Source organism: Corynebacterium sp. CQ3829_602738 (assembly GCF_054478435.1).
The window spans coordinates 398763-1300870 of the sequence record NZ_CM137003.1 but is presented as its reverse complement, the minus strand read 5'-3'; the positions used below and the strand labels follow the sequence as shown (position 1 = coordinate 1300870).

The 902108-nt window shown below is 65.4% G+C and carries 865 protein-coding genes, 10 tRNA genes, 6 rRNA genes, 1 other RNA gene, 9 pseudogenes and 1 riboswitch (2 of these 892 cut by a window edge); of the genes and pseudogenes, 368 read left to right on the top strand and 523 right to left on the bottom strand.

The genetic code is table 11. The features are described 5' to 3' along the window. The 6 genes from mshC to ACX1NL_RS06270 form a co-directional block, all read left to right on the top strand. Nucleotides 1–636 carry the 3' portion of a cysteine--1-D-myo-inosityl 2-amino-2-deoxy-alpha-D-glucopyranoside ligase gene (gene mshC / locus ACX1NL_RS06295; protein ID WP_131771927.1) on the top strand. The gene continues 579 nt to the left of window position 1, outside the view, so the window shows 636 of its 1215 coding nt (coding positions 580–1215); its start codon lies off the left edge, out of view; its stop codon occupies nt 634–636. A gap of 23 nt (nt 637–659) precedes the next feature. Then, the gene (locus ACX1NL_RS06290; RefSeq protein ID WP_131771926.1) at nt 660–1058 is read left to right on the top strand and encodes a hypothetical protein; all 399 of its coding nucleotides are present in this window, start codon (nt 660–662) and stop codon (nt 1056–1058) included. Between the two features lie 22 nt (nt 1059–1080). Next, the gene (locus tag ACX1NL_RS06285) at nt 1081–1719 is read left to right on the top strand and encodes an HAD family hydrolase (protein ID WP_458898911.1); all 639 of its coding nucleotides are present in this window, start codon (nt 1081–1083) and stop codon (nt 1717–1719) included. 54 nt (nt 1720–1773) lie between these two features. Next, nucleotides 1774–3213, top strand: a complete 1440-nt coding sequence (gene aspA, locus ACX1NL_RS06280) for an aspartate ammonia-lyase (RefSeq protein WP_458897660.1) — start codon at nt 1774–1776, stop codon at nt 3211–3213. A gap of 111 nt (nt 3214–3324) precedes the next feature. Beyond that, complete coding sequence (locus ACX1NL_RS06275; RefSeq protein WP_181888430.1) at nt 3325–4635, top strand: anaerobic C4-dicarboxylate transporter family protein; 1311 nt, start codon at nt 3325–3327, stop codon at nt 4633–4635. 5 nt (nt 4636–4640) lie between these two features. Then, nucleotides 4641–6308 (top strand): formate--tetrahydrofolate ligase, encoded by a 1668-nt coding sequence (locus ACX1NL_RS06270; RefSeq protein WP_458897659.1) that lies wholly within the window; start codon nt 4641–4643, stop codon nt 6306–6308. Here the strand turns inward: ACX1NL_RS06270 and ACX1NL_RS06265 are convergent. After that, the gene (locus ACX1NL_RS06265) at nt 6305–7165 is read right to left on the bottom strand and encodes a RecB family exonuclease (protein WP_311390404.1); all 861 of its coding nucleotides are present in this window, start codon (nt 7163–7165) and stop codon (nt 6305–6307) included. The genes ACX1NL_RS06270 and ACX1NL_RS06265 overlap by 4 nt on opposite strands. Before the next feature lie 26 nt (nt 7166–7191). Here ACX1NL_RS06265 and ACX1NL_RS06260 point away from each other — a divergent pair, with 26 nt between their 5' ends. The 3 genes from ACX1NL_RS06260 to arc are packed head-to-tail and all read left to right on the top strand — an operon-like array spanning nt 7192 to nt 10790. Further along, entirely contained in the window at nt 7192–8391 is a 1200-nt protein-coding gene (locus tag ACX1NL_RS06260; RefSeq protein ID WP_458897658.1) for a M18 family aminopeptidase, read from the top strand. Nucleotides 8392–8406: 15 nt separating this feature from the next. Continuing rightward, on the top strand, nt 8407–9240 hold the full coding sequence (locus tag ACX1NL_RS06255; RefSeq protein WP_458897657.1) for a tRNA (adenine-N1)-methyltransferase: 834 nt from the start codon (nt 8407–8409) through the stop codon (nt 9238–9240). Nucleotides 9241–9269: 29 nt separating this feature from the next. Beyond that, nucleotides 9270–10790, top strand: coding sequence for a proteasome ATPase (arc, locus tag ACX1NL_RS06250; RefSeq protein WP_458897656.1), 1521 nt, complete (start codon nt 9270–9272; stop codon nt 10788–10790). Nucleotides 10791–10809: 19 nt separating this feature from the next. Here arc and ACX1NL_RS06245 read toward each other — a convergent pair whose 3' ends face one another. The 5 genes from ACX1NL_RS06245 to ACX1NL_RS06225 all read right to left on the bottom strand — a co-directional run bounded on the left by ACX1NL_RS06245 (nt 10810) and on the right by ACX1NL_RS06225 (nt 15772). Next, nucleotides 10810–11730, bottom strand: coding sequence for an NAD(P)/FAD-dependent oxidoreductase (locus tag ACX1NL_RS06245; RefSeq protein ID WP_448237797.1), 921 nt, complete (start codon nt 11728–11730; stop codon nt 10810–10812). 19 nt (nt 11731–11749) lie between these two features. Then, nucleotides 11750–12778, bottom strand: a complete 1029-nt coding sequence (locus ACX1NL_RS06240) for an aminotransferase-like domain-containing protein (protein WP_458898910.1) — start codon at nt 12776–12778, stop codon at nt 11750–11752. Nucleotides 12779–12962: 184 nt separating this feature from the next. Further along, nucleotides 12963–13730, bottom strand: coding sequence for an ATP-binding protein (locus ACX1NL_RS06235; protein WP_458897655.1), 768 nt, complete (start codon nt 13728–13730; stop codon nt 12963–12965). After that, a complete protein-coding gene (gene istA / locus ACX1NL_RS06230) occupies nt 13727–15370 on the bottom strand; it encodes an IS21 family transposase (RefSeq protein WP_458897654.1) in 1644 nt (547 codons plus the stop codon). Before istA (ACX1NL_RS06230) ends, ACX1NL_RS06235 begins: the two co-directional genes overlap by 4 nt. 129 nt (nt 15371–15499) lie before the next feature. Next, a complete protein-coding gene (locus ACX1NL_RS06225; protein WP_458897653.1) occupies nt 15500–15772 on the bottom strand; it encodes a GntR family transcriptional regulator in 273 nt (90 codons plus the stop codon). A 70-nt stretch (nt 15773–15842) separates the two neighbouring features. Between ACX1NL_RS06225 and pdxS the strand changes: the two genes are divergently transcribed. Then, complete coding sequence (gene pdxS, locus ACX1NL_RS06220) at nt 15843–16718, top strand: pyridoxal 5'-phosphate synthase lyase subunit PdxS (protein WP_458897652.1); 876 nt, start codon at nt 15843–15845, stop codon at nt 16716–16718. A gap of 140 nt (nt 16719–16858) precedes the next feature. Here pdxS and ACX1NL_RS06215 read toward each other — a convergent pair whose 3' ends face one another. From ACX1NL_RS06215 to ACX1NL_RS06205, 3 genes are all read right to left on the bottom strand, one after another. After that, nucleotides 16859–17245, bottom strand: coding sequence for a hypothetical protein (locus ACX1NL_RS06215; RefSeq protein WP_458897651.1), 387 nt, complete (start codon nt 17243–17245; stop codon nt 16859–16861). A gap of 311 nt (nt 17246–17556) precedes the next feature. Continuing rightward, complete coding sequence (locus ACX1NL_RS06210) at nt 17557–18861, bottom strand: hypothetical protein (protein WP_458897650.1); 1305 nt, start codon at nt 18859–18861, stop codon at nt 17557–17559. A 17-nt stretch (nt 18862–18878) separates the two neighbouring features. Continuing rightward, nucleotides 18879–19628, bottom strand: coding sequence for an ABC transporter ATP-binding protein (locus ACX1NL_RS06205; RefSeq protein WP_458897649.1), 750 nt, complete (start codon nt 19626–19628; stop codon nt 18879–18881). Nucleotides 19629–20334: 706 nt separating this feature from the next. Here ACX1NL_RS06205 and dop point away from each other — a divergent pair. From dop to ACX1NL_RS06165, 8 genes are all read left to right on the top strand, one after another. Then, nucleotides 20335–21822, top strand: a complete 1488-nt coding sequence (dop, locus tag ACX1NL_RS06200; RefSeq protein ID WP_458897648.1) for a depupylase/deamidase Dop — start codon at nt 20335–20337, stop codon at nt 21820–21822. A 10-nt stretch (nt 21823–21832) separates the two neighbouring features. Further along, a complete protein-coding gene (locus ACX1NL_RS06195) occupies nt 21833–22024 on the top strand; it encodes a ubiquitin-like protein Pup (protein ID WP_293829334.1) in 192 nt (63 codons plus the stop codon). A gap of 28 nt (nt 22025–22052) precedes the next feature. Further along, entirely contained in the window at nt 22053–23420 is a 1368-nt protein-coding gene (gene pafA / locus ACX1NL_RS06190; RefSeq protein ID WP_458897647.1) for a Pup--protein ligase, read from the top strand. 6 nt (nt 23421–23426) lie between these two features. Continuing rightward, the gene (locus ACX1NL_RS06185; RefSeq protein WP_458897646.1) at nt 23427–24398 is read left to right on the top strand and encodes a helix-turn-helix transcriptional regulator; all 972 of its coding nucleotides are present in this window, start codon (nt 23427–23429) and stop codon (nt 24396–24398) included. Next, nucleotides 24398–25342 carry a helix-turn-helix transcriptional regulator gene (locus ACX1NL_RS06180; protein WP_458897645.1) on the top strand — a complete coding sequence of 315 codons (945 nt, stop codon included), beginning with the start codon at nt 24398–24400 and terminating at the stop codon, nt 25340–25342. The genes ACX1NL_RS06185 and ACX1NL_RS06180 overlap by 1 nt, the downstream gene beginning before the upstream one ends. Before the next feature lie 35 nt (nt 25343–25377). Further along, nucleotides 25378–25641 (top strand): Sec-independent protein translocase subunit TatA, encoded by a 264-nt coding sequence (gene tatA, locus ACX1NL_RS06175; RefSeq protein ID WP_181888418.1) that lies wholly within the window; start codon nt 25378–25380, stop codon nt 25639–25641. A gap of 66 nt (nt 25642–25707) precedes the next feature. Further along, complete coding sequence (tatC, locus tag ACX1NL_RS06170; RefSeq protein WP_458898909.1) at nt 25708–26661, top strand: twin-arginine translocase subunit TatC; 954 nt, start codon at nt 25708–25710, stop codon at nt 26659–26661. Between the two features lie 5 nt (nt 26662–26666). Beyond that, nucleotides 26667–29429: a DEAD/DEAH box helicase gene (locus ACX1NL_RS06165; protein ID WP_458897644.1), complete on the top strand. Its 2763-nt coding sequence runs from the start codon at nt 26667–26669 to the stop codon at nt 29427–29429. On the opposite strand, the gene ACX1NL_RS06160 is transcribed toward ACX1NL_RS06165, so the two are convergent. Beyond that, on the bottom strand, nt 29426–29995 hold the full coding sequence (locus ACX1NL_RS06160; protein ID WP_458898875.1) for a trypsin-like serine peptidase: 570 nt from the start codon (nt 29993–29995) through the stop codon (nt 29426–29428). The two genes, ACX1NL_RS06165 and ACX1NL_RS06160, sit on opposite strands and share 4 nt — an antisense overlap. Before the next feature lie 23 nt (nt 29996–30018). On the opposite strand from ACX1NL_RS06160, the gene ACX1NL_RS06155 reads away from it, so the two are divergent. From ACX1NL_RS06155 to ACX1NL_RS06135, 5 genes are read left to right on the top strand one after another with little or no spacing between them, the layout of a single operon-like run. After that, nucleotides 30019–31134, top strand: coding sequence for a M24 family metallopeptidase (locus ACX1NL_RS06155; RefSeq protein WP_458898874.1), 1116 nt, complete (start codon nt 30019–30021; stop codon nt 31132–31134). Continuing rightward, entirely contained in the window at nt 31127–31876 is a 750-nt protein-coding gene (locus ACX1NL_RS06150) for an SDR family oxidoreductase (RefSeq protein ID WP_458898873.1), read from the top strand. The genes ACX1NL_RS06155 and ACX1NL_RS06150 overlap by 8 nt, the downstream gene beginning before the upstream one ends. Before the next feature lie 26 nt (nt 31877–31902). Continuing rightward, a complete protein-coding gene (locus ACX1NL_RS06145; protein WP_458898872.1) occupies nt 31903–32436 on the top strand; it encodes an FxsA family protein in 534 nt (177 codons plus the stop codon). Continuing rightward, nucleotides 32437–34014 (top strand): apolipoprotein N-acyltransferase, encoded by a 1578-nt coding sequence (gene lnt / locus ACX1NL_RS06140; RefSeq protein WP_458898871.1) that lies wholly within the window; start codon nt 32437–32439, stop codon nt 34012–34014. Continuing rightward, nucleotides 33971–35014, top strand: a complete 1044-nt coding sequence (locus tag ACX1NL_RS06135; protein WP_458898870.1) for a polyprenol monophosphomannose synthase — start codon at nt 33971–33973, stop codon at nt 35012–35014. Before lnt ends, ACX1NL_RS06135 begins: the two co-directional genes overlap by 44 nt. Before the next feature lie 80 nt (nt 35015–35094). Here ACX1NL_RS06135 and ACX1NL_RS06130 read toward each other — a convergent pair whose 3' ends face one another. Beyond that, nucleotides 35095–35472, bottom strand: coding sequence for an RNA polymerase-binding protein RbpA (locus tag ACX1NL_RS06130; RefSeq protein WP_070473852.1), 378 nt, complete (start codon nt 35470–35472; stop codon nt 35095–35097). A 118-nt stretch (nt 35473–35590) separates the two neighbouring features. On the opposite strand from ACX1NL_RS06130, the gene ACX1NL_RS06125 reads away from it, so the two are divergent. Next, nucleotides 35591–35938 (top strand): hypothetical protein, encoded by a 348-nt coding sequence (locus ACX1NL_RS06125; RefSeq protein ID WP_458898869.1) that lies wholly within the window; start codon nt 35591–35593, stop codon nt 35936–35938. Between the two features lie 7 nt (nt 35939–35945). Continuing rightward, on the top strand, nt 35946–36656 hold the full coding sequence (locus ACX1NL_RS06120) for a YceI family protein (RefSeq protein WP_458898868.1): 711 nt from the start codon (nt 35946–35948) through the stop codon (nt 36654–36656). A 150-nt stretch (nt 36657–36806) separates the two neighbouring features. On the opposite strand, the gene ACX1NL_RS06115 is transcribed toward ACX1NL_RS06120, so the two are convergent. Next, a complete protein-coding gene (locus ACX1NL_RS06115) occupies nt 36807–38048 on the bottom strand; it encodes an SAM-dependent methyltransferase (RefSeq protein ID WP_458898867.1) in 1242 nt (413 codons plus the stop codon). Between the two features lie 212 nt (nt 38049–38260). Here ACX1NL_RS06115 and ACX1NL_RS06110 point away from each other — a divergent pair, with 212 nt between their 5' ends. The 5 genes from ACX1NL_RS06110 (at nt 38261) to ACX1NL_RS06090 (ending at nt 44414) form a co-directional block, all read left to right on the top strand. Next, nucleotides 38261–39598: an NAD(P)/FAD-dependent oxidoreductase gene (locus tag ACX1NL_RS06110; protein ID WP_181888409.1), complete on the top strand. Its 1338-nt coding sequence runs from the start codon at nt 38261–38263 to the stop codon at nt 39596–39598. 330 nt (nt 39599–39928) lie between these two features. Further along, complete coding sequence (locus tag ACX1NL_RS06105) at nt 39929–41980, top strand: pyruvate formate lyase family protein (RefSeq protein WP_458898908.1); 2052 nt, start codon at nt 39929–39931, stop codon at nt 41978–41980. A 45-nt stretch (nt 41981–42025) separates the two neighbouring features. Then, complete coding sequence (gene grcA2, locus ACX1NL_RS06100) at nt 42026–42277, top strand: autonomous glycyl radical cofactor GrcA2 (RefSeq protein WP_239306589.1); 252 nt, start codon at nt 42026–42028, stop codon at nt 42275–42277. A 3-nt stretch (nt 42278–42280) separates the two neighbouring features. Continuing rightward, nucleotides 42281–43156 carry a pyruvate formate-lyase-activating protein gene (gene pflA, locus ACX1NL_RS06095; RefSeq protein WP_239306588.1) on the top strand — a complete coding sequence of 292 codons (876 nt, stop codon included), beginning with the start codon at nt 42281–42283 and terminating at the stop codon, nt 43154–43156. 205 nt (nt 43157–43361) lie between these two features. Beyond that, entirely contained in the window at nt 43362–44414 is a 1053-nt protein-coding gene (locus ACX1NL_RS06090; protein WP_311390179.1) for a magnesium and cobalt transport protein CorA, read from the top strand. Here ACX1NL_RS06090 and ACX1NL_RS06085 read toward each other — a convergent pair whose 3' ends face one another. Then, on the bottom strand, nt 44415–44864 hold the full coding sequence (locus tag ACX1NL_RS06085; RefSeq protein WP_236883400.1) for a PaaI family thioesterase: 450 nt from the start codon (nt 44862–44864) through the stop codon (nt 44415–44417). A 52-nt stretch (nt 44865–44916) separates the two neighbouring features. Here ACX1NL_RS06085 and gndA point away from each other — a divergent pair, with 52 nt between their 5' ends. The 6 genes from gndA to ACX1NL_RS06055 are packed head-to-tail and all read left to right on the top strand — an operon-like array spanning nt 44917 to nt 52597. After that, on the top strand, nt 44917–46386 hold the full coding sequence (gene gndA, locus ACX1NL_RS06080; protein WP_181888404.1) for an NADP-dependent phosphogluconate dehydrogenase: 1470 nt from the start codon (nt 44917–44919) through the stop codon (nt 46384–46386). A 42-nt stretch (nt 46387–46428) separates the two neighbouring features. Further along, nucleotides 46429–47757 (top strand): DEAD/DEAH box helicase, encoded by a 1329-nt coding sequence (locus tag ACX1NL_RS06075; RefSeq protein WP_458898866.1) that lies wholly within the window; start codon nt 46429–46431, stop codon nt 47755–47757. 17 nt (nt 47758–47774) lie between these two features. Beyond that, nucleotides 47775–49175, top strand: a complete 1401-nt coding sequence (locus tag ACX1NL_RS06070; RefSeq protein ID WP_458898865.1) for a hemolysin family protein — start codon at nt 47775–47777, stop codon at nt 49173–49175. Then, nucleotides 49172–50224, top strand: a complete 1053-nt coding sequence (locus ACX1NL_RS06065; RefSeq protein ID WP_269952309.1) for a hemolysin family protein — start codon at nt 49172–49174, stop codon at nt 50222–50224. The genes ACX1NL_RS06070 and ACX1NL_RS06065 overlap by 4 nt, the downstream gene beginning before the upstream one ends. Further along, on the top strand, nt 50225–51082 hold the full coding sequence (locus ACX1NL_RS06060) for a 3-methyladenine DNA glycosylase (RefSeq protein ID WP_458898864.1): 858 nt from the start codon (nt 50225–50227) through the stop codon (nt 51080–51082). A gap of 48 nt (nt 51083–51130) precedes the next feature. Beyond that, entirely contained in the window at nt 51131–52597 is a 1467-nt protein-coding gene (locus tag ACX1NL_RS06055) for a vWA domain-containing protein (protein WP_458898863.1), read from the top strand. Nucleotides 52598–52760: 163 nt separating this feature from the next. Here ACX1NL_RS06055 and ACX1NL_RS06050 read toward each other — a convergent pair whose 3' ends face one another. The 5 genes from ACX1NL_RS06050 to secA2 form a co-directional block, all read right to left on the bottom strand. After that, the gene (locus ACX1NL_RS06050; protein WP_181889576.1) at nt 52761–53318 is read right to left on the bottom strand and encodes a MerR family transcriptional regulator; all 558 of its coding nucleotides are present in this window, start codon (nt 53316–53318) and stop codon (nt 52761–52763) included. Between the two features lie 127 nt (nt 53319–53445). Beyond that, nucleotides 53446–54006 (bottom strand): bifunctional nuclease domain-containing protein, encoded by a 561-nt coding sequence (locus ACX1NL_RS06045; RefSeq protein WP_269509957.1) that lies wholly within the window; start codon nt 54004–54006, stop codon nt 53446–53448. After that, nucleotides 54006–54767 carry a transcriptional regulator FtsR gene (gene ftsR, locus ACX1NL_RS06040; RefSeq protein ID WP_392398988.1) on the bottom strand — a complete coding sequence of 254 codons (762 nt, stop codon included), beginning with the start codon at nt 54765–54767 and terminating at the stop codon, nt 54006–54008. Before ftsR ends, ACX1NL_RS06045 begins: the two co-directional genes overlap by 1 nt. A 20-nt stretch (nt 54768–54787) precedes the next feature. Then, nucleotides 54788–55213: an oxoglutarate dehydrogenase inhibitor Odhl gene (gene odhI / locus ACX1NL_RS06035; protein ID WP_070473817.1), complete on the bottom strand. Its 426-nt coding sequence runs from the start codon at nt 55211–55213 to the stop codon at nt 54788–54790. A gap of 87 nt (nt 55214–55300) precedes the next feature. Continuing rightward, entirely contained in the window at nt 55301–57592 is a 2292-nt protein-coding gene (gene secA2 / locus ACX1NL_RS06030) for an accessory Sec system translocase SecA2 (RefSeq protein WP_458898862.1), read from the bottom strand. A gap of 109 nt (nt 57593–57701) precedes the next feature. On the opposite strand from secA2, the gene ACX1NL_RS06025 reads away from it, so the two are divergent. From ACX1NL_RS06025 to ACX1NL_RS06015, 3 genes are all read left to right on the top strand, one after another. Beyond that, nucleotides 57702–58928, top strand: coding sequence for a bifunctional alpha/beta hydrolase/OsmC family protein (locus tag ACX1NL_RS06025; protein WP_458898861.1), 1227 nt, complete (start codon nt 57702–57704; stop codon nt 58926–58928). Continuing rightward, nucleotides 58928–59329 (top strand): YchJ family protein, encoded by a 402-nt coding sequence (locus tag ACX1NL_RS06020; RefSeq protein WP_458898860.1) that lies wholly within the window; start codon nt 58928–58930, stop codon nt 59327–59329. The genes ACX1NL_RS06025 and ACX1NL_RS06020 overlap by 1 nt, the downstream gene beginning before the upstream one ends. 97 nt (nt 59330–59426) lie before the next feature. Next, a tRNA-Pro gene (locus ACX1NL_RS06015) sits at nt 59427–59500 on the top strand. Between the two features lie 45 nt (nt 59501–59545). Here ACX1NL_RS06015 and ACX1NL_RS06010 read toward each other — a convergent pair. Continuing rightward, complete coding sequence (locus tag ACX1NL_RS06010; RefSeq protein ID WP_239355735.1) at nt 59546–59929, bottom strand: VOC family protein; 384 nt, start codon at nt 59927–59929, stop codon at nt 59546–59548. 44 nt (nt 59930–59973) lie between these two features. Here ACX1NL_RS06010 and ACX1NL_RS06005 point away from each other — a divergent pair, with 44 nt between their 5' ends. Next, the gene (locus ACX1NL_RS06005) at nt 59974–60270 is read left to right on the top strand and encodes a helix-turn-helix domain-containing protein (protein ID WP_168160601.1); all 297 of its coding nucleotides are present in this window, start codon (nt 59974–59976) and stop codon (nt 60268–60270) included. 2 nt (nt 60271–60272) lie between these two features. Further along, nucleotides 60273–61502 carry a type II toxin-antitoxin system HipA family toxin gene (locus tag ACX1NL_RS06000; protein ID WP_269952303.1) on the top strand — a complete coding sequence of 410 codons (1230 nt, stop codon included), beginning with the start codon at nt 60273–60275 and terminating at the stop codon, nt 61500–61502. Here ACX1NL_RS06000 and ACX1NL_RS05995 read toward each other — a convergent pair. The 4 genes from ACX1NL_RS05995 to ACX1NL_RS05980 are packed head-to-tail and all read right to left on the bottom strand — an operon-like array spanning nt 61499 to nt 64971. Next, a complete protein-coding gene (locus tag ACX1NL_RS05995) occupies nt 61499–62380 on the bottom strand; it encodes a 3-hydroxyacyl-CoA dehydrogenase (protein WP_269952302.1) in 882 nt (293 codons plus the stop codon). The genes ACX1NL_RS06000 and ACX1NL_RS05995 overlap by 4 nt on opposite strands. 55 nt (nt 62381–62435) lie before the next feature. Continuing rightward, entirely contained in the window at nt 62436–62972 is a 537-nt protein-coding gene (locus ACX1NL_RS05990) for a gamma carbonic anhydrase family protein (protein WP_070474044.1), read from the bottom strand. 43 nt (nt 62973–63015) lie between these two features. Beyond that, nucleotides 63016–63981, bottom strand: a complete 966-nt coding sequence (locus ACX1NL_RS05985; protein ID WP_458898859.1) for a diacylglycerol/lipid kinase family protein — start codon at nt 63979–63981, stop codon at nt 63016–63018. A gap of 48 nt (nt 63982–64029) precedes the next feature. Further along, the gene (locus ACX1NL_RS05980; RefSeq protein ID WP_458898858.1) at nt 64030–64971 is read right to left on the bottom strand and encodes a CE1 family esterase; all 942 of its coding nucleotides are present in this window, start codon (nt 64969–64971) and stop codon (nt 64030–64032) included. A 20-nt stretch (nt 64972–64991) separates the two neighbouring features. Between ACX1NL_RS05980 and ACX1NL_RS05975 the strand changes: the two genes are divergently transcribed. Next, entirely contained in the window at nt 64992–65774 is a 783-nt protein-coding gene (locus tag ACX1NL_RS05975) for a class I SAM-dependent methyltransferase (RefSeq protein WP_458898857.1), read from the top strand. Here ACX1NL_RS05975 and ACX1NL_RS05970 read toward each other — a convergent pair. The 37 genes from ACX1NL_RS05970 to ACX1NL_RS05790 form a co-directional block, all read right to left on the bottom strand. Continuing rightward, nucleotides 65771–66481: a CE1 family esterase gene (locus ACX1NL_RS05970; RefSeq protein WP_458898856.1), complete on the bottom strand. Its 711-nt coding sequence runs from the start codon at nt 66479–66481 to the stop codon at nt 65771–65773. The two genes, ACX1NL_RS05975 and ACX1NL_RS05970, sit on opposite strands and share 4 nt — an antisense overlap. Nucleotides 66482–66485: 4 nt before the next feature. Continuing rightward, nucleotides 66486–68030 (bottom strand): ribosome biogenesis GTPase Der, encoded by a 1545-nt coding sequence (der, locus tag ACX1NL_RS05965; protein WP_458898907.1) that lies wholly within the window; start codon nt 68028–68030, stop codon nt 66486–66488. Nucleotides 68031–68119: 89 nt separating this feature from the next. Further along, nucleotides 68120–68821 (bottom strand): (d)CMP kinase, encoded by a 702-nt coding sequence (cmk, locus tag ACX1NL_RS05960; RefSeq protein ID WP_181888385.1) that lies wholly within the window; start codon nt 68819–68821, stop codon nt 68120–68122. Then, on the bottom strand, nt 68822–69751 hold the full coding sequence (locus ACX1NL_RS05955; RefSeq protein ID WP_181888384.1) for a pseudouridine synthase: 930 nt from the start codon (nt 69749–69751) through the stop codon (nt 68822–68824). An 11-nt stretch (nt 69752–69762) separates the two neighbouring features. Beyond that, on the bottom strand, nt 69763–70335 hold the full coding sequence (gene scpB, locus ACX1NL_RS05950; RefSeq protein WP_458898855.1) for an SMC-Scp complex subunit ScpB: 573 nt from the start codon (nt 70333–70335) through the stop codon (nt 69763–69765). A 40-nt stretch (nt 70336–70375) separates the two neighbouring features. After that, nucleotides 70376–71197, bottom strand: a complete 822-nt coding sequence (locus ACX1NL_RS05945; protein WP_301613883.1) for a segregation and condensation protein A — start codon at nt 71195–71197, stop codon at nt 70376–70378. Further along, nucleotides 71197–72066: a ParA family protein gene (locus ACX1NL_RS05940; RefSeq protein ID WP_301613881.1), complete on the bottom strand. Its 870-nt coding sequence runs from the start codon at nt 72064–72066 to the stop codon at nt 71197–71199. Before ACX1NL_RS05940 ends, ACX1NL_RS05945 begins: the two co-directional genes overlap by 1 nt. 61 nt (nt 72067–72127) lie before the next feature. Beyond that, complete coding sequence (locus ACX1NL_RS05935; RefSeq protein WP_458898854.1) at nt 72128–73231, bottom strand: hypothetical protein; 1104 nt, start codon at nt 73229–73231, stop codon at nt 72128–72130. Nucleotides 73232–73276: 45 nt separating this feature from the next. Continuing rightward, on the bottom strand, nt 73277–74197 hold the full coding sequence (gene xerD / locus ACX1NL_RS05930; RefSeq protein WP_458898853.1) for a site-specific tyrosine recombinase XerD: 921 nt from the start codon (nt 74195–74197) through the stop codon (nt 73277–73279). Between the two features lie 3 nt (nt 74198–74200). Next, a complete protein-coding gene (locus ACX1NL_RS05925) occupies nt 74201–74848 on the bottom strand; it encodes an NUDIX domain-containing protein (protein WP_239306571.1) in 648 nt (215 codons plus the stop codon). Between the two features lie 19 nt (nt 74849–74867). Next, nucleotides 74868–75716, bottom strand: a complete 849-nt coding sequence (locus ACX1NL_RS05920) for a copper transporter (protein ID WP_458898852.1) — start codon at nt 75714–75716, stop codon at nt 74868–74870. A gap of 14 nt (nt 75717–75730) precedes the next feature. After that, nucleotides 75731–76963, bottom strand: a complete 1233-nt coding sequence (gene steA, locus ACX1NL_RS05915) for a putative cytokinetic ring protein SteA (protein ID WP_301613875.1) — start codon at nt 76961–76963, stop codon at nt 75731–75733. 52 nt (nt 76964–77015) lie between these two features. After that, nucleotides 77016–78743 carry a DNA repair protein RecN gene (gene recN / locus ACX1NL_RS05910; RefSeq protein ID WP_458898851.1) on the bottom strand — a complete coding sequence of 576 codons (1728 nt, stop codon included), beginning with the start codon at nt 78741–78743 and terminating at the stop codon, nt 77016–77018. A 21-nt stretch (nt 78744–78764) separates the two neighbouring features. After that, complete coding sequence (locus ACX1NL_RS05905) at nt 78765–79685, bottom strand: NAD kinase (protein ID WP_181888374.1); 921 nt, start codon at nt 79683–79685, stop codon at nt 78765–78767. After that, complete coding sequence (locus ACX1NL_RS05900) at nt 79686–80510, bottom strand: TlyA family rRNA (cytidine-2'-O)-methyltransferase (protein WP_181888373.1); 825 nt, start codon at nt 80508–80510, stop codon at nt 79686–79688. It abuts the gene before it with no gap. A gap of 21 nt (nt 80511–80531) precedes the next feature. Beyond that, nucleotides 80532–80702, bottom strand: a complete 171-nt coding sequence (locus ACX1NL_RS05895; RefSeq protein WP_239306567.1) for a hypothetical protein — start codon at nt 80700–80702, stop codon at nt 80532–80534. A 5-nt stretch (nt 80703–80707) separates the two neighbouring features. After that, the gene (locus ACX1NL_RS05890; RefSeq protein WP_458898850.1) at nt 80708–81691 is read right to left on the bottom strand and encodes an HAD-IIA family hydrolase; all 984 of its coding nucleotides are present in this window, start codon (nt 81689–81691) and stop codon (nt 80708–80710) included. 4 nt (nt 81692–81695) lie between these two features. After that, a complete protein-coding gene (locus tag ACX1NL_RS05885; RefSeq protein ID WP_448230285.1) occupies nt 81696–82421 on the bottom strand; it encodes a tetratricopeptide repeat protein in 726 nt (241 codons plus the stop codon). Between the two features lie 941 nt (nt 82422–83362). Beyond that, nucleotides 83363–83480, bottom strand: a 5S ribosomal RNA gene (gene rrf, locus ACX1NL_RS05880). 173 nt (nt 83481–83653) lie between these two features. Next, nucleotides 83654–86734, bottom strand: a 23S ribosomal RNA gene (locus ACX1NL_RS05875). A gap of 406 nt (nt 86735–87140) precedes the next feature. Then, a 16S ribosomal RNA gene (locus tag ACX1NL_RS05870) occupies nt 87141–88658 on the bottom strand. The 16S, 23S and 5S rRNA genes sit together here, the layout of an rRNA operon. Before the next feature lie 621 nt (nt 88659–89279). Beyond that, nucleotides 89280–90542: a tyrosine--tRNA ligase gene (tyrS, locus tag ACX1NL_RS05865; protein WP_458898849.1), complete on the bottom strand. Its 1263-nt coding sequence runs from the start codon at nt 90540–90542 to the stop codon at nt 89280–89282. Nucleotides 90543–90554: 12 nt separating this feature from the next. After that, nucleotides 90555–90734: a Trm112 family protein gene (locus ACX1NL_RS05860; RefSeq protein ID WP_181888369.1), complete on the bottom strand. Its 180-nt coding sequence runs from the start codon at nt 90732–90734 to the stop codon at nt 90555–90557. Beyond that, a complete protein-coding gene (locus ACX1NL_RS05855) occupies nt 90731–91381 on the bottom strand; it encodes a hypothetical protein (protein WP_269952395.1) in 651 nt (216 codons plus the stop codon). The genes ACX1NL_RS05860 and ACX1NL_RS05855 overlap by 4 nt, the downstream gene beginning before the upstream one ends. Next, nucleotides 91368–92960 carry a vWA domain-containing protein gene (locus ACX1NL_RS05850; RefSeq protein WP_458898848.1) on the bottom strand — a complete coding sequence of 531 codons (1593 nt, stop codon included), beginning with the start codon at nt 92958–92960 and terminating at the stop codon, nt 91368–91370. The genes ACX1NL_RS05855 and ACX1NL_RS05850 overlap by 14 nt, the downstream gene beginning before the upstream one ends. Beyond that, nucleotides 92957–94153: a hypothetical protein gene (locus ACX1NL_RS05845; RefSeq protein WP_269952393.1), complete on the bottom strand. Its 1197-nt coding sequence runs from the start codon at nt 94151–94153 to the stop codon at nt 92957–92959. The genes ACX1NL_RS05850 and ACX1NL_RS05845 overlap by 4 nt, the downstream gene beginning before the upstream one ends. A 49-nt stretch (nt 94154–94202) precedes the next feature. Continuing rightward, nucleotides 94203–95639, bottom strand: a complete 1437-nt coding sequence (gene argH / locus ACX1NL_RS05840; protein ID WP_269952392.1) for an argininosuccinate lyase — start codon at nt 95637–95639, stop codon at nt 94203–94205. A gap of 2 nt (nt 95640–95641) precedes the next feature. Then, on the bottom strand, nt 95642–96856 hold the full coding sequence (locus ACX1NL_RS05835) for an argininosuccinate synthase (RefSeq protein WP_269952391.1): 1215 nt from the start codon (nt 96854–96856) through the stop codon (nt 95642–95644). Nucleotides 96857–96936: 80 nt separating this feature from the next. Beyond that, on the bottom strand, nt 96937–97434 hold the full coding sequence (locus ACX1NL_RS05830; protein ID WP_181888364.1) for an arginine repressor: 498 nt from the start codon (nt 97432–97434) through the stop codon (nt 96937–96939). After that, a complete protein-coding gene (gene argF / locus ACX1NL_RS05825; RefSeq protein ID WP_458898847.1) occupies nt 97431–98372 on the bottom strand; it encodes an ornithine carbamoyltransferase in 942 nt (313 codons plus the stop codon). Before argF ends, ACX1NL_RS05830 begins: the two co-directional genes overlap by 4 nt. Before the next feature lie 4 nt (nt 98373–98376). Next, nucleotides 98377–99555, bottom strand: a complete 1179-nt coding sequence (locus tag ACX1NL_RS05820) for an acetylornithine transaminase (RefSeq protein ID WP_458898846.1) — start codon at nt 99553–99555, stop codon at nt 98377–98379. After that, on the bottom strand, nt 99552–100487 hold the full coding sequence (argB, locus tag ACX1NL_RS05815) for an acetylglutamate kinase (protein WP_274707643.1): 936 nt from the start codon (nt 100485–100487) through the stop codon (nt 99552–99554). Before argB ends, ACX1NL_RS05820 begins: the two co-directional genes overlap by 4 nt. A 12-nt stretch (nt 100488–100499) precedes the next feature. Beyond that, entirely contained in the window at nt 100500–101660 is a 1161-nt protein-coding gene (gene argJ, locus ACX1NL_RS05810; protein ID WP_458898845.1) for a bifunctional glutamate N-acetyltransferase/amino-acid acetyltransferase ArgJ, read from the bottom strand. A 49-nt stretch (nt 101661–101709) separates the two neighbouring features. Beyond that, nucleotides 101710–102765 (bottom strand): N-acetyl-gamma-glutamyl-phosphate reductase, encoded by a 1056-nt coding sequence (argC, locus tag ACX1NL_RS05805; protein WP_458898844.1) that lies wholly within the window; start codon nt 102763–102765, stop codon nt 101710–101712. Between the two features lie 54 nt (nt 102766–102819). After that, nucleotides 102820–105327 (bottom strand): phenylalanine--tRNA ligase subunit beta, encoded by a 2508-nt coding sequence (pheT, locus tag ACX1NL_RS05800; RefSeq protein WP_458898843.1) that lies wholly within the window; start codon nt 105325–105327, stop codon nt 102820–102822. Nucleotides 105328–105342: 15 nt separating this feature from the next. Next, on the bottom strand, nt 105343–106413 hold the full coding sequence (pheS, locus tag ACX1NL_RS05795) for a phenylalanine--tRNA ligase subunit alpha (protein ID WP_448231378.1): 1071 nt from the start codon (nt 106411–106413) through the stop codon (nt 105343–105345). A 134-nt stretch (nt 106414–106547) separates the two neighbouring features. Further along, the gene (locus ACX1NL_RS05790) at nt 106548–107360 is read right to left on the bottom strand and encodes a TrmH family RNA methyltransferase (protein ID WP_458898842.1); all 813 of its coding nucleotides are present in this window, start codon (nt 107358–107360) and stop codon (nt 106548–106550) included. Between the two features lie 37 nt (nt 107361–107397). Here ACX1NL_RS05790 and ACX1NL_RS05785 point away from each other — a divergent pair, with 37 nt between their 5' ends. The 4 genes from ACX1NL_RS05785 (at nt 107398) to ACX1NL_RS05770 (ending at nt 111154) form a co-directional block, all read left to right on the top strand. Beyond that, nucleotides 107398–108543: a histidine kinase gene (locus tag ACX1NL_RS05785; protein ID WP_269511714.1), complete on the top strand. Its 1146-nt coding sequence runs from the start codon at nt 107398–107400 to the stop codon at nt 108541–108543. 135 nt (nt 108544–108678) lie between these two features. Next, the gene (locus ACX1NL_RS05780; protein WP_269511716.1) at nt 108679–108846 is read left to right on the top strand and encodes a hypothetical protein; all 168 of its coding nucleotides are present in this window, start codon (nt 108679–108681) and stop codon (nt 108844–108846) included. A gap of 10 nt (nt 108847–108856) precedes the next feature. Further along, on the top strand, nt 108857–109549 hold the full coding sequence (locus ACX1NL_RS05775; RefSeq protein WP_269511718.1) for a response regulator: 693 nt from the start codon (nt 108857–108859) through the stop codon (nt 109547–109549). Between the two features lie 162 nt (nt 109550–109711). Beyond that, nucleotides 109712–111154, top strand: a complete 1443-nt coding sequence (locus ACX1NL_RS05770) for a hypothetical protein (RefSeq protein WP_269511720.1) — start codon at nt 109712–109714, stop codon at nt 111152–111154. Between the two features lie 140 nt (nt 111155–111294). On the opposite strand, the gene rplT is transcribed toward ACX1NL_RS05770, so the two are convergent. The 4 genes from rplT to uvrA all read right to left on the bottom strand — a co-directional run bounded on the left by rplT (nt 111295) and on the right by uvrA (nt 115639). Further along, nucleotides 111295–111678, bottom strand: coding sequence for a 50S ribosomal protein L20 (gene rplT / locus ACX1NL_RS05765; protein WP_070473163.1), 384 nt, complete (start codon nt 111676–111678; stop codon nt 111295–111297). Nucleotides 111679–111729: 51 nt separating this feature from the next. Further along, nucleotides 111730–111924 carry a 50S ribosomal protein L35 gene (gene rpmI / locus ACX1NL_RS05760; RefSeq protein ID WP_034999913.1) on the bottom strand — a complete coding sequence of 65 codons (195 nt, stop codon included), beginning with the start codon at nt 111922–111924 and terminating at the stop codon, nt 111730–111732. Between the two features lie 33 nt (nt 111925–111957). Further along, complete coding sequence (gene infC, locus ACX1NL_RS05755) at nt 111958–112530, bottom strand: translation initiation factor IF-3 (RefSeq protein WP_239357276.1); 573 nt, start codon at nt 112528–112530, stop codon at nt 111958–111960. A 250-nt stretch (nt 112531–112780) separates the two neighbouring features. Then, entirely contained in the window at nt 112781–115639 is a 2859-nt protein-coding gene (uvrA, locus tag ACX1NL_RS05750; RefSeq protein ID WP_458898841.1) for an excinuclease ABC subunit UvrA, read from the bottom strand. 85 nt (nt 115640–115724) lie between these two features. Here uvrA and ACX1NL_RS05745 point away from each other — a divergent pair, with 85 nt between their 5' ends. The 3 genes from ACX1NL_RS05745 (at nt 115725) to ACX1NL_RS05735 (ending at nt 119668) form a co-directional block, all read left to right on the top strand. Then, entirely contained in the window at nt 115725–116318 is a 594-nt protein-coding gene (locus tag ACX1NL_RS05745) for an MBL fold metallo-hydrolase (protein ID WP_181888352.1), read from the top strand. Nucleotides 116319–116406: 88 nt separating this feature from the next. Continuing rightward, nucleotides 116407–117447 (top strand): DoxX family protein, encoded by a 1041-nt coding sequence (locus tag ACX1NL_RS05740; protein ID WP_239357269.1) that lies wholly within the window; start codon nt 116407–116409, stop codon nt 117445–117447. Nucleotides 117448–117514: 67 nt separating this feature from the next. After that, complete coding sequence (locus tag ACX1NL_RS05735) at nt 117515–119668, top strand: HelD family protein (RefSeq protein ID WP_458898840.1); 2154 nt, start codon at nt 117515–117517, stop codon at nt 119666–119668. 4 nt (nt 119669–119672) lie between these two features. Here ACX1NL_RS05735 and ACX1NL_RS05730 read toward each other — a convergent pair whose 3' ends face one another. From ACX1NL_RS05730 to rpsA, 6 genes are all read right to left on the bottom strand, one after another. Beyond that, entirely contained in the window at nt 119673–120116 is a 444-nt protein-coding gene (locus tag ACX1NL_RS05730) for a universal stress protein (protein WP_181888349.1), read from the bottom strand. 59 nt (nt 120117–120175) lie between these two features. Then, on the bottom strand, nt 120176–120634 hold the full coding sequence (locus ACX1NL_RS05725; RefSeq protein WP_181888348.1) for a universal stress protein: 459 nt from the start codon (nt 120632–120634) through the stop codon (nt 120176–120178). 15 nt (nt 120635–120649) lie between these two features. After that, nucleotides 120650–122749, bottom strand: a complete 2100-nt coding sequence (gene uvrB, locus ACX1NL_RS05720) for an excinuclease ABC subunit UvrB (RefSeq protein ID WP_269511729.1) — start codon at nt 122747–122749, stop codon at nt 120650–120652. Between the two features lie 65 nt (nt 122750–122814). Further along, nucleotides 122815–123165 carry a DUF4259 domain-containing protein gene (locus ACX1NL_RS05715; protein WP_181888346.1) on the bottom strand — a complete coding sequence of 117 codons (351 nt, stop codon included), beginning with the start codon at nt 123163–123165 and terminating at the stop codon, nt 122815–122817. A 68-nt stretch (nt 123166–123233) separates the two neighbouring features. Then, entirely contained in the window at nt 123234–123827 is a 594-nt protein-coding gene (coaE, locus tag ACX1NL_RS05710) for a dephospho-CoA kinase (protein WP_269952371.1), read from the bottom strand. A 105-nt stretch (nt 123828–123932) separates the two neighbouring features. Next, complete coding sequence (rpsA, locus tag ACX1NL_RS05705) at nt 123933–125396, bottom strand: 30S ribosomal protein S1 (RefSeq protein WP_194990089.1); 1464 nt, start codon at nt 125394–125396, stop codon at nt 123933–123935. A 302-nt stretch (nt 125397–125698) separates the two neighbouring features. Here rpsA and ACX1NL_RS05700 point away from each other — a divergent pair, with 302 nt between their 5' ends. Then, entirely contained in the window at nt 125699–126931 is a 1233-nt protein-coding gene (locus ACX1NL_RS05700) for a YkvI family membrane protein (protein WP_269952370.1), read from the top strand. Between the two features lie 415 nt (nt 126932–127346). Here ACX1NL_RS05700 and polA read toward each other — a convergent pair whose 3' ends face one another. After that, a complete protein-coding gene (gene polA, locus ACX1NL_RS05695) occupies nt 127347–129950 on the bottom strand; it encodes a DNA polymerase I (protein WP_458898906.1) in 2604 nt (867 codons plus the stop codon). A 152-nt stretch (nt 129951–130102) separates the two neighbouring features. Between polA and ACX1NL_RS05690 the strand changes: the two genes are divergently transcribed. The 9 genes from ACX1NL_RS05690 (at nt 130103) to ACX1NL_RS05650 (ending at nt 136327) form a co-directional block, all read left to right on the top strand. Further along, a tRNA-Leu gene (locus ACX1NL_RS05690) sits at nt 130103–130176 on the top strand. Nucleotides 130177–130453: 277 nt separating this feature from the next. Further along, on the top strand, nt 130454–130663 hold the full coding sequence (locus ACX1NL_RS05685; RefSeq protein ID WP_063937319.1) for a helix-turn-helix transcriptional regulator: 210 nt from the start codon (nt 130454–130456) through the stop codon (nt 130661–130663). Beyond that, nucleotides 130660–131241, top strand: coding sequence for a hypothetical protein (locus ACX1NL_RS05680; protein ID WP_458898839.1), 582 nt, complete (start codon nt 130660–130662; stop codon nt 131239–131241). The genes ACX1NL_RS05685 and ACX1NL_RS05680 overlap by 4 nt, the downstream gene beginning before the upstream one ends. Before the next feature lie 7 nt (nt 131242–131248). Continuing rightward, nucleotides 131249–131704 (top strand): MarR family winged helix-turn-helix transcriptional regulator, encoded by a 456-nt coding sequence (locus tag ACX1NL_RS05675; protein WP_458898838.1) that lies wholly within the window; start codon nt 131249–131251, stop codon nt 131702–131704. A 92-nt stretch (nt 131705–131796) separates the two neighbouring features. Further along, the gene (locus ACX1NL_RS05670) at nt 131797–132912 is read left to right on the top strand and encodes an MFS transporter (protein ID WP_181889569.1); all 1116 of its coding nucleotides are present in this window, start codon (nt 131797–131799) and stop codon (nt 132910–132912) included. Between the two features lie 22 nt (nt 132913–132934). Then, nucleotides 132935–133570: a hypothetical protein gene (locus ACX1NL_RS05665; protein ID WP_458898837.1), complete on the top strand. Its 636-nt coding sequence runs from the start codon at nt 132935–132937 to the stop codon at nt 133568–133570. Nucleotides 133571–133686: 116 nt separating this feature from the next. Then, nucleotides 133687–134592 carry an ABC transporter substrate-binding protein gene (locus tag ACX1NL_RS05660; protein WP_448231400.1) on the top strand — a complete coding sequence of 302 codons (906 nt, stop codon included), beginning with the start codon at nt 133687–133689 and terminating at the stop codon, nt 134590–134592. Next, on the top strand, nt 134589–135554 hold the full coding sequence (locus ACX1NL_RS05655; protein WP_458898836.1) for an amino acid ABC transporter permease: 966 nt from the start codon (nt 134589–134591) through the stop codon (nt 135552–135554). The genes ACX1NL_RS05660 and ACX1NL_RS05655 overlap by 4 nt, the downstream gene beginning before the upstream one ends. Next, a complete protein-coding gene (locus ACX1NL_RS05650) occupies nt 135554–136327 on the top strand; it encodes an amino acid ABC transporter ATP-binding protein (protein ID WP_458898835.1) in 774 nt (257 codons plus the stop codon). The genes ACX1NL_RS05655 and ACX1NL_RS05650 overlap by 1 nt, the downstream gene beginning before the upstream one ends. Before the next feature lie 89 nt (nt 136328–136416). Here ACX1NL_RS05650 and ACX1NL_RS05645 read toward each other — a convergent pair whose 3' ends face one another. Genes ACX1NL_RS05645 through ACX1NL_RS05615 form a run of 7 tightly spaced genes read right to left on the bottom strand, consistent with a single transcriptional unit; the run spans nt 136417 to nt 143497 of the window. After that, entirely contained in the window at nt 136417–137154 is a 738-nt protein-coding gene (locus tag ACX1NL_RS05645; RefSeq protein ID WP_458898834.1) for a TSUP family transporter, read from the bottom strand. Next, nucleotides 137154–137630 carry a pantetheine-phosphate adenylyltransferase gene (gene coaD / locus ACX1NL_RS05640; RefSeq protein WP_458898833.1) on the bottom strand — a complete coding sequence of 159 codons (477 nt, stop codon included), beginning with the start codon at nt 137628–137630 and terminating at the stop codon, nt 137154–137156. The genes ACX1NL_RS05645 and coaD overlap by 1 nt, the downstream gene beginning before the upstream one ends. Further along, nucleotides 137631–138215, bottom strand: coding sequence for a 16S rRNA (guanine(966)-N(2))-methyltransferase RsmD (gene rsmD / locus ACX1NL_RS05635; protein WP_181888329.1), 585 nt, complete (start codon nt 138213–138215; stop codon nt 137631–137633). A gap of 18 nt (nt 138216–138233) precedes the next feature. Next, complete coding sequence (locus ACX1NL_RS05630) at nt 138234–140336, bottom strand: ATP-dependent DNA helicase RecG (RefSeq protein WP_458898832.1); 2103 nt, start codon at nt 140334–140336, stop codon at nt 138234–138236. Next, the gene (locus tag ACX1NL_RS05625) at nt 140337–141869 is read right to left on the bottom strand and encodes a DAK2 domain-containing protein (RefSeq protein WP_458898831.1); all 1533 of its coding nucleotides are present in this window, start codon (nt 141867–141869) and stop codon (nt 140337–140339) included. It abuts the gene before it with no gap. Between the two features lie 24 nt (nt 141870–141893). Next, nucleotides 141894–142535 carry a uracil-DNA glycosylase gene (locus ACX1NL_RS05620; RefSeq protein WP_458898830.1) on the bottom strand — a complete coding sequence of 214 codons (642 nt, stop codon included), beginning with the start codon at nt 142533–142535 and terminating at the stop codon, nt 141894–141896. Beyond that, nucleotides 142535–143497 carry a thiamine-phosphate kinase gene (locus tag ACX1NL_RS05615; RefSeq protein WP_458898829.1) on the bottom strand — a complete coding sequence of 321 codons (963 nt, stop codon included), beginning with the start codon at nt 143495–143497 and terminating at the stop codon, nt 142535–142537. The genes ACX1NL_RS05620 and ACX1NL_RS05615 overlap by 1 nt, the downstream gene beginning before the upstream one ends. Before the next feature lie 34 nt (nt 143498–143531). On the opposite strand from ACX1NL_RS05615, the gene ACX1NL_RS05610 reads away from it, so the two are divergent. Next, nucleotides 143532–144467, top strand: coding sequence for a DUF3515 domain-containing protein (locus tag ACX1NL_RS05610; protein WP_458898828.1), 936 nt, complete (start codon nt 143532–143534; stop codon nt 144465–144467). A gap of 11 nt (nt 144468–144478) precedes the next feature. On the opposite strand, the gene ACX1NL_RS05605 is transcribed toward ACX1NL_RS05610, so the two are convergent. Both ACX1NL_RS05605 and ACX1NL_RS05600 read right to left on the bottom strand, forming a co-directional pair. Then, nucleotides 144479–145489, bottom strand: a complete 1011-nt coding sequence (locus ACX1NL_RS05605) for a D-alanine--D-alanine ligase family protein (RefSeq protein ID WP_458898827.1) — start codon at nt 145487–145489, stop codon at nt 144479–144481. A gap of 51 nt (nt 145490–145540) precedes the next feature. After that, nucleotides 145541–146539, bottom strand: coding sequence for an NAD(P)H-dependent glycerol-3-phosphate dehydrogenase (locus tag ACX1NL_RS05600; protein WP_269952355.1), 999 nt, complete (start codon nt 146537–146539; stop codon nt 145541–145543). 91 nt (nt 146540–146630) lie between these two features. Between ACX1NL_RS05600 and ACX1NL_RS05595 the strand changes: the two genes are divergently transcribed. Genes ACX1NL_RS05595 through ACX1NL_RS05585 form a run of 3 tightly spaced genes read left to right on the top strand, consistent with a single transcriptional unit; the run spans nt 146631 to nt 148598 of the window. Further along, entirely contained in the window at nt 146631–147641 is a 1011-nt protein-coding gene (locus tag ACX1NL_RS05595; protein WP_458898826.1) for an NUDIX hydrolase, read from the top strand. A 25-nt stretch (nt 147642–147666) separates the two neighbouring features. Beyond that, complete coding sequence (locus tag ACX1NL_RS05590; protein WP_458898825.1) at nt 147667–148131, top strand: YbjN domain-containing protein; 465 nt, start codon at nt 147667–147669, stop codon at nt 148129–148131. A 5-nt stretch (nt 148132–148136) separates the two neighbouring features. Beyond that, nucleotides 148137–148598: a hypothetical protein gene (locus ACX1NL_RS05585; RefSeq protein ID WP_070475610.1), complete on the top strand. Its 462-nt coding sequence runs from the start codon at nt 148137–148139 to the stop codon at nt 148596–148598. A gap of 16 nt (nt 148599–148614) precedes the next feature. On the opposite strand, the gene leuD is transcribed toward ACX1NL_RS05585, so the two are convergent. Both leuD and leuC read right to left on the bottom strand, forming a co-directional pair. Further along, nucleotides 148615–149205, bottom strand: a complete 591-nt coding sequence (gene leuD, locus ACX1NL_RS05580; protein ID WP_458898824.1) for a 3-isopropylmalate dehydratase small subunit — start codon at nt 149203–149205, stop codon at nt 148615–148617. A 12-nt stretch (nt 149206–149217) separates the two neighbouring features. Then, the gene (gene leuC / locus ACX1NL_RS05575; RefSeq protein ID WP_458898823.1) at nt 149218–150639 is read right to left on the bottom strand and encodes a 3-isopropylmalate dehydratase large subunit; all 1422 of its coding nucleotides are present in this window, start codon (nt 150637–150639) and stop codon (nt 149218–149220) included. Between the two features lie 61 nt (nt 150640–150700). Here leuC and ACX1NL_RS05570 point away from each other — a divergent pair, with 61 nt between their 5' ends. Further along, nucleotides 150701–151387 (top strand): IclR family transcriptional regulator, encoded by a 687-nt coding sequence (locus tag ACX1NL_RS05570; RefSeq protein WP_269511774.1) that lies wholly within the window; start codon nt 150701–150703, stop codon nt 151385–151387. 37 nt (nt 151388–151424) lie between these two features. Here the strand turns inward: ACX1NL_RS05570 and ACX1NL_RS05565 are convergent. Further along, nucleotides 151425–151919, bottom strand: a pseudogene (locus tag ACX1NL_RS05565) (type III PLP-dependent enzyme domain-containing protein); the annotation flags it as partial. Here ACX1NL_RS05565 and ACX1NL_RS05560 point away from each other — a divergent pair. From ACX1NL_RS05560 to ACX1NL_RS05550, 3 genes are read left to right on the top strand one after another with little or no spacing between them, the layout of a single operon-like run. Next, complete coding sequence (locus ACX1NL_RS05560) at nt 151888–152043, top strand: hypothetical protein (protein WP_181888315.1); 156 nt, start codon at nt 151888–151890, stop codon at nt 152041–152043. The pseudogene ACX1NL_RS05565 and the gene ACX1NL_RS05560 overlap by 32 nt on opposite strands. Nucleotides 152044–152070: 27 nt before the next feature. After that, nucleotides 152071–154662, top strand: coding sequence for a YhgE/Pip domain-containing protein (locus ACX1NL_RS05555; RefSeq protein ID WP_458898822.1), 2592 nt, complete (start codon nt 152071–152073; stop codon nt 154660–154662). Continuing rightward, a complete protein-coding gene (locus ACX1NL_RS05550) occupies nt 154659–156848 on the top strand; it encodes a YhgE/Pip domain-containing protein (protein WP_269952349.1) in 2190 nt (729 codons plus the stop codon). The genes ACX1NL_RS05555 and ACX1NL_RS05550 overlap by 4 nt, the downstream gene beginning before the upstream one ends. Before the next feature lie 88 nt (nt 156849–156936). Here ACX1NL_RS05550 and ACX1NL_RS05545 read toward each other — a convergent pair whose 3' ends face one another. Continuing rightward, a complete protein-coding gene (locus tag ACX1NL_RS05545) occupies nt 156937–158631 on the bottom strand; it encodes an alkaline phosphatase D family protein (protein WP_458898821.1) in 1695 nt (564 codons plus the stop codon). 136 nt (nt 158632–158767) lie between these two features. Here ACX1NL_RS05545 and ACX1NL_RS05540 point away from each other — a divergent pair, with 136 nt between their 5' ends. Further along, nucleotides 158768–160780 (top strand): fibronectin type III domain-containing protein, encoded by a 2013-nt coding sequence (locus ACX1NL_RS05540; RefSeq protein ID WP_458898820.1) that lies wholly within the window; start codon nt 158768–158770, stop codon nt 160778–160780. A gap of 73 nt (nt 160781–160853) precedes the next feature. Here the strand turns inward: ACX1NL_RS05540 and ACX1NL_RS05535 are convergent, their stop codons facing one another. The 11 genes from ACX1NL_RS05535 to gltX form a co-directional block, all read right to left on the bottom strand. Beyond that, nucleotides 160854–162296, bottom strand: coding sequence for an FAD/NAD(P)-binding protein (locus ACX1NL_RS05535; RefSeq protein ID WP_269952346.1), 1443 nt, complete (start codon nt 162294–162296; stop codon nt 160854–160856). 10 nt (nt 162297–162306) lie between these two features. Further along, nucleotides 162307–162882, bottom strand: coding sequence for an HD domain-containing protein (locus ACX1NL_RS05530; protein WP_181888309.1), 576 nt, complete (start codon nt 162880–162882; stop codon nt 162307–162309). Nucleotides 162883–162961: 79 nt separating this feature from the next. Beyond that, on the bottom strand, nt 162962–163783 hold the full coding sequence (locus tag ACX1NL_RS05525) for a PhzF family phenazine biosynthesis protein (protein WP_458898819.1): 822 nt from the start codon (nt 163781–163783) through the stop codon (nt 162962–162964). Between the two features lie 62 nt (nt 163784–163845). Beyond that, nucleotides 163846–163918: transfer RNA gene (locus ACX1NL_RS05520), tRNA-Glu, on the bottom strand. Nucleotides 163919–163994: 76 nt separating this feature from the next. Further along, nucleotides 163995–165044, bottom strand: coding sequence for an ABC transporter ATP-binding protein (locus tag ACX1NL_RS05515; protein ID WP_458898818.1), 1050 nt, complete (start codon nt 165042–165044; stop codon nt 163995–163997). Then, entirely contained in the window at nt 165044–166654 is a 1611-nt protein-coding gene (locus ACX1NL_RS05510; protein WP_458898817.1) for an ABC transporter permease, read from the bottom strand. The genes ACX1NL_RS05515 and ACX1NL_RS05510 overlap by 1 nt, the downstream gene beginning before the upstream one ends. A 6-nt stretch (nt 166655–166660) precedes the next feature. Further along, nucleotides 166661–167731 (bottom strand): ABC transporter substrate-binding protein, encoded by a 1071-nt coding sequence (locus ACX1NL_RS05505; RefSeq protein WP_458898816.1) that lies wholly within the window; start codon nt 167729–167731, stop codon nt 166661–166663. Nucleotides 167732–167816: 85 nt separating this feature from the next. Next, nucleotides 167817–169049 (bottom strand): alpha/beta hydrolase, encoded by a 1233-nt coding sequence (locus ACX1NL_RS05500; RefSeq protein WP_458898815.1) that lies wholly within the window; start codon nt 169047–169049, stop codon nt 167817–167819. A 64-nt stretch (nt 169050–169113) separates the two neighbouring features. Beyond that, nucleotides 169114–169186 (bottom strand) — tRNA-Glu (locus ACX1NL_RS05495). Nucleotides 169187–169216: 30 nt separating this feature from the next. Then, nucleotides 169217–169288 (bottom strand) — tRNA-Gln (locus tag ACX1NL_RS05490). Nucleotides 169289–169446: 158 nt separating this feature from the next. Continuing rightward, the gene (gene gltX / locus ACX1NL_RS05485; protein WP_239356252.1) at nt 169447–170934 is read right to left on the bottom strand and encodes a glutamate--tRNA ligase; all 1488 of its coding nucleotides are present in this window, start codon (nt 170932–170934) and stop codon (nt 169447–169449) included. A 717-nt stretch (nt 170935–171651) separates the two neighbouring features. Between gltX and ACX1NL_RS05480 the strand changes: the two genes are divergently transcribed. Both ACX1NL_RS05480 and ACX1NL_RS05475 read left to right on the top strand, forming a co-directional pair. Beyond that, nucleotides 171652–172083 (top strand): hypothetical protein, encoded by a 432-nt coding sequence (locus tag ACX1NL_RS05480; protein ID WP_239356251.1) that lies wholly within the window; start codon nt 171652–171654, stop codon nt 172081–172083. Nucleotides 172084–172468: 385 nt separating this feature from the next. After that, nucleotides 172469–172897 (top strand): hypothetical protein, encoded by a 429-nt coding sequence (locus ACX1NL_RS05475; RefSeq protein WP_239356250.1) that lies wholly within the window; start codon nt 172469–172471, stop codon nt 172895–172897. A 309-nt stretch (nt 172898–173206) separates the two neighbouring features. Here the strand turns inward: ACX1NL_RS05475 and ACX1NL_RS05470 are convergent, their stop codons facing one another. Then, nucleotides 173207–174265, bottom strand: a complete 1059-nt coding sequence (locus tag ACX1NL_RS05470; protein ID WP_301614771.1) for a CE1 family esterase — start codon at nt 174263–174265, stop codon at nt 173207–173209. A gap of 85 nt (nt 174266–174350) precedes the next feature. Between ACX1NL_RS05470 and ACX1NL_RS05465 the strand changes: the two genes are divergently transcribed. Continuing rightward, entirely contained in the window at nt 174351–175466 is a 1116-nt protein-coding gene (locus ACX1NL_RS05465) for an isochorismate synthase (RefSeq protein ID WP_239305892.1), read from the top strand. Here ACX1NL_RS05465 and ACX1NL_RS05460 read toward each other — a convergent pair whose 3' ends face one another. The 8 genes from ACX1NL_RS05460 to ACX1NL_RS05425 are packed head-to-tail and all read right to left on the bottom strand — an operon-like array spanning nt 175467 to nt 184842. After that, nucleotides 175467–176258, bottom strand: a complete 792-nt coding sequence (locus ACX1NL_RS05460) for a fumarylacetoacetate hydrolase family protein (protein WP_239356246.1) — start codon at nt 176256–176258, stop codon at nt 175467–175469. Between the two features lie 34 nt (nt 176259–176292). Beyond that, nucleotides 176293–176850 carry an exonuclease domain-containing protein gene (locus ACX1NL_RS05455; RefSeq protein ID WP_301614769.1) on the bottom strand — a complete coding sequence of 186 codons (558 nt, stop codon included), beginning with the start codon at nt 176848–176850 and terminating at the stop codon, nt 176293–176295. Between the two features lies 1 nt (nt 176851). Next, on the bottom strand, nt 176852–178717 hold the full coding sequence (locus ACX1NL_RS05450; protein ID WP_269952787.1) for a DUF294 nucleotidyltransferase-like domain-containing protein: 1866 nt from the start codon (nt 178715–178717) through the stop codon (nt 176852–176854). A 42-nt stretch (nt 178718–178759) separates the two neighbouring features. Beyond that, the gene (locus ACX1NL_RS05445) at nt 178760–180208 is read right to left on the bottom strand and encodes a cell wall-binding repeat-containing protein (protein ID WP_458898814.1); all 1449 of its coding nucleotides are present in this window, start codon (nt 180206–180208) and stop codon (nt 178760–178762) included. A gap of 10 nt (nt 180209–180218) precedes the next feature. After that, a complete protein-coding gene (locus ACX1NL_RS05440; RefSeq protein WP_458898813.1) occupies nt 180219–181235 on the bottom strand; it encodes a 3-isopropylmalate dehydrogenase in 1017 nt (338 codons plus the stop codon). A 60-nt stretch (nt 181236–181295) separates the two neighbouring features. Continuing rightward, nucleotides 181296–182153 (bottom strand): hypothetical protein, encoded by an 858-nt coding sequence (locus ACX1NL_RS05435; RefSeq protein WP_458898812.1) that lies wholly within the window; start codon nt 182151–182153, stop codon nt 181296–181298. Beyond that, nucleotides 182154–183923 carry a GmrSD restriction endonuclease domain-containing protein gene (locus ACX1NL_RS05430; RefSeq protein ID WP_458898811.1) on the bottom strand — a complete coding sequence of 590 codons (1770 nt, stop codon included), beginning with the start codon at nt 183921–183923 and terminating at the stop codon, nt 182154–182156. Nucleotides 183924–183945: 22 nt separating this feature from the next. After that, nucleotides 183946–184842, bottom strand: a complete 897-nt coding sequence (locus ACX1NL_RS05425; protein ID WP_239305900.1) for a cation diffusion facilitator family transporter — start codon at nt 184840–184842, stop codon at nt 183946–183948. Nucleotides 184843–185112: 270 nt separating this feature from the next. Between ACX1NL_RS05425 and ACX1NL_RS05420 the strand changes: the two genes are divergently transcribed. Beyond that, on the top strand, nt 185113–185751 hold the full coding sequence (locus ACX1NL_RS05420) for a hypothetical protein (protein ID WP_458898810.1): 639 nt from the start codon (nt 185113–185115) through the stop codon (nt 185749–185751). Between the two features lie 131 nt (nt 185752–185882). Here ACX1NL_RS05420 and ilvC read toward each other — a convergent pair whose 3' ends face one another. The 3 genes from ilvC to ACX1NL_RS05405 form a co-directional block, all read right to left on the bottom strand. Next, a complete protein-coding gene (ilvC, locus tag ACX1NL_RS05415; RefSeq protein WP_458898809.1) occupies nt 185883–186899 on the bottom strand; it encodes a ketol-acid reductoisomerase in 1017 nt (338 codons plus the stop codon). A 73-nt stretch (nt 186900–186972) separates the two neighbouring features. Continuing rightward, entirely contained in the window at nt 186973–187491 is a 519-nt protein-coding gene (ilvN, locus tag ACX1NL_RS05410) for an acetolactate synthase small subunit (RefSeq protein WP_458898808.1), read from the bottom strand. Between the two features lie 2 nt (nt 187492–187493). Beyond that, on the bottom strand, nt 187494–189287 hold the full coding sequence (locus tag ACX1NL_RS05405; RefSeq protein WP_458898905.1) for an acetolactate synthase large subunit: 1794 nt from the start codon (nt 189285–189287) through the stop codon (nt 187494–187496). A 312-nt stretch (nt 189288–189599) separates the two neighbouring features. Between ACX1NL_RS05405 and ACX1NL_RS05400 the strand changes: the two genes are divergently transcribed. Together ACX1NL_RS05400 and ilvD are read left to right on the top strand one after the other, a co-directional pair. Then, nucleotides 189600–190142 carry a PH domain-containing protein gene (locus ACX1NL_RS05400; RefSeq protein WP_458898807.1) on the top strand — a complete coding sequence of 181 codons (543 nt, stop codon included), beginning with the start codon at nt 189600–189602 and terminating at the stop codon, nt 190140–190142. A gap of 12 nt (nt 190143–190154) precedes the next feature. Next, nucleotides 190155–191993, top strand: a complete 1839-nt coding sequence (ilvD, locus tag ACX1NL_RS05395; RefSeq protein WP_458898806.1) for a dihydroxy-acid dehydratase — start codon at nt 190155–190157, stop codon at nt 191991–191993. Here the strand turns inward: ilvD and ACX1NL_RS05390 are convergent, their stop codons facing one another. Continuing rightward, nucleotides 191994–192854: a DoxX family protein gene (locus tag ACX1NL_RS05390; protein ID WP_458898805.1), complete on the bottom strand. Its 861-nt coding sequence runs from the start codon at nt 192852–192854 to the stop codon at nt 191994–191996. Between the two features lie 178 nt (nt 192855–193032). On the opposite strand from ACX1NL_RS05390, the gene ACX1NL_RS05385 reads away from it, so the two are divergent. Next, a complete protein-coding gene (locus ACX1NL_RS05385) occupies nt 193033–194436 on the top strand; it encodes a YkvI family membrane protein (protein ID WP_458898804.1) in 1404 nt (467 codons plus the stop codon). Between the two features lie 304 nt (nt 194437–194740). After that, nucleotides 194741–196375, top strand: coding sequence for an IS3 family transposase (locus ACX1NL_RS05380; RefSeq protein WP_181889013.1), 1635 nt, complete (start codon nt 194741–194743; stop codon nt 196373–196375). 111 nt (nt 196376–196486) lie between these two features. Here ACX1NL_RS05380 and gatB read toward each other — a convergent pair whose 3' ends face one another. Next, nucleotides 196487–197989 carry an Asp-tRNA(Asn)/Glu-tRNA(Gln) amidotransferase subunit GatB gene (gene gatB / locus ACX1NL_RS05375; RefSeq protein WP_239305907.1) on the bottom strand — a complete coding sequence of 501 codons (1503 nt, stop codon included), beginning with the start codon at nt 197987–197989 and terminating at the stop codon, nt 196487–196489. Nucleotides 197990–198025: 36 nt separating this feature from the next. Beyond that, on the bottom strand, nt 198026–198973 hold the full coding sequence (locus ACX1NL_RS05370; protein WP_392399010.1) for a GNAT family N-acetyltransferase: 948 nt from the start codon (nt 198971–198973) through the stop codon (nt 198026–198028). A gap of 75 nt (nt 198974–199048) precedes the next feature. Between ACX1NL_RS05370 and ACX1NL_RS05365 the strand changes: the two genes are divergently transcribed. Both ACX1NL_RS05365 and ACX1NL_RS05360 read left to right on the top strand, forming a co-directional pair. Continuing rightward, entirely contained in the window at nt 199049–199570 is a 522-nt protein-coding gene (locus ACX1NL_RS05365; RefSeq protein ID WP_181888284.1) for a hypothetical protein, read from the top strand. After that, the gene (locus ACX1NL_RS05360; protein ID WP_239305909.1) at nt 199570–200373 is read left to right on the top strand and encodes a PrsW family glutamic-type intramembrane protease; all 804 of its coding nucleotides are present in this window, start codon (nt 199570–199572) and stop codon (nt 200371–200373) included. The genes ACX1NL_RS05365 and ACX1NL_RS05360 overlap by 1 nt, the downstream gene beginning before the upstream one ends. Here the strand turns inward: ACX1NL_RS05360 and ACX1NL_RS05355 are convergent. From ACX1NL_RS05355 to ACX1NL_RS05330, 6 genes are all read right to left on the bottom strand, one after another. Beyond that, a complete protein-coding gene (locus ACX1NL_RS05355; protein WP_458898803.1) occupies nt 200331–200855 on the bottom strand; it encodes a mismatch-specific DNA-glycosylase in 525 nt (174 codons plus the stop codon). The two genes, ACX1NL_RS05360 and ACX1NL_RS05355, sit on opposite strands and share 43 nt — an antisense overlap. After that, nucleotides 200856–201887, bottom strand: a complete 1032-nt coding sequence (locus tag ACX1NL_RS05350; RefSeq protein ID WP_458898802.1) for an ATP-dependent 6-phosphofructokinase — start codon at nt 201885–201887, stop codon at nt 200856–200858. It abuts the gene before it with no gap. 10 nt (nt 201888–201897) lie between these two features. Then, nucleotides 201898–203139: an MFS transporter gene (locus tag ACX1NL_RS05345; RefSeq protein ID WP_458898801.1), complete on the bottom strand. Its 1242-nt coding sequence runs from the start codon at nt 203137–203139 to the stop codon at nt 201898–201900. A gap of 43 nt (nt 203140–203182) precedes the next feature. Next, on the bottom strand, nt 203183–204664 hold the full coding sequence (gatA, locus tag ACX1NL_RS05340) for an Asp-tRNA(Asn)/Glu-tRNA(Gln) amidotransferase subunit GatA (protein ID WP_458898800.1): 1482 nt from the start codon (nt 204662–204664) through the stop codon (nt 203183–203185). Between the two features lie 6 nt (nt 204665–204670). Beyond that, entirely contained in the window at nt 204671–204970 is a 300-nt protein-coding gene (gene gatC, locus ACX1NL_RS05335; protein ID WP_070474874.1) for an Asp-tRNA(Asn)/Glu-tRNA(Gln) amidotransferase subunit GatC, read from the bottom strand. A 67-nt stretch (nt 204971–205037) separates the two neighbouring features. After that, the gene (locus ACX1NL_RS05330; protein WP_239305914.1) at nt 205038–206177 is read right to left on the bottom strand and encodes a cytochrome P450; all 1140 of its coding nucleotides are present in this window, start codon (nt 206175–206177) and stop codon (nt 205038–205040) included. 82 nt (nt 206178–206259) lie between these two features. On the opposite strand from ACX1NL_RS05330, the gene ACX1NL_RS05325 reads away from it, so the two are divergent. From ACX1NL_RS05325 to ACX1NL_RS05310, 4 genes are read left to right on the top strand one after another with little or no spacing between them, the layout of a single operon-like run. Beyond that, on the top strand, nt 206260–206925 hold the full coding sequence (locus ACX1NL_RS05325) for an ACT domain-containing protein (protein WP_458898799.1): 666 nt from the start codon (nt 206260–206262) through the stop codon (nt 206923–206925). A 51-nt stretch (nt 206926–206976) separates the two neighbouring features. After that, the gene (locus tag ACX1NL_RS05320; protein WP_458898798.1) at nt 206977–207441 is read left to right on the top strand and encodes an ArsR/SmtB family transcription factor; all 465 of its coding nucleotides are present in this window, start codon (nt 206977–206979) and stop codon (nt 207439–207441) included. Further along, a complete protein-coding gene (locus ACX1NL_RS05315) occupies nt 207441–208454 on the top strand; it encodes a serine hydrolase domain-containing protein (protein WP_239356215.1) in 1014 nt (337 codons plus the stop codon). Before ACX1NL_RS05320 ends, ACX1NL_RS05315 begins: the two co-directional genes overlap by 1 nt. Continuing rightward, complete coding sequence (locus ACX1NL_RS05310) at nt 208451–208729, top strand: hypothetical protein (RefSeq protein ID WP_448231021.1); 279 nt, start codon at nt 208451–208453, stop codon at nt 208727–208729. The genes ACX1NL_RS05315 and ACX1NL_RS05310 overlap by 4 nt, the downstream gene beginning before the upstream one ends. On the opposite strand, the gene ligA is transcribed toward ACX1NL_RS05310, so the two are convergent. Continuing rightward, nucleotides 208674–210701, bottom strand: coding sequence for an NAD-dependent DNA ligase LigA (gene ligA, locus ACX1NL_RS05305; RefSeq protein ID WP_458898797.1), 2028 nt, complete (start codon nt 210699–210701; stop codon nt 208674–208676). The genes ACX1NL_RS05310 and ligA overlap by 56 nt on opposite strands. Before the next feature lie 30 nt (nt 210702–210731). Next, nucleotides 210732–211472: a cyclase family protein gene (locus ACX1NL_RS05300; RefSeq protein WP_458898796.1), complete on the bottom strand. Its 741-nt coding sequence runs from the start codon at nt 211470–211472 to the stop codon at nt 210732–210734. A gap of 372 nt (nt 211473–211844) precedes the next feature. Between ACX1NL_RS05300 and ACX1NL_RS05295 the strand changes: the two genes are divergently transcribed. Further along, nucleotides 211845–212519 carry an exonuclease domain-containing protein gene (locus ACX1NL_RS05295; protein ID WP_458898795.1) on the top strand — a complete coding sequence of 225 codons (675 nt, stop codon included), beginning with the start codon at nt 211845–211847 and terminating at the stop codon, nt 212517–212519. A 7-nt stretch (nt 212520–212526) separates the two neighbouring features. On the opposite strand, the gene ACX1NL_RS05290 is transcribed toward ACX1NL_RS05295, so the two are convergent. The 4 genes from ACX1NL_RS05290 to ACX1NL_RS05275 form a co-directional block, all read right to left on the bottom strand. Then, nucleotides 212527–212910 carry a hypothetical protein gene (locus ACX1NL_RS05290; protein WP_239356210.1) on the bottom strand — a complete coding sequence of 128 codons (384 nt, stop codon included), beginning with the start codon at nt 212908–212910 and terminating at the stop codon, nt 212527–212529. Continuing rightward, nucleotides 212907–213764, bottom strand: a complete 858-nt coding sequence (locus ACX1NL_RS05285) for a uroporphyrinogen decarboxylase/cobalamine-independent methonine synthase family protein (RefSeq protein WP_239356209.1) — start codon at nt 213762–213764, stop codon at nt 212907–212909. The genes ACX1NL_RS05290 and ACX1NL_RS05285 overlap by 4 nt, the downstream gene beginning before the upstream one ends. Before the next feature lie 10 nt (nt 213765–213774). Next, a complete protein-coding gene (gene mnmA, locus ACX1NL_RS05280; protein WP_458898794.1) occupies nt 213775–214854 on the bottom strand; it encodes a tRNA 2-thiouridine(34) synthase MnmA in 1080 nt (359 codons plus the stop codon). A gap of 114 nt (nt 214855–214968) precedes the next feature. After that, a complete protein-coding gene (locus ACX1NL_RS05275) occupies nt 214969–215193 on the bottom strand; it encodes a hypothetical protein (protein ID WP_370645777.1) in 225 nt (74 codons plus the stop codon). Nucleotides 215194–215223: 30 nt separating this feature from the next. On the opposite strand from ACX1NL_RS05275, the gene ACX1NL_RS05270 reads away from it, so the two are divergent. Next, nucleotides 215224–217170 (top strand): heavy metal translocating P-type ATPase, encoded by a 1947-nt coding sequence (locus ACX1NL_RS05270; RefSeq protein WP_458898793.1) that lies wholly within the window; start codon nt 215224–215226, stop codon nt 217168–217170. 31 nt (nt 217171–217201) lie between these two features. Further along, nucleotides 217202–217489: a metal-sensitive transcriptional regulator gene (locus tag ACX1NL_RS05265; RefSeq protein WP_070844118.1), complete on the top strand. Its 288-nt coding sequence runs from the start codon at nt 217202–217204 to the stop codon at nt 217487–217489. Nucleotides 217490–217548: 59 nt separating this feature from the next. Here the strand turns inward: ACX1NL_RS05265 and ACX1NL_RS05260 are convergent, their stop codons facing one another. Then, complete coding sequence (locus ACX1NL_RS05260; RefSeq protein ID WP_269952540.1) at nt 217549–218211, bottom strand: hypothetical protein; 663 nt, start codon at nt 218209–218211, stop codon at nt 217549–217551. Nucleotides 218212–218216: 5 nt separating this feature from the next. Then, on the bottom strand, nt 218217–218405 hold the full coding sequence (locus ACX1NL_RS05255; protein ID WP_269952541.1) for a hypothetical protein: 189 nt from the start codon (nt 218403–218405) through the stop codon (nt 218217–218219). 138 nt (nt 218406–218543) lie between these two features. Here ACX1NL_RS05255 and ACX1NL_RS05250 point away from each other — a divergent pair, with 138 nt between their 5' ends. The 6 genes from ACX1NL_RS05250 (at nt 218544) to ACX1NL_RS05225 (ending at nt 223630) form a co-directional block, all read left to right on the top strand. Then, the gene (locus ACX1NL_RS05250) at nt 218544–219656 is read left to right on the top strand and encodes a sensor histidine kinase (RefSeq protein WP_181888262.1); all 1113 of its coding nucleotides are present in this window, start codon (nt 218544–218546) and stop codon (nt 219654–219656) included. Further along, nucleotides 219653–220333: a response regulator gene (locus tag ACX1NL_RS05245; RefSeq protein WP_181888261.1), complete on the top strand. Its 681-nt coding sequence runs from the start codon at nt 219653–219655 to the stop codon at nt 220331–220333. Before ACX1NL_RS05250 ends, ACX1NL_RS05245 begins: the two co-directional genes overlap by 4 nt. A gap of 83 nt (nt 220334–220416) precedes the next feature. After that, nucleotides 220417–221331: an ABC transporter ATP-binding protein gene (locus ACX1NL_RS05240; protein WP_181888260.1), complete on the top strand. Its 915-nt coding sequence runs from the start codon at nt 220417–220419 to the stop codon at nt 221329–221331. Next, nucleotides 221328–222074 (top strand): ABC transporter permease, encoded by a 747-nt coding sequence (locus ACX1NL_RS05235; protein WP_070474859.1) that lies wholly within the window; start codon nt 221328–221330, stop codon nt 222072–222074. Before ACX1NL_RS05240 ends, ACX1NL_RS05235 begins: the two co-directional genes overlap by 4 nt. Nucleotides 222075–222077: 3 nt before the next feature. Next, nucleotides 222078–222827: an ABC transporter permease gene (locus tag ACX1NL_RS05230; protein ID WP_181888259.1), complete on the top strand. Its 750-nt coding sequence runs from the start codon at nt 222078–222080 to the stop codon at nt 222825–222827. 14 nt (nt 222828–222841) lie between these two features. Next, entirely contained in the window at nt 222842–223630 is a 789-nt protein-coding gene (locus ACX1NL_RS05225) for a spermidine synthase (protein WP_458898792.1), read from the top strand. A gap of 8 nt (nt 223631–223638) precedes the next feature. Here ACX1NL_RS05225 and ACX1NL_RS05220 read toward each other — a convergent pair whose 3' ends face one another. From ACX1NL_RS05220 to ACX1NL_RS05200, 5 genes are read right to left on the bottom strand one after another with little or no spacing between them, the layout of a single operon-like run. Next, on the bottom strand, nt 223639–224703 hold the full coding sequence (locus tag ACX1NL_RS05220) for a glycoside hydrolase family 25 protein (protein ID WP_458898791.1): 1065 nt from the start codon (nt 224701–224703) through the stop codon (nt 223639–223641). Nucleotides 224704–224754: 51 nt separating this feature from the next. Then, nucleotides 224755–225864: a cysteine desulfurase family protein gene (locus ACX1NL_RS05215; RefSeq protein ID WP_458898790.1), complete on the bottom strand. Its 1110-nt coding sequence runs from the start codon at nt 225862–225864 to the stop codon at nt 224755–224757. Nucleotides 225865–225874: 10 nt separating this feature from the next. Beyond that, nucleotides 225875–227014, bottom strand: coding sequence for a THUMP-like domain-containing protein (locus tag ACX1NL_RS05210; RefSeq protein WP_458898789.1), 1140 nt, complete (start codon nt 227012–227014; stop codon nt 225875–225877). Next, entirely contained in the window at nt 227004–227879 is an 876-nt protein-coding gene (locus tag ACX1NL_RS05205) for an NUDIX hydrolase (protein WP_458898788.1), read from the bottom strand. The genes ACX1NL_RS05210 and ACX1NL_RS05205 overlap by 11 nt, the downstream gene beginning before the upstream one ends. Before the next feature lie 18 nt (nt 227880–227897). Then, complete coding sequence (locus ACX1NL_RS05200) at nt 227898–228692, bottom strand: ABC transporter ATP-binding protein (RefSeq protein ID WP_458898904.1); 795 nt, start codon at nt 228690–228692, stop codon at nt 227898–227900. A 139-nt stretch (nt 228693–228831) separates the two neighbouring features. On the opposite strand from ACX1NL_RS05200, the gene ACX1NL_RS05195 reads away from it, so the two are divergent. Further along, nucleotides 228832–230859: a maltotransferase domain-containing protein gene (locus tag ACX1NL_RS05195; RefSeq protein WP_458898787.1), complete on the top strand. Its 2028-nt coding sequence runs from the start codon at nt 228832–228834 to the stop codon at nt 230857–230859. A gap of 8 nt (nt 230860–230867) precedes the next feature. Then, a complete protein-coding gene (glgB, locus tag ACX1NL_RS05190) occupies nt 230868–233057 on the top strand; it encodes a 1,4-alpha-glucan branching protein GlgB (protein ID WP_458898786.1) in 2190 nt (729 codons plus the stop codon). Here glgB and ACX1NL_RS05185 read toward each other — a convergent pair. From ACX1NL_RS05185 to rho, 19 genes are all read right to left on the bottom strand, one after another. Continuing rightward, nucleotides 233054–233887: a tetratricopeptide repeat protein gene (locus tag ACX1NL_RS05185; RefSeq protein ID WP_458898785.1), complete on the bottom strand. Its 834-nt coding sequence runs from the start codon at nt 233885–233887 to the stop codon at nt 233054–233056. The genes glgB and ACX1NL_RS05185 overlap by 4 nt on opposite strands. 1 nt (nt 233888) lies before the next feature. Next, the gene (locus ACX1NL_RS05180; RefSeq protein WP_181888249.1) at nt 233889–234191 is read right to left on the bottom strand and encodes an MTH1187 family thiamine-binding protein; all 303 of its coding nucleotides are present in this window, start codon (nt 234189–234191) and stop codon (nt 233889–233891) included. A gap of 10 nt (nt 234192–234201) precedes the next feature. Then, nucleotides 234202–234489 carry a hypothetical protein gene (locus ACX1NL_RS05175; protein ID WP_239305933.1) on the bottom strand — a complete coding sequence of 96 codons (288 nt, stop codon included), beginning with the start codon at nt 234487–234489 and terminating at the stop codon, nt 234202–234204. Further along, a complete protein-coding gene (gene nucS / locus ACX1NL_RS05170; RefSeq protein WP_239305934.1) occupies nt 234489–235181 on the bottom strand; it encodes an endonuclease NucS in 693 nt (230 codons plus the stop codon). The genes ACX1NL_RS05175 and nucS overlap by 1 nt, the downstream gene beginning before the upstream one ends. Nucleotides 235182–235203: 22 nt before the next feature. Next, nucleotides 235204–235668, bottom strand: coding sequence for a DUF2550 domain-containing protein (locus ACX1NL_RS05165; protein WP_181888246.1), 465 nt, complete (start codon nt 235666–235668; stop codon nt 235204–235206). 140 nt (nt 235669–235808) lie between these two features. Further along, the gene (locus ACX1NL_RS05160) at nt 235809–236177 is read right to left on the bottom strand and encodes a F0F1 ATP synthase subunit epsilon (protein WP_194989527.1); all 369 of its coding nucleotides are present in this window, start codon (nt 236175–236177) and stop codon (nt 235809–235811) included. A gap of 11 nt (nt 236178–236188) precedes the next feature. Then, entirely contained in the window at nt 236189–237700 is a 1512-nt protein-coding gene (gene atpD, locus ACX1NL_RS05155; RefSeq protein WP_236883397.1) for a F0F1 ATP synthase subunit beta, read from the bottom strand. Between the two features lie 3 nt (nt 237701–237703). Beyond that, complete coding sequence (locus tag ACX1NL_RS05150) at nt 237704–238672, bottom strand: F0F1 ATP synthase subunit gamma (RefSeq protein ID WP_239356192.1); 969 nt, start codon at nt 238670–238672, stop codon at nt 237704–237706. A gap of 51 nt (nt 238673–238723) precedes the next feature. After that, nucleotides 238724–240388 carry a F0F1 ATP synthase subunit alpha gene (gene atpA, locus ACX1NL_RS05145; RefSeq protein WP_458898784.1) on the bottom strand — a complete coding sequence of 555 codons (1665 nt, stop codon included), beginning with the start codon at nt 240386–240388 and terminating at the stop codon, nt 238724–238726. A gap of 8 nt (nt 240389–240396) precedes the next feature. Then, nucleotides 240397–241230 carry a F0F1 ATP synthase subunit delta gene (locus ACX1NL_RS05140; protein WP_181888243.1) on the bottom strand — a complete coding sequence of 278 codons (834 nt, stop codon included), beginning with the start codon at nt 241228–241230 and terminating at the stop codon, nt 240397–240399. Nucleotides 241231–241235: 5 nt separating this feature from the next. After that, nucleotides 241236–241808, bottom strand: coding sequence for a F0F1 ATP synthase subunit B (locus tag ACX1NL_RS05135; RefSeq protein WP_070844089.1), 573 nt, complete (start codon nt 241806–241808; stop codon nt 241236–241238). A gap of 47 nt (nt 241809–241855) precedes the next feature. Continuing rightward, a complete protein-coding gene (locus ACX1NL_RS05130; RefSeq protein WP_034999811.1) occupies nt 241856–242101 on the bottom strand; it encodes an ATP synthase F0 subunit C in 246 nt (81 codons plus the stop codon). A 97-nt stretch (nt 242102–242198) separates the two neighbouring features. Further along, nucleotides 242199–242993: a F0F1 ATP synthase subunit A gene (gene atpB, locus ACX1NL_RS05125; RefSeq protein ID WP_181888242.1), complete on the bottom strand. Its 795-nt coding sequence runs from the start codon at nt 242991–242993 to the stop codon at nt 242199–242201. A gap of 355 nt (nt 242994–243348) precedes the next feature. Further along, a complete protein-coding gene (locus ACX1NL_RS05120; protein ID WP_070844173.1) occupies nt 243349–243747 on the bottom strand; it encodes a hypothetical protein in 399 nt (132 codons plus the stop codon). Nucleotides 243748–243766: 19 nt separating this feature from the next. Further along, nucleotides 243767–244930 carry an MraY family glycosyltransferase gene (locus ACX1NL_RS05115; RefSeq protein WP_269511874.1) on the bottom strand — a complete coding sequence of 388 codons (1164 nt, stop codon included), beginning with the start codon at nt 244928–244930 and terminating at the stop codon, nt 243767–243769. Between the two features lie 6 nt (nt 244931–244936). Continuing rightward, complete coding sequence (locus tag ACX1NL_RS05110; protein ID WP_458898783.1) at nt 244937–245593, bottom strand: L-threonylcarbamoyladenylate synthase; 657 nt, start codon at nt 245591–245593, stop codon at nt 244937–244939. Between the two features lie 25 nt (nt 245594–245618). Then, nucleotides 245619–246464, bottom strand: a complete 846-nt coding sequence (gene prmC / locus ACX1NL_RS05105; RefSeq protein ID WP_458898782.1) for a peptide chain release factor N(5)-glutamine methyltransferase — start codon at nt 246462–246464, stop codon at nt 245619–245621. Continuing rightward, a complete protein-coding gene (prfA, locus tag ACX1NL_RS05100) occupies nt 246451–247530 on the bottom strand; it encodes a peptide chain release factor 1 (RefSeq protein WP_458898781.1) in 1080 nt (359 codons plus the stop codon). Before prfA ends, prmC begins: the two co-directional genes overlap by 14 nt. Beyond that, a complete protein-coding gene (rho, locus tag ACX1NL_RS05095; RefSeq protein WP_458898903.1) occupies nt 247530–249248 on the bottom strand; it encodes a transcription termination factor Rho in 1719 nt (572 codons plus the stop codon). The genes prfA and rho overlap by 1 nt, the downstream gene beginning before the upstream one ends. 276 nt (nt 249249–249524) lie before the next feature. Here rho and ACX1NL_RS05090 point away from each other — a divergent pair, with 276 nt between their 5' ends. From ACX1NL_RS05090 to ACX1NL_RS05080, 3 genes are all read left to right on the top strand, one after another. After that, complete coding sequence (locus ACX1NL_RS05090; protein ID WP_458898780.1) at nt 249525–251255, top strand: long-chain fatty-acid--CoA ligase; 1731 nt, start codon at nt 249525–249527, stop codon at nt 251253–251255. Between the two features lie 29 nt (nt 251256–251284). Further along, on the top strand, nt 251285–252430 hold the full coding sequence (locus ACX1NL_RS05085) for a glycerol dehydrogenase (RefSeq protein ID WP_194989515.1): 1146 nt from the start codon (nt 251285–251287) through the stop codon (nt 252428–252430). Between the two features lie 313 nt (nt 252431–252743). Next, the gene (locus ACX1NL_RS05080) at nt 252744–254051 is read left to right on the top strand and encodes an HNH endonuclease signature motif containing protein (RefSeq protein WP_458898779.1); all 1308 of its coding nucleotides are present in this window, start codon (nt 252744–252746) and stop codon (nt 254049–254051) included. Here ACX1NL_RS05080 and thrB read toward each other — a convergent pair whose 3' ends face one another. From thrB to argS, 4 genes are all read right to left on the bottom strand, one after another. Then, nucleotides 254052–254981 carry a homoserine kinase gene (gene thrB / locus ACX1NL_RS05075; RefSeq protein ID WP_458898778.1) on the bottom strand — a complete coding sequence of 310 codons (930 nt, stop codon included), beginning with the start codon at nt 254979–254981 and terminating at the stop codon, nt 254052–254054. An 11-nt stretch (nt 254982–254992) separates the two neighbouring features. Then, on the bottom strand, nt 254993–256345 hold the full coding sequence (locus ACX1NL_RS05070; protein WP_458898777.1) for a homoserine dehydrogenase: 1353 nt from the start codon (nt 256343–256345) through the stop codon (nt 254993–254995). A gap of 86 nt (nt 256346–256431) precedes the next feature. Next, a complete protein-coding gene (gene lysA, locus ACX1NL_RS05065; RefSeq protein ID WP_458898776.1) occupies nt 256432–257796 on the bottom strand; it encodes a diaminopimelate decarboxylase in 1365 nt (454 codons plus the stop codon). Next, nucleotides 257797–259449 (bottom strand): arginine--tRNA ligase, encoded by a 1653-nt coding sequence (argS, locus tag ACX1NL_RS05060; RefSeq protein ID WP_458898775.1) that lies wholly within the window; start codon nt 259447–259449, stop codon nt 257797–257799. 166 nt (nt 259450–259615) lie between these two features. Here argS and ACX1NL_RS05055 point away from each other — a divergent pair, with 166 nt between their 5' ends. The 5 genes from ACX1NL_RS05055 to ACX1NL_RS05035 all read left to right on the top strand — a co-directional run bounded on the left by ACX1NL_RS05055 (nt 259616) and on the right by ACX1NL_RS05035 (nt 264675). After that, the gene (locus ACX1NL_RS05055; RefSeq protein WP_448231073.1) at nt 259616–261286 is read left to right on the top strand and encodes an L-lactate permease; all 1671 of its coding nucleotides are present in this window, start codon (nt 259616–259618) and stop codon (nt 261284–261286) included. A gap of 91 nt (nt 261287–261377) precedes the next feature. After that, the gene (locus tag ACX1NL_RS05050) at nt 261378–262163 is read left to right on the top strand and encodes a (Fe-S)-binding protein (RefSeq protein WP_181888230.1); all 786 of its coding nucleotides are present in this window, start codon (nt 261378–261380) and stop codon (nt 262161–262163) included. Further along, the gene (locus tag ACX1NL_RS05045; RefSeq protein ID WP_458898774.1) at nt 262160–263713 is read left to right on the top strand and encodes a LutB/LldF family L-lactate oxidation iron-sulfur protein; all 1554 of its coding nucleotides are present in this window, start codon (nt 262160–262162) and stop codon (nt 263711–263713) included. Before ACX1NL_RS05050 ends, ACX1NL_RS05045 begins: the two co-directional genes overlap by 4 nt. After that, nucleotides 263714–264388: a LutC/YkgG family protein gene (locus ACX1NL_RS05040; protein ID WP_239305947.1), complete on the top strand. Its 675-nt coding sequence runs from the start codon at nt 263714–263716 to the stop codon at nt 264386–264388. A 210-nt stretch (nt 264389–264598) separates the two neighbouring features. After that, nucleotides 264599–264675: transfer RNA gene (locus ACX1NL_RS05035), tRNA-Arg, on the top strand. A gap of 340 nt (nt 264676–265015) precedes the next feature. Here ACX1NL_RS05035 and ACX1NL_RS05030 read toward each other — a convergent pair. Both ACX1NL_RS05030 and cmtR (ACX1NL_RS05025) read right to left on the bottom strand, forming a co-directional pair. Beyond that, nucleotides 265016–265615, bottom strand: coding sequence for a cadmium resistance transporter (locus tag ACX1NL_RS05030; protein ID WP_200803038.1), 600 nt, complete (start codon nt 265613–265615; stop codon nt 265016–265018). Beyond that, entirely contained in the window at nt 265615–265974 is a 360-nt protein-coding gene (cmtR, locus tag ACX1NL_RS05025) for a Cd(II)/Pb(II)-sensing metalloregulatory transcriptional regulator CmtR (RefSeq protein ID WP_181888220.1), read from the bottom strand. Before cmtR (ACX1NL_RS05025) ends, ACX1NL_RS05030 begins: the two co-directional genes overlap by 1 nt. Nucleotides 265975–266988: 1014 nt before the next feature. Here cmtR (ACX1NL_RS05025) and ACX1NL_RS05020 point away from each other — a divergent pair. Together ACX1NL_RS05020 and ACX1NL_RS05015 are read left to right on the top strand one after the other, a co-directional pair. Beyond that, on the top strand, nt 266989–267183 hold the full coding sequence (locus ACX1NL_RS05020; protein ID WP_239305948.1) for a hypothetical protein: 195 nt from the start codon (nt 266989–266991) through the stop codon (nt 267181–267183). Nucleotides 267184–267269: 86 nt separating this feature from the next. Further along, nucleotides 267270–267572: a hypothetical protein gene (locus ACX1NL_RS05015; RefSeq protein ID WP_311390204.1), complete on the top strand. Its 303-nt coding sequence runs from the start codon at nt 267270–267272 to the stop codon at nt 267570–267572. Nucleotides 267573–267625: 53 nt separating this feature from the next. Here ACX1NL_RS05015 and ACX1NL_RS05010 read toward each other — a convergent pair whose 3' ends face one another. Both ACX1NL_RS05010 and ACX1NL_RS05005 read right to left on the bottom strand, forming a co-directional pair. Then, entirely contained in the window at nt 267626–268081 is a 456-nt protein-coding gene (locus tag ACX1NL_RS05010) for a hypothetical protein (RefSeq protein WP_181888218.1), read from the bottom strand. Continuing rightward, nucleotides 268071–268757 carry a hypothetical protein gene (locus ACX1NL_RS05005; RefSeq protein WP_239356179.1) on the bottom strand — a complete coding sequence of 229 codons (687 nt, stop codon included), beginning with the start codon at nt 268755–268757 and terminating at the stop codon, nt 268071–268073. Before ACX1NL_RS05005 ends, ACX1NL_RS05010 begins: the two co-directional genes overlap by 11 nt. A gap of 190 nt (nt 268758–268947) precedes the next feature. On the opposite strand from ACX1NL_RS05005, the gene ACX1NL_RS05000 reads away from it, so the two are divergent. After that, nucleotides 268948–269475 carry a YceI family protein gene (locus ACX1NL_RS05000; protein WP_458898773.1) on the top strand — a complete coding sequence of 176 codons (528 nt, stop codon included), beginning with the start codon at nt 268948–268950 and terminating at the stop codon, nt 269473–269475. Between the two features lie 67 nt (nt 269476–269542). Then, nucleotides 269543–270361 carry a polysaccharide deacetylase family protein gene (locus ACX1NL_RS04995; protein ID WP_458898772.1) on the top strand — a complete coding sequence of 273 codons (819 nt, stop codon included), beginning with the start codon at nt 269543–269545 and terminating at the stop codon, nt 270359–270361. Here ACX1NL_RS04995 and ACX1NL_RS04990 read toward each other — a convergent pair. From ACX1NL_RS04990 to ACX1NL_RS04965, 6 genes are all read right to left on the bottom strand, one after another. Further along, a complete protein-coding gene (locus tag ACX1NL_RS04990) occupies nt 270358–270588 on the bottom strand; it encodes a PspC domain-containing protein (RefSeq protein WP_239305954.1) in 231 nt (76 codons plus the stop codon). The two genes, ACX1NL_RS04995 and ACX1NL_RS04990, sit on opposite strands and share 4 nt — an antisense overlap. Nucleotides 270589–270677: 89 nt before the next feature. Then, nucleotides 270678–271151: a MarR family winged helix-turn-helix transcriptional regulator gene (locus ACX1NL_RS04985; protein WP_239305955.1), complete on the bottom strand. Its 474-nt coding sequence runs from the start codon at nt 271149–271151 to the stop codon at nt 270678–270680. Nucleotides 271152–271162: 11 nt separating this feature from the next. Beyond that, nucleotides 271163–273811, bottom strand: a complete 2649-nt coding sequence (locus tag ACX1NL_RS04980; RefSeq protein WP_458898771.1) for an AAA family ATPase — start codon at nt 273809–273811, stop codon at nt 271163–271165. Nucleotides 273812–273814: 3 nt separating this feature from the next. Continuing rightward, nucleotides 273815–274966 carry a metallophosphoesterase family protein gene (locus ACX1NL_RS04975; protein WP_181888211.1) on the bottom strand — a complete coding sequence of 384 codons (1152 nt, stop codon included), beginning with the start codon at nt 274964–274966 and terminating at the stop codon, nt 273815–273817. A gap of 57 nt (nt 274967–275023) precedes the next feature. Beyond that, nucleotides 275024–275845, bottom strand: a complete 822-nt coding sequence (locus ACX1NL_RS04970; protein WP_181888210.1) for an SWIM zinc finger family protein — start codon at nt 275843–275845, stop codon at nt 275024–275026. Next, nucleotides 275838–278942 (bottom strand): DEAD/DEAH box helicase, encoded by a 3105-nt coding sequence (locus tag ACX1NL_RS04965; RefSeq protein ID WP_458898770.1) that lies wholly within the window; start codon nt 278940–278942, stop codon nt 275838–275840. Before ACX1NL_RS04965 ends, ACX1NL_RS04970 begins: the two co-directional genes overlap by 8 nt. A gap of 161 nt (nt 278943–279103) precedes the next feature. On the opposite strand from ACX1NL_RS04965, the gene putP reads away from it, so the two are divergent. The 3 genes from putP to ACX1NL_RS04950 are packed head-to-tail and all read left to right on the top strand — an operon-like array spanning nt 279104 to nt 281794. Next, nucleotides 279104–280672: a sodium/proline symporter PutP gene (gene putP, locus ACX1NL_RS04960; RefSeq protein WP_181888208.1), complete on the top strand. Its 1569-nt coding sequence runs from the start codon at nt 279104–279106 to the stop codon at nt 280670–280672. 6 nt (nt 280673–280678) lie between these two features. Then, nucleotides 280679–281278, top strand: a complete 600-nt coding sequence (locus tag ACX1NL_RS04955) for an HNH endonuclease family protein (RefSeq protein WP_181888207.1) — start codon at nt 280679–280681, stop codon at nt 281276–281278. A 33-nt stretch (nt 281279–281311) separates the two neighbouring features. After that, nucleotides 281312–281794: a DUF2269 domain-containing protein gene (locus tag ACX1NL_RS04950; protein ID WP_181888206.1), complete on the top strand. Its 483-nt coding sequence runs from the start codon at nt 281312–281314 to the stop codon at nt 281792–281794. A gap of 224 nt (nt 281795–282018) precedes the next feature. On the opposite strand, the gene ACX1NL_RS04945 is transcribed toward ACX1NL_RS04950, so the two are convergent. Continuing rightward, complete coding sequence (locus ACX1NL_RS04945) at nt 282019–282795, bottom strand: chymotrypsin family serine protease (RefSeq protein WP_458898769.1); 777 nt, start codon at nt 282793–282795, stop codon at nt 282019–282021. Between the two features lie 110 nt (nt 282796–282905). Then, nucleotides 282906–284978: a DEAD/DEAH box helicase gene (locus ACX1NL_RS04940; protein ID WP_458898768.1), complete on the bottom strand. Its 2073-nt coding sequence runs from the start codon at nt 284976–284978 to the stop codon at nt 282906–282908. 659 nt (nt 284979–285637) lie between these two features. Here ACX1NL_RS04940 and ACX1NL_RS04935 point away from each other — a divergent pair. The 3 genes from ACX1NL_RS04935 to ACX1NL_RS04925 all read left to right on the top strand — a co-directional run bounded on the left by ACX1NL_RS04935 (nt 285638) and on the right by ACX1NL_RS04925 (nt 288113). Further along, nucleotides 285638–287041, top strand: a complete 1404-nt coding sequence (locus ACX1NL_RS04935; RefSeq protein ID WP_458898767.1) for an amino acid permease — start codon at nt 285638–285640, stop codon at nt 287039–287041. Between the two features lie 101 nt (nt 287042–287142). Next, entirely contained in the window at nt 287143–287811 is a 669-nt protein-coding gene (locus ACX1NL_RS04930) for a hypothetical protein (protein WP_239305962.1), read from the top strand. After that, the gene (locus ACX1NL_RS04925; RefSeq protein WP_458898766.1) at nt 287799–288113 is read left to right on the top strand and encodes a hypothetical protein; all 315 of its coding nucleotides are present in this window, start codon (nt 287799–287801) and stop codon (nt 288111–288113) included. Before ACX1NL_RS04930 ends, ACX1NL_RS04925 begins: the two co-directional genes overlap by 13 nt. Here the strand turns inward: ACX1NL_RS04925 and hisD are convergent. After that, on the bottom strand, nt 288098–289411 hold the full coding sequence (gene hisD / locus ACX1NL_RS04920; protein ID WP_458898765.1) for a histidinol dehydrogenase: 1314 nt from the start codon (nt 289409–289411) through the stop codon (nt 288098–288100). The genes ACX1NL_RS04925 and hisD overlap by 16 nt on opposite strands. A gap of 139 nt (nt 289412–289550) precedes the next feature. Here hisD and ACX1NL_RS04915 point away from each other — a divergent pair, with 139 nt between their 5' ends. Genes ACX1NL_RS04915 through ACX1NL_RS04905 form a run of 3 tightly spaced genes read left to right on the top strand, consistent with a single transcriptional unit; the run spans nt 289551 to nt 293971 of the window. Continuing rightward, entirely contained in the window at nt 289551–290510 is a 960-nt protein-coding gene (locus ACX1NL_RS04915; RefSeq protein ID WP_458898764.1) for an L-lactate dehydrogenase, read from the top strand. 54 nt (nt 290511–290564) lie between these two features. Beyond that, on the top strand, nt 290565–290954 hold the full coding sequence (locus ACX1NL_RS04910) for a (deoxy)nucleoside triphosphate pyrophosphohydrolase (RefSeq protein WP_458898763.1): 390 nt from the start codon (nt 290565–290567) through the stop codon (nt 290952–290954). Then, the gene (locus ACX1NL_RS04905; RefSeq protein ID WP_458898762.1) at nt 290954–293971 is read left to right on the top strand and encodes a DEAD/DEAH box helicase; all 3018 of its coding nucleotides are present in this window, start codon (nt 290954–290956) and stop codon (nt 293969–293971) included. The genes ACX1NL_RS04910 and ACX1NL_RS04905 overlap by 1 nt, the downstream gene beginning before the upstream one ends. Nucleotides 293972–293980: 9 nt before the next feature. On the opposite strand, the gene ACX1NL_RS04900 is transcribed toward ACX1NL_RS04905, so the two are convergent. The 5 genes from ACX1NL_RS04900 to ACX1NL_RS04880 form a co-directional block, all read right to left on the bottom strand. Next, nucleotides 293981–295129: an ATP-binding cassette domain-containing protein gene (locus ACX1NL_RS04900; RefSeq protein ID WP_458898761.1), complete on the bottom strand. Its 1149-nt coding sequence runs from the start codon at nt 295127–295129 to the stop codon at nt 293981–293983. Beyond that, on the bottom strand, nt 295120–295812 hold the full coding sequence (locus ACX1NL_RS04895) for an energy-coupling factor transporter transmembrane component T family protein (protein ID WP_458898760.1): 693 nt from the start codon (nt 295810–295812) through the stop codon (nt 295120–295122). The genes ACX1NL_RS04900 and ACX1NL_RS04895 overlap by 10 nt, the downstream gene beginning before the upstream one ends. 21 nt (nt 295813–295833) lie before the next feature. After that, nucleotides 295834–296640 carry an ECF transporter S component gene (locus tag ACX1NL_RS04890; RefSeq protein WP_458898759.1) on the bottom strand — a complete coding sequence of 269 codons (807 nt, stop codon included), beginning with the start codon at nt 296638–296640 and terminating at the stop codon, nt 295834–295836. A 111-nt stretch (nt 296641–296751) separates the two neighbouring features. Then, a complete protein-coding gene (locus ACX1NL_RS04885) occupies nt 296752–297747 on the bottom strand; it encodes a nucleoside hydrolase (protein ID WP_458898758.1) in 996 nt (331 codons plus the stop codon). Continuing rightward, a complete protein-coding gene (locus ACX1NL_RS04880; RefSeq protein WP_458898757.1) occupies nt 297744–298961 on the bottom strand; it encodes an MFS transporter in 1218 nt (405 codons plus the stop codon). The genes ACX1NL_RS04885 and ACX1NL_RS04880 overlap by 4 nt, the downstream gene beginning before the upstream one ends. Nucleotides 298962–299118: 157 nt before the next feature. Here ACX1NL_RS04880 and ACX1NL_RS04875 point away from each other — a divergent pair, with 157 nt between their 5' ends. Further along, nucleotides 299119–299643 carry a hypothetical protein gene (locus tag ACX1NL_RS04875; RefSeq protein ID WP_458898756.1) on the top strand — a complete coding sequence of 175 codons (525 nt, stop codon included), beginning with the start codon at nt 299119–299121 and terminating at the stop codon, nt 299641–299643. Here ACX1NL_RS04875 and ACX1NL_RS04870 read toward each other — a convergent pair. Together ACX1NL_RS04870 and ACX1NL_RS04865 are read right to left on the bottom strand one after the other, a co-directional pair. Next, on the bottom strand, nt 299640–300488 hold the full coding sequence (locus tag ACX1NL_RS04870) for a hypothetical protein (protein ID WP_448236339.1): 849 nt from the start codon (nt 300486–300488) through the stop codon (nt 299640–299642). The genes ACX1NL_RS04875 and ACX1NL_RS04870 overlap by 4 nt on opposite strands. Before the next feature lie 91 nt (nt 300489–300579). Beyond that, a complete protein-coding gene (locus ACX1NL_RS04865; protein WP_458898755.1) occupies nt 300580–302163 on the bottom strand; it encodes a carboxylesterase/lipase family protein in 1584 nt (527 codons plus the stop codon). Nucleotides 302164–302246: 83 nt separating this feature from the next. On the opposite strand from ACX1NL_RS04865, the gene ACX1NL_RS04860 reads away from it, so the two are divergent. The 3 genes from ACX1NL_RS04860 (at nt 302247) to ACX1NL_RS04850 (ending at nt 310572) form a co-directional block, all read left to right on the top strand. Further along, complete coding sequence (locus tag ACX1NL_RS04860; protein ID WP_458898754.1) at nt 302247–303110, top strand: hypothetical protein; 864 nt, start codon at nt 302247–302249, stop codon at nt 303108–303110. Then, entirely contained in the window at nt 303106–306714 is a 3609-nt protein-coding gene (locus tag ACX1NL_RS04855; RefSeq protein WP_458898902.1) for an ABC transporter ATP-binding protein, read from the top strand. The genes ACX1NL_RS04860 and ACX1NL_RS04855 overlap by 5 nt, the downstream gene beginning before the upstream one ends. Before the next feature lie 123 nt (nt 306715–306837). Beyond that, nucleotides 306838–310572: a multifunctional oxoglutarate decarboxylase/oxoglutarate dehydrogenase thiamine pyrophosphate-binding subunit/dihydrolipoyllysine-residue succinyltransferase subunit gene (locus ACX1NL_RS04850; protein ID WP_458898753.1), complete on the top strand. Its 3735-nt coding sequence runs from the start codon at nt 306838–306840 to the stop codon at nt 310570–310572. Nucleotides 310573–310661: 89 nt separating this feature from the next. On the opposite strand, the gene ACX1NL_RS04845 is transcribed toward ACX1NL_RS04850, so the two are convergent. Continuing rightward, nucleotides 310662–311387 carry a hypothetical protein gene (locus ACX1NL_RS04845; protein WP_458898752.1) on the bottom strand — a complete coding sequence of 242 codons (726 nt, stop codon included), beginning with the start codon at nt 311385–311387 and terminating at the stop codon, nt 310662–310664. Further along, nucleotides 311380–311901 carry a general stress protein gene (locus tag ACX1NL_RS04840; RefSeq protein WP_458898751.1) on the bottom strand — a complete coding sequence of 174 codons (522 nt, stop codon included), beginning with the start codon at nt 311899–311901 and terminating at the stop codon, nt 311380–311382. Before ACX1NL_RS04840 ends, ACX1NL_RS04845 begins: the two co-directional genes overlap by 8 nt. A gap of 52 nt (nt 311902–311953) precedes the next feature. Here ACX1NL_RS04840 and ACX1NL_RS04835 point away from each other — a divergent pair, with 52 nt between their 5' ends. After that, a complete protein-coding gene (locus ACX1NL_RS04835) occupies nt 311954–313090 on the top strand; it encodes an Mrp/NBP35 family ATP-binding protein (protein WP_194560286.1) in 1137 nt (378 codons plus the stop codon). On the opposite strand, the gene tatB is transcribed toward ACX1NL_RS04835, so the two are convergent. The 3 genes from tatB to sigE are packed head-to-tail and all read right to left on the bottom strand — an operon-like array spanning nt 313083 to nt 314481. Then, nucleotides 313083–313496: a Sec-independent protein translocase protein TatB gene (gene tatB, locus ACX1NL_RS04830; RefSeq protein WP_458898750.1), complete on the bottom strand. Its 414-nt coding sequence runs from the start codon at nt 313494–313496 to the stop codon at nt 313083–313085. The genes ACX1NL_RS04835 and tatB overlap by 8 nt on opposite strands. Before the next feature lie 10 nt (nt 313497–313506). After that, entirely contained in the window at nt 313507–313866 is a 360-nt protein-coding gene (locus ACX1NL_RS04825; protein ID WP_458898749.1) for an anti-sigma factor family protein, read from the bottom strand. 21 nt (nt 313867–313887) lie between these two features. Then, nucleotides 313888–314481: an RNA polymerase sigma factor SigE gene (gene sigE / locus ACX1NL_RS04820; RefSeq protein ID WP_034999735.1), complete on the bottom strand. Its 594-nt coding sequence runs from the start codon at nt 314479–314481 to the stop codon at nt 313888–313890. A gap of 76 nt (nt 314482–314557) precedes the next feature. Here sigE and ACX1NL_RS04815 point away from each other — a divergent pair, with 76 nt between their 5' ends. Further along, complete coding sequence (locus tag ACX1NL_RS04815; RefSeq protein WP_458898901.1) at nt 314558–315232, top strand: O-methyltransferase; 675 nt, start codon at nt 314558–314560, stop codon at nt 315230–315232. Here ACX1NL_RS04815 and glgC read toward each other — a convergent pair. Further along, nucleotides 315229–316446, bottom strand: coding sequence for a glucose-1-phosphate adenylyltransferase (gene glgC, locus ACX1NL_RS04810; RefSeq protein ID WP_239355515.1), 1218 nt, complete (start codon nt 316444–316446; stop codon nt 315229–315231). The two genes, ACX1NL_RS04815 and glgC, sit on opposite strands and share 4 nt — an antisense overlap. 67 nt (nt 316447–316513) lie before the next feature. Between glgC and glgA the strand changes: the two genes are divergently transcribed. Then, entirely contained in the window at nt 316514–317671 is a 1158-nt protein-coding gene (glgA, locus tag ACX1NL_RS04805; RefSeq protein WP_458898748.1) for a glycogen synthase, read from the top strand. Further along, nucleotides 317668–319068 carry a GH32 C-terminal domain-containing protein gene (locus tag ACX1NL_RS04800; protein ID WP_458898747.1) on the top strand — a complete coding sequence of 467 codons (1401 nt, stop codon included), beginning with the start codon at nt 317668–317670 and terminating at the stop codon, nt 319066–319068. The genes glgA and ACX1NL_RS04800 overlap by 4 nt, the downstream gene beginning before the upstream one ends. A 12-nt stretch (nt 319069–319080) precedes the next feature. Here ACX1NL_RS04800 and ACX1NL_RS04795 read toward each other — a convergent pair whose 3' ends face one another. The 7 genes from ACX1NL_RS04795 to dapE are packed head-to-tail and all read right to left on the bottom strand — an operon-like array spanning nt 319081 to nt 323913. Next, entirely contained in the window at nt 319081–319944 is an 864-nt protein-coding gene (locus tag ACX1NL_RS04795; protein ID WP_458898746.1) for a class I SAM-dependent methyltransferase, read from the bottom strand. Between the two features lie 26 nt (nt 319945–319970). Next, on the bottom strand, nt 319971–320141 hold the full coding sequence (locus ACX1NL_RS04790) for a DUF3117 domain-containing protein (RefSeq protein WP_070475087.1): 171 nt from the start codon (nt 320139–320141) through the stop codon (nt 319971–319973). Between the two features lie 15 nt (nt 320142–320156). Further along, nucleotides 320157–320465, bottom strand: a complete 309-nt coding sequence (locus tag ACX1NL_RS04785) for a cell division protein DivIVA (protein WP_181888176.1) — start codon at nt 320463–320465, stop codon at nt 320157–320159. A gap of 10 nt (nt 320466–320475) precedes the next feature. After that, nucleotides 320476–321192 carry a glucosyl-3-phosphoglycerate synthase gene (locus ACX1NL_RS04780; RefSeq protein ID WP_239355520.1) on the bottom strand — a complete coding sequence of 239 codons (717 nt, stop codon included), beginning with the start codon at nt 321190–321192 and terminating at the stop codon, nt 320476–320478. After that, the gene (gene folP / locus ACX1NL_RS04775; RefSeq protein ID WP_458898745.1) at nt 321189–322040 is read right to left on the bottom strand and encodes a dihydropteroate synthase; all 852 of its coding nucleotides are present in this window, start codon (nt 322038–322040) and stop codon (nt 321189–321191) included. The genes ACX1NL_RS04780 and folP overlap by 4 nt, the downstream gene beginning before the upstream one ends. After that, complete coding sequence (locus ACX1NL_RS04770; protein WP_458898744.1) at nt 322033–322818, bottom strand: LOG family protein; 786 nt, start codon at nt 322816–322818, stop codon at nt 322033–322035. The genes folP and ACX1NL_RS04770 overlap by 8 nt, the downstream gene beginning before the upstream one ends. Nucleotides 322819–322821: 3 nt before the next feature. Continuing rightward, a complete protein-coding gene (gene dapE, locus ACX1NL_RS04765) occupies nt 322822–323913 on the bottom strand; it encodes a succinyl-diaminopimelate desuccinylase (RefSeq protein ID WP_458898743.1) in 1092 nt (363 codons plus the stop codon). A gap of 29 nt (nt 323914–323942) precedes the next feature. On the opposite strand from dapE, the gene ACX1NL_RS04760 reads away from it, so the two are divergent. The 5 genes from ACX1NL_RS04760 to ACX1NL_RS04740 are packed head-to-tail and all read left to right on the top strand — an operon-like array spanning nt 323943 to nt 329201. Continuing rightward, entirely contained in the window at nt 323943–324875 is a 933-nt protein-coding gene (locus ACX1NL_RS04760) for a 2,3,4,5-tetrahydropyridine-2,6-dicarboxylate N-succinyltransferase (protein WP_458898742.1), read from the top strand. A 58-nt stretch (nt 324876–324933) separates the two neighbouring features. Next, nucleotides 324934–326322, top strand: coding sequence for an amino acid permease (locus ACX1NL_RS04755; RefSeq protein WP_458898741.1), 1389 nt, complete (start codon nt 324934–324936; stop codon nt 326320–326322). After that, entirely contained in the window at nt 326322–327686 is a 1365-nt protein-coding gene (locus tag ACX1NL_RS04750; protein ID WP_239305997.1) for an amino acid permease, read from the top strand. Before ACX1NL_RS04755 ends, ACX1NL_RS04750 begins: the two co-directional genes overlap by 1 nt. Nucleotides 327687–327691: 5 nt before the next feature. After that, nucleotides 327692–328666 carry a 2,3,4,5-tetrahydropyridine-2,6-dicarboxylate N-succinyltransferase gene (dapD, locus tag ACX1NL_RS04745; protein WP_269952202.1) on the top strand — a complete coding sequence of 325 codons (975 nt, stop codon included), beginning with the start codon at nt 327692–327694 and terminating at the stop codon, nt 328664–328666. Next, nucleotides 328656–329201, top strand: coding sequence for a GNAT family N-acetyltransferase (locus tag ACX1NL_RS04740; protein WP_269952201.1), 546 nt, complete (start codon nt 328656–328658; stop codon nt 329199–329201). The genes dapD and ACX1NL_RS04740 overlap by 11 nt, the downstream gene beginning before the upstream one ends. Here ACX1NL_RS04740 and ACX1NL_RS04735 read toward each other — a convergent pair. The 8 genes from ACX1NL_RS04735 to typA form a co-directional block, all read right to left on the bottom strand. Next, a complete protein-coding gene (locus tag ACX1NL_RS04735; RefSeq protein WP_458898740.1) occupies nt 329144–330232 on the bottom strand; it encodes an HNH endonuclease signature motif containing protein in 1089 nt (362 codons plus the stop codon). The two genes, ACX1NL_RS04740 and ACX1NL_RS04735, sit on opposite strands and share 58 nt — an antisense overlap. A gap of 87 nt (nt 330233–330319) precedes the next feature. Then, entirely contained in the window at nt 330320–330883 is a 564-nt protein-coding gene (locus ACX1NL_RS04730; RefSeq protein WP_269952199.1) for a GtrA family protein, read from the bottom strand. A 60-nt stretch (nt 330884–330943) separates the two neighbouring features. Continuing rightward, on the bottom strand, nt 330944–332044 hold the full coding sequence (dapC, locus tag ACX1NL_RS04725) for a succinyldiaminopimelate transaminase (RefSeq protein ID WP_181888166.1): 1101 nt from the start codon (nt 332042–332044) through the stop codon (nt 330944–330946). Between the two features lie 4 nt (nt 332045–332048). After that, nucleotides 332049–332372 carry a ferredoxin gene (gene fdxA / locus ACX1NL_RS04720; RefSeq protein ID WP_181192369.1) on the bottom strand — a complete coding sequence of 108 codons (324 nt, stop codon included), beginning with the start codon at nt 332370–332372 and terminating at the stop codon, nt 332049–332051. A 12-nt stretch (nt 332373–332384) separates the two neighbouring features. Then, the gene (locus ACX1NL_RS04715) at nt 332385–332708 is read right to left on the bottom strand and encodes a hypothetical protein (RefSeq protein ID WP_458898739.1); all 324 of its coding nucleotides are present in this window, start codon (nt 332706–332708) and stop codon (nt 332385–332387) included. After that, nucleotides 332705–333577: an N-acetyl-1-D-myo-inositol-2-amino-2-deoxy-alpha-D-glucopyranoside deacetylase gene (gene mshB, locus ACX1NL_RS04710; protein ID WP_458898738.1), complete on the bottom strand. Its 873-nt coding sequence runs from the start codon at nt 333575–333577 to the stop codon at nt 332705–332707. Before mshB ends, ACX1NL_RS04715 begins: the two co-directional genes overlap by 4 nt. Beyond that, nucleotides 333574–335271 carry an ABC transporter family substrate-binding protein gene (locus tag ACX1NL_RS04705; protein WP_458898737.1) on the bottom strand — a complete coding sequence of 566 codons (1698 nt, stop codon included), beginning with the start codon at nt 335269–335271 and terminating at the stop codon, nt 333574–333576. The genes mshB and ACX1NL_RS04705 overlap by 4 nt, the downstream gene beginning before the upstream one ends. An 11-nt stretch (nt 335272–335282) precedes the next feature. Further along, on the bottom strand, nt 335283–337199 hold the full coding sequence (typA, locus tag ACX1NL_RS04700) for a translational GTPase TypA (protein ID WP_301613318.1): 1917 nt from the start codon (nt 337197–337199) through the stop codon (nt 335283–335285). 164 nt (nt 337200–337363) lie between these two features. Here typA and ACX1NL_RS04695 point away from each other — a divergent pair, with 164 nt between their 5' ends. From ACX1NL_RS04695 to ACX1NL_RS04670, 6 genes are all read left to right on the top strand, one after another. Continuing rightward, the gene (locus tag ACX1NL_RS04695) at nt 337364–338035 is read left to right on the top strand and encodes an Rv1157c family protein (RefSeq protein WP_239306007.1); all 672 of its coding nucleotides are present in this window, start codon (nt 337364–337366) and stop codon (nt 338033–338035) included. A gap of 3 nt (nt 338036–338038) precedes the next feature. Then, nucleotides 338039–338575, top strand: a complete 537-nt coding sequence (locus tag ACX1NL_RS04690) for a DUF402 domain-containing protein (RefSeq protein WP_458898736.1) — start codon at nt 338039–338041, stop codon at nt 338573–338575. A 374-nt stretch (nt 338576–338949) separates the two neighbouring features. Further along, a complete protein-coding gene (locus tag ACX1NL_RS04685) occupies nt 338950–340656 on the top strand; it encodes an ABC transporter family substrate-binding protein (RefSeq protein ID WP_458898735.1) in 1707 nt (568 codons plus the stop codon). A gap of 135 nt (nt 340657–340791) precedes the next feature. Then, nucleotides 340792–341775 carry an ABC transporter permease gene (locus tag ACX1NL_RS04680; RefSeq protein WP_458898734.1) on the top strand — a complete coding sequence of 328 codons (984 nt, stop codon included), beginning with the start codon at nt 340792–340794 and terminating at the stop codon, nt 341773–341775. Nucleotides 341776–341786: 11 nt separating this feature from the next. After that, entirely contained in the window at nt 341787–342863 is a 1077-nt protein-coding gene (locus ACX1NL_RS04675) for an ABC transporter permease (protein WP_458898733.1), read from the top strand. Beyond that, complete coding sequence (locus tag ACX1NL_RS04670; RefSeq protein ID WP_392399074.1) at nt 342860–344827, top strand: dipeptide ABC transporter ATP-binding protein; 1968 nt, start codon at nt 342860–342862, stop codon at nt 344825–344827. Before ACX1NL_RS04675 ends, ACX1NL_RS04670 begins: the two co-directional genes overlap by 4 nt. Here ACX1NL_RS04670 and ACX1NL_RS04665 read toward each other — a convergent pair. From ACX1NL_RS04665 to ACX1NL_RS04645, 5 genes are all read right to left on the bottom strand, one after another. Then, nucleotides 344814–345281, bottom strand: a complete 468-nt coding sequence (locus tag ACX1NL_RS04665) for a hypothetical protein (protein ID WP_458898732.1) — start codon at nt 345279–345281, stop codon at nt 344814–344816. The two genes, ACX1NL_RS04670 and ACX1NL_RS04665, sit on opposite strands and share 14 nt — an antisense overlap. Continuing rightward, on the bottom strand, nt 345278–346039 hold the full coding sequence (locus tag ACX1NL_RS04660) for an energy-coupling factor transporter transmembrane component T family protein (RefSeq protein ID WP_392399075.1): 762 nt from the start codon (nt 346037–346039) through the stop codon (nt 345278–345280). Before ACX1NL_RS04660 ends, ACX1NL_RS04665 begins: the two co-directional genes overlap by 4 nt. Further along, a complete protein-coding gene (locus ACX1NL_RS04655) occupies nt 346036–347367 on the bottom strand; it encodes an ABC transporter ATP-binding protein (RefSeq protein WP_458898731.1) in 1332 nt (443 codons plus the stop codon). Before ACX1NL_RS04655 ends, ACX1NL_RS04660 begins: the two co-directional genes overlap by 4 nt. Continuing rightward, nucleotides 347368–347970, bottom strand: a complete 603-nt coding sequence (locus tag ACX1NL_RS04650; RefSeq protein WP_458898730.1) for an ECF transporter S component — start codon at nt 347968–347970, stop codon at nt 347368–347370. A gap of 137 nt (nt 347971–348107) precedes the next feature. After that, on the bottom strand, nt 348108–348467 hold the full coding sequence (locus ACX1NL_RS04645; protein ID WP_181888152.1) for a DUF2218 domain-containing protein: 360 nt from the start codon (nt 348465–348467) through the stop codon (nt 348108–348110). A 114-nt stretch (nt 348468–348581) separates the two neighbouring features. Here ACX1NL_RS04645 and ACX1NL_RS04640 point away from each other — a divergent pair, with 114 nt between their 5' ends. From ACX1NL_RS04640 to ACX1NL_RS04620, 5 genes are all read left to right on the top strand, one after another. Continuing rightward, the gene (locus tag ACX1NL_RS04640) at nt 348582–349490 is read left to right on the top strand and encodes a DUF808 domain-containing protein (protein ID WP_458898729.1); all 909 of its coding nucleotides are present in this window, start codon (nt 348582–348584) and stop codon (nt 349488–349490) included. A gap of 21 nt (nt 349491–349511) precedes the next feature. Next, complete coding sequence (locus tag ACX1NL_RS04635) at nt 349512–350564, top strand: hypothetical protein (RefSeq protein ID WP_458898728.1); 1053 nt, start codon at nt 349512–349514, stop codon at nt 350562–350564. A 53-nt stretch (nt 350565–350617) separates the two neighbouring features. Then, nucleotides 350618–351037, top strand: a complete 420-nt coding sequence (locus ACX1NL_RS04630; RefSeq protein WP_269509205.1) for a cupin domain-containing protein — start codon at nt 350618–350620, stop codon at nt 351035–351037. Nucleotides 351038–351175: 138 nt separating this feature from the next. Beyond that, nucleotides 351176–352627 carry a DUF4185 domain-containing protein gene (locus tag ACX1NL_RS04625; protein ID WP_458898727.1) on the top strand — a complete coding sequence of 484 codons (1452 nt, stop codon included), beginning with the start codon at nt 351176–351178 and terminating at the stop codon, nt 352625–352627. An 87-nt stretch (nt 352628–352714) separates the two neighbouring features. Continuing rightward, entirely contained in the window at nt 352715–354121 is a 1407-nt protein-coding gene (locus tag ACX1NL_RS04620; RefSeq protein WP_458898726.1) for a DHA2 family efflux MFS transporter permease subunit, read from the top strand. A gap of 18 nt (nt 354122–354139) precedes the next feature. Here the strand turns inward: ACX1NL_RS04620 and ACX1NL_RS04615 are convergent, their stop codons facing one another. Continuing rightward, nucleotides 354140–354649, bottom strand: a complete 510-nt coding sequence (locus ACX1NL_RS04615; protein WP_181888147.1) for a pyridoxamine 5'-phosphate oxidase family protein — start codon at nt 354647–354649, stop codon at nt 354140–354142. 81 nt (nt 354650–354730) lie between these two features. Here ACX1NL_RS04615 and ACX1NL_RS04610 point away from each other — a divergent pair, with 81 nt between their 5' ends. After that, a complete protein-coding gene (locus tag ACX1NL_RS04610) occupies nt 354731–355459 on the top strand; it encodes a spermidine synthase (RefSeq protein WP_458898725.1) in 729 nt (242 codons plus the stop codon). Here the strand turns inward: ACX1NL_RS04610 and ACX1NL_RS04605 are convergent. Together ACX1NL_RS04605 and ACX1NL_RS04600 are read right to left on the bottom strand one after the other, a co-directional pair. Beyond that, the gene (locus ACX1NL_RS04605) at nt 355456–355947 is read right to left on the bottom strand and encodes a 2'-5' RNA ligase family protein (protein WP_181888145.1); all 492 of its coding nucleotides are present in this window, start codon (nt 355945–355947) and stop codon (nt 355456–355458) included. The two genes, ACX1NL_RS04610 and ACX1NL_RS04605, sit on opposite strands and share 4 nt — an antisense overlap. 10 nt (nt 355948–355957) lie before the next feature. After that, nucleotides 355958–358234 carry an ATP-dependent DNA ligase gene (locus ACX1NL_RS04600; protein WP_458898724.1) on the bottom strand — a complete coding sequence of 759 codons (2277 nt, stop codon included), beginning with the start codon at nt 358232–358234 and terminating at the stop codon, nt 355958–355960. A gap of 35 nt (nt 358235–358269) precedes the next feature. Between ACX1NL_RS04600 and ku the strand changes: the two genes are divergently transcribed. The 4 genes from ku to ACX1NL_RS04580 all read left to right on the top strand — a co-directional run bounded on the left by ku (nt 358270) and on the right by ACX1NL_RS04580 (nt 362333). Further along, complete coding sequence (gene ku, locus ACX1NL_RS04595) at nt 358270–359127, top strand: non-homologous end joining protein Ku (protein WP_239306024.1); 858 nt, start codon at nt 358270–358272, stop codon at nt 359125–359127. A 109-nt stretch (nt 359128–359236) separates the two neighbouring features. Next, nucleotides 359237–360487, top strand: a complete 1251-nt coding sequence (locus ACX1NL_RS04590; RefSeq protein ID WP_239306025.1) for an ABC transporter substrate-binding protein — start codon at nt 359237–359239, stop codon at nt 360485–360487. Nucleotides 360488–360490: 3 nt separating this feature from the next. After that, nucleotides 360491–361576 (top strand): FecCD family ABC transporter permease, encoded by a 1086-nt coding sequence (locus ACX1NL_RS04585; RefSeq protein ID WP_239306026.1) that lies wholly within the window; start codon nt 360491–360493, stop codon nt 361574–361576. 4 nt (nt 361577–361580) lie between these two features. Continuing rightward, a complete protein-coding gene (locus ACX1NL_RS04580; protein ID WP_181888141.1) occupies nt 361581–362333 on the top strand; it encodes an ABC transporter ATP-binding protein in 753 nt (250 codons plus the stop codon). A gap of 20 nt (nt 362334–362353) precedes the next feature. Here ACX1NL_RS04580 and ACX1NL_RS04575 read toward each other — a convergent pair whose 3' ends face one another. Beyond that, a complete protein-coding gene (locus ACX1NL_RS04575; protein WP_458898723.1) occupies nt 362354–363127 on the bottom strand; it encodes a MerR family transcriptional regulator in 774 nt (257 codons plus the stop codon). 48 nt (nt 363128–363175) lie between these two features. Between ACX1NL_RS04575 and ACX1NL_RS04570 the strand changes: the two genes are divergently transcribed. From ACX1NL_RS04570 to ACX1NL_RS04545, 6 genes are all read left to right on the top strand, one after another. After that, nucleotides 363176–363673: a DUF1707 SHOCT-like domain-containing protein gene (locus tag ACX1NL_RS04570; RefSeq protein WP_458898722.1), complete on the top strand. Its 498-nt coding sequence runs from the start codon at nt 363176–363178 to the stop codon at nt 363671–363673. A 37-nt stretch (nt 363674–363710) separates the two neighbouring features. Continuing rightward, on the top strand, nt 363711–364805 hold the full coding sequence (locus tag ACX1NL_RS04565) for a hypothetical protein (protein ID WP_458898721.1): 1095 nt from the start codon (nt 363711–363713) through the stop codon (nt 364803–364805). A 107-nt stretch (nt 364806–364912) separates the two neighbouring features. Then, the gene (locus tag ACX1NL_RS04560; protein WP_458898720.1) at nt 364913–366445 is read left to right on the top strand and encodes an HNH endonuclease signature motif containing protein; all 1533 of its coding nucleotides are present in this window, start codon (nt 364913–364915) and stop codon (nt 366443–366445) included. Between the two features lie 25 nt (nt 366446–366470). Further along, nucleotides 366471–367013 (top strand): DUF488 domain-containing protein, encoded by a 543-nt coding sequence (locus ACX1NL_RS04555; RefSeq protein WP_458898719.1) that lies wholly within the window; start codon nt 366471–366473, stop codon nt 367011–367013. A 71-nt stretch (nt 367014–367084) separates the two neighbouring features. Further along, nucleotides 367085–369091, top strand: coding sequence for a bifunctional metallophosphatase/5'-nucleotidase (locus ACX1NL_RS04550; protein WP_458898718.1), 2007 nt, complete (start codon nt 367085–367087; stop codon nt 369089–369091). A 47-nt stretch (nt 369092–369138) separates the two neighbouring features. After that, on the top strand, nt 369139–370242 hold the full coding sequence (locus ACX1NL_RS04545) for a hypothetical protein (protein ID WP_194560335.1): 1104 nt from the start codon (nt 369139–369141) through the stop codon (nt 370240–370242). Here ACX1NL_RS04545 and ACX1NL_RS04540 read toward each other — a convergent pair. Continuing rightward, nucleotides 370239–371078 (bottom strand): trypsin-like serine protease, encoded by an 840-nt coding sequence (locus tag ACX1NL_RS04540; RefSeq protein WP_458898717.1) that lies wholly within the window; start codon nt 371076–371078, stop codon nt 370239–370241. The two genes, ACX1NL_RS04545 and ACX1NL_RS04540, sit on opposite strands and share 4 nt — an antisense overlap. After that, on the bottom strand, nt 371059–371898 hold the full coding sequence (locus tag ACX1NL_RS04535; RefSeq protein ID WP_458898716.1) for a DUF418 domain-containing protein: 840 nt from the start codon (nt 371896–371898) through the stop codon (nt 371059–371061). Before ACX1NL_RS04535 ends, ACX1NL_RS04540 begins: the two co-directional genes overlap by 20 nt. Nucleotides 371899–371987: 89 nt before the next feature. On the opposite strand from ACX1NL_RS04535, the gene ACX1NL_RS04530 reads away from it, so the two are divergent. Further along, nucleotides 371988–372662 carry a response regulator transcription factor gene (locus ACX1NL_RS04530; RefSeq protein ID WP_458898715.1) on the top strand — a complete coding sequence of 225 codons (675 nt, stop codon included), beginning with the start codon at nt 371988–371990 and terminating at the stop codon, nt 372660–372662. After that, the gene (locus tag ACX1NL_RS04525) at nt 372659–373690 is read left to right on the top strand and encodes a sensor histidine kinase (protein WP_458898714.1); all 1032 of its coding nucleotides are present in this window, start codon (nt 372659–372661) and stop codon (nt 373688–373690) included. Before ACX1NL_RS04530 ends, ACX1NL_RS04525 begins: the two co-directional genes overlap by 4 nt. Here ACX1NL_RS04525 and ACX1NL_RS04520 read toward each other — a convergent pair. From ACX1NL_RS04520 to ACX1NL_RS04500, 5 genes are read right to left on the bottom strand one after another with little or no spacing between them, the layout of a single operon-like run. After that, nucleotides 373673–374773, bottom strand: coding sequence for a Dyp-type peroxidase (locus ACX1NL_RS04520; RefSeq protein ID WP_458898713.1), 1101 nt, complete (start codon nt 374771–374773; stop codon nt 373673–373675). The genes ACX1NL_RS04525 and ACX1NL_RS04520 overlap by 18 nt on opposite strands. Nucleotides 374774–374788: 15 nt before the next feature. After that, nucleotides 374789–375427, bottom strand: coding sequence for a Fic family protein (locus ACX1NL_RS04515; protein ID WP_458898712.1), 639 nt, complete (start codon nt 375425–375427; stop codon nt 374789–374791). Between the two features lie 9 nt (nt 375428–375436). Continuing rightward, nucleotides 375437–375859 (bottom strand): GNAT family N-acetyltransferase, encoded by a 423-nt coding sequence (locus tag ACX1NL_RS04510; protein ID WP_458898900.1) that lies wholly within the window; start codon nt 375857–375859, stop codon nt 375437–375439. A 17-nt stretch (nt 375860–375876) separates the two neighbouring features. Further along, nucleotides 375877–377034 (bottom strand): chromate efflux transporter, encoded by a 1158-nt coding sequence (gene chrA / locus ACX1NL_RS04505; protein ID WP_458898711.1) that lies wholly within the window; start codon nt 377032–377034, stop codon nt 375877–375879. An 11-nt stretch (nt 377035–377045) separates the two neighbouring features. Further along, the gene (locus tag ACX1NL_RS04500) at nt 377046–377885 is read right to left on the bottom strand and encodes a CPBP family intramembrane glutamic endopeptidase (protein WP_311389531.1); all 840 of its coding nucleotides are present in this window, start codon (nt 377883–377885) and stop codon (nt 377046–377048) included. A gap of 157 nt (nt 377886–378042) precedes the next feature. Here ACX1NL_RS04500 and ACX1NL_RS04495 point away from each other — a divergent pair, with 157 nt between their 5' ends. Next, on the top strand, nt 378043–379101 hold the full coding sequence (locus ACX1NL_RS04495) for an FUSC family protein (RefSeq protein WP_311389532.1): 1059 nt from the start codon (nt 378043–378045) through the stop codon (nt 379099–379101). A 43-nt stretch (nt 379102–379144) separates the two neighbouring features. Here ACX1NL_RS04495 and ACX1NL_RS04490 read toward each other — a convergent pair whose 3' ends face one another. After that, a complete protein-coding gene (locus ACX1NL_RS04490) occupies nt 379145–379564 on the bottom strand; it encodes a VOC family protein (protein ID WP_311389533.1) in 420 nt (139 codons plus the stop codon). Nucleotides 379565–379673: 109 nt separating this feature from the next. Between ACX1NL_RS04490 and ACX1NL_RS04485 the strand changes: the two genes are divergently transcribed. From ACX1NL_RS04485 to arfB, 3 genes are read left to right on the top strand one after another with little or no spacing between them, the layout of a single operon-like run. Then, nucleotides 379674–381002, top strand: coding sequence for a hypothetical protein (locus ACX1NL_RS04485; RefSeq protein WP_311389534.1), 1329 nt, complete (start codon nt 379674–379676; stop codon nt 381000–381002). Between the two features lie 2 nt (nt 381003–381004). Beyond that, entirely contained in the window at nt 381005–381217 is a 213-nt protein-coding gene (relB, locus tag ACX1NL_RS04480) for a type II toxin-antitoxin system RelB family antitoxin (RefSeq protein WP_311389535.1), read from the top strand. Nucleotides 381218–381265: 48 nt separating this feature from the next. Then, nucleotides 381266–381709 carry an alternative ribosome rescue aminoacyl-tRNA hydrolase ArfB gene (gene arfB / locus ACX1NL_RS04475; protein ID WP_181888127.1) on the top strand — a complete coding sequence of 148 codons (444 nt, stop codon included), beginning with the start codon at nt 381266–381268 and terminating at the stop codon, nt 381707–381709. A gap of 108 nt (nt 381710–381817) precedes the next feature. Here the strand turns inward: arfB and ACX1NL_RS04470 are convergent, their stop codons facing one another. Beyond that, nucleotides 381818–382585, bottom strand: coding sequence for an ATP-binding protein (locus tag ACX1NL_RS04470; protein WP_070771239.1), 768 nt, complete (start codon nt 382583–382585; stop codon nt 381818–381820). Between the two features lie 3 nt (nt 382586–382588). Next, nucleotides 382589–384229 (bottom strand): IS21 family transposase, encoded by a 1641-nt coding sequence (gene istA, locus ACX1NL_RS04465; protein ID WP_284871047.1) that lies wholly within the window; start codon nt 384227–384229, stop codon nt 382589–382591. 176 nt (nt 384230–384405) lie between these two features. Between istA (ACX1NL_RS04465) and ACX1NL_RS04460 the strand changes: the two genes are divergently transcribed. Beyond that, nucleotides 384406–384996, top strand: a complete 591-nt coding sequence (locus ACX1NL_RS04460; protein ID WP_194560342.1) for a putative glycolipid-binding domain-containing protein — start codon at nt 384406–384408, stop codon at nt 384994–384996. 13 nt (nt 384997–385009) lie between these two features. Here the strand turns inward: ACX1NL_RS04460 and ACX1NL_RS04455 are convergent, their stop codons facing one another. Both ACX1NL_RS04455 and ACX1NL_RS04450 read right to left on the bottom strand, forming a co-directional pair. Then, nucleotides 385010–385270 carry a HigA family addiction module antitoxin gene (locus ACX1NL_RS04455; protein WP_239306094.1) on the bottom strand — a complete coding sequence of 87 codons (261 nt, stop codon included), beginning with the start codon at nt 385268–385270 and terminating at the stop codon, nt 385010–385012. Between the two features lie 34 nt (nt 385271–385304). After that, a complete protein-coding gene (locus ACX1NL_RS04450; RefSeq protein WP_005290974.1) occupies nt 385305–385586 on the bottom strand; it encodes a type II toxin-antitoxin system RelE/ParE family toxin in 282 nt (93 codons plus the stop codon). A gap of 318 nt (nt 385587–385904) precedes the next feature. On the opposite strand from ACX1NL_RS04450, the gene ACX1NL_RS04445 reads away from it, so the two are divergent. The 4 genes from ACX1NL_RS04445 to ACX1NL_RS04430 all read left to right on the top strand — a co-directional run bounded on the left by ACX1NL_RS04445 (nt 385905) and on the right by ACX1NL_RS04430 (nt 390165). Further along, nucleotides 385905–387143: an IS256 family transposase gene (locus tag ACX1NL_RS04445; RefSeq protein ID WP_458898199.1), complete on the top strand. Its 1239-nt coding sequence runs from the start codon at nt 385905–385907 to the stop codon at nt 387141–387143. Nucleotides 387144–387349: 206 nt separating this feature from the next. After that, nucleotides 387350–387700: a VOC family protein gene (locus tag ACX1NL_RS04440; protein WP_181888124.1), complete on the top strand. Its 351-nt coding sequence runs from the start codon at nt 387350–387352 to the stop codon at nt 387698–387700. Nucleotides 387701–387916: 216 nt separating this feature from the next. Continuing rightward, nucleotides 387917–388276: a Cd(II)/Pb(II)-sensing metalloregulatory transcriptional regulator CmtR gene (gene cmtR / locus ACX1NL_RS04435; RefSeq protein ID WP_005291009.1), complete on the top strand. Its 360-nt coding sequence runs from the start codon at nt 387917–387919 to the stop codon at nt 388274–388276. Continuing rightward, entirely contained in the window at nt 388273–390165 is a 1893-nt protein-coding gene (locus ACX1NL_RS04430) for a heavy metal translocating P-type ATPase (RefSeq protein WP_269952161.1), read from the top strand. Before cmtR (ACX1NL_RS04435) ends, ACX1NL_RS04430 begins: the two co-directional genes overlap by 4 nt. A 538-nt stretch (nt 390166–390703) precedes the next feature. On the opposite strand, the gene ACX1NL_RS04425 is transcribed toward ACX1NL_RS04430, so the two are convergent. Next, nucleotides 390704–391678, bottom strand: a complete 975-nt coding sequence (locus ACX1NL_RS04425) for an NAD-dependent epimerase/dehydratase family protein (protein ID WP_005291014.1) — start codon at nt 391676–391678, stop codon at nt 390704–390706. Between the two features lie 355 nt (nt 391679–392033). On the opposite strand from ACX1NL_RS04425, the gene ACX1NL_RS04420 reads away from it, so the two are divergent. The 3 genes from ACX1NL_RS04420 to ACX1NL_RS04410 all read left to right on the top strand — a co-directional run bounded on the left by ACX1NL_RS04420 (nt 392034) and on the right by ACX1NL_RS04410 (nt 394960). Beyond that, nucleotides 392034–392462, top strand: coding sequence for a type IIL restriction-modification enzyme MmeI (locus ACX1NL_RS04420; RefSeq protein ID WP_458898710.1), 429 nt, complete (start codon nt 392034–392036; stop codon nt 392460–392462). 117 nt (nt 392463–392579) lie between these two features. Continuing rightward, on the top strand, nt 392580–394187 hold the full coding sequence (gene istA, locus ACX1NL_RS04415; RefSeq protein WP_458897662.1) for an IS21 family transposase: 1608 nt from the start codon (nt 392580–392582) through the stop codon (nt 394185–394187). A gap of 14 nt (nt 394188–394201) precedes the next feature. Then, on the top strand, nt 394202–394960 hold the full coding sequence (locus tag ACX1NL_RS04410; protein WP_092100363.1) for an ATP-binding protein: 759 nt from the start codon (nt 394202–394204) through the stop codon (nt 394958–394960). Nucleotides 394961–395242: 282 nt separating this feature from the next. On the opposite strand, the gene erm is transcribed toward ACX1NL_RS04410, so the two are convergent. Beyond that, the gene (gene erm, locus ACX1NL_RS04405; RefSeq protein WP_049172293.1) at nt 395243–396097 is read right to left on the bottom strand and encodes a 23S ribosomal RNA methyltransferase Erm; all 855 of its coding nucleotides are present in this window, start codon (nt 396095–396097) and stop codon (nt 395243–395245) included. A 349-nt stretch (nt 396098–396446) separates the two neighbouring features. Then, entirely contained in the window at nt 396447–396713 is a 267-nt protein-coding gene (locus tag ACX1NL_RS04400) for a recombinase family protein (protein ID WP_101687314.1), read from the bottom strand. A gap of 113 nt (nt 396714–396826) precedes the next feature. Between ACX1NL_RS04400 and ACX1NL_RS04395 the strand changes: the two are divergent. Further along, a pseudogene (locus ACX1NL_RS04395) lies at nt 396827–396949 on the top strand (IS3-like element IS1206 family transposase); the annotation flags it as partial. A 133-nt stretch (nt 396950–397082) separates the two neighbouring features. Here ACX1NL_RS04395 and ACX1NL_RS04390 read toward each other — a convergent pair. The 4 genes from ACX1NL_RS04390 to ychF all read right to left on the bottom strand — a co-directional run bounded on the left by ACX1NL_RS04390 (nt 397083) and on the right by ychF (nt 401327). Beyond that, the gene (locus tag ACX1NL_RS04390; RefSeq protein WP_349236925.1) at nt 397083–397691 is read right to left on the bottom strand and encodes an ATP-binding cassette domain-containing protein; all 609 of its coding nucleotides are present in this window, start codon (nt 397689–397691) and stop codon (nt 397083–397085) included. 112 nt (nt 397692–397803) lie between these two features. Further along, nucleotides 397804–399588, bottom strand: coding sequence for a hypothetical protein (locus tag ACX1NL_RS04385; protein ID WP_228496378.1), 1785 nt, complete (start codon nt 399586–399588; stop codon nt 397804–397806). 227 nt (nt 399589–399815) lie between these two features. Next, nucleotides 399816–400172, bottom strand: a complete 357-nt coding sequence (locus tag ACX1NL_RS04380) for a recombinase family protein (RefSeq protein WP_290172253.1) — start codon at nt 400170–400172, stop codon at nt 399816–399818. Between the two features lie 66 nt (nt 400173–400238). Then, nucleotides 400239–401327 carry a redox-regulated ATPase YchF gene (gene ychF / locus ACX1NL_RS04375; protein ID WP_269952539.1) on the bottom strand — a complete coding sequence of 363 codons (1089 nt, stop codon included), beginning with the start codon at nt 401325–401327 and terminating at the stop codon, nt 400239–400241. A gap of 94 nt (nt 401328–401421) precedes the next feature. Here ychF and ACX1NL_RS04370 point away from each other — a divergent pair, with 94 nt between their 5' ends. From ACX1NL_RS04370 to ACX1NL_RS04360, 3 genes are read left to right on the top strand one after another with little or no spacing between them, the layout of a single operon-like run. Next, nucleotides 401422–402801: an AI-2E family transporter gene (locus tag ACX1NL_RS04370; RefSeq protein WP_458898709.1), complete on the top strand. Its 1380-nt coding sequence runs from the start codon at nt 401422–401424 to the stop codon at nt 402799–402801. A 31-nt stretch (nt 402802–402832) separates the two neighbouring features. Beyond that, nucleotides 402833–403879 (top strand): DNA recombination protein RmuC, encoded by a 1047-nt coding sequence (locus ACX1NL_RS04365; RefSeq protein ID WP_458898708.1) that lies wholly within the window; start codon nt 402833–402835, stop codon nt 403877–403879. A gap of 11 nt (nt 403880–403890) precedes the next feature. Then, a complete protein-coding gene (locus ACX1NL_RS04360) occupies nt 403891–404586 on the top strand; it encodes a DUF6542 domain-containing protein (protein ID WP_301612649.1) in 696 nt (231 codons plus the stop codon). An 18-nt stretch (nt 404587–404604) separates the two neighbouring features. Here the strand turns inward: ACX1NL_RS04360 and ACX1NL_RS04355 are convergent, their stop codons facing one another. Beyond that, nucleotides 404605–405582: a 4-hydroxy-3-methylbut-2-enyl diphosphate reductase gene (locus ACX1NL_RS04355; protein WP_458898707.1), complete on the bottom strand. Its 978-nt coding sequence runs from the start codon at nt 405580–405582 to the stop codon at nt 404605–404607. A 95-nt stretch (nt 405583–405677) separates the two neighbouring features. Here ACX1NL_RS04355 and xseA point away from each other — a divergent pair, with 95 nt between their 5' ends. Continuing rightward, complete coding sequence (gene xseA, locus ACX1NL_RS04350) at nt 405678–406919, top strand: exodeoxyribonuclease VII large subunit (RefSeq protein WP_301612652.1); 1242 nt, start codon at nt 405678–405680, stop codon at nt 406917–406919. Between the two features lie 13 nt (nt 406920–406932). Next, the gene (locus tag ACX1NL_RS04345; RefSeq protein ID WP_311389551.1) at nt 406933–407196 is read left to right on the top strand and encodes an exodeoxyribonuclease VII small subunit; all 264 of its coding nucleotides are present in this window, start codon (nt 406933–406935) and stop codon (nt 407194–407196) included. Here the strand turns inward: ACX1NL_RS04345 and ACX1NL_RS04340 are convergent. Beyond that, on the bottom strand, nt 407162–407743 hold the full coding sequence (locus tag ACX1NL_RS04340; RefSeq protein WP_392399110.1) for a DUF4245 domain-containing protein: 582 nt from the start codon (nt 407741–407743) through the stop codon (nt 407162–407164). The genes ACX1NL_RS04345 and ACX1NL_RS04340 overlap by 35 nt on opposite strands. Before the next feature lie 122 nt (nt 407744–407865). On the opposite strand from ACX1NL_RS04340, the gene glpX reads away from it, so the two are divergent. After that, nucleotides 407866–408876 (top strand): class II fructose-bisphosphatase, encoded by a 1011-nt coding sequence (gene glpX / locus ACX1NL_RS04335; RefSeq protein WP_269509277.1) that lies wholly within the window; start codon nt 407866–407868, stop codon nt 408874–408876. A gap of 8 nt (nt 408877–408884) precedes the next feature. Here glpX and ACX1NL_RS04330 read toward each other — a convergent pair whose 3' ends face one another. Further along, the gene (locus tag ACX1NL_RS04330; RefSeq protein ID WP_458898706.1) at nt 408885–409577 is read right to left on the bottom strand and encodes a CPBP family intramembrane glutamic endopeptidase; all 693 of its coding nucleotides are present in this window, start codon (nt 409575–409577) and stop codon (nt 408885–408887) included. Between the two features lie 103 nt (nt 409578–409680). On the opposite strand from ACX1NL_RS04330, the gene ACX1NL_RS04325 reads away from it, so the two are divergent. The 4 genes from ACX1NL_RS04325 to ACX1NL_RS04310 all read left to right on the top strand — a co-directional run bounded on the left by ACX1NL_RS04325 (nt 409681) and on the right by ACX1NL_RS04310 (nt 413840). Further along, nucleotides 409681–411081: a class II fumarate hydratase gene (locus ACX1NL_RS04325; protein ID WP_239306053.1), complete on the top strand. Its 1401-nt coding sequence runs from the start codon at nt 409681–409683 to the stop codon at nt 411079–411081. Nucleotides 411082–411147: 66 nt separating this feature from the next. Beyond that, complete coding sequence (locus ACX1NL_RS04320; protein ID WP_269509283.1) at nt 411148–411651, top strand: hypothetical protein; 504 nt, start codon at nt 411148–411150, stop codon at nt 411649–411651. Nucleotides 411652–411678: 27 nt separating this feature from the next. After that, entirely contained in the window at nt 411679–412287 is a 609-nt protein-coding gene (locus ACX1NL_RS04315) for a TetR/AcrR family transcriptional regulator (protein ID WP_458898705.1), read from the top strand. After that, nucleotides 412281–413840: an MDR family MFS transporter gene (locus tag ACX1NL_RS04310; RefSeq protein WP_458898704.1), complete on the top strand. Its 1560-nt coding sequence runs from the start codon at nt 412281–412283 to the stop codon at nt 413838–413840. Before ACX1NL_RS04315 ends, ACX1NL_RS04310 begins: the two co-directional genes overlap by 7 nt. Nucleotides 413841–413856: 16 nt before the next feature. Here the strand turns inward: ACX1NL_RS04310 and ACX1NL_RS04305 are convergent, their stop codons facing one another. The 3 genes from ACX1NL_RS04305 to ACX1NL_RS04295 all read right to left on the bottom strand — a co-directional run bounded on the left by ACX1NL_RS04305 (nt 413857) and on the right by ACX1NL_RS04295 (nt 415715). After that, nucleotides 413857–414387, bottom strand: a complete 531-nt coding sequence (locus ACX1NL_RS04305) for a GNAT family N-acetyltransferase (RefSeq protein WP_458898703.1) — start codon at nt 414385–414387, stop codon at nt 413857–413859. 114 nt (nt 414388–414501) lie between these two features. Next, nucleotides 414502–415083 (bottom strand): hypothetical protein, encoded by a 582-nt coding sequence (locus tag ACX1NL_RS04300; RefSeq protein WP_181888108.1) that lies wholly within the window; start codon nt 415081–415083, stop codon nt 414502–414504. A 53-nt stretch (nt 415084–415136) separates the two neighbouring features. Beyond that, nucleotides 415137–415715, bottom strand: coding sequence for a LysR family transcriptional regulator substrate-binding protein (locus ACX1NL_RS04295; RefSeq protein WP_181888107.1), 579 nt, complete (start codon nt 415713–415715; stop codon nt 415137–415139). 25 nt (nt 415716–415740) lie between these two features. Here ACX1NL_RS04295 and ACX1NL_RS04290 point away from each other — a divergent pair, with 25 nt between their 5' ends. Beyond that, nucleotides 415741–416142: a DUF5997 family protein gene (locus tag ACX1NL_RS04290; RefSeq protein WP_181888106.1), complete on the top strand. Its 402-nt coding sequence runs from the start codon at nt 415741–415743 to the stop codon at nt 416140–416142. Here ACX1NL_RS04290 and glyA read toward each other — a convergent pair. Beyond that, nucleotides 416139–417431 carry a serine hydroxymethyltransferase gene (gene glyA, locus ACX1NL_RS04285; protein WP_458898702.1) on the bottom strand — a complete coding sequence of 431 codons (1293 nt, stop codon included), beginning with the start codon at nt 417429–417431 and terminating at the stop codon, nt 416139–416141. The two genes, ACX1NL_RS04290 and glyA, sit on opposite strands and share 4 nt — an antisense overlap. Before the next feature lie 113 nt (nt 417432–417544). Between glyA and coaA the strand changes: the two genes are divergently transcribed. Continuing rightward, nucleotides 417545–418468 carry a type I pantothenate kinase gene (gene coaA, locus ACX1NL_RS04280; RefSeq protein ID WP_181888104.1) on the top strand — a complete coding sequence of 308 codons (924 nt, stop codon included), beginning with the start codon at nt 417545–417547 and terminating at the stop codon, nt 418466–418468. Here coaA and ACX1NL_RS04275 read toward each other — a convergent pair whose 3' ends face one another. The 3 genes from ACX1NL_RS04275 to mca are packed head-to-tail and all read right to left on the bottom strand — an operon-like array spanning nt 418469 to nt 420421. Beyond that, on the bottom strand, nt 418469–419248 hold the full coding sequence (locus ACX1NL_RS04275) for an isoprenyl transferase (protein WP_181888103.1): 780 nt from the start codon (nt 419246–419248) through the stop codon (nt 418469–418471). It lies immediately after the preceding gene. A gap of 18 nt (nt 419249–419266) precedes the next feature. Next, entirely contained in the window at nt 419267–419566 is a 300-nt protein-coding gene (locus ACX1NL_RS04270) for a hypothetical protein (protein ID WP_181888102.1), read from the bottom strand. Further along, on the bottom strand, nt 419567–420421 hold the full coding sequence (mca, locus tag ACX1NL_RS04265; RefSeq protein ID WP_236883387.1) for a mycothiol conjugate amidase Mca: 855 nt from the start codon (nt 420419–420421) through the stop codon (nt 419567–419569). 116 nt (nt 420422–420537) lie between these two features. Between mca and ACX1NL_RS04260 the strand changes: the two genes are divergently transcribed. From ACX1NL_RS04260 to ACX1NL_RS04250, 3 genes are all read left to right on the top strand, one after another. Then, nucleotides 420538–420996, top strand: coding sequence for a DUF4307 domain-containing protein (locus ACX1NL_RS04260; protein ID WP_458898701.1), 459 nt, complete (start codon nt 420538–420540; stop codon nt 420994–420996). A 106-nt stretch (nt 420997–421102) separates the two neighbouring features. Beyond that, on the top strand, nt 421103–421624 hold the full coding sequence (greA, locus tag ACX1NL_RS04255) for a transcription elongation factor GreA (protein WP_181888100.1): 522 nt from the start codon (nt 421103–421105) through the stop codon (nt 421622–421624). A 39-nt stretch (nt 421625–421663) separates the two neighbouring features. Further along, entirely contained in the window at nt 421664–422191 is a 528-nt protein-coding gene (locus ACX1NL_RS04250) for a hypothetical protein (protein ID WP_181888099.1), read from the top strand. Nucleotides 422192–422264: 73 nt separating this feature from the next. Here ACX1NL_RS04250 and ACX1NL_RS04245 read toward each other — a convergent pair whose 3' ends face one another. Next, a complete protein-coding gene (locus ACX1NL_RS04245; protein ID WP_269952525.1) occupies nt 422265–423071 on the bottom strand; it encodes a Bax inhibitor-1/YccA family protein in 807 nt (268 codons plus the stop codon). 181 nt (nt 423072–423252) lie between these two features. On the opposite strand from ACX1NL_RS04245, the gene ACX1NL_RS04240 reads away from it, so the two are divergent. After that, nucleotides 423253–424179: a suppressor of fused domain protein gene (locus ACX1NL_RS04240; protein ID WP_311389545.1), complete on the top strand. Its 927-nt coding sequence runs from the start codon at nt 423253–423255 to the stop codon at nt 424177–424179. Here the strand turns inward: ACX1NL_RS04240 and ACX1NL_RS04235 are convergent. After that, nucleotides 424172–424639 carry an S-ribosylhomocysteine lyase gene (locus ACX1NL_RS04235; protein ID WP_181888096.1) on the bottom strand — a complete coding sequence of 156 codons (468 nt, stop codon included), beginning with the start codon at nt 424637–424639 and terminating at the stop codon, nt 424172–424174. The genes ACX1NL_RS04240 and ACX1NL_RS04235 overlap by 8 nt on opposite strands. Nucleotides 424640–424729: 90 nt before the next feature. Here ACX1NL_RS04235 and ACX1NL_RS04230 point away from each other — a divergent pair, with 90 nt between their 5' ends. The 3 genes from ACX1NL_RS04230 (at nt 424730) to ACX1NL_RS04220 (ending at nt 426822) form a co-directional block, all read left to right on the top strand. Beyond that, nucleotides 424730–425596 carry a GDSL-type esterase/lipase family protein gene (locus tag ACX1NL_RS04230; RefSeq protein WP_311389544.1) on the top strand — a complete coding sequence of 289 codons (867 nt, stop codon included), beginning with the start codon at nt 424730–424732 and terminating at the stop codon, nt 425594–425596. Between the two features lie 26 nt (nt 425597–425622). Then, nucleotides 425623–425976 carry a DoxX family protein gene (locus ACX1NL_RS04225; protein ID WP_181888094.1) on the top strand — a complete coding sequence of 118 codons (354 nt, stop codon included), beginning with the start codon at nt 425623–425625 and terminating at the stop codon, nt 425974–425976. Nucleotides 425977–426063: 87 nt separating this feature from the next. Beyond that, nucleotides 426064–426822 carry an SDR family NAD(P)-dependent oxidoreductase gene (locus ACX1NL_RS04220; protein ID WP_181888093.1) on the top strand — a complete coding sequence of 253 codons (759 nt, stop codon included), beginning with the start codon at nt 426064–426066 and terminating at the stop codon, nt 426820–426822. On the opposite strand, the gene ACX1NL_RS04215 is transcribed toward ACX1NL_RS04220, so the two are convergent. Continuing rightward, nucleotides 426823–426899 (bottom strand) — tRNA-Leu (locus ACX1NL_RS04215). 157 nt (nt 426900–427056) lie between these two features. Here ACX1NL_RS04215 and ACX1NL_RS04210 point away from each other — a divergent pair. Further along, on the top strand, nt 427057–428379 hold the full coding sequence (locus tag ACX1NL_RS04210) for an esterase-like activity of phytase family protein (protein WP_458898700.1): 1323 nt from the start codon (nt 427057–427059) through the stop codon (nt 428377–428379). Nucleotides 428380–428422: 43 nt separating this feature from the next. Beyond that, entirely contained in the window at nt 428423–429076 is a 654-nt protein-coding gene (locus ACX1NL_RS04205) for a CPBP family intramembrane glutamic endopeptidase (protein ID WP_458898699.1), read from the top strand. 21 nt (nt 429077–429097) lie between these two features. Here the strand turns inward: ACX1NL_RS04205 and mfd are convergent, their stop codons facing one another. Together mfd and ACX1NL_RS04195 are read right to left on the bottom strand one after the other, a co-directional pair. Next, nucleotides 429098–432742 carry a transcription-repair coupling factor gene (mfd, locus tag ACX1NL_RS04200; RefSeq protein WP_458898698.1) on the bottom strand — a complete coding sequence of 1215 codons (3645 nt, stop codon included), beginning with the start codon at nt 432740–432742 and terminating at the stop codon, nt 429098–429100. A gap of 5 nt (nt 432743–432747) precedes the next feature. Further along, complete coding sequence (locus ACX1NL_RS04195) at nt 432748–433413, bottom strand: TetR/AcrR family transcriptional regulator (RefSeq protein WP_083327966.1); 666 nt, start codon at nt 433411–433413, stop codon at nt 432748–432750. 169 nt (nt 433414–433582) lie between these two features. Here ACX1NL_RS04195 and ACX1NL_RS04190 point away from each other — a divergent pair, with 169 nt between their 5' ends. Both ACX1NL_RS04190 and ACX1NL_RS04185 read left to right on the top strand, forming a co-directional pair. Further along, nucleotides 433583–434263, top strand: a complete 681-nt coding sequence (locus ACX1NL_RS04190; protein WP_458898697.1) for a DUF3558 family protein — start codon at nt 433583–433585, stop codon at nt 434261–434263. An 84-nt stretch (nt 434264–434347) separates the two neighbouring features. Further along, on the top strand, nt 434348–436189 hold the full coding sequence (locus tag ACX1NL_RS04185) for a hypothetical protein (RefSeq protein ID WP_458898696.1): 1842 nt from the start codon (nt 434348–434350) through the stop codon (nt 436187–436189). A 28-nt stretch (nt 436190–436217) separates the two neighbouring features. On the opposite strand, the gene ACX1NL_RS04180 is transcribed toward ACX1NL_RS04185, so the two are convergent. Then, the gene (locus tag ACX1NL_RS04180; protein ID WP_458898695.1) at nt 436218–437744 is read right to left on the bottom strand and encodes a multicopper oxidase family protein; all 1527 of its coding nucleotides are present in this window, start codon (nt 437742–437744) and stop codon (nt 436218–436220) included. Nucleotides 437745–437766: 22 nt separating this feature from the next. On the opposite strand from ACX1NL_RS04180, the gene ACX1NL_RS04175 reads away from it, so the two are divergent. The 8 genes from ACX1NL_RS04175 (at nt 437767) to ACX1NL_RS04140 (ending at nt 446474) form a co-directional block, all read left to right on the top strand. After that, the gene (locus tag ACX1NL_RS04175; protein WP_458898694.1) at nt 437767–438993 is read left to right on the top strand and encodes an MFS transporter; all 1227 of its coding nucleotides are present in this window, start codon (nt 437767–437769) and stop codon (nt 438991–438993) included. Between the two features lie 116 nt (nt 438994–439109). After that, on the top strand, nt 439110–440495 hold the full coding sequence (glmU, locus tag ACX1NL_RS04170; RefSeq protein WP_458898899.1) for a bifunctional UDP-N-acetylglucosamine diphosphorylase/glucosamine-1-phosphate N-acetyltransferase GlmU: 1386 nt from the start codon (nt 439110–439112) through the stop codon (nt 440493–440495). Between the two features lie 4 nt (nt 440496–440499). Then, nucleotides 440500–441477 (top strand): ribose-phosphate diphosphokinase, encoded by a 978-nt coding sequence (locus tag ACX1NL_RS04165; protein ID WP_181888085.1) that lies wholly within the window; start codon nt 440500–440502, stop codon nt 441475–441477. A 76-nt stretch (nt 441478–441553) separates the two neighbouring features. Further along, nucleotides 441554–442000 carry a hotdog fold thioesterase gene (locus ACX1NL_RS04160; protein WP_181888084.1) on the top strand — a complete coding sequence of 149 codons (447 nt, stop codon included), beginning with the start codon at nt 441554–441556 and terminating at the stop codon, nt 441998–442000. Between the two features lie 3 nt (nt 442001–442003). Continuing rightward, nucleotides 442004–443353, top strand: coding sequence for an amino acid permease (locus tag ACX1NL_RS04155; protein WP_458898693.1), 1350 nt, complete (start codon nt 442004–442006; stop codon nt 443351–443353). Next, nucleotides 443350–444366, top strand: coding sequence for a histidinol-phosphate transaminase (gene hisC, locus ACX1NL_RS04150; protein WP_458898692.1), 1017 nt, complete (start codon nt 443350–443352; stop codon nt 444364–444366). The genes ACX1NL_RS04155 and hisC overlap by 4 nt, the downstream gene beginning before the upstream one ends. Continuing rightward, nucleotides 444356–445690: an MFS transporter gene (locus ACX1NL_RS04145; RefSeq protein WP_458898691.1), complete on the top strand. Its 1335-nt coding sequence runs from the start codon at nt 444356–444358 to the stop codon at nt 445688–445690. The genes hisC and ACX1NL_RS04145 overlap by 11 nt, the downstream gene beginning before the upstream one ends. Before the next feature lie 133 nt (nt 445691–445823). Continuing rightward, complete coding sequence (locus ACX1NL_RS04140; protein WP_458898690.1) at nt 445824–446474, top strand: 50S ribosomal protein L25/general stress protein Ctc; 651 nt, start codon at nt 445824–445826, stop codon at nt 446472–446474. Between the two features lie 70 nt (nt 446475–446544). Here ACX1NL_RS04140 and ACX1NL_RS04135 read toward each other — a convergent pair whose 3' ends face one another. The 3 genes from ACX1NL_RS04135 to ACX1NL_RS04125 all read right to left on the bottom strand — a co-directional run bounded on the left by ACX1NL_RS04135 (nt 446545) and on the right by ACX1NL_RS04125 (nt 454039). Then, nucleotides 446545–449565: a Rib/alpha-like domain-containing protein gene (locus ACX1NL_RS04135; protein WP_458898689.1), complete on the bottom strand. Its 3021-nt coding sequence runs from the start codon at nt 449563–449565 to the stop codon at nt 446545–446547. 674 nt (nt 449566–450239) lie between these two features. After that, entirely contained in the window at nt 450240–451658 is a 1419-nt protein-coding gene (locus ACX1NL_RS04130; RefSeq protein ID WP_458898898.1) for a carboxypeptidase-like regulatory domain-containing protein, read from the bottom strand. A 20-nt stretch (nt 451659–451678) separates the two neighbouring features. Then, nucleotides 451679–454039 (bottom strand): hypothetical protein, encoded by a 2361-nt coding sequence (locus ACX1NL_RS04125; RefSeq protein WP_458898688.1) that lies wholly within the window; start codon nt 454037–454039, stop codon nt 451679–451681. A 127-nt stretch (nt 454040–454166) separates the two neighbouring features. On the opposite strand from ACX1NL_RS04125, the gene pth (ACX1NL_RS04120) reads away from it, so the two are divergent. Together pth (ACX1NL_RS04120) and ACX1NL_RS04115 are read left to right on the top strand one after the other, a co-directional pair. Further along, nucleotides 454167–454718, top strand: coding sequence for an aminoacyl-tRNA hydrolase (gene pth, locus ACX1NL_RS04120; protein WP_458898687.1), 552 nt, complete (start codon nt 454167–454169; stop codon nt 454716–454718). A gap of 5 nt (nt 454719–454723) precedes the next feature. Continuing rightward, nucleotides 454724–455518, top strand: a complete 795-nt coding sequence (locus tag ACX1NL_RS04115) for a fumarylacetoacetate hydrolase family protein (protein WP_311389248.1) — start codon at nt 454724–454726, stop codon at nt 455516–455518. On the opposite strand, the gene ACX1NL_RS04110 is transcribed toward ACX1NL_RS04115, so the two are convergent. Further along, nucleotides 455515–455805 (bottom strand): hypothetical protein, encoded by a 291-nt coding sequence (locus ACX1NL_RS04110; protein ID WP_311389249.1) that lies wholly within the window; start codon nt 455803–455805, stop codon nt 455515–455517. The genes ACX1NL_RS04115 and ACX1NL_RS04110 overlap by 4 nt on opposite strands. 23 nt (nt 455806–455828) lie before the next feature. Next, complete coding sequence (locus ACX1NL_RS04105) at nt 455829–456719, bottom strand: NAD(P)H-dependent flavin oxidoreductase (protein WP_458898686.1); 891 nt, start codon at nt 456717–456719, stop codon at nt 455829–455831. On the opposite strand from ACX1NL_RS04105, the gene pth (ACX1NL_RS04100) reads away from it, so the two are divergent. Together pth (ACX1NL_RS04100) and ACX1NL_RS04095 are read left to right on the top strand one after the other, a co-directional pair. Next, nucleotides 456718–457296, top strand: coding sequence for an aminoacyl-tRNA hydrolase (gene pth / locus ACX1NL_RS04100; protein WP_458898685.1), 579 nt, complete (start codon nt 456718–456720; stop codon nt 457294–457296). The genes ACX1NL_RS04105 and pth (ACX1NL_RS04100) overlap by 2 nt on opposite strands. Before the next feature lie 10 nt (nt 457297–457306). Continuing rightward, the gene (locus ACX1NL_RS04095) at nt 457307–457876 is read left to right on the top strand and encodes a DUF6891 domain-containing protein (RefSeq protein WP_301612722.1); all 570 of its coding nucleotides are present in this window, start codon (nt 457307–457309) and stop codon (nt 457874–457876) included. Here ACX1NL_RS04095 and ACX1NL_RS04090 read toward each other — a convergent pair. After that, entirely contained in the window at nt 457873–458412 is a 540-nt protein-coding gene (locus ACX1NL_RS04090; protein WP_458898684.1) for an NADPH-dependent FMN reductase, read from the bottom strand. The two genes, ACX1NL_RS04095 and ACX1NL_RS04090, sit on opposite strands and share 4 nt — an antisense overlap. A 47-nt stretch (nt 458413–458459) precedes the next feature. On the opposite strand from ACX1NL_RS04090, the gene ACX1NL_RS04085 reads away from it, so the two are divergent. Next, on the top strand, nt 458460–460091 hold the full coding sequence (locus ACX1NL_RS04085; protein WP_458898683.1) for a peptide chain release factor 3: 1632 nt from the start codon (nt 458460–458462) through the stop codon (nt 460089–460091). Here the strand turns inward: ACX1NL_RS04085 and ACX1NL_RS04080 are convergent. Genes ACX1NL_RS04080 through ACX1NL_RS04055 form a run of 6 tightly spaced genes read right to left on the bottom strand, consistent with a single transcriptional unit; the run spans nt 460088 to nt 465353 of the window. Further along, a complete protein-coding gene (locus tag ACX1NL_RS04080; protein ID WP_458898682.1) occupies nt 460088–460960 on the bottom strand; it encodes a patatin-like phospholipase family protein in 873 nt (290 codons plus the stop codon). The genes ACX1NL_RS04085 and ACX1NL_RS04080 overlap by 4 nt on opposite strands. Next, a complete protein-coding gene (gene bioD / locus ACX1NL_RS04075; RefSeq protein WP_458898681.1) occupies nt 460957–461634 on the bottom strand; it encodes a dethiobiotin synthase in 678 nt (225 codons plus the stop codon). The genes ACX1NL_RS04080 and bioD overlap by 4 nt, the downstream gene beginning before the upstream one ends. Further along, the gene (locus ACX1NL_RS04070; protein WP_458898680.1) at nt 461631–462896 is read right to left on the bottom strand and encodes an adenosylmethionine--8-amino-7-oxononanoate transaminase; all 1266 of its coding nucleotides are present in this window, start codon (nt 462894–462896) and stop codon (nt 461631–461633) included. Before ACX1NL_RS04070 ends, bioD begins: the two co-directional genes overlap by 4 nt. Nucleotides 462897–462944: 48 nt before the next feature. Further along, a complete protein-coding gene (locus tag ACX1NL_RS04065) occupies nt 462945–463829 on the bottom strand; it encodes an SDR family oxidoreductase (protein ID WP_458898679.1) in 885 nt (294 codons plus the stop codon). Between the two features lie 27 nt (nt 463830–463856). Next, on the bottom strand, nt 463857–464960 hold the full coding sequence (locus ACX1NL_RS04060; protein WP_448230590.1) for a YihY/virulence factor BrkB family protein: 1104 nt from the start codon (nt 464958–464960) through the stop codon (nt 463857–463859). A gap of 21 nt (nt 464961–464981) precedes the next feature. Continuing rightward, nucleotides 464982–465353 carry an ADP-ribosylglycohydrolase family protein gene (locus ACX1NL_RS04055; RefSeq protein ID WP_448230591.1) on the bottom strand — a complete coding sequence of 124 codons (372 nt, stop codon included), beginning with the start codon at nt 465351–465353 and terminating at the stop codon, nt 464982–464984. 27 nt (nt 465354–465380) lie between these two features. Between ACX1NL_RS04055 and ACX1NL_RS04050 the strand changes: the two genes are divergently transcribed. Then, complete coding sequence (locus ACX1NL_RS04050; RefSeq protein WP_458898678.1) at nt 465381–465773, top strand: hypothetical protein; 393 nt, start codon at nt 465381–465383, stop codon at nt 465771–465773. Here the strand turns inward: ACX1NL_RS04050 and ACX1NL_RS04045 are convergent, their stop codons facing one another. Then, nucleotides 465774–467279 (bottom strand): SLC13 family permease, encoded by a 1506-nt coding sequence (locus ACX1NL_RS04045; RefSeq protein ID WP_458898677.1) that lies wholly within the window; start codon nt 467277–467279, stop codon nt 465774–465776. A 122-nt stretch (nt 467280–467401) separates the two neighbouring features. On the opposite strand from ACX1NL_RS04045, the gene ACX1NL_RS04040 reads away from it, so the two are divergent. The 4 genes from ACX1NL_RS04040 to ACX1NL_RS04025 all read left to right on the top strand — a co-directional run bounded on the left by ACX1NL_RS04040 (nt 467402) and on the right by ACX1NL_RS04025 (nt 471892). Continuing rightward, nucleotides 467402–467587, top strand: a complete 186-nt coding sequence (locus ACX1NL_RS04040) for a hypothetical protein (protein WP_269509368.1) — start codon at nt 467402–467404, stop codon at nt 467585–467587. Nucleotides 467588–467760: 173 nt separating this feature from the next. Beyond that, nucleotides 467761–468891, top strand: a complete 1131-nt coding sequence (locus tag ACX1NL_RS04035) for an AAA family ATPase (protein WP_458898676.1) — start codon at nt 467761–467763, stop codon at nt 468889–468891. A 53-nt stretch (nt 468892–468944) separates the two neighbouring features. Continuing rightward, complete coding sequence (locus tag ACX1NL_RS04030; protein ID WP_458898675.1) at nt 468945–471302, top strand: MMPL family transporter; 2358 nt, start codon at nt 468945–468947, stop codon at nt 471300–471302. 2 nt (nt 471303–471304) lie between these two features. Beyond that, nucleotides 471305–471892, top strand: a complete 588-nt coding sequence (locus ACX1NL_RS04025) for a TetR/AcrR family transcriptional regulator (RefSeq protein WP_458898674.1) — start codon at nt 471305–471307, stop codon at nt 471890–471892. On the opposite strand, the gene ACX1NL_RS04020 is transcribed toward ACX1NL_RS04025, so the two are convergent. Beyond that, nucleotides 471889–472248, bottom strand: coding sequence for a DUF2200 family protein (locus ACX1NL_RS04020; protein ID WP_181888056.1), 360 nt, complete (start codon nt 472246–472248; stop codon nt 471889–471891). The genes ACX1NL_RS04025 and ACX1NL_RS04020 overlap by 4 nt on opposite strands. Nucleotides 472249–472392: 144 nt before the next feature. Here ACX1NL_RS04020 and ACX1NL_RS04015 point away from each other — a divergent pair, with 144 nt between their 5' ends. Further along, the gene (locus ACX1NL_RS04015) at nt 472393–473190 is read left to right on the top strand and encodes a hypothetical protein (protein WP_458898673.1); all 798 of its coding nucleotides are present in this window, start codon (nt 472393–472395) and stop codon (nt 473188–473190) included. Here the strand turns inward: ACX1NL_RS04015 and ACX1NL_RS04010 are convergent. The 3 genes from ACX1NL_RS04010 to ACX1NL_RS04000 are packed head-to-tail and all read right to left on the bottom strand — an operon-like array spanning nt 473187 to nt 480727. Beyond that, a complete protein-coding gene (locus ACX1NL_RS04010) occupies nt 473187–474242 on the bottom strand; it encodes an NAD(P)-dependent alcohol dehydrogenase (protein ID WP_458898672.1) in 1056 nt (351 codons plus the stop codon). The two genes, ACX1NL_RS04015 and ACX1NL_RS04010, sit on opposite strands and share 4 nt — an antisense overlap. A gap of 51 nt (nt 474243–474293) precedes the next feature. Continuing rightward, entirely contained in the window at nt 474294–476714 is a 2421-nt protein-coding gene (locus tag ACX1NL_RS04005) for a hypothetical protein (protein ID WP_458898671.1), read from the bottom strand. Nucleotides 476715–476728: 14 nt separating this feature from the next. After that, the gene (locus tag ACX1NL_RS04000; protein ID WP_458898670.1) at nt 476729–480727 is read right to left on the bottom strand and encodes a Rib/alpha-like domain-containing protein; all 3999 of its coding nucleotides are present in this window, start codon (nt 480725–480727) and stop codon (nt 476729–476731) included. A gap of 205 nt (nt 480728–480932) precedes the next feature. Here ACX1NL_RS04000 and ACX1NL_RS03995 point away from each other — a divergent pair, with 205 nt between their 5' ends. Continuing rightward, a complete protein-coding gene (locus tag ACX1NL_RS03995; protein ID WP_458898669.1) occupies nt 480933–482129 on the top strand; it encodes an NAD-dependent epimerase/dehydratase family protein in 1197 nt (398 codons plus the stop codon). Continuing rightward, nucleotides 482130–483260, top strand: a complete 1131-nt coding sequence (locus tag ACX1NL_RS03990; protein ID WP_458898668.1) for a glycosyltransferase family 4 protein — start codon at nt 482130–482132, stop codon at nt 483258–483260. Here ACX1NL_RS03990 and ACX1NL_RS03985 read toward each other — a convergent pair. Then, nucleotides 483238–483678: a hypothetical protein gene (locus tag ACX1NL_RS03985; protein ID WP_458898667.1), complete on the bottom strand. Its 441-nt coding sequence runs from the start codon at nt 483676–483678 to the stop codon at nt 483238–483240. The genes ACX1NL_RS03990 and ACX1NL_RS03985 overlap by 23 nt on opposite strands. A gap of 64 nt (nt 483679–483742) precedes the next feature. Next, nucleotides 483743–485134 carry a glyceraldehyde-3-phosphate dehydrogenase gene (locus tag ACX1NL_RS03980; RefSeq protein WP_458898897.1) on the bottom strand — a complete coding sequence of 464 codons (1392 nt, stop codon included), beginning with the start codon at nt 485132–485134 and terminating at the stop codon, nt 483743–483745. 238 nt (nt 485135–485372) lie between these two features. Here ACX1NL_RS03980 and ACX1NL_RS03975 point away from each other — a divergent pair, with 238 nt between their 5' ends. Further along, nucleotides 485373–486983: a histidine-type phosphatase gene (locus ACX1NL_RS03975; protein ID WP_458898666.1), complete on the top strand. Its 1611-nt coding sequence runs from the start codon at nt 485373–485375 to the stop codon at nt 486981–486983. A gap of 8 nt (nt 486984–486991) precedes the next feature. On the opposite strand, the gene ACX1NL_RS03970 is transcribed toward ACX1NL_RS03975, so the two are convergent. Next, a complete protein-coding gene (locus ACX1NL_RS03970) occupies nt 486992–487975 on the bottom strand; it encodes a 3-hydroxyisobutyryl-CoA hydrolase (protein ID WP_458898665.1) in 984 nt (327 codons plus the stop codon). Nucleotides 487976–488016: 41 nt separating this feature from the next. Here ACX1NL_RS03970 and ACX1NL_RS03965 point away from each other — a divergent pair, with 41 nt between their 5' ends. Together ACX1NL_RS03965 and ACX1NL_RS03960 are read left to right on the top strand one after the other, a co-directional pair. Next, complete coding sequence (locus ACX1NL_RS03965; protein WP_458898664.1) at nt 488017–488793, top strand: HAD family hydrolase; 777 nt, start codon at nt 488017–488019, stop codon at nt 488791–488793. Beyond that, entirely contained in the window at nt 488790–489356 is a 567-nt protein-coding gene (locus tag ACX1NL_RS03960; RefSeq protein ID WP_458898896.1) for a DNA-3-methyladenine glycosylase, read from the top strand. The genes ACX1NL_RS03965 and ACX1NL_RS03960 overlap by 4 nt, the downstream gene beginning before the upstream one ends. Here the strand turns inward: ACX1NL_RS03960 and ppk2 are convergent, their stop codons facing one another. Beyond that, entirely contained in the window at nt 489357–490205 is an 849-nt protein-coding gene (ppk2, locus tag ACX1NL_RS03955; RefSeq protein WP_458898663.1) for a polyphosphate kinase 2, read from the bottom strand. 186 nt (nt 490206–490391) lie between these two features. On the opposite strand from ppk2, the gene ACX1NL_RS03950 reads away from it, so the two are divergent. From ACX1NL_RS03950 to ACX1NL_RS03930, 5 genes are all read left to right on the top strand, one after another. Beyond that, entirely contained in the window at nt 490392–491030 is a 639-nt protein-coding gene (locus ACX1NL_RS03950; protein WP_458898662.1) for a GntR family transcriptional regulator, read from the top strand. Between the two features lie 60 nt (nt 491031–491090). Further along, nucleotides 491091–491846, top strand: a complete 756-nt coding sequence (locus ACX1NL_RS03945) for a LamB/YcsF family protein (RefSeq protein ID WP_458898661.1) — start codon at nt 491091–491093, stop codon at nt 491844–491846. Between the two features lie 65 nt (nt 491847–491911). Further along, entirely contained in the window at nt 491912–493396 is a 1485-nt protein-coding gene (locus tag ACX1NL_RS03940) for a 5-oxoprolinase subunit B/C family protein (protein WP_458898895.1), read from the top strand. A 3-nt stretch (nt 493397–493399) separates the two neighbouring features. After that, a complete protein-coding gene (locus tag ACX1NL_RS03935; RefSeq protein WP_392398481.1) occupies nt 493400–495124 on the top strand; it encodes an acetyl/propionyl/methylcrotonyl-CoA carboxylase subunit alpha in 1725 nt (574 codons plus the stop codon). A gap of 66 nt (nt 495125–495190) precedes the next feature. Beyond that, nucleotides 495191–496276 (top strand): zinc-dependent alcohol dehydrogenase family protein, encoded by a 1086-nt coding sequence (locus ACX1NL_RS03930; protein ID WP_070472783.1) that lies wholly within the window; start codon nt 495191–495193, stop codon nt 496274–496276. On the opposite strand, the gene ACX1NL_RS03925 is transcribed toward ACX1NL_RS03930, so the two are convergent. The 13 genes from ACX1NL_RS03925 to ACX1NL_RS03865 form a co-directional block, all read right to left on the bottom strand. Then, complete coding sequence (locus ACX1NL_RS03925; protein WP_458898660.1) at nt 496273–497334, bottom strand: HNH endonuclease signature motif containing protein; 1062 nt, start codon at nt 497332–497334, stop codon at nt 496273–496275. The two genes, ACX1NL_RS03930 and ACX1NL_RS03925, sit on opposite strands and share 4 nt — an antisense overlap. A 101-nt stretch (nt 497335–497435) precedes the next feature. Continuing rightward, nucleotides 497436–498215 carry a putative hydro-lyase gene (locus ACX1NL_RS03920; protein WP_070472785.1) on the bottom strand — a complete coding sequence of 260 codons (780 nt, stop codon included), beginning with the start codon at nt 498213–498215 and terminating at the stop codon, nt 497436–497438. A 9-nt stretch (nt 498216–498224) separates the two neighbouring features. Continuing rightward, a complete protein-coding gene (locus tag ACX1NL_RS03915) occupies nt 498225–499394 on the bottom strand; it encodes an NRAMP family divalent metal transporter (protein WP_458898894.1) in 1170 nt (389 codons plus the stop codon). Nucleotides 499395–499592: 198 nt separating this feature from the next. Continuing rightward, entirely contained in the window at nt 499593–499916 is a 324-nt protein-coding gene (locus ACX1NL_RS03910) for a putative quinol monooxygenase (RefSeq protein ID WP_070473066.1), read from the bottom strand. 10 nt (nt 499917–499926) lie between these two features. Next, nucleotides 499927–501717: an ABC-F family ATP-binding cassette domain-containing protein gene (locus ACX1NL_RS03905; protein ID WP_181888037.1), complete on the bottom strand. Its 1791-nt coding sequence runs from the start codon at nt 501715–501717 to the stop codon at nt 499927–499929. Nucleotides 501718–501731: 14 nt separating this feature from the next. After that, nucleotides 501732–502496: an exonuclease domain-containing protein gene (locus ACX1NL_RS03900; protein WP_458898659.1), complete on the bottom strand. Its 765-nt coding sequence runs from the start codon at nt 502494–502496 to the stop codon at nt 501732–501734. A gap of 158 nt (nt 502497–502654) precedes the next feature. Further along, nucleotides 502655–503188, bottom strand: a complete 534-nt coding sequence (locus ACX1NL_RS03895; protein ID WP_239307298.1) for a hypothetical protein — start codon at nt 503186–503188, stop codon at nt 502655–502657. A gap of 43 nt (nt 503189–503231) precedes the next feature. After that, nucleotides 503232–503462 carry a hypothetical protein gene (locus ACX1NL_RS03890; RefSeq protein WP_239307297.1) on the bottom strand — a complete coding sequence of 77 codons (231 nt, stop codon included), beginning with the start codon at nt 503460–503462 and terminating at the stop codon, nt 503232–503234. A gap of 128 nt (nt 503463–503590) precedes the next feature. Further along, entirely contained in the window at nt 503591–503752 is a 162-nt protein-coding gene (locus ACX1NL_RS03885; protein ID WP_239307296.1) for a hypothetical protein, read from the bottom strand. Nucleotides 503753–503793: 41 nt separating this feature from the next. Beyond that, nucleotides 503794–504741, bottom strand: a complete 948-nt coding sequence (locus ACX1NL_RS03880) for a 4-(cytidine 5'-diphospho)-2-C-methyl-D-erythritol kinase (protein ID WP_458898658.1) — start codon at nt 504739–504741, stop codon at nt 503794–503796. Then, entirely contained in the window at nt 504731–505585 is an 855-nt protein-coding gene (gene rsmA, locus ACX1NL_RS03875) for a 16S rRNA (adenine(1518)-N(6)/adenine(1519)-N(6))-dimethyltransferase RsmA (RefSeq protein WP_458898657.1), read from the bottom strand. The genes ACX1NL_RS03880 and rsmA overlap by 11 nt, the downstream gene beginning before the upstream one ends. Then, nucleotides 505586–506725, bottom strand: coding sequence for a transglycosylase family protein (locus tag ACX1NL_RS03870; RefSeq protein ID WP_458898656.1), 1140 nt, complete (start codon nt 506723–506725; stop codon nt 505586–505588). A gap of 98 nt (nt 506726–506823) precedes the next feature. Beyond that, the gene (locus tag ACX1NL_RS03865; protein WP_269509417.1) at nt 506824–507660 is read right to left on the bottom strand and encodes a TatD family hydrolase; all 837 of its coding nucleotides are present in this window, start codon (nt 507658–507660) and stop codon (nt 506824–506826) included. 12 nt (nt 507661–507672) lie between these two features. Here ACX1NL_RS03865 and ACX1NL_RS03860 point away from each other — a divergent pair, with 12 nt between their 5' ends. Both ACX1NL_RS03860 and ACX1NL_RS03855 read left to right on the top strand, forming a co-directional pair. Beyond that, entirely contained in the window at nt 507673–508065 is a 393-nt protein-coding gene (locus ACX1NL_RS03860) for a DUF3806 domain-containing protein (protein ID WP_458898655.1), read from the top strand. An 8-nt stretch (nt 508066–508073) separates the two neighbouring features. After that, a complete protein-coding gene (locus ACX1NL_RS03855; protein ID WP_458898654.1) occupies nt 508074–508973 on the top strand; it encodes an alpha/beta hydrolase fold domain-containing protein in 900 nt (299 codons plus the stop codon). A gap of 7 nt (nt 508974–508980) precedes the next feature. Here the strand turns inward: ACX1NL_RS03855 and metG are convergent, their stop codons facing one another. The 3 genes from metG to rsmI form a co-directional block, all read right to left on the bottom strand. Continuing rightward, on the bottom strand, nt 508981–510825 hold the full coding sequence (gene metG / locus ACX1NL_RS03850) for a methionine--tRNA ligase (RefSeq protein ID WP_448238793.1): 1845 nt from the start codon (nt 510823–510825) through the stop codon (nt 508981–508983). Nucleotides 510826–510910: 85 nt separating this feature from the next. Beyond that, nucleotides 510911–512716 carry a BCCT family transporter gene (locus ACX1NL_RS03845; RefSeq protein WP_458898653.1) on the bottom strand — a complete coding sequence of 602 codons (1806 nt, stop codon included), beginning with the start codon at nt 512714–512716 and terminating at the stop codon, nt 510911–510913. 107 nt (nt 512717–512823) lie between these two features. Beyond that, the gene (gene rsmI, locus ACX1NL_RS03840; RefSeq protein WP_458898652.1) at nt 512824–513684 is read right to left on the bottom strand and encodes a 16S rRNA (cytidine(1402)-2'-O)-methyltransferase; all 861 of its coding nucleotides are present in this window, start codon (nt 513682–513684) and stop codon (nt 512824–512826) included. A gap of 49 nt (nt 513685–513733) precedes the next feature. On the opposite strand from rsmI, the gene ACX1NL_RS03835 reads away from it, so the two are divergent. Beyond that, entirely contained in the window at nt 513734–515371 is a 1638-nt protein-coding gene (locus ACX1NL_RS03835) for a dolichyl-phosphate-mannose--protein mannosyltransferase (RefSeq protein ID WP_458898893.1), read from the top strand. A gap of 14 nt (nt 515372–515385) precedes the next feature. Here the strand turns inward: ACX1NL_RS03835 and ACX1NL_RS03830 are convergent, their stop codons facing one another. Together ACX1NL_RS03830 and ACX1NL_RS03825 are read right to left on the bottom strand one after the other, a co-directional pair. Then, nucleotides 515386–516021 carry a zf-HC2 domain-containing protein gene (locus ACX1NL_RS03830; RefSeq protein ID WP_458898651.1) on the bottom strand — a complete coding sequence of 212 codons (636 nt, stop codon included), beginning with the start codon at nt 516019–516021 and terminating at the stop codon, nt 515386–515388. Next, a complete protein-coding gene (locus tag ACX1NL_RS03825) occupies nt 516014–516421 on the bottom strand; it encodes a DoxX family protein (protein ID WP_181888026.1) in 408 nt (135 codons plus the stop codon). The genes ACX1NL_RS03830 and ACX1NL_RS03825 overlap by 8 nt, the downstream gene beginning before the upstream one ends. Nucleotides 516422–516473: 52 nt before the next feature. Between ACX1NL_RS03825 and ACX1NL_RS03820 the strand changes: the two genes are divergently transcribed. After that, nucleotides 516474–517097 carry a DNA-3-methyladenine glycosylase I gene (locus tag ACX1NL_RS03820; protein WP_181888025.1) on the top strand — a complete coding sequence of 208 codons (624 nt, stop codon included), beginning with the start codon at nt 516474–516476 and terminating at the stop codon, nt 517095–517097. Nucleotides 517098–517115: 18 nt separating this feature from the next. Here the strand turns inward: ACX1NL_RS03820 and ACX1NL_RS03815 are convergent, their stop codons facing one another. The 6 genes from ACX1NL_RS03815 to ACX1NL_RS03790 form a co-directional block, all read right to left on the bottom strand. After that, the gene (locus ACX1NL_RS03815) at nt 517116–517736 is read right to left on the bottom strand and encodes a cation transporter (protein ID WP_338026553.1); all 621 of its coding nucleotides are present in this window, start codon (nt 517734–517736) and stop codon (nt 517116–517118) included. 102 nt (nt 517737–517838) lie between these two features. Beyond that, nucleotides 517839–517911, bottom strand: a tRNA-Ala gene (locus tag ACX1NL_RS03810). A gap of 75 nt (nt 517912–517986) precedes the next feature. Continuing rightward, nucleotides 517987–519198 carry a divisome protein SepX/GlpR gene (gene sepX, locus ACX1NL_RS03805; RefSeq protein ID WP_458898650.1) on the bottom strand — a complete coding sequence of 404 codons (1212 nt, stop codon included), beginning with the start codon at nt 519196–519198 and terminating at the stop codon, nt 517987–517989. 115 nt (nt 519199–519313) lie between these two features. Next, nucleotides 519314–519961, bottom strand: coding sequence for a GNAT family N-acetyltransferase (locus ACX1NL_RS03800; protein WP_370642048.1), 648 nt, complete (start codon nt 519959–519961; stop codon nt 519314–519316). Nucleotides 519962–519969: 8 nt separating this feature from the next. Then, nucleotides 519970–521292: a molybdotransferase-like divisome protein Glp gene (gene glp / locus ACX1NL_RS03795; protein ID WP_458898649.1), complete on the bottom strand. Its 1323-nt coding sequence runs from the start codon at nt 521290–521292 to the stop codon at nt 519970–519972. 18 nt (nt 521293–521310) lie between these two features. Then, nucleotides 521311–522285 (bottom strand): UTP--glucose-1-phosphate uridylyltransferase, encoded by a 975-nt coding sequence (locus tag ACX1NL_RS03790; RefSeq protein WP_458898648.1) that lies wholly within the window; start codon nt 522283–522285, stop codon nt 521311–521313. A gap of 63 nt (nt 522286–522348) precedes the next feature. Between ACX1NL_RS03790 and ACX1NL_RS03785 the strand changes: the two genes are divergently transcribed. From ACX1NL_RS03785 to mscL, 3 genes are read left to right on the top strand one after another with little or no spacing between them, the layout of a single operon-like run. Continuing rightward, complete coding sequence (locus tag ACX1NL_RS03785) at nt 522349–522933, top strand: 5-formyltetrahydrofolate cyclo-ligase (protein WP_458898647.1); 585 nt, start codon at nt 522349–522351, stop codon at nt 522931–522933. A gap of 34 nt (nt 522934–522967) precedes the next feature. After that, nucleotides 522968–523612, top strand: coding sequence for an SAF domain-containing protein (locus tag ACX1NL_RS03780; protein ID WP_458898646.1), 645 nt, complete (start codon nt 522968–522970; stop codon nt 523610–523612). Next, nucleotides 523596–524018 carry a large conductance mechanosensitive channel protein MscL gene (gene mscL, locus ACX1NL_RS03775; RefSeq protein ID WP_181888019.1) on the top strand — a complete coding sequence of 141 codons (423 nt, stop codon included), beginning with the start codon at nt 523596–523598 and terminating at the stop codon, nt 524016–524018. Before ACX1NL_RS03780 ends, mscL begins: the two co-directional genes overlap by 17 nt. 28 nt (nt 524019–524046) lie before the next feature. Here mscL and ACX1NL_RS03770 read toward each other — a convergent pair whose 3' ends face one another. The 7 genes from ACX1NL_RS03770 to ACX1NL_RS03740 form a co-directional block, all read right to left on the bottom strand. Beyond that, nucleotides 524047–524244, bottom strand: coding sequence for a hypothetical protein (locus tag ACX1NL_RS03770; protein WP_181888018.1), 198 nt, complete (start codon nt 524242–524244; stop codon nt 524047–524049). An 18-nt stretch (nt 524245–524262) separates the two neighbouring features. Next, entirely contained in the window at nt 524263–524823 is a 561-nt protein-coding gene (locus ACX1NL_RS03765; RefSeq protein WP_239355666.1) for a MogA/MoaB family molybdenum cofactor biosynthesis protein, read from the bottom strand. Nucleotides 524824–524874: 51 nt separating this feature from the next. Beyond that, nucleotides 524875–526107: a S1C family serine protease gene (locus ACX1NL_RS03760; RefSeq protein ID WP_458898645.1), complete on the bottom strand. Its 1233-nt coding sequence runs from the start codon at nt 526105–526107 to the stop codon at nt 524875–524877. Between the two features lie 101 nt (nt 526108–526208). Beyond that, a complete protein-coding gene (locus ACX1NL_RS03755; RefSeq protein WP_181888015.1) occupies nt 526209–527690 on the bottom strand; it encodes an ATP-binding protein in 1482 nt (493 codons plus the stop codon). Beyond that, a complete protein-coding gene (locus ACX1NL_RS03750) occupies nt 527687–528385 on the bottom strand; it encodes a response regulator transcription factor (RefSeq protein WP_181888014.1) in 699 nt (232 codons plus the stop codon). The genes ACX1NL_RS03755 and ACX1NL_RS03750 overlap by 4 nt, the downstream gene beginning before the upstream one ends. A gap of 108 nt (nt 528386–528493) precedes the next feature. Continuing rightward, on the bottom strand, nt 528494–528667 hold the full coding sequence (rpmF, locus tag ACX1NL_RS03745) for a 50S ribosomal protein L32 (RefSeq protein WP_181888013.1): 174 nt from the start codon (nt 528665–528667) through the stop codon (nt 528494–528496). Between the two features lie 21 nt (nt 528668–528688). Continuing rightward, nucleotides 528689–528958 carry a type B 50S ribosomal protein L31 gene (locus ACX1NL_RS03740; protein ID WP_181888012.1) on the bottom strand — a complete coding sequence of 90 codons (270 nt, stop codon included), beginning with the start codon at nt 528956–528958 and terminating at the stop codon, nt 528689–528691. A 188-nt stretch (nt 528959–529146) separates the two neighbouring features. On the opposite strand from ACX1NL_RS03740, the gene ACX1NL_RS03735 reads away from it, so the two are divergent. From ACX1NL_RS03735 to ACX1NL_RS03710, 6 genes are all read left to right on the top strand, one after another. Beyond that, nucleotides 529147–530277 carry an SLC13 family permease gene (locus ACX1NL_RS03735; protein ID WP_458898644.1) on the top strand — a complete coding sequence of 377 codons (1131 nt, stop codon included), beginning with the start codon at nt 529147–529149 and terminating at the stop codon, nt 530275–530277. A gap of 202 nt (nt 530278–530479) precedes the next feature. Beyond that, entirely contained in the window at nt 530480–530716 is a 237-nt protein-coding gene (gene rpmB, locus ACX1NL_RS03730) for a 50S ribosomal protein L28 (protein WP_181888011.1), read from the top strand. After that, on the top strand, nt 530716–530880 hold the full coding sequence (rpmG, locus tag ACX1NL_RS03725) for a 50S ribosomal protein L33 (protein WP_006841072.1): 165 nt from the start codon (nt 530716–530718) through the stop codon (nt 530878–530880). Before rpmB ends, rpmG begins: the two co-directional genes overlap by 1 nt. Nucleotides 530881–530883: 3 nt before the next feature. Then, nucleotides 530884–531189, top strand: coding sequence for a 30S ribosomal protein S14 (gene rpsN, locus ACX1NL_RS03720; RefSeq protein WP_070472882.1), 306 nt, complete (start codon nt 530884–530886; stop codon nt 531187–531189). A gap of 11 nt (nt 531190–531200) precedes the next feature. Continuing rightward, nucleotides 531201–531452, top strand: coding sequence for a 30S ribosomal protein S18 (gene rpsR / locus ACX1NL_RS03715; RefSeq protein WP_172796731.1), 252 nt, complete (start codon nt 531201–531203; stop codon nt 531450–531452). 146 nt (nt 531453–531598) lie between these two features. Next, nucleotides 531599–532282: a TetR/AcrR family transcriptional regulator gene (locus ACX1NL_RS03710; RefSeq protein WP_181888010.1), complete on the top strand. Its 684-nt coding sequence runs from the start codon at nt 531599–531601 to the stop codon at nt 532280–532282. Here ACX1NL_RS03710 and ACX1NL_RS03705 read toward each other — a convergent pair. The 6 genes from ACX1NL_RS03705 to ACX1NL_RS03680 form a co-directional block, all read right to left on the bottom strand. Then, the gene (locus tag ACX1NL_RS03705; RefSeq protein ID WP_458898643.1) at nt 532279–533019 is read right to left on the bottom strand and encodes a serine hydrolase; all 741 of its coding nucleotides are present in this window, start codon (nt 533017–533019) and stop codon (nt 532279–532281) included. The two genes, ACX1NL_RS03710 and ACX1NL_RS03705, sit on opposite strands and share 4 nt — an antisense overlap. Before the next feature lie 71 nt (nt 533020–533090). Further along, nucleotides 533091–533654 carry a hypothetical protein gene (locus ACX1NL_RS03700; RefSeq protein ID WP_239307345.1) on the bottom strand — a complete coding sequence of 188 codons (564 nt, stop codon included), beginning with the start codon at nt 533652–533654 and terminating at the stop codon, nt 533091–533093. Between the two features lie 9 nt (nt 533655–533663). Beyond that, entirely contained in the window at nt 533664–534533 is an 870-nt protein-coding gene (locus tag ACX1NL_RS03695; protein WP_458898642.1) for a serine hydrolase, read from the bottom strand. A 14-nt stretch (nt 534534–534547) separates the two neighbouring features. After that, nucleotides 534548–536086: a bifunctional phosphoribosylaminoimidazolecarboxamide formyltransferase/IMP cyclohydrolase gene (purH, locus tag ACX1NL_RS03690; RefSeq protein ID WP_458898641.1), complete on the bottom strand. Its 1539-nt coding sequence runs from the start codon at nt 536084–536086 to the stop codon at nt 534548–534550. Next, entirely contained in the window at nt 536079–536663 is a 585-nt protein-coding gene (purN, locus tag ACX1NL_RS03685; protein ID WP_239307342.1) for a phosphoribosylglycinamide formyltransferase, read from the bottom strand. Before purN ends, purH begins: the two co-directional genes overlap by 8 nt. A gap of 10 nt (nt 536664–536673) precedes the next feature. Continuing rightward, entirely contained in the window at nt 536674–537909 is a 1236-nt protein-coding gene (locus ACX1NL_RS03680; RefSeq protein ID WP_458898640.1) for a cell division protein PerM, read from the bottom strand. A 298-nt stretch (nt 537910–538207) separates the two neighbouring features. On the opposite strand from ACX1NL_RS03680, the gene ACX1NL_RS03675 reads away from it, so the two are divergent. Then, nucleotides 538208–538948, top strand: a complete 741-nt coding sequence (locus ACX1NL_RS03675) for a M23 family metallopeptidase (protein ID WP_181890143.1) — start codon at nt 538208–538210, stop codon at nt 538946–538948. 309 nt (nt 538949–539257) lie between these two features. Continuing rightward, nucleotides 539258–539956 carry a M23 family metallopeptidase gene (locus tag ACX1NL_RS03670; RefSeq protein WP_181890144.1) on the top strand — a complete coding sequence of 233 codons (699 nt, stop codon included), beginning with the start codon at nt 539258–539260 and terminating at the stop codon, nt 539954–539956. Between the two features lie 4 nt (nt 539957–539960). On the opposite strand, the gene pcrA is transcribed toward ACX1NL_RS03670, so the two are convergent. Next, nucleotides 539961–542402, bottom strand: coding sequence for a DNA helicase PcrA (gene pcrA / locus ACX1NL_RS03665; protein ID WP_458898892.1), 2442 nt, complete (start codon nt 542400–542402; stop codon nt 539961–539963). On the opposite strand from pcrA, the gene ACX1NL_RS03660 reads away from it, so the two are divergent. Further along, nucleotides 542341–542634, top strand: coding sequence for a chorismate mutase (locus tag ACX1NL_RS03660; RefSeq protein WP_181890146.1), 294 nt, complete (start codon nt 542341–542343; stop codon nt 542632–542634). The two genes, pcrA and ACX1NL_RS03660, sit on opposite strands and share 62 nt — an antisense overlap. Here the strand turns inward: ACX1NL_RS03660 and ACX1NL_RS03655 are convergent. Continuing rightward, nucleotides 542631–542972, bottom strand: coding sequence for an antibiotic biosynthesis monooxygenase family protein (locus ACX1NL_RS03655; RefSeq protein WP_269952079.1), 342 nt, complete (start codon nt 542970–542972; stop codon nt 542631–542633). The genes ACX1NL_RS03660 and ACX1NL_RS03655 overlap by 4 nt on opposite strands. A 110-nt stretch (nt 542973–543082) precedes the next feature. Here ACX1NL_RS03655 and pgi point away from each other — a divergent pair, with 110 nt between their 5' ends. From pgi to ACX1NL_RS03640, 3 genes are read left to right on the top strand one after another with little or no spacing between them, the layout of a single operon-like run. Further along, entirely contained in the window at nt 543083–544720 is a 1638-nt protein-coding gene (gene pgi / locus ACX1NL_RS03650) for a glucose-6-phosphate isomerase (RefSeq protein ID WP_458898639.1), read from the top strand. After that, complete coding sequence (locus tag ACX1NL_RS03645) at nt 544720–546207, top strand: glutamate-cysteine ligase family protein (RefSeq protein ID WP_458898638.1); 1488 nt, start codon at nt 544720–544722, stop codon at nt 546205–546207. Before pgi ends, ACX1NL_RS03645 begins: the two co-directional genes overlap by 1 nt. Before the next feature lie 15 nt (nt 546208–546222). After that, the gene (locus ACX1NL_RS03640; RefSeq protein ID WP_239355677.1) at nt 546223–546852 is read left to right on the top strand and encodes a DedA family protein; all 630 of its coding nucleotides are present in this window, start codon (nt 546223–546225) and stop codon (nt 546850–546852) included. A 53-nt stretch (nt 546853–546905) separates the two neighbouring features. On the opposite strand, the gene ACX1NL_RS03635 is transcribed toward ACX1NL_RS03640, so the two are convergent. The 3 genes from ACX1NL_RS03635 to ACX1NL_RS03625 are packed head-to-tail and all read right to left on the bottom strand — an operon-like array spanning nt 546906 to nt 548898. Next, complete coding sequence (locus ACX1NL_RS03635) at nt 546906–547154, bottom strand: hypothetical protein (RefSeq protein WP_181890151.1); 249 nt, start codon at nt 547152–547154, stop codon at nt 546906–546908. Nucleotides 547155–547159: 5 nt separating this feature from the next. Continuing rightward, on the bottom strand, nt 547160–548062 hold the full coding sequence (locus ACX1NL_RS03630) for a hypothetical protein (RefSeq protein WP_458898637.1): 903 nt from the start codon (nt 548060–548062) through the stop codon (nt 547160–547162). Then, nucleotides 548062–548898, bottom strand: a complete 837-nt coding sequence (locus tag ACX1NL_RS03625) for a DNA-formamidopyrimidine glycosylase family protein (protein ID WP_458898636.1) — start codon at nt 548896–548898, stop codon at nt 548062–548064. The genes ACX1NL_RS03630 and ACX1NL_RS03625 overlap by 1 nt, the downstream gene beginning before the upstream one ends. A gap of 10 nt (nt 548899–548908) precedes the next feature. On the opposite strand from ACX1NL_RS03625, the gene ACX1NL_RS03620 reads away from it, so the two are divergent. Together ACX1NL_RS03620 and ACX1NL_RS03615 are read left to right on the top strand one after the other, a co-directional pair. Next, on the top strand, nt 548909–549148 hold the full coding sequence (locus tag ACX1NL_RS03620) for a hypothetical protein (RefSeq protein ID WP_181890154.1): 240 nt from the start codon (nt 548909–548911) through the stop codon (nt 549146–549148). A gap of 89 nt (nt 549149–549237) precedes the next feature. Next, a complete protein-coding gene (locus ACX1NL_RS03615) occupies nt 549238–550806 on the top strand; it encodes an HNH endonuclease signature motif containing protein (RefSeq protein WP_458898635.1) in 1569 nt (522 codons plus the stop codon). A gap of 22 nt (nt 550807–550828) precedes the next feature. On the opposite strand, the gene ACX1NL_RS03610 is transcribed toward ACX1NL_RS03615, so the two are convergent. Further along, entirely contained in the window at nt 550829–555505 is a 4677-nt protein-coding gene (locus tag ACX1NL_RS03610) for an ATP-dependent helicase (RefSeq protein ID WP_458898634.1), read from the bottom strand. 30 nt (nt 555506–555535) lie between these two features. Between ACX1NL_RS03610 and ACX1NL_RS03605 the strand changes: the two genes are divergently transcribed. The 4 genes from ACX1NL_RS03605 to ACX1NL_RS03590 are packed head-to-tail and all read left to right on the top strand — an operon-like array spanning nt 555536 to nt 557865. Then, nucleotides 555536–556309 carry a 3'(2'),5'-bisphosphate nucleotidase CysQ gene (locus tag ACX1NL_RS03605; protein WP_070472938.1) on the top strand — a complete coding sequence of 258 codons (774 nt, stop codon included), beginning with the start codon at nt 555536–555538 and terminating at the stop codon, nt 556307–556309. Beyond that, a complete protein-coding gene (locus ACX1NL_RS03600) occupies nt 556306–557103 on the top strand; it encodes a thymidylate synthase (RefSeq protein ID WP_458898633.1) in 798 nt (265 codons plus the stop codon). The genes ACX1NL_RS03605 and ACX1NL_RS03600 overlap by 4 nt, the downstream gene beginning before the upstream one ends. Beyond that, nucleotides 557100–557579, top strand: a complete 480-nt coding sequence (locus tag ACX1NL_RS03595) for a dihydrofolate reductase (RefSeq protein WP_458898632.1) — start codon at nt 557100–557102, stop codon at nt 557577–557579. The genes ACX1NL_RS03600 and ACX1NL_RS03595 overlap by 4 nt, the downstream gene beginning before the upstream one ends. Nucleotide 557580: 1 nt before the next feature. Then, nucleotides 557581–557865, top strand: a complete 285-nt coding sequence (locus tag ACX1NL_RS03590; protein ID WP_458898631.1) for a glutaredoxin domain-containing protein — start codon at nt 557581–557583, stop codon at nt 557863–557865. On the opposite strand, the gene ACX1NL_RS03585 is transcribed toward ACX1NL_RS03590, so the two are convergent. Then, nucleotides 557866–559284 (bottom strand): phytoene desaturase family protein, encoded by a 1419-nt coding sequence (locus ACX1NL_RS03585; protein WP_458898630.1) that lies wholly within the window; start codon nt 559282–559284, stop codon nt 557866–557868. Between ACX1NL_RS03585 and ACX1NL_RS03580 the strand changes: the two genes are divergently transcribed. After that, entirely contained in the window at nt 559283–560317 is a 1035-nt protein-coding gene (locus ACX1NL_RS03580; RefSeq protein ID WP_458898629.1) for a hypothetical protein, read from the top strand. The two genes, ACX1NL_RS03585 and ACX1NL_RS03580, sit on opposite strands and share 2 nt — an antisense overlap. Nucleotides 560318–560337: 20 nt before the next feature. Here the strand turns inward: ACX1NL_RS03580 and ACX1NL_RS03575 are convergent, their stop codons facing one another. Beyond that, nucleotides 560338–560811: a TetR/AcrR family transcriptional regulator gene (locus ACX1NL_RS03575; protein ID WP_458898628.1), complete on the bottom strand. Its 474-nt coding sequence runs from the start codon at nt 560809–560811 to the stop codon at nt 560338–560340. 182 nt (nt 560812–560993) lie between these two features. Here ACX1NL_RS03575 and ACX1NL_RS03570 point away from each other — a divergent pair, with 182 nt between their 5' ends. Both ACX1NL_RS03570 and ACX1NL_RS03565 read left to right on the top strand, forming a co-directional pair. Next, nucleotides 560994–562064 carry a GNAT family N-acetyltransferase gene (locus tag ACX1NL_RS03570; RefSeq protein WP_458898627.1) on the top strand — a complete coding sequence of 357 codons (1071 nt, stop codon included), beginning with the start codon at nt 560994–560996 and terminating at the stop codon, nt 562062–562064. 166 nt (nt 562065–562230) lie between these two features. Beyond that, the gene (locus tag ACX1NL_RS03565) at nt 562231–563424 is read left to right on the top strand and encodes an IS481 family transposase (RefSeq protein WP_458898891.1); all 1194 of its coding nucleotides are present in this window, start codon (nt 562231–562233) and stop codon (nt 563422–563424) included. 92 nt (nt 563425–563516) lie between these two features. Here ACX1NL_RS03565 and ACX1NL_RS03560 read toward each other — a convergent pair. Then, nucleotides 563517–563592, bottom strand: a tRNA-Arg gene (locus ACX1NL_RS03560). A 120-nt stretch (nt 563593–563712) separates the two neighbouring features. Between ACX1NL_RS03560 and trhA the strand changes: the two genes are divergently transcribed. Both trhA and ACX1NL_RS03550 read left to right on the top strand, forming a co-directional pair. After that, the gene (gene trhA, locus ACX1NL_RS03555; RefSeq protein WP_458898626.1) at nt 563713–564411 is read left to right on the top strand and encodes a PAQR family membrane homeostasis protein TrhA; all 699 of its coding nucleotides are present in this window, start codon (nt 563713–563715) and stop codon (nt 564409–564411) included. 16 nt (nt 564412–564427) lie between these two features. Continuing rightward, a complete protein-coding gene (locus ACX1NL_RS03550) occupies nt 564428–565261 on the top strand; it encodes a DUF1906 domain-containing protein (RefSeq protein ID WP_458898625.1) in 834 nt (277 codons plus the stop codon). 60 nt (nt 565262–565321) lie between these two features. On the opposite strand, the gene ACX1NL_RS03545 is transcribed toward ACX1NL_RS03550, so the two are convergent. The 5 genes from ACX1NL_RS03545 to ACX1NL_RS03525 all read right to left on the bottom strand — a co-directional run bounded on the left by ACX1NL_RS03545 (nt 565322) and on the right by ACX1NL_RS03525 (nt 570186). Continuing rightward, nucleotides 565322–566971 (bottom strand): solute symporter family protein, encoded by a 1650-nt coding sequence (locus ACX1NL_RS03545; RefSeq protein ID WP_458898624.1) that lies wholly within the window; start codon nt 566969–566971, stop codon nt 565322–565324. A gap of 3 nt (nt 566972–566974) precedes the next feature. Then, the gene (locus tag ACX1NL_RS03540; protein ID WP_458898623.1) at nt 566975–567313 is read right to left on the bottom strand and encodes a DUF485 domain-containing protein; all 339 of its coding nucleotides are present in this window, start codon (nt 567311–567313) and stop codon (nt 566975–566977) included. 208 nt (nt 567314–567521) lie between these two features. Continuing rightward, nucleotides 567522–568349 (bottom strand): aldo/keto reductase, encoded by an 828-nt coding sequence (locus tag ACX1NL_RS03535; RefSeq protein WP_458898622.1) that lies wholly within the window; start codon nt 568347–568349, stop codon nt 567522–567524. Between the two features lie 9 nt (nt 568350–568358). After that, on the bottom strand, nt 568359–568718 hold the full coding sequence (fkpA, locus tag ACX1NL_RS03530; RefSeq protein ID WP_181890170.1) for an FKBP-type peptidyl-prolyl cis-trans isomerase FkpA: 360 nt from the start codon (nt 568716–568718) through the stop codon (nt 568359–568361). Between the two features lie 172 nt (nt 568719–568890). Beyond that, on the bottom strand, nt 568891–570186 hold the full coding sequence (locus ACX1NL_RS03525) for a citrate synthase (protein ID WP_458898621.1): 1296 nt from the start codon (nt 570184–570186) through the stop codon (nt 568891–568893). Between the two features lie 208 nt (nt 570187–570394). Between ACX1NL_RS03525 and sepH the strand changes: the two genes are divergently transcribed. Further along, nucleotides 570395–571396, top strand: coding sequence for a septation protein SepH (sepH, locus tag ACX1NL_RS03520; protein ID WP_458898620.1), 1002 nt, complete (start codon nt 570395–570397; stop codon nt 571394–571396). 18 nt (nt 571397–571414) lie between these two features. Then, on the top strand, nt 571415–572260 hold the full coding sequence (locus ACX1NL_RS03515; protein WP_458898619.1) for a DUF6928 family protein: 846 nt from the start codon (nt 571415–571417) through the stop codon (nt 572258–572260). 30 nt (nt 572261–572290) lie between these two features. Here the strand turns inward: ACX1NL_RS03515 and ACX1NL_RS03510 are convergent, their stop codons facing one another. Genes ACX1NL_RS03510 through ACX1NL_RS03500 form a run of 3 tightly spaced genes read right to left on the bottom strand, consistent with a single transcriptional unit; the run spans nt 572291 to nt 575300 of the window. Beyond that, entirely contained in the window at nt 572291–573091 is an 801-nt protein-coding gene (locus ACX1NL_RS03510; protein ID WP_458898618.1) for a TrmH family RNA methyltransferase, read from the bottom strand. Next, a complete protein-coding gene (locus tag ACX1NL_RS03505) occupies nt 573092–574561 on the bottom strand; it encodes an NCS2 family permease (RefSeq protein WP_458898617.1) in 1470 nt (489 codons plus the stop codon). Between the two features lie 58 nt (nt 574562–574619). Beyond that, entirely contained in the window at nt 574620–575300 is a 681-nt protein-coding gene (locus ACX1NL_RS03500) for a DUF3027 domain-containing protein (RefSeq protein ID WP_458898616.1), read from the bottom strand. A gap of 39 nt (nt 575301–575339) precedes the next feature. Here ACX1NL_RS03500 and ACX1NL_RS03495 point away from each other — a divergent pair, with 39 nt between their 5' ends. Both ACX1NL_RS03495 and ACX1NL_RS03490 read left to right on the top strand, forming a co-directional pair. Further along, complete coding sequence (locus ACX1NL_RS03495; protein ID WP_458898615.1) at nt 575340–576134, top strand: glutaminyl-peptide cyclotransferase; 795 nt, start codon at nt 575340–575342, stop codon at nt 576132–576134. 11 nt (nt 576135–576145) lie between these two features. Then, nucleotides 576146–576649: a DUF2771 family protein gene (locus ACX1NL_RS03490; RefSeq protein WP_239355700.1), complete on the top strand. Its 504-nt coding sequence runs from the start codon at nt 576146–576148 to the stop codon at nt 576647–576649. On the opposite strand, the gene ACX1NL_RS03485 is transcribed toward ACX1NL_RS03490, so the two are convergent. After that, complete coding sequence (locus ACX1NL_RS03485) at nt 576646–577029, bottom strand: cold-shock protein (protein ID WP_181890031.1); 384 nt, start codon at nt 577027–577029, stop codon at nt 576646–576648. The genes ACX1NL_RS03490 and ACX1NL_RS03485 overlap by 4 nt on opposite strands. 252 nt (nt 577030–577281) lie before the next feature. On the opposite strand from ACX1NL_RS03485, the gene ACX1NL_RS03480 reads away from it, so the two are divergent. Continuing rightward, a complete protein-coding gene (locus tag ACX1NL_RS03480; RefSeq protein ID WP_458898890.1) occupies nt 577282–577995 on the top strand; it encodes a resuscitation-promoting factor Rpf1 domain-containing protein in 714 nt (237 codons plus the stop codon). Between the two features lie 268 nt (nt 577996–578263). Here ACX1NL_RS03480 and ACX1NL_RS03475 read toward each other — a convergent pair whose 3' ends face one another. Beyond that, a complete protein-coding gene (locus ACX1NL_RS03475; RefSeq protein WP_034999421.1) occupies nt 578264–578458 on the bottom strand; it encodes a hypothetical protein in 195 nt (64 codons plus the stop codon). 53 nt (nt 578459–578511) lie between these two features. Here ACX1NL_RS03475 and ACX1NL_RS03470 point away from each other — a divergent pair, with 53 nt between their 5' ends. Further along, the gene (locus ACX1NL_RS03470) at nt 578512–580569 is read left to right on the top strand and encodes a helicase-associated domain-containing protein (protein WP_458898614.1); all 2058 of its coding nucleotides are present in this window, start codon (nt 578512–578514) and stop codon (nt 580567–580569) included. On the opposite strand, the gene ACX1NL_RS03465 is transcribed toward ACX1NL_RS03470, so the two are convergent. Then, on the bottom strand, nt 580566–583382 hold the full coding sequence (locus tag ACX1NL_RS03465) for an FAD-binding and (Fe-S)-binding domain-containing protein (RefSeq protein WP_458898613.1): 2817 nt from the start codon (nt 583380–583382) through the stop codon (nt 580566–580568). The genes ACX1NL_RS03470 and ACX1NL_RS03465 overlap by 4 nt on opposite strands. A gap of 54 nt (nt 583383–583436) precedes the next feature. Between ACX1NL_RS03465 and ACX1NL_RS03460 the strand changes: the two genes are divergently transcribed. Together ACX1NL_RS03460 and ACX1NL_RS03455 are read left to right on the top strand one after the other, a co-directional pair. After that, the gene (locus ACX1NL_RS03460; protein ID WP_458898612.1) at nt 583437–584288 is read left to right on the top strand and encodes an ABC transporter ATP-binding protein; all 852 of its coding nucleotides are present in this window, start codon (nt 583437–583439) and stop codon (nt 584286–584288) included. Continuing rightward, nucleotides 584288–585481, top strand: a complete 1194-nt coding sequence (locus tag ACX1NL_RS03455) for an ABC transporter permease (protein ID WP_458898611.1) — start codon at nt 584288–584290, stop codon at nt 585479–585481. The genes ACX1NL_RS03460 and ACX1NL_RS03455 overlap by 1 nt, the downstream gene beginning before the upstream one ends. Here the strand turns inward: ACX1NL_RS03455 and ACX1NL_RS03450 are convergent. Together ACX1NL_RS03450 and ACX1NL_RS03445 are read right to left on the bottom strand one after the other, a co-directional pair. After that, nucleotides 585478–585771: a type II toxin-antitoxin system RelE/ParE family toxin gene (locus ACX1NL_RS03450; protein WP_181890025.1), complete on the bottom strand. Its 294-nt coding sequence runs from the start codon at nt 585769–585771 to the stop codon at nt 585478–585480. The genes ACX1NL_RS03455 and ACX1NL_RS03450 overlap by 4 nt on opposite strands. After that, nucleotides 585755–586009, bottom strand: a complete 255-nt coding sequence (locus tag ACX1NL_RS03445; RefSeq protein WP_181890024.1) for a type II toxin-antitoxin system ParD family antitoxin — start codon at nt 586007–586009, stop codon at nt 585755–585757. The genes ACX1NL_RS03450 and ACX1NL_RS03445 overlap by 17 nt, the downstream gene beginning before the upstream one ends. Before the next feature lie 45 nt (nt 586010–586054). Between ACX1NL_RS03445 and ACX1NL_RS03440 the strand changes: the two genes are divergently transcribed. Both ACX1NL_RS03440 and ACX1NL_RS03435 read left to right on the top strand, forming a co-directional pair. Continuing rightward, nucleotides 586055–587695 (top strand): DNA repair helicase XPB, encoded by a 1641-nt coding sequence (locus tag ACX1NL_RS03440; RefSeq protein ID WP_458898610.1) that lies wholly within the window; start codon nt 586055–586057, stop codon nt 587693–587695. A gap of 11 nt (nt 587696–587706) precedes the next feature. Next, nucleotides 587707–588360: a DUF3239 domain-containing protein gene (locus ACX1NL_RS03435; protein WP_458898609.1), complete on the top strand. Its 654-nt coding sequence runs from the start codon at nt 587707–587709 to the stop codon at nt 588358–588360. A 747-nt stretch (nt 588361–589107) separates the two neighbouring features. Here ACX1NL_RS03435 and rrf (ACX1NL_RS03430) read toward each other — a convergent pair. From rrf (ACX1NL_RS03430) to ACX1NL_RS03390, 9 genes are all read right to left on the bottom strand, one after another. Next, nucleotides 589108–589225 (bottom strand): 5S ribosomal RNA (gene rrf, locus ACX1NL_RS03430). Nucleotides 589226–589399: 174 nt separating this feature from the next. Next, nucleotides 589400–592482 (bottom strand): 23S ribosomal RNA (locus tag ACX1NL_RS03425). A 402-nt stretch (nt 592483–592884) separates the two neighbouring features. Continuing rightward, nucleotides 592885–594402, bottom strand: a 16S ribosomal RNA gene (locus ACX1NL_RS03420). Nucleotides 594403–594985: 583 nt separating this feature from the next. Next, complete coding sequence (locus ACX1NL_RS03415) at nt 594986–595741, bottom strand: iron ABC transporter ATP-binding protein (protein WP_458898608.1); 756 nt, start codon at nt 595739–595741, stop codon at nt 594986–594988. After that, a complete protein-coding gene (locus ACX1NL_RS03410) occupies nt 595738–596751 on the bottom strand; it encodes an iron chelate uptake ABC transporter family permease subunit (protein ID WP_458898607.1) in 1014 nt (337 codons plus the stop codon). The genes ACX1NL_RS03415 and ACX1NL_RS03410 overlap by 4 nt, the downstream gene beginning before the upstream one ends. Further along, complete coding sequence (locus ACX1NL_RS03405) at nt 596744–597718, bottom strand: ABC transporter permease (protein WP_311390331.1); 975 nt, start codon at nt 597716–597718, stop codon at nt 596744–596746. The genes ACX1NL_RS03410 and ACX1NL_RS03405 overlap by 8 nt, the downstream gene beginning before the upstream one ends. Before the next feature lie 10 nt (nt 597719–597728). After that, nucleotides 597729–598766, bottom strand: a complete 1038-nt coding sequence (locus tag ACX1NL_RS03400; protein ID WP_458898606.1) for a siderophore ABC transporter substrate-binding protein — start codon at nt 598764–598766, stop codon at nt 597729–597731. An 86-nt stretch (nt 598767–598852) separates the two neighbouring features. Next, nucleotides 598853–600073 carry an acetyl-CoA C-acetyltransferase gene (locus ACX1NL_RS03395; protein ID WP_458898605.1) on the bottom strand — a complete coding sequence of 407 codons (1221 nt, stop codon included), beginning with the start codon at nt 600071–600073 and terminating at the stop codon, nt 598853–598855. Continuing rightward, complete coding sequence (locus ACX1NL_RS03390; protein ID WP_458898604.1) at nt 600070–600855, bottom strand: IclR family transcriptional regulator domain-containing protein; 786 nt, start codon at nt 600853–600855, stop codon at nt 600070–600072. Before ACX1NL_RS03390 ends, ACX1NL_RS03395 begins: the two co-directional genes overlap by 4 nt. A 75-nt stretch (nt 600856–600930) precedes the next feature. Here ACX1NL_RS03390 and ACX1NL_RS03385 point away from each other — a divergent pair, with 75 nt between their 5' ends. Both ACX1NL_RS03385 and ACX1NL_RS03380 read left to right on the top strand, forming a co-directional pair. Continuing rightward, nucleotides 600931–601674: a CoA transferase subunit A gene (locus ACX1NL_RS03385; RefSeq protein ID WP_311390327.1), complete on the top strand. Its 744-nt coding sequence runs from the start codon at nt 600931–600933 to the stop codon at nt 601672–601674. Continuing rightward, nucleotides 601674–602312, top strand: a complete 639-nt coding sequence (locus ACX1NL_RS03380) for a CoA transferase subunit B (RefSeq protein WP_181890015.1) — start codon at nt 601674–601676, stop codon at nt 602310–602312. The genes ACX1NL_RS03385 and ACX1NL_RS03380 overlap by 1 nt, the downstream gene beginning before the upstream one ends. Nucleotides 602313–602386: 74 nt before the next feature. On the opposite strand, the gene ACX1NL_RS03375 is transcribed toward ACX1NL_RS03380, so the two are convergent. The 3 genes from ACX1NL_RS03375 to ACX1NL_RS03365 all read right to left on the bottom strand — a co-directional run bounded on the left by ACX1NL_RS03375 (nt 602387) and on the right by ACX1NL_RS03365 (nt 604486). After that, nucleotides 602387–602986, bottom strand: a complete 600-nt coding sequence (locus tag ACX1NL_RS03375) for an META domain-containing protein (RefSeq protein ID WP_458898603.1) — start codon at nt 602984–602986, stop codon at nt 602387–602389. A 171-nt stretch (nt 602987–603157) separates the two neighbouring features. Continuing rightward, the gene (locus tag ACX1NL_RS03370; protein ID WP_448231475.1) at nt 603158–603715 is read right to left on the bottom strand and encodes an META domain-containing protein; all 558 of its coding nucleotides are present in this window, start codon (nt 603713–603715) and stop codon (nt 603158–603160) included. A gap of 105 nt (nt 603716–603820) precedes the next feature. Continuing rightward, a complete protein-coding gene (locus ACX1NL_RS03365) occupies nt 603821–604486 on the bottom strand; it encodes a hypothetical protein (RefSeq protein WP_458898602.1) in 666 nt (221 codons plus the stop codon). A 231-nt stretch (nt 604487–604717) separates the two neighbouring features. On the opposite strand from ACX1NL_RS03365, the pseudogene ACX1NL_RS03360 reads away from it, so the two are divergent. Then, nucleotides 604718–605784: pseudogene (locus tag ACX1NL_RS03360) on the top strand (LLM class flavin-dependent oxidoreductase). 121 nt (nt 605785–605905) lie between these two features. On the opposite strand, the gene ACX1NL_RS03355 reads toward ACX1NL_RS03360, so the two are convergent. The 10 genes from ACX1NL_RS03355 to ACX1NL_RS03310 all read right to left on the bottom strand — a co-directional run bounded on the left by ACX1NL_RS03355 (nt 605906) and on the right by ACX1NL_RS03310 (nt 615820). Then, nucleotides 605906–606607 (bottom strand): DUF3800 domain-containing protein, encoded by a 702-nt coding sequence (locus ACX1NL_RS03355; RefSeq protein ID WP_239307091.1) that lies wholly within the window; start codon nt 606605–606607, stop codon nt 605906–605908. A 308-nt stretch (nt 606608–606915) separates the two neighbouring features. Further along, nucleotides 606916–607307, bottom strand: a transfer-messenger RNA (tmRNA) gene (gene ssrA, locus ACX1NL_RS03350). Nucleotides 607308–607371: 64 nt separating this feature from the next. Continuing rightward, complete coding sequence (locus ACX1NL_RS03345) at nt 607372–608022, bottom strand: SDR family oxidoreductase (RefSeq protein WP_458898601.1); 651 nt, start codon at nt 608020–608022, stop codon at nt 607372–607374. A 20-nt stretch (nt 608023–608042) separates the two neighbouring features. Then, entirely contained in the window at nt 608043–608540 is a 498-nt protein-coding gene (gene smpB / locus ACX1NL_RS03340) for an SsrA-binding protein SmpB (RefSeq protein ID WP_063937186.1), read from the bottom strand. A gap of 16 nt (nt 608541–608556) precedes the next feature. Then, nucleotides 608557–609459, bottom strand: a complete 903-nt coding sequence (gene ftsX, locus ACX1NL_RS03335; protein WP_458898600.1) for a permease-like cell division protein FtsX — start codon at nt 609457–609459, stop codon at nt 608557–608559. Nucleotides 609460–609461: 2 nt separating this feature from the next. Further along, nucleotides 609462–610154 carry a cell division ATP-binding protein FtsE gene (gene ftsE / locus ACX1NL_RS03330; RefSeq protein ID WP_458898599.1) on the bottom strand — a complete coding sequence of 231 codons (693 nt, stop codon included), beginning with the start codon at nt 610152–610154 and terminating at the stop codon, nt 609462–609464. A 224-nt stretch (nt 610155–610378) separates the two neighbouring features. Further along, complete coding sequence (locus tag ACX1NL_RS03325) at nt 610379–611752, bottom strand: NAD-dependent succinate-semialdehyde dehydrogenase (RefSeq protein ID WP_458898598.1); 1374 nt, start codon at nt 611750–611752, stop codon at nt 610379–610381. Between the two features lie 47 nt (nt 611753–611799). Next, nucleotides 611800–613026, bottom strand: coding sequence for an oxygenase MpaB family protein (locus ACX1NL_RS03320; protein WP_458898597.1), 1227 nt, complete (start codon nt 613024–613026; stop codon nt 611800–611802). A gap of 38 nt (nt 613027–613064) precedes the next feature. Then, a complete protein-coding gene (locus tag ACX1NL_RS03315; protein WP_458898596.1) occupies nt 613065–614444 on the bottom strand; it encodes an oxygenase MpaB family protein in 1380 nt (459 codons plus the stop codon). A 5-nt stretch (nt 614445–614449) separates the two neighbouring features. Further along, the gene (locus ACX1NL_RS03310; RefSeq protein ID WP_458898595.1) at nt 614450–615820 is read right to left on the bottom strand and encodes an oxygenase MpaB family protein; all 1371 of its coding nucleotides are present in this window, start codon (nt 615818–615820) and stop codon (nt 614450–614452) included. Between the two features lie 245 nt (nt 615821–616065). Here ACX1NL_RS03310 and ACX1NL_RS03305 point away from each other — a divergent pair, with 245 nt between their 5' ends. Next, a complete protein-coding gene (locus tag ACX1NL_RS03305; RefSeq protein ID WP_458898594.1) occupies nt 616066–617205 on the top strand; it encodes a PDR/VanB family oxidoreductase in 1140 nt (379 codons plus the stop codon). 21 nt (nt 617206–617226) lie between these two features. Here the strand turns inward: ACX1NL_RS03305 and ACX1NL_RS03300 are convergent, their stop codons facing one another. From ACX1NL_RS03300 to ACX1NL_RS03285, 4 genes are all read right to left on the bottom strand, one after another. Then, a complete protein-coding gene (locus tag ACX1NL_RS03300; protein WP_458898593.1) occupies nt 617227–618150 on the bottom strand; it encodes a DMT family transporter in 924 nt (307 codons plus the stop codon). 75 nt (nt 618151–618225) lie between these two features. After that, complete coding sequence (accC, locus tag ACX1NL_RS03295) at nt 618226–619611, bottom strand: acetyl-CoA carboxylase biotin carboxylase subunit (RefSeq protein WP_458898592.1); 1386 nt, start codon at nt 619609–619611, stop codon at nt 618226–618228. 7 nt (nt 619612–619618) lie between these two features. Then, nucleotides 619619–620155: an acetyl-CoA carboxylase biotin carboxyl carrier protein gene (gene accB, locus ACX1NL_RS03290; RefSeq protein ID WP_458898591.1), complete on the bottom strand. Its 537-nt coding sequence runs from the start codon at nt 620153–620155 to the stop codon at nt 619619–619621. Nucleotides 620156–620158: 3 nt separating this feature from the next. After that, nucleotides 620159–621715 carry a pyruvate carboxylase subunit B gene (locus tag ACX1NL_RS03285; RefSeq protein ID WP_269951463.1) on the bottom strand — a complete coding sequence of 519 codons (1557 nt, stop codon included), beginning with the start codon at nt 621713–621715 and terminating at the stop codon, nt 620159–620161. Between the two features lie 390 nt (nt 621716–622105). On the opposite strand from ACX1NL_RS03285, the gene ACX1NL_RS03280 reads away from it, so the two are divergent. Beyond that, nucleotides 622106–623410: an MFS transporter gene (locus tag ACX1NL_RS03280; RefSeq protein WP_458898888.1), complete on the top strand. Its 1305-nt coding sequence runs from the start codon at nt 622106–622108 to the stop codon at nt 623408–623410. A 164-nt stretch (nt 623411–623574) separates the two neighbouring features. Here the strand turns inward: ACX1NL_RS03280 and prfB are convergent, their stop codons facing one another. Beyond that, entirely contained in the window at nt 623575–624675 is a 1101-nt protein-coding gene (gene prfB / locus ACX1NL_RS03275; protein WP_458898590.1) for a peptide chain release factor 2, read from the bottom strand. Nucleotides 624676–624732: 57 nt separating this feature from the next. Then, nucleotides 624733–624845: riboswitch (TPP riboswitch) on the top strand. Here prfB and thiC point away from each other — a divergent pair. Together thiC and ACX1NL_RS03265 are read left to right on the top strand one after the other, a co-directional pair. After that, a complete protein-coding gene (gene thiC, locus ACX1NL_RS03270) occupies nt 624839–626632 on the top strand; it encodes a phosphomethylpyrimidine synthase ThiC (protein WP_458898589.1) in 1794 nt (597 codons plus the stop codon). (Overlaps the previous riboswitch by 7 nt.) A gap of 7 nt (nt 626633–626639) precedes the next feature. Next, complete coding sequence (locus ACX1NL_RS03265; protein WP_458898588.1) at nt 626640–627440, top strand: inositol monophosphatase family protein; 801 nt, start codon at nt 626640–626642, stop codon at nt 627438–627440. A gap of 9 nt (nt 627441–627449) precedes the next feature. On the opposite strand, the gene ACX1NL_RS03260 is transcribed toward ACX1NL_RS03265, so the two are convergent. Next, nucleotides 627450–628307: a chymotrypsin family serine protease gene (locus ACX1NL_RS03260; RefSeq protein ID WP_458898587.1), complete on the bottom strand. Its 858-nt coding sequence runs from the start codon at nt 628305–628307 to the stop codon at nt 627450–627452. A 121-nt stretch (nt 628308–628428) separates the two neighbouring features. On the opposite strand from ACX1NL_RS03260, the gene ACX1NL_RS03255 reads away from it, so the two are divergent. Next, complete coding sequence (locus ACX1NL_RS03255; protein ID WP_458898586.1) at nt 628429–629682, top strand: DUF418 domain-containing protein; 1254 nt, start codon at nt 628429–628431, stop codon at nt 629680–629682. Then, nucleotides 629657–630088 (top strand): GNAT family N-acetyltransferase, encoded by a 432-nt coding sequence (locus ACX1NL_RS03250; RefSeq protein ID WP_181889993.1) that lies wholly within the window; start codon nt 629657–629659, stop codon nt 630086–630088. The genes ACX1NL_RS03255 and ACX1NL_RS03250 overlap by 26 nt, the downstream gene beginning before the upstream one ends. Before the next feature lie 6 nt (nt 630089–630094). Here ACX1NL_RS03250 and ACX1NL_RS03245 read toward each other — a convergent pair whose 3' ends face one another. Then, the gene (locus ACX1NL_RS03245) at nt 630095–631837 is read right to left on the bottom strand and encodes a BCCT family transporter (protein ID WP_458898585.1); all 1743 of its coding nucleotides are present in this window, start codon (nt 631835–631837) and stop codon (nt 630095–630097) included. 40 nt (nt 631838–631877) lie between these two features. Continuing rightward, nucleotides 631878–632045: a hypothetical protein gene (locus ACX1NL_RS03240; protein ID WP_034997626.1), complete on the bottom strand. Its 168-nt coding sequence runs from the start codon at nt 632043–632045 to the stop codon at nt 631878–631880. Nucleotides 632046–632145: 100 nt separating this feature from the next. On the opposite strand from ACX1NL_RS03240, the gene ACX1NL_RS03235 reads away from it, so the two are divergent. From ACX1NL_RS03235 to ACX1NL_RS03225, 3 genes are all read left to right on the top strand, one after another. Continuing rightward, a complete protein-coding gene (locus tag ACX1NL_RS03235; RefSeq protein ID WP_370642128.1) occupies nt 632146–633072 on the top strand; it encodes a cation diffusion facilitator family transporter in 927 nt (308 codons plus the stop codon). A gap of 228 nt (nt 633073–633300) precedes the next feature. Then, nucleotides 633301–633552 (top strand): DUF7218 family protein, encoded by a 252-nt coding sequence (locus ACX1NL_RS03230; protein WP_239307108.1) that lies wholly within the window; start codon nt 633301–633303, stop codon nt 633550–633552. Next, a complete protein-coding gene (locus ACX1NL_RS03225) occupies nt 633545–634189 on the top strand; it encodes a thiamine phosphate synthase (protein WP_458898584.1) in 645 nt (214 codons plus the stop codon). The genes ACX1NL_RS03230 and ACX1NL_RS03225 overlap by 8 nt, the downstream gene beginning before the upstream one ends. On the opposite strand, the gene ACX1NL_RS03220 is transcribed toward ACX1NL_RS03225, so the two are convergent. Continuing rightward, complete coding sequence (locus ACX1NL_RS03220; RefSeq protein ID WP_168684649.1) at nt 634186–634560, bottom strand: ectoine synthase; 375 nt, start codon at nt 634558–634560, stop codon at nt 634186–634188. The two genes, ACX1NL_RS03225 and ACX1NL_RS03220, sit on opposite strands and share 4 nt — an antisense overlap. An 85-nt stretch (nt 634561–634645) precedes the next feature. Here ACX1NL_RS03220 and thiO point away from each other — a divergent pair, with 85 nt between their 5' ends. The 8 genes from thiO to ACX1NL_RS03180 all read left to right on the top strand — a co-directional run bounded on the left by thiO (nt 634646) and on the right by ACX1NL_RS03180 (nt 640065). Further along, on the top strand, nt 634646–635713 hold the full coding sequence (thiO, locus tag ACX1NL_RS03215; RefSeq protein ID WP_458898887.1) for a glycine oxidase ThiO: 1068 nt from the start codon (nt 634646–634648) through the stop codon (nt 635711–635713). After that, nucleotides 635710–635904, top strand: a complete 195-nt coding sequence (gene thiS / locus ACX1NL_RS03210) for a sulfur carrier protein ThiS (RefSeq protein ID WP_458898583.1) — start codon at nt 635710–635712, stop codon at nt 635902–635904. Before thiO ends, thiS begins: the two co-directional genes overlap by 4 nt. Nucleotides 635905–635906: 2 nt before the next feature. Next, nucleotides 635907–636689: a thiazole synthase gene (locus tag ACX1NL_RS03205; RefSeq protein WP_181889987.1), complete on the top strand. Its 783-nt coding sequence runs from the start codon at nt 635907–635909 to the stop codon at nt 636687–636689. A 39-nt stretch (nt 636690–636728) separates the two neighbouring features. Further along, nucleotides 636729–637790: a ThiF family adenylyltransferase gene (locus ACX1NL_RS03200; protein ID WP_458898886.1), complete on the top strand. Its 1062-nt coding sequence runs from the start codon at nt 636729–636731 to the stop codon at nt 637788–637790. Between the two features lie 17 nt (nt 637791–637807). Beyond that, nucleotides 637808–638242 carry a hypothetical protein gene (locus ACX1NL_RS03195; RefSeq protein ID WP_458898582.1) on the top strand — a complete coding sequence of 145 codons (435 nt, stop codon included), beginning with the start codon at nt 637808–637810 and terminating at the stop codon, nt 638240–638242. 9 nt (nt 638243–638251) lie between these two features. After that, entirely contained in the window at nt 638252–638806 is a 555-nt protein-coding gene (locus ACX1NL_RS03190) for a hypothetical protein (RefSeq protein ID WP_181889984.1), read from the top strand. A 167-nt stretch (nt 638807–638973) separates the two neighbouring features. Further along, nucleotides 638974–639375, top strand: coding sequence for a hypothetical protein (locus tag ACX1NL_RS03185; protein WP_181889983.1), 402 nt, complete (start codon nt 638974–638976; stop codon nt 639373–639375). Nucleotides 639376–639417: 42 nt separating this feature from the next. Then, a complete protein-coding gene (locus ACX1NL_RS03180; protein WP_458898581.1) occupies nt 639418–640065 on the top strand; it encodes a type 1 glutamine amidotransferase domain-containing protein in 648 nt (215 codons plus the stop codon). 682 nt (nt 640066–640747) lie between these two features. Here the strand turns inward: ACX1NL_RS03180 and ACX1NL_RS03175 are convergent. Genes ACX1NL_RS03175 through ACX1NL_RS03165 form a run of 3 tightly spaced genes read right to left on the bottom strand, consistent with a single transcriptional unit; the run spans nt 640748 to nt 646841 of the window. After that, complete coding sequence (locus tag ACX1NL_RS03175; protein WP_458898580.1) at nt 640748–644002, bottom strand: type I restriction endonuclease subunit R; 3255 nt, start codon at nt 644000–644002, stop codon at nt 640748–640750. A 6-nt stretch (nt 644003–644008) separates the two neighbouring features. Then, the gene (locus tag ACX1NL_RS03170) at nt 644009–645244 is read right to left on the bottom strand and encodes a restriction endonuclease subunit S (protein ID WP_458898579.1); all 1236 of its coding nucleotides are present in this window, start codon (nt 645242–645244) and stop codon (nt 644009–644011) included. After that, nucleotides 645234–646841 (bottom strand): type I restriction-modification system subunit M, encoded by a 1608-nt coding sequence (locus ACX1NL_RS03165; RefSeq protein WP_181889979.1) that lies wholly within the window; start codon nt 646839–646841, stop codon nt 645234–645236. The genes ACX1NL_RS03170 and ACX1NL_RS03165 overlap by 11 nt, the downstream gene beginning before the upstream one ends. A 483-nt stretch (nt 646842–647324) precedes the next feature. On the opposite strand from ACX1NL_RS03165, the gene ACX1NL_RS03160 reads away from it, so the two are divergent. Next, complete coding sequence (locus ACX1NL_RS03160; protein WP_181890075.1) at nt 647325–647522, top strand: hypothetical protein; 198 nt, start codon at nt 647325–647327, stop codon at nt 647520–647522. 22 nt (nt 647523–647544) lie between these two features. On the opposite strand, the pseudogene ACX1NL_RS03155 reads toward ACX1NL_RS03160, so the two are convergent. Then, a pseudogene (locus ACX1NL_RS03155) lies at nt 647545–648254 on the bottom strand (IS6 family transposase). An 87-nt stretch (nt 648255–648341) separates the two neighbouring features. Continuing rightward, on the bottom strand, nt 648342–648731 hold the full coding sequence (locus tag ACX1NL_RS03150; protein WP_004601215.1) for a heavy metal-responsive transcriptional regulator: 390 nt from the start codon (nt 648729–648731) through the stop codon (nt 648342–648344). Nucleotides 648732–648839: 108 nt separating this feature from the next. Here ACX1NL_RS03150 and merA point away from each other — a divergent pair, with 108 nt between their 5' ends. From merA to ACX1NL_RS03120, 6 genes and pseudogenes are all read left to right on the top strand, one after another. Further along, on the top strand, nt 648840–650264 hold the full coding sequence (gene merA / locus ACX1NL_RS03145; RefSeq protein WP_458898578.1) for a mercury(II) reductase: 1425 nt from the start codon (nt 648840–648842) through the stop codon (nt 650262–650264). A 34-nt stretch (nt 650265–650298) separates the two neighbouring features. Further along, nucleotides 650299–650952: an organomercurial lyase MerB gene (gene merB, locus ACX1NL_RS03140; protein WP_101733959.1), complete on the top strand. Its 654-nt coding sequence runs from the start codon at nt 650299–650301 to the stop codon at nt 650950–650952. A 126-nt stretch (nt 650953–651078) separates the two neighbouring features. Next, entirely contained in the window at nt 651079–651294 is a 216-nt protein-coding gene (locus ACX1NL_RS03135) for a hypothetical protein (protein ID WP_038613943.1), read from the top strand. Nucleotides 651295–651332: 38 nt separating this feature from the next. Then, entirely contained in the window at nt 651333–651896 is a 564-nt protein-coding gene (locus ACX1NL_RS03130) for a TlpA family protein disulfide reductase (RefSeq protein WP_458898577.1), read from the top strand. Continuing rightward, on the top strand, nt 651893–652849 hold the full coding sequence (locus ACX1NL_RS03125; protein WP_273416676.1) for a cytochrome c biogenesis CcdA family protein: 957 nt from the start codon (nt 651893–651895) through the stop codon (nt 652847–652849). The genes ACX1NL_RS03130 and ACX1NL_RS03125 overlap by 4 nt, the downstream gene beginning before the upstream one ends. A 375-nt stretch (nt 652850–653224) precedes the next feature. Next, nucleotides 653225–653375, top strand: a pseudogene (locus ACX1NL_RS03120) (IS481 family transposase); the annotation flags it as partial. A gap of 263 nt (nt 653376–653638) precedes the next feature. Here ACX1NL_RS03120 and ACX1NL_RS03115 read toward each other — a convergent pair. From ACX1NL_RS03115 to ACX1NL_RS03100, 4 genes are all read right to left on the bottom strand, one after another. Beyond that, nucleotides 653639–653953, bottom strand: coding sequence for an NIPSNAP family protein (locus tag ACX1NL_RS03115; RefSeq protein WP_230208643.1), 315 nt, complete (start codon nt 653951–653953; stop codon nt 653639–653641). Nucleotides 653954–654058: 105 nt separating this feature from the next. Beyond that, a complete protein-coding gene (locus ACX1NL_RS03110) occupies nt 654059–654388 on the bottom strand; it encodes a DMT family transporter (protein WP_034666342.1) in 330 nt (109 codons plus the stop codon). Continuing rightward, the gene (locus ACX1NL_RS03105) at nt 654385–654744 is read right to left on the bottom strand and encodes a DMT family transporter (RefSeq protein WP_038610824.1); all 360 of its coding nucleotides are present in this window, start codon (nt 654742–654744) and stop codon (nt 654385–654387) included. Before ACX1NL_RS03105 ends, ACX1NL_RS03110 begins: the two co-directional genes overlap by 4 nt. Beyond that, on the bottom strand, nt 654741–655238 hold the full coding sequence (locus ACX1NL_RS03100; protein WP_284856815.1) for a TetR/AcrR family transcriptional regulator: 498 nt from the start codon (nt 655236–655238) through the stop codon (nt 654741–654743). Before ACX1NL_RS03100 ends, ACX1NL_RS03105 begins: the two co-directional genes overlap by 4 nt. A gap of 259 nt (nt 655239–655497) precedes the next feature. Here ACX1NL_RS03100 and ACX1NL_RS03095 point away from each other — a divergent pair, with 259 nt between their 5' ends. Next, entirely contained in the window at nt 655498–655911 is a 414-nt protein-coding gene (locus ACX1NL_RS03095) for a recombinase family protein (protein WP_239218485.1), read from the top strand. Here ACX1NL_RS03095 and ACX1NL_RS03090 read toward each other — a convergent pair. The 5 genes from ACX1NL_RS03090 to ACX1NL_RS03070 form a co-directional block, all read right to left on the bottom strand. Next, a complete protein-coding gene (locus tag ACX1NL_RS03090) occupies nt 655908–656339 on the bottom strand; it encodes a single-stranded DNA-binding protein (protein WP_255996198.1) in 432 nt (143 codons plus the stop codon). The genes ACX1NL_RS03095 and ACX1NL_RS03090 overlap by 4 nt on opposite strands. A gap of 91 nt (nt 656340–656430) precedes the next feature. After that, nucleotides 656431–656574 (bottom strand): hypothetical protein, encoded by a 144-nt coding sequence (locus tag ACX1NL_RS03085; protein ID WP_005291046.1) that lies wholly within the window; start codon nt 656572–656574, stop codon nt 656431–656433. A gap of 161 nt (nt 656575–656735) precedes the next feature. Further along, nucleotides 656736–657758: a DUF4192 domain-containing protein gene (locus ACX1NL_RS03080; protein ID WP_049181628.1), complete on the bottom strand. Its 1023-nt coding sequence runs from the start codon at nt 657756–657758 to the stop codon at nt 656736–656738. Between the two features lie 465 nt (nt 657759–658223). Beyond that, a tRNA-Met gene (locus ACX1NL_RS03075) sits at nt 658224–658297 on the bottom strand. Between the two features lie 149 nt (nt 658298–658446). Next, nucleotides 658447–661353, bottom strand: a complete 2907-nt coding sequence (locus tag ACX1NL_RS03070; protein WP_458898885.1) for a UPF0182 family protein — start codon at nt 661351–661353, stop codon at nt 658447–658449. Between the two features lie 172 nt (nt 661354–661525). Here ACX1NL_RS03070 and ACX1NL_RS03065 point away from each other — a divergent pair, with 172 nt between their 5' ends. Next, nucleotides 661526–662014 (top strand): PPA1309 family protein, encoded by a 489-nt coding sequence (locus tag ACX1NL_RS03065; RefSeq protein ID WP_311389834.1) that lies wholly within the window; start codon nt 661526–661528, stop codon nt 662012–662014. 1 nt (nt 662015) lies between these two features. Then, nucleotides 662016–662729 (top strand): hypothetical protein, encoded by a 714-nt coding sequence (locus tag ACX1NL_RS03060; protein ID WP_392398571.1) that lies wholly within the window; start codon nt 662016–662018, stop codon nt 662727–662729. Here ACX1NL_RS03060 and ACX1NL_RS03055 read toward each other — a convergent pair whose 3' ends face one another. Further along, nucleotides 662730–663803, bottom strand: coding sequence for a YlbL family protein (locus ACX1NL_RS03055; protein WP_392398572.1), 1074 nt, complete (start codon nt 663801–663803; stop codon nt 662730–662732). Nucleotides 663804–663904: 101 nt separating this feature from the next. Here ACX1NL_RS03055 and ACX1NL_RS03050 point away from each other — a divergent pair, with 101 nt between their 5' ends. Next, complete coding sequence (locus ACX1NL_RS03050; protein ID WP_458898576.1) at nt 663905–665338, top strand: zinc-dependent metalloprotease; 1434 nt, start codon at nt 663905–663907, stop codon at nt 665336–665338. Nucleotides 665339–665349: 11 nt separating this feature from the next. Here ACX1NL_RS03050 and ACX1NL_RS03045 read toward each other — a convergent pair whose 3' ends face one another. Next, nucleotides 665350–665868: a YgjP-like metallopeptidase domain-containing protein gene (locus ACX1NL_RS03045; protein WP_458898575.1), complete on the bottom strand. Its 519-nt coding sequence runs from the start codon at nt 665866–665868 to the stop codon at nt 665350–665352. A 42-nt stretch (nt 665869–665910) separates the two neighbouring features. Between ACX1NL_RS03045 and ACX1NL_RS03040 the strand changes: the two genes are divergently transcribed. Further along, a complete protein-coding gene (locus ACX1NL_RS03040; RefSeq protein WP_458898574.1) occupies nt 665911–666741 on the top strand; it encodes a hypothetical protein in 831 nt (276 codons plus the stop codon). A gap of 18 nt (nt 666742–666759) precedes the next feature. Here ACX1NL_RS03040 and ACX1NL_RS03035 read toward each other — a convergent pair whose 3' ends face one another. The 8 genes from ACX1NL_RS03035 to ACX1NL_RS03000 are packed head-to-tail and all read right to left on the bottom strand — an operon-like array spanning nt 666760 to nt 679256. Then, a complete protein-coding gene (locus ACX1NL_RS03035; RefSeq protein ID WP_458898573.1) occupies nt 666760–668808 on the bottom strand; it encodes an ATP-dependent DNA helicase UvrD2 in 2049 nt (682 codons plus the stop codon). After that, complete coding sequence (locus ACX1NL_RS03030; RefSeq protein WP_458898572.1) at nt 668799–669575, bottom strand: NAD(+) diphosphatase; 777 nt, start codon at nt 669573–669575, stop codon at nt 668799–668801. The genes ACX1NL_RS03035 and ACX1NL_RS03030 overlap by 10 nt, the downstream gene beginning before the upstream one ends. 4 nt (nt 669576–669579) lie before the next feature. Continuing rightward, nucleotides 669580–670656 carry a potassium channel family protein gene (locus ACX1NL_RS03025; RefSeq protein ID WP_181889968.1) on the bottom strand — a complete coding sequence of 359 codons (1077 nt, stop codon included), beginning with the start codon at nt 670654–670656 and terminating at the stop codon, nt 669580–669582. Beyond that, complete coding sequence (locus tag ACX1NL_RS03020; RefSeq protein ID WP_458898571.1) at nt 670653–673964, bottom strand: ATP-dependent helicase; 3312 nt, start codon at nt 673962–673964, stop codon at nt 670653–670655. The genes ACX1NL_RS03025 and ACX1NL_RS03020 overlap by 4 nt, the downstream gene beginning before the upstream one ends. Next, complete coding sequence (locus tag ACX1NL_RS03015) at nt 673957–677079, bottom strand: PD-(D/E)XK nuclease family protein (RefSeq protein ID WP_458898570.1); 3123 nt, start codon at nt 677077–677079, stop codon at nt 673957–673959. The genes ACX1NL_RS03020 and ACX1NL_RS03015 overlap by 8 nt, the downstream gene beginning before the upstream one ends. A gap of 17 nt (nt 677080–677096) precedes the next feature. Next, nucleotides 677097–677828, bottom strand: a complete 732-nt coding sequence (locus ACX1NL_RS03010; protein ID WP_448237320.1) for a hypothetical protein — start codon at nt 677826–677828, stop codon at nt 677097–677099. Between the two features lie 10 nt (nt 677829–677838). After that, nucleotides 677839–679020, bottom strand: coding sequence for a DUF3152 domain-containing protein (locus ACX1NL_RS03005; protein ID WP_311389822.1), 1182 nt, complete (start codon nt 679018–679020; stop codon nt 677839–677841). A gap of 11 nt (nt 679021–679031) precedes the next feature. Continuing rightward, the gene (locus ACX1NL_RS03000; protein ID WP_194560880.1) at nt 679032–679256 is read right to left on the bottom strand and encodes a DUF3107 domain-containing protein; all 225 of its coding nucleotides are present in this window, start codon (nt 679254–679256) and stop codon (nt 679032–679034) included. 102 nt (nt 679257–679358) lie between these two features. Between ACX1NL_RS03000 and ACX1NL_RS02995 the strand changes: the two genes are divergently transcribed. Next, entirely contained in the window at nt 679359–680618 is a 1260-nt protein-coding gene (locus ACX1NL_RS02995; RefSeq protein ID WP_202032306.1) for a DEAD/DEAH box helicase, read from the top strand. Next, nucleotides 680615–681826 (top strand): Rv3212 family protein, encoded by a 1212-nt coding sequence (locus ACX1NL_RS02990; RefSeq protein ID WP_458898569.1) that lies wholly within the window; start codon nt 680615–680617, stop codon nt 681824–681826. The genes ACX1NL_RS02995 and ACX1NL_RS02990 overlap by 4 nt, the downstream gene beginning before the upstream one ends. A gap of 36 nt (nt 681827–681862) precedes the next feature. Here ACX1NL_RS02990 and ACX1NL_RS02985 read toward each other — a convergent pair whose 3' ends face one another. Further along, nucleotides 681863–682339 (bottom strand): hypothetical protein, encoded by a 477-nt coding sequence (locus tag ACX1NL_RS02985; protein WP_458898568.1) that lies wholly within the window; start codon nt 682337–682339, stop codon nt 681863–681865. A 453-nt stretch (nt 682340–682792) separates the two neighbouring features. Between ACX1NL_RS02985 and ACX1NL_RS02980 the strand changes: the two genes are divergently transcribed. After that, nucleotides 682793–683056 (top strand): WhiB family transcriptional regulator, encoded by a 264-nt coding sequence (locus ACX1NL_RS02980; protein WP_034997533.1) that lies wholly within the window; start codon nt 682793–682795, stop codon nt 683054–683056. An 84-nt stretch (nt 683057–683140) separates the two neighbouring features. After that, nucleotides 683141–683215 carry a 50S ribosomal protein bL37 gene (locus ACX1NL_RS02975; RefSeq protein ID WP_095066802.1) on the top strand — a complete coding sequence of 25 codons (75 nt, stop codon included), beginning with the start codon at nt 683141–683143 and terminating at the stop codon, nt 683213–683215. A 77-nt stretch (nt 683216–683292) separates the two neighbouring features. Here ACX1NL_RS02975 and ACX1NL_RS02970 read toward each other — a convergent pair whose 3' ends face one another. The 3 genes from ACX1NL_RS02970 to ACX1NL_RS02960 form a co-directional block, all read right to left on the bottom strand. Then, nucleotides 683293–684633, bottom strand: a complete 1341-nt coding sequence (locus ACX1NL_RS02970; protein WP_458898567.1) for a zinc metalloprotease — start codon at nt 684631–684633, stop codon at nt 683293–683295. 534 nt (nt 684634–685167) lie between these two features. Beyond that, on the bottom strand, nt 685168–685446 hold the full coding sequence (locus ACX1NL_RS02965) for a mycothiol system anti-sigma-R factor (RefSeq protein ID WP_181889960.1): 279 nt from the start codon (nt 685444–685446) through the stop codon (nt 685168–685170). Beyond that, entirely contained in the window at nt 685446–686084 is a 639-nt protein-coding gene (locus ACX1NL_RS02960; RefSeq protein WP_181889959.1) for a sigma-70 family RNA polymerase sigma factor, read from the bottom strand. Before ACX1NL_RS02960 ends, ACX1NL_RS02965 begins: the two co-directional genes overlap by 1 nt. 45 nt (nt 686085–686129) lie before the next feature. Between ACX1NL_RS02960 and ACX1NL_RS02955 the strand changes: the two genes are divergently transcribed. After that, the gene (locus ACX1NL_RS02955) at nt 686130–686594 is read left to right on the top strand and encodes an aminoacyl-tRNA deacylase (RefSeq protein WP_392398581.1); all 465 of its coding nucleotides are present in this window, start codon (nt 686130–686132) and stop codon (nt 686592–686594) included. A gap of 17 nt (nt 686595–686611) precedes the next feature. On the opposite strand, the gene ACX1NL_RS02950 is transcribed toward ACX1NL_RS02955, so the two are convergent. Beyond that, nucleotides 686612–687274, bottom strand: a complete 663-nt coding sequence (locus tag ACX1NL_RS02950; RefSeq protein ID WP_458898884.1) for an SOS response-associated peptidase — start codon at nt 687272–687274, stop codon at nt 686612–686614. Between the two features lie 22 nt (nt 687275–687296). On the opposite strand from ACX1NL_RS02950, the gene aroA reads away from it, so the two are divergent. Together aroA and rsgA are read left to right on the top strand one after the other, a co-directional pair. Further along, nucleotides 687297–688568: a 3-phosphoshikimate 1-carboxyvinyltransferase gene (aroA, locus tag ACX1NL_RS02945; RefSeq protein WP_458898566.1), complete on the top strand. Its 1272-nt coding sequence runs from the start codon at nt 687297–687299 to the stop codon at nt 688566–688568. Next, entirely contained in the window at nt 688568–689593 is a 1026-nt protein-coding gene (gene rsgA, locus ACX1NL_RS02940; RefSeq protein ID WP_239356814.1) for a ribosome small subunit-dependent GTPase A, read from the top strand. The genes aroA and rsgA overlap by 1 nt, the downstream gene beginning before the upstream one ends. On the opposite strand, the gene ACX1NL_RS02935 is transcribed toward rsgA, so the two are convergent. Beyond that, the gene (locus ACX1NL_RS02935; RefSeq protein WP_181889955.1) at nt 689567–690070 is read right to left on the bottom strand and encodes a DUF6912 family protein; all 504 of its coding nucleotides are present in this window, start codon (nt 690068–690070) and stop codon (nt 689567–689569) included. The genes rsgA and ACX1NL_RS02935 overlap by 27 nt on opposite strands. Then, the gene (locus ACX1NL_RS02930; protein ID WP_181889954.1) at nt 690070–690483 is read right to left on the bottom strand and encodes an HAD family hydrolase; all 414 of its coding nucleotides are present in this window, start codon (nt 690481–690483) and stop codon (nt 690070–690072) included. The genes ACX1NL_RS02935 and ACX1NL_RS02930 overlap by 1 nt, the downstream gene beginning before the upstream one ends. A 155-nt stretch (nt 690484–690638) precedes the next feature. On the opposite strand from ACX1NL_RS02930, the gene ACX1NL_RS02925 reads away from it, so the two are divergent. After that, nucleotides 690639–691076, top strand: coding sequence for a hypothetical protein (locus tag ACX1NL_RS02925; protein WP_458898565.1), 438 nt, complete (start codon nt 690639–690641; stop codon nt 691074–691076). Between the two features lie 27 nt (nt 691077–691103). Here ACX1NL_RS02925 and secA read toward each other — a convergent pair whose 3' ends face one another. The 8 genes from secA to ACX1NL_RS02885 form a co-directional block, all read right to left on the bottom strand. Beyond that, nucleotides 691104–693662 carry a preprotein translocase subunit SecA gene (secA, locus tag ACX1NL_RS02920; protein WP_458898564.1) on the bottom strand — a complete coding sequence of 853 codons (2559 nt, stop codon included), beginning with the start codon at nt 693660–693662 and terminating at the stop codon, nt 691104–691106. A gap of 180 nt (nt 693663–693842) precedes the next feature. Continuing rightward, nucleotides 693843–694535: a ribosome hibernation-promoting factor, HPF/YfiA family gene (gene hpf, locus ACX1NL_RS02915; protein ID WP_458898563.1), complete on the bottom strand. Its 693-nt coding sequence runs from the start codon at nt 694533–694535 to the stop codon at nt 693843–693845. Between the two features lie 495 nt (nt 694536–695030). Further along, the gene (locus tag ACX1NL_RS02910) at nt 695031–695657 is read right to left on the bottom strand and encodes a ComF family protein (RefSeq protein ID WP_458898562.1); all 627 of its coding nucleotides are present in this window, start codon (nt 695655–695657) and stop codon (nt 695031–695033) included. A 10-nt stretch (nt 695658–695667) separates the two neighbouring features. Then, nucleotides 695668–697371 (bottom strand): MtrAB system accessory lipoprotein LpqB, encoded by a 1704-nt coding sequence (gene lpqB / locus ACX1NL_RS02905; RefSeq protein WP_458898561.1) that lies wholly within the window; start codon nt 697369–697371, stop codon nt 695668–695670. After that, a complete protein-coding gene (mtrB, locus tag ACX1NL_RS02900) occupies nt 697364–698995 on the bottom strand; it encodes an MtrAB system histidine kinase MtrB (RefSeq protein WP_458898560.1) in 1632 nt (543 codons plus the stop codon). Before mtrB ends, lpqB begins: the two co-directional genes overlap by 8 nt. A 33-nt stretch (nt 698996–699028) precedes the next feature. Continuing rightward, nucleotides 699029–699712, bottom strand: coding sequence for an MtrAB system response regulator MtrA (mtrA, locus tag ACX1NL_RS02895; protein ID WP_458898559.1), 684 nt, complete (start codon nt 699710–699712; stop codon nt 699029–699031). A gap of 27 nt (nt 699713–699739) precedes the next feature. After that, a complete protein-coding gene (locus ACX1NL_RS02890) occupies nt 699740–700348 on the bottom strand; it encodes a dTMP kinase (RefSeq protein WP_458898558.1) in 609 nt (202 codons plus the stop codon). A gap of 4 nt (nt 700349–700352) precedes the next feature. Continuing rightward, on the bottom strand, nt 700353–700703 hold the full coding sequence (locus ACX1NL_RS02885; protein WP_458898557.1) for a hypothetical protein: 351 nt from the start codon (nt 700701–700703) through the stop codon (nt 700353–700355). Nucleotides 700704–700928: 225 nt separating this feature from the next. On the opposite strand from ACX1NL_RS02885, the gene ACX1NL_RS02880 reads away from it, so the two are divergent. After that, entirely contained in the window at nt 700929–702017 is a 1089-nt protein-coding gene (locus ACX1NL_RS02880) for a hypothetical protein (RefSeq protein WP_458898556.1), read from the top strand. A 3-nt stretch (nt 702018–702020) separates the two neighbouring features. Here the strand turns inward: ACX1NL_RS02880 and manA are convergent, their stop codons facing one another. The 4 genes from manA to ACX1NL_RS02860 are packed head-to-tail and all read right to left on the bottom strand — an operon-like array spanning nt 702021 to nt 706139. Next, nucleotides 702021–703202 (bottom strand): mannose-6-phosphate isomerase, class I, encoded by a 1182-nt coding sequence (gene manA / locus ACX1NL_RS02875; protein WP_458898555.1) that lies wholly within the window; start codon nt 703200–703202, stop codon nt 702021–702023. A gap of 10 nt (nt 703203–703212) precedes the next feature. Then, nucleotides 703213–704226, bottom strand: coding sequence for a hypothetical protein (locus ACX1NL_RS02870; protein ID WP_458898554.1), 1014 nt, complete (start codon nt 704224–704226; stop codon nt 703213–703215). A 25-nt stretch (nt 704227–704251) separates the two neighbouring features. Next, on the bottom strand, nt 704252–705622 hold the full coding sequence (locus ACX1NL_RS02865) for a phosphomannomutase/phosphoglucomutase (RefSeq protein WP_458898553.1): 1371 nt from the start codon (nt 705620–705622) through the stop codon (nt 704252–704254). Nucleotides 705623–705674: 52 nt separating this feature from the next. Then, the gene (locus ACX1NL_RS02860) at nt 705675–706139 is read right to left on the bottom strand and encodes a DUF3499 domain-containing protein (protein ID WP_458898552.1); all 465 of its coding nucleotides are present in this window, start codon (nt 706137–706139) and stop codon (nt 705675–705677) included. A 93-nt stretch (nt 706140–706232) separates the two neighbouring features. On the opposite strand from ACX1NL_RS02860, the gene ACX1NL_RS02855 reads away from it, so the two are divergent. Then, nucleotides 706233–706706: a metallopeptidase family protein gene (locus ACX1NL_RS02855; protein WP_070476127.1), complete on the top strand. Its 474-nt coding sequence runs from the start codon at nt 706233–706235 to the stop codon at nt 706704–706706. A gap of 3 nt (nt 706707–706709) precedes the next feature. Here ACX1NL_RS02855 and ACX1NL_RS02850 read toward each other — a convergent pair whose 3' ends face one another. From ACX1NL_RS02850 to ACX1NL_RS02840, 3 genes are all read right to left on the bottom strand, one after another. Then, entirely contained in the window at nt 706710–706958 is a 249-nt protein-coding gene (locus ACX1NL_RS02850; RefSeq protein WP_171194374.1) for a WhiB family transcriptional regulator, read from the bottom strand. 328 nt (nt 706959–707286) lie between these two features. Next, a complete protein-coding gene (manB, locus tag ACX1NL_RS02845) occupies nt 707287–708405 on the bottom strand; it encodes a mannose-1-phosphate guanylyltransferase (RefSeq protein WP_070844803.1) in 1119 nt (372 codons plus the stop codon). A 35-nt stretch (nt 708406–708440) separates the two neighbouring features. Continuing rightward, nucleotides 708441–709373, bottom strand: a complete 933-nt coding sequence (locus ACX1NL_RS02840; protein WP_420840207.1) for a glycosyltransferase family 2 protein — start codon at nt 709371–709373, stop codon at nt 708441–708443. 81 nt (nt 709374–709454) lie between these two features. Here ACX1NL_RS02840 and ACX1NL_RS02835 point away from each other — a divergent pair, with 81 nt between their 5' ends. From ACX1NL_RS02835 to ACX1NL_RS02820, 4 genes are all read left to right on the top strand, one after another. Continuing rightward, entirely contained in the window at nt 709455–711056 is a 1602-nt protein-coding gene (locus ACX1NL_RS02835) for an LCP family protein (protein ID WP_458898551.1), read from the top strand. A 103-nt stretch (nt 711057–711159) separates the two neighbouring features. Beyond that, nucleotides 711160–712791, top strand: a complete 1632-nt coding sequence (locus ACX1NL_RS02830) for an AbgT family transporter (protein WP_458898550.1) — start codon at nt 711160–711162, stop codon at nt 712789–712791. A gap of 27 nt (nt 712792–712818) precedes the next feature. Further along, entirely contained in the window at nt 712819–713478 is a 660-nt protein-coding gene (locus ACX1NL_RS02825; protein ID WP_239306704.1) for a TIGR03089 family protein, read from the top strand. 87 nt (nt 713479–713565) lie between these two features. Further along, nucleotides 713566–713886: a hypothetical protein gene (locus tag ACX1NL_RS02820; RefSeq protein ID WP_458898549.1), complete on the top strand. Its 321-nt coding sequence runs from the start codon at nt 713566–713568 to the stop codon at nt 713884–713886. Nucleotides 713887–714001: 115 nt separating this feature from the next. Here the strand turns inward: ACX1NL_RS02820 and ACX1NL_RS02815 are convergent, their stop codons facing one another. Genes ACX1NL_RS02815 through ACX1NL_RS02800 form a run of 4 tightly spaced genes read right to left on the bottom strand, consistent with a single transcriptional unit; the run spans nt 714002 to nt 716434 of the window. Continuing rightward, nucleotides 714002–714274, bottom strand: a complete 273-nt coding sequence (locus ACX1NL_RS02815) for a ribbon-helix-helix domain-containing protein (RefSeq protein WP_458898548.1) — start codon at nt 714272–714274, stop codon at nt 714002–714004. A 28-nt stretch (nt 714275–714302) separates the two neighbouring features. Next, on the bottom strand, nt 714303–714713 hold the full coding sequence (locus ACX1NL_RS02810; RefSeq protein ID WP_202032303.1) for a YdcF family protein: 411 nt from the start codon (nt 714711–714713) through the stop codon (nt 714303–714305). A 49-nt stretch (nt 714714–714762) separates the two neighbouring features. Continuing rightward, on the bottom strand, nt 714763–715266 hold the full coding sequence (gene purE / locus ACX1NL_RS02805; RefSeq protein ID WP_070845032.1) for a 5-(carboxyamino)imidazole ribonucleotide mutase: 504 nt from the start codon (nt 715264–715266) through the stop codon (nt 714763–714765). A gap of 4 nt (nt 715267–715270) precedes the next feature. Beyond that, the gene (locus tag ACX1NL_RS02800; RefSeq protein ID WP_458898883.1) at nt 715271–716434 is read right to left on the bottom strand and encodes a 5-(carboxyamino)imidazole ribonucleotide synthase; all 1164 of its coding nucleotides are present in this window, start codon (nt 716432–716434) and stop codon (nt 715271–715273) included. A 58-nt stretch (nt 716435–716492) separates the two neighbouring features. Here ACX1NL_RS02800 and budA point away from each other — a divergent pair, with 58 nt between their 5' ends. Further along, nucleotides 716493–717227 carry an acetolactate decarboxylase gene (gene budA, locus ACX1NL_RS02795; RefSeq protein ID WP_301613834.1) on the top strand — a complete coding sequence of 245 codons (735 nt, stop codon included), beginning with the start codon at nt 716493–716495 and terminating at the stop codon, nt 717225–717227. A gap of 178 nt (nt 717228–717405) precedes the next feature. Here the strand turns inward: budA and ACX1NL_RS02790 are convergent, their stop codons facing one another. Both ACX1NL_RS02790 and ACX1NL_RS02785 read right to left on the bottom strand, forming a co-directional pair. Further along, the gene (locus ACX1NL_RS02790) at nt 717406–717867 is read right to left on the bottom strand and encodes a hypothetical protein (protein ID WP_239356843.1); all 462 of its coding nucleotides are present in this window, start codon (nt 717865–717867) and stop codon (nt 717406–717408) included. Nucleotides 717868–717889: 22 nt separating this feature from the next. Then, nucleotides 717890–718618: a biotin--[acetyl-CoA-carboxylase] ligase gene (locus ACX1NL_RS02785; protein WP_458898547.1), complete on the bottom strand. Its 729-nt coding sequence runs from the start codon at nt 718616–718618 to the stop codon at nt 717890–717892. A 135-nt stretch (nt 718619–718753) separates the two neighbouring features. On the opposite strand from ACX1NL_RS02785, the gene ACX1NL_RS02780 reads away from it, so the two are divergent. The 4 genes from ACX1NL_RS02780 (at nt 718754) to ACX1NL_RS02765 (ending at nt 722406) form a co-directional block, all read left to right on the top strand. Continuing rightward, complete coding sequence (locus ACX1NL_RS02780) at nt 718754–720001, top strand: ATP-binding protein (RefSeq protein WP_458898546.1); 1248 nt, start codon at nt 718754–718756, stop codon at nt 719999–720001. Nucleotides 720002–720095: 94 nt separating this feature from the next. Then, nucleotides 720096–721610, top strand: coding sequence for an acyl-CoA carboxylase subunit beta (locus ACX1NL_RS02775; protein ID WP_458898545.1), 1515 nt, complete (start codon nt 720096–720098; stop codon nt 721608–721610). A 20-nt stretch (nt 721611–721630) separates the two neighbouring features. Further along, nucleotides 721631–721816 (top strand): acyl-CoA carboxylase epsilon subunit, encoded by a 186-nt coding sequence (locus ACX1NL_RS02770; RefSeq protein ID WP_181889929.1) that lies wholly within the window; start codon nt 721631–721633, stop codon nt 721814–721816. Further along, complete coding sequence (locus tag ACX1NL_RS02765) at nt 721816–722406, top strand: Maf family protein (protein ID WP_311390013.1); 591 nt, start codon at nt 721816–721818, stop codon at nt 722404–722406. Before ACX1NL_RS02770 ends, ACX1NL_RS02765 begins: the two co-directional genes overlap by 1 nt. 125 nt (nt 722407–722531) lie before the next feature. Here the strand turns inward: ACX1NL_RS02765 and ACX1NL_RS02760 are convergent, their stop codons facing one another. Genes ACX1NL_RS02760 through ACX1NL_RS02750 form a run of 3 tightly spaced genes read right to left on the bottom strand, consistent with a single transcriptional unit; the run spans nt 722532 to nt 724128 of the window. Continuing rightward, nucleotides 722532–723053: a hypothetical protein gene (locus ACX1NL_RS02760; RefSeq protein ID WP_458898544.1), complete on the bottom strand. Its 522-nt coding sequence runs from the start codon at nt 723051–723053 to the stop codon at nt 722532–722534. A 16-nt stretch (nt 723054–723069) separates the two neighbouring features. Next, a complete protein-coding gene (locus tag ACX1NL_RS02755; protein WP_311390270.1) occupies nt 723070–723597 on the bottom strand; it encodes a hypothetical protein in 528 nt (175 codons plus the stop codon). Between the two features lie 9 nt (nt 723598–723606). Next, on the bottom strand, nt 723607–724128 hold the full coding sequence (locus tag ACX1NL_RS02750; protein WP_181889925.1) for a hypothetical protein: 522 nt from the start codon (nt 724126–724128) through the stop codon (nt 723607–723609). A gap of 107 nt (nt 724129–724235) precedes the next feature. Here ACX1NL_RS02750 and ACX1NL_RS02745 point away from each other — a divergent pair, with 107 nt between their 5' ends. Both ACX1NL_RS02745 and ACX1NL_RS02740 read left to right on the top strand, forming a co-directional pair. Then, nucleotides 724236–724634: a DUF3151 domain-containing protein gene (locus ACX1NL_RS02745; RefSeq protein ID WP_181889924.1), complete on the top strand. Its 399-nt coding sequence runs from the start codon at nt 724236–724238 to the stop codon at nt 724632–724634. Between the two features lie 6 nt (nt 724635–724640). After that, complete coding sequence (locus tag ACX1NL_RS02740; protein ID WP_458898543.1) at nt 724641–725399, top strand: hypothetical protein; 759 nt, start codon at nt 724641–724643, stop codon at nt 725397–725399. Between the two features lie 179 nt (nt 725400–725578). On the opposite strand, the gene ACX1NL_RS02735 is transcribed toward ACX1NL_RS02740, so the two are convergent. Then, a complete protein-coding gene (locus tag ACX1NL_RS02735; protein WP_181889922.1) occupies nt 725579–726640 on the bottom strand; it encodes a Cj0069 family protein in 1062 nt (353 codons plus the stop codon). Nucleotides 726641–726925: 285 nt separating this feature from the next. Here ACX1NL_RS02735 and ACX1NL_RS02730 point away from each other — a divergent pair, with 285 nt between their 5' ends. Both ACX1NL_RS02730 and ACX1NL_RS02725 read left to right on the top strand, forming a co-directional pair. Then, the gene (locus ACX1NL_RS02730) at nt 726926–727810 is read left to right on the top strand and encodes a sulfurtransferase (RefSeq protein ID WP_458898542.1); all 885 of its coding nucleotides are present in this window, start codon (nt 726926–726928) and stop codon (nt 727808–727810) included. A 93-nt stretch (nt 727811–727903) separates the two neighbouring features. Beyond that, nucleotides 727904–729682: an acetyl-CoA carboxylase biotin carboxylase subunit gene (locus tag ACX1NL_RS02725; RefSeq protein WP_458898541.1), complete on the top strand. Its 1779-nt coding sequence runs from the start codon at nt 727904–727906 to the stop codon at nt 729680–729682. Between the two features lie 8 nt (nt 729683–729690). Here the strand turns inward: ACX1NL_RS02725 and ACX1NL_RS02720 are convergent, their stop codons facing one another. Next, on the bottom strand, nt 729691–730602 hold the full coding sequence (locus ACX1NL_RS02720; protein ID WP_458898540.1) for a chymotrypsin family serine protease: 912 nt from the start codon (nt 730600–730602) through the stop codon (nt 729691–729693). Between the two features lie 23 nt (nt 730603–730625). On the opposite strand from ACX1NL_RS02720, the gene ACX1NL_RS02715 reads away from it, so the two are divergent. Continuing rightward, nucleotides 730626–731129: a GNAT family N-acetyltransferase gene (locus ACX1NL_RS02715; RefSeq protein WP_239307260.1), complete on the top strand. Its 504-nt coding sequence runs from the start codon at nt 730626–730628 to the stop codon at nt 731127–731129. 93 nt (nt 731130–731222) lie between these two features. Here ACX1NL_RS02715 and ACX1NL_RS02710 read toward each other — a convergent pair whose 3' ends face one another. Continuing rightward, on the bottom strand, nt 731223–734651 hold the full coding sequence (locus ACX1NL_RS02710) for a pyruvate carboxylase (protein ID WP_458898539.1): 3429 nt from the start codon (nt 734649–734651) through the stop codon (nt 731223–731225). Between the two features lie 155 nt (nt 734652–734806). Then, nucleotides 734807–734938, bottom strand: a pseudogene (locus ACX1NL_RS02705) (citrate/2-methylcitrate synthase); the annotation flags it as partial. A gap of 1 nt (nt 734939) precedes the next feature. Between ACX1NL_RS02705 and ACX1NL_RS02700 the strand changes: the two are divergent. Beyond that, nucleotides 734940–735191 (top strand): annotated as a pseudogene (locus ACX1NL_RS02700) (short-chain fatty acyl-CoA regulator family protein); the annotation flags it as partial. 31 nt (nt 735192–735222) lie between these two features. Here the strand turns inward: ACX1NL_RS02700 and ACX1NL_RS02695 are convergent. The 4 genes from ACX1NL_RS02695 to upp form a co-directional block, all read right to left on the bottom strand. Continuing rightward, on the bottom strand, nt 735223–736629 hold the full coding sequence (locus ACX1NL_RS02695) for an NAD(P)H-quinone dehydrogenase (protein WP_370642116.1): 1407 nt from the start codon (nt 736627–736629) through the stop codon (nt 735223–735225). A 65-nt stretch (nt 736630–736694) separates the two neighbouring features. Beyond that, a complete protein-coding gene (locus ACX1NL_RS02690) occupies nt 736695–737876 on the bottom strand; it encodes an amidohydrolase (protein ID WP_458898538.1) in 1182 nt (393 codons plus the stop codon). Nucleotides 737877–738074: 198 nt separating this feature from the next. Next, nucleotides 738075–738485: a helix-turn-helix domain-containing protein gene (locus ACX1NL_RS02685; RefSeq protein ID WP_239357045.1), complete on the bottom strand. Its 411-nt coding sequence runs from the start codon at nt 738483–738485 to the stop codon at nt 738075–738077. 106 nt (nt 738486–738591) lie between these two features. After that, complete coding sequence (upp, locus tag ACX1NL_RS02680; protein ID WP_458898537.1) at nt 738592–739227, bottom strand: uracil phosphoribosyltransferase; 636 nt, start codon at nt 739225–739227, stop codon at nt 738592–738594. An 86-nt stretch (nt 739228–739313) separates the two neighbouring features. On the opposite strand from upp, the gene ACX1NL_RS02675 reads away from it, so the two are divergent. The 5 genes from ACX1NL_RS02675 (at nt 739314) to ACX1NL_RS02655 (ending at nt 744371) form a co-directional block, all read left to right on the top strand. Next, nucleotides 739314–739595: a hypothetical protein gene (locus ACX1NL_RS02675; protein WP_458898536.1), complete on the top strand. Its 282-nt coding sequence runs from the start codon at nt 739314–739316 to the stop codon at nt 739593–739595. Next, nucleotides 739592–740662, top strand: coding sequence for a C40 family peptidase (locus tag ACX1NL_RS02670; protein ID WP_458898535.1), 1071 nt, complete (start codon nt 739592–739594; stop codon nt 740660–740662). The genes ACX1NL_RS02675 and ACX1NL_RS02670 overlap by 4 nt, the downstream gene beginning before the upstream one ends. Nucleotides 740663–740672: 10 nt before the next feature. Then, entirely contained in the window at nt 740673–741911 is a 1239-nt protein-coding gene (locus ACX1NL_RS02665) for a hypothetical protein (RefSeq protein WP_458898534.1), read from the top strand. 69 nt (nt 741912–741980) lie between these two features. After that, the gene (locus ACX1NL_RS02660; RefSeq protein WP_458898533.1) at nt 741981–743117 is read left to right on the top strand and encodes a trimeric intracellular cation channel family protein; all 1137 of its coding nucleotides are present in this window, start codon (nt 741981–741983) and stop codon (nt 743115–743117) included. Continuing rightward, complete coding sequence (locus ACX1NL_RS02655; RefSeq protein WP_239357048.1) at nt 743118–744371, top strand: D-alanyl-D-alanine carboxypeptidase family protein; 1254 nt, start codon at nt 743118–743120, stop codon at nt 744369–744371. Here the strand turns inward: ACX1NL_RS02655 and ACX1NL_RS02650 are convergent. Both ACX1NL_RS02650 and trpS read right to left on the bottom strand, forming a co-directional pair. Then, the gene (locus ACX1NL_RS02650) at nt 744331–745425 is read right to left on the bottom strand and encodes a YhjD/YihY/BrkB family envelope integrity protein (protein WP_239357049.1); all 1095 of its coding nucleotides are present in this window, start codon (nt 745423–745425) and stop codon (nt 744331–744333) included. The genes ACX1NL_RS02655 and ACX1NL_RS02650 overlap by 41 nt on opposite strands. A gap of 77 nt (nt 745426–745502) precedes the next feature. Further along, nucleotides 745503–746513 (bottom strand): tryptophan--tRNA ligase, encoded by a 1011-nt coding sequence (gene trpS, locus ACX1NL_RS02645; protein ID WP_181889904.1) that lies wholly within the window; start codon nt 746511–746513, stop codon nt 745503–745505. Nucleotides 746514–746596: 83 nt separating this feature from the next. Here trpS and ACX1NL_RS02640 point away from each other — a divergent pair, with 83 nt between their 5' ends. From ACX1NL_RS02640 to ACX1NL_RS02620, 5 genes are all read left to right on the top strand, one after another. Then, the gene (locus ACX1NL_RS02640; protein ID WP_143339012.1) at nt 746597–747010 is read left to right on the top strand and encodes a hypothetical protein; all 414 of its coding nucleotides are present in this window, start codon (nt 746597–746599) and stop codon (nt 747008–747010) included. After that, entirely contained in the window at nt 747007–747168 is a 162-nt protein-coding gene (locus tag ACX1NL_RS02635; protein ID WP_101494221.1) for an RNA helicase, read from the top strand. The genes ACX1NL_RS02640 and ACX1NL_RS02635 overlap by 4 nt, the downstream gene beginning before the upstream one ends. Nucleotides 747169–747170: 2 nt before the next feature. Further along, entirely contained in the window at nt 747171–747848 is a 678-nt protein-coding gene (locus ACX1NL_RS02630; protein WP_311389191.1) for a type 1 glutamine amidotransferase, read from the top strand. A 276-nt stretch (nt 747849–748124) separates the two neighbouring features. After that, nucleotides 748125–748367 carry a CopG family ribbon-helix-helix protein gene (locus ACX1NL_RS02625; RefSeq protein WP_311389192.1) on the top strand — a complete coding sequence of 81 codons (243 nt, stop codon included), beginning with the start codon at nt 748125–748127 and terminating at the stop codon, nt 748365–748367. Beyond that, nucleotides 748354–748698: a type II toxin-antitoxin system PemK/MazF family toxin gene (locus ACX1NL_RS02620; RefSeq protein ID WP_458898532.1), complete on the top strand. Its 345-nt coding sequence runs from the start codon at nt 748354–748356 to the stop codon at nt 748696–748698. The genes ACX1NL_RS02625 and ACX1NL_RS02620 overlap by 14 nt, the downstream gene beginning before the upstream one ends. Nucleotides 748699–748704: 6 nt before the next feature. On the opposite strand, the gene bsaP is transcribed toward ACX1NL_RS02620, so the two are convergent. The 3 genes from bsaP to ACX1NL_RS02605 all read right to left on the bottom strand — a co-directional run bounded on the left by bsaP (nt 748705) and on the right by ACX1NL_RS02605 (nt 750992). Beyond that, nucleotides 748705–748908: a biotin synthase auxiliary protein BsaP gene (bsaP, locus tag ACX1NL_RS02615; protein WP_070475997.1), complete on the bottom strand. Its 204-nt coding sequence runs from the start codon at nt 748906–748908 to the stop codon at nt 748705–748707. Between the two features lie 32 nt (nt 748909–748940). Continuing rightward, nucleotides 748941–750002: a biotin synthase BioB gene (gene bioB, locus ACX1NL_RS02610; RefSeq protein WP_448230536.1), complete on the bottom strand. Its 1062-nt coding sequence runs from the start codon at nt 750000–750002 to the stop codon at nt 748941–748943. 75 nt (nt 750003–750077) lie between these two features. Then, nucleotides 750078–750992 carry an exodeoxyribonuclease III gene (locus ACX1NL_RS02605; RefSeq protein WP_239357056.1) on the bottom strand — a complete coding sequence of 305 codons (915 nt, stop codon included), beginning with the start codon at nt 750990–750992 and terminating at the stop codon, nt 750078–750080. Nucleotides 750993–751052: 60 nt separating this feature from the next. Here ACX1NL_RS02605 and ACX1NL_RS02600 point away from each other — a divergent pair, with 60 nt between their 5' ends. Next, nucleotides 751053–753239 (top strand): NADP-dependent isocitrate dehydrogenase, encoded by a 2187-nt coding sequence (locus ACX1NL_RS02600; RefSeq protein ID WP_458898531.1) that lies wholly within the window; start codon nt 751053–751055, stop codon nt 753237–753239. A 374-nt stretch (nt 753240–753613) separates the two neighbouring features. On the opposite strand, the gene ACX1NL_RS02595 is transcribed toward ACX1NL_RS02600, so the two are convergent. The 4 genes from ACX1NL_RS02595 to ACX1NL_RS02580 form a co-directional block, all read right to left on the bottom strand. After that, a complete protein-coding gene (locus ACX1NL_RS02595) occupies nt 753614–754381 on the bottom strand; it encodes a helix-turn-helix domain-containing protein (RefSeq protein ID WP_308536620.1) in 768 nt (255 codons plus the stop codon). Further along, nucleotides 754381–754995, bottom strand: a complete 615-nt coding sequence (gene ccmA / locus ACX1NL_RS02590; protein WP_308536619.1) for a heme ABC exporter ATP-binding protein CcmA — start codon at nt 754993–754995, stop codon at nt 754381–754383. Before ccmA ends, ACX1NL_RS02595 begins: the two co-directional genes overlap by 1 nt. After that, entirely contained in the window at nt 754992–756950 is a 1959-nt protein-coding gene (locus ACX1NL_RS02585; protein ID WP_308536618.1) for a hypothetical protein, read from the bottom strand. The genes ccmA and ACX1NL_RS02585 overlap by 4 nt, the downstream gene beginning before the upstream one ends. A 62-nt stretch (nt 756951–757012) precedes the next feature. Beyond that, entirely contained in the window at nt 757013–757306 is a 294-nt protein-coding gene (locus tag ACX1NL_RS02580; RefSeq protein ID WP_374042924.1) for a lactococcin 972 family bacteriocin, read from the bottom strand. Nucleotides 757307–757520: 214 nt separating this feature from the next. On the opposite strand from ACX1NL_RS02580, the pseudogene ACX1NL_RS02575 reads away from it, so the two are divergent. Both ACX1NL_RS02575 and ACX1NL_RS02570 read left to right on the top strand, forming a co-directional pair. Continuing rightward, nucleotides 757521–757869, top strand: a pseudogene (locus tag ACX1NL_RS02575) (NADP-dependent isocitrate dehydrogenase); the annotation flags it as partial. 309 nt (nt 757870–758178) lie between these two features. Further along, nucleotides 758179–759657 (top strand): RNA-binding domain-containing protein, encoded by a 1479-nt coding sequence (locus tag ACX1NL_RS02570; RefSeq protein ID WP_458898530.1) that lies wholly within the window; start codon nt 758179–758181, stop codon nt 759655–759657. 40 nt (nt 759658–759697) lie between these two features. Here ACX1NL_RS02570 and ACX1NL_RS02565 read toward each other — a convergent pair whose 3' ends face one another. Beyond that, on the bottom strand, nt 759698–759940 hold the full coding sequence (locus tag ACX1NL_RS02565; protein ID WP_458898529.1) for a hypothetical protein: 243 nt from the start codon (nt 759938–759940) through the stop codon (nt 759698–759700). 75 nt (nt 759941–760015) lie between these two features. On the opposite strand from ACX1NL_RS02565, the gene istA (ACX1NL_RS02560) reads away from it, so the two are divergent. From istA (ACX1NL_RS02560) to metX, 4 genes are all read left to right on the top strand, one after another. Further along, nucleotides 760016–761656 carry an IS21 family transposase gene (istA, locus tag ACX1NL_RS02560; protein WP_458898528.1) on the top strand — a complete coding sequence of 547 codons (1641 nt, stop codon included), beginning with the start codon at nt 760016–760018 and terminating at the stop codon, nt 761654–761656. A 3-nt stretch (nt 761657–761659) separates the two neighbouring features. Continuing rightward, nucleotides 761660–762427, top strand: coding sequence for an ATP-binding protein (locus ACX1NL_RS02555; protein ID WP_392399007.1), 768 nt, complete (start codon nt 761660–761662; stop codon nt 762425–762427). A gap of 313 nt (nt 762428–762740) precedes the next feature. Continuing rightward, entirely contained in the window at nt 762741–764075 is a 1335-nt protein-coding gene (locus ACX1NL_RS02550) for an O-acetylhomoserine/O-acetylserine sulfhydrylase (RefSeq protein ID WP_458898527.1), read from the top strand. Further along, nucleotides 764076–765212 (top strand): homoserine O-acetyltransferase MetX, encoded by a 1137-nt coding sequence (gene metX / locus ACX1NL_RS02545; protein WP_458898526.1) that lies wholly within the window; start codon nt 764076–764078, stop codon nt 765210–765212. Between the two features lie 176 nt (nt 765213–765388). Here the strand turns inward: metX and ACX1NL_RS02540 are convergent, their stop codons facing one another. After that, on the bottom strand, nt 765389–766042 hold the full coding sequence (locus ACX1NL_RS02540) for an NAD(P)-dependent oxidoreductase (RefSeq protein ID WP_005291837.1): 654 nt from the start codon (nt 766040–766042) through the stop codon (nt 765389–765391). Next, nucleotides 766039–766938, bottom strand: coding sequence for an EamA family transporter (locus ACX1NL_RS02535; protein WP_239121852.1), 900 nt, complete (start codon nt 766936–766938; stop codon nt 766039–766041). The genes ACX1NL_RS02540 and ACX1NL_RS02535 overlap by 4 nt, the downstream gene beginning before the upstream one ends. A 79-nt stretch (nt 766939–767017) precedes the next feature. Between ACX1NL_RS02535 and ACX1NL_RS02530 the strand changes: the two genes are divergently transcribed. After that, a complete protein-coding gene (locus ACX1NL_RS02530) occupies nt 767018–767911 on the top strand; it encodes a LysR family transcriptional regulator (RefSeq protein WP_448236956.1) in 894 nt (297 codons plus the stop codon). Nucleotides 767912–767949: 38 nt separating this feature from the next. Here the strand turns inward: ACX1NL_RS02530 and ACX1NL_RS02525 are convergent, their stop codons facing one another. The 7 genes from ACX1NL_RS02525 to ACX1NL_RS02495 all read right to left on the bottom strand — a co-directional run bounded on the left by ACX1NL_RS02525 (nt 767950) and on the right by ACX1NL_RS02495 (nt 774967). Further along, the gene (locus ACX1NL_RS02525) at nt 767950–768615 is read right to left on the bottom strand and encodes a metallophosphoesterase family protein (protein WP_458898525.1); all 666 of its coding nucleotides are present in this window, start codon (nt 768613–768615) and stop codon (nt 767950–767952) included. Between the two features lie 20 nt (nt 768616–768635). Beyond that, entirely contained in the window at nt 768636–769931 is a 1296-nt protein-coding gene (locus ACX1NL_RS02520; RefSeq protein ID WP_269951547.1) for a hypothetical protein, read from the bottom strand. A 63-nt stretch (nt 769932–769994) separates the two neighbouring features. After that, nucleotides 769995–771653, bottom strand: coding sequence for an ABC transporter permease (locus ACX1NL_RS02515; RefSeq protein ID WP_458898524.1), 1659 nt, complete (start codon nt 771651–771653; stop codon nt 769995–769997). Nucleotides 771654–771661: 8 nt separating this feature from the next. Then, nucleotides 771662–772681, bottom strand: coding sequence for an ABC transporter substrate-binding protein (locus ACX1NL_RS02510; protein ID WP_458898882.1), 1020 nt, complete (start codon nt 772679–772681; stop codon nt 771662–771664). Further along, entirely contained in the window at nt 772641–773606 is a 966-nt protein-coding gene (locus ACX1NL_RS02505) for an ABC transporter ATP-binding protein (RefSeq protein ID WP_458898523.1), read from the bottom strand. The genes ACX1NL_RS02510 and ACX1NL_RS02505 overlap by 41 nt, the downstream gene beginning before the upstream one ends. Nucleotides 773607–773703: 97 nt before the next feature. After that, nucleotides 773704–774042, bottom strand: coding sequence for a DUF3017 domain-containing protein (locus ACX1NL_RS02500; protein ID WP_239307072.1), 339 nt, complete (start codon nt 774040–774042; stop codon nt 773704–773706). Nucleotides 774043–774094: 52 nt separating this feature from the next. Next, the gene (locus ACX1NL_RS02495; protein WP_458898522.1) at nt 774095–774967 is read right to left on the bottom strand and encodes a bifunctional methylenetetrahydrofolate dehydrogenase/methenyltetrahydrofolate cyclohydrolase; all 873 of its coding nucleotides are present in this window, start codon (nt 774965–774967) and stop codon (nt 774095–774097) included. Nucleotides 774968–774982: 15 nt separating this feature from the next. Here ACX1NL_RS02495 and ACX1NL_RS02490 point away from each other — a divergent pair, with 15 nt between their 5' ends. Beyond that, nucleotides 774983–775456 (top strand): tRNA (cytidine(34)-2'-O)-methyltransferase, encoded by a 474-nt coding sequence (locus ACX1NL_RS02490; protein WP_239357102.1) that lies wholly within the window; start codon nt 774983–774985, stop codon nt 775454–775456. Nucleotides 775457–775854: 398 nt separating this feature from the next. On the opposite strand, the gene ACX1NL_RS02485 is transcribed toward ACX1NL_RS02490, so the two are convergent. The 5 genes from ACX1NL_RS02485 to ACX1NL_RS02465 all read right to left on the bottom strand — a co-directional run bounded on the left by ACX1NL_RS02485 (nt 775855) and on the right by ACX1NL_RS02465 (nt 782703). Further along, a complete protein-coding gene (locus ACX1NL_RS02485; protein WP_239357072.1) occupies nt 775855–777240 on the bottom strand; it encodes a PH domain-containing protein in 1386 nt (461 codons plus the stop codon). After that, nucleotides 777237–777731, bottom strand: a complete 495-nt coding sequence (locus ACX1NL_RS02480) for a PH domain-containing protein (protein WP_239307069.1) — start codon at nt 777729–777731, stop codon at nt 777237–777239. Before ACX1NL_RS02480 ends, ACX1NL_RS02485 begins: the two co-directional genes overlap by 4 nt. 461 nt (nt 777732–778192) lie before the next feature. Beyond that, nucleotides 778193–778894, bottom strand: coding sequence for a hypothetical protein (locus ACX1NL_RS02475; protein WP_181889877.1), 702 nt, complete (start codon nt 778892–778894; stop codon nt 778193–778195). Between the two features lie 29 nt (nt 778895–778923). Then, nucleotides 778924–782112 carry an error-prone DNA polymerase gene (locus tag ACX1NL_RS02470; RefSeq protein ID WP_458898521.1) on the bottom strand — a complete coding sequence of 1063 codons (3189 nt, stop codon included), beginning with the start codon at nt 782110–782112 and terminating at the stop codon, nt 778924–778926. Between the two features lie 33 nt (nt 782113–782145). After that, nucleotides 782146–782703, bottom strand: a complete 558-nt coding sequence (locus ACX1NL_RS02465) for a DinB family protein (protein ID WP_239307067.1) — start codon at nt 782701–782703, stop codon at nt 782146–782148. 72 nt (nt 782704–782775) lie between these two features. On the opposite strand from ACX1NL_RS02465, the gene ACX1NL_RS02460 reads away from it, so the two are divergent. The 6 genes from ACX1NL_RS02460 to ACX1NL_RS02435 all read left to right on the top strand — a co-directional run bounded on the left by ACX1NL_RS02460 (nt 782776) and on the right by ACX1NL_RS02435 (nt 788184). Further along, on the top strand, nt 782776–783756 hold the full coding sequence (locus tag ACX1NL_RS02460) for a helix-turn-helix transcriptional regulator (RefSeq protein ID WP_458898520.1): 981 nt from the start codon (nt 782776–782778) through the stop codon (nt 783754–783756). Nucleotides 783757–783850: 94 nt separating this feature from the next. Beyond that, complete coding sequence (locus ACX1NL_RS02455; protein ID WP_311389204.1) at nt 783851–784744, top strand: MetQ/NlpA family ABC transporter substrate-binding protein; 894 nt, start codon at nt 783851–783853, stop codon at nt 784742–784744. 40 nt (nt 784745–784784) lie between these two features. Next, nucleotides 784785–785675 (top strand): MetQ/NlpA family ABC transporter substrate-binding protein, encoded by an 891-nt coding sequence (locus ACX1NL_RS02450; protein WP_458898519.1) that lies wholly within the window; start codon nt 784785–784787, stop codon nt 785673–785675. Continuing rightward, complete coding sequence (locus tag ACX1NL_RS02445) at nt 785676–786704, top strand: methionine ABC transporter ATP-binding protein (protein ID WP_458898518.1); 1029 nt, start codon at nt 785676–785678, stop codon at nt 786702–786704. Nucleotides 786705–786721: 17 nt separating this feature from the next. Beyond that, complete coding sequence (locus ACX1NL_RS02440) at nt 786722–787402, top strand: methionine ABC transporter permease (protein WP_448230575.1); 681 nt, start codon at nt 786722–786724, stop codon at nt 787400–787402. Between the two features lie 11 nt (nt 787403–787413). After that, nucleotides 787414–788184, top strand: a complete 771-nt coding sequence (locus ACX1NL_RS02435; RefSeq protein ID WP_458898517.1) for an HAD family hydrolase — start codon at nt 787414–787416, stop codon at nt 788182–788184. Between the two features lie 204 nt (nt 788185–788388). Here ACX1NL_RS02435 and ACX1NL_RS02430 read toward each other — a convergent pair whose 3' ends face one another. Further along, nucleotides 788389–789267: a sucrase ferredoxin gene (locus ACX1NL_RS02430; RefSeq protein ID WP_181889869.1), complete on the bottom strand. Its 879-nt coding sequence runs from the start codon at nt 789265–789267 to the stop codon at nt 788389–788391. Between the two features lie 141 nt (nt 789268–789408). Here ACX1NL_RS02430 and ACX1NL_RS02425 point away from each other — a divergent pair, with 141 nt between their 5' ends. Continuing rightward, a complete protein-coding gene (locus ACX1NL_RS02425; protein WP_202032267.1) occupies nt 789409–789996 on the top strand; it encodes an AMIN-like domain-containing (lipo)protein in 588 nt (195 codons plus the stop codon). Here the strand turns inward: ACX1NL_RS02425 and ACX1NL_RS02420 are convergent, their stop codons facing one another. Both ACX1NL_RS02420 and ACX1NL_RS02415 read right to left on the bottom strand, forming a co-directional pair. After that, on the bottom strand, nt 789997–791550 hold the full coding sequence (locus ACX1NL_RS02420) for a Y-family DNA polymerase (RefSeq protein ID WP_458898516.1): 1554 nt from the start codon (nt 791548–791550) through the stop codon (nt 789997–789999). Beyond that, the gene (locus tag ACX1NL_RS02415) at nt 791547–792236 is read right to left on the bottom strand and encodes a hypothetical protein (RefSeq protein WP_458898515.1); all 690 of its coding nucleotides are present in this window, start codon (nt 792234–792236) and stop codon (nt 791547–791549) included. Before ACX1NL_RS02415 ends, ACX1NL_RS02420 begins: the two co-directional genes overlap by 4 nt. A gap of 176 nt (nt 792237–792412) precedes the next feature. Between ACX1NL_RS02415 and ACX1NL_RS02410 the strand changes: the two genes are divergently transcribed. Continuing rightward, nucleotides 792413–792829 (top strand): hypothetical protein, encoded by a 417-nt coding sequence (locus tag ACX1NL_RS02410; RefSeq protein ID WP_269951561.1) that lies wholly within the window; start codon nt 792413–792415, stop codon nt 792827–792829. Nucleotides 792830–792931: 102 nt separating this feature from the next. On the opposite strand, the gene ACX1NL_RS02405 is transcribed toward ACX1NL_RS02410, so the two are convergent. Beyond that, on the bottom strand, nt 792932–794323 hold the full coding sequence (locus ACX1NL_RS02405) for an RNA-binding domain-containing protein (protein ID WP_392398616.1): 1392 nt from the start codon (nt 794321–794323) through the stop codon (nt 792932–792934). A 293-nt stretch (nt 794324–794616) separates the two neighbouring features. On the opposite strand from ACX1NL_RS02405, the gene ACX1NL_RS02400 reads away from it, so the two are divergent. Continuing rightward, entirely contained in the window at nt 794617–795102 is a 486-nt protein-coding gene (locus ACX1NL_RS02400) for a PspC domain-containing protein (protein ID WP_458898514.1), read from the top strand. A 13-nt stretch (nt 795103–795115) separates the two neighbouring features. Here the strand turns inward: ACX1NL_RS02400 and ACX1NL_RS02395 are convergent, their stop codons facing one another. Genes ACX1NL_RS02395 through ACX1NL_RS02375 form a run of 5 tightly spaced genes read right to left on the bottom strand, consistent with a single transcriptional unit; the run spans nt 795116 to nt 801468 of the window. Then, on the bottom strand, nt 795116–796318 hold the full coding sequence (locus ACX1NL_RS02395) for an alkylhydroperoxidase domain protein (protein WP_458898513.1): 1203 nt from the start codon (nt 796316–796318) through the stop codon (nt 795116–795118). Then, the gene (locus ACX1NL_RS02390; protein WP_458898512.1) at nt 796311–797912 is read right to left on the bottom strand and encodes a dipeptide ABC transporter ATP-binding protein; all 1602 of its coding nucleotides are present in this window, start codon (nt 797910–797912) and stop codon (nt 796311–796313) included. The genes ACX1NL_RS02395 and ACX1NL_RS02390 overlap by 8 nt, the downstream gene beginning before the upstream one ends. Next, on the bottom strand, nt 797909–798784 hold the full coding sequence (locus ACX1NL_RS02385; protein WP_458898511.1) for an ABC transporter permease: 876 nt from the start codon (nt 798782–798784) through the stop codon (nt 797909–797911). The genes ACX1NL_RS02390 and ACX1NL_RS02385 overlap by 4 nt, the downstream gene beginning before the upstream one ends. Next, nucleotides 798781–799800 carry an ABC transporter permease gene (locus ACX1NL_RS02380; RefSeq protein ID WP_458898510.1) on the bottom strand — a complete coding sequence of 340 codons (1020 nt, stop codon included), beginning with the start codon at nt 799798–799800 and terminating at the stop codon, nt 798781–798783. Before ACX1NL_RS02380 ends, ACX1NL_RS02385 begins: the two co-directional genes overlap by 4 nt. Beyond that, nucleotides 799801–801468, bottom strand: a complete 1668-nt coding sequence (locus ACX1NL_RS02375) for a TIGR04028 family ABC transporter substrate-binding protein (protein ID WP_458898509.1) — start codon at nt 801466–801468, stop codon at nt 799801–799803. A 91-nt stretch (nt 801469–801559) separates the two neighbouring features. On the opposite strand from ACX1NL_RS02375, the gene ACX1NL_RS02370 reads away from it, so the two are divergent. Then, on the top strand, nt 801560–803431 hold the full coding sequence (locus ACX1NL_RS02370; protein WP_458898508.1) for an FAD/NAD(P)-binding protein: 1872 nt from the start codon (nt 801560–801562) through the stop codon (nt 803429–803431). Here the strand turns inward: ACX1NL_RS02370 and ACX1NL_RS02365 are convergent. Together ACX1NL_RS02365 and ACX1NL_RS02360 are read right to left on the bottom strand one after the other, a co-directional pair. Beyond that, complete coding sequence (locus tag ACX1NL_RS02365; RefSeq protein WP_301614602.1) at nt 803428–804051, bottom strand: LuxR C-terminal-related transcriptional regulator; 624 nt, start codon at nt 804049–804051, stop codon at nt 803428–803430. The two genes, ACX1NL_RS02370 and ACX1NL_RS02365, sit on opposite strands and share 4 nt — an antisense overlap. After that, nucleotides 804048–805175, bottom strand: a complete 1128-nt coding sequence (locus ACX1NL_RS02360; protein ID WP_458898507.1) for an ATP-binding protein — start codon at nt 805173–805175, stop codon at nt 804048–804050. The genes ACX1NL_RS02365 and ACX1NL_RS02360 overlap by 4 nt, the downstream gene beginning before the upstream one ends. A gap of 112 nt (nt 805176–805287) precedes the next feature. On the opposite strand from ACX1NL_RS02360, the gene ACX1NL_RS02355 reads away from it, so the two are divergent. After that, on the top strand, nt 805288–806340 hold the full coding sequence (locus tag ACX1NL_RS02355; protein WP_269951571.1) for a PspC domain-containing protein: 1053 nt from the start codon (nt 805288–805290) through the stop codon (nt 806338–806340). 9 nt (nt 806341–806349) lie between these two features. Here the strand turns inward: ACX1NL_RS02355 and guaA are convergent, their stop codons facing one another. From guaA to guaB, 4 genes are all read right to left on the bottom strand, one after another. After that, the gene (gene guaA, locus ACX1NL_RS02350; RefSeq protein ID WP_458898506.1) at nt 806350–807903 is read right to left on the bottom strand and encodes a glutamine-hydrolyzing GMP synthase; all 1554 of its coding nucleotides are present in this window, start codon (nt 807901–807903) and stop codon (nt 806350–806352) included. Nucleotides 807904–808078: 175 nt separating this feature from the next. Beyond that, a complete protein-coding gene (locus tag ACX1NL_RS02345) occupies nt 808079–809371 on the bottom strand; it encodes a PAS domain-containing protein (protein WP_458898505.1) in 1293 nt (430 codons plus the stop codon). A gap of 21 nt (nt 809372–809392) precedes the next feature. After that, nucleotides 809393–810547 carry a GuaB3 family IMP dehydrogenase-related protein gene (locus ACX1NL_RS02340; protein WP_458898504.1) on the bottom strand — a complete coding sequence of 385 codons (1155 nt, stop codon included), beginning with the start codon at nt 810545–810547 and terminating at the stop codon, nt 809393–809395. 9 nt (nt 810548–810556) lie between these two features. Beyond that, nucleotides 810557–812080 (bottom strand): IMP dehydrogenase, encoded by a 1524-nt coding sequence (guaB, locus tag ACX1NL_RS02335; protein WP_458898503.1) that lies wholly within the window; start codon nt 812078–812080, stop codon nt 810557–810559. A 150-nt stretch (nt 812081–812230) separates the two neighbouring features. Here guaB and ACX1NL_RS02330 point away from each other — a divergent pair, with 150 nt between their 5' ends. Beyond that, nucleotides 812231–812587, top strand: a complete 357-nt coding sequence (locus ACX1NL_RS02330) for a DUF5319 domain-containing protein (protein WP_181890050.1) — start codon at nt 812231–812233, stop codon at nt 812585–812587. Here ACX1NL_RS02330 and ACX1NL_RS02325 read toward each other — a convergent pair. After that, entirely contained in the window at nt 812584–813534 is a 951-nt protein-coding gene (locus tag ACX1NL_RS02325) for a hypothetical protein (protein ID WP_458898502.1), read from the bottom strand. The genes ACX1NL_RS02330 and ACX1NL_RS02325 overlap by 4 nt on opposite strands. Continuing rightward, nucleotides 813531–814106 (bottom strand): sigma-70 family RNA polymerase sigma factor, encoded by a 576-nt coding sequence (locus ACX1NL_RS02320; RefSeq protein ID WP_239307043.1) that lies wholly within the window; start codon nt 814104–814106, stop codon nt 813531–813533. The genes ACX1NL_RS02325 and ACX1NL_RS02320 overlap by 4 nt, the downstream gene beginning before the upstream one ends. A gap of 276 nt (nt 814107–814382) precedes the next feature. Here ACX1NL_RS02320 and ACX1NL_RS02315 point away from each other — a divergent pair, with 276 nt between their 5' ends. Continuing rightward, nucleotides 814383–814694: a WhiB family transcriptional regulator gene (locus tag ACX1NL_RS02315; protein ID WP_070473359.1), complete on the top strand. Its 312-nt coding sequence runs from the start codon at nt 814383–814385 to the stop codon at nt 814692–814694. Nucleotides 814695–814764: 70 nt separating this feature from the next. On the opposite strand, the gene groL is transcribed toward ACX1NL_RS02315, so the two are convergent. The 10 genes from groL to ACX1NL_RS02265 all read right to left on the bottom strand — a co-directional run bounded on the left by groL (nt 814765) and on the right by ACX1NL_RS02265 (nt 822218). Continuing rightward, complete coding sequence (gene groL, locus ACX1NL_RS02310; protein WP_269508275.1) at nt 814765–816372, bottom strand: chaperonin GroEL; 1608 nt, start codon at nt 816370–816372, stop codon at nt 814765–814767. 5 nt (nt 816373–816377) lie between these two features. Beyond that, nucleotides 816378–816677 (bottom strand): co-chaperone GroES, encoded by a 300-nt coding sequence (groES, locus tag ACX1NL_RS02305; RefSeq protein ID WP_038609785.1) that lies wholly within the window; start codon nt 816675–816677, stop codon nt 816378–816380. Nucleotides 816678–816832: 155 nt separating this feature from the next. Continuing rightward, nucleotides 816833–817294: a hypothetical protein gene (locus ACX1NL_RS02300; RefSeq protein WP_458898501.1), complete on the bottom strand. Its 462-nt coding sequence runs from the start codon at nt 817292–817294 to the stop codon at nt 816833–816835. Between the two features lie 65 nt (nt 817295–817359). After that, nucleotides 817360–818409, bottom strand: a complete 1050-nt coding sequence (gene tsaD, locus ACX1NL_RS02295) for a tRNA (adenosine(37)-N6)-threonylcarbamoyltransferase complex transferase subunit TsaD (RefSeq protein WP_458898500.1) — start codon at nt 818407–818409, stop codon at nt 817360–817362. Further along, a complete protein-coding gene (rimI, locus tag ACX1NL_RS02290; protein ID WP_181889847.1) occupies nt 818406–818882 on the bottom strand; it encodes a ribosomal protein S18-alanine N-acetyltransferase in 477 nt (158 codons plus the stop codon). The genes tsaD and rimI overlap by 4 nt, the downstream gene beginning before the upstream one ends. Beyond that, a complete protein-coding gene (tsaB, locus tag ACX1NL_RS02285) occupies nt 818879–819511 on the bottom strand; it encodes a tRNA (adenosine(37)-N6)-threonylcarbamoyltransferase complex dimerization subunit type 1 TsaB (protein WP_181889846.1) in 633 nt (210 codons plus the stop codon). The genes rimI and tsaB overlap by 4 nt, the downstream gene beginning before the upstream one ends. After that, nucleotides 819511–820014 carry a hypothetical protein gene (locus ACX1NL_RS02280; protein WP_239357201.1) on the bottom strand — a complete coding sequence of 168 codons (504 nt, stop codon included), beginning with the start codon at nt 820012–820014 and terminating at the stop codon, nt 819511–819513. The genes tsaB and ACX1NL_RS02280 overlap by 1 nt, the downstream gene beginning before the upstream one ends. Before the next feature lie 10 nt (nt 820015–820024). Beyond that, nucleotides 820025–820492, bottom strand: coding sequence for a tRNA (adenosine(37)-N6)-threonylcarbamoyltransferase complex ATPase subunit type 1 TsaE (gene tsaE, locus ACX1NL_RS02275; RefSeq protein ID WP_301614594.1), 468 nt, complete (start codon nt 820490–820492; stop codon nt 820025–820027). Continuing rightward, nucleotides 820493–821560 carry an alanine racemase gene (alr, locus tag ACX1NL_RS02270; protein ID WP_458898499.1) on the bottom strand — a complete coding sequence of 356 codons (1068 nt, stop codon included), beginning with the start codon at nt 821558–821560 and terminating at the stop codon, nt 820493–820495. It lies immediately after the preceding gene. A gap of 7 nt (nt 821561–821567) precedes the next feature. Beyond that, on the bottom strand, nt 821568–822218 hold the full coding sequence (locus ACX1NL_RS02265; protein ID WP_301614592.1) for a GAP family protein: 651 nt from the start codon (nt 822216–822218) through the stop codon (nt 821568–821570). A gap of 69 nt (nt 822219–822287) precedes the next feature. Here ACX1NL_RS02265 and ACX1NL_RS02260 point away from each other — a divergent pair, with 69 nt between their 5' ends. After that, the gene (locus ACX1NL_RS02260) at nt 822288–823142 is read left to right on the top strand and encodes a dienelactone hydrolase family protein (protein ID WP_239357204.1); all 855 of its coding nucleotides are present in this window, start codon (nt 822288–822290) and stop codon (nt 823140–823142) included. An 18-nt stretch (nt 823143–823160) separates the two neighbouring features. Here ACX1NL_RS02260 and ACX1NL_RS02255 read toward each other — a convergent pair whose 3' ends face one another. The 4 genes from ACX1NL_RS02255 to glmM form a co-directional block, all read right to left on the bottom strand. Further along, entirely contained in the window at nt 823161–823430 is a 270-nt protein-coding gene (locus tag ACX1NL_RS02255) for a hypothetical protein (protein ID WP_070473335.1), read from the bottom strand. A 2-nt stretch (nt 823431–823432) separates the two neighbouring features. Next, nucleotides 823433–824554 carry a hypothetical protein gene (locus ACX1NL_RS02250; RefSeq protein WP_458898498.1) on the bottom strand — a complete coding sequence of 374 codons (1122 nt, stop codon included), beginning with the start codon at nt 824552–824554 and terminating at the stop codon, nt 823433–823435. After that, a complete protein-coding gene (locus ACX1NL_RS02245) occupies nt 824551–824877 on the bottom strand; it encodes a hypothetical protein (protein WP_239357207.1) in 327 nt (108 codons plus the stop codon). Before ACX1NL_RS02245 ends, ACX1NL_RS02250 begins: the two co-directional genes overlap by 4 nt. A gap of 108 nt (nt 824878–824985) precedes the next feature. Continuing rightward, on the bottom strand, nt 824986–826329 hold the full coding sequence (gene glmM / locus ACX1NL_RS02240; protein ID WP_181889838.1) for a phosphoglucosamine mutase: 1344 nt from the start codon (nt 826327–826329) through the stop codon (nt 824986–824988). 154 nt (nt 826330–826483) lie between these two features. Between glmM and ACX1NL_RS02235 the strand changes: the two genes are divergently transcribed. Beyond that, nucleotides 826484–827563 carry an HNH endonuclease signature motif containing protein gene (locus tag ACX1NL_RS02235; RefSeq protein WP_458898497.1) on the top strand — a complete coding sequence of 360 codons (1080 nt, stop codon included), beginning with the start codon at nt 826484–826486 and terminating at the stop codon, nt 827561–827563. A gap of 100 nt (nt 827564–827663) precedes the next feature. Here ACX1NL_RS02235 and rpsI read toward each other — a convergent pair whose 3' ends face one another. The 6 genes from rpsI to eccCb all read right to left on the bottom strand — a co-directional run bounded on the left by rpsI (nt 827664) and on the right by eccCb (nt 833983). Further along, nucleotides 827664–828212 carry a 30S ribosomal protein S9 gene (gene rpsI / locus ACX1NL_RS02230; RefSeq protein WP_236883584.1) on the bottom strand — a complete coding sequence of 183 codons (549 nt, stop codon included), beginning with the start codon at nt 828210–828212 and terminating at the stop codon, nt 827664–827666. Beyond that, complete coding sequence (gene rplM / locus ACX1NL_RS02225) at nt 828212–828655, bottom strand: 50S ribosomal protein L13 (protein WP_034997310.1); 444 nt, start codon at nt 828653–828655, stop codon at nt 828212–828214. The genes rpsI and rplM overlap by 1 nt, the downstream gene beginning before the upstream one ends. 296 nt (nt 828656–828951) lie before the next feature. Beyond that, nucleotides 828952–829236 carry a WXG100 family type VII secretion target gene (locus ACX1NL_RS02220; RefSeq protein ID WP_070474959.1) on the bottom strand — a complete coding sequence of 95 codons (285 nt, stop codon included), beginning with the start codon at nt 829234–829236 and terminating at the stop codon, nt 828952–828954. Nucleotides 829237–829246: 10 nt separating this feature from the next. Then, nucleotides 829247–829558 carry a WXG100 family type VII secretion target gene (locus ACX1NL_RS02215; protein ID WP_181889836.1) on the bottom strand — a complete coding sequence of 104 codons (312 nt, stop codon included), beginning with the start codon at nt 829556–829558 and terminating at the stop codon, nt 829247–829249. A gap of 103 nt (nt 829559–829661) precedes the next feature. Further along, a complete protein-coding gene (locus ACX1NL_RS02210; protein ID WP_458898496.1) occupies nt 829662–830561 on the bottom strand; it encodes a type VII secretion-associated protein in 900 nt (299 codons plus the stop codon). Continuing rightward, the gene (gene eccCb, locus ACX1NL_RS02205) at nt 830558–833983 is read right to left on the bottom strand and encodes a type VII secretion protein EccCb (protein ID WP_458898495.1); all 3426 of its coding nucleotides are present in this window, start codon (nt 833981–833983) and stop codon (nt 830558–830560) included. The genes ACX1NL_RS02210 and eccCb overlap by 4 nt, the downstream gene beginning before the upstream one ends. Before the next feature lie 130 nt (nt 833984–834113). Between eccCb and eccD the strand changes: the two genes are divergently transcribed. Both eccD and ACX1NL_RS02195 read left to right on the top strand, forming a co-directional pair. Then, nucleotides 834114–835424, top strand: a complete 1311-nt coding sequence (gene eccD, locus ACX1NL_RS02200; RefSeq protein WP_458898494.1) for a type VII secretion integral membrane protein EccD — start codon at nt 834114–834116, stop codon at nt 835422–835424. 1 nt (nt 835425) lies between these two features. Then, nucleotides 835426–836499 (top strand): S8 family serine peptidase, encoded by a 1074-nt coding sequence (locus ACX1NL_RS02195; protein ID WP_458898493.1) that lies wholly within the window; start codon nt 835426–835428, stop codon nt 836497–836499. Nucleotides 836500–836508: 9 nt separating this feature from the next. Here the strand turns inward: ACX1NL_RS02195 and eccB are convergent, their stop codons facing one another. From eccB to rpsH, 19 genes are all read right to left on the bottom strand, one after another. After that, the gene (gene eccB / locus ACX1NL_RS02190; RefSeq protein ID WP_458898492.1) at nt 836509–837723 is read right to left on the bottom strand and encodes a type VII secretion protein EccB; all 1215 of its coding nucleotides are present in this window, start codon (nt 837721–837723) and stop codon (nt 836509–836511) included. 40 nt (nt 837724–837763) lie between these two features. Beyond that, nucleotides 837764–839881: a DUF6541 family protein gene (locus ACX1NL_RS02185; RefSeq protein WP_458898491.1), complete on the bottom strand. Its 2118-nt coding sequence runs from the start codon at nt 839879–839881 to the stop codon at nt 837764–837766. A gap of 33 nt (nt 839882–839914) precedes the next feature. Further along, nucleotides 839915–840745, bottom strand: a complete 831-nt coding sequence (truA, locus tag ACX1NL_RS02180; RefSeq protein ID WP_458898490.1) for a tRNA pseudouridine(38-40) synthase TruA — start codon at nt 840743–840745, stop codon at nt 839915–839917. A gap of 98 nt (nt 840746–840843) precedes the next feature. Continuing rightward, nucleotides 840844–841338 carry a 50S ribosomal protein L17 gene (gene rplQ, locus ACX1NL_RS02175; protein ID WP_181889828.1) on the bottom strand — a complete coding sequence of 165 codons (495 nt, stop codon included), beginning with the start codon at nt 841336–841338 and terminating at the stop codon, nt 840844–840846. Nucleotides 841339–841384: 46 nt separating this feature from the next. Then, a complete protein-coding gene (locus tag ACX1NL_RS02170; protein ID WP_181889827.1) occupies nt 841385–842398 on the bottom strand; it encodes a DNA-directed RNA polymerase subunit alpha in 1014 nt (337 codons plus the stop codon). A 113-nt stretch (nt 842399–842511) separates the two neighbouring features. Continuing rightward, a complete protein-coding gene (rpsD, locus tag ACX1NL_RS02165; RefSeq protein ID WP_181889826.1) occupies nt 842512–843117 on the bottom strand; it encodes a 30S ribosomal protein S4 in 606 nt (201 codons plus the stop codon). A 27-nt stretch (nt 843118–843144) separates the two neighbouring features. Next, nucleotides 843145–843546 (bottom strand): 30S ribosomal protein S11, encoded by a 402-nt coding sequence (rpsK, locus tag ACX1NL_RS02160; RefSeq protein ID WP_038609718.1) that lies wholly within the window; start codon nt 843544–843546, stop codon nt 843145–843147. Nucleotides 843547–843549: 3 nt separating this feature from the next. After that, entirely contained in the window at nt 843550–843918 is a 369-nt protein-coding gene (gene rpsM, locus ACX1NL_RS02155) for a 30S ribosomal protein S13 (protein WP_034997293.1), read from the bottom strand. Nucleotides 843919–844093: 175 nt separating this feature from the next. Then, nucleotides 844094–844312 (bottom strand): translation initiation factor IF-1, encoded by a 219-nt coding sequence (infA, locus tag ACX1NL_RS02150; protein WP_019193979.1) that lies wholly within the window; start codon nt 844310–844312, stop codon nt 844094–844096. Between the two features lie 165 nt (nt 844313–844477). Further along, on the bottom strand, nt 844478–845263 hold the full coding sequence (locus tag ACX1NL_RS02145) for a L,D-transpeptidase (protein ID WP_458898489.1): 786 nt from the start codon (nt 845261–845263) through the stop codon (nt 844478–844480). A gap of 51 nt (nt 845264–845314) precedes the next feature. Beyond that, on the bottom strand, nt 845315–846106 hold the full coding sequence (map, locus tag ACX1NL_RS02140) for a type I methionyl aminopeptidase (protein WP_458898488.1): 792 nt from the start codon (nt 846104–846106) through the stop codon (nt 845315–845317). Between the two features lie 79 nt (nt 846107–846185). Further along, nucleotides 846186–846731, bottom strand: coding sequence for an adenylate kinase (locus ACX1NL_RS02135; protein ID WP_181889823.1), 546 nt, complete (start codon nt 846729–846731; stop codon nt 846186–846188). Continuing rightward, nucleotides 846731–848059 (bottom strand): preprotein translocase subunit SecY, encoded by a 1329-nt coding sequence (gene secY, locus ACX1NL_RS02130; protein ID WP_269951590.1) that lies wholly within the window; start codon nt 848057–848059, stop codon nt 846731–846733. The genes ACX1NL_RS02135 and secY overlap by 1 nt, the downstream gene beginning before the upstream one ends. A 590-nt stretch (nt 848060–848649) precedes the next feature. Further along, nucleotides 848650–849114 (bottom strand): 50S ribosomal protein L15, encoded by a 465-nt coding sequence (gene rplO, locus ACX1NL_RS02125; RefSeq protein ID WP_070474973.1) that lies wholly within the window; start codon nt 849112–849114, stop codon nt 848650–848652. A 7-nt stretch (nt 849115–849121) separates the two neighbouring features. After that, nucleotides 849122–849307, bottom strand: a complete 186-nt coding sequence (gene rpmD, locus ACX1NL_RS02120) for a 50S ribosomal protein L30 (RefSeq protein ID WP_181889821.1) — start codon at nt 849305–849307, stop codon at nt 849122–849124. A gap of 5 nt (nt 849308–849312) precedes the next feature. Beyond that, complete coding sequence (gene rpsE / locus ACX1NL_RS02115) at nt 849313–849966, bottom strand: 30S ribosomal protein S5 (protein ID WP_181889820.1); 654 nt, start codon at nt 849964–849966, stop codon at nt 849313–849315. A 40-nt stretch (nt 849967–850006) separates the two neighbouring features. Beyond that, nucleotides 850007–850411 (bottom strand): 50S ribosomal protein L18, encoded by a 405-nt coding sequence (gene rplR, locus ACX1NL_RS02110; protein WP_181889819.1) that lies wholly within the window; start codon nt 850409–850411, stop codon nt 850007–850009. Nucleotides 850412–850413: 2 nt separating this feature from the next. Further along, the gene (gene rplF / locus ACX1NL_RS02105; protein WP_070474977.1) at nt 850414–850950 is read right to left on the bottom strand and encodes a 50S ribosomal protein L6; all 537 of its coding nucleotides are present in this window, start codon (nt 850948–850950) and stop codon (nt 850414–850416) included. A gap of 18 nt (nt 850951–850968) precedes the next feature. After that, complete coding sequence (gene rpsH / locus ACX1NL_RS02100) at nt 850969–851367, bottom strand: 30S ribosomal protein S8 (RefSeq protein ID WP_181889818.1); 399 nt, start codon at nt 851365–851367, stop codon at nt 850969–850971. A gap of 354 nt (nt 851368–851721) precedes the next feature. On the opposite strand from rpsH, the gene ACX1NL_RS02095 reads away from it, so the two are divergent. Beyond that, the gene (locus ACX1NL_RS02095) at nt 851722–852945 is read left to right on the top strand and encodes an amidohydrolase (RefSeq protein ID WP_269508340.1); all 1224 of its coding nucleotides are present in this window, start codon (nt 851722–851724) and stop codon (nt 852943–852945) included. An 18-nt stretch (nt 852946–852963) separates the two neighbouring features. Here ACX1NL_RS02095 and ACX1NL_RS02090 read toward each other — a convergent pair whose 3' ends face one another. Next, entirely contained in the window at nt 852964–854037 is a 1074-nt protein-coding gene (locus tag ACX1NL_RS02090; RefSeq protein WP_458898487.1) for an MFS transporter, read from the bottom strand. Nucleotides 854038–854505: 468 nt separating this feature from the next. Continuing rightward, nucleotides 854506–855219 carry a DUF2786 domain-containing protein gene (locus tag ACX1NL_RS02085; RefSeq protein WP_181889814.1) on the bottom strand — a complete coding sequence of 238 codons (714 nt, stop codon included), beginning with the start codon at nt 855217–855219 and terminating at the stop codon, nt 854506–854508. 178 nt (nt 855220–855397) lie between these two features. Here ACX1NL_RS02085 and ACX1NL_RS02080 point away from each other — a divergent pair, with 178 nt between their 5' ends. Then, nucleotides 855398–856153, top strand: a complete 756-nt coding sequence (locus ACX1NL_RS02080) for a formate dehydrogenase accessory sulfurtransferase FdhD (RefSeq protein ID WP_458898486.1) — start codon at nt 855398–855400, stop codon at nt 856151–856153. Here ACX1NL_RS02080 and ACX1NL_RS02075 read toward each other — a convergent pair. Then, on the bottom strand, nt 856150–857667 hold the full coding sequence (locus ACX1NL_RS02075; protein WP_458898485.1) for an OFA family MFS transporter: 1518 nt from the start codon (nt 857665–857667) through the stop codon (nt 856150–856152). The genes ACX1NL_RS02080 and ACX1NL_RS02075 overlap by 4 nt on opposite strands. Nucleotides 857668–857789: 122 nt before the next feature. On the opposite strand from ACX1NL_RS02075, the gene ACX1NL_RS02070 reads away from it, so the two are divergent. Then, entirely contained in the window at nt 857790–858311 is a 522-nt protein-coding gene (locus tag ACX1NL_RS02070) for a hypothetical protein (RefSeq protein WP_458898484.1), read from the top strand. Nucleotides 858312–858319: 8 nt separating this feature from the next. Next, the gene (locus ACX1NL_RS02065; RefSeq protein ID WP_239357240.1) at nt 858320–858970 is read left to right on the top strand and encodes a hypothetical protein; all 651 of its coding nucleotides are present in this window, start codon (nt 858320–858322) and stop codon (nt 858968–858970) included. A 77-nt stretch (nt 858971–859047) separates the two neighbouring features. Here the strand turns inward: ACX1NL_RS02065 and rplE are convergent, their stop codons facing one another. From rplE to rplN, 3 genes are read right to left on the bottom strand one after another with little or no spacing between them, the layout of a single operon-like run. Then, the gene (gene rplE, locus ACX1NL_RS02060; RefSeq protein ID WP_181889811.1) at nt 859048–859635 is read right to left on the bottom strand and encodes a 50S ribosomal protein L5; all 588 of its coding nucleotides are present in this window, start codon (nt 859633–859635) and stop codon (nt 859048–859050) included. Next, nucleotides 859635–859949 (bottom strand): 50S ribosomal protein L24, encoded by a 315-nt coding sequence (gene rplX / locus ACX1NL_RS02055; protein WP_458898483.1) that lies wholly within the window; start codon nt 859947–859949, stop codon nt 859635–859637. Before rplX ends, rplE begins: the two co-directional genes overlap by 1 nt. Nucleotides 859950–859952: 3 nt before the next feature. Then, a complete protein-coding gene (rplN, locus tag ACX1NL_RS02050; RefSeq protein WP_038609661.1) occupies nt 859953–860321 on the bottom strand; it encodes a 50S ribosomal protein L14 in 369 nt (122 codons plus the stop codon). Between the two features lie 371 nt (nt 860322–860692). Here rplN and ACX1NL_RS02045 point away from each other — a divergent pair, with 371 nt between their 5' ends. The 4 genes and pseudogenes from ACX1NL_RS02045 to thiD all read left to right on the top strand — a co-directional run. After that, nucleotides 860693–861484, top strand: coding sequence for a formate/nitrite transporter family protein (locus ACX1NL_RS02045; protein WP_181889808.1), 792 nt, complete (start codon nt 860693–860695; stop codon nt 861482–861484). Nucleotides 861485–861512: 28 nt separating this feature from the next. Next, on the top strand, nt 861513–863357 hold the full coding sequence (locus ACX1NL_RS02040) for a GTPase (protein WP_239357242.1): 1845 nt from the start codon (nt 861513–861515) through the stop codon (nt 863355–863357). Continuing rightward, nucleotides 863350–864942, top strand: coding sequence for a GTPase (locus tag ACX1NL_RS02035; protein ID WP_239357243.1), 1593 nt, complete (start codon nt 863350–863352; stop codon nt 864940–864942). Before ACX1NL_RS02040 ends, ACX1NL_RS02035 begins: the two co-directional genes overlap by 8 nt. Nucleotides 864943–864964: 22 nt before the next feature. Next, nucleotides 864965–865774: pseudogene (gene thiD, locus ACX1NL_RS02030) on the top strand (bifunctional hydroxymethylpyrimidine kinase/phosphomethylpyrimidine kinase); the annotation flags it as partial. Here the strand turns inward: thiD and ACX1NL_RS02025 are convergent. Beyond that, complete coding sequence (locus ACX1NL_RS02025) at nt 865762–867762, bottom strand: sucrose-specific PTS transporter subunit IIBC (protein WP_458898482.1); 2001 nt, start codon at nt 867760–867762, stop codon at nt 865762–865764. The pseudogene thiD and the gene ACX1NL_RS02025 sit on opposite strands and share 13 nt — an antisense overlap. 12 nt (nt 867763–867774) lie before the next feature. Beyond that, nucleotides 867775–869043, bottom strand: coding sequence for a glycoside hydrolase family 32 protein (locus ACX1NL_RS02020; RefSeq protein WP_458898481.1), 1269 nt, complete (start codon nt 869041–869043; stop codon nt 867775–867777). Nucleotides 869044–869061: 18 nt separating this feature from the next. On the opposite strand from ACX1NL_RS02020, the gene ACX1NL_RS02015 reads away from it, so the two are divergent. The 3 genes from ACX1NL_RS02015 to ACX1NL_RS02005 all read left to right on the top strand — a co-directional run bounded on the left by ACX1NL_RS02015 (nt 869062) and on the right by ACX1NL_RS02005 (nt 871100). Then, the gene (locus tag ACX1NL_RS02015; protein WP_458898480.1) at nt 869062–869928 is read left to right on the top strand and encodes a carbohydrate kinase family protein; all 867 of its coding nucleotides are present in this window, start codon (nt 869062–869064) and stop codon (nt 869926–869928) included. Nucleotides 869929–870177: 249 nt separating this feature from the next. Next, nucleotides 870178–870399, top strand: a complete 222-nt coding sequence (locus tag ACX1NL_RS02010) for an antitoxin VbhA family protein (protein ID WP_181889801.1) — start codon at nt 870178–870180, stop codon at nt 870397–870399. Between the two features lie 101 nt (nt 870400–870500). After that, nucleotides 870501–871100, top strand: coding sequence for a Fic/DOC family protein (locus ACX1NL_RS02005; protein WP_458898479.1), 600 nt, complete (start codon nt 870501–870503; stop codon nt 871098–871100). A 213-nt stretch (nt 871101–871313) separates the two neighbouring features. On the opposite strand, the gene glmS is transcribed toward ACX1NL_RS02005, so the two are convergent. The 13 genes from glmS to rpsJ form a co-directional block, all read right to left on the bottom strand. Continuing rightward, entirely contained in the window at nt 871314–873179 is a 1866-nt protein-coding gene (glmS, locus tag ACX1NL_RS02000) for a glutamine--fructose-6-phosphate transaminase (isomerizing) (protein ID WP_458898478.1), read from the bottom strand. 103 nt (nt 873180–873282) lie between these two features. Continuing rightward, on the bottom strand, nt 873283–875379 hold the full coding sequence (locus ACX1NL_RS01995; RefSeq protein ID WP_458898477.1) for a PhoX family protein: 2097 nt from the start codon (nt 875377–875379) through the stop codon (nt 873283–873285). A gap of 156 nt (nt 875380–875535) precedes the next feature. Next, nucleotides 875536–875820, bottom strand: coding sequence for a 30S ribosomal protein S17 (rpsQ, locus tag ACX1NL_RS01990; RefSeq protein ID WP_181889797.1), 285 nt, complete (start codon nt 875818–875820; stop codon nt 875536–875538). A 2-nt stretch (nt 875821–875822) separates the two neighbouring features. Then, complete coding sequence (gene rpmC, locus ACX1NL_RS01985; protein ID WP_085956803.1) at nt 875823–876062, bottom strand: 50S ribosomal protein L29; 240 nt, start codon at nt 876060–876062, stop codon at nt 875823–875825. Next, nucleotides 876062–876478: a 50S ribosomal protein L16 gene (gene rplP, locus ACX1NL_RS01980; protein WP_181889796.1), complete on the bottom strand. Its 417-nt coding sequence runs from the start codon at nt 876476–876478 to the stop codon at nt 876062–876064. Before rplP ends, rpmC begins: the two co-directional genes overlap by 1 nt. 3 nt (nt 876479–876481) lie before the next feature. Further along, the gene (rpsC, locus tag ACX1NL_RS01975; protein WP_181889795.1) at nt 876482–877225 is read right to left on the bottom strand and encodes a 30S ribosomal protein S3; all 744 of its coding nucleotides are present in this window, start codon (nt 877223–877225) and stop codon (nt 876482–876484) included. Beyond that, complete coding sequence (gene rplV, locus ACX1NL_RS01970; protein WP_070475001.1) at nt 877225–877584, bottom strand: 50S ribosomal protein L22; 360 nt, start codon at nt 877582–877584, stop codon at nt 877225–877227. The genes rpsC and rplV overlap by 1 nt, the downstream gene beginning before the upstream one ends. Nucleotides 877585–877587: 3 nt before the next feature. Continuing rightward, nucleotides 877588–877863, bottom strand: a complete 276-nt coding sequence (rpsS, locus tag ACX1NL_RS01965; protein WP_018017481.1) for a 30S ribosomal protein S19 — start codon at nt 877861–877863, stop codon at nt 877588–877590. 16 nt (nt 877864–877879) lie between these two features. Continuing rightward, nucleotides 877880–878713, bottom strand: a complete 834-nt coding sequence (gene rplB / locus ACX1NL_RS01960; RefSeq protein ID WP_181889794.1) for a 50S ribosomal protein L2 — start codon at nt 878711–878713, stop codon at nt 877880–877882. A gap of 42 nt (nt 878714–878755) precedes the next feature. After that, nucleotides 878756–879061: a 50S ribosomal protein L23 gene (gene rplW, locus ACX1NL_RS01955; protein WP_070475003.1), complete on the bottom strand. Its 306-nt coding sequence runs from the start codon at nt 879059–879061 to the stop codon at nt 878756–878758. Continuing rightward, nucleotides 879062–879727 carry a 50S ribosomal protein L4 gene (gene rplD / locus ACX1NL_RS01950; protein ID WP_181889793.1) on the bottom strand — a complete coding sequence of 222 codons (666 nt, stop codon included), beginning with the start codon at nt 879725–879727 and terminating at the stop codon, nt 879062–879064. Next, complete coding sequence (gene rplC, locus ACX1NL_RS01945; RefSeq protein WP_181889792.1) at nt 879724–880380, bottom strand: 50S ribosomal protein L3; 657 nt, start codon at nt 880378–880380, stop codon at nt 879724–879726. The genes rplD and rplC overlap by 4 nt, the downstream gene beginning before the upstream one ends. Before the next feature lie 36 nt (nt 880381–880416). Further along, complete coding sequence (gene rpsJ / locus ACX1NL_RS01940; RefSeq protein ID WP_458898476.1) at nt 880417–880722, bottom strand: 30S ribosomal protein S10; 306 nt, start codon at nt 880720–880722, stop codon at nt 880417–880419. A gap of 591 nt (nt 880723–881313) precedes the next feature. Here rpsJ and ACX1NL_RS01935 point away from each other — a divergent pair. Genes ACX1NL_RS01935 through ACX1NL_RS01910 form a run of 6 tightly spaced genes read left to right on the top strand, consistent with a single transcriptional unit; the run spans nt 881314 to nt 884594 of the window. Then, the gene (locus tag ACX1NL_RS01935) at nt 881314–881856 is read left to right on the top strand and encodes an Asp23/Gls24 family envelope stress response protein (RefSeq protein WP_181889791.1); all 543 of its coding nucleotides are present in this window, start codon (nt 881314–881316) and stop codon (nt 881854–881856) included. 3 nt (nt 881857–881859) lie between these two features. Beyond that, nucleotides 881860–882162 (top strand): hypothetical protein, encoded by a 303-nt coding sequence (locus ACX1NL_RS01930; protein WP_181889790.1) that lies wholly within the window; start codon nt 881860–881862, stop codon nt 882160–882162. A 42-nt stretch (nt 882163–882204) separates the two neighbouring features. After that, nucleotides 882205–882405 (top strand): hypothetical protein, encoded by a 201-nt coding sequence (locus ACX1NL_RS01925; protein ID WP_181889789.1) that lies wholly within the window; start codon nt 882205–882207, stop codon nt 882403–882405. After that, complete coding sequence (locus ACX1NL_RS01920) at nt 882405–883385, top strand: Asp23/Gls24 family envelope stress response protein (protein WP_458898475.1); 981 nt, start codon at nt 882405–882407, stop codon at nt 883383–883385. Before ACX1NL_RS01925 ends, ACX1NL_RS01920 begins: the two co-directional genes overlap by 1 nt. Then, nucleotides 883369–884037, top strand: coding sequence for a hypothetical protein (locus tag ACX1NL_RS01915; RefSeq protein ID WP_181889787.1), 669 nt, complete (start codon nt 883369–883371; stop codon nt 884035–884037). The genes ACX1NL_RS01920 and ACX1NL_RS01915 overlap by 17 nt, the downstream gene beginning before the upstream one ends. Then, the gene (locus tag ACX1NL_RS01910; RefSeq protein WP_181889786.1) at nt 884034–884594 is read left to right on the top strand and encodes a hypothetical protein; all 561 of its coding nucleotides are present in this window, start codon (nt 884034–884036) and stop codon (nt 884592–884594) included. Before ACX1NL_RS01915 ends, ACX1NL_RS01910 begins: the two co-directional genes overlap by 4 nt. Here ACX1NL_RS01910 and ACX1NL_RS01905 read toward each other — a convergent pair. From ACX1NL_RS01905 to rpsL, 5 genes are all read right to left on the bottom strand, one after another. Then, on the bottom strand, nt 884591–885271 hold the full coding sequence (locus ACX1NL_RS01905) for a hypothetical protein (RefSeq protein ID WP_181889785.1): 681 nt from the start codon (nt 885269–885271) through the stop codon (nt 884591–884593). The two genes, ACX1NL_RS01910 and ACX1NL_RS01905, sit on opposite strands and share 4 nt — an antisense overlap. Nucleotides 885272–885356: 85 nt before the next feature. After that, nucleotides 885357–886547, bottom strand: a complete 1191-nt coding sequence (gene tuf, locus ACX1NL_RS01900) for an elongation factor Tu (protein WP_181889784.1) — start codon at nt 886545–886547, stop codon at nt 885357–885359. 324 nt (nt 886548–886871) lie between these two features. Next, nucleotides 886872–888995 carry an elongation factor G gene (gene fusA, locus ACX1NL_RS01895; RefSeq protein ID WP_239306539.1) on the bottom strand — a complete coding sequence of 708 codons (2124 nt, stop codon included), beginning with the start codon at nt 888993–888995 and terminating at the stop codon, nt 886872–886874. Nucleotides 888996–889197: 202 nt separating this feature from the next. Then, entirely contained in the window at nt 889198–889665 is a 468-nt protein-coding gene (gene rpsG / locus ACX1NL_RS01890) for a 30S ribosomal protein S7 (protein WP_085956818.1), read from the bottom strand. A gap of 3 nt (nt 889666–889668) precedes the next feature. After that, entirely contained in the window at nt 889669–890040 is a 372-nt protein-coding gene (gene rpsL, locus ACX1NL_RS01885; protein WP_034997208.1) for a 30S ribosomal protein S12, read from the bottom strand. 224 nt (nt 890041–890264) lie between these two features. Here rpsL and ACX1NL_RS01880 point away from each other — a divergent pair, with 224 nt between their 5' ends. Further along, nucleotides 890265–891551, top strand: coding sequence for a hypothetical protein (locus ACX1NL_RS01880; protein ID WP_458898474.1), 1287 nt, complete (start codon nt 890265–890267; stop codon nt 891549–891551). Here ACX1NL_RS01880 and ACX1NL_RS01875 read toward each other — a convergent pair. From ACX1NL_RS01875 to ACX1NL_RS01865, 3 genes are read right to left on the bottom strand one after another with little or no spacing between them, the layout of a single operon-like run. Beyond that, nucleotides 891521–892165 carry a hypothetical protein gene (locus ACX1NL_RS01875; RefSeq protein ID WP_458898473.1) on the bottom strand — a complete coding sequence of 215 codons (645 nt, stop codon included), beginning with the start codon at nt 892163–892165 and terminating at the stop codon, nt 891521–891523. The genes ACX1NL_RS01880 and ACX1NL_RS01875 overlap by 31 nt on opposite strands. After that, the gene (locus tag ACX1NL_RS01870; protein ID WP_458898472.1) at nt 892162–892659 is read right to left on the bottom strand and encodes a hypothetical protein; all 498 of its coding nucleotides are present in this window, start codon (nt 892657–892659) and stop codon (nt 892162–892164) included. The genes ACX1NL_RS01875 and ACX1NL_RS01870 overlap by 4 nt, the downstream gene beginning before the upstream one ends. Beyond that, nucleotides 892656–893246, bottom strand: coding sequence for a hypothetical protein (locus ACX1NL_RS01865; RefSeq protein ID WP_181889779.1), 591 nt, complete (start codon nt 893244–893246; stop codon nt 892656–892658). Before ACX1NL_RS01865 ends, ACX1NL_RS01870 begins: the two co-directional genes overlap by 4 nt. A gap of 81 nt (nt 893247–893327) precedes the next feature. Here ACX1NL_RS01865 and ACX1NL_RS01860 point away from each other — a divergent pair, with 81 nt between their 5' ends. Continuing rightward, a complete protein-coding gene (locus tag ACX1NL_RS01860; protein ID WP_458898471.1) occupies nt 893328–893948 on the top strand; it encodes a DUF1707 SHOCT-like domain-containing protein in 621 nt (206 codons plus the stop codon). A 99-nt stretch (nt 893949–894047) separates the two neighbouring features. Here the strand turns inward: ACX1NL_RS01860 and ACX1NL_RS01855 are convergent, their stop codons facing one another. The 3 genes from ACX1NL_RS01855 to ACX1NL_RS01845 all read right to left on the bottom strand — a co-directional run. Next, nucleotides 894048–898046: a DNA-directed RNA polymerase subunit beta' gene (locus tag ACX1NL_RS01855; RefSeq protein ID WP_458898470.1), complete on the bottom strand. Its 3999-nt coding sequence runs from the start codon at nt 898044–898046 to the stop codon at nt 894048–894050. 84 nt (nt 898047–898130) lie between these two features. Then, nucleotides 898131–901628, bottom strand: coding sequence for a DNA-directed RNA polymerase subunit beta (gene rpoB, locus ACX1NL_RS01850; protein WP_458898469.1), 3498 nt, complete (start codon nt 901626–901628; stop codon nt 898131–898133). 315 nt (nt 901629–901943) lie between these two features. Continuing rightward, nucleotides 901944–902108: the 3' portion of a PorA family protein gene (locus ACX1NL_RS01845; protein ID WP_085956827.1), read on the bottom strand. Its footprint extends 774 nt past the window's final position; only the last 165 of its 939 coding nucleotides appear in the window; its start codon lies beyond the right edge, outside the window; the stop codon is at nt 901944–901946.

The following is a 902108-nucleotide window of genomic DNA, read 5'->3' as shown; positions in this document are numbered from 1 at the left end:
GATCGAGAGGGCAAGCGCGACCCGCTGGACGCGCTGATCTGGCGCGGCCACCGTGAGGGCGAGCCCGCCTGGGACTCGCCGTTCGGCCCGGGCCGGCCGGGCTGGCACGTGGAGTGCTCCGCAATTGCCACCAACCGCCTCGGCAGCCACTTCGCCATCCAGGGCGGCGGGTCTGACCTGGCGTTTCCGCACCACGAGTTCTCCGCGGCGCACGCTGAGGCCGCGCTGAAGGTCGAGCGTATGGCCGGCCACTACGTCCACGCCGGCATGATCGCCCTCGACGGGGTGAAGATGTCCAAGTCCCTGGGCAACCTCGTGTTCGTGCACAAGCTCTCGGAGGCGGGCCACGACCCGTCGGCGATCCGCCTGGCCGTCTTTTCGGGCCACTACCGCGAGGACCGGGACTTCTCCGACGCGATCCTCGCCGAGGCAGAAGAACGCCTCGCACGTTGGCGCGAGCAGCTCGCCGGCGAGGTGAGCGAGGCGGAGGCGACGGATGTCGTCGATAAGCTTCGCGCGATTCTTGCGGACGATCTGAACACCCCGGAGGCACTTTCGCTTCTCGACGGCGCGGCCGGCGACTGCAACCAGATCATCGCCACCGCCCTCGACGGGCTGCTCGGGGTGCGCATTTAGCGCGCCTCACGCACAATGGGCGCATGAGCGCAGCTGCGGACAACTCGATTCGGGCCCAGTTTCAGCCCGAGGTAGACGAATTCATCGACGACCTGACCACCTTCGCCACCGGTTCCTACCTGCAGGACGAGGACAAGGACCTGTGGGAAGAGCCCTTCGACCCGGCGGTGCTGCCGGATTTGAAGAAGCTCCTGGAGATGTTCCTGGACGCCCTCGACCTGCTCGGCGACGATCCTGAGGGCGACGCGCTGGTGAAGGTCGTGGCTCCGTTCTACGAGAACCTCGAAGAGTTCAACGAGAAGCACGCCAACGCGGTGCTTGAACCGGAGGAGAAGGCCGACATCGAGACCCTGGTGTTCCGCGCGGCGGCCGCCACCGGCGCCACGGACGAGGCTCTCAACGAGCTTCCGGAACTTGAGTAGGCCCAAGGCCGTCCTCTGGGACATGGACGGCACCCTCATCGACACCGAACCGCTGTGGGGCAAGGCCACCTTCGAGCTCGGCGAGCTGCTGGGCCGCCCGCTCACCCCGGAGGTGCGCGCTAAAACTATCGGCGGCAGCTTCCCCAACACCTTGAGCGTGGTGGCCGAGTGGGCGGGCTACGAGCTTAAAGACGGCGACCTGGAGCGCTACCGCACCTGGATGTTCGACCGCATGGCGGAGCTGTTCGCGGACGGCATTGAACTCAACCCCGGCATCGGCGGCGTGCTCGAGTCGCTCACGCGGCGGGGCACGCCGATGTTCATCTGCACCAACACGGAACGGGTGGTGGCGGATCCGTGCATCGACGCGATCAGCCGCGACTTCTTTGCCGGCACCATCACCGGCGACGAGGTGGAACACTCCAAGCCGGCTCCGGACATGTACCTCGAGGCAGCCCGGCGCGCGGGCGCAGAACCGGGGGAATGCCTCGTGGTGGAGGATTCCTGGCACGGCATGTCCGCCGGGGCCGCAGCAGGCTGCGCGGTGCTGGGGCTGGCGGATGAGGTTCCCGCGGGTGTGACGAAGTTCGACCCGAACAACTTCGTCGGCGCGGGCGCCGATGACGTGGATCGTTGGTTTTCTGCAGCTCGACAGGCATAAAACGGGGGTACGCAGCGCCCGTCGAGAAGCGTCTTGCTACGTATAGTGGCGCTCATGAGCACTCGTACTGAAGAAGACCTCCTCGGCACCGCCGAGGTCCCCGCCGACGTCTACTACGGCATCCACGCCCAGCGCGCCAAGGATAATTTCCAGATCTCCGGAAGCACCATCAACGATGTGCCGGAGTTCATTCGTGGCATGGTGCAGGTGAAGAAAGCCACCGCGATGGCGAACCGCCGCCTGCATGCCCTGCCCAAGGACAAGTCCGAGGCCATCATCGCGGCCTGCGACAAGATCCTGGACGAGGGCGTGTGCATGGACCAGTTCCCGATCGACGTTTTCCAGGGCGGCGCGGGCACATCGCTGAACATGAACACCAACGAAGTGGTAGCCAACCTCGCGCTCGAGCTGATCGGCCGCGAAAAGGGCGACTACTCGGTGATCAACCCGAACGACGACGTCAACATGTCGCAGTCCACCAACGACGCGTACCCGACCGGTTTCCGGCTCGGCGTGTACTACGCCGTACAGGGGCTGTTGGAGGAGCTCGACGAGCTGCAGAAGGCGCTGCGTGCGAAAGGCGATGAGTTCGCCGACATCATCAAGATGGGCCGCACCCAGCTTCAGGACGCTGTCCCGATGACCCTGGGCCAGGAATTCACCGCCTTCGGCGCCAACCTCGCCGAGGAGCAGCGCACCATCAGCGGCGCGGCCGACTCGCTGCTGGAGGTCAACCTCGGTGCCACCGCCATCGGCACCGGCATCAACACCCCGAGCGGCTACCGTGACCAGGTGGTCTCCGCGCTGCGCGAGGTCACCGGTCTGGACATCCAGGCGTCGCCGGACCTGATCGAGGCGACCTCTGACACCGGCGGTTACGTGATGATGCACAGCGCTATCAAGCGCGCCGCGATGAAGTTGTCGAAGATCTGCAACGACCTGCGCCTGCTGTCTTCCGGCCCGCGCGCTGGTCTGAACGAAATCAACCTGCCGGAGCGGCAGGCGGGATCCTCGATCATGCCGGCGAAGGTCAACCCGGTGATCCCCGAAGTGGTCAACCAGGTCTGCTTCAAGGTCTTCGGCAACGACGTGACCATCTCCATGGCCTCCGAGGCGGGCCAGCTTCAGCTCAACGTGATGGAGCCGGTGATCGGCCAGTCCCTGTTCGAGTCCATCAGCCTGCTCGCCAACGCGGCGAAGACCCTTCGCGAGAAGTGCGTCACCGGCATCACTGCCAACCAGGATGTGTGCGAGGCGTACGTGACCAACTCCATCGGAATTATCACCTACCTCAACCCGGTGATCGGCCACCACAACGGCGACCTCATCGGCCGCGAGGCGGCGGAAACCGGCAAGAGTGTCTACGACCTCGTGCTGGAGAAGGGGCTCATCGAGGAAGAGGACCTGAAGAAGCTGTTGAGCAAGGAAAACCTCATGCACCCCGAGTACCGGGGCAAGCTCTACGTCGACGACGAGCCGGGCCTGGAGGCGTAGGCTCAGTGCTTAGCGCAGCCGGGTAGGCAACATCACACCGGCTGCATTTTCGTTTCGGGCTCCTTCGGACAGATAATGGGATGACCTAATAACTGTCTGAAGGAGCCCGCCGTGTTACTCGCCGTCCACATCATCATCCTCCTCGGGGCGATCGTGGTGGGCGCGCGGATGGGCTCCATCGCCATCGGCTTCGCCGGCGGTCTCGGAGTCCTGCTGCTCGGCGCGACCGGGATGCCGGTCAGCGCTGAGGCCATCCCGTTCGATGTCATCGGCATCATCATGTGCGTCATCGCCGCGATCTCCGCGATGCAGCTCGCCGGAGGCATGGACTACCTGGTGGACCTGGCCGAGCGCTTCTTGCGCCGCAACCCGAAGCGCATCACGGTCTACGCCCCGATTGTCACCTGGCTGATGACGGTGCTCGCCGGCACCGGCCACACCGCCTTTTCCACGATGCCCGTCATCGTCGAGGTGGCAAAGGAAGGCAAGGTGCGGCCCTCGCGCCCGCTGTCGGCTGCGGTGATTGCCTCGCAGATGGCCATCGTCGCCTCGCCGATTTCCGCCGCAGTGGTGTTCATGGCGTCCGCGCTCGAGCCACTCGGGGTGGGCTACCTCCAGCTGCTGGCGGTAATGATCCCGGCGACGTTCTTCGCGATCTTCCCCATGGCGTGGATTGCCAACAAGTCCGGCGCGGAGCTGGAGGATGATCCGGTCTACCGCCAGCGGGTGGCCGACGGTCTCGTCGCAAAGCCCGCATCGCGCGAGCACTACGTCCCGCCCCAAGGCGCAAAGGCCTCGGTGGGCATCTTCCTTGCCGCGATCGTGATCGTGATGGTCTACGCCACGCTGATCTCGGAGCAGGTGGGGTTGATTGCGGACCCGACCATCCCGCGCAACGAAGCGATCATGGCCATCATGCTTGGCGCCGCGGCCGCCATCGTGCTGGTCACGCGCACGACAGCGGCGGAGATCTTAAACACCCAGGTGTTCCGCTCCGGCATGTCCGCCTGCGTGTGCGTACTCGGCGTGGCCTGGCTGGGCACGACGTTTATCAACTACTACATCGAAGACATCCAAAGCATCGCCGGCGACGTGCTCACCGCGAAGCCGTGGCTGCTCGCGGTCGTGCTCTTCGTCGCCGCATCGCTTTTGTACTCGCAGGCCGCGACGGCCAAGGCGCTCATCCCGGCGGCGTTGGCGATTGGCGTGAGCCCGCTGACCGCGCTCGCCGCCTTCCCGGCCGTCTCCGCGCTGTTCGTGCTGCCGACGTACCCGACGCTGCTCGCCGCGGTGGAGATGGACGACACCGGCTCCACCCGCATTGGCAAGTATGTGTTTAACCACCCGTTCCTCGTTCCGGGTGTGGTGTGCATCTTTGTCAGCGTGATTCTGGGTTATGCCATCGGCGCCGTTGTAGTGTGAGGTGCATGACTGCACAACCGTTGACTGACGTCGAAATTGCCCAGGCCCACGAGCTCGCCCCTATCACGGAGATCGCCGCGAAGGCGGGTGTCGCCGACGATGCGCTGATCCCGTACGGCAAGCACATGGCCAAGGTGGACATCACCCAGAACCCGGGGAACACGCCGGGCAAGCTCGTCGTGGTCACCGGTGTCTCGCCGACGCCTGCGGGCGAGGGCAAGTCCACCACGCTGATCGGCCTGACGGACGCGCTGGCGAAGCTGGGCAAGAACGCCATGGTCGCGCTGCGCGAGCCGTCGCTCGGCCCGGTGATGGGCATCAAGGGCGGCGCCGCGGGCGGCGGCTACTCCCAGGTGGTGCCGATGGAGCAGATCAACCTTCACTTCACCGGCGATTTCCACGCGATCACCAGCGCCAACAACACCCTGGCCGCGCTCATTGACAACCACATTCACCAGGGCAACGCGCTCGGCATTGACCCGCGCCGCGTGACCTGGCAGCGCTGCGTGGACGTCAACGATCGCGCGCTGCGCAACGTGGTCACCGGCCTAGGTGGCCCGGCCCACGGCGTGCCGGCGGAGACCGGGTTCACCATCACCGCCGCCTCCGAGATCATGGCGATTCTGGGTCTGGCCACGGACCTGGAGGACTTAAAGCAGCGCCTGGCCAACATCACCATCGGGCTGACCTACGACAAGAAGCCGGTCACGGCCGGTGACCTCGGTGCCCAGGGCGCGATGGCCGCGCTGCTGAAGGATGCGGTCAACCCGAACCTCGTGCAGACCCTCGGCGGGACGCCTGCGTTCATCCACGGCGGCCCGTTCGCCAACATCGCCCACGGCTGCAACACCCTGATTGCCACCCGCACCGCCCAGCAGTACGCCGACATCGTGCTCACGGAGGCCGGCTTCGGCTCCGACCTGGGCGCGGAGAAGTTCTTCGACATCAAGGCGCGCTACGGCGACCTCGACGTCGCCGGTGCCGTCATTGTGGCCACGATCCGCTCCATCAAACACAACGCGGGCGTGGCCAAGGCGGAACTGGCAGAAGAGAACGTCGCCGCGCTGGAGGAGGGCATTGTCAACCTCGAGCGCCACGTGGAAAACGTGCGTAAGTTCGGCGTGACCCCGGTGGTCGCGCTCAACCGCTTCACCACCGACTCCGAGGCCGAGCTGGACTTCCTGAAGAACTGGGCGCAGACCAAGGACATCGCGCTGGCCGAGGCGGACGTGTGGGCCAAGGGCGGCGACGGCGCGCTCGAGCTCGCCCAGACGCTGCTGGACAACCTCACCGAGGGCACCTCGCACCCGCTCTACGACCCGGCCGAGGGCGTGGAGGCGTCCATCGAGACCATCGCCAAGGAGATCTACCGCGCCGCCGACGTGCAGTACTCCGCCGCGGCGCTGAAGGACCTGCAGACGCTCAAGGACAACGGCTTTGACAACCTGCCGGTGTGCATCTCCAAGACGCAGTACTCCTTCTCGGACGACCCGACCCAGCTCGGCGCGCCGGAGGGCCACACGCTGCACGTGCGCAACATCGTCCCGCGCACCGGCGCCGGTTTCGTGCTCGTGCTCACCGGCGACGTCATGACCATGCCGGGCCTGCCCAAGCAGCCGGCCGCCAACAACATCGACGTCGACGCCGACGGCGTGGTCTCCGGCCTGTTCTAGGCCTCGGGCCCGGCCTCGGGGGCGCCGCCGTCGCTACGCGCCTCCGCCCGCGACCCCGGCCACCCGGGGTACGCCGGGGGAGTGCCGCCGAAGACCGGGCACAGGTGCTGGAAGGCGCACCACCCGCACAGTTTGGACTGCTGCGGGCGGAAGTTGCCTGATTTACCGTCGGCCTCGATCTTCCACCACAGCTCCGCCAAGTCCCGCTCGAAGTACTCCAGCTCCTCGCGCGAGGGGGCGAGGATCATCGAGTCCATCACCTTCAGATACATCAGCTTCAGCTGCGTGGGCACAACGCCGAACATGCGCCAGTACACCAGCGCGTAGAAGCGCATTTGGAACTGCGCGTCTTCGGAGTAGCGCGGCAGCGGCTTCTTGCCGGTTTTGTAGTCGACCACGCGCACCTCCCCGGTAGGCGCGATGTCCACGCGGTCGATGAATCCGCGCACCGGCACCCCGTTCGGCAGCGTGAAGTCCACCGGCATTTCCTGGGCGTGCGCGTCGAAGCCCAGCGGGTTTTCCATGGTGAAGTAGCCGCGCAGCAACGTACGGGCGTCCACAAGCAACTGGTACTCGTCCTTCACCGGCTCCGCGCAGGTGGGATCTTCTTCACGCATTTTCTCCCAGTTCGGCTTCAGGCGCTTCACCGCGGCCGGGTATGTGCGCTCCTCGCGCGGCCATGCGAACATCTCCTCCAGCACGGCGTGCACCAGTGTGCCTTTGACCTGCGCTTCCGTGGACGGCTCCGGGATTTTGTCGATGGCGCGCAGCCGGTATTGCAGCGGGCAGCGCTTGTAGTCGGAGGCGCGCGAGGGCGAGATGGCTAGTGGGCGTGGGGGAGTACTGGCATCAGACATGGTGCCCAACATCATAGAGTGGAGCCATGACACAGCCGTTCATCGATTTCATCGCCGAGAGTCCCTCCGCATTCCACGCCGCGAGCAACGTCGCCTCGAGGTTGCAGGCGGAGGGCTTTTCGCTTGACGACGGCGCACACGCCCCCGGCGGCCACCTCATCGTGCGCGACGGCGCCGCGGTTGCCTGGTGGGTGCCGGAGAAGACCCGCCCGCGCTTTCGGGTGGTCGGCTCCCACACCGATTCGCCGGGGCTGATGGCCAAGCCGGACCCGGACGTGGTGCGCGAGGGCTTCCGCCAGGTTCCGGTGGAGGTCTACGGCGGGCCGATTCTGGCCAGCTGGTTCGACCGCGACCTCACGTTTGCCGGCCGCGTGGTCACCGCGGACCGCACCGAGCACCTGGTGAACACCGGCCCGGTCGCGCGCGTGCCGAATCTGGCCATCCACCTCTACCGCGGCGACATGCCGGAGATCGACCGCCAGGTGCACACCCAGCCCATCCTGGGCGTGGACCGTCCGCTGCTGGAGTTGGCGGCGGAGTCCGCGGGCATCAACGCCGAAGACGTGGTGGCGCACGAGCTGATCACCGCGGATGCGCAGCGCGGCGAGGTCATCGGCGACCTGCTGGCGGCCGGCAGGCTGGACAACCTCACCAGCGTGTGGGCCTCCCTGGAGGCGATGCTCGCGGCGAAGGACGACGCCGAGGACATCCTGGTGCTGGCGGCCTTCAACCACGAGGAGGTCGGCTCCGCATCCACCGCCGGCGCCGGAGGCCCGCTGCTGGAGCGCGTGCTGTCCAAGGTGGCGCAAGGCTTCGGCGACCCGGCCGAGATCATCGCGGGCTCCATCCAGGTCTCCGCCGACGCGGCCCACGCGGTGCACCCGAATTACCCGGGCAAGCACGACCCCACACACCACCCGCTGGTGAACAAAGGCCCGGTGCTCAAGATCAACGCGAACCAGCGCTACGCCTCCAACGCCGCCACGGAAACGGAGTGGATCCTGGCCTGCCGCGCGGCGGGCGTGCCGCACCAGACATTCGTGGGCAACAACGCGGTGCCCTGCGGGTCCACCATCGGGCCGATTTCCTCGACGCGCCTGGGCCTTCCCACGGTGGACGTCGGCGTGCCGCTGTTGTCCATGCACTCCGCGCGCGAGCTGTGCGGCGTGGACGACATGGACTACTTCGTGCGCGCGCTGACGGCTTTTTATGCGGCCGCGCAGTAGGGCATACTTACCGCCATGTATTCGGGACCGTTCCAGCCAGGCGACAAGGTGCAGCTCACAGACGCGAAGCGCCGCCACTTCACCATCGAGCTCAAAGAGGGCGGGCAGTTCCACTCGCACAAGGGCATAGTCAGCCACGACGACATCATCGGCGCCGACGAGGGCACCGTGGTGAAGTCGACGCTCGGCTCCGACTACCTGTGCTTCCGCCACCTGCTGGTGGACCACGTGTTGTCCATGCCCCGCGGCGCCGCGGTGATCTACCCGAAGGACGCCGCCCAGATCCTGGTCGAGGGCGACATCTTCATGGGCGCGCGCGTGCTCGAGGCGGGCGCCGGTTCCGGCGCGCTGACCATGTCGCTGCTGCGCGCCGTGGGCTCGGAAGGCCACGTCTACTCCTACGAGATCCGCGACGACCACCTGGCGTTCGCCAAAGACAACGTCGCCGATTACTTCGGCGGCGAGCCGGAGTGGTGGACCCCGCGCCTCGGCGACTTCGGCGAGGTCACCCCGGAAGACCTGGACGGCCAGGTCGACCGCATCATCTTGGACATGGTGGAGCCGTGGCACTTCATCGGCACCGTGAAAAGCGTGCTCATCCCGGGCGGCGTGTTCATGACCTACGTGGCTACCGTGCCGCAGCTGATGAACATCATGGAGGCCATCCGCGAGGCGAAGTGCTTCACCGAGCCACGCGCGTGGGAGACCCTGCTGCGCGAGTGGAAGGTCGACGGCCTTGCCACGCGCCCGGAGCACCGCATGAACGCCCACACGGCATTCCTCGTGTGGACGCGCCGGCTTGCCGACGGGGTGACGCCGCCGCGGCCGCAGCGCAAAGCTCGTCGATAAGCCTCTCGCTCCTATGTAGGCTCGAACGTATGCCTGAAATCCACGACGATGCCTTCGGACCGGAGCTGCGCGAGCTCAAGCGCAAGAACCGCGATCTCGGGTCGCGCAACGAGAAGCTCGCTGAACTGCTGAAAGTCAGCCGCGACAAGCTCAACGACTTGTATGCGAAGGTCGAGGAGCTCAACGAGCCGGCATCGACGTACGGGATTTACCTCGCACCCGCCCCGCGCGATGGGGAAGCCGAGGTGCACACCACCGGCCGGCGCATGCGGCTGAAGGTCTCGCCGCTGGTGGACCCGTCCAAGCTTGTTCCCGGCACGCTCGTGCGGCTGGGCGAAGGCACGATTGTGGTGGAGACCTGCGGTTTCGACCCCACCGGTCAGTTGGCCACCATGGTCGAGCGCGTCGGCGGGGACCGCGCGATTGTGGCGGACCAGCAGGGCGCGGAATCGATCGTCATGCTCGCCGAGCCGTTGCGCCACGCCGCCCGCGCCGGCGACACGGTGCTAGTCAACGCGTCTGCCGGCTACGCGTTTGAGCGCATCGCGAAAACCGAGGTCAACCAGCTTTCGCTCGACGAGGTCCCGGACGTCACCTACGCGGACATCGGCGGTTTGGCCTCCCAGATCGAGACCATCCAGGATTCCGTGGAGCTGCCGTTTTCCCATCCGGAGCTCTACCAGGCCTACGACCTACGCCCGCCGAAGGGCCTGCTGCTGTACGGCCCGCCCGGCTGCGGCAAGACGCTCATCGCCAAGGCGGTGGCGAATTCGCTGTCGCAGCGCATCGGCGACGGGGGACAGGCGCACTTCATCAACGTCAAAGGCCCCGAGCTTTTAAACAAGTTCGTCGGCGAAACCGAGCGCCGCATCCGCCTGATCTTCGAGCGCGCCCGGGAACTGGCCGCCGGAGGCAACCCGGTGATCGTCTTCTTCGACGAGATGGAGTCCATCTTCCGCACCCGCGGCTCCGGCGTATCTTCCGACATGGAGACCACGGTGGTGCCGCAGCTGCTCACCGAAATCGACGGCGTGGAGGACATCGCCAACGTCATCGTCATCGGCGCGACCAACCGCGAGGAACTCATAGACCCGGCGATTTTGCGCCCGGGCCGCCTGGACATCAAAATCCGCGTCTCCCGCCCCAACAAGGACGAGGCCAAAGACATCCTCGCGCGCTACATCACCGACGAGGTCCCGCTCGCGTCCCCGCGCGAGCTGCTTATCGACGCCACCGCCGACGCCATGTTCGCCCCGCGCCCCTATGTGCGCTTAGAGCTTGTCGACGGCTCCGCCGAAACCCTGCACTACTACCACTTCGTCTCCGGCGCGATGATCGCCAACGTGGTGGACCGCGCCAAAAAGTTGGCGATCAAGGACCACCTTTCTGGCGTATCTACCGCGGGCCTGACGGAAGAGCACCTGCGCCAGGCTGTCCGCGCCGAGCAGGACGAAAGCGAGGACATGCCGAACACCGCCAACCCGGACGAGTGGGCGCGATTCACCGGCCGCCACGGAAAACGCGTCTTAGCCGCGGAGGTTATCGGTTAGGAACGGCGCTGACCTTCGCTTAGCCCTGGTCGAAGAGATGCTGATCGATGGCGATAGCCACGGCGGCACCCGATCCGAGCGCTTGAGAGACCTGATCCGGCGAGCTAACTACGTTGCCGATCGCCCACAGTCCAGGCTGTGAGGTCTTTCCTCCCTCAACCTGGACCCAGCCATCTGCAACAGTGCAGCCAGCTCCCCGAAGGAGTTCGTCGTTCGGCTTGAACTCCGGACCAGTGAAGCAAGCTTCATAGCGAATCGGCCCGGAGTCAGTGGTGATCTCGACGGTGTGGTCGTCGTCAGTGGCTGGTGAAACTCGCGATACCTCATCGACGACGAGAGCTACTCCACGCTGTTCAAGGCGTTCGCGCTGCTCTGGGCTCAGGTCCATCCCGTTGGAGTAAAGCGTGACGCTGGAGGCCCACTTGGTCAGCAACGTTGCGATCCTGGTGGTAAACCCTGGGTTCTTGCCTCCGACGACACCGAGATTCGTGCCGTTGACCTCGTACCCGTGGCAGTACGGACAGTGGAAAACGCGGGTGCCCCACATCTCGCTCAACCCGGGGACCTCGGGAAGCACATCCGTGATTCCGGTTGCAACCAGTACCTGCGAAGCTGTGGATGCTTCGCCCGACGCGAGCTTCACGGACCAATCACCCGTGTCCAGGTGCTCCAGGGTTTCTACGCGTCCGTCGATAAGAAGGCCCCCGTACGACACGAACTCGGCCTGGCCGCGGGTAAGCAGTGCGGAGGGATTCTCTGCGTCGAGACCGATCACGCCGTGCATGTGCTCGCTGTTGCGGTTCCTGGGCGTGCCCGCGTCCACCAGGCACACCTTCCGGTTCGCCCGAGCGAGATTGATCGCTGCCGCGCTCCCGGCGAATCCGCCTCCAACGACAACGACGTCAAAGTGTTGACTCGCCAGGCTTATTGCCTCGTCCATATCCGTTCCCTCTTTCGCTTCACGTCTGGGCTCGGCCCAGGGTAGCGCGCGTCTGCGCAACTGTGTCGACAGCAACACCGAAATCACCAGCGCTGAGGTGCGCGAAGCTCAGCACCAAACCGTCGCCGCTGTTGGTCCACAAGGTGGATTCGTGCCCGGATTCAATACCGGCTTTAAGTAGGCGTTTCTCAAATTCATCTCGCTCCTCGCGTGTGCCAAAGCGCACAGTGAGGTCCGCGCCGTCGCCGGGCGCGAGCCGGGCGCCGTCGAAGAGCGGAACCAGCCGCTGGTTCAGCACCTCGCGTCGCTGCGCCAGCCCGCGGTGGACGGCGCGGGATGCGCGGCGGGCGACGCCGTCGTTAAGCAAATGCGCGATCGCCCGCTGGGTGACGGAGGAGACCGGCATGCCCAGGACGCTGCGGACCTCGCGTAGCGCCTCGGCGGTCGCTTGTGAGGCGACGACGTAGCCCGCGGCGAGTTCGCGGGACAGCAGCGTGGAAAACGTGCCGAGGGTGAGCACGTCCGCGCGGGTGGCCAGCGAGGACAGCGCCGGTTGCGGGGAGATCCGGTAGCGCAGCTCGGTGTTGAAGTCGTCCTCGATTACCACGGTGTCGGTTCGCGCGGCCCACTCGAGCAGCTCCACGCGGCGGGCCGCGGGCATGGCGCCGCCGAAGGGGTAGAGATGCGACGGGGTGACCAGCAGGGCGTCGAGAAAGTCGGGGAGCGCGTCGACCACGATGCCGTCGGCGTCGGTTGTGCATTCCACCACCTCGTGGCCGCCGAGCGGGATTACGCGCCGCAGGCCCGGATGCCCGGGGTCTTCCACGCCGACGCGCAGGTTCGGGCCAAGCGCCAAGAGGATGCACATCAGCCCTTCGCGGGAGCCGCCGGTGACAACAATCTGGTCCGGGGCAACGCGCATGCTGCGGGCGAGACGGAGGTGCTCGGCCACGGCGCGGCGCAGCTCGGGCTCGCCGGACTTGTCCACGCTGTTCCCGGGTTCCGCGGCAGCCTCGCGCCACGCCTTTCGCCATGTAGCGGGGCGGATGGTGCCAGCGCTGCCTGGCGAGGGTTTCAGGGAGATACGGGCCCTAGGTATTGTGCGGGCAGGTGTGTCGGCGGTGGGTTCGGGCAGGGGTGTTTAGAAGATTGAAATGGTAGCGGTGTGGTGAGTTTGTGGTAGCGCCTGAGTGGGGATCCGGTAGCGGTCCCCGCTCAGGCGTGTTGTGGAGTTACTGGTTAGCTTCCAGTCTCATGTTTGGCCCTTCGAGGGTGATGATTTCGGCGCCGGCGATGAGTCGGTTGAGGATGGATTCGGCGATGACGGCGTCCGGGATGGATCTGTACCAGTCTTGCGGGGTGAACTGTGAGGTCACGATTGTTGATCGGTTGCCTTCTCGTTCGGAGAGAATGTTGAAGAGTAGGTGTGCGGTGGTGGCATCGACTGGGGTGGTGAGGAAGTCGTCGAGGACTAACACGTCGACGCTGATCAACTCGTGGGTGAGTTTGAGCCGGGCTGGGTCGTCGAGTGGCATCACTGCGAAGTGCGCGGCAAGCATGTCGGTGCGGTAGAACCTGGCGGAGTAGTCGTTGCGGCATGCTGCGGTGATCAGTGCTTGGGCGAGGTAGGTCTTGCCGACTGAGGATTTGCCCAAGATGACAATGTTTTGGCCCAGGTGGCACCATTGTCCGTGAGCGAGTCGGCTGACTTGTTCTGGGTTGATGTTGCGGTCAGGCGCGTAGACGACGTCTTCGAGGCAGGCATCGGGGTTTGGCGATCGTGATGCCTTGAGCAGTTTGTTGATGCGGCGTTCGCGTCTGGCCGCGACTTCTTTGTCGAGTGCGTAGAGCACCTTTTGTGAGAAGGTCCACGTATCGAAGGTTGGGTCGTTGGCGATGTCGATGACGCTTTTGCCGAAGGCTGTCATGCGCATTGCTGTGAAGTCCGCGAGGACGGATTCGTCGAGGAAACGCTCTTGCGGCGGGGTCGGTGGGGTCATGGCGTTGTGGTTCCTTTCTTGATGAGGTTGTCCAGGCTGAACTGTGCTGCACCACCGAGGTAGGCGCCGCTGGTGTCGCGTGTGGCAGCGGCGGGTGCGTGGGCCGGATGCCCAGGTGTGGCCGGTGCCGGCTGGTCGAAGCCGTGTGGGCGAGTTGCGGCTTCTTTGCGTACGGCGGCCATCATGTTTTTGACCGCGGTGTAGGACACCGCCCGGCGGGTCCCGTCGGAGGAGAGCAGACGCTTACATGCTTCTTCCAGCACGGGCTTGTTGGCGTGTTTGCCCATTGACAGCACGTTTCTGCACGATTGGTACGCCTGGGCCGGGATTGCTTTCGCCGCGATCATTTCCTCGATGACGGTGCGTGTCGCCGGGCCGATTTTTTGGGCTTCGCGCAGGAAGTAATCGCTCGTCCACAGGCCCTGGGTGTGATCCATGTTCGCCGGGATGTGATCGGTATCGGTGACATACGCCCCGCGGGTGTGGGAAAGCGTGTGGGTTGTAACGGCACGGCCACCATCGAAGACCGTGAGCACTTGCCCGGTGATGCGCACATCGACAGTGCGGCCAACGAGCTGGTGCGGCACGGAGTACCGCACGCTGGCTACGGTGATGTGGAAATCCGGGGCGATCTTGGCGCGTTTCCACTCGGTGCGCTGCCACGGGGTATCGGGAAGTGCTGTCAACAGGTGTCTTTCATGCGCATCGAAAATGTCTTTGCGGCTTGACTGCTGGTGACGAAACGGCACCGCCTGGTTGATCTGGTCAACCAACTGCCTCATGCGCGTGTTGAGTTCGTCAAGGTCGACGCACTGGTGACCATCGAGTGCGTGGATGACCTTGTGGGTGACGATCTTGACTGCGGCTTCGACATTGGCTTTGTCTTTCGGCCGTTTCGACCTTGTGGGCAGCGCTGCGGTGTTGTAATGCTCCAAAAACTGCTCGTAGGTGTCATTGACCTTGCGGTTTCGATCCGCCGCGCTGATCGCGTTCGACGCAGTCGAGGCATTATCCGGCACCACAACCTCAGGCACGCCCCCGAAGTAGGCGAACGCGTGGTGGTGGGCATCAAGCCAGGAATGCTGGCGCTCATCCGGACATGCGAGGGCAAAAATCATCCCGGAATACGGCATTGAGGCAACAAACACGCTGACCTTTACCCCCGGTGCGCCATAAGGGTCGAACAGGCGCATCTTGGTGCCTGCCCAATCCACCTGCATGGTGTGCCCCGGTGTATGGGTGATGCGTGCGGTCAAACCGGCCGCATCGACATGGGACGCCACCAACTGGCGAAACCGGTCGTAGCTGTAATGGAGCTGGCCGGGTAAAGCAGGTGTGGAGGTGTAGCGTGCCCACAGCACTTGCAGTGTCTGCTTGTTACGCCCGGTGCGGGCTTTGACCACCGCATCGAAATCGATAGGGACGAACTCGCCCTGGCCTGTGCTGCGCCCATCTACGAATAACTCGTCGAGCTCATCATCCGTCAACGCCAACACCTGGTCGATAGTGCGAATCCCGAGGGATCGAAGCACCTGGTTCGACCGGGAAATCGCGCGGTGGGAGCATCCGAGCTGTTGTTCAATCTGGCGGTACGAACGCTGCTGCACAAGCAGCTTCATCACCGCCCGGTAATCCGTCATCAGCGGACTCCTTCCGGTAACCGGCTACACCCCTGTGGTGCAACCACCCGAAAGCATCACCCGCCACCGCCAACCCCGCTACCGGAAACCCACTGAACCGCTACCCGAAAGTCACCACACCGCTACCAACTAGCCGGTCGCAACAAGGGGAACCACGACAGTGAGATCCGGGTGGACCCGGGTCGGCGCGCCTTGCCGGGAGAGAAGGTAGCCCTCGCCCTCGAGCTGGTCGTAGGCGGTGACCACGCTGCCGCGTGATACACCGAGCTGCTCGGCGAGGGCGCGGGTGGACGGGATGGCGTCGTTAGGCGAAAGCGCCCCGCTGGCGACAGCGTCGCGGATGCCCGCGGCGATCTGAGCGGGAATGGGGGTGGGGTGGTCGCGTTCGATGTGCAGCAGCATCAACTGGTCCAAAGAAACTAAATAGAACTGGCACTTGGAATCTACCAGTTGGCGAGGCAGACTAAGCAGTATGTCTAAGGCAGAAGAGTTGAACCAGAAATTCATCGGCGGCGTGATCATGGACGTGGTCACGCCCGAGCAGGCGAAGATCGCCGAGGACGCGGGAGCATCCGCCGTCATGGCGCTCGAGCGCGTGCCCGCCGACATCCGCGCGCAGGGCGGCGTGGCCCGCATGTCCGACCCGGACCTCATCGAGGGCATCATCGACACCGTCGACATCCCGGTCATGGCCAAGGCCCGCATCGGCCACGCGGTGGAGGCGAAGATCCTCGAGCACCTGGGCGTGGACTACATCGACGAATCCGAGGTGCTCAGCCCGGCGGACTACGTCAACCACATTGACAAGCGGGGCTTTTCCGTGCCGTTCGTCTGCGGCGCGACCAACCTCGGCGAGGCGCTGCGCCGCATCAACGAGGGCGCGTCCATGATCCGCTCTAAGGGCGAGGCCGGCACCGGCGACGTCTCCGAGGCCACCAAGCACATCCGCAAGATCACCAGCGAGATCGCCGCGCTGCAGGCCATTTGGGCCAACAACCGCGACGAGCTCTACGTTGCCGCCAAGGAGCTGCAGGCGCCGTACGAGCTGGTCGCGCAGGTGGCCGAGAACGGCAAGCTGCCGGTGCCGCTGCTGGTCGCCGGCGGCGTGTCCACCCCGGCGGACGCCGCGTTCATGATGGAGCTCGGCGCGGACGGTGTGTTCGTCGGCTCGGGCATCTTCAAGTCCGGCAACCCGGAGGCCCGCGCGAAGGCCGTGGTGAAGGCCACGAAGAACTGGAACGACATCGCGGTGGTCACCGAGGCGTCCCGCGGCCTGGGCGAGGCGATGGTGGGCATCAACGTCGCCGACCTCCCGGCGCCGCACCGCCTGGCCGAGCGCGGCTGGTAACGCATCTCTTCTTCCTCGACTATCCACCTGAGATGGAAATCGTTGCACGCCCGTGCTCTGCAACCTACATCTGACGAACACTTCGCCCCCAGCCATTTTTATGACTGGGGAAGAAGACCTTCCTTCTTGAGCGTTGGCATCTATCTGTCCGCTCGAATCGCGAAAGCTCCAGCTCCAGCAACGCGGAACTGCACTAAGAAATTTGCTATTAACACCAGCCCGGTAGCCGCCACATGTTCCAGAGAAAACCAGGGACCTTCACCTAGAAGAACCGCAAAGGGCCATGGGGTGAAGTTGGTGAAGAATACCAACGGTGCATTACATGTAGCCCATAGCACAATAGTGGCTGTGACCCCCAATGATTTTCCCCATTGCGTGATCATCATTCCACCTGCAGCGAATATCAACACACTGTTGTTGATAATCAATTCGCTCTCCGGGCTGACGGCGGAATCGGTCCCCGGCTGAAGATGATAAGCAACATTGATCTGGATCGAGGCGAAATAGGCGACAATCACGACCATCATCGCACCAACGGTTTGTCTAAATACTGATAACCACTGAGCCCGTCGTCTCCGCAGATCAATGTGAGGCATCGAAGGTGTTAAAAGCACAACCGTGGTCAAAGCGAAAAGAAGCGAAACTAGCTCGGCAGCTGTAATGACAAAGGGCTCAGTGGGACTGCCTCCGACCTCAAACGTTATCCCACGAACTAAACGAATCATTACTCCGCAAAATGCCCCCAAAAGGCAAATGACGTGCCACGGGGTGGACAAGAGAATACTACGGATCGGCATCGGGCTACCTCTGAGCAATTAAACGATGGTCAATGATTGACCTAGGACTCCTCCGTCAACATTTCCCATGTAGCTTGACAGGACACGATTGCTCTCCAGTTTTTCGCTATATTTTTGTCGACCACACTGTGTTCAAGGGAAGACAGAACGTCCTTCGGTGCTGGATCCGCCTCACCGCTCGCGGAAACACTTTGGTAGAAAGCACCATTGTTCTCAACGCTCTTGGAATAAACACCAGTGCGCTTAGTGATATAAACCCCAATCCGGTCGATCACAAAGGCTCCTTCGGACGTCGGATCTGTGCATGACCCGATTCCTAGCTCGTCGAGAAGAAGCCCACTGATGTCTAGGCGCCGATCTTCGCCGGCGGTCGTAAACTGTTGGTAACCGTGGTCCCCGGACTTGATCCGGTAAGCCGAAATACTGGCGAGTTTCCTCGGTCTTACCCCGTCCGGTAAATATTCTTCGAGGGCGGAGATATCACGAGTCATCTGCTCAAGCCCGGGCTCATCGGCCGAATCCACACAAATCTCTGAGCCGCCCGACGAGAATGCGCAAGAGTCTCGATCGACGATCGCGACGGGACCTGCAGCTGCCTGCAACAGACCTGCAACACCGACAATCGCCATAATAGCAATTACTCCGCTAAGACTAACGTTTTTCGAAGCACCAGCAGCCAACAAAAGAAGTCCACCAGCTACCAGTGCGAGGCAAACGCTTACACCCAAGGCGATTACCAGGTTTCGGGGCTCAGTGAGATCGGTCGGATCAACCGCCTGTAACACAATTGGAGCGACTGCCCACGTCCTATCGCTGTTAGCACCGAACACGACGACAAAGTAGGCGATAATAATTGAAATTAATGAGGAGACAACTGGATGGAACTTGCGAAAAGCTAGCGCAACTAAAGTCGACAGCGCAGCAACGGTGAATAGAAAAGCAGTGCTGACCACGACCACCAGCGGAATCCAGACCGATCCGGCTGCGCTTTTAACGACAGCATCGATAAAAGTAGGCAGGGCCCCAAGCGATATTGACACGGCCGTAATTAATGCTGGGGTGAGGGTCAAGAAGAGAACCTGCAGTTTCAGCGGGTACCGGCCAAGTGAGTTGGCTGTTCCTACACGAGGAGAAGCTAACGCTGCCACGTTGTAGGAGACGATGATTGCAAGTCCAAAACAGGATAAGGCGGTTACAGACCGAAGCGCTTCAGCGATATCCGCAGTTCGCGGGTATGAGAATTGCAACAGTTTAGAGGTCTCCCAAAAGGAAACCCCAACACTGAATACAACCTGAAGAACGCCGAGCACCATGAGCACTGGTGATCCGAGTTTTCTAGCGATCATAAGTTTGAATCCCTGATCTAACTTTTCGAAGCCACGTAAGCGAGGGCGCGTTCTAGGGGATCGGTTGACACCGAGGAAAAATTGTCTGCCGATACGGCTTTTAGTCGATCCCATGCACCCTCGTACGCGACGCGACCGTTGTGGAGTGCAACCACGTTGTCGGCCGCATGCTCGAGATCATCCTGCAGATGCGTGGAGAGAATAATTGTTGCGCTATCTTTGAGGCGATTAAGGAGACGCCGCACCTCAATCCTGGCTTGCGGATCGAGACCCGCGGTAGGTTCATCCAAAAATAGAATGTCCGGCGAATGGATTAGAGAAGCAGCAATTCCAACGCGTCGCGTTTGTCCTCCAGAAAGATTGCTGACTCTGAAATTCTCTATTTCAGGAAGCTCGACCAAATCCAAAACTTCCGGGATTCGCCGCAGATAGGTTTGTCTATCAAGCCCTGCAACCCATCCTGCGTAGGAAAGGGCGTCTCGGCACGTCATAGTCGAGGCGAAATGTACATCTTGGGGTACATAACCGATGCGACGCCGATAGTTAACTAACGCTCTCCCTGCGATTTCGGAACCATTGACCGAAAACCCGCCTCGGGTCGGTTTTTCAATCGTGCATAACAGGCGAATCAGCGTAGACTTTCCGCAGCCGTTTCCGCCTATCAGGGCGGAGAGGCCAGACGGAAACGTCACGGAAACGTCTTTGACCGCTTCTGTGGTGCCGGTGCGGGACCTGAAAGTCTTGCTCAGCGAGTTGGTGCGGATCAAGGAGCTTCCTTCTTACTTATCGGCACGCCCCGGAGTTATCTCCACGCAACGAGTTCCCTGTGTTGCTCGCCACCCTGCCGTAATAGTTACCGGACCCCTGGCATGCACCGAAAGCTCGAACTATTTGGTTATTCACGCCCGTCACAGATCCAATGATTGGATCCGGCCACCAGGTAAGATCTTTGCGGAGCTCCAAAGAGAAAGCACTGTTGTTTGCACAATTTTCTCTACCGCCTTGGATGCCCAGCCAATTCTTAGACTGGTCCCAACCGATATCCCAAACGACTAAACGACAGGTTCCCGGAGCCCCACTTTCTCGAAAAGCATACGGCGCAATTCCCGCGCCATCCTTATTGCGCACGGCCCCTTCACCATTGTACGAATCATCGGTCACCCACGCAGTGGGTGCATCAGACCATTGAAATGGGTTTGTTGATACGCCAGCGCTGGCTGACGCGTCCGAAATAGGCGAGAGGGAAGTTGCACCGACTAGAGCTGCTGTCAGGCCGGCGAAAATACGATGCCTAGTCGTCTTCATGTTCGATGTCCTTTCAAGGCTTTGTGGATGACGTGCTTTCGACAGATATGCACGTGCAAAAGAATCGTAGCACAGGGCGCCGCTAGCGGGCAGTACTGCAATACGTAACAATCTCTTATCTCAGTCACGTATTCTGATTTGGTTATGAGTAGTGACCAGTTGCGATACATGGGGACCGAAACCGAATACGGCATCACCAGCCCGGATAATCCGCAGATCAGCCCGCTGGTGACCTCCACGCACGCGGTGGTTGCCTACGCGGCGCTGCGCACCCAGGCCCGCACCCGCTGGGACTACGCGGAAGAGGCCCCGCTGAAAGACACGCGCGGCTTCGACCTGCAGCGCTACCGCAGCGTGCCGGTCGTGGACGCGAACGCGATCGGAGTGGCCAACGTGGTCACCACCAACGGCGCCCGCTACTACGTCGACCACGGGCACCCGGAGTACTCCAGCCCGGAGTGCTCGAACGCGTTTGACGCGATGGTCTACGACGCGGCCGGCGACATCGTCCTCAACGACGCCGCCGCGTGCATACGCGAACTGTGGGAGCAGCAGGTCTCTGTGCTGGCTAAGCACGAGCCATGCCCGCCGCTGAAGTTCTACAAAAACAACGTCGACGGCAAGGGCCGCTCCTACGGCAGCCACGAGAACTACCTGTACTCGCGCCACACCAACTTCGAAATCCTCACCCAGGCGCTGATCCCGTTCTTCGTCACCCGCCAGGTCATCATCGGTGCGGGACGCGTGGGCATCGGCCAGGAATCGGAAAAGCCCGGCTTCCAAATCTCGCAGCGCGCGGACTACTTCGAGCAGGAGGTCTCGCTGGAGACCACGCTCAACCGCGGCATCATCAACACGCGCGACGAGCCGCACGCACCGGAGGAGGACTTCCGCCGCCTGCACGTCATCGTGGGGGACGCGAACATGAGCCAGTTCTCCAACTTCCTCAAACTCGGCATGACCTCGCTCGTGCTCGACGCGATCGAGGCCGGCGTGGATTTCTCGGATCTGCGACTGAAAAGCCCGGTCGAAGAGATTAAGACGGTCAGCCACGACCCCACGCTGCAATACGAGCTCGAGCTTCTCGACGGCCAAAGGTTGACCGCGATCTCCATCCTCCGTGAATACAGGAGAAGGTGTGACGGGCGGAGCGACGTCGATAAGCAAGTGCTCGAGATGTGGGACGAGGTCCTCAACGACCTGGAGCGCGACCCGCTGTCCACCGCCGACCGGCTGGATTGGACGGCGAAGTGGGCGCTGGTGCGCAGGTTTGAGCAGCGCGGGGCGACGCAGGCGAAGCTGCAGGCGATTGATTTGCAGTACGCGGACATCGACCCCGCAAGCTCCCTGTACCACGCGCTGGTGCGCAAGGGAGCGATGCGCACGATGGTCAGCGCGGAGGAGATCGCGCGCGCCGCGGCACACCCGCCGGAGGACACCCGCGCGTACTTCCGGGGTCGCGCGGGCGAAAAGTTCGCCGAGGACCTAACAGCCTCGAACTGGCAGTCCATGCTGTTCACCGTGGACGGGCAGCTCTACCGGGTGCCGCTGGACCTGCTGGGCAGCCACACCAAGGCGGACGTGGGCGAGCTGATTGAAACGTCTGCGACAACACGCGAGCTGCTTTCCGGCCTGGGGCTGGCTCCAGAGCGCTAAGGTTGCATCTATGGCTACGCAACAGACACACGCTTCCGGTGGCGGCGGGGACAACCACGGCGAGGACGTCGCCGCGGAATCTGCCGGCCAGGCCCAGATCAACGCCTCCGGCACCGACGATCTGCTCGACGAAATCGACGCGCTGCTGGACTCCAACTCGGAGGAGTTTGTGAAGTCCTTTGTGCAGAAGGGCGGGCAGTAAGCTGGCAACCAGCTACCCGCGCCGCATCATGGGCGTGGAAACGGAGTTCGGCGTGGTCGCCTACGACGGCTCGCGCCAGGTGCTCACGCCCGAGGAGGTCGCACGCTACCTGTTTCGCCCGGTGGTGTCGCAGCACCGCAGCTCCAACGTGTTCACCGCTAACGCCTCGCGTTTGTACCTGGATGTGGGCTCGCACCCGGAGTACGCGACCGCAGAGTGCGACTCGCTGAGCCAGCTTCTGGCCTACGACAAGGCGGGGGAGCGGATCTTCCACCGATTGTCGCAGCAGTGCGATGAGACGCTGCGTAACGACGGGTTTGCCGGCTCGACCTACCTGTTCAAAAACAACGTGGACTCACGTGGAAACTCCTACGGCGCGCACGAGAACTACCTGATCAGCCGCGAGCTCGCGTTGAAGTCTTTCGGCCAGCAACTGCTGCCGTTTCTGATCACGCGCCAGCTCATCTGCGGCGCGGGCAAGATCGCAGGCGACAAGTTCGTCATCTCCCAGCGCGCGGACCAGGTGTGGGAGGGTGTGTCTTCGGCCACCACGCGTACCCGGCCGATCATCAACACCCGAGACGAGCCGCACGGGGATTCCCACCGCTTCCGCCGCATGCACGTGATCGTGGGCGATTCCAACATGTCCGAGCCCACCTTCGCGCTCAAGGTCGGCTCGATGCTGCTGGTCATCGAGATGCTGGAGGCCGGCTTCGACCTGCCGGACATGGAGCTTGCGGACCCGATCGCGCACATCCGCGACATCGCCGCCGACCCCACGGGCGCCACCGAACTCACCCTTGCAGCGGGCGGCACCGTCACCGCGCTCGAGGTGCAGCAGCGCACCCTCGCCGCCGCGAAGCGCTGGCTCACACAGCGCCCGGACGAGGGCACGCCAAACGAGGAGATGGCCCGGGTGGTGGACCTGTGGGCCCGCGTGCTCGACGCCATTGCCACGCAGGATTTCTCGGGCGTGGACACGGAGATCGACTGGGTGATTAAGCGCAAGCTGCTCACCCAGTTCAAGGACCGGCTCGGCTGCGGCTGGGACCACCCGAAGCTCGCCCAGATCGACCTGACCTACCACGACATCAACCCGCAGCGCGGCCTGTTCTATCTGCTCGAGCGCAAAGGACTGGCGGCGCGCTGGATCGATGAGGCGGCCATCGAGCAGGCGGTGGACAACCCGCCGGTGACCACTCGCGCCGCCATCCGTGGCGAGTTCCTTTCCGCCGTGCGCGAGCGTGGCCTTGCGCATAATGTCGACTGGGTGCACTTGAAGGTCAACCGCCCGGAACCCCGCACGGTGGAGCTGCAGGACCCGTTCGCTACCACGGACGACGCCGCAGCCGACCTGATCAGTTGGGTGCGGGCGCAGGAAACCGAAGAAGGGTAGGTCGCGGTGGCCAACGACAACGACATGGTCGTGCGCCAGGTCGGGCTCACGTTTGCCCTGCTGGCCTCGCCCGCAAAACGCGACGTGGCTTGGGTGCAGAAGCACGTGGACGGCTACGGCGGCCGCACCCGCGACGCCGCCGCGCACCTGATTGAGCGCGACGTGCGTGAGCTGCGCGACCTCGGCGTGCCCGCGCGCTACCAGGACGGCGAAGTGTGGGTGGTCAAGGACCTCTACGAGTTGCCGGCAGTTGACCTCACCGCCGAGGAGGCCTCCGTCGTGGGCCTCGCCGCGGACCTAAGCAAGCCGGGTTCCCTCGGCGAGTTCGCCCGCTCAGGCTGGACCAAGCTCGCCGCCTCTGGGGCGACGCGTTCCATGGACGCGCCGGCGCTGATGAGCGTGTCCAACGACATCTTCCAGCTGCGCCCCGACACGCTGCGCGCCATCGTGAAGTGCGTCCAAGCCAAGCAGCGCATCTCCTTCGACTTCGTGCGCGCCCCCGGCAAGGACCCGGAGCGCCGCGTGGCCGACCCGTGGGGTGTGGTCTCCCTGAACAACCGCGCCTACTTCGTCGGCTACGACATCGACCGCGACGACGTGCGCGTGTTCCGCCTAAAAAAGGTCTCCCGGCTGAAGAAGGTGCGCCACTCGGACGCGTTCCACGAGCGCGCCGGCGACCTGCAGGCGCTGGTGGAGGAAACACTTCGCGGTGAGCTTATCGACGCCACCGTCACCGTCACCCATGGCACCGGCGAGGAGCTCGCTCAGCGCGGCACACGTACCTACAAAGTCGGCACGGAAGGGGAGGCGGACGGAGGCGCCACCGCCACCGACGCCATCACGCTGCGCGGCGTGGACCGCGACTGGGCCGTGCGCACCATCGCCAGCCTCGCCGGAAACGTGGTGGCGGTGGAGCCGGTGGAGGTCCGTGAGGACGTCGTCAAGCTGCTGCGCACCGCGCTGGAAGGGGAGAACTGATGGCTGTGGACTTCAAGCGCCAAGAGCGCGTCGTGCGCCTGCTCAACTTGCTGGCCTATTCCTCGAACCACCCGGGGCTGACCCCGATGGAGATCGCCCGCGACCTGGGCGCAGACCCGATGCAGGTGCGCGACGATTTCGAGCTGCTGTTCCTCTCCGGCGTCGGCACCGGGCCGGGCGAAATGATCGACCTGGAGTACTCCTGGAAGGGCGTCAACATCAAAGACGACCAGGGGATGACCACGCCGCTGCGCCTGTCTCCCGCGGAAGCTAGCGCGCTGTTGATCCTGCTGGATTCTTTGGAAACCATGCCGGGACTTGTGGACGGCCGCGCCGTGCGCACCGCCGCCGAAAAGATCCGCGCGGTGACCAAATCGCAGGCGGTCGGCGACGCGGAACACACCGGTGAGGCGGGTGTCGCCGGCACCGTCGCCGAAGCGCTGGCGACCAAGCGCAAGCTGCGCATCACGTATTACTCGGCGTCTTCGGACACAGTCACCGAGCGCGAAATTGACCCCGCGAGCCTGTTCCACCAATCCGGGGCGACCTACCTCCACGCCGCGCAGCACGGCAAGATGCGTACGTTCCGCTTGGACAGGATCCAAAGCGCCGAGCTTCTCGACGCCCCTTCGGTCGCCACCGACTTCGACACTGACTTCGATCCCGCGGACCCGTTCGGCATGGCCGATCGAGCACAAGCGAAGTTGCTGATCCACCCGGACGCGACCTGGCTGGCTGACTACTGGGAGATCGAGCTGGACAATGCCCCGGAGCATGCTGGCGCGCCAAGGGAGTGGATCCCCGCCACGATGCGCTACGGCAGCGACGACTGGTTGGTGCGCTTCTGCCTGAGTCAGGCTGACCGGGTGCGCATCGTCGAACCAGCAGCACTCGCCGACGAAGCCATGTCCCGCGTGCATCGCGGGCTCGAGGCGTTAGACTAATCTGCGCGTTAGACCGTTTTCGGAAAGGACAACCCATGCCAAACATTGGATGGACCGAACTCATTATCGTCATCTTCGTCGTGCTGCTGCTGTTCGGCGCGAACAAGCTGCCGGACCTGGCGCGTTCCATGGGTCGCTCCGCACGCATCTTCAAGTCCGAGGTCAAGGAGATGCGCAACGAAGACGGGGCGGAAACCCCGGCGCAGCAGCGTCAGATCGACGCCGCGCCGACGCAGGAGACCCGCAGCGCTGCCCAGGAGGCGGACTTCTGGGAGCGCCCGGAGAACAATCCGCGCTAAGTCTGCCTGATGGCACGCACGAAGACCCCCAAGAGGCCGAAGAAACAGAAGAACCCGACCGGCGAGATGTCGCTGGTGGAGCACCTCCAGGAGCTGCGCCGCCGCGTCATCATTTCGCTGGCCGCCATTGTGGTTGGCACCATCATTGGTTTCATCTGGTACCAAGCCGCCCCGCCGCGCATGATGCCGCTGGGCGAGATCATCCGCGGCCCCTACTGCAACCTGCCGTCCGAGCTCCGGGCGGATTTCACCGGCGACGGCGAATGCCGCCTGCTGGCCACCAGCCCATTTGAGATGTTCATGCTGCGTCTGAAAGTCGGCGCGCTCGCCGGGCTTGTCCTCGCCTCACCGGTGTGGCTGATGCAGATTTGGAACTTCATCACCCCCGGACTGCACAAAAATGAGCGGCGCTACACGTTCAGCTTCGTCACCATCGCGGTGGTGCTGTTCGTCTCCGGTGCTGTTCTCGCGTATTTCGTCCTGGACAAGGGCCTGTACGTGCTGATGACCATCGGCAGCGAGTTTCAGGTCGCCGCGCTGACCGGTGGGGAGTACTACAACTTCCTCCTCGCGCTCATCGTCATCTTCGGCGTGAGCTTCGAGGTGCCGCTGATCATCATCATGCTCAACCTGCTGGGCATCCTGCGCTACGAGCACGTCAAGGACAAGCGCCGGCTTATCATTGTCGGTATTTTCATTTTTGCTGCGGTGATGACGCCGGGCCAGGACCCGTTCTCCATGGTGGCGCTGGCTATCTCCATCTGCCTGCTGGTGGAGATGGCCTTCCAGTTCTGCCGTTGGAACGACCGCAAGCAAAAGCGCGTGCGCCCTGAGTGGATGAATCTGGACGACGAGGAAGCCTCCGGCCCGATTGAGGCGCCGACGCCAGTGGGCCGCGCCAGCAGCATCGGTGCGGAGCCGATTGAGCGCCCGGCTCCGGTGCAGCGCGCGCCGGAAGCTCAGCAGAATTCCTCGCCGCGGGGCTACGCGGGCGGAGCAGATTTCCGGGACGTACTGTAGGGGGCATGCTTTCCCCCGATCCTGGTACTTCGTTTCTGCGGGAGTTCGCCGAGGCGAAGCCGTTTGCCCTCGACGACTTCCAGCTCCAGGCCTGCCAGGCGGTGGAGCAGGACCGCGGCGTGCTGGTGTGCGCGCCCACCGGTTCGGGCAAAACTATCGTCGGCGAGTTCGCTGTCGCGCTCGCTCTGCACCGCGGCACGAAGTGCTTCTACACCACGCCGATTAAGGCGCTGAGCAACCAGAAGTACCACGACTTAGTCGCCGAGCACGGCGAAGATGCGGTGGGTCTGCTTACCGGCGACACCAGCATCAACGGCTCTGCCGAGATCGTTGTGATGACCACCGAGGTCTTACGCAACATGCTGTACGCGGAGTCGCCCCAGCTGGATCGGCTCACGCATGTGGTGATGGACGAGATCCACTACCTGGCGGACCGCGACCGGGGTGCGGTGTGGGAGGAGATCATCCTCAACCTCGACGATTCCGTCAGCCTGATCGGCCTGTCCGCCACCGTGTCCAACTCCGAGGAGTTCGGCGAATGGCTCGACGCGGTCCGAGGCGACACCGAAGTCATCGTCTCCGAGCACCGCCCCGTGCCGCTGAGCCAGTACATGATGGTTGGCCGCAAGATGTTTCCGCTGTTCGAGCCGGGCACGGACGGGCGGGTCAACCGCAGCCTCGAGCACGCCATCGAGCGCATCGAGGCGGGCTCTTCCGACGAGGGCCGCCGCGACTTCGAGGAGGGGAGGGGCTTTCGCTCCCGCTCGCGCAGCGGACGTTCGCGCGGCCAGGACAAGGTGCGCCCCGTCGGCCGGCCCGAGGTTGTCTCCGCCCTCCAGGGCCAGGACATGCTTCCGGCGATCGTGTTCATCTTCTCCCGCGCGGGCTGCGACGGCGCGCTGTTCCAATGCCTGCGCTCGCGCAAGGAACTGACCACGCCCGAGGAGCGCGCGGAGATCGAGCAGATTATCGACGAAGGCGTGGACGGTATCCCCAAAGAGGACCTGGAGGTGCTGAACTTCCGCCAGGTGCGCACCGCCTGGATACGCGGGTTCGCCGCGCACCACGCAGGGCTTCTTCCCGCGTTCAAGCACATCGTGGAGCAGCTGTTCGTCCGCGGGCTGGTCAAGGTCGTCTTCGCCACCGAGACGCTGGCGCTGGGCATCAACATGCCGGCGCGCACCGTGGTGCTGGAAAAGATGGTCAAGTTCAACGGTGAGGCTCACGTGGACCTCACCCCGGGCCAGTACACCCAGCTCACCGGCCGCGCTGGCCGCCGCGGGATCGACCACATCGGCAACGCCGTGGTGCAGTGGGCACCCGCGATGGACCCGCACCAGGTGGCGGGGTTGGCGTCCACACGCACCTACCCGCTGATCTCCCAGTTCCAGCCCGGCTACAACATGGCCATCAACATGCTGGCCATGAACGGCTTCGACGACTCCATCCGCCTGATCGAGCAGTCCTTCGCGCAGTTCCAGACGGACCGCTCGGTGGTCGGCGAGGTGCGCGACATCGAGAGGCTCCAGCAGAAGGTGCGCTCTCTGCGCACCAAGCTCGAGCGCGACATCTCCGCGTTCGCTCCGCCTAGCGACGACGCAGCCGCCGAACTGGTCGAGTACTCGCAGCTGCGCCGAGACCTGTCGGAGGAGGAGAAGCAGGCCCGCCACGACCACCTGAACAGCCGGCACACCGAAACCATCAAGATCCTCGGCTCGCTGCAGGTGGGCCAGGTCATCGCGCTGCCCAGCAAGCGCAAGCCGGAGCTTGCCGCCGTGGTGCAGCCCGCGGGCAAGCCGCACGACCCGCGCCCCTGGGTGACCACAGAGCGCGGCTGGTCCGGGCGCATCGACGCCGCGACGTTCAAGAACCCGCCGCTGGTGGTGGGCCGCATCAAGGTACCGCGCCACATGCAGGACCAGCCGCGCCGCCACGCCCGAAAGGTGGCGAGTCTGTTACACCGCGGCCACTTCGACGCCCCGAAGCGCCTGCGCGAGCAGTCCCGGGTGCGGCCGAATAAGAAGATCACCGCGCTGCGCGAGGCCATCCGCAACCACCCGGTGCACGACTGGCCGGCGGCGGACCGGGAGCTGTTGGCCCGCACCGCCCAGGAGATCGTCCGCGAAGAGCGGGCACTGGCCAAGCTGGAGCGCCGCGTGGACACCTCCACCGACTCGCTGGGCCGCACCTTCGAGCGCATCATCGGGCTGCTCACGGAGATGGACTACGTCGAGCTTCACGACGGCGAACCGCAGGTCACCGACGAAGGCGAGCGCCTCTCCCGCATCCACAACGTCTCCGATCTCTTGGTGGCGCAGTGCCTCAAGCGCGGAATTTGGGACGAGCTGGATCCTGCCGAGTTGGCCGGCGTGGCCTCCATGGTGGTGTTTGAGAACCGCCGCGCCACCGGCGGCAGCCCAGAGGCCGCCACCGACGCCATGGCCGACGCGATGAACGAGACGATGCGCATCTACGGCGAGCTGGTCTCCGACGAGCAGCGCCACAACTTGCCCGCAACCCGACTCCCGGATCCCGGGTTCTGCCTATCCATTCACCAGTGGACCGCCGGAGCACCGCTGGGCTACGCCCTGGCCGCCGCTGCGGAATCCGGCGCGGAGCTCACCCCGGGCGACTTTGTGCGCTGGTGCCGCCAGGTGATCGACTTGCTGGAGCAGATCAAAAAGACCGGCTACTCGGACCAGATCCGGGACAACGCCAACCGGGCCGTGGACGCGATCCGCCGCGGCGTGGTGGCCATCGGCAACTAAAGCCGGCGCAGCGGCCGCGCCAGCCCCCGCGGCCACAGCGACACGGTGGCGATCCGCAGGTTGGTGCCCCGCGGATCCAGGATGAGGGATTGCACCCCGATGACCTTGCCGCCGACCAGCACAGGCCCGCCGGAATCGCCCTTCACCGCCGGCGGGTTCGCGTACACCAGGCCAGCGGGCCGGACGCGAGTCACGCGCTTCCTGGACCAGGACACCGGCAGCGTTCCCAGGTAGACACCCGGCCGGGCTTGGACGCTGCGGGCCTGGCCGCCGAAGCCGAGCGTGAGCGTGCGGGACAGCGGGCGCGGCGACGGCCCGAGCACGAACGGGGTGGCATCCACCCGCTCGGGCAGACGAACAAGCGCCACATCTGTGCCAGGCATGGTGTGGAGGCTGTCGACGGGGAACACGGAGCCGTCGATACGCACCTGCGCCCCCGTGTGCGGGCGTTCGCGGAAGAAGTGCGCGCAGGTGAGCACGATGTCGGGGGCGATGAGTGCGCCCGAGCAGTAGCCGCCGCCGGGTGCGCTCAGGCGGGCGACGGAGCGGGTCAGGGCAGGCAACACGGTGACGATGCTAGCGATCTACCATGGCGCACATGACTGCATTCGACTCTGATGTGTACACCGAACGCCGCAAGCTGGCCTCCGAACTGGTGAAACAGCGCGGATTGGGCGGGCTGGTCATCGGCACCGGCGCCGAGTTTGCCTACCTCACCGGCTCCTGGACCTCCTCGCACGAGCGCCTCACCGCGCTGGTGATCGCGCCAGGCGGCGCCACCGTGGTGGCGCCGGTGACGGACATCCAGTCGCTGGGTCTGGACGGCACCGCAGACGTCGAGGTGGTCGGCTGGCGCGACGGGGAAAACCCGCACCAGCTTGTCGCGGACACACTTGGCGACGGCGCCGTGGGTCTGGGCTCCTCGCTGACCGCGGACCACGTCTTCGCCCTGCAGGCGTTACTGCCTGCAACCGAGCTTGCCTCCGACGCGGTGGCGGAGCTGTTCATGGTCAAAGACGCCGAGGAGGTCGCCGAGCTGGAGAAAGCCGGCGCCGCCATCGACCGCGTGCACGAGCGCGCCGCCCAGCTACTCAAGCCGGGCCGCACTGAGCGCGAGATCGCGGACGAGCTGCACGCGCTGATCCTCGAAGAGCACGCGAACGTGCAGTTCGTCATCGTCGGCTCCGGTCCCAACGGCTCCAACCCGCACCACGATTTCTCCGACCGCGTCCTCGAAGAGGGCGACCCGGTGGTGGTGGACCTTGGCGGCGCGCTGCCGTCCGGCTACCAGTCCGACTGCACCCGCACCCACGTGGTGGGCGATGTGGCCAAGGCGCCGCAGGACTTCCTGGAGGCCTACGCGGTGCTGGAGCGCGCGTTCGATGCCGCGTGCCAGGCCGCCAAGCCCGGGATCACCGCAGGCGAGCTCGACGCTGCGGCCCGCGACGTGATCGCAGACGCCGGCTACGGCGAGTACTTCACCCACCGTCTCGGCCACGGCATCGGGCTTTCCGGCCACGAGCAGCCGTTCATCATCGCCGGCTCCGACGTGGTGCTGCGCGAGGGGATGGCGTTTTCCATCGAGCCCGGCATCTACGTGCCGGGCAAGTGGGGCATGCGCATCGAAGACATCGTGCGCATGACCGCCAGCGGCATCGAGACGCTCAACCACACCCGCCGCACGCTGGGCGGCGACGATGCCTAGCTCGACCGGGCCTGGCTCCACCGGGCAGGGCGCAGTGCTCCTGCTTGGGGCGCGCAGCGACATCGGCGGCGAGATCGCCGCACGCGTCTGCCAGGGCCGCGAGGTCGTGCTCGCGGCCAGGGGGAGCGGGGGATTGGAGGACGTCGAGAAGCGTTTGCTCGCCGCGGGTGCCACGGCAGTGCGCGCGCTCGACTTCGACGCCACCGACTTGGAGTCGCAACGGCGCATCGTCCGCGAAGCGGGCGAGGTGACCACCGCGATCGTGGCGTTCGGCATCCTCGGCGACCAGGAGCTCGCCGAGCGCGACGAGCACGAGGCCGCCCGCATCGCCACGGTGGACTACCTTGCGCAGGTGAGCATGCTCACGGTGCTGGCGGACGAAATGTCGCGCGGCGAGATCTACGCGTTTTCCTCCATCGCGGGGTGGCGGGCGCGCCGCGCGAACTACGTCTACGGCTCCACCAAGGCAGGCCTGGACGCGTTTTGCCAGGGGCTGATGGACCGGCTGCACGGCACCGGGCTCAACCTCATCCTCGCGCGCCCGGGCTTCGTCATCGGTTCGATGACGGAAGGCATGAAACCGGCGGTGATGTCGGTGACTCCGGACGTCGTCGCGGACGCGGTGGTGGACGCCGCCGCGCGCGACAAAAGTGCCACAGTCTGGATCCCGCGGCGCCTGGCTATCCTGGCCGCGATCATGCGGGTCGTTCCGCGGCCGGTGTGGAGGCACATGCCGAGGTAGCGGTATGGCCAGGTAACCTCGTGGCCATGCCGATTCCTCTTCTCGCATACTTCCTCGTCGAAGCGCTCGCGTTTTTCCTGGTGGCCAAGGCCATTGGTGTGGGTTGGGCGCTTCTGGCGATCTTCGCGCTCATGATCGCCGGCGGCGCGGCGGCCAGCATGGCGCTGCGCAACTCGCTGCTGCAGGCCGCGCACGGCCAATCCAGCGTGGGTAAGCTCGCGGGCGACTCCGCTCTGCTCATCGGCGGCTGGACGCTCTCCGTCATCCCGGGCTTCGTCACCTCGCTCATCGGCCTGCCGCTGGTGTTCGGGCCGACGCGCGCTGTGATCCGCAAGACCATGACCAAGCGGGCGCGCGCCGCCGTTGAGAACCTCGGCGTGCGCGTCTACGACGCCACCCCGATGGGCCAGTTCCAAACCAGCTACGGCTCCTTCAACCAGCCGGGCGACGCGCAGCCGCAGGAGCCGGTCATCGACGCCGACGAGCTCGAGCAGTGGTACCGCATGGACAGCCCCGAGGACCCGCACAACCCAGGCGGCGGCAAGGGCGGGGCGCGCTAAGTGCCGGCGTTTCTCCGTTTCGGACTCGCGGCCATCTCCGGCTGGCTGGTCTACCTCTCGTACGAACCGATCGGCCACTGGTGGGCCGCAGTCCTCGGCATCGCGTTGCTGTGGCTCACGCTCATCCCGTGGCCCAGGCGCGCCACCGCGGCGCTGGGCATGGCGGGGGAGGCGCAGGAGCGCCCGTCCGCGCGCTTCGGTGCGCTTATCGGGTTCACGCACGGCCTGTTCTGCTACCTGTTCCTGCTGCCGTGGGTGGGCGAGTTCGTCGGCGCCATGCCGTACATCGCGCTGGCGATCACCATGGCGCTCTACGCGCTGGCCACCGGTGCGTTCGGTGTGCTGGTGGCGCGGTGGCGCTTCGGCGCGTTCGCGTTTCCGCTGGTCTACCTGGCTGTCGAGTTCGTGCGCTCCTCGTGGCCCTTCGGCGGCTTCGCGTGGGTGCGCCTGGCGTGGGGGCAGATCAACGGCCCGCTCGCCGCGCTGTCGGCCTGGGGTGGACCCGCGCTGGTCACTATCGCCGCAGCGTTCGTCGCAGTCGGGTGCATTTCGCTTCTCGACGGCACGTCGCGCCGCCCCGCCGCAGCCGCCATCATCCTGCCGCTGGCGGCCGGCCTGATCGCCAACCTCGGCGTCGGCAAGGACAGCTCCACCGTCGACGAGGCCCGCGTGGGGGCTGTGCAGGGCAACGTGCCGCGCATGGGGCTGGACTTCAACGAGCAGCGACGCGCCGTGCTGAGCAACCACGTCAACGAGACGCTGCGTCTGGCGGAGGAGGCCAAGGAATCCGGGGAAAAACTGGACATGGTGTTCTGGCCGGAAAACGCCTCCGACGTCAACCCGTTCGTCGACGCGGAGGCCGAGGCGCTGGTGGGTGCGGCGGTGCGCGGCGTCGATACGCCCCTGCTTGTTGGCACGCTCACCCGCGACGAGGTCGGCGCCCGCAACACCATGGTGGTCTTCGACCCGGTAACAGGGCCGGGGGAGCGCCACGACAAGCGCTTTTTGCAGCCGTTCGGCGAGTACATGCCCATGCGCGATTTCTTCCGCAACTTCTCCGACCTGGTGGACTTGGCGGGCGACTTCAAGCCCGGCGACGACAACGGCGTGGTCAACATGGGCGGCATCCCGGTCGGCGTGGCCACCTGCTACGAGGTGGCGGTAGACGAGGCCTACCGCATGGCGGTGCGCGGCGGCGCGCAGATCCTGTCCACGCCGACGAACAACGCCACCTTCGGGTTCACGAACATGACGTATCAGCAGCTGGCGATGAGCCGGATGCGCGCGATTGAAACCGACAGGGCAGTGGTGGTCGTTGCCACCTCGGGCGTCTCGGCGATCGTGCACCCGGACGGCCACGTGTCCCAGCAGACAGAGATTTTCGAACCCGCGCACTTGATGGAGACGCTTCCGCTGCGCACCGGCACGACGCCCGCGGTCCGGTTCGGGCAGATTTTGGAGTGGCTGCTCGTCGCCGCCGGGGCGGCGCTCATAATTGCCGCAGCCGTGTCCGCGCGCCGCGGTGGGCGCGGGTATGCTCCTACCGGAGAACAACAGCGTAAACCTGAGGAGAATTAGCGCCGTGGCCAACCAGACTCTGGTGATCATTCCGACCTACAACGAGGTGGAGAACCTCCCGCTTATCGTCGAGCGCGTGCTGGCTACGAAGGATGCCGTTGACATCCTCGTCGTGGACGACAACTCGCCGGACGGTACCGGCGCGAAGGCCGACGAGCTCGCCGCCGCCCACGACGAGGTCAACGTCCTGCACCGCACCGGCAAGGACGGCCTGTTGGCCGCCTACCGCGCCGGCTTCAACTGGGGCTTGGAGCGCGACTACCAGGTGCTGGTGCAGATGGATGCCGACGGCTCCCACGCGCCGGAGGAACTGCACAGGCTTCTCGACGCGCTGGATGACGGCGCAGATTTGGCCATCGGTTCCCGCTACATCGAGGGCGGGGAAGTGGTCAACTGGCCGAAGAACCGCTTCCTGCTGTCCAAGCTGGGCAACCAGTACGTCTCCGTCGCCCTCGGCACCGACGTGGCGGACATGACCGCAGGCTACCGCGCCTTCAAGCGCGAAGTGCTGGAGGAGCTGGACCTGGATTCGCTGTCCACCAAGGGCTACATCTTCCAGGTTGAGATTGCGCACAAGGTGGACAAGCTGGGCTTCGACATCCGCGAGGTGCCGATCACCTTTGAGGACCGCAAGCTCGGCGAGTCCAAGCTGGACGCCAGCTTCGCCACCGCCTCGCTGGCCGAGGTGACCAAGTGGGGCGCCGCGGACAAGGCCACCTTCGTCAAGGACTTCACCTCTGAGACTGTCCGCCAGTTCGTCTACGCCGTGGAGCACTCGAAGCTTGCCGACGTCCGCCGCGCGGCCGCCGACGCTCCCGAGCAGATCATCAACGCTCTCGGCGAGTTCGGCGCGGTGGCTAAGCACGAGATCGACAACGCCGACCTGGGCAAGGTCCAGGCCAACGCCGCCCGCCGCGTCAACACCGCGATCCACTTGGGCGAGGAAACCGTCCGACAAGCGCTCTACGCGCTCGGCTTCGACGGCAAGCGCAAGAAGTAGCGGCCGACAATAGGGAAGTGCCCGCCTCCGCGAATTCGTGTCGCGGGGGCGGGCACTTGCGTGAGCCGTCGTAAAGCGAACTAGCTCTCGTTTGCCTGCTGCTGTTCCTTCGCAATGCGGGCGGCGGTGCGACGGCGCTTGCGCAGCTGCTCAAGGCGCTCCTCGAGCAGGACGTCGAGCTCCTCGATGCTGCGGCGTTCACGCAGCATGTCCCAGTGGGTGCGCGGCGGCTTGGCGGGCTTGGATTCCACGCCTTCGCCCTCCATGAGGGTGCCGACCTGGCCGTTCTTGCACATCCACTCCTCGGGGATTTCGGCGTCGTCAGCGAACGGCACCTCGAACACCTCACCGTTGGGGGTGCGGTACTTCGCCATCTGGCGTGGCGCGAGATCGTGGTCGCGGTCCGTTTCGTAGCTGACTGCGCCCATGCGGCTTCCGCGAAGAACTCGATCAGCCATGGCACTCACCATCCTTTTCAACCCGTTTGTTTTCAGTCGCTCCAGTATAACGGTGCAGTTCTGTGAATTGTTCCCGGCCACTTTTGCGTAATCGACAGTTGTAATAAACTGCATAACTGTGACGGATAAACTACGTGCTCTTACCAAGAAGCAAGCCGTGTGCGCATGGTGTGGGAAGGAAATCCCCGTCAACCGTGGTCGCGGCAGGAAACGGAAGTACTGCGGACCTTCGTGCAAGCAGCGTGCGTACGAACAGCGCACGATGCTAGCCGGCACGTCGGTCGACGAGGATGCGGTGATCTTGAACCGTAACAAAGTGGCCGAGATACGCGACCGCTTGTTTGCGCTGCGCTGCGCAGCGGAGGACATACGCACGGCGGCGGCGGAGGGCGCGGGATCTGACGATTTGGCCCCGCTTTGTGACGAATTAGTAGAATTGGCCCAGCAACTTGAAAGGCTGAGGTGATTTCCAGGTGGAGAAAAGCGCGGCAACCAGCGCAAAGACGCGCACAACCCTGATCGTTGTCGTATCCATTTTCATCGTCGCGGCAGTGCTGGTGGCCATGGTTCCGCTACTCATGACCCTGTTTAAGGGCGGCGGCGTGAAGACGGAGGGCATCACCGCCGACAAGGTTTCGGCCGCCTCGACGGACATCGACGGCGACTGGGAGGTGACTAACCGCCCGGGCGACAACGTCACGTCCGCCGGTTTCACCTTCGAGGAGGTGCTGCCGGGCGAGCGCCGCAGCACGTCGGCGTCCACGCGCGGGGTCACAGGCTTCGCGACCATTGCCGAGGGCACGCTGACCGCCGGCGAGATCACCGTCGACATGCAGCACCTGTCGTCCGACAGCGACAAGCGCGACTCGTCAGTGCGCCGCCGCATCTTCCACACGGACGAGTACCCGGAGGCGACGTTCGAGGTTACCGAGCCGGCTGACGTGTCCGCCGTCCCAGAGGACGGCACTGTGGGGTCCGTTGAGCTCACCGGCGAGCTGACCATTCATGGCAAGACGAACGAGATCACGCACGAGTTCGACGTCGCGCGCTCGGGCGACCATCTGATTGTCGCGGGCGACATTCCGATCAACCGCTTGGACTACGGCGTGGAGACCCCGGAGCTCGTCGCGGCGAAAATCGCCGAAGAAGGCGAAGTCAATGTCCGCATCAACATGACCAAGTAGATGGGCTTGTTTACGTAACGTTACGATAAAAGGGGTATATGGAAGGGCGTCGGGCGCGAGGAGCGCTCGGCGCCTTTTATGGTTCCACCGTATATAACTGTCCGATAATGTACATTATGTCAAGTACGGTTCTGGTGGCTGGACTCCTACCTAGCGACGGCCTCTCCTGTTCCGCCGCGCCAACGTGATCTGAGCCAGATCGATCATCCCCAGCCGCGCCATCGCTTCACGTAACGCGAACTGCCACACCCACAGGCGGCGGAACACGGCGTCGTAGCCGTCTGCCGCCGCGTCGCGCAGCTTGCCGTCGAACGTGATGCGCTGCAGGCGCAACGACGCCGCGAGATGCTCCGGCGCCGACGTCTGCGCCACAACGCGCAGATCCGTCTCGCGGTCGACCGTCTTGCCGATCTCCGCAGCCGTCGTGAAATGCAACCCCGGCCAGATGTACGCCCGCAGAGACTCCAACGCGAGATCCGCCGTCCGGTTGTACGCCTTGGCGCGCACCACGGTTTGCAGACTGGCTCTGCCGCCCTGGCCCAGCAACGCGTCCACAGCGAGCAGATACTGCCGCTGCTGTCGCCGTGGCATCGTCTCCAGCATCTCCATGCTCACAACTGCGTCATAGACCCCGCGGCGCTGCTTTGCCAAAGCGTCCGGGCCTTCCGCGATGCGGTCCACAGTGACCGATCCGTCCGTGCCTGCCAGCACGAGCTGCTCGCGCATGGCCGCATACAGGCGGGCGTCGCGCACGACCGCATCTACAGTCGCGCCCCGTTCTGCCGCGGCGAAAGCAACCGCTCCGCCGCCGGACGGATACTCCAACAGGTGCGTACCCGCACCCGCCCCCAAAAGGTCCAAAATAGCTCGTACGCTGCGGGTTTGCGCGTCCTTCAGGTCCGCGCGGTCAGACTCTAACGGGGACCCGAATTCCGTCACGTCGACGAAATGATCCCGAGGTTCACGGCCTCTACCAGCACCTTTGGTGTGCGACTTCACCCGCATGCGCTCCGTGGTGGCTACGCCGGTGGAAAAATGGCCCTGAAATGCGCTCAGCCCGTCTCCGGAAAAATGGGCCACCAAGTCCGGCGGCAGCTCGCCCGGTGTCGCGGGCCGCACCGCGTCCACCCTACGGGTGCGCGGGAGGTAGCCGGTGCGCAGGAGGGCCGTGAGGACGTCGACAAGCTGCTGCGAACCCCCGGTCGACCACTCTCCCGCCATGTAGCCCTCCGCGAGCCCGACCCACCCGCTCGCGGCGATGCGCTGGAACACCTCCGCGCGCTCAACCGTGAGATCCGCGCCGTCGCCCTCGAAGGACAGTCCCGCTTTCGCGCACGCGCGGGCAAAGCCCGCCTCCGCAAGCCTCGTGCGTAATCTGCCTGGCTGCGGCACTGAAGCCACTCCCGGCCAAGCGTCTGCATCGACCGACTGTAGGTGCGCTGGGGTGTTCGCGGGAGTGCTCTCGGACATTCCTCGGATGCTACTGCGCCGGCAGCTCAGATGCGGAGTGCCACGGCGGAGCCTGGCCGCGCGGTTTGCTGGCGGGCGCGTACTATGTATGCCGTTCCGATTAATTACGTCATTGACCCGAGGAGATATCACTCATGGCCTCTCAGGTGTACCGCCCCGAAGGTAGCCGCCACCACGTCGTCATCGTGGGCGCAGGTTTTGGCGGCGTGAACGCGGCAAAGGAGCTCGCAGATGCAGACGTCGACATCACGCTGATCAATAACACCAACCACCACCTCTTCCCGCCGCTGCTGTACCAAGTGGCAACCGGCCTGATGTCCTCCGGTGAGATCACCGGCGACGTGCGCCAGATGTTCAGCAACCAGCAGAACGTCCGCGTCGTGCGCGGCACCGTAGAAACGGTTGACGTGAAGGCGAAGACCGTCACCTCCGTCGAGGGCGGCAAGGAATCGACCTTCTCCTACGACTCGCTCATCGTCGCCGCCGGCGCTGGCCAGTCTTACTTCGGTAACGACCACTTCGCCGAGTTCGCTCCGGGCCTGAAGACGCTGGACCACGCGTTTGAGATCCGCGCCCGCCTCATCGCCGCCTTCGAGCGCGCCGAGCTTGCCGAGACCCCGGAAGAGCGCGACCGCCAGCTGACCTTCGTCATCGTCGGCGCTGGCCCGACCGGTGTGGAGCTGGCTGGCCAGGTGGCAGAGATGGCGCACCGCGCGTTCACCTCCGGCCGCTACTCCTTTAGCACCGAGCAGGCCAAGATTTACCTCCTTGACGGGGCTCCGCAGGTGCTGCCGCCGTTTGGCAAGCGCCTGGGCAAGAAGGCGCAGCGCGAGCTTGAGAAGGCCGGCGTGACCGTCATCCTCAACGCGATGGTGACCAACGTGGATGCAGAGAGCGTGACCTACAAGGACATGAAGTCCGAGCAGGAGACCACCATCAGCACCCCGACCAAGATCTGGTCCGCCGGTGTGGCCGCTTCCCCGCTGGGCAAGCAGGTCGCAGACCAGCTCGGCGTTGAAGCAGACCGCGCGGGCAAGGTCGCGGTCAACGCCGACCTGTCTGTCGGCGACGATCCGAACGTCTTCATCGTCGGCGACATGATGAGCCGCGACCGTCTCCCGGGTGTGGCGCAGGTGGCCATCCAGTCCGGCGCGTACGTCGGCAAGATCATCAAGGAGCAGGTCGAGCACGACGTCGCACCGGAGAGCCGCGACCCGTTCGAGTACTTCGACAAGGGCTCCATGGCCATCATCAACCGCTTCAACGCTGTGGTGAAGATGGGCAAGGTGGAGATCACCGGCTTCATCGGTTGGCTGATGTGGCTGGGCGTGCACCTGTCCTTCCTCACTGGCACCCGCAACCGTCTTGTGGCTGCCACCGAGTGGACCACCAACGCCTTCTCCCGTGCCCGCCACAACCTGGCGGTAACTGAGGGCCAGCTTGAGGTCTCTGAACTGGACAACGAGAAGTAGTCCCTCGCCTTTTCCGGGCGTGCTGTAGCCGCGCCTCTCCCCCGGCCCCGAACCTGTTTACCCAGGCTCGGGGCCATTTTTCGTCCCGCTTAGAGCGTAACCATTCGAGTGGGAAGAATCACACCTATCGTATTACCTTTATTGTTCTCACGTCCCCTACAATCGTGTGTGAGCGGCCCGCGCTTTGAAAGTACATGGGCATGTTGATTGGGCAAGTGCAGCCGCGAGAGATCCTCATAAGCTTTACCGAAGGACTGTGCAACTGTGACTGTTTCTACAGAGCCGCAAACCGAAAACCGCGCGTGGGAAGGCTTCACGCCGGGACCGTGGATGGAACGCATCGACGTTCGCGATTTCATCCAGCGCAACTACACCCCGTACGACGGGGATGCTTCGTTCCTCGAAGGCGCCACCGAGAAGACGCTGCGCCTGTGGGACTACCTGGACAAGAACTACCTCGCCGTCGAACGCGAGCGCCGCGTCTACGACGTCGACACCGAAACCCCCGCCGACATCGACGCGTTCAAGCCGGGATACATCTCGGATGACGACGATGTCATCGTCGGCCTGCAGACGGACACCCCGACCAAGCGCGCGATGATGCCCAACGGTGGCTGGCGCATGGTCGAGCAGGCCATCAAGGAGGCCGGCAAAGAGGTCAACCCGGACGTGAAGAAGATCTTCACCCAGTACCGCAAGACCCACAACGACGCTGTCTTCGATATCTACACTCCGCGCATCCGCGCAGCCCGTTCCTCCCACATCGTCACCGGTCTTCCGGATGCCTACGGCCGCGGCCGTATCATCGGCGACTACCGCCGAGTGGCGCTCTACGGCGTGGACTTCCTCATCGAGGAAAAGCAGCAGGCCAAGGACGCGTCCGTGGAGAAGGGCTTCTCTGAGCACTGGGCACGCTACCGCGAGGAGCACGCCGAGCAGATCAAGGCGCTGAAGAAGCTGAAGAAGATGGCCGCAGACTACGGCTTCGACATCTCCGGCCCGGCAACCAACGCGAAGGAAGCCGTGCAGTGGACCTACTTCGGCTACCTCGCCTCCGTGAAGAGCCAGGACGGCGCCGCCATGTCCATTGGCCGCCTCTCCCCCTTCCTGGACGCATACTTCGAGCGCGACCTGGCCAACGGCACCCTGACCGAGGTTGAGGCCCAGGAGATCATCGACGCACTGGTGATCAAGCTGCGCATCGTGCGCTTTCTGCGCACCGAGGACTACGACCAGATCTTCTCCGGCGACCCGTACTGGGCAACCTGGTCCGACGCCGGCTTCTCCGAGGACGGCCGTCACCAGGTGACCAAGACCTCGTTCCGCCTGCTGCAGACGCTGCGTAACCTCGGCCCGGCGCCGGAGCCGAACATCACCATCTTCTGGGACCCGGAGCTTCCGGCGGGCTACAAGGAATTCTGCGCCGCAATCTCCATCGAGACTTCGTCTCTGCAGTACGAGTCTGACAAGCAGATCCGCGGCCAGTGGGGCGACGACGCCGCCATCGCCTGCTGCGTGTCCCCGATGAAGGTGGGCAAGCAGATGCAGTTCTTCGGCGCCCGCGTCAACGCGGCGAAGGCTCTGCTCTACGCCATCAACGGCGGCCGCGACGAGGTCAGCGGCAAGCAGGTCACCGACGGCGACCACACCCCGATCCAGGGCGACGGCCCGCTGGACTTCGACGAGGTCTGGCAGAAGTACGAGGAGATGCTCGACTGGGTTGTCGGCACCTACGTCGAAGCGCTGAACATCATCCACTACTGCCACGACCGCTACGCTTACGAGTCCATCGAGATGGCGCTGCACGACTCCGACATCGTCCGCACCATGGGCTGCGGCATTGCCGGCCTGTCTATCGTGGCGGACTCCCTCTCGGCGATTAAGTACGCCAAGGTCACCCCGGTCCGCGACGAGACCGGCCTGATCGTCGACTACGTCACCGAGGGCGAGTTCCCGTTCTACGGCAACGACGATGACCGCGCGGACGACATCGCCGCCACGGTGGTGCACACGGTGATGCAGAAGATCAAGGCGATCCCGCTGTACCGCGACGCCATCCCGACCCAGTCGGTGCTGACCATCACCTCCAACGTGGTCTACGGCAAGGCAACCGGTTCGTTCCCCTCCGGCCACAAGGCTGGTACCCCGTTCGCACCGGGCGCTAACCCGGAGAACGGCGCGGACAACCACGGTATGGTCGCGTCCATGCTCTCCGTGGGCAAGCTCGACTACAACGACGCGCTGGACGGCATCTCGCTGACCAACACGATCACTCCGACGGGCTTGGGCCGCAACAAGGACGAGCAGGTGACCAACCTGGTCGGTGTCCTAGACGCAGGCTTCATCATGGACAACGCCGACACGGTCATCAACCCCGCCTAACCAAGACTTCCCTACCCACCCACTCACTCCGAAGGAGACAACATCATGACCACCCCTACTTTCGACGAGCGCCTCGCTTCCATGAAGGCTTCCCGCTCCGCTAACAACATGGAGTCGGGTCTGTACCACGCGAACATCAACGTGCTGGACGAGTCCACCCTTGAGGACGCAATGGAGCACCCGGAGAACTACCCGAACCTCACCGTTCGCGTCTCCGGCTACGCCGTGAACTTCGTCAAGCTGACGAAGGAGCAGCAGCGCGACGTTATCTCCCGTACCTTCCACAAGGGCGCTTAATATATGGCGCAGGACGGAACTAGCGGCGTCGTCACGCTTTCGCCCGAGCAGGGCGAGCGCGTGCGCGGCGTCGCTGCCGGTTTAGGCGGACTGTCCACCGACGACCTGGAGATCACCCGCCCCGAGCTGTTCGAGGCCCGCCGCACGGGCGAAATCGGCCTCATCCACTCGTGGGAGCTGGTCACAGCTGTTGACGGCCCCGGCACCCGGATGACCATCTTCTTGTCCGGTTGCCCGCTGCGGTGCAAGTACTGCCACAATCCGGACACGATGGAAATGAAGGAAGGCACGCTCGAGCGTATCGACGATGTCGTGCGTCGCGTGCTGCGCTACAAGCCGGTCTTCAGCGCTTCCGGTGGCGGGCTCACGCTCTCTGGCGGCGAGCCGCTGTTCCAGATCGCGTTCACGCGCCGCCTGCTGAAGGCGGTGCACGACGCGGGCGTGCACACCACGATCGACACGTCCGGCTTTCTTGGTGCGCGACTCACCGACGAGGACCTGGACAATATCGACCTCTTCCTGTTGGACGTGAAGTCCGGCGATTCGGAAACGTACGAGCACGTGACTGCCCGCCAGCTGCAGCCGACCATCGACTTCGGCGACCGGTTGCATGCGAAAGGCAAGCCCGTGTGGATCCGCTTCGTGCTGGTGCCCGGCCTGACGGACAGCGAAGAGAACATCCGGAACGTCGCCGACATTGTCGCGCGTTGGAAGGGCACCGTGGAGCGCGTCGAGGTGCTCCCCTTCCACAACATGGGCGCCGATAAGTGGGAAAAGATCGGGCTGGATTATGAGCTGGCGGACGTCAAGCCCCCCAGCCCGAAGGCTGTCGAGCACGCGCGCGACATCTTCCGCAGTCGCGGGCTGACGGTGTTCTAGCGGCTTTTCGCCCGGGTGGACACCCGGGCGCACCCCCGCTAGACAACCGTCGCGATCAGCGTAGTATTACCTAAGTTGTCGAGCGCGCCAGGGGCGCACTCTCCCGCCGCACGGGGGCCACTGCGCCGCAGCGCCAAGATCCTGCATTGCTACCGGCCCCTCGCACGAGTGAAAGGGGGCTGAAGCAATGCCACCACGTATTCCAATGCCGGGTCAACGACCGAAGAAGGTACAGCCCCCCACGCGCAGCATCCCGGTCCCCCTCGAGCGCCAGATCGATTTCTGCCGCGTCTTCGTGGACGGCAAGCGCCAGCCGGGCAATGTGCGGATGTCGCACGCGCTCGAGGTTGTGGAGCGCTACGAAAACGCCTTCGTGTGGCTGAGCTTGAAAGAGCCGACCACGGAGCAGATGGAGAAGATCGCGGAGGTCTTCGACATCGAGGACCTGGTCGTCGACGACGTCGTGGATGCGCACCAGCGCCCGAAGATCGAGCGACACGACGAGCAACTGTTCATGGTTGTGCGGTCCGTGTCCTACCGCGACGATGAAGAGGTCGCGGACGCCCGCGAAATCATTTCCACCGGCGAGGTGCAGATGATCGTCGGCGAAAAGTTCGCCATCACCATTCGTCACGGTGCTCGCCTGCCGGACCTCACGCCAAAGCTTGAGGACGAAGAAGATCTCGCCGTGCTCGGCCCCACCGCCGTCGCTTGGGCGGTGTCGGACTACCTGGTGGATAACTACCTCAAGGTCGCCGACTTGCTCGAGGACGACGTGGACGAGTTGGAAAATGAGGTGTTCACGCCCCGCCGCACCATCAACATCGACAAGATCTACACCTACAAGCGTGAGATTTTGGAGATGCGGCACGCAATCGATCCGCTCGCTCCTGCCCTGCGTAACGGCCTGACCAGCAACAAGGACTTCATGCGTAAGGTCCTGCGCACCTACTTCCGGGACGTGCAGGACAACTCCACGATCGTCAGCGACCGCCTGTCCGGCTTCGACGAGCGTCTGACGTCGCTGCTCGATGCGTCGGTAGCCAAGATCACCATGCAGCAGAACTCGGACATGCGCACCATCTCCGCTGTCGTCGGCATGGCCGCGGTGCCGACGCTGATCGCGGGCATTTACGGCATGAACTTCGAGCACATGCCGGAGCTTGGGTCGCGCTACGGCTACCCCGCCGCGCTTTTGGTCATGCTTTTGGCCATCTCCGCGATGTGGTGGTGGTTCCGCAAGAACAACTGGCTGTAGCTAGCGGTCCAGCACCATCAGCTTCAGGTTGGTTACGGCGGCCAGCTTGCCGTCGGCTGTCATCTCCACGCGCCACAGGTGCGTGCGCTTGCCGACGTGCACGGGTTCGGCCACCGCGCGAATCGTCTGGCCTAGCCGCACGCTGCCGAGCAGGTCGGTGTAGTTGCTCATGCCTACTGCAGGCTTCGCGCTCGCCGCCACGGCTGCGATGGAGGCAAGCGTCTCCCCGATCACGCAGTACAGTCCGCCGTTGACGATGCCGGTGGGCTGCAGGTGGCGCTGCTCCACCTCCAGCGCCCCATCGAGGCGGTCTTTGGAGCAGTACGTCAGCTTCAACCCCAGCGTCTGGGCGAAATCAAACTCGCCGGAATTGATGTAGGACAGCTCTTCTTCCGTCAGAGGGGCCTCGATGACCTCTCGGTACAGGCGCAGATTCTTCTCCATGTCCATGCCGGCCAATCTTACGGGCGAAAGCGGGCGCACCCCGCGTAGAATCCGGCGTATGACTGCAGAACACAACGGTGACCAGCTCGCTCAAATCGGTGTTGTCGGCATGGCGGTGATGGGCTCCAACCTGGCCCGCAATTTCGCGTCCAAGGGCCACACCGTGGCCATCTACAACCGCTCCCCGGAAAAGACCCGCGCGGTCGTTGAAGAGTTCGGCCACGAGGGCAATTTCATCCCCTCCGAGTCGATCGAGGACTTCGTCGCATCGCTCGAGCGCCCCCGCAAGGCAGTGATCATGGTGCAGGCCGGCGCCGCCACAGATGCAGTGATCAAGCAGCTCGTGGAGGCCATGGACGACGGCGACATCATCATCGACGGCGGCAATTCCCTGTTCACGGACACCATCCGCCGCGAACGTGAAGTCGCTGCAGCTGGCCGCCACTTCGTCGGCGCCGGCATCTCCGGCGGCGAGGAGGGTGCGCTGCGTGGCCCGTCGATCATGCCGGGCGGTCCGGTGGAATCCTGGGAGACTCTCGGGCCGCTGCTGGAGGACATCTCCGCGAAGGTGGACGGCACCCCGTGCGTGACCCACATCGGCCCGGACGGCGCCGGCCACTTTGTCAAGATGGTGCACAACGGCATCGAGTATGCGGACATGCAGGTCATCGGCGAGGCCTACCACCTGCTGCGCTACGCGGCGGGCCTCGAGCCGGCGGAGATCGCGGACATCTTCACGGAGTGGAACAAGGGCGACCTGGACTCCTACCTCATCGAGATCACTGCGGAGGTGCTGCGCCAGGTGGACGCGCGCACCGGCAAGCCGTTCATCGACGTCATCGTGGACGCCGCCGGCCAGAAGGGAACCGGCCGCTGGACGGTCAAGGAAGCGCTGGACCTCGGGGTTCCCACCACCGCCATCGGCGAGGCCGTCTTCGCCCGCGCGCTGTCGTCTGCGCTGGCTCAGCGCGAGGCGGCCCAGGAGGTCGGTCTGCCTGCGGGTGAGACGACGACGTTGGAGGCCGAAGGCGTCGATAAGCAGTCGTTCGTTGAGGACGTGCGGCGCGCGTTGTACGCCTCTAAGCTGGTGGCGTACGCGCAGGGCTTTGACGAGATCAACGCCGGCTCCCAGGAACACAACTGGGACATCAAGCCCGGCGATCTCGCGCGCATTTGGCGCGGCGGCTGCATCATCCGCGCGAAGTTCCTCGACCGCATCACGGAGGCCTACGAAAAGGACCCGGAGCTGCCGTCGCTGCTTTTGGACCCGTACTTCAAGGGCGAGCTGGACAAGGGCCTGGTCGATTCCTGGCGCCGCGTGGTTGTCACCGCAACCCAGCTGGGCCTGCCGGTGCCGGTGTTCGCATCCTCGCTGTCCTACTACGACTCGCTGCGCGCGCAGCGCCTGCCGGCTGCGCTGATCCAGGGCCAGCGCGACTTCTTCGGTGCCCACACCTACAAGCGCGTGGACATGGAGGGCACGTTCCACACCACGTGGTCCGGCGAACGCGAGGAACTGAGCTACTAGCTCGGCTTCTCCCCTTTCGTCCGACCGCGTAGACTGCACTGAATGACTACATTCGCCGATCTCGGTTTGCCCCGGGCCATTGTCAACGTCCTGGGCAAGCAAGGCATCACAGAGCCCTTCCCCATCCAGGAAGCGGCGATCCCCGACGCGCTGGCCGGCAAGGACGTGCTGGGCCGCGGCCCGACAGGCTCCGGCAAGACCTTCACGTTCGGCCTGCCCATGCTGGCTCGTCTCGCAGGCGCTCCGAGCACCCCGGGCCACCCGCGCGGCCTTGTTCTGGCGCCGACGCGCGAGCTCGCCTCGCAAATCCGCGAACGCCTCGAGGACCCCGCGGCCGCGCTCGGCCTGCGCGTGCTCGATGTTGTGGGCGGTGTGAACATCAACCACCACATCCGCTCGCTCGCGTCCCCGGTGGACCTGCTGGTGGCCACCCCCGGCCGTGCCGAGGATCTGATCAACCAGAAGAAGCTGTCCTTCGATTCGGTGCAAATTGCTGCCCTGGATGAGGCGGACCAGATGGCGGACATGGGCTTTCTGCCGCAGGTGCGCAAGCTTTTGGACCGCACCCCGAAGGACGGCCAGCGCCTTTTGTTTTCCGCCACCCTCGACGGTGACGTGGAAAAGCTCATCGCCCGCTACATGCACGACCCCGTCACCCACTCCACCGCCCCGGTGCAGGCGGCGGTAGACACGATGGACCATTACCGCCTCATGGTGGGCGGCCGCGAGGAGCGCAACGAGATCGCGCTGCAGATCGCCGCGCGCGAGGGCAAGACCATCATGTTCATGCGCACGAAGCACGGCGTGGACCGCCAGGTGAAAAAGCTGCGCCGCGCCGGCATCCACGCCCAAGGCCTCCACGGCGACAAGGGCCAGGGCGCGCGCACACGAGCGCTTGAGGGCTTCGCCGACGGCTCCACCCCTGTGCTGGTGGCCACGGACATCGCGGCCCGCGGCATCGACGTCGATGACGTCTCCCTGGTCGTGCACGTGGACCCGCCCGCGGAGCACAAGGCGTACCTGCACCGCGCAGGCCGCACAGCACGAGCCGGCACGTCCGGCACCGTGGTCACCCTCGTGATGGACGACCAAGCCAAGGAAGTCGCGCAGCTTCTGCGCAAGGCCGGCGTGGACGCGCCCGAGGTCAGGGTGACTCCGCTTTCGGAATCCTTGGTTACAATCACCGGTGCACGCACACCGGAAGGCACGCCGCTTCCTCCGCCGGGCCAACCCCAGCGGCCGAAGAGGACCGCTGCCTCCGGCAACCGCAAGGCAGGCGGCAACCGTAGCCGCAATGCCAGCCGCGGCGGAAGCAACAACCGCAACCGCGCCCGCCGTACGGACCGAAGTCGAAGGAGTAACGGCCGCTAAGGCACAGACCACCATCCATGGACATACTCTTATCCATCCTCGCCCTACTGGCGTTCGTGCTACTCACGGCGTCGACCGGGCTTTTCGTCGCGATCGAATTCGCCATGACGGGCCTGGAACGCTCGACCATCGACGCCCACGTCAAGGAGCGGGGCGACGCCACAGCGCGGGCGATTGCGCGCGACCACGCAAACCTCTCGTTCGTGCTCTCCGGCGCGCAGTTGGGCATTACGGTGACCACCCTTGCCGCCGGTTTCCTCGCAGAGCCGGTGCTGGGCAAATTCTTCACCCCGGTCCTCGAGCTCGTCGGACTGCCTGCAAGCGCGTCCACCACCGTCGCGCTTGTCCTCGCACTGGTGGTGGCGACGTTCTTGTCCATGGTGTTCGGCGAGTTGGTGCCGAAAAACGTCGCCATCACGGACCCGTTGAACACGGCCCGCACGGTGGTGCCGCCCGTGCACTACTTCAACATGGCGACCAAGCCGTTCATCCTGTTTCTCAACACCGCCGCGAACTGGGTGGTGCGCAAGATGGGCATCGAGCCTGCCGACGAGCTCGCGTCCGCCCGCTCCTCCCAGGAGCTTGGCGCGATGGTGCGAAACTCCGCTGAAGCGGGCGGCCTGGATGCGGCTACTGCCGCAGTGATCGACCGTTCGTTGCGTTTCGGCGAGACGACGGCTGAGGAAGTGATGACGCCGCGCTCAACCATTGATTCACTGGACGCGGACGACACCGTCGCGGATTTGATCGCCCTTGCGCGCGAGACTGGCCACTCCCGTTTCCCGGTACGCCGCGGCGACTTGGACGACACCCTCGGCGTGGTCCACATCAAGGATGCCTTCTCTGTGCCGCACGAGTTCCGCGCCACGACGAAGTTGGCCTCCCTGGCGCGGCGGGTGCCGTTCGTGCCGGGCACGCTCGATGGCGACTCGGTGCTCAACCGCGTGCGCTCCGCAGGCTCTCAGGTGGTGCTGGTGGCCGACGAGTACGGCGGCACCCAGGGCCTGGTCACCATCGAGGACCTTGTGGAGGAGATCCTCGGTGAGGTCTACGACGAGTACGACGACCAAGAAAGCGAGAAGGACTTCACCCGCTTCGGCACGTCCTGGGAGGTTGCGGGCCTCGTGCGTCTCGACGAGTTGGAGGAACGCACCGGGTTCGCCGCCGTGGACGGTCCCTACGAAACCCTCGGCGGCCTGATCATGGCCACGCTGGGCCGCATCCCCGAGCTCGGCGACGAGGTCGTGCTGCGCACCGCCTCCGCGGCGAATTTCCAGGAGGAGCTGCAATCCGGCGGCGCCGGCAATTGGCTGGCGCAGGTATCCGAGATGGACGGCCGCCGCATCGACCGCGCGCTGCTGCGTCCGGTCCCGCCCGATAAAGCAGGCGAAGTTAGAGAGGCGGTGGACACCAAGTGAGTATCTGGTTGGCAGCACTGCTGATCGTCGCGCTGCTCGGCGCCAACGCGTTCTTCGTGGCCGTCGAATTCGCACTCGTCTCCTCCCGCAAGGACCGCTTGGAGTCGCTCCTTGCGCAGGGCAAAACCAAGGCTGAGGGCGTGCTCTACGCCACCGAGCACCTCTCGATCTACCTTGCCGGCGCACAGTTCGGCATCACGGTGGCGTCGCTGATTCTGGGCAAGGTGGCCGAGCCTGCGATCGCCTCTTACATCGAGGCGCCGTTTGAGGCCCTGGGCATGCCCGGCGACCTGCTGCACCCCGTCGCGTTCGTGCTCGCCCTGCTCATCATCTCGTTTCTGCACATCTTGTTCGGCGAGATGGTGCCGAAAAACATTGCCATCGCGGGCCCGGAACGCATGGCGATGTGGCTGACCCCCGCGATGACGCTGTGGATGAAGCTCACGCATCCGCTGCTGGAATTCCTCAACTGGGTCGCGCGCAAGACGCTGCTGCTGTTCGGCATCGAGCAGCGCGACGAGCTCGAATCCACCGTGGACCAGGAACAGCTCGCCACCATGATCCAGGAGTCGCGCGAGGAGGGCCTCCTGGACGCCGAAGAGACCGTGCGCCTGGCCAAGGCGCTGCGCCAGGACTCCCGCCAGCTCAAGGAAGCCATGATCCCGCTGGCCCAGGTCACGACGATCCCGTACGACCCTCGCGGCATCCGCCTCTCCGTCATCGAGCAGGCGGTCCAAGACACCGGCTACTCCCGCTTCCCTGTCCGCATCGACGCCAGCTCGCTCGCCGGCTACGTCCATGTCAAGGACATCCTGGACCTGATGGAGTTCCCGCAGGGCGATCCGCGGGTTTCGCTCAAGCGCATCCGCCCGCTGACTACAGTCGATGCCGCCCAGTCCATGGACGACGCGCTCGCGATGCTGCACCGCCGTTCCGCGCACATGGCGGAGGTGCACGACAACGGCAAACTCGTCGGCGTGGTCGCGCTGGAAGACCTCATCGAGGAATACGTGGGCACGGTGTCCGACTGGACCCACGAGGGCGAGTAAATGCAGGTACTCACCCCCGAGGAGTACATGCCGCGCATCGCAGCGCACGCCGCCCGCGCCGAACGCTGGACCGCGCCAAGGGTGGCGCGCCGGGCACGCGGCCAGTATCACCCGGTGTGGGATTTCCTCTTCGATTACTACCCGCAGCGCCCCGCCCATCTGAAGCGCTGGCACCCGGGCATCGGCGTCGCGCTCGAAGACGCCGCTTCGCTCCCCCACGCCGGCTGGCGCGACTATGTCTGTAACAAGGGCACTGTGCTTCTCGACGTCCAACGGTTCCTCACCCACCGCAGAGGCGACGTGGAGGAGGTGGAGGCCATCCTTCGGTCCGTCGATAGGCGTGAAGCCCACTTCGACTGCTTCGGCATGCACGAGTGGGCGATGGTGTACCGCACGGACAGCCCGCGCCACAGCCTGCCGCTGCGCCTGGGGGCGGAGGGCACGAACGCCGTGGTGGAGGCGCACAACGTCAAGTGCACCCACTTTGACGCCTTCCGCTTTTTCACCCCGGCGGCGCGGCCGCTGAACCTCACGGTGCTCACGCGCGAGGGGCAGGCGGACAACGACCAGGCCGGGTGCGTGCACGTGAGCATGGACCTGTACAAGTGGGCAATGAAGCTCGGACCGCTCGTGCCCGGCGAGCTGCTGATGGACTGCTTCGAGCTCGCCGCCGACGCCCGGCGCCTAGACATGGAGGCCTCCCCGTACGACTGCAAGAGCTTGGGCTTCGGCGTGGTGGCTGTGGAAACGCCCGAGGGCAAGGCGGAGTACGTAGCCCGCCAACGCGAGCTCAGCCGCCGCGCACAACCGCTGCGCCAGCGGCTTGTCGCGGTCATCGACGCCGCCTATCACGGCTAGACTCGAAGACGGTTTTCACTCGTTCGATCGAAAAAGGCGGCGATTCCGGTGGCGAAGCACGCAAGCGGCAAGAACAACTACAGGCTGTCCGGAGAGCTCATCGCCTTACTGGTGGTGCTGGCCCTGATCGCAGCGGCCATCATCTGGTGGCTGACCAGCCGCGGCGAGGACGCTGGCAGCACTGAGGCGCAGGCCGAGGACTGCGTCGCGGGCGAGCTCGTGCTCCCCGTCGCGGCCTCCGACAAGGGCGCGGGCCAATCGCTTGTGGACGCCTACGGTGCGTCCTCCCCCGTCGTCCGCGACTACTGCGTCAAGCCCCAGCTGGTCGACTCTGTTGCCGACGCCGCGGTGTTTATCGCCCCGAACACGGCGGTGACCCACCAGTCGCTGGAGAGCGCCGGTCGCACCCCCGCCGTATCTGACCCGAAGGCTGCGTACAGCGAAGCCGTCGGCGTGGCCGGCAAGGACGAGGTCAAGCTCGAGGACCTGACCGTGGACAAGGTCCGCTTCCCCGTATCCGAAGAGTCTGCAGCCTCCGCCCTGGTGGCATCAAAGGTGGCCGGCAACGACAACGACGCCGTGCAGGCGCTGACCGATCAGCGCATCGGCAGCGCCGACGAGCTCAACGCAGATGGCGGCGAGTACCTCGCCACCGCCGAGGACGCCGTGCCGGAAGGCCTGAAGTTCACCCCGGTCGGTGCCGACGCCGTCTACACCGCGTTTCCGCTGAACCAGAACGACAAGGTCGACGAGAACCAGGCCCGCGCGGGCCAGGACTTCGCCCGCTTCGCCTCCGAGCGTTTCGACGGCACCGAAAAGGACCAGCCGGCCGTCTCCGATCTGGTGTGGGCCGCTGCCCTGCCCGCCGGCGGCGAGGCCATCACATCGGACGCGAAGAAGGACGGCGACGCGCAGGACGGCGCCGACGCCGACAAGGCTGCTGGCGGCGACGGCGCTGACGCCGCCAGTGCCAATGCCGGCGCCCTGCAGCCCGAGAACACCCTGTTCCTCCTGGACACCTCCAACGCGATGAGCCCGTACCTCCAACCGGCGAAGGACGCCATCGCAAACGCCGCGCTCGAGCTCGGGGGCAAGGGCAAGCAGGTCGGCCTGTGGAACTACTCCTCCCCGCTGAACCCGGGCGTTGTAGTGGGCTATCGCCAGAACATCAGCGTCTCCCCCGACGCCGACTCCGTCGCCGTGGCGGTGCGACGCTTCCTCACCGGCGGCGTGCCCCAGACCCGCCAGGCCGTCGAGGCAGCCGCAGGCGCCTACGGCGCTGGTGAGGCAAAGACCCGCGTCGTCCTGGTCACCACTGGCACAGCCGATGCCGGCGACGACAAGGCCTTCGAAGACGCAGTGCGAGGCGCGGCCGGCGACAAGGTGGAGATCACCGTCGTGCGCGTCGGCGAGGGTGTGGCTGACAAGGCGGTCGAGGCCCTGTCCGCGAAGACCGTGGATGCGAAGCAAGCCGACGGCATCGACGGCGCCGTGAAGCAGGCATCCGGCCTGTAGGCATCCGGTCAGCCCCCCCTGCGACAGACCCTGGGATCCTAAGCCTGGGATCGGGCGAAAATCGAGCGATCGCAGGCTCTGCCTCCCAGGGTCTGTGCGACGAGGACATAGAAAAAGGCCCGGGCTGGTGGGAGTGATCCCAGCCCGGGCCTAAACGCTTCGTTTAAGAGGTCTTGCGACGGCGGCGGTCCGCCAGCTCGTCGAAGCCGATGACGTTGTCGGCGTCGTCCTCGGTGACGCGCTCCGACGGGAACGCGGAGATGGTGCCGGTCAGTTCCTTCATGATCTGCGGCACGGCGATGCCGAACACACCCTGGCCGCCGCCGAGGAGGTCGATGATCTCCTCGTTGGAGCGGCACTCGTAGACGGTCACGCCGTCGGAGACGAGGGTGATCTCGGCGATGTCGGACACACCGCGGTCACGCAGCTTGTCCACTGCGAGGCGGATGTTCTGCAGCGAGATGCCGGTGTCGAGCAGGCCCTTGACGATCTTCAGGACCAGGATGTCCTTGAAGGAGTACAGGCGCTGAGAGCCGGAGCCCTTAGCGCCGCGGATGGACGGGCGCACCAGGCCGGTGCGTGCCCAGTAGTCGAGCTGACGGTAGGTGATGCCGGCGACCTGGCAGGCGATCGGCACGCGGTAGCCGACTTCGTCGGACGGGCCGACGTCGAAAAGCGACTCCTGCACAGCGTCGAACAGGCCGTCCTGATTTTCCTCGATGATGCTCACGTAATTACTCCCATGAAAGTTAGCTCGAAGCCTAATGACTATTAAAGGGTAAGCATACGGAGCTGGTCAATAGTCACATGCGTAACACGCCGAAACTCTCAAGGAATACTTGAGGGTTTTACCCCTCCTTGGGGTTATCCTCCCCCAAATCCGAGTCCTCCACCCCGAGGCTGCGCATCAGCGCCTCGAAGTCCGCGTCGGCCTGGGCGTCGCCGCTGGCGGAGACAGCTTCATCCGCGAAATCTTCGATTTCGATCTCCGCCTGCAGGTAGCGCTGGGCATCCCCCTGCGACAGAAACACCGAGGCCTGGGCGGCGACCGTGTCGTCGACGGTCAGCTCCATGTCCAGCTCCTCGGCTAACAGCAGCGCGTCGGAAGCGCGCAGATCAATTTCGGTGCCGCCGAAGATTGTCAGGGTGGCCATAAAGGTGCCGTTGACGTAGCTGGAAAGTTCGAGGCTGTCCGCGCCGTTGGTGGAGGTGCGGATGAGCTCCGCGATCGCGTCGACGGGACGCGGGCGGTTCGGGGCCCACCCGTCCAGGCGCATGGCCAGTTCAGCGCCCTCCATCGGCGGCAGCCACACCGGAATGCAGCGCCCGTTCGTGGGCCGTTGGAGCAGGGCGCAGAGGAAATCTTCCGGGCCGACCGGAAACACGCCGATGAGGTTGACGGCCTCCATTAGCTCCCCAGCTGCTTGCGCAGCTCGTTTTTCACCAGCGACGCGTGCAGGGACACGACCAGCGCGGACATCTGCTGGCCGATCTCCTCGGCCTTCTGCTTCGCGGTGACCTTGCCGGACTTCGACACCGGCTCCGCAACCTGGTTGATCATGTCGGCCTGACGGGCCGCCGCGGTGCGCAGCGTCTTCAGGTGGCGGGCGTCGAAGCCGAACTCGGACAGCGACAGTGCGGTGGTGACGGTACGGACGTCGTCGGCGGTAAACAGCCCGGCGGCATCCGGGGTGATCAGGCCGACCTTGATGTACTCCTCCACCGTCGACGGATCCGCCTGGGCCTGCTCGGCCACGTCCGCGTCGGTCAGCTGCGTCGCCGACGGCGCGCGGAAGTTCTCTGGGGAGATCATCGGCTCGGACTCGCCGGCGGTAAGGATCGCGGTGACGTGGCCGGAATCCATCGCCTCGAGCTGCTCGCGGATGACCTTCAGCGGCAGGTAGTTGTCGCGCTGGGTGACCAGGATGTAGCGCAGACGCTCCACATCTTCCTCGGTGAAGCGGCGGTAGCCGGAGGCGGTGCGTTGCGGAGTGATCAGCCCCTCGGACTCGAGGAAGCGGATCTTGGAGACGGTCACGTCCGGGAACTCGGTGCGCAGACGCTCAAGCACCACGCCGATGGACATCGTTTTCGCGGTCTTGGTTGCCTTGGCGGCCTTCGCCGGCTTCGCGGGGGTAGCGGCTGGTGCCGTTTGACGGATTGCGCTCACGTGATCGAACTCTTCTCTAACTAGTTGCCGGCGGTGATGAAGACCAGACGGAATTTACCAATCTGGATTTCGTCGCCGTTGGTCAGCTCCTGGGAGTTGCGCGGCTCGCGGTTGACGTAGGTGCCGTTGAGCGAGCCCACGTCCACGACTTCGTAGCCGCCGTCGTTGCGGCGGAACTCTGCGTGACGACGGGACACAGTCACGTCGTCGAGGAAAATGTCCGCCTCCGGGTGGCGGCCCGCGGTGGTGGAATCCTGGTCCAGCAGGAAGCGGGCGCCTGCGTTCGGGCCGCGCTTGACTACGAGGAGTGCCTCCCCATCCGACAGCTGGTCCGCACCGGCGGCGGAGTCCGCAGACGTAGCAGCGCCGGACTCCATCTCCTTGAGCAGGTCTGCGCGGAATACCGAGGTGGTTTCGACCTGGTTCTGCGGCGTGTTGTCGCTCATGGGTAACTCCTGACTTTCGAGTCGTGGTTGAGATCTCTCGCCATAATAGCGTCCGGCCCGCCCGAAGGGGCGGCTACCGGAGAATGCCTAGCGGAAAATGTTGCCGATTCCGGAAATAACCGAGTTGCCGGAGCCCGCCAGCGGGTTGTCGGAGACCATGTACGTCCACGTCGCGCTCGGGCGCTTCCACCCTGCGTCTGCCAGGTGCGCGCCGTCGGCGTCAATGTCCACAGAGTTGAATGTTTCTACCGCCGCGGCAACCGCCCGGTTGGCCAGGTCCTTGAACTCGCGCACGGCGATGCGGTGGTATTCGTCGATCGGCGTTTCACGGGCGATGGCGCGCAGGTGGATGGATTCGCGGACGTCGTCCATCAGCGCCAGGTGCTCGGACCACTCGGCGTCCAGATGAAACAGCATGATCTCCCGCGCGGCCTGCTCGAGCACGTCCTGTGGCAGGTGCGAAAGTTCACCGGCTCGCTGCGGGGAGCGCTCGGACAGCTCGCGCCACGCGGTGTCCGTGTCCAGCAGGGCGGCGCGGCGCTCGTCCAGGATGTCGCGGTGGTCCGCCAACAGCTTGTTGTACTTCCAGGTCTGAGAGTGGATCTCCAAAAGCTGGCCTTCGGTGACGCGCTGGCAGTGCTCGATGAAGCTTTGGGCGCGGTTGCCGGTGATGCGTCCGTCCGGCTCCGGCCGGGCGGAGAACTGCTCGCCGTCGCCGCCGGAGGTGACAATGTCGTCGTCCAGGGAGACGAAGAACACGCTCAAGCCCGGGTCGCCCTGTCGGCCGGCGCGGCCGCGCAGCTGGTTGTCCAGACGCGCAGTGCGGTGCCGGGCGGTGCCGATCACCGCCAGTCCGCCGAGCGAGGCGACCTGGTCGTGGTCGCTCTCGTCCGCGCCGCCGAGGCGGATATCCGTGCCGCGGCCCGCCATCTGCGTGGAGACGGTCACGCGTCCCACGTCGCCAGCTTCGGCGACGATACGGGCTTCCTCCGCGTCGTTTTTCGCGTTGAGCACGTTGGCCGCGATACCGCGGGCCTGAAGCGCTTCCGCCAGCGCCTCGGACTCCGCCACGTCGTGTGTGCCCACGAGCACCGGCTGGCCGGTGGAGTTGAGGTGGGCGATCTCCTCGACAATCGCCGAGTTCTTCTCCTCCATCGTGGCGTAGATCCGGTCCGCCTCGTCGAAACGCTGCAGCTCGTTGGCGCGGTCGATCACGGACACGTGCAGGCCGTAGAAGCTGCGCAACTGGTCGGTCGCCTCCACCGCGGTGCCGGTCATGCCGCACACCAGCGGGTAGCGGCGCATGAGCGCCTGCAAAGTGATGGAATCCAGGATGCGCCCGCCCTCGGACACGTCCAGCCCCTCCTTGGATTCCACTGCGGCCTGCAGGCCGTCGGGCCAGCGCTGCAGCTCCGCCACGCGCCCGCGGGAGGCGTCCACAAGTGCGACTTTGCCGTCGTCGACGATGTAGTGCACGTCCCGGATCAGCAGGGCCTTCGCGTGCAGCGCCAGGTTCACACGTACGAGAGTCGTGCCGATGTGCTCGTCCGAGTAGAGCGAGTCGATGCCCAAAAGCCGTTCGATCTTCGCCGCGCCGTCGTCGGTGAGGAAGGCGTTTCGCCCGTCGGCGTCGATGGTGTAGTCGGTGTCCTCGTCCAGCTTCGACACGGCCTCGGTGATCTGTCCGGTGGCCTGCTTGGAGCCCTCGGAGCCGGCGAGCACGAGCGGCACGAGCGCCTCGTCCACGAGCACGCTGTCAGCCTCGTCGACCAGCGCGACGTCGGCAGGCAGCTGCACCGTCTGGTCGCGGGAGGTGATCTGGTTGTCGCGCAGGTGGTCGAAGCCGATCTCGGTCACCGGCGCGTAGATGACGTCGCTGCGGTAGGCGCTCACGCGCTCTTCGCGTGTCGACGACTCCGTGACCGCCGCCACCGTCAACCCGAAAAACTCCACGAGCGGGCGCATCCACTCCGCATCGCGCGCGGCCAGGTAGTTGTTCACCGTGATCAGGTGGACGCGCTTGCCCTGCAGCGCGAACCCGGTGGCGGCCATCGCGCCGACGAGCGTTTTGCCCTCGCCGGTGGCCATCTGGATCACGTCGCCCTCCAGCAGGCGCAGCACGGCCTGGTTCTGCACCTCAAACGGCGTCATGCCCAGGGTGCGCTGGGAGGCGACGGACAACCCGGCCAAAAAACGCGGCTTGTCGGCGATGGCCCCGTCGCGCACGGTGGAGGCGACTGCGGAGGCGAGCGAAGCATCGTCGAGAAGCGAAAGCTCCCCGATCAGCCCATGCGCGTCCGCGACAACGGCTTTCGACTTCTTGTTGTTGCGCTCCGTGGTGGAGCCCATGGCCTTCCAGAACCAGTCAAACTTGCCCATAAGGGCTAAGAATAACGCCAACGTGCCAAACAGTTGGTGCGATGATTAGTCTTGCAGCGAAAGTAACCGTTGCGTTGAACCGCCGAGCCGCAGGAGGACACGGCTACCCATGCTGTCTATGAACGTGAAAGTCCCGTCGTCGAAGGGCCACATGATGGCCGCGACCATCGACCGCCCCGACGGACCCGCGCAGGCCTACGCCATTTTCGCGCACTGCTTCGCCGGCTCCCGCCACACCCCGGGCGCCTCCCGCATTGCCAAGCGGCTGACGGAGCACGGCATTGCCACCCTGCGCTTCGACTTCCCCGGCCTGGGCCAGTCCGAGGGCGAGTTCAGGGACACTTCGTTTTCCGAGAACGTGGACGACATCGTCGCCGCCGCCCTGTGGCTGGAGGAGAACTACAAGGCCCCGCAGCTGCTCATGGGCCACTCCCTCGGCGGCGCCGCCACGCTGAAGGCCGCCACCCGCCCGGAGCTGAAGAAGATGATCAAGGCGGTGGCCACCGTCGGCGCGCCCTTCGACCCGGCGCACTCGGTGCTGCACTACGCCCACGCGATCGGCGAGGCGGATGCGAACGGCTCCGTCGGTGTGGTGCTCGGCGGCCGCGAGCTGACCATCTCGCGCGAGTTCCTCGAGGATCTCGCCGACACCAACCCGGAGGAGTACCTGCCGAAGCTGCGCAAGCCGCTGCTGGTCGTGCACTCGCCTATCGACGTCACCGTCGGCATCGACAACGCCCAGAACATCTTCTCCCTGGCCCGCTACCCCAAGTCCCTGATGGCGCTGGACAAGGCGGACCACCTGCTCACCCGCCAGGGCACCGCGCAGCGCGCCGCCGACATCATCGGCTCCTGGGCGCAGCAGTACATCCAGCCGCTGTTCGTCCCTGCGAAGACCACGGACACCAACGCCGTGTCCTACTCCGCGCGCGGCACGAAGTACGGCGACGTGGTGCGCACCTCCGACCGCGCGATCACCACCGACCGCTCCAAGAACACCGGCGGCAAGGGCCAGGGTGTCACCTCCACTGGCCTGTACATGTCCGCGCTCGCGGTCAGCTGCTCGCAGGCGGTGCGCGAGGCGGCCAAGGGCATGCAGCTTGACGACGTCCGCGTGGAAGTCAACCACAACGGCGACGGCACCTTCACCCGCCTGATCACCCTCTACGGCGACCTGACCGACGATGAGGTGGAGACCCTGCGCGCCGCGGGCGCGTCCTCCACCGTGGACGGCTACGTGGCGAAGGACGAGATTGAGACGACCGCGGAAACCGCCTCGCTCGAGCGCCGACGCCGCCAGAACAAGCTCCACCGCGCGGAGCGCCTGGGGAAGTAATGGCTGACGCAACCGGTCTGTGGGCCGACGTGCGGGGCTTGTGCCCCTGCGGGCAGGGCCTGCCCTATGAGGCGTGCTGCGGGCGCTACATCGACGGTTCCTCTGCGGCACCGACCGCTGAGGCGCTCATGCGCTCGCGCTACACCGCCTACGTGCGCGGCGCGGGCTCCTATGTCGCGGAAACCTGGGCCGATGAGACGCGGCCGGCAGATCTGTCCGTGGACCCTAACGGCGAGCCGTTCACCCAGCTCCAGGTGCTCGATACCGCCGGCGGCGGGCCTTTCGACGCTGAGGGCGTCGTCGAATTCGCCGCCCATCACCCCGGCGGCGTGATGCGCGAACGCTCCCGCTTCGAGCGCCGCGCCGGCCGGTGGGTGTACGTCGACGGCGTGGTCCGCTAACCCTGGGGTGTCGACGGTGGCCGCCTGGTGACCTGCCGGTTTTGGGTCCGTATGACAGTGCTGTAATATTTGCGCAGTTACCGTTTAGGTAGCGAATCGGGCTGTGGCGCAGTTTGGTAGCGCACCACACTGGGGGTGTGGGGGTCGCAGGTTCAAATCCTGTCAGTCCGACAAAGTTTTTTCTGGGGGTTCGGGGGTTCTCTTTCGGCGACGTTGCTAGTCGACAGGTGCCACGCGGATCTGGTTCCCGTCTGGATCGGCAACCACGAACGTCGTTCCGAACACGTCCTGGTGGGGTTCTTTGATGACGTCGACCCCCTTGCCAGTCCAGGCCTGGAACACGTCCATGACTTCTTCCCCGTTGACGTTGAGGCACACTTCGGTGGTGCGTGCGGGAGCGTCTGCAAGCACTTCGGAGTTCCCAGTCCACAGTGCGAGAGCCACACCGTCCGCCAAAGCGAACGTCACATAGCGGGGTGAAACAAAGTCGGTTTCCAGCTCCAGGAGGTCTGAGTAGAACTCGACCGATCTATCAATGTCGGTCACGTAAACGATGAAGACGATTTCGCGGTTCATTTGGGCACCCTTCTCCTTCTGCATGAACTCTAATCCCACAGACTACTCAAATATGAAAGAATATGGGCATGAGTACGTCACAAATGGGTAGCCGTCGAACCCCCCGCGCGGTCGAAGGTGGGCTCATAGAGATCGGCGAAGATCTACAGCGCTGGCGTCGCCTCAACCGTCTCACGATCGAGCAGGCTGCGTACCGCGCCGACGTGAGTGTGTCCACGTTGCGTCGCCTAGAGCAAGGCCACGGCGCGACGCTGGAAAACTTCCTCCGGGTATGCCGTGCGTTTCAACTGCTTGACCGGGTGAGAGACGCGGTTGATCCGATGGAACATGATCGCGGTCGGGCTTTGATTGAGCAGATGATTTAGCCATGGCACCCACGTCTATAGGCATCTGGACGGAGATCGAGGACCGCAAGATCTCCGTCGCAACCTATTTTCCGCATCAGCACGGTGGGACGCTCGAGTACGAAAAGGAGTGGATACAACATCCAGGCGCGTACGCGATCAGCCCCGCGCTTCCCCTTCACAGCGGAAAGCAACCTCTTCTCTCTGATCGCGGGCACCTGCCCACCGCGCTTTCCGATTCTGCTCCGGATCGCTGGGGGCGGATGCTCATTCAAAAACAGTTTGCGCGGCGGGGTGAACAGCCGACCGAGGTCGACTACCTTCTCGGTGTCGATGATCGCCTTCGCCTAGGAGCGTTGCGCTTCGAAGTGAACGGGGTGACCCAATCGCCGAGCAGCCGGGTGCCCAAACTTGTGAACCTCGCTGACATTGAGCGTGCCTCGCGCGCCGTTGAGGAAGGCGATGATGCAGTGGATGCCTTGAGACGCATCGCCGTTGCCGGATCCTCTCTGGGCGGCGCCCGCCCGAAAGCGACAGTCATTGATGACGAAGGCAAGCTGATGATGGCGAAATTCTCGTCATCCGCGGACACTATCGACGCGGTTGCCTGGGAAAAGGTTTGTTTGGATATCGCAGAACTTGCGGGCATCAACACACCGAGTTCGAGACTCTTGGAGATTAATGGGCGGTCCGTATTGCTACTGGAAAGGTTCGACCGGGCCTACGGCGAGGATGGAAGCGAAGCCCGTATCCCCTACATGTCCGCAATGACGCTGCTCAATCGCACGGACGGCGACCGTGCATCCATGGTCGAGATCGCTGAGGAGCTTCGGCTGCTGAGCATCAATGGCGATTCCGCGGCTGAGCTTTTCAGCAGGGCAGCGATCAACCTGCTGGTGGGCAACACCGATAACCACCTGCGAAACCACGGATTCATTCGCGTAGGTGGTGCGTGGCAGCTCTCACCTGTTTTCGATATCACGCCCGCCACCACCAAAACCAATTTTGCCACCTCAGTGGACGTTGTCGGCGACGATTCAGTAGACACACTCATGGGTGCCGCGGGCTGGTTTGGTCTCAATGACAATCAAGCCATCGAACGACTCAGCCGCGCAGTCGACGCAGTGAAACAATGGAAAGAGCTCGCACGCAGAAACCAAATCGCCGTCGCCGAGGACAAACAGGTTGCGCCCAGTTTTGACGGAGGGCATCTGCAGCGAGCTCAAGTGCTTATCCGCGAGCACCGCGCTTAGGACACGATCTTGCCGTTCGCGTCGTAGGTGTAGAAACCCTGCCCAGCTTCCAGGCCGATCCTGCCTTCTGCGACCATCGGCTTCAGCGTCGTCTCAACGAAGTCCTTCTGCCACTGCGGGGCGTCTTCGTTGGACTCGATCACGGCGACCAAGGTGCGCACGCCGATAAGGTCCATGATCTCGAACGGGCCGCGCGGCGAGCCGGTGGAGTTGCACCAGTCGCGGTCGATGTCGACGGGGTCAGCGATGTCGTGGTGCAGCAGGTACATGCCGGCACTGAGCAGCGGCACCAGCAGGGTGTTCAGCACGTAGCCGGGCTGCTCGCGCTTGAGCGGGACCGGCACCATGTTGATCTGCTCCGCAAACTCCACAAGCTGGTCCACATACTTCGGGTCAGTGCCCTCGTGCGGCATGATCTCGGCGGTGTTCTGGATCCAGATGTGGTTGGCAAAGTGCAGCGCCAAGAAGCGCTCCGGCGTGCCCGTCGCGTCTGCGAACTTGCTCGGCATGAGCGTGGAGGTGTTGGTGGCGAACACCGCGGTATCCGGGGCGTACTCCCCCACCTCAGCCCAGACCTTGCGCTTCAGCTCGAGGTTCTCCGGGATCGCCTCGATAACTAGGTCCGCGTTCGCTACCGCTTCTTTCAGGTCCGAAGTCTGCGTTAGGTTCGCGTGCGCTGCCGCGACGGTCTCGTCGTTGGCGGATTCGAGCTCCGTCTTCATCTGTTCGCCGATAGCGTCGAAACGCTTCTTGCCGGCCGCGAGGGCCTCCTCGTTGATGTCGTAGGACACAACCTTCTTACCCGCGAACGCGGAGCAAAAAGCGATCTGCGCGCCCAGGACACCTGCACCAAGTACTGTTACGTTATTGAATGTCATACTCGTCACATTACGCCTCATTGCGTGACTTTGACGACGATTTCACTGTGAACTTCTACGTGAGCGAGTCTCGCTCCACCGGCACCAAACCGGTCGCCGCCCGCCGGCCCAGCTCCACGTAGTACGCCGCGTGGCGCAACCTGGCCTCGAAGGTGTCCGGCTCGAGCGTGCGCTTCACTTTGGCGGGCACGCCGGCCGCCAGAGAGAACTCCGGCAGCTCTTGGCCTTCGAGCACCACTGCCCCGCCGCCGACGATGCTGCCTTTGCCCACGCGCGAGCGCGACAGCACGGTCGCGCTCATGCCGATCAGGCAGCCGGGCTCGATGTGGCAGCCGTGCACCATGGCCAGGTGGCCGATGGTGACGTCGTCTTCCAGCACGGTCTCCCCGTCCGTGTCCACGTGCAGCACGGAGCCGTCCTGGACGTTGACGCGGTTGCCGATTCGGATCGCGCCCACGTCGCCGCGGATGACCACGCCGGGCCAGATGTTCGCGTCTTCGCCGATGGTCACGTTGCCGATAATGGTGGCCTCGTCGGAGATAAACGCCGAGGGGTGGATCTGCGGGGTTGCGCCTTCAAAGCTGTAGATCATGGCCACCATTGTGCCTTCGCTGCTACTCGACGGCACGCGGCGCTCAGCACACCATCCGCAGGGTGCCCGGCATCACGTCGAAGGTCACGGCACTGACCGCGCCGGCGGCGTCGCCGTCGAGCTCAAGCTGCTCGGGCTCGGCGAACTCCAGGGTGATACGGCGTCCCTCGAGGTACTCCATGCTCGGCGGCAGGGACGCCGGCGGGCGCGGCTGCACCTCGCTCGGCAGCAGCGCGTTAATGCCGCCGCGCACGGTGTCCAGCGCGAGTTTGCCGCCGATGCCCGCCCAGTCGGTGACGTCCTCGGCGCGCAGCACCACGGCGTCGAGTACCCCGTCGTCAGGCTGCGCGTCCGGCAATAGCGGGATCCCGCCCACCAGGTCGCTGCAATTTCCGACGATGCAGGTGTGCAAGGCGGTGGTGACCGTGGGATCGCCATCAAGCGTGATGTCCACGTCTACGCTGTTGCCGCCGCCGAGCGATTGGAACACGGCCGGCACGTACGCGAGCGGCCCGACGGCGGCCTTGAGGCTGTCGCGGGTGCGGTGGATCATGCCCGCGTCCACGCCGACACCGGCCATGACGGCGAAGCCGGAGTGCTCAGTGTGGCCGTCGGGGTAGACCATCTCGGCACGGCAGAGGTCGATGAGCCGGTCGGTACCGGAAAACGCACGGTGCACCGCCGATTCGAGCAGCAGCGGCACCCCGAGGTTGCGCGCGAGCATGTTGCCGGTGCCAGCCGGCACGATCGCCATGGGTGTTGTCGAACCAGAAACAGCCAGCGCGACCATGCGCACCGTACCGTCACCGCCAGCGGCGATGATCAAGTCAGCGCCGTTCTCGAGCGCGCGGTCGGCCTGGGAAAACCCGGGCCCCTCGGTGGTCGTTGCCGCCCACTCGATGTCCGCGCCCTCCCAGGCGTAGCGCTCCACGGCGCGGCGCAGGCGTTCCAGGTGGACTTTCACGGGGTTGTACACCACCGTCACCCGGGGACTAGACGCGACATTCACGCGCCTCATGGTAGCCGTGCCAGGCCCGTACTGCGTCGCACCGCGCGGCTAGGACATGCCCACGCCAAGGAACTCCAGCAGCGTGCGGGTGGCAAACCCTTTCGACACCAGGCCTGTGTTGTCGGAGGTGCCGCCGGGCCACACGTGCGGCCCGCCGTCGATCCGGTAGTGCGACAGCGCGGCGTCGCAGTCGTCCCAACTCAGCTTCGTCACCGTATGCGACAACTCGACGTCTTCCCTGCGTCCCGCGCAGTGGTTGCGCACCGCGGCTTCCTCGAGCATCTCGGGTGTGGAGTTGTACACCGTCTCGTGCCGCTCGCCGCCGTCGTAGGAGATGATCGGGTCAGCGGTGCCGTGGAAGTCGACGTGCTTCATGGGGATGCTGGAGCACCCTTCCGCGACGCGCTGGTAAAACGCGCCGGCCACCGTGGCCACACCGCTGAACTCCTGCGGGCGCTGGCAGCCCACAAACGCAGCGAACCCGCCACCGTTGGAAAACCCTGCGGCGAAGATCCGGGTGCGGTCGATGGAGTATTCCCCCTCCAGCTGATCGAGCACATCGTCCACAAACGCGAGGTCCTGCTCCCCGCTCGTCTCCGCGTACGGGGCCGGCGCCCAGGCTTCACCGACACCGTCCATAAACGCCACAACGGCATCCGCTTTGTCCAGCTGGGAGTGCTGCATGATCCGGTCCGCGTCCTCCTTATAGCCGTGGAACACCAGGATCAGCGGCAGCCGTTCGCGCTGCTTCGCGCCCCGCGGCACCGAAAGGATGTAGTCGCGCTTCAGCCCGGCCGAGGTCGTCTGCCTGCGTTCAATTGCTGGATCCGTCCACGGCTCCACCTCCCGGACAATGTCCTCGGGCGCATCCGGCTGCGTGGTGATCGCGGTGCGCAGCCCCGCCGTGTCACCCGCGCACCCTGCGACACTGAAGCAGGTTGCGGCCAAGCCGATGGCAGCTGCGGCGCGGATCACTGGGCGGTAAAACACGCAAGGTAGATTAGACCATTGTGCACGCGAGCGGAACACAGCCAGGCCCCAGCAGAAAAGCTGGCCCCACGTTCAGAAACTCCGCGCACCGCAGCGGCGCAGCCGAGGCATTTGACCGCGACGCAACCCGCTACGACGCCGCCCGCCCCACCTACCCCGACGCGCTCAGCGAGCTGGTCGGCCCCGGTACCGTCTGCGACGTCGGTGCGGGCACCGGCAAGTTCACACAATTGCTTTGCGACGATTCACGTACCGTGCTCGCCTGCGATCCCAGCGGCGACATGACCCGGGTCTTCCACACGGTGCTGCCCGAGGTACCCGTGTGGCGCGCGACCGCCGAAGCGACCGGACTCGCAGACGACTCCGTCGACGCGCTGACGTGCGCGCAGACTTGGCACTGGGTGGATGTGCCCGCCGCAAGCCGAGAAGCGGACCGCGTGATCCGTCCCGGCGGCCGCCTCGTGCTGTGCTGGAACACGCTGGCCGTGCGCCACCCCTGGGTGCTGAGGCTCAGCCGCATCATGCACTCCGGAGACGTACAGCGCGAGGGCTTCTACCCGGAGGTCGCCTCCCCCTGGCAGCTGAAAGATGAGCTGCGTCAGGAGTGGCTCCACCCCATCGCCGTCGAGGACTGCTTCGAGCTCATGGCTACCCGCTCCTACTGGCTGAAAGCCAACGAGCGCACTCGCGCCAAGATGGAGGCGAACCTCGCCTGGTACCTCTACGAGCGCCTCGGCTTCGACCCCGGCGACACCATCCCGCTACCGTACCGCACCGACGCCTTCGTCTACGAGCGCGCCTAGCCGACGCGGTTGAACTCCAGCCCGAAGAACTCAACAATCGCCTTGGTGGCGTCCACGCCGCGCCGGGCAGCCCACGGCCCAGTGGGCCACTCGTGGCCCATGCCCTCCACCGCAATCAGCTCGGCGCGGGCGCGGTCGCTGTTGCGGCGTTCAAACGCGGCCACCACGTCGGGCGCGCCATAAGTGGTGTCGTCTTGCGCCCCGCTGTACGGAGAGCGCTGTTCTCCGGCAAACGGCACCACGTCGTCGAAGGTGCCGTGGATGTTCAGATAATCCAGGGGCTGCGCTGCGGCGAGTTCGTCCGGTGTGGCACGCACGGCTGCCGCAACGGTGGCCACGCCTGCGAGTTCGAGGTCTGCCAGGCTCAGGTGCACTGCCAGTCCCCCGCCGTTGGAAAAGCCAACCAGGTAGGTTTTGGTGGTGGCGAAGGTGGACCGGAGGTCGTCGATAAGCGCACGCACAAACGCCGCATCTTCATCGAAGGTGGTGCGCGCGTACGGCGCGGGCGACCAGGCGAGGCCCGCACCCGTGGGCGCTGCGACGATGGCGCGCGCCCGGTGCAGGCCCGTGCCGGCGAGGAAGTCGCGGCCGTTGTCGCCCTTGCCGTGCAGCGCGACGATCACCGGCAACGCGCCAGTTGTGTTTGCCGGAACGGAAACGTGGTAGGTGCGCTCCACGCCGCCAACTTCCAGCGTGCGCTGCCGCATCGGCCTAACCCTTCTTTCCGCGACGCTCGCGCACGCGCACCGCGATGCGCACCGGGGTGCCGTGGTAGCCGAACTGCTCGCGGAACTTACGCTCCAAGTAGCGGCGGTACCCGCCGTCCAGGAAACCGGTGGTGAACAGCACGATTGTCGGCGGACGAGTGCTGGCCATCGTGGCGAACAGCAGCTTGGGCAGGCGGTTGTTCTTCATAGGAGGCGGGTTCGCCGCAATCGCCTCGCGCAGCCAGTTGTTCAGCTGGCCGGTGGAGATGCGCTTATCCCAGTTCTCCAGCGCCTCCTTCATCGCCGGCTCCAGGCGGTGCAGACCACGGCCGGTGTCGGCGGAGATGTTCAGCTTGGTCACCCACTTGAGCTGACCCATCGTCTCGTCGAATTCGCGGTCGAAGTCGTAGCGCCGGTCCTCGTCCATCAGGTCCCACTTGTTAAAGCAGATGACCATCGCCTTACCGGCTTCCAGCACCATGGAGATCACGCGCTGGTCCTGCTCGGAGATTTCTTCCGAGGCGTCGATAAGCACGACGCACACCTCAGCGGCCTCGATGGTGCCGCGGGTGCGAAGCGACGCGTAATACTCGTGGCCCTGGGCGTTCTTCACCTTCTTGCGCAGGCCAGCGGTATCGATGAAGGTCCACAGGTCCTCGTCCAGCTGCACGAGCTCATCCACCGGATCCACGGTGGTGCCGGCGACGTTATCCACCACTGAGCGGTTGGACTTAGTCAGCTTGTTCAGCAGGCTGGATTTGCCCACGTTAGGACGGCCCACCAGCGCCACGCGGCGCGGGCCGCCGGTAATGGATTCCTTCACGCGCGGCTCGTCCGGGAACAGGCGCATGATCTCGTCGAGCACATCTGCGCCGCCGCGGCCGTGCAGGGCAGACACCGGCCACGGGTCGCCCAAGCCGAGCGAGTAAAACTCGGCCACGTCGCCCCACTGGCTGTCGGACTCGAACTTGTTTGCCACCAGGATCACCGGCACTTCGGAGCGCTGCAGGTTGCGGGCCATCACCGCGTCCGTTTCAGTGATGGCGGTCTTGGCGTCCACAACCATGACGATGACGTCGGAGGTGGCCATCGCGGCCTCCGCCTGGCGGGCAATCGCGGCGTGGATGCCCTTCGCGTCCGGGTCCCAGCCGCCGGTGTCCTGCACCCAGAAGCGGCGCCCGCCCCAGTCGGTGATGTAGCTGACGCGGTCGCGTGTGACACCCGGGTGGTCCTCCACCACAGCCTCGCGGCGGCCGATGAAGCGGTTCACCAGCGAGGACTTGCCCACGTTCGGGCGGCCCACGATGGACACCGTCGGCAGCGCTTCGGTGACCACGTCGGGCTGGGCGATGCCGTACTCGGCCTCGAGCTCTGCCCACTCATCCTCGGTCAGCTCGTCGTCGGAGTCGTAGCCCTCGCCAAAGTCCGCTTCGCCGAACTCGGACTCGTCAATGCCGGCGTCCTCGAAGCCCTGCAGGTCCTCTTCAGCGTTGAAGTCCTTGTTCTCGTAGTACTCGGCGCTGTCGGCGCCAACCACGTACGCATCCATGTCCGTGTAGCCGGAACGGTCGATGCCGGGCTGGATGAACTGGGTTTCCGGCTCGAGGTGCTCGCCGTTGGAGTTGCTGTTGCGCTCGCTCATCGTGCGCTCCTCTCCACGACCTCAGTCAGTGCCGCCAGAACCTCGTCCGGCGTCATCTCGGAGGTGTCCACCAGCACCGCGTCATCGGCGGGCTTGAGCGGGCTGGTCGCGCGGGAGGAATCAGCCTGGTCGCGGCGCTGCACGTCCGCAAGCACCGCGTCATAGTCCGCCTCGCGCCCCGCCGCGATGTCCTGGTCGTAACGGCGCTTCGCGCGCACCTCGGCGCTCGCGGTCATGAACACCTTCGCGGGAGCGTCCGGCAGCACGACCGTGCCGATGTCGCGGCCTTCCACGATCGCGCGGCCAGCCTCGCGGGCCAGTTTGCGCTGCAGCTCCACCAGGTTCACGCGCACCTCGGGGATGGCGGAGACGGCTGAGACGTGCTTGGTCACCTCGGCGCCGCGGATTTCTCCCTTGACGTCCTCGCCGGCAAACAGCACCTCGGTGGAATCCGGGTCGTCGGAGACCTGCAGCGGCAGGTCCGCGGTCGCCTCAATCACCTTCGCCGTGTCCGCCGGGTCCACGCCCGCGCGCAGCACAGCCAGGGTGGCCACGCGGTACATCGCGCCGGTGTCCACGTATTTCGCGTCCAGGCGCTTCGCCAGCGCGCGGCACATGGTGGATTTGCCGGTGCCCGAAGGCCCGTCCACAGCCACGATGAGCCCGCCGTTTGCCGTGTTGGACAGTGTGTCAGCCATTTACATCCCCACCGCCTTGTACAGCGACGCCAGCTCGGAGGAGTTCAGCGCGCGCATGGAGCCCGGCTTCATGTCGCCGAGCTGCACCGTGTGGAACTTCGTGCGCACCAGGCGCTGCACCGGGTATCCGGCCTGCTTCAGCATGCGGCGGACGATGTGTTTGCGTCCCTCGTGCAGCTCCACGCGGATGATGGACTGGCCGTTATGCACGTCCACCACCTGCGCGTAATCCACCTTCGCGGGGCCGTCGTCAAGCTCGATGCCCTCTTTGAGCTGCTTGACCACCGCGTTGTTCGCCTCGCCGAGCACCGTGGCCAAGTAGGTCTTGGCCACCTCGTACTTCGGGTGGGTCAGGCGGTTGGCCATTTCGCCGTCGTTGGTGAGCAGCAGCAAGCCTTCTGTGTCCGCATCCAGGCGGCCAACGTGGAACAGGCGCTGGCCAGACGCGGTGCGCTCGGCCAGGTAAGAGCCCACGGAGACGCGGTCCATCTCGTCCTTCATGGTCGAGTGCACGCCGCGCGGCTTGTTGAACACGAAGTACTCGTGATCTTCATTGACGTTGATGCGGGCGCCGTCGACGCGGATGATGTCCACGTTCGGGTTCACGCGCATCCCCTGGCGCGTCACGATTTCACCGTTGACCTCGACGCGGCCTTGCTCGATCATCGCCTCCGCGTGACGACGGGAAGCGACGCCCGCCTGCGCGAGCACCTTTTGCAGGCGGACACCCTCGGCCGCCACTTTCGCTGCGGCCGGGTCTTCGTCCCACCAGTTATCATCCAGAGGGTTCGGTTGGTTCTTCGCGGCGTTCTGGCGCCTCTTGTCTAGGCGAACATGCTGTTTCTTAGCCGGCTTGGCGTAGGAGATGTAGAACGTATCGTCCTTCCCACGCTTTTCCGGTGTGCCATCTCGGCGAGCGGGTGGTGTCATGCCCCGGGAGTTTACCAGGCATCCTCGATGGAATCGATGTCCGGAAGCAGCGGCGCAAGCTCAGGCAAGCGCTCCAAGGAATCGATGCCTAAGAGCTCCAAGAACAACTCGGTGGTGACGTAGCGGTGCGCGCCGTGGTCCGGCACGTCTTCCCCGGCCTCGCCCGGGTCCACCTCGGCGATCAAGCCGCGCAGTGCGAGCGTGCGCATCACGCCGTCCACGTTGACCCCGCGCACGCCGGCGACCTGCGCGCGGGTGACCGGCTGCCGGTAGGCCACCACCGCGAGGGTTTCCATCGCCGCACGCGACAACTTCTTTTGCGTGCCGTCCAACAGGAAAGCCTCCACCGCGTCGGCGTTGTCGGTGCGGGTGTAGAAACGCCAGCCCTCCGCCGTCTCACGCAGGTCGATGCCGGAGCCGCGCTCATCCAGCTCGCGGGCAAACTCGCACAGCTGGTCGGACACCTCCTCGTCGGTGGCGCCGAGCGCACTTGCCAGCTCCTCCACCGCGACGGGTGCGTCGACGACCAGCAGCACCGACTCGATGCGCGAACGCAGCTGGGAAACCATGGGCAAGCTATCCATGCTTCGGCAGTGTATCGGTCGCCGTCTCCCCGCCTTGTGCCTACGTCCAGTTCGAGGCCGCGACCACGGCCGGGTCCACGTCAAGCCCGGTCCAGGACACGTCCAAGCGCCCGAGCGCTTCCGGTTGCTCCGCTTCCACGGCTTTGGCTTTGTACAGCTCCAGCAGGGCCAGGAAGCGACCCACCACCTCCATGGAGCGGGTGCAGTCTCGCGTAAGCGCCGCGAATGTGAGCCACGAGCCGCTGCCGGCCAGCTTCAGCGTGTCCAGAATTTTGCCGGCCTGCTCCGGCACGGACACCGCCTGCGCGTGCAGGTGGTCGGTGCGCACCTCCTCCGGAGGGCGGGGGCGAAACACGCTGGCCGCCAGTTCGGCGAAACTCGCCGGGGTGTGCCCCAGGTCCACCGGGGGCAGCAGGTCCACAAACCGCGGCTCCATAGACACCGCCCGCGGGTAGCGTCGCAGCGCGTGCTTTTGCCACTCCGCGAACTGGTCGGCCACGCGTTGGTAGGCGCGGTATTGCAGCAGGCGTGCGAACAGCAGGTCGCGCGCCTCCAGCAGCTCCAGGTCCTCGATGTTCTCGCCGTCGTTGCCCGGCAGCAGCCGCGCGGTCTTCAGGTCCAGCAGGGTGGCCGCCACGACGAGGAACTCGGTGACCTCATCCAACGCTTCTGTCTCTCCGAGCGCGCGCGTGTAGGCTATGAACTCGTCGGTCACCTCGGCCAGCGCCACCTCTGTCACGTCCAGTTTCTTTGACTGGATCAGGGTGAGCAGCAGGTCGAACGGCCCCTCGAAGTTCTGCAGAGCCAGGGTGAACCCGGTGATCTCCGGCTGGGGGTACTGCTCGGGCGCGGCCGCTGCCACTAGCTGGTGCGCTCCAGCACCTCGAGCGCCAGGTTGCGGTACTGGTCCGCGCCCTGGGAATTCGGCGCCCAGGTAATGATCGGCTCGCCGGCCACAGACGTCTCTGGGAAACGGACCGTGCGGGTGATCACGGTGTCGAAGACGCGCTTGCCGAAGACCTCCACCACCCGGTCCATCACCTCGCGGGCGTGGGTGGTGCGGCGGTCAAACATGGTCACCAGGATGCCCACGATGTCCAGGTCGAAGTTGATGCGGTCGCGCACCTTCTCCACTGTGTCCGTGAGCAGCGCCAGGCCGCGCAGGGAGAAGTATTCGCACTCCATCGGGATGATCACGCCGTGCGAGCAGGCCAGCGCGTTCACGGTGAGCAGGCCGAGGGAGGGCCCGCAGTCGAGGATGATGAAGTCGTACTCGTTGCGCACCGGGCGCAGCGCGCGAGCCAGGGTGTGCTCGCGGCCGACCTCGTTGACCAGCTGGATCTCCGCCGCCGACAGGTCGATGTTGGCGGGGACCACGTCCAAGCCGGAGACATTGGTCGTGTTGATCGCGGCGTGGATGCTGGCGGTGTTGTCGAACAGCAGGTCGTAGACCGTGACCTGGTCCTCCTCGTAGGACACGCCCAGGCCAGCGGAAAGCGCGCCCTGCGGGTCCAGGTCCACCAGCAGGACCTTGCGGCCCTGCTCGGCCAGGCACGCGCCGAGGTTGATCGTGGAGGTAGTTTTGCCCACCCCGCCCTTCTGGTTGACCATGGAGATCACCGTTGCGGGACCGTGCTTGTCCAGCTCCTTCGGCTTGGCGAACTCGCGCCACGGCCGCCCGGTCAGAAACGTCTTCTGGTCCGCAGCGTCAAACAGCGCCTCGTCCGCCATGGCCGGTCCTTCCCTCAATCACGTCCAAACCCTTGACTTCCGTCATCTTACAACGTTGTCATTACGCCCGCCCGCGCCTCCGGCGCAGGAACACAATCAACAGCGCGATCGCGGCCAGCAACGCAGCTCCAGCGATTGCGAGGGGCGCTACATCGCTTATCGACGACCCTTCGTCAACGCCTCGTCCTTGACCATCCTGGTTCGCGTAGTTGCCGTACTGGTTGTCCTCGTTGCTGTCGCCGGCTTTTTCGACCGGCACGTTGGTGGAGGTGATCACCGCGACGAAGTCCGCCTTGCCGTCGCGCACGACTTCCATGATGAACGGGTTGTCCGGCGTTTCCCCTTCGGGGTAGGTCAGGGTGATCGTGCGGCTGGTTTTATCCACCTTGCGCTCGACACCTTCAATCACCTGTCCGTTGACGTCCAAGTAGCGCAGGGTCGCGCCCTCGGTGTCGTAGCTGGCGTACTTCATCAGGTCCTTGACGCGGCTCAGCGGCACCTTCACCACGATTTTGTTGTCCTGGATCTCACCGTCGAAGTACAGCTTCGTCGCGGCGGCATCGTCGGCGGGCTCCGCCTTGGAGCGCGACGGGTGCGCCGCTGCCGGGGCGCTGCCAGCCTCGCCCCCCTGGTTGCCGGAGCCTTCCCCGGCGCCGCCACCGGAGCTACCAGCTGCACCTTCACCTTCGGGGGTGTCCGAGCCGCCGGCAGCGGCACCGCCTACTCCCCCGCCGGAGCCGCCGGACTGACTACCTTGACCAGACTGACCGGACTCGCCAGAGTCCCCGCCGACATCCGCGGAGCCGTCGCCGACGGCGACCAGGTTCACCGTCGCCGAGTAGCCGCCAGCGCTTGCCGGCACGGCGGCGGTCGCACCGGGCTGGTTCGGCGCGCTCACGGTCACGGACGTGCCGGACGACGTCACCGTCCACCCGCCCGAGGAATAGTTCACGTCCACTGGAACGCCCACGTCCACGGTCGTGCTTTCACCGGCTGGCACGGAGATTTCGCCGGGGATCATGGACTGTATCTCCTCCGGGCTCATGCCGCCCGGAAGCTGCGCATTCGCCACCGGAGCGAGCGGAGCCGCGAGAAGCAGCGCGGCGGGCACGGCGAGCAGCGCAGCGCGGCGCGTGCTGTGCGTTTTCGAGGATGCGGGTCGCATGGTTAGTTCTCCCGTTAATTGCGTACGTCAATCAAGCAGCCGAGTCTACGCACGCGGGTGCGTGCTGCGCCAAACTTCACGCAGGTTATCGGCTGTGATGTGCGTGTAAATCTGCGTGGTGGTCACTGAGACGTGCCCGAGGAGTTCCTGAACGCTGCGCACGTCCGCCCCGCCCTCCAGCAGGTGCGTGGCAAAGGAGTGGCGCAGCGTGTGCGGCGAGATGTCCTTCTCAATGCCCGCCCGTGCCGCCGCTGCCTTGATCGCATTCCACGCGCTTTGGCGGGACAACGCCCCGCCTCGCTTGTTCAACAGCAGCGCGTGCGAGGTCCCGTTGGCAAACGCCGGCCGGCCGCGCACCAAATACGCCTCCAGCGCCTCCTGCGCCTTCGACCCCAGCGGCACCAGACGCTGCTTATTGCCCTTACCGGTTACCGCCAGCACGCCGCCGTACTCGCCGTCTAAAGCAGCATTTGCATCGTCGACGCTCAAACCCAGCACCTCGGAGACGCGGGCGCCGGTTGCGTAGAGCGTCTCCAGCAGTGCTTTGTCGCGCAGGCCGGAGGGGGTCTCGGTCGGGCAGGCGTCGAGAAGCTTTGCCACCTCCTCGATGCTCAAGGTGTCCGGGAGCCGCTCGCCGGTCTGCGGCGGGGAGACCTCTGCCGCCGCATCCGCCGGCAGCTCGCCCTCTTCCACCCCGAACTTGTGCAGGCCGCGCGCAACGGTCAGCGCCCGCCCTGCCGATGACGCGGCCAGAGGCTTCGCCCCGTCCACCCCGCGGCGCAGATCCGCCACGTAGGCCTCGATGTCGGTGGAGGTGACCTTGCGCAAATCCGTCTTGCCCGCAGCCGCCAACCACGTGGTGTAGCGGTTCACGTCGCGGGTGTAGTTGCTCAACGTGTGGGGTGAGACTCCCCTCTCAACGGCAAGATGGGTCAGCCAACGCTGCGCCAGCGCCTCCGCATCCACCTGCTAGATCCGCTTCATGTCCGGCACGACGCCCTGCTTGGCGCGACGTGCGGCCAGGGAAGTCGGGCGCAGGCGGAACGGCTCGTCGATAGGCCGGGGCGCATCACCCCGCGCAACCAGGCGCGCGGCTGCGAGGATGCCGGAGACCGCGATGGAGTTGACCACCTCGCCGCGCAACGCCATATCCGCGGCATCCTCCAGGTCCACCCACGAAAACCTCATGTCGGCCTCCTCGTTTTCGGGCTCGGGCCGCTCCACCTCGTGCAGGCCGCGGGCGATGAACACCCGCACCGCCTCCTCCGCGAAGCCCGGTGAGGTGACCAGATCCACCAGCACGCCCCACTCGTCCGCAGCTAGGCCTGCCTCCTCCTGCAGCTCGCGCTTCGCGCAGGCCAGCTCGTCTTCGGCGTGCATGTCCAACAGACCGGCGGGAAGCTCCAGCAGACGCTCGCCGACGCTGTGGCGGTACTGCTCCACCAGCGCCACACGGCCATGTTCATCCAGCGCGACCACGGCAACGGCGCCGAAGTGCTCCACAATTTCTCGCGCGGCCTCGTTGCCGCCCGGCATGACCACCTGGTCGCGGCGCACCGCGATGATCGGCGCGTCGAGGACAACTTCGGACCCAGTGACAGTGAATTCGTGGCTCATGGCAACCAGCCTACGAGCCTTAGGCCTCGCCGCCACCACTAGACACTGCAAGCACGGACTTGATGCGACCTGCCTCGTAGTCCACGCCGCCGACAGTCTTCACCCCGTCGATCGCATCCGGCTCAGTGCCCTGAGACGCAAGCGCAGTCTTGCCTTCCGCGCCGAGTGCCTTGGCAAAATCGCCCAACACCTTGGCTCCGAAGTCGGTGCCTCGCGACGGCCCGTCCACAATCACCACTGCGCCAGCGGGCACAATAGAACCGCTGAACTCGATAAATCCAGCCTGCTGCAGCGTGTCCAGCACCAAGGTGCGGTCCGCCGGCAGGGTTTTGGACTCGCCGTTGGTGCCATCGTCGAAAAGCACGGTCGCGAGAGATTCGCCTGCATGAAGCCCTGGGGAGCGTTCCTCCACCGACAGTTTCGCGCCCGAAGGCAGCGTGTTGGCGACAATGCTGGACAGCTCGTCTGCACCCGCCTGGTCGGTGAAGCGCTCCGTCAAGGTCAGCTCGCCGGAGTCGGAGGCGCCAGCGGCGTTGAGCAACCAGCGCACGGACTCCACATCGTCAGCGTCCGCCGCGGCGGTGCGCACAATGGTCACCGGCACGTCCTTCAGGGCACCGGAGACGATGGAGCCGGACTCCTGGGCCAACAAGTCGTTCGCTTCCTCCGCGCGTGCCTCCGCCTCAGTGAGTTCGGAGTCGTCCGCGTCCGGCTTGTCCGGAGCGTCGGCCTTGAATTCGGAAAAGCCGAGGTCAACCTCGCCCGGCATCGCCGGAACCAGCACGAGAGCGCCCAGCGCAATACCCAGCGCTGCGCCCCAACCCAAACCGGCCGCAATCAGCCCGGCCCTGCCTTTAGTCTTCGCCATCTGCCACTGCCCTCCTAGCTGGTCCAGCCGTCGAACCAGCCGCGCACCGTCAGCGCGATGGTGTTCCAGGTGTCTACGAGGTTGTCGGCGAAGTTGCCGTCACCGCCGAGGCCGGCGATCAGGATCACCACCGCGGCGGCAACGAGCACGCCGAGGATCGCCCACGCCCACGCCACACCCGCACCGGACTCGACGGCGTAGAGGTTGGTGATCACGGTGGAATCCACGATCTTGCGCCCCGCCTTCAGGCGCGCGAGCAGCGCTGCCGGTTCCGTTGCCGGGGTGCCCGCGGTGGTAGCCGAATCCGCGAAGATGCGGTCCAGCTCCACCGGCTGGCCGACGGTGACAATCATCTCGGCGTCATGAAATGTGGCCAGCAAGATGGCCAGGTCCGTCGGCGAATCCGTCGCCGCCGGGAAGGTCATCGCGCCCACTCCGAGATCCTGAATGCGCTCCAACCCGGGCGCGTATCCGTCCGGTTCCGCCGGCAGGATCACCTTCGCGTCGGAGCGCAGGTTCTCCGAGGCCACGTCCTTCGGGTCCCCCACGATGACGTCCGGCGCGTACCCCATAGACGCCAGCGAGTCCGCCGCGGAGCCAACGCCGATGACCACCGGCGTGTACTCCTGCATGAAGTTCTTCAGCTCCTCCATGCGCTGGCGCGTGTCGGGAGCCGGCGAGACCACCAGCACCTTGCGCTCGGCCATGATGTCGCCGAGCTCCGGGGCGCCCACACCGTCGATGAGCAGCGCCGCCTCCGAGTGGATGAACTCGATGGTGTTACCGAAGTAGGCCTCCATGTTTTCCACCAAACCGCGTTGGGCCTGGGCGAATGTGGCGTCCACTTCAGTGCGGGTCACCGGCTGTGCCTGGCCGGCAACCTTGCGCCCCACGGTGATTTGTCCGGTCGGCGAGACCACGGCCTTCTTGCCGTCGCGGATCTTTCCGCGCATGTCTGTGCCTGCCGCCTCGAACAGCGGAACGCCTGCGTCGAGAAGCAAATGCGGCCCGAACGTGGGAAGCGTGCCGGTGGAGTACGGCGCGAGGTTGACCACCGCGGCCGGGCGCCGCGCAATGATTTGCTCCGCCAAACGGCGCTGCATGTCGGGGGCGTCCACGAACACGATGTCGCCCTCGCTGAGCCTGCCAAGGCCCTTGCCCTGCGGGGTGCAGTCGCGCAAGGTGCCGCGCAGCTCGGCCGCGGGCGGTTCCTTCGTGGGGTCTTGGGTGGAGGGTGCAGCAGTCATGCGCACCATTGTGCAACGGTGACCTGCCTGAACCGGGGAGGCGCGCGGGGAGTTATCCGCGCAACTGCTCCACCTCACCCTGCGCGCGCTCGAAGAGTTCCGCGGCGTGGGCGCGGCCGGTGTCCGAATCGTCCATGCCCGCCATCATTCGGGCCAGCTCCTCGATGCGCTCCTCCGGTTGCAGCGCCGCAACACCGGAGGTCACAGCCACGTCGCCGATGTCCTTGGACACGTGCAGGTGCGTGTCGGCATACGCCGCGACCTGCGGCAGGTGCGTGACCACAATGACCTGGTTGCCGCGCGCCAACCGCGCGAGACGCCGTCCGATCTCCACCGCCGCGCGCCCGCCCACGCCTGCGTCCACTTCGTCGAACACCAGCGTCGCGCCGCTGGAGGATTCGGACAGGATCACTTCGAGCGCGAGCATCACGCGCGACAGCTCGCCGCCGGACGCGCTCGTGGCCAGCGGCTTCGGCTCAAGCGCGCTATTCGGCGCGAGCAGGATCTCCACCGTGTCGGCCCCGTCGCGGCCGTACTGCGCCTTCGCGACGTTGACCGTGAGTTGCGCCTTCGGCATCGCCAGCCCGTGCAGCTCCTCGGTCACCGCCTCGCCCAACTTGCCCGCGGCCTTCGTGCGCGCCTTCGTCAACGCGGCGGCGTGCTTTGTCATCGCCTGCTCCAGCTCGGCCACCTTCGCCTTTAGCTTTTCGACGGCACCCTCCGACGTATCGATCTTGGCCAGCCGCGCCCCGGCCTTATCGCGCCACGCCACCACACCGGCCGCGTCAGGGGCGTACTTGCGGGTCAGACCTTTGATCTCCTGCTGGCGCTGCAGGAGTTTCTCCAACTCCTCGGGGTCGGACGGCAGGCCGCTGGTGTAGCTGCCCAGCTCCGCCGAGACGTCCGAGAGCACGCCGGCGACCTCACCCAGCCTGGCACCCAGGTCGCGCAGCTCCTGGTCGCTGGCGCCCTCGAGCGCCGCCTGCGCGCGGCCGATCAGGTCGGAGGCGGGTTCCTCTTCCCCGCCGACACCGCCGACGGCGTCCGCACCGTCGATAGCCATAAGCGCGGTCTCGGCGGCCTCGCGCAAGGCGTCCACATCCTGGAGACGGTTGATGGTGGCAACCAGCTCCTCGTCCTCGCCAGCCTGCGGGGCCACCGCATCGATCTCGTCGATGGCGAACTGGAGGCGGTCTACCTCCTGCGCCAGCTCCAAGCGCTTTTCGGTGCGCTCCTTCAAATCCTTCGCCGCTGCTCGCCATGCGGTGTACGCCTCGCGGTACGCATCCAGCTTTGCTTGGATGGCCGGGTCGAACCTGTCGAGGGCGGCCAACTGCTGTTCCGGCGCCATCAGGCGCAGCTGGTCGTTCTGGCCGTGGATCGTCAGCAGGTGGCCCGCCAGCTCGCTCAGCGTCGCCGCCGGCACCTTGCGCCCGCCCAGGTGCGCGCTGGAGCGCCCCGAGGCCTTCACCGAGCGCGACACCAAATACTCGCCGTTTTCATCAGCTTCTGCTCCAGCGCCCGCGGCTATCGCGCCGACGGCTTCGCGCACCTCCTCCGGCAGCCCTTCGGTGCCGAACGCGCCTTCCACCACCGCGCCGTCCGCGCCGGTGCGCACGCGTGAGGCATCCGCCCGGCCGCCGGTGAGCAAGCGCAGGCCCGTGACCACCATCGTCTTACCAGCGCCCGTCTCGCCAGTGAGCACGGTTAGCCCCGGCGAAAGCTCAGCCGAGGCATGGCGGATCACACCAAGGTTGGAGATAGCAATCTCAGCGAGCAAAAACGTGCCTCCCTGTCAGATTCAAGCCCCGCGCGGGCCGCGCCACCCGGAAACCGGGAGTTGGAATTTGTCCACGAGCCTGTCCGTGAACGGCCTGTCGTCCAAGCGTACCCAGCGCACCCCGCGCTCGCCCCGCGCCACTTCCACGCGGGAACCGGCGGGCACCGTCAGGCGGCGCTGCCCGTCCATCACCGCCACGGCCTGCGTGGTCTGCTGCTCCGACTCCACCGCCACAGTCGACGTCGGCGCCACCACCAGCGGCTTGGCAAACAGCGCGTGCGCGTTATTCGGCACCACCAGGATCGCATCGAGCTGCGGCCACATCACGGGCCCGCCCGCGGAAAACGCGTACGCTGTCGAGCCTGTCGGCGTGGAGATCAGCACACCGTCGCAGCCGAAGGAGGACACCGGCCGGAAGTCCACCTCCAGCGTCGCGTCCAACACGCGGGTGCGGTCGGAGTTTTCAATGCTGCACTCGTTGAGCGCCCAGCTGCGGCCCAGCACCTCCCCGCCCTCGCCGATCACCGACACGTCCAGCGTCATGCGCTCAACCACGCGGTAGGAACGGTCAATCACCTGGCCGATGACTTTTTCCAGGCTCGATGCTTCCCCTTCCGCGAGGAAGCCCACGTGACCTAAGTTGATGCCAAGGACCGGGATGTCCTGCGCCCGCGCGTAGCTCGCCGCACGCAGGAACGTCCCGTCGCCGCCGAGCACAAGCACCAACTCGCAGCCCGCGGCAGCGGAATCGTCCGCCTTCGCGCGCGTCAGCCCACACAGCACAGGGTTGGTCTCGATGACGTCCATCTGCTCCTGCTCGAGCAGACGGACCTCAATGCCCGCCTGCTGCAAAAGCTGCGCCGCCCGCGCCGCCGAATCAATGTTGGAGGCCCTGAACAGGTGCGGCACCAGCAGGATCTCGCGGCGTGTCGTCTCACCCATCTACTTCGGTCCTTCCTCGATCGCGCGGTTGACCAGCGCGGCCAGTGCGTCGTCGTCAAGCTTGTGCTTACCCCCGTCTTTGACCAGCCACAGAAAGTATTCCACGTTGCCGCTCGGACCCGGCAGCGGGGACGCCGTCGCCCCGCGCACGGACAATCCCAGCGACTGCGCAAAACGCGCGACGTCCAGCGTGACCTCCGCGCGCAGCTCCGGCGAGCGCACCACGCCGCCGCTGCCGAGGCGGTCCTTACCTACCTCGAATTGTGGCTTGACCATGGGCAGCATGTCCGCGCCGTCGACCATGCACTCCGCAAGCGCCGGCAGCACTAGTTTCAGCGAGATAAACGACAGGTCGCCCACCATAAGATCCGCCGGCCCGCCCATCATCTCCGGAGTGAGGTTGCGGATGTTCGTGCGGTCCAGCACGCGCACACGCTCGTCGTTCTGCAGCCGCCACACCAGCTGGCCGTAACCCACGTCCACCGCGACGACCTCGCTCGCGCCGCGCGACAGCAGCACATCAGTAAACCCGCCGGTCGAGGCACCAGCGTCCAACGCCTTTCGCTTCTCGACGACCAGCCCGCCCCCGCCAAACACCTCAAGCGCGCCAAGCAGCTTGTGCGCACCACGCGACGCCCAATCGTCCACGTCGTCGGTGTTGACCTTGATCGACGCTTCCGGCTCCACCACCGTCGCCGGCTTCGTTGCCGTGAAGCCACCCACCTGGACGCGGCCTTCCTTGATCCACGACTGCGCCTGCTCGCGCGAGCGCGCAATCTTGCGGCGGACCAGCTCCGCGTCGAGCCGGGTGCGTTTCGGTGCCACGGTAGCGGCCCCCTTTCTTAACTAGCTATCGGACAGCGCCTCGTGCAGCACCGCGTGCGCCCGAGTCAGCGCGTCCACCTCTTCCGCGAGGCCGTCCGTCGGCTCCGCCAGAATCGACTCGACGCGCTCGGTGACCTCGTCGGCGCTGACCTTCGGTGCCCGCGGGTCGCGGGGAATCGGAGCGGGGCTCATCTTGGTCACCACCACTCGGCGAGTGCCGCGTCAGCGGCGTCGGACTCTTCGCGCACATCGGCCGGCGGCTCGGGCTGCCGCCACGCCACGTCGAGGGCAGTCCGAAGCGCAGCCAAGCTGGAGGCGCCGGGGTTGCCGCCGGAAAGGACGATGGCGGAGCCGTCGATACGCGCCTCGAAGCCCTCCTGCGCGCCCGGGGCGAGTGCCTCCGTCGGCTCGCTCAGTCCGCGCATGTCCGCGGCGATGTACGTCGGCCGGTGTTCGGGCGGCGCCTGCAGCAGCGCGTACGGGCCAGAAACCCCGGTCAGCACATGCAGCGCGGGCATGCCAGCGGCGACGCCACCTGCAATATCGGTGTCCAGCCTGTCGCCCACAGCGAGCGGTGTCTGCATGCCCCGCGACTTCGCCGCCTGGGTGAACATCGCCGGCTCCGGCTTGCCCGCAGCCTCAGGCACGACGCCGGTCGCCGAGGTCACCGCCGCGACCATGGACCCGTTGCCAACCATCAAGCCGCGCTCCATCGGCAGCGACGTATCCAGGTTCGTGGCCAGGTACTTCGCCCCGCGCTGCAGGCTCAGCGCCGCCTCCGACAGCTCGCGCCACCCCGTGTCCGGGTTGTGGCCGTGCAGCACCACCTTGGGCGCATCATCGGCGCTGTCCACGACCCGGTAGCCGGAGTCCTGGACCAGCTGTCGCAGCGACGGCGCACCCACGACGTAGACTGCGTCCCCCTTCTCGAGGTAGCGCTCCGCCATGCTCACCGCCGCCATCGCGGACGTGAGCACGTCCTCCTCACCCACATGCAAGTCAATGGCACGGAGCATCTCCGCGACATCCTTGGCACTGCGCGAAGCGTTGTTGGTCACGTACATCGCCGGCAGCCCGGAGGCGTTAATCGCCTCAACCGCGTGCTCAATCGCCACACCGCCAGACCAGACAGTGCCGTCGAGGTCCAGCAGCAGGCCGTCATGGTTCGACGCAAGCGTCATCGCTCTAGCCCAGCTCCGCCACACGCTCGGACGCGTCGGTCATGCCGTCCACGTCAATCTTGGCGACGTGCTCAAACCACCGCTTCGCCTCCGCCTTCTCGCCGGTGGCCAAGAGCGCATCTGCGTAGGCGTAGCTCAGCCGCGCCTGTTCAAAACCCTGGGAATCCAGCGACGGGTTCAGTCGCTGCAACTGCGCCACCGCCGAGTCGTGCTGCCCAAGGTCGTGGCGCGCACCAGCCAGAACGATGGCCAGCTCAATCTGGCCTTCCTCGTCCAACTCGCGTGCCTCGGGGCTGCGACCGAGCTCCAGTGCCTTTTCCGGCCTCCCAAGACCGCGTTCCGCGTCCGCCATCACGGCAAGCAAACCGGGACCGCCGGAAATTCGGCGCGCGGCACGAAGCTCAGACAGTGCTTCCTTCCACTCGCCGGCGTGGTACGCCACCACACCGTTGGTTTCGCGCACCACGCCCACGCGTCCCGCGCGGTTCTTCGCGGCGCGGGCGTGCTGCAGCGCAAGCTGTGGGTCGTCGTACAGCAGGTCGGTCGCCATGAGCATATGCTTTGCGACGCGCTCCGCATTATCCTTCGACAGCACCTTCAAATCCTGCAGCACCGACGGGTCCAAGTCGGAGATTTCCAGGCCCTGCGGCAGATCAGGCTCCAGCTCCTTCTGCGCCATGCGGTCCTCGCGGAAGCCCTCGCGGCGCGGGTTGGAACGGTCGTGGCGCACACCACCGCGACCCCGGCGACGGTCCCCGTCGCGTCCACGACGCTCGCCACGGCGGCCGTCCCGGCCCTCACCGCGTCCGCGGCCTTCACCACGACGACGGTCCCCGTCCCGACCGCGGCCTTCACCACGACCGCCGCCATCTCTGCGAGACCCGCCCTGACCATCACGGTTGCGGGCATCACGGCCACCGCGCTCCCCGCGCGGCCTATCCTTGCGACCGTTATCGTCGGAAGAGCGCTCCTGCCCTCTTCCTTCGTCCACATCTGCCATTGGGGACCTCCGTTTCTAATCTCGACCATTATAGGAAAGCCAAACACTCGGGCACATCTGGCTCCAGCCACCTGCGCCTTCCGCCGCGCGCTCCCACCCTCGCTGCCCACGAAACCAGAACCTACCTGCGGTCTGCCCTGGTGAATTCCCGATTGGGGAGGATGTTACTTCGGTGGGTGTGGGCTAATGATGGCTGCAGGTGTCATTGTCGGCAATGCGGAGTCGGGCCGGGCCCAGGGTTTTTGTGTGGGTGCGTTGTTGGTCGAGTAGTGGAGGTCGAGTTCATCGGTGTACACGGGCGTACTCGACGTCCGCTACTCGACTTTCGCCCCGCAGTAGGCGTCAACGTGGCAGCGCGTGCTGCCCCCGCGACCTATTCGCCCCGCAGTAGGCGTCAACGTGGCAGCGCGTGCTGCCCCCGCGACCTATTCGGCCCCCAGTGAATGAGTCACGCCCCGCCGGTGGCTACGCCCGGTTGCCCGCAATGTGGGGTCACGCCCGGTGACGGAACTGGTGGGTGTGCACCCATTGTTGGTGTGGGTGTTGTTGTCCGCAGCGTGGAAGCACACACGCGGGCGGGTACGCCGGCCAAGTCGTGGGTATGCGAAAAGGCACCCGCCGCACAAACAAGGGGTGTTTGTGTGGCGGGTGCAGTTTATGTGAAGTTGTTGGGTCGGCGGTAACCTACTCTCCCACTCCCTCCCGGGGGCAGTACCATCGGCGCGGGCGGGCTTAGCTTCCGGGTTCGGAATGGGACCGGGCGTTTCCCCGCCGCCATCAACCACCGACACACCTTTAGGGGCGTGCACGGCGCTGAGTGTTCAGCGTGTGTATGCAATTTTTGTCGGCCAACACCGTGCGGTGGTGTTGGTGTGTTGTGTCAGTGACTGCACAGTGGACGCAAGCGTTTTGCTTGGTTGTGTTCGTTTCGCGGTGTTCACACCCTTGGTTGGTGTGTGGCGGAGTGTGTTTATTGGTGTATTAGTACCGGTCGCCTCCACACATTGCTGTGCTTCCAGGTCCGGCCTATCAACCCAGTCGTCTTCTGGGAACCTCAAATGAAACCTCATCTTAAAACAGGCTTCCCGCTTAGATGCTTTCAGCGGTTATCCCTTCCGTACGTAGCCAACCAGCCGTGCTCCTGGCGGAACAACTGGCACACTAGAGGTACGTCCGTCCCGGTCCTCTCGTACTAGGGACAGCCTTCTTCAAGTTTCAACGCGCGCGGCGGATAGAGACCGAACTGTCTCACGACGTTCTGAACCCAGCTCGCGTGCCGCTTTAATGGGCGAACAGCCCAACCCTTGGGACCTACTCCAGCCCCAGGATGCGACGAGCCGACATCGAGGTGCCAAACCATCCCGTCGATATGGACTCTTGGGGAAGATCAGCCTGTTATCCCCGGGGTACCTTTTATCCGTTGAGCGACACCACATCCACAAGTAGGTGCCGGATCACTAGTCCCGACTTTCGTCCCTGCTCGACTAGTCAGTCTCGCAGTCAAGCTCCCTTGTGCACTTACACTCTGAACACCTGATTGCCAACCAGGCTGAGGGAACCTTTGGGCGCCTCCGTTACATTTTGGGAGGCAACCGCCCCAGTTAAACTACCCACCAGGCACTGTCCCCAACCCAGATCATGGGCCAAGGTTAGATATCCACTACGGTCAGAGTGGTATTTCAACAACGACTCCACACACACTGGCGTGCATGCTTCACAGTCTCCCACCTATCCTACACAAACCGCACCGAATGCCAATACCAAGCTATAGTGAAGGTCCCGGGGTCTTTTCGTCCTGCCGCGCGAAACGAGCATCTTTACTCGTACTGCAATTTCACCGGGCCTGTGGTTGAGACAGCAGGGGAGTCGTTACGCCATTCGTGCAGGTCGGAACTTACCCGACAAGGAATTTCGCTACCTTAGGATGGTTATAGTTACCACCGCCGTTTACTGGGGCTTAAATTCTCCGCTTCGGACATGACGTCCTAACAGGTCCTCTTAACCTTCCAGCACCGGGCAGGCGTCAGTCCGTATACATCAACTTAACCGTCTTCGCACGGACCTGTGTTTTTGATAAACAGTCGCTCCCCTCTCTTCTCTGCGACCCACACCAGCTGCCGCACGTGAAGTGCTTGACTAGTGCAGGTCCCCCTTCTCCCGAAGTTACGGGGGCATTTTGCCGAGTTCCTTAACCACAGTTCACCCGCTCGCCTGAGTATTTTCTACCTGACCACCTGTGTCGGTTATGGGTACGGGCCGTATACGCACATCGCTAGAGGCTTTTCTCGGCAGTCCAGGATCACCAACATCACCCAACTATGGGCTACGCATCACGCCTCACACAAAAAACACCAGGATTTACCATGGTGTCGTGCCACACGCTTGCACCGCAATCCAATCAGCGGCTCGGCTACCTCACTGCGTCACCCCATCACTGACCTACAACGGATCAGGCCCCACGCATCACCGCCAACCAACCATCCTAAAAGGATGGCAACGGTCGGCGGGTCAGGGTGGTTAGTATCACCGCTTCGATACTGGGCGCGCATATACGGGTACGGGAATATCAACCCGTTAACCATCGACTACGCCTGTCGGCCTCGCCTTAGGACCCGACTCACCCTGGGAAGACGAACTTGACCCAGGAACCCTTAGTCATCCGGCGGGCAAGATTCTCACTTGCCATTCGTTACTCATGCCTGCATTCTCACTCGCATGCAGTCCACCGCTCCTTCCGGTACGGCTTCACCCCACACACGACGCTCCCCTACCCAACAGAAAACTGTTGCCGCGGCTTCGGCGGTGTGCTTGAGCCCCACTACATTGTCGGCGCGGAACCACTCGACCAGTGAGCTATTACGCACTCTTTCAAGGATGGCTGCTTCTAAGCCAACCTCCTGGCTGTCTTCGCGATCCCACATCCTTTTCCACTTAGCACACCCTTAGGGGCCTTAACCGGCGATCTGGGCTGTTTCCCTCTCGACTATGAAGCTTATCCCCCACAGTCTCACTGCAATGCACCACTTCACCGGTATTCGGAGTTTGGCTGACGTCGCTAAGATGATAGTCCCGCTCAACCAACCAGTAGCTCTACCTCCGGCAAGCTCACATCACGCTGCACCTAAATGCATTTCGGGGAGAACCAGCTATCACGGAGTTTGATTGGCCTTTCACCCCTACCCACAGCTCATCCCCTCAGTTTTCAACCTAAGTGGGTTCGCGCCTCCACAACCTCTTACAGCTGCTTCACACTGGCCATGGGTAGATCACCCCGCTTCGGGTCCAGGACATGCCACTTGCCACCCTATTCGGATTCGCTTTCGCTACGACTACCCCACAATCGGGTTAACCTCGCGACATGCCGCTGACTCGCAGGCTCATTCTTCAAAAGGCACGCCATCACACACAAACGGTGCTCTGACGGATTGTAAGCGCATGGTTTCAGGAACTCTTTCACTCCCCTCCCGGGGTACTTTTCACCATTCCCTCACGGTACTTAATTCACTATCGGTCACACTGAGTATTTAGGCTTACCGGGTGGTCCCGGCAGATTCACAGCAGATTCCACGAGCCCGCTGCTACTCGGGGAAAAACACAAACAACACAACCACACACACCTTCACGTACAGGACTTTTCACCTACTCCGGCGCACCATCCCAGATGCTTCCGCTGATGTATATGCATTGCGCGTGCAGTTGACAGCCTGCACCATTTGCGCCCCACAACACCGCACACGCAACCCCTGCCAGGTATCACACGCACACGGTTTAGCCTCATCCGCTATCGCTCGCCACTACACACGGAATCACAATTGTTTTCTTCTCCTACGGGTACTGAGATGTTTCACTTCCCCGCGTCAACCCCCACACAGACTATGTATTCACCTGCGGGTAACACCACACAACTGGTGCTGGGTTTCCCCATTCGGACATCCTCGGATCAACGCTTTGTTGGCAACTCCCCGAGGCATAACGCAGCCTCACACGTCCTTCATCGGCTCAGCATGCCAAGGCATCCACCATACGCCCGTAACAAAACACACGGACACACAAACAATCAAGGTACAAACACCAAAACACAAAAAAGAAAGATACTCGCGTCCACTATACAGTTCTCACACAACACAACCCCCACACACAACCAACCACAACCAACGTGGCCAGCCCACATGAGAGCCCAACAGGAACAACCTTGTGCTGCCCCAGACACCCAACAGTGCACCAACGCATATCAAATCTTTTGTCACGCAAACCGGTGTGACCACCCACCAGGCACCATGTGAGCGCACAACCCTTATCAGGCCAGACGCACCACCATCGAAGCAGTGCAGTCATGACCTCGGTGTGTCTCCACCCGGCAAAATACTTCCGTGGCAGTCGCACACTCGGCGACTCAACCACACAAAACAACACCCACAACTGCGGGCACACAAAATACAAGCTCCTTAGAAAGGAGGTGATCCAGCCGCACCTTCCGGTACGGCTACCTTGTTACGACTTCGTCCCAATCGCCGATCCCACCTTCGACAGCTCCTTTTGACAGGCCACTGGCTTCGGGTGTTACCAACTTTCATGACGTGACGGGCGGTGTGTACAAGGCCCGGGAACGTATTCACCGCAGCGTTGCTGATCTGCGATTACTAGCGACTCCGACTTCATGGGGTCGAGTTGCAGACCCCAATCCGAACTACGACCGGCTTTACAGCGATTAGCTCACCCTCACAGGCTCGCAGACGCGTTGTACCGACCATTGTAGCATGTGTGAAGCCCTGGACATAAGGGGCATGATGATTTGACGTCATCCCCACCTTCCTCCGAGTTAACCCCGGCAGTCTCTCACGAGTCCCCACCATAACGTGCTGGCAACATAAGACAAGGGTTGCGCTCGTTGCGGGACTTAACCCAACATCTCACGACACGAGCTGACGACAACCATGCACCACCTGTACACCAACCACAAAGGGAAAGACCATCTCTGGCCCGGTCTGGTGTATGTCAAGCCCAGGTAAGGTTCTTCGCGTTGCATCGAATTAATCCACATGCTCCGCCGCTTGTGCGGGCCCCCGTCAATTCCTTTGAGTTTTAGCCTTGCGGCCGTACTCCCCAGGCGGGGCGCTTAATGCGTTAGCTACGGCACGAACCCCGTGGAAGGGACTCACACCTAGCGCCCACCGTTTACGGCATGGACTACCAGGGTATCTAATCCTGTTCGCTACCCATGCTTTCGCTCCTCAGCGTCAGTTACTGCCCAGAGACCTGCCTTCGCCATCGGTGTTCCTCCTGATATCTGCGCATTCCACCGCTACACCAGGAATTCCAGTCTCCCCTACAGCACTCAAGTTATGCCCGTATCGCCTGCAGTCCCGCAGTTAAGCTGCGGGCTTACACAAACGACGCGACAAACCACCTACGAGCTCTTTACGCCCAGTAATTCCGGACAACGCTCGCACCCTACGTATTACCGCGGCTGCTGGCACGTAGTTAGCCGGTGCTTCTTCTCCAGGTACCGTCACTTGCGCTTCGTCCCTAGCGAAAGGAGTTTACAACCCGAAGGCCGTCATCCCCCACGCGGCGTCGCTGCATCAGGCTTGCGCCCATTGTGCAATATTCCCCACTGCTGCCTCCCGTAGGAGTCTGGGCCGTATCTCAGTCCCAATGTGGCCGTACACCCTCTCAGGCCGGCTACCCGTCGACGCCTTGGTAGGCCATTACCCCACCAACAAGCTGATAGGCCGCGAGCTCATCCCACACCGAAAAAACTTTCCACAATGGCATCCAAACCATCGTCCTATCCGGTATTAGACCCAGTTTCCCAGGCTTATCCCGAAGTGCAGGGCAGATCACCCACGTGTTACTCACCCGTTCGCCACTCGAGTACCCAAGCAAGCTTGGGCCTTTCCGTTCGACTTGCATGTGTTAAGCACGCCGCCAGCGTTCATCCTGAGCCAGGATCAAACTCTCCACAAAAACAGTTTCAGCAGAAACAGGCCGTGAAAAGCCCAAACCCAACCAAAAACAAACCAACCAACACAAAATGCTGGACTGGCAAAATCCAAAAATTACAAAGGTTCAAACAACCAACCCCCAACCCGACGGGGTTATAAGCAGGGGCTGGCCAAAAAACATACGTGAAACATGTTCAACCACACCCCACGCACACCGAACCAAACAGATGACGCAATCCATCATTGGAATTCAACCACGCCACCACCGGCACACACCCAAAAGGCGTCTGCCACACAGTGTACAAAACGAGGCAGGCGAACACACCCACGCAACAAAAGTACATTGGCACACTATCGAGTTCTCAAACAACACCAGCACACCTGCCAACCAGAACCCAACACGGCCCCAGCCGGAAAAAGCGGCTTCGTCAGAAGCTACACAACCAACCAACCAAAAGTCAAACTCACGTTAAACCCCGGTTAACCAGAACGTAACCCCTATGCACTTAAACCATTCCCTCCAAGCGGCCGAACCGCTCAGAAGCAACGGATGGATATATAACCACGAAGCCAAACACAACACAAAACGCCCAGGCCAGAAGGGAAAACTGGCCTGGGCGACAGCTCGTCGTAAAGCAGATTGCTAGACGCGCTTCGCTCCCGCGAAGTTCTTCTTGCCGCGGCGAAGCACCAGCCAGGAACCGTGGAGGAAGTCGTCCTCGGTGGGCGCCCACGCCTCATCCTCGATGCGGACGTTGTTCACGTACGCGCCACCTTCCTTGATAGAGCGGCGGGCGGCACCCTTGGAATCCGCAAGGCCGGCACCGACGAGCAGATCCACGATGGTGGTCTCGCCGGAGAACTCGAAGACGTCGGTCTCGGAGACCGACGCGGCGAGGGTCGCCTCGTCCAGATCCGCAAGCTCGGCGCGGCCGAACAGCGCCTGGGATGCGAGCTCGACGGCCTCGCGCGCCTCTACGCCGTGGACCAGGTCGGTCATTTCCTGGGCAAGTCGACGCTGCGCCTCGCGCTTGAACGGACGCTCCTCCACCTCGACCTCTAGGCGGGCGAGCTCCTCCTGATCCAGGAAGGTGAACCACCGCAGGTAGCGGATCACGTCGGCGTCCGCGGTGTTCACGAAGTACTGGTACCAGGTGTACGGGCTGGTCATCTCCGGGTCGAGCCACAGGGACCCGCCGCCGGTGGACTTGCCAAACTTTTTGCCCTCGGAATCGGTGACCAGCGGAACGGTCAGCGCGTGGGTCTGCGCGCCGTCGATGCGGCGGTTCAGGTCCACGCCGGCCACAAGGTTGCCCCACTGGTCACCGCCGCCGATCTGCAGGATGCAGTCGTGCGCGCGGCGCAGCTGCACAAAGTCGTTGGCCTGCAGCAACATGTAGGAGAACTCGGTGTAAGAAATGCCGTCGTTTTCCAGGCGACGCTTCACCGTCTCGCGGCCCAGCATGGTGGACAGGGAGAAGTGCTTGCCGATGTCGCGCAGGAACTCGATCGCGCTGAGGTCCTTGGTCCAGTCGTTGTTGTTGACCAGCTTCGCGGCGTTGTCGCCGTCGAAGTGCACGAAGCGCTTGAGCTGGCCGGAGATGCGCTCCGCCCAGTCCTTCACAGTGTCCGCAGAGTTCATAGAGCGCTCCCCCACGTCGCGCGGATCGCCGATCATGCCGGTGGCGCCGCCGGCCAGCACGATCGGGGTGTGGCCGGCTTCCTGGAAGCGGCGCAGCATCAGAAGCGGCACGAGGTGGCCGGCGTGCAGCGACGGGCCGGTCGGGTCGAAGCCGCAGTACAGGGTGATCGGCGCTTGCGTGGCTTCGCGCAGGTTGTCTAGGTCGGTGGACTGGTTGATCAGTCCTCGCCAGGTCAGCTCATCAATGATGTTGGAGGAAGTCATGGTCGCTTTCTTCTAGTTCGCGGGGGTGTAGGGCTCTGCTTCGTCGATAAGCAAAACCGGGATGCCGTCGTCGATGCGATAGGCAATTCCGAGGCGTTCGTTGACCAGGAGCTGCTTTTCCTGGTTGTACTCCAGCGGGCCCTTGTCCTTGGGGCACGCGAGGACGCTGAGAAGCTTCGGATCCAGACTCATGGTTTCGGATCGTACCCGTCGCCGCCGCGGTAGCTGTCGTCGAGTCCGGGCAACTCCCCGAGCTCCTCCCTCAAAAACTGCGCCTGTGAGTCCATCGCCCTCAAGTTGTCGTCCAATATGCCCTGCCGCACCCGTCCTGCCGCGCGCGTGAGCGTGGTCAGCGAGTCCACAACCACCCGCACCGCGGAGGCGTCGCGGTACTGCGGGGCATCGAGATACGTATCGACGACCTCCGGGTAGTACACCTTCACCACATTCCATATCGTTTGGCGGTGCTCCGGGGTCAGTTCCAAATGCTCCCATTCCGAGAGCACGAACCGGACAGTGTCTTCGAGCGCACGCGCCTGGGCCATCACCTGCCGCGGCGGGCGGGCGCCGCCGAGACGCCTGGAGGTCTCCTGCAGCGACCGCTCCAGCACCACCGGGGTGGGCTCCGCCGGCGCGGGCGGCAGCTCCTTGGGTGTGCGCGCGGGGGTCAGCGCCGCGCCCGCCCCGTAGGCCGCCAGCGCCGCCACCGGCCAGTAGACGCCGATACCCACCACCAGGTGCAGCACGACCACCAGGATGGCTAGCACCAACCCGACCTGGTTTTTCGGCGACGCGAAGTAGCGGGCGAACGCGTTGCCTGAAGCATTATTGGAAGCCACGGATCTCCTTAAACGCCGCTGCGAGGTCGCCGCCGAGCGCGTCGAACACTTCGCCGCCGGTCAGCTCCGCCAGCTCGCGCATTTCCGACTCACTGGCGTCGCCGTAGAGGATCACAAACACCGGCACGGACCGCTGTGCGGCCGGCAGCTGCTCGTACTCCTCCTTGAACTTGGAAAAGCGGGGCCCGACGGTGTCTTGGCCGTCGCTGAGCAGGACTATCGACGGAATCCCGCCGGCCGGATCCGTCTCGCGCAGTGCTTCAAGCAGCGTCTGGTACATCGCCGTGGAGCCGCTGGCACTGAGCCCATCCACGTAGTTGGTCAGCTCCGCGGCCGCCGCCGGGTCCTCGTGGGAGAACCGCGCCGTCACGGGGTCGTTCGGCCTGCTGTCGAAGGACTGCAGCGTGACGTTCTCCCGGTCGCGCAGGGAGACGTCGCCGGTGAGGGTGGAAGCGGAGCCGTCGATAAGCGAATGCATGATGTCTTTCAGCGACGCGATGCGTTGGCCCTCCATCGAACCCGAGGTGTCCAGCACAAACGTGGTGGTGCCGGGCTGGCGGTAGGAGTTGTCGTAGGCGTACAGGAGCTCGTTCACCACGCCTTCGTTCGCGGGGAACGGCAGCTCGATGACCTGCTGGTCCGCGATCTCCGCGGGCAGGTTGTCCACCTGCGTCACCGGCCTGCGGAAGGTGTCGGCGATGTCGGGCTGGTGCTCCAGGAGCCAATTCGCAAGCTTCTCGACGCGCTCCCGCGCGTCCGCATTCGCCGGCTGCGAAAGCGCGGACAGGGGGTAATCCGCGGAGATCACGCCGTCGGCCGGGACCACGACCTCGATGGGCTGGCCCTGCTGGCGCATCTGGTGCAGCGTGGACTCGTAGTTGACGATCGCGTCCGCGCGCTCCGGATCGTCGGCGAACGCCTCGGCCAACCACCCGGAGGACCCGGAGACCATGGTTTGGGCCTGGAACAGCTGCTCGAGGCGCGGGCCCACGCGCTCCAAGTCCGCCGGCGCGATGGCGTCGCCGGTGTCCGCCAGCGCGGTGGCAACGGCGACGAGCGCGGAGAACCCGGAGTTGGACGCCTGCGGGTTGGTCATGCCGAAGCTGAACTCCCCGGCCTCCGCGGCTGCGGCGAACTCCGCCCACGTGGGCTGCTTGGCGTCCCAGCCGAGGCGCTTGGCGCTGTCCTCCCAGACGCCGAACGCTATGGGGCTGGTGGCGATCTTCGTCTCGCCGTCGAGTTTGTCGGTGGCTCCGATGAGGTTGACGTAGCGGTTGGTGGCGAACCAGGTGGCGTCCACTTTTCCGTCGAAGTCGCCGCGCTTGAGCGTCTGCGAGTTGTCCAGGGTGCCGCCGGGAAATTGCATGTCGATGGAGAAGCCGAGGTCCTTGGCGGCCTGGTCGACCAGCCCCTCGAGATCCTTCAGCTCGGTGGCGGCGACGATGGTCAGGTCCGCCGGCTTGCCGGAACCGGAGCCAGAACCGGAACCCGAGGAACCGGAAGTGCCGCCGTCGAGCGAGACGCACGAGGCGAGCATGAGCGACATCAAGGCGGCGATGGCCGCGTAAAGGCGTTTCACTGGTCGTCCTCCTTCACCGGCGCGGGCGCTCCGGCGTAGCGTTGCCCCACTCCGTCGATGAGCTGCTCGAGCCTGTCGTAGGAGGGCGGGTCGATGGAATTGACGTAGTCGGAAGGCGCTTCGAGACCGCGGTCCTCGAGTTCCTGCGCCAAGCTGCCGGAGTTCGCGGGGCGGAACCCGTGGCGCGCGGCGAGCTGCTGCAGCTGCGGGTCGTTCGACAGCAGGCGACCGAGCTCCTTGCCGCCCTCCGAGACACCGACGATGCCGTGGTTCGCGAGCACGGTGGGGCTCAAGTGCAGCAGCACCATGTCGTCCCGGATGCGCGAGTTCGGCCGCATCTGCTCGCCCAAGAACTGCGCCTCGTAGACCATCACCATGGGCGCCGCGCCGATGCCCTGGCTCAGGTAGTCCGTGAACGGGCCGGACGAGGACGCCTCGCTGTAGCCTTGCGCGGTGAAAAACGGGGCGATCTCGTCGATAAGGTACCCGACGTCGCCTCCGCGCTCCGGGTCGCGCTCGGCCACCTCCCACGCCAGCAGCGACAGGTACATCGCCGCGGAGTTGGAGGTGCGGATGTCCGTGGAGCGGATCTGCACATTGCGTGGCGACGGGTACGCCTCGCCCAGATCACGCCAACGTTTGCCGGAGCGGGCCAGGTCCATGTATTTGTTCACGTCCAGGGTGTACGCGCCGTTTTGCTCGCTGACCACCCCTTCCGCCACGAGCAGGTCGGCGATCGGCTTCCAGCTCGCCACCGCCATCGGCGTGAAGAACGGGAAGTCCACGGAGTAGCCGCTGCCCTGCTCGCGCACCTTCTGTGTCGCGGGCGCCGACGACGGGAAGACGAAGTCCTGCTCCGCAATATCCGTGGTGGTGGCGATCTGGCGCGAGCCGGCGGTGGTGACGCTGACGCTGTACCCCAGCTCCTCCAGCCGAGCCACCACGTCGGGGTCTTCGAAGTAGGCCCGCTTTTCGGAGCCGATCACGCCGTGCAGCTGCGTCAGCTTGCCGCCGGACCCGCCGGAACCGCCGGCCGCTCCCCCGCCTCCGCCGTCGCCGTCACCGCCGCCGAAGGGCAGCAGCCCCCGTCCCAGCGCGACGGCGGCAATAACCACCCCAACTAAAATGACGCCAAGCACCACGGAGACTTTCCGTCCCCGGGGCTTGGCGTCATGGCTGCTCGGCACACTCATAGCTCACATGCTAAATGGCCGGGCCGACATGCGCGCCGCAATCGGCGAACTACTGCGCGCGCACCGGCGTTGTCGCCCACTCGCGCGCTGCCTTGTTCGCTTCGCGCACGCGCTCGCGCTGCTCCTCCACGCGCGGGCGGGCGGTGCCGCCGCGGGTGTCGCGGGAGGCCACCGCGCCGTCGACGGTGAGCACTTCGCGGACCTCAGGGAGCAAGCGCTTATCGACGTTTTGCAGTTCCTCGTCCGTAAGGTCGACCAAATCCACGCCGCGGGATTCCGCGATGCGCACACAGGCACCGGACGCCTCGTGGGCCTCGCGGAACGGCACCCCCTGGCGCACCATCCACTCAGCCAGATCCGTCGCCAGCGTGAAGCCTGCCGGGGCGAGCTCGCGCATGCGGTCCTCGTGGAACGAAAGCGTGGACACCAGGCCGGTGAACGCCGGCAGGAGAATCGACAGCTGGGTCACCGAGTCCACCAGGGGCTCCTTGTCCTCCTGAAGGTCACGGTTGTACGCCAGCGGCATGGCCTTCAGCGTGGCCAGAAGCCCGGTGAGGTTGCCAATCAAGCGTCCAGCCTTGCCGCGGGCGAGCTCCGGCACGTCCGGGTTCTTCTTCTGCGGCATGATCGACGAGCCCGTGGACCACGCGTCGTGCAGCGTGACGTAGCCGAACTCCGGCGTAGACCAGGCGATGATTTCTTCGGCGAAGCGGGAGACATCGATGGCGATCTGCGCCAGCACGTACGCCGACTCGGCGGCGAAATCGCGCGAGGCGGTGCCGTCGAGCGAGTTGTCCGTGGCGGATTCGAACCCGAGCTCATCGGCGATCGCCTCCGGGTCCAGGTGCAGCGAGGAGCCCGCCAGCGCACCGGAGCCGTACGGCGAAACGGCCAGGCGCTTGTCCGCGTCCTGGATGCGCTCCAGGTCGCGCAGCAGCGACTGGGCGTGCGCCAGAAGAGAGTGCGCGAGCAGGATCGGCTGCGCGGCCTGGAAGTGGGTCTTGCCCGGCATGATCGCGTCCGGGTGGGCCTCGGCCTGCTGGACAATCGCGTCGATCAGGTCAGAGACGTCCTGGGCCACGCCGCGGAGTGCGTCGCGCAGCCACATGCGGAACATCGCCGCGACCTGGTCGTTGCGGGACCGGCCCGCGCGCAGGCGGCCGCCAACCTCGGGGCCGACGCGGTCGATCAGGCCGCGCTCCATCGCGCCGTGCACGTCCTCATCGGTGGGCAGCGGGCCGAACGAGCCGTCGGCGACATCGCGGCCGAGCTTGTCGAGGCCGTCGAGCATCACCGTGAGGTCTTCGTCGCTAAGCAAACCCGCCCTGTTGAGCACCTTCGCGTGCGCCTTGGAGGCGAGCACGTCGTAAGGCGCGAGCACCCAGTCGAAGTGCGTGGAGACGGACAGGGCGAACATCGCCTCCGAAGGGCCGCCGGAGAAGCGGCCGCCCCACAGCGCGCCCTCGTTGGTCTTGTGCTGTTCCATCCCTACTTCTCCTGGGAGGCGGCAGCCGCCCTATCGCGCTTGTTGGCGATCTGGGAGGACAGGCCGTGCAGGCGCACAAAGCCCTTGGCCAGGGTCTGGTCGAAGCTGTCGCCGGTGTCGTAGGTGGCCAGGTTGAAGTCGTACAGGGAGTGGTTGGAGCGGCGGCCGTTGACGGTGGCGGTGCCGGCGTGCAGCACCATGCGGATATCGCCGGTGACGTGCTCCTGGGTGGACTCGATGAACGCGTCCAGGGAGCGCTTCAGCGGGCCGAACCAGAGACCGTCGTAGACCTCCTCGGACCAGCGGGCGTCGATGACGCGCTTGTAGCGGGCCAGCTCGCGCTCGACGGTGACGTCCTCAAGCGCCTTGTGCGCGGTGATCAGGGCCACTGCGCCCGGAGCCTCGTAGACCTCGCGGGACTTGATGCCCACCAGGCGGTCCTCCACCATGTCCAGGCGACCGATGCCCTGGGCGCCGGCGCGGCGGTTCATCTCCTCGATGGCCTCGAGGACGGTGACCTTGCGGCCGTCGATAGCCACCGGCTTACCGGCCTCGAAGGAGATGATCACCTCGTCCGGGGCGTTGCCCAGTGCCGGGTCCTCGGTGTAGGCGTAGAGGTCCTTTGTCGGCGGGTTCCACAGGTCCTCCAAAAAGCCGGTCTCAACCGCGCGGCCCCAGACGTTCTGGTCGATGGAAAACGGCGATGCCGCAGACTGCTCGATGGGCAGGTCCTTGCCCTCGGCGTACTCGATGGCCTTGTCGCGGGTCCACGCGTAGTCGCGTGCCGGGGCGATGATCTCCAGGTCCGGGTCCTGGTTGAGGAAGCCGACCTCGAAGCGGACCTGGTCGTTGCCCTTGCCGGTGCAGCCGTGGGCGACGTGGGTGCCGCCGAACTTGTGGCCAGCTTCCACCAGGTGCTTGACAATCAGCGGGCGGGAAATGGCGGAGACCAGCGGGTACTCGCCCTGGTACATGCCGTTGGCCTTGATGGTGGGCAGGCAGTACTCCTCGGCGAACTCGTCCTTGGCGTCCACCACAATGGACTCCACAGCGCCGCAGTCCAGCGCGCGCTGACGCACGGACTCCATGTCCTCGCCGCCCTGCCCGAGGTCCAGGGAGACGGCGATGACCTCGCCGCCGGTCATTTCGGCGAGGTAAGGGATGGCGACAGAGGTGTCAAGGCCGCCCGAGTACGCGAGCACAACGCGGTTAGTCATGGTGAAAGATCTCCTTCGAATTCCAGGACGATTCAGAATTATTCAGTGTATGTAAAATTATGCGATCGGCGCAGCGATGTCTATTCGCCGACGTTTTCCTTCAGCCCGAACAGCTGCTGCGCCAGCTCCTTGCCGCTGATCGGTTCGCGGGCGAGCACGAACACCGTGTCGTCGCCGGCGATGGAACCGACCACTTGGTCCAGACCCACGCGGTCGATGTAGCTGGCCAAGTACTGGGCCGCCCCGGGCGGCGTGCGCACCACGGCCAGCTGCCCGGAGTAGTCCACGGAGACCACCAGCTCCTCGATCATGCGGCGCAGCTTCTCGCGCGGGCCGGAGTGCGCCGCTTCGAGCGAATCTGCCTCGCCGCCCACGGTGTAGTAGGCGCGCCCGCCTGCGCGCGGGCGCACCTTCTTCGCGCCGAGCTCGTCGAGGTCGCGCGAGAGGGTGGCTTGGGTGATGTCGATGCCCTCGTCCAACAGCAGCTCGGACAGCTGCACCTGGGAGGACACGCGGGTTGATTCGAGCAGCTCGAGGATTCTCGCCTGCCGCGCAGTGCGGGATACAGGTTGGGTCATACTTGGTGCTCCAAAAGCCAGGCCAGCAGCGCCTTTTGGGCGTGCAGGCGGTTTTCCGCTTCATCAAAGACGCGCGATTGCGGCCCGTCGATGACGTCCGCGGCGACTTCGCTCCCGCGGTACGCGGGAAGGCAATGCAAGAATATTGCATCCTCCGCCGCGCGCGACATCAGGGCAGCATCCACCTGGTACGGCAAAAACGGCGTGCGGCGGTCCTTGCCGTCTTCCTCCATGCCCATGGACACCCACGTGTCCGTGATGACCACGTTCGCGCCCTCCGCAGCCGCGATATCCGAGGTCACGGCGACTTTCGCCCCGGTTTCCTCGCCGCGGCGCCGTGCGCGTGCGACGAACTCCTCGCGCGGCTGGAAGCCGTCCGGAGCGATGACGGTGATGTCCACGCCGGCGGTGGCGAACCCGATGAGGTAGGAGTTGGCCATGTTGTTGTCGCCGTCGCCCAGGTAAACGGCCTTGAGCCCCTTCAGCCCAGCCGGGCCCTCATCCGGGCAGAAGTTCTCCACCACCGTCTGCAGGTCCGCGAGAATCTGGCACGGGTGCAGGTCGTCGGACAGCGCGTTGACGATCGGGACGGTGGCCGTCTCCGCCATCTCCCGCAGGTTGTCGTGGGAGTAGGTGCGCCACACAATCGCCTCCACAAACCGCGACAGCACCGCGCCGGTGTCCTGGTAGTTCTCCTTCGTGCCCATCTGCGAGTTGCCGCTTTCGGTGACAATCGCGTGCCCGCCGAGCTGCGCGATGCCGGCGTCGAAGGAGTAGCGGGTGCGGGTGGAGGTTTTGTCGAACAGCACGGCGACCGATTGCGGCCCCTCGAGCGGCCGGCGCGAGAAGGGCTCGCGCTTCAGCTCCGCGGCGAGCGCGAGCACCTCGGCCTGCTCTTTCGGTGTGAGGTCGTCGTCTGCCAGGAAGTGTCTGACCATCGGTTTAGCTCCGTTCTTTCGCTGCTTCAATCGCGCCGGCGAGGCGCTTCATCGCTTCTTCAATCTCATCATCGGTGATCACCAGCGGCGGTGTCAGGCGGATGACGTCGTCGCCCGGTGCGTTCACAATCAGGCCTTCTTCAAGCCCATGCTTGACGACGAGCTTCGCCACCGCCTCATCCAGCACCACCCCGAGCATCAGACCCCGCCCACGGACCTCGGCGACACCGGGGATCTGCGAAGCTGCGTCGATAAGCAGCTGCCCCTTGCGGCGCACCTCGGCGAGGAAGTCCTCGTCGATGGCCCCAAGCACGGCCCCCGCGGCGGCGCAGGCGACAGGGTTGCCGCCGAAGGTCGTGCCGTGCGAGCCCGGGGTAAACAGCTCGGCCGCCTTGCCGCGGGCGATGGTCGCGCCGATGGGCAGTCCCCCGCCCAATCCTTTGGCCATGGTGATCACGTCCGGCAGGACGCCTTCGTGCTGGAAAGCGAAGAAATCGCCGGTGCGGCCGACGCCGGTTTGGACCTCGTCGGTGATGAAGAGGATCCCGTGGGCATCGCAAAGTTCCCGCACCGCTTTGATGAAGCCCTCCGGCGCGGGGATGACTCCCGTTTCGCCCTGGATGGGCTCCAGGATGATCGCGGCGGTGTTGCCCGGGTCCTGCTGCACCAGGGCCCCGAATGCCTCGATGTCGCCGTAGGGGAAGAACTCGACGCCAGCCGGCATGGGTTCGAACGGTGCGCGCTTGTCCGGCTGGCCCGTCAGCGCGAGCGAGCCCATGGTGCGGCCATGGAAGCCGCGCTCAGCTGCGAGGATGCGGCGGCGGCCGGTCAGGCGTGCGAGCTTGAATGCGGCCTCGTTGGCCTCGGCGCCGGAGTTGCAGAAAAACACCCGCGCGGTGTCGTCGCCGACCCGGGCGCGAAGTGCTTCGGCCACCTCCACTACCGGCTCGGAGCCGAAGAGGTTGGACACGTGCCCCAGGCGCGCCACCTGCGCGCTGACCGCGTCCACTATGGCCGGGTGCGCGTGGCCGAGCGCGTTGACGGCGATGCCGGCGAGCATGTCAATGTAGGTGTTGCCGTCCGCGTCGGTGACCGTGGAGCCCTCGCCGGAGACAAGCTCCACCGGTGGCGCGGGGTAGGTATCTAGAAGCGCGGAAGTCCAGCGCGAAGAAAACTCGCTCATGCGTCGTCCTTTCTAAAGATCGTTCCGTCCGGGTAGTGCGCGCGGTCGTAGTCGTCCGGCAGCACCATGGTGCCAACGCCTCCCATGGTCAAAAGCTCCAGCAGCACGGAGTGTGCCACGCGGCCGTCGATCACGTGCGCTGCCTTCACCCCGCCCTGGACTGCGGTGAGGCAGGCCTCCATCTTCGGGATCATGCCGGTGTCCAAGCCGGGCAGCATCTTGGCCAGCTCGCCCGCCTCGATCTTGGACAGCAGCGAGTCCTTGTTCGGCCAATCCGTGTAGAGCCCTTCGACGTTGGTGAGCACCACGAGGCGCTCGGCGCCGATCGCAGCGGCGAGCGCACCCGCGGCCTCGTCGGCGTTGATGTTGTACACCTCGCCGTGCTCCCCCGGTGCGATGCCGGAGACCACCGGGATCCGGCCGGCCTCGATGATGTCCATCACTGCCTCCGGGGTCACGTCCGTGATCGTGCCCACCAGGCCGATGTCCTGCGGCTCACCGTCAACGACCACCTCGCGCTGCTTAGCGGTAAACAGCCCGGCGTCCTCGCCCGAGGTGCCCACCGCGTAGGGCCCGTGGGAGTTGATCTTGCCCAGCAGGTCCCGGCCCACCTGGCCAAAGAGCACCATTCGCACCACGTCCAGGATCTCCGGGGTGGTCACGCGGAACCCGCCGATGAACTCCCCGCCGTCCAGCCCCAAGCGGCCGAGCATCTGGGTGATCTGCGGCCCTCCGCCGTGCACCACCACGGGCTTCGCGCCCACGGTGCGCAAAAACACCATGTCGGCGGCGAAGGCGGCCTTCAATTCCTCGTCGATCATGGCGTTGCCGCCGTACTTGACCACCACGATCTTGTCGCGGTAATGCTGCAGCCACGGCAGCGCCTCCGCCAGCACGGTGGCGCGCTGCTCGTTGGTCAGATTCGGCATCATCTCTCCCACCTCCTAGCTGCTGTAGGCCGAGTTGATCTCAACGTAGGCGTGAGACAGGTCAGTCGTGCGCACCGTCGCGCGGCCCTCGCCGCCGGTGCCCAGGTCCACCACCACAGCGATGTCCGCCCCGCTCAGATCCACCTCGCGCGCGCCGGGCACTGCACCGGAGTATTCGCAGACGGTGTGGCCGTTGAAGGTCACCGAGATGTTGTCCGCGTCCATGTCCGCATCCGCCATGCCCACGGCGGCGAGCACGCGGCCCCAGTTCGGGTCGGAGCCGAACATCGCGGTCTTGACCAGACTGTCGCGGCCGATGGTGCGCGCAGCGTTGAGTGCTTGCTCGTCGTCCGCGGCGCCTTCGACGGTGATGCTCACGCGCTTGGTCACGCCCTCGGCGTCGGACTGCATCATCGCCGCCAGCTGCGCGCACGCCTCGTACACCGCGGCATCCAGCTCGTCCTGGTCCGGGGATACCCCACTCGCGCCGCTAGCCATCGCGATGACGGTGTCGTTGGTGGAGGTGGAACCGTCGATGTCCAGGGTGTTGAAGGTGGTTGCCGTGGCGCGCTCGAGCGCGGTCTGCAGCGCCTGGGCCTCCACCTTCGCGTCGGTGGTCAGGCACACCAGCATCGTCGCCAGCGACGGCGCCATCATGCCGGCACCTTTGCCCATGCCACCGAGAGTCCAGCCGTCGCCCTTGACCAACACTTCTTTGGCGACGGTGTCGGTAGTGCGGATGGCTTCGGCGGCGTCCGCGCCGTGGTCGCCGAGCTGATTGGCGACGGCTGCGATGCCGCCTTCCACCTTCTCCATCGGCAGCAGATCGCCGATGATGCCGGTGGAGCAGACGGCCACCTGGGCGGGCTCTGCGCCCACACCTTCGGCCGTAAGCCGCTGCATAGTTTGCGCGTCCTGCAGCCCCTGCTCGCCGGTGCAGGCGTTGGCGTTGCCGGAGTTGAAGACCACAGCCTTCAGTTCGCCGGCTGCTACCGCAGCGCGGCTGACCTTCACGGGCGCGGCGAAGACCTTGTTGCGCGTGAAAACCGCGGCCGCGGCGAATTCGGGACCCTCGTTGACGACGACGGCCATATCCGGGTTGCCGGATGCCTTCAAGCCCGCGCTTGTAGCGGCGGCGGAGAAGCCTTGCGGTGCGGTGACTCCAAGAGTGCCCATGGTGGAGGGGATCCTTTCAGAAAAAGAGGTGGGGGTGTCTCGACGGCGGTTACGGAGCCACCGCGGCTCGCGACAGACCCGCCCCCTCCTCGAACCCGAGCGCAAGGTTCATGCACTGCACTGCCGCTCCCCCGGTGCCCTTGGTCAGGTTGTCGATGGCGCTGGTGGCCACGACCTTGCCGGCCGCCTGGTCAACCTCGACTTGGACGTGGCACATGTTGGAGCCCACCACGTGCTGCGTCTGCGGCTGCTGGCCGGCAGGCAGCAGGTGCACGAACGGCTCCTCGGCGTAGGCCTTTTCGTAGGCCGCGCGCACCGCCTCCGCGTCGGCGCCCTGTGCCAGTGGCGCGGTAACGGTGGTGAGGATGCCGCGCGGCAGCGGCGCGAGCACTGGCGTAAAGCTCACGGTGACCTGGCCGTCCGCGACCTCCTCGAGGTTTTGCGCAATCTCCGGCGTGTGCCTGTGCGCGCCGGCGACGCTGTATGCCTTCAGCGAGCCCATCGTTTCCGCGCCGAGCATGTCCACCTTGGGCTTCTTGCCGGCCCCGGACACGCCGGTAATGGCCACCACCGTCAGATCCAGCTCGACCAGGCCCGCCTGCACCGCCGGCCATGCGGCGAGCGTGGCACCCGTGGGAAAGCACCCGGGAACAGCGATGCGCGTTGCCTTTGCGACGTCCTCCCGGTGCCCCGGTAACTCCGGCAGCCCGTAGGGCCACGCTCCCGCGTGCTCCGAGCCGTAGTAGGCGCGCCACGCTTCGGCATCGCGCAGGCGGAAGTCGGCGGCGCAGTCGATGACGGTCACGCCCTCGCCAAGTGCGGCACCGATGGCCGCGGAGTGGCCGTGCGGCAGCCCCAAAAAGACCACGTCGTGGCCGGAGAGCACCTCGACAGTGGTCTCTTCGATGACCCGGTCGGCCAGCTCCGGCAGATGCGGCATGAGCTCGCCGACACGCTGGCCGGCGTTGGACGCGCCGGTGAGCGCGCCAATCTCCAGCTCGCCCGCGAGATACGCCGGGTGGCCCAGCAGCAGGCGGAGAATTTCACCGCCCGCATAGCCCGTGGCCCCCGCGACCGCTACTTTGACAACCTTGCCTTCTGACATGGCCGCAAGTGTAACAGTTATGCAGTCGCGTGGAAGTTATTCACGCAAATATATTTAGCCGCGCATTTCTGCGCCGAAACGCTCCTTGGCCAGCTCGGCCGCCTTCAGGCGCGCTTCGGAGGCTTCTTCCTCGGTCAGCGTGCGGTCCGGGGCGCGGAACGCCAGGCCAAACGCGAGCGACTTCTTGCCGTCGCCGAGGTTGTCGGACCGGTAGACGTCGAAAAGCGTCACCGCCTCAACGAGCTCGCCCGCGCCCTCCTGGACAGCGCGGCGCACGTCCTCGGCCGCCACAGCCTCGTCCACGACCAGGGCGATGTCCTGGTTAAGCAGCGGGAACGCGGACAGTCGCGGCGCGGGCAGACGCTCTGCCAGCGGGATGGCGGTCAGATCGATCTCCATCGCGCAGATGCGCACCGGGAGGTTCAGCTTCTCCAGGATTTGCGGGTGCAGCTCGCCAGCGTGGCCGACGACCTCGCCGTCCACCTTGAGCGCCGCGCAGCGGCCCGGGTGCCACGGCAGGTACTCGGCAGCCTCAACATCCAGGTCAACGCCGCAGACGCGGGCGACGAGCTGGGCGGCCTCGATGGCGTCCGACCACTCGTAAGCGCGGCCCTTGCCCCACGGGCCTTCCAGCTCCGTGTTGCCCAGCGCGACCGTCGCGGCGTGGAGGTGCTGCTTTGGCAGCGACTCGATAAGTTCTGCGACGACCTCGTCCGCCGGGCGCTCAGACACATCCGGCAGCGGCGAGACGTCCGCGCGCTTTTCCGAGGTCTGCGCCACGGAGTAGATGGCCACATCACCGCGGCCGCGGGCGACATTGCGGCCCGCCGCCTCCAGCATCGGCGGCAACAGCGTGGTGCCCAGGACGCCGTAGTCCGCATCCAGCGGGTTCTGCACCTTGACGGTGTTGCGTCGCGGATCGTCCGCGCTAAGGCCCCAGGTGTCGAACGTGTCGTTGGCGATAAACGGCGTGGGGATGATCTCCGCGTAGCCGGAGTAGGCCAGCGCGTGGGTCACCGCACGGCGGCGGCGCTGCAGCGGGCTCAAACCGCGGCCGCCACGGGGCGTGGGCAGGATCGACGGGATGTCGTCCAAGCCCTCCAGGCGCACGACCTCCTCGACCAGCTCCACCGGCACCGTGATGTCTGTGCGCCAAGTCGGCGGGGTGACTTCAAGCTCCTCGCCGTCGCCAGCGACCTCGCAGCCGACCTCCTGCAGGCGGCGCACCACGGCCTCGCGTGCGTAATCCACACCGATCAGCTCAGCCGGGCGCGTCGCGCGCATCGCAATCGCATCACGCTTCTCGACGTCACCGACCAGCGTTCTGCCCGCGTGAATCGTGCCACCGGCGATCTCCACCAGCAGCGCGCACGCGATGTCGAGGGCGTTTTCCACGAGCTGCGGGTCCACGCCCCGCTCGAAGCGTCGCGAGGCTTCCGAGCTCAGCTTGAGCCGGCGCGCGGTACGCGCCACGGTCAGCGGGTCCCAGGTCGCGGCCTCGAAGTGGACGTTGACCGTCTCGTCCGAGATCTCGGAGGTGGTGCCGCCCATGACGCCGGCCAGCGACTGAATGCCGTTGTCGTCGCTGATCACCACATCTTCTGCGGTCAACGTGCGCTCGACGTGGTCGAGCGTTTCAAATTTCTCGCCTTCAGCAGCGTTGTGCACGCGCAGGCCGCCGGCGATCTTGTCGGCGTCGAAGGCGTGCATCGGCTGGCCGGTCAGCAGCATGACGTAGTTGGTCACGTCGGTTGCGGCGTTGACCGAGCGCACGCCGGCGAGCATGAGCTCGCGCTGCATCCAAAACGGCGCGGTCGCGTTCGGGTCGATGCCTTCGACGGTGCGCACGCCGAATCGCTTAGCCTTGGTGGACTCCTCCACGGAAACCGCGATGGTCTCGCCAGACGGAGCCGGCACGCCAGCAATGTCGATGCCAGCGATTGCCGGATCCTGCGCCACGTCGGAGAACTCCAGGTCGAAGGCGGAGGCGATCTCTCGGGTCAGGCCGCGGGCGGACAGGGCGTAGCCGCGGTCCGGGGTGACGTTGACATCGAAGACGGTGTCGTCCGAGCCCAGAATCTCGCGCGCGTCCTGGCCGGGGGTGGCGGAGCCGTTGTGAAGCGTAATGATGCCCTCGCTTTTCGCGGTGAGCCCGAGCTCGGCCGCGGAGGCCATCATGCCTGCGGAGATGTGGTCGTAGGTCTCGCGCGCGGAGATTTCGAACCCGCCCGGCAGCACCGCGCCCGGCAGCGAGACGACGACCAGGTCGCCCTGCTGGAAGTTGCGGGCGCCGCAAATGATGCCCTGCGGCTCGCCGGTGCCGTTGGCCTGGCCCACGTCCACCTGGCAGTAGCGGATGGGCTTCTTAAAACCGGTGAGCTCCTCGATCTCATCCACACGGCCGATGACCAGCGGGCCGGTGACCTCCGGAAGCGGCGCGTAGCCCTCGGTTTCGAAACCGACGCGCACGAAGCCCGCGTCGAGCTCCTCATCGGTGGGGTTGAAATCCTTGTTACCTGCGTTCTGCAGCAGGCGGACGATCCAGTGTTTGGAAATGAGCATTATCGAGAGTCTCCTTTATGCCTGCACGCCGAACGGGATGGTGAAACGGACGTCGCCTTCGACCATGTCGCGCATGTCCGACAGACCGTTGCGGAACTGCAAGGTGCGCTCCAGGCCCATGCCAAACGCGAAGCCGGAGTAGACCTCCGGGTCGATGCCTACGGCACGCAGCACGTTCGGGTTGACCATGCCGCAGCCGCCCCACTCGATCCAGCCCGCGCCGCCCTTCTTGTTGGGGAACCACACGTCCACCTCAGCGGACGGCTCGGTGAACGGGAAGTAGTTGGTGCGCATGCGGGTCTTCGTCTCCGGGCCGAACAGCACCTTGGCCAGGTGGTCGAGGGTGCCGCGCAGGTGCGCCATGGTCAGGCCCTTGTCCACGGCCAAGCCCTCCACCTGGTGGAACACCGGGGTGTGGGTGGCGTCCAGCTCGTCGGTGCGGAACACACGGCCCGGGCACGCGATGTAAATGGGCACGTCGCGCTCGAGCATCGTGCGCACTTGCACCGGCGAAGTGTGGGTGCGCATGACCTGCTTGGAGCCCTCTTCGCCGATGTAGAAGGTGTCCTGCAGCGTGCGGGCCGGGTGGTCCGGGATGAAGTTCAGCGCGTCGAAGTTGAAGTACTCCGCCTCCACCTCCGGGCCTTCCGCGACCTCCCAGCCCATGCCGATGAAGATGTCCGCAATGTGCTCGGACAGCGTGGTGATCGGGTGCATCGCACCAGCCTGCCTGCGGGAGGTGGGCAGGGTGACGTCCACCTTCTCCTCGCGCAGCTGCTTCTCGCGGTGCTCCGCTTCGCGCTGCACGCGCAGCTGGGCGTAGGCCTTTTCTGCGCGGCCGCGGGCCATGTTGACGAACCGACCGGCATCCTTGCGCTGATCCTTCGGCAGCGTTCCGAGCGCGCGGCGGGCCTGCGGGATCGGGGCCTTCTCCCCCAGGTGCGCACGGTGTGCCTCCTCCAGCGCAGCGAGGTCCTCGGCCGCCTCAAAAGCAGCGATCGCCTCGTCCGCCGCCTTGTTCAGGGCGTCCTCGGTCAGTTCAATTTCGGGAGTTGGGTTTGCGTTGTCGGCCACGCTTGTGTTCACCCGCACCTTTCCACAAGTACGCTGCGCTGTTTATACAGACCGCAGCGGTGTCGGTTCAAAAGCGTCCACCACTTTACCCATCGCTCGACACAGCGACCGCGCGAGGGCGGGCGCTGCAAACCCGGCCGGTAAAGCTAGTCCTCCGCAAGCGCCTTCGACGACTCCCACAGGCAGATACTCGCCGCTGTGGCCAAGTTCAACGACTCCGCACTGCCCTGGATCGGGATGGAAACGCGGTGGTCGGCGGCCGACAGGATGTCGTCGTCAAGCCCATGCGCCTCGTTGCCGAACAGCCAAGCGGTCGGCTGCGCGAGCGTCTCCCCCGGCTGCGCCAGGTTCACCTCCCCGTTCATGGTGGTGGCGAAGGTGGACAGCCCGGCGTCTTCAAGCTGCCCGATGACGCGGCGCACGTCGCGGTCGCGCGCCACGGGGATGTGAAACAGCGAACCAGCTGTCGAGCGCACTACCTTCGGCGACTCTGGGTCGACAGTGTCACCAGCAAAAATCACCGCGTCCGCGCCCACAGCGTCCGCGATGCGGATGATCGTGCCGGCGTTGCCGGGGTCGTTGGTCTCCACGCACACCGCCACCAGCTTCGGACGGCCCTTAAGAATCTTCGGCACAGTCCACAGCACAGGGCGACACACCGCGAAAATGCCTGTGGACGTCACCGCGTCCGCGAGCGAATCCGCCGCCTTGTCCGTGATCGGGTGCGTGTAGACGTCCATGTAGCCCGCCGCCCGCACGATCTCCTCGAAGCGCTCGGCTGCGGCCTCGGTAACAAAGAGGTCCGTCGCCGCACCCGTTGCCACGGCGGCTTCCACAGCGTTCTCGCCTTCCGCCAAAAAAGCCTTTGCTTTACGACGAGCTTGCGCTCTCTTCAACTTCCCCGCATTAACCACACGCGGAGTGCGCTCTGTAAACGGCTGCTGGAAATCCAATGGCATAGCTCCAGACTACGTTGCAGGCACTACGCTGTTGGCCGTGCCTACGTTTTCGGAGCTCGTGCGCGCCCGCCTTCTTTCATCGGCGGCGCGCCGTTGGCGCATTGGCTTTGCGCTCGCAGCTCTTCTTTTCGCTCTTGGGCTGCTGGCACTGCGCGGGGCTCCCATTGCCGTCGAGTGGTCCCGGTTCGCGGTGGCGCTCTACGCGGTATTTCTCATCGTCGCCGCGTTTTTCGCCCCGGTCACCGCCGGGTTGGGATACGGCTTCCTGCTGCAATTTTCCAACGTTGCACCGGAGTACCGCAGCGCGATCATCATCATCGGCATGTTCGCGATCGCCACTGTTGTGGGGCTGCGTATATCTGCGCGCTATAGCCTGCCGTTGCTGGCCTATCTCTGGTATCTCGCACAGACAGACTTTCCCTCCGGGGTCTATTTCCCCATTTCCTTTGAAACGGCAATCTTTTTGTTCGTGCTGCTCCTTGTCGCGTGGGCAGTTGGCTGGATTCTGCGCGCGTTCCTCATCACTCGAGAACGCCAAGCAGATCGGCTAAAGGCGGAGCTGGAACGCGAAAGAGATCGAACCGTAAAGGCCTTGCACGGATCCGTTGCGTCGTCGCTGACCTCGGTTGTGCTCCGAAGTGAGGCCTTGGCGATGTCAGGTGACGACCAAACAGCAAAGGCGGCGAAACTCATCGCCGAGGACGCTCGACGGTCCATGCAGGAAGTCCGTCAGCTCATCCGGTTTATGCGTTCCGACGATCCCGCGGAGTTCAGCGAGAACAACGCCATGAGCACACCCACATTGGATGACTGCTTGCGGACCTTTTCGGACACCTTGCGCAGCCACGGCTACACGGTCACGGAAAGCGGCATGCACGGCGAGGGTCTGAACTCGATTGCCTTGCGCCACGCTCCAAGCGCGTTCCGTGAGATCCAGACTAACGTGATCAAGTACGCAGATAAGCATCGACCAGTGATCGTGGCCGCGGTCGAAGACGACCACGACGTGCAGATCTTGGTGCAGAACTTCGGCGCCCCGCAAGAGCAGAAAGTTGAGATGAGCACCGGCGTCGGCTTGGGGGAGGTCGCATCACTGTTGGCAGAAGACGGTGCCACTCTCGATGCGGGCTATCACGGCGAGGCGTTCCGCTACCACCTCACTGTGCCGAAGGAACGAAAGTAGATTGCCACGTCGGCATGAAGGATACTTTCGTACCAACTTGTCCCCTAAGCGCCCGAATTAATTGCACATTGTTACCGTATGCACCCATAATTCGATGTAGCGATTTACAGCTTTAGTTCACGAAAGGACAAGCAAATGCGCAAGTTTGCTCGCCTCGCCGCCTCCGCCCTGGTTGCAACCGGCCTCATCGCCGTCGCCCCTGCAGCACCTGCAGACGCACAGACCGTGGCAACTCCCTACGCAGCTGGCGCCATCGGCGACACCTTCGAGTGCGGCGGCATGCTCGGCCGTCTGTGGTGCTAATTGCACCGAGATGACAACCCCTGATCACCCAATCCGGGTTTTCCTCGTCGACGATGATCCGCTGGTCCGCGAGGTGCTGAAAAGCTACCTCGACAGCGCCGAGGGCATCACCGTCGTCGAAACTGCTTCGGACGGATCCGAAGCGCTCGAGCGCATCCCCGAACTAGACGTGGATGTGGTGCTCTCCGATGTCTACATGCAGCACATGGGCGGCGCAGAGCTGCTGCGCAACCTCGCCGCGCGCGGTGCCGCCCCGGCCTTTTTGGCGATTAGCTCGCTGGATAACGACACCGCGATGCTCGACATCCTCGACCACGGCGGCCGCGGCTACATTCTGAAGAGCCAACCGCGCGAGGAAATCATCCTTTCGGTGCGGCAGGCGGTCGCAGGCGGCACCGTGATCTCACCTGCCGCTATGAACAAGCTGCTCCCCCACCTCTCCCAGCGGGAGGTACAAGCACCGCAAGCTCCCGAGCCCTCAAAGGCAACGGTCAACGTGCCTGCGGGCGTTTCCGATACCGAGCAGAAAGTGCTTGAGCTGCTTTGCGACGGCCTGAGCAACGCCGACATCGCGAAGCACCTGAACTACTCCGAGTCCACCGTGAAGAAGATGGTCTCGAAGCTGCTTTCGGCCTACGGAGTCTCTTCCCGCCTCGACCTCGTGGTTACCGTCCTCAACGGTCGAGGACCACAGACGCGCTAGCCTCTCCCCGGTTCTGAACGAAAGTATCGGTATCGGGCACGAAGGTGCCGAGACACCAAATTTTCCTTGTCACTCGACTGCAACATCCTTACGTTGACCCCTGTAAGCAATCACCCCGACTGCTAGCGACGCTGGCGGTAGCTTCACAGGAAAGGACAACGTATGACCCGTAAGACCCGACGCATCACTACCGCGCTTCTCGGTACTCTGATGGCCGGCGCTGCCATCGCTCCCGCGAACGCGACCACCCTCGAGGAGTCCGCTCCCGAGACCCCGGCGAACAACGACAAACTCCCGATCGTCCACACCTACCGCGGCTCCGACCACTTGAAGGCCAACGTGCTCAACCCGCGCCCGGTGTGCAACTCCACCGAGGACTACCGCACCGTCGTGTACAAGGTGAAGGACAACTTCCTGCCGGTGGGCACCATCTCCACCACGAACCTGTCCGACGAGGCAATCCCGCTGCAGCAGGACCTCTCCCGCACCCAGACTGTCTCCGCTTCCGTCAACGGCTCCAAGACTGAGACGCTGAACCTGGGCGGTTCCGGCTCCAAGGACGGCATCGAGGGCAACATCGGCTACTCCGTGGCGAAGGCGCTCGGCTGGGACGTCTCCGCTGAGCTGTCCTGGAACGTCGGCCAGACCGTCGGCCCATACGATGTGCCGGCAGGCAACACCGGTGAGGCCACCTACGGCTTCCGCACCGTCACCATGACTGGCACCCAGCAGCGCTGCCGCCCGAACGGCACCTGGGCAACCCCGACCGCGTGGGTCGCAAACATGCCGGTGAAGAACGAGGTCCGCGTGAAGAACTTCGACACCCCGGCCGATTCCTGGGCGCCGAACAAGGGCGCACAGACCACCGAGGTCAAGGACGAGCCGAACGCTGAGTACGACCAGGACGTTGACGCCCTGAACAAGGGCGACAACATCGACGACGTGGAAAAGGTCGACGATAACAAAACCGCCGACGTCAGCAACAAGGACGTCAACCTCGCAGCCGAGAACGAAAAGGCGGCCAAGGAAGAGTCCGACAAGGCCGAGGGCGCCATCGAGGTCGATGCCGCGTCCGACAAAAAGAAAGAGTCCACCGACGAGTCCAACAAGGGCGACGAGAAGGCCGACCACGACCTGGACCTCGAGCCGTACTTCACCGTGTCCTCCGCGAAGGCGAAGGGCTTCGCCGGCTCCACCGCTCTGCGCGTGAAGAACGTCGGCAACGAGCGCTACTGGGGCGAGTTCCCGGCAGTGACCTTCCGCGTCGCAGTCCGCACCGAGGACGGCCCGGAAAACGTTGACCGCCTGATCACCACCACCACCCGCGAGGGCGGCTACGCCCGCGACCTGGGCTGGGACGAGGACGAGCAGGCTCGCATCTTCGAGGTCACCCTGTCCAACCCGATCAACCCGGGTGAGGAAGCTGACCTTGTCTCCTTCTCCTTCGGCGACGGCAACACCAAGGAAGGCCGTCTGACCAACTACATCACTGTTTCCCAGACTGGCCGTCTGGACGGCGACGACTCTGAGTACAACGATCAGGACGTCGACTCCCGCGACGTCACGCTCGACGACTTCGGCCGCGAGAACGAGGGCATCTTCTAAAACAGCCCCACCACAGCGATTCGCGCGCCCACCCCAGCGGTGGGCGCGCTCCCATTTGCGTGTCGCACACGAAAAAGCTCCCGCCACTTCCCCGATCAATGCGGGGATGGGCGGAAGCTTCGTCGTTAAGCGAAAGTGCTTTACGCAGCCTTCGGAGCGTTGACATCCTCCGGCAGAGCGTTCTTCGCAACCTCGCACAGAGCGGAGAAGGCAGCGAAGTCGCTGACAGCCAGCTCGGCCAGGATCTTGCGGTCGACCTCGACCTCGGCCAGCTTCAGGCCGTGGATGAGGCGGTTGTAGGTGATGTCGTTCATGCGGGCAGCGGCGTTGATGCGCTGGATCCACAGCTTGCGGAACTCACCCTTGCGCTTGCGGCGGTCGCGGTATGCGTAGGTCTGGGAGTGCAGCCACTGCTCCTTCGCCTTGCGGTACAGGCGGGAGCGCTGGCCGCGGTAGCCCTTCGCGGACTTGAGGATTGCGCGGCGCTTCTTCTTAGCATTGACTGAACGCTTCACACGTGCCATGAGTCAAACTTCCTTTTCTTTTCTCGTATCGGTTGATTGATCGGGCAGTGCTTAGGACATGCCGAGGAGGCGCTTTGCGCGCTTGACGTCAGCCTTCGCGACGTCGGTGGAGCCGGACAGCTTGCGGCGGCGCTTCGACGAGAGCTTCTCGTTCAGGTGGCGCTTACCAGCCTGCTCGCGGCGCAGCTTGCCCTTGCCGTTGACCTTGATGCGCTTTGCGGTGCCCTTGTGGGTCTTCTGCTTCATGGTGAAAGCCCTTCAGAGTGTCGATTGTTGGAACTACTTTTTGCCCTTGCGAGCCGGTCCGAAGACCATCGTCATGTTTCGGCCGTCCTGCTTCGGACGGGACTCGACAACGCCGAGCTCCCCGATGTCCTCAGCCAGACGCTCCAGCAGGCGGTACCCCAGCTCGGGGCGGGCCTGCTCGCGGCCGCGGAACATGATGGTGACCTTGACCTTGTTGCCCTTCTCCAGGAAGCGCTCAACATTGCCCTTCTTGGTCTGGTAGTCGTGCTCATCAATCTTGGGGCGGAACTTCTGTTCCTTGACCACGGTCTGCTGCTGGTTCTTGCGGGCCTCGCGGGCCTTCTGATCCTGCTCGTACTTGAACTTGCCGTAGTCCATGATCTTGGCCACGGGCGGCTTGGCCTTCGGGGCTACCTCAACCAGGTCGAGGTCCGCCTCGTACGCCAGCTTGCGGGCGTCGTCCGTGCGGACGATGCCCACCTGCTCGCCGGACGGGCCGACGAGGCGAACTTCAGGGACGCGGATTCGTTCATTGATCCGAGCTTCAGCGCTGATGAGAACTCCTAGAGACGTAAAGAAACAATGCGTGCCGCACTTGAACCGCAATCAGGCTCATCCCACGCGAAAAACCCGCTCACCCTGACGGGTGGCGGGAGTTCGTCCATGGCACACTTAGACACAGTTGTGTCTTGCGCACCGTTTGACCCGTATCCAACTCACTTACGTGAGCGGCTTGGGGTGGGATTCACTCCTCTTGCGGCCCTCGCACCCGCATGACACGGGCGCGCTGGGCGGTGTAGGCAGCAATATACATGCCCATGCCTGCACAAACCAAATCGGCGCGCCGCGGCATGCGCTAGGCCTTCGCCAGAACGTCCTGCAGGAACTGCCCGGTGAAGGAACCGGGCACCTTTGCGACGTCCTCCGGGGTGCCCTGCGCCACCACCGTGCCGCCGCCGGATCCGCCCTCTGGCCCCATGTCCACGATCCAGTCCGCGGACTTGATCACGTCCAGGTTGTGCTCGATGACCAGCACGGTGTTGCCCTTCTCCACCAGGCCGTTGAGCACCAGCATGAGCTTGCGGATGTCCTCGAAGTGCAGGCCTGTCGTCGGCTCGTCCAGGATGTAGATCGTGCGGCCGTTGGAGCGCTTCTGCAGCTCCGCGGCGAGCTTGACGCGCTGCGCCTCGCCGCCGGAGAGCGTGGTCGCGCTCTGGCCGAGCCGGACGTAGCCCAGCCCGACGTCCACAAGCGTTTGCAGGTAGCGGTGGATGGAGGTGATCGGCTCGAAGAACTCGGCGGCCTCGGAGATGGGCATCTCCAGCACCTCGGCGATGTTCTTGCCCTTGTAGCGCACCTCGAGCGTCTCGCGGTTGTAGCGCGCGCCCTCGCACACCTCACAGGGCACGTACACGTCGGGCAGGAAGTTCATCTCGATCTTGATGGTGCCGTCGCCGTGGCAGGCCTCGCAGCGCCCGCCCTTGACGTTGAAGGAGAAGCGGCCGGCCTTGTAGCCGCGCACCTTCGCCTCCTGGGTCTCGGCGAACAGGTTGCGGATCTTGTCGAACACGCCGGTGTAGGTCGCCGGGTTGGAGCGCGGGGTGCGCCCGATCGGGCTCTGGTCCACCTGCACGAGCTTGTCCAGGTGCTCCAGCCCCTCCACCTTCTTCACGCGGCCGGGCACCTGGCGTGCGCCGTTGAGCTGGTTCTGCAGCGTCTTGGCCAGAATCTGGTTCACCAGGGTGGACTTGCCGGAGCCGGACACGCCGGTCACGGCCACCAGCACGCCGAGCGGGATGTTTACGCTGACGTTGTCCAGGTTGTTCTCCCGCGCGCCAATGACCTTCAGTTGCCTCTGCTTGTCGACGTCCCTCCGGTGCTCCGGCACCTCGATCACCTTGCGGCCAGCCAGGTAGTCGCCCGTGATTGAGTCCTTGGCCTTGAGGATGCCCTCCGGCTTGCCCTGGTAGACCACTTCCCCGCCGTATTCGCCGGCGCGCGGGCCGATGTCGATGAGCCAGTCCGCCTCGCGGATGGTGTCCTCGTCGTGCTCGACCACAACCAGGGTGTTGCCCAAATCGCGCAGCTTCTTCAGCGTGGTGATCAGGCGCTGGTTGTCGCGCTGGTGCAGGCCGATGGACGGCTCGTCCAGCACGTAGAGCACACCGGCCAGGCCGGATCCGATCTGGGTGGCCAGGCGGATGCGCTGCGCCTCGCCGCCGGACAGGGTGCCGGCGGAGCGTGCCAGGGTGAGGTAGTTCAGCCCCACGTCCAACAGGAAGTGCAGGCGTGCCTGGATCTCGCGCAGCACCGCACCGGCGATCATCTCCTCGCGGTAGCCGAGCACCAGATTGTCCAGGTACTCGGAGGCTTCCTCGATGGACAGCTGCGTCAGGCTCGCGATGGACTGCTCACCGTGCGTGGTGGATGCCAGGCGCACAGCCAGGATCTCCGGCTTCAGGCGCGCGCCGTCACACGTCGGGCACGGCACCTCGCGGGTGTACGCGAGCAGGCGTTCCTTCTGCGTTTCGGACTCGGTCTGCTCCAGCTTGCGCTCCAGGTAGCCCACGATGCCCTCGTAGGCCGCCGTGTAGGAGCGCTGGCGCCCGTAGCGGTTCTTGTAGCGCACGTTGACCTTCGTGGACGAGCCGTGGATCAGGTGCTTTTGCTGCGTCTTGGTCAGCGAGCTCAGCGGCGCGTTCGGGTCGAACTTCTCTTCCTTCGCCAGCGCCTCGATGAGTTTCGTGAAGTATCTCTTGTTCGGGCTGGAGTTCCACGGCTGGAACGCGTCCACCGCGGGTGCGTCCGGGTCCGGGATGACCAGGTCCACGTCGATCTCTTTGCGCACGCCGAGGCCGTCGCAGGCCGGGCAGGCGCCGAACGGAGAGTTGAAGGAGAACGCGCGCGGCTCGTACTCCTCCACATTGAGCTTGTGTCCGTTCGGGCAGGCCATCTTCTCGGAGAAGATCTGCACGCGTTCCGGGTCGTCGGCGTCCAGCTCCACAAAGTCGAAGCCAACCAGGCCGTCCGCAAGCTTGAGCGCCGTCTCCACGGAGTCTGTCAGGCGCTGCTTCTGGCTGGCCTTGACGGTGAGGCGGTCCACCACCACGTCAATGTTGTGCTTGATCTGCTTTTCCAGCTTCGGCGGGTCTGAGAGCTGGTAGGTCTCCCCGTCCACGTTCACGCGCGAGTAGCCCTGCGAGGACAGGTCGGCGAACAGGTCCTGGAACTCGCCTTTGCGCTTGCGCACAATCGGCGCGAGCACCTGGAACTTCGTGCGCTCTTCCAGCTCGAGCACGCGGTCCACGATCTGCTGCGGGGTTTGCCGCTCAATCACTGCGTCGCACACCGGGCAGTGCGGGGTACCGGCGCGCGAGTACAGCAGACGCAGGTAGTCGTAGATCTCCGTGATGGTGCCCACGGTGGAGCGCGGGTTGCGGTTTGTGGACTTCTGGTCGATGGACACCGCCGGGCTCAACCCGTCGATGTAATCCACATCCGGCTTGTCCATCTGGCCCAAAAACATGCGGGCATACGAGGACAGCGATTCCACGTAGCGGCGCTGCCCTTCGGCGAAGATGGTGTCGAAGGCGAGCGAGGACTTGCCGGAGCCGGACAGGCCGGTAAACACCGCCATCTTGTCGCGGGGCAGCTCAATGTCCACGCCCTTGAGGTTGTGTTCGCGCGCGCCGCGCACTGTCAGCTTTTCGGCCACGTCACTCTCGCTTTCGTCGATTAGTACTCCCAAGACGCTACCAACGCGCGATTGCGGGGAAACATTCCTGAGTAGCCTTGGGTGCATGCTTACCCTTCGCCATATCTCTGTCTCCGACATGGACAACAACTGCTACCTCCTCTGCAGCGAGGGGCAGGGGTTGCTTATCGACGCAGCTTCGCACGCCCCCGAACTCCTGGCCATGGCCGACGACGCCGGCGTGAAAATCACCGCGGTGCTGACCACGCACCGGCACTACGACCACACCCGGGCGCTCAAGGAAGTGCTCGAAGCCACCGGTGCGAAGCACTACGCGCCGTTCTTGGACGCCCCGGCGATCCCTGCCCCGGCCGATGTGGAGCTCAACGACGGCGACACGATCGAGTTCGCCGGCCACACGCTCCCCGTGACCATCCTGCGCGGCCACACCCCGGGCGGCGCCTGCCTGACTGCGGAGATTGACGGCACGGTCAACCTGTTCGTCGGCGACTCGCTGTTTCCCGGCGGTTTGGGCAAAACCCAGTCCGAGGGAGACTTTGTCCGCCTCTTCAACGACGTGAAGGAGAAGGTCTTCGACGTCTACCCGGACGAGGCCGTCGTTTGGCCGGGCCACGGCAAACCCACCACGCTCGGCGAGGAGCGCCCGCACCTGGACGACTGGTGGGATCGTCGCTGGTAACCGAAAAACCCACCACCGCGGTGGCGCAAAATCGCTACACTCGGCGGGAGCACATTCAGCTACAAAAAAGTAAGGATTGGGTAAAAGTATGATCCGGAAAATCGCACGCCCGATGCTGGCTTCGGTCTACGTGATCGACGGTGTCGAGACCCTGCTGAACCCGGCTGGCCACAAGGACAGCGCGGACAGCGTGTTGAAGAAGCTGCGCGCCCTGACCCCGCGCGAGTACCGCGGCTTCCTGCCGAAGAGCCCGGAGACCGCCGCGCAGATCGTCGGCGCTACCAAGGCTGGCGCTGGCGCGTCCTTCGCCATCGGCAAGTTCCCGCGCCTGTCCGCCACCCTGCTGGCCGCCACCGCGCTGCCTACCGTTGTGGGCCGCCACGCGTTCTGGGAGGCAGAGGACGACGACGAGAAGGCACGCCGCCGCACCGGCGCCCTGACGGACCTCGGCCTCGCCGGCGGTGTCCTGCTGGCCACCGTGGACAACAACGGCAAGCCGGACCTGAAGTGGCGCGCGCAGCACGCTGCCCAGGCCGCGCAGAAGAACGTCAAGCAGGCGCTGCCGACCAAGTCGGAGACCGAGAAGGCTTGGGACAAGGCATCCGACTGGTTCTCCGACGCGACCGAGCAGGTCACCGATTACGTCGACGACAACAAGGGCGACTGGAAGAAGAAGGCCAACAAGGCCAGCGACGCTGCGAACGACTGGCTGGGCGACGCAAAGAAGCAGGCGTCCAGCTTCCTCTCCGACGCAGGCGACTGGCTGGACGACGCTGCCGAGAAGGCCTCCGACAAGGCCGAGGACGCATACGGCGATATCAAGCCGTCCAAGATCCAGCAGTTCAAGGCGAAGCGCAAGGTCAACAGCGTCGTCGGCGATCTGCAGGGCCAGCTGGACGACCTGCAGCCGTCCGCCCTGGATAAGTTCAAGGCGAAGCGCAAGGTCAACAAGGCTTCCGCCAAGGCCCAGGACAAGGCGCAGAACGCGATCGACTCCCTGCAGGACGCTTGGGACAAGTTGGACACTGACCCGAACTGGATCACCAAGCTCAAGTGGAAGCGCAAGGCCAAGAAGGCCGAGAAGAAGGCGCAGAAGCTGGTGAAGAAGGCGCAGAAGAAGTTCGCGTAGCCACTCGGACTACTTAGCGGCCCCGGGGCTGGGAATATTCCCAGCCCCGGGGCCGTTTGTTGTGGGGATGCAGGAAACAGAACAGACGTACGTGGATCAGCTCTTCGCGCACCTCGATAGCGAGGTGGCACGGGCGCAAGCGCGCCTGGAAGAGGTGCAGCGCGACGTGGACCCGGACAATCCGGACTCGGATGCCCTAGTGCGCCGCGAAACGGAGTACCACGGGCTCAACGCGAAGCTGGACGCGCTCAACGTCGCGGAGACCGGCTTAGTCTTCGGCCGTATCGACGTCGCCGACGACGACCCGGAGAACCCGGTGCCGGGCCGGCCGGATCTGGAGCGGCGCTACATCGGCCGCATGGGCATCGACGACAGGCAGGACAACTACCGCACCCTCCTGCTGGACTGGCGCGCTCCCCTCGCCCGCCCGTTCTACCTGGCAACCACGGCGCACCCGGAGGGCGTAGAAACGCGCCGCAACATCCGCATGCGCGGCCGCACCGTCACGGCGGTGGACGACGAGGTGCTCTCCGGCGACGGCGCTGAAACATCACATGCCGGTGTCGAATCCGAGGCGGCGCTGCGCCGCGCGATGAACGAGGCCCGCACCGGCCACATGCGCTCCATCGTGGAAACCATCCAACGAGAGCAGGACGAAATCATCCGCGACGCCACCCGCGGCGTCATGGTGGTCCAGGGTGGGCCGGGCACCGGCAAGACGGCGGTGGCGCTACACCGCATCGCGTATTTGCTGTACACGTGGCGCGAGCAGCTCACCCGCACCGGCGTGCTGGTGCTCGGCCCGAACGCCACGTTCCTCGAGTACATCTCCCGCGTGCTGCCGGAGCTCGGCGAGACGGGCGTGGTGCTGTCTACCGCCGACCAGCTCGTGCCTGGTTTTACCCCCACAGGCCAAGACAGCATCGCCACGCGCGAGGTGAAGGGCTCGGAAGAGATGGTGACCATCCTGAAGCGAGCTGTACAGGCCTACGAGACGGTGCCGGACGAACCGGTGCGCCTCACCTTCGACTCGGTGCCGGTCAACGCCACCCCGCAGATGATCAAGGCCGCCCGCACGAGGGCGCGGCGCTCCCGCCGCCCGCATAACCAGGCGCGCGCTTACTTCGCGGAGCGCTTAACGCAGCTCCTCGCGGAGGCGCTGGCGAAGCGCATCGGCGAGGACCCGCTCGGCGGTGCGAGCCTACTCTCGGACGCGGATGTGGACCAGCTTCACGACGACCTCGCGGACGACCCCCAGGTAGAGCAACTCATCGACACGCACTTCCCGGAGCTGGACCCCGTCGAGGTGCTGAGCACGCTGCTGACCGACAAGGACGCCATCGCCGAGGTAGCGCACGACTACGACGACTACACCCGCGACGCCTTGTACCGTGCGCCGGGCTCCCCGTTTACCCGCGCGGACACCGCGCTTGTGGACGAGCTGGCCGTGCTCATCGGCACCGTCGACCCCGAGGAGCAGCGCCGGAAGGAAGAAGAGGAATGGCGCGAGCTTGTCGACGAAGCTGAGGGCGCGCTCGACGTGCTGTCCTCCTCCGAATCCACGGACAACGACGACGACCAGTTCGAGGCCGAGATCCTCTCCGCCGCCGATGTCATCGACGCGGAGACACTCGCCAGCCGCCAGCGAGAGACTGACACCCGCTCAACCGCGCAGCGCGCACGAGCGGATCAGACGTGGGCGTACGGGCACGTCATCGTCGACGAGGCGCAGGAGCTGTCCCCTATGGAGTGGCGCATGGTGTTTCGCCGCTGCCCGTCGCGGTGGATGACGCTCGTTGGCGACACCGCCCAGACGTCCTCCCCCGCCGGCGTTGACGATTGGACGAATGCGCTGGCGCCCTTCGTGGGCCACCGGTTCCGCCTCCATGAGCTCACGGTGAATTACCGCACGCCGAAGGAGATCGCGGACTACGCCGCCGAGCTCTTGGCCGAGATCGACCCGGACGCCGCTGTACCGGAGGCGATCCGCGAATCCGGTGTGCCGGTGCAGTTTGTGGAGGACTTTAGCCTCGTCGAGAAGCGCGACGGCTTAACCGCCGTTATTGACGCCGACAACGTCGGCGAGATGAAGGGCCTGGAGTTCGACAACGTCGTGGTGGTGGAGCCGAGCAAAATTAAAGAGGCCTCGCCACAGGGGTGGCAAGACCTCTACGTCGCCGTCACCCGCGCCACGCAGACGCTAACGGTGGTCGGCGAATAGTGCCTTAGTTGACCGTGTGAACGATCATGACGTCGCAGTCGGACTGACGCGCGACGTCCGCCGGCACGGAGCCCAGCAGGCGGCCGGTCAGGGAGTTGATGCCGCGGTTGCCCACCACGAGCAGGTCCGCCTTGTTGTCGTTGACGATGGCCATCAGCGCCTGCACCGGGGTGCCCGGGCGGGTTGCGGTCTGCACGTCCGGTGCGCCTGCGGCGCGGGCGTGCTCAGCTGCGCCCTCGAGGTTCTCCAGCGCCTTCTGGTCACCCAGGATGGTCACGGAATCCTGACGCAGCGTCTTCGCGGCCTCTTCCTCGTTCTCGTAGTACGCGGTACCGATGACGAGGGTTGAACCGAACGCAGCTGCAATCTTCGCGGCGCGCTCAACGGCCAGCAGAGAGGACTTGGAACCGTCGGAGCCGACGACGATGGTCTTGTAGTTATCGGCCATGTGAAATCACCTTTCAAAAATGCGACGCGGTTAGCGTGGTCAGTGTACCCCTTGCGGGTTTAGTCGTGTCCCTCTGCCCGGGTATCAACGAGCATGACGTCCACTGGGGCCTTCTTGGCCACGTTGCCAGGGATGTTGCCGAAGATGCGCCCGGCCATGGAGCGCATGCCCTTGTTGCCCACAACGAGCAGGTCAACGCCGTATTCGCCGACGGCCTCCACCAGCACGTTCGCGGGCTGGCCGCCCTTGGACACCAGGTTGACCTTGCCGGCCTGCTCCTCCTTGGCAATCTCGTCCGCCTTGCGCAGAATCTCGCGCGCGTTGGTGGCGGTGACGATGTCCACGCGGGACAGCTCCGCGTTGGTGGAGTTCAGCATCGAGCCGGACGCGGTGTAGTGGGCGCAGATGATGGTCAGCTCGGCACCGTAGACGCGGGCGAGGCTGGCTGCGGCACGCACTGCGACCATGGAGGTGGCGGAGCCGTCGGTACCGACGGCGATCGACTTGTAGGTGTGCAAAGCAGGTTCCTTTCGCTAATTGCCTGTGTCTTTAATACCACGCAGCTCTCGTTTGAGATCTGCAATCTCGTCTCTGAGTCTTCCGGCAAGCTCAAACTTCAGTTCCCCGGCGGCGTCGCGCATTTGGACCGTCAGGTCGTCGATAAGCTTTTGCACCTCGTCCGAGGCCATGGTGGACACATCGGGGCGCTCGGCGACGGCCGCATCGGAGCTCAAGCTTGCCGACGCATCCGCGTCCGCGTTCTCATACACCTGGTCCAGAATGTCCGCGATCGCCTTGCGCAGCGGCTGCGGGTCGATGCCGTGCTCTTCGTTGTAGGCGATCTGCTTCTCGCGGCGGCGCTCCGTCTCGTCGATGGCTTCCTGCATGGACTCGGTGACCTGGTCGGCGTACATGATCACCTCGCCGGAGACGTTACGTGCGGCACGGCCGATGGTCTGGATGAGGGATTTGGTCGAGCGCAAGAAGCCCTCCTTGTCCGCATCCAGGATGGCCACGAGGGAGACCTCGGGAAGGTCCAGGCCCTCGCGCAGCAGGTTGATGCCCACGAGCACGTCGTACTCGCCCAAGCGCAGCTGGCGCAGCAGTTCCACGCGCTGCAGGGTGTCGATGTCCGAGTGCAGGTAGCGCACCTTGATGCCGTTATCCAACAGGTAGTCCGTGAGGTCCTCGGCCATACGCTTAGTCAGCGTGGTCACCAGGACGCGCTCGTCTTTGTCGGTGCGTTGCCGAATCTCGTCGATCAGGTCGTCGATCTGGCCCTTCGTGGGCTTGACGGTGACCTTCGGGTCCACCAGGCCGGTCGGGCGGATCACCTGCTCCACAAACTCGCCCTGGGCGGCCTCGAGTTCGTAGTCGCCGGGGGTGGCGGACATGTACACGGTCTGGCCGACGCGGGCCTCGAACTCGTCGAAAGTCAACGGGCGGTTGTCCACCGCGGACGGCAAGCGGAAGCCGAACTCCACCAGGTTGCGCTTGCGCGACATGTCGCCCTCGAACATGCCGCCGATCTGGGGCACGGTGACGTGGGACTCGTCGATGATGGTGAGGAAGTCCTCCGGGAAGTAGTCGATCAGCGTCGCCGGCGCGGACCCCGCCGGGCGGCCGTCCATGTGCCGCGAGTAGTTCTCGATGCCGGAACAGAAGCCGACCTGCTGGATCATCTCCAGGTCGTACTCGGTGCGCATGCGAAGGCGCTGCGCCTCGAGCAGCTTGCCCTTGTTCTCCAGCTCCTCGAGCCTGTCCGCGAGCTCCTCCTTGATAGCCTCGATTGCCTTTTCCATGCGCTCGTCCGTGGCCACGTAGTGGGTGGCCGGGAAGATGCGCACTTCATCTTCCTGGCTGATCACGTCGCCGGTGAGCGGGTGAATGTAGTACAGCGAGTCCACCTCGTCGCCGAAAAACTCCACGCGCACAGCCACCTCTTCGTAGGCCGGGATGATGTCCACGGTGTCGCCCTTGACGCGGAAGGTGCCGCGCTTGAAGTCGATGTCGTTGCGCTCGTATTGCACGTCCACCAAAAGGCGCAGAAATCGGTCGCGCTCCACTTCCTCGCCCACGCGCAACACAATAGAGCGGTCCAGGTAGGACTGCGGGGTGCCCAGGCCGTAGATGCAGGACACCGAGGACACCACGACCACATCGCGGCGGCTCAAAAGCGCGGAGGTGGCGGAGTGGCGGAGGCGCTCCACGTCGTCGTTGATGGACGAGTCCTTCTCAATGTAGGTGTCCGTCTGGGCGATGTAGGCCTCCGGTTGGTAGTAGTCGTAGTAGGACACGAAGTACTCCACCGCGTTGTTGGGCAGCAGCTGGCGCAGCTCGTTTGCCAGCTGCGCGGCCAGCGTCTTGTTCGGCGCCATCACCAGCGTGGGACGCTGCTGCTTCTCAATCAGCCACGCGGCGGTGGCGGACTTGCCTGTACCCGTCGCGCCCATGAGCACGACGTCGCGCTCGCCGCGGTTGAGCCGCTCGTCCAGCTGCGCGATCGCCGTGGGCTGGTCGCCGGAGGGTTCGAACTCGGAGACGACCTCGAAGGGTTTCTCGCGTCGCTCAATCTCGCCCACGGGGCGAAACTCAGACTGCGCGAGGACGGGATGTTCAGCAGCAAAAGCCATAGCGGCCAGTGTATCGCCAAGAGCGTCGGCGAGGCATTGCTCGTCGATAAGCAATGCCGCGAGCGCTAGGCGGCGTACTTGCGGGAGGTTTCCAGCCACTCCTGCAGCTCGCCGGCTTCCTCCCACATGGAATACAGCGCGGAACCGCCCGGGCGCATCACCGCCTGAGCGCGGCGGCGGATCCACTGCCTGTCGTCCATGGTAAACGGGTAGTCGATCCTGCCCTCAAGCCCCTCCGGCAGATGGCCGTTGATCACTGCGGCGAGCGCGATCACGGATTCCGCTTCCCCCGTTCCCAGTGAGCCCAAACCGCATTCGAAGCGGAACTGGTCCATGCGGAACGTGCCGTTGACCAGCGCTGTCACGGCATCATTTGCGGAGTCGTTGTCGAACGGCCCCGTGTTCCACGTTCCCATGCACCGAAAGTTAAGGCAGCAAGGTAAATGAAACGTGTCACACCGGTAAATTTCGCCAGTACAGTTCACTAACCTTTGATTCTTTCGATAAGTGCGGCCACCTGCGGTTCCAGCGCCTCGAGGGGACCGTTGTTGTCGATCACGACGTCTGCCGCCGAAAGCCGCGCGGCGTCGTCGATCTGTTGCGCCATGCGCGCCCGCGCGTCGGCCTCGTCGAGCCCTCGCGTATCGACGAGCCTCCTGACCCTCTCCTCCTTGTCCACATCCACGACAACGGTGAGGTCCATGTCCTTGTGCAGCCCGAGGTCCACGAGCAACGGCATGTCGTAGATAACGGCCTGCTCCCCCGCCTCTTCCGCGGCTGCGAAGCGGCGCTCGGACTCGGCCCGGATGGCGGGGTGCGTGATGGCGTTGAGGCGCTGCGTGTCTTCCGTCGTGGCGAACGCGCGGCGCGCGAGCTCCCCGCGGTTGAGCGCCCCGTCGTCGCCGATGAGGTCCGCGCCGAACTCCCGCGCTACCTCGTTCAGCACCGGCGAGCCGGGTTCCATGATCTCGCGTGCGATTTGGTCGGCGTCGACCACGGCGAAGCCAGCGCTGCCAAGCATCCGCGCCACCGTGGATTTTCCGCTGCCGATGCCGCCTGTCAGGCCCACTTTCTTCATGGGGCCGAAGATAGCAAAGCGCCCCGCACACCTGTGTGGTGTGCGGGGTGCTCGTCGCTAAGCAAGATGCTTAAGAGTTTCTCCTAAGCACGAGCCTGCGAGTGCTTAGTTGCCAGCGAGCTTGTCGCGCAGCGCAGCGAGCTGCTCGTCGGAAGCCAGGGAGCCGATGTTCTCCTCAGCCTGCTCAGCTGCCGGAGCTGCAGCTGCAGACTCGGAGGAGTAGTTGGCCTGATCGCCCTCCTGCTCCGCGGCCTCGGCGGCAGCGGCGCGGTGACGCTCGATCTGGGCGGTGTGGGCCTGGTGGCGACGCTCTGCCTCGGCGTAGCGTGCCTCCCATGCCTGACGAGCCTCGTCGTAGCCCTCCATCCACTCGTTGGTCTCCGGGTCGAAGCCCTCCGGGAAGATGTAGTTGCCCTGCTCGTCGTAGGAGTCGGCCATGCCGTAGCGGGACGGATCGAACTCCTCGACGTAGTCCTCGTCAGCCTGCTTGAGGGACAGGGAGATGCGGCGACGGTCCAGGTCGATGTCGATGACCTTGACCATGACCTCTTCGCCGACGTTGACAACCTGGTCCGGGACCTCCACGTGACGCTGAGCCAGCTCGGAGATGTGGACGAGGCCCTCGATGCCCTCCTCGACGCGGACGAACGCGCCGAACGGGACGAGCTTGGTGACCTTGCCCGGGACGATCTGGCCCACAGCGTGGGTGCGGGCGAAGACGCGCCACGGATCCTCCTGGGTCGCCTTCAGCGACAGGGAGACACGCTCGCGGTCGAGATCGACGTCGAGCACCTCGACGGTGACCTCGTCGCCCACTGCGACAACCTCGGACGGGTGGTCGATGTGCTTCCAGGACAGCTCAGAGACGTGCACCAGGCCGTCGACGCCGCCGAGATCGACGAACGCACCGAAGTTGACGATGGAGGACACGACGCCCTTGCGGACCTGGCCCTTCTGCAGCTGGTGCAGGAAGTCGGAGCGGACCGCGGACTGGGTCTCCTCCAGGTAAGCGCGGCGGGACAGGACCACGTTGTTGCGGTGCTTGTCCAGCTCGATGATCTTCGCCTCGAGCTCCTGGCCGATGTACGGATCCAGGTCGCGGACGCGGCGCATCTCGACCAGCGATGCCGGCAGGAAGCCGCGCAGGCCGATGTCGAGGATGAGGCCGCCCTTGACGACCTCGATGACGGTGCCGGTAACCGGCTGGTCGTTGGCCTGCAGCTCCTCGATGGTGCCCCAAGCGCGCTCGTACTGAGCACGCTTCTTGGACAGCATCAGGCGGCCTTCCTTGTCCTCCTTGGTCAGGACAAGTGCGTCGATCTCATCGCCGACCTCGACCACGTCTTCCGGGTCAACGTCGTGCTTGATGGACAGCTCGCGGGTGAGGATGATGCCCTCGGTCTTGTAGCCGATGTCGAGCAGGACCTCGTCGTGGTCGACCTTGACCACGGTGCCGGTGACGATGTCGCCATCGTTGAAGTACTTGATGGTCGCGTCGACTGCGGCGAGGAATTCCTCAGGGCCACCGATGTCGTTGATGGCTACCTGGGGTGCGTTGGAAGTGCGCATAAGTTCTATGTGCTCCGAAAAATAGGAGATCGTGTTTGGACAGAAGCGTCTCTCTCAGCCACGTAAACCTGCAGCTAGAGTGCTATAGGCTCGCGTGCGCCGATCTCACGCTGCGACGGCCGCCTCACCCTCCTATTACGGTGGGCCCCGTGCCCGCGCGTAGACACGCCCGCACGAGTGTAGACACTTTGCCCAGCTAGAGCAAATGATTCGCAGGTGCTTTCCGACGCCCCTCCGGTTTGCCCCGACCGCTAGCATAAGCGGAGTCTGATAGATACCAACGGTTTTGGGAGCAATCGTTTATGTGGAAACGCAGCCTCGCAGTCGCTGCATCATTTGTCGGCATTGTCGTCGGCGCCGGCTTCGCCTCCGGCATGGAGGCGCTGCAGTACTTTGTCGCCTACGGCACCAACGGGTTCTTCGGGGTGATACTGGCCAGTGTGACCATGCTGTTCGCCGCGACGGCGTTCATGACCTTCGGCTCGTACTTTTTGGCGCGTGAGCACAACGAGGTCTTCTACAACGTCACATCCAAGCCCGCGGCGTTCATCATGGATTGGTCCGCGGTGGCGTGCATGTTCTCCGTCGGGTTCGTCATGTTCGCCGGCGCTGGGTCGAATCTGCAGCAATCCTTCGGATGGCCGATTTGGGTCGGCGCCGTGGCCATGCTCGCGCTCATGCTCATTGTCGGCCGGTTCGACGTAGACAAGGTGTCCTCGGTAATCGGCTGGGCCACCCCACTACTTGTGGTGTTCGTGCTGATTGGCAGCATCTACTCGTTCACGCAGGTGGACGTGAATTGGAGTGAGGTGGGCGACTACGCCCAGCAGGAGGTTGCCCGCGCCGACGGCACTCCGTACTGGTGGCTGGGTGCGCTTAACCACACCGGCCTGAACGCGCTGTGCGGCGTGTCCATGGCGTTGGTGATGGCCGGCGACGAGTTCGACACAAAGAGCACCCGGTATGGCGGGATCCTCGGCGGCGTGATCTACGCGGTCATGCTCGCGCTGCTGGTGGCATCGTTGCTGATTCAAGTGGAGTCCGTTAACGGCGCGGACATGCCGCTGCTCGCCGTCATCGACAACGTCGACCCGGTGCTCGGCTTCATCATGACCTGGGTCATCTTCCTCATGGTCTTCAACACCTGCCTAGGCATGTTCTACGCGTTGGCGAAGCGACTGACCAGCAAGCACCCGGAGCGCTTCTACCCCACCTACGCCATCGCCTGCGTTGTCGGTTTCGGGCTCTCCTTCGCCGGTTTCCAACCGTTGGTGAACAGCCTGTACCCGATTCTGGGCTACCTCGGCCTGTTCGTCATGGCGGTGATGACGGTGACCTACCTGCGCCACCGCGACGAGCTAAAGGACGAAGGCGAGCGCCGCGCCGACGCAGTGGAGGCCGAAGACGGCCAGGAAGTCGAGGATCTCGCCGCCGAATCGAACCTGGAGGACGACGAGTTCAAGGACGCGGTCCAAGAAGAAGTTGAGTCGTCCGAAGACGACAACAAGCGCCGGTCCCTCAACGACCTGCTCTAGCACACCGGGGGTACAAATCGGGGGCGAAACACTCCGTTACGCGCAAGTGAACTGCGCGTAACCCGCCACCTTAAATTGCTGGCCAGCCGTCCAAGTATCCGTGTGATCCAGTTAACGCAGTGTTCGATCCTGAAGTTATCCTGTGGGACCGTTGAGCGTTTCCTTACCCCTCGGTAAGGTCGCACTTGGCTTTCGGGGGACGACCTGGCCAGGGGTGAAATCTAAGCCCCAGCCCGGTCAAGGCCAACCCCGGCGGCCCCTTCCCCCCAAGGGGAGGTCCACAACTGAATACGCACTCGGAGCTGCTGGGGGAGGCTCCGCGGGAGGGGTCACGGCCGTGGGCGGGGTGCCGTGCGCGAGGCGGGTAGGAATCGATATCGTTCCTACCCGCCTCGGCGTTGCTCCAGCCAGATTCCTAGTGCGCAGCGGCGTCCCAGTTGGCGCCAGTGCCGGCGGAGACCTCCAGCGGGACGAGCAGCTCGATGGCGCCGTCCATCTCGCGCTCCACAATCTCGCGTACCTCGTCCAACTCGCCCGGGGCGATCTCCACAACGAGCTCGTCGTGGACTTGGAGCAGCACGCGGGACTTTTTGCCTTCCAGCGCGGCGTCCACGCGCAGCATGGCCACCTTGATGATGTCGGCGGCCGTGCCCTGAATCGGCGCGTTCAATGCGGCGCGCTCCGCGTTCTCGCGCGCCACGCGGTTGTCATTGTTCAGCTCCGGCAGGTAGCGGCGGCGGCCGAAAACGGTGGACGTGTAGCCGTCGCGACGCGCCTGCTCCACCACCTCATCCAGGTAGCGCTTCACGCCGCCGAAGCGCTCGAAGTAGCTGGCCATGATGTCCTTCGCCTCGCCGGCGGAGATGGACAGCTGGTTGGACAACCCGTACGCCGATAGTCCGTAGACCAGGCCGTAAGACATCGCCTTGACGCGGCGGCGCAGCTCCGGGGTGACCTGGTCGATGGGCACATCGAACACGCGCGAGCCGACGAAGTTGTGCAGATCCTCCCCTGCCCGGTACGCCTCGATCAGGCCCTCGTCCTGGCTCAGGTGCGCCATCACGCGCATCTCAATCTGCGAGTAGTCGGCCGTAAGCAGGCACTCGTAGCCCTCGCCCACCACGAACGCGGAGCGGATCGCGCGGCCGGCCTCGGTGCGCACTGGGATGTTCTGCAGGTTCGGCTCCGCGGAGCTTAAGCGGCCTGTCGACGCCACGGTCTGGTTGAACGTGGTGTGGATGCGCTCATCCGACTGCACCGTCTTAATCAGCCCCTCGATGGTGGACTTGAGCTTCTGGTGCTCGCGGTGCGCCAACAGGTGGTCCAAAAACGGGTGCGGGTTCTTCTCCGCCAGCGCTTCGATCTCGCCCGCGGCCGTCGAGTACCCAGTCTTGGTCTTCTTCGTCTTCGGCAGCTCGAGTTTGTCGAAGAGCACGGCGGACAGCTGCTTGGGGGAAGACAGGTTCAGCGAAGGCTCGTCGACAAGCGCACGCGCCTCCTCCTCAACCCGCTCCACCTTGAGCGTGAGCTCCTTGCGCTGGTCCTCCAGCACGTTCAGATCCACCGCGATGCCGGTGTGCTCCATCTCGGCGAGCACGGTGACCAGCGGAAGCTCCAGGTCCACGTAGAGCTCGTAGGAGTCGATCTCGCGCAGCTCCTTGGTCAGCTCCGCGGACAGCTCCAGGATCGCGGCCGCCGCATCGACGTCGGCGGTGTCGCCGAGCAGGCTCATCTGGTCGGAACCGACATTGAGCTGGCGCTGCAGGTGACGCTGGTAGATGTCCTCCAGCGCGTAAGTGCGCTGGCCCGGTCGCAGCAGGTAGGCGGCAATCGCGGTGTCGTGCGCGATGCCGTCAAGCTCGATGCCCCGGCCACGCAGCATGTGGTACGCCGCCTTCGCCTCGTGCAAGAACTTCGGCGCGTCCGACTCCAGCCACTGTTTGAGCGCGGCGTCCTCCTCGGCGCTCAAGTCAGCGGCGAGCTTGGATACGCCGTGCCGTTGCTTATCGACGATCGCCAGCGCCACCACATCCCCCTGCCCGGGAGTAGCGTTGCCCGAGACGTAGACGGCAAGGCCGTCGGTGTGGCGTGGCTTAAGCCAGGCGTCGAGTGGCTCGTCGTCGATGGTGACGTCTTCGAGTTCGACGGTTTCCGGCTCGGGTGCGGCGCCATCGGTAGGCACGGCGGCGAGGACGCGCTCGCGCAGGTTCACGCCGAACTCGAGGTCGTCGAAGCGCGCCGCAACCTGGGTGACGTCCGCCGGTTTGAGCTCCAGGTCGTTCGGCGCGACCGGCAGCTCGACGTCCGTGACCATCTGGGTCAGCTCGCGGTTGAGGCGGACCTGGTCGATGCGCTCACGGAAGTTGTTGGCGGCCACGCCCTTGAGCTCGTCGGCGCCCTCGATGAGCCCTTCGAGGCTGCCGTACTGCGAGATCCACTTCGTGGCGGTCTTCTCCCCCACCTTGGGCACGCTGGGCAGGTTGTCCGACGGGTCGCCGCGCAGCGCCGCGAAGTCCGGGTACTGCGCAGGCGTCAGCCCGTATTTGTTCTCCACTTCCTCGGGCGTAAAGCGGGTCATGGTGGACACGCCACGGGTGGGATACAGCAGCGTGGTGGCGCCGTCCACAAGCTGAATGTAGTCGCGGTCGCCACTGACCAGCACGATCTCGAAGTCGCCCTCAGCACGCGCCTGGGTGACCATCGTGGCGACGATGTCGTCCGCCTCGAAGTTCTCCTTGCTCAAGGTGGTGATGCCGAGATCGCCCAGCACGTCCTCGATAATCGGCACCTGGCCCTTGAACTCCGGCGGCGCGGCTTCGCGCTGCGCCTTGTACTCCGGGAAACGCTCAGTGCGGAACGTCTTGCGGCCCACGTCGAAGGCGACGGCGGCGTGCGTCGGCTTCTCGTCCGCCAGGATGTTGGCGAACATGGATAAAAACCCGTAGACCGCATTCGTGTGCTGTCCGCCTGAGGTGGAGAAGTTCTCCGCGGGCAGCGCGTAGAAGGCGCGGAAGGCCATCGAGTGGCCGTCGATAAGCAACAGTCGCTTCGTGTTCTCGGGTGTATCGCTCACGGTTGGCCAGTCTAGCGGGCAGCCCGACATGGCCCGGCTCGCCCATTAGCGAGGTGATTTCGTTGCGGAGGCTGCGCTGGGATAAACTTTCGCCCGATGCCCCAGTAGCCCAATTGGCAGAGGCAACGGATTCAAAACCCGTCCAGTGTGAGTTCGAGTCTCACCTGGGGCACGCTGTGTTGTCTCGAGACATCGTTCCTACGGTGTCTCGAGGCTTTTTGTTTTTCCGGGGTGGGCTGAATCCAGACCTCAGGCCGAGCTCACCTGCAAACCCCCAGGTCGCGCCTGCACTTGAGGTCTGGTTTTGCGCTGAAGTCTGGTTCATCCAGCACTCTCATTGAGGCAGCCACATCAAACAGTCCAGGTCGCCAAGTTCTATAACCACGATGTAAAGCGATCTTGACACCCAAAACGCTTTACTTTACATTCTGCAAATGGAAGGAGGCCATATGGGCGACCACACCAACACAGTTCGCAAATGGCGGCGCTGGCACGAGTTGTCGCAACAGGAGCTCGCTGACCGCGTCGGTGTTTCCCGGCAGACCATCGCCAACATCGAGCGGGGCAACTACTCGCCCTCCGTCTACTTAGCGCTCGACATCTGCCGTCAGTTTGAAAAGTCAGTTGAAGAAATCTTTGGCCAAACCAAGGAGGAATGATGTTCAAGAATTTCGGAGACTCAATCGTCAATTTCGTCGACGGCACCGCCACCGATGAGTTCGAGGCCGCGACGTACCACAAAGCAAACTCGGTGGGCTTTTACACATCCCTGCTCGGCATGGCGCTTGTGGGTGCGATCCTCGCGTGGGTTCTGCCGGGTCGGCAGGCACTGTGGTCGGTCACCGTCCTGTTGATCCCCATCATTAGCAGTGTGGCGAGCACACAGTGGATGCGCAACTACGTCGCATCGCCGATCTTCCAGCTGCGGGACACCCCACGCAGCATCCTCATCACCTATTGGGTGCTGTGCGCAGTCTGGCTGGTGGGCGTCATCGTCACCGGCGGCTTCGACCCCTCCGGCAGCTTCGATAGCGCGGGCGCTTCCGGCGCAATCGTCGGCGCCGTCGTGGGCGCTGTGGTGGCCGGAGTAACCAGCCACCAATTCAGCAAGAAGCGCCGCCAGCGAGACCTGAAACGCTTCGCCGCGGAGACCGAAGACTACCGCCCGCACCTCTCGCCGACCCCGCAGACCGCTTCTGGCCTGCGGGGTTTTCACATACATAGGCAACCTATATAGTCTCCCTATGCACTCCAACGAGGACCTCGCCGTGCTCGCCGTTGAACTGATTGCGGCGGGCAGCCACTTCACTCGCGCCGCCTACCAGGCGTCCGGGATGGAACTCTCCAACGTGTCCATGCGCGCACTTGCGGCACTCGAGCGTGAACCGGGGCTCCGGATTGGAGAGCTTGCAGCACGGGAAGGCATCCGCCAGCCCTCAATGAGCCAAGCCATGAAGCGGCTTGTGGACGACGGCTACGCCGCCAGGCACACCGCCGACGATGATGCTCGCGCAACAGTGCTCACCATCACCGACGCCGGCCGCGAGGCTTTGCACAACTACAGGACAGCAGCAGCCGAGGCGCTTGCCCCGGTTTTCGAGACGTTGAAACCGGAGGACGTCGCAACGCTTCAGCGCACGGCGGAGCTCCTGCCGGAGCTGACAACAGAATTGAGACAACGAGAAGGAGGACGCGCGTGACAGACACGCCGCACGAAAGATCCGCATCCCATTCAATCCTGAAACAGCCCGTAGCGGTATGGGCCCTAGCCTTCGCCTGCGCCGTCTCGTTCATGGGTATCGGACTAGTGGATCCGATCCTGCCCGCCATCAGCCGCGAACTGGATGCCTCGCCAACGCAAACGATGCTGCTGTTTACCAGCTACCTCCTGATCACCGCGCTGGCGATGTTCTTCAGTGCGTTTATCTCATCGCGTATCGGTGTCAAGACCACACTCCTGATTGGCCTAGCGCTGATCGTCGTGTTCGCGGCGCTCTCTGGCGCCGCAGGCTCCGTCGACGCAATCATCGGCTTCCGCGCCGGCTGGGGCCTAGGAAATGCACTGTTTATCTCTACGGCGCTGGCGGCCATCGTCGGCGCGGCGGCAGGGCACGCGGGCCAGGCAGTGATCCTGTATGAGGCCGCGATCGGCGTCGGTATGGCCATCGGCCCCCTCGCCGGCGGCGTGCTGGGTGAGATCAGCTGGCGCGCACCCTTCTACGGCACTGCAGTGCTCATGGCGGCCGGCTTTATCGCGATTGCGACGCTGCTGGCCAAGGCGCAGCGCAAACCAGAGCCCGTCGCGCTGACGGCGGGGCTCGCAGCAGCCAAGGACCCAGCCCTGCTCACTCTCGGTTTGGTGGCGTTTTTCTACAACTTCGGGTTTTTCACCCTGCTCGCCTACTCGCCCTACCCCATCGAGGAAGCTGCCGCGCTGAGCGGGCGCAATTTCGGCGCGACTGAGCTGGGCTACGTCTTCTTCGGCTGGGGCCTGGCGCTGGCTGTCTCTTCGGTGTTCATCGCGCCTCGCCTGACCCGCGCCTTCGGCCTGATTCCGGTGGTGGTGACCGTACTCCTCGGTTTCAGTGCAGTTCTCGCCGGCCTCGGCTTTGGCGCTCACCGGTTAGGCGTCGTAGTGGTCCTGGTCATTCTCGCGGGTTTCTTCAGTGGCGTTTTCAACACCGTACTCACTGAAGCCGTCATGGAGGCGACGGAGATGCCGCGCAACGTGGCGTCGTCGAGCTATTCGGGGATGCGCTTCCTCGGCGGCGCTGTGGCGCCAGCTGTATCCGGCCCGCTGGCCGCGTCGCTGGGCGCTGGCGTGCCGTACTGGTTCGGCGCCGCTTCACTCGTGGTCTCGCTGGTGATCCTCTTCGCAGGTCGAAAGACTCTGCATCGCATTCTCTAACGGATTGGTTAAGATACGCCTCATGCGCAAGTCTCTCATCGCCGGCGTCACCGCCGGAGCACTCGTCCTTGCAGGCCTGAACGCACCGTCCGCCACCTCGCAGACCAAGCCGGAAGGCACCGGCATCACCGCAGAAGATGTCGAGGTTTTCCGCAACACCGCGGACGCGTTTGAAAAACTTTCGGCTGAGGGCACCTCATCCAGCAGCGAGGAAGGCTCTTCCAGCAAGACCGACAATAAGAAGAAGGGCCCGCGGAAGCCGGGCGACCCGTCGCCGGACCTGGAGTGGCTGGACCAGGACCCCGAGAACGATCCGCTCTACATCGACCCGGAGAAGAACCCGCTCAAAGAGGTCTCCTCTTCCGACATGTTCTTGGAGTGGACCGACGACATGGAAGAGGGCGAAGGCAAAGAATTCGTCCAGGCGTGGGCGCGCAACTCCTCCGTCCCGGACACCGCTAACCCGGTCGAGCTGTGGAAGCAGGAGGCCCAGGGCTCCGCGATGATGTCCTCCGGTTTCTTCACCGGTGATTTCGCGCAGTCCTCCGCAGGTTCCAGCCAGGCCACCTCGGTGCTGATCCCCGTGTTCTTGGGGATGCTGGTGATCGGCTCGCTGATTGAGCTGGTTATGCGCGGTATTCGCATGGCGCAGCAGTAGCCAAAAACATTTGCTTATCGACGGCCCCAGGGGTGACCTTGGGGCCGTCGATACGCATTTGCACCCCGGTGTAATATACGATGGCTTGTAAATATTCATCGTGTATTGGAGCCGGTATGCAACACACCACCTCCCTGCGCGTCGCCGCGTGCCTGAGCGCGACAATGCTGCTCGCGGGTTGCGTGACCAACGAGGAGGGCGGCACCCCCGACGGCTGGGAACCAATCGTCCCGGACGCTGTGCCCGAAATCGCGGCAATGGTGCCGCCGGAGGTCGCCGCTGACGGCGTGCTCAACGTGGGCACGAACCCGCCGTTCGCCCCCTTCGAGTTCAAAGACTCGCAAGGCGAGCTCATCGGCGTGGAACTCGACCTCGCCCGCGCCGCAGCAGCGGTCATGGGCATGGATTTCCAGGCCGACGACATGGACTTCGCCATGATCCTGCCCGCCGTGTCCTCGGGCAGCCTCGACGTTGGCGCGTCGGGCTTCACGGACAACGAGGAACGCCGCCAGTCTTTCGACTTTGTCAATTTCCTCTACGCCGGTGTGCAGTGGGCCGCCCAGCCGGGTGCCGACGTGGACCCGGACAACGCCTGCGGGCTGACGGTGTCGGTGCAGCGCACCACCGTCTCCGACACCGACGACGTGCGCCCGAAATCCGAGGCCTGCGAGGCTGCCGGCAAGGACCCGATCACGGTGCTCGCCTTCGACACCGCCGACAACGCCGCCCTTGCGGCACTGGTCGGCCGCGCCGACGCGTACAGCGCGGACTCGCCTGTCACCGCCTGGGCCGTGGAGCGCTCCGACGGCGAGCTGGAAATGGTCGGCGAGATGTTCGACGCAGCCCCCTACGGCTTCGCGGTGCCGAAGGGCTCGCCGCTGGCCGACGCGATGGCGGCGGCGATGCAGCATCTCATCGACACCGGCGACTACGAGCGGATTCTGAAGCAGTGGAACATCGACACCGGCCTTTTGGACCAGGCCCTGAAAAATGAGCAACCCCTGGGAGGACAGTCAGCATGAGCACCCCCTATTCCAAGTACGCGGCGAGCCAGAAAGAGCGCACCCGCCCCGAGCGCATCCAGGCCAAGCCGCTGCGCCACCCGGGCCGCTGGGCGCTGGCCGCCCTGCTCGTGGTCCTGGTGGTCTGGTTCGTCATCGGCGCCGTGCGTAACGACGCCTACGGCTGGGACACGTACTTCACCTACCTCCTGGACACCCGCATCGCCACCGCGGCGCTGCACACCATCGCGATCACAGTGCTGGCCATGCTCATCGGCGTGATCGGCGGCGTGTTGCTCGCCGTGATGCGCATGAGCCCGAACCCGGTGTTCAAGACCGTCGGCTGGATCTTCCTCTGGATCTTCCGCGGCACCCCGGTCTACGTCCAGCTGATGTTCTGGGGCCTGATTGGCGCGATCTACGAAACGATCAACCTCGGCTTCACCGAGATCCCGCTGGACCCGTTCACCTCCTCTGCCTTCGCGCTGGCCGTGGTGGGCCTGGGCCTGAACGAGGCCGCCTACATGGCCGAGATCGTCCGCTCCGGCATCTCCGCCGTTCCGGAGGGCCAGGTGGAGGCCTCCAAGGCGCTGGGCATGAGCTGGGGCCAGACCATGCGCCGCACGGTGCTGCCGCAGGCCATGCGCATCATCATCCCGCCCACCGGCAACGAGTTCATCTCGCTGTTGAAGACGTCCTCGCTCGTGGTGGCCATCCCCTACTCGCTGGAGCTCTACGGCCGTTCCATGGACATCGCCGCCGCGCTGTTCGAGCCGGTGCCGATGCTCTTGGTCGCAGCCACCTGGTACCTGGTGATCACCTCGCTGCTCATGGTGGCGCAGCACTACCTGGAGCGCTACTTCGACCGGGGTGCCACCCGCCAGCTCACCGCCCGCCAGCTGGCCAGCCTGGCGGATGCCGAGGGCACCATCCCCAACAACGTTGAAATCGTGGAAGAACCGCAGAAGAAGGGGCAGCGCTAATGACCGTCAAGCAAAAACCAATGATTCAGGCTGTGAACGTGTGGAAGTCCTTCGGCAACCTCGACGTGCTCAAGGGCATCGACCTGGAGGTCTACCCCGGTGAGGTCGCCTGCCTGATCGGCCCGTCCGGCTCCGGCAAGTCCACCCTGCTGCGCTGCGTGAACCACCTGGAGAAGGTCAACGCCGGCCGCCTCTACGTCGACGGTGAGCTGATCGGCTACCACGAGCGCGACGGCGTGCTTCACGAGATGAGCGAGAAGGACGCCGCGAAGCAGCGCCGCGACATCGGCATGGTGTTCCAGAACTTCAACCTCTTCGGTCACCGCACGGTCCTGGACAACATCATCGAGGCCCCCGTGCACGTCAAGGGCCAGCCGGCGGACCAGGCAAAGGCCCGCGCGATGGAGCTACTAGAGATGGTCGGGCTGGGCACCAAGGCGGACGCCTACCCCATCCAGCTTTCTGGCGGCCAGCAGCAGCGCGTGGCCATCGCGCGCGCGGTGGCCATGGATCCGAAACTCATGCTTTTCGACGAGCCCACGTCCGCCCTCGACCCCGAACTCGTCGGCGAAGTGCTGCGCGTGATGCGCGAGCTGGCGGAGCAGGGCATGACCATGCTGGTGGTGACCCACGAGCTGGCGTTCGCCCGCGAGGTGGCCGACAAGGTCGCGTTCATGGACGGCGGCCAGATCATCGAGTACGGCACCCCGGAGCAGGTGCTGGACAACCCGCAGCACGAGCGCACCAAGGCGTTCGTCTCCACCCTGTTCTAGGACCCCAATTTTGTACGAATCGACATTTTGACCCTGTGCCCGAAAACTGACCTGGGCAAACGCAAATCAGATGTCGATTCGTACAAAACTCACCCCAGCAGGCCGCGCACGAGCGCAGTCACGCCGCCGGCGAAGGCCAGGCCGAGCGCGATCCGGTGCGCGATCGCGGGCGGCACGAGCGGTGCTAGGCGCTTGCCTGCCGCGATCCCGATTGCCAGGGCCGCCAAGGTAGCGACCCACAGCGCAGGCTCGATGCCGGTGACGTCCGCAGCGCCGGCGAACACCTTCACTGTGAACGACAGCGTGCCGCCAACCAGAAAGATCGGCTGCAGCGTGGCGGCGTAGACCCGCTGCGGCCAACGGGCAGCCTCCGCGTACACCGTGATCGCAGGCCCTGCCACCCCGGCCAGGGTGTTCATGAACCCACCGATCACACCTGACGCGGCCGCGGGCACCACCCCTTCGACCCGGGGCACGTAGCGCTTGCCCAGCGTGACCACGGACAGCGCGAGCAGCAGCAGCGCCCCGACCAGCACGAGCAGCACGTTGGTCGGCGCGTTCGCCACCACCCAGGTGCCCGGGACCACGCCGAAGACGAGCGCGAGCGCGATTGGGGCGAACTTTTTCCAGTCCACGTCTGCGCGCATGCCCCAGGTGTTGGTCGCCGCGTTGATGACGGCGAGGAGGTTGACCAGCAGGATGCCGTCGACAGGCCCGAGCAGCAGCGAGAGCACGGGGGCGGCGATAAGCCCCACGCCCATGCCGGAGATGCGCTGCAGGCACGCGCCCACCGCAACGGCGGCGCCGACGCCCAAAGCGACGAGCACTAGCGGTACTTCTCCGCCATCGCCTCGCGCACGGAATCCGGCACCAGGCCGGTGACGTCGCCGCCGAACTTGGCCACTTCCTTGGTCAGCGAGGACGAGATGTAGCCGTATTTTTCGTCCGTGAGCAGGAAGTAGGTGTCCACCCCGGTCAGGCGGCGGTTCATCTGGGCCATGGGCAGTTCGTACTCGTAGTCCAGCGAGGAGCGCAGTCCCTTGACCAGGGCGGTGATGTGGTGGGCGGAGGTGTAGTTCACAAGCAGCCCGCCCCAGCTGTCCACGCGCACGTTGGGCAGGTGCGAAATGACGTCGCGGATCAGCTCGACGCGCTCGTCGATGGAAAACAGCCCCGAGGTCTTCGTCGGGTTGCCGGTGACCAGCACCACCACTTCGTCAAAGTGGCGCGAGGCGCGGGTGACGATGTCCAGATGGCCGTTCGTGATCGGATCGAACGAGCCTGGGCACACTGCGGTAGTCATTTATTCCTCCACCTCTGCTTCCGGGTCCGTGTACACGGCCATGTCCATGCGCGCGATGCCGTACAGGCGCTTCTTCAGCTTCTGGCCGGTCGGGGTGAACTCCTGTGGCCAGGCCGTTTCGGGGCTTTCGCGGTGGCGCTCGACGACGACCACGGCGCCGTCGTGAAGCGTTGGCTTCAGCGCCTCCACCATCTCCGCGACGGCTTCATCCGCGAGCTCGTACGGCGGGTCCGCGAGCACGATGTCGAAGTGGTTGCGCGGCGCGCGGGCGAGGTAGGTCGACGCTTTCACCGGCTCGATGGTCACGTTGGGGTGGCCGACCACACCGGCGTTGTACTCGATGACGCGCACGGCCTCCGGGTTGTTTTCCACCAGCACCACCTCGGCGGCGCCGCGCGAGGCAGCCTCCAACCCCAGCGCGCCGGAGCCGGCGAACAGGTCGAGAACGTTCATGTCCACGAACCCGAAGCGGACCTGCAGGGAGGAAAACAGGCCCTCGCGCGCGCGGTCCGAGGTGGGACGTGTGCCCTCTGGCGGCACCTTGATCTTGCGGCCGCGGGCCTCGCCGGAAATGATGCGGTTCATGGCCACAACTCTAACGCCCTAGCTCTTGTCCAAATACTCGAAGTCCTCCGGAATGAAATCCGCGGTCGCGGCACGGGCGAACTCAAGGTTGTCTGCCACCAGGCGGGCGGCGTCGTCGTAGGCGCGGCGCACCAGTTCGAAGTCCTCCACAAGGTTGAGCAACTTCAACGTGCGGTGCATGCCGGACTGCTGCGTGCCCAGCACGTCGCCCTCACGGCGATTGAGTAGGTCCAGCTCCGCCAGCGCGAAGCCGTCCGTGGTGGACGCGACTTGGGACACACGCTCAAACGACGGGGTGCCCTCCTTCGCCTGCGTGTGGAACAGGCACAGCGACTGGTTGCCGCCGCGGCCCACGCGGCCGCGCAGCTGGTGCAGCTGGGAAACGCCGAAGTGCTCGGATTCGCGGACCATCATCACCGTCGCGTTGGGCACGTCCACGCCGACCTCGATCACCGTGGTGGCCACCAGCACGTCCACCCCGCCGGCGGCGAAATCGGCCATGACGGTGTCTTTCTCCTCGCCCTTCATCCGTCCGTGCAAAAACGCTACGTTGAGCCCCTCGAACTCGGTGGACGCGAGCTCGGCGACGACCTCGAGCACGCCGCCTTCGCCGTCGATGCGCGGGCAGACCACGTACGCCTGGTGGCCGGCGGCGACCTCCTCGCGGATCTTCTCCCAGGCGCGCGCCACCCAGCGCGGCTTGAACTGTGGCACCACCGCGGACTGGATGGGTTTTCGCCCGCCGGGCAGCTCGCGCAGGGTGGACACGGTCAAGTCGCCGAAGACGGTCATGGCGATGGTGCGCGGGATCGGCGTCGCCGTCATCACCAAAAGGTGCGGGGTTACCTCCCCCGCCTTGGCCCGCAGCGCGTCGCGCTGCTCCACGCCGAAGCGGTGCTGCTCATCCACCACCACTAGCCCCAGGCGGAAAAACTCCACGCCGTCCTGGATCAGCGCGTGGGTGCCCACCACGATGTCGGCCTCGCCGGTGACGATCTTCAGCAGCGCGTCCTGCTTCTGCGCCGCCGTCATGGACCCGGTCAGCGCCACCACGCGTGTGGGCAGACCCGCATTCATCAGCACCTTCGTCATGGAGCGGGCGTGCTGCAGCACCAGCACTTCGGTGGGCGCGAGGAAGGCGCACTGCGCGCCGTTGTCCACGGCCTGGAGCATGGCAATCAGCGCCACAATGGTCTTGCCGGAACCGACCTCGCCCTGCAGCAGCCGGCTCATGGGCACGGTGCGCGCCATATCGCGGGTGATCTCCGCGACCACCTCGTCCTGGCCGGAGGTCAGCGGGAACGGCAAGCGCTGCACCAGCAGGTCCTGGTCGCGGCCTTTCACCCGCGGCAGGGCCTCGGCGCTGCGGGCCTCCGCGTCGGCGCGACGCACGCCCATCGCCAACGCCACGGACAGCGCCTCGTCGTACTTCAGCCGCTCCAGCGCTCGCGCGGGCCCCGGCGGGCCCGGCTCGTGGATCTGGTGGACAGCCGAGTTCAGGGGCAAGAATCCTATTGGGGTGAAGCCGAGAGGCTCGTCGATAGGCGGAAGCTCCTGGAGCACTGCATGGACTGCGCCCATGATGGTCCAGGTGCTGACGTTTTTCACCGCCGGGTAGATGGGTAGCCACTCGCGCCCGCTCATGATTTGCTCGATGTCGCCGAAGTGGCCGAGCTGCCGCAGTGCGCCGGTGGCCTGCGTGGGCCCGTCCAGAAGCACGAAGTCCGGGTGCGACAGCTGCGGCTGGTTGCGGAACACGTCGTACTTGCCGGTCAGCATCACCCGTCGGCCCTCTTTGAGCACGCGCTGGGCGTAGTGGGAGCCGAAGAAGGCGGCTACAAACACCTGGCGGCCGTCGTCCACGTGCACCTTGTAAATGGGCCGCTTCGGCTGCTTCTTGGAGGTGAGTTGCTCGGTGCCCACGACCGTGCCGATGACGTTGAGCGTGTCGCCCGGTTTCACCCCGGCCAGATCGGCGCCGGTGCCGTAGTGCAGGTAGCGCCGCGGGTAGTGGCGCAGCAGCTCGCCGCAGGTGTGGATGTCGAGGTGCTTGCCTATCGCCTTGGCCTGTTTCAGCGGAATGACCAGGTTGAGCGGGCGCGTGTCCTCGAAACCCAGCATCTATTCCACCCCAATCTCCGCGCAGGCTTGCAGTCCGTCCGCAGGATAGACCATCACGTCGACACCGAGTTTGCCCGCGAGTTCCTCCAACGCGTCCGCGCGCAGCTCGTTCGGGTCGAACAGGATGCTCACCTGTTCCCCGCCGTGCTCGAGCAGGCGGCGGCAGGCACGCTCCACGGCATCCATCGGCTCGTCCGCGATGAGCATGTGCTCGCCGCGTGAGGTGACCACCACGTCGCCCCTCGCCACCGCCCCGCCCAAGGTCAGCGCGCCCTTCTCTGCGCGGAACGCAAGCGCGGTGCGCATCTCGCCGGCTGCCTCGGACATGGCGAAGGCGGCGGTGGCCAGCGGCTGCGCCGGGTCGTGCACGGACAGCGCCGCGATACCGGAGACCAGCCGCACCGTGGGCAGGATGGTGATGGATTGCTCCACCGCGCGCGCCGCGTTCTCCACCGCCGCGAGCTCGCTGTTGCTCAGCTGCCCGTTCGGCAGCACGATCACTTCGTTGCTGCCGGAGCGGGTGATCGCGTCGAGCATGTCCGCCGCCACGTTCGGCCCCGGCACCACCGTCACCGCGCCGGATGCGGCGTACAGGCTGGTCACAGACCCCGGCGGGGTCACCGCGATGATCAGGCGTTCCGGCGCGCCGGCCGCCACGGCGCTCGTGAGCACCTCCAGGCGCAGGTCAGCTACCTCGCCTAACGCAAATGCAGCCTCGATGACCTTACCGGCGTCGCGGGAGTGGATGTGCACCGTGGCCTCGCCGTCGTTCAGCGGCGCGACAATCAGGCTGTCGCCCAGCCCCGCCAGCTCGCCTTTCAGCGCCTCCAAGTCCCCGCGGAAGCTGAACATCACTTCCAGCTCGCCCTGGGTGCCGTGGGTTTCGGGCATGTGCTTATCGACGTCCTCCGGTTCCCCCGCACCGTCCCCCTCAACCGTCAGCGTGCGCAGCACCGCCACCAGGCCCGCCCCGCCGGCGTCAACCACGCCGGCTTCGCGCAGCGCCGGCAGCTGGGTCTGGGTGAGCCGCAGCGCGTCTTCGGCGGCGGCGGTGGCGGCGGCAGCGACGTCGGCAAGCGGGAGGTGCGCGTTGGGGCGCGCGGCGTCGGCGGCGGCGCGCAGCACCGTGATGATGGTGCCCTCGACCGGCTCCGCGATAGCGCGGTCCACGAACCCGACGGCGTTGGTGAGCGCGACGGCGAGCATCTCGCCTTCCGTCGCCCCATTGTTTGCGGCCTGGGCGAGGCCGCGCAGGATCTGCGAGAGCACGACCCCGGAGTTGCCGCGTGCGCCGCGCACCGCGCCGACGGCCAGCGCCTCAGCGACCTCGGTCAATCCCGCGCCGTCCTCCAGCTCCGCGGCGGCCTGGACTGCCGCGGCCATCGTGTGCGCCATGTTGGAGCCGGTGTCACCATCCGGAACTGGGAACACATTGAGCTCGTTGATCTCCGCGCGCTTGCGCTCCAGCTCGCTTAAGGCGCGGTGGGCCCATGCGAGCAGGCGTGCGCCGTTAGAAAGCGGAGATGCAGACATGCTGAGAGAGTTTACAGGTTCTGCTTAGAGTGCCCAGTTGACCGGCTGGGCACCCATCTTCTCCAGCGCCTGATTCGCCCGGGAGAAAGGGCGGGAGCCGAAGAACCCGCGGGAGGCGGACAGCGGCGAGGGGTGCGGCGACTCGATGCGCGGGGTGCCGCCCAAGAACCTCGCGGCCGTCTGCGCGTCGCGGCCCCACAGGATGGCCACCAGCGGGGTGCCGCGGGCCACCAGCGCCTCAACCGCCGCCTGGGTCACGGCCTCCCAGCCCTTGCCGCGGTGCGACGCCGGCGCGCCCGGGCGCACGGTGAGCACCCTGTTCAGCAGCAAAATCCCCTGCTTCGACCAGGAGCTCAAGTCTCCGTCCTTGCGCGGCGGGACACCCAGATCCGCTTGCAGTTCCTTGTAGATATTCACCAACGAACGGGGTGCGGCCACCCCTGGCTGCGTGGAAAACGCCAGACCCATCGGGTGCCCCGGCGTCGGGTACGGATCCTGGCCCAGGATAAGCACGCGGACGTCCTCGAACGGGTCCGCAAACGCCCGCAGGATGTCGTTGCCTCGCGGCAGGTACTCGCCCTCGGCGCGCAGGAAATCGCCCATGGCGTGGATCTGATCCTCCACCGGCGCCAGGGGCGCCTGCCAGGATTCGTGTACGGGCAACATTAAAAACTCTCCCATCCGGTGTCGGTGGCGGGCGCGGAGCCGTCGATACGCACGCCTTGCTTCTTGGTCACCGCGCCGATGGAGCGGAATCCCACCGGCGCGGAGCCTTCGATGGTGCCGATGAGCGTGTGGTCCTCCCCGCCGCCGAGCACCCACTCCCAGGGGTCCATGCCGAGCAACTCGCCGGCCTCTACCAACAGCTGGTCGGGGGCGATCGCGTTGGACGCGAGGTCGATGCCGACCCCGGACGCCTCCGCGAGCTGGCTGATGTCCCGGATCAGCCCATCCGAGTTGTCCGTCATGGAGCACGCCCCCGCAGCGCGCGCCACCACGCCTCGGCCCGGGGTCAGCTCCGGCACCTGGTGCGCGGCAACCAGCGGCTCCAGCTGCGCCGGGACGTCCACGCCCGCCTGCAGCAGCGCCAGACCCGCCGCGGAGTAGCCGATGCGCCCATGCGCGATCACGCGGTGGCCCGGGCGCGCCCCGTCCAGCGTCAGCGGCGGGCGGTTGCCGCCGAGCGCCCCCATCGCCGTGACGGACACGACCAGGTAGTCGCCGCCCGTGACATCGCCGCCGACGAGCTCGCAGGCGTAGTCCGACGCCATCTCGCCCACCCCGCGTGCGAGCTCCTCCAGCACCTTCGCCGGGGTGTCCGGGTGCGCGGAGACCGCCATCAGCGCCGCGATCGGGCGCGCGCCCATGGCCTCGATGTCCGCGAAGTTCTGCAGCGCCGCCTTGCGCCCCAGCCGGTACGGCGTGGTGGTCTGCGCGGTGAAGTGGCGGCCCTGCACCAGCATGTCGGTGCTGGCCACCACGCGCGAGTTCGGCGCAGCTTGGGCGAGCACCGCGGCGTCGTCGCCGTTGAGCGCGGACGGCGCCTGGGCGCGGATCAGCGCGATGACTTCGCGCTCGCCGAGCTCGCCCAGCGTCGGCCCGCCGGTGGGAAAGCCTGTCTCGATCACGTCTGCGCGCACCCTTTCACTAGACTCAGCCGCCATGGGTTCCACGGCGCATGATGCTCAATTTAACCGCACCACCATCTACATCAGTCTTGGGCTGGCGGTGGCGCTGGTGCTCGGCGTGCTCGTCGGCGCGCGCGTGTTCTTCAACCGCGTTGCGTTGCAGCCGGTGGCGATGACGGAACTTCCCGCGCCCGAGGCGTCTTCCGCGGAGTGCACCTCGCTTATCGACGCCCTCCCGTCCACCCTCGCCGACCTCAAACGCGCCGAACTGGCCGAGCCCGCCCCCGAAGGCGCCGCCGCGTGGCAGGCCTCCTCCACCGAGCGCATCACCCTGCGCTGCGGCGTGGACGCGCCCGCGCAGTACACCCCGTATTCGCAGCCCGAGGACATCGACGGCGCGCGCTGGCTGCGAGTCAACGACGCCACCCCGGGCTCACCCCTTGCCACCTGGTTCACGGTGGACCGCTCCCCCGTCATCGCCGTCACGGCCGATGCTCAACAGCTTCGCGACGGCACCGCCCCCGTCGCCGGCATCGACACCTCCGCGTTGACCGGCCCCGCCCCCGAGCAGCACCCCGCCCCGCTCGCCGACCTCGCAGCTGGTGGCGGCGCTGGCGCTGCTTCCTGCGACAGTCTGCTCGACGCGGCCCCCGACTCCATCGCCGACGGCTACACCCGCGTCGACGCAGTGAGCGAGCAGACCGTGGCCTGGTCTGCCGAAGGCCAAGACGCGATCGTGCTGCGCTGCGGCGTCGCCGACCCGGAGAACTACGGCCCGGGCGCGCGCCTGGACCAGATCAACGGCGTGCCCTGGTTCGAGGACGTGAAGTTGGCCAACGGCACCACCGCCTCCACCTGGTACGCGATGGGTCGAGACGTCCAGGTGGCGGCGTCGCTGCCGCAGGCGGAGAGCAACGAGGCGATCACGAACCTGACCAACCTCATCGCCGAGCACACCGGGCAGGCCTAGGCCCGCACCCCCTACCGCAGCGCAGTGCGGATCAGCGTGCTCAGCAGCTCCGGGTAGTCCACGCCCGTGGCCGCCCACACCTGCGGGTACATGGAGATGGCGGTGAAGCCGGGCATGGTGTTGACCTCATTGAGCACCGGCCCGTTGTCGGTGACGAAGAAGTCCACGCGCGCCAGCGACTTGCAGTCCAGCGCCCGAAAACAGGTCACGGCCATCTCCTGCAACTGGGCGATCAGCTCATCCGAGTACGGCGCCGGGATGGTGGCGGTGACGCCCTCTTCGAGGTACTTCGTCTCAAAGCCGTAGAAGCCCTCCGCGGAATCCTCGGTGCCGTTGAGCTTGGCGGGCACGGACGCGGCGACGGTGCCGTCGGGGCGCTCCAGCACCCCGACTTCCACCTCGTCGCCGACCAGCTCGGCCTCGACGATGACCTTGCCGTCGGACTCCAGCGCCAGCGACACCGCCGCCGGCAATCCCTCCCAGCTGGTCACCTTGGACACGCCGATGGAGGACCCGCCGTTCGCGGGCTTCACAAACACCGGCAGTCCCAGGTGCGAACGCTCTGCCTCGGTGAGCTCGCGCGCGCCGTCCAAGATCACCTCGCGCGTGACCGGGATCCCGGCCGCGGAGACGAGCTTTTTGGTGTACTCCTTGTCCATCCCGCACGCGGACGCCAGCACGCCCGGGCCGACGTACGGCACCCCGGCCAGCTCCAGCAGGCCCTGGACTGTGCCGTCCTCGCCGTGCTTGCCGTGCAGCACCGGGAAGACGGCGTCGACGGTGGTGATGGGCTCGCCGGAGGTGACGTCGTAAAGCAATCCCTTGCGCTGCGGGTTCAAAGAGAGCGCAACTTCGCGCCCATGCTTGACGACGGGAAGCTCCGCCCCTTCCGCCGGATTCGCCACACCCTCGACCCAGACACCTTCCTGCGTGATGCCGATGGGAAACACCTCGTATTCTGCGGGCATGTGGGACATGACCGAGTCGGCGGAGATGCAGGAAATCGAGTGCTCGGTGGACATGCCACCGTACAAAACAGCTATGCGGATCACGGGGAGCTAGCCTACCGGGCACTACTCCGATTTCTTGCTGCGACCCATCAGGGCGGCGATCACGTCGGCGACCTTCATGCCTTCGTGGCACACCGAGAACACGCCCTGGGTGATTGGCATCTCCACGGAGTGCTCTTCGGCGAGCTGGAAGATGCTGCGCGAGGACACCACGCCCTCAGCGACCTGGCCCTTGGTGGCGGCGCGGGCCTCGTCCATGGTCGCGCCTTCGCCGAGCGCGGCGCCGAAGGTGCGGTTGCGCGACAGCGGGGAGGCGCAGGTGGCCACCAGGTCGCCCATGCCGGCGAGGCCGGCGAAGGTGCGCGCGTCCGCCCCGAGTGCTGCGCCAAGTCGGGTGATTTCCGCCAGGCCGCGGGTGATCAGGGTGGCCTGGGTGTTGTCTCCCAAACCCTGGCCGGCGGCCATGCCGCAGGCCAGCGCGATGACGTTCTTGGTGGCGCCGCCGATTTCACAGCCCACCACGTCGGTGTTGGTGTACGGGCGCAGGTAACTGGTGGCGCACGCGGCCTGGACGAGCTTGGCGCGGTTTTCGTCGGCGCAGGCGATCACGGTCGCGGCCGGCTGTTCCTCGGCGACCTCGCGCGAGAGGTTCGGCCCGGACAGCACCGCGATGCGCTCGCGTTCTACCCCGGTGACTTCCGCGATGATCTCGCTCATGCGCATGTGCGTGCCGGATTCCACGCCTTTGGAGATGGAGACCAAGGTGGCGTCGCCGGGCAAGTCCGGCGCCCAGCGGGTGAGGTTGTCGCGCATGGTCTGGCTGGGCACGCCGAACACCGCAATCGCCGCGTTCTCGAGGGCTTCGGCGGCGTTCGAGGTGGCCTGGATGGCCGCCGGCAGCTCGATGCCGGGCAGGTACTCGGGATTCTCCCGCGTGTTTTGGATTGTGCGGGCGAGATCTTCGCGCCGCGCCCACAGGCTCACGGGGTTGCCCCCGTCCGCGAACACCTTGGCAAGGGTGGTCCCCCAGGAACCGGCGCCCAGTACTGCCACGTTGACCATCAGTGCGTCCTCCCAGCGTTTTTCAACCGCTACAACGTACCACCCTGACCGGACCTAGCGCGCCCGCCGAGTCTGCGACACAATGGAACGTATGCCAAATGACGACCGCCAACTGCACGAGCAGGACAAGGACACGCGCGGTGAAATGTTCCTCACCGGGCGCCTGCAGCAAATCCCCAACCATCCGCAAAGCGAGTTCAAGCGCACCACGCTTGCCGCCGGAGCGGTGCTGTGGCGCGGCGACCTGAAAAACCCCGACTCGCTGGAGGTGGCGTGCATCCACCGCCCGCACTACGACGACTGGTCTTTGGCCAAGGGCAAGCTGGACCCGGACGAGTCCCTGGTGCAGACCGCGGTGCGCGAGATCAAGGAAGAAACCGGCTTCGACGTGCGCCTGGGCAAGCTTTTGGGCAAGACCGTCTACCCGGTGAAGAAGACCACGAAGGTGGTCTACTACTGGACCGGTGAGGTCACCGGCGGCGAGTTCGAGCCCAACGACGAGGTGGACGAGATCCGCTGGTTGCATATCGACGACGCCTGCGAGCTGATGACCTACGACCTGGACCGCCAGGTGCTGCGCAAGGCTCAGAAGCGCTTCGGCACCCCGGCGGACGCGCGCGTTTTGTACGTGCGCCACGCCCACGCGCACGAGCGCGAGAAGTGGTCCGGCGACGACAACTTGCGCCCGTTGGACAAGAAGGGCCGCCGCCAGTCCGAGATGCTGGTCCCGCTGCTCAGCGCGTTTTCTCCTGAGCGGATCTACTCCGCCGCACCGGAGCGCTGCCAGACCACCGTCGCCCCGCTTGCGGACGAGCTGGGCATCGATGTGGCCGTAGACGAGCGCTTCGGCGACGAGGCGTGGCTGTCCGACATGGTCGGCGCGCAGCGCGCCTTCACCGAGGTGATCGAGCAGGGCGGCACATCCGTAGTCTGCGCCCAGGGCGATGTCATCCCCGGCATGATCGCCTGGCTGTCTGCGCAGGGCACCCTGCCCATCGACACCGAGATCCACGCGAAGAAGGGCTCCGTGTGGGTGTTGAGCTTCCACGGCGGCCAGCTCACCGGCGCCGACTACGTCCCGTCCGCACTGCCGGTGCTGTAACAGAAGAAAGGAACGGATTTTTCACATGACTTCCCCCACCCCCACCGCATTCCCGCCGGTGACGCAGGAACGCATCGCCTCCACGCTGGAAGGCATGGACCTGAAGTACTTCCGCGAAGACGGCGGCGAGGTCCGCACCGCGTTTCCCGGCCTGGTGGTCTTCTTCGAGGTCGAACGCGAGGGATTCAAGGCAACGTCTAGGTGGATGGCGGTTGTGGATCAACCGGAGGACGTCGAGGAGCTTCGCGAGTTCGCGAACGTGATGAACCGCACCCTGCCGCTGGTGCGCGTGCACCCGGTGCTGCGCGAGGACGGCACCGCCATCGCGATCATCGAGGCGCCGTTCTTCTCCGGCGACGGCTTCGCCGACACCCAGCTGCGCGAGATGTGTGAGTACTTCTTCTCCGCCATCCACCACGTGGCCGGCCAGCTGCGCGAGACCTTCCCGGGCCTCGAAGAATCCTTCAACGACGGCGCTAAGGAGGCGTAACACCCATGAGCAACGACACCCTGAAGCCCCTGTCCATCCAGCGCGTCAAGGACGTCTTTGCCAAGCAGGGCTGGCAGTACGACGAGGCGAGCGAGTTTGCCATCCGCACCGGCTTTGCCCGCATCGGCCTGGAAATCGCGCACATCGCCCCGAACATCAACGTGATCTCCTCGGTCGCGGTGGATTCCATCGGCGCGGATCGCTACGAGGACATCCGCAACTGGGCCGAGCAGTACAACTACACCAAGGCCTACCCCACCGTCACCGCGCTGAAGGACGAGGAGCGCGGCATCACCGCCCTCGGCGTGGCCTACAGCCTGCCCGGCCACTGGGAGTACACGGACAACCAGTTCGAGTCCCACATCCTCACCGGCATCCAGGGCGTGGTGGCCGCCTCGCGCGACTTCCTCACCGAGTTCGCGCCGGAGGTCACCCAGCGCCTCGACGAGGAAGCGGCGCAGGACTAGCGCTTACCACTAGCGCTTACCGCACGGCCGGCTTAAACGCCGGCCGTTTCGCTTCGAAGGCCTTGATGGCATCTTCGTCGCGAAGCGTCAGCCCGATGTCGTCGAGTCCTTCCATGAGGCGCCAGCGGGTGTAGTCGTCCACCTCGAAGACGAACGTGTTGTCGCCGACGGTGACCGTGCGGTCCTCCAGCGACACGGTGGCGGTCTCGCCCGGGTGCTGCTCCAAGTGCTTCCAGATCAGCTCGATGTCGCTTTCCGGCAGGTTCGCGGCCAAAAGCCCGGCCTTACCGGAGTTGCCGCGGAAGATGTCGGCGAAGCGCGGGCTGAACACGACGCGGAAGCCGTAGTCCATCAGCGCCCACACGGCGTGCTCGCGCGAGGAGCCGGTGCCGAAGTCGGGCCCTGCGAACAACACGGAGCCGTTGGCGTAGGCGTCCTGGTTGAGCACGAACCCGGGCTCGTTTTCGCGCCAGTTGGAAAACAGGCCGTCCTCGAAGCCGGTGCGGGAGACGCGCTTGAGGTAGCGCGCCGGAATGATCTGGTCGGTGTCCACGTTCGAGCGCGTCAGCGGTACGGCGACACCTGTGTGGGTGGTGAATTTCTCCATCTGAGTGCTCCTTTACAGGTCTGCGGGGCTAGCAAGGTGGCCGGTGACAGCGGTCGCCGCGGCGACCAGCGGGGAGACAAGGTGGGTGCGCCCGCCGGGGCCTTGCCGTCCCTCGAAGTTGCGGTTGCTTGTCGACGCACTCCGCTCCCCCGGTTTCAGCTGATCCGGATTCATGCCCAGGCACATCGAGCACCCGGCAGTGCGCCACTCGGCGCCGAAGTCCGTGAAGATCTTGTCCAGGCCTTCCTCCTCCGCCTGCTGCTTGACCAGCGTGGAGCTGGGCACCACCAGCATGCGGGTGTTTTCCGCGATGGTGCGGCCCTTGACCACCTCGGCGGCGGCGCGCAGGTCCTCGATGCGGGCGTTGGTGCACGAGCCTAAGAACACGGTGTCGACGGCGATGTCGCGCAGCGGCGTGCCCGGGGTCAGGTCCATGTAGTTCAGTGCCTTGGCGGCGGCCTGCTTGGAGGTCTCGTCGGTGAAGTCCTCCGGGTCTGGCACATTCTCGCCCAGCGGCAGGCCCTGGCCGGGGTTGGTGCCCCAGGTGACAAACGGAGTCAGCGACGCGCCGTCGATCTCCACCACGGTGTCGAACGTGGCACCCTCGTCGGTGGGCAGCGTCTTCCAGTACTCCACCGCGGCGTCCCAGTCGGCGCCTGTCGGGGCGTACTCGCGGCCTTGGACGTAGTCGAAGGTCTTCTGGTCGGGTGCGACCATGCCGGCTCGCGCGCCTGCCTCGATGGACATGTTGCAGATGGTCATGCGCGCTTCCATGGACATCTTCTCGATGGCCTCGCCGCGGTACTCGATAATGTGGCCCTGGCCGCCGCCGGTGCCGATCTTGGCGATAATCGCCAGGATCAGATCCTTCGCGGTGACGCCTTCCTGCAGCTCGCCGGTGACCTCGATGGCCATGGTCTTGAAGGGTTTCAGCGGCAGGGTCTGGGTGGCCATGACGTGCTCCACCTCGGAGGTGCCGATGCCCATGGCAATCGAGCCGAACGCGCCGTGGGTGGAGGTGTGCGAGTCGCCGCAGACGATGGTCATGCCCGGCTGGGTGATGCCCAGCTGCGGGCCGACGGTGTGCACGATGCCCTGCTTGACGTCGCCCATCGGGTGCAGGGTTACGCCGAACTCCTCGCAGTTCTCGCGCAGCGTGGCAACCTGGGTGCGCGAGGTCGGCTCCGCGATCTCGAGCAGTTGGCCGGAGACGATCCCCTCGGTGGGCACGTTGTGGTCCTCGGTGGCCAGGTGCAGCTCCGGGTGGCGCATCGTGCGCCCGGCCAAGCGCAGCCCCTCGAACGCCTGCGGCGAGGTGACCTCGTGCAGAAGCTGGAAATCGATGAAGATGAGGTCGGGCTCGCCGTTTTCGCCCTGCTTGACCACGTGGTCGCGCCACACCTTCTCCGCCAACGTCAACGGTGTATCCGCCATAGCAAACTCCTTCGCGTTTCCTCCCCACCTTCCCACATAATGAGATGATAGGATTCGAACTGTGAGACAGTATAACGAAGGATCAGGCATCAAAGTGCTCGACCGCGCAGTCGCCATCGTGGCGGCCGTAGCCAGCGGCGACAAATCGCTCGCAGAGCTCAGCGACGCCACCGAGCTGCCCCGGGCCACCGCACACCGCATCGCCACGGCACTCGAGGTGCACCATGTGCTCGCCCGCAACGAACGCGGCGAATGGTCGCTTGGGCCCGCGTTGCCCAGCTACACCGGCGGGCCGTCGCCGAGACTGCTCGCGGCCGCGGCCCCGGTGCTTCGAGATCTCGTCGAGACCACTGGCGAGTCCGCCCAGCTCTACCAGCTCACCGGCACCACGCGCACCTGCATCGCCGCCGCGGAACCCGAAAGCGGACTGCACAACGTGGTCCCGGTCGGCTCCCACCTGACCTTATCCGCCGGCTCCGCCGCCCGCGTGTTCGCGGCTTTTGCCCCCGTCGACGCGCCTTTCGACGCCGCTGACCTGCAGCAAGTCCGTGACGACGGCTTCGCTGAATCCGTGGCCGAGCGCGAAGTCGGGCTCGCATCGGTGTCCACGCCGGTGTTCCAACCGGACGGTGCGCTGGTGGCCGTGCTGTCTATTTCCGGCCCGGCCGAGCGGCTCGGACCGAGCCCCGCAGCCAAGTGGGGCGCCGCGCTCAAGGACGCCACCGCTCGGCTGAGCGCCGAGCTCTAGCCGAGCTCCGGCCTGGTACTGGGGGCGCCAACGGGCCTCAGCGAACGTCGATGTCGTCCAAGCGCCCCGCGGGCCACACCACGTTCTTCGCCAGCGGGATCTGGTGCGACGCGCTCGCCAGGATGCGCATGAAGTAACCAGCGGTGTTCGGGATCGCGACGAGGTCCCCCGCCGCCACACCGCGGGGGAAGCGGATCTTCCGCCGCAGGATCAGTTCGTCCTCGATGCAGTAGGCGCCGACCAAGAACACCTCGATCTCCTCACTCGGCGGGGTCCGCTTGACCAGGTAGGGGTCGATGAGGAAGTTATCCGAGGCCGTGCGGCACTGGATGCGGTTCATGGTTAGGCCCACCAGGGGCACGCCGTCGGAACGGGTCTTGGTGAAGGCGACTTCGGCAAGGGTTAGCCCGCAGCCGTCGACAAGCGAGCGCCCCGGCTCAAGATACAGACGCAACCCGCGCTCGCGCAGCGCCTCTGCGACGCCGCCGGAGAGTACCTCGGTGAGCCACGCGCCGCGCGTCGGCTCCTGCCAGTCCCGGGCCGAGCACGCCGCGCTCGAGGGCGTCGGCGACGAGGGCGCGGGCTCTGCGGTCCTTGGCGCTGCCGCCGGGGTTGAAGGACTCGAGTTTGGCCCAGACCCGGGGCGTTTCCCCTAACGCTCTATTTGAGGGTACGCTCGCCACGTGAGAAAGAGCGGGCAGATTCTTGTACGGGACATTCGTCGTCTACTGCGCGTTCCCCGGGCCTTCATCATCATCGTCGGCGTGCTCATCATCCCCGCGCTCTACGCGTGGTTCAACATCAACGCCTTCTGGGACCCCTACAACCACACCCAGAACATCCGCATCGCGGTGGTCAACAACGACCGTGGCGCCTCCGCCGAACGCGTCGGCGAGGTCGACGTCGGCGAGCAGATCACCGAGCAGCTCAAGGGCAACGACAAGATCGGGTGGGTGTTCCTCCCCGAGGACGAGGCCCGCGACGGGCTCATGCGCGGCGACTACTACGCCATGTTCCTCATCCCGCCGGAGTTCAGCGAGGACCTGCTGAGCCTGGTCAGCGGCACCTACACGCAGCCGGTGCTGGAGTACTACGTCAACGAGAAGAGCAACGGCGTCGCCCCCTCGATCACCGACGCCGGCGCCTCCGCCGTCGACACGGCCGTGTCCGAGGCCTTCAAGAAGAAGGTCGGCGAGGCCGCGGCGACCGAGCTGCGCAACAAAGGATTCGCGACGCGCGCTAACGCCGAGGAGGCCCGAGGCAAGGCCTCCGGGAGCTTCGGCCAGATCGCCGCCGACCTCGACGCCTCCCAGGGGCGGGTGGCCACGATGAAGCAGAGCATCATCGGGGCGCGCCCGGTCGTCGCCGAGCTGAACACCCTCGTCGGCTCCGTCGACGACACCCTCCGGTCCGTGGACTCCTCCCTCGGCGAGGCCGAGGGGATCATCGCCGAGCTGCAGAAGTCCTCCGCCGGTTTCAGTGCCAACACGTCGGCCGCGCTCGTCGAGTCCACCAACGCACTCAGCCTCGGCGCCGCCTCCGCCAGCGCCTCCATCGCGGAGGCGACGGGCCAGCTCGGCACCGCCCAGGGGCGGGTGCGCTCCGCCGTCGGCGAGGTCGACGGCGTGGTCAAGCAGGGCGAATCCGCCGCCGCGCAGCTGCGTGCCATGTCGGCCGGGGCGGCCCTATCGCCCGAGGTCCGCGCTCAGCTCGACGCCGCGGCCAGCGCGCTGGAGGAGCGTACCGCCGCCTCCCGCGCCGTCCTCGACGGCCTGAACAACGTGGACCGCAGCGCGGGCGCCGCGCTGGCGTCGATAGGCGAGCTCGGCGACTCCCTCGAGGCCGCGACCGCCGACTCCAACGCCGCAGCGCGCGACGCGAGCACGCAGCTCGGCGAGTCCGTGCCCGCGATCAACGCCTCGCTCGCGCAGGCCTCCGGCAGCGTCGCCTCCGTGCGCGGCGCGCTGAGCAGCCAGCGTGCCCTGCGCGAGGAAACGACCTCCCTGCTCGCCGGGGTGGACAACCAGCTCGCGGCCAGCCTCGGCATCCTCGACGAGGTCTCGGGCAACCTCGGCACGCTTGCCGACGGCGCCCGCTCCGCCCAGTCCGACATCAACGCCCTCCTGGCCACCTCCGACTCGAAGGCCCTCAACACTGTCACGAACCTCAACTCCGCGAAGATCGGCGAGTACATCTCCTCGCCCGTCACCGTCGAGCAGCAGGCCGTCTTCCCCACGGAGAACTACGGCAGCTCCATGGCCTCCTTCTTCACCAACCTGGCCCTGTGGATCGGCGCGTTCGTGCTGACGATCATCTTCCGCGTCGAGGTCGACACCGAGGGCTTCCGCCGCCTCACCGTCGGCCAGGCCTACCTCGGCCGCTTCCTCCTCTTCGCCACGCTCTCGGTGCTCCAGGCCGTCGTGGTGACGCTCGGCAACGTGGCCTTCGGGGTGCAGATGCAGTCCGTCACGGCCTTTCTCGCCACCGCAATCGCCATCGGGGTCGCCTACACGGCGATCATCTACTCCATCGTCTCCGCGCTCGGCCACATTGGCCGCGGCATCGCCGTCTTCCTCGTCGTCATCCAGATCCCGGGCGCGTCGGGCCTCTACCCCATCGAGCTCATGCCCGACTTCTTCCGCCACATCTACCCCTTCCTCCCCTTCCGCTACGGCATCGACGCGATGCGCGAGACCATCGCCGGGTTCTACGACCACCACTACCTCCGCTTCATGGCGGCGCTTCTCGCCATGTCCGCCGCGGCCTTCGCCCTGGGGTGGCTGTTCCGACTCACCTCCTCGCACGCCAACCTCCTGTTCAACCGCCAGCTCGCGCGCACGAACCTGATCACCAACGAGAAGGTGGAGGTCATGGGCTCGCCCTACCGCGCGTCCGACATCATGGCCGCCCTGTCGGACCGGGATGAGTTCCGCGGTGGCGTCGAGAAGCGGGCGCGGATGCTGCGGGAGAACTACCGCACCCTCATCTTCGGCGGGATCGTCGTGGGCGTTGTCGGCATCGTCATCATCACCCTGCTCACCATGCTCCTGCCCACCGACAAGACGATCATGCTGGCCATCGTCGTCGCCTGGTCGCTGCTGGTCACCCTCTACCTCGGCGCGGTGGAGTACTTCACGCAGAGCCTCGTCGACGCCGAACAGGTCTCACGCCTCGGCGAGGCCGAGCTGCGCGACGCCGTGATCCACCGCCACGACTCCGCCGGCACCAGCGTCACCATCGGGCCCGCGGACGCCGAAAGCGAGGACACCAAGTGAGAACCGTCTTCTCCATCGCCTACAACGACCTGCGCCGGCTCTACACCAACGTCATGGCGGGCATCGTCATGGTCGGCCTCATCGCCATCCCCTGCCTCTTCGCCTGGTTCAACGTGCTGGCCGCGTGGGACCCATTCGGCAACACCGATCGCCTCGAGGTCGCGGTGGCCAACACCGACCGCGGCCACACGAGCGACCTCACCCCGCTGGCCGTCAACGTCGGCGACATGGTGCTCTCCCAGCTCTACCGCGACGACTCGATGGACTGGGTCATCACCGACGTCGACGACGCCATCGAGGGCGCGAAATCCGGCGAGTACTACGCCGCCATCGTCCTGCCTCCCACGCTGAGCGACGACATGTTCACCTTCTACGCCGACGACGCCGAACCCAGCCGGATCGACCTCTACATCAACGAGAAGAAGAACCCCATCTCCCCGCTGCTCATCTCCAGCGGCACGCAGGGCGTCAGCGCCCAGATCAGCGCGTCGTTCACCAGGGCCCTCTCCGAGGTGTCATTCGGGTTGATCGAGACGACCTCGGACTACTTCAACGAGGCGGAGACCAAGCAGGCGCTCGACTCCATCGCGACCCGCACCGCCAACGCCCGCGACCAGCTGCTCTCCAGCGCCAACACCGTCGACGCGCTCGCCTCGCTCACAGAGTCGAGCGTGCCGCTCGTCGACAGCGCCGAGCGGATCTCCGGGGCGCTGGGCGACTCTCTCGGGCAGGTCCACCCCGTCGACCTCGGGGTCACCGGGGCGAGCCTCGGCGGAGACGGCGCGGCGCTTGCGGCGGCGCTGGGGGCGACGTCGGTAAGCTTCGCCGCCGTGAGCGACCGTGTCGGCCAGCTGCTGGCGGACTCCTCCGCCACCTCCCAGGCCACCGCCGCGAACCTGACGGACATCGCCGCGCGCGTCGATGTCCAGGTGAAGCAGTACACGGCCCTGCGCGACACCATCAACGGGCATGTCGGCCCGGTGCTTCCCCCCGACGCCCAGCCGGGGGTGCGCGCGGTGGTCGGCGACCTCAACGACGCCATCGCCCGCCAGACGGCCGTGCGCGACCGACTCAACGACGCCGCCGCGCACCTCACCGCCGGGCAGGGCGGCCGGGACGGGAAGAACGCAGACCGGCAGGAGATCGAGGACTCGATCGCCCGGGCCCGCGAGGCGATGGACTCGGCCAAGAATTCCTACGACACCGGGATCCGCCCGCGCCTCGAGGCGCTGTCGGGCTCGCTGGACAACGTCCGCGCGAACGTCGACAAGGCCCGCTCGGACATGGACGGCGTCTCCTCTGCCCTGGCCAACCGGCCCGGCTCGCTGCGCGACACCCTCGCAGCCTCCGGTTCAAACCTGCGCGGCACGGCGGAATCTCTGCGCGCCAACGCGGCGAGGATGCAGGAGGCGAAGCAGTCGATCGCGCAGGCGCGCTCGAGCGGGGACCTGACGAAGCTGGCCGACCTCGTCTCCAGCCACCCGGAAGTGCTCGCCGACGCCCTCGTCGACCCAGTCAAGGTGGAGCGCAAGGAGGTCTTCCCCCGCGTCAGCTTCGGCGCCGGCATGGCCCCGCTCTACACGGTGCTCGCCCTGTGGGTGGGCGCCCTGTTGACGTCGGTGGCCGTGCGCACGGACGATCGCTCCATCGAACAGAACGTGGTCGATCCCGACCGCCTCACCGCGGGCCAGAAGTACTTTGGCCGCTACCTGACGTTCGTGACCACCGGCCTGGCCCAATCCACGCTCCTCATGGCGGGGCTCATCGTCTACGTGGGCATCGAGCCCGCGCACCCCTTCCTCCTCTACATGGCGGGGTGGGTCTCGAGCCTGGTCTTCCACCTGATCTGCTACACGCTGGTGCTCTCCCTGAGCAACGCCGGCAAAGCCGTGGGCGTGCTCATCCTGGTGCTCCAGGTCTCGGCTGCGGGCGGAGCCTACCCGCTGCAGCTGCTGCCGGGCTGGACGCAGGCGATCAGCCCCTGGCTGCCCGCGACCTACTCGATCCGCGCTATGCGCGCCGCGGTCTTCGGCACCTACGGCTGGGACTTCTGGCGAGCCCTCGGTTGCCTCGTCCTCTTCGTGCTGCCTTTCCTCTTCCTCGGCCTCTGGCTGCGTCACCGGCTGCACCACGCGATCGGCCGCATGGACGAGGCGGTCGCCCAGACCAAGGTGATGATGACGTAGGCCGCCCGCCTACAGCTCGATGGTGCCACGCACGCGCGCGGTGACCAGCCCGCCCACCCAGATTTCGCGACCGTCGTCGATAAGCAGCTTATGCTTCGACGAACCCCTCGCCGATGCGCCACTGGCGCTTCGTGCCGAGGCTGACCGCGGCGTCCGGGTCCTCCACGTCCGAGACGCGGTAGTACAGCATGTCCACGTAGTCGTAGTGGATGCTGGCGATGCCGTAGCCGTGCGCGTCAAAGTCGATGTGGTTGACCCACGGGTTGTAGTCCCGGATAACCTTCTCCACCAGCAGCGAGGTGGAGTTGTCTTCCTTGTGGTAAGTGCCGAACGCGGTGGTCAGGATCTCGTCCACATTCGGCGCAGAGATGGAAGTGGTGACCATCTCGCAGCCGATCTCGCCGAAGCCGGACGGCGAGGCGATCGAGTTCGCCCACTCCGAGTGAATATCGCCGGTGAGGAACAGTGCGTTCGACTCCTGCTCATCCAACATGGTGAGCAGGCGGTCGCGCTCCGCGGCGTAGCCGTCCCACTGATCCGAGTTCACCGCGATGCCCGTTGCGCGCTCCTTCATATAACCTGCAGCGATGTTGGCCTTCTCGTCGTCCGGGATGGTGACAAATCGCATCGGCGAGACCATCACCGAGTTGCCCAGCACATCCCAGCGGGCCGTGGACTCCTGCAGCTGCTGTGCCACCCAATCGAACTGAGCCTTGCCCAGCATCGTGCGGTCGTCGTTGGCGAAGTTCGCGCCGGAGGTCTCCGCGTCGCGGTAGGTGCGAAGATCCATCATGGTCAGCTGCGCCAGGTCGCCGAACTTGAAGCTGCGGTAGAGCAGCTGCTCCTCACCCGCGGACTGCGCGCGCACCGGCAGCCACTCAAAGTAGGCCTGCTTCGCAGCGCTCAAGCGTTCCGGCCACTCGCCCTCCACGCGGCCGTCGGTGTGGTTCTCCGCACCGTTGAGCCAGCTGTTGTTTGCCGTTTCGTGGTCGTCCCAGACGACAATCCACGGGCACGCCGCGTGCGCGGCCTGCAGGTTGAGGTCCGTGCGGTAGCGGCCGTGGCGCTGGCGGTAATCCTCCAGCGTGGTGATCTCCCACTCCGGGTGGTGCATGCGCGCGACACCGCTCTTACCTGCGTACTCGCCGGTCGGGTACTCGTAGATGTAATCGCCGAGGAAGACCACGTGGTCGATCTCGCCGGCGCGGGCGCGCTGCGCCATGTCGCCGTACGCGCTAAAGAAGCCGGACTCCCAGTTCGCGCACGAGGCGATGGCCAGGTTGAGATTATCCAGGCTCGCGTCCTCCTTCGGCGCCGTGAGGGTGCGGCCGACCGGGGAGGTCGCGCCCTCGAACTCGCCGCTTTTCACGATGAAGCGGTAGAAGTACTCAGTCGCCGGCTCCAGGCCCTCCGGGTCGACGTGGACGGTGTGGTCCGAATCCGCCGAGGTGGTTACGCTGCCGGTCTGCGGGTTACCAAAGTCCTCCGAGGTGTCGATCTGCCACTCCAGCTCCACGTCCTCGCCCAGGCCGGAGCCCGGCAGCGCCTCGCGGGACGGAGTCACGCGGGTCCACAACACCACGCGGTCCGGCAGCGGGTCGCCGGATGCGACGCCGTGGAGGAACGGCAGGTCCCACTCGCTTGCCGGGGCCGGTTCTTCCGGAGTGGACACCGTGCCGCGCCGTGCGGCGTAGGCGCCGCCGGTGCCGATGGCGGTTGCGGCTGCTGCCGCTGCGACAGTTTGCAGGAACACACGACGATTGACACGGAACTTTGAGCTCATGCAGCTTACTTTCAACGAGCTATCAGTGCCGCGCCATTACAACTGCGCGGAGTTGCCTAATGTTCACTTCAAATTCACCGAGGTGACGAGATTCTTGTAACCGGCTGTTAAAACCGCGTGACTTATGTAGGGGCACATGACTGTTCTGCGATCCCAGCCCCACCGTTCCCACCGCCGCAGCGCTGTTGCCGCCGCGGTGGTTGTTTCTTTGTTTGCACCGTTTACCGTCGCCGTTGACGCCTCCGCTCAGGAAGAGGCCGTCAACTCTAAGATCAGCCGCATCGTGCTCGGCATCGGTTCGGACGCCACCGAGGCCAACCTGGCATGGCAGTCCAGGACAAGCGAGGCGCAGTACCTGGAGTACTGGCCGGCGGACGACCCGAGCGACGTCACCAGCGTCGAATCCACGAAGGGCCGCTACAACGCGGCGATCTTTTACCCGCACGAAGCGACGATGACGGGCCTGGCGCCGGACACCGAGTACGTCTACCGCGTCGGCAACGAGGACCGTGGCTGGAGCGAGCAGCGCACCTTTACCACCGGCGCGGATTCGGACACCTGGAACTTCCTCGCCATGGCGGACGCGCAGATCGGCGTAGACGCCAAGATCGACGAGCAGTCCGCCGCCTGGAACAAGGCAGTCAACGTCGCCACCGGCGAGCACCCGGATTCCGCGTTCCTCATGCTCCTCGGCGACCAAGCCGAGGGATGGGGTGCACCGGTGGCGCAGCTCGAGGCGTTTACCGCGCCCGAGAAACTGCAGAACTACCGCCTCGCTGTGCTGAAGGGCAACCACGAGACCTACGCGCCGGACCGCCACTTCCAGGACACCTACTTCCTGCCCAACGAGGTTGGCACAACCGCGAACTACTTCTTCAACTACAACAACGTGTTGTTCATCGGCCTCGACGGCAACCGCTCGGACGCGGCCGATATTGAGACGCACGCGCAGTTTGTTAACGACGCCATCGCCACCAACGGCGCGGACGCGGACTGGGTCATCGTTGGCATCCACCAGGCACCGTTCTCTCAGGGCACCCACTACACCGACTCGGATGTGGTGCGCCTGCGCGAGCAGCTCACCCCGAAGCTGTCCGAGGCTGGCGTGGATCTGGTCTTAAGCGGCCACGACCACATCTACACCCGCTCCCACCTGATGAACGGCTTCGACCCGGTCATCCCCGAAGGCGCGGCCAAGTCCGGCGACGTGCTCATCCCGGAGGATGGCGAGGTGCTCTACCTCACCTCCACCACCGCAACCGGCGGCAAGTACTACGACTTCCATGACGAGTCGGGCAAGACCCACCCCAATATCCGCGAGGAGCGCGCTCACGACCTCGCACACGCCTCCACCGCGCGTTGGCGCCAGGATTACAACCCGGACTACACCAACATCAGCGTCTCCCCGACCGAGCTGAAACTGACCACCTACAACATCAACACCCCGTACGTGGTGGACCAGGTCACGCTGCAGAAGAAGGACGCGGAGAAGCCGACGACCGAGCAGAAACCGACCACCGAGCAGAAGCCGACGACCGAGCAGAAGCCGACCTCTGAACAGGCAACCACCGAGCAGAAGCCTGCTCCGGAGACAATCACGACGACGCAGACCTCCGAGAAGCTGGTCACCACCACGAATACCTCTGTTAGCACCGCGACCGTGACGGAGACGTCCACGCAGACCTCGCCGGAAACCAAGGTCGTAGAGAAAACCAAGGCGGTGCCGACCACGGTGAAGGAAACCGTGACGAAGACCGAGACGGTTGAGGTGCCGACCACCATCACCAAGGGCGCTGAGCCGGAGATCACCACCAAGACATCCGTCGCCACCGCCACCGTGACGGAGACGTCCACGCAGACCTCGCCGGAAACCAAGGTCGTGGAGAAGACCAAGACGGTTCCTACCACGATCAAGGAGACCATTACCAAGAATGCCGAGCCGCAGGAGCCGACTGAGAATCAGGGCGCAGGCGAGGACACGGAGAACACCGGCAAGGACGCCACGGGCAGCGTGTCCGGCAGCAGCACCGGCGGCATCATCCTCACCGTGCTGGCAATCCTGATCGCCGTCCTCGGCGCGATCTTCGCGGCACTGTCCTACGTCCACCCGCAGTGGATCCAGGACATCCGCAAGCAGTTCAACATCTAGCGCGAAACGCAGAACCCGCCACCGCGATCACCCGGATCGCCGTGGCGGGTTCTGTGTCTTTCAGCAGCCGTTTCTAGCGCTCTGCTGCAGCGGCGCTCACGCGGTCTGCCCAGCGTTCAATGCCGTGCTGCTTGGTGCGCTTCAGCGTGTCGTGGCCGAGCACTAACCCTTCGTTCATGCGGCCGGCCGCGGCGAGGTGCTCCTGCCCCACGAGCGTGGCGTCCGGCTTCACGTGCAGCGCATTCGTGTCGGCGTAGCGCAGGCCGATTCCGGCGTCCACCAAGTTGCCCACCAGCGTGCCTTCGACAATCCCGGGCGGCGCCTGCACCGCGTCGATGACGACGGTCGCGCTGACCTCCTCGGCCAAGTCGCGGAGGTCCTCCTCGCCGCGGGCGATGAGCTCGATGCGGATCCGGCCTTCGTCGATAAGCTCGAGCATGGTCTGCGCGGACTCCACCGGAGGGCCGAAGCCGACGCGCTCCAGCGTGGACACGAAAGCGTCGAAGTCCTTCCCACCCAAGGTGTGGCGGCCGCCGTAGGAGGCGCGGTCGATCACCGCGTCGTAGGTGTCGCGGAATGCAAGCGCCACGGCGAGCGCCGGCGTCCAGGGGCGCTCCCCGCGCGCCGCCGCAACGGAAGCGCGGAGCTCCGCTACCGGATCGCCGGTGAAGTCCTCGCCGCGCAACACCTTCCGGATGTCGTCTTCCCCGCCGTCGCCGCCGGCGATGCGGAGGATCTCCGTGGCGCAGTCCGCAAGGATGTCTTCCAACTCCTCGAGGCCTTCGCAGTCGAGGATCTTCTGCGAGGCCTCCTCGATGTGCGGCTGCGCCGCCTCCTTCGCCTTGCCTTCGAAGTACGCCTTGACCTCCATGAACCGCCCCGACCGGGTCACGGGGTAGAACACTTTCGCGTCCGCGTACTTCACCACGTCAATGAAGGTCAACGCGGCGCCGCGGACCAACGCCACATCGTCCGGGCTCACTGCGTCCAGGTTCGACGCCGGATAGGCGGGGGCGACCACCTTGAGGTCGCCGAGGTCCGCGTGCGCGAGCGAGCCGGGCCAGTCATGCGCATGCCCGGTGACCATGAGCACCTCGTCGAAGTGCTCGCCGAGCACGTCCACCCCGCTGTCGGTGGGCTCGACCATCTCAATGTTTTCCACCCGGTGGGTGAGGCTGCAGCGCTCCGGCAGGTTCTCCTCGAGCGCGCGCCACGACTTATCCAGGTGCTCGCCGACGTGCCGGCGGCTGGGAAAATCGTCCGGAAGCTCATCGTCCGGGTCGAGCGGCCCGAGTTTCGTCTCCACGATGGACTTGGGTGCGTTGAGGATGAACTCTTCCGGCACCGAATCTCGAAACGCCCCGGGTGCGGAGGACTCCTCCAACGGTTTGGCGTCGAACACCGTCACGTCGATAGCCGCGCCGCGCTCCCGTGCTTGTTCCATGAGCTCTTCTGACGCCCACAGGCCGCGCGGGCCGGCGCCGATAATCGCTACCTTCATCACCGAATTTTGCATGCGCTCCAGCTTATGCGCCGCGTGCCTCCAGCCGCTCAACCTGGCGGGCCAGCTCCTCACCCAGCGGATTTCCCGGTAGCCGTTCCTGCACCAGGTCCGCCACGGAGCGGTACCACCACAGCTGGCGCTCCTTGCCGGAGTTGAAGCGGCCCCACAGCTCATCGCCCAACTGGTCCAGGTCCGCGTGGATGGACAACAGGTTGTGCAGCTTGTCGGCCGCGGAGATGAGCACGCTGCCGTCGTCCGCCTCCCGCAGATGCGCCAGGTAGGCGTCCGAGCGGTCCTGCCAGCTGGAAAGCGTGCTGTCCTTGGTCACCCCGCGCACCAGCTCCACCACCCGGTCGCCGAACTCCTCGGCCATACGCTCGGGGCTGTATTCCTCGGGCACGTCCTCCAAAATGTCGTGGAATAGCGCCGCGACGAGCACATCTTCATCATCGGTGACCTGGGAGACGAGGTGCATCACGCCGAATACGTGGGAAACGTACGGGATGTCGGTGCCTTTACGGACGTGGTCGCGGTGCGCCCACGCTGCGGTGTTGATTGCTTGGATAAGTCGCGGGGACGCGACGGGAGCATTGGTCATGCCAGCCCCTTTCTGTCGGGAACGCTTCACACGATACGAGCGCCGCCGACATCACCATCCCGCTATTCGCACACCTATTCTATCCCATGTCCAGCGTCCCCCGCACCCGCACCCGCGCGCGACCACCGACCCAGATGTTCTCACCGTCGTCCGTGATCTCAACACGCCCGTCGCGCCCGAGCGCCGTGCCCTGCGAAACCGTGTACTCCGCCGGCACGTCTCCCCTCCCTCGCAGCCACTGCGCCATCGCGCCGTTCGCGCTGCCGGTGACTGGGTCCTCGAACGTCGGCGTGAATGCGCGCAGCTCATAGGCCGGATCGGCCCCACCCGTCAGCGCCGCAAACGCCACCTTCAGGCCGCTATCCGCCGGCTTCTTCAGCGCCCGCAACGCGTCCAGACTATCCAAAAGCGCCAGCTTCCAGCCGGGGCCGTTGTCGCCGAAGGTGGCGTCGACAAGCAATTGCTTGTCGACGCCAAAGGTCTCGCACACCTCGTCCTTCTCCCCCTCCGAGAGCTGGTCGTCGCGCTTGAGCGGAGGGGTGGCGAACGCGAGGGAGTCGTCCTCGATGTGGACCTCGACGTTGCCCACGCCGCACTCCTGAATCACGCAGCCGTGGTTGCGCGGCGTGTTGCCGAGCTCCAGCCACGCACGCGCCGTGCCGAGCGTGGGGTGGCCGGCGAAGGCGTACTCCTCTACCGGCGTGAAGATGCGCACGCGGTAGTCCGCCTCGGGGTTCGTCGGTTCGAGCAGGAATGTCGTCTCGGAGAAGTTGGTCCACGACGCAATCTGCTGCATCTGCTCGTCGCTCAAACCGTCCGCACCGCAGATGACGGCGAGCGGGTTGCCCGAGAACGCGCCGGTAGCGAAGACATCGATTTCAAAGAAGTCCAGGGAAGTCACCCAGCCAAGGCTACCAATGCGAAAACTCCCGACCCGGAGTCCGGATCGGGAGTTTTTCTTTGTACCCCGTACGGGATTTGAACCCGTGTTACCGCCGTGAGAGGGCGACGTCCTAGGCCGCTAGACGAACGGGGCGCGCTCGCTTGTTTGCGACCTATTAACAATAAAGGACGCTATTGTCCTCCAACAAATCGGCAGGTTAGGGTCGTTTTTAAGCGCTGTAGACCAACGGGGCGTGGACGTTGACGCCGACCGTTTCGCCAACTTCTGGGGTGGTGCGGGCCGAAGTGCGTGCGCGAAACTCCACACCGTCCACATCGATGGTGAGCGAGTAGCCGGACACCTCAAAAAGCGAGGAGGTGACCCGGCCGTTTAGTACGTTCCGCTCCCCTGGCGCTGCCACTTCTACCGCCTCAGGCAACACCGCAACGGTGACAGCACCTCTATGGCCTGATGCGCCAACCATCTCCACATGCGCAGTCGGCCATTCCATGGCAGGCGTTGTGACGACCACGCGGCCATCGATAATTTGTCCCTCTAACAGCGTCGCGTCAGCGATAAAGGAGGCCACCCACGGCGAAGCTGGTTGAGCGACGATATCCCTCGGCGAGGCAAACTGCGCGAGCTTGCCGTCTCGCAACAAGGCGATGCGATCGGCGATGGCAATCGCTTCCTTGCGGTCGTGGGTCACGTGCACTGTAGTTAGGGAAGACCGCTTAGTCAGTGCAACAAGCTCTCGGCGAAGACTGTCTCGCAGTGGTTCGTCGAGAGCCGACAAAGCTTCGTCGAGAAGCAGCACTTGAGGCTTGGCCACAATCGCGCGCGCGAGTGCGACTCGCTGCCGCTGACCGCCAGACAACGTTGAAGGTTTCCGGTCTCCGTAGCTCTCCAACCCAACGGTGCGCAACGTCGATTCGACGAGCTGTTGTTGTTGCTTCTTGCTCGTACCTGCGCGTTTGAGCGGGTAGGCGACATTATCCGCAACACTCATGTGCGGCCAGACTGCGTGCTGCTGAAACACCATGCCCATCCGCCGCTTTTCTGGCGGTGTGCGAGTCACGTTTGTGCCGTCGAGGGAGACCGTGCCTGTGGAGGGCTGCACAAACCCGGCGAGAGTGCGCAGCAGCGTGGTTTTGCCCGAGCCGGACGGGCCGACTAGCGCTACGAACTCGCCGCTACCAACGCGTAGGTTGATGTCGTCCAACCCAACGGCACCGTCTGGGAATACGACGCTGAGGCCGTCAATCGCAATGTCACTCATCAGGACTCCTTGTCAGGGGTGCGCACGGTCAGTGCCAGGGCGGCAATACCGATTACTGCAAACATCAATGCAAGCGCTGAAGCTTGGTTGTAGTTTCCGGACTGTTGGAGGTTGAATAGTTGCACACCAATTGTTGTGGTGCCCGGAGCAACGAGCAGAATTGACACGGTGAGCTCGCGCACCGCGGTGACTGCAACGAGAACTGCCCCGGAGAACGCCGCTGGTACAGCCATTCGCCCCGAGGTATCCACGATTGAGCGCACCCTACCCGCGCCAGAAATTCGTGCCGCTTCTTCCACTGCAACCGGAATCTTGCTCATCGGTGCGCGCACAGCCTGCAGCACCAAGGCTGTGAAGGCGCAGACGTATGCCAACAGGATCACCCAACGGGTGTTGTAGAGCCCCGTGTACCTGCCCACAATGAGCCATCCGACGCCAATGATCAGCCCAGGGAGTGCAGCCGGAAGCAATGTAGCCAGAGATAGCGGCGTGTTAGTACGCGCGCGGGTGCGGGTGACCAAAATGCCGATCGCCCAACCCAGCAGACCGCACAGTAGTGCGGCACCGCCTGCGAGAGCGACCGAGTTAGTGAAACCGTCAACCACCCGCGGGTTGCTCAGGGTGCGCTGAAGATTCGACAGCGAGATGGTCTCCAACGTAAACGGCACACCCGGGGCCGGAAGCAGCGCACGGTGAGCGAGCCCCAAGATCGGACCGAGGGTAACCGCGAGTGCAAGGACCCAGGACACCACGGTGACAGGAACTCTCGCCACACCGAGTGAAAGTTTCATCGTGCTGGCGCCACTGACTTGCGAGGAGGCTCGGCGCGACACCGCGTAATCTGCCACCACGGCGATAATGCCCAGCAGCATCAACACTGCTCCAACTGTGGACACGACCTGCAGCGGGTTGTTTACCGTGCCTGATTCCATAAACCGGTAACACATTGTCGCTAATGTCTCGAACTGCACCGGCGACCCCAGAATCGATGGAATACCGAAGTCGGCGAGGTTCGACACTGCCGTCAGGGTGAAGGCGCTCAAGAATGCTGGCCCCAACAGCGGGATGGTCACAGTGCGCAGCACCGTGCCACTGCCCGCGCCACTAACGCGTGCAGCCAGTTCGAGATCAGAGGGGATCTGGCGCAACGCTGCGGCCACAATGACGTACACAACCGGGTACGAGTGCAACGTCATCAGAAAGACAATGCCGTCGGCTCCGTACAGGTCCCACAGCGGCCGGTCGAACAGCGCATTGAGCCCCTGGTTTCGGCCAAACAGCTGCAGCCAGGAAATGGCACCGACGAACGGTGGGACTAACAGCGGCGAGAGCAGAAATAAGCGTAATCCCGTTGCTCCACCAACATCGGTGCGCTCCAAAACAATCGCAATCGTGCCACCGATGAGTACCGCGCCCATAGAAGACAGCACGGTGGTAATCACGGAATTCCAAGTGGCGCGCGCCAAGCCTTGTTCCACAAGTACCGGAAACTGATTTCCCCCGAGCGCGAGTGAGACCACCATCGCGAGAGGAACAATGAAAATCGCCGCGGCAACCAACCACACCCCTAGGCGAGCGAGGTTGAGCCCCGGCGAAGAAACGCGTTGCATTGCCACCTAGTTCATCGCGCTCTGGAAGAACTCTACGGAACGTGCGCGATCGTCCGTCAGTGTCTGCAGATCAGCATCCATCAACGCAATATCATCAAGCTCCGGGGCATCACCCGGCGTACCGACGCCGTCAATGATCGGCAAGTAGTTCTGCTCGACTGCTAGTTCTTGGCCCTTCTTCGACAGCACAAAGCTAATAAACACCTCCGCCGCAGACTGGTTCTTCGAATCCGCGAATACTGCGATCGGCTCGGTGATGTACGGCGAGCCTTCGGTGGCGTAGACCTCCTTAACCGGGGATCCCTGTGCCGCCAGATCGCGCACGAGGTAGTCCACCACTACGCCGACCGGGTGGCCACCACCCGCAATCTCCTGCGAGGTCGGGCCGTTGGATGCAGCAATCATCGGTGCGTTCTCACCCAGCGCGGTGAGCCAGTCTTCACCGAGCTCGTCGTTGTTCATCCACACCGTGGCGTTGTATGCGGCTGCGCCGGAAACTGCCGGGTCCGGCATGACGATCTTGTCGCGGAACCGTGCGTCGGTCAGATCAGTCCAAGACTGTGGTGCATCAGCTTCATCGATCACTGAGGTGTTGTACGCAAGAACGGTAGAGATGATGCGGGTGCCAACGTAGTACCCCTCCGGGTCCACGGCGCTGTCGATAACCTCACCAGCTTCCACATCATTCAACTGTGCGAGCAGGTCTTCAGACTTGAAGGCCTCAAAAGTTGGTGCGTCCGCCGCCCAGATCAGGTCGGCCTCCACGGAGCCAGATGCCTTTTCTGCCTCGATACGCGCTTTGAGGTCACCGGTGCCTGCACGATAAACCTGCACGTCTACATCTGGGTGCTCCTCATTAAACGCTGCGATAATTTCGTCGACCTTCTCCTCCGGCTCGGAAGTGTAAAGCGTGAGCGAACCGGTGGCAGAGTCCTTTGCCGCGTCTTCAGCAGCATTCCCGGCGGAGGTTCCTTTGCTAGATGCTGTGTCCTCTGTAGGCTCAGAGCAGCCAGCGAGAGCGAGCATCGCGGCGCTGAGGGTGGCAATTGCAGACAGAGACTTTCGTGTGAATTTCATTAAGAACTCCTTTGCGCACGGTAAAAACAGCACTTACCTTAACACCGCATCCCACCGCACGCTCGCCGAACAGCAGCGCCAGTTGCTACCCACTCGACCCCGCAGACCCGCCGACAGGCTGCGGTGTCTCCTCTGAAAGAGGCGTCTTCGTCACCGGGGTCTCCCGTTCGAAGGGCTGTACGTCGAGCGCCGGGCCGATCACCGACCAGCTTTTGCGCATGGACTTCTCAAACAGGCCCCAGCTGTGCGTGCCTTCCACCTGCGGGTACCACCGCACGTCCAGGCCGGCGCGCTGCGCCCTATCCACGAAGTATTCAGAGCACGCGTACGACGCAGACTCGATCGCCACGGGCGGGCCTATGCGTTCGGAGGACGTCTTCGTGTCGTCGATAGCGCCGGGCACCCCCTGCGCGGCGGAGATAAACAGCTTCGTGTTGTCCAGTGCGTCGAGATGCAGCACGGGCGAGTGCGCCATCCACGCCGGGTTGGAGGACATGCCCCACATCTTGCGGGGATCCGCCCCGTTGAGCTTCAAGGCCTGGCGCACGTATGTGTCGCCAAGGACACCGGAGGTAGCCGGGCACCCGGAGTACGACGCCGCGGCGGCAAACCGCTCCGGTTCCAACGACGCAATATTCAGTGCTGGCCCGCCGGACATGGAAATGCCCGCGATCGCGTCGCGGCCGGTGCCGTGGAATTGCTCGTCCATAAGCGGGGGCAGCTCTTTGGTGAAGTACGTGAGCCACTTGTTGCGCCCCGTCGCATCGTCTTCGTGGTACCAATCAGCCTGCATTGAGGAGACTGAGCCGATCGGAGTGACCACATTGACTAGTTTGTCCTGGAAGAACTCCTGGTAGTCGGACGAGTTGCGCCAGGACCAGCCGTTGGCGGCACCGTCCGCCCCCATCAGCAGGTAAAACGTGGGCCGCGGAGTGTCGTTATCCGGCCCGCCGGGCAGGATTACCTCGTTTTTGACCTCTCTATCCATCGATGGCGAATACACGACGACCTCGTAGACGTCGTTTTCAATGTGCGTCACTGATTTCAGGGTCGCGGGCTTGGCGTCCGGTTCCGGGAACGTCTCGGCGACGTTGCTGGAGCCATCGCCTATCGACGACCCGCTTGCCGCCGACCCCTCATAGAGCGGCGCACCGAAGACACCCCCGCCAAGCGTTGCGAGGAAGAGCGCCGGCACTGCGAGCAGTGGAATCGAGGAAGACAAGCTCGACGCCGCTTCTGGCACGCTGAACGCATCGATGAGACTGGAGCCACTTTGACGAATTTCACCGCTGAACAGCGACGACAACTTCCAAACCATGCGCTCACAGTACCGGAAGCAGAAAACCTCCGGCCCATTTGCTGGATCGGAGGTTTTAACGTTGTACCCCGTACGGGATTTGAACCCGTGTTACCGCCGTGAGAGGGCGACGTCCTAGGCCGCTAGACGAACGGGGCATTAGGACACAGAACTTAGAAGCTCTGCAGCTGGCCTACCAGGACTCGAACCTAGAATGACGGTACCAGAAACCGTTGTGTTGCCAATTACACCATAGGCCATCGTTTTCCAGTCTGACCTGCGCTTTTCCTTCCGGTTTAGCGCCTGTCTTGCTGAACAACGTGGATTACTATAACCATGAATCGCTACAGCCACCAAATCCGCAGGCCACCGCCCAAATCGCGGCGGCCGTTATCGCGCTATAACAACAGCGTTGTAACTACTCCGCAGCCTGATAGGGAGTCACCTCTCGAGCGGCACGGAGACGCTTCAGCGTGGACTCGCGGCCCAGCAGCTCCATGGACTCGAACAGCGGCGGAGACACTGCCGCGCCGGTCGCGCCAACGCGCAGGGCACCGAATGCGACACGGGGCTTCAACCCGAGGTCGTCGATAAGCGCCTTGTTCAACGCCGCCTCGATGTTCGGAGTGGTCCACTCCTCCACCGCTTCCAGCGCGGCGATGCCCGCGTCCAACGGCTCGATGGCGGTCTCCTTGAGGTTCTTCTTCGCGCTCTTCTCGTCCAGCTCCAGGTCCTCGTCGGCGGTGACCAGGAACTTCAGCAGGTTGTAACCCTCAGACAGCACCTTAATGCGCGTTTGCACCAGGTCCGCCGCAATGGCGAACTTGTCGGCCGGGTAATCCTCCGGGAAGTCCGTGTGCTCGGTCAGGTACGCGCGCAGACGGTCGCGGAAGTCCTCCGGCTCGAGCAGGCGGATGTGGTCGGCGTTGATGGCCTCGAGCTTCTTCTGGTCAAAGCGGGCCGGGTTGCCCAGCACGTCGTTGACATCAAAGGCCTTGACAAACTCGTCGACACTGAAGATGTCCTGGTCCGCAGACAGCGACCACCCCAGCAGCGCCAGGTAGTTGATCATGCCTTCCGGGATGATGCCGTTGTCGCGGTGGTTGAACAGGTTCGACTCCGGGTCGCGCTTGGACAGCTTCTTGTTGCCCTGCCCCATCACGAACGGCAGGTGGCCGAACTCGGGGGTGAACTCTGCGACACCGACGCGCTTGAGCGCCTCGTACAGCGCCATTTGGCGCGGGGTGGACGACAGCAGGTCCTCGCCGCGCAGGACGTGGGTGATGCCCATCAGCGCGTCATCGACAGGGTTGACCAGCGTGTACAGCGGCGCGCCGTTGGAGCGGGCGACCACGAAGTCCGGCTGCGTTTCGGACTTGAACGTCACTTCGCCGCGCACCAGGTCGTTCCAGGTCCAGTCCTGGTCCGGCATGCGCAGGCGCCACACCGGCTTACGGCCTTCCGCCTCAAACGCGTCGATCTGCTCCTGCGTCAGGTCGCGGTCGAAGTTGTCGTAGCCCAGCTGCGGGTCGCGGCCGGCGGCCTTGTGGCGCTCCTGAACCTCTTCGTTGGTGGAGTACGCCGGGTACACCTCGCCGGCCTCGATGAGCTTGTTCAAAACGTCCGTGTAAATCTCGGAGCGCTGGGACTGGCGGTACGGCTCGTGCGGGCCGCCCACGTTGATACCTTCGTCCCAGGTCAGGCCCAGCCACTCCAGCGACTCGATGATCGCCTGGTAGCTCTCCTCCGAGTCACGCGCGGCATCCGTGTCCTCGATGCGGAACACAAACGTGCCGCCGGAGTGGCGCGCCTGCGCCCAGTTGAACAGTGCCGTGCGCACCATGCCCACGTGCGGGGTTCCGGTTGGTGACGGGCAAAAACGTACGCGCATTGAAGAGTCAGTCATGTGCGCAATCGTAGCGCGCAGAGCCCCTTGCCTATCGACGTCCTCCGGTGCACCACCGAAAGGAGCATGGCAATAACCGCTGCACCGCCTATCCTCCCGGCAACGTATTTGAAAGTTCAACTGGCTCGAGACCCCCGATTGGACAAGTCAACTCAACTAGATCCTCTTGCGTCCAAACTGACCCTGCCAACGACGCCCAATACGGCGACGCCTCATTCTCTAGGGCGTGCCCCACCGCAACCGCAAGAGCCTGTCACGGACGATCGATGTGGCGGTGCCGAAACTCCGTCACGGCCCATCCTTCCCTTACTACTCGAGCGCCGATCACGCGCAAAGAGCACGCAATCGACTCCGATTCGGCGGCCAGCCTGTCAGAATCCAAAGCCCTGCGAATGCCGAAAGAACTCGACGAGATGGTCACCGTTTCGAAAAATGCCCGCTCGATATCCCGTAACATGCTCAGCTTGAAATAGGCGCGGGCGACCCGATAGTTGTCGCTGGAGTCAATCTCTTTTCTGTACAAACCTGAGATGGGAATGGTGCCAGCACGAGTTGCAATTGGATATAACGAGGGAGACCCTCCGGAAAAGTGGCGAGCAATGAAACATACATTGTCTACATTTATCTATCCTCCCCTCTACGTTACCCTCGGACACGCTTCTAGTTCAGGTGGCCGGATAGAGACGACCACGCCACGAAATCGGAAGGAGATCTAGATTGAACCCCATTCGTTCAGCTGCAATATTCGCCCTAACCCTAGCGACTACGCTCGCAATTCCTGCGAATGCGCAGGCCAACGATAGACCCACTTCACTATCAACGAATGCAGCTACGGAAACGGACCTGGCCCCGGGTGAAAGCATCTCTTTTCAAAAGGGTGATGTAGCCAAAGTTGAATTTATTCCGAACGGCCTGCCGGAGAAGGGGCAAGCTAGGGCGGCCGGTTTAACAACTGCACCGAACTGCATTGTCGCGAAAGCAGAAAAGGGCTTTGTTCAAGTGGAAAACAATTGCGGCGGCGATGAACCGCAACGCGTGAAAGTGACTCTGGCTTTTGGCCCTGACAAAGCTTGTAAATCAATCGAACCTGGCTCACGTACTAATCTTGGCCCTGCCATCGGACGAATCGATGGGGTCTATCTCTGCTAGAGAACAAGAGAAGGAGAAAGCATAAAGATGTCGCGCCGTAGATTCTGTTCAGCAGCGGTAGTAGCTCTCACCGTTTCCGCCATTCACGTCTCTCACGCAGACGCTCTAGGCAAAGATGATCCTCGTTACAGAGATAGTATCGGGACTTACACGGTGAAATGCCAGGTACACGAAAACGCTCCCGATAACCCTATTTCCGGTTTCACGTTTGGAAATCACCCCAAGGATCCTGAAGCGGCTGAAAGTGACGCTAACTCGTTCGTCTCCAAGTTCGGCCCGAACCACGCAAAGCGTCATTGCAAAACCCAGAAGAAGTACACCCCTCGAGGCGCTTACACAAAATCGAAGAGACCTATTTAAATCGACGTACAGATAAGGAACCATTATGGATGAGACATCTACGTGGTGTTTTTTCACAAAATTCGTGTGTCGGTACGACCAACTTGATGAAGCAAAAGCAAGGCACCAAAGATGTGTCGATGTGGTGCGCGAAAAAAACAGAGTGCACTTCTCGTCTGAACAGGCATACCAAGCTGGACACAGTGAACCAACTTTTGAACTCCTCCTGTCAGAGATCATTCCACCGAGCGAGGAGCTAAGCCCAGAACAGGAAGCGGAGTACTCAGTATTCTTCTTCGTAACTGTTGCTGATGTTCCCTGTGATCCCAATGAAGTCGATGATGCGGTGCGACTATTATCAGCAAAACTTGAAATTGATTTCGAGCCAGGGATCCCTGCGAAGTTCCCAAGCCGCACACGCGGTATTCGTGTCAGCGAAACCGGTCATGAAACTGAGCAATGCATCTACCAATAGGGGTAGTCACCCCTATTCACCTTGCTAAGCTGGCTACCCTAGACTTTGTGTCTGCTTCAAATCGAGTCGAAAGTAAGTAGCAGCAACACCACCCCGGGACAGAACCGGCACAACATTATGCGGCCGCAGAACCGGCACAACATTATGCGGCCGCAGAACCGGCACAACATGGTTTTGCAAAACTCGGCTTAAAACAAAACCCAGGACCCGACCCGCAACTCCCCACATCCCACTATGGCCGAGTTTTACAAAACCGCGCCTTGACAGGCGCCCCGGGTCGCGCCCCGGGAGTCACCCCCGGACCGTGCGCTACTTGGAGTGGCGGGAAAGGAACGCCCACATTTCGTCGGCGGCGGACGGCGAGTACCACCAGTAATGGTTGGAGCCGTGCACCTGGATCACTTCGACGCCCTTGCGGCAACCGCGGGCGGAGACGCGGGTGGCGCTATACAGCGGGGCGCGGTCGAGGCCGGGTCCGCAACCGTTGCGGGCGGCGTAGGAGCCGAACATTTCCGGCACCGGCAGGACGCGCTCGCCGCGGCGGGTGGTGCCGTAGTACGGAGTGAGCGTGTCGTTCATGCCGTGCAGTGCCATAAACGCGATGGGCAGGTTCTGGCAGCCGCGGTTCACCGGCGCGTAGTAGGCACCGGATACACCCGCGACGCCGGCGAAGAGGTCCGCCATGTGGCAGGCGGAGACTGCTGCCATGCCGCCGCCGGTGGACATGCCGGTGGCGTAGATGCGGCGGCGGTCGATGTTGTAGTAGCGCTGCACGTCGTCGATCATCGCGCGCACGAAGGCGATGTCCTGGCCGGGCCGGGTGGAGGCGGTCGGCGAGCCTTCCCAGGATGCGCCGATGGCTCGGGGGTAGACGATGATGGCGTCGCGCCCGACGGAGGATTCGCGCAGGCGGGAGTAGTTGCGGAAGTTTTCGGTGGAGTCTTGGTAGGCGGAGTAGCCCACCATCACCGGCGTCGGGTTCGCCGGGTTGTAGCCTCGCGGCACCCAAACCAGGTAGCTACGGCCGGCAGCGTGGATCTCGCCGTTTGTGCCGTTAGCCACCGGCGCGGGGGCCTGGGGTGCCCAGGGCGCGGGGGCAGGCACCGGCGCCGGAGCGGGCACCGGGTTGCGCGGGAGGGCTGAGCTGCCGGGGATGGTGTCGTTGGCCATCTGGACAAACTTGTTCCACTCGGCGTTGGCCCGGTTCACAGCGTCGGCGGCGGCGCGGTTTGCGTCGTTGATCGCACGGTTGACCTGACCGTTGATTTGCGAGGACATGTCTTGGGCCCCTGCCTGCACTGGAGCGATCGCGCTACCTGCGATGAGCAAGGCAGCGAGACCACCTGCAAGGCTTTTCACAATTTTCACACCGGCCACATTAACCCCGCCTTTATGTATCAACAAGCGATACAGACGTGCGTGCACAAATGGGGGTTGGATAGAGTATCGTCACATGCCCACTTCCAGACCCGATAGCGCCCCAGACTTTCTGCTCTCGCGTGGCGACGGCTCCGTGCGCACCCAGGGTGCACTCCGCACCTTCGACGACGCGTGGGAGGCCGCGGACGCGATCGCGCGCGGCGAGGAAGAGATGATTGTCGGCGCACTCCCCTTCGACCATGATTGTCCGGCGGCGCTCACGGTCCCCGAGCACATCATCCGCGAGCCGGGTGCGCTCGAGCCGCACCCGTACTACCGCGTCGGCGAGGGTTCGAAGCTGAGCGCAATGCTTATCGACGTCGACCCGTCCCCGGCTGAGCACCTGCGCCGAGTCGAAGCCGCCATCTCGACGATCCAAAGCTCCGCTCTGGACAAGGTGGTGCTGGCGCGCGCGGTGGACATCGCGTTCGACCCGCCGGTGGATCCCCGCCTCGTCGCGGCAAGACTGATCGACCTGTCGTACACGCACGACGGGTTCATCGCGGACCTCACCCCGTCGGGACGCGACGGGCATTTCCTCGTGGGGTCCTCGCCCGAGGTGCTGGTGCGCCGGCGCGGCAACCGCGTCTGGTCGTTCCCCCTGGCTGGCTCCGCCGCCCGCGTGCCCGGCGACCAGGAAGCAGACCAGGCCGCGGCCAACTCGCTGCGCGATTCTGCGAAAGACTTGGACGAGCACCGTTTCGTGGTCGACCACATCCGGCGCATCCTCGCGCCGCTGTGCAGCGAGCTCACTGTCCCGGAACGCCCGCGGCTGGAAAAGACCAGCGAGATGTGGCACCTGGCCACACCGATTGAGGGCGTGCTGAAAGATCCCGCGCCGAGCGCGCTCGACCTCGCGCTGAGCCTGTACCCCACCCCGGCGGTCTGCGGCACCCCGCAGGCGGCGGCGGAAGCGTTGATCACCACCGCGGAATCGGACCGCGGGTTCTACGCCGGCGCGGTGGGCTACACGGACGCCGCCGGCGACGGCGAGTACATGGTGGCGATCCGCTGCGCCGAGGTCAACGGCGACGGCACCCGGGCTCGCGCCTGGGCGGGCGGGGGGCTTACCGCCTACTCGGATCCGCAGGCCGAGCTCGACGAGACCTCGGCCAAGCTGCGCACGATCATGCGCGCGCTCGGCCTGTAGTTACGCCCGTTCGACCGGGTTGCCCAGCTTGCCGATGCCCGGGATTTCCACCTCGATGTAGTCGCCCGGGACCATCTCTGCGGTGCCGGCGGGCGAGCCGGTGGCGATAACGTCGCCAGGCAGCAGCGTGAAGGATTCGGAGACCCACTCCACCATCTCGCCGACAGTCTTGATCATCTGGTTGGAGTTGGAGTCCTGCTTGGTCTCGGTCACGCCGTCGTGGGTGTGGTGCGCCTTGATGGGCAGGTTGGCAAAGTCGAACTTCTCCAGGTCCGTCTCAATCCACGGACCGATCGGGCCGAAGGTGTCGATGCCCTTGGCGCGGGCCCACTGGCCGTCTGCGAACTGCAGGTCCCGCGAGGACACGTCGTTAATGATGGTCACACCGCGGATGACGGACTTCCAGTCTGCAGCCTTGACGTTCTTGCACGGCACGCCGACGACGAGCGCGAGTTCACCTTCAAACTCCACACCGGTGGCGTACTCCGGGATCTTAATGGCGGCGCCCGGACCCACAACTGCCGTGGACGGCTTGATAAAGATCGTCGGCGGCAGGTGCTCGGCGGACTTTTTGAACACTTCCGCCACGTGGTCGGCGTAGTTGCGGCCGACTGCCACTACCTTCGACGGCAGGGTCGGGGCGAGCAGGCGGACGTCCTCAAGCGCGTACTCTTTGCCGGTGTATTCGGGGTCGGTGAACGGGGTGCCGGCGATGGCTTTCGCGGTCTTGCCCTCGTCGTCGATGACGGCGAACGTCATTCCTTCAGGTGTTGCAATTCGTCCAAAACGCATGTGACAGAGCATACAACCAATTGCAAAAGTGGCGTTACCCGGTTAACGCGAGATAGAGCTCGGCGCACGCCACAGCGTCGGTCAACGCGTTGTGGTTCGCGTACGCCGGCAGGGTATAACGCTGCCGCACCCTGGGCAAACGCAGGTCCTCCCCGCGCGGGTAGGTGCCCATGCGCTCCATGTGGCGCCGCTCCATGGCAAAGGTGTCCACGACCTCACTGTCGTGCAGCCGCCACTTGCTCCCCCGCACATCGTGGTGCAGTTTGCCCAAAAACCCGGTTTCCATCTGCGCGAAGTGCGCGAGCAGCTTCCGCCCCTCAAGCGCCGCCAAAAACGCGTCGAGCACCTCTGCGGGCTCCCTGCCCAGCGACGCCACGTCGTCGTCAGTCACCCCGTGCAGGGTGGCGGACTCCCCCACGTCCGCGCCCCGCAGCACGAAGTACTCAGCGCCGGAAAGGTCGATCACCCGGCCGTTCACCGGCACCCACCCCACGGACACCAGCTGCGAGCGCGCGGGCTTGAGCCCCGTGGTTTCGACGTCCACGGCGAGCAGGGAGCCGTCGACAAGCTTTCGCTTCTTCGGACCGAACACCTCACACCGCCCTGGTCGGGTACGCGATTGACAGCGCGTTCTGCAGCGACTTGATCACCCCGAACGCGTCGCGGAGTGCCGCGCGGTCGCGCTCGGGCAGCTGCTTCGGGTCGATGCGGTAATTCGGTGTGTCGCCCGCGCGCACCTGCGTGGCCTGGTGACGCATGGCCAGGTCGGCCAGGTACTCGTAGGCGTCCAGGAGATCCGCCGCCCCCTTCGCGGAAACCGGCCCGCCGGCAGCACCGCGCAGGCGCGCGATGGTGCCCACCTCGTCCACCCCGGCAGCGATGGCGTAAAGCCGCGCCATCTGCACCACCGCCGCGGTGCCGCCGCGCTTGATGTCCAGCGTGTGGGCGTATTCGCCGCTGCGCTCGAGCACGAACCCGCGGAAGAAGCCCACCGGCGGCTCGCGGAACGTGGCCAGCGCGGCCAGGTGCGTGTGCAGGCGGCGCGATCCGTGCGCAGATGCCAGCGCGCCGGAGCGCACCCGCGCGGCCATGTCCTGCCAGCCCTCGCCGAAACCGAAGACGGCGCGGAAGTCGAAGAACACCTGTGCGTTCAGCAGCGCGTCCGGCTTCGGCGCGGTGACCCAGCCGTGGAACGTGCGGCCCCACTCGCTTTCCGTCATCCGCCACTGCGGCGAAGACGCCATCATCTCGCCCGGGCACAACGCCTGGCCGGCGCGGGCGAGCCCCTCGCAGACGAAGGCACTGAGCTCGGCGAAGTACTCACCGTGCCGCGCGGCGTCGTAGTCATCGGCGAGCACGAGCGCGTTGTCCTGGTCGCTGGCCGGGCCCATCTCCCCGCGCGCCTGCGAGCCGACCGCCACAAACGCGAACGGCACAGGCGGAGGCCCAAGCTTCTCGACGGCTAAAGTGCCCAACCTCTTCGCCACCGCATCCGCGATCGAGGTGAGCAAACGCTGCGTCTCGGCCGCCGAGGCGCCGCGCTCGAAAAACCGCACCGCGACGCGCGCCGCGTCACGGTAGGCGTCCTCCAGCTCATCCAGCGACGCCCGCGCCACGTCCGCCGCCAGGTAGATCGGGTCCGCCTGCAGCTGGCGCATGATGTCCGCGGCAGTGACCACACCAACCACCTGGCCTTGGCCGGCGACCGGCAGGTGGTGGATGCCAAGCTCGCTCATGGTCAGCATCGCCTCAAACACGAGCGCGTTGGGAGCGATGGTGCGCACCGGGCTGGTCATCACATCCTCCACGGGCCTAGTCGTGTCCACCCCACCTGCGACCACCCGCGACCGCATGTCGGCGTCGGTGATGATGCCGGCGACCTCTTGCCCGTCGGTGATGATCAGGCTGCTGATCCCCTTCTCGCCCATCGTGCGGGCGGCCTCGGCGATGCTCACGTGCTTGCCACGCGTCACCGGCTCCCGCCCAGCGAAGATTTCGCGCAGCGGGGTGCGGAGCACGTCGGTGGCGCCGCTGTCGCGCACCTCGTCGGCGGCGGCGCGCACGCGGCGCGAGGCCGTTTGGAAGTACCGCCCCATGTCCGGGAATTGCTCCAGCAGCTGGAGGAACGCCTCGCGCGGGAGCATGAGCAGGATGCTGTCTTCCACCGCCTGCATGAGATAGGCGGACTCGCGCTCGCCCACCAGCGTGGAGTAGCCGAAGTTCAGGCCAGCCTCGCGCCGGTCCAGCAGCAGGTCGTCCTCGCTGACGACGTCCACCGCGCCGGAGCGGATGACATAGAGCGTGTCGTTGGGCTGGCCCACCTCCACCACGACCTGGCCGCGGCGGATGTAGGTGATGCCCATCTGGGCGGGCAGGGCGCGGAGGGTGGCCTCGGGCAGCGTCGAAAACGGCTCGTGCTGGGCGAGGAAACCGTAGACCTCTTCAAGCTCCACACTCATGGAGCAAGAATATCGTGGCGCGATGCCCGATACCGGCGGTTTTTACTGGTAGCTGACAAACCACGGACGCGGGTTGACGTCGCGGTAGGTCTGCTCCGGGGTAAACGTCGGGAAATCCTCGTCGAAGAAGTTCTTCCACGCCATGAAGAAGTTCGGGTCCAGGCCTTCGCGCAGCACGTTCCAGGTGTCGAACTTCTGCTCCGGGCCGCCGTGGCCGTCGGCGTGCAGGACCCAGGCGAGCTCCGGCTGGCCGGTGACGATGTTTTCGCGGTCCGGGTACATGGCCACGTTGAACTGGTGCAGGATCATCGCCTTCTGCGGCAGGTTGTTGTCGCGGACGAGCTGGGCGAGCCAATCCGCCACCTCGTTGATCTCGCCCGAGGCGGCGCTGCCGATGCGCGACAGCGGCTCCTCGCCCGGGTTGAGCTTCCACTCGGCGTCCAGCGCGAGACCCACGTTCGGGCGCTTGAGCAGCTCCTCGTAGATCTTGGCCTGCTCGAGGAAGCTGCCCTGGCCGGGCTGCAGGTCGATCACGGCGTAGCCGCCGGCATCCACAATGGCGTCGACGTAGGGGACGAGGTCCTCCATCGGCGTTTCGTTGGAGAAGTTGCCGTCGTCGCCCGGCCCGCCGGAGGCAACGGTGGCGATGATCTCGAAGGCGGGGACGACCGGCTCGTCGCTAAACGGCGCGTAGTCCTCGGCGTACTTCTTGGCCAACTCCACCGAGGCCGCCGGATCCTGCTCCCCCATCACGCCCAGATCAGGCCCGTAGGGGTGGCCGTAGAGCGCCACCATGCGGCGGCCCGGGAACACCAGGCCGCCGCCGCCCGGCAGCTCGCCGCCCTCCACCAGCGCCGCGCGGGCCTGGAAGTTCTCCGTGTCGCCCCACTGGCGGCCCAGCGCGAGGGTGTCCTGATCGGTGACCGTGCGCATGCTGTCCGCCGTCGCGCGCGGGTCCGGTGCCGCCAGCACCTGCACGTCCGCACCGGCGGCCCGCGCGGTGGCCACGGAAGCGCGCGAGGACAGCGCGGTGGCGAACACCGGCGGCATGGTCAGCTCGCTCGGGTGCTCCGGCTCCAGCGCGGCGATGGCTGCGGCATCCCCAGCCGGCTCGGCGGAGGCGACCGCCTCGGTATCTTCTTCGTCGCCCGGCACGTTGATCACGCGCGTGGCGCCGAGTCGCTCGATTTCGGCGTCGACGGCGGCATCGGCGCCGTCGAGACGCACGAGCATCGGCGCCCCGAGCTTGACCGCGATGGCCGCAGCCTTGAGCTGCTGATCGCGCTCCTTGGCGGAGACCACGACGGTCTCCGAGGATTCGAAGAGGCGCTGCGAGACTTCCGCACCGGTGCCGTCGGCGTCCTGGATGACCTCGTCGCCGTTGGTTTCCAGCGCGGCCGGTGCGCCGATCCCGCCCTCGGTGCTGCTGCAGCTGGTCAGCACCAGCGCGGTTGCGGTCAAAACGGCGGGGATTGTGCGGGTCACATGCATGCGCACAACCCTACTTCAGGGCGGCGGCGATCCTGTCACCCACTTCGGCGGTTCGCACCTTCGCGTCGCCGCGCTCCGACACATCGCGCTCGACGGCGTCCTCGATGCGCGCAGCGTTGTCATCGTCGCCGAGGAAACGCAGCATCATCGCCACCGACAAAATCATGGCGGTGGGATCCGCAATGCCCTGGCCGGCGATGTCCGGGGCGGAGCCGTGGACCGGCTCGAACATGGAGGGGAACTCCTTGGCCGCGTTGATGTTGCCGGAGCTGGCAAGTCCCACGCCGCCGGCGACGGCGCCCGCGAGGTCCGTGAGGATGTCGCCGAAGAGGTTGTCGGTGACGATGACGTCGTAGCGCTGCGGGTCCTGGACCATGTAGATCGTCGCGGCGTCGATGTGATTGTAGTCCACCTCGACCTCCGGGTACTCGGGCGCGAGCTCGTCGACGACGCGCTGCCACAGCCCGCCTGCGTTGACCAGCACGTTGGTCTTGTGCACTAGGGTGAGCTTCTTGCGGCGCGTCATGGCCAGCTCGAACGCGTAGCGCACCACGCGGGAAACACCGTGGTAGGTGTTCTGCGAGACTTCGGAGGCAACTTCGTGCTCGGTGCCCTGGCGCAGGGTGCCGCCGTTGCCGGCGTAGAGCCCCTCGGTGCCCTCGCGCACCACCACGAAGTCGATGTCGCCGGGGTTGGCCAGCGGGCTCACCGACGACGGGTACAGCCGCGACGGGCGCAGGTTGACGTAGTGGTCCAGTTTAAAGCGCAGCGGCAGCAGCAGGCCGCGCTCGAGCACGCCGGCCGGCACACGCTCCGGGTCGCCGATGGCGCCGAGCAGGATCGCGTCGTGGGCCTTCAGCGCATCCAGGTCCGCGTCCGTGAGCAGTTCGCCGTTTCGCAGGTAACGGCGGGCGCCGAGGTCGAAATCGGTGGTCTCCACGTCATCGCGGACTGTGCGCAGGACTTTGAGGCCTTCCGTCATCACTTCCGGGCCGATGCCGTCGCCTGCGAGTACTGCAATTTTCATATTCTGAAACCTTCTTCTCACATAGTAGAAAACAGCCCCAGACTAACACCTCGCGCGGCGCTAGTACGCCGCTTCCGCCTCCCGGATCCGGCCGGCCAGGTCCTCCGATGTGCCGAACTGGCTGCCCAGCGCCACCAGCGGCCGCTCCGCCAAACCTGCCATGGCGAACAACGTCTGCTCGCTGGCGCGTGGGTCAGACAGCGGCACAACAGTCACCTCAGCGCCGTAACTGCGCGCATTTGCGACGGACGGAATCGACGACTCCCAGGTGGCAACCACGCGCGGCGCCATGTTCGCGTCGCGGCGGGATTGAATGGGAAACGGCTCGGGCTTCGCCGCGGGCAGCACCACCGGATCCGCCCATTCCGCCCGCAGCCACGTGGGCTCGCGCTGGTACAGCCCGGAGACCGCCCGCACCGCATCCTGCGGGGTGGAAACCGTGCGCTCCTGGTAACGCAGCGCCGTCATCTGCTCCAGCGCCCGCAGCCCGCCAGGGTCCCGTCGCACGCTCACTGCGCCTGACGACGGCGCGATGGCCACGTCCCCGACCGTGAGCACGTTGACAGTGTGCATATCCGCGATCATCTGCACGTACTCGGCGTGGCGGGCGGGCTCGTACACCATCATCGGCGCGTTGGTGGTCACCGCGATCGATGCCGCGCGCAGCTGCGCCTCAATCGACGCGTCGCTGAGCACCAGCGTTTCCGAGGACGGGAAAAACAGCTTGGTGGTCTTGATGCCCAGCACATCGTCGACGACTTCCGGTTCTTCCGCGAACAGCTTTCCCACGTGCTTGGACTGGTTCACGCCGCGGGCGCGCTCGAGCGGGCTTAACTGCGCCTCGGGCGCACACGAAGTCAGCATCGCGGAGGCGGCGAGCACGGCGGCCGCACCCGCGAGAGTTCTCGTTTTCGCCACTTACGCCTCGCCCGGCTCCCAGTCCCGCTCGGCGGCGCGGTCCATGGCGTACTCAATCATGCCCACGAAGCGATCGCGCCTATCTGCCACGAAGCCCTCCCAGTCCGAGGCCAGCACCAGCTCCGGGTCCATCTCGTGGCCTTCAAGCATTGCGTCGAACTCGTCGTCGTCAAGCAGGGATTTCGACTGCAGCCGGGGCAGGTAGCGCTTCGGCTCGTTGCGCTCGATCACCACGTCGGTGCGCCTCCCCATCGGGGTGCGGTTGAGCACCGAATCGGCCAGTTCCGGGTCGGCATCCAGCGCGCCGGTGACCGCCAAGTATTCCGTCGGGAACACCTGCCGGAACCGGGGCTGCAGCTGCCCCACCGTTTCTGCCGTGAACGGCTCAGCGGTACGCCAATCGCGGGCACCGCGTGCCATGAGCAGCGAGTACAGGCCGCGGTAGACGCCGCTGTCCGGCCCGGCGGTGCGCAGGCGGGACTCGAAAAACTGCGCATCCGCCACCGTGCGGGGCAGCTCGTCGGTGTCCCCGCGCACCCACGGGGTCACCTCAGTTACGTCCAGGCCGATGCGGATTGTGGGCGCGTGGGAGCCGTACAGCTCGCCGAACACGCCGCACCAGAACCACCGGTTGAGCCGGTCAGCCGCCCCCTCGCGCTCGAGTGCGCCCGGGCCCTCGGCCAGCCGCGCCAAGATCACCGCCAGCGGGATCAGCTGGGCCGGGTACGGCACCTGGTCGGCGGACACGACGCGACGCTCCTCCAAAAACGCCGCGGCGGCAAGGAAGCCGTCCAGCATCTCGCCTGCGTGGGCCCGGTACTGCTCCAGCGAAATGTCCAGAATATCGCCGCGGTGGCCACGCGCCTGTCCCCTCCTGCTGGTCAGCAGCAGCGACAGCGCGCGCAGGAACTCCACGCGGCCCACGCTGTCCAGCACAGGGTGTTCGCGCAGCTTGCGCTCCGTGTCACGCCAGCGCTCCGCCAGCACGAACGACGGATCCTCGGAAGCGAAGACCGCGGTGAGCAGCTCGAAGACGTCCATCTGCACGCCGGCGGAATTGGCGAACGCGAAGATCTGGCCGACGCCCGCCTGCGTGGTTTCGCGGTCCACGCGGATCACCGGCACGTCGTAAGCCGAGAGCCCCCGCATGACCTGGTTGACAAAGCGTTTAACCGCGCCTCGCAGCTGCTCGTCCTCGGTGTTCGCGGCCATGTCCACGAGCAAGTCGTTGCCCTCCGGCCACAGCAGCATGCTCACCGGGATGACTCCGTTATTTATATAGGCCTCGCGCGAATTCAGGTCGCCGTCGACGCCCGGGCCAAAGTGGGAGCGCACCTGCCCCTGCTCGTCCACTGCGAACAGGGCCTCCACCGGCATCGGGTCCGCGGACGCCGCGGCGCGCACGTCCACCATGAAGCGGCGGCGGATCGGCCGGCCCAGGTAATCCACGGTGCGGACCTCGCCGTCTTTTTTAAATGCCTGGTAGAGCGAGGTCAGGCGCTGCTGGCCGTCCAGAAGCAGAAGCCCGGGAGCCACGCCGTGCACCTCCACACCTTCGAGCGGGCGCGGCTTGAAGCGCTGTTCCGTGTTGCGCGTGTCAAGGGCAAGGAAGGAGCCCACCGGGTAGCCGCGCAGCACCGACGTCACCAGCGTGCGGACTCTGTCGACGTCCCACAGATACTCGCGCTGGAAATCGGGCAGCTGCAGCTCTCCCCGCCCCGCGCGGGAAAACAAGTCCTTGAGTGAGTAGCTCGGCGTGGTGAAACCCATGGCACCAAAGCGTAGTGCAGTTTCAGCACACCTTCTCGTGACCGATGTGCTCGGGCAGCTCAATCTGCACCGTCGCATGCTCTACCCCGAGCTGCGCCAGGGTGACCTGCACCCGGTCCAGCAGCTGGTCCCGGTCCACCCCGGGGGCCGCCACCACGTGCACTGTGGCCAGCACGCTCACCCCGTCCAGCGACCACAGGTGCAGGTCGTGCGTGTCCATCGCCCCTTCGACCTGCCTCAACGCGTGCTCCACCTCGTCTGCGTCGAAGCCTGCCGGCACGTGTTCCAGCATCACGCGGGCGGAACGCACCATCAGCTGCCACGCCCGCGGCAGCACGAGCGCCGCGATGACCAGAGAGGCGACCACATCCGCTCCGGTAAACCCGGTCAGCGAGATCACCGCGCCTGCCGCGAGCACCGCGACCGAGCCGAACATGTCCACCAGCACGTGCAGGTACGCGCCCTGCACGTTAATGGAGCCCTCCCGGTGGCGCGAGAGCACCCACGCCGAGGCCGCATTGGCAAGCAGACCGATCACTGCGATCACCATCATCGGCGCCGTCTCCACCGGCTGCGGGTCGCGCAGTCTGCGCACCGCCTCCACCACGATCCAGACGGAGATGCTCAACACCGCCACCGCGTTAATCAGGGCGGCGAGCACTTCCACACGCCGGTTGCCATAGGTGGCGGTCGCGGATGCTGCCTTTTGGCCGACGATGATGGCGATGAGGGAGATGATCAACCCCGCGGCGTCGGAAAGCATGTGCATCGCGTCCGCGAGCAACGCCATCGATCCAGAGAGCAACCCGCCGACAACCTCCGCGACAAACACCGTGCCGGTGATCGCGAGCGCGGCGGCCAGCGCCCGCAGCGGTGTGCCGTGGGCGGGGCCGTGGTCGTGGTGTGCGTGATCGTGCATCGTCGGTTCCCTTCGCATTGCCTATCGACGACCTACGGTATGCGCCGTTTCGCTTAATGACAACTAATTGAAAATGGTTTCGCTTGGGGGCGTCCACCCTACGAGCGCAGGGGAAACTCCGGACAAAATGAGACTTGCAGCACAGATCCTGCAGCGGCGGTTGCGAAAGTTTTGTTACAGTGGGCGGTCGTTCACCGAGGATGCTGGCGTAGCCCTGCGTCCGACGGAGACGTTATGCCAGCACTTGTGTTAGCACGAAAGGAATTTACAATGAACAACCCCATCGATCCGAAGCGCAACCCGAAGGACTTTGCCAAGGACGCTAAGGAATTCGGCGAGGACAAGCTCCACGACGCCCAGGACAAGCTCCACGGCGCTAAGGACTTCGGCCAGCACAAGCTGGACGACCTGCGCGGCCGCGGCGACGTCGACGGTGTCAAGGAAGTTAAGGACGCTAACGTCGACCGCTCCAACGTCGAGCGCGTCAATGTGGACCGCACCAACGTCGAGCCGGAGAAGGACGTCCGCGTTGAGCGCACCACCACCGAGCGCACCGCTACCACCCCAGCTCGTTCCACCTCCGGTTCCACCGCGGTGACCGAAGAGGGCAACACCGGCAGCGGCTGGTGGAAGTGGCTGCTCGGCGCGCTGGTCGCCCTGCTGCTGCTGTGGCTGCTGTGGTCCCTGTTCTCCGGCGACAACGGCGAGGGTGAGACCGTCACCTCCACCACCACCGCCGCCACCGAGGTCGTCTCCGAGACCACCACCCTTGACGGCGCTGAGGAGTCCGCCGCAACTGGCGCTGCCGAGCCGGCAGACGAGACGGTCACCGAGACCAACATCGTCGACGAGATCACCGAGACCCTGGCACCGGAGGGCGCTCCGGAGGGTGCTGCAGCGACCAACTAGTCGTTCGCACAACTCACCCCGCGTCTCCCCGCAATCGGGAGTGCGGGGTTTTCTCATGCGGGACTGCTGCGGGACCGCGCACGAAAAACGCGGCGGAGACCTAAGGCCTCCGCCGCGTTTGCGCTGCTGGTTTAGCGGGCGGTGTCGGTGAGCGGGTTCTTCACCCAGCTCATCATGTCGCGCAGCTCTTCGCCGGTCTTCTCAATCGGGTGCTGGGACAGCTTGTCGCGCAGCCCCTCGAGCTCCTTGTTGCCGCCTTCGACGTTAGCGACGAGGCGCTTGGTGAAGCTGCCGGACTGAATGTCCTTGAGCACCTCGCGCATACGGTCCTTCGCACCTTCGTCGATGATGCGCGGGCCAGACAGGTAGCCGCCAAACTCCGCAGTGTCGGAGATGGAGTAGTTCATGTTGGCCAGGCCGCCTTCGTAGATCAGATCCACGATCAGCTTCATCTCGTGCAGGCACTCGAAGTAGGCCATCTCGGGCTCGTAGCCGGCCTCGGTGAGCACCTCGAAGCCCGACATAATCAGGCTCTCCAGGCCGCCGCAGAGCACGGCCTGCTCACCGAACAGGTCGGTGACGGTCTCCGCTTCGAACGTGGTCGGGATGACGCCCGCGCGGGCACCGCCGATTGCCGCGGCGTAGGACAGGGCGAGCTCCTTGCCATTGCCCTGCGGGTCCTGCTCCACCGCGATCAGTGCCGGGACGCCCTTTCCGTCGGTGAAGGTGCGGCGGACCAGGTGGCCCGGACCCTTCGGCGCGACCATAGCGACGGTGATGTTGTCCGCCGGCTTGATCAGGTCGAAGTGGATGTTCAGGCCGTGGCCGAAGAACAGCGCGTCGCCGTCCTTGAGGTTCGGCTCAATGTCCTCGGTGAAGATCTGGGCCTGGGAGGTATCCGGGGCCAGCAGCATGATCACGTCGGCCCACTCGGCGGCCTCCGCGTTGGTCTTGACCTCGAAGCCGGCCTCGCGCGCCTTGTCGGCGGACTTGGAGCCTTCGCGCAGGCCGACGACGACCTCGACGCCGGATTCGCGCAGGTTCTGCGCGTGGGCGTGGCCCTGGGAGCCGTAGCCGATGATGGCGACCTTCTTGCCCTGGATCAGGGACAGGTCTGCGTCGTTGTCGTAGAGCACGTCGATTGCCATGTGTACGTCACTTCCTTCATTCTGTGAGACGGTCATTTCACATTATGACACAACCGTCTCAGGTTTTTAAGATTTACTCGGACTTTGCCATCGTTTTTGCGCCGCGCGATAGCGCCACCGAGCCCGAGCGCGCCAACTCGCGAATCCCGAAGGAGTCCATCACCTCAAGAAACGCCTTGAGCTTGGCGGAGTTGCCCGTGGCCTCGATGATCACGGAGTCCACCGCCACGTCGATCACGCGGGCGCGGAACAGGTTGGCGGCGTCCACCACTTGCGGGCGGGTCAGGTTGTCCGCGTTGACCTTCACCAAGAGCAGCTGGCGGCCGACAGACGTGGCGTCGTCAAGCTCGAGCACCTTATGCACCTGGATGAGCTTGTACAGCTGCTTGGTGATCTGCTCGACGGAGTGCGGCGTGGCGTCGACGACGACGGTGAGGCGGTTGATGCCCTCCTTCGCCGTCTTTGCGGAGACGAGGGAGACCAGGTTGTAGCCGCGGCGGGTAAACAGCGCGGTGACGCGGGTGATGATGCCGTCGACGTCGTCGACGAGCACCGACAGCGTGTGGCGGGTGATCTGTTCGGACTGTGCCATGATTAGTTTCCCTCCTGCTCGAGCGCTTCGATGGTGTCGTTGATGGTCTCCGGCGACTCCGCCGCAGACTCCTCCTCGCCGAAGAACGGGCGCATGCCGCGCGCGTACTCGATGTCGGAGTTGGAGGTGCCCGCCGCGATCATCGGCCACACCTGCGCGTCCTCGCCGACAACGAACTCGACCACCACCGGGCGGTCGTTGATCTCGCGGGCGCGCTGGATCGCCTCTTCCACCTCGTCGGCGGAGGTGACGCGGAACGACACCGCGCCGAGCGCCTCGGACAACTTCACAAAGTCCGGGACGTAGACCTCGCCGCCGAGCTTGGTGTGCGAATAGTGCCCGTCGTAGAACAGGGTCTGCCACTGGCGCACCATGCCCAGGTTGCCGTTGTTGATCAGGGCCACCTTGATCGGGAACCCCTCGAGGGCGGCGGTGGTGAGCTCCTGGTTGGTCATCTGGAAGCAACCGTCGCCGTCAATGGCCCACACCTCTTTGTCCGGCATCGCGGCCTTCGCGCCCAGCGCCGCCGGGATGGAGAAGCCCATGGTGCCAGCGCCGCCGGAGTTGATCCAGTGCCGCGGCTTGTCGTAGTCGATGAACTGGGCGGCCCACATCTGGTGCTGGCCCACGCCGGAGACGTAGATCGCGTCCGGGCCCGCGGTCTTCGACAGGGTCTCCAGGACGAACTGGGGTGCAAGGGTGCCGTCGGTGTGCTCTTCGTAGCCGCGCGGGAAGCGCTTCTTCAAGTCCGCCAGGCGGTCGATCCACGGCTCGATGCTGGGCGCCTTGACTTTGCCTTTGTCGTCGAAGTAGTCGGTGAGCTCGGACAGCACCCGCTTGGCGTCGCCGACGATCGGCACATCAACCGGGCGGATCTTGCCCACCTCTGCCGGGTCGATGTCGGCGTGGATGACCTTCGCGTGCGGCGCGAAGGTGTCGGTGTCGCCGGTGACGCGGTCGTCGAAACGCGCGCCGATTGCGATGAGCAGGTCGGACTCCTGGAACGCGCCCACGGCCGGGACGGTGCCGTGCATGCCGGGCATGCCCAGGTAGAGCGGGTGGTCCTGAGGGAACGCGCCGAGCGCCATCAGGGTGGTCACCACCGGGATGCCCGTAGCCTCCACGAACTTCGCCAGCTGCTTGTGCGCGTTGGCCTTGACCACACCGCCGCCGATGTAGAGCACCGGGCGCTTCGCCTTCGAGATCATCTTCGCCGCCTGCGCGATCTGGCGGTTGTGCGGCTTCGTGTTCGGCTTGTACCCCGGCAGGTCCACCTTCGGCGGCCAGGCAAACTCGATCTCCGCGTTCTGCACGTCCTTCGGGATATCCACCAGCACCGGCCCCGGGCGACCAGTGGAGGCAATGTGGAACGCCGTGGCGATCGCGCTGGGGATTTCCTCCGCCTTGGTCACCATGAGGTTGTGCTTGGTTATCGGCATGGTGATGCCGCGGATGTCCGCTTCCTGGAACGCGTCGGTGCCCAGCAGCGGCGAGCCGACCTGCCCGGTGATGGCCACCATCGGCACCGAATCCAGGTAGGCGTCCGCGATCGGGGTGACCAGGTTGGTCGCGCCCGGGCCGGAGGTGGCCAGGCACACGCCGACGTTGCCGGAGGCCACCGCGTAGCCTTCCGCGGCATGTCCTGCACCCTGTTCGTGGCGCACCAGCACGTGGCGGAGTTTCTCGGCGCGGAACAGCGCGTCGTAAAGCGGGAGCACTGCGCCTCCGGGCAGACCGAATACGATCTCGGTGCCCAGTTCCTCGAGGCTGCGCACGACGGCGTCCGCACCCGTCATGCGTTCGGGCTTTCGTTTCTCTGAAGCTGCCACGTGAAGGCTCCTTGTTAGCTCGACTCTGCTTGTCATCGCGATCTCATACAACAAAAGCCCCCGGCGAGCGATGTGCTCTCGAGGGCGCTTGGTGTGTCAGCGGCGTGTAAAACGCACCCGCTACGGCAAGCGCCGTCGGGAGAGAATAATTACAAGTCGCTCGTTGATCACGGTTCAAAACTGTAGTGGCACAGGCAACGTCGCGGGAGTTTTTATTCAAGTATTTAAATTGCGGGCTATTGCCTATCGACGTTCCAAAGGTGACTACCATCGCCAACTATGACTGACACGCCGGAGCACACCCAGCACGTTTTCAAGCCGACGCGCGAACACATCCTCGCCATCGTGCTTGCCACCGGCATCGCCCTGATGGGCATCCTCTGGGCGCCGAAGTACCTGGCCTGGCTGCTGATCTTCCCCGCGGTCTGGCTCGCGTGGGTGCTGGCCTCCTCCACCACCGTGGACGAGCGCGGCATCACCGCCAAGTACCTCGTGCGCAAGAACGTCACCCTGCCGTGGCGCGATCTGAAGGGCCTCGCCTTCAAGGGCTCCGCCGTCAACGCGGTAACTGTCGACGGCGCGGAGCACCCGCTGCCCGGCGTGACCTTCAATTCCCTGCCCGACCTGGCCGAGGCCTCCAACGGCCGCATCACCGACGTGATCACCGCCGCCCAGGAGGCCGCGGACGGCAAGTACGAAATCATCGACAAGGACGGCCACAAGGTGCTGCTCTCCCGCGAAGAGTACGACGCCTACGTAGCCGAGCACCCGGATCTGCCGGGCCCGCGCCCGTCCGCGCCGAAAACTTCCCCTGAAAGTTAAGGAGTAACCACCGTGATCCCACTTCGCTCACGCGTCACCACCATCGGCCGTCAGGCCGCAGGCGCCCGCGCACTGTGGCGCGCCACCGGCACCGGCGAGAACGAGTTTGGCAAGCCGATCGTGGCCATTGTGAACTCCTACACCCAGTTCGTGCCAGGCCACGTCCACCTCAAGGAAGTCGGCGACATCGTCGCGGACGCCGTGCGCGCCGCCGGCGGAGTGCCCAAGGAGTTCAACACCATCGCCGTCGACGACGGCATCGCCATGGGACACTCCGGCATGCTGTACTCCCTGCCGTCGCGCGAAATCATCACCGACTCGGTGGAGTACATGGTCAACGCCCACACCGTGGACGCCATGGTCTGTATCTCCAATTGCGACAAGATCACCCCGGGCATGCTCAACGCCGCGATGCGCCTGAACATCCCTGCCGTGTTCGTCTCCGGCGGCCCCATGGAGGCCGGCAAGGCGTTCTCCGTCGGCGGGGTGACCAAGCCGAAGTCCGACCTCATCGACGCGATCACGCTGTCCGCCAACGACGACGTGTCCGACGACGAGCTCGACGCCATCGCCAACAACGCCTGCCCCACCTGCGGTTCCTGCTCCGGCATGTTCACCGCCAACTCCATGAACTGCCTCACCGAGGCGCTCGGCCTGTCCCTGCCGGGCAACGGCACCACCCTGGCCACTCACACTGCGCGCCGCGAGCTGTTTGAAAAGGCCGGCCGCACCGTCATGGAGCTGTGCGAGCGCTACTACGGCCAGGGGGACGAATCCGTCCTGCCGCGCAACGTGGCAGGCGTCCACGCCTTCCGCAACGCTATGGCGCTGGACATGGCCATGGGCGGCTCCACCAACACCATCCTGCACATCCTCGCCGCGGCCCAAGAGGGCGAGATCGACTTCGACCTGCACGACATCGACGATCTGTCCCACCAGATCCCGTGCCTGTCTAAGGTGGCGCCGAACGGCGAGGCCCACGTCGAAGATGTCCACCGCGCCGGCGGCATCCCGGCAATTCTGGGCGAGCTCAACCGCGCTGGCCTGCTGCATACGGATGTGCACTCGATCGCGTATCCGTCGTTAAGCGAATGGCTCTCCGACTGGGACATCCGCGGAGGCGCCGCGACCGAGGAGGCGCTGGAGCTGTACCACGCCGCCCCCGGCGGCGAGCGCACCACGAAGGCGTTCTCCCAGAGCGCGCGGTGGGCCGAGCTGGACACCGACGCGGCGAACGGTGTGATCCACGACGTCGAGCACCCCTTCACCTCCGACGGCGGCCTGGTGGTGCTGCGCGGCAACCTCGCGCCCGACGGCGCGATTTTGAAGACCGCCGGCGTGGAAGAAGGACTGTGGGAGTTCACCGGTCCTGCACGCGTGGTCGACTCGCAGGAGCAGGCCGTTTCCATGATCCTCAACCGCGAGGTGCTCGAGGGCGAGGTCGTGGTCATCCGCTACGAGGGCCCCGCGGGCGGGCCGGGCATGCAGGAGATGCTGCACCCGACCTCGTTCTTGAAGGGCGCCGGCCTGGGCAAGAAGTGCGCCCTGATCACGGACGGTCGCTTCTCCGGCGGCACCTCCGGGCTTTCCATCGGCCACATCTCCCCCGAGGCCGCGGCCGGCGGCCTGATCGGCCTGATTGAAAATGGCGACACCATCTCCATTTCCGTGTCCAACCGCGAGCTCAAACTCGACGTGGACGAGGCCGAGCTGCAAAAGCGCCGTGAAACGATGGAAGCCTCCGACAACCCCTGGACGCCGAACCGCGTCCGTGAGGTGTCGAAGGCTTTGCGTGCGTACGCGAAGATGGCCACCAGCGCCGACAAGGGCGCCGTGCGCCAGGTCGACTAACTAGGCGACCGGGTTGATGCCGGTGCCGAACCACCACATCAGCCCGGCGGCCGCCAGGCCGAGCAGCGCGCAGATCCAGCTGGAAACCAGCGGGCGCTTGGCCCAGCCGCGCGACGCGTCGACGCCGTAGCGGCCCGGGCCGGTGAACTGCACAACCAGGGACGCGGCCAGCAGCATGACCGGCACCCAGGTCTCCGGGGTCCAGGCGAAGACGTTGAAACCGTCCGGCTGTTCAGTAAACGCGTGCAGCGCCATGAAGCCGGTCACGGCGATGGCGACCAGCGCCGCAACCGGGGTGAGCAGACCCAGCACCAGGAACACGCCGGCGGCCAGCTCCAGGGTGGGCACCACAACGGCGAGGCCGGAGCCGTACGGGTAATCCGCGAACGCGCTCTCCAGGCCGGAGATGCCCTCGTTGCCGCCGAGGCGGAAGAAGACCGCGACCGAGTCGATGATCAAAAACGCGCCGAGGAACAGACGCATCAGGAACAGGCCGAAGTCCGTGGTGCCGCGGCGGGTCTCGTCCTCCACCACGACCGGCTCGGCCGTCTCTGTGTAGACCGGCTCCGTGGTGTCGGTTGCGTACGTAGGCGTCGCAGCGGTGTAATCCGGCTCGCGGTTCACAGCCACCGTTTCAGAGGTGCCAGCAAACGAGGTGGTCTCCGGGGACTGCGGGATCAGCGGCCCGTCCGCTTGTTCGCCGCGCGGGAAAATCTCCGTCGGGGCGGCCTTGCCCGTGCGGGTGTACAGGCCGTCGGCGGCACCCTTGCCGTCGCCTGTGTACTCAGGCACCTCGGGGGAATCCAGGTTTGTCAGGTCGTTTTGCTCATTAGGCGTGAGATCGCGTGGGTTGTTAGCCATGCCAACAAATGTATGCGAAAGCGCTGTCTGATCCTTGGTAACGCGCCGTTGAAACAGCAAATCCGAGCCTGTGCGCTGCGCTGTTGGCGGGGAGAACCTGTGGGCGTCGGCTAGCAATGGCCTTGTAATGGTGTTACCCTCGGCTCCGCTCTTTTTCTAGATTTCTTTGAGGAAAATTATGGGTAAAACCTTTAAAATCGCCCTTGCGCTTGTGGGCCTCACGGTCGGCGCGGGCTTCGCATCCGGCCAGGAGGTGATCCAGTACTTCCTGTCATTCGGTTACTGGGGCATCCTCGGCGCCGCGGTGGCCGGCACCGCCATCGCTGTGTTCAGCGGCTGGGTCTACCAGCTCGGCTCCTACTACCTGGCAGACAACCACAGTGTGGTCTTCCGCAGCGTGTCCAGACCATGGCTGGCCAAGTACATGGACATCACCACCATGTTCACGTTGTTCTGCATCGGCTTTGTCATGGTCGCCGGCGCCGGCGCCAACTTGGAGCAGCAGTTCGGCTTCCCCACCTGGGTTGGCTCCGCCATCATGGTCGTGCTGCTTTTGCTGTCCGGTTTGCTGGACGTGGACAAGCTCACCAGCGTGATCTCCTTTATCACGCCGCTGCTGATCATCTGCCTGCTCGGCGCATTCGTGATCACGCTGATGAACATCCCGGACGACTTCGGCTACATCAACGAGATCGCCCAGACCAACCCGCACGCATCCGGCACCTTCGACAACTGGCTGATCACCGCACTGAACTACGCCACGCTGGTGATGATCATGGACACCTCCATGATGCTCGTCTTCGCCGGCTCCCACATGAACCCGGCCAAGACCGGCAAGGGCGGCCTGCTCGGCGGCATCATGTTCGCGGTGCTGCTGATGATCCTGGTGTTCATCCTGTTCTGCAACATGGAAAACGTCATGGACGCCGACCTGCCGCTGCTGAAGGTCTTCGACACCATGCACCCGGCCGTGGGCGTGTTCGTGTCCATCGTGATCTACCTGATGATCTACAACACCGCCGTCGGACTCTTCTACGCGCTTGGCCGCCGCCTGAGCAACGACAAGCCGGGCAAGTTCCGCGTCTACTACGGCATCGTCGTGCTGGTCGGCTTCGCGCTATCCTTCATCGGCTTCGCCGACCTGGTCGGCTGGGTCTACCCGGTCCTGGGCTACCTGGGCCTGGTGCTGGGCATCGTCATGGGCGTTGCCTGGTTCCGCGACCGCAAGAACATCCAGGACGAGACCGGCCGCCGCGAGCGCCTGGCCGAGCTCGCCGGCACCCAGCTGGACCCCGAGAGCTCGGATCTCACCGGTGCGGAGCGCAGCGAGGTCGACGAGCTGACCTCCGACTCCAACGTCGGCGGCAGCGAGCTGTGGCAGTCCGTTCAGGAGGAAGTGGCGGCTGACATGCACGCCGACTCCTCCAGCGACTTCGACATCAAGACCGTCCCGGCCCTGGACCCCGAGTCCGACTCCTACGCCGGCGCTCCGGATTCCCAGGGCGAGAAGATCCACTGGGAGGCGTACGAGGAGATGTACAAGACGGGCGAGTTCCCCGCCGTCAAGCCTGAGGACAAGTAAGCACTCTTCGCTTTACGACGTCCAGCTCCGCCCCGGCCAACGTTTGTTGGTCGGGGTTTTGCGTTGCGCCTCGGAATCGTCGGGATCCCGCGGCAACGACGCGAAAACCGGCTACCTACACCCGGCTACCAGCAAATATGGGAGCGCGGACAAAAAGTTGGAGTGTTGGGGGCTGGAAGGTATTCCGATGCCCGCAGGTTTTCCATCTGATATCCGCGTTGGTGCGGTTGAGAGGTTTTTGGCTGGGTCGTCTGCCCGTGAGGTCTGCGACTGGGCTGAACACGCGTGTGGTCGCCGACCGTCGGTGGCCACGGTCGGCAACTGGGTTGCGGCCAAGCGTCGTGGCCAGAGCTTGGACGGTACGCGACGCGCCTACGACGCTGAGACCATCGCAAAAGTTGTCGCACGCAGATTGACCTCGCAGGCGACAGTGCGTGACATTGCCGTGGAGTTCGATGTCCACGACACCGCGGCACTGACCTGGACGAAGCGGTTTTGGCCCGACGATGACGAACGCGATTCGGCAGCGTCGATGACTTTCGACGAGGCCTATGCGGCGACAATGGAACGCGTGAGCAAACACCGCAAAGTCCAACGCAACCATCAGCAGCAGCGAGTCGATGAGGCAGCCAATGCGAAGAAACCACCCCGGCCAGTCAACGAGTGGCTGCCAGGGCCTGGGCCGATAGACGATATCGCTGATTTACCCAGTGACATGGACGAGCTGAAAAAACTCGTTGTTGAGATGCGCGACCGGGAAACGGTCAAAGACGCCATTATCCACGTGCTCATGAGCGATGGTGAGCCACGGGGAAAAGACAACGTCCGCGACGGTGAGTCGCGGGGAAAAGACGACGTCCGTGACGGTGAGCTGTCCACCGCGGCGAAAGCCGCAGTGGTGGTTGCCCTCACGGACGCCCACGAGTTTTCCATCGCTCGAGCATGCGCGGTCGTTGGGATTGCGCAGTCGACGTTTTACTACCACCGACACAAACACACGCAGGTAGTGCAACAGCGCGAACAGCGCCACGCTGCACTCAAACCGCTGATCTTGCAGGCAGCCGCCGAATCCGGGCAAAGCTACGGCTACCGGCGCATCCACGCCTGGTTAAAGATCATGGGGCATACAGTGTCGGAAAAGATCGTGCGCACCCTCATGAAAGAGCTTGGGTGCCGCCCGCCGGCGAAGGCGTCGGGCAAGTACTCCTCCTACACCGGTGAAACCGACCACAAACCGGCAAACCTGCTGCTGATCACCCCACCCGACAGCAGCGACGGGGATGCGGATTCGGATGCGGCCCGGCCGGTTGTTGCACCGTCGCAGTATTTCATCGACCACGCCGACACTCAGGGGCTGACCCACGATTTCCACGCGGATGCCCCGTGGGAGAAAATCGGCACCGACGTCACCGAAATCCACTGCCCAGACGGGAAGTTGTTCCTGTCGGCAGCGATCGATTTCTACGACGGGATGCCGATTGCGGTCACCATGTCGACGTCGCCGAATCACGACTTGGTCGCCGAGATGATCGCGCGAATCGACGAGGTAAAACCCGACGGTGCGCAACCGATTATCCATTCCGACCGTGGCGGGCTCTACCGCAGTGAACGCTGGGTCAGCCTGATCACCGACCACACCCACAACATCCTGGATTGCCCCGACTGCCAGGCCGATGCGTGGTGCGACACCCGGTGGCGATACATCCCGTCACTGTCACGCAAAGCCACCAGCGGCGACAACGCGCGCACCGAAGGGTTCTTCGGCACGATGAAACAAGAACTGCTCAAAGGCAGGCCTGTGGTGTCAACGATGACGGTGGAGCAAATGCGCGACTATATTGACACCTACATCGACTTCTACATTCACAGACGATTGAAGTCGACACTCGGCGACGGCTACACCACCATCGCCGAACACCGACAAGCACTGAGTGCATAACAACGAGACAAAGTCCCCCAAATGCACTCCAAGAATTTGTCCGCATCCCCTATTTCGTGTGGTAGCCGGTTCTAGGTAGCCGGTTTCGTGGCGGGTTAGTGAAGTTAGACGCTACTCCGCGAGCTTCTTCGCGATGAGCTGGTTGACCTGGCCCGGGTCGGCCTTGCCCTGGGTCGCCTTCATCACTGCGCCGACAATGGCGCCGGTGACCTTCTTGTTGCCGGCGCGGTACTTCTCCACGATGTCCGGGTTGGCAGCCAGCGCCTCGTCGACGGCCTTCTCAATGGCGCCGTCGTCGCGCACGACCTCGAGGCCGCGCGCGGCGACTACCTCGTCGACAGAACCCTCGCCGGCGATGACGCCGTCGATGGCCTGGCGGCCCAGCTTGGTGGTCAGCTTGCCTTCCTTGACCAGCTCGACCACGCGGGCGACGTCGGCCGGGGTGACGCCGAGCGCGTCGAGGTCTTTGCCGGCCTCGTTGGCCTTGCCGTTGATGTAGGAAACCCACCATGCGCGGGCCTCATCCGGCGTGGCACCGGCTTCGACGGTGTCCACGATCAGGTCGAGCGCACCGGCGTTGACCAGGTCGCGGAACTCCTTCTCCGGCAGCTGCCACTCCTCCTGGATGCGTGCGCGGCGCACCCACGGCAGCTCCGGCAGGGTCGCGCGAATCTCCTCGACCCACTCCGGCTTCGCGATCACCGGCGGCAGATCCGGGTCGTTGAAGTAGCGGTAGTCGGAAGCCTCTTCCTTCGGGCGGCCCTTGGAGGTGGTGCCGTCCTTTTCCTGGTAGTGGCGGGTCTCCTGCACCACTTCCCCGCCGTCTTGCAGCACGGCGGCCTGGCGCTGCATCTCAAAGCGCACGGCCTGCTCCACGGACTTCAGGGAGTTGATGTTCTTCGTCTCGGTGCGGGTGCCGAACTTTTCCTGGCCGACCGGGCGCAGGGACACGTTGGCGTCGCAACGCATGCTGCCCTGGTCCATGCGGGCGTCGGAGACGCCGAGGGCTTTGACCAGCTCGCGCAGCGCGCCCACGTAGGCCTTCGCCACCTCAGGTGCGCGCTCGCCGGCGCCGATGATCGGCTTAGTCACGATCTCGATCAGCGGGATGCCCGCGCGGTTGCAGTCCACAAGCGACGCGGTTGCGCCGGTGATGCGGCCGGAGGCGGAACCCAGGTGGGTGAGCTTGCCGGTGTCTTCCTCCATGTGCGCGCGCTCGATCTCCACGCGCCACTCGGTGCCGTCCTCGAGCACGACGTCCAGGTAGCCGTCGTAGGCGATTGGCTCGTCGTACTGGGAGATCTGGTAGTTCTTCGGCTGGTCCGGGTAGAAGTAGTTCTTGCGCGCAAACCGCGAGGACTCGGCGATCTTGCAGTTCAGCGCCAGGCCGATCTTGATGGCCCACTCCACGCCCTTGGCGTTGACCACCGGCAGCGCGCCCGGCAGCCCGAGCGAGACCGGGTCGATGTTGGTGTTCGGCTCCGCGCCGAAGTGGGCGGAGGAGGTGGAGAACATCTTCGTCTCGGTGGCGAGCTCGACGTGCACCTCAAGGCCCATCACGGGGTCGTACTTTTCCAGTACTTCGTCGTAATCCATCAGGTCGTACGCAGTCATGCGCATCAGTCTACTGCCCCGCCCCGCGCACCCGCGCTACAGCTCGCCGCGCCGCCGCACCCACACAAATGCGGCGGTCTTCTCACGGCCGACAGCGAGCGCATTGCCTATCGACGGCCCATTGCCCACGTGCACCGTCCCCCACAATGTGTCGCCGGTTTGGGCCGGTAGGACGTCGCAAAGCAACTGCATCGCCGCCGGTGCGAGGCCGCGTCCGCGAGCATTGTCGTCGAGGAGGAATTCGTAGACCTGGAATCCGCGCATGCCGTTTGCGTCGTCGCGGGCTGCGGCGATGATGCCCGCGCGCTGCCCGTCCACCTCGATTTCGCGCAGCGCGCCCGTGTCCGCGCAGCGTTGCAGTTGCTCCAGAGTTGCGGCCTCCGTCCAGGTGCGCACCTCGGGCAACTGCTTTGCGACGTTGCCGAGCACCTCGTCGGCATATCCTGCCGTCTCCGCGGGGTCCGCCGGGGTAAGGCGCACGCGTTCGTGTTGCGGGCGACGCGGTTTCCGCCGCAGCCCGGAGACGAGCCCGGCGATGATCCACTGGTCGATGTCCGCGTCCTCCGGCGGGTTCGGCAGCTCGAAGCGGATGGCCAGCGGGCCGAAGTCCGCGAACTCGCGGTGCAGCTGCTCGGCGTACGCGTCTAGGAGAGCGAGCTGCGGCGGCACCGACGTGGCGACGACGTGCACGAACGGCTTTTCCGGGTCCAGCCCCAAAAAGCGGATCCCGGCGACGCACCAGTGCCCGTCCGCAAACTCCACGCGCCGGTTCGCCCACGCCAGAGGGTCGGACATGTCCGGCCCGCCGAGGGGTTTCAGATGGTCGCGGAAGCCAGCGCCGAAGTCCACGTCGGCAGTGTGCTCGGCCTGCGGGCGCATCTCCTTCACCGCGAGCTCACGCCGCTGGTCTGCGGTGTACCACTCGCGTAGCTGTTGAGGCATCCACGCCTCGTAGGCGTTAGTCATCTGGTCAAGCAGACTCATGCGATCACCCTAGCCACTCCCCGCACATATAGGACCCCGATGCGAACGAGAGAGGGTTTCCCTATGCTGGCTCAAGTGAATTTCCCCGATTTTTCTGACAAAAACACCCGCACCGGCACCATAGGGATCGTCGCCGTCGGAGCGCTCATCTTGGCGGCACCATTCGTGGCCCAGGCAGCGGCGGAGGGAGGCGAGCCCGCCACCACGGAGGTGTCCGCTGGTGGCGTCACACTGCGCGACGCGGACGGCGCTCCTCTACAGTGCACCCAGACTGCTGCCGCCGACAGTGCGGGTGACGGCACCGGCACGTGGGTGTGGGACTGTGACGGCACGAAAATCCAGCTGCGCACCGACTACACCATGACCGACGAGGCCGAGCGCGCCAACGCGGTCACGCGCATGTACTGGCTGGCAGCAGACGGCGAGCGAATCGACACGGACGAGCTCGATCAGCCAGCGCCCGGGGTGTACGCGGTGCACCGCAACGACATTTCCGTCGCCGCCGTCGAACGCGGTGACCTCACGGTGTACGTGGCAACGGCTCTCGCCGCCGGCCAAGAGATCGTCGAGCGTCTAGTCGAAGAGGAGGCCCGGTAGTGCAGAAGAACCGTATTTTCCAAGGCATCGCTGGCCTGGTCATCCTCGCGGGCGTGGCGCGCTACGTCTACGCGCTCACCCAGGTGCCGTGGACGCCCGCGTTCGGCGCTGCAGCGGCGGCATTCGTCCTCATTTCTGTCGCGGTGGCGTGGCTCCTTTTGCACCGCCACCCAGGACGGCCTGAGAATCCGTGGTGGCTGCCAGTCGGCATGATTGCCGCGGCGGGCTTGTGCGGCGTAGTGCCCTTCGTCAACTCCGCGTACCTCGCCGCGGCGCAGGAGCTGCCCGACGCTGTTACGTACCTGTTTTCCTCGATTCCGGAGGAGACTGCCAAACTACTGGCTGCGTTCCTTGTCATCGCCGCTTTCGCGCCGGTGCGCCGGCCCGTCGAGGCAGCCGTGGTCGGCATGGCCATCGGCGCGGGATACACCGTCGCCGAGACCGTGAACAATTCCGCGATCGCGGCGGCGCTAGATCTGCAGTCCGAGTACTACGACGGTGTCGCGTCAATGCTCGTAATGGTTGTCACGGGCCCGTTCTCGCACGCCGTGTACACCGGTCTGGCGGCGTGGGGCCTCGGCCAATTCCTGTGCCGCACCGATCAGCCTCTCGGCTGGCGCGTGTCGCGGCTCATCGGTTGGTTCCTCCTCGCCGCCGCGATCCACGGGGCGTTCAACGCCTCCAAAGAGCTTCCCGGTGTCGCGAGTCTCTTCGGCTCGATCGCGATCACGATCTTGCTGTGGGGGCTGTTGATCTGGCTCTACCGCCGCTCCCGAGCCGTCGCCTCCCACACCTCGCGGTAGCTCTCCGCGAGCGTGACCACCGTCTCGTGCGCATTGAGCCCGCTGGGGTTGCCCACCACCCACACCGGCACGCCGGCGAGGGTCTCGGGCTGGAGGCCGCGGGTGGCCTTTGGTCGTCGATAGGCATCGCGGTACGCCCCGATGCCTGCGAACATGACGGCTGTGGGCTGAAGCTTTTCGACGACACTCCGCACGACCTCGCCTCCCTCAACCAACTCCGCCTTGGTCAGGTCGGACGCCTTCGGCGTCATGCGGTTCACCAGATTGGTGAACCCGATGCCGAGCTCTGCGAGCATGGCGGCGTCCTTGTCGGACAGCCCCTCGTTGGCGTGGACGCGGTAGGGCGTGATGCCCGCGGCCTCGAGCGCCGGCCAGAAGCGGTTGCCCGGGAACGCGAACGGCGCGTCCACCTCCTCGGTGAGGCGGCCAGGGTTGATGCCGACAATGAGCAAGCGGCAGGGGTCCGGGATACGGTCGTGCATCTACGTGAACATGGCCTTCGCGGTGGTGTAGCGGCGCTCCGGCACGGTCTTGAGCTGCGCGACGGCGTCCTCGAGCGCCACGAGTTCGATGTCCTCGCCGTGCAGCGCCACGCAGGTGCCGAAGTTGCCCTCGTGGGCGGCGCGGGCGGCGTGGACACCGTAGCGGGTGGCCAGCACGCGGTCGTAGGCGGTTGGCGTGCCGCCTCGCTGGGTGTGGCCGAGCACGGTGGTGCGCACGTCGTATCCCAAGCGCTTCTTCACTTCATCGCCGATGATCTGGCCCATGCCGTTGAAGGTCTTGTGGCCGAACTCGTCCTCCTCGCCCAGGCCGGCGTCCATGGTGCCTTCCTTAGGCGTCGCGCCCTCGGCGACGACGATGATGCCGTACTTCTCCCCCATCTGGAACCGGCGCTCCATGGCCTTGCAGATCTCGGCGATGTCGAACGGCTCCTCCGGGATCACGGTGTAGTGGGCGCCGCCGGCCATGCCGGCGTGCAGGGCGATCCAGCCCACGTGGCGGCCCATGACCTCAACGATGAGGATGCGGTTGTGGGACTCGGCGGTGGTGTGCAGCCGGTCGATGGCGTCGGTGGCCACGGACACGGCGGTGTCGAAGCCGAAGGTGTAGTCGGTCGCGGCGACGTCGTTGTCGATGGTCTTGGGCACGCCGACGACGGGGATGCCGTTGTCGGAAAGCCACTTCGCGCCCTTGAGCGTGCCCTCGCCGCCGATGGCGATCAGGGCGTCCACGCCGGCGTCGTCCAGGTTGGCCTTGATGGTGTCCAGCCCGGCCTTGAACTTGTCCGGGTGGAGGCGGCCGGTTCCCAGCACGGTGCCGCCGCGCAGGAGGAGGGAGTCCATGTAGGCGTCGTCGTAGAGGTCGACGCGGCGGTCCTCCATCAGGCCCACCCAGCCGTCGCGGTAGCCCACGACGGTGGAGCCATACTCCGTGTTGGCGGTGCGGACGATGCCGCGGATGACGGCGTTCAGGCCGGGGCAGTCGCCGCCGGAGGTCAAAGTGGCAAGTCGCATGACTGCCAGGCTACCCCCGAAGACGAAGCGATGACACCGCCCCGATCAGCATCGCGGCGCACGGCAGCGCGAGCGCTAAACCGGCCGTGGATTCGATGGCCCCGGAGGCGAGCACCATGCCCACCAGAGCCACGCCGAGCACCGAGCCGACCTGGCGGGCGGTGTTATAGAGCCCCGAGGCCGCCCCAGTTTCGTGCTCGGGGATGCCGCGCATGGTCACCGCCGCGTTGGGCGCCCACACGAACGCGCCGCCGATGCCCAATAGCGAGGTCACGGCGGTAAACCACCACACGCTGGCGTCGGTGTGGATCAGCGCGATGGCGAGCGCCAACCCGGCCGCGGAGACGGCAAAGCCCGCGGCGCAGAGCTTGCCCGGGTCGCGCCGGTCCGTCAGGTACCCGGCCACCGGGGTGAGCACGAGCGCGAACACGGACATCGGTGCGGTAATCGCGCCGGATGCCGTCGGCGAGGCTCCGGCGACGGTTTGCAGCCAGTACATCAGCGGGATGAACATCGACGCCACGGTAAAGCCCATCGCCGCCACGCCCAGGGCCCCGAGGGCAAACGAGCGGTTGAGCATGAGCTCCACGGGCAGGAACCCGTCGTCGGTGCCGTTGCGGGCCGAGAGCACCAGCACGCCGATCAGCAGCGCACCGAAGAGGATCGAGGGCCACTGACCGAACTGGATGCCATACACAAGCAACCCCAGCCCGCCGAACGACAGCAGCACCGGCAGCAGGGTCACCCGCTCGCCGCTTCGTGGCAGACGCGGCAGGGCAACCACCCCGGCGACAAGCGCCATCGCACCGAGCGCGGCTTGGGCGAAGAACGCCGCGCGCCAGCCGAAGCCGTCCGCCACTGCCCCGCCGGCCACGGGGCCGATCAGGGACGCCACGGAGCCGATCACGCCCCAGGCGGCGAACGCCCGGCCTTGTTTGTCCTCCGCGAACACGCGCGGGATCAGCCCGAACGCCTGCGGCAAAAACACTGCGGCGCCCGCACCCTGCAGGCCGCGGGCCACCACCAGGGCCCAGAACGACCAGGACGCGCCCGCGAACACTAGTGCGGCCACGTAGATGGCCAAGCCGATGAGGAAGACGCGGCGTTGCCCGAAGGCGTCGCCAAGCTTGCCGGTCGCCGGCATCGGGGCCACTGTGCACAGCAGGTAGATGCTGGTCAGCCACACGGCGGAGCCGACGTCGAAAGGCAACAGCGGGGTGATCACGGGCATGAAGCCCTGATCGATCAGCACAAGAAAATACCCCGCAGCCAAAGCTGCGAGGGTATTCCAGGGGTTAACGGCCGGCTTCAAAAGCGGCACCCACGCGGTACAAGCGCGCGTCCTCGAAGGCCGGGGCGATCAGCTGCAGGCCCACCGGCAGGTTGGTGTCGGATGCCTCGCCCGCCGGCACCGACATGCCGGGCAGGCCGGCCAGGTTCAGCGGCAGGGTGAACAGGTCGAAGTTGTACATCGCCAGCGGGTCGTCCACCTTGTCGCCCAGCTTGAACGCCGTGGTGGGCGTTGACGGGGCGGCGATGACGTCGCAAAGCTCGAATGCCTTGGCAAAGTCCTGCGCCACCAGAGTGCGCACGCGCTGCGCCTGCAGGTAGTACGCGTCGTAGTAGCCCACGGACAGCGCGTAGGTGCCCAGGATGATGCGGCGCTTGACCTCCGCGCCGAAGCCCTCGCCGCGGGTGGCAGCCATGACTTCCTCGGCGGAGCGGGAGCCGTCGTCGCCGACGCGCTGGCCGTAACGCATGCCGTCGAAGCGCGCGAGGTTGGAGCTGACCTCGGAGGTCTGGATCAGGTAGTACGCGCCCATGACGTCTTCGAAGCTCGGGCAATCCACCTCGACGATCTCCGCGCCCTGCGCCTCAAGCTGCGCGTAGGCCTTGTCGATGGCCTCCTTCACGCCGTCCTGCGTGCCGGGACGCTCGAACTGCTTCACGCGGCCGATCTTCACACCCTTCAGGTCGCCGGAAGCGCCCTCGCGGGCGGCGTCGGCGAGCGCCGGGACCTCGCGGTCCACGGAGGTGGCGTCGAACTCGTCGTGGCCGCCGATGATCTCGTGCAGCAGCGCGGTGTCCAGCACGTTGTTCGCGCACGGGCCCACCTGGTCCAGGGAGGACGCGCAGGCGATGACGCCGTAGCGGGACACGCCGCCGTAGGTCGGCTTCACGCCCACGGTGCCGGTCAGCGATGCCGGCTGGCGGATCGAGCCGCCAGTGTCGGTGCCGATGCCCAGCGGGGCCTCGCCGGACGCGAGTGCCGCCGCGGTGCCGCCGCCGGAGCCGCCCGGGACGCGCTCCAGGTCGTGCGGGTTCTTCGTCTGCTTGTAGGCCGAGTTCTCCGTGGACGACCCCATGGCGAACTCGTCCAGGTTGGTCTTGCCCAGAATCGGGATGCCGGCTGCGCGCAGCTTGGCCACCACGGTGGCGTCGTACGGGCTCATGTAGCCCTCGAGCATCTTCGACGCGGCGGTGGTCGGCGCGTCGGTGGTGACCAGCAGGTCCTTCAGCGCCAGCGGCACGCCTGCAAGCTTAGAGGCCGGCTCCTCGCCGTTTTTCACCTGCTCGTCCACCTTGTCCGCGGCCGCGAGCGCCTCTTCTGCACCGACGTGCAGGAAGGCACCGAGATCGCCGTCGACCTCAGCGATGCGGTCGAGGAAGGCTTGGGTGACCTCGCGGGAGGTGACTTCGCCGGACTGGATCATTGCGGCGAGCTCGTGCGCTGGCTTTGCGACGAGACCTTCGGCCGGAATCGTGTACTGCGTCATTTCCTTCTAGTCTCCCTCTCCGAGAATCTGCGGAACCACGAAGCGGTCGTCTTCCACGGCCGGGGCCTGGTCCAGCGCCTCGGCCTGCGTCAGCGTCTTCTTCTCCACGTCCTCGCGCATACCTGCGTCGATGGAGTGCGGGTGGCTCATCGGCGTGACACCCTCCGTGTCGACGCTTTGCACCTTCGAGACCGCGTCCACGATCGTGTCCAGCTGCTGGGCAATGTCGTCCAGCTCCTCGTCCTTCAGCGCGATTCGCGCCAGGCGTGCGATGCGCGACACCTCGTCGCGTGAAATCTCAGCCACAGTCCAATCCCTTCCACATCGCGTGGGTTGCGTATGACGCGCCTTATCTTACGTCAACGCAATTCGCTCACCCGCGAGCGGTGAGGCGCACCGGCAGCGAAGCCCAGCCGCCCACCGGGTGCACCTCCCGCTCGCCTTGTCCGGCGCTGGAGACCTGCGCTACTGCGAGGAGTTCTTCGGTGAACGCTTGCAGCTCAACGATCGACAACGTCTTGCCAGGGCACGCGTGCGGCCCTGCGCCCCAGACCAGGTTCTCGTCGGCGTTCGTCTCCGGTTCGAAGCCGTCCGGGTCTGCAAACGTTTCCGGGTCGCGGTTTGCCGCTGTCCAGTGGATGCGCACCCTTTGGCCTTCAGGCAGATCGTGCCCGTCGAGCGACACCGGGCACGTGGTCACTCGCCGGTTGCTCACAAACGGCGAGTCGGCGCGCAGGATTTCGTCGGCGATCGCAGTGAACTCCTTTTGCGAAACGCCGCCTGCGAGGCGGTCCTGGAGCTCGGGGCGTTCGATCAGTGCTTCAAGCACAACCCCGATGCAGTAGGCCATCGAGCTCAAATCTCCCGCAGTCCAGTTGCGTAGCACGGAGACCACTTCCTCGAATTCCAGACGCCGACCGAGACTGTCGTCGTGGACGAGACGCGAGGTGACCGAATCGTCGGGGCTGTTCTGGAGGGGCTGCACGACGGAGCGAATGATGTCGTCGAAACGCTCGGCGACCGCCGCTGTGCGCTCGAGTTCGCCGGACCGCGTTGCCGCGTTGTTGTCGGCCACCCACGCAATGAGGGTGTCGTCGAGCTCGCTTGGCCATCCGAGCCAGGCGGTCATCGCGCGGACCGCATACTGGGCGCCCAAGTCGCCGACGGCGTCGACCTTGCCGTTCGACAGCGCTCCTTCTGCCAACTGGCGCGCGATCTTGTGGAACATCGGAGCGAGCTGATCGACCTCCTCTGCCGCGAGGTAACGATCGATCAACGCACGCATCTCGGTGTGCTTCTCGCCGTCAAGGCCGTTGGGCAACTGCAAAAATCGCGACACACCCGACGAGAACTGTTCCGGGTTCTCCGCCACTTCGCGGGCGAGAGCGTTGCCCGTGACGACGACCTCCTTGCCGTCGCGAGCCAACTTCGCGCCGTCGCGAAGCAACGCGTCTCCGACCGCGCGGGGTTCGGCGCCGGCGAGTGTGGTCTGCGGGATTTCGGTGCGGCTCATCGTGCTCCTCCTTAGTTAGAAGACTGCTGCGGTTTCGACCGTACACCCGCTGCCGGTGTGCCGAATTGCTATAAATAAGGCCATGTCGTACCTCATCCGCGTTTCCCTCCCGGACGTCCCTGGCAGCCTTGGTCAGCTCGCCGAGGCGTTCGGTATGGTCGACGCCGACATCAACTCCGTTGACATCGTGGAGACCTCCACCGACGGCACCGTGACCGACGACATCGTGGTCACCCTGCCCACCGGTGTGATGGTGGACACCCTGATCACCGCCGTCTCTTCTGTCGACGGCGCGGAGGTGGATTCCATCCGCCCGTTCACCGGACGCGTGGACCGCCGCGGGCAGATCCAGATGCTCGCCCAAATCGCGGCGCAGTCCGGCAGCGTCGAGGACCGGATTAGCGAGCTTGTCGACGTCATACCGAGCGCCGTGACCTCCTCCTGGGCCGTGGTGCTGCGCACCTCAGACGAGGGCCTCACCCGCGCCGCCGCCTCCCCCGCCGCGCCGGAGGACGACGGGTCGCACCCAAAGATGCCGCCCATCGAGGCCGCGCGCATCCTCCAGCCGGACTTCGACGGCTGGGCCCCGGAGTCCTGGTTCCAGCTCGGCACATCGCTCACCATCACTCCCCTGCACGGCACCGACATGGTGCTGGTGGTCGGCCGCGTGGGCGGGCCGGATTTCCTGGCGTCCGAGGTCCGCGAGATCGGCGACCTCGGCTGCATCACAGGCGCGATGCTGCGCTAGCCAAAGCCTCAACCGTTGCACGTTTTCTAGATTTCTGTAATTCTAGAAAGCATGCAACCGATTGAAGCACGCCTCTCTGACCTCGAAGCGCGCGTCGCCGCGCTCGAACAGGCCCCATCGCCCGAGTCCACCTCACGCCCCAGTTCCAGCAACGAGGCGGACCAAGGCACAGTCACCTTCAAAGGCGACGTGGAGCTTCCGACCGGCACCTACTCCTACGAATGGATCCGCCCAACGGCGTGGATCACGGACCAACCGTGGGACAACGCGATGGACCGCATCGCCGCTCTCGCGCACCCCGTCCGCGGCGCCATCCTGCGCCACCTTTTAGCCGCACCGGCGAGCGTAACGGAGCTGGTCGAATCTGACCTGGTTTCCTCCACCGGCACGGCCTACCACCACCTGAAGGAGCTGCAGGCCGGCGGCTGGGTGCGCAAGCAGACCGGGGTGTTTGAGATTCCCCCGGCCCGCGTCATCCCGCTCATGGCGATCGTGATCGCAGGGGAGGACCACTGATGCGCGCTACAAACATTGCCACCGGAGGAATCTCCGCCGTCCTCGCCGCCGCGTTGATGCTCTCCACCGGCCCCCGCGATATTTCCGTGGCCTCTGAGCACACCGGCGATACCGAGATCTCCTCCGCCCTCGAACACCTCGCGGAAAACGGCCACCACAACCTCGCCGCCTTCACCTATGACGACGGAGAGGCCCGCTTCGGCGGCCTCGGCGCCGACGAGCACACCGAATTCGAAATCGGCTCGATCACCAAGACATTCAACGCAGAGCTGGTCCGCCAGTTCATCGACGCCGACGAGCTCAGCTTGGACACTCAGGTGCAGGAGCTTATCGACGTCCCCTCCGCCCCCGTCGCCGACGTGACCATCGAGGAGCTGCTCAACCACACCTCCGGGCTCGCCGCCACCGAAAGTCTCAGCCTCGCGGACATGTTCGCGGCCAACATCCGAGACGGTGGCAACCCCTACCGGCGCGACACTCCGCAGGACATCCTCGAGGCCGCCGGTGCCGCCGAGCTGAACAACCGCGGCGAAGAACAGTACTCGAACTACGGCCACGCGCTGCTCGGCCAACTGCTTGCCACACATGCCGGCGTGCCCTACGACGAGTTGCTGCGTACCCGAATCTTCGAGCCCGCCGGCATGACGTCGACCTACGTGGCGCTACCGGGCACCGTCGACGAAGCACCGACAGGCCTGGCCGCCAACGGGCACCCCGCCAGCCCGTGGGACATGGACGGCTGGGCCCCGGCCGGCGCGATCCGCTCCACTGCTGCCGACATGGCGAAGTACGTGGAATGGGTGTCCTCGCACGGTGTGCCCGACTACGGCTGGGCAAGCGTCGACGAAGACGGACAGGAGATCACGTTCCACAACGGCGGCACCGGCGGCTTCCGGACCATGTTGGTCTGGGACCCCGAGCGCACCGACCACAGCCGCGCCACGTTCGTCGCGGGCGACACAGAAGCCTGGGTGGACGCGCTCGGCATCGATCTCATGGAGGAAACCCGATGATCGCACTCGTCATGATTCTGCTGCTCCTTGCGTCCGCGACTTTCAGCGCCGTGCGGAACGTCAAGGGCCTCATTTACACCCTCGTCAACGCGGTCATCACCGCAGCGGTGGTGTGGATGCTCTCATTCGGCGTGAACTGGAATGGCCAGTTCCCCATCTGGCTGTGGTGGGCCATCGCCGTCTGGGCGGCGGTACTCGTCGGCCTGAGCGCCGCGCGCCTTACGCAAGCGCGTCTGGGCCGCCCTCGAGCAGCTGCACAAATTGCGCCTCGGTAAGGATGGGCCGGCCCAGCTCCTCCGCCTTCGCGGCCTTCGAACCGGCGTTTTCGCCCACGACCACGTAGTCGGTCTTCTTCGACACCGAACCGGCCGCCTTGCCGCCGCGCGACAAGATGGCTTCCTTGATTTCATCGCGGGTGAAGCCCTCCAACGTGCCGGTGGCGACGATGGTCAGCCCTTCCAGCGTCTGCGGGGCGCGGTCCTCCTCGGCGGACTCCATGGTCACACCGGCCGCGGCCCAACTGTCCACGATGTTCTGGTGCCAGTCCACGGTGAACCATTCTTTGAAGCTCTCGGCGATCACGTCGCCCACGCCGTCGGTGTCGGCGAGGTCGGCCACGGGGGCGTCGATAAGCGATTGCATCGAGTGGAAGCGCGACGCGAGCGCGCGGGCCGCGGTGGGGCCGACGTGACGGATGGATAGCGCCACGATGACGCGCCACAGGTCGGCGTGCCGCGCGGTTTCCAGGTTGGCCAGAAGCTTCTTGCCGGAGGCGTTGACCTCGCCGTCCTTGCGGGTGTACACGCTGGACTTTTTCAGGTCCTCCTCGGTGAGGTCGAACAGTTTCGCCTCGTCCTCCAGCACCCCGGAGGCGATGAGGTCCTGCGCGCCCTTCTCCCCCAGCGCCTCGATGTCGAACGCGCCGCGCGAGGCGATGTACTCCAAACGCGTGGCCAGCTGCGCCGGGCACGAGCGTGTGTTCGGGCAGCGCCAGTCCGCGTCACCCTCCTTCGCGGGCGCGAGCTTCGTGCCGCAGGCGGGGCAGTTTTCGGGGTAGACGAACTCGCGCTCGGTGCCGTCGCGAAGATCCGCCACAGGCCCGAGCACCTCCGGGATGATCTCGCCGGCCTTGCGCACCACCACCGTGTCGCCGATCATCACACCCTTGCGCTTGACCTCGTGCTGGTTGTGCAGCGTGGCCATGGACACTGTCGAGCCGGAGACGAACACCGGCTCCAACACCGCGAACGGGGTCGCGCGGCCCGTGCGGCCGACGGAGACCTCGATGTCGAGCAGCTTCGTGGTCACCTCCTGCGGCGGGTACTTGTACGCGATCGCCCACCGCGGCGCGCGCGAGGTCGCGCCCAGGGCGCGCTGCTCGGCCACGGAATCCACCTTGACCACCAAGCCGTCCATCTCGTGGATGGCGTCGTTTCGGTGCTCGCCCCAGTAATTGACGGCCTCGATAACCTCGTCGGCCGTCTCCGCCCGGCGCGTGTACTCGCTGACCGGCAGGCCCCACTCGGCGAGCTTCTCGTAAGCTTCCCACTGCGTTTCGGGGGTGAAGCCCTCGCGCGCGCCGATGCCGTGGCAGATCATGCGGAGCTTGCGCTTCTTCACGTCCTCCGGGTTCTTCTGCCTCAGCCCACCAGCCGCGGTGTTGCGCGGGTTGGCAAACGGCTTGCCGCCTTCCTTTTGGCGTAGCTCGTTGAGCTCAGGGAAGTCCTCGGGGCGGATGAACACTTCGCCGCGGACCTCGAGGAACGCCGGGGCGTCGCCAGTGAGCTTCTGCGGGATGTCCTCGATCACACGGGCGTTGGCGGTGATGTCCTCGCCGGTGGTGCCGTCGCCGCGGGTGGCCGCGCGGGTCAGCTCGCCGTTTTCGTAGACGAGGTCGATGGATAGCCCGTCGATCTTCAGCTCGGTGAGGTACGGGCCGGGTGCCTTGGAGAGCCACTCGCGCATCTCGTCTTCGTTGAAGACGTTGTCCAGGCTCATCATGCGCTCGGGGTGGGTGACGTCCGCGAACGCGGTGTCGGTGGCGGGGGCGCCGACTTCCTTCGTGGGCGAGTCCGGCACCGCCAGCTCGGGGTGGTCCTCCTCCATCTTCTGAAGGCGGCGGAACAGCTCGTCGAACTCGCCGTCGGTGATCACCGGCTGGCCGTTGTAGTACAGGTCCCGGTGCTTGCGGACCTCAGCGGCCAGCTCGTCCCATTCACGGTGCAGATCAGCGGAAATTTCACTCACAGCAAGCCAGTGTAGAGATAGCGCGGATCCCTAGTTGTTGAAGAGGGCGAACACGCGTGAGGTGATGCTCGGCGCACCCTTGATCTTCGGCGGCCCAACGACGATGACGGCACCGGTGGCCGGAACTTGGTCCAGGTTTGCCATGACCTCTACCTGGTAGATGTTCTGCTCGAGTACGTAGAGCTCGCCGTACAAAAAGCCGGTTTCGGCAGCAACCACACCGGGATCCGTGTCCAGCGTCTCGTGGCCGATAGCTGAAACGTTGCGCTCCTCCACTAGGAACTTCAGCGCGTCCAGGGTCCAGCCCGGGGTGTGCTGCACGCCGTTGTCGTCGTGGTTCACAAACGCGTCCGGGTCATCCCAGCGTTTGTGCCAATTGCTCGAGAACGCAACGAAGCTACCGGCTGGGATTTCACCGTGCTCGGCTTCGAAGGCTTCGATGTCTTCCACGGTCACCCCGTGGTCAGGATTCTGCGCAACCGAGTCTTCCAGGTGCAGTACGAACAACGGTAGGATCAGTTCGTCTGCACCAATCGCATCGACAAGCCGCTTTCCGGCGGCGAAGTGGCCCGGCGCGTCGATGTGCGTGCCATACGGGGTGGCCAGGGTGTACTCCTTGGCGAAGAAGCGATGCTCTTCAATCGTGTTGACTGTCCGTTCAGTCATCGGGTTGAAAGCTGGGAAGCGCGGGATACCGGCGTGGACATCGTGTGAGAGATCCACGCGCTTTGCGCTAAGGATCTGCTTCTGCCATTCGCTGAGTTCTGTCATGGAATTGACTATCAGCCACCTGCCTGCGCCAGACAAGTTTCTATTCATCGGTGCACTGGTGCACCTAGAATGCGTTACAGGAAAGGAGGACAGCTCATGACCGCAGCACGAACAACTGCTACTTCGACCCCGACGGAATTTTCCCGTGAGGCCGCAGTGGCGTCGATGAAGCTCGAGGGCCGAAGTCTTCCGCCTGAGTACTCGCGATCTGAAACGACGGCAACCATTCTTTCTGACCTCCGAAGGGCACGCGGGTGGGATTAAACCCCGGGTACCGCGACCCAGTGCCTCTGTCGGAGTTCATCAGCGTGCGCACGCTCGGCGAATGACTTGCCCGCTGCCCGTGTCGGCGCGCTCATTACAATGTCGCCCATGGCCACTTTCGACGCCTCCCGCATGCTCTCCTTCGACCTGGAGACCACCTCCGCCAACCCGCGCGAGGCCCGTGTGGTCACCTCTGCGATCGTGCGTATCGACGGCTCCGAGGTCGACGCCAACGAAACCCTCGCCGACCCCGGGGTGGAGATCCCCGAGGAGGCCGCGAAGGTGCACGGCATCACCACCGAGAAGGCCCGCGCGGAGGGACGCGACCACGACGAGGTGGTGCGCGAGACCGTGGAGGCGATCAAGCAGGGCTGGGAGGACGGCCTGACCCTGGTGGTGTTCAACGCCCCCTACGACCTGACGGTGCTGCGCCAGCTCACCGGGGACTTCACGGTCACCGGCCCGGTGTTCGACCCCCTGCTGATCGACCGTGCCAAGGACCGCTACCGCAAAGGCCCGCGCAACCTGACGTCGATGTGCGAGCACTACGGCGTGCGGCTGGACAACGCGCACGAGGCCACCGCCGACGCGTTCGCCGCCGCGCGCGTGGCGTGGATGCAGGTACGCAAGCTCTACCCGGATCTTGCCCAGATGGACGCCGGCGAGCTCATGGAGTACCAGGCGGTGCAGTACTTCACGCTGCAGGAGGACCGGAAGCGCTATTTCGAGTCCCAAGGCCGCGACGCCTCGAACGTGCTGCCCGGCTGGCCCATGCTCGGCTAGTTCTGGGCTAGTTGAGCGCAAGCTCCGCGCGCAGCTTCTCGGCGAAGTTGTGCAGACCCCGGTTGTCGCCCTCGGATTCGACCGAGTACGTCTCCCCCGACTTCGTCTTCACCACCATTGCGCCCGACTCGCTGATGATCACGTCGGCGATGCTGGCGGCGTCGAGCTCTGTGGTCTCTTTCTTCTCCACCAGGCGCAGCGTCTGCCCGTCAAAATCGGCCTCGCGCTTGCCCGACAAAAGCCCAAACGCGGCGAAGAACGCGATGCCGATGGCAATGCCGAAAATCATGTCGTCCATCATGAGGCCGAAGACGACGAAGAACATCACGCCGAAAACGATCCCTGTGGAGAGGTCGGCCTTCTTCTTGTCCCAGTGCAGCGGTGCGCTCATGCCTCCACTGTAAGTGCCTCGGCCATCTCCCGAGCCGCCCGGTAGTTCGCCGCGCTGTCCACCAGTGTGGCGGCCGGCTCGGCGTAGACGTCCACGGTCGTGGTGGCCGGGTCGATCTGCAGCTCGTCGAAGAGGTTGTACAGCTCGCGTGGGGCCATCACCGGAATCGCGATGCGTGTGCCGGCGTCCAACAGCCGGGCCAGCGCGTCTTTGTCGGCGCGGCGCGGGTCGCAGGTCAGCCACGGGACGTCGACAAGCTTGGGCGTATGCAGCAGGTGCTCGCCGAAGCGCGCGAGTGTCTCCCCCGGCTCGGGGATCGCGCGGATGGTCTCGAAGTCGGTGGTGCCTTGCAGCGTGCCAGCGACGACCTCGGGCAGGCGCGGCTCGTCAAGCTGCAGCACGCTTTTGCCAAATCGCTTCTCGACGTCCCTCCGGTGCCCCACGCACACCTCCAACAGCGCGTCCGTGAGGTCGCGAAGCGCGCCAGGGTCGGTGATCATGCGGTGGCCGTTGGCCATCTCAATCTCGGCGGCGAGCGTGAACGGGCCCGCCAGCTGCACCTTCACGGTGTCTGCTTTGCCGTGCCAGAGCTCCTCGAGGTGGTCGAGGTCGCGCTCCATGCGGTCGGCATCCTTGCGTGCCCGAGCCGCCACGCGCCAGCCGCGGGGCCCGCGCGCCACGGGGATTTCCAGCATCGCGGCGGTGCGGCCGATCAGGTCCGAGCCGACGCCGCGGTCCGGCAGCTGCGGGACGTGCGGCAGGGGCGACTCGGAGAGCACCACGTCCGCAGCCTGCGTGAGGTCGGTGCCGGGAAGCGACCCGAGGCCGAACGCGGTTGGAGGAAGTGTTGTCACGGCGCTGATGTTACGCAGTGGCGCAGATGGTGCCGGAGCCGAGCACGATGTCGCCCAAACCGTCCGGGTCCGGCAGGTAAAGCACTGCTGCCTGGCCGCGGGCCACACCCTCGAGCGGCTCGTGCAGGGCGAGCGTCATCTGATCGCCGTCGATGCGGGCAGTGCAGGGCACGACCCCGCCGTGGGCGCGGATTTGCACGTTGGCCTCGAACTCGCCCTCCATCGCCGGGTGCAGCACCTTCAGGCGGTCGGCGGTGATCTCGTTGACCTTCAGGGCCTCCCGCGGGCCGACGGTGACCGTGCCGGTGGAGGTGTCCACGTCGGTGACGTAGCGCGGCTTGCCGTCGTCCGCAGGCACGCGGATGTTCAGTCCCTTGCGCTGGCCGATCGTGTACTGGAACGCGCCGTCGTGCTCTTTCAACTCGTGGCCCTCGGTGTCTTTGATCATGCCGGGGCGCATGCCGATCGAGCGGCCCAGAAACGCCTGGGTGTTGCCGTCGGGGATGAAGCAGATGTCGTAGGAATCCGGCTTGGACGCAGTGGCGAACCCGTGGCGGGCCGCCTCCTCGCGGATCTGCGGCTTTTCAGTATCCCCTACAGGGAAGATGCAGCGGTCCAGCTCGTCGCGCGTGAGCACGCCGAGCACGTAGGACTGGTCTTTCTTCGGGTCGGTGGATCGGCGGAGGTTTCCTTGGTCGTCGATAATTGCGTAGTGCCCGGTGGCGATCGCGTCGAAGCCCAAGGTCACCGCGCGGTCGAGCAGTGCCGCGAACTTGATCTTCTCGTTGCAGCGCAGGCACGGGTTGGGGGTCTCGCCGTGTTCGTAGGACCACACGAAGTTGTCGATGACCTCTTCTTTAAAGCGGTCAGAGAAGTCCCACACGTAAAACGGGATACCCAGGTGGTCGCACACGCGGCGCGCGTCGGCGGAGTCCTCCAGGGAACAGCAGCCGCGGGCAGACTCGCGCGTCTGCTGCGCGTCCTTGCTCAGTGCAAGGTGCACGCCGACAACGTCGTGGCCCGCCTCCACCAGGCGCGCAGCAGCGACAGAGGAGTCCACTCCCCCGCTCATGGCCGCCAATACTCGCATGTCGGCGCAGTGTAGTCCCGTGAAGGCGAAAGGTGAAACGTCCGGCTGGTCGCGTGGAAACACCCCCTCGACACATACCCCCCTGGGGTATTAAGGTGGAAGACGGCCGTCGTGCTAGGCCCCCGGCACGACCGAACCGACCACAATGATGAACTGCAACGAGAGGACAGAACCATGAACGACAGACACGCCCACTCCGGCACCGAACCCGGTGGGCACGCCAGCCATCACGAACACAGCAACCACGGAGGCCATGCCGGCCACAACCACACAGAGCACGCGGGCCACGGAGAACATGGAGGCCATGGCCACGCGGGCCACGCAGGCCATGGCGATCACGTAGCCCAGTTCCGCAGGCTCTTCTGGATCATGCTGGTTCTCGCGATCCCGGTCGTCGGATTTAACGAAACCTTCGCCCACCTCATCGGCTACCAGCTGCCTGACGCGGAATGGATCCGCTGGATCTCGCCGCTCTTGGGCACGGTCATTTACTTCTGGGGAGGTCGCCCGTTCTTGACGGGTGCAGTCTCCGAGATCCGCTCACGAAAACCCGGCATGATGCTGCTGATCGCCCTGGCGATCACGGTCGCTTTCGTCTCCTCCTGGGGTGCGAGCCTGAACTTGCTGGACCGCGAGCTGAATTTCTGGTGGGAACTGGCGCTGCTGGTGGTCATCATGCTGCTGGGGCACTGGATCGAGATGCGCTCCCTCGCCCAGACCACCTCGGCCCTGGATTCGCTCGCCGCACTTCTGCCCGACGAGGCCGAGAAGATCGACGGCGACGAAGTAGTGAAGGTCACCCCGGCGGATCTTGAGGTCGGCGATGTCGTGATCGTGCGGCCCGGCGCGTCCGTGCCTGCCGACGGCATAATCGTCGACGGCAGCGCCAGCATGGACGAGTCGATGGTCACCGGTGAGTCGAAAACGGTGCGGCGCGGTGAGGGCGAGCACGTGGTCGCTGGCACCATCGCGACAGACTCGGGTCTGCGCATCGAGGTCACAGCCACGGGTGGCGACACCGCGTTGGCCGGCATTCAAAAGCTCGTCACCGATGCGCAAGAATCGTCATCGCGGGCGCAGCGCCTCGCAGACAAGGCCGCCGCGTGGTTGTTCTGGTTCACCCTCGGCGCCGCCATTCTGACCGCCGTGGTCTGGACCGTCGTCGGCATGCCAAACGACGCCGTAGTGCGCACCATTACGGTGCTCGTCATCGCCTGCCCTCACGCCCTAGGTCTCGCAATCCCGCTGGTCGTCTCGATTGCGACTGAGCGCGCCGCCCGCGGCGGGGTACTGATCAAGGATCGGCTCGCTCTCGAATCCATGCGCACCGTCGACGCCGTGTTGTTCGACAAGACCGGCACCCTCACCAAAGGCGAACCCACCGTCACCGCGATCGACACCATCAGCGGATATGAGGAAGCAGACGTGCTCGCGCTGGCAGCGGCCGCCGAGGCGGACAGTGAGCACCCACTCGCTCGCGCCATCACCGGTGCGGCGAAGACCCGTGACGTGGCTGTGCCGAGTGCCAGCGACTTCTCCTCGTCGCCAGCCGTGGGCGTGAAGGCAACTGTTGACGGTGAGGTAATCGAGGTCGGCGGCCCCTACCTGCTTGAGAAGCATTCCGCCGAAGAGCTCCCCATCGCAGACGAGTGGCGAAAGGAGGGCGCGATCATTCTCCACGTCCTCGCCGACGGCGAAGTGATCGGAGCACTCCGGCTTGCCGACGAGATCCGTCCCGAGTCCCGCGACGCCGTCGACGCACTGCACTCTGCGGGCGCCCAGGTCGTCATGATCACCGGCGACGCGCAGGCCGTCGCGGACACCGTCGCCAAGGATCTGGGCATTGACCGGGTCTTCGCGGGTGTGCGTCCCGAGCACAAGGCCGCGAAAGTCAAGGAACTGCAAGGCGAGGGCCACAAGGTCGCCATGGTCGGCGACGGCGTCAACGACGCCCCCGCGCTGGCCCAGGCCGATGTCGGCATCGCGATCGGTGCCGGCACAGACGTGGCCATCGGCTCGGCGGGCGTCGTCCTGGCAAGCTCCGACCCGCGATCGGTGCTCTCGGTCATCGAGCTCTCCCGTGCGACCTACCGGAAGATGAAGCAGAACCTGTGGTGGGCGGCCGGCTACAACCTGCTGTCCGTTCCGCTGGCTGCCGGTATCCTCGCCCCAATCGGGTTCGTGATGCCGATGAGCGTCGGCGCAATTCTGATGTCGGCCTCGACCGTCGTCGTCGCCCTCAATGCGCAGCTGCTCCGCCGCCTCGACCTCACCCCGCAGAGCAGCACCGACCGGATGCTTAACCGGTCCAAGTGACCCGACACCGTCCACACCACTCAGGAGGCCCATGATGAACGACCACGGCTACATCAGCGATAAAGACCGCTACCTCGCCCGGCTCAAACGAATCGAGGGGCAAACCCGCGGTATCCACCGCATGATCGACGAAAACGCCTACTGCATTGACATCCTCACCCAGATCAGTGCGGTCAACGCGGCGCTGAAGGGCGTAGCACTGGGTTTGCTGGACGACCACTTGAAGCACTGTGTTGCCAATGCGATCAGCGACGGGCAGGAAGCCGACGCCAAGATCGAAGAGGCGTCAGCCGCAATCGCGCGAATGGTGAAATCCTAGACAGCCGTGGGAGGACTCGTGCGTCTGTTGCGTGTCCGTACTCAGCGAAAGGTGAAACGTCAGCCTATGTCTGATGGAGGATGCACAGTAAATCCAGCGGAGCGCAATACCTCAGCTGCTTTGGTGGGGTCCCGACGTATTACTGCTTCCGTTTGCTTTTCTACGAATCGGCTACGTCCCTCTTCCACTCGTTCCTCCCACCCCGGCATTGGTTGTGCATCGAACTCTCTAACAACCAATTCCACAACATCCTCTACTGTGACGCGGAATTGCGGGTCACCGAGGGGGAAATGGATACTCTGCTGCTGCGCCGCGGTCTCGTAGCGCCCGCTTCTTGCCAGGAGCAATCCCAGCGGTACAGATTCCGCGTGAAACTGAAAATGACTTGAGGGCTTGTTTCTGGCTTCGCGGTCGAACTCGAACCGAACAATGGGTACAAAGCGTTGCGTAGCTCTAAATTCGACCTTTATCGAGCTTTTCTCGACGGCTACACCGCTCCCGGAACTGCTTGGACGCAACCGGAACTCGACAGCAAGATGTAATCGATTGCTTCCAGATTTGCCTATTACGAGTTCCTTCGAGATTTTGAACCACGATCGAAGGCTCTCTTTGGAATTCTCGAAAATTTCGAGTGTGGTGGACCCTACTAGTGTGCTTTCGAGCAGATCCTGGATTTCCCCGACGAACGTAGTCGCGTGTTGTACCCAGGCTGTGTCGGTCAAAGCACTTACCCGTTAAGCATCCACGACAAGGCTTCGTGACGTTCCAGCAGACGTTCTTCGTCGAACTTCAAGGCACCTGCGTCTCGCAGCCTACGTAGGACTTCGACGTTGTAGGGCTGCATCTCTTTTTCGATGTTTGCCAATTCCTGGATGATCTCGTCGTTCGAAAGCACTCGGGGAACCGGAGTCGACATTTGCCCTCCTTTCGCGAATGTCCCGCAGACGTCGATCCTCTGGATCAGTACTAGCGATGATAGCGCAAGACCTTCATTCTTAAACGTCATACCGCAGTACGACGTGGCCGCTCGCAGCGGCAAGTAGCGTGGACGGCCATGAACTTTTCCACCACCCGCGCAGTGCGCATCCGCAATGCCAGCATGGCGGCGGTCATGCTGGTTGCCTGCCTGATTGGGCTGCTGCCGGATTCGCGGCAGTTGGTCGTCGGACTCGCGCTGCTAGCCTGCGCCGTTGTGGCCCCGTTTACCCGCTGGCGCTGGCCCCTGGAAACGTTCGCTGCGATTGTCGCGGTGCTCATTCCCACGGCGTTTTGCGAAACCCTCCCCGTCGGCGCCATCGCTGTGTCGTCCTTCGCCGCGTACGTCGCCAGGCGCCACCTGCCTGCCCCGCACCGCGATATCGCCACGGCTGCACTTTTGCTTGGCGACGCCGCAGCCACCGCGTTCGTCATCCCCGCGCTCACCGCACTCGAACCGGTTGAGCGGATCCCCTACGTCTTCTGGAGCATCATTCTGCTCACCGTCGCGCTGCTGTTCGGTGAACTGCGCCGCCGGGCCGAGGAGACCGCGGAGAAGGACCTGGCCCGGCAGCGCGAGCAGTTCGAGCGCGATGCCCAGGAGCAGCGCGCCCACCTCGCGCGCGAGATCCACGACATTGTCACCCACTCGCTGACCGTCATCGTCGCGCAGGCCGACGGCGCGCGCTTCGCCGCCACCCCGGAGGCGAAAGACGAGGCGCTGCGCACCATCGGCGGCGTCGGCCGCGACTCGCTGCGCCAGATGCGCGGCGTGGTGGAGCTGTTGCGAAGCGCCGAGCAGCGCCCCCTTGAACCGGCGACGGAATTGGACATCGACGGCCTTGTCGCCACCAGCCGCGCGGGCGGGCTCCAGGTCGCATACACCGCCGAGGGCGCACCTCCCGGGGACTTGGCCCCGGCAACCGCGCTCACCGTCCAGCGCATCGTGCAGGAATCCCTGACCAACGCCATGAAGCACGGCACCGGCCGCGCCCAGCTCGCGGTGCGCTGGGGCGCAGATAACGTCGTGGTGGAAACAACCAACCCGGTCGCTCCCGGCGCGGCCACCCGTCCGGGCCACGGCGTGGAGGGCATGCGGCAGCGCGCGGCGCTTTCCGGCGGCACAGTGACCGCAGCCGCCACCCCCGCCGGCACCTGGACCACAACAGCAAGGATCCCGCTGAACTCATGATCACTCTCGGACTCACAGACGACCAAGCGCTGTTTCTCCACGGCATCCGCAACGTGCTGGACTCCCAGCCGGACATGGAGGTCCGCTGGCTCGCCGCAAACGGCGAGGAGGCAGTGCAGGCAAGCAATAGCGATCCGGTGGGCATTGTGCTTATGGACGTCCAGATGCCCGTCCTCGACGGCATCGCCGCCACCCGGCGTATCACCCAGCACCACCCGGACACGAAGGTGATCGTGCTGACCACGTTCGACGACGAGGACTACGTGCTCGGCGGGATCGGCGCGGGCGCGAGCGGGTTCCTGCTCAAGGACGCCGAACCGGAGGCGCTGCTGGACGCGATCCGCACGGTTGCAGGCGGTGACGCGGTGATTTCGCCGAGGGCGACGAACCGGATCGTCGCAAAGCTTGCTGCCCCGACAGAAGATGCGGTGGCCTTATCCCCCGCCGACCGCCTCGCGCTGGGCGAGCTCACCGAGCGCGAGCGCGAGGTGCTCGTCGCGATTGCCCGGGGCTGGAGCAACGGCGAGATCGCGGAGCGGATGTTCATCTCCATGCCCACGGTGAAGACGCACGTGGGCCGGGTGCTGGCGAAGACGCAGTCGCGCGACCGGGTGCACGCGGCCCTTTTCGCGTACCGCACCGGGTTGGTCTCGCGCGCGGACCTGCTGGATTCCTAAGGCGCGTCATACCTGGGTATCACGTCCAAAATCGTGCCCCGCGCCGACGCGGAAGGCCCGTGCCATGCGCGAACCTTGAACGCATGGAAACACCGATCATTCACACCCGGGGCCTGACCAAGACCTACGGAAGCACAGACGTTGTCCACGACCTCAACCTCGAAGTCCGGCCGGGCGTGGTGCACGGGCTGCTCGGGCCGAACGGCTCCGGCAAGTCCACCACCATGAAGATGCTCCTCGGGCTGATCGCGCCGACTGGCGGCGAAATCACGATGTTGGGCCAGCCGATCACCCGCGCCAACCGGGCGAAGGTGCTCTCCGGCGTCGGTTCGCTCATTGAGGCTCCGGCCGCCTACCCGCACTTAACCGGCGGGGAGAACATGCGCATAGTCACCCGCCTGCTCGGCGCCGACAAGGAGCAGGCGCGCCGCGCAGTGAAGCTTGTGCGCCTGGAGAACCACATGGACAAGCTGGTGAAGAACTACTCGCTGGGCATGAAGCAGCGCCTCGGCATCGCGATGGCGCTGGTGCGCGACCCGCAGCTGCTGATCCTGGACGAGCCCACCAACGGCCTCGACCCCGCCGGCATCGAGGAGATCCGCGAGCTAATCATCAGCCTCGCCCGCGACCACGGCCGCACCGTGCTGGTGTCCAGCCACCTGTTGTCCGAGATTGAGAAGATGGCCTCGGATTTGACCATCATCAACCACGGCGAACTGGTCTTTCAGGGCTCGCAGGACGAGCTCTACAGCGCGCAGCTGCCGGACGTGTTCATCCAAACCCCTCACCCCGATGCCGCCGCCGAGGTACTGCGAGCGCTTGGCCCCACCTACGTCGAGGGTGGCCTGGAGCTTTCCGGGCTTAGCGACGCCCAGGTCGCCGAGACCTGCGCCCACCTCGTCTCCCACGGCGTGGCGCTGCACCAGGTGGTGCGCAAGCGGCGCAGCCTGGAAGACGTCTTCATCGGCCTGACGGGCAAGGAGGCGATGGGCGCATGATGGTCGAGTTTGCAAAGCTCAAGCGCACCAAGATTGTGTTGCTGTGCCTGCTCATGTGCGCCGGCATCGTGCTGTTTGCCAACATGAATCTGTTCGCGGGCGATCCCATCGCCGACTTCCAGGCCGACCCGCACACTCAATGGGCCAGCCACCTCGTCGGGCTGGGCATGGCCCTGGCGTTTCTCACTCCCCTGCAGCTGGCGCTGGTGGCCAGCCGCATCGTCGACGCGGAGCACGCGAGCGGCGGGTGGCGGCTCAACGCGATTGCCGGCACGAGGCCGGGGACGCTGCTTTCCCGGAAGTTCGGCGTTGCCAGCCTGATCGTGGTCGTGTTCACCGCGCTCGAATTCGCCGCAACCCTCGCGCTGCCCGTCGCGATGGGCGCACCCGCCCCTGACGCGGCGATGTGTTCCACGTGGCTGCGCTTCGGGCTCGGCGCTGTGGGCACCAGCATTGCGCTGCTGGCCGTGATGCTGCTGCTGGCGGCGGTGGTCGATTCCCAGATCGTCGTGTTGGGCGTCGGCATCGTCGGCGGGTTCTTAGGCGTCGCCGCGCTGCTCTCCCCGTCTTGGCTCGCGGCGCTCAACCCCTTCGGCTACTACGCCGTGCTGCTGCCGTTCAGCTTCACCGAGTCGGGCGTCGCGCCGACCCAGCCCAGCTGGTGGCTGTGGGCCGCATACCTCGTGCTCGCCGCCGCAGTGTTCACCGCAGGTTCGAAGGCACTGGACCGGAAGGAAATCTAAACCATGCACCTGATCACAAACGACCTGCTGAAGTTCAAGCGCTCCCACATGTGGGCGGTGGTGGTCCTCGTGCCGCTCATCGCCGTCGGCATCGGCGCCGGCAACTACTCCGCCAATTCCGAAACACTGACCGCAGGATGGGACAGCTACTTCTCCCAGATCATGCTCTTCTACGGCTTGCTGTTTTGCACCGCCGGCATCGCAGTGCTGGCCGCGTACGCCTGGCGCGTGGAGCACCGAGGACACAACTGGCTGACCATGCTCACCTCCACCCGCGGCACCGGCAGCCTCGTGGCCGCAAAGATCGCGGCGATCAGCGTCGTCGCCGCAATGATGCACGCGGTGCTGGTGATCCTCGCGCTCGCAGTCGGGCTGGTGCTCGGCGTGCCGGGCGAGATCCCCGTCTACCTCCTCGCCGCCGCGTTCCTGTCGCTGGCGCCGATGGTGGCGGTGGCGGCCTGGCAGTCGCTCTTCTCCATGGTGATCCGCAACTTCGCGGTCCCCATCGGCATCGGCGTGGTGGCCAGCCTCATCTCCTTCGGCGCGCTCGCGTCCGGCATGCCCGGCGTGCGGTTCGTCTCGGCGCCGGCGCTGCTGTCGGAAACGCTGTGGCTGGGCAGCACCGCTGTCGCCGACGCCGGCGCAATCGACGCCGGGACCGTTCTGACCGTGGTGCTCGCCTCGGCCGCACTCGCGGCAGCCGGCTGGGCCGCCTCGGTGGCCTACCTGCGCGGGACCGACGCGCGCCTCTAGTACCCTCACCTGCCATGGCCGCAAAGAGCGAGTTTTACGAGATCGACACCGGCGTCGCCGAAGTCCTGCACGAACCCGACGGCTCCATGGTGCTGCTGGTCAACGGCGTGCCCAGCTCCCACGTCGTCCCCGGCGAGCCGACCCGGCTGGATTTCGAGTACATGCGCTGGATGGCGGACTTCCTCGATTCCGCCTACCCGGAGACAAAGCGCGCCAAGTCGCGCCTGACGCACCTCGGCGGCGGCGCGTACACCCTCGCCCGCTACTTCGCCGCCGCGTGGCCCGGCTCGCGAAGCACGGTCGTGGAGATCGATTCGGAGCTGGCCGTTCTTGCGCGCGAGCGTTTCGACGTCCCCCGGTCCCCCACCGTGAAAATCCGCGTCGGCGACGCCCGCGAGGTCACCGACGCGTTCAAGCCGGCGACCCGCGACGTGATCATCCGCGACGTGTTTACCTCCGCCACCACCCCGCGCAATCTGACGACGGTGGAGTTTTACCGGGCAGCGTGGACGTCGTTAAGCGAAGGCGGCTTCTACGTGGCCAACTGCGGCTCGCACTCGGACCTCAAGGAGGCCAAAGAGGAGCTGGCGGGGATGTTGGAGGTGTTCCCGCACGTCGCGGCCATCGCGGACCCGCCGATGCTGAAGGGCCGCCGTTACGGCAACATCGTGCTCATCGGCGCGGGATCCCCGCTTGAGGCGAGCGACGCGCTCACCCGCAACCTGCTCAAAGGCGGGGTGCCGGCGCAGTTCAAGGACGAGGCATGGTGCCGCCGCCTGGCGACGCAACCTCGGCACGACTAGCGCTCGATCTAGCCCTTGTTCGCTTCCTTCGCGGCGTTGTCCAGCAGGATGAGCAGGTCGCCGATCTGGTAGTCGCCGACCATCATCTTCTGCAGGTCCTCGATCGGCAGCTCGCCCTGGCCCGCCAACGCGCGGACGAGGTTGGCGATGTTGTCCGCGTCGGTCGGGTCGAAGCCGGCGAGGCGGGCGGCGTCGATAAGCTGCTGCGCACCCAGACCGCCCGCGGCGAGCGCGAGGATGGCCACCACGAGCTTGGTGCTGTCCTGCTCGAGCACCTTCAGCTCGCCGGAATCCGGCGCCTGGAACTGCTCCAGCACGCCGCCGCCTGCGCGCAGGTCGCCGGCCGCGAACTGGCCCAGCTGCGCGGCGTTGCCGTTGAAGATGTTCATGTCCACCGGCGTGTTGATGCCCACCACTCGGCCGGAATCGCTGCGCTGCCAGAAGGAAAGCTTGTCCCAGCCGCCGACCGGGGCCGGCGGGCGGTTCTGGTAAGCCGCCAGCCACAGCGGGTACGAGGTAAAGGCGCGGGTATCGTTCATGCGCTCGTACCAAAAATAGCGGTAGGTGTAGATCATCGGGCGCTTGCCTGTGCGCGCCTCCAGCTCGGAGAGGAACGCCTGCGTCCAGCCCGCCAGCTGCACCGGGCCCAAGCCTTCGTCGACCTCGAGGTCCAGCACGGGCGGAAGCTGGGTCGCCGGGCCGTCGTTGACCACGGAGGCGAAGTAGCGCGCCTGCGCCACCGGGTCCTCTGCCGGGCGCGCGTAGTGGTAGGCGCCCACCTTCAGCCCGGCCTCGGCCGCGGCCTTGGCATCTTCGTCGTAGAAGTCGTTCTTCCAGCCGTCGCCCTCGGAGGCCTTCACGTAGGCGAAGTCCTGGCCGCCGGCGGTGCGGACGGAGCCCCAGTCGATGGCTGCGCCGCCCGGGCGCTGGTGGCCCGCCACGTCCACGCCGGAGACAACACCCGGGATGGACTGGGCGTCTGCGGGCCCGGTCACCGGGTTGACCACGCTTAAGCCCACGGCGAGCGCGGTCACGGCGGCGGCTGCGGTACGGATGCGGCGAGAAATCTGCATGACCGACACACTAAACCACTCAAGTCACACGCACCACACGCGACACGCAAGTTACAGCGCGCCGGCGGCTCTCGCCCGCTCCACCACCTCCGGGATCGCGGCGAGGAACTTCTCCACGTCCTCGCGCGTGTTCGTCCGCCCCACAGTCACGCGCAGCGCGCCCATCGCCTCGCACTCCGAAAACCCCATCGCCTCCAGCACGTGGCTCATGCGCAGCACACCGCTGGCGCACGCCGACCCGGCCGAAACCTGAATGCCTTGCGCGTCCAGCAGCATGATCAGGGCGTCCGCGTTCGCCCCCGGGAACATGAAGTGCGCGTGCCCGGGCAAGCAGGGCTCATGCTTTGCGACGATCACCTCCGGCACCGCCTCTTTCACCCCAGCAATTACCGCATCGCGCAAGTCCGCGATCCGCTGTTGCTCCTGCCCCATCTCTGCGACAGCTTCCTCCAGCGCCGCCGCCGTGGCCGCGGCCGAGGCCACGTCCACCGTGCCGGAGCGGATGCCGCGCTCCTGCCCGCCGCCCAAGATCACCGGCTTCGGCGCCGGCGAACGACGCGCCAGAAGCAGGCCCATCCCGCGCGGGCCGCCGAACTTGTGCGCGCTGGCCGCAAGCGTGGCCGCGCCGAGCTCGTGGAAGTCCACCGGAATGTGGCCTACCGCCTGCACCGCGTCCACGTGCACAGGGGTTCCAGCGGCCCCGGCCCGCGCAACCGCCTCGCGCACCGGCTGGATCGCGCCGGTCTCGTTGTTCGCCCACATCACCGCCGCCACCGCGGCCGGGGTATCCAACGCAGAAAGGTCCGAAACCACGCCGTCTCGCCCCACCGGCAGCCATTCGGTCTGGCCCAGAGACTTGACTACCTCGAGCACGGCCGGGTGCTCGATCGGGGTGGACACGACGCGGCCGCCGCCGGAGGTGTCGTGAAGCCCGCGCACCCCGATGTTGTTCGCCTCGGTGCCGGAGCCGGTGAACACCACCTCCACCGGGTCCGCGCCAAGTGCCGCGGCGATGCGCTCGCGGGCGTCGGCGAGCACCGCGTTCGCTTTACGCCCGACGGCGTGCTGGCTGCCGGCGTTGAGCGCTCCTGCGTGCTCCACCCACGCGTCTATGGCGCTTTGGCGCATGGGGGTGGTGGCTGCGTGATCGAGGTAGACCATGCCCCAAAGGTTAGGCATGCACTCGCGCTCCGCACACATGCGCCACCGCGTCGTCGCCGATGCGCGCGATCACCACGCCCATCTGCCTGTCCCCGCGCAGCTTGAGCTTCTTGCGCAGCTGGTCCGGGTCCACGTCCACCCCGCGCACGAGGATCTCCGCGCTGCCCACGCCGTGGCCGGCGAGCGTCTTCTTCAGCGCGCGCAGCGGCACCGCCTCGATGAACTCGAAGCCGCTGTACCCCTCTGGGATCGCGTCGCCCGTGGTGTAGGCGATGTGTTCGTCCAGCATGCTCAGCCCGTGGCGCGCCGCCCACTGCCGAACCAGCCCGGCGCGCACGACCGCCCCGTCCGGCTCGATGATCCATTTGCGCGGGCCGGTGACCTTCACCTCGTCCGGCTCGGCGTCAGTGACGCGCTCGTCGAAGTCCCGGAGCACTACTGCTTCTCTGCGAGCTCCGCCCGCCAACCCCGGCGTATACAGGCACGCCTCCTTGACTCCCCCGTCCACGGACACCACGCTGACCAGGCCGTCCCACCCGGAGTAGTCGATGCCCGGCGCGCACTTGACCGCCATCTCGCGGCCCGTGTGCGCGGCCAGCAGGTCCGGCAGCGGCGGCAACAGCTTCGCCGGGTCGGTGATGCGCTTGCCGCCGGCGCGGCGCGCGGGATCGGCCACCACTGCCCCGCCCTTGCTCACCGGCGTAAGCGCGTCGGCGCGGGCCAGCCAGGCGTCCGGCCCAAGGTTGTGGCGGGCCATGACCAGGCGGGCGGCGTCCAGGTCGGAGCCGAGCCAACTCATGCCAACCTCGCGGAACGCCGGCGCCTCTGAACCCACCGAGCAGGTCACGTCGTGGACGAACTCCACCCCGGCCGCCGCAATCCGCTGCGCCCTCACACGCGCCACGCGCGCCGGGGTGGCCTGTTGCACCGCGTCGGCATCAGTGAGCCAATCCTCCGGGAACTTCCCCGCCGCCGCGCGCTGGGAGGAGATGAGCACGCTGACAGCGCGGGCGTACTCGCCGAAGCGGGCATCGAGTACCGCGCGGTCCGCGAACACCGACTGCTTGGTCAGCGCCACCTCCGGCGCAACGTCGGCGATCTCCCCGGCGTGCGCCGCCAAAAAGCGGGCTTCTGCAACGCTAAATCCCACCGCGGCGTCCAATCCTGTCCATCGGCGTGAACGAGAAGAAGTCGCGGTAGCGCAGGTCGTCCACCGGGTCGCCCACCACCGGCGACAAGTCCGCGCGCCACGCGGCGGCCAGCGCCTCTTCCGCGTCCTCGAAGCGCGCCACCTCGTTCAGCTGCGCCCACGTCGAGGGCGCCAGGCGCACCAATCCGTGGCGCCAACCCTCCAAGATCAGTTGCGGCGGAAACCAGTTGGCGTCGTCCGCCTCCTCGGTGTTGGAATCCGGCTCCTGGCCTTCCGGGTTGGCGGCGACGAAGGTGAAGGTGTCGAACCAGTTGCCGCTTTCAGACTTGCCTACCCACCTCGCGAGCGGTTTCAGCAGGTCGGCGCAGACGTTGAGGTTGGACTCGCGGAGCACGTCGGTAAGCGAAAGCTCGTGCGACTCCAGCTTCAGGCGGTGCTCGTGGAAGGGGCGCGCGTCGTCGAGCAGCACGCCGTCGTCGTCCACGGCGAGCAGCGTGCCGGTTTCCTCGAACAGTTCGCGAACCGCCGCGAACAGAAGCGCGTGCGCCTTGTACTTGGTCACGCCCAGCTGGCGGGCCAGGGAAATGGCGGAGCGGCCGAGCCACAGCTCGCCGTCGTCCCACGCGCGCGGCGGAAAATCGCGCGAATCCACCCCGCCGCCGGGAAAGACGGTGATCCCGGGGTAATTCGGCATGGATAACACGCGCTCCTGCATCCACACCTCGAGCCCGTCCGCACCGTCGCGAAGCAGCATCACCGTCGCGGACAGGCGGGCACCTTGAAACCCGCTGCGCTCGTGGACGTCGATGGTGTCGCCGACGTCGTGCGTCAGCACGCCCTGGGTGCGATTCCTTCTCGTGGGCATGGCCGAAAACCCCCAGGCTTACGCCCGGTGCGCACCCCCGCGCTTGGCGCGAGCCCGGCGCGCAGTAAAGCGGCCCTCATCCACCGTGACTTCGATGGGCTGGTGGTAGGCGCGCGAGACGTTTTCGGAGGTCAGCACGTCGTCGATAAGCCCCTGGGCGACCACCTCTCCCTCGTCCAACAGCATGGCGTGGGTGAAGCCCGCCGGGATCTCCTCTAAGTGGTGGGTGATCATGACAATCGCCGGTGCGTCCGGGTCCATGGCCAGATCGCCCAGGTAGGCCAGCAGGTCCTCGCGCCCGCCCAGGTCCATGCCTGCGGCCGGCTCGTCCAGGATCAGAAGCTCCGGGTTGGTCATCACCGCGCGCGCGACCAGCACGCGCTTCTTCTCGCCGTCGGACAGCGTGCCCCAAGTGCGGTCAATCAGGTGGATCGCGCCGACCTGCTCGAGCACCTCGAGGGCTTGCTCGTAATCCATCTCGTCGTAGTCCTCGCGCCAGCGCCCCAAAATGGCGTAGCCGGCGGAGACGACCAGGTCGCCCACCTTTTCGTTGTCAGGCACGCGCTGCGCCACCGCCGACGACGTCACGCCGATTGCCGCGCGCAGGTCGCGCATGTCGGTTTTACCGACGCGCTCGCCGATGATGAACACGGTGCCCTTGGACGGGAACTCCTGGGCCGAGGCCATGCGGATCAGGGTGGTCTTGCCGGCGCCGTTGGGGCCGATGACCACCCACCGCTCGTCCAGCTCAACCTGCCATGTCACGGGGCCCACCAGGGTGTTGCCGCCGCGGATGAACTCCACGTCGCGCATGTCCACCAGCAGGTCCGGGTCTGTCACCAATTCCTCACTCGCATTCACGCATCCATCTTTACCTATTTCGGCCCGCGTGTGTGGGAGGCCCGCGCTACCCTGGCTGATGGAATGCAGGCAGGTTGAGAGGGTCTGAAAAATGGTTGCTCGCTTTGGCATCGACGATGTGCGCCCCCAGGTTTCCGGTCGCACGTTGCCCGCGAAGGCGGTGGTCGGCGAGGTGGTGCCAATTTCAGCGCTGGTGTGGCGCGAGGGCCACGACGCCATCGCGGCGACGCTGGTGCTGGTCTCGCCGTCCAGCGAGCAGTTCTCGGTGCCGATGCACCAGGAGGTCTACCGCCCGGATTACGTCCACGGCATCTTCATCCCCCGCGAAAAGGGGCTGTGGCGCTACCGCGTGGACGCGTGGAGCGACGTGATGGCCACGTGGCGCAATGCGGTGGAAAAGAAGCTCGCCGCGGGCCAGACCGAGGCTGAGCTGGCCAACGACATCGCCCACGGCGCGGACTTGTTCACTGCGGCCATCGCCCAGACCCCCTCGCCGCAGGTGCTGGAGAACGCGCGCACATTGCTTCTCGACGACACGCTGCCGCTCGCCGACCGCATCGCGCCCTGTGTCTCGCAGGAGGTGCGCGACGTGCTGGCCGAGTACCCGCTGCGCGAGCTGGTCACCCGCGGGCCCGTGGCCGACATCCTTGTGGAGCGCCGCGAGGCGCTGGTGAACTCCTGGTACGAGATGTTCCCCCGCTCCACCGGCGGGCTCGACGCTGACGGCAACCCCGTCCACGGCACGTGGGAAACCACCGCGGACCAGCTGCAGCGCGTGGCCGACATGGGCTTCGACACCGTGTACTTCCCGCCGATCCACCCCATCGGCGAGGTCAACCGCAAGGGCCGCAACAACACGCTGACCCCGGAGGACGGCGACGTGGGCTCGCCGTGGGCGATCGGCTCCAAGCACGGCGGCCACGACGCCTTCGACCCGAACTTAGGCGGCGAGGACGAGTTCCTGGACATGATGGACCACGCCAACGAGCTGGGCCTGGAAATCGCCCTCGACTTCGCCCTGCAGGCCGCCCCCGACCACCCGTGGGCGACAGAGTACCCGGAGTTCTTCACCGTGCTCGCCGACGGCACCATTGCTTATGCCGAGAACCCGCCCAAGAAGTACCAGGACATCTACCCGCTGAACTTCGACAACGCCCCGGAGAAGCTCTACGCCGAGATCTACCGGGTGCTCATGTACTGGGTGGATCTGGGCGTGACCACCTTCCGTGTGGACAACCCCCACACCAAGCCGGTGGATTTCTGGCACTGGCTGATTTCGAAGGTGCACGAGACGGACCCGGACGTGATCTTCCTGGCGGAGGCGTTCACCCGCCCGCCGCGCATGTACGGGCTGTCCAAGGCCGGGTTCTCGCAGTCCTACACCCACTTCACCTGGAAGACCACGAAGGCGGAGCTGACCGATTTCGCCCAGCTGCTCGTGGACGTCGCCGACGTCTCCCGCCCCAACCTCTTCGTCAACACCCCCGACATCCTGCACGCCTCGCTGCAGCAGGGCGGCCCGGCGGCGTTTGCGCTGCGCGCCACCCTGGCCGCAACCATGAGCCCGCTGTGGGGCGTCTACTCCGGCTACGAGCTCTACGAAGACCGCCCCGTCGCCGCAGGCAGCGAGGAGTACCACGACAGCGAGAAGTACCAGCTGCGCCACCGCGACTTCGCCGCCGCGCTGGAACAGGGTAAATCGCTCGAGCCGTACCTGACGCTGCTCAACACCATCCGCCGCGACAACCCGGCGCTGCAGCAGCTGCGCCAGATCCGCTTCCACGACATCGCCAACGAGCAGATCATCGCCTACTCCAAGGTCGATGCGGAGACCGGCAACGCGGTGCTTGTGGTGGTCAACCTGGATCCTTCGTCCACCCAGGAGGGCATGCTGCGTGTCGACGCCTCCGCGGTCGGCTTCAACGACGGCGAAACCTTCGAGGTGCACGACCAGATCACCGGCGAACACTACACCTGGACCACCGCCGAGACCGGCAACTTCATCCGCCTCGCACCCGAGAAGAACGTCGCGCATATTTTCCGGTTGCCGGAGGTGCCTTCGGCTCGTCGAGAAGCACTTGCGTACCGTCAGATCTCAGACCACGACTACCGTCCCTAAGGAAGCTCATGAACACCGACCTGCTCATCCCCGAAGGCGACCGCCAGCGCCTCATCGAGTGCAAGCACCACGCGCCCCACGATTTCTACGGCTGGCACCGCGTGGGCGCAGGATCCGTCGTGCGCACCCGCTTCCTCGGCGCCGAGCGCGTGGAGCTGCTCATCCACAACGGCGCCCGCGCCATGGAGCCCATCGGCGACGACATCTGGGCTATTTTGCTTGACGACGAGCACGCGCCCGACTACCGCTTCCGCGTCACCTACCCGGGTGCGGAACCGCGCATTATGGCGGACGCGTACCACTTCCTGCCCACCCTGGGCTCGCTGGACCTGCACCTGATCAACGAGGGCCGCCACGAGCGCCTCTGGGAGGTCCTCGGCGCGAACGTGCGCTCCTACGAGACCTCGCTCGGCGAGGTCCGCGGCACCTCGTTTGCCGTGTGGGCGCCGAACGCCCAAGGCGTGGCCGTCATCGGCGACTTCTGCGGGTGGAACCCCAACCAGTACCCCATGCGCTCTCTGGGCTCCTCCGGCGTGTGGGAGGTCTTCATCCCGGGCATCGGCGACGGCGCCACCTACAAGTACGCCATCCAGACCGCCGACGGCACCCGCGTGGACAAGGCCGACCCGCTGGCTAAGCGGACACTCACCCCGCCGGAGACCGTCTCCGTGGTGGCCGCGCCGAGCGAGTTCGAGTGGACCGACGAAGAGTGGATCAATGCGCGCGCCGGCATCGACGCCACCAACTCCGCCATGAGCGTCTACGAGTGCCACATCGGCTCCTGGAAGCAGGGCTCCAACTACGCCCAGCTGACCGAGGAACTCGTGCCCTACCTGGTGGAAAACGGCTTCACCCACGTGGAATTCTTGCCCGTGGCGGAGCACCCCTTCGGCGGCTCCTGGGGCTACCAGGTCACCGGCTACTACGCCCCGACCGCCCGCTGGGGCACCCCTGACGAGTTCCGCAAACTCGTGGACACCCTGCACGCCAACGGCATCGGTGTGCTGGTGGACTGGGTGCCCGCCCACTTCCCCAAAGACGACTTCGCGCTCGCGCGTTTCGACGGCTCCGCGCTCTACGAGCACCCCGACTGGCGCCGCGGCGAACAGAAGGACTGGGGCACCTACGTCTTCGACTTCGGCCGCCGCGAGGTGCGCAACTTCCTGGTGGCCAACGCCCTGTACTGGTGCGAGGAGTTCCACCTGGACGGCCTGCGCGTGGACGCCGTGGCCTCCATGCTCTACCTGGACTACTCCCGCGAGCCCGGCGAGTGGCTGCCCAACCAGTACGGCGGCCGCGAGCACTGGGAGGCCGTGCAGTTCCTCCAGGAGATGAACGCCACCGTGCACCGCGAGCACCCCGGCGTGCTCACCATCGCCGAGGAATCCACCGCCTGGCCGGGCGTGACCGCGCAGACCGACGCGGACGGGCTGGGCTTTTCGCTGAAGTGGAACATGGGCTGGATGAACGACACCCTGGAGTACTTCTCCTTGGATCCCATCCACCGCTCCTACCACCACAACGAAATCACCTTCTCGCTGGTCTACGCGTTCTCCGAGCGCTACGTGCTGCCCTTTAGCCACGACGAGGTGGTCCACGGGAAGGGCTCGCTGTGGACTCGCATGCCCGGCGACGACTGGAACAAGGCCGCCGGCCTTCGCGCCCTCTACGGCTACATGTTCTCGCACCCCGGCAAGCAGCTGATGTTCATGGGCTGCGAATGGGGCCAGACCACCGAGTGGGACGAGGCGCACTCCGTCAACTGGGACAACATCGCCGACAGCTGGGGCCACGGCTACCACCGCGGCATCCAGCGCCTCGTGCGCGATTTAAACCGCGTCTACCGCGACACCCCGGCGCTGTACTCGCAGGACAACACCCCGATGGGCTTCCAGTGGGTCAAGGGCGACGACGCCGCGAACAACATCCTCGCCTACATCCGCTGGGGCGTGGACGCCACCCCGGTGCTCGCCGTGGTGAACCTCTCCGGTGCCTCCCAGCCCAACTACCGGCTCGGGCTTCCCGAGGCCGGCGAGTGGGAGCTTGTGGTCAACACCGACGACGCTGTCTACGGCGGCGCCGGCAACGACCTGCCGCAGGTGCTCACCACCGAGCCGACCGAGTGGGACCGCTTCGAGCAGTCCGCCGAGCTGCACGTGCCGGCGATGAGCGCGCAGTACTACATCCTGCGCCGCTAGAACAAGGCGCTGGCGAGCCGGGTGCGCGCCGCGATCACGCGCGGGTCGCCCGGCTCGAGCAGCGTCAACAGCTCCAGCAGGCGCTCCTTAGCGCGCGGCTCGTCCTTGACGTGCTCCAGCAGACGGTCGAAGGCCGCTTCCGGGTCGCCTGCGACAAACTCCTTGTCCGCGAGCCACAGCAGCTTCTCGACGTCATCCGCCGGCTCCCCCTGTCCCTGCACCCTCTTGAGCACAGCCACGGTCGCCTTGGCCTGCTTGATGTCCGCGTTGGTGGGGTCGTCCGCGAGGATCTCGTCGTAGACCGCCGTGGCGGCGTCGAAATCGCCCGCGTTGAGCGCCTCGGTCGCGCGGTCCAGGCGGGGGTCGGCGTCTTCCTGCTCGGGCGCGTTGTCGTCGGCAAGCCCCTGCAGCTGCGGGCCCACCTGGCTGACCAGGGCGCTCACCCACTGCTCGAGCTCGTCCGCCGGTTGGTTGCCCTCGAAGTTGGCCACCGGGCGCCCGCCCGCGAGCGCAACCACGGTGGGCAACACGCGCACGCCCATGGCCTGGGCGACCTGCGGGGCGGTATCCGCGTCCACGTAGCCGACCAGGAAGGCGCGCTGGCCCACCGAAAGCCTTTCAAACTGCGCCTTCAAGCTCTCCGAATCCGGGCTGCGCGGCGTGCCGATGAGCAGCACCACGGGAATCTGCATGGAGCGCTCGAAGATGTCCTTTTCAACGTTGGCCTCGGTGACCGTGATAAACGGCTCGAAGCCGCCCTGCGCCTCGTCGTTGCGGTCCGCGAGCGCTCCCAGGTCGATCGCGCCGCCGGTGAACTGCGGGTTGGTCATATTACGCCTCCAGGTGCTTGTTCAGGGATTCGACTTTCTGCTGCATCATGTTCTCGTAGCCGGGGCGGATATCCGCCTTGACCACCAGCGACACGCGCGGGGAGACCTCCTCCACCGCCTGCGTCGCCCGCTTGATCACGTCCATGACCTCGTCCCACTCCCCCTCGATGGTGGTGAACATCGCCGTGGTCTCGTGCGGCAGGCCCGACTCGCGGACCACCTTCACCGCCCGGGCGACAACGTCGGACATCTCCGCGTTAGAGTTTTCGGTCATGGTCGGTGCCACAGAAAACGCTGCAATCATGCGGCCAATCCTAGCGCCGCTGCCAACAGTGCTTGTGCCAGTGCCTCCGGTCGTCCGCGCCACGGCCGGTATCGCGCGGCCACGCCACCACGTGCGCCACCCCGGGTGGGATGTTCTGGTTGCAGCCCGGGCAGATGTAGTACTTCGTCGCAGCCGCCGACCCGATCTGGCGGACCTTGAAGATCTCCCCGTTGGTCCAGCTCGGCCCCTCCATCTCTTGGGTGCCGATGAACGTGGAGCCGTCCCTGGGCAGCACGTACCGCGACACCTGGTGCTGGCGTCGGTTCCTCCGCGGCATCAGAACAGGCGCAGCTCCGCGGACTCGATGCCGCGCAGCTCGTCGTAGTCCAGGGTCACGCACTCGAAGCCGCGGTCGCCCGCGAGCGTGCGCGCCTGCGGCTTGATCTCCTGCGCTGCAAACACGCCGCGCACCGGGCGCAGCAGGTCGTCGCGGTTGAGCAGCTCCACGTAGCGGCTGAGCTGCTCCACGCCGTCGATGCCGCCGCGGCGTTTCACCTCCACCGCCAGCGTGCCTCCGTGAGGGTCGCGCGCCAGGATGTCCACCGGCCCGATCGCGGTCGGGTACTCGCGGCGCACCAAGGTCACCCCGTCGCCGAGCGTGGTGATGTGCTCCGCCAAAAGCTCCTGCAGGTGGGACTCCACGCCGTCCTTGACCAGGCCGGGATCCTGGCCGAGCTCCTTCGTCTCGTCCAGCAGCACCTCGGAGATGGTGATCCGCAGCTGCTCGCCCTTCGGGTTCTCCACGATCCACAGCTCTTCGCCGGTGTCCTCGCCGTCCACGTCCACCACCTGCTCCACCCGAGTGGTGCACGGCGGCGTCATCCAATTCAACGGCTTGTAGGCGCGGTCGTCCGCGTGAATGGACACAGACCCGTCCGCCTTGACCAGAATCAGGCGCATCGCCTCCGGCAGGTGCGCATCCAGGCGGCCGACGTAATCCACAGAGCAACGGGCTATGACAAGACGCATGCCTGTCAGGGTACAGCCGCCCTTAGCGCTGGTTTGCATCGCGCTGCGCGCGCTGGACCAGCGAACGTACGTCGATACGCTCCTGGCGCACATCCGGTGCCGCCTCCACCCACGACACCAGCCCCATCTCCGTGTGGCGGTCCGCCGCGAACTCGAAATCGCCCTGCGGGCCAGTAAAGCGGAGGACGTGACCAATCTCCGGCATGAACTCGCGTTCGCCCTCGGTCACGTCCCTGAACCCCTCGAACTCCACCCCGCGGCGATCCAGCTCCACGTCGTGGTGGAACGTCAGGGAGCGCAGCTTAAAAAACAGCAGCCGCTCGCCGTCGTAGCGCAGCACGCCATGCCGCCAGCCGTGGATCCCCTCAGCCGGCAGCTCGCGCATCATCGCCCGCGCGCCGGAGTTGCGCACCATGGCAAAGCGCCACCCCGCGGCCGCTGCGAGGACTACCAGGACTAGCGCTGCAACACCTGCGACGACCATCATCCCGGCCCAACCTCCTCGACCACGCTGGATAGACATTTGCCAGTGATCATATCGCACAAATGCGAAACACCCCCTCCCGGTTTCCCGGGAAGGGGTGCGTTCGTGGCGGTCGGCGTCTATGCCTTCCTTGCCAGAGACTTCTACTGGCTCTGACGGCGAACCGCGGCGAGCTCCGCCTCGGAACGTGCCTTGACAACGCGGTCCTCGTCGTGGAGGTGGGACTCCGCGTCAGCGGTGTCAACCTCGTCGGCGAAGATCGCGTAGTCGGCCAAGATGGTCACCTTGTCGCCCACAACGGACAGGAACCCACCCTGGACGGCGGCGACGATGCGCTCGCCGTCGGTCGGGCGGATGGTCACCACACCGTTGTCCTTGAGCTGGCCAAGGAGCGGCTCGTGGCCAGGAAGGATGCCGATCTCACCCTCCGTGGTCTGGGCGGTGACGATGCTTGCCTGGCCTTTCCAGAGCATGCGGTCGACCGCGACCAGTTGAGCGGTAAGTTCAGCCATCTTCTACCCTCCTACGCCTGCAGCTTCTTGTACGCAGCCTCGACGTCGTCCAGACCGCCAAGGCCGTTGAAGGCCTGCTCCGGGTAGTGGTCGAACTCGCCCTCGCAGAGACGGTCGAACGCGTCGATCGTCTCCTCGAGCGGCACGTAGGAGCCCTCGTCGCCGGTGAACTTCTTCGCAACGAAGAAGTTCTGGCCCAAGAAGCGCTGGATCTTACGCGCGCGCTGCACGGTGATCTTGTCTTCCTCGGACAGCTCGTCCATACCGAGGATGGCGATGATGTCCTGCAGCTCCTTGTTCTTCTGCAGGATACCGATCACCTTCTGCGCGACCGCGTAGTGGCGCTCGCCGACGATGCCCGGCTCGAGGATACGAGACGTGGAGGTCAGCGGGTCCACGGCCGGGTAGATGCCCTTCGACGCGATCGAACGGGAAAGCTCGGTGGTCGCGTCGAGGTGGGCGAAGGTGGTGGCCGGAGCCGGGTCGGTGTAGTCGTCCGCCGGCACGTAGACGGCCTGCAGCGACGTAATCGAACGGCCCTTGGTCGAGGTAATGCGCTCCTGGAGCACACCCATCTCGTCGGCCAGGGTCGGCTGGTAGCCCACGGCGGAAGGCATACGGCCCAGCAGGGTCGACACCTCGGAGCCCGCCTGGGTGAAGCGGAAGATGTTGTCGATGAACAGCAGCACGTCCTGGTTCTGCACATCGCGGAAGTACTCCGCCATGGTCAGGCCGGACAGGGCCACGCGCATACGGACCCCCGGCGGCTCATCCATCTGGCCGAAGACAAGCGCGGTATCCGGCAGCACGCCCATGTCCTCCATCTCGAGGAACAGGTCGGTGCCCTCACGGGTGCGCTCGCCGACGCCGGCGAAGACCGAGGTACCGGAGAACTCGCGTGCAATACGCGTAATCATCTCCTGGATCAGCACGGTCTTGCCCACACCAGCGCCACCGAACAGGCCGATCTTGCCGCCCTTGACGTACGGGGTGAGCAGGTCGATGACCTTAATACCGGTCTCCAGGATCTCGGTCTTACCCTCGAGGTCCTTGAACGCCGGCGGCTCGCGGTGGATGCCCCAGCGCTCACCGTTCTCGCCCACCGACGGGTCGTCCAGGCACTGGCCGAGCGCGTTGAACACGTGGCCCTTCACCTGGTCGCCCACCGGCACGGAGATCGGGTTGCCGGAGTCTGCCACCTTAGCGCCGCGGACGAGGCCGTCGGTCGGCGCCATAGCGATGGTGCGCACGAGGTTGTCGCCCAGGAACTGGGCGACCTCGAGCACGATGGTCTTGGACATCTCGCCGAGGTCGATGTCGACCTCGAGCGCGTTGTACAGAGCGGGCAGCTCGCCACGCGGGAACTCCACGTCGACGACTGCGCCGATGACGCGCACGACACGGCCGTTCTCAGAACCGCGCGGGTTCTGAGTGTTCTCGACCTGAGCCGGTGCGGTGTCGGTCTCAGAAGCCGCACCCGCCAGCTCGTCGTTGCGCTCATCAAAAGAGTGAGCAGTAGTCATGATTTAGTCACTTTCTCCACTACCGGACAGCGCGCCAGCGCCGCCGATAATCTCGGTGATTTCCTGGGTGATCTTTGCCTGACGGGCTTGGTTAGCTTCACGGGACAGGTCGTTAGCCAGCTCCGTAGCATTATCCGTCGCGTTCTTCATAGCCGTGCGGCGCGATGCCGACTCCGCTGCAGCGGACTCCAGGAAGATCGAGTAGAGCAACCTGGAGACGTACACCGGAAGCAGTTCTTCCATCAGCGTGTCAGCGTCGGGCTCGAAGTTCATGTCCGGGCCCACCTCGCCGGAGGTGGTCAGCATGTCCTGCTGCTCGTACTTGAACTCCTCCAGCACCGGCTCAATCGGCAGGAGCTGGGTGACCCGGGCCTCCTGCGACAGCATGGAGACGAACTCGGTGTAGACGACGTGCACGACGTCGAAGCCGCGCACGGAACCACCTTTGGCACCGTCGACACGCAGCGGCACCGAGCCTTCTGAGCCTGCCATGTAGCCGTCGATGATCTGATGGCGCACGCCGTGGGTGTCCTCCCACGACGGCTGCTGCGAGAACCCGGTCCAAGAACCTTCAACGTCCATGTCGCGGAACTTGAAGTGCGTGACACCCTTGTTGCCGGTGACGTAGCGGACTACCTCGTACCCGGCATCGGTGAGCATGCGCTCCAGCTGCGCCGCCTTCTTCAGGACGTTGTGGTTGTAACCGCCGGCCATACCGCGGTCAGAAGTGACCACGAGGATTGCCGCGACCCGGCCGTTCTCACGCTCATGGAGCATGGGGTGGGCCAGGGAGCTCGCGGACGCGAGGCGTTCCATGACGTCTTTCAGCTCGTCGGCGTACGGCTTAGCCGCCTCGACGCGCTGCTGGGCCTTGGTGATCTGCGCGGTGGCGATCAGCTCCTGTGCCTTCGTAATCTTCTTCGTTGAGTTGACGGACCTGATGCGGTCGCGCAATTCGCGAAGCGTTGCCATGGTGTTTCCTCCCTTCCTTTATGTAGTAGTCCTAGTCGCGTTGCACGCGTACTAGGAGCGGCTGACGTTGAGCTGGTTCTTGGACACGTGCTTGGAGTCGAGCGGCTCCGCCTCGGCCTCACGGACGATGCGCTCGCCGGAGGAAGCCTGGAAGTTACGCGCCAGGTCCTCGTTGATGCGCAGGATCGCGGCCTGAGAGTCGTCGTCAAGCTGCTTGCCGCCCGCAATCTGGTCGTAGACCTGCGGTGCGTTGGCGCGGATGGCCTCGTGCAGCTCTGCCTCGTAGCGGCGGACGTCCTCGACGGGAACGACGTCGAAAACGCCCTCGTTCGCGGACCAGATCGAGATGATCTGGTACTCGACTGCCTGCGGAGAGTTCTCGGACTGCTTCAGCAGCTCCACCAGACGCTGGCCGCGCTCGAGCTGCTTCTTGGAAGCGGCGTCGAGGTCGGACGCGAAGGCCGCGAAGGCCTCCAGGTCGCGGTATGCGGCTAGGTCCAGACGGAGGTTACCGGCAACCTTCTTCATGCCCTTGGTCTGCGCGGCGCCACCGACGCGGGACACGGAGATGCCCACGTCGATAGCCGGGCGGACGCCCTGGTTGAAGAGGTCGGACTGCAGGAAGACCTGGCCGTCGGTAATCGAGATGACGTTGGTCGGAATGAAGGCGCCCACGTCGTTCGCCTTCGTCTCGATGATCGGCAGCGCGGTCAGGGAGCCGGCACCGAGCTCGTCGTTGAGCTTGGCGGCACGCTCCAGCAGGCGGGAGTGCAGGTAGAACACATCGCCCGGGTATGCCTCGCGGCCCGGCGGGCGGCGCAGCAGCAGGGAGATGGCACGGTATGCCTCGGCCTGCTTGGTCAGGTCATCGTAGATCACCAGGACGTGCTTGCCCTGGTACATCCAGTGCTGGCCCAGGGCTGCACCGGAGAACGGCGCGAGCCACTTGAAGCCAGCGGAGTCGGACGCAGGAGCTGCCACGATGGTGGTGTACTCCAGTGCACCGACCTCCTCCAGAGTCTGGCGCACACCAGCAATGGTGGAGCCCTTCTGGCCGACGGCGACGTAGATGCAGCGCACCTGCTTCGACGGATCACCGGTCTCCCAGAATTCCTTCTGGTTGAGGATGGTGTCGATGCAGACTGCGGTCTTGCCGGTCTTGCGGTCGCCAATGATGAGCTGGCGCTGGCCGCGGCCGATCGGCGTCATGGCGTCGATCGCCTTGAGGCCGGTCTGCAGCGGCTCCTCGACCGGCTGGCGGTCGAGCACGCCTGCGGCCTGGAGCTCCAGGGCACGCTCTTCGTTGGACTCGATGGGGCCCAGGCCGTCAATCGGCTGGCCCAGGGGGTTGATCACGCGGCCGAGGAAGTTCTCGCCGACCGGGATCGAGAGAACCTCGCCCGTCCGCTTGACTTCGTCGCCCTCGGAAAGGGTCTCAAAATTACCCAGCACCACGACACCGATGGAATCGGTCTCGAGGTTCTGTGCGACGCCGATGACGCCGTTCGGGAACTCGAGCAGCTCGTTCGTCATGCAACCTGGCAGCCCGGAAACCTGGGCAATACCATCTGCAGCCGAAGTCACCACGCCGACCTCCTCACGGGAGGCCTCCGCGGAGTAGCTCGAGGTGTAGTTCGCTATCGCGCTACGGATCTCATCGGAGGAGATCGTCAGCTCCGCCATGTTCTTCCTGCTCTCGGTAGTTTCTTCCAGCATGTTGTTTTCTATTTGGTCGCCTGGGCCGCCATGTCGGTGCGCAGGCGGTTAATCTTCCCGCGCGTCGAACCGTCGATGACCTCATCGCCCACACGGACAACCATTCCGCCGAGGAGGCTGGGGTCAACCTCAGAGTGGATGGCCATCTCGCGACCGTAAATCTGCTCCAGCTTGCGGGCCAGTGCATCGCGCTGGGTGTCGCTGAGTGCCTCAGCGGCCTTCACGCGTGCGACAGCCTTGCCACGCAGCTCCGCGACGCCCGCGGCCAGCTCGGCCAAGTCGTCGACGGGGTTGTGGTTGGGGCGGCCGATAACCTGCAATGCCAGTGCCTCGGTGAACATCGTCACCTTGCCGTAAATCACGCTAGCCAACAGTCCGCGCTTCTGCGCCGGGGTCGCGGTGCGGTCGGAGAGCAGCTGGGTCAGCTCCTTCTCCCCTTCGAGCAGCGTGGAGAGCTGGTACAGCTCGTTTTCCACCTGCTCCAGCTGGCCCTGCTCCTTGGCACCCAGCTCCAGCGCGTGACGGCCGAGGTTGACCAGACCGGCGCGGAACTCGCGCGGGGTCGACCACTCCTGCTGCGCCGCAGCGATGAGGATGTTCAGGGTGGGCTCCGCAACCTTGTTGCCGAAGACGTCGCGGATGATGCCCTCGCGCTGCGAGGACTCCAGCGACGTGTCGGCCACGGCAATACGCAGCGCGCGCTCGGTGTCGAGCTGGTCCACGGTGAGGAACAGCTCGGTACCGATCTGCGCAGCCACGGCGACGGAATTGTCGGCGTTCCGGATCAGCTCCTCGAGCTTGCCCGTAACGTGCGACTGTGCTTCGCGACTAGCTGCCTTCATCTCGCCTACTTCCTCGTCGACACGCGGTCGAGCTCGCTCAGGAACTCGTCGATCGTGTTCGAGCGGCGGGTCGAATCCGACAGCTCGGTGCCCAGCAGACGCTCAGCCAGCGAGATGGAGTTCTGGCCCATCTCGTTGCGCAGCTCAGCGACAACCTGCTCGCGGGAGGCCAGCAGCTGCTTCTCACCGGACTCGATGATGCGGCGGGCCTCTTCCTCGGCGCGGGCACGAGACTCAGCCTCGATTTCCTTGCCGCGGGTGCGGGCGGCTTCACGGATCTCAGCGGCCTCGTGGCGCGCCTCCGCAAGCTCGGCGTTGTTCTTCTCCAGGGCAGCCTTGGCTTCTTTTTGGGCGACCTCAGCACGCTCGATGCCACCCTTGATTCGGTCTTCGCGCTCCGCCAGCACTTCCTGGAACTTCGGAATGACGTACTTCGCAAAAAGTAGGCCGACGATGATGAAAACGACAAGAGACCAAACCACGTCGTACGCTGCCGGCAGAAGAATGGAAGGTTCCTTCTCCAGCGGCAGCTTCTCGCTGGCCTCTGCGGCAGCGAGGAATGCAGTGACGTCAGTCATTGGTTGCTCCTGATCTAAAAAATGTACGGGTTACTCGTTCGTGTTTTTTAGAACAGGAAGCCGGCGACGAGGCCGATCAGGGCAAGCGCCTCAACGAAGGCGATACCCAGGAACATGGTGGTGCGCAGCTGGCCAGCCATCTCCGGCTGGCGAGCCATGCCCTCGACGGTCTTGCCGACGAGCATGCCGATGCCGATGCCCGGGCCGATGGTTGCGAGGCCGTAGCCGATGGTGCCGAGACCCTCGTAGCGGTTCACGGTCTCCGCTGCCTGAGCAAGAATGATGTCGTTCATGTGAAAGTCGTTCCCTTTCTAGGTGCTCTCCCGCGGGGTGCGGGTGAGCGAGTGACAGATGGTGGGGTTATTCAGTTGGCCGTGTGGTCGCGCTTTGTTAGTGCGCATCCGCGTGCAGCGACAGCTCGATGTACACCGCAGTCAGCAGAGCGAAGATGTACGCCTGCAGGAAGATGATGATCAACTCGTATGCGGTGAACAGCAGCGCTGCGATGAGGGTCAGGCCACTCACTGCCGTCCATGCGTTCAGCTGCCAGAAGAAGAAGTTCGTGGCGGAGTACAGCAGGACGAGAATGATGTGGCCAGCCAGGAAGTTCGCCATAAGACGAAGAGCCAGGGTGACCGGACGCAGAATAAACGTCGAGAAGAACTCGATCGGCACCACCAGGAGGTGGAGCAGCGGCGGAAGGCCGGGAATCACGGTCGAGTGCTTGAAGTATGCGATGCCGTAGCGCTTCACGCCGGCGTAAATCATCGCAATGTAGGCCGCAACCGCCATGACGATCGGCATGCCGATACGTGCGTTAGGCGAGATGTTCAGGCCTGGGATGATCGTTGCGACGTTCATGAACAGCGTGGTGAAGAAGATGGTGCACAGCAGCGGCAGGAACCGCTTGCCGTCCTTCTTCCCCAGCGTGTCCTCCGCGATATGCACGCGGACGAAATCGACACCGATCTCGGCGACATTCTGCAAGCCCTTGGGAACCAGCTTCGGGTTCCGGAAGGCAATAACAAAGAGGAGCACCAAAATCGCCGCCATGAACAGGCGGACGAGCATGATGCGATCGAGTGCGAACCACCCATTAGCGAAGTCTTCGCCAATGAGCTGGCCGTACGTCTGCCCCGGGAAAAATTCTGGACCAAGCGAAGGTGCGTGGAATTCACCCTTCATGGCCAAAGTTGTAACGCTCAGCGTTCTCTCCCGTTCTCGGGCCGCGCTCCGATGCGCTCGGCGCGCGGTGCGATGGACGTCTTCAACAAAGACTGCCTCCGCGGCGGACTCCGTCGCACATCTGCTTCCGCGGGGGCAGGGGATGTCGTTCTTGCGCCGGTTTCCCCTGCTTACGAGGGTTAATATCGACTCGGAACAAACCCAGCGGTAATCCTAACAGGCCGTCCGCGCAAAGTAGGTTTTACCTGTGTAGTTGTCCCCCCGACGCACCACCCCAACCCACGAAACCGGGCAACTACCCAGCTCGGACGCTTTTCCGCCCTGCTGTTAGGTCTGTCACAGCTTGCGCGTACCTCTAATCCAGGTAGGTGGTGCGGGTGGTAATCAGACCCCAGGTTTCGGCACCCAGGGCGACAACTAGCGCCGCCATCGTGGTGATGCCGAACGCCTGGTGGTCGTAGAAGTCGAAGCCGCGGATCCACAGGAAAAACAGCACCAGCACACCCATCTTGAGCAGCCAGCCGCCGAGCACGATCGCCATCGTGGCGTTCGGGGTGGAGTTCGAGGTGGCCAGCACGGTTGCGGCGGTGAGCAGCACGAAGCTTCCGCCCACTGCGACGCCCATCAGCGCGGCCCAGATGCCGGGCAGGTCGCGGGCGGCGCCCCACCCCATCAGCGCGACCACAGTGAGCACCACGAGCGCCCAGCTGGCCACCTTCAGCGCGCGCACGAGAGGCTTGCGGTGGTCGGTCATGGCGTTAGCGTCGTTGACTTCAAGCGGTTTCACGCTGCGTCATCCTACCCGCCGGGCCGATCTTTCCCTTGGCCAAGGGCACCAGCGTGAGCAAAAACGCAACCAGCAGCGCCGCCACGCTTAACGACGCCGCGATTTTGAACGGCACCACGGAAAAGCTCACTGCACCGAAGGCGACGGCGGAGACCCACATGTAGAGCACCAGCACGGTGCGGCGGTGCGTGTGCCCGAGCCGAAGTAGGCGGTGGTGGATGTGCCCTGCGTCCGCGGCAAACGGGCTCTGCCCGCGCGCGGTGCGGCGGATCACGGCCCACACCAGGTCCAGCACTGGCAGCGCGATCGCGGCCAGCACAACGATGATCGGGCTGACCAGCGCCACTAGGTCGGCGGCGCCGTAGAGCGACATGTTGATCTTGCCGGATGCCGAAATCGACGCCGCGGCGAGCAGCAGCCCGATCAGCATCGCCCCGGAGTCGCCCATGAAGATGCGCGCCGGTTCGAAGTTGTGGGGCAAAAAGCCCGCGCAGATACCCACCAGGATCGCGCAGATGATCGCCGGCGGGTAGGCGGAGACTGCCCCGCCCTGGTCGTGGAGCACCGCCAGCGAATAGATCAGGATCGCAGAGCCCGCGATCATGCCCAGCCCGGCGGCGAGCCCGTCGATGCCGTCGACGAAGTTCACTGCGTTGATGAGCAGCACCGTAAACAGCGCGCTCAAGACCATGCCCTGGGCTTGATCCAGGATGAGCGTGGTGCCCTCCCCGAACGGCAGATAGAACACGGTGAAGATAATGCCCAGCGCGGTCATGATGATCGCGGCGGCGAACTGCCCGATTAGCTTGGTCAGCGCGCGCAGCTCGTACAGGTCGTCCACCACGCCGACGAGCACGATGGCGAGCCCGCCCACCAGTACCGCAGTCATTTCCGGGGTCACTGGGGCGAACCCGCGGGTCAGCGCCGGCAACTGCTGCGCGAGCCCGTAGGCAGCCAAGAATCCGGTGAACATGGCCAGCCCGCCTAGCGACGGGGTCGGCTGCGTGTGCACGTCGCGCTGGCGGATCTCCGCCACCCTGCCCGTGCGCACGAGCATGGACCGCACCGGCCCGGTGGCCAGGTACGTGACTGCGGCCGCCACGAGCAGGACAAGTCCCAGCTCACGCAGCGGAACACCGGAGGCGTTCATCGGCGGCTACTTCCTCCGCAAGCTCTCCGGGTCAAGCCCTAAGACCTGACCAATGCGTTCGGCGGAGATCGCCCCCTCGCGCAAGATCCGCGGCACGGGCCCGGAAATGTCGATGATTGTGGATGGCTCCCCGATCTCGGCGGTGCCCCCGTCGAGGTAGATCGGCACCGCGTCACCGAATTGCTGTCGCGCCTCGGTGGCGGTGGTCGCCGGCGGGTTGCCGGAGATGTTCGCAGAGGACACCGCCATTGGCCCGGTTTCCTGCAAAAGCTCGAGCGCCAGCGGCTGGTTCGGCATGCGCAGAAGCACGGTGCCGCGCGTGTCGCCCAGGTTCCACGGCAGGCTGGGCGCCTCCGGCACGACGATGGACAGCCCGCCCGGCCAAAACGCCTCCACCAGCGTCTTCGCGGTCTCGGTGAACTCGCGCACGAGCCCTTGAATAGTTACCCAGGAGCCCACGAGCACCGGCACCGGCATGTCCGGCCCGCGGCGCTTGGTGGCTAGAAGCGTGTCCACTGCGTCGTTGTTGAAGGCGTCACAGCCGATGCCGTAGACGGTGTCCGTCGGCAGGACGACGCAGCGGCCGGCCCGGACGGCGTCGGCGGCCGCGCGCACACCTTCGATGCGCTTTTGCGGGTCGAGGCAGTTGTATGTTTCCCTCATCGTTCGCTCCTTGGCCGTCGGGCAGTTACCGGGCTAGCTTACTCGCCGTGACAAACCGGGCCCGCCCGGTCATGTCCTCCAGCGCCCGCACGTCCGCGAAACCGCCGGCGCGCAGCTGAGCCTGCACAGCCTCGGAGGTGGTGTCGTCGTGCTCGATGCCCACCGCTCCCCCGTCTTTGAGCATTTGCTTGACGACGGGCACGAGCCCGCGAATCGCCGCCATCCCGTCAGCCCCCGAAAACACAGCCTCGTGCGGGTCCGCGTAGACCTCCGCCTGCAGCTTCGGCGTCTCCGGCACGTACGGCGGGTTGGACACCGCCACGTCCGCGGTGATCCCTGCGAGCAGATCCGGGTCGGTCATGTCCCCCGCCACCACGTTGACCTGGGGCGCAAGCTTTTCGACGTTGCGCTGCAGGAAGGCGCGCGCCGCCGGGGATTTTTCCACCGCGTAGACGGTCGCGTCCGGCCTCGCGCGGGCGACCGCGATGGCCAGGGCTCCGGTGCCGGACCCGAGGTCGACGACGGTGGGGGCCGGAGGTGCGTCGATAAGCTTTCGAACCGCCCACTCGGCGAGGACCTCAGTCTCGGGCCTGGGGATGAACACGCCGGGGCCGACGGCGAGGTCGACGCCGTAAAACGGGGCGGTGCCGATGATGTGCTGCAACGGCTCGCGCGCGGCGCGCCGGGCGACGAGCTCGGTGTAGCGCTCGCCGAAGTCCGCCGGGACGTCGGCGAACATGAGCTGCATCGGCGCGACACCGAGCACGTGCGCGGCGAGCAGGCGCGCGTCCACCTCAGGGGAGTCGACGCCCGCCTCGCGCAGCGTGTGTGTGGCGCTCGCGATGTGGGAGCGAACGTTACTCCGCTTCAAGACGCTCCTGGCGCTCGTGCGTCTGCAGCGCGCCGATGAGGTCGTCCATGTTGCCGTCCAGCACCGAGTCCAAGTTGTTGGACTTGTAGTTGATGCGGTGGTCCGAGATGCGGTTTTCCGGCCAGTTGTAGGTGCGGATGCGCTCGGAGCGGTCCATGGTGCGCACCTGCGACGCGCGGCCTTCGGCCTCCTCGGCCTCCTGCTTCTCGCGCTCGAGCTGGTCCAGGCGAGCCTGCAGCACCTGCATGGCGCGGGCGCGGTTCTGAATCTGGGAGCGCTCGTTCTGGCAGGTCACCACAATGCCGGTGGGCAGGTGTGTGATGCGCACGGCCGAGTCCGTCGTGTTCACGCCCTGGCCGCCCTTGCCGGAGGAGCGGTACACGTCGACGCGGATGTCCTTGTCGTCGATGTTGACGCTTTCAATCTCGTCGGCTTCCGGGAAGACGTACACACCGGCGGCAGAGGTCTGGATGCGGCCCTGGGACTCGGTGACAGGTACGCGCTGCACGCGGTGCACGCCGCCCTCGAACTTCAGCTTGGACCAGGCGCCGTCGCGCGACGGGTTCTTGGACTTGACCGCGACGGTCATGTCTTTCACGCCGCCCAGATCGGACTCTGCGACGTCGAGCACCTCCCACGTCAGGGCGTGCTTCTCGCAGTACTTCTGGTACATGCGCGCCAGGTCGCCGGCGAACAGCGCGGCTTCCTCGCCGCCGGCGCCGGCCTTGAGCTCCATGATGATGTCGTCGCCGTCGTGCTCGTCGCGCGGGGCGAGCAGGTCGGCCAGCTCCTCCTCCAGGCGGACAATCTCGCCCTCGAGACGCTTGGCCTCCTCGGCGAACTCCTTGTCTTCGGAGGCCATCTCGGCCGCAGCCTCGTGGTCCTCCTGCGCCTGGGTCAGGTCGTTGTAGACGTTGATGATCGGCTGCAGCTCCGCGTAGCGCTTGGACAGCTTGCGGAACTGATCCTGGTCGCCCGCTACCTCCGGGTCGCCCATTTGGGCCTGGATGCCCTGGTACTCGGCGACGTAGTCGTCGACAAGCGAAACCTGCGATTTCTCTGCCATTAGGAGTAGTCCTCCTCATCGTTTTCCGTCTGCGCCATCGGTGCAGAGTTGGCCACGCCGATGAGGAACTCGCCGTTGGTCTTTGTCTTCTTCAGCTGCTTGATCAGCATGTCAATGGACTGCTGCGGATCCAGCGCGGAGAGGATGCGGCGCAGCTTGTGCATCACGCGGGCCTCCTCCGGGCTCATCAACAGCTCGTCCTTGCGGGTGCCGGACGGGTTGACGTCCACAGCCGGGAACACGCGGCGCTCCGCGATCTTGCGGTCCAGCTTGAGCTCGGCGTTGCCGGTGCCCTTGAACTCCTCGAAGATCACGGTGTCGCCGGCGGAACCGGTCTCCACCATCGCGGTGGCGATGATCGTCAGCGAGCCGCCCTCCTCGATGTTGCGGGCGGCGCCCAGGAAGCGCTTCGGCGGGTACAGCGCGTTGGAGTCCACGCCACCGGAGAGGATGCGACCGGACGCCGGGGAGGAGTTGTTGTACGCGCGGCCCAGTCGGGTGATGGAATCCAGCAGGACCACCACGTCCTGGCCCATCTCCACCAGGCGCTTTGCGCGCTCGATGGCCAGCTCGGCCACGGCGGTGTGCTCTGACGGCGGGCGGTCGAACGTGGAGGCAATGACCTCGCCGTTGACGCTGCGCTGCATGTCCGTGACTTCCTCCGGACGCTCGTCCACCAGCACCACCATGAGGTAGCACTCCGGGTTGTTGGTGGCGATCGCGTTGGCGATGTTCTGCAGAATCGTCGTCTTACCGGCCTTCGGCGGGGAGACGATCAGCGCACGCTGGCCCTTACCAATCGGCATGACCAGGTCGATCACGCGAGTGGTGAGGATCTTCGGCTCAGTTTCCAGACGCAGACGGCGGTTCGGGTACAGCGGGGTGAGCTTGTGGAACTCCTTGCGCGCCTTCGCCGCCTCAGTGGTCTGGCCGTTGATGGCATCCACCCGCACAACCTGGTTGTAGCTGCGGCGGTTGCGGCCGTTGCCCTGCGAGTGGGACTGGCCGTTCGCGCGCACCTGGGCCGTCACCGCGTCGCCGGAGCGTAGGCCCGACTGGCGCACCAGCTTCTGCGGCACGTAGACATCCGCGTTGGACTGGCGGTAGCCGGTGGTGCGGATGAACGCGGAGCCGTTGTCCTGCACGTCCGCGATACCCGCTACTTCCTGCAGGTCCTCCGGGTTGAAGTTCTGGTTGTCGTTGTTGTTTCCGTTGTTGCCGCCGCCGTTGTTGTGGTCGCGGTTGCGGTTCCGGTTACGGCGCCCGCGACGGCCGCGGCGTCCCCCGCCGTGGTGGTCGTCGTTGTTGCCGTGGTTGTTGCGGCCGCCACGGTCGTTGTTGCCGTGGTTGTTGCCGCGCTCCTGGTTGCGGTCCTGCTCGTCCCGGTTGTCGCGGTTGTCCCGGTTGTCACGGTTATCGCTGCCCTGCTGCTCGTCGTGCTGCGAGCGGGCGCGGTTGCGGCGGGCGCGACGTGCCGCGGAGCGCGATGCCCCGCGGGACTCCTCGTCGTCGCTCGGCTGCTGCTTCTCCGGCTTCTCAGCCTTTTCGGCCGGCTTCTCGGCCTTCTCTGCCGTTTCCACCGGCGCAGCCTTCTCGGCGGCGGCCTTGCGCGGCACCTGCCCGGTGGCGATGGCCTGGATGAGTTCCCCCTTGCGGAGCCCGGAGATCCCCTTGAGTCCCTTTTCGGCGGCGAGCTTGCGCAGCTCCGGAATCTTCATTGCGGCGAGGTCGGCCGCGGTGCCGGTTTCGGTCACGTGTGTCCTTTCGTCGCTAAGCCAGCTGCTTAATCGCGCAGATATTCGCGTTTGCATGCACCGGTAGCGGTCGTGTGCGGTCTTACGGATCTCGCGGGCCCGGGGAAACGTTCCTCCCGGTTGCGCCGCCAGCACCCTCAACCGGAATATTTCCGGGACGGATGCAATTCGCACGATCCACGCAGAAGTGTAGCGCATAGAAGGCCCTGCGCTAATCAGGCCCGCGCTAACATAGCCTGCATGCTTTCAACGATGCAGGAGGTGCCGTTCTCCGTCGCCAGGATTTTGGAGTACGGCACCACCGCCCACGCCAACACGAAGTGCACGACGTGGCGCGCATCCGGCGCGGAGGAGACCACGTTCGCCGAGATCGGCGCGCGCGCCGCCGCCTTCGCCCACGCATTGCACGACGACCTGGGCATTGACGGCGACCAGCGCGTGTCAACGCTGCTGTATAACTGCGCGGAGCACATCGAGGTCATGTTCGCCGTGGCCGCGAAGGGCGCGGTGTTCAACCCGTTGAACGTGCAGCTCATGGCGGATCAGATCGCGTACGTGGTCAACCACTCCGAGTCCGAGGTTGTTGTCGCGGACCCTCGCCTGGCGGAGAAGCTGGGCACGATCTTGCGGGACTGCCCCACCGTGCGCGCTGTGGCGTTCACAGGCATCGCCCCGCTTGACGACGCAGCTTCGCACCTCCCCGACACAGTCCAGGTGTACAGCTACGAGCAGCTTCTCGACGGCCGGCCGACGTCCTACCAATGGCCCGAACTGCCGGAAAACACCGCCGCAGCGCTGGTGTACTCCACCGCCACCACCGGTGCGCCGAAGGGCGTGGCGTACTCGCACCGCTCCCTGTGGCTGGAGGCCACGGGCCTGCGCGCCACTGACTCGTTGGCCGTGACCCACGGCGAGACGTTCTTGTGCTGCATCCCCATCTACCACGTGCTCAGCTGGGGCGTGCCCCTCGCGGCGTTTCTAGCCGGCACGCCGCTGGTGCTGCCCGATTCGGACATGTCCGCCCCCACCCTGGCCAAGCTCATCGCCGGCACCCACCCGCGCGTGGCGCACGGCGTGCCCACCCTGTGGATCCAGCTGATGGTGCACTACCTGCACAACCCGCCCGAGCGCATGAGCCTGCAGGAGATCTTCGTCGGCGGCTCCCCCGCCCCGCCCGCACTGATCAAGGTGTGGGAGGAGCGCTACGGCGTGGACGTGGTGCACGTGTGGGGCATGACCGAGACGTCCACCGTCGGCACCGTGGCGCGGCCGCCGTCGGGCGCGTCGGGTGAGGCCCGCTGGGCCTACCGCGTCTCCCAGGGCCGCTTCGCCCCCACCCTGCAGTACCGCGTGGTCAACGACGGCCAAGTCATGGCACCCACCGACCTCACCCAGGGCGAGATCCAGGTGCGCGGCAACATGGTCGCCGCCAGCTACTACCACTCGCCCACCCAGGAACCCGGCGAGATCGCCTCACGCTTCCGCGGCGAAGATGTCGACGACGAGCGCGAGCACTTCACCGCCGACGGCTGGCTGCGCACCGGCGACGTGGGCACCGTGACCAACGCCGGATTCCTCACGCTCTACGACCGCGCCCGCGACGTCATCCGCTCCGGCGGCGAATGGATCTACTCCGCCCAGGTGGAAAACCTGATCATGGAGTCCGAAGAAGTCATCGAGTGCGCCGTCATCGGCATCCCCGACGACAAGTGGGGCGAGCGCCCCCTCGCCGTGACCAAGCTGACCGCCGAAGTCGCCCCCACCGCGGAGACGGCCGCCCGCCTGCGCGCCGGGCTCGCCGACGTGCTGCCGAAGTGGATGGCGCCCGAATACTGGACCTTCGTGGACTCCATCGATAAGACGTCCGTGGGCAAGTTCGACAAGAAGGACCTGCGCAAACACCTCGCCAAAGACGAGTTCGACATCATCGCCTTGCCCGGCCCCGGCAGCCGGCCGAAGGCGACGTCGTAAAGCGAAAAGTCACGGTACGATGGCGGGGCATGACAGCAAAGCCAAGCATTTTCTCCAGTCCATCCCGCTACGTGCAGGGCAAAGATGCCATCCACGAGCTGGGCAAGTACCTGAAGCAGCTCGGCGAGAACCCGCTGCTGCTTTCCGACGACACGGTGTGGGGCCTCGTCGAACAGTCCCTCACCGACGGGTTTGAAAAGGAAGGCCTCCCGGTCAACCGCGTCAAGTTCGAAGGTTTCGCAACCGCCGAGCGTGTCGACGACACGGTCAAGCTGATCAAGGACAATAACTACGACGTGGTGGTCGGCCTCGGCGGCGGCTCCGCCATCGACTCCGCGAAGGCCGCCGGCTTCGAGGCGGACATCCGCTGGGCTTCGGTGCCCACCGCGGCGTCTTCCGACGCTCCGACTTCCACGCTTTCGGTGATCTACACCGAGGACGGCGCCTTCGACGAATACCGCTTCTTCCCCCGCAACCCCGACTTGGTGCTCATCGACACCCAGCTGGTCGCCGGCGCCCCGGAGCAGTTCCTCGTCGCTGGCATCGGCGACGCCATGGCTACCTGGGTGGAGGCACGCGCGACCGCAAGGGGCAACGGCACCACCATGAACGGCGGCCACCCCACTCGCGCAGGCGCTGCTCTTGCAGAGCTGTGCGCTGACATTCTGCGCAAGGACTCCTTCGCCGCCCTCGATGCGGTTCGCGCAGGCGTAGTCACCCCGGCGCTTGACGCCGTGGTGGAGGCGAACACCCTGCTGTCCGGCCTCGGCTTCGAGTCCGGCGGCTTGGCCGCGGCCCACGCCATCCACGACGGCCTGTCCGCCGCCGAGCAAACCCACGGCCTCTCCCACGGCGAGAAGGTCAACATCGGCACTCTCGCCCAGCTGATCATGGAGGGCGCCGACTCCGAGGAGATCGAAGACTTCATCGAGTTCACCACCAAGGTCGGTCTGCCTACCACGCTGACTGAGGTGGGCCTGTCCCCCGAGGACACCGACGTCCTCGAGGCTGTTGCCAAGGCCGCGACCGCCGAAGAGGAGACCATCCACAACATGCCGTTCCCGGTCGAGCCGGCCCAGGTTGTCGAGGCGCTGATCACCCTCGAGCACACCGCCCGCCGCGTCCGCGAAGAGCGCGGCCTGCCGGAACCGAAGAAGTACGAGGCGAAGCACTAAGCTCGCGCGATCCGGGGCCGCACGATGCTTTCGTGCGGCCCCTTTTTATGCCTGTTTCCGCAATTGCAGAACGTTCGGACACAACCGGACATATCGAACATACCCCCGTTTTCCATTTTCCATTCTGCAGTTGCGGAACGATCGGACACAATCGGACATTTCCCTAAATGTGCACTTACAATGGTTCCGCAACTGCAGAATCCGCCCCCAGATGTCCACTAAAATGAACACACAAAACCCTTTACATCGAACATGTTTGCGCTTACGCTCGACACCAAACAGCAACCGCCAAACCATCCCCGGGGGACCTGCCATGACAACAGCCATCAAAGCCGAGCGCACATCTCTGCTTATCAACGAGCTAAAGCACCACCACCGCAATTCCCACTTCCACCGCGCTGAAATGCTTAACGCCCTCGGCCAACTCGATGAAGCCGACATCGCCTCCCAGCGAGGTGAGACATCCACCGCCACCTGGCTCAAACGCGAGCTCAACCTTGCCACGGCCACGGCTTACGAATACGTCCACGTCTCTCGGGGTCTTCGCAGATTCCGCCTGCTGTATGAGACGTTTCGCTCCGGCATCATGCCGTACTCCACCATGCGCCTACTGCTGCGCTACATGCACGAGCAGAACGAAGAAGAACTGGTAGACCTCGCTCTAATTCACGGTTACTCCGAACTCGAGCAGGTCCTTGCCGGCAGCGATCCCGCCGAGGAACGGGAGCCGGAGGAACCAGTGGTCACCGCGAAGTTTCGCACGGACGGCATGCTCGATTTCCGCGCACTGCTTCCGGCTGTCCAGGGCCAGGCACTGCTCTGCGCGCTGAAAATCGCGCAGTTGGCGAACTACTGCGCAGAACTCCCCGATGTGGACGAGCTTGCAGACCCAGAGGAGCTAGAGAGGCTCATTAACTCAGTAGAAAACGAACCGGAGGCGTGCCCTGCAGACGAGACGGTGGAAACAGAACGCCCACGGACAAAGTTGGACATGGACAGCATCTTGCGGCCCCCGTCCCGCTACGGCAATCCGGAAAGGAAGGACCTCTACCCCGCTTTTGTTGCCATGATGGAGATGGTGCGTACGAACCCAGTCAGCGCCCTGCGCGCACCGGGCGCCCACGTCAATATTGTGCTCACGGAGGACGGCGGGGCATGGATGCCGCAGAACACCTCGGCTCGCTCAGCGGAGGTTCGAAGCTACATCGCAAACGCGAATGTTCGGCTGCACCTGCTAGACAAGAAAGGACTGACTATCCACGTCGGCCGGTCCCGCCGCTTCGCCACGGACGCCCAGGTGCTCGCCTTGCTCACGGCCTGGGGCCACCAGTGCGCGATGCCCGGTTGCAACCACAAGCGTTTCATCGAGATCCACCACATCCGGGAATGGGAAGAAGGTGGCGAGACGAACATGGACAACCTGATCCCACTGTGCTCGAGCTGCCACGCAAAGATTAGCCACGGGCTCGCCTATATACAGCCGCACGGCCCTGACCTGTACTTCCGACTTCAGGACGGAACGCAGTACGTGTCTAGGAACCGCTCTCTGCCGACGAGGACGCGCGACCACACTGGTCCGCTGCGCGACACAGTTACGCCGGGTGACTCGTTCGCGGAATAGTTAGTCGCGCACCAACTCCGCAGTGGCCGGGCCTGCGACGTCGAGTTCGATGACGCGGAGACCGGCGGAACGAGCTTCGTCGAGAAGCGAAGGCTCCACCTCAGTGGTGGTGAGCACGAGCGCAGTCGGGCCGGCGCCGGAGAGGTAGGCGGCGTGGCCGCGGTTGCGCAGGCGGTTGACCCACTCCGCCGTCACCGGCAGGACGTCGGCGCGGTACGGCTGGTGGAGGCGGTCGCGGGTGCCCTCGAAGAGCAGCTGCGGGTGATGCTGCAGCGCGGCCGTCATCACTGCGGTGCGCGAGACGTTGAAGCGTGCGTCAGTGTGGGTGACGTGGCTGGGAAGCACCTTGCGCACGGCGTTGGTGGAGGCGTGGAAGTCGGGCACGAGGGCGACGGCCTTGATGGACTCGTCCACCGGGATACGCACGGCGCGGTAGGACGGCTTGGACTGGCCGTCGACGGGGATGTCCGTCCAGGACACTACTGCCCCGCCTAGGGCGGACGCACCGGCGTTGTCGGGGTGGCCCTCGAACTCGGAGGACAGCTGCACGACCGCATCCTCGTCCAGCGGGAAGCCTGCCAGCGCGTTGGCGGCGACCACCCCCGCGACGGCGGCCGAGGCGGAGGAGCCGAGGCCGCGGGACTGCGGGATGTTGTTGTGGCACACCACGCGCAATCCGGGCGCGGAGACGTCGGCGGCGGACAAGCCGGACTGGATGGCCCGGACGACGAGGTTGGAGCTGTCGCGGGGTAGGTCGTCGGCGCCCTCGCCAAAGATTTCCACCTCGAGGCCGGATTCGGTGACCTCCACCTCAACGGTGTCGTAGATGCTCAGCGCGATGCCGAGGGTGTCGAAGCCGGGGCCCAGGTTCGCCGACGAGCCGGGGACGGTGACCTTGACTTTCAGGCCGGGCTGCAGATCGATAGCCATAGACGGAAACCTTAGGAGTCGAGGCGGATGACGGAGTTGACGGCGAGCACGTCGTCGTGGCCGGAAAGCTGTTCCACGATCGCCTTGAGGTCCTCCTCGAGCGCGGCGTGGGTGACAACGATCAGGTGGGCCTCGTCGCCGGACTCCTCCTGGCGCACCGCGGACAGGGAAATGCCTGCCTTGGCGAAGCGGGCGGTGAGGTCGGCGAGCACGCCGACGCGGTCGTTGACCGTCATGTTGATGGTGTAGCGAGTGGTCACCTGCTCGAACGCGACGACTGGGTAGTCCGCGTAAGGGTTCTCGGCCGGGGCGCGGCCGCCGTGAACCTTGTTGCGGGCAGCGCCGACGAGGTCGCCGAGCACTGCGGATGCGGTGGGGGCGCCGCCGGCGCCGTTGCCGTAAAACATAAGTCGACCTGCTGCTTCTGCCTCGACGAAGATGGCGTTGTAGGACTTGTCCACGGTAGCGAGCGGGTGCTCGTTGGGCACCAGGGTCGGGTGGACTCGGGCGTTGATACCGGTGGTGTTGCCGGCGTCGTCGACAAGCCGCTCGCAGATGGCCAGCAGCTTGATGGTGTGGCCGGACTTCTTCGCGGCCTCGATGTCGTCGGCGGTGATTTTGGTGATGCCTTCGCAGTACACGTCGTCGAAGGTCACGCGGGTGTGGAAGCCCATGGAGGCGAGGATGGCGGCCTTGGATGCGGCGTCGTGGCCCTCCACGTCCGCGGTCGGGTCCGCCTCCGCGTAGCCGAGGCGGGTGGCCTCGGCCAGCGCTTCCTCGTAGCTCGCGCCGGTGGACGCCATAGCGTCGAGGATGAAGTTGGTGGTGCCGTTGACGATGCCGGAGATGCTCTGCACCTGGTCGCCCGCGAGCGAGCGGCGCAGCATGCCAACCACCGGGATGGCGGCGGCCACGGCGGCCTCGTAGTAGAGGTCGACCCCGGCGGCGTTGGCGGCGTCGGCAAGCTCGGCGCTGTGGGCGGCCACCAGGGCCTTGTTCGCGGTGACCACGGACTTGCCGGCCTTGAGCGCCTCGAGCACGAGCTCGCGCGGGTAGTCGATGCCGCCAATGAGCTCGACCACGATGTCCACGTCGTCGCGCGTGACCAGCTCGCGCGCGTCCCCGGTCAAGTACAGCCCCTGGACCTCGGGGGCGTCCTTATGCTTCTCGACGTCCGATACCGCAACTCCCCTGACCTCGATCGGGCTGCCGATGCGGTGCTCCAAGCTGGAAGAGAACTCCGACAGTAGGCGCAGCACCTCGGTACCGACGGTGCCCTTGCCCAGCACAGCGATGCCCACGGGGGTGCCGATGCCCTTGCCCGGGTAGTTGCCGTTGTATCCCTCGGCGGTGGCGGAAGTCATGTTGCGTGTAGCTCCTTCGTCGTACGTGGCGGGGATCAGCGGTGAACCGCTTTGTCTACTATCGCGCAAACGGCACCGACGGTCAATTAATATTCGCGGGCGATGAGATCCTCGACGGTCTCCCGGCGCACCATCGGCGTGACCTCTCCGCCGCGCACGGAGACCACTGCCGGGCGGCCGAACGCGTTGTAGTTCGAGGCCATCGAGTAGCAGTAGGCGCCGGTGGCGGCGAGGGCGATGAGGTCGCCTGGGGCGATGTCGTCGGGCCAGGAGGCCTCCTCCACCAGAATGTCGCCGGACTCGCAGTGGGATCCCACCAGGCGCGTGTCTGTGGGGGCGCCATCGGTGAAACGGTTGACCACGCGGGCGTCGTAAAGCGCGCCGTACAGCGAGGGGCGGATGTTGTCGCTCATGCCGCCGTCGACGGCGATGTAGCGGCGCGAGGTGGTGTACGAGGTGTCCACGTCCTTGATCACGCCGGCGGTGTACACGGTGACCGCGGACGGGCCGGCGATCGCGCGGCCGGGCTCGACCACCACGGTGGGCGCGGCGATGCCCAGCTCGTCGGCAACTTCCTGCACCGCGGCGAGCAGGTCGCGCGCCACAGCGTTGACGTCCAGGGGCGACTCCCCCGGCATGTAGGCGATGCCGTAGCCGCCGCCGAGGTCGAGGTAGCCCAGCGCCACGCCCTGGGTCTTCCAGATCTCGGCGTACAGGCCCAGCACACGCTCGGCGGCGAGCTTGAAGCCCTCGGCGTCGAAAACCTGGGAGCCGACATGGCAGTGCAGGCCGGTCAGCTCCAGCCAGTCGGACGCGATGGCTGCGGTGGCGGCGGAAAGCGCGTCGCCGGTAGCGAGCGAGATGCCGAACTTCTGGTCCTCGTGGCTGGTGGCGATGAATTCGTGCGTATGCGCGTCCACGCCGGGCTTCACGCGGACGAAGACGTCCTGTTTCACGCCAGCTTGCTTCGCGACGGCCTCGAGCTGAGCCAGCTCCTGGTGCGAGTCAATGACCACGTGGCCGACCTTGGACTCCACGCACAGTCGCAGGAACTCGTCGGACTTGTTGTTGCCGTGCACGGTGATGCGCTCCGGTGGAAAGTCCGCGGCCAAAGCGATGCGAAGCTCGTTCTCGCTGGCCACGTCGAGGGCGAGGCCCTCCTCGTCCACCCAGCGCGCCACGCGGCGGGTCAGAAACGCCTTGGAGGCGTAGTGCACGTTGCCTGGCGCCAGAAACGCGGCGGCCATGTCGCGGCAGCGGGAGCGGAAGTCGTCCTCGTCGATGACCACGACCGGGGTGCCGTACTCCGCGGCGATCTCGGAAAGGGGCACACCGGCGATGGTGACCACGCCATCTTCTTCGCGCTTGGCGCAGCGGGGCCAGACGTGTGCGGGCAGGTCGTTGAAGTCGCCGCTGTCTTTCTCGTAGGGCGTGGAGACAAAAACGGTCATTTACATACGCTCCGGTGCGCTCACGCCGATCAGGCCAAGGGCGTTTGCGACGACCTGGCGCGAGGCCATCGCCAGCGCGAGGCGGGCGGTGTGGATCGGCTCCGCGTCCTCGCCGGCCTTGGGCAGGATCTGGCAGGAGTCGTAGAACTTGTGGAACGCGCTGGCCAGCTCCTCTGTGTAGCGGGCGATGCGGTGCGGCTCGCGCAGCTCGGCAGCGGCGCGCACGACGGCCGGGTACTCGCCGAGGGTGCGGATGAGGTCGCCCTCCTTGTCGTGGGTGAGCAGCGCCAGGTCCGGGTCAGCGAAGGACACACCAGCTTCCTCCGCCTTGCGGCCGATGGAGCACAGGCGGGCATGGGCGTACTGCACGTAGTAGACGGGGTTGTCGGAGGACTGCTTCGTCCACAGGTCCAGGTCGATGTCCAGGGTGGAGTCCACCGAGGAGCGCACCAGCGAGTAGCGCGCACCGTCGACGCCGATAGCGTCCACGAGGTCTTCGAGCGTGATCACGGTGCCGGCGCGCTTGGACATCTTCACGGCCTGGCCGTCACGCACTAGGTTCACCATCTGGCCAATGAGCACCTCGACAGCGTCCGCGTTGTAGCCCAGCGCCTGCGCCGCGGCCTTGAGGCGGGCAATGTAGCCGTGGTGGTCCGCACCCAGCATGTAGATGGCCAGGGTGTGGCCGCGGTCGAACTTGTCGGCCACGTATGCGATGTCGCCGGCGATGTAGGCGGCGTCGCCGTCGGACTTGAGCACGACGCGGTCCTTGTCGTCGCCGAAGTCGCTGGAGCGCAGCCACCACGCGCCGTCGTTTTCGTACAGGTTGCCGTTGTCCTTCAGCGTCTGCACGGCCTTGTCCACAGCGCCCGACTCGAACAGCGAGTTCTCGTGGAAGTACACGTCGAAGTCCACGCCGAACTCGTGTAGGGACTGCTTGATCTGCGCGAACATCATCTCCACGCCAGCCGCGCGGAAGGTCTCCTGCACCTCGGCGTCGGTGCCGTCGAGAGCATCAGGATGCTTTTCGACGACCGCCTGGGCAATCTCGCGGATGTAATCGCCGCCGTAACCGTCTTCCGGGGTGGGCTCGCCCTTCGCCGCGGCGACCAGTGACCGGGAGAAGCGGTCGATCTGCCCGCCGTGGTCGTTGAAGTAGTACTCGCGGGTCACCTCCGCACCGGCGGCTTCGAGCACGCGGCCGAGCGAGTCGCCCACCGCGGCCCAGCGGGTGCCGCCGAGGTGGATCGGGCCGGTGGGGTTGGCGGAGACGAACTCGAGGTTGATCTTCTCGTCCGCGTAGAGGTCGCAGTGGCCGAACTTCTCCGCCTCATCCAGCACTTTTGCAACGAGCTGGCCCTGAGCACCGGCGGCGAGACGCAGGTTGATAAAGCCCGGACCGGCGATCTCGGCGGAGTCGATTGCGGGGTTGGCCGACAGGTCGTCGACAAGCCAAGTGGCGAGCTCGCGCGGGTTGGTGCCAGCTTTCTTGGCCACCTGGAGCGCGATGTTTGTGGCGTAGTCGCCGTGCTCGGGGTTGCGGGGGCGCTCCACGGTCACGGTCTCAGGGACGACGGAGGCGTCGAGTTCGTGGGCGGCGAGCACGCGGGTCGCGGCCTCTTTCACGGTGGTTGCGAGTTCAGCTGGCGTCATGGGGCACAAGTCTAAAACACCCGCCGACACCGCACGCAGCATGCCTACAGGCACCACGGTGCAATAGGTCACACCAAAGGAATACCCCTCTATTGGTCACTTCCGGGGTTATAGTGGCATATTGTTTCCCAGTCATTGCCCGTACTGACTCGAAAGAGCCTCCCCCATGGATCAATTCCAAGTCTTCACCGACGCAATCGGTGGCAGCGTGGGCCTCTCGGCACTGGTATCTACCTTGCCGCTGCTCACCTTCTTCATCATGCTGCTCGGCCTTAAGGCCCGCGCACACACCTCCGGCGCCGTCGCGCTCGTTGTTGCGCTGCTGGTAGCCATCCTCGGCTTCAACATGCCCACCGGCATGGCCATCTCCTCGGCCTTCCGCGGCGGCCTATTCGGCCTGTTCCCCATCGTCTTCGTGATCCTGACGGCCATCTGGTTCTACCAGATCACCGTCGCCTCCGGCCGCTTCGAAGACCTGCGCCTAGTCTTCGACAAGATGGGCAACGGCGACGTGCGCATCCAGGCGATGCTCATCGCGTTCTGCTTCGGCGGCCTGCTTGAGGCGCTCGCCGGCTTCGGCGCGCCGGTGGCCATTACCGCCACCATGATCCTCGCGCTGGGCATCCCGCCGCTGAAGGCCGCCACCGTGGTGCTGCTCGCCAACACCGCCCCGGTCGCGTTCGGCGCCGTGGGCATTCCGATCACCACCGCCGGCGAGGTCGGCGGCCGCACAGTCGAGCAGACCGAGAACATCGCGGCGATCATCGGTAACCAGACCCCGATCCTGGCGTTCTTCGTCCCCTTCATCATCGCGCTGATCATCGACGGCAAGCGCGGCGTGCGCGAAACCGCACCGGCCGCGTTCACCATCGGCCTGACCTTCGCCGTGGCCAAGTGGTGGACCTCCCACTACTTCGCCTACCAGCTCACCGACGTCGTCGCCTGCATCGTCGCGCTCGGCGCGGCGTTCCTGCTGCTGCGCTTCTGGCAGCCGAAGGGCATCAACGAGATGCGCCAGCGCCTCGAACTCCCGGAGCGCACCGAGGAAGCAGAACTGCCAGGACACCGTGTGTGGATGGCGTTGATGCCGTACGCAGTTGTTGTGGTTATCTTCGGTCTGGCCAACCTGGGCAGCACCATCCCGGACTGGCTGAACAAGTTCCAGATCTCCTTCCCGTGGCCGGGCCTGGACGGCAAGCTTCTCGACGCCGCAGGTGAGACCGTCAACAGCGACTACAACTTCGCCTGGATCAACAACCCGGGCACGCTGCTGGTCATTTCCGCCCTTATCGTGTCCGTGGCCTACATGGTGTTCAACGAGAACGGCCGCTACAGCCTGACCTGGGGCCAGGTGGGCAAGGAATTCACCGATACTGTGTGGAAGATGCGCTGGTCCGCGCTGACCATCGTGCTCGTGCTGGCGCTGGCGTACGTGATGAACTACTCCGGCCAGACCGTGACCATCGGCGAGTTCTTCGCCAACCTCGGCCCGGCGTTCGCCTTCTTCTCTCCGGTCCTCGGCTGGGTTGGCGTGGCTGTGACCGGCTCCGACACTTCCGCCAACGCCCTGTTTGCCAACCTGCAGGTCACCGCCGCGAACAACCTGGGGCTCAACCCGGATCTCATGCTGGCAGCCAACACCACCGGTGGTGTTGTGGGCAAGATGATTTCCCCGCAGTCCCTCGCCATCGCCGCCACCGCGGTGAACATGGAGGGCAAGGAATCCGAGATCTTCAAGAATGTCGTCGGCTGGAGCTTCGGCTTCTTGGTTGCAGTGTGCGTGATAGTCTTCCTTCAGTCGAACGTTCTGAGCGTGCTTGCGCCGGTCGTTCCGTAACTGACAACCGAATATCGGAGCCCTCGAGGTCATCACAGCCTGCGGGGGCTTTCATTTTTCCCTGTGATCTCACAATTTTAGGAGTCCGAACATGCGAGTAGCGCTGTTTTCTACTTGTATCGGCGACGCCCTCTTCCCCGACGCGCACAAGGCTACGGCCATTGTGCTTTCCCGCTTGGGCTACGACGTTGTCTTTCCCGAACAGCAGACCTGCTGCGGCCAGATGCACGTGAACACCGGCTATAAAGAGCAGGCCCTTCCGATCATCGAAACCTACGTCGACGCCTTCTCGGATCCGTCGATCGACTACGTGGTCGCCCCCTCCGGCTCCTGCGCCGGCGCCGTGCGTGAGCAGCACGTCGAGCTTGCAGAGCGCTTTGGCTCCAAGGCGCTTGTCGACGGCGCGAAGACCGCGTCGAAGAAGACCTACGACCTCTCCGAATTCATCGTTGACGTCGCAGGCACCTACGACGTGGGCGCTTTCTTCCCGCACCGCGTGACCTACCACTCCTCCTGCCACTCCCTGCGCTTCCTCAAGGTCGGCGACCGCCCGACCGAGCTGCTGCGCCACGTCGAGGGCCTGGAGCTGGTGGACCTGCAGAACTCCGAGGAGTGCTGCGGCTTCGGTGGCACCTTCTCCGTGAAGATGCCGGAGGTCTCCTCCGCCATGGTCTCGGACAAGGTGCGCCACATCAAGGACACCCAGGCCGAGTACGTCACCGCCGGCGACTCCTCCTGCCTGATGAACATCGCGGGCGCAATGTCCCGCCAGCACCAGGGCATCCGCGCTGTGCACATGGCGGAGATCCTCGCCTCCACCAAGGAGCACCCGCTGACCCCGACGTCCGCGGCATACAAGAAGGAGAAGATGCTGTGAAGGTCGCACTCGGTCAACCCACCATGCCGCCGTACGCGAGCGGCCCGTCCCACCTGCGCGGCAAGGAGAAGTTCCAGAAGGCTGCGCACCACGAGCTCAACGACGTAACCAAGCGCCGCAACTACCAGTACGCCACCACCACCATCCGCGTGAAGCGACAGGCTGTTGTGGACGAGGTAGACGATTGGCAGGACCTGCGCGAGGCGGGCTCCACCATCAAGCGCGACGTCGCTGCGCGCATGCCCGAGCTGCTGGAGCAGTTCGAGCAAAACGTCACCGCCCGCGGCGGCCACGTCCACTGGGCGCGCGACTCCAAGGAAGCCAACGAGATCATCCAGGACCTGGTCCGCGCCACCGGCGAGGACAAGGTTGTCAAGATCAAGTCCATGGCCACCCAGGAAATCGCCCTGAACGACGAGCTGGAAAAGGCCGGCATCTTCGCGCAAGAGACCGACCTGGCAGAGCTCATCGTGCAGCTCGGCGAGGACTTCCCCTCCCACATCCTGGTCCCGGCGATCCACCGCAACCGCGCAGAGATCCGCGACATCTTCGCCGCGAAGATGCCGAACACGGACGAGACTTTGACCCAGGATCCGGCGGAGCTGGCTGAGGCTGCCCGCAAGTACCTGCGCCAGCAGTTCATGGAGGCCAAGGTGGCCATCTCCGGCGCCAACTTCGGCTGCGCGGATACCGGCACCGTCTCCATTGTGGAGTCCGAGGGCAACGGCCGTATGTGCCTGACCCTGCCGGAGACCCTGATCACCGTCATGGGCATTGAGAAGCTGCTGCCGAACTTCGAGGACCTCGGCGTGTTCCTGCAGCTGCTGCCGCGCTCCTCCACCGGCGAGCGCATGAACCCGTACACCTCCCTGTGGTCCGGTGTGACCGAGGGCGACGGTCCGCAGAACTTCCACATCGTCCTCCTAGACAACGGCCGCACCGCCGCCCTGTCCAGCGAGATCGGCCGCGAGGCCCTGAAGTGCATCCGCTGCTCCGCCTGCCTGAACGTCTGCCCGGTCTACGAGCGTGCCGGCGGCCACTCCTACGGCTCCACCTACCCGGGTCCGATCGGCGCGATCATCACCCCGCAGCTGACCGGCATCGACTCCTCGGACGACCCGAACGGCTCCCTGCCGTACGCGTCTTCCCTGTGCGGTCGCTGCAACGAGGTCTGCCCGGTGAAGATCCCGATCACGGACATTCTGCTGGAGCTGCGCTACCAGAAGGCGAAGAACGAGCCGAGCCACATCGAGCGCGCGGCGTTCGCTTCCCTGGCCCAGGTCTGGGGCCGCAGCGGCGTGTGGGACAAGCTGGTGCGCATGGTGGCTCTGGGCCGCGTGCTCGGCGGCTTCAACGGCAAGATCGAGCTCATGCCGCCGCCGATTTCCGGCTGGACCGAGTACCGCGACGTCGCGGTGCCGCCGAAGAAGTCCTTCCGCCAGTGGTGGGAGACCGACGAGGCGAAGAACCTGCTGGCCGAGGCCCGCGAGCAGGGCGTCCCGGAGGGCCAGAAGGTCACCGGCGAGCGTTTCGAGGAAGAGGACAAGTAAATGACTACTCGAGTAACCGGTAATTCTGCCCCGCGCGACACCCGCAACGAGGACGCCAAGCGCGAGATCCTCAAGCGCATCCGCGACGCACAGCAGCTGTCCAACACGCCTGAGCAGGTGGAAGTGGTTCGCAACTACAACACCTCCTCCGACATCTCCGGCGACGACCTGCGCGAGATCCTCATCGACCGCCTCGTGGACTACAAGGCGGACGTTGTGGAGACTACCGAGGCAACCCTCGCCGAGGACATCGTCAAGGTGCTCGCGGACCGCAAGTGCAACGAGGTCGTCTACGCGCCCGGCCTGGACGCCTCGCTTTTCGACGGCTTCGCTGGCACCGCGCGCCCGGATTCCAACGACACGGACCCGCGTGAGCTTTCCGACGTCGACGCCGTAATCACCGATTCCAAGGTCACCTCCGCGCAGACCGGCTCCATCGTGCTGGAGTCCGGCGACGTGTGCGGCCGCCGCGCCCTGTCCCTGGTGCCGGACCGCCACATCTGCATCGTGCGCCCGGAATCCGTCGTCTTCGGCGTGCCGGAGATGATCTCGCGTATCGATCCGGAGCGCCCGGCGACCATGATCTCTGGTCCGTCCGCGACCTCCGATATCGAGCTCGTGCGCGTCGAGGGCGTGCACGGCCCGCGCGACCTCATCGTGATGGTTGTGAAGTAGCCAGCGCTTAGCTGGCATAACGAAACGGCCGGTCCCTTTCGGGGCCGGCCGTTTCGCTGTCATTGTTTCCCGTGTCACGCCGTTCCCGCGGCGCGCACCAATGATTATGGGACATGGGTGTTGCAAAACCATGGGGTGAAGCTGGGAGTCGCCCTAGGGTTCGTTCCAATTTCGTTGGCTGTAATGCCGGGTGCTAACCTAGACGGCATTGTCTCCGTAGCTCAGTGGATTAGAGCATCGGTTTCCGGTACCGAAGGTCGCAGGTTCGAATCCTGTCGGGGACACCACTTGACCAGGGGGTTTCACGAAACTGTTCCAATCTTTTCACGAAACCTCCTGCCGGCCGAAGAAAAACGGCCGCGAACACAAAAATGACCCGCTCCGTTCGTTCGGAGGGGTCATTTTTCTTTGTCTGAACGCCGTTCCTGCTCGGGTTATAGCGCGGATTGTTTATGAGAGCGGACCGAGCCGCGGAAGAGTTTCCGTACTCATCTGGTGGCGCGGTTTTTGCAGCGCTTCATAGCGGTCTTGTTGCTGTGATCACGCAGGACTGGCTGCGGGTAGTTGTTGGGGTCTGAACCGAGAGGGGTACGCCCGGTCGGGGCCGTTTGGAACACTGCCGCTACGTCAGAGCCCGAAAGCTCCGCCGCTGACGAGGATCACGATGCCGAGGCCGATGAGAACGATGGGAAAGAGGATGTCCTCCCAGCGTTCGAGCACTTCCGCGATCGGGGGGCGGGTGGCGACGAACTTTGCCAGGGCCACCAGGACCGCAACGAGCGCGAGGAAGATAACGCAGTAGGCGACTACTGCGAGAGGCTCCACGCTGAGGAAGACAGGGGTGTAGACACCGATGTTGTCGCCGCCATTGGCAAAAGTGACGCCTGCGACTGTCCCCACGCCGACCTTCTTGCCGGCAACCTTGGCCTCGTCGTCATCGTCGTCATCGTCTCCGCGCCAGGCCTCCCATGCGGCCCAGAGGCCGATGCCCAGCGGGATGAGACCAAAGTATGGAATAGCTGCCGGGGGCAGAAATGCTCCGGCGCCGATGGTCACGAGGATCGCGGCGACGAGGATGCCGGCAAATCCGAGGTACTGGCCGGCCAGAATACGGGCGGTGGTGCCGCTCTGGCCTGCCCCTCGCGCGAAGAAGAGGGAGAGCACGATGATGTCGTCGATGTTGGTAGCTGCGAACAGGCCTATCGCCTGCAAGACCGTGGTGAGCATTACGCGCCCACCCCAGCTACATCGCATCCGGGAAGCGTGCAGGCGGGATCCATGCACGGGGCATCTTCGTCTACTGCCAAGGTGGCATCGACCAATGTAGTCAGCGCCTGCGCCAGGTGCGGATCGGCGATCTCGTATCGCGTCCGACGCCCCTCGGGCTCGGAGACGACGATCCCACAATCGCGCAGGCATGCCAGGTGGTTGGACACATTCGAGCGTGTCAGGTCCAGAGCTCGAGCCAGTTCCGCCGGGTAAGCGGGATGGTCGAGCAGGGTTAAGATGATCCGGGATCGAGTGGGGTCGGCCAGTGCACGACCCAGGCGGTTCATCACGTCGAGACGCGAAGCAATAGTCAGCATGCACTGAACTATACAGCGAGCGCTGAACGTGTCAAACCCGATGTAGCGGTGCAGCTGTGTGTGCTGCTCAGGAGACAGTGGAAGGAGCAGAGCTGGCAGAGATTCCGGCAAAGTTGCGAAAACAGCGTCGCCGGCTCGAGATTCAAGTTGCGCACGAGCCTGGCGTAGTTCGGGAGATCGGTTTTCAGGCCCCAAGCAATGATCCGAACGGGACAAAACTCGATGGCCTCATCATCTTGAACCGGGAAGGCTCGAACAAACTTATCTACCTCATCCGCAGCCTCGACTCGATTCCCGTTTGCAGCGGGGACACCTCGGGGTTCGACGACGGTTCGCGCCGCCAAGGAGAGCCTTGCCGGATGGATTGCCGAGAGGGACAACGAGGGAGACAACACTGGCGACGGTGCATACTTGGTTGAACCACGCTCGTTTCTGATGATCGGCCCATGTGCGATTTGTGTGCCGCGCCCAAGGCAACCGAATTGGCTCGAAGTTCCGTAGCTTTGAAAGTTTCCGCTCGAACCGCAAGTCACCGGAGGTGCTCACCTTTGACGAGCTTGTCGAGCGTTCACGGTGGAGCGTGGAGCTTGCCGAGAGGTAGGAAGAGGCGGAAACGGAATTTCCTGACTTCCCGCTCTAAGGAGCGCTCCTGCTCACGTCATATAATTGACTTCTGTTGTGTAACCGGAGTCGGAACCCGGTGTAACCGGGGTGTAGCCACGAACCCGCTACAACTGGTCGGGGAGTTTACTGAAAGCTCCGAGCAGGGGTTCTGGTTTCTTTTCCCGTTCAATTCAGGAAACGCTGCCAGATTTAACCCTGCTTTCAAATCGGGTGATTTTCGGAGAGACTGACCCCGACAACATTCAATCTGGCGCGAAATGATTCGCCGGCGTGCACAATCGGGGTTCTGCATGCCGGTGAGGAACTAATTGTGGTTCAATTAACCCTAGACTCCACAGCCCGAACAGTCGTGGATAATGCCATTACCGGAAGGAAGCAGGTGCATGAACGATGACTCTCAAGATGATGAGCGCCGCCGGTCGAGCACGCCGCCGGGGAGTGGACGTCATGGAGACGAACCCTCGCCCGCTGCGAACGCAGGCACGCATGAAGGCCAACGATCCCCGGGCGACGATTTACAACGGGTGGAAAGTGACGTTCAACGCAATGGACAAGATCATTCGGACGGTTCTCCCGGCGAAGTAATTGACGCTGAACTCGTCGAGGAGGTCACCCGCCAGATTGCGAGTTCCGCTTACCTGTAGAGTGCCCCGGCACCAGCACCGGAGACGTTGGAAGCCTACCGTCAAGTTGACCCCACTTTTGCCGACCGCGCAATGCGCATGGCGGAACAAAGCATTGCAGCCTCGAACCACGAGAAGGAGTGGCTTGCAAAAGGGGATGTGGACGCCCTCAAACGCGGTCAATACTTGAGTTTCGGCATGTTCCTAACCTCGATCGGCGCAGCCTTGGCTGTTTATTTCGGCGGGGGTTCCGAGTGGCTGGCTGGCATCTTCCTCGCGCCCCCAGTTTTTCAGTTCCTAGGAAAGTTTGTCAGGACTGTTCGCAGGGAAGAGGATGACAAACTCGAATGATGCGCAATCTTTGGTTTAAGGCGGGTCGAAGCCCCCACTTTTAGTTCCCACCCCTAAGCTAACTCGTCCCATTCGGTGTCGACGAGCACGTGGCCGCCGCTGTCCATGGCGACAGGCGGCAGCACTTCCACCGGCGGCAGGCCGTACGACATGAGCATGCGGGCGAAGGAGCGGTGGCTGGGGCTGCGCTCGTCGATAAGCTCTTCCGCTTCCATAATCACCTGCTCTGTGACGACGGTGAGGCCGCGCCAGAAGTCGTCGCGGCTGCCGCTGTAGGTGAACGCTATGTAGCGGGTGGAGGCGTCCTCGACGGTGCCGAAGGTGTAGTCGCAGCCCGGCTCGAGGGCGTCGGCGGCGTGCAGCTTGGCTACCTGGAGCAGGGTGAGCAGAGGGTTGTCGCGTGGGTCGATGAGCACGAGGAACTCGGCGGGAGCGTCGCTGCCGCGCCAATGGTCGACTTCGGCGCGAAGCATGCCGGCGGTCATGTTGGGGTTCGAGTTAGCGATCATCGGCGGTCACCTTCCACTGCGGCGGGATGCGGAAATTGCCATCGCCCAGATGGTGGTCCTTCCAGTTCGCAATTGCGCGTGTCCAGCGGCCCGGATCGGTTTCTTTCCAGCTGTGGTCGCGTTCGATGGAAAGGTGCGCGTCCAGGAGGCGGGTGGTCGCGTCGGTGACGTCGTCGGCCAGGGTGTGGGCGAAGTCGCCGTCGAACAGCTGGTCAGCCCAGCGAATGAACGGTAAGAACAGCGGGTCAGCGAAGTCTTCGCACGGCGGGTCGATGACAGTCCCGTCCGGGAGGTACACGTAGTCGATGACGTGCTGGTTTTGCGCCATTTCCGTCTCCGCAATGTCCATCAGGCGGATCAGGCGCGACGTGTTCAGTATCAGCGCTCCGTCGAACTCTTCGCCGTCCACGCGTGTGATCCAACCGGCATTGACCAATCGCTCGATACATCCTTTGAGCGGAAAGTTGGGTTCGCGCCACCAGGGACGCTCATAGGCCTCCTCCGGGATGTAGTGGATCATCCCGATGCACCCGCGGCGGAAGTTCCCGTGGCGATCAATGATCTCGCCGGTGTAGTCATCGGCGTATTTGCTCACATGTGCGAGGGCCGTTTTGTCTTGGTACTCCAGTGATGGGGTCATCACCTGCATCACTGCGTCAGAAAGTATTTCTCCCAAATGGTTCTCCTTTGATTCCGTCTTTTTACTAGACCGATCAGTACGGTAAGACCCGCCAGCGGAATTGTCAAGAACATATGTTCGACATAGTAGGTGCCGGCAGGAGAACTTGTTGACACGTCACCATTGCGCGCGTAGCATCACTCTCGTTCCATAGTTGACCCATCAACAAAATTCGAAGGAGACAATCATGCAGACCGGTACCTACGCTCTCGACCCCGCCCACTCCTCCATCGGCTTCACCGTGCGCCACGCCATGGTGACCAAGGTCCGCGGCGAGTTCACCGACTTCGACGCAACCGTGACTATCGCGGAGGAGCCGTCCACAAGCACCGCTTCCGGCACCGTGCGCACCGCGAGCGTTAACACCCGCAACGCCGACCGCGACGCACACGTGCGCGGCGAGGACTTCTTCGCCGTCGAGCAGTACCCGGAGATGACCTTCACCGCCACCAGCTTCGAGGTCGACGCACAGGGCACCGGCACTGTCACCGGCGACCTGACCATCAAGACCACCACCAAGCCGGCCACCTTCGACGTCGAGACCTTCGGCGTCGAAGAAGACCCGTTCGGCAACACCCGCCTCGGCTTCGAGGCCCGCACCACCATCAACCGCAGCGAATACGGCATCGACTTCCAGGCGCCGCTGAACTCCGGCGGCATGCTGGTCAGCGAGAAGGTGGGCATCGAGATCGAGGGCTCCGCGATCAAGCAGTAGCTTCTCGACGAGCACTCCGCTCCCCCACCCACTAGAATTTCAGCCTGTGCTGAGCAGGAAAACCTTCATGTCCGCCACGGCAGTGGCGGGCTTTTCTGCGTTGGTGGGGTGTGCCGGCCCGCGCGGCACCACAGGCATAACTGTGACGGAGACGGCGACCACGACGGTCCGCGAGACGGTGACGGCGTACCCCGGCCCGGAGCGCTACGCGGGCCGGGTGCCGCAAGCGTTCGGGACGTCACTGCGCGGCATCGTGGAGACGGTGCCGGTGACCCCGGGCTGGCGCACGATTGCGCTGACCTTCGACGCCTGCGGCGGGCCGAGTGGTTCGGCCGTGGACCAGGGGTTGATAGACGCGCTGCGCGAGTATGCCGTGCCCGCAACGCTGTTTTTGAGCGCCACCTGGATCGAGGCGAACCCGGAGGCGACGCGGAACTTGGCGGCGGATCCCCTGTTCCACCTGGAAAACCACGGCACTCGCCACCTGCCGCTAAGCGTCAACGGCCAGGCGGCTTACGGCATCGCGGGCACTGCGACGCCTGCGGAGGCCATCGCGGAAATCGACGGCAACAGGGCACTTCTGGCGGAATACGGGGTGGATTCGACGTGGTTTCGCTCAGGCACGGCCCACTACGACGACGTCGCCGTCGACATCGCGCGCGAGCGCGGGGTAAAGATCGCGGGCTATTCCGTCAACGGCGACGCTGGGGCGACTGCGGCGGCGGGCCAAGTGGCGTCGACAATCATGCATGCCCCCGACGGGGCGATCGTGCTGGCGCACATGAACCACCCCTCCTCCGGCACCGGGCCGGGTGTGCGCCGCGCGCTGGAGCAGCTGCGCGGCGACGCGGTGCGGTTTACGTTCCTCGACGGGAGCGGGCCCTAAAACTCGGCCGGCATGATCATCCAGGCCACGCCGTAGGCCAGCAGACCCGGGAACAGGCCGATGAGTGCAAGCAGGACGAAAACGACGCGCACGACGGTCGGGTCCACGCCGAGGTACTGGGCGATGCCGCCGCACACGCCGGCGATGTACTTGTCGGTCATGGAGCGCTCGAGGCGCTTCGGGGAATTGCCGGGGTTGATCTGTTGCGGGTTGTAGGGGCTCGACATAGCGCTGTCCTTTCGTGCTCGGAATTGGTGCGTCCCATCCAACCCCCGTTCGCGGAAGCCCGCAAGGACGGGCGTCGTGCAAAACCGCGTTAGCACTGGCGGGTGGGTAGTTCTTGGGCGCCGATTACGTCGGCGAAGAACTCACGGATCTTATCGGCGCGGTCCTCGTTGAGGTGGTCGAAGATGAGGCGCCGGACGGTTTCGACATGGTCCGGAACCGCGTCCTCGAGATGCGTCATGCCCTGGTCCGTGAGCGTGACCAGAACGCCGCGGGCGTCGCCGGGGCACTTGCTCTTGGTCAGCAGACCCCGCTTTTTCATGCGGGTGACCTGGTGGGAGGCACGGGAGCGGTCCCAGCCGAGCTCGTCGCACAACTCGCGGAGACGCAGCGTGTGGTCTTCCGCTTCCGACAGCGCGACGAGGACAGAGAATTCAGACGAAGAAATCTCGCTGCCCTCTTGGAGGCGGTCGTCGATGGTGCGGGAGATCTTGTTGAATCCGGCCAGGATTAGCCGCCACAGTTGCTGTTCTTCGTCGTCAAGCCACCGCGGTTGTGTAGTCATACCGGCAGATCCTAGCCCATGGTCGCGGTTTTCAACTCGTCCATGGAGTACGTGCGCGCGGCGGCGACGCGGTCGAAGCGCTGCGGGAAGCAGGTCAGCACCAGCACCTGCGATGTCTTCCCCACCTGGGAAAACAGCGAGTTCATGCGGGCGAGGCGCTCCGGGTCGGTGGCGCCGAGGGCGTCGTCGACCACCACCGGCACCGGGGTGGTTTCGCCGGAGGCGGTGACTAGGTCAGCGATGGCGAACCGGGTGAGGATGGCCAGCTGCTCCTTCGTGCCGCCGGAGAGCTGGTCCAGCGGCACGCTCACCCCGTCGACGGTGCGCTCGGTGACGGTGAGATCGTCGCCGAAGTTGAAGTCCACGGTAGGTCCGAACAGCACGCGGGCGCGGTTGCGGATCGCTTCGTTGAACGGCGCGGTGTAGCGGGCGCGGGCGGCGTCGCGGTGGGCGTGCATCGTCTCGCGCAGCAAGCGCACCGCGTCGGCGCGGCGGGTGGTGCGGGCCAGCTCGGTCTCCGCGGCATCGAGCTCCGCGGCCGCGCGATCCGCCTTCTCAGCGGTGCCGGCGGCGATCTCAATGCGGCCGGTCAGCTCGGTGATGCGGTTTTTCGCCTCTGCCTGGCGCTTCTCCAGGTTCTGCAGGCGAGTCTTCGCGCCCTCGAGCATCTGCTGGACGATATCCGGGTCGGCGGCCGCGAGCTCGGCGGACAGCGCCGCGTGCGCCTCGTTGGCCTCGCGCTCCTGCTCGCTGGCCGATTCGAGGGCGCTCTCGAGCGTATTTTTCGGTGCGTTGTCCTCGGCGTGTGCCAGCTCGTCGGCGGCATGGCTCGCCTCGGCCTGCTTCGCCTCCAGTTTGGTCTGCACGACGGTCAGCTCGCTAGCGGCGGTGCGGTCGGCGTAAGGCTTGAGCGCGGCATCGGCGGAATCGACATCCTTCTCCGCTTTGTCCAGCGCCTTTTGCGCGTCTTTTACCGCTCCCTCCGCGGCCTGTTCGGTGTCGGGCAACTCGGCGCCGTCGAGAAGCTCGGCGAGTTCCTCCAACTGGGTGGTCAGGCGGTCGCGCTCGGCCGCGAGCTCGTCGGCGTCGGTGCCGGCCAGCGCGTCGTCGCGGCGCTGGCGGGCGGACTTCACCTCTGCCTCGTGCGCCTTGCTGGCGTCGCGGGCGGCGCGGGCCTCGTCGACGTCCGCGCAACCGAGCTTGGACAGCAGGCTGGAAAGGGCGTCCTCGGCCTTTTCCACAGCGCGGCGGGGGTCCTCCGACCCCTGGGCGGCGCGGAAGACCACATCGAAGTCGTCGAGGGTGAGGCGCGTGCCTTCGTAGACGGCGACAGACTCGGTGCCGTCCACGCCCAGGCTTTCGCCGTCGACCTGGATGGTTTTGTCCTCGGCGGTGATCTCCAGTTTGGCAGAGGCCGCTTCGCGCAGGCGGCGTTGCAGCGTCAGCTCACTTTCGGCCTTCTCCAACTTGCGCACGTCCGCGTCCGTGACCTGCAGGGCGGGGGCGTTTTTGAGCAGGGTTGCGTAGGCCTCCTCGGCTTTGCCGATGAGGGTGAGCTGGTCGGTGACGACCGTGAGGCGTCGGGAAGCACGCACGTGGTCGCGGACATTCTCGGCGCCGCGCAGGGTGGTGCGGGCTGTGGCGAGGCGGGTCTTCGCCTCCTCGACCTGCGCCGTCAGCTCCGCGACCTTCTCGCGTTCGGCGTCGCGCGCCTCCTGCGCCGGCGCGAGCGCAGCCTGCAGGTCCTTTTCCTCCTCACGCAGCGCGGCCACGCGCTCGGTCAGCGCGGCGCGCTCGGCGAGGTCTTGCTCGGCGCGCTTCCTGGCGACGGTGGCGCGCTCGAGCTGCTCAGCCGCAGTCTTAGCTTTCTCCGCGAGCTGGCTGGCCTGCGCGAACTCGGCCTCGCGTCCGGCGAGCTCCTCGTGGGCCTGCGGCAGCTCCGTGTCCACCGCGCGGATTTCCTCTTCGCGCCGGGCGACCTCGTCGACAAAGGTGGCGAGCTGCTGCACCTCGGCCTCCGCGGCGTGCAGGGTCTCGCGGGCGGCGTCCACGGCGTCGGACTTGGCGGTGAAGGAGGCTTTGGGCTTGGGCGGGGTCGCGGCCGTCCAGTAGCGGGCGTACTCCGCCTCGATGGCGGCCATAAGCTCGGTGTCTTCCTCGCCGGAGCGCTCGGTGCCGTGCTCCGTGTCGAGGGCCTGGGAGATGGACGGGATGCCGGCGGCGGCGATGCCCGGGTCCAGCTCGCCCTGGCGCAGGAACAGCGTCTTGGCCAGGCTGGTGTCCATCTGTTCGGCGATGATGCGGGCGAGCTCATCGTCCGCCTGACGGCCGGTGAAGTTCTTGTGCACCGGCGAGAGGATCTCCAGCTCCGAAAGCTTGCCCTTGAGCCAGCGCTTGTGGATTTTGAAGGTGGTCTCCCCCACCGTCGCGGTCATGGTGACCTCGGGAGACGCGTCGCGGCCGACTGGGGCGAAGACCTTGATCTTCTTGCCGCCGGCGGAGTGTCGCTCCTGCAGCACGGTGCCGATGGCGTCCAGGATGGTGGACTTGCCGGCCTCGTTCTGGCCGTGGATGACAATCACGCCGGTATCGGGCAGGTCGCGCAGCTCCAGGTGCTCGATGGCGCGGAAGTTGTCGATGAATAGGTCGTGGATACGCATGGTCTAGCCCACCTCCTTGGACAGGCGGAACAGCAGGTTCACGGCATCGCGGGCGGTGGCGTTGTCCTCGGCCGCCTGGCCGATCAGCTCCCGCATCGCGTCTTGGGCGAAGCCGGTTAAGGGCAGGTTTTCCATCTCTTCCTCGTCGGGCTCGAGGTGCAGGCTCATCAGCCGCTCGCGCGGGTAAAGCGCGGCGAAGACCGGCTCGAGCTCGGCGAGTTCGCGCTCGAGGGTGCGCGTGTCCTCTAGGCCTAGCGTGCCAGAAAGCGCGTACTTAATCACGGTGCGGTCTTTTTCCGGGTACGCCTTGAGGTCCTCGATCACCCCGGCCACGTCCTCGGCACCGGCGACCTCCCAGAAGCGGGCTTCGAACGTCCAAGCGCCGACCGAGACTTTCTCCACCGAGACGTCGGCGCGCCCGCCGCTTTTGTCCACGGTGACCACCAGCGCGTTGCCGGAATCCACCTCGCCGCCGGCAACACCAGGGGTGCGGTCGAAGTAGTCCGTGGTCTCCGGCGCACCGGAGTACCAGATCCGCTCCGAGGCGGTAAGTGCCGCGGTGGAGTGGGTGTCGCCCAGCGCGACGTAGTCGATCGTGCCCTGGTCGATGGCGGTGTCGAGCGAAGCAACGTCGATAAGCGAATGTGCCTCCTCTTCCCCGAAGCCCTCCACGGCGCCGTGGCCGACGAGGATGCGGACCGCCTCCGTCGGCTCTAGGTCGCGGATCGCCTTGGCGCACAGGTCCTCCGAGGCGTGCTTGGTTAGCAGCGGGGCGCCCACCACCTCGACACCCTCGCGCACGACCACCGGCTCCGAATCTGCGAGCACCGTGACGCCTTCGATCCCCTCGGTGCGCTGGAAGATGCTGTCCGCCACCAGCGGGTCGTGGTTGCCGGGCAACAGATAGACCGGCACGGGGAGCTTGCGCAGCGCCTCGAGCGCGCGGCCGAGTGTGGTCGGCTCGAGCGAGTTGTGCTCAAACACGTCGCCGGCCACGACGATGAACTCGGCGCCGCGGTCCTGGGCGATCTCCCCCAAGCGGGTGACGGCGCGGAGGCGTGCGTCGTCGAAACGCGACTGCGCTTCGAGCGACAAGAATTTTCGGCGCATGCCTAACTGCAGGTCGGAGGTGTGGATGAAGGTGGTGTGCGTCATGTCTTATACACCTACCACCGCGCCCGACACGCCAGCACAGACATTCGAACACATGAGCTAACGGGTGAGTTCGTCGTAGAGATCTTCGATGTCCGCCACGGCCCGCAACTGGTCAATGTTGGTGAACGACACGGTCTGCATCGCGCGGTGGAGCAGGTCGATGTCCGAATCCTCGATCATCGGCGCCACCTTCGGACGCGGCAGCTCTGGAAGCTCCCGGCCGGACCAGAAGTACTCCGAGCCGGGCTCGGCGTTTTCCCTGGCCAGGTCATCCGCCTGGTTGCGCTTCCGGTTCTCCAGCTCCTCCAGGCGCAGTCCGCGCATGGTGAAGATGACGCTCGGGTCCTTATCTATGAGCTCCGCGGTGCGCTGCGCCACGGCGACGGCGTGCTTGCACACGGCCGCGCCGTCCGGGCAGTCACAGTGGAAGGTGACCTCCTGCGGAGTTCTGCACAGCAGAATCTCCAAGACATCCTCGGCGAGCGTGCCAGCCTTCGCCGCGGCGATGGACCCTGGCGCCCGCACGATCGCGCTGGTGGCCTCGCGGATCTCCTCGGCGTGGCGCCGCGGCAAGTACATAGCCACCCGGAACGGGTCATTCTGGCTGCCCACCACCGCCGCGCGCACACCGTGGGACACCGCCTGCAGCTCCACCACATGCCCGCGGGCGGCGTACTCCGCACCACGTTTCGCCCGGCCCACGTCGGTCTGGCGCACCGCGGCGTTGTAAATGGTCATCGCCGCAGGCGACAGCGACCGCGGACGGAACGTGCCGACGTCCGTGCCGCCAGTTTCCGCCGCGCTGGACACACGTTTGCGCGCGCCGAAGTTGGCGTAGATGACGTTGTTATCCTGCGGGCGCTTCTTCTTCTCAGTCATTTTGCCCCCTGTAACTGATCAAATGGGCGAGCTCCTCGGTTCCCAGCTCGGTGATCCAGCCCTCGCCCTGGCCCACCACGGCGCCGGCGAGCTGGGTCTTGCCGTCCAGGATGTCCTGGATGGACTCCTCCATCGTGCCGCGGGTGATGATCTTGTACACCGTGACGTTCTTCTCCTGACCGATGCGGAACGCGCGGTCCGTGGCCTGATTCTCCACCGCCGGGTTCCACCATCGGTCCAGGTGGATGACCATGGACGCCGCCGTCAGGTTCAAGCCGGTGCCGCCGGCTTTCAGGCTGAGGATCATCGCGCGGGGCCCGTCCGGCTGCTGGAAACGCTCCACCATCGCATCGCGCGCGGACTTGCCCACGCCGCCGTGGAGGAACGGCACGTCCTCGCCGAGGCGCTCGGACAGGTAGGGCTTCAAAATGTCTCCGAACGCCTTGTACTGGGTGAAAATCAGCACACGCTGGTCGGACGCGGCGGCTTCTTCCAGAAGCTCCATGAGTTTTTCCACCTTGCCGGAGCGGTGGCGGCCTTTGTCGGTGACCGCGGAGCCATCGCCAAGAAAGTGCGCCGGGTGGTTGCACACCTGCTTGATGCGGGTAATCGTGGCCAGCACGAGCCCCTTTCGCGCAATCCCCTTGCGCTCGTCCAGTTCCGCCTGCGTGCTGTCCACCAGCGCCTTGTACAGCGCGGCCTGCTCCGGGGTCATGTCCACGGCGATGACGTGCTCGGCCTTGTCCGGCAGGTCCGAGATGATCGCCGTGTCCGTTTTCAGGCGGCGCAGGATAAACGGCGCGGTGAGGCGCTGCAGCCGCTCGCCCATCTCGTCCGCAAGCTCCGGGTCCCTGCGCGACTCGATGGCTTTGGCGAAGTGGTTGCGGAAGAAACTCTGCGAGCCCAGCATGCCCGGATTCACAAAATCCAGGATGCTGCGCAGCTCAGAAAGCTTATTTTCAATCGGCGTGCCGGTCAGCGCGATGCGGTGTCGTGCGGGAATTGCGCGAACGCTTTTCGACGACTGCGTGCCCGCGTTCTTGATCGCCTGCGCCTCATCCAACACCACGTGATCCCACTGCACCGACGCCAAATCCTTGGCGTCGCGCGCGGCGGTGCCGTAGGAGGTGATGACGATGTCGGAGTCTTCGGCGGCTGCGAACAAGTCGTCGCCCTTGAGCCTGCCCGCGCCGTGGTGCACGCGCACGCGCATATCCGGCACGAAGCGGGCGGCCTCGCGCGCCCAGTTGTTCACCACCGACGTCGGCGCCACGATCAGCGACGGGCCGCGCCTCGTGCCCTTCGCCTTTTCCACCGCGAGCAGGGTGAGCAGCTGCAGGGTCTTGCCCAGCCCCATGTCGTCCGCAAGCACCGCGCCCAAGTTGTTGCGGGACATGAAGTACAGCCAGTCCACGCCGCGGCGCTGGTACTCGCGCAGCTCGGCGGTGACGGTGTCCGGGATGTCCACCCGCTCCGGCGCCGGGCGGTCCGTGCCGCCGACCAGGGAGGTGAACCAGGGCGAGCCGGTGAACTCGATCGGGCTGTCCGTGCCCGACTCCAACGCGAGTTGGCGCAGCTCCGCGGCAGACACCACGCCCTCGCCCTCGGCGGCCTTCAGACGCTCGTACTCCGCCTGCGCCTCCTCGGCGAGGCGCTGCAGCTCCTCGGCGTCCTCTGAGCCGGCGGCCTGCGCGATGCGGGCGCGCTTGATGGCGCTCTCCGCCTCCAGCATCGCGTTTTTCAGCGACGTGTCACGCAGCTTCTCCAGGTACTTCGCCGTCTTGGCCACCTCGCGGCTATCCGCCAGCACCCACTCGCCGCGCAGCTTGATCAGGCCGGACTTGGACTTGACCAGCTCCGCCATCTCTTCGTCCGAAAGCTCCACGCCGCCGACGGACAGCCGCCAGTCGTACTTGACCAGGGCGTCAAAGCCCATCATGGTCACGGTGGAGGAATCGTGCGGGTCCTGGTGCTCGCTGACCTTGAGCTTCGACGCCGTCTCCGCCGTCGCCCACGCACGCGGCAGCAGCACCACAAAGCCGTGGGCCCGCAGGGTCGCGGCGCTTTCGCGGACGAACTTCACAATTTCGTCGCCGTTCAAGTACAGGTCCCAGTCGCCCGCGTTGGGGTCGAAGCCCTGGTCCACGGTGGAGCGGAACCGGCCGTGCTGTGCCGGATCCGCCAGCGAGGTCACCGCGATTGCCCGGTCGAGCTGGCCGCGCAGGACGTCGGCCGTCTTCGAGTCGTAATCCCCCAGCCGCACCGGCCGCGGCGAATCCGCGCTGGAGCGCACCTGCACCCGCACCGGCCACAGCGTGTCCGGGCCCGACTCCTCGGCCCCGTCTGGCGACTCCACAATGAACACCAGCTGCATGTTCACCGCCGTGATCGTGCCGTTCCAATCCCCCATCTGGCGGGCCAGCACCGCCCCGCCGCGGCGCAGCGGGATGCTGTAGAGCAGCGACTTCACAAAATCGTGCCAAGGGTACGGCCTCGTCGCCGCCTTCTCCACCGCGCCCTGCAGGCGTTCCGTGGCGATCCAGTGCGTGAACATCTGCGCGCAGTCCTCGCTCAGGTTCGCGTTGTTCACCGTGAGCACACCCGGCGAGGCGGCGATCATCTCCGCCAGCCAGCTGCGCTCCTCCAGTCCGGTGCCCAACTGCCACTGCGCGTACCACAGCCCGTCGTGGTACGGCACGTTGATGCTCACGCGCCCCGCGCGCACGAACTGGGTCAGACCCCGATACATGCGCAGGATCCAGTACATGTCCGGCGCGACCGCCTCGCGCTGCGCGGGCGTTGCCGCCGGCGAATCCCCGTCCAGGTGCGCCAGGTTGTCCAAAAAGCGCACCGCATCCTCGGGCGCGAACTGCGCCAACGGCGCCCGCAAGCTGACGTGCCGGCCCTTCGGGGTTTGCAGGATCAGGGTATGGAAGTGGCGGAACCTTTGGTCGTCCAAAAGCGAATGCACGATCGGCGGAAACGTGCCGGGCGGCACGTCATCCATGGTCACAATGCGGTGTCCCTGTACGCGCTCAACCCACACCGAAAGCCCGGACTCGGGGAGCCACAGGCCATGGAGAAGGTATTCAGGCATACCCACCCTTATACCACCGACACCGACATCGCCCCCGCCGAGCGTTCGAACAAAATCTTTCAGCCCACACTCAGCCGATTCTGCAAATCAATACAGCGCGACGGAAGGATGCGTTACAGTGTGGCGAAACTTACACCGACCACCGACGTAAGGGAGTGCACATGTCTGACAGTTTCTGGCTCGTGCTGGCCATCGTCCTGTATTTCGGGCTGATGGTCGCCATCGGGTTCTATTCCTGGCGCAAAACGGAGAAGTACGACGACTACGTCCTCGGCGACCGCGGCCTCGGCCCACTGGTCGCCGGCATCTCCGCGGGCGCATCGGACATGTCGGGCTGGCTGCTCATGGGCCTGCCCGGCGCCCTATTCGTCGCGGGCATGAGTGAGCTGTGGATCGTCATCGGCCTGTTCATCGGCACCTGGGCCAACTGGAAGTGGATCGCACCAAGGCTGCGCGCCTACACCGAGGTGGCCAAGAACTCGATCACGCTGCCCAGCTTCTTTGAAAACCGCACGCACGACACCTCGCGCGTCCTGCGCTTCACCTCCGCCGTGATCATCATCTTCTTCTTCACGTTCTACGTCTCCTCCGGCATGGTCTCCGGCGGCCGCTACTACGAATCCACCTTCGGCGGCGAATACATCCACGGCGTGCTCATCGTCGGCTCCATCACGGTGCTCTACACCTTCATCGGCGGATTCCTCGCCGTGAGCTACACCGACGTCGTACAGGGCGGCCTGATGTTCCTCGCCCTGATCACCGTGCCGATCATGGCGCTGATGTCCCTGGACAACCCCTCCGACATCTTCAGCTGGGCCACCTCAAACCCGTACGGCCCCTGGGAGCACGGCAACCCGGACTACTTCAACATGGTCGCCGGCGTGTCCGCCGCCACCATCATCGGCAACATCGCATGGGGCCTGGGCTACTTCGGCCAGCCGCACATCATCACCCGCTTCATGGCGCTGCGCTCCCCGTCTGAGGCGAAGGCGGCGCGCCGCACCGGCACCATCTGGGTGGCCATCTGCTACCTCGGCGGCATCTTCACCGCCCTGGTGGCAACCGTCTACTTCGGCCAGAAGTCCGCGTCCGTGACCGACCAGTCCGGCTACGAGACCGTCTTTTTGGACCTGGCCCGCATCATGTTCCACCCGCTGATCGCCGGCATCGTGCTCACCGCCGTACTCGCCGCGATCATGTCCACCATGTCTTCTCAGCTGCTGGTCACCTCGTCCGCGCTCATCGAGGACATCTACCGCATCTTCAAGAAGAACCCGAACAACACCACCCTGCTCGTGCTCTCCCGCGCCATGGTCATCGGCATTGCCCTGATTGGCATGCTGCTGGCTCTGAACCCGTCCGACACCATCCTCGGCCTGGTCGGCTTCGCGTGGGCCGGCTTCGGCGCCGCGTTCGGGCCGGTGGTTGTGGCGTCGCTGTACTGGAAGCGCCTCACCTCCCAGGGCGCGATCGCCGGCATGATCGTCGGCGCCGTCACCTCGTTTGTCTGGGGTTCCGTGGACGCGCTGTCCGGCATGATCTACGAGATCGTCCCGGGCGTCATCCTGGCTACTCTGGCCATGGTCGTCGTCTCCCTGGCCACCCGCCCGAAGGAGGGTGTGGAAGAGGAGTTCGACACCGCCGCGGCCGCCACCGACTATGCGCTCGCCCACCCCGACGAGGACTTCGCCGCAGCGCTGCGGAACCGCGGAGGCTCCACCGCAGTCTAAGAAGGTATGCGCCTATACCTTCGTATTCTCTCCGCCCTCACTGTGCTGGTGGTGCCGTTCCCCACGGGGCGATTGCCTATCGACGTCCCAACGGTGCCCCACCGCACCACCATCCTCGGCTACGACAGAGCCGAGTTCGGCCCCGGCTGGGCCGCCGGCACCGGCGGGTGCGACACCCGCGCCGCGGTGATGGCCGCCGCCTTTGACGCGGACTGCGCCCAGCCCTGGCCGCAGTGGGGCAATCCCCGAGTTGTAGACCCCTACACCGGGGATTTTCTTCTGCCCCACGACGTGGAGATCGACCACGTCCTGCCCGTCTCCGCCGCCTGGGACTTAGGCGCCCACCGGTGGGACGCCGCCACCCGCGAGCGCTTCTACAACGACCCGCGCAATTTGGTCGCCGTGTCCTCCGCCGCCAACCAGGCCAAAGGCGACAAACTCCCGTCCGAATGGATGCCCACGGATAGGCGCGCGCGGTGTGCGTATGGGCGCCGGCTCGTGGACGTCGCAAAGCACTATGCCCTTCCTTTGCCCCGGGCAGACCTGCGGGCGGTGCGGCGCGCGTGCTCCGGGGTCGCCGGGCTGCTGGCGCGCGGCGAGCTGTGAGGATTTTCCCACCATGCCGTAAGGTGTGGGCACATGACTACATTCCTCATCTTCCTGCACGTGGTCGCGGCCATCCTGCTGCTCGGCCCCGTTGTCGTGTCTACCTCGATGTTCCCGCGCCAGGTCGCAGAATCCCGCGCCGGTGGCGAGGAGGCCACCGGCCGTGCGTCGGTGCTCTACCGCATCACCAAGACCTACGGCATGCTCTCCCTGCTCGTCCCGCTGCTCGGCGGCGCCGTGCTCGCCTCCGACTGGGAGACCTACAAGGCCAACTACTGGTTCCACACCGCCATCGTGCTCTCCGTGATCGCCTGGGCGATCCTGCTGGGCATGGTCATCCCGCAGCAGCGCAAGATGATGGGCACCCTCGGCGCGCTGCCGGCCGCTGACGCAGACCCGGCCGACCAGACCACCAACTTTGAGAAGTCCAAGGCAAAGGCAACCGCCGGCGCCGGCATCTTCAACCTGCTGTGGATGCTCACCCTGATCCTGATGTTCCTGCCGACCCCGGCGTAAGGAACGCGCGGGCGTTTCCGCTTGAAACAGGCCCAGCTATTCCCGATTCTTCGGCGAATGGCTGGGCCTTGTTGGTAGGGCCAGTTTCGCCCCGGTTGCCGGAGCTCGAGACGCCTCCCCCGCGCACAGACCCTGGGAGGCAAACCCTGGCAATGGCCAAAATCGGCGCGATCCCAGGCTTTGGATCCCAGGGTCTGTGCGCATGAGTCGTTCTGCCCGGCCCCCTACGAGTACCGCAGCGCAGACGGCCCGCCGAGGCCCAGGCCGGCGAAGACGCGGAAGATTGCGTCCACCGCCTTGCGCAGCACCTCCGCCACAGGCCCGGTCAGCCCGCCGAACAGCACGTTCTGCCCCCACACGCCGACGAGGCGAGCTTCGGGGACGGCGGGGCCGTCGTGGGGCACGATGCCGATGACGTAGTCGCCGCCGCGCAAAAACGGCAACGGGTTGGAGGTCCACATGCTGGAGACCACGCCGACAAAGCCGCGCCCGGGCACCCACATGGGCCCGCCGGAGTCGCCGGGGTGGCTCAGCGGCGCGGCGACGAAGAAGGTGCCGTCGGCGGAGCCAGAGAAGCGCCCGCAAGTTTGCGCGCCGCGGGTGCGGGAGAAGTAGCAGATGGTCTCGCCGAGGCGCACGTCATTTGGGTGGACCCACGCGTCGCCGGAGAACCGGTTGCCGCCGACTGCCACGCCTGCGTCCCATTGGATGGCGGCCCAGTCGTTGCTCAGGTGGCCGTCGTAGGCCTTGGAGCGGTACAGCGTCCCGGTGGCGCCGCCGGCGTTGACTCGCGCGCCTTCGGCTCCGCAGTGCGCGGCGACGAGGCTGCGGTGGCGCGCGGGGTCGTTGAAGCCGATGGTGCAGGTGCCAGTGCCGTCGATGCGCACGGGCGCGCCCTGCTCCACACGCACCTGGGCCTCGGCGGGCGCGGCCTGCATCCCCAGCGCGACGGCCGCTGCGAGAAGAGCTCGGGAAATTCGGTGCGTGCGCTGGGAAGACATGCGCATTAACCTAGCACCTTTGCCTATCGACGCCCTCCGGTCCCCCACCGAAAACCCAAAGCAGCCGGCACGCTGCTTTTGAGCTGTGCCGGCTGCTTCAATACCGGGGATTAATCCCAGCGGTCGCGCCTGTCGTCGCGGCCACGGCCTCGTCCGCCGCGGTAGCCGCCGCGTCCACCGCGATCGCCACGGTCGTCGCGTCCGCGCCCGCCGCGGTAGCCCCCGCGGCCGCCGCGGCCACGTCCTCCGCGATCGCGCGGGGGTGCGCCGTGGTCGCGCTGGATGTTGATCAGCTGGCCGGAGATGCGGGTGTCCTCCAGGCGGTCCAGCACGGCCTGGTCCAGGTTCTTCGGCAGCTCCACCAGGGTGAAGTCGCCGCCGATGGTGATGCGGCCGAAGTCCTTAGAGCTCAGCCCGCCCTCGTTGGCCAGGGCGCCGACGATGGCACCCGGGCGGACGTGCTGGCGCTTGCCCACGTCCAGGCGGTAGGTGTCGAAGTTGCCGCTGTCGTCGAAGCGGCGGCCGCGGCCCCTGTCGCCACGGTCGTCGCGGTCGAAGCGGTCGCGTCCGCGCCCGCGGCGATCGTCGCGGTCGAAGCGGTCACGGTCGCGGCGGTCGCGCTTGTCGCGCGGCGGCTCCTTCATCAGGAACTCGTCGCCGGCCAGGGCCTGGGTGGCCAGGGCGGCGGCGATGTCGTCCATAGGCACGTTGTTCGCTGCGGAGTACTCGCGCACCATGGTCTTGAAGATCTGCAGGTCGGTGGCCTCGAGCGACTCGGTGATGGAGTCCATGAACTTGGCCTTGCGCGACTCGTTGACCTCGTCCACGGTGGGCAGGTCCATCTCTTCGATGGTCGCATTGGTCACGCGCTCGATGGAGCGCAGCATGCGGCGCTCGCGCGGAGTGACAAACAGGATCGCCTCGCCGGAGCGGCCCGCACGACCGGTGCGGCCGATGCGGTGGACGTAGGACTCCGTGTCGTTCGGGATGTCGTAGTTGAGCACGTGCGAGATGCGCTCAACGTCCAGGCCGCGGGCGGCGACGTCGGTGGCCACGAGGATGTCCAGGCGGCCGTCGCGAAGCTGGTCCACGGTGCGCTCGCGCTGCTGCTGGGCGATGTCGCCGTTGATGGCGGCGGCGGAGAACCCGCGGGCGCGCAGCTTCTCGGCCAACTCCTCGGTCTCGTTCTTGGTGCGCACGAACACGATCATCGCCTCGAACTCGGTCACCTCGAGGATGCGGGTGATCGCGTCGAGCTTGTTGCGGTGCGCGGTGAACAGGTAGCGCTGGGTGATGTTGGTGTTGGTGCGCGTCTCCGACTTGACGGTGACCTCTTCCGGGTTGTTGAGGTAGTCGCGGGAGATGCGGCGGATCGCGTTCGGCATCGTCGCCGAGAACAGCGCAACCTGCTTGGTGTCCGGGGTGTCTTCCAGGATGCGCTCGACGTCTTCCTGGAAGCCCATGTTGAGCATCTCGTCGGCCTCGTCCAGCACCAGGAAGCTCAGGTTGGAGATGTCCAGCGAGCCCTTCTCCAGGTGGTCGATCACACGGCCCGGGGTGCCCACGATGACCTGGGCGCCGCGCCGCAGCCCGGACAGCTGGATGCCGTAGGCCTGGCCGCCGTAGATCGGCAGGATGCTCACGCCGCCAATGTGGTCGGCGAACGACTGGAAGGAGTCGGACACCTGCAGCGCCAACTCACGCGTCGGCGCGAGCACGAGCGCCTGCGGGTAGCGCTTCTCCGGATCGATCTGGGACAGCACCGGCAGCGCGAACGCCGCGGTCTTGCCGGTACCCGTCTGCGCGAGGCCGACCACGTCGCGGCCTTGCATAAGCAACGGGATGGTCTGCGCCTGAATCGGCGACGGCTGCTCGAAGCCGACGCGCTTGACCGCTTCGACGACCTCGTCGGGCAGGCCAAGCTTCTCAAAGCCGTTTTCGGGCTTCTCGGGCTCTGTGGCGGGCTCGGCCGAAGGTTCGTCGTTAAGCTTCAGCACATCATTGTCGTTTTCAATGGCCACGGTGTCCGTGGCGCCGGTCTCCTCAGAAACCCCCGCATCCCTGGTGTCCTCTACTACGGCCTCAACGATTTCGGCCGCGACATCCTGCGGGTCTTTCTGGTTTTCCGACACATTCATATCCGGCTCATTCTCGCCGCCGGTGGCGTTTTCGGAAATGCTCATCGCTGGCCCAGCGTACGCCATTGTGCGCCCCGGTTAGTATTCCTGCGGTTTGCCGGCGGGCGAAGTCGCACACCCTCCCGTAAAGTGCGTGGTGCAGGTCACATTGCCTATCGACGCCACCCCTGCCCCACACCTCGAAGGAGCCCCGACGATGGATCCCGGCGCGGGCGGCAACGAGTGCTCCGGACAGTAGGCGCGTGGGAGCCGTTAGAGGATCACGACCACCTCAGACCTAGCTCTTCGAGCATTGTGGCAAATAGTTTCCACAATCCGCTGCGAAGGCACCACCCGCCGTGCTACGGTCGTCGGCATGATCAACAGCACCGCATTTGCGACCTCGGCCACGGCCGAGCGTTCTGCGATGCTGAATACCCAGCCGGCCCGCCTGCATCATCATCTGTAGCGCGGTGTCGGCCGACTCCAGCCCCCTGCGCTAACAGCCTCTGCTGCAAGCGCAGGGGGTTTCTTGTTAGCACGGGCAACACTCAAGGCTTATGTCGTTCGCGCCGCGCCCCCGGATCCGTCCGCGAAGCAATGCACTTTGCCTATCGACGGCCAACCGGGACGCCGCCGCCCCCAGCTTCGGGCACACCTCAATCCATTTCCCTTACGCCTCCGATTCGCGCATTGCTTCCCGAAAGAGCACAGTTATGTCCGTTATGACTGCACCATCAGACAACGCCACCAAGCCCAAACCGAAACGCAGCGGCTTAAACACCCGCCACATCCACTTCATCGCGCTCGGTTCCGCCATCGGCACCGGCCTGTTCTACGGCTCCGCCGGTGCGATCCAGGCCGCCGGTCCATCCGTGTTGCTGGTGTACCTGCTCGGCGGCGCAGTGGTGTACTTCATGCTCCGCGCGCTCGGCGAGATGAGCGTGCGCAACCCGGTCCGCGGCTCGTTTGCCGTGTACTGCCGCAAGTACCTCGGTGGTTGGGGCGGCTACATCACCGGTTGGATGTTCGCCTTCGAGATGATGATCGTGTGTCTGGCGGACCTGACGGCCATCACGATCTATATGAAGTTCTGGTTCCCCACCACGCCCGCGTGGGTGTGGATTACGGTCACGCTGCTGATCATTAGCGCGGCGAACTTGGCTGCGGTCCGTCTCTTCGGCGAGCTGGAGTTCCTGCTCACGCTGATCAAGGTCGGCGCCGTGGTTGCCATGATCGTGGGCGGCGCCGCCATCCTCGCCTTCAACCTCGGCTCCCAGCCGGAAACGATGGGCGTGAGCAACCTCTGGAGCGACGGCGGCTTCTTCGCTAACGGCATCTCCGGCATGGCAGCGTCCTTCATCCTCGTGCTGTTCGCGTTCGGCGGCACCGAGATCATCGGCGTCGCCGGAACGGAGGCTGAGGACCCGGACCGCTCCATCCCCAAGGCGGTCAACACTGTCCCGGCGCGCATCCTGATCTTCTACGTGCTGTCCATCCTGATCATTTTGATGATCAACCCGTGGCGCACCATCAACGGCGAGGACTCCCCCTTCGTCCAGATCTTTGACACGCTCGGCGTCAGCTGGGCGGCCGCGCTGCTCAACGTAGTGGTGCTCAGCGCGTCGCTGTCCGCCATCAACGCCGACCTCTTCGGCACCGGCCGCGTCCTCGCCGGCCTAGCCAAGGAGAAGCTGGCGCCGCGGGCGATGGCGAAGACCTACCGCGATGTGCCGGTGATGACCGTGGTCATGTTAATCATCGCCCTGATCGTCGGTGTGATTTTGAACCAGCGCTACCCCGACATCTTTGAAACTGTCGCGGCGCTGGCTACCTTCGCCACCATCTTCGTGTGGCTGATGATCCTGCTCGCGCACATTGCTTCTCGACGCAACATCTCCCCCGCCGAAGAGCAAAACCTAAAGTTCCCAGTGCCGTTCTGGCCGTACGGGCAGTGGTTCGCGGTTGCGTTCATCCTGTTCACTTTCGGCACGATGGTGTGGATGGAGGAATTCCACACCGCACTCATCGTCGGCGTCGCGTTCCTGATCCTGATGTCGATCCTCTACTTCGTCACCGGCCGCCCGCAGGCGATCGCGGAAGATGAGGTCGAGTACGAGGCGAAATAGCCCCGCAAGCAAATAGCCCCAGCGCTGCCCCCGCAGCGCTGGGGCTTCTTACGCACGGACGGGTGGTTGAGCTGCGACAACACTGAATCTATCCTCAAAGCATGAACGACATGCAAAAGCTGTATGAATCTGCAGCCAAACTGCAAGAGGTAGCGCCTGACGCAGTACTCGTAGGCGGGAGCGCAGCTGCGTTCTATGCGCACCACCGCATGTCGTTCGACCACGATCACGTCATTGAGCATCTCCAGAGTCGCTACGACGCGGTTCTAGAAGCTGTCGTGGGTTTGGACGGGTGGTCGACAAATCCCCGCGCGTCCCGTCCGCCGATGACCATCATGGGATCGCTAGACGGTTATCAGGCTGGCTTGCGCAACTTGCGCCGCAAGACCCCTCTGGAGGTGGAGACAGTCGAACTGCCTAACGGCTCTCAGCTTCAGATCCCTACGATTGCCGAAGTTCTGCGTACCAAGGCCTTCTTGATCGTCCAGCGGAACCAGGTTCGTGACTACCTCGATGTCGCAGCGGTAGGTTCAACACTTGGAATTTCCACCGCGTGCGAGGTTTTGAAAGAGATTGACTCATTCTACAGCGAGTTCACCAACACCGACGGTTCGGTTCTATCGGAGCTGGTTTACATGCTTTCGGCTCCTAACCCTGCGGACAGTCACAATAAGGATTCCCTTGGTAGCTACAAGGGCGTCGTGTCCGGGTGGGATTCCTGGTCAAAGGTTGAATCGGTGTGTAAGGAGATCGCAGCATGCCTGACATGATCAGTGAGGCGATGTTCCGCAATGTAGCGGCCTCGCCGTCGGATCCCATCACGTCTTGGCCGTATGAGGTCTACGCTGCCGCGCTCCAGTACGGCGACATTTTCGACTGGAGGGTGTTCGCACAAGAGATTCGTGAGCAGCCTTGGGGAGATGTGGCAGCGACGATGGAGCAGGTAGTCCGCGAGCTACCGAACTTGGATGCTGCTCAGCTGTTTTTCCTCATTCTGGGGCAAGCTCGTGGCGACGAGCAGATTTTTGAGAAGTCTCTCCCAGGACGCGACAACGACTACGAACCCTGGTAGTCCTCCCGCCTCGCCCTAATGGCCTCGCCGTGTGCCGGGAGGCGCTCGGCGTCGGCGAGGGTGATCACGGCGTCCGCCACCTCGGCCAGCGCGTCCGCGGAGTACTCGACCACGTTGACGGGTTTGAGGAAGGTGTGGGTGCTCAGCCCCGGCGCGAAACGGGCCGTGCCGGATGTGGGCAGCACGTGGTTGGATCCTGCGGAGTAGTCTCCGAGCGGCACCGGCGCGTGCGGCCCGACGAAGATCGCGCCGGCGTTGGTGATCTGTGCCACCACGTCGCGGGCGTTGTCGGTGTGGATCTCTAAGTGCTCGGGTGCGTAGGCGTTGGTGACGGTGACGGCGGACCGGAGGTCGTCGACAAGCAAGATGCCCGATTGCGGCCCCTCGAGTGCAGCGCGCACGCGCTCGGCGTTGAGCGTGACCTGGTAGCGCTCGGCGATCTCGCGGTTGACGGCCTCGGCGAGCGCAGGCGAATCAGTGACCAGGATCGACGCGGCGTGCTCGTCGTGCTCGGCCTGGGAGATCAGGTCGTACGCCACGTAAACCGGATTGGCCGTCTCGTCGGCGATGATCGCGATCTCGCTGGGGCCTGCCTCAGCGTCAATGCCCACCACGCCGTTGACCACGCGCTTCGCGGCGGCGACGAAGACGTTGCCGGGGCCGGTGACCATGTCCACAGGCTCCAGGTCCTCGTCGCCGTAGGCCAGCAACGCGACGGCCTGTGCGCCACCGACCGCCCACACCTCATCGATGCCCACCAGCGCGCACGCCGCGAGGATCGTCGGGTGCGGCCAGCCGTCGAAGTCCGCTTGTGGCGGCGAGCACACCACCATCGACTCCACGCCCGCTTCCTGGGCGGGAATCGCGTTCATGAGCACACTCGACGGGTAGACGGCCTTGCCGCCGGGGACGTACAGACCCACGCGCTGCACCGGGCGGAACACCTCGGTCACCGTGGCGCCCGGCGCGAGCTCGGTGGTGTGCTCCACGGGCTTCTGGTCGCCGTGTACGGCGCGGATGCGCGCGATCGAGGTCTCCAACGCCGCGCGTACGTCCGCGTCGAGACCGTCCACGGCTTCCGCGATGACCTCAGCTGGCACGCGGAGCGAAGACGGACGCACGCCGTCGAAGCGCTCCCCGTACTCCAGCGCCGCCTGCGCGCCGCGCTCACGCACCGCCTCCACGATCGGAGCCACCTGGGGCACCACCGAGTTCACGTCCCCACCCGCGCGAGGCAGCACCTTCCGCAGTTCGCGCACCGTCAACGCACTGCCCCTGAGATCTGTCACCGACAGCATGCCGCTCCCCTTTTAGTCGCTTCGAAGTCTTCCCTGCATGGTATCGGCGCCGCGCAGCCTCCGAGGCCGTTTTTCCCAAAACCCCACCACACGCGACCCCACCGCACGCGACCGCCCGCCTTCTGACACACTTGGCCACATGACCGTGACTCAAGGCAACAAGATCGTCCTTATCGGCGCCGGCGCTGTCGGCACCGCCTTCGCATACGCAATTGTCAACCAGGGCCTGGCGGACCACCTGGCCATCATCGACCTCAACGAGGACCTCGTCTGGGCCCAAGTTGAGGACTTAAACCACGCCGTCCCGTTCTCGGGCCACCAAATGAACGTCACGGTGGGCACCTACGAGGACTGCCGAGACGCCGCACTCGTGGTCAACTGCGCCGGCGTGGCGCAGCGCGACGGCGAAACCCGCATCGACCTGATCGCGCGTAACGCCGCCATTTTCGAGTCCATCAACAAGGACATCATGGCTAACGGCTTCAACGGCATCTACGTCGTGGCCACCAACCCTGTGGACGTGCTCACCTACATCACCTGGAAGCAGACCGGCCTGCTGTCGAACCAGGTCATCGGCTCCGGCACTGTGCTGGACACCGCGCGCTGGCGCCACAACCTGGGCGTCCACTTCGACATCGCTCCGTCCGCGGTACACACCCACATCATCGGCGAGCATGGCGACACTGAGCTGCCCGTGTTCTCCTCCGGCTCCGTCGGCGGCGTGCCGCTGAGCGCCTTGCTGGAGACCGAGGCCGAGACCAACCCGGAGATCTACACCCAGATCGACGAGATGTTCATCCGCACCCGCGACGCCGCCTACGACATCATCAAACGCAAGGGCAACACCGCCTTCGGCATCGGCAACGCGCTCGCCCGCATCACGCGCGCGATCCTGCGCAACGAGGACGTGGTCCTGCCCGTCTCCGCGCTCTTGCAGGGCGAATACGGGCTCGACGACCTCTACATCGGCACCCCCACCGTCCTCAACCGCAGCGGCGTGCGCAACGTCGTCGAACTGCGCCTCGACTCCGACGAGCTGGAGAAGTTCCGCCACTCCGCCACCACCCTGCGCGACGTCATCGACCGCGCCGAGTTCTAGGAGCCTTTTGCTTATCGACGGCAACTCCGCCCCGCTGCCGTTTAGTATGGCTACATGGCCAGAAACATCGATGTGGTTGGAGCAGTGATCCTCGACGGCGACCTTGTGTTTGCCGCACAGCGGGGGCCGGGCCGATCGATGAGTGGGCTTTGGGAGTTTCCCGGCGGAAAGATCGAACCTGGTGAGACTCCGGAGCAGGCTCTGAAGCGCGAGCTCGTCGAGGAGCTCAGCGTTGAGGTTGAAGTTTTAGACCGGATTGTGACGAGCCGGCACGAAACCGACGCTGCAGTTATCAACCTGACCACGTATTACTGCACGCTTTCCTCCGGTGCTCCAAAGCTCTCCGAACACCAAGAGATCCGTTGGGTTCCGAGGTCGGAGCTTCATGAGTTGGAGTGGGCGCCGGCTGACATCGAAACTGTAGAACGAGTGCAGCAGCAGTAATGGAGTCATCGCTTTCCTCGCTGCAACGCGATCTTGAATACGGTTTCATCGACGAAGCCGTCCTTGCCAACAAACAAGAGAACCCCGAGCTCATCACCAATGGCGACTCGAACACCATGTACGAGGCGCTCAAAAACGAGCTTGAGTTTGCTGATAGTTACGTGTTCTCAGTGGCTTTCGTAACTGTCGGCGGTATCGGCGCGCTCAAGCAACAGCTCGTGGAGTTTCAGGGCAAGGGGACGATCATCACGTCTTCGTACCAAGACTTCAATGAGCCCGCTGCTCTGCGCGAATTATTGACTTTGGAAAACGTCGATGTCTACGTGATGTCGGAATACGCCCACCATGCCAAGGGCTACATTTTCAACCACGGTGACCACGTCACTGCGCTCGTAGGCAGCTCGAATCTCACACGATACGCACTGATGGAAAACCATGAGTGGAACATCCGAGTTTCCTCACACAGAAACGGCAACATAGCGGCCCAGCTCCAAAGCGGAGTGGAGAGGCACCTCGACAAAGCGGTTCCACTTACCGAGGACTGGATCAAGGATTACGAAAAGAAGCGGGCCAAGCGCACAATCGTCTTCACCGAAACTCAACCGCTTGAGGTATCACCGGAGAGCGAAAAGATCCTTCCAAACCTGATGCAGGTCGAAGCACTCGAGCAGTTGCAGAGCGTGGTCGACTCCGGCGAGAAACGCGCGTTGATCATTTCTGCAACCGGTACGGGAAAAACCATCCTTGCAGCGTTGGCTACCCGACAGATGAAGCCCGCAAAAACGCTATTCATCGTTCACCGCGAACAGATTTTGAAGAAGGCGGCTCAAGAGTTCGCCAGAGTGTTAGAAGTCGACGACACACAAATCGGGTTCTTCGTGGGAGCACGACGAGAACTGGACAAACAGTTGGTGTTTGCTACGGTTCAATCCCTTTCACGGAAAGAGAATCTGGCGGCGATCTCTCCGCTTCAATTCGACCTCATCATCGTCGATGAAGTTCACCGTTCTGGCGCCGAGTCGTATCAGTCGATCTTGAACCACTTCCGCCCAAACTTCACGCTGGGTTTGACAGCTACCCCAGAGCGAACGGATGGGTTTAATGTCTTTGAGCTCTTCGGATATAACGTCCCATACGAGATCCGTCTGGAAGGCGCCCTTGAAAATCGGATGCTCGTCCCCTTCGACTACTACGGCATCGCAGATTACGAATCGGCCCAAGGATCGATCGGAGACAAGTCGAAGCTCAAGGACCTCGTTGCGAACGATCGCGTCGAGCACATCGTCGATGCACTACAGAAATACTCATTCGCAGAAGGCACAAAGGGCCTTGTGTTCTGCAGTAGTAACGAAGAATCTCGAATTCTTGCGGAAGCTCTCTCCTCTCGGATCGTCCACGGCCGTCCGCTGAGAACGCGGAGTCTTTCGGGAGCCGACACGATTGAAGAACGAGAGTCCGTTGTCGCTCAACTGGAAGATGGCGAACTCGATTACATCTTCACGGTGGACATTTTTAATGAAGGCATCGACATTCCCTCGGTCAATGTCGTTGTCTTGCTCCGCAGCACTGAGTCGTCGATTATCTTCACGCAACAGCTTGGTCGCGGGCTGCGAAAAGCCGCCGAAAAACACTCGCTGCGCGTCATTGATTTCATCGGAAACTACGCGAACAACTACCTCATTGCGGTTGCGCTGACCGGCAACAAAACCGGCCGTAAACCTAAGATCCTCGATGACGTCAACGACCCCCGTCCTAAAGCCGGTGCCTCCACAGTGAGCTTCGACAGGGTTTCCGCGGCACGAGTTATCGAATCTCTGCAAAAAGCGCGCATCACGGGAGTGAAGGCGAAGCGTGAGGCAATCGCGGAACTGAAGTATCGGCTCGGCCGCATTCCCAAGCTTGTGGACTTTATCTATCACGAATCCATGGATCCGTCCGTGCTGTGCGCAACCGACCAACACACGCGAAATTACTGGTCACTCTTGCACAAACTGAAGGAAGTTAATTCGGCCCCGTCCCAAGAGGAAGACGGATTCCTCTCCCTCATCGCAGCGGAACTTCTCAACGGAAAACGCCCGCAGGAACTCCTCCTTCTTTCCGAGCTCGTGCACCGGGGTCCCCAGGGGACGCTGACTGATACCGAGTTCAGGATCACGATTCAGAAATCCGCTCCGGAACTTGATTCCTCTTCCGACCTCATGCGATCGGTAGAGCTTGTTTTGAACTTGGAATGGTTCACGGATGCTGCCGCCAAACGCTACGGAGGCAACCCCATCGCTGTCCGACAAGGCGATGAGTTCCGACTCGGTGAGCGTTTTTCGGAGTTATATTTCTCCTACGATGACCAGCACCCAAACCCAGAGGTGAGCTTCCGCTCGCACGTCGATGACCTCATCGAGACTGGCCTACTTGTAAACCGGCGACAGTACCGCCAAAGCGACATGTTCGTCCGGGGAAAGACGTACACCCGAAAGGACGCAGCTCGGCTCCTTAACTGGCCGCGCAACAGGGAATCCACAATTTACGGGTATGCGGTGGACTCAAACACCAATACTTGCCCAATCTTTGTCACGTACCACAAGGACGCCGATGTCTTGGCGAGCCACCGGTACGAAGACACATTCATCGACCAATCCACGATGCAGTGGTTCTCCAAGAACAACCGCACACTCAAGAGCAACGAACTCCAGCCAATTATGGATGGATCCGCGGACCTCCATCTCTTTGTGAAGCGAGAAGACGCAGACGGCTTGGAGTTTTACTACCTCGGGCAGGCTGCCGTCACGAATGCTGAAGAGCGCCACATGCCGGGTAACAAAGATGAGTTGCTCGACGTGGTGGTCATGAACCTGGCACTGGACGAACCTGTCCCCGCCCCGCTGTACAAGGCGCTCACCACCAACAAACGTTCGAGCATCCAGGATCCTACTGCGGACGACCAGAAGACGGAGCTCCACCGTGCACCTGGGCACATGGTTAAGCAGGATAAAAACGGTAGGCCTCAATTGCCGAGTTAGAGCGCGGGGTTAGGCGAGCTTAGATTCAATAACTTGCGCATATTCCTCCACCTCCGTGGCGAAGGTGGTGTCGTGGCAAGTGAAGATCACGGCCTGGCCAGATCGGAGTCCCTCGGCGATGAGGTCGTGGGCGCGGTCGCGAGAGGGGGCGTCGAGGCCGACGTCCGGTTCGTCGAGAAGCACGAGCGGCCGGTTCTGAGCGAAGACCTGGGCGAGCTGAGCCAGGCGCAGGTGCGCGGCAGGCAGGTCGAGGGGGTGGGTCTCCGGGTCGAGGCCGAGTGCAGCGACGGCGACCGGGTCGCCGACGAACTCCCCCACCGTGGATTCGGCGAGCTGGTCTGCGGCGCGCTGCAGCGCGAGTGAGACGCCGAGAGACAGCCCCGGGTTGCCGTCGAGGCCGGCCATCGCGCGCAGCAGGGTGGTTTTGCCGGCGCCGTTGTCGCCGCGCAGCCACACGGCCTGGCCGGGGCGCACGGTCAGGTGGATAGGGCCAGCGGTGAACTCCGGGTCCTCGTTTGCGCGGAACTGCCACCACTTGCGGGTGGTACCGCCGCGGGTAGCGGTGATCTCGCCGAGGTCGATCGGATCACCGGTGGGCTCCACGCGTGGAGGCAGGCTGGTTTCGTGGGTGGGAGGGGGTGAGGGAGACAGGATGCCGTCGATAAGCGAAAGTGTTGCTACATCGAGGCGGGGGCGGTTGCCGAGGACCACGATGCGAGACGGCAGCGCCTCGAGTAGGCGGATGATGTGGATGGCGGAGGTGGGGTCGAGGCCGGCGAAGGGGTCGTCGAGAAGCAGGATGTCCGGCTCGAGGACCGCGACGGCCGCGATGGCGAGGCGGCGTGTTTGGCCGCCGGAGAGTTGTGCGGGGTGTCGCTCGGCGAGTTCGGTCAGGCCCGCGGCGCTGAGGATGCGCTCGCAGCGGCGTTGCATCTCCGGGATTGGTGTGCCGCGTTGCTCGAGGCCGAGCGCGACCTCCTCGATGACAGTGTCGCGCAGGTAAGACACGTGCGCGGTGGCGTCCTGCTGGACCACGGCGGCGCCCGCCCACTCGTTGTGTGCCTGGGCGGCGAGGGTGGTCAGGCCCGCGCCAGAGTTGCCGATGACCTCGACGGTGCGGTGCTGGTTAAGTGCTTGCTTGAGGGGTGTTAGATCCATAGGACCACCGCCACGCAGATCAGCGGGATGAGGATGCGCGCGGCGCGCTGGGCGGGGCTGTCGTGGACCGGGCGCAGGACGGTGCGGGGGCCGGTGAGGTCGTAGCCTGCGGTTTCCAGCGCCTGGCCGCGGGCGCCGGCCTGGGTAAGCAGCTCCGTGAGCACGGGCATGATCAAGTGCGGGACGACTGTTTTGGTTGTGATGGGGCGCTCTTTGAGGCGGTTGGCGTCGCGGGTGATGCGCGCACGGCTGGCGCCCTGGGGTCCGAGCTGCAGCGTGGTGCCGGCGATGTAGCCGATGCGGTTGCCACCTTTTGTGCTCTGCAAGGCCTTGGCCAGATCCGGGGTGCGCGTCCAGGCCACGGCGGCGAGCAGGCAGGCGACGAGCGCGGTGAAGCGGGCGGTGAGGTGGGCGGCATCGGCGAGGCCGTCGGAGGTGATAAGCGGGGCGATTCGGTGCTCGCCGTAGGGCGCGTGGATGAGCACCATCGACGCGGCGACGGGGGCGGCGAGGAGTGCGGTCGCCGCCGCGACAGACGGGTTGCGGGTGCGCCATGTGCCGGCCGTCAGGGCTGCGGCGATGATGGCCAGCGAGGCTATTGGAGTGTTGATCCCCAGCGCCAGAATCCAGCCGGACGCGCCGATGACCAGGGCGGTCAGCGGGTTCAGGCGGGTCTGGGGCATGTTGGTTGGCTTCTTGCTGGGCTAGCTCTGCTTGGTCTGCGGGGCGAAGGCGGCGACGGTGCGCTTCGGCAGCGCCTTGACCGTGAAGAACGCCACCAGCATGACGATGACCTTATCTACCGGGTCCGAGATGAAGGCCTGCGTGGTTACGGATGCGATGAGCGAGCCACCCATCTCACGGAACAGGCTGACCAGCGCGCCGGTGCCCACACCGGCGGTGCCGCCGTAGACGTAGGCCGCGACCGGGGCGGCGACCATACCGCCGATAAGGCCCAGCACCAGGCCGAAACCGATCACGGTGGCGATGTTGCGCAGCGCGTTGAAGCGGTGGATGAACACGCCGGCCAGCCAGCCGATCAGCGCCGCGCCCGCGGCGAACGGCAGCGCGGCCGGGTTGAGCAGGCCCCACACCACGTTGTTCAGCGCGCCGGTGGCCATGCCCGCAACCGGGCCTGCGAGTGCCGCGACGAGCACGGTGCCCACGGAATCCAGGTACAGCGGCAGGCCGATCGAGCCGACGATCTCGCCGACGACGGAGTTGATGATGATCGCGATCGGGATCAGCCCCAGCGTGCGCGCCGGAAGCACCGGGATCACCGCTGCGAGCAGCAGCGCGGTGCCGATGCCGTAGCCGGCGAGCAGCGCGATGCCCTGCCCGGAGCCGGTGACCTGATCCCAATCTGCCGGGTGAACCAGAACGAAGTACAGCCAGGTAGCGGCGATGAGGACGGCGCCTGCGATGACGAGCGCGCGGCGGGCGGGGGTCCATTCTGCCTTCTGCGCGGTGGTCGCGGTCTGCGCGGCCTGAGTGGAAACAGTGTGTGACATGGAAACTCCGAGTGGTGTGCGGGGAGGAACGGGAAGTACAGCCCTCATCGCCTATGTCACCTCGGCTGGGCTATCGGTTCGGGAGTGTAGCAGGCGGCGGGCGCGAACCACCTAGTCGTCGGCACGCTGGTGGCGCAGCTCCACAATCTCGGCATCGCCGGCGGCGACCTTCGCGTGCGCCTCGCACGCCCACGTGAACCAACCCCAGGCCAACGCGACGTCCGCGTCGGTGACCAGGCGCGCGTTGGGTTCGCGCTCCCAGATCCCGCGCAGGTCGGCCACGGAAGTGCCTCGCATGAGCTCGGAATCCGCCTCCACGGCGACGGTGGTGTCCTTCCAGGAGTACCCCACCAGCCCCAGCGCGATCAGCACGGTGAGCAGGTCGTGGATCTGCGCCTGATACCCCTCGCCCACATCCTCGTGGAACTCGAAGTAAAACCGCGTGATCGCCTCCAAATGCTGCGCCACCGGGGAGCCGCCAAGCTTATCGACGAACTCCGCCAACGCCTCCGGCTTGAGCACCATCCGCTCCGTCACACCAAGTGAGCACAAGGTGATCGGGGTCTGTGTCATGGCGAACACGTCGGCGGCGGCGTGCGGGTCCACCCAGAAGTTCCACTCCGCGCTCGGCGTGGTGTTGCCCGGGTAGTTCACTGCCCCGCCCATCACGGTGATGTGCTTGAGCTTTGCAAAGTGCTGCGGGTGGGCGTGCGCGAAGGCGGCCAGGTTGGTCAAGGGGCCGGTGACGATTAGATGGAGGTCGTCGGTGCCGCGCTCGATGGAGTCGATCCATAGCGCGTCCCAGTCGTGCTCCACGTGGCGCTCGGGCGCTTGGGCGTAGCCGAGACCGGTGTCGCCGTGGGTTTCGGGCGTGGTGGTCAGCTCCACCTCGAGCGGCTCCGGCAGGCCCGCGGCCAGGGAGATAATGGGTAGCCCGCACTGCCCCAGTATCCAGGCGCCGTTTTGCGCGCATTGGTCGGCGGGGGCATTGCCGGAGGTCGTCGTTAGGCAATCGAGCTCAATGAGCCCCCCGTGGGCCGCGGCGGTGAGGAAGATAATGGCGTAGGTGTCGTCGATGCCGGGGTCGCAATCCAGGATCACTCTCACGGTTTCGTTTCCTTCCCGGCAACAAGCCAGATCACAAGCGTGGCGGCGCACACCGCGCCGCAGACGCCGAACGCGGCCTGGAAGCCCGCGGCCTCCGCGACGGCGCCGAGCAGCACCGGCGCAAGAATCGAGCCGGCGTCCTGCGTCATTTGGTACGTGGACAGCACTGTACCGCCGGAGCGCTCGTTGCCGATGATGTCCGCGAGCGTGGCCTGGGTGGCGGGGCTCATCAGGCCTGCACCGATGCCGGCCGCGGCGGAGAGCAGCACCAGCGGCCAGAAGCTGGTGGCGCCGCCGAGCAGTGCCGTGAACACGCCGGAGGTGGCCAGGCCTGCGGCGACCATCGGGCGGCGGCCCAGGCTGTCGGCGAGTCTGCCAGAAAACTGCAGGGTTACGGCCATGCCGAACGCGAAGGCGGTCAGCGCCAACCCGGCGGCTGCTCCCCCACGCTCGAAGACGGCCGCGGCGAACAGCGGCAGGATGGCCACGCGCGAGCCCATGTTGACAAAGCCGTTGGTGAACCCGGCGGCCAGAAGCGCCTTGTACGTGGAGGTTTGCCACGCCTGGCGCACGCGCATCTTCGGCTTCGCCGCGGGCAGCGGTTCGGAGCCGGGCTTCGGCTGGGTGAGCCCGCCGACGGCGACGGCAGCGCCCGCCACCGCGAGGCCGTAAATTACAAACGGCGCGCGGAAGCCCAGGAAGGACAGCGCGGCGCCGATGATCGGGCCGACGACGTTGCCCACCAGAAACGCCGAGGCGTACAGCGCGTTGGCGCGCCCGCGGATGCTCGGGTGCGTCACACGCACGATCAGTGCCTGGGCGGACAGCGTGAACATGGTCGAGCCGAAACCCGCGATAAACCGCAGCGCCAGGATCTGCCAGTACGCATTCACGAACGCGACCAGGAAGGTCGCGCCAGCGACGATGAGCAGGCCCGTGAGGTAGATCGGACGGGAGCCAAGCCTATCGACGAGCCTGCCCGCCCCCGGCGCCCCCAACAACCGAGCCAACGCGAAGATGGAGATCACCGCGCCGGCCGCGGCCATGGACACGCCGAAGCTGCCCGCGAACTGCGGGAGGACCGGGGCGATGAGCCCGTAGCCGAGGGCGATGATGAACGCGGCGCCGACAAGGACCCAGATCGTGCGCGGGATCTTCGGTTGGGTGCGGGGCGCTTGCTGGATTGTGTGCTGTGTTGAGTTGTCAGCGTTCATTGCTGGTTAGAGTACATCGGCGGGTGGGGTGTTCCGATTTGCCAATGTGGCAAATAATTTCCACAAAGCAAAATCACCCCAGGTAGCTGGGTGCATTTCGTTCATTTGTTCGAATAGGTGAGCGGTGGTGTCGGAGGCGCTTCGTAGTGTGTGCGCCATGAAGTTCAACACGAAGAATCCGCTGCGCAGCGTCAGCCGAAATGAGAAGTCCCACTCCCCCGCCTACACCCCGGAGGCTCTCGCCGAGGAGATCCGCGAGCGCCACCCCGCAATCATCGAGTCCGCCCAGGCCGTCATGCACCACCCGCGTTCCCTGTCCCGCCCCACCGCCGCATGGCGCCCGCCGGTGCTCACCCTGCCGCGGGTGGCCAACGGGCCGCAGCTGACATTGGCCGTGACACGGCGCCGGGTTGGTCCACGGGCGCGGGCCCGGATACAGGGCTACGGAGGCGACCAGGTCCCGGCCTACCTAATTGAGGTCCGCATCGCCGACACCACCGGCAGCTTGGTGGACACCGTGCTCACCGAAGCGTGGGTGCGCGCGCTGATTCCGGACGACTGCGCGCACACGGTGCACGAGCTGGCCGGCACGCGCACGGCGAACTACGTGTGGCTCGTCGACGGCACGTTCACCCCGATCGCCTCGCCGTCGTCGATGTTCGAGGGACTCAGCGCCGCTTAGCCGCGGGCGGCGTCGCTGCTGTCGTCCTCGTCGATGCCGGGGAGACCCTCGTCTTCGTCGTCTTCTTCGGAGTCGACATCCTCGTCGAAGTCGGCATCGTCGTCCTCGTCGTCCTGGCCGAACAGGTCGTAGACCTCCGGCTCGTCGTACTCGTCGTCGACGGGAAGCAGCTGTGACTCCCAGTCCTCGGCCTGGTCGGCGGCGAGCGAGAGCACGTCGAAAAGCCTGTCAAAGTCCGTGAAGCTGCCCAGCTCGAGGCGCTCGGCGTCGATGAGGGCCTCGTCGTGGATGGCGTCGAAGAGGCGGGCGCGGTCCTCCTCGGTCAGTTCCGCGTCGCCGTCGGACTCCCAGAGCTCGCCCTCGGCGTCGTCGAGCACGTCGTCGTAATCGTCCGGCAGCGCGATGAAGGTGACCTTGGCGTGCGGGGTGCCCTCGACGGTGTCGATGGTGACCAAAAGCTCTGCGTTCTCGCCCACCTCGGCGCGCACCTGCTGCGGGTTCAAGTGGTCCTGGAAGAACTCCAGGTCGCCGATGCGCTCGTCGGTGCCCTCCAGCAGGTCGCGCAGCACGGTGATCACCTGGTCGGTGGCCATGTGCTCCGCAACCGCGGCCACGGCGTCCTCCACGGAGAACACCACGGCCACCAGCACGGCCTCGAAGTCCTCGTCGTCCTCGTCCACGTCCGCGGCCGCGATGTAGACGTTGGCGGCCGGCAAGTGCGGATCGATCTCCACGAACTGGATCTCCAGCGCCGCCGTCATGGGCACGAACATGGTGTCGCCGCCCACGCGGGACTCGATGCCTTCGCGGTCGAGCGCCGCTGCGATGTCCTCGAAAAAGCTCATGTCGGTGGTTCCTTCCCAAGCTCGGCCACAACGGGCACAAGCCTAGCCACGAATGCTTGCGCATGCGTGGCATTTCCCTGTCACGGCGGGGTTAACTGTCACCCCATGACGGATGGGCGGCACCGAGCAGCGATGCGGCCGAATCCATCAGGTCCTGGCGGTGGATGCCCCACTCGCGCATGTCAAAGCCCTCCCACGCCCTGCGCTGCGACGCCTTCGGGTCCCACTCCACCCGCATACCAGCGTCGAACACGGCCGTCGCACGTCCCGGCCTATCGTCGGAGCGGAAACCGTAGACCGGCCACTCCTCGCCCGGCGCGCCGGTGTGGAAGAACTGCCCCCAGTGGTGCTGCATCACCCGGCTGACCTCAGTGAACGCCTCAGATCCGCCGAAGACGTCCCAGCGCGAGGCCTTCGTGGCGTTCGGTTCGCCGAACACCGCGCCCAGATCGGCGGTGTGCATCGCGCCCAAGCCCAGCATGCGCATCGCGGCAGACGCGTGGTCGAAGCGGTACATCCACGTGCTCGCCTTCCTGCGGTGTGCGGTGGCCAGGATCACCGTCGGCGCCCAGAACACCGCGTCGGCGATGAGGTCGGCATAGTCGCCGCGCTCCCCGGCGTAGTCGTAGGCGCGCAGTACCGACTGGGCGTTGTCCGGGTCGAACGCCTCCAGCGCCCGGCGCGCCGCCCGCTGGCGAGTCTTCGTGGTTTGGTAGATCGCCTTGGCAAAGCTCGCCTCGTCGGAGTTGGTGCCCACGATCAGCGGCACGGCCGCCTGCTCGCCGGCCTCGAAGGTGTCGATGGGGTGCGCGGTGAGCGTCTCCCCGTCCACTGTGGGCATGAAGCTGGTGTTCAGCTGCACCAGTTCCTTAGTGTTGAGCAGCATGGATTGCCCGGCGCGCACGAGTTCTTCGGCGCGGGTCTCGCGCAGGTCCGCGAGCGTAGTCGTGCGCGGCAGGCCCATGCGGGTGACCAGTTCGCGCACCCACATCGCGGCCTGCAGGCGTGAGTGCACGCTGGCCGGCGGCGGCGACTGGGCCACCGCGCCGTGGAACAGCCCGCGCGCAGACGGCGAGCACATCAGGTGCACCACGGCCGCCCCGCCGGCAGATTCGCCCATGATGGTCACCCGGTTCGGATCGCCGCCGAAGCTGGCGATGTTGGCGCGCACCCACTCCAGCGCCAGAATCTGGTCCAACAGCGCGGGTGTGGCCACGCAGTCGTGGCCGAGCGAGCGAAAGTCCAAATACCCCAGCACGCCGAGGCGGAAGTTCACGGAGACGTAGACGACCTGCGTGGCATCGGCAAGCAAATGCCCCTGCAGCACCTTCTCGTTGCTCGCGCCGGTGACAAAGGTGCCGCCGTGGAAGTAGACCACCACCGGCAGCTCCTCGTCGGTGTCGGGGCGCACGATGTCTAATGTCAGGCAGTCTTCGGTGCCGATGACGGCGTCGCGCCAGCCGAATGTGCCCTGCATGGCGGGCGGGGCGAACCGTGAGGCGTCGTAAAGCCCCTGCCACCTCTGCGCCGGCTGTGGGGCGCGGAACCGGCCCGTGTGTGCGGTGGAGGCGCCGAACGGCACGCCGCGCCAGGTGCGCATGCCGGAGCGCGCGTCCACCACGCCGCGGACCTTGCCCGCGGTGGTGTCTGCGACAGGGTGCTCGGCGGCAGTCATGGCATCCAGCGTAGACGCAAGCGCAAAGCATCCAACTATGCTGGACCGACGTAAAAAACCTGATTAGCGAAAGTGACAGTTACATGTTTGGCAACAAGAAGAACCAGGACCTCGCCGTCCGCCAGGAAATTGAAGAGGCGCTGCGCGAAGACCCGACGCAGTTAGAAAAGGACGCCGGCCCGCTGGGGCGCGCGTTTATCGGCGCGGTGGATAAGGCTGTTCAGATGCAGACCTCCACCATCCGCACCTACGTGAACTGGCTGCGCCGCCAGAACCCGGAGGCCACGCCTGCGGAGATTCAGAATCTTATGGACGAGCACCTGAAAAACACCGTCACCGGCACCGGCGCGGGCGTGGGTGCCGCAGCCGCCGTGCCCGGCATCGGCCTGTTTACCGGCGCGGCCGCAGTGGCGGGCGAATCTGTGCTGTTTTTGGACCTCGCCGCGTTCTACGCCGTGGCATCCGCCTACCTACGCGGCGAGGACATCGAGGACCCGGAGCGCCGCCGCGCGCTCGTGCTCTCGCTGCTGATGGGCGCGAAGGGCCTGGCGATTGTGGACGCCATGCTTGGCGACGACGCCGGCAAGATCCCCGGCAAGTCCACCCTGACCAAATTCTCCGGCCCGACCCTGTCCAACACCAACAACGTGCTGCAGCGCATCGCCATGCGCTCCATGCGCAAGTCCCAGCGTCGCGCGTGGCTGGGCAAGCTCATGCCACTGGGCATCGGCGCGGTCGCCGGCACCACCGCCAACCGCAAGCTGGCCGACGGCGTGATCGGCAACATCCAGTCCGGCCTCGGCGCGGTGCCGGCAGGTTTTGCCACCCCGCTGCCGGACAAAGACACCGACGAGGATGGCAAGGGCCTGAGCCTGAACCAGAAGGACTTCGCCGCCTGGATCCTGCGCCAGTTCAAGGACGAGGACAAGGACGGCGACAACAATTAACCCCCTGCTCACCAGATCCCTTCGCGCCAACCGGCCCGCAGCCGTCGCCGCCTTTGCCGCCGCCACGCTCGCCGCCGTGTTCCAGACGGCGGTGCCGGCGCTGACCGGCCACGCGGTGGACATCGCCACCGGCAACGCGGAAGGATCGGTGACGCGCACCGCGTGGGCGATGGTCGCCGTCGCCGCGGCCACCTACGTCTTAAGTTTCACCCGCCGCGTCACGGCGGGCCGGCTGGCATCCAGCTCCCAGCACTGGCTGCGCACCGAAATCCTGCGCACGCTGCACCGCTTAGACGGCCCGGGCCAGGACACAATCGTCACCGGACAAATCGTCTCGCGCTCCATCTCGGATTTGAACCAGTACCACATGGTGCTGGCCAACCTGCCCATGCTTCTCACGCGCGTGGTGCAGCTCGCGCTCACCCTGGCGGTGATGCTGTGGATGGACATCCCGTTGACCCTGATGTCGCTCGCGCTGCTGCCGCTGATCCTGTGGGAGGCCAACCGCTCACGCAAGACGCTCTACGCCGCCACGTGGGTCAACCAGCACGCGACCGCGGAGCTAGCGGAGCACGTCGAGCAGACCGTCTCCGGCGTGCGCGTGGTCAAGGCGTTCGGCCAGGAGCAGCGCGAGATCGACCAGCTAGATCAGCTGGGCCGCCACCTCTACGCGGTGAAGATGCGCGCGGCGAAGCTCACGGCGCGCTTCCAACCGGTGCTCTCCCAGCTGCCCAAGGTCGCGCTGGTGGTCACCATCATCGCCGGCGGCATGCTGGCCATCCGCGGGCAGATCACCATCGGCCAGTTCGTGGCGTTCACGGCGTATTTGACCTCCATGACGTCGATGATGTCCATGCTGACCAACCAGTACGTGCGCCTACAGATGGGCATGAGCTCCTTCGACCGCCTCGACGACGTGCTCAAGCTTGCCCCCGCCGCTGAGACCGCCGCAGCCCCCACGGCCGGCACCGGCCTGCGCTTTGACAACGTGCACTTTTCCACCGGCGGCAACCCCGTCCTCAACGGCTTCTCGCTCGCCGTCCGCCCGGGCGAGACGGTCGCGCTCGTCGGCCCGCCCGGCGCGGGCAAAACCATGGCCGTCCAGCTCGCCGGCGGCTTCTACCAGGCGGATTTCGGGAGCGTGGAGCTTCTCGACGGCTCCGCTGACCCCGCCTCCCTGCGCGAACGGGTCCTGTGCGTGTTCGACGACGCGTTCTTGTTCTCCTCCTCCGTGCGCGACAACATCGCCATGGGCTCTCACCTCCCGCCGGATGAGCTCGACGCCGCGGTGCGCGAGGCGGCGCGCCTGGCCTGCGCCGACGAGTTCATTGAGCGCCTGCCCAACGGCTACGACACCGAGGTCGGCGAGCGCGGCCTGACGCTCTCCGGCGGGCAGCGCCAGCGCATCGCGCTGGCCCGCGCGCTGATGGCCAAGCCGGAGGTGCTCGTGCTCGACGACGCCACCAGCGCCATCGACGCCGTCACCGAATCCCGCATCCTCGCCAACCTGCGCGAGGAGCTCACAGACGTCGCGGTGCTCACGGTCGCGCACCGTCAGTCCACCGTGGACCACGCGGATGAGGTTGCGGTGGTGCGCGGCGGAGCCGTCGTCAAGTGTGGCCCCCGCGATGAGGTGGTTGAGAGCCCGGAGTACCTGGCCACCATGTCCGCGGACACGCCTACGGAGCTGCCCGCGGCCCCGACCCGCACCGATCTGTGGCCCGAGGTCACCGAGCCCGAGCGCGAGCGCGTGATCGTGCCCACCACCGGGCGCGCGTCCACGGTCAACGCCACCCCGGAGCTGCTCGCGCGGGTGGAGAAACTCCCGGAGGCCACCGAGCAGCCGGACTTGAGCGCCGAGCGCCTGGAGCAGCTTCGCACCCCGTCCAGCGACTTCCACGTGCGCGACCTGTTCCGCGCGGTGCGCTGGCTCATCGCCGGCACCGTGGCGCTGCTGGTGGTCGGCGTGGTGGCGGACCTGGCGTTTCCCACCCTCGTGCGCGCGGCGGTGGACCGCGGCATCGCCAACTCGGACCAGGAAAGCCTGATCCGCACCGGGCTAATCGCGCTCGGTGTGGTGGCGGTGGCGTGGGCGTCCATGACCGTGATGACGGTGCTGTCCTCGCGCTCCGGCGAGCGCCTCCTCTACGGCCTGCGCCTGCGCTCGTACGCCCACCTGCAGCAGCTGGGCTTGAGCTACTTCGAGTCGCGCCTGTCCGGCAAGATCATGACGCGCATGACCACGGACATCGACACCCTGTCCAGCTTCCTGCAAACCGGGCTGGCCCAAGCCATCGTCGCCGTCGGCTCGCTTGCCGGCGTGACGGTGATGCTGGTGGCCACCGACGGCCAACTCGCGCTCGTCGCGTTCGCCGCCGTGCCCGTCATCGCGCTGGCCACCTGGGGCTTCCGGCACTTCTCCAAGCGCTTCTACGCCGCCGCGCGTGCGCAGATCTCCGCGGTCAACGGCGAGTTCGCGGAGCTCATCGGCGGTATCCGCGTCACCCAGACCCACCTCGCCCAAGACCACTTCGAGGCTCGCTTTGCCCAGATGAGCGACGAATACCGCCGCATCCGCATGAACTCTGTGCGCCTGGTGGGCCTGTACTTCCCCGGCATGCAGTTCGTCTCCCAGGTCATGACCGCGGTGATCATCGGCGTCGGCGCCACCCGCATCGCGGACGGCACGCTGTCGGTCGGCGTGCTCGTCGCGTTCACCATGTACCTCAGCCAGCTCTACGGCCCGATCCAGCAGCTCGGCCAAATCTTCGACTCCTGGCAACAAGCCACCGTCAGCTTCGACCGCATCCGCGAACTCCTCGCCGAACGCACCACCGTCCCCGACACCGGCACCCGCCCCGGTGCGCACACTGCCGCGTCCGGGGAGCTTTCGCTTGACGACGTCACCTTCGGCTACTCGCCGGATGCAGAACCAGTCATCGACGGCATGGATTTGTCCCTTTCGCCCGGCTCCACCGTGGCTCTCGTGGGTCCGACGGGGGCGGGCAAGTCGACCGTCGTCAAGCTGCTGGCCCGCTTCTACGACCCAGTGGAAGGTGTCGTGCGCGCGTCGGGGACGAACGTCGCCGAATTCCCGCTCGCGGATTGGCGGCGCGCGCTCGCGCAGGTGCCGCAGGAGTCCTACCTCTTCCCCGGCACCGTCGCGGACAACATCGCCTACGGGGCCGCCGGCGCCACGGACGCCGAGGTGCAGGCCGCGGTGGAACGCATCGGCGCCCTCGGCGTCATCGGCACCATCCCCGGCGGCTTCAACGCGCGCGTCGGCGAACGCGGCCGGGGCTTAAGCTCCGGGCAGCGCCAGATCATCGCGCTTGCCCGCGCGGAGATGCTCACACCCGCGGTGCTGCTGTTGGACGAAGCCACGGCCACCCTCGACCCCGCCACCGAACGCGCCGTGCTCGATGCCTCCGACAAGGCGATGGCGGGGCGCACCTCCGTCGTCGTCGCGCACCGCCTCGCCACAGCCGCGCGGGCCGACCGCATACTCGTCGTGGATGAAGGACGTATCATTGAAGACGGCTGCCACGAGGACCTCATCTCCGCAGGCGGAAGATATGCCCATATGTGGGCTGTTAACCGATAACGGGGGTGAAACGTAGGTCCCCCGTGGAGAGGAACAACCCAAGTTAGCGTGTTACCAGCGCCGACGATTACAGTCAAAGAAACGTTCCGCGAACACAACCCAGAAGGAAGGCGAGAACCTGCCGTGAGCAGCGAAAACACGTTCGGCCAGAACAGCTGGCTGGTTGACGAGATGTTCCAGCAGTACAAGGACGACCCCAACTCGGTGGACGCCGAATGGCGCGAACTCTTCGAGAACAAGGGCGCTCCGAAGACCGCGAAGGGCACCCCCAACGTCACCCCTTCCGACGAGAGCGCAAGCACTCCGAAGACTAACCCGAAGGTCTCCCGCAGCACCGGCGCCCCGAGCCAGGACGGCCGCGAGACCAAGGTGGACGAGGCAGCGGCCAAGGTCGCCGCGAAGCCGAAGCGCCCCGCAGCCCCGGCGAAGTCCTCCCCGCTGGACAAGGTCAACCAGATCGAGGTTGAGCCCGGCGAGTTCCAGCTCAAGGGCGCTTTCAAGGCCATTGCCAAGAACATGAACGAGTCGCTCGAGGTGCCGACGGCGACCACCGTGCGCGACATGCCGGTCAAGCTCATGTTTGAAAACCGCGCGCTGATCAACGACCACCTCAAGCGCACCCGCGGCGGCAAGGTCTCCTTCACCCACATCCTGGGCTACGCCATTGTCCTGGCCACCAAGCTGCACCCGGACATGAACAAGAACTACAAGGAGGACGGCAACAAGTCCTTCGCGGTGCAGCCGGAGCACATCAACCTCGGCCTGGCCATCGACCTGCCGGGCAAGAACGGCTCCCGCTCCCTGGTCGTCGCCGCCATCAAGGAGTGCGAGAACAAATCCTTCGACGAGTTCGTCGAGGCGTATGAGGACATCGTCGCCCGCGCCCGCGACGGCAAGCTCACCATGGACGACTTCTCCGGCGTGACCATCCAGCTGACCAACCCGGGCGGCATCGGCACCCGCCACTCCATCCCGCGCCTGACCAAGGGCCAGGGCACCATCGTCGGCGTCGGCGCTATGGACTACCCGGCGGAGTTCGCAGGCGCCTCCGAGGACCGCCTCGCCGAGCTCGGCGTGGGCAAGCTGGTCACCCTGACCTCCACCTACGACCACCGCGTCATCCAGGGCGCGGAGTCCGGCGAGTTCCTGCGCGACATCTCCCAGCTGCTTATCGACGACAAGTTCTGGGACGAGATCTTCCGCTCCCTGCACATCCCGTTCGCACCGCTGCGCTGGGCACAGGACGAGCCGAACACCGGCATCAACAAGGACACCCGCGTCATGCAGCTGATCGAGGCGTACCGCTCCCGCGGCCACCTCATCGCCGACACCAACCCGCTGCACTGGCACCAGCCGGGCCTGCCCAAGCCGGACTCCCGCGACCTGCTCATGGAAACCCACGGCCTGACCCTGTGGGACCTGGACCGCGTCTTCCACGTCGGCGGCTTCGGCGGCAAGGAGCAGATGACGCTGCGCGAGGTCATGTCGCGCCTGCGCGCCGCCTACACCCTGAAGGTGGGCACCGAGTACTCCCACATCATGGACCGCGACGAGCGCGAGTGGCTGCGCGACCGTGTCGAGGCCGGCATGCCCAAGCCGACCGGCCCGGAGCAGAAGTACATCCTGCAGAAGCTCAACGCCGCTGAGGCCTTCGAGAACTTCCTGCAGACCAAGTACCTCGGCCAAAAGCGCTTCTCGCTTGAAGGTGCCGAGACCCTGATCCCGCTGATGGACGCCATCATCGACACCGCCGCAGGCCAGGGCCTCGAAGAGGTTGTCATCGGCATGCCGCACCGCGGCCGCCTCAACGTGCTGTTCAACATCGTGGGCAAGCCGGTCGCCACCATCTTCAACGAGTTTGAGGGCAACATGCGCGCAGCCCAACAGGGCGGCTCCGGCGACGTGAAGTACCACCTCGGCTTCGAGGGCGAGCACATCCAGATGTTCGGCGACGGCGAGATCAAGGTCTCCCTGGCCGCCAACCCGTCCCACCTCGAGGCCGTGGATCCGGTCCTGGTGGGCATGGCGCGCGCCAAGGAAGACCAGATCAAGTTTGCCAAGGGCCGCGAGGACCACCCGGTCGTGCCGCTGATGCTGCACGGCGACGCTTCCTTCACCGGCCTGGGCATCGTCCAGGAGACGCTGAACCTGTCCCGCCTGCCGGGCTACACCGTCGGCGGCACCATCCACATCGTGGTGAACAACCAGATCGGCTTCACCACCACCCCGGACTCCGGCCGTTCCTCCTACTACGCCACCGACCTGGCCAAGGGCTTCGACTGCCCGGTGTTCCACGTCAACGGCGACGACCCGGAGGCCGCCGCCTGGGTTGCCCAGCTGGCCACCGAGTACCGCCGCGAGTTTGGCAAGGACGTCTTCATCGACCTGATCTGCTACCGCCTGCGCGGCCACAACGAGGCCGATGACCCGACGGTGACCCAGCCGGTCATGTACGACCGCATCCAGTCCCACCCGTCGGTGCGCACCCGCTACACCCAGGACCTCATCGGCCGCGGCGACATCACCGAGGAAGACGCCGAGAAGGCGGCACAGGACTTCCACGACCAGCTGGATTCCGTCTTCTCCGACGTCAAGGCTGAGAAGGGCCAGCCGAGCGAGCAGACCGGCATCACCGAGTCGCAGGAGCTCACCCGCGGCCTGGACACGAACATCTCCGAGGACCAGTTCAAGCGCCTCGCCGACGCGTTCGCGAACCTGCCGGAGGACTTCACGCCGAACAAGCGCCTGAAGTCCGTGCTGAAGAAGCGCGGCGGCTCGTTCACCGACGGCGACATCGACTGGGGTTGGGGCGAGCTGCTCGCCTTCGGTTCCCTGGCGGAGCAGGGCAAGTTTGTCCGCCTCGCCGGCGAGGACTCCCAGCGCGGCACCTTCACCCAACGCCACGCGGTGCTGTACAACCCGGATAACGCCGAGCCGTACAACCCGCTGGACCACAACGCGCAAGAGGCCGACAACGGCGGCCGCTTCCAGGTGTTCAACTCCGCCCTGACCGAGTACGCGGGCATGGGCTTCGAGTACGGCTACACCCTGGGCAACAAGGACGCCGTGGTGGCTTGGGAGGCGCAGTTCGGCGACTTCGCCAACGGCGCGCAGACCATGATCGACGAGTACCTGTCCTCCTCCGAGACCAAGTGGGGCGAGCTGTCGTCGCTGATCACGCTCCTGCCGCACGGCTACGAGGGCCAGGGCCCGGACCACTCGTCGGCCCGCATCGAGCGCTACCTGCAGCTCGTGGCGGAGGGCTCGATGACGATTGCCCAGCCGTCCACCCCGGCAAACCACTTCCACCTGCTGCGCCGCCAGGCTCTCGGCGAGATGAAGCGTCCGCTGGTCGTCTTCACCCCGAAGTCGATGCTGCGCAACAAGGCTGCTGTCTCGCAGCCGGCTGACTTCATCGAGGTGGACCGCTTCCAGTCCGTCATCGACGACCCGAACTTCGTTGAGCGCGGCAACAAGGTCGTCGGCGACACCGACAAGGTCACCACGATCATGCTGTGCTCCGGCAAGATCTACTGGGAGCTGGCCAAGAAGAAGGAGAAGGAAGGCCGCGACGACGTCGCGATCATCCGCGTGGAGATGCTCCACCCGATCCCGTTCAACCGCCTCGCGGACGCGTTCAAGAACTACCCGAACGCCAAGGAGATCCGCTGGGTCCAGGACGAGCCGGCAAACCAGGGCGCATGGCCGTTCTACAACGAGCACCTGCGCACCCTGATCCCGGACATGCCGGAGATGGTCCGCGTGTCCCGCCGCGCCCAGTCCACCACCGCAACCGGTGTGGCCAAGGTGCACCAGCAGGAGGAGAAGCAGCTGCTCGAGGAGGCATTTGCAAAGTAGCTTGACGACGGGAGCGCCGCCGGTGCTCCCCCACAAGCGTTAGGGCCCCGGGGTATCCCGGGGCCCTTCCTCGTGCCTGGTATGCGTGTTTAGCGCGCGCCGGCGCTGTCGGCGGAATCGCCCGCCGCTGCCCCGTCCTCGTCCGCCTCTGGCAGCTCGTCGTTGTAGATGTTGATGTGGGCGTTTTCCATCATCCACGCCGCCAGCGTGTCCTGGACGTCGGCGCCGCCCTCGATGTCTTCGACCATCTCCTCCAGCGACTTGGTGGAGATGACGCGGGTGATGAAGTTCAGGCGGTTGATCTCGCCACGGTCGAAGCCCGACTTGTCGAACAGCGGAATGATGTTCTGGGGCAACTCGCCCGAGCGGCCGCAGCTTTGCGCCGGCGAGGGGTCCACGGTCCGCAGGGTGCTGGGCAGGCCAGCGATGGCTTGGTCGTAGATCACGTCGGAAAACCCGGCCGGTGCATCCTTCGCTTCCTTCTTTAAGCGCTTAGCGGCCTCCACGTCGGTTTCTTCGACGAGGCGGCCGGTGCATGTCACCACGAAGTCCACCGGGGTTTCCTTGAGCACCCGCAGCGTGTCGCCGGCGGAAAAATCGGCGGCGGTCACGCTGGTGGGCCGGCCCAGCTGCTGCAGCACGCGGCTGTAAATCTCGCCCAGTACGCGCTGCTCCGGGTCCTCGGCGTCGATGCCGATCGCGATCGGTTCCTTGCTCGTGCTCTTCTGGCCGAGCGCAGAGCACCCGGACAACGCCCCGGAAACCGTCAGTGCGCACACGGAAAGCGCCGCCGCGGCGCGGTAGCGCTTATGCATCGGGGTTGGGGTGCGACGTGTCGTCGATAGGCAGCTGGCCCGCGATGAGGTCACGCGCCTGCGGTGCGGCATCCGGCTCGCAGAGCACGTCGTAGTGGCCCGCCACGATCGTCGTCGCCGAGGAGAAGTCGCGCTTGCCGCCCGTGAACGCGTAGGCCACCGCCGCGAAAATCACGCCGAAGATCGCGCCGATGATCAACGTGGTGGTAAACGTCACCCAACCCGAGCCCGGCTCGGTGAACACCGACAGGATCAGGCCGATGAACAGGCCCATCCACAGGCCGGAAAGCGCGCCGGTGCCCAGCACCTTGCCCCAGGTCAAACGGCCCGTGATCTTTTCCACCTGCATGAGATCCACGCCCACGATGGACAGCTTCTCCACCGGGAACTCCTTGTCAGATAGCGAATCCACCGCCTCCTGCGCCTCCGCGTAGGTTTTGAAGCTGCCGACAGGCCAGCCCGTGGGAACCTCGCGCGCGGGCACACGGGAAGAGTTGCTCATGGGATTTGTCATGCCCACCAGTGTATCCGCTCGCTTGCGGGGCACCGTTATACTGCAGGGCAACATGGCTACAGAACAAAAAATCACAGAGCAGGACGTCCTCGCGGCACTCGAGCGCGTGGAAGACCCCGAGATTGGCAAGCCCATCACCGAGTTGGACATGGTGGAATCCGTGCGCATCACCGGCGCGGACGTGGCCGTGGGCATCTACCTGACCATCGCCGGCTGCCCCATGCGCGACACCATCGAGTCCAACACGCGCGCGGTGCTAGAGGAACTCGACGGCGTCGGCGACGTCTCCGTCACGCTGCACACCATGAGCGACGAGCAGCGCCGCGCACTGGCGCTGAAGCTGCGCGGCGAGCAGACCGGGCCTGCGATCCCGTTTGCGGACCCGGACACGCGCACCCGCATCTTCGCCGTCGCCTCCGGCAAGGGCGGCGTGGGCAAGTCGTCCATGACCGTGAACCTGGCCACCGCCCTCGCCGCGCAGGGCTTGAGCGTCGGCGTGGTGGACGCGGACATCTACGGCCACTCCGTGCCCGGGCTGATGGGCTCGAACGACAAGGGCCCCACAGTTGTCGACGAGATGATCATGCCGCCGATCACCCACGGCGTGCGCCACATCTCCGTGGGCCAGTTCGTGGAGGGCAACGCGCCGATCGTGTGGCGTGGGCCCATGCTCACCCGCGCGATCCAGCAGTTCCTGGCCGACGTGTACTGGGGCGATCTGGACGTGCTTTTCATGGACCTGCCGCCCGGCACCGGCGACGTGGCCATCACGGTGGCGCAGCTGGTGCCGAACGCGGAGCTGCTCATCGTGACCACCCCGCAGGCCGCCGCGGCGGAGGTGGCGGAGCGTGCCGGCACGATCGCGCAGCAGACGGACCAGAAAATCGCCGGCGTGATCGAGAACATGTCCGGTATGACCATGCCCGACGGCACCGTGATGAACATCTTCGGCGAGGGCGGCGGCGAGCAGGTCGCCGAGCGCCTGACGCAGCTGACGGACTCCGACGTAAAGCTGCTCGGCTCCATCCCCCTGGACCCGCAGCTTCGCGAGCACGGCGACACCGGCACCCCCGTCGTCATCTCCGAGCCGGACTCCCCCGCCGCCAAGGCCATCCAGGCCGTCGCGGATCAGTTGAAGGTGCGCCGCGAATCCCTCGCCGGCAAGAGCCTCAACCCGCAGGTTAAATAACGTCCTCCCAGGAGAAGCTCCTGCCTTTCGACGGCCGCTCCGCCTGATCTGGCCGCGGCTGCTCCGGGCGCGGCGGCTCCTGCGCCGCGGGGCGCGGTCCCGAGCGGGTGGGCTCGGGATTGGCCTGGCGCGGGTCCACGGCCTCGTCCTCGAACAACACCTTTGCCATCGCGCGGCGCGGGCCCATCGACGCGTACTGGGACACGGTGTCGATCGGCTTTTTAAACTCCTCGAAGCCCTCCAGCTCCCCGTTGAGCTCAGCCTTGGCGTTGTTGATGGCCTTCTTCGCGGCGTAGATGGCCGCGCGCACATCCTCCACGACGGCGGGCAGGCGTTCGGGCCCGATCACGATGAGCCCGATGATCAGGATGAAGAAAATCTCGCCCCAGCCGATGTTGGAAAACACCTACAACACCCTACTCCCCGCGCCGCTTCAGCGCGCCCAGAGCCGACTGCAGCGCCGAGCTGAGGTTGGCGCCGAGATCCTTGACCCGGCCGCGAGGGCCCGGCGCCTCGCCCACCCTGTCGAGGTCGCCGGCGCCCATGCCGGCCAAGCGCTCCACCAGCGACGCCGGGGCGTGCACGCCCGAGTTGTCCACCACGCGCAGCCGGTTCGCGGCGCGGCGCTGGGCGTCGACCTCGGCGCTGCACTCGTCGCAGTCGGTCAGGTGGCGGGCGGCGCGGCGGAACGCTGAATCAGACAGTTCGCCGTCCACGAAAGCGGCGACCGCTTCCGGGTTCAGGTGGTCGGTGGAGTTGAATTCGCGTTTGGCCATGGACATCATCACGTCGCTTGGTTAGCGGGTGCGGATGAGTTCTTTCGCGTGTGCGTCGTCAAGCGCCTGCGCCTCCAGCGACTCGCGCAGCTGCGCGCGCCCGCGGTGGATGCGCGAGCGCACGGTGCCCATCTTCACGCCGAGAGTGTCGCCGATTTCTTCGTAGGTCATGCCCATGACGTCGCAAAGCACGACGGCGACGCGGAAGTCCGGCGCCAAATCATCCAGCGCGCGCTGCAGCGCCGGGTCCAGGTTGGCCACGTTGTAGGCCTCCTCCGGCGTCATGTCGGTGCCCGGCACGCGCTCGTAGTCCTCCGGCAGCGCCTCCATGCGGATCTTCGCGCGGCGGCGCACCATGTCCAAAAACAGGTTGGTGGTGATGCGGTGCAGCCACCCTTCGAAGGTGCCCGGCTGGTAGTTCTTCAGGCTCCGGAACACGCGCATGAAGGTCTCCTGCGTCAGGTCTTCCGCGTCGTGTTGGTTGCCGGACAGGCGGTAGGCAAGGCGGTACACGCTGTCGGCGTGTTCCTGCACCAGCTCCGACCAGGTGGGCATGGCCCCCTCGCCCGCGTCGAACGCGGCAGTGCCGGACAGCTGGTTTTCCTCAGAGGTCATGGCAAGTAGTTTGGCAGATCAACCTTTCAGATGCCAGCACGCCTGCTGTGAGCTCCCTGGGCACATGCGCCCCGCTATGATTGCCGGTGTGAGTGAGACAGCGTTTACCCAACTGAGCACCTACATCGACTCCCGCCGGGACCACCTGCCGGAGGCGGTGGGCGAAGAACTCGCCCGCGCCCGCGAGGACGCCGAGGAAAACGGCGTGCCGGTTCCCAGCCAGCTTGTGGGCGATCTGCTGTCCGTGCTGGCGGCGGGCAACGAGGCCTCCCAGGGTGCGGTCGCGGTGACCCCTGCCGCGGGGGTTGCGGGCCTGCACATCCTCACCGGCCTGCGCGAGAAAGCCACCCTGACCTGCATCGAGCCGGAAGCGGCGCTGCAGGCGGGCGCGAAGGAGGCGTTCCGCGCCGCGGGCTTCGCGCCGTCGCGGGTGCGCTTCCTCACCTCCCGCCCGCTGGATGTGATGGGGCGCCTGGCCACCGGCGCGTACCAGCTCATCTACGCCGACGTCTCCGCCGTGGAGCTGCGCCCGCTCATCGACGCCGCGTGGCCCCTGCTCGCCCCCGGCGGCACGCTCGTCATCGCGGGCTCGCTTCTCGACGGCACCGTGGCCGACCCCACCCGCCGCGACCGCGACACTGAAGCGGCACGCGAGGCGGACGCTTACGTCGATACGCTTGCGCTCGAAGATGCGGCCCTTGCGCGCCTGCCTCTCGACGGCGGGCTGACGCTTCTGACCAAGCGCCGCTAAATTACCTCGCTCTTGCCCACGCACACCACGCCGTTGTCGGAGACGGTGAAACGCTCCCCGTCTCGCTGCGCGTCCACGCCGATGGTCTCGCCGTCGGAGACATAGACGTTCTTATCCAGGATGCAGTGGCGCACCACCGCGCCCTTACCCACGCGCACGCCCGGCATCAGCACTGAGCCTTCCACGGTGGCGCCTTCCTCCACGCGGACGTCGGTGGAGAGCACCGAGTTGCGCACCGTCGCACCCGAAATGATGGAGCCGGACGCCACGATGGACTCCTGCGCGATGCCGCCCATGACAGACTTCGCCGGCGGCAGGTTGTCCTCCTCCGTCGCGTGGATGGGCCACGCCTTGTTGTAGAGGTTGAACACCGGGTGCGAGGAAATCAGGTCCATGTGGGCCTCGTAGAACGAGTCCACGGTGCCCACGTCGCGCCAGTAACCGCGGTCGCGCTCGGTCGCGCCCGGGACCTCGTTGCGGGAGAAGTCGTACACGTTCGCCTCGCCCTGGGCCACGAAGTACGGGATGATGTCGCCGCCCATGTCGTGGGCGGAGTCCTCGTTCTGCTCGTCTTCCAGCAGCGCCTGGATCAGCGCCTCGGTGGAAAAGCAGTAATTGCCCATGGACGCGAACGTGGTCTCCGGGTCGTCCGGGGTGCCCGGCGGGTTATCGGGCTTCTCCAGGAACTCGGTGATCGTGCCGTCGTCGTCCGCCTGGATGCAGCCGAACGCGTGCGCCTCCGAGCGCGGCACGCGGATACCGGCGACCGTGGCGGCCTTGCCCGAGGCGATGTGATCCTCCACCATCTGGGACGGATCCATGCGGTAGACGTGGTCCGCGCCGAAGACCAGCACGTAGTCCGGCGCGTCGTCGTAGATCAGGTTCAGCGACTGCACGATCGCGTCCGCCGAGCCCGAGTACCAGCGCTTGCCGCGGCGCTGCTGCGCGGGCACCGAGGCGATGTACTGCTGCGTCGGGCCCGAGACGTTCCACGCGGTGGCCACGTGGCGGTCCAGCGAGTGGGACTTGTACTGGGTCAGCACCGCGATGCGCATGTAGCCCGCGTTGACCAGGTTGGACAGGACGAAATCGATGAGACGGTAGTTGCCGCCGAACGGCACGGCGGGCTTGGCACGGTCAGCGGTCAGCGGAAACAGGCGCTTGCCCTCACCGCCGGCCAGGACGATGGCGAGAACTCGAGGCTGGCTTTTCATGACAGCTAGGCTAATGAGAATTTTGGGTCCCTGCAGGGAATCGCGCGCGTAAGTAGGCTCGGCGGTCATGAAAGTCGGAATGTTCACCCGCGAATACCCGCCGGAGGTCTACGGCGGCGCCGGCGTCCACGTCACCGAGCTGACGCGTTTCATGCGCGACATCGTCGAGGTGGACGTGCACTGCATGGGCGCGCCCCGCGACGCTGCCGGAGTTTATGTCCACGGCGTCGACCCCGCGTTGGAGGACGCCAACGGTGCGATCAAGACGCTGTCCACCGGCCTGCGCATGGCGGATGCCGCCGCCGGGCTGGACGTGGTGCACTCGCACACCTGGTACGCAGGCCTCGGCGGGCACCTCGCCGGCCAGCTGCACGAGATCCCCCACGTGGTCACCGCCCACTCCCTGGAGCCGGACCGCCCCTGGAAGCGCGAGCAGCTCGGCGGCGGCTACAACGTCTCCTCCTGGTCGGAGAAGAACGCCTTCGAGTACGCCGATGCGGTCATCGCGGTTTCCGCCGGCATGAAGGAGGCAGTCCTGCGGGCCTACCCGCGTATCGACGCTTCTAAAGTCCACACCGTCTTAAACGGCATCGACCCGCAGAAGTGGTACCCCGACTCCGGCACCATCGCCGAGGAGCTGGGCGTGGACCCGGACAAACCCGTCGTGGCCTTCGTCGGGCGCATCACCCGCCAAAAGGGTGTGGCCCACCTGCTCAAGGCCGCCCAAGCCTTCGACGAGGACATCCAGCTCATCCTGTGTGCCGGTGCCCCGGACACCGAGGAGATTGCGGCGGAGACCGAAGGGCTCGTCGACAAGCTCAAAGCTTCTCGCGACGGGGTGTTCTGGATCCAAGAAATGATGCCCGCGGAGAAGGTGCGCGAGGTGTACTCGCTTGCCGACGTGTTCGTGTGCCCGTCCATCTACGAGCCGCTGGGCATTGTGAACCTCGAAGCGATGGCGTGCGAAACCGCCGTGGTAGCCTCGCGCGTCGGCGGCATCCCGGAGGTCGTCGTGGACGTCGAAACCGGCGTGCTGGTGGACTACGATGCCAACGACACCGCAGGCTTCGAAGCCGCCCTGGCCGAGGCCGTCAACGCCGTCGCAGGCGATAGCGAGCGCGCCGCCGCCATGGGTGCGGCCGGGCTCAAGCGGGCCAAAACCGACTTTTCCTGGGCAACCATCGCGCAAGAGACCGTAGAGATTTACAAGGGGCTGAACAGATGACCGTTTACCGTCCGGAACTGCACGTCACCGCCGAGCGCGGCATCCTCGAAGGCCCCGCCGGCATCTACCGCACTGGGGCCGCATCGGAGCGCGTGTGGAACATGTTTTACCAGTACCGCCCCACCCCCGACGCGCCCAGCCGCTGGGGCCACCAGCAAAGCGAAGAAGACGCGTTTAGCTGGGTGGACTGCAACGACGTCATCGTGCCCGTCGGCGGCGAAATCGCCGTGCGCGCCGGCAGCGTCTCCGCCGCCGGCGACGGCGTGGACCTGTACTTCACCTCCGCCACCGCGGCCGGCAACACGATCCAGGTCGCGCACGTGCCGCACGTCGACGAGCTGTGCGCAGACCTCGACGAGGACACCGACCTGGACGTTTCCGCGGCCGCGTCCCGCCTCGGCGCCGTCGTCGAAGACGTCGCCGGCGTGAGCAACTTCCGCTCCCCCTGCGTCGTTCCCGACTGGGACGCCGACACCGACCGCGACGACGCCCACGACGGCTGGCTCATGCTCGCCGTCTCCGGGCCCGAAACCGCGCCGAAGCCGGTCGTGCTCACCTCAGGCGACGGCCGCGACTGGACGCTCGAGGGCATCCTCGAATTCGAGGGCGAGACCGGCTTCGACCTTGATGCCTCCCTGGTCGCCCCGCGCATCGTGCGCCTGCGCGACGAGGTGGACGACCAAATCCGCGACGTGTTGTTTGTCACCCTCGAGCGCGACGGCAAGGACACCGCCGTCTACGCCGTCGGCGAGCTGCGCGGCAACGTCTTCCGCGTGGACACCCCGTTTACCATCGTCGACCACGGCCACGACTTCACCCGCCCCCGCAACACCACCTACAACCTTGTGGAAACGGCGAAGCTGTACGAGCGCGCCTACCTCTACGGGTTCATGACCAACACCGACCGCGCCGGCGACCCCACCAAAGAGCCCAACTGGGACGCCGAAGGCTGGGCCAACGCGCTGACGCTGCCGCGCCGCGTCACTCTGCAGGGCGGCCGCATCTACCAGGTGCCCGCCCCGGGACTGCCGGACGCCGTGGACAGCACCGACCGCGCTCGCATGTGGGCCGGGCTGTGCGAGGTCGCGCCGGGCTCCTCCGTCGTCGTGGAAGTCCTCGACGGCGACGGCGAGCCGGGCGTGGTGATCACCCACTCCGGCGACCAGATCACCCTCGACCGCCTCGACGGCTCCCCCGCCACCGCCGCGCTCAACGACGAGGACGAGGACAACATCACCGTCATCGTCGACGGCTCCACCATCGAGGTCTACGCCGGCGGCGGCAGCGTCGTCATGTCCTCGCGCGTGTGGCTCGACGGCGGCTGCTCCGGCATCCGCACCCGCGCCCACGACGGCGCGGAGATCCACTCCGAGTGGCGCCGCGGCTACGTGCGCTAACGCGCTGAGGCTCTAGGCCTTGCGCATGCGGATCAGCTGCGCGCGAGCCGTGACTTTCATCTGCTCCGGCAGCTCCGCGAGGCGGGCCTGAAGCGTCTCTTTGTCCAAGTGGCGCGCCGACGGGCTCATGCCCACCTGGGCGGCGATGGCGTCGCGCTCCAGCAGCATCGGGAACTCGATGAGCTCGGGCTCCGCCGCGGGGACCAGGTGGCCCTCGGACTGGGCGATGAGGCGCTCGACCTTGCCCTCCTCGACGCCGAGGATGCCCAGCGGCTCGCGCAGCTCGTCCAGGTGGCCTTGGTCGGCGACGAGCATGACGGCCTCGCCGCCGTCCACAAGCACGCGCGCGAACTCCGCCGGGTTACGCGGCGCGAACACCACCGATAAAGCGTGCACGGAGCCGGTGCGGATGGGCAGCTGCTCCCACACGTCCGCCACCACAGCGCCCACGCGCGGGTGTGCCTTCGCCAGGTGCTTCGCCGCCGGCACGGACACGTCCAGGCCGACGCCGCGTGCGCCCGCGATCAGGTCCAGGGTGTGGGCTAGGTAGTAGCCGGTGCCGGCGCCGGCCTCCATGATCACCGGGTGTTCGGTGTCGCCGGCGGCGCGCTCCACCACGTCGGCGAGCGCGTCGGAGACGGCCTCCACGAACGGGGCGAAGTGGCCGTTGGACAAAAACGTCTCGCGGGAGTTGACCATCTCCAGCGAGTCACCCTCGTGCCCGATGCCCTTGCCGGCGGCGAGGGTGACATAGCCCTGCTTGGCCACGTCATAAGAATGCCCCGATTCGGAAACGAGACGCGAAAAGTCGTCTTCGCCCCGAAGCGGGGTGAGGTCTGCCGGGTCGGCGAGCACGTCCACAATGTCGTTGAGCATGTGGCGATACTACCGCGTTCGGCGCGTTAGGCTTCTGCGGCCTCCGTGAGCAGTCGGCCGAGCTCGCCGGCCTCCTCCTTGGACAGCTCCACCACGAGGCGGCCGCCGCCGTCGGACGGGATACGCATCACGATCTTGCGGGACTCCTCCACCGCTTCCATCGGGCCACTGCCGGTACGCGGCTTCATTGCTGCCATTCGTCTACGCTCCTTTTACTTCGCGATAGTTGACGTAGGCGATTCTACCTGAGCATCCTGCCTCTCGACGGGCCCAAGGTTGCCGCCGGCCAACTGCTCCAGCAGCGCATCCACCTGATCCATGCGGTAGCCGCGGTGCACCACTTCGAGCTGAATGTCGCCGAAGTTGCCCTCCTCCACGGCACGTCGGTTGGCCTCTTTGACGTCGGCGGTCGGCGGCATCGGCGGCTGGGCCTCGCCGCGGCCGAAGACGGAGGCGAACACGCGCACACCGATGATGCTCAGCAGCGCGAGGATGAGGATTAGCACGATCCAGGAAAGCATGACGGCTAGTTTAACCGGCGACCCAGGCGGGGCGCTCGCGGACCTGGATTTCGCCCACCCCGGCGCGCGCCAGGATCGTGCGGGAGACCACGTCCGCCATCGGCCCGAGCTGCGTCAGCGGGCGGTTGCGGTGCTCGCGGGGGCTCAGCTCCACTTCAGCGATGGAGGCGGGTGTGTGGGCGGAGGCGACGTCGATGAGCAGGCCCGCCTCGACGCCGTAACCTGCGACGAACGGCAGGCGCAGGGCGGTGGAGCGGCGGATGGCGTACTCGCCGGCGAGCGGCTGGCGGATGTGGGCGAGCTGCGGGAACAGGGCGCGCAGGAGCGGTTTGGCGGTCAGTTCGGTGACGCGGCCGCCGGCGCGGGCGCGCTCGTAGGAGGCCTTGACCAGGTGGACGGTGTCGTCGCGCAACGGTTCGGCGAGCGCGTCGACCCACCACGGCTCGAGCGAGGTCACGTCCGCGTCCACGAAGACCACGACGTCGCCGGCGGCCGCCTTCACCCCGCGCCACAGCGCCTCGCCTTTGCCCTCCCACGGCTCGCGGGGGTCCACCTCGCGCCACGGCACCACCCGCGCGCCCGCCTCCGCCACGAGTGTGGCGGTGGCGTCGGTGGAGTCCGGGTCGATCACCAGCACTTCGTCGGCGTGCGATGCCAGACACTTCTCGACGACCCCCGCCACCGTCGCTTCCTCATTCAACGCAGGAATGACAACACTGACCCTCACGCGAGCCCTCGCACAGTGTGCAGCGGGGCCATCTCGCCCTGGATCGCGGCGGTCATGCGGATCACGTCCAGCGTGGCCTCGACCTCGTGCACGCGGAACGCAGCCACCCCGCGCGCGGCCGCCCACGCGGTGGCGGCGAGGGTGCCGGGCACGCGCTCGGTGATGTCCGCGCCGAAAAGCCCGCGGTTCAGCGTCTCGCCGACGAAGTCCTTGTTCGACAGCGCCATCAGCACCGGCCAGCCGGTGGCCACCAGCTCGTCCACGCGGCGCAAAAGCTCCAGGCCGTGGTAGGTGTTCTTGCCAAAGTCGTGGGTCGGGTCGATGAAGATGCGCTTTTCCGGCACGCCCAGCGCCGCCGCGCGCTCGGCCAGCGCGGTGGTCTCGGCGATGACGTCGGCGACCACGTCGTCGTAGTGCACGCGGTGGGGTCGGGTGCGCGGGGTGATCCCGCCGGTGTGCGAGCAGACGTAGCCCACCCGGTGCTGTCCGGCGACCTCCACCAGCTCCGGGTCGAAGCCGGCCCACGTGTCGTTGATCAGGTCCGCGCCGGCGGCGACCGCGGCCTCGGCCACCGGCGCGCGCCACGTGTCCACGCTCAACGTCACATCCGGGTGGCGCCCGCGCGCGGCGGCGATCAGCGGCACGACGCGGTCGATCTCCTCGGCCACGTCCACATCGTCGCCGGGCCCTGCTTTGACCCCGCCGACGTCGATGATGCTGGCGCCGGCGGACACTGCGTCGTCGATACGCAAAAGTGCTTTCTCGGAGGCGAACGTCGCGCCTTTGTCGTAGAACGAGTCGGGTGTGCGGTTGACAATCGCCATCACCTCGGCGAGCTGCTTAGTCATCCTTGAGGCGCTGATCCGTCATCACCTTGTGCTTCTCCACGATGTGCGCCACCGCCTCGTCCACCGAGTCGGTGACCAAAAACAGCCTCTCGTCGCCCGGCGAAATCAGCCCGCGGCCCAGCAGCTGCTCCTCGATCCACGACACCAGCCCCGACCAGAACTCGGTGCCCATCAGCACAATCGGGAAGTTGGTGACCTTGCCGGTTTGCACCATGCACAGCACCTCGAAGACCTCGTCCATCGTGCCGAAACCGCCCGGCAGCGCAATAAACGCCTGCGAGTACTTCAAAAACATGGTCTTGCGGGCGAAGAAGTAGCGGAAGTTCAGGCCCAGATCCACCCAGTCGTTCAGGCCCTGCTCGAACGGCAGCTCGATGCCCAGGCCCACCGACAGGCCGTCGGCGTTGTGCGCGCCGCGGTTCGGCCCCTCCATCAGCCCAGGCCCGCCGCCGGTGATCACCGCGTAGCCGGCCTCCGCGAGCGCCCTGCCCACGTCGTAGGACAGCTGGTACTCCTCCGTGCCCTCCCCCAGGCGCGCCGAACCGAACACCGTGACGGCCTTCGGCATTTCGCTCAGCGCGTCGAAGCCTGCGACGAACTCGCTCTGGATGCGCATCACGCGCCACGGGTCCTCGTGACGCCACTGACTGTCCGCGTGCCCGAACGCCTCAAGCAGGCGCTGGTCGAACGTGGACGCCTGGTGGTCCGAACCGCGCAACGCGATCGGGCCGCGCAACTTCCGGTCGCGCTCCGGGCGGGGAATGTTCAGCGGGGCCATTAACTACTCGCTTTCGTTGACGCTCAAATACGACAGCAGCTGCTCGAAAACCTGCGTGATCTGGTCCGTCGGGCACTGCTCGTCCTTCTTGTGGGCAAAACCAGGGTCGCCGGGGCCGAAGTTGACCGCGGGAACTCCCAGGCTAGAAAAGCGCGCCACGTCCGTCCATCCGAACTTCGCGCGGAATTTCCCGCCCACAGCCTTGACTAGGCCGGCGGCCACGGGGTCGCCCAGGCCGGGAAGGGCGGCCGGGGAGATGTCGTCGTAGGTCAGCGTGAGCCCGTCCTCAAGCGAAAGCGCTTCCTCGAGGTGCGCTTTGGCGTCCTCGACGGAGCGGTCCGGCGCGTAGCGGAAGTTCACGATCAGCCGCGCGTGGTCCGGGATGGTGTTGGTGGCCACGAAACCCTCCAGGCCGACCACGTTGAGGCCCTCGCGGTACTCGCAGCCGTCGATCTCCACCGCGCGCGGTTCGTAGGCGGCGATGCGCGTGAGCACCCCGGCCAGATCGTGCGCCGCGTTGTGGCCCAGCCAGCTGCGGGCGGAGTGGGCGCGGGTGCCCGCCGCGTCCACGAACACGCGGATGGTGCCCTGGCAGCCGGCCTCGATGATGGCGCCGGACGGCTCGCCGAGCAGCGCGATGTCGCCCTCGAGCCACTCCGGGTGGTCGCGCTCCAGGTGGTGCAGGCCGTTGTACTCCTGCGCGACCTCCTCGCCCTCGTAGGCGATGACGGTCAGGTCGTAGGCGGCTTTGCCCGGCTCGGCCAAGCGCGCGAACGCTGCCAGGTAGCAGGCCATGCCGGATTTCATGTCGACGGAGCCGCAGCCGTGCAGGGTGCCGTCGACAAGCTTGTGCGGCGTGTTGTCCGCGAGCGGGACGGTGTCGATGTGCCCGGCCAGGACCACCCTTGAACCCAGCCCGAAGTTCGTGCGCGCCACCACCGTGTTGCCGAAGCGCGCAACCTCCGCGTGCTCGAGGCCGCGAAGCGCGCCTTCGACGGCGTCCGCGATCGCCTCCTCGTGGTGCGAGGGCGACTCGATGTCCACGAGCGCCGCGGAAAGTGCAATTGGGTCGGCGAAGAGATCTAAGGAAGTCACACGGCGATCCTACGTTTAGACTCGCAGGCATGTCTCAAGGAGCGCGCGCCGTCGGAATCGCCAACATCGCCATGAACGGCACCGTGCTGGACACTTGGTTCCCGTCGCCGGAGCTACTGCCTATCGACGGCACCTCCGGCACCCACCGCGTCTCCGCCCACGAACTCAGCCCGAAGTTTCTGAAACTTATTGGCGCAGACCACGACCGGCTGGTGGAACTCGTGCCGGTGCGCACCGTCATCGCGGACTTGGACGCACCACCCATCGATGCGCACGACGTGTTTTTGCGCCTGCATCTGCTTTCGCATCGCATGGTGGAGCCGCTGACGATCAACATGGCCGGCGCGCTGGAGCTGCTGCAGCCGGTGGTGTGGACCAACAAAGGCCCGTGCCTGGCGGACAACTTCGAAACCGTGCGCACCAACCTGCGGGCGCGTGGGCTGATCCACGTCTACGGCATCGATCGGCTGCCGCGCATGGTGGACTACGTCGTGCCGTCCGGGGTGACCATCGCCGAAGCCGAGCGCGTGCGGCTCGGGGCGTACCTGGCCGAGGGAACTTCGGTGATGCGCGAAGGCTACGTCTCCTTCAACGCCGGCTCGCTGGGACCTGCGCGGATTGAGGGGCGGCTTTCGTCGTTCGCGGTGGTCGGCGGCGGGACCGATCTGTCGTTGTCGTCGGCGCTGATGGCATCACGGGTCAGCGAGTTTGAGCGTGCACCGATGCGGGTCGGGCGGGACTGTCGGCTGCACCCGTCTGCCGGCGTGATCGGGGTGGATTTGGGCGACCGGTGCGAAATCGGCGTCAACGTCATGCTCGAACCGGAAACCATGGTCTTCGACGTGGAAACCGGCACCCAGGTGCCTGCGCGGACCATCGCCGGGCGCGCGGATCTTCGCATCGAACGCGAACCGTTTTCCACCTCGCCGGTGGTGCGGCGGCGCACTTTAGGCGTCGATTAGCGAAAAGTTGCGGAATATATTGCCCTTGACGCAATAGCTTGCGTTTAAGGTGTTCGACATGTCGACACCAGTTTCCCCCGTCGCGGATTCCACCGCGCTCGCCCGCGGGCTGAAGACACGCCACCTGACCATGATGGGCCTCGGCTCCGCCATCGGCGCCGGCCTGTTTCTGGGCACCGGCGTGGGCATCGCAGCCGCCGGGCCCGCCGTGTTGATCGCGTACGTCATCGCCGGATTCATCACCGTCTGCTTCATGCAGATGCTCGCCGAGATGGTCGCCGCCAGGCCGTCCTCCGGCACCTTCTCCACCTACGCCGCCCAGGCGTTCGGGCCGTGGGCCGGATTCACCATCGGCTGGCTGTACTGGTTCATGATGATCATGATCATGGCCGTGGAAATCACCGGCGCCTCCGCCATCGTCGCCGCGTGGTTCGGCATCTCGCCGTGGATCCCGGCGCTGGTGGCCATCGTGGCGTTCACCGTGGTCAACTTCTCCGCAGTGAAAAACTTCGGCGAGTTCGAGTTCTGGTTCGCCCTGATCAAGGTCGCCGTCATAGTCGCGTTCTTGATCATCGGCGTGGCACTGTGGCTCGGTCTGCTGCCCGCCAGCGGGTTCGTGGGGTTGAGCAACGTCAGCGAGGTCGGCTTCATGCCCAACGGCTGGTCCGGCGTGGCCACCGCGCTGCTGGCCGTGGCGTTCGCGTTCGGCGGCATCGAGCTGGTCACCGTCGCCGCCGCCGAATCCGAAGACCCGCAGGCGGGCGTGCACTCCGCGATCCGCTCCATCATCTGGCGTATCTCCGTGTTCTACATCGGCTCCGTGCTGCTGATCGTGCTGCTTTTGCCTTTCGACGAGATCGGCGGGGCCGACTCCGCCGCCGACTCCCCGTTTACCGCCGTGCTCGAGCTGGCGAACATCCCGGGCGCCGTCGGCATCATGGAAGCCGTCATCGTGGTGGCGTTGCTGTCCGCCTGCAACACCCAGATCTACGGCTCCTCGCGCTTCATGCAGAACCTCGCCGTGCGCGGCGACGCCCCCGCCTCCTTCGCCCGCACCGACGCCCGCGGCGTGCCCATGCGCGCCGTCATCGTCTCCGTCGTCTTCGGGTTCGCCGCCGTAGCCCTGCAGTACTGGAACCCGCCAGGGCTGCTGGCGTTTTTGCTCAACGCGGTCGGCGGCTGCCTGATCGTGCTGTGGATCGTCGTCGCTCTGTCGTTCGTGCGACTGCATCCGAAGCTAGTGGCTACCGGCGAAATCACCGAGGTCCGCATGTGGGCGCCGGCCGTCCTGCCGTGGGTCATGATTGCCCTCGCCGCAGGCGTCATTGCGCTGATGCTGGCTGACGCGGACGGGCGCTTCCAGATGCTCGCGGTCGCCGTCGTCGTCGGCGTCATCGCCATCGCCGGCGCGATCCACCAAAACGTGCACAAGAATAGGGGCGCCTGATGACCGGAGGAACGTCGACAAGCAATAGCGATCTGGGCTCCGGCCTGAAATCGCGTCACCTCACCCTCATGGGGCTCGGCACCGCCGTGGGCGCCGGGCTGTTCCTCGGCGTCGGCGTGGGCATTCGCGCCGCCGGGCCCGCGATCCTTGTCGCGTACGCGATTGCCGGGCTGATCGTCATCGCAGTGATGCGCATGCTCGGCGAAATGGCCGCCGCGCACCCCTCCTCCGGCTCGTTTGCCACCTACGGACGCATGGCGTTCGGCCACTGGGCCGGGTTCCTGCTCGGCTGGATCTACTACTTCCTGCTCATCATGGCGTGCGGCGCCGAACTCACCGGCGCCTCCGCCATGATGGCCGGCTGGTTCGGCGTGCCGCAATGGGTGCCCGGGCTTGTCGTCGTGGTGGTGCTCACCGCCGTGAACCTTGCCCAGGTCAAGGGCTTCGGCGAGTTCGAGTACTGGTTCGCCATGATCAAAATCGCCGTCATCCTGGGCTTCTTGGTCATCGGCGTGCTGCTGTGGGCCGGCGTGCTGCCCGCCAGCGACTTCGTCGGCTTCGAGCACGTGCGCGAATCCGGCTTCGCCCCCAACGGCATCGCCGGCATCGCCGCCGGGCTGCTCGCGGTGGCGTTCGCGTTCGGCGGCATCGAGGTGGTCACCATCGCCGCCGCCGAATCCGAGAATCCCTCCGACAACGTCAAGCGCGCCGTGAACTCGATTATTTGGCGCATCGCGCTGTTCTACATCGGCTCAGTAACCGTGATCATCCTGCTGCTGCCGTACGCCGCCATCGACGGCGCGGACTCCGCCGCCGACTCACCATTCACCGCCGTGCTGGAAATGGCCAACATCCCGGGCGCCGCCGCGCTCATGGAGGTCGTGATCGTCCTCGCGCTTCTGTCCGCGTTCAACGCGCAGATCTACGGCACCTCGCGGCTGGGATACCAGCAGGCGCTCGAGGGCGACGCCCCGGCCTGGATGGCGCGCACCAACACCGCCGGCGTGCCGCGCAACTCCGTGCTCATCTCCGTGTTCTTCGCGTTCGTGGCGGTGGGCCTGCAGTGGTGGAACCCACCGGGGATGATCGACTTCATCATGTCCGCCACCGGCGGCTGCCTCATCGTCACCTGGATCATGATCACCCTGAGCTTCATCAAGCTCCACCCGCGCATCCGTTCTTCCGCGGTGCGTGTGCGCGGCGCGTCGTGGGTGCCGTGGGTCACCCTGGCGGCGCTTTTGGGGCTGACGGTGCTCATGCTTTTCGACGATGCTTCGCGCTCCCAAGTCATCAGCGTCACCGTCCTGTCGTTGATCCTGGTCGCCATGTCCTTCCTCACCCGAAACCGGGGTGCCGTAAGGTAATCGGCATGAATTCCCCAACTTCCGCGATTGCGCGCGGCGTCGCCACCATCACCCACGACGGCACCGTGCTTGACGTCTGGTACCCCGCCCCGTTAGTTGATGAGCCGGTTGAGGAAACCGGGACGCGTCGATTGGCAGAGCCCGACGCCCGCTTCGAAGAGCTCGTCGGCCCCGACGAGGCGCGCGGCGTCGCACGCGTGGCCGTGGAAACCGCGATCAAAGACCTAGCCGAGCCAGCCGTGGACGCCTACGACGTATACCTGCGCCTGCATCTGCTGTCGCACCGCCTGATCCGCCCCCACGGCGCCAACATGGACGGCGTGTTCGGTCTGCTGTCCAACGTGGTGTGGACCAACTACGGCCCCTGCGCCGTCTCGGACTTCCAGATGACCCGCGGCAAGCTTGCCGCCAAGGGCCCGGTAGTGGTGTTCTCGGTTGACAAGTTCCCGCGCATGGTCGACTACGTCGTGCCGTCCGGCGTGCGCATCGGCGACGCGGACCGCATCCGCCTCGGCGCCCACCTCGCCGAAGGCACCACCGTCATGCACGAAGGCTTCGTGAACTTCAACGCCGGCACGCTCGGCGCCTCCATGGTTGAGGGCCGCATCTCCGCCGGCGTTGTCGTCGGCGACGGCACCGACATCGGCGGCGGCGCGTCCATCATGGGCACCCTGTCCGGCGGAGGCAAGGAAGTCATCTCCCTCGGCGAGCGCTGCCTCCTTGGCGCGAACGCCGGCGTGGGCATCTCGCTCGGCGACGACTGCATCGTCGAAGCCGGCCTCTACGTCACCGCCGGCACCAAGGTCGTGCTCACCGCGCCGGTGGCCGAAGCTCTGAGCAAGGACGCTGGCGCCACGGTGAAGGCGCTCGAGCTCTCCGGCGCGAACGGTCTGCAGTTCCGCCGCAACTCCGTCACCGGCTCCGTCGAGGCTGTGCCCGCGAAGGGCATCGAGCTCAACGAAGCGCTGCATGCCAACTAACGTGCCCCTCCTCCGCGACGCGGAGCTGACGCTGCTGCCCTGGAGCGACGTCGATTCGTTGCCGGGGGTGCGCGCCGACATTGTGGCCACCAGCAACGACCCTGCGATGGTGCGCTGGACCACCGTGCCGCACCCCTACACCGGCTCGCACGCCGACGAATTCCTCGCCACTGTGCCGGACGGCGTCGAGCGGTGGGCGTATGTGGTTGACGGCCGCTACGCCGGAAGCATCGAGCTGCGCCCAGGCGACGTGTTGGGCTACAGCACCGCACCGTGGGCCCGGGGCCGGGGGCTGACCACCCGGGCGCTGCGTCTTGTCGCCGCCCGAGCATTTTCCCGCGGTGTGAAGCATCTGGAGCTCCACATCGCCGTGGACAACTCCGCCTCGCGCCGCGCGGCCGAGAAGGCGGGATTCACCTACGACTGCCTTCTCTCCGAGCCGGTGCGCCTGCGCGGCCACGAGGACACGCTGGCCCGCTACGTCCTCCGCGCCCCCGAGGAACCAGAGCCAAACAGCACCTCCATCGCCCCGTAGGGGTGGTACCGGTTCGCCGCGGGGATGCCGTTCGGCGAGACCCACGTCGGGGTCCCCTTGACGCGTTTCACGCTGCCGCGGCGGTTGGCGTGCGAGGCGATGTCGTGGTTGATCTGGTTGTGGTAGTGGCACACCGGCACGAGGTTGGCCATGTTCGTCTCGCCACCTTCGGCCCACGACTGCATGTGGTGGATCTCGCAGGAGTCGGAGCCGTGGCGGCAGCCCGGCCACGGGCACACCGTCAGCGTCAACCGGGCGAGGTCGCGCTGCTTGTCGTTGGCGTAGCGCTGCGTGTTGTACAGGTTCAGCGCGCCTTCGGTCGGGTGGAACAGCGCTACCTCTGCGAGTTCGGGCTCCGATGCCAGGTATTCGGCGCCGGTGATGGTGGTGCCGTCGGTGAGCCCGAGGATCACGTCGTCTCCGTCGCCGGAGAGGATCTGCACGTGCTGGTCCAGCCCCACCACCACAATCGGGCGGCGAACGGCGAAAGGTAGGCCTCCGCCGCATCCCCGGACAAGGTCAAGGAATCTCCGCAGCATTTGCGGCCCCGGCGGCTTGGTCGGGTCGAGGCCTTCGCGCAGGTAGTGCTCGATGTCGGCGGCGTCGTGCTCGTCGGCGGTGATCTGAATCGTGCGCCTGCCGTGCACTGATCGCCCGAACCTGACCTGCAGTTTAGGCTTTGTCCGGGCCGGTTTGAGAATCAGCCTGTCGGCCTTAGCTTTCAGCTCGTGGTGGGTGGTGAACTTTTCCAGCAGTTTGCGGCGCACGCGCCACCGCTCGGCTTCGTTGGGGATCTTTTTCAGCCGGTCTTCGATGTAGACCAGCTGGCTCAGCGGAAACTTTTCGGCGGCCTTGCGGGCGAGGCGTTGGTGTTTGGTCCACCTCGTGGGGCCGAAGTAGACAGTGTGGATCGCTTCCCACTTGCTGGCCAGGTTCGGTATCACGCCGGCGGCGATGGCGGCGCGCTTGTCAAAGCCTTCAAGTACGCGGATGGTCGGTTGTGTGTTCAGAAACTCTTGGAATGGTGTCATGGCACACAAGCTATGACCGCGCAAGCCCCAAATCTAGACCCCGGAGAAAATGTGGATAACTTTTCCTGAGAATTTCACAATCCCCAGCTAGACGGAAGATTTTGGCTTTCCGAAGGTCCAGAATTTGTTGATGATGAAGTTCACCGGCATGGCTATGAACGTTGAAATGGCTTGCGCCCAGTAGGACTTGGTGCGCAGTCCGGACGAGTCGTCGAAGATGTGGTCCGGCAGGCCGATCGGTGTGGTGGGGTTCATCAGAAGCGTCATGCACGTCAGCGACACGGCGAACGCGAGCGCGCCGGTGGCCAAGAACGGGAAGAAGCCGCGCAGCCAGGAGCGCCCGTGCACGCCGCGGAAGGTCCAGGAGCGGTTGAGCTGGTAGTTCCAGGTGTTCGCCAACAGGAACGCGAGCGTGGACAACACGTGGTACCAGCGCACGTTCCAGCGGGTGGCGCCGAGTTGCATGACCACGTCGTTGGCGTGAAGGTCCAGGCCGTTTTCCAGGGCCTTGTTGGCCAGGTAGAACACGACGAAGTTCACCAGCACGCCGGAGCCGCCGACGATGCCGAAGCGCAGGAATTGGCGCAGCCCGGCGACGAATCGCACCGCTGTGCTCCCGCCGGCTGGTGCGGCGGCGTGCTCGTGCGTCACGGACAACCTCCTCGAAAAAGTACGCAAAACTTACGTAAGTGTAGTCCCGGGAGGTCGAAGTTAAGAAACCAGGCGCTTGGCGGCTTCGGCGATGCGCTCGTCGGTGGCGGTCAGCGAGATGCGCACGTGGTTCGCGCCGGCCGGCCCGTAGAAGTGGCCAGGGGCTGCGAGGATGCCGCGGTCTGCGAGCCAGTCCAGCGTTTCGCGGGAGCTCATTGCTTCTCGACGGCACCAAAGGTACAACCCGGCATCAGAGTCGTCGATAGTAAAGCCCGCCTCCGGCAGCGCCTTCATGAGTTCGACGCGGCGCATGGCGTAGGCGGAACGCTGCATTTCCTCGTGCATGTCGTCGCCGAGGGCGGCGACCATGGCGGCCTGGATGGGGCCGGGCACGATGAGACCGGAGTGCTTGCGCACGAGCAGCAGTTCCTGCACGAGCTCCTCGTCGCCGGAGATGGTGCCGGCGCGGTAGGACGCCAGGTTGGATGTCTTCGACAGCGAGTGCAGCGCGAGCAGCCCGGTGTTGTCGCCGTCGGTGACGGACGGGTGCAGGATGGACACCGGCTCGGCGGACCAGCCGAGGTAGAGGTAGCACTCGTCGGAGGCGATAATCGCGCCGGTGTCGCGGGAGAACTCCACCCAGGCGCGCAGCTCGTCCGCGGTCGCCACTGCCCCGGTCGGGTTCGACGGGGAGTTGACGAACACCAAGGCGGCGTCGCGGGGCGCGGCCGCGGGGTCGTCGCAACGCACGACCTCGCAGCCGGCCACGAGCGCGCCGACCTCGTAGGTGGGGTACGCGACCTCAGGGATGACCACTTTCTCGCCGCGCAGACCGAGCAGCGTGGGCAGCCACGCCACGGCCTCCTTCAGGCCGATCACGGGCAGCACAGAGCGCTCGTTCAGCCCGGCGATGCCGAAGCGGCGCTCAAGCGAAGAGACGATGGTGGCGCGCAGCTCGGGCGTGCCGGCGGTCTGCGGGTAGCCGGGGGCCGCGGCGGCCTCGGTCAGCGCGAGCTGGATCGACGGGGCGACCGGGTCGACGGGGCCGCCGACGGACAGGTCGATCAGCCCGCCGTCGTGCGCGGCGGCGCGCTCGCGCACGTCCGCGATGGTGTCCCAGGGAAAGTCCGGCAGCCGCGATCCGAGTGGAGTGCGAGCCAATAGCCTAGTCCTGGTTCTGCGGCGGCAGGGCGGCCACGAACGGGTGGTCGTAGTCCTGCGGGCCGGTCTTGGCGGCGCCGCCCGGGGAGCCGAGCTCGTCGAAGAAGCCGACGTTGACGTCGTAGTACTCGCTCCACTCGTCGGGGGTGTCGTCCTCGTAGAAGATGGCCTCGACCGGGCATGCAGGTTCACAGGCGCCGCAGTCGACGCACTCGTCGGGGTGGATGTAAAGCATGCGCTTGCCCTCGTAGATGCAATCAACGGGGCATTCTTCAACGCAGCTGCGGTCCATGATGTCGACGCACGGTTGAGCAATCACGTAAGTCATGGCAACAGTATGTCACTTCGAACGAATCATGGGCCAAACGCCACCCACTATGCCGGCAACAAATAGCATCAACGACCAGCCAGTTGGCGGGAGTACGGCCAGTGAAATGAAAAACGCGCAGCCCCACACCCCCAGCGGCGCGAGCGCCCAGGTCTCCGACCACAACCGTGCCGTCTTCGTCAGCACCGCGTTGAACGACAGCGCGACAACCGCCCAGATCCAGTTGAGGTAGACCACCTCCAACACGAGCGAGACCAGTGCGCCAACGCTGAGCCACACCAGCCCGGCGACCGCTTCGCCCCGGGAGAAGTCGTCGCGCACTGCGGGTTGTGTCATCGTGCGATCCCGGTGAGCAGCGAAGCACCGTCGTGAAGCGGAAGCCCCGTGCCCAGCTGGTAGTGCTCGACGCGCTGGATCGGCTGGATGATCAGGTTGGACAGCGCGTAGTACACCACCGGACCGGCGGCGAGCGCGGCGTGCGGGTTGACGTCGGTGGTGCGCCCGTCCGCGATCCACAGCTGGGTGGCGTGCGCGCGCATCGCCTCGACCTTGGCGCTGTAGGCGGCGTCGTTGAGCTCGACGCGGACGTCGGAGGTGTCCACGCCGTCGAGCTCACCGTCGTCGGGCAGGCGCCAGCCCTCGGGCGCCTCGGCGGGCATGAGCGCGGCGGTCTCCTCGGCGAGGCGCACCGCCCACATGATGCGCGGGACGTGCACGCGCTCGGCGGCGGCGTGGGTGATCTCGTGGGCGCGGATGTGGTCCGGGTGGCCGTAGCCGCCGTCGGGGCCGTAGGTGAGCACAAGGTGCGGCTTTTCCGCGTCGAAGATGGCAGCAAGCTTCTCGACGGCCACGTCACCCGAATTCACAAACGCCCGCGGATTTTTACTCGCCGGCGATCCCGCCATGCCGGAGTCGCGGAAGCAACCGGCGCCACCGAGGAACTGCCCGCGCGCGCCGATCGCGTTGAGGGAGCGCTGCAGCTCCTGGATGCGGAACCCGCCGAGCTGGTCCGCCTCGTCGGCGACAAGGTGCTGGTAGGGCTCGCCGATGACCTCGCCCTCCTCGCCAAGGGTGCAGGTGACCACCAGCACGTCCGCGCCGCGTGCCGACAGGTCTGCGAGCGCGCCGGCGGTGGTGATCGCCTCGTCGTCCGGGTGGGCGTGCACGGCTACAACGCGGTAGCCAGAAAGGTCTCTATCGGTCATGGAACCTCCTGTATTTTTGTTCGCCGCCCCACTGTATCGGCCAGCGTCCACGCGCCCGCGGACGACAGCCCGCCGGGCCACTGCCCCGGCTGCGTGCCCGCCGCGCGCACCCCGCCCGCGGTGGCGGCCAGACGGGTCTCGCGCAGCAGGGGCACCCAGAGCGCTTCTCGGTGCTCGATCGCCGCGACGCGTTCGGTCGCTGTTTCTGGCGGGATGTCGCCGGCAAGGATTGCTTTGGCCAGCTCGTCGCCGGCCACCGAACAGAAACCCGCGAGGTTGCCGGCGCGGCCGGTTTCTGCAGGGCAAGCGATGCGGCTGGCCAGTGTGTCAGCGGGGGTGTGGGCGGCGGTGTCGGCGGATGCGCCGTCGTTGCGCCAGTGCACCACGATGTCCACCTCGCCCGCCGGCAGGCTGCGCGCGGCGATGGCGGGCAGCTCGTTGGCCACGATGCGGGCGGGCACACCGGCGTTGTCCAGTAGGTCCACCAGCGAGCGCGCGGCGGCGGTTGCGGCCGGGTCAGCCGCGTCCGCGGCGACGCGAAGGACCTTGCCGTCGGCGGCGAGGGCGTGCAGCAGCGCCAGCGAACCAGGCTCGGTCGGGGCCGCGGCATCCACGTTGGTGCTGCGCCGGGCGGCGATGTGGGCGAGCAGGGGGACGTCGATAAGCGAACGCACCTCCGCGCGCGCCTGCGCCGAAAGCCCGCTGGTGGCGGACAGTGTGACGCCCAAGGTGCGGTCGCCCGGGAACGTGCGGGTGTCCACGTCCGGGATCAGCCCGAGCACATCCGCGGTAGTGTCCTGCGGCACCATGTCCACGAACGCGAGCTGTCCGCTGCGCAGCTGGTCCGCCACCTGGGTGGTGTCGCGCGCCGCGGCGAGGGTGAGGATGTCGATCGGCGCCGGGTCCGGGCCCCAGAACCTGTCGTTGCGGTTCAGCGTGACGGTTCCGTGCGCCCGGTCCACGCTGCGCACCAGGTAACGGCCGGCCGATGCAGGCACCGTGTTGCGCAGCGCGTAGGCGAAGTCGGCGGCGTCCGCGGCGAGCAAGTGCGACGGCAACAGGTGACGGAACAGCACCCGCCAGTCCCCCACCGGCTGCGCGAAATCCACGTCCACGACCTTGCCGCCGGGCCCGCTGACGCGCACGTCCGCCACCGCGCGGTACGCGGCCGGGTCCACCACCCCAGGCGTCTTTGTCATACCGCGCCACAGGTAGGCGAAATCCGCGCCGGTGATCGGCGTGCCGTCGGACCACTGGGCGTTCGGCGCGATGACGTAGCGGACCGTGAACGCAGCCGGGGACGTCGGCAGCACCGACGCGCCGACGAGCAGGTTCGGGTCCTTCGCTCCACCCGCCCTAAACGCACTGGGCAGGACCAGGTCCGCGATGCCGCGCACGACGGCGGACTCGTCGCCGACCAAGTGCGGGTTGAACCCCGCGCGCACCGGGTCCACGCCCACCTGCGCCTGCGGACGGCCGCTGGCGGGCTCGTGGTTGGCGTCCTGCTCGTCGGCGTGTTCGGCGTCGGCGTTGTCGGCGTCGGCGTTGTCGCGCTCGGAGACAGCGTCGGGACGGTCCTCCGGCTCCACCAACGGCGGCGGGCCCGGATTGGCCGCGCAGGACGCCGCGAGGCAGAGCACGGAAAACGCCGCCGCAGCACGGGTGGCTGGGCGGCGCGTTCTACTTGGGTGCATGGAAGAACAGGCTAGCTGTTCTTCTGCTTCGCGCGGGAGCGGGCGCGGCCGCGCTCGGTGGCGTTGAGGATGATCTTGCGCACGCGCATCGCCTCGGGGGCGACCTCGACGCACTCGTCGTCGTCGCAGAACTCGATGGCCTCATCCAGGGAGAGGGTGCGGGCCTTCTGCAGCGTGACCGTGGCGTCCGCGGTGGCGGAGCGCATGTTGGTAAGCTTCTTTTCCTTGGTGATGTTGATGTCCATGTCTTCGTCGCGGGAGTTCGCGCCGACGACCATGCCCTCGTAGGTTTCCGCGCCGGGCTCGACGAAGAAGTCGCCGCGGTCTGCCAGCTGCTGCAGGGCGTAGGCGGTGACCTGGCCCGAGCGGTCGGCGACCAGGGAGCCGGTCGGGCGGCCCTTGATCTCGCCCGCCCACGGGCGGTGCTCGATGGAGTAGGAGTTGGCGATGCCGGCGCCGCGGGTCTCGGTGAGGAAGGTGGTGCGGAAGCCGATCAGGCCTCGCGACGGCACGTCGAACTCCATGCGCACCCAGTCGCCGGAGCCGGTGTTGGACATCGAGGTCATCTGGCCCTTGCGGTTGGCCATCAGCTGGGTGACGGCGCCCTGGTGCTCGGACGGGACGTCGATGATCATGTGGTCGTACGGCTCGTAGGTCTTGCCGTCGACCTCCTTGGTCACCACCTGCGGCTTGCCCACGGTCAGTTCGAAGCCTTCGCGACGCATGGTCTCGATGAGCACGGTCAGGGCCATCTCGCCGCGGCCCTGCACCTCCCACGCGTCCGGGCGGTCGGTCGGCAGCACCTTGATGGAGACGTTACCGATCAGCTCCTGCTCCAGGCGGGCCTTGACCATGCGGGCGGTGAGCTTGTCGCCGCCGTTGCGGCCGGCCATCGGGGAAGTGTTCACGCCGATGGTCATGGAGATCGCGGGGTCGTCGATGGCGATGCGCGGCAGCGGCTCAACGTTCTCCGGGTCGCAGAGGGTGTCGCCGATCATGATGTCCTCGACGCCGGAGATGGCGGCGATGTCACCTGCGACCACGTCGCCGGTGGCCGGGACGCGGTCCAGGCCCTCGGTGACCAGAAGCTCGGCGATCTTCACGTTCTTGACCTGCTGGTTGCCCTCGGAGTCGTAGTGGACCCAGGCGACATTCTGGCCCTTCTTCACGGCGCCCTTGTACACGCGGATCAGCGCGATGCGGCCGAGGAAGGAGGAGGAGTCCAGGTTGGTCACCTGCGCCTGGAACGGCGCGTCGATCTCTGCGGACGGCTCCGGCAGCACGTCGTAGATGACGTCGAACAGCGGCTGCAGGTCCTCGTTGTCCGGCAGGTTGCCGTTGCCCGGGTTTTCCAGGGAGGCGCGGCCCGCGCGGCCGGAGGTGTAGAGTACCGGCAGCTCGAGCAGGTTCTCGGCGGCCTCGGCGGCCTCCGGGTCTTCCAGGCCTGCGCCGAGCTCGAGGAGCAGGTCCTGAGCCTCCTCGACAACCTCGTCGATGCGGGCGTCCGGGCGGTCCGTCTTGTTCACGCAGATGATGACCGGCTTTTTCGCCTCGAGTGCCTTGCCCAGGACGAATCGGGTTTGCGGCAGCGGGCCTTCGGATGCGTCGATAAGCAAAACGACGCCGTCGACCATGGACAGGCCGCGCTCGACCTCGCCGCCGAAGTCGGCGTGGCCCGGGGTGTCGATGACGTTGATGACCAGGTCCGCGCCGTCCTTGCCCTTGCCGGCGCGACGGATGGCGGTGTTCTTGGCCAAAATGGTGATGCCGCGCTCGGACTCGAGCTCGCCGGAATCCATCACGCGGTCGCCGTGTTCGCCGTGGTCGCCGAACACGCCGGACTGCTCCAGCATGGCGTTGACCAGGGTGGTTTTACCGTGGTCGACGTGGGCGACGATGGCTACGTTGCGAAATTCAGGGTGCGACACAGAGATAGGTCCTTTGCGTTGGCGGAAATAACGCCTAAACGATACTCCCGCCTGCGCTGAATCGCATTATCCCGCCTGCGAACCGCAGCCTGCGCGCGCACGATTCCCACAGTAATATCCCAGTTCCGCTTGACGTTGTTACGGATGTGACTAATGTGGCGCAAGTGCACAACTATCTTTCGCTCTCCAGGACCGTCGTTGCGGCGGTGTGCGCTGCCGGTTTGTTGGTGACCGGAGGCGTCGCTAAGCAAACTGCTTCTGCGCAGTCCTCTTTCCTCGACCCGCTGGGCCGGCCCACGCCTGAGACGGTCGCGCGCGTGAACGCGTTCGCAGACCAGCCTCACGTCCCGCAGGCAGTGGGCAATGCGCTGCGCACTGCGGTGCAGTTCTACGCAGGCGGCGATGAAATCGGAGGACCGCCCCTGCCTGCCGACGCCCCACGGTTCACCCAGTTCTACTGGCCCACAGTCTCCGGCAACTGCATCGGCAAGGGACTGCACTCCACCGCTTCCGCGATCGCGGTGCCCGGCCCGGCCCAATCCCCCGCCCCGGGCGCAAAGGCGGGCCAGACCACCTTCGTCTTCACCGCACTGGGCACCCCGGCGGCCGCGAAGGAACAGGGCGGCATGAAGGTGTACTGGATCAACCTGGGCAATTTCCGCACCGGCGTAACGCCGTTGGGCAATAACGGTATTAACCCAACAGGACCGGCCACCCTGTCCGCGACCGCGGACACGGGCTCTGGGCGGGTTCTGGCAGTCGTTGACGGGAGTGTGCGCACCGTCGACAAGCTCTGTCCCTTCGCACCGACCGCCGCATCTATTGACGTGAGGTAACCAATGGCCGCCGATCTGCACCCCGTGAAGCAGGAGACGTTCGACACCGCAACGAACATCAACACCGACCCGAAGGGGTTTCTGCGCGAGGTGGACACGTTCCACGTCACCGACTTCGGCCTGTACATGGGCCGCGGCGCCGACCACCCGGAGTTTGGCTACCTGGAGAGCTGGCTACTGCCGGAGCTTGGGCTGCGGGCAAACATCTTCCACTGGCGCGAAGACGCTGGGTACGAGCATGACTTCTACTTCGATATCGCCGACATCGACATTGATGGCGACGTGTGGCGCACCCGCGACCTCTACGTCGACATCGTGTCACTGACCGGCAACCCGATCGACGTGCTTGACATCGACGAGCTCGCCGCCGCCACGTCTGCCGGCTACATCACCGCCGAGGACGCCGAGAAGGCTATCGACGTCACGCTGGCCGCCGTCGAAGGCATCACCCGCCACGGCGACGACGCCATGGAGTGGCTACGCGCGCAGGGTATCGAACTGACGTGGGCAGAGAACGTGGAGCTGACACCGGTCGGGTAATTCACCTCGCGTTCACCCCATCCACCGCCACGGTGGATGGGGTTTTTGCGTTCTGTGAATATCATTCACATTTTCTATAGTCCGGCAGCTTTTGGTGTTCACACGTTACACCCGGCATGAAGTGCGAGTTTTTCGGAACATTCAAGTTTGCTGGAGGCAAGCTGGGCATAAAACGCAAAATACTTTCCCAAATCAATGTGAACTGGATGACACGTGCGGTAGGTTGTGTTCAACCTGATTCACGTCGTGTTTACCGAACGGTGCTGTACGAACCGTGTGCAGGGGCCGCCGGAAGTTTCTCCGGCACCATTGCCCGCCTTGGGCAACCGTCGCAAAGCAATCTGCGGACGGACGACCTACGAAAGGAACTGACCATGAGCAAACGTCTCCGTGTCGCGGCCCTCGCCGGCCTCTCCTCCATCTCTCTCGTCCTCGCCTCCTGCTCCTCGGACGGAAACTCCGAGGGCACCGCCGCAGGTGGCGGCCAAGACACCGCTAACACCCAGGCAGAGAAGTCCGGTGACAACGGCGAGCAGCTCGAGGTCAACGCAGCGGGCGACTACAACCCGCTCGAGCGCGACCAGATCCAGGACGGCGGCGAGCTCACCCTCGCGATCACCGAGATCGCCGAGCAGCAGAACCTGTTCCACGCGAACATGAACCTGTACACCCGCTCGCTGTGGACCAAGTACAACCCGCAGCTTTCGCTCTTCGATGGTGACGGCACCTACCACCCGAACCCGGCGTACCTCACCGATGTGAAGGACGAGGTTGTCGACGGCAAGACCGTGGTCACCTACACCATCAACCCGGAGGCCAACTACAACGACGGCACCCCGATCGACTGGACCGCCTACGAGAACACCTGGAAGTTCAACAACGGCACCAACCCGGACGTGCAGGTCAACTCCACCGACGGCTACGAGCTGATCGAATCCGTCGAACGCGGCGAGGACGACAAGCAGGCAGTGGTCACCTTCAAGCAGGCGTACCCGTGGTGGGAAGGCCTCTTCGACTCCCTGGTCCCACCGCAGGTCAAGGACGCGGATACCTTCATGAACGCCTACCTCAAGCAGGTCCACCCCGAGTGGGGCGCAGGCCCGTTCAAGGTGGAAAACGTGGACTTCGAAGGCGGCACCGCGACCTTCGTGCCCAACGAGAACTGGTGGGGTGAAAAGCCGAAGCTGGACAAGATCACCTACCGCCAGATGGAAGACCAGGCGTCCCTGAACGCCTTCCGCGCAGGTGAGCTCGACGCCACCGGCGTGGGCACCCGCGACCGCCTGGCCACCGCGAAGGAGATGGGCGATGCGGTGGAGATCCGCACCGCGCTGCGCCCGTCCACCTTCCTCATGACCATCAACTCCACCGCCCCGGGCCTGGAGGACATCAAGGTGCGCGAGGCGATCATGCGCGGTGTGGACCGCGAGCAGCTCGCCGCCATCCGCTTCCAGGGCCTGGGTTACGAGGAGGACCTGCCGGGCTCGTTCAACCTCTTCCAGACCCAGGACGGCTACGAGGACAACTTCGGCGAAGTAGTCCAGTACGACCCGGAGAAGGCCAAGGAGCTGCTGAAGGAGGCCGGCTACGACGAGGCGAACCCGCTGTCCATCCGCTACGTCACCCTCGGCGACTCCCCGATGGTGCAGGCCACCACCTCCGCCATCCAGGCGATGCTGCGCAACATCGGCATCGACGTCCAGGTGGAGGAGCGCCCGAGATCCGACTTCTCCAAGGTCACCGCTGAGCGCGACTTCGACCTGTTCATGTCCGGCTTCAACTCTTCCGACCCGTTCGGCGTGGCGTACTTCGGCCAGATCTACGCCTCCGACTCCGAGCTGAACAAGTCCGCCACCGGCACCCCGGAGATGGACAAGAAGATCGAGGAACTGCAGCAGATCGCGGACGCGGACGAGCAGATCAAGCGCGCCAACGAGCTGGAGAAGGAAGCCCTGCAGCAGTACGGCATCATGCCGTACGCCAACGGCCCCGAGATCGTGGCCGTGAAGAAGGGCCTGGCCAACTACGGCGCCAACTCCTTTGCGGTCCTGCCGATCGAGAACGTGGGTTGGGCGAAGTAACTCCCCCCACCTTCAACCTGGTGAAACACCCGCGATGAGTGTGAGCCCGCCCAGCGTGAGCGCTGGGCGGGCTTCCGCACTTGCATCGCCGAATAACCTCCTGCACACCCGCTGACACCGGAACTGAGAGCGCACATGTTTCGATACCTGCTCAGGAAGACGCTGAGTTGGGGCCTGATCGTTTTCTTGGCCACCAACCTGACCTACTTCCTCGCCAGCTTTTTCCTCGACCCGCGAGCCAACTACTTCGGCCGCCGCCCACCTTTGCCCGAAGACCAGATCGACGCTCTGCTCGAGCCGTTGAACCTGAGCCCCAACACCCCGCTCCTTGAGCGCTGGTGGACCTGGCTCACCGGCATCCTCACACGCTGGGACTGGGGCAAATCCCCGCTCGGCGACTCGGTCAACGAGCAGGTCTCTTACCGCATCTGGGTCTCCGCCCAGCTGACGCTGTTCGCGACCCTGCTGTCCATCATCATCGGTGTCGCGCTCGGCGTATACACCGCATCGCGCCAGTACAAGCGGGCGGACCGCATGTGGCAGGGCATCTCGATCATCACCATGAACATCCACGTGGTTGTGGCGTCGATCGCCGTGGTGTGGTTCGGCCTCAAGGTCAACGAGTGGACCGGCAAGCGCATCTTCTACGTCACCGGCGCCTCCTCCCCCGGTGTTGAAGGCTTCGGCGCGAAGATGGTGGACTACGCCCAACACCTGGTGCTTCCCACCCTGTCACTGTTGATCATCTCGTACGCCGGCTACCACTTCATGCAGCGCACACTACTTCTGGATAACCTGAACGCGGACTACGTGCGCACCGCTCGCGCGAAGGGGTTGACCAAGGCGAAGGCGGTGCGTCGTCACGCATTGCGCACCTCGCTGATCCCGGTGGCCACCTCCGTGGCGTTCTCCGTGCCCGGCATCTTCACCGGCGCCGTGATGACGGAGCGCATCTTCGCCTGGCAGGGCATGGGCCAGTACTTCATCCAAACCATTGCGCGTAACGACGTCCACGGGGTCGTCGTCGTGGCCGCGTTCGGCGCCGCCATGACGGCCGTCTCCGCCATCCTGGCGGACCTCGTCGTCGTTGCCCTCGACCCGCGCGTGCGCGTGAGCTAAGGAGCACCGAAATGGCACCGAACACCTCCCGCGGCGTATCCCGCAAACTGAAAGATCCCCGCGCGCACAGCTCGACCAGCCTGGGCATGCACGCGAACATGCCGCTCAACGACCTCACCGCCATCTCCGAGACCGGCCGCCAGGCTGATGGTGTGCGAAGCGAGGAGCGCGACACTCCTCCGCCCGCCCCGAAGCAGGGCAACAGCATCGACGACCAGCGGACGATGCGCGCGACGCGGAAGTCGAAAATCTACTTCCGCCGCTTCATGCGCAACAAGGCTGCGGTCCTCGGCCTGATCATTTTCTTCCTGCTGGTCTTGCTCGCCATCTTCGGTAAATTCCTCACCCCGTGGAACTACCAGGACCCGGACTTTTTGAACCTGTCCGTGCCGCCGTCGTCAGAGCACTGGTTCGGCACGACGGATTCCGGCAACGACCTCTTCGCCCAAGTCGTCCACGGCCTGGGCCGCTCGCTGACGATCGCGGTGCCGGCGTCGATCGCCACCACCATCATCTCCGCGCTCATCGGCGCGGGCGCGGCGCTCTACGGCGGCAGCGTGGAAAAGGTTGTCCTGGCCGTCATCCACTTCCTTCTGGCAGTGCCGACCTTCCTCATCATCGCCCTGCTGGTCTCCGGCTCCGGCGGCGACTGGAAGGTGCTCACCGTCGTGCTCATCGCTTTCGGCTGGATGTACTCGGCGCGTGTGATCTGGTCGCTGTCGCTGTCCATCCGCGAAAACGACTACGTGCGCGCCGCGAAGTTCATGGGTGTCTCCCGCCCGAAGACGATCATGCGCCACATCATCCCGAACGTCGCCTCGCTGCTGATCATCCAGCTGATGCTGGGCATCGTCTCCACCATCATGTCGGAGACCGCGCTGTCCTTCCTCGGCCTGGGCGTGAAGCTTCCCGACGTGTCCCTGGGCACGCTGCTGCAAACGGGCACGTCGACGCTGATCACCGCCCCGTGGCAGTTCTACTTCCCGGCGCTGATCCTGACCCTGCTCACCGTGTCCATGGCGTTTATCGCAGACGGCCTGCGTGACGCGCTCGACCCGAACTCGAACTCCGGAGGTTCCGCAGCATGACAACCAGCATCCACAACCCCGGCGGCGCAGGCTTCGGCGGCGCGGCCCCGGCACCGACGGGCGACCCGGTGCTTTCCGTGCGCGACCTCAACGTCTCCTTCCCGTCGGAGGCAGGCGTGGTGCGGGCGGTGCGCGGCGTGGACTTCGACCTCTACCCCGGCCGCACCCTCGGCATCGTGGGCGAGTCCGGCTCCGGCAAGTCCGTCACCTCGCTCGCGGTGATGGGGCTGCTCCCCGAGTACGCCAACGTCACCGGCTCCGTGAAGTTCGCCGGCGACGAGCTGCTGGGCAAATCCGATAGCGCGATGTCCAAGATCCGCGGCAACGGCATCGGCATGATCTTCCAGGACCCGCTGTCCGCGCTGACCCCGGTCTACGACATCGGCACCCAGCTGGTGGAGGCCATCCAGGCGCACAACAGCATCCCCAAGTCCAAGGCGATGGACCGCGCCGCGGAGCTGCTGGATCTGGTGGGCATCCCGGAGCCGAAGAAGCGCTTGCGCTCCTTCCCGCACGAGTTTTCCGGCGGCATGCGCCAGCGCGTCGTCATCGCGATTGCGATCGCGAACAACCCGAAGGTGCTCATCGCCGACGAGCCCACCACCGCGCTCGACGTGACCATCCAGGCGCAGATCCTCGAGGTGATCAAGAAGGCCCAGCGCGAAACCGGCGCCGCCTGCATCATGATCACCCACGACATGGGTGTCGTCGCCGGCACCGCGGACGACGTGCTAGTGATGTACGGCGGCCGCCCGGTGGAGCGCGCCGAGGTGCACGAGCTGTTTGGCAACCCGAAAATGCCGTACTCCGTGGGCCTGTTGGGCTCCACCCCGCGCGTGGACCAGCCGTCCACCGAGCCGCTGACGTACATCGACGGCAACCCGCCAATGCTTATCGACGTCGCGGACCGCTGCCAGTTCGCCCCCCGCTGCCCCATCGCCGTAGACGAGTGCTTGGCCAAGGAGCCGGCCCTGGTCCCGGACAAGGGCGACGACGATGAGCACCTGGTCGCCTGCATCCGCCGCGATGAGATCGTGGAGGGCAAAATCGACGGCAAGCCGCTCTTCCCCGCTCCGAAACTGCCGGAGAACAAGTACGCGGGCATACCTCGCGAGGACCGCGAAATCACGCTCGAGGTAGAGAACCTCTACCGCGCCTTCCCGCTGACAAAAGGCGCGTTGGTCAAGCGCCGCATCGGCACCGTGGAGGCCGTGAAGAACCTCTCCTTCGACGTGCGCGCCGGCGAGTGCATGGCCATCGTGGGAGAGTCGGGCTCGGGCAAGACCACCACGCTGATGGAGATTATGAACCTCGAGCCGGAGCCGGATTCGCGCATTGTCATCTGCGGCCAGGACGCGGCAAAGATGAACACCGCGCAGCGCCGCGAGGCCCGCAAGAACATCCAGATGGTCTTCCAGGACCCGATGAGCTCGCTGAACCCGCGCATGACGGTGAAGGAAATCATCCAGGAGCCGCTGGACGCACTCGGCTACGAGGGCGACAAGGACGCCCGCATCTCCGAGCTGATGCGCACCGTGGGGCTGGACGCGAAGCAGATCGACCGCTTCCCCGGCCACTTCTCGGGTGGCCAGCGCCAGCGCATCGGCCTCGCCCGCGCCCTTGCGACGAACCCGTCGGTGATCGTGCTGGACGAGCCGGTCTCTGCGCTTGACGTGTCCATCCAGGCGGGCGTGATCAACCTGTTGGATTCGCTCAAGCGCAAACTCGGCTTGTCCTACCTGTTCGTGGCCCACGACCTGTCGGTGGTGCGCCACCTGTCGGACCGCGTGGCGGTGATGTACAAGGGCGACTTCGTGGAGTTCGGCGAAACCGACGACGTCTTCGACAACCCCCAGCACCCTTACACCAAGGCGCTGCTGTCGGCGATCCCGATCCCGGATCCGGACGCGGAGCGCGCGCGTGTGCGCACGGTGTACACACCGGAGGAGGTCACCCCCTCCTAACCTCCACGTTCACCGGGAGTGCGGGCAGGAGTTTTTCCTGCTCGGCCCACATGTCCCACCAGGGTGCGTAGCCCGGGTCCCGCTTCAGGGCCCGGGCTTTTCGCATCTCTTCGGCCGCGACAACCCTCAGCGTGTCCACGTCCCCGCGCGCTTTCGCCTTGCTTATCGACGCCTCCGTCACCGCCCCTACCCCCTCCACCACGAGGTCCGCGCCGGGCACGAGCGGCACCCACTCCGCGCGCCGGTTGTGTTCCCAGTCCCAGCGCCAGAACCCGGGCGTCGCCGGGTCGAGGACGTCGTCGGCGACCATGCGGGCGCCCTCGGCAAGCCCGCCCCAGCCGGGGTAGAAATCGTCCAGGTGCACCACCTGGATGCCCAGTACGGAGCCGATGTGGTTGGCGAGGGTGGTTTTGCCGGAGCCCGAGAGGCCGTCGATAAGCAGCGTATACGTCATCGCACCGCCCACACCGGGCGCAGGTAGCCGGTCGCCCACGCGAGCGCGAGCGCGGCGAGCGCGACGGCCAGGCAGGCGGCCATGACCGCCCAGTCGCGGGAGTGCAGCTTGGATTCGCGCGCCCAGGAGCGCTTGTTCGGCCCGCCGAAGCCGCGGGCTTCCATCGCGGTGGCGAGCTTGCCGGCGCGGCGCAGCGACATCACCAACAGGCCGAACGACAGGGAGAACCAGTACTTGATTTTTCCCTGGTCGGCGATGCCGCGGGCGCGGCGGGAGCGGCGCATGGCGTCGAGGTCGTCGCGAAGCAGGGTGAGCATGCGAAGTGCCGCGACGGTGCCGATGACGAAGCGTTCCGGCAGGTGCAGCACTTGCGCGAGCCCGTCGCCTAAGTCGGTGGGGTCCACGTCCGCAGACAGCAGCACCACCGGCAGCGCGATGGCGAGCACGCGCAGGATCACCGCCCACGCGAGTGACACGGATAGCTCGGTGACGTGCACCAGGCCCCACTCGAGGTAGGTGTCCCCGCCCGCCTGGCCGTAGAGCGCCATGGGGATGCCCGCCAGCGGCGCGATGAGCAGGATCGGCAGGGCACGCTTGAAAAAGCGGCCGTAGCCCAGCCCGCAAACAGGCACCATGAGCAGCGTGAACGCAAGGACGAAGGTGGCGGAGACCCAGTCGATGGTGAACATCAGCGGCGTGGTCAGAAGCACCAGGCCGAGGATGCGGGTGACGGGGTTGATGTCGCGCAGCAGGTTCATCGGTCGCCTCCGGCGACGATATTTACGATGTGGTCACCCAGGGAGGCGATGAACGCCTCATCGTGGGTGATGGACATGACGGTCACGCCCTGCTCCGTCAGCTCACGGATCAGGCCGACGAGCTCGACGAAGGTGCGGTCGTCCTGGCCGAACGTGGGCTCGTCCAAAATGAGCAGCTGCGGGGCGTTGACCAGCGCGGTGGCCACCGACAGGCGCCGCTTCTCGCCGCCGGAGAGGGTGAACGGGTTGGCGTTCACCAGGTGTTCCAGGCGCAGGCGCTGCAACAGGTCGTCGATGTGCTCCTGCGGCGCGCCGGACAGCGCCATCTCCTCGCGCACGGTGGCGGTGACGAACTGGTGCTCCGGTTCCTGGAACACGTAGCCGATGCGGTTGGCCAGATCCTTCGACGACCACTTGATCGACGGTGCAGTCAGCCCCTGCCGGATCGTCTCCGAGTACTCCACCTGGCCGCGCTCTGGCGGGGTCAGCCCCGCCAGCACCTGCACCAGCGTGGTCTTGCCGGAGCCGTTCTCGCCGGTGATCACGGTGGAGTACCCCTCCGGCGCGCGCATGGTGCGCGGCGGCCCGAAACGCGTGAGCACCTCCTGCGTTGCGACGGCTGAAGGCACCCCCGCCGGCACCCTTTTCGCAGGCGGCAGCTCAGGCGCGTCCGGCAGCTCGTCCGCGCTGATGCGGGAAAGTCCGGTCTGGTCCAGGCGGTAGTAGGAGTCCACCACGTGCGCCCAGTGCTTCGGGCGGTGCTCCACCACAATCAAGGTGGCGCCGGTGAGCTGGCAGACGTGGTCCACCGCGGCGATGACCTCGTCGCGCCCGCGCGGATCCAAGTTGGCGGTGGGTTCGTCCAGGATGAGGATGTCCGCGCCCATCGCGATTACGCCCGCCAGCGCCAGGCGCTGCTTCTGCCCGCCGGACAGGTGCGCGGTGCGGTGATCCAGGGGGACGTCGAGACCCACTGCGTCGAGGGCGCTCCGTACCCGCGGCCAGATCTCCTCTCGCGGCACACCGAGGTTCTCGGCGCCGAAGGCGACGTCGTCGCCCACCCGCGACAGGATTGTCTGTGATTCCGGGTCCTGCAGCACCATGCCGACGATCCCGTTCACGTCTAAGGTGCCGGCGCGGCTGCCGTCCTCGGAGTCGTCGATAAGCTTCGCGATGACCGCAAGCAGCGTGGACTTGCCCGAGCCCGAATCGCCGGTGATGAGCACCCGCTCCCCGCGCGCGACGTCGAGGTCGACGTTGGAAAACGCGGGCTGCGGGCGCGTGGCGTGCTGGTAGGTCAGCCCGCGTGCCTGGATGGCCGGCGACATTTACGCGGCGGTGTTGAAGCGCTCGCGGCCTGCGCCGAAGCGGTCCAGCGCGCCGGTCTGCGCCAGCGCCTTGACCAGGTAGTAGGCCACTACGCCGGCGAGGACCGCACCGGAGATGATCAGGCAGGTCAGGTAGATGAGGTTGAACTGCAGGCTCATCGCGAGGTTCGGCGTGAGGAACAGCTCCAGGATGAACGCGCCGACACCAGCGCCGATACCGGAAAGCACCGCCGTGGACAGGCCGAAACGACGGTAGGCAAAGATGAGGAAGACCAGCTCCGCGCCCAGGCCCTGCGCGAGGCCGGAGTACAGCGTCTCCGGGCCCCACTGGCTGCCCAGCACCGCGGAGACAGAGGCGGCGACGACCTCGACGAACAGCGCCGCGCCCGGCTTGCGGATGATCAGGCCACCAAGCACGCCGCCGATGAGCCAGATACCCACAGCCAGACCGCCCAGGCCCGGAGTCAGGGCGTCGAGCGCCTTAAACCCTGCGTCGCCAATGCTGTTCCACACCCAAAACAGCAGGCCGCAGGCCACACCCAGCACAGCGGCGGTGACGATGTCCACGACGCGCCAGGAGTTCTTCTTTGCGGGCACAGTCATGTGCGAATCTTCCTTCCTATCGCCGGCATTACCCGGATCAGGTTCTACGGTTCGCCGAACATCCTCGGCGTCTCAGCCACCGCGTTGTTGCGCGGCAGCACCCGTGTGGGGCATTCAGTTGTCGCAAAGATATTACATCATTGGCTGGGCGGCTCCGGCTCGGAGGCTGTGAAGCTTTGCCCAGGCCCGTCGCCGCGTTGCCACTGCACGGCCAGACCGTCGCGGGCACCGAAACGCACCAGATGCGTGCCGACGACGCGCTCGAAGCGCTCGACCGCGTCGGCCGTGCCGTCGATACGCATGTGCAGCACCTCCTCCCCCGCAGCGAGGCTGCACGTGGTGCCCTCCCCAGCATCTTCTGGCGCGGGGAATGTAATCGCACCCTCGCTGGCATCCTCGTCCCACGACGCCTCGACTTTCCTGCTGAAGTGGGAAGCGAGCTGTTTGCCGTAGCGCTCGGGACGGGCTGTTTTCACGTTGGCCTGTGATGTCTGCATGCCACCACCCTAACAGAGGTTAGGCAATCCTTACCCCACGCCGCGAGGCCGGTTACACCTGTTTCCGTATACTGGCCAAGTTACTTTTCCCCACCTCCCGAGGAGAACCCCCACATGGCCGGTGGCCTACTCGCCCTGCTCGACGACGTCGCCCTGATCGCCCGCCAAGCCGCCGCGAGCATCGACGACGTTGCCGGCATGACCGCAAAGACGTCTTCGAAGGCCGCCGGCGTGGTCATCGACGATGCCGCGGTGGCCCCGCAGTACGTCGAAGGCGTGACGCCGGCGCGCGAGCTGCCGATGATTTGGCGCATCACTAAGGGCTCTCTGCGCAACAAGCTGGTCTTCATCCTGCCGGTCGCGCTGCTGCTCAACGCGTTCGCGCCGTGGGCGCTGACCCCGATTCTCATGCTCGGCGGCACCTACCTCGCGTTCGAGGGCGCGGAGAAGATCGCGCACAAGCTGTCCTCCAACGACGACGAGGAAGCCGAAAAAGCCGCCAACAAGTCCGACCAGGACGAAGACGAGCTGGTCAACAGCGCGATCCGCACGGACCTGATTTTGTCCACGGAGATCATGTTCATCTCCCTCGATGAGGTCAAGGATCAGTCGGTGTGGATGGAAGCCGCCGTGCTGATCGCGGTGGCGATCTTCATCACCATCGCCGTCTACGGTGCAGTGGCGCTTTTGGTCAAGATCGACGACATCGGCCACGGCATGATCAAGCGCGGCAACGCCCCGAAGACCGGCCGCGCGCTGGTCAAGGGCATGCCGTACGTGCTCAACGCCATCGGCATCATCGGCACCGTGGCAATGCTGTGGGTGGGCGGCCACCTGCTCATCCGTGGCTTCGACGAGGTCTTCGGCTGGCACTGGCCGCACGACGTCATCGCCATGGGCCAGGAGGCCGTCGGCGGCGGCGCGCTGGGCTGGCTGGTGGAGACCGGCGTTTCCCTGGTGGCGGGCCTTGTCGTCGGTTTCATTGTGCTGGGCGTGGTGCAGCTGGTGAAGAAGCTGCGCTAGCTCCTGCCTACAATTTTGTCCATGGCAGCCAAGCAGTACTCTCTCGCCCCGTCGACGTGGGGTGCCGGCGTGGAAGTCCCGGTGGACCACGTCTCGCAGGCCGCCCTCTTCTCCGATTTTGCGGGCCGCAAGGGCACCACGTACGTCGATGTGGTGTTGGAGGCGAACCCGCTGAACCGCTCGTGGCGCGTGCGCCGTCGCAGCGGCGGGGAGCTGCCGGGGCCTGTGCTCGGCGAGGTCGCGCCCGAGTGGCGCGCCCACTTCGACGAAGTGGAGCGCGTCCACTCGTCGTTTCTGCAGCCCGCCACGGTGGCCGCGGTCAACCTGAATAAGGACACGGGGCGTTTCGACGTGCACGTGGTCCTGCCGGAGCCGCAGCTCGCGGTGCCGCGCAACAACGCGCCCGAAGAAGCTGCGGTGCTGCTGCCGGGAGACATGCTGGTCATCGACACCTCCGTCGGCGAATTCGAGGCCGCCGAACTTTCCGCCCGCTCCCCCGGCCAGTGGTTCGTGGGGCTTGTGCCTATCGACGGCACTCCGCTGGCCACCCTCGACGGCCGAGTCCTCGGCGCCATCGCCGAGCCCGACGGTGAGGCCGTACTCGCGTGGCTGTCACAGTTCCCCAACGGCGGACTCTGGGCACGCGCGGTGATACTCGACGGCATGGCCGCCCTCGACGCGGCCAGCCCAGGCGAGGGCACCGAGCAGATCCCCGCCTTGAGTGCCGCGCCGCAGCGGCGCCCGGAGCCGTGGCAGCTCATCGAGTTCCCCGGCGGCGGCTGGGCCGTCACCGTGGAGCGCGACTTCGCCACCGACCCGGCCGACGAGGTCAAGCCGAAGCACACGGCCCGCTACGTCTCGCTGGGAGGCGGGGCGCGTCCCGAAGAACTCTCCGCGCCGACAGAGATGTTCGGCCGCGTCGACGAGCCCGCCGAAGCCGAATCCCCGAGGCGGCCGGAGCCGACCGCCGTGGCTGCGCAAAACACCCGGGACGGCTACCTCACCGAGGTGGAGAAAGTCCAGCTCAGGAGGAAAAATAGGAAGCGTCGGCGGGGCGGACGCCACCGTCGATAAGCAAAAGCTCCTAGGCTGAGGTGTGCACAACTTCCGACAACCGAGGAGGCATGATGGCCGACCAGGGACCGAACCCGTTTGTGGTGGACATTGAGAAGGCGACGCTGGACAACGAGGCGTTCCGCGACACGCTGTGGACCGGCAAGAACCTGCAGCTGACCGTGATGACCATCCCGGTCGGCGGCGAAATCGGCGCCGAAATCCACGACGACCACGACCAGTTCCTCCGCCTCGAAGAAGGCGAGCTGCGCGCGCAGATCGGCCCGTCCGAGGACAACCTCGAAGTAGACGAAGTGATCAAGGCCGACTGGGCCGCATTCGTGCCGGCCGGCAAGTGGCACAACTTCGTCAACGAATCCGACGCGCCGGCGAAGCTGTACTCCATCTACGCCCCGCCGGAGCACGCCCCCGGCACCCGCCACGAGACGAAGGCGGACGCCGACAACGACCCGCAGGAGACCGACGCGGTCTAGACGCAACGCAGGTCACAGCCCGGAAACGAACGTGTTGTTTCCGGGCTTTTCCGAACGCCTCCTCAGCGCCGTTTCAGGTGCTAGAGTGCTCGATGGTTCTGAAATGTCTAACCAACATCTGTAGAAAAGGCGAGCCTCATGCGCACCCAGACAACCCCGAAGATCCTTATCAGCGCTGGTGTGGCTAGCGCCCTCGCACTGTCCGCCGTGGCGGTGCCCCAGGCCCACGCAGAGTCGAGCGTGTCCAGCCTGTCTTCCTCCTCTGGCACCCCCGCGAAGAAGAAGCGCGACAAGAAGCCCTGGGTGCCCGTGGAGCCGCCGAAGAAGACCGCGTCGAAGCCGCTGCGTCTCCCCAACGGCACCACCATCCAGGTCATGGACGACGTGCTGGGCAAATACTCCGCCCACACCGGTTTCCGCTCCGGCGACCTGGGCGCAATGGCGCCGATGGGCAACGGCGAGTTCGCCATGATCTTCGGCGACTCCTTCCGCGGCAACTTCGGCCAAGGGTGGATGAGCCCCGTCGGCGTGGTGGCCAAGATGGACGAGGACGGCTTTATCAAGATCCTCCGCCCCATCGACAACACCTCCGAGGTCAGCGACATGATCTCGTACCACCGCATCAACGACAGCACCCTGATCCCATCCGACGTGATCAACGTCGACGGCACGCTGTACCTGCACGGCACGTTCCATGCCCCCTTCGGCACCGTCGTCTCCTCCAACGTGTGGAAGTCCGACGACGGCGGCAAAACCTGGAAGGAAATCAGCTCCACCCCCGGCAACCACATGCGCGGTATGACGCAGCTGATCAGCTGGGACAATGGTCCGGACGGCTACATCTACGCCACCTCCACCAAGTTCGGCCGCGAATCGCCCGTGTACCTGTGGCGCTTCAAGCCGGAAGACATTGACAAACCGGGCAACTGGGAGGGCTACAGCGCCCAGATCGACGACTGGTCCAACCACGCCGAGCCGATCCTGAAGAACAACGTGAAGGCTGGCGAGATGTGCCTGCGCTACATCGACGGCCACTGGGTCCTGGTCATGTTCAACGAGGACTCGCAGGACGTCGAGGTGCGCATCTCCGAGACCCTGGGGCGCAACTGGGACAACGTGCGCGTGGCCAAGATCGCGCGGAACGGGTCCTGGGACAACGAGCAGACCCCGCTGAACTGGTCGCAGCCCTACGGCGGCTACATCGTGCCGGGCTCGCACCTGGACGACATGGACATTGTCGTCTCGCAGTGGAAGACCTCCGACAACAGCCGCTACACCGCCACGCAGTTCAACGTGAAGGGACTGGACGAGGTCTACGGCATCGACGCGGACGAGGTGCGCGAGGAGCCGGAGGTCACGGCCGTCAAGCAGGGCTCTGGGGCGACCCCGGACATGGAGGCCGAGGACAACTTGGTCAACGACAAGCCGGATCTGTTCATGTCATCGGAGGACAGCAACGCGCTGAGCACGCTTCGCACCGTCGGCATCATCCTCGGTGTGCTCGCCGGCATCGGCGTCATCGGTGCAGCGACGCTGCCGATGTACCGGGACATGTTGCCGGAGCCGATCCAGCAGATGCTGCCGATCTAGGCCTTCCGTTCACGCCCAGCAAAGCCCAGTATCATCTCCCCGGTGCAGGAAACCTCAACTCGTTCTCCGTGGCCGGCCTTATGGTCGATGATGCTGGGATTTTTCATGATCCTGGTGGATTCCACCATCGTTTCGGTGGCTATCCCCGCAATCTCGGAGGGCCTCGGCGCCTCGTACAACGAGGTCATCTGGGTAAACTCCGCGTACCTTTTGGCGTACGCGGTGCCGCTGCTGATCACCGGCCGCCTCGGCGACCGCTTCGGCCCCCGCACCATCTACCTGATCGGCCTAGCCCTGTTTACCGCGTCGTCGCTGGCGTGCGGGTTGGCGTCGTCGTCGGCCGCGCTGATCGCGGCCCGCGCGTTCCAGGGCTTGGGCGGGGCGATGGTCACCCCGCAGACGATGTCGGTGATGATCCGCACCTTCTCGCCGAAGGAGCGCGGCGGCGCGATGGGCGTATGGGGCGCCACGGCGGGCCTTGCAACCGTCACGGGTCCACTGTTGGGCGGTGTGCTTGTCGACGCCTCCGGTTGGCCCTGGATCTTCTTCGTCAACGTCCCCGTCGGTGTACTCGGCCTGGTGTTGGCCTGGATCTACGTGCCGCGCCTGGAAAAGACGAACCGGCACTTCGACTGGGTGGGCGTGGGCCTAAGCACCGTGAGCATGTTCTGCCTGGTCTTTGGCATCCAGGAGGCGGAGAACTTCAACTGGGACTGGCGCGTGTGGGCGCTGGTGCTCTTCGGGGCGGCCACGATGGTGCTGTTCTTCCGCTGGCAGGCCCGGCAGGGCGACAGCGCGCTGGTGCCGTTGGCGCTGTTCAGCGACCGCAACTTTTCGCTCGCCGGCGCCACCATCTCCACGGTGGGTTTTGCCATCTCCACCTACATCATCCCGTGGATGATCTACGTGCAGACGGTGCAGGGCTTCACCCCCACCGAGGCGGCGCTGCTAGTTCTGCCGTCGGGCGTGATCTCCGGGCTGCTGTCGCCGTGGGTCGGCAAGCTGACCAACACGCACGACCCGAAGCCCTTCGCGATCACCGGCCTGACCCTGGCGGCGGCGTCCATGGGCGCCTCCGCGCTGATCACCACCCCGGCAGTGGACCCGCGCTGGATGTACGCCGTCGCTGTGGTCTACGGCGTGGCCAACTCCCTGATGTGGGGCCCGCTGTCCATGATCGCCACCCGCAACCTGGACCCGCGCCTGGCCGGCGCCGGCTCGAGCGTGTACAACACCACCCGCCAGATCGGCGCGGTGATCGGCTCGGCGGCGATCGCGGCGATGATGTCGGCGCAGCTCGCCGCAAAGCTTGGCGACGGCACCGGCGCCGGCAACATGGCCAACACTGGCCAGACCACGGGCCCGCTCCCGGAGGCGCTGCACGAGCCGTTCGCGCTGGCGATGGGCAACTCGATCTGGCTGCCGTGCGCCGTCATCGCCGCCGGCGCCGTCGCCGCGTGTTTCTTCGCGCGGACAAAGTCTTGGAACGATTAGGACAGCATTTTAGCGGCCTCAGAGTTGGATGCGGATGCGTTCCCACTCACCGAATTCATCGATGTTGTAAATCACCCGATCTGAGTGCATCCGGTCGTCCCAGATATAGGTGAACTCGAAATGATAAGGCTTGACGCACCACACGTTGAGCCGCTCGCCGCCGAAATCGCGCGACGTTGTGCCACGCACGCGCACCGCCCGTCGCAGCGGCTGCCACCAAAATACCAGCGACGCCAAATCAGTCTTTTCGAGCTGCTCAACTTTGGCCGTACGGGTCGCGGTGCCGAAGTGGAAGCCTTTCTCGTCGAGAGAAATGATGTCGACGATGCGCGCATCAGGCCGGGATTTCTCGTCCACAGTGGCTATAGTGACTGCCGTGGGGTCTCCCACGTTGTGTTCCACCGCATCTTTGAACCACTGGGCGAAGAGTTCGTTGGGGTCGCGAGGAAGTGGGCTCAAGTCGACCTCTGAAAGCGAGGCGTGCGACTTCGGCAGCTCACTGATATAGTCCTGCGACAAATACACCATATGACGATTCTACCAACCCCGCCTACCCCCAGCGGCGGTTCCGGGTGCGATACCGGCCACACAACAGGTATGCATACTCCCATGTCCAACCGGAGGCGGAAACCGCGCGCGCCGAAGAAACGCATCGAGGGCACTTACCCCATCGACACCGGCACCGCCACCATCGTTGCGGACCCGGACCGCGACGGCGCATACGTGTTGGAGGTCAACCAGGTGCCGTCATCGTACGTCGTGCCCGGCGCGCCGGAGGTGCTTAGCTACGACTACATGGAGTGGATCGCGGACTTCATCGAGGCCGCGGACCTGCCGGAGCCGTTTGCCGCGGTGCACTTGGGCGCGGCCGGCTGCGCGCTGCCCAGCTACGTGCAGCACCGGTGGGACAGCCGCAACATCGCGGTCGAGCTGGACCGCGGGCTGGCGCGCCTGGTGCGCGAGGCGTTCGACCCGCCCGTGGAGATCGCGGTGGCGGAAGCCCGCGCGTTCACCCACGCGCTCGCGCCGGGGTCGGTGGACGTGATCGTGCGCGACGTCTTCGCCGGCCCCGACACTCCCCGCCCGCTGACCACGGTGGAGTTCTACCGGGCCGCGCACCGCGCGCTCACGCCAGGCGGGTTGTTCGTGGCCAACGTCGGCGATGTGGCCGGCCTGCCGCGCACCCGCTCCACGCTTGCCGGGCTACAGCAGGTCTTCGACCACACCGCGGTCAGATATGCGGGCCGCGGTTACGGCAACGTCGTCGTCGCCGCGTCCGACAACCCGCTCCCCGGCACACAATTGCCTATCGACGGCGCTTCGCCCGTCCACGACTAGAACTCGAATTCAGTGCCCAAACTCGGCTGGTAGAACACCGCCCGCTGCGCGGTGAGCTCCTTGAAGTGCGGCGAGGTGACCTCCTGCAGCGCGGCGATGTAGTCCGGGACGATGCGTTTGGGCAGGCGCAGCCCCATGGTCAGGTGCGGGATCCAGCGCTCGCCGCGGCCCTCCGGGTTCGCGGCGCTGACGGCACGGGCCGCGCGCTCGAGATCCTCCGGTGCCTCGAGCAGCCAGGCCACGGTCTGCTTGGACTTGGTGCCGAAGATGGCGACACCGGAACGGCGTAAAGCTGCAGGCAACACGGGCGGCAAAAGGTCGCTCGCCGCGGCGATGGCGCGGCGGTGCATGGCGGGCGCGAAAGTGACGGAGATGTGCGGGCGCTGGTGCTGCTGCGGAAAGCCACGCTCGGCGAGCTCGGCGTAGATCGCGCGCACGGCCTGCTCCTCTGCCTCGGGAAGGCGCAGCAGAATGTTCTCGGGCGACACCGATTGCTCCTTATACTTCCCAGCGGACCTGGCCGGGGTCCTTGTCCTCGCGCCAACCCCTCCATGATGCCTGGCGCACTTTCCTATCCGCGGTCGCGCCCGCGAGCTGCACCTCGGCGACGAACTTCGGGGTCACCCACCAGGCGTCTTTCGCGTCGGAGGCGGGGATGTCGATGGGCGGGGTTTTCCGCTCAGCGCGGCGCAGCTTGCGGCGGATCTCGGCGAGCTGGGCGTTGGAAAAGCCGGTGCCCACTCGTCCCGCGTAGCGCAGCTCGCCGGTATCGTCCGGCACCGCGACCAGCAGCGAGGCGATGCCACGCTTGCCGGTGCGCACGCCCACGACCACCACTTCCTGGTGCAGGGCGCGCTTGACCTTCAGCCACGCCCGCGAGCGCTCCCCCGGCGCGTAGGCGGCGTCGGTGCGCTTGGCTACCACGCCCTCCAGACCGAGCTCCTCGGCGGCGCGCCACGCGGTGTCGAAAGAGCCGGTGTACGCGGGCGGGATGACCACGTGCTCGGTTTCGTCGAGACGCTCGAGCAGCTCGCGGCGGGTGCGCCAGGGCTCATGGGTGAGGTCGCGCCCGGCCAGGCGCAGCAGGTCGAAGACCATGTAGCGCAGGTTTGCGTTCGTGCCGTGTTGGTCGGCGTGGTGCAGGGCGGAGAAGTCTGGCCTGCCGTCTTCGTCGAGGGCGACGAGTTCGCCGTCGACGCGGCCGCCGTCGACAAGCAATCGTGCGAGCTCGTCGGTGTAAGGGAAGAGGTGCGTGTAGTCCTTGCCGCTGCGGCTGCGCAGGCGGACCGCGTCGCCGACGTCCGCGAGGATGCGGTAGCCGTCCCACTTCATTTCGTAGGCGAATTCGGCGCCGTCTTTGTGCTCGAGGGTGATGTCGCCGCGGGTGGCGGCGGTGGGCAGCATCGGCGCCAGCACGGGCGCGGCGCTGGGCTGGCTGCGGGTGAGCTTGAGCAGCCAGTTTGTCTCGTCTGTGCGGATCAGCGCGAAGCGGCGCGGGATGCCGCCCAAACCGCCGCCGTCGCGTCCGCGGAGGACGGCGATGATTTCGCGGTCGCGCCACTTTTCAATCTCGCAGGTGCCGATGTCCCAGATTTTCACTGTGCCCGCGCCGTACTGGTCCTTCGGGATGGTGCCCTCGAACTCGGCGTATTCGATCGGGTGGTCCTCGGTCTGCACGGCGAGGCGGTTGACGTCCGTTTCCAGCGGCGGGCCCTTCGGTACCGCCCAGGAGACGAGCACCCCGTCGTGCTCCAAGCGGAAATCCCAGTGCAGGTGGGAGGCGTCGTGCTCGCCGATGACGAAGATCGGCTCACCCGCGCGCGGGGCGGGCGCGGCGTCGGGAACGGGCTCGCCGGTTTTGCTCTTGTCGCGCATGGAGCGGTAGGTGGCCAGCCGGTCCTCCCCCGCTGCGCCGAGGTCGGCGATCGGGTCGAGCCCGTCCTCCACCCGCGCGATGACCTCGTCGAGCTCCAGCTGCCGCAGCGCCGGGTCCGCGATCTCCTCCCACGTGCGCGGCGCCGCCACGGTGGGGCGCTCGCGCCCGCGCAGCGAGTACGGGCTGACGGTGGTTTTCTTCCCGTTGTTCTGGCTCCAGTCGATGAACACGCGCCCCTTGCGCTCGGCCTTCGCCATGACGGCGGTGATGCTGTCCGGGTGCGCGCGCTGCAGGTGCTGCGCAAGGGTTTTGGCCACGTTGGTCACAGCAATGGCATCGCTGGTGCCGTCCAGGCCCGCGTACAGGTGGATGCCTTTGGACCCGGAGGTCACCGGCACGCAGGTCAGTCCCATGTCTTCGAGGATTTCGCGGCACATCAGCGCCACCTCGGCGGTGTCGTGTAATTCGACGCCGGGGCCCGGGTCGAGGTCCAGCACCAGCCGGTCGGGGTTTTGCGGTTTGCCGTCCGCGCCGAAGCGCCACTGCGGGGTGTGCAGCTCGAGTGCCGCGACTTGGGAAAGCCACGCGAGGGTGGCGGAGCCGTCGATAAGCGGATACGCGTTGACGCTCGTGGTGTGCTGGATGGTGCCGGTGGGCACCCACGCGGGCGCGGAACCCTCGAGGTCTTTGCGGAAGAAGCTTTGCTTATCGACGCCTTCGGGCCACCTCTTCCTGGTCACCGGACGCCTCCTGACCTGCGGGACGAGTACGTCGGCGACCGCCTGGTAGTAGCGCATGACATCGGCCTTTGTCGTGCCGGTGGCCGGGTAGAGCACCTTGTCCAGGTTGCTCACGGTGAGCTCGCGGCCGCCGACGCGGACCCTCTGGTCGTTCGCCATGGCCCCACTGTAGAGGCGTGCGTAGAGTGAGGCGCATGCGCGCAGTATGGACAGGTTCCGTCACATTTGGCCTTGTCAACGTCCCCGTCAAGGCGTACGGGGCGACCGAGGACCACGACTTGTCGTTCCACCAAGTCCACGACAAAGACGGCGGGCGAATCCGCTACGAGCGGCGCTGCGAGGTCTGCGGCGAAAAGGTGGAGTACAAGCACATCGACAAGGCGTTTGAGGAAGACGGCGACACCGTTGTGCTCACCGACGAAGACTTCGACTCCCTGCCCGAAGCAGACAACGACGAAATCGAAGTCGTGCAGTTCGTCCCCGCCGACCAGATCGATCCGCTGATGCTGGAGAAGTCCTACTACCTGGCGCCCGAGGGCAAAACGCCGAAGTCGTATCTGCTGCTGCGGCAGACCCTGCTGGATTCGGAGCTGATCGCCGTGGTGCGCTTCGCCCTGCGACAAAAAACCAGGTTGGGCGTGCTGCGGGTGGTGAACAAGGTCATCGTGCTGCAGGGCCTGATGTGGGCCGACGAGGTGCGCGAGCTCGACTTCGACGACGAATTCAAAGGCACCAAGTCCCGCGCGAAGATCGGCGAGAAAGAGCTGAAGCTATCCAAGCAGCTCGTGGAGTCCTACGCCTCCGACTTCACGCCCGAAGAGTTCGAAGACGACTACCAGGCCGAGCTGCGCAAACTCATCGACGCGAAGTTCGAGCAGGGCGAGACCCTGGACACCGAGGCGACGTTCGGTTCGGATGGTTCGGAGGACGGTTCCGGTTCCGAGGACGACGACAACGTGGTGGACCTGATGTCCGCGCTGAAGGCGTCGCTGGATAAGCGGTCCTCCGGTGGTGGGAAGTCTGGGTCTGGGAAGAAGGGCAAAAGCGCTTAGCCCCACTGCTCCCCCCGTGACAGTTGACACTCAACTTAGGCTTACCTTAGTGTCGCCATAGTTCCTGCAATTTAGCTTAGGCTAACGTCACCTAACGAAGGGAAACGTAGTGAAACGTTCACACCGGATCGGCACCCTCGCCGTCTCACTTGCCACCGTCTGCGGACTGGTCGCCTGCTCGAGCGGCGAGACGGCCCCCACTGCCGGCAACGAAACCGGCACTGAGGTCAGCGCCGAAGTCAGCACAGAGGCGGGCGGCACCGCTGCCAGAACTCAGACCCGATCCGCCGAGGGCGCGGTCACCGTCACCGATGCCGCCGGCCGCACGCTCCAGTTCGACGAACTGCCGGAGCGCATCGTGCTGGCGGAGGGCCGCGCGGCGTACGCCACTGCCCTGCTGCAGGACAATCCGCTGGACAACGTCGTCGCCTACGGCCAGGACTTGGAAAAGGCGGCCGGGGCGTTCCGCGAGAAACTCTTCGAGATGCAGCCAGAAGCGAAGGACATGCCGGAGATCGGCATGATCCAGAAGGGCGACGTCACCGTGGAGAACCTGCTGGCGCAGAAGCCGGACGTGGTGATCATGACGCTGGACCAGAAGAAGTCCGTGGAAGAAAGCGGCTTCATCTCCGATTTGGACGCGGCCGGCATCACCTACGCGTTCATCGATTTCCGCCAGAAGCCGCTGGAAAACACCACGGTGTCCATGCAGCTGCTGGGCGACCTGCTCGGCCAGAGCGAGCGTGCGCAGAAGTACAACGAGTTCTACCAGGCCAAGGTCAAGGAGATCACTGACCGGGCGGCGAAGATCACTGATAAGCCGGATGTGTTGCTGTGGACGGCCGCCGGGTTCAGCGATTGCTGCGCCGTCGCCGGAGATGTGCACTTGGGCACCCTGATCACGGCAGCTGGCGGGCACAACTTGGGCCCCGAGGTGCTCGGCCCGGAGACGAAGACCATCACCCCGGAGAAGCTGGTCGAGCTCAATCCCGACAAGCTCATCGTCACCGGCGGCGAGTGGGCGCGCGACCCGAACAAGGCAGACACCTTCCGCCACGTTGAGCTGGGCTACCAGTCCAACCCCGACCTCGTGCTCGAAACGTGCGAAGGCCCGCTGCAGCAGCCGGGCATGGAGCTTCTCGACGCACCAAAGGAAGGCAACTACTTCGCCATCTACCACCAGTTCTACGACAACCCCTTCAACGTGTTCGCCCTCGAAGCGTTTGCGAAGTGGCTGCACCCGGAGGAGTTCGCGGACCTGGACCCCGCGCAGGACTTCAAGGACTTCCACAAGGAATGGCTGCCGTTCGAGTACAGCGGCGTGTTCTTCGCCGACCCAGCACACCCGGAGGCGATCTAGGGCATGACCACGCACGTGCCCGCGAAACCTGACGTGGCTGAGGACGCCCGCCAGACCGCGATTGACAGCTACCTCAAGCGCGGGCGGAAGAAGTCCTTCGCCATTGCCGGCCTGCTGGTCGCGGTAGTGGTGAGCTTCCTGTTTGCCGTTGTGGTCGGCCCGATCGACATCGCTGCGGCCGACGTGTTTAACGCGGTGTTCCGCCCGGAGCGGGTGGACGAGCAGACCCTGGTGGTGATTCGCACGCTGCGCCTGCCGGCCGCGGTGATGGCGGTGCTGTGCGGTGCCGCGCTGGGGCTTGCGGGCGGCCAGATGCAGACGATTTTGGACAACCCGCTGGCGGAGCCGTTCACCCTCGGTATCTCGGCCGCAGCGGCGTTCGGCGCCGCGCTGTCCATCGTGATGGGCTGGTCGCTGGTGGCCAACCCGCAGTTCAACCTCGCCGCCACCGCCGCGCTGGCGGCGCTGATCGCCGTGGCGATTGTGGCGGGCGCTTCAGTGTGGCGCGGTGCCACGGCCGAGTCGATGATCCTGCTCGGCATCGCACTGTCCTTCTTCTTCCAGGCCTTGCTGTCGCTGCTGCAGTACGGCGCCAACGTCGAGGCGCTACAGCAGATCGTCTTCTGGACTATGGGGTCGATGCAGCGCGCAAATTGGACAGCGAACATCATCCTCGCTGTTGTCCTCGCTGCGGCGATCCCGTTCTGCGTGGCCAACGCGTGGCGCCTGACCGCGCTGCGGCTTGGCGACGACCGCGCCGCCGCCCTCGGCATCGACGTCAAACGCCTGCGCCTTGCCACCCTGCTCGTCGCATCGTTTTTGGCGGCCGCGTCTGTGGCGTTTACCGGCATCATCGGGTTCATCGGGCTCGTCGGACCCCACGTGGCGCGCATGCTCGTGGGCGAGGACCAGAAGTTTTTCCTCCCCGCCGCGGCCGCCGCGGGCGCGATGCTGCTGAGCCTGGCGTACGCCGTGTCGCTGTCTATCATCCCCGGCCTGGCCATCCCGATCGGCATCATCACCTCGCTGGTCGGCGTGCCGTTTTTCGTGTTCCTCATCTTCACCCGTGCCCGCCGGAAGGGGGCCTAAAACCATGACTGTTAGCGCGCAGAACCTCTCCGTTTCCTACGGACGGTCCACCATCGTGCACTCGTTGTCGTTCGGCCCGCTCGAGGGCGGGACGGTCGTCGGCCTGATCGGCCCCAATGCCGCCGGCAAGTCGACGCTGGTCAAAGCCATCGCCGGGATTAAAAAGCCGACGGCGGGGTCGGTGACCATCAGCAAGGGCGGCACGGAGCTCACCGGCAGGGACCGCGTGGAGGCGATCGGCTATGTGCCGCAGGACCTGTTGAGCAGCGCCACGCTGACCGCGTTCGAATCGGTCATGGTCTCCGCCCGCCGCCGCGGCGTCGACGGGTGGGATCCGCTGGAGCGCACCGCCGATGTCATGCACCGTTTGGGTATCACGCATCTGTCCGACCGGCTGGTCTCGGACATGTCGGGTGGTCAGCGCCAGCTCGTCGCTGTTGCGCAGATGCTGGTGCGCGAGCCGAGCGTCATGCTTCTCGACGAACCCACGTCCGCCCTCGACCTACGCCACCAAGTCGAACTGCTCCAGCTCATCTGCGACGAGGTCCGCGGGACCGACCGGGTGGCGCTGGTGGCCATCCACGACCTCAACCTCGCCGCCCGCTACTGCGACGAGCTACTCGTGCTCAAGGCCGGCCGCCTCGTCGGCCAAGACACACCCCATGCGGTGCTCACTCCCGACCTGCTCGAAGACGTGTACGGCTTCCGCGCCCGCGTCCTAGACGACGCCGGTGTGCCCGTGGTCTGCCCCGTGTAGGGAGGACAAGTGGGGTGTGGCTAGCCCCACTGCGGGTTGTCCACGTCCACACCTTCAGCCGCCGCGTGGGCGGTGACCAGCTCGAGCAGGTAATCCTGCGCGCCGTTGTACGCCTCGTGGAAGCGGGGGTCGCCAACGTACATGCGCGCGAGGATGAGTTGGCGAGCCGGGGTCACCTCGTACCACTGGGCGATGCTTGCGCGGTGCCGCTCCACCAGCGCTTCGGCTTCCTGTGAGCCGGGTTCCACGCCGGCGTCGCGGGCTTTGACCAGGTCAGCAGCGAACGCGTCCTGCTCCTCCTTGAGGCGTTTGAAGTCGCCTTCGCCCATCTGCGCGAGCTTTTCCTGGGACTGCGCCCACTCCGGGGTATCACCCCAGCGCTGCTCGGCTTCTTCCTGGTAGGCGGGCATATCCTCGCCGAGGTACTTCTTCATTGCGTCCATGTTGATGGTTCCTTTCGTTGCGTTGTCAATGAGGTGCTGGACAGATGCGAGCTGGGCGTCGAGCGTGCGCCGTCGAGAAGCGAGTGCTTCCTGGTGGTGCTTGAGGGCGCGGGTGAGGGTGGCGCCGGAGGCGTCGAGAAGCTGCGCGATCTGCGCAAGCGGCACGCCGACGCCGCGGTAGAGAGCGATGGCCGCGCCGCGCTCGAGGTCGGCCTCGCTGTAGACGCGGTGGTCGGCCCAGGTGCGCGCGGGCGCGATGAGGCCGATCGCCTCCCAGTGGCGCAGCGCCTTCGTGGATACGCCGAGGGCCTCCGCGGCTTCGCCAATCGTGTACTCGTTACCATCTGCCATGATTGCGATTGAACAGCTTGCCGTAGGGGCAAGCGCAAGTTGGGAGCGATGATGGACGAAATCCGCGTGGGCGATGCCGAGCGTTCGGACGCGCTGGACCGGCTGGGCACCCTGTTCGCGGACGGCTACCTCGATGTGGGCGAGTTCGAGGAACGCACAGGTCAGGCGGCGGTTGCTCGCACGCGCGGGGAGCTTTCGGTGCTTTTCGACGACCTCCCGGCCGAGCCCGCCACATTAGAAAAACGCGAGCCGTCTGAGGTTGAACTGGAAGAAAAGCTCGCCGCGAAGCGGAAGTTAGACACCGCGATCTACACCACGTTGATCGGCGGCCTGGCGGTGTTTTTCGTGCTGCAGATCGGGCTCGACCTGGATTACGCCTGGGTGGTTTGGCCGGTAGTGGGCATTCTCGCGGTCGCCTGGTACGCAGTCTTCGACATCTCAGACGAGGAGGACGAGATCCTCGAGGAACTGCTGGAGAAGGAACGCACGGATCGCGCCGAGCGGCTGAAGCTCGCGGCGAAGCGCCGCAAAGAGCTTGGGAAATAGCCGCGAGTTTCCTGTGCCCGACGGTTAGAGTGGGTGCATGCGTTTTCGTCGCGCGCTCGCGCTTGTTGTAGTCGGTTCTGTCGGGGTGGTTTCGGGTTGCGCTGGAGGTGGCGAGCGCGAAACCGTGGTGGTCACGTCCACGCAGTGGGTGGATCCGGATTCGGGTTCGGTGGTGGAGCCTGATGCGGGCGAGACTAAGGCTGAGGGCGAGGCTGAGAACGCCGCCGATTGGCGCACCGAGTACGAATGGATCCTCTCCCATCCCGGCGACTACCCCGTGAACGCCGCGGCGCAGTACACCTCCGACGGCACCTACGAGTACGCGCTTGTGGAGGCCACCGGCGGCGGCACGCCCGAACTCCTGCTCGCGGTCGGTGGCAGCGACACCACACCGGTGATCGTGTTCACCATCGGCGACGACGGCAAGGCGCGCGCGTCCACGGACGTGCTCATGATGGGCGCGCCCGGCAACGGTGGCGGCCGGTTGGCGGTGTGGGCGTCCGCGGGTGGCAGGGGCGTGTACCAGATCAGCGGTTCGTCGCTGGGCAAGGAATCCGTTTCTGAGCTGTTTACGTTGCATGGCACGTCGCTAAGCGGAGGCGCAAAGGAGACCTTCCCTAGCGAAGGCCACCTCCCGGACCACCAACTCATCGACTGGAATCCGGTGAGCAGCCCACAACCGCTTCGCGACGGCAACCTCACGGTGCTTCCGCCCAGCGGCGAGAGTGTGAGCGGGGGTGATTCGCAAACTGCTCCTTCGAATCAGATCGAGTTTGTGGGCAACGTGGTGCGCAAAACCGGTGAAGAGCTTATGGCGCCGCGTGGCCTGGACATGCCCAACGGCCAGGATCCGCAAAGCGAGTACTTCTTACTTTGGCTGGATCAGCCCATGTCTGTGACGGGGTTTGTCGGTGGCGGCACCGATACGAAGGAAATTCAGTATGTCGCGTTGGGTAGCCGCGAGCTGTGGCCGCGCGGACCTGAGGAGAAAAACATTGAGTGGGAAGGCCGCGTTGGCGAGAGAATCAGAATTCTGAAAAACAAGGACGCCATCGGCTTCCCTTCCGATACTTCGATGCCTCTCGGCGCCCTGTGGATCTCGCCCGAAGACTCGTTTGAAGTGCTGAATTAACCCACCTTCGAACGGGTGTTCTAATTCCGGGATGGCCGTGTCGGACGCGTTGTTAGATTGAGTTCATCACTTTCAAACAACCGCAATCCCGGCAGGAAGGAGGGGCCATGACCAGCGAGATCACCCAGTGCGTCGACGAGATTTCTTCAGCGCTGCGCACGCTTAGCACACTGTTCGAGGACCCCTCCGCCCTCGCATTTGAGGACGTCCGGCACGACATGGAGCGCTTGGAGGAGCAGTTCAAAAAGAAGGCATCCATCGACGCAGCATTCGCCTTCATCGCCGACCGGGACGATGCCGGGCGCGTCGTCGGGGCCAACTACCCAAACGCGTACCTGCAGCAGTGCCTAGACCTGTCCAAGAGCGAGGCCTACAACCGTCTCGAGCGCGGCCGGCTGCTCTACGGCGCACCGCCGGAGCCCACCCCTCCCCCGCCCGAGGACGTGGAAGACCTGTTCGACATGACCGGGGAGGATGCCGAGGCCGAAGCCCAGGCCGCCGCGGAGGCTGCCGCCGAGGAGGAACGCGCCCGCCAGAAGAAAGCACGCGAGAACTCGTCGAAGGTCAGCGCGGAAAAGCAGGACATTATCCGCCGCGAGCTGGACAAACTGCTCAAGGCCGCGTCCTGCGAGCGAACCCGCATTCATTCTGAGGCTATGGAGGAAGCACTGCACCGCAGCCCCGAGGACCTGCGCCTGTTCGTGCGCAAGGCGGTAAACGCGGCGAACCGGAAGCACGCGCCCCACTCCAACCCGAACGCCGGGTTTGAAAAGAGGAGTGCCACCTTTGGCCGTCGCAAGGCAGACGGCATGGTGGACATCCACATCAACGCCACCGCCGGCCACGCGGCGCTAATGAAGGCGCACATGGACAAAGGGCTGGCGCCGAATTCGAACCTGCCGGAGGAACTGCAGGGCGAGGCGGATTCACGCACACCGGAGCAACGCCGATTCGATCAGTTCTTCGCCATCTTTGAGCAGTACGAGGAGAAGTGCCAGAAGGCTAACGACGGGGCCGCGTCCGTCGTGCTTGCGCTGACGTTGGACGACCTCGCGGACGGCGACGCCGCGATGCTCTTCGACACCAACACCGGCATCGAGGTGGACTGCTTCGACCTCGTTCGCCTGGGCATGGACGGTACAACCGACTTCCTGCTGCAAGTCGACGGGGTCAGCTCCGTGCCGCTGTGGATGGGACGCACCAGCCGGCTGGCGTCGGTGGCCCAGCGCATCGCAATGTTTGCGGTGCAAGGGGTCTGCTCCTGGCTCGGGTGCACCGCAGCCATGTCGGAGTGCGAGGCCCACCACATCCTCGCGTGGATCAAAGGCGGAAACACCGACATCGAAAACCTCACCGGGCTATGTCGCGAGCACCACAGGTGCAACAACGACCACAGAGACGGCTCCTTTAACAAGGGGTACATGGATTTCGACCCCAATACGGGCAGGTCAGGGTTCCGACGGCGCCCGAGCGACCCCTTAAGGTTCAACCAATCGGTCCCGGCGAAGCATTCGGCGGTGAGCAGGATCTATGCCGCGAAAGGCAGATGCGAATGCGCCAAACACACTGGCCGCGACCCCGCGTTCTACCCGCCCGACCACCCACCGATGAAAGACACTTGGACACCGATGCGAGTGTGATTGCGTCGGGCGTAGCGTGGTCGGCATGCGCGTTTACACCGTGGGCCACTCCAACCTCGACTTCGACGACTTCACCGCGATGCTTTCCGCCGCCGGGGTGAAGTCCATCGTTGACGTGCGCAAACTCCCCGGGTCCCGCAAGTACCCGTGGTTCAACGACGACCACCTCGCCGCGCACTTGCCCGAGCACGGCATCGCGTACAGCCGCAGCGAGGGCCTCACCGGCCGCCGCAACGTCTCGCGCACCGTCCCCTTCGAGGTCAACGGCAACTGGCGCAACCGCAGCTTCCACAACTACGCCGACCATGCCCTCGGACACGAATTCGCCGACGCCCTCGCCGAACTTCGCCGGCACGCCGCCGAAACCCCCACCGCCGTGATGTGCTCCGAGGCGGTGTGGTGGCGCTGCCACCGTCGCATCATCGCCGACCACCTCATCGCCCACGGGGACGAGGTGGGCCACATTATGGGGACGACGGCGGACGGGGCGTCGATAAGTAATGCAACCTTGAACGACGGCGCCGTCATCGGCGATGACCTCCTTGTCCGCTACCCAGAATTCACCTGAAAGAAACCTCACCGCAAAACGGCCTTTCTAAGGTTGCTCTCACACAACCCGCCCAAAGAGAAAGGCCCCTCGTGTCCGCCCGTTACCGCATCCAGCTGATCACCGCGACCACCACCGCCACGCTCGCCACCGCCTTCACCCCGTTCACCCCGGCGGCGCTGGCGGCCGAGACCTCCGAGTTCACCATCTCCAACGTCACTGACTTCCACGGCTACTGGGAGGAAACGAAGTACGTCCCGGGCGCCGCCCACCTCAAGTGCGCCGTGGACGAGGCCGCCGCGGGCAAGACCCACGTCTTCACCTCCGCCGGCGACAACATCGGCGCCTCCCCCTTCGCATCCAAGCTGCTGAACGACGCCCCCACCTTGGACATCCTCAACCTGATGAACCTCCAGGTCTCCGCACTGGGAAACCACGAGCTCGACGAGGGAGCCGAGGACTTCTCAAACCGCGTCACCGAGGCCGCGGACTTCGACTTCCTCGCCGCCAACGCCGAGACCGTGAAGAACACGAAGGACTACGTGATCAAGGACCTCGACGGCGCGAAGGTGGCCTTCGTGGGCACCATCACCGACGACATGCCGAACCTGGTCAACCCGAAGTCCATTGAGGGCATCGCCTGGAACGACCCGGTCGCGACCACGAACGAGCTCGCAGAAAAGCTGAAGAGTAGCGGCGAGGCCGACGTGGTCATCGCGCTCGTGCACGAGGGCGGCATCAAGGCCGACGAGTTCTCGGATGCCGTCGACGTGGCGTTCCTCGGCCACTCCCACCAGGCCATCGAGCCCGCCGGAGAGAAGCCGCTGTTGATCCAGGCCGGCTCCTACGGCGCCAACCTTGCCAACGTGGACCTGAGCTTCGACCGCGCCACCAAGAAGCTGACCGTGAAAAACGCCGAGCTTCTCGACGCCGACACGATCCGCGCCTGCGACACCCCGCAGCCCGAAATCGACGCGGTGATCAAGGACGCCCTGGACAAGGCCGGCACCGAGGGCAAGAAGGTCATCGGGCACACGGACGAGGACCTGTACAGGGCGGGCGACAAGGAGTCCCAGCTCAACAACTACATCGCGGAGGCGACCCGCCAGGGCGTGTCCAAGAACTCGTCTGTCACGGCCGACATCGGCGTGATGAACGCGGGCGGCGTCCGTGCCGAGCTCGAGGCCGGCGACGTCACCTACGAGCAGGCGTTTTCCGTCCAGCCGTTCGGCGGCGAGAACACCTACGTCGAGCTGAAGGGCTCCGACGTGGTGCAGGCGCTGGAGGAGCAGTGGCGCGACGACCCGGACCGCCCCATGTTCCCGCTGGGCATCTCCGACAACGTCTCCTACACCTACGACCCGGCCGCGCCGGTCGGCTCCAAGATCACCTCGGTCACCGTCGACGGCGCCCCGATCGACCCGGAGAAGACCTACGTGGTCGCCGGATCGACCTTCCTGCTCGCCGGCGGCGACAACTTCAAGGCCTTCACCAAGGGCTCCGAGCCCGCGAACTTGGGCTACGTGGACCTCAACGCGCTGGTGGAGGCGCTCAGCTCCGGCCAGAAGCAGCGCACCGGCCAGTCCAACGTGGGCGTCCACCTCCCCGCCCCGCTCACCGCGGGCAAGGAGGCAACCATCGAGCTCAGCTCCCTGCTCTTCGACAAGGGCGAGGCCGCCACCACCGCCACCGCAACGCTTGGCGACGCCTCCGGTTCCGCCTCCATCTCCCCCAACAACGGCGACCAGACCGCCAACGAGTACGGCACCGCCACCGTGAAGCTGACCGTCCCGGCGGGGATGTCTGGCGCCCAGGAACTGCGCATCACCACTGACGCCGGCACCGAGGTGACCGTCCCCGTCGAGGTCGCGCCCGCCGCGGGGCAGGCCGAGCCGAGCAAGCCCACGCCGAACGAGCCCGCCCCGAGCAAGCCCGCCCCGAGCACGCCAGAGCCCGCTGCCGACAACGGCTCGAGCTCCGGCAACCTCGGCTGGATCATCCCGGTGGCGCTCGCGGGCGCCTTCGGGCTCGCCAACCTGGTGGCCCTGCTGTTCCCGTTTGCGGTAGACGGGGTGCTGGGGCCGATCGCTAAGCGCTAGCGGGCCTGCCGGCGCGGGTGCGCGGCGACTGGCTTATCGTTAGCTGCATGAAGGTTTCCCGCGCCCTGGCCCCGCTCGCTTGCGCCCTCTTCCTGGCTTCCTGTTCCACAGCCGGCGAGACGGTCGTCGTCACCGCTACCGAGTGGGTTGATCCCGACTCGGGAGAGGTGGTGACCACCGAAATCGGGGCACCTTCGGCCCCAGAGGATGCCACCGAAGAAAACAGCGGCGCCACCGAATGGCCCGCGGAGTACGCCAAGGTCCTCGACGACCCAGAGGCCTACAACTTCAACGTGCCCAGCCCGGGCCGCGACGAGGTCGACCACGTGCCCGACGGCGAGTACTTCTATGCGCTCGTAGAGGCCAACGGCGGCGGCGCGCCCGAGCTGCTGCTGAGCTCCATGAGCTCCGACGAGCACTCGAACCATTTCGCCCGCGTGCTCGTGTTTTCCACCGACGGCGGCTCCCTGCAAACCTCCGGCGAGTCCCTGATCTACGGCGCCGCCGGCGCGGGCGGCAGCCGCGCCGGCGTGGAGGCGTCCCAGCTGGGCCGCGGCCTGTTTCAGGCGCACTGGGTCAGCGGCACCGGCGACGGCTCAACGGTATGGCACGACGTGGACGGCGCCACCATTTCCGCCCCGACCGAGCCCGAAGAAATGAACGTGCAGTACCCTCGCCCCGGCCATTTGACTGTGAATTGGCAGCCGACACAGGACCGCGCCGCCCTCGATGCCGGCGAGCTGACGGTTTCCATGCCGGAGGTGCGCGGTCCGGCGCCCGTCGATGAGCCTGATGTTGTCGTCGAAGGCACCGTGGTGGCGAAGACGGGCGCCGAGCTCATCGACAGCATGCCGAACGGTGAAGACCCCGCCAGCGAGTACCTCCTGCTCCAGCTGGATGCGCCCCGCGAGTTCACCGACCACCACCACGCCGGCTCGGTGTACTCGCGCGATGCCGAGTACGTCTCCTTGGGCCGGCGCGAGATCAGCGCGCGCGGTAACGAGCGCCTCGACGGCTTGGAGTGGGAACGACTCCAAGGCGAGCGCGTCCGGCTCACCGTCGCCCCGGAGCACGTGCACTTCCCCACCGACACCTCCATGCCGACAGGTGCGCTGCGCGTGAGCCAATACAAGAGCGCGGAGATTCTCTAACGAGCCTTGCGGCGCGTCGCCATGACGAACCCGGCCGCCACCAGCGCGAGCGCGCCGAGGCCGAGCACCACGTAGCGCAGGGAGGCGGCGGGATCCGAGGACTCGCTCCCTGAGGCAGCCCCAGAAGAACCCGCGACCACGCCGCGGATCCATTCGGCTTGCTCCGCCACCGGCGCCACCGCCACCGCGGCGTTGGAGTTCATCTCCTCCTCGGTCGGATTTTCCGGGTCCTCGAACAGGCCGGCCGACATCACGCCGGCGACCTTGCCTTCAGAGAAGATGGCGCCGCCGGAGTCGCCAGGCTGGATCCGCGCCCCGTGCTTTAGAGCGACGTCGAGGGCGGACGGAGCGTCGAAAAGCGCGAGCGGCGATTCTCCGCGCACCGTCGCCTCCGCGGCGGGCAGCTTGGTCGACCCGCCGGAGCCGTCGGAGGACCAGCCGTAGATGTTCACCTCGCCGGACGGCACCGTGTCCGCAACCGAAGCGTAGGTGGAAAGCCCCAGGTCTTCGGTGGTGTGCAGCAGCGCGATGTCGCCGCGGGGCGCGACCTCGTGACGGTCCACCTGGAACACCTTCTGGTTTTCGCCCTGGCCGGTGCGCACCGAGCCGCCGGGCTTGGCGGCCGCCTCGACGCAGTGGCGGGCGGTGATCACCCAGTGCGGGTCGATGGCGGTGCCGGTGCACACGCCGTCGTCGGGGTCGGAGTCGTCCACGCGCACCGAGACCACCGGCTCGGCCTCCGCCGCGTCGCCGGCGAACCGCTCCGATTCCATCGCCCCCGCGGGCTGCGCCGCCAAAGCAACACCAACTGCAACACTAAACGCCAACTTTCTCATTATTTTCCTTTCCAACCACCGCCGTAAGGCGGCGAACAATACTTTCCATCGGCCCGCGCTTAAACACGGCGAGCCAGCCGTACGCGATCACGGCCGAGCCGATCACGCTCGCCCACACCCCGACCCACTGCGCGCTCAGCACGTGCAGGCAATACAGAGTCAGCGTCATCCGCCCCAGCGGCGCGAGCCACCCCAGCCATCGCCCCGCCAGGCAGCACAGGGAGCAGATGCCTATCGACGCCCCGGCGGTCCCCACCACATCGACGAGCCCGCCGGTGTGGCCGGTGGCGTCGAGAAGCAGGGGCAACGGCACCCACCACCGCAGCGCAACATCGGCCGCGAACAGCACGCACCCGATGGCCGCCCCGGCGCGCAGCGGCATGCGGCGCGCGAACAGGATCCCGGCGACCATGAGCACTGCCCACATCAGCGGCGGGTACGGCGAGCTGGACGGGGCCAGCGCCGCGGAGCCCAACGTGCCGGCGAAGGCGAGCCAGGCAAGCCACGCCGAATCCAGCCTCGGCGCCCACGCGAGGACGATCATGCAGATCCCGATCGTGCCCAGGACCACCTCGATGGTTCCGGAGAACGGCACCAGCGCGAAGTGCAGCGCAATCAGGCACGCCCCGCGCACCACGAACTGCGCCGGCCGGGCGCGCATGAGCCCCATGGACACCCCGGCGAGGAACGCGAAGAGCCCCGCGGGGAAGCCGAACAGCAGCTGCGCAGCGACGCCGCCCGGCGCGGTGAGGTGCGCGACGATCATCGCGATGAGCGCCACCGCCCGGGCCGCGTCGATTCCAACGATTCTGGTCTGCATGCCGCTTGAAGCTACGAACCCGCGTGTTGCGCCCGCGTTAACCCGGATGCTTACGCGCGCGCAACATCGCGGCGCATACGATCGCAACCATGACAATTCGGGTGCTTATCGTGGACGACGAGGCCTTCCTCGCCGACGCCATCGCCACCGGCCTGTCGCGCGCCGGGATGCACACACGCGTCGCCTACGACGGGTTTGAGGCGCTGAAGCTAATCGACGAGCTGCCGCCCGACGTCGTCGTTTTGGACCGGGACCTGCCCGGGGTGCACGGCGACGCGGTGTGCAGGCACGTCGTGGAGTCTCAGCCCGCCACGCGGGTGATCATGCTGACCGCGTCCGGGACGCTGGACGACCGGCTGGAGGGCTTCGACCTCGGCGCCGACGACTACTTGGCCAAGCCGTTCGAGCTGCCGGAGCTGGTGGCGCGGGTGAAAGCCCTGGCGAAGCGCAACGCGCCGTCGCGCGGCGAGGTGTACCGCTGCGGGGACGTGCGCCTGGACACCTTCCGCCGCGAGGTGACCCGCGGCGAGGAACCGGTGAGTCTGAGCCCAAAGGAGTTCGCGGTGCTCAAGGTGCTCATGGAGGCCGACGGCGGGGTGATCTCCGCCGAGGACCTGCTGGCGGAGGCCTGGGACGAAAACGCCGACCCGTTCACCAACTCCCCGCGCGTGACGGTGTCGCACCTGCGCAAGAAGCTCGGCGAGCCACGCATCGTGCACACCGTCACCGGCGCCGGGTACTACGTGGCGGAGGCGGAGCGATGAGGCTGAGCCTGCGGGCCCGCATCACGGTGATGTTCGTGGCCACCGTCCTCGGTGTCGGCCTGGCGTTGATCGGGTTGGTGTACGCGTACCTGAAGCTCACCCCGGTGCCGGTGATGGCCTCGTTTCCGGGCGCTGACGACGGCGTGGTCATCGACGGCGCCGTGCCGGTGACCGACGAGATCCTGCGCCGCATCCTCCTCGCCTCCCTGGGGGCGCTCGCGCTGCTCACCGCGCTTGCGGGCGTGGTGGGCTGGTTCGTGGCGGGGCTGGTGATCACCCCACTGCGCTCGATCGCCGACGACGCCCGCACCGTCACCCGCGGCGACTTGAAAGCCCGCATCGACTACGACGGCCCCCGCGACGAGGTCGGCGAGCTGGCCGAGGCGCTCAACGCCATGTTGGACGAGCTCGCCGACGCCGTCGAGCGCCAGCGCCGCTTCGCCGCCAACGCCTCCCACGAGCTGAAGACCCCGATCGCGACGATCCAGACCGTCGCCGACGTTGCGCTTTCCGGCGACGACGCCGACCTGCGCCCCGCGCTGGGCCGGATCCGCGAGGTCAACGCCCGCAACGCCGCGACCGTCTCCTCGCTGCTGCAGCTGGCCAACGTGCAGGTCCGCGACCGCGCACCCGTCGACCTGGCCGCCGTGTGCCGCGAGGTCGGCGCCGCCCACGGCATGGCCGTTACCGCCGAGCCGTTGACGGTCGAGGCCTCCCCCACCCTGGTCCGCCAGGCCGTGGACAACCTCGCGCGCAACGCCGCCATCCACGGCACAGGCGGCTCGATCGCACTCAGGCGCGTCGGGGCCGGCGCCGAGATCACCGTCGAATCCGGCGGCGATCAGCTCGACCCGGCGGAGGTCGCCACCTGGACCGAGCCGTTTGCCCGCGCCCGCCGCACCTCAGGTTCCGGCCACGGGCTGGGTCTTGCCCTGGTCAAGGCGATTGCGAAGGCCCACGGCGGTTCGGTTGAGTTGGCGCCGCGGGCCGGGGGCGGGCTCGTCGTGAAGCTACTGCTCCCTGCGTAGCGCACCCTCGAAGCGGGCCTTCGCCGCTTCGATGTCCTCGGCGTTGTGGGAGGTGGGCACGTCCGCGCGGTCCGGGAAGACCGTCTTGCCCTGCGGCAGGTTGATCGCCGGCTGGTTCGGCTCCTCGCCACCCTCACCGCGCAGGTGCGGGTGCGCGTAGTCGGCGCAGTGGTCCAGGAACACGCGCGGCGGGGCGAAGAAGTTGCAGCCGGTCAGCGCCTCGGAGAAGTCCAGGATGCGGTCGTAGTTGCCCTCCGGCTCGCCGATGAACATCCGCCGCAGCATCACCTCGGTAACGCGGGGGTCGCGGGCGTAGCTCATGAAGAAGGTGCCCTGCTTGCCAAGCGCGTCGCCAAACGAGAGGTTGTTGCGCACGATCTCCAGGCCGTTTCCATCCTCGTCCTCGACCTGGTTGACGGCGACGTGGCTGTTCGGCGCCTTCTCGTCCAGCTCGATGTCGGAGTGCTTCGTGCGGCCGATGACCTGCTCCTGCTCCGCCACCGGCAGTTCGTTCCAGTCCTTTAAGTTGTGCACGTACTTCTGCTCGACGATGTAGCTGCCGCCCTTCCAGATGCCGTCGCGGATGATCGCCACCTCGACGCCCTCCTGGCCGCGGGGGCTCTCGGTGCCGTCGACGAAGCCGAGCGGGTCGCGGAAGTCCTGGTACTGGAACGCGTGGACCTCGTCGTGGTAGTCGATGTGGTCCTCCACGATCGCGTTGATGCGGCGGCCCAGCTCGAAGGCGACGTCGAACTCGTCGGAGCGGATGTGGAAGAACAGATCGCCCGGGGTGGACGGCGCGTGGTGCTTCGCACCCTGAAGCTCCACAAACTCGTGCAGGTGCTCCGGCTTGTCCAGCGCGAAGAGGCGGTCCCACATCTTCGCACCGATGCCGGCCACCGCGGTCAGGTGCGCCTTGGGGTAGCGGAAGCCCACCCCGTTGGTCAGGCTGGACAGGCTGGACAGCACCTCCAGCGCCGCCTCCTCGCCACCGTCTTTGAAGCCGAGGGTGATAAACAGCGCGTCCCGCGACTGCGGGAGGATCACGGTTTGGGTAACTTCTGCCTGGTTTCTACTCGTCATGGGGTTAAGTATTCCCTATTGGCCCGAGTTGTGCCGGACCAGGGCTTCCACAACCGGTCCTGTCTCGCCGAAGACGTAGGCCCGAGCGAGTAGATCGTGAAACTCGCGGCTCACCGACGGGTCCGCGTCGTCGTGCGGCACCGCCATCAGCACACCTGCCCCCTGGCCGATTAAGTAACTGTTCGCGGCGAAGATCGCGGTGCGCTTGTTGCCGTCTTCAAAGGGCTGGGCTCGAGCGACTTCGACGAAGAGATGTGCGGCGGACCGGAGGGCGTCGTCAAGCTTGAGCTGCTGTTGAATGAGCGCGTCGAGCTCTTCAGCCGTAAGCGCCGCGGGTTCGTGCCGGCCGTGGGCGGTGTGCACGCCGATGCCCTGTTCCGCCCGGCGCAGCTTGCCGGGGTTGAGCGCGGCGCTGCGGGTGAGCTGCGCATTGATGCGCCCAAGATAGGCCGCGGTGATTGGCTCGCCGGCGGTGGCGATGACGAACTCCGCAGCCGCCTCCAGGTCCTGCAGCAACGCCAGATCACCGCGGCCACGCACCCCGTCCGTATCGCCCGAGCGCAGGTAGCGGTCGGTGGCAGGACGGCTGGTGGACAGCCCGTCGAAGACGACACCGGCGGTGTAGATGACGTCGAGCAGATCGGTCGCGTGCATGCCTTTACGCTACAGCTCCCGGATATACAGCAGCATCCTTGATCCGGCCTCAATGTTGGTGAAACCGTGCCGCTCGTAGAACCGCCGCGCGCCCGCGTCCACCTCGTCGACGTTGATCTGCATCTCGCCCGCCCCTCGCGCTTCGAGCTCAGACAGCACCCGCTCCATCATCTGCGTGCCCAGCCCGTGGCCGCGGTGCGCCGGGGCGACGTAGAGCTCCTCCAGCATCGCCACCGGGCCGTCGTAGTACGGGCTCGGCCGCAGCGTCAGATACGCGAACCCGACCTCGCCCGCAAGCACCACGATCACGTCGTCGCGGGCGATGAGCTGCGCGAACCTGCGCTCCAGGTTGTCGGGCACCGGGGTGTCGAACTCGGTGTTGAAGTCGTGCATTAGCTTTGCGACGAGCTCCGCCTCCCCCACCGTCGCCATCCGAATCACGGGCGCAGTCACAACACTGCCCACCCGACCGCCGCGGTGCCGATGACCACCGCCCAGGCCGGGGCCTTGAAGTTTTTCAGCGCCACGAACGCCATGGCCGCGACCGCCATCGTCGCCGGCCCGTGGATGCCGGAAGTGAACACCGGGGTGTACAGCGCCGCGGCGAGGATGCCCACCACGGCCGCGTTCGCGCCGGCAAGGGCGCTGGCGGCGTGCGGGTTGGCGCGCAGCCGGTCCCAAAACGGCATGATCCCGACGACCAGGAGTGCCGCCGGCAGGAAGATCGCCACCGTGGCCAGGGCCGCACCCCACAGCCAGTGAACACCCTGCGCCGAAGCACCCAGGAACGAGGCGAAGGTGAACAGCGGGCCGGGCACCGCCTGGGCGGCGCCGTAGCCGGCGAGGAAGGTGTCGTGGTCCACCAGGCCGGTGGGCACCGTGGCCTGCTCCAACAGCGGCAGCACCACGTGCCCGCCGCCGAAGACCAGAGCGCCGGAGCGGTAGAAGCTGTCGAACATGCCCCAGCTCGTGCCCATGCGCCCAGTCAGTGGAAGCAGCGCGAGCAGCGCCGCGAACACTCCTAAGCTGACAATCCCTACGGTGCGGCTGGCGGTGGAGGTGCGTGTGGGGGCCGGAGGGGCGTCGATAGGCGAAAGCGCAAAGGTGGCTACGAGCATGCCCGCAACGATCGCGCCGACCTGGGCCGCGGGGTGCGGGACCAGCAGGACGATGAGGAAGGCAGCGAGCGCGACGGCCGCACGCAAGCGGTCCGTGACGATGCTTTTCGCCATGCCCATCACCGCCTGCGCGACGACCGCCACCGCCGCCGCCTTCAGCCCCGCGAGCCAGCCGGCGTCCGAGATGTCGCCGAGGCGCGCCACCCCGAGCGCGAACGCGACCATGAGGATCACGCTCGGCAGCGTGAATCCCACAAACGCCGCGATCATGCCTCCGTAGCCGGCGCGCTTGAGGCCGATTGCCATGCCGACCTGGCTCGATGCGGGGCCCGGCATGAACTGGCACAGGGCGACGAGGTCGGCGTATTCGTCGTCGCTGAGCCACTTGCGCTTATCGACGAACTCGTCCCGGAAGTACCCCAAATGCGCCGTCGGCCCGCCGAAGGATGTCAGGCCGAGGCGAGTGAATATGTGTAATACCTCAAGCACAAGATGTGATGCTAGCGGACGTCGCCACGCTGAGCAGGAGTCCGTGCGTGACTCGACGCGGCGCGGGGTAGCACTGCGAGCACCACGGCGGAAGCCGCCGCAGCAGCCGCGAATGCCGCCACCATGCTCGCAGCCGAGTTCGGGATTCCCAGGGCTTGGACCGAGCCGAAGGTGTTCCACGCCGCGTGCACCGCAACCGCGACCCAGAGGCTGTTGAACGCCCACACCAAAAGCGCATAGAGCAGCGCGTCAAGGAAATAATGGGCGAAGGCGACCGGTGAGCCGTACGCCTGCGGGTGCATCGCCACGAACGGGATCGCGGCGAGCACCGCGCCCACGGCCGGGTGCCTGGTCCACGCCGTAAACGCCTGGAAAAACACGCCGCGAAACGCCATTTCCTCCGCGAGCGCCGCGAGCACAATAACGACGAGCTCCAACGGAAGATCGCTCCGGATATCTCCAATAACTTGGTCCCAGGACGCGCCGTAACCGACCACGCCGACCGCGCCCATGACAGCGGCGATGACCACAAACGCCAACGCGTACGCGGCGAACGGCACCCAAGGTTTCGTTCCAGTTCGCCCTGTGAACACCGACGCAACCGGCCTGCGCCCGATGAACCGGACTGCGACGAGCACCGCCAGGATCTCCACGACCACGGAGCCGTACCCGAAGTACTTGTCCGCCGCGCCGCTCGACGTATCCACCCCCGCGGCTTCAAGGGAAACACCAATCACCGCGACGAACGCGACGGTGAGCACGGCGACCGCGACGATTTCGGCGAGCGGCCTCCACCAGGCGTAGTTGGGTTGGTTTCTTGACGCGAACGCGTACTCCCCCGCGTGTGACACTGTGAGGAAACTCCTTCTCGAGGTTACAACAACCGGGCCATCATATGCCTGACTGTTGATATGTGCACGGGCCGATCAGCCCCGGCGCCGGGCCCGCGCTAGACTCTGCCCGCGGAAAACCACAATCGAGCACGTATCGCGTATGGGAGGTTCCCGGTTGCACCACTTCAGCCCGCTGTTTGAGATGGGCCCTGCCCGGCGCGACCACATCCCCGCCTTCCGCACCGCGCTCGGCGTTGCGATCCCCATGTTCACCCTGCTCGCGCTGGGCCGCATGGATCTGGCTATCTACGCGAACTTCGGCGCGTTCACCGGCGTGTACGGCAGGCACATGACCCGCCAAGTGCGGCTGAAGCACCACGTCCTTGCGGGCATCGCCCTGACAACGTCGGTGACCGTGGGCGCCACCATGGCGTGGCTGGATCTTAGCCCGTGGGCGTTGATGCTGGTGACCTCACTGGTGTCGGCGGTGTGGGCGACCATCGCGCTGGCCGCGGACATGAAGCCGACCGGGTCGGTGTTTGTGATTTTCTCGGTGGCTGCGGTCGGCTCGCTGAACAACCCCGTCCACCCAGTACTCGCCTTCGCCATCGCGGGCGCCGCCGCACTATTGTGCCTGGCGCTCGGCCAAATCTCCCACCTCATCGGCGAGGGGCCAGGCGGCGACGCGAAGGAACCGGAGCGTCCCTCCCGGTCCCCCGAGGCGGGCCGGATGCCGTGGCGGCGCCTCCGGGTCGAAGCCAGCCGCTTCTTTTTCTCCCCGCTACTCGCGGGTGTGCTGGGGCTGATCTCCGTGACTATTTTCGACCCGCTGACCCACTCCTACTGGGCCATGGTCGCCGCCGTCGCGCCGCTGGTGAACTCGCGGTTCAAGATGCAGTACTACCGCGCCATCGAGCGCGTCCTGGGCACTCTCACCGGCATCGCGGTGGCAGGCTTCCTTCTGTCCCACCCGATGCAGGGCTGGCAGATCGTCGTGTGGATTGTGATTCTGCAGTACCTCACCGAGATGTACGTGACCCGCAACTACACCATCGCAGCCAGCTTCATCACCCCGACCGCCCTGCTGATGGTGCAGACAGTCGAGCCCTCCCCCGTCTGGCCGATGCTGCTCGCCCGCACCGCGGAGACCGCGATCGGCGCGTTCGCGGCACTCGTCGTCATCGCGGTCGGCTACGTGCGCAAGTACCCCGAGGTCGTGCTGCCGCGTCGCTAACGCACTTGCTTTGCGACGCAAACTCCGCCCCGCCCCCGCGGCCCTACCTCCCGTCGCCAGTTGAGATGTTCCAGGCGAGTCCGAACTTGTCCTCCACGACGCCAAAGTGCGCTCCCCACGGCGCCTTTGCGAACGGCATGGTGACCTTGCCGCCGCCGCGGGTGAGCTTCGCGATGAGCTGCTCGCCCTCGTCTGCCGACTCCACCTCGGCGGTGAAGCCGAAATCGCCGCGCTCCAGCGTGCTGGAGTTGTTCTGCAGGTCGTCGCCGCCGCCGAGCGTGAACGGTCCGGTCAGGGTGCCGTGGGCGACGGCGTCGCGCGGCGGGTCGAACGGGAACTGCGCGCCGCGGTCGAGCTGCTCGCCGTAGGTGATGATGTCGAGCTCGCCGCCGAACACCTCGTGGTAGAACTCGAGTGCCTCGCGGGCGTTGCCGGGGAAGGAAACGTAAAGCGATGTCTTCATGCGTGTCAGTGTAAGCGGACGCGTGGGAGGCGAGGAGCTCCTGCGCAAGCTGCGAGGTTCCGCTAGAAAGTGCGCGCAATGAACGACCTGAAGACTACTGTTTCTGTGTATGGAGACTGAAAGTAAAGAACTGGCTTTCTTGGCGGACAGCGAAGGCCTGCTGATCCTGAGCGAGGACGACAGCTTCCCGGCCTCTTCCTCGCCCGCGTTTGAGCCAATGTCACCGCAAGTGCTTTTCCGCGCGAACAATGTGCTGAGCACGATCTCCAACCGTAAGTTCAAGTCCGGCAAGTACTACAAAGCGACAGACGAAACTGCAGCGCTACTTCAGCACCGCACGTCAACGGGACCGGTGCCAGGAGTCCTGCGTCGAAGCGATCTTGGGCTCGCTGACAACCCAAGCCAGTTCTTCAAACACACGTCTTTCCAAGAGGTGAAGTTCTCTCCAGTCATGGCCTCGACTGCCGCCGGCATCGCCGCGCAGGCTGCAATTGAGGCAGCAATCGCGGAAATCAAGGAGTACCTGGAGGTTATCGATGAGAAACTCGATGACCTCCTTCGGCAGCGCAAGATTAATGCGCTAGCTCAACTTGGCGGCATCCAGTACACGATTGAGGAAGCTGACGAACTCTACCGGCGCAGCAGCAGCGTGTCCGCAACCACTTGGTCGAAGGTTGACCACCTCGGATCAGCACTGAACAGCATCGAGTCTTACGCGATCGAACAACTTGATGACGCGGTTGATCAGCTCCGGAAGCACAAAAACAACTCAAAGAAACTCGAAACGCTTCTTGCCGGTTTGAAAGACGATCTCTCGATTTGGCTGGGCGTAGCTGCACGGAGCATCTATCTCCACGACAGGATGTACGTCCTTGAACTCGCTCACGTGAACGAGTTTGAGCCCGCCCAGCTGGACTCCCACCGTGAAGGAATCGTCGAAGCACGAAAGGCTCGATTGGGGTCAACGACCCGCCGTTTGCTCGAGATGGATTCAGCTGTCCGCGACGCAGCGAAGCTGAGCAATCAGGTTTGGGTGACTAACCCGCTTCGCGCACGCCACATCACTGCACATGCGAACAGTATTCACGACAACATCAGCGCATTTGCTCAGCATTTACGCCTAAGCGTGGAGGAAGCAGAGCAGCTCCAAGTCCAGGGGTGGCGCCAATCTGTGATGTCTCTAGCGGGAGGCACGGTCGATGCTGCGAATCGCGCCCGGCGGTCCGCGGTAGACCAGGCCCAGAAGGCGACCGAGAAGATTCGCGACATGAACGAAGACCGGCTGCTTGCAAAGGCCGCAGAGATCGAAGCGCGACGGGCAAAAGAAGCGCAAGAAGCAATCGAGCAAGCCTCTGACGAAGACCATGCTGAAACTGAATCCCGCTCGAAGCGGCGTGGCTTCCGCTTGGGCCGAGACGAGAAAAAGCCGAAGGCGTAAAAGTGTTCCTGAAGATCCGATTGAGTAACGAGGAAGCAACGCTCCTATCCGAATTTGCGCGTTCCGAAGGCATGACTGTTTCCGAATTCGCTCGATCCGCCATCATGGAAAAGGTCGAAGACCTCCAAGATGTTGACGAACTTCGTGCTGCTCTCGAGTTCGACTCCGGTGAGAGGTTCACTACGGACGAGATTTGTCGCGAGTTGGGGTGCTAAAGAATCGGAAGCTGTTGACACAGGAGGCGAAAACGTAGGGTGGGCGGCATGAAGGACCTGACCATCGCTCCCGGCCCGGGGATCCCCGGCGGCGTGGTCATAGCCGCCGTCGACCTGACGGAGCGGTTCGCCAAGTCGTCGGGCCCGGGCGGCCAGGGCGTCAACACCACCGACAGCAAGGTGCAGCTCTCCCTCGATGTCGCGGCGTGCGCATCGCTTTCCGACGCCCAACGCCGCCGCATCTTGCGCAACCTCGGACACCGCCTGGACGGCACCGTCCTCACCGTGGCCGCGTCGAACCAACGGTCGCAGATCCGCAACCGCGCCGAGGCGCGCGAGCGTTTGGCCGCCCTGCTGCGCGAGGCGCTCGCCCCGCCGCCTCCTCCGCGCCGGAAGACGAAGCCGACCAGGGGCTCGGTGCGGCGCCGTCGAGAAGCGAAGATGCGTCGCTCGGAGCTGAAGTCCACAAGGAAGCGACCTCAGATTCCCTAGAGCTGTCGCCATTGTTTAGACCACGTGTTTAGTAACGGTGTGGTGAGTTTCGGGTAACGCCCGGGTGAGTATCGAGTAACACCCGGGCGTTTAGGTTGGTAGCGGGGGTTATTGGGTCAGTCGCATGTTGGTGCCTTCGAGTGTGATGATTTCGGCGCCGGCGACGAGTCGGTTGAGTATTGACTCGGCGATGACGGCGTCGGGGATGGATTTGTACCACTCGTCGGGTGTGAACTGGGATGTCACGATGGTCGATCCGCGGGGTTCGCGTTCTGCGAGGATATTGAGCAGTTGGTGTGCGGTGGCGGCATCGATTGGGGTGGTGAGGAAGTCGTCGAGGACTAACACGTCTGTGTTGTGTAGGTCTTCGAGGAACGTGATGCGGGCTGGGTCGTCGTGTTTGAGCACGGCGAGGTGGTTGGCGAGTGTGTCGGTGCGGAAGAAGCGTGCGGAGTAGTCATTTCTGCACGCCGCGGTGAGTAGTGCTTGGGCGAGGTAGGTTTTGCCGACGGAGGATTTGCCCAGGATGACAATGTTTTGTGCGCTTTGGCACCATTGGCAGTGAGCGAGTCGGGTGATTTGCTCTTTGTTAATGGTGCGGCCGGGCGTGTAGGTGATGTCTTCGATACAAGCATCGGGATTTGGCGATCGGGATGCTTTGAGCAGTTTGTTGACTCGCCTCTCACGCTTGGCCGCTACCTCTTTATCGAGTGCGTAGAGCACTTTGTCGGAGAAGCTCCAGTCGTCGAATGCGGGATCGGCGGCGATGTCGATGACGCTTTGTCCGAAGGCGGTCATGCGTAGATCGGTAAAGATCGGCAGGACTGATTCGTCGAGGAAGCGGGCGGATGATGATGCTGGTTGCGGGTGGGGCATGGGTTATGCAGATCCTTTCTTGGTGAGGTTTTCGAGGCTGAACTGGGCAGCACCACCGAGGTAGGCGCCGCGGGTGTCACGCGCTGTCGGGGCAGGCGCACCGTCAGCGGGTCTGCCGGTTAATTGATCGATTGGCAGGTCAGCACCTGTAGGTCGTGTGGAGGTGTCTTTGCGCACGGCGGCCATCATGTTTTTCACCGCGGTATACGACACAGCACGCCTTCTGCCGTCGGTGGACACCAAACGTCTGCAGGCTTCTTCGAGGATTGGCTTGTTGGCGTGTTTGCCCATGTTGAGCACGTTGCGGCACGCTTGGTACGCCTGGGCAGGGATCGCTTTAGCTTCGATGAGCTCGGCAATTACCTGGCGGGTGGCCGGCCCGATCTTGGAGGCTTCGCGCAGGAAGTACTCACTTGTCCACAACCCACGGGTATCACCCAGGTTCGCCGGTATGTGGTCGGTGTCGGTGACATACACCCCGCGGGCACGCGCGAGTTGGTGTCTGGCCACACGCTGCCCGGCGTCGAAGACGGCGAGACTGTCACCGGTGATGCGCACATCCACGGTGCGGCCCACCAGCTGGTGCGGTACCGAGTAATGCGCGTTGTGCACTCTGATGTGGAAATTGGGTGCGACTTTGGCGCGTTTCCATTCGGTGCGCTGCCACGGTGTTGCAGGCAGCGCGGTGAGCACGTCGCGTTCGAACTGATCAAACAATGCGCGTCTGCTCGTCGCATTGCCGCGAAACGGCGTGGCAGCGTTGATCCCATCGACCAGGGCGGTGATTTTCGCGTTGAGCTCGTCTATCCCGACGCACTGGTGGCCATCGAGTGCGTGGATGACGTTTTGGGTGACGATCTTGACTGCGGCTTCGACGCTGGCCTTGTCTTTGGGTCGTTTCGCCCGAGCCGGCAATGCGGCGGTGTTGTAGTGCTCCAAAAACTCCTCGTAGGTGGAGTTGACCCGACGATTTTTGTCCGCGGCACTAATCGCGTTCGAGGCTGTCGAGGCGTTATCTGGCACGATGACCTCGGCAACCCCGCCGAAGTACTCAAACGCGCGGATATGAGCTGCAAGCCATGCGTCCTGGCGCTCATCCGCGCACGCGCAGGCGAACACCATGCCTGAATACGGCAGCGAGGCGACAAAGATACTGACCTTCGATCCTTGCCCGCCGGTGGGGTCACACAGCCGCATCTTTGTGCCTGCCCAGTCCACCTGCATCGTATGGCCTGGGGCATGGGTGATCCTGGCGGTCAGCCCAGCTGCATCAACGTGTTGGGCCACAAGCTGGCGAAACCGCTCGTAGCTGTAATACCGCTGGCCTGGGTCCGCAGGCTGTGCGGTGTAGCGGCCCCACAGTACCTGCAGGGTCACCTTGTTGCGCCCGGTGCGTGCCTTGGCGACAGCGTCGAAATCGATCGGGACGAAATCGCCCTGAGCATGGCTGCGCCCGTCGACGAACCAGTCCACCAGCTCATGATCCGCAACCCCACGAAGTTGCTCACGGGTTGTGATGTTGTGTTCCACCAGCGCATCGCGTGCTTTTTGCACCGTGGTGTGCGAGCACCGCAGACTCGAACAGATTTGGCGGACAGACCAGCCTTTGAGCACTTGATCCATTACCGCCCGGTAGTCAGTCACAATCAGACTCCTCTGGTAACGCCGCGTGCCCTGAAGTCACGCGGTCACCAGAATCCTCCCCCGGACTGTTACTGGATGCTCACCAATGCGTTACTCGATACTCACCACGGTGTTACTAGATACGACCGCGTAACAGCCATCGACCACAAGCTCCCTGGGCCAGTAGGCTTCGGCGCATGGAACAGACTTACACATGGCAGCACGTAAACAACCCCTCAATCCAGAACGAGGCCCGAGTGCAGTTTCACCGAACTGGCTTGACGGCTAGCGGTACCCAGGTCGGGGAAGGGTACGAAGCCACCTGGGAACTGAGTGCTGTAGAGAACTGGGTAACCCAAAACGTGGAGGTCAACGTCGTGGGCGACGGTTGGGAGCGCCACCTTGAGCTCACACGGACCAAAGATGGCGAGTGGACATCGACTACTAAAGAATCGGGTACCCAGCCGAACGGTCTCCCATCCCCTGGCATTGTGCAACCAGCTGATCTTGAAACTGCACTGGACTGTGATCTCGGACTATGCCCATTGACAAACACGATGCCCATCCGGCGCCTCGGGTTGCTCGAAGAAGATGTCTCCAAGACTCCGCTCATCATGGCCTGGATTGATATGCCTTCCCTCCAGGTGATCGCCTCGGATCAGTACTACAGTTCAATCGACTCACACAAAGTTCGCTACGCAAGCGGAACACGAGGAGTCGATGTAGAGCTCGAAGTAGACGAAGATGGGGTTGTCGTCTACTACCCCGACATGGCTCGACGCATTTAGAGTCGCTGACCTGCTACGCCGAGGCAGCCTGGAACGGCTGAATCCGTTCGATTTCCGCCAGGATTTTGTCTTCTGCCACATCCAGGTCGTACTGGGCCTGTAACCCGAGCCAGAATTGGGGGCTCATCTCGAAAAACTTCGCTAGACGAAGGGCCGTGTCAGCCGTTACAGCGCGCTTACCGTGAACAATTTCGTTGATCCGGCGGGGCGGAACGCCGATGGAGACGGCCAGCTTGTGCTGGGTGATCTCCATTTCCTTGAGAAAGTCCTCCATAAGGATCTCACCCGGATGAACCGGAGGGAGCTTGTCAGTGGTAGTCAACGATCTCAACCTCCTCTGGCCCCGCGGCGGACCACCGAAAACAGATCCGCCACTGGTCGTTGATTCGAATGCTGAACTGACCCCGCCGGTCACCTTTCAACGCCTCGAGCCGGTTCCCCGGGGGAATCCGTAACTCATCAAGCGTCTGCGCGTACCCAAGCTGGCGAAGCTTGCGCAGCGCTACTGAGTGAATGCGGGAATCGATCGAGCGAACCCGCTCTCGATTCCACAGACGCTCAGTGTCCTTGTCAGCGAACGACTGGATCATGTCTCACCCTATCCCCCATAACGCGAAGCGTCAATAACGCACAACGTTAAGTTTGTGCTCACCCGAATGCAAATGCACACCCACTTTACGCAACCACACCGTCGCAAGCTCCGCATTACGGTGATTACCGTGAAGACAATAAACGGGAAGCCGATCAGTGAAGATCAGGTTGATGCTTGGGTCACCGAAGCCGAAAATGGGTTGCGTCCCTTAGTGTGGTGTAACGCTTGCTGATGGTGGGCCCTGCGAAATAGTGGGGCGGCCACCGTCGGTAACCTTTCGACTCAACTACCACATCTCACCAAAAGGCACATGACGATGACCGCTGCACCACATTCTATCGACCCTGCAACCTACCTGGATGATCTGCTCGCCCAAGCCTCCCCGGATCTGATGCGGCAGATGCTGCAAGGGTTTATCAACCAGATCCTCTCCGCCCAGGCCGACACCGTCTGCGGCGCCGAATACGGCGTCGCTTCTGAACAGCGGGTCAACCACCGCAACGGGTACCGCCACCGCGAGCTCGACACCCGTGTCGGCACGATCGATGTGGCAGTACCGAAGCTGCGCCACGGCGCGTTCTTCCCGGACTGGCTGTTAGAACGCCGTTCGCGTGCGGAACGCGCACTATCAACGGTGATTGCCACGTGCTACCTCAAGGGGGTCTCCACCCGCAGAATGAACGACCTCGTTGCCACGCTGGGGATTAACAACCTGTCGAAATCGCAAGTCTCACGCATGGCGGAAGAACTCGACGAGATGGTCGCCGATTTCAAAAACCGCCCACTCGATCCCGGCGGCTACGCCTACTTGTCGTGCGACGCGTTGACGATCAAAGTGCGCGAAGGCGGCCGTGTGGTCAAATGCTCCGTGCTGCTAGCTACCGGGGTCAACGCCGACGGGTATCGCGAAATGCTCGGCATGCACGTCGCCACGGCCGAGTCGAATGCCTCCTGGAAGGGCTTCTTCCAGGACCTGAAAGCCCGGGGACTGACCGGCGTCTTCCTAATCACCAGTGACGCCCACGAAGGTATTCAGCACGCGATATCTGAAGTGCTGCCCGATGCGTCGTGGCAGCGCTGCCGCACCCATTTCGCGAAGAACCTCTACGAGAAAGTCCCCAAGACCCAGTGGCCGATGGTTTCAGCAATGTTCCAGACCATCTTCCAGCAACCTGACGCTGATTCCACCTGGGCCCAAGCCCGCGAAGTGGTCGATCTATTAGAACCGAAATTCCCACAAGTTTCGGCGTATCTGGAGGAATCCCTCGATGAAGTGCTGGCGTTTACCGCAGCGCCGAAACCGGTCTGGACAAAGGTGTGGTCGAACAACCCCACCGAGCGGTTAAACAGAGAAATCCGCCGGCGCACCGACGTTGTGGGCATCTTCCCGAATCGGGAATCGATCATCCGGCTTGTCGGGGCGGTTCTTGCCGAGCAGCACGACGATTGGATCCAGCAAAAACGCTACATGTCACTATCCGCACTCGAACAAACCAAACACCTCATGCACCGCACAGGAGACGACCATGGTGACCACCACCAGCTAACCGCCTAACCAAACACCGAACTTCATACCGAGCCGAAAGCACCAACGGCTACACCACTACACGGGACTTGACCCGAAAATGGCTACGAGATCGAGTTCTTACGCTCTCGCGGGAGTGACCCTCGCGATTCAAAACGCTCCACTACGCCGGAAGGCTGAGTCCCCGCCTGGAGACCAGGCTGCACTTTCTAAGCCCCGCCCCCATAATGATGCTCATGAGCGACCCGAACCTCACTATCCGGCAAATTACCTTCGACTGTCACGATCCGTCTAGGCTCGCCGAGTTCTGGTCAGCCGCAGCCGGCTGCGAAATCGCCGCGGATTACGGCGATTTCGTGATGGTTGATTCGACTCCAGCGCTAGGGTTTCAGCGCGTCGAGGATCCCACGCCTGGCAAGAACCGCATGCATATCGACGTTGGCGGGGCGGAACGCGAAACCTTAGTGGAGCGCCTCACAGACTTGGGCGCTACCGAACTCACCACCCACGAGGCGCCAGGACTCGTATGGACCGTGATGCAGGATCCGGAAGGCAACGAGTTCTGCGTGGGCAGCCCCGAGGCCTAGTTACACATTGAACTTGAACTCCACGGTATGTAGTTGCAAAGTAACTTTCTCGAGAACCTCGCCACCCACGTCGCTCCCGCGTTGGGTGGCAGCCGAACCACAAAGGATCAGTCATCTGCTATCCCATCGACTAATTCTTGCAGGTCGCAGGACCTTCGCGTAACTGTCAGTTCAGCACACTTTGAATAGTTCAGCACACGATGTATTGTTCAGCACATGCTGACTATTGCTTCACGCCTCGACGTCATGAACCGGCTCGGCCGGGCCATGGCGGATCCGACGCGTTCCAGAATCCTGATGACACTACTCGACGGCCCGAGCTACCCGGCCGTACTTTCGCGCGACCTGGGCCTGACCCGCTCAAACGTCTCGAACCACCTGACCTGCCTGCGTGACTGCGGCATCGTCGTTGCCGAGCCGGAGGGCCGCAAGACACGCTACGAAATCGCCGATCCGCACCTCGCGGCAGCGCTCAACGCGCTGGTGAACGCGACGTTGGCTGTCGACGAAAACGCCCCGTGCATCGACCCTGAGTGCTCGGTGCCCGGCTGCGGCGAGAAGGGAGAGGACGCATGAGCTCGGCGTGTGGATGCGAACACGAACCCGCCACGGAGATCGAAGAACTCGATCGGCCATGGTGGAAGGACCCCGAGTTGCTACTGCCGATCTTCTCCGGCGTAGCCCTCTGCATAGGCCTGGCGCTGGGCTGGTCCGGGCTAGAGACACCCGCGACAGTACTGTTCTGGGGCGGCCTGCTGCTAGGGGCGTATACGTTCGCGCCCGACGCGATCCGAAACCTTGTCACGAAGCGCAAGCTCGGCATTGGTTTGCTGATGACCATCAGCGCGGTCGGCGCGGTAATCCTCGGTTACGTCGGAGAGGCCGCGGCGCTAGCGTTCCTGTACTCGATCGCCGAGGCGCTGGAAGACAAGGCGATGGACCGGGCGCAGGGCGGACTGCGGGCACTGTTGAAGTTGGTACCGCAGACCGCGACGGTGCTGCGCGACGGCACGTCGGTCGAGGTCGCAGCGAAGGACCTCGCGGCTGGCGAGCTTATGCTCGTGCGCCCCGGAGAGCGGATCGCCACGGACGGCATCATTCGGTCTGGGCGCTCCAGCCTTGACACCTCAGCGATCACCGGAGAATCCATTCCGGAGGAGGTTGCGCCCGGCGACGAGGTGCCCGCGGGAGCGATCAACTCCGCCGGTGTGCTGGAAGTCGAGACGACCGCAGCTGGAACGGACAACTCGCTGACCACACTCGTGGACCTGGTCGAGCAGGCGCAGGCGGAAAAGGGCGACCGCGCCCGGATCGCCGACCGGATTGCCCAACCCCTAGTGCCCGGGGTGATGATCCTGGCGGTGCTAGTCGGCGTGATCGGCTCGCTGCTGGGCGACCCCGAGACGTGGATCACCCGTGCGTTGGTGGTTCTGGTCGCAGCGTCGCCGTGCGCGCTGGCAATCTCCGTGCCGCTGACGGTCGTGGCCGCGATCGGCGCGGCCAGCCAGTTCGGCGTGGTCATCAAGTCTGGCGCGGCGTTCGAGCGGCTCGGCGGCATCCGTCACCTGGCGGTGGACAAGACCGGAACCCTCACCCGCAACCAGCCCGAGGTTACCGGCGTGGTCCCGGCAGACAGGTTTGATCGGGCGCAGGTGCTTACTTTCGCGGCGGCAGTTGAGCAGCAATCGACGCACCCCCTCGCCGCGGCGATCGCGGCAGCGGGGCCCGAAGCGCCCGCCGCCCAGGACATCAGCGAGGAAGCCGGGCACGGCATCAGCGGCACCGTCGAAGGCCGACGGGTGCTGGTGGGCAGCCCCCGGTGGATCGACGCCGGGCCACTGAAGGCAGACGTTGAGCGCATGGAGTCCGAAGGCCAGACCTGCGTCCTAGTCACCGTCGATGACGCTCTCGCCGGAGCGATCGGTGTCCGCGACGAGCTGCGACCCGAGGTGCCCGAAGCCGTGCAGACCCTGCGCGCCAACGATGTGGAAGTGAGCATGCTCACCGGCGACAACACTCGCACCGCCCGGGCGCTGGCTGAAATCGCCGGAATCGACGACGTGCGCGCCGAGCTGCGCCCTGAGGACAAGGCAAGCATCGTCGCCGAATTTTCCTCCAAGACGCCGACGGCGATGATCGGCGACGGCATCAACGACGCGCCGGCACTGGCGGGCGCGACGGTGGGCATAGCGATGGGAGCAACCGGCTCTGACGCCGCGATCGAGTCCGCTGACGTCGCCTTCACCGGCCACGACCTCCGGCTGATCCCGCAGGCGCTGCAGCACGCCCGCCGAGGCAGCAGGATCATCAACCAGAACATCGTGCTGTCTCTGGCCATCATCATCGTGTTGATGCCACTGGCGATCAGCGGTGTGCTGGGCCTGGCCGCCGTCGTGTTGGTTCACGAAGTCGCTGAAGTCATCGTGATCTTGAACGGCCTGCGGGCTGCACGAGCGAAACGCTGAGGCTGTGACCGGCAAGTCTTATAAGAGTTAAACCACGCGCCGAGCGCACACACGTTGGACCAGGCGAGTCATTCGAGTTCACCACCTGGTCCTTCTCGATGCGTGCAGGCACGGGAACTGTGGGTGAACCTAATAGTTCAACGGCCCGATACCGCTTGCAGATTCTACACACGAGGTAGCGGAATGGACCGAGGCCGAACGAAAACCGGAGTTAGAGACAGCGCTCTTCAACCTCCCCCCCCAATAACGCGAAACGTCATTAACGCTCCGCGTTACACATTAAATTTGAATTCAACGGAGTGGCGAAAGAAGGCTACCTCACTCAGTTGTAAGCGATTCGAGAAACCTGAAAAGTGTGCCGCAAGGCGTTTTCTGCTCGGAAAGGCAACCTCCGCAGGCTAGATCGCTCCCCGTCACGAAGAGCTGGCACCGCCGAAGTTGCCCTCACGCCAGATTCGGACTCATTCTCACAGTCAGTCGCGGAACGAAAACCAACTGAGCACGGTCCTGGCTGCAGCTAGAACTGTTGGTGCCGAAACTAAATACCATCTTCTAACCGCTGGCGAAGCACGACTTCTTCTTCATCGCTGAGCCCGGCAAGTCTTTCACCGTGTTGTTCCTCTTCGAATCGCAGCGCATCCGCCAATGTTTCTTTCAACGGGCGAATCCGCAGGCCCGCTTCGTAGGCTGCGGTGCAATCGAGTAGCGCGATGTTGCGAAACTGTTCACCTGGTACCCACAACGGCAACGATTTTGGGCCCATCCACGGGGTTACATCATTAGCGAGAAGCAGTTCATCAGAGCAAGGTCGCTCCGTAGACTCCGATGCGGTTAACTCCCGCGAAATCTTGAACACATCGGACAAGGAAGTAGCAAACCCCGTAGCATTAAAGGTTCCGAAAGTCCCGACTTCTGCGGACTCAACTATCCAGCCTGCAAGGTCTTTCACATCGATCATAGCGACGGGAAACGCCGGGTCTGGGACGATCACGTTCTCACCCGTGGGATGCGCGAAGCGCCACGGATAGTAACCACTGCGCCCTGTTTCGTCGCCGTAGCCGGCGATCAGACCGGGTCGAACTACCATTACCGACCGATTTGTGCTTCGATAAGTCGTTTCGCAAGCAGACTTTGCGGCTGGGTACTGCCCCATGTTCTCCATGTAGTCAATTTCAAGCGGAGCGACTACAGAATCAGACTCGGAAGAAATACTTCCCTGATCCTCATATACGCTGCTCGAAGACACAAATATACGATGCTTGGCCTGGAGTTTCGCCGCCGCATCCCGCGCATGCTTCGGCTGACTCGTCAGATCCACAATGGTGTCCCAAGTTTTCCCCGCAACCTCATCGTACGCACCGTCACGGTCACGGTCTGAACTCACAAATTCGGTTCCGTTGGGAACCTTCCCGTTACCCCGCGCGAGGCAAGTAACTTGATGTCCTCGCTCGACTGCTGCAAACGCAATGTGCCCTCCAAGGAAACCGGTACCACCGAGCAACAAAAAGTTCATATCCCTAGTTGTACACGAAACCTTCTCACACGTGACCAGTCCTAATCCCAGCGCATCCAAGCTGGAATAAGATGTCAGAGCAGGATTACCCCACCATCTGCCAGAGCTTCTTATTCGGCTAACCTACACATTGAACTTAAATTCCACGGAGTGTCGTCGATAAATAACCATTTGATGCGCGCGTGCGGAATTAACAACGAAATACCGCTAAAACAGACAACATATGGGGTGCACAGAAACACATATAAGTTCTGCGGAAAACCTATAGGGTGCGTCGCTAAAAACCGCTGTGCGCGAAAAACATAAAGGGTTTACGGACACGGTCCCAGACCCCTCAATACTCTGAGCCGGAAGAATGGAAAGTGGAAGGTTGATGTATCCCCACTATTTATTTTTTCCGTTTTCGGAGTACATCGGGAGCTACAACTGCGGACCAGCTCTGTGTGAACTAGATGAGAAGGCGCAGCAGCGAATCATCGACGCTGGACAGTTGGTGCTGCGGGCACGCGAGCGGCACCCCCAGCGGTCACTCGCGGAGCACTACAACCCGTTATCGATGGACCCAATTCTGCTCAAGGCTCACAACAACTTGGACCGGGAAGTCGATAAGGCTTTCGATGTGGCACGCAAACTCACCAACGAGCGCCAGCGCCAGGAGCTACTGTTCGCCAGCTACGGGGAGTTGGCGAGGGGCTATGTCTCCTCGCTTTCATCAAAATCGAAACCACCAGCAGGGTCGTTCCCCGTGTCGATTCGGGGTAGTTGGTACCGCGAGTCCGCGTAGTTGGTACCGGTGTTCCACGTACCCGGTACTGCAAGGGGTTTTCTTTCATAGTTGATGTTGGCGACACCACAATCCGGTGGTGTCGCGTCAACATCTACTTGGAAGGAGCCGGTCCTTGTGGCTAACTTCAAACAGATCATCGCGATGTGCCTTGACGGTGCAAGCTACGCGCAGATCACACACGCATTGGGATGTTCACGACGAGAAGTATCCCGCGCAAAGAAAGTCATCGCTGATGAGGCACTAACGCCAGAGCGTTTCCGCCAACTCCCACCGGGATGGTTCGATGATCGATTCAGCGACGGCCGGAGTAAGCGGACGATGTCCTACGACCAGCCTGATTTTCAAGCCCTTGCACGCAAGCTCCAAAGCAAAAAGCACGTGACCAGGCACAAGCTGTGGATGGACTACTTGTCGCAGCCGTGTCCGACGGACAAGACAAAGTACCAGTACTCCCAGTTTTGCAGTGGGCTCAATGAATTTCTCCGTGCTCATGATCTTGTCGAAGTCGTCACCCATGAGCCGGGGCAAGAGCTTTACGTCGACTGGGCTGGCGACAAAGTGCCGGTGGTGGATCAGGCCAGTGGTGATACCGCATTCAAGGCGTCGCTGTTTGTCGCGGTATGCCCGTACTCAGGGCTGATGTACGTCACTGCTGCTGCGAATGAGAAGATGCCGGCTTGGATTGCATGCCACGTCAAAGCGTTGAACTATCTTGGCAAATTACCGGCGGTCATCGTGCCGGATAATGCCTCTACGGCGACCTACCGGCCGAGGAAGCATTCAGGCTACCGGATGGTCACTGACCGCTACGCAGCGTTTGCCGACTACTACGGGGTCACGATTGTGCCGACAAGACCTGGCAGGCCACGCGACAAAGCGGCAGTAGAACGTGCTGTGAAAATCGCCTACACCAAAATACTCGGGTATTTCAGCGACGAGGTCTTCTACAATCTCGATGAACTCAATGAGGCAATCGCTGACCGGCTTGCCGATATCAACAGCGCAATGACACGGGCTGATGGCACAACACGGCGCATGCGCTTTGAGCAAGAAGAAGCACCAGTGATGCGCGATCTGCCGCCGACACCGTTTACGGAAGTGTCATACAAGCGGCTCAAAGTCGACCGTAATTGGCACATCACCTGTGACTACCAGTACTATTCTGTGCCATTTCAGCTGGTAGGAGAGGCAGTGACGGTCAGGCTCACCCCGCAACTGGTGAGCATCTTCAACGGTGATCAACTAGTTGCTGAACACACACGCCTTCACGGATTCAAATACCGGTACTCCACTGATCCCAACCATGGGCCAAGCAGCGATGACGAAGGCCACAAGGCGCTCACCCGCGACGAACTCTTGGCTTGGGCCTCGTCGTTCGGTTCTGCAACGCACACAGTCATAGCGATGATCCTCGATCGTAATAGTGCCGCCGTCCCCCGCGGACTTCTTCAAGCTCGCAACGTGCTGGCCAACCTGGGCAAAAAGCACAGCAAAGCCACCCTCGAGCCGGCGTGCCAGCAGGTCTTAGAAAAGAAGCTGGCTCCAACTATGGCTGTGATCAAGCGCATCCAGACTGACATTGCGCACGCTCAGCAGCCCCCTGCTGCACCAGGGCGAAAGACACAGCCCGCGACGAAGAACCAACAACGCCCAAGCGCCCCGCTTACCAGCGACGCAGCTGACGCCGTCTTCATCCGTCCTGCTGACCACTACGAAAACTAGAAGGAGCGTGAACCATGAGCAACATCAATGACGAAACAGTACGGGCAAAAATGCGAAAGCTTCGCGTATCGACCTTCGCTGATGTCTTCTACGAGATTGTCAACGACGAGGCCTACGCGGATGCGCTACCAGAGGACATCTTCCTCGCAGCAGTCGAAGAGGCCTACACACAGCGGCAACAACGCAACATCGCCAAAGCCATCACCCAGGCACAATTCCGATACCCGGACGCGAGCCTTGCTGAAGTCACCCGAGCAGAACAACGCGGCATCAACATGCGCCAACTGAAACGAATCGCGGCGACCAACTGGCGGGAAAACCCGACCAACATTCACATCCTCGCACCGACCGGAACAGGGAAAACATACATAGTCTGCGCCATCGGCGTCGCCGCATGCCAAGCCGGATACTCCGTGGCCTACTACCGGCTAGACCAACTCGTAGACATGTTGGCGGTCTTCTCACCGACTGACCAAAACTACCTCGATAAGATGCGGAAACTGATCAATGTCGATGTCCTTATCATCGACGATTTTATGACCATGAGCATCAACCAGCGCGGGCAAGAAGACCTGAGCAAGATCATATTCGACCGCGACGGTCGGCTCCCAACACTGATCTCCTCCCAATCGGCCGCCGCCTATTGGGTCGAAGCCCTCCCCGACAGAGTCGGAGCCGATTCACTCGTTAGCCGCCTCAACAACGGCCACCGAATCCGCATCGGAGACTTCGACATGCGCAAGGCCACCGCCCCAATAGAACCGGACGAATAAGACAAACAGCCGGGCCAACTCCGTCGGCCCGGCCCCGGTACCAACTACCCGGAACACAGCAGTACCGGGTCTCCGGAACACCGGTACCAAAAACCCGCATCTGACACCCCGTGCGGGTGATTTTGATCGGTCCCGCTGCTGGGTGTAGAACCCTGTCGCTGGCAACGCCGGGAACTATGACTGTGCCCGACGAGAACACGTCACTGCCATAACGCGGCTCACGGTAGACGAACATGGGTCGTTCACTACTACTGGTGGATTTCGGTTTTGGTGGTGGGGGGATTACCGCCGCCGGCCTCGATTTTTCCGTTGAGGAGGGCGTTGACTACTTCCCGATTGTGAAATGGGCCGATGGCGCGGTGAAGAGGAACCAGTCACCTGGAAGAGATCGATCCAGTCGCTGGTGTGCAATCTGGGAGGTAGGGTTGCGGGGTCGATTCCTCGCGAGCGCAACCATGATTGTGTCTCTGAACGTGATGAAAACAACCCTGCCCTTCGGAGAATTTCCCCTATCCCGCGTCCCCGGGCGGTGAAAACGGTGTGCACCATCGCCTGAAAGGCTTTGCGTTGCTCTATCGGGATCTTCGGGTCACCCACCCGGCGGATCACTAAGATCCCCCCGTCAACGTTTGGCTGTGGCCGGAAAGCAAACCTTGGTACCCGGGAACCAAGGTGAAACGTGAACCATGGGGACCACTGAGCTGTCATCATCGTGCTTGCACCTACCCCGGCCCGGCGGCGAGCGACTTCCCACTGCATGAGGAGTACAGCGTCAGTCCATGCCGGCGCATGCAACAGCTTTCGAAGAATGGCAGTGGTGAGGTGAAAGGGAATGTTTCCCACAATGACGCAGGGAGTGGCGGGTAACGGGAAGTTGAGGAAATCATCATGGACCACTTCGACCGACGCCGAGGCGGTCTTTTTTGTGAGTTTGGCAGCTAGTTTTGCGTCTACCTCAACTGCCGTTATTGCCCTCCCCAAGTGGGATATCGGGTGAGTGAGGGCACCGCTTCCTGGCCCGATCTCAATGATGGGGCCGGAGGTTTGTTTTACAAGATCGACGATGGAGTTGATGATCTTGTGGTCTGTGAGAAAATTTTGGCCATGTTCGTGACGGCCGTATCCGTATGTAGACATCAGGTGTGCTCCGTGGAGTTGAAACGGAGCCGGGCATGGCAAATGGCCGCCCGGCTAAAGGACCGGAGCGGTTTCTAACCTGCGGGAGGGAGAAAACCGCCTTAGCGGCTGGTGAGCGGCCGCATGAAAACGGAACCTGAAATCAACATGGGCCTATCGTATCCAATTAATTTCGCAGGGTCCAATACGGTGAGAAAGAAGACAACCGCACCGCAACAGTGCAAGACCTCTCTGGATTGGAATTTGTCCTACCTTCGGCTCGTCGTACAGACGCCACTGGCGTATTTTGTCTCTGGGCAACGAGGGGGAGTTACCCCCACCTCCGGATGTTTTTAAGGTGCACCCCTTATTACGCTGTGGTGCGGGAGTAGTTTTGTCCGACTGATCGGACTACCCACCGACGTGGGGCGGGTAGTTCGAGGTCCCAGCAGATGATCGCGTCGATTTCGCCGCGTTCAAAGGATGCCACCATGGCGTCGTAGTCGGGGCGAGCCACATTCTTCTTTGACGCGGAAATGGACTGATCGACGTAGTTATGCCCTATGTCCAACGTCCAAGCCACGCTGCTTTGCAATGGCTTCACAGTCCTGACGCTGCCGGTCGATGGTGAGGCCATCCACGTCAGCGTCTCGCGAGATACGAAGGTAAATAGGAGCGCGTGTTGCCAAACGCTTTTAATAAGGCCCTTAGCTAACATTGAACTTAAAACTCGACCACTTCGACATCAGTCGCCAAGAAGTCTTCCGGTGGTGCATGCGCTACAACACCCGCAGACGGCACTCCTGGTGCAACTTTCTAGCCCCCAATGACTTCGAAGCACTCACATCAGCTACGCTGACCCAAGCAGCATAGCTAACCCCCGACGTGTCTACTTTCCGGGGGTCAGGCCCGTGCTCGACAACCCCAGCGGACTCAACGCCCACGCCAGCGTCGCGGACCATGCGGCCGGGTACCGGAAGGTGGCCAAGGCCGCGGGCATCGCGATTTAATCCCGCGCAGAGCCGGAGACTGTGACCTGGCGATCATTGATGCGCAAGGTGCTGTCAGCGGCAGCAATAACTGCGGCATCGTGCGTGGCGGCCAGAACGAGTGCGCCCCCGTCCGCAGCTCGCCGCAGGAGCGCGATAACTTGGTCGCGGTTAGTGGGGTCGAGGGAGGCGGTCGGCTCGTCAGCGAACACATAAGCCGCGCCGCGGAGCAGGGCTCGGGCGATCGCCAGCCGCTGCTGCTCGCCTCCGCTGAGAATAGCTGCCGGCCCGTCGAAGGGGACATCAAGACCGACTTCGCCGAGGGAGTGCAGCAATTCTTCTTTGGAGTATTGCTTCCTGGATAGTCCGAGGGTGAGGTTATCTTCGCAGCTTAGTTCGGGAATGATTCCGTGGTCTTGGTGGATTATCGCTGCGCGTTCTCGCCAGAATCTCCGCCTCCGCTTCATCCTCCACGCGGAGGCATTCTCACCGTCTATCCGGAGGAGGCCGTCCGCCGGCGGCAGGAGCCCGGCCAAGGTGTTGAGCAGCAAAGTCTTTCCGGAACCGCTGGCTCCACAGATGGCGACAAAGCCTGGCCCGGGTAGGGAAAACGTTGCATTTTCCACGAGGGACTTCTTCACCATCCGCGTGCTGCGCCCCACAGAAAAAGTCGACTCCGCGGCGAGACAGAGATGAGAGGTGGAAATCTCCGGCGGCAGAGTGGGGGACTGATTGGGGCTAGCCAATGACATTGTGACTCCTAGGGGAGGCGGACATGTGCTGAGAAATACTGAGACGGGCAAAACCGAGGTAGACGATTAAGACAAGGCAGCTTAGCGCGGTGAAGGTGTAGAGGAACGGGTTGGGAAGCAGTAGCGGAGCCAGGACGGACAATATGACGACAACTGTCAGGCTGACCAGTTGGCTTTTGAATAGTCGCCACATCGTTTTGTCCGGTGATTGCCCAGCGCTGTGGAGGAGTACCAGGAGGCGACGGTGAACTCGGAGCTGGATGCGCGCCTGGACTATCAAGGCCGCAAGCGTGGCGAGCAAAGCTCCGAGGACGCTCAGGATATTCAGCCAGAACAGCGCCGTGCTGGCTACTAGTTCGGCCAGACCGCGATCGGCCGCGCGTACCGGGTACACGTAGCCTTCGAGGCCGGCAGCGGTAAGTTCTGGACCCAGTTCCGAGAAATCCGCGAAGAGCAAATTTTCACTCGAAGCTGTGGAGCTTAGGAAGTCTGCGTCGAAGCCGGATAGATCGTCCGTTTCAAGCACGTAAAAACAATCGCCGGGAACCAGTTCCCCCGACATTGTTCCACTAATGAATCCGACCGCATGATCGGCACTGACCGGACCAATTTGCGCAGACTTAAGGAGCAGGTCGCCGGATTCCTGAGCCCACAGATCCACGGAAGCTGCGAAATGCTCTTGGGCTGCGGAATAGTCGACCGAGTGGTTGTCGTCTCCGGGACGGAACTGATAATCCTGCAGATCGTGCCATTGGCGGTTAGCAAGTGCCACGGGGCAGGAGTCCGGCACACCGGTACCTTCTTTCGGCAAAGTATGGCTGAGGACAGCCCCGTGCTCCCGTTCCCAGCTGAGCGCGAAGTCGCGGAAGTTCTGCTGCACACTGGGCGGCAAGAGCTCGCCTCCTTCCGCGCGGCCAGCAGGGCCGTCGAAGTTGGCTGAAAAATGCAAGGCTCCAAACTCCGCGAGAGATTTCCAGGTCTGCTGGGCCTCGGATTCCTGCTGGTAGGAGCGGAGCGCAGCCGCTGAGCTAAGACCCGCTGCTACAAAGGTCACGCAGGTAAAGACCGAAATTACTTTCAGCGCTTTTCCCGCCGCCTTCTCTGCGGGGGCACGCTGCCCCAGCAGCGCTACTGCGCGGCGCAACAATGGGGCGGTGACGGCTACGGCCAAACCGGTGGTGGCCAGGGCCAAGCCTATCCCGGCGGCGTAGAACCTGAGGAACAGGAAGGCAAAAGAATAGCTTCCTTGGCGGGCGAGGAATGTACTCGCAAGGCCAATGAGAACTAGGTGTGGGAGGATGACAAAGGCCCATTGCCGCCAATTGCCTTTTTGACTGCGGTGCCCGCCATTTATTGTGCGCAGCGCTGCCAATCTAAGACCGGAAACCCGAAGAACAAATACCAGGGCAAAAAGGGAAACGACAAATAGAAACAGGATCGCCACCAACGCGGGCAGGCGGAATACGACCGATTGGATGAGGTGAAGGAACTGCGTCTTTTCGCTTAGCCTGAGCCCGTCATTCCTGGCCGATTCGTAGAAGTGGTTCGCATTGCCACCCGTTGCTTTGGGAACCAAGACGTAGTCACCGTGGTAATCCAGCGACCCAAGCTCACTGGACGCTTGGCTCAAGGCATCCGGCCGGTTGAGCCGGGGAATGCGTTCCGGTGCTGGATAATTTTGCTCCAGCGGGATGAAAACCTCGTGGGAAGTCCCGCTTGCGTCATCGGTGCCAGTCAGCCGGTAGATGGAGTAGCCGTTCTGCTCGGCCAATGAAACCAGTGAGTTACGGATTACCGTCGGTGCGTAGTCTGACTCAAGTTCCTCCGCGAGTGAAGTCTTAGGCTCGACGTAGTCAAGACTAAAGGTTGATTCGACCCCTAAGGACAAGGGCTTGGTGGAGTCAACCAGGGCTGTCAGCAGCCACCCAGTAGTCGCGATGACTGCAGCAAGAAGTAGGCTCAAAAGCCCAAGTACTAGGGGTCGAATGCGCATGAGTTCTAGCAGAAGTTGTAGTAGTAGCTGTCCTTAGTGCCCGGCAAATTCGTTGCCGAAAGCTCGGCGATCGACTTCTGGCCGCCGCGGGTGTTGATGCTTCGTTGCGTTCTGCCGTTGACGGTCACAGTCGAAGTATGGCACCGATTCACGGTGAAATAAGAACGCGCCTTAGCGTTCCAGAATCCGTCGATCTCGCCGCGCTCAAAGGACGCCACCATCGCGTCGTAGTCGGGACGGTCCACGTCCTTCTTTGATGCAGAGATCGATTGATCGACGTAGGTATGCACGACGTCCCAGCCGCGTTGCTCGGCGAGGGCTTCGCAGTCCTGACGCTGCCGGTCGATGGCGAGGCCGTCCATGGCAGCATCTAACGAGATACGGAGGTAAATAGCAGCGCGTGTAGTCATACGCTATTCATAGCGTATTTAGGTTACATTGAAACGAAACTCCACGACGTCACCGTCGACCATGACGTAATCCTTGCCTTCCTGGCGGACCTTGCCGGCGGCGCGGGCGTCGGCCATCGAGCCTGCCGCGTCCAGGTCGTCGAAGCCGACGATCTCGGCCTTGATGAAGCCCTTTTCAAAGTCGGAGTGGATCACGCCGGCGGCCTTCGGGGCGGTGTCGCCCTTGCGGATCGTCCAGGCGCGGGCCTCCTTCGGGCCGGCGGTGAGGTAGGTCTGCAGGCCGAGGGTGTCGAAGCCGGCCTTGGCCAGGGTTTGCAGGCCCGGTTCGTCCTGGCCGACGGCGGCGAGGAGCTCGGCGGCGTCTTCGTCGTCAAGCTCCAAAAGCTCCGTCTCGGTCTGCGCGTCCAGGAAGACGGCCTCGGCGGGGGCGACCAGGTCGCGCAGCTCCTGCTTGCGCGCGTCGTCGGTGAGCACGTCCTCGTCGGAGTTGAACACGTAGAGGAACGGCTTCGCGGTCATCAGGTGCAGGTGGTGCAGCAGCGCCAGGTCCACTTCCCCACCCTTGGAGGCGGCGAAGAGGGTGCGGCCGTCCTCGAGCACGGCCTGCGCCTTCTTGGCTTCCTCGGCCTGGGCGGCGACGTCCTTGTCCTTGCGGCCGTCCTTCTCCAGGCGCGGCAGGGCTTTTTCAATGGTCTGCAGGTCGGCGAGGATCAGCTCGGTGTTGATGACCTCGATGTCCGAAGACGGGTCGACCTTGCCGTCGACGTGGATGACGTTGTCGTCGGAAAACGCGCGCACCACCTGGCAGATCGCATCCGCCTCGCGGATGTTGGCCAGAAACGCGTTGCCCATGCCTTCACCCTCGGAGGCGCCCTTGACAATGCCGGCGATGTCCACGAAGGACACCGTCGCGGGCAGCACGCGCTCCGAGTCGAAGATTTCCGCCAGGCGGTCCAGGCGCGGATCCGGCAGCTCCACCAGGCCGACGTTGGGTTCGATGGTGGCGAACGGGTAGTTCGCGGCAAGTACCTCGTTGCGCGTCAGGGCGTTAAACAGGGTGGACTTGCCAACGTTGGGCAGACCGACAATTCCAAGAGTAAGGCTCACGTCGCAATATCCTAGCGGAGGTGTGCGCGGGGTTCGGAGGGGGCCGTGAGGTGGGCCGTCGCAAAGCTAAATGCAATGGGGCACAATGGTGCGCGTGAGTGAACCGATCAAGACCCCCGTGCGCGAAGACCGTGTGGACCGCAACGTTGTGTTCAACGACTGGATCGCTTCGGCGGCGAAGTTTACGCTGCGCATCCTGGTCATCGCGGTGTTTTTGTACGCGGTGGGCCAGCTTATCGGCACGTTTTGGGCCGGTGTTTTGCCGGTCGTCATCGCGCTCATCGTGTGCACCGTGCTCGCCCCAATCGCAGCTGCTTTACGACGCCAAAGGGTCCCCTCCGGCCTCGCCGCCCTGTTGACGATGCTGTTGTTCTTCGGGGTGCTGGCATTTATCGGCATGTTGATCGCCCCGGACATCGTGGGCCAGTCTCGCCTGCTGTACATCCAGGCGTTCGAGGGCATTCAGCGCCTTCAGCTATGGGCGCAGGGCCCTCCGCTGAACATGGACCCAGAAAACCTCAACGAGGGCGTCAACGAGATCCAGCGGTGGATCCAGAACCAGGCGGGCGCGATCGCCGGCGGGGTGTTCTCCGGCATCAACACCGCCGCCGGGCTGTCGGTGACGCTGATGGTGCTGTTCGTGCTCACCTTCTTCTTTCTTAAGGACGGCCACCGCTTCCTGCCGTGGCTGCGCTCCGCCACCGGCGGCCGCACCGGCCTGTACCTGACGGAGCTGCTCACCCGCGCCTGGAACACCCTGTCCGGGTTCATCCGCGCGCAGGCGGTGTGCTCGCTGGTAGACGCGATCGTCATCGGCACCGGTATCGCGATCGTGGGCGTGCCGATGGCGTTCACGCTCGTGCTGATCACGTTCATGGCGGGCTTCATCCCGATCGTCGGCGCCGTGGTCGCGGGCGCGCTGGCGGTGCTGATCGCTCTGGTCACCCTCGGGTTCACCAAGGCGCTGATCGTGCTGGCGATCGTGCTGGCCACCCAGCAGCTGGAGGGCAACGTCCTCTCCCCCATGCTGCAGTCGCGGGCGATGAACCTGCACCCGGTGATCGTGCTGGTTTCGGTCACGGTCGGTGGCACGCTGTTCGGCCTTGTCGGCGGCTTCCTTGCCGTGCCGACCGCCGCGATGGTCGCGGTGGTGTACCGCTACCTGCTGGAGGTGCTGCGCATCAACGCCGGCGAGCTGGGCGCAGATGACATCGAATTCACCACCGACGAGGGCCGGGTCATCGCGGAGATCGTCGAGGCAGAGTCCGTGCACAAACGCCAGGAGTGGCGCGGCGAGCGCGAATGGGTCAACGCCCCCGTCGCCGACGAGGAGGCCGACGAGAAGACCGAGCGCTTCGGCACCTCCAGCCTGCGGAAGCTGCGCGACAGCGGCCTCGAGCGGTTGCGTGGGTGGCAGTCGGGCGACAGCAGCAAAGACACCCCAAGCGAACATATGAGCGAACCCGAACGCTAGCGTGTCTGGCAGGTGTGGTTGACTGCCAGCTATGTCGACCGCCACCGTGCTCTTGCTCCTCGCCACCGGCCTGCTCGCGGGCTTCATCGCCGGCGTGTTCACCGGCGCCGCCTGGATGCGCCGCGCCACCCCGCAACAGCCCCCGCAGGACCTGCGCCCAGTCGCCCGCGCGCTGAAAGACATGCGCGAGCAGCTCGACGAGATGGACAAGCAGCAGGCCGTCTCCGCATCCTCGCTGGCGGGCCAGGTGCAGGCGATCGGGCGCACGTCGGCACGCCTGGGCGACCGCACCGACCAGCTCATCACCGCCCTACGCTCGCCGCAGACCCGCGGCCGCTGGGGCGAAATCCAGCTCGAGCGGGTAGTTGAGCTCGGCGGCATGCTCGAGCACGTCGATTTTGACCCCCAGGAGCACATGCTTATCGACGGCTCCCGCGTCCGCCCCGACATGATCATCCGCCTCACACAGGGCAGAAACATCGTCGTCGACGCGAAGGTGCCTTTCCAGGCGTATTTAGATGCGCTCGGCACCGAGGACCCGGAGGAGCGCCAGGCGTTCATGCGCCGCCACGCCCACCTGGTGCGCGCGCACGTGGACACCTTGTCGGCGAAGTCCTACATTGAGGCGTTCCAGCCCACCCCGGAGTTCGTGGTGCTGTTCGTGCCAGCGGATCCGTTCCTGGACGCCGCGCTTTCCATCGATCCCGAGCTTCTGGACTACGCGTTCGCCCGCGACGTAGTCATCGCCACCCCCACCACCCTGTTTGCGCTGCTGCGCACCGTGGCGCTGGGGTGGCGGCAGGAATCGCTCAACGACGCCGCGAAGGAAATCCAGCGCCTCGGCGGGCAGCTGCACCAACGCCTCGCCACCATGGCGGAGCACTACAACCGGGTCGGCTCTTCACTGGACAAGGCGGTGGAGGCGTACAACGCCACGCTCGCGTCGATGGATTCGCGCGTGATGGTCACCGCCCGCAGACTGGAGGAGGCCCAGGTGCCGTCGCGGCGCGGCGAGGCCCCGGCATTGAAACCGGTTTCTTCGCGTGCCCGGCACGCTGCCGAGCACACCGGCGAGTAGACTCGTCTGGCGTGTCGCATGTCTCTCACCGGAACTCAACCTCCCCGTCCGCAACGTTTCACGGGTTGCCCACGGGGTCCGGCATTGGCATCGTTTTCGCCGCGCTGTTTACTGGCGCGCTGCTTTCGCTGTCCACCGGCGTGATCGGCTGGCCGTTTCTCACCCTCTACGCCGTCGCGGTGATTGTGGTGTCCACCCTGGTCAATCCGCGCGGCCTGTTCCTCAACGTGGCCAGCGCACCGATCTTGTTCGTCATCGCGGTGGTCATCGCCGGCTGGGTGATGTCGCGCGACCAGATCGCGGCCGGCGGCTCCTCCGGCAAGGCCGCGCTGCTGTTGGTGTTCTACCCGGTCACGGAGCTGTTTCCGGTGCTGTTCGCCGTCACGCTGGGCTCTGTGATCATCGCGTTTGTGCGCATCCGCCTGATCAAGCGCCACAACGAACAGCTGGTGCGCCGCGAAACCGCTGAGCGCACCCGGATCAACCGCAGCAACCGCCGCACGAATTCTGAAGGCCGCCGCGCGCGCGAGCGCACCAAGGCCGTGTCGGTGGACGAGCTTCTGCGCCGCGCCGATTCGGAGCGCAGCACAAAGCGCACAGAGCGGGCCGAGCGTGCCGGGCGCACCGAACGGGCACAGAAAAAGTCCCCGCGGTCCGGCTCCACTTCGATTGCGGACCGGCTCGGCGAGGATCTCTACAAGGGCTAACAGCGAGCCCCGAGCGCCTTACCCCTGCGCCACCGCCGGGGTTTCGCGGCGCGGCAGGCGCAGGTCGCGCGGCAGGGAGAACGTGATGGTCTCCACGGTGGTGGTCACTTCCTCCGCGTCCGCGTAGCCGCGGCGGCCGAGCTCCTCCACCAGCTCCTTGACCAGGATCTCCGGCACGGACGCGCCCGAGGTCACGCCGACGGTGTTCACTCCGTCGAACCATTCGTCCTTAATCTGGGAGGCGTAGTCCACCAGGTAGGAGGCCTGAGCGCCGGCTTCCAGCGCCACCTCGACCAGGCGGCGGGAGTTCGACGAGTTCTGGGAGCCCACCACGATGACCAGCTCGCAGCGCGGGGCGATCTCCTTGACCGCGGCCTGGCGGTTCTGGGTGGCGTAGCAGATGTCGTCGCTCGGCGGGTTCTCCAGGTTCGGGTAGCGCTCGTGGAGCTTGTCCACGATCACCATCGTCTCGTCCACCGAAAGCGTGGTCTGGGACAGCCACACCAGCTTCTGGTCGTCCGGGAAGTCGGGCAGGCGGTCCACGCCGTCCACACCGTCGACAAGGTGCGTGATCTCCGGGGCCTCACCGGCGGTGCCCTCGACCTCCTCGTGACCCTCGTGGCCGACGAGCAGGATGTGGTAGCCGTCGCGGGCGAAGCGCTTCGCCTCGTTGTGCACCTTGGTCACCAGCGGGCACGACGCGTCGAGGGTGAGCAGGTTGCGGCTCTTTGCGGAGTCGCGCACCGCCGGGGAGACACCGTGGGCGGAGAAGACCAGGTGCGCACCTTCGGGGACCTCATCGGTCTCGTCGACGAAGATCACGCCGCGGTCCTGCAGCGTTTCCACGACGTACTTGTTGTGGACGATCTCTTTGCGCACGTAGACGGGTGCGCCGTACTTCTCCAGGGCCTTCTCTACGGTCTCCACGGCGCGGTCGACGCCGGCGCAGTAGCCGCGGGGGGATGCGAGGAGGACTTTTTTACCCTGTTCTGTCATGGAACCAACCCTAACTAATCAGCGTCAAAAACAATAGGCGGGCCGTGTCGGCTCGCCGGGTAACGTGGCAGAAGTCAAATGGAAAGGAGCATGCGGTGGCAGATTCGAAGAGCTCGCCGGAGCAGCCGTGGTCGGTGTCCAAGCTCAACACCTCGGTGAAGGGCTGGATTGAGCGCCTCGGCTGGCTGTGGATCGAAGGCCAGCTCACCCAGGTCAACACCAAGCCCACGTGGCGGTATTCCTACCTCACGCTGCGCGACACCCAGGAGCAGGCCAGCGTCCAGCTCACCGCGGAAACCTCGCTGCTCACGGGCATGCAGGTGCCGCTTAACGACGGCGACCGCGTCGTCGTGCTGGGTAAACCGTCCTTCTACCCGGGCCGCGGCACGTTTTCCATGCGCGTGACCGAGATCAGGCACGTCGGCGCCGGCGAGCTTTTGGCGCGCATCGAGGCGCTGCGCAAGCAGCTCGCCTCCGAGGGCCTGTTCGACCCTGCGCGCAAGAAACCGCTGCCCTACCTGCCCACAAAGGTCGGCCTGATCACCGGGCGCGGCTCCGCGGCCGAGCGCGACGTGGTCACCGTGGCGCAGGGCCGTTGGCCGGAAGTGCGCTTCGAGATCATCAACACCCCGGTCCAGGGCCCCACCACCGTGCCCGCGGTGATCGAGGCGCTCGGGGTACTCGATGCGGACCCTGAGGTGGACGTGATCATCGTCGCCCGCGGCGGCGGGTCCGTGGAGGACCTCCTGCCGTTTTCGGAGGAGGCGCTGCAGCGTGCCGTCGCAAAGCTTGGCACCCCTGTGATCTCCGCGATCGGCCACGAGCCTGACAACCCGGTGCTGGACAACGTCGCGGACGTGCGCGCCGCCACCCCCACCGATGCAGCCAAGCGCGCGGTCCCCGATGTGGCGCAGGAGCGATTGCTTATCGACGAAGCACGTGCCCGCATGGCCGCCGCCCTGCGCGGATGGGTCCAACGCGAACGCGACGGCCTGGCCTCGGTGCGCTCGCGCCCGGCGCTCGCCGACCCGATGATGGCCATTACCCGCCGCCGCGAGGAAATCGAGCGCGCCACCGCCCTGATCCGCCGCGACGTGTCCCACCTGCTGCAGCGCGAAACGCAGCAGGTGCGGGGCTTGCGCGCCCAGGTCTCGGCGTTGGGGCCGTCGGCGACGCTCGCCCGCGGCTACGCCGTGGTCCAGGTGCTGCCCCGCGACGGCTCCGACGCCGAAGTTGTCACCTCCATCGACCAGTCCCCACCCGGATCGCAGCTGCGCATCCGCGTCGGCGACGGCTCCATTACCGCCGCCTCCATGTCCACCACGCAAGCAGATTAGGAACACGAAAAACATGACTGAGAACGCTTTCGGCACCGGCCAGGCCAACGACAACGCCCTTCCGGACCCCGCCACCTTAAGCTACGAGCAGGCCCGCGACGAGCTGGTCGAAACCGTGAAGATCCTCGAGCTGGGCCAGATGAGCCTGGACGAGTCACTGAAGTACTGGGAGCGCGGCGAAGCACTGGCGAAGCGGTGCGAGGTGCTTCTCGACGGCGCCTCAAAGCGCGTCGAGGAAGCGATCAATTCCCGTCAGCAGCCTGAATCGGAGCAGTAGCCAGCGCGGTCGAGATCAGCTCCTCGAACTCGCTGGCCTCCCCTGCGCCGGTGAGCACGAGGCGGGCGTCGCCCGCGTCGACGACCCAGAGGTCGCGCACGTCCTTCTCCTCGGAGGTGTAGATCTCAACGCTGCGGCCGTCGATCTCCTCGGAGCGGTCCAGGGTGCGCGGCTTCTCGTCCGCGCCCTTTGCAGCTTCCTCCGCGTCGACGCCGGTCTGCGTGAGCTGGATGAAGCCGCGGTCCGGGGTGATCCAGCCGACGGTCGGCGCCGGCTGGCCGCCGAGCATGGAGCGGCGCGCGGAGTTGGTGACCCAACCTTCCGGCATCTCCGGGTAGCGCACCGGGAAGTCCACGCCGCGCGCCTCCAAGTCGAGGAAGGTCTCCGCGTCGACCTCCTGGACCGGCCCCTGTTCGGGCGCGCCGGGGTTAAACGAGCACAGCCCGGTCGCGCCGACAGCGACGACCATCAGCACGATGATGAGCACGGAGTTGATCGCGATGTCTCGTCCGTCCTGGAAGATGCGGGGTTTTTTGTTGCTAGCCACGCCGAACAGTATGGCATGCGCCCCCGCTTCCCCCTTAAAGGTGGGAAGAACGGGCAATTGTGCGATTGGTAGTGCCACAATAGAGGGGTCTTTTTGTGATTCATGTTTAGGAAGGCCTCCCCATGACCGAACAGTCCGATCTTTTCCCCGACCGCAATCTCGCGATGGAGCTGGTGCGCGTCACCGAGGCCGCCGCGCTCGCCTCCGGCCGCTGGGTCGGCCGCGGCCAGAAGAACGAAGGCGACGGTGCCGCCGTCAACGCGATGCGCAAGATGATCAACTCCGTGGAGATGGACGGCGTCATCGTCATCGGCGAGGGCGAGAAGGACGAGGCCCCGATGCTCTTCAACGGCGAGCAGGTCGGCACCGGCCACGGCGCGGCCGTGGACATCGCTGTCGACCCAGTCGACGGCACCCGCCTGATGGCCGAGGGCCGCCCGAACGCGATCTCCGTGATCGCCGCCGCGGACCGTGGCTCGATGTTCAACCCGCAGGACGCGTTCTACATGAACAAGATCGCCGTCGGCCCGGAGGCGGTCGGCGCGATCGACATCACGAAGTCGACCGCCGAGAACATCAAGTCGGTCGCCGAGGCGAAGGGCGTGCGCCCCGCCGACATCACGGTGGTCGTGCTCGATCGTCCGCGCCACAAGCAGCTTGTCGACGACATCCGCGCCGCCGGCGCCAAAGTCCGCTTCATCATGGACGGCGACGTCGCCGGCGCCATCGCCGCTGCACAGGACACCAGCTCCATCGACATTGCGATGGGTATCGGCGGCACCCCGGAGGGCGTCGTCACGGCGTGCGCTCTGAAGTGCCTGGGCGGCGAGATCCAGGGCATGCTCGCCCCGCAGGGCGACGAGGAGCGCGAGAAGGTCCTCGCCGCCGGCCACGACCTGGACCGCGTGTTGGGTATCAACGACCTGGTCACCTCCGACAACTGCTACTTCGCCGCCACCGGCGTGACCAACGGCGACATGTTGCGTGGCGTGACCTACCGCAAGTCCGGTGCCACCACCCGCTCGCTGGTGATGCGCTCGAAGTCCGGCACCGTCCGCTTCATTGAGTCCCAGCACCAGCTGACCAAGCTGCAGGACTACTCCGTGGTGGACTACTCCGATCCGGAGAACTAGGCCGCAGCCTAAAGCAACGCGCCGATCAGCGCCGCGCTGGCCAGCAGGTTGTTCACCACGTGCACGATGTAGCTGGCGGTGATGGTGCCGTGGAAGCGTGCCACCAGCGCCAGACCAACGCCGGCGAAGAAGGTGAACACGATTGCCGGCGGCGCGATGTGGGCCGCCCCGAAGATCGCTGAGGTAGCCAGTACGCTCGCCGCCGCGGGCATGAGCGTGTCGAAGTAGTTCATGAGCACGCGGCGGAACACGATCTCCTCAATCAACGGCCCGATGAGCAGGTAGCCCACCAGCAAAAGCAGCACTGGCGCGGCGCTGTCCAAGTCCCGGGCGAGGGTCTCGCTGGCGGAGTCGCCGCGGGGCTCAAGTCCGGACAGCGGCGCGACAACCGACGTCGCTGCCGCAGAGCCGAGCACCACCGCCGGAGCCTGCCACAGCAGGTGCCAGCCCCGGCGCCCGAGCCGGGAGAAGCCGAGCTCGAGCCCGCGGTGCCGCATGTAGCGCACGAGCAGCACCGTCGGCACCGCCAACGCGACCAACACTGCAACCGGCAGCACCGTCAGCGCCACTGTCCGGGACACGCCCGCGCGCACCAAAATCAGCCCCTGGCCGAGGAGCAAAACGTACATCGACCCCATCGCGGCGGCCGCGACTCCCGCGTCCCTCAAAGTGGGGGTCTTCATGGCCTGCGGTTCGGGCATTTCATCTCCTCGGCATATCCGGTTGGGGCATAATCGTGCAGTGGAAAGGCACGCGCGCACCTTACCGTGCGCGACGTGCACGCGACAGAAGTAAAGGACAATAATGGCTGATCAGGAATACCGCATCGAGCATGACACGATGGGCGAAGTCAAGGTGCCCGTCGACGCATTGTGGCGCGCCCAGACGCAGCGCGCTGTGGAGAACTTCCCCATCTCCGGCCGCGGCCTGGAGTCCCAGCAGATCCGCGCGCTCGGCCTGCTCAAGGCGGCCTGCGCGCGGGTAAACAAGGACCTGGGCAACCTGGACGCCGAGAAGGCCGACGCCATCATCGCCGCCGCGAAGGAGATCGCGGACGGCAAGCACGACGAGCAGTTCCCTATCGATGTGTTCCAGACCGGCTCCGGCACCTCGTCGAACATGAACACCAACGAGGTCATCGCCTCCATCGCGAAGGCCAACGGCGTTGAGGTCCACCCGAACGACCACGTCAACATGGGCCAGTCCTCCAACGACACCTTCCCCACCGCCACCCACGTCGCGGCCACCGAGGCTGCCGCGAACGACCTGATCCCGGCGCTGAAGGTGCTGCAGGAGTCCTTGGAAAAGAAGGCAAAGGAGTGGCACGAGGTGGTCAAGTCCGGCCGCACCCACCTCATGGACGCCACCCCGGTCACCCTGGGCCAGGAGTTCTCCGGCTACGCCCGCCAGATCGAGCTGGGCATCGCACGCGTCGAGGGCACCTTGGAGCGCCTGGGCGAGCTCGCCATCGGCGGCACCGCCGTGGGCACCGGCATCAACACCCCGGCGGAGTTCGGCGGCAAGGTCACCGAGGAGCTGATCAAGCTCACCGGTGTTGAGCAGCTTTCCGAGGCGAAGAACCACTTCGAAGCGCAGGCCAACCGCGACGGCCTGGTCGAGTTCTCCGGCGCGATGCGCTCCGTTGCTGTGTCCCTGTACAAGATCGCCAACGACATCCGCCTGATGGGCTCCGGCCCGCTGGCCGGCTTCGGCGAGATCCACCTGCCGGACCTGCAGCCGGGCTCCTCCATCATGCCGGGCAAGGTCAACCCGGTGCTGTGCGAGACCGCAACCCAGGTCTCCGCGCAGGTCATCGGCAACGACGCGGCTGTCGCGTTCGGCGGCACCCAGGGCCAGTTCGAGCTCAACGTGTTCATCCCGATGATGGCGCGCAACGTCCTCGAGTCCTCCCGCCTGCTGGCGAACACGGCCCGCCAGTTCGCCACCAAGCTTGTCGACGGCATCGAGCCGAACGAGGAGCGCATGCGCACCCTGGCCGAATCTTCCCCGTCGATCGTGACCCCGCTGAACTCCGCGATCGGCTACGAAAACGCCGCGAAGATTGCCAAGCACGCGGTCAAGGAGGGCATCACCATCCGCCAGGCCACCATCGACCTGGGCTTCGTGGACGGCGAGAAGCTCACCGAGGAGGAGCTGGACAAGCGCCTCGACGTGCTGTCCATGGCCAACACGGACCGCAACTAGTCCGCAACTAGCTCCCCGCTAGAATCTGCCCCCAGCACATCAACCAATCTGCTGGGGGCTTTTTCCATGCCTGATTCTTTCTCCGAACTGCGCACCGCGGGCGGGCCGAACAAGCCGTGGGTCGTCGGCGGGGTGCTTGCGCTCATCGTCGCCATCATCGGCGTCGCGCTCGCGGCGGCCTACTGGTACGCCAACCCGCGCCCCGAGCCCGAAAGCACCGTCCCCGAAACGGTCACGGTCACCGCGCAGCAGCAATCGCCTATCGACGACCCTTCGGCCCCCACCGGCACCTACACCGGAACGCTGAACAGCTTGGAAGATGACGCAAAGGTCAAGGCGTGGCCCGCGGTGGCGACCTTCGGCGGCGGCACCGCCTCGGTGACCTACCCGCTGACCGGCTGCACGGCGTTGATCGGTGAAGGCGGCGAATCGATCCCGTTGACGAAGGGCTGTAATGACGGGCAGGGCCGTTGGGACGTCGAGAAGCATTCGCCCGGCATTGTGAAGCTGACCTACTCAGAGGACGGAAAAGCGCTGGTAGAAGGCGAACTTTCAGCGGGCTTGCCATAATGTGCACCGGGTGTAATATTGCACCCCGTGCAAAATGAGGGAATCAGGGAGCAGAAGCGGCGCGAAACGCTGCAACGCATCCGCGACGAGGCGGCCCGGCTTGTGGGCGCTCACGGCTACGACAACGTCACCGTCGACGACATCTGCCTGGCTGCAGGCATCTCCCGGCGCACGTTTTTCAACTACGTCGACTCCAAGGACGAGGCGATCTTGGGTTCGTTCCCCTTCACGTTCAGCGAGGACGCCCTCGCCGCGATCCGGGAAACCCAAAGCGACAACGTGCTGGAGCTTGTCATCCGCTCCATCGACGTGGAACCGGGACGCTTCGACGGCCCGGCCGCGAAATGCCGCCGCGAGCTGCTGGAAAACAACCCCGGCCTGATGCACGCCGAAGCCACCCGCAAACGTGGCTTCCTCACCGAGGTCGGACGCGCCGTCTACGCCCACTTCGAACGCTTCCCCGAAGACCGGAAGCACCCCGGGACGCTGGAGGACGAGACGCACTTCATCGTCGTGCTGTTCCAGGGAGCGGTGAGCCGCTACCTGTGGCACCCTCCGGAGGGCGCCGACCCCGTCGAGCAACTGCTAGCTAACGCACACGATCTTTCCACTTACGCAAAGGAGATGAAATGGTAGAAACCCGCGCGGACCGCGATCCGCTTCAGGCCACCCCGCCAAACGTGGGGCTGGTGTTCTCGGCCCTGCTGCTGACCATGCTGATGAGCTCGCTGGGCCAGATGATTTTCGCCACCGCCCTGCCCACTATCGTCGGCGAGCTCGGTGGCGTGGACCACATGAGCTGGGTCATCTCGGCGTTTTTGGTCACCATGACCATCGCCATGCCGGTCAACGGCAAGCTCGGCGACATCCTGGGCCGCAAGTGGCTCTACATCACCGGCATCGGCCTGTTCGTGGTCGGCTCCACCATCGGCGGCTTCGCCCACACCATGGAGCTTTTGATCATCGGCCGCGCCATCCAGGGCTTGGGCGCGGGCGGGATGATGGTGAACTCGCAATCCATCATCGCCGAGGTCGTCCCCGCCCGTGAGCGCGGCAAGTACATGGGTGTCATGGGTGCCGTCTTCGGCGTGTCCTCTGTGCTCGGCCCGGTGCTCGGCGGATGGTTCACTGACGGGCCCGGCTGGCGCTGGGCACTGTGGATGAACATCCCGCTGGGTATTTTGGCCATGTGCGTGTGCACCGCCGTGCTGCGCCTGCGCCGCGGATCCGCGAAGGGCATGCACTACGACTACGTCGGCACCACGCTCATGGTGGTGGCCACGGCCTCGCTGATCCTCACCACCACCTGGGGCGGCACCCAGTACGAGTGGACCTCCCCGACGATCATCGCCACCTCGCTTATCGCGTTGGTTGCCGCCGTGGCATTCGTGTTTGTGGAGCTGCGCGCCACCAACCCGCTGATCCCGATGGACCTGTTCAAAAACCGCAACATGGTGCTGACCACGCTTGCCGGCACGGTGCTAGGCCTGGCCATGACCAGTGGCCTGGCGTACCTGCCCACCTACCTGCAGATGGTCCACCAGCTCACCCCCACCGAGGCGGGCCTGATGATGCTGCCGATGGTCATCGGCATGCTCGTCACCGGCATGGCGGTCGGCTTCATCATCTCCAGGACCGGCCGCTACAAGATCTACCCGCTGGTCGGCATGCTCGTGACCACGCTGGGGCTGTTCCTGTTCTCTCGCCTCGAGGTGACCACGTCGCTGACCACGCTGGGCGTCTACATGTTCATCTTCGGCTTCGGCCTGGGCCTGGTCATGCAGGTGCTGGTGCTGATCGTGCAGAACTCGTTCCCGCTCAAGCACGTGGGAACTGCGACGTCCACGAACAACTTCTTCCGCCAGATCGGCTCCTCCATCGGCGCGTCCCTGGCTGGCTCGCTGTTCATCCACAACATGCGCGACAACCTAGAGCAGCGCCTCCCGGAGGCGCTAGCCAAGCTGGGCCCGGAGGGCCAGGCGTACGCGGCGAAGTTCCAGGAAGGCGGGGCGAACAGCCTCACCCCCGGCGTTGTCGCCCAGCTGCCGGATCCCATCAAGGACGCGGTGCTGAGCAGCTACAACGACGGGCTTACCCCCGTGTTCCTGCTCATGGTGCCGCTGGCGATCGTCGCCTTCGTCCTCCTGCTGCCGGTGCGCGAGGAAGCGCTCAAGGAGGACTTGAGCTAGCAGCTTTTCAGCGGCGCTACTGTTCGCGCGACATCGGCAAAATCAGCTCCCAGATGTCGCAGTCGCGCCACTGGCCTTGGCGCTCGCCGTAGGCCATCCGGGCCATGTTGTGGAACGTGCCCACCTTTTCAAATCCGCGGGACTTGTGCAGGCCCGCGGATCCTTCATTTTCGGGGAAGATCCAGGAGTGGATGGACCACTTGTGCAAGTTGATGCAGGTCTGAATCAGGTGGTCCAAAAGCGCGCCGGCAACGCCGCGGCCGCGGGCGTCCGGGTGGGTGTAAATCGAGTCTTCCACCACGCCGTGGAACACGCTGCGTGTCGACGCCTTCGCGGCGCCGACCCAGCCGAGCACCTTGTTGTCGTCGTTCGCGTCAACCGCCACGAAGACGGTCTCCATGATTTTCTTGCGGGAGAATTGCTCCCAGTTCTGCCCCTTGGTCTCCCAAGAAGCGTTGCCTGTCTGTAGTCCCATCTCGTAGATGGCTCGTACCTGCGGATAGTCTTCCGGTCGGATGGGCCGGATGGCAAAGTCCGATTTTTGCATGCGCTCTATTGTCCAGATCCGCGCGAGGGCGCGCAAACACTCGCCCAGCAACGCAAAAGCGCCACCCCGCCGCAGCGGAGTGGCGCTTGGAATCAGGCGAGGTAGGCCGCCGATTTACTTCTCGGTCACGATTGCGGTGAAGGCATCCTCGGTGCCGCCGCGGGTCCACTCGATGGTGCCGTTCTCAAACTCCTGGGTCCAGCCCGACTGGTCGGCGTTCTCGGTCTCCGGTGCGACCGGGAAGCCCAACTTCTGGTCCAGACGCACGTCGGTGATCCACTCGTTAGCGATCTGGCCCCAGGTCGGAGCACCACCGGTGTTCTCGTTCCAGGTGATGTAGTGCTCGTTGTCGTAGGTGACGATCCAGCCGCCGTCAGTCTCCTCAACTGCCATCGGCTCGCCCCACTCCGGCTGAGCGTACTCGTCCATAGCGGCCTTCACGCCTGCCGGAACCATCGCGGTTGCGCCGTCGGCGGTGGTGATCTCCTCGGTAGCCTCAGCGTCGCCAGCAGCAGCGGCGTCGGTGTTATCCGCGGCCTCGCCAGCGGTCTCGGTGGCAACCTCGGTCTCGGTAGCGGTCTCCGAGACGATCTCGGTGGAGGTCGGCTCACCCTCGCCGTCGTTGGAGCAAGCAACCAGGCCGGTTGCGCCAAGGGTCAGAGCAGCTGCGGAAGCGACGATCTTACGGGAAAACATAATCAATACCTTTCATTCTTGAAATAAGTGCGCCGTCCATTATGAACTTTGCGTTAACGTCGAGTCCGCTTTGCACCCGATCGGGGGTGCGCATTTCCACGCGAAGAACGCACCGTGCGCCCCTTCGTCACACCGACAAAGTCCTGCACAGCGTCCGAATCGTCCGCCCTGCGCCACACGAGCGCGATCTGCGTCGCCGGTTCCTCCCCCAGAAGGGGTAATGCTTTGATCTGTTTGCGCGCGAGGTTCTTCAACAGCGGCAGTGGCCCGTAGGCCACGCCGACGTTCGCGGCGACGACTTGCAGGGCGGACCGGAGGTCGTCGATAGGCGATTGCCCGTCAAAGTTCACAATCTCGTCCGCGAGATCCGCGCGGGAAACCTCCCCTACCTCCGCGTAGACGGAATCCTTCGGCACCGCGACGCCGGCCGCCTCCTCGTAGAGGCGCACCACGTGGTACTCGTCGGTGACGCGCTCGTCCGGAAGCCGCACGAGCGCTGCAGTTGCTTGCTTGCCGACGAGCACGAACGGATCATCCGCCGGCATCGTCTCAAGTCGGCTTCCGGTGAGTTCCTCGAAGCGGCGGAACCACTTCCCCGGCTCGGTGCCGGTGGCGAAGGCAATGGTGAGCATGGCCGTCAATGCTACCGTTTTGACCATGACTGATCAGACCCCCTCCGGCATCGCCATGAAGCCGGTAACCGCCGCAAAGAAGCTGGGCATCTACCTTCCCGCCACCCCGCAGGAGTTCCAGGACGGCGCCGTGACCCACGCCGAGCTGCGCGACCTGCAGGACAACCCGCCGCAGTGGCTGCAGGAGCTGCGCCTTTCCGGCCCACACCCGCGCCCCGAGGTCGCCCGCAAGCTGGGCATTTCCGTGACCGCGCTGAAAAGCGCCGGCGTGGACCAGGCGATGACCACCGACGAGATCCGCGCGCTGCTGGACGACCAGCCCGAGTGGCTGCAAAAAGCCCGCGCCACTCTCGCGGAGCAGCGCGGGCATGATGTTGCCGGCGGCGACGGCGCAAGCGCCGACGCCGGAGAAGCCGAAAAGGACTAGAGCATCTTCCAATCCTCGAGGTCCGGGTAGAGCGGGTACTTCCGCGCCAGGGCCTCAACGCGGCCGCGCAGCGCGTCGATGTCGGCTGCTTCGCCCTTGATCAGGGTCTCCGCGATAATCTCTGCGACCTCGCGGAAGTCCTCCTCGCCGAAGCCGCGGGTGGCCAGCGCGGAGGTGCCGATGCGCAGGCCCGAGGTCACCTTCGGCGGGCGCGGGTCGAACGGCACGGCGTTGCGGTTGACGGTAATACCCACCGAGTGCAGCAGGTCCTCGGCCTGCTGGCCGTCCATCGGCGAATTGCGCAGGTCCACCAGCACGAGGTGCACCTCGGTGCCGCCGGAGACGACGGACACACCGGCCTCGCGTGCGTCGTCGGCAAGCAAACGCTCCGCCAACACCCTCGCGCCGTCGAGGGTGCGCTGCTGACGATCCTTGAACTCTTCGGTCCCGGCGATCTTGAACGCGGTCGCCTTAGCTGCCACGACGTGCATCAGCGGGCCGCCCTGCTGGCCCGGGAAGACCGCGGAGTTGAGCTTCTTGTGCAGCTCCAGGTCGTTGGTGAGGATGAAACCGGAGCGCGGGCCACCCAGGGTCTTGTGCACCGTGGAGGAGACCACGTGCGCGTGCGGGACCGGGTTCGGGTGCAGGCCGGCGGCGACCAGGCCGGCGAAGTGCGCCATGTCCACCCACAGGTAGGCGCCGACCTCGTCGGCGATGGAGCGGAACTCCGCGAAGTCCTCGTGGCGCGGGTACGCGGACCAGCCGGCGATGATCACCTTCGGCTTGACCTCGCGGGCCTGCTCGCGCAGCTTCGCCATATCGATCTGGTGGGTGTCCTCCTCCACCTGGTAGGCGGCGACGTTGTACAGGCGGCCAGAGAAGTTGATCTTCATGCCGTGGGTGAGGTGGCCGCCGTGCGCCAGGTCCAGGCCCAAGATGGTGTCGCCCGGCTCCGCCAGCGCCATGAGCACCGCGGCGTTCGCCTGCGCGCCGGAGTGCGGCTGCACGTTCGCGTACTGGGCGCCGAAGACCTCCTTCGCGCGGTCGCGCGCCAAGTCCTCAATGACGTCCACGTGCTCGCAGCCGCCGTAGTAGCGGCGGCCCGGGTAGCCCTCCGCGTACTTGTTGGTCAGCACCGAGCCCTGCGCCTGCAGCACGGAGCGCGGCACGAAGTTCTCGGAGGCGATCATCTCCAGCGTGTCGCGCTGGCGCGCCAGCTCGTCCACAATTGCGGCGTGCACCTCGGGGTCGTAGGTGGCCAGATCCTGGTAGCGGAGGTCTTCAGACACGTCGACCGGGTCCTTTCTTTTCGCGTTGACAACGGCTTCTCGCAGTATAGGAAAATCGGCACGCCCAGAAGGCGGATTCATTCCCCTTTTACGCGGGTGCAACAATGGTGGCTATGTCACGAGCCGATTCGTCGCCGTACCTCGACTTCCACCGCGAGGACTGGCGCAAGCGCCGCGCCAAGATGCCCCAGGTGCTCACCGAGGAAGAGCTGCAGAAGCTCTCCGGCATCGGCGAGAACCTCGACCTGCAGGAGGTCGAGGACATCTACCTGCCCCTGTCGCGCCTGATCCACCTGCAAGTGCGCGCCCGGCAAAAGCTCACCAACGCCACCGAAACATTCATCGGCGGCGACCCGGGGCACGTGCCGTTCATCATCGGCCTGGCCGGCTCGGTGGCCGTGGGCAAATCCACCACCGCGCGCGTGCTGCAGGTGCTGCTGCAGCGCTGGGACTCCCACCCGCGGGTGGACCTGGTCACCACCGACGGCTTCCTCCACCCGAAGGCGGTGCTGGAAGAGCGCGGGATCATGAAACGCAAGGGCTTCCCAGAGTCCTACAACCGCAGAAACCTGATGCGTTTTGTCACCGAGGTCAAGTCCGGCCAGCCGGTGGTCAGGGCCCCGATCTACTCGCACGAGGCCTACGACATCCTCCCCGACGAATTCGTGGAGGTCCGCCAGCCCGACATCCTCATCCTCGAAGGCCTCAACGTGCTGCAGACCGGCCCAACGCTGATGGTCTCCGACCTGTTCGACTTCTCCATCTACGTCGACGCAAAGACCGAAGACATCGAGCGCTGGTACATCGAGCGCTTCCTCAAACTCCGCGACACTTCGTTCCAGCAGCCCGGCAACCACTTCGAGAGCTTCGCCGGCATGGACGACGCCGAAGCCGCCTACGCCGCGCGCGAACTGTGGCAGACCATCAACCTGCCCAACCTGGTGGAAAACATCCTGCCCACCCGCGTGCGCGCCTCGCTGGTGCTGCGCAAGGACTACGACCACACCGTCCAACGCGTGCGCATGCGCAAGATCTAGCTACTTGCCAAAGCGGCGGGAGCGCTGCGAGTAGTCGCGCAGCGCGCGCAAAAAGTCGATCTTGCGAAACGCCGGCCAGTAAATGTCGGTGAACCAAATCTCCGAGTACGCCGCCTGCCACAGCAGAAAACCGGACAGGCGCTGCTCGCCGGAGGTGCGGATGACCAGGTCCGGGTCCGGCTGGCCGGAGGTATACAGGTGCTCCGAGATGGATTCCACCGTGATCTCGGCGGCCATCTCCGTGGCTGGCACTCCGGCGTGCGCTTTGTCGTCGATAAGCGATTGCACCGCATCCACGATCTCCTGGCGCCCGCCGTAACCGACCGCGATGTTGACGGTGAGACCGTGCTTGGTGTCGGTTGCGGCCGCACCCTCGCGCATGCGCCTAGCGACGTCCTCCGGCAGCAGATCCAAATGCCCCACCAACCGCACGCGGCAGGTGTAATCCTCCGTGGCCAGATCCTCGATGACCCCGGAGATGATGTCGAAGAGCAGCTCCACCTCTTCGGTGGTGCGCTGCAGATTCTCCGTGGAAAGCAGGTAAATGGTGAGCACGTCCACGTCCATCTCCGCGGACCAGCGCACGAGCTCGCCGATCTTCGCGCCGCCGACGCGGTGGCCGTGGGAGATGTCCTCGAAGCCCGCCTCACGCGCCCAACGACGGTTGCCGTCGGCCATCACGGCGATGTGCTTCGGACGCTTTTTGCCGCGCAGCTCGCGCTTTAGGCGCGCCTCGTACAGCGGGTACAGCGGGTATCGCAGCTTCGAAAGGACAGACACGGGATAAATTCTAGCCAGCTAGAACGCGTTTTTCTTCCGCTGGTCCTTCAGACCAGCCTTTTCCATGGCCTCGTCGATCGCCTTCTCGTCGAATGGGTCGATGCCGCGCGCCTCCGCGAACGCCTGGCGGCGCTTGAAGCGGGAGAAACGGCGGTGGAACGACCAGCCGATGAACAGCACCACGATGGCCAAGACCACCAACAGAAGCAGACCGATCGGCGAGGCCTTGCCAAAGTCCGGGCCCACCGGGGTCTCGCCCGGATTCTGGGCCAGCACGAAGCTCGCGGCGTTGGCGGCGGCGACAGTAAAGGTTGTCATTTAGCTTTCCTCCTCGATGCCGGCGAACAGGTCGGTTTCCGGCAGGGTGGTCTCCACCCTGGACGCGGCGAGCTCAAACTCCTCGGTGGGCCAGACGTCCTGCTGGTCCTCCACCGGGCTAGCTAGAAACGCGCCGGCGGGGTCGATCTGCGTGGCGTGCGCAGTGAGCGCCTCGGCGCGCTGCTGGAAGTAGCCGGCGCACTCGACCTGGGTGGTCACGCGGCCGAATACGTCGCCTTCGTTTTCCTCCCAACGCTTGATCATCAGCTCGTACGGGCTCTGCTTCCCACGCTGGATCAGGCGCTCCTGCAGCAGTTTCATGCGCTGCAGGATGAATCCGTGCGAGTAGTACAGCTTCAGCGGCGTCCACGGCTCGCCGGTGCCGGGCGCGAAGTCCGGGTCGCCCGCGCGCTCCCAGGCGATCATGGAAATCGCGTGCACCATCAGGTGGTCCGGGTGCGGGTAGCCGCCGTTTTCGTCGTAGGTGATGATCACGTGCGGGCGGAACTCGCGGATCTGCTCCACGATCTTCACCGCCACCTCTTCCGGGTCCTGCACCGCGAACGAGCCTTCCGGCAGCGGCGGCAGCGGGTCGCCTTCGGGCAGCCCGGAATCCTCGTAGCCCAGCCAGACGTGCTCCACGCCGAGGGCTGCCGCGGCGCGCGCCATTTCCTCGCGGCGCACCTCGAGGATGTTGTCCAGCACGCCCGGGCGGTCCATTGCCGGGTTGAGCACGTCGCCGCGCCGGCCGTCAGTGCAAGTGACGACCTTGACGCGGTTGCCTTCTGCGGCGTACTTGGCCATGGTGGCGGCACCCTTGGAGGACTCGTCGTCGGGGTGGGCGTGAATCGCCATGAGACGCAACCCGGTCACTCGATCAATCCAACTTTCGTAGGGGTCAGTTCTGTACCTCCGCGTCATCTTAGTACCATCAACTCGAAAGTCCTTACCACCTGCAAGGAGCCGTTTCCGTGAGCACCGCAACCACTCCCCGCCCCGCCAACCGCTACGGCCGTTCCAACCGCGCCGGCGGCTCCATCGGCGGCAAAGTGGTCGCGGTTGTCGCCGCACTGCTCATGATTGCCCTGCTCTTTGTCGGCGCCCGCACCATCATGCAGCGGTTCAGCGAGCCCGTTCGCGCGGAGTTCATTTCACAGGAGCGTATCGACGACAACACGGGCCGGCTCTGGATCGACGTCAACCGCAAAAACCCGGACGTGCCTGCGTACTGCATCGTCACTGCGGTGGATTACTCGCATTCGGAGGTGGGCCGCCGCGAGGTGGTGCTGCCGGCCGGCGGCGAGCAACACTCCCGCATTGCGGTGGACCTGCCGGTGCGCGAGCCGCTGGTGTCTGGCCGCATCTACGGTTGCTCCGAGAATCTCCCCTTCTACATGGACCCGGAGAGCAGCTTCTACGCGCCGCGCTAGCGAAAACCGGCCCGAAGGCGTGTGGTAATCTTCCGGCTGTATATCTGCACACATTGGCCCGCTAGCGGCGGGCCGATTTCACGTATCAGGGAAGGTTTAGACCCCTATGGCTGAATCCCAGCAGCAGTACATCACTCCTGAAATGAAGGCCAAGCTCGAGGCCGAACTGCAGCAGCTCATTGATAACCGCCCCGCCATCGCGGCCGAGATCAACGAGCGCCGCGAGGAGGGCGACCTCAAGGAGAACGCCGGCTACGACGCGGCCCGCGAGCAGCAGGACCAGGAGGAGGCGCGCATCAAGCAGATCTCCGAGATCCTGTCCAACTCCACCACGGAGCGCGCTGGCATTGTCGAGGGTGTTGCCCACGTCGGCTCCGTCGTGCACGTCTACTATGACGGCGACGAGGACGACCGCGAGACCTTCCTCATCGGCACCCGCGCCGCCTCCACCGACAACGCGGATTTGGAGACCTACTCGGAGCAGTCCCCTCTCGGCGCCGCCGTCGTCGGTGCCGCCGAGGGCGAAACCCGCAAGTACACCGCACCGAACGGCCGCGAGATTTCCGTCACCGTGGTCTCGGCCGAGCCGTATGATTCAGTCAAGGCCTCCACGCCCCGCGCGAAGTAGCCAGTACGTTTCTCTTTTCAATACAGAAGGACCATTCCTGTGATTGCCACCTCTTCCCGCAAAGCAGTAGCCGGCGTCGCCGCCCTGGCAGCTCTCGCCCTGGCAGGCTGCACCCCGCCGCACCAGAACCCCTCCTCCGAGAAGGTCGACACGGCCACGACCCAGGACCCGAACTCCCTGAAGGGTGCAGGCACCTCCGCCACCACGGCCGGCACCGCTACGGCGACAAACGTCACCGCGGCGAATGCCGTGAAGGAGCAGGAAACCTCCGAGGCCGCTGTCGCCGCTGCACCGGTGTTCAATAACTGCGGCGCCACCGACCTGGTGCGCCCGGACCGCCTGACGGTGGACTGCGAGAACCAGGACGACTTCCTCGAGAACATCGTCTGGGACCAGTGGGGCGAGGACCTCGCCGAGGGCACCGCAACCCGCGTTGTCACCTCCCCGGACAACCGCGAAGAGGGCGTGAAGGTTGTGCTGGGCAACCCGGAGATCGTCGACGGCAAGCCGGTGTTCACTACCGTGACTGTCGACGGCCAGCCCGTCGTGCCGGATAACAACTACTAAACCGCGCGCACGACAAAGCGCCTCGCCCCGGAGATGATCCGGAAGCGAGGCGCTTTGTGTTTCTGCAAAGGCCCTAGCGGTCGTTGACGTAGGACAGCAGGCGCAGGATCTCGGTGTAGAGCCACACCAGGGTCACGGCCAGGCCGAGCGCGACGCCCCAGGAGGCGCGCTCCGGAGCGCCAGTGCGAACCAGCTTGTCGGCGAGGTCGAAGTCCTGCAGGAAGGACAGGGCCGCCAGCACGACGCAGACGACGCCGAAGATGATGGACAACGTGCCACCGTCGCGAAGCGGAGAGATGCCGGTGAAGATTGCCAGCAGGAAGTTGCCCAGCGCCATGATGGCCACGCCGAAGATCATGCCGGTGACGATGCGGTTAAAACGCGGGGTCACGCGGATCGCGCCGCGGCGGTAGACCACGAGCATGCCGATGAACACGCCGACCGTGCCCAGGATGGCCTGGAAGATCAACTGGCCGGCATCGGCGCCGCCGACGGTGAACCAACCGGAAACGGTCAGCGAGAATCCGCCGAGGAACAGGCCCTCAAACGCGGCGTAGATCAACGTCAGCGTCTTAGAGCCGAACTCGCGGCGGAACGCGTTGACCAAGGTGGTGATGAAGCCGCCGATGGCGCCGACGATGGTCAGGATGACACCGAGGTTGACGTTGCCAGTAAGGAAGATGCAGAAGTTCACCGCGGCGAACGCGATGATCACGGCGAGGGTGATGCCCGTCTTGGTCACCACATCATCCACCGTCATCGGACGCTGCTGATCTATCTCTCGCGCGCTCCCCGGCAGCGTCGCGGTCTGGCCATCCTGGTAGCCGTTGTCCGCGTCCGCCCCCGGAATGTTGCGCAGAACGGGGTTAGTGCTTCTCACGTCGTACAAATCCTTTCCAATGGGTTTTCGTACCGTTTGTCCCGGACCCGATCTTGAACCAGAGTCCAAAGAGTTCACCGGGTATAACGCCACACTTACCAAAAAGGTTCCCGCGAGCGCAGTGTTCGCTGAAACCACGGCTGAAGCCCACCTCGCCGGGGCGGGGTTATGGTGGAATTCCATGGGAGTTTTCGACAGCGCCCGCCGCGGCCCTAGAACCGGCGGCGAGGTGGTGCGCAGCCACATCGCTCAAGCTGCCGGTGGCACGGACGCGTACGTGTTTTCCTACCGCCACTTAGAGGTCCACGCGTACGTGCTAGCCGAGCCTGTCCCCCACGTGTTGTACTGCACCTACGGCAAGTCCCGCGTGGAGTCTTCCCAGCCGTCCGCGGGCACACAGACGGAGCTCACCTTGCGGGTGCCGGGCACGCCTGCGCTTCCCGACGAGTGGCCGGCGAAACTGCTCGCCCGCGCCGCCCGCGACGACATCGAGCCGGGCCACTACCTCGTGCTGGACAACCCGCGCGGAACGTTGGCCGGTTTCGCGTTTGTCACCGACCCTGTCCTCGGCACGCTCGACGGGCCCACCGGCCGGATCCGCTTCACCTACGCCGTCGGCCTCAACGGCGACGACGTGGAGCACATGCTGTCCTGGGACCCATTGAAGTTCGCGGCCTTTGTCGGCGACCGCGTGCCGCTGGGGCTGAGCTCCACGGACCGCGATCCAATCGGCGCCGATCCGCAGGCCCGTGCGTTGTTGGATGAGGCGGTGGGGGCCGAAGGGTCGTCGATAGGCGCGATGCACGCCCGCTACCTCGAGGTCGACGCCGGGGGACGCGTGGACCTGGACCCGGCGGCTGCGCGCGCAATCATCCGGGCGGCACGCCACCGGATCCTACATGGGCGAACGTTTGCGCTGCTCAACGGCGACATTTGGTTCCTGCTGGACCCGCAATTGTCGGCGGCGGAGCTCACCGACGACCACATCGCAGTCCCGGCCACCACGGCGCTCGCCCACGAGCTGCTCGCAGTGTTCGACGCGGTGCCAGGCCTCTACCGCCTGCGCACCGCGCCGCTGGAGATTCGGGTGGTGGACCCGACTACTTAAAGACGGTGCCCCACTCGTCGCGCTTGTCCAAAAACGCCTGCGCCTCGCGCTTGGCGGCCTCCAAGTCGTGGCTTGCACCCCAGCCGCACTGCTTCTCGTTGGCGGCCGGCACCTCGTTGGCGTTGGTGATGTCGGTGAGCGTCTTTTCCACCAGCTCGGCGACCTCCTCCTCCTCAGCGACGTCGCCGGAAAGCATGAGGTAGAAGCCGGTCTGGCAGCCCATCGGGCCGAAGTCGATGACGTTGTCCGCGTGGTTGCGGGCGTGCTCGGCGAACATGTGCTCCAGCGAGTGCACCGCCGGCATCTCCAGGTGCTCTTCGTTGGGCTGCTTGAAGCGGATGTCCCACTTCACCAGCGTGTCGCCCTTGGGCAGCTCCTTGCGGTCCGCGAGCCGGATGAACGGGGCGGCTACCTTGGTGTGGTCGAGGTTGAAAGATTCCACATTCATACGATCAGTCATGACCTTGACTCTACTGATCGGAGACGCACATGCCCACCACCCTTGTTTGGTTCCGCGACGGCAACAGTCACGGCAGGTAGGCTCAGGCGCGTGAGAAACCTGATCCGTCACGCAGCAGTGGCCGCCTCTGCGCTGCTTGCCGCCACGACCGCCTCCCCCGCTACCGCGCAGCCCGCGGGCAACGTGGTGGTCTTCGGCGACTCGTTCGCCGCTAACCCGGACCAGTACCTCAACACTGTGCTGCGTTTCGCTGACGGCACAGGCCTTTCCTCCACCTCCTCCGAGCGCGTGCTCCGAAACAACCCGAGCGAGTCAGGCTGCCTCCACGGCCCGGGCAATTGGCCCAGCCAGCTCGGGGAGCGCACCGGCGCGAAGGTTACAGACTGGTCGTGCGCCGGCATCACCTCCGGGCAGATGCTCGGCCGCATCGACCATGCGGTGCACACCGGCGCGCTGAACGCGGGCACCCGGGCGGTGACGTTGGGCGCCGGCTTCAACGACCACTGGCGTCCCTTGCTGGACAAGCCCGGCACTACTTACGACGCCGCACGCACCCGCGAGCAGTACTTGGCCAACATGCGCGCCGCCGCGGCGAAAATCCGCGCCGTGGCGCCGAACGCGAAGATCATCATTCCCGGCATGCTTTCGGTGACCGGAGAAAACGGCGCGATTTGCGCCTTCAACGTAGTACCCAACCTCCCGCTCGGCGTGCCCACTCCGACGGTGCACGGCTGGGAGCAGCACCACCGCAACAACCAGCGCGAAGCCGCGCGCCAAGTAGGCGCGGCGTTTTTGGACATCAACGCCCAGTCCACCGGCCACAGCACCTGCGCCCGCGACGCCGACCGCTGGGTCGCAGGACTTGTCGACACCACTACGGCGGGATACAACATGGTCTTCCACCCCTCCCGCGCCGGGTCCGCCTTCGTGGCCGACCAGGTCGCCCGCGCGCTGTAACGCAGCCCAGGCGTAAGCTCGGGCCAATGACACCGTTGCAGAAGTTCCTCATTCCCCTGTTCACTGGCGCGGGCGTGCTGCACTTTGCAAAGCCGCAGCCTTTCGACGACATCGTGCCCGATGCCCTCCCCGGCTCCGCACGCACCTACACGTACGTCTCCGGCGTGGCCGAGCTCGCCGCTGCAGCCCTACTGGCGAATCCAAAAACCCGCGCGGCCGGCGGCAAGTTCGCCGCCGCCCTTTTGGCGGCGGTGTGGCCGGCGAACTTCCAGATGGCGTGGCAGTGGCGCAACGAGCCGTGGCAGAAGCAGATCATCTCCATCGGGCGCCTGCCGCTGCAGATCCCGCTGATCAAGGCTGCGCTCGGCGCGGCGAAATAAGTAGCTGCCTCAAACCGGCCCCAGGAGGGTCGGCGGCTGCTTACACTTTGGCTGCATCTTATCCCCACGGAAGGTCAAGGAACAGTCATGAGCAAGTTTGAAAACAAAGTTGCGCTGGTCACCGGCGGCGCCTCCGGCATCGGTGAGGCCATTGCGAAGCGTCTCGCCAGCGAGGGCGCCAAGGTGGTGGTCGCCGACATCAACGACGACGCCGCCAAGGACGTCGCCGCCGCGATCGAGGCGGACGGCGGCGCCGCGGCCGCGTTCCACCAGGACGTGGCCAGCAAGGAGGACAACGAGGCGGCCGTGCAGTTCGCCGTGGACACGTTCGGCGCGCTCCACCTCGCAGTGAACAACGCGGGTGTGGGCGACCACACCCCGCTTGCGGACAAGGATCTGGCCGATTGGGACAAGGTCATCTCCATCAACCTGTCCGGCGTGGCCTACGGCTGCCACTACCAGCTCAAGCAATTCTTCGCGCAGGGCAACACGGAGCAGTGCGCGATTGTGAACATGTCTTCCATCCACGGCTCCGTGGGCCGCGCCGGCGGCATCGAGGCCTACACCGCCGCGAAGCACGGTGTGGTGGGGCTGACCAAGTCTCTGGCAGCGGATTACGCCGCCGCCGGCATCCGGGTCAACTGCGTGGGTCCGGCGTACATTGACACGCCGCTGATTCAGCGGGCGCAGGGCGAGGCCCGCCAAGCGCTCGTCGATAAGCATCCTGCTGGCCGCCTGGGCGAACCCGAAGAGATTGCGGCTGTGGTGAGCTTCTTGCTTTCCGACGACGCGTCGTTCGTCAACGGCTCCTACCACCTCGCCGACGGCGGATACACCGCCGTGTAGTGGTGCCCCCAGTCGGGCTCGAACCGACACTGGGCGGATTTTAAGTCCGCTGCCTCTGCCAATTGGGCTATAGGGGCGACGGGAAACATCGTACTTCCCCCGCGCCTCCGGGCGGGAATCGGTCGGCTTTTTCACCGAGCGGAGCCGGCCTCCCCGCCCTACACTCATTGTGCGAAAACTAAGTTTCGCCTGAGTTTGCGCTCAGCTTCTGAACGACAGTAAAGGCAGTGGCACATGACTATTCAGCTCCCTCCCCCGCTCGACCAGATCATCAAGAACCTCAATCTCGAGCAGCTCATCGCGGCTGTCGCAGGCGCGTTCGTTGTCGGCGGCCTCGTCGGCGGCGCGATCGGCGCCGCCGCCGGCGGCAGCTCGGAGGCAACCGGCTCGAGCAACGGTGCTGCCCCGTCCGCGCCCGCCCCTGAGGTCGACGGGCCGGTGCTTGAGGGCCGCGCGAAGCTGTCGGCGCTCTACCAGGCCCCGGGCCCGGATTCCGGCAAGGACGCCTTCGACGGCAACGGCCAGACCCACCCGTTTAAAGGCCAGGTCATCCCGGGCTTTTCCGGCATGATCGAAAAGGGCGACGGCGAGTTCTACGCCCTGCCCGACAACGGTTTCGGCTCGAAGCAGAACTCGTCCGACTTCCTGCTGCGCATCTACACGGTGAAGCCGAACTGGGAGACCGCAGAGACCGCGAAGGACCCGAAGGACGTCGGCGGAATCGACGTGCTGGACTACGTCGCGCTGAAGGACCCGAACAACACAATCCCGTGGGAGATCGTCAACAACGACACCAAGGACCGCCTGCTCACCGGCGCCGACTTCGACCCGGAGTCCTTCGTTCGCGCGGCAGACGGCACCTTCTGGGTCGGCGAGGAGTTCGGCCCTTACATCCTGCACGTGGACAAGGACGGCACGCTTCTCGACGCCCCGTACCCCTACCCCGGCGTAAAGAGCCCGTCGAACCCGACCCTGGGCAAGGACGAAAAGCCGAACCTGCGCAACTCCAAGGGCTTCGAAGCGATGGCCACCGACGGCCGCTACTTGTACCCCATCTTCGAGGGCTACCTGGACAGCGCCACTGACAAGCGCGAGCGCGTGATCTCCCAGTTCGACACCGAAACCGGCAAGTACACCGGCAAGACCTGGAACTACCTTGCAGAAGGCGACGACGCCCTGATCGGCGACGCGTTTTTGACCAAGGACGGCCGCCTGCTCATGCTCGAGCGCGACGATTTCCGCGGCTCGGACGCGCAGCTGAAGAAGGTCTTCGAGGTCAAGGACTTCGCGGACGCGAAGCCCGGCTCCACGGTGAAGAAGGAACTGATGGCGGACCTGCTCGACATCGCCAACCCGTCCAAGATCGGCATGGTTTCCGACGCCCGCGCCTACGGCGTCGGCGACCCGTTCCAGTTCGCGCTGCTCAGCGTCGAAACCATCGTCCAGCTCGAGGACGGCCGCTACCTCACCGCGCTGGACAACAACTTCCCGGGCGACGACGGCCGCTACCGCGGCAAGCCCGACGACACCGAGATGATCATCTTCTCCGTGAAGTAACAACCGGGGATGCTTGGCCTGCGGGCCGGTAACCTTTACTTCCGTGTTTGCGGAAGTTGACGGACAAGGGCCCCACGTGACCAGGCAATGGCTGTTCTTGGTGCCATGCGCGCTCGGCGCACTCGGCCTGTTTCTCGCGCGCCGCGCCGGCGACGGCACCGCCGGCTTCTACTGGGCCACCGCGTTTACGGCGGTGGTCTATGCGGCCGCGTGGTGGCTGTGGGGTGACCGCCAGACGTTCGCGGGGCCCCGCAAGCTTTACGACGTCCTCCGGGGCACCCTCATCGGCGCCACCCTCGCGGTTGTGTTCGTCCTCGGCGCGCTGGTGGTGCAGCATATCCCGTTGCTGGCCGGCCCGGCCGCGGAGCTGCTGCAGACCCCGAACAAGGGCGGGTGTTTTCTCACCCTGCTGGTGCTGGTGGTCAACGGCGCAGGCGAGGAGATGGTGTTCCGCGACGCAGTGCCGCGCCAGCTGCGCGGCATGGGCCAGTCGGTGGTGCAGGCAGGCGTGTGGTCCACGCTGGCCTACTGCCTGGTCACCTGCGTGATGGGCGTGCCGCTTCTGGTCTTCGCCGCCGGCGTGCTGGGGGCGGTGACCTACTACGAGTCCGTGAAAACCGGCAGGCTCTACTCCCCTATCGCGGCGCACCTGACGTGGAGTATCGGCATGCTGCTGATCCTGCCGCGCTTTTTCTAGGCAAGCCTCTCAGCAGCCCTGCTACTCGCTGACGGAGAACACCTTCTTCTTCGGCGCCTTGTCTGCGGCCGCAGAATCCGCCGCAGCACCCGCGACGGAGATCTTCGGGGCGTCGAGCATCTCCGTCATGAAGTCGGCGACCCACTGCAAAAGCTCCAGGTCGCGCAGGTTCGGCGCGTTCAGCGCCCGCTTCGCCCCGCCTTCGCGCGGCATCGGCACCTGCAGCGCCTTCGCCGCGGCGCGGAAGTTCGCGCCCGGGTAGAGGCGCTTGAGGCGCACCTGCTTGGAGTCCGGCAGCTCGACCGGGTGCAGCTTGATGCGGCTGCCCTGTGTGAGGATGTCCGCGACGCCGACCTGGCGGGCCTGGTTGCGCAGCCGCGCCACGGCCATGAGGTGTTCAACCTCGGTTGGCAGGGCGCCGAAGCGGTCGATCATGTCGTCGGCGGCGGCGGTAAGGGCGTCGTCGTCACGCGCCTCCGCGAGCTTGCGGTAGACCTCCAGGCGCAGGCGCTCGGAGTTGATGTAGCTTTCCGGGATGTGCGCGTCCACGGGCAGGTCCACGCGGATTTCTTTGGGGCCTTTGTCGGTGGCGTCGATGGGCTCGCCGCTCATGAGTCCCTTGAAGGTTTCCACGGCCTCGCTGACCAGGCGGACGTACATGTCAAAGCCCACGCCGGCGATGTGGCCGGACTGCTCGGCACCGAGCACGTTGCCGGCGCCGCGCATCTCCAGGTCCTTTTGGGCCACGGCGATGCCGGAACCCAGGTCGTTGTTCTGGGCGATGGTGGCCAGGCGGTCGTAGGAGGTCTCCGTGAGCGTTTTGTCCTTCGGGTACAAAAAGTACGCGTAAGCGCGCTCGCGGGAACGGCCGACGCGCCCGCGCAGCTGGTGCAGCTGGGACAGGCCCATGTTCTGGGCGTTTTCCACGATCAGGGTGTTGGCGTTGGCGATGTCCAGGCCGGTTTCCACGATGGTGGTGCAGACCATGACGTCGTAGTCGCGGTTCCAAAAACCCTGCACGGTCTGCTCGAGCACCTGCTCGCTCATCTGGCCGTGGGCGACCACGATGCGTGCCTCTGGGACCAGCTCGCGCAGCTGGCGGGCGGTCTTTTCAATGTCGGAGACTTTGTTGTGGATGTAGAAGACCTGGCCGTCGCGGAGCAGCTCGCGGCGGATTGCGGCGGCGACCTGCTTGTCCTCCTGCGGGCCCACGTAGGTCAGCACCGGGTGGCGGTCCTCCGGCGCGGTGGTAATGGAGGTCATCTCGCGGATGCCGGTCAGCGACATCTCCAGGGTGCGCGGGATCGGCGTTGCGGTCATGGTCAGCACGTCCACGTGCGACTTCAGCGCCTTGATGTGCTCCTTGTGCTCCACGCCGAAGCGCTGCTCCTCGTCCACGATGATCAGCCCGAGGTTCTTCCACTGCACGCCCGTTTGCAGCAGTCGGTGGGTGCCGATGACGATGTCCACGGAGCCGTCCGCAAGCCCGGAGATGATCTTTTTCGAATCGGCGGCGGTGGTGAAGCGCGACAGTTCGCGCACGGTCACACCGAAGCCGTCCATGCGCTGGTTGAACGTGGAGAAGTGCTGCTGGGCCAGAAGGGTCGTGGGCACGAGCACCGCGACCTGTTTGCCGTCCTGGACCGCCTTGAATGCGGCGCGCACGGCGACCTCGGTTTTGCCGAAGCCCACATCGCCCACGATGACGCGGTCCATCGGCGTGGGCTTTTCCATGTCCGACTTCACCGCTTCGATGGCGGTGAGCTGGTCTTCGGTCTCCACGAACGGGAAGGCGTCTTCCATCTCGTGCTGCCACGGGGTGTCCGGCGCGAACGCGTGGCCCGGCGCGGCCTGGCGCTTGGCGTAGAGCTCCACCAGCTCGCCGGCGATTTCGCGCACCGCGGCGCGCGCCTTGCGCTTGGTGGATTTCCAGTCGGAGCCGCCCATCTTGCTTAGCGACGGCTTCTCGCCCCCGGTGTACTTACTCAGCAGGTCCAAAGACTCCATCGGCACCCACAGCTGGTCGCCGGGCTGTCCGCGTTTGGCGGGCTGGTACTCCAGCACGATGTATTCGCGGCGCGAGTCCTCGTCGCCGGCTTTGACGGTGCGCTCCGCCATCTTCACGAACTTGCCGATGCCGTGGGTGTCGTGCACCACGAAGTCGCCGGGCTGCAGCGCGAGCGGGTCGACGCGGTTGCGGCGGCGCGGGGCGCGTCGTTTAGCACCTGCGATGTCGCCGACGCGGTTGCCGGTCACGTCCGTTTCCGTGACCACGACGAGGTTCGGGCCACCAAAGACCAGGCCCGCGTGCGACAGCGCCTGGTACAGGGTCACCGCCCCCTCGACCGGCTCCAAGCCTGGTGTGGCTACGCGCGCGGACACGCCGTGCTCGCGCAGGCGCTCCGCCATGCGGTCGATCGTGCCCTTCGCCGGAGCCACGAACGCGACCTTGCCGTGGTTCTGCCCGATGTGCAGCTTGAGGGTGGCGTAGAGCTGCTCGATCGCCTTCGGGTCGCCCTTCGGCGCGGGCGCGGCCTCGAACTCCAGCGGCAGCGTCTCCGCGTCGTCGGCGGCGAACATGCCGGGAGGCGCGAACGTCCACCAGGCGTTGCCGGCCTTGGAGGCGGAGACCTCCAGCGACTCGTACGAGCGGTACGAGGAGGCGGACACGTCCAGCCCCTCCACCACCACGGGGCCCTCGGCGCCCATGGCCGCGGCCTCCCAGCCGGCCTCGAGGAACTCGCGGTCCGTCGCCTCCAAGTCGGCGATGCGGGCGCGCACTTTCTCCGGGTTGGTCACCAGCACCACGGAACCGGCGGGCATGAGCTCCGGCAGCACCGAGTACTGCTTGTCCGTCAGCGCCGGGATGAGCGCCTCCATGCCGTCCGCCGGCTGCTTCTCCGAGATGCGGGCAAGCAGCGACGACAGCGTCGGGTTCGAGGGGAATTTTCGCGCGAGGTCGTCGGCTTTGGCGGCCACGGTGTCGTCGATAAGCAATTGCCTCGCGGGGTGCAGTTCAACCGAGCGCACCTCCTCGATGGTGCGCTGGTCCGCGACCGCGAAGGAGCGGATGTCGGTGACTTCGTCGCCCCAAAATTCGATGCGCACGGGGTTTTGCGCAGTGGTCGGGAAGACGTCGATGATGCCGCCGCGGGTGGCGAACTCGCCGCGCGACGCGACCATGTCCACATGGTTGTACGCGAAGTGCACCAGCTGCGCGGTCAGCTCCTCGAAGTCGCGCTCCTGGTCCACCGCGATGCTGATCGGCTCCGCCGGCGGCAGCACCGGCTGGCACACCGCGCGCGCCGCCGCGACGATCACGCGCGGCATGTCCCACAGCACCTTCGAGCGACGCCCCACAATGTCCGGCGCCGGCGAGAGACGCTCGTGCGGCAGCGTCTCGTACGCCGGGAACTGGGCGACCTTCTCCTCGCCCAGAATGGCCTTCAGCTCCGCGGCAAGGTCCTCCGCCTCGTGGCCGGTGGCCGTGACAAGCAGCACCGGCGTCTCGCGCGCTATCGCGCCCGCCGCCCAGGAACGCACCTGGTCAATGCCTGTGACGTGCAGCGAATCCTCGCCCACGTGCGTGACCAGGCCTTTCAGTTTCGGGTCCGTCAGCGCCGCGGTGAGCAAACCGCCCAACACGGGCGGGGTGGTTTCAGTCATGTGTCTTACGCATCCTTCTCTGCGGTTTCGCCGCTTGTCTCGTCGCTCGCGCTTTCGCTCGCCTCGCCGCTTCCGTACACGCGCGGCTGCGCCTCCATCCCCCGCAACCCGTTCCAGCACAGGTTGGAAATGTGCGCCGCCACGGTGTGCTTGTCGGGCGTGCGCTCGTCCAGCCACCACAGCGCAGAATTGGAGACGGTGCCGACAAGCGCCTGACCGTACAGCCCCGCCATCGACTCGTCGAGCCCGCGGTGCTTAAACGCCTCCCCCAGCAGGTAGCTCACCTCCGCGGTGACGCGGTTGAGGATCGTCGAATACGTCCGCCCCTCCCCCGGCAGCTGCCCGTGCGCGAGGATGACAAACCCGTCAGTTTCCTCCTCCACGTACGTCAAAAGTGCCAGCACGCCGCGCTCGATGCGGTCGCGCCACGGGCCGGCCTGAATGTTCGACGTAATCGTGTGCTCCAGCCGGGCCATTTCCAGCCGCACAACCTCCTGGTACAGGCCTTCCTTGCTGCCGAAATGCTCGTACACCACGGGCTTGGACACCCCGGCGCGCGCCGCGATCTCCTCCATGGAAATACCGTCGAGCCCCCGCTCAGCGAATGCTTGCCTGCCCACTCCGATCAACTGATCTCTGCGCTGGGGTGCCGTCATTCGCCTACGAGCCATGCGCCCTAGCTTAGAGCGTCGTAGTGTTAACCCCGTCTTTGGCAGTTGACGGGTCTGGTCTACAATCAACGGTGCTATTCCCCATGGTGTAATCGGCAACACTACGGTTTTTGGTACCGTCATTCTAGGTTCGAGTCCTGGTGGGGAAGCTTTTTTATTGGAGGGGTACATGAAACGCCACATCGTTTGGCTCATGGCATGCGGGGTCCTTGCGGGGTGTGCTTCGGAGCCTTCGCCTATCGACGCCCCTCCGGCCCCCACCGCCAACCACCAGGACAACGAGCACAGCGCCGAAGCCGCGGGCGGTGCTGTTGGCGGCTCTGCTGGAGGTTCTGGCGACAGTTCTGCTCGCAGTTCTGCGGATGCTCCCGCCGTGTTCCACTTCAAAAGCGGCACCCTCGAGATCGGCGACTTCGACCCCTACACCCTCGGCGACGACATCTTCGACCCCTGCACCGAGATCTCGCCCGAGGAATTCGCCGCCGCCGGCTTCGACAACGTCGAGCCCATCCCGGAGGAGTACGCGGGGCTGGCTAAAGGGCTAAAGCTCTGTCATTTTTCCAATAATCCCCAGTTGCCTGCCGAAGGGTTTGCCCAAAATAACGCTTCTCGCGGAGAAGTTGAAAAACAAGTTACTTTGCTTCCGGGGTACGAATCCGTTCTGTTGCCTCAAATATTTGTGTACGGCCCCGTCAGTGACTTCGGTGCTCACTGTTACGCGCAACTGGATACCGTTCGTGGGGGGCTTGTCTCCCTAGCAAGTGGATGGGACGAAGAGACATCCCAGGACGCTATTTGCCACGCAGCGGTTCAGAACCTGGAAAAGTTGTACAGGGCGAATGCAGGCTGATGCTCACTAAAGTGAACACTCTCTTTTAATGCAACATCCGCCTGGCTACGGTGAGCTCAGACAGGTTCATACGCAGGGGGACAAATGATTCTAAAACTGGATTCGGCCGAAGTAGAAAAGGCAATCGACCAACTTCGCTCAGTAGCTAAGACGGTGATAAGGGGGCAGGGTGGCAAACAACTGGCCTCCCTCTCCAGCTTCTCGACCGCAGGCGGCTTGGACGAGGCGGGCGAGCGCCTCAGCCCGATCGGGGACGAGCGCGCGCCGGAGGCGAATCAGGCCATCGCGCTGTACCTGAAGCACACTGCGGACAACCTGTGGCTGGCGTTGACCAACACGCAGCAGACGGATGAGTCGTTCTCCGGGATGATGGGCTCACTGCTGGCACCGCTTGGTGGCCCAGCTGCTGCACTCACGCCGATGTATGCACAGGGCTTCCAGCAGCTCAAGGCCGCAGACCCGAAGACCAACACGTTCGACAACGCAGCGGTGTCCTCCGCGTCGGAGTCGTCGCTGCTCGGCGCGGAAATGAATCTGAACCTCACCAATACATCTCTGGCGTACTCCGCGTCGGACTTTTGGACTTCCAACGCCCAGCTCATCGAAAACGCCATTGAGGAACTCAACGGCGTCCACCACGCGCTGAGCTCGTCCGCGGACACGGTCTGGATCCAAGAGGCGATGAAGAAAGTCACGCAGATTCAGAATGCGGGTTTGGAGTACGTCGCTAACTCGCGTTCGCTCGCTAATCACACTGAGGCGCTTGGCATGGCCGCTGACTCGGAGAGCATGTACGCCTCTGCCGCCGCTGCGGCCTACATCGCGGCGGAGGATCCGAAGATCAAAGCGCAGATCGAGTCGGACTACCTCAGCTCGTATTCTTCCCGCGTCACTTCTGGGCTCCAGCCGGCAATTCCAGCGTTTAACCGGCTGCTGCCGGACGCGGGAAAGCTTCCGTCGACGCCCTACGCCAGCACCGACGTGCCCGCCCCGGCCACAACGTCGTACACGCCGACTGAGCTTCCACCGGGCCTTCGGGAGGTGCTGACCAACCGTGGCTACGGCGACCTCGCGCACGCGAAGTCGCCAGCAGAGGTCATCCAGCAGTACGGCCGCCCCACCCCCGAGACCTTCGAGCGCATCGCCGCGGGCGCGGCTCCCACCCAGTCCGCCTCTGCTGTTCTCGCCCCGCCTGCCCCTTCAGCAGCAGGAAGCTTGGCGACGGCTGCTCCCGCCTCCCCCACCAATCCCCTCACCCCCACCATCGGTGGATTCAACGGCACGCCTCAGACCAACGCCAGTGCGAGCACCGCAAGCGCCGGTACGGGCGCCGCGGGATTCGGCCTCGCGCCGGGCAACGCCGTCGCGGGAGGCCGCGGCGCAGCTTCTGGCCACAGCACCAGCACAGGGCTTGCCAACAGCGCCCGCCCTGGCGCAGGCGCGGGCACCGGTGTCGGTGGAGGCTTCGCCAACGGTCGTGGTCTCGGCGCTGGCGCGAACGGGATCGCCGGAAGCCAGCGCGGCGCATCGTCGCTCGGGCCCGGCATTGGTACGGGTGCCGGAGTAGGCGCCGGAGCTGGATCGAACGCCGGAGCGGGCCAAGGCGCAAACGGCATGCGCCCCGGTATCGGCGGCGCTGGTGCTGGTGGAACTGGCGCGGGCGGCACCGGCGCTAACGGTGCAGGCTCGTCCTACTCCGCCGGGGCGCACGGCGCGGCAAGCCAAAACGGCCACGGCGCACGCGGCGGTGCCGTGGCCGCAGGGCCCATGGCTGCTGGCGCCAACCGGGGCCGCGGGCGCGACAAGTCAGGCTCGAAGGTCCGCACCGTCACCAGTGCGGTGGAGCGCGACGGCAACCTCAAGGCGCTGCTTGGCGACGCTCCCCTGCTCCTGCCAGCAGTCATCGGCCACAACGTGCGCGGCTAAACCCGCCCCAGCCTAAACCCGCTGCTGACTAGTGCCCGCCGTGGCCGGCGGGCAGATCCAGGTCCGCCTCCTGGCCAGGCTCGACGATGACGAACTGGCCCATCATGCCGCTGTCTTCGTGGTTGAGCATGTGGCAGTGGTACATGTACGCCAGGCTCGGGTCCGGGTAGTAGCCCATCTCCACGAGCAGGCTCACCGTGGCCAGCGGCGGGACGGTGATGGTGTCGTGCCAGCCGGTGGTGAATTCCAACTCGCCGTTTTCCACGCCGATGACGGCAAAGCGCGCGTCGTGGATGTGGAAGTTGTGAGCCATGTCGTCGTTCTCGTTGGTCACGTGCCAGATCTCTGGGCCCTTGTGGTCCACAGTGAAGTCCACGCGGGTCATGTCCATGGTCTTGCCGTTGATCTCGGTGCCGTTCATGCGGAACTCGCGCTCCACCTCGACAGAGTCCGCGTCAGGTACCTCGAACGGCACCAGCGAATCCGCAAGCTCAGACACCTCGGGTGCGTCGTCCGACGGCGCTGCGATCTCGAGCAGATCGAACTTATCGGTGAAGCCGAACATCTCCGCGGTTTCTTTATCCGGCATGCCGCCCAGGTCCGGGACACCGTCGCTGCGCAGCTTCAGATCCTTGCCCGGCTCTAAGTCCACCACGATCTCCACGCGCTCGCCGGCGCTGAGCAGTACGCCGTCGACCTCGACCGGCGCGTCCAGGAAACCCTGGTCCGTGGCCACCACATAAAACGGCTTGCCCAAGGACAGGTGGTGGAAGCGCATCGTCGCGCCGTTGAGCACGCGCAGGCGCACGCGCCGGGTGGTCGCCTCGAATCGCGGTTTAGTCATGCCGTTGACCATGACGGTGGAGCCGACCCAGCCGTTGTCCTCGTCCAGCTGGCCGTCGTCGGTGAAGTTGGCGTCGGTGATGATCACGGGGATGTCGTCTACCCCGTACTCATTGGGGAGGCCGGGGAAGGCGGAAGTGTCGTCGTCAAGCACAAGACCACCAGCCAGGCCGCGGTAGGCGTGGACGGCGGACTTTTCGTGCGGGTGCGGGTGGTACCAGCAGGTCGCGGCCGGCTGGTCCACGGTCCACGACGGCGACCAGGACTTCCCCGGATCGAACATGAGCGCCGGCCCGCCGTCGGCGGTCGCCGGCAGGTGCAGGCCGTGCCAGTGCACGACGGTCGGTTCCGGCAGCTCATTGTGCACCGTCATGTCGATTTCCTCGCCGCGTCGCATGTACAGCGTCGGCCCCTGGTACGGGCCGTTGAAGCCCCAGGTTTTGGTCATGGTTCCGGGTACGATCTCGAACTCGCCTTCCTGCGCGGTCAGCTCGAAGCGGCGAACGTTGCCGTCGAGCTCGCCCTCGTACAGCGGCGGGATGCGCAGCGGGCGCGCCTCGTCGTCCGCGCCCAGCGGCTTGGTTTGCGAGGACTCCGAGCACGCCGTGCCCGTCGCTGCCGCGGCCAGCGCCGCCGTCGCAAGGAGTGTGCCCCTGAAAAACGTGCGCCTGCTCATTGCCATGTCCGCCTCCCGGTTCGCTGATACTCTCATTCGACCCTACTATCCGTTATGTATGCATAACGATCAACGCGAGGAACGCAACGCACGCCGGTTCATCTGGTCCAACGGCCTGCAAAACATCGGCGACCAGGTCGTCGCGCCGAAGACGGTGCTGCCGTGGTTGTTCGGTACTGCGGGCGTGCCGGCGGTTTTGACTTCGTTCCTCGTGCCCATCCGCGAATCCGGCTCGATGCTGCCGCAGGCGTTTTTGAGCCCGTGGGTGACCTCGAAGCGCTCCCGCAAACGCGTGTGGCTCATCGGTTCGTGGGGCCAAGCCATCGCCGCGGGGCTCATTGCGTTGAGCGCATTGCTTCTCGACGGCGCTCCGCTCGGCGCCGCCATCCTGATCTTGCTCGCCGCCCACGCGCTGTTCCGTTCCCTGTGCTCGCTGGCCGGAAAAGACGTGCAGGGACGCACGATCTCCAAGGGCCGCCGCGGCGACATCACCGGCCGCGCCACCGCCCTGGCCGGGGCGTTCACCCTCGCCATCGGCCTCATCCTCACGTTTTTGCCCAACAACCTGCCGCAGTGGGCACTCGCCGCGCTGCTCGCCGTGGGCGCTTCCACGTGGGCGCTGGCGTCGCTGGTCTTTAGCGGGATCGAGGAGCCGGAAGCCGAACCCGAGGCCAAAGACGGCCAGAGCATGAGGCAGATGTGGGCGCTGGTCAAAAGCGACCGGGACCTGCAGAAGTTCCTGGTGGTGCGCTCGCTGATGCTGGTCACCGCCCTGTCCACCCCGTTCATCGTGGTCATGGCCGGCAACGAGGGCGCGGACCTGACCGGCCTCGGCGCGTTCATCATCGCCTCCGGCGGCGCGTCGCTTCTGGGCGGCAGGGTGTCGGGCAGGTTGTCCGACAGGTCGTCGAAAAGCACGATGGCCTGGGCCGCGGGTATCGCTTCGACCGTGATCGTGGCCCTCGTTCTCAGCGCCCGCCTCGCGCCGGCCGGGGTGAACGCCTGGGTCATGCCGCTGGGCTTCTTCCTGGTCAACCTCGCGCACACCGCGGTGCGTGTGAGCCGCAAGACGTACCTGGTGGACATGGCCGACGGCGACAAGCGCACCATGATCACCGGCGCCTCCAACACCGTGATGGGCATTGTGCTGCTGGTTGTCGGCGCGATGTCGTCGGCGATTGCGGTGCTCGGGCCGCAGGCGGCGCTCATCTTCCTGGCCGTCGTGGGCTACGCCGGCGTTTTCGGCGCGCGGAACCTGAAAGAAGTCTCGGCGGCCGCCGCCTAGGCGTTATGCTTGGGGCCGACAAAAACCGCTCAACACCCTATAAATCAAGGAGCATTCGAGTGCCTACTCACTTCGAACGTGCCGTTGTCGTGCTTGCGGCCGGCGCCGGAACCCGCATGAAGTCCGACCGCCAGAAGACGCTGCACGAGATCGGCGGGCGCAGCCTGCTGTCCCACTCCCTGCACGCGGCCGCCGGTGTGCACCCCAACTACCTGGTTGCGGTTGTCGGCCACCAGCGCGACCAGGTCGCCCCGGCCGTGGAGCAGATCGCCGAGCAGATGCACGTGGAGATCCGCCAGGCCGTCCAGGAGGAGCAAAACGGCACCGGCCACGCGGTGCAGGTGGGCCTGTCCGCAATCCCGGACTTCGACGGCACCGTGGTGGTCACCAACGGCGACGTGCCGCTTCTGACCCCGGAGACCCTGCAGGCGCTCGTGGAGAAGCATGAGTCCGAGCACGCCGCGGTTACCGTGCTCTCGCTCGAGTTCGACAACCCCACCGGCTACGGCCGCATCATCCGCGGCGAGGCCGGCGACGTCCTCGAGATCGTGGAGGAAAAGGACGCCACCGACGAGCAGCGCAAAGTCCGCGAGGTCAACTCCGGCGTGTTCGCCTTCGACGGCAAGGTGCTTCGCGACGCCCTCACGCGCGTCACCCCGGACAACGCCCAGGGCGAGTTCTACATCACCGATGTTTTGAGCATCGCGCGTAACGACGGCCTCCGGGTCACCGCCTTTACCGCCCCCGACGCCCGCGAGCTCGCCGGCGTGAACGACCGGGTACAGCTGGCGGAGGCCGGCAAGGAGCTCAATCGCAGGCTCGTCGAGAAGGCGATGCGGGGTGGCGCGACCGTGATCGACCCGGACACCACCTGGATCGGCATCGAGGTGGAAATCGGCCGCGACGTGGTCATCCACCCGAACACCCAGTTGTGGGGTTCCACCGTCATCGGCGACGGCGCCGAGATCGGCCCGGACACCACCCTGACCGACATGGAGGTCGGCGCCCGCGCCACCGTCGTGCGCACTCAGGGCGAGCTCGGCGTCATCGGTGAGGAAGCCACCGTCGGCCCGTTCACCTACATCCGCCCCGGCACCGAGCTCGGCGCCCGCGGCAAGCTCGGCGGTTTCGTCGAATCCAAGAACGCCAAGATCGGCGAAGGCTCCAAGGTGCCGCACCTGACCTACATCGGCGACGCCACGGTGGGCAAGCACTCCAACATCGGCGCAAGCTCCGTGTTTGCCAACTACGACGGCGTGAACAAGCACCACACCACCATCGGCGACTACTGCCGTACCGGCTCCGACACCATGTTCGTCGCGCCGGTCAACATCGGTGATGGCGCCTACACCGGCGCGGGTACAGTGGTCACGGAAGATGTGCCCGCCGGCGCGCTTGCCATCAAGGAAGGCCGCCAGCGCAACATCGAAGGCTGGGTGGAAGACCGCCGCCCGGGCACCGAAGCGGCAGAGGCTGCGAAAAACGCGAAGCGAGAGGGTTAATTTCATGACTGGTTACTCCACCGAAAACCACAAGGACCTCAAGGTCTTCACCGGACGCGCCCACCCGGACCTCGCAGAAGCTGTGGCCAAAGAGCTCGGCATCGAGCTGGTGCCCACCACCGCGCGCGACTTCGCCAACGGCGAAATCTTCATCCGCTTCGAAGAGTCCGTCCGCGGGGCCGACTGCTTTGTCATGCAGTCCCACGCCCAGCCTCTGAACAAGTGGCTGATGGAGCAGCTGATCATGATCGACGCGCTCAAGCGCGGCTCCGCTAAGCGCATCACCGCGATCCTGCCGTTCTACCCGTACGCCCGCCAGGACAAGAAGCACCGCGGCCGCGAGCCGATCTCCGCCCGCCTGATCGCGGACCTGCTCACCGCCGCCGGCGCGGACCGCATCGTGTCCGTGGACCTGCACACCGACCAGATTCAGGGCTTCTTCGACGGCCCGGTGGACCACATGCACGCCCAGCCGATCCTGGTGGACTACATCAAGTCCAAGTACCCGCTGGACAACCTCGTGGTGGTCTCCCCCGACGCCGGCCGCGTGAAGTCGGCGGAGAAGTGGGCCAACATGCTCGGCGACGCCCCCATGGCGTTCGTGCACAAGACCCGCGACATCGACGCCGCGAACAAGGTCGTGTCCAACCGCGTCGTCGGCGACGTCGACGGCAAGGACTGCGTCCTCATGGACGACATGATCGACACCGGCGGCACCATCGCCGGCGCCGTCGGCGTGCTCAAGGAGGCCGGCGCGAAGTCCGTGGTCATCGCCTGCACCCACGGCGTGTTCTCCGACCCGGCACGCGAGCGCCTCAGCGACTGCGGCGCCGAGGAAGTCATCACCACCGACACCCTGCCGCAGGACACCGAAGGCTGGAGCAACCTCACGGTGCTCTCCATTGCGCCGCTTTTGGCCAAGACGATCCACGAGATTTTTGAAAACGGCTCCGTGACCACCCTGTTCGAGGGTCAGGCGTAAACGCCGCGGTTCGCCGGGACTCAGCCGGGGCAGCACTTGCGCTGCCCCGGCTTCACGCATACGGGAAGGAATAAGGATGTACGAGCGCTACGCCCCGTCGGTGGATTTCACCCCCGACCTCGAGCACGCGAAGTCCATGTTCGACAACGACGCCACCCTGGAGTACCTCGGCGCCACCATCACGCGGCTTGAGCCGGGTGTGGCTGAGGGCGAGTTCACGGTGGAAGCGCGCCACGCCAACGGCTTCGGCGTGTGCCAGGGCGGCGTGCTGTTCACCTTCGCCGACGCGCTGTTCGGCGGCGCGTGCAACTCGCGGCGAACCGACCCGACCGTCAGCGCGCAGTCCGAGATGATCTACCTCGCGCCCGCGAAGATGGGCCGCACCATCCGCGGCGTCGCGCGCGAGCGCCACACGTGGGGCAGAAACGGGCTTTCGGACGTCACGCTTTACGACGGCGACACCGCCATCGCCGAATTCCGCGGCATGTCCCGCACCACCACCCGACCACCGACAGGAAACTAAACCGTGAGCCAGAACGACAGCCTGCAAGAACAGGGGCTGAACAGGAGCGTCAAGAGTAGGCAATTGATGATGATTGCCTTTGGTTCGTCGATAGGCACGGGCCTGTTTTTGGGCTCCGCCGGATCGATCCAGTACGCCGGGCCGGCGGTGCTGATCTCGTTCGCGCTCGTCGGGGTGATCGTGTACTTCCTCATGCGCATGCTCGGCGAAATGGCGGTTGAGCACCCGGTCTCCGGCTCGTTTGCGGCGTACTCGCGCGCGTTCATCGGGCCGGTGGCCGGCTTCATCACCGGCTGGAACTGGTGGTTCACCACCGTCGTGGTGGGCATGCTGGAGCTGACCGCCATGGGCACCTTTTTGGACTACTGGTTCCCCGGGCTGCCGCACTGGGTCACCGCGCTGGTGACGCTGCTGGTGGTGGTGGTGCTGAACCTGTTCAACGTGCGGGTGTTCGCCGCGACGGAGTATTGGCTGTCCTTGATCAAGGTCGCGGCGCTCGTGCTCATGATCGTGCTCGGGTTCGCGCTCGTGGTGGGTCTCGGCCCGGACGAGGCGATCGGGTTTTCCAACATCACCGACCACGGCGGGTTCATGCCCAACGGCGTCTCCGGCGTGCTGTTCGCGCTGGTGGCGGTGACGTTCACGTTCGGCGGCATCATGTCCATCGGCACCGCCGCCGGCGAGGCGGACAATCCGGAAAAGGCCATCCCGCGCGCCGTGAACTCCGTGGTGTGGCGCATTCTGGTGTTCTACCTCGGCGGCATCGGCACCATCTTGCTGCTCGCGCCGTGGAACGAGCAGGGATCCAACGAGAGCCCGTTCATCCGCGTGCTGTCCGGCGTCGGCTTCGGCCCCGCCGCCACGGCGCTCAACGTGGTCATTGTGGTGGCGGTGTTCTCGGTGCTCAACACCATGACGTACTCGGGCGCGCGCATGCTGCGCGACCTTGCCAGAAACGGCCAGGCGCCTCAGGCGTTCGCCGCCACCAGCACGAAGGGGCTGCCTACCAAGGCCTTGCTTTTCGACGCCGCCCTGATGGGCACCGTGGTCATCCTGAATTTCTTCTTCGAAGGCAAGATCTTCGCGGTGCTGCTGGCCATCATCGTCGGCACCGAGCTGATCACTTGGGCGGGCATCTGCATCTCGCACCTGAACTTCCGCAAAACCTCCAAGAGCGCAACCTTTCCCGCCCCGCTGTACCCGGCGGCGAACTGGGTCTGCATCGGGTTTTTCGTCCTCGTGCTCGTGCTGATGGGTATTCTGCCGGAATACCGCATGGGCCTTGCCACGCTGACCGGCTGGATCATCGTGCTAGGCCTCATTTCCCTGACCACACAGAGGAGCCACGCATGATCCGCCCCGACCTTGACTCGCTGCCCGCGTACGTTCCGGGCGTGCGCGACGAACGCGCCATCAAGCTGTCCTCCAACGAATGCGCCGAAGCGCCGCTTCCCAGCGTGCTCGACGCCATGAGCAAAGCGCTCGGCGAGGTCAACCGCTACCCGGACATGGGCGCAGTACAGCTGCGCGCGGCGCTGGCTGAGCACCTCGGCGTGGCGCCCGAGCAGGTTGCGGTGGGCACCGGCTCGTCCGCCCTGTGCCAGCAGCTGGTCACCGCCGCCGCAGGCCCGGGCGACGAGGTGGCCTTCCCGTGGCGCAGCTTCGAGGCCTACCCCATCTTCGCCCAGATCGCCGGCGCGACCCCTGTGCCGGTGCCGCTGACCGCCGACCACCGGGTGGACCTGCCTGCCCTCGCCGCGGCCGTCACCGAGCGCACGAAGCTCATCTTCGTGTGCAACCCGAACAACCCCACCGGCACCACCGTCACGGACGCCGAGTTCGCCGCGTTCATGGACGCGGTGCCCGCAGACGTTCTGGTGGCGCTCGATGAGGCCTACTTCGAGTACAACCAGGCCGCCGACACCCCCGTCGCCACCGAAGTCATCAACCGCTACCCCAACGTGGTGGGGCTGCGCACCTTCTCCAAGGCCTACGGGCTGGCGGGCGCGCGCATCGGCTACGCCTTCGGCCCGCAGGCTGTTATCGAGGCGCTGAACAAGGTGGCGGTGCCGTTTTCCGTCAGCTCCGTCGCGCAGGTCGCGGCACTCGCGTCACTTGCGGCTTCAGACGAATTGCGTGCGCGTATCGACGGCACCGTGGCCGAGCGGAGCCGTGTCGTCGACAAGCTTGGGCTCGCAGAAAGCCAAGCGAACTTTGTGTGGCTGCCCGGCGCCGGCCAAGAGCTGGCGGACCGGCTCGCCACAGAAGGCGTGCTGGTGCGCGTCTTCCCCGAGGGCATCCGTGTGACCGTGACCAACACGGAAGAAACCGACGCGCTATTGGAGGCGTTTTCCCGTGCGCAGTGAGCGCCGCCGCGTCATCGCGGCCACGACCATCGGCACCGCCATCGAGTGGTACGACTACTTCCTCTACGCCGCCGTGGCAGGGCTGGTGTTTAACAAGGTGATGTTCGGCCCGCTCGGGCCTGCGGCGGCGACGATCGCCAGCTTCCTCACCGTCGGCCTGTCCTTTCTGTTCCGCCCGTTGGGGGCGGTGCTGGCGGGCCACTTCGGCGACCGGCTGGGCCGGCGCGGCGTGCTCATGGTCACGCTGTTCACCATGGGCACCGCCACCGCGCTGATCGGGCTTTTGCCCACGTATGCAACCGCCGGCTGGCTCGCGCCGGCCGCGCTGGTGGTCCTGCGCATCCTGCAGGGCACCTCTGCTGGCGGCGAGTGGGGCTCGGCGGTGCTGCTGGCCGTGGAGCACGCGCCGGCAGACAAGCGCGGCCTCTACGGCGCTGGGCCCCAGGTGGGCGTGCCGGCGGGGCTTTTGCTGTCCTCCGGCGTGCTTGCGCTGATGACCATGATCGCCCCCGGCGAGGCGTTTTTGCAGTGGGGCTGGCGAGTGCCGTTCCTGCTTTCCGTCGGGTTGACGGTGTTGGGCTGGTGGATCCGCACGGGCGTCGACGAATCGCCGGTGGTGGAGGAAATGCGCGAGGTCGGCGCGCGCAACCCGGTCGGCTCCCTGTTCAAGCACCACGCGGGGCTCGTTATCGCCGCGGCGTTGATCTTTGCCGCCAACGGCACGGTGGGCTACATGACCACCGGCGGCTACATCCAGAACTACGTCACCGACCCGGCCGGGCTCGCGCTTGAGCGCGGCGACATCCTGTGGGCCGTCACCGCCTCCGCCGCCGCCTGGCTGTGCACCACCGCTTTCGCCGGCTGGGTGTCCGACATCATCGGCCGCCGCCGCACTCTCCTGGTTGGCTTTATCGTGCAGGCGGCCGGCGTGCTGGCCTTGTTCCCGCTGGTGAACACCGGGTCACTGGCGAAGATCACCGCGGCGCTGATCTTCCTCACCGTTGGGTTGGGGCTGACCTACGGCGAGATCGGCGCGTTCTACGCGGAGCTGTTCCCCGCCTCCATCCGCGCGTCCGGCGCGTCCATCTCGTATGCGCTCGGCGCGATTTTGGGCGGCGCGTTCGCCCCCACCATCGCCGCCGCCCTGCGCGAGGCAACCGGCGGCACCGCCGCGATCACCGTGTACTTGATGGCGGCGACGGTCACGGGCTTCGTCGTCACGCTTTTGATGCGCGAGCGCCGCGGCATCCCCCTCGGGTACGAGTATGAACAAGCCCAGGCAAGCGGGCATTTTGTGTGGCAGAAACCGGCTGCTACCCTGTAGCAGTCTCGGCGAGGGCCTTCAAAGGCCGTTATCGACGCGATTCTGAGATCCTTTTGCGATCACTCGACGAGCACATATCCGTTCAGTGGTCGCAGGCAAGGCCTGTGGCCCTTCACACACGAAGGAGTACAACATGGCTATTACCCCCACCGTTATCAAGGGTGAGCGTCGCGAGGAGTTCGGCAAGGGCTCCGCACGCCGTCTGCGCCGCGACGGCAAGATCCCGGGCGTCCTGTACGAAAAGGGCATCGACAACATCCACTTCGCGGTCGACCGCATCGAGATGACCGCAGTCGTGCGTAACGACGGCACCAACGCCATCGTCGAGCTCGAGCTCGACGGCGAGAAGCTGCTGTCCATGGTCAAGCACATCGACCAGAACGTGATCACCCTGGACATCGACCACATCGACCTGCTCGGCATTAAGCGCGGCGAGAAGGTCACCGTCGAGGTCCCGGTCGTCACCGAGGGCGAGGCCGCTCCGGGCGCAGTTGTGCTGCAGGAGACCGACTACGTGGAGATCGAGATCGACGCGCTGTCCATCCCGGACGAGCTGACCGTCTCCATCGAGGGCAAGGAGATCGGCGACACGCTCCACGCTTCCGACGTGAAGCTGCCGGAGGGCGCAGAGCTCATCTCCGACCCGGAGACCCTGCTGGTCAACGTCACCTTCGAGCAGGTTGACGAGGACCTCGAGGCTGAGGCCGAGGCCGCTGAGGAAGGCGGCGCTGAGGCTGGCGCCGAGTCCGAGGCTCCGGCCGAGGAGAAGGGCGACGAGGAGTAACTCCTCCCCGCTTCCGCACACAGCTAAGCCCGCCACCGCTTCCCCGCGGTGGCGGGCTTTCCGCTTGGCGTTACAGGCGAGGCAGCACTGGGAACTGCGGAATGTAGTGACGGATCTGGTCCTGGTACTCGGTCGCGGCCCAGCCGATACCGAGCACTCCGAGCAAAGCAACGAGGACGATTATCCACCAGGGTCCCTCGGACGACCGCGCCGACCGCGCATCTGCCGCCGGCTGCTCCGCAACGCGCTTCGCTGTGATTTCGACCGGTACCGCGCGAACGGAACCGTCAGGGAATGTCACCCGCACCGGCACCACGGTGGAGCGCTCCCCCACGATTCCGGTTCGCAGCGTCGCAGTGATCTCACCGGTGTTCTTATTAACGGACACCACCCAGTCAGCGTCCTTAAAAGCAGGATCCAGCGCGAACGTGCTTCCGTCCGGCACACCCGTCGGCGTCGCGGTGACGGTTCCACTCGTCTGGTCCGACGACGCAGACGGGTACTTCACCGCAGCGGCGCGACCGATGGAATCGGTGCCGATTTTCACCGGCACTATCTCGACCGTTCCGTCCGGGTATGTGGTCTTCACGCCGATGACGTAGGTGGCGTCGGCGGGTGCGTCGTCAGGCAGGCGCACCGTGAGTTCGCCGGTGACAGGATCGATCGCTGCTTCGAGGCCGCCATCGTCAGCGATGTCGAAGAACGTGCCCTCCGGCATGGTCTTCGTCTGCGGAATCCGGACTGTCTCGCCCGGTCCGGCAACTTGCTCGGCAAACGCGGGCTCGGTTTCCGCGGCCGCAGCTTCGCCGACATCGACGCGGAGCTTCACGGGCTTGCGGCTGCCATCGGAGAACACCGCCATGACCTCGACATCCAACGCCTGCGCATCCGTCGCAGGCGCGGTGGTGTGAACCTCGCCAGTCAGCGGATCGACTATGACCTCCCACCCCTTGAGGTCCTGCCCGGGTTTGAGGTAGAACTCGGCGGCGTCGGCCTCACCCACCTGCGGGACCGAGACTCGCTCGCCCGGCCCAGCCTTCACTCCGTCGAGGTAGCGGGGCGAGGCGGCATCGGCAAGCGTCTGCTCCGCCACTTCGAACTTCGCGGGGACCTCGACGGAGGAGCCGTCCGGGAAGATGACGCGGATCCGTGTCTCGATCACGTCCCCGACAGCGGCGTCGCCCGGGATTGCAAAGGTCACGCGCCCATGCCTATCGACGGTCGCGTCACCGCCCACCACCTCATAGGTAGTGCCGGCCGGCGCAATTTGGTTGAGGTAGCGGTAACCACCTTCGGTGACGTCGAAAAGCGGGGCGAAGCTCGTCGCCTCATGCCCGCGGCGTCCAAGTGCGAAGTCGTAGCGGACGGTGTAGCGCTCCGCGTCGGACACAGCCGCGGTGACCTCGACTGTGACGGTGGACGTTTCGCCGGCGGGGTCGACGACCTCGACTTTGTACTCGCCCGGCTCAACGTCGCGCGGCGGCTTGAAATCGATTTGCCCGCTGGGGTTCACGGTCACCCACTCCGGGGTGTTCTTGCCTGGTGTGAACGCCTCGCCCTGGGTTGGGGCGGTTTGTGCGCTCTTGACTGACGTCTGCTCGCCTGCCCTGACCACCGCCCGCTCAGACGAGGTGGGTGCCGGCGCCACACGAACCGGCACGACGGCGGGGCGGCCGTCAGGCGTGACGACCTCGACGTTGTAATCGCCCGCCGGTGTGTCGCGCGGCGGAGCGAGGTCAATGCGGCCGTCAGGCTGCGCCGACACCCAGTCTGGAGTGTTCGCGCTCGGCGCAACCTGCGTCCCCGGAACCTCGATGGACGTCTGCTCCCCCGCGCGGACAACCGGGCGGTCGAACTCGGTCTGGGTGGAGGTGACGGTAGTAGTCGACGGCGCCGGCGTTACTTCGCTGATCGTCGGCGCCGGAGTGACCGTCGTAGTGCTCGTCGACGTCACAATTTGCGCCATCGTTGGCCGCAACGTCAGCGCAGGGCTGGAAACCTCCTGGGTTACCGTGGCTGGGTGTGTCGTGGTCCGAGTGGTCGTTACGCTGGCAGTTTCCGTCGGAGTTGGCGCAGTGGTTGTCACCTGCGAGGTGGTCGTCAGCGCCACCGTAGTGGTTGCCGGCCGGACAACGAGCCGTCCAACAGTCTGTTCGAATGGCTCGCCGCTCCCGTTAGTGACCGCCTGAGTGTAGGACGACGCACGGAAGGTTACCGGGAAAGTGCCTGTTTGCGTCGGTGTGCCCTCGAGCACGCCAGCGTTGGCGTTGTAGGACACCCCGGGGATGGTGGAAACTAATTCGAGCTGAGCATCTCGTGGCACGTTGTCAGCTTCGACCCGCGCGACGTAGCGCTGCCCCTGAAGCGCCTCCGGAAGATCGGCGCTGATCACGATGTTTGCGGACAGCGCATCCTTCTTGTTCGAGTTATCAGCGATTTCGATGGTGTCGAGTACACCATCTCCGTCATCATCCGGGTCGTAAATGTCGGCGTTGCCGTCGCGGTCGGTGTCGAGCAAGATCGGTTGCTTCGCTGGCCTCGAACCACCGGAGTTGTAGAAGGAAACGTCGACGGTCGCGTCAAAAACGTCCGGAGTGGCGTTGCCGAGATCGTTATTCGGGGAGACATAGATCGTTCCGTTGTCCACCGACACGTCAATGCCAGGTACAGCCCGCGGCGCAAACACAGTCTCAGCGCGATTGAATCCGTCACGGAACCGGCCAAACTCGACCACCCGTTGCTGCTTGCCAAGCAGCCGTTCGCTGCCAAACAGAAAGTCGTCCCGTTCGTTCAGCTCGCCAGTGACGATAAAGCTTTCGTGGGAGACGACAGTATCATTCGCTAGAACTTCGAATGAGTACACGTCCCCGCGCTTGGCCGTGGCAGGGATCTTCAGTTCCGTGCACCTGTTGCGCTCCGAATCGTCGAGCTCGACCAAAGTCTGGCTACCATCGGATTCAGTTACGGTGCGCTCCTCGACGCAGCTGGAAACCGTGCGACCAGTAGTTTCGTTGCGCCAGCGGTAGCCGATGATCTCCCCATTGAATGCTTGGTCTTTGAGCGACTGAGCGTTGCCCTGCCACCACCGCAAACCGTGAGCCGTTTGTCCCGCTTGCGCGGGCAACTGCGTTGAGTCGAACTCCGCGATCAAAGCGTCACTGCGGTTATGAAACGCCCCTCCGTCCGCAATCTGGAGGTTCACTTCACGGGAACCCGGTGCAAAAAACGCGTAAGGGGTTGTTTGATTACCTGCAAGCACGCGCTGCTGATGGCGGTACGGAACGTACGCATCCAGTTGGACCTGCTGTTCACGGGTTGCGTTGAACCGGTGGATCCTACCTGTGGCATCCACCCAGTCCGGGACTGCGATAGCGAAATAGCCTTCGTTTCCTTCGAGTGCATGGGATCTCGCGGTGTACAGCGGTGATAGCTGACCGTCACGGTCCACCCATTGGAAGTAGATGAACTCGCCACTGGAGTATCCGTCGACGTCAGAGATTCGCCCATGCACTATGTGGTCCAACTCGGTGAGTTCTGCGATGCGACTGACTTCCCCCGAATCGATTGCATCGACTGAAAAGAAATCGTCTATGTCACTGACCGGCTCTGCCTGCGTCGACCCTCGTTGGATGTGCTTAACCGCGTCTGCGCTCCGGTTCACGTACTCCTGCGCGTTCGCCTCCACTGCAATCACACTTGTCGACGAACCAACCAATCCCACAGCCAGTGCTACAGCAAGCGCGCGAACATGATTCCGGTTTGTCATTACTTTCCGCCTTCGATTCGTGCTGCGAGCTGCTGGACGTCAAGTCCCGGGATGCTGCCCAACACCGCCGCCACTGCTCCGCCCAGGGTTGCCACCACGGCAAGTGCGGTCAGCACCACTCGACCGTTGGGGTCTACCACCACGCTTTCAGTCGTCGTTGCAGCGCTTGCGGTTCGTGTGACCACCGGGCGGGGTGCTGTTGAAGTGACCGCCACATTCGCGGTAGACGTGACAGTTACTGGCTCTCCGGTGTGGACCGCCGCTGGGACAGTTCGACTCGTCGTGGTGGTAGAAAGCACGGTCTCAGTGATGGTCGCCATGCTCTGAACCGTCACGGGCGCCGGCGTTACGGTCGTTCTAGCACCAGCGGTCACAGTAGCTGTTGCTGTCACTTGGGTTCCGGTGGCAGGTGCGGCTGCGAAACTGACAGACACGGACCGGCTTTCACCCGGTTTCACGAACAGGGTCTTTCGCAGCGTGGAGCCGTTGGATTCGGCGCTGAGGGTGTATGCGCCAGGCTGCGCCTCGGTTAAGGTGAATCGCCCTGCCTCGTTCGTGGTGAGCGTCTGACTCCCGCCCGGTCCTTCCACTCGCACCGGCTGCCCGGCGACCGGTCGCCCGTCCGTATCCAGGATAGAAGCGGTGAAATCGCCCCGCTCGAAACGAATATGGTGCGTTCCCAGATCTGTCGTCATTGAAGGGGAAAGGCCGTCGGACGAGACTGGCGCGAGAGCCAAGTACTTGGAGTACCTCGGAATACCGAACTCCACCGTCGCTGCCGTGCACGGCAACACGTGGTCGAAATGCACGGTGCCGTCAGCGGAGTGGCGCGAGGCAGGGATCGTGAACCCATCCGCCTTTACCGATGCTGGAATCCGCTGCGCTGGGTCGCCGAACTCATCCAACGTTTTAATCGACGCTTGCGCCGCCGCTGCGGTGTACAGCGTCGCCAATGCTCTTGTGCCGGTTGTCCCGGACGCCGGTAGTGCGTGGTCTGGATCTTCCAGCTTGATCTGCAACGTGCCTGGAGAATCGGTGTCGTAGGTCTCCGGGAGGAAAACCAGCAGTGTCGGGTTCCCGTCGGCGTCGACCCCACCGTATCCCGGGGCGTCGACGTACTCATCTGTAGCGTTCGTCCGTACATGGTAGGTCGCAGCCTGTGGAAATGCTCCCCGGTCATCACCGGTTCTGCTCGTGTCCCACACTGCGATCTTGAGCGCGTTAAATTGTCCCGCGGCAGGAACTTCGGGGTAGACGTTGATTGCCCACTCGTCACGGGGATCCCAGATTGTCGCGTTCGTTTGGACCTCGCGCTCGTTCGAGCACACCGCCGGCATCGCACCGTCCGCCACAGGCGCAACCACCGATGTCGCCACTGCAGCGGCGAGTGCCGCACCAAATACTCGCTGTTTTGTCATCACAGTCTTCTCTTTTCTAGCTAGAAGTTCAGGCCCGGGATCTGGACGTAGCCCTGAGTCACGGCGTAGGCGCCGGCACCGAGCACGCCGAGCACCGCCAGGATGATCGCGAGGATGCCGCCGGTGGAGCTGCCGGACTCGCTCTTCGCATTACCGCCGGTCTGGGCGTTCTGCTTCTGCGGTGCGGGCACGGCGGAGGGGGTTGGTTTTTGGGTTGGGGCGGGCTGGGCGGAGCTCGTCGTCAGGCTTGGCTTCGGGGTTGCCGCGACGCTCAAGCGAGCGCGGGCCTTGTCCTTCGTCTTCTTGGAGGCGTTGGACTTCTCCAGCTCCTTCAACGCCTTGTCCGCCTCGGCCTTGGTGTAGTCGAGCACCGACACGTCGAAGTACTCGGAGTAGACCAGCTCCCGCTTGTCGTTCCTGATCTCCACCGCGACGCGAGTCTTCGGGCCGCGAAGCGCGGCGGCGTTGGGGACGGGGATCCGCACATCCGCGGTCGAGCCTTCCTTGAGCACGCCGGGCACGACGATGGTCTGGGTGCCGCTGCCGCCGTTTTCAAAACGCGTTGTCACGGTGAACTTGGAAACATCCAGGCCGAGGTTGGTCAGCTTGCCGTGCAGCACATTGTCGTTGCGCAGGGTCACAATGCCGCTGTCATCGGTGGTGGACAGCTCGAATCCGGCCTTGCCTTCATTCTTGTCGGCTGCGGCGATTGCCAGCTCCCGCACCGTCTCTTTGTGGTCATGGATCTCCGGATCCGGTGCTTGCACCTCGGAATCCTCCACGTAGCGGCGTGCGACATTGGCGCCCTTGTTGGCGCCGCGGAAATCCAAGCTCTCCCAGTCGGCAGGAACAGAGTAATTGCCCTGGAAACAGAAGAACGGGCGGCAGATTTCCTTCGGCGAGGCTGTGTTGCGCGACTCGCCCTCAGAGAAGTTGAACTCGCGGAACTGGTAGAGGTAGTTCATTGAGGACTTGTAGTTCGGCAAGAACTGGTTGTCCGCCACGCCGGCCGGGCGGCCGTTGATGCCGTAGTGGCTCAGGCCGAGGTTGTGGCCGAACTCGTGCAGGATGGTCTTGCCCAACAGGTCCTGGGAGTTCAGCCCGGCACCCTTCGCGACGAAGAACGCGCCGTCCTTGACGAGCCCCTCGCCGGAAGACCTGTCACCTTCCTCCTTCTTGTCGCCGATGAGGCCGGCATAGAACACGCCTGAGCGGTCGCCGAGCAGCTCATCGCGGAGATCCTGCAACGCTAGGCCGCGGTGTTCACCCTTGAGGAAGAACCCTTCCTGGTAAGACTCGGTCTTGCCACCGTGTGTTTCGGTGTAGCCGATCATGTCGGCGCTTTTGTACAGCTCACCTGCATCGATGTGCAGGGCGATGTCGTGGTCGGCGAACAGGTCCTCCAGTTTCGTCAGCGTCGCGATGGACGGACGGTACGAGTTGGTGTTCAGCTCAGAGCAGCGGAGAAACTTCTCCAGCTCGGGACCTGACGCCGCATACCGGTTCACCCGGTCGCATCCCTGGTCCTCCCACTCGGATTTCATCCAGTTCAGCTGCAGGAATACGTCTTTGCGGTCCGGGTCCGCGCCCCAGCGGTTCAACGGCAGCACGGTGCCGTCGCGGAGCGGGTAGCCGCGCGTCTCCCATTCGTCGAGCAAGCCGTCACCGTCGCGGTCCAGCGCTCCGGGGAGCATGCGGGTGGTGAATGTGGCTGCGGCGTGGAGGGTATCTCCCGGGGCGAGCCGGGTGTTTCGCCATTCGCCGCCCTGAACTGGGGCGTTCGATGTGGCATCCGTGCCGGTTACAAAGTCCCCGACGGTTCCTGCGGCGGAAGCGCGCTCAGCACCATCGAACTCCGCGGTCACCTCGTAGCCCTGGCCACTAACCGGAGCAACGGAGATCGCACCGGAGGCATCGGTTCGCGCCCCGAGGTTTTCGGGCCAGTTCCGGATTTGATGGATGATATCCAGGTTCGCCCACGCCGGGGAGCTGCCGGTGTTCTTCATGGCAACCGTGACGTCGACGGCGTTGCCGCGGACCGTGATCTCGCGCGTGACTTCGGCGCCGGCCTGGTGGTCTCGGGTGACAAACACCATCGTGTCGCCGCGTTTGGACATGGTGGTGGTTCCGGGGTCGAAAGCGACCTGCCTATTCATGCTGGCGAGAAAATACAGCTCCGAGTTCAGCCGCTGGACACCAGAAGCCGGGTGCAGGAAGGTGTAGCTGGACCAGGCGCCCGGCTCGAAGAGGCCGGAAACGATACCGCCTGTGTCAGATACCGGGTTGGTCACTTCGAAGCCGGATGGCTGTTGGGAAATCGCCGCGTTGGCGACGGGCGCTCCCGCCGAGATAAGTCCCGCGCACAGCGCGATTGTGAGCATTTTTCTGGGTGTACGCATGGTTGCGCCCTTCGTGGTGGCCGAGATAAAACGTCAAGACAAAAATACGACCACTCACAGCTTCCCACAACTCAATTCCCAAGTTATATGCATCTGTATCCTCGTGGGCGTGACTATCTTGATCGTCGGCCTCGGCAACCCGGGCCCGCAGTACGCGGCCACGCGGCACAACGCGGGCATCTTCGTCGTGGAGGAGCTGCTCGGCCGCGCAACCCCCATGCCTGCACAGCTTGCGGTGCACAAACGCACGAATACAGAGATCGCCGAGCTTGCAAAGGGGCGTTTGCTTGACGACGACCATGCGGTCCTCGCACGCACCCGGTCTTTCATGAACGTCTCCGGCGGGCCAATCAAAGCGCTGATGGATTACTTCAGCGTGCAGCCGGAAGACCTGTACGTAGTGCACGACGAGCTGGATTTGGAGCTCGGCGACGTGAAGCTTCGCCTCGGCGGCGGCGACCACGGGCACAACGGGCTGAAATCCATCACGAAATCCCTCGGCGGCAAGCCGTACAACAAGGTGGCGGTGGGCATCGGCCGCCCGCCCGGACGGATGGCCCCGGCAGATTACGTGCTCAAACCATTCAGTGCGAAGGAGCAGGTGGACCTTGCTATCGCGTCGGCGGACGCGGCGGATGAGATCCTGCGCGCGATAGGCTAGCGCGCATGAAACTTGCCACGATCAGGACCGGAGACACCACCACCGCCGCCCGCGTTATCGGCGAGGGAAGGGCGGTGACGTTGGGCGCGGAGGACGTCGGAAAGCTTTTGCGCGACGACACCTTCGACGAAGGCAAGGAGATCACCTTCACCCCGGGCGACCTCGCGCCGGTGATCCCGCGCCCCGGCAAGATCATCTGCGTGGGACTGAACTACGCCAAGCACATCGCGGAGATGGGACACGAGCAGCCGGACGTGCCGACTTTGTTTATCAAGTACCCGGAGGCGCTCATCGGCGCCCACGACGACGCCGAGGTGCCCAGCTTCAACGCCGACACCCTGGATTTTGAGGGCGAGCTCGCGGTGATCGTCGGCACCCGCGCCCGCCACGCAACCAACGGCGCCGAGCACATCGCGGGATACTCGGTGATCAACGACTACACCCAGCGTCACTTTCAAAAGCGCACGCAGCAGTGGCACCAGGGCAAGTCGCTGGAGAAGACCGCGGGCTTCGGCCCGTGGCTAGACACCGAGTGGCAGCCGGGGCCTGCGATTACCACCACCGTCAACGGCGAAGTGATGCAGCACGCCCCCACCGACGACCTCGTGTTCACGCCGGCGAAGCTGGTGGAGTTCATCTCGCACCTCTACCCGCTCGAGCCGGGCGACGTCATCGCCACCGGCACCCCCGCCGGCGTGGGACACGCCCGCAACCCGAAGCGCTACCTCGCTAACGGCGACACGGTGCGGGTGGAAATAGAAGGCCTGGGCGCGATCGAGAACACCACGCGGGTGTATTAGCGGCTGAGCTGGTCCAGCAGGCGAACCTCAGCCTCGGCGATCATCTGCAGCGGGAGCAGCAGGATGATGAACGGCACGGAGCTGAACATCGCCGCTTCTTGCGAGCCGCCGCCGAGCTGGCTGACACCTTTCATGATGTTGGTCATGAGGAAGCTGTAGAGCCCCCAAGCGCTGCCGCTGTACGCGACATCGTGTGAAACAGGAGTTGCGGGGGCGGCTGGGGCGAGCGCGCCCATCGCGAGGGCGCCGGTGGTTGCGGTGGCGATGGCAATCTTGGAAAGTTTCATGCCCCTAACATCGCCCCGGCCAGCTAGGGCGTTAGCATCCGCTCGATTTCACGCGCCGGCGCGGTAATGAGCTCGCCGCGGTCCGCGCCGACGAGGCAGTAGTCGTTGCCCTTCGTCATGGGGCGCAGGTACGGGTAGGTCGGCGGCAGGTCCGGGTGCTCGCGGGTGAACGCGGTTTCCACCCCGCTCGCCCACCGCCCGGAGAACGCGCGCGAGACCACCGCGGGCGCGTCCGTGCGCAGCAGTTCGCGGTTGCGCACGCTGGTGCCGGCCTCGTCCGCGAGCAGAAATGCGGTGCCGCAGGCGACAGGGACGCCAAGCTTTGCGACGTCCTCCGGTCCCCGCACCCCTCCCGCCGCGATCAAAGGACCGTCCGCCAGCGCGAGCAGTTCCTCCAACGTCCGCTGGTCCGGGTCCTCGTGCTGGTCCCAGGTTGCACGGTGGCCGCCGGCGCGCGGGCCCTGGACGATCACGCCGTCGACGCCGCGGCGCTTAGCCTCGGCGATCTCGGCGGGGTTGGTCACCGTCGCCCACGCCTCCGAGCCCGCGGCGTGCAGCTGGGCGATCTCGCCTTCGGTGAAGCAGCCGAACGTGGACGAGACCACCGCCGGCGCGGCATCGAGCACGAGCGCAAACTTCTCCGCGTAGTCGGACGCCACTTCGGGGACTTCTTGGTGGAGGCGGCGGGCGACCGTGAGGACGTCGTTAGGCAAAGGCTCCCGCTGCGGCACGAAAAGGTTGGCGCCGAACGGCGGCTCGCACGCGGCGAGCCACTCGCGGGCCTGGTCGACGGTGCAGGTGCCGAGCGCGATGAAGCCGAAGCTCACCGCGTTGACGAGCGCGGGCGTGGACGGCCCGCCGGCCATGGGTGCTGCGATCACGCGTGGAAACTCCATGGCTAGAGTATGCGTCATGTTCGGATTCTTCAGGCGCAAACGCACCCCCCAGCTGGAGGCGGAGTGGCTCGTGGTGGGGCTGGGCAACCCGGGCGCGAAATACGCCGCTACCAGGCATAACGTGGGCTACATGGCGCTCGACGAGTTAGCCGGCGAGCTTACCCCGGTGCCGGGGATCAAGGCGCTGGTGCAGGTGCGCGATGGGGTGGCCTTCGCGCGCTCGACAACGTACATGAACACCACCGGCGAGTCCGTCGGCCCGCTGGCCGAGCAACTGGGGGTGGCGCCGGAGCGCATCATCGTGGTGCACGACGAGCTGGACCTGCCCGCCGGGAAAGTGCGCGTGAAGCTCGGCGGCAACGAAAACGGCCACAACGGGCTGAAATCCATCACCGAGCACCTGGGCACCCGCGACTACCTGCGTGTACGGATGGGCATCGGACGCCCGCCGAACGGCATGGCGGTGCCGGACTGGGTGCTCTCCCCCATCGAGGGCGACATCTCCGACCAGGTCGCGCTCGCCGCCGAGGCCGTGCAGCTGATTGTCAGCGAAGGCCTAGGCAAAGCACAGAACGTGATCCACGCAACACGGTAGGTTGTGGGGCATGACCCGCCATGCCATGTTCGACAGCAAATACCCGCCCGCAGAGGGCCTTTACGAACCCGACGAGACCACCAGCGAAATCTGCCTCCAGCTCTGCCACGGCTGGAGCGCAGACATGATCACCGCCGGACTCGAAGACGACGGGGTCCCCGTGTCCGTCTTCGAGGAGGTCCGGGACGAATACGCCCGCGTAGTCCCCGAAGCCTCCGAGGATGCCAAGCGCATCGACGCGCTGCGCGACGCCCTGGCCAAGCGCGACCTCGCCTTCTCCTTCGACGAGGGCTACGACATGGGCGAGGCCGCTGAAGACGGCGCCGACGTCGCCCGCGAAGACGGGCATAAAGGCTACGCCTACTGCACCATGCAGGACGTGGACAACGTCATCCATACCGGCGAGCTCTTATTCGGCTTCAGCTCCATGGACAACCCCGGCGACGAATCCGACGCGGAGATCGGCCAGGCTGTCGTCGACGCGCTCGAAGAGGTCGGGTTGTCCCCCGAGTGGAACGGCTCGCACACCGCGCGCATCGAGTGCAGCGGCCTGAAGTTCGAGCTCCCGCTCACGGACTAGCCCAGCTCGGCCTCCAGGTCATCCAGCGCGCGCGTCAGCGCCGCCTGCTTGTCCTCGCGCGGGGCGAGCTCGCCGTCTTCAACGTCCTCGCCAAAAATGTCCAGCGCGACCTGGTTGCGGATGCCGCGCATGGACAGGTTCGCCACAATCTGGCGCCAGTGCTCCACCGCGCGCACGCCGCCGTCGCCGCCGTAGCTCACAAACGCCACCGGCTTGCCCGCCCACTCTCCGAACAGTGAGTCAAAGGCGTTTTTCATCGTGCCCGGGATGGAGTGGTTGTACTCCGGGGTGACAAAGACGAACCCGTCGCAGGCGTCCACCGCCTCGGACCAGCGGGTTACCGCCGGGTCGTCGTACTGCTTGTTCGCCGCCCCCGGCACAACCTCCGCAACCAGGTGCGACACGTCGAAATCGGCCAGGTCGAGCAGGCGGTAGTCCACGTCGCGCTCGGCGGCGGCGTCCATCACCCAGGAGCCGACCTGCTCGCCGATGCGGCCGTTGCGTACAGATCCAAGAAACACTCCGATTGTTGTCATGGGCACGACTGTACTTGGCCAAAGGTGCGTCGATAAGCTAGCTGCTTATGAGTACCGTTTCCGAAGCCGCGCGCCGCCGCACATTCGCCGTCATCGCCCACCCGGACGCCGGTAAGTCGACGATCACGGAGGCGCTGGCGCTGCACGCGCACGTCATTTCGGAGGCGGGCGCGGTGCACGGCAAGGGCAACCGCAAGTCCACCGTGTCGGACTGGATGGAGATGGAAAAAGACCGCGGCATCTCGGTCGCGTCCTCGGCGCTGCAGTTCGAGTACGCCCCCGACGGCCACGAGGGCGAGCCGTACGTGGTCAACCTGGTGGACACCCCGGGCCACGCGGACTTCTCCGAGGACACCTACCGCGTGCTTTCCGCCGTCGATGCCGCAGTGATGCTTATCGACGCAGCCAAAGGCCTCGAGCCGCAAACCCTGAAACTCTTCCGCGTGTGCAAGGCCCGCGGGCTGCCGATTGTCACCGTGATCAACAAGTGGGACCGCGTGGGCCGCGAGCCGCTCGAGCTTGTCGACGAGATCGTCTCCGAGATCGACCTGCAGCCGACCCCGCTGTACTGGCCGGTGGGTGAGGCGGGCGATTTCCGCGGGCTAGCGCACGTCTCCCGCGACGGCGACATCGACGGATACGTGCACTTCACCCGCACCGCCGGCGGCTCCACCATCGCCCCGGAGGAGCACTACTCCCCCGACGAGGCGGAGGCGAAGGAAGGCGACGTGTGGGACACCGCCGTCGAGGAGGCATCGCTGTTGCTTGAGGACGGCGCCGTGCACGACCAGCAGCTCTTCGAGCAGTGCATCACCTCGCCGATCATCTTCGCCTCCGCGATGCTGAACTTCGGCGTGCACCAGATCCTGGACACGCTGTGCGCCATCGCCCCCGCGCCCGAGGGCCGCGCGTCCGACCCGAAGGCCGTCGAGGCGTCCACCACCGCGATGGACGAGCAGCGCGAGGTCGGCGACGACTTCTCCGGCGTGGTGTTTAAGGTTCAGGCCGGCATGGACAAAAACCACCGCGACACCCTGGCGTTCATGCGCGTGGTCTCCGGCGAGTTCGACCGCGGCATGCAGGTCACGCACGCGCAGTCCGGCCGCAGCTTTTCTACGAAGTACGCGCTGACGGTGTTCGGCCGCAACCGCGACACGGTGGAAACGGCGTACCCGGGCGACATCATCGGCCTAGTCAACGCCGGTGCGCTGGCGCCGGGCGACACGATTTACGACGGGAAGAAGGTCCAGTTCCCGCCGATGCCGCAGTTCGCGCCGGAGCACTTCCGTACCCTGCGCGCGAAGTCGCTGGGCAAGTACAAGCAGTTCCGCAAGGCACTGGACCAGCTGGACGCCGAGGGCGTGGTGCAGATCCTGCGCAACGACGCCCGCGGCGACGCCGCCCCCGTCATGGCCGCGGTCGGACCCATGCAGTTCGAGGTCATGCAGGCGCGGATGGAAAACGAGTACAACGTCGAAACCGTCACCGAGCCGATCCCGTACTCGGTGGCGCGCCGCACCGACGCCGACTCCGCGCAGGAGCTGGGGCGTCAGCGCGGCGTGGAGATCTTCACCCGCACCGACGGCGAGCTCATCGCCCTGTTCGGCGACAAGTGGAAGCTCGCGTTCGTGGAGAAGGAGCACCCGGAGCTGACCATCGAGCCGCTCATCGCGGACTAGCGCTTCGCGGTGAGGAACTCGCGCATCGCAGGCCAATCGCGCTCAACCTGGGCCTGGCCGGCCGCGTAGTTCGCCCGCAGTTTCTCCGCGTCGAGCTCGGTGGATTCGACCCCCATCTCGTCGGGGAAGAAGAGGTAGGCGTTGCCGGCGGCAGCTTCGTCGATAAGCGATTGCTTCGCGGCGTTGTAGATGCCCGGCCGAGCCACCATCGCGTCGGCGACTTTCGGCGTGTTGCGCAGGATGCGGCGCACGGCGCGCTCGCGTTTCTGCGGCCCCTTGACGTAATCGCGCGGGCGGGTGAGCACGGCGAGGAAACGCGAGTAACCGGCGGCGCGGGCGGCGTCGATGAGCAAACCGCCCGAGGTGCCCAGCGCGCCGTCGACGTAGGGCACGCCGTCGATTTCGCGCATCTTCATCAGGATCGGCAGCGTCGATGACGTTCGCGCGGCAAGGGCGACGTCCTCCAAGGTGCGCAGGTCGTCGCGGTTGAACGCCACCGTCTCCCCCGTGTCGGCCCGCACAGCCTCAACGTGGACCTCCTCGGTGGTCCGGGCGAACGCGTCGAAGTCGAACGGCAGGACGTCCTCGGATTGCTCGTACGCCCACTCGCCGTTGATCAGGCCCCTGCCTCTCACCACAGAGCGCCACCCGCCGAACTTGGGGTTGCCCACGAACTCCGTGAACGCGTTCTCGGAGCGCCATGTGTCGCGGGAGGCGAAGTTCAACGCGTGCACCGAACCGGCGGAAATGCCGCCGACCCAGCCGACCTGGACCTCCTCCGCGATGAGCTTTTCCACCACCGGGGCGGTGTACGAGTTGCGGGTGCCTCCTCCTTCGAAGATGAGGGCGGTGTCGCGGGCGTCGATCATGCCCGCGAGCCTACGCGCACGCACTCCCCGATCGCGTCCCAGGCGACCTCCGCGAACCGCTCCGGGTCCAGTCGGCCGCAGCCTTCCGGCAGGTGGCCCCAGTAGTCGGCGCCGGTGACTTCCGGCAGCTCTTCGACGTTAAGCCGCGTGGGCAGGTCCGGGTTATCGGGCATGCTCCCGCCAATCAGCCCCAGCACCTCCAGCCCCATGCCACGGGCTTGGGCGCAGGTCAGCTCGGCGAGGTTGAGGCTGCCCAGGCCCAGCGAGGTCACCACCACCAGCGGCGCGCCTGTGGCCTTGGCGATGTCGGCGAGTGTGTAGTCGTCCGCAAGCCGCACAAGCAGCCCGCCGGCGCCTTCGACCAGCACGACGCGCCCGGGGGCGTCGAGGCTGCGGATCCATTCGGCGACCTCATCCAGGCTCGGGGTTTGGATCCCCGCCCGCCGCGCGGCGAGGTTCGGCGCGAGTGGCTCCGGGTAGCGCCACCGCTCGAAGGTCGCAACGCCAGCAAGCTTCTCGACGGCTGCCGCGTCCCCCTGCCCCGGTGCCTCCCCCGTCTGGATGGGTTTGGCTGCCACGACGTCGACACCGCGGCGCTTGAGCACGGCGGCGATGGCGGCGGTGGCCACCGTCTTGCCCACGTCGGTGTTGGTGCCGGTGACGGCGATGATCATTTCGTGGCCTCCTTGGATGCTGCCGTCATGCCCCGGCAGATCTGGGCGATGTCTTCGTCTGAGCAGATGTAGGGCGGCATGGTGTAGATCAACCGGCCGAACGGACGGATCCACACTCCCTCGGCCATCGCGGCCTCGGTGGTCTCGCGCATGGGCGCGTCGTGCTCGAGCTCGACCACGCCGATAGCCCCGAGCACGCGCACGTCTGCCACGCCCGGGGTGGCCGCCAGCGGGCGCAGGCCGCGCTCGAGGCCGGCTTCGATCCGGGCGACCTGGTCGCGCCACTGCCCCTCCGCCACCATTGCGACGGACTCGGCCGCGACCGCGCACGCGAGCGGGTTCGCCATGAACGTCGGGCCGTGCATGAGCGCTTTCGGCTGCATCCCGGATGCGATCTTCTCGGTGGCGAGGGTGGCCGCAAGCGTCATGAATCCGCCGGTCATCGCCTTGCCCACGCACATGATGTCGGGCACCACGCCATTGTCCAGGGTGGTGAACAGTTGGCCGGTGCGGCCGAACCCGGTGGCGATTTCGTCGGCGATGAGGGGGATGCCGGAGGCGTCGCAAAGTGTGCGAAGCCCTGAAAGCAGTTCGGGGTCATGGAAGCGCATGCCGCCGGCGCCCTGGACCACCGGCTCGACGATCACGCCGGCGATCTCCGGCGTGATCAGGCGCGCGAATTGATCGAGGTAGGCATCGCGGTCGGCGGCGGACGCCCCGCGTACCGGCGGGGCGGGCGCAAACACCTGCGGTTTCAGCGCGTCGCCCCACATCGCGTGCATGCCGCCCTCCGGGTCGCACACGCTCATGGTGGCGAACGTGTCGCCGTGGTAGCCGGAGCGCCAGGTGAGGAAGGTGGTGCGCTCCGGATGCCCCAGCCCGATGGCGTATTGCAGCGCCATCTTCATCGCCACCTCCACCGACACGGACCCGGAATCGGAATAAAACACCTGGGAAAAGGCGCCGCCGGTCAGCTCCAGCAGGCGTTTCGTCAGCGTCGCCGCCGGCTCGTGGGTGAGCCCGCCGAACATCACGTGGCTCATCTTGGCAATCTGCGCCTCGGCCGCCGCGACCAGGCGCGGGTTGGAGTGGCCGTGGATTGCGGCCCACCAGGAGGACATGGCGTCGATGAGCACGCGGCCGTCGCAAAGCGTGATGCGAGCGCCGGCGGCACTGTCGACTGGGTAGGTGAACTGCCCCGGTTCCGCGTAGGGGTGCCAGATGTGGGCAGCGTCGATGTCGGCGATTTCATGGGCGTGCATGAGCTAGAACTCTAGCAGCTCACCGGCCGTTTTGAACGGTGTTCAGCGCTACGGAGTTAGCGCACCGCCGGTCACCGCGAGTGTCTCGCCGGAGATGTAGGACGCGGCCTCGGACGCGAGGAAGACGTACGCGCCAGCGAGCTCCGCGGGCTGCCCCGGGCGGCCGATGTCGGAGTCTTGCGCGAAGTTGTCCACGACCTCCTTGGGCTGGCCTTCGGCAGGCTGGATCACGGTCCAGATCGGCCCCGGCGCGACCGCGTTGACGCGAATGCCCTTCGACGGCAGCAGCTCACCGGACAGGCCTTTGGCCAGGTTGTTGAAGGCGGCCTTGGTCATGGCGTAGTCCAGCAGTTCTTTCGACGGGCTGTAGGCCTGAATAGACGTGGAAAAGATGATGGATGACCCCGGCTCCATGTGCTTGACCGCTTCCTTGGTCACTCGGAAGGCGGAGTAGATGTTGGTTTTCATGGTGGCGTCGAAGTCATCGTCGGAGATGTTGAGGATGCCGTCATTCCACACCTGGCGGGAGGCGTTGTTGACCAGGATGTCAATGCCGCCGAGCCCCTCGATCGTCTTTTCTACCGCGGCCACGCAGTTGTCCAGCTCCCGCAGGTCGCCCGGGATCGCCACTGCCGTGCGCCCGGCGTCCTCGATGAGCTTCACAATGCGGTCCGCGTCCTCCTGCTCCTCCGGCAGGTAGGAAATGGCCACGTCCGCACCCTCGCGGGCGAACGCGATGGCGGTAGCGGCGCCGATACCGGAGTCGCCGCCGGTGATAAGAGCACGGCGGCCCTCGAGCTTGCCGGATCCCACGTAGGATTCCTGGCCCAGGTCGGGCTCGGTGGCCATCTTCACGTCCAAGCCGGGGTTGTCCTGGCGAGGCTCGGCGGGAAACTCGGACGGGTACTTTGTGCGGGGATCAATCAACGTCATGCCACCACGCTACCGACGCGCCGGTGTTCAACTGTCCAAAATTTCGTCGGCGACCCGGTCGGTCCACCGCCGCATTTGCAGCCTTCCCGCAGCACCCCTGCTGGAGCGCGGCGGCGCCTGGATGCAGCGCCGCGAATCCATCCCCGCCTGCAGCTCCTTGGCGCGCAGCACCTCGGCGTCGATCTTCACGCCCATCAGCAGCACCACGTTGACGGTCCACACCAGCACCAGCACCGCCAGCACCGTCCCGAACGCGCCGTAGGTGCTGCGCACGCCCACCAGCTTCAGGTACCAGCCAAAACCCACCCACAGCGCGCTGGCCACTGCGAGCGCCAGCGCCGAGCCGAGCGTAAGCACCCGGAACCGCCCCGGCCGCACGTTCGGTGTGAAGTGGTAGAGCACGCTGACCAGCGCGACTGCCACCACGGCAATCACGGGTCCCCGCAGGTAGTCCCACACGGGCAGGAAGATCGAGGTGAGGTATTCCAGCTCCTCTTCGAGTTGCAGCGGCCGCGCGATGGGCCCGAGGACGGCGTTGACGATGCCGTCGGTAAGCAGCGCGCCCAAGATAATCACCACCGCGCCAATGACGAGCACGAGCGTGACCAGCCACATCGTCGCCCACGTGACCACAATCGGGCGGCCTTCGGTGCGGCCGTACATGAGGTTCGCGTTGCGCGAAAACGACCGCACGTAGCCGGAGGCGGACAGCAGCGAGATCAGCACTGAAACCACGAGGGCAATTGTGCTTTGCGACGGCGTCCCGACGATCGACAGCACCAACGCCAACGCATCTTCCTGCAATTCCGCGGGCACGTACGAGCGGATCAGCTCGGCGAGCAGCGAGTCCGGGGCGTCCTCCTCGCGCGGCATGAGCAGGCTGAAGATGGAATAGGATGCCAGCAGCATCGGCGCGACCGACAGCAGCGTGTAGTACGTCATGGCGGCGGCGCGGTCCACCATCGCATCGTTGGCGAAGTCGGTGACGATGCGGCGCAGCACCGACTTCCAGCCTGCGCGGGTGAGCCGGGTGCCCAGCGGGGATACGTAGTCGTGCGGGGAGACGACCACGTCGCCGGTGCCGTACGGCATGACCAGCTCAGCGCGGTGGGTGGTGCCCTTTTCTGCCATGTCAGACACTGTAACCGGCGTCTAGTGGGGAAACTGTACGCGGGTTCCCGGCGTTTCCAAATCTGTGGATAACTCGGCGGGCTGACGAGGGTTATCCACAGATTTCGTTTGCGAGGCCTTGCGGGGTCCCCGCTCCGCTTCCCCGGGTTTGCCTGCGTAGGCAACCGCGAGCGGGCTGATGCGCATCAAAGCCCCGTTGGCCTGGGAGGCGTGGCCTTTCTCGAAGCCCTCCAGCGCCCGGCGGCACGTGTTACCGCCGTCGTGCATCTCGCGCACCCCACCTGGGTACTCGGCGGCGATGTCTTCGGGCTCGTAGAACTCCACCAGCGCGCCAAGGTTATCGCCGATGCACTGGCCGTAGAACACCCCGCGGGCGCGCGACATCATGTCCATAACCGCCACCTTATACACTCGGCAACCATGGGATTTCTCAGTCGCGCGCGCCAGCTTTTAGGCCTCGGCCATACGCCGCTGGTGGATTTTCCGGACCGGTATGAACCTTTGGACGTCGACAAGCTAAAGGTGCACACCGCGAAACTCTCCCCCGACACCGAGGAGAAGATGGTCATCGTGACCACCTCAGCGGCCGCGCTGGAGCGCATCGCCGCAGGTGGAGCGGTGCAGTTGCAGCACGAAGGCGAGCGCGACGTCACCTTCGTGCCGGTGGAGCGCGAGGCCGTGCCGGTGCTGGACCCGAAGCTCGGGTGGATCATCCCGGTCACGCCCGCCACGGCCAAAGAGCTCGCCGAATTGCCGAAAGGCCCAGGCGAGCACGAACTTTCCGCGCTGCACCTGGGCCTGATTGTGGAGTAGTTAGACCAGCCCGATCCAATTCCAGTACGTCGCCGACAGCAGCAGGATGAGCAGGTAGCCCACGATCGTCAGCGGGATACCGGTGCGCAGGAACTGCTTGGAGGTGAACGCGCCCGTGCCGTAGGCCAGCATGTTCTGCGGCGCGGAGACCGGCAGCAGGAAGCCGAAGCAGATGACGAACTGCTGAATGATGACAAACCCGATGCCGTCATTGGGCACGTCCAGGGTGGCCGCCAGCGCGATGAACACCGGTATCAGCGCGGAGGCCAGCGAGGTCGCCGAAGCGAAGCCCAGGTGGATGAGGATGTTAAACAGGCTCACCAGCGCGATCGTGGCCAGAATCGGCATGGATGCCAGGCCGATGGCACCAAACGTGGACTCCGACAGCCAGGTTGCAGCGCCCGTGTCCAGCAGGAACTTGCCCAGCGAGATACCGGCGGCGAAGACGACCAAGGTGCCCCAGTTGATGTGCTCCTGGGCGTATTTCCAGTCCATCACGCCGATGATCGGGGTGAGCATGATGCCCACCGCGACGATGGTGATGGTGGCGGAGCTGATCGGGTGCAGCACGCCTTCCGTCGCCCAGAACAGCAGCAGCGCGACGGCGATTGCGGTGAGGCGCTTCTCGGCGCCGGTCATCGGGCCCATCTCTGCAAGCTGCTTTTCGACGAGCTCCCGCCCTCCCTCAATCGACTCAGCCTCCGGCTTGATCGCCCAGCGCATGATGAAAAACAGCGCGATCGACATCAGCACAGACCAGGGCGCGGCCCACAGGAACCACTGGCCCCAGGAGACGGTCTGTCCCAGCTGGTCTTCGATGAAGCCGACGGCCACCAGGTTCTGCGCCGCGGCGGTTTTGATGCCGACGTTCCAAATGGACACCGCCTGCGTGGCGGTAATAACGAGAAGCGCCGCCAGCTTCGACTCCTTGGCCAGGCCGAACGCGGCCACCATGCCCATGAGAATCGGCACCACGGCACCGGCACGCGCCGTGGCGGACGGGACGAAAAACGCCAGGATGATCGAAATGACGATCGCGCCGATGACGATGTTGGAGACCTTCTCGCCCGCAGTCTTGAGCACGTAGAGCGCGAGCCTGCGGTGCAACCCCGTGGCCTGCATGGCCGTGGCCAGCGCAAGTGCCGCGCCCACGAGCGCCACCGCGGACGATGAGAAGCCGCTCATCGCGATGCTCAGGCCCTTGGACGCGCCGACCGCCTGACCGGTCTCGGGATCGGTGGCGAAGGTGAGCAGGATCGCAATGAGGCCGACGATGATCACGGCAGAAACTGAGTAGGACACCGCCTCGGTGACCCACATGATCACGGCAAAGGCCAGCATGCCGAGTGCGATCTTCGCCGGCATGGCCAGGCCCGAGATCGGCAGCATCAGCACCACGCCGAGTGCGACAAACGACAGGATGAACGCGACAACTTTGCCGGTGTTGCGTTCCTTTTCCACCGGCTGTTGCTCTGAGCTTGCTGCAGGTGTGACTGCTGTGGTCACGGTGCCCCTCCTTGATTCGGTTGTTATATACCTGACGCTAGTCACTCCTATAAGGCCTGCAAAATGGGATGTTCGTACGGTTAGCCGGAAGTGCGTGAGGAAGCGGGCGTAGCATCGTCGGCATGAATTTAAGCTCGCAGCTGACCTACAACATGCACCACGGCGCGGAGGATCTGCGCATTATGCTGACCACCGACATCACGAACAATTTTCTGCCCGCGTCCTGGCAGCAATCGCTTTCTGACCTCAGCTTTTCCGTGATCGGGCTGTGGGATTCGATCGTGCGTGGCGTCGGAGTGCTGCTGTGACGCAGCAGCGCCTTACCGAGCGTTTCCTGCCGGTGCCGTCGCTGACGCGCTGCTACGAGCTCACGCTCGCGCTCATGCGCGGCGAGTAGCCGAAAATTACCGCCGAGCTGGGTGTATAAAGAGTATAAAGGCATTCGCGTGTATAAAGAGTATAAAAACTCAAGGAGGCGCGGATGCGTAATCCCTTCATCCCCACGTTCGGCGTTTCACCCGTCGTGCTCGGCGGCGACGACAGCCTCACACGCAACTTCGGCGCCGGCCTGGACGGCGGGCCCGGCGACCCGCGGCGAACCCTGCTCGTCTCGGGGCCGCGTGGCATCGGTAAGACGGTCGCGCTCAACGAGCTCGAAGACGAAGCCGCCGGCCATGGCTGGATCGTGCTACGCGCTCAACCGTACGAGCTGATCGAACCGCTGGTTGCCACCGTGATCCCGCAGGCGCTCGCCACGCTCCGGCAGCAGAATCCGGACCGGCGTCGAATCACGGGTGTGACGGTCTCCGGCATCGGCGGGTTTTCCACCACCGCCGCCGCAGGCGACAAGCCGGCCCCCTCCTTGATCGGTTCACTGAACACGCTTTGCGACGAGCTGCCGCCCGAATCCGGTGTACTGATCACCCTGGACGAAGTCCAAAGTGTCAACGCGAAAGAGCTGTGGCAACTCACGGCCGCGGTGCAGGATCTGCGCCGGGACGGGCGCGACATCGCCTTCGCCGCCGCCGGATTGCCTGACGGTGTGGAGTCTCTACTGCAGCACCCGGGGACCACGTTTCTGCGCCGCGCTCAACACACCGTCCTCGCACCAATGACACCGACTGAAACGCTGACGGTGCTTCGGGATACCGCCGCGCAAGGTGGCGTCGAGATCCCCGAGGGAGTACTCACGGACGCCGCGACACTGACACGCGGCTACCCATTTCTCATCCAACTCCTCGGCTACCACTTATTCGAGCGTGCGAACCGCCGGGACCAGCCCGTCTCCCACGACGACCTCGAGGCAGTGACCCCAGACGTGTTAAAAACGCTGGGCGATTTGGTCCACCAACCAGCGCTGCTGCACCTGCCCGCCGCCGAGCTCGAATACCTCGAAGCGATGGCCGAGGTACAGGATGGCCAGCAAGCGGTACCAAGTGCGGCCATCGCGCAGCACCTGGGCAAACGCGTTCAGCAAGTCTCCATGGTGCGGCAGAAGCTCATCGACCGCGAGCTGATCTACTCACCTCGCCGGGGCGTGCTCAACTTTGTCATTCCCCACATGGGCCACCACCTCAACCAACGCGCCACGCGCGACACCGGCTGGGATTAGCACCCCGCCGCAAATCTTGCACACACTGCGCACGTTTGCGTACTGTGTGCAACATGTCTGAATTCCTCTACCGGCTCGGCAGCTGGTCATACAAAAAAGTCTGGCCGTTTTTGGCCGTTTGGCTGATCCTTTTGGGCGCCCTCGGTTTCGGCGCCGTGAACTTTGCAAAGTCCCCTAGCCCGACGTTTTCCATGCCTGACATGGACTCCACCGTCACGCAGGAGGAGATGAACGAGCGCTTCGGCACCGACGAGGACGCGATGAGCGTGCCGTCGGGAAGCGTCGTGATCAAGGCGCCGGAAGGCAAGACGCTCAAGGACCCGGAGGTGATGGCTGAGGTCGACGCCATGCTCGACGAGCTCAAGGCCACCGGCGATTTCCGCGAACCCGAGGCTATTGTCAACCCGGTGCTCGCCGCCGGCGGCATGGCCAAGCAGATGGGCGAAGCCAAGGCGGCCCAGGGCATGCCGCAGGAGCAGATCGACGCCGACCTCGCTGCCCTGTCTCCGCTGAGCCCGGACGAAACCACCGGCACCGTGTCCATCACGTTCACCGACGACACAATCATGGACATCCCGGATGAGACCCTGGACGAGGTCGAAAGCATCCTCGAGCGTTACGACGACTCCGACCTCACCGTGAAGTACAACGGCAACGCGTTCAGCAACGCTGGCGAGATGGACGGCACCTCCGAGCTGATCGGTATGGCGGTCGCCGCGATCGTCCTGCTGGTCACCTTCGGTTCCCTGGTCGCGGCGGGCCTGCCGTTGATCGCCGCCGTCGTCGGCGTCGGTGTGGGCATCCTCGGCGTGCAGATGGGCACCCTGTTCACCGACTCGATCTCGGATATGACCCCGACGCTGGCGTCCATGATTGGGCTTGCCGTGGGCATCGACTACTCCCTGTTCATCGTCGCCCGCTTCCGCAACGAGCTGATCTCGTCGTCAGGCCTCAATGACCTCACGCCGAAGGAGCTGGCGCAAGAACTGAAGAAGATGGACAAGGCGAAGCGCGCCCACGCCATGGGCATGGCGCTGGGCACCGCGGGCGGTTCCGTCGTCTTCGCGGGCACGACTGTGCTCATCGCGCTGGCGGCCCTGTCGATCATCCGCATCCCGTTCCTGACCACCATGGCGCTGGCCGCCGCGGCAACCGTCGCCATCGCGGTCCTGGTGGCGCTGACGTTCCTGCCGTCGCTGCTCGGCCTGTTGGGCACACGCGCGTTCGCGATCCGCATCCCCGGCCCGAAGGTGCCGGACCCGGAGGACGAGAAGCCGACCATGGGCCTGCTTTGGGCCCGTCAGATCCGCGCTCGCCCCTGGCTCAACCTCATCGCCGGCGTGCTGCTGCTGGGCATCCTCGCCATCCCCGCCGCCAACCTGCGCCTGGCCATGCCGACGGACGGCACCGCGAAACTCGGCTCCCCGCAGCGCGAAGCGTACGAGCTTATCGACGACGCCTTCGGCCCCGGCCGCAACGCCCCGATGATCGCGTACGTGGATACCGCAAATGTCGCGGAACAGGACCGCATGGGTGCGTACCAAACGTTGCTGCAGGACTTCGCGGGCACCGACGGTGTGGTCAACGCGCAGATCGTGCAGACCACCGACAACTTCGACGCCGCCCAGATCCTGATCACCCCGAACTCGGGCGCGACCGATCAGGAGACGACCGACACGATGGAGCGCCTGCGCGAGTTCAAGCAGCCGTTTGAGGACGAAACCGGCGCCACGTTCGGCATCACCGGCATCACGCCGATCTTCGACGACATCTCGCAGATGCTTTCCAGCGTGCTGGTGCCCTACATCGCCATCGTCCTGGGGCTCGCATTCATCGTGCTCATGCTGGTGTTCCGCTCAATCTGGGTGCCGCTGATCGCCGCGCTCGGCTTCGGGCTGTCCATGGCGGCGACCTTCGGCGTGACCGTGGCCATCTTCCAGGAGGGCATGTTCGGGCTTATCGAGGACCCGCAGCCGCTGCTGTCCTTCCTGCCCATCATGCTCATCGGCCTGACCTTCGGCCTGGCTATGGACTACCAGGTCTTCCTGGTTACCCGCATGCGCGAAGGCTACGTCTCCCGCGGCAAGACCGCCGGCAACGCGGTGGCCAACGGCTACAAGCACGGTGCGCGCGTGGTCACTGCGGCCGCGCTGATCATGATCTCGGTGTTCGCGGCGTTCGTGCTCATCGACGAGCCGTTCATCAAGGCCATGGGCTTCGCGCTGGCCGTGGGTGTGCTCATTGACGCGTTCGTGGTGCGCATGACGCTGATCCCGGCCACGATGTACCTGCTCGGCGACCGCGCGTGGAAGATTCCGCGCTGGCTGGACAAGGCGCTGCCGAACCTGGACATCGAGGGCGAGAAGCTGCACCAGTCACAGTCGCAGCATTCTGAGCCGGTTACGGTGTAGCCATGAGTCTGCGCGAAGAGAAGAAGGCGGCGACCCGGCGCGCTATCTCGGAGGCGACCGCGGCTCTGCTGCTGGAAGAAGGGATGGCCGCCGCCACCGTCGCCCGGGTTTCCGAGCGGGCGGGCGTGTCGGCGCGGACCTTCCACAATTACTTCGCCGATACCGACGAAGCACTGGAGGAGTTCCTGAGCAAGGTCTTCGCCGCCATCGCCGAGCAGATCGCGGCCCTGCCGGAGGAACTCTCGGCCGCCGAGGCCATCGAGGCGATCATCACCGACGCACTCGAGGAGGACGGATTTGAGCTCTACTCCGCCTCCACCCTGGTCCTTCTCAGCGACCGTGCCCGGGCTGAGTCCAGCACCCCACCCGCGGAGGAGACCATGCGGGAGATGGCGGAGCCGCTCGTCGCGTGTAGCCGGGCCCGGACCCCTGGCGCCACGCAGTTCGATGCCGAAGTGCTCCTCAACGCCTACGGCATCGCCGGCGCCACCGCGGTGAAGCACTACCTGATGCAGCCGGAGCCGCGCACACCTGACCACGGCCGCGCGCTGGTCCGACGCGCATTCGAGGTGCTGCGCGACATGCGCTAGCCGCGCTTGATGCTGGTGACCTTCTTGCCGCGGGCCAGCTCGTCGACAAGCAGGTCCATCTGGCGGATCTTGCGCATGAGCTCCTGCTCGACCTCCTCGACGCGCACGCCACACACCTTCCCGGTGATCAACTCGGCGTTCGCGTTGAGCGTGGTCGCGTCGAAGAAGTCACGCAGCGTCTTATCCGACTCCGCCGCCGCCTTCAGCTCGCCTGGCGCAAGCCCGGTGAACCAGCAGAGCACGTCATCCAGCTCGTCGCGGCTGTGGCCCTTTCGCTCCACTTTGGCCAGGTAGTTGCGGTAAATGTCGCCGAACGGGTAGCTATAGACCCGCTCCAACTTCGCTTGCTCATCCATACGCGCAACCATATTGCTCGCACCGGTTCCATCGCCAGTGCGCATTTTCATGAGCACGGGATCTCTTGCGCGGGCAGGTGGCGGACTTTAGTGTCGTCGATAGGCGGCAGCAGGGGGCTGCCGCATGACACCTAGGGGGGACCCATGCGATTTGATACCTACGAGCTGTACTACCTGGACACCTACGACGACGAAGCGGCGGACCTCGCCGACGGCCTCGGGCTCGAGCAGGACGACCCGTACTTCGACGAAGACATCGCCCGCCACTTAGACGCCGACTACGTCATCGACACCGGCCTGCGCGTCGCCGTGATCGTGCACGACATCGACTCCCACGAGGTTGAACTGGCGATGCTGCAGCCCGGCAGCCCGCAGGCGCCCGAGTGGTACTCGCCCGAAGACGCCGCGAACGTGGTCGCCGAGCTGGGCCGCATCCTCGTCGCGCTCGACGACAAAACCGTGAAAATCGTTGACCCGCAAGACCCCGCTTTCGCGCTGAAGCGCCGCGCGTCGTTCCAGGCGGAGGACATGACTACCGCCACGGTGGCGATGCTGCAGGACTCGCAGGACAACGCGCTCTACACCACGTTTTGCATCGAGTTCCGCCCAAACATGAACTCCGATTTCACGTTCCCGGTCGCGGTGTTCGCGTTCGACCCGCGCGTGGGCAAGCTTTCGGGGCACATGCTCATCGACGACAACCCGTTCGCCCCACCCACCTTCAACCGCGCACAGAAGAAAATCGTGGCGCGCAGGATCAACGACATCCTGGAATCCATCCACACGGCCATGCACGAAGAGCGCACGATCAGCCCGTTCAAGGACCTCGGACCGCAGTTCCGCTCCGAAGGTCTGCCGTCGATGGAGGCGGTGGACACCCACCACGCCATCGACCAGGCGCTGGAGTACCTCGAGCAGTGGTGGGGCGAGCGGGCGTCCTAGAAACGCTCGTTGGGCACGATGATCGCCCGGCCGGCGACTTGGCCGTCGACAAGCTTCTGGTAGGCGTTTAGGCCCTCATCCAGCGAGTACGTGGTGTACTGCGGCTCCAGGTGACCTTGCTGCAGCAGCGCGACCAGCTCGCCGAGCTCCGGCAGTGTGCCCCAGTAGGTTTTCACCAGCTCCGCCTCGTGCGGCTCCTTGTACCACTGCCAACCGTAGTCGCTCCCCGCGCTGCCCAGGCCGACGATGGACACCCGGCCCCGTTTGGCCACGGTTTTCATCGCGGTCTCCACGGTGGGGCCGATGCCGACCATGTCGAAGACGGCGTCCACTCCCCGCCCGCCAGTGAGTTCGCGGATTGCCGCGGCCTGGTCATCGCCGGAGGGCACAGTCACCGCACCGTATTTCTCAGCTGTGCGCAGCGCCGCTTCCTTGGTGTCGGTGGCGATGATTGTCGCGCCGGTCATGGCTTTGAGGATCTGCACCGCGAGCAGCCCCAGCCCTCCCAAGCCGATCACCAGCGCCGACGAGCCCGCCTTGTTCAGCTTCGGCAGCGCCAGCTTGATTGCGTGGTACGGGGTCAAACCGGCGTCGGCAAGCGCGGAGGCCTTCACCGGGTCCGCATCTCCCAGCGGCACCAGGTTGCGCGCCGGAACCACGACGTACTCGGCCATGCCACCGTCGCGGCCCAGTCCAATGCCTAGGTAGCCGACCTCGGTGACGTTGTCGCAGAACGTGTCCTGGCCGATCATGCAGAACCGGCAGTACCCGCAGCCGACCGGGCCGTAGACCACGTACGCCGCGCCGCGCTCGATTCCGTCGACGCCCTCGCCGATCTCGTCCGCCCAGCCGGCGACTTCGTGGCCGAGCGTAAACGCTGGGGCGCACAGCGGGTTGGTGCCCTCGACGAAGTCCTGGAACACGGCCACATCGGAGTGGCACGCGCCTGACGCGGCGACTTTCAGCACCACCTCGCCAGGGCCGGCGGTGGGCTTGTCAACGTCAACGATCTGCGGGAATGTTTGGTAGTCGGTGTAGCGGATGGCCTTCATGGGGTGGGGCTCCTTTGGTCGTCGATAGGCAACCTGCCCCACCCATCGTATTTAAGGAAGCAGCCCTTGGCTGTGCGCCCAGCCGAAGCCCGCAGCACCCAGGCCGATAACCCCCAGCAGCACGCCAATGATGATCGCGGTCGGCGAGTCGGAGCTGCCCGAGGGCTTCTCGCTTGGACGCGGCTCCGCCTTCTTCTGCGTAGGCGCCGGCGCGGGCGCAGGTTTCGCCGTCGCAGTCGAAGTCTCCACCTTCGCGGCCTTCAGGCGCTGGCGGGCGAACGTCTTCAGGTTCTCGTTCGCGTCGGAGGCGAGGACCTCCTTGAGCACCTTGTCCATCTCCTCCGGGGTGTATTCGAGCGCGGAGACGTTGAAGGTGTCGTTGAATACCTGGGCGCCCTCGGAGTTGGACACGGTAACGTGCAGCGGCACCACGGGGTTATCAATGAACGCCGCCGGCGAGACGTTGATATCCACCGGGGTAATGTAGTTCGAGTCGCCCTTGGCAAAGTAGCTGTCCTTAAACTGGCCAACACCGTAGTCCGCGACCACCGTGAAGGTGTCGTCGGTGGAGCCCAAGTTGCGCAGCTCACCCTTGATGATGTTGGTGTCCGCGTGGGTGACGATGCCGTTGTCATTGTGCAGGCTACGGGCGAGGCTGAAGCCGACCTTGCCGTCGTTCTTGCCGGTAGCGGCCGCGGCGGAGATCAGTTCGTCGACTTCGGCGCGCTCCTCGTCTGCAACCACGTCGGGGGCATCGGGGGCATCGATGGCGTCGTCGTAATCGCGCACGCCCTGGCCGATGAACTCGGTTTTGAACAGCAGGTTGTCCCAATCCGACGGGATGACGTAGTCGAACTGGCTCTCTTCCGGCTTGAAGCGAGACTTGTCTTCTGAGTTGGGAATCTTCTCCGTGGTGCGCACTTCCTGGTCGGAGAAGTTGAACTCGGAGAACTGGTAGGCGTAGCTCATGGTGGACTTGTAGGAACCCAGCCAGTCGTAGCCGGGGCGGTAAAACTCCACCGACGGGTCCTTGGTGTCCACGAAGCGCACGAAGCGCTGGGCGGTGTTGTCGCGGGTTTCGCGGCCCCAGTGCATCAGCCCCAGGGTGTGGCCGAACTCGTGGAGGATGGTGTTGCGCAGAAGCTCATCGCTGTTGGTCACGTCGCCGGAGACGAAGAAGGTGGAACCGTTGACCTGGCCTAGGCCGGTGACGTTGCGTTTGGCGCCTTCGTCGAAGCGGGTGCCAATCAGCGCCGAGCGGAACACCGAGCGGCGCGCACCGAGCAAGTGTTCGGCCTGGTCCTCCAGCTTCTTGGTGCGGCCCAGCTCGTCCAGGCCGCCGAAGTACTCGGCGGTGTAATCCTCGGTCTCACCGCCCTTGCGCTCTTTCGCGGTCATGCTGGCCATGGATTCGCTGACGTAGTGCTTACCAGCGTCGATGTGCAGGTTGATCCCGTTTTTATCGAAGAGGTCTTCCAGCTCTTTGAAAAGCGACGGGTTCGGCGCGTAGCTTTTCGTGTTCGCGGTGGCGCAGGCGGCGAATTCGGCGAAATCATCGAGGGTGGCGGCGAAGCGTTCGGAGCGGTCGCAGCCGATCGTCTCCCATTCGGACTTCATCCAATTGACCTGCAGGAACAGGTCTTTGCGGTCGGGGTCTGCGCCCCAGCGTTGGATGGGCAGGTACGTGCCGTCGGCAAGCCTGAGCCCTTCGGTTTCCCAGGAGTCGCGCAGCCCGTCGCCGTCGGTGTCGAGGGCGGAGTCCTGGGTGCTGATTGCCACGGACATGCCTGCGCTTATCGACGCCCCTGGGGCCACCGTGCGCTCCCACCTCGCCGCCTGGTGCTTTGCGCCGTCGTTTGCGCCCGAAAGGGCCGCCGCCTTGGTCGCACCAGTGGCCGCGGTGTCCGGTGCGGTAAAGCGCACGTCGGTAATGTAACCGCCGGACTTCGGCTGCACCACCACGCGGTCGTCGTCCTGGTTAGCCGTAATACCTTCGGCAAAAGGCACGACGTTGGCCAGGTCAATGCCCACCTCCGCCGCGGTTTGGCCCGTGTTTTTCACGGTCACGGTGGCATCTACTTGACCGCCGTCGATGCGGTAGGTCCGCGTGATCAGGAAGTTGGTTTGTTGCAGCGTGTAAGTGAGCACGTCGGCGGTGCCGTCGGTGGTCACCTTCGGCTGCGCAAACAGGTCGGGAACCACCACGTCGCCGTTCGTGCGCACCTCCATGGAGGTGTCGAACTGGTGGTTGTCCGCCTGGGACGCGGGGTGCGAATAGTCGAACCGGCCAGTGCCACGCGGGGTGATAAAGCCGTTGATGAACGGCTCGGTGGCGCTGGAGTTGCTCACGGTCGCATCCGGCTGAGTAGTGCCGAGTGTGACCTTCGCGTCGGCGACCGGCGCCATAGGTGCGGCGGTCGCCGCGAGTGCAGCGCACAGGGACACTGCCAGTGTTTTCTTCGAAATCTTCATGTCAATGTCCTTTTCTAAAATCCGTAGTGCTTCAGCTGCGCCCGAATGGCGTCCTGGTTGAGGTAGGCCGCCCAGCCCACACCCGCGATCATCGCTAGCAGGCCGAGCACCACCGCGATCCATCCGCCGGAGGCCGACGAGCCGTCGGACGAGCCCGAGGACGTACCGTTCTGCTTTGCCGCCGGGGCAGGCGTGTCGGTGGCGGTGAACGCGTACTCAACAATCTTTGTCGAGCCGTCCGGGAACGTCACCTTCATCGGCACCTTCAGCACGGTGCCCACCGGCACGTCGCTGTTCGGCTTCGCGGTGAGCTCGCCGGTAGTCCGGTCGTAGAAAACTTGCCAGCCGTCGTGGTTGAAGTCCGCCAACTTGGCGTTGTGGTTGAGCCCGGTGCGCACCGTCGCGGCTTCGCCGACTTCAGCGGTCACCCCAGCTACTCGCGGGGTGAAGCGCGCCGCCTGCGAGGCCGCCGTGACCTGCGCGGTGATCTCCTCGGTGCTGCCGTCCGCATACCGCACGCGCACCGTCACCGTGTATGGGGTGTCCAGTTGCGCGTCGGCGGGAAGCTCGACCTTCAGCGCGCCTGTTTGCTTATCGACGCCCACGTCCCGCAGTCCCCCGCCGTCAACCACGGCAAACGTGGTGCCAGCCGGCACAGAACCGCTCAGCTTCACGGTCGCGGTGCCGCCAGGCGCTGCCGACACATCGGCGTACGAGGGGGAATGGGCGGCGGAGAGGGCGGAGCTCGTCGATACGCGAACGCTCGCAGTAGGTTCTGCGGACGACCCGTCGGCGAAGTACGCGATGACCGTCACCTTCACCTCACCCTGCTGCGGCGCGAAAACGCGCAGGTTGCCGGTGTGCTCGTCCACGATGGCGACCCAATCGCCCAGCGGCTGCGAGCGATCTACCTCGAACGTGGTGCCCTCCGGCAGCACCGCCGCGCCGGTGCGCAACACAGTGATGCCCTCGCCGGGGCGCACCGACAAGCCCTCCTCGTAGCCCAGCTCGGTGGTGTGTGCGAGGAGCGGATCGCCGATCTCCACCTCAGCGGTGTACGTGCGGGGAGAACCGTCCGGGAACGTCACCTTCACCGGAATCTCCCGGATGCCGGGTGCCGCGTCCTTCGGCGGGGTGAAGGTGAGACGGCCGTTGTTATCGACGCGGACCCAGTCCGCGTAGGCCGGGTCCACCTCAAAGCGGGTGCCCTCCGGGAGGCGGCGATCAGCGTAGACGAACGGGCCGTCCGTGACGGTCGCGCGCGGGCGACCGGCCTGGCGAGTCGCCCCAGCCGGCACCGGAATCAGCGGGAAACGCACCTCGTGCTGCTGCGCCATCGGGGTTGGCTCATCCACCTCGACGGTAATGGTGTGGGTCTCGCCCGAATCGTCCTGGACCTCGACGCGGTACTCGCCCGGCGCCGTGTTGCGCGGCGGCCTAGCGACGACCGTGCCGTCACCCTCCACCGAAATCCAGCTCTCCTCCGCCGGGAGCTCAGTGGTGGTGCCGTCCGGCTTAACCTGCGTAACAGCGCTGGTGCGGAAGTTCGGGGGTGTTGTGGTGTCGCCGGTGCGAGTCGGTGCGGTGACCTGGGTCTGGCCGGGCTTGACCACCACGCGATCCCAGTTGAACTGGGCCTTCGGCTTTTCCGGGTTGACTACGAAGCCTGGCAGCTGGACCCGCTCCCCCGCCTTGACCGTCACGTTTGCGGGTGGCGGGGCGACGTTGCCTGCGGGCACGCCGACGGTGACCGTGTAGTCGCCCGGTGGCAGGTCGGTGAGCTGGAACTTCCCATCCTTAGCTAATTGGGCGGTGGACTCCTTACCGTTTGCGTCGCGAGCCGTCACCGTGGCACCCGGCACCGCCTTGCCAGCTGGGTCGGTGACTTTGCCGGCCACGGAACCGACCTTCGGCGCCGGCGGCTGAGTCGAAGAAGGCGTCGGCTTTGGCGTGGTGGGCGTCGGCTTCGAGGTCGTCGGCTGGGCAGACGTCGTCGGCGACGGCTTCGAGGTCGTCGGCTGAACAGACGTCGTCGGCGACGGCTTCGGTTTAGTGGACGTCGGCGATGGTTTAGGTGTAGTGGACGTCGGTGTCGGTTTCGGCGTCGTGGGCTGAGCAGACGTTGTCGGCGCAGGCTTCGAGGTCGTCGGCTGAGCAGACGTCGTCGGCGTCGGCTTCGGTGCCGGTGTTGAAGTCGTCGGTTTCGGACTCGGCGTTGGGGTCGGCTTCAGCTCAAGAGAAAAGTCGACGTTCTGTACCCCGTTGACCGTCACGTTCCGCTGCTGCGACGTAGGCAGTACATACCGCGAAGGCAGCGCTGTGACCTCAATGGTGGTCGTGCCCGTGGGCACGCCAGGAATCGAGTACATGCCGTTAGCGTCCGTCGTCGCCGTTGTTGTGCCGGCCTTGACAGTTACTCCGGCAACGCCTGTGCTGCCCGGACCGGTCACACGACCAGACACGGTGCCGGTCTCACGCGTCGTGGAGAAATTCACACCCGTCACGCCGGATGTGGACACGTCCACCTGCTGCGCACCAGATACCGAGTACCCAGTCGGCACAGTGGCGGTATCAACCGCAACCGACACCGAACCGGTCGGCACACCAACGATCGTGTAGAGGCCTTCAGCGTTGGTCTGCGCCGACAGATCGCCAGCGCTCACCGTCACATTCGCAACACCATTGCCGTCCGGATCAAGCACCCGGCCAGACACGGCGCCGGTCTCACGCGTCGTAGAGAAATTCACACCAGACACGCCAGACGTCGTGACAGTCTCCTGCTGCGCACCAGAAACCGAGTACCCGGCCGGTACACCACCAGTCACCGCAACCGACACCGAACCAGTCGGCACATCAGCAATCGAGTAGACACCGTCGGCATTAGTAGTAGCCGTCTTGCCGCCGGCAGTCACCGTCACATTCGCAACACCATTGCCGTCCGGATCAGTCACCCGGCCCGACACGGAGCCGAACTGCGACTTCGCGGCAGTCGTGTGCTGCCCGATCCAGTTGTCGCGTTGGTCGCTCACCACGACACCGAATTTCGTGTCCCTCTCGGTCGTCGTGGTGTCGCCGAACACCACGTCGTACGTGCCAGCCGGAACCTTGTTCACGGTGAAGTTGCCGTACTGATCCGTAGTCGCGGTGCGGCCGGCAATCGTCACGGGGGCGCCTTGCACGGGGGTACCGGAGTCGTCGATAAGCGAACCGCTCACGGTGATCGGGTAGACATCGAAGTCGGGGGCGGCGAGGCCCTCAGCAGCCTCCCACGTCTTTGGCTCCGGGGTAACAAAACCGGCCGGTGGAATCACGTTGATTTCCATCGTGCCGGAGGGCGACGGCATCGCAATCTCGTAGGAACCGTCGGGTTGCACTGGAGAGGTGAAGGTCTCGGCACCCTGGCGGATCTCCACCATCGTCTGCTTGTACTCATCCGCGGTTGCGTCGTGCATGGTTACTGAACCGCGGATGTCTGCATTGACGGTGGGGCGAGTAAACCGCGCACCGCCGCCACGCAAAGGCGTGGGGTACTGACTGCCTTTACCCGGCGCGAAGAGGGCCAGTCGCTCGCCCTGGCCAACCTGCACTCCTGGGAGCTCATACGTGATGTGGATGGTCGGATGCCCCGACGTGGAGGTCCCTTGGCTCCGGCGCGCCGTAACGTCGTAGGAGGCGAGGACCTCTTTGCCCTTCATGTGGTCCACGCGGTAATCGGCGATTTCGGGGATGCGCGTGAACACTGGGTCGTCGGCTGGTGCCTCTTCCCTCGGATTGGTGCTGTCTGCCGGCACAAAGTCGATGCTCACCGTCCGCACCGTCATGCCCGTGAGGAAAAACACGGACGCTTCCCAATCGCGTCCGGCGGTCCGCACGGTGCCGTTGTCGATGCCCGGCTGCTGCGTTGGCGCGATCTGCGCGTGCGCGACCGACCCGACGGGGCCAAGCGGAATTTCCGCGGCACCGCCCGCGAGCGCCAACACTGTAGCTACTGCGGTGATTCGCTTTGCACGCACGCAATCTTTACCGGGCAGAGACATGCGGGCTCCCAACTTTTTCAACGCTCGAACACGGCCAGAACACAGCAAAACGCTACCACTCAGTTGTATGCCCTATCCAACATTACATACGCCGAGGGTGCGCGCACGCGAGTTCGCCCAGCGGAGGTTCCCAGACAGCGGTAACGTATGCGGAAATGTGTGTAAAGGAAGGCAAGTACCTGTGAAAATTGCGGTTCTGGGCGGCGACGGTTTCTGTGGCTGGCCCGCGTCCCTGCACCTTTCAGACCTCGGACATGAGGTCACGATCGTGGATAACCTGTCGCGTCGCCGCATCGACGGTGAGCTCGGCGCCGAATCCTTGACGCCTATCTCGCCTATCGACGTTCGCCTGGCAGCCTGGCACGAGGTTTCCGGCAAAGAGATCGGCTTCGAAAACATCGACGTCGCCCAGGACTACGACGCACTGCTTGCATTCCTCAAGGACTTCCAGCCCGACACCGTGATCCACTTCGCCGAGCAGCGCGCCGCGCCGTATTCGATGAAGAGCCCGCGCAACAAGCGCTATACCGTTGACAACAACGTCAATGCCACCCACAACCTGCTCGCCGCGATCGTGGAGACCGGCCAGGACATCCACGTCGTGCACCTGGGCACCATGGGCGTGTACGGCTACGGCACCGCCGGCATGAAAATCCCGGAGGGCTACCTGGACGTGCAGGTGGACACGGGCGAAAACGGCATTGTGGAGCAGCAGATCCTCTACCCCACTCACCCGGGCTCGATCTACCACATGACCAAGGTGCTGGACCAGCACCTGTTCGCCTACTACGCCAAAAACGACGAACTGCGGATCACCGACCTGCACCAGGGCATCATCTGGGGCACCCACACACCGCAGACGCTTCGCGACGAGCGCCTGATCAACCGCTTCGACTACGACGGCGACTACGGCACCGTGCTCAACCGCTTCCTCATGCAGGCGGCAATCGGCTACCCGCTGACCGTGCACGGCACCGGCGGGCAGACCCGCGCGTTCATCCATATCCGCGACATGGCGCGCTGCATCCAGCTGGCGGTGGAGAACCCGCCGGCGCGGGGTGAGCGCGTGAAGATCTTCAACCAAATGACGGAAACGCACAGGGTGCGGGATTTGGCGGAGCTCGTCGCAAAGATTGCGAACGCCGAGGTGCAGATGGTGCCGAACCCGCGCAAGGAGTCCGCCGAAAACGAACTCCACGTGGTCAACGACGCATTCCTGGACCTGGGCCTGGAGCCGACGAAGCTGGAAGAGGGCCTGCTCGTTGAGGTCGAGGAGGTGGCGAAGAAGTACGCCAACCGCGCGGACCGCTCGAAGATTCCGGCGCGCTCGCTGTGGACCGCTGCGCAGTCCGCCGGTGTGCCGCAGGGCGAAAAGTAAATGCGCATCGCGCTACTCACCGAGGTTTTCCTGCCCAAAATCGACGGCGTGGTCACCCGCACCACCCGCCACCTGGACCAACTGGCGGAAATGGGCCACGAGGTGCTCATCTTCGCACCCGGCAACCCGCCCGCCGAGTACGCCGGCTTCGAGGTCGTGCCGATCCGCTCGCACAGCCTGAAGGTGTACCCGGAGGTCAAACACGGCATGCTGGGCCCGAAAACCTACCGGCGCCTGCGCGAGTTCAACCCGGACGTCGTGCACGCTGTCAACCCCATCTGGACGGCTGGCTGGTCCACGTTGGTCGTGGCGCGCCGCTTCCCCGTCATCGCGTCCTTTCACACGGACGTGCCGGAATACTGCCTGAAGCTGGGCATCCCGTGGGTGAAGCCGATCGCCGAGTGGGGGCTGCGCACCTTCCACGGCCGCGCGGGGCTCAACCTGGTCACCTCGGGCCCGATGATGGACAAGGCGGCCGACTACGGCATCGACAACGTGCGGCTGTGGCCGAAGGCGGTGGATACGGTCAACTTCACCCCCGCGGCGCGCACCCGCGAGATGCGCAGCCTGCTTTCCGGCGGCCATCCGGACGACCCCCTGGTCATCTTCGTCGGCCGCATCTCGGCGGAGAAATCCGTGGACCGCTGCGTCCCCATCGTCAAAGAGGTGCGCAAGCGCGTGCCCAACGCGCGCCTGGCGTTTGTGGGCGAGGGCCCGCTTTACGACGAGCTCCGCGCCTCCCCGCCCGCCTGGGCCACCTTCACCGGGTACTTGTCCGGGGCGGACCTGCACGCGGCCTACGCGTCGGGCGATGTGCTGCTGTTTCCCTCCACCACGGAGACCTTGGGCTTTGCCGCGTTGGAGGCGTTCGCATCGGGTGTGCCGGTGGTGGCGGCGAAGGCCGGCGGGCTGCCGTTTGTGGTGGCGGACGGAGAGACCGGCGTGCTGGTCGACCCGGAGGCACCCGATGCCGCCTGGGCCGACCCGATCGAGCGTATTTTGACGCAGCCGGAGCTGCGCGAGCGCATGTCCGCGGCCGGCCGCGCCGAGGCGGAGCGCTGGACGTGGCGCGCCTCCACCGAAACGGTGCTCGGGTACTACGAGGAGGTCATTCGAAGCGCAAGACGGTGACCTCGGCGGTCTCCCCGCCCGCGTATTCGCGGGTCTCGGCGCTCCCGCGCACCGTCGCCGCCGGGTCGATCTCCTGGTACGGCTCCACCTCCAGCCCGCAGGCGTCGACTTTGCGCGGGTCGAACCACTCGATTTCCGCACGCCCACCTGCGATTACCCCGATGCCGGAGGCCGTCTCCCAGGCCTGAACGTTGTCGTCGATGCCGGGCACGTCGCCCGGGTCGAAGCCGAGGCGCTGCGCTACGTCCTTTTCCGTGTACGGGCAGAACACATAAGCCCGCTCCACCTCGGGCCCCGCCACGTCCGCGACGGTGAAGTCCCCGGCCAGCGCGGCGTCCTGCAGCCCCATCTCGGTTCCGTGCGCGCCGCAGCCAGCCAGCACTAACACGCTGGCTGCAGTGATGAATTTGCGGTACATGCCCTACAGTGTAGCTCCGCCCCGGCCGAAACGGGGCCGGGGCGGAGCTGGTAACGCCGAGAAGCTACTGGATCTCAGCCGGATCCTTGCGCTCCGGGAACACGCGCGGACGCACGCCCGCGATGTCCTCGACGACACGGACCACCTGGTGGGAGTAGCCGTACTCGTTGTCGTACCAGACGTAGAGCACGAGGTGGTTGCCAGACGCGATGGTGGCCAGGCCGTCCACCACGGAGGCGTGGGTGGTGCCGAGCAAGTCGGTGGAGACGACCTCCGGGGAGTTGATGTAGTCGATCTGTTGGCGCAGGTTGGAGTGGGTGGACACGCGGCGCAGGAAGTTGTTCACCTCGTCCTTTTCCACTTCCTTGTCCAGGTCCAGGTTCAGCACGGCCATGGACACGTCCGGGGTGGGCACGCGGATGGCGTTGCCGGTGAGCTTGCCCTCGAACTCCGGAAGCGCCTTGGACACTGCCTTGGCTGCACCGGTCTCGGTGAGCACCATGTTCAGACCGGCGGCGCGGCCGCGTCGGTTGCCCTTGTGGAAGTTGTCCGCCAGGTTCTGGTCGTTGGTGTAGGAGTGGACGGTCTCGACGTGGCCGTGCTTGACGCCGTAGCGGTCGTTGATCACCTTCAGCACTGGGGTGATGCCGTTGGTGGTGCAGGACGCGGCGGACAGGACGCGCTCGTCGCCGATCATGTCCTGGTTTATGCCGTAGACGATGTTCGGGATGTCGCCCTTGCCCGGCGCGGTGAGCAGGACGCGGTCCACGCCCTTGGACTCGAGGTGCTTGGACAGGCCGTCGCGGTCGCGCCAGGCGCCGGTGTTGTCCACCACGATGGCGTTGTCGATGCCGTAGGCGGTGTAGTCGATCTCAGACGGGTCGTTGGCGTAAATCATCTGGATCGGGGTGCCGTTTGCCCAGATGATTTCCTTCTCCTCGTCGACGGTGATGGTGCCGTTGAAGGCGCCGTGCACAGAGTCGCGGCGCAGAAGGGACGCGCGCTTGATGATGTCGATGTCGCCCTTCTTGCGCACCACCACAGCGCGCAGGCGCACGCCGCCGTACATCGCCTCGCGGGCGATCAAGATGCGGGCGAGGAGACGGCCGATGCGGCCGAAGCCGTAGAGCACGACGTCGCGGGCCTCGAGTTCGGAGGAGGTGCCGATGACGTCGGCGAGCTCGCGGTCGAGGAAAGCACGCAGGTCCTTCTCGTCGGAGTGCTTGAACTCCTTGGCCAGGCGACCCAGGTCGATCGACGCAGTGCCGAGGTCCATCTCCACGAGTTCGCGCAGGATCGGCAGCGTCTCGTCGAGCGCGAGTTCCTTCTCGTCGATGCGGCGGGCGTAGCGGTGCGCCTTAATGATGTCGATGTCGGTGACACCCACCAGCAGGCGGCCGTAGACCGAGGTCACCGCGTTGTGCTCGCGGTGCAGGCGGCTGATCAGCGGCAGCATCTCCTGCGCGAGGGTGAGCTTGTGGTTCCATTCGTCGCGGGGGTTGGTCGTTTCGGTCAACGTCGCTCCTTTTGCATGTGGGAATCGGGGGCAATTTTCTTACCCGTAATCGCCCCCTTACTGTAGCGCCTGCGCGAACCCGCCGGGCAAGGATCCCCTAGCGTGTGTTCACTTTAATTTCATCTCGGAGGTTTAGCCTCGGCAGCGGCCTTGTCCCCCTGTAAGGAGCCCGCTTCCCATGTCCATATTTTCCCGTCGTGCTGTATGTGTAGTCGCAGCTGCGTCTGTAGCTGTCAGCAACGTTGCGGCTGCCAGCGCCGATACCGCGACGTACTATTCCACAAAGCAGCCCTACTTCCCTGCCGGAACCATCGACAGTTACAGCAAAGCCCCCGAAGGTTTTCAGCAGATCTACACGAGCTCGGTCAACCGCCACGGATCGCGAGGGTTGTCTTCATTCAAGTACGACGACCTCGCCGGCCAGATGCTCACCGCCGCGAAAGAACGCGGTCAGCTCACGGAACTCGGCGAACGCCTCATTCCGCAGGTCGAGGCGATGAGCAAAGCTAACCGCGAACTGACCGGTCCGGGTGAAGGCGGCTACGGCAACCTCACTGCCTTCGGTCGCGCCGAGTTGAACGGCATCGGCGAGCGCAACGCGCGGCGCAACGCGGAACTGTTCGACGCTATCGACCGCGAAAAGCACTCCATTAGTTTTCTGTCCTCCGGTGAGGACCGCGCGATTGAATCCGGCTGGTACTTCGGCAGCGGCCTGCTTGAAACCAATCCGGAACTTACCGACAACCTCACGTACGGTGCGGCCGACGGCCATGTAGAGCTCGAGCCCCGCCGAGACCTCCTCTACGCGCACAAGGACAAAACGGCGTCGAGCTACGAGGCATACAAAGCGTGGGCCGACGGCGACGTACTCGAAGAAAAGGTGGAGCAAGCCTACGCAAAACCCGCATCCCGCGAGGCGGCCACGAGCCTACTGGGAAAGATATTCGCACCGGAATTCATCGACGCGATTGATGACGGCACCCTGACGTTTGTCGGCGTTGAGAAGGAGGACAAAACTGTTGAAGGCATCGTGGACGCCGCCCTGCAGTTTTATAACCTCTACATCATCGCCCCGGCAATGGAGGACGAGCCGGCGAAGCCCGCCGAAGGTTGGATCTTCGACGAATACATGGATGAGTCCGACGGGCCAACCTTCGCCTACCTCCTCGATGTAGAGGACTACTACGAGAAAGGCCCAGCTATTGAAGGCCAGACCGTCTCGTACGACAACTTCGAACCGTTGCTCGACCACATGCTCGCCGGTGTGCGCGAGCGCGCTGAGGGCGGTGACACCGCAGCCGAATTCCGTTTCGGTCACGCGGAGACCATCGTTCCGCTGGCGGCATTGCTGAAACTGCCGGGCTCGGAGAAGGGCGTGCCGGCGAACCAGGTGATGGACTACTCCAACTCCTCGTGGCGTGGCGACAAAGTCGCGCCGATGGGAGCGAACATTCAATGGGACGCGTTCCAAAACGACAACGACGAAACCATCGTCCGGATGCTGTACAACGAGGCCGAAGTTCCGTTCCACTCGGGCTGCGTGCCTATCGAAGAAGGTTCGATGTTCTACACGCTCGATGAGCTTGAAGACTGTCTCCCGCTTGGCTCAACCTCAGACCACACAAAGGCCCGCCTCACCGAGACAGCGACGCCCGTTCCGGCGCCAGAAACGTTGTCCAGCAAGATGGGCGCGCCCGAAGTCATCGCGATTGCCGTCGCGGCCTTCTTCTCGGTCTGGGCTCTGCTCGGCCTTGGTGGGGAGGTCATTGCGCGGCTGATGCCCCGCTAGCCCAATAACTAATCGCGCAGGACGTCCCGGTACTTGCCGGGTTCCGGCTGCGGGGCGAAGTTCGGGGACTGGTCCTTGTCCACGAGCACCGCGCGTACCCCCTCTGCGAAGTCGGGTTCGCGGGTCATCACGGCGCCCAAGCGACGCTCGTTGTCCAACGCCCCGGCGAGGTCCTGCGAGGCGTTCGCGGCGAACAGCTCGGCGGCGGCGACCAGGGACGACGGGGACGCCTGCGCCGTCAGCTTTGCGACGAGCTCCGCCAACTCCCCGTCCAACCTGCCCTGAATCTCAGCCCATGAGCCCTGGAACGTGGGCTCGATGGCGTCGAGAAGCGATAAAAGCTCCGACTCCCCCGGCTCGAGCGCGACAGTATCCAGGAAGCCGGGGCCTTCGGCGACGATGCCGTCGAGCACCCCGTCCAGCGAGGCGACCTTGTGCGTGGCCAGGCCGGTGGCCAGCATGTCGTCGGGGCTCAAGCGGTATCCCGTCAGCCCCAAAAAGGTGCCCAAGCTTTGCGACGGCACCTTCGGCAGATGCTGCAGCAGCCACGACATGCCGACATCGGTGACGTAGCCGATATTCATCTCCGGCATGGACGCGAACGCCTCTTCCGTGACCACCATGTGCGAGCCGTGGGCGGAGATGCCCATGCCGCCGCCCATGATCACGCCGTTACAGAGCGCGATGTACGGCTTGGGGTAATTCGCGATGTCCAGGTTCATGGCGTACTCGTCGGCGAAGAAGGCGTCGACCTCGTCGCCTCGGCCCTCGAGGATGCCGTCGCGGGCGGCGCGCACGTCGCCGCCGGAGCAGAAGTGCTTGCCGGAGGATTGGACGACCACCTGCTCGATGGCGTCGTCGTCGCGCCACTGCTTCAACGTCGCGTCGATGGCGCGGGCCATCTCGGGGCTCAGCGAGTTCAGTGCCTTCGGCCGGTCGAGGGTGATCACACCGGTGGTGTCGCGTACTTCAGTCTTGATCAGATCGGTCATGCTTCCCCAGTGTTCCACATCACACCGGTAGTGTGGGGGCAATGCGGACACCTCGGTTGATTGCGTTGGACATGGACGGCACGCTTCTTGACGGCGACGGGCGCGTGCCGGACGCATTCTGGCCGCTTCTCGACGCCGCACGCTCGCACGGGGTGACCCTCGCGCCGGCGTCCGGGCGGCAGCTGGCCACCCTGCAGCGGATGTTCCCGGAGTGCGACACCTTCATCGCGGAAAACGGCGCGGTGGTGGTGCACGGCGGCGAGGTGGTCTCCACCACTGCCCTGCCGGAAGCGCCGGTGCGGCGGTTACTGTCCGAGCTGCCCGGCGCGCCGTTTGCCGCCCACGCTGTGGTGTGCGCGCCGTCGGTGGCCGCCACCGTGCCGCTGCCGCCGGCTGTGGACGCGGAGGTGGACAAGTACTACGCCTCGCGCACCATGCTTTCCGACGAACCTCCGGCCCCCACCATCAAAATCGCCCTGTACGTGGAATCGGACGCCGAACGCGACGCATACCCCTGGGTGAGCGAACTGGTGCCGGAGCTGCGCGCGGTGGTCTCCGGCAAGCACTGGGTGGACCTGATGCACCCCGACGCCGACAAGGGGCCGGCACTTTCGCAGCTCGCCGGGGCTATGGGCGTCGCGGTGGAGGAGACGGCGGCGTTCGGCGACTACCTCAACGACCTCGGCATGCTTCGCGTTGCCGGGCACGCCGTTGCGATGGGCAACGCGCACGAGGATTTGAAGGCCGTCGCCGACGAGGTGGTGGGCACCAACGTCGACGGCGCGGCCGTGGCAAGGCTGGCGCAATGGCTGTCGTGATCGACTTTGCCCAGCCCGCGAATGTGGTCGCCCCGCAGCTGCTCGGGTGCGTGATCACGCACAACGGGGTAAGCATCCGGCTCACCGAAGTCGAAGCGTACCTGGGCGCCGACGACCCGGCGGCGCACACCTACCGCGGCAAAACGGCACGCAACGCGGCGATGTTCGGCCCGCCCGGGCGGTTGTACGTGTACTTCTCCTACGGCATCCACCACAACGGCAACATCGTGTGCGCGCCGGAAGGCGACGGGCAGGGGTGCCTCATGCGCGGCGGCGAAGTCGTCGCAGGTGAGGAATTGGCGCGAGGGCGGCGGCAGCGGCCAGACCGGGCACCGATCCCTTACGAGAACCTGGCGCGCGGGCCGGGCAACCTGGGTGCCGCGCTCGGGCTTGGGTTGGGCGACAACGGGACAGAAGTGCGCATCACCCCGCGCGAGGCGGAGCCGGAATGGGTGGCCGGCCCGCGCATCGGCATCTCCAAAAACGCCGACGCCCCGTGGCGGTTCTGGATCCCCGGCAACAGGACCGTCTCCACCCCACGGGGCGCACCGAAGCGTCGCTAGCTACTTCTTCTTCTTTTTCTTCTTCTTGGACTGCTTGCCCACCTCAAGCTCGGCGGCGACGTCGGGGACGTAGCGGAACTCGTCGCGAGGCGGACGCTCGTAGTCCGTGATCTCCGGGCGCTCCGGGATCTCCGGCAGGTCCGGCTTAATGTGTTCGTACGGGATGGTGGACAACAGGTGCGAGATGACGTTGATGCGCGAGCGCTTCTTATCCTCGCTTTCCACCGTGTACCACGGCGCCGACGGGATGTCGGTGTGGACAAACATCTCGTCCTTGGCGCGGGAGTACTCCTCCCACTTCGTAATGGACTCTAAGTCCATCGGCGAAAGCTTCCACTGGCGCAGCGGATCGTTGCGGCGGGACTGGAAACGCTTGTACTGCTCCTCGTCGGAAACGGAGAACCAGTACTTGCGCAGCATGATGCCGTCTTCAACCAGCAGACGCTCGAAGATCGGCGCCTGGTGCAAGAAGCGGCGGTACTCCTGCGAGGACGCAAAGCCCATCACGCGCTCCACGCCGGCGCGGTTGTACCAGGAACGGTCGAAGATGACGATCTCGCCGGCCGTGGGCAGCTTCTCCACGTAGCGCTGGAAGTACCACTGGCCCTGCTCGCGCTCCGTGGGCTTCGGCAGCGCCTCGATCCGGCAGGTGCGCGGGTTCATGTACTGGGTGATGCGCTTAATCGCGGAACCCTTGCCCGCCGCGTCGCGGCCCTCCATGACAATGACCACACGCTCGCCGTTTTCCACCACCCACTGCTGCATCGCTACCAGCTCGGCCTGCAGGCGCAGCAGTTCCTTCTCGTAGGCCTTCTTGGACAGTTTCGGCGGTTTCTTGTCGTGGCTCATGGGTGTAACCGTACCCGCAGGTGCCGTGAGCACTAAAAACGCACAAGAACCTGAGAAGAAAGTGCAATATGGGATTACGGGTGCATTGTTGAACAATAAATGCGATATACTCTCTCTAGTTCTAACCAATACGGTCACCCACCTGCGCAAATGCAGTAGGCGACAACTGATTTCAATACGGATGCCATGCTTGCACACAACGTTTCCGCCGAGGTCCGCCGCGCGATCTCACGCGGCGAATTCGCTCCCGGGCAAAAGCTCAACGAGGTCGCCCTCGCCGAGCGTTTCGGCGTTTCCCGCAACACGCTGCGTGAAGCATTCGCCATGCTGACCGCTGAAGGCCTGTGCGAACGCATCCCCAACCGCGGCGTGTTCTTGGCCACCCCGACGCCGGAGTTCGTCACCGACACCTTCCGCGCCCGCGCCGCCATTGAGCCGGCCGCGCTGTTGTGGGGCCCGGACCTGGACGTCGACCGCCTCGACGAGCTGAACAAGGAAGCCCGCGTCGCCATCGAGGAAGAAGACGACGACCTGCTCATCGCCGTCAACCAAGCCTTCCACCACGTCGTGCTCGCGGCGATGGGCTCGAAAACCCTCGGCGACACCATGGACCAGCTCGACGCCTTCCTCCGCCTGGCCACCCTGCCCATCCTGGAGCGCGACCCGGCGTTCAACCGCCGCTTCATCGAGGTCAACGAGCACATCGTCGAACTGGTCCAGTCCGGCGACCGCCAAGCCGCCTCCGACTACCTCCAGGTGCAGCTGATGGAGCAGGCCGAGGCGATCATCGAGATGATCGAGAAGATCAACAACGGCACCGTCTAAACCACCCCCCGTCCCAACCTGAGCGCAAGATCACATGCGCCAGGTTGTATAACTAGGGCCATGCATATCGACCTCAATGCCGACCTCGGGGAGACCACCGCGGGCAACCCGGTCGCTGACGACGCAGCCATGCTGGAGATGGTCTCCAGTGCCAACGTCGCCACCGGCTTCCACGCAGGAGACCCCCACTCCATCGCCGGCACCCTGAAAAACGCCGCCGCCCACGGCGTGACCCTCGGCGCCCACGTGGCCTACAACGACCCGGCAGGCTTCGGCCGCCGCTTCATCGACTACGCCCCCGCCGAACTCGCGGACGAGACGCTCTACCAAATCGGCGCCCTCGACGCTCTGGCCCGCGTCCACGGCATGCAAGTGCACTACGTCAAGCCGCACGGCGCGCTCTACAACACGATCGTCCACCACGAGGCACACGCCAAGGCGGTCATCGACGGCATCAAGGCGTTCAGCCCCGAGCTCGCCGTGATGCTGCTGCCCGGCGGCGTCGCCGTCGACATCGCCGAAAAGGCCGGACTGCGAGTGATCCGCGAGGCGTTCGCGGACCGCGGCTACAACCCCGACGGCACGCTCGTGTCGCGCCGTGAGCCGGGAGCGGTCATGCACGACCCGCAGGACGTCGCCAAGCGAGTGCTCCAAGTCGCATCCACCGGATCCGTCACCGCCATCGACGGCACCGAAGTCAAAGTCCAGGCCGAATCGGTCTGCGTCCACGGCGACTCCCCCGGCTCCGTCGAGCTCACCCGGAGTGTGGTGCACAAGCTTGCCGACGAAGGCATCCGCATCGAGGCCGTACTGTGACATACACCGTCAAACGAGTAGGCACCCGCGCGCTCATCGTCGACCTGCCCGACTTGGGCACCGTCATGAACTTCTACGCGGCGCTGTCCGCCACGCCACTGGAGCACCAAACCGACGTCGTCGCCGCCGCGCGCACCGTGCTGGTGACCTTCGACTCGCCCACCGCCACCACAAAAGCGGTGGACGTGCTGGCCGCGTACACGCCCGCTGCCGCGGACATGGGTACGCCGCGCGACATCGACATCGACGTGCGATACGACGGGGAGGACGTGGGCGCGCTGGCGTCGTCGCTAGGCATGAGCACAGCCGAGCTCATCGAGTGGCACACCTCCACCACCTGGGTCGCCGCCTTCGGCGGGTTTGCCCCCGGATTCACCTACTGCGTGCCCGAAGACGCCTCGCGCGCCCTGGAAATCCCCCGCCGCGACTCGCCTCGCACCGCCGTGCCCGCAGGCGCCGTCGCCCTGGCCGGCGAATTCTCCGCCGTCTACCCGCGCACCTCCCCCGGCGGCTGGCAGCTCATCGGCACCACCGCCACCCCGATGTGGGACTCCACCGCCACCCCGCCCGCGCTCGTCGCCCCCGGCGACCGGGTGCACTACCGCGCCGTGGACACCCTGCCAGCCGACACGCAGACCGCGCGCAAGCACCTGGCCACCCCGCCACGACGCCCCGTGTTCACGCTCGACGACGCCGGCCTGCAGACCCTCTACCAGGACCTCGGCCGCCAAGGCAACGGCAACCTGGGCGTGACCACGTCCGGCTCCTCCGACCGCGCCTCCGCCCGCACCGCCAACGCCGCAGTAGGCAACAAACGCAACGCCACGCTTTTAGAAAACGTCGGCGGGCTGACCATGACCGCTCTAGCCGAGACCGTCATCTGCGTCACCGGCGCCGACGCCGACGTCACCGTCGGCGGCAGGCCCGCCCCCCTGGCCACCCCAACGATCGTGCCGGCCGGCGCGGAGGTCGTCGTCAAGCCGGCACGCCTGGGTTTCCGCACCTACGTCGCCGTGCGCGGCGGGCTCATCGCCGACACCGAACTGGACTCGGCGGCCACCGACATGCTCTCCGGCCTCGGCCCGAAGCCGCTTGCCGCCGGCGACACCATCGCCATGTCGCTGACCCCGCCGCAGTCCGCGAACTCGCTTCTGTCCAACCCGCTGCGCGTCGAACGCGACGGCGCCGACGTCGTCGGCGTAGTGCGCTGCGTCCTCGGCCCCCGCGACGACTGGTTCGACGCGGACGCCGTGGACCGGTTCTTCGCCACCACCTTCACCGTCACCGGCGACTCCAACCGCGTGGGCCTGCGCCTCGAATCCGACGCGCCCCTGACCCGCTCGCGCGACGGCGAGCTGCCCAGCGAAGGCATGGTCGCAGGCTCCGTGCAGATCCCCCCGTCCGGCCAGCCCGTGCTCTTCCTGCGCGACCACGCCGTGACCGGCGGATACCCTGTCATCGCGACCGTGATCAACGAAGACGTCGACATCGCCGCACAACTCCCGCCCGGCGGAAAACTCCGCTTCGAGCGCTACACCCTGGAAGGTTAAGGAATGACTCTTTCTGCCGTACTGATCGCCAACCGCGGAGAGATCGCCGTGCGTATCGCACGCACCGCCCGCGACTTGGGCATCCGCTCCATCGCCGTCTACTCCGAGCCCGACACCGGCGCACTCCACACCCAGGTCGCCGACGAGGCGTACCTGCTGCCGGGCAACACCTCCGCCGAGACGTACATGAACATCCCGGCGCTCATCGAGATCGCGCACCGTGCCGGCGCCGACTGCCTCCACCCCGGCTACGGCTTTTTGTCCGAAAACGCCGACTTCGCCCGCACCGTCGAGGAGGCCGGCCTGAAATGGATCGGCCCCTCACCCGAGGCCATCGAGCTGCTCGGTGACAAGCTCTCCGCCCGCGCCCTCGCCGTCGAAGCGGGCGCCCCGCTCGCACCGGGCACCGGCGAGCCGCTGTCCACCTGGGAAGAAGCCCGCGACTTCGCCAGCGAGCACGGCATGCCTATCGCAATCAAGGCAGCCTTCGGCGGCGGCGGCCGCGGCCTGAAGGTCGTCTTCGACGAGGCCGACATCGAGGAAGGTTTCGCCTCCGCCGGCCGCGAAGCGCGCGAAGCGTTCGGCCGCGGTGAGTGCTACGTGGAAAAGTTCCTCACCCACCCGCGCCACGTCGAGGCGCAAGTGCTTGCCGACGCGCACGGCAACGTCGCCGTCCTCGGCACCCGCGACTGCTCCACCCAGCGCCGCTTCCAAAAACTCATCGAGGAAGCGCCCGCCCCCTTCCTCACCGACGAGCAGCGCAGCGCCATCGAAGAAGGTGCCCGCGAAATCATCCGCAAGGCGAACTACCAGTCCGCCGGCACCGTCGAATACATCGTCTCCGAAGACGGCACCGTGTCGTTTTTGGAGGTCAACACACGCGTCCAGGTCGAGCACCCCGTCACCGAAGCCATCACTGGCGTGGACATCATCGCCGAACAGTTCCGCATCGCAGACGGGCTTCCGCTGTCCTTCGGCGACGCCGACCCGCAAATCCATGGTCACGCGTTCGAGTTCCGCATCAACGCCGAAGACGTCACCAACGGATTCGCACCGTCACCCGGCACCGTGACGCGTTTCGACGTGCCCACCGGCCCCGGTGTGCGCATCGACACCGGCGTGCGCACCGGTGGCCAAATCCCGCCCTACTACGACTCGCTCATGGGCAAGCTCGTCGTCTGGGGGCCGGACCGCGACACCGCGTTGAAGCGGGCGCAGCAGGCGCTCAGCGAGTTCGTCATCGAAGGCGTGCGCACCGTGCTGCCGTTCCACCGCGACATGGTCGACGCGCCCGAGATCACCGGCGACAGCCTCGACGTCTACACCGACTGGGTGGACCACAACTACTCGCCGTCGCAAAAACACAGTGACGTGGACATCGAGCACATCTACGACGAGCGCCGCGACGTCGTTATCGAGATCGACGGGCGCCTGCACACCATCGGCTTCCCCGTCGCGCTGCTCGGCGGCGGCGCTGCCCCAGCTGCGGCTGACGCTGCCGCCCCCTCCGGCGACGAGGCTGGCGCGGTGACGTCGAAGTACGAGGCCACCATCGTGGAATGGCTGGTCGCCGACGGCGACGTCGTTGCCAAGGGCGATGCCATTGCGACCGTCGAGGCGATGAAGATGGAATCGCAGCTCAAAGCGCCTCGCGACGGGCAGATCTCGCTTGCCGCACAGCAGGGCGAGCGCGTGAAGGCGAACGCCACCATCGCGACGATTTCCTAGATATGAGCGCGGTCACTGACATACGATGAGGGTGTCTGAAGCCACACCAGCGAAAGGACCCCTATCATGGCTGAGACAATGCAGGCACTCACCTACTTCGGCGAGGGCGACGTGCGCGTCGACACGCGCCCTGTGCCGACCATCTTGGAGCCCACCGATGCGATCATCCGCATCGACACCACCACCATCTGCGGCACCGACCTCGGCATCTTCCATGGCAAAAACCCCGAAATTGAGGAACGCGAACGCGAGCGCACAGGCGAATGGAACGGACGCATCCTCGGCCACGAAGGCATCGGCACCGTCGAAGCCGTCGGCGAGGCAGTGCAAAACTTCCAACCCGGCGACAAAGTACTTGTCTCGTGCGTTTCCCGATGCGGCGCGTGCGAGAACTGCCAAAAGCAGCTTTACAGCCACTGCCAGAACGGTGGATCCTGGATTCTCGGCTACATGATCGACGGCACTCTCGCCGAGTACGTGCGCACCCCGTTTGCCGACACCTCCCTCTACCACCTGCCGGACACACTGGACAAAGAAGTCGCAGTGTTCCTTTCCGACGCCTTGCCCACCGGACACGAAATCGGAGTCCAATACGGCAGCGTCACCCCGGGCAGCGACGTCATGATCGTCGGCGCAGGCCCAGTCGGCATGGGCGTGCTGCTCACATCCCAGTTCTACTCCCCCGCCACCATCACAGTCGTGGACATGGACGATAACCGCCTCGCCAAAGCCCGCGAAATGGGCGCAACCCACACCCTCAACCCCGCAAGCGATGATGTCAACGCCCGTGTCGGCGACATCACCGAAGGGCGGGGCGTGGACACCGCCATCGAGGCAGTCGGTCTGCCTGCAACATGGAAAACATGCGCCGACAACGTCAAGGAAGGCGGAAACATTGCTGTCGTCGGCGTGCACGGGAAACCGGTGGAGTTTCCGCTCCAGGAGATGTGGATCAAAAATCTCACCGTGACCACCGGTCTCGTCAACGCAAACACCACAGGCATGCTGCTTAAGGCAGTCCAGAACTCGGACCTGCCCATCAAGTCTCTGGCTACCCACCACTTCACGTGGGACCAGCTCGGCGAGGCATGGGAGACGTTCTCGCATGCCGACGAGCACCAGGCGATGAAGGTCATCATCGACAACGTCTAGCCGAAGAGTTGGTCGAGTGCTCCGCGGTCGGTGTTTTTCAGGTGATACCCCCGCGGTGAGACCCACCACGGTGCGCCCCTGATCATCGCGATGTGGCCGCGGGACTTGCGCCAGGGGTCGTCGTCGTTGACCCGGTTGTGATAGCGGCATAGCGGCACCAGGTTGTTCATGTTGGTGTAGCCGCCGTGTTTCCACGCCTCCACGTGGTGAATCTCCGAGCCATACGCCCCGTGCCTACAGCCTGGGAACGCGCACACGGGTGAGACCATGCAGGCCATATCGCGCTGTTTCTGGTTGGCGAAGCGCTCGGTGTCGTACAGATTCACCGCGCCTTGCTCCGGGTGGAACGCTGCGACCTCCAACGTCTCGCCGAACTCTTGCTGGAGGTATTCGGCGCCAGTCATGGTGGTGCCGTCGGTCAGCGTGAGGATGACGTCGTCGCCGTCACCCGCCAGGATGCGTGCGTGTTCAGAAATCGGCACCATCACAATCGGGCGTGGTGCCGCAGCAACCACTCCGCCGGTTTCGCCTTCGACGATGCGCCAAAACGCCTCCTCCATCTGGGCTGCGGCCGGCTGTGTGGCGTCGATGTCTTGGCGCAGGCGGTGCTCGAGGTCTGCGGCTTTGCGGTCGGTGGTGTAGATGGTGATGCGCGCCCGGCCGTTTCTCGGTGCGGAGAACGCGACCTGTTGCTTTTTCGGGGTGTCATCGTCGCGGGGCACCAGCTCTCGTGCGGCGCGTTCGATCGCGCGGTATCCGCCGGTGACGTCCAGCAAGGCGAGGCGCAGCCGCCACCGCTCGCTGGTGTCCTTGACACCACCGACGCGGCGTTCAATCAACGCCAGCTCGTCCAGGGAGAACCCGCGGGCCTTCTGTACTGCCAAAGCCTGTTTGCGGGTGAATTTGGTCGGCCCGTAGTACACCTTCTGCATCCCGTCCCACGCGCGTGCCCGATCCGGCGCCATGCCGGCACCCAGGGCAATAGACAGGTCGAAGTGCCGCAGGGTCTCCATGGATGCTGCGGCCATCGCCTCGATAAACGCGTCGAACGGGTTCATGCCACGAACACTAAAACAAGCGCAACCCCACACAACCCCCCGAACCGAAATCTGTGGATAACTCGCCACAGAAGCCCCAAAGTTATTCACAGTGGCACCCTTTAGGGAACCTGGTAGGCCACATCCCGCACGTCGGTGATGAGCATCTTGCCTGGCGAATGGCAGATCGCCAGCTCCGGCTTCGAGTGCATCACGATCGACTGCGGCGTCACTCCGCACGCCCAGAACACCGGCACCCAGCCCGCGGGAATGTCCACCGCGTCACCGAAATCGGGCGCGCCCAGATCGTCGATGCCGATCAAGCCCGGCTCCCCCACATGCACCGGGGCACCATGCACTGCCGGGTAACGCGACGTGATCCTCACTGCGTCCGCCACCAGCCCCGCTGGGATGGGCCGCATGGAGACAACCATCTTCCCGCTGAACACCCCGGCCGGTTCGCAGTCGATGTTGGTCAGGTACATCGGCACGTTCACGCCCTGCTCGATGTGGGCCACCGGCACGCCGTTGTCCACCAAAGCCTGCTCGAACGTAAACGAGCAGCCAATTACAAACGCGACAGTGTCCTCGGTCCAGTAGGCGGTGGCATCCGTTGGTTCGTCGATAAGCGAGCCGTGCGAAAACACCCGGTAGGACGGAATGTCGGTGCGGATGTCGCCGCCCGCGAGCAACGGCGACGACACCTCGCCCGGCTCCAGCACCCCGAGCAGCGGGCACGGCTTCGGGTTGCGCTGCGCGAACAACAAGAAATCAAACGCGTACTTTTTATCCAGCGCGATCAGATTGGCCTGGACATAACCAGCGGAAAAGCCCGCCGTTGTCGCCACATCAGTAGTGCGAAACAACGCGCGGGCTTGCGCTGGGGTGTAGGAGGCGTACATGCCCCAAGACTACGCCCACAGCTTCGGCAGCGTGCTGATGGAGCTCCACCCCATCCACGCACACCCGATAAGCGTGATGGCGCCGAGCACGAGCATCCACATCGGCGGCTTGTACCCGCGAAGCAGATCGCGGCGGAAGAAGCCAGCATAGAGCACGACCGCGAAACCAACCGGCAGGATCAGGCCGTTGAACGCGCCGGCAAAGATCAAAAGCTTCTGCGGGGCAGAACCGACGAAGAGGAAGACCACCGTCGAGATCACGATGAAGCCGACGGTGAGCCAGCCGCGCTTCTTCGGGTCGAACCCCTGCTTGGTCAAAAACGAGATGGAAGTGAACGACGCGCCGATCACCGACGATAGGCCCGCCGCCCACAGCACCAGCCCGAACATGCGCCGGCCAGTTTCACCTGCGGCCTGGTAGAACACGTCGGCCGCGGTGTTGTCCTTGGACAGTGCCACACCGGTGGCCACGACACCGAGCACCGCGAGGAACAGCAGCACGCGCATGATGCCGGTGACGATAATGCCGGTCACGGCGGAGCGGGAGATGTAGTCCATGTTGTCGGGGCCGGTGTGGCCGGCGTCGATGAGCCTGTGCACGCCGGCGAAGACGATGTAGCCGCCGATGGAGCCGCCGATGAGTGTGGTGATGACCTTGAAGTCGACCTCGTCCGGCGCAACCGACTGTTTCACAGCCTCAGCCACCGGCGGGTTGGACGAGATGGCGACGTAGAGCATGAGCAGGATCATCAGCGCGCCAAGGATGCCGACGATGACGTCCAGTGCGGCCCCCGCACGCTTCCACAGGAACACGACAATCGCGATCACAGCGGAGATGGCACCGCCGATCTTCGGGTCAATCGCCCCGCCGCTGAGCGCCTGCACGCCGAGCCCGGTGCCGGCGATGTTGCCGATGTTGAACACGAGGCCGCCGATGCCCACGAGGATGGCCAAGAACCAGCCGAGGCCGGGCAACACAGAGTTGGCCAGTTCGCTGGCGCGCAGCCCGGACACGCCGAGGATGCGCCAGACGTTGAGCTGGATCACGATGTCTACCAGGATGGACAGCAAGATCGCGAACGCGAACGCCGCGCCCATCTGCACGGTGAAGACGGAGGTTTGGGTGAGGAAGCCGGGGCCGATGGCGGAGGTCGCCATGAGGAAGATTGCGCCGACCATGGGGCCGATGCCACGTGCCGCGGCGGGAGCCTTTTCGGGCACGTCGGCCGCGGTGGATCCGCCGTTGGCGGGTTGAGGTGCGGTCACGGGGACACCCCTTTCGATTGCGGGAAACTTATGTGACGCGCAACATCGTAAGCTATGGGTGCCCCGCGGGTCACACCTCGGGGGTAGCTTGCGCTACGTGCGCACTACCCCTTAGGAGACCCTGAACTCCGCCATTTCGTCCCACTCGGTCTTGCCCTCGATGAGGGTGTTGATGATGGTGGGGGTCTCTTTGAGGATCGTGGGGAAGAATTCCTGGGCGGCCTTGAAGTGCTCGGAGTTGACGTGGGCTTCGGCGGCGTCGTCCTGGAATGCTTCGATGAGCAGGTATTCGTCGGGGTTGTCTTCGTTGCGGTACCAGTCGAAGAAGATGTTGCCTTCTTCGGCGCGGGAGGCGTCGGTGAAGTCCTTGACCAGTTCGCGGAAGTTGTCGACGTGTTCGGGCAGGGGCTTGAATCGTACGTTGATCAAAATCATGCGCCCCACCCTAGCCTTCGAGCTGTTCGCCAAGTTCGAGCCATTCCATCTCGAGCTCCTCGCGGGTGTCCTTCACGGCGTTGAGCTCTTTGGTTTTGGCGCCGATGGCGTCGAAGTCGCCGGCCTCGGAAAGCGCGGCGATCTCCGCCTCGAGGGCTTCGGCCTGCTCGTTTTCCTTGGCGATCTTGCGCTCGAGCGCCTTCATCTTCTTCTGCAGCTCGCGCTCCTCCTGGGAGCTCATTTGCTTCTCGACGGCCTCCGGTTGCCCCTCCCCCAGATCCAGCACGCCAGCAGTGCGGGCCTCGTCGGCGCGTTGGTCCAGGTACTGCTGGATGCCGCCGGGCAGGTTGGTGAGCTTCCCGTCGCCGAACAGCGCGTAAGTGTTGTCGGCGATGCGCTCGATCAGGTAGCGGTCGTGGGAGATAACCACCAGGGTGCCGGGCCAGGAGTCGAGGAGGTTTTCCAGCTCCTGGAGGGTGTCGATGTCGAGGTCGTTGGTGGGCTCGTCGAGAAGCAAAACGTTCGGCTCGGCCATGAGCACGCGGGTCAGTTGCAGGCGGCGGCGCTCGCCGCCGGAGAGGTCGCGCACGGGGGTGCGCTGGCGCTTCGGGGAGAAGCCGAGGCGCTCGGCGAGCTGGGAGGCGGATAGTTCCTTTTTGCCGAAGCTGATGTAGGTGGCGACGTCTTCGACGGCGTCGATGACGCGGCGCTCCGGGTCGAGATCGTCGAGTTCTTGGCGCAGCCAGCCAATGCGGGTGGTCTGCCCCTCGATGCGCTTGCCGGCTGCGAGCGGGTATTCGCCGGCGAGCGTGCGCAGCAGCGTCGTTTTGCCGGAGCCGTTCACGCCGACGAGCCCGATGCGCTCGCCGGGGGCGAGGCGCCAGGTGAGGTGGTCGACGAGCGTGCGGCCGTCCGGGGCGTCGATGCGCGCGTCCTCGAGTTCGATGACCACGCGGCCCTGGCGCTGCTTCGAAAACGCCATGAGCTCGACGGTGTCGCGCGGCGGCGGGACGTCCTTGATCAGGGCTTCGGCGGCCTCGATGCGGTAGCGCGGCTTCGAGGTGCGGGCAGGTGCGCCGCGGCGCAGCCACGCCAGCTCCTTGCGGGCGAGGTTCTGGCGGCGCTGCTCAATTGCGTCGGCTTGGCGGGCGCGCTCGGCGCGGGCGAAGGTCCAGTCGTTGTAGCCGCCCTCGTAGACGTCGACGGTGCCGTCGTGGACCTCCCAGGTCAGGGTGGCCACGGTGTCGAGGAACCAGCGGTCGTGGGTGACCACCACGACGGCGACTTTGCGGGCCAGCAGGTGGTCGGCGAGCCACTGCACACCTTCGACGTCGAGGTGGTTGGTCGGCTCGTCCAGCACCACCAGGTCCAAATCCTGCACGAGCGCGGCGGCGAGGTTGACGCGTCTGCGCTCGCCGCCGGAGAGCTGCCCCACCGGGGTGTCCAGGCCAAGCTCCGCCACGCCGGTGCCCTGCAGCACCTCGCGCACCCGCGCGTTGGAGGCCCATTCGAAGGTCTGCAGGCCCAGCGGCTCGACGACGGCTTGGCCGACCGTCAGAGCGTCGTCAAGCAAAAAGCGCTGCGTGACCACCGCCATGCGCAAGTCGGAGGTGTGCGACACACGCCCCGCGTCCGGCGGTTCGATGCCGGTGAGCACCTCCAGCAGGGTGGTTTTGCCGCCACCGTTGACGCCGACGATGCCGATGCGCTCGCCGGTCTGCACGCCGAGCGAGACGCCGTCGAGAAGCGTTTTCAGCCCCCACGTTTTGGAGACGTTTTCCAGGTTGATCAGGTTAGCCATATCGGCTAGCCATCTTACGCAGGCAGCAACGCGTGCAGCCCTCGGCTGCGCTGCAGCTGGGCGACGATGTGGGCGCACGCCAGCGCGTCCGAATCCGCCCGGTGGTGGTTGAGCGTGAACCCGGGCGCGCAGTACTCGGCGACGGTGGGCAGTGTGTGGTCCGCAAGGTGCGGCAGCAGGCGCCGGCTCAGGCGGCAGGTGCAGTAGAAGCGCTTAGGGTACGTGCCGGTGAAGTAGTAGCGGTCGAGCGCACGCCACACCGCGGCGTCGAAGGTGGCGTTGTGCGCCCACACCGGCGCTTCGCCGACGAACTCCACGAGCCGGTCGGCGATGTCGAACCAGCTCGGCGCGTCCTCGATGTCGCCGCGCTCGATGCCGTGGATGTGGCTGAACTCGAACAGGATGTATTCCTCCGGCGGGCGCAGGTAGGTGCACAGCTGGTCCACCACTTCCCCGCCGGCGACCTTGACCAGCGCGACCTGGCACGCCGATGCGCCGGAGATGCGGTTGGCGGTTTCGAAGTCGACGGCGACGAACTCGTCTTGGAGCAGCTCGCCTATTCGCGGTATCCACTTCGCCGCCGCAACCTTCCTCGGCGCCCGAGCTTTGCCGGTGAGCTCGGCGCGCGGGGTGGCGGGCAGGCGCTTTTCCTCGGCAACCTTGGCCTGCCAGGCGGCTTTGAACGGCGCCGGATCCCGCCCCTCGCGGCGGGCGAGGTGCTCCTCCGCCTTGGCCAGGCGTTTCTCCTGTGGGTTACTTCCTCCGGGTCTACGGGGCATTATGAAACTTGTGGCCCATTCTCTTCTGTAGGGGTGCCCGGTTGCGCTGGTAGATATCCGTTAGATAGCGCTGTTGTCCTGTTTCGCGGTAGCGAAGTATGGATTGCAGATCAGGGTCACCACTGTTGGATGCGTCTGTACTTTTCGAAGCGGCATCATTATCCATTCTTTACCTTTGGCGATTTGAGGCGCGGCCACTGGGCCACATTTGGGTACGGGGGAAGATGAATAGGGTCCACCGTATCGCCATAGAGAGCAGCCCGAGCGCGCTCGGCATCGTTCCACTGATGTACGGCGATAGCGTATTCGACTGCTTCGCCGACAGTGACGCTGATCGTCTCGTCTGCCAGGGCTGCTGCAAGTGCCGCACGTTCTGTATCGCTGGGAACGGCCTCAGCGTCTAAATTCTGGGGTAGGCCAAGCTGGTTGGAGAGAACGCTCGATGCAAGCGCCCTCACGTTTGCATAACAGTAGTTGACACTTTCAGGCATGCCAGAGCCATTTACGGCGACTTGCGCGTCGGCCAAAGACAGTTCGTAGAGTATCCGTATCGGCGACGTGGTGCCTTGAGTCGCGTCGCTGAGAGTGAGATAGTCTACTAGGAGTTCATTGCGCACAAGGCGTTTCAAGGCGAGCCAGTGCTTTGCCTCCATGCCGTTGCGGAGGTAGGCGAGCTGGGCAAGTGCTGTCATGGTGGGCCTTTCTTGCGGTGCAGTTGGGATAAGTATCGCAAACTTATTGCGCCGCGGTGTTGCGGCCAGCGAGGTACTCGTCAATCTTTTCCTTGACCACGTCGGTCATGGTTCGATTGTCGAGCAGGGCTGCAAGTCGGAACTGCTGGTACTGGTCAGGGTCGAGTTTTACGGTGAGTTTGCGGTGGGGCGTTTCCCGCTTCTCGAACGCTTCGTCAGCCGTGGACAGGGGCGACAAGGCGTTGTCGGTGGGGCGGGCAAAATCGTTAGTCATTGATCATCTCCATTACTTGTCGGGCGACACCCTCGTAGCCGTGCAGTGTGCCTTTAGGGTTGTGCCCTTGCATAGCGCCAAGTGCTTCACGCTGTGGGATTGCACCTTTAAACCGCGGCATATCCGCATTATCGAGCGCCGTCGCGTTTGAGTTTTCTTACCCGCGGCAGGTGCTCCCAAATCGGCCGACCTTTCACCGCGGGCGGGGCGGCGGTGAACCCGCTCAGGTGCGCCTCCACCGTGGAGGTGTTGCCGTCGAGGTAGTTGCGTGTGGCGTCGATTAAGGGCATGCGCCGCACACTACGGCCCTCCCCGACACCACCGGCCCGAGTTAGATCACGTGTTCGACTTGGGCGCCGTGGTCCGGGCCTTCGGCCACGAAGACCTCGTAGCCGTCGAATTGCTCGGTCAGGTGCTCGGCGGCAAAACGCGCGGCGTCGGCGTCGTCGCACAGCACGGCCACGGTGGGCCCAGAGCCGGAGACGATCGCGCGTCGGCCCGCGTCCCCGGCAACCCCGAGCACTCGCTTGAGCACCGGGCGCATCGACAACGCGGGCGCCTCCAAATCGTTGTGCAGCGCGGCGGCGACGCGCGCCACGTCGCCGGAGGTCAGCGCCTGGGACAGCTCGGTGGCGTCCAGGTGCGGCAGAAGGGCGGGGTTGCCGTGGCGGAGGTCGTCGAGAAGCGCAAACGCTCCCCCGGTGTTGATGCCGATCTTTGGGTTGATGAACACCCAGTGCAACCGGCCACGCGAGAGCATCTCGACCAGCTTGTCGCCGCGGCCGGTGCCGAGCGCGGTGCCGCCCATGAGCGAAAAGGGCACGTCCGCGCCGAGCGACGCCGCGAGATCGAACAATTCCTCATCCGGCAGCGGCTCGCCGAACTCGGCCACCAGCGCGTTGGCCGCCACCAGTGCCGCGGCGGCATCGGCGGAGCCGCCCGCCATGCCGCCGGCGACGAAGACGTGCTTGTCCACCTCGATGCGCACGCGCGGCACCGCCACGCCCGCGCGCGCCACCACGGCCTCGACGGCGCGCCAGGCCAGGTTTCCCGGCCCGTCGATGTCCTCGTCCGGCTCGTCCACGAAGAACGTGGTGTGCATGGATTCGACTGCGGGGCCGGCCACGGGGGCGCCGTCGAGAAGCAAGCGCACCACCTCGCGCCTGTCCACCGCGTGGAAGACACTGACCAGGTCGTGGTAGCCGTCCGTGCGCGCCTCGCCCACGCCGAGGTGCAGGTTCACTTTGCCCGGCGCGGAGGCGACGATCTCACGCACCATGGCGTGCCTCCCCCAGCCGGATGAAGTCTGCGACGGTGAGCTTCTCGCCGCGCAGGCCCGGGTCGATGCCGGCGGCGCGCAGCGCCTCCTCGGCGGCCGCGGCCGAGCCGTAGATGCCGGACAGCGTGGAGCGCAACGTCTTGCGGCGCTGGGCGAAGGCGGCATCCACCAGCGGGAAGATGGTGTCGCGAAGCTTGCGCGGGGCGTCGGCTGCGACGTCGATGCGCACCAGCCCCGACTCGATGTTCGGCGCAGGCCAGAACACGTGCTTGCCGATCGTGCCGGCGCGCGCGACGTCGCCGTAGAACGCGGCCTTGACGCTGGGCACGCCGTAGATCTTCGAGCCGGGCTGGGCGGCGAGGCGGTCGGCGACTTCCTTTTGCACCATCACGAGCACCCTGCTAATCGACGGCAGCTCCGCCAGCAAATGCAGCAGCACCGGCACCGAGACGTTGTAGGGCAGGTTCGCCACCAGCGCGGTCGGCGCGGTGTCGAAGTCGGCGCGGGCGACCTTCAGCGCGTCGGTGTTGATGACGGTGAGGCGATCGGCGTGGTCCGGGGCGAACTCCCCGACGGTTGTGGGCAGGCGCCCGGCCAGGCGCGGGTCGATCTCGAGCGCGGTGACGGTCTGGGCGGTGTCGATGAGCCCCAGGGTGAGCGAGCCGAGACCCGGTCCCACTTCGACGACGTGGTCGTCGGGGGAAAGCTCCGCGGCCGCGACGATGCGGCGCACGGTGTTGGGGTCGTGCAGGAAGTTCTGCCCCAGCTTCTTCGTCGGGGTGACGTCCAGCTCGGCGGCGAGCTCGCGGATCTCGGCGGGCCCTAAGAGTTGCGCTGTTGCCATCTAGCGGATACCCAGGCTGGCGGTGCAGGCCGGCCAGGCACCCCAGCCCTGGGAGGCCTGGACGCGCTCGGCGATGGCGATCTGCTGCTCGCGGGTGGCCAGGTGTGCGCTCGGCGCGTACGCGGTGCCGCCGTGGCCCGCCCAGGTGGACGGGGTGAACTGCAGGCCGCCGGAGAAGCCGTTGCCGGTGTTGATTGCCCAGTTGCCGCCGGATTCGCACTGCGCCAGCGAATCCCACACGCTGCCGGAGGCCACTGCGGGCGCTGCCGCGCCGGTGTTGCCGGCCTGCTTTGTGCCGCGGGCGATCAGGGCCGGCTTGGCCTTCTTCACTTCCTTCTCCTCAGCCACGCCTTCGGACTCGACCTTGCCGTTGACGGTGACCGTGCGGTGGATGACCTTGGTCTCGCCCTGCTCGCCCTTCTCGCGGACCTCCTCTTCGCCCTCGTCGAGCGAGTCGTCGTCGACGTACTCCGCCGGGGCCTCAACCACGACAGTCTCCGGGCGGTCCACGGTGCTGACACGGTCGAGAACGATCTCCATGCCGGGCATGATGGCATCGGAAAGCGCGACGTTGAGGCGGTCGTCGGTGTCGAATGTGACGCCGCGCGCGGAGAGCAGGTCGCCGACGGTTTTCGCCGCTGCCGAGACGTAGGTCAGATCCCCGCCGTCGCGCAGCGCGACGATCTTCGGGGTGGTCACGTCCAGGTTCATGCCGTGGGTGACCGGCTGGTCGCGGTCCACGTCCACCGCGGAGTGGCCGGCGACGCCAGCCTGGTCGATCAGCTCACCGACGGTGCCGGCGGTCGACGTGATCTCCTGCGCAACACCGTCGATGACCACGGCGACCGGCTTCGCGGTGCGCACGGTGACGGTGTCGCCACTGGAGAGCTTCTCGCCCGGCGCCGGGTAGACCAGGTCCTCCGGCGCGACCTCGACGCCGGCGGAGCTGAGCGCGCCCGCGACGTCCGCGGCGTAGGTGCGCACGTTGGTCTCCTCGCCGTTGACGTCGACGGTGACCTGCTTCTGGGTGGCAAGTGCCGTGCCCGCGCCGCCAACCAGGACGGCGCCGGCGACGGTGCCGGCGACGGCGCGCTTGGTGGCGGTGCTCTTCGGGTTGATCCGCTTGATCTGACGGGACATGTGTTTCCTCACGGGTCGGCTCAGCTGAAGGTGTTCAGCCAATAACCCGGGTAACGATACGGTAACGCCCGCAGGGTTTCAAGGCCCGACGTGCCAGCTCACACCCCGTAGACCCGCGAAAACGTCTCTGCAATCTCACGCGCCACATCGGCCACTTCCATGCCGCGCGCTTCGGCCACAACCTTCGCCGTGTGACCGATCAGCGACGGCTCGTTTTTCGCCCCGCGGAACGGCTCCGGCGTCATGTACGGCGCGTCCGTTTCCACCAGCAGCTGACCCGCTGGTGCCAGCGCCGCCGCCTCGCGCAACTCCTCGTTGCGCTTGAACGTCACGTTGCCAGCGAAACTGAGCACGTAGCCGCGCTCGATCGCCTCGCGCGCCACGTCCAGCGGCGAGGAGAAGCAGTGCAGGATCACGTGCTCGGGCCGTGGGGCACTATCAAGAATGCGCAGCATCTCCGCGTCGCCTTCGCGGTTGTGGATCATCAACGCCTTGCCCGACTCGCACGCCAAATCGATGTGCCAGCGAAACGCCTCTTCCTGCACCTCAAGCGGCGCGGTGCCCTCCGCGTCGTGCTTCAGCCAGTACGTGTCGATGCCGGTCTCGCCCACCGCCACGCAACGCTCGTCGGCGGCCATCTCCGTCAGGCGGGCGCGAGCAACGTCGTCAAGCTCGTGCGCCCTCGTCGGGTGGATGGCGCACGCAGCGAACACGCGCTTGTTGAAGTGGGCGGCCTGAAGCGCGAGCTCAGCCTCCTCGAGCCCGTCGCCGACGGTGCAGATGCGCTCCACCCCGGCGGCCAGGGCGCGCTCGACGAACGCGTCGACCTCCTCGGCACTGCGCGCGCCGCACGACGCGAGGTGCGTGTGCGCGTCAATCAGCCCGGCAATCGGCTCGGCGGGCACGGGCGTGGGACGCGGTTTCTTTTTGCTCATACGATGCACCCTATGGCATTTGCAGACATCGACTCAGCCACCCAAACCCAAATCGAGGCCGACCTGGCCGAAGCCGCCGGCCGCGGCATCAACGGCTCGCCCGCCGACATCGCGGAGTCTCTCGAGGCCGAACTCGCCGACTACCTCGCGCTGCCGCCGGACGTGCGCCGCAGCTTCCCCCGCGGCGACACCGCGCGCCTGTACGGCACCGCGCTCGGCCAGGCGCTCGTACGCGAGGGGTTTTCGTGGCAATTGCTTATCGACGACTACGGCACCGACCTCGTCGTCGCCAAAGACATCGGCAGCGCCGGCGAGAAATACACCGCCCCGCTCGTTGTGGTGGACCAGCGATTCGAGGACGAGGAACCCGGCACCCTGACCAAGTTCCTCGGGCAGTTCCTGTGACAGTTCCTATGCCGGAATCGATCATGCCGCTCGTGCGGCCGGAGCTGCGCCGGCGCGCGCGGCTCATCCCACACCCGTCGGTGGAGTCGCGAGCGACGCGCTGGATCGCCACCCACGGCCAGACGCTGTTTCCCATCCCCCGCCGCAAGGGCGTGGAGCTGATCCGGCACGGGCGCACCCTCATCTTCCGGCCGCGCAACCCAAAGGGCGCGCTGATGTGGCTGCACGGCGGCGGCCACATCATCGGCCACCCCGCCCAGGACGGGCCGCTGTGCGCGAACACCGCCGCCGAGGTGGGCGTGACCGTGGTGGCCCCGCGCTACCCGCTCTCGCCTGCGCACCCCTTCCCCGCCGGCCTGGACGCAGCGCTGGAGACGTGGGCGTGGATGCACACCCGCGCGGACGAGTTCGGCGAACCGTTCGCCATCGGCGGCGAAAGCGCCGGCGGCGGGTTGGCCGCCGCGGCGTGCCAGCGGCTCTACGACGAGCACGGACCGCTGCCGCGCGCCCAGTGGCTGTTCTGCCCCATGCTGGACGACCGCCCCACCGCCGACCGGAGGCGCGACCTGCCTCGGGACCGGCCCGTGGCCAACAACGCGCAGACCCGCTACGCCTGGACGTCCTACCTGGGCCAGGCGCCCGGGCTGGCAACGGTGCCGGAGTACGCCGTCCCCGCCCGGCGCGCGGACCTGTCGGGCCTTCCCCCTGCGTGGCTGTCCACCGGCGACATCGAGCTGTTCTACGAGGAGATCTGCGCCTACACCCGGAGGCTTCGCGACGCCGGCGTGCCCGCCCAGCTCGAAATCGTCGAGGGCGCGCCGCACGCGATCGAGCTGTGGGCGTTCGACGTGCCGGTGGTCAAGGCCATGCTCGCTTCGGCCAGGGCGTGGCTCGGCGAGCAGCTGTAGCCGCGGCCTACTGCACCGGCGCCCACTCCGGGCCGGTCTCGCCGAGCTCCGGGTCCAGCTTGGCAATCAGCGGCTGCGGCTTGGACAGCTCCGTGCCCGGGGTGACGTCCACGCGCTGCCACACAGCCTGCTGCTGCGAGTAGTCGCCGGTGATGGTCAGGTACGTCTGGCCCTTTTCCGGCAGGCCGACGCCGACGAGGTTGAACTCCTCGTCGTCCACAACCTCCTCGACGCGCGGCTCGGCGGCCCAGATGCCGGTGCGGCCCAGGGTCTCGTGGACCTTTTGCGCGGTGTGCGGGAGGAACGGGGTGAGCATGGCGTTGCAGTCGGAGACGACCTGCAGCGCGGTCCACAGCACGGTGGCCAGGCGCTCGCGCTGGGTGTCGTCCTTGGCCAGCTTCCACGGCTCCTGCTCCGCGATGTAGGCATTGGCCTCGCCGACGACGTGCATGATCTTCGTGATCGCGGACTTGAAGTGGGCCTTGCCCAGCTCCTCGCCGGCGGTGGTGAAGGTTTCGGCCGCGAGGTTCAGGATGCGCTCGTCGGACGCCTCGAGCGGGCCAGGTGCCGGGACCTGGCCGAAGTTCTTGTGCGCCATGGACACGGTGCGGTTGACCAGGTTGCCCCAGCCGTTGGCCAACTCGTTGTTCACGCGGCGGACAAACTCGTCCCAGGTGAAGTCCGTGTCGTTGTTCTCCGGGCCGGCGACGGCGATGAAGTAGCGCAGCGGGTCCGGGCCGAACTCCGAAAGGAAGTCCTTGACGTAGATGACCACGCCCTTGGACGAGGAGAACTTGGAGCCGGACATGGTGAGGAACTCGGACGAGACGACCTCGGTGGGCAGGTTCAGCTCGCCGAGCTCGCCGGCAGCGCCGCCCTTGGCGCCCTTGCCCGCGTAGCCGAGGAGCTCCGCCGGCCAGATCTGGGAGTGGAAGGTGATGTTGTCCTTGCCCATGAAGTAGTAGCCCTCGGTGGCCGGGTCCTGCCAGAAGTCCTTCCAGGCCTCCGGGTTGCCGGAGCGGTGAGCCCACTCAATGGACGCGGACAGGTAGCCCACCACCGCGTCAAACCAGACGTAGAGCTTCTTCGACGGGTTGTCCTGCCAGTCCTCCACCGGGATCGGGATGCCCCAGTCGATGTCGCGGGTCATCGCGCGCGGGCGCATGTCTTCGAGCAGGTTCAGGGAGAACTTCAGCACGTTCGGGCGCCACTCCTGGCGGGTGGAAAGCCACTGCTCCAGCGCGTCGTGCAGCGCGGGCAGGTCGAGCATGAAGTGCTCGGTCTCGATGAACTTCGGCGTCTCGCCGTTGATCTTGGACACCGGGTTGATCAGGTCCGCCGGGTCGAGCTGGTTGCCGCAGGTGTCGCACTGGTCGCCGCGGGCGTCGGTGGCGCCGCAGATCGGGCAGGTGCCCTCGATGTAGCGGTCCGGCAGCGTGCGGCCCGTCGACGGGGAGATCGCGCCCTGGGTGGTCTCGCGGATCATGTACCCGTTCTCGTTCAGCCCGCGGAACAGCTCCTGCACCACTGCGTAGTGGTTGCGGGTGGTGGTGCGGGTGAACAGGTCGTAGGACAGGCCCAGGCCCGCCAGGTCCTCGACGATCTGCTTGTTGTAGCGGTCCGCCAGCTCCTTGACGGTCACGCCTTCCTTGTCGGCCTGCACGAGCAGCGGGGTGCCGTGCTCGTCGGTGCCGGAGACCATGAGCACGTTCTTGCCGGACATTCGCTGGTAGCGGGCGAAGACGTCGGACGGCACGCCGAAGCCTGCGACGTGGCCGATATGGCGCGGGCCGTTGGCGTACGGCCACGCAACGCACACAAGAACGTTGTTGTTGGTCTCGGAAGAAGTCATGGCTCTCAGCATAAGTTATGCCCCGCTTAAGCACTGCACTGCTCGAGCGGGGCACAACCGAAGGTGCGTCGTCAAGCAAACGCCCCTAGCGGGAACGCGGTTTGAGCATCCCCTTGACCTGCGCCTTGCGGGCTTCCAACTGCTGCTGGTCGCGGTGCATGCGGCGCTCGATGGCCAGCTGGCGGGCGAAGCGCTCCTGCTCCTTCTTGTCCAGGTAGATCGTGTCGTTGGACATGTCCTTGACAATCGCGAACATCAGCGCGATCAGGATGAACAGGAACGGCGTTGCGGCCACGATGGTCACGGACTGCAGCGAGTTCAGCGCGTCCGAGCCGCCGGAGATCAGCAGCGTCAGGCCGACGAATGCGGTGGCCAGGCCCCACATTGCGGCGAGCCACGGCTTCGCCTCGGTCTTGCCGGACTGGGTCATGGACGCCATCACGGTCGACGCGGAGTCCGCGGAGGTGATGAAGAAGGTGCCCAGCAGGATCAGGGCGAACACGCCCATGACGTAGCCGCCCGGCAGGGAGTGCAGCAGGTTGAACAGCTGCTCCTCGTTGGAGCCGTCGCCGACGATGGACTCGCCAGCCTGCTCCATCTTGATGGCGGTGCCGCCGAAGATGGCGAACCACACGGTGGACAGGCCAGCCGGAACCAGCATCACACCGAGGCAGAACTCGCGCACGGTGCGGCCGCGGGAAATGCGCGCCAGGAAGGTGCCCACGAACGGGGACCAGGAGATCCACCATGCCCAGTAGAAGATGGTCCAGCCGGAGAGGAACTCGCCGGCCTGGCCGTCGGAGCTCTCGGCGGTGCGGGCGGCCATTTCGAAGAAGTTCTGCAGGTAGCTGCCCACGGCGGTCGGCAGCATGTTCAGCTGCGCGACGGTCGGGCCGAAGACGAACACGAAGATCGCCAGGATCGCGGCGACGACCATGTTCGCGTTGGACAGCCACTGGATGCCCTTGGACACGCCCGACATCGCCGACAGCAGGAATGCCAGGGTGAGCACGGAGACGATACCGATGGTCAGCTTGGTGGACGGGTTGTCCACGAAGCCGGAGGCCTCCAGGCCGGAGCTGATCTGCAGCGCGCCCAGGCCCAGGGAGCAGGCGGTGCCGAAGATAGTGGCGAACACGGCAAAGGCGTCGATGAGCTTGCCCAGCCAGCCGTCGGCCGCTTTCTCACCAATTAGCGGGATGAACGCGCTGGACAGCAGCTGCTTGCGGCCGAGGCGGAACGTCGAGTACGCGATAGCCAGGCCGATGATGGCGTAGACGGCCCACGGGTGCAGCGTCCAGTGGAACATGGTCTGCGCCATCGCGGTGCCGACCTCGTGCTCGTTGTGCCCGGGCACGCCGTCGAGGTACATCGACAGCGGCTCGGCGGCGCCGTAGAACATCAGGCCGATGCCCATGCCAGCGGCGAACATCATGGCGATCCACGAGGTTGTTTTAAACTCGGGGCGCTCGTCGGCGGTGCCGAGGCGGATGGTGCCGAAGTTCGACAAGGCGATCACGATGACGAAGGCAACGAAGATGGTGCCGCCGAGGACGAAGGCCCAGCCGAGGTTGTCAATGACCCAGCCGAATGCGGCGTCCGCAAAGTTGGAGAAGCTGTCGGGGGCAGCCAGGCCCCAGCCGACAACCGCCGCGACAATCACCGCGAGAGGAATAACGATGCCCCAGTTGATCGGGGCGTCTTCTGCGTCGGCTTGGCTCTCGACGCGTTCCTCAGGGTCGGTGTAGTTGGGTTGCACGCCGTCGCGGTCGGCGCGCAGCAGCGCGGCGATCTCGCCGACTGCGGAAGTCTTTTCAGTCTTAATCGGATCCGTACTCCGCGGCTCCACGTCGGGATCGTGTGGATCCCTTTGGAGATCACGCTGAGACATATAGTTCTCCTCGCAAATTTTCAGGGTTTTTCTAGAACCCAAGCAGGCTAGCCCAGATCACACCATTGCGCTAACCCGCGCGCGAGGAAAACATGTGCTTATCGACGTCAGCTCCGCGCACCCAACGCGGCATCGTAAAGGTCTCCGACCTTCACGCCGTGCTGTTTAGCCACCTGCTTCGCGGCGTCTTTCATGCGCTGGCCACCGTCGACGAGCTCCAGGACCATCCCGACCAGGTCCTCGGGTTCTGCCTGCTGCCCGGTGCCGCCTTCGATCACCAGCGTGATCTCTCCGCGCACGCCGCCGGCCGCCCACTCGGCCAGCTCCCCCAGCGTGCCGCGCTTGACCTCCTCGTAGGTTTTGGTCAGCTCGCGGCACACCGCGGCGCGGCGTTCGGCGCCGAGGACGTCCGCGGCGTCGGCAAGCAACTGCTCGATGCGGTGCGGCGACTCGAAGCAGCACACGGCGCGGCGCTCGTGCACGAGTGTTTCCAGCCACGCCCGGCGCGCGCCGGCCTTGCGGGGCGCGAAGCCGTCGAAGATGAAATGGCCGACGTTGAGCCCGGACAGCGCCAGCGCCGTGGTCACCGCGGACGGGCCCGGGATGCAGGTCACCGAGATGCCCGCGTCGTGGGCGGCGGCGACGATGGAGTGGCCGGGGTCGGACACCAGCGGCATGCCGGCGTCGGTGACGACGAGTACGGTGCCGGCGCGTGCGGCGTCGAGAAGCTCCCGCGCCCTCGAATCCTCGTTGTGGTCGAAGTTGGACACCACGCGGCCGGTGATTTCCACGCCGAGCGCTGCGGCGAGCGCGCGCGTGCGCCGGGTGTCCTCCGCGGCGATCACGTCCGCGGTGGCGAGCGCCTGCGCAAGCCGGGGCGAGGCGTCCGCGACGTTGCCGAGCGGGGTGGCCGCGAGCACAACTCCGGCCGGGAGGTTCTGAGTCAGGTTGTCTTGCTCGGCGGACATACCTCGGGAGCATACGCGTAAGGCGCTAATATCTTCCGTCGTGACCACTATCGCGAGCACCCCGAACCCCGCCGGACCGCCACCTAGCGCCGACGCAACGGCGCCAGAGACGACGCGTTCCCTGCGGCCCGCCCAGCCTGCGCCCGAGGCACCCGTGACCGTGCCGTGGACGCGCCGCGACACCATCGCCGCCTCCGTCATCGGTGTGCTGGCGCTGCTCACCAGGTTCATCGGCCTGGTGCAGCCGACCAGCTCCGGCACCCCCGTCTTCGACGAGAAGCACTACGTCCCGCAAGCCTGGGACATGGTGGAAAGCTGGTTCAACCCGGTCTTAGGCGGCATCGAGTCCAACCCCGGCTACGGCCTGGTCGTGCACCCGCCGCTGGGCAAGCAGCTGCTCGCGCTGGGCGAGATCCTCTTCGGCTATTCCCCGCTCGGCTGGCGCCTCATGACCGGCCTGTTCGGCACTGCCGTGATTGTGTTCGTGTTCCTGCTCGCGCGGCGCGTGAGCCAGTCCACCAACATTGCGATCATCGCGGGCATCATCGCGCTGTTCGACGGCGTCCTGCTGGTCTCCGCCAAATTCGGCATGCTTGACGTCTTCCAGGTGCTGTTCGTGGTGATGGCGGCGTGGACCCTGGCCGGCGATATGCGCGAGGTGCACCACCGCTGGCACGACGCGTGGCTGGCTGGCAAACTCGAGGACGCAGGCCCGTTCGGCCCGCGCATGGGCTTTAGGTGGTGGCGCTTCGCCACCGGCGTGCTGCTCGGCCTGACGCTGTCTGTGAAGTGGAACGGCCTGTACTACATCATGTTCTTCGGCCTGCTGTCGTCGTTTTGGGACCTGTTCCTGCGCCGCCGCTACGGCGTGGAGAAGCCGATTTCGGGCACCCTGCTTCGCGACGTCCCGTCGGCGCTCGCCTCCATCGTGCTCATCCCCGCCGTGCTCTACCTGTGGTCCTGGCGCGCCTGGTTCGCCTCTGAGACCTCCGTGTACCGCCACTCGCTTACCGACGGCACCATCGCCGGCTCCGACTGGCCCTGGCTGGCCAACCTGCCCGAGCCGATCGCCGGCTGGTTCTACTACCACTTCTCGGTGCTGAACTTCCACGCCTCGCTGACGTCGTCGTCCGGCCACTCCCACCCGTGGGACTCCAAGCCGTGGGCTTGGCTGGTCTCGGCACGCCCGATCCTCTACTACTCCGCCACCGACCTGGAGTGCTCCATCGCGCCCGGTGACGGCAAGTGCCGCGAGATGATCTACATGTTCGGCACCCCCGCCATCTGGTGGTTGACCGTGCCGGTGCTGCTGTGGGCGTGCTGGGTGTGGCTGACCCGCAAGGACTTCCGAGTCATCGTGCCGGTGATCGCGTTCGCCGCCGGGTTCCTGCCGTGGCTGGCCGCCTTCGACCGCCAGATGTACTTCTTCTACGCCACCGCCCTGGTGCCGTTCACCGCAGTGCTGCTGGCGCTGGCGCTGGGCAACCTGGCCAAGAAGGGCGGGCCCGTGACGTGGTCCTGGGTGAACAAGGTCGCGGGCTTCGAGCTGCGCTGGGGCCAGCTCGCCGCCGTGGTCTACATCGCGCTGGTGGTGGCCAGCTTCATCTACTGGTCGCCCATCTTCTACGGCTTCAAGATCCCGGACACCTGGTACGAGTCCATCATGTGGCTACCCAGCTGGAAGTAACCAGCCGGAAGTAGCTAGTACGGCCGGGCGTCGAGCATCTGCCACGCCCGGCGCAGCGCCCCACCCCGGTCGGCCACCCAGGTCCATACCAGGGCCACCAAGCTCATCAACGGGATGAGCACCCCGGCGAGCTCGAACGCGCCTGTGCCCAGCACGAAGTCGCGCACGGCGAAGCCGACGGTGAAGGTGAACATCGTGCCCACGATGAGCAGCACCCCCGGGATCTGCTGCGGCCGCCAGGCGGTAAAGCCCAACGCGAGCGCCACTCCGAAGCGCACGGACGCCGCGGACGCCACCACCGGCTCCTCCCCGCCGGACAGGATCAGGCGCACGGCCCACAGCACCCACACCACGGCCATCGCGCCGAGCATCAGGCGCCCCACGGCCATGCCGATCTCACGGCGGCGGGCGAAGCGGCGCCACTCGTTGTCCACGCCTGCCAGAATCGCGGCGGACAGGTCCTGCGGCGGGGCCATCGCGTCGTCCGAGTCAACACCGAGCGACTCCGACAGCGCCAGCGAACGGTCCAAAAACGCGCGGCACACCGCGCAGCCGGACACGTGGGCGTCGACGATGGCGTCGTCGAGTTCAGCCTTCTCGCCGTCGATGCGCGCAGACAGCGCCGCTTGAACCTCCTCGTGGCTAACCACGCGTGAGCACCCCGTCCAGGCTTACGCGGCCGGTGCCGAAGACGGTGATGATAAACAGCGCGGCGGCGAGCACGAGCGTGTACTCCACTCCCCCGGCCTCGATGAAAAAGCCGTTGTCCAGGTGCACGAAGTACCCGGCGGCTAAAACGAGGAGGGCGAGGAGCGACGCGGTGATCGTCGTCAAGAGCCCCACTGCTAAAAACGCGCCGCCGATGAGCTCGACGGTGCCGGTGAGGTAGGCGGAAAGCTGCGGCTGCGGCACCCCGAGGGCGGCGAACTGGCGGCCAGTTTCGGCCATGCCCATCTCAAACCAGTGGTTGTAGCCGTGCGCCACAAACACCGCGCCCAGCACGAGCCGGAGCACAAGCAGCGCGAAGTCGCGGACGGCGGGCCTATTCATGCCGATTAGCGTACCCGTGGAACCGAACGGGGTAGAACTGAGTCCAATACATATGACTGATCTTCACACCACACCAGAAACCAATCCCGAATCCGGCTGGCCCGTCATCGGCGACGACGGGCTGGCGCGTCCGCCGTGGGCCGCCACCGACCCACTGCTGCGCGACTACTACGACACCGAATGGGGCATGCCCGTCACCGACGAGCAGGGCATGTTTGAACGCGTCTGCCTCGAGGGCTTCCAGGTGGGGCTGTCGTGGCGGCTGATCCTGCAGAAGCGCGAGGCCCTGCGCGCGGCCTTCCACGGCTTCGACCCGGACAAAGTCGCGGGTATGAGCATCGAGCATTTGCTTAACGACGCTTCCTTGATCCGCAACCGGCGCAAACTCGAAGCAGCAGTGAAAAACGCCGAGGCGACGCTGGCGCTGCGGGAGGAGGGCACGCACCTCGGCGAGTTCGTGTGGTCCTACCAGCCGGCGAACACGCCGGTGCCGCGCACGATGGCGGAGGTGCCGACGCGCTCGGCGGAGTCCGAGCAGCTGGCGAAAGACCTGAAGAAGCGCGGCTTCACCTTTGTGGGGCCGGTGACGATGTACGCGCTGATGGAATCCACCGGCATCATCGACACCAACTTGGTGGGCACGTGGCGCCGCGGGGCGTCCGGGGTATGGGTGTAATCGGCGCCTAGGCGGCGTTTAATCGTCGTCCATGTCCGCGAAGGCGTCCTCGACGGAGTCGTGCTCCTCGCGGGAGGCCTCCCAAACTTCCTTGGCGGCGGAGAGGTTGATGGCGGCGATGATCGCGCCGACAACGATGTCGAACCAGGCGGTCTCCCACACGAACGTGAGCAGGCCAGCGGCGATGATGAGCAGATTGGCCAGCGCGTCGTTGCGCGCAGCCAGCCAGGCGCCGGTGGCGAGCGACGAGCCTTCGCCGCGCAGCTGCATCAGCAGGATCGCGCAGATCACGTTCACCACCAGGGCTCCAACCGCGATGCCGGTCAGGCCCTCCGGCGACGGCGCGACAGGGTTCATGATCTTGGTGATCACGGTGACAACCGCGGCGACCGCCGGGATGAGAATCAGCGCGGCAAGCACGCTGCCGGCGGTGCGGCGGCGCGCGGCCGGCCACGCCACGGCGAAGAACACCAGCAGGTTAATTGCGGTGTCCTCGAGGAAGTCGGCGGAGTCCGCGAACAGGGACGCCGAGCCGATGGCCACCGCACCGGCGAACTCCACGAAGAAGTAGGCCAAGTTCAGCAGCGCCACAATCAGCACCGCGCGACGGATCTTCTGCTCACCCAACGACTCTGCCACTTCAGCTGCTCTTTTCAGCGTCTTATACAACGGGAAGGCAGCTTAGCCGATGCGCAAAACGTAACGGGACCCGGCCGTATTCGACCGGGTCCCGCAATCCTGTGGAGCTAAGGGGAATCGAACCCCTGACCTTCGCATTGCGAACGCGACGCTCTACCAACTGAGCTATAGCCCCTGGGGCACGCTCGTTACGTTACTCCTCCCCCACGCGCCGGTTAAATCGCCAGCGCAGTGGGGTTTTTCACGGTTTTTAGGAGGCGCGGGTGCCGTAGCCGCCGAGGTCTTCGTAGTCGTCGTAGCCGGGGTCGTTTTCCGGCACGTAGCGGGTGGACGGCAGGGTGTCGAAGTCGGGGCTGTCGTCGTCCAGGTCCAGCACGACGGAGCCGGCGCGCAGGCGAGCGTCACGCGGGTGCTCGGTGTGGTTGCTCATCGCCACACCCATGCGTGCGCGGCGCAGCTGGCGCAGGCGGCGGGCGTGCAGCGCGCGCTCCTGCAGCACGACGCGGCGCAGCGCGACCATGAACCATGCGGTCATCCCCACTGCCACGGCGGGCAGCACCCAGGTCCAGCCACCTGCGACAAACGCGATGACGAAGGTAATCACGCACGCGGCGATTAGCGCCAGCAGGGTGCGCTGGCGGCGCTGGAAGCGGGTGGCGGTGTTCTTCTTCTCGCGCTCCGGGTCGAATCCGCCGCGGCCGCGGCGCGCAGCGGCGAAAGCGAGGTCCTCATCGCCCGCTTCGGCCGCCTCCGCGGTGTCGACCTCGTCGTCGACATCTTCCGGTGCTTCCTCAACGTCCGCTTCCGGGGCGCTTTGCTTCTCGACGCCTTCGGTCTCCCCTGCATAGCCAAAGTCCTCGGGTGCGGTGTAGGACTCGTCCAGGTCGTAGCGGTCGGCTTCAGCCTCAGCCTCGTCGGCCGGCTCGGTCTCCTCGGCGTCGGCGTTCTCTGCATCATCCTCCGCGGCGAGGACTTTCACAGAGGTGGAACCGGCGGACTCGCTGGCGACGATCTTGGTGGAGCCACCCTCGGCCTCGTCCAGCTCAGACTCGGATTCAGCAGACTCGGCCGTCTCGGCTTCGGCCGGCTCAGCCTCGTCGTCGACGTGCTCGATCACTTCGCCGTCGATGTGGTCGGCCGCGGCGGCATCCTCTTCGGCGCCCGGGCGGCGGAAGAGGGTGCGCAGGGCGGGAGCGTCGTCGATAAGCACTTGCTCCTCGGCATCCGTCGCCTCGACGACCTCGTAGTCGGTGTCCTCGTTGTGGCGGTGGATGTCGGCGGCGGTGAGCTTCGGGCGGCGGCGCTCAGCCATCGGCGCGGTGCCGCCCTCGTGCAGCACGCGCGTTTCGTCGTAGCCGTCGCCGGAGCGGCGGATCGGCTTGTTGTTGCCGATCATCAGCGGCGCGAGGACGATGATCCACACCACCAGGATCAAGATGATCATTAAGCTCGGGCTGCCCATGGGCGATGCCACCTTTCCGCGTCAGTTGCACCCTTAAAGTCAGAAGTCCACGGTATCGGCACTTGCGCAGGCGGACGGGTCGGCGCGCCGGTGAGGCGCAGCTGTTTTTCGCCCTCTAGCGCACCCGGCCGGTCTCGCGCAGGCGCTGCACGGCTGTGGTGGGGAAATCATCGGCATTCAAGGCCACGAAGTGGTGGTCGCGCCACTGCCCGTCGATGTGCAGGTTGCGCCGCAGGTAGCCCTCCTCGCGGAAGCCGTTGAGCTTGAGCACCTGCCCGGAGGCGGGGTTGTGTGGCAGGTAGGTGGCGGTCACGCGGTGCAGTCCGACGCGGGAAAACGCGTGGTCCACACCCAACGCGCACGCGGCGGTGGCCACCCCGCGGCCCATGAACGGCGAGTGCACCCAGTAGCCCACCCAGCATTCGGAGACGATGCCGTGCTGGATGTTGCCCAGGGTGACCTGCCCTGCGAAGCCGCCGTCGACCTCGATGACCAGCGGCACCACGGTGCCCTGGTTGGCCAGCCGCTTCAGGTTCAGCCAGGTGTTGCGCCACGCCGCGTGTGAGTGCGCGTCCTCCCAGCTGCCCTCCACCGTGGGTTCGACCGGTTGGAGCCATTGCTTATCGACGTTTCTCGTGCCCGACCAGTCCTTTCCATCGCGGGAAGTGAGGGGTCGGAGGCGGACGGATGTGCCGTCGGGAAGCGTCGCGGTCGGCGTGGACTCTGGCCAGCCCGGGGTGGGCTGGCGGAACATCGCGAACATGGCTGAGCCTAGCTGCGCTGGCGGAGGAACTCGACGTCCACGATGTCGCCGGGGCGCACGTCCACGGCGTCTTCCGGCAGGTGGATCATGGCGTTGGCCTCAGCGAAGCCGGCCAGCAGGTGGGCGGGGCCGGCTTCCAGTGCGGACAGCGGTTCGACCAGGTAGTCGCCGGTGTCCGCGTCGCGCATGAGGCGGGCGCGGATGTAGCCGCGGCGGCCAGGAATGGAGCTGAGCTCGCGCAAGGAGCGGGCCTTGACGGTGCGGCGCGTCACCGCGGTCTTGCCCAGGGAGCTGCGGATGGCGGGGCGGATGAACGTCTCCGCGATCACCAGCGCGCTCACCGGGTTGGACGGCAGGAGAAACGCCGGGACGCGCTCCTCACCCATCAGGCCGAAGCCCTGCACGGAGCCGGGGTGCATGGCCACGCGGGTGGTGTCCACCTGGCCGAGTTCGCGCAAGATCTCCTGGATGGGGGCCGCACCGGAGCCGCCAACGGCGCCTGTGATGACGACGAATTCGCTTTTGGCGATGTGTCCCGCCACGATCTCGCGCATGCGGCGCGGCTCGGCGTTGATGATGCCGGCGCGGTGCACGTCCGCGCCCGCCTCTTTGGCGGCCGCGGCCACGACGTAGGAGGCGATGTCGAAGACCTGCCCCAGGCCCGGCCGGCGGTCCAGATCCACCAGTTCCAGGCCGTAGCTCATCACCGTCACGCGCGGGCGCGGGTACACCAGGAGTTTGTCGCGGCCTGCGGCGGCGGCGAGGCCGATCTGGGCGGGGCCGAGCACCGCGCCCTGGCGCACGGCGATGTCGCCGGGCTGGATGTCGTCGCCAGGCCGGCGCACGAAATCGCCGGTGCGCACGGGGCGTTGCGGGGTGACGCGTTTGCGTCCGCGGTCCGTCCACTCCAACGGCAGCACCGCGTCCGCGAGTGTGGGCAGCGGGGCGCCGGTGGCGACGCGGACCGCCTGGCGCGGCTGCAGGCGCAACGGCTTCTGGGAGCCGGCGGGCACCTCGCCCACGACGGGAAGCGCGCGCTCGCGGTTCGGCTGCGGCGGCGCTACGGGGGCTTCCTCGCCGTCGTTGTCTTCGTCTTGGTCGCGGTCACGGTCGCGGCGCTCGGGCCTGCGCAGCCCGGCGGTGCCGCCCACGTCTACCGCGCGCACGGCGAAGCCGTCCACCGCTGCCTGGGGGAACCCGGGGACTTGCGTGGTGGAGGTGACCTCTTCGGCGCACATCAGGCCGAGCGCGTCCGTCAGCGCCACCCGGATCGGCTCGGGGGCGGCAGCCGCTTCTACTACAGCGGCAAGCTGGTCCTCTACGCTGCGCATGGCCCGTGCCCCTTTCGTCTACGCGTTGTCCTGCGCCTTTGCTACAACCTCGGGGTGCTCTGCCTCGAAGTCGGCGATGATCTTCTTCACCGCGGTGTACAGCGCCGGGCCATACTTTTCATCCCGCAGACCAAAATCCACATTCGCCGGGATATACCCGCCCGGGTTGCCAAGGTCGTGGCGCTTACCCTCATGCACCACCACATGCACCGGATGCCCCTCAGAGATCATCAACTCAATCGCATCCGTGAGCTGCAGCTCACCACCCTTACCCGGTGTGATACGGCGAAGCGCATCAAAAATCCCGCGGTCCAGCAGATACCGGCCGGTAGCCACCAACGTCGACGGCGCTTCCTCCACAGCAGGCTTTTCCACCATGCCGCGCACCTTCAACACCTCAACGCCGTCAATTTCGGCCTGGGCATCCTCGACGTCGAACACGCCGTAGTTGAACACCTCCTCGCGCGAGACGTTAAACGCGCACAGCACCGAGCCACCCAACTCATTGCGCACAGCGACCATCTTGTCCATCACGCCCGCCGGCAACACCAGGTCATCCGGCAGCATCACAGCAACCGCGTCCTCGTCGTCGTCCAACGCCTCTTCCGCGCACCCGACAGCATGGCCAAGCCCGAGCGGCTCGTCCTGGGTGACCGCCACCGCCTCGATCAAACCGTTGGCGCGCGCGACCTTGTCCGCCTGCGTCTGCTTGCCGCGGGCGACCATCAGCTCCTGCAAGTCCGAAAACTCGCCGAAATGCCGCATGATCTCTTCCTTATTCGGCGCAACCACCACAGCCAAACGCTGCGCCCCAGCCGCGGCAGCCTCCTCAGCAATCAGCTCAATGCCCGGGGTATCCACCACCGGCAGAAGCTCCTTCGGCACCGTCTTCGTCGCCGGCAAAAAACGCGTCCCCATACCCGCAGCCGGCACCACAACAGTCTTCACCGAAGCGCGCGCAGCATCAACGGGTCGGTCAGTAGAATTCTGCATAAACGCAAAGCCTACAGCCCCCACCCCTCACAACCGGGCTGCGACCCGGAAGAAGCCAGGAGTATGCACACGAACACAACCACCCCTCCCCCGAAGGCTGCGATGCGCGCCGCGCACGTGGCCGCCCGGCGCGACCTGCGCGGCAGCGAGCGAAAGCGCGAGCTCGACCAGGCGCTTGTGGCGGCAACCTTGGCGTGCGTCGACGACTTCGGCGCACGCGGTACCAACATCGCCGCCTACAACCCACTTAGCTCGGAGCCTGGCCCGGCGGATTTCGCAGCACGGCTCGCCGCCGCGGCACGGACGCTGTTTCTGCCGATTTCCCAGCCGGACGGGGTGCTCGCCTGGGCGCAGCACGGGACCAAAGATGCGGCCGGCGCGTTGGACATCACTGAGCCGGAAGGCCCGCGCTTCACCTCAAACGTGCTGCGCTCCTGCGGACTGGTGGTGGCCCCGGCGTTAGCCGTCGATAGGCAAGGTATGCGCCTTGGCAAGGGTGCCGGCTACTACGACCGCGCGCTTGCGGGCCTGGATGTTCCCGTCGCCGCGGTGGTTTACGACTGGGAGGTCGTGGACGCGGTGCCGCACGACGCGCACGATCAGGCGGTGGACGCGGTGATTACGCCGGAAGGTTTCTTCCGCATCTAGGGAACCGGGGCGCGGTTTTCACCGTCTTATCCCTATGGACCTCTCCGCGCGCCTGAACAACCTCCGCTCCCCCGGCTACCGCCGCTCCGTGATCATCCGCAGGGCGGTAGCCGTGTTCCTCGTCGTCGCCGCTGTGTTGCATTTGCTTATCGACGCCTCACGGTCCGACCCGCCCGCCCTGACCTTCGCCCGCGATGTCACGCCCGGCACCGTGCTCACCTCTGACGATCTGGAGCTGCGCCGGCTGCCCGCGGAGGCGGTGCCCGACAACGCGTTGGACGACGCGGCGCTGGCCGAGGGGCAACTGCTCGCGGCGGCCGCCTCCCGCGGCGAGGTGGTCACGGCCACGCGCCTAGTCGGGCCGGATCTGGCGGGGCTGCTCACCCAGGACATGCCGGACGGCGGGGAGTTCTCCATGGTTCCAGTGCCGCTGGCGGAACCGGACATCTTGCCCATGCTGCACCACGGGGCGGAAGTTGACGTTGTGGGGCAAGGGCCCCGCGTGGTTGCCGAAAATGGGATTGTCGTCACATCTGGGGAAGGGGACGCGGTGTTGGTGCTGCTCAGGCAGGGTGAGGCAGCTGCCGTTGCGGCTGCGTCCCTGTCTGAGCCGCTGACTCTCGTGTTGAGCAACCGTCAACGTCAGTTTAATATCCCCAACCATGCTTCAAGGATTTAAAGATTTCATCATGCGCGGCAACGTCATCGAGCTTGCCGTCGGCGTTGTCATTGGTGCGGCATTCACCGCAGTTGTCACCGCGTTCTCTGACGCGATCATCAACCCGCTCCTCGCTGCCCTGGGTGGCGTGGACTACTCCGGCCTGGGCTTCTTCGTCCGCGAGGGCAACGAGGCGACCTTCGTCGACTTCGGCGCTGTCCTGACCGCCATCATCAACTTCCTGCTCATCGCGGCAGTGATCTACTTCCTGCTCGTTGCTCCGATGAACAAGCTCGACGAGGCGCAGAAGCGCCGCAAGGGCATCGACCCGGACGAGCCGGAGCCGACCGACACCGAGCTGCTCGCGGAAATCCGCGACCTGCTCGCAGGCCAGAACCCGAACAATGTGCAGAAGCCGCTGAACTAGTTCGTCCTTGAGCGGGGCTGGCTGAAAGCTAGTCCCCGTAGTGCGGCGGCCGCTCCGCCTCATAAAAATCGCGGCCCGTCAAACCCGGCTCTTCGTCGCCGAGCAGCACCTCGCGCTCAGCGTCCAGAGCCGGGTTTTCGTTTGCCTGCGTATTCGGCGCGGCGTCCGCGGAGCGGTCGTAGTCCACGTCCGCCTTGCGTACAGCGCGCCTGCGCTTGCGCTCCATGAAACCCTCTGCCCTGGCCTAGACCGAGTGCTGGTTCAGCTCGTCGATGAGGTGGCGCACGAGCGGAGCTGCCGTCGATACGCCATCGCGAATCGCCTGGCGCGAGGACGCGAGGTTGACCACAACCGTGGAGCCGGACACGCCGCAGATGCCGCGCGAGGTGCACGCGTCCACCGCGCCGCACGCCTGGCCGGACGAGCGGATCGCCTGGCTGACGCCCGGGACCATCTTGTCGATGACCGCGCGCGTCGCCTCCGGCGTCTTGTCGCGCGGGCCCACGCCGGTGCCGCCGAGGGTGAGCACGAGGTCCACGCCGCCGACAACGCCCGTCTCAATGGCCTTGCGGATCTCGGACTTCTTCGACTTCACGCGCACCACGCCGTCGACCTGGTAGCCAACCTCGCGGAGCAGCTCCACCACCATCTCGTCGGTGTTGTCGCCCGGCGCGTCGTAGCGGCGGTCGCCCACCAGCACGACGATCGCGCACGGCGACGTCGGAGAGTCGCTCTCCAGCTCGGAGGCGCGCAGCGTCGCATCGTCCGGCTCGGTGATGTCGAGCGCGTCAAACAGTTCCGGCATCGTGGTCAGACTCCCTTGGCACAAAACGGGGCGGATTGGACAGATAAGAAGTTACTCGGAACTCAAGGTCACCTCTACCGGAACCGACTCAGACTCCCCCTCCCGCTGCACCTGCAGCGTCACCGTCTCTCCAAATGCTTTGGAGCGCGTCGCGGCGATGAGGGCGTCAGCAGAGTCGATGGGCCGGTCGTTCAGGCGCGTGATCACGTCGCCAGGCTTCAGCCCAGCCGTTTCGCCGGGACTGCCGGGTTCCACCCCCGCCACCACGGCACCGCCACCGAAGCCCTGCATCACGCTCACGCGCACGCCGAGCATCGGCTGCGTGGCCTCGCCCTTTTCAATGAGCTGGTCAGCGACGCGCTTGGCAAAGTTCGACGGGATGGCGAAGCCGAGGCCGATGGAGCCGCCCTGGCCGCCTTGGCTCATGCCGCCCGAGGACAGCGAAGCGATAGCGGAGTTCATGCCGATGAGTTTGCCGTTGCGGTCCACCAGGGGGCCTCCGGAGTTGCCGGGGTTGATCGCCGCGTCGGTCTGGATGCCGTCCATGAGCGAGCTCTCGCCGCCGCCCTGGGAAGCGCGCACCGGCCGGTTCAGCGCGGAGACGATGCCGCTGGTCACCGTGGCGGACAGGCCCAGCGGCGAGCCCACCGCGACGACCTCCTGGCCCACGCGCAGTTCGTCGGAGTTGCCGAACTGCATCACCGGCAGGTCGTGCACGTCGTCGATCTTCAGCACGCCGACATCGGTGTTGACGTCGGAGGCGACAAACTGTGCGCTGTGGCGTGATCCGTCGTTAAGCGTGACCTGCACCTCCGAACCTGGCGTTTCCGCGCCGGCGATGACGTGGTGGTTGGTCAGCACGTAGCCGTCCGCGGAGATGATGGAGCCGGAGCCTTCCGCACTGCCGCGGGGCGTGTCCACCTCAATGGAGACCACCGCAGGCAGCACCGCGGCCGCCACTTGCTCCACGGAGCCCTCGGGGGCCTCGGCCGGGTCCGCGACGGTCGGGTTGCGCAGCTCGCCTTGCGAATCGCTTTCGGACGACACGCTGCTGGACGGCGAATTCGACGCCGCAGTTTCCGCCGCGTTGTCGGACTGGGACGACCCGGCGAGGTACCCGGCGCCGCCGCCGGCGACCAGCGCAGTTGTCAGCGCGACGGCGAACGCCGCGCCGATGCCTTTACCGCGACGCTCCTGCTGCCCCTGGGGCTGCGGTTGCACCTGGTAGACACCGTTGTTTGCCGGGAAACTTGCGGTGTCTCCCGGATAGTTCAGTTCACTCATGAGGGGTTATTATGCACCGCCGTCCTGTGGCAGATCTTGAGGGCATGCACTGTAATTCGCAATGTTTGCTGGACGATTGCTGTATGCGCTGGCCTGCGAGTCTAGCTGTAGCTTTTGCGCGGGATCACGCGCGCGGTGGTCTCCGCGGGAGCCTCCTGCACATCCGCGCCGTCCACCTCGGGCGGGCGTCCCGGAAACACCACGCGGAAGCGCGCGCCGCCGTCATCGGATTCTTCCGCCACGATGGTCGCGTTGTGGCGGTCGAAGACCTGCTTCACAATGGCCAGGCCCAGGCCGGAGCCCGGCATCGACCGGGACTCGGGCGCGCGGTAGAAGCGCTCGAACACCTTCTCGCGCTGATCCGCCGGAATGCCGGGGCCGGAATCGTCCACGATGAGCACCGCGTTGCGCTTCGCCGCCTTCAGCGACACACGCACGGTGCCGCCCTGCGGCGACCACTTCGCGGCGTTGTCGATGAGGTTGATAGGTGCGCGGCCCATGGCGAAACGGTCGCCGGTGATGACCCACGGGTCCGCCTCGAATTGGAACGCCAGGTCCGGGCGGCGGCGGCGCACACGGTCGAGCGCTTCCTCCAGCACTTCGTCGAGGCGGAAGTCCTCAGGCTCGGCACCTTGCTGCGCTTCGTCGCGCGCCAGGTTGACCAGGTCGCCGATCAGGATGGACATTTCCTCCATCTGCGCCATCACGTCGCGCTCTAGGTCCTTGCGGTCCTGCTCGGAGATCTGGTCCTGCCGGCCGGAGTTGTACAGCATCATCAACAGCTCGATGTTGGTGCGCATCGAGGTCAGCGGGGTTTTCAGCTCGTGGCCCGCGTCCGCCACAAGCTGCGCCTGGCGCGTCTTGGAGTCCTCCAGCGTGGAGATCATCTTGTTCACGGAGGTGGTGATTTCAGCGAACTCGTCGTTGCCGTCGACGGGGAGCTCGGTGAGCTGGTCGGACTCGTTCGCGGCGTCGATAGCCCTGTGCAGTCTGCGCACGGGGCGGAGGCCGACGGCGGAAATCGCCGTGCCCGCGATCCAGGCGAGCAAACCCCCGGTACCCGCAATCACCAGCGCGGCTGCACCCCAGCTGCCGGAGACAATGCTGAACACGTCCAGCGGCTGCGACATGGCCACGGTGACACCGGAGGTGCTGCGGCGCACCACCACGCGCTCCCCTGCCACGGTGTGCTGGGAGAGCATGTCGCCTGACGACGTCGCCGCGTACGGCCCCGCCACCGGCACCGGGTCGCCGTAGAACACGTTGGAACCAGCGGGCGCGGCCGAGACTTTCGCCCACGGGGTTGCGCGGCGAAACTCGGCGAGGGCCTTTTCAAAGCCCTCCCGGTCGTCCGAATCCAGGTCCTTCAGCTGCAGCGACACGCCGTAGCTGCGGGTGCGCAGGTCGTCGTCCATGACGGTCAGACGAGTCGTTTCTGAAAGCCGGTAGGTAAACAGCGCGGTCAACAAAATGACCACGGCGACGATGCCGCCGGCGAGTACGGCCAAGCTGTTGCGCAGGGACCGGCCTGTGCCAGCCTGCCCCTGCGGCTCAGCTTCGCCTGTGAAGCGCCGCAAGATCACGGAGCGGTCTCCCGCAGGACGTAGCCGACGCCGCGGACGGTGTGGATCAGGCGCGATTCGCCGCCTGCTTCAGTCTTGCGGCGCAGGTAGCCGATGTAGACCTCGAGCGCGTTGCCAGACGTCGGAAAGTCATAGCCCCACACTTCTTCCAGGATGGTCTGGCGGGCAAGCACATGGCGCGGGTTCTGCAGCAGCAGGTGCAGCAGCGCAAACTCGGTGCGGGTCAGCGAGATGGCGCGGCCTGCGCGGGTGACGTCGCGGGTGGAGGTGTCCATGACCAGGTCCTCGAACTGCAGGCGAGTCTGGTCCTTCTCCGCCGCCTTGCGTGCTTCGGAGCGGGTGCGGCGCAGCAGCGACCCCACGCGCGCCAGCAGCTCCTCCAGGGCGAAGGGCTTGGGCAGGTAGTCGTCCGCGCCCGCATCCAGGCCGGCCACGCGGTCGGACACACCGTCGCGAGCCGTGAGCATGAGGATCGGCCCGTCGTACCCGGAGGAGCGCAGGGTACGGCAGACGCCCAGGCCGTCGAGCTTGGGCATCATGAGGTCGAGGATGGTCAGGTCGGGCTGCTCAATGCGGATCTGATCGAGCGCGTCTTCGCCGTCTACGGCGAGCACCACGTCGTATCCGTTGAAGCGGAGCGAGCGTCGGAGCGACTCGCGGACAGCCTGCTCGTCGTCGGCTACGAGAATCTTCATAGGATTATTATGACTTATTTTCTACTCAGCGTTGAATTGAGCTGAAAAAACCGGGTCCCACCTGGGGATCCCGGTTAGTTCAACGGGTCTAATACGACCCTTAAAAGCTTAGAACTGCTCGACGTCGATCAGACCAGCCTGAGCGGCCTTGATCAGGCGGCGCGGGATGCGCACCTCCTGGCCGTCGACCTTGACGGTCTGCAGGTCGGCGTTGTCGGCCTTCCACTGGGAACGACGCATGCGCGTGTTCGCGCGGGACTTCTTGAACTTCGGTGTTGCCATGACGAGTCTCCTTTATCCCCTCTAGTTGGCCTTCTTCTTGCGGCGGGCCATGCCGCCGAAACGCTGGTTGAACTTCTCCACGCGGCCGGCGGTGTCCATGAGACGCTGCGCGCCGGTCCAGAACGGGTGGGACTCGGCGGTGACGTCCACGACCACGAGCGGGTACTCGTTGCCGTCTTCCCACTGTTCAGTGCGTGCGGAGGTCAGGGTGGAGCGCGTCAGGAACTTGTGGCCCGTGTTTGCGTCCTGGAAAATCACCGGGTGGTAATCCGGGTGAATATCCTTCTTCATTAGATTCGTCTCCCTCAGGATTGAACTACGGGTCGGTTCCGCGAAGTCCCGCGGATCGTGCCCGAGTTGGGTGCGAAATGGTCTTTTCATCCGACGGTCGCCGGATAACCCGCAGTATCTTACAGTTCACGTGCGCGTTTACCTAATTGCGCACTTTGCCTATCGACGCCCCTCCGGTCCCCCTCCCCATGCCACACCAACGATTCCTTTTACCCGCCGCCGCGATTGCGGCGTTTGCCGGCCTCACTGCCGCCAGCTCGGCCGACGCTGTCGCACTCGCTGCACGCCTGATACCTGTACTGACGTTCGCCGCTGGCATGTCTGCCGTGGTGAACCTGGCCTCACGCGTCCAAATCTTCGAGTGGCTCGTATCAGCGCTCGAACGCGGCACGAGCAGCCGCGAGTTCGTGTTCGCAGGATTCTTGGCACTCGCGGTGGCCTCTACAGTGTTCTTCTCCCTCGACACCACGGCCATCATGCTCACCCCGCTCGCCGTGCAGCTGGCGTCCCGCTTCCGGCTTCCGCAGCCTGCGGTGGCGTTGTCGGTGGTCTGGATCGCCAACCTCGCCTCCATGCCGCTGCCGGTGTCGAACCTGACCAACCTGCTGGCGCTCGGCGGCGGGGCGTTCAACACCAACCACGACTACATCCGCGCGGCCGCCGCGCCCGCCGCCGCGGCGATCGCGGTTGCCGTTGCTGCCGCATACAGCGCCCGCCTTATTTACCGTGGCGCCAGCTCCGCTCCCAACGATGCACCGACGGCGGTTGCGCGACCGACGGCGGCTCTCGTCGTAATCGCCTTTACCGTCGCCGCGCTGCTGAGCCCGGTGCCCTATTGGCTCACCGGCGTCCTCGCCGCTGTCGCGATGTGGTTCGCGGTTGGGCCGGCCGGCCGCAAGGCAGGTGCCGCTTCGCTGATCCCGTGGCACGCGCTGCTCCTCGCGGCCACACTCTCAGCCGCAGCGGCGCTGGCGCTCCACGTCGAAGCCGTTGCCGCTGCGGTGGGCCTTCTCGTCGGCGCGCACCCCGGCGCCATCGCCGCGGCGGGCGCTCTTGCCGCCAACGGCATCAACAACCTGCCCGCATTCCTCGCGCTCGAGCCCGCGGCCGGCGGCCAAGACGGCGTGATGGCCCTACTTATCGGCGTCAATGCCGGCCCGCTGGTGACACCTTGGGCGTCGCTAGCCACCTTGCTCTGGGCGGACCAGCTGAAGCGGGCAGGGGCCGCGGTGCCCTGGCGCCACTTCATCCTGTGGGGCCTAGTGCTCGCCCCGGTAGCCGTCACTGCCGCCACCGCTGCATTGCTGGCGACAGGCTAGAGAAAGACCAGCCAAACGCGATTATGAGATAGAGGACTGAGACGGTATGGTTGTCTCTCGCTGTTGTCGAAGTACACGTTTACGCCTGCGTCAACCGATTGCACTTGCGCTGGTCGCGGACCCTCACTCCGCTTCTCACCTGGCGCTTTACCTCACATAGCGATCGTGTCGTGGGCGGCAAGAAGAGTAAGGAAGCTAACCCATGTCGGCACATTGCCAGGTCACGGGACGTAAGCCGTCGTTCGGCAAGACCGTCTCGCACTCGCACCGCCGCCACTCGCGCCGTTGGAACCCCAACGTGCAGAAGCGCCGGTTCTACCTGCCCTCCGAGGGCCGTACCATCACCCTGAACGTCTCCACCAAGGGTCTGAAGATCATCGACCGCGACGGCATCGAGTCCGTCGTCGCCCAGATCCGCGCACGAGGTGAGAAGATCTAATGGCACGTAACGATATCCGCCCGATCATCAAGCTCAAGTCCACTGCGGGCACCGGTTTCACCTATGTGACCCGCAAGAACAAGCGCAACAACCCGGATCGCATCACGCTGAAGAAGTACGACCCGGTTGTTCGCAAGCACGTCGAATTCCGCGAGGAGCGATAATCCATGGCGAAGAAGTCCAAGATCGCTAAGAACGAGCAGCGTAAAGAGATCGTCGCCCGCTACGCGGAGCGTCGTCAGGAGCTCAAGGCCATCATCAAGAACCCGGAGACCTCTGACGAGGACCGTCTTGAGGCACAGTTCGAGCTCAACCGTCAGCCGCGCGACGCCTCCCCGGCCCGCGTGCGCAACCGTGACTCGCGTGACGGTCGCCCCCGTGGCTACCTCCGCAAGTTCGGTGTTTCCCGTGTCCGTATGCGCGAGATGGCTCACCGCGGTGAGCTGCCTGGCGTCCGTAAGTCTTCGTGGTAAGGAGGACTCACATTATGAAGCGCAACAATTCGCGTAAGCCGCGCATTGAGCAGTCCCGCCGCCCGAAGAAGAACCCGCTGAAGGCGAAGGGCATCGAGTCGGTCGACTACAAGGATGTTGAGACCCTGCGTCTGTTCATCTCCGACCGCCACAAGATCCGTTCCCGCCGCGTCACGGGTCTGACCCCGCAGCAGCAGCGCCAGGTCGCTACCGCTGTGAAGAACGCGCGCGAGATGGCTCTTCTGCCGTTCACCACCCGCTAATTAGCCGGTTGACGATGACAGCGTAGAGTCTTCGGCTCTTGAAAGCACCCGCACTCCCCTCCCCGGAGGGTCGAGAGCGGGTGCTTTTCGTCTATAGTTATCCCGCGCAACCATAAATAGCGAGCTATGACGGAAGGACGGAAGGCATGGCGAAACCGGTCGGACGGCCACGCAAGCAAAGCCCCCGCCGCAGAGGCGCCACCGCGCGCGAGGAGATCCTCGACGCCGCCTCCGAACTGTTCACCCGCAAAGGTTTCGCCACCACCTCCACCCACGACATCGCGGACGCGGTGGGCATGCGCCAAGCCTCGCTGTACTACCACTTCCCGTCCAAGCGCGACATCTTTCTCACGCTGCTGATGGGCACGATCCAGCCAGCGCTGGCGCTCGCGTCGGATCTGGCCAAGACCGACGAGTCGGCGGCGGTGAAGCTGTGGGCACTCGTGGCCGCTGAGTCGCGCATCCTGTTGTCCTCGAATTGGAACATCGGCAGGCTCTACCAACTGCCTGTGCTTTTGTCCGAGGAGTTCGCGGAGTACCACGAGGCGCGCCAGGAGCTGGAGGGGATCTTCCGCAAGCTGTCGGGGCAGATCGTCGGCGAGGATGACCCGCGCATCGACCTGCCGTTCCACATGACGCTCGCGGCCATCGAGATGCGCGACAACACAGGCACCGCGCCCTACCCGCTTGTCGACGATGCCCTGCCCGCCCCCGCCGTCACCATCGCCGACGCCGTACTGGACGTGCTCCACACGGATCTGCCGGAACGCCGCACCGAGCGCATGCTCGAGCTGGTGGACCTGGTCTCCCGCAAGGACGAGCAGGACTAGGGCTGGCAGGCAGCCGCTGGGAGCTGCGCCGGATCGGCGGCGAGCGTTTCCGCAGCGGCGGTGAGCATCTCCTGCCCCGTCTCGTATGTTCCGTCCGCGGGCAGCGCGGTGAGCGCCACCGGCGCCCACGTGCCGTCGCCGCGCGGCACAAGCCCGAACTGCCGAACCTGGTAGGCGCCCGCGGGGTCCGGGCCCCAACCGCCCTTGAACAGCGCCCCTGCTACACCCAGGCCGTACGCCTGCGAGGGGTCGATTTGCCCCATGAACTGCAGCACCGGGTCGGCGCCCTCCACGCAGGCGACGGTGTTCGCCAGAGCGGCCTCGTCGGCCACGCCGAGCTGCGTCTGCCCGAAGGCAGAGAACTCAGGGCGAAGCGGTTCAGTGTTCACGTGCGCAGCCAACCCGGCATCGTCCAGCACCGCATCGACCGCGCCCGGCCCGACGGCATCATAGAGTCGCTGCGCCGCCGCGTTGTCAGACGCGCTCACTGCGGCTCGGGCGTCTGGCTCGAGTCCGGGGTTGGTGCGCAAAGCTGCCACGGCGATGGGCACCTTGATGGTGGACCAGGCGGGGCTCGGGTCGGTAAAACCTGCCGATTCCGGCCCTTCCTTTCCTACTGTGGCAACGCCCAGCTGGCCGCCGTAGGAGGATTCGACGTGGGCGACGGTGGCGTCGAGAGGCAATTGCTCATCGGGGGCCGGCGGTGGCGCCTCCGTAACGGTTGAGGTGACGACCACGGTTTCTTGGCCGCCGGAACAGGCGGACAAGAACAGTGCGCCGGCTGCGGCGAGTCCGAGACGCCGGCGAGCTACCAAATCTTGACCCGGGCGTTCTTGCCGCCGGTGCAGTACACCGTCTCCCCGCCAGAGCAGGTCATGCGGTAGGTGATGCCGGTGGCCGGGCTGTAAACCGACACCGTCATATCTGCCGTGCCAGTGCGACCGTAGGACTCCTGGAACGCCTCGTAAACGTTGGTGGCGAAACCTGCTGTGGTCACGTCCGTGTCCGGGGCGTAGTTCGAGTACGTTCGCTTCGCTGGCTCCTTGCTGGGCTGTTCGGGCGCCTCCGACCTCGGCAGCGTGCGAGTCTCAACCACCGTGCTCGTCACCGGCTCGCTGGAGCGGTTAAACGCACCAGAGCCGCCCATGAACGCCAACACGCCGACAAGCGCGGCGAGCAGCAGCGCGCCCAAAACGTAGAGCCACGGGCTCGGGCCGCCGCGCTTCTCCGGCTGCTGGTAGCTGGGGGCGTACTCGTCGGGCTGTCCGTACTGCTGCTGCGTCACGGCGCCGAACTGCTGGGTTTGTCCGATATCAGGATCCGTGGAGTACGTCTGGTCCGGATTCCATTGGCTGGAGCCTTGGTTATTCATGGCAACCCCCTAACAACGCGACGTGGGCAGGTCGCCGCGCATGGCGTTGAGCCCGTCCGCGAGCTCGTTCAGCATGGCGAAGCTGCCCTCGTGGCCCTTCGGGCTGTGGGCGGTGATTGCCACGGCGATGTCGCCGTTCGGGCCCGGGATGAGGCCGAACTGGCGGGCCAGGTGCCCGCCTTCGTGGTAGTTCCAGCCGCCCTTGTAGCGGGCGCCGCCGATGCGGCCCAGGCCCCAGTGCTGGTAGTCCACGATGCGTCCCATCATGTCCAGCACCGGCTCGTGGCCCGCAACGCAGCGCAAGCCCGAGGCGAACTCGGCCTGGTCGCTGGTGGTCCACAGCGTGCCCATTTGGTAGCCGGCCGGGGTGGTCGTGCGCGCGCCCGCTTCGCGGATCACGCCCTCGTAGCCAGCGGCAGGCACCTGGCCGAACATGTGGTGCGCGGCGGGGTTGTCGGAGCGGGTCACGGCGGCCTCAGCGTCCGGGTAGAACGCCTGGCTCTGGCGCAGCGCGGCAATGGCCAGCGGCACCTTCATCGTGGAAAACGCAGGCTCGGGCCGATTGTCGCCGGCGGTGAAGCCGCCCACTGCCACGGTGGCGCGGCCGCCGTGGCGCCCCACCACGTCCGCCACGAGGCGGTCCAGCTGCGCCTGGACATCCACCGCGGGTGCGACGTGCTGCGCCTTGCCGGGTTTCGGGGTGGTCAGCGGCAGCGGCAGGCGGATCGCGTTTTTCACCTGCGGCGGCAGCTGGTTGTAGGCCTGCACGATTGGCTGGCCGATTACGGGAATCTGGTCGATCGCCGTGTACGTCGGCACCGACGACATGGGAAACGCCAGGCCCGCGGTCAGGGCCAGGGCTGCAATCTTGGAGGGCACGGGAAATGATCTTTCTAGTGGGCGAAGTGGCGGGTGCCGGTCAGGTACATGGTCACGCCGGCGGCCTCAGCGGCGGCGATGACTTCCTCGTCGCGGATGGAGCCGCCGGGCTGCACCACGGCCTTCACACCGGAGTCAGCCAGCAGCTGGAACCCGTCCGCGAACGGGAAGAACGCGTCGGAGGCGGCCACGGCACCGTTGGTGCGGTTGCGCCCCTCGTCGAGGGTGTTGGCGCGGTCAACGGCGAGCTTTGCGGAGTCGACTCGGTTGACCTGGCCCATGCCGATGCCTACCGACGCCCCCTCGGCCGCGATCAGAATCGCGTTCGACTTCACGCAGCGCACTGCGCGCCACGCGAATTCGAGATCCGCCAGCGTCTGCTCATCGGCCGCCTCACCTGCGGCCAGGGTCCAGTTGGCGGCGCTGTCGCCGTCGGCCTGGAAGCGGTCGCGCTCCTGCACGAGCCAGCCGCCGGCGATCTGCTTGCGCTCCTCGTCCTGCTGCTTCGGCTCAACCTCGAGGATGCGCAGGTTCTTCTTCGTCTGCAGCAGCTCGAGCGCGTCCGCGGCGTACGACGGTGCGACGACCACCTCAGTGAAAATCGGCTTGATCTGCTCCGCCAGCTCCAGGGTGACCTCGCGGTTGCAGGCGATCACGCCGCCGTAGGCGGAGACCGGGTCGCATGCATGGGCCTTCTTGTGCGCGTCCGCGATGGAGTCATCGGAGACGGCCACGCCGCACGGGTTGGCGTGCTTGATAATTGCCACGCACGCACGTTCGTGGTCCCAGGCGGCGCGCCACGCGGCATCGGCATCCTGGTAGTTGTTGTAGCTCATCTCCTTGCCGCCGTGCTGGGTGGCGGCGGCAAGGCCCCAGCCCTCGTTTTCCAGGCGGGCGGCCTGGTGCGGGTTCTCGCCGTAGCGCAAGTCGGTGGCGCCTTCGCCGGCGCCGGAGGCGTCCGCGCCGAGCTGGTTGGACAGCCAGGAGGAGACCGCGGCGTCGTAAAGCGCAGTATGCGTAAACGCCTCGAGTGCCAGCTGTTTGCGCTGCTCGAGGTCGAAACCGCCACCCTTGACGGCCTCGACGACCTCACCGTAACGGGCAGGCGAGGTGACCACGGCGACCGACGGGTGGTTCTTGGCCGCGGCGCGGACCATGGACGGGCCGCCGATATCGATCTGCTCGACGCACTCGTCGAAGGTGGCGCCGGAAGCAACGGTCTCCTCGAACGGGTAGAGGTTGACCACGACGAGGTCGAACGGCTCGATGCCCAGCTCCTGCAGCTGGTCTACGTGGCTGTTCTTGCGCAGGTCCGCGAGGATGCCGGAGTGCACGCGCGGGTGCAGCGTCTTCACGCGGCCGTCGAGCACCTCCGGGAAGCCGGTCACGTCCGCAACCTCGGTGACCGCCACACCCGCGTCAGCGATGCGCTTCGCGGTGGAGCCGGTGGAGACGATCTCCACGCCCGCCTGGCCGAGCGCGCGGGCGAGCTCCTCCAGCCCGGTCTTGTCGTAGACGCTGATCAGAGCGCGCTTAATTTCCCGCTTAGACATTGAAGACAGCCTTTCCATTGACAATTTCGACGTTGTGCAGCAGATGAACGATCTGCTCGCGCTCCACCTTCTTGATGCGTTCGTGGAGCTCGGACTCTGTGTCCCCCGCCTCAACCTCGACAGGGCGCTGGGCGATGATCTCGCCGCTGTCCAGGCCGGCATCCACGTAGTGCACGGTGCAGCCAGTGACTTTCACGCCGTGCTCCAGCGCGTCGCGCACCGCGTGCGCGCCCGGGAACGAGGGAAGAAGCGACGGGTGAGTGTTGATCGTGCGCCCCTCGAACTCCCGGACAAAGGCCGGGCCGAGCAGCCGCATGAAGCCGGCGGAAACCACCAAGTCCGGCTCGACGGAGGCCACAGCGGCCACCATTTTGTCGTTCCAGGCGTTGCGGTTGGTTTCCATCGGCACCACGGCGGTGCGAATGCCGGCATTTTTGGCGCGTTGCAGTGCCGGACAAATTTGATCCGCCACCACGAGGTCGACGCGGTAGCGGTTCTCCTGGTTGTCGATGATCGCTTTCAACAGGGTGCCGGTGCCCGACGCGAGGACGGCCACCGATTTCGCAGAGTCACTCACGGGTTCAAGTCTAACTACCGCTGCGCGCCGACGCGCGTTGCCTCACCAGCGCGACTCCGCGCACCAGTGCGCCCGTGAGGGCAACCCAGATAAACAGCGACAACGCCAACGCGAACGGATCCGCGCCGACGAGCCCGTACGCTCCGGCACCACCGGAAGAGAAGATGCCCAGCACCGCCCCCATAAGCGCCGCCCACGTTGCGGTCGCGGCGACGCCTTCGAGGCTCAGTGGCTTAACGACGAACGCGTGCGCCAGCACCGCCGCCGGCACGATGAGCAGCACCGGCGCCCACTGGGGCATTTCTGCGGGGATCGCGGCGAACAGCGGCAGGGGCGGGTATGCCACGTTGGAGGTGGCGAACAGGCTCACGCCCGCGCCCGCGGCCTCAAAGCTGCCGCCGAGGAGCACCGCGAGCTGGGCGACCGCCGCGTTGGGCAGATACAGCAGACTCAGCACCACCAGGGCGATGCCCCCGCCGACGCCGAGCTGCGGGAACTGGGAGACAAGCTCACCGACGCGCCCGTAGCCGAAGGCGAGCGCAATAAGGAAGACCACCGCGGCCGCGGCGAGCAGGCGGAGAATGAGATTCGCCGCTTGTGCCCCTGTGTCCACCGCCACGGACGGAATGCCGCTGCGCTTGGCCAGCGCGTGCCACACAACGCGACGCACGCCGACGACGAAGCCGAGAAGGTGCACGATCAGCGGGTACACAAACGCGGCAACCACAGGCGGGGTGGCCACCGGGTACACGTGCGAGGCGTCGAAGACCATGAACAGCGCGATGCCGCTGACCAGCAGCGGCAAGCCGAGCGAGAGCCCGAGGAGGGTGAGCAGATCCAGAACGCTCACGCGGCCGGCGGTGGCCTTGCGCACCTGCACCGCCACCACTGCGGCCACGCCAAAGGCGGGCAAAAGGGGCATGGCGGTCAGCGAGACGCCGTCGATAAGCAACGGCACCCCGTGGAGCGCGAACCATGCCTCGCCGAGAGCCCCGGGGAAGTACGTCAGGCTCCAACCTGCAATGAGGATGACCGCGAAGCACAACGCGACGATGCCGAGCACCAGCGCCAAGTTCGGCACGAGCGCGTACAGCAGGTAGTGGCGCACACGTTCTTTCGCCGTGGCGGGCATTTTGCCGCTGTCCGCGGGGCGCTTGATGCCCGTGATCTTCCGCAGGGATGCGCCCTTGCGGCGCTGGCGGCGCGCATCCGCCTGGCGGGGCCTTTGGTTGGGTGTGGTGCTCATCGCGTCCTACTCTGCCACCCCAGCCACAAAGGCCACCACAGTGACACCCTGGCCGCGGGCTGCGGCGCACTCCGAAATGCGCCCTGGGCCGCCCGCAACGCGCGGGCGTGGCGCACATCTCCCGCACGGTGGGTGTGTAACATTCCCCCGAATAGACGCGATTTAAGAGTATTTTCAGATTTCATCTTGCTCCGACGAAACCAATTCGTTACAGTAGCCTCTCGTAGATAACAGGAAGGTCACGATTCCGCGGTGAGCAGCGGAACCCACGGCCAACGGAAGATCTCAAAGAGGGCTCATGTTCAACTCCACGAAGCAGGGCGGCAAGCACCGCAAGCAGTCCCCCAACAAGGGGCGCGTTGCCGTCGTCGCAGCAGCCACTGGCGCTGTGTCCACCGCTGGTTTCTCCGGCCTGGTCGCCGGTGCCCTCACCAGCAACCAGGACGCCGAGCAGGGACAGAACATCAAGCTCGCCGCAGACGCCGACGAGCTCCAGAGCGCCGATCCGGGAGTGGACGAGGCTTCCGCCGAGGAGACCCCGCAGATCCTCTCCATCGCCGAATACAAGCCGGTGGAGAACCTCACCGAGCAGCTGGACAAGGCTATCCAGCACTCCGACGAGGTTGCCCGCCTGGACGAAGCCGCCCGCGCGCCGCTGTTTACTAAGCCGGCCGAGGGTGCCTTCACCTCGGGCTTTGGTATGCGCTGGGGCTCGATGCACAACGGCGTCGACATCGCCAACACCCCGGGCACCCCGATCCGCGCAGTTGCCGCTGGCACCGTGATCGACTCCGGCCCGGCGCAGGGCTTCGGCAACTGGATCCGCATCCGCCACGAGGACGGCTCCATCTCCGTTTACGGCCACATGCAGTCCCTCTACGTCGCCGTCGGCGAGGTTGTGCAGCCCGGTCAGCTCATCGCCGGCATGGGCAGCGAGGGCTTCTCCACCGGCTCCCACCTCCACTTTGAGATCTGGCCTGACGGCGCCAGCCCGTCGGACCCTGCCCCCTGGCTGGCAGCCCGAGGCATTAACCTCTAACGCGCTTTTCCGCCCTCTCACGGGGCCGCCCGCGCCATTGTGGCGCGCGGGCGGCCCCGTTTTTTGATCGCCCTTCTACTGGACGGGGGTAAAGCACCCACCCCCGCAGCCCATTACCATGCGTAACAATTTTCACACCAGCAACACGCCGGATGAGCTGGACGGACATCCGGGATAACGCGGAAATTCGAACAAACGTGCACGTCACAGCATTGCCAGGGCTCATTTCGCCGGTTAGATTCTCTGCCTGTGTGCGTGGCCGAGACCGCGCCTAGCCCTCTACAGAGTTAGAAAAGGTATCCCCCAAACATGAACCGACGTCTCACTTCGAGCATCGCAGCCGTCTCGGCCGCAGCGGCAATGGCGCTCACCCTGGCGCCCGCGCCCGCTACTGCCCTGACCGTCACCGTGGGCGGCGCAACCATCTCCGACGCGGGCCAAGCTGTGGGCGCAGTAGCGAAAGCCGCAGGCGCCATCAAGGAAAGCGGCGCGACGATTACCGCAGGCGACTACAAGATCGTCTACGACCCCCGCGCTCTCGAGGCTCCGCTCGCCGCCGCGTTCGCTCCAGCAAAGGGCAGCGACTGGGTGGCGCCGCAGCGCGGTCGCACCGCCGACGGCCGCACCGTGGTCACCCCGGCATCCGGCCGCTTCACCTCAGGCTTCGGCCCGCGCTGGGGCACCGTGCACCAGGGCATCGACATTGCCAATGACCTGGGCACCCCGATCTACTCCGTCATGGACGGCACCGTCATCTCCGCAGGCCCGGCGCGCGGCTTCGGCAACTGGGTCGTAATTAAGCACGACGGCGGCGAGGTGTCCGTCTACGGCCACATGCGCTACTACGACGTCTCCGTGGGCCAGCGCGTCACCGCCGGGCAGAAGATCGCCTCCATCGGTAGCGAGGGCCAATCCACCGGCCCGCACCTCCACTTCGAGATCAAGCCGGACGGCGTGAACCAGGTGGACCCGGTGCCGTGGTTCGCCGCCCAAGGCATCAAGATCTAGCGGGCTACAGCTTCTCCATGGGCACGCCGCCGATCGTCATCAGACGGACGGTGCCCGAGGAGCCGAAGTCAATCGTCACCGTTTCCCGCACGCCCGAGCCCTCTACCGCCATCACGGTGCCGAGCCCGTACTTGGCGTGATTGACCCGGTCCCCCACCGCCAAGTTGAGGTTCTTGTGCACCTTCGTGCCGGACCCGCCCCGGCGGGATCGGGCCGGCGGGCGGGAGCGGGTGGGCGCGCCCCACGCGTCAGAACTGAATGAGCGCTCCGGTTCCAACCGGCGCCAGTCGATGAGGTCCTCCGGGACCTCTGCGAGGAAGCGGCTGGCAGGGTTGGTCACCGGAGAGCCCCAGGAAGCGCGCAGGATCGCACGCGTCAGGTAGAGCTGCTCCTTGGCGCGGGTGATGCCCACGTACGCCAAGCGGCGCTCCTCGGCGAGCTCCGCCGGATCCCCCAGCGCCCGCAGGTGCGGGAACTGCCCGTCCTCCCACCCGGTGACGAACACCACCGGGAACTCCAGGCCCTTCGCCGTGTGCAGCGTCATCAACGTGACCACGCCTTGCTCGTGCTCCGGCAGCTGGTCCGCGTCCGCCACCAGGGAGACCTTCTCCAAAAACGCCTGCAGGGACCCCGGCGCGGGCTCGCCTTCCTGCATTACCTCGTTGAGTTCGTCGTCTGTCATGTACGCCACCTGGTTGGCGGCCTCCGAGGAGAACTCGCGGGCCACAGACACCAGCTCGTTGAGGTTATCCAGGCGCGCGCCGTCCTGCGGGTCGTTCGATGCCTCCAGTTCGGCGCGGTAGCCCGTGTCGTCCAACACGCGGGTGATTAGCGCGCCCAGGTCCGGCATGCCCGTGACCTCGTTGCGCATCGCCGGCATGTCGTCGCGAATCTGGCGGATCATCTCCACAAAGCGCGTGATCGAGTTGGTCGCGGCCTTGGCAAGCATGTCGATGTTGCCGGAGGTGGCGTCGACAAGCGAGCGCCCGAAGCTTTGGTTGTTGTTTTCCGCGTGCAGCGCCACCATCGATTGCGCCTTGTCACCGATGCCGCGCTTTGGCACGTTGACGATGCGGCGCATGCTCACCGTGTCGTCCGGGTTCTCCAAGACCTTGAGATAGGCGACGATGTCGCGGATCTCGCGCCGCTCGTAGAACCGCGTGCCGCCGACGACCTTGTAAGGGATGCCGGAACGGATGAAGATGTCCTCGAGCGCGCGCGAGGCGTTGTTCGTGCGGTACATCACCGCCATGTCCGAGTACGGCACTCCCCTGTCGGCCAGGGAGTCAATTTCCGAGGCGATGAAGCGCGCCTCGTCGTGCTCGTTGTCCGCGACGTAGCCGACGATCTTCTCGCCGGAGCCCTGGTCCGTCCACAGCTTCTTCGGGCGGCGGCCCTCGTTCTGCGCGATCACCGCGTTCGCCGCGCCCAAGATGTTCTGCGTGGAGCGGTAGTTCTGCTCCAGCATGATCGTGGTGGCGTTCGGGTAGTCGCGCTCAAACTCCTCGATGTTGCGGATGGTCGCGCCACGGAAGGCGTAAATGGACTGGTCCGAGTCGCCCACCACCGCCAGCTCCGGCGCATCCGGACCGTCGCCGACAAGGGTGTGGATGAGCTCGTACTGGGCGTGGTTGGTGTCCTGGTACTCGTCCACCAGCACGTGGCGGAAGCGGCGGCGGTAGTAGTCCGTGACCTGGGGGTGCTCCTTGAAAATGCGCACGACCTCGCCGATGAGGTCGTCGAAGTCCAGCGCGTTGGACTGGCGCAGGCGGCGCTGGTACTCCACGTACACCTTGGCCACCGTGGTCTCGAACGGGTTGTGGGTGCGCTCGGCGTTTGCCAGCGCCGTCTCCGGGCCAATCAGCTCGTTTTTCAGATTCGAGATCCCGTTGGCCAGGGTGCGGGGCGTGAACTTCTTCAAATCCAGGTTGAAGTCCTTGGCAATCATGCCCAAAAGGCGGCGCGAATCATCCGAGTCGTAGATGGTGAAGTTGGTGTTCAGCCCCGGCACCAGCTGGGCCTGCTGGCGCAGGATGCGCACGCACACTGAGTGGAAGGTGGCCACCCACATCCGCTCCGCCTCCGGGCCGACCAGCTGGCCCACGCGCTCCTTCATCTCCGCGGCGGCCTTGTTGGTGAAGGTGATGGCCAGGATCTGCCACGGCGCCACACCGCGGTTGTGCAGCAGGTAGGCAATGCGGCGGGTGAGCACCGCGGTCTTGCCGGAACCCGCGCCCGCGACGATGAGCAGCGGGCTGCCTTCATGGACGACGGCGGCCTGCTGCTGCGGATTCAAACCCAGGGTCAGATCAGTCATGGCCGTTACTGTACTAACGCCTCCGACATCACCCGCGCGGGTGTTCGAACTGGCATAATAAACAGCCATGAGCGAGCTTGAAATCCGCATGCCTTCCGGCACAGATGACCCACTCTCGGACGCGGAGATTCAGGCGTACCGCAAAGAGATCGACCGGCTGGACCGCGTGATCCTCGACGCGGTGAAGCGCCGCAGTGAGATCTCCAAAGCCATCGGCAAGACCCGCATGGGCTCCGGCGGCACCCGCCTAGTGCACACGCGCGAGGTCGCCATAATCAACCAGTTCCGCGACGAACTGGGCGAGGAAGGACCCGGCCTGGCGCAGATCCTGCTGCGCCTCGGCCGCGGCAAGCTGGGCTAGTTCTGCTCGAGGGAGTCGAGCACGACTTCGAATTCCAACAGGTCTGCGGACTGCGAGACCGGCTTGCGCGGCTTGTCCGCTTCGGTTCCCTCGCCGGAGCGGTCCGACTGCCCGTGCCCGGCGCGGCCCGCGCCCTCCCACCACGCGCTGTAGGACTCTTCGTCGGCCCAGCGGGTGACCACGAAGTAGCGCTTTTCTCCCTTGACCGGGCGCAGCAGCTGGAAACCCTCGAAGCCGGGGTGGCCGTCGATGGAGTGCTTGCGGGCAGCAAACCGGCGCTCCAGCTCCGCGCCGGCACCTTCAGGGACAGTGATCGCGTTGATCTTCACAATTGCCATGGGCGCCATTATCCACACTCCCCCGCTCCGCGGACGCACGCTGCGCGTTTTGGCTACCGTTGATCAAGGACAACCCAACCGCGAACTGGACTGCCACCTGGGAGGCTGACATGCACGACATCACGTCCACCGAAAGCTGGGGCAAGCTGGAGAAACTCCGCGCGGAAAAGTCCCGCACCACCCTGCGGGACCTGTTCCGAGCGGACGACGAGCGCGCGCAGCGCTACACGTTCGACGCGGCCGGGCTTCACGTGGATCTTTCGAAGAACTTGGTGGACGGAGACGTCGCAAAGCAATTGCTCGCCTTGGCGGACGAGGCGGGCCTGAAAGACCGCATCGAGGCGATGTTCACCGGCGAGCACATCAATGCCACCGAGGACCGCGCGGTGCTGCACACCGCGTTGCGCGCGCCCGAGGACGCCCAGCTGGAGGTGGACGGCCAGGATGTCACCGCGGACGTGCACGCGGTGCTGAAGCAGATGCGCGAGTTCGCCACGAAGCTGCGCAGCGGCGAGTGGGTGGGCCACACCGGAAAGACGATTTCCAAGGTGGTCAACATCGGCATCGGCGGCTCGGATCTGGGCCCTGCCACGGCCGCGCAGGCGCTGCGCACCTACGCCACCGCAGGTATTTCCGCGGAGTTCGTCTCCAACGTCGACCCGGCGGACATGACGTGCGTGCTGGCTGAGGTGGATGCGGAAGAAACGCTGTTCATCGTCGCCTCCAAGACGTTCACTACCCAGGAGACGCTGGCCAACGCGCACGCCGCGAAGCGCTGGCTGCTCGAGCAGTTCGACGGCGACGAATCCGCGATTGCGAAGCACTTCGTAGCCGTGTCCACCAACGCGGAGAAGGTGGCGGAGTTTGGCATCGACACTGCCAACATGTTCCCGTTCTGGGACTGGGTAGGCGGGCGCTACTCCATGGATTCCGCGATCGGGCTGTCCCTCATGGCCGTGATCGGCCCGGGAGATTTCATGCGCATGCTCGAAGGCTTCCACGCCATGGACCAGCATTTCCGCACCACTGCGTTCAAGGAGAATGTGCCGGTGCTGATGGGGCTTTTGAACATTTGGTACCGCAACTTCCACAAGGCGCAGACGCACGCGGTCCTGCCGTACTCGCAGGACCTCGCCCGCTTCCCCGCGTACCTGCAGCAGCTGACCATGGAGTCCAACGGCAAGCACACGCGTATCGACGGCGCAAGCGTCGACCACGACACCGGCGAAATCTACTTCGGTGAGCCGGGCACCAACGGCCAGCACGCGTTTTTCCAGCTGATCCACCAGGGCACCACGCTCGTGCCGGCGGACTTCATCGGCTTTGCCAAGCCCCGGGCGGACCTGCCCACCGCCACCGGCGAGGGCTCCATGCACGACCTGCTCATGGGCAACTTCTTCGCGCAAACGAAGGTCATGTCTTTCGGCAAGACCCAGCAGGAGATCGAGGCCGAAGGCGTGCCGCACGCGCTGGCCCCGCACAAGGTGATGCCGGGCAACCGCCCCACCACCACGATTCTGGCCGAGGAGCTCTCCCCGTTCAGCCTGGGCGCGCTGATCGCGCTGTACGAGCACATCGTGTTCGTCGAAGCCGCGATCTGGGGCATCAACGCCTTCGACCAGTGGGGCGTGGAGCTGGGCAAGGCGCAGGCGAACGACCTCGCCGCCGCCGTCGCTGGCGAGGAGGCGCCGGACACGGGCGATTCCTCCACCGACAGCCTGATCGCGTGGTACAGGAAGCACCGCTAATGGGCGACGCCGTTTCTTCGGAGTCCTACACTCCGCGCCAGCGCACCACCTACCGGCGCCGGCTTGAAGACGATCTGGAGCGCTTCGACCGCCATCTGCAGGACGCGGACTTCGTGGACCACGGCACAATCGGGCTCGAGCTCGAGCTCAACCTGGTGGACGGCGACATGCAGCCGCACCCCAACAACCAGGCGGTGCTGGAGATACTTGGCGACGAGTACCAGTCCGAGATCGGCGCCTACAACGTGGAGATGAACCACCCGCCGCTGGGAATTGAGGGCGACGGGTTGGCGAGGCTGGCCGAGGGGGTGGAAAAGCGGCTTGCCACCGTGCGCGACGCCGCGGAGCAGGCGGGCTCGCAGCTGGCGATGATCGGCACGCTGCCGACGATGACCTCGCAGTTTTTGGACAGCGACGAATGGATGACCCAGGAAAACCGCTACGCCGGGCTGAACAACTCCATCCTGGAATCGCGCGGCGAGCTGGTGAAGATCGACCTGCGCCGCGACGAAAAGTACACCCACTACTTCGAAACCATCGCCCCGGAATCCACCTGCACCTCCATGCAACTGCACCTGCAGGTGGCACCCAACCGGTTCGCGGACGCGTGGAACGCCTCCCAGGCGATCGCGGGCGTGCAGGTGGCGCTGTCCGCCAACTCGCCGCTGTTCATGGGTCACAAGGTGTGGCACGAGTCGCGCATCCCGGTGTTCAAGCAGTCCATCGACACCCGCACCAAAGAGCTGATCAACCAGGGCGTGCGCCCGCGCGTGTGGTTCGGCGAACGGTGGATCACCAGCGTGTTCGACCTGTTCGAGGAGAACGTGCGCTACTTCTCTCCCCTGCTGCCCGAAGGCCGCATGGCAGCCGGCGCGCCGTTCATGAACGGCGACAACCCCGGCCTGCACTACCTCAACTTGCACAACGGCACCATCTGGCGCTGGAACCGCGCCATCTACGACCCGGCCGGCGAGCTCAGCCACATCCGTGTGGAAAACCGCCTGCTGCCCGCGGGCCCCACAGTGAAGGACATTGTGGCGGACGCGGCGTTCTACTACGGGCTGGTCAAGGCGCTCGGCAACCAGACCCGGCCAGTGTGGTCGCGCCTGAGCTTCGAGGCGGCCAACGACAACTTCCTCGCCGGCGCCCGCGACGGCATCAACGCCGAGGTGGAGTGGCCGACGCTGGGGACGGTGGCGGTGGCGGAGCTCGTCGAGAAGCATCTGCTCGAGCTCGCGCACGAAGGGCTGCGCACGCTGAATGTGGACGAGGCCTGCGCCGACGAGTACATCGGCGTGATCGAGGGGCGCGTACGGGCGCGGCAAAACGGTGCGACGTGGCAGCTCGCCGCGCTCGAGCGCGTGGCCGGCGGGTCGAAGGCCCTGACCACGGAGCGCGCCGACGGGCTCGCCCGCGTTTTACGCCAGTACATGAAAAATTCCCAGGCAGACGCGCCGGTGCATACTTGGACGCTCGAGGTTGAGTAGGGCAAGATAGGCCCAATGCAGAGCATCATCGACTGGATTGTGGGTCTCATGGAGACCCTCGGCGCCCCCGGCGTCGGAATCGCGATCCTCTTGGAGAACCTCTTCCCGCCCATCCCGTCCGAGGTGGTGCTGCCGCTCGCCGGCTTCACCGTCGCGCAGGGGTCGCTGAACATGATCAGCGTGTTCATCTGGTCCGTGCTGGGCTCCGTCATCGGCGCATACGTGCTCTACGGCGTCGGAGTGTGGCTCGGCCTCGAGCGGCTGCGCAAAATCGCCGACTGGATGTGGCTCGTGCGCGCCTCCGACGTGGACGCCGCGATGAACTTCTTCACCAAGTACGGCAAGCCCAGCGTGTTTATCGGCCGCCTCATCCCCGGCGTGCGCTCGCTGATCTCCATCCCCGCCGGCCTGGGCAAGATGAACCTTGTCACCTTCGGCCTGTGGACCACCCTCGGCTCCGGCATCTGGAACGCCATCCTGATCTACCTGGGCTACGTCCTCGGCGACAACTGGGAGAAGGCCACCGAGTACGCCGACACCTACTCCAACGTGATTTATGTCGTGCTGCTGCTGATCATCCTCGGCTTTTTGGTGTTCTTCATCCGCCGTGCGGTGCGGGACAAGAACGCGGATCCATCTGCGTAGGAAAACACAACCCCAGGCAGCCGTTCACAGATGTGGCGGCTGCCTTTTACGCTCTAGGAAACCCTCTCACTTCTTGTCCAATATTCAACGAAATCAGGGAGCTCATCAACCCGGAAGTACCTGGAGTGGGTCACCTTCAAATCTTCGAGTGAGGGCGACCCGATCACCACGATTTCGACGTCAGGGTTCTCGTTGGACTGCTCCTCGTCGAGTCGCTGCCTGATCGCTTCGCGAGAATCCGCGTATTCCGTGATGTGGCGCTCGCCGGTTTTCCGGTTGAACACGATGAGAAAGTGCTTCATTTTCTTCACTCGCTTTCAAGCTCGAAAGCGCTCAGGCTTTGCGATAGGTCTCGTAGTGATCGAATGAGGCTCAGAATACTCGAAGCCTGATCTCCAGCGACAGCCTCGGATCGCGACAGCGCTTCGAAAGATCTTGAACGCAACTCATGCAACCGAGGATTCAATGGAAGCCCCGGAGGTATAGTTGCAAGATTTCTCATTGAGGTCTGACTGTGCCGGTTGCTCGCAGCTCGCGTCCGCTCCATGTCGTGAATGTCACTCGCTATAGACCCGAGGTGAGCGGCGACTTCAGCAAGCTCCCTGTTTTCTGGCCGATAATTCCTTTCATAACGGATTCGACGCCCAGTCTTATCTGCCAGCTTTTCAAAAGCGTTGGCCCACTCAGACTGAAGCAAAGTCCGTAGTTGCAACTCAACGATTCCCGCGGCTGAGTCGATAATCAAGTGAAGGGCGCGGTAGCCGCCGGGCTGAGCACGCGCGATGTAGTCCCGCTCAGTGACGCGATGCCCTTCCGCGACTAGCCGTCGACGGAGCTCGTACCCCAGGTAGCGAAGATCATCGTGAAGCACGTTGGCTGTAATTCGTGCTCCCGCGAAATCCCACATCCGGCCCAACTGAACATTCGCACCCGGGTCCTTTTTCGATCTGCGGATTTTGTCACCGATAGTTGATTGTGACTTGACCCGGTAGGCGCTGACGATGTCCGGACGCTGGCCTTCTCCACCGAAAAGCTTCTTCGCAAAATCCGCGCATGATGCAGCTGTGCGCCTGGCTATCTCATCATGCCAATAGATCATTTCTGAGGCTTCGGCGGGCATCTCCGCCCATCCCGCAAAGTACTCCCCCAGTTCGTTAATCTCCTGCTTGCTCCACGGGCGTTTCTCTTTGAAGAAATCAAAGTCAAACATCACTCCCCCTTTCGCCTCGGAATATAGCAAGGCTCAGGCTGACACTGCGGGCACCACCAAATAACCCGCTCTAGGTCACCCTCCCCGCCGAGGAAGCCCTTGGTAATCAGCGTGCCGCACCGCCTGCACGGCTTGTTGTTGCGGCCGAACACGTAGCTCGTCTCCCCCGCCCGCTTGATCCCCGTGGTCACGCGGACGGGGGCATCTTTATTCGCCCACATCAGTCTGCGCGCGAGGCGCACATGCTTCTCGACGTCCACGTCTCGCACCAACTCTGCCGGATGGGTTCCAGCCAGGAAGTTGATCTCCGCGCGGTACTCGTTGCCGATGCCGGCGAGCTTGCGCTGGTCCAGCAGGGCGCGGCCGATCTCGCGGCCGGGCTCAGCTTCGATGCGCCTGACCGCCTCGTCGAGGTCGAAGTCCGGGTCCAGCAAGTCCGGGCCGAGGTAGCCCATCTCTTGTTGGTATTCCCTGGCCGGGAAGACGCGGACCAGCCCGAGCCAGAAGCCGACGAGTTCGACGTCGGCCTTTGGTTCGTCGCTAAGCGAAAGCACCACACGGGCGGCGTGAGCGGGCTTTTTCCACCTGGTGCCGGCGCGGTGCATGGACCACGTGCCCTCCATTTTCAGGTGGGTGTGCAGGATCTGCGGCTGGTAGCCGTCTTTGGCGAACTGCATAAACAGGTGTTTGCCGTGCGGCCAGACGCGCTCGCAGGTCATGCCCGCGAAGTCGACGGTGGCGTAGCGCGGGACGCGGATGCTGGTGGCTGTCACTTCGCGGTTTTGCATCCACTGCAGGCGCTTTGACAGCTGATAGACGGAATCACCTTCGGGCATAGTGGGGTCTATGTTCCAATTTCTGCGCAAAATCTTCAACACTGTCTTCAACTCCGGGCCGACGCCGGAAGAGTCGCTTGTGGGGTTCTTCCCGGACATGGACGCCGCGGTCGAGTGGGCGCGCGGGGTGCTCGCGGAGACCGGCACCGACCCCAAAGAGCAGTTTGTGCGCGCGGTGAAAGACGTGCGCGAGGCGAATCCTCGACTTGGCCTTGCGGCGGCGAATCACCTGGTGAAGCAGCTAGTTTAGAATGTTTGTTCGAATTTGAGTTTTACGTGTCGGACGCGTTGTTACATTGACACCCAACACCCGCGAAATGTTGCGGAAAGGAGGGTGTCATGAACGGAATCGCCGAGCTCGTGGACCAGGTCGCCGACGGCCTGTCGCAGTTGCGCCAGCTTCTGGACGATCCATCGGCCCTCCCCCTCGCCACCATCACCCGCGACATCGCGCGCCTCGAACGCGCGATGGATAAGAAGGCCTACGTGGACGCCGCCTTCGCGCAGGCGTGCGTGCTGGCGGACGCCGGCAAGCTGGTCGGCGCGAACCACCCGGACGCGTACCTGACCGAAAAGCTCGGCATCTCGCGCGGCGAGGCGTACAACCGCATCGCACGGGCGAAGGCGCTTTTCGATGCTCCGCCGGAGCCTCCGGAGCCTGAACACTTCTTCTTCGAAGAGGACTGCACTGAAGATGACCGCCTTGCTGCCGAGGAGGCCGCGCGCAAGGCCGCCGAGGAGGAAGCGGAGCGCCGCCGCAAGGACCAGGAGGAGGCGCGCAAGCGTGCCGACGAGGTCCCGGCCGCCAAGCAGGACATCATCCGCCGCGAGCTGGACAAGCTGCTCAAGGCTGCCGAGGGCGAGCGGATGCGCATCTACGCCCGCGCGATGGAGCAGGCGAAATACCGCGACGAGAAGGACCTACGGCTGTTTGTGAAGCGCCTGGTCGCCGAGGCCAACAAGCCCCACGTGAAGGCGAACCCGAACGCGGGCTTTGAAAAGCGCGACGCCTCGCTGGGCAGGGAGAACGTGGACGGCACCTTCGACGTGACGCTGTCGATGACCCGCGCCGACTACGCGCTCTACAAGGCACTCACCGACAAGGGGTTGTCACCGAACTCCAACATCCCGGAGGAACTGCAGGGCGACCGGGACCCGCGCACGAAAGGTCAGCGCCGCTACGACCAGTACATGTCCATCCTGCGCCAGTACGAGGAGGGCCAGCAGGCCGCGAACGGCGGTGCCGCGTCGGTGGTCGTGTCCGTCACGCTCGACGACCTCGCCGAGGCCGACGCCAACACCCTGTTCCAAACCAACGTCGGGGTGGAGCTCGACGCCTTCGACCTGGTCCGGCTCGGAATGGACGGCACGAGCGACTTCCTGCTCACCGTCGACGGGCTTTCCGGGGTGCCGCTGCACCTGGGCCGGTCGCGGAGGCTCGCGTCGGTGGGCCAGCGCATCGCCATGTTCGCAGTCCAGGGGGTGTGCTCCTGGGCCGGCTGCACGACCTCCATGAGCGAGTGCGAGGCCCACCACATCATCTCTTGGTTGCGGTATGGGGCGACCGACATCGAGAACCTCACCGGCCTGTGCCCCACCCACCACAGGTGCAACAACGACCGCAGGGACGGCTCGTTCAACAAGGGCTACATGGACTACGACCCCGACACCGGCGGTGCCGTTTTGGTCAAAGCCGACGGCACCCGCCACACCAACACCACGGACCCCGCCATGCACTCGGCGGTCAACCGGATCAAGGCGAAACGAGCCTCAGCGTCGGCGCCGCCACCTGTGGAAACGCACTGGCCCACCTCCCCACCGCCGGGGCGCGCGGGTCATGCTGCCCATGCGAATCAGCCAAACCACCGTCCCAATCGCCCTGGTCACCGCATGCCGATGCGGCCCTAAAAGGCATTCGCCGCAGCCTGAATTAATCGTCGAAGGTGAGACCTTCGGCAGGGCCTCGCGCGCCGTCGCGCGTGCCTAGGCCGTTGCCGTCACTGCCTTCGTCGTCTTCGAGCTCCCCCAGCGCCTCCGCCACGCTGCGCCCGCGCCGCTTCGGGGGCGCCGAGGCACGCCCGCCGATCTTCGCGCCCTTGTGCGTCGCCGTCGCCCCGTACTCCTTCAGCGAATATGCCGGCCCGCCGTCAAGCTTCTCCACGGCCAGCGGCTGCATCCGGCCCGCCCGCACCGCGGCGGTAAGGGCGCCAACAACCAGCGACATCGGGTCGCCGACCCCGTCCGGAAACGTGTCGAAGAAGGTGGTCATGGTCCTGCCGCCCCGGGTGACGTGGGCGGCCAACAGCCCATCCACCAACACCACGATCGCGCCCGCCGAGCGGGTCGGCCCCTGCGCCGGCCACGGCAGCGCCGCCCCGTAGGGGTTCGCCGGGTCGGTCGCCGCCAGCACGTGCACGTGCGGCTCCCGGGCGCCCGAGGGCCAGCCGACCACGTCGTCGGAGTCCTGGTGGCCGCGCAGCCGGTCGATCGTCGCCGGGGTGGAGAACTGCGAGGCGCCGAGCCCCTCCACCAGGTAGCCGCGCATCGCCTTGCCGGACGCCTCGAACCCGGACAGCGTCTTGTAGGCCAGCGCGAACCCGCCGAGGATGTCCTCGGCGACCACCGAGCCGCGGGTGACCACCCCGTAGCGGTCCAGCAGCGACTCGCCCAGAGCCACCGACCGGCGGGTCGCGTCGTCGTCAGGCGTCGGCGTCAGCGACCACCGGCCCACCATGTCCGGCGGCACACTCGCCGCGAACGAGGTCCGCCCCGAGCGCACCCTGCTTCTCGACGGCCTCCGCCTCGCCCTGTGCGCCGCCTTGCCGCCAGCGAGCCGCGCCCGGATCGGCGCAAACGAGTCGGGGGCGAGGAAGCCGGCCTCGACCAGGTCCCACATGGCCTCGCGCAGCTCCTCGGTCGTGGTGGTGGGCTCGAGCAGGTCGGTGAACAGGAACCCACCGCCGCGGCGCACCTTCTCCATCACCTGGGACTGGGTCAGCGACAGCAGCGGCTCGTCCACCTGCGGGGCGAGCTGGGCGGCGTAGTCCGCGGGCAGCAGCATGATCCACGGATCGCGCGCACCCGCCTTGCCTGCGCCGACGATGGCGATCTCGCCCGAGGCGGTCAGTTCGTCGAGCATCACCGGCGAGTAGTCGCCAACCCGGGCCGGCAGGATGTGGGACTCCCACGCGCTGGCCGGCAGCCGCACCCCGGCGAGCTGCTCCAGCACCGAATACACCCCATCGGCCCCGCGCAGCGCCGGCACCACGCCCACCGGGGCGACGTTCGACCACGCCGGCAAGAATCGCGCATAAGCAGACTGCGACACCGGCCGGGTCTGTGCGCGCGCCGCCGCCAGCGAGCGGGTGCGGATGATGCGCAGCACCTCCGCGGCGACGTATTCCTCTTCCTCGATGCCCTGCCGGTAGCGGCCCGGGATGACCTTGTCCTTGTCCATCAGCGGCTGCAGCGCCGCGTGCGCCGCGCCGACCGCCAGCCCGAATGCGTCGGCCAAATCACGCAGCGTAAAGGGCCCGCGGGTGCGCACCCAGCGGCCCACCAGCTGCGCCAGCGCGTCGGGGATGGTCTGCACCTGGGCGGCGACGCCGGGCGGGACGGGCACGCCGAGGCCGTCGCGAAGCAGCGGCGCGTCGAGGACTTGGGCGACGTGCTCGCGCCCGCCGATGCGCACCCGCATCATCCGCGCCCCCAAGGCCTGCTCCAACGACTCGAGGGGGACTTCGGTGTGGAGGCGGAGCTCGTCGTTAGGCACGGGCCCCACGATGCGCAGGGTGTCGGCGAACTGCTCGCTCGTCGAAGCGCGACCGAGCCGGCGCAGCGACGCGTCCACCTCCGCGATGATGTCGCCGTCCAACAGTTCCCGCAGCTCAACGGTGCCGAGTAGCTTGGCCAGCAGCGACGGGTCCAGCGACAGCGCCGCCGCCCGCTTCTCCGCCAGCGGGGTGTCGCCCTCGTACATGAACGCGCCGGTGTAGTTGAACAGCAGCGACGACGCGAAGGGGCTCGGCTGGTCCGTGGTCACCTCGGCGATGCGCACCCGGCGCGTGTTGATGTCCCGCATGACCTCCTGCAACGCCGGGAGATCGTAGACGTCCTGGAGGCACTCGCGCACCGTCTCCAAGATGATGGGAAACGACGGGTAGTTGCGGGCCACATCCAGCAACTGCTCGGCCCGTTGGCGCTGCTGCCACAGCGGCGCGCGCTTGCCGGGGTTGCGGCGCGGCAGCAGCAGGGCGCGGGCGGCGCACTCGCGGAACCGGGAGGCGAACAGGGCGGAGTTGCCCACCTGCTCGGTGACGATGTCGGCGATCTCGTCGGCGTCGAATTGGAAGATCGCCCCGTCGGGCTCCTTGTCGCCTTGCGGGAGGCGCAGCACGATGCCGTCGTCGCCCGCCACCGCCTGGGCGTCCATGCCGGTCTCCTGCGCGACCCGCCACCCGGTGGCCAGCGCCCACGCCGCGTTGACGCCCTTGCCGAACGGGGTGTGCAGCACCACCCGCCAGTCCCCCAGCTCGTCGGTGAACCGCTCGAGCACCAGGGTTTTCTCATCGGGCAGGATGCCGGTGGCCTCCTCCTGCTCCTCCAGGTATTGCAGCAGGTTGGCCCGCGCCCGCTCATCCAGACTCGCATCCAAGGAGCTTTTTGCTTCTCGACGAAACGCGCCCAGCGCCTTGCCCAGCTCATAGGGCCTGCCCAGCCCGTCGCCGGTCCAGAACGGCAGCCGGCCGGTGTGCCCCGGCGCGGGGCTGACCTGCACCTGGTCGCGGGTGATGTTCTCGATGCGCCAGCTCGAGGCACCGAGGGTGAACACGTCGCCGACACGGGACTCGTAGACCATCTCCTCGTCGAGCTCGCCGACGCGGCGGGGTGCCTTGTCGTCGGCGCCGACGAGGAAGACCCCAAACATGCCGCGGTCCGGGATGGTGCCGGCGTTGGTGACTGCCACGCGCTGGGCGCCCGGGCGGGCCTTGAGGGTGGAGCCTTCGAGGATGGCGCGGGGCCTGAGTTCCGCGAAGTCCGTGGAGGGGTAGACGCCGATGACCAGGTCGATCACCGAGTCGAACACCTCGCGCGCCAGGTCCCTGTACGGCCAGGCGCGGCGCACGGTGTCGTACCACTCGTCGACGTCGAGGTCCTCCACCGCGACCGCCGCCACGGTCTGCTGCGCCAGCACGTCGAGCGGGCTGCGCGGGGTGTGCAGCTCCTCGATGAGGCCCTCGCGCATCCGCGGCACCGTCACCGCGGTCTGCACGAGGTCGGCGCGGTGCTTCGGGTAGAAGGTGCCCTCCGAGACCGCGCCGACGGTGTGCCCGGCGCGGCCCACGCGCTGCAGGCCGGAGGCCACCGAGGGCGGCGACTCCACCTGGATGACCAGGTCCACCGCGCCCATGTCGATGCCCAGCTCCAGCGAGGATGTGGACACCACCGCGCGCAGGGTGCCCTCTTTCAGCATGGTTTCGGTCTGGGCGCGCTCGTCTTTGCTCACGCTGCCGTGGTGGGCCCGGGCGATCACGTTGGCGGCGTGGCCGGCGGTGTCCACCGACTTCATCAGCTGCGCCGGCGGCCGGCGGGTCGGCGGCGACAGGGCCTCCGGGTCGTGCTCCTTCGCCCATAACTCGTTGAGCTGGCTGGTCAGCCGCTCCGCGGTGCGCCGCGAGTTCACGAACACGATGGTGGAGCGGTGCGCCATCACCTCGTCGTACACCGCGCGCTCGATGTGGGGCCAGATGGAGTTCACGGCGCCCGGCGGCGCTGCAGGCTCAGCTTCTTCCAGCGCATCGTCGAAAACCGCGTCCCCGATCGTGGAGGCATCCTCCGGCACGGGCAGGTCGGACATGTCGTCCACCGGCACCCGCACGTCCAGCTCCCAGCGCTTCTCCGCGGGCGGGTTGATGATAGTGGTCTTGGGCCCGAGGAAGTTCGCCACCGCCTCGATCGGGCGCACCGTGGCCGACAGGCCGATGCGCTGGAAGTCCCCCGCCAGCCGCCGCAGCCGCTCCAGCGAGAGCGACAGGTGCACGCCGCGCTTCGTGCCGGCCAGGGCGTGGATCTCGTCCACGATCACCGTGTCCACCGACTGCAAAATGCCCGCCGCCTTCGAGGTGAGCATGAGGTACAGCGACTCGGGCGTGGTGATCAGGATGTCCGGGGGCTTGCGCACCTGCCGGTTGCGCTCGGACTGCGGGGTGTCGCCGGAGCGCACCCCGACCGAGATGTCCGGCATGTCGCGGCCCAGCCTCTGCGCCACCCGCGCGATGCCGGCCAGCGGCGCCCGCAGGTTGTTTTCCACGTCCACGCCCAGCGCCTTCAGGGGCGAGATGTAGAGGACTCGCACACCGCCGAGGGTGGAGGCGGAAGCTCCGTCGATAGGCAAGACTTGCTGCCCGGCGCGCTCCACCAAGGAGTTCAGCGACCACAGAAACGCCGCGAGCGTCTTACCGGAGCCCGTGGGTGCGACCACCAGCGCGTTTTCGCCGTCGGAGATCGCGCGCCACGCCTGCTCCTGCACCGCGGTCGGCGCGGCGAAGACGTCCCCGAACCACTGGGCCACCTGCGGGTGGAAGCGGCTGAGGATCGGCGCGTTCATCACGCCAACCTTAGCGGTAGAGTCGGGTACATGACTGCTCAGTACTCGGATTCCCGGCTGACCAACCTCATCGCCGAGGGCACCGGCGAGATCCTCAAGGGCGTGCGCGGCGTGGGCCTGTTGCGGGGCCGCGAGCTCGGCGAGGCGGGCGACGAGCTCGCCCAAAGCTGGATCTCCAGGGTGCTTTCGCAGCACAGGCCTGACGACGGCTTCCTGTCGGAGGAAGCCGCCGACAACCAGGACCGCCTGTCCAAGGACAGGGTCTGGATCGTCGACCCCCTCGACGGCACGAAGGAGTTCGCCACCGGCCGCCAGGACTGGGCGGTGCACGTCGCCCTCGTGGAGGACGGGGTGCCCACCCACGCCGCGGTAGGCCTGCCGGACCTGGGTGTCGTGTTCAAGTCCTCCGATGTCCGCCACGTCTCCGGGCCGTTCGCGGGCAAGGTGGCGATGTCCCGGAACAGGCCCCCGGCCGTCGCGAAGCATGTCGCCCAAGCCTTGGACTTCGAGGTGCAGCCCGTGGGCTCCGCGGGCGCGAAGGCGATGCACGTGCTGCTCGGGGACTACGACGCCTACGTCCACGCCGGCGGCCAGTACGAGTGGGACCAGGCCGCGCCCGTGGGTGTCGCGCTCGCGGCGGGGCTGCACGCCTCGCGCCTCGACGGCACCCCGCTGCGCTACAACAACGCGGACACCTACATCCCCGATATTGTGATCTGCCGGCCCGAGCTTGCCGACGACATTCTGGACGCCGCCGCCCGCTACCACGACGAGCACGGCACCTTTGAAGGAGTAGCCAAGTGATTTCCACCCCGTACGAGGACCTGCTGCGCGACGTTTTGGAAAACGGCGCCGAGAAGGGCGACCGCACCGGCACCGGCACCCGCAGCGTGTTCGGCCGCCAGATCCGCTACGACCTTTCCCAGTCCTTTCCCCTGCTGACCACTAAGAAGGTGTACTTCAAGGGCGTCGTCGGCGAGCTGCTGTGGTTCCTGCGCGGCGATTCCAACGTGCGCTGGCTGCAGGACAACGGGGTGCGCATCTGGAACGAGTGGGCCGACGAAAACGGCGAGCTCGGCCCCGTCTACGGCGTGCAGTGGCGCTCCTGGCCCACCCCCGACGGCGGGCACATCGACCAAATCGAAGAGGTCCTGCGCACCCTGAAGGAGAACCCGGATTCGCGCCGCAACCTCGTCTCCGCCTGGAACGTGGCCGAGCTGGACAAGATGGCGCTGATGCCGTGCCACCTGCTGTTCCAGCTCTACGTCGCCGACGGCCGCTTGAGTATGCAGGTGTACCAGCGCTCCGCCGACATGTTCCTCGGTGTGCCGTTCAACATCGCCTCCTACGCGCTGTTGACCCACATGTTCGCCCAGCAGGCGGGCCTCGAGGTCGGCGAGCTGATCTGGACGGGCGGCGACTGCCACATCTACAACAACCACCTCGACCAGGTGCGCGAGCAGCTCTCCCGCGACGCCCGCGAGTACCCGCAGCTGCGCCTGCGCAAGGCTGCGTCGATCTTCGACTACGACTTCGACGACATCGAGGTTGTGGGCTACGACCCGCACCCCACCATCAAGGCGGAGGTGTCCGTATGACCTTGGGCGCAATCTGGGCCCAAAGCCTCGACGGGGTGATCGGCGACGGCGCCGGCATGCCCTGGCACCTGCCCGAGGACCTCAAGCACTTCAAGGAGACCACCCTGGGCAGCCCCATCATCATGGGGCGCCGCACCTGGGAATCCCTGCCGGTCAAGCCGCTGCCGGGCCGCAAAAACATCGTGCTTTCCTCGCGCGAGGACGGCGCGTGGTCCGACGGCGCGTCGGTGTGCCGCGACATCCCGGATCTGGAGTCGGACGCGTGGATCCTCGGCGGCGCGCAGGTCTACGAGGCCACCCTGGACGAGGTGGATGTCATCGAGCGAACGCTTATCGACGTCCATCCGGACCTCCCCGCATACAAAGCCGTGCACGCGCCCCGCATCGACGACGCCTTCGAGCTGGTCCGCGACGGCGAGTGGCAGACGTCGACTACCGGCCTGCGCTACAAGTTCCAACGTTTTGAAAGGGTTTGACATGGCTGTTGCCGCACCTGAGACCTCCTCGCACGTGACCATCTTCGCCGCGGACTGGTGCCCGTTCTGCCGCAAGCTTCGCGAGCGCCTCGACCGCACCGAGACCCCCTACGACCTGGTCGACGCGGATGCCGACGGCATGGACGAGGTCAACGCCTGGATCGAGTCCGTCAACGACGGCAACCGCATCGTGCCCACTGTGCTGTTTTCCGACGGCACCCACGCCACCAACCCGGAGGCCTCGGCGGTGCGCGCGAAGCTGCGCGAGCTCACCGGCGAGGAGTAGCTAGCTTCCGAAGTCCCTCATTGCAGCCCCGGCGGCCCACCACCCCGGCATGCCGTGCACCCCGGCGCCGGGCGCGGTCGAGGACGAGGCCATGTACAGCCCCTTGCGCAGCCTGTGCGGCTGGCGGAGAAGCAGCTGCGCCCCGTCCATCGCGCCGCCGGCGATGTCGCCTCCGACGAGGTTGGGGTTCCACGCCTCCAGCTCGCGCGGGGGCGTTTCTATTTTGTCCTTCACCACCCCGCGGAAACCGGGCGCGAACCGCTCGATCTGCGCGGTGATCTTTTCCGCCACCTCGCCGGGGCGGCGCTCCCGGTAACCGTGCGGGACGTGGGCGTAGGTCCACAGCACCAGCCCGCGCGAGGGGTCCGCGGCGTACTGCTGCGCCGCCATCACGAACGGCCGCTCGGGCATTTCTCCCCTGGCCACGTCCTGCTCGGCGCGCACAATCTCGTCCGCGGTGCCGCCGACGTGCACCGTCGCGGCCTGCCCCACCCGGGCATCGGCCCACGGCACCGGGGCATCGAGTAGGAAGTCCACCTTGTGCACCCCCGGCCCGTAGCGCCACCGGCGCATGGACCGGGTGCGGCGGGTGGGCAGCGACGTGCCGTCGAGAGGCAGCACCTGCTTCGGGGTGAGGTTGAGGATCACCGCGTCCGCGTCCGGGAGGGCGCGGACCTCCTCGCCGCGGCGGACCTGACCGCCGTGCTCCTCGACGATCCTGGCCAGTGCAGCCGTGACCGCGCCCGAGCCGCCTTCCGCCACCGGCCACCCGCGCGTCATGCCGAGCGCGCCGAAGAGCAGGCCGAACGCCCCGGTAAACGGCCGCGCCGGCGAGGTGATCGCGTGCGTCGCACTGCCGGCAAACAGGGCGCGGGCCTCCTCGGTGCGAAACGCGGCCCGCCCCAGCGCGGTGGCCGGCCACAGCCCGCGCGCGCCGAACCGAGCCAGCGCGACCGGGTGGCGGGGCAGGCGCGGCATCGGCGCCAGCACGTCTTCGAGGAGGTCGTCCACGTGCTCCACCACAGGCCCATGCAGCCGCTCCCACGCCCCGCCATCGGCACCGAGCCCCGCCGCCGTCTCCTCCAGCGTGCCCGCCAGCACCGCCGCGCCGCTGCCCAGCGGGTGCGCCATCTCGTGCGGCGCGCGCAGCCAGCGCACCCCGTAGTCCTCCAGCCGCAGCGCGCGGAAGGCCGGGCTCGCGGCCCCGAAGGGGTGGCAGGCGGCGCCGAGGTCGACCAGCGTGGCGTCGTGAAGCTGCTGTGTCGACGCCGCACCCCCGATCTCAGGGGCGCGCTCGAGCACCTCGACCCGCCACCCGCTGACCGCGAGGCGTGCGGCGGCCGTGAGCCCGTTGGGCCCGGCGCCGACGACAACTGCCAAAGGTTTCACCGCGCCGATGATAGCTAGACTGCTGCCCATGAACGCGAAACAGATTGGTTGGGCACTGCACTGGGTCGTGCGCATGGTGGCGTTTGGGCTGCTCATGCCGTACGCGGTATTCAAACTTGGGCTGATGCAGATGGGCAAGCCGGACTTCCCGGAGCTTCTGATCACCCTCGGCGAGAAGTCCCCGATGGGCCTGCTGTGGACCTTCATGGGCTTCTCCCCCGTCGTGCAGTTCCTCGCCGGTCTGGCCGAATTCGTCGCCGCCATCTTGCTGCTGTGGCGGCGCACCGCGTGGCTCGGCGGGCTGATCGGCTTCATCGATCTGGCCGTGGTGTGGCTTCTCAACATGACCTTCGACGTGCCCGTGAAGATCCCCTCGGCGTTCCAGGCGCTGCTGTACCTGCTGGTGCTGGCGCCGTGGCTGCCGCGCCTGTTCCGCTTCCTCGCCGGGCGTGCGACGGAGGCCGTGGAGCCGCCGCGCGTGATCACCAACGAGAAGGTCCACCGCGTAACCCGCTTCTTCCCCGCCGTGGCCGCGGTGGTCGCGCTCGGCGCGGGCGGGTTCGTGATGGTCAACGGCATCCCGCGCGCGCTCGACCGCGAGGGCACCGAGCTTTCCGGCGTGTACTCGGTCGCAGGCGGCAACATCGAGCCCGCGCCTGAACTCGCGGACGACCGCCGCTGGTCCGAGATCGCGTTCGGCTCCTTCGACGGCTTCGAGGCCGGCAACTTCTACCGCGTCGAGGGCGAAACCCCGGAGGGTGACTTCCATGGGCTCGCTGCCTTACGACGAGCCTCCGGCGACCTCCACGAAGGCTTCTACACCCTCAACGGCGACCGCGTGACCATCCAGCTCACCGCCCCCATGACCGACGACGGCGTCAACGCCGCCCCGCGCGGCCCCATTGAGGAAACGCTGGAGTTCACCTGGCGCGCTGAGGGCGATGGCCTCGAGCTTTCGCCTATCGACGGCGCCGCCGACGCCTTCGAGCTGACCCCCTCCAAGTTGGGCACCACCCTGCTGGACCGGCCGTTCACGTGGGTTTCCGCGCCGTTCAACCGGTAGTTCGGGATTCAGAAGTCCCCTCAAGACAGAAGTGCCGAGATGCCCTCGGAGAGGATCTCACGTGGGCTAATGTGGTGCGCCGCATGCAGGCGCGCATAGGTCGGGGCCTGCTCGGGGTCGATGGCAACGCGCTTTTCGTCGGGCGCCATGGGAGCCGTCAGGGCGGCCCCGATCACTAAGTTTGATAACCGGTAGGAAGTCCCCAACGGATCCGGAGTTCCCGCTTGCTCGAGCAGCACGCACATACGCTCGGAAAGCGCCAAGTAAGCAGGGCCCCTGGGCGCCCGCATCCCAATTACTTGACCTGCCCACCGGTGGGCCGTGAGATGCGAGAAGAAATCTTGCATCAGGGTAGACAGGTCGGCGTTCCGGATCGATTCGTTCATCACCGGATCGTCTGCAAGCGCTGTGTCGAGGGCGAGGTCAAACAGGTCGTCGACTGATTCCACGCGGGAATACAAGCTGGCTGGAGCGACCCCCACCTGCTGCGCCACAGCCCTGAGGGTAAGGGCTCTCAATCCACCTTCATCCAGCAGTCTCACCGAGACCCTTGCAATCTCCGCGATGTCCACGGCGCGGTGGCGTTGCACAGGTTTCCGGTGTTCCCAGTAGCTCACCCCACCAGGCTAACCAAACATGCCTGCATCGACTATCCGTCCTATGTTAGGTTTGCACCATGCTGGATGCCACGAAGCTCCCGATCGCCCATGAGGGCACTCGCCTGCGACCCCTGTCCGAGCTGGACGCGGACGCGTACGCAAGCGGAACCAAAGATGAGGCCGTGCTGCGCTTCGGCCACTTGCCCGAACCCGACTACACCCCCGAATCCGTGCGACGGTTAATCCGCGGAGAGGTCACGGCGGGCCTCTCGTCCGGCACGCTGGCCGTGCTCGCACTCGCTGACGCCGCGACGAACCAGTTCGTGGGCTCCCTAGTACTTTTCGACGTCAACTCCGAGACCGCCGAGGTCGGGTTCTGGATCCATCCCGATGCACGAAAAGATGGACACGCACGCCGGGGACTGGAGTTGGCATCGCGCTTCGCCCGCGACAGTGGACTACAGGCTTTGACGGCACGCACGCTTCCAGAGAACGAGCCTTCCCAGCGGTGTTTGACCAGCGCAGGATTCCGCAAGACCGGGCGAAGCGCAGGAACCACGCCCGCGGGACTGCAGGAGGAGTTGCTCCATTATCGGCGCGACCTCGCGCCTGCCCACCAGTGGCCGTTGGCAACGGAACGGCTCCAGATCCGACTCCATGAACCAGACGATGCCAGTTGGCTCCACAACCTTTATTCACAACCTGACGTTGCCCGTTACCTGTTGGACGAGCCGTGGACCACGGAAGTCACCCGCGAAAAGCTCGGAGCGCGCCTCGCCAAGACCAGCCTCGATGACGAGGCCGGCGCGCTCGCACTAGTCATCGAGCATGACGGCACCCCTATCGGAGACGTCGAGCTGTGGCTCACCGATAAGGAGCACCGCCAAGGTGAAATCGGATGGGTTCTGAACCCGGCGTACGGCGGGCAAGGTTTCGCCAGCGAAGCCGTCCGAGCGGTTCTTGCCATCGGATTTGACCACTATCGCCTCCACCGCATCACGGCACAGATGGATGCCCGCAATAGTGCCTCAGCAGCACTCGCCCGCCGCGTCGGGCTCCGGCTCGAAGCGCATCATGTCCAGGACTGGTACAGCAAGGGTGAATGGACTGACACCCTCGTCTACGCGCGACTTGCGTCAGAGAGCTAAGCCAATGGCGCCCCCGGTAGTGCCTGAGGTCACGACATATTTGACGGGGTGTGCCTGCGGAAGGCGTTGTGATCCTTGACAGGTGAGTCGCGTCATTGTTGACACTTAGGGTTACCTCAGCCGTGTCGGTGACGCTTGACTGATGAGTCGGGACATGTTTGACACCATGAACAGTCCCAACCGCAACCTCGCCATCGTCAGAGCCGTCAGAGACCAAGGCGGCACACCCACCAACGTCGCCAAGCGCTTTGGCATCTCACGCCAACGTGTCCACCAGATCCTCAACGCCTACGACGCAGGCGGCGCCGAGGCAATCGCACCGAAATCGCGCGCCCCTCACACCCACCCGCACGCCATCCCGGAAGCACTACGCAACGACATCATCAGCATCCGCAAGCAACTCACCCGGCACGGACTCGACGCAGGACCCGAAACCATCGCCTACCACCTCGAACAGGCCGGCAAACGCGCCCCGTCAACTTCAACGATCCGCCGCATCCTCACCAAAGAAGGCTTGATCACCCCGCAGCCGCAAAAGAAGCCAAAAAGCTCCTACATCCGCTTCGAAGCCGCAATGCCCAACGAATGCTGGCAAGCCGACATCACCCACCTCTTCCTCGCCGACAACACACGAGTCGAAGTCCTCGACTTCCTCGACGACCACTCGCGGTACCTGCTGTCAATCACCGCGGCCGCCGCATTTACAGGCCCCGCCGTCGCCACCGAACTCACCCGCCTGATCGGCGCGTACGGCCCACCAGCATCCACGCTGACGGACAACGGTTTGGTGTTCACCGCCCGCCTAGCCGGGCGCAAAGGCGGAAGAAACGCGTTTGAAAAAGTGCTCGTCGCACACAAAATCCAACAGAAAAACGGCCGGCCCGGCCACCCCCAAACCCAAGGAAAAATTGAGCGGTTCCACCAAACCCTCAAAAAATGGATCAAGGCCCGACCCACAGCACAAACAGTTGCTGAGCTGCAACAACTCCTCAATGAGTTTCGCCAATACTACAACTGCACCCGGCCCCACCGCGCCCTGGGCAGACGCACCCCGCAGCAGGCATACACCACCGGAGTCAAAGCCACACCCAACGACAACCCCAAAGAAGAATGGCGAACCCGAAACGACACAGTCGACAAAAACGGCAAAGTCACCGTGCGCTACGCCGGCAAACTCTTCCACCTCGGCATCGGACGCACCTACAAACACAAGAAAATTCTCATGGTCATCACCGACAACCACGTCATCACATCACTAGCCGAAACCGGAGAAGTCATCACCGAGCACTACATCGACACCGCCCGCGACTACCAACAGGCCTACTGGAAACACGGTGACCCACCACTTCGCCCCAAATGAACAAAACCGGCACCCCAGAATAAAAACAACTGGGATGCCGGTCCGTCCAGCATGTCGCGACTCATGCGTCAAGCATGACGCGACTCATGACATGGCGCCCCCGGTAGGAATCGAACCTACGACACCTTCTTTAGGAGAGAAGTGCTCTATCCACTGAGCTACGGAGGCAATGGCGTAAGAGTACCGCAGCGGTTGCACGCGCCGAAAACAGGCTCGCAAGCCCTTCCACCGCAACCTACGGTCCGGTAGGGTTTGAAGCCAAAACTTCCCTACCCCTGCGAGGTGCCCATGACCGCCCTCAAGACAGGCCAAATCCAGCGCACCTACGTGGTCGCGGACCGCGGCGAGCGCCCAGCCGTTCGCGGCTGGTTCCACCTCGTGGCCGCCGCCCTGTCGGCCATCTCCTCGGCCGTGCTGATCACGTTCGGATGGATGACCCTGCCGTGGCCGCAGGCCCTCGGCGTGACTATCTACGGTGCCGGCGTGGTGCTGCTGTTCGCCGTCTCCGCGATGTACCACCGCTGGCCGTGGCGCTCGCCCGCGGCGGTGCAGTGGTGGCGCCGGGCCGACCACGCCACCATCTCCGTGTTCATCGCCGCCACCTACACCCCGCTGTGCCTGATCGCCTTCGAGCCGCGCACCGCCGCCATCATTCTCGCGGTGGCGTGGGCGGGCGGCATCGGCGGGGCCGTGCTCAACCTGGTGTGGATCAACCATCCCCGCTGGCTCGACGTGGTGGTCTATGTGGGGCTGGGCTGGATCATCGTGCCGCTGCTGCCGACGCTGTGGAGCTCCGCCGGCGCCGCGGTGGTGTGGCTGCTGTTCGCCGGCGGGGTGGTCTACACGCTCGGCGCCCTGGTGTACGGCTTCAAGTGGCCGGGGCGTTCCGCGCGCTACTACGGCTACCACGAGCACTTCCACACCGCGACCGTCGTCGCCGCCGTGTGCCACCTCGTCGCCATATGGATGGTGGTTGTGGGCCGCTGAGACTAGAGTGGCGCATGTGACTACCTTTAATCGCCGCACGTTCCTCAAATCCGCCGGTGCAGCAGCCGCCACCGCCGCGCTCGCCGGCAGCGCCTCAGCCGCTCTCTCCCCCGCCGCCCAGGCGCAGCAGCGCCGGGTGCTTGGCACGGTGGTGGATTACTCGGCTGGCGTGCCGTCGGCAAGCGCTGTGAAAGCCGCGGGCCACATGGGCGCGGTGCGCTACGTCTCCGACCGCCGCCCCGGCGCCGAGTGGATGCGCGGCAAGCCGGTGACCATCGGCGAGACCCGCGACTACAAGGCCAACGGCCTCGCCGTCGCCTCGGTGTACCAGTTCGGCCGCGCCGAGACCGCCGACTGGAAGCGCGGCGCGCTCGGTGCCGCCGCCCACGCCCCGAAGGCGATGGCGCTGCACACCGCCGCCGGCGGGCCGCAAGGCCGCCCGATCTACGTGGCTATCGACGACAACCCCACCCTCGAGCAGTTCAACAACCAGATCAGCCCGTACCTGAAAGCGATGGGCGCCGCGTTCAGCGCCGCCGGCTACCAGCTGGGCGTGTACGGCAACTACTACACCATCGCCTGGTGCCTGGAAGACGGCATCGGCTCCTACTTCTGGCAGCACGACTGGGGCTCGCAAGGCAAGGTCCACTCGCGTGCGAACCTGCACCAGGCGCGCGGGCAGCAAGCAACTATCCAGGGGATTCAGGTGGACATCAACAACGTCTACACCTCCGACTGGGGCCAGTGGACCCCGGGGCAGGCCTCCACGCTGACAAACATGACGCCGGACGACTGGTCCAACCTGCTCCAAGGCAGCAGCCAGCTCTCGTCGTCGCTGTTCAGAAGGTAGCGCAACAAAAAATGGCCCGGACAAACCGGGCCATTTTCTATTGCCAACTCAAGCGGCGCTCTAGTGGTCGACGGGAGCTTCGACGCCGACACCGGTCAGGGAGCGGACCTCCATCTCGGCCTGCAGCTCGTCGAAGTTGTCGGGCTTGCCCAGGTAGGTGCCGACGATGCCGGCGAGGAAGCCGAGCGGGATGGACACCAGGCCCGGGCTGGTCAGCGGGAAGATGGACCAGTCGGCGTTGGGGAACATCGCGGTCGGGCTGCCCGAGACCGCCGGCGACAGGACGATCAGCACCAGCGCGGAGATCAGGCCGGTGTAGATCGACGCCACCGCGCCGGTGGTGTTGAAGCGCTTCCAGTACAGGGAGTACAGGATGGTCGGCAGGTTCGCGGACGCCGCGGTGGCGAACGCCAGGGAGACCAGGAAGGCCACGTTCTGCTGCATCGCCAGGATGCCCAGGACGATGGCGACAATGCCCAGGATCACCACGGTAATGCGGGAGACGCGGACTTGCTCTTCTTCGGTGGCTTGGCCGTCGCGAAGCACAGCGTCGTAGACGTCGTGGGCGATGGAGGCCGAGGCGGTGATGGCCAGGCCGGCGACCACCGCGAGCACCGTCGCGAAGGCGACCGCGGAGATCAGCGCCATGAAGATGGAGCCGCCGAGCTCGAACGCGAGCAGCGGGGCAGCCGAGTTCGCGCCGCCGGGAGCGGCGAGGATGCGGTCCGGGCCGACGAAGGCGGCCGCGGCGTAGCCCAGGATCAGGGTGAGCAGGTAGAAGGAACCGATGAGCACGATCGCCCAGGTCACGGACTTACGCGCTTCCTTGGCGGTGGGCACGGTGTAGAAGCGCATCAGCACGTGCGGCAGACCCGCGGTGCCGAGCACCAGCGACAGGCCGAGGGAGACGAAGTCCAGCTTGGTGGTGGTGGTCGCGCCGTACTTCAGGCCCGGCTTCATAATCTCCTCGGCCTGGTAGCCCTTCTCCGCGAGGTAGCTGGAGGCGGAGTGGGTGTCGATGGCCTGGTTGAACACGGCGGTCAGGCCGCCCTTAGCCATGATGAACGCCAGCACCGACATGATCAGCACGCCGGCGATGAGCAGCACGGCCTTGATCATCTGCACGTAGGTGGTGCCCTTCATGCCGCCAACGAGGACGTAGATGATCATGATCACGCCGACGATGCCCACGCAGATCGCCTGCGCGGTAAAGGAGTGCAGGTTCAGCAGCACGGACACCAGGGAGCCGGCGCCGGCCATCTGGGCGATCAGGTAGAACAGCGACACGAACAGGGTGCCGAACGCCGCGGCGACGCGCACCGGCTTCTGGCGCAGGCGGAACGACAGCACGTCGGCCATGGTGAAGCGTCCGACGTTACGCAGCGGCTCGGCCACCAGCAGCAGCGCCACCAGCCAGGCGACGAAGAAGCCAATGGAGTACAAGAAGCCGTCGTAGCCGTTGAGCGCGATCGAACCGACGATGCCCAGGAAGGACGCGGCTGACAGGTAGTCGCCGGCGATGGCGAGGCCGTTCTGCGTGCCGCTAAACGACGCACCACCGGTGTAGAAGTCCGCCGATTCGCTCGTGGTCTTACCGGCGCGGGTCACGATGTAGAGCGTGACCACGATGAAGGCGCCGAAGATGGCGATGTTGAGCAGCGGGTTGCCGGCTTCTTGCCCGGTTTCGGCTGCGAGCAGGTGGGTCTGCATGGTTTAGCCCTCCATCTCTTCGCGAATGTGAGCCGCGCGCGGCTCGATGTTCTTGTTCGCCCACTTCACGTAGATCCAAGTGATCAAAAACGTGGTGAAGAATTGCGCCAAGCCGAGCCAGAGCCCGACGTTGAGGCCGAGGAAGTCCTTGGCCATCACGTCGGGGGCGAAGGTGGCGAAGACGACGTAGAGGACGTACCAGAGGAACGCCGCGATCATCACTGGGAAGGTGAATCCGCGGAACGTGCCTCGCAGGTCCTGGAATTCGGGGCTTTGCTGCATGGCCACGAACTCGTCAGGAGTTGGCTCGCGGCGTTGCGGGACAGCGGTGGAACCGGCCATGGCCTCGATCCTTTCTAGTGCACGGGAATAAGGTCTTTGCCGCGCCGGAAGTATGTGATCTCCGACTCAACAACGTGAATGTAACCTACCACACAGTCACATGTTGGTTGTTCCGTAAATCGCTTTAATTTTTCTCCCAGGAAAAATCGCAGCAATGCAAAACCGCCCGGCCGCGATCAACGCGGCTGGGCGGTTCTTCATAAATCCCCTACCCCGGGAAAGTCAACGGGTCGCCGGAGAGGCGCTCGCCCGCAACCCCGTCGAGGGCGGCGACATCCTCGCTGTCCAGCGTGATGCCCACCGCGCCGAGGTTTTCCTCCAGGCGCTTCGGGTTGGAGGTCTTCGGCACCACGGAACAGCCGAGCTGCATCAGGTAGGCCAGCGACACCTGCGCCGGGGTGGCCCCGTGCTTGTCGGCCACGGCCTGAATGGCCGGGTCGTCGAAGTTGCCGCCGCGCGCGAGCGGAGCCCACGCCTCGGTCACGATGTCGTGCTCGTCGTGGTAGGCGCGCAGCTCGGGCTGGGTGAACCCGGCGTGCAGCTCCACCTGGTTGAGCACCGGGGTGATACCGGTGGCCGCGATGATCTCGTCGAGCACCTCCGGGTAGAAGTTGGCCACGCCGGCAGACTGCAGCCGGCCCATGCCCTGCAGTTCCGCGATCTGCTCGAAGGCCTTGACGTAGGTGCCGTGCTGCGGCCACGGCCAGTGCACGAGGTAGAGGTCGATGAACTCCAGGTCGAGGCGCTTGAGCGACTCGTGGTAGGCCTCGGCCACGCGCTCCTGGTCGTCGTTCCACAGCTTCGTGGTCACGAACAGTTCTTCGCGCGTGACGTCGCCGGCTTTGATCGCGGCGTTGATGGCCTTGCCCACCTCGACCTCGTTGTCGTAGAGCGCCGCGGTGTCGATGTGGCGGTAGCCGAGCTCGATGGCGGTGCGCACGATGGGCTCCACCTCGTCGCCGGTCAGCTTGTACGTGCCCAAGCCGAGGAGGGGGAAATCGTAGCCGTCGTTAAGTGTGGTGACCGGGATGCGCATGGCAGCCTCCTAGCTGGCGTCGAGCAGGTCGATGATGAACACGAGGGTGCGGCCGGACAGCGGGTGCCCGCCGCCTGCGGGGCCGTATGCTTTCTCCGGCGGAATGGTCAGTTGGCGACGGCCGCCGACCTTCATGCCGGGGATGCCTTCCTGCCAGCCCTGGATCAGGCCGGTGAGCGGGAAATCTGCGGCCTCGCCGCGGTCCCAGGAGGAGTCGAACTCCTCGCCCGTTTCAAAGTCCACGCCAAGGTAGTGGACCTTGACAAACCCGCCGGCCACGGCCTCTGCGCCCTCGCCGACAGTGATGTCCTCGATGACGAGGTCTGCAGGCGCCGGGCCCTCCGGCTTGTCGATGAACGGCTTTTCCATAGCGTTGAAACTCCTTGCAAATTATGTGGGCAGTTTGCGCGACCCAATACAAAACCGCCGAGAACTTCCTCCCGAAAGTATAAGGGAAGTGCAATTCTCGGCGGTGGAGCGCCGAAGCATGCTGCTTATCGACGCCCTTCGGTTGCCCTAGCGGTTGGTCTAGCGCCTGAAACTAGCGCTGTTCGCGCGGCACGAATTCGCGCTGCTGGTAGCCGGTGTAGATCTGGCGCGGACGGTTGATCTTGGTGTTCATCTCCAGCTGCTCGCGGTACTGGGCGATCCAGCCCGGCAGGCGGCCGATGGCGAACAGCACGGTGAAGAAGTCCGTTGGGAAGCCCATGGCGCGGTAGATCAGGCCGGTGTAGAAGTCCACGTTCGGGTAGAGCTTGCGCTGGATGAAGTACTCGTCGTTGAGCGCGATCTCCTCGAGCTTCATGGCCAGGTCCAGCAGCTCGTCGCCGCCGAGGTGCTCGAGCACCTCGTGCGCGGTCTCCTTGACGATCGCGGCGCGCGGGTCGTAGTTCTTGTACACGCGGTGGCCGAAGCCCATCAGGCGCACGCCCTTTTCCTTGTTCTTCACGCGGTTCATGAAGTCGGTGGCGTCGCCGTCGTGGTTGTTCTTGATGTCCTCGAGCATCTCCAGCACTGCCTGGTTTGCGCCGCCGTGCAGCGGGCCGGCCAGGGCGTTGATGCCGCCGGCGATGGAGACGAACATGTTGGCCTGGGCAGAGGCGATCATGCGCACGGTGGAGGTGGAGCAGTTCTGCTCGTGGTCCGCGTGCAGGATGAGCAGCTTGTCCAGGGCCTTGGTCAGCACCGGGTCGACGTGGTAGTCCTCGGTCGGGTACCCGAACATCATGCGCATGAAGTTCTCGCGCGGGTTCAGGGAGTTGTCCGGGTACATGTACGGCTTGCCGCGGGATGCGCGGTAGGCGTACGCGGCGAGCATCGGTACCTTGGCCATGAGGCGCACGGTTGCCTTATCCAGCTGCTCCTCGTCCAGCGGGTCGAGCTGGTCCTGGTAGTAGGCGGAGAGAATGTTCACCGAGGAGGCGAGCACGGCCATCGGGTGGGCGTTGCGCGGGAAGATGTTGAACGCGGCCTTGAAGTCCTCGTCCAGCAGGGTGTGGTGGCGCAGCTCGGAGTTGAAGTTGTCCAGCTCGTCGGTGGTGGGCAGCTCGCCGTTGATCAGCAGGTAGGACACCTCGTTGAAGGTGGCGTTTTCTGCGAGGTCGGCGATGTCGTAGCCGCGGTAGCGCAGGATGCCTGCGTCGCCGTCGATGTAGGTGATCTTGGATTCGGTGGAGCCGGTGGAGACGTAGCCGGGGTCGAAGGTGACCAGGCCAGTTTCGCCGAGAAGCTTGCCCAGCACGACGCCGTCGTTGCCTTCGGTGGCGCGCATGATGTCCATCTCATACTCGCCGCCCGGGTAGTGGAGTACGGCCTTATCCTTGTTCTCAGTAGCCACTGATTTCCCCTTCCAGGTAGTTTTCTCGGCTGTCTTTGGGATACCTCCCGGCAACCTGTTTTTACGTAAGGCACTGTATCAAAGTTTGTGACGCGTCTGACAACAATGGCAACTGCCTGGACACACCACAGGCAACCGGCGGGTACGCCCGGTGGCGCGCACCTGTCCGTTAAGCTGGTCGCGTATCTGCCCGGCGGAAAGGTGACTTATGCGCGAGCTGCACTTCTTGGAAGAAGAGTCGACGGAGACGTTTTTCGTCCTCCGCGACGATAACGGGATGCGCTACCAGTTGGCTCGCACCGAGCTTGAGCCCTCGCTTCTCGACGGCGCCCCCGTCACCGATTCTGCCTCTCCCCCTTCCACCCCCGCCGACGGCAGCGGGGTGACAGTGCTGGACACAACCGCTGGCGAGCCCACACCCGAGGCGGATGAAGTAGAGGCACCCGTCGCGCCCGAGCCGGCGCCGGTGGAGCGCACCCTGCCGGAGCCGGACCCGCTCTACGCAACCCCCCTGTCCATGCGCCCGAACGAGATCCAGGCGCGCCTGCGCGCCGGCGCCACCGCCACCGAGCTAGCCGAGGAAATGGGCGTGGCCGAAAGCCGCCTGGATGTCTACGCCCACCCGGTGCGCCTGGAGCGCGCCCAGGTGGCTGAGGCCGCGAAGCAGTCGCACCCGGTGCGCGAGGACGGCCCCTCGAAGCAGACCCTGTTTGAGATCCTGGCCACTGCGTTCGCGGCCCGCGGACACTCGATCAGCGACGCGGAGTGGGACGCCACCCGCGAGCAGGGTGACAGCTGGGTCGTCCACGTCACCTGGAAGGCAGGGCTGACGGAGAACGAGGCGCTGTGGACCTTCAAGCGTTCCATGGGCTCCGCCGCCCAGACGGAGGCGCGCAACGCCATGGCCGCGGACCTGACGGACCCGGATTTCGCGCAGCCGGTGCGCTCGCTGTCCGCGGTGCGCGCTGACCGTGCCGACGTCAGTGACGAGGACGTGGCCGATGACGCTCCCGAAGCTGGTGTCACGGAATTGCCGGTGGAGGGCAACCCGGAGGTCGTCGATACGCGAGACGATGTGCTCGAGGGCGATTTCCTGCGCCATCCGGGGGAGGACGAGCAGCCGAAGAAGCGCCGCCGCAAAGCCGTCACCCCGCACTGGGAGGACGTGCTGCTGGGGGTTCGCACGAACACCAAGCGCCCGAAGCGCTGAGCGCCTTAGGATGTGTGCATGAGTTTCCCAGCGGTTCTTACGCTTTGGTTTGTCAACACCGCCGACCCGGCCGGCGTGCTCGAGCGCGAGCCGAAGGCCGATCGCGGGTTCGGCCGCAAGCTGCTTTCCCAGGTCAACCCGGCGTGGCCGATCACCCCGATCGGCTCGTTTCCACTGAACCGCTCCTCGGTGCCGGGCCGCGACGAGTTCTACATCGCGGGCTTTCCCGGGGTCTCGGTGGTGCGGATGCTTGTCGACGATGCCTCGGCCCTGTCCACCACAACCCCGTGGCATTCGGCCCTTCCCGCCTCTGACGTGTTTGTCATCGCGACCGGAACGGACAGCGACTACGGCGGGTTCGCGCACTTCACCGGCGAGACCGTGGTGCGCAGCTTCAGCGCCACCCGCACCCAGGTCATCGAGGACCTCGGCCTGCCGGAGCCGTTCGAGGCGCCCTACTGGGCCGGCGAGCGCGCCGAGGCGGCCGGCGGCATCTCACTGCCGTTCGAGCCGCGCGACCTCGCGCTGTCGGCTGAGCGCCACTGGCTGGGCGTGGACATCGGCGAGGACGGCCCCGACATCAACGTCGTCGGCTACGCGGTGGACGGCCGCCCCGAGCCGAAAATTGAGGAAAAGAAAACGCCCGCGGTGAAGTCAGTGGACGCTGTGGCCGCGAAGTTCGCGGAGAAGTCGAAAGCGTACGACGACTACGAGGACGCCCCCGACGACCAGCGCGGCGACGAGTTCGCCGAGCTTGCCGACGCCTCCGTGGCCGCCGCGAAGCGCGTCGGCCGGGGTCTGCGTTCCCGCACGGCAGAGCTGTGGAAGACACTTGCGCAGCGCATCCGCCACTTCGATAGGTAAAAGCTCTCCCCTAGCGCGAGCTTGCGAGCGCTAACGGTTTCTTTCATAAAACGCGATCGCGGCGGACGTCGCCACGTTGAGCGAGTCCGTGCCCGGCGCCATGGGGATCTTGGCGCGCACGTCGGTGGCGCGCATCGCGTGCGGGGTCAGGCCCGGGCCCTCCCCGCCGACTAGGAAGGCCACCTTGTCGTGGCCCTGGATCGCGTCTCTCAGCTCGACGGCGTCGTCGGCCGGGGTGAGCGAGACGAGCCACCAGCCGGCCTCGCGCAGCTGGTCTAGCGAGCGCTGCCACGTCGTCGGCGTGCCGTCGAGGTGCGCGAACGGGGTGCGCAGCACGTGCCCCATGGACACGCGCACGGCCCGCCGATACAGCGGGTCGGCGGTGGCGGCGCCGAAGAGCACGCCGTCGACGCCCATGCCGGCGGCGTTGCGGAAGATGGACCCGATGTTCTCGTGGTCGCCCACACCTTCCAAGATCACCAGGGTGCGCGCGCCGTCGAGCACCTCGGCGACGGAAAGCGGCTCCGGCTTGTCGGCGGAGACCAGCAGCCCGCGGTGCATGTCGTAGCCGGCAACCTCCCCCATGATGCCGCGGGTGATCTGGTAAACCGGCACGCCGCGGCGCTCGAGTTCGTCGCCATAGTCGGCCATGAAGGATTCCAGCCGCCCGCCGAAGCCGAACACGGCGCGCACCGGGAAGCGGGATTCCACCAGCCGTCCGGCCACGAGCGGACCCTCAGCGAAGACGAGTCCTTTTTCCTTATCCGAATGTTTCAGGTCGCGGATGTCGTCGAGGCGGGGGTCCGACGGGTCGTCGATAGGCACAAGCATTTAGCTCAGCGCCGCCATGATCGGGCCCTGCGCGAAGTACACCACGAACAGGGCGGAGATGAGCCACATGATCCAGTGGATGTCCTTCGCCTTGCCGGCGAACAGGCTCATCAGGGTAAACGAGATGAAGCCGACGCCGATGCCGTTGGCGATGGAGTAGGTCAGCGGCATGGTCACGATGGTCAGAAACGCCGGCAGGGCGACGGTGAACTCAGACCACTCGATCTGGTCGACCTGCATCATCATCAGCGCACCGACGACCACGAGCACGGGGGCTGCGGCCTCGATGGGCACGATCTCGTAGAGCGGGGTGAAAAACATCGCGGCGAGGAACAGCACGCCGGTGACAACGTTGGCCAGGCCGGTGCGCGCACCGTCCGCGATACCGGCGGAGGAATCGACGAACACGGTATTCGACGATGCGGAGGTCGCACCGCCGACGACGGCGCCGAAGCCCTCGACCACCAGGGCGCGCTTCATGTCCGGCAGCACGGCGTGCTCGTCGGTGAGCTCGGCCTGGCGGCCGAGCGCGGTCATGGTGCCCATGGCGTCGAAGAAGTTCGCCAGTACGAGCGTGAACACGAGCAACGACGCGGAGATCACGCCGATGTTCACAAACGCGCCGAACAGGTCGACGTTGCCCACGATGGACAGGTCCGGGACACCGCCGAAGCTCTCCGGCAGGCCTGGAACCGCCATGCCCCAGCCCTCCGGGTTGTCGGCAGAGGAGCCGGCGCCGGTCAGCGCCTCAACCACCATGGCGATGACGGTGGTGAGCAGGATGCCGATGAACAGACCGCCGCGGACGTTGCGCACAACCATGAAGCCGCAGATGAACAGGCCGATAATGAACACGAAGGTGGGCCAGGACGCAATCGAGCCGCCGGTGCCCAGCTGCACCGGCACGGTGGTCATCGCGGCGTCGGGGATGCGGCGGACAAAGCCGGCGTCCACAAGCCCGATGGTGGCGATGAACATGCCGATGCCCACGCTCATGGCCACCTTCATGGAGTCCGGGATGGCGTTGAACACGGCGGTGCGGAAGCCGGAGACGGCCAGCAGCACGATGATGATGCCGTCGATGACCACCAACCCCATGGCCTCGGGCCAGGTCAGGCCCTGCTGCCCCACCATGGTCACCGCGACCAGGGTGTTGATGCCCAGGCCGGTGGCGATGCCGAACGGGTACTTGGCAATCACGCCGAACAGGATGCTCATCACGCCGGCGGCGAGCGCCGTGGCGGCGGCGACCTGCGGGATGCCTAGGACCACGCCTTCGCGGTCCGGGCTGGTACCGATGATCAGAGGGTTGAGCAGCACGATGTAGGCCATCGCGAAAAAGGTCACTACCCCGGCGCGCACCTCGGTGCCGACCGTGGATCCGCGCTCGCTGATATGGAAGAAGGCATCCAGCGCGCCGCGCGGCTGCGGCTGGTCCTTATGCAGTTTTGCTCGGGTGGTGGTACTCACGTTGCATTAGTGTCGCACCCTGCCTGCGAAAACACCAATCGTTGGGGCTCACCAACGATTATTCCCCCACGGTGGTGTCCGAGTGCGCCCCGCAGCCGTAGGATGAGGCCACCACGTGCCCGTCCGCGGAGTACTCGTTGGCGCAGATGCCGAAGTTCTCGCCCACCGGCTGGTCCAGCGGGATGTAGAAGGCGCAGGAGCGGCACGACAGCGCGGCCTTTTCGGCGAACTCGCTGTTGGGGCCGAACTCGCCGGTGCGCCAGCGCTTCTTCGCGTCCTCCAGGCCGGTGGTGGTGAGGTAGCGCTTGGTTTCGCGGCCGGTAAACGTGACGGCGTCGCGGGAAAAGGAGTCGTCGGTGACGCGGTCGTCGTCAGGCGAAAGCTCCATGATGTCGCCCGGGCCCAGGTCGCCGGGGCGCAGGCGGTCTGAGTACGGTACCCAGTCCGGCGCTTCAAGCGCGCCCTGCGAGGGCACGAGCGCGACCTCGTTGACGGTGACCCAGTCTGCGCCGTCGGCGCAGGCCACCACGGCGTTCCATTCCCAGCCTGCGTAACCGGGCACGTCGGCGGCGAAACGGTGGGTGGCCACGTTGCGGCCCAGCCCGGTCACGCCGATGTGCTCGCCGACTTCCCCGTCGGCGATTTCGGCCAGCGCCTCCCGTGCAGTGGCGACTGCGTCGGTGGACAGCAGGGGGCTGCGCTTTCGGGGGTTGCGGGATCGGTTGTTGGATCGTGACACGGTTCCCCATTATTGCCCACGTGGTGCAGGATGGTTGCCATGGGTCGATTCACGCTTGCCGCCGTCTGTTCCGCGCTCGCTCTCCTGTCCAGCTGTTCCTCCCCCGAAACCGCTGGGCCGGACACGCAGCGCCTCACCGCGCACGTCGAGGAACGCCTGCCTTTCGACGCCACCAGCTTCACCCAGGGCCTCGAGGTCGCCGACGACGGCACCATCTACGTCGGCACCGGCCAAGAGGGCGAATCCCGCCTGTACACGCGCACCCCCGGGGGCGACAAGTTGCAGTCGACCGATTTGGACCCGGAGTTCTTCGGCGAGGGCATCACGCTTCACGACGGCACGGTGTGGCAACTGACCTGGCTTCACGGCACCGCGATCAAGCGGGATGCCACGACGTTGGAAGAGACCGGGCGGGCGAATTACGCCGGCGAGGGGTGGGGCCTGTGCTCCCGCGCCGACGAGGACGAGCTGATCTTCTCCGACGGCACAGCCGAGCTACGCCGCATGGACCCGGAAACCTTCGAGGAGCGCGAGCGCTTCACCGTCACCATGGACGGCCAACCGGTGGAGGGCCTCAACGAGCTCGAGTGCGTGGGCGACGAGGTCTACGCCAACGTCTTCACCACCACCAACATCCTGCGCATCGACGCTGACTCGGGGAAGGTCACCGCCATCATCGACGCCTCCGGGTTGGAAAACAACGCCGATCCGGACCCGAACCACGTGCTCAACGGCATCGCCCGCATCCCCGGCACCGACGAGTTCTACCTCACCGGCAAGCGCTGGCCGGACATGTACCGCGTGACGTTTAAGCCCGAGAGCGCCGCCAAGTAGGATCTTGCGCCATGTCACGCAAACGCGCAGCAACTCAGCAGTGGAAAGTCCTGGCCATCGCCCTAGTTGGCGTGGTGGTGCTGGTGGGGGCGGTCTACGCCTTTATGAGCTACCAGCAGAACAAGCCGGGCACCCCGGTGGGCGACCTCGAGGTCGCCGTGGCCGCCGGTGGGCAGACCGAGCAGGTGCCCGTATATACAGTGTGCGAGCTGGACGTGGAGTGCCCAGGCGGCGAGCCGCCGAGCGTGCGTCTGCCGGACCAGGGGGACGTGACCATCACCGTGCCCGGCGAGATCGAGCGCAACAGCTGGCGCCTGCTGCTCATCTACGACGACCCGGCCGCCAACACCGAGCGCGTGTTCACCTCCGGCGAGTCCGGCGAGGAAACCGCCCCGGCGGTCACCGAGTCCGGCGCGAAGCTCGTCGTCGCCGAGATCACCACCCTGGACATTGAAAAAGGCGATGACGGGGAAGAAACTCCCGTCATCGCCACGTGGTCTGTCGGCTTCGACTAAGCGTCCAGCTCCCTGGCCACCGCCCGCAGGATCTCCGCCACCTGGCGGCCCTCCTTGCGGTCCGGGTAGCGACCGTTGGTCAGCGCGGGCTGGACCTGCGTTTCAATCAGGGTCATCACATCGGCCAGCATGCTGCCCAGCTCCTCCGGCTTGCGACGGTGCACAGGGCGGCGTTTCGGCTCATCGAGCACCTTCACGCGCAGCGCCTGCGGGCCGCGGCGGCCGGCGGCGAAATCAAACTCGATGCGCTGGCCTGCGACCAGTTCGTCCACGCCATCGGGAAGCACGGACTTGCCGATGAAGACGTCGTCGTCGCCCGGGTTGGACGCGAAGCCGAAGCCCTTCTCGGTGTCGTACCACTTCACCTTTCCAATAGGCATGGCATCCTCCTTCAGGTTCCGGTACTTGGCCCGCCGATTGCAGGCCAAAATAAAGGCTTTACCATACACCTCCGCCCCGAAAACCGCGACTGTGGCCCAGAACACCAAAATTCCTCCCGCGGCGCGCGACCTGCACAAACGTGGAGCGCCACAGTCACATACGCACCATTTCGTGCCGGTTGCGTGACACAATCGTTACAAATGGTTAGGCTGTCCCGAGAATTGGCGGTCAACGACGAGAGGAAACGAATCATGGGACGCCACTCCAAGAAGACCACCTCCACGGGCAAGAAGGCTCTGGCAGGTACCGCAGCAGTTGCAGCACTGGCAGGCATCGTCGCCCCGCAGGCAACCGCAGCACCGGATTCCGACTGGGACAAGCTCGCACAGTGCGAGTCCGGCGGCAACTGGGCAATCAACACCGGCAACGGCTACTACGGTGGCCTGCAGTTCTCCTACGGCACCTGGCAGGCGTACGGCGGCGGCGAGTTCGCGCCGACCGCGGACCAGGCCACCCGCGAGCAGCAGATCATCGTCGCTGAGCGCACCCTGGCACAGCAGGGCTGGGGCGCATGGCCGGCCTGCTCCGCGCGCTACGGCCTGAACTCCGCGCCGACCAACCGCGACGCGCAGGCCGCTCCGGCTCCGAAGCCGGCACCGGCCCCCGCACCGGCTGCTCCGGCTCCGGCCGCGCAGACCTCCTCCAACCGCACCGAGACCGATGAGCTGTACGCGAAGCTGCGCGACGCCATCAACGGCCTCGGCTTCCAGGTCCCGGCTTCCGTCCAGGACAACTACGCCGCGAACCGCAACGACTACAACGCGTTCTACACAGCCAACCAGCCGCTGGTGGACGCCGCCCTGGCCGGCGACTACGCCAAGGTCGCCCAGCTCGTCGGCGCCAACTTCAGCAACCAGGTCAACGACACCCTGGCTTCCCTGCAGCAGGCCTACCTGCCGCGCTAAGAACTACACGCCAAAACCCCGCCTCCGGGCGGGTTTTCTTTTGCCCCAGCCAGACCGTCTAGCACGGAGGGCAAACCTGCTAGACGATCACGATCCGCGCCATACGTTTCCCAAGGTCGTATTGCGCTTGATTGTCAATAAGCGCCGGATCGTCTAGCAGCCCACCGACTCTGCTAGACGATCAACGCAGAGACCACGCGCGCCCCCAGGCACACGAAAAAGGTGGCCCCGCCACGGGGGCCACCTTTGGTACGTCGCTAAGCGAAAGCTAGCGGTTGATGCGCGTGGTCGGGTGGACGTAGCCGGTCTCCTCTGCCTTCAGCGGCAGGATCAGCTCGTCGCCGAACGGGCTCGCGGCGCCGGTGAGCTTGGAGGAAATCTCGGTGACCGGGTGACCGTTACCAGGGGTGTGCGTTGGCCACGCCGGGTTCGCGCGACCGATCTTCTCTACATCTTTAGCCATGCCCCTCATTCTTTCACGCCGGGCAAGAAAACGCACGTAAACTCACCCCCGCAATGTCTACCTTCCCCGAAATCTTGCAGTCGCTTAGCGACGATCAGCTCCGCCTGCTCATCCGCACCCGGCCGGATGCCTTCTTCCCCACCCCTCCCTCGGTTGGGTCGTTGGCCACGCGCCTAGGGTTGCCCGGATCCGCGTCGCGGGCGTTGCGCCAGCTCACGGCCGCTGACCTGGCGGTGCTGGAGCGTCTCGCCGACGCCGGCGCGGAGCTGGACCCGGTGGACGCGGGTGAGCTCGGCGAGGTGACGCACCTGCGGGAACTCGCTTTGGTCTTCGGGCCCGATGAGGAGCTGCAGATCTCCCCCGGCACGCTCACCGCGCTGCCCCCAGGGTGGCGCGTGACGGACACGTTGCCGGAAGGCGCTGCCGAGGCGTTGGATACGCTGCCCGCCCGCGAGCGCAAGGTGTTGGAGACCCTGGCCTCCTCGGGCGGGGTGGGCACCACCTCGGCGGCCGGGCCCGACGCGGACCCGACGGCGCCGGTGCCCAAGCTGCTTGCGGCGGGCCTGCTGGTGCGGGTGGACGCGAACACTGTTCGGCTGCCGCGGCCGGTGCGCGACGCGATGCGCGGGATCACTCCGCGGGAGTTCCCCCTGGCACCGCCCGCAGTGGACGAGGTGGACCAGTCCGCGGTGGACGAGGCCGCGACCTCGGCGGGCTTGGACGCCGTGCGCCAAATGCGCCAGCTGGTCATGGCGCTCATGGACCGCCCGGTCACGCTGAACAAGGACGGCACCGTCGGCGTGCGCGCCGCGGCGAACCTGGAAAAGGAACTCGGCTTCGACCCGAGGCTATTGATCACCATCGGCGAGGCGGCGGGCCTTATCGGCCGAGGCAACGTCGACGACGAGGACGTGCTCGCCGCAACCCGCGACGCGCTGACCTGGATCGACGCCACGCTTTCGGACCAGTGGGCGATCCTCATGGTCGGCTGGGCCGCCTCCCCGTGGCGCGCCGACACCGACGCGAAGCTGTTGTCCGCGGACATGCACGCGCCCGCGGTGCGCCACGCCCGCACGACCATCCTGCGCCACGCGGGCCGGACCGACCAGTTGCTATTCCATGCCCCGCTAGAGGCCAGCGGGTTCTCCCCGCGGCTCATCCAGGCGGTGGTGGATGAGGCCCAGTTCGTCGGCGCGCTCGCCGGCACCCCGCAGCCGGCGCAGTCCTCTCCCCTGTTGGCGTTGCTGGACGGCCGCGATGGCGAGGACGTCGCCGCAGCGGCCAAGGAGCTCGTGCCGGCGTCCGTGGACACGCTGATTGCCCAGGGCGACATGACAATGCTCGCCCCGGGCCCGCTCGAGCCGGACATGGCGTCGTTTTTGGAGCGCATCGCCGAACTCGAATCCCCGGGTCTGGCCAGCGTGTGGCGGGTCACGGAGGCGTCGGTGCGCCGCGGCCTGGACGGCGGGCTCACCGCCGAGGAGGTCCACGCCTGGCTGGGTCGGCACGTCATGGGCGAGGTGCCGCAGGCGATCGCATTTCTTGTCGACGACACCGCCCGCACCCACGGCGCCATCCGCGCAGGCGCGGCGCTGAGCTACATCCGCTCCGCGGACCCGGCGCTGATCGCCACCGCCGCCGAGCGCTGCAACTTACGCGTCCTCGCCCCCACCGTCGCGGTGTCGGACCAGCCGCTGACCAAGCTCATGGCGCAGCTGCGTGCGGCCGGGATGCAGCCCACCGCGGAGGACAACACCGGCGCGACGCTGAACATAGCGCCCGAACCCGCGCTGGTCGCCGCTACCCCGTCTACCCTGCCGCGCACCCCAAAGGCCACCGAGGAGCAGGTCGAAGCCATCGTGTCCAAGCTGCGCGCCGATTCCGGCTCCGACGCGGACGCCGGGGCCGGCGACATCTTCGAAACGCTGCGGGCGGCGGCTCGGGCGCGGCGGCATGTGGCCGTCGGTTTCGTCGATAAGCAAGGGCGCGGCCGCACCCTCACCGTCCTGCCGCTGAGCGTGTCCGCGGGGCAGGTCGACGCACTCGACGAGGCCGCCGATCGCGTGGTGCGCATCGCACTGCCGCGCATCACCAAAGTGGTGCTGGCCTAGCGGCTGACGCGCTCCAGGATTTCCAGGATGTGCTCGTAGTCCTTACCGGTCGCGGCGGTCAGCCCCAGCTCGCAGGTGCGGTTGGACGAGGCGTGCGTCGCGGAGCCCAGCTCCTCGGCCTGCGCCGCCTCGCGCTTCGTCGCGGCGTGGGTCAGCTCCGGGTGCAGCATGCCGCGGTCGCCCGCGTAGCCACAGCAGTTCCACTCGGCGGGCACGCGCACATCTTCGGCCGCGGCAGCAGCGACGCGCTCCAGCGTATCGACGATCCCAAGGTGCGTCGCCGAACACGTCGGGTGCAACGTCACAGAGTCCACCTTCTTCTTCACCTCGAGGCGCTCGAGCACCTGGTCTTCGACAAACTCGATGGCGTCGATGACGGTGATGCCGATGACCTCGGCCATGTCGCGGAAGCCGTGCGTGCAGCTGGACGCGTCCACGACCACCGGCAGGCGCCCGCCGTCAGTGGCGGCGATGAGCTGGTCGTTGACGCGGCGCTGCATGATGTCGTGGCCAGTGCTCATGCCTTTCGACGCCCACGGGGTCCCGCAACACATCCCGTCGATGCCCTCCGGGACGGTCAGCGCGAGCCCGGCGCGCTCCACCAGGGTGGCGAACGCCTCGGAGGCGCCCACGCCCTCGCCCTGCGGCCCGAACATGGAGTTCACGCAGGCCGGGACGAACACGCCGGCCGGCTCCGCGCCCGGCGCGCCGATGCGGGTGCCGAACGCCTTGGAGCGCTTCTGACCGCCCTTGGACAGCTCGGGGCGGTACTGCGGCACGGTGTCCTCGCCCACCAGGGCGCGGGCGACGTCGGTGACCTTCTGCACCAGCTTGGTCGGCATGTAGTACGCGCCGGTCAGCGCCGCCGAGGCAAGCGTGTTGCCCGGCCCCCACGCCTTCGCCGCGGCCGCCCAGCCAGCGGATTCCGCGGCGCCCGCCTGGCCGCGGCGCAGGGATTTGATGAACTTGCCGGTGTCGATCTTCACCGGGCAGGCGGTGACGCACATGGAGTCCACCGCGCAGGTGTCGATGCCGTCGTACTGGTACGCCTCGTCGATGTGCGCAACCAGCTCGGTGTCGCCTTCCTGGATCGCCTTCGCGCGGGCGCGGCGCACCACGATGCGCTGGCGCGGGGTCATGGTGATGTCGCGCGAGGGGCACACCGGCTCGCAGTAGCCGCACTCCACGCACGAGTCGATCTCGTCCTCCACCTGCGGGTTGAGCTTGAAGTTTTTCATGTGCTCGCGCTCGTCGTCGGTGATGATCACGCCCGGGTTCATCACCCCGCGCGGGTCTGCGGCGCGCTTTAGCTCCACCATGACCTCGTAGAGTTCCTCGCCGTACTGGCGGCGCACGTACGGCGCCATCACGCGCCCGGTGCCGTGCTCGGCCTTCAGGTTGCCGCCAGCGCCGAGCACGAGGTCGACCATCTCTTCGTTGAAGCCGTCGTAGCGGCCCAGGTTCTCGTCGCCTTCGAAGCGGTCGGTGATGAGGAAGTGGATGTTGCCGTCCTTGGCGTGGCCGAAGATGACGGCGTCGTCGTAGCGGTAGGCGTCGAAAAGCTGCTGCAGCCCGCCGCAGGTGTCGGCCAAGTCGCCGACCGGCACGGCGATGTCCTCGAGCAGCGCGGTGGTGCCGGACGGGCGCGCCTCAGCGACCTGCGCGTACAGGCCCTTGCGGAAGGCCCATGCCTTGGCGGCCTCGGTGGCGTCGGTGGTGAAGGCGGCCGGAGTCTGCAGGTCGAAGCCCTCCAGCAGCTTCGCACCGGCGGTCTCGTACTCGCGCAGCTCGTCGGCCTCGTTGGCGTGGTACTCGATGAGCAGCGCAGCCTGGCCGGCCAGTTCGAAGCCGGTGATCTGCTCCGGCACAGAGTCGAAGGTGCGGCCGACCTTGATGGAGCGCGAGTCCATCAGCTCCAGCGTGGCGGCCTTGGAATCGAACAGCGCCGGCAGCGAGCGCGTCGCCGCGTCAAGCGTCAGGTACACCGCGATGGTGGTGGTCTTCAGCTTCGGCACCTCGATGGTGCGCAGCACGGCCTCTGCGATGAACGCGAGCGTGCCCTCGGACGCGACCAGCAGGTGCATGAAGATGTCCAGGGGCGACTCGTAATCCAAAAACGCGTTGAGGCTGTAGCCCATCGTGTTCTTCAGCGCGAAGTGGCGCTCGATGGTGGCCACGGATTCCTTGTTCTCGCGCACTCGCCGCTTCAAGCGCTCAAGCTTTGCGACGAGCTCCGCCTCCTCCCGCGCAAACTGCGCCTCCGCATCCGCGTGGGCGGTGTTGATGACGGTGCCGGACGGCAGCACGAACGTCATCGATTCAATGGTGTTGTAGGTGTTGTACTGCGTGCCGCAGGCCATGCCGGAAGAGTTGTTGGCGATCACGCCGCCCATCGTCGCCGCGCCCTCGGACGCCGGGTCCGGGCCGATCTTGCGGCCGTACGGGGCGAGGTGGGCGTTGACCTGGCGCACCGTGGAGCCGGGCTGGACGCGCACGCGCTTGCCGCCGTCAAGGACCTCCACGCCGCGGAAGTGCTTGCGCACGTCCACCAGCATGCCCGCGCCACCGGCCTGGCCGGACAGTGAGGTGCCGCCGCCGCGCAGCACCACCGGGGCGCCGGAGGAAGCGGAGGCGCGGAAGGCGGCCGCCACGTCGTGGGCGGTGCGGGCCTCCACCACCACGTCCGGGGTGTAAAGGAAGTGCGATGCGTCGTGGGCGTACTTGATCCGGTCGATCGGGCGGGTGGAAAGCGCCTGGTCAGAGCCGAGTTCGCGGGACAGATGCTCTGCGGGGGAGGAAATGGTTGTGGTCATAAATCCATGCTAGACCCCTGCACCCGCTGGCCTATCTTTTGTTATTTTCGACGTGTGACCACAATCGAAATCCGCGACCTGAACAAGCGCTTCGGCGACGTCCAAGCACTCGACGGCATGAGTTTCACCGTCCACGACGGCGAAATGTACGGCTTCGTCGGCTCCAACGGCGCCGGCAAGTCCACCACGATGCGCATCGCCCTCGGCGTGCTCGCCGCTGACTCGGGCGAGGTGCTCCTCGACGGCCACCCGCTTGACGACGACACCCGCCGCCGCATCGGCTACATGCCCGAGGAGCGCGGCCTGTACGGCAAGGAAAAGATCCTGGAGCAACTGGTCTTTCTGGCCAAGCTGCACGGCGTCGACGGCAAAGCCGCCAAGCAGCGCGGCACCGAGCTGCTCGAGGAGCTCGGTTTGGGCGAGCGCGTGAACGACAAGCTCGACGACCTCTCCCTGGGCAACCAGCAGCGCGTCCAGCTCGCCGCGAGCCTCATCCACGACCCCGACATCCTCATCCTGGACGAGCCGTTCTCCGGCCTCGACCCCGTCGCCGTCGACGTGATGAGCACGATGCTCACCGACCGCGCCCGCGCCGGCGTGCCCGTCGTTTTCTCCTCCCACCAGCTGGATCTGGTGCAGCGCCTGTGCGACCGCATCGGCATTGTCACCCGCGGCCGCATGGTGGCTGAGGGCACCGTCGACGAGCTGCGCGCCCACGGCCCCATCCGCTTCAGGGTGGGCACTCAAGCCCGCGGCTGGATCCCGGAGGGCATTTCGCTTATCGACGACTCCGCCACCCACGTCATCCTCGAAGCCCCAAGCGTCCAGGAGGACCAGCGCATCCTGCAGGCCGCCATGGCCGCCGGCCCAGTCCACGAGTTCACCCGCGTCGTGCCGGTGCAGTAATGCAGACTTACTCCCCCATGCACACCATCACCACCACCGCGGCGCGCGAGATTCAGATCCTGCTGCTGAAAAAGGGCGTGGTCATCACCTTCGTCATCCTGCTTCTGGCCATGGTCGGCTTCATCGGCTTCGCCTCCTGGCAGAAGAACAAGGACGACGCTGAGGGCGGCGACGCAAAGACTGCGGTGGCGACCGTAGGCGTCGATAAGCAACTGCTCGACGGCGCCGGGTACGACGCCCGCGAAACTGCGAGCCGCGACGACGCAGTGCAGCTGGTGCGCGACGGCGACGTCAAGGCCGCGCTGGTGGCCGAGGGCGACCAGTGGGAAGTCATCTCGGACGGCACGCCGTCGGCGGGCATCATGGAGGGGATGGAAGCGCTCGCCGACAGCTACACCCGCGCCGAAACGCTGAACACGCTGGGCATTTCGCTCGCGGATTACGAGGCGGCGTCCCGCAGCATCGACATCGTGCCGGTGGACGTGGACGAGGCCAGCGGCGAAGACTTCGAGCAGCAACTGCTCCGCCTGCTCACCACGTTCGTGGCGCTGATGGTGGTGATTTTCACCGTGATCACCTTCGCCGCCCAGGTGGGCAGCCGCGTGACCGAGGAGAAGTCCTCCCGCGTGGTCGAGCTCGTGCTCGCCTCCGTGCGCCCGCTGGATTTCCTGGCCGGCAAGCTGCTGGGCACGCTCGTGCTGGGCTTCCTGGCCACCGCCGTGCTGCTCATCGTCGGCGGCGTTGGCCTGAAGGTCTCCGGGCTCGTGGACGACATCGAATTCGACTGGTCCGTCCTCCCCGTCCTGCTGATCGCGTGGCTTCTGGCCATGCTGTTCTTCGGCGCCCTCTACGCCGCGGCCGGCGCGATGGTGCAGCGCACCGAGGACCTGCAGTCCACCCAGATGCCGATCCTGCTGCTCATCATGGCTTCCGCCTACATCCCCGGCTTCGGCTGGATGAACACCGATGCCACCTGGATGCAGGTGATGAGCTGGATCCCGCCGTTTTCCATCTTCGCCGCGCCGCTGTCGTATGCGGCCGGAGACTTCACCGCGCTGCAGCTGGCCGGCTCGTTTGTCCTCGCGGCCTTGGCGACGGCGCTGGCCGTGTGGGCCGCCGCCCGCATCTACAAGCGCACGATCCTGAACAACGGCAGCGTGACCAAGTGGTCGCAGCTGCTGCGCAGGGGCTAGGGGTCGATGTGCATCACTAGATCCATACTTTGGTGAAGCACACGGACCACATCGATCGCAGCGTCCTGTTCACGGTAGAAGATGATGTGGCTTCCTATCGCTTTCTTCCGGTAGCCAGGGCGCACTTCGTCCGCCCATCGCCCGAGCCGTGGATTTTCGCTGATGAAGTCCAGCATCTGGAGAATCCCGCCAACATATCGTTCAGCTTGATCCAGCCCCCATCGTGTGGCCGTGTAGGACCAAATTTCTTCGAGATCGACCTCTGCCTGGCGCCTAAGCCGATATTTCATGCTCGTTCTTCATTCGCTCTATAAACGCTCCCGGGTCAAAGTCCTGGACGACTTCGCTGTTTTCCCCCTTTTCAAGCGCGGCGTTAAGAAGAGCGAATTTCCTCTCTCGCTCCTCCACCAGCCGCAGGCCCTCGCGCAGGACTTCGCTGGCGGAGGCGTAGCGGCCGTCGTGAAGCAGCTCTGCAATGAATTTGTCGTAGCGTTCGCCGAGTACAACGGATGTGTTTTTCGCAGCCATGCACCGTAGACTACCAAGTCCTACTAACACGAAGGAGTAGATCGCATGGCTCTCGGCGACGGCCCCCTGATCGTCCAATCGGACAAGACCGTCCTGCTCGAAGTCGCGCACCCGGACGCGCCCAAGGCCCGCGCCGCGCTCGCCCCGTTCGCGGAGCTCGAGCGCGCGCCCGAGCACATCCACACCTACCGCATCACACCCCTGGCGCTGTGGAACGCCCGCGCCGCCGGCTTCGACGCCGAGCAGGCCGTGGACGTGCTCGAGCGCTACTCCCGCTTCCCGGTGCCGCAGGCGCTGCTCGTCGACATCGCCGAAACCATGGCCCGCTACGGCCGCCTCAAGCTGGTCAAACACCCCGCCCACGGGCTGATCCTAGAGGCGGACGACCCCGCGATCCTCACCGAGGTCACCCGCAGCAAGAAAATCCAGCCGCTCATAGCGAAGCCTATCGACGACACCACCGCCCCCGTCCACCCCTCCGCCCGGGGCCAGATCAAGCAGGAGCTGACCAAGCTCGGCTGGCCGGTGGAGGACCTGGCCGGCTACGTCGACGGCGAGTCCCACCCGATCGCGTTGAACCACGACGGCTGGGAGCTGCGCGACTACCAGCAGTACGCCGCCGAATCCTTCTGGGAGGGCGGCTCCGGCGTGGTGGTGCTGCCCTGCGGCGCCGGCAAAACCATCGTCGGCGCCGCATCGATGGCGCAGGCGCAGACCACCACGTTGATCCTGGTCACCAACACCGTCGCCGGCCGTCAGTGGCGCGACGAGCTGCTGCGCCGCACCACCCTCACGCCCGAGGAGATCGGCGAGTACTCCGGCGAGAAGAAGGAAATCCGCCCCGTCACCATCGCCACCTACCAGGTGGTCACCCGCAAGACCAAGAGCGAATACCGCGCGCTCGAACTTTTCGACTCCCGCGACTGGGGCCTGATCATCTACGACGAGGTCCACCTCCTCCCCGCCCCCGTCTTCCGCATGGCCGCGGACCTCCAGTCCCGCCGCCGCTTGGGGCTCACGGCGACCCTCGTGCGCGAGGATGGCCGCGAGGACGACGTCTTCTCCCTCATCGGGCCAAAGCGCTACGACGCCCCATGGAAAGAACTCGAGATGGCCGGCTACATCGCCACCGCCGAGTGCGTCGAGGTCCGCACCACGCTCACCGACGAGGAGCGCCTCACCTACGCCACCGCCGAGACCCGCGAGCGTTACCGTCTGGCGGCCTGTTCGGCGGGCAAGCTGGAGGTCGTCGATAGGCTTCTTGCAACGCACAAGGGGCAGCAGACCTTAATCATCGGCGCGTACGTGGAGCAGTTAGAGGAGATCGCAATGCGTATCGACGCTCCCCTGGTCGACGGCAAAACCACCACCAAAAAGCGCGAAGAGGCCTTCCAAGCGTTCCGGGACGGGGAAATCTCCACCCTGGTGGTGTCGAAGGTGGCGAACTTCTCCATCGACCTGCCCGAAGCCGCCGTAGCCATCCAGGTCTCCGGTACCTTCGGATCCCGACAGGAAGAAGCGCAACGCCTGGGCCGATTGCTGCGGCCCAAATCCGACGGTGCGGAAGCCGTGTTCTACACCGTCGTCGCCCGCGACACTCTGGACTCGGAGTACGCCATGCACCGGCAACGATTCCTGGCCGAACAGGGCTACGCGTACCGACTGGTCGACGCCTCCGACCTTTAGACTTGTATGCCATGAGTGGCATGAAGGTATTCAAGTTCGACGTCGACGAGGACTTTGCGAAGCAGCACAACAAAATGGTGCGCGACACCCGCAGCCTCGTCGCTTCCGGCATCGCGATCTTTGTCATCTCCGTGATCGTCGGCGTCGCCGTGTGGTTCCTGGTGGACCCGTCCTCGCCGTGGCACTGGCTCGGCAGCTTTGGCGCCGTACTGTTCGGCGTATTGATGCTGGTAGTGGCGCTGCTGATCCCCCGCAGCGTGGGCAAGACCCAGGAGATCTACGACTCCAACCCCCTCGCCCCCGCCATCATCACCGAGCGCGCCGGCACGACGGTGACCCTAACCGCGCTGGTGAACCTCAACGTGGATCCTGCCCTGCCGCCGCGTTGGGCCATCACCTCCCGAGTGATGCAGCCGCTCCCCAACACCTCCGACAAGGTCGGCACAAAGGTGCCGGTCGCAGCCGTGGGCGCGCAACGCTCGGCTCGCGACCAACAGCACTGGCAGACCATCACCCCAATGCCCATCGCCTGGGGTACGCCCGACGAGGCAGTGGTCGCCTCCGCTAGGAAGTCGATCCCCCAGGACCAGTGGTCCACGCTGGAGCGCGCCCGCAAGAAGGGCGAACTCGTCGAGCAGTCCAAGAACTCGCTGCTCGAGCTCTAACGCGGGTTGTCTCCGGGGGCTCGGGGTCGTTGTTCTCCGGGGGTTGTTCTTAGGGGTGCGGGTAGTCCGGCGGGAACGGTTTCGTAGAAGTTGACAAGCGGGTGGTTTTCGCCCGTTGTTTCCGCTGGTCGGGAAACGGTGTTGTCAGCTTTTACGAGACCGACGGCCGCAGACCTGCCACAGGGGGACGTTTCGTGGGCGTCCACCAATAATGGGTGCCGTCGCTGTTGTCCGCAATGCGGAGTCCGCAAGCCGAAAGGTTTAGCCACGGCGTCGCTGTAAGTGGGTGGTTGTGCACGAATCGACGGCGGGCCCGCGTTTCCCCAGGTGGGGTTTCAATCGGCGGGGATGTCGCTTTGTGTCGATTCGTGCAATTCGTGGGTGCGGACCAATGATGGGTGCAGGTCTGGTTGTCCGCAATGCGGAGTCGGGCCGGGCCCAGGGTTTTTGTGTGGGTGCGTTGTTGGTCGAGTGGTGGAGGTCGAGTTCACCGGTGTACACGGGCGTACTCGACGTCCGCTACTCGACTTTCGCCCCGCAGTAGGCGTCAACGTGGCAGCGCGTGCTGCCCCCGCGACCTATTCGGCCCCCAGTGAATGAGTCACGCCCCGCTGGTGGTTACGCCCGGTTGTCCGCAATGCGGGGACCAGACCCATACGTCACGGTCGGGGACTGTGCGCGCATACGAAAACACCCGCCGCACAAACGGTTGTGTTTGTGTGGCGGGTGCTGTGTGTGAAGTTGTTGGGTCGGCGGTAACCTACTCTCCCACTCCCTCCCGGGGGCAGTACCATCGGCGCGGGCGGGCTTAGCTTCCGGGTTCGGAATGGGACCGGGCGTTTCCCCGCCGCCATCAACCACCGACACACCTTATGGGGTATGCACGGCGCTGAGTGTTCAGCGTGTGTATGCAATTGAGTGTCGGCCAACCACTTCTTCGGGTTGGTGTGTTGTGTCAGTGACTGCACAGTGGACGCGGAGCATGTGCTCTTGGTTGTGTTCGTTTCGCGGTGTTCACACCCTGGTTGGTGTGCGGCGATTCGTGTGTTTATTGGTGTATTAGTACCGGTCGCCTCCACACATTACTGTGCTTCCAGGTCCGGCCTATCAACCCAGTCGTCTTCTGGGAACCTCAAATGAAACCTCATCTTAAAACAGGCTTCCCGCTTAGATGCTTTCAGCGGTTATCCCTCCCGTACGTAGCCAACCAGCCGTGCTCCTGGCGGAACAACTGGCACACTAGAGGTACGTCCGTCCCGGTCCTCTCGTACTAGGGACAGCCTTCTTCAAGTTTCAACGCGCGCGGCGGATAGAGACCGAACTGTCTCACGACGTTCTGAACCCAGCTCGCGTGCCGCTTTAATGGGCGAACAGCCCAACCCTTGGGACCTACTCCAGCCCCAGGATGCGACGAGCCGACATCGAGGTGCCAAACCATCCCGTCGATATGGACTCTTGGGGAAGATCAGCCTGTTATCCCCGGGGTACCTTTTATCCGTTGAGCGACACCACATCCACAAGTAGGTGCCGGATCACTAGTCCCGACTTTCGTCCCTGCTCGACTAGTCAGTCTCGCAGTCAAGCTCCCTTGTGCACTTACACTCTGAACACCTGATTGCCAACCAGGCTGAGGGAACCTTTGGGCGCCTCCGTTACATTTTGGGAGGCAACCGCCCCAGTTAAACTACCCACCAGGCACTGTCCCCAACCCAGATCATGGGCCAAGGTTAGATATCCACTACGGTCAGAGTGGTATTTCAACAACGACTCCACACACACTGGCGTGCATGCTTCACAGTCTCCCACCTATCCTACACAAACCGCACCGAATGCCAATACCAAGCTATAGTGAAGGTCCCGGGGTCTTTTCGTCCTGCCGCGCGAAACGAGCATCTTTACTCGTACTGCAATTTCACCGGGCCTGTGGTTGAGACAGCAGGGGAGTCGTTACGCCATTCGTGCAGGTCGGAACTTACCCGACAAGGAATTTCGCTACCTTAGGATGGTTATAGTTACCACCGCCGTTTACTGGGGCTTAAATTCTCCGCTTCGGACATGACGTCCTAACAGGTCCTCTTAACCTTCCAGCACCGGGCAGGCGTCAGTCCGTATACATCAACTTAACCGTCTTCGCACGGACCTGTGTTTTTGATAAACAGTCGCTCCCCTCTCTTCTCTGCGACCCACACCAGCTGCCGCACGTGAAGTGCTTGACTAGTGCAGGTCCCCCTTCTCCCGAAGTTACGGGGGCATTTTGCCGAGTTCCTTAACCACAGTTCACCCGCTCGCCTGAGTATTTTCTACCTGACCACCTGTGTCGGTTATGGGTACGGGCCGTATACGCACATCGCTAGAGGCTTTTCTCGGCAGTCCAGGATCACCAACATCACCCAACTATGGGCTACGCATCACGCCTCACACAAAAAACACCAGGATTTACCATGGTGTCGTGCCACACGCTTGCACCGCAATCCAATCAGCGGCTCGGCTACCTCACTGCGTCACCCCATCACTGACCTACAACGGATCAGGCCCCACGCATCACCGCCAACCAACCATCCTAAAAGGATGGCAACGGTCGGCGGGTCAGGGTGGTTAGTATCACCGCTTCGATACTGGGCGCGCATATACGGGTACGGGAATATCAACCCGTTAACCATCGACTACGCCTGTCGGCCTCGCCTTAGGACCCGACTCACCCTGGGAAGACGAACTTGACCCAGGAACCCTTAGTCATCCGGCGGGCAAGATTCTCACTTGCCATTCGTTACTCATGCCTGCATTCTCACTCGCATGCAGTCCACCGCTCCTTCCGGTACGGCTTCACCCCACACACGACGCTCCCCTACCCAACAGAAAACTGTTGCCGCGGCTTCGGCGGTGTGCTTGAGCCCCACTACATTGTCGGCGCGGAACCACTCGACCAGTGAGCTATTACGCACTCTTTCAAGGATGGCTGCTTCTAAGCCAACCTCCTGGCTGTCTTCGCGATCCCACATCCTTTTCCACTTAGCACACCCTTAGGGGCCTTAACCGGCGATCTGGGCTGTTTCCCTCTCGACTATGAAGCTTATCCCCCACAGTCTCACTGCAATGCACCACTTCACCGGTATTCGGAGTTTGGCTGACGTCGCTAAGATGATAGTCCCGCTCAACCAACCAGTAGCTCTACCTCCGGCAAGCTCACATCACGCTGCACCTAAATGCATTTCGGGGAGAACCAGCTATCACGGAGTTTGATTGGCCTTTCACCCCTACCCACAGCTCATCCCCTCAGTTTTCAACCTAAGTGGGTTCGCGCCTCCACAACCTCTTACAGCTGCTTCACACTGGCCATGGGTAGATCACCCCGCTTCGGGTCCAGGACATGCCACTTGCCACCCTATTCGGATTCGCTTTCGCTACGACTACCCCACAATCGGGTTAACCTCGCGACATGCCGCTGACTCGCAGGCTCATTCTTCAAAAGGCACGCCATCACACACAAACGGTGCTCTGACGGATTGTAAGCGCATGGTTTCAGGAACTCTTTCACTCCCCTCCCGGGGTACTTTTCACCATTCCCTCACGGTACTTAATTCACTATCGGTCACACTGAGTATTTAGGCTTACCGGGTGGTCCCGGCAGATTCACAGCAGATTCCACGAGCCCGCTGCTACTCGGGGAAAAACACAAACAACACAACCACACACACCTTCACGTACAGGACTTTTCACCTACTCCGGCGCACCATCCCAGATGCTTCCGCTGATGTATATGCATTGCGCGTGCAGTTGACAGCCTGCACCATTTGCGCCCCACAACACCGCACACGCAACCCCTGCCAGGTATCACACGCACACGGTTTAGCCTCATCCGCTATCGCTCGCCACTACACACGGAATCACAATTGTTTTCTTCTCCTACGGGTACTGAGATGTTTCACTTCCCCGCGTCAACCCCCACACAGACTATGTATTCACCTGCGGGTAACACCACACAACTGGTGCTGGGTTTCCCCATTCGGACATCCTCGGATCAACGCTTTGTTGGCAACTCCCCGAGGCATAACGCAGCCTCACACGTCCTTCATCGGCTCAGCATGCCAAGGCATCCACCATACGCCCGTAACAAAACACACGGACACACAAACAATCAAGGTACAAACACCAAAACACAAAAAAGAAAGATACTCGCGTCCACTATACAGTTCTCACACAACACAACCCCCACACACAACCAACCACACACAAGCAGCCAGCCGACATGAGGGCCCAACAGGAACAACCTTGTGCTGCCCCAGACACCCAACAGTGCACCAACGCATATTCTTTTGTCACGCAAACCGGTGTGACCACCCAACCCCAACACCACGTGAGCGCACAACCCTTATCAGGCCCAGCCGCACCACCATCGAAGCAGTGCAGTCATGACCTCGGTGTGTCTCCACCCGGCAAAATACTTTCGTGGCAGTCGCACACTCGGCGACTCAACCACACAACCAATGACCCACAACTGCGGGCACACAAATAAAAGCTCCTTAGAAAGGAGGTGATCCAGCCGCACCTTCCGGTACGGCTACCTTGTTACGACTTCGTCCCAATCGCCGATCCCACCTTCGACAGCTCCTTTTGACAGGCCACTGGCTTCGGGTGTTACCAACTTTCATGACGTGACGGGCGGTGTGTACAAGGCCCGGGAACGTATTCACCGCAGCGTTGCTGATCTGCGATTACTAGCGACTCCGACTTCATGGGGTCGAGTTGCAGACCCCAATCCGAACTACGACCGGCTTTACAGCGATTAGCTCACCCTCACAGGCTCGCAGACGCGTTGTACCGACCATTGTAGCATGTGTGAAGCCCTGGACATAAGGGGCATGATGATTTGACGTCATCCCCACCTTCCTCCGAGTTAACCCCGGCAGTCTCTCACGAGTCCCCACCATAACGTGCTGGCAACATAAGACAAGGGTTGCGCTCGTTGCGGGACTTAACCCAACATCTCACGACACGAGCTGACGACAACCATGCACCACCTGTACACCAACCACAAAGGGAAAGACCATCTCTGGCCCGGTCTGGTGTATGTCAAGCCCAGGTAAGGTTCTTCGCGTTGCATCGAATTAATCCACATGCTCCGCCGCTTGTGCGGGCCCCCGTCAATTCCTTTGAGTTTTAGCCTTGCGGCCGTACTCCCCAGGCGGGGCGCTTAATGCGTTAGCTACGGCACGAACCCCGTGGAAGGGACTCACACCTAGCGCCCACCGTTTACGGCATGGACTACCAGGGTATCTAATCCTGTTCGCTACCCATGCTTTCGCTCCTCAGCGTCAGTTACTGCCCAGAGACCTGCCTTCGCCATCGGTGTTCCTCCTGATATCTGCGCATTCCACCGCTACACCAGGAATTCCAGTCTCCCCTACAGCACTCAAGTTATGCCCGTATCGCCTGCAGTCCCGCAGTTAAGCTGCGGGCTTACACAAACGACGCGACAAACCACCTACGAGCTCTTTACGCCCAGTAATTCCGGACAACGCTCGCACCCTACGTATTACCGCGGCTGCTGGCACGTAGTTAGCCGGTGCTTCTTCTCCAGGTACCGTCACTTGCGCTTCGTCCCTAGCGAAAGGAGTTTACAACCCGAAGGCCGTCATCCCCCACGCGGCGTCGCTGCATCAGGCTTGCGCCCATTGTGCAATATTCCCCACTGCTGCCTCCCGTAGGAGTCTGGGCCGTATCTCAGTCCCAATGTGGCCGTACACCCTCTCAGGCCGGCTACCCGTCGACGCCTTGGTAGGCCATTACCCCACCAACAAGCTGATAGGCCGCGAGCTCATCCCACACCGAAAAAACTTTCCACAATGGCATCCAAACCATCGTCCTATCCGGTATTAGACCCAGTTTCCCAGGCTTATCCCGAAGTGCAGGGCAGATCACCCACGTGTTACTCACCCGTTCGCCACTCGAGTACCCCTGCAAGCAGGAGCCTTTCCGTTCGACTTGCATGTGTTAAGCACGCCGCCAGCGTTCATCCTGAGCCAGGATCAAACTCTCCACAAAAAGTTTCAGAAAGAAACAGGCCGTGAAAAGCCCAAACCCAACCAAAAACAAACCAACCAACACAAAGTGCTGGACTGGCAAAATCCAAAAATTACAAAGGTTCAACAACCAACCCCCAACCCGACGGGGCAAAAAGGAGGCTGGCCAAAAAATATACGTGAAACATGTTCAACCACACCCCACGCACACCGAACCAAACAGATGACGCGATCCATCATTGGAATTCAACCACGCCACCACCGGCACACACCCACAACAGGGCACACACCACACAGTGCACAAAACGAGGCAGGCAAACACACCCACGCAACAAAAGTACATTGGCACACTATCGAGTTCTCAAACAACACCAGCACACCCACCAACCAGAACGAAAAACGATCCCAGCCGGAAAAAGCGGCTTCGTCAGAAGCTACACAACCAACCAACCAAAAGTCAAACTCACGTTAAACCCCGGTTAACCAGAACGTAACCCCTATTCACTTAAACCATTCCCTCCAAGCGGCCGAACCGCTCGGAAGCAACGGATGGATATATAACCACGAAGCCAAAACGCACACAAATCAGCAGCGCAGCCGCCCTTTTAGTGGTACGCAGCAATCGGCCCATGCGGGCCATCGATCACTTGCACCGGGGTATTGAAGACCTCGGTGAGCAAGTCGTCGCGCATGATCTCCTCCACGGTGCCGAAGGCGAAGACCTGCCCGTCCTTCGCTGCGCAGATGTAGTCCGCGTAACGGGCCGCGAAGTTGATGTCGTGCAGCACGATCACGATGGTGCGGCCGAACTCGCGGGCCGCGGAGTGCAGGTGCTGCATCATTTCCACGGAGTGGGAGATGTCCAGGTTGTTCAGGGGCTCGTCGAGAAGCACGTAGTCCGTTTCCTGGCAAAGCACCATGGCGACGTATGCGCGCTGGCGCTGGCCGCCGGAAAGCTGGTCCAGGTAGCGGTGCTCGAGTTCGCGCAGGCCGAAGAAGTCGATGTAGCGGGAGATGATCTCCTCATCCGCCTCGGTCAGGCGTCCGCCCGAGTACGGGAAGCGGCCGAAGCCCACGAGCTGCCGCACGGTCAGGCGCGTGACAAAGTGGTTTTCCTGCCGCAGGATGGAGACCACTTTGGCCAGGTCCTTCGGGTTGGAGGAGGTAACGTCCATTTGCCCGATGTGCACGGAGCCGGAATCCAGCGCCAAGAGCCTGCCGATCATGGTCAGAAGCGTCGACTTGCCGGCGCCGTTCGGCCCCACCAACGCGGTGATGCCGCCCGCCGGGATTTGCAGCGAGACCGGCCCGATGGCGGTGTCGTCGCCGTAGGCCTTGCTCACCTCGTTGAGCTCGATCACAGTCTCCCCTTCCGTAGGACAACGATGAGGAACGTCAGGCCGCCGACCAGCTCGATGATGATGGAAACGACGCCCTGGGCGTAGAAGATGTGGTTCATGATGAAGTACGCGCCCGCCAGGATGCAGTAGCCGAGCAACGCCGCCATGGGGAACACGTAGCGGTGGTCGTAGGTGTCCGCGAACTGGTACGCAAGTGTGGCCACCAGGAACCCGAGGAAGGTCATCGGTCCGACCAGCGCGGTGGACACCGCCATCAGCACCGAGACCAGCACGAGGGTGTACACCGCGTGCTTCTTGTGGTTCACGCCCAAGTTCACGGCGACGTCGCGGCCCAGGCTGAGCACGTTGAGGCGTCGCGAGTTCATAAACATCAACCCGGCGGCCACCAGCACCAGCGGCACGGCCAGCGGGTAGTAGGCCGGGTCCGCGTTGTTCACGGAGCCGAACAGCCGGGCGGTGAGCAGGTCGAACTCGCTGGGCGTGAGCAGACGCTGCATGAACGTCGACACGCTGCCCAGTCCCCCGCCGAGCACGATGCCGACGAGCAGCATGGCGTGCATGTTCGGGTTGTCGCCGGCGAGCAGCCACGTGTACAGGATCAAACTCAGCCCCACCATGAGCACGAGCTGGACCACGAACACCTCCAGCGTGCGGGCGTTATTCAGACCCGCGGCGCCGAGGAAGTACACGGTTGAGGTGTGAATGGCCACGTACAGCGACTCGAACCCCATGATGGACGGGGTGATGATGCGGTTGTTGGTCACCGTCTGGAACGCCACTGTCGCCACGGCCTGGCAGACCGCCACCACCGCCATCGCAATGACGGAGTTCATGCGGCGCTCCGCGATCAGCCAGTAGCCGCGGGTGCCGAACTCCATGGGGTTTCCCCACGACAGCAGGCCTGCGGTGAACAGCAGCGCGGCCACCACCAGCGCGCCTACAACGAGCCAGTAGCGCCGTTTGCTTTTCGACGTTTGGAACGCCCCGACCTCGCGCATTACCTCACGCATTCCGGCTCCTCTTCACAATCAGGGCGATGAAGACGGCGGCGCCGACCACGCCGAGGATCACGGACACAGGCATCTCAAACGGGGCGATGACGATGCGGCCGAGCAGGTCGCACAGCGTGACCACGCCGATGCCGGTGAGGCAGACCCAGGGCAGGTTGGACCGGAGGTCGTCGCCACGCAGCATGCTCACGATGTTGGGGACGATGAGCCCGAGGAACGGCAGGTTACCCACGACAACCGTGACCACACCGGTGGCCACCGCGACGAGGCTGGTGCCCACGAGCACGATGCGGTTGTAGTTCAGGCCGATGTTGGTGGCGATGTCCTCGCCCAAGCCGGCGGCGGTGAGGCGGTCGGCGTAGAAGAACACGGCGACGACCACGAGCAGCACGACCCAGAGGATTTCGTACTGGCCGGCGATCACGCTGGTGAACGAGCCGGCGAACCAGACGCCGAGGGACTGCAGCAAATCAGTCTGCAGCGCGATGAAGGTGGACACGGCGCTGACCACGGCGCCGAGCATGATGCCGACGATGGGCACCACCAGGCTGGAGCGCAGTGTGACGCGCCGCAGGAACGCGAAAAACACCATGGTGCCGATGAAGGCGGCGCCGACGGCGAACAGCATGCGCGTCATCACGGAGCCGTCCGGGAACAGCAGAAACGACGCGAGCAGCCCCAGACCGGCCCACTCGGTGGTGCCGGTGGTGGTGGGTTCGACGAAGCGGTTCTGGGTGAGCATCTGCATGATCAGCCCGCTCATCGCCATCGCCGCACCGGCGAGCACCAGCGCGATCGTGCGCGGCACGCGGGTGGCGCGAAACATTTCCCAGCCGTCCTCGGTGCCCAGGATGTCGTACTGCCCCACCATCAGCGACGCGGCGAGGAGGGCTAGAACAAGGACGACACCCGCCCCGAGCTTCCAGTCCAGAAGCTTGGGGCGGGTGGTGGTCGTTGTATCAGTCATCGCAGACAGACTACTTGGCGGCCTCGAGCTGCTCGGAGATCTGGTTGAGGATCTCGGTGTAGGTGATGATGGACTCGTTGGTGTACGTGTCCGCCGGGGCGACGTAGACGTGGCCGTCCTTGACCGCGGTGACGTTCTTCAGCGGTGCGGAGTCGTTGATCACGGACAGCGCCTCCGGGGAGTCGGTAATGGACTTCACGCCTGCGTCGCGGTCCAGCACGAGCAGCCAGTCCGGGTTGGCGCTGGCGATGGCTTCGACGGAGATGTCGTCGCCCTGGTGGTCGTCGGAGGCGTTAGCCACCTCGAGCGCCGGGGTGAAGCCGATCAGGTCGAACAGCGGGCCCCACACGCGGCCCACGCCCGGGGCGACGTAGCCGATCTCGCCGCCGGAGACGTTCAGTGCCATAACCTTCTGCTCCGGGGCGTAGGCGTTGCGGGCGCGCTGGACAGCCTCGGTAAACTCCTGAACTGCCTGCTCTGCCTCGGCCTGCTTGCCAAAGACATCGCCCAGCTCCAGGGTCTGGCGGATCAGCTCGCGGTCGAACGGCTCGCCGTCGCGCGGCTCGAAGTCCAGCAGCGTGGCGTCCGGGACCAGCTTTTCAATGTCCTGGTCGAACTGCTCGAAGCGCTGACCGGAGACGATCACGTCCGGATCGGCGGCGACGATGGCCTCCAGGTTGGGCTCGCGGTGGTTGCCGATGTCGATGATGTCCTCGTCGTCCGCGATCCCAGGAATCGAGTTGGGCACAAGCTGACGCGCCGCGGCGACCGGCTTAATGCCCCAGGAATCCAGCAGCTCGAAGGAGCGGTTGTCCAGGGCGACCACGCGCTTCGGCGGGCTGGGCACCGTCTTCTCGCCGTAGTTGTCGGTGACGGTCACGGTGCCGTCGGAAGCAACATTGCTTGTCGACGCCCCTTCGGTCGCCGCCGTTTCCGAACCAGCGGCGGCATCCGTGCCGGTTTCAGTCTCAGAGGTGGAGCATGCGCCCAGTGTGAGGGCGCCGGCGGCCGCGAGGGCGATGAGAGAGGTACGCGAGAAACGGGTCACGGTCGTCCTTCCGTTCAGTTCATAAGGTAAGGGTTACCTGACCCACCTTAGGCTAACCAAACTTCGGCGCCAAACCCGGCCCTCCCCTAGGCCCTCTCGATCACCGCAGCAAGGCCCTGACCACCGCCGATGCACATGGTCACCAGCGCGCGCTTGGCGTCGGTGCGGCGCATCCGGTGCGCGGCGGTGACCACCATGCGCGCACCGGTCGCGCCCACCGGATGACCCAGCGAGATGCCGGAGCCCACCGGGTTCACGCGCGGATCGTCCTCGGAGATCCCCCACGCGTCCAGCACTGCGAGAGCCTGGGCGGCGAACGCCTCGTTCAGCTCGATCAGGTCGATGTCGTCGAAGGTCAGGCCAAGGCGGTCGAAGACCTTCTTCGTGGCGTCGACAGGCCCGATGCCCATAGTCTCCGGCGCCACGCCCGCCACTGCCCAGCCGCGCAGCACGGCGTAGGGGTCCAGGCCCAGCTCCTCAGCCTTGGCGCGGGTGGTCACGATCATCGCGGCGGCGCCGTCGTTTTGGCCGGAGGCGTTGCCGGCGGTCACCGTGGCACCCTCCAGGGACTTGCCCATCACCGGCCGCAGCTTGGCCAGCGACTCCTCGGAGGTGCCGGGGCGGATGTGCTCGTCCTTGTCCACCACCACCGGGTCGCCCTTGCGCTGCGGCACCGACACCGGCACGATCTCCGCGTCAAAATCGCCGGCCTCCTGCGCCGCCGCCGCGCGCGCGTGCGACGCCACCGCCAGCTTGTCCTGGCGTCCGCGCTCGATGGAGTACTCCTCGCGCAGGTTCTCCGCGGTCTCAATCATTCCGCCCGGGATCGGGTGGTGCTTGCCGCCCGCCTGCTCGCGGCCTTCCTGCAGGCGGTCCTTCAGCTCCATGGTTCCGCCCTTCGCGCCCCAGCGGATCTTGCCGTCCACGGTGTACTCGGTGTTGGACATGGATTCCGCGCCACCGGCGACAATCAGGTCGGCGGCACCGGCGGCTACGTGCGCCGCGGCGGTGGCGATCGCTTGCAGCCCGGAGCCGCAGCGGCGGTCCAGCTGCATGCCGGGCACTTCCACGCCCAGTTCAGCGTCGAGACCGACGACGCGCCCCAGCGCGGGTGCGGCGCCGTTGGGCGAGGCCTGGCCAAGGATGATGTCGTCAATCACCTCGCCGGAGATCCCGGCATCCTCGATCACGGCCTTGACCACGGTCGCGGCCAGCTCCTGTACCGGCACGCCGACGAACGCGCCGCCGTAGCGCCCGACTGCGGTGCGCTTGGGGTTGCAGATGACAATATCGTTCGGGTCGCTCATGATTTCTCCTTCAGAGTGGTTGTGTGCAGGTCGCGCTCGATCGCGCTCGCCGTCGCCTGCAGCGGGGGCAGCAGCTTATCGACGACCTCCCGGTGCCCCACGGCCCCTGCATGGGCCGACACGTTCACCGAGGCGACGGCCCTGCCGTCGCTGCCGCGGACCGGGCACGCCACGGAACGCAGGCCCAGTTCGAGTTCTTGGTCGACGATGCAGTAGCCCTGCCTTTGGACGTCGATAAGCAAGTGCCTGAGCGCATCCTCACTGGTGACCGTCTCAGGAGTGATGGGCTCGAGTGCGGTGTCGGCCAGATAGGCGTCCAACTGCGCGGACGGGAGGTCGGCGAGCAGCACGCGGCCCATCGACGTCGCGTAAGCGGGAAAACGCGTGCCGATGGTGATGTTGACGCTCATGATGCGATCCGCGGCGGCGCGGGCGACGTAGACGACGTCGGAGCCGTCGAGGACGGTGAGGGAGCTCGATTCGTTGAGCGTGCGCGACAGACCATCCAAATGTGGCTGCGCGATCGCCGGAAGCCCCAGGCTGGACAGGTACGAGAAGCCCAGCTCGAGAGTTTTCGGGGTGAGCCAGAAAACCGTGCCGTCGCTGGAGGCGTACCCCTCCGCAACGAGCGTGTGTAGGAACCGGCGCACCGTCGCACGCGGAAGGCCTGTGGATTCTGCGACCTGGGCAAGCGTTTGGCGCGGGCGGGCACCGCTGAACGCGCGGATGACCGCCAGGCCCCTGGAGAGGCTTTGCACGAGTTGCACGTCACTACCAGACATGGGTGTGATCCTAGCCGATGGAGGTTCGCTTTGTGAACCCTTGTGCAGTAACCGAACAACAGTTACCATGCACACATGATTAACAAGGTGGTTTCTACAGCGGAGGAGGCGGTCGCCGACATTCCGGACGGCGCCTCCATCGCCGTGGGCGGCTTCGGCCTGGTGGGCATCCCCGCACGGCTCATCGACGCCCTGCGCGCCCAAGGCGCCGGCGATCTCACGATCATTTCCAACAACCTGGGCACCGACGGCTTCGGCCTCGGCCTGCTGCTGGCGGACAAGCGCATCTCCCGCTCCATCGGCTCCTACCTGGGCACAAACAAGGAGTACGCGCGCCAGTACCTGGAGGGCGAACTGACCGTGGAGTTCACCCCGCAGGGCACCCTGGCCGAGCGCATGCGCGCCGGCGGCGCGGGCATCCCGGCGTTCTACACCAAGGCTGGCGTGGGCACCCCGCTGGCCACCGGCGAAATCCCCACCCGCTACAACCCGGACGGCACCATCGCCGAGTACTCCCGCCCGAAGGAACTGCGCGAGTTCAACGGCGAGCAGTACGTCATGGAAACCGCGCTAACCCCGGACTTCGCCTTCGTGCACGCACACAAGGCGGACCGCTTTGGCAACCTCGTCTTCTCCAAGACCGCGCAGAACTTCAACCCGGACGCGGCCGTGGCCGGCAAGATCACCATCGTGCAGGCGGAGGAAGTGGTGGACGAGATCCCCGCGGCCGAGGTGAACCTGCCCGGCATCTACGTCGACCGCGTTGTCGAGGTCGGCCCGCAGGAGACCGGAATCGAATTTAGGACGGTGAGCGAATAATGGCTTGGACCAGGCAAGAAATGGCCGCGCGTGCAGCCCAGGAGCTGGAAAACGGCCAGTACGTCAACCTGGGTATCGGCATGCCCACCCTCATCCCGGGCTACCTGCCCAAGGACGTGGAGGTGGTGCTCCACTCCGAAAACGGCATCCTCGGCGTGGGCCCCTACCCCACCGACGACGCCGTCGACCCGGAGCTGATTAACGCCGGCAAGGAAACCATCACGGTGGCGCCGGGCGGGTCCTTCTTCGGCTCCTCGACGTCGTTTGGCATGATCCGCTCCCGCGCCATCGACGTCGCCGTGCTCGGCGCCATGGAGGTCTCCCAGTACGGCGACCTGGCCAACTGGATGATCCCGGGCAAGATGGTCAAGGGCATGGGCGGCGCGATGGACCTGGTGCACGGCGCCAAGAAGGTCATCCTGCTCATGGAGCACACCACCAAGAAGGGCGCCTCCAAGGTCCTGCCGGAGTGCCGCCTGCCGCTGACGGGCGCGAAGTGCGTGGACCAGATCATCACCAACCTGGCCGTGTTCACTGTGGACGAGAAGCAGGGCTTGACCCTGACAGAGGTTGCCCCGGGCGAGACGGTGGAGTCTGTCCGCGAAGCCACCGAAGCCCCGTTCGAGGTGGCCGTGTAAGGCGCGCCCTTAGGACAGCGCAAAGCCCCAGACCGCCGTTGCGGCCTGGGGCTTTCGCGTTACTCGGGCAGAAATTACTGGTAGTCGCGGCCGTGCATCTTTTGGAGCTCAATGCCGTGGCCCTGGCCCGACAGGAACAGGGTGGATGCGTCGAGCTGGAACAGCTGCGGGTTGGACTGCAGGACCATCTTCAGGTCGTCGGCGTCCTTCTGCGCACCCGGCTCGCAGGCCATCTTGGTCTCGGTGAAGTCGCTGAGGTGCAGCGCGCCGGTGTTGTCGATCTGGTACTTGGCGGTGCCGGAGTTGCAGCCGTCGTTCAAGTGGAGCACACCGTTCTCACGGAAGTCCAGGGTGATGGCGGAGTTCTTTTTTGCCTGCAGTGTGGTGTCCAGCGCGGCGGTGAGGCGATCATCCGTGAGATGGTCTGCCTCTTCCGGGATCTGCTGGATCAACTCGGAGCCAGCCGGGTTCTCCGGTGCCGGCGCCGGGGCCGGTGCTGGGTTCCCGCCGAGGTCGCCGAACAGGTTCGAGCTCATCTGCACGAACTGGTCGATGCTGGAGGCCTCGTTCTGCTCCTGGGCGTCGGCAGTTCCGACGCCCAAGAGGCCGCCGGTGAGCGCGACGGCTGCGGTCGCTGTGGACAATTTCCTTAGGGTCTTGGTTGAAGTAACCATGGCCCACACGCTACCGAGCGCTTCCAGACGAACAAGGGGCTCAAAGGAACTTCAACGCAACTCCAAACTTGTGTTGACCCACCGCATAGATTTGACACACCCAATGGTTGCGCCAAGAAAACCAAAAACCCGCTGCTCAGGTGGGAGCAGCGGGGGCGCAAGTGGCGTCGACTAGTTTGCAGCAACCTTGGAGAATTCGATGGCCTTGCCCTGGGCCGCGAGCGCGATGGTCTCGTCGTCGAAGCGGTACACCGACGGGTTCGAACGCAGAATCGACTTCAGTTCGTCCGCCTTGTTCATTTTGGTCGGGTCGCACAGGCGCTGCGTCTCGGCGATGGTCCCAACCCTCACGGCACCGGTGCCGTCGATGGAGTACCCGGCGCTGCCGGCATTGCAGCCGTCGAAAAAGGACAGCTTGCCGTCCGGTCCGAAAGTGACCGTCATCGAAGCGTCGCCCTTCACCGGAAGCGGCCCCTGCAGAGCAGCCTTCGCCTTCTCTGCCGGCAACGGCTTCACGCCCTCCGGCAGGTTCTTCAACAGCATGTGGGAGCCACCCTTGTTAATCACTGAGCCGCTAAAGGCAGACCACCCCATCTGTGTCCAGCCCTCGATGTCGGCCGGGCCGTTGGAAGACATCTGCGCATTAGCGGTGCCTACGCCGAAAAAGCCGCCGGCGAGGGCGGCGAGAGCAGTTGCTGCGGACAACGTCTTTACAGTCTTGGAGGTCATGCACGCCAACCTACCTGGCTTTTCGCGGCACTCAAGGACTTCTACGAAGCTTTTACGCAACCTGGACGCTGCTTTAACTCAACGGCCAGCGAGCGCTAGGGCGGCTTAGAAAAACACCACTTCGTCGCGCTCCAGCCACGCTCCCCTGCCGCTTTCAGAGTCCCAACAGGTCACCCCGTTTTCCTCCACCGCACACACGAACGGTCCGTGGTTGACCACTTCGCCGTACTGCACGACCTCCGCGGATTCGCTGCCCGCGGGCCACACGGAGTCGTCGTAAAGCGGTGGCTCAGTTTGCTCGCGCGGGTAGCCACCGAGGATCTCCATCATCCATCGCGGCGTTCCTAGCTCACCGATGCCGAATTGCTCGCTTTCCATGAAGGACTTCACGCCGCAGTCGAACATCGGCTCGTCCGCTAGGTTCATCATGCAGCCGATGTTGCCGGACGGGGTGACAAACAGCGCGTTCTGCACGGGACTATCGCCGATGCTCTTGATCGTCCGGATCGGCCGCGCGTTGTCCGGGACGGGGCCGCCGGCGCCCGGGTACGCCAGCGGGGCGTCGGGGATGCCGCTTTGCCTATCGACGTGCTCCGCCTCCCCCGCCGCATCCTGCTTTGCCTGCTTCGTCGGCTCTTCCTCTGCTTTTGGTGCCTCGGTCGCCTCCGGCGCTTCCACGGTTTCGGTCACCGTCACCTGCTCCGGCGCGCCGCTGCAGCCCGCGACCAGGAAGGTCGTGGCAGTAAGGGCTGCGATGGCGTTGCGGTTCATGCCACCGGAGGCTAAGGCCCAATTATTCGGTGCCGATTTGCACAGGCGTAAGAGTTCCTGTCGGCCTCCATCCTGCAAACCCCGAGTAAGCCCTCCCGAGTATGCGCGATTTTGGGCCGTAATAGGGGTCCTTCGCTCGGGGTTTGTGATGCGGTCTGCCTGAGACCGTGACAATCTGCGGGTGAGGTACTACCCTGATTGTTGATACGTCACCAAAAGGAGTGTTTACCAATGAAGGCATTCGGTTTCTTGAGCTTCGGGCACTACGCCTTCGGCGGCCAGCGCGGCCCGTCCGCAGAGAAGATCGCCAAGATCCACCTGGAAATCGCCCAGGCCGCCGACGAGATCGGCGTGAACAACGCGTCCTTCCGCGTCCACCACTTCGTGCCGCAGGCCTCCGCCCCAATGCCGCTGCTCGGCGCTGTCGCAGCCACCACCAAACACATCGAGGTGGGCACCGGCGTGATCGACATGCGCTACGAAAACCCGCTCTACCTCGCCGAAGAGGCCGCCTCGCTGTACCAGCTCTCCGGCGGCCGCGTGGCCCTGGGCGTCTCCCGCGGCGCCCCCGAAGTTGCAGAACGCGGCTGGGAGGCCTTCGGCTACAAGGGCAAACCCCCAACGGCGCGGACGTGGCGCGCGCACACCTGGAGACCTTCATGGCCGCGGTGGACGGCAACGGCTTCGCCACCGCAGCGCCTCTGGACCGCCAGTACCCGAACATGTTCCAGCCCGGCTCCGCCCTGCCGGTCTTCCCCATGGCGCCCGAGCTGCGCAAGCACATCTTCTACGGCTCCGGCACCCACACTTCGGCCGAGCAAACCGCCAAGGACGGGCTGAACCTGATGTCGTCCACCCTGGTCTCTGAGACCACCGCCGAGACCCTGGGCGAAATCCAGGCGGACCAGATCAGCCGCTACCGCGCCGCATGGAAGGGAGCGGGTCACGACTGGACCCCGCGCGTGTCCGTGTCCCGCTCCATCTTCCCCATCGTCGACGGCGCCGATATGCAGATGTTTGGCATGCAGGCCTCCGGCTCCGACCAAGTTGGGATGCTGCCTGACGTGGGCGCTTCCACCTTTGGCCGCACCTACGCCGCCGAGCCGGACAAGCTCATCGAGCAGCTCAAGGCCGACCCGGCCGTCATGGCCGCCGACACCCTGCTGATCACCATCCCCACCGGCATGGGCGTGGACGTCAACGTGAAGATCCTGGAAAACTTCGCCACCCACGTCGCCCCCGCGCTGGGCTGGCAGCCGAACACCGAGGGCCCGGTCACCGGTTACCCGATCGACTAAGTGGCCAACACAGAAAGCGAATTAGCCGGTTGACCGTGCGCTTACACACAGTTAGATTGGAAGCACGACGAGCCGGATACCGGAGCGTTGTCGCCTGGAGCCGCGTAGGCTCCAGAGCTTTTTAAGGCAACCACTTTCGCTGATGCACCACTGCGTCACCGAGCGATTTAACCAGCCTTCTGGCTGCTTTCTGAGCTGATGCCGAAGCACCCGTTTCTTCTCGGTGCCGACGGAGTATGTAGACGCACATATCGGCGGATTGAACTCCTCTACTGTGACGAGAATCGACAAATTCAATGTCACCGTCAATCGCATGCAGTTTCTGACCGAGAAAACCTGGAGTTGCGACGCGTGTAAAACCTTGAATCGCTTCGTTAAAGTCTTCCTGCTGCGGCACCATATCGGCGATCACCTTGCACTTTTCGCCCTGCAGGACGCAGTACTCATTGACGCGCTCCAGCGTGTGCCGAAGAGCAACCTCGTGAGGACTATCGGGGTATTTGTAGCGTGCATTGAGTCGAGCTACGTCCACCCCTTCTAGATAGACCCTCGCTCCAGAATTTCGAACCGCGTGCATCACCTTCTGATAGATCGAAATAGAAGCACCAAACTTGCCGTGTAAATCCTTCCAGTCATCCAAGCCGTTCATTAACGCATGCCCGTGGAACTCCGGAGAGGTTTCCCACCCATTTCGAATCCGAAGATTCTCCCCGAGCTCGTCTAATCGACTCTCAAGAGCTTCACTCTGCTCTTCGTCGAGGAGCACCCCAGCCACATAGTAGTGGTCATGCTGGTAAGACTCGTCAATAAAAAGGCGGAACATCTCTGAGACCCCCCGATCGTTAGACAGTCAAGACCCTGACTTGGGTCTATTTAACCGTTACTTGCGAGAGCATAAAGTAGCTAACCAACAAGAAACCCGCTGACCGTGTTGTGGCCAGCGGGTTTCCTGCTTTTCGGTGGAGCCGCGATATCGGCCGTTCCGGTGACAGCGAGCACCTTAAATTAATTTTTTGACACTGGTGAACTTAGCCGTGGCGAGGTTGTTCGGAAATTCCGAAAGGTGCCAGGTCACGCAGGGTAGCCACGAAAAGAAAAAGCGGACGTTCTACCTTGTAAAACGTCCGCTTTCGGTGGAGCCGCCGGGAATTGAACCCGGGTCCTTCATCACCGCGCCAGGGCTTCTCCGTGCGCAGTTCGCACGTTGTCTCTCATCGACCCTCCGGATCAGGCGAACATGTCCGGATGACGGGCCCAGTCAGTGAAAGGTGTCCCTTCCAAGGCCCCACTGACAGAGCCGGAAGGCAAGTCCCCTGAGTCGACGCCAGGTACCGGGTCGGGGACATCCCCGGCCTGACGGACACGCAGGTCGCTGAACCTTTCTATTTAGGCAGCGAGGGCGTAGTCACGCTGAGAGTTCTTCTCTGCGTTTATTAGTTACAGCGACGCTTACGGTGGTCTCCTGCCTGCACCGGCACGCTTCCCCTGGCTAAGTAGATGAAGTCGAAACCAGAATCGACCCCTTCAACTACGAAGAAACGTAGGAGATGGAACTTTACCGCACGCGCCCAAGATGCACAAGAGGCTTTACGACGTAAACGCCGGACGCACCCGGAGAAACTCCACGACGGCGTCCGGGCCGGCGTCGACGGCGAGGCGCGCGGCCTTGGCTACCTCGTCGGCCGCCATCTTGGGCTGGTCGTTGCTGCCGGCGAGCATGTCGGTGTCGGTGCGCCCCGGGTGCAGGGAGGTCACGCGCACCTTGCCGGCCTCCTCCTGCGCCAGGGATTCGGTGAAGCCGCGCAGGGCGAATTTGGACGCGCAGTAGGCGGAGTTTTCGGCCATGCCGTGGAACCCTGCGCCGGAGTTGATGGCGATGATGAGGCCGGAGGATCGTCGCAAGGCAGGAAGCAGCGCGCGGGTGAGCGTGACGGGGGCGAAGAGGTTGACCTCCATCATCTCGCGCCACTTGTCGTCGGTGAGCTCTTGAAGCGGGCCGCCGTCCATCACGCCGGCAGCGAGGACGAGCACGTCCAGCTCCTCGATCTTGGAGGCCGCCTCCAAGATGGCGTCGGTGTCGGTGAGGTCCGCCTCGAACGGCTCGGCGCTGGGCAGGGCCGAGACGATGCCGGAGGCGTCCTTCGACGCGCCGGCGTAGATGTGGTGGTCCTTGCCCAGGTCCTCAGCGATGGCGCGGCCGATGCCGCGGGATGCTCCAGTAATCAGTGCCTTCTTCATAGGCACCCACCGTAGCGAAATTAGGCCTTGATGCCCTTGAGCTTGCGGCCCAGATCGCGGGTGATCTCGCGGTCCTCGGTGCGGCGCTTGATGTCGCGGCGCTTGTCGTAGTCCTGCTTACCCTGCGCAAGGCCCAGCTCGACCTTCGCGCGGCCGTCCTTGAGGTACAGCGAAAGCGGGATCAGGGTGCGGTTGCCGTCGCGGACCTTGCCCTCCAGCGAGTCGATCTCCCGGCGGTGCAAAAGCAGCTTGCGGGTGCGGCGCGGCGGGTGGTTGGTCCAGTGGCCGCGGGAATACTCCGGGATGTGCATGTTGCGCAGCCAGACCTCGCCGTTGTCGATGGTGGCGAACGCCTCCACCAGCGAGACCTTGCCCTCGCGCAGCGCCTTAATTTCGGTGCCCTGCAGCACCAGGCCGCATTCCCAGGTGTCCAAGATGTGGTAGTCATGGCGAGCTTTCCGGTTGGTGGCAAGCACACCGGTGTTGGAAAGCTTCTGCTTCTTGTTCTTCTTGGACATAAGAGCGCCAAGTGTACTACTTGCGCACGTAAGAGCGAAGCGCCACCTGCGCGGCCAGCCCGCCGAGCGCCATGGCAACCAGGCCCACCAGCGGCATGACCGCCCACACGGTGCTGTCCGGCACGCGCGCGATGAGCTGGTTGGCGTAGAGGTCCCCCAGCAGCGGGTCCACGATGAGCTGCTTGCCGGCCCATACGCCGACGGTGGCCAGCACCGCGCCGATGAGCACGGACAGCACCGCCTCCAACACGAACGGCGCCTGGGTGAACCAGCGCGAGGCGCCCACCATGCGCATGATGCCGATCTGCTCGCGGCGGTTGTACGCCGCCAGCTGCACCATGTTGGAAATCAGGAACACCGCGGCCAGCGCCTGGGCTGCCGCCACAGCGAACGCGACGTTGCGGAACGTGTTCAGGGTCCCGGCGGCGGAGCGCACCGTGTCCGCCTGGTCGGAGATGACCTCCACCTGGTCCATGTCGCGGATCTTGTCCAGCGGCGAGGTGTCGGTCGGGTCCGCCAGGCGCACGTGCAGCGCCGCCGGCAGTGCATCCGGGGCGGTCTCGCGCACCAGCTCCGGCTCGGATTCCTGGAACAGTTCCTTGAATCGCTCGTAGGACTGTTCGCGGGAGCGGAAGGTCACCTGCTCCACGCGGTCATCCGCCTGCAGGGTGTCGCGCACCTGCTTGCAGCGGTCCGAGGAACAATCCTGGTCGTTAGCGGAGATGTCCTCGTCCAGCTCCACCATCACCTCGACGCGGTCCAGGTACAGGTCCTTCGTCTGCGTGGTGGCCTTGGAAATCAGCACGCCGGTGCCCACCAGCACCAGCGACAGCGCGGTGGTGATGATCAGCGCGATGGTCATGGTGAGGTTGCGGCCCAGGCCTTTGACACCCTCACGGAAAATAAACTCCCAGTTCACGGCTACCTCCTCACGTCCCCGTACACGCCGTTTTCCTCGTCGCGCACGATCTTGCCTAGCTGCAGCTCCACTACGCGCTTGCGCATCTCGTCCACCGCTCGCGCGTTGTGCGTGGACATGACCACGGTGGTTCCCATGCGGTTAATGCGTGCGAGCAGGGCCATGATTTCGTCGGCGGTGCCGGGGTCGAGGTTGCCCGTTGGTTCGTCGCAAAGCATGAGCTTTGGCTTATCGACGAAAGCTCTCGCAATAGCCACGCGCTGCTGCTCACCACCAGACAGCTCCCGCGGCATGCGGTTGGCTTTGGCGCCGAGGCCGACGAGCTCGAGGGCGTCGGGGACGAGTTTGGCGATGCGGTTTCTCGGCTTGCCGATGACCTCGAGCGCGAACGCGACGTTGTCGTAGACGCTCAAGTTCGGCAGCAGGCGGAAGTCCTGGAACACGTAGCCGATGGACTGGCGCAGCTTGTTCACCTGCTTGCCGCCCAGGGCGTTGACGTGGAAGTCGTTGAAGAAGATGTCGCCCGAGGAGACGTTTTCCTCGCGGATCAAAAGCTGCAGGAAGGTGGACTTGCCGGAGCCGGACGCGCCGATGAGGAACACGAACTCGCCGTCGGGGATGTCGAGCGTGACGTCGTCGAGCGCGGGGCGCGTGGACGTCGGGTACGCCTTGGTCACATGGTCGAATCGGATCACGCGACACACCTTACCTGTTACCAGTGTGACTGTAGTGGTGGTTGGCGGCGGGCCGGCAGACGAGGACGCGCGCCCCAAGACACATCGCGGCGGAATCTGTCAGACGGACCCCATCGCCCCAGGTCGATGCAAGAGGCTGCCGCAATCTGTCAGGAACCCACGCTGAAAATGGAAATCCCACCTGCAAAACAGGTGGGATTTCCCGGCGCCGATAAGGCAGTGCCTTAGTCGTTGACGTAGAGGTACTGCTTGTTCACAAACTCGTCGAGCGCGAACACGGACAGCTCGCGGCCGAAGCCGGAGCGCTTCACGCCGCCGAACGGCAGGACTGCAGAGAAGTACTGGCCAAGGTTGACGTGGATCATGCCGGTCTCGATCTGGTCCGCAACCTTGATGGCACGCTCGGTGTCGTCGGAGAAGACCGCGCCGCCGAGACCCTGGTAGGAGTTGTTTGCCAGCTCCACGGCCTCTTCCTCGGAAGCTACCTTGTAGATCTCCGCGACCGGGCCGAAGAACTCCTCGTAGTAGACGTCGGAGCCGACCGGCAGATCGGTCAGCACCGCCGGGGAGTAGTAGGCGGAGTTCTCGTCCATCTCGCCGCCGGTGCGCAGGTTCGCACCCTGGGCGACGGCACGCTTGACCTGGTCGTCCAAGATCTCGGCTGCCCGGCGCGAGGACATCGGGAAGTACTCGTTCTCGCCCGGGTTGGACGGGTCGCCCTTCTTGTAGCCCTCGGCGATTGCCACCATCTCGTCCACGAACTGGTCGTAGATGTCCTCCATGACGATGATGCGCTTGTTGGAGGTGCAGGCCTGGCCGGCGTTGTGCACGCGCTTGTCCCACGCCTCTTGGGCGGCGGCCTTCACGTCAGCGGCGTCGAGGATGACGTACGGGTCGGTGCCGCCGAGCTCGAGCACGACCTTCTTCAGGTTCTTGCCCGCGGTCTCGGCGACCTTGGCGCCGGCGCGCTCGGAGCCGGTGAGCGAGACGCCCTGGACGCGCGGGTCCGCGATGATGGTCTCGATCTGCTCGTGGGTGGCGTAGACGTTGATGTACACACCGTCCGGCAGGCCGGCGTCCTTCAGCACCTGCTCGAAGGCGGCCGCGGACTTCGGGGTGATCTCGGCGTGCTTGAGGATGATGCAGTTGCCGTTCATCAGGTTCGGACCGGCGAAACGCGCGATCTGGTAGATCGGGTAGTTCCACGGCATGATGCCGAGCAGCGTGCCCAGCGGCAGGCGGCGCACGACAGCCTTGCCGCCCGGGACGTCGACCTTTTTGTCGGCGGAGTGCTCGGCGGCGTTATCTGCGTAGAACTGCAGGATGTCGCCGGAGAAGTTCATCTCCCACTCGCCCTCCGGAATGGGCTTGCCCATCTCTTCGGCGGCGATCTGCGCCAGCTCGTTTGCGCGCTCCTTGAGCAACTGCGCTGCCTTGCCGACGATCTCCGCCCGCTCCTCGTAGGAGGTGTTGCGCCAGGTCTTGAACGCTTCCTCGGAGCGGCTGAGGATGTCCTGAATCTCCTGGTTGGTGGCAAATTCGAAGGTCTCCACAACCTCGTTGGTCACGGGGTTCTGCACGCGGTACTGGTTGGACATGGTGTTCCTTTCGGGATGTTAGTTGTTTCGGTTTGTGAACTCTATCACTATGCGCCAGGCCTGTAAGCGCCGTCGCTCATCTTTATGCCTTGGTCCTGGCCCATGTAGGAGGTTTCCTGCGTCAGTGCGTCGAGAAGCGTCTTGTGGTTGTCCTCCACAACCTGCGCCAGCACCTCCGGGTTGGCGCGCAGCAAGTCAAAGCGCTGCTGCACGAGGGGGAGATCCAGCTCGGTGAACGGTCGCGACACGGCGTGCGGCACGTCGTAGATGTCGGCCACCTCGTCGCCGTGCATGAGGCGGGTGGCGGTATACATCCAATCGTCGATGGACTCGTCCGGGAACGGCAGGAGCTCCTTGACGTTGGTGCGGAAGCCGTTGAACAGCGCCTCCACCAGCGCGCGAGATGCGTCGTTGGGCTCGCCGTCGACGAAGTGGATCGCGTCGATCGTCTCCTGGGAAGCGTCGATGTCCGTCTCCGGCTCGAGGAGGTCGCCCGGGATGCCCAGCATCAGGCCCACGACCCGCCACAGGTAGAACAGGTCCTGCTCCTCCTCCAGGGAAAGGCGGTAGCCGAGGTTCCGGAGGTAGGTGAACGCAATGTAGGTGAAGTCGAACCAGGTGCGGAACATGTCCAGCTCGGAAATCGGCGCGCCCCACTCGGAGTAGTCCAGGCCGAGCTGCGTCTGCACGCGGCGCACGTGCGCGTGCATCGCGCGAACCATGCCGGTGTGGATGTAGCTGACGTTGCCCGGCTTGAGCCCGTCCTTCAGGTACACCGAGTAGATCCAGTTGGTGGTGTACGCCAGGCGGTGCACGGCTCCCTCGGTGAGCTCGCCAGTGTTGACCAGGATGTCGGCGATAGACGGTGCCGAGTAGGTGTGGATCAGCGCGCCCGGGCCGAGCGAGAGGTTCTGCGCCAGCACCGGGATCGCCAGCGCAGCCTTCTGGCCGCGCTCAAGCCGCTCCCAGTCCACGCCGTCGAGGGCGGCGTTCATGTCGTCGATAAGCGCCTTGACCTCGGGCAGCGTATCGGCATCCGCCTCGCCGCGCGCAAGTGCCGCGCGCAGGTTCGGCATGATGTCCTTGGACTTGTTGCCGCTGGTGTACAGCGCGTCGGCGATGGGGTCCATCGCCCAAAACGCCTGCTCGAACCGCTTTGCGCGTTCCTCGCCGAACTTTTCGACGAAAGCTTCGCGGCTCCCACGCGCCACCGGCCAATCCGTGCGGCTGTAGTGGTCCTGCGCGAGCGGGTTGTCAACGAATGTCTGAGTCATAATCGTGCTCCTTGGGTGTTGGGGCCGGCTCGCGCGGGCTAGCGCAGGCCTTCTTTGGATGTGTCGTGCAGCTTGTACTCGGCCTTGACGTGCGGGGCCTTCTCGGCGACGTAGTCCTCGATCTGCTTGAACACGTCGGACCACGGCGGCTTGCCGTCCGCGGCCTTCTTCGCCTTCGCGGCCTGGGCGCCGGGCAGCTTGTCGCGCACGCGGTAGATCACGGCCTCGGCCTTCGCCTTGAGCAGGAAGGCGATTTTCCAGTGCAGGTACGGGGTGCCCTCGAACCGGGAGCCCTTGACCATGAACTTGGTGTCCTCGTCGCCGATGATCAAGGACAGTGCGCCGAGCACCTGCGCCGGCATCTTCGGGTCCAGGTCCTCCAAGATGCCCATTAGGGCGGTTGCCACACGCACGTGGTAGTCCGAGGAGTAGCCGCCGTTGGCGTAGATGAAGTCCGTCATCTTGCGCATCTCGTCGCCGGTCTTGGGGATCAGTCGCTCTTCGGCGCCCATGAGGTAGAGCACCCACGCCCAGTACATGGCCACGTCGTCCCACTCTTCGCCGGTGTGCGGGCGGCCGAAGAACTCGTCCACGCCGATCGGCATGAGCGCGAACCAGCCCTCGCCGGAGACGAGGAAGGACGAGCCGATGGGGCGGCCGAATTCGTTGTAGTGGTCCGGGCCCCACAGCTTTTCCAGGCCGCGGTTGGCCTGGGCGTGCAAAAGGCGCACGCGTACGGCAGCTTTCAGGCCGTCGCTGAAGCGGTCAAATACGCCCTTCTTGCCCAGGTCGACGAAGAACTTCACCGTCTCGATGATGCGGGTGAAGGACTTGATCTCGAACATGGCGGTCTCGCCGGTGGCCGCGGAGGTGCGGTCCTCCATCGTGGTGGCCCAGTAGGCGAAACCGATGGAAAGCAGCTCCGCGGACGGCGTGACGTTGTAGTAGGCGATGCGGCCGCGCTCGGCGGCCTCGAGGTCGATCCAGTCCGGGATGTTGTCCACCTCGGCGAAGAACTCCACTAGCTCCGGCGACGGGTCGGCGACCTTGTCGATGCCCTGGTTCAGCGCCGTTTCAAAATCGGCGCGGGACTTCTCCGCCCCGTCGCGCTTGAACGCCTCGGCGAGCTTGGCTCCGGTTTCGTCGGTCTGCCACATGTGATCGTCCAGAAGCTTTGTCTGGAAGCTGGTGTAGCCCTCCCACTCGTCGGCGACGGTGTGCCAGCGGTCGAACAAGTTGTGGCGCAGCGTCGCCCAGCCCGGCCGGCGCGTGCGGCGCTTCGGCGCCGGGCGAAGCGGCATGCCGTCCCGGTAGAAGTAGCGAAAATCCTCGAAGGGATTGTCCGACATCGGGAGGATTTCCGGGTGCACCGGATGTTGGTGCTTGACGTCCTGTTGCGCCTGAGTACTCGTAGTCATTCTTGTTATCGCTGCGCTTCCTTGGAGTCGTCGTGAAGAGTCCAGGCGACTTTGACGTCTGGTTCGTTAGTGCGGATGTACTCCTGAACCTCTTCAAGTGCGTTCGTCCACGGCGGTCGACCCTCCGTGGCCTTTTGGATCTTGTATTGCTCTGCGTCTTCTCGTTCGTCGATCTTCCGAGCTTCTTCCGCTTCCGCTCGCGCCTTGGCCTCGAACTCAGCAGTCGCCTCGGTGAAATCAACGTCGGCCCAACGGGTGCCCTCGACCATGAACTTCGTGTCCTCAACCCCAACGATGGTCGCGAGAGAGCCGAGCATCTCCAATGGGAGGTCAGGATCCATTTGCTCCACAATGGACATCAGCGCGCTTGCCACGCGCTGGTGGTAATCAGAGGATCGGCCACCATTTGCGTAGATGAAGTCCGTCATCTTGCGCATTTCGTCACCATCGCGCGGGATCAGTCGTTCCTCTGCTCCCATAATGTGCAGGACGTACGCCCAGTACATCGCAACGTCATCCCAATCGCGACCCGAATGCGGGCGCCCAAAGAACTCATCGATGGCGAGGGGCATCAAAGCAAACCAGCCTTCGCCCGACACCAGGAAGCTGGACCCGATGGGGCGACCAAACTCGTTATAGTGGTCCGGGCCCCACAGCTTTTCTAAGCCCCGGTTGGCCTGAGCATGCAGGAGGCGAACATGGATTGCAGACTTTCGGCCATCGCCGAAACGATCAAAGACATCTTGCTTGCCGAGGTCAACGAAGAACTTTGAGGTCTCCAACGCGCGCTGCATCGATTTGAACTCGAACATTGCTGTTTCACCGGTAGCGGCGGACGTTCGGTCTTCCATAGTGGTTGCCCAGTAGCCGAAGTTGAACGTCAGCAGGTCGGCGCATGGCGTCGCGTTGTAGTAAGCCACACGACCACGCTCAGCAGCTTCTAGATCGATCCACTCGGGAATGTTGTCTACCTGCTCGAAGAAGGCGACGAGTTCCGGTGACGGGTCCTCGACTTTTTCTATGCCCTCATTTACCGCGGTTTCGAAATCCTGCCTCGACTTTTTCGCACCGTCGCGCCTGAAGGCTTCCGCTAGCGCAGCACCGTATTCGTCGGTCTGCCACATGTGATCGTCAAGCAGCCTTGTCTGCAGTGTGTCGTAACCACTCCAATCATCGTGAACCGTGTGCCAACGGTCGAACATGTTGTGGCGGAGCGTTGACCAGCTGGGCTTATCAGTTCGGCGCTTGGGCGCCGGACGGAGAGGCATGCCATCGCGATAGAAATACCGGAAGTCCTCGTACGGATTATCCGACATTGGAAGAACTTCTGGGAGCTTTTCGGCCCCAACCGAAGAGGAGTTGATTGTCGCAGTCATCTTCGTCCCTTCTTTTCTTTCTTAGTGCCTGCGAAACCGCAGCTAGTGCTGCTTAACGGATGCCCACCATGGAGTAAGCTAAGCAATAGTGCGACCTATATGTGGTGCCTGTCACTTTCCGTATGTGAAGATGGTATTCGCTACACTTTGGACCGGCAACCACTTTCACCGGGTTGTTTGTCGGCGATTCTTTTCCAACGGAGGTCAACGTGAGGAACGGCACGGCTATTCGCAATCTGACCAGCATGTTTTCAGGAGGAAGCAAGCGCACCGACCCCAACGCAGCGGACAGGGAGGCCGCGTTAGCCAGTCGCCAGGCGGCGCAATCTGCCCCGGCAGGCAGTGAAACCAAGGTCGACGCCGAGTTCCCCACCAACGTCATCGAACTGACCGCCGTTGACGTCGAACGCACCCACGGCATCGCGCTGATCACGCTTGAGACCCGCGACGGCTCCCCCATCCCCGGCTACGAGCCAGGCTGCCACGCGGACTTTCTGCTGCGCTCCCCCGAGGGCGAGGAGCTGGTGCGCCAGTTCTCCCTGTTCCCCATGCACCGCCTCGGCTCCGAAGACGCCGGCGAGCGGGCCATCTACGGCATCGAGGTGAAGCTGGAGACGGATTCGCGCGGAGGCTCCATCGCCGCCCACAACATCGAGCCGGGCGACACGGTGCGCATCCTTCCGCCGCGCAACAACTTCGGCCTCGCGCCCGGCACGAAGCGCTCGATCCTGGTGGGCGCCGGCGTTGGCATCGCGCCGATCTTTTCGCTGGCGCGTGAGCTGCAGATCCAGCAGGCGGACTACTCGGTGCTGTACTTTGCGTCCAGCCAGGAGCGGGCGCTGATGCGCCACCTCATCGACACCTACCTCCACGGCCAGACCAAGAGCATCTTCGCTACCGGCGAGCGCGACAAGCAGTCCGGCTACATCGAGGAGGCCCTCGCTGCCTCGGACACCGCCCCGGAGGACACCCACCTGTACGTGTGCGGGCCGCAGGGCTTCATGGACGGGGTCATCGAGGTCGCCACCACACACCTGCCCAAGGCCAACATCCACTTCGAGGCCTTCCGTGCCGCGGAGGAAACACTCGCCGGCAACCACGACGCGGACGGCCCGTTCGAGGTCGTCCTCAACGGCGACACCTACAAGGTGCCGGAGGGCCAGAGCGTCCTGGATGTCTTCGAGGACGAGGACGTGCCGATTCTGTCGCAGTGTTCGGAAGGCACGTGCGGCACCTGCATCATGCGCGTCGTGGACGGCACCCCGGACCACCGCGACAGCATCTTCACCGAGGAGCAGCACGAAAACGGCGCCTTTGCCACGTGCGTCTCCCGCTCGCTGTCCCCCACCCTCACTTTGGAGCGGTGGAGGAACCTGCGCGGCTAGGCGCACATTGCCTATCGACGCCTAAAGCATCCGCACCATCACCACGCCCGCCAATACAATGGCCAGCCCGGTGAGGCGGTAGGGCGTGGGAACGCTGCGGTGCCCGCCGGTGCCAACGCCGAGCGACTCGAGCACCTGGCCGCAAATGATGTTGCCCACCAGGGCCGCAATCACGGTGGTGCCGGTGCCGAGGATCGGCGACAGCGCCGCGCCGCCGAACACGAAGAACGCGCCGAGCATGCCGCCGAGCCACATCCACCACGGCCCCGGCGCGATACCTGTGGCCAGTGCCCGGCGCGGGCCGGGCAGCAGCACGGACATGGCGGCCAGAAGCGCAAGGCCGACCACCAGGGAGATTTGGCCTGCCTGCAGCGAGCTGCCCAGCGCGCGGCCGAGGTGGCCGTTGACGGCGGTTTGGGTGGCCGAGCCCATGCCTATGACCACGCCGAAGGCGCGCAGCGCCCACAGCGTGGCGCCTTCGGCGGTGCCGTGGATGGTTCGTGTGCGCCCGATCTCCAGCACCATGGCGATGCCGCCGACCACGATCAGCGCGCCCAGAAGACGCAGCGGGCCGACGGCGACCTGCGGCGACTGGAACAGCCCGAACCGGTCGATTAACAGCCCCATGATCACCTGGCCCAGAATCGGTAGGATCACGGTCTGCACCGGGCCGAGTTTGGGGAACAGGACGATGTTGCCGGCGATGAACATCACGCCCATGAACCCGCCGAGCCATGCCCACCACGGTTGCGAGGCGGCCGTCGATAAGTCTGGCACCAGTGCCCCACTCGCACCCCAAGAAATAACGGAGGCGACCACCACCGCAATGATGAAGGACACAAACGTCGCGCCGATCGGCGAGCCGACGCTTTGCCGCAGCCGGGTGTTAATCGCGGTCTGGACGGGCACGATCGCGCCCACCAGCATGGCTAAAACCAGCAGCATGTGTTCTCCTCCCTCAAGCTGAACAGGCAGCCGGGGCGAGATGCGCCCGGCTGCCTGCCTTACACGTTGCGACGGCTACTCGTCCGTCGGGATCGTGTCCATGTTCTCCAGCATCTTGGCCACGTAGCCGGTGTTGAACTCGCCGGAGCGGAACTTGTCGCTGCTGATCAGCTGGGCCTGGAACGGCGCGGTGGTGACCACGCCGTCGACCTTCAGCTCGCCGAGGGCGCGCAGGGTGCGCTCGATGGCCTCGTCGCGGGTGTCCGCCCAGCAGATGAGCTTGCCCACCATGGAGTCGTAGAACGGCGGGATGGTGTAGCCGGTCTCGATGTGGGTGTCCATGCGCACGCCGAACCCGCCTGGGGTGCGGTAGTGCTCGATCTTGCCGGGGCGCGGGGCGAAGTTCTCGTTCGGGTCCTCGGCGTTGATACGGCACTCGATGGCGTGGCCACGGATCTGGATGTCGTCCTGGGTCAGGCGCAGCTTCTGCCCGGAGGCGATGCGAAGCTGCTCCTGGATCAGGTCCACACCGGTGATCATCTCGGTCACCGGGTGCTCCACCTGGATACGGGTGTTCATCTCGATGAAATAGTATTTGCGCTCGATGTTGTCGAAAACGAACTCGACGGTGCCGGCGTTTTTGTAGCCCACCTCTTTACAGAGGTTGATGGCTGCTTCCTGGAGACCGGCGCGGAGCTCGTCGTCAATCGCAGGCGAGGGCGCTTCCTCGATGAGCTTCTGGTTGCGGCGCTGCGAGGTGCAGTCGCGCTCGCCGAGGGCGATAGCGTTCTCGCCGTCCGCGAGCACCTGGATCTCAATGTGGCGGATGTCGGTGAGGAAGCGCTCGATGTAGACGGACGAGTCGTTGAACGCGGACTGCGCCTCGTTCATGATCTCGTTGAGGTCTTTTTCCAGCGTGTCCTCGGACTCCACGACTCGCATGCCTCGGCCACCGCCGCCAGCGGCGGCCTTAATCAGAAGTGGGAAGCCAGTTTGCTTTGCGACGTCTAAAGCTTCCCCGAACTCAGTCACCACACCATCGGAGCCGGGCACCGTGGGCACGCCGGCGGCCTGCGCGATCTTCTTCGCCTCGATCTTGTCGCCCATGCGGCGGATGTGCTCCGACGACGGGCCGACGAAGCCGATGTTTTCGTCCTCGACCATCTTGACAAAGTCGGCCTTCTCGGAGAGGAAGCCGTAGCCGGGGTGGATGGCGTCGGCCTTGAACGCCATTGCGGCGGAGACGATCAGCTCGGGGCTGTTGTAGCTCTTCGCGGCGTTGGCCGGGCCGATGCACACGGCCTGGTCCGCTTCCTTGACTGGCAGGGAGTCGCGGTCGCCCTCCGAGTACGCGAGGATGCTCTTGATGCCGAGCTCCTTGCAGGCGCGGATGACGCGCAGCGCGATCTCGCCGCGGTTGGCAATGAGGACGCTGTCCAGCAGCTTTTCAGATTCAGCCATGGGGTACCTACTTCGGCTCGATGACCATCAGCGGCTGGCCGTGCTCGACGGCGTCCTCGTTGTCCACGAGGATCTCGGTGACGGTGCCGGCGGTCTTCGCTTCGATGTTGTTCATCAGCTTCATCACTTCGACGATGCACAGCACCTGGCCGACCTCGACGGTGTCGCCGACCTTCACAAACGGGTCCGCGCCCGGCTTCGGTGCGGCGTAGAAGGTGCCCACCATCGGGGACTTGACCTCGATGCCGGTACCGGAGCTTGCCGGAGCAGCAGCTTCCGGCTTCGGGGCCTCTTCCTTCGGAGCCTCCGCAGGCGCCGGGGCCTCGGCCGGAGCAGGAGCCGGTTCCGGTGCCGGTGCTTCAGCCTTCGGCGCTTCCGGTGCGGCCGGTGCCGGGGCTGCCTTGAGGTGGCTCAGACCGCCCGGGGTCTTGGACAGAGCGAGCTCGATGTCGCCGTACTTGATGCTCAGCTCTTCGATGTCGCCGGACTGGTTAACCCACTCAAGCAGGGACTTCAGCTCGTTGAAGTTGGTGGTGTCAGACATGGTTTACTGCTCTCCTTTTTTGGTCAGGTTGATTTCGAGGTCGTCGGTCTTGAGGTGGAATTCGCCGGAAGTGGTGGTCTCGTAGATCTTCTGCACGAGCTTGGTCAGCTCGCCGCCCGGCACGCCTTCGCCCTGGCCTGCGCGGCCCTCTGCGACGAAGCGGCGCATCTCGTCCACGTTGTTGCCCGGGATGTTGGCGCGTAGCAGCAGCGTGTCGATGTCGTCGTCCGGGTACTGCTCCTTCAGGCCCGGCAGGCGCGGCTCGAGCTCCGGGCGGCCCTCCTTGATTTCGGAGGAGCCGTTGGCCTTGATCTTCTCCAGCGCGTCCGGGTCGATCGGCGCGAGCGGCTCGCCGTAGTGGCCGAGCGCGTACTTCTTAATCTCGTTCGGCACCACGGAGTAGCGCTCGCCGGAGATCACGTTCATCACGGCCTGGGTGCCCACGAACTGGGCGAACGGGGTGATCATGATCGGGTACGCCAGCTCCTCGCGCACGCGGGCCGTTTCGTAGAGCAGGTCCTCGAAGCGGTCCGACAGGCCGGCGGTGGCCAGCTGGGATTCGAAGTTGGTGAGCATGCCACCCGGCAGCTGGTGCATGTAGTGCACGCCGTCGAAGGCGCGGGGCTTGCCCACCGGCTTGTCCTCGCGGTCCGCGATCTCCTGGAGCTTCTTGCTTGCGTTGTCCACGCGCTCGTCGTCGATGTTGACGGTGTAGCCCAGCGCGCGCAGGTCGCGGGCGAGCGCCTGGGTGGCGGGCTGGCCCTGGCCGTTAGCCAGCGGGGCGATCGAGGTGTGGATGGAGTCCACGCCGAGTTCGGCCGCGTAGATGTAGGTCAGCGGGGACAGGCCGGTCAGCGAGTGGGTGTGGACCTCCAGCGGCAGGTCGTTGCCGATGGCGCTGCGGATCGCCGGGATCAGCGTCTTCATGCGGTCCGGGGTAAGCAGGCCGCCGGCGTCTTTCAGCATGATGCGGTCGACGTCGGTGCGCTCCACCAGCTCCTGGGCCTTGTCGATGTAGAGCTCGTCGGTGTGCACCGGGCTCAAGCAGTAGGACAGGCAGCCGTAGGTCTCGGCGCCGAGCTCCTTGGCCAGGATGAGGGTGTCGGCGATGTTGTCGATGTCGTTGAGGCCGTCGAAGGCGCCGATGACGCGGAAGCCGTTGGCGTAGAGGCGCTCAACCCACGCGTGGATGACGTCGTCAGGCAGGAAGTCGAAGGACGCGAGGTTGCGGGAGCGGACCATGGAGCGGAACTTGGTGTTCGGCGCGGCCTCGTGCACCTTGCGCACGCGCTCCCAGGGGTCCTCCCTGAGGTAGCGCACCGGCACGTCGAACTGGATCGGGGCGACCAGGTCGACGTGCTCGAAGCCGGCGTTGGTGACGTCGTCGAGCAAGTCCATGATGTGCTCGGTGCGCATGCGGGTCGCCCAAATGGACTGGTGCGCGTCGCGCAGCGTGGTGTCGATGATCTTGATTTCTCGCTCGCTGTCCGCCGGTCGACCACCCGCGGCGAAGATTTCAGCGAGGCTCTCTGTGCTCAGCTCTTCTGGGCTAAGTGCCATTGTTCCTCCTTAGAAACGCCAGACCGTGGCTATTGCCGAGTGGCTCGCCACCGTTGCGCTCAATGTACGCCCGGAAAAGTGTGGCGCGCGACTCATTTCGTTCCAAAGTTGTGAAACCGCACCTTGTGGGCGGATATGCGTGGCAAACCACTCCCCCCGTTCTGGGGTGCGCATGGAGCACGCGCGTTCACATAGCGAACACCCGGCGGGGAACGCCATCGCGAAAGAGTGCACGTGAGCTGCAACTTCTCCCCTCAGCCCCGGACCGGCCCCACCCCAACAAACGTGTTTCGGATCATTCCGTGCCCGCAAACGTGATCTGGGCAATACATTTTCGGTCAAACAACAGTCTCCGAAGGAGGACCCGTGAGTACCAAACAACGCTTCTCAATGGGCACGACCCATATCGAGGCAGAACGCCCAGCCGACAAGAAGTCCCTCGGCGCCAGCCTCATCGGCCAGCTGCTCGAATGGTTCGAGTGGAGCTCATACGCCGTGTTTGCCCCGTTCATCGCGGCTGCCTTCTTCGACAAATCCGACCCCACCTCAGCGCTGCTGGCCACCTTCGGCGTCTTTGCCGTCGGCTTCCTTGTCCGCCCGCTCGGCGGCATCGTCTTCGGCCGCATCGCTGACCGCGTCGGCCGCAAGAACGTGCTCATGATCACGATCATCATCATGGCGCTGTCCGCCGTGGTCATCGGTGTCATGCCCACCTACGAACAGATCGGCATCTGGGCCTCCGTAGGCCTCCTGCTCGTGCGCGTGATCCAGGGCTTCGCCCACGGCGGCGAATCCGCCACGGCCAACAGCTACATCCCGGAGATCGCCCCGCGCGACCGCCGCGGCAAGTGGGGCTCGATGGTCTACATGTCCATCTTCGGCGGCTCAGTGATCGCCTACACCCTCGGCGGCATCATCTCGCTTGTGCTTAGCGACGAACAGATCGGCGCATGGGGCTGGCGCATCCCCTTCTGGCTGGGCGCCGCTGCCGCGTTCGTGGCCCTGTACCTGCGCCGCCACATGCAGGAGTCCGAGCACTTCAACGAGATCCAAGAAGGCGGCGCCGAGTCCTACGACGACCTGTCGGCCACCCGCCCACAGACCCCGGTGCGCTCCAACTGGGTGAACATCCTGCTGGTCATCGGCATGGTTTCCGGCGTCACTGCCGCGCACTACACCTGGACGTCCTACGTCTCCACCTACGCCATCACGCACGCCGGCATGTCCACTCAGGGCGCGTACTGGGTCTCCGTGTTCGCGCAGACCTGTGGCCTGATCGCCCTGCCGCTGTGGGGCGCGCTGTCCGACCGCATCGGCCGTAAACCGGTGATGTACACCTTCGCCATTGCAGTGGGCCTGCTGCAGATCCCGCTGATGGGGATGATCGATTCCCGCCCGTGGACCATGCTCATCGCCGCCACCATCGCTGTGGTGGCCGTCGCCGCCGGCGGCGCGCTGCTGGCCCCGGTGATGGCGGAGGTCTTCCCCACCTCCCAGCGCACCAGCAGCATCGGCTTCGCCTACTCGCTGTCCGTGGCCGTCTTCGGCGGCACCGCGCCGTACATCTTCCAGTGGTTCACGTCCCAGGGCCTAACGCACGTCTCCGGCATCTACGTGGTGGTGCTGTGCGTGCTCACCCTGATCAGCATGAAGATCCTCCCGGAGACGAAGGGCATCGACCTCCGCGACGCCTAACGGCTTGCTGCCGACTCACGTCCGCAGCCCCCGCTCCCGGCTTCACCCCGGCAGCGGGGGCTTCTCAGTGACGGATGTGCCATTCGCTCTGTCACATTTGTCACTCTGCCCAGGTCGCGAGAAAAAGCGATGTCACATCCGTCACCGCCGGCGCTCCCCTTCTCTTACGCCTCCTGCTGCTGCGACATGCGCCAGCGGATGCCGGCCTCCAAGAACCCGTCGATGTCGCCGTCGAGGACCTTTTGCGGGTCGCCGACCTCGTAGTCGGTGCGCAGGTCCTTGACCATCTGGTACGGGTGCAGCACGTACGAGCGCATCTGGTTGCCCCAGCTCGCGTTGCCGCCGGCGCCGAGCGCGTCCATCTCGGCCTTTTCCTCCTGGCGCTTCTTCTCCAGCAGCTTCGACTGCAAGACGTTGAGCGCCGAGGCCTTGTTCTGGATCTGCGACTTCTCGTTCTGGCAGGTCACCACAATGCCGGTAGGGATGTGGGTGATGCGCACTGCGGAGTCGGTGGTGTTCACGCTCTGCCCGCCGGGGCCGGAGGAGCGGTAGACATCGACGCGGATGTCGGAGTCCGGGATGTCAATGTGGTCGGTCTGCTCCACCACCGGCAGCACCTCCACCTCGGCGAACGAGGTCTGACGGCGCGCCTGGTTGTCAAACGGCGAGATGCGCACGAGCCGGTGCGCGCCCTGCTCCACCGACAGCTGGCCGTAGAGGTACTCGCCGTGCACAACGAAGGTGGCGGACTTAATGCCGGCCTCCTCCGCATAGGAGATGTCGTACACGTCCACCTTGTGGCCTGCCTTTTCGGCCCAGCGCACATACATGCGCATGAGCATCTCGGCCCAGTCGGCCGCGTCCACGCCGCCGGCGCCGGAGCGGATGTTCACCACGGCTTCGCGGGCGTCGTACTCGCCGGAGAGCATGGTCTGTACCTCCAGCGAGTCGATCTGCGCGGCGACGTCTTCCAGCTCCTCGTCGGCCATGGAGGCGTCGCCTTCTTCTTCGGCGAGTTCGTACATCACCGGGAGGTCGTCGATACGCGAGCGAAGCGAGGCGACCTTCTTTAAGCGCGCCTGCACATTGGATAGCTCGGTGGTGACCTTTTGCGCGTGCGCTGGATCGTCCCAAAGCGACGGGTCGCCGGCTTGCGCCTCCAGCTCGCGGGCGCGCTCGCGCAGGACGTCCAAGTCCATCACCTTCTCAATGGTGGAAAGTGTGGAGCTTAAGTCCTTGATCCGCGTCTGAATTTCCGGCTGCATAGGGGCAAAGTCTAGCGAACCGCCTGACGCGGCCACCAAGACGGGATACAGTGGCCTACGACCCCACACGGGCGCCCGGGGCACCGGGCTGAGATCGCGCTTACGCCCGCGCGAGCACCGTTCGAACCTGTCTGGTTAGCACCAGCGAAGGAAGGAGAAGGTCGTGGCTCACGACATCTATGCCCATGAAATCCACCCGAAGCACTCCTACGACCCGATTGTGAAAGGCGGGCTGGAGGTTCCGGAAACCGCGATCCAGCTGGATGATTCCCCCACCGGGCCGAACGAGCCGTTCAAGATCTACCGCACCCGCGGCCCGCACGCGGAGCCAGAGGTGGGCCTGCCTAGCCTGCGCGGCGAGTGGATCACCGCCCGCGGCGATGTGGAGGAATACGCAGGCCGCGAGCGCAATTTGCTTGACGACGGCCGCGCGGCCGTCAAACGCGGCGCCGCCAGCGAGGAGTGGCGCGGCGAGACCCGCACGCCGCTGCGCGCAAAAGACGGCAAGCGCGTGACCCAGATGGCGTATGCCCGCCGCGGGGAGATCACCCGCGAGATGGAGTTCGTCGCGCTTCGCGAGCACTGCGATGTGGAGAAGGTGCGCGAAGAGGTCGCCGCGGGCCGCGCCATCATCCCGAACAACGTCAACCATCCGGAAAGCGAGCCGATGATCATCGGCAACGCGTTTTTGACCAAGATCAACGCGAACATCGGCAACTCCGCGGTGACCTCTTCTATCCGCGAGGAGGTGGACAAGCTGCGCTGGGCCACCCGCTGGGGTGCGGACACTGTGATGGACCTGTCCACCGGCGACGACATCCACGCCACCCGCGAGTGGATCCTGCGCAACTCCCCGGTCCCGATCGGCACCGTGCCGATCTACCAGGCGCTGGAGAAGGTGAACGGCATCGCCGAGGACCTGACCTGGGAGGTCTTCCGCGACACCGTGATCGAGCAGTGCGAGCAGGGCGTGGACTACATGACCGTGCACGCCGGCGTGCGCCTGCCGTACGTGCCGCTGACCTCCAAGCGCGTCACCGGCATCGTCTCCCGCGGCGGATCCATCATGGCCGGCTGGTGCCTCGCGCACCACAAGGAGTCCTTCCTGTACGAGAACTTCGACGAACTGTGCGAGATCTTCTCCCAGTACGACGTCGCATTCTCGCTTGGCGACGGGCTCCGCCCCGGCTCCGTGGCCGACGCCAACGACGCCGCCCAGTTCGCGGAACTGAAAACCATCGGCGAGCTGTGCAAGCGCGCCTGGGACTACGACGTCCAGGTCATGATCGAAGGCCCGGGCCACGTGCCGCTGAACATGATCCAGGTGAACAACGACAAGGAACAGGAATGGTGCGGCGGGGCACCCTTCTACACGCTCGGCCCCCTGGTCACCGACATCGCGCCGGGCTACGACCACATCACCTCCGCCATCGGCGCGGCCAACATCGCGGCCGGCGGCACGGCGATGCTGTGCTACGTCACCCCGAAGGAGCACCTGGGCCTGCCCAACCGCGACGACGTGAAAACCGGCGTGATCACCTACAAGGTCGCCGCCCACGCCGCCGACGTGGCGAAGGGCCACCCGGGCGCGCGCGACTGGGACGACGCGATGAGCAAGGCCCGCTTCGAGTTCCGCTGGCACGACCAGTTCGCCCTGTCCCTGGACCCGGAGACGGCGCAGTCCTACCACGACGAGACTCTGCCGGCGGAGCCCGCGAAGACGGCGCACTTCTGCTCGATGTGCGGGCCGAAGTTCTGCTCCATGCGCATTTCGCAGGACATCCGCGACGAGTTCGGCGACCAGATCGCGGATTTGGGCATGCCGTCGTTCGACTTCGACGAGGAAGCTGCTTCCTCCGACGCACGCGAGGGTGAGCAGGAGATGGCGCGCGAGTTCCGCGACTTGGGCTCGAACGTGTACCTCAAGGAGGGCGAGGACTCTCCGGCTGCGCCATAATGGCCGCGTGACTGACACCCAAGCGTTTATTTCTGACCACCGCAACGACTCCGACGCCGAGCTCGCCGCCGCGCTCGTACGCCACGCCGGCCAGCTGGCGCTGCGCATGCGCGCCGAGGGCCTGAACGCGGAGGTGAAAACCTCCGTCTCCGACGTGGTTACGGAGGCGGACCGCGCGGCCGAGGAGTTCGTGGCGGAGGTGCTCGAGGCGCTGCGCGGCGACGACGGCGTGATCGGCGAGGAGGGCGCCTCCCGCGCCTCTTCTACCGGCCGCACGTGGGTGATCGACCCGGTCGACGGCACCTACAACTTCTCCCAGGGCTCGGACTACTTCTGCTCGGCGATCGCACTTGTAGACGACAACTCCGCCCACTCCCCCGCCATCGGCGCCGTGCACCGCCCCGCCACGGACACCACGTGGATCGCGGCGGACGGTGCGGCCACGCGCGACGGGGTGGAGCTTGGGGGCTTGGCGGAGTCGTCGCTAGGCGAAAGCGCAGTGGTGACCTACCTGCACCCGACCTTTATGGCCAACGACGATGTGCGCGAGGCGTGGCTGCGCGTGGTCTCGGGCGCGGCGACGATGCGCATGATGGGCGCGGGTTCCGTGGACCTGTCGAATCTCGCGTCGGGGCAGATGGGCGCGTGGCTGCAGCACACCGTGCCGGATTGGGATTGGCTGCCGGGCAAGGCGCTGGTCGAGGCCGTCGGCGGGCGCTGCATCAAGGTCGACGCAGGTGGCGTGACCTGGTGCGTGGCCGGTAACCCGCGGGTCGTGGACGAGATCGCCGAGCGCCTGCGCGGCTAGCTGCCCAGGCTACGGCAGGCGGAACCCGCCCGGGATGTCACCGAGCACGGAATCCATGCGCAGCGCACCCGTCGGCGCGTGCAGCGGGCCCTGCAGCGGGGTGCGGCAGGCCACGTTGAACGGCGGGCCCCAGATGCCGCCGTTGATCATGCCGATCACGCGGTCGCCCACCATCAGCGGCGCGCCCGAGTCGCCCTGCATGGCGCAGACCTGGTTGGTGTTGCGCTGCTCCCAATCGGTGTACGTGTGGCCGCAGGTTGTGCCGGAGGCCACGCCGGTCTTGCACACCACGCCGCCCGGCTTCACCGGTGCGCCGCCCAAGTGGTTGACGGTCACGCCGTTGTAGGAGCGGGTGACCTCGGTGTTGTCGGCGAGCGTGATCACCGCGTAGTCCAGCTCGCGGTTGACGTGTGTGATCGTGCCGGTGCGGCCGAGCTGCCAGGAATCCGCGGAGCGTACGGCGTCGCCGACATTGCCGCAGTGGCCGGCGGTGACGGCGATTTTCTCGCCGCGGTCGTTGTAGCCGGCCGCCGTGGTGGTGCACATGACTTCCTTGCCGGGCTCGGAGCCGACATACAGCGGGGTGCTCGGGCCGTAGAGGGCGCGGCCGCGGCGCATCGCGTCATCGGATTCGACCGGGGTGCGCGGGGCGTCGAAGAAGGAGCCGGGGACGCGGTGCAGGACCTTGTCCGCCGTGGGCTTTCCGGCCAGCACCTTGGACACCGGGTCGGTGCGCCACACGTAGTTGACCACGTCGCCCACCGGCGCCTCCGCCTGTTGGGCATGCGCCGCGGGGCTGCTGATAGCCGCCGAGGTGGCAATCAGAAACGCGGCGGTAAGCAGGCGGGCGGCGGACGAACGGCGCATAGCAACCCCAATCACATTGGCAACATGAGCATCAACAGAGCTATTCAACCACATCTCTAACCTCCGCGGGCCAGGAACCGCAAACGTGGCTCATGCGGGCCTGAGGCGGTACCTTGAGCGCATGCACGAAGCCGCTAACGCCGAACAGCATCAACCCCAGCAGCAACGCCCCCGCCTGATCGTCCCGGATCTGGCGCGCGGCACCGCCCTGTTGGGCATCGCGATGGCGAACGCCGCGCAGGCCTGGGTGATCAACGACTGGTCGGAGGACCAATCCCGCGTCGGCTGGTCCGTCGGCGGTGTGCGCCCGGACAGCCTGATCGACCAGATCGGCGCGGTGTTCGCCGCGATGTTTATCCACGTGCGCGGCCTGCCGATGTTCTCCACGCTGCTGGGCTTCGGCTTCGGCCTGGTCGCGGCCAGCCTGTACCGCAAGCACTACCCCGCCAAGCAGGCCCGGCGCGTGCTGTACCGCCGCTACGGCGCGCTCGCGCTGTTCGGCGTGGCGCACATGTTCCTGCTGTTCTACGGCGACATCATGCTCACCTACGGGCTGGTGGGCATCTTCCTCGCGGCGATGCTCACGCTGAGTTCGAAGACGCTGCGCATCATCGCCTACACCATCCTCGGCCTGTTCACGGCCCTCGGCGTCGCCGGCGGTATCGCGTCGTTCTACTTTGACGCCTCCGGCGGCTTCAACCAGTCCGAACCCACCGCCACCTTCGACACCTTCGGGGCGTACTTCTCGTCCAACCTGGACATGGCACTCGGGCAGCTGGTCGCGCAGCCGTTTGCGGTGCTGCAGCTGTTATCGCTTGCCATCATCGGCTACGTGTGGGCGCGAGAGCAGGTGCTTACCGACGTCCACGCGCACCGCCGCACCCTCGTCACCTGGAGCATTATCACCGGGCTGGTCATCCTCTGCGTCGGCCTGCCCTGGGGCTTAGCCGCCGCGGGCGTGCTGCCGGACGAGTGGGAGCTGCCGCTGTTCGTGCTCAACCAGGCGCTCGGCTACCTCACCGGCCCGGGCATTCTGGCGCTGCTCGCGCTGGCCACAGACGAGCTGAACAACCGGGTCCCGGGTTGGGCCCGGGCGTTCGTGGCGCTGGGCAAGCGCTCCATGTCGGGGTATCTCGCGCAGTCGTTCCTCTTCATTGCGATCTGCACCCCGGCGTTTTTGGGCATCGGCCTGGACACCTCGGTCACCGGCAAGCTGCTCATCGGCTTTGCAGTGTGGTTGATTACTCTGCTGCTGGCAGTTGCGCTGGACCGGGCGGGCAAGCAGGGCCCGTTCGAGTGGGCGCACCGCCACCTCTCCTACGGAAAGACGGGAAGGATTGAGCCGAAATATGATCAGCCTGAAATCGCTGCGTGAGATGACCCCACTCGAGGTTCACCAGCTGTACAAGCTGCGTGTGGACGTCTTCGTGGCAGAGCAGAACTGCCCCTTCAACGAGATCGACGACCAAGACGCGAGCCCTGACACCCGCCACATCCTCGCCTTCGACGGCGACACGTTGGCCGGGTGCGCCCGCGTCTTCCCCACCGCGGACGGCTCCCGCTTCGGCCGGTTTGTGGTCCACCCCGACCACCGCGGGTCCGGTCTCGGCCCGGAGATCGTGCGCACCGGCATCGCCTACACCGAGCGCTTCCCCGGCGACCTCATCGTCGAGGCGCAGTCCGGCCTAGTCGGCTACTACGAGCAGTTCGGGCTCGTGGCCGAGGGCGAGGAGTTCCTCGACACCGGCATCCCGCACAGAACAATGCGGCTGGCCCGCTAGCGCTGGCTACGTGTCGGACCTGCGGTCGTCGACAAGCGTGTCGTTCTCGCCGCTGCGATCCAACCTGAAGCCCTCGGGGAGCTTCCAGGAATCGTCCTCCGCGTCGTACTCGAGCTCGGGGCGCTCGACCTCGTTGCCTTCCGAGTCGTAGCCCGGCGCGGGCTTGTTCTCGCCCTCCTCGAGCTTCTCCGCGGTGTCGGTCTTCTCCCAGGTGCGCGAGCGGGTCTTGCGCGCCGCGGCGGAGTCGTCGTTCATCGCCTTGATCAGCGAGTACATCATGACGAAGTACATGAAGAAGAACGGCAGCGCGATGATGATCACTACTTGCTGCAGGGCTTCAATGCCGGAGTCGTTGATGAACAGTAGCGCGCCGGTGACCAGGCCGACGGCCACGACCCAGCCCACGCGGTAGAAGGTGGGCGACTTGTTCTCCTCGCCGGAGGCGAACATGTCCATCACCAGGGCGGCGGAGTCCATGGAGGTGACAAAGTAGAACACAATCACCACCAGCGCGAGGGTGCCGGTGACGGCGTAGAGCGGGTAGTCCGCGAGCAGGGTGAACAGCGCCTGCGGGGTGTCGCCCTCCTCCACCACCGGGGTGGTGAGCACGCCCGGGTCGCGCTCCTCCATGTCGATGGCGGCGCGGCCAAAGATGGAAAACCAGATCAGGTCGAAGGTGGTGGGCAGAAGCAGCGTGCCGCCGATAAACTCGCGCACGGTGCGACCGCGGGAGATGCGGGCGAAGAACATGCCCACAAACGGCGACCAGCAAATCGTCCACGCCCAGTAGAACGCGGTCCAGGTGGCGTGCCAGCCCGGGTTGTCGTTGTAGGAGTCCACCCAGAACATCAGCTCCGGCAGCGACTGGGCGTAGATGCCCACAGACTCCGTGATCTGGCCCAGCAGCTTCAGCGTGGGGCCGGTGAACAGCACGAAGATCATCAGCAGGATCGTGCCTGCGATGTTCAGGTTGGACAGGATCTTCACGCCCTTGTCCAAACCCGTGGCCACGGAGATCGAGGCGGCGATGGTGATCGCGCAGATGATGCCGATTTGTACGGGGGTGACCAGTGGGACGTCCCAAAGAATGTTCATGCCCGCAGAAATCTGCAGCACACCCAGCCCCACGGACACAGCGAGGCCGAAGACGGTGCCGATGATGCCCAGCGCGTCGAGCAGCTTGCCCGGGGTGTCGTACACCCTTCCGCCAAGCAGCGGCGAGAACATCGACGACATGCGCGCGGGCATCTTTCGCTTATAGACGAAGTACCCCACGGCCAGACCCGGCAACGTGAAGATGACCCACATGTGGATGCCGAAGTGGTAGTACGTGAACTGGAACGCCTGGATAATCGCGTCGCGGCTCATGGAGTCGTAGCCTCCCCGCGGCGGGTTGTAGGCGTGGTTGAGCGGCTCGGCAGCGCCCCAGAACATCAGCGTTGCGCCCATGCCGGCGGCGAAGAGCATGGCGAACCAGACGGGGTAGGAATACTCCGGCTCGTCGTCGTCATCGCCCAGGCGCAGGTTGCCGTAGCGGGAGACGAACACCACGATGAGGAAGATCAGCGTGGCGGAGACGCCGCCGACGTAGAGCCACGTGAAGTGGTCCATCAGCCAGCCGGAGACGGCCGCGTAGGTTTCGCGGGCCTGGTCGCCGAACGCCAAGGTGGCGGCGACGAACACCAGGATGAAACCCAGCGCGGAGAAGAAAATCAGGGGATCAGATTGCAAACGGCGTGTACGCGCCATGCTTGGTCCTAACTAGGTCCTAACTAGATTCTTGGCAGCGTTAACGCCCAGGCTTGATCAGCGTGCCGGCGAGAGAGGACGTGACGGCGGATCCCACCAGCACTCCGATGGTGTAGAGGATCCCGGTCACCCCCAGCATCTGCAGTAGCCAACCGAAAAACAGCGCGCCAACGACGGCGCCGGCGATTGCGACGACCCAACGTCCCATAGTGAAAACCTTCCTCAAGTTTTATCGAGAGTTTGATGGCCTGTCCGCACCACGGTACCGATTTGCTAGGCTCAGCCTCTGCAACGCGGGTGTGAAAGGGATGAAAACCGTGGCAAACAGCGTGGAAAACAACGAACAAAAACTCCTCGAGCGATTCATGTGGCTTTCCATCGCCGCAGCAGCACTGACCATCGCGCTGAAAGCGACTGCAGCGCTTGTGACGGGCTCCGTGGGCTTTCTTTCAGACGCCATCGAATCCGGAATCAACCTCGTGGCCGCCGCTGTGGGCCTGTGGGCGCTGAAGCTATCCGCCAAGCCTGCGGACGCCAACCACCACTTCGGCCACGCCCGCGCCGAATATTTCTCGGCGCAGGTGGAAGGTTCGCTGATTCTGCTGGCGTCTGTAGCGATCATCTACACCGCCATCGACAGGCTGATCAACCCCGTGCCGGTGGAGCAGCTCGGCATCGGCCTTGCGTTTACTGTGGCCGCGACGGTGCTCAACGGCGCAGTGGGTGTGCTACTTATCCGCGCGGGCAAGAAGTACCGCTCCACCACACTGGACGCTGACGGGCATCATTTGTTTACGGACGTCTGGACCACCGTCGGAGTCATCGTCGGCATGGCGCTGGTGTGGCTGACGGGCTGGCAGCCCCTCGACCCGATCGTGGCGCTGATCGTGGGCGCGAACATCATGTTCACCGGCTACAAGCTGCTCAAGGGCGCAATCCTGGGGTTGCTGGCGGAGTCGCTACCGAAGGAAGAAAACCAGATCGTCCACGCCTACCTGGACGAGTACGCCGCTGCCAACGGCGTGAAGTTCACCTCGGTGCGCACCACCGCCGCCGGCCGCGAGCGCATGGTCAACCTGGTCATGCAGGTCCCCGGCGACTGGACGGTCGCCCGCGCCCACGACCGCGCCGACGAGGTGGAGGTCGGCGTGGCCGAAGCCCTCGGCGGCGCGGAGACGATCGTGCACGTGGAACCGCTCGGGCATCCCACCCGCACCGGCCCGATGACGGTCTAGGGATCCCTTCTGCCGGGTGCCCCTCCAGCCCCCGCGCGGATCTGCTAGTTCCGTTTTTGAGCAACTAGCAGATCAAGTGTCCAACTTTACGTTTCCCCAGGTGTTATTGGAACTGAACCCCAGCAACAGCGTCATCTGCTAGTTCCGTTTTCGAGCAACTAGCAGATCCGCAAATCGCCGCGCGCAACCCGCCCCACCGGGACCTCGAAAACGCATAGGCTGGCAGCCATGGCTGATTCGATCAAGGATCCCGAGCTCTACGAGGCCCTGCTGCGCGAGGGCAACTCCAAGTCCAAGGCAGCCGCCATCGCCAACGCCGCGGCACGCGACGGCCGCTCCACGGTCGGCGAGCGCGGCGGCGAGTCCGGCTCCTACGAGGATTGGACCAAGGACGAGCTGTACGCCCGCGCCCAGGAGCTCGACATCGAGGGCCGCTCCGAGATGACCAAGGACGAGCTGATCGAGGCGCTGCGTGACTAAGCCGCTTGACCTGCGCTGCTACTTCGTCACTGGCCAGGGCCCGGACGTCGTGGAGCGCGCCCGCCAGGCCGCCGCCGGCGGCGCGGGTGTGATCCAGGTGCGCTCGAAGCCGATCACCGCGCGCGAGCTCTACGCGCTCTCCCGCGCCGTCGCCGAGGCTGTCCACTCCGTCAACCCGCAAACACATGTGCTTATCGACGACCGCGCCGACGTCGCCGCCGCCCTCCGCCACGAAGGCATTTCCGGCGTCCACGTCGGCCAGGACGACCTGGACGTGCGAGTGGTGCGCGAGTTGCTCGGGCCGGACGCGATCATCGGTCTGACCACCGGAACGTTAGAGCTGGTCCAGGCCGCCAACGAGCACAAGGACGTGATCGACTACATCGGCTGCGGGCCGTTCCGCGCCACCCCGACGAAGGATTCCGGACGCGCTCCGATCGGGCTGGACGGCTACCCGGAGCTGGTGGCCGCCTCCGAGCTGCCGCTGGTGGCCATCGGCGACGTCACCGCCGACGACGCCTACGACCTGGCCCGCGCGGGCGTGGACGGGCTGGCCATCGTGCGCGGCATCATGCACGCCGGCGACGCGAAGGCGTACTGCGAGCGCGTGATCGCCGAGTTCGACCGCGCCACCTAGTACGAGCTGAACCCGTCGCCGGTCAGTTCGTGCACCTCGTCGCCGGTAATCGCCGGGTTGAACACGGACACCAGCACGAGGTCCTCGTCCTTGCCGCCGCGCAGGTAGTGCGGGTCGTGCTTGTCCAGCACGTAGATGGTGCCCGGGGTAATCGGGTAGACGTTGCCGTCGGTGTCTTCCACCTCGCCGGAGCCGGCGATGCAGTAGCAGGCTTCCAGGTGGTTGCGGTATTCCAGCTTGGATTCGGTGCCGGCGCGGACCACGGTGTGGGCGACGGCAAACCCCATGTCGTCGCGGGCGGTGAGCAGGCGTTCGCTGGTGCCGCCGCCCCATTCGACGGTTTCTACGTCTTCGCGGGATCGGATGAACATTTGCACTCTCCTTGAATCTCGTCTCTCACACGTTCACCTGCCACGGTATCGAAATTCGCAAAAACGGCGCAGCGAACGCGCTACCCTGTCAAGCGTGAATATCTCGGTCGTCGGCGCAGGAATTATCGGCTTGACCACGGCTCTCACGCTCGCGGACCGCGGCCACCAGGTCACGGTCCACGACCCCGAGCCCGCCTCCGGTGCCTCTCACCACGCGGGCGGAATGCTCGCCCCGACCGCGGAGGTGGTGTACAAGCAGGACCCGCTCTTCCCGCTGATGCGCGCGTCCGCGGAGTGGTACCCGGAGCTGATCAAACTCACCGCCAAGTACTCGGATCTCCCCACCGGCTACCGCACGGACGGCACGCTCGTAGTCGCGCGCGACATCGCGGACAAGACCCACCTCGAGGAACTCACCGAGTACCAGTCCCGCCACGGCATGGCGGTGGACAAGCTCACCACCCGCGAAGCCCGCAAGCTCGAGCCGGCGCTCTCCCCCGCCATCAACGGCGCGGTGCTCATCGACGGCGACCACCAGGTGCAGCCCCGCCTGTTCACGCGCGCGCTTCTCGACGCCTGCCGCCGCGCCAACGTCACCTTCACCACCAACCGCATCGACAGCCTCGACCAGCTCGACGAAGCCGACCAGGTCGTTGTCGCCAATGGCCTCGGCGCAAGCCAACTCATCCCCTCCCTGGACCTGCGCCCGGTCTACGGCGACGTGCTCCACGTCCGCGTGCCGAAACACCAGTACCCGCTGCTCACACGCGTGGTCCGGGGGTTCGTGGAGGACCGTCCCGTCTACCTCATCCCGCGCGAGGACGGCACGCTGACCATCGGCGCGACCACCCGCGAGGACGGCCGCGACCAGCCCCAGGTCCAGGGCATCCACCAGCTGCTGCGCGACGCGATCGAGCTCGTTCCGGCGCTGGAGGAGTGCGACTTCGTCGAGGCCACCGCGGGCGCGCGCCCCGGCACGCCCGACGACTTGCCCTACCTGGGCCGCGTCGACGAGCGCACCGTCGTGTCCACCGGCTACTTCCGGCACGGGGTTCTGTTGGCGGGGTTGGGGGCGCGGGTTGGGGCGGAGCTCGTCGATAGGCAGGGCCCCTCAATAGACTTGACCGCGTGCGACCCGAGGAGGCATTCATGAACATCACGCTCAACGGAGAAGCAGCCACCACCGCCGCCGCGACGGTAGAGGAACTGGTGGCGGAGGTCGGCGCGCCCGCCGACGGCACCGCGGTGGCCATCGACGGCGAGGTCGTTCCGCGCTCGCAGTGGGGGCGCAAGCTTCACGACGGCTGCGCCGCCGACATTCTCACCGCAGTGCAAGGAGGCTAAACGTGCTGGAGATTGCCGGAAAGCAGTTCGGCTCGCACCTGATCATGGGCACGGGCGGGGCGAGCTCCTTCGACATGCTGGAGCAGGCCTTGAAGGCCTCCGGCACGGAGCTGACCACGGTGGCGATGCGCCGCCACAGCGCCACCACCGGAGGCGGCGAGAGCGTGTTCGACCTGCTGAAGCGCCTGGACATCGCGCCGCTGCCGAACACCGCGGGCTGCCGCACCGCGCGCGACGCGGTGATCACCGCGAAGCTGGCGCGCGAGGCGCTGGGCACCGATTGGGTGAAACTGGAGGTCATCGCGGACGACCGCACGCTGCTTCCCGACGTGGTGGAGACCGTGGACGCCTGCGAGATGCTCGTCGACGAGGGCTTTACCGTGCTGGCCTACACCTCCGACGACCCGGTGGCCGCCAAGCGCCTCGAGGACTTGGGCGCGGCGGCGGTGATGCCGCTGGGCTCGCCGATTGGCACAGGTCTTGGCATTTTGAACCCGCACAACATCGAGCTGATCTGCTCGCGCGCGGAGGTGCCGGTGCTTATCGACGCCGGCGTGGGCACCGCCTCCGACGCATCGCTCGCCATGGAGCTGGGCTGCTCGGGCGTGCTACTGGCGAGTGCGGTGAACCGCTGCCAGGACCCGGTGGCGATGGCGCAGGCCATGCGGCACGCGGTGGAGGCCGGCAGACTTGCGCGCGCCGCCGGGCGGATTCCGAAGCGCGAGCACGCCGTGGCGTCCTCCACCTTCGACGGCCTGGCCAGCTGGGCGGACGAGGTTTTGTAAGTGCTGCCCGAGCGAGAACTCAAGCGCGCCGCGCGCCAGATGAACCTGCCCGGCTTCGGCCCGGAGCAACAACAGCGCCTTTACGACGCCCACGTGCTGGTCATCGGCGCAGGCGGCCTGGGCTGCCCGATCATGCAGACGCTGGCGGCCACCGGCGTCGGCCACATCACGGTGTGGGACGACGACACCGTGGACCTGACCAACATCCACCGCCAAATCCTCTTCGGCGCGCAAGATGTGGGCCGCAGGAAGGTCGACGTGGCCGCCGAAAGGTTGCTCGCGCTACAGCCGGACATCCAGGTCACGGCGGTGAACGACCGTCTCACGCCCGACAACTTCATCGAGGCGCTCGACGGCATCGACCTGCTCATCGACGGCTCCGACACGTTTGCCACCAAGTTCCTCGCCGCCGACGCCGCCGAGATCACCGCCACACCGCTGTTGTGGGGTTCGGTGCTGCGCTACCGCGGCGACATCGCGCTGTGGTACTCCGGCCCCGGCGCGCCCGCGGACGGGGTGGGGCTTCGCGACCTCTACCCCACCCAGCCCGACGCGGATTCCGTGCCGGATTGCGCCACCGCCGGCGTGCTCGGCGTGACCACGTCCGTGGTCGGCTCGCTCATGTCCACCGAGGCGGTGAAGTTCCTCGCGGGCATCGGCGAGGTGCGCATCGGCCGGCTGCACATGTACGACGCCCTTTCCGCCACGATGCGCCGCTTCACCGTCACCCGCGACCCGGCGCGCGAGCTCGCCACCTCTCTGGGCACCTACGCCGAGGCGTGCACCGTGAACACCGAAGGGCAAGAGCTTTTCGACGCCCTCACGTCCCACCAACTGCCCTCTATCGACGTCCGCGAACCGCACGAGAAAGCGATCGCGGATCTGCCCGTGCCGGGGGCAAACCTCCCGCTCAGCGAGGTGGAGCGGGACCCGGATGCGGTATCGAGGACGCTTAAGCAGTTCTCGCCCGGCGACGAGGTTGTCGTGTATTGCGCTGGTGGTGTGCGCTCCGAAGGGTTCGTCGAGAAGCATCGGGCGCTTGCCGAAACATTGGGGATTTCTTTGAAATCTTTGCCCGGAGGCGTGCAACGCTGGACATAAACTGCAATACTCGTGTCATGCAGATCACAAAGACCGCCCCCATTGTTACCGTCGCCACCCTCATCGCCGCCGCTGCCGCGCTCGCACCGGCCGCATCCGCCAACAGCGCCGCCTACTCCAACACCGCAGGCGACGTCCGCTGTGAGATCTACCAGGTCCAAGGCACCACGAAAACCATCTGCGTGTCCGACCCCGCACGCAAGGCTCAGCCGGAGTGCAACCCGCCGGAGCAGCTCGCCCCGGCCGTAAGCGTCGGTGGCGGATCCGCCGCTGTCCACTGCTGGAACCAGGGCTTTACCAACCCGCCCCAGAAGTTGAACCCGCTGCAGGTCAAGCAGCTCGGCTCCGCCTACATCGCCCCGGATTTCTCCGGCAACCTGTACGTGGCGGACATCGCCACCCGCGCGGTCATCCGCGCCGGCGCCACCAACCAGGTGCTGTTCAAGCTCTAGAAGAATCTCATGCGCACTCTTCTCCGCGGCGTCATCGCCGCTTTCACCGCCACCGCCGCCCTATCCGCCGGCGCAACCTCTGCCTCCGCCAACGAGGGCTTCAACCCCCGGCGCGTGGAGTGGCCCGCCGCCCACGGCGCACTGCCCGCGCAGCCGCCGTACGCCACGTTTTCCAACCAACAGGACACTGTGCGCTGCGGTGTCTACGCCATCGACGGCCAGGACTTCATCCACTGCCTCAGCCTGGTGGACACCATGCCGGGTCACATGTGCGCCGGCCAGGGCAAAGCCAACGCCATGAACCTGGGTAAGTGGGACGCGTGGGACTGCGCCGACACCAACGCCTTCGCCGGCGCCCCGAAGATGGGCAATCTGCAGCTGCGCCGCTACGGCACCACGTTCGTCGCCAGTGACACCAAGGGCAACTTTTTCGTCGGCGACCGGGAGCTCAGCCGCATCATCCGCGTCGGCAAGATTAACGACATTTACGCCGACCGCGGCCGCATCATCGCGTTCAACTCAAAGCTGCGCGGCTCGTCCATCCCGGCCATGTCGTCCATCTAACCCTCACCCACACATCCGTTCGATTCCGTCGCCTCCGGGATCGGACGGAAAATTATAATGTCGGCCTGTTCCACCACAACCGCATAAAGGAGGCGCCCTTGGGCGAGATATTGAGAGCCGCCGTGTACTGCGCAAAAGCGCCGTCGCTCTTCCCCCGAGAACTGCATATGTTGGCCGACATCGCGCGTAACGCTGACGATCACTCAGGACCTGTCCTGGACAGCGACGGCACCGTGCGCGAAGCCCGCAGGGGTTACGTGCGGCGCCTGGGAGATCCGAAAGACAAGCTCGGATTGAAGGCGAACATGCTGGAAACCCGCATGTTCATCTTCACCGCCACCGGCTGGCTCGCCCCGGTGGAAGGCCCGGAACACGACGGCGCGTACCAGCTCAACGTGCCCCGCCTGCAGCGGCTGCTCGACGCGGCTGAGGCAGCGATGGCCACCGGTGAGCCGGACGCGGACGCCATCGCCGAAGCGGACCGGGAGCTGCCCGGCGACTTTGACACGCAAGCCCCGGACCTGGCGGACCAGGTGGACCGCCTGCTGGTCCGCAACCCGGCCACCTAGGCCCGCTGCGCCGGCCCGAGCGCTGGTGGTTCAATGGGGCGCATGAAATTTCTTGCGCTTTCCACCAGTGTCCACCGCTACACCGACTCCGGCATCCACACCGGTATGTGGCTCGGCGAGTACACGCACTTCTACGACGTGCTCACCGAAGTCGGCCACGAGGTCACCCTCGCCAGCGTCGACGGCGGCGCCGTACCCATCGACCCAGTGAGCCTGAAAACCCCGGTGATCCAGCTCGGCGGCACCAACAAGCGCTATGAGGACCCCGAGTTCATGGACCAACTCGACGACACCCCGGCCATCACGGATGTGAACCTCGACGATTACGCCGGCATCTACCTCATCGGCGGCCACGGCACCATGTTCGACTTCGCGGCCGACGAGGTGAAACATGCCGTCGCCCACTTCGCCGACGCAGACAAGATCGTTGCCGCGGTCTGCCACGGCCCGTGCGGCCTGCTCGACGTCACCCTCGCAAACGGCGCCAAGCTTCTCGACGGCCGCCACGTCACCGGCTACTCCTGGACCGAAGAAAAACTGGCCCGCCGCACCGAGGAAGTCCCCTTCAGCCTGGAAGAGAAACTCCGCGACCAAGCCGGCGAGTACACCACCGCCAAGATCCCGATGACCAAGCACGTCGTCGTCGACGGCAACCTGATCACCGGCCAAATGTTGCGTAGTCGCATCTAGTAACACCGTGGTGAGTATCGAGTAACGCGATGGTGAGCATCCAGTAACAGTCCGGAACAGGGTACTGGTGACGCGCCCCGTCAGTGCGCCGACGTTGTCAGAGGCACTGCAACGTGCAAAATGCCCGTGAGCTCTCGCAGCACAAAACATCACCCTCTGCGCATAGGGTCGTGGTGTGGTTGTTCACATGGGCCCAGCTGGGCGCGGTCAATACTCAGCCGCTACCAGGCCCCTCCTTTTGGCCCGGGCCGGCGGTTCCGCTGTACGTGCTGCTTCGCTAGCTCGTAGCTCAACACGTCGAATCGGCTGAGCGGACAGCTAGGAGAACCCATGGCATACGTTCAAGGCGCACTGGCCCGGCTGTTACTCGATACCCACCCGAGCGTTACCCGAAACCCACCACACCGTTACTAAATACGTGGTCTAAACAGCCAAAACCCGACGTCGGCGGCGGGGGTCGGCGAAGCGGTGCTGGAAGTGCTGGGCGAATAGCCCGCAATGCAAAACCCGGCCAGAGATTTTCTCTTTGGTCGGGTTGCAATCAGAGGGACCACCCGGAGTCCTAGCAACCGGGGGGTAGTTGCCAATGTCTCGACGGGTGATCATAGATGTGCTCGAATATGCACCAGAACGAGCAAACATGCTCAGTGTGCGAAACACTCAGTGTCCGCCCACCCACGAACTACAGCATCGAAAAGCGCTCCACGAACGCGGACAACCTCGCTCCAACCCTTGCTCTCACCTGGTCGTGGTTCGCATTCTTGCCGAACCTGGACGTAGTAGGTAGCAGCTTCGTCAACCCCGTCCCAGACGTCGACACCACACCAGATTCAAGAGCATCCTCAACGAACGAATACGTCGCTTCAGGTTTGAGCTTCTCGGACTCAATAAGACGCTTCAATTCCTCATCACGGCGCACCGCCATGAACTGCACCCAGCGCTGATCTGTGGACAGCTCACCACTAATCGCGTCCCTCCCATCACCAACAGCATCCATGAACTCATGAATCAGATCCGCCTTATCGCGCAAGCTCGGAGAAGCTTCCACAGAACGTGTAATGGTCGCGCGAGTCTCCTGCGCTCCCTCGTAGTCACCCTGTCCCTGCTTGGTCCGGTAATCGTCAATCAGCATGACGATGTAATCGACCGTGATCTCCACCTGCTTGACAAGCTCAATTTCGAAAACGAGCTGATCGTCTACTTGATCGTCTTCTGTTTCCTTCTGGGGACGTTCCGCATCTCGTTCAGACTTGAACTGATCGTGCAAATCCAGATACATCGACGTGTAATCTTGCTGCTCTCGCTCGTTCATCAGTTCCTTACCCGCGAACTCATCGAACGAGGTCAAGATGTTCAAAAGCTTCAGGATCTCGCCGTATAGCTTGACGAACCCTTTCTGCCCGCTTTCTGATGCGATCACTTCCCCTACCGGGTAGAAGTGCTTCAAATCCTCAACCTTGCGCGTGTAATCGCGGTAGAAGTCGCTAAAGGGAGCCATGACAGCTACCTCGGTCGCGTTGTCGGCATCCCCGAACAATTTCAGCGCTTCGTTGGTTTCCTTATCCAAGTCTCGGAAACAGACGATATTGCCGTACGTCTTCACAGAGTTGAGGATTCTGTTCGTCCGCGAGAACGCCTGAATGAGTCCATGCATCCGCAGGTTTTTATCCACGAACAAGGTGTTAAGCGTGGTCGCGTCAAACCCGGTCAAGAGCATGTTGACCACAATGACAAGATCGATCTCACGGTTTTTAATCCGTTGTGAGAGATCCTTGTAGTAGTTTTCGAACGATTCCGAATCTCGCGCGTCGTAGTTGGTTGAGAAGTACTCGTTGTAGTCGTTAACCGCGCCTTCGAGGAAATCGAGGTTATCCGCCGATAGTGTGGAGGTATCGAAGTCTTCATCCTCGATCATGTCCGCGCTACCAGAAGAACTGGTTTGCGCTGAGAAAATTGTTGCCACCTTCAGGCGCTGGTGGGCTGGCAAGTCTGCTTGTTGGCGCGCGAATTCCTCATAGTAGGTACGCGCTGCTGGAATCGAGTCGGTAGCAAACAGGGCGTTAAACCCGCGCAGCTTCCTCGTGGATTTGATCGCTTCTTTCGCACCCCGTTTACGAACAGACTGCTCGACGTTGCTGACTACCTTGTGATCGTAGAGCTGCCCTAAATCTCGTTTCGTCTTCTGATCAAAATGCTCCAGGATGTAGCGAGTGGCGGCTTCTACTCGTCCGGGCGCGAGAAGCTGTGCAGCCGTTAGCTCAAAAGGTGATTCTGGATCAGGAGCTACCGGGGATAGCTCGTGGTATTCCACCTTAAACTTGAGCACGTTATGGTCTCGGATTGCGTCCACAATCGTATATGTGTGCAGCTTGTCGCCAAAAGCGTGTGCGGTCGTTTGCAGGTTGGGGTTAGACCCCACCTTGTTTTGCTTGAAAATGGGCGTGCCCGTAAATCCAAAGAAGTTGTACTTTTTAAACTTGCGCTTCAGGTTCTTGTGCATGCTCCCGAACTGGGAACGGTGACACTCATCGAAGATGAACACCACATGCTGGTTGTAGATCTCGCGGTTGTCCTTCTGGGCGATAAAGTGACTCATCTTTTGGATGGTCGTGATCACGATCTTGGAGTCTGCGCGTTGGAGCTGGATGTGGTTGGTGGATTTCCCCTCACGTTCTAGCTGGGCGATTTCTTCTAAAAGCTCCGCCCGCGTGGAGAGCTGCTGGGACAAAATCTTGGTGGAGGTGTTCGAGTTGGCTGCGCCCTTTTCGAACTTGTCGTATTCCCGGATGGTTTGGTAGTCGAGGTCTTTACGATCCACGACGAAGATGACCTTATCCACGCTCTCCATCTGGGTAGCCAGTTGAGCTGTCTTGAAGCTGGTCAGCGTCTTTCCTGAGCCGGTGGTGTGCCAGATGTACCCGCCCGCGTCGAGTGAGCCAAGTTTCTTGTTCAGGACAGATTGCTCGATCCTGTTCAGAATGCGCTCGGCTGCTGCGATCTGGTACGGGCGCATGACCAGCAGCATCTCATCGACGGTGAACACGCAGTACTTAGTAAGTACGGATAGCAGCGTGTGCTTGGACAAGAAGGTTTTGGCGAACGGGATGAGATCTGTGATCGGCTTGTTGGTCGCATCCGCCCACCAGGACGTGAACTCGAACGAGTGGGAGGTCAGCCGCTTGGATTTTTTCGCCGTAGCTTTCCCGCTCGTCTCTTTCAGGTGGAGGTCTCTCGTGGTGCAGGAGTAGTACTTGGTTTGTGTCCCGTTGGAGATGATGAACAACTGGACATACTGGAACAGTCCCTCATCCGCCCAAAAGCTCTCCCTCTGATAACGGTCAATCTGGTTGAAGGCTTCCTTAATGGCGACTCCGCGCCGTTTCAGTTCGATATGAACCAGCGGTAGACCGTTCACCAGAATGGAAACGTCGTACCTGTTCGACTTGTTGCCCTTATCGCTTCCCTTGGTTGTGTACTGGTTGATCACCTGAAGCGAGTTGCGGTGAATGTTGTCCTTGTCGATGAGGACGATGTTTTTGGTCGTGCCATCGTCTCGAGTGAGATTTTTGATGTGATCGGTCTGAATCGTGCGGGTCTTGTCCACGATTCCAGAAGCGGGGTTAGCGATCTCTGTCTTGTAAAAGGTTTCCCACTCAGCATCCGAGAACTGGTAGGCATTGAGCTTTTCTAACTGGGCGCGCGCGTTTTCGCGCATGGCGCTGGCGCTGCGAATGTCGGCGTACTCGTAAGCTTGGCGTTCTAGCTGGGCGATCAGCGCGTTCTCTAGTGCCGATTCCGACTGGTATCCGGTCGCGCTTGTTGCATCTGCTTGATACTTCGCAATGACCGTGGACGTGTCCGTGACTGCTACAGGCTCGGTGTAGTCATGCTGCGGGCGGGAGGAAAATGAGCGCGAGGGATTAGAAAGCTGTGCCATTTTGAGTTACTCCTTCACCGGGAGGTCAAGCAGCAAATCGCGGTAGTGTGCGTACTGCTTCTGGCGTAGCTCCCGCTCTCGCTTGAGGTTGTCGATGTATTCGATGAAGGTGTCTAGCTTGGACGCGATCTCTTCCTGAACTTCGAGAGGTGGCAGGGGGATTTGGAAAGCCATCAGGCGCTTGGTGTCCAATGATGCAGCTGATCCTCCCGTGTTACGCGCTCTCAGAAGAATGCTTTCTCGGAACTCTTCAAGCGCGTTAAAGAGGTATCGCCCATTCAGTTCATCACTCGGAAACACAGCCTTTAGGTCTTGATTCATGGCGACTTCTTGGGGAAAGTACGCGACTGGCAGCTTCTTCTCCAAGATGCTCGATCTCGCTACCAAGGCGGTGGACCCAGCCGGAACCAATTTGGTTGAAGAACCTTCTACCGCTTCATTGGTGATGTAGTCGATAGTGCGCGTCACTGTGTGGTCGTGCATATCTTTCGGAGAAACCCACGCAATCGTGCCGTTTTGCCAGAAGGACTCGTTCTTCTTCGATGGGGTTCCTCCGCCAAACCACGTTCCAGCATTTTTTAGAGCTATTCGAGGGAAGTGCTTTAACTTCTCGAATAAAGCATGACTCGTCGCAATCTTTTGTCGCTCCCGCCCGATGATCTCCTGTTCCAGCTCCCGGTCGAGGTCTACAAACAGGTCGAGAATCCTAACGATCTCTTGCTGGATCTCTAGTGGAGGAAGAGGAATCTCAATCGCCATGAATCGCGCCTTCGTGATATTGAAACGCGTTACTCCATTGGCAGTCTTCACTATCTGCTTGCGGACTTCCTCAGAACGAAACAGATGCGAAGCGAATTCAGGCAATACGGTTTCTGGATCAGAAAACCTTAACGCAAAACAGAAGCTATTGAGGTAAATGACTTCTTTGGGCGGCTCTGTGACCACCGAAGACATTCCTACTTCTTCGTGAACTTCGGATGACCCTGTAATCAGAACATCTCCGTACTGAAGCTCATTCTGATTTTCGCCTTCAGCAACCTTGACGAATTCCGGGTCTTTAAGGTCCAATTTCGGGTTATTGAAAATGTTGCTATACGACGCGAAACGGGCGTTGCCATCTTCGAAATCCTTCTTGGTTTTCCCTCTCAGACCAGCGACCGTTTTGGCGACTCTTTTCAGAGCCACACGCTCCACCCCATCAGGGCACAAATCATGAACCAACTCATCGAACTTATTCATCATCAACTCCCGTTTCGAGATCAGTCACGGCTTGCTCGATAGCTTCCCGCAAGGCTTCTTGGCGAGCCGCCATCTGGCGCAACTCCTCGTTCAAGCTTGATGTATCGATGATCTCTCGTACGTCTTCTCGCTCGATGTAGGCGTTCACCGACAGGTTTGCGTCGTTGCTGAGAACGTCCTCGTTCGTCACCAGAGCGGTCTCGTACTGGATCTCATCGCGGTCCTCGTAGAGCTTGACGATTGTGTTCTGATGCTCAGAGAAGAGCTTGTTCTTGGTCCCCACACGCTTGAAGTATTTCGACGCGTCGATGAAGTGGATCAGGTTATCCGTCTTGGACTTCTTGATCACCAAAATGCAGGTCGTAATCGTCGGTCCGAAGAACAAGTCAGACGGTAGCTGGATGACCGTCTGAATCAGGTTGTTCTTAATCATGTACTCGCGGATCGTCTTTTCGGTACCACCGCGATACAGCGAACCAGGGAAGGAAACGATGGCAGCGGTGCCATCTACATCGAGGTAGGACAGCATGTGCATGTTAAACGCCCAGTCGGCGTAACGCTGGGGAGCCAGCACACCTGCTGGTGAATAACGATCATCGTTAACCAACACTGGGTCTTCCTTGCCCTTCCACTTCCGGGAATACGGAGGGTTAGACACAATGGCGTGGAATGGCTCTACATCGTCATGCTGCGGGTTGGTGAGAGTATTCGCACGTTTAATGTCGAACTTTTCGAACCCAATGTTGTGCAGGATCATGTTCATCCGCGCCAGGTTGTACGTGGTCAAGTTGATCTCTTGCCCGTAGAACCCACCCACGTTTTCTTCCCCGAGAACCTTGGCGAACTTCAGCAAGAGAGAGCCTGAGCCACACGCCGGGTCGTAGACGCTGTGAACCTTGGTCTTGCCAGATGCTGCGATTCGGGCGAGGACTTCAGAGACTTCCTGCGGGGTGAAGTACTCACCACCGGATTTACCCGCTTGAGAAGCATACATCTGCATGAGGAATTCGTACGCGTCACCGAAAACGTCGATAGCGTTATCCCCGAAATCACCAAACGGCAGCTCGTGTATCTCGTGAATAAGCTCGTAGAGCTTCTCGTTGCGTTCCGGGACAGTCTCACCAAGCCTGTTCGAATTGACCTGGAAGTCATCGAATAGCCCTTTAAAATCGCCCTCCGACTCCGTACCTACGGCGGAAGACTCAATCCCCTTAAAGACCTGTTCTAGCGTCTCGTTGAGGTTGGGAACCTTCTTCTGTGACACCTTTTGCTTGGCATCTTGGTAAACGTTTTCAAACAAGCGCGAAGGAGGGATGAAGAACCCCTTTTCTTCCACCACACCGTCGCGTCCAACTTCTGCGTCCTCATCTGAGAGGTTGGCGTAGTCGAGTCCTTCTTCTTCCGCGTTAAGGAAAGCGGTCAGATTCTCCGAAATGAAACGGTAGAACAGCATGTTGAGGACATAGCTTTTGAAGTCCCAGCCATCGACGGAACCGCGCAAGTCTTCGGCAATCCTCCAGATGGTTTTCTGGAGGTCTGCGCGTTGCTTGCTTCCGTCAACTGGAGCGTTTTCCGCGACTTCCTTGGCTACGTCTGCCATTGCTACGTCCTTTCACCTTGATGCGCTTTCTACTGGGCCGATTATCTCATGAGCATGCGACATGTCCGGGGTGGTCACTGCACGGAAGTTTGCATGTAAAGACGATTCCCCAGGTCACCCTTTTACAACCCATACTAAGTCGAACACAAGTTCTTGATTTAGGTCGGGAATCTGACTACTGTACCGCTTGGTCTATTTGAAAGGGATATTATTTGACCGACCATCGAGACTTGAACGCAACGGCGCGAAACGAGCGAGGGGAACTGGACATAGTGCGCCTATCGTGGAATCAATCCTGGCGCTCCCGAGCCAGTACCCATCATCAAACTTTCTTCCCGAAATCCGAGGGCAGCTAGAGGGACACGACTGGACAGTCCTCCCCGCAGAGGCATCCGTGGGCGACACCCAGGCCGCACATGGACGATCTCCCTCTCTCCTGGAGTGGACTTGTCCACCTGGATTGCAAACGAGAAGGCGTACTGAGTGGACTTCCTCACCTACATGGTGAATGAGCATCTCGATGGTGAAGAGGAAAATTACCGCGTGAACGTCGTGCCTGACGATCCAGTACGAATCGCCAGGCAGTCCGACTGGGGCCAGGGCCAACTCGCCAAAGTATCCACCCGGTGCTGTTGCAAACTTCAGGCGGAGAGCCGTGACGACCCAGTCTTCATCCTCTGATGCTCGCTGCGGGTCGGCGTTCTCAGGCAGCCTCGAACACCCGGCTGACGATCACCGCATCCGGGTTCGGTTGCTCGTAGGCAAACATCGCGCCCTGGCCTTTCCGTAATGAGTGCATCGCTTCCATCCCTTTCAACGTCCGGTACGCCGACGTCCGGTTTTTGAACGCCCCCTTCGGTCCGAGGATCCGTTTCAGCCGCCCATGTTCTCCTTCAATGACGTTATTGAGGTATTTCACCTGCCGGTGTTCCACGGTCTGCGGGCAGATTCCCTCTGACTTCAACTCGGCGATTGCCCCGGCCAGGGAGGGTGCTTTATCGGTGTTGATCACCCGCGGGAACCCGGTTATCGTGTTCGACCTCAGGGTCTTGGCCAGGAAACGCTTCGCTGCGGCGACATTACGCTTTGGGGACAGGTAAAAATCCAGGGTATGCCCACCCGCGGTGATGGCCCGATAGAGGTAGCACCACTTTCCCCCGACCCGGATATAGGTCTCGTCCACCCGCCAGGACCGGGCCTGCCAATCCGGGACTTGTCGGTACCACCGGGTCTGCTTGGCCAGCTCAGGAGCATATTTCTGGACCCAGCGGTAGATGGTGCTGTGATCGACCGGTACGCCGCGTTCGGTCATCATTTCTTCCAGATCGCGGTAGCTGAGCCCGTAGCGGCAGTACCACCGGACCGCCCACAGGATGATTTCACGGGGAAATGACGACCGGAGAAGATGCCCATGGCTGTGATTATTTCACGCAGGTCTTCCTGTCGCCCGAACTTTGCAACAGCACCCTTTTGGCGGTCCAGGAGGTGTGCCCAATTGGATTACAAGTACCTACACACTTGATCGGTGCTGCACGTTTCAGGGTCCGGGTGTGCGGCGTCCTGTCTGAGGTCCGCGATAGTGTCGCGCAGCACGGAGAGCTGCGCGATCTGCTGCTCGATCTCAGCGAGGCGCACGTCAAGCAGGTCGCGCACGTGCTCGCAGGGCGCCTGGCCGCCGTCGCGGATGTCGAGGATCTGGCGGATCTGGGCGAGGGTCAGCCCGGCGGCCTGGCCCCGGTGGATGAACCCGACCCGACCCACGGCATCCTCGGCGTAGTCCCGATAGCCGGAGGCCAATCGCTCGGCCGGAGGGAGCAGCCCCGACTCCTCGTAGAACCGCAGGGTCTTGGTCGTGGTTCCGGTTGCTTCCGCAAGCTGTCCGATCCTCATGTTCGCCGATTCCCCTTCCAATGGCCACCACACTTGACCTTCCATTGTACTGGAAGGTTCACAATGGTTCCATAGGAACTTTTGAACCACAGGGAAGAGACATCTGGAATGACAAACGAAAAGTTCGATCTGGCGATTATTGGTTCCGGCGGCGGAGCGTTTGCGGCCGCGATCCGGGCCACCGGGCTGGGCAAGCGCGTCGTGATGGTGGAGCGCGGCACCGTGGGCGGGACATGCGTGAACACGGGCTGCGTCCCGTCGAAGGCGCTCCTGGCTGCCGCGGAGGCCCGCCACGTGGCGTTGGATTCGGCCCGCTTCCCTGGGGTGGCGGCCTCGGCGGGCCCGGTGGACATGCCGGCCCTGATTCAGGGCAAGGCCGCGCTGGTTGAAAGCATGCGCACGGAGAAGTACGTCGATCTGGCCGCGGACTACGGGTGGACGATGATCTCGGGGGACGCGTCGTTCACCGGAACCCAGGACGCACCGCTGCTCCGGGTGATCTCCCCGGATGGTGCAGTGAGAACGATCGAGGCCGGGCACTACCTCGTGGCCACTGGCTCCGCACCCTACGTGCCCCCCGTTCCCGGACTGGCCAAGGCCGGGTACCTGACCTCGACGACGGCGATGGAACTGGACGAGGTGCCCGAATCAATGCTGATCCTGGGCGGAGGCTATGTTGCCCTGGAGATGGCACAGCTTTTCTCCCGGCTGGGCTCCCGGGTGACCATGCTGGTCCGTTCCCGGTTGGCCTCGCAGGAGGAACCGGAGGCATCCAAGGCGTTGGCGGGGGTGTTCGCCGACGAGGGGATCCGGGTGGTCCGGCGGGCCATGGCCGACTCCGTGGCCTCCGGCCCGGACGGGGTCTCGGTGACGGCAAACGTGGCCGGGGACGAGGAGGTGTTCCGCGCTTCCCACATCCTCGTGGCACTGGGCCGCCGCCCAGTGACCGAGGGACTGGACCTTGACGCCGTCGGGGTGAAGACCGGCGCATCCGGCGAGATCGTGGTCGATTCCCGCCTGGCCACGTCCAACCCGCGGGTTTGGGCCGCCGGGGACGCGACCGGCCATCGGGAGTTCGTTTACGTCGCAGCGGCCCACGGCGCCCTGGCCGTGGACAATGCGTTCACCGATGCCCTGGCCGAGGTCGACTACCGGCACCTGCCCCGGGTCACCTTCACCAGTCCCGCCATCGGGGCGGTCGGGATGACGGAAAAGGAAGCTGTCGCCGCCGGGATCAGCTGCGAGTGCGGGGTCCTCCCCCTGGAGTACGTGCCGCGAGCCGTGGTCAACCGCGACACCCGCGGCTTCATCAAGGTTGTCGCGGACCGCGACACCGGACGGATCCTGGGCCTCTCCGCGGTGGCCAAGGACGCCGGGGAAATCGCCGCCGCCGGCGTCTACATCCTCGAAGCGGGCATGACCACCGCGCAGGTCGCCGCCGCCTGGAGCCCCTACCTGACGATGGCCGAGGGCATCAGGATCGCCGCCAAGGCCTTCACCACCGACGTCTCCAAGCTCTCCTGCTGCGCCTGAGCTGCAGCCCCCACTACCGAAGCAAAGGAATGCCATGACCGCCACCGACCAGGCCCTCACCTATCTGTTGTCCCCCGCGCGCTCCGGAATAGACCCGGACTTGTTCGTGCCGCTGCTGCGGCTCCTGGCCGAGGGCGAGCCCGTCACGGTCGCCGAACTGGCCACCGCCAGTGGCCGGAGCGAAGACACGGTCCGGCAGGGACTGGCCGCCGTCCCGGACACCGAGTACGACGACGAGGGCCGCATCATCGGCCTGGCCCTGACGATGCGGCCCACCCCGCATCGCTTCACCCTGGCCGGGGAACAGCTCTACACCTGGTGCGCCCTGGACACCCTCTTCTTCCCGGCCCTGATCGGGAAGGCCGCAACCATTGAGTCGACCTCCCCGGGTAGCGGGACCCTCATCCGGGTGATGACGGGCGCGGACGGCACGGTGACCTCCGTGCAGCCGGCCACCGCCGTCGTGTCCATCATCAGCCACCCGGGCACGGGGCCGGTGCGGTCATCGTTCTGCAACCAGGTCCACTACTTCGCCTCCCGCGAGGACGCCCAGCCGTGGTTGGATTCCCATCCCGACGGCGAAGTCCTGGACATCGAGGCGGCACACCGGGCCGGTGCCGCCATGGCCGCCGCCCTCCTCGCCGCGGCCGCCACGCGGGCCCCCGCGGCGCAGGACTCCTGCTGCTGAGCTTTAAAAGGACATGACATGACCCAGCACCCAGAACAGCCAGACACCGGCCATCAACCCGTCCGGCAGACCGGTCGCCCCGGGCGATACCACACACTGGCCGCAGGAATCGGCATAGCAGCGGCCATGATCCTGTGCTGCGCAGGACCCATCCTCATCGCCGCCGGAGCCCTCGGCGCGATCGCCGGATTCTTCTCAAATCCCCTCGTGTTACTCGCGGCCGCCACGGTGCTCCTGGCCGGGATCATCGCCGTCACCAGGCAGCGAAAACGCCACAGGACCGACGACTGCTGCCCTCCCGCATCCCCCGAGCACCACCGCACCGACCACGGCACCGCCTAAGTCCCCATCCCCATTCCTGGAAGGAACCACCAGACACCATGACATACCCGAGATCCCGCCGTTCTCTGTCCGTTCCCCGGCCCAGGCACCTCGCCTCCGCCCTGTTTCTGGCAGCGGTCATGGCACTGACAACCGCCTGCTCCAGCTCACCGAGCGGCCCGTCGGCCGCGCCAGGCGGTTCGTCGCCCGACGCGGCCGGTGCCGTTGCTGTTACGGTCTCCGACATTGACGGCACTACCCGGACCATCCCGGACGGTAAGCCCGCAGCACTGTTCTTCTTCTCTGCCGGATGCGGTGAGTGTGTGGAAGGGGCCGATTCCCTGAACAAGGCCTCCACGGCCCTGGGAAGCTCGGCCGACTACCTCCTGGTGGACGTGGACCCCCGAGAACCGAAGGAGACCATCAACGGATTCCGCGATTACATCAAGGCCCCTGAGCTCCCTGCCGTCATCGACACCGGGGCCACACTGACCACCCGGTACAAGGTCACCTCCATAAGCACCCTGGTGGTGGTCGACGCGAAGGGCGACGTTACCTTCCGGGCCACCGACCCGTCTGCGGAAAAGATCCAAGAAGAACTCACCAAGGCCGGCGCCCAATGACAGCCCTGCTTGCCCTGGCCTTCGCCGCTGGAATGATTGCCCCGGTCAATCCCTGCGGTTTCGCCCTCCTGCCCGCCTGGATAGCCCAGACCATCGGGGACGCCCGGACGCGCCCGCTCGCGCTGCGTCTGACCCACGGGCTCCGGGCCGGGCTCGCGCTCAGCCTCGGCTTCGCCGGGACCCTGGCAGCCTTCGGGCTGATCGTCAGCGCGGGCGCCAGGACCCTGATCAGCGCAGCGCCCTGGCTGGGAATGGCCACCGGGGTGATCCTTCTCCTGCTGGGCCTGGCCATGCTCACCGGACTCACACCACGGCTCCGTCTGCCGGCCTGGGCCACGAAACCCCGCACACAAGAAGCCGCAGGGGCAGGTCACAAAACCGGGCGCATGGTGGCCTTCGGGGTCGGATACGCCGCAGCATCCCTCGGCTGCACCCTCGGGGTGCTCCTGGCCGTGATCGCCCAAGCCCAGGCCGTCGCCAGCTACGCCGGGCTGCTCGCGGTCTTCGCCGCCTACGCCGCAGGCTCGGCCACTGTCCTGATGCTCGTTTCGGCAGGCACGGCCATCGCCGGGGCCGCCCTCGGGCGAAGAATCACCGGCCTGGCCAAGCACAGCAACCGCATCGCCGCCTTCATCCTCACCATAACCGGCGCCTACCTCAGCTGGTATTGGTATCCCGCCGCCACCGGCGGAACCGCACAGGCCAACAGCCTCGCCGTATGGTCAGCCGCCGCCAGCGCCTGGATCAGCGACAACAGCACCCTGATCGCAGCCCTCGCCGCAGCCGTGGTGCTCGCATCGGCATTGGCCGCCCTCAACCGGCGCAGGAGACTGCGCATCAGACAGGGAACGCCGCCCACAGGCGAGGGCCCCGGGCAAAGCGGGGAACCCGACTGCTGCGCACCAACCCCGGACAACAACTCGACCGAGGACCGGCCAGGCACGATCCCGTAGCTGGCCGAGGACTCCCAAAAAGCAAGGGGGAGAGGGAACCGTGCCCCATCTTCTGGCAAACGAGGCGCCCGCCTATCAGGACAGGTTGGTACAGCGGCATCAGGCCGGAAGTCAATTCGTGCAGAGGACTTCGGGCAATCCGTCAGGAGCCCTCTGTACCGCCCCCGCAATGACGGGAACGTCAGTGTGGTGGACTTCGGAAAGCCACAGTGACACCCACTAGTTGTACTCGACCGTGACGTTGGTGGCACTTTCGGTCTTGTGAAATAGTTAGGCCTCCTGGCTTAGTGGAGCTGTCTAGTTCTTCACTGCCGGAGGCCTCTATGCCCAACGGTAACGCCCGCTTGACCACGCATGCGAGAGCGTTGCTGGTGGCCAGGCAAGCTCATCCATATCGATGTGAAGAAACTCAGCCGCATCCCCGACAGCGGCGGTTGGCGAGTCCACGACCGATCCGCGACCGGAAGACCCGATCGGGTTCGACCACGTCCATGCCGCTGTCGATGACCACACCCGACTCGCTTATATGGCCCACTAGCGGTCGCGGAGCGTCCTGAAAACCTAAAGTTTTATGAGACACCCGGCAGGAACTGGAATGTGAGACCGTTTCATGGGGCAATTGGCCTCCTCCCCGTCTCACTAAAGCGTCTCGCCCTAAGTTGTCGCAGGGTGGTGCTCGGTAGGGGTTTGTGAGGCATAATCGAGACATGAGGCTTTTGGGGTACACCCATCTGTACGCGCTGACCTGCGGCGTTGTGGGTTGTGCCGAGCGTGCTGCCGGAGTCCCTTTCAGTGTCCCTGGGGTAGGAGCGGCCGCATGAAGGTGCGCTCGTACCGCAGGACGCACCCGGACTCGTCTCGAATCCGGTCAGCGGCGATGAAGTCCGGGTGGGTGCCGAACAAGGTGCGGTACTGCTCGTAGGCAGCCAGGCTGGGGAAGCTGAACAGGGATTCCGCACGGTCACTCACACCTTCCGCGGGTAGGTAGTACCCGTGGTGGGTGCCGCCGTGTTCGTCGACATGCCGCATCCAAGCGCGGGCGAACTGTTCAAAGGCCGCGATCTGGTCGGGGTCGATGGTGTAGTGGACGACACAGGTGATCACATCCACAACGCTAGGCCCACAGGCGCTCATTGGGGAGCCTTTGTCTGTGCGCCTCGTGGTGCACCTGGGGCACACCAATCTGCCTGGTTTACCTGCGGAAATGCGTCAGTTCGCCAAGTTGGCGCCGATTTCAACGGTGAGAACTCCGACGGCGATGAAGAGGATGCCGAGGGCCATGGTTCGGGTGAGGGGTTCGTGGAAGATGACCCGGGCGAGGATCGCGGTGAGAGCTACGCCGGATGCTGCCCAGATGCCGTAGGCGACGCCAAGGGCCATGCCGTCGGCCAAGGCGAGACTTAAGGCGACGAACGCCACGAGATACCCCGCGATGACGCCGATGAACCATTTCTTCACCCGGCCACCGTCGGAGGCTCGTAGCGACATGGTCGCGACGACTTCGGACAAGATGGCGCCTGCGAGGAAGATCCATCTCATGAGTTGACTCCTGCTTCCTGGGCTGCGGTTTGCTGAGCTTTCTGGGAGCCGAGTTCGACGGTGAGGACACCGCTGATGATCAGAACCATTCCAAGACCCATCACAGCAGTCAGAGGTTCACCGAAAATCGCGGCGGATAGCACAGCGGCGAGCACGACCCCGCTGGCTCCCCAGATGCCATAGGCGACGCCGATCTGCATTCCTTCGCGCAGGCAGAAGGTGAGGAAGACGAAAGCGCCGATGTATCCGGCAGCAACCACGATGTACCAGGATGGGTGATTGAGCGCCGCCTTGAGAGACAGCGTCGCCGCCACTTCGGTAGTGATGGCACCAGCGAGCAGGAACCACTGCTTCATGGGGTTGTTCCTTCGATCAGGGAGCGAATGCTGGAGACGACGGCTTCGAGATCCGCGCCGTGGAGGGTGGACACACCTGTGGCCTGGGCGCCCCAGAGTCCGTCGGCGGCGAGTCGGGCGGTGGTCAGCCTGGCTCGGGTGGCGGCGTCGAGATCGTCCGGGAGTTCGAGCCAGCGGCCCATCCGCGTAGTCCACGGTTCGGTGAGTTCGGGCCGGTACGTCGCTTGGCCCCAGATGATGAACTCGGCGCGCTTGGCGGCCCCGTGGGCGGCGACGTGAACGTAGCTCAGGAGCCGCTCGGTGGCGTTGGCGTTCTCGAGGGGCTTGCCAAGGGTGGCAGTCATGTCGTTCTCGACGTTGGCCGCAGCGTGGTCGACGATCGCGGCGAGCAGTACGTCGCGGTTGCGGAAGTGATATAGCAATCCCGGTTTGGTGAGCCCGGCCTCGTGGGCCACTGCGTCAAGGGTAATGTCGCCACCCTCCGCTGCGTTCATGACGCGGAGGGCAGCTTCCAGGATCTCGGAGCGCTGACTGGTTCGCATATAGCTAACTTTACCATTTGGTAGGTGAAGCCTTCAACTGCGGGCGCTGGTAGGGGCACCTGGGGTACACCCCAAGCGAACAATTTGTGAATGAAAAAACTTCCTGTTCGCTAGGGTTAGTTCCAAGACTAACGGAACAGAACCGTCACTGCCTCTGGAGATCACTGAACAGTTGGGGGCGATCTCAGGACAAAAGGTGGGCTATGCCCGGGTGAGTTCGAAAGATCAGAACCTTGATCGTCAGATTGAACAACTCAAGGCAGAGAAGGTCTTCACCTATTACACGGATAAGGCCAGTGGTGGATCGCGTGAGCGCCCTGGACTTGATGAAGCAATGCGATATGTCCGTGCAGGAGATCAGCTTGTCGTCACGTCGATGGATCGGTGCGCGCGTTCACTGACGGATCTGTACGCCATTGTTGACGAGCTAGTCAGCAAAGGAGTGTCGGTGAAGTTCCTCAAGGAGGGACAGACCTACTCAAAAGACTCCACCCCGATCGCCAAGCTGATGCTAGGGCTGTTGGGTTTTGTTCAGTTGGGTAAGGCCGTGAAAGAGCTGGATCAACACCGTGAAATAGTTGAAAAAAATAACCCCGCAGGTTTCCCTGCGGGGTGTCGTTGTTAGAACGGTGCTTCGTCGTTGTCGGCGTCAGCGCCAGCCAGGGCGGCGTTCGCCGCCTCGCCTCCGCGACGGGCTGCTCGCGCAGCGGACTCTTTCTTGGAGTCGATCAGCTGCACGGTGTCGATACGGGCGACCAGCGGGTAGTGCTTCACACCGTCCTTGTCGGTGTAGACGTCGGTTTTCAGCGAGTAGCTCACCGCAACGCGATCGCCGGAGCCGACGCAGCCGAACACGCCGGGGTTCTTAGCGTCCTGGACGTAGCCGGTCAGCTCCACGATCTCGCTTTCCACCTTGCCGGTGGCCTTGTTCTTGAAGGTGTTGCGCGCATAGACGCTGAGTTTCACCGTCGCGCCACCGTTTGCGTGCTCGAACAGCTTCGGTGCGCGAGCTGCGTTGCCGACGATGGTGCCGTTGTTGAAGGGGTTGGACATGATGGTTCTCCTTACCTGAGTGGGTGTGAATTGCCGTGCAATTTGGGTACTTAAGCAGCTGCTTTGCTGCTGCGGGGTGGTTGCGCTGTCGTTACAGCACAGCCCAAGGCAGCGGTGTGCCTGCCGCCTCTAGGTCGCGCAGTTCTTGCGCTGCGCCCGGATCGGCGTCCTCGCCGTCGATGCCGTCGGCGAGCTGGTAGAGCAGTTCCAGATCGGTGTGGATGAAGTCGCGCATCAGGTGCCTCCTTGTTCGGATTGGTGGTCAATCCGTCTGTTGGAGACAGCTCTGCTGTCTAGGGGTCGCTCCCCTGCCTCGTTGAAGTGTCTGTTGTCGCCAGCCACGGCGATACAGCGAAAAAGAAACCCCGTTGCATCGCTGCAACGGGGTGTGTGGTGCTACTCGGCAAACAAGATCGTGCGGGTCTTCTCAGCGCCCTCACGGACGAGTTCGACCATCCGCTCGCCTTGGCCGATGTCGGTGAGCTTCGCGACCAGCGACGGGAAGTTCTCGTCTGGCCCGATCTCGGTGGCTCGCTGCGCAGCCACGCCAGCTAGCCCCGGCTGGCCTGTGGCGTGAGCGAGCACGGCAACAGTGGCGGTGAGCTGCGAGCGCATGCCTGGCCAGCTGGTCGGGACAGCGCGCATAACCTTCTCTATGAACGCAAGGCCCGCCTGCGGGTCATCGAGCAGTGCGGCAAGCAGCGTGTCCCGCAAGCGCGGCGTGGTGAAGCATTTCAGCGCAGACCGAACAGCGCGAGCGCTCGGCTGGGTGATCCCTGCCGCCGCCTGCTCATACTCACGCTGCAGCACGTCTGCGAACATGGGCGGGATATACGCCAGCGCGTCTTCGATGATGTCGGCGTGCTCGGCAGCGTCGATGCCGTGGTCAGTGCTGTTCAACCGTGCCTCGATGTCGTCTTTGCTCGGCTCCGGCAGCTCGCCGGTGTGCTCTAGCATCTGCTGCAGCGCCGCTGATGCGGCGACCTCGCCGACAACACCGTGGCGCGGCTCGTCGATGAGCGGATGCTGGTACACAGACCACCAAGCAGCCCCAGTGACGATCTCGGGCACCTGCACCACCCCGAGCAGCGGCGGTAGCGGCGAGGCCCCGCTGGTGAGGTACGTGGCCGTCTCGTCGAAGACCGGCTGCGCAATGTCATCGCTGATCATGTACGCGATAACAGCGTCGAGTTCGAGGTGGTGGACCCACGCTGCGAACCGCTCGCGGCTCTCGGTGAGCTTCTCCACTGCTTCGTCCAGGTCGAACCGTGCGACCGGGCCGAGGCGGACGGTGTCGACGCCCTCGTCGTCGACGAAGAACGCGAGGATCAGCGAGTTGTTCGGGTAGAACCCGAGGATGCCGGGGAGGTTCGCGAGGATCTCGCCGTGAGATGCAAGCGTGTGGGAATGAGTGGACATGGCAGTGCTCCTTTGCACGAATACGGGGTGAACGTGGTCAATCCCGTATTCAGTCCGGCTCTGCCGGTCGCAGGCGTATCCCCGCAGTGCAGTGCCTTTGTGCGCTCGGCGTCGCTAGCGCAGCCTGATGCTCGCTCGCTGGGTGCGAGCGCTAGCGACGCAGCATTGTTAGATCCCCGCGTCGCCGCTGGTTAAGCGTTACCTTTGGCGCGGTTGTGAGACTTGCACAGCAGTTCGCAGTTGCTTTCCTCGAACTGCCGACTCCCGTGGCGTTCCTTCGTTGCTGCCGTCCTAGCAATCACTAAGCAATGCACCGAAAACCTGCGCCGCGTCGTTGGAGCGTCGCAGTTCCGTTTGGTGCAGGATTTTGACCCTAGTGCACCAGCTAGTGCACCAAATGGCGATCCGATCACAAAATGAAGAAGGCCCCTACCAGCGTTTCCACTGGTAGGGGCCTTATCTTAGTAGCGGGGGCTGGATTCGAACCAACGACCTCTGGGTTATGAGCCCAGCGAGCTACCGAGCTGCTCCACCCCGCGTCGGGCGTTTATGTGATTATCGCCTGTCGCCGTAACCGGCAACGTGGAGTTACTATACATACACCAACTAATAGCACCAAACCTCCTGCTCAAAGGAGGTTTGGCGCTTTCGTTTTTGTGCTCGAGTGGCGCGCGTGCGCGGATCGTGCTTACTGAGCCCGCTGGTACTCCTCCACCGCACGGTCCAGGCGGTCCAGGGCACGGCCGTACTCCTCGAAGGAGCCGTCGCGTGCGCTCTCCAGGTTGCGCAGGGCGTCGTTGATGTTGTTCATCGCCTCGTCCTTGTTCACCTGCGGAGCGTCCTGGCCATCCTCCGGCTTGGCCTCGCCTTCCGGCTTAGCCTCCTGGCTCTCGCCCTCCGGCTTGGAGTCCTGGTTTTCGTCCACAACCTCGATGTCCTGGGCGGCCGAGGAGTGGATGCCCACCTGGTCAAGCGCCTGGGAGATCGTCGGGGCGTAGCCCACCTGGCCGCGGTAGAACACCAGCACGCGCAAAAGCTTCGGGAAGGCCGAGGCCTGGTCCTTGCGCTGCGAGTAGATCGGCTCCACGTAGAGGATCTCGCCGCCGCCCACCGGCAGGGTAAGCAGGTTGCCGTTCTTCAGGTCGTTGGTGCCCTCCCACAGGGTGCGGTCGCGCGCCACCTGGTCGGAGGACATCAGGGCGTCCTGCGCCTGCTTCGGGCCCTGGGTCTGCTTGTTCGTCGGCAGCACGCGCACGGTGATCTGGCCGTAGTTCTCCGGGTCGGAGGACACCGCCATGTGCGCGGAGAGGAACTCGCGGTTCAGGCCGCGGAACGGGGTGATCAGCTGGAAGGAGGCCTTGTCGGTCTCCGGGTCGGCCGCCACCACGTAGTACGGCGGCTGGTTCAGCTGGCCGCGGCCCTCAGGCGCGGTCGGGTCGTTCGGCACGGACCAGAAGGCGTCGTTGTTGAAGAACACGCCCGGGTCGTCCACGTGGTAGCGCGCCAGCAGGTCGCGCTGGACCTTGAACAGGTCCTCCGGGTAGCGCAGGTGCTCGCGAAGCGACTCCGAGATGTCGGACGCCGGGCGCACCGTGTCCGGGAACACACCCTGCCATGCCTTGAGCACCGGGTCGGACTCGTCGAAGGCGTACAGCTCCACGGAACCGTCGTAGGCGTCCACGGTGGCCTTGACGGAGTTGCGGATGTAGCCGACGTTGTCGGTGATCAGGCGCTGGGTGGTGCCGTCCGGGTTCAGCGCGTCCTGGGTGGTGTCCTGCAGGGATTTGCGCGTGGAGTACGGCATCTGCGACAGCGTGGTGTAGCCGTCCACGATCCACTTCACGCGGCCGTCCACCACGGCCGGGTAGGTCTTGGAGTCCGTGGTCAGCCACGGGGCGACCTTCTCCACACGCGTGCGCGGGTCGCGGTCGTAGAGCACCTTGGAATCGCCGCCGACGCGGTCGGACAGCAGGAAGTTCAGCTCCTGGTACTTCACCGTGTAGGCGAGGCGGTTGAACATGTTGCCGATGTCCACGCCGCCCTTGCCGTCGTAGGTGTAGGTGGAGTTATCCGTGTCGTACTCCACTGGGCCCTGGCCGGTCTCGCCCACAATGGCGTAGTCCAGGCCGTCCTTGGCGGAGGCGATGACGGGTCCGTAGTAGATGCGCGGCTCGTCGACCTTGATGCCCAGCTCTTCTGCGTCCTCGGAGGCCTTGGCTGCGGCGTTGGACTGCAGGTCGGACACCGTGAAGATGGGCAGGCCGCCGCGGGTGGAGCCGGCGTCCTGCGCCGCCTCGTCCACGGTGTTGGCCTGGGCTGCGATGAAGCCGTTGCCGTGGGTGTACACGGTGTGGCGGTTAATCCAGTCGCGCTGGTTCTCACTCAGCGAGTTCGGGTCCATCTCGCGGGCGGCGACCACGTAGTCGCGCAGCTCGCCGTCCACGTCGTAGCGGTCCATGGCCAGCTGGTCCGGGAATCCGTAGAAGTTACGCAGCTGCTGGTTCTGGGTGAACGTCGGGGAGATGATCTCTGGGTCCAGAAGTCGCAGGTTGGAAATCGTGGCCGCGTCGGAGGCGACGTCCGAGTTGGAGGTGTTGCCTGCGCCCCAGTCCTCCAGGTAGGTCACGTTGTCGTCGGTAAGCCCGTACGCCTCGCGGGTGGCCTCGATGTTGCGGCCGATGTACTCGTACTCCTTGGCCTGGCGGTTCGGCTTGACGGAGAACTGCTCCATCAGCGCCGGCCACACGTTGCCCACCACCAAAGAGGACAACAGCATCAGCACAGTGGCCAGCACCGGCACGCGGAAGTCGCGGTAGACAATGGAGGCGAAGAACGCCGCCGCGACCAGCACGGCGATGACGGTGAGGATGATCTTCGCCGGCAGCATCGCGTTGACGGTGGTGTAGGAGGCTCCGGTGAAGATGTCGTTTTCGCCGTAGAGCAGGTAGTAGCGCTCCAGCCAGTAGCTCACGGCCTTCAGCAGCATCCACAGGCCAGCGGTGACGGCGAGCTGGATGCGCGCGTCCTTGCTAATAAAGCCGGAGATGCCGGAGACCTTGTTGCCGATGCGGATGCCGCCCAGCAGGTAGTGGCCCACCGCGGCGACCAAAAACGCCACCAGCAGCAGCATGGAAAGCGTGTCCACCACCGCGGAGATGCCGGGCAGCGTAAACGCGTAGAAGCCCAAGTCCTTGCCAAACTGCGCGTCGGTGGAGCCGAACTCGCCGCCGTTGAACCAGAGCATGAACACGCGCCACATGCGCTGGCCAGCCAGGCCGGACAGGATGGCGACGACAACCGGCACCCACACCAGCATGCCGCGAACGGACCGCTGCACCTGCTGGCGGTACTGGGCGGCCTGGTCGAACGGCGCGGCCTGCTCCTGGGGCCTGCCGCGCCACGCCAGCCGGGCGGCAATCCAGGTGATCGCGCCGCCGAGCAGCGCAAAGATGATAAACAGCACCACGCGGACCAGGATCACGCGGTTGAACACGCCCCTGAAGTCCACCTCCCCGAACCACAGGAAGTCGGTGTACAACCCGACTGCCATTGGCAGAAGGAAAAGAATGAGGCCCAAGACACCGATGGTGGTCATCAACCCCGTGTTCGGTTTCTTGGCGCGTGGTTGTGGCCGATTGAGGCGGGTAGCCAAGCCTGCTCCTTAGGAATTAGTGTGTGCAACGCAGTTAAGCTTCAAGCTTAAATAATCCAACGTCAAACTTGCCCGGAGGGTTCCCGTGCGCGAACAGCAAGCATTAAATAAGGCCATGATGGAGGCCGTCGAGTTCGTCCACGCGGAGGGGTGGGACGCTCCCCCAACCTTGTTCGGCCTGGTGCCGACGCAATTGCTTGTCGACGAGCTGGGCCACCTGGACGACTCTTCCCCGTTAACACTGGTGGTCCAGGACCTCCCAGAGCACATCCTGCCCGGCTCCGAGGAACTGGGCGAGTACGTCTCACGCATCGCCTGGCCGCGCGAGGTCCAAGGCGTGATCCTGGCCCAGGAGATCGTGTTCAAGGACGCCTCCGCCGGCGAGGACGCCGAGCCGCGCCCGGCGCGCCTGTTCTCCGGCGTGCTGCGCGAAGAAGACATTGAGCAGACGCTGTTGCAGCTGCGTCTGACCGATCAGGAGCTTGAGGAGCGCGGCGCGTTCGCGCAGGACGACATCGAGCTGCGCGGCGGGCCCGGCGTGGCCCCGGGCGTTGTGGCGGCGCTGCGCTACGGCCTTGAGCAGGACCCGGACGAGCTGGTTTAGGATGTCGGTTGTGTCTACTTCCCGCTCCGTTTCCCTCATCGCCGCTGCCACCGTCGCAGCGCTCACGCTAACGGCGTGCTCCAACGATTCCGACTCCGAGGATCCCGATACCCGCGCGCCAGAGATCACCTCCACGGAAACGCCGCCGAGCGAGCCGGAGCAGACCGGCCCCGAAACCGGCGCGAGCGCCGAGACTGACACTGCAACGGTGACGTCGACGCGAAGCGAGACTGCGTCCAGCTCGGTGTCGTCTTCCACAACTGCCGCGTCCACGAAATCGTCGTCGAAGAAGACTGCTGCGGGCACGGCGGATGCGACGTCGACAAGCGGGAAGAAGCAGGAAGCTGACGCGCTGGCGGAAGTGCGCGAGCGCTTCTCCACATTGGCCCCGGAAGAGTTCTTCGACCAGTTCGACGACTGCGCGGCGGGCGGTTTGAGCGGTTCCTTCGACTGCTCCGGCGAGGGCGTCGGCCAGTTCCAGTTCTTCGACTCCGACTCCAAGGCCGCCTCGACGACGCAGCTTCTCACCGAGCTGCGCTCCTCGCGCGTGGTGGAAGACAACGGCGACCGCGTGGTGGGCTGGTCCACACTCGGCACCTCCGCGATCATCACCGTGGTGGACAACGAGGCCGGTCAGGTGATGCAGCAGCTGATCTCCACCGACCAGGAGGATCCGCGCCAGCGCATCTACGACTTGGGGTTGGCCAAGCAGTAGCTACTCGCAGGTGGGCACGTCGCGGCCCGCGGCGAAATCCTCCATCGCTTGGACGGCGTCGGCGAGGTTGTCCACCTTCGCCACCGTCATGTGCTCGGTGCCCACGCGTTTCACGGCGTCGCAGTTGCCGGCGGGCGCCAAGAACAGCTCGGCGCCGTCATCTTCGGCCGCGCGGATCTTGTGGGTGATGCCGCCGATGGGGCCGACCTGGCCGTCCTCGTTGATCGTGCCGGTGCCCGCGACAAACTTGCCGCCGTTGAGCGCGCCCGGGGTGAGCTTGTCGATGACGGCGAGCGAGAACATCATGCCCGCGCTCGGCCCGCCGATGTCGTTGAGGTTGTAGTTCACGCTGATGCCGCCGGCCGGCTCGGAGGTCATGAGGATGCCCAGCATGGGCTGGCCCTTCTCGTGCGGGTTCTCCCCCAGCTCCACGGTCTCGGTGCGCTCGTTGCCGTCGCGTTCGACGGTGATCTCGATCGTCTCGCCGGGGGTCTTGGCGCGCACTGCGTCCTGGACTTCCTGCGGTGTTTCCACCTTCTCGCCTGCGATAGCGGTAATGAGGTCCTCGGGCTGCAGGAGCCCCTCGGAGGCGCTGCCTTCCATCACGTCGTGCACCACCACCGTGGTGGGGCGGTGCAAGTAGTGCATGGCCGCCACCGTCGCAGATGCTTCGGAGGCGACAAACGCCTGCTGGTTGACCTCGCGTACCTGGTCCTCATCCAAGTCCGGCGGCATGATCTGCTCCACCGGCACGATCGTGTCGTCGGTGGCGATCCAGCGCCCCAACGCCTGGCCGAGCGTCATATTCGTGCGCACCGACACGGTGGTCATGTTCAGCTTGCCGCCGGTATCCAGCGTTTCCGCGCCCTCGATGTCAACGACGGGCTCGCCACCGACCTCGCCGAGCGTGTCAAAGGTGGGCCCCGGCCCTTCCGCCGCGTACGGCACAGTCAGGCGGATGTCGGTGCCCGGGATGTGGTCCGCGGTCAGTGCACCTGCCAGCAGCACGACGGGGATGGACCCCCAGACCAGGGTCGACCACCGCCGGTTCCGTGCTTCACGCGCTTTGGACATGGGCGCAGATTCTAGCGCAGGACGCGTGAAACACTGGTGCTGGACCGTTGCTGGCTCTCAGCGAACCCATGCACTCGCGGGCTGACTGTATTCTGGCTGGCATGACTAACGGATTCGGCTTTTCCTTTCCTAACGACTCGAACGATGACGGCGAAAACGACGGCAACAATCGGGGCGGCGACGGAAACGGCCGCGGCGACGCGAACAACCCGTTTGCCGCGTTCGGCTTCGGCGGGGGCCAGCCCGGCGGGGGCGGCTTAGGCGATGTGTTTAACCAGCTGGGCCAGATGCTCTCCGGCATGGGCTCGTCCATGAACGCCCAGGGCGCGGGCGACGCGGTGAACTTCGAGCTGGCCGCGCGCATGGCGCGCCAGCGCGTCGCGGGCGCCAACCCGGTCTCCGATGCGGACACCCGCGCGGCGGAGGAATCCCTGCGCTTAGTGGAACTGTGGCTGGACGAGGCCACGGACCTGCCCGCCAGCGGCGCTAAGGCTGAGGCCTGGAACGCTGAGCAGTGGCTGAACCAGACCATGCCGATGTGGAAGCGGCTGGTGAACCCGGTAGCCGAGCACATGAACCGCGCCCAGCTGGATTCCATGCCGGAGCAGGCCCGGGAGATGATGGGCCCGATGGCCGGGATGATGAACCAGATGAACGCCATGCAGTTCGGCATGAAGCTCGGCCACGCGCTAGGCGATCTGGCGCAGCAGGCACTGACTGGCACCGACTTCGGCCTTCCCGTCGCCCCCGCCGGCACCGCCGCGGTGCTGCCGAAAAACATCACCGAGATTTCCAAGGGTCTGGACCTGGCCGGCCAGGAAGTGATGGTCTACATCGCCGCCCGCGAGGCCGCCCGCCAGCGCCTGTTCCGCCACGTGCCGTGGCTGGTGGAGCGCATCGTCTCCTCCGTGGAGGAGTACGCCGCAGGTCTTGAGATCGACACCTCCCACATCGAGGAAGTCGCCCGCAACTTGAACCTGGAAGGCGGCGACCCGCAGCAGATCCAGGAGGCGCTACAGAACCTGCAGGGCGAGGACCTCTCCCCGCGCGTGGGCACCCGCAACGCCGGCGCCACCTCCCGCCTGGAGACGCTGATCGCCCTGGTGGAGGGCTGGGTCGACGTGGTGGTGGCTGAGGCACTCGGCGACCGTATCCCGTCCACCCCGCAGCTGGCGGAGGCGTGGGCGCGCCGCCGCGCCACCGGCGGCTCCGCCGAGCAGGCCTTCGCCAACATCGTCGGCATCGAGCTGGGCGCCCCGCGCACCCGCGACGCCGCCGAGCTGTGGCGCCGCATCGACACCGCCGTGGGCACCGAGCGCCGCGACCAGGTGTGGAACCACCCGGACTTCATGCCGTCCGCGGAGCACCTGGACAACCCGGCGGCGTTCATCGACACGCTGCTGGACGACGCACCGGACACCGACTTCGACGACGAATTTGCCAAGCTCGAGCAGGAGCTGCGCGACAACCCGGAGCTCAAGCGTGAGGACGGCGACGGCAAGGACGACGGCCGCGAGGACGGCACCGAGCTCTAGGCCCCTGAGCTCTAGGCACCAAAGCGCTGGTAGGCCTCCAGGTAGCCGCGGGCGCGCTCCGCGTACGGCACCTTGTCCGCCCACTCGTAGAACTTTGCGCTGTGGTTGGGGATGAACGTGTGCGTCAGCTCGTGCACGATCACCGCGTTCAGTACGTAGTCCGGCACCTGCTTTAACCGGTCACTGATGCGGATGTCGCCGGTGGACACCGTGCAGGATCCCCACCGGGAGCGCTGGTTGGACACCCACCGGATTGAACCGATGCGCGCCTGACCGTCCAGGACGCTCGCGTTGAGGGAGTCGGCGCGCGTGCGCAAGGAATCGTCGTCAAGCGGGCGCGCCTTTGTCTTGCGGTCGAGCTTGGCCAGCATCTCGGTGACCGCCTCGCGCTCCTGCGCATCGGTGAAGTGCGCGGGGATGCGGATCTCCGCCACCCCGCCGACCAGCCGCGCCTGCACCGAGCGCGTTCTGCGCGCCGAGCGGATCACGCGGTACGGCGTCGAATTGTTCTGCGTTTGCCTGCCAGCCATGGCAATGCATTGTAGGATCCCGCATCGGGGGTGGATGCAGGGATGATCAACAGTAACTCACGGGTGAAACTCGCCCAGGGCGCGCACCCGTTTCTGCGCGCGGACAACGTCATGCAATTCGGCACCGACGCCACGCGCACAGGGTTGGTGACCGCCGAGCACGCCAAGGACGTTGCCGCGCTGTTGGGCGTGCTCATGCGGCCGCGGCGGCTGGGCTGGGTGGTCGAGCAACTCGCCGAGCTCATCGGCGCCGAGGCCGCGCGCAGCCTGGTGGACGACCTGGTCAGCTACCGGGTGCTCGTGCCGGCTGTAAAGCCGGAGGTGCTGCTGGTCGGCCACGGCAGATTGGCCGCGGCGGTGACCGCCCGTCTCCGCGAGTGCGGGTTAGACGTGCGCACACAAGCGCGCAACGAGCCGCTGTCGAAATTCCTCCTGCGCGGCGACACGTGGGTGCCGGTGGCGGCGGTGAACACCACTGCCCTGCTCGGCGAGCTCGCCGCACTGACCCGACAGCGACAGGGCGCGGTGCTGCCGGTCACGCAAGTGGACGCGCGCGTGGTGGTGGGCCCGGTATGTGCGCGGCCTGGCCCGTGCCCGTTGTGCGTGCGCCTCTACCTTCTGGACCGGGACCCGAACTGGCCCGTGGTGGAGCAGCGCGCCCCGCTGAGCGTGCAGGGCGAGCCCATCGCCGCCGCGGCTGGTGCTGCCTTCGCCGCGGTGTCGCTGCGGCGCTTAGCGGGTGTGCCGGACCCGCCCGGGGTCTCGGCGCCGAAGCCAGACGCTGGGCTGCTCACCGTGGTGGACCCGTTCGCACCGCACCCAGTGTCCACGGCGACGCTGCCGCCGCACCCGGACTGCGCCATGTGCTTTTAGGGTGCTTCTAGGGGGCTTCTAGCGGAACTGCCCCAGCACCTCGAGCACGCCCGCGCCGTAGTTGTCCACCTTCACCGGGCCCACGCCGGACACACCGAGCAGCTCGCGCTCGTCTGCAGGCATGGCCTCCGCAATCGACATCAGTGTGGCATCGGTGAACACGACGAACGCCGGCTGGCCGGCGGCGCGCGAGACGTCGAGCCGCCAGCGCTTCAGCGCGGCGTAGACGGCCTCGTCGAAGTTCGGCTCACACTCCTCGTGGCGACCCAGGGACTTTTCCGCGGGCGTGCCTAGCTGGTTGCCGCACACCCGGCAGCGCTTCGCGCGCTTGAGCCGCTGCGGAGATTTTTCCACCTCCAGCTCCGGCACCAGCCCGTCCAAGAAGCGCGAGCGGGTGCGGTTTTTGTGCCCGCCCTCCTGGCGCGCCAGCGACCACGACATGTGCAGGTGCTCGCGCGCACGGGTGACACCGACGTAGAACAGGCGGCGCTCCTCCTCGATCTGCTCGTCGCCGGCTTTCAGCGCGTGCGAGATCGGCAGCGTCTTTTCCACCAGGCCAACCAAGAACACCGCGTCCCACTCCAGGCCCTTCGCGGCGTGCAGGCTGGCCAGGGTCACCCCGTCCACCGCTGGGGGTTGCTTCGCCTCCGCGCGGCGGCGCAGCGATCCCAGCACCTCCGCCATGTTGGATGCCTCGCGGGTGCGCACGATCTCCTCGATCAGATCCACCAGCGCATTGAGGGACTGCCAGCGCTCGCGTGCCTTCGCGCCCTCCGGCTCCTCCGGCATCAGCCCCAGGGGGGCGAGCGCGGCACGCGCGATGCGCACCGGATCGTCCGGCAGGTCCGTGCGCTTGGAGGCGCGCAGCAGCTGCGCGAACGCCTCGCGGATCTCCGCGCGCTGGAAAAAGCCCTCGCCGCCGCGGACCTGGTAGACGATCCCCTCGTCCGCCAGCGCTGCTTCAAACGCGGCGGACTGGGCGTTGATGCGGTACAAGATGGCGATTTCGCGGGCGGGCACGCCGTCGTTCAGCAGCTTGCGCACCTTCTGCGCCACCGCGCGTGCCTCCGCGGGCTCGTCGTCGTAGCCGTTGAACTCAGGTGCCGGGCCGTGCCCGCGCATGCCCTCAAGCTGCAGGCGGGTGCCGGCGATGCGGCCGGTGGCCTTGCCGATGACGGTGTTGGCCAGGTCCGTGATCTCCACCGTCGAGCGGTAGTCACGCTGCAGCTTCACCACGGTCGCGTGCTCGTACGTGCGCGAAAAGTTCAGCAGGTAATCCGGGGTCGCGCCGGTAAACGAGTAAATGGTCTGGTTGGCGTCGCCGACCACCGTCAGGTCGTCGCGGGTGCCCAGCCAGGCCTCCAGCACGCGCTGTTGCAAGGGGGTGACGTCCTGGTACTCGTCCACAACGAACGACTGGTACTGCGCGCGGAACTCCTCCGCCACCGCCGGCGCGTTCTCCAGGGCCCCGGCGACGTGGATGAGCAGGTCGTCGTAATCGATCAGCATGCCCTCCGGGCTGGTCTTCGCCTCCTCGTAGAAGCGGTAGACCTGCGCGACCTTCTGCGCGTCCGCCGGAGGGGTGCGCGGGGAGTCGGCGATGCGCTGCACGTAGTCCTCCGGGCCGATGACAGACGACTTCGCCCACTCGATCTCGCTGAGCAAGTCGCGCACCATTTCCTTGCCCGTGTCCAAGCCTGCGGCGCGGGTGGCGCGGGCGACGATGGGGAACTTGTTGTCCAACACCCGCCACGGCAGATCACCCGCGATCTGGGGCCAGAAGTACTGCAGCTGGCGCATCGCCGCGGAGTGGAACGTGCGCGCCTGCACCCCGCCGATGCCCATGGCGGTAAGCCGGTCGCGCATCTCGCCGGCGGCGCGCTTGGTAAACGTCACCGCCAGCACGCGGTTGGGGGCGACCTGGCCGCGGTCGATCAAGTTGGCGATGCGATAAGTGATCGTGCGGGTTTTGCCGGTGCCCGCGCCGGCGAGGATGCACACCGGCCCGCGCGGCGCTTCCGCCGCCACACGCTGGTCCTCATCCAGCACGCTGAGGTCTATCGCCATGGGTGTGCTCCTTCCGGGTTGTGTGTTTGTGGCGTGTGCGCCCAGTCATCGATGAGTGCACGGGCGATGGTGCCCTCCGCCGCGAGCGTAAGTTCGTCCAGCTCGTCGCGGCTGGCCCACACTGTGCGGGTCAGCTCGCCGTCGGTGGGCGCTTGCGCATCGACGTCCGCCGTGCGCGCCGCCATGCCGAGCATGAGCGCGCCCGAGAGTGGCCACGGCTGGGAGCGCAGGTAGCGCACGCCGGTTACGCGCCGACCGGTTTCCTCCCACACCTCGCGGGCGAACGCGGCTTCGAGGGTCTCGCCGACATCCACGTAGCCTGCCACCAGGGTGAGGTAGCCGGGGCGGCGGGCGTTTTCCACCAGCAGGATCCGCTCGCCTTTCGGGTCCTCCACCAGGCCGATCACGCACGGGTCCAGCCGCGGGAAGATTGGCCGGCCGGTGGCGCCGCGGGCGACGATGCCGCCGTCGCCCCAGCGCACCTCGGAACCGTCCGCCGGGTCGAAACGGGTGCGCTCGCGGGCGTTGACTAAACCGACCGCACGTGCCGCCAGCGGGTGGCAGGCGTGAGTGCGCGCGTCCCCGGTAGCCCCGCCTGGCCCGGCGAGGTCTGCCGCGTCAACGCCGTGCACCCGCGCCGCGGTGACCTCGCGGGTCACGTGCACGCGGGAGGTGATTTCGGTGGCGGCCGGAGGTGCGTCGAAAAGCTTTGGCTCCCCGTCGGTACCGAGTGGGAAGCGCCCAGCAGCATCGATGAGCAACAGCATCCGGTTAATCCCGGTTGGTGATCGCGCCGTTCATGCGCACGTACAGCAGGCGATCGCCCGGCTCGACCGTCTCCGCCTCGGGGGAATCGATGCGGTAGAGCTCGCCGGAGCGCACCACGCCCAGCACGATGTCGGCGAGGTGGCGGGGGTTCGCGCCGACCTCGTCGTCAGCGATCGGGCGCTCCGCAACCGCGAAGCCCTCGTCCGGGCTGAGCAGGTCTTCCATCATCTCCACCACCGGCGGGGTCACGGTGGCGATGCCGAGCAGGCGGCCCGCGGTTTCGGAGGAGACGATCACCGAGTCCGCACCGGACTGCATGAGCAAGTGCTGGTTCTCGCCTTCGCGCACGCTGGCCACGATCATCGCGCTCGGCGCCATCTCGCGCACCGACAGAGTGATCAGCACGGCGGTGTCGTCCGACGACGGCGCCACGATCACAGACCGCGCGCGGCTGATGGCGGCCACGCGCAGCACGTCCGACTTGGTGCCGTTGCCGTGGACGGTGATCAGCCCGCGCTTCTCGGCGACGGTGAGTGCGGCCGGGTCCGGGTCGATGACCACGATCGAGGACGGCGACGCGCCGCCGGCGATCAGGGCGTCGATTGCGGAACGGCCCTTGGTGCCGTAGCCGATGACAATAGTGTGGTTACGCACGCTATTCCTCCACTGTTGGATCTGGAGTGTCTTGCGGGAATCCTCCGTGAGCACCGACAAGGTGGTGCCGACCAGGAGCATCAGGAAGGCCACGCGGGCCGGGGTGATCAGAAAAATGTTAATCAGGCGGGCGGACTGCGTCACCGGCGTGATGTCGCCGTAGCCCGTGGTGGACAGCGTCACCGCGGAGTAATACAGCGCGTCGATGAACGTCAAAGGTTCGGAGTAGCCGTCCCTGTCCAAGTACGCCACGAACGCGACGGCGACGATGAGCAGCAACGCGTAGAAGAAGCGGCGCGCGATCAGCGACCACGGGGTGGCGCGCGCCGCCGTGGGGATGTTCACAACGTCCAGCAAGCTGTGCACCGGGATCTCGGTGAGGTTGGTCGCGTCTGCGCGCAGCGACAACAGACTCCGAAGCTTCATCCCTGCCGCTCCTCGCTTTCTAGTGCAATGTCTTCGCCGGGCGTGCCGGTGCCCGCGCCTCCGAGCATTGTCTCGAGCTGGTCAAGATCCGGCAAGGCGCGCGGCGCGAACGTCTCGCCCGTGCGCACGTAGAAAAATACCGCCCGCACCGGCTTGCCGTCACGTGCGATCCGGCGCCACGCCTCGCGGTAGACCGAAAGCTGCAGCTGGGCCGATTCCATCGCGTCGCGGCCTGGCTTTTCGCCAGTCTTCCAGTCCACCACGACCCAACCGTCATCGTCGGCGAACACGGCGTCCATGCGCCCGCGCACGACAGAATCGCCCAGTGCCAGCTCGAAGGGGTGCTCGACGTACTCGGGTGTGCGCCCGGCCCACTCGCTGGCCTCGAAGTTGCGCTTCAGCCGCTCCAGGACTTTGCGGTCAACTTCTGCCTCGTCGTTACCCGGCAGCTCGTCTTCTGTCAGCAGCGGGCGTGCGCCGTAGAACTGCTCCAGCCATTCGTGGAACGCGGTGCCGCGCTTGGCGTAGGTGTTCGGCTTGAATGGCACAGGGCGGCGGGCACGGCGGGCGAACTGCTCCGGGTCCGCCTTTAGCGCCACCACGTCGGAGGCGGTGAGCTCGCCAGGCATAACCACGGGCACGTCCGCTGCCTGGGCGGCGTCGTGCTCCTCAATCAAGGCTGTGGCGTCGCGCTCCCAGAGCGAGAACAGCTCGCCGTCGGCGTAGTCCGGCAGCGCGTCCATGGCGGCGCGGACCGCTTGGGCGGCCGCAATGTCGCGCGGCGTGGGCGCGTAGTGAGGCCAGCGGCCGGATTCCGGCGCGGCCGTCTCCTGCTTGGTTTCTTCTGTGTCTGCCTCGGGCGCGGTGCCGTCGTCCCACACCACCACGCATTCCTCCGGCACCCGCTCGCGCATGGCGGCGAAGTGCTCGTAGGGCTCCGCCTCGCGCTTAACACTCTCGCGGCGGCGCGAGCCGGTGACGATGAGTTTCTTCCCGGAACGGGTCACCGCCACGTAGAACAGCCGGGCGGCCTCCTCGGCCAGATCCCCGGCCACCTCCTTGAGCCAAGCCTTGCCGGCTTTTTCAAAGTCCGAGCGGTTTTCCACGTCCGCGAAAACCGGGTAGACGTCCGGGTCGCCGAACGTTTCCGTCGGAAGGAAGCGAGGGAAGGTGAGGAAGGTTTCCGTCTTGGACTTGTACGTTGCCGCGTCCGCGTGCAGCACCGCCACGGTGTCCCACTCCAGCCCCTTGGCCTTGTGCGCGGTGAGGATCTGCACCCGGTCCTCCTTCACCGCCACCGATCCCGGGGCCAAGCCGTCCTCGAAGCTGCGGGCGAGCTCGAAGAAGTGCAGCAGCCCGTCCAGGCTCGCGCCCGGGTACGCGGCAACCTCCTCAAGCAGGCGGTCCAGGTGCACCGCACCCGTGGCGGAGCCGCGGGCGAGCACTTCGGTGCGGATGCCGAAGACGTGGATGATGTCGGCGAACAGGTCGCTTAAGCGCTTGCCCAGGCTGTGGGTGCGCAGCCAGCGCAGCTTCGCCGCGGTGTCCCGCATGCGCGCGAGGCCTTCCTCGCTGTAGCGCTCCGGCTCGCCCAGGTCTGCCAGGGCGTCGGTGAGTCCCTCGGGTTTGTCGGAGCTGGCGGAGATCTCTGCGGCGCGGGCCACGAGCTCTTCCAGCTGGGCGTGCAGGTGCTCCGCCGCGTCCGCCGGGGCGGCCTCCGGCGGGGCATCAACGCCCGAGCCGTGCAGGTTGTTCGCGCGCGACGCCAATGCCTGCAGGTCAGCCAGGCCAAGGCCGACGGCCGGTCCGCCGAGGACGCGCAGCGCGGCGGCGGTGTCGTCCGGGCGCACCAGCATCGTGGCGATGGCGACGGTGTCGGCGACCTCCGGGACGTCGAGAAGCCCTGCAAGTCCCACGATTTCGTAGGGCACCCCACGCTCCTCCAGCGCCGCCGCGAGCACTGGCGAGTGGCGGTTCTTGCGCACCAGCGCGGCCGCGGAAAGCGCGCGTCCTTCCTGCGCCGCCGCCCGGTATTCCTGCGCAAGCGCGTCCGCCACGTAGGCGATTTCCGCGTCCTGGTCCGGGAAGAAGCCCAGGGTCACATCACCCGCATCCGCGGCCGGCCGCGCCTGCAACGCGGCCACCGCCCTGTCCTCGGCAGTGCCAAGCACCGCGTCGGAAACGCCGTTGGCCAGGTCCAGCACCTCAGGCGGGTTGCGCCAGGAGGTGGTCAGCTGCTTCTTCGGCGCCGCGCCTTCGGGCGACGGGAAATCCTCCACGAACGCGGCCAGGTTGGCGGCGGTCGCGCCGCGCCAGCCGTAGATCGCCTGCATCGGGTCGCCCACTGCGGTCACTGTCAGCGACGGGTCCGCGCCCTCACCGAACAGGCTGCGCAACAGCACGCGCTGCGCGTGCGAGGTGTCCTGGTACTCGTCCAGCATGACCACGCGGTAACGGGAGCGCTGCGACTCCCCCACCGTCTGGTGGTCGCGCGCCAGCTTCGCCGCCACGGACATCTGCTCGTTGAACGTGACCACGCCGCGGCGGCGCAGCTCCGCCGCCAGCTCCTCCACCAGCGGCAGCATGTTCACGCGTATTTCCTGCTTGGAGCGCCATTTCGTGAGCACCTTGGTGAACTCCACGCGGGCGCGCGGAGCCATGGGGTACGACTCGGTTTCTGCGAGGAAGTCGTGCGCGTGCTCGCGCACCCACTCGGGCGAGGCCAGCTCGTTGCCCATCGCCGTGGTCAGCGCCAGCAGGTCCTCCACCACGGTGGACAGCGACGGGTTGGAGCCCAACTCCGTGATCAGCCCACCGGAGTAGTTGACCACCACGTCGGTGGCAATGGCGTGCAGCTCCGCATCCGTGATCAGCCGGGCGTCCGGCTCCACCGGCACCAAAAGGCCGTACTCTCGGATCAGCTCGCCGGCGTACGAGTCGTAGGTGGACACCGAAGGCGCGATCACCTCCAGGTTTTTCGCCAGCTCGCCGGACGGGTCGAGGCGGCGCACCAGGTCGGTGTTGGCCGCGAGCGAGCCCAGCCGGTCCCAGATGCGCTTGCCCATCTCCTGAGCGGCCTTGCGGGTAAACGTCAGACCCAAAACCTCATCCGGCCGGGCGTAGCCGTTGGCCACCAGCCACACCACGCGCGCGGCCATGGTTTCGGTTTTGCCCGCACCTGCGCCGGCAACCACCAGCAGCGGGCCGGGCTCCGCGCCGATCACGGCGGCTTGCTGGTCTGTCGGCGGGTATTGCTGCCCCAGGTAGCGCGACAGCAGCACGGGAGACATCGGGGTGGGGTTAGACATGGTGGATCGTCGCTCCTTCCGGCTGGATCGGGCACAGCGCTCGCACAGCGCAGCGGTCGCACTGCGGGCCGACCACGGCGAGCAACGTCGGTCCTGTGGTTTCCTCGGTCAGCCCGTCGAGCGCGACGGCGAGCGCGGCGAGCTCTTCGCTGGTTTTCGCAGCCTGCTCGCGGGTGCTCAGCGTGGTCTTGTTGGCGTTCGGGTACACCAGCACCGCCCCGCCCACCGAAAGCGCCTTCGCACCGTCGCGCGCGGTGACCACCTTGCCGCCGTCGAACTCGCCGTGCGCCAGCGCCAGCTGGTAGGTGGCCAGTTGGGGGTTGTCCGCGGTGGCGTCCACGGTCGGCGGGTACGCGCTCGTTTTCAGGTCCACAATGTGCACCGCGCCGCTGCTGTCGCGCTCGAGGCGGTCCAGCCTGCCGCGAATGCGCACATTGTCACTGACCTGGACGTTCACGTCCGCTTCCACCGCGACCTGCTCAAACGCCCCGCGGCTGGCCTGCAGCCAGCCGTGGGTGCGCTCGAGCATGGCCCGAAAGTCCGCGATGTCGCGTTCAACCTTCCACTCCGGGGCGTTATCCGCGGCCCGGCGCGCCGCCACGGTCGCATCCAGCGCCTCGGCGGCATCCATGCCGTTGCCCAGCGCTTCGAAGTAGGCGTGCGCCATGGCACCGTAGATCATGTCCAGCGATTCATCCAGGCCCGACATCCGTTCCAGCACGGCCTGCATGGGGCATGCGAGCAGCTTTTCCACCCGCGACGGTGACAGCGCCGGCGAGACCTCGAGCGGTTCGCTTGTGGACGGCTCCGTGGTCGTCCACCACTGCTCCGGGTCCGCGCCCAACACGCCGGCGGCTGCTAACCGCGCGAGTTGGCGGGACGCCTGGCTGCGCTGTGCCTCTGTGGATGCAGGGTCTGTCAGCGCGCGGCGGAACTCGGCGATCAGGTCGTCGTGCGCGAGCACGCGCACCACTGTGCTTCCGCCCTCGGCCCCAGCGGCAGCGCCCGCACTCTGGCCGACGATCCGGGCGGCGTCCGCGGACGTGCCCGCGATGCGCACCTCGCGCGGCTGCACCTTGAAGTCGCGGCAGAACTCCTCCACGAAACGCGAGCGCTGCTCCACTTCCTCGCCGTCGTCGCTTTCTACGGCGGTGACCAACAGCTGCTCCGTGGCGCGGCTGGCCGCCACCGTGAACAGGCGGCGCTCCTCCACCAACCGCTCGTTGATGTGGGAAACGGGCACACCGGGGTCCACGTCCTTGTCGATGAGGTCCACCAGGTCTTCCTGGCGGAACAGCGACCCGGTCTCCCCCAGGCTCGGCCACGTCAGCTCCTGCACGCCCGCCACGACCACGCGGCGGAACTCGCGGCCAACCGCTCCGTGTGCGGTGAGCAGTGCTGCGGCGTCCGGGGTGGCGTTGCGGCGGTCGCGCACGCCAGTGGGCAGCTCCTGCTCGGTGATGGACGCGACGAAGGATTCGATGCCCGCGCTGGGCCTGCGCTCCGTGTGGTCGCCCGCGGCGTCAAACAGCGCCATCACGGCGTCGAGGTCCCGGTCCGCCTGCGAGCCGGTGGCGCCGCCGCGCAGCGCGGACGCCAGCAGCCGGTTGGACAGCCCCGTGGCGTGCCAGAGCGCCCACAGCACTTCCTCCACCGTGCCGCCGCCTGCAAGCGCGCTGCGCCCGGCGTCGAGCACGTCGCGCACTCGGTGCAGGATGTCCAGCTCGCGGTCCGTGAGCACGGTGCCGAAGTCCGGGAGCGCGGTCGGGGTGGCCAAAAGCTCGCGCAGGCTTTCCTCCGCGCGGGTCTCCGGCGACCAGCGGCGCAGGCCGCGCAACAGCCTGCGCAGCGTCACCGGGTCTGCGCCGCCGACCGGGCTGAGCAGCAGGTCGCGCCACTCGGTGGCCGAAAGTTCCTCGTACAGCGCGCGCACTCCGAGCAGCAGGGCCGACACAATGCGCTGCTCCCCCAGCACCAGGTCGGTGGGGTTGAGCGAAACCGGCACCCCGGCGCGCAGCAGCGCGCGCCGCATCGGCTCAAGCAGCGGCGTGGAGCGCACCACCACCGCCATGTCGCGGTAGGCCACGCCCTCCTCCAGGTGGGCGCGGCGAAGCGAGTCCGCCACGAGCGACAGCTCGGCCGCGCTGGAATCTGCGATCGCGGCGGACCGCACAGGCGTCCTGCGGGTGGCGCCGAGGTCGATCACCTCGTGCTCCAATCCGCCGAGGTCCTTGAAAAACGCCGGGGAGGCGCCGCGGAAGTGGAACACGGACTGCTCCAGATCCCCGCCGACGACGCCGAGGTCCGCCTGCTCCAGCAGCCGTTGCACCAGCGCCGCGGATGCCGGCGCCAGGTGCTGCGCGTCGTCCACAATCACGGTGTGCCACGTGCGCGGCAGCTCCACCTCCAAGGCGGCCGCAATCAGCTCGGATGCCGAGAGGCGGTGCGCGCCGGACAGCGCCATCACCTGCTGGTACTCCCGCAAGAAGTCGCCCGAGGCGGACCAGATGCCAATGCCGTGGCGCTGGCCCAGCTCCACCAGGTCCTCCGGGCCCAGGCCGCGCTCAATGGCGCGCAGCAGAAAGTCCCTCAACTGCCGCGCAAAACCGACCATGGGAAGCGCCGGGCGCAGCTCCGCGGGCCAGGTGCCGCCGCCGTCTTCGGCGTGGCCCTGCAGCAGCTGGCGGATCACCGCGTCCTGCTCCGCGCCGGAGATCAACCGCAGCTCCTCGTCCATCTGCTGTCGCACCAGCGCGAACGCGAGCGAGTGCACGGAGCGCACCACCGGTTCGTCGGAGACAAACCCGGAAGCGGCCAGCGTGTCCGCCAGCTCCGCGCGCAGCCTCGCGCCGGTCTCCTTCGAATCGGTAAGCACCAGTACCCCGCCCGGACCGTGTTCCGCCTCGCTGCCCGCGTGCCTGCGCATCGCGGCCGCGGCGGTGTCCAGCAGGAAGCTCGACACCCCGGAACCCGGCTCACCGGTGACCTTGTACAGGCCTTGCTGGGGCAGCTCAACCGGCCATTCGCGCCGCGTGTCCGGTCGTGTGCGTGGCACGAGGTAGGCCTTCGGCTCGAGTGCGGCCGGGGGCACGGGAGAGGGTCTGGTGGAAGTCATGCCGTTGATTGTGTCACTCACTCCGACACGAGCGCCCGACCAACCCCCTCAGCTATCGAACGTATGTCCGAACCTGCAGCTCTCGCGCAGGCCAGGCGGTACTCCAGCGCGCGCCGCGCCAGCCCCCGCAGCCCCGGCACGTGCGCCCACCGGTCCAGCACGGCAGCATCGCAGGCCTTCGCCAACAGCCCGTCCACAATCACCAGCGCCGCGGTAAAGCCGCGGGGGCGTTTGCCTGAAGACGGCACAAGGTCCGTCAACGTCGGCACCATATCCCCGGAAAAGAGCAGGCAGGACGCAAAATCCATGTGCGCCACAACGTCGTCTGGCTGCGGCGTGTAGTCGCGCCACACCGCGCGCTCTGCCGTAGCGAACGCGTCGCCGCGGTCCGCCGCCGGCGCCTCGACCCCGGCCATCGCCTCGTCGTAGCTCAGGGCGGCGGACACGGCCTCGTCGATACGCGCGCGCACCTGGCCCTCAACAAACTCGCTGGCCTTGAAGCCACCGACGACCAAGCGGCCGTCAGTGGCGCGCACCGGGCGCGACACCGCGATGCCCGCCCCGAACTCGCCGGCATGATCGCGGGCCTTGCCGGACCAGGCCGCAGTGTCGCTGGCCTCGGAGACCACCACCCGGCCGAAGCGCACGCCGTTGTCCCACTCCGGGCCTAAAGGGATGCCCGCGCGGCCGTCGAGCTGGAACGCCGACAACACATGTCCGGGGATCTGCTGTGCCGTTTGCTCTGCCACCTACAGCCTCCTACAGCGCCGCGGGGCGCGGGTAGGGCCACGGGTTCGGCCGGCAGGTGTCCGGATTGTCCGGGTAATTGTCCTCCGGGCTCATCTCCCGCAGCTGCGCATTGTTCAGGCTTAAGGTCTGCTGCATCATGATCGGCGCCAGCGCGTTCGGCTCCGGACACGGCACGTGCTCCGCAAAGCCCACGGCGTGGCCCACCTCGTGGTTGATCAGGTACTGGCGGTAGCTGCCCAGATCACCCTGGAACGGCACGGCGCCTCGCACCCAGCGCGACTCGTTGAGCAGCACCGTGTCCTCGCCCGTGATGCGGGTGCGGCAGCTGGTCTCGGTGCCGATCTGCACGCCGCACAGCTCCGCCGTGGTGTCCAAAGAGGTCAGACGGATTTTCAGCGACGGGTCGTCGTTGACGCTGACGTGCTCGAAGCGGAAGCGCGGGTCGTTGATCCAACCGCGCGGATCGCTCAACGTCGCGTCAACCATGTGCGCAAACGCCTCATCCCCGCCGTAGCCCGAGGTGTCGATGCCATGCTCGACCTCCACGGCGAAGCGCACCACCAACTCGGTACCTTCGCCTGCGGTCATGCCTGGAGCACCCACTTCGTAGAAGGTGCCGGCTCCGGTGGTGGTGTACGGCCCGCCCGGCGGCAAGTTGTGCGGATCAAACTCGCCTTCGGCGATCTTCGCCGGCTCCAACGGCTCCACACCGCCGTCCGGGTCTTCCTCGCGCTGCGCGGGCGAAGACGCTGCGGATTCCTCCTCCTCAGCAGAGGAAGCGGTGGAACCAACGGCCAGGTCCTCCGGGTTTTGGAACATGTTGATCAGCACAAAGACCGTGATCACGGCCAGCACGGGGATGGCGTAGGCACGCCAGCCGTACTCCTGCGCAAACGCGGCGAGCTTGCCATCACCAGCCTCGGCGTGCTTCGAGGAGGTTTTGGGCCCCCATGAGGCACCGTGAAGCTTGGCGCTTTTGCGCGTGCGCTTTTCGTCACTGCGACGGCGCGGGCGCGCGGGCTCCGAATCTTCGGATTCGAGATCCCAGCTATCGAACCAGTCGCCGAAATCATCGTCGCCGGTTTCACGGGCGCCGAATTCGCCATCGCCAGGGCGGCGGTGCGCCCCGTGGCCGCCCCCGGTGGAGCCGCCGCGGGCGTCCCGCTCATGTGCGCCGTGCCGTTGTGCCATAAATGCGTAATTTAGCGCATGAACCCGACGGATCGGGCTGCGGCAGTACCCTGCTCCACGTACACAATGCGGTCGGTGCGGATGAGGTAAACGCGGCCCTTGTCGTCCTCCACCTTCAAGGTGGCCTGGCCACCGTCAATAGCCTGCTCAACGGTGGCGATGATGTCGTCCTGGCCCTCCGGCAGCTTGATCGTCAGTTCGCGGGGGCTGTCTGCAAGACCGATCTTGATATCCATGGCGCCATTGTAACGGCCTGTAGTTAAGATAAACGCGTGCCCTATTCAGCTGAGAGTGAACACAACCGCGCCTCAACTGGCGCCCCGGCTGGCGACAAATCGCTGCCGCCGACGTTTGTTCAGCTGGGCGTCGCCGCTGAAATCACCGATGCGCTGGCGCAGCGCGGCATAGTGCGCCCCTTTTCCATTCAGGAGCTCACGCTGCCCCGCGCGCTGGCGGGCCGGGACATCATCGGGCAAGCCCGCACCGGCATGGGCAAGACGTTCGGTTTCGGTGTCCCGCTCTTAGACCGCGTGTTTGACGACGCCGACATCGACGAGCTCGACGGCACCCCGCGCGCGCTGGTGATTGTGCCCACCCGCGAGCTCGCCGTGCAGGTCGGCGACGACCTCGCCTACGCCGCCTCCGAGACGCCGGTGCGCGTGACCACGATTTACGGCGGCCGCCCGTACGAGGACCAGATTGCGGCGCTGGAAGCGGGCGTGGACGTGGTCGTCGGCACGCCCGGGCGCCTGATTGACCTGCACGAGCGCGGCGACCTCACACTATCCACCGTGGCGATTCTGGTGCTCGACGAGGCGGACGAGATGCTGGACATGGGCTTCTTGCCCGACATCGAAAAGCTCTGGGCGGCGGTGCGCGATGACGCGCAGACGATGCTGTTTTCCGCCACCATGCCGGGTCCGATTCTTTCGCTTGCGCGCGCGAAGATGAACACTCCGGTGCACATCCGCGCCGAGTCCGCCGACGCCCCGCGCACCCACGACACCACCCGCCAGGTGGCGCTGAAGTCCCACCGCATGGACAAGCCCGAAGTGGTCGCGCGCATCCTCCAGGCCCGCGGCCGCGGGCGCACCATCATCTTCGCCCGCACGAAGCGCTCCGCCGCGGAGCTTGCGGAAGACCTCGCGCAGCGCGGCTTTACCGTCGCCGCGGTCCACGGCGATCTTGGCCAGCGTGCGCGCGAGGCGGCGCTCGATGCTTTTCGACGCAGCTCGGCCGACATCCTCGTCGCCACCGACGTCGCCGCCCGCGGCATCGACGTCGAAGACGTCACCCACGTGATCAACTTCCAAACTCCGGATGACCCGATGACGTACGTGCACCGCATCGGCCGCACCGGCCGCGCCGGCAAGAACGGCACCGCTGTCACGCTGGTGGGCTACGACGAGGTGCGCAAGTGGGAAGCGATTAACGACGAGCTGTCGCTGGGTGCCCGCGAGCTGCCGGAGTGGTTCTCCACCTCGCCGGAGCTGCACGAGACCTTGGATATCCCGGACTCAGCTACAGCACGAGTGGGACGCCCGCGTAAAGTGCTCGGGGCACGCCCAGCACGAGCCTCAGGAAGGAAACGGCGATGAATTCTCCCCTGCGTCGCACCCGCGGCGACCTGATCGCTACCGGAGTGATCGCAGGTGTCTCAGCGCTGCTGCTGGGCACCGCCTTTTTCACCGCCCCCGCGCGCGACGCGCACCTGGATTCTGCCCAGGAAGAACACCAGGACTACGGGCAACTCGCCGTGGTGCCGAAGTCTTTCAGCGAAGGCTTTTCCCTGCCGGACACGTCCGGCCGCGACCAGCCGCTGGTGGCCAGCGGCATGGTGATCACGTACAACGACCACACGCTCACCGCCACTACCCCGGAGGGTGAGACGGCGTGGACGTACGAGCGTCCCAACGAGCTGTGCCTGGTGGACCAGGCCTGGGGCAAGGTTGTGGCCACCTACCGCGACAACGCGGGCTGCGGCGACGTGGTTGCCATCGACGCGAAGACCGGCAAGTACGCCGGCACCCGCTCGGCTAGCGCGCCGGACAACGTGGTGCGCTTGGCGTCGAACGACCGGGTGGGCTACGCCAGCTCCCAGCGCGCCGAGGTGTGGCGCTCCGACCTGGTGCGCACCGTGGAATACGGCTATGTGGAGGCGAAGCAGGAGCCGGACATGCAGCCCAACGAGTGCACCATCACCTCCGCGCTGACCCGCACGGAGCTTGTGGCCGTCACCGAAATATGCGACGACGGCGCGTATTTGCGCCTGCAGGAGGCCACGCCGGAGGATTCGCGCAAGCCGGAGGTTGTGGCCAACATCGAGATCAGCCCGGACGCGTACTTGGTGTCCATCTCGCAGGATGCCGCTGCGGTCTACGACCCGACGACCTCCGAGGTCCGCGGTTACGACAAGGAGGGCACCAACATCAGCTCCTCGTCAGTGCCGCAGATGGACAGCCCCGAGCTTGGCCCAGACGGCATTGTGAAGAATCTGCCTGTGGCTGACCTACCACACCACATGACGTACTGGGAGAACAACTCCCTGCTGCTGATGGAGCCCGCGGCGCTCGCCGTCACCGGTGTGTTCCAGGGCGCGCTGGGCACGGGCTTTTCCGCCGGTGAAAAGCTGCTCTACGCCTCCGACAGCGGCATTGCCGTGGTGGATTGGGATAAAAACGCCGTGGACAAGATCATCCCGGTCGACCGCGGCGGCTACAGCGGCCCGGTGCACATCTCTTCCGCCGGTGCCACCGTGGTGGAAAAGCGCGGAGACGAAGTTGTTGTGTTGAAGGCCAACACCTAAACAAACGGCCTTACCCCCTCCCCCTAGCGCGGCGCTCTACTGGGTGCGCCGCGCTTTGCGTTGCGCGTAGCGCGCCTCGTTGTACTCGCGTGTGGCCGGGTGGAAGATGCCGATGAGCGCGAGCACCGCGGACGCCAGCGTCGCCGCGCCCAGCAGCGGCACGCCGCCGCGGAACATGTACACGGCCACGCCCGCCAGTATCGCTTCCACCAGCACGATCGCGCCGGTGGCGCGGGGGTTGCCTTTCAGCGTGCTCACCGCGGCGTAGGCGATGTAGCCGAAGATGATCGCAAGGAACGTCGCGGTGCCGATGTTGACGTAGTTCGCTGCGGGGGAGTCCGATTCCAGCGTCGATGTGTGCTCGGTGAACTGGGAGACGATCAAAGAGGCCGCGTAGATGAACATCGCGGCGCACTGCAGAAGCACCACCACTGCGCTGAAACGCATCACTGCGGGCACGGTTCCATGCGCAACTTCGGACCTATTCGGGGCGGGGTTGTTGTTGGTTTCCACATCGAAGCAGTCTAGGCCCCACCGGCTTGCGCTCCCATTTGCGTTGCGCGATTTGACGGTAGCCTATCTCGAAGGGTGCTAGCCTTTCTGCAGGTCACATTGCTTGTCGACGCCCTCCGGACGCACCCCGCACCCAACCCCGGCCGACGAAAGCAGTGTTAGATTCTATGATTCCCGTCACAATTTGGCACGCACCCCTAGCGCGGTGTAGGTGAACATGCCATTATTTCCGGGTAGCAAAAACAACGGGCTGGTTACACAGCCCTTAACCCTAAGCCACCACAGGGTTAACGCCCGGTAAACCGGAAGACGGGTCCCGCATCCAACGGGACACTCCGCCCGGCACCAGGAATCAAACTTCGTTTGCAACGCATCTGCCAAATGCGGGTGTTTGTGGTGCGCACGTAATTGCACATGGATTCAACCCACACCATTTAAAGGAGAGTCACCATCATGGATTGGCGCCACGAAGCTATTTGCCGCGACGAGGACCCGGAACTGTTCTTCCCCGTCGGTAACTCCGGCCCGGCCCTGAGCCAGATCGCACAGGCCAAGCTGGTCTGCCACCGCTGCCCCGTCACCTCCCAGTGCCTGAAGTGGGCACTGGAGACCGGCCAGGACGCCGGCGTCTGGGGCGGCCTGTCCGAGGAGGAGCGCCGCGCGCTCAAGCGCCGCAACAAGGCCCGCGCCCGCAACCGCGCACGCCTGTCGGCGTAAAACTCCGCCGGATTACCTTGCCAGCAGTGCAGGGCTATACAGTGGAACATCTGTAACCGGTACCCATATTCAAAGGAGGCCCCCATGAGCAAGCGTGGTCGCAAGCGCAAGGACCGTCGTAAGAAGAGCGCGAACCGCGGTAAGCGCCCCAACTCTTAAAGCGCGGTAAAACGAAGTAGCAAGCGGGCCCTTCCCATTTCGGGAAGGGCCCGCTTGTTGGTTTCTACCTCTTGCTCTTAGCGCATTGCGAGGAATGCTGCGCCGATGCCCAGGGCTGCCAGGGCTGCGACGACACCGCCGATGATGGCCGCGACGTTGACCTGGCTGTCAGCCTGCTTGGGAGCCTCAGCCTTGGCGGGCTTGACCTCAACCTTGACCTTGGCCTCGGCTTTCGCTTCGACCTTCGGATCGTCCTTCACCGGCTGCTCCGCCTTGGCGGGGACGACACCCGGCTGAGCCTCGGCCTCGGCAGCCGGCTCGTCGGCGATTTCCTCGGCCGGGACCAGCTCGACCATCTCGTGCACGTCGGCAACCTCGACAGGCTCCGGCTTCTCAACCTCGACGACCTCCTCCGGCTGCTCGATCTCCTCGACCTCAGCCTTGTCGGCGATGTCAACGCGGGCGCCGATGGACTCGGCGTAGGCGCCGATGCGGGTGTTGGCCATCTGGAGCTTGTCCCAGTCCGCCGGAACGAAGACCTTGCCTGCCGGGGTGTCGGCGAAGTAGCCCTGCTCGGAGTAGTTGAAGTAGTCAAACTGATGGTCGTAGTTCATCACCGACTGGTAGCCGGCCTGCATCGGGGAACCTTCCACAATGTCGCGGACGAACTCTTGTGCGCCCCAGTGGCGCAGACCCAGGGTGTGGCCGAACTCGTGCAGGATGGTGTTGCGCACCTGCTCGTCGTTCGCACGCCCGCCGGGGTTGGCGACGTAGAAGGAGCTGTCGCCCACCAGCGACAGGCCCGTGGCGTTGGAGCCGGCGCGCATCCGGTCGCCCAGCACACCGGGGCGGAAGATGTTGGCGCGATCCCCAAGGTTGTTGATGGTGTTAATGAGCTGGAACGCCTCAAACTTGCTCGGGTCGAAGTACGAGTCGCGGTACTCCAGCGTCTCGCCGCCGTGGACGTCGGAGTAGTTAGGGATGTTGGTGTAGTGCTCGCCGGCATCGATGTGCAGGCTAATGCCGTGGTCGGCAAACAGGTCCACTAAATCATCCAGGCTCTGCGTCGACGGGGCGTAAGAGGTGCGGTTGGCGCTAGCGCACTCGCGGGCAGCAGACGTGTCGCAGCCGAGGGTGTCGTATTCGGAGGCCATCCAGTTCAGCTGGAGGAAGACATCCGGGCGGTTAGGGTCGGCACCCCAGTCCGGCAGGGGGATTTCCGTGCCGTCTGCGAGGACGACGCCTTGCTCTTCCCAGATGTCGGGCAGGCCGTCGCCGTCGGAGTCAACGAGGGTGGCGGTGTTGGTCAGCACCGGTGCGAGCTCGATCTCTTGGGCGGCGTGTGCGACGTCGGCGCCGGAGATGGCGATGGCTGCGGCAACCGCTGCGGCGATGGTGTTTCGGAATGCTGCTCGCATCTCGGTGACTCCTTGGTGTGCGTTTTTCTCTTTGTGACATCCCCGAGTTTATGCACCGAATATGCGCAGGTAAACCGCTCGCCGCCAGGCTGAAAAATACCCTAAATCGTTGAACATTCCGTCCGGATTGTTCAACGTTTCCACGCGTTCCTAGCTGCGGATTGTTCATCAATCTGCCCGCGTGATCCGCCGTTTCGTCAGCATTGTTCAACGATCGAACTGCGATCGCGCGCGGATGGTTGAACAATCCGTCAGTACTGCATTTTATGCACGCTAAGGTGTTTTCCAGCATGGATCCCGGCAATTTTGCGTCTACCTGCATGTTTGGATTGCATACACAACTCATGCACTCTTATTTTCCCCGGGTTTCCCCTCAGGGGTGTAGCAAAACCCCTGGATTGTTCAATGATCCGCAGATTGTTCAGCAATCCGGAAACCCCCACTACCCCCGCTTTTACCCCCGATGCGGCGGCAAGGGGCCGTCGCAAAGCAAAAAGCCCGCAACCTACGGGCTGCGGGCGGGAAACAGAGGCCTTATCTATAGCGGACTTCGGTGTAGCTCACCGTAGTAATGGAGGCGATGATGCGCTGGCGCAACGGCTCCGGGGCCTTCGCGGGGCCGCAGCACTCGCGCACCATCGCGCGGACGTCGCGCTCAGACTGGGCGACGGCCAGGCACTCCGGGCAGGACGCCAGGTCGTTCTTGATCTCCTCGCGGCGCTCAGGCGCAGTGTCGGCATCGAACAGCTCGCACAACAAACGGTGGGTGGCGTCGCAGCCGTGAGCGTCGGTGTGGGTGTGTCCGGTGGACATTACTTCTCCTTCGCGTCCTGTTTGCCGGCGGCATCCGCCATGTCAGCGTGGTCGAGGCCGATGCCGCGTTCCTTCGCCACGTCCTTCAACATCCCGCGGAGCTGTTTTCTTCCCCGGTGCAGCCGGCTCATCACGGTGCCGATGGGAATGTCCATCACATCCGCGATCTCCTTGTAGGCCATCCCCTCCACATCCGCGTAGTAGACCACCATGCGGTAGTCCTCGTTCAACGCGTTGAGCGCCTCCGAGATCCGCGAGTTCGGCATAGCTTTCAGCGCCTCCACCTCCGCGGACTCCAGGCCGGTGGAGTCGTGCGAGCTGGAGGTGTAGAGCTGGTTGTCCGTCACCTCGTCCGCGGAGGTTTCCAGCGGGCGGCGCTGCTTCTTGCGGTAGGAGTTGATGTACGTGTTCGTCATAATCCGGTACAGCCACGCCTTGAGGTTGGTGCCGGGGGTGAAGCTGCCGAAGTTTTTGTAGGCCTTTAAATAGGTCTCCTGCACCAGGTCCTCGGCGTCCTGCGGGTTGCGCGTCATGCGCAGCGCGCCGCCGTACAGCTGGTCCAAAAGCGGCATCGCTTCCTCGTTGAAGCGCGCCTTCAGGTCATCGCTCACGCCTGCGTCTGGCTCGGTTTCGGGCATGTGAGCCATTGTAGGGCCACCTTCTGCGCGCGCTACCCTGTGGCCATGGCCGAGAAGACCCGCGCATTGACGGCACTGAAATGCACCGACCACGAGGTGCTCACCTACTCCCCCAGCCAAGACCACTTCGGCGAGCATTCTGCGGCCGAGCTCGGTTTGGATCCGGCCGCGGTGTTAAAGACGTTGGTCGTCGCCCACGAGCGCGATCTTGCCATCTGCTGCGTGCCGGTGGCCGGGCACCTTTCCTTAAAGGCCGCGGCGAAAGCGCTCGGCTGGAAGCGCGCGGAGATGGCAGATCCGGCCAAAGCGCAGCGCGCTACCGGCTACGTCGTCGGCGGCATCTCTCCGCTTGGCACGATGCACAAGCTTGCAACGCTTATCGACGCCTCCGTGGCCGACCTGCCCGCCGTCACCGTCTCCGCCGGCCAGCGCGGCCTGTCCGCCCGCCTCGCACCGCGCGACTTGGCGGAGCTGACCAGGGCGGAGTTCGCGCCAATCAGTGCTCCGTAGCTTCGGCGCCCGCGGCCTTAGCGGGCGTCGCCCATCAGCTCGGCGTAGTCGTTTCTGGTGTTGCCCACTTCCTGGGCCGCCTCGTTCCACACCAGGGTCTCCGCCACGCGCGAAGGATGCACCAGCTCCAGCGCCTCGTCCGGGGTGCCGTCGACCCAGGTGCGGATCTCGTCTTCGCGCAAAAACAGCGGCAGGCGGTGGTGCAGCCACGCCATGTTCTCCGTGGCCTCGGTGGTGACCATGGTGGTGGAGAGGCGGTCCAGCCCCGTCTCCCACAGCGCGGCGGCGTAGAGCATGCCGTCTTTCGGGCGCACGAAGTACGGCTGCTTGCCGCTTTCCGTCTGCTTCCACTCGTAGTAGCCGTCCAGCACCATCAGCCCGCGCCGCGCCTTGAACGCGCTGCGGAAGGACGGCTTCTCGGCCACCGTCTCGCCCCGGGCGTTGAACAGCGGCGGGCCGGTCTCGTCCTTCTTCCAGGTGGGCAGCAGGCCCCACCGCGCGGCGTCGATACGCGCGGCACTTTCCGCAACCCTGATCAGCGGCACCTGCTGGGTGGGCGCGATGTTGTAGCGCGGCGGCGGGGTGCCGTCCGGGGCCTCAACTTCCGCGATGCCGGGAAGGCCCGCCACCTCTTGGACTAGGTCGTCGCCTGACGTGAAAAGAACGAATCGTCCGCACATGCCCTCCATTATCATGACTTCCATGACCGAAATGTGGCCTGCGCCGTTTCACCCCAGCCCGATCACCCACACGCAACAGGTGCCCGGGTCCAAATCCATGACCAACCGCGCCTATATTTTGTCGGCGCTCGCGGCCGGCCCGTCCACCATTGTCGGGGCGCTGCGCTCTCGCGACACGGACCTGATGGAAGATGCGCTGCGCGCCATGGGCACCGCCATCGAGCGCGACGGCAAGTCCATTCGCGTGTCCCCGGGCAAGCTGCGTTCCGCCGAGGTCGACTGCGGGCTGGCGGGCACCGTGATGCGGTTCGTGCCGCCCGTCGCGGCGTTCGCGGATGGGCCCGTGCTTTTCGACGGCGACGCCCACGCCCGCAAACGCCCCATGTCCACCATCCTGGACGCGTTGCGCGCCCTGGGGGTGTCCGTGGCGGGCGACGCGCTGCCGTTTACCGTCCACGGCACTGGCCGCGCCGAGGGCGGCCCGGTGGAGATCGACGCGTCCGGCTCCTCCCAGTTCGTCTCTGGCCTGCTGCTCGCCGCGCCCCGGTTCGAGCGCGGCGTGCAGATCCGCCACACCGGCGGCACCCTGCCGTCGATGCCGCACATCGAGATGACGGTGGCAATGCTGCAAGACGCGGGCGTGAAGGTGCAGGCCACCGCCAGCTCCTGGTCCGTGGAGCCGCAGGAAATCCGCGGCACGCACTGGGAGATCGAGCCGGACCTGTCCAACGCCGCGCCGTTTTTGGCCGCCGCGGCGGTCACCGGCGGCGAGGTGCGCATCCCGCACTGGCCGGTGACCACCACCCAGCCGGGCGCGACCATGCAGTCCATCCTGGAGCGCATGGGCTGCGAGGTGGAGCTGGAGGCCGCCGGCGCCGGCCACACCCTGCGCGTGCGCGGCCCGGAGGCCGGCAACTTGCGCGGCATCCGCATCGACATGAGCGACATCGGCGAGCTCGCCCCCACCGTCGCCGCCATCGCCGCCTGCGCCACCACGCCGAGCGAGCTGACCGGCATCGCCCACCTGCGCGGCCACGAAACCGACCGCCTGGCCGCGCTGTCGCGCGAAATCAACGGGCTGGGCGGAAACTGCGAGGAGCTCGGCGACGGGCTGCGCATCACCCCGACCCGGATGCGCGGCGGGGCCTGGCACACCTACGACGACCACCGCATGGCCACCGCCGGCGCAATCATCGGCCTGGTGGTGGGCGGTGTCGAGGTGGAAAACATCGAGACCACCGCCAAGACGCTGCCCGGGTTCGCCGACATGTGGGCGGAGGTGGTGGCGCAGTAATGGGCCGCAGCTTCGCCGACTACGACGAGTCCGATGTGCGCGTGCGCCCCGGCAAGGGCTCGCGCCCGCGCTCGAAGAACCGCCCCACGCACGACGACGCCGAGTTCGGCCTCGTCGTGGCCAAGGACCGCGGCCGCTGGGGCGTGGTGCTCGATGATGCCGGCACCCGCCTGCAGTGCACCCGCGCCCGCGAACTCAAGCGCACCTCCATCGAAGTGGGTGACCGCGTCGGCGTGGTCGGCGACACCTCGGGCGCGAAAGACACCCTCGCTCGCATCGTCAAACGCGAGGAGCGCACCTCGGTGCTGCGCCGCACCGCGGACGACACGGACCCGTATGAGCGCATCATCGTCGCCAACGCGCAGCTGATGCTCATCGTGGTCGCGGCCGCGGATCCGCCGCCGCGCACCGGCTTTGTCGAGCGCGCCCTAATCGCCGCCTTCGTCGGCGGCGTGACTCCGGTGGTGTGCGTGACCAAGACCGACCTCGCGGACCCCTCCGACTTCGAGCGCGAGCTCGAGGCCATGGGCGTGGAGGTGCTGCGCACCGGCGTCGAGGACGGCGTGGAGCAGTTGCGCAAGCTTATCGACGGGCACGTCTCCGCCCTCATCGGCCACTCCGGCGTGGGCAAGTCCACCTTGGTCAACCGCATCGTGCCGGACGCGGACCGTGAAACCGGCGAGGTCTCCGGCGTGGGCAAGGGCCGGCACACCTCCACCCAGTCCGTGGCCCTCGAGGTCCCCGGCGGCGGCTGGATCATCGACACCCCCGGCATCCGCTCCTTCGGCCTGGCGCACGTCTCCCCCGAAGAAATCGTGGACGTGTTCCCGGACTTGGAAGAGGCGGCGCAGCGCTGCCCCCGCGGCTGCACGCACTTGGGTCCCCCGGCGGATCCGGAGTGCGCCTGGGACGAGCTGGACCCGGCCTCCCCCGTCGGCCGCCGGGCCGCGGCAGTGCGTGGCCTGTTGGCTGCCCTGCACTCCAACAACGAGTGGGAGCTAAAGCAGCTCGACGAGCACCGGTAGCTCGCTCGGGTCGTAGAACGCCATGTAGTTGTCCTGGGCGTCGCCCACGGCAAGCTCAGCGTCCTCGTCGCCCAGGTCGGCGGCGTCGATGACCTCGATCGCCTTCGCGGTGGCCTCCTCGGCCTCCGCGATGTCCACGTGGATCGCGGCGATGTCCTCGAAGTTCACCGGCGCGGACAGCTTCACCACGGACTCGCCCATTTCCGGATCCGGGGTGGCCTGGGAATCCGGCACGTCCGCGGAGACCACCACGCGGCGGTGCGGGTGGCGCTCCTCATCGCCGATGGCCAACAGGCGGATGGACGCCATCGCCGCGTCGTCGAACGCCACGGCCTCGATCTCCTCCTGGTCGCCGGAGGTGAAAAACTCGTGCAGCGCCTCGGTGGCCGCGAACGCCCAGCCGTTGCGGGCGTGGATCAGGCGGTTGTCCTCCAGCGCCGCGAGCATGCCGAAGGTGGCGGGGATGTAGACGCGCACTAGAACTCGGCCTCGACATCGAACAGGGACTGGATCTCCACCGCGGTGCGGTCGATGGCGGTGTGCAGGATGCCGATCATGTTGTATTCGACCGCGGCGCGGACGTTCATGATGTCGTCGTCGATCATCACGCAATCGTTCAGGTCCACCCCGATCGCGTCGGCCGCGGCCTGGAACGCGGCGCGCTCCGGCTTTTCCGCCCCGATCTCGCCGGAGAGCACAACAGCGTCGACCACGCCGCCGAATTCCCACTCGCGGATCTTTTCCGCCATCTCGCCGTCGCCTTCCTCGTTGGAGAGGATGCCCACGGCGATGTCCTTCGCCTTCACCGCTTCAATGAGGGTCTTCCAGCGCTGCTCGTCCTCTGCACCGGTGTCCAGCACTCCTGCGTAATCGATGATCAAGCCCTGCAAGGGTTCCCTCTTTCGTTGGTTGCGTCGCGGATGCCTACTGTAGTGAGCACACCCTTTACACGGGCGGCTGCGAACGTGGACAATACTACCTACCCCGCGCAGCGCCCGTCCCCCTCCACCACGCATTCCCGCTCAGTTGAGGGAGGACACCCGCCATGTACTACACCGCCCCAGGGCACCGGCACGTGCAAGTGCTCGTGCCGCAGCTGAACCGGAGCCCAGCCGTGCTCGGCCGGCTCATCCAAGCGCGCAACTCCGAGTCCGCGGCTCCGCCGCCGAACACTGCCGCCGAGATCGAACCGGTCGTGGCGGAAGCGCTCAACGCCGCGCTGAGCAAACACCGCGCCACGTCCATGATGGCGTGGCGCTTCGCGCCGGCGGTGCGCGCCCACATCCGCGCCCGGCAGCACGCGGCGGCGCTAACAAACGCACCAACAAGCACCGCCCCCGCGGCGGACAGGCTCCAGGTGGTTACCTGCCACGCCCGCGAGGGCGGTGAATTCTTCGGCACCGTCGAAACTCAAGACGGCACCAGGAGGGCCTACGCCGCGAAAATCTGCGACGGCAAGCTGGTCTCCTTCAAGGTGCTTTGAGGCGGCAGCTCGTCGACAAGCAATTTGCTAGACGACGGTCGAGCCGCCCGCCTCAGCCTGCTCAGCGTCCTGCGTCTCAAACTGCTTGCGCATGGTGAACAGCTGGCGCACGGTCTCCTCCTGGACGGCCTCGTTCATCGCGTTGAACATGTCGCCGCCCTCCTTCTGGTACTCCACCAGCGGGTCGCGCTGCGCCATCGCGCGCAGGCCGATGCCCTCCTTGAGGTAGTCCATCTCGTAGAGGTGCTCGCGCCACTTCGTGTCGATGATCGGCAGGATCACCATGCGCTCCAAGTTGCGCATCTGCTCCTCGCCGCCAATCGACGCCACGTTTTCCTCCAGCTTGTCGTACTGGGCGTTCGCGTCGTCGAGAAGCGCCTGGCGCAGCTGCTCCGAGGTGAGCTCGCCGGCGCGGCCGTACTCGTCGCCGTCGATGAGCTCCTGCGCGCTGACCGTCGGGCCGTACAGGGAATCCAGCGCGTTCCACAGGCCGTCGAGGTCCCAGTCCTCCACGTAGCCATCGGCGGTCGCGCCGTCGACGTACGCGCCAATGGTGGAATCGATCATGCGGCGCACCTGGCCGGCGATGTCCTTCGAGCCCAGGATCTCCTGGCGCTCGCGGTAGACCACCTTGCGCTGCTCGTTGAGCACCTCGTCGTACTTCAGCACGTTCTTGCGCATCTCGAAGTTCTGGTTCTCCACCTGGGACTGCGCGCCCTTAATCGCGTTGGAGACCATCTTCGCCTCAATCGGCACATCGTCCGGCACGTTGAGACGGTTCATCATGTTCTCCATGGACTGGCCCACGAAACGCACCATCAGCTCGTCGCGCATGGACAGGTAGAAGCGGGACTCGCCCGGATCGCCCTGGCGGCCGGAGCGGCCGCGCAGCTGGTTGTCAATGCGGCGCGACTCGTGGCGCTCGGTGCCGATGACGTACAGGCCGCCGGCTTCGCGCACCTCGTCGCCAAGCTGCTGCGAACGCTCCTTGGCCGCCGGGAGCTGCTCGTCCCACGCCTCCTGGTAGCGCTCCGAATCCTCCAGCGGATCCAGGCCCTGGGCTTGCAGCTTCGCGTCCAGGAGGATCTCCGGGTTACCGCCGAGCACGATGTCGGTGCCGCGGCCGGCCATGTTGGTGGACACGGTCACCTTGCCCGGCAGGCCGGCCTCGGCGATGATGCGGCCCTCTTCCTCGTGGTACTTCGCGTTGAGCACGTTGTGCTCCACGCCCTTGCGGGTGAGCAACTGCGACAGGTACTCGGAGCGCTCCACCGAAGTGGTGCCCACCAGTACCGGCTGGCCCTTCGCGGCGTGTTCCGCGATGTCCTCCGCCACGGCGGCGAACTTCGCCTCCTGGGTCTTGTAGATCAAATCATCGCGGTCCGCGCGCTGGTTCGGGCGGTTCGGCGGGATCTGGACGACGTCCATCTTGTAAATCTGGTGCAGCTCCGCCGCCTCAGTCTCAGCGGTACCGGTCATGCCGGACAGCTTGTCGTAGAGGCGGAAGTAGTTCTGCAGGGTCACCGTGGCCAGGGTCTGGTTCTCGTTTTTGATCTCCACCTGCTCCTTGGCCTCAATGGCCTGGTGCATGCCCTCGTTGTAGCGGCGGCCCGCCAGCACGCGGCCGGTGAAGCCGTCCACGATCATGACCTCACCCTGGCGGATGATGTAGTCCTTGTCGCGCTCGAACAGCTCCTTCGCCTTGATGGCGTTGTTGAGGTAGCTGACCAGCTGCGAGTGCTCCGGGGCGTACAGGTTGTCAATGCCCAGCTGGTCCTCGACGAACTCCACGCCCTCCTCGGAGATACCCACGGTGCGCTTGCGCTGGTCCACCTCGTAGTGGATGCCCTCGCGCATGCGCGGCGCGAGCTGCGCGAACACGTTGTAGAACTGGCTGGATCCGTCCACCGGACCGGAGATGATCAGCGGGGTACGCGCCTCGTCGATGAGGATGGAGTCCACCTCATCCACGATGGCGTAGTTGTGGCCGCGCTGGACAATGTCGTCGACGGAGCGCGTCATGTTGTCGCGCAGGTAGTCGAAGCCGAGCTCGTTGTTGGTGCCGTAGGTGATGTCCGCCGCGTACGCCTTCTTGCGCTCGGCCGGGCGCATGTCGGACAGGATCACGCCCACCTCAAGGCCCAGGAAGTGGTGGACACGGCCCATCATCTCGGCGTCACGCTTGGCCAGGTAGTCGTTCACCGTGACAATGTGCACGCCCTTGCCGGACAGGGCGTTGAGGTACGCCGGCAGCACAGACGTCAGGGTCTTGCCTTCACCGGTTTTCATCTCGGCGACGTTGCCGAAGTGCAGGGCGGCGCCGCCCATGATCTGCACCTTGAAGTGCTTCTGGCCGAGCACGCGCCAGGAGGCTTCGCGGGCGGTGGCGAACGCGTCGAGCAGGATGTCGTCCAGGCTCGCGCCGTCTGCGATCTTGTCCTTGAACTCGGCGGTTTTGGCCTTGAGCTCCTCGTCGGTCAGCGCGGCGTACTCGTCGTCGAGCGCCATGACCTGATCGGCGATCTTGGCAAGGCGCTTTACGGTGCGCCCCTCACCGGCACGGAGCAGCTTTGACAGTCCAAACACGTGTGCAAAGTCCTTTACTGATGGATTGACAGGGCCAAGGTGATACAACCGGCCATTGTACGCACGCCTCCCGGGGTATAGACAACCCCATAGGCACAAATGCCTAACGACGAACCCCGCCCCAGCCCAGAACCATAAACAGAACTGAGCCGGGGCGGAGTTTAGTAGCTTGAGCTGCGGTTACTCCGCGTCCCCCTCCGGAGCGAGTTCGATCAAGCCGTAATCGTAAGCGTGGCGGCGGTACACCACTGCCGGACGGTTGGTCTCCTCATTGACGAAGAGGTAGAAGTCGTGGCCCACCAGCTCCATCTCGCTGAGCGCATCGTCCACGCTGCGCGGGGCGTTGGAGTGCACCTTGGAGCGCACGATCTGGCCCGGGACAACGTCCTCGACCTGGTCCTCGTACGGGTCCACGTCGTACTTGCCAGTTTCCTTCGCGGCGCGCTCCTGCTCGGCCTTCGCGTCCGCCTCCATCTCTGCGGCGATCACGCCGGTGCTCTTCGGCGCGCGGTGGCCCGACATCGCGATGTTGCGGCGTGCCTTGACCTTGCGCAGAGAGCGTTCCAGCTTGTCCACCGCTGCCTCGAGCGCAGCGTAGAAGTTCTCCTCCTTCGCCTCAGCGCGGGCCAGGTGGCCGGAGCCGGTGGCGGTGATCTGGATGCGCTCCGCCTCCGACTCGCGGCGCGGGTTCTTCTCGTGCTTCAGCTCCACATGGAACGACTTGAGCGTCGGATCAAGCTTTTCAATCTTGGCCAGCTTGCCGTTTACTCGTTCCTGGAAATGCTCTGGGACCTCGACGTTTCGCCCGGTGATGGTGACCTGGGCTTCCGGGCTCAGCGTCTCTTGGTTCGGGTTACGGTCTGCAGACGTCATCTGCGTCCTCCCTTGCGGTAGTAGGAACTGTGTCCATCACCACTATACAACTGGTTATGACCAATTCGGCCGGTTTTATACAACGCTCGCTTAGGGCGAACTTTCTCGGGTGGGCCGCCGGGGGCTCTAGCGGGGCCGCCAGCGGTGTCGCTGTCCTGACACTTCACGGCTGAATCTGTCAGGCCGGCGCTTGATGCCCAGGTCGGCGAAAACGGCTGCCGTAATCTGTCAGGAATCCGCCGGCCCCGCATTGATTCACCGGCTAGTGAATAGATTCCGCTTGGGAATTTTCCGCCCTGGGCAAAGTGAACAAATACGCCCGCGGATCGGGATGTGTTCACCCGGACGGGTGGGGCGAGTGAACAAATGCCCACGCCCTGACACATTGCGGCTGAATCTGTCAGGCTGGCCCTAAATCCCCAGGTCGGCACAAATGGCTGCCGTAATTTGTCAGGAACCCCTGGGAATCTGCTCGGCTCGAACCACCAGCGCCGGCTACGCCGCGCAAAGGGCCACGCACGCGGCAACGTCGGCCCCGCGCGAGAGCAGAAGCGCGGTGCTCGCCTGCATCGTCGCGCCGGTGGTGACCACGTCGTCCACGAGCACAACCCGGCCGGCGGGCACGCCGGAAATCTGCACGCGCCCTGAAAGGTTGGCCCGTCGCCCGGCTTCGTCGAGGCCGGACTGGTCCGCCGTCCGCGGGTCCAGACGCAAAACGGGCGCGACCCGCCTGCCGGTGGCGCGGCAGACCTGCTCCACCGGGTCGCCGCCGCGGGCCCGGGCAGAGCGCTCCCTCGTGGGCGCCGGCACCAGCACCGCCCCAACCGGGATCTCGCCGCGCGCTTCCAGGTAGTCCAGCGCGGCCGCGAGCACTGCGCCGACGTGGCGACGCACCGCCAGGTGGTTGCGCTCCTTCATGGCCAGGATCACCCCGCGGTGCGGGTCCGCGTACGGCCCGAGCGCGAACACCGGCGCGTGTGGGGTGGTGTTGGGAAAGACGCGCTGCGGTGGCGTCGCCAGGCCCGCGCGGCACGCGGGGCACAGCAGCTCCCCCGGCGCGCGGCAGCCCGCGCATCGCCGCGGCAGCAGCAGCTCGCCCACCTGACCGAACAATTCCCCCATGCGGGAAAGGCTAGCGCGAAGTGATCGGCAGCGCGCGCACACCTTCCAGGCCGGGCACCTCGCGCCAGATCGGGTTGTCCGCGCCGGAGGCTGGCACCTGCAGCAAGGCGTTAGCGTCGGTGACGTACAGCGTGCTCGGCGACGCCGCCACCGCCACCACCGGCGCTGAGATGTTGCCGGCGGACATCGCGGTCATGGAGGAGCCGTCCTGCTCCACGCGCATCACGGGTGTGGTGGATGTCGTGCCCACCAGCAGGGAGCCGTCCGGGCGCCAGTCCGCGGAGATCACGCTGCCCGCCAGTTCCTGGGCGTACTCGTAGACGTTGACGATGGTGCGCTCGCCCGAGGCCTGGCGCCGCACGATTCCGGTGTAGAGGCTGCCGTCGATCACCATCACCACCCGGGTGCCGGTGCGGGACAGGCGTAGGACGGAGATGTTGCCGTCGACTCCTTTGGGCAGTTCGACTTTGACCTCGCCTGTGGTCAGATTGCCGGTGGCCGCGGACTGCACGGTGCGCAGGATCCGCTTGCCGTCCACCACCGTCCACACCGCCGCGGCTTCGGGTTCGAACGAGGGACGGGTAAATGTGCCCGCGCGCATGACTTCCGCCTCGGTGCCGTCGAACCGTCCCACGCGGAAGACGTCGTCCTCATCGTCGCCGGGTTTGCCAAAGATGGCGGCCCACTCGCCGCCGCCGGCGATGTCCACGGAAGACACGTCGCTGGCCGTGCCGAGGCTGCCTTCGACAGGCTGCGTGGAGCGCTCGTCCACGCGCACGACCTTGCCGCTGGACAGGGCGTAGAGCTTGGTCTCCCCCACCGTCTCCACCAGCGGGCTTGCTGCGATGAAGTCGTCGGTGTCCAGGGCGGTGGTGCCGTCGATAAGCGGTTGCCCGTCGGCCTCAAGCGTGTACGGGCCGGTGACGCCGGCGGAGGCGAGCGTCCACACCACTTGGGCCGCGAAGCGGGCGCGTTCCTCCTCGCCCACGTCGGCGAAACCGCTGAAGGTGTAGGCGCCGTCCTGCTCGCCCGTGTACGTCACGCTCGAGGGCAGCGAGCCGGTGAGCGCTGGCCGCAGCCGCTCGGAGGGGCCTTCCATGAGCAGGCCGATCAGGTCGCTGGCCAGGGTTTCGCGGCGCGAGTGCACCCAGCGGCGGTCCGTGACCAGCTCCTGGTTGTCCTGGTCGAAGAAGTACAGGTTGTAGGGCTGGTACTGGTTGCGAAGTTCTGTGCGTTCGAAGACTACGCCTTGCGGAAGCGAGGAGATCCTCCACTGCCCGTCGACCATCTCCATGTCGATGGTGGCCTCGTAGTCCCCGCGCTCCGGCGCGTAGGAGCCCCCGGAGCGCACTGTGCCGACGACCTGGCCGTGCACCGCGAAACTGCGCTGCCCCACTGACGAGCCCGGCAGGGTTGTCATGCCGATGCTGTCCACCACCAGTTTCTGCCCGGTGGGGTCCCACGCCGCCGAGGCGCCTTCGGTGAGGTAGGCGCGCGCCGTCTCGTAGTCGCCGTCCGGCGTGGCGGATGCGTGGTAAAAATCGCGCAGCAAAAGGTCCGGCTCTTGCCCTTCCTTCGGGCCTGCTTCCTGCGTTTCGGTCTCCTCGGGGGCGAAGGAGCGGATGACGTGCGGCGCGGAGTTCGTGGGCAGCGACGCGCAGCTAGTGGTCAGCGCAGTCAGCGCAACTGTGAGGCAGGCAAGGGTTTTACGCATCGGTGTCCTCCTGGGGCACTCGCTTATCGACGGCTCCGCCTTCCCCACCAATTCCTTCAGCGCTGTCAGCAGAGTGGTCTGCACCTTCGGGTGGTTCCGCTGTTTCGGCGGCGCGCGGCGCCTCGAGCGGGAGCGGGGATTCGCTGAACCCGGCCTCGAGGTGGCGCGGCAGCACCAGGCGGAACTGCGAGCCCACCCCGAATTCGCCGATCGCGTCGAGCGTGCCGCCGTGCAGCTGCGCGTCCTCGCGGGCAATCGCCAGGCCCAGCCCGGTGCCGCCGGAGTGGCGCTTACGGGACTTGTCCGCGCGCCAGAAACGATTGAACACCAGATCTTCCTCACCGGTTTTCAGTCCCACGCCGCCGTCGGTGACCGTGATCGCCACCGCCTCGTCGTTGCAGCGCATGCGCACGGTGACCGGATTGCCTTCGGAGTGGTCGATGGCGTTGGCCATGAGGTTGCGCACCACGCGCTCGATGCGGCGGGCGTCGCCCTCCAGCGTCTGCGGCTCGTCCGGGATGTCGAAGATGACGTCCACGTCCAGCTCCTCAGCCAGGTGGTGGGTTTGCTGCCAGGCGGACTCCACCGGCTGGCGCGCATCCACGTTCGCCGAGGACAGCTCGGCCACGCCGGCGTCGTGGCGGGAAATCTCCAACAGGTCGTTGAGCAGCGCCTCGAAGCGGTCCAGCTCGCTGGTCATCAGCTGCGAGGCGCGCTTGGTCGCTGGCTCCAGCGAGTCCTCATTCGCGGCGATGAGGTCCGCCGCCATGCGCACCGTGGTCAGCGGGGTGCGCAGCTCGTGCGAGACGTCGGAGGTGAACTGGCGCTGCAGCGAGCCGTACTCCTCCAGGTTGGCAATCTGCTTGCTTAGGGTGTCCGCCATGTCGTTGAAAGACATGGCTAGCACGGCCATCTCGTCCTCGCCGTCGACAGGCATTCGCTCCCGCAAGTGCCCGGAGGCGAAACGCTGTGCGGTGCGGGAGGCGGAGCGCACCGGCGCAACAATCTGCTGGGACGCGAGCCAGGAAATGCCCATCAGCAGCACGACGACGATCACGGCGGCGGACGCCAAAATGCCGCGCATGAGCGCCACGGTGGAGACTTCGCTCTCCATGTTCATCACCAGGTAGAGGCGAAGATTGGGGATGTCCGCGTTGGTCGGGGTGCCCACGATCAGCGCGTCGTAGGCCGAGCCGTCCGGGCGCTCCACGGTGGCGAACTGGTAGGCCACGTTGCCGTCCGTGACGTAGTCGCCCAGCCGCTTCGGAATCTGGTACGCCTCGGGCGAGGACGTCACCGACCCGTTCGGGGCTTCCACCACCAGCACCGGCTCGTAGAAGCTTGCGGAGTCGCCGCTTTCCTGCGCGCGCTGCGTCAACCCGGCGCGCGCCGAGTTCAGGCGCGCCTGCAGGGAGGCGGAGGACCCGGAGTTGGCCAGCTGGTACTCCACGGTCGAACGGGCACGCTCGATTTCCACGCTGGCGGTTTCAATCTTGGCTGCGGTGATGCGGTCCGTGACAACGGACGCCAGCGCGAAGCCAAGCACAGACATCACGACCGTGGACACCAGCAGCACCGTGCCCACGAAGCGCACCTGCAGCTTCGTGGACCAGGCGTGCCGCACCCGGTCGCCGACACGACGTATGGCGTCCAGGTGCTACACCTCCGTCTTACCGGTCTTGTAGCCCACGCCGCGGACCGTGAGGATGATCTCCGTGTTTTCCGGGTCGTGCTCGATCTTGGAGCGCAGACGCTGCACGTGCACGTTGACCAGGCGGGTGTCGGAGGCGTTGCGGTAGCCCCACACGGACTCCAGCAGCTCTTCGCGCGAGTGCACCTGGTTGGGCTTGCGGGCCATTTCCACCAGCAGGTCGAACTCCAGCGGGGTGAGCTGGATTTCCTCGTCGCCGCGGGTGACGGTGTGCTGCGGCACGTCCACGGTCAGGTCGCCGACCTCGAAGACATCCGCCGGGGTCTCGTCGGTGCGGCGCAGGCGCGCGCGAATGCGGGCGACGAGCTCCTTCGGCTTGAACGGTTTGGTGATGTAGTCGTCCGCGCCGGACTCCAGGCCCAGCACGACGTCCACCGTGTCCGTCTTAGCGGTGAGCATGACCACGGGAACCGCGGACTCCTTGCGGATCTCGCGGCAAATGTCGATGCCGTTGACACCCGGCAGCATCAGATCCAGCAGGATCAAATCCGGATCGAACGAGCGGAAGGCAGGCACCGCCTCAGCACCGTCCGTCACGGAGCTGGTTTGGAAGCCTTCGGCCTCCAACACGATTGTCAGCATCTCGTTGATCGCCGGGTCGTCGTCCACCACGAGGATCTTCGGTGCCATGCGTCCTCCTATCTTGCGCTGCTTTTACTACTGCGCCAGCTCGTTCACTGCCTGCATGATAACCGCCGGATCTGCGGTGCGAAGCCACCGGCTCACCCAGTTTTGCTCCGCCAGCTCCGCGTACGCCTGGAAGGTCGCAACCTGCAGGGCCACGTCGCGCTCGTAGCGGTCGCGGGTGCGCGTGGCGTCCTGCTCTTCGCGCGCCTCCGCGCGCTCGCGGGCCACGTCCGGGGTGGTGTCCACCAGCACCTGGAGATCGGGCTTGGGCAGCCCCAGCTTCCCAAACTCCAGGTCGTGGACCCACTTCACCGCGGCCGCGTCACCCGTGCGTGCGCTGGTGTACGCCGCGTTGGAGGCGACGTAACGGTCCAGGATGATAATGCGGTCGCGGTGGCCAGCGAAGCCGTCGAGAAGCTCCTTCGCCCCATGCCTGTCCAGGGCGAACATGGTGGCCATGCCGAACGCGGAATCGGTCAGGTCGCCCATGCGGCCGTGCAGCGCGTCCTGCGCCAGCTGCGCGTGCACGGACGTCTCGTAGCGGGGAAACGCCAGGGTCTCGGCGCTAAAGCGCTCTTTGAGCGCGGTGACAAGCGTGTTTTTGCCGGCACCGTCGATGCCTTCAACAGCGACAATCATGCAGCTACGCCAGCGCCTCGAGGAACTGCTCCAGATCCTGCTCGGTGTCCGCCTCCTCGAGCACGGCGGCCGCGGACTCGACCAGCTGCTCGTCCATCTCGTCCGGGCGCATGCGGATAAACGGGTAGGTCTCCGCAATCTCGCCGGCGGAAAACGGCGCGCCCGACCAGATCGCCGCAATGGTGGCTGCGGCCTGGCCGTTGAGCAGCTCGTCTTCGCTCGGATCCTGCTTCGCGGCGAGGAGGACCGCATCACGGACCGCCTCAAAAACCTCGTCGAAGTCGAGATCGACCAGCTCGTCCAGGAAGTCGGTGTTGGCATCGACCGTGAAAATCTGCTCGTCCCAAGTGCTCACTGCGGCGCTCCTTCCAGAAATGGTGCGCGAGCCGACGCCCGCGCGAGGTGTTACACCCATCTGTATACGGCAAAACCGTTCCACGGGGCAGGCAAACGCGCAACGACTCGCCGCGCAGGGGTTCCGCATTTACCATTCGCGTGCTATAAACAGTGCTACAGAGCCAAACGTTACCAATTTGTAACTATGACGCGGGGCCGGAAACGACCCGCGGGAGGAGCCATCGTGGAAGGGACAGCACGCCGGGTAGCCGTCTTCATCGGCGCAGGTGCGCTCCTTGCTGCCCTCGTCGGGTTCACCGTCTGGGCCACCTCCTCCCCAGGCCAGAACAACCGCGCCGGATTCACCGCGGAAGCCGCAGGCACCACCGGCACCAGCGCGACGTCCACCACGTCGAGCCCGACGACCGCAACGGTGACGGAGAACCAGACACACACCCGGACCGTGCGCAGCTCCGCCAGCGCAGCCGACAACGGCAGCGGCGCGAGCGCGGCCGGTCACGCCGACTCCGACCGCTCCGGCCAGCAACGTGTCGGTGCCGCCATGCCCACCGGCTACAACGCGGCGCACGACCCGTACCTGCCGCCGCACGCTGTCGTTGCTCCTGCGCCAGAATCCGGGCAGCCGGCGCGGGTGTTCCGCCCGTCCAACATTGTCCCGTCCTCTGCCCGCCCGATGGCAGCACCGCAGGGCACCACCGCGGCAGCGGAGCCGACCCCGGCGCGACAGACCGACGCTCGCACCCCCTCCCAGCAAACGCCGGGCAGCACCCCGCCGCGCGAGCCGGAGAGCAGCGCTGCTCAGACGAGCACGCCGGACACCCCGGCACCTGGCGGGTCTGAGGTGCAGCCGTCGCAGGCCACCGAGCCGACGCACACCCCGGCAGCGGAGCCGTCGAAGCAGCCTGAGCAGCCGCAGACCACCGAGGCGCCGGACGAGGCGTCCAGCGAGTCCGAGCAGACGCCGCAGCCGGGCAGCGGCTCGGGCCCGTCGCACGGACCGGACGACTTGGACGGCACAGGCGGTTCGAACGGTATCCAGGTGGCAGAGCCGTCGGCAGCCGAGGCCCCCGATGCGCAGGAGGCTCAGACGCCGGAGATGCAGCTGCAGGGCGCAGGCGCTGCCGCGCAGCCGAGCGCGGCTGCGCAGGACCAAAGCGACGCGCCGCAGACCCCGGATGCCTCCGCCGCAGAGGCGCCCGCCTCCCCCACCCGCGTGGCCGGCAAGGAAGACGTAGCGGGCTACCCGCAGGAAAAAGACGGCATGACGGCGCGCGACGTGTTCGACAAGATCACCGGCCGCGAGAGCAAGTAGCGGCTAGGCCGTCGCCACAAACACCTGGGCCGCGCCCGCGGCGGTCAGCTCCACTGCACCATCGTTTGCCGGCACCCAAGCGCCGTTGCCCTGGGACAGCGTGAATCCGTCGGCGCCGCGCACGGTCCCGGAGGTGCACAGCACAATCGCGGGGCCGTCTTCGTCGACCGCCAGCGTGTCGCCGTCGTCAAGCAAATGCACCCGCACCGCGAAACTGTCCACCGGAAGCTGGAACTCCACACCGCCGTGCGACGGGGCCGCCTCCGCCCGCGGGTTTTCCAGGGTGCTGAAGTCCAGCACCTTCACCAGCTCCGGCACGTCCACGTGCTTGGTGGTCAACCCGCCGCGCAGCACATTGTCGGAGTTGGCCATCACCTCCACGCCCAGACCCGACAGGTAGGCGTGGAGCTGGCCTGCGCGCAAAAACGCGGCCTCGCCGGGCGCAAGGGTGAGCACGTTGAGCAGCAGCGCCGCCAGCACGCCCACATCACCCGGGTAGGCCCGGTTGAGCTCGAGGTAGACCTCGGCGGCCTCCACCATCCACGCAGGGGCTGCGTGCTTGTCGACGAGCTCCGCCGCCGCACGGGCAACCGATTCGATCAACTCCACCCTCGGCTGGTGCGGCAGGGAAATGAGCGTGGTGAACAGCGCGCGCAGATCCCCTTCGCCGTCCGTGGGCAGCAAAGAGGCGTAGCGGTCCAGCTCCGCGCTGCCGAGCTCGGCGAAAAACGCGGCGGTGTCCGGCACCGGGCGGAACCCGGCCAGCGCGCGGAACTCGGTCAGCGCGACGATGAGTTCGGGCTTGTGGTTCGGGTCCTTGTAGTTGCGGTCCGGGCTGTTCAGCGCGATGCCCTCGGCATTTTCGCGCGCGAAGCCTTCCTTGGCCTGCTCCAACGAGGGGTGGGCCTGGATGCTCAAGGGCGCGGCCGCGGCGAGCAGCTTGACCAGAAACGGCAGCTGGTCGCCGTGCGCCTCTTGCACGCGCTTGCCCAGGGCGGCGGCCGGGTCGGCCGCGATCGCCTCGTCCAAGCCTTGCCCGTTGATCTTCGCCGGGGCGGCCGGGTGGGCGCCGAACCAGAGTTCCGCCTGCGGCTGCGGGCTCGGCGAAGGCTCGCCGCGCAGCTGGGCGATCAACGTGTGGGAGCCCCAGGGGTAGGGGCGCAGAGCTCCTTCGAGGTGCTCCATGGTTCTCCTTCTACTCCTCCGTGGCGGCGACAGCGTCGGTGCCGCCGGTGGCGTCGGCGGCAAGCGCCGTCGCCGCGTAGGCCCGGGCAACCAGGCGCGCCGCGCGGGCCGCCGGATCATCCGCATCGGTCTCCACGGATTCGATCTGGCTGCCTGCCGGGACCACCGGATCGGTGGCCTCGCACGACCAAACAACGGTTGTTAAACCTACCAGCTTCGCGGGGCCGTCGAGGTAGGGGTCGTGGAAGATATCGTCCGCGGCGGCGGTGGAATTGCCCTCCTGAGCACGCTCGACGGCGAAGGGCAGCTCGCGCGCGTCCACGAAGGAGGCGGGGATGCCGTGCGTAGACCACAGGGCCGCAACAAGCTGCGCCACCGCGCTGCCTGCCGGGCCGAACCCGGTGTGCAGCACGCGGGCACCGTCGGCCTGGGCGCGCAGTTTGCGCGCGGCGTTGACCGCCACGTCGCGCTTCGGGGAGACGGACTCCAGCTCCGCGTCCACCTCCGATGCCAGCAGCTCGAAGCGTTCCGCCACCACCTCGGCCGGCTGGCGCAGCGCGAGCAGCACGGCACCGACGACGGCGCAGGTGCGCAGCGGGGAGTCCCCGGCGGTGTCGGGCAGGGCGGGGATGACGGTGGCGGCCTGTGGTGCGTCGTCAAGCAAGGGCCCCTTGTTCGGGCCCGCGAGGATGGTCTCGGCGCCGCGGCTGGCCGCGGTGGTCAAACCGCGCAGGTCCTCCTCGCGGCCGGCGTTGTCGCCCACAACTACCACGACGTCGAGCGCGCCGACGTACGCCGGAAGCTGGTCGGCGACCACCACCGGCACCTCGAGCGGGGCGGCGAACGCCGCCACCGCCCGCGCCGCGGCGGCCGCGACCTGGTCGGTGGCCAGCACAACCACGCTGCGGGGTGCAAGCCCGCGCAGCCCCGCAAGCAGGTGCGCCGCCTGGCCCACGGCGCGGAGCTGGGCGCCCTCGTGGGCGATGTCGAAAAACAGGGCGTCTTCCCTGGAAAATCCGCTCATACCCCGCGAGCGTACGCGGGGAAGCTTATGCGCGGATGATGCCGAGGATTTCCTCGGTCAGCGCGTCCACCTCCTCGCGCGTCGGCGCCTCGGCGTTGAGCCGCAGCAGCGGCTCGGTGTTGGAGGCGCGCACGTTGAACCACGCCTTGGAGTCCTTCAACTGCACCGTCACGCCGTCGAGGGTGTCCACGGATTCCGCGCGTTCCGCAAACGCGTCCACCACGCGCTGCGTGGCGGCTGCCTGGTCGGCGACCTCGGAGTTGATCTCGCCGGAGGCGGTGTAGCGCTCGTAGGCGCCCATCAGCTCGCTCAGCGGCGCGTCCTGCTCCGCCAGCGCGGCCAGCACGTGCAGCGCGGCCACCAGGCCGGAGTCGGCGTTGAAGAATTCCGAGAAGTAGTAGTGCGCGGAGTGCTCGCCGCCGAACAGCGCGGAGTGCTCCGCCATCTGCGCCTTGATGTAGGAGTGGCCCACGCGGGTGCGCACCGCCTTGCCGCCGTGCTCCTCGATCAGCTCCGGCACCGCGCGGGAGGTGATCAGGTTGTGGATGATCGTCGCGCCCGGGTGCTGCTCGAGCGTGCGGGTGGCAATCAGCGCGGTGATCGCGGACGGCGAGACGGCCTCACCCCGCTCGTCAACCACGAAGCAGCGGTCCGCGTCGCCGTCGAAGGCCAGGCCGATGTCGGCGCCCTGTTCCACGGTGAACTTCTGAAGGTCCACAAGGTTCTTCGGGTCCAGCGGGTTCGCCTCGTGGTTGGGGAAGGTGCCGTCGAGCTCGAAGTACAGCGGGCGGATGTCCATGTCCCCCAGCACCGCCGGCACTGTCATGCCGGCCATGCCGTTGGCCGCGTCCACCGCGACAACAAGCTTGCGGCGCGTGGGCACCGGCACAAGTTCGCGCAGGTAGGAGGCGTACTCCTCCAGGGCGTCATGCTTATCGACGACTCCCGCTTCCCCCTCGTACCCCGGCACGCCCTCGAGGATCATGCGGCCAATCTCGCCCAGGCCGGTGTCCGTGGACACCGGGGTCGCACCCGCGCGGCAGAGCTTGATGCCGTTGTACTGCGCCGGGTTGTGCGAGGCGGTGAACATGGCGCCCGCGCAGCGCTGGGTGCCGGCGACGAAGTAGAGCTCGTCGGTGGACGTCAGGCCCAGCAGGGTCACGTTGATCCCCTGGCTGGCGGCGCCTTGGGCGAAGACGTCTGCAAGCGCCGGCGAGGACGGGCGCATGTCGTGGCCGACAGCGATGCGGGTCTCGCCTTCCCCGCGCAGGATGTGCGCGAACGCCGCGCCAGCGGTGCGGACGAAGTCCTCGTCGATGGTCTCGCCGACGACGCCGCGGACGTCGTACGCCTTGATCACGCTTTTCAGCGTTGCTTCTGTGTGCTCAATAGCCATGCGCGGTATCTTATCGCGCGCCCCCGACACGGGCCTGCGCAGACCGCTGTTGCTACTGCTCTACCTCCGGGTCCGGCACGATGCGCAGGTGGGAGCGACGCGCCGCCTTGGCCGCCGCGATCTGCTCCTCCACCCGCTTCGTGCGGTGCACCGGGTGGTTGGAGGTGTCCGGGTTGTTGAAGTCTTTCTCCGCCGAGTACTCGATCGGGTCCTGGCCGGTTTCCACCAGCCCGGTGGTCACCCGTCCTGCTTCGCGCACCGCCTCCGCGAGTGCGGTGATGTCGGTGTTCTCCTCGTCCAGTTCGTCGTCGAGTTCGACGTGCTCGACGCGGACTAGCTCCCAGCCCACCGGGGCGGTGATGTGCGCGGAATGGCGCTCGCACAGATCCCACGCGTGCGGGTCCGGGGCGGGCGCGAGCGGCCCGATAACTGCCGTCGAATCCGCGTACGCGTAGATCAGCGTGGCCACGGCGGGCCGGCCGCACCCGGGGCGGCAACAACGGCGGTAGATATTCACGGCGCCAAGTCTAAACCCCACATTGAGATTTCGATAGTGCAACGCGGCGCGCCCGCGCCACCTGCGCCCCGCGGCGCAATAGCATTGCCAGCTATGAGCTCCACTGGCCCCTCCCACGTGCAACCGGCCCGCAACCGCCACGGCCACGGTGTGCGCGGGCCCATCCTGCCGATCGGCGTGCCGCGCTACCGCACCCGCGCAGACAGCTTCGACCAGCTGGTCATCGACGCCTACGCACCGCTGCACAACCAGTACTTCAACGAGCTGGCCGGCGTGGACCTTGCCGTGGACACTATTCCCCGGATGCGTCTCAGCCCCGACATGACGGTGTTTCCGGACGAGATCATCGCCGACGGCCCGGTGCCGCTCGGGCGCGTGCTGCAGGCCGGGGTGGACAAGCAGGGCAACCCCACCCGCGCACGCTTCGTGGTGTTCCGCATGCCCATCGAGCACCGGGCAGCGCAAACACAAGAGCGGTCAGAACTCATCACCTGGGTTCTGACCGCTCTTGTGGCCAATTACCTCAACTTGGATCCGAGGACTATCTCCCCAGACTTCCCCTGGTAGGGCTTAGCCGATCTGCTTTTTCAGGCGGCGGCGCTCACGGTCGGAGAGCCCGCCCCAAATGCCAAAACGCTCGTCGTGCTCGAGCGCGTATTCCAAGCACTCGTCGCGCACTGCGCACGCTTTGCAGATCCGCTTCGCCTCGCGGGTGGAGCCGCCCTTCTCCGGGAAAAACGCCTCCGGGTCGGTCTGGGCGCACAGCGCCTGATCCTGCCACTCCTGCTCGACGGCGCCGAACAACTCGTCGAGGGTCATCCCTCCTGCGGCCGCGCCGCGGAGGGTGGCGTCTGCCTGGTTTTCCACGCCATTACCTTCCTTAGTTGCTTGTCGGTCGTATAAGAGTGGTGACCGCAGTTCCCGGCTGGCGGGCACTGCGGATAACACTGCTGTGATTACACACCGGGACACTAAATAGCCGCAACCAGAATTCTGCAGTTTCGGTCCCCCGCCCCCCATTTCCCACGTCGCTCGTCACACGAGTCACATTAGTCACACGCGCCAGAAGATGGGGGTGCACATCGGGGGTACTACATATGGTAGCGGCGCCGAATTGAGCAACTATTTTTCAGTTTTGGCGTGTCGCTTACGCGTCCGGAGAGAAACGCACTCCCGAATCCGGGATTTCCACGCCCGGCCACACGCGCATGCCCGCCTGCAGCTCGCAACGCGCGCCAATCGTTGCCCCTTCGCCGATCACGCAGTCCGTGATCCGCGCGTTCGCGCCGATCCGCGCACCAGCGGCGATAATCGAGTTGCGCACCATCGCGCCAGGCTCGATGGTCACGCCGTCGAAAATCACCGAGTCGTCCACACGCGAGCCGGCCCCGATCTCGCAGCCGCGGCCCACAGCCGTGCCACCGATGAGGATGACGCCGTGCGCGACGCCAGCGGAGTCGTCCACAAGCGACTCGCCCGTACGCCCCTCGAGCAACGGCGAGTACGCGATGCCGCGCACCACATCGGAAGACCCCTGGACGAAATCGTCCGGGCGGCCCATGTCGCGCCAGTAGGACGAATCCACGTGGCCGACCACCTTCGCGCCCGCCTCCAGCAGACCCGGGAACGTGTCGCGCTCCACCGACACCACGCGCCCGGCCGGGATCTGCTCGATCACAGAACGCTTGAACACGTAGCAGCCGGCGTTGATCTGGTCGGTCGGCGGATCCTCCGTCTTCTCCAAAAACGCCAGCACGTTGCCGTCCTCGTCGGTGGGCACCGAGCCGAACGCGCGCGGATCCGGCACGCGCACCAGGTGCAGCGTCACGTCGGCGTCCTTGTCCACGTGGGTGGTGGCGATGGCGGACAGGTCCGCGCCGGAGAGCACATCGCCGTTGAACACCATGGCGTTGTCGTAGCGCAGCTTGTCGTACACGTTGCGGATGCCGCCGCCGGTGCCCAGGGCCTCTTCCTCCACCACGTACTCGATTTCCAAGCCGAACTCGGAACCGTCGCCGAAGTACTCCTCGAACACCTCAGCCTTGTACGACGTGCCCAGCACCACATGGTTCATGCCTGCCGCCTTAATGCGGGCGAGCAGGTGCGCCAAAAACGGGTAGCCCGCGGTGGGCAGCATCGGCTTCGGGGTGGACACCGTCAGCGGGCGCAGACGCGTGCCGCGCCCGCCCACCAGGATCACCGCGTCCATCTCAGTGACTGCCCCGTCGGGCGCCTGCGCGGCGCCGATGTGCTCCGAAGTTGCCATTGCTTGTCCTTTTCTTCCTGGTGTTTGTGGTCTAACTAAGTATCGGTGCGCCGCCGCGGTTTGCGCAGGCCAAGTTGGAACGCCCCGCGCACCTTCAGCCCGAGCCACAACGCCCACCGCAGCGGTGCCTGCCACGGGTGCGGGTGCCTGTCGCGCTGGAAGCGGTAGGCCGAGCCGTGGTGGGCGGGCACCGTGACCTTGCGGAACTTGCCGGCCACGTGGCCCTGGTCGTGCAGGATCACCGACGACGGGCAGTACAGGTTGTCCCACCCTGCGCGCGTAAGCCTGTCGCCGAAGTCAATGTCTTCGAGGTACATGAAGTAGCGCTCGTCGAAGCCGCCGATGGCGTCGAACGCGTCCCACCGCACCAGCAGGCACGCGCCCGAGAGCCACCCTGCGGTGCGCTGGACGTGCATGTTCGCGTCCGCCTTGTAGGCGCGGGAAAACGGGTTGCGTGGCCAGACGTCGTAAAGCAATGCATGCCCGATGCCTGTGGCAAGCCCGGGCACCTCGCGGGCGCTCGGGTACGCGGAGCCGTCCGCTTCCTCGATGCGCGGGCCCGCCGCCCCCGCCTTTGGAGCAGCGTCGATGCAGCGGATCAGCTCGTCGATACTGCCCGGGCCAAACTCGACGTCGGGGTTGACGATGAGGAAGTAGTCGTTTCGGATCGCATTCGCTTCTCGACGCTCCGCAAGTGCCGCGGCTGCGACATTAATCGCCGCCCCGTAGCCGATGTTTCCGCCGGTGGGGAGGAATTCCACGTGCTCGTGCTCAGCGGCGGCGCGCTGGGGCGCGCCGTCTGTGGAGCCGTTGTCCGCGCAGACCAAATGCACCTCGCCGCGCGTTGCCGCGTCGAGCGACGCAATCAGGTGCGACAAATGCTCGCCCGGCGAGTAGGTCACCGTGATCACCGCGAGCGGCGCGTCAGTCGGATGGAGAGAGTCAGCGTTCACAATGGCTGGAATCATACCCACCAGTGGGGCCGGAATTGGTGTACGGCACAGGCACAGCCGAGGGTATTCGGGAGGGAATGTCGTATACTTCCCCGCGTGACTGACCCCAATCGGCGTGCCCGCGACATTCAGGCGGCACCATCGCGAACGCGAGACGTGTCCCAGTCCGGCCACCCTGTGGTCAAAGGAGTGCTGGCTGTAGTCTCCGCCCTGGCGATCACCCTGTCCGGCGTCGGCTACTTCGCCGTCGGCCGCCTGGGCGGGCAGCTGTCCGCCTCAGAGCTAGACGTGAGCTCCCAGAGCAAATCCAAGGGCAAGGGCAACAAGGACGACGCGGTGCTCGACGGCGCGGTGGATATCCTGCTCGTCGGCTCCGACTCGCGCACGGACGCGCAGGGCAACCCCTTAAGCGAGGACGAGCTCGCCCGCCTCAACGCCGGTGTGGCCGATGGCGAGATCAACACCGACACCATCATGGTTGTCCGCATCCCGGAGGATGGCTCGAAGGCGACGGCCGTTTCCATCCCGCGCGACACCTACGTCCACGACTCCACCTACGGCAACCTCAAGATCAACGGCGTTTACGGCGCCTACGCTGCCGACAAGCGCGAAGAGCTGGTCGAGGAAGAGGGCATGTCCGAAGGCCCCGAGCTGGAGCAGCGGGTCGCGCGCGCGGGCCAAGAGGGGCTGATCGACGCGGTGGCTGACCTCACCGGCGTGGAGGTGGACCACTTCGCGCAGGTGGGCCTGCTCGGCTTCGTCTTGCTCACCGACGCCGTGGGCGGCGTGACCGTGTGCCTGAACAACGCGGTGGACGAGCCTTTGTCCGGCGCCCACTTCCCCGCCGGCGTGCAAACGCTCAACGGCACGCAGGCGTTGTCGTTCGTGCGCCAGCGCCACGACCTGCCGCGCGGCGACCTCGACCGCATTGTCCGCCAGCAGACGTTCATGGCGTCGCTGGTGCGCAACATGCTCTCTGCGGGCACCCTGACCAACCCGGCGCGCCTGCGCGAGCTGGCTAACGCCGCCGAGCGCTCCGTCACGCTGGACAAGGACTGGGACGTGGTCCGCTTCGCCCAGCAACTTTCCGGCCTGGCCGGCGACAACGTCACCTTCACCACCATTCCGGTGACCTCCGTCAACGGTGTGGGCGACTACGGCGAATCTATCGTCACCGTCGACGTGGCCCAGGTGCACCGGTTCATGGAAGACGCGGTGGAGCCCGATCAGGAAGAAGAGGACACCACCGAGACCTCCGACTCCGCAGACTCTTCCGACTCCGCGGCGTCGTCGACGCTTAGCTCCCAGGACGTCATCGTGCTCAATGCCGGGGCTGTGCCGGGCCAGGCGGGCCGCGTCGGCGAGGAGCTGGGCAAACAGGGCATCCAAGTTTCCGAGGTGGCCAACGCAATGGACGGCCTGTACTACCAGAGCCAGGTTGTGGCGCCCGACGCGGACGACCCTGCCGCCCAGGAGCTCGCCCGGATCCTCGGCGGTGTGCCGGTAGTGGCCAACGCCACGCTCGAGCCGGGCACGATGGTGGCGGTCGTGGCCGACGATTACGCAGGCCCGGGTCTCATGACCGAGGAGGAAGCGCAGCAGGAGGCGCCTGTGGGCACGCCGGGTGAGGATTTCGGCGCGACCGAGATCGGCCCCGAGATCACCGCCGACGGCGACAGCCCGCGCTGCGTGAACTAGCCCCCACCCCACCAGACCTTGTCCCACATTCCGGGAATGAAATTCCAGGCATTTTCCTGAAACTGGAGAAAACCCTGCTCGCGGTTTGGTAGAACCAGATTGCATGACTCGCACACCACGGCCCGAGCCATCGCCAGAGACCACAACAACCACCGGAACGAGTGGCGCGCCCGAAAAGCAGGGCGCGACCGACCGCGTCCTCAACACCATCGAGAAGGTGGGAAACAAGCTCCCCGAGCCGTTCACCCTCTTTCTGCTCCTGTTTTTGATCACCGCCGTCATCTCCACGGTGATGGCCTGGTCCGGGGCCCAAGTCCAGGTCCCAGGCTCCGACGAGGTCCGCCCGATCCACGGGTTCTTCACCAAGGAGGGCCTGGCCTGGTTCACCGTGAACCTGGGCGAAAACTACGTCGGGTTCCCGCCACTTGTCTACGTGATGCCCATCATCTTGGCAGTCGGCATCGCGGAGCGCTCCGGCATGCTCTCGGCGCTGATCCGCCGCTTGTTCGGCTCCGCCAACAAGACCGTCCTGCCCTACGCGGTGGGCCTGATCGGCGTGTCCGCCTCGCTGATCGCGGACCCGGCCTTCATTGTCATCCCGCCGCTGGCCGCCATGGTGTTCAAGGCCGCAGGCCGCCACCCCGTCGCCGGCCTGCTGGGTGGTTTCGCCTCCGTGGGTGCCGGCTACGCAACGTCGATCCTGCCCGGCTCCCTAGACGCGCTGTTTGCCGGCATCACCAACTCCGTCATGGAGGCGCTGCCCAGCCTGGAGGCAAACGAGGTCACGGTGATGTCCAACTACTGGTTCAACATCGCCTCCGCCTCGATCCTGGGTTTCATCGCCGGCCTGATCATCGACAAGGTGCTAGAACCTCGCCTGAACAAAATGGGCGTGCCAACCGAGGTCGCCGAAGGCGAGGACGCCCCGGACCTGGACCGCGACGGCAACGAGATCACCGCCGAGCTCACCGCCGAAGAAAAGCGCGGCCTGACCGCCACGCTGTGGGTCACGCTCCTGCTCACCATTGTCGGCACCGTCGCCGTGCTCGTGCCGGGCTCCCCGTGGCGCAACGAGGAAGGCACGTTTCTGCCGGATTCGCCCCTGATGGAGTCTTCCGTGTTCATCGTGGTGCTCTACTTCGTGGTCATGGGCTTGGTGTACGGCAAGGTCTCCGGCACGGTGAAAAACGTCACCGACGTCACGGAGATGATGGGCTCGTCCATCAAAGAAATGACCAGCTTCTTGGTGCTGGCGTTCATCCTCGGCCAGTTCATCGCGCTGTTCAACTGGTCCGGCATCGGCACCTGGACCGCCGTCAAGGGCGCGGAAGCCCTCGAATCCGCGGGCATCGGCGGCTTCGGCGCGATCATCACCTTCGTCATCCTCGCCTCCTGCCTGAACCTGCTCATCACTTCCGGGTCTGCGCTGTGGACGCTCATGGCCGCTGTGTTCGTGCCCATGTTCGCGCTTATCGGCTTCGACCCGGCGTTCATCCAGGCCGCCTACCGCGTCGGCGATTCCGCAACGCAGATCATCACCCCGCTCAACCCGTACATCATCGTCATCCTCACCCAGCTGCGCCGCTACGAGCCGAAGGCCGGCATCGGCACCCTGATGTCGCGCCTGATCGTGTTCACCGTGGTGTTCTGGATGTTCTGGCTGGTGCTGCTGTTCATCTGGTACCAGTTCGATCTTCCGTTGGGGCCGGGCGCGTCGATCATGTTGGCGTCGTAAAGCAATTGCCCCTTACGATGGGCGGGCATGAGCATGCTCGCACCGCTAATGCAGACCGACCCGTCGACGCCGCGCCTGACCGTCTACGACGACTCGCGCGGCGTGCGCATGGATTTTTCGGCGCAGACGCTGGACAACTGGGCCAGCAAGGTCGCCAACATGCTCGATGAGGAATTCGACGCCGGCGACAACGTCGCCATCGACCTGCCGGTGTCGTGGCAAGCGGCGGTCATCGCCATCGGCGCGTACAACTCCTCGCGCACCCCGCTTATCGACGCCTCCGCTGCCCCCGCCCCAGAGCTCATCTTCACCACCCTGGACGGCGCCGCGCGGTGGAGCGAAGTGCCCGATTGCGTGGTGGTTTCCGACGACCCGTTCGGCCGCGGCGTGGTGGAAGCCGGCGGCGAACTGCCCGTGGGCACCGTGGACTTCGGGCCCACCGTGCGCTTCTACGGCGACGACTATTTCGGCCAATCCCCTTCGCTGAGCTCGTTCGCCGTGCCCGGCATCGAAGCCGAGCGCTACCTGGTGCAGGACTGGCACACCACCGACGAGTTCGCCGCGAACGTGCTCGGCCCCATCGCCGCCGGCGGCTCCGTCGTGGTGGTCACCGGGCTGGTCTCCGCCGAGCGGCTGCAGGAGATCGCCGAGGCGGAGAAGGTCACCCGCTTCATCGACGGACAGTAGCTTCGCGGGCCGGTGACGGGACTCTCCGGCGGGGTCGGTTATTCTGTGGCGGATACACCCGTGCTCACGCCCATGAAGGGACCGCTCATGCTCACCAGCTCTATCTCCCGCCGCGCCATCGCACCCGCACTTGCCGTCGCCCTCGTCGCCGGGGTTGCCCCGGTGGCCACCGCCGCCCCGGCAACCGACACTGCCGCAGCCACCGACCAGACCTCTGACCAGGCCGACCAGGGCAAGCAGTCCAGCGGCCCGGGCAGCTCCGAGTACACCCAGGACGAAATCGACAACGCCAAGCGTTTCGCCGGCCTGCTCGCCGGCATCCTCGCCATCGTGGCCACCATCGGCGCCGCTGGCCTCTACTTCGCCGGCCCGCACCTGGGTCTGAACCTGCCGGGCCTGCAGAAGTAGCGCTTCCGCCCCAGCGCAACCCCCGTCTCAACGCGACCCCCATTCCACAAACCCCGAGTAAGGGATCCAGAGCATGGCCCAAAATCGGCCTTACTCTGGATCACTTACTCGGGGTTTAGCTCTGTAGGTCTGCCCCAGTCCACTGCCGGATAGCCTCGCGGATCGCATCCGACCGGGTGGTCAGACCCTCCGCTTCGGCGCGGGCCATGAGGGCGGCGACCGTTTCGTCGTCGAGACGCACCGGTACGACCGTGCCTGCACCTTTACCTACTGGTGGACGACCTCGGCGCGGAGCCGGCAGCTTTGAAAGGTCGTACCCCGCTTCAGCCTCATCAGCCCACTGCTGAATTTGCTCTTCGGTGATCGATTTGCCGTGGATCTTTTCCATGCGGATATCGTATACGAAAATCCGACCCCTACCGCCCAAATACCCGGCGCACGAAACGGCGCCACGCCACACGCGCCACGGAGTGCGGCAGCGCCACCACCTCCCGCGCGTAGTTTTTCACCCGCGACGTCTCCGGGGTCGGCGCCGCCACCAACTGCACCGGAATGTCCAGGTGCCACGCCCACACGCGGGTGCGCAAGACGTGAAACCCGCTGGTCACCACGGTCAGGCACGCGGCCTCCGGGAACAGCGCCCGGGAGCGTTCCAGGTTTTCGTTGGTGGAGCGCGCCTCCGGCTCCAGCACGATCGACGACTCGGGCACCCCGCGGACCAGCAACCAGTCGGCCATCACCTCCGCCTCCCCAAACCCGGTAACCACCAGCGGCGCGGGATCCGCACGCCACACCTCGAGCGCCCGGCGCAGCCGGAATTCGAGCATGCGCGAAGGGCGCCCGTCCACGATGCGGGCGCCCAGCACGACGATTGGGTTATTCACCCATCAGGCGCTTGCGTAGCGCCTCGTCCTTGCGCTCGACCTCGGCCGCCATGCGCGCCTGGTAGTCCACCATCTTGCGCTGCACGGACGGGTCGGCGGCACCCAGGATGCGTGCGGCCAGAAGACCGGCGTTTTTCGCCCCGCCGATGGAGACGGTCGCCACCGGCACGCCGCCCGGCATCTGCACGATGGACAGCAGCGAGTCCAGCCCATCCAGCGTGTCCAGGGCGCGCGGGATGCCGATGACCGGCAGCGGGGTCGCTGCCGCCACCATGCCCGGAAGGTGCGCCGCCCCGCCGGCGCAGGCGATGATCACCTGCAGGTCGCGCGTGTGCGCTTCCTTGGCGTAGGCCAGCATTTTCTCCGGCGTGCGGTGCGCGGAGACCACGCCCACTTCGAAGGGGATGCCGAATTCGGCGAGCACCTCGGCGGCCGGGGCGACGGTGTCCCAGTCCGAGTCGGAGCCCATGATGATGCCAACGACTGGCTGTGCCATGTGTCTAGTCCTTCCAGGTTGCGTGGATGATGTAGTGCGCGGCGTCCTCGGCCACGGCGAGCGCTTCCTCGACGGTGTCGGCGCACACGTTGACGTGCCCCATCTTGCGCCCGGGGCGGTGGTCCTTGCCGTAGAGGTGCACCTTGGCCTGCGGGTACTTGCGCATCACCTCAACGACGCGCTCGGCCATCGGCACAGTGGGGTCCTCGTCGCCGCCGAGGGTGTTGACCATGACGGTTGCGGGCGAAAGCTTATCGACGGCACCTAGCGGCCAATCCAGCACAGCCCGCACATGCTGCTCGAACTGGGAGGTCACGCACCCGTCCTGGGTCCAGTGGCCGGTGTTGTGCGGGCGCATGGCCAGCTCGTTGACCGACACTTCCGGGCCGTTGTCGCCCTCGTACTCGAACAGCTCCACGGCCAACACGCCGGTCACGCCCAAGCCTTCGGCGACCTGCACGGCGAGCTCCTCACAGCGCTTGGCTAGCTCCGCGGACATGCCCGGCGCAGGGGCGATGGCCACGCGGCAGATGCCGCCGTCCTGGCGCGACTCCACCACCGGCCAGGCGCGCACGTCGCCGGAGCGGTTGCGCGCCACCATCGCGGAAAGCTCACGGGTGAACGCGACCTTCTTCTCCGCCATCAGCGGCAGGTCGCGGCCCAGCAGGTCCTCGACCAGCTCGGCGCACTCTTCGCGTGACGACGGGAACCACACCCCGTGGCCGTCGTAGCCGCCGCGGGTGGCTTTCAGACACACCTGGCCGCCGGTCTCATCCCAGAACGCCTCGGCGTCCGCGGCCGACGCGATCGCTGCGAACGCGGGCACCGGCAGGCCTGCCTCGGACAGGCGCTTACGCTGCTCGAGTTTGTCCTGTGCGTAGATCAAAGCATCGGGGCGGGGCTCGACGGCCACGCCACCGTCGATAAGCAATTGCGCGTACTCGTTGGGCACATGCTCATGGTCGAAGGTGACCGCATCCGCGCCACCCACGACCGCGCGCAGATCCTCGAGCTTGGTGTAATCGCCGAGGCGCACATCGCCGAAAACCTGCGCGGCCGAGGCGTCCTTGCTTGCCGCGAGCACGCGGGTTTCCACGCCGAGCTCGATCGCTTCTGTCTGCATCATCCGTGCCAACTGGCCGTCGCCGATGACGGCGACGACGGGCATCCCATAGGCGTTACTCACTCTCCACACTGTAGTCGCCCCTCCGACTAGCATCGCAGCCATGTCTGAAACGATCGCCCGCCACACCATCTTCCAAAACTCGCTGATGACCGCGCTTCTCGACGGCATCTACGACGGCGAGCTGACCATCAGCGACATCCTGAGCAAAGGCAACTTCGGCCTGGGCACCTTCGACGCCCTCGACGGCGAAATGCTCATCCTGGACGGAGTGTGCCACCAGCTCACCTCCGACGGCAAGGCGCGCGTGGCCGATCTGGACCAGCGCACCCCGTTTACCGTAGTGACCAACTTCGTGCCGAGGATGCGCTTCGACGCGCCCGCCGGCATGGTGCGCTCCGAACTGGCCAAGTTCATCGACGACGCCGAGCCAAGCCACAACTTCTTCACCGCCGTGAAAATCACCGGCCGGTTCAAGGAAGTGGTGGTGCGCACGGTGACCAAGCAGGAAAAGCCGTACCCGCCGATGTCCGAGGCCGTTTCCGACGACGCGGAGCACGTCTTCACCGACGTCGAAGGCGTCATCGGTGGTTTCCGCACCCCCATGTACGCCAAGGGCATCGGCGTGCCGGGCTGCCACGTGCACTTCATCGACAACGAGCACTCGCGCGGCGGACACGTGCTGGACTACACCGTCGACGAGGCCGTTATCGAGCTGTGCCCCGGCACCGACATGGAGCTGCACCTGCCCGTCACCGCCGAGTTCTTGGGTGGCAAGCTCTCCCCCGAGGACCTGGACGAGCAGCTGCACACCACCGAGATCAAGGGCGACAAGTAGCGCCCAGCGCCGGGCGGAAAGGGTGCGCCGGACGGGGTTCCTGACAAATTACGGCAGCCGTTTGTGACGACCTGGGGATATAGGGGCGCTCTGACAGATTCCGCCACGAAGTGTCGGAGATAGGGGCTCCCGAGGCGAGGCGCGCGGCCGGCGCCGGCGCCGGCCGCGCGCCGCAGGCCTAGCGCGCCGCGCCGAGCGCGCGCTGCAGCACCTTCTCCACCGAGCGCGTCTTGCCCACCCGCTCGAACACGATCGGCTGAGCGTAGCCGTACACCGCCACGTTGATGCCGCCGCGCTCGCGGCGCACGGAGTGGATCTGGCGCAGCGGGATGGAATCCACCGCCCCGCGCCGGCCGCGGGCCAGGATGCGCTTGTCGGTGACGATGAAGCGCCGGCGCCTGGACGCCACCAGCGGGACGATGAACCGCCACAGCACGAGCAGCGCCCAGATAAGCACCACAATGTTGCGCAGGCCCGGGTCCACGTGCGGGGTCACGTCCATCCAGCCGATGGCCATCCACGCCACGCCGGTCACGGCCACCAGCTCCAGCAGCGGGATGGTCAGCGAGGAAAGCGGCGCGCACACGTCGGCGAGGACAACTTCGTCCCCGCCGACGCGAAACGGTGCTTTGCCAGCCATAAACAGGCAGGGTACTGCACGCCTAGGACGTCGGCCGCAGATGGTGGACGTCGCCGACGGAGAAGGCGGAGCCGTCGATAAGCACTTCGCCCTGGTCGTTGACCCCGGTGACGGTGCCGGTGACGGTCTCCTCGCCCTCGCGCATCTCCAGGCGCACGTGCTGGCCGATGGTCGAGCACACGGCGCGGTAGTCCTCGAGCAGCTGCGGGTCGCCCTCCCGCCACTGGTTCAGGCGCTTGCCCATGGCGAGCAGGATGTCGGCGGTGAAGTCGTCGAAATCCACATCCAGGCCCTCGAGGTTGAGCGCGGTGGCGGTTTCCACCGGCAGGTCCTCGGTCCGCATGGCCACGTTGATGCCGATGCCCACAATCACCCGCGGCATGTCCAGCGCGGAGAGGATGCCGGCGATTTTCTTGCCGCCGATCTGCACGTCGTTGGGCCATTTCAGCCGCGCCTGCGGCACCACATCCGTCACGGCAACACCCGGCGCGATGGACAGCAGGCCGAACGGCGGCACCTTCTCGGGCACCTCCACCACCATGCTCATGGCCAGCTGCGAGCCTTTCGGCGAGACCCAATGGCGCCCCAGCCGCCCTTTGCCGTCGGTCTGCTCGTCGGCGATGAGCACCGTGCCGGGCTCGCCTTCTTTGAACAGGTCAGCGTTGGTGGAGCCGGTGGTTTCCACCCACCGCACGTTCGGCCAGTACTCCGCCACCGCGTCCTGGATGGCCTGAATGTCGCGCACAGTCATAGCTAAAGAGCATATCGCTTCTGAAAATCGAGTAGTAGGAGTTCTGAAAATCAGGTAGTAGAGCTGCTGAAAATTGGGTAGTAGAAGTCCTGAAAATGCGGTAGTAGGACGCTTTCGTGCAGTACAATGCTCAATATGGCCTACCTCCGACGCACCCTCGACGACGAGCTCGACCTTCTCATGCCCCATCTGTCCGCAATTGCCATCGACGGGCCCAAAGGCGTCGGCAAAACTGCCACCGCTAAACGCCGCGCCACCACCACGTGGTTTCTTGATGATCCGGATATGCGCAGCATTGCGGAGGCCGATTTTTCGCTCTCGTCAGCGCCGGACGGCACGTTGCTCATCGACGAGTGGCAGCATCTCCCCCAGGTTTGGGATGCAGTTCGCCGCCAAGTGGACCTAGGAACTGCCCCCGGGCGTTTTCTGCTCACCGGCTCGGCCACTCCCGTCGACGCGACGGGTTCCCATTCGGGCGCCGGGCGGATCTACTCGTTAAGAATGCGCCCGATGGCCGTCCATGAACGCGGCGTTTCCGACCCCACGTGCAGCTTCGCCAGGATCTTGGGCGGAGACAACGATGTGTCGGGACACTCGGATTTCGAGGTCGGCGATTACGCCAAACTCATTACCGGCAGTGGCTTTCCCGCCATTGCCGCGTCTGACCCCACGGCCCAAACGCTGATGCTCGACTCGTACATCGAGCGCATCATCGACCGCGACATCCCCGATGCAGGCTACGAAGTACGCCGGCCCGAAAGCCTCCGGAGCTGGCTGCGCGCCTATGCCGCGGCCACTTCCACGACCACCGCCTACTCGAGGCTGCTCGACGCCACAACGGGCGGCCAGGTGGAGCAGCCGAATCAGAAAACTACGCTCGCATACCGCGAGCATTTAGCGAAGATTTGGCTGCTCGATCCAGTCCCTGGGTGGGTTCCGGAACATAACGAGTTCAAGCGGTTGCAGCAGGGCCCCAAACACCACCTCGCTGACCCCGCTCTCGCGGCACGACTGCTCGGCATCGGCGCATCCAGCCTCCTCAGCAACCGCGCAGCCCACATGTTTGGGCCACTCTTCGAATCCCTGACTGCGCTCACACTCCGTGTGCTGGCACAAGCATCCAGAGCGCGGGTGTGCCACCTCCGATCAAACGCCGGAGAACGGGAAGTCGACTTCATCGTCGAAGGACCGGAACGAGAAGTCGTCGGTGTTGAGGTCAAACTCAAGCCGCGGGTTGATGACGCCGACGTCCGGCACCTTCTGTGGCTGCGCGAGCGCATCCCGGACCGGGTAACCAACCTGATGGTGGTAACCACAGGTAAACAGGCGTACGTCCGCCCCGACGGAATTATCGTTATGCCCCTCGCCCTTCTCGGCGCGTAGGCGCCGCTCTACTGCCCGTCGGTGGAGGGTGAAACGCGGGCGGCGGAGCCGTCGATAAGCATGGCGGCACACAAGGAATCTAGACTGAGGCGTTATGAGTTCATCCAAACCCGACATGACCACCACCGCGGGCCGCATCGAGGATCTGCGCAACCGCCTGGATGAGGCGCAAGCCCCGGTCGGTCAGGACGCGATCGACGCAGTGCACGCAGCCGGAGCCGCCACCGCCCGCGAGCGCGTGCTCAAGCTTGTGGACGAAGGCACGTTCGTGGAAACCGACGCGCTGGCCAAACACCGCGTCGAGGCGTACAAGATGGACAAGTCCAAGCCCTCCACCGACGGCGTGGTCACAGGCTACGGGCTTATCGACGGCCGAAGGGTATGCCTATTCTCCCAGGACCCCACCGTCTTCGACGGGCAGATCGGCGAGGTCTACGCCGAGAAGATGCTCAAGATCTACGACCTGGCCACCAAGACCGGCGTGCCGCTGATCGGCATCTACGACTCCACCGGCCCACGCTGGAAGGAAGGCATCGTCACCGCGCACATGCAGGCGCAGATCCTGCGCGCCGCCACCCGCGCGTCCGGGCTGATCCCGCAGATCGCGGTCGTGGCCGGCGACGCGGCGGCGTTGACCGCGGCGAGCGTGCCGCTGGCGGACATCACCATCATGGCCGAGGGCGCGTCGATGCACGTGACCACCGCCGACATCGTGAGTAAGGTGACCGAGACCGAAACCACCAGCGAGCAGCTCGGCGGCAGCGCCGTCCACGCCGCGGAGACCGGGCTGGCGCAGCTGACCGCCGCCACCGACGCGGAGGCCGTGGAGCTGGCGCGCGCGGTGGTGGGCTACCTGCCGCTGAACAACAAGGCCGCGTCCCCGCTGGGCGCCGAGGCTGCCGGTTCCGGCGCTGACCTGGACACGTTCATCCCCGACGACGACAACCAGCCCTACGACGTGCTGGACGTGGTCAACGCCGTCACAGACGGGGACTTCTTCGAGCTTTCCGCAGGTTACGCGGGCTCTGTGGTCACCGGGTTTGCGCATGTCGGCGGGCGTGCCGTTGGTGTCGTCGCCACGCAGCCGAGCGTGTTGGCCGGCTGCCTGACCCGCGACGCCGCCCGCAAGGCCGCGCGCTTCATCCGCACCTGCGACGCGTTCAACCTGCCGATCGTGCAGTTCGTGGACTCGCCGGGCTTCCTGCCGGCCGTCGAGGAGGAGCGCGCAGGCTCCTCTGCCGCCGCGGCCGCCCTGGCCTACGCGTTCGCCGAGGCCCAGGTGGGCACGATCACCGTGGTCACCCGCAAGGCGTTCGGCCCCTCGTATGCCCTGCTGGGCTCCAAGGGCCTGGGCGCCGACCTGGTGTTCGCGTGGCCAACCGCGCAGATCGCGCTTGCAGACGCCCCCACCGCCGCCGAAGCCATCGGCACCGACGCCGACAAGTACGCCGAGGAGAACCTCAACCCGTACGTGGCCACCGAGCGCGGCCTAGTCGACGCCGTGATCGAGCCGTCCGCCACCCGCGACCGCGTGCTCGAGGGCCTACGTCTGCTGGAGCGCAAGGTGGGCCACCCGGCGCAGAAGAAGCACGGCAACATCCCGCTGTAAGGCACGAAAAGGAGGCTGACGTGGACATTCAGGTACTCAAGGGCAACCCCACCGAGGCGGAACTCGCGGCACTTTCGCAGGTCCTGGAGCAGCTTAAGCGCGAGCGCAAGCTCGCCGGGGTGCAGCCGGACGCGAACTACTGGGGTATCTCCCACCCCGCCACCGCGTACAACCCGCACGCATTCGACTCGGCGGCGTACTTCTAATGCGGCTGGTGTTGGCGTCGCAATCGCCGTCGCGGCGCATGCTGCTCGAGCAAGGCGGGGTGAGACCCGTGCTACGTCCCGCCCACATCGACGAGGACGCGGTGATCGCATCGCTTCACAGCGTCGATGCGGCCACCACCGTTTCCACCCTCGCCCGCGCCAAAGCAGAGACTGCCATCGCCGAATTCCCCGGCGACGTGGTGGTCGGCTGCGACTCCATGCTGCTCCTCGACGGCGAACTGCTGGGCAAACCCCACACCGTTGAAGCGACCATCGAGCGCTGGAAGGCGCAGCGCGGCAAAGAAGCACAGCTGCTCACCGGGCACGCCGTGTGGTTCGGTGGCGAGTGGGTGGTGGACACCGTCGCCACCACCATTCGCTTCGGCGACGTCTCCGACGCCGACATCGAGGCCTACGCCCGCTCCGGCCAACCGTTGGAGTGCGCGGGCGCGTTCACGCTGGAGGCGCTGGGCAGCTGGTTCATCGACGCCATCGAAGGCGACCCCACCAGCGTCATCGGCCTATCCATGCCACTGCTGCGCCGCTGCCTCTACCGCTTCGGGCTGGACGCCTCCGACTTCTGGGAGTGAGGGGGCCGAGATCCGGGCGGTTTTGTACGAATCGACATTTTTTCGGAATCTGCCCTGCAAAACCCCAGGTCAGATTTTAGCGTTGTTGATTCGTACAAATTTGCGACGACCCCCCGCACGCGCCCCTAGAATCCGCGGGCGGTGAGGAACTCGTCGAGGACCTTGAGCCCCTCCGGCTGGTGGTCCACGCACATGCGCAGCCACTCGCCGATCTTGTTCTTAGGGTTGCGGACACTTGACGGCTCGTCCAAGTCCACATCCTTTCCGAACAGCGCTTCGTAGATGGGGCGGCGCTGCTCGTCGCTTTCCGCTCCGATCTTCACCGCGAGCTTGATCGGTGTGTCTCCGTGGCTTTCGCGGTAGTTCACATCGGCGCCGGCGGCGACGAGCCGCTGCACGAGAGCCGCGTCGCCGCTGCCGAGATCGTCATGGCTGAGCAGCAGCGTCAGCGTGTTCTGCCCGTAATCCACCACCGTCGCATCGGCGCCGCAGTCCAGCATGTCGTTGCTGATCTTTTCGCGAGCCTCCGGGTCGCGGTTGATCAGTCCGGCGCACAGCATCTCCGTGGCATCGTGCGCTTCCGGGTCGTAGACCTCCAGAAACTCCTCGTAGGTACCGTTTTGGGCGACATACAGCGGGCTTGCCATGGTTTTCTCTCCCTCGCTAATAACCTTTTGCTTTCAAGAACTCGTCGAGGACATAGAGCTTTTCCGGACGGTCGTCGGCGTTCATGCGCAGCCACTCACCGATGCTCATGACTGGCTCGTGTGCGTTGGACGGAAGATCCAGATCCAGCTCTTCTGCTCCAAACAGGGCCTGATAGAGCGGTCGACGCTGCTCGTCGTCGTCCACACGGATCTCGATCGCCAGCTGCAGGACCAAGGATCCCCGGCGTTCGCGGTAGTTCACGTCGGCGCCGCCGTCGACAAGCCTCTGCGCAAGCGCTGCATCACCGGACCCCAGATGACGGTGCCTGCCCAGCAGGACAGTCAGTGCGTTCTGCCCGTACTCGGCTCTCGACGCATCCGCGCCCCGGTCCAACATGTCGTTGCAGATCGCGGCGCGGGTTTCCGGATCCTTGTTGGTGAGCCCGTTAAACAACATGTCCGTCGGGTCATTCACCTCTGGGTCGAACACCTCGAGAAACTCCTCGTAGGTGCCCTTCTTCGCCGTGTACGTCGGGCTTGCCATGGGAATCTCCTAATAGCCTCTGGCCTTGAGAAACTCGTCCAAGACGTCGAGTTTGCCGGGGCGCCCGTCCACGTTCATGCGCAGCCACTTCCCGATCGAGTTCTTTCGGGTGCGCAGGTTCGTCGGCTCGTCCAAATCCACGTCCGCGGCGAACAGTGCCTCGTACAGGGGGCGGCGCTGTTCGTCGTCGTCAACGCGGATTCGAATAGCAAGCATCATGGGTACGTTGCCACCGCTTTCGCGATAGTCCACGTCGGCGCCGCCGTCGATAAGCCGCTGCGCCAGTGCAGGGTCGCCGTCAGCGAGCCGGTCGTGGCTCAGCAGCAGCGTCAACGTGTTCTGCCCGTAATCCACGACCGTGGCATCCGCGCCGCGGTCCAGCATGTCGTTGCTGATCTTTTCGCGTGCCTCAGGGTCGCGGTTGATCAGTCCGGCGCACAGCATCTCCGTGGCATCGTGCGCTTCCGGGTCGTAGACCTCCAGGAACTCCTCGTAGGTTCCGTTTTGGGCGACATACAGCGGGCTAGCCATTGGTGCTCCTCGGTGTGGGACGCAGGTCACATCGGGTTACGCGCCCCACAATATGCGCGAATGCCTGGCCCGTCACGGTCTCCCAGGAAACTAGTAGCCTGGCGGCCATGGAAATCAACGACATGCTCGCCCCGAAGCCCATCGAGCTGCCCGCCGATCCGGCCGCGGGCAAGGATTTGCTTGCAGACGACACCGCGCTCGCCCACCCCGACTCCCCCGCCGTCTGGGCCGCCCGCGCGGAACGCGAACTGAGTGACGGCGACAAGCTCATCGCCTACGCGTACGCCCGCACCGGCTACCACCGTTCCCTGGACCGCCTGCGCGCCAACGGTTGGAAGGGCTGGGGCCCGGTCCCCGCCTCCCACGAGCCGAACCAGGGCGTGTTGAAGGCCATTGCGATGTTGGCAGTAACCTCACAGGCTATCGGTGACCAGGCAGAATACGACCGTTGCCACCAGATGCTTTCCGACGCCGACCCGCAAAGCGTGGAAAAGCTTTTACCCTAACGAGGTATGACGCGAATCAACCAAGCGACCAAGCTACTCATTGCAGTTCCGACGGCGCTCGCGATTGCGTCGTGCAGCGCCACGGAGGACACAACAGCTGACACAGCTGCGGGAACCGGCGGGAAGGCGCCCACTGTCACCGCGTCCATCGGCGGTGCCGGGGCGGACACGGCCGCTCAAGGTGCGGACCTCCCCGAAACGGTGACTCAAGAAAAGACCGTCACCGAAGCGGCCGCGCAGCCACCGGCCGGCGAGGCCGCTGCCCCGCCAGCCCCCGCCCCCGCCCCGGAGGGCGACAACTGTGCCAGCCTGCCCACCGATCCGCGCCAGCAGTACGCCACCGGCACAGCCCCGGGCCGCATGCCGGCGGCTGACAGCCAGTCGGACATGAACTACTGGATCGAGAACATCGAGAACCACTACGATCCGTGCGCGCCGATCAGCTGGATCACGTTCCGCGGCTCATTCGGCGACGGGGATCGCCCGGCAGGCACCGGCGCCTCCATCAGCGACGGCCTCGCGCTCTACGTCAACGGCCAGCCCGCAGGCGACATGCGGCTATTCACAGAGGTTGAGAGCATCGAATTGCTTAACGACGGCCAGCTCCGCCTCTCCTGGGGTGAACGCGGAGAAGCCACCGCGGCAGGTATTACCGACCACTACACCGTGGACCTCACGGCACAAGGCGACGCTGTGCAGCCCGTCGCTGGCGACGTCGAGCAGTTCAACCGGTTCTGGAACCAGTCCGGTTACTTGCTCAACTAATCGCCGGATCGTCTAGCACCGCAACGAATACTGCTAGACGATCCCGCACCCGGCAATCTATTTCCCCAGCTGATGTTGGAGATGGGTGCCAATAAGAAACGGATCGTCTAGCAGGCCATTGTGTCTGCTAGACGATCCGTTGCGAACGGGCGGAGTGCTCGTCGAGAAGCGAAATGCTCTTAGGCGTGCTTCTCCTCGACGCGCTTGATGGCCTCCTCGGCCACCTTCTCCTGGATGCCCATGTCCAGCTCGGAGGTGAAGCCGACGCAGGAGCAGTTGATCTCGCCGAGGACGTAGGTGTCCTCGCCGGTCTCGTCGTCGTCAGCGAGCATGAAGTCCGCGGTCCAGATCAGCGGGATGTTGTCGCCGCCGAGGTTCTCAGCGATGACCGGGCGGGCCTCGGCGAACATGTCGACGAGCTCCTGCCACTCCTCCGGCTTCTGGTAGGTGTACTTCGCGCCGGAGAACAGGGTTGCGGAGAACGCGTCGCCGCCCTCAGCCGGCTTCTTGTGCACGACGAAGACCGGGTGCGGGCCGACCAGCAGGATGCGGATTTCGCCCTCGACGATGCGCGGCATGAAGCGCATGTCCACGAGCATGCCGTTGTCGCCGACGATGTACTGGTCGCAGAAGTCCATGAACTCGCCCAGCTCGCGGTCTTCGGTGTGGTTGTCCACCGCCTCGGTGCACTTGAGCTTGGTGTCCAGCGGCAGGGCGGTGCCTGGCTCGACGGACTCGGCCAGGGACTCGTCGGCAAGGCGCACGCGCCAGATGCCGGAGCCGGTGGAGCCGCGGTTCTGCTTGAGCACGCGCTCGCCGTAGGACAGGGACTTGGGGAAGGTGTTGTGGAACTCCTCCACGTCGTAGTACGCGGCGGTGTCCTCCGGCACGAGGTCGGTCTTGTTCAGCTTGACCAGGGCGTCCTTGGCACCGTAGGAGATCATCTCCTGTGGGGTGGACATGCCCACCAGGCCGGCCTCGGACAGGCGGGTGAGCAGGTCGAAGTAGCCCTTCTCACCGCCCGGGATGTTGCCCGGGTTCACGCGGGAGATGTAGGCGTCGAAGTTCTCGGAGACGTAGGTGAACAGGTCGTCCGCCCACTCCGGGCGGAAGTAGACGACCTCGGAGTGCCAGCCCTTTTCCTTGATGGCGTTCACGATGGGCATGGTGTCCTTGCGGTGGCCGTCGAAGGACTTGTCGGAGCCGCCTTCGACCTCGAAGACAACAATCGCCTTGTGCACGGTTGGTCCCTTTCATGGTTCATACCCCGCTTCACGCTCACACAGGAGCCGTCGGGGCAGGTCAGATTGCTAGAACAAACTGGCCGCGACCTGTATGTTCCTGACTTGACTTTAACCCGCGGCAGTGAGTTCCACCGGGCGAGCGATTTGATAGTGTGCAAGCTCACACCACCGTGTTATCTGGCCGAACGCGTCAAGCGCGCTGCATTCGTTTCTGTATCGTTGACGGTGGTTTTGCACACTGGTGTTGCACACCGCACACGAGCGAGAAGAAAGGTTGCCGCCATGGGCATCGAGCTCGACGACACCCCGCAGTTCCAGCAGTACGCGCACCCGGAGAAGTTCGTTTCCGCGGCGTGGCTGTCCGCCCGCCTGGGCGTGCCGGGTTTGAAGGTCGTGGAAAGCGATGAGGACGCGTTCCTCTACGACATCGGCCACATCCCCGGTGCGGTACGCATTGACTGGAAGCGGGATTTGAACGACCCGCTGGTGCGCGACTTCATCGACGGCGAGGCGTTTGCGGAGCTGATGCGCTCGCGCGGCATCAACCGCGACGACACTGTGGTGGTCTACGGCGACTCGTCCAACTGGTGGGCGGCCTACACCGCGTGGGTGTTCGAGCTGTTCGGCCACCCGGACGTGCGGCTTCTCGACGGCGGCCGCGACGCGTGGATGGGCGAAGAGCGCGACACTTCCTTTGTGGTGCCGGAGTACCCGCGATCGGACTACCCGGTGGTTCAGCGCCAGGATGCGCCCTTCCGCGCGTTTGCTTCGGAGTTGCTGGAGCGCACGCCCGCGCAGCTTATCGACGCCCGGCCGGCCCCGTTCTACCTGGGCGAAGACCCGAATCCGGGGCCTTCCTCCGCGCCGTCGCTGCGCCAGGGCCACATCCCCGGCGCGGTGAATGTGCCGTGGGGCCGCTCGGTGTTCCCCAACGCGCGCTTCCGCTCGTTGGAGGACATTCAGGCGATCTACGCCGACTTCGACAAGGACGCCGAGACGGTGGTGTACTGCCAGCTCGGCGAGAGCTCCTCGCACACGTGGTACGTGCTCAAGCACATCTTGGGCTTTACCAACGTCGCGCTCTACGACGGCTCCTGGGCCGAGTGGGGCAACATGGTGCGCATGCCTGTGGCCAAGGGCGACGCGCCCGAAAACGAAGCAGATTAAGCACGTCGGCGCGGTGGCGCTGTAACATGGTTCGACGTTTGTCCGACGTTTCTAACGGTGTGTTTTTCCGATTGTTAAGGACGGGATTGCTTCGTGCCTACCACTGCAGCGACTACTGACCTGCCGAACAGCGTGACCAAGGTGCTGGTGGCCAACCGCGGCGAGATCGCCGTGCGCGTCATCCGCGCGTGTGTGGACGAGGGCATCGCGTCTGTCGCCGTGTACGCCGAGCCGGACGCGGACGCGCCGTTCGTCCAACTCGCCGACGAGGCCTTCGCCCTCGGCGGGGAGACCGCGGCCGAGAGCTACCTGGACATGGACAAGGTCATCGCCGCGGCGGAGAAGTCCGGCGCGGACGCGATCCACCCGGGCTACGGCTTCCTGTCGGAGAACGCGGAGTTCGCGCAGAAGGTCATCGACGCAGGCCTGACCTGGATCGGCCCCTCCCCCGAGGCCATTGCCGCGCTTGGCGACAAGGTCACCGCCCGCCACATCGCCGAGGCCGCGCAGGCCCCGATGGCGCCGGGCACGAAGAACCCGGTTGCCGGCGCCGACGAGGTTGTCGCCTTCGCCGAAGAGTACGGCCTGCCCGTGGCGATTAAGGCGGCGTTCGGCGGCGGCGGCCGCGGCATGAAGGTCGCCTACACGGTTGACGAGATCCCGGAGCTGTACGAGTCCGCCACCCGCGAGGCCACTGCCGCGTTCGGTCGCGGCGAGTGCTTCGTGGAGCGCTACCTGGATAAGGCCCGCCACGTGGAAGCGCAGGTGCTGGCGGACCAGCACGGCAACGTGGTGGTCGTGGGCACGCGCGACTGCTCCCTGCAGCGCCGTTTTCAAAAGCTTGTGGAGGAGGCCCCGGCGCCGTTCCTCACCGACGAGCAGCGCAAGCGCATCCACACGTCTGCAAAGGCCATCTGCCGCGAGGCCGGCTACTTCGGCGCGGGCACCGTGGAGTACCTGGTCGGCTCCGACGGCCTGATCTCCTTCCTGGAGGTCAACACCCGCCTGCAGGTGGAGCACCCCGTCACCGAGGCCACCACCGGCATCGACCTGGTGCGAGAGCAATTCCGCATCGCCCGCGGGGAGCAGCTGCTCATCGACGCCGATCCGGTCCCCCACGGCCACGCCATCGAATTCCGTATCAACGGCGAGGACGCGGCGGCGAACTTCATGCCGGCGCCCGGCACCGTCACCGCCTACGCGGAGCCTGCGGGCCCGGGTGTGCGCGTGGATTCCGGCGTGCGCGCAGGCTCCGTGGTGGGCGGCCAGTTCGACTCGATGCTGGCCAAGCTAATCGTCACCGGTGCCACCCGCCAGGAGGCGATCGAGCGCGCCCGCCGCGCCCTCGGCGAGTACGTCGTGGCCGGCTTCCCCACCGTGATCCCGTTCCACCAGGCCATCCTGGACAACCCGGCGTTTGTCGGCGACGAGGACGGCTTCGGCGTCTACACCCGCTGGATCGAAGAAGAGTGGGACGGCGAGCTTCCCACCACCCCGGCAACCGACGAGGACGCGGATACCGAGGCGCCTTCTCGCCGCACCTTCGCGGTGGAGATCGACGGCCGCCGCATCGAGGTCGCCCTGCCCGAGGAACTCGTCGCGGCAGGCCCCGCCAAGCGCAAGCCGAAGAAGCGCCGGGCGGGCAAGGCAGCCGTCTCCGGCGACGCCGTCGCCTCCCCCATGCAGGCCAGCGTGATCAAGGTCAACGTGGAGGAAGGCGAGGAGGTCGCCGAGGGCGACGTGCTGGTCGTGCTGGAAGCGATGAAGATGGAAAACCCGGTCAAGGCCCACAAGGCGGGCGCCGTGACCGGCCTGGCCGTCGAGGTTGGCGGCCAGGTGAACAAGGGCGCCGTATTAATGGAGCTGAAGTAGCCCTTCCGCTAGGAACCCCAACCCTGCATGATCCGCAGCGCGGGCTCGCGGTACTGCGGTGGCAGCGCACCGACGATTTGCGGCAGCGCGAACAGCATCCCGGCGAGGGCGACTAGCACGATCGCGGTGATCCCCACCGCGCTCATATCCGAGCTGCCGCCGTTACTGACCCGCTCCGGCTTGCCGCCCGGCGCCGCGGTTTCGTGCACCACCGGCGTTGAGATGCGCTTCGCCTGCGCCAGCAGCTCCAGTTCTTCTTCTGGGCTGACCTGCGGGCCGTTGTCCGGCACGGAGCTGCGGTTGAGCCGGCCTTCCTCCCCCTTGCTGCCCACCGCCAGGCTCACGCCGGTGTAGACGGACAAAAAGCCCTTGCCCTCCACCCACACCGGGCCTCCGGAATCGCCGGGTTTGCCGGACGGGCCGTCCCAGTAGAGGTTGTTGCCGATGGCGCCCGCGAAGCTGCCGCACGTCGTCTTCTTGCTGGTGCCGCCGTACACGCACACCGGGTCGCCTGAGCGCATCAGCGACGGCGCCACCACCTCCTCGCCGGTTATGCCGTTTTTGCCCAGCTTCACGCCGTCTGCCCAGCGGATCACGCCCCAGTCGTTGGCGGTGCCCTCGTCCGCGTTCATCGCCGACGACGGGTGGAATGTGCCGGAGGCGCGGAACCCCTCCCCCGCCACGATGGCGCGGTCGCCCTCTTCGCCGCAGTGCCCGGCGGTGTAGCTGACGTTCTGGCCCCGGTCGTTAAACGCGATGGTGCAGCGTCCTTTGCCCACTACGTCCACCACATCGCCCTGGTTGACCACGGGGGTGGCGACGGGTGGGGCGTCGTTGACCACGGGCGCTGCCACGGCGAATCCGGGGGTTGCGGCGAGGGCCAGGGCGGTGGACGTCGATAGGCAAATGCGTCGAAGCATGGCAAAAGATTAACGTGGAGCGCATGGATTACACACCTGAGTTCCAACTGCGCGAGGCCACAGAGTCCGACCGCACCTATCTGCGACGGCTGAATTACCTCGCCGACGTCTTCGGCGACGAGGCGGGCACTATCGGCCACAGCGAGCGCGAAGGCGCCGAAACCTATGTGGGTCAGTGGGACCCGGAGCGCGAAAGCGGCATCGTCGCATTCGACCAGTTCGACGTTCCTGCAGGTGGCGTGTGGTTGCGGTATTGGCAGTCGCCTGACGACGGGCACGCGAACCTCGCCCCCAACATCCCCGAAATCGCCATCGCGGTGGAAAACCGCTACGCCGGAAACCGGCTGGCAGTGCGGCTTTTGCAGGCCGCGGTGGAGCTGGCCAAGCGCCAGGGCGCGCCGAAGGTGGCGCTGTGGGTGGACCCGGACAACGACCGGGCGCGCCACCGCTACGAGAAGTTCGGCTTCAAAGACGTCGAGGGCGAAGACGACGTGATGGTCGTCGACGTGGAGGACTTCACCGCGTAGGCCGGTGTCGCCGGTGCTCGAGCGCGCCTCGGCACACCAAAGCAAACACCGCGCGGCCGTTCAACGGTCCGCGCGGTGCTTACTGCTGCCCCGTTAGGCGATAACCACCACGAGGTCGCCGCCTTCCACCTTGGTCGGCTGGGTGAACGCGATGCGCTCGATCTTGCCGTCCTTGGTGGCGGAGATCGCGGCCTCCATCTTCATGGCCTCGATGGTTGCCACCGGGTCGCCGGCCTTGACCTCGTCGCCCTCCTTGACGGTGACGGTCACGGCACCGGCGAACGGCGCTGCCACGTGGCCCGGGTTGGAGGAGTCGGCCTTCTCCACCTCGGCGACGGAGGACTCGGCGGACTCATCGCGCACCGTGATCGGTCGGACCTGGCCGTTGACGGTGAGGATGACCTGGCGCATGCCCTTCTCATCCGGTTCGCCCACGGCCTCGAGGCTGACCACCAGCGGCGGGCGGTTCTCGTCGATCTCGCCGTACCAGATCATGGTCTCCTCGCCCTCTTCGAGGCCGTAGAAGAACGCCTTGTCGCCGAGCTGGTCGGTGATGCCGTAGGTGCGCAAGTGCTCCTGGTATTCGGCGTACTGCTTCGGGAAGAGCAGCTTGTCCAGGGCGGCGCGGCGGGTGTCGTGGTCCTCGGACTGGAGGTCGGCGGCGAGCTCCTCCGGCACCTTTACGGTGTGGTCGACCTCGCTGCGGTTTTCCAGCGCCTTGTCGCGCAGCAGCGGCCAGCCGCCCGGAGGCGTGCCCAGCTCACCCTGCAGGAAGCCGATGACGGATTCCGGGATGTCGTACTTGCGCGGGTTTTCGGCGAACTCCTGCGGGCTGACACCCTGGCCCACCAGCTGCAGCGCTAGGTCGCCGACGACCTTGGAGGACGGGGTGACCTTGGTCGGGCGGCCGAGGATTTCGTTCACGCCGGCGTAGTAGTCCTCGATGAGCTCGAAGCGGTCCTCCAGACCCAGTGCCTTGGCCTGCGTGCGCAGGTTGGACAGCTGGCCGCCCGGGATCTCGTGCTTGTACACGCGGCCGGTCGGGCCCGGGATGCCGGACTCGAACGGGGCGTAGACCTGGCGCACGGCCTCCCAGTAGGGCTCCATGTCGAAGACGGCCTGCAGGTCGATGCCGGTGTCGCGCTCCGTCTCCGCAAAGGCGGCGACGAGGGCGGACATGGACGGCTGCGAGGTGGTGCCCGCCAGCGGCGCAGAGGCGACGTCGACCACGTCGGCGCCGGCGTTGGCGGCCGCCAGGTAGGTGGCCAGCTGGCCGCCCGCGGTGTCGTGGGTGTGCACGTGCACCGGCAGGTCAAAGCGCTCGCGCAGCGCGGTGACCAGCTTGGCGGCGGCTGCCGGGCGCATCAGGCCCGCCATGTCCTTGATGGCCAGGACGTGGGCGCCGGCGTCGACGATCTCCTCGGCCAGCTTGAGGTAGTAGTCCAGCGTGTACAGGTCTTCCGCCGGGTCCATCAGGTTGCCGGAGTAGGCCATGGCCACTTCGGCGACGGTGGTGTTGGTCTCCAGCACCGCGTCGATGGCCGGGCGCATCTGCGAGACGTCGTTGAGCGCGTCGAAGATGCGGAAGATGTCGATGCCGGAGGTGGCGGCCTCGCGCACGAACGCCTTGGTCACGGAGTCCGGGTACGGGGTGTAGCCCACGGTGTTGCGGCCGCGCAGCAGCATCTGGATGTTCACGTTCGGCATCGCCTCGCGCAGCTCGTCCAGGCGCATCCAGGGCGACTCGTGGAGGAAGCGCATGCCCACGTCGTAGGTCGCGCCACCCCAGGCCTCCACGGAGGTCAGCTCCGGGGTGAGGTGGCCGACGTGCTTCGCCGCCGCGACCAGGGTGTTGGTGCGGATGCGGGTGGCCAAAAGCGACTGGTGCGCGTCGCGGAAGGTGGTCTCGGTGACACCCAGCGCGGTCTGGTTGCGCAGCTTCTCGGCCCACTTTGCCGGGCCGAGCTCGAGCAGCTCGTCGCGGGAGCCGCGCGGCAGGTCGCCGTAGTTGGCCTCCGGCAGCTTCTTGGACGGGCGGATGTTGGTCGGGCGCGGACCGTTGGGCTGGTTCACCGTCACGGACGCGAGGTAGTTGAGGATCTTGCCGGCGTCGTCGGCAGCTGCCGGCGCTTCCAGCAGGTTCGGGTGGTCCGCGATGAAGCCGGTGTTGATGCGCTCGTGGCGGAACTCCGGCTCGCTCAGAAGGGCGCGCAGGAAGCCGATGTTGGTGGACAGACCGTTAATGGTGAACTCGTTTAAGGCGCGCAGCGCGCGGTCCACGGCGACCTGGAAGTTGCGGCCGCGGCAGGTCATCTTCACCAGCAGCGAGTCGAAGTTCGGGGTGATGGTGGTGCCGACGGCCACGTTGCCGTCGAGACGCACGCCCGCGCCGCCCGGCGACTGGTAGCCGGTGACCACGCCGGAGTCCGGCCTAAAGCCGTTGGCGGGGTCCTCGGTGGTGATGCGGCACTGCAGGGCGGCGCCGTTGACCTCGATGAGGTCCTGGGTGAGGTGGAGCTGCTCCAGTTTCGCGCCGGCGGCGATGTACATCTGGTTTTTCACGATGTCGATGCCGGTGACTTCCTCGGTCACGGTGTGCTCGACCTGCACGCGCGGGTTCATCTCGATGAACACATGGTTGCCGGACTCGTCCACGAGGAACTCGACGGTGCCGGCGCCCTCGTAGTTGATCTCCTTACAGAAGTTCACCGCGTCCTGGCAGATGCGCTGGCGCTGCTCCTCGGTGATGTGCTGCGCCGGAGCAATCTCCACGACCTTCTGGTGGCGGCGCTGCACGGAGCAGTCGCGCTCAAACAGGTGCACGACGTTGCCGTGGGAGTCCGCCATGATCTGCACCTCGATGTGCTGCGGGCGGATCACGGCGCGCTCGATGTAGACGTTCGGGTCGCCGAACGCGGCCTCCGCTTCGCGGGAGGCTTCAGCAGCAAGCTTCTCGACGTCCTCCGGTCGCTCAATAAAGCGCATACCGCGACCGCCGCCGCCTGCGACTGCCTTGACGAAGACGGGGAACTCGAAGTCCTTGGCGTACTCCGCCAGCTGCTTCGGGTCGTCGGACGGCTCAGAGTCCTTCAGCACCGGCAGGCCGGCGCGCTCCGCAGCCTGGACAGCGGCGGACTTGTCGCCCGTCAGATCCAGCGTTTCCGGGGAGGGACCGATGAACTTAATGCCGTTGTCGCGGCAGGCGCGCGCCAGGTCGGCGCGCTCGGAGAGGAACCCGTAGCCCGGGTAAATCGCGTCCGCGCCGGTTTCCTTCGCGGCGCGGATGATCTCGTCGATGTCCAGGTAGGACTTCACCGGCTGGCCCGGCTCGCCAATCTGGACGGCCTCGTCCGCAAACGGGCGGTGGAAGGAGTTGCGGTCCTCGCGGGGGTACACGGCGACGGTCTTCGCGCCGGTCTCGAATGCTGCACGGAAGGCACGCACGGCGATTTCGCCACGGTTGGCCACCAGGATCTTGCTGAACGAGGGCAGGTCGTGAAGCGGGAGGTTATCCGGGTTCATCGGTTTCCTTTCACAAAGGAAGTTCTTGCGGTCATACGGATAGGACAAGTTTAATACAGATCACATCATTTTCGTGGCTCTTTGGGGGACGGCGTGGGGGTGGAAAAACGCGGGCCGCCGACAAGCGGCAGTCCGCGTTTCGGGGGTAAAGAAATCTAGCGCCCGATGTGGCGCTCCTCCGGCCCGTTGTAGGCGGACAGCGGACGGATCAGCGAGTTGTTCTCAAACTGCTCGATGATGTGCGCGGTCCAGCCGGTGATGCGCGACATCACGAACAGCGGGGTGAACTACGCCGCCGCCGTGACCATGCCGTACGCGGAGGTGCTTACCGCGGCGAAGGAAACGCGCTACGACATCGACGTGGTCTCCGCCCGCTTCGGCACCGGCTTCGAATCCACCTGCCAGCGCCTAGGCGCCCTGCAGCGGCCCGGTGCGAAGGCGGTGCCGTTCGTGTTCATCCGCACCGACCGCGCGGGCAATGTGTCCAAGCGCCAGGCCACGGCGGGGTTCCACTTCTCTCGCCCGCGCACGAAGTGTCCGCAGCGGGCGTTCCCGGAGTACTAGTCCAGGCCTAGTCCAGATCGGTGTTGGTGACCAGGCGGCGCGCTGCCTCGGTGATGGAGCCGGACAGCGACGGGTAGACCGCCATGGAGCCGGCGAGCTGGCGCACGGTGAGGTTGTTGGCCACGGCGATGGTCAGCGACAGGATCAGCTCGGAGGCGGTCGGCGCGACGATCACGCCGCCGAGCACCTGGCCGGAGCCCTTGCGGGCGAAGATCTTGACAAAGCCGTACTGCAGCGAGCGCATCTTCGCGCGCGGGTTGGTCGCCAGCGGCAGCTTGTAGATGTCGGCGTCGACCTCACCGTCGCGGATCTGCTGTTCCGTCACGCCCACTGCCGCGATCTCCGGGCGGGTGAACACGGCGTTGCCCACCGTCTTCAGGCGGATCGGGGTCACGCCCTCGCCGAGCGCGTGGTCCACGGCGATGCGGCCCTGCTGCGCTGCCACGGACGCCAGCGGCATCAGGTCCGTGCAGTCGCCGGCGGCGTAGATGCCGGAAACGTTAGTGCGGGAGACGCGGTCGACGTGGATGTGACCGGACGGGGTGACCTCCACGCCCGCGGCCTCCAGATTGAGGTCGGCGGTGTTCGGGATGGAGCCGATGGACATCATCACGTGCGAGCCCTCGATGGCGCGGCCGTCGGTGGTGTGCACGACCACGCCGTCGCCGGTGTTTTCCACGCGCTCCACGCGGGCGTCCTTTTCCAGCTGCACGCCGCGGTCCGCCAGCACGTCCTCGAGCACATCGGCGGCGTCGGCGTCGTCGTGAGGCAGAATGCGGTCGCGCGAGGCCACCATGGTCACCTTCACGCCGAGCTCGGCGAACGCGGAGACGAACTCCGCGCCGGTGACGCCGGAGCCAACCACGATCAGGTGGGTGGGCAGGTCCTTCAGGTCGTACATCTGGCGCCAGTTGAGGATGCGCTCGCCGTCCGGCTCCGCGCCCTTGAGCACGCGCGGGCTCGCGCCGACGCACACGAGCACCATGTTGCAGGTGATGGTCTCCGTCGACCCGTCCGCGGCCTCGACCTCGATGTTGTGGGTGGTGTGGCCCTTCTGCTCGTCCGCAAAGCGGGCACGGCCCTCGATGAAGCGCACGCCGCCCTGCTCAAGCTGCGCGCGAATGTCGTCCGACTGCTTGCCGGCGAGCGACTTCACGCGCTCATTGAGCGCCAGCAGCGACAGCTTCGAATCCCCTAGCGCGTGGCTCAGTCCCATGTCGTCCGCGCGGCGCAGGTCGTTCTTAATGTTCGCGCCCGCAATGAAGCTTTTCGACGGCACAACGTCCTTCCGGATCGCTGAGCCGCCCGCGCCGCTGTCCTCGACGATGGTGATGTCCGCACCGTACTTGGACGCCATCAGCGCAGCCTCGTAGCCGCCCGGGCCTCCACCGATGATGACGATCTTCTTGGACAAAACAGCACTCCTCATGGGTCGGGTGACAGGGAACCAAACTGGGAGACAGTCTACCCAGAGAACTTCTATTCTTCGCCCGGGCGGAAGTACTCCTCCACGATGGAGCCGAACAGGCGAACGCCGACGCCGAGCGCGCGCTCGTCCACGTTCAAATTGCCCTGGTGCAGATCCTGGTAATCACCTTCCCCACTCCAGGCGCCAAGGCGCATCATTGCACCAGGCACGTGCTCGAGGTACCAGGAGAAGTCTTCCCCGCCGCTGGATTGCGGGGCGGACACCACCGACTGCGGGTCCACCGCGCGCGCTGCCTCGACGGCCAGCGCTGTCGCGGCATCGTCGTTAAGCACAGGCGGCACCCCACGGATGTAGTCCAGGTGGTAGGTGCAGCCCGTCGGCGCGACAACCAGGTCGATGAGGTCCGTGAGCAGGTCCTCGATCTCGCGCCAGGTGGTGATGTCTGCGGTGCGCAGCGTGCCCTCGATAAGGCCCCGCTTCGGAATCGCGTTGGCGGCGTCGCCCGCCTCCGCATGCCCGAACACCAGCACCGTTCCCGTGCGCGGGTCCACCCGGCGTGACAACAGCCCCGGCAGTTGAGTGATCAGCGCACCCATGGCGTAGACCACGTCCGCGGTCAGTTGCGGGCGCGAGGTGTGCCCGCCGGGGCCGTGGACCTCGATGCGGATCACGTCGGACGCCGAGGTGATCGCACCGGTTCGCACACCGATCTCGCCGACCTTGATGTGCGGCTCGGCGTGCACGGCGTAGATCGCGGCAACACCCTCGAGCGCGCCCCACTTGATCACGTCCAGGGCGCCGCCGCCCATGACCTCTTCCGCGGGCTGGAAAATGATGCGCACCGGGTGCTCCAACTCCACCGTGGACAGCGCGCAGGCGAGTGCCAGGGCGACGGAGGTGTGGATGTCGTGGCCGCAGGAGTGGGACACCCCCGGGTTTGAGGACGCGAAGCTCAACCCCGTCTGTTCAGGCACGCGAAGCGCGTCGATGTCCGCCCGAAACGCCAGGCGCTTGCCCTCCGCGGGGCCTAAGTCCACGTACAGGCCAGTGCCCGGGAAACGCACCGGGTGCAAGCCGTAGCTCTCCAGCGTCTCCGCCAGAAAATCGGTGGTGGAGACCTCCTCGTTGGACAGCTCCGGGTGGGAGTGGATGTGGCGGCGCCAGCCGATCACGCGTTCCTGGTTTTCGCTGAACCAGCGATCCACCGCAGCGGCGATACCGGCGTTATCCACGTGCGCTCCCCTTTTTTGTCATCTTCGGTTATCGGGTTTTGCTGACAAGAGTGTACGCGCACCTGCCGCAAAGTAGACAAAGCGGTGCGGAAGGTGTTGTTACGGCGGCTCACATGAGACCGACTACTCCCAGGAGGCCCGCGCGGAGATGGCCGACGAAGGCGTAAGCGAAGCGGACGTCGAAGCCGCCACGGGCCGCTAGAACGCCGGCGTGCCCTGCGGCGCGCCGCGGCGCAGGTACGTGTCGTGGAACCGGGCGGTGTCCTGCGCGCTGCGCGGCCACTGGAACCTGATCGGCGCCGGGGCATCCATCCCAGATGCCTCAGACATCAGGAAACAGCCCTCGACGTTTTCCGCCGCGCCGGGCAGCAGCGCCGCCGGCGGCACCTGCAGCGCGGAGGCGAGCCGGTAGCACGTGCTCAAGGTGGGGTCGGCCACCTTGGAGTTGTAGTCGTTGCGCTCCAGATTCGAGATCAGCGAGCGCGACACGCCCGCCAGCTCCGCCAGGCGCGTTTGGCTCAGCCCCCGCATGAGCCGGATGGCGCGCACGCGCTCCCCCAGCCCGAGTGCGTAGCTCGCCCAGTGCGATTGCGGCAGTACTTCCCCCATGGTCTTTCCCCCGTTTACGTCGGCGCTCCCCAAAGCGGTCAACCAGTTACGCCACGCAATGTAGCGCGGGATTGACGGCGGCGCTACCGGAGGAACGTCGACAAGCTTAAAGCTCGATGTTGCGCGGGCCGTAGAGACGATCGCCCGCGTCGCCCAGACCAGGGACGATGTAGGCGTCCTCGTTGAGCGACGGGTCGATGGTGGCGGTGACCAGGCGCACCGGTCCGCCGTGGGCCTCCAGCCTGTCCACGCCCGGCTGCGCAGAAACCATGCAGATGCACGTGATGTCGTCCGCGCCGCGCTCAACCAGCAGGTCGATGGCGTGCAGCAACGAGCCGCCGGTGGCCAGCATCGGATCCACCAGGAACACGGGCTGGCCCGACAGGTCCTGCGGCAGGGCCTCCAGGTAGGGCACCGGCTCGTGGGTAGTTTCGTCGCGCGCAAGCCCGATGAAGCCCACCTGCGCGTCCGGGATCATCGACAGCGCCGGGTCGATCATGCCCAGGCCCGCGCGGATGATCGGCACGATGATCGGCGGGGTGGCAAGGCGCGCGCCGCGGGCGGTGGCGACGGGGGTTTCGGTGTCGAACTCCTCCACCTTGAGGCCGCGCGCCGCTTCGTAGATGAGCATCGCACCCAGGTCCGCCAGCGCCGCGCGGAACGCCGCGTTGTTGGAGCGCTTGTCGCGCATGATGGTCAGGCGGGACGCGGCGAGTGGGTGGTTGACAACCGTGATATCCATGCGGCTCATGCTAGTTCACTCCGCGGGGCGCGGAAATATTTTTCCCCTCGAGGGAACCGGGGCAGTGTTTTCAGCGTCAAATGGCCATGACTGTTTTCCACATTGATTCCGCTGCCGTATCCGCCATGACCGAGTCGCTGCGCGACGACGCAGCACGTTTGCAATTGCTTCACGACGTTTCTGTGCCCGCCACCTGGCCACTCGGCGAATTCAGTGCCGCGGTGAGCGAGTCCATCGCCAAAGCCAACACTGATGCAGAGGCACTGCGCGCCGAGGCCCACCGCATTGCATCTGTGATGGACCTGGCGGTGGACGCCGCGGCAGCTGTAGACACCTGCACTTGCCAGAAACTGGGGGCGACGCTATGAGCCCCCTGAAGACCGACGTTGGTAGCGCAATCGACCTGTTGCACCGTTTCGCCGGCCCGGGCGGCGCCAGCCTGGACGTCCACGGCACAGCCAGCATGCTGGCAAGACTTTTGCCCTTTGATCTGCCCACCCTGCCGGGCTTCAGCATGCCGGACTTCAAGGATTTCGATCCGCTGGCCGCCGTGGCCAACACGTCCGGGGCATCGCGCGTCGGCGCCGCGGCAGACCTGGCGGACTACCGCGCAACGATCAGCGACGGGGTGCTGCGCGGCGGTGTGCTGATTGGCAGCGCCGCCTTTGATCTGGCCACCATTGCCGGAGGGCTCGTCAACAAGGCGGTGGCGGCGCCCGCGATCGCCGCCTCGCCAGCGGGCCTCATCGGCGCCGCCGCCTACGTGGCCGGAATCATCGCCGACGCCATCGCTGACGCCATGAAAGTGCTTGATGCACTGGAAAAAGAACTTCGCCAAATCGCGGACACGCTCACCTCCGCCACTTCCGCAGCGTCAGACCGCGTCATGCCCGGCGCCGGCCCGGCGACCGAGAAAGCCCACGGGGAGTTGCAGCGCCTCGCCTCCCTGGTCGCGCCTGCTGTCGAAGCGGCGCCTGCACCCGCGCCGCCGGCGGTGAAACCGGCCTCCGCCGTCGCCCCGCCACCACCGCCGGAACCTGCTGCAGCGGCTGCCCCACCGCCGGTACCTGCTCCGGCGCAAGAGTCGGGATCCGCTGTCGGCGCAGCCGCCGTCGAGGCCGCGAAAAGCCAGATCGGAACCCCGTACGTGTGGGGCGGGGCCGCACCCGGCGGCTTCGACTGCTCCGGGTTGACCTCCTGGGCGTACCAGCAGGCGGGTCTGGAAATCCCGCGCGTCGCCGCGGACCAGGCCGTAGGCAGGCAGGTGTCGTATCAAGAGTTGCAGCCGGGGGATCTGGTGCTGTGGTCCGGGCACGCCGCCATGTACGCGGGTGACGGGATGATGATCGAGGCGGGCAGCCCCGTGCAGATGAACCCGGTGCGCACAGAGAATCTGGGCATGACCTTCCGCGGATTCTGGAGGCCGACCGGCTAAAGTTTCCCGCATGACTACGCGCGCGATTCTCCCCGTCAAGATCTCCCTGACCGAGGGCGACTTCTACACCCTGTGGGCACCCACCTGGAAAGAAAAGGGCAGCGAGTGGCAGGCCTTCCTCGGCGACGACCAAGCCGTGCTGGCCTTCCACTCCCCCGAGGAGCTCCTGGCCTACCTGGAAACGACCAACGCCCACGACCTGGCGGACCACCCAAAGTGGCAGGAGTTCCAGGCCCAGGGCGACGACCGCGTGGTGCCCAACGACAAGCAGTACTTCGACATCATCGGCGCACCCGAGTTCCTGGCCGGCCGCCCGAGCCACGAAAACGTCTCGCGCCTGTCGCGCGTGTTCCAGATCTCCCGCTCCCTCGCGGATGTCGCCTCCGCGGAGCAGGCGCAGATTTTCTTCGCCTCCCACTCCATCCTGGGCAACGTCAGCCGCGGCTCCGACCACTACGCAGGCGAAAACGGCCTGTCCGAGTGGTCCGGCGTCGGCCGTGTTGTGCTGGCGAACTGGGAGAATGTGGTCAAGTCGTTGGATGAGTCTATCCGTGTCGTCGATACGCAAGAGCTCGACGCCGAGCGCGTCGCAGCCGCCGGCACCGCTATTGCCGCCGCCACCGAAGCCCGCGCCGCTGCCGCCGAGCAGGCGCGCGCGGACGAGGAGGCCCGCGCCGCCGCGGAAGACCCGTACGACTCCTCCGCGTGGGGCCGCGCCGGCATCGACCCGGTGAAGATCTCCATCCAGGGCCAGAGCGTGTACACGCTTCGCACCTACCTCCGCGGAGCACCAGTGTTCTTGGGCAAGTATGGCGAGATCATCACCTTCCCATCCACCAAGCACCTGGGCCGTTGGATCCTGGAAAACGACGACCACGACCTGGCTGGCGTGTCCACCTGGCAGGACCTCATCGACACCGCCAACGCCGGCGAGCTGAAGGTGGAGGTCCACCCGGACAACTCCTATTCCTTCAACGGCATCGCCGCCGACATCAACAAGGGCACCGACGCGGTTGACACCGCGCAGATGTCCAAGGCCTACGAGCTGCTCGCGGACGCCGCGGACTGGGCGCAGGACGACTCGCTGAACTCCCTGCTTCTGGCCAACCCGCGCATGCAGGACTACCTGGCGTACATGCTGGGCTCCACCCGCGCCGCAGGCTACGTGCCGTCCGCGCCGTTCACCGATAAAGCGGAGGCGTGGACCGAGATGGAAAACCAGCTGATCAAGCGTTTCTCCAAGTTCTAAACCGCTTCGCCGTTGCCCCTGGGCATCCCAACATGCCCGACAAACGTGCCACCTTTACAATTTCCAGCTATGGCAGTGGACCAGGTCGACCCCCTCATCAGCTCCATCTATCACTGGATGGACGTCTCCGGCGTGCTGCTGATGGGCATCATCGGCGGCACCCTGGCCCGCCAGCTCGGCTACGACATCGTGGGCTTCTTCTTCATCGCCATGCTCTCCGCCCTCGGCGGCGGCATGCTGCGCGACGTGCTGATCAACCAGGGCACCGTCGCTGCGATGAGCCAGCCGGAGTACCTCATCCTGGCGTTCACCGGCGCGCTGGTCGCCCGGTTCACCTACTTCAAGGGCAAAGCGTGGGAGCTTTTGCAGTCCCACGGCGACGCGCTGGTGTCCTCCCTGTGGGCGGCCACCGGCGCGTCCAAGGCCATCCAGTACGGCCTGCCGGTTTTGCCCACGATCATGATGGGCGTGTTCACCGCCACCGGCGGCGGCATGATCCGCGACGTGGTCACGGGCCGCGAACCCAGCGTGTTCGGCGGCAACCAACCCACCGTCATCCCAGCGGTGGCGTGCGCAGTGATCATGTTGGTGAGCAACGCCACCGGCTTCCTCGCGCTCGGCATGGTCATCGGCCCCGTGGTCAGCTTCGCGTTGTTCCTCGCCGGTTACTGGGGCAACTGGCGCGTTTCCACCGACTCCGAGTTCGCGCCCGTGAACGCCACGGTGAACATGACGGCCACGCAAGTCGCGCACCTGGCCAAGAAGGCGGAGAACAAGTCGCGCGCGGTGGCCCGCGAGCTTGAGCCCACCCGTGTGCGCTCTTGGCGCCACCGGCAGATGGAAAAGGCGCTGCAGCGGCGCATCGAGGCGGAGATCCGCAAGGGCAAGCGCCCGGCGGAGGCGGTCAGCGACGCGGACGATTTCCTCACCGAGTTCACTACCCAGTTCCCCGCCATCGACGCCGAGGTGCTGGCGGAGGCCGTGGGCACCACGCCGCAGGGCGCGGCGGAAGACGAGAGCCTCTTCGACAGCATCGGCGTGGATTTGGCCGGCGATTCCTACGAGGACGAGGCCGCGGAGGAGCCGGACCCGGCCGAGACGGAGGCGATGCACGCCGACATGCTGGATATCATTCTCTCAGACGAGGCCCTCACCGACGAGCTCATCGAGCGGCTCGCGGCCCGCTACGACCAGAAGGATTCCTAGATGAAGCGTGCGCTCGCAGCTGCCACAGCATTGAGCTTTTGCTTTGCGACGGCAGCTCACGCCCAAGACGCCGAAACCCCGACCGAAGCCACCTCCTCGGCCGGCCCGACCGTCGGCTACTACGACGAGGGCGGCAACTGGGTCCCGCCCAGCCGCGGCCGCGCCCCCGACACCGACAACTGCCCGCAGGCCACCTGGCCGCCGGAGCCGGTGTCCACCTCCGAGCGCGCCGCGTCCTCCCCTTCCCCGCTGCCCGTGCTTTTCGACGGCCCCTGCGGCATAACCGCAGCCGACGGCTACCAGGTCCCCGACGGCGTGGTCGCCTCCTCCTGGCTGGTGGCCGACTTAGATTCCGGCGACGTGGTGGCGATGAAGGACCCGCACGGGCGCTACCGGCCCGCCTCGATCATCAAGGTGCTGCTTGCCCTGACCGTCATTGACGAGCTGCCGCTGGACCAGAAGGTCGAGGTCTCCGCCGAATCCGCCGGCCAGGAAGGCTCCGCCGCCGGCATCGGCGAGGGCGGCGACTACACCGTCGAAGACCTGCTCACCGGCCTGCTGCTCTCCTCGGGCAACGACTGCGCCCACGCGCTCGCCCAAGCCCTCGGCGGCGACGAGCTCGCACTCGGCAAGGTCAACGCGCTAGCCAAGAAGCTCGGCATGGCAGATACCCGCGCGACGTCGTATTCCGGCCTGGACGGCGCCGGGATGTCCACCTCCGCCTGGGACATGGGCCTGGCCTACACCGCGGCGTTCGCGGACCCCACCTTCGCCCGCATCGTCGACACGGAGCACACCACCTTCCCCGGCTTCGACGACTTGCCGGCGTTCGAGCTGTGGAACGACAACCAGCTCTACCTCAACGACCCGGACGGCATCGGCGGCAAGACCGGCTACACGGACGACGCCAACCACACGTTCGTCGGCGCCGTGAACCACGAGGGCCGCCGTCTCGTGGCGGTTGTGCTGGACACGTCGGCCTACGACCACCGCCCCTGGGAGCAGGCGCAGATGCTGTTGCACGAGGCGTATGGGGTGCGAAGCTCCGTCGCAAAGCTTGAGCCCCTCGCTGAAAAGGCCCCCGAAACGACAACGGCCGCCCCCACCCCCGCACCTGCGCCTGAGCAGGCTGGGGAGGAGACGACCTGGAACCGCTGGTGGTCCTACCTGATTTTGGCGGCCGTGCTCGCGCTTGCGGCGCTGGCCACCGCGTTTAGTCTCGGGACAGCAGAGAAACCACGCCGACGCCGATAGCGCCCAGCGCCGCGCCGACGCCCAGCGCCTTGCCCGACGGTTTGGACTCCTCCCTGCCGCGAACCGCGCCCGCGCGGACGTTGATCACGGCCGGCTCCGGCACCTCCGCCGGCGCCATCGCGAGCGACTCGTCGGTGGTGGCAGTCCACGCCGCGACGTAGAGCACCACGCGCCAGACCAAGTACAGCATGACCATCAGCGTGATGATCGGGCCGAAGATCGCACCCGCCGGGCTACCGGTGGCCGAAGAAATGACCAGGCCGGCGAACTGCTGCAGGATGGCGAAGATGACCGCGCCGAGCAGCGCGCCCTTCAAACCGGACTTCGCCGGCACCTTCGTGCGAGGCATGTACATGTTCACCCACAGCATGACCAGGAAGCTGGCCAGCACGCTGACCAGGAAGCCGACGAGCCACACCACCGCGCGGGAACCCGGGAAGTCGCCGATGCCCAGGCGGTCCATGGCGGTGCTGGTCCAGCTGGACAGGCCCACCGCGGTCACCGACGTGGCGACCAGGAACAGCACGATCAGCACGATCAAGCCGACCAGGTCCGCGAGCTTCTTGGTCACGAAGTTGCCGCCCTCATTCGCGTCCACCTTCCACATCGCGGACACGCCGACGCGCAGGTTGTTCATCCAGCCCAGGCCGGACCACAGGGTGGTGAGCAAACCGATGCCGGCCACGGCGCCGCGCTGGTCGATGGCGGTCTCGACCAGCTCGTTGACCATGTCGCCCAAGTCCCCGTCCAGGGAATTGGTGATTTGGTTTTGGATGTCGTCCATCAGATCCGGGCGGGCGTTGAGGAAGAAGCCGAGTCCTGCGAAGACCAGCATCAGCAGCGGGAACAGCGCCAGCACCGAGAAGTAGGTGATGCCGGCGGCCATCTGGTTTCCGCCTTGCGAGCCGAAACGCTCATTCATGCGCAGCACGTGGCCGGCGGCGGGAGACTTCTTCTCCACCTTCGCCTCAAAGCCGCCCTGCTGCTGCTTCGAGGCGCGCTCAATGCCGTGTTCGTCGGTGTACGCCTTGCGCGGCGCGGTCGAGGTAGCCATCGACGTCCCTTCAACTATGTGTCATTTACCAAACACATCGTAGAGGAGGCTGTGCGACGGTGACGCGAGGTGCGGACCTAGCGCTTCGGGGCGAGGAAGCCGACCTTGTCGTACACGTCCGCCAGCAGCGGGGCCGCGACCTCGCGGGCACGCTCGGCGCCGCGGGCCAAGATGGATTCGAGTTCTGCGCGGTCGGACATGAGTTCGTCGAAACGGGCGCGCAGTGGCGTCGTAAAGCTTTCGAGTGCTTCTGCGGTGTCGACCTTGAGCGCACCGTAGCCCTGACCCTCGTAGCCTGCGACGATGTCGTCGATCGGCTTGCCGGTCAGCGCGGACTGGATGACCAGCAGGTTGGACACGCCCGGCTTGTTTTCCTTATCAAACGCGATCACGCCGTCGTTGTCGGTGACGGCGGAGCGAATGCGCTTGGCGGAGGTCTTCGGCTCGTCGAGCAGGTTGACAATGCCCTTCGGGTTCGCGCCCGACTTGGACATCTTGGAGGTGGGGTCCTGCAGGTCGTAGATCTTCGCCGCGCCCTCGACGATCATGCCCTCCGGCACGGTGAAGGTCTTGCCATAGCGGGAGTTGAAGCGCTCCGCCAGCGTGCGGGTCAGCTCCAGGTGCTGGCGCTGGTCCTCGCCCACCGGCACGAGCTGCGGGGAGTACAGGAGGATGTCCGCGGCCATGAGCACCGGGTAGGTGAACAGGCCCACGGAGGTGCGGTCCTGGCCCTGCTTGGCGGACTTGTCCTTGAACTGCGTCATGCGGCTGGCCTCGCCGAAGCCGGTCAGGCACTGCAGCACCCAGGTCAGCTCGGCGTGCTCGGGCACGTGCGACTGCACGAACAGGGTCGAGCGCTCCGGGTCGATGCCGAGTGCGATCAGCTGGGCGCAGCCGGCGAGGGTGCGGTGGCGCAGCTCCTCGGGGTCCTGGTCCACGGTGATGGCGTGCAGGTCCGGGATGAAGTAGAAGGCGTCGTAGCCGTCCTGCAAGTCGATCCACTGCTTCAGCGCACCGAGGTAATTACCCAGGTGGTAGGAGTCGGCGGTGGGCTGGATTCCGGAAAGCACGCGTTGCATGGGGTTCATAGTAGTGGGCCGGTGCGGGGAGGGAACCGGTGGCGGTGCGGGCGCGTCTAACTCTTTAATGCCGTCCACAGAAGGAGTACACGTTGGCTCTTACAAAATCAGACAGACCTTGGTTGCTTACAGCGCTCGCAGTTGCTGTTTCTCTCGGATTTGCTGTCAGTAATGCAACACGTTCGGCCGAAGAAGCCTGGATGGTGCTCGACTTCGCGTCTCGCATCATCGGGCCTCTTGGAGCTGCTTGCATTGCTTGGCTCGGGGTTTCGCAAACACTCGATAACTCGCAAAAGCTGGACCGTGTTAAGGAGTGGCACACGATGCTTCGCTGGGCGACTGACATGTGCAACGCCTCGAGCGAGCGTGAAGTTGAGGCGGGGATTGCTATTCTCGATTCCATCGACAGGCAGTCGGAAATCCCTGCCGACCAGCACGAGGTAATCGACGCGATCTTGACCGCCGTGTTCCGAAATCCCAACACGCCTTTTGAGGAGCAGCGATGACAGCCCGATCCAAAGCTAGAGAAATTCAGTCTCCGAAGCCGGAGTTTTCCCGGAGCCAGATCGCCGCGGCCAAGCTCATCGTGAAGCGCGATAAGGAAGGAAAAGGCAAGGTTCCCATTACGCCGGACATTCTCCGCGCAGCATCCTTCGACCTCTAGCCATGCGCATCACCGTTCTGCAGCCCGATTCGTTCGCGCCACTGCAACGCCTCGGCCCGTGGCTCGAGCGCGCCGGCGCCACCCTGCGCACCGTCGATCTCGGGGAGCCATTGCCTATGGACGCCTCCGGCGACCCCCTCATCCTCCTCGGTGGACGCGCAGATGCGCTGGACACGCACGCGTCGCCGTGGCTACCGGCGGTGCACGAGCTGCTGCACAGCGCCTTTGAATCGGGCACGCCCGTCCTCGGCATCTGTTTGGGCCATCAGATCATCGCCGACTGTTTCGGCGGCGAAGTTTCCGTCGGCCTGGTGGCGCAGGACGAAGAAGGCGCTACGCAGGTGACGTTGACCGACGCCGGTGTGGACGATCCCCTGCTCGGCCCCCTCGGCGCAACCTTGATGGTCGAGCAATCCCACCACGACGCGGTAGTCACGCTCCCTCCCCGCGCGACGCTCCTGGCATCCAGCGAGCGCTGCCCGATCCAGGCCATGCGGCTGGGGTCGATCGTCTCGGTGCAGTTCCACCCGGAGTGCTCGCCGGAGGTTGCCGGCCAGTGGGCGGCGAACGGCGGCCACGACGGTGCCGCGGTCGAAGCAGAGCTGCTGCGCCACGACGACCATCTCACCCGCACCGGCAAAATACTCGCCGAGGGTTTCGTCGCCGCGGCCCGCGCTTAGCGCTGACGGCTCTGGTCGCCGCTGTGCCCCCGCTCTCCGTCCCCGCTCCGGCCCAAGTTCCGGCCCCCACTTCCGAGGATGCTTACTCAAGGACGATTACTTCTCGAGTGGCGCGCTCCACAACCGCCGACCGCACTCGAGAAGTAAGCATCCTTGGGTAAGCATCTAGGCGGGGTAAGCATCCTGGGGTAAGCATCTGGGTCTGCCTGCCGGACCACGTCCCGCGTCGCAAGGAAGCCCTTCCTAATCAGCACCACGACAAGTACGATTCAGAGTATGAAAAATGGTACGAGAATCAGTGTGAGTTTGGGTCGGAACGAGCTCAAAACCCTGGATAACCTCGTTTCCGAGTTGGATTTGCGTTCTCGATCTGAGGGGATGCGCGAAGCGATCCTCGCCCTCCAGCGGGAATCACTCGCTAAAGCGTATGAAGAATGCTTCTCCGACCCGGAATGGAAAAAAGAAGCTGCCCTTTGGGATTCACTCGCTGATGAAGGGCTAGAGAATGCTTCGCGGTGAAATTCGCCTCGTCGATTTCGAACCGGCGGTCGGACAGGAAGCCAACAAGACACGGCCCGCCGTGATCGTCAGCAACGACACCGCGAATCAAGGCGCAGCGATACACGGCGGAATGATTGCCGCCGTGCCGCTGACCTCAAATACGTCGAGAGTCTTCCCGTTTCAGACATACGTCGATTCCGAAGAGTCCGGCCTTCGAATTGATTCAAAAACTCAGCCGGAACTCATGCGTTCAGTGTCGGTCATGCGAGTCGGCAGGCGAGTGGGACGGCTTTCTCCCCGCCAAATGATGGAACTCGACGAAGCTATCCGCATCCACCTCGACCTTTAACGCCCCTTACCGCTCCACCCACTCGGAGCGCAGCAGGCCGTGGCGAGAGCAGGCCGCCTCCCACGCCATCGGCGAGATCTTCACCACCATGCGGCGGCCGCACAGCGGGCAGATGCGCGGGGCATCGTAGGGGCGGGCCGGGTCGAGCGGCCAGGCGATCTCGCCGGACAAAACGGCGTCGGCGAGATCGGTGTTGTCGGGAATCTTCATGCGCGGAAAAACCTAGCGGAACCTAGCGAAGATTACAGCGACTTGATGGTGTCGTAGAGCACGCCGTGGCCGGAGTTGGCCTTCTCGCCCACCGGGGTGATGCCCAGGTTCACGCCCGGCGTAGCACCCTCCATCACACGGTCGACTGCGTCGCGGTCCTTCTCCATCGGGCGGCCGAAGGTGGTCAGGTAGTTGCCGCCGATGATGGCGTTGGCGCCGCCCATGAGGCCGGCTTCGGTGCCGTCGTCGCCAAGCGCGAGCTCCGTGCCACCCGCGAAGCGCAGCTGGGTGGACGGCATGGCCAGGCGGAATGCGGCGACGGCGCGCAGCGCCTCGCCCTGCGGGACCAGCGGGCGGTCCGCGAACGGGGTGCCCGGGCGCGGGTCGAGGAAGTTCATCGGCACCTCGTGCGGCTGGATTTCCGCGAGCTGCACGGCGAACTCGGCGCGCTGTTCGATGGTCTCGCCCAGGCCGATGATGCCGCCGCAGCAGGTTTCCATGCCCTCTGCCAGCACGTTTTCCAGGGTGTCCTTGCGCTCCTGCCAGGTGTGGGTGGTGACCACGTTGGGGAAGAACGACTCTGCGGTTTCGAAGTTGTGGTTGTAGCGGGACACGCCCATCTTGGCCAGCTGACGGGCCTGGTCGCGGGTGAGGATGCCCAGGGAGGCGGAAATGGAAATGTCCACCTCGTCCTGGATGGCGGTGACGGCTTCGGCGACCTGGTCGAGCAGCTGCTGTGTCGGGCCCTTCACGGCGGCGACGATGCAGAACTCGCTCGCGCCCATCTTCTCGGACTGCTTGGCGGCTTCCACCAGCTCGTTGATGTCCAGGGTCACGGCGCGCACCGGGGATTCGAACAGGCCGGACTGTGAGCAGAAGTGGCAGTCCTCGGGGCAGCCGCCCGTCTTCAGGGAAATGATGCCCTCGAGGGAGACGTCCACGCCGCAGTGCTTGATGCGCACCTGGTGCGCCAGGTCGAGCAGTTCCGGCAAGCGCTCGTCTTCGATGTTGAGGATCTGGACGAGCTCCTCCTGGTTCAGGCCCTCGCCGTTTTCCAGGGCCTTTTCGCGTGCGATGTCAAGGATGTCAGTCATTACTGGACTCCGTTCTTGGTGGTTCACGTCACAAGTAGGTGTCAGTGTAGCCCGTCCTTGAACGGTGTTCAGCATTTAGCGGTATTCAACCAAAAGTGGCGAGTGGTCGGACCACCGCTGCTCCACCGTCGGCGCCTTGTCCACCCAGGTCCGCTCGGCGCGCTCGAGCATGTTCGCGGTGGCCGCCTGCACGTCGATGCGCCAGCCCGCGTCGTTGTTGAACGCCTGCCCGCGGAACGTCCACCAGGTGTACGGCGCGTCCTCCGGGTGCAGCCTGCGCGCCACGTCGAACCACTTCGGGGAGCCATTCGCTTCTCGACGGCCCTTGGACACGTACTCCACAGCGCCCGCCCACACAGCGTCTGCCTTGACGTCTAAGTCCTGGGCTTCCTCATCCGGGAAGCAGCCGAATACCGCGTCCATGAACGCGCGCTCGTGCGGCAAGAAGCCCGACTTCTTGCGGTTGGTCTTCCAATTCTTCAGGTCCTCGCGGCGGTGGCAGATGTTCCAATCGCCGCCGATGACCATGTCCGGGTACTCGTCCGCCCACTTCTCGAGCAGCGGCTCGAACTCATCGAGGAAGCGGTACTTTTCGTCCTGCTTCGGGGTGTCGGCAGAGCCCGACGGCAGGTACAACGAGCCGACGCGGGTGCCGTCGGAAAGTGTGGCAGCGATGAAGCGTCCGGCATCTTCGAAACTGGGGATGCCGAAGGTGACGTCGTTAAGCGGAGTGCGCGACAGGATGCCCACACCCGCGCGCCCCTTCGCACCGGGGGTCTCCGCGGGGGCGACGGCGAGATGCCACCCTTCTTCGAGCGCGGGCGCCAACGCCGCGCGCGCCTGGTCGACGGTGGCGCGAACCTCCTGCATAAGCACCACATCCGCCGGGGTTTCGGCGAGCCAGGCCAGCATGCCCGGGTTGTTTTCGTTGCGGATTTTGGTGGCGGCGCGGATGCCGTTGACGTTGACCGACGCAATTGTGAGACTCATGTGTGATGACCCTAGTAGTCTGGTTGGCTGAAGTCAGACACGTTAAATCAAAGGAGCATTATGGCGAAGATCATTTGGACCCGCACCGACGAAGCGCCACTGTTGGCGACGTACTCCCTCAAGCCGATCGTGGAGGCCTTCGCTTCCCGCGCCGGCATCGACGTGGACACTGCCGACATCTCGCTGGCCGGCCGCATCCTCGCGCAGTTCCCGGACCGCCTCGGCGACAAGAAGGTCGACGACGCGCTCGCGCAGCTCGGTGAGCTGGCGAAGACGCCGGAAGCCAACATCATCAAGCTTCCGAACATCTCCGCTTCCCTGGTGCAGCTGAAGAAGGCCATCGCTGAGCTGCAGGCCGCAGGCTTTGACATCCCGGATTACGAGGACGCGCAGGAGAAGTACGACGCAGTCAAGGGCTCTGCCGTGAACCCGGTGCTGCGCGAGGGCAACTCCGACCGCCGCGCTCCGGAGGCCGTGAAGAACTTCACCAAGAAGCACCCGCACTCCATGGGCGAGTGGTCCTCCGACTCCAAGACCAACGTCGCCACCATGGACGCCGGCGACTTCCGCCACAACGAGAAGTCCGTCATCATGCCGTCCGAGGACACCCTGACCATCAAATTGGTCAAGGCCGACGGTGGCGAGGAGGTGCTCAAGGACGGCCTCAAGGTTGAAAAGGGCGAGGTCATCGACGGCACCTACATGTCCGCTAAGGCTCTCGACGCCTTCCTGCTGGACGCCGTGAAGCGCGCCAAGGACGAGGGCGTGCTCTTCTCCGCGCACCTGAAGGCCACCATGATGAAGGTCTCTGACCCGATCATCTTCGGCCACGTCGTGCGCGCCTTCTTCAAGGACGTCTACGACAAGTACGGCGAGCAGCTCCTCGCAGCAGGCCTGGACGGCGAGAACGGCCTCGGCGCGATTTACGAGGGCCTGTCCGAGCTGGAGAACGGCGAGGAGATCCGCGCAGCTTTCGACAAGGCCATGCAGGACGGCCCGGCTCTTGCGCAGGTGAACTCCGCCAAGGGCATCACCAACCTGCACGTGCCCTCGGACGTGATCATCGACGCTTCCATGCCGGCGATGATCCGCACCTCCGGCCACATGTGGAACGCCGACGACCAGGAGCAGGACACCCTGGCCGTCATCCCGGATTCCTCCTACGCCGGTGTTTACCAGACCGTGATCGATGACTGCCGCGCAAACGGCGCCTACGATCCGACCACGATGGGCACCGTCCCGAACGTGGGCCTGATGGCGAAGAAGGCTGAGGAGTACGGCTCCCACGACAAGACCTTCAAGGTCCCGGCCGACGGCAAGGTCCAGGTTGTCAACGCTGCCGGCGACGTGCTGATCGAGCACGACGTCGAGGCCGGCGACATCTGGCGCGCCTGCCAGACCAAGGACGCCCCGATCCAGGACTGGGTCAAGCTGGCCGTCAACCGCGCACGCCTGTCCGGTATGAAGACCATCTTCTGGCTGGACGAGGAGCGCGCCCACGACCGCAACCTGATCGAGCTGGTGAAGAAGTACCTGGCCGACCACGACACCGAGGGCCTGGACATCTCCATCGCTTCCCCGGTCGAGGCCACCAAGACTTCGGTGGAGCGCATCCGCCGCGGCGAGGACACCATCTCTGTCACCGGCAACGTGCTGCGTGACTACAACACGGACCTGTTCCCGATCCTCGAGCTGGGCACCTCCGCGAAGATGCTCTCCGTGGTCCCGCTGATGGCTGGCGGCGGCCTGTTCGAGACCGGTGCCGGCGGCTCCGCCCCGAAGCACGTCCAGCAGGTTGAGGCGGAAAACCACCTTCGTTGGGACTCCCTCGGCGAGTACCTCGCACTGGCCGAGTCCTTCCGCCACGAGAAGAACACGAACGGCAACGACAAGGCTGGCGTCCTCGCCGCCGCGCTGGACCAGGCCACCGAGAAGCTTCTCGACGAAGGCAAGTCCCCGTCCCGCAAGGTGAACGAGATCGACGACCGCGGCTCCCACTTCTGGCTCTCCCTGTTCTGGGCAGAGGCACTGGCAGCTCAGACCGACGACGCCGAGCTGGCCGAGGTCTTCGGCCCGATCGCGAAGGACCTGCGCGACAACGCCGATGTGATTGACAAGGAGCTCCTGGACGCCCAGGGCAACGCTGCCGACCTCGGCGGCTACTACTGGCCGGACGAGGTGAAGACCTCGGCGGTCATGCGCCCGTCCGCAACCTTCAACAAGATCATCGACGCACTGGAGAAGTAATCCTCTAGGTTGATTATGCGGGCCACTGGTCCGAGCTGTCGATGCTGTCTAGCCGGCTGGCCCAGGGTTTCACACCCCGGGCCAGCCGGTTTTTGTTTGGCCAGGCTCGGAGCCCCTTTGCCCAGCCCAGCCTCGTCCTCCATCCCCAAAAGCTACCCCTACCCTAGTCACTGGGCGATGCCCACACGCCCCCAGAGCAACTGCACATTCTAATGGTACAGGGGTAACGCTCGCTGAACTGAACCGATTCTGCCGCCGCGGCTACGTTTTCGAAGCTTGGATACAACTAGTTTCGTTGAAGTGCCATTTTGCGACATCAGATCAAACAGAGGCAAGACATAAGTTTCCACAAGCTTGATCCAGAACTTGCACATTCAAACGTAGATGGATTGCTTAGCTAACGCGCTACGCCGGTTGCATCCGAATATCTCGAACAACTGCCCAATGAGCTTTCCCACCATCTTTTCGGAAGTGCCAAGTGCCGCCGCGATGTCCCTGTCGGACAACACACCGTCGCGCAGGCATTGCATCACCCGAGTTTGGAACGGCGTGAGATTCTGAGCCCGAAGCACTGTGGATACAGGGAGCCGATGGTCAAGCATCATGCCGCGATCGAGGTAGATGAGCCTCATTTCAAGAACAGTAGTGAAATTCTCGGGAGGTTGTTCACAGGTGAAGTAGGCGTTAGCTCCTGCTTCGATCGCGCCAAGAAGCGTTCGTGAGGTGTGCATGGCGTGCTCAACAAAGTACAATATTGGTGGCGATTCACTCTTCTCTGGAGAAGTAACCACCTGGTCATCTTCGACTTCGAATACATCACAGTGTGTAGTGCCGATTTCATGCGAAGACGTTACTGCGGTAGCTGTTGCCCTAACCATATCTGCAGTCGTTTTCGAGTAGGCTTCATCGGTGCCAGCGCCGTTGACTATTAACCGCCTTGACTTAGTAAACATGCATGCAGCAATCACCGGAACGGGCGCACTCTTCACGGACCCACCACCGAAATCCAGAATGTTGATATCCCTGAGACTGTTAATGCACCCCATTTCGGCCCACCCGAAGCAATCTTTCAAAGCTGCCGTTATGTTGTAATCCGCCCCAATGAAAAGGCATGGCTTCCCAGCTATATTCTTCCGCCACATCAGAGCCCAACCACCACATCTGAACTATTCGCAATATATACAGAGTGGGTGGCTACGACGACCACTGCACCACCCTGAGCAAATTGACGTAGATATTTAAGGACGAGTTGCGCGTTTGCTTCATCGAGGGCCCCGGTTGGTTCATCAGCTAACACAATCCTAGGCTGCGCGAGAATGAGTCTTACCAAAGCAATGCGCTGTTGCTCGCCACCAGAAAGCTCGCTTACCGTTCGCTTTTCAGTTCCTCCAAGCCCGACTTCAGTCAGCGCCGCTGCCATCGTCTCGCGGGAGACGCGGGGGACAGCAATCTTGATATTCTCCATCACAGAGAGATCGGGTACCAAACCATAGTCTTGAAACAGGTACCCGACGTTTGCTCGCCGAAATCTGCGACGTGCGCCCGGATTTATGGATGCGATGTCGAGCCCTTCGAACTCGATCGTCCCCGAATCCGGCGTAGTCAGTCCGCCTAACATATTGAGCAAGGTTGTTTTGCCACTGCCGGAGGGCCCTGTGAGCGCCGTGATTTGACCTGCCTTAAAGGTGGCCGTGAAATTTTGCAAAACTAACCGCTCGCCAAATGCGCAGGATATTTCGCTTACCTGAATTGTCATTGCGGTTCCACTCCTCCTCTTGCATCCCACTGCGAAGCAGCTCTGAGCATTAGCACCACAGAAACCAAAAACCATACTGCGCTGAAACCCACGACTGCGACGATGGTCAACGGTGACCATTGATTTTCAAACCCGATACTCCAGGTTGAGGGCGCGCGGCTCTCAGCTTGAACCTGATGATTGCGGACCTTATACAGCAGCCAGCCAATCGTCGCTAAGAAAAATACAACCTCAATAGCTACTGCTTCTTTTGCAACCCACCAAGGGCTTCGCCCACAAACATAGGCAACGTGGATTTTGCGCCGGTAGGTAACGCGAAAAGTAAGGACCGTGGCTCCGACCAAGACCGTCACAAGCAGGACTACCGCAAAGCCATTCAGCCCCCACAGAGCCACATTCTGCTCGGCGGCGCGAATGCTCGCGTGCCATGAGTCCTCGCGCGGCCTGAAGAAAGCAAGCGTATTCCCAGTTGCACCCTTCAACATTTGCGAAGGCACATCAGGGGAGGCAGTGAGAAGGACTTGCTGGGATACCTTCGACATCAAGTTGTGGTCCCCCAACGGGGCGAGGCCACGCGGAAGGATGACGAGAATCGGGTTATCTACTTGCGGACGGTACTCAACATCGTAAGTGAATACCGAACCCAAGCTGCATCCGTCCCGCCACTCTATGTCGGGCGCTGGTTCATTGGTATAACTAGCCTCGAATTCGAGCGAATCCTCGATCACGTTTCTCGAGTGCACAGACAACTCTCCCGGCGAGCAGACCGTCACAACAGCACCCTCCAACATCGACACTCCCGCCTGTCGCGCGAATTCCTGGTTCACTAATAGAACTGGTGCCTCTAATTCCACGGGCCATGTAATCCAATAAGGATCAACGAGGAGTACGTCTCCCGCCTCGTCGGCAACCCGGAATGGCACTGCAGTCTCTGTATCTGACCAATCTTCGAAGGCTGTGTTGACGTTCAACGCCAACTCTTGCGGCCCACGGTGCGCATACCACGCCCCCTGCAGGCGGTGACGCGCCTCAAGTTCCGCAGAAAACCCAACCAAGGTTGCAACCACACTAAGCGCAGCAACCAGGGTCACGCCGCGGACGACGGTCAGGGAATAGAGAATTGGCCGCGCGTGAATCTTGCCCTTGATGGATTGAGGTATCGATGTCCTGCGAACCAGAAGCTGCCCACTCAGGTAACCAACGAGCAAACACACAGACAGAATCACGCTGATCGTGAAATAAATTCTCCAAAATACCCAGCTCTCCGCCCACCCGTTGTAGGCATAAAGAAGGCCAGCAACAAGCAGTGGGCCTCCGAGGTAGACGATCGTAAGCGCAAATCTTTGGCGCTGAATTTCAATACGGGTCGTTTCTGCGACACTGAGCCCAAGCAGTCGATGCACACCGACCTCACGTGAGCGGGCAAGAACATGGCCTGCGCTGAGAACCAGGCACAGGAGCACAGACAAGATCAGCAGAATAGGGATAGTCGAAGATGCAAAGATCTCCGTGAAATGCCTGGTAAGAGGCACCGCGTCAAGTCCCTGCTCATCTAACCACCGTAGCAAGTGTTGCTCGTCCGCCGCCGACCCTTTGATATGGAGAGGTTGTCTCGGATCAGAGTATGGAAAGTCTTCCAGCGGATAAAATATGTCAACTTCCCCCCGTTCAAAGCGAGGCCGTTCCATCCGGCCACCGTCAGGCGGAAGCGAGGACGAGTAGACTCTTTGCTCACCACCTGAGACAGCGAGCGACGAGTAGTTAATCGCGATATCGAAGTCATTATTTCGCGCAAACTCGGCCAGCTCGGAATAGAAACTCGCGCTCTCCGAAGCGATGCGATCTGATTCCACCTGTACCCCGTACTCACCCAGGTGACCATCGATCGTTGAGTAGAGCCTCGCGCCGAGGAAAGCCACAGTAGTCGCCAGAATAGCCGTGGCGAATATCCCCACGGCTAATAGGCTTGATCTCAGAAAGGACATGTTCTAGCAATGACGATAGAAGGACTCATTTTCTAGCAATGACGATAGAAGGACTCATTGCTGATTCCCTTTCGCGGAGCAGTAGCGCGTGACCAGACGTTCTTGTTCACACAGCCGCTATCTGACCGAAACTTCCCCACAGCTGTAGATCCATGTCGAACGCCGTTGTGAAAGTAGTGGGACCACACCGTGGAAGAATCACTGCCGTAATCCCAGATTCCTCCGTCAATGCTGACAATCTTCGCCCCAGCAACACCCGTGCCGGCAAAGGTCAACACACCCGCCAAAACTGCACCAGTGATGCGGTTTCGATTTTGAATTTTCATGGTTTCTCCCTTCGGTAGGTATTCAGCAGCGGAGGGACTTCCGCCGTGGTCCAATTATCAAATTCGGATTTGTGTAATACAAGTAGAAAAACCTACCTTTGTGATTTGCAACACTACCTAATCTCTACAGCTTGCCAAGTTTGGGTCTTCCCAGGCACGGTGCAGCGACGGCTGCTCACGCATCTGTACCGCTTCGACGAGCCTTCATCTTCCTGAGCGCGCCGGCGTCCTGGCCGCCGCGCTGGACAAGGCCACCGAGAAGCTTCTCGACGAAGGCAAGTCCCCGTCGCGCAAGGTGAACGAGATCGACGACCGCGGCGCTCTCCCCGTTCTGGGCAGAGGCGCTGGCAGCCCAGTCCGACGACGCCGAGCTGGCCGAGGTCTTCGGCCCGATCGCGAAGGACCTGCGCGACAACGCCGATGTGATTGACAAGGAGCTCCTGGACGCCCAGGGCAACGCTGCCGACCTCGGCGGCTACTACTGGCCGGACGAGGAAAAGACCTCCGCCGTCATGCGCCCGTCCGCAACCTTCAACAAGATCATCGACGCACTGGAGAAGTAACTCGCTGATCTGAAATCGGCCAGTGTCGGGGTTTCGCGCCCCGGCACCGGCCGTTTTTGTTTGGTCAGGCTGGGCAGCGCTGTGCCCAGCCCAGTACCTCCGCCCCATTTACCGCAAACGCTTACCCGAGGAACTAGACCACCTACATCAGATCAGAAGCACGATTCTTTCTGGCCCCGTACATTCACACTCTTTCTTGCTCCGTAACCGAAAAAGGGCGCCAGCACAGGCCTAGAACCCCTTTAAAAACTCCCTTACCTGCGGAATCGTTTTCTTGCCTGTTTCTTGCTTCTGGGGGATACTTGAGGCATGTCACCACTTAATTCCACCTCGGAGCCTCAACTCATCGCTAGAATCCAGCGATTCCTCGATTTGCCTGCGGAGCTCCCTTGGCTGGAGTTTAAGGAAAACAGCACCACGACCGGCCCGGAAATTGCCAGGTATGTGTGCGCTTTAGGCAACTCAGCTCGTCTTCATGATGAACCAGCAGGCTACCTGATCTGGGGTGTAAGTGATACGCATGAAATCGTAGGCACTTCGTTCCAATGGGAGATAACGAAAGGCAAAGGCAACGAAGACCTATTCCCTTGGTTGCAGCGTGTAGTCTCCCCCACGCCGACGATCTCCTTCGAATCGGTCACAATCGAAAATAGAACCGTCGTACTCCTCCGGATTCCGGCTGCCCTTTCGGCCCCTTATGCCTACGATGGGACCCGTTACTTCCGACAGGGCAGCTACACAAAAAACTTAATGGACTTTCCAGATCGTGAACGCGAGTTGTGGAGGAAACTCAACCAGTTCGAGTTTGAAACCAGCAACGCCGCGGAAGGCCTCGAACCCGAAGAGATCACCTCCCTTCTCTCCTCCGACGCTTTCTTTATCAACCGGCCCGAACTGCCACGCAATGTTGGTGGCGCCCTCATCGACACAATGCGAGCAGCGGAGGCGATTACATACTCCCACGAATTGGGCTGGTGTATTCCTGCTTGGTCTGCTCTGATGTACGCGCGCTCACTCAAACCCTTCCCACACCTCGCCGGCTTAGCCCCTCGCGTGATGCACTTCGGTGACACATCGCGGACGCAACTCCAACGAGAATGGGAGTTTGACGAGGGATACGCCGCCTCGTTTAGCGAGATCGTGACCTTGGTGAACACGTTAAAACCCGGTGGAGAGACTATCGATCCAAGCGGACGCCGAATTGAAACCCCGCTGCTGCCCACTGTGGCATTTCGCGAAGTATTTGCGAATGCGCTCATGCACCAGGATCTGGAACAACGCGGTCAGTACTTGACCGTTGAGATTTTCAGCGACCGCGTGGAAGTAACCAATCCTGGTACACCGTTGGTCGATCCTCAACGTTTTATTGACTCGGCTTCTACCACTCGTAATGCACACCTCGGCGAAGCGCTTCGCCTCGCACACTTCGTAGAGCAACGCGGAAGCGGCTGGGACAAGATCGTTGCGTCGCTGGAGAAAGAGCACTTTCCACCGGCACTCATTCGCGCAAACGGCACAACCACCGTCACACTGAGCGCCTACCGCCCCTTCAACCTAATGACTACGGATGAAAAGATCGAAGCCGTCTACCAGCATGCGTGCCTCGGGTTTCTGGATAATCGCGCCATTACTAACGCATCGATACGAAGTCGCTTCGGACTCAGAGATTCGCAGGCCTCCCAGGCGACCCGACTTATTAACGCCACGGTAGACAAAGGCCTCATCCGGCTCTACGACCCGGATGCCGGACCACGCAACCGCCGTTATGTCCCTTTCTGGGCTGAGTAGTTTTCTTGCTCCGTAACCGAAAAAGGGCGCCAGCACAGGCCTAGAACCCCTTTAAAAACTCCCTTACCTGCGGAATCGTTTTCTTGCCTGTTTCTTGCTTCTCAGGCGCGTCACCCATGACGCAGAGCTGGCCGAGATCTTCAGCCCGATCGCCAAGGACCTGCATGGCTACGCCCAGGCCATCGACACGGAGCCCCGGGAAGGTGCCGTGCGTGAGCTTTCGTGTTGCGCGGTCGTATCTAGTAACACCGTGGTGAGTATCGAGTAACGCATTGGTGAGCATCCAGTAACAGTCCGGGGGAGGATTCTGGTGACCGCGTGACTTCAGGGCACGCGGCGTTACCAGAGGAGTCTGATTGTGACTGACTACCGGGCGGTAATGGATCAAGTGCTCAAAGGCTGGTCTGTCCGTCAAATCTGTTCGAGTTCGCGGTGCTCGCACACCACCGTGCAAAAGGCTCGCGATGCGCTGGTGGAACACAACATCACAACCCGTGAGCAACTTCGTGGGGTTGCGGATCATGAGCTGGCGGACTGGTTCGTCGACGGGCGCAGCCATGCTCAGGGGGGTTTCGTCCCGATCGATTTCGACGCTGTCGCCAAAGCGCGCACCGGGCGCAACAAAGTGACCCTGCAGGTGCTGTGGGGCCGCTACACCGCACAGCCTGCGGGCACAGGCCAGCGGTACTACAGCTACGAGCGGTTTCGCCAACTTGTGGCTCAACACGTTGATGCAGCCGGGCTGACCGCCAGGATCACCCATGCCCCAGGCCATACGATGCAGGTGGACTGGGCAGGCACGAAGATGCGGTTGTTTGACCCCACCGGCGGGCAAGGCTCGAAGGTCAGCATCTTTGTCGCCTCGCTGCCGTATTCGGGCATGGTGTTCGCCTGCGCGTGCGCGGATGAGCGCCAGGACGCGTGGCTTGCAGCCCATATCCGCGCGTTCGAGTACTTCGGCGGGGTTGCCGAGGTCATCGTGCCGGATAATGCCTCAACGGCTTCGAATGTGATCAGTGCCGCGGACAGGAATCGCCGGGTCAACTCCACCTACGAGGAGTTTTTGGAGCACTACAACACCGCCGCGTTGCCGGCTCGGGCGAAACGTCCCAAGGATAAGGCCAGCGTTGAAGCTGCAGTCAAGATTGTCACCCAGAACGTTATCCACGCACTCGATGGCCACCAGTGCGTCGGGATAGACGAGCTCAACGCGAAGATCACCGTCCTAGTCGATGGGATCAACGCTGCCGAACCGTTTCGCGGCAATGCGACGAGCAGGCGCGCATTGTTTGATCAGTTCGAACGCGACGTGCTCACCGCGCTGCCTGAAACACCGTGGCAGCGTACCGAATGGAAACGCGCCAAAGTCGCGCCTAATTTCCACATCAGAGTGCACAACGCGCATTACTCGGTGCCCAACCAGCTGGTGGGCCGCACCGTGGATGTGCGTATCACCGGTGACAGTCTCGCCGTCTTCGACGCCGGGCAGCGTGTGGCCACCCACCAACTCGCACGTGCCCGCGGGGTGTATGTCACCGACACCGACCACATCCCGGCGAACATAGGTGACACCCGTGGGTTATGGACAAGCGAGTACTTCCTGCGCGAAGCCGCCAAGATCGGGCCGGCCACCCGCCAGGTGATTGCCGAGATCATCGAAGCCAAAGCGATCCCTGCCCAGGCGTACCAAGCGTGCCGCAACGTGCTCAGCATGGGCAAACACACCAACAAGCCAATCCTCGAAGAAGCCTGCAGGCGGTTGGTGTCCACCGACGGCGCCAGGCGTGCTGTGTCGTATACCGCGGTGAAAAACATGATGGCCGCCGTGCGCAAAGACACCTCCACACGGCCTACAGGCACTGACCTGCCAACCGATCAATTAAACGGCAGACCCGCTGACGGTGCGCCTGCGCCGACAGCGCGTGACACCCGCGGCGCCTACCTCGGTGGTGCTGCCCAGTTCAGCCTCGAAAACCTCACCAAGAAGGGATCTGCATAACCCATGCCCCACCCACAACCAGCATCAGCATCTGCCCGCTTCCTCGACGAATCAGTCCTGCCGATCTTTACCGATCTACGCATGACCGCCTTCGGACAAAGCGTCATCGACATCGCCGCCGATCCCGCCTTCGACGATTGGAGCTTTTCCGACAAGGTGCTCTACGCACTCGACAAAGAGGTAGCGGCCAAGCGTGAGAGGCGAGTCAACAAACTGCTCAAAGCATCCCGATCGCCAAATCCCGATGCTTGTATCGAAGACATCACCTACACGCCCGGCCGCACCATCAACAAAGAGCAAATCACCCGACTCGCTCACTGCCAATGGTGCCAAAGCGCACAAAACATTGTCATCCTGGGCAAATCCTCCGTCGGCAAAACCTACCTCGCCCAAGCACTACTCACCGCGGCGTGCCGAAACGACTACTCCGCACGCTTCTTCCGCACCGACACACTTGCCAACCACCTCGCCGTGCTCAAACACGACGACCCAGCCCGCATCACATTCCTCGAAGACCTCCACCACACAGACGTGTTAGTCCTCGACGACTTCCTGACCACCCCAATCGATGCCGTCACCGCACACCAACTGCTCAACATCCTCGCAGAGCGCGAACCCCGCGGATCCACCATCGTGACATCCCAGTTCACACCCGACGAGTGGTACAAATCCATCCCCGATGCCGTCATCGCCGAATCCATCCTCAACCGACTCGTCGCCGGCGCCGAAATCATCACACTCGAAGGCACCAACATGCGACTGGCCCCATAACCCCGCCGAAACCCCAAAACGCCCGGGTGTTACTCGATACTCACCCGGGCGTTACCCGATACTCACCACACCGTTACTAAACACGTGGTCTAAACACTTTCGCTTATCGACGAGCTCCGCCCTCAACTCCCCTTTCCGTTCTTCCCAACGCCCCAGTTCATGTGTGTCTTCTCGGTCCATCCCCATGCGAATTAGACACGGGGAACCCCGCCTCGGTTCCCTCGCAGATTTATATTCAGCCAAACCCACAGCCCACAGCACGTATAGACCGCTTGGTACACAATGGCAGACAAAGCGGACTAGATTGCACCCCATGACGAACTCGAAGCAGAAGTACGACAACTCGAACGCCAGCGAATGGTCGTTCGGCACCCGCTCCATCCACGCCGGCCAGCAGGTGGACCAGGATTACGGCGCGCGCAACCAGCCGATCTACATGACCACCAGCTACGTCTTCGACGACGCGCAGCATGCGGAGAGCCGCTTCAACCTTTCGGACGCGGGCCCGATTTACACCCGCCTGACCAACCCGACGCAGTCCGCGCTGGAGGACCGCCTCGCTTCCCTGGAGTGTGGCGTGGCAGCAACGGCGTTCGCCTCCGGCATGGCTGCGGAAAACGCCGCGATCCTCACCCTCGCGCAGGCGGGCGACCACGTGGTCACCTCCCCGCGCCTCTACGGCGGCACCGAAACGCTCTTCCAGCACACGCTGCCGAAGCTGGGCATCGACTTCACGTTCGTAGAGAACCCGGACGATCCGGAGAGCTGGCAGGCCGCAGTCCAGCCGAACACCAAGGCGTTGTACGGCGAGACCTTTGGCAACCCGATCGCGGACGTGCTGGACATCCCGGCGATTGCCGAGGTAGCCCACAATAACCAGGTCCCGCTGATCGTGGACAACACCATGGCCACCGCGGCGCTCGTTCGTCCGCTGGAGCTGGGCGCTGACATCGTGGTCCTTTCCACCACGAAGTTCTACACCGGCAACGGCGCGGCAATCGGCGGCGCGATCGTCGACGGCGGCTCGTTCGACTGGACCGTCGAGCGCGACGGAAAATCAGTCTTCCCGCTGTTTACCGTCCCAGACCCGGCCTACCACGGCCTGAAGTACGCGGACCTCGGCGCCCCGGCATTTGCGCTGCGCGCCCGCGCTGGCCTGCTGCGTGACACGGGTGCGGCGATTTCCCCGTTCAATGCCTGGGTGGCGTTGCAGGGTATCGATACGTTGGCATTGCGCGTCGAAAAGCATAATGCGAACGCGAAGAAGGTCGCCGAGTTCCTCGCAGCCCACGACAAGGTAGCCAAGGTCAACTACGCAGGCCTGGAGGGCTCGCCGTACAAGGCCACGCAGGAGAAGCTGGGGTTGAAGTACACCGGTTCGGTGCTCTCCTTCGACATCGCCGGCGACCAAGATGACAAGACCGCGGCCTGGAAGTTCATCGACGCGCTGAAGCTGCACTCCAACCTGGCCAACATCGGCGACGTGCGATCCCTTGTGGTCCACCCGGCGTCCACGACGCACTCGCAGTCGGATGCCGCGGGCCTTGCCCGCGCCGGCATCACCCAGGCCACGGTGCGCCTGTCCGTGGGGATCGAGGACGTCGAGGACATCATCGCGGACCTCGAGCGCGGCTTCGCGGCGGTGTAAATGCTGGCTGCGGAAGGCGAGCTGGCAACCGTCGCAATCGGCGACGTCCACACCGAGGCAGGCGCGGTGATCGAGGATGCGCACATTGCCTATCGACGGTGGGGCGTCCCCCGCGGCGACCTGGGCGGCAAGAACAACATCCTGCTGATCGAGCATGCACTCACCGGCGACTCCGACGCCGCCGACTGGTGGTGCGAGGCCATCGGCCCCGGCAAGGCGCTGGACACCGACGAGTGGTGCGTGATCTGCACCAACGCGCTGGGCTCCTGCTACGGCTCCACCGGGCCGGCCAGCGAGCACCCGGACGGCGGCGTGTGGGGCTCGCGCTTCCCGGCGATCACCATGCGCGACATGGTGCACGCCGAGCGTGCGTTCCTGGAAGCGCTTGGTATCAGCCGTGTCCACGCGATCATCGGCGGCTCCATGGGCGGCGCGCGCACCCTGGAGTGGACCCTGCTCTACCCCGAGGCCGTGGACTACGCGCTGGTGCTCGCGGTGTCCGCCCGCGCAAGCGCCTGGCAGATTGGTATCCAGACCGCCCAGATCACCTCCATCACCCAGGACCCCGACTGGCACGGCGGCGACTACCACGACACCGGTTGCGCCCCGAACGCCGGCCTGGCGGCCGCGCGCCGCATCGCGCACCTGACCTACCGGGGCGAGCTGGAAATCGACGAGCGCTTCGGCACCTCCGCCCAGGCGGGCGAAAACCCGCTCGGGCCCTTCCGCGCCGACGGCCAGCGCTTCGCCGTGCAGTCCTACCTGGAGCACCAGGGCAAAAAACTCACCGAGCGTTTCGACGCCGCCAGCTACGTCACCCTCACCGAAGCCTTAAACCGCCACGACGTGGGCCGCGACCGCGGCGGGCTGAACAAGGCGCTGGCCTCGTCGACGGTGCCGACCATGATCGTGGGCGTGGACACCGACATCTTGTACCCCTACCACCAGCAGGAACACCTCTCCCGCAACCTGGGCAACCTGCTCGCCATGGCGAAGCTGTCCTCGCCGGTCGGCCACGACGCCTTCCTTGTGGAGGCCCGCCAAATGGACCGCATCCTGCGCAACTTCATCTCGCTGACGCACGAAACCCCGTCCGCGCGCGAGGTCGCAGCGGAGCGCGGCGCCTACGACATCTAGATGTACTGACCGGAGACGTTGGTCAATCGTGAGAAGGGCGGCTGGTTCCCGCAAGCCGTGTGAGGCCAGTGTTGCGTTGGCGTGGAGCAAGAGCGTCCCCTTGGAATAGACGGAGGGGGCCGATAACTCGACCCCCTCACGGTTGTTAGCGAGGATTCCTCTGTGAACCGCTAACTTTAGGCCAGACCCTTTGCTTGCTCGATGGCGGTGAAGTGACGTTGGGTGCTGGGCTGTTCCAGCTCATCGAGTACGGCCAGGGCCAGGTCCGCAGGGGTGATCCGCGACGTACCGTCGTGGTTGATCAGAAGCGTGTCACCGCCTCGGCGATAAGCGCCGGTTCCCTGTCCGGGCTCGAAGACTGCCGACGGACTCAGGTAGGTCCAGTTCTGGTTCGGATGTTCTGTACACGCGTTGAACTGGTCGAGGCTGGCCGATGCGACGTCACGCCACTGGGGCGGCACGAAGGTGGGGTCGTCCAGGACGCGTAACTCCCGATCGTGAGGTGAGCGTAAGGGCGCTGCTCCTCCTACGACCAGAACCCGAACCCCCGCGACAGCGGCGTGGTCGAGGACATGGCTGGTCAGCGGAGCCACACTGCTCTCATCGCCGGGGGCCATGCGCACGGCGAGCACGACGGCGTCTGCGTCGTTCAGGACGGGCTGCAGGGGTGCCTCGAGATCTGTCAGATCGAGACGAGCGACGGTAGTATGCGGGTCGTTGGTCTCCGGTGGGTTGCGCGATACGGAAGTGACGTGGTGGCCGCGGCGTGTGGCCTCCTGCGCGATCGCGGTACCGGCCATGCCGGTGGCTCCGAGAATCGTGATGTTCATGAATTGTCCTTTCGATAATTGGTGGGGGCGGGGAGCTGGCCACAGACCATGGCAGCCAGGGCGATCGCGAAGCCGAGGTACTGCTCGGCTCCGAGGTGTTCATGCGCGATCAGGGCGCCGAGCAGGGCGGCGACCAACGGCGAGAGGAGTCCCAGGAGGGCTGTGGACGTGACCGGAAGCCGCCGGATGCCGGTAAACCAGAGGCTGTAGGAGACCAGCGCTCCGACCAGGCCGAGCCAGGCGTACCCAAGCCAGCCATGGACAGGAATTACCGGCGGTGGTCCCTCCACCAGCAGCGCCGGGATCGCCAGCAGCAGGCCGGCGGACGTCAGCTGCCAACCGGCCAGTGCGACGGGCGAGACACCTTCCGGGAGCTTCCACTTCTTGGTGAGGACCACGCCGGTGGCCATGGCCACTGCGCCGCCGAGTCCTTCAACCACGCCCACCGGGTCCAGGGCAGCGCTTGGACCGAGAACCACGAGGGCCACGCCCACGACACCCACGACACCCCATCCCAGACGCCATCCGGAGAGTTGCTCGTGGAGGACAGTCACGGCCAGCAGAGCAACGATGATGGGCTGTACCGCATTCAGCGTGGCCGCTACCCCGCCCGGAAGACGCTGCGCCGACAAGAACAGCAGGGGGAAGAACGCGGCCATGTTCAGACCGCCCAACACGAAGCTCTTCCACCTCCACGAACCCCGCGGCAGCTGCCTCGACAGGCACAAGGCGATGATCCCTGCCGGCAGCGTCCTCATGAACGCAGCAAACAATGGATGCCCGGCTGGGAGGAGGTGGGTGGTCACGATGTATGTCGTCCCCCACGTAGCGGGGGCCAGCGCCGTCAAACAGGTCCAAAGCAACGAACCGCGGCGCCCATGAGAAGAAGTGTTCATGCATCCATCGTCAGTCGCTCACCAGTAGTGAGTCCAACACATTGTTCTCACCCAAACAATGAGCTGCTATCATGGTTGGATGGAACTCCAACAGCTCAGGTACGTCGTGGCGATCGCCGAGAAACGCAACTTCACGCGAGCAGCAGAAAGCTGCTTCGTCGTGCAGTCAGCCCTGAGCCACCAGATCAAGGCCCTCGAAAAGGAACTCGGCACGGCACTGTTCGTGCGCTCATCCCGCCGGGTCGAGCTGACCCCCGCCGGCGAAGCCTTTCTCACGGAAGCACGGATCAGCCTCGCAGCCGCTGACCGCGCCGTGGCGGTCGCCGCCGAGGCCGTGGACCAGGTCCGCGGAAGCTTGTCGGTAGGTGTGATCCCGACGGTCACAGCCGTCAGCGTGCCCGACATCGTCGCAGCCTTCCACGCCAGCCATCCCCACGTGGATCTCACCGTGCAGAGCGGGGGAAGCAATGAGTTCATGCGCGATCTCAGCAGCGGGAGACTGGACGTAGCATTCCTCGGCGTGGACGCCGACGTCACCCCAGCGTCCGGACTCACCGCGCACGAGATCGCCCGAGGGCGTCTCGTCGCTGTTATGGCGTCACAGCATCGGCTAGCACACAGGGGCACCTTAGCCCTGGCCGACCTGGCCGACGAGACGTTCGTTGACTTCCCGGCCGGGTCACCGGGCAGGCTCCAAGGCGATCGGGCATTCGCTGCCGCAGGCCTTCAACGCCGCGTGGGCTTCGAGGCGATGTCGACCGAGTTCATGCTCGCCCTCGTCGAACGCGGGTTGGGCGTCTGCCTGCTGCCCGTCGACTGTGTGCCAGCCAACCCAGCGCTGCGAGCCATTCCCGTGGTCGATGGCCCTTGCCGGACCGAGTACATCGCGTGGGGATCTTTCAATCCGAGCCCCGCCGCTCGAGCATTCATCGAACAGGTCAAGGAATCAATCGCCCTGCACATGGTCGACTGATGCCAGATCGCCTCGATCAACGTCTCCGGTCAGTACATCTAGAGGTCTGCGACCTGCACCGCGGTGCCATCCGCGGTGGCGAGGTAGGCCCGGCCCATGCCGACCCAGCTGGCGAACGGGGCGTCGGCAAGCGTGATGCGCTCGTGCACATGCCCGAGCAGCCACGCGCCGTACCCCAACGCGGCGAGCTCCTCGCGGGTGCACGGCAGGCACGGGTTGTTGGAGTACTCGCCGGTCACGGAGGTGTGCAACAGCCCCAGGTTCGGCGCTTTTTCGATTGGCGCCGGAAACTTTGCGACGAGCTCTCGCGGGTCCCGGTCCACCTCCACCGCGGCGGTGTGCAGCGCCCACCTACCCGCGCGGATGGTGTGGGGCTCTTGCTTTGCGACGATCACGCCGCCTGGAATCACTGCAGTGAGGTCGTGGTGCACGTCGTGGTTGCCCGCGATGAACACGACGGTGTCGAACAGCTCGAGCCCGCGGGCGAAAAACCGGGTGACCTCGCCGTACGTCGCTTCAGTGAACCGCTTGCGGTCGATGATGTCGCCCAGCATGACCAGGTGCCGGGCGCCCGCCTCCGCGCCGCGTTGCAGGGTGCCCAGCGCCCAGTCGATGCCGGGGCCGGTCTTCTTGTCACCGTGCTGCTTTCGGCCGAGGTGAATGTCGGCGACAACGAGGATGGGGTCGGCTGCGTGGTTGGGCATGGTGCCAGGATATCCGTGGGCTACACGTCGCCCAGGAAAATCTGTGCGTGACGCAGGTCGAAGATGTCCGCCTCCGCTACATGTCCGTACACAAACGGGTACAGCTGCTCCCGGTTCGGCAGGCGCGTCCGCTCGTACTCTTCTGGCGACTGGTGGTCGAACACCGCCACGAATCGGCGGCCCGGGAGCAGGTTCAGCCCATCTTCAAGTGCAAGCGAGAATTCCTGGTTGCTGGCGTCGGTCCAGCCGCGCGGGATGAGCTCCGAGATGTCGCGTGGCAGCCAGTGCCCAATCGTGCGGGCCAGCTCGACTGCTGCGTCGACACGCATCTCCTCGTTGAGCTTCGCCGCGCTGCGGGCCAAGTCGCGGGGCACTTCATACACCTCGTCAAAGTTGCTCATCACCGACAACGAGTACGCGTACATGTCCAGCAGGTTGCGGCGGTACACCCCGTCCTCGTCGAAGCGGGGCGAATACACGAGGTTGTCCAACTGCTTGGCGTAGGCGAGTTCGGTGTAGTACTCCACCGGCGTGTAACCGCAGGTGAGACTACAGAATTCTTCGGCGGTCTCGCCGAGCTCCTTCAGCAGCGGAAACGCCTCATCTTCGGTGTGCACAAGGTAGGTGATGCGCATGTCGTCGACGTAGACCGAGGTAGCAAGCCGCGATATAACCGTCCCGTCCGGGAACATCGGCACCGGGTAAACGGTGCGGCCCACCGCGAAGTAGTCGTCCACCTCGTCCGCGTCCAGCATGTTCACGCTCACCGCCTCGTGGTCCGGGGTGAGCGTGGCGGCGAAGCTTTCCTGCGTCTGCAAATCGTCCACCACCACGACTCGCTCTGTGGGACTGTCGCCTCCCAGGCGCGTTGGCATCCACGTCTCTAAGCAATTGTGAAACTCCTCAAGCTCACCCATGAGGAAGTTGCCTGCCGCCTGTTCGCACTTCCTGGCCTGGTAGTACGCGGTGGTGAAGCGCGGGTCCCACTCCTTGAGCACCTCGAGGTTGTCGGCGGCTTCCGCGAAGTAGCGGCGCGCCTGCGAAGGGGTGGTGTCCACGGAATCGCGCCCCAAATCCAGCAGCTGGTGGGTGTTGGCCAGCACGACGTAGGCGTCCAAAGACTCGGTGCGCCACGGCTCCACCGGCGTGTACTCGGACACAGCGGCTGACAGCTCGGCTGTCATCTCGCGGGCAAAATCAATTTGGCGGGGAGACGGTTCGTCGTCGTAAATGGACTTCACCGACACGGTGACCTCAACCTCGGTGCCGGGGATGTCGGTGGTGAACGTGAAAATGCTCGGGTGGGAATCTGTCATGCGGGACCTCCTGGGGAAACGACAGCTTCAACCCTACGAAGCCCGCCGACACGCAGCGCGGATTTACCGAACGTGTGCGCTACTTCTGCCCTGCCACCAGCGGATCAGCACGAGCACTGCGGTGGATGTGCCGACGCCGATCAGCGTCATCGCCATGGCTTCAGCGCGGTGGCCCTGCTCAAACTGGTTCATGATCCAGGGCGCGAGCAGGTTGATGCGCGTCGGGCGGATCAGCGAGGACATGACCAGCTCGCGGATGCCCACGAAGAACGCAAGCAGCCAGCCGGCGAAGATGCCGGGCGCGAGCATCGGCAGGGTGACGCGGGTGAACGTCTGCCAGGACGTCGCGCCGGCGACGGCGGAGGCCTCCGAGAGCGTCGGCGACATCGCGGCGGCGGACGTTTTGATGTTTTGCACCGCCATCGGCACAAACAGCACCGTAAACGCCATAATCAGGATCAACTGCGAACCGTACGGGGTAAATGGCAGCTTCGGCGAGTTCCACAGGAGGATGAAGCCGATCGCCAGCACAATGCCGGGCACGGTGTCCGGCGCCACGGCCAAAAAGTCGGAGACGCGCGCGGGCCAGCGGCGGCTGCGCATCGTGAACACCGTCACCGCCAGTGCCAGGATCACCGCGGTTGTCGCGCCGATGGCGCCGAGCACGATGGAGCGGGTCAGCGCCTCCTGCCCGGACGGCATGGTCAGCACGATGTGGAAGTAGTCGAACGTGAGGTTGTCCAGTGTGGGCGGCTTGGAGCGCAGGATGGTCATCGCCGCCAAGATGATGGAGATGTACGGGATGAACACGCTCAGCGTGAACACCACCGCGGTGTACAGCCAGGCAAGAGCCATCATGCTTCTCGACGGCCGAAGGTTGACCGCGCGAGACACCCTGCCACCCGTGGCGAGCACTCCCCTGCCCGCCCATTGCTGGATGGCCCACGCCATCACACCGAGCGTGAACAGCACGCTGGAGGACGCCGCCGCCTTGGAGAAGTTCAGCGGGTCGATGGTCACGTCCTGGTAGATCGAGGAGACGAGCACCTCGTAGCCGATCGCGTTGCCGAGGGTGACCGGGGTGCCGAACTCGCCGGCGGCCTTGATGAAGACGATCAGCGCGCCGAGCGAGTACGGCCCGACCACCGCTGGCACGACCACGCGGCTGAACTGCTGCCACCGGCTCGCTCCCGCCACCTGCGCCATCTCCAGCTGCGAGGCCGGGATCGACGCGAACGCGTTGCGCAGGATCAGGTAGAGGAACGGGAAGAGTTCAGCGGCCATGATGAAGCCCATGCCCCACACTGAGTTGATGGCGGACCGGACGGCGTCGCCAAGCGTGGGCCCCAACAGCATGTCCGCCACGCCGCGCAGGCGGGTGAAGTCCATCCACGCCATCGCCGCGGCGAACGGCGGGGTCATAAACGGCACCATGACCAGCACTTCCACCCACCCTGCGCGCCGCATGGGCGTCCAGGCTCGGAAGAAGGCCAGCGGTGCCGCAAAGAGTGTGGCGAAGAAGACGACGAGGACGGAAAGCCAGACCGTGTTGCGGATCACCCGCAGCATCTCCGGGCGCAGCAGGCTCTGCAGGGCAGAGTCTTCGCCGCGGTAGCCGGTCACCGCTGTGACCAGGACGGACACCAGCGGTGCCGCCACCAGGACCAGGAGGATGATCAGGACCGGGTAGACCCCGGGGCTGGTTTTCGTCTTCGCCGTCATTGGTGCCTTTACTTCAGGTAACGGTCAGCGAACTGCTCGCGGACGTTCTTGGAGTCCTTGGAGATGGCGGCCCAGTCGTCGGAGATCTGCTTGATGTCTGCCAGCTTCGGGCCGTTCTTCGGCTCCACGTTCTTGTTGGACGGGATCATGTTCTTGGACGCGGAGATCTGCTGCGCCTCCTCGGAGAACATGAAGTCCACGAAGGCCTTCGCGGCGTCCATGTTGTCGGAGGACTTCATGATCATCACCGGGCGCGGGGTGACGGTGGTGCCGGAGGACGGGATGACAACCTCGAGCGGCTCGCCCTTGCCCTTGGCGGAGTAAGCGGAGTAGTCCACGCCGCCGAAGACGATGCCCTTGGAGCCGGAGGTGACCTGGTCAAGCGCCGGGCCGTTGGCGCCCTGGACGATCATGCCGTTGTCGAAGAGCTTGTCGAACAGCTCCCAGGTCTTGTCCTCGCCCCACTCGGCGATCATGGCGGTGAGCAGGTCAGCGGCGGTGCCGGACTCGCGCGGATCCGGCATGATCACCTGGTCGGCGTACTTCGGGTCTGCCAGGTCCTCCCAGTCGGTCGGGATGTCGGAGACCACGTCAGTGTTCGCCACCAGTGCGAGCGCGGAGCCGTCGCGGCCGTGGAAGGTGTCGTCCGCGGCGTTCCAATCGGCGTTGGCGGCATCGATGTTCTCCGGCTTATAGGACTCCAGCGCACCGGTTTCTGCCTGCTTGTTCGCGGCGCTCCAGGACGCCAGGTAGACCACGTCGGCCTGCGGGTTGGCTTCCTCCGCCTTGATCTTGGCGGTGACCTCGCCGGTGGTGCCAGCGAACACGTTGACGGTCACGCCAGTCTTCTCCTGGAAGGCCTCGACCAGCGCGTCGGTCAGGCCCTGCGGGTTTGCGGAGTAGTAGTCGATGGAACCGGACAGGCCCTCCGGGGCCTTCCACTCGTCGGCGGCGACGGTCTCGTTGGCCTCGTTTGCGCCGGTGGACTCAGCGGTGTCGTTGGACTCGACGGAGCCGCAGGCAACCAGGCCGAACGCGGCGGATTTCGTAGCGTCCGCCGGTGTACTGGCTTTCCACCACCTCGCCGACGATGGAGTTCGCCGGAAGCACATCCGGTCGCTTTCCATGCAGCGGGGTGACCTCGAGGTCCTCCGGCCGGTTCGACGGCAGGGTCTCGTGGGTGTTGGTCACGCCGACGAAGCCGGCGACGAAGTCGTCCGCCGGGTGGTCGTACAACTCAACCGGGTCCGCGAACTGCGCGACGTTGCCGGCGTTCATCACCGCGACACGGTCGGACATGGCCAGCGCCTCCGACTGGTCGTGCGTGACGTAGATGACGGTGAGGTTCAGCTCGTAGGCCAGGCGGGTCAGCTCGGAACGGATCTGGGTGCGCAGGGCGGCGTCGAGGGCGGACAGGGGCTCGTCCATAAGCAAAAGCTCCGGGTCGGAGACGAGCGCACGCGCAATGGCGACGCGCTGCTGCTGCCCGCCGGAGAGCTCGTTCGGGCGCTGCTCGGCCTTCGCGCCGATGCCCACCATGTCCATCGCGCGGGCCACGCGCTTGTCGCGCTCCGCCTTGGACACTTTCTGCTTGCCGGTGGTCAGCGGAAACTCGACGTTTTTAGCCACGGTCATGTGCGGCCACAGCGCAAGGTCCTGGAACACCATGGACAGGTTGCGCTTGTTCACCGGCACGTTGGTGTTCGGGCCGAACACCTCGCGGCCGGCGAACTCGATCACGCCCGCGTCCGGTGTTTCCAGCCCGGCGATGCAGCGCAGGAGCGTGGACTTGCCGCAGCCGGAAGGGCCGAGGATGGAGACGAACTCGCCCTTCGCGATGTCCAAGGACGTCTCGTGGAGCCCAGTGCCGTCCGGAAACTCGCGGCGAACGCCCTGTAAGGAGACCTGGGCCGTATCGCTTGCAATGTTTTCAGCACTGTTCTCAAAATTCACCCGTGGCACACTAGGGACGCAAGGTTGCCGCCTGCCGACGTCTAGCCGACGCGGAGGTGAACACCTGGTGAATGTTGAGTGGCGCTACGTCGGTGAGCTACGACCCCAGGGCGTCCACCGACCAGGACAGCCACAGCATGGCCGCGCCAAGGGCGGTGGTAAACAGCGCGTCGAAACGCTTCGAGCGCACCGCCACCAGGCCAATCACCCTGGAATCGCAGGTCAGACGCATCACGGTGAGCCACAGCATGGCCGCGCCCAGGGTGAACGTGGCGCGGCGCCAGTGCTCCGTGGCCGCGTAGATCCCCGAGAGCACGAAACCCACCACGAACAGCGCGGCCATCACCCGCTGCACCACAACGGGCAACGGCGAGGCCGCGGCGCCGCGGTCGTGGGGGTTGTCCAGCGTCAGCCCGTCCGGGAGCTCCGTGCTCAACCGGTCGCTCCCAGGCAGCTGGATCCTGCTACTTGCCAAACCGGCTCACGCCCTAGTTGGCGTCCTGGCCGATGCCGGCCTGGCGTTCGGCGTTTTCCACGATGTTGCGCACCAAGAACGTGCGCGTCATCGGGCCCACGCCGCCCGGGTTCGGGGAGACCCAGCCGGCCTTCTCCCACACATCCGGGTGCAGGTCGCCGACGGTTTTGCCGTCGACGCGGGAGACGCCGACGTCGAGAAGCGCGGCGCCTTCCTTAATCATGTCCGCGGTGATCATGTGCGGCTTTCCGGCGGCGGCGATGATCACGTCCGCGCGGCGGGTCTCCGTGGCCAGGTCCTTGGTGCCGGTGTGGCACAGCACGGTGGTGGCGTTGACGTCGCGGGCGGTGAGCATCAGCGAGATCGGCCGGCCCACCGTCACGCCACGGCCGATCACGCAGACGATCGCGCCGTTCAAATCCACGCCGAAGCGCTCCAGCAGTTTGATGGAGCCGTTCGGGGTGCACGGCAGCGGCGCCGGCTCGTTGAGCACGAGCTTGCCCAGGTTCACCGGGTGCAGCCCATCGGCGTCCTTGGACGGATCAATCAGCTCCAGGATGCGGTTTTCGTCCAGGTGCTTCGGCAGCGGCAGCTGGACGATGTAGCCGGTGACGGCCGGGTCGTGGTTCAGCTCGTCGATAAGCGCCTCGAGCTCCTCCTGAGTGCTATCGCCCGGCAGCTCCTTCATGATGGACGCGATCCCCAGCTCCTCGCAGTCCTTGTGCTTCATGCCCACATAGTTCTGGCTCGCCGGGTCCTCCCCCACCAGCACCGTGGCCAGGCCCGGGGTGACGCCGTGCTCAGCCTTGAGACGAGCCACGCGCTCCTTCAAATCCGCGAAAATCTCCTCGCGGTAGAGTTTTCCGTCCAGTTTGATCGCAGTCACGGCCCCAATCCTAGACTGTCAGGCGTGCTCCACCTGATCTACGACAACCCGGCCATCGGCGGCAACGCCGGCGCCGCCATCCGCCTCGCCGCCAACACCGGGGTACAGCTGCACTTCGTCGAGCCGCTCGGCTTCAACTTCGACGACAAGCACCTCAAACGCGCCGGCCTGGACTACCACGACCTGGCGGACGTGATCATCCACCAGGACATCGACGCCTGCTTCGATACCATCCCCGACTCGCGCATCTTCGCGTTCACCGCGCACACCGAGCACCACTACCACGAGGTGTCCTACCGCGACGGCGACGCGCTGCTGTTCGGCAACGAGGCCAACGGCATTCCCGTTGAGCACCTCGCCCACCCGCGGATCACGCGCCACGTGCGCATCCCGATGCTGCCGGCGCGGCGCAGCATGAACCTGACCAACTCCGCGTCAGTCGCCGTCTACGAGGCGTGGCGCCAGCTCGGGTTCCTCGGCGGGGTCTAGATCCTCGAGTACCGATTCCAGACGATCCGCAACCAACAGCCGGACATCTTCGTCCGTGACCTCAGATGAGCCGACAGCGACCAAGAATCCTTCTTCGTTTCTCACGATTCTTGCGACCATGTGCCCAGTGTATGTTGATCGCTTCCGGCTGAACAGTAGTAAGTGAATGCTGCTTATCCCATCTACAAACGGGGGTAAAAGTGATCAGTTTTACCTAGCTACTTGGCTGTTGATATATATTTTGCATCAACGGTCCCCCTGCAAAGCCTCTCCACGATGCGCCACCAGGGGTCCTTTCTTATAAAGCGAGCGAGAATCTTGAGCATCAAGCCATATAGCCAAACATCGCACAAATAAATAGCGTAGAAACACCGTGACATCCTGAACTTGTCGTAAGCTCAGTCGCCGTCTACGAGGCGTGGCGCCAGCTCGGGTTCGTCGGCGGCATCTGACAAGGGGTCCGTGACCTGCATCGGCGGGAGCTTGCGGGCCCGCAGCTTATCGACGATTTCACGCGCCTGCGCCTCCCCCACATCGCGCAGGGAGACACTGAACGGGCCGGGCACCATGTCCAGGTCCACGTTGGCCAGGCCGAGGACGCGCTGCAGCGGGCCCTGCTCGAACGCCAGTTCCTGGATGTGGGGGGTTTCCACCATCTGGTACCAGCGGCCCAGCCGGCCGGCCGTCGCGGCGACTGCGCCGTCGCGGATGGTGACGGTCTGGCGCTTCCAGTCGATCGGCGAGACCCACCAGGCGTTGCGCGGCGAGCGGTAGTCGGCGTTGGCGAGGTCCGTCAGGTCGTTGCCAGTCATCGGCCCGATGGCGTCCACCATCGCCTTCGCCTGCTCCCACGTGCCCACCGGCAGCAGCTTCGAGGTGCCGGTCTGCTTGTTGCGCTCCGAGCCGTAGCCCGCCACCACGACAGAGACGGTCCACCAGCCAAACAGCCGCCAGAACATCGGCTGGCGCAGCTGCACCGCGTGGATGCGCGAGCGAGGCACCGCTTGACGACGCCGGTTGGCCAGCCCGTACGTGAGGTGGAACATATCCCCCTCCTTGATGCAGGTGAACCGCCAGGACTGGTCGATGGTGCGCCAGATCCGTGGCAGGAAACCCACCAGCACCGGGATGATCGCGGCGGCGGTCAGGTCCGTCCAGATCGGCACGAACGCCCACGCAATGGTGAACAGCGTGGACATCTGGAATGCGGTGCCGATGAGCGACCTGCGGATCGGGATTGGGGGGACGAGGTTCGGGCCGGAGGCGTCGATAGGCAACTGCTTCTGCGGCCCCCCGATGCGGCGCAGCAATTGCGCGCGCACCTCCTCCGCTTCATCGCGCGGCAGGTAGGTGATGTCGATGGCGGACTGCGCGTTGCCGGCGGCCTCGATGCGTACCGACGCGAGACCGAAGATGCGCGGCGCGAAGGACTCGATGACGTCGACGGCCTGGATGCGGTCGTAACGCGCGGAGCGGACCTGGTTGGTGAGCACCCCGCGGCGCACCTCCACCTCCTCGTCGCCGATTTTGAAGCCGCTGCGGCGCCACCAGATCTGGGAAACCGCGAAAATCACTGCGAGTGCGGCGACGGCACCCGCCGCCGCCCACGCGATCTCGCGCGCGCCGACGTTTTCACGCTGCGCCCAGTGGTAGATCGGCATGGTGAAGTTGAACAGTGCGATCGTGGCCAGGGCCAGCACGAACGCCCACACGCGAAGCAGCGGGGTGAGGCGGTGGATGCGGCGGTAGCCCTCCATGCCGGGGGTGGTGTGCTCAGTGCTCACAGGCCGCTCATCCGCTCGCGGGCTTTGACGGCCAGACGGTCGCGCAGCGCGTCGGCGTCCTCCGCGAGCAGGCCCGGAAGATCCGAATCCGACGAGCTCGACGCCGTGTGCACCTTCAGCTCCTTCAGGCCGAGGGAGCGGGAAATCGGGCCGGACTCCACATCCACGAACTGGATACGCCCGTACGGGATCACCGTGATGGTGTGGAACATCTTGCCCTTGCTCAACACCAGCTCATTGTCCGTTTCCAGCCAGCCCATGTTGCGCACCTGGAACGGGATGAGGAAGAACCGCCAGATGAAAAAGACACCGAACAAGCCCAGCGGGATGAGAAAACCCCAGCCCCACTCGCGGTAACAGAGGTAGAGCCCGCCGCAGACGAAGAACATCCAGATGGCGTTGCTGACCAGCTTCGGCCACATCAGCTTCGGGGAGACCTTGTGCATCGTCTCCACCGAGGTGGGCAAAGGCTGCAGCGGTGCGTCTGACATGGCGCTCACGCTACCAGCCCGGGATGGTTGGGCTGTTCCGGCGTAGATGCTTACCCCAGGATGCCTACTCGGCGTAGATGCTTACTCCAGGATGCTTACCCATCGAGTACGGCGGCTGGCATCGCCCTGGCTCTCTCGAGAAGTAAGCGTTTAGAAGTAAGCATCCTGGGGTAAGCATCCACAGCCAACACCCGGCACAGCCACCCGGTCACACACCCATCACCAGAAAACGCGCGACCCGTGTGGACTACGACAAGTTCTCCTGCTGCTTCGGTGCCGTCGACGCACTGTTCGGTATCCGCCCAGCGCAGTTTTACGGCAACGACGACACGCTAGAGCATCGGGCCGCCTCGCGTGCCAAACAGTTGCGACCTCCTGTTTCGCACTGTACGATTTCTTCCACGGAGCCGGGTTTTCCGGCGAATAGGCAACGGCCCCCACCTCAGTTGTGGGGGCTGTCCTCATTTCAGTGGTGACTGGTTGAGCGCTTCTAAAATCCAGCGTTCACGCCGAAGCCACTCACCAAGTTTCGGATTAATCATTTTGCAGAGTTCAACGCTGTCTTGGTGCGCCTGTCTCACTGCATTCTCCTCCGAAATAATCGGCCTGTGATGCGAAGCTCGGTTTCGGATGGTCCGCAAACTATTTGCTCGAGAAGAAAAGTTCGTCTCATCCGCGTGAGTTAACCGTGGGCGGATCGCTTCGACCCACAGCACGTGCCGAGGATTTCTGTCGTTTTGGTAATGGGACGTCGGCAACAGCTGGGTCCACGATCCAAAACTTAATCCAGCCACATAATCATTATGGGTAGGGTTCGGCCCAGCAGTTTTCAAATCGGCGAATGACCTCAGCGGCCTTTTCGGCTGTGCCACCACTGTCGCGAGCAAATCAACTGGGTCGGTAATCCACTCCCGAGTTCCGCCGTGTTGGATATTCCACTCCGCAAAACTTTCGTCGATGACTGTTCTCAGCTGCACCTCTGCAAACCCTGTGGTTCGGAGAATCGCTGCAGCAACATAGGAGTTCCAGAGATAAATCTGAGCAGCAACCAAAGGCCCTTTTTGCCCGGCGAGATCCATGTACCTTTGTCGTCTCGCTTCAGGTAGCGAGCCCAGAATGATCTCCGCCGAGGTTTTTGTCACCGGATTGGTCGAAATTTTCATTTTCCCCCCTCTGCTCCACTTGTACCCCATCACCGGAAGTCCCGGGACCCGCGCGAGAGCAGCTCCCCCATCGCCAGCGGCTCGAGCCGGTCCGCCACCACGGACACCGCCCCGGAGGCGTTTTGCACGATCCCGCGCACGACCAGCGCCTTGGCGGTGCGCGCTAACACCCGCTGTTTGTTCCACAGCCCGACGGAGATGACCACGTTGATCAGCCCGGTCTCGTCCTCCATGCCAAGAAAGGTCACCCCGCCTGCGGTGGCTGGGTGCTGACGGTGCGTGATCACGCCGGCCACGCGAACGCGGGTGCCGTCTTCCACGCCGTGCAGAAGCTCCGAGGCCGGCACCACGCCCTGCGCGGACAGCGCTGTGCGCACCATCTCCACCGGCATGACCCCCGGCGTGACACCGGTGGCCGCAACGTCGGCGGCCATCAGCTCAAACGGGTTCATGCCCGGCAGCGACGGCGCCACCACCGAGGACAACCCGGGCAGCATGCCCTCGCACTCCGTGGCGGCCACGCCCGCCTGCCACAGCGCCTGCCTGCGCGTGCCCCCGAAACAGTCCAGAGCCCCCGCCCGGGCCAGCGCCTCGACGTGCTCCACGGACAGGTCGGCCCGGCGCGCCAGGTCCGCGATCCCGCCGAAAGGCGCGGCCTGTTCAATCCGCAATGCCGCATCCGCACCCAGGCCCCGCACCAGGTTCAACCCCACCCGGATCGTCGAGGAGTCCACGCACAGCGCCTCGCACCCGGAGTTGTTCACGCACACCGGCAGCACTTCCACCCCGTGGCGGCGGGCGTCCTGGATCAGCGACTGCGGGGAGTAGAACCCCATCGGTTGCGCACGCAAAAGCCCCACGCAGAACTCCGCCGGGTAGTGCCGCTTAAACCAGGCGGAGAAGTACACCAGCGAGGCGAACGACTGCGAGTGCGACTCCGGGAACCCATAGGCGGCGAAGGCCACGATCTTCTGCCACAGCCGCTCGGCGACCTCGGAACCGATCTCGTTGGTGCGCCAGCACCCCTCAAAAAACCGCGCCCGAAGCGCCGCCATTTTTGCCGGGGAACGCTTCGACCCCATGGCCCGCCGCAGCGCATCCGCCTCGCGGCCGGAAAAGCCTGCCGCATCCACGCAGATCTGCATGAGCTGCTCCTGGAACAGCGGGATGCCCAGCGTCTTGCCCAGGGCGCGCTCGAGCACCGGGTGGTCGTACTCCACCGGCTCCAGCCCGTCGCGCCGCCGCAGATACGGGTGCACCGACCCGCCCTGGATCGGGCCCGGGCGGATCAGCGCCACCTCCACCACCAGGTCGAAAAACCGGCGCGGCTTCAGCCGGGGCAGGGTGCCCATCTGCGCGCGCGATTCCACCTGGAACACGCCGACGGAATCGGCGCGGCAGAGCATGTCGTACACGTGGGCGTCGTCAAGCGGAAGCTCCCACAAGTGCACCGTGCGGCCCGTGGTTTCCTCCACCAGATCCACCATGTGGTGCAGCGCCTCCAGCATGCCCAGGCCGAGCAGGTCGAACTTGACCAGGCCGGCAGACGCACAGTCGTCCTTGTCCCACTGCACCACCGAGCGGTTTTCCATCCGCGCCCACTCCACGGGCACCACGTCCGCAATCGGGCGGTCGCAAATCACCATACCGCCGGAGTGGATGCCCAGGTGGCGCGGCTGCCCTTTGAATTGCGCCGCAAGCTTCTCGACGCCCTCCGGCACCTCCGCCATCCCCTTCGCCCAACTATCAGCCGCGCCCTGCGCGAACCCCAAAGCACGAGCGGCGTCGCGCACCGCGCCCTTGGTCCGGTACGTGATCACGTTGGCCACCTGGGCGGCGTTGTCGCGCCCGTAGGTGTCGTAGACGTACTGGATCACCTCCTCGCGCCGGCCCGACTCGATGTCCAAGTCGATGTCGGGCGGGCCGTCGCGGTCCGGGGAGAGGAACCGCTCGAACAGCAGCCCCGCCTCGATCGGCTCCACGTTGGTGATGCCGAGCGCGAAGCACACCGCCGAGTTCGCCGCACTCCCGCGCCCCTGGCACATGATGTTCTGCCTCGCGCAGAAATCCACCAGGTTGTAGACGATGAGGAAGTAGCCGGGAAAATTCAGCTCCTCGATCACCTCCAGCTCGTAGCGGATTTGGGCCATTGCTTTTCGACGCACCTCCGGCCCCCTCGCCGCATAGCGAAACTGCGCACTCGCCAGCGTGAGTCCCCGCAGATGCTCCATCTCGCTGCGGCCGTCCGGCGTGGGATAGCGCGGCAGCTCCGGCGCGACCAGGTCAAGGGTGAAAGCGCAGCGTTTGGCCAGCTCGACGCTGTAGGCGAGCTTGTCCTCGCACCCCGGATACATGCGTTGGAGCTGGTCGCCGGAGCGCAGCCAGTTCGCCCCCATCGGGTGCAAGTCCCCGTGCGCCTGGGCCAGCGACTCGCGCCTGGCCAGCGCCCGCTTCGCCTGGGCCAGCCGGGCCTGGTCGCGAGTGGCCGCGGCCGGTGCCGCAGTGACGATGGCGGGGAGCTGCGCTGCGTGTTTTTCCGCGTGCGCGTTTCGCGCCCGGTCTAGTGCTGCGTGCCGGTCCGCGTCCTCGGGCGTCATGGACACCTCGTACTCCAGCACCACATTGTCCGCGCCGAAGACGTCGACCAGGTGGTCGATTTCCTCCGCCCACCGCCAGCCGGCAAGCACGACGCAGGTGCTGCCCAGCTGGTCGCCGATGAGCTCCAGCGGCGGGTAGGCCACCTTGTCTTTCTCGCGGGTGGCCATGTGCGCGTCCGCCATCAGGTGGGAGAGGCGCTTGTAGCCCTCCGGCCCGCGGGCGATCACGGGCAGGACGGTGCCGCCGAGCGTCAGCTCCGCCCCGAAGACGGTGTCCAGCCCGGCCGTGGCGGCCGCCTCCGCGAACTTCACCGCGCCGTAGAACCCGTCCCGGTCCAGCAGCCCCACCGCGCTCAGCCCCAGCTCAACGGCCCGGGCCACCAAGTCCTCCGGTTCGCTCGCCCCGCCGAGGAAGCTATACGAGCTGACGGTGTGCAGCTCGGCGAACGGTGTCGTCGATAGGCATCGCTCGCGCGATGGAGACGTCGACTCCGCCTTGCCGTACGCGCCGCCTGCGGGCGTGCCGGTGTGGCCGACCGGCACCGGCTCCGGGCCGGGGCGGCCGGAGAGGATGCGTTCGAGCCGCGACCACGACAGCGGCGCTCCCCCGTTGAACCTCATGGAGGGGACGCTACCACTGTTCGAAACTGTGTGCTACTCACTCCAAGGGGTGATGTATTCGTTCGGTTCCCACCCCTCGATCGCCGCAAGCAACTCTGCAGCCTGCGCACCGTCAATCTGCTCCCGAATGATGTCCGCATGCCCGGCATGGCGGGCGAACTCCTCCACCGCATGCACGTAGATGTAGCGCAACTTAGCTACCTGCGGCTCATCCATGCCGTACCACGGGAACGGCCCCACCGGCAGTTCCGCCTCAAGGTCACCACCGCGACACATCTCCATATAGTCAGCTCGCACGCAATCGAAGCGTTCCAAGATGCGGTCCAGCGTCTCTTCGGCAGTCGGCGTAAAGCTGGCTGCAAAGTCGGCCTGTGAGTATTCATACCCGGCAACACCGGCACCGGAAAGCGACCCCACCATGACAAACGTGGCGTGTTTGAGCAGTCCGCTAATGCTCAGCGCACTGCGGAGTGGAGTGCGCCTCGCAGCATCGTCGTCAAGCCCAAACGCGCTAGCCCGCAGCGCATCTAACTGCACGTCAAGATAGTTACAAAGCGTGTCTAACTCATTGTCTTTGCGCGGAAAATACATCGGTATTCCTTCCTGTCGATCACCTTCCAACCGGAACCTTAAGCCCCGTTGAGGACAGCTTTTGTCCGCAGCATGGAGAAGAATGACCGCATGGCAAATACGACGCAGCGCGTGCTCCAGCTTTTGGGACTATTGCAAGCGCGAACCACGTGGCAAGCAAGCGCCCTCGCCGCTGAGCTCGGCGTCACAGAGCGCACAGTGCGACGCGATATCGCGCGGTTGCGCGATATGGGCTACCCGGTCAATTCCAGCAGCGGGATCGAGGGCGGCTATCAATTGGGCACTGGTCGCCATTTACCACCCCTACTCCTCGACGACACCGAGGCCGTCGCGCTCGTCGCGAGTCTGCGCATGACGGCCCTGAACGGCACCGACAACGCTGGAGCAGCTGCGCTTCGCGCCTTGGCCAAGATTGATCACATCTTGCCGCCCCACCTGCGAGCCCTAGCATCAGCGGTTGATAACGCGACAACAGCGCTCCCCTATGAGCGCCCGACCGTCGAACTACAACTACTCACCCAACTCGCCACTTCACAGCGGGACCACACGCTCGTACGTTTCACCTACAGCAAGCCCAACGGCACATCATCCACGAGGGAAGTTGAACCAGCCCGGCTCATGACCCAAGGCGAGCTCTGGTATCTCCAAGCATTTGACAAAAGCAGAGACGACTGGCGCACTTTTCGCCTCGACCGAATAAGCAACGCACAAACAACATGCTGGGGTTTCACCCCGAAGGTTCCACCACCCCCGGACTTCAGCAGCGATATCACAAAACGCTATCCCTGCGTCATCCGTGTGGAGCTGGAAAGCTCACCCGAGCTGGTGGCCGAACGGATCCCCCCTCCCTATCGCACCGACCTAGAGGTAACCAAAAATGGATGCACTTTCCTCACCGGCGCACCAAATTGGGACGATCTTGCATGGCACCTTCTTTGGGTATGCCGCGACCTGGACTGCAGGATGAAGTTGGATGCGAGCGCAGAGTCAGACCACCTTCGAACGGCGTTGCACAACATCGGACAAGCTGCGCTTTTATTGGCCCAGGCATAGAAGCGCAAACTGCTTCGTTCTAAAAAATAGACTAAGCGGTACATAGGGTGCTAGATTCTGACCCGTCATAGATTCCCTACCCAAGGAGACCCCAATGCGTATCAAGCGCACCCTCGCAACCGTTGCCGCGGCTGCCCTCGCCACCACGGGCTTGGTCGCCTGCTCCAACGAGTCCGACGACACCGCTGACACCGCCGCCAAGGACGGCGACAACGTCACCGTCAAGATCGGCACCACCGAGGCCGACCAGGAAGCGTGGCGCGTGTTCAAGGACCTGGCCAAGGACAACGGCATCACCCTGGACATCGTCTCCTTCTCCGACTACTCCCCGGTCAACGAGGCGCTCGCGCAGGGCGAGCTGGACGTGAACAAGTTCCAGCACATCAAGTACCTCGCCGAGTACAACAAGGCCTCCAACAACGACCTGCGCATCGTCGGCTCCACCGAGATCGTGCCGCTGGCGCTGTTCTGGAAGGACCACGACTCCATCGACGGCATCGACGGCCAGTCCGTGGCCATCCCGAACGACCCGTCCAACCAGGGCCGCGCCATCAACGTGCTGGTCCAGGCCGGCCTGCTCACCCTGAGCGACAGCGTCGCAGACGAGCTCGCCCCGACCCCGGCCGACATCGACAAGGCCGCCTCCAAGGTCACCGTCACCCCGGTGGACGCGTCCCAGACCCCGTCCGCCTACAACGAGGGCAAGCCGGCCATCATCAACAACACCTGGCTGGACCGCGCCGGCATCGAGCCGGGCCTGGCCGTCTTCCAGGACGACCCGGAGTCCAAGGAGGCTGAGCCGTACATCAACGTCTTCGCCGCCCAGGCCGACAACATCGACGACGAGACCCTGAACAAGCTGGTCGAGCTGTGGCAGACCCCGGAGGTCGCCGAGGCCGCGGCCAAGGACTCCAAGGGCACCTCCGTGCCGGTCTACCGTGACAAGGCTGAGCTCAACGAGATTCTGGACCGCCTCCAGAACAAGTAAGTCTCCACAAACACCCAACTAAGCAAAAGGAGCACACTTTATGCGCACCAAGCGCGTTATCGCCGCTGCGGCGGCATCGCTCATCGCGGCCACCGGGCTGGTGGCCTGCTCGTCGGAGACGGAGTCGTCGACAAGCAATAGCGATGGCGACAAGGTCACCGTGAAGATCGGCACCACCGACGCCGACCAGAAGGCCTGGAGTGTCTTCGCCGACGAGGCGCAAAAGGCCGGCATCGATCTGGACATCATGCGGTTCACCGAGTACCCGCAGGTCAACCCGGCGCAGGTCGAGGGTCAGATTGAGATCTCGAAGTTCCAGACCATCAACTACCAGGCCCAGTACAACGCCACCGCCGGCGAGGATCTGCGCATCATCGGCTCGGGCGAGATCAACATCCTGGGCCTGTACTGGAAGGACCACGACTCCCTCGACGGCATCGAGGGCACCGAGGTCGCGATCCCGAACGACCCGTCAAACCAGGGCCGCGCGATCAACGTGCTGGTCCAGGCCGGCCTGGTCACTCTGCGCGACGGCGCGCCGAAGCTGACCCCGACCCCGGCCGACATCGACAAGGACGCCTCCAAGGTCAAGGTCGTCGCCGTGGACGCGTCCCAGACGCCGAACGCCTACAACGAGGGCCGCCCGGCGGTCATCAACAACAACTGGCTGCAGCGCGCCGGCATCGACCCGGCCTCCTCCGTGGCCGCGGACGACCCGAACTCGGAGCTGGCGGAGCCGTACATCAACGTCTTCACCGTCTCCGGCGACGACCTGGACAACGAGACCTACGCGAAGCTCGTGGACGTCTGGCAGTCCGAGGAAGTCACCGAAGCGCTTAACGAGGACTCCAACGGCACCGCCGTGCAGGTCCAGCGCTCCAAGGAGGACCTCAACGAGATCCTCGACCGCCTTGTGGAGGAGTACAAGTAGATGACGCACACCGGCACCCGGATTGAGTTCCGGAACGTATCCAAGGTCTTCAAAACCAAAGACCGCGAGGTCAAAGCCGTCGACGACGTCACCCTGACCGTCGAGCCGGGCGAAATCCTCGGCGTGATCGGCTATTCGGGTGCCGGCAAGTCCACGCTTGTCCGCCTCATCAACGGCCTGGACATGCCCACCTCGGGGCAATTGCTTCTCGACGGCACCGACGTGGTGGGCATGTCCGAGCGCAAACTGCGCGAGATCCGCCGCAACGTGGGCATGATCTTCCAGCAGTTCAACCTGTTTTCCTCCCGCACCGCCGCCGGCAACATCGAGTACCCGCTGAAGCTGGCCGGCGTGGACAAGCAGGAGCGCCAGCGTCGCGTGGCCGAGCTGCTCGACTTCGTCGGTCTGTCCGAGCGCGGCGAGAACTACCCGGAGCAGCTCTCCGGCGGCCAGAAGCAGCGCGTGGGCATCGCCCGTGCGCTGGCGACCAACCCGTCGCTTTTGCTTGCCGACGAAGCCACGTCCGCCCTTGACCCCGAAACCACCCACGAGGTCCTCGGCGTGCTGCGCCGCGTCAACGAGGAGCTCGGCATCACCATCGTGGTGATCACCCACGAGATGGATGTCATCCGCGCCATCGCCGACAAGGTCGCCGTCATGGAAGACGGCCAGGTGGTGGAGTACGGCAGCGTCTACGACGTGTTCGCCAACCCCCAGACTTCCGTGGCGCAGCGTTTCGCCGCCACCAGCCTGCGCAACCGCCCCGACGAGGTCGAGGCGCGCGAGCTTCTGGCCAAGCCGGGCCGACTGTTCACCGTGGACCTGACGGAGGATTCCGGGTTCTTCGGCGCGGCGGAAGCCGCCCGCGAGCGCGGCGTGTCGGTGGAGCCGGTGCACGCCGGCATCACCACCTTGCAGGAGCGTTCCTTCGGCAAGATGACCGTGCGCCTCAACGGCGACGACGCCGCCATCAACGAATTCTTGGCCACCCTGCAGCAAAGCACCGAGATTGAGGAGATCACCCGATGAACCCGTCAAGCACTGGCATAACCGAGTACATCCTCGCTGAGCCGAACTGGGACACCCTCGGCCCCACCTTCCTCGAAGCCATCGGCGACACCCTGTGGATGGTGGCCATCACCATGGTCGTCGGCGGCTTCTTCGGCCTGCTTCTGGGCCTGTTTCTGTACACCACCCGCCCGGGCGGCATCCTGCAGAACAAGGCGGTGTACACCATCATCAACGTGGCGGTGAACTTCTTCCGCCCCATCCCGTTCATCATCATGATCGCGATGCTCTACCCGCTGACCCTACAGGTGGTGGGCACCACCATCGGCCGCGCCGCGGCGACGTTCGTGATGTGTTTTTCCGCCACGTTCACCGTCGCCCGCATTGTGGAGCAGAACCTGGTGGCCATTGACCCCGGCGTGATCGAGGCGGCCCGCTCCATGGGCGCGAGCCCGTGGAAGATCATCACCTCGGTGATCCTGCCGGAGGCGCTCGGCCCGCTGATCCTGGGCTACACCTTCATCTTCATCGCGGTGATCGACATGTCCGCCATGGCCGGCTACATCGGCGGCGGCGGCGTGGGCGACTTCGCCATCGTGTACGGCTACCGCGCGTTCGAGCCCCAGGTCACCTGGGCCGCGGTGCTGGTCATCGTGGTCATCGTGCAGCTGGCGCAGTTCCTTGGCAACTGGCTGTCCAAGAAGGTCATGCGCCGGTAAGTTTGGGTGCCATGAAGGTAGCGGCGTTCGACTTCGATGGCACTCTCCACCACCCTCCCCACGGTTTCCACGAGGAGGACATCGCCGCGATAGATGCCTGGCGTAAAGCCGGGCATCTCGCCATTTCTGCCACCGGCCGCTCCCGCACCGCCCTCGCTTACGGGATGCGCGGCAGCGGATTACGCTTTGACTACCAGGTGCTGTCCAACGGCGGTTCCGCAACGGACGGGGAGAACCGGGAGCTCATCTTCGGCCACGAGGTCGCGGGTTCCGTGCTGCAGGCAGCTCTTGACGCATACGGTTCCCGCGACGGCCTGGCCATCTTCGGCACCACCCTGGGCAGCGTCGACGGGGTGTTCGCCAACAACACCGGCGTCACCCACACCTTCACCGCGCACTTCCAGCAGATGTCTCCCGCGGACATCCCCGCCCACCGCTTCGCCGTCGTGCCCATCTGGGTGCCCAGCGACGAAGACCTGCGCGCGGAGGTCGTCGACTGGGCGTCCGCGCTCGGCGAGGTCGCAGTCGCGCAGAACCAGGACTACATCGATCTCATGGCCCCGGGGCGCTCTAAGGGCTCAGGCATCCTGCAGCTTCTCGACGAGCTCCGCCTCCCCCGCGAATCCCTCCAGCTCTACACTTTCGGCGATTCCTGGAACGACCTGCCCATGCACGCCATCGCGGATACCTCCCACAGCTTCCACCACTCGCCCGCCGAGGTGCGCGCCGCCACGGACCGCGTCATCGGCTCCGTGTCGGAGGTCCTGGGCGAGTACATGTAGCGCCCCTCACACAGATCGTCTAGCAGCCGGGAAAACACTGCTAGACGGTCCGACAAACGCGGACAAGTTTCCCCAGGTGATATTGAACATCATTGTCGGTATCGGCCTGATCGTCTAGCAGGGTGTCGACGCTGCTAGACGATCCGCAGCACCAGCCCAGGACACCCCCGAAACCTGATCTGTGGCGGCGCGGGAAGCAGGAAGCTAACCCCGCAGGGTCACCGACGCTGCGACCCAGGCCGTACTCTCCTTCGGCGCCTTCCCGCACGAGTCGACCACACCGGACACCGGACGCTGCTCCAGCTGCACCTCGTACACCTGGCCGGACGCGGTGTCGGTGACCAGAGCGGAGCCGTCATCAGACGCAGCGACATCGAACTGGCCGTAGCGTGCGCCGGGCACCTCGGCGGCGACGGCGAGCTCGGCGACCTGCTCGACGGGGCCGAGGGTGCCGCGGCCGCGGTTGCCTGGGACGAAGTAGAGGCCTTCGGATGCGTCGGTAAGCATGGCGTCGGTGGCCTCGACGTTCATGCGGCCGAAGCTGTAGGCCCACGGCATGAGCAGCATTGTCGGCGCGAAGCGGTGGCCCTTGATGTGGGAGGTCTCCCACACCACGTCGTTGCCGGGGCCGAACGGGTGGCGCGCGTGCAGCTCGTTGACCATGGGGCGGCCCTTTACCGCGCAGCAGCGGTCGCGCTTGGCGTGGGTGCAAATGAGCAGCAGCGGGCGCTCGCGGCGCTCCGCGCCGTTGCGGCCCGGGCCGGAGAGGTCCAGATCCAGCAGCTCGTCGGGGCCATCGATGTGCTTGACCTCGGTGACTGCCTCGTCGGCGAAGACGAGGTACAGGTGGTGGTCGCTGATATTGCGCCCCTCGCGCGTTGGGTGGCGGATCAGCAGCAGCGTCGCGTTATGTGCCTCGAGCAGCGGCTTGAGCTTGGCGGTGAGTTCTTCGCCGAGGGCGGCGTCGCCCATGACGTCGCGGGGCCAGGCTTCCGGCCACTCGAAAAGCACGTACACCGAGCCGGGCTTGGCGGTCCCCGGCAGCGGTTCAACCTCTACGTCAGAGCAGGGCAGTTGTTGCATGTCCCCACCATAGCCAAGAGAGCAAAATTGCCTCCGAGACCACCTCTTAGACACCACACCAAGTTATAACGGTTGTATAACCTTTTGCGATTTCGCTCTTTTCCTTTTTGATCTCACCTGTCCGCTGGCTACGGTGACTGGGTGTTTAAAATTTCCGGTCTTTCCCGCGCGGCGTTCGCGGGCGCGTGCGTGGCGGTCGCTGCCGCGTGCGGCGCCTGCGGGGCCGTCAGCGACGGTGCCGGAAATACCCTGATGGGCAGCATTTCCTCCCCCACTACGCAGGCGCAGCCGCTGGGCACGGCCGACCCGGCGCCGAAGACGCAGCGCCCCTCGGTGCCGTCGCGCCTGGCCGTGGTCGGCGTGCGTGTCGGCGCGCACGAGGGCTTCGACCGCGTGGTGGTGGACCTGGAGGGCGACGGCAACCCGGGCTGGTTCGTGGACTACACCTCCACCCCGATGCAGGAGACGGTCGGCCAGCCACTGCAGGTGGCGGGCAACTTCTTCCTCAACATCAACGTCGACGGCACCGTCTACCCCTTTGAGCTGGGCAAAGACAACAACGTCCCGGTCACCATGGCGGGCGACACCGGCAACGTCATCGACGTGATCAGCGCCGGCACGTACGAGGGCCGCAGCCAGATCGTGGTGGGCCTGCGCTCTGAGCTGCCGTACTCGGTGCAGGTGCTGGAGAACCCGAAGCGCGTTGTTGTGGACATCGTCCAGAAGTAGCTAATACACAGCCTCGACGCGCCAGCTGCGCCGACTCCACACCAAAAGCCAGCCGGTCACGGCACCTTCTTCTCCGCCTTCGCGGCCCACGACCTGCATGCGCGCGACGCGGCCTGCGGGCAGCTCGGTTTGCGTCCACCAGTCCGCGTCCACGGGCCACGGGCCCGCCCACCCGGTGACCAGATAGCGCTTCTCGCCCCAGGCCAGCCCGTACGGTTCGTTGCTCAGCATCGCTTCGGCGGTGACGATGACGGGGGCACCGGAGGCGTCGACAAGCATGATGCGCGAGGCCGGGTGGTCGATGCCGCCGCCGAGGCGCGCGGGCAGGGGTTGTGGGATCGCCCCGGGCCACGATTGCCTATCGACGTCCCCCGGTTCCTCCCCGAACGGCACCATCGCCACGCGCTCGGCCACCCCTCGCCCGCCGACAAGGCGCGGTTGGAGTACGGCGTCGATGCCGAGTTGGGATTGGACGCGCTCGACCACCCGGCGCGCGGTGTCGGTGGACGCGCCGTCGGACCACAGCTCCCCCACTGGTTCCGGCGCGGCGAATTCGAGCGGCTCGAGGGTGAGGCTGGTGATCGCGCCGGAGCCGCCGTTGGTCAGCCAGCCGTCGAGTTGCCAGCGCACGCGGTCCGCAGTGGCGGCTTCGGTGAGTGGTTCGCGGGTGCGCCAGACGCGCTCGACGCGGGTGCCGTCGTGGAGCTCGGCGACAACTTTCAGGCGCAGGCAGTTGCGGCCGGTGTCTTTAAGCCGTTCGTGCAGGCTGGCGGCCAGGGTGCGGGCGGCGAACGCGGCGGCGTCGACGCGCTCGATCGGGTCCTCGGGCGTGATCGCCACTGCGAGGTCCTCCACGGGCAGCTCCGGGGCGACGCGACGGTCCGGCGCGGCGGAGGCGATGCGGTGGATGCGCATGCCTTTGGTGCCGAAGCGGGTGGTCACCGCGTTCGGCGGCAGCTTCGCCAGCTCCCCGAGGGTGGTAATGCCCAGCTGGCCGAGCGCTTTGACGGTGTCCATGTCCGCGGCGAGCGACTCTTCCGCCACCAGCACGCCCAGCGGCTGCGCGGCCAAAAACGCGGCCGACCCTCCCGGCGGGACCACCTGGGAAACGCGCGCGGCGATCAGCGCGGTGGCGATCTCGTCAGCGGCGCCTGCCTGGGTGTCGATGCCGCGGCGCGAGGCAGCGTCGATAAGCATCTCGAGCGCTTTGTCCTCGGACCCGTGAAAGCGGCCCGCGGCGTCCACATCCACCACCACGAGCCCGGGGCGTAAGACCTCCACACTGGCGGCGACCTCGTCGAAGCTGGCGGCCAGCGAGGCGAACATGCGCCCGTCACGGTCCGGGTTGTCCTCTATCACCGTCAGCTCGGGCGCGACCGCCTGGGCGTTGCGCACCCGCATCCCGCGGCGGATACCCAGCTGGCGTGCGGCGTGCGAGCACACCTTTATCCGGTGCTGCGCTGCGATCGCGATCGGTTCTGCCAGCTCATCGCCCGATTCCAGCCGCGCGGCCTGCACCGGCCAGTCCGGGAACCACAGCGCCGCGGCCCTCATGTGACGGCCCGGAGCCTTCGCTTCTCGACGCCTCCGGTGCCCAGCGTCACCCGCGCACTCGCCGGACGGTAGCCCTTGGCCTGCGCGCGGACGTCGAAGTCGATGCCGGTGATGCGGCCTGTACCTCTGCCGATGCCGTGGAACTGCGCGAGCTGGCCCGTGACGGTCAGCGCCGGCGAGGGCACCTCCACGTTCACGCACACCAGCGCGGCCTGGCCTTTGCGGATCCGGGCGAGCAGGGGGCGTGCGCGCACCGGGGTGAGCTGGAACGGGCTGCGGGTGCGCAGCACCACCAGGTCGAGCCCCTCGGCGAGCACGCCCGCGACGCTCAAGTCGTCGAGGCCCGCGTCCGGCACCGCCACCACACGCTCCATCGCGTCTGCGTCGTCGCCTGTACCGATGCCGGCGTAGGACAGTTCCGGCCAGCCCACCACACCTGCGCGCCCGCCGGCCTGGGCCACCTGGCTGATCAGCTCCACGATCAGCGCCGGGGTGTCGCTGACGTGCGTGACCGCCCGGCGCGGCAGGCCCCCGTTCGGCAGCACGAGCGAAAGCCCGCCCGCCACCATCAGGGTCTCCGCGTCCTCGACGACCTGCTGCGGAACCTCCCCACCGATAGCGGCCATACGGGCGCGCAGCTCGGCGATCTGGTCGGCGCGCGAGGGCTGACCTGACGGTTCATCCACAACCGCCAGGTTTGCCGCCGCTGCCGACGCAGCTCGAATAGGTGTTCCACTCACGCCAGACAGTATGCACCCCGGGGCCGACACAGGCAACGCTCCTGGTCGAACATGTTTGCGTATATATTGTCCCGTGCAAGCAAAGAGTCGCTCCACGAAGCTGACCGGTTAAGCTGCCCAGCATGATCCCCATCAGCGCAGCAGAGGTCCGCAACCGCGTTACGCCGATCCCCACCCCGACCGTCGTGCGGGCGCTGGGGTCGCTCGGCGTGGGCGGATCCATCGGTGTGATGGTTTCGCAGGCATCGCTGGATATCAAAGCGGTTGTGGCGATCCTGTGCGTCGTTTCCGCCGTCGCCGTCACGCTGCTGCACCCCTACCGCAAACAGCTCCGCGCGTTCGCGGAGGAGAAGGGCGTGGCTAGGGTGCCGTCGATAGGCATGATGCTCCCCCTGATGCTGTGGTGGCTGCTGCTCATGCTCGCGCCGCTGGCCGGTTGGCCCGCGGTGGGCGCGTGGGTTGCGGGCGTGCTGGCGGCCGCGGCGGCGTGGGTGCTGTACCCGCATGTGGACGGGTCGCGGCGCCTCGCGTACGCATAGAACTACTCGAAAGAATCTACTCGAAAGACTTTCTAGTAGACGAGTTTTCGCAGCTCAACCTAGAAACATTCCCTTTCGAGTAGCTTTCTAGTAGCTTTCGAGCTACCGCAACGGCCCCTCCAGCAGCCACACTGCCCGAGGGTCCCGCGGACCTTTACCGCGCCATTGAATAAGCCCCTCTTCCCGCAACGCTTTCAACGCGCGGCGAACAGGGGGGTTTGAAATACCCAAAGCATCCGCAACCTCCCCCGTAGACATTGGCCTGCCTTTCGCTTGCATGACTGCCAGGACGCTACCAGCGTGAGGCGGGAGGGAGTCCGCGGTCTTCGGATCAAGCCGCTGAACCGCCTTCAACGTAAGCAGAACACTTCCGCTCGTCTGCTGGTAAATCGGGTCCGCGAACCCCACTCGCCGCATACCAGCGAACATACGGCGAATACCCTCGCCGAGTTCTTGGCCAATCCGAAGCTCCGCCGTCACGCGAGCAATGAGGGGATTGCGTGCAAAACGGGCAATAGATTCGGGCCGTGTGGGGTCCACCAACCCGGGAAAGCGTCCCGGACTCGAAACTTCGATGCGAGATGGATAGATCTCAAACCGCACATGGTCGCCAGCCATGCTGTACGACCGGTGAATGACAGCATTTACCAAACCCTCAAGCCAAACGTCGTGCGGGATAAGGTTTTCATCCTCGAACAAACCCGAAGCCCCCAGTCTCCGAACTTGAGGCAGCATCCCCTCAATCATCTGCTGAGCTGCCCGAATTTGCTGCGGCAACGGGCCCCCGAACCGTTCATCGGCCAAAAGCTGCTGCTGGTGACCCGCGAGCCGTTCATCCTCACCGAACCGAAGAACTCGGACATGCGCATTAGGAAAGAACTCTTGCGGGTCTTTACCAAAAAGTAAGAGTGCTGCTGTACGGGGCCTGCCTTCGCGGTCGATGAGATTTCTTGCCCTGAGAGCGTCTTCAGCGGATGAGGAACCAATAGCGCTTGCATATTCACCAACTGCCTTCATATCGATATCACCCATATCGACACGGGGCGGTACCGTCGCATCGAACTGCTGCTCGCCCTTGGTGTAACGCAGTTCGAGAATGCCGTCTGCATTCAGCAACCGAGATTCGTCGCCGACACGCAGGAAACAGTCCCCCGACCGCAAATAATGCACACGCTCACTCGGGTCCACATGAAACAGGTAAACCTGCGCACCGTCGCCGACATCAAACGGCTCGATCCGAACACGCACGGTTGGATCCGTGTGGTCGAGCGATGTTTGTCTCAAATCATTGTCCTGTTTAGGCGTCGGCACCCCATCGAACTCCCGGTCAGTAATTCCGACAGCAATAATGCCGCCCTCCGCATTAGCCATGCCGACGATGGTTTTGGCGAGATCTTTCGGCTTGATACGGAAAGACTTTCGCTCGAACCATTGATCTTCCGGCAGACGCAGGAGGAGGCTCGGATCATCTCGATAGTTTCTTTCGGGGTTCACGCGAGGAATTCTACTCGAAAGGCTTTCTAGTAGACGAGTTTTCGCAGCTCAACCTAGAAACATTCCCTTTCGAGTAGCTTTCTAGTAGCTTTCGAGCTCCCCGGGAGCCCCCCTTCGCACAAACCCCTAGTAGCAAAGCCCTATTAAGGCCGAAATCGGCGCATACTCGGGGTCTGTCACTGGGGGTCTGTGGGCGGCACTGCGCAATCGCCACAGCAAGACAGCCCCGCCCCAGCCCCGCCGCACCAAAACCCCGGCTGCGAAGTCCGGCGGAGATACGGATAATGGCGCACATGGCTCAAGGATCTTCAAACTCGCTTCAACACATGTGGGACACGCGCCCGCACCGCATCCCGAAGGACGAGGGCGGACGCGCCGTCATCGCCGGTGTCTGCGTCGGCATCGGCGAGCGCTACAAGGTCGACCCGGTGGCCGTGCGCATCGCGTTTGTCATCCTCAGCCTGGTCTTCGGCGGCGGCATCTTCGCCTACCTGCTGTGCTGGATGTTCATGCCGCGCGTGGGCATGAACATCACCCCGGCCAAGGCGATCATCACGCCGAAAAGCGAGCTCACCCCACACGAGATCGAGGAACGCAAGCCCGGGTGGTGGCTACTTATCGGCCTGATTGTGTTCCTGCCCGCGGCCGGTGAAGCGGGAGACCTGCGTGGCACCCTGATCAGCTTCGCCGCGTTCTTCTTCGTCTGGTTCTTCACCTACGCGCGCCAGCCGGAGCCGCCGGCAGGCCCCAACAGCAACGACGACCTGGTCTGGCGCTAGCCAGCAAAACCAGCTAGCGGTAGCGCTTCGGCACGTCCGGCGCGCCGAGGGTGAGCATCAGCCGGTTCGCCCAGTTGAAGAACGCGGACGAGTTCACCACGTCCAGCACCGCCAGGTCGTCCAGGCCAGCGGCCCGCAGCGCGTCCACGTGCGGCGCGCCGAACTCGTAGGGGGTGCGGGTCAGCGCCACCGCGGAGTCGCGGATGGCGTTCCACAGCCCGGAGTTCAGGTCGGCGGTCACGCCGTCGGCAAGCAGCTTGTCAATGGCCTCCGCGTCGCCGCCCTCCTCCTTGGAGCGGCCCTGGTGCACCGAGGCGCAGTACTCGCAGCCGTTGAGGCGCGAGGCCACAGTAGCGGCGAGTTCGCGCTCGGCGCGGCCCAGCCCACCTTCGGTGTTGTAGAAGATGTCCAGGTCCGTCAGCGTGCGGGCTTTCAGCGCCTGCGGATCGCGTGCGAGCAGGCGGAAATACTCCATGTCAGCGCGCTCGGGCTTGATCAGCGCGTCGATGTGCTCGTCGGTCAGTGCAGCCTTTTCCAGCGGCGCCACCCACGGCTTCCAGCCCAGCGGGTGCGCGACAAACTTCTCGGGCGCAACCACCTCGGGCTGCAGGGTGGCCTCCGCGGGCGCCCAACCGGGGTCCTCAGAGCCTGCTCGCCTATCGACGCCCTCCGGCACCTCGCCGGCCCCCGCCAGCACACGCACGCCGTGCACGACACGCAGCTGGAACGCCACAAAGGCGATCAGCTGGCCGAGCGAGACGATCGCGTTTTCGTTGTAGCCCGCCTCCTGCAAGTGCCCGATCGCCGCGGGGGATGCGTCCTTGGGGTGGAAGGTGAGCAGGTGGGCGAAGTCGAACGCGGCGGCCAAAGCACCCTCGCCGAAGGTCACGAAGTCGCCGCCGGCGTAGGGGCCGGCGGACACACCTGCGCGCACGGCGTCATCGACCACGGCGACGAGCGACTCGTCTTCGTCGGTAAGCAGGTCGGTGTAGAACGCCGCGGCGCGCTTCGCGCCGGAGACGCCGGCGATGAACGCGGCGACGGCGTAGCGGGTAGACACCGGCAGCGCCTGAATCAGCGCGTCGTCGGTGGGCTCGAATAGCGCCTCGAAGCTGCGCTGCGCGTTGTCCACGGCCTCGGGACGGCGGCGGCGCAGCTCGGCGAGCTCCGCCGGGGTCTCGGCCAGGGCGTCAATAATGTCGGTGCGGTTAGACAACAAACTCTCCTAACTGTCGGGCACGGAACACGGTGCCGGGAATGGCGTTGATGAGCTCGCGGGTGACATCGTGCTTCGGGTGTGCAAACACGTCGTTGGTCGCCCCGTATTCCACCTGGCGGCCGCGGCTGAACACGCTCACGGTATCCGAAATCTGGCGCACCACCGCCAGGTCGTGGGAAATGAACACGTAGGTCAGGCCGAGTTCGCGCTGCAGATCCTCCAAAAGCTCCAGGATTTGGGCCTGCACGGTCACATCGAGGGCGGAGACGGCCTCGTCCAGCACCACCAGCTCCGGCTCCACGATCAGCGCACGGGCGATGGCCACGCGCTGGCGCTGCCCGCCGGACAGTTGCGCCGGGGTGCGGGAGGCGAACTTCGCCGGGTCCAGCGCCACGCGCGCCAAGAACTCGTCGGCGCGTGTGAGCGCCTCACGCTTCGAGGCACCGGCGAGGTTGCGCAGCGGCTCGGCGACGATTTCGCCGACGCGCATCTTCGGGTCCAGCGAGGAGTACGGGTTCTGGTACACCATCTGCACCCGCCCGCGAAGGGCCCGCTGCTGCTTCGCCGTCAGCCCCGTCAGCTCCGTGCCGTCTAGGGTGATGCTTCCCGCGGTGGGCTGGTTGAACATGGAAATCGCGCGCCCGGTGGTGGTCTTGCCGGAGCCGGAGCCGCCGACCAGGGCGTGGGTGGAGCCGCGCGCAACGTCGAAGGAGATGTCCTCGACCGCCGTGAAGTCGCCGTAGCGCTTAGTCAGCCCGCTGACGGAAAGGAGGGTCTCGGGGGTGACCGGAGGACGTCGATAGGCATCTGCGACCGCAAGCGAGGGCACGTTGGCCAGCAGGCGCTTCGAATAGTCCTGCTGCGGGTTGGTCAGCACCTGGCTCACCGGGCCGTGCTCGACCACGCGGCCGCGCTCCATGATCACCACGTCGTCCGCCCGGTCGCCCGCAACGGCGAGGTCGTGGGTGATGAAGATGATGCCAAGGCCCAGCTCAGCGCGCATTTCATCCAACAGGTCCAGGATGGTCTTCTGCACCGTCACGTCGAGCGCGGACGTCGGCTCGTCCGCAATCAGCACCTCGGGCTCGAGCGCCACGGCGGCCGCGATGAGCACGCGCTGCTTCATGCCGCCGGACAGCTCGTGCGGGTACTGGTGGTAGCGGCGCTCCGGGTCATCGATGCCCACACGTTCCAGCAGGGCAATTGCTTTACGACGGCGCTCCGCCGCATCCCCCACCCCATGAATCTCCAGGCCATCCTCCACCGAGGCGCCGATGGTCTTCAGCGGGTTGAGCGAGTTGTTCGGATCCTGCGGCACCAACCCGATCTTCGTGCCGCGCAACTTGCGCCACTCGGCGTTGCTGAGCCCGGCGAGCTCCTCGCCCTTGAACCGGATGCTGCCGGACAGCACGTTGCCGGAAGGTCCCAGCAGGTCCAGCGCCGCCATGGCGGAGGTGGTCTTGCCGGAGCCGGACTCGCCCACGATGGCGGTCATCTTCCCGGCCTCGACGGAAAACGAGATGTCGCGAACCACCGGGTCCGCGTCGCCGTACGCGACGGTCAGACCGCTGACTTCAAGAAGCGTACTCACTTCACATCACCTTCCTGTTGGATCACCTGGGACAGGTGGTTAGCGGACATCACGGTGGCCACGATGGCCAGACCGGGCAGCAGGATCAGCCACCAGGCAGTTGCCATGAAGTCGCGGCCTTCCGCGATGAGCAGGCCCCACTCCGGCGTCGGCGGCGGCGCGCCGTATCCGAGGAAACCCAGGATGGACAGCTGCAAGATGGCGGTACCGAACTGCAGCGCGGCCAGCGCCAGCACCGGGGTCAGCGAGTTGGGCAGCACGTGGCGCAGCAGCACCTGGGCCTGGATTGCGCCGGAGCCGTAGGCGGCCTCCACGAAGTCCGCGCCGGCGACCTGGATCACCTGCGAGCGCGCCAGGCGCGCGAACGTGGCCACCGAGGTCATGCCGACGGCGAACGCCGCCTGCAGCGAGCCGAAGCCGGTGACGATGATGATGGACAGCGACAACAGGATGCCGGGGATGGCCAGCAGCACATCCACCAGGCGCATCAGCACCGTGTCCACCCAGCCGCGCTGGGTGCCGGCGATCAGGCCGATCAGGGTGCCCAGCACCAGACCGACGGCCACGGCGATCAATGCGCCGAGCAGCGACTGGCGAGCGCCGTACACCACGCGCGAGAACAGGTCGCGGCCCACCGCGTCGGTGCCGAATATGTACTCGCCGTTGGGGGCGAGCAGTGCCACGTCGACGCCGTTGTACGGGTCGTGCGGCGCGAAGATGCTGGGCACGATCGCCCACAGCGCGGCGATGGCGAGCACGATCAACGACAGGATGGTCGCCGGCGAGCTCCAGCGGCGGTGCTTGCGGGCCTTGCGCGGCCGGTGGTCCTTCTGCGGCGCGCGCTGGTTGTGCACCAGGTTGGTCGTGCTCATCGGATGGCCTCCTTTGCGGTCGTAGCCGGGGTGTTTGCGGCGGTCTGCTCCTCAGGGGCCGCCGGGGTGGTGGCAGCCTCCGCCACGGCCTGGTCGCGCAGGCGCACGTCCAGCACCGGGTAGAGCAGGTCCACGATCAGGTTGATCACCACGTACGCGGTGGCGGCGATAAGGACCACGCCGAGCAGCACCGGCATGTCGCGGCTGGACACGGCGTTGACGGTCAGCGAGCCCAGCCCGGCGCGGCCGAAGACAGTCTCGGTGACCACGGCGCCGCCGACGAGCTCACCGAACAGCAGGCCAGCCATGGTGATCGTGGGCAGAAGCGAGTTGCGCAGCACGTCGCGCCAGAAGATGCGAGCCTCGCTGGCACCGCGGGCGCGCACGACCTGCACGAACGGCTGGGCGCGGACCTCGTCGATGGAGCGGATGAGCACCTGCATCAGCGGCGCGGCCATCGGCACGGCGAGGGTGAGCGTGGGCAGGATCAGCCCCTCCAGCGGGGTCGGGTCAACCACGTTGACCCAGCCCAGGCGGAAGGAGAAGAACTGCAGCAGCAGGATGGCGATCCAGAAGCCCGGCAGGGACACCATTAACGACGGCAGGGCGCGCACGGCGCTGCGCAGCGCGCCTGCGCCGGGCAGGGTGGCCACATACGCGGTGGCCAGGGCCACCACGATTGCAAGGCCGATGGACGTCGCGGCGAGCGCGAACGTGTGCGGCGCTGCGTCCGTGATCAGGTCGAACACGGGCGTGCCGGTGGCCACCGAGTAGCCCAGGTCGCCGGTGAACAGCCCGCCCAGGGTGGCGAAGTACTGCTGGATCAGCGGCTTGTCCACGCCCATCTGTTCGCGGATCTGCTCGATCTCCGCCTGGGACAGGCCCAGGGCCGGGTCCGCGTAGCGGGCGGCCACGCCGTCGGAAGGCAGCGCGGAAAGCAGGAAAAACGCCAGGGTGTAGGCCAGAAGGAGCACGATGAGCGCCTGGCCGATGCGCTTGAGTACGTACTTGCCCATCTACTTGTCCTCCTCGCGGTCGAAGTACACCGAGTAGAAGCTCGGGCGCGCCACCGCCTCGGTGTCAAAGCCCTTCACGTGCGGCGCGAGCGCGTAGACCTGCGGCTCTTCAAACAGCGGCAGGGTGTAGGCGTGTTCGGTCAGGTGGTCCTGCACTGCCTTGGATGCGGCGGCTCGGCCGGCGTCGTCCGGGGTGGAGACCACCTTGTCCAGAAGCGCCTGCAGCTCCGCGTCGATCGGCGTGCCGTCGCCGGCGTTGTTCAGAAGCGAATCGCGGCGGTCCACGGACAGGTGCGATTCGATCACGTCGTAGTCCGCACGGCCCACCATGGTGTGCATGAGCTGGACGCGGTTGATGTCCTTTTGCGCCGCGTTCTGGGTGGCGCGGTCGCCGGCGACCATGTTCAGTTCGATGCCCAGCTCTCGCAGGTCGGACTGGATCATGGTGACAATCTCCTTCGAGCGCGGCTGCGGCAGGGCGTGGTTGACCCACAAGCTCAAGCGTTGGCCGTCCTTCTCGCGGATGCCGTCCGGGCCGGGGGTCCAGTCGGCGTCGTCGAGAAGCTTGCGCGATTGATCCGGGTCGAAGGTGTACGCGCCCGGCTGCTCCGCGTACCCCAGGGCCTGCGAGGTCATCGACGAGGTGGCCAGCGGGTAGGAATCCGACAGCAGGATGCGGATGATCTCCTCGCGGTCAACGCCGTGGATGATCGCCTGGCGCACGCGGATGTCCTGCAAAAGCGGGTGGTTGAAACGCATCGCCAGCTGGTTGTTCATGCCGTTGGCGGTGGCGGCGACCACCTGCACGCCCTGGTCCTTCAGGTGGCGCTCCACCGGCGGGGAGACCGTGCGCGCGACGTCGGCCTGGCCGGACAGCAGCGCGCCGGAGCGCATGGCCTCTTCCGCGGCCAGGGTGCAGTGGATGCCGTCGATACGCGCGCGCCCCTGGTGCTCAAGCGACGGCGGCGCCCAGTCGTAATCCTCGCGGGTCTTGAGCACCAGGTCGGTGCCCAGGGTCTCGCTGTCCACCACGAACGGGCCGGAACCGATGACGTTTTCCGCGTTGCCGGGGCCGAACTCCTCGTTGCGCAGCTTGAGCGAGGAATCCGCCAACAGCCCCGCGTTGTACGTCGACGTCGCCTGCGCGAAGCCGGGCGAGGGCGCGGAGAAGTGGAAGCGCACCGTGTCCTCGTCGACGACCTCGCCGCGCTCGTAGTTGGAGATCTGCTCCGAGACGTTGAGCAGCCGGTCCTTGTCGCCCAGGCCGAACAGGTCGAAGTTGTCCACGATGTTCTGCGCGGTCATGGGCGTGCCGTCGGAGTAGGTCACATCGGTGCGGATGTCGAAGGTGAACACCGTGGCGTCCTCGTTGATCTCCGGCAGGTCCGTGGCAATCCACGGCTCAAGCTCGAGGGTCTCCGGGTTCTGGTAGAGCAGCCGGTCCGTCAGCTGGTTGACCACGCCGCCGTTGGGGTAAAACCCGGCGGCCGGCGGGTACAGGCTGTTAAACCAGTTGGATTCCAGGTAGGTGAGCACGTCACCGTCATCGCCGTTAGCCGCCGTCGCGCATCCGGCGAGCAGGCTGGCTGCGGTGCCGAGCGCAAGCGTCGCGGCTACCTTTGTTTTAGGCACGTTATCGCCCTCTTTCTTCGGTTGCGCAGTGCACATTACCACTGTTAGACAATCCGGTTCTTTAGCAATAGACTAGGCAGTCTACATACGATCAATAGTTCACAGAAATCGTGGAGGTTTTTTCACCGTGGCAGCATCCATCGCAATCGTCGGAGCAGGACCCCGCGGCATCTCCATCACTGAACGCATCGCCGCCTACCTGGGCGACCGCAGCGAGGCGCTCACCCTGCACATCATCGACGACGCCCAACTCGGCGCCGGCCGCATCTGGGAAACCGACCAGACCCGCACGCTGTGCATGAACACCCTCGCCGGCGCGGTCACCCTGTTCACCGAACCCGGCGCGACCGTTGCCGCCCCCGTGCTCGAAGGCCCCACCATGTACGAGTGGATCCAGGCGCTGCGCGGCGAGAAAAGCCACCCGCTTATCGACGCCTCCGGTGCCTCCCTCCCCGAGCACTACAACGAAGAGCTGCGCGCCACCCGCCCCGAGTCCAACCCCTCGCGCGCGCTGTACGGCGAGTACCTGCGCTGGGCGTGGAAGGTCGCGCTCGCGCAGCTGCCGGACACAGTCGAGGTGGTCGAGCACCACTCCCGCGCGGTGTCGCTAGCGGCCGAGGGCGCCCAGGACGCCATCGCACTTGCCGACGGCTCCGTGGTCCACGCCGACGCCACCGTCATCGCCTCCGGCTGGGTGCTGCCCGCCCCCACGCCCGCGCAGCAGGCGTTCGCCGAGTCGGGTCTGACCTACATCCCGCCGGGCAACCCCGTGGAGCAGGACGTTTCACTGCTGCCGGCCGGTGAGCGCGTGGTGGTTCGCGGCATGGGCATGGGCTTTTTCGACCTCATGGCGCTGGCCACCATCGACCGCGGCGGCCGCTACGTTGAGGACGCCTCCGCGCGTTCCGGCCTGCGCTACGAGGCCACCGGCAAGGAGCCGCACTTCGTGGTCACCTCCGGGCGCGGCTACCCCTACCTGCCCAAATCCGAGTACCACTCCCTGCCGCCGAAGGCCGACCTTTCCCGCCTGCGCGCGGCTATCGACGCCTCCGAAGCACCTGTGTCCTTCGGCCGCGACCTCTGGCCGGCGCTGGCCCGCGACTCCTACGCCGAGTACTACCGCGTGCTTGCACGGGTGCGTCCAGAAGCGCTCAGCGTGCCGCTCGAGGAGATCCTCGCGGCCATCGATAACGCCGACCTTGCCGCGGTTGCCACCACGGACGGCATCCTGCCGGTCGCCCACACGCTGACCGAAGCGCTCGACAGGATGAGCACCGAGCCGTTCGACATGGCCGCCTGGGTGGATCCGCTCGCCGGCACCGAAGCACTCGACCTGGAGGAGCTGAACCGCCGCGTCGCCGAGGGCATGGAGGTAGACATCGCCGAGGCCGTTTCCGCCTGGGACTCCCCGCTCAAGGCCGGCCTGTGGGCCATCTCCGCGGGCCGCAAACCCAGCGCGATCGCCACCGAAAACGGCCGCGGCCCCCGCGAGGCGGCGCTTGCGCAGTACATGGCGTTCGGCCAGATGGTCGGCTCCGGCCCGCCGCTGTTCCGCACCCGCGAGCTACTCGCGCTTTTCGACGCCGGCCTGGTCACCTTCTTAGGCCCCGACCCAGTAGTGGAGCTCGCCGACGGCGAGTACGTTGCCGTCAGCCACGCCCGCTCGGTTCACGCCGCCGCGCTTGCCGACGCCTTCCTGCCCGGCCCCGACATCCGCACCTCCCCCGACGCGCTGACCGCGTCGCTGCGCGAGGCCGGCCGCGTGCGCCCTTTCGCACCGGGTGGTGTGGAAACCGCCTCCCCGGAGACCGACGATGACACCCGCCGCACGGTCCACCCCGACGGCGAGCTGGACGCGCGCCTGCACATCGTGGGCATCCCCACCGGCAAGCAGTGGGCGGACACCACCATCTCCCCCATGCCCGGCACCGACCCGCTGATGCTGCAGGAGACGGACAAGACGGCACGTTCGCTGCTCACCCAGGCGGGCGTGCTCTAGCCTAAGTCCCGCGCCACCGCCCACCTGGTGAGCTGGTGGCGGTTGGAGGTCTGCGTCTTGCGCAAAATGTTCGACGCGTGCGTCTCCACCGTCTTCACAGAGATGAACAACCGCTCGGCGATCTCCTTGTACGTGTAGCCGCGCGCGAGCAGCCGCAGCACCTCGAGTTCACGGCGGGTCAGCGAATCCACCGCCGGGTCGTCCTCTTCCACCACCGGCCCCGAGGCGAAGGCGTCGAGCACGAACCCGGCCAGCCGCGGCGAGAAATACGCGTCCCCGCCGCGCACCCGCTCGATCGCCTCAGCAAGCTCGGCGCCCGCGATGTTCTTGGTCACGTACCCCCGCGCGCCGGCGCGGATCAGCGCGATGACGTCTTCGGCGGCATCGGAGACACTCAGCGCCAGGTACGCCGGGCCCGGCGCCCGCTTGAGCACGGCCAGTCCGCCGCCGTCGGGCATGTGCACGTCTAGAAGCACCACGTCCGGGCGCGTGCGTTCGATCCCACGCACCGCCTCGGAAACGGTGCCTGCCTCACCAACGATGTCCACCGCGTCCGCCAGCTCAGCTTTCACCCCGGCACGGAACACGGAGTGATCGTCCACCAAGAACACGCTCGTCATAGCTCTAACGCTATCTCTACCTCGGAGCCATTGCCTATCGATGACACCACGCGCACCTCTCCCCCAACCCGCTCCACGCGGCCCACGATGGAGTCGCGCAAACCGTGCCGGTCGGCCGGGACGGCGTCCGGGTCGAAGCCGGAACCGCGGTCGCGCACAAACACCTCGAGCCTGCCCGCGAGATGCTCCGCGTAAACGTCGATGGTGTCCACACCGGCGTGCTTGGCGGCGTTGACCATCGCCTCCCTCGCAGCCAGCACGACCGCCTCGGTGCGCTCATCGAAGGCGACATCCTCGCCCACCGTGACCGGTTGGATGACCACGCGGAAGGCGTCCTCCACCTCGCCGGCCGCTTTCTGCAGGGCGGCGAAGGTGGTGGTGTGGTTGGGCACGGTGTCGTCGAAAAGCCAGGCCCGCAGCTCGCGCTCCTGGGCGCGCGCAAGGCGGGCGACCTCATCCGCATCGCCCGCCTGCTTCTGTATCAGCGCGAGGGTCTGCAGCACCGAATCGTGCAAGCGTGAGGCGATCTCCGCGCGCTGGTCTGCCACCGCCTTCGCCTCACGCTCCGCGACCAGCGAATTGGCGAGCTTCGCAATCAGCGGCACGACCAGCACCGCCACGCCCACCACCGTGACCAGCACGGAGACCACCACGCCGCCAACCCCGGCGCTCTCGCCCACAAACGCCACTGCCAGCACCCCGGCCATGACCAGCAGCGCACCCAAGGTCAGCGCGGCGATGTTGCCCCACGACCCCGTACCGCGGTCGTAGGCCTGCAGCGCAATCACCGCGCCGACGATGAGCACGCCGAGCACAAACACCACCGTGGCGCCCGCGCCCGAGGACAGCTGCAGCGCAATAAGCGCGCCTGCGAACCCGAGCACCACCAGCGCAAGATCCATCGTCCCCGGGCGCTGGCGCTGCGCCCCACTGTCGTCCAGGGGCGTACACATCCACAAACCGGCGTAGAGCAGCGCGCCGAACCCGCCCGCGAAGCTGGCCGCGACGAAGAACAGGCGCACCCATTTGTCCTCCACCCCCAGGTGGTCGGCCACACCGGAGGCCACGCCGGCCACAACGCGGCGGGAGCTGTTCCGGGTCAGCCGGGGATACAACGCAGACATAACCCCCATCGTTGCACGGGAACGCCTGAGGGCACATCGGGGGAAACCCTGAAACGAAAAATCAGGGTCGTTCCCGATACCGCAACCCGCGCCCCCGCGGGAGGATAGAGCCATGGAAAAGAACACACTCACGCAGATGTGGGAGACCCGCCCGCCCCGCATCCCGGAGAACCAGGGCGGCAAGGCCGTCATCGGCGGCGTCTGCGAAGGCATCGGCGCCCGCTTCCACATCGACCCCACGTTTGTCCGCGTAGTTTTCGTCGCGCTCTCGCTCGCGTTCGGCGGCGGCATCTTCCTCTACCTGCTGTGCTGGATCAACATGCCCCGCTTCGGGCTGACCCGCAGCCCCTGGGCCGCGATCATCACTCCGAAAGAGCAGCTGACCGCAGCGGAGATAAAGGATCGCGACACCGGCTGGTGGCTGCTGCTCGGGCTGTTCCTGTTTTTACCGTCCGTTTCCGTCGCAGGCGATCTGCGGGCGGTGCTGGTCACGTTCATCCTCTTCGCCGCCGGCTGGTACTTCCTGCACCAGCGCCAGCCCGAGCCGCCGGCTGGGTTGCTGGTGGGCGAGCCGGAGGAGGCACCGACAAGCAACCGCCCCGCTGTGGACACCTCTCACCTAACGGTGCCCGAAGGACACGAACACCCCGGCCAGCGCCCGCCCGCCTGGGACCCGCTCGGCGCGGCGCCGGAACTGTGGCACCTGCCGGAGCCGAGCGAACCGGCGCCGCAGCAGTCCAAAAAACGCAACTGGTTCTGGATCCCGGTCGCCTTGGGTCTCTCAGCGGCCTCTCTCGTGGCGCTTGCGTTTTACAGCGACGTTCGCGACGGCGACTACGGGCGCTTCGGCAGCTCGCACATCACCGTGTACGACGTCGACACCCTGCCAGACCAACCGGGCGTCAACGGCTTCGTCGGCGAGACCTACCTTGACCTCTCCGAGCTCGAGCCGCTGCGCGAGCCGAAAACCGTCGAAGTCAGCAACACCATCGGCAAGGTGGACGTGATCCTGCCCAACGACGTCCCCGTCGACGTGAACTGCCAAGTCACCATCGGCGAGACCGCCTGCCCCGAAGAAACGCAAAACGAGGACAAGGACAGCGCGCTACTCACGATCAACGTGACAGAGCGTATCGGGTCCGTGTCCGCGTACTACGAGGAGTGAGTCCGGGACTTACTCCCACTCGATGGTGGCCGGCGGCTTGGAGGTGACGTCCAACACCACGCGGTTGACGTCGGCGACCTCGTTGGTGATGCGGGTGGAGATGACCTCGAGCGTCTCGTAGGGGATGCGCACCCAGTCCGCGGTCATCGCGTCCTCGGAGGCGACCGGGCGCAGCACGATCGGGTGGCCGTAGGTGCGGCCGTCGCCCTGCACGCCCACGGAGCGCACGTCGGCGAGCAGCACGACCGGGCACTGCCAGATCTCATCGTCCATACCGGCCTTGGTCAGCTCCTCGCGGGCGATGGCGTCGGCGGCGCGTAGCCTCTCCAGGCGCTCCTCGGTGACCTCGCCGATGATGCGGATGCCCAGGCCCGGGCCCGGGAACGGCTGGCGGTTCACAATCTCCTCGGGCAGGCCCAGCTCGCGGCCGACGGCGCGGACCTCGTCCTTGAACAGCAGGCGCAGCGGCTCGACCAGCTCGAACTCGACATCGTCCGGCAGGCCGCCGACGTTGTGGTGGCTCTTGATGTTGGCGGTGCCGGTGCCGCCGCCGGACTCCACCACGTCCGGGTACAGGGTGCCCTGGACCAGGTAGTCCACCTGCTGACCCTCCAGCACGCCGGCAACAGCGCGTTCGAAGGAGCGGATGAACTCCGCGCCGATGGCCTTGCGCTTCGCCTCCGGCTCGGTCACGCCGGCGAGCTTGTCCAAAAACGCCTTGCGCTCGTCCACGGTGACCAGCTTCGCGCCGGTGGCGGCCACGAAGTCGGTCTCCACCTGCTCGCGCTCACCCTGGCGCAGCAGGCCGTGGTCCACGAACACGCAGGTCAGCCGGTCGCCGATGGCGCGCTGCACGAGTGCCCCCGCGACGGCGGAGTCCACGCCGCCGGACAGGGCGCAGATCGCACGGCCCTCGCCGACCTGTTCGCGCACGTCCGCGATGAGCTGCTCGGCGATGTTGGAGGCGGTCCAGTTCTGCTCCAGGCCAGCAATCTCGGTGAGGAAGCGGGTGAGCACCTCCTGGCCGTGCGGGGAGTGCATGACCTCCGGGTGGTACTGCACGCCGGCGAGCTTGCGGGAGGTGTCCTCGAACGCGGCCACGGGCGCGCCCGGAGTGGAGGCGGTGACCTCGAAGCCTTCCGGTGCCTGCGTCACGGAGTCGCCGTGGGACATCCACACGGCGTGCTCGGGCTCGAGGCCTGCGTGGAGCACGCCGCCGTCGACACGCATCTGCGTGCGGCCGTACTCGCGCGCACCGGTCTTGGCCACCTCGCCGCCGAGCGCGCGGGTCATGATCTGGAAGCCGTAGCAGATGCCGAAGATTGGCAGACCCAGCTCGAAGATCTCTTGGTCGAGCTGCGGCGCGCCTTCTTCGTACACCGACGACGGGCCGCCGGAGAGAATCAGGGCTTGTGGGTTTTTCTCGCGGACTTCAGCGGCGGTGATGGTGGATGGAACCACCTCGGAGAACACGTTCGCCTCGCGCACACGGCGGGCGATCAGCTGCGCGTACTGCGCGCCGAAATCGAGGACAAGGACTGGGCGGGCTTGCGGAGTATTCACAGGCCTAGATCGTAGTCGATCGCGCGCGAGACCCAACTGCTTGTGCAGCGTCCGGGAAAACCCCAGAATGACCAGCATGACCTTGCGTGCCCCCGCGCCGGCGTGGTCGAGGACAAAGGAAAGCCGTGCGGGTGGCGCCGGAATGGCACCACCCGCGCGACTCGCGCGAAAAGCGCTACTTTACAGCCGAGCTGAGGCGCTCCAGGGCGGCGCGCACCTCGTCGGTGGACGGCGCCTGCGCGAGCTTCTCGGAAGCCTGCTGCAGCTGGGCGATGGAATTATCCGCTGCCTCCATAGCCTTGTTGACCTGCTCCACCAGCGGCATCACTTCGGCGCCCATGGTGGACTCGTTGGTGTTCTGGGACCAGCGGCGGATCATCTCCAGCGGGATCTTGGTCAGCTCGGAAATGGAGTTGACCTTCAGCTCCACGCGGCGACGGAAGGACGAGTGCAGGAACACCGCGTCGTCCATCTCGCGAACGTCAACCTCGAGCGCGTCCACAAGCAGGCGCATGGACTCATCCGCGCCGGCCTCGGTGGAGAACTGCGCGGTCTGCGCGGTGTGCAGACGGGCCAGGGCGATCGCCATGCGTGCGTTCGCGGTCTTGGCGTAGAGCTCCTCGGCCACCTCTTCCAGCGTGGCGGCGTTTTCGTCGATGATGCCACGCATGGTCGCCCACACCTGCAGCGGTGCGAGTAGCAGGGTGCGCGAAGCACCCTCGGTGACCACGTTTTCCATCTCCGCCTTCACGTTGTTGGTGACGGCGTTTTCCTCCACCAGGGTGGCGGACGCCTTGCGCAGCTCGTCGGCGGCGTCCTGGATGGCGGTCTGGACGTTCATGAACTGGTCCAGCTCGCCGTACAGCGCACGGGCCGCGTCATAGATGTCGCCGGAGCCCTCCGGCAGGGTGAATCCGGCGTCCTCAAGCGCCTGCACCTCGGCCGGCAGCGCGGCGCGGATGAACGCGTCGTAATCCGGCAGCAGCTCGCCGATCTTCTCCGCGCCCTTGACGGCGCGCTCGCGGCGGCCCACACCATTGGCCTCGGCCTCGTGCTCGACCAGGTTCGCCTCCTGGTACAGCTTGCCTGCCGCCTCGAAGCGCTCCGTCATCGGGCGGGTGCGCACGGACAGGTAGCCGCCGTTGGGCAGCGGGGTCACGGTGGCGAGCACGTCGTACGCCGAACCGCTCTTGGCGCTGTTGCGCACGTACGCGGCGAAGGGGCGGCCGTCCTCGATGGTGTCCCACATGATCTTGAAGGCGCCGCCCGGCATCTCATCGCTGCGGATGAGGTTGTGCGGCTTGCCGATCATCTCGTCCGCGTCGTACTGGGCGTACTTGATGAACACGTCGTTGACATGGGTCATCACACCCTTCGCGTCGGTGACCGAAAAGAAGATGTCGTTGACATCGACTTCGTGGGAGGCACCCTCTGGTGCGTCGCGAAGAATGGTTACACGGCTAGACATGGGGCGTACTCATCCAATTTCTCAACTACGGATCGCCAGATCGGCTTTCTGAAAAGCTTTCACATCAGTATAACCACACTTTGCCATGATTCTCTTCAGACCTCCGACGATGTTGAGACCGCCATACGGATCGCTCGACGGGCCGAAGAGCACCGTCTCCAACGGCACGCCCCTGCCCGCGGTGGCGTCCTTGCTCACGTCGCCGCGCGGGAATCGCGGGTGCGCCGCCTGCGCCTCCCAGTACACGCCGCCAGCCGCAGCTTCGGACGCCTGCGCCAAGTTGCGGCCGAGCATGACCGCATCAGCGCCACACGCAATAGCAAGGGCGACGGCACCAGGTTCCCACAGGGCGGTGTCCGCCAGCACGTGCACATAGCGCCCGCCGGTCTCGTCCAGGTAGTCGCGGCGTGCCGCCGCCACGTCAGCGATCGCCGTAGCCATGGGGACATTGACCACCGTGTCGGCGTGGCCCGAGCCCACAATCACACCGGCCACACCGGAGCGCATCAGGTGGGTTGCCGTGGAGTAGTCGAACACCCCGCCCGCGATCACCGGCACGTCGAGCGAGCCGACGAACTCCTTCAGGTTCAACGGCTCGCCGCCCTGCTGCACGTGCTCGGCCGAGACGATAGAACCCTGGATGAACAGGATCTCCGCACCTGCCGCGATGACCACCGGCGCCAGCTCACGCGCGTTCTGCGGGCTCACGCGCACCGCCACTGTGACGCCGGAGTCGCGCACCTGGGCGATGCGCTCAGTGAGCAGATCGGTATCAAGCTCCGCTGCGTGCAGCTCCTGCAGCGTGCGAACGGAGCGCTCCTCCGAGTCCATGTACTCCTGGTACTTTTCTTCCGAGTCGATGCCCCAGGCGTCCTCGCACGAGTCCACGACCTTCTTCACCGCGCCCTCGAGGTCTGCATGGCGGCCCCAAAGCCCCTCGGCGTCGATCACACCGAGGCCGCCCTGCTTGCCCAGCTCGATGATGAACTCGGGGCTGGCCAGCGCATCCGTCGGGTGAGAGGCGAGCGGGATGTCGAATGTGTAGGCGTCGATGTTCCAGCTCGTGTCCACGTCCTTCGAAGAACGGGTGCGGCGCTTCGGCACGATTGAAAGATCGCCCAAGTCGTACGCCCTGCGGGCCTCGCGGCCGAGGCCGATTTCCACGTAGTCGCGCATGAGTATCCCTTACTGGCGGTAGTTCGGCGCCTCGACGGTCTGCGTGATGTCGTGCGGGTGCGACTCGCGCAGGCCGGCGGCGGTGATCTGGACGAACTGCTTCGTCTGCAGCTCCTCGATGGAGGCGGCGCCGGTGTAGCCCATGGCGGCACGCAGGCCACCGACAATCTGGTGGGTAATGGAGTCCAGTTCGCCGCGGAACGGCACACGGCCCTCGACGCCCTCCGGCACCAGCTTGTCCTCGCTGGTCACATCAGCCTGGAAGTAGCGGTCCTTGGAGAAGGAGCGCTTCTCGCCGGTCAGGCCGCGGCCCTGCATGGCGCCCATGGATCCCATGCCGCGGTAGCGCTTGTACTGCTTGCCGCCCACGACCACGATCTCGCCCGGGGCCTCTGCGGTGCCGGCAAGCATGGAACCGAGCATCACGGTGGACGCGCCCGCCGCCAGCGCCTTGGCCACGTCGCCGGAGAACTGCATGCCGCCGTCGGCGATGATCGGAACGCCTGCGGCCTTCGCCGGGACGGATGCCTCGAGAATCGAGGTGATCTGCGGCGCGCCCACGCCTGCCACCACACGGGTAGTGCAGATGGAGCCCGGGCCGATGCCCACCTTGATCGCGTCAGCGCCAGCGTCGATCATGGCCTTCGCCGCGCTGCGGGTGGCCAAGTTGCCGCCGATGACGTCCACGCGGTCGCCGAATTCCTTCTTCACGCGCGAGACCATCTCCAGCACGCGGTTGTTGTGCGCGTGCGCGGAGTCCACCACGAGCGCGTCCACGCCGGCTTCCACCAGCAGGCCCGCGCGGTCGAAGGAATCCTCGCCGGTGCCCACGCCGGCGGCGACGAGCAGGCGGCCGTCGGCGTCCTTGGAGGCGTTCGGGTACTGCTCGCTTTTGACAAAGTCCTTCACGGTGATCAGGCCGGCCAGGGTGCCATCCGTCGCCACGATCGGCAGCTTCTCCACCTTATTGGAGGACAGCAGCGCCAAAGCTTCTTGCTTATCGACGCCCTCCGGCGCCACCACGAGCGGCATCGGGGTCATGACCTCGGCGACCTTGCGCTTGAAGTCAGCCTCGAAGCGCATGTCGCGGTTGGTGATGATGCCGACAAGGCGGCCGCCGCCGTCAACCACCGGCAGGCCGGAGATGCGGAAGCGGGCGCAGAGCGCGTCCACGTCCTCAAGCGTCATGTCCGGGGTTGCGGTTACCGGGTTGGACACCATGCCGGACTCGGAGCGCTTCACAATGTCGACGTGCTCCGCCTGGTCCTGGGCGCTCAGGTTGCGGTGAATCACGCCGATGCCGCCCTGGCGCGCCATCGCGATCGCCATGCGGGACTCGGTGACCGTGTCCATCGCGGCGGAGGCGATCGGCATGCCCAACCGGATGTTCTTGGTGAACTGGGAGGCGGTGCTCACCTCGGACGGGACGATGTGGGATTCCGCCGGCAGCAGCAGCACATCGTCGAAGGTCAGGCCGCGAAGCGCAACCTTGTCCGGATCGTCCCCACCAGTCCACACACGCTCGTTCGCCATCGCTTAGTCTCCTCTCCCGCGCGGATGTTTTTCGCCATGATATAACGCCCCGCAAACCCCGACCGTGCCACCCAGTTCAGCGCTCCTGCGAGCGGGGGATCGAGCCGGTTTGCCACACCGTATAGGGTTAGACGGGTGAACTACGACGACATGATGCCATTGGACCCGTTCGCGGACGACCCCAACGACCCGGCATCCTTCATCGAGGACGAAGAGCACGCCGAGCCGCTGTCGCCCGCCGAACGCGTCGCAGTCATCCAGGATCTCTCGCATGTGCGCGACGCGAAGCGCATGCTGAAACCCCGCGGAATCCTCGGGGTGTCGTTCCTCTGCGAGGATTGCGACCAAGTCCACTACTACGACTGGGAGATCATGGAGCAAAACATGATCGCCTCGCTGAACAACCAGCTGCCCCCGGTGCATGAGCCGAGCGCGAACCCCAACATCGAGGCCTACGTGCCCTGGGATTACGCCATGGGCTACCTGGACGGCTTAGAGGGGCGCTAGGAGCTGCTGCCCACCGGCGGGTGGACGATCGGGCCGCCCTCTGCGCCGCCGGAGACACTGTTGCCCGCGCCGAACTCAGCGGGCGGATTCACCATCGTCGCCGGGTCGTTGACCCGCAGCGACGGGTGCTCCTGTTCCGAGGCGGTGCCCTCCGCCGAGGACCCACCGGTTGTGCCCTGCGTCGGCGCCGTGATGCCGGAAGTCGCGCTCGGCTGCGGGCTCGACACCGTCGGCTGGGTGGGCTGCGAGGGCTGGCGGGCGCCCGCACCGGAGCCTGAGCCATTGCCTGCACCCGGCCCGCGCTGCGCCGGATCCTGCGAGGACTGCGGCGGCTGCTGCTGCGCCGGCGGTGCCGGGACAGCCGGGGCCTGCTCCGGAGTCGGCTGCTCGGTGGAGGTGTCCTCCGCCGGCACCGTGGTCGCCTCCGTGACCGTCTCTGTCACCGTCGCGGCCGCGCCGTCCTTGGCCGCGCGCCGCTCGCGCTCCTTCATCGTGGCCACCAGGCCGCGCGCCTGCTCCAGCAGGTCGCGGGCGGCAGCGGCATCGCCGCTTTCGTTGGCCGCCTCAAGCTCGTCGAGGGTGGTGGCCAGCTCCACCATCGTGGTGTCTTCGCCTTGCGCGCCGTCTTCGAACAGGGCGGCGCCGGTGCCGACGCACACCACGGTCGCCGCGGCGGCGCCGATCAAGCCGGACAGCCACGGGCTGACGCGGCGCTTCGCCTTCTCGGCGCGCTTCTCGTCCAGCGAGGCGACGTTGCCGACGGACTGGGAATCCTCCACGTACAGCTGTGGCGCCGGCGGCATCGGCCGGTCGACATCGCCCTTCAGCTTCAGCAGGGCGGCGGCGAGGGGGTCGTTGCCTGCCGAAGGATCGTCGCCAAGCATGAGCGCCTCAATGAACGCGTCGCTGTTCGCGAACTCCTCAAAATGATCGTCCTGCCGTGTCATAACTCCGCCTGCCCTCCGTCCAGTTGCTTCCGCAGTTTGGACAGCGCACGGTGCTGGGCAACACGCACTGCACCTGGTGTGCTGCCCATGACTTCAGCCGTCTCCTCCGCGGACAGACCCACAAACACTCGCAGAATAACGATGTCGCGGGCCTTCTCGTTTAATGAATCGAGCAAAGCCCGCACAGCGTTACTCCCCGACGACACCATCGCGGCGTCCTCCGGTGTGATTGTCGCCATTTCGGTGTCGGGCACCTCCTCCACCGGGCTCAGCTTGTCGCGCGCCATCGCACGGTGCGCGTCTGCGACCTTGTTAAACGCGATGCCGTACACGAACGCCATGAACGGACGGCCGGTGTCGTTGTAGCGGTCGATGCTCGTCGCCACCGCGAGGCAGATCTCCTGGGCCACATCTTCGGGGGTAGGCATCCGCCCTCCCCCGATGCGCGCCCTGGCGTAGCGCAGCACGCGCGGGTGGATGATGGAGATGATGCGCTGCAGCGCCCGCCGGTCGCCCTGCGCAGCGGCGGGGACTAAGCCAGCGAGTTCTGCGTCTTCATCGCTTGCAGCCACGCGCATCTCCTCCCTACATCTGTCAGCCTGCTCCGGACTCGCGTAACCCGTACATAATAGACGCACTTGCCATTTTGTTTGCGCTACCGAGCTTTTGCCAGGAATTCACCTGCCCGTAACCAGGTGCGTTAACGCAGTAAGACAGGGGTATTTTCGCGCGGTTCGACTGCGCGACAGCAGTCTGTAACCGGGACGAAACCAAACGTTAACCAGAGCAGTCCACACTCGTTGCCGGTTACACGTTTGAGGTACTTCCACAAAGGAGCACTCCCGATTATGTCTTTGCCGCATCAGCTTCCCGGACCCAACGCAGACTTCTGGGATTGGCAGCTACACAGCAAGTGCCGGGGGGAGGCCTCCGAAATCTTCTACCACCCCGACGGGGAGCGCGGCCGGGCGCGCACGCAGCGCGAAAACCGCGCGAAGGCCATCTGCTTCGAGTGCCCGGTGTTGTCGCAGTGCCGCGAGCACGCGCTGCGTGTGGCTGAGCCGTACGGCATCTGGGGCGGCATGAGCGAATCCGAGCGCTCCGCCATCCTGCGCGGCACCGCCGGCGGCATGAAGGTCGCCGCGGCTTCCGCCAAGTAGCCCGGAATACGAAAAACGCCCCGGTTTCGGGGCGTTTTTGCTTATCGACGAACCTTCGGCCGATGCGCGACTAGTGCGCGTGGCCCTCGTGCTCGTCTTCCTCAGCGGGCTTAGTCACCACAGACGCTTCCGTGGTGAGCACCATGCGCGCCACGGACGCGGCGTTGACCACCGCGCTGTGGGTGACCTTCACCGGGTCGATGATGCCCTGCTCGATGAGGTTGCCGTACTCGAGCGTGGCGGCGTTGAAGCCCTCGCCGTTTTGCATCTCGGCGACCTTGGACACCACAACGGCGCCGTCGAGGCCCGCGTTGTCGGCAATCCAAAACGCCGGCTTGGACAGGGCGCGGGCCACGGCCAGCACGCCGGTCTTCTGCTCGGCCTCGAAGCCCTCGGCGAAGGTCTCGAGCTGCTTGGCAATCTGCACCAACGCGGAGCCGCCGCCGGCGATGATGCCCTCGTCCGCCGCCGCGCGGGCGGCGTTGATGGCGTCCTCGACGCGCAGCTTGCGCTCGTTCTGCTCGGTCTCGGTGGCAGCGCCGACGCGCAGCACGGCCACACCGCCGGACAGCTTGGCCAGGCGCTCTTCCGCCTTCTCCTTGTCCCAGGTCGAGTCGGTGGACTCGATCTCGCGGCGGATCTGGTTGCGGCGGTCCTCCACTGCCTCGGCGGTGCCGGCGCCGTCGACGATGACGGTGTCGTCCTTCGTCACCGTCACGCGGCGGGCGGAACCGAGGTGGTCCAGGGTGGCGTCCTTGAGGTTGACGCCGACCTCCGGGTCGATCACGGTCGCGGCGGTGACCACCGCGAGGTCGTCCATAAACGCCTTGCGGCGCTCGCCGAAGTACGGCGACTTCACTGCGACAACCTTGAGGATCTTGCGGATGGAGTTGACCACCAGCGCCTGCAGCGCCTCGCCCTCGATGTCCTCCGCCACCACGAACAGCGGCACGGACTCGGAAGCGGCCTGCTCCAAAAGCGGCAGGAAGTCCGGCAGGGAGGAGATCTTGCCGCGCACCAGCAGCACGCGGGCGTTTTCCAGCACTGCCTGGCCGGCGTCCGGGTCCGTCATGAAGTACGGCGAGAGGAAGCCCTTGTCAAAGGAGATACCCTCGGTCAGGTCCACGTACGAGTCGATGGACTGGGACTCCTCGACGGTGAGCACACCGTCCTTGCCCACCTTGTCCATGGCGCCGGCGACCATCTCGCCGACCTCCGGGTCGCGCGAGGACACGGTGGCCACGTTCGCGATCTCGGCGGAGGACTGCACGTCGGTCGCGCGGGCCTTGAGCTCCTCGACGACCTTGTCGGCGGCGGCCTTGATGCCCTTGTTCAGCTCGATCGGGTTCGCGCCGGCCGCGACGTTGCGCAGGCCCTCGGCGACGAGCGCCTGAGCCAGAAGCGTTGCGGTGGTGGTGCCGTCGCCGGCAATGTCGTTCGTCTTGACTGCGACGGACTTCACCAGCTGCGCACCGAGGTTTTCAAACGGGTCCTCGAGGTCGATGTCGCGGGCGATGGTCACGCCGTCGTTGGTGACGGTCGGCCCACCCCAGGACTTGGACAGCACGACGTTGCGACCGCGGGGGCCGAGGGTGACCTTCACCGCGTCGGCGAGCGTGTCCACGCCGCGCTGGATGCCCTCGCGGGCCTCCTGATCAAATGCGATGAGTTTTGCCATGGCGCTTACTTCTCGACGACGGCCAGCAGGTCACGGGCGGACAGCAGCAGGTACTCCTCGCCGCCGTACTTCAGCTCGGTGCCGCCGTACTTGGAGAAGACGACGGTGTCGCCCTCCTTGACGTCCACGGCGACACGGTTGCCGTTGTCGTCCAGGCGGCCCGGGCCGACAGCGATGACGACGGCTTCCTGCGGCTTCTCCGCGGCGGAATCCGGGATAACCAGGCCGGACGCGGTGGTGGTCTCAGCCTCGGCGATCTGGACGAGGACCTTGTCCTCCAGCGGCTTGATGTTGACGTTTGCCATGATCAGCAACCTTTCATTGGTGAATGATTCAACAGTTCAGGTCTGAAGAGGCGCAGCCGTCGTCGCGGGTGAACAACTGTGCTTCACACAACCTGCTTTGGCACTCTACCCCCGAGAGTGCCAGCCAACAACCACAGGCTGTGTGTTAGCGCGATTTAGCGGTTGAGCACCGCGTTTCGCCAAAGCTCGTATTCTTCGGCGTTGTCGTCGCGGTAATTCTCCACCGCGCGGATGGCCTGCAGCACCTTGCCGATGGTGCGCTCGTCCACGCTCTCCCCGTCGCGCGCCGTGAAGATCACCGGGCCGGAGATAGCGCGGGTGGGGTCGGTGAGGAACTCCGGGTTGTCCGTCTCCGCGGTGTTGCGCGCCAGCGACGCCACCGGGTTCGGCTCCTGGCCCAGCTGGGCCGCGTCCGGGCGGAAGATCGCGTGGAAGCGGTTGCCTTCCTGGTCGAAGGCGACATCGACGGCTTCGCCGGTGATGCCGCCGAGGGTCTCGCGCGCGGTGTCCTCGTCGAAGACGATGCGGCGGTAGGTCAGGTCCGGGTTGACCAGGAACCCGAACCGCTCGCGGTCGGCCTGGCCCTGGTCGAATTGCTCGGTAGTTTCAGCGGACACGGGACATCCTTTCGTCGAACAAGACGTGCAGGCCCCAAGCGTATCCGCAACCAGCACTTCTCGCTTTACGACGACACGAGCGGGACCTCGACCTCCAGCGACGTGTCCGTGCCCACGCCCAGCCCAGAAGGCGCAGCGCCTTCGTGGATGAGCTGCGCGGCCAACGCCGCGATCATCACCCCGTTGTCCGTGCACAGGTTGAACCGCGGCACGCGCAGCTCAATACCGGCTGCCTGGCAGCGCTGCTGCGCAAGTTCGCGAAGCCTGCGGTTCGCGGCCACGCCGCCGCCGAGCAGCAGCGTGTTCGCGCCGGTGTCCTCGCAGGCCATGACGGCTTTCGCGGTGAGCACGTCGCACACCGCCTCCTGGAAGGACGCGCAGACGTCCTCCAGCGAGATCACGCGCCCGTCGCACTCGGCGGCCTCGACGTGGCGGGCCACCGCAGTCTTCAGGCCCGAGAAGGAGAAGTTGTAGCGGTGCTCGCCGCGCAGGTCCTCGGCGCGCGAGAGCGCCCGCGGGAACTTCACCGCCTCCGGGTCGCCTTCGGCGGCGAGCTTGTCCACCACCGGGCCGCCGGGGTAGCCCAAGCCCAGCAGGCGGGCGACTTTGTCGTAGGCCTCGCCGGCGGCGTCGTCGAGCGTGGTGCCCAGCTCCCTCATCGGCTTGCCCACAGCCTCGACCTCGAGCAGCTGCGTGTGCCCGCCGGAGACCAGCAGCGCAACCGCGTGCGGCAGCGGCTCGCCGTCCAGGTTGGCCACCGCGACGTGCCCGCCTAGGTGGTTCACGCCGTAAAACGGCACGCCCCACGCCGCCGCGTACGCCTTGGCCGCGGACGCGCCGACCAGCAGCGCGCCGGCCAGGCCCGGGCCCACAGTGGCGGCCACCGCGTCGGGTTTGTCGATGCCCGCGTCCGCCAGCGCCTTTTCCATCACCTGCGGCATGGCCTCCAGGTGCGCGCGCGAGGCGATCTCGGGCACGACCCCACCGAAGCGGGCGTGCTGCTCCATCGAGGAGGCGACGACGTCGGCGAGGATGTCCATCGTGCCGTCTTCGCGCAGCTCGACAATGCCCACGCCGGTTTCGTCGCACGAGGACTCGATGCCCAACACAATCACTGGTCTCGCCTTTCGCTCTTCTTCGGCCGCGTCATGGTGTACGCGTCCATGCCGGAGGCCTGATAGTAATTCTTGCGCACGCCCGCGGTGAAAAACCCGAAGCTTTCGTACAGCCGGATCGCGGGCGTGTTGTCCACCCGCACCTCCAAAAAGCACGGCCCGTCCAAAAGGTCCACAGTGTGCATCATCTGGTCCATCAGCGCCCGGCCCAGGCCCTCGCCCTGCCGGGAGGGGTCGACGCCGATGGTGTGGATCTCAAACTCCGGGTCGTCTTTCGGCCCGAGCATGGCCAGGCCGGCAAAGCCGACCAGCTCATCGCCGTCGAAGGCGCCCAGGTAGAAGGTGTGGCGCGCGGCGATCTCGGAGCGGTACGCCGCCTCGGACCACGGGCTGTCGCCGGCGAAGAGCACCGCCTCGATGGCGGCGGCCGCCGGGGCGTCCGCGACGCCCAGCTCGCGGAAGGCCACGCTCATGGCAGCGCCGGCGACTTCGGGGCCTGCTTCGGCGGCACCGCGTCCGGCCGGCGCAGATACAGCGGCACCAGCGGCTCCGGCGGCGCGCCCAGGTCGGCGACTGCGACGAGGCCGGCAGGTGTTGGGGGTTGGTAAGTCACCCTTTGGGCGTCGATAGGCAAAAGCTCCGCGAGCGACGACGGCACGCTGACCACATCCACCGCGGGTGAGGTCAGGTCCGCCGGCTTGCACACGTTAGGGCCGGCGACGCGCTTGCCGCCGGAGTAGCGCGCCCAGTACACTTCGCGGCGGCGCGCGTCGGTGACCACCAGCGCCTCACCGCCAAGCGACGCGGCGACCGCGTCATGCGTGCACACCCCGTGCACCGGAATGGCAAGCGCCTGCCCCAGCGCCGACGCGGTGGACATGCCGACGCGCAGGCCGGTAAACGGCCCCGGGCCGCAGCCGACCACGACCGCGCCCAGGTCCGCGAACTCGATCCCCGTCTGATCCAGCAGCCGGGTGATCTCCGGCATAAGCGTCTCGTTGTGCGCGCGGGTGGCAACGGCCGTCTCCGCGAGCACACGGTCCCCGTCCACGATGCCTGCGACCAGGTCAGTCGTGGCGGTGTCCAGGGCGAGAACGAGCATTACTGGCCCAACCCGAGGGTCCAGCGGCCCTGGTTCATGTGGAACGGCATCGCGGTGTTGAGCGGGAAGGACTCGGACTGCGGCACGGTGCAGATGTCCACCTTGTTCAGCTCCACCGGGTCCACCATGGGAGCCTCGCCCTCGCCGCCTGGAATGAGCAGCACGTAGCCGAGGTCGCCGCCGAGGTCCAGGTCGTCGGCGCTGATGCCGAAGGCCTCAAGCTTGGCGTCCACCAGCTCCTGCGGCTCGCCCGGGCACAGCGTTGTATAGCCGAGATAGCGCTCCGCGTCGTAGATGCGCGCCGGGTCCACCAGCTGCGCAGACACGGCGTCGCCGCCCGGGCGGGTCTGCTGCAGCGAGCGCGTCAGCGAGTTCGTGGGCGCGACCTGGGCGACCTCGGTGGAACGGGACTGCGGGATGAAGATGATCCCCGCCAAAATCACGAGCCACAGCACAGCTGCGAGCACGATCCAGCGGCGGGACTGGCTAGTGAGGTTGAGCATGCGTGTAAGCCTACATCCCGTCTTCGACGCGCCAGGAGATGATGCGGGCTTCTGTGTCGGCGTGCGTGCGCCGATCCAGCGTGACGCGCACGTGGCGCTGCGCGAGTTGCTCCACCAGTCCGCCGCCCCACTCAGCCACCACCACGGCGTCCTCGAGGGCGCTGTCTAAGTCGAGGGCGTCGAGCTCGCCCAGCGGGTCGTCGCCGAGCCGGTAGGCGTCCACGTGCACGAGCGAGGGGCCATTGCCTATCGACGAGTGCTCCCGCGCAATCACGAACGTCGGGCTCGTCACCCGGCCCTTGACCCCCATGCCCCTCGCGATGCCCTGTGTGAAGGTGGTCTTGCCCGCGCCGAGCGGGCCGTCGAGCACCACGAGGTCGCCCGCCTCGAGGGCCTGCCCCAGCTCTTCGCCGAGCGCTTGAGTATCCGCGGCGTCGTCGCACAGCCGCTCGCCCTGCGCCGGAAACGTGGTCTTCATCTACTTGCCCTCCCCGATGTAGGTGCGGGTGGTGCGCCCGCGCGGAGCACAGACCACCTCGTAGTTGATGGTGCCGGCGCGCTTGGCCAGCGCGGTGGCGTCGCCGAAGATGACGGCCTCATCGCCCGCTGTGACGTCCGCTTCGTTGTCGCCGAGCCAGACCACAATCTGGTCCATGGACACCCGGCCCACCTGCTGGTAGGTCCGGCCCGCGATGTCGACCTCCACGGCGCCTTGCCAGGAGCGCTGCACCCCGTCCGCGTAGCCCGCGGGGATCACGGCCGTGAACCCGTCCGCCGGCGCTTCCCAGGTCCGGGCGTAGCTGGTGGCCTCGCCTTTGCGCATCGGTTTCACCGTCACCACCGGCGCCGACCAGGTCATCGCCGGTTTCAGTCCGTGGTCGAGGCCGTCGACCGGCTCCAGGCCGTACAGGCTCAAACCCGGCCGGACCATGTCGAAGTGCAGGTCCGGGCGGGTCCACGTCGCCGGCGAGTTCGCCGCGTGGTTGCGCGGCACCTCAAGGCCCACCTGGCGGGCCTGGGCGATCGCGCGGCGAAACGCGGCCGCTTGCTGGTCCGTGTACGGGTCGGACGGGTCGTCGGCGCAGCTGAAGTGCGTCATCAGCCCCGCCACCTCGAGCTTGCCGTTGCGCTGCGCGTCCAGGGCGAGCTCGAAGGCCTCCTGCCAGCGGACCTCGTCGATGCCGGAGCGGTGCATCCCCGTGTCCACTTTGAGGTAGACGGTGGGCGCCGTTGGTGCGTCGATAAGCGAATGCAAATGCGTGAACGACGGGACCCCCACGTCGACGCCGGCCGGGAGCTCTTCATGCGGATCCCACAGCCACGCCAGCACCGGTTTAGTGGTCAGCTCGCGCACCCGGCGCGCCTCCGCGAAGGTGGCCACGCCGAACGCGTCCGCACCGTTCGCCTCCATCACCGGCACGCAGCGCTCGACGCCGTGGTTGTAGGCGTCCGCCTTGACCACGCACATCAGCTCCGCGGTCGTCTGCTCGCGCAGGCGGCGGGTGTTGTGCGCGATAGCGTCCAGATCGATCGTTGTTGTCAGCACGGGCCTATTACACCACGTGGGTCACGCCCAAAACGATGAGCAGCACCGCCACCGACCACGTCGCCGCCGCCGTGACCTGGTCGGGGTGGGCGCGCGCCCAGTCGAAGCCGCGCGCGGCGGCGCTGTCCGGCTTCGCGCGCACCCAGCCGACGGCCAAGGCCGCCAACGTGGGCAGCGACAGCGCCACCGTGGCGTACAGCGGGATCGCGGCGTAGCGCACCTGCGCGTCGACGCCGGCGGCCGACAGCAGTGCCAGCCCGCCGTAAAACGGCAACGAGGTCGCCGACTGGATCAAACCGAGCACCATGCCGGTTCCCACGGTGGCCGGGCCGGGGGTGTGCAGCGGGCGCATGATCTTCTGCACCAGCGCCTGGTTGTCGCCGCCGCGCACCGCGAGGATCGCCGTGAGGACGCCGGTGGCGATGAGCAAAATGCCGAACACCGGGCCTTCGACGAAGCGCTGCACCACTGGGCCCAGGCCGTCGAAAATCACCAGCATGATCAGCGCCAAGCCAGCCACGCCGCACCAATCGCCCGCGATCAGCAGCGCGGTGGTCTTGGCGTAGTTGCTCCGTGCAGCAATGCCGACCGCGACGATGACGCCGATGAGGAGCAGATTCACCGAATCAATGAACGCCAGCTGCAACGCACCGAGCATCCGACCTCCTGTCTGTGGGGTTTGTCGGACTTACCCTAGCGGAGACAGGTATGCAGTAGGATTGCCCGCGTGTCTGCGAAGCTGAAGAAACTCTCCGACCTGTCCAAGCGCGGCCCGCACCGCGTCCTGGAAGGCGACCTGGGCTACACCGGCCTGCCCGGCAAGGTCTACACCCCCGCCGAAGGCAAGAACCTGCCCGGCGTGGCGTTCGGCCACGACTGGCTCAAGGATGTCGCCGCCTACGAGGACACCCTGCGCCACCTGGCCAGCTGGGGCATCGCCGTGGCCGCGCCGGACACCGAAACCGGCTTCAAGCCCGACCACGTCGGCCTCGCCGCCGACCTGGAGACCGCCATGCAGATCCTCGGCGGCGTGCGCCTGGGCAACGGCAACATCTCCATCTCGCCCGGCAAGCTCGGCATCGTCGGCCACGGCATGGGCGGCGGCGCGGCCGTGCTCGCCGCGGTGGACAATCCGAAGGCGAAGGCCGTGGCGGCGGTGTACCCGGCCAACGTGGCGCCGTCCGCAGTCGAGGCGGCGCGCAACCTATTCGTCCCCGGCATGGTCGTCGGCCCCGGCGAAGACGGCGACTCGCTGTTCGACCCCGGAAACCCCGCCAAGCTGGCCTACAACTGGGCCGGCGAAGTGGTCTACCGCGCGCCGAAGAAGGGCGACCAGCAGTCCTTCTCCGAGGACAACCTGGTCAAGCGCATCCTCGGTGTGGGCAAGTCCGACCGCGGGCTGCAGGAAACCGTCCGCGGCCTGCTCGTGGGCTACCTGCTGCACCAGCTCGACGAGGACAAGGCCTACGGCTCCTACTCCGAACCGGACGCGGAAGGCTCCGGCGTGGAGTCCCTGACCGGCGAGAAGCTGTCCAAGGCCGCCGGCCTGGCGCGCGACAACGCCCGCTTCTCCCTGTTCTAGTCACCTTCCCCGTCGTGCTTACACGACGGGGTTTTCGCCGTTCGGGCCAATCGCGCGCAGCACCGCCTGGATCTGCTGCTTTTGCGAAGCGTTACGACGACTCCGCGGCATGCTGTAGTCCCCACGAGGCACCGTCACCGGCTGCCGCGGCATCGTCTCCCGGGCCCGTGCGTGATGCTTGGCGGTCATCTCCATCTTCTGCTGCGTTTCCTTCATCAACGCCTCGAAGTCCGCCATGCGCTTCGCGGTGCGTTTTTGGTACTGGGCCACAAACTGCTCGAAATCCATCGCTACCACTCCCCTGCCTTCTTCATTGCCCACGGATCAGCTTCCGCCCCACCGGCATCGGCGCCGGTTTCGGTGCCGGCATCTCCCGCCTGCGCCGGCTGCGTTTCCAGATTCTCCAGCTTCTTCGGCGGCGGCGCCGGCTCCTCCACCTGCGACAGCTCCGGCGGCGGGGCGATCACCCCGTCATCCGCGGGTGCCGGTGCGGGAGGCGGCGGTGGCGGCGGCTCCGGTTCCGGTTCACATTCCGGCTCCGGCTCGGGTTCCGGTTCGCACTCCGGTTCTGGTTCTGGTTCTGGTTCCGGTTCCGGTTCGCACTCGGGTTGAGCCGCAGGCTCCGTCGGGCAGTCCTCCAGCGCCGTCTCCTCGATGCCGAGCGTCGCCTCCAGTTTCGCGTCCAACGTCAGATCCAACTTCAGATCCAGCCCCAAGCGGGCGCCTGAATCGGCAGATACGTCGGAAGCGCTGGTGGCGGCGGCGGGGCGCGTCGTGACGTCGCAAGGCGAATGCCCCTTCTCTCCGAACTGCACCGGCGGGGCAGGCTGCTCGACGGCCGCGGTGTCGACGCGCGTGGCAACCTCCCCCAGGCACTCCTTGATCACGCCGTTGCGGTCGCTGGCGGTCTCGCGCGCGCTGCGCAGCGCCTCGATGACCATCTCCACCGCCGGCTGGATCAGCTGCCCAATCCCGCAGTTCAGCACGATGTCCAGCATGCGCCGCGCCGGCTCCAGCAGGGCGCGCACCGCCGATTCCGCGGTGTCCACGATCGTCTTGATCGCCTCCCCGCACTGCCCGATCGACTCGCCTGCGGCTTTCGCGCGGTCGAAATGCTCGGTTTCGCGTGCTTCGTCGCAACGCTCGCGCTCGCGGATGCCCACCTCGTCGAACCAGGCGCTCTCGTCGCACGAACACGTCCGCGCCGGCGTGTCCGGGCGCTTCCCGCCCGCGGACAACTTCAGGCCCGCGGCGAGAAACGCGCTCAAGTCGAGCCCGTCGGTCTGCGCGACCTGCTCCAACAATTCGCCGGCCAAGCCGTGGACCACGGCGCGCTGCGCCGGCCCCACCTCCGGCGCGACATCGACCGCGCGCACCAGCGACTGGACGTCGTCTTTCACCGCGGCCATCATGCGTTATCCACCCCGCCCGCGATCGATGCCAAATACTCGGAAGAGAGCTGGTCGGCGGCGACGGTGGCGTCGCTAAGCGAAAGCACCTGCCCCCAATTCTCCCCGCGCGCCGCAAGGAAGCGTTGCGACGTGGCATGCAACGCCTCCAGCGCATCCACGATGCGCTGGCCCTCCCGCGCGAAACCCGCGCCGAACGCTGACGCGGCAACCACCGGCCGCCCGGCGTCGAGCTCGCACGCGGCGTCGCGGTACGCGTCGATAGCCTCTGTGTACTTCGTGCGCACCGCATCGATATCGATGTCGAGTGCCCCAACATGTGTCATATGCCCACCCCCGAAAGGCTCGCAGTTGAACTGTCTTACTTTTAGTTAGACTCCCCCAACGCCCCGGCGGTTCCCTGCCGGGGCAAAAAACTTTTTCCGCGGTTAAACCTACACCGCGGCGACGACCGCCGCGAGGCGACCGGCAACCTTGCGCGCCTGCTCCTCCTCAGCGGCCTCGACCATGACGCGGAACAGCTCCTCGGTACCTGACGGGCGCAGCAGCACGCGGCCGGCTTCGCCCAGCTCAGCCTCCGCTTCGGCGATGGCGTCCTTGACGGACTGGTCCTCCAAGATCAGCGCCTTGTTGGACACCGGCACGTTGATCAGCGTCTGCGGCAGTACCGTCATCACCTCCGCCAGCTCGGCGAGCGTCTTGCCGGTCTCCGCCATGCGCTGCATGAGCATGAGGCCGGACAGGACGCCGTCACCAGTCGTGGCATGCGCCGGGACCACGATGTGGCCAGACTGCTCGCCGCCCAGCGAGAAATCGCCGCGTCCGAGCTCCTCGAGCACGTAGCGGTCGCCCACCTTCGTTTCGCGCACTTCGATGCCCTCGCGCTGCATGGCCAGCTTCAGGCCCAGGTTGCTCATCACCGTGGCGACCAGCGTGTTGTCCTTCAGGCTGTTGGACTCCTTCATGCCGGTGGCGAGGATGGCCATGATCTGGTCGCCGTCGACGACGTTGCCCTGCGCGTCCACGGCCAGGCAGCGGTCGGCGTCGCCGTCGTGCGCCAAGCCCAGGTCCGCGCCGTGCTCGACCACAGCCGCCTGGATCTGGTCCATGTGGGTAGAGCCGGAGCCGTCGTTGATGTTGTACGCGTTCGGGGTGTTGTGGATGGCGGTGACCTCGGCACCGGCGGCGGCGTAGGCCTTCGGGGCGACCTCGGAGGCGGCGCCGTTGGCGCAGTCCACCACGACCTTGATGCCGCTCAGCGGCTCGGTGACAGCCTCCTTGAGGTGAGCGAGGTAGCGCTCCTGCGCGTCCGGCGCCTCCTCGATCACGCGCCCGATGGCGGTGCCGGTCGGGCCCGTTTCCTCCAGCACGGCCATGGCGCGCTCGATCTCGTCTTCGATGTCGTCCGGCAGCTTCTTGCCGCCGGCGGCAAAGAACTTGATGCCGTTGTCCGGCATCGGGTTGTGGGACGCGGAGATCATCACGCCGATGTCGGCGCCGTAGTCGTCGGTGAGAAACGCCAGGCCCGGGGTGGGGATGACGCCGACGCGCAGCACGTCCACGCCTTTCGACGCCATACCGGCCGCCATCGCGGCAGCCAGCATCTCGCCGGAGACGCGCGGGTCCCGGCCGATCAGCGCGATCGGGCGGCGCTTCTCAGAGCCGCGGTCCTTGGTCAGCACGGTCGCGGCCGCGGCGCCGAGCTTGAGGGCAAGCGATGCGGTGAGGGCCTCGTTAGCCAGGCCGCGGACACCGTCAGTTCCGAACAATCGAGTCATGCGCACAATTATGCACTTGCCTATCGACGATCGCTCCGCCACCCCAACTTTCGCGCGATTTTACCTGCGGGTTTGGTAGTTATCCACAGGGGTGATGACACAAATTCCACAGGGCCGGGCGGGGCGGGGTTGCGATTGTTTTAGTGTTCGTGGCATGAACCCGTTCGACGCATTCATTCAGGCGATGGCCGCAGCATCCATGGAGACGCTGCGGCACTTCGACCTGCCTGTTGCGCTTTCGGCTGGCATGGCGCCGGATCGGGCACGCGCGTGGGACGCAATGCAAAAGGTGTACTACGGGCCCACCAAGTTCACCCGCAAACAAGCTGTGGCAGTACAGAAAGCCCGCGGGTTCTCCCTGGACGAGCTCGCACTGATCGAACGCCGCGTCGGAGGCGTGAAAGATCTCGGCGAGCGGTGGCGGCTGCGCCTCGCCTTGTTGGACGTCACCGGCGGGTACCGCGCGATCGAACGCGCCGCACGAGAGCTGGTGCCCCGCGACGATGACACCCCGAAGAAGAAACAGGTCGCGTTCTCCGCGCCGAAAAACGGGCGGGCGCGCATCACCATCGACACCACCGACCGCAAAGCCGCAGATTTGGAGCACCGCCTCAAGCAAGGCATCGACGCCACACTGCCGGCCGCACCCCAGATGGAGGAGGCGTTCTGGCGCATCGTCGAAGGCAAAACCGGCGGGGTCATCGCCGCGGCACCACGCCCGATTGTGATGGTGCCGATCACCGAACACGCACGCATCATGGCCGGCGAGGGCGACGACGTCATCCTCACCTTGACTGACGGCACCACCATGACCGGAGCGGAGTACATGCAGCAAGAATTCGGCGAAGCCTTGGAGGTCGCCGCCTTCCACCCCGAGGAAGGGGCGGTGAACCTATACGACACCGAGCGCTTCGCCAACCAGAAACAACGCGACCTCGCCTGCATGGTCTCACCCGTGTGCGCCTTCCCAGGCTGCCGGCACGGGGCGTTGGGCTCCGAGATCCACCACGTCGATGCGTGGAAACACGGCGGCTACACCAATATGAACAACCTGGTGCCGCTGTGTAAGTACCACAACCGGGTCAACGACGACGACCCCTGGCGCAAGAGCCGGGGCCACATCACCATGATCCGAGGCGCACCATGGTGGATCTCACCACGCGGGTACCACCTGAAAAACACCGACCGCGGAGCACTCGACCAACTCTTCGGACCACGAAGCACAGGACCCTGACACCCGCAGCACCCACCCCTGCGCGACAAACCCTGCCCTAACAACGCGAAACGCCGCCGCCCAACAAGGACGACGGCGATTCGGCGCGCGCAAAAAGCGATTAACGCTTGGAGTACTGCGGTGCGCGACGGGCCTTGTGCAGACCTGCCTTCTTGCGCTCCACGGCACGGGCGTCACGGGTGAGCAGGCCAGCCTTCTTCAGGGTCGGGCGCTCAGCCGGGTTGTAGATGTTCAGCGCACGGGCGATAGCCAGGCGCAGAGCACCGGACTGGCCGGTCGGGCCGCCACCGGAGATGTTGGCCTTGATGTCGAACTGGCCCTCGCGCTCGAGCAGGGTCAGCGGGGTGAGAATGTCCTGCTGGTGCAGCTTGTTCGGGAAGTAGTCCTCGAACTCGCGGCCGTTGACGGTGATCTTGCCCTCGCCCTCGACGACGGTCACGCGGGCGATGGCGCGCTTACGGCGGCCAACGGTCTGGATCGGACCTTCGTGGAGCGGAGCGACCTCGACGGTCTCCTCGGTTGCCTCAGCCTCGGGGGCGATGGCGTCGCCGATGGTGTAGTTGAACTCCTCGGTCGCGGCGGTTGCGGCGTCGACGTCGGTGCCCAGGTCCTCAGCGGCGGTGTTTTCGAAGTTGTTCGGCTCGGTCATTACTGTGCCACCTGCTTAAACTCGTAGGTTTCCGGCTGCTGGCCAGCGTACGGGTGCTCGGCACCGACGAAGACGTGCAGCTTCTTGATGGACTGACGGGAAAGCTTGTTGTGCGGCATCATGCCCTTGACAGCTTCCTCGATCACGCGATCCGGACGCTCGTCCAGTGCGCGGCCCAGGGTCATGGACTTCAGACCACCCGGGTAGCCGGAGTGGCGGTAACGCATCTCGCGCTCGCGCTTGTTGGAGGAGATGTGGATCTTGTCGGCGTTGATCACGATGACGTGGTCGCCGGTGTCGACGTTCGGTGCGTACTGCGGCTTGTGCTTACCGCGCAGGATGTCTGCGACGGTGGAAGCAAGCTTGCCCAGCACCACGTCGGTTGCGTCGATGACGTACCACTTACGGGTGATGTCACCGCTCTTCGGGTGGTAAGTAGACATGCATGACTCCTTAAAGTCTGTCTAGATGGCTGCCGGCCAAAAACTTCGTCTGCCCCTTTGTGCTTTACGGCGGCCGGTGGAGACCCGAAAAGCGCATCCGGCGGGACACACAGGGATAACACCCTACGGCACGCGCCCCCGAAAACAAAAAAGTGCCGCCGCAGGTGATTCCCCCATCACCTGCGGCGGCACGTCCCCCGTATCCCCCGTGTGGTTGCGCCGCGGTCCGGTCCGAAGCCGAGCCCGTCCCCCGATGAAAACGGCCCCGTCACGGCCCGCGACGCAAGTCTTGTTGTTTAGCCCCAGCTGTTTGCGGCTGCGTTGTTGACGGCGAGCATGGTGGTGTTGCCGTCTTCAACGGTGTTGGCGATCTGGTTGAGGATCTGGTTGAGATCCGCTGCCGCCTGGTCCCACTTGGCCTGGTGTGCCTGGTAGGCCGCGGCTGCGGTGCCTTCCCAGGTCTGGGCCATGGGCTGGAGCATTTGCTTGAGTTCGGCCAGGTCGCCGTTGATGCGGGAGGCGGAGGCGCGCATGTCCTCTGCGGCGCCGGCGATCTGCGCGAAGTCGTACTTGATCTGCATGGTTTCCCCTTTACAGTGCGAGTCCGCCGGCGATCTGGCGGAGGCTGTCGGTGTTGGTGGCGTCGGTGGTTTCGTAGTTCTTGGCGTTGTCGCGGATGTTCACGGCGATCGCGCTCAGCGCTTCAGACAATCGCCTTTGGGCGTCGTCGTACCTGATCATCAGGTCGTCGAAGCTGCGCTGTGCGTTGCCCACCCAGTAGCCGCGGGTGGCTTCGGCGACTTGCTGGACGCGGTCGATTTCGCGGTTGACGTCGGCGTTGGTGTCGTCGGTGCGGTCTGCAGCGGCGCGCATGACCTCGGCTTCGGTTGCGAACTGCTCCATGGTTTCTTTCCCCCTCGTTGTGTGTTGGGACGGACAACGTCTGTGCTGTCCGTATATCTGACTGACGTTTGGCCCGTTCGGTTCCATCGGTCGCAAAACTTTTTTATGGCCCCACGTCAGCCCCCTTATATTCAGCGGTTTCCATGGCCATGCGGCAGGTGGCGCGTTGCACGACGGTGGGTTCGGCGCGTGTGTGGCAGCCCACGAACAGCTGCACCGTCCCGTTGGGCCAGGTCTTCCACAGCGATTGCGAGCCGTCGCCGGCGCGCTCGAGGTAGGTCACGGCGATACCGTCGGTGTCGACGAGTTCGACTTCCGGGTCGGCTTCGATGTCGGCGAGCAGTTGTTCGGCCATGGTGCGCGCGGGCAGCTGGTAGAGGTGCTCGACGGCCATCTGCAGGCGGAAGTTGGGGTCGTCGCCTGTGGCGCGCCACATGCCTTCGTCGGCTTCGAGGGTGAAGCCTGCGGGGAGTTGGACGGTGAGGCCGTCGCGCTCAATGCTTATCGACGTCTGCTCCGCCCGTTCCTCCTCCCGCACAGAAGACGGGGACTGCGCAGGAGCTTGCGGTTGCGGCTGCTCCGTTTCCTCCTGCGCAGGAGCCTGCGACTGCGCTCCCCCGCTGGTCAGCCCCCAGATCACGCCGGCGCAGGCCAGCGCGACCGCGGCGACGACGCCGGCGATGATCCACCTGCCGGAGCGCGGCTCCTGCTCGGGCGGCGGTGGCCGGTGGAAGGCTTCGGGCGCGTCGTCGGGCGGGGGCGCGGCGGGTTCGAGGGGTTCGGTGGTCAGGTCGATGTCGTAGTCGGCGAGCGCGTGGGTGAGTTCGCGCAGGCGTTGCGGGTCGGCGGCGATGTGCACCGGCGCGCCGTGCGGCTCGGGGCCTAACACGCTGCGGACGGTGCCGGCGATTTCGCGGCTGGTGGGTGCGTCGAAGCGGTGGATGTTGGCCGCACCGGTGATCACGGTGGATGCGTCGGTGGCGGTGATGCGCAGCTCGGTCATTGTGCCTCCGGGAGTTGGACGGTGCCGCGCGCTTCGCCGTGGATCCAGGTGGCGCGGCCGGGTTGTTGCGGGCTGGGTCGCACGCCGAAGATGGCGCCTTCGTCGCGGGTGCCGTCCATGAGCAGCACGTCGGGCTGCAGGTCCTTTACGGCGGTGAGGAACGGCCCGAACAGGGCGCGCGAGACGCCGCCGAATTTGCGGGCGGCCACGACGTGCAGGCCGATGTCGCGCGCGTGCGGCAGCAGTTCCGCGATCGGCCGGAGCGGGTCTTCGCCGACGAGTTCGTAGTCGTCGATGATCAGGTACAGCTCGGGCCCGGTCCACCAGGAGCGCTCGCGCAGCTGCTCGGGTGTCACATCGGCCCCGGGCAGGCGCTCGGTGAGCGTGACGGCGAGCGATTTGGCGGCCTGCGTGATCGCGCTGGTGGAGGCGGCGTAGGCGGCGACCATCTCCTCGCTGGCCCGGCCCAGGTGCGCGCGCCTGGGGTCGAGCACCACCATGCGAGCGGCTTCGCGGCCCATGTGCTCCACCGCGGTGATGGTGCTGGCGATGAAGGTGGATTTGCCACAGCCGCCGGCGCCGATGACGAGGACGTGCCCGGACGAGTACACGGGTTCGAGGGTGGGGCCGCCGATGCCGAGGGGGATCCTTTGGCCGTCGAGAAGCGAGTGCGTATCCACGCGCTCCGGCAGCACCCGCAGCCTCTCCACCGGCGCCTGGTCGGAGGTGGCGAGGTGGGCGATGTCCTCGCCGCTGGTGAAGGCGAGCTGGACGGTTTTGCCGTCCGGGGTCAGGCCGCGGCCGGGTGTGGCGGGCAATTTTTCCTGGTGTTTGCGGTTGATCACGGAGTCCATCGGTTCGGTCAGCCTCAGCTCGAGGCGGGTGCCGATGAGGTCGCGCACGTTCGGGCGGATCGCGCTCCAGCGCTGGGTGGTCGCCACGAGGTGGATGCCGGCGTCGGGGCCTTCGGAGGCGATGCGGGCGAGCGGTTCGCGCAGGTCCTCGTCGAGCGCGTGCCATCCGTCGACGACCAGCATCACGGGACGAGGTTGGTCCAGGAACCCGGTGACCTCGTCGATGATGCGGCGGGTGCGCTCGGTGTCTTTCATGCTGGCCACGCCGGCGACGTGCGGCAGCGCCTCGAGCTCCGGCAGGTCGCCGATGATGTAGACGGCCAATCCTGCGCGCATTTGCGTGGCGACGATGCTGCGCACCGCCATCGTCTTGCCCGTCTGCGGCCCGCCCGCGATGGCGACGTGCCCGCCGGCAGCGTTCAGGTCCAGGTGGAAGGGTGTTTGGCGTTGCTTGTAGGGCTCGTCGATAAGCCCGAGCGCCCCGTCCGTGTGCGCCAGCTGCGCCAGCGGGATGCGATCTGGCAGCGGCGGCAGCCACACCTGGTGCGCGCGCATGCCGCGGGCGTCGGCAACGTCGCGGGCCTTGGCCACCACCGCGTCCAAAAGCGTGGTGGAGCGGTCCTCCTCGACGTAGGCGGTGGGCGCGAGCTCGATCTCGTCGCCGGTGAACAGCCGCACGTGCTGCTCGCCGGGGTGCTCCACCACGGTGCGGGTCAGCGGGCCGGAGACGTACGCCGCCCGGAAGCGGGTCAGGTCCATGCCGGCTTTGAGGTAGCCGGAGCCGGGCTCGCCGGGCAGCTCGTAGGCGTCCGGCACGCCGAGGACCTGGCGGGACTCGCCGGCGGAAAACGTCTTTAAGCCGATGCGGTAGGACAGGTGCGAATCCAGCCCGCGCAGCTTGCCCTCCTCCAGCCGCTGCGAGGCGAGCAGCAGGTGCACGCCGAGCGAGCGGCCGAGCCTGCCCACCGCCACGAACAGGTCCGCGAAGTGCGGGTGCTGGGTGAGCAGCTCGGTGAACTCGTCGACCACGATGACCAGCGACGGCAACGTGTTGCCCGCCTTGGTGTAGTCCGTGATGTTGGCGAAATTGCCGGCGGCCCGCAGCAGCTCCTGGCGGCGGTGCATCTCGCCGGAGATGGCATCATACATGCGCTCCACCAGCACCGCCTCGTCCTCGAGGTTGGTGATCACCGCGGCGGTGTGCGGCAGCGACTCGCAGCCCAGAAACGTCGCGCCGCCTTTGAAGTCCACCAGCACGAAGTTCAACTCGTCGGGCGAGTGCGTCGCCGCCAGCGCCACCACCAGGGTCCGCAAAAGCTCCGACTTGCCGGACCCGGTCGCCCCGATGCACAGCCCGTGCGGGCCCATCCCGCCGAGCGCCGCCTCTTTCAAGTCCAGGTACACCGGCTGGCCGTCGGGCGTCGCGCCAATTGGCACGGTGAGCTTGTTGCGCACCCCCGGCCACATCGTGTGCGCGTCCAGCGCATCGACGTCCGGCACACCCAGCATGGACAGGAAATCCCCGCCGGCCTCCACCGCGCCGTCGGGGCGGCGGTAGAAGCCTAAGTGCCTTGAGACGAACTCCGCCTCCGCGTCCGTGAACCGATCCGGCACGCCCAGCTGCTCAATCCCCTGGGCCGTGGCGGCCTCGAGCACGTCGGTGCAGATCAGGTGGAACGCGTCCGGGTCGACGAAGAAGTCCGGGTCGTCGTGGATGGTCACCACCAGGTCGGCGTCGGTGGGTGCGGGCGAGGCGTGGCCGTCGATAAGCGCAATGCGAAACGCCCCCTCGGAGCGCGCGTGCGGCAGCCACTTCGCCCAAGCGAACGGCGCGTCGATGCGGACCTGTTCCGGGCCGTAGAAAAACGCCAGCTGGCACACGATGGAGCGCGCCACGTCGGCCGCCGTAGGACCTGCGAGCGTGATCGCGGGAAACGCGTCGAGCTGCACCATGATCGGCATGCCCGGCACCGTGCTCACCGCCGCGACGGTGCGGCGCAGGCTCACCGCGCACACCGGGTCCAAGTCCTCGGGGCTGCCCGGATCGTCCACGTCCACCGGGGTGCATAACGCGCCCGCGCCGGTGCCCAGGCGCACCGTGGGGGCACCTGCGCGCTCCCAGACGCGCTCGACCGGCACCGCGGCCACCAGCTCGCCCGGCGCGGGGTGCAACGTAGTGGCGTGCGTGCGCTGGGTCGCGGCGTTCGCGCGCGCCTTGTTCGCCAGTGCATCGAGGTGGCGCAGGTAGACGCGGCGGGTCTCGTCGATGTCGCCCTGCTTTTCCTGCGGGTTGAACATGCCGGCGAGCCCGAAGAGCATCATCAGCGGGAAGATCAGCATCATGGGGCTCACGGCGCGGCCGGACATGGCCATGAGCACCATCACCGCGCCGATCGCGACGACCATCACCACCGGCAGCAGGATCTTCATCACCGGCGGCGACTGCGGCTTTTGGGCCGTGGGCACGGGTTCGGCGCGCAAGTTGCCGGTCGGCGGCGGCGCGGCGTCGATCGCCGCTTGAGTGCCGGTTGTTGGTGCGAGGACTTGGTCGTAGTCGAGGCCAAGCATCGTGGATTCTCCCCCCTTGTGGTTTCTCACAGTTCCCCCGAACTGTGGACGCGCTGTGGATTGTAAGCCATACTGTTTCCCGTCGCGCGGCGAATGGGGGCCGCGCCTGATATTTCGGGGGTTTTGAAAGTTGGTTGCAACGTCTGCGCACCACGTCGTGCGCGTCACTGTCCGCATTTCGGTTGTCGCGTTCCACCGCGACATCGACGTCACGCTGCCGACGTCGTCGACGCTTTCGGAGGTGCTGCCGGAGCTCGCGCGCTTAGTGGAGCTGCCGGAGGTGCACCGCCCGTGGCAAGCCACCACCGCAGGCGGGGCGGTGCTGGATATGCACACCCCGCTCTATGCGCTCAAGCTTCACGACGGCGCCACCGTCGCCCTCCATCCCCAAGAGCCCGCGCCCCCGCCGGTCGTGCGCGACGCGGCCGACGCCCTGGCCGGGGCGGCCGAGTCGGCGCGGCAAGTGCGCGGGCTGGACGCGGCGGCGACGTTCGCCGGTCTTGCGGCGGTGCTGCTTCTGGCGCGGGTGTTCGCCCCGTGGCCGGTCGCGCTGGGTGCGGTGGCGCTGTTGGCGCTGGCGGTGGCGTCGATAGGCAGGTCGCGCGTGGCGTTTGCTGCCGTGCTGCTGCTGGCGGGGCTCGCCGCGGGCGCGTGGGTCGCCGGTGGCGGCGGCGGTGCTGATGCGGCCTCGCTCGGCCTCGGGGCGCTGGCGGGCTTGCTCGCGGCGGCGGTGGCCGTCGGTGTCGGTGTGGCGCTGGGCTTGGCCGGGGCGGCGCAGGTGGCGTTCACCGCCGCGGTCTGCGTGCTCGGCGGCGCCGGGGCGGCCGGCGTGTGGCTGCCCGGCCCGCTCGCCCCACCGGCGCTGACGGTGCTCACCGGGGTGCTCGGGGTGATGGCCACGCCCGGCGCGTCCACGCGCGCGGCGGGGCTGACGGTGCCGCGGGTGCCAACCGCCGGCGAGGAGTTCGACCGCTCCGACGACTACCAGCACGACGTGGACGCCCGCAGCGCCGCCGCGTCCACCATCGCCTCCGCCATCTCGGCGGCGATCGCCGCGTGCTGCGTGCCGGCGCTTTTCTGGCTGGGCCGGGCCGGCGGGGCGTGGGTGTTCGTGTTCTGCCTGTGCGTGGCTGGCGCGCTGGTGGTCTACGCCTCGCGCCAGCACTGGCCGGTGCCGCGGGCGTGCCTGACCGCGGTGGCGCTTTCCGCCGTGGTCGCCGCCGCGGCCGCCGCGGCAAAGACCGGGCACCCGGCGTGCATCGCCGTCGCCGCGCTCGCCGCCCTCGCTGCCGTGGCGACGGTCGCGTGGGCGCCGCGGGTGCCGGATGTGGAGCCGACCACCATCGTGTGGTTCGAGCGCGCCGAGATCGCCGCCACCATCGCCGTGATCCCGCTGGCGGTGCACTTGACCGGGCTGTTCGACATGATCCGGGGGCTCTAACATGCGCAAGTTCGCCGCCTCTGCCCTGCTCGCGCTCAGCCTCACGCCGGCGCCTGCCCAAGCCCAGGATGTGGCGTGCGCGGTGCCGGCGATCGTCGCAAAGCCTGCTGCTTCACCCGCAACCGAGGCGCTGCGGAAGTTCGCCACCGGTGCCGGGGTGCGCGTGGCGGTGATCGACACCGGCGTCGCCCCGCACCCCGAGATCACCCACCTGCGACCGGGCCGCGATTTTGTGGCCGCGGACGCGCTGCACGACTGCGACAACCACGGCACCGCCGTCGCCGGGATCATCGCCGGGCGCACCCTCGGCATCGCCCCGGACGCGGAAATCATCTCGGTGCGCCAGACCTCGGCGCACTACCGCGACGTCGACGCCGGCAACCTGCAAACGCTCACCGACGCGATCCACAACGCCCTCGACGAAGGCGCGAGCGTGCTCAACATCTCCGTCGTGTCCTGCCTGGAGCCCGGGTTCGCCTCGCGCATCGACACTTCCGGCATCGCCGCCGCCCTCCACCGCGCGGAGGCGCAAGGCGCGGTGGTCGTCGCCGCCGCGGGCAACGCCGGGCCGGACTGCGAACCCGGCTTCGAGGTCTTCCCCGCCCGCTTCCCCACCGTGCTGGCGGTCGCCGCGCGCGCCGACAACCACGCCATCGCCGACTACTCCCTGCCCGCCGGGTTGTCCGCGCCGGGGCATGTGCCGGCCGCGCTCGCCCCGGGCGGGTGGGCGGAAGGCACGTTGGTCAACAACGGCGTGCACCCGTACGCGGGCACGAGCTTCGCCACCCCGGTGGTCAGCGGCACGGTGGCGCTGTTGCAGTCGCGCTACCCCGGCATCGCCCCGGAGCATGTGCGCTCGCTTCTCGACGCCTCCGCCCAACCCGGCGGCGGCGCCATCGACCCGCTGGCAGCGCTGACCCAACTGACGCCGCACGAGCTGGCGGACCGTCCGACCGCGCAGGTGAGACCCGTGGACCCGCGGCCCAACCCGGCCGTGGGCAGGCTCGGCGCGCTCGCCGGCGCGGCGCTCGCGCTGGCCGCGCTGGTGGTCGCGCTGCGCGCCCGGCAGCTCTAGCAACTGGGCCTAGTACGTCGCCGTCATCGCCGCGTCGCGCGAAAGCTCCGCGCCCTCCGGCAAAAGCGCGACGATCTCCCACGGCACGTCCTCCACGTGCGCCGCACCCACGGTCGCCAGCGTCTCGGCGTCGGGGGCGCGGTGGCGCAGCCCGTTGGCGGAAACGACGTGGAACCCGTGGCCCGAGTCCACCCCGACGGAGCCGCCGTCCAACCCCGCGAAGTGCGTGGCCACGGACGTGCCGGACAGCTCGATGCCCTCCGGCACCTCGTCCACGGTGGCCCCGCCGCGGTTTTGGTCCACGCATGCCAGGTGCGGCTCGACCCACCGCGGCCGCTCCCTAGGCAGGCGCAGTTCCTCCTCCGCGTCCGGGTAGGCCGCCAGGCTCGCACGGCTCGCGACGGCGGCCTTCGCCCCGGCGTCCAAAAGCATGGTGCGCTGGGTGCCGGTGATCGGCTGGATGCGCCCGTCGGCGAGCGCCCAGGCTTGGTCGTCCGCGTCAATGATCTGCGGCAGCGGATCCGGCAACGCCGCCGGCGGCAGCTCCCGCAACGCGGAAATGACCTGCGTCGGCGGCGTCCACCGCGGCGTGTCCGGGGTAATCCCCAGCGCCCGGCGGATCACGCGGCCCTGCGGGGTGTGTGCCTCCGGCAGCAGGCGCCGCCCCTCAGCAGTAACCACCCACTCGCGGGTGGCGTCGGCGGCGAGGACGGCGGCGTCGATAGGCAATGGCTCCGGAGCCTTGCCCGCAACCACCGTGATCGTGTCCGCGCCGCACACCGACCAGCTGGCCACAGGCGTGCCTTCGGGCGCGAACATGCCGGGTGCTGCGACGATGCCCACCGGCACACCGCGCGGCAACTCGGCGAGCTTCTCGTCGCCGATGCGCGCCGGCTCAGCCGCCTGACCGGCGATCAGCCGCGCCGACGCCAAGTTCGTCACCGGGTGCGCCGCCTCGCCCACCCGCACGTACAGCGTGCCGTCCGCGGCGCGCACAATCGGCGCATCCCCCGGATCCGCGTTCGGCCGCATCCACGCAAACAGCCCCATCACGCCCGCGATCATCACCACCGCCGCGGTGCCGAAAATGGTGGCGCGGCGCCTCGAGGCCAACGGATCGTGGATCATGCGGATATCCCCAAAGACCAGGCCGTGCTCCATACGACGGCGCATGAACTTGTGCCCCGACACCTGGGCACGCGTGGTTGGCAGAAGCTTCGCCATGACAATTCCCCTCCCCCGAGAAAAACACCTGGCAAAAAGCTTACTGCGTCGCGCCCACCTCCGCGAGCGCAAACAGCTCGTCCGAGCCGTGCTCCTTACCGTCTGCGATCATCTCCTCCAGCTCCGCCTCGCTGAACTGGCTGTTCACCGCGAAGATCGCCGTTTTCCCCTTGCGGTAGACGGGTGTCACACCCTCGGAGACCCAGAAGTCGCGCAGCATCTCGTACGGCGGGTACTGGTAGTTCCAGAACGCGCCGGGGCTGAGCAGGAAGAACTTCACGTTGAGGTTCTCCACGGTCTCGTCGACGAGGTTGTGTTCTCCCTCCCCGATGAAGTCGGCGTTCCAGTACATGATGTCGCCGTTGGTGCCGCGCCCGCCGTTGGGCCACAGGTAGTGGCGGTTCAAGGTGGGCACGCCGTTGTAGGCGTACATCCAGGAGTAGCCGTCGGCGGGGTCGCCCGCGGTCAGGCCCTCCCAGGCGGCGGGTTGGGTGGCCAGCCAGTCGAAGGCTTCGAGGTCCTCGGCGTCGACCATGCGGTCGGCGACGCGGGCGGCGGCGTAGGTTTTTTCGGCGCCGTGGTCGGTGTGCTCGCGGATCATCGGGACCGCGGCGGAGGCGACGATGCAGGCGACGACGATGCCCGCGATTGCGGAGGCTCGCTCGCCTTTCGCGTACCGCTTAGCGACGGGCGCTGCCGTGACCACGCGAATCCCCGCCGCCACGGCAATAGCGGCCGAGGCCGTGACAGCCATGACCACCGGCATGATCAGGCGGTGGCCGGTGCTGTAGTGCAGGTTGCCCACGTAGTCGAGCAGGTGGCCGAGCGTGTTGCCGAAGGGCGCCAAGGCGTTGGCGGTAATGGCCAAAGACACCGCGTAGAACAGCACCGGCCAGACCTGGCGGCGCCACAGCAGGCACACCACCGCGCCGGCGGCGGCGAGCCAGAGCAGCACGGTGGGGTCGTACGCCGGGAAGAACTGCAGCACGTGGCGCGTCTCCATCCGCAGCGCTGTGCCCCACGCGCCGCCGACACCCAAGGTTTCCTCGGGGCGCCAAGACGCCACCTCGCCCGCCTGGGCGGAACCGGCGAGCACCTGCGGGACGAACATGGCCACGCCGGCGACGGCGGGCATGGCGATCCACAGCGTGTCCGCCAGCCGCGTGCGCTCCGGGGAGATCAGGGTGGAGGTCAGCCAGTAGAACCCGACGGCGAGCACGACGATGGTGACTGCGGACGGGTGCACGCACAGCACCGCCACGAACGCGAGTGCGGCGGGCAGGGCGCTGGCGCGCCTGCGCGGCACGGTGACAAGCAGCCAGGTCACGGTGCCGGTGAGCGCCACGGCGAAGAGGTAGGGCCACATGCCCACGTAGTCCGGGATCCAGAACAGCTGCGGGGCGGCATAGCCCATGATCGCGGCGAGCGCGGCGGCGATCTGCGCCGTGACACCCGTGGAGCGCAAGAACGCGAACACCAGGCACGCCAGCGTCGCCGGCAGCGCAAGCGCGGGCAGCACGGCGGAGGCGATGTTCAGCGCCGGGATGGGGTCCAGGCCCGCCGTCTCGCCGAACAGGGCGATGCCTGCGTGGTAGGCGGACGGGTAAAACAGCTTCAGCTGGGTTTCCACGTTCTGCAGCTCGCCCATGCGGGTGGCGGAGGCGACGCCCTCGTCCATGATGAAGCGGACCAGGTTGGCGTGCCACTGCACGTCCCACCCCTGGACGATGTTGTAGACGCCGTTGGGCATCCGTTCCAGCCAGTGCAGCCTCTCCGAGGCCGCCATGAACGCGCCCACGCCGACGCCTACGGCGGGCAGCACCCAGTACGGGTCGGCGATGCTTCCCTTGCGCACGTCGCCGGGAAACAGCGCCCGGCGCCAGCTCACCGCTCCCCCGCGGCGCGCCCGGCGCACGAACATGTACCGCCACGCTGCGGCCGCCATGAGTGCCACGACCATGCTCACGCCGAACGTCCACAGGTTGTAGGGCGCGCTGGTCAGCCCCCAGAACCAGGAGGTCACACCGAACAGGCCGAAGGTCACCGGCAGCGCGGCCACGCCTGCCGCCGGGGCTTTCATGCCGGCGACCCAGGAGAACACGAATCCGGGGAGGGTGAAGAACACCACGGCAAACCACGCGGCAGCGACTGTTGTCATGGCACCTCCCGGTTCTGATGTAACCCAAGCATGCTACATCTCGCGCATAGCTCTCGTCGTTTCGGCTCGCGCCGCCAGGTCGCTATCTGCCGGGTAGTCCACCCCCACCAGTGTGAGGCCGCGGGCGGGGGCGAGGGGGACGTCGGGCGCGCGGGCGTCGAGAAGCAAAAGCTCCTCCGGCCACTCGGGCGCGCGGCGGCCTTCGCCGACGGTGAGGCAGGTGGCCACGAGCGCGCGGACCATGCTCCAGCAGAACGCGTCGGCGGTGATGCGCGCCTCGAAAAGCTGCGGTTCGACTTCGCGCCAGGTGAAGGAGTGCACGTCGCGGATGGTGGTGGCGTGCTCCTTCGGGCGGCAAAACGCCGCGAAGTTGTTCAGGCCCACCAGCGCGTCGGCGCAGGCCTGCACCGCGTCGAGGTCCACGGGTTTCGGCCACACGGCGGTGTCCCGCGCGCGGGTGGGTACCGCACCCGCGGGGTGGGTGGTCACCCGGTAGCAGTAGGTGCGGGTCAGGGCGGAAAAGCGCGCGTCGAAGCCCGCGGGGGCTTGGGTGACGCCGAACACGCGGACGTCCTCAGGGAGCAATTTTGCTAATCGACGCACCAACCGCCCCGGATCCCCCTCAATCGAGCGCTGGTTGAGCGAGTCTTTGGGAATGTCGGCGTGCGCGACCTGGCCGGAGGCGTGCACGCCCGCGTCGGTGCGCCCGGCGACGGTCAGCGCCACGTCGGTGCGCAGCACGAGCGACAGCGCGTCTTCGATGGTCTGCTGGACGGTGCGCAGGTCCCCTTTTTGGCGGGCCCAGCCGTGGAAGTCGGTGCCGTCGTAGGCGATGTCCAGGCGCAGGCGCAGCGTGTCGTCCATGGTGAGGCATTGTATCGCCGGAATTGGCGCGCACAGCAAAGCGCCCGTCCACGCTGCAGTGCAGGTGGGCGGGCGCTCGTGCGGGGCGTAGCTGTGGGCTACTTCTCCTCTGCGGTCTCCTCAGCCGGAGCCTCGGTGGACTCTGCGGCCTCTGCCGGAGCCTCCTCAGCCTTGGCCTGATCGGCCTGGCGGGAAGCGGCGGCGCGTGCTGCGCGGGTTGCCTCGGAAGACACGGTCTCCTCGAGGACCAGAGAGATCTGGGTCATCGCAGCGTTGTCGCCGGCGCGGTTCTCCAGCTTGATGGAGCGGGTGTAGCCGCCATCGCGGTTGGCGAACTTCGGCGCGAGCTCGTTGAACAGGTAGGTCACAACCTCCTTGTTCGGAAGCTCGGCGAGCACGGCGCGGCGGTCAGCCACGGTGCCCTTCTTCGCCTTGGTGATCAGCTTCTCGGCGTACGGACGCAGCATACGTGCCTTCGCGTCCGTCGTCTTGATTGCGCCGTGCTCGAACAGGGCCAGGGCCAGGTTGGACAGAATGTGCTTCTGGTGGCCGGCCGAGCCTCCGAGACGGGCGCCCTTCTTCGGGGTAGGCATTTTCGTACTCCTCGTGTGCGGTTAATTGAGCGCGTGCTCTGTGGTGTTACTCGGTCTCGTCCGCGCTGGTGTCGACGTAGTCGCCAGTCTCGGCGTCGTAGCCTTCGATCTGGGTCGGGTCGAAATCTTCCGGAGCGTCCTTGAGGGTCAGGCCCAGGCTGGCAAGCTTGATCTTGACCTCGTTGATGGACTTCTGGCCGAAGTTGCGGATATCCAGCAGGTCAGACTCGGTGCACTCTGCGAGCTCACCGACGGTGTGGATGTCCTGGCGCTTCAGGCAGTTGTAGGAGCGCACGGAGAAGTTCAGCTCCTCGATCGGCGTGGAGTACGCGGCGATGTACTCGGTCTCCTGCGCCGACGGGCCGATCTCGATGCCCTCGGCCGCGGTGTTCAGCTCGCGCGCCAGGCCGAAGAGCTCCACCAGGGTGGAACCGGCCGACGCGAGGGCGTCACGTGCGGTCATGGAGTTCTTGGTCTCCACGTCGATGATCAGCTTGTCAAAGTCGGTGCGCTGCTCAACACGGGTCGCCTCAACCTTGTAGGCGACGCGGGTGACCGGCGAGTAGATCTGGTCGACCGGGATGCGGCCGGCCTCACCGCCGGAGTTGGGCATGGCCGGGACGTAGCCGCGGCCGCGCTCGACAACAAGCTCCATCTCGAGGCGAGCCTGCTCATTCAGCGACGCGATGTGCAGATCCGGGTTGTGGATCTCCACGCCAGCCGGCGGCTCGATGTCGCCTGCGGTGACGTCGCCGGGACCCTCAACAGCAAGCTGCATGACAACCGGCTCGTCGGAGTCGGAAGACAGGACGATGTCCTTGATGTTGAGGATGATCTCAGAGACGTTCTCCTTGACGCCGGTGATCGTGGTGAACTCGTGGAGCACACCGTCGATCTTGATGGAGGTCACGGCTGCGCCCGGGATGGACGACAGCAGCGTGCGGCGCAGAGAGTTGCCGAGGGTGTAGCCGAAACCAGGCTCGAGCGGCTCGATGATGAACTTCGAGCGGTTGGTGTCGATGTACTCCTCGGTCAGTTCAGGACGCTGAGAGATGAGCATGAACTTCTCCTTTGTCGGCTCCCGCTATTTGAAGCCGGTAGGAACGGATATGTGGAAGATTCCGGGCACCGTGCGAACGCGTCGACAGTGCGCGGGGTGAAGCAAACGAAAGTTTACTTCGAGTAGAGCTCGACGATGAGCTGCTCCTGCAGCGGCACGTCGATCTGAGCGCGCTCGGGCAGCTGGTGCACGAGAATGCGCAGGGTGTCCGGAACGACCTGCAGCCACGCCGGAACGACGGCCTCGAGCAGGTTGTCCTGAGCCTCTTCGAACCACAGCATGCTGCGGGACTTGTCGCGGACGTCGATGATGTCGTACTGCGTCACCGCAAACGACGGCACGTTGATGTGCTTGCCGTTGACGGTGAAGTGGCCGTGGGAGACCAGCTGACGTGCCTGACGGCGGGTCTTAGCCAGACCAGCGCGGTAGATCACGTTGTCCAGACGGGACTCCAGCAGGATCAGCAGGTTGTCGCCGGTCTTGCCCTGACGACGGTTCGCCTCTTCGTAGTAGCGGCGGAACTGCTTCTCCATCACGCCGTAGGTGAAGCGAGCCTTCTGCTTCTCCTGCAGCTGGAGCAGGTACTCGGACTCCTTGATGCGGGCGCGGCCTGCCTGCCCCGGGGGGTACGGGCGACGCTCGAAGGACATGTCGCCGCCGACGAGGTCGACGCGGAGGCGACGGGACTTACGGGTAGCAGGGCCGGTGTAACGAGCCATGTTTCTTTACCTCTTTTCCTTTCAGCCTTAAACGCGACGACGCTTCGGCGGACGGCAGCCGTTGAACGGCTGCGGCGTCACGTCGGAGATCGAGGACACCTCCAGACCGGCAGCCTGGAGCGAACGGATTGCGGTCTCGCGGCCGGAGCCCGGACCCTTGACAAAGACGTCGACCTTCTTCATGCCGTGGTCCATTGCCTTGCGGGCGGCGTTCTCGGCAGCCATCTGCGCGGCGAACGGCGTGGACTTGCGGGAGCCCTTGAAGCCGACGTGGCCGGAGGATGCCCAGGAGATCACGTTGCCCTGCGGGTCCGTGATGGACACGATGGTGTTGTTGAAGGTGGACTTGATGTACGCGTGGCCAGCGGCCACGTTCTTCTTGACGGTGCGGCGTCCGCGACGCGCACCGGAACGAGTCTGAGGAGCCATAGGTTACTTCTTCTTTCCTGCGATGGTCTTCTTCGGGCCCTTGCGGGTGCGCGCGTTGGTCTTGGTGCGCTGGCCGCGGACGGGCAGGCCACGACGGTGGCGCATGCCCTGGTAGGAGCCGATTTCAATCTTGCGGCGGATATCTGCCTGCACCTCGCGGCGCAGATCGCCCTCTACGGTGTAGGAGGACTCGATCGCGTCGCGCAGAGCGGCGAGCTGATCGTCGGACAGATTGTCCGTACGCAGGTCCGGAGAAATGCCGGTCTTCTCGAGCAGTTCCTTGGCTCGGGTTGCACCGATGCCATAGATGTAGGTGAGTGCGATCTCCATGCGCTTGTTGCGCGGGAGATCCACACCAGCTAGACGTGCCATGAGGTACGTGCCTTTCGGGTTGTTACGGTGGTTTTCTCCCCACCCGTCCACGCCAAACAACGCTTTGTCCGGGCCGTGCCGGAGAGTGGGTTGTGGTTACGCGCGGCTCCAGCCACCGTGGCCAGAGGTGCACGATCCGCCACCGGGACGGATCTGGGTGAGAAGGCTGAAATGCTTACTTGTAGCGGTAAGTGATACGCCCGCGGTCCAGGTCGTAGGGGGAAAGTTCCACCACGACACGGTCCTCCGGGAGGATGCGGATGTAGTGCTGGCGCATCTTGCCACTGATGTGGGCGAGAACCTCGTGCCCGTTGTCCAGTTCGACCCGGAACATCGCGTTCTTCAGGGGCTCGACAATGCGGCCCTCAACCTCGATTGCGCCTTCTTTCGCCATACACTCCACTTCCTACGCCGCCTGAAAGTGCAGGCAGCAGACGTATTTACCGGTTACATGCGGGGCCTGCGCAAGGTTGCACAAACACCGCTGGACTACATTAGCCATTTACCTGCGAAAACGCAAAAAGCCCCAGCGCTAGCCGGGGCTCATCGCGGGCACGTGCTAGAACACGTAGACCTTGTCGCCGATCTGCAGGTCGTTGAAGTACCGCTGCGCGTCCGCGCGGTAAAGGTGGATGCAGCCCGCAGACGGCACGTACGGATCATCCTGGTGGAACGCGATGCCGTTGTTGGTGAAGTACACGGAGTACGGCATCGGAGCGTTGTTGAACTCGTAGGAGATCTCGTCCTTGACCTTCCGGTTGACGTAGTGCGTGCCCTTCGGGGTGTCCTGACCCGGGCGGCCGGAGCTGATCTGCACCGGGCCGTAGTAGATCTCGCCGTTGTTCTGCAGCCAGGACTTCTGGTTGGTCAGGTCCACGCAGGCCTTCGCGTCCGCCGGGCACGGGGAGGTACGCGGCGCAGGTGCCGGGGCCGGGGCCGGAGCTGGCGCCGGCTCGGGCTTCGGTGCGGGGGCCGGTGCCGGCTTCGGCTTCGGGGTCTTCTCGGCGATCAGGCCCGGGAAGAACGTCTCGAGGATCTCGTCGATGCGCTGCTTCGCCTTCGCCGGCAGCTGCGGGTCGATGGCGGCAAGCGCGTCAGCCTGCTGGCGCAGGCCGTTGCGGATGTTCCACGCGGCGTCGCGCGCGGACTTATCCAGATTGCTGAAGGAGGTGGTCGCCTGGTTGGACAGCGAGTCCAAGCTGGACATGGCAACCGGGTTCTGCGCGGGCGCGGCCTGGGCGGAAACCGGTGCTGCCAGGGAGGCGACGACACCGAGGCCGGCAGCGAACGTGGTTGCGCGTCGCTTCAGCGGCGACTGCTTTGCGTGGCGGGGACGGTAAGACATGGCGGAAGTATAACCTCCCTGTCATCAAACGCACCACAACGCGCCAGAAAACTACACGCGCGGCGTAAGAATTCTCGGGCCGCCTGCGGTCGCCGCGACGGTGTGCTCCCAGTGCGCGGCGGGTGCGCGGTCTACGGACACCACGGTCCATTCGTCCTCCAGCACCTCGGTGTCCACTTCCCCGCCGAGGATCAGCATCGGCTCGATGGCCAGCACGGATCCGTCCTGGATGACGGGACCGCGGTTCGGCTTGCCCTCGTTGGCCAGGTACGGCTCTTCGTGCATGGTGTGGCCGATGCCGTGGCCTCCGTAGCCGTCGACGATGCCCAGCTCCACCCCGAAACGCTCCTCAGCCGCGTGGGTGGCCAGCTCGAGCGCGTGGGAGACGTCGGTGAGCTTGTTACCCGGCACCATCGCCTTGAGGCCTTCCGCCAGCACCCACTCGGTCGCGCAGTTGAGGGCGTCCACCTCCGGAGCCAACTCGCCGATGCCGAACGACCAGGCACTGTCGCCCACCCAGCCGTCGAGGGTGGCGCCGCAGTCGATGGAGACCAAGTCGCCTTCTTCGAGCACAATGCTTTTCGACGGAATCCCGTGCACGACCACCTCATTCACCGACGCGCAGATAGAGCCGGTGAAGCCCTGGTAGCCCAAAAACGTCGGGATGGCGCCATGGTCGCGGATGACCGTCTCGGCGACCTTGTCCAGGTCGAGCGTGCTCGCTCCGGGTTTCGCTGCCGCGCGGACCTCCTGCAGGGCGGTGGCGACGATGCGCCCGGCGGCCTCCATGGCGTCGAGCTCCTCCGGCGTCTTGGCCGCGATCTTGCGTTTCCTGAAAACCATTGCGTGGTGGTCCTTTGGTTCGTCGATAAGCGAAATGCGAAAGGCCGGTGCGAACACACCGGCCTTCACGCTACGTGGGCTACTTGCCCAGCGCCTCCATGGCGCGCTGGTTGATCTCATCGACATCGCCCACGGCGTCGATGGAAATGATCTGGTCGCCGTAGTGCTGGATCAGCGGGGCGGTCTCGTCGCGGTAGACGCCGAGGCGGGTGCGGATGGTCTCCTCGTTGTCGTCCGCGCGGCCGCGGGCGAGCATGCGCTCGACCACAACGTCCTCGTCGACGACAAAGTTGAGCACGCCGTCGAGCTTCTCGCCCTTCTTGCTCAGCAGCTCGGTGAGGATCTCAGCCTGCTCCACAGTGCGCGGGAAGCCGTCCAGCAGGAAGCCGTCCTTCGCGTCGTCCTGATTCAGGCGGTCTTCCACCATGCGCGCGGTGACGTCGGTGGGCACGAGCTTGCCGGCGTCGATGTAGCTTTTCGCCTCAACACCGAGCGGGGTGCCCTCGCCGATGTTGGCGCGGAACAGATCGCCCGTGGAGATGTGCGGCACGCCGAGCTTCTCGGAGAGAATCGCGGCTTGGGTGCCCTTGCCGGCACCGGGAGGGCCAAGGAGAACGAGACGCATTATCGCAGAAGTCCTTCGTAGTTGGATTGCAGGAGCTGGGATTCAATTTGCTTGACCGTGGTCAGGGCCACGGAAACCATAATCAGGATGGCGGTGCCGCCGAACGCGCTCATGCCCATACGGCCGGAGCCGGTGATGCCGGCGTCCATAGCCAGGTTCGGCAGAACAGCGATCGCGGCGAGGTAGATGGCGCCGACAAACAGCAAACGGTTCATCACAAACGCCAGGTACTCCGCGGTCGGGCGACCCGGACGGATACCGGGGATGAAACCGCCGTACTTCTTCATGTTCTCCGCCTGGTCCACCGGGTCGTACTGGATGGAGACGTAGAAGTAGGAGAAGAAGATGATCAGCACCACGTAGGTGAGGATGTACTGCCAGGAACCCGGGTTCTGCAGCCACGCCATCACGTGGTTCATCCACCAGTTGTCCGGCGGGGTCTGGTTGTTCATGGTGACGATCTGGGTGATCAGCACCGGCACGTACATCAGCGAGGAAGCGAAGATCACCGGGATCACGCCCGCCTGGTTCACCTTCAGCGGCAGGTAGGTGGAGGACCCACCGTACTGGCGGCGGCCCACCATACGCTTGGCGTACTGCACCGGAATGCGGCGCTGGCCCTGCTCAATGAACACGATGCCGACGACGAGCGCGATCAGCGCCAGGACAACCAGGGTCAGGGTGACCGCGCCGGACTGCTGGAGAATGAACGCGCCCTCGGACGGGATCTGGGTGGCGATGCCCGCGAAGATGAGCAGGGACATGCCGTTGCCGACGCCCTTTTCCGTGATGATCTCGCCGAGCCACATGATGAGCACCGCACCGGAGGTCATGACGATGATCATCATCAGCAGCGTCCAGATGTTGCGGTCCTCGATCAGCACCGGCATACCCTGGCCGAGCAGCTGCTCGCGGTCCGCCAGCGCGACGATGCCGGCGGACTGCAGCAGCGCCAGCGCCACCGTGAGGTAGCGGGTGTACTGCGTCATCTTCGCCTGGCCGGACTGGCCTTCCTTCTTCAGCTCCTCGAACTTCGGGATCACCACGGTGAGCAGCTGCACGATAATCGAGGCCGTAATGTACGGCATGATGCCGATGGCGAAGATGGAAAGCTGCAGCAGCGCACCACCGGAGAACAATCCGATGATGGAGAACATCGTCGCCTGGTCGCCCTGGGAGATTTCCTCCAGGCGGGAGTTAATCAGCCCGTAATCCACGCCCGGAGTGGGGATCTGGCAGCCGACGCGGTACAGAAACATCAGCGCAAGGGTGATCAGGATCTTCTTGCGTAGATCCGGGTCCTTGAACGCCTGAGCAATAGCGGACACAAAGCCTCCTGGCCCCCGCCGCGCCACGGACGGGAGGTAGTGGACATTCGACTCCTCGCCCAGGTTTCGCGGGCACGCGAAAACCGGCGGGGCGGTCTTTTGACCCCACTACACTAACAGCACCCGGTGGAAAGTTGATATTTCAGGTTCGGTTACGGCGCGACTCCCAGTCTCCTCCCAGGCGCTCGGACTGACGCATGGTGGCGGAATCCGTCAGGCGGGACCTATCGGCCCAGGTCGGCACAACCGGCTGCCGTGATGTGTCAGAGGTGGCGGGCGGGGACGGATCCCCCGCCTAAATTGATTCACCGGCCGATGAACAGATCCGCCCGTCGATTTCACCGACCTGCGCAAAATGAACACATTGCCCACCCAACTAGGTATGTGTTCACTCGGACCGACTGCGCGAGTGAACAAATCCCCCACGCTCCCCCGACACTTCGCGGCGGAATCCGTCAGAGCGCGCCCAAAAACACAGGTCGGCGCAAACGGCCGCCGCGATGTGTCAGGACGCCCTCCCCACCAACGGCGAAACCCCCGCCCTGGACGGGAATGTCCGGGGCGGGGGTTCGTCGTAAAGCTAAGCGCTCCTATGCACGCTTGGAGAACTCAACGACGTTGGCGGAACCGCCAGCGGCCTTGATCTTCTCCTCAGCGGACTTGGAGAACTTGTTCGCGGTGACGTTGAGCGCGACGTTGATGTCGCCCTCTGCCAGCACCTTCACCGGCTGCTTCGGGCGAACAAGGCCCTTGGCAACGATGTCGGCGATGGCGATGTCGCCACCCTGCGGGAAGGCCTCGGCCAGATCCGCGACGTTGACCACCTGGTACTCGACGCGGTTCGGGTTCTTGAAGCCCTTCAGCTTCGGCAGACGCATGTGCAGCGGCATCTGGCCACCCTCGAAAGCAGCGGAAACCTGCTTGCGAGCCTTGGTGCCCTTGGTACCGCGGCCGGCGGTCTTGCCCTTGGAGGCCTCACCGCGACCGACGCGGGTCTTGGCCTTGTTTGCGCCCTCTGCCGGGCGCAGATCATGGAGCTTGATGATGTCAGCCATGTTGTATCTACTCCCCTGCAACTTCTTCAACGGTGACGAGGTGGCGCACCTTGAGGATCTGGCCGCGGGTAGCCGCGTTGTCCTTCTTCACGACGGACTGGCCGATCTTGCGCAGGCCGAGAGCCTCGAGGTTCTTACGGGTGGTCGGCTTCTCGCCAACCTTGCCGTGGTGCAGCGTAATCTTCAGTGCCATGGTGCTTAGGCCTCCTGTCCTGCGCGTGCGCGCAGCATACGAGCCGGTGCAACTTCCTCGACGGACTTGCCGCGCTTGGCAGCCACCTCTTCGGGGCGGACAAGCTGCTTCAGGCCTGCGACGGTTGCCTGGACCACGTTCAGGGCGTTGTCCGAGCCAAGGGACTTGGCCAGGATGTCCTGAATACCAGCGCACTCGAGCACCGGACGGACAGCGCCGCCGGCGATGACACCGGTACCCGGAGCAGCCGGGCGGAGCATGACGATGCCCGCAGCCTCTTCTGCCTGGACCGGGTGAGGAATGGTGCCGCCGATCATCGGGACGCGGAAGAAGTTCTTGCGTGCTTCCTCTGCACCCTTCTGGATTGCGGCGGGAACTTCCTTCGCCTTGCCGTAGCCGACGCCGACCATGCCCTCACCGTCGCCGACGACGACGAGTGCGGTGAAGGACATGTTGCGGCCGCCCTTGACGGTCTTGGCAACGCGGTTGATGGTGATGACGCGCTCGATGTACTTGTCGCGCTCGTCGTTCTGGTTGTTGCGACGGTCGTCGCGGCGGCCGCGGCCACCACGGTTGCCACGATCGTTGCGGTCGTTGCGGTCGTTGTTGTTCTGGTTGTCGGCGGAGCGCCCGCCGTCACGCCGTTCACGTTCGGCCATTACGCGATCCTTCCGTTGATGGTGATGTTTGCGGTGATCATTAGAACTTCAGACCACCTTCACGAGCTGCTTCGGCCAGGGCCGCGACACGGCCGTGGTACTTGTAGCCGCCGCGGTCGAAGACGATTGCCTCGATGCCTGCAGCCTTGGCGCGCTCAGCGACGAGCTGGCCAACCTTGGCAGCCTTTTCCTTCTTGTCGCCCTCCAGGTTGCGCACGTCCGGCTCGATGGACGACGCGGAGACCAGGGTGTGGCCTGCGAGGTCGTCGATGACCTGGACGTGGATGTGACGCGAGGAGCGGTGCACAACGAGACGCGGGGTCTCCGGGGTGCCGCGCAGCGTCTTGCGGATGCGGTTGTGGCGACGTGCGCGTGCCTCGCGGCGGCGGGACGAGATGTCCTTGCCAACCGGGGTGCGCTTGGTGTTCTCTGCAGTATTGCTCATGATTACTTACCCGTCTTTCCGACCTTGCGGCGGACCTGCTCGCCGGCGTAACGGATGCCCTTACCCTTGTACGGGTCATCCTTACGCAGACGGCGGATGTTTGCCGCAATCTGGCCAACCTGCTGCTTATCGGAACCTTCGATGGCCAACTTGGTGTTGCCGTCGACGGAGAACGTGATGCCTTCCGGCGCCTCGATCAGGATCGGGTGCGAGTAGCCGAGGGAGAACTCGAGGTCCTTGCCCTTCTGCTGCACGCGGTAGCCGACGCCGAAGATCTCCATGTTGATCTTGTAGCCCTCGGTCACGCCCACGACCATGTTGTTGATCAGGGAGCGGGTCAGGCCATGCAGCGAACGGTTGTCACGGTGGTCGTCCGGACGAGCCACCAGGATCTGGTTGTCCTCGACGGAAGCGGTGATCGGTGCCGGCATATCCAGGTCCTTGGTGCCCTTCGGGCCCTTGACCTCGACGTGCTGGCCGTCGATCTTCACCTCGACGTTGTTCGGGATTGCGATGGGTGCATTACCTACACGAGACATAAGTCTTTCAACCTCCCTTTACCAGACGTAAGCGAGGACTTCCCCGCCTACACCCTTCTCTTGAGCCTGGCGGTCGGTGAGCAGACCGTGGGACGTGGAGATGATTGCCACGCCCAGGCCACCGAGCACCTGAGGCAGGTCGTTGGACTTCGCGTACACGCGCAGGCCCGGCTTGGACACGCGGCGCAGACCAGCGATGGAAGACTCGCGGGTCGGGCCGTACTTGAGGTTGAGCGTCAGCGACTTGCCGACCTTCTCGTCCTCAACTTTGTAATCTTCGATGTAGCCTTCCTGCTTCAGGATCTCGGCGATGTTCACCTTGATCTTGGACGAAGGCATAGACACGGCGTCGTGCTGCGCATTTGCTGCGTTGCGCACGCGCGACAGCATGTCCGCGATCGGATCAGTCATGGTCATTGTGGTGACCGTTACCTTTCTCGTTGCGGTTCCCATCCACCGGGTGACCTGTAACGCTGAGGCGTTTCGGGTCGCGTTTTCCGCATGGTCTGTCGGGGGCTACTCACGCTGCCCGCACTCAATAGCGCGGGCCGCTCGCCGCCTCCCTTGCACGCGGTCCGCATCATGGCGGGGGGCCTGCAACAAAGTTGGATGTTCAAATGTACTTCGGCTTGCGCACGCCGAAGCGTCGGCGCGCAAGTCCGAGGGGGTAACTTACCGCTTTCCTGCGCCAATGAGCAAATCGCTTATCGACGGGCACGTTCAGCGCCCCACCAACCCGCCAGAGATTCAAGACCCCATAGACTGCCCTGCATGGATACCGCCCTTGCACAGCTCGTCGGATCGCTGGCCGCCACGCGCGAGGCTCGCGAGGAACTTTACGTCTGGTTCCACCAGCATCCCGAGCTGTCGCTGCAAGAGCTGCAGACGGCCTCGAAGATCCGCTCCCGGCTGGACGCGCTGCAGCTGCCGCACACGCAGGTGGGCGAAACAGGCACGGTGTGCGTGCTGGACAACGGGCCCGGCCCGGTGGTGGCCATCCGCGCGGACATCGACGGGCTGCCGGTGCAGGAGCGCTCCGGCAAGCCGTACGCCTCCACCGCCACGCAGGTGGACGCTGTCAGCGGCCGCGAGGAGCACGTCGCCCACGCCTGCGGGCACGACTTTCACATCATGGGCGTGCTCGGAGCGCTGGAAGCTTTCGCCGCCAACCGCGACTGCTGGCGCGGCACCCTGGTCGCCGTGTTCCAGCCCGCGGAGGAGGCGTACGCCGGATCGCGGGTGATGCTGGCCAACGGCATCCGCGAGGCGATGCCGAAACCCGACGTGTATTTGGGTCAGCACGTGCTGCCGATGCTGCCCGCGGGTGTGGTCGGCACCCGCCCGGGGCCGTTCATGTCCCAGGCGTTTTCCGCCCAGATCACCGTGTGGGGCAAAGGCACCCACGGCTCCATGCCGGAAAAGGGCGTAGACCCGATTCTGCTGGCCTCTAACATTGTCACCCGCCTGCACACGGTGGTTTCCCGCGAGGTGCAGGCGAAAGACACCGCGGTGCTCACCGTCGGCGCGATCCACTCCGGTGTGAAGGCCAACGTCATCCCGGAAACTGCCGAGCTTCTGGTGAACACCCGCGCCTACACCCGGGAGGTCAGCGACACGCTGCGCAGCGCGATCACCCGCATTGTTGAGGGCGAGTGCGCCGCCGCCGGCAGCCCGCGGGAGCCGGAGATCACGTTCTACGACGAGTACCCGCTCACGGACAACGATCCGGCGATTACCTCCCGGGTGCGCGGCGCGTTCGACGCCCACTTCGGCAGCGACGCCACGGACTTGGGCCAGATCCCCGCCTCCGAGGATTTCTCCATCATCCCGGACGTGCTCGGCGTGCCTTACACGTACTGGGGCTTGGGCGGCTTCAAGGACTGGGAAAACGCCCCCAGCAACCACTCCCCGGCCTTCGCGCCCGACCTGCAGCCCACGCTCGACCGCGCGGCCGAGGCCATGATCGTGGCTGCTGCCGCGTGGCTGGTGGACTGAGAACAACAGAAGTCTCTCTTAGCCGTTGGTATCCATGCGCTGCCGAACGAGCTGGCAGCACAACGCGAGCGCTGCCACGGCCGCTGCTGAGCCACTAAGTACGGCCGGTGTCGCATGTGCAGCGACCAATAGCGACCCGGCGGCCGCGCCCAGCGCCGACCCCAGGTAGTTGGCCGAAGCGTTTGCAGCAACAGCCGTCGCGCCATCAGCAGGATTCGCTTGAATCAATACTTGTTGCTGGGGCGCGAGGGAAGCCCAACCGCACAACCCCCAGACAAACAGACTGACTACCACCAACACTGGAACCTGGCCTTGGGTCATGCCGAGCAACGCACAGGTGAGGCCCCCAAGGATCACAGCACTGAGCCGCAGCGGGTCATGTCTGTCCGCGAGCAACCCAATCCCCAGTGCTCCGACCGCGCCGCCCAGCCCCCACACCCAAATCGCTATGCTTTGATGCGCCGCAAGGGCTCCCCCGGACAGCACGACTGTGAGGTAGGTGTAAAGCCCCAGAGAAGCGACGCCGGTCAACAGCGTCACAGTGACCGTGAGGAGATTCTTAGGCCGTGTAATAGACCGCAGCCGGTCGGCGGGACTAGACGCTGGAATCGCTGGCAGGTCCCCTCCTCGAAGTGCAATACCCGCGAGTGCTGTACCTCCGACGACCACGATCAGCAGTATCGCGGCACGCCAATCCCAATACTGTGCCAGCATCAGACCGATCGGCACGCCGAATACGGTGCCGACCGCTAAGCCAGCAAGGACTAACGACAATGCGCGCCCTCGGTGTTCTTGCCCCACGAGCTCCGCGGCAACCGCCGAGGACAGCGGCGAATACACACCGGCTGCTGCGCCGGCCACCACGCGAGAAGCCAGGAAGACCCAGATTGTCGGCGACAGCGCCGTGGCCGAGTTCGCCAAAGTGAACACAAGCAAGGCGATGATCAGGCTGCGCCGCGATTGCCGCCCTGCCTTTCCCGCCAGTAACGGCCCCACGACGGCATACGAACCTGTAAACGCCGCAACCCCCAGCCCAACCGTGGCTTCTGGCGTTCCAAGGGCGGCTGCGATGGCCGGCAGAAGTCCCGCCACAACGTATGCGTCTAGGCCGAGTGCCACGCTCCCCAGCACGAAAGGCCATAGCCGACGCATCATCCCTGTTCCCCCTCGGTGTTCGCGTTGGCGATCACTGCCGCAAGCACACCGGGAAATAGACGATCTAGATCGTCCCGCCGCAATCGGATCAAGCATGCGCGTCCCTCTCCCCGGGTCCACGTCACCCCCGCCTCTCGCAGCATGCGCGTGTGGTACGTGAGCGTCGACCGGGGCAAATCGTCTGCAAGCTCGAGACTGTCATGGTCCAACCCGTCGGCGAGCCGACGGATCATCTCCAGCCGGGTGGGGTCACTCAAAGCACCAAGCACCCTGGTCAGGGTGATTTCGTCGGTTGTTGGATGGTGGTATTCGCGTGGTGTCATCGAACCTCCCGAGATCGTGCAACTTTTCTTGCATCAACACCGTACAAGAAAAGTTGCACGACCACGAAGATCCCCGAAACTGCTAGAACGGCAGCGCCGGGCGCGAACGCACCCGCGTCTGCCCAATGTCGGAGCGCTGCCCCGCCTCGTGGCCCTGGTCGAACGCATCCGCGTCGAAGGAACGCTTGGACGAGAAGCTGCCTAAAAAGAAGCCCATTTCTGCGGCGAAGTTGTCGCGGGCTTCGGTGGCCTTCTGGAAGTCGTCGACAAGCACGAGCCCATACTCCCCGTCTGATTCCTCCACGGTCTTTTCGGCTTCGGCGAGGCGCGCGCCGATGCTCGCAGCGAAGCCGGACATGAAGCTGCGGCGGCGCACCACCGCCGATTCTCCCCAGTGGGTGGCGCGCACCTTCTGCGCGTCCGCGAGCATCACGGGCAGAAGCAGCGCGTAGAGCATGTCCACCCGTTCCAGGTGGCGCGCGCAGCCGAAGATGACGGCGTCTTTCATGCGCGTGGAGTTGTACACGCGCTGCGAAAAACCCGTGCAGTGCAGCGCGAATGCGATGGTCAGCAGCAGGTTCGCCTGCATTTCCGTGTAGGAACCGGCGAACTCGTAGGTGCGCTGGCCCACCTCGTCGCCGTCCTCGGTGTCCAGGTCGCGTTGTTCGTAGCCGTACTCGGCCATGAGCTCGAACGCCCTGGCGTAGAACGCGTCGCCCTCCGGTGTGCCCTCACGGTCGCGGGCCTGGTTGAGCAGTTTCTGCAGTCGTTGTTTGATCTTGTCTTCGGTACGCATCGGACGCACCCACCCCTTTCTGAGTTCGGATGTGTGGGTGCAGTTGTAGCCGGGCGTCAAGGCGGATGTTTTCGGGCTTGTGGATTTCGCGTCTGCACCCCTGTGAATAACTCCCGTTTTCGCACGTAGATTCGCTGCGAGTTCGCGAGTTAAGAATCCGGCGATACCATCGGTTCCCGTGAGCAGGACCAAACGCAGCTTCGCAGTGACCAAGATTTCCGCCGACGGCACCCGCGACACCCGTGCGGGCCAGGTCGCGGTTGAAGAGCCGCTGGAGATCCGGGCCGGTGGCGTGAGCGTCGCAACGCTTATGCGCACCCCGGGCCACGACATCGAGCTCGCGCACGGCCTGCTGCTGGCGCACGGGATGATCACGCGTGTCGAGGACGTGGTCACCGCCCGCTACTGCGAGGGCGCGATCGGCGGCGAAAACACCTACAACCTGCTGGACATCCAGCTCGCGCGCCCCGCGTCCCCGCAGTTCATCGACCCGATCCCCGGCGACGCGTGCGGCATCTCCGCCGAGCAGCGGGTGCGCGAGCTCGCCGCCAACCTCGACGTGCGCGGCAAGTTCATGGAGCTCGACCCGTCCGCAATCTTCGCGCTTCCCGGGGTGTTGTCGCAGCACCGCACGCGCGACCTGCCCACGGCGGTCGCGGGCGATGCGGGGCGCCAGGACCTCGATGCTTTGAACGCGGTGCACAAGATTGCGGGGCACATGCTTCTCGACGCCCTCCCGTCCCCCGCCCTCACCCTCACCACGGATGCGCAGGTGGGCTTCGAAATCGTACGCGCCGCCGCGGCCGCCGGATTCGGCGCGGTAGCCACCACCGCCGGCGTGACGTCGATGGCCGTGGAATTGGCCCGGGCCACCAACACGGTGCTCGTCGGCGAGGTGAGCGAGGAGCGTTTCAGCCTCTACGCCGGGGGTTAGCCCGCGAACATCTGCGACGCCTTCGCCGCGGTCTCCCACAACCCGTAGACGAGCAGCGCCGTGATCACGAGCGCGAGCACCGCAGCCACCAAGGCGTGGATGGATCCAGCACCGCCACCGGTCGCCGTCGTCGCGGACTCTCCCGCCGACGCACGGTCCGCCTCAACCTTCGCGGCCACCGTCTTCGGGTCCTCGAACCACTTCTCCGCAACAGGCCGGACCAGCACGTTGGCCACGAGGCCCACCGCCAACAGCACGCACATGATGTAAAGCGAGAGCTGGTACAGCTCTGGGCCCGAGTTGCCGCGGCTGGCTTGGCGCTCCACCACCATGTTGATGATCAGCGGGCCCACCACGCCCGCCGCGGACCAGGCGGTGAGCAACCGGCCGTGGATCGCGCCGACCTGGTACACGCCGAACAGGTCGCGCAGGTACGCCGGGATGGTGGCGAACCCGCCGCCGTAGAAGGTGAGCAGGATCAGGGTGCTGATAACGAACAGCGCCAGGCTGGTGTGGCCGGCGGATGCCACCACGAAGTAGAAAATCAGGCCAACGCCCAGGTAGACCATGTAGATGTTCTTGCGGCCGATCACGTCGGAGGCGGACGACCAGATAAAACGCCCGCCCATGTTGGCCAGCGACAGCAGGCCGACGAACCCGGCGGCCGCCGCGGCGCTCAGCGCCGGGTAGTAGTCCTGCACCATCGGCGCGGCGTTTTCCAGGATGCCGATGCCGGCGGTGATGTTGCAGAACAGGATCACCCACAGGCACCAGAACTGCGGCGTGCGGATCGCGTTGTTCGCGCTGACATCCGCGCCGACGATGGCGACCTTCGCCGGCTTCGCCTTGATCTTCGGCGCGCCTGACGGGGTCCAGTCCGGGTGCGGCAGCCGGATGCAGTACGCACCCATCGCGATGACCAGCAAGTACACCACCGCGAGGGTGATAAACGTCGGTTCGAGCCCCGCGGCGCGGTCCGCGAGTTCAGCCCCGCCGCCGAATACTTCCACCAGCCGGTTCGAGGCCGGCGACGCGATGAGCGCGCCGCCGCCGAAGCCCATGATCGCCAGCCCGGTAGCCAGGCCCGGACGGTCCGGGAACCACTTCATCAGCGTAGACACGGGCGAGATGTAGCCGATGCCCAGGCCAATGCCGCCGATGAACCCGTAGCCGAAGTACACGAGCCACAGGTTGCCGGTGCTGATGCCCAGCGTTGCCACCAGGAATCCGGTCACCCACAGCACGCCCGCCACAGACATGGACACGCGCGGCCCGACCCTTTCCACCCACGAGCCAAACAGCGCAGACGAGGTGCCCAGCATGCCGATCGCCAGCGAGAAGATCCACCCCACGGCAACTTCCCCCACCCCGAAGTGCTCCATCATCGGCTTTTTAAATACGGAGAACCCGTACACCTGCCCGATGGAGAGGTGGATCGCCAAGGCTGCCGGGACGATGAGCCAGCGGTTGAATTCCTTGGGCGCGATGATCGCACCTCGGGAGAAGAATGACATGGACGCTTCCTGCCGTCTCGTCTGCATAAATTACGAAGCGCATAATAACTCGCAGGTGGGCAGAATCAGAAAGCTCCCATTCATCTAGGGTGGGCCGCACAGCACGAGGAGGTCGACGGCCGATGTTCTACGACGAAGCACTCCAACACGCCGGATCCACAACTGCCTCAGCGCTCGGCGCCCTACCAACCGCGAAAGTATTCCTCCACGGTTACGCCCGCTCTTGCACTGCGAGGTGGCCGGAGGTCACCGCCATCATCAACAGCATCGAGTTCGATGCAGCAACGAGGGACTTTTCGCTTAGCGACGACGCACGTGCCCGAATGGACACTTGCTACGACCAACTCGACAACGCGTTTAATGGTGCATGGCCCGAAGACCCGGACCCGGCCGACACCATCGCCATGAATGTGTTGGATGCCGTCGCGGACCTCACGTCGAACAGGGTGAAGTACTGGGAGCAGTTGGGCGTCGCACTGTCGCCCAACAAGGACGACTACCTCCGATTCATCCGCTCGCTCGCCGCGGCACGCAGCCGGGTCACCGGCGAAACGCTCCACTTCGCCGAGATAGACGACGTGGGAAACGTGTTCGTCTTCGAAGACTTCCTTCCCCGGTGCTCGCGGAAGACGGGCCGTCGATAGTCGCGCGCATGATCGAACGCGCGGACGTCGATAGGCACAGCGTCACCGTTGCAAACGAACCTGGAGTGGTGTCGATTGTTGGCCCCATAGAGACAGTGCGGAAGATCTACGACGCAAACGTGCAAGCCGAAGCCGGTGCGGCAACAGCACGCACCTCCCCTACCCAGCCGGCAGAGGACCGTGCGGGGTACGAGCCGCTCGTCGACTTCACCACCGACTGCCCACTGGGGTTCGACGAGGTACTGGCGGCGATGGGCGATCCCGAGCCGACCCCCATCATCGACCGTATGAACTGGGACGAATTCCTCGGAAACGGGTACCAGGCGACCCTGTCACTGGATGGGCAAGCGTTCGCTGCCAGGGCCACCGAGAAGGGCGGGGTGGTGACCGAGCTCGAGATCAGCCCGCACAACAACGCTAGCTTCCTGGGCATCCCGTTCCATATCCCGACGTCGAGATTCACGGAGAAGCTCGACGAGCTCGGTATCCCTTGGGCCGATGACGGGCACTCAGGGATCGTGCTCTACGAGCATTGGGTCACCCTGTACAACCACGACAGCCGGATCGAAGCCGTCCTGTGGCACAACCCGGAAACCCTCTCCGATGTAGAGCTGCTCGACCTCGCGTTCCCGCCCGACTCCACCCGTAAACCTCGTTAGTCCGGCACCCCAACACACGCAAAACGCCCCCGGTCCAGAAAGAACCGGGGGCGCAAAGCAGCCAAGCAAGCGAACGCTTATGCGCGCTTCATCTTGCCGTCCTTGTCGGCGAACGGGAAGCCGAGGTGCGTCAGCAGGGCGCGACCCTCGTCGTCGTTCGTGGCGGTGGTGACGAGCGTGATGTCCATGCCGCGGACGCGATCGATCTTGTCGATGTCGATCTCGTAGAACATGGTCTGCTCGGACAGGCCGAAGGTGTAGTTGCCGTTGCCGTCGAACTGCTTGTCGTTCAGGCCGCGGAAGTCGCGAATACGCGGCAGGGCCACGGTCAGCAGGCGGTCCAGGAACTCCCACATGCGGTCGCCGCGGAGGGTGACCTTCGCGCCGATCGGCATGCCTTCGCGGAGCTTGAAGTTAGCGATGGACTTCTTCGCGCGACGCAGCTGCGGCTTCTGGCCGGTGATCGCGGTGAGGTCCTCGAGCGCGCCGTTGATGACCTTGGAGTCGCGGGCGGCGTCGCCGACACCCATGTTCACGACGATCTTGGTCAGGCCCGGGATCTGCATGACGTTGTCGTAAGAGAACTGGTCGTTCAGCTTGGTGCGGATCTCGTCCTGGTAACGCGTCTTCAGGCGGGGGGTGTAGTTCTGAATGCTCTCAGTCATTAGATGTCCTTCCCGTTCGACTTGGCTACGCGGATCTTCTTGCCGTCCTCGTCGAAGCGGTAGCCGACGCGGGTCGGCTTGCCGTCGGAGTCCAGGATCATCACGTTGGACACGTGGATCGGGGCTTCCTGGGTGACAATGCCGCCGGACTCGGCGCCGCGCTCGGTGTAGGAGTTTGCGACGTGCTTCTTGATGCGGTTCACGCCCTCGACCAGGACCCTGTCACGCTGCGGGTACGCCTCGATGACGCGGCCCTGAGCACCCTTGTCCTTGCCGGCGATGACCTGGACCATATCGCCCTTCTTGATCTTCATAAGTTAGATCACCTCCGGTGCGAGAGACACGATCTTCATGAAGCGCTTGTCGCGCAGCTCACGAGCGACCGGGCCGAAGATGCGGGTGCCGCGCGGCTCGGTGTCGTTCTTGATGATGACGGCAGCGTTCTCGTCGAAGGAGATGTAGGAGCCGTCCGGACGACGGGTTTCCTTCTTCGCGCGGACGATGACAGCCTTGACGACCTCACCCTCCTTGACGTTGCCGCCCGGGGCAGCTTCCTTCACGGTGGCGACAATCGTGTCGCCGATGCCGGCGAAGCGTCGAACAGAACCGCCGAGAACGTTGATGCACAGAATCTCGCGTGCACCAGTGTTGTCGGCGACCTTCAGACGCGATTCTTGCTGAATCACAGTTGGTCTCCTGACCTGGATCAATGTGCGCCAGATTTCCGTCCTGCACGCACGTGGTCAATGTTTGCGGTGCCCATTGCTTATCGACGAACCACCACGTGGTCGAAGGGTCTCGGATGCGCAGCTCGGAAACGCGCGTTGCACCCGACCAGCAGTAGACAACTGGAGTATTCAACCACGAGCTGGGCCGATTCCCCAAATCCGCGCGCGGGCAGCTTCCTGCGCCGCTCGCGTCGCTGTCCGGGAGTCTTACTTCTGCCTGTGAATCTAGACACACGAAACGCAACAAGCACCAACACGGCAGGTCAGCGGCTTCCCGGCGGTATCGCCAAGTTTCGCCATAAGGTATGACCTCTTGTACGTTAAATCCCGTGAGTTTTTACGAAGCCGCCCCTACGGCGATTAAGAACAAGGTTGACCTCTTTTCCGAAGAGCCCGCCCGGTTTGCCACCCGTGCAGTACTGGCGGGCGTGTATCTGGGGATCATGACGGCGTTCGCCGCCTCCACTGCCCAGCTGACGGACACGTACGCCCCGGGGTGGGGCAAGTACGCGTTCGGCGGCATCTTCGCCTCCACGCTGTACATCATCATCGTGCTGCAAGGCGAACTCGCCACAGGCGACATGATGTTCATGACCTATGGCGCGATCCACAAAAAGAACACTGTGGTCAGGGGTCTGTTGCTGGTCCTGTTCGTCACCATCTTCAATCTCATCGGTGCAGTGGTGATCGCATGGCTGATTTCCCGCACCACCATGGGCCAGCTTGTGGAAGTGGACGGGTTCCTCCACGACTTGCTGGTGGCCAAGCTGCAAAAGTCCAGTTCAACACTTTTTGTCGAAGCAATCCTGGCCAACGTCGTGGTCAACATCGCCTTCATGCTGGCAACCCAGGCGGGCAAAGACTACAGCGCGAAGCTGTGGGGCGTCATCCTGATCATCCCGTCGTTTGCGACCATGAGCTACGAGCACTCCATCGCGAACTTCATCCTCACCAGCCTGGGCGGCTTCACGCTCGGCCCGGATGTGATCGAGGGCTTCACCAACTGGAACGTGATCCGCAACTGGGTCGTCGTGTGGCTGGGCAACTTCGTCGGCGGCGGCTTCATGATGGGCGGGCTCTACGGCTGGCTCAACCTGACCAAGACGGACTACAAGGACTAGTTCCGCGCCGTCTGCCAGAATGGGACGGGTGAATACACCTGTTTCCCACTCGGCTCCAGATGTCCTTCAGGCCGTGCGCGGCGTGCGCGATGCGGTGGCGTACACGGCACTGCCTGTCGACGTCGCTTCCGAAGCCCGCGCCATAGTCAATCAGCTCGACGACTATGTGCTGCCGCGCCTGGCCAACCTCGACGCGCCCCTGCTCGCCGTCATCGGCGGCTCCACCGGCTCCGGCAAGTCCACCATTGTCAACGCGCTGCTGCGCGAGCGGGTGTCTAACCCGGGCGTGATCCGCCCCACCACCCGTCAGCCGGTGCTGGTGGCCAACCCGGGCGACGCGGACTGGTTCAACTCCCCGCAGGTGCTGCCCGGCCTGGCCCGCTCGCACGGCGCGGGCGACGAGCGCTCCACCACCCTGCGTGTCGTGGACACGCCCCGCATCCCGGAGGGCTTGGCGCTTCTCGACGCCCCCGATTTCGACTCCATCGACGACCAGAACCGGGCCCTGGCGTCCCAGCTCCTCGCCGCCGCGGACCTGTGGATCTTCGTCACCACCCCGGCGCGCTACGCGGACCAGCTGGTGTGGAACTTCCTCAACGACGCCGCCGGCCGCGGCATCGAGGTCGTGGTGGTGCTCAACCGCCTCGACGACAAGGCCGCGGAGACGGTGCCAGACGACTTGCGCCGCATGATGAACGACGCGGGACTTTCCAAGGCCACCGTATTTACCGTCCCGTTTGTGGCGGACCTTGGTGGCGAGCAGTCCGGCGAATTCCTGGGCGAGGAGCTGGTCGCACCACTTCGCGAGTACCTGACCACGCTCGCGGACGACACCGCCGCCCGGCGCGACGTGGCCGGCAAGACCGTTGCGGGTGCGGTGGAATCGGCGCTTACCCGCGTGGATGCCCTGGTGGGCCGCCGCGAACGCCAGGAAAACTTTGCCAACCAGCTCGACGAGTCGATCCACGAGTTCTACACCGCCGCGAACCGTCATGTCATCGACGCCACCTCCGACGGTAAGCTGCTGCGCTCCGAGGTGATGGACCGTTGGCAGGACGTCGTCGGCACCTCAGATGTGTTCCGCGGTGTCGAGCGTTGGTTCTCCAGCGCCGTGGACAAGGTGGGCAGCTTCTTCACCGGCCAGCCCGCGCCGCTTCGCGAGGTAGAGACCGAGATCGAGTCCGGCCTGCACGCCGTGATCGTGGATGCGGCCGAGACCGCCGCGTCGCGCGCGTGGTCCCACACCGGTTCGGTGGCCCCGGAGCTGCGCACGGACGCGGATCCGGCGCTCGCCCGCGCCAGCGCGGACATCTCCGACAAGGCCGCGCAGCTAGTGCGCGACTGGCAAAAGGACATGGTGCAGCACATCCAGGACACCGCCGGCGACAAGCGCCAGCGCGCCCGCCTCATGTCGTTCGGCCTGAACGTGGCCACCGTGGCGCTGATGCTGGTGGTCTTCGCCTCCACGGCGGGCATTACCGGCGGCGAGGTGGCCATCGCGGGCGGATCCGCCGTGGTAGGCCAGAAGCTGCTTGAGACGATATTCGGCGAGGACACCGTGCGCCGCATGGTCGTCCAGGCCCGGGAGGACTTGAACCAGCGCCTGGGCGAGCTGTTCGCCGCGGAGCGCGACCGCTACCACGTATTGACGGACCCGCTGCTCGAGGGCGCGACCGCCGAGCAGGTGCGGGAAGCTTCCGCGGAGGCGAAGCGCGCTGTGAACGTGAGGCTCCTTGGGCTCGTCGATAGGCAAGAGGCCCCGCAGCTTCCCGCAAAGCAGGAGGATGTGGAGGAAAGCTTCGAGCGCGGCACGCTGCGCGGGCTGTTTGACCAGCTGCGCGGCAACTTTGGCAAGGGGGACGGCAATGTTTAGGAAGAAAGCTGGCCTGACCGAGCGGCTGCAGGCGCTGGATCAGGCCGCGCAGATCGGCGCACCGTACCTCTCGCCGGGCAACCGCGAGGGCCTCGAGCGCGTGGCGAAAGCCGGCGCGGAACGCCGCGCGCTGTCCGGCGACCACACCGTGGTGGGCTTTTTCGGCGCCACCGGCTCCGGCAAGACCTCGCTGTTCAACGCTGTTGTTGGCGAGGACCTGGGCAAGGCCGCCGCGCGCCGCCCCACCACCTCCTCGCCGCTGGCCGCCATCTGGGAGCCGGACGGCTCCGAGGAGCTGCTGGACTGGCTGGGCGTGGAGGACCGCCGCGCCCGCCAGGGCGAGTTCGCCCGCGGCGCTGGCCCGCTGATCCTGTTAGACCTGCCCGATTTCGACTCGGTGGAGGCGTCCAACCGCGCCATCGCGGAACGCCTTGCCGGCCAGGTGGACGTGCTGGTGTGGGTCTCCGACCCGGAGAAATACGCGGATTCCGTCATCCACGACCAGTTCATCCGCCCGCACGCCAACCACTCCGCCGTGACGTTGGCGGTGCTGAACAAGTCCGACCTGCTCGCCGCGGGAGATGTCGGCACCGTCGCGGACTCGTACGCGGGGCTTTTGCGTGACGACGGCCTCACCAACGTCCAGGTCGTCCCCACCTCCACCCTGACGGGCGCCGGAATCGAGAACCTGCGCGCCGCGATCGCGAAGGTGGCCAAGGCGCACACGGCGCAGACCGCGCGCATCGAGGCGGACATCCGCTCTGTCGCCGAGGGGTATTCCGGGGTGAGGGGTGCCGGAGGCGTCGCAAAGAATGCGAAGCGCGACATGGACGCCGTGCTGGCGCAGGCCGCCGGCGCGGACCGCATCGCGGAGACCACCGCCGCGGCGTACCGCAAGCGGCTGCGCGAACGCACCGGGTGGCTGCTGACCTCCTGGATCACCCGCTTCAAACCCGACCCGCTGCGCCGGCTGGGACTGCGCGAAGCATCCGACGAGATCGGGGTGCACCGCAGCTCAATGCCGGAGCTCGACGCCGCGTCAAAGGCCGTGGCAAACCGGGGCGTGCGCGACTACGCGGGCGCCGTCGCCGACGGGCTGCCGCACGAGTGGTCCGCCGCCGTGGCCGACCGCGCCGAGGAGGTCTCCGCCGGCCTGCCCGCGGAGCTGGACCGCGCCGTCGCCCGCACCACGCTGCCCGCGGAGCCGTCCAAGGGCTGGTCGCTGCTCACCGTGATCCAGTGGCTGGCGCTGCTGGCCGCCCTGGTGGGCGTGCTGTGGTACCTGCTGGTCGCGTTCGTGCCGGGCGTGCTCACTCCCCTGCTCGGCGGCGACCTCGTGCCCGACGTGGAAGGCTGGCCAATCCCGACGCTGCTGATCATGGCAGGGCTGCTCACCGGCCTGGTCATCGGCCTGGTCTCCGCGGTGTTCGGCGGGATGCTTGGCTCCGGGGTCAAGCGGCGCACCCGCTCGGCGGTGCAGAAACAGGTCGCCGAGGTCTCCCAGACCGCGGTGGTGGAGCCGCTGCTGGCTATTCGGGAGGACTACTCCCGCTTCGCCGAGCGCATCGCAGTGGCCGCGGGCTAGTTTCCCGGTACGGTCGGCGAATATGGCACGAATTCCCAGAGTCTTGTCCATCGCCGGCACCGACCCCACCGGCGGCGCCGGCATCCAGGCCGACCTGAAATCCATCGCGGCCGCCGGCGGCTACGGCATGTGCGTGACCACCGCGCTGGTGGCCCAAAACACCCAGGGTGTGCGCGAGATCCACACTCCCCCGCAGTCGTTTCTGCGCGCGCAGCTCGACGCGGTGTTCGACGACGTCGAAGTCGACGCCGTGAAGATCGGCATGCTCGGCGACGTTGAAACCACCAACACTGTGGCCGACTACCTCGCCGCCCACCCGGTGCCGGTCGTGGTGGTGGACCCGGTGATGGTGGCCACCTCCGGCGACCGCCTGCTTTCTGCCGACGCGGAGGAGGCCCTGCGCCAGCTGGTCCGCGACCACGCCACGGTGGTCACCCCGAACCTGCCGGAGCTGGCCGTGCTCACCGGCCAGCCCGAGCCGGAATCGTTTGAGGCGGCGGTGGCCTTGGGCCGCACCTACGCCAACGACGCGGGCGTCAGCGTGCTGGTCAAAGGCGGCCACCTCAAAGGCGACCGCGCCTCCAATGCACTAGTCACCCCCGGCGGCGCCGCTCACGTCGCCGAGGTGCCCCGCGTAGCGACAAAAAACACCCACGGCACCGGGTGCTCGCTCTCCGCGGCGTTGGCAACGCGCATGGTGCTCACCGACGCCAACGCCGCCGCCACCTGGGCATCCGAGTGGCTCCACGAGGCGATCGCCCACGCCGACGAACTTAACGTCGGCCGCGACAACGGCCCCGTGCACCACTTCTACCGCCTCTACCGGCTGGCGGGCGGGGTGTGAGCCTCGGCCGCAGCCGGCTTCGGCTCCACGGAGAACAGCTTGTCGCCGGCGCTGACGCTGCCGGGCAGCAGCAGGCCCGGCAGGACCTCGCCGACCTTCTTCATGTTGGACACCACTACCGGGGTGGTTACCTCGTAGCCAGCGGCCTCGATGCCCTCGATGTCGAAGGTGGCTAGCAGATCGCCCGCGCGCACCTCATCGCCCTTCTTCACCTGCGGGGTGAAGTGCTCGCCCTTGAGGTTCACGGTGTCGAAGCCGATGTGCATCAGCACGTCCACAGGCTTGCCGTCGGAGCCGGTGCCGCGCACCGCGTAAGCGTGGGCGGACGGGAAGGTGACCACCACTTTGCCGTCGAGGGGCGAGCGCAGCTCCCCCACCGTCGGGCGGATTGCCACGCCCTCGCCGAGTTTGGCCTGGGCGAACATCGGGTCGGACACGTCCGCCAGCGGCAGCGCCTCGCCGGTGAGCGGGGCCGCGACCGGCAGCGCGTCCGCCGATGCCTCGCGCAGCGTCGCCGCCGCGGCCGCGTCGGCCCGCGAATCCTCCGGGGCGTCCGGGTCGATGGTTCCCTGCTTGCGCACCAGGTAGAGGCCGTAACCGTACGCGGCCGCGAACGCGATGACGAACGTGACGGCTGCCAGCGCCAGGAACGTGGGCATATCGCCGGGGCGCATGGACACAACTCCGATGAAGCCGGCGGCACCGAGGGCGGTGGCCTTGACGTCGAAAAGCGCAATGAGCATCGCACCAATGGCCGCCGCGCCCATGCCGATGTAGAACGGCCAGCGCAGACGCAGGTTCACGCCGAAGATCGCCGGCTCGGTGATGCCGAAGACCGCCGAGATGCCCGAGGACCCCGCCAGGCCCTTGAGCTTGGCGTTGCGCGCCAGGAAGTACACGGCCAGCGCCACCGCGCCCTGCGCGATGTTGGCCATGGACGCCGTGGGGAAGATAAACGAGCCGCCCTGGTTAAACAGCTCCAGCTCAATCGGCGGGAAGGACTGGTGCAGGCCCGTGATCACGATCGGCGAGTACACCAGGCCGAACAGGAACCCGCCCACCGGGCCGCCGAGGTCGTACAGGCTGGCCAGGCCGTGAATGAGCAGGTCGCCCAGCCAGCGCACGAACGGGCCGACCGCGATGAACGTGATGAACCCGGTGATCAGCAGCGTGGCCAGCGGGGTAATCAGGAAGTCTGCGGTGCCCTTGAGGCGGCGGTGGAACCACTTCTCAATCGTGGCCAAAATCCACGCGACCACCAGCACCGGAAGCACCGCGCCCTGGTAGCCGCCCTGCGCCACCGGGAAGCCGAACAGGTCCCAGTACGGCATGGTGCCCTCCGCCATGGAGGTGGCCACGTCGTAGCCGTTGACCAGCGCCGGGTGCACCATCGCCATGCCCATGCCGGCGCCTAAGTACTCGTTGCCGCCGAAGCGCTTCGTCGCGGAGAAGCCCACCAGCACCGGCAGGAAGGCGAACGGCGCGGACGACAGGACGTTGATGATCTCCGTCAGCCCCTGGATCTGCGGGAACATCCCCACCAGGGATTCGTCGCCGAACAGCCCCTCTGCGGTAAGCACGTTGTTCAGCGCCATGAGCAGGCCGCCGCCGACCAGGATCGGAATCAGCGGCACGAAGATGTCGGAAAACACCTTGATAAAGCGGGTGAACCAGTTGCCCTGGTTCGCCGCCACGCTTTTCAGCTCCTCGGTGGAAACCGCAATGCTTCTCGACGTCATCCCGTCCATCGCCGCAAACACCCTGTCCACGTCGCCAGGGCCGACGATGATCTGGTACATCCCGCCGGTTTCGAACACGCCCTTGAGGTCTGGGTCGTTTTCCAGCGCGGCGGTGTCCGCCAGCGATGAATCCTTCAGCACCATCCGCAGGCGCGTGGCGCAGTGCGCCGCGCCGACGATGTTGTCCTCGCCGCCCACGGCGGACAGCACTCGGCTGGCCACGTCCTTGTGTTGCACGGTTGTTCCTTCCTATTGAGGTGTCAGCGCCGACCACTGCGCCCCACCGGGAGCAAAGACGGCAAAAGAAAACGCGACTTCCCCGTCGCCCGCGGTGCACTCCACCGCCGCGCCGTCCGCGGTAAGCACCAGCTCACCTGCGGCGCACTCGGCCCACCGGATACGTCCTGCCACGTCGACGAACACTGTTCCGCGCCCGTGGCCGTCCGGCTGCCAGGTCACGGTGGCGCCGACGTGTTCCCCCTCTGCGACGAGGTCCGCTGCCCAGGGCGCGTCCCCCAGCGCTACCCGCTCGAGCAGCATGTCGTGGGCGTCCGGGATCTGCAGGGCGGTGGCCAGGTGGCCGTCGATAAGCGAAAGCTCCCTGACCAGCGTGAGCTGATGCACCCACCCCTCCGCGGGGAAGCTGGGGGTGTCGTCGCGCGCGGGCAGCCCCATCCAGCCGAGCATGAGCGCGCCGCCGTTGTTGTCGCTGATGAGCTGCGGCGCGTAGAACTCCGAGCCGTAATCCAGCGGCGTGAAATCCCGCTCAACTTCGAACCGCAGGCCTTCAAGTTTGCCGACGACGTACCCGCACTCGTCCGAATCCGGAAACTGCGGGCAAAACACGAAAACGTCGCGCATCTCGCCCGTGGCCTGATCCCGCATGCGCAGCAGGTTCGGGCACTCCCACATGTAGGCCGAGGCGACGTTGTAGTTCAGGCCCGCGAACTCGATCTCGCCGGCGAATTGCCACCTGTCCAGGTCGTCGGAGGTGTAGAGCACAGCGGCGCCGGTGCCGTTTTCGCGCTGGGCGCCAAGCACCATCCGCCACGTGCCGTCCGGCGCCTGGGTGACGTGCGGGTCGCGGTAGTGCGCGGTGTAGCCGTCCGCGGGGCCATCGATCGCGGGATTGGTGCCGCGGCGGCGGTAGGTTCCGCCCATCGGGCCCTCGATGCCGTCCACGTCCACGATGTTCTGGCTGGTCAGCCGCTTTCCGTCGCGTTTGACGTTGCCGGTGTAAAACAGGCGAATCTGGCCGTCGTGCACCACGCCAGAGCCGGAGTAGCAGCCGTTCTCGTCGTACGACACGCCCGGGTAGAGCGCGTCCGGGAAGTGCCGCCACACGCCTGAGCCCAACGTGGTCACGGCATGCCCCCAGCCGGTGCGTTTGGGCTGGGCGGGAAAGGACGGGTCGTGCTGGTAGAACACATGCAGCTCATCGCCGAGCAACATCATCCCGTTCGGGTCGTTGAGCCTGCCCTGAGGCGCGGTGAGGTGGTGTTTCGGCCGGTACGACATGTGTTTATTCTATGACGCATGATCACCGTGTACGGCGAAGCCCTGGTCGACCTCGTGCCGTCCGCCCCCGGCCCGCTCGCGCCGCTCACCCCGGCGCTCGGCGGCGGCCCGTTCAACGTGGCCCGCGCGCTCGGGCGCTTCGGCTCTCCTGTGGCGTTCCAATCGCGCCTCTCCTCCGACGCGTATGGCGCGGCGCTGCGGCAATCACTCATCGACGAAGGCGTCGACCTCTCGAAATGCCCCAGCGGCAGCGAGCCCACCACCCTCGCAGTGACCGCATTGCGTGACGACGGCTCCGCCTCCTACACCTTCTACGTCAACGGCACCGCGGACCGGCTCGCCCAACCGGTGCCGGTGGAGAGCGGCTACGCAGTGTTCGGCACGTTGTCCCTGGCCCTGGAACCCGGCTCGCTGCGCTACGCAGAGGCCGCGCGAGTCAGCGCCGACAACGGCGCGATCGTGTGCCTGGATCCCAACCTACGGCCCGCGTTTTCCTCGGAGAAGCACCGCCTGTTCCTGCGCGGGCTTTTGGAATCGGTGACGGTGCTGAAGCTTTCCGACGAGGAAGTCGAATTCCTTGGCGACACCTCACATGTGCCCGTTGTGGTGACCACCCTCGGCGGCGAAGGCATCCGCGTGCGCGCACCGTTCGGTGTTTGCGAAGTGCAGGCCCCCGCCGTGGAGGTCGCGGACACCATCGGCGCCGGCGACACCATCATGGCCGCGCTGGTGCACCAGTTCGACGTCCACGGCCTCGACCGTTCCGCGCTGTTGGCGCTGGGCGCGGACGAGTGGCGCGAGATCCTGGACTTCGCCGCCCGCGCCGCCGCCATCACCGTCTCCCGCACCGGCGCCGACACGCCGTACCTGCACGAGCTGGCGTAGGCGCGGATCTGCGCGGGTCTGTGGGGTTCCGGTCTGGCACCGTCTTCTCACCCCCGGCGCGCGGATCTGCTAGTTCCCCGCCCCGCCCTCTTCCAGGTAGCTAGCAGATCACGCTCTTACCGACAACGCCTTTCAACATCACCTGCATAAACAAAAACTTGGACAGTTGATCTGCTAGTGCCGCCCAAAGCGGAACTAGCAGATCCGCAGGGTTCCGCTTCTACTCCTGAACAGGTAAAATGCTGCACCATGACCGACCCGCGCAGTGAAGACCAAAAGGTTGCCGCCGTGAACGCCTCCATGGTCATGGCGGGGCAACCCCTATCAGCCGAGGACGAAGCGCTGCTAAGACGGCAATTCCGTAGCGAGGTCTCCGCCGACGAGGCAGTATTGCTTGTCTTGGAGCGCGAGGGGCTGGGCGATTCGCCACGCGCACACGAACTGCGCCGACGTATCGCCGGCGTGGCCTAAGCATCGTGGCCCGACAGAGCCGGGAAGCACCCGATAACCTGTTTGGGATTTCAGATCCCGCGCAGCTAGAACGCATCGCTGGGAGCCTTGCTACGCAACGGTTGGGTGAGCTCGAGCTCGGCCCTCCCCTCACCGAGTTCACCCGCGAATCACTCCTGCGCACCCACCACTACCTGATGCAAGACATCTACCCGTGGGCCGGCGAGATCCGCACCGAGGAGGTCGGCGCAATGGGAATGGCCATGTGCCGGGCGCAGTACGTCGACACTGAGCTTGACCGGGTCATGAGCCGCATCGCGAAGTTGCCGCCTTCGTCGTCAGAAATCGAGTCTGCGGTGCGGACCGTCGCAGATCACTGGAGCGAGCTCACAATCGTGCACCCGTTCCGCGACGGCAACTCCCGCACACAGCGGTACTTCTTCGATCAGATGCTGCGCGCTGCAGGTTGGGCGGTGGACTGGACGCGTATCGACGCCACCCAGGCACACGCTGCCCGATACGTCGGCGCTGCAACTGCCGATCCCTCTTTTCTCGCTCAAGTACTGCGCCCTGACGTGTTCGCCCCGACAGATCTCCCCGACGGCAGTGGCGCGCTCAGCGAGACGCAGGGCCAAAGAGCAGGCGCAGCTGAGGTCTTCCACCGGATGATGGAGTTCCGCCGCGCGCACCCCGGCGCGGCGTGGTCTCCCGAATCCCACTGAGGCCCGGATCGTCTAGCGGCTCGCTACCGCTGCTATACGATCACGCTGCTAACGACAACTATTTCCAACATCACCTGGGCAAACGCCGCGCCCAACAAATGATCGTCTAGCACTCCTCTATGCGCTGCTAGACGATCCGCGAAACCGGCACAAGAACGGCGCCGGGCCCAGACGAAACCGCCCGAGCCCGACGCCAGGAAAGCGCGGCAAACCCTACTCCACCGTCACGGACTTAGCCAGGTTGCGCGGCTGGTCCACGTTCAGGCCGCGGGCCTCCGCCACGGAGCAGGCGAAGATCTGCAGCGGAATGGTGGAAAGCAGCGGCTGCATCAGGCCGGCGGACTGCGGGATGCGAATGATGTGGTCGGCGTAGGCCTCCACGTCCGTGTCACCGTCTTCCGCGATCACGATGGTCACCGCACCGCGGGCGCGGACCTCCTGGATGTTGGAGACAACCTTGGCGTGCAGGTTATTGCGAGAGCGCTTGGACGGCACGATGATGAACACCGGCTGGCCTTCCTCCACGAGCGCGATCGGGCCGTGCTTGAGCTCGCCGGCGGCGAAGCCCTCGGAGTGCAGGTAAGCCACCTCCTTGAGCTTCAGCGCGCCTTCGAGGGCGACCGGGAAGCCGACGTGGCGGCCCAAAAACAGCACGGACTTCGCATTAGACATGTCCTGGCCCAGCTGCTTGACCTGGCCTTCGTTGTCCAGCACCTGCTGGATCTTGTCCGGCATTTCCTGCAGCTCGTCCACGATCTGGCGGATCTCGTCGGCGTACTTGTTGCCGCGCACCTGTGCCAGGTACAGGGCGAGCAGGTAGGCGGCCACGATCTGGGAGATGAACGCCTTCGTCGACGCCACGGCGATCTCCGGGCCGGCGTAGGTGTACAGCGACGCGTCTGCCTCGCGCGGGATGGAGGAGCCGACGGTGTTGCAGATGGCAATCACCTTCGCGCCCTGCTCGCGGGCGTGGCGCACGGCCATGAGCGTGTCCATGGTTTCACCGGACTGGGACACGGCGACCACGAGGGTGCGTTCGTTGACGATCGGGTCGCGGTAGCGGAACTCGTGGGCGAGCTCCACCTCCGTCGGGATGCGGCACCAGTGCTCGATGGCGTAGCGCGCCACCTGGCCCGCGTAGGAGGCGGTGCCGCAGGCCACGATGATGATTTTGTTGATGGAGCGCAGCACGGATTCGTCGATGCGCAGCTCGTCGAGGATGAGCTTGCCCTGTTCGTCGAAGCGTCCGTAGAGGGTGTCGCGGACGGCGGTGGGCTGGTCGTGGATCTCCTTTTCCATGAAGGAGTTGAAGCCGCCCTTTTCCGCGGCGGTGACGTCCCATTCGACGGTGAACGGCTTGGCTTCGGCGGGGTTGCCGTCGAAGTCGCAGACCTCGTAGCCCTCGGCGGTCAGGGTGACAATCTGGCCGTTGTCCATCTCCACGGCGTCGCGGGTGAATTCGATGAAGCCGGCGACGTCGGAGCTGAGGAAGTTTTCGTTCTCGCCGACGCCGATGACCAGCGGGGAGTTCCAGCGCGCTGCGACGATGCGGTCCGGGTGGTCTGCGTGGATTGCCAGCAGGGTGAAGGCGCCTTCGAGGCGCTGCGCGGTCAGCTGCATCGCGCGGGTGAGGTCGCCGTCTGCTTCCTTGTCGTAGATGTCCAGCAGCAGGGTGCCGGCGACCTCGGTGTCGGTCTCGGAGACGAAGCGGTAGCCCTTATCGACGAGCTCCGCCTTCAACGCCGAAAAGTTCTCGATGATGCCGTTGTGGACCACAGCCATGCGGCCGTCGCCGACGACGTGCGGGTGGGCGTTTGCATCGGTCGGTCCGCCGTGGGTTGCCCAGCGGGTGTGCCCGATGCCGAGCTTGGAAGCCGCAATTGGGTTGTCCGAGATTTCGGCTTCCAGGTCTGCAACTTTGCCGGCCTTCTTGCGGCACTCGATGACGCCGTTGTTGGCAACCGCGACACCGGCGGAGTCGTATCCGCGGTATTCGAGGCGGCGCAGTCCCTCGACAATGACATTTTTCGCGTCGCGCTCAGCGGTGCCGGCGCCTACGTATCCAACGATTCCACACATGGGGAAAAATTTTACTCCAGTTTAGTTGTCTGTAGAAAGTGGAAAACCCGCCACGGGCCACGAGTGTGGACAGCGGCGGGTTCGAGCAAAAGACACCTAGCGTTTAAGCCTTCTCCATGCCGATCTTCTGGCCGTCGGTGCGGAACACCTGAGCAACGGCCGGGCGCGGAACGGAGTTGCCACCGTCGGGCCAGTGGGACGCGGGCTTTTCAAAGGTGGCATCGTCCTCCTCGCCCGGGTGCTGGACGTTGACCAGGACCAGCTCGTCGGTGACGATCGGGCCGCAGGTCTCAGCGGCGTACGGCACGGTGAGGAAGCACAGCACCTGGCCGCGGTTCTCACCCTCGAGGCCGACGGCGTACAGGCCGTCGTTAGTGCCGAGCGCGTTGCCGTCGGTGGAGATCCACAGGTTGCCGTGGGAGTCGAACGCGACGTTGTCCGGGCAGGAAATCGGGGACACTTGCTCCTTGGGGAAGCCGCCGAAGTAGGTCGACGCGGCGTTCGGGTCGCCGCAGACGAGCAGCAGGTTCCACTTGAACTCGGTGCCTGCGTAGTCGTCCTCGATCTCCATGACCAGGCCGTTCTTGTTCTCGCGGATCGGCGCGTACTCGGTGACGTCTTCCTTGCTCTTCTTGGCGTTCTCGCCGGTGGCGCCGCGGTAGCTGTTGTTGGTCAGCGCGACGTAGAGCTTGCCGTTGACCGGGTTGACCTCGAAGTCCTCCGGGCGGTCCATCTTCGTGGCGCCGACCTCGTCTGCGGCGAGGCGGGTGTAGATGGCCACCTCTTCGCCGGTGAAGCCGTCCACGTGGGACTCGGCGGTGCCGTCGGCATGGGCGGTCAGCAGCGGGATCCACTTGCCGGTGCCGTCAAAGTCGCCGTCCTTGGGCAGGTCGCCGTCGCCGGTGATCTCGCCGGCCTCGGAGTTACCTTCGAGGTTGGCGACGTAGAGGGTGCCCTCGTCGAGGATTGCCATGTTGTGGGCGATGTCGCCCTCCTTGACCTTCTTGGAGGAGACGAACTTGTAGATGTACTCGAAGCGCGCGTCGTCGCCGGAGTAGCACACCACGGTGCCGTCCTCGGTGACGTGGACGTTGCCGGCCTCGTGCTTGAAACGGCCCAGGGCGGTGTGCTTGACCGGGACGGACTCCGGATCGTACGGGTTGATCTCAACCAGGTAGCCGAAGCGGTTAAACTCGTTCGGCTCCTTCGCCAGGTCGAAGCGGTCGTGCAGGCGCTCCCACTTGCGCTGCGACGCGTTCTCGGACACGCCGAAGCGCTTCACGTCCGCGGCCGGGCGCTCACCGGTGACGGCGGCGGCGTTGGCCCAGTACTGGTCGATGTTCTCCTCGCCAGAAAGGAAGGTGCCCCACGGGGTCACACCGCCGGAGCAGTTGTTGAAGGTGCCGAAGACCGTGGTGCCGGTCGGATCGGCGGAGGTCTTGAGCAGGTCGTGGCCGGCAGCCGGCCCGACGATCTTGAACTCGGTCTCGCCAGTGATGCGGCGGTTCAGCGGGCCGAACTCGCGCTTGAGCTCACCGGTCTTGGGGTCCTTGGACACCTCGAGGACGGTGTGGCCGTGGCTGGCAATGCCGATATTGATCTGCTCGTCCGTCGGGTTCTCCGGATCGTAGTTCGGCAGCATCTGCGGTTCAGTGGAGTACTCGTGGGAGCAGACGTAGAGCATGCGGTTCTTGTCGGTCGGGTGCTCCATCAGGCCGGCGAAGTCGTTGTTGAAGCCGAACTGGCGGGCTGCAGCTGCGGCGGTCTGGTTGTTCGGGTCGAACTCAGGCGCGTCCTCGTACACCGGGTCGCCCCAGGCGATCAGCACAGAGGTGTCGTAGCCCGCCGGGACGACAACCTCGTCCTTCTCGTTCGGCTGCACGCCGTCGAAACGCATGCCAGCAGCCGGCTTGATCTCAGCCTTCGCGACCTCGGTGCTGGTGGAGGTGGCCGGCGCGGATTCGGTGGTTTCCGCCACATCCTCGTCGACGCCGCAGGCGGCGAGCAGTGCGCCGCCGCCGAGGGTCACGGTGCCAGCACCGAATGCCTTCAGCACGCCGCGGCGGGACATCAGGTCGCCGAAGTACGGGTTGTCGGACTCGTTGGTGCAATCGCCAGCACACGCGTTGCCGCACTTGTAGGTACAGGTCAAAGACGAGCGCTTGGACTGGAACAGCAGGTTAATACCCTTGATAGGCATGAGTTCTCCCAGGAAACGTATACAGAGTTTGGCCTGGAAGAAGTTACTCAACACGAGTAAATGAGCGCCGAAATCCGGGTGAACAGTTGTCAAACACACGAAAATACCCGCCCAACACGAGGTTGGACGGGTACGACGTCGAAAAGCTAGGTGCTCTTAGCGAGCCTTCTCGATGATGTCGACGAGACGGAAGTGCTTGTCCTTGGACAGCGGACGCGTCTCCTCGATGAGGACGAGGTCGCCGATGCCGGCGGTGTTCTCCTCGTCGTGTGCCTTCACGCGGGTGGTGGTACGCACGATCTTGCCGTACAGGGCGTGGGACTTGCGGTCCTCAACCTCGACGACGATCGTCTTGTCCATCTTGTCGGACACAACGTAGCCACGACGACGCTTCTGCACTGCCTTGACCTTGGTGTTCTCAGTCACGTTTGCCTCACTCATGGTTATGCCTCAGCTCCCGTGGACTCCGGGACAACGGACAGGCCGAGCTCGCGCTCGCGCAGCACCGTGTAGATGCGAGCGATGTCGCGCTTCACGGTGGAGATGCGGCGGTTGTTGGTGAGCTGGCCGGTCGCGAGCTGGAAGCGCAGGTTGAACAGCTCTTCCTTCGCCTCAGTCAGACGGGTGCGCAGCTCATCGTCGTTGAGCTCGCGGAACTCAGATGCGGGGGTACCGGTTGCCATTAGAACTGGTCCTCCTTCTTAATCACGCGGACCTTGCACGGCAGCTTCGCGCCAGCGCGGCGCAGAGCCTCGATTGCAGTCTCCTCGTTCGGGTAGGACATTTCGAAAAGAATGCGGCCAGGCTTGACGTTGGCCACCCACTTCTCCACCGGGCCCTTACCGGAACCCATGCGCACGCCGAGCGGCTTCTGGGTCAACGGACGATCCGGGAAGATGTTGATCCACACCTTGCCACCACGCTTGACGTGGCGGTTGATGGCGATACGTGCGGACTCGATCTGGCGGTTGGTGATGTACGCCGGCTCGAGCGCCTGCAGGCCGTAGTCGCCGAAGGTGATCTTGTTGCCGCCCTTGGACACGCCCGTGCGGTGCGGACGGTGCTGACGGCGGTACTTCACGCGCTTAGGGATGAGCATGAATTAGCCCTCCTTCTTCTGCTCTGCACGCTGGCGACGCTGGCCGCCGCGGCGCGGGCGACGGTCGCCACGGCCACCGCGCTCGTTCTTCGGAGCGTTGAGCTCGGACTCGCGGACACCGCCCACGACGTCGCCCTTGTAGATCCACACCTTGACGCCGATGACGCCAAAGGTGGTGTGTGCTTCTGCCGTGCCGTAATCGATCTCTGCACGCAGGGTGTGCAGCGGAACGCGACCCTCGTGGTAGCGCTCGACACGGGACATTTCCGCGCCGCCGAGACGGCCGGACGTCATAACCTTGATGCCCTTTACCTGCGGGTTGCGCATCGCGGACTGGATGGCCTTACGCATGGCGCGACGGAACGCGACACGGTTGACCAGCTGCTCAGCGATGGACTGTGCAACCAGGGTTGCGTCGGCATCGATGTTCTTGACCTCGATGATGTTCAGCGCGACCATCTTGCCGGTGAGCTTCTCCAGCTCGCGGCGGATGCGGTCTGCCTCTGCGCCGCGACGGCCGATGACGATGCCCGGACGAGCGGTGTGGATGTCCACACGCACGCGGTCGCGGGTGCGCTCGATGACGATGTCGGAGATGCCGGCGCGCTCGAGGTTCTTCTCGAGGTACTCGCGGACCTTGATGTCCTCCGCAACGTAGTCAGCGTAGTTCTTGTCGGCGTACCAGTGGGACTTCCAGTCGGAAGTGATACCCAGGCGCAGGCCGTGCGGGTGAATCTTCTGGCCCATTACTTGGCCCCTTCCTTGGACTCGACAACAACGGTGATGTGGGAGGTGCGCTTCCGGATCTGGAAGGCGCGGCCCTGGGCGCGCGGCTGGTAGCGGCGCATGGTCGGGCCCTCGTTTGCGTAGCACTCGGAGATGACGAGCGTGCGCGGGTCCAGGCCGAAGTTGTTCTCAGCGTTGGCCGCTGCGGAGGCGACAACCTTCGCAACGTCCTTGGCAGCACCCTGCGGTGCGTACTTCAGGATCGCGAGGGCCTCGGCAACGTCCTTGCCGCGGACGAGTGCCAGCACGCGGCGGGCCTTCATCGGCGAGACGCGGACAAACTTGGCCGTCGCGGATGCAGTGGTGATGGTGTCAGCCATTGCTTATCGACGTCCCTTCTGTTCCTTGACGTGACCCTTGAAGGTCTTGGTCGGTGCAAACTCGCCGAGCTTGTGGCCGACCATGGACTCGTCGACGAACACCGGCACGTGCTTGCGGCCGTCGTGGACGGCGAAGGTGTGACCGATGAAATCGGGGAGAATGGTCGAACGGCGCGACCAGGTCTTGATGACCTGCTTGGTGCCAGCCTCGTTCTGAGCGTCCACCTTGTTGAGGAGGTGCTCGTCGACGAACGGGCCTTTCTTCAGGCTACGTGGCATGTCTGTTTACCTCCTCTTAGCGCTTCTTCGAGCGGCGGCGCCGCACGATCATGTTGTTGGAATAACGGTTCGGGTTGCGGGTGCGGCCTTCCTTCTGGCCCCACGGCGACACCGGGTGGCGGCCACCCGAGGTCTTGCCCTCGCCACCACCGTGCGGGTGGTCGACCGGGTTCATGACCACACCACGCACGGTCGGGCGCCAGCCCTTCCAGCGCATGCGGCCGGCCTTGCCCCAGCGGATGTTGATCTGGTCGGCGTTGCCGACCTCACCGATGGTGGCGCGGCAGCGGATGTCCACGCGACGGATCTCGGAAGACGGCATACGCAGGACTGCGTAGTTGCCTTCCTTACCCAGCAGCTGGATGGACGCACCGGCGGAGCGGGCGAGCTTGGCACCAGCACCCGGCTTGAGCTCCACAGCGTGGATGGTCGTACCGGTCGGGATGTTGCGCAGCGGCAGGTTGTTGCCGACCTTGATGTCGGCGTTCGGACCAGCCTCGACGACGGTGCCCTGGGTCAGGCCCTTCGGCGCGATGATGTAGCGCTTCTCGCCGTCGTAGTAGTGCAGCAGCGCAATGTTTGCGGTGCGGTTCGGGTCGTACTCGATGTGAGCGACCTTTGCCAGCACGCCGTCCTTGTCGGAGCGGCGGAAGTCGATCACGCGGTAACGGCGCTTGTGGCCGCCGCCGCGGTGACGGGTGGTGATGTGGCCGTGAGAGTTACGGCCACCCTTCTTCGGGAGCGGGCGCAGCAGCGACTTTTCCGGGGTCGAGCGAGTGATCTCCTCGAACGCGGAAACGGAGCTGGCACGGCGACCCGGAGTTGTCGGCTTGTACTTGCGAATAGCCATAATGGTTCCTTTTCTATCGTCCTCTTCGCTGTGCGATAGCCGTTAGGCCGTCGCACCTCCGAAGATGTCGATGGAGTCGCTGCCCTCGCGGAGCGTGACGTAGGCGCGCTTGGTGTCCTTGCGCTGGCCGTAGCCGGTGCGGGAGCGCTTGCGCTTGCCCTCGCGGTTAGCGGTGTTCACCGATGCGACGTCGACGCCGAAGATCTGCTCCACGGCAATCTTGATCTGGGTCTTGTTGGCCGACGGAGCGACGAAGAACGTGTAGGTGTTCTGCTCCATCAGGCCGTAGCTCTTCTCGGAGAGCACGGGCGCGATGATGATGTCGCGCGGGTTCGCGATCTTAGCCATTTACTTCTCCTCCTCCGCAGCGGCGGTAGCGAGCTCCTTGCCGCGGTTGACGAAGGTGTGCAGCGCCTCGACCGAGAACACGACATCGTCAGCGTTGAGTACGTCGTATGCGTTCAGCTGGGTCGGCTCAATGATGTGGACGCCCGGCAGATTCCTTGCGGAAAGGCGGGAGTTCACGTCATCACGGCCGATCACCAGCAGAACCGACTTGCGGTCCGTGAGGCGCTCGATGAAAGCGCGGGCGGACTTGGTCGACGGGGTCTGGCCCGGAACCAGGTCCTCCACGATGTGGATGCGCTCGTTCTGTGCGCGGTTGGTCAAAGCGCCTGCGAGGGCAGCCTTGATCATCTTCTTCGGGGTGCGCTGCGCGTAGGAACGCGGCTGCGGACCGTGCACGGTGCCACCGCCGGTGAAGTGCGGCGCACGGGTGGAACCCTGGCGTGCGCGGCCGGTGCCCTTCTGGCGGAACGGCTTCTTGCCGCCGCCGGAAACCATGCCGCGGGTCTTCGTCGCGTGGGTGCCCTGGCGAGCTGCAGCAAGCTGTGCGTTCACAACCTGGTGCATCAGCGCCACGGAAGCCTCGCGGTCGAAGAACTCGGCCGGGAGATCGACAGAGCCCTTGGTGGCTCCGTCAGCGGTGTGGACGTCAAGCGTCAGGTTCGTCATGCGTGAGCACCGCCCTTCACTGCGGTCTTGACGGTGACAACGGAACCCTTTGCGCCCGGGATGGCGCCCTTGATCAGGATGAGGTTGTTGTCGCCGTCGATGCGTTGGATCTTCAGGTTCTGGGTGGTAACGCGGTTACCGCCCATGCGGCCTGCCATGCGCGTGCCCTTGAACACGCGGCCCGGGGTTGCGCAGGCGCCGATGGAGCCCACGCGGCGGTGCGCAGCCTGGTTACCGTGTGCGGCACCCTGGCCGGCAAAGCCGTGGCGCTTCATGGCGCCGGCGTAGCCGTGGCCCTTGGTGGTGCCGGCGACGTCCACGTAGGTGTCGCCCTCGAAGATGGTTGCGTTGAATTCCTGGCCGAGCTCGTAGCCCGAGGTGTCCTCCATGCGGATCTCGGCGACGAAACGGCGCGGGTTCACGCCGGCCTTCTTGAAGTGGCCGGCCTGCGGCTTCTTTGCCTTACGGGGATCGATGTCGCCGTAGGCGATCTGGATGGCGGAGTAGCCATCGGTCTCAGGGGTACGGATCTGGGTGACCACGCACGGCCCAGCTTCGACGACGGTAACCGGGATAACACGGTTGTCCTCGTCGAAGATCTGGGTCATGCCGAGCTTCTTGCCCAGAATGCCCTTGATCTGGTTCTCAGACATGTTGTTAGTTCTCCACTACTTACGTTGGGGATTGCTCTACTGGATGTTCACGTCGACGCTTGCCGGCAGGTCGATGCGCATGAGCGCGTCCACCGTCTTGGGCGTCGGGTCGAGAATGTCGATGAGGCGCTTGTGAGTGCGCATCTCGAAGTGCTCGCGAGAATCCTTGTCCTTGTGGGGAGAACGAATAACGGCGTACACGTTCTTCTGGGTGGGCAACGGCACCGGGCCCACGACGCGGGCACCCGTGCGGGTGACCGTCTCGACGATCTTCTTCGCGGATGCGTCGATCGCCTCGTGGTCGTAAGCCTTGAGCCTGATGCGGATCTTCTGTCCCGCCACGCTTACCTCTTCCTCGCATCCCCACGTTCGTCCTTATTCTCTCCCGCTCATTTCGAGCGGAGTGAGAAACGGGCGAAGCGGTGGGGTTTGTAGCTTCTAGTTTCTCTATAACGTTGTCCGGGCTGGGCCCTTGGCTCAACGCCAGTGTCGTTTCTGACTGCCATGACACGTCCGGAAGGTGACCGAGCAAATTCATGCTGTTTCAGTGCTTCCGCCAAGGCGTGCCCGTCTATAAGCACATGCCTGGGTGTCAGACTCGGAAGGGCGCGTGACCCTTGCGTACTGCCGCTGTGAATTTGCCATGGCCCTTCTCCGGTTTCTTCCGGTTGGAAGGTGTCATGTTTGCCTGGCCACCGGCCGGTTTCATCCGGCCCATGTCAAGGCAACCCGGGTATTAAAACACAAGGTTGCAGGAAGCACAAGCCCCGCTTCACGACGAACCTCCGGCGAGCCCACAAATATTGCAACTTGGTATCACCTTCTCCTCACCCCAGCCCGGGCGATGAGATCTGTGTACCCTTTATTTCCAGACCGTGCGCCTCACATCCGGAGGTCACGGATGCACAGTATTTACAGATTGAAAGGACCGTCATGGCCGACAAGAACGTTAACGAGACCTCTGCAAACACCGCAAAGACCACCGGCGCTAACACCCCGGCGTCCTCCTCCACCGCAGTGGAGCCGGAGCAGGTCCGCCCGCGCAACGAGAACCTGGAGACCGAGCACGGCTCCACCGTCATCGACGACAACGTTGTGGGCAAGATCGCAGGCATCGCTGCCCGTGAGGTTTCCGGCGTGAACAACCTGGGCGGCGGCGCTGCCCGCATGTGGGGCGCTGTGCGCGAGTCCCTGACCTCCTCCACCAACGTCCAGCAGGGCGTCAACGTGGCGGTCGAGGACGGCCACGCTTCCGTCGCCGTCGCCATCATCGCCGAGTACGGCGTGGCCATCCACGAGCTGGCTAACGCTATCCGCGAGAACGTCACCGTCGCCATCACCCGCATGACCGGCCTGATCGTGGACCGCGTGGACGTCACCGTGCACGACGTGCACCTGCCGGAGCAGGAGGGCGCCGAGCAGCTCGAGGACACCAACGCGAACTACCAGGCTGTCAACCAGCCGATCAACCAGTAAGCCATGGCGTACACCCCCGTTAGCCGCGAGGTTGCGGAGGGCGTCCGCGATGCCGCCGTCGCTGTCGACGGGGTCGCCGCATTGCACGGCGGCCGCGTCGGCGAGATTGCGACCTACCTGCCCAACACCCGCATTGAAGGCCTGAAGGCCATCTCGCGGGACGGCCGAACCGGTTTTGAAGTCCACTTCGTCTTCGACGTCGCATCCGGCCGCAAGGTGCAGGACGTGGCCGAGGATGTCCGGGCGGCTGTTCTCGGCGCATCCGATGCGGAGTTCGTGGACGTTGTCGCAGGCGACGCGCAGTAGCGCTGCCCGCCCCAACCTCATAACCCGAAACGTGGTTTTATTATGAATCTTTTTGCTAACAAGGCGCTGACCGGCATCCTCATCGGTGTTGTAATCGCCTTCTTTGTCACCTTCGGCGGTTGGCCGGGCCTGCTCTGGCTGCTGCTGTTCACCATCATCGGCGGGGTTGTCGGGGCCCAGCTCGACGGCCGTCTGGACCTGTCCGCGGCCCTGAGTAACGGCACCGGCAGAGGCCGAAGCTAATGGATAATTCCTTCTACCACGTCAGTGAGCGCACCATCGAGCGCGTCGCTGAGGTGGCAGCTGCGGCGGTGCCGGGATGCCGGACCATCGACGCAAAGCTGGCCGGGCTCGCGGGACGCAGCTTCCCGCGCATCCACGCCCGGCTGGACCAGGCGACGGGCACAGTGGCGGTGGACACCGAGATTGCCACCTCCTACCCCGCCCCGGTAGCTGCCATCACCGACGCTGTGCGCGCAACCATCATCGCGCACATCCGCACGTTGGTGGGCCTGGACGTCTCGCGCGTGAAGGTCACAGTGGCCAATGTGGAAACCCTCCCCGACACCGGCCGCGTGACCTGGGACCAGCTGGCGGAGCACGAAGCCTTCGTGATCCCGACCCCCATCGAGGTCTCCCCGACCCGCGTGGAGCACCCCGTGACCAAGCCACTCGAGCAGCTCATGCCGATCGAGGCGCGCTCGCTCGTCGAAGACATGCGGGATGTGGTCGTCCCCGCCCCAATCGAGGTGGAGCACCCGGACCAGCCGGAGCCGGTGCGCACGTTTACTCCGGAGACCCCGGAGCCAGTGCGCACGTTCTCCCCCGAGGTGCCGGAGCCGCAGCGCCTCGTTGCCATCCACACCTCTCCGACGGAGGCGCGGGTCCCGTTCCCGCCGGAACCGGTGCAGCCGTGGTCGCCGCAGGCGAACGAGCTTGTCGCCCGCCATCCGCAGCTGCCCCCACTGCAGGCGCTCAAGCCTGTGGACGTCCAGCGTTTCGCCCAGCCCCGCAAGGTGCCGCTGCCGCGCCGCGCTCCGCTGAAGGAGATCACGGTCAACCGCCCGCCGCTCAAGCCCATCGTGGTGGAGCCGGTGGCGCGCGCCCCGATTTCCTCCGCACCTGGGCCGCAGCCGGTAGTGGTGCCCACGGCGCCCGCGCCGAAGCCGCTTAAGCAGATCACGATTGAACCGGTGGTGAAGTACTATGACCGCTCCCGCTAACACTGCACCCCCAGCTCAAGCAGTGGGCCCGCACCCGGGCGACGAGCCGCTGGGCAACCCGGCCTCGCGCTGGTTCGCGGTGCTGATTAGCCTGCTGCTGCTCGCGCTGGCTGGCGTCGCGGCGCGCGACCTGTGGTACCACTTCTACGGCGACGAGGCCCCGTCGGACTCCTGGCTGGGCCGCACCTGGGACTTCCTCGGTTCCTTTGAGGCCGATGTGACGGCAGTTGTCGTGGGCATCATTCTGGTGCTGCTCGGCCTGATCCTGTTGTTCTTCACGTTCAAGCCGCGCCCGCACGGCTACGTGCGGGTGAACTCCCCCGCCTCCATTTGGACCCGCCCGGTGGACATCGCCCGCAAGGCCACGTTCACCACCCGCGGGGACCTCGGCGGTGAACAGGTGAGCACGAAGGCGAACCGCAAGAATGTGAAGGTGCAAGTAGTCGACGACGGATCCGGCGCCGCCATGCAGGAGCGCATCACCCAATCCTTGAACGGTGAGTTCCATGCCCTGCAAACCCCGCCGGCTGTGTCGGTGAAGTTGCTGCCCAGCCCTGCTACGCAGCAATCGACTGCCCAGCGTTCAGGCGCGCCTCAGACCACTACGGAGTCCGCGCCCGCCACCACGACGACCCCGGAGGTGACGCGATGACGAAGACACTCAGCTTCTTCAACCGACTAGTGCTCTTCCTGCTCAGTTTGCTGTTGATCGCCGCTGGCCTTTTCCCGGTCGCCGAGTACTGGCAGATCCCCTACCTCGTCGACGCGGCCGACTACCTCGACCGCACCCGCCTGATCGACCTGGCTTACCAGGACCACTACGTCACCGCGCTGATCATCGGCGCTGTCGTGGCGGCAATCCTGGGCCTGTGGATCCTGCTGGCGAACATCCGGTCCCGCGCGTTTTCGAACCGTGGCATCCTGCCTGCGGATCCGGAGCACGGCGAGACTGTCATCAACGTCCAGCGGGTTGCCGAGGCAGCGTGCTCCTCCCTGGAGGACGCCAACGAGATCCGCCGCGCGTCCAGCAAGGTGGCGATGGTGGGCCAGCGTCCGACCGCGACGTTCACCGTCTTTGCCAACCCGGAGTACCCGCTCGATGATGCCGTGCGCATCATCGAGGCCGCGGATCAGGACTTCCGCATGGCTAATCACACCATGGACATTGACTCGGTGTGGAAGCTCCAGCTGGATCGGATTACCGCCTAGCGTTCCAACTCCAGCACGAGCTGCACCAGCCCCAGCGAGACCGGCATCCCGCCGCCCGCTGGGGCTATTTCCATCTCCGCACCAGGTTCGCAGCGCAGAATCTCGCTCCAGGCGATACGTTTGGTGTCCACTGCCCGCCCGTCTACCCGCCAGAGGCGGATGCGCTGCCCCACCACGGCTCGCGCGCCGTCGCTGAATTGGACCAGCCAGCGCCTACTGCCCACCGCCGATTGCGCGATGCTTATCGACGCCTCCGCTTCCCCCGCAATCCGCTCCACCAACGACACTATCCCCAGGCGGTGCTCCACGCCTTCCTCGTCGGAGACGACTAACGGAAGACCGGGGCCGGTCTTGCGCATCCCGCCCATCCGCCACACAGATGGCATACGTTCGGGATCGGTGCCGCTGCGCACCACCACGTAGCCGCCCGTGATGGTCACCAGGTGCGGCGGGTTGAGGGTGGTGATGGTGTGGGGGCCGGCGGTGGCGTCGATAAGCGAAGGATGCTCGCGCTCCATCGCCGCAAAGAGCTCCATGGTCTCGTCGTCGGTTGTGCCCCACCCTAGGCCGCGGTTTTGCAGCACGCCGATGAGCTGGGCGAAGTTCAGGTCCGGCTGGCCCTCCCAGGCACGCTGCAGCGCCTGGGTCAGGCGTGGGATTCGGGTGGGGTCGTGCACGCATGAGAGCCTAGCGCATGCGAAAAGCCGCCTTCCCCGGCGGGGAAGACGGCTTCTACGTCAGCTGGTTACACCAGGTCTGGAATTAGTCCAGGATCTTGGTGACGCGGCCAGCACCGACGGTGCGGGAGCCCTCGCGGATAGCGAAGCGCAGGCCCTCGTCCATAGCGACCGACTGGATCAGCTCGACGGACATCTCGACGTTGTCGCCCGGCATGACCATCTCGGTGCCCTCCGGCAGCTTCACAACGCCGGTGACGTCGGTGGTGCGGAAGTAGAACTGCGGACGGTAGTTGTCGAAGAACGGGGTGTGGCGGCCGCCCTCGTCCTTGGACAGGACGTAGACGGAACCCTCGAACTTGGAGTGCGGGGTGTAAGCGCCCGGGTGGATGACAACCTGGCCACGCTCGACGTCCTCGCGCTTCAGGCCACGGAGCAGCAGAGCTGCGTTGTCGCCAGCCTCAGCGGTGTCAAGAAGCTTGTTGAACATCTCGATGGAGGTGACGGTGGTCTTCTGGGACTTCTCGCGGATACCGATGATCTCGACCTCGTCGTTGAGGTTGAGCACGCCACGCTCCACACGACCGGTAACCACGGTGCCGCGGCCGGAAATGGTGAAGATGTCCTCGATCGGCATCAGGAACGGCTTGTCGGTCTCGCGCTCCGGATCCGGGATGGAGTCGTCGCAAGCCTGCATGAGGTCGATGACGGACTGAACCCACTTCTCGTCGCCCTCGAGAGCCTTCAGAGCGGAGATGTGGACGATCGGAGCATCTTCGTCGTACTCCTGCTCGGCCAGCAGCTCGCGGACCTCCATCTCGACGAGCTCGATGATTTCCTCATCGTCGACCATGTCGCACTTGTTCAGAGCGACGAGGATGTACGGAACGCCGACCTGGCGAGCGAGCAGCACGTGCTCGCGGGTCTGCGGCATCGGGCCGTCGGTAGCAGCAACCACGAGGATTGCGCCGTCCATCTGAGCAGCGCCGGTAATCATGTTCTTGATGTAGTCGGCGTGGCCCGGGGCGTCCACGTGAGCGTAGTGGCGCTTCGGGGTGTTGTACTCCACGTGGGAGATGTTGATGGTGATGCCGCGCTCGCGCTCCTCCGGAGCCTTATCGATTGCGTCGAAGGCGAAGGCCTTGTTCTCCTCCGGGTAAGCATCTGCCAGCACCTTGGTGATAGCGGCGGTGGTGGTGGTCTTGCCGTGGTCGACGTGACCGATGGTGCCGATGTTCACGTGCGGCTTAGTGCGCTCGAACTTTTCCTTTGCCACTGTTGTCCTCCTGGACTTCATGGTGACTACGACCTTCGCAGCCACGTGGTTTACATACGCCCCGGCCCGCGCCCAGCGTAGGGCACGGATACGGGAGCCATTTCACAATGTGCCAGTTACAAGATCCTAGGTTTCCAGCGGCCGTTTTTCAAACCGGCCTTGCCGTTTCCCCCGGATCGACCTAGAGGGTAACGGCCGGCTCAGACACCGCCCGGTTAGTGGGCGGTTCCTCAGCGCGGCCGCTGCCCTCTCACCCCGCCTCCGCGGAATCCGCGCCGCACCGCTGGCACGCGGTGCGGACCCGTGAGGAGGGGCGGGCGGCAACTACTTGTTGCCGTTGCGCTCGTCGATGATCTCCTGAGCGACGGACTGCGGAACCTCAGCGTAGGAGTCGAACACCATGGTGAAGTTCGCGCGGCCGGCGGTGGAGGAACGCAGGTCGCCGATGTATCCGAACATCTCGGACAGCGGCACCTTCGCCTTGACGACCTTCGCGCCGGAGCGGTCCTCCATAGCGAAGACCTGGCCGCGGCGGGAGCTGATGTCACCGTTGACGGTGCCCATGTACTCCTCCGGGGTCACAACCTCAACGGCCATGACCGGCTCGAGCAGGACCGGCTTCGCCTTGGCGACAGCTTCCTTCAGCACCTGGGAGCCAGCGAGCTTGAACGCCATTTCTGAGGAGTCGACGTCGTGGTAAGCGCCGTCCTCAAGCGTGGCCTTGATGTTCACCAGCGGGAAGCCGGCGAGGAAGCCGTACTGCATCGCGTCCTGGATACCAGCGTCCACGGACGGGATGTACTCCTTCGGCACGCGGCCACCGGTGACGGCGTTCTCGAACTTGTAGGAAGCGGACTCGCCCTCTTCCAGCTCCTCCGGGTCCGGGGAGTACGGCTCGATGGTGACGATGACCTTCGCGAACTGGCCGGAACCACCGGTCTGCTTCTTGTGGGTGTAGTCCAGGGACTCCACCTTCTTGCGGATGGTCTCGCGGTACGCAACCTGCGGGGAACCGATGTTCGCCTCGACCTTGAACTCGCGCTTCATGCGGTCCACCAGGACGTCGAGGTGCAGCTCGCCCATGCCGCCGATGACGGTCTGGCCGGTCTCCTCGTCCAGCTGAACGGTGAAGGTCGGGTCCTCTTCAGCGAGTTTCTGGATAGCGGTGCCCAGCTTCTCCTGGTCAGCCTTGGTCTTCGGCTCGATGGCCACCTGGATCACCGGGTCCGGGAAGTCCATGGACTCGAGGATGATCGGGTGATCCGGGTTGCACAAGGTGTCGCCCGTGGTGGTTTCCTTCAGGCCGATGAACGCGTAGATGTTGCCGGCGTCGGCGTGCTCGACCGGGTTCTCCTTGTTCGCGTGCATCTGGAAGAGCTTGCCCACGCGCTCCTTCTTGGACTTCGTGGAGTTGAGCATCTGCTCGCCCGGGATGGCCTGGCCGGAGTAGACGCGCACGTAGGTGAGCTTGCCGAAGAACGGGTGGACGGCAATCTTGAACGCCAGAGCGGAGAACGGCTCCTCGACGGACGGCTTACGGGTCAGCTCCTCTTCACCGTCGACGGAGGTGCCGTGGACGTCGCCGATGTCGATCGGGCTCGGCAGGTATGCGACGACAGCGTCAAGGATCGGCTCGATGCCCTTGTTGCGGTAAGCGGTACCGCAGAACACCGGGTAGATCTCGGAAGCGATGGTCATCTTGCGGATGGCTGCCTGGATCTCTTCCTTCGTCAGCTCCTCGCCGCCGAAGTACTTCTCCATGAGCTCCTCGTCGGACTCTGCGACGGTCTCGAGCAGCTTCTCGCGGTACTCCTCAGCCTTCTCCTTGAGATCCTCCGGGATCTCCTGGATCTGCGGCGGGGTGCCGGTCTCGACCTTGCCCGGCCACAGCAGGGCCTTCATGTCGATGAGGTCAACGACGCCGTCGAAGTCGTCCTCAGCACCGATCGGCAGCTGCATAACCAACGGCTTCGCACCGAGGCGGTCGACGATGGTGCCGACGGTGTAGTAGAAGTCAGCGCCTAGCTTGTCCATCTTGTTGACAAAGCAGATACGCGGAACGTCGTACTTCGCAGCCTGGCGCCACACCTGCTCGGACTGCGGCTCCACGCCCTCCTTGCCGTCGAACACGGCAACAGCGCCGTCCAGCACGCGCAGGGAGCGCTCCACCTCGACGGTGAAGTCCACGTGACCCGGGGTGTCGATGATGTTGATCTGGTTGTTGTTCCAGAAACAGGTCACAGCAGCGGACGTAATGGTGATGCCGCGCTCCTTCTCCTGCTCCATCCAGTCAGTGGTGGCGCCGCCATCGTGGGTCTCGCCAACCTTGCGGTTGATGCCCGTGTAGAAGAGGATGCGCTCGGTCGTGGTGGTCTTACCGGCGTCAATGTGGGCCATGATGCCGATGTTGCGGACCTTGTTCAGGTCCTTAAGCACTTCTTGTGCCACGTTAAATACCCCAACTTTGAAGTCGTCGACGCCTGTCGGCGCCTATGTCGGTCAGTTGTCCTTTGTCAATTCTGCCACTACATCGCGGAAGTGGCAGCGTGAGGTCCGACTCAGCTGGAAAAACCCGGAAACGCACCAGCTCGCTTCCCTTGGAAGCGGGTATGCAGTTTCCGGGTTTCCATGCTTCGCCTTGCTCCAGCGACTACCAGCGGTAGTGGGCGAAGGCGCGGTTGGCCTCGGCCATCTTGTGGGTGTCCTCGCGGCGCTTCACGGAGGCGCCGAGACCGTTGGAAGCATCCAGGATCTCGTTGGCGAGGCGCTCCATCATGGAGTTCTCGCGGCGCTGACGGGTGAAGGTGACCAGCCAACGCAGTGCGAGGGTGGTGGAGCGGGCCGGCTTGACGTCGACCGGGACCTGGTAGGTCGCGCCACCGACACGGCGGGAGCGAACCTCGAGGTCCGGGCGGATGTTGCCGATGGCCTTCTCCAAGGTGCCAACCGGGTCGGTGCCGGTCTTCTCACGGCACTGCTCGAGCGCGCCGTAAACGATGCGCTCTGCGGTGGACTTCTTGCCGTCCTGCAGGATCTTGTTCACCAGCATGGTGACCAGCTCGGAGTTGTAAACCGGATCCTTGACTACGGGACGCTTCGGTGCTTGCTGCTTACGCATTGTTTACTGTCCCTTCTTCGCGCCGTAACGGGAGCGAGCCTGCTTGCGGTCCTTCACACCCTGGGTATCCAGAGCGCCGCGGACGATCTTGTAGCGCACACCCGGCAGGTCCTTCACACGACCGCCGCGCACGAGCACCATGGAGTGCTCCTGCAGATTGTGGCCCTCGCCCGGGATGTATGCGGAAACCTCGATGCCGGAGGTCAGGCGCACACGGGCGACCTTACGCAGCGCAGAGTTCGGCTTCTTCGGAGTGGTGGTGTACACGCGGGTGCACACGCCGCGGCGCTGCGGGGAACCCTTCAGCGCAGCGGTCGCCACCTTGGTGGACTTATCGTGGCGGCCCTTGCGGACCAGCTGCTGAATAGTAGGCATTCACGCTCTTTCTGTTAGCGCGTCCCGCCCACACCCGGCCATACATGCAAAAATGGGGGCTCTTCTTCGGGGCCCTGCCGATTGCATGAACTGCCGTGTGAACGAGTCGCATGGAGTTCGAGTACTTCGCGCCGCAAGATACGGGCGAAACCTCGCTAAAGGTACACCGAAGGAACGTCGCAAAGCAAACTGCGTGTCCGCGGTCGCCCGGTTACACTGCTGCCATGGCTCCTTGGACGGGTGTCTCCCAGTCGCTGCGCGACGTTGCTGTTGAGTCCGCGGTGATCCCGGCACGCGCGGCGGGTCTGCTGTTTCGCCACCTGTCGCAGCTGGTCACAGTGGTATGCCTCGGCCTTGCCGGGCGCCAGGCCGTGATTTGGCTGGCGGTGTGGCTCTCCACATTCAGCAGCCTCGCCGCCAGCCTTGTCATGCCGCTGGCGCCGCTGATGGTGATGCTGGCCATCATTTTCTCGCTGTGGCTTTTGCGCCCCTCGCTGCCGTTCCTCGCGGCGACGTTTCCGGACCGCAAAGACGGCTCTTCCCGGGTGCGCCTGCTTTCCGCCGGAGGCATGCTGATCAGCTTCCTCACGGTGTACTCCACCCACGGCCTGCTCAAAGAGGACCTCGCCGCGTTCCGCCGCGCCACCACCTACGACGAGTACTTCAACCAAGGCTTCGAAGCGGACTTCACGCGCGCATTTATCGACGACACCGCCGCCCTGATCGGCCTGATCGCCGGCACCATAGTGCTGCGCAAAATCATCGGCTACTTCGTCCTGGCGGAGAAGGGACTCGGATTCACCTATCTCGCCGCCTACCTGGAAGTGCTGTGGATGACCACAGTGTCGGTGTTTTTGACCAACCGGCTCAGCGCCGTGCAGGACTGGGCGCTTTCCCGCCGCAGCCTGGCCCCGGCTCACCAACGCTACGAAGAACTGAAGACCGACGTCGCTGAGCACACCGGCGTGCTTGGCGACGCGTGGGGCTGGCTCGCCGACCAACTTCCGACGCTGAACCAGCTGGTGACCGTTCCGATTGCGTGGCTGACGCTCGGCGCCGTGGTCTTCGGCACCACGCTCGCCGCCAAGAAGGCGGAAGATGCGAAGGTCGAGGAGGCGCCGGAGGGGGCGTCGATAAGCATCCGCAAACGCATGCAAACCGCCGCCCACAACGAGGCCAAACATGCGGTCGACGAGGCGCTGCAGCCCGTGGTCGGGCCCATCAAGGCGACGCTCAAAGGGCTGCGCACCCTTGCGCGGGCGGGGCTGGTGCCCATGACCATCTTCTGCATCGTGTTCATGCTGGCCACCAGCGTCGAGCTTGGCGTGGTCGAGCTCGGGCGCACCCTCATCGGCCCGGTGGACAGCAAGATGGCCGCGGAACAGGCTCTCAACTACCTGCTGGTGGTCGCGCGGGCGGTGTACCTGCTGGTGGTGGTGTGCCTAATCGCCTCAGGCCTGGACTTCTTCCTGCGGCACAGCTACTCGCCGAAAGAAGGGGAATCCACGTAGACCTTCGGCTCCGGCAGCACCACCGTGACGTAGTGGGGAAAGTCCCACCCGATATGCAGCTTGACCGGTTGCACGCCGTCCGGCAGCGCCAGCGGGGTGACCTTGCGCCACTCGTCCGGCCGCGGATCCCCCGGCTCGAGGTGCTGCCCTGTGGAACCGATCTCGTCCACCCGGACCACGGGGCCGGCCTCCCCCGGCGGGGTGCAGGCGTGCAGGGCGCTGAAGTCGTCGATGGGCGTGCCAAACAGGCCGTCCTTGCGCAGGTACTCCTTGCCGTCCGAGCCGGTCACCCACATGCGGCAGTTCTCCAGCACCGACTCCGCCGGCGCGTGCCACTGCGTCAACACCGCCCAGATGGTGAATCCCTCCGGGGAGTGCAGGCCGATCTGGCTTTCGTCCTCCACTGCCTGGAAGCCGAGCACCTCGACGTCCGCTTGGTGCCGTGCGCCGTCGAAATCCGCGACCGGCAGGTCGAAGCTGCCCGCAGCGCCCGCGGCGATCACCTGCTCCTGGGACCACGTCCACGGCCTGACCAGGCTGAAGTACGGCTGGGACGACGCCGCGAGCATCAGACCGGCGGCCACGGGCGCGCTTGCCCACCAGAGCTTCCTCACAACCACACCGCCTCACGGGTCACCCGGGATTGCCGCTGCGTCTCCGGCAGCTGCACCACCACGCGCGGGCCCATCCGGTTGCCCACGTAGAAATACAGCGTGGCGGCTTCGACCTCATCCTCCGGCATCTCAAACACCAGCGTGCAGGGGCTGCGCAAACCTGGGTAGGTCAGCTCGCACGCGTTGCCCGGGGTGTTCTCCGGCGCGTAGAGGTTCCCGCCGGCCGCCTCAATCTCCGCGCCAAGCAACACCTCCTGGTCCTGGGTGAACTGGTAGTCCACCACCACCCACCTGGCGTTGGAAACTGTGCCGTTGAAGGTCTCCGCCACGGTGACCTGCACGTCCTCCACGTCGCCGATGATCGGGGCCGAGTTGGCGTAGTCGAAGCTTGCGGCGGCGCGGTCGGCGGCGTTGGGCAGCACGTCGCGAAGCTGCATGCCCAGCACAAGCAACGCGAGTGCCGCAGCTGTGGTCCACACCCTGCGGATATTCATCGCAGCTCCACCTCCGCCACGCGCTCTTTGGCAAACCAGGTTTTGTCGCCGTCCAGGAAGGACTTGCGGTACTCCATCGACCACACCACCAGCGTGTCGCCGGCGTCTTCGCCGCTGAACACGAGGGCGATGTCCTGCGGCACGCCGGGGTTTAGCAGCTGGTTGTCCGGCAGCGGGACGCTCTCGAAGTCCTCGTCGCTGGTGAGGCGCGCGTCGATCTTTTGGAACTTCGGCTGCTCCTCCGACGCTGAATCCTCCAGATCAAACGCCTGGTGCCACTGCACCGCGTAGATGGGCCGCTCAGCGGTGTTGGTCAGCCGCATGTGCACCACCCGCGCGCCGTCGAGGACGTAGGTGCGTTGCACCTGGACGGTCAACGGCGAAACGTCCAGCTCCTGCGGCTCCGCCGTCTCGGTGGCGGTGACGACTTGCTCGGGCGCCGCCTCCTCGAACCCGCCGGCCAGCCCTGTCACGCCGGCGAGCGCAAGCAAGCCCGCGACGGTCGCGTTCGTCCTCGTCCCGATGTCCGCCGCGACCGACTTCGCCAACCCCCGCACGGGCTGGTGCTTCGCCGACTTTTCGCTCACACGTGGAATCTAAGCAGAATGCGGCAATATTCGCGTGCCTTTCGCCTGCCGACGCCGTCTTCGGCAACTACTGTCCAAGTTATGGACAACCCCACCCCGCCCCGCAAACGCGCCTCCGACGCTGAGCGCGACACCGCCGCCAAACACCTCCAAGACGCTTTCGCCGACGGACAGATCTCCATGGCCGAGTTCGACGAACGCTCCCGCGCCCTCTACGCCGCCACCTACGCCGACGAACTTCCCGGCCTGGTGGAGGACCTCTCGCCCGTCAAACGCCCGGACCGGGAAGTTGCCCCATCCCACGCGCTGGTCACAGGCGAAAGCGGCGGTTCCGCATTCACGCTGTCAGTCATGGGCGGGTCCGAACGCACCGGCCAGTGGCTCATGGCGCCGACACACACCTCCCTCACCCTGATGGGCGGCAACGCACTCGACCTGCGCGAAGCCCGGTTCGCCGCCCACGAAACCACGGTCAACGCCGTGGCGATCATGGGCGGCATCGACATCATCGTGCCCGACGACGTCCGCGTGATCGACGACGGCATCGGCATCATGGGCGGCTTCGGCATCGAAGACCACCCGTCCTGCACCGTCCCCGTCGCGCAGCTGCCTGCCGACGCGCCCGTGATCCGTGTCCGCGGCCTCGCCCTGATGGGCGGCGTGGGCATCACGCGCGCGGCCCGTGGCGCCCGGGTCCGGTAGGACGGGGCGTCGAAAAGCAAAACGCCCGGTCTCCCCTTTCGCGGGGAAGCCGGGCGTTTCTCACGCAGACCTAGCTAAGCCAGAATGCTGGGCCTGGTGTTACAGCTCCTCGAAGCCGAACTCGTCCATCGGGACGGAGGCGCCGGTGAACTCGCCGTAGCCCTCGTCGCCGTAGATCGAGTCGCCGAACGTCGGGATGGAGTACGCCGCGGAGCGCGCTGCCTCGGTCGGCTTGACCTGGATGTTGCGGTAGCGGGAAATACCCGTACCGGCCGGGATCAGCTTGCCGATGATCACGTTCTCCTTCAGGCCGATCAGCTTGTCGGAACGCTTGTTGATCGCGGCGTCCGTGAGCACGCGGGTGGTCTCCTGGAAGGAGGCCGCCGACAGCCAGGACTCCGTGGCCAGCGAGGCCTTGGTGATGCCCATGATCTCGGAGCGCATCTCCGCCGGCTCGCCGCCGTCCGCCACAGCTGCGGCGTTGACCTGGCGTGCCTCGGACAGATCCACCAGGGTGCCCGGCAGGAACTCGGTGGAACCAGAGTCGATGACGGTGCCGCGGCGCAGCATCTGGCGGATGATGATCTCGATGTGCTTGTCGTGGATGGACACACCCTGGGTGCGGTACACAGCCTGGACCTCGTCGATCAGGTGCTTTTCCACACCGCGGCGGCCGAGGACCTCGAGCACGTCGTGCGGGTCGGCAGCGCCGCGGAGCAGACGCTCGCCCACCTCGACGTGGTCGCCCTCGCGCAGGCCGCGCTCGATCATGGCCTCCGGGTTGGACTCCATCGGGCGGCGCACCTGGGCCAGGCCCTGGCGCTTGGACAGCTTCTCGTAGACCACCACGTCGGAGCCGTCGTCCGGGTGGATGGTCAGGGTCCAGAAATTGCCCTCGTCCTCGAGCGAGATGGTGCCCGCCACGGATGCGATCGGGGCGCGGTTCTTCGGCACACGGGCCTCGAACAGCTCCTGCACACGCGGCAGACCGCCGGTGATGTCGCCGCCGACGCCGCCCTGGTGGAAGGTACGCATGGTCAGCTGCGTACCCGGCTCACCAATGGACTGCGCAGCCACGATGCCGACAGCCTCGCCGATGTCCACGAGCTGGCCGGACGCCATGGACTTGCCGTAGCACTTGGCGCAGACACCGGTCGGGGTCTGGCAGGTCAGCACGGAACGGACCTTGATCTCGGTGACACCGGCGGCCACGAGCTCGTCGATACGCTCCTCGGTCAGCTCGGTGCCGGCCTCGGCGATGACCTTGTCGTCGGCGCCCTTGACGTCGGCGGCCAGGACGCGGCCGGACACGGAGGTCTCAACTAGGTCGTGGCGCACGAATGAACCGCCGGCCTCGACCGCAACCGGAACCTTGACGCCCTGGCGGGTGCCACAGTCCTCCTCGCGGACGATGACGTCCTGCGCCACGTCCACCAGACGGCGGGTGAGGTAGCCGGAGTCCGCGGTACGAAGCGCGGTATCTGCCAGGCCCTTGCGGGAACCGTGGGAGTTGTTGAAGTACTCCATCACGGACAGGCCCTCGCGGAAGGAGGTCTTGATCGGGCGGGTGATGTACTCACCACGCGAGTTCACGACCATGCCCTTCATGCCGGCCAGGGTCCAGATCTGGCGCATGTTACCGGCAGCACCGGACTTCACGATCATCGGAATCGGGTTGTCGTCCGGGTACAGGTCCTCCACGGCCTGGCCCACCTTGTTGGTGGCGTCCTGCCACAGCTCGACCAGGCGGTCGTAGCGGTTCTCCTCGGTCAGCGCACCCTTCTCCCAGAACTTGCGCTCGATGGCCTCGGCTTCCTTCTCGTACTGCTCGAGGACCTCGGTCTTGTTCGGGAGGATGAGCACGTCGGCCATGGAGATGGTCACGCCGGAACGCGTCGCCCAGTAGAAGCCGGCATCCTTCATCTTGTCCAGCACCTGCGCGACGGTGATCATCGGGTACTTCTCAACCATGGACTGGATGATGTCGCCCAGCAGCACCTTGCCGCCGCCACCGCCCTTACGGACCATGGCGCCTTCCTGGTACGGGAAGTTGAACGGCAAAAGCTCGTTGAACATGATGCGGCCCAGGGTGGTGTCCGTCATCCAAGCCTGACCCTTTTCCCAGCCGTCCGGGAACTGCTCCGCCTCGATCTCCGGGGTCGGACGCAGGTGGTCGATGCGGACCTTGATCGGGGCCTGCAGACCCAAAACGCCCAGGTCGTAGGCCATGATGGCCTCGCGGTAGGACGAGTAGACGCCGCGGGCCGGACCGTTTTCGTCGGCAGGTGCGTACGCGCCCTCGCCGCCGATCTCCTGCGGGCCCTTGAGCATGGTCAGGAAGTACAGGCCGGTGACCATGTCCAGGCGCGGCATCGCCAGCGGCTTGCCGGACGCCGGGGACAGGATGTTGTTCGACGACAGCATGAGCACGCGGGCCTCAGCCTGCGCCTCAGCGGACAGCGGCAGGTGGACTGCCATCTGGTCGCCGTCGAAGTCGGCGTTGAACGCCTCACAGGCCAGCGGGTGCAGCTGGATGGCCTTACCCTCGACCAGCTTCGGCTCGAAGGCCTGGATGCCCAGGCGGTGCAGCGTCGGTGCGCGGTTGAGCAGCACCGGGTGCTCCGAAATCGCCTCTTCCAGCACGTCCCACACCTCGGGGCGCTGACGCTCCACCATGCGCTTGGCGGACTTGATGTTCTGCGCGTAGTCGTTGTCCACCAGTCGCTTCATCACGAACGGCTTGAACAGCTCCAGCGCCATACGCTTCGGCAGACCGCACTCGTGCAGCTTCAGCTGCGGGCCGACGATAATCACGGAACGGCCGGAGTAGTCCACGCGCTTGCCCAGCAGGTTCTGGCGGAAGCGGCCCTGCTTGCCCTTGAGCAGGTCGGACAGGGACTTCAGCGGGCGGGTGCCCGGGCCGGTGACCGGACGGCCGCGGCGGCCGTTGTCGAACAGGGCGTCAACGGACTCCTGCAGCATGCGCTTCTCGTTGTTCACGATGATCTCGGGCGCGCCCAGGTCGATCATGCGCTTCAAACGGTTGTTGCGGTTGATCACGCGGCGGTACAGGTCGTTCAGGTCGGAGGTGGCGAAGCGGCCACCGTCGAGCTGGACCATCGGGCGCAGCTCCGGCGGGATCACCGGGATCGCGTCCAGGATCATGCCGGCCGGGTCGTTGCCGGAGCGCTGGAACGCGGCGACGACGCGCAGGCGCTTCAGGGCACGGACCTTCTTCTGGCCCTTGCCCTCGGCGATGATGCCGCGCAGCTCCTCGGCCTCGGCGTCGAGGTCGAAGTTGCGGATCAGGGTCTGGATCGCCTCCGCGCCCATACCGCCGGTGAAGTAGTCCTCGTAGCGGTCAACGAGCTCCTCGTAGAGGTTCTCGTCGATGATCATCTGCTTCGGGGCGAGCTTCTGGAAGGTGGTCCAGATCTCGTCGAGGCGCTCAACCTCGCGCTCGCCGGCCTCGCGCAGGTGCTGCATCTCCTTGTCGGCGGCGTTCTGCACCTTCTTGCGGGCAGCGGCGGTTGCGCCGGAAGCCTCGAGCTCTGCGAGGTCCTCCTCCAGCTTCTGCGCGCGGTCCGCGATTTCGGAGTTGGTGTCGTCCTCGACATCCTTCTTCTCCATCAACATCTCCGCCTCGAGGGTGGACATGTCGTTGTGGCGCGCCTCCTCGTCAACGGAGGTGATGATGTTCGCCGCGAAGTAGATGATGCGCTCGAGGTCCTTCGGCGCCAGGTCCAGCAGGTAGCCCAGGCGGGACGGAACGCCCTTGAAGTACCAGATGTGCGTCACCGGGGCGGCCAGCTCGATGTGGCCCATGCGCTCGCGGCGCACCTTGGACTTGGTCACCTCGACGCCGCAGCGCTCGCAGATGATGCCCTTGTAGCGGACGCGCTTGTACTTGCCGCAGGCGCACTCCCAGTCGCGGGTCGGGCCGAAGATGCGCTCGCAGAACAGGCCGTCCTTCTCCGGCTTAAGCGTGCGGTAGTTAATGGTCTCGGGCTTCTTCACCTCGCCGTGGGACCAACGGCGGATGTCGTCGGCGGTGGCCAGGCCGATGCGAAGCTCGTCGAAGAGGTTTACGTCAAACACGTAAAAATTCCTTTTCTTCTAGATGTGTGCTGTTCGTTCGTCGTGCCGTCGAAAAGCAAAAGCTTTACGACGGCTACCTGGCGCTTAGGCGGTATCCGCCGCTGCACCCTCGTCACGGGAAAGGTTGATGCCAAGCGAGGAGCCGGCCTGATCGAACTCGTCGTCGTCGCCGTCGAGCTCCATCGGCGTGCCGTCGGTGGAGAGGACCTCCACGTTCAGGCACAGGGACTGCAGCTCCTTGAGCAGCACCTTGAAGGACTCCGGAATGCCCGGATCCGGGATGTTGTCGCCCTTGACAATCGCCTCGTAGACCTTCACGCGGCCCACCACGTCATCCGACTTAATGGTCAGAAGCTCCTGCAGGGTGTAAGCGGCGCCGTACGCCTGCATAGCCCACACCTCCATCTCGCCGAAGCGCTGGCCGCCGAACTGGGCCTTACCGCCCAGCGGCTGCTGCGTAATCATGGAGTACGGGCCGGTGGAACGGGCGTGGATCTTCTCGTCCACAAGGTGGTGCAGCTTGAGCATGTACATGTAGCCGACGGAAACCGGGTACTTGTACGGCTCGCCGGAACGGCCGTCGAACAGGGTGGTCTTGCCCTCGCCGTCGACCATGACGTCGCCGTCGCGGTTCGGCTTGGAGTTTGCCAGCAGGCCTGCGATCTCGTCGTTGGTGGCGCCGTCGAACACCGGGGTTGCGGTGAGCGAATCAGCCGGCACGTCGTAGAGGTGCTCCGGCAGAGTCTCCAGCAGCTTGGCGTTTGCCGGGTCGTCCGGGTTGACGGTCCAGCCGGCCTTGGCCAGCCAGCCCAGGTGGATCTCCAGGACCTGGCCGATGTTCATACGGCGCGGCACACCGTGGGTGTTCAGGATGATGTCCACCGGGGTGCCGTCAGCCATGAACGGCATGTCTTCCTGCGGCAGGATCTTGCCCACGACACCCTTGTTGCCGTGGCGGCCGGCCATCTTGTCGCCGTCCTGGATCTTGCGCTTCTGAGCCACGTACACGCGGATCATCTCGTTGACACCCGGGGACAGATCGTCGTCGTCCTCGCGGGAGAAGCGGCGCACGGCAATGACCTTGCCCTGCTCGCCGTGCGGCACCTTCAGGGAGGTGTCGCGCACCTCGCGGGCCTTCTCGCCGAAGATGGCGCGCAGCAGGCGCTCCTCCGGGGTCAGCTCGGTCTCGCCCTTCGGGGTGACCTTGCCAACGAGGATGTCGCCGTCGCGCACGTCCGCGCCGATGCGGATGATGCCGCGCTCGTCGAGGTCCTTGAGCACGTCCTCGGAGACGTTCGGGATCTCGCGGGTGATCTCCTCGGCGCCCAGCTTGGTGTCGCGGGCGTCGATCTCGTGCTCCTCAATGTGCACGGAGGTGAGGATGTCCTCCTCCACCACGCGCTGGTTGAGGATGATGGCGTCCTCGTAGTTGTGGCCTTCCCACGGCATGAACGCGACCAGCAGGTTGCGGCCGAGCGCCATCTCGCCGTTCTTGGTGCCCGGGCCGTCTGCGATGACCTGGCCGGCCTCGACGCGGTCGCCCGCGGAGACGATCGGGGTCTGGTTGTAGCAGGTGCCCTGGTTGGTGCGCTCGAAGGTGCGCAGCATGTAGGTGTCGCGGCCACCCTCATCGTCCATGACGGTGATGAAGTCGCCGGTGACGTTCTCGATCACGCCGGCCTTCTTGGAGATGACGGTGTCGCCAGCGTCGTAGGCGGCGCGCTGCTCCATGCCGGTGGCCACGTAGGCGGACTCGGCGCGCAGCAGCGGCACGGCCTGCTTCTGCATGTTCGCACCCATCAGCGCACGGTTCGCATCGTCGTGCTCCAGGAACGGAATCATCGCGGTTGCGACGGAGACCATCTGGCGCGGGGAGATGTCCAGGTAGTCCACGCCCTGCGGGCCGACGACGCCGATGTCGCCTTCCTTGAGGCGGACCTCGATGCGCTCACCGGTGAGGTTGCCGTCCTTGTCCATCGGGGTGGCCGCCTGCGCGATGGCGTAGCGGTCCTCCTCGTCTGCGGTGAGGTAGTCGATCTGGTCGGTCAGCTTGCCGTCGTTGACCTTCTGGTACGGCGTCTCAATGAAGCCGAACGGGTTGACGCGCGCGTAGGACGCCAGCGCGCCGATCAGGCCAATGTTCGGGCCTTCCGGGGTCTCAATCGGGCACATACGGCCGTAGTGGGACGGGTGCACGTCTCGCACCTCGATGCCGGCGCGCTCGCGCGACAGGCCGCCCGGACCAAGCGCGGACAGGCGGCGCTTGTGGGTCAGGCCGGACAGGGAGTTGTTCTGGTCCATGAAATGCGACAGCTGCGAGGTACCGAAGAACTCGCGGATGGCGGCCGAGACCGGGCGCACGTTGATCAGCGACGTCGGGGTGATCGACTCCGCGTCCTGGGTGGTCATGCGCTCGCGCACGACGCGCTCCATACGCGACAGGCCGACGCGGACCTGGTTCTGGATCAGCTCGCCGACGGTACGCAGACGGCGGTTGCCAAAGTGGTCGATGTCGTCGGTGTTGATCGGGATGATCTCGCCCTCCGGCGAGGTCATCTCGGTCTCACCGGCGTGCAGGCGCACGAGGTACTCGAGCGTGGTGGCGATGTCCTCTTCGGTCAGCGTCATCAGACCGTCGTGGTCGCCGCCAAGCCCCAACTTGCGGTTAGTCTTGTAGCGGCCCACGCGGGCGAGGTCGTAGCGCTTGGCCTTGAAAAAGGAGTTCTCCAGCAGGGACTGCGCAAGGTCGCGAGTCGGCTGCTCGCCCGGGCGCTGCTTGCGGTAGATCTCCAGCAGCGCCTCGTCGGTGTTGGACACACCGTCGTTTTCCAGGGTGGACATCATGATCTCGGAGAAGCCGAAGCGCTCCGTGATCTGCTCGGTGGTCCAGCCCAGGGCCTTCAGCAGCACGGTGACCGGTTGGCGGCGCTTGCGGTCGATGCGCACGCCGACGGTGTCGCGCTTGTCCACGTCGAACTCCAGCCACGCACCACGCGACGGGATGACCTTCACGGAGTGCAGCGGGCGCTCCGTGGACTTGTCGATGGTCTCGTCGAAGTACACGCCCGGGGAACGCACGAGCTGGGAGACCACGACACGCTCGGTGCCGTTGACGATGAAGGTTCCCTTGTCCGTCATCAGCGGGAAGTCGCCGATGAACACGGTCTGGGACTTGATCTCCTGCGTGTCGTTGTTGATGAACTCCGCGGTCACGTACAGCGGCGCGGAGTAGTTGATGTCTTTGTCTTTGCACTCGTCGATCGTGTACTTCACGTCTTCGAAGCGCGGCTCGGACAGCGTCAGGCTCATGTTGCCGGAGTAGTCCTCGATCGGGGAGATCTCGTCGAGGATGTCCTCCAGGCCGGACGTGATGCGCGCATCGTCGCCGCGGTTGGCCTGCTCGCGTTCGCGCCACTCGGGCGTGCCCACGAGCCACGCGAAGGATTCGAGCTGTACATCCAAAAGTCCCGGGACGGTGATCGGCTCATTAATCTTCGCGAACGAGTAACGTTCGGGAGCCCCGGGGATATCAGCCATGTTCATGGTCTGGTCTGAGACTGCCAAGTTGGGTCCTTCCAGCACCTCTGGCGGAGGCTCGCCACACCGCGTCTGGCTTCGCGGCCCGGCGGCATTTCCGCAGGATAAGTTAGCATTCGGTCTGCTTTAGAAGACCCGCCCCCAGAGACAACAAAATCACCTTGTCAAATCGGATTTTCTCAATCCGTTGCACAAGGCTCTCTACGCGTACTGGAGACGGCTTCCAGCGCAAAGAACAACCATAGAGTAATCTCCCCCGTTTGTAAAGGCCCCCGCCTGCGGTCCGCCGGGTTGCCCGATGCCGTCTGGGTCACTCGTGCGGTTGCTGCCGGAAGCCTACCACCCGTCGTCCGCGCGCGGTCAATCGCGACGCGCCGCACGCCCCGGCCGCAGCGCGCCCGCCAGGCCCGCAAGGGTCAGCGCCGCACCGACCCAGGCCAGCACGCGCCACAGCCCGCGGTCCGCGGCGGCGGTCTGCGCATCATCCACTTTGCGCACAAGCTTCTCGACGTCCTGCCGGTCCAT

Excerpts from the sequence above, each read along its gene's own strand:
- ACX1NL_RS06290 (WP_131771926.1), top strand. The coding sequence starts at position 660 with ATGAGCGCAGCTGCGGACAACTCGATTCGGGCCCAGTTTCAGCCCGAG.
- ACX1NL_RS06285 (WP_458898911.1), top strand. The coding sequence starts at position 1,081 with ATGGACGGCACCCTCATCGACACCGAACCGCTGTGGGGCAAGGCCACC.
- aspA (WP_458897660.1), top strand. The coding sequence starts at position 1,774 with ATGAGCACTCGTACTGAAGAAGACCTCCTCGGCACCGCCGAGGTCCCC.
- ACX1NL_RS06270 (WP_458897659.1), top strand. The coding sequence starts at position 4,641 with ATGACTGCACAACCGTTGACTGACGTCGAAATTGCCCAGGCCCACGAG.
- ACX1NL_RS06265 (WP_311390404.1), bottom strand. The coding sequence starts at position 7,165 with ATGTCTGATGCCAGTACTCCCCCACGCCCACTAGCCATCTCGCCCTCG.
- ACX1NL_RS06260 (WP_458897658.1), top strand. The coding sequence starts at position 7,192 with ATGACACAGCCGTTCATCGATTTCATCGCCGAGAGTCCCTCCGCATTC.
- ACX1NL_RS06255 (WP_458897657.1), top strand. The coding sequence starts at position 8,407 with ATGTATTCGGGACCGTTCCAGCCAGGCGACAAGGTGCAGCTCACAGAC.
- arc (WP_458897656.1), top strand. The coding sequence starts at position 9,270 with ATGCCTGAAATCCACGACGATGCCTTCGGACCGGAGCTGCGCGAGCTC.
- ACX1NL_RS06245 (WP_448237797.1), bottom strand. The coding sequence starts at position 11,730 with ATGGACGAGGCAATAAGCCTGGCGAGTCAACACTTTGACGTCGTTGTC.
- ACX1NL_RS06235 (WP_458897655.1), bottom strand. The coding sequence starts at position 13,730 with ATGACCCCACCGACCCCGCCGCAAGAGCGTTTCCTCGACGAATCCGTC.
- istA (WP_458897654.1), bottom strand. The coding sequence starts at position 15,370 with ATGACGGATTACCGGGCGGTGATGAAGCTGCTTGTGCAGCAGCGTTCG.
- ACX1NL_RS06225 (WP_458897653.1), bottom strand. The coding sequence starts at position 15,772 with ATGCTGCTGCACATCGAACGCGACCACCCCACCCCCATTCCCGCTCAG.
- pdxS (WP_458897652.1), top strand. The coding sequence starts at position 15,843 with ATGTCTAAGGCAGAAGAGTTGAACCAGAAATTCATCGGCGGCGTGATC.
- ACX1NL_RS06215 (WP_458897651.1), bottom strand. The coding sequence starts at position 17,245 with ATGATGGTCGTGATTGTCGCCTATTTCGCCTCGATCCAGATCAATGTT.
- ACX1NL_RS06210 (WP_458897650.1), bottom strand. The coding sequence starts at position 18,861 with ATGATCGCTAGAAAACTCGGATCACCAGTGCTCATGGTGCTCGGCGTT.
- dop (WP_458897648.1), top strand. The coding sequence starts at position 20,335 with ATGGGGACCGAAACCGAATACGGCATCACCAGCCCGGATAATCCGCAG.
- ACX1NL_RS06195 (WP_293829334.1), top strand. The coding sequence starts at position 21,833 with ATGGCTACGCAACAGACACACGCTTCCGGTGGCGGCGGGGACAACCAC.
- pafA (WP_458897647.1), top strand. The coding sequence starts at position 22,053 with ATGGGCGTGGAAACGGAGTTCGGCGTGGTCGCCTACGACGGCTCGCGC.
- ACX1NL_RS06180 (WP_458897645.1), top strand. The coding sequence starts at position 24,398 with ATGGCTGTGGACTTCAAGCGCCAAGAGCGCGTCGTGCGCCTGCTCAAC.
- tatA (WP_181888418.1), top strand. The coding sequence starts at position 25,378 with ATGCCAAACATTGGATGGACCGAACTCATTATCGTCATCTTCGTCGTG.
- tatC (WP_458898909.1), top strand. The coding sequence starts at position 25,708 with ATGTCGCTGGTGGAGCACCTCCAGGAGCTGCGCCGCCGCGTCATCATT.
- ACX1NL_RS06165 (WP_458897644.1), top strand. The coding sequence starts at position 26,667 with ATGCTTTCCCCCGATCCTGGTACTTCGTTTCTGCGGGAGTTCGCCGAG.
- ACX1NL_RS06155 (WP_458898874.1), top strand. The coding sequence starts at position 30,019 with ATGGCGCACATGACTGCATTCGACTCTGATGTGTACACCGAACGCCGC.
- ACX1NL_RS06150 (WP_458898873.1), top strand. The coding sequence starts at position 31,127 with ATGCCTAGCTCGACCGGGCCTGGCTCCACCGGGCAGGGCGCAGTGCTC.
- ACX1NL_RS06145 (WP_458898872.1), top strand. The coding sequence starts at position 31,903 with ATGCCGATTCCTCTTCTCGCATACTTCCTCGTCGAAGCGCTCGCGTTT.
- ACX1NL_RS06135 (WP_458898870.1), top strand. The coding sequence starts at position 33,971 with ATGCTCCTACCGGAGAACAACAGCGTAAACCTGAGGAGAATTAGCGCC.
- ACX1NL_RS06130 (WP_070473852.1), bottom strand. The coding sequence starts at position 35,472 with ATGGCTGATCGAGTTCTTCGCGGAAGCCGCATGGGCGCAGTCAGCTAC.
- ACX1NL_RS06110 (WP_181888409.1), top strand. The coding sequence starts at position 38,261 with ATGGCCTCTCAGGTGTACCGCCCCGAAGGTAGCCGCCACCACGTCGTC.
- ACX1NL_RS06105 (WP_458898908.1), top strand. The coding sequence starts at position 39,929 with ATGGAACGCATCGACGTTCGCGATTTCATCCAGCGCAACTACACCCCG.
- grcA2 (WP_239306589.1), top strand. The coding sequence starts at position 42,026 with ATGACCACCCCTACTTTCGACGAGCGCCTCGCTTCCATGAAGGCTTCC.
- pflA (WP_239306588.1), top strand. The coding sequence starts at position 42,281 with ATGGCGCAGGACGGAACTAGCGGCGTCGTCACGCTTTCGCCCGAGCAG.
- ACX1NL_RS06090 (WP_311390179.1), top strand. The coding sequence starts at position 43,362 with ATGCCGGGTCAACGACCGAAGAAGGTACAGCCCCCCACGCGCAGCATC.
- ACX1NL_RS06085 (WP_236883400.1), bottom strand. The coding sequence starts at position 44,864 with ATGGACATGGAGAAGAATCTGCGCCTGTACCGAGAGGTCATCGAGGCC.
- gndA (WP_181888404.1), top strand. The coding sequence starts at position 44,917 with ATGACTGCAGAACACAACGGTGACCAGCTCGCTCAAATCGGTGTTGTC.
- ACX1NL_RS06075 (WP_458898866.1), top strand. The coding sequence starts at position 46,429 with ATGACTACATTCGCCGATCTCGGTTTGCCCCGGGCCATTGTCAACGTC.
- ACX1NL_RS06070 (WP_458898865.1), top strand. The coding sequence starts at position 47,775 with ATGGACATACTCTTATCCATCCTCGCCCTACTGGCGTTCGTGCTACTC.
- ACX1NL_RS06060 (WP_458898864.1), top strand. The coding sequence starts at position 50,225 with ATGCAGGTACTCACCCCCGAGGAGTACATGCCGCGCATCGCAGCGCAC.
- ACX1NL_RS06045 (WP_269509957.1), bottom strand. The coding sequence starts at position 54,006 with ATGGAGGCCGTCAACCTCATCGGCGTGTTTCCGGTCGGCCCGGAAGAT.
- odhI (WP_070473817.1), bottom strand. The coding sequence starts at position 55,213 with ATGAGCGACAACACGCCGCAGAACCAGGTCGAAACCACCTCGGTATTC.
- secA2 (WP_458898862.1), bottom strand. The coding sequence starts at position 57,592 with ATGGGCAAGTTTGACTGGTTCTGGAAGGCCATGGGCTCCACCACGGAG.
- ACX1NL_RS06025 (WP_458898861.1), top strand. The coding sequence starts at position 57,702 with ATGCTGTCTATGAACGTGAAAGTCCCGTCGTCGAAGGGCCACATGATG.
- ACX1NL_RS06020 (WP_458898860.1), top strand. The coding sequence starts at position 58,928 with ATGGCTGACGCAACCGGTCTGTGGGCCGACGTGCGGGGCTTGTGCCCC.
- ACX1NL_RS06010 (WP_239355735.1), bottom strand. The coding sequence starts at position 59,929 with ATGCAGAAGGAGAAGGGTGCCCAAATGAACCGCGAAATCGTCTTCATC.
- ACX1NL_RS06005 (WP_168160601.1), top strand. The coding sequence starts at position 59,974 with ATGAGTACGTCACAAATGGGTAGCCGTCGAACCCCCCGCGCGGTCGAA.
- ACX1NL_RS06000 (WP_269952303.1), top strand. The coding sequence starts at position 60,273 with ATGGCACCCACGTCTATAGGCATCTGGACGGAGATCGAGGACCGCAAG.
- ACX1NL_RS05995 (WP_269952302.1), bottom strand. The coding sequence starts at position 62,380 with ATGACATTCAATAACGTAACAGTACTTGGTGCAGGTGTCCTGGGCGCG.
- ACX1NL_RS05990 (WP_070474044.1), bottom strand. The coding sequence starts at position 62,972 with ATGATCTACAGCTTTGAAGGCGCAACCCCGCAGATCCACCCCTCGGCG.
- ACX1NL_RS05970 (WP_458898856.1), bottom strand. The coding sequence starts at position 66,481 with ATGCGGCAGCGCACGCTGGAAGTTGGCGGCGTGGAGCGCACCTACCAC.
- der (WP_458898907.1), bottom strand. The coding sequence starts at position 68,030 with ATGGATGCGTACGTGGTTGGCGCCGACAGCGCCGAGTACTACGAGAAC.
- cmk (WP_181888385.1), bottom strand. The coding sequence starts at position 68,821 with ATGGCTGACACACTGTCCAACACGGCAAACGGCGGGCTCATCGTGGCT.
- ACX1NL_RS05955 (WP_181888384.1), bottom strand. The coding sequence starts at position 69,751 with ATGACACCACCCGCTCGCCGAGATGGCACACCGGAAAAGCGTGGGAAG.
- scpB (WP_458898855.1), bottom strand. The coding sequence starts at position 70,335 with ATGGATAGCTTGCCCATGGTTTCCCAGCTGCGTTCGCGCATCGAGTCG.
- ACX1NL_RS05940 (WP_301613881.1), bottom strand. The coding sequence starts at position 72,066 with ATGGCGGACGAGGCGCTGTTTGACGCTGCGGACCAGAAGACGTTTCTG.
- ACX1NL_RS05935 (WP_458898854.1), bottom strand. The coding sequence starts at position 73,231 with ATGCGACCCGCATCCTCGAAAACGCACAGCACGCGCCGCGCTGCGCTG.
- ACX1NL_RS05925 (WP_239306571.1), bottom strand. The coding sequence starts at position 74,848 with ATGAGCCACGAATTCACTGTCACTGGGTCCGAAGTTGTCCTCGACGCG.
- ACX1NL_RS05920 (WP_458898852.1), bottom strand. The coding sequence starts at position 75,716 with ATGGCGAAGACTAAAGGCAGGGCCGGGCTGATTGCGGCCGGTTTGGGT.
- steA (WP_301613875.1), bottom strand. The coding sequence starts at position 76,963 with ATGACTGCTGCACCCTCCACCCAAGACCCCACGAAGGAACCGCCCGCG.
- ACX1NL_RS05905 (WP_181888374.1), bottom strand. The coding sequence starts at position 79,685 with ATGGGTGAGACGACACGCCGCGAGATCCTGCTGGTGCCGCACCTGTTC.
- ACX1NL_RS05895 (WP_239306567.1), bottom strand. The coding sequence starts at position 80,702 with ATGAGCCCCGCTCCGATTCCCCGCGACCCGCGGGCACCGAAGGTCAGC.
- ACX1NL_RS05890 (WP_458898850.1), bottom strand. The coding sequence starts at position 81,691 with ATGACGCTTGCGTCGAACCATGACGGCCTGCTGCTGGACCTCGACGGC.
- tyrS (WP_458898849.1), bottom strand. The coding sequence starts at position 90,542 with ATGACTTCCTCCAACATCATTGATGAGCTGACCTGGCGAGGACTGATC.
- ACX1NL_RS05860 (WP_181888369.1), bottom strand. The coding sequence starts at position 90,734 with ATGAGTCTGGATCCGAAGCTTCTCAGCGTCCTCGCGTGCCCCAAGGAC.
- ACX1NL_RS05845 (WP_269952393.1), bottom strand. The coding sequence starts at position 94,153 with ATGAGTGTGCCGAGCAGCCATGACGCCAAGCCCCGGGGACGGAAAGTC.
- argH (WP_269952392.1), bottom strand. The coding sequence starts at position 95,639 with ATGGAACAGCACAAGACCAACGAGGGCGCGCTGTGGGGCGGCCGCTTC.
- ACX1NL_RS05835 (WP_269952391.1), bottom strand. The coding sequence starts at position 96,856 with ATGACTAACCGCGTTGTGCTCGCGTACTCGGGCGGCCTTGACACCTCT.
- ACX1NL_RS05830 (WP_181888364.1), bottom strand. The coding sequence starts at position 97,434 with ATGACCCAACCTGTATCCCGCACTGCGCGGCAGGCGAGAATCCTCGAG.
- argF (WP_458898847.1), bottom strand. The coding sequence starts at position 98,372 with ATGGTCAGACACTTCCTGGCAGACGACGACCTCACACCGAAAGAGCAG.
- ACX1NL_RS05820 (WP_458898846.1), bottom strand. The coding sequence starts at position 99,555 with ATGAGCGAGTTTTCTTCGCGCTGGACTTCCGCGCTTCTAGATACCTAC.
- argB (WP_274707643.1), bottom strand. The coding sequence starts at position 100,487 with ATGATGCCGAATCTGACCAACGAGCAGCGCGCCACCGTGCTGGCGGAG.
- argJ (WP_458898845.1), bottom strand. The coding sequence starts at position 101,660 with ATGGGCACTCTTGGAGTCACCGCACCGCAAGGCTTCTCCGCCGCCGCT.
- argC (WP_458898844.1), bottom strand. The coding sequence starts at position 102,765 with ATGTCAGAAGGCAAGGTTGTCAAAGTAGCGGTCGCGGGGGCCACGGGC.
- pheT (WP_458898843.1), bottom strand. The coding sequence starts at position 105,327 with ATGCTCATTTCCAAACACTGGATCGTCCGCCTGCTGCAGAACGCAGGT.
- ACX1NL_RS05790 (WP_458898842.1), bottom strand. The coding sequence starts at position 107,360 with ATGCCATTGGATTTCCAGCAGCCGTTTACAGAGCGCACTCCGCGTGTG.
- ACX1NL_RS05780 (WP_269511716.1), top strand. The coding sequence starts at position 108,679 with ATGCGCAAGTTTGCTCGCCTCGCCGCCTCCGCCCTGGTTGCAACCGGC.
- ACX1NL_RS05775 (WP_269511718.1), top strand. The coding sequence starts at position 108,857 with ATGACAACCCCTGATCACCCAATCCGGGTTTTCCTCGTCGACGATGAT.
- ACX1NL_RS05770 (WP_269511720.1), top strand. The coding sequence starts at position 109,712 with ATGACCCGTAAGACCCGACGCATCACTACCGCGCTTCTCGGTACTCTG.
- rplT (WP_070473163.1), bottom strand. The coding sequence starts at position 111,678 with ATGGCACGTGTGAAGCGTTCAGTCAATGCTAAGAAGAAGCGCCGCGCA.
- rpmI (WP_034999913.1), bottom strand. The coding sequence starts at position 111,924 with ATGAAGCAGAAGACCCACAAGGGCACCGCAAAGCGCATCAAGGTCAAC.
- ACX1NL_RS05745 (WP_181888352.1), top strand. The coding sequence starts at position 115,725 with ATGCTTACCCTTCGCCATATCTCTGTCTCCGACATGGACAACAACTGC.
- ACX1NL_RS05740 (WP_239357269.1), top strand. The coding sequence starts at position 116,407 with ATGATCCGGAAAATCGCACGCCCGATGCTGGCTTCGGTCTACGTGATC.
- ACX1NL_RS05735 (WP_458898840.1), top strand. The coding sequence starts at position 117,515 with ATGCAGGAAACAGAACAGACGTACGTGGATCAGCTCTTCGCGCACCTC.
- ACX1NL_RS05730 (WP_181888349.1), bottom strand. The coding sequence starts at position 120,116 with ATGGCCGATAACTACAAGACCATCGTCGTCGGCTCCGACGGTTCCAAG.
- uvrB (WP_269511729.1), bottom strand. The coding sequence starts at position 122,749 with ATGGCTTTTGCTGCTGAACATCCCGTCCTCGCGCAGTCTGAGTTTCGC.
- ACX1NL_RS05715 (WP_181888346.1), bottom strand. The coding sequence starts at position 123,165 with ATGGGAACGTGGAACACGGGGCCGTTCGACAACGACTCCGCAAATGAT.
- coaE (WP_269952371.1), bottom strand. The coding sequence starts at position 123,827 with ATGAAGAAAGTGGGCCTGACAGGCGGCATCGGCAGCGGAAAATCCACG.
- rpsA (WP_194990089.1), bottom strand. The coding sequence starts at position 125,396 with ATGCGCACTTCCAACGCACCCCAGGTAGCCATCAACGACATCGGTGGC.
- ACX1NL_RS05700 (WP_269952370.1), top strand. The coding sequence starts at position 125,699 with ATGTGGAAACGCAGCCTCGCAGTCGCTGCATCATTTGTCGGCATTGTC.
- polA (WP_458898906.1), bottom strand. The coding sequence starts at position 129,950 with ATGGCCTTCCGCGCCTTCTACGCGCTGCCCGCGGAGAACTTCTCCACC.
- ACX1NL_RS05685 (WP_063937319.1), top strand. The coding sequence starts at position 130,454 with ATGGGCGACCACACCAACACAGTTCGCAAATGGCGGCGCTGGCACGAG.
- ACX1NL_RS05680 (WP_458898839.1), top strand. The coding sequence starts at position 130,660 with ATGATGTTCAAGAATTTCGGAGACTCAATCGTCAATTTCGTCGACGGC.
- ACX1NL_RS05675 (WP_458898838.1), top strand. The coding sequence starts at position 131,249 with ATGCACTCCAACGAGGACCTCGCCGTGCTCGCCGTTGAACTGATTGCG.
- ACX1NL_RS05670 (WP_181889569.1), top strand. The coding sequence starts at position 131,797 with ATGGGTATCGGACTAGTGGATCCGATCCTGCCCGCCATCAGCCGCGAA.
- ACX1NL_RS05665 (WP_458898837.1), top strand. The coding sequence starts at position 132,935 with ATGCGCAAGTCTCTCATCGCCGGCGTCACCGCCGGAGCACTCGTCCTT.
- ACX1NL_RS05660 (WP_448231400.1), top strand. The coding sequence starts at position 133,687 with ATGCAACACACCACCTCCCTGCGCGTCGCCGCGTGCCTGAGCGCGACA.
- ACX1NL_RS05655 (WP_458898836.1), top strand. The coding sequence starts at position 134,589 with ATGAGCACCCCCTATTCCAAGTACGCGGCGAGCCAGAAAGAGCGCACC.
- ACX1NL_RS05650 (WP_458898835.1), top strand. The coding sequence starts at position 135,554 with ATGACCGTCAAGCAAAAACCAATGATTCAGGCTGTGAACGTGTGGAAG.
- coaD (WP_458898833.1), bottom strand. The coding sequence starts at position 137,630 with ATGACTACCGCAGTGTGCCCAGGCTCGTTCGATCCGATCACGAACGGC.
- rsmD (WP_181888329.1), bottom strand. The coding sequence starts at position 138,215 with ATGAACCGCATCATTTCCGGCGAGGCCCGCGGCCGCAAGATCAAGGTG.
- ACX1NL_RS05630 (WP_458898832.1), bottom strand. The coding sequence starts at position 140,336 with ATGCTGGGTTTCGAGGACACGCGCCCGCTCAACCTGGTCATTCCGCTG.
- ACX1NL_RS05625 (WP_458898831.1), bottom strand. The coding sequence starts at position 141,869 with ATGTCTGCATCTCCGCTTTCTAACGGCGCACGCCTGCTCGCATGGGCC.
- ACX1NL_RS05620 (WP_458898830.1), bottom strand. The coding sequence starts at position 142,535 with ATGTTGCCCGTACACGAATCCTGGCAGGCGCCCCTGGCGCCGGTGGAG.
- ACX1NL_RS05610 (WP_458898828.1), top strand. The coding sequence starts at position 143,532 with ATGGGTTCCACGGCGCATGATGCTCAATTTAACCGCACCACCATCTAC.
- ACX1NL_RS05605 (WP_458898827.1), bottom strand. The coding sequence starts at position 145,489 with ATGTCCACCGAGCACTCGATTTCCTGCATCTCCGCCGACTCGGTCATG.
- ACX1NL_RS05600 (WP_269952355.1), bottom strand. The coding sequence starts at position 146,539 with ATGGTCAACGTGGCAGTACTGGGCGCCGGTTCCTGGGGGACCACCCTT.
- ACX1NL_RS05595 (WP_458898826.1), top strand. The coding sequence starts at position 146,631 with ATGCCAAATGACGACCGCCAACTGCACGAGCAGGACAAGGACACGCGC.
- ACX1NL_RS05590 (WP_458898825.1), top strand. The coding sequence starts at position 147,667 with ATGACTTCCCCCACCCCCACCGCATTCCCGCCGGTGACGCAGGAACGC.
- ACX1NL_RS05585 (WP_070475610.1), top strand. The coding sequence starts at position 148,137 with ATGAGCAACGACACCCTGAAGCCCCTGTCCATCCAGCGCGTCAAGGAC.
- leuD (WP_458898824.1), bottom strand. The coding sequence starts at position 149,205 with ATGGAGAAATTCACCACCCACACAGGTGTCGCCGTACCGCTGACGCGC.
- leuC (WP_458898823.1), bottom strand. The coding sequence starts at position 150,639 with ATGGCGGATACACCGTTGACGTTGGCGGAGAAGGTGTGGCGCGACCAC.
- ACX1NL_RS05545 (WP_458898821.1), bottom strand. The coding sequence starts at position 158,631 with ATGAGCTCAAAGTTCCGTGTCAATCGTCGTGTGTTCCTGCAAACTGTC.
- ACX1NL_RS05540 (WP_458898820.1), top strand. The coding sequence starts at position 158,768 with ATGACTGTTCTGCGATCCCAGCCCCACCGTTCCCACCGCCGCAGCGCT.
- ACX1NL_RS05535 (WP_269952346.1), bottom strand. The coding sequence starts at position 162,296 with ATGCAAAATTCGGTGATGAAGGTAGCGATTATCGGCGCCGGCCCGCGC.
- ACX1NL_RS05530 (WP_181888309.1), bottom strand. The coding sequence starts at position 162,882 with ATGACCAATGCTCCCGTCGCGTCCCCGCGACTTATCCAAGCAATCAAC.
- ACX1NL_RS05515 (WP_458898818.1), bottom strand. The coding sequence starts at position 165,044 with ATGAGTGACATTGCGATTGACGGCCTCAGCGTCGTATTCCCAGACGGT.
- ACX1NL_RS05510 (WP_458898817.1), bottom strand. The coding sequence starts at position 166,654 with ATGCAACGCGTTTCTTCGCCGGGGCTCAACCTCGCTCGCCTAGGGGTG.
- ACX1NL_RS05505 (WP_458898816.1), bottom strand. The coding sequence starts at position 167,731 with ATGAAATTCACACGAAAGTCTCTGTCTGCAATTGCCACCCTCAGCGCC.
- ACX1NL_RS05500 (WP_458898815.1), bottom strand. The coding sequence starts at position 169,049 with ATGGTTTGGAAGTTGTCGTCGCTGTTCAGCGGTGAAATTCGTCAAAGT.
- gltX (WP_239356252.1), bottom strand. The coding sequence starts at position 170,934 with ATGACTGACTCTTCAATGCGCGTACGTTTTTGCCCGTCACCAACCGGA.
- ACX1NL_RS05475 (WP_239356250.1), top strand. The coding sequence starts at position 172,469 with ATGGATGAGACATCTACGTGGTGTTTTTTCACAAAATTCGTGTGTCGG.
- ACX1NL_RS05465 (WP_239305892.1), top strand. The coding sequence starts at position 174,351 with ATGCCCACTTCCAGACCCGATAGCGCCCCAGACTTTCTGCTCTCGCGT.
- ACX1NL_RS05460 (WP_239356246.1), bottom strand. The coding sequence starts at position 176,258 with ATGCGTTTTGGACGAATTGCAACACCTGAAGGAATGACGTTCGCCGTC.
- ACX1NL_RS05450 (WP_269952787.1), bottom strand. The coding sequence starts at position 178,717 with ATGAGTGTGGAGCTTGAAGAGGTCTACGGTTTCCTCGCCCAGCACGAG.
- ACX1NL_RS05445 (WP_458898814.1), bottom strand. The coding sequence starts at position 180,208 with ATGCATGTGACCCGCACAATCCCCGCCGTTTTGACCGCAACCGCGCTG.
- ACX1NL_RS05440 (WP_458898813.1), bottom strand. The coding sequence starts at position 181,235 with ATGAAAATTGCAGTACTCGCAGGCGACGGCATCGGCCCGGAAGTGATG.
- ACX1NL_RS05430 (WP_458898811.1), bottom strand. The coding sequence starts at position 183,923 with ATGGGTTTCACCACGCCGAGCTACTCACTCAAGGACTTGTTTTCCCGC.
- ACX1NL_RS05425 (WP_239305900.1), bottom strand. The coding sequence starts at position 184,842 with ATGCACGATCACGCACACCACGACCACGGCCCCGCCCACGGCACACCG.
- ACX1NL_RS05420 (WP_458898810.1), top strand. The coding sequence starts at position 185,113 with ATGAACAACCCCATCGATCCGAAGCGCAACCCGAAGGACTTTGCCAAG.
- ilvC (WP_458898809.1), bottom strand. The coding sequence starts at position 186,899 with ATGGCAATCGACGTGCTCTACGACAACGACGCAGACCTGTCCCTGATC.
- ilvN (WP_458898808.1), bottom strand. The coding sequence starts at position 187,491 with ATGGCACAGTCCGAACAGATCACCCGCCACACGCTGTCGGTGCTCGTC.
- ACX1NL_RS05405 (WP_458898905.1), bottom strand. The coding sequence starts at position 189,287 with ATGACGGGTGCGGACGCCGTCGTGCGCAGCCTCGAGGAACTGGGCACC.
- ACX1NL_RS05400 (WP_458898807.1), top strand. The coding sequence starts at position 189,600 with ATGACTGACACGCCGGAGCACACCCAGCACGTTTTCAAGCCGACGCGC.
- ACX1NL_RS05390 (WP_458898805.1), bottom strand. The coding sequence starts at position 192,854 with ATGGCTAACAACCCACGCGATCTCACGCCTAATGAGCAAAACGACCTG.
- ACX1NL_RS05385 (WP_458898804.1), top strand. The coding sequence starts at position 193,033 with ATGGGTAAAACCTTTAAAATCGCCCTTGCGCTTGTGGGCCTCACGGTC.
- gatB (WP_239305907.1), bottom strand. The coding sequence starts at position 197,989 with ATGACTGCGTACGACCTGATGGATTACGACGAAGTACTGGAAAAGTAC.
- ACX1NL_RS05370 (WP_392399010.1), bottom strand. The coding sequence starts at position 198,973 with ATGAGTCTGCTTGACCAGATGACTAACGCCTACGAGGCGTGGATGCCT.
- ACX1NL_RS05355 (WP_458898803.1), bottom strand. The coding sequence starts at position 200,855 with ATGCACGACCGTATCCCGGACCCCTGCCGCTTGCTCATTGTCGGCATC.
- ACX1NL_RS05350 (WP_458898802.1), bottom strand. The coding sequence starts at position 201,887 with ATGCGACTTGCCACTTTGACCTCCGGCGGCGACTGCCCCGGCCTGAAC.
- gatA (WP_458898800.1), bottom strand. The coding sequence starts at position 204,664 with ATGACGCAGTACACGATTCCGGCCGAAGGTCTCGTCGCAAAGCCAGCG.
- ACX1NL_RS05330 (WP_239305914.1), bottom strand. The coding sequence starts at position 206,177 with ATGAGCCGCACCGAAATCCCGCAGACCACACTCGCCGGCGCCGAACCC.
- ACX1NL_RS05325 (WP_458898799.1), top strand. The coding sequence starts at position 206,260 with ATGTCGTACCTCATCCGCGTTTCCCTCCCGGACGTCCCTGGCAGCCTT.
- ACX1NL_RS05320 (WP_458898798.1), top strand. The coding sequence starts at position 206,977 with ATGCAACCGATTGAAGCACGCCTCTCTGACCTCGAAGCGCGCGTCGCC.
- ACX1NL_RS05315 (WP_239356215.1), top strand. The coding sequence starts at position 207,441 with ATGCGCGCTACAAACATTGCCACCGGAGGAATCTCCGCCGTCCTCGCC.
- ACX1NL_RS05310 (WP_448231021.1), top strand. The coding sequence starts at position 208,451 with ATGATCGCACTCGTCATGATTCTGCTGCTCCTTGCGTCCGCGACTTTC.
- ACX1NL_RS05300 (WP_458898796.1), bottom strand. The coding sequence starts at position 211,472 with ATGACAGAACTCAGCGAATGGCAGAAGCAGATCCTTAGCGCAAAGCGC.
- ACX1NL_RS05295 (WP_458898795.1), top strand. The coding sequence starts at position 211,845 with ATGGCCACTTTCGACGCCTCCCGCATGCTCTCCTTCGACCTGGAGACC.
- ACX1NL_RS05290 (WP_239356210.1), bottom strand. The coding sequence starts at position 212,910 with ATGAGCGCACCGCTGCACTGGGACAAGAAGAAGGCCGACCTCTCCACA.
- mnmA (WP_458898794.1), bottom strand. The coding sequence starts at position 214,854 with ATGCGAGTATTGGCGGCCATGAGCGGGGGAGTGGACTCCTCTGTCGCT.
- ACX1NL_RS05270 (WP_458898793.1), top strand. The coding sequence starts at position 215,224 with ATGCTGGTTCTCGCGATCCCGGTCGTCGGATTTAACGAAACCTTCGCC.
- ACX1NL_RS05265 (WP_070844118.1), top strand. The coding sequence starts at position 217,202 with ATGATGAACGACCACGGCTACATCAGCGATAAAGACCGCTACCTCGCC.
- ACX1NL_RS05255 (WP_269952541.1), bottom strand. The coding sequence starts at position 218,405 with ATGTCGACTCCGGTTCCCCGAGTGCTTTCGAACGACGAGATCATCCAG.
- ACX1NL_RS05250 (WP_181888262.1), top strand. The coding sequence starts at position 218,544 with ATGAACTTTTCCACCACCCGCGCAGTGCGCATCCGCAATGCCAGCATG.
- ACX1NL_RS05245 (WP_181888261.1), top strand. The coding sequence starts at position 219,653 with ATGATCACTCTCGGACTCACAGACGACCAAGCGCTGTTTCTCCACGGC.
- ACX1NL_RS05240 (WP_181888260.1), top strand. The coding sequence starts at position 220,417 with ATGGAAACACCGATCATTCACACCCGGGGCCTGACCAAGACCTACGGA.
- ACX1NL_RS05235 (WP_070474859.1), top strand. The coding sequence starts at position 221,328 with ATGATGGTCGAGTTTGCAAAGCTCAAGCGCACCAAGATTGTGTTGCTG.
- ACX1NL_RS05230 (WP_181888259.1), top strand. The coding sequence starts at position 222,078 with ATGCACCTGATCACAAACGACCTGCTGAAGTTCAAGCGCTCCCACATG.
- ACX1NL_RS05225 (WP_458898792.1), top strand. The coding sequence starts at position 222,842 with ATGGCCGCAAAGAGCGAGTTTTACGAGATCGACACCGGCGTCGCCGAA.
- ACX1NL_RS05220 (WP_458898791.1), bottom strand. The coding sequence starts at position 224,703 with ATGCAGATTTCTCGCCGCATCCGTACCGCAGCCGCCGCCGTGACCGCG.
- ACX1NL_RS05215 (WP_458898790.1), bottom strand. The coding sequence starts at position 225,864 with ATGGTCTACCTCGATCACGCAGCCACCACCCCCATGCGCCAAAGCGCC.
- ACX1NL_RS05205 (WP_458898788.1), bottom strand. The coding sequence starts at position 227,879 with ATGCCCACGAGAAGGAATCGCACCCAGGGCGTGCTGACGCACGACGTC.
- ACX1NL_RS05200 (WP_458898904.1), bottom strand. The coding sequence starts at position 228,692 with ATGCGCGACGTGGAGTTCATCCGCGGCGGCAACACCCTGGTGGGCCCC.
- ACX1NL_RS05195 (WP_458898787.1), top strand. The coding sequence starts at position 228,832 with ATGGTTGCTCGCTTTGGCATCGACGATGTGCGCCCCCAGGTTTCCGGT.
- glgB (WP_458898786.1), top strand. The coding sequence starts at position 230,868 with ATGAACACCGACCTGCTCATCCCCGAAGGCGACCGCCAGCGCCTCATC.
- ACX1NL_RS05185 (WP_458898785.1), bottom strand. The coding sequence starts at position 233,887 with ATGACCAACCCGCAGTTCACCGGCGGCGCGATCGACCTGGGAGCGCTC.
- ACX1NL_RS05180 (WP_181888249.1), bottom strand. The coding sequence starts at position 234,191 with ATGATTGCAGCGTTTTCTGTGGCACCGACCATGACCGAAAACTCTAAC.
- ACX1NL_RS05175 (WP_239305933.1), bottom strand. The coding sequence starts at position 234,489 with ATGCCGCGGAGGAACCGACGCCAGCACCAGGTGTCGCGGTACGTGCTG.
- nucS (WP_239305934.1), bottom strand. The coding sequence starts at position 235,181 with ATGCGTCTTGTCATAGCCCGTTGCTCTGTGGATTACGTCGGCCGCCTG.
- ACX1NL_RS05165 (WP_181888246.1), bottom strand. The coding sequence starts at position 235,668 with ATGATGGTCGTCGCAGGTGTTGCAGCGCTAGTCCTGGTAGTCCTCGCA.
- ACX1NL_RS05160 (WP_194989527.1), bottom strand. The coding sequence starts at position 236,177 with ATGGCTGAACTTACCGCTCAACTGGTCGCGGTCGACCGCATGCTCTGG.
- atpD (WP_236883397.1), bottom strand. The coding sequence starts at position 237,700 with ATGACTACTGCTCACTCTTTTGATGAGCGCAACGACGAGCTGGCGGGT.
- ACX1NL_RS05150 (WP_239356192.1), bottom strand. The coding sequence starts at position 238,672 with ATGGCAACGCTTCGCGAATTGCGCGACCGCATCAGGTCCGTCAACTCA.
- atpA (WP_458898784.1), bottom strand. The coding sequence starts at position 240,388 with ATGCTGGAAGAAACTACCGAGAGCAGGAAGAACATGGCGGAGCTGACG.
- ACX1NL_RS05140 (WP_181888243.1), bottom strand. The coding sequence starts at position 241,230 with ATGAAGGCAGCTAGTCGCGAAGCACAGTCGCACGTTACGGGCAAGCTC.
- ACX1NL_RS05135 (WP_070844089.1), bottom strand. The coding sequence starts at position 241,808 with ATGACTGACGTCACTGCATTCCTCGCTGCCGCAGAGGCCAGCGAGAAG.
- ACX1NL_RS05130 (WP_034999811.1), bottom strand. The coding sequence starts at position 242,101 with ATGAACGACATCATTCTTGCTCAGGCAGCGGAGACCGTGAACCGCTAC.
- atpB (WP_181888242.1), bottom strand. The coding sequence starts at position 242,993 with ATGAAGGGTGAATTCCACGCACCTTCGCTTGGTCCAGAATTTTTCCCG.
- ACX1NL_RS05120 (WP_070844173.1), bottom strand. The coding sequence starts at position 243,747 with ATGACCGACCACCGCAAGCCTCTCGTGCGCGCGCTGAAGGTGGCCAGC.
- ACX1NL_RS05115 (WP_269511874.1), bottom strand. The coding sequence starts at position 244,930 with ATGAACGCCTCCGGTGTTCCGCTGCGTGAGCTGGGACTTGTCCTGCTC.
- ACX1NL_RS05110 (WP_458898783.1), bottom strand. The coding sequence starts at position 245,593 with ATGAGGGAAACATACAACTGCCTCGACCCGCAAAAGCGCATCGAAGGT.
- prfA (WP_458898781.1), bottom strand. The coding sequence starts at position 247,530 with ATGGCAGAGAAATCGCAGGTTTCGCTTGTCGACGACTACGTCGCCGAG.
- rho (WP_458898903.1), bottom strand. The coding sequence starts at position 249,248 with ATGAAGATTCCGGAGCTGCGCAAGCTCGCCGCCGAAAAGGGACTCAAG.
- ACX1NL_RS05090 (WP_458898780.1), top strand. The coding sequence starts at position 249,525 with ATGCTTTCAACGATGCAGGAGGTGCCGTTCTCCGTCGCCAGGATTTTG.
- ACX1NL_RS05085 (WP_194989515.1), top strand. The coding sequence starts at position 251,285 with ATGACAGCAAAGCCAAGCATTTTCTCCAGTCCATCCCGCTACGTGCAG.
- ACX1NL_RS05080 (WP_458898779.1), top strand. The coding sequence starts at position 252,744 with ATGACAACAGCCATCAAAGCCGAGCGCACATCTCTGCTTATCAACGAG.
- thrB (WP_458898778.1), bottom strand. The coding sequence starts at position 254,981 with ATGGCTATCGATCTGCAGCCCGGCCTGAAAGTCAAGGTCACCGTCCCC.
- ACX1NL_RS05070 (WP_458898777.1), bottom strand. The coding sequence starts at position 256,345 with ATGACTTCCGCCACCGCCGAGGGATACAACGGCAACTACCCGGGCAAG.
- lysA (WP_458898776.1), bottom strand. The coding sequence starts at position 257,796 with ATGACCGTTTTTGTCTCCACGCCCTACGAGAAAGACAGCGGCGACTTC.
- argS (WP_458898775.1), bottom strand. The coding sequence starts at position 259,449 with ATGACGCCAGCTGAACTCGCAACCACCGTGAAAGAGGCCGCGACCCGC.
- ACX1NL_RS05055 (WP_448231073.1), top strand. The coding sequence starts at position 259,616 with ATGGATCAATTCCAAGTCTTCACCGACGCAATCGGTGGCAGCGTGGGC.
- ACX1NL_RS05050 (WP_181888230.1), top strand. The coding sequence starts at position 261,378 with ATGCGAGTAGCGCTGTTTTCTACTTGTATCGGCGACGCCCTCTTCCCC.
- ACX1NL_RS05040 (WP_239305947.1), top strand. The coding sequence starts at position 263,714 with ATGACTACTCGAGTAACCGGTAATTCTGCCCCGCGCGACACCCGCAAC.
- ACX1NL_RS05030 (WP_200803038.1), bottom strand. The coding sequence starts at position 265,615 with ATGCTCACCACGGTCTTGCAGGCGATAGGCCTGTTCGCAGCTACCAAC.
- cmtR (WP_181888220.1), bottom strand. The coding sequence starts at position 265,974 with ATGCTGACTATTGCTTCGCGTCTCGACGTGATGAACCGCCTGGGTCGT.
- ACX1NL_RS05020 (WP_239305948.1), top strand. The coding sequence starts at position 266,989 with ATGACTCTCAAGATGATGAGCGCCGCCGGTCGAGCACGCCGCCGGGGA.
- ACX1NL_RS05010 (WP_181888218.1), bottom strand. The coding sequence starts at position 268,081 with ATGATCGCTAACTCGAACCCCAACATGACCGCCGGCATGCTTCGCGCC.
- ACX1NL_RS05000 (WP_458898773.1), top strand. The coding sequence starts at position 268,948 with ATGCAGACCGGTACCTACGCTCTCGACCCCGCCCACTCCTCCATCGGC.
- ACX1NL_RS04995 (WP_458898772.1), top strand. The coding sequence starts at position 269,543 with ATGTCCGCCACGGCAGTGGCGGGCTTTTCTGCGTTGGTGGGGTGTGCC.
- ACX1NL_RS04990 (WP_239305954.1), bottom strand. The coding sequence starts at position 270,588 with ATGTCGAGCCCCTACAACCCGCAACAGATCAACCCCGGCAATTCCCCG.
- ACX1NL_RS04985 (WP_239305955.1), bottom strand. The coding sequence starts at position 271,151 with ATGACTACACAACCGCGGTGGCTTGACGACGAAGAACAGCAACTGTGG.
- ACX1NL_RS04980 (WP_458898771.1), bottom strand. The coding sequence starts at position 273,811 with ATGCGTATCCACGACCTATTCATCGACAACTTCCGCGCCATCGAGCAC.
- ACX1NL_RS04975 (WP_181888211.1), bottom strand. The coding sequence starts at position 274,966 with ATGACGCACACCACCTTCATCCACACCTCCGACCTGCAGTTAGGCATG.
- ACX1NL_RS04970 (WP_181888210.1), bottom strand. The coding sequence starts at position 275,845 with ATGACTGAGAAGAAGAAGCGCCCGCAGGATAACAACGTCATCTACGCC.
- ACX1NL_RS04965 (WP_458898770.1), bottom strand. The coding sequence starts at position 278,942 with ATGCCTGAATACCTTCTCCATGGCCTGTGGCTCCCCGAGTCCGGGCTT.
- putP (WP_181888208.1), top strand. The coding sequence starts at position 279,104 with ATGTCTGACAGTTTCTGGCTCGTGCTGGCCATCGTCCTGTATTTCGGG.
- ACX1NL_RS04955 (WP_181888207.1), top strand. The coding sequence starts at position 280,679 with ATGCGCCTATACCTTCGTATTCTCTCCGCCCTCACTGTGCTGGTGGTG.
- ACX1NL_RS04950 (WP_181888206.1), top strand. The coding sequence starts at position 281,312 with ATGACTACATTCCTCATCTTCCTGCACGTGGTCGCGGCCATCCTGCTG.
- ACX1NL_RS04945 (WP_458898769.1), bottom strand. The coding sequence starts at position 282,795 with ATGTCTTCCCAGCGCACGCACCGAATTTCCCGAGCTCTTCTCGCAGCG.
- ACX1NL_RS04940 (WP_458898768.1), bottom strand. The coding sequence starts at position 284,978 with ATGAGCATTTCCGAAAACGCCACCGGCGGCGAGAATGAGCCGGATATG.
- ACX1NL_RS04935 (WP_458898767.1), top strand. The coding sequence starts at position 285,638 with ATGACTGCACCATCAGACAACGCCACCAAGCCCAAACCGAAACGCAGC.
- ACX1NL_RS04930 (WP_239305962.1), top strand. The coding sequence starts at position 287,143 with ATGAACGACATGCAAAAGCTGTATGAATCTGCAGCCAAACTGCAAGAG.
- ACX1NL_RS04925 (WP_458898766.1), top strand. The coding sequence starts at position 287,799 with ATGCCTGACATGATCAGTGAGGCGATGTTCCGCAATGTAGCGGCCTCG.
- hisD (WP_458898765.1), bottom strand. The coding sequence starts at position 289,411 with ATGCTGTCGGTGACAGATCTCAGGGGCAGTGCGTTGACGGTGCGCGAA.
- ACX1NL_RS04915 (WP_458898764.1), top strand. The coding sequence starts at position 289,551 with ATGACCGTGACTCAAGGCAACAAGATCGTCCTTATCGGCGCCGGCGCT.
- ACX1NL_RS04910 (WP_458898763.1), top strand. The coding sequence starts at position 290,565 with ATGGCCAGAAACATCGATGTGGTTGGAGCAGTGATCCTCGACGGCGAC.
- ACX1NL_RS04905 (WP_458898762.1), top strand. The coding sequence starts at position 290,954 with ATGGAGTCATCGCTTTCCTCGCTGCAACGCGATCTTGAATACGGTTTC.
- ACX1NL_RS04900 (WP_458898761.1), bottom strand. The coding sequence starts at position 295,129 with ATGGATCTAACACCCCTCAAGCAAGCACTTAACCAGCACCGCACCGTC.
- ACX1NL_RS04895 (WP_458898760.1), bottom strand. The coding sequence starts at position 295,812 with ATGCCCCAGACCCGCCTGAACCCGCTGACCGCCCTGGTCATCGGCGCG.
- ACX1NL_RS04890 (WP_458898759.1), bottom strand. The coding sequence starts at position 296,640 with ATGTCACACACTGTTTCCACTCAGGCCGCGCAGACCGCGACCACCGCG.
- ACX1NL_RS04880 (WP_458898757.1), bottom strand. The coding sequence starts at position 298,961 with ATGAACGCTGACAACTCAACACAGCACACAATCCAGCAAGCGCCCCGC.
- ACX1NL_RS04875 (WP_458898756.1), top strand. The coding sequence starts at position 299,119 with ATGAAGTTCAACACGAAGAATCCGCTGCGCAGCGTCAGCCGAAATGAG.
- ACX1NL_RS04870 (WP_448236339.1), bottom strand. The coding sequence starts at position 300,488 with ATGAGCTTTTTCGAGGACATCGCAGCGGCGCTCGACCGCGAAGGCATC.
- ACX1NL_RS04865 (WP_458898755.1), bottom strand. The coding sequence starts at position 302,163 with ATGACTGCCGCCGAGCACCCTGTCGCAGACACCACCGCGGGCAAGGTC.
- ACX1NL_RS04860 (WP_458898754.1), top strand. The coding sequence starts at position 302,247 with ATGTTTGGCAACAAGAAGAACCAGGACCTCGCCGTCCGCCAGGAAATT.
- ACX1NL_RS04845 (WP_458898752.1), bottom strand. The coding sequence starts at position 311,387 with ATGCATAAGCGCTACCGCGCCGCGGCGGCGCTTTCCGTGTGCGCACTG.
- ACX1NL_RS04840 (WP_458898751.1), bottom strand. The coding sequence starts at position 311,901 with ATGACAAATCCCATGAGCAACTCTTCCCGTGTGCCCGCGCGCGAGGTT.
- ACX1NL_RS04835 (WP_194560286.1), top strand. The coding sequence starts at position 311,954 with ATGGCTACAGAACAAAAAATCACAGAGCAGGACGTCCTCGCGGCACTC.
- ACX1NL_RS04825 (WP_458898749.1), bottom strand. The coding sequence starts at position 313,866 with ATGGCCAAACGCGAATTCAACTCCACCGACCACCTGAACCCGGAAGCG.
- sigE (WP_034999735.1), bottom strand. The coding sequence starts at position 314,481 with ATGACCTCTGAGGAAAACCAGCTGTCCGGCACTGCCGCGTTCGACGCG.
- ACX1NL_RS04815 (WP_458898901.1), top strand. The coding sequence starts at position 314,558 with ATGATTGCCGGTGTGAGTGAGACAGCGTTTACCCAACTGAGCACCTAC.
- glgC (WP_239355515.1), bottom strand. The coding sequence starts at position 316,446 with ATGAAAAGCCAGCCTCGAGTTCTCGCCATCGTCCTGGCCGGCGGTGAG.
- glgA (WP_458898748.1), top strand. The coding sequence starts at position 316,514 with ATGAAAGTCGGAATGTTCACCCGCGAATACCCGCCGGAGGTCTACGGC.
- ACX1NL_RS04800 (WP_458898747.1), top strand. The coding sequence starts at position 317,668 with ATGACCGTTTACCGTCCGGAACTGCACGTCACCGCCGAGCGCGGCATC.
- ACX1NL_RS04795 (WP_458898746.1), bottom strand. The coding sequence starts at position 319,944 with ATGCTCAACGACATTGTGGACGTGCTCGCCGACCCGGCAGACCTCACC.
- ACX1NL_RS04790 (WP_070475087.1), bottom strand. The coding sequence starts at position 320,141 with ATGGCAGCAATGAAGCCGCGTACCGGCAGTGGCCCGATGGAAGCGGTG.
- ACX1NL_RS04785 (WP_181888176.1), bottom strand. The coding sequence starts at position 320,465 with ATGCTTTCCTGGATCGTGCTAATCCTCATCCTCGCGCTGCTGAGCATC.
- folP (WP_458898745.1), bottom strand. The coding sequence starts at position 322,040 with ATGACTAAGCAGCTCGCCGAGGTGATGGCGATTGTCAACCGCACACCC.
- ACX1NL_RS04770 (WP_458898744.1), bottom strand. The coding sequence starts at position 322,818 with ATGGCCCCGCTGAACATTCCCCGCCCGGAGCGCGACCGGAAGTTGCGC.
- ACX1NL_RS04760 (WP_458898742.1), top strand. The coding sequence starts at position 323,943 with ATGTCTCAAGGAGCGCGCGCCGTCGGAATCGCCAACATCGCCATGAAC.
- ACX1NL_RS04755 (WP_458898741.1), top strand. The coding sequence starts at position 324,934 with ATGTCGACACCAGTTTCCCCCGTCGCGGATTCCACCGCGCTCGCCCGC.
- ACX1NL_RS04750 (WP_239305997.1), top strand. The coding sequence starts at position 326,322 with ATGACCGGAGGAACGTCGACAAGCAATAGCGATCTGGGCTCCGGCCTG.
- dapD (WP_269952202.1), top strand. The coding sequence starts at position 327,692 with ATGAATTCCCCAACTTCCGCGATTGCGCGCGGCGTCGCCACCATCACC.
- ACX1NL_RS04740 (WP_269952201.1), top strand. The coding sequence starts at position 328,656 with ATGCCAACTAACGTGCCCCTCCTCCGCGACGCGGAGCTGACGCTGCTG.
- ACX1NL_RS04735 (WP_458898740.1), bottom strand. The coding sequence starts at position 330,232 with ATGACACCATTCCAAGAGTTTCTGAACACACAACCGACCATCCGCGTA.
- fdxA (WP_181192369.1), bottom strand. The coding sequence starts at position 332,372 with ATGACTTACGTGATTGCTCAACCGTGCGTCGACATCATGGACCGCAGC.
- ACX1NL_RS04715 (WP_458898739.1), bottom strand. The coding sequence starts at position 332,708 with ATGACACAACCCGCAGTGCGCGACGACTTCTCCCGGGGCGAAGCGGTC.
- mshB (WP_458898738.1), bottom strand. The coding sequence starts at position 333,577 with ATGACCGATAGAGACCTTTCTGGCTACCGCGTTGTAGCCGTGCACGCC.
- ACX1NL_RS04705 (WP_458898737.1), bottom strand. The coding sequence starts at position 335,271 with ATGCACCCAAGTAGAACGCGCCGCCCAGCCACCCGTGCTGCGGCGGCG.
- ACX1NL_RS04690 (WP_458898736.1), top strand. The coding sequence starts at position 338,039 with ATGGCCGCCGATCTGCACCCCGTGAAGCAGGAGACGTTCGACACCGCA.
- ACX1NL_RS04685 (WP_458898735.1), top strand. The coding sequence starts at position 338,950 with ATGAGCAAACGTCTCCGTGTCGCGGCCCTCGCCGGCCTCTCCTCCATC.
- ACX1NL_RS04680 (WP_458898734.1), top strand. The coding sequence starts at position 340,792 with ATGTTTCGATACCTGCTCAGGAAGACGCTGAGTTGGGGCCTGATCGTT.
- ACX1NL_RS04675 (WP_458898733.1), top strand. The coding sequence starts at position 341,787 with ATGGCACCGAACACCTCCCGCGGCGTATCCCGCAAACTGAAAGATCCC.
- ACX1NL_RS04670 (WP_392399074.1), top strand. The coding sequence starts at position 342,860 with ATGACAACCAGCATCCACAACCCCGGCGGCGCAGGCTTCGGCGGCGCG.
- ACX1NL_RS04665 (WP_458898732.1), bottom strand. The coding sequence starts at position 345,281 with ATGACGTATACGCTGCTTATCGACGGCCTCTCGGGCTCCGGCAAAACC.
- ACX1NL_RS04660 (WP_392399075.1), bottom strand. The coding sequence starts at position 346,039 with ATGAACCTGCTGCGCGACATCAACCCCGTCACCCGCATCCTCGGCCTG.
- ACX1NL_RS04655 (WP_458898731.1), bottom strand. The coding sequence starts at position 347,367 with ATGTCGCCGGCCATCCAGGCACGCGGGCTGACCTACCAGCACGCCACG.
- ACX1NL_RS04650 (WP_458898730.1), bottom strand. The coding sequence starts at position 347,970 with ATGACTGTGCCCGCAAAGAAGAACTCCTGGCGCGTCGTGGACATCGTC.
- ACX1NL_RS04645 (WP_181888152.1), bottom strand. The coding sequence starts at position 348,467 with ATGCAGACATCACAGGCCAACGTGAAAACAGCCCGTCCCGAGCGCTAC.
- ACX1NL_RS04640 (WP_458898729.1), top strand. The coding sequence starts at position 348,582 with ATGGCCGGTGGCCTACTCGCCCTGCTCGACGACGTCGCCCTGATCGCC.
- ACX1NL_RS04635 (WP_458898728.1), top strand. The coding sequence starts at position 349,512 with ATGGCAGCCAAGCAGTACTCTCTCGCCCCGTCGACGTGGGGTGCCGGC.
- ACX1NL_RS04630 (WP_269509205.1), top strand. The coding sequence starts at position 350,618 with ATGGCCGACCAGGGACCGAACCCGTTTGTGGTGGACATTGAGAAGGCG.
- ACX1NL_RS04625 (WP_458898727.1), top strand. The coding sequence starts at position 351,176 with ATGCGCACCCAGACAACCCCGAAGATCCTTATCAGCGCTGGTGTGGCT.
- ACX1NL_RS04620 (WP_458898726.1), top strand. The coding sequence starts at position 352,715 with ATGATGCTGGGATTTTTCATGATCCTGGTGGATTCCACCATCGTTTCG.
- ACX1NL_RS04615 (WP_181888147.1), bottom strand. The coding sequence starts at position 354,649 with ATGGTGTATTTGTCGCAGGACTATATCAGTGAGCTGCCGAAGTCGCAC.
- ACX1NL_RS04610 (WP_458898725.1), top strand. The coding sequence starts at position 354,731 with ATGTCCAACCGGAGGCGGAAACCGCGCGCGCCGAAGAAACGCATCGAG.
- ACX1NL_RS04600 (WP_458898724.1), bottom strand. The coding sequence starts at position 358,234 with ATGGCGAACGACCAGAGGGTCCGCGTCGGCGGCCGCGAGCTCACCGTG.
- ku (WP_239306024.1), top strand. The coding sequence starts at position 358,270 with ATGCGCGCAGTATGGACAGGTTCCGTCACATTTGGCCTTGTCAACGTC.
- ACX1NL_RS04585 (WP_239306026.1), top strand. The coding sequence starts at position 360,491 with ATGACCACGCACGTGCCCGCGAAACCTGACGTGGCTGAGGACGCCCGC.
- ACX1NL_RS04580 (WP_181888141.1), top strand. The coding sequence starts at position 361,581 with ATGACTGTTAGCGCGCAGAACCTCTCCGTTTCCTACGGACGGTCCACC.
- ACX1NL_RS04575 (WP_458898723.1), bottom strand. The coding sequence starts at position 363,127 with ATGGCAGATGGTAACGAGTACACGATTGGCGAAGCCGCGGAGGCCCTC.
- ACX1NL_RS04570 (WP_458898722.1), top strand. The coding sequence starts at position 363,176 with ATGATGGACGAAATCCGCGTGGGCGATGCCGAGCGTTCGGACGCGCTG.
- ACX1NL_RS04565 (WP_458898721.1), top strand. The coding sequence starts at position 363,711 with ATGCGTTTTCGTCGCGCGCTCGCGCTTGTTGTAGTCGGTTCTGTCGGG.
- ACX1NL_RS04560 (WP_458898720.1), top strand. The coding sequence starts at position 364,913 with ATGACCAGCGAGATCACCCAGTGCGTCGACGAGATTTCTTCAGCGCTG.
- ACX1NL_RS04555 (WP_458898719.1), top strand. The coding sequence starts at position 366,471 with ATGCGCGTTTACACCGTGGGCCACTCCAACCTCGACTTCGACGACTTC.
- ACX1NL_RS04545 (WP_194560335.1), top strand. The coding sequence starts at position 369,139 with ATGAAGGTTTCCCGCGCCCTGGCCCCGCTCGCTTGCGCCCTCTTCCTG.
- ACX1NL_RS04540 (WP_458898717.1), bottom strand. The coding sequence starts at position 371,078 with ATGAGAAAGTTGGCGTTTAGTGTTGCAGTTGGTGTTGCTTTGGCGGCG.
- ACX1NL_RS04535 (WP_458898716.1), bottom strand. The coding sequence starts at position 371,898 with ATGCAGACCAGAATCGTTGGAATCGACGCGGCCCGGGCGGTGGCGCTC.
- ACX1NL_RS04530 (WP_458898715.1), top strand. The coding sequence starts at position 371,988 with ATGACAATTCGGGTGCTTATCGTGGACGACGAGGCCTTCCTCGCCGAC.
- ACX1NL_RS04525 (WP_458898714.1), top strand. The coding sequence starts at position 372,659 with ATGAGGCTGAGCCTGCGGGCCCGCATCACGGTGATGTTCGTGGCCACC.
- ACX1NL_RS04520 (WP_458898713.1), bottom strand. The coding sequence starts at position 374,773 with ATGACGAGTAGAAACCAGGCAGAAGTTACCCAAACCGTGATCCTCCCG.
- ACX1NL_RS04515 (WP_458898712.1), bottom strand. The coding sequence starts at position 375,427 with ATGCACGCGACCGATCTGCTCGACGTCATCTACACCGCCGGTGTCGTC.
- ACX1NL_RS04510 (WP_458898900.1), bottom strand. The coding sequence starts at position 375,859 with ATGGCGACGGTGGGGGAGGCGGAGCTCGTCGCAAAGCTAATGCACGAC.
- ACX1NL_RS04490 (WP_311389533.1), bottom strand. The coding sequence starts at position 379,564 with ATGAAGACATCGCTTTACGTTTCCTTCCCCGGCAACGCCCGCGAGGCA.
- ACX1NL_RS04485 (WP_311389534.1), top strand. The coding sequence starts at position 379,674 with ATGGAGACTGAAAGTAAAGAACTGGCTTTCTTGGCGGACAGCGAAGGC.
- arfB (WP_181888127.1), top strand. The coding sequence starts at position 381,266 with ATGAAGGACCTGACCATCGCTCCCGGCCCGGGGATCCCCGGCGGCGTG.
- ACX1NL_RS04470 (WP_070771239.1), bottom strand. The coding sequence starts at position 382,585 with ATGCCCCACCCGCAACCAGCATCATCATCCGCCCGCTTCCTCGACGAA.
- ACX1NL_RS04460 (WP_194560342.1), top strand. The coding sequence starts at position 384,406 with ATGGAACAGACTTACACATGGCAGCACGTAAACAACCCCTCAATCCAG.
- ACX1NL_RS04455 (WP_239306094.1), bottom strand. The coding sequence starts at position 385,270 with ATGGAGGACTTTCTCAAGGAAATGGAGATCACCCAGCACAAGCTGGCC.
- ACX1NL_RS04450 (WP_005290974.1), bottom strand. The coding sequence starts at position 385,586 with ATGATCCAGTCGTTCGCTGACAAGGACACTGAGCGTCTGTGGAATCGA.
- ACX1NL_RS04445 (WP_458898199.1), top strand. The coding sequence starts at position 385,905 with ATGACCGCTGCACCACATTCTATCGACCCTGCAACCTACCTGGATGAT.
- ACX1NL_RS04440 (WP_181888124.1), top strand. The coding sequence starts at position 387,350 with ATGAGCGACCCGAACCTCACTATCCGGCAAATTACCTTCGACTGTCAC.
- cmtR (WP_005291009.1), top strand. The coding sequence starts at position 387,917 with ATGCTGACTATTGCTTCACGCCTCGACGTCATGAACCGGCTCGGCCGG.
- ACX1NL_RS04430 (WP_269952161.1), top strand. The coding sequence starts at position 388,273 with ATGAGCTCGGCGTGTGGATGCGAACACGAACCCGCCACGGAGATCGAA.
- ACX1NL_RS04425 (WP_005291014.1), bottom strand. The coding sequence starts at position 391,678 with ATGAACTTTTTGTTGCTCGGTGGTACCGGTTTCCTTGGAGGGCACATT.
- ACX1NL_RS04420 (WP_458898710.1), top strand. The coding sequence starts at position 392,034 with ATGGAAAGTGGAAGGTTGATGTATCCCCACTATTTATTTTTTCCGTTT.
- ACX1NL_RS04410 (WP_092100363.1), top strand. The coding sequence starts at position 394,202 with ATGAGCAACATCAATGACGAAACAGTACGGGCAAAAATGCGAAAGCTT.
- erm (WP_049172293.1), bottom strand. The coding sequence starts at position 396,097 with ATGTCTACATACGGATACGGCCGTCACGAACATGGCCAAAATTTTCTC.
- ACX1NL_RS04400 (WP_101687314.1), bottom strand. The coding sequence starts at position 396,713 with ATGGCCTCACCATCGACCGGCAGCGTCAGGACTGTGAAGCCATTGCAA.
- ACX1NL_RS04380 (WP_290172253.1), bottom strand. The coding sequence starts at position 400,172 with ATGGACGGCCTCGCCATCGACCGGCAGCGTCAGGACTGCGAAGCCCTC.
- ACX1NL_RS04365 (WP_458898708.1), top strand. The coding sequence starts at position 402,833 with ATGTCGACCGCCACCGTGCTCTTGCTCCTCGCCACCGGCCTGCTCGCG.
- ACX1NL_RS04355 (WP_458898707.1), bottom strand. The coding sequence starts at position 405,582 with ATGACAGAACAGGGTAAAAAAGTCCTCCTCGCATCCCCCCGCGGCTAC.
- ACX1NL_RS04345 (WP_311389551.1), top strand. The coding sequence starts at position 406,933 with ATGACTGAGAACGCTTTCGGCACCGGCCAGGCCAACGACAACGCCCTT.
- glpX (WP_269509277.1), top strand. The coding sequence starts at position 407,866 with ATGACCGAACAGTCCGATCTTTTCCCCGACCGCAATCTCGCGATGGAG.
- ACX1NL_RS04330 (WP_458898706.1), bottom strand. The coding sequence starts at position 409,577 with ATGCCCGAACCGCAGGCCATGAAGACCCCCACTTTGAGGGACGCGGGA.
- ACX1NL_RS04325 (WP_239306053.1), top strand. The coding sequence starts at position 409,681 with ATGGCTGATCAGGAATACCGCATCGAGCATGACACGATGGGCGAAGTC.
- ACX1NL_RS04320 (WP_269509283.1), top strand. The coding sequence starts at position 411,148 with ATGCCTGATTCTTTCTCCGAACTGCGCACCGCGGGCGGGCCGAACAAG.
- ACX1NL_RS04310 (WP_458898704.1), top strand. The coding sequence starts at position 412,281 with ATGGTAGAAACCCGCGCGGACCGCGATCCGCTTCAGGCCACCCCGCCA.
- ACX1NL_RS04305 (WP_458898703.1), bottom strand. The coding sequence starts at position 414,387 with ATGCAAAAATCGGACTTTGCCATCCGGCCCATCCGACCGGAAGACTAT.
- ACX1NL_RS04300 (WP_181888108.1), bottom strand. The coding sequence starts at position 415,083 with ATGTTTTCCCGTAAGATCGTCGCTTCCGCAGCTGCTCTGACCCTTGGC.
- ACX1NL_RS04295 (WP_181888107.1), bottom strand. The coding sequence starts at position 415,715 with ATGCTCACCATTGCCTTCGCCACCGGCACCGAGCCGGGGAAGTGGTTC.
- ACX1NL_RS04290 (WP_181888106.1), top strand. The coding sequence starts at position 415,741 with ATGACTGATCAGACCCCCTCCGGCATCGCCATGAAGCCGGTAACCGCC.
- coaA (WP_181888104.1), top strand. The coding sequence starts at position 417,545 with ATGTCACGAGCCGATTCGTCGCCGTACCTCGACTTCCACCGCGAGGAC.
- ACX1NL_RS04270 (WP_181888102.1), bottom strand. The coding sequence starts at position 419,566 with ATGACAACCTTTACTGTCGCCGCCGCCAACGCCGCGAGCTTCGTGCTG.
- mca (WP_236883387.1), bottom strand. The coding sequence starts at position 420,421 with ATGGCGATTCACGCCCACCCCGACGACGAGTCCTCCAAGGGTGCCGCC.
- greA (WP_181888100.1), top strand. The coding sequence starts at position 421,103 with ATGGCTGAATCCCAGCAGCAGTACATCACTCCTGAAATGAAGGCCAAG.
- ACX1NL_RS04240 (WP_311389545.1), top strand. The coding sequence starts at position 423,253 with ATGGGAGTTTTCGACAGCGCCCGCCGCGGCCCTAGAACCGGCGGCGAG.
- ACX1NL_RS04235 (WP_181888096.1), bottom strand. The coding sequence starts at position 424,639 with ATGACTGATCGTATGAATGTGGAATCTTTCAACCTCGACCACACCAAG.
- ACX1NL_RS04225 (WP_181888094.1), top strand. The coding sequence starts at position 425,623 with ATGACACCGTTGCAGAAGTTCCTCATTCCCCTGTTCACTGGCGCGGGC.
- ACX1NL_RS04220 (WP_181888093.1), top strand. The coding sequence starts at position 426,064 with ATGAGCAAGTTTGAAAACAAAGTTGCGCTGGTCACCGGCGGCGCCTCC.
- ACX1NL_RS04210 (WP_458898700.1), top strand. The coding sequence starts at position 427,057 with ATGACTATTCAGCTCCCTCCCCCGCTCGACCAGATCATCAAGAACCTC.
- mfd (WP_458898698.1), bottom strand. The coding sequence starts at position 432,742 with ATGACTGAAACCACCCCGCCCGTGTTGGGCGGTTTGCTCACCGCGGCG.
- ACX1NL_RS04195 (WP_083327966.1), bottom strand. The coding sequence starts at position 433,413 with ATGGCTCGTAGGCGAATGACGGCACCCCAGCGCAGAGATCAGTTGATC.
- ACX1NL_RS04190 (WP_458898697.1), top strand. The coding sequence starts at position 433,583 with ATGAAACGCCACATCGTTTGGCTCATGGCATGCGGGGTCCTTGCGGGG.
- ACX1NL_RS04185 (WP_458898696.1), top strand. The coding sequence starts at position 434,348 with ATGATTCTAAAACTGGATTCGGCCGAAGTAGAAAAGGCAATCGACCAA.
- ACX1NL_RS04180 (WP_458898695.1), bottom strand. The coding sequence starts at position 437,744 with ATGAGAGTATCAGCGAACCGGGAGGCGGACATGGCAATGAGCAGGCGC.
- ACX1NL_RS04175 (WP_458898694.1), top strand. The coding sequence starts at position 437,767 with ATGCATAACGATCAACGCGAGGAACGCAACGCACGCCGGTTCATCTGG.
- glmU (WP_458898899.1), top strand. The coding sequence starts at position 439,110 with ATGAAGTCCGACCGCCAGAAGACGCTGCACGAGATCGGCGGGCGCAGC.
- ACX1NL_RS04165 (WP_181888085.1), top strand. The coding sequence starts at position 440,500 with ATGACTGGTTACTCCACCGAAAACCACAAGGACCTCAAGGTCTTCACC.
- ACX1NL_RS04160 (WP_181888084.1), top strand. The coding sequence starts at position 441,554 with ATGTACGAGCGCTACGCCCCGTCGGTGGATTTCACCCCCGACCTCGAG.
- hisC (WP_458898692.1), top strand. The coding sequence starts at position 443,350 with ATGATCCGCCCCGACCTTGACTCGCTGCCCGCGTACGTTCCGGGCGTG.
- ACX1NL_RS04140 (WP_458898690.1), top strand. The coding sequence starts at position 445,824 with ATGGCTATTACCCCCACCGTTATCAAGGGTGAGCGTCGCGAGGAGTTC.
- ACX1NL_RS04130 (WP_458898898.1), bottom strand. The coding sequence starts at position 451,658 with ATGACAAAACAGCGAGTATTTGGTGCGGCACTCGCCGCTGCAGTGGCG.
- ACX1NL_RS04125 (WP_458898688.1), bottom strand. The coding sequence starts at position 454,039 with ATGCTCACAATCGCGCTGTGCGCGGGACTTATCTCGGCGGGAGCGCCC.
- ACX1NL_RS04115 (WP_311389248.1), top strand. The coding sequence starts at position 454,724 with ATGAAACTTGCCACGATCAGGACCGGAGACACCACCACCGCCGCCCGC.
- ACX1NL_RS04110 (WP_311389249.1), bottom strand. The coding sequence starts at position 455,805 with ATGAAACTTTCCAAGATTGCCATCGCCACCGCAACCACCGGCGCCCTC.
- pth (WP_458898685.1), top strand. The coding sequence starts at position 456,718 with ATGTTCGGATTCTTCAGGCGCAAACGCACCCCCCAGCTGGAGGCGGAG.
- ACX1NL_RS04105 (WP_458898686.1), bottom strand. The coding sequence starts at position 456,719 with ATGACGCATACTCTAGCCATGGAGTTTCCACGCGTGATCGCAGCACCC.
- ACX1NL_RS04095 (WP_301612722.1), top strand. The coding sequence starts at position 457,307 with ATGACCCGCCATGCCATGTTCGACAGCAAATACCCGCCCGCAGAGGGC.
- ACX1NL_RS04090 (WP_458898684.1), bottom strand. The coding sequence starts at position 458,412 with ATGACAACAATCGGAGTGTTTCTTGGATCTGTACGCAACGGCCGCATC.
- ACX1NL_RS04085 (WP_458898683.1), top strand. The coding sequence starts at position 458,460 with ATGAGTACCGTTTCCGAAGCCGCGCGCCGCCGCACATTCGCCGTCATC.
- ACX1NL_RS04080 (WP_458898682.1), bottom strand. The coding sequence starts at position 460,960 with ATGATCGACGCCCGCGACACCGCCCTCATCTTCGAAGGAGGAGGCACC.
- bioD (WP_458898681.1), bottom strand. The coding sequence starts at position 461,634 with ATGATCATCGCCGTCACCGGCACCAACACCGACGTGGGCAAGACGGTG.
- ACX1NL_RS04070 (WP_458898680.1), bottom strand. The coding sequence starts at position 462,896 with ATGCACGCCCATGAAATCGCCGACATCGACGCTGCCCACATCTGGCAC.
- ACX1NL_RS04065 (WP_458898679.1), bottom strand. The coding sequence starts at position 463,829 with ATGACGTTGATTGATCCCCGCACAAAGTACCCGTCCGAGTTTCCCGCC.
- ACX1NL_RS04060 (WP_448230590.1), bottom strand. The coding sequence starts at position 464,960 with ATGGCAGAAAAGGGCACCACCCACCGCGCTGAGCTGGTCATGCCGTAC.
- ACX1NL_RS04055 (WP_448230591.1), bottom strand. The coding sequence starts at position 465,353 with ATGGACATGATGTCGCGCGCCCGCGGGGTGTTCTACGGCCAGTGCATC.
- ACX1NL_RS04050 (WP_458898678.1), top strand. The coding sequence starts at position 465,381 with ATGGGATTTCTCAGTCGCGCGCGCCAGCTTTTAGGCCTCGGCCATACG.
- ACX1NL_RS04040 (WP_269509368.1), top strand. The coding sequence starts at position 467,402 with ATGAATTTAAGCTCGCAGCTGACCTACAACATGCACCACGGCGCGGAG.
- ACX1NL_RS04035 (WP_458898676.1), top strand. The coding sequence starts at position 467,761 with ATGCGTAATCCCTTCATCCCCACGTTCGGCGTTTCACCCGTCGTGCTC.
- ACX1NL_RS04030 (WP_458898675.1), top strand. The coding sequence starts at position 468,945 with ATGTCTGAATTCCTCTACCGGCTCGGCAGCTGGTCATACAAAAAAGTC.
- ACX1NL_RS04025 (WP_458898674.1), top strand. The coding sequence starts at position 471,305 with ATGAGTCTGCGCGAAGAGAAGAAGGCGGCGACCCGGCGCGCTATCTCG.
- ACX1NL_RS04020 (WP_181888056.1), bottom strand. The coding sequence starts at position 472,248 with ATGGATGAGCAAGCGAAGTTGGAGCGGGTCTATAGCTACCCGTTCGGC.
- ACX1NL_RS04015 (WP_458898673.1), top strand. The coding sequence starts at position 472,393 with ATGCGATTTGATACCTACGAGCTGTACTACCTGGACACCTACGACGAC.
- ACX1NL_RS04010 (WP_458898672.1), bottom strand. The coding sequence starts at position 474,242 with ATGAAGGCCATCCGCTACACCGACTACCAAACATTCCCGCAGATCGTT.
- ACX1NL_RS04005 (WP_458898671.1), bottom strand. The coding sequence starts at position 476,714 with ATGAAGATTTCGAAGAAAACACTGGCAGTGTCCCTGTGCGCTGCACTC.
- ACX1NL_RS03990 (WP_458898668.1), top strand. The coding sequence starts at position 482,130 with ATGCGCATCGCGCTACTCACCGAGGTTTTCCTGCCCAAAATCGACGGC.
- ACX1NL_RS03985 (WP_458898667.1), bottom strand. The coding sequence starts at position 483,678 with ATGTACCGCAAATTCATCACTGCAGCCAGCGTGTTAGTGCTGGCTGGC.
- ACX1NL_RS03980 (WP_458898897.1), bottom strand. The coding sequence starts at position 485,134 with ATGCTGCCGCTGATCAGCCGCCTGCACCGCGAGCACAACGCGGTGACC.
- ACX1NL_RS03975 (WP_458898666.1), top strand. The coding sequence starts at position 485,373 with ATGTCCATATTTTCCCGTCGTGCTGTATGTGTAGTCGCAGCTGCGTCT.
- ACX1NL_RS03970 (WP_458898665.1), bottom strand. The coding sequence starts at position 487,975 with ATGACCGATCTGATCAAGACTGAAGTACGCGACACCACCGGTGTGATC.
- ACX1NL_RS03965 (WP_458898664.1), top strand. The coding sequence starts at position 488,017 with ATGCGGACACCTCGGTTGATTGCGTTGGACATGGACGGCACGCTTCTT.
- ppk2 (WP_458898663.1), bottom strand. The coding sequence starts at position 490,205 with ATGAGCCACGACAAGAAACCGCCGAAACTGTCCAAGAAGGCCTACGAG.
- ACX1NL_RS03950 (WP_458898662.1), top strand. The coding sequence starts at position 490,392 with ATGCTTGCACACAACGTTTCCGCCGAGGTCCGCCGCGCGATCTCACGC.
- ACX1NL_RS03945 (WP_458898661.1), top strand. The coding sequence starts at position 491,091 with ATGCATATCGACCTCAATGCCGACCTCGGGGAGACCACCGCGGGCAAC.
- ACX1NL_RS03940 (WP_458898895.1), top strand. The coding sequence starts at position 491,912 with ATGAACTTCTACGCGGCGCTGTCCGCCACGCCACTGGAGCACCAAACC.
- ACX1NL_RS03935 (WP_392398481.1), top strand. The coding sequence starts at position 493,400 with ATGACTCTTTCTGCCGTACTGATCGCCAACCGCGGAGAGATCGCCGTG.
- ACX1NL_RS03930 (WP_070472783.1), top strand. The coding sequence starts at position 495,191 with ATGGCTGAGACAATGCAGGCACTCACCTACTTCGGCGAGGGCGACGTG.
- ACX1NL_RS03925 (WP_458898660.1), bottom strand. The coding sequence starts at position 497,334 with ATGAACCCGTTCGACGCGTTTATCGAGGCGATGGCCGCAGCATCCATG.
- ACX1NL_RS03920 (WP_070472785.1), bottom strand. The coding sequence starts at position 498,215 with ATGTACGCCTCCTACACCCCAGCGCAAGCCCGCGCGTTGTTTCGCACT.
- ACX1NL_RS03915 (WP_458898894.1), bottom strand. The coding sequence starts at position 499,394 with ATGGTCGGCGCAATCTTCCTCATGGCGACCTCCGCCATCGGCCCCGGC.
- ACX1NL_RS03910 (WP_070473066.1), bottom strand. The coding sequence starts at position 499,916 with ATGATTTTGATCAACGTACGATTCAAGCCCCTGCCCGAACACGTCGAC.
- ACX1NL_RS03905 (WP_181888037.1), bottom strand. The coding sequence starts at position 501,717 with ATGGCTAACCTGATCAACCTGGAAAACGTCTCCAAAACGTGGGGGCTG.
- ACX1NL_RS03900 (WP_458898659.1), bottom strand. The coding sequence starts at position 502,496 with ATGCCCCGTAGACCCGGAGGAAGTAACCCACAGGAGAAACGCCTGGCC.
- ACX1NL_RS03895 (WP_239307298.1), bottom strand. The coding sequence starts at position 503,188 with ATGACAGCACTTGCCCAGCTCGCCTACCTCCGCAACGGCATGGAGGCA.
- ACX1NL_RS03890 (WP_239307297.1), bottom strand. The coding sequence starts at position 503,462 with ATGACTAACGATTTTGCCCGCCCCACCGACAACGCCTTGTCGCCCCTG.
- ACX1NL_RS03885 (WP_239307296.1), bottom strand. The coding sequence starts at position 503,752 with ATGCCCTTAATCGACGCCACACGCAACTACCTCGACGGCAACACCTCC.
- ACX1NL_RS03880 (WP_458898658.1), bottom strand. The coding sequence starts at position 504,741 with ATGGTGCGTGAGATCGTCGCCTCCGCGCCGGGCAAAGTGAACCTGCAC.
- rsmA (WP_458898657.1), bottom strand. The coding sequence starts at position 505,585 with ATGGCAACAGCGCAACTCTTAGGGCCCGCCGAGATCCGCGAGCTCGCC.
- ACX1NL_RS03870 (WP_458898656.1), bottom strand. The coding sequence starts at position 506,725 with ATGTCCCGTCAGATCAAGCGGATCAACCCGAAGAGCACCGCCACCAAG.
- ACX1NL_RS03865 (WP_269509417.1), bottom strand. The coding sequence starts at position 507,660 with ATGAGCAAAAAGAAACCGCGTCCCACGCCCGTGCCCGCCGAGCCGATT.
- ACX1NL_RS03860 (WP_458898655.1), top strand. The coding sequence starts at position 507,673 with ATGGCATTTGCAGACATCGACTCAGCCACCCAAACCCAAATCGAGGCC.
- ACX1NL_RS03855 (WP_458898654.1), top strand. The coding sequence starts at position 508,074 with ATGCCGGAATCGATCATGCCGCTCGTGCGGCCGGAGCTGCGCCGGCGC.
- metG (WP_448238793.1), bottom strand. The coding sequence starts at position 510,825 with ATGACTTCTTCCGAGACCAACAACAACGTTCTTGTGTGCGTTGCGTGG.
- ACX1NL_RS03845 (WP_458898653.1), bottom strand. The coding sequence starts at position 512,716 with ATGTCTCAGCGTGATCTCCAAAGGGATCCACACGATCCCGACGTGGAG.
- rsmI (WP_458898652.1), bottom strand. The coding sequence starts at position 513,684 with ATGTCCGCCGAGCAAGACAACCTGACTCAGAACCTCCCGGCCGGAGTT.
- ACX1NL_RS03825 (WP_181888026.1), bottom strand. The coding sequence starts at position 516,421 with ATGAATAGGCCCGCCGTCCGCGACTTCGCGCTGCTTGTGCTCCGGCTC.
- ACX1NL_RS03820 (WP_181888025.1), top strand. The coding sequence starts at position 516,474 with ATGACTGATCTTCACACCACACCAGAAACCAATCCCGAATCCGGCTGG.
- sepX (WP_458898650.1), bottom strand. The coding sequence starts at position 519,198 with ATGGGCAGCCCGAGCTTAATGATCATCTTGATCCTGGTGGTGTGGATC.
- ACX1NL_RS03800 (WP_370642048.1), bottom strand. The coding sequence starts at position 519,961 with ATGTTCGCGATGTTCCGCCAGCCCACCCCGGGCTGGCCAGAGTCCACG.
- glp (WP_458898649.1), bottom strand. The coding sequence starts at position 521,292 with ATGCGCAGCGTAGAGGACCAGCTTGCCGCTGTAGTAGAAGCGGCTGCC.
- ACX1NL_RS03790 (WP_458898648.1), bottom strand. The coding sequence starts at position 522,285 with ATGCAGAATTCTACTGACCGACCCGTTGATGCTGCGCGCGCTTCGGTG.
- ACX1NL_RS03785 (WP_458898647.1), top strand. The coding sequence starts at position 522,349 with ATGCACACGAACACAACCACCCCTCCCCCGAAGGCTGCGATGCGCGCC.
- ACX1NL_RS03780 (WP_458898646.1), top strand. The coding sequence starts at position 522,968 with ATGGACCTCTCCGCGCGCCTGAACAACCTCCGCTCCCCCGGCTACCGC.
- mscL (WP_181888019.1), top strand. The coding sequence starts at position 523,596 with ATGCTTCAAGGATTTAAAGATTTCATCATGCGCGGCAACGTCATCGAG.
- ACX1NL_RS03770 (WP_181888018.1), bottom strand. The coding sequence starts at position 524,244 with ATGGAGCGCAAGCGCAGGCGCGCTGTACGCAAGGCGGACGTGGACTAC.
- ACX1NL_RS03765 (WP_239355666.1), bottom strand. The coding sequence starts at position 524,823 with ATGCCGGAACTGTTTGACGCGCTCGACATCACCGAGCCGGACGATGCG.
- ACX1NL_RS03760 (WP_458898645.1), bottom strand. The coding sequence starts at position 526,107 with ATGAGTGAACTGAACTATCCGGGAGACACCGCAAGTTTCCCGGCAAAC.
- ACX1NL_RS03750 (WP_181888014.1), bottom strand. The coding sequence starts at position 528,385 with ATGAAGATTCTCGTAGCCGACGACGAGCAGGCTGTCCGCGAGTCGCTC.
- rpmF (WP_181888013.1), bottom strand. The coding sequence starts at position 528,667 with ATGGCAACACCGAAGTTCAAGAAGTCCCGCGCGAACACGCGCATGCGT.
- ACX1NL_RS03740 (WP_181888012.1), bottom strand. The coding sequence starts at position 528,958 with ATGAAGAAGGATATTCACCCGGATTACCACCCGGTGATTTTCCAGGAC.
- ACX1NL_RS03735 (WP_458898644.1), top strand. The coding sequence starts at position 529,147 with ATGCCACACCAACGATTCCTTTTACCCGCCGCCGCGATTGCGGCGTTT.
- rpmB (WP_181888011.1), top strand. The coding sequence starts at position 530,480 with ATGTCGGCACATTGCCAGGTCACGGGACGTAAGCCGTCGTTCGGCAAG.
- rpmG (WP_006841072.1), top strand. The coding sequence starts at position 530,716 with ATGGCACGTAACGATATCCGCCCGATCATCAAGCTCAAGTCCACTGCG.
- rpsN (WP_070472882.1), top strand. The coding sequence starts at position 530,884 with ATGGCGAAGAAGTCCAAGATCGCTAAGAACGAGCAGCGTAAAGAGATC.
- ACX1NL_RS03710 (WP_181888010.1), top strand. The coding sequence starts at position 531,599 with ATGGCGAAACCGGTCGGACGGCCACGCAAGCAAAGCCCCCGCCGCAGA.
- ACX1NL_RS03700 (WP_239307345.1), bottom strand. The coding sequence starts at position 533,654 with ATGAATAACCAAGGCTCCAGCCAATGGAATCCGGACCAGACGTACTCC.
- purH (WP_458898641.1), bottom strand. The coding sequence starts at position 536,086 with ATGTCTAAGCGGGAAATTAAGCGCGCTCTGATCAGCGTCTACGACAAG.
- ACX1NL_RS03680 (WP_458898640.1), bottom strand. The coding sequence starts at position 537,909 with ATGAGCACCACACCCAACCAAAGGCCCCGCCAGGCGGATGCGCGCCGC.
- ACX1NL_RS03675 (WP_181890143.1), top strand. The coding sequence starts at position 538,208 with ATGTTCAACTCCACGAAGCAGGGCGGCAAGCACCGCAAGCAGTCCCCC.
- ACX1NL_RS03670 (WP_181890144.1), top strand. The coding sequence starts at position 539,258 with ATGAACCGACGTCTCACTTCGAGCATCGCAGCCGTCTCGGCCGCAGCG.
- ACX1NL_RS03660 (WP_181890146.1), top strand. The coding sequence starts at position 542,341 with ATGAGCGAGCTTGAAATCCGCATGCCTTCCGGCACAGATGACCCACTC.
- ACX1NL_RS03655 (WP_269952079.1), bottom strand. The coding sequence starts at position 542,972 with ATGGCAATTGTGAAGATCAACGCGATCACTGTCCCTGAAGGTGCCGGC.
- pgi (WP_458898639.1), top strand. The coding sequence starts at position 543,083 with ATGCACGACATCACGTCCACCGAAAGCTGGGGCAAGCTGGAGAAACTC.
- ACX1NL_RS03645 (WP_458898638.1), top strand. The coding sequence starts at position 544,720 with ATGGGCGACGCCGTTTCTTCGGAGTCCTACACTCCGCGCCAGCGCACC.
- ACX1NL_RS03640 (WP_239355677.1), top strand. The coding sequence starts at position 546,223 with ATGCAGAGCATCATCGACTGGATTGTGGGTCTCATGGAGACCCTCGGC.
- ACX1NL_RS03635 (WP_181890151.1), bottom strand. The coding sequence starts at position 547,154 with ATGAAGCACTTTCTCATCGTGTTCAACCGGAAAACCGGCGAGCGCCAC.
- ACX1NL_RS03630 (WP_458898637.1), bottom strand. The coding sequence starts at position 548,062 with ATGTTTGACTTTGATTTCTTCAAAGAGAAACGCCCGTGGAGCAAGCAG.
- ACX1NL_RS03625 (WP_458898636.1), bottom strand. The coding sequence starts at position 548,898 with ATGCCCGAAGGTGATTCCGTCTATCAGCTGTCAAAGCGCCTGCAGTGG.
- ACX1NL_RS03620 (WP_181890154.1), top strand. The coding sequence starts at position 548,909 with ATGTTCCAATTTCTGCGCAAAATCTTCAACACTGTCTTCAACTCCGGG.
- ACX1NL_RS03615 (WP_458898635.1), top strand. The coding sequence starts at position 549,238 with ATGAACGGAATCGCCGAGCTCGTGGACCAGGTCGCCGACGGCCTGTCG.
- ACX1NL_RS03610 (WP_458898634.1), bottom strand. The coding sequence starts at position 555,505 with ATGAACGCGCCGATCCTCAGCCGCTTCCACCCGCAGGTGGCCCAGTGG.
- ACX1NL_RS03605 (WP_070472938.1), top strand. The coding sequence starts at position 555,536 with ATGACTGCTCAGTACTCGGATTCCCGGCTGACCAACCTCATCGCCGAG.
- ACX1NL_RS03595 (WP_458898632.1), top strand. The coding sequence starts at position 557,100 with ATGACCTTGGGCGCAATCTGGGCCCAAAGCCTCGACGGGGTGATCGGC.
- ACX1NL_RS03590 (WP_458898631.1), top strand. The coding sequence starts at position 557,581 with ATGGCTGTTGCCGCACCTGAGACCTCCTCGCACGTGACCATCTTCGCC.
- ACX1NL_RS03580 (WP_458898629.1), top strand. The coding sequence starts at position 559,283 with ATGAACGCGAAACAGATTGGTTGGGCACTGCACTGGGTCGTGCGCATG.
- ACX1NL_RS03585 (WP_458898630.1), bottom strand. The coding sequence starts at position 559,284 with ATGGGCAGCAGTCTAGCTATCATCGGCGCGGTGAAACCTTTGGCAGTT.
- ACX1NL_RS03570 (WP_458898627.1), top strand. The coding sequence starts at position 560,994 with ATGCTGGATGCCACGAAGCTCCCGATCGCCCATGAGGGCACTCGCCTG.
- ACX1NL_RS03565 (WP_458898891.1), top strand. The coding sequence starts at position 562,231 with ATGAACAGTCCCAACCGCAACCTCGCCATCGTCAGAGCCGTCAGAGAC.
- trhA (WP_458898626.1), top strand. The coding sequence starts at position 563,713 with ATGACCGCCCTCAAGACAGGCCAAATCCAGCGCACCTACGTGGTCGCG.
- ACX1NL_RS03545 (WP_458898624.1), bottom strand. The coding sequence starts at position 566,971 with ATGCAGACCCACCTGCTCGCAGCCGAAACCGGGCAAGAAGCCGGCAAC.
- ACX1NL_RS03540 (WP_458898623.1), bottom strand. The coding sequence starts at position 567,313 with ATGGCCGGTTCCACCGCTGTCCCGCAACGCCGCGAGCCAACTCCTGAC.
- ACX1NL_RS03535 (WP_458898622.1), bottom strand. The coding sequence starts at position 568,349 with ATGCGCATCCCGGTCACCACACTTAACGACGGCTACGATTTCCCCCTC.
- fkpA (WP_181890170.1), bottom strand. The coding sequence starts at position 568,718 with ATGGAAAAGCCGTTCATCGACAAGCCGGAGGGCCCGGCGCCTGCAGAC.
- sepH (WP_458898620.1), top strand. The coding sequence starts at position 570,395 with ATGCGCGAGCTGCACTTCTTGGAAGAAGAGTCGACGGAGACGTTTTTC.
- ACX1NL_RS03515 (WP_458898619.1), top strand. The coding sequence starts at position 571,415 with ATGAGTTTCCCAGCGGTTCTTACGCTTTGGTTTGTCAACACCGCCGAC.
- ACX1NL_RS03510 (WP_458898618.1), bottom strand. The coding sequence starts at position 573,091 with ATGCTTGTGCCTATCGACGACCCGTCGGACCCCCGCCTCGACGACATC.
- ACX1NL_RS03495 (WP_458898615.1), top strand. The coding sequence starts at position 575,340 with ATGGGTCGATTCACGCTTGCCGCCGTCTGTTCCGCGCTCGCTCTCCTG.
- ACX1NL_RS03490 (WP_239355700.1), top strand. The coding sequence starts at position 576,146 with ATGTCACGCAAACGCGCAGCAACTCAGCAGTGGAAAGTCCTGGCCATC.
- ACX1NL_RS03485 (WP_181890031.1), bottom strand. The coding sequence starts at position 577,029 with ATGCCTATTGGAAAGGTGAAGTGGTACGACACCGAGAAGGGCTTCGGC.
- ACX1NL_RS03480 (WP_458898890.1), top strand. The coding sequence starts at position 577,282 with ATGGGACGCCACTCCAAGAAGACCACCTCCACGGGCAAGAAGGCTCTG.
- ACX1NL_RS03475 (WP_034999421.1), bottom strand. The coding sequence starts at position 578,458 with ATGGCTAAAGATGTAGAGAAGATCGGTCGCGCGAACCCGGCGTGGCCA.
- ACX1NL_RS03470 (WP_458898614.1), top strand. The coding sequence starts at position 578,512 with ATGTCTACCTTCCCCGAAATCTTGCAGTCGCTTAGCGACGATCAGCTC.
- ACX1NL_RS03465 (WP_458898613.1), bottom strand. The coding sequence starts at position 583,382 with ATGACCACAACCATTTCCTCCCCCGCAGAGCATCTGTCCCGCGAACTC.
- ACX1NL_RS03455 (WP_458898611.1), top strand. The coding sequence starts at position 584,288 with ATGCAGACTTACTCCCCCATGCACACCATCACCACCACCGCGGCGCGC.
- ACX1NL_RS03450 (WP_181890025.1), bottom strand. The coding sequence starts at position 585,771 with ATGAAATATCGGCTTAGGCGCCAGGCAGAGGTCGATCTCGAAGAAATT.
- ACX1NL_RS03445 (WP_181890024.1), bottom strand. The coding sequence starts at position 586,009 with ATGGCTGCGAAAAACACATCCGTTGTACTCGGCGAACGCTACGACAAA.
- ACX1NL_RS03440 (WP_458898610.1), top strand. The coding sequence starts at position 586,055 with ATGGCTCTCGGCGACGGCCCCCTGATCGTCCAATCGGACAAGACCGTC.
- ACX1NL_RS03435 (WP_458898609.1), top strand. The coding sequence starts at position 587,707 with ATGAGTGGCATGAAGGTATTCAAGTTCGACGTCGACGAGGACTTTGCG.
- ACX1NL_RS03410 (WP_458898607.1), bottom strand. The coding sequence starts at position 596,751 with ATGCGTGAGGTAATGCGCGAGGTCGGGGCGTTCCAAACGTCGAAAAGC.
- ACX1NL_RS03405 (WP_311390331.1), bottom strand. The coding sequence starts at position 597,718 with ATGACTGATACAACGACCACCACCCGCCCCAAGCTTCTGGACTGGAAG.
- ACX1NL_RS03395 (WP_458898605.1), bottom strand. The coding sequence starts at position 600,073 with ATGAGCGACCCGAACGATATTGTCATCTGCAACCCCAAGCGCACCGCA.
- ACX1NL_RS03390 (WP_458898604.1), bottom strand. The coding sequence starts at position 600,855 with ATGTCTGGTAGTGACGTGCAACTCGTGCAAAGCCTCTCCAGGGGCCTG.
- ACX1NL_RS03385 (WP_311390327.1), top strand. The coding sequence starts at position 600,931 with ATGATTAACAAGGTGGTTTCTACAGCGGAGGAGGCGGTCGCCGACATT.
- ACX1NL_RS03380 (WP_181890015.1), top strand. The coding sequence starts at position 601,674 with ATGGCTTGGACCAGGCAAGAAATGGCCGCGCGTGCAGCCCAGGAGCTG.
- ACX1NL_RS03375 (WP_458898603.1), bottom strand. The coding sequence starts at position 602,986 with ATGGTTACTTCAACCAAGACCCTAAGGAAATTGTCCACAGCGACCGCA.
- ACX1NL_RS03370 (WP_448231475.1), bottom strand. The coding sequence starts at position 603,715 with ATGACCTCCAAGACTGTAAAGACGTTGTCCGCAGCAACTGCTCTCGCC.
- ACX1NL_RS03365 (WP_458898602.1), bottom strand. The coding sequence starts at position 604,486 with ATGAACCGCAACGCCATCGCAGCCCTTACTGCCACGACCTTCCTGGTC.
- ACX1NL_RS03355 (WP_239307091.1), bottom strand. The coding sequence starts at position 606,607 with ATGTTCCGCCTTTTTATTGACGAGTCTTACCAGCATGACCACTACTAT.
- ACX1NL_RS03345 (WP_458898601.1), bottom strand. The coding sequence starts at position 608,022 with ATGAAGAAGGCACTGATTACTGGAGCATCCCGCGGCATCGGCCGCGCC.
- smpB (WP_063937186.1), bottom strand. The coding sequence starts at position 608,540 with ATGTCCAAGAAGAACAAGAAGCAGAAGCTTTCCAACACCGGTGTGCTT.
- ACX1NL_RS03325 (WP_458898598.1), bottom strand. The coding sequence starts at position 611,752 with ATGTCCAACCAGTACCGCGTGCAGAACCCCGTGACCAACGAGGTTGTG.
- ACX1NL_RS03320 (WP_458898597.1), bottom strand. The coding sequence starts at position 613,026 with ATGACTCAGACATTCGTTGACAACCCGCTCGCGCAGGACCACTACAGC.
- ACX1NL_RS03315 (WP_458898596.1), bottom strand. The coding sequence starts at position 614,444 with ATGACTACGAGTACTCAGGCGCAACAGGACGTCAAGCACCAACATCCG.
- ACX1NL_RS03310 (WP_458898595.1), bottom strand. The coding sequence starts at position 615,820 with ATGACTGCGACAATCAACTCCTCTTCGGTTGGGGCCGAAAAGCTCCCA.
- ACX1NL_RS03305 (WP_458898594.1), top strand. The coding sequence starts at position 616,066 with ATGTTTTCAGGAGGAAGCAAGCGCACCGACCCCAACGCAGCGGACAGG.
- ACX1NL_RS03300 (WP_458898593.1), bottom strand. The coding sequence starts at position 618,150 with ATGCTGCTGGTTTTAGCCATGCTGGTGGGCGCGATCGTGCCCGTCCAG.
- accC (WP_458898592.1), bottom strand. The coding sequence starts at position 619,611 with ATGGCTGAATCTGAAAAGCTGCTGGACAGCGTCCTCATTGCCAACCGC.
- accB (WP_458898591.1), bottom strand. The coding sequence starts at position 620,155 with ATGTCTGACACCACCAACTTCAACGAGCTGAAGTCCCTGCTTGAGTGG.
- ACX1NL_RS03285 (WP_269951463.1), bottom strand. The coding sequence starts at position 621,715 with ATGGCACTTAGCCCAGAAGAGCTGAGCACAGAGAGCCTCGCTGAAATC.
- ACX1NL_RS03280 (WP_458898888.1), top strand. The coding sequence starts at position 622,106 with ATGGGCACGACCCATATCGAGGCAGAACGCCCAGCCGACAAGAAGTCC.
- prfB (WP_458898590.1), bottom strand. The coding sequence starts at position 624,675 with ATGCAGCCGGAAATTCAGACGCGGATCAAGGACTTAAGCTCCACACTT.
- ACX1NL_RS03260 (WP_458898587.1), bottom strand. The coding sequence starts at position 628,307 with ATGCGCCGTTCGTCCGCCGCCCGCCTGCTTACCGCCGCGTTTCTGATT.
- ACX1NL_RS03255 (WP_458898586.1), top strand. The coding sequence starts at position 628,429 with ATGCACGAAGCCGCTAACGCCGAACAGCATCAACCCCAGCAGCAACGC.
- ACX1NL_RS03250 (WP_181889993.1), top strand. The coding sequence starts at position 629,657 with ATGATCAGCCTGAAATCGCTGCGTGAGATGACCCCACTCGAGGTTCAC.
- ACX1NL_RS03245 (WP_458898585.1), bottom strand. The coding sequence starts at position 631,837 with ATGGCGCGTACACGCCGTTTGCAATCTGATCCCCTGATTTTCTTCTCC.
- ACX1NL_RS03240 (WP_034997626.1), bottom strand. The coding sequence starts at position 632,045 with ATGGGACGTTGGGTCGTCGCAATCGCCGGCGCCGTCGTTGGCGCGCTG.
- ACX1NL_RS03235 (WP_370642128.1), top strand. The coding sequence starts at position 632,146 with ATGAAAACCGTGGCAAACAGCGTGGAAAACAACGAACAAAAACTCCTC.
- ACX1NL_RS03230 (WP_239307108.1), top strand. The coding sequence starts at position 633,301 with ATGGCTGATTCGATCAAGGATCCCGAGCTCTACGAGGCCCTGCTGCGC.
- ACX1NL_RS03220 (WP_168684649.1), bottom strand. The coding sequence starts at position 634,560 with ATGTTCATCCGATCCCGCGAAGACGTAGAAACCGTCGAATGGGGCGGC.
- thiS (WP_458898583.1), top strand. The coding sequence starts at position 635,710 with ATGAACATCACGCTCAACGGAGAAGCAGCCACCACCGCCGCCGCGACG.
- ACX1NL_RS03200 (WP_458898886.1), top strand. The coding sequence starts at position 636,729 with ATGAACCTGCCCGGCTTCGGCCCGGAGCAACAACAGCGCCTTTACGAC.
- ACX1NL_RS03195 (WP_458898582.1), top strand. The coding sequence starts at position 637,808 with ATGCAGATCACAAAGACCGCCCCCATTGTTACCGTCGCCACCCTCATC.
- ACX1NL_RS03190 (WP_181889984.1), top strand. The coding sequence starts at position 638,252 with ATGCGCACTCTTCTCCGCGGCGTCATCGCCGCTTTCACCGCCACCGCC.
- ACX1NL_RS03185 (WP_181889983.1), top strand. The coding sequence starts at position 638,974 with ATGTTGGCCGACATCGCGCGTAACGCTGACGATCACTCAGGACCTGTC.
- ACX1NL_RS03180 (WP_458898581.1), top strand. The coding sequence starts at position 639,418 with ATGAAATTTCTTGCGCTTTCCACCAGTGTCCACCGCTACACCGACTCC.
- ACX1NL_RS03175 (WP_458898580.1), bottom strand. The coding sequence starts at position 644,002 with ATGGCACAGCTTTCTAATCCCTCGCGCTCATTTTCCTCCCGCCCGCAG.
- ACX1NL_RS03170 (WP_458898579.1), bottom strand. The coding sequence starts at position 645,244 with ATGATGAATAAGTTCGATGAGTTGGTTCATGATTTGTGCCCTGATGGG.
- ACX1NL_RS03165 (WP_181889979.1), bottom strand. The coding sequence starts at position 646,841 with ATGGCAGACGTAGCCAAGGAAGTCGCGGAAAACGCTCCAGTTGACGGA.
- ACX1NL_RS03150 (WP_004601215.1), bottom strand. The coding sequence starts at position 648,731 with ATGAGGATCGGACAGCTTGCGGAAGCAACCGGAACCACGACCAAGACC.
- merA (WP_458898578.1), top strand. The coding sequence starts at position 648,840 with ATGACAAACGAAAAGTTCGATCTGGCGATTATTGGTTCCGGCGGCGGA.
- merB (WP_101733959.1), top strand. The coding sequence starts at position 650,299 with ATGACCGCCACCGACCAGGCCCTCACCTATCTGTTGTCCCCCGCGCGC.
- ACX1NL_RS03135 (WP_038613943.1), top strand. The coding sequence starts at position 651,079 with ATGATCCTGTGCTGCGCAGGACCCATCCTCATCGCCGCCGGAGCCCTC.
- ACX1NL_RS03130 (WP_458898577.1), top strand. The coding sequence starts at position 651,333 with ATGACATACCCGAGATCCCGCCGTTCTCTGTCCGTTCCCCGGCCCAGG.
- ACX1NL_RS03125 (WP_273416676.1), top strand. The coding sequence starts at position 651,893 with ATGACAGCCCTGCTTGCCCTGGCCTTCGCCGCTGGAATGATTGCCCCG.
- ACX1NL_RS03110 (WP_034666342.1), bottom strand. The coding sequence starts at position 654,388 with ATGAGATGGATCTTCCTCGCAGGCGCCATCTTGTCCGAAGTCGTCGCG.
- ACX1NL_RS03105 (WP_038610824.1), bottom strand. The coding sequence starts at position 654,744 with ATGAAGCAGTGGTTCCTGCTCGCTGGTGCCATCACTACCGAAGTGGCG.
- ACX1NL_RS03100 (WP_284856815.1), bottom strand. The coding sequence starts at position 655,238 with ATGAACGCAGCGGAGGGTGGCGACATTACCCTTGACGCAGTGGCCCAC.
- ACX1NL_RS03090 (WP_255996198.1), bottom strand. The coding sequence starts at position 656,339 with ATGTCCAACCCCTTCAACAACGGCACCATCGTCGGCAACGCAGCTCGC.
- ACX1NL_RS03085 (WP_005291046.1), bottom strand. The coding sequence starts at position 656,574 with ATGCGCGACTTCATCCACACCGATCTGGAACTGCTCTACCAGCTCGCC.
- ACX1NL_RS03080 (WP_049181628.1), bottom strand. The coding sequence starts at position 657,758 with ATGTCCACTCATTCCCACACGCTTGCATCTCACGGCGAGATCCTCGCG.
- ACX1NL_RS03070 (WP_458898885.1), bottom strand. The coding sequence starts at position 661,353 with ATGACCACCATCGGTGTCTTGGGCCTCATTCTTTTCCTTCTGCCAATG.
- ACX1NL_RS03065 (WP_311389834.1), top strand. The coding sequence starts at position 661,526 with ATGATGGAGGCCGTCGAGTTCGTCCACGCGGAGGGGTGGGACGCTCCC.
- ACX1NL_RS03060 (WP_392398571.1), top strand. The coding sequence starts at position 662,016 with ATGTCGGTTGTGTCTACTTCCCGCTCCGTTTCCCTCATCGCCGCTGCC.
- ACX1NL_RS03055 (WP_392398572.1), bottom strand. The coding sequence starts at position 663,803 with ATGTCCAAAGCGCGTGAAGCACGGAACCGGCGGTGGTCGACCCTGGTC.
- ACX1NL_RS03050 (WP_458898576.1), top strand. The coding sequence starts at position 663,905 with ATGACTAACGGATTCGGCTTTTCCTTTCCTAACGACTCGAACGATGAC.
- ACX1NL_RS03045 (WP_458898575.1), bottom strand. The coding sequence starts at position 665,868 with ATGGCTGGCAGGCAAACGCAGAACAATTCGACGCCGTACCGCGTGATC.
- ACX1NL_RS03040 (WP_458898574.1), top strand. The coding sequence starts at position 665,911 with ATGATCAACAGTAACTCACGGGTGAAACTCGCCCAGGGCGCGCACCCG.
- ACX1NL_RS03035 (WP_458898573.1), bottom strand. The coding sequence starts at position 668,808 with ATGGCGATAGACCTCAGCGTGCTGGATGAGGACCAGCGTGTGGCGGCG.
- ACX1NL_RS03030 (WP_458898572.1), bottom strand. The coding sequence starts at position 669,575 with ATGCTGTTGCTCATCGATGCTGCTGGGCGCTTCCCACTCGGTACCGAC.
- ACX1NL_RS03025 (WP_181889968.1), bottom strand. The coding sequence starts at position 670,656 with ATGAAGCTTCGGAGTCTGTTGTCGCTGCGCGCAGACGCGACCAACCTC.
- ACX1NL_RS03020 (WP_458898571.1), bottom strand. The coding sequence starts at position 673,964 with ATGTCTAACCCCACCCCGATGTCTCCCGTGCTGCTGTCGCGCTACCTG.
- ACX1NL_RS03015 (WP_458898570.1), bottom strand. The coding sequence starts at position 677,079 with ATGACTTCCACCAGACCCTCTCCCGTGCCCCCGGCCGCACTCGAGCCG.
- ACX1NL_RS03005 (WP_311389822.1), bottom strand. The coding sequence starts at position 679,020 with ATGGCACAACGGCACGGCGCACATGAGCGGGACGCCCGCGGCGGCTCC.
- ACX1NL_RS03000 (WP_194560880.1), bottom strand. The coding sequence starts at position 679,256 with ATGGATATCAAGATCGGTCTTGCAGACAGCCCCCGCGAACTGACGATC.
- ACX1NL_RS02990 (WP_458898569.1), top strand. The coding sequence starts at position 680,615 with ATGAATTCTCCCCTGCGTCGCACCCGCGGCGACCTGATCGCTACCGGA.
- ACX1NL_RS02980 (WP_034997533.1), top strand. The coding sequence starts at position 682,793 with ATGGATTGGCGCCACGAAGCTATTTGCCGCGACGAGGACCCGGAACTG.
- ACX1NL_RS02970 (WP_458898567.1), bottom strand. The coding sequence starts at position 684,633 with ATGCGAGCAGCATTCCGAAACACCATCGCCGCAGCGGTTGCCGCAGCC.
- ACX1NL_RS02965 (WP_181889960.1), bottom strand. The coding sequence starts at position 685,446 with ATGTCCACCGGACACACCCACACCGACGCTCACGGCTGCGACGCCACC.
- ACX1NL_RS02960 (WP_181889959.1), bottom strand. The coding sequence starts at position 686,084 with ATGCCCGAAACCGAGCCAGACGCAGGCGTGAGCGATGACCTGAAGGCG.
- ACX1NL_RS02955 (WP_392398581.1), top strand. The coding sequence starts at position 686,130 with ATGGCCGAGAAGACCCGCGCATTGACGGCACTGAAATGCACCGACCAC.
- ACX1NL_RS02950 (WP_458898884.1), bottom strand. The coding sequence starts at position 687,274 with ATGTGCGGACGATTCGTTCTTTTCACGTCAGGCGACGACCTAGTCCAA.
- aroA (WP_458898566.1), top strand. The coding sequence starts at position 687,297 with ATGACCGAAATGTGGCCTGCGCCGTTTCACCCCAGCCCGATCACCCAC.
- rsgA (WP_239356814.1), top strand. The coding sequence starts at position 688,568 with ATGGGCCGCAGCTTCGCCGACTACGACGAGTCCGATGTGCGCGTGCGC.
- ACX1NL_RS02925 (WP_458898565.1), top strand. The coding sequence starts at position 690,639 with ATGTACTACACCGCCCCAGGGCACCGGCACGTGCAAGTGCTCGTGCCG.
- hpf (WP_458898563.1), bottom strand. The coding sequence starts at position 694,535 with ATGACGTCTGCAGACCGTAACCCGAACCAAGAGACGCTGAGCCCGGAA.
- ACX1NL_RS02910 (WP_458898562.1), bottom strand. The coding sequence starts at position 695,657 with ATGGGGGAATTGTTCGGTCAGGTGGGCGAGCTGCTGCTGCCGCGGCGA.
- lpqB (WP_458898561.1), bottom strand. The coding sequence starts at position 697,371 with ATGCGTAAAACCCTTGCCTGCCTCACAGTTGCGCTGACTGCGCTGACC.
- mtrA (WP_458898559.1), bottom strand. The coding sequence starts at position 699,712 with ATGGCACCGAAGATCCTCGTGGTGGACGACGACCCGGCGATCAACGAG.
- ACX1NL_RS02890 (WP_458898558.1), bottom strand. The coding sequence starts at position 700,348 with ATGATTGTCGCTGTTGAAGGCATCGACGGTGCCGGCAAAAACACGCTT.
- manA (WP_458898555.1), bottom strand. The coding sequence starts at position 703,202 with ATGGAGCACCTCGAAGGAGCTCTGCGCCCCTACCCCTGGGGCTCCCAC.
- ACX1NL_RS02870 (WP_458898554.1), bottom strand. The coding sequence starts at position 704,226 with ATGAGCGGATTTTCCAGGGAAGACGCCCTGTTTTTCGACATCGCCCAC.
- ACX1NL_RS02865 (WP_458898553.1), bottom strand. The coding sequence starts at position 705,622 with ATGGCTATTGAGCACACAGAAGCAACGCTGAAAAGCGTGATCAAGGCG.
- ACX1NL_RS02855 (WP_070476127.1), top strand. The coding sequence starts at position 706,233 with ATGAGCTCCACTGGCCCCTCCCACGTGCAACCGGCCCGCAACCGCCAC.
- ACX1NL_RS02850 (WP_171194374.1), bottom strand. The coding sequence starts at position 706,958 with ATGACCCTCGACGAGTTGTTCGGCGCCGTCGAGCAGGAGTGGCAGGAT.
- manB (WP_070844803.1), bottom strand. The coding sequence starts at position 708,405 with ATGGCAACTTCGGAGCACATCGGCGCCGCGCAGGCGCCCGACGGGGCA.
- ACX1NL_RS02840 (WP_420840207.1), bottom strand. The coding sequence starts at position 709,373 with ATGATTCCAGCCATTGTGAACGCTGACTCTCTCCATCCGACTGACGCG.
- ACX1NL_RS02830 (WP_458898550.1), top strand. The coding sequence starts at position 711,160 with ATGACTCGCACACCACGGCCCGAGCCATCGCCAGAGACCACAACAACC.
- ACX1NL_RS02825 (WP_239306704.1), top strand. The coding sequence starts at position 712,819 with ATGAGCATGCTCGCACCGCTAATGCAGACCGACCCGTCGACGCCGCGC.
- ACX1NL_RS02820 (WP_458898549.1), top strand. The coding sequence starts at position 713,566 with ATGCTCACCAGCTCTATCTCCCGCCGCGCCATCGCACCCGCACTTGCC.
- ACX1NL_RS02815 (WP_458898548.1), bottom strand. The coding sequence starts at position 714,274 with ATGGAAAAGATCCACGGCAAATCGATCACCGAAGAGCAAATTCAGCAG.
- ACX1NL_RS02810 (WP_202032303.1), bottom strand. The coding sequence starts at position 714,713 with ATGCTCGAATTCCGGCTGCGCCGGGCGCTCGAGGTGTGGCGTGCGGAT.
- purE (WP_070845032.1), bottom strand. The coding sequence starts at position 715,266 with ATGGCACAGCCAGTCGTTGGCATCATCATGGGCTCCGACTCGGACTGG.
- ACX1NL_RS02800 (WP_458898883.1), bottom strand. The coding sequence starts at position 716,434 with ATGCCCGTCGTCGCCGTCATCGGCGACGGCCAGTTGGCACGGATGATG.
- budA (WP_301613834.1), top strand. The coding sequence starts at position 716,493 with ATGTCTGAAACGATCGCCCGCCACACCATCTTCCAAAACTCGCTGATG.
- ACX1NL_RS02790 (WP_239356843.1), bottom strand. The coding sequence starts at position 717,867 with ATGGCTGGCAAAGCACCGTTTCGCGTCGGCGGGGACGAAGTTGTCCTC.
- ACX1NL_RS02785 (WP_458898547.1), bottom strand. The coding sequence starts at position 718,618 with ATGACTGTGCGCGACATTCAGGCCATCCAGGACGCGGTGGCGGAGTAC.
- ACX1NL_RS02780 (WP_458898546.1), top strand. The coding sequence starts at position 718,754 with ATGGCCTACCTCCGACGCACCCTCGACGACGAGCTCGACCTTCTCATG.
- ACX1NL_RS02775 (WP_458898545.1), top strand. The coding sequence starts at position 720,096 with ATGAGTTCATCCAAACCCGACATGACCACCACCGCGGGCCGCATCGAG.
- ACX1NL_RS02765 (WP_311390013.1), top strand. The coding sequence starts at position 721,816 with ATGCGGCTGGTGTTGGCGTCGCAATCGCCGTCGCGGCGCATGCTGCTC.
- ACX1NL_RS02760 (WP_458898544.1), bottom strand. The coding sequence starts at position 723,053 with ATGGCAAGCCCGCTGTATGTCGCCCAAAACGGTACCTACGAGGAGTTT.
- ACX1NL_RS02755 (WP_311390270.1), bottom strand. The coding sequence starts at position 723,597 with ATGGCAAGCCCGACGTACACGGCGAAGAAGGGCACCTACGAGGAGTTT.
- ACX1NL_RS02750 (WP_181889925.1), bottom strand. The coding sequence starts at position 724,128 with ATGGCTAGCCCGCTGTATGTCGCCCAAAACGGAACCTACGAGGAGTTC.
- ACX1NL_RS02745 (WP_181889924.1), top strand. The coding sequence starts at position 724,236 with ATGGAAATCAACGACATGCTCGCCCCGAAGCCCATCGAGCTGCCCGCC.
- ACX1NL_RS02740 (WP_458898543.1), top strand. The coding sequence starts at position 724,641 with ATGACGCGAATCAACCAAGCGACCAAGCTACTCATTGCAGTTCCGACG.
- ACX1NL_RS02730 (WP_458898542.1), top strand. The coding sequence starts at position 726,926 with ATGGGCATCGAGCTCGACGACACCCCGCAGTTCCAGCAGTACGCGCAC.
- ACX1NL_RS02720 (WP_458898540.1), bottom strand. The coding sequence starts at position 730,602 with ATGCTTCGACGCATTTGCCTATCGACGTCCACCGCCCTGGCCCTCGCC.
- ACX1NL_RS02715 (WP_239307260.1), top strand. The coding sequence starts at position 730,626 with ATGGATTACACACCTGAGTTCCAACTGCGCGAGGCCACAGAGTCCGAC.
- ACX1NL_RS02710 (WP_458898539.1), bottom strand. The coding sequence starts at position 734,651 with ATGAACCCGGATAACCTCCCGCTTCACGACCTGCCCTCGTTCAGCAAG.
- ACX1NL_RS02685 (WP_239357045.1), bottom strand. The coding sequence starts at position 738,485 with ATGGGGGAAGTACTGCCGCAATCGCACTGGGCGAGCTACGCACTCGGG.
- upp (WP_458898537.1), bottom strand. The coding sequence starts at position 739,227 with ATGGATATCACGGTTGTCAACCACCCACTCGCCGCGTCCCGCCTGACC.
- ACX1NL_RS02675 (WP_458898536.1), top strand. The coding sequence starts at position 739,314 with ATGACTGTTTTCCACATTGATTCCGCTGCCGTATCCGCCATGACCGAG.
- ACX1NL_RS02670 (WP_458898535.1), top strand. The coding sequence starts at position 739,592 with ATGAGCCCCCTGAAGACCGACGTTGGTAGCGCAATCGACCTGTTGCAC.
- ACX1NL_RS02665 (WP_458898534.1), top strand. The coding sequence starts at position 740,673 with ATGACTACGCGCGCGATTCTCCCCGTCAAGATCTCCCTGACCGAGGGC.
- ACX1NL_RS02660 (WP_458898533.1), top strand. The coding sequence starts at position 741,981 with ATGGCAGTGGACCAGGTCGACCCCCTCATCAGCTCCATCTATCACTGG.
- ACX1NL_RS02655 (WP_239357048.1), top strand. The coding sequence starts at position 743,118 with ATGAAGCGTGCGCTCGCAGCTGCCACAGCATTGAGCTTTTGCTTTGCG.
- ACX1NL_RS02650 (WP_239357049.1), bottom strand. The coding sequence starts at position 745,425 with ATGGCTACCTCGACCGCGCCGCGCAAGGCGTACACCGACGAACACGGC.
- trpS (WP_181889904.1), bottom strand. The coding sequence starts at position 746,513 with ATGAACCCCATGCAACGCGTGCTTTCCGGAATCCAGCCCACCGCCGAC.
- ACX1NL_RS02635 (WP_101494221.1), top strand. The coding sequence starts at position 747,007 with ATGACAGCCCGATCCAAAGCTAGAGAAATTCAGTCTCCGAAGCCGGAG.
- ACX1NL_RS02630 (WP_311389191.1), top strand. The coding sequence starts at position 747,171 with ATGCGCATCACCGTTCTGCAGCCCGATTCGTTCGCGCCACTGCAACGC.
- ACX1NL_RS02625 (WP_311389192.1), top strand. The coding sequence starts at position 748,125 with ATGAAAAATGGTACGAGAATCAGTGTGAGTTTGGGTCGGAACGAGCTC.
- ACX1NL_RS02620 (WP_458898532.1), top strand. The coding sequence starts at position 748,354 with ATGCTTCGCGGTGAAATTCGCCTCGTCGATTTCGAACCGGCGGTCGGA.
- bsaP (WP_070475997.1), bottom strand. The coding sequence starts at position 748,908 with ATGAAGATTCCCGACAACACCGATCTCGCCGACGCCGTTTTGTCCGGC.
- bioB (WP_448230536.1), bottom strand. The coding sequence starts at position 750,002 with ATGACTGACATCCTTGACATCGCACGCGAAAAGGCCCTGGAAAACGGC.
- ACX1NL_RS02605 (WP_239357056.1), bottom strand. The coding sequence starts at position 750,992 with ATGAGTCTCACAATTGCGTCGGTCAACGTCAACGGCATCCGCGCCGCC.
- ACX1NL_RS02600 (WP_458898531.1), top strand. The coding sequence starts at position 751,053 with ATGGCGAAGATCATTTGGACCCGCACCGACGAAGCGCCACTGTTGGCG.
- ACX1NL_RS02595 (WP_308536620.1), bottom strand. The coding sequence starts at position 754,381 with ATGTGGCGGAAGAATATAGCTGGGAAGCCATGCCTTTTCATTGGGGCG.
- ccmA (WP_308536619.1), bottom strand. The coding sequence starts at position 754,995 with ATGACAATTCAGGTAAGCGAAATATCCTGCGCATTTGGCGAGCGGTTA.
- ACX1NL_RS02580 (WP_374042924.1), bottom strand. The coding sequence starts at position 757,306 with ATGAAAATTCAAAATCGAAACCGCATCACTGGTGCAGTTTTGGCGGGT.
- ACX1NL_RS02570 (WP_458898530.1), top strand. The coding sequence starts at position 758,179 with ATGTCACCACTTAATTCCACCTCGGAGCCTCAACTCATCGCTAGAATC.
- ACX1NL_RS02565 (WP_458898529.1), bottom strand. The coding sequence starts at position 759,940 with ATGCTCACCAATGCGTTACTCGATACTCACCACGGTGTTACTAGATAC.
- ACX1NL_RS02555 (WP_392399007.1), top strand. The coding sequence starts at position 761,660 with ATGCCCCACCCACAACCAGCATCAGCATCTGCCCGCTTCCTCGACGAA.
- ACX1NL_RS02550 (WP_458898527.1), top strand. The coding sequence starts at position 762,741 with ATGACGAACTCGAAGCAGAAGTACGACAACTCGAACGCCAGCGAATGG.
- metX (WP_458898526.1), top strand. The coding sequence starts at position 764,076 with ATGCTGGCTGCGGAAGGCGAGCTGGCAACCGTCGCAATCGGCGACGTC.
- ACX1NL_RS02540 (WP_005291837.1), bottom strand. The coding sequence starts at position 766,042 with ATGAACATCACGATTCTCGGAGCCACCGGCATGGCCGGTACCGCGATC.
- ACX1NL_RS02535 (WP_239121852.1), bottom strand. The coding sequence starts at position 766,938 with ATGAACACTTCTTCTCATGGGCGCCGCGGTTCGTTGCTTTGGACCTGT.
- ACX1NL_RS02530 (WP_448236956.1), top strand. The coding sequence starts at position 767,018 with ATGGAACTCCAACAGCTCAGGTACGTCGTGGCGATCGCCGAGAAACGC.
- ACX1NL_RS02525 (WP_458898525.1), bottom strand. The coding sequence starts at position 768,615 with ATGCCCAACCACGCAGCCGACCCCATCCTCGTTGTCGCCGACATTCAC.
- ACX1NL_RS02520 (WP_269951547.1), bottom strand. The coding sequence starts at position 769,931 with ATGACAGATTCCCACCCGAGCATTTTCACGTTCACCACCGACATCCCC.
- ACX1NL_RS02515 (WP_458898524.1), bottom strand. The coding sequence starts at position 771,653 with ATGACGGCGAAGACGAAAACCAGCCCCGGGGTCTACCCGGTCCTGATC.
- ACX1NL_RS02480 (WP_239307069.1), bottom strand. The coding sequence starts at position 777,731 with ATGTCAGACGCACCGCTGCAGCCTTTGCCCACCTCGGTGGAGACGATG.
- ACX1NL_RS02475 (WP_181889877.1), bottom strand. The coding sequence starts at position 778,894 with ATGAAAATTTCGACCAATCCGGTGACAAAAACCTCGGCGGAGATCATT.
- ACX1NL_RS02470 (WP_458898521.1), bottom strand. The coding sequence starts at position 782,112 with ATGAGGTTCAACGGGGGAGCGCCGCTGTCGTGGTCGCGGCTCGAACGC.
- ACX1NL_RS02465 (WP_239307067.1), bottom strand. The coding sequence starts at position 782,703 with ATGTATTTTCCGCGCAAAGACAATGAGTTAGACACGCTTTGTAACTAT.
- ACX1NL_RS02460 (WP_458898520.1), top strand. The coding sequence starts at position 782,776 with ATGGAGAAGAATGACCGCATGGCAAATACGACGCAGCGCGTGCTCCAG.
- ACX1NL_RS02455 (WP_311389204.1), top strand. The coding sequence starts at position 783,851 with ATGCGTATCAAGCGCACCCTCGCAACCGTTGCCGCGGCTGCCCTCGCC.
- ACX1NL_RS02450 (WP_458898519.1), top strand. The coding sequence starts at position 784,785 with ATGCGCACCAAGCGCGTTATCGCCGCTGCGGCGGCATCGCTCATCGCG.
- ACX1NL_RS02445 (WP_458898518.1), top strand. The coding sequence starts at position 785,676 with ATGACGCACACCGGCACCCGGATTGAGTTCCGGAACGTATCCAAGGTC.
- ACX1NL_RS02435 (WP_458898517.1), top strand. The coding sequence starts at position 787,414 with ATGAAGGTAGCGGCGTTCGACTTCGATGGCACTCTCCACCACCCTCCC.
- ACX1NL_RS02430 (WP_181889869.1), bottom strand. The coding sequence starts at position 789,267 with ATGCAACAACTGCCCTGCTCTGACGTAGAGGTTGAACCGCTGCCGGGG.
- ACX1NL_RS02420 (WP_458898516.1), bottom strand. The coding sequence starts at position 791,550 with ATGAGGGCCGCGGCGCTGTGGTTCCCGGACTGGCCGGTGCAGGCCGCG.
- ACX1NL_RS02410 (WP_269951561.1), top strand. The coding sequence starts at position 792,413 with ATGATCCCCATCAGCGCAGCAGAGGTCCGCAACCGCGTTACGCCGATC.
- ACX1NL_RS02400 (WP_458898514.1), top strand. The coding sequence starts at position 794,617 with ATGGCTCAAGGATCTTCAAACTCGCTTCAACACATGTGGGACACGCGC.
- ACX1NL_RS02385 (WP_458898511.1), bottom strand. The coding sequence starts at position 798,784 with ATGAGCACGACCAACCTGGTGCACAACCAGCGCGCGCCGCAGAAGGAC.
- ACX1NL_RS02380 (WP_458898510.1), bottom strand. The coding sequence starts at position 799,800 with ATGGGCAAGTACGTACTCAAGCGCATCGGCCAGGCGCTCATCGTGCTC.
- ACX1NL_RS02375 (WP_458898509.1), bottom strand. The coding sequence starts at position 801,468 with ATGTGCACTGCGCAACCGAAGAAAGAGGGCGATAACGTGCCTAAAACA.
- ACX1NL_RS02365 (WP_301614602.1), bottom strand. The coding sequence starts at position 804,051 with ATGACGAGCGTGTTCTTGGTGGACGATCACTCCGTGTTCCGTGCCGGG.
- ACX1NL_RS02360 (WP_458898507.1), bottom strand. The coding sequence starts at position 805,175 with ATGTCTGCGTTGTATCCCCGGCTGACCCGGAACAGCTCCCGCCGCGTT.
- ACX1NL_RS02355 (WP_269951571.1), top strand. The coding sequence starts at position 805,288 with ATGGAAAAGAACACACTCACGCAGATGTGGGAGACCCGCCCGCCCCGC.
- ACX1NL_RS02345 (WP_458898505.1), bottom strand. The coding sequence starts at position 809,371 with ATGTCTAGCCGTGTAACCATTCTTCGCGACGCACCAGAGGGTGCCTCC.
- ACX1NL_RS02340 (WP_458898504.1), bottom strand. The coding sequence starts at position 810,547 with ATGCGCGACTACGTGGAAATCGGCCTCGGCCGCGAGGCCCGCAGGGCG.
- guaB (WP_458898503.1), bottom strand. The coding sequence starts at position 812,080 with ATGGCGAACGAGCGTGTGTGGACTGGTGGGGACGATCCGGACAAGGTT.
- ACX1NL_RS02330 (WP_181890050.1), top strand. The coding sequence starts at position 812,231 with ATGATGCCATTGGACCCGTTCGCGGACGACCCCAACGACCCGGCATCC.
- ACX1NL_RS02325 (WP_458898502.1), bottom strand. The coding sequence starts at position 813,534 with ATGACACGGCAGGACGATCATTTTGAGGAGTTCGCGAACAGCGACGCG.
- ACX1NL_RS02315 (WP_070473359.1), top strand. The coding sequence starts at position 814,383 with ATGTCTTTGCCGCATCAGCTTCCCGGACCCAACGCAGACTTCTGGGAT.
- groL (WP_269508275.1), bottom strand. The coding sequence starts at position 816,372 with ATGGCAAAACTCATCGCATTTGATCAGGAGGCCCGCGAGGGCATCCAG.
- groES (WP_038609785.1), bottom strand. The coding sequence starts at position 816,677 with ATGGCAAACGTCAACATCAAGCCGCTGGAGGACAAGGTCCTCGTCCAG.
- rimI (WP_181889847.1), bottom strand. The coding sequence starts at position 818,882 with ATGAGCGTGGCCTTCCGCGAGCTGGGCGTCGCGGACGCCCCGGCGGCC.
- tsaB (WP_181889846.1), bottom strand. The coding sequence starts at position 819,511 with ATGCTCGTTCTCGCCCTGGACACCGCCACGACTGACCTGGTCGCAGGC.
- ACX1NL_RS02280 (WP_239357201.1), bottom strand. The coding sequence starts at position 820,014 with ATGCTCAACCTCACTAGCCAGTCCCGCCGCTGGATCGTGCTCGCAGCT.
- tsaE (WP_301614594.1), bottom strand. The coding sequence starts at position 820,492 with ATGAAGACCACGTTTCCGGCGCAGGGCGAGCGGCTGTGCGACGACGCC.
- ACX1NL_RS02265 (WP_301614592.1), bottom strand. The coding sequence starts at position 822,218 with ATGCTCGGTGCGTTGCAGCTGGCGTTCATTGATTCGGTGAATCTGCTC.
- ACX1NL_RS02255 (WP_070473335.1), bottom strand. The coding sequence starts at position 823,430 with ATGGATTTCGAGCAGTTTGTGGCCCAGTACCAAAAACGCACCGCGAAG.
- ACX1NL_RS02250 (WP_458898498.1), bottom strand. The coding sequence starts at position 824,554 with ATGATGGCCGCGGTGAAAGACGACGTCCAGTCGCTGGTGCGCGCGGTC.
- ACX1NL_RS02245 (WP_239357207.1), bottom strand. The coding sequence starts at position 824,877 with ATGACACATGTTGGGGCACTCGACATCGATATCGATGCGGTGCGCACG.
- glmM (WP_181889838.1), bottom strand. The coding sequence starts at position 826,329 with ATGACTCGATTGTTCGGAACTGACGGTGTCCGCGGCCTGGCTAACGAG.
- ACX1NL_RS02235 (WP_458898497.1), top strand. The coding sequence starts at position 826,484 with ATGAACCCGTTCGACGCATTCATTCAGGCGATGGCCGCAGCATCCATG.
- rpsI (WP_236883584.1), bottom strand. The coding sequence starts at position 828,212 with ATGACCGAGCCGAACAACTTCGAAAACACCGCCGCTGAGGACCTGGGC.
- rplM (WP_034997310.1), bottom strand. The coding sequence starts at position 828,655 with ATGTCTACTTACCACCCGAAGAGCGGTGACATCACCCGTAAGTGGTAC.
- ACX1NL_RS02220 (WP_070474959.1), bottom strand. The coding sequence starts at position 829,236 with ATGCAGATCAAGTACGACTTCGCGCAGATCGCCGGCGCCGCAGAGGAC.
- ACX1NL_RS02215 (WP_181889836.1), bottom strand. The coding sequence starts at position 829,558 with ATGGAGCAGTTCGCAACCGAAGCCGAGGTCATGCGCGCCGCTGCAGAC.
- ACX1NL_RS02210 (WP_458898496.1), bottom strand. The coding sequence starts at position 830,561 with ATGACCGAGCTGCGCATCACCGCCACCGACGCATCCACCGTGATCACC.
- eccCb (WP_458898495.1), bottom strand. The coding sequence starts at position 833,983 with ATGCTTGGCCTCGACTACGACCAAGTCCTCGCACCAACAACCGGCACT.
- ACX1NL_RS02195 (WP_458898493.1), top strand. The coding sequence starts at position 835,426 with ATGCGCAAGTTCGCCGCCTCTGCCCTGCTCGCGCTCAGCCTCACGCCG.
- eccB (WP_458898492.1), bottom strand. The coding sequence starts at position 837,723 with ATGGCGAAGCTTCTGCCAACCACGCGTGCCCAGGTGTCGGGGCACAAG.
- ACX1NL_RS02185 (WP_458898491.1), bottom strand. The coding sequence starts at position 839,881 with ATGACAACAGTCGCTGCCGCGTGGTTTGCCGTGGTGTTCTTCACCCTC.
- truA (WP_458898490.1), bottom strand. The coding sequence starts at position 840,745 with ATGGACGACACGCTGCGCCTGCGCCTGGACATCGCCTACGACGGCACC.
- rplQ (WP_181889828.1), bottom strand. The coding sequence starts at position 841,338 with ATGCCTACCCCGAAGAAGGGCGCCCGTCTCGGAGGCTCGGCCGGCCAC.
- ACX1NL_RS02170 (WP_181889827.1), bottom strand. The coding sequence starts at position 842,398 with ATGCTCATCTCTCAGCGTCCTGAACTGACCGAGGAGTACATCGACACC.
- rpsD (WP_181889826.1), bottom strand. The coding sequence starts at position 843,117 with ATGGCTCGTTACACCGGCCCTGCTACCCGTAAGTCCCGTCGCCTCCGC.
- rpsK (WP_038609718.1), bottom strand. The coding sequence starts at position 843,546 with ATGGCTCCTCAGACTCGTTCCGGTGCGCGTCGCGGACGCCGCACCGTC.
- rpsM (WP_034997293.1), bottom strand. The coding sequence starts at position 843,918 with ATGGCACGTCTAGCTGGTGTGGATCTCCCGCGCAACAAGCGCATGGAG.
- infA (WP_019193979.1), bottom strand. The coding sequence starts at position 844,312 with ATGGCGAAAGAAGGCGCAATCGAGGTTGAGGGCCGCATTGTCGAGCCC.
- ACX1NL_RS02145 (WP_458898489.1), bottom strand. The coding sequence starts at position 845,263 with ATGTCTTACCGTCCCCGCCACGCAAAGCAGTCGCCGCTGAAGCGACGC.
- map (WP_458898488.1), bottom strand. The coding sequence starts at position 846,106 with ATGGTTTTCAGGAAACGCAAGATCGCGGCCAAGACGCCGGAGGAGCTC.
- ACX1NL_RS02135 (WP_181889823.1), bottom strand. The coding sequence starts at position 846,731 with ATGCGTCTCGTTCTCCTTGGCCCTCCCGGTGCCGGCAAGGGCACCCAA.
- rplO (WP_070474973.1), bottom strand. The coding sequence starts at position 849,114 with ATGGCTGACATCATCAAGCTCCATGATCTGCGCCCGGCAGAGGGCGCA.
- rpmD (WP_181889821.1), bottom strand. The coding sequence starts at position 849,307 with ATGGCACTGAAGATTACGCTGCACCACGGCAAGGTTGGCGAGAAGCCG.
- rpsE (WP_181889820.1), bottom strand. The coding sequence starts at position 849,966 with ATGGCCGAACGTGAACGGCGTGACGGCGGGCGCTCCGCCGACAACCAG.
- rplR (WP_181889819.1), bottom strand. The coding sequence starts at position 850,411 with ATGAGCAATACTGCAGAGAACACCAAGCGCACCCCGGTTGGCAAGGAC.
- rplF (WP_070474977.1), bottom strand. The coding sequence starts at position 850,950 with ATGTCTCGTGTAGGTAATGCACCCATCGCAATCCCGAACAACGTCGAG.
- rpsH (WP_181889818.1), bottom strand. The coding sequence starts at position 851,367 with ATGACCATGACTGATCCGATCGCGGACATGCTGTCGCGCGTGCGCAAC.
- ACX1NL_RS02095 (WP_269508340.1), top strand. The coding sequence starts at position 851,722 with ATGGATACCGCCCTTGCACAGCTCGTCGGATCGCTGGCCGCCACGCGC.
- ACX1NL_RS02085 (WP_181889814.1), bottom strand. The coding sequence starts at position 855,219 with ATGCGTACCGAAGACAAGATCAAACAACGACTGCAGAAACTGCTCAAC.
- ACX1NL_RS02075 (WP_458898485.1), bottom strand. The coding sequence starts at position 857,667 with ATGTCATTCTTCTCCCGAGGTGCGATCATCGCGCCCAAGGAATTCAAC.
- ACX1NL_RS02070 (WP_458898484.1), top strand. The coding sequence starts at position 857,790 with ATGTTCTACGACGAAGCACTCCAACACGCCGGATCCACAACTGCCTCA.
- ACX1NL_RS02065 (WP_239357240.1), top strand. The coding sequence starts at position 858,320 with ATGATCGAACGCGCGGACGTCGATAGGCACAGCGTCACCGTTGCAAAC.
- rplE (WP_181889811.1), bottom strand. The coding sequence starts at position 859,635 with ATGACTGAGAGCATTCAGAACTACACCCCCCGCCTGAAGACGCGTTAC.
- rplX (WP_458898483.1), bottom strand. The coding sequence starts at position 859,949 with ATGAAGATCAAGAAGGGCGATATGGTCCAGGTCATCGCCGGCAAGGAC.
- ACX1NL_RS02035 (WP_239357243.1), top strand. The coding sequence starts at position 863,350 with ATGTTTAGGAAGAAAGCTGGCCTGACCGAGCGGCTGCAGGCGCTGGAT.
- ACX1NL_RS02020 (WP_458898481.1), bottom strand. The coding sequence starts at position 869,043 with ATGTCGTACCGGCCGAAACACCACCTCACCGCGCCTCAGGGCAGGCTC.
- ACX1NL_RS02015 (WP_458898480.1), top strand. The coding sequence starts at position 869,062 with ATGATCACCGTGTACGGCGAAGCCCTGGTCGACCTCGTGCCGTCCGCC.
- ACX1NL_RS02010 (WP_181889801.1), top strand. The coding sequence starts at position 870,178 with ATGACCGACCCGCGCAGTGAAGACCAAAAGGTTGCCGCCGTGAACGCC.
- glmS (WP_458898478.1), bottom strand. The coding sequence starts at position 873,179 with ATGTGTGGAATCGTTGGATACGTAGGCGCCGGCACCGCTGAGCGCGAC.
- ACX1NL_RS01995 (WP_458898477.1), bottom strand. The coding sequence starts at position 875,379 with ATGCCTATCAAGGGTATTAACCTGCTGTTCCAGTCCAAGCGCTCGTCT.
- rpsQ (WP_181889797.1), bottom strand. The coding sequence starts at position 875,820 with ATGAGTGAGGCAAACGTGACTGAGAACACCAAGGTCAAGGCAGTGCAG.
- rpmC (WP_085956803.1), bottom strand. The coding sequence starts at position 876,062 with ATGGCAACCGGTACCCCCGCATCTGAGTTCCGCGAGCTCAACGACGAT.
- rplP (WP_181889796.1), bottom strand. The coding sequence starts at position 876,478 with ATGCTCATCCCTAAGCGCGTGAAGTACCGCCGTCAGCACCGTCCGCAC.
- rpsC (WP_181889795.1), bottom strand. The coding sequence starts at position 877,225 with ATGGGCCAGAAGATTCACCCGCACGGCCTGCGCCTGGGTATCACTTCC.
- rplV (WP_070475001.1), bottom strand. The coding sequence starts at position 877,584 with ATGGCTGACACCATCACCACTGCATCCGCGACGGCCAAGTTTGTCCGC.
- rpsS (WP_018017481.1), bottom strand. The coding sequence starts at position 877,863 with ATGCCACGTAGCCTGAAGAAAGGCCCGTTCGTCGACGAGCACCTCCTC.
- rplB (WP_181889794.1), bottom strand. The coding sequence starts at position 878,713 with ATGGCTATTCGCAAGTACAAGCCGACAACTCCGGGTCGCCGTGCCAGC.
- rplW (WP_070475003.1), bottom strand. The coding sequence starts at position 879,061 with ATGGCTAAGATCGCGAACCCGCGCGACATCATCATCGCGCCCGTGCTC.
- rplD (WP_181889793.1), bottom strand. The coding sequence starts at position 879,727 with ATGACGAACCTGACGCTTGACGTCCACACCGCTGACGGAGCCACCAAG.
- rplC (WP_181889792.1), bottom strand. The coding sequence starts at position 880,380 with ATGTCTGAGAACCAGATCAAGGGCATTCTGGGCAAGAAGCTCGGCATG.
- ACX1NL_RS01935 (WP_181889791.1), top strand. The coding sequence starts at position 881,314 with ATGGCCGACAAGAACGTTAACGAGACCTCTGCAAACACCGCAAAGACC.
- ACX1NL_RS01930 (WP_181889790.1), top strand. The coding sequence starts at position 881,860 with ATGGCGTACACCCCCGTTAGCCGCGAGGTTGCGGAGGGCGTCCGCGAT.
- ACX1NL_RS01925 (WP_181889789.1), top strand. The coding sequence starts at position 882,205 with ATGAATCTTTTTGCTAACAAGGCGCTGACCGGCATCCTCATCGGTGTT.
- ACX1NL_RS01920 (WP_458898475.1), top strand. The coding sequence starts at position 882,405 with ATGGATAATTCCTTCTACCACGTCAGTGAGCGCACCATCGAGCGCGTC.
- ACX1NL_RS01915 (WP_181889787.1), top strand. The coding sequence starts at position 883,369 with ATGACCGCTCCCGCTAACACTGCACCCCCAGCTCAAGCAGTGGGCCCG.
- ACX1NL_RS01910 (WP_181889786.1), top strand. The coding sequence starts at position 884,034 with ATGACGAAGACACTCAGCTTCTTCAACCGACTAGTGCTCTTCCTGCTC.
- rpsG (WP_085956818.1), bottom strand. The coding sequence starts at position 889,665 with ATGCGTAAGCAGCAAGCACCGAAGCGTCCCGTAGTCAAGGATCCGGTT.
- rpsL (WP_034997208.1), bottom strand. The coding sequence starts at position 890,040 with ATGCCTACTATTCAGCAGCTGGTCCGCAAGGGCCGCCACGATAAGTCC.
- ACX1NL_RS01880 (WP_458898474.1), top strand. The coding sequence starts at position 890,265 with ATGGCTCCTTGGACGGGTGTCTCCCAGTCGCTGCGCGACGTTGCTGTT.
- ACX1NL_RS01870 (WP_458898472.1), bottom strand. The coding sequence starts at position 892,659 with ATGAATATCCGCAGGGTGTGGACCACAGCTGCGGCACTCGCGTTGCTT.
- ACX1NL_RS01860 (WP_458898471.1), top strand. The coding sequence starts at position 893,328 with ATGGACAACCCCACCCCGCCCCGCAAACGCGCCTCCGACGCTGAGCGC.